This is a genomic window from Nocardioides luteus (assembly GCF_015752315.1).
GTDB lineage: Bacteria > Actinomycetota > Actinomycetes > Propionibacteriales > Nocardioidaceae > Nocardioides.
Window position 1 is genome coordinate 2,276,655 of sequence record NZ_JADOVJ010000001.1, and the last position, 898,705, is coordinate 3,175,359.

Genomic DNA, 898,705 nt, shown 5'->3' on the forward strand with positions numbered 1-898,705 from the left:
TGATGGGTGTCGAGGGTCAGGGCGACGTCTTCCTGGCCGACGCGGCCAAGGAGGTCCACATCCTCCAGCTGAACAACTCCGGCATCTCGATCAACGGCGACCACGTGCTCGCCTTCTCCAACAGCCTGCAGTGGAACATCGAGCGGGTCCAGGGCGCCGGCATGCTCACCGGCGGCCTCTTCAACACGACCCTGCGCGGCACCGGCTGGGTCGCGGTCACCACCGAGGGCGACCCGGTGGTCCTCAACGCCGCCGAGGCGCCGACCTTCGCCGACACCAACGCGGTCGTCGGCTGGTCGCTCGGCCTCCAGACCAGCCTGCAGAAGTCGTTCACCGCCGGCGCGCTCATCGGCCGCGGCAGCGGCGAGGCGTTCCAGGTCGCCTTCCACGGTGCGGGCTTCGTGATCGTGCAGCCGTCCGAGGGCGCGGTCGTCCCGCCCCACTCGCACAGCTGAGCGCGTTCGACCCGGTGCGACTGCCGCGTACGTCACATGCTGGCGTACGCGGCGGACGCCAACTGCCGTCAACCGGCATCTGCTTGATACTGTCACCAGCAAGTTGACCGACATCCTTTAAGCACCGTCCCGTGAGGCGGAGAAGGAGGTACGGCGTGCCGCTGCATGCCCACAAAGAAGCACTCCTCGTACTCGAGGATGGTCGATCGTTCCGGGGGGAGTCGTTCGGCGCCGAGGGTGAGACCTTCGGCGAGGCGGTCTTCTCCACCGGCATGACGGGCTATCAGGAGACGCTGACCGACCCGAGCTACCACCAGCAGGTGGTCGTGATGACCGCGCCCCACGTCGGCAACACCGGCGTGAACGACGAGGACCCCGAGTCGCGCAGGATCTGGGTCGCCGGCTACGTCGTCCGCGACCCTGCGCGGGTCTCCTCCAACTGGCGCGCCCAGCGCACCCTCGACGACGAGCTCCGCGACCAGTCCGTGGTCGGCATCAGCGGGATCGACACCCGCGCCCTCACCCGTCACCTGCGTGAGCGCGGCGCGATGCGCGTCGGGATCTCCACCATCGAGACCGACCCCGAGGCCCTGCTGAAGAAGGTGCTCGCCTCCGCCGAGATGAGCGGTGCGAACCTCTCCGACGCGGTCAGCACCCAGGAGGCGTACGTCGTCCCCGCACAGGGCGAGAAGCGGTTCACCGTCGCCGCCCTCGACCTGGGCATCAAGGAGATGACCCCCGAGCGGATGGCCGAGCGCGGCATCGAGGTGCACGTGCTCCCGGCGACTGCGACCCTCGAGGACGTCCTCGCGACGAAACCGGACGGGCTCTTCTACTCCAACGGCCCGGGTGACCCGGCCGCGACCACCGGCCAGGTGGAGCTGCTCAAGGCGGCGCTGGCCGAGGACATCCCCTACTTCGGCATCTGCTTCGGCAACCAGCTCTTCGGCCGCGCGCTGGGCTTCGGGACGTACAAGCTCAAGTACGGTCACCGCGGGATCAACCAGCCGGTCATGGACCTCACCACCCGCAAGGTCGAGGTGACGGCCCATAACCACGGCTTCGCCGTGGACGCCCCGATCGGGGAGGAGACGGCGACCGACTACGGCATCGCGACCGTCTCCCACGTCAACCTCAACGACGACTGCGTCGAGGGCCTCGAGCTGAAGGACGCCGAGACCGGGAAGCTCAAGGGCTTCTCCGTCCAGTACCACCCGGAGGCAGCGGCCGGCCCGCACGATGCCGCCTACCTCTTCGACCGGTTCATCTCTCTCATGGCGAAGGAGGTCTGAGCGATGCCCAAGCGCGAAGACATCAAGTCCGTGCTCGTGATCGGCTCCGGCCCGATCGTCATCGGCCAGGCCTGCGAGTTCGACTACTCCGGCACCCAGGCCTGTCGCGTGCTGCGCGAGGAGGGGATCCGGGTCGTCCTGGTCAACTCCAACCCGGCCACGATCATGACCGACCCGGAGTTCGCCGACGCGACCTACGTCGAGCCGATCACCCCGGAGTTCGTCGAGAAGGTCATCGCCAAGGAGCGCCCCGACGCGCTGCTGGCCACCCTCGGCGGCCAGACCGCGCTCAACTGCGCGGTGGCGCTCGACGAGCGCGGCATCCTGGAGAAGTACGACGTCGAGCTGATCGGCGCGACCATCGACGCGATCCAGCGCGGTGAGAACCGCGAGGAGTTCAAGAAGATCGTCGCCGAGCTCGGCGGCGAGAGCGCCAAGTCGGTCATCTGCCACAGCATCGACGACCTGCTCGCCGGCGCCGAGGTGCTCGGCTACCCGCTGGTCATCCGGCCGAGTTTCACCATGGGTGGCTCCGGCTCGGGCTTCGCGTTCGACGAGGCCGACCTGCGCCGCCTGGGCGGCGCCGGCCTGGCCGCCAGCCCGACGACCGAAGTGCTCCTGGAGGAGTCGATCCTCGGCTGGAAGGAGTACGAGCTCGAGGTCATGCGTGACAGCAAGGACAACTCGGTCATCGTCTGCTCCATCGAGAATCTCGACCCGATGGGCGTGCACACCGGCGACTCGATCACCGTCGCGCCCGCGATGACGCTGACCGACCGCGAGTACCAGAAGCTCCGCGACCTCGCGATCGGCATCATCCGCGCGGTCGGCGTGGACACCGGCGGCTGCAACATCCAGTACGCCGTCAACCCGGCCGACGGCCGGATCATCGTCATCGAGATGAACCCCCGCGTCTCCCGCTCGAGCGCGCTGGCCTCGAAGGCGACCGGCTACCCGATCGCCAAGATCGCCGCCAAGGTCGCGATCGGCTACACCCTCGACGAGATCGAGAACGACATCACCGCCGGGCCGAACGGCTCGACCGCCGCATCCTTCGAGCCGACCCTCGACTACGTCGTGGTCAAGGTCCCGCGGTTCGCCTTCGAGAAGTTCCCGGGCGCCGACACCACCCTGACCACCCACATGAAGAGCGTGGGTGAGGCGATGGCGATCGGTCGCAACTTCACCGAGGCGCTCCAGAAGGCCCTGCGGTCGCTGGAGAAGACCGAGGCGGTCTTCGACTGGACCCAGGAGGTCGTCGAGCTCGACAAGCCCGCGCTGCTCGAGGAGATCAAGACCCCGACCGACGGCCGTCTGAAGCGGGTCATGGACGCGATCCGCGCCGGTGCGACACCGGAGGAGATCTTCGAGTCGACCAAGATCGACCCCTGGTTCATCGACCAGCTCTTCCTGATCAACGAGATCGCCCAGGAGATCATCGCGGCGCCCGAGCTGACCGCCGACGTGCTCCGCTACGCCAAGCGCCACGGCTTCTCCGACTACCAGCTCGGCAAGATGCGCGGCATGACCGCCGACGTCGTCCGCGGCGTCCGCCACGCGCTGAACATCCGCCCGGTCTACAAGACCGTCGACACCTGTGCGGCCGAGTTCGCGGCACGTACGCCCTACCACTACTCCTCCTACGATGAGGAGACCGAGGTCGCGCCCCGGGAGAAGGAGGCCGTGATCATCCTCGGCTCCGGTCCCAACCGGATCGGCCAGGGGATCGAGTTCGACTACTCCTGCGTGCACGCCTCCCTCGCGCTGAGCGAGGCCGGCTACGAGACCGTCATGGTCAACTGCAACCCGGAGACGGTGAGCACCGACTACGACACCTCCGACCGGCTCTACTTCGAGCCGCTCACCCTGGAGGACGTGCTCGAGATCGTCCACGCCGAGCAGCAGGCCGGCCCCGTGGTCGGCGTCATCTGCCAGCTCGGTGGCCAGACCCCGCTCGGTCTCGCGCAGGCGCTCAAGGACAACGGCGTGCCGATCGTGGGCACCAGCCCCGAGGCGATCCACCTCGCCGAGGAGCGCGGCGCCTTCGGCCGGGTGCTCCACAAGGCCGGCCTGGTCGCGCCGAAGCACGGCATGGCCACCACCTTCAACGAGGCCCGCGAGATCGCCGCCGAGATCGGCTACCCGGTCCTGGTGCGCCCCTCCTACGTCCTCGGTGGCCGCGGCATGCAGATCGTCTACGACGACGAGGCGCTGCGCTCCTACATCGAGGCCGCGACCGAGGTCACCCCGGACAAGCCGGTGATGGTCGACAAGTTCGTCGACGACGCGGTCGAGATCGACGTCGACGCCCTCTACGACGGCACCGAGCTGTTCCTGGGCGGCGTCATGGAGCACATCGAGGAGGCCGGGATCCACTCCGGTGACTCCTCCTGCGCGCTGCCGCCGATCACCCTCGGCGCCGCCGAGGTCGAGCGGATCCGCACCGCCACCCTGGCGATCGCCGAAGGCGTGGGCGTACGCGGCCTGCTCAACATCCAGTACGCCCTCGGCTCCGACGTGCTCTACGTCATCGAGGCCAACCCGCGTGCCTCCCGCACCGTCCCGTTCGTCTCCAAGGCCACCGCGACCCCGCTGGCCAAGGCCGCGGCGCGGGTGATGCTCGGCGAGTCGATCGCGGAGCTGCGTACGGCCGGGGTGCTGCCGACGACCGGCGACGGGGGAGCACTGCCGCCCAACCAGCCGATCGCGGTCAAGGAAGCGGTCATGCCGTTCAACCGGTTCCGCACGCCGGAGGGCCAGCAGGTCGACACCGTCCTCGGCCCCGAGATGAAGTCGACCGGCGAGGTCATGGGCCTCGACTCCGACTTCGGCCGCGCCTTCGCCAAGAGCCAGGCCGGCGCGTTCGGCCCGTTGCCCACGTCGGGACGGATCTTCGTCTCCATGGCCAATCGCGACAAGCGCACCATGATCTTCCCGATCAAGGTGCTCGCCGACCACGGCTTCGAGATCTTCGCGACCGAGGGCACCGCCGAGGTCCTGCGCCGCAACGGCGTCGCCACGCGGCAGATGCGCAAGCACTCCGAGGGTGTCGGTCCCGACGGTGAGAAGACCACGGTGCAGCGGATCCTCGGTGGCGAGGTCGACCTGGTCATCAACACCCCCAACGGCACCTCCAACGCCAAGTCCGCCCGCATGGACGGCTACGAGATCCGCACCGCCGCGGTGATGGCCAACATCGCCTGCATCACCACGGTCCAGGGCCTCGGCGCCGCCGTGCAGGGCATCGAGGCGCTGCGGCGCGGTGAGATCGACGTACGCAGCCTGCAGGAGTGGCGCGACGTCGTCGGCCACCACGACGGCGGGGTGTCGGCCAAGTGAGGGCCTATCGGACGCTGTTCGACAAGGTCCTGACGAAGACCGATCCGGAGCGGGCCCACCAGCAGGCGTTCGCCGCGATCCGGGCCGCGGGCCCGGCGCTGTCCAGGACGCGTACGCCGGGGACCCCGGTCCACGCCATGGGGCTCACCTTCCCGAACGTGATCGGGCTGGCCGCGGGCTTCGACAAGAACGCCGTCGGGATCGACGCGCTGGGCGGGCTCGGCTTCGGCCACGTCGAGATCGGCACGGTCACCGGCGAGGGTCAGCCGGGCAACCCGGCGCCACGGCTCTTCCGGCTGCCCGCCGACCGCGCCGTGATCAACCGGATGGGCTTCAACAACGAAGGTGCCGAGGCGGTCGCCGCCCGGCTGGCCAGCCGCCTGGAGCGGCGCGGCACGGCCACCGGTGGGCCGATCCTCGGCATCAACATCGGCAAGACCAAGCTCGTCCCCGAGGACGATCAGGCCGCGGTCGAGGCCGACTACGCCAAGTCGGCGCGGCTCCTGGCCCCCTACGCCGACTACCTGGTCGTCAACGTCTCCTCGCCCAACACGCCCGGCCTGCGCAGCCTGCAGTCGGTCGAGAAGCTGCAGCCCCTGCTGGAGCACGTCCGCTCGATCGCCGACCAGGTCACCAAGCACCGGGTCCCGCTGCTGGTCAAGATCGCCCCCGACCTGGCCGACTCCGACGTGGTCGAGGTCGCCGATCTGGCCATGGCGATCGGCCTGGACGGGATCATCGCGACCAACACCACCATCGGCCGCGAGCACCTGGTCTCGGCGCCCACCGAGATCACCGCGGCCGGGGCCGGCGGCCTCTCCGGCGCCCCGCTCAAGTCGCGTGCGCTCGACGTCCTGCGACTGCTCCGCAGCCGGGTCAGCCCCGAGATGACGCTCGTCGGCGTGGGTGGCATCGCCACCGTCGAGGACGCCCGCGAGCGCCTCGCGGCCGGTGCCGACCTGCTCCAGGGCTACACCGGGTTCATCTACGAGGGCCCGCTCTACGCCCGCCGGATCGCGAACGGGATGGCTCGATGACGTTCGGTGCTCGCTACACCGCCGCTCTCGCCGAGCGCGGGCGGCTCTGTGCCGGGATCGATCCGCACGCCTCGCTGCTCCTCGACTGGGGGCTGAACGACGACCTGGCCGGCCTGGAGAGGTTCGCGCTGACCGCGGTCGAGGGCCTGGCGCCCCACGTCCCCGTCGTCAAGCCGCAGAGTGCGTTCTACGAGCGCTTCGGCTCGCGCGGCATCGCGATCCTGGAGCGGGTCATCGCCGAGTCGAAGGCCGCCGGCGCGCTGGTGCTCCTCGACATCAAGCGCGGCGACATCGGCTCCACCAGCCAGGCGTACGCCGACGCCTACCTCGATCCGGCCAGCCCGCTGGGCTCCGACGCGGTGACGGTGAGCCCCTACCTGGGCTTCGGGTCGCTGACGCCGTTCGTCGAGACGGCCACGAAGTTCGACGCCGGGCTGTTCGTGCTCGCCCTGACCTCCAACAAGGAGGGTCCCGAGGTGCAGCACGCGACGGTGGAGGACGGCCGCAGCGTCGGCCGGGTCATGCTCGACCACCTCCGCCGGCTCAACGAGGCCGAGACGCCGCTGGGCTCCTTCGGCGCGGTCGTCGGCGCGACGATCGACGGCGCGGACGGTGCCGGCGTGGCGTACGACTTCGGGTTCAACGGTCCGATCCTGGCGCCGGGCTTCGGTGAGCAGGGCGGCACCCCGGGCGACCTCGCCCGGATCTTCGGTCCCGCCAACGCCCACGTGGTCGCCAGCACCAGCCGCGGGCTGCTGCGGAAGGGTCCGGACGTGGCCGCGCTGCGCGACGAGGCGCTGCGGCTGCGGGACGAGCTCGGCTGACGGCCGCCTGTTCGTCCAGGTATGCAGACGAACCGTCTCTTCCCAAGCGGAGCTCCGCACGGGAAGCGACGGTTTCGCTGCATACCTGGACCAACCGCCCGCCCCCGAGCCTGACAAACTGGCCCGATGACCAGTCTCCGGATGGCCGCCCAGATCCTCGTCCTGCCGATCCTCGCCACGAGCCTGAGCTCGTGCGGTGACCCGATCGAGGGCTACTGCGAATCCCTCGAAGGCCACCAGGAGGAGCTGACGAAGACCCTGGGGGAGGGCGGCACCGGTGGGCTGATCGCCGCCCTGCCGGTCTTCGAGGACCTCGAGAGCAACGCCCCCGACGACATCGAGAAGGACTGGAAGACGCTCACCGGGGCGATCTCGGGTCTCCGCACGGCTCTGGACGACGCCGGCGTCTCGGCCGACGACTTCGAGAACGGCGAGCCGCCCGAGGGCGTCGGCGACGCCGAGGCGAAGAAGATCGCCGACGCGGCCACCAAGGTGAGCAGCACGAAGACCCAGGAGGCGTCCGTACGCGTCCAGCAGCACGCCCGGGACGTCTGTCACACGTCGCTGACCCTGTGAACCATCTTGGGAACCAGATGGACACCAGATAGGCGACCCCGATTGCCGCCCCGGCAACGTAATGGCTAGATTGGCGCGAGCGCTTACTTTCAGCGCTCAGCCGGGGGGCACGATCCCTGTACCGCGCGACCCGGTTGCCCTGTTGACTACACATTTGATCGTGAAAGGGAGTCTTCGTGGCTCTGCCTCCGGACATCACCCCTGAACAGCGCGCTGCCGCGCTGGCGAAAGCCGCGGCCTCGCGCCAGGAGCGGGCTGCTGTCAAGAACAAGGTCCGCACTGGCGGCATGTCCGTCATCGAGGTCATCGAGGAGGGGAAGAAGAACGAGGTCGTCGGCAAGATGAAGGTGATCGACCTGCTGACCTCCCACCCCGGCCTCGGCGAGGTGCGGGCAACCCAGATGATGGAGCGTCTCGGCATCGCGATGAGCCGCCGTGTGCAGGGCCTCGGCCCCAAGCAGGTGGCCGCGTTGGTCGAGGAGTTCGCTCGCCGATGAGTCTGATGGCGGACGAGAAGATCACGACCGACGGCGCGAGCCAGGAGAAGCGACTGGTGGTCCTGGCCGGCCCGACCGCGGTCGGCAAGGGGACCGTCTCCGCGGCGGTCCGCGACGACCACCCCGAGGTCTTCTTGTCCGTCTCGGCGACCACCCGGAAGCCTCGCGAGGGCGAGGTGCACGGGGTGCACTACCTCTTCGTCTCCGACGAGGAGTTCGACGCGATGATCGCCGGCGGTGAGCTGCTGGAGTGGGCCACGGTCCACAACATGGCCCGCTACGGCACCCCGCGCGGCCCCGTCGTCAAGGCGCTGGCCGAGGGCCGCCCGGCGATGCTCGAGATCGACCTGCAGGGCGCCCGACTGGTGCGCGAGACCATGCCCGAGGCGATCTTCGTGTTCCTCGCCCCGCCGAGCTGGGACGAGCTCGTACGTCGCCTGGTCGGCCGGGGCACCGAGACCGAGGCCGAGCGGGAGCGCCGCCTCGAGACTGCGCGGGTCGAGCTGGCGGCCGAGAAGGAGTTCGACGTCACGATCGTGAACCACGAAGTTCATCAGGCAGCCGATGAGTTGGTAACCTTGATGACGCTCGGGCTCCCGAGCAAGAAATCCGACCAAGCCGACAAGTGAGGCTCACGTGGCTGCCCCTCAGATCGACGCCCAGGGCGTGACCAACCCCTCGATCGACGACCTGCTGACGAAGACCGACAGCAAGTACAAGCTGGTTCTCTACAGCGCCCAGCGGGCTCGCCAGATCAACGCCTACTACTCCCAGCTCGGCGAAGGCCTGCTCGAGTACGTCGGCCCCCTGGTCGACACCCACGTCCAGGAGAAGCCCCTCTCGATCGCGCTGCGCGAGATCAACGAGGACCTGCTGACCTGCGAGGACATCGACCCGGCCGAGCTGGCCGCCCAGGCTGCCGCCGCTCAGGCCGCTGCTGCCGAGGCGCCTGCCGCCGACCTCTGATCTAGGCACTTCGCTGTCCACCCACAGCACCACCCCGGCCGCCGCTCTCGACGAGAGGCGGCCGAAAGTGGTCTTAGGGGTCGCCGGCGGCATCGCCGCCTACAAGGCGGCCGAGCTGCTGCGCCGGTTCACCGAGTCCGGCCACGACGTGACCGTGGTCCCCACGGCCTCCGCCCTCGAGTTCGTCGGCGCCCCCACCTGGGCGGCGCTGTCGGGCAAGGAGATCGCCACCGGCGTCTTCGAGAACATCACCGAGGTCCCGCACGTACGCATCGGGCAGCAGGCCGACCTCGTGGTCATCGCGCCTGCGACCGCCAACACGCTCGCCCGCGCGGCCCACGGCCTCGCGGATGATCTGCTCAGCAACGTACTGCTCACCGCGCGCTGCCCGGTCGTCTTCGCCCCGGCGATGCACACCGAGATGTGGGAGCACCCGGCCACCCAGGCCAACGTGGCCACGCTGCGCGAGCGCGGCAACATCGTCATCGAGCCCGCCGAGGGCCGGCTGACCGGCAAGGACACCGGCAAGGGGCGCCTGCCCGAGCCGAGCGAGATCTTCGAGCTGTGCCGCGCGGTGCTCACCCACGGGGCGCGGGCCGACCTGACCGGCCGTCACGTCGTCGTCTCGGCCGGCGGCACCCGGGAGTTCCTGGACCCGGTCCGCTACCTCGGCAACCGTTCCTCGGGGCTGCAGGGCTACGCCATCGCCCGCGCGGCGGCCGCCCGCGGGGCCGAGGTGACACTGGTCGCGGCCAACGTCACCCTGCCCGACCCGGCCGGCCTGAAGGTCGTACGTGTCGGCACCACCGCCGAGCTGCGCGACGCCGTCGTCTCCGCGGCCGAGGGCGCGGACGCGATCGTCATGGCCGCAGCACCGGCCGACTTCCGTCCGACCGGGGTGAGCGAGGCCAAGATCAAGAAGGCATCCGACGGCTCGGCGCCGACGATCGAGCTGATGCAGAACCCCGACATCCTGGCCGAGATCTCCCACCACCGGACCAAGCCCGGTCAGGTCGTGGTGGGCTTCGCGGCCGAGACCGGGGACGCGACCGGCTCAGTGCTCGAGCTGGCCGCCGCCAAGCTGAAGCGGAAGGGCTGCGACCTGCTCGTCGTCAACGACGTCAGCGGTGGCGCGGTCTTCGGCAGCGAGGTCAACAAGGCGGTCATCCTGGATGCCGACGGAGGCCACGTCGACGTGCAGGAAGGCGCGAAATCTGCCCTGGCAGAGGTCATCTGGGACCAGATCGCCTTACGCCTGGATGAACAACGTACGAACTGACGACACGCCACGCGCCACGATGAGGACCAGCGCAGCAGTCCTGGGATTCGGGGTCTATGTTTGTCGACCAGAACGATTGACGATTCTCCACCTGAACACCCACACGAACCTGTGAAACGGAGCTACACGTGACCGGACGTCTCTTCACGTCGGAGTCGGTGACCGAGGGGCACCCGGACAAGATCGCCGACCAGATCAGCGACACCGTGCTCGACTACCTGCTCGAGCACGACCCCAAGAGCCGGGTGGCTGTCGAGACCCTGCTCACCACCGGCCTGGTCGTGGTCGCGGGCGAGGTGACCACCGACGCCTACGCGCCGGTCGCCCAGCTCGTGCGCCAGAAGATCCTCGACATCGGCTACGACTCCTCCCTCAAGGGCTTCGACGGCCACTCCTGCGGCGTCCAGGTCGCCATCGGCGCCCAGAGCCAGGACATCGCCCAGGGCGTCGACACCGCGGAGGAGCACCGCCTCAACTCCTCGGTCGACGAGCTCGACCTGCAGGGTGCCGGCGACCAGGGCCTGATGTTCGGCTACGCCTGCGACGACACTCCCGAGCTGTTCCCGCTGCCCATCAAGATGGCGCAGACGCTGGCCGAGAAGCTGACCGCGGTCCGCAAGGACGGCACGCTCGACTACCTGCGTCCCGACGGCAAGACCCAGGTCACCATCGAGTACGACGACGAGAACAAGGCCGTCCGGGTCGACACCGTCGTCCTCTCGACGCAGCACTCCGAGGAGACCAGCCAGGAGCAGCTGCACGCCGACATCAAGAAGTACGTCATCGAGCCGGTGCTCGAGCAGTTCAAGTCGTCGGTTCCCTTCGACGGCTACAAGCTCCACATCAACCCGACCGGCCGCTTCGTCGTCGGTGGCCCGATGGGCGACGCCGGCCTGACCGGCCGCAAGATCATCGTCGACACCTACGGCGGCATGGCCCGCCACGGCGGCGGCGCCTTCTCGGGCAAGGACCCGTCGAAGGTCGACCGGTCGGCTGCGTACGCCATGCGCTGGGTGGCCAAGAACATCGTCGCCGCGGGCCTGGCCCGTCGCGCCGAGGTCCAGGTCGCCTACGCCATCGGCAAGGCCCAGCCCGTCGGTGTCTTCGTGGAGACCTTCGGCACCCACACGGTGCCCGAGGCCAACATCCAGAAGGCCGTCCTGGAGGTCTTCGACCTCCGCCCGGCCGCGATCCTGCGCGACCTCGACCTGCTCCGCCCGATCTACGCCAAGACCGCTGCGTACGGTCACTTCGGCCGCGAGCTGCCCGAGTTCACCTGGGAGCGCACCGACCGCGCCGACGCGCTCAAGGCTGCTGCCGGCGCCTGATCCACAGCACCACCTGTTGCCGAGTCGGCGCGTCCTGGCGCGCCGACTCGGCTTCGTTTTCGGTCAGGACGCGCCGACTCGGCGTTGTGTCGGCGCAGGCTGATAGGAATGTCGGTTGTGAGCCGGGGACCGCAGGAGGCAGCCGGGGCAGCCGAGCTGGAGCTGCCCGGGCTGGTTCGCGACCGGGTCAAGGAGGGGCGGGCGAAGGCCGCGGCCACGCGTGCGCGCAAGGCTGCCGAGGCGGAGACCGCCGAGATCGATCCGGTCGCCAAGGTCTTGATCGATCTGCCGATGGCCCACCTCGACCGGCCCTTCGACTATGCCGTGCCGGCCTCGATGGCCGAGGAGGCGCAGCCCGGGGTGCGGGTGAAGGTCCGGTTCGGGCCCAAGGACGTCGACGGCTTCGTCGTGGCCCGCGCCGAGGCCTCCGAGCACACCAAGCTGCAGCCGCTCAAGCGGGTCGTCAGCCCCGAGGTGGTGCTCACCCCGCAGGTCGCCGCGCTGAGCGAGGCGGTCGCCCGGCGCTACGCGGGACCCCGGGCCGACGTGCTCCGGCTGGCCGTTCCGCCGAGGCACGCGTCGACCGAGAAGGAGCCGTCGCCACCGGCTCCTGTGGCCCCGCCGTTCGACCCAGCCGCAGCCGCCGCGGCGTGGGCCGGTCACGAGCCCGCGGGCGCGTTCCTGCGGCACCTGGCTTCCGGCGGCGCGCCGCGCGCGGTCTGGCACGCCGCGGCCGGCACCGACCACGCCGACCTGATCGCGCACGCGACCGCGGCGACCCTGGCCTCCGGGCGGGGTGCGCTGGTCGTGGTGCCGGACTGGAGGGACGTCGCCCGCCTCGACACCGCGATGACGAAGGTGCTGGGAGAGGGCCGCCACGCCGTGCTGGCAGCCGATGCCGGGCCGGCGTCTCGCTACCGCGAGTTCCTGCGGGTCTCCCGAGGTGCGGTGAAGGTGGCCATCGGCACCCGTGCCGCAGCGTTCGCGCCGGTGCGCGACCTCGGGCTCGTCGTCGTCTGGGACGACGGCGACGACCTGCTCGCCGAGCAGCGTTCGCCCTACCCGCACGCGCGGGACGTACTGCTGCTGCGGGCCGAGCTGGAGCAGGCGGCCGCGCTCGTGGGCGGCTTCGCCCGCAGCGTGGAGGCCGGGTTCCTGGCCGAGACGGGCTGGGCGCAGGAGATCCGGCCGACGCGTGCCCTGGCTCGGCAGCGGGTGAGCATCGAGATCACCGGCGACACCGACTTCGACCTCGAGAAGGATCCGCTCACCCGAGCCTCGCGCGTGCCCCGAGAGGCCCACGAGGCGATCCGCGCCGCGCTCGCCACCGGACCGGTCCTGCTTCAGACCCCGCGCCGCGGATATGCGGCCTCGCTGGCCTGCGACCGGTGTCGTACGCCGGCCAGGTGCTCGGCCTGTCAGGGGCCGCTGCAGCTCGGCGGGCCGGCCGCGCCGCCGACGTGTGCCTGGTGCGGACACGTCGAGGCGGCGTGGGCGTGCGGTGCCTGCGGAGGGTTCGGCCTGCGGGCGCCGATCATCGGCGAGGCCCGCACGGCCGAGGAGATGGGTCGCTCCTTCGCCGGGGTGCGGGTGGTGACCTCCTCGGCCGGGGCGGTCAAGCAGACCGTGCCGGGGACTCCTGCCATCGTCGTCGCGACGATCGGCGCCGAACCGGTGGTCTCGACAGGCTCGACCACCGGTAGCGGCTATGCCGCGGTGCTGCTGCTCGACACCTGGCTGCTGCTGGGGCGCCCGGACCTGCGTACGGACGAGGAGGCGCTGCGCCGCTGGAGCAACGCCGCCGGTCTGGTCCGGCCCGGCGGGCGGGTGCTGGTCGTCGGCGACCCCGCGCTGCCGGTGCTGCAGGCGCTGGTGCGCTGGGACCAACCGGGTTTCGCCCAACGGGAGGCGTCCGCACGGCAGGAGGCCCACCTCCCGCCGGCCTCGCGGATGGCCACCATCACCGGCACCCCCGGGGCGCTCGACGACGCGCTCACGCTCCTCGCGCTGCCGCCGGGCGCGGAGGTCCTGGGCCCTGTCCCGGCCGAGCCCACCTCCACCGGCGAGCCGCGACTGCGCGCGGTCGTACGCGTCCCGCGGTCCCTCGGCACCAAGCTCACCGAGGCGCTCGGCGAGCTGCAGCGGGTGCGGTCGGCGCGCAAGCTCGACCCGGTGCGGGTCCAGGTCGATCCGCCGACGCTCTGACCGAGGCTCAGCCCACGTATTGTGGACCCGACACGCTCGACCACCTAGGAGAACAGTGGCAGTCCAGCCCATCCGACTCTTCGGCGACCCCGTGCTGCGCAAGCCAGCCATCGAGGTCGTCGACTTCGACAAGGAGCTGCACAAGCTCGTTGCCGACCTGACCGACACCATGCTCGAGGCGCCCGGCGCCGGACTGGCCGCTCCGCAGATCGGCGTGAGCCTGCGGGTCTTCACCTGGTACGTCGACGGCCAGGTGGGTCATCTGGTCAACCCGGACCTGACCCTGTCGGAGGAGACGCAGGACGGGGGAGAGGGCTGCCTCTCGCTGCCCGACATCACCTTCGACTGCCGCCGCGCGCTGTCGGTCGTGGCCAAGGGCTTCGACATGCACGGCGAGCCGGTGACGATCGAGGGCTCCGAGCTGCTCGCCCGCGCCATCCAGCACGAGACCGACCACCTCGACGGCATCCTGTTCATCGACCGGCTCGACGAGGCTGCCCGCAAGGCGGCGATGAAGGAGATCCGGGAGTCGGAGTGGTTCGGCCTGGAGAAGCCGACGGTGAAGATCTCGCCGCACGCGACGAACGGGTTCGGGTTCTGATGAGGGTCGTCTTCGCAGGCACGCCCGAGGTCGCCGTACCCTCCCTGGACGCGATCGCCGCCTCCCGCCACGAGCTGGTCGGTGTCGTCACCCGGCCTGATGCGGCCCAGGGCCGCAGCAAGCGGCTGGTGCCCTCTCCGGTCGCCCAGCGGGCCGAGGAGCTGGGGGTGCCGGTGCTCAAGCCGGAGCACCCCCGCGAGCCCGAGTTCCAGGCTGCGCTGAAGGCCCTGGAGCCCGACTGCTGCCCGGTGGTCGCCTACGGCGCGATGCTGCCGCAGTCGGCGCTGGACATCCCGCCGCACGGCTGGGTCAACCTGCACTTCTCGCTCCTGCCCGCCTACCGTGGCGCGGCTCCGGTACAGCGTGCGGTCTGGGCCGGCGAGGAGATCTCCGGCGCCACCACGTTCCGGATCGTGAAGGCGATGGACGCCGGGCCCGTCTTCGGCACCATGACCCAGGCGCTGGCCCCTGACGAGACCTCCGGGTCGCTCTTCGAGAAGCTCACCGTCGGTGGCGCCACGCTGCTGGTCTCCACCCTCGACGGGATCGAGGACGGCTCCCTGGAGGCGCGCGAGCAGCCCGCCGACGGCGTCTCCTACGCCGACAAGATCACCGTCGAAGACGCCCAGGTCGACTGGACCCAGAACGCGGTCGCCATCGACCGGCAGGTCCGCGCCTGCACCCCGGCACCGGGAGCCTGGACACTGCTCGACGGCGAGCGGTTCAAGGTCGGCCCGGTCACGATGACCGAGGACGAGGCTGCCCCCGGCGAGCTGGTCGTCCGCAAGAACGAGGTGCTCGTCGGCACCGGCACGACGGCCATACGCCTGGGCCGCGTGAAGGCCTTCGGCAAGAAGGAGATGCCGGCGGCCGACTGGGCCCGTGGCGTACGTCTGGAGTCCGGTGTCGCCTTCGAATAGGAGGCGCCCCGGCCGGAGGCCCCAGGGACCGCGGCGACCGGGAGAGCGGGGCGGCACCAGGCCCACGGATCCGGCGCGGCTGGCGGCGTTCGAGGTGCTCAAGGCGGTGCGGGTCGACGAGGCGTATGCCAACCTGGTGCTGCCCCACGTCCTCGGCCGCCTCGGGCTGGAGGGTCGCGACGCGGCCTTCGCCACCGAGCTGGCGTCAGGGACGCTGCGGCAGCAGGGCACCTACGACGCCGTCCTGGCTGCGTGCATCGACCGGCCGCTGGCCAAGGTCGAGGCGAAGGTGCTCGACGTGCTGCGGCTGGGGGCGCACCAGGTGCTCTCCATGCGGGTGCCCGACCATGCCGCGATCTCGACCAGCGTCGACCTGGCCCGCGCCAAGGTCGGCCAGGGGCCGGCGGGCTTCGTCAACGCCGTCCTGCGCAAGGTCACCCGCAACACGCTCGAGGAGTGGGTCGCCGAGGTCGCGCCCGCGCGTGAGAAGGACCACGACGGCTGGGCCACGGTCGCCTTCAGCCATCCGCGCTGGGTCGTGGAGCAGCTGGCCGAGGCCGTCGGCCGCGACCAGATCGATGCGCTGCTCGAGGCGGACAACGTGCCGCCGTCGGTCACGCTCGTCGCCCGTCCCGGGCGCGCCACGGTCGACGAGCTCGGCGGTACGCCGACGTCCTACTCGCCCTTCGGCGTCACCCTCGACTCCGGCTCACCGGCCGGGATCGCCGCGGTCGCGGAGGGGCGCGCGGGCGTGCAGGACGAGGGCTCGCAGCTCGTGGCCATCGCACTGGCCGAGGCCGACGTCGAGCCGGACAAGCCCCGGGCGGAGTCCTGGCTGGACCTGTGTGCCGGGCCCGGCGGCAAGTCGGCCCTGCTGGCGGCCCTGGCCGCGCAGCAGGGTGCCGCGCTGGTCGCCAACGAGCGCCAGCCGCACCGCGCCGGACTCGTGCTGGCCAACCTGACCGACCGCTCGGCCGGATCACACGTCGAGGGGGTCGCGGGCGTCGTCGCCGGCGACGGAACCAGGCCGCCGTTCAAGGACGCCACCTTCGACCGGATCCTCGTCGACGCCCCGTGCACCGGGCTGGGGGCGCTGCGCCGCCGGCCGGAGGCGCGCTGGCGTCGCGGCACGGCCGACCTGGACGTACTCGTCGACCTGCAGCGCTCCCTCCTCGACCGGGCCGTCGACCTGACCCGACCGGGCGGCGTGGTGCTCTACGCCACCTGCTCGCCGGTGCTGGCGGAGACGAGCGGCGTGGTGCAGAGCGTGCTCGCGGACCGATCCGACGTCCGCCTGGAGCCCATCGCCGCCACGGTCGGCGACGTGCCCGACAGCACCGGGCCGATCGAGGGCACCGTGCAGTTGTGGCCGCACCGGCACGGCACCGATGCGATGTTCCTGGCGCTGCTGCGCCGCACCCGGGCGTGAGGTCTCAGTCGAGGATGTGACGCAGGTAGCGGCGCGGGTCGTCGAGGTAGCTGCGCCAGTGGCGTACGAGCTCGAGGTCTTCCCACGTCGTCTCCCGCAGACCCCAGTCGCCGACCTCGAGGAGGGTGGCGCCGGGCATCGCGGCGAGCACCGGGGAGTGGGTGGCACAGAGCACCTGACCGCCGTCTCGCACCACCTCGTCCAGCGTGGCGATCAGCCCCATCGTGGACATGAACGACAGCGCCGCCTCGGGCTCGTCGAGGCAGTAGAAGCCGGGGGTGTCGAAGCGCTGGCGCAGCACCGCGAGGAAGGACTCGCCGTGGCTCATCTCGTGGAACACCGGCTCGCCCGCCGGTGAGTGACCGAGATCCTCCATGTAGGTGTACCAGCCGTGCATCGTCTCCGCGCGGAGGAAGAAGCCCCAGCGTGCCGAGCCCAGGCCGCGCTGGAGGCGGAGGACGTCGCTCAGCGGTGACTCCGACGCCCGCGTCGAGTGGTTGGTGTTGCGCGAGCCGCCCTCGGGATTGAGGCCGTACGCCGCGGCGACGGCCTCCACGATCGTCGACTTTCCCGAGCCGTTCTCACCGACCAGGAACGTCACCCCGGCCGCGAGCTCGAGCCCCTTCTCCACGACCTGGGCGACGGCCGGCACGGTCAGCGGCCACTCGCCCGGCAGCAGCGGCTCACGCGTGGGATCCGCCTCGACGCGTACGACGGGAGGCTGGTCGAAGTCCATGCCCTGAATATAGGAGGGCCGGACGATCGTCCATGTCGCCCGTCCTCGAAGGATCCGTGGCCTACGCTGGCGACCATGACCAAGGCATCGCCGTCGGTGGAGATAGAGGTCGACAACCGCGTCGTCAGGATCTCCAACCCGGACCGGGTCTACTTTCCCGAGACAGGCGCGACGAAGCTCGACGTGGCGCAGTACTACCTCGCCGTCGGCCCGGGGATCGTCAATGCGCTGTGGGAGCGGCCGTGCATGCTGCACAGGTTCCCCAAGGGCCTGGCGGGGCCGAAGGTGCACCAGAAGCGGCTGCCGCAGGGGGCGCCCGACTGGATCGAGACCGTACGCCTCTACTTCCCGCGCTGGGGCCGCACGGCCGACGAGCTGTGCGTGACCGAGCTCGGCGCGGTGATCTGGGCGGTCCAGATGTCGACCGTCGAGTTCCACCCCTGGAACAGCCGCCGCGAGGACACCGAGAAGCCCGACGAGTGGCGCATCGACCTCGACCCCGGTCCCGAGTGCCCGTTCTCGACGGTGCAGACCGTGGCCGGCGTCGTCCGCGAGCTGCTCGACGAGCTCGGCGCGGTGGGCTACCCGAAGACGAGCGGCGGCTCCGGGATGCACGTGTACGTGCGGATCCCCGCGGAGCACGGCTTTCAGGACGTACGCCGCGCTGCGCACGCATTCGCCCGCGAGGTCGAGCGCCGGGCACCGAAGCTGGTCACCACCGCCTGGTGGCGCAAGGATCGCGACCCGGCGCAGCTGTTCGTCGACTTCAACCAGAACACCCGCGACCACACGATCGCGTGCGCCTACTCGATCCGCGGCGTCGCCGACGGCCGGGTCTCCACCCCGATCACCTGGGAGGAGACCAAGGACGTCGACCCGCGCGACTTCACGATGCGTACGGTGCCGGCGCGGTTCGCGGAGATCGGCGACCTGCACGCCGACATCGACGACCACCCGTTCTCGATCGAGCCGTTGCTCGAATGGGCCGACCGCGACGAGCGCGACGGCGCCGAGACGCCTCCCGACGAGGAGTGACCCTCACCAGACCTCGAGCCGTTCGCCCAGCGTGCGGGCGAGCTCCTCGGAGTAGGTCGCGGTGAGGTGATGCCCGTCGCGGTGGGTGATCGTGTCACCGACGACCGTGGTGCAGATGCCGACGCTGTCGCAGAACATGTCGTCGAGGTCGACGGTCTCGACGCGAGCGGCCTTGGCCGCCTGCATCTGCAGGTCGGCGCCGTCCTGCTGACTCTCGAGCGGCTTGTAGGTGCACGGCGAGAGCGTCTTGTTGCTGCTCAGGCAGGTGGCCGGGTCGAACTCGAGCGCCGGTACGTCGCGAAGCCACACGGTGCGCTTGGCGACAGGCTTCACCTGGGCCAGCAGCCGCTCGTAGCCGCGGTAGACGGCGCGGCGTACGTCCTCACGGTCGGTGTGGCGGCCGGATGAGTCGTGGTAGGCGGCGCTGATCGGGCGTGAGGAGATCAGCAGCAGGTCGGGACGGAGCTTCTTGACCGAGGAGAGCATGAAGTCGTGGAAGTCGTCGCACGAGGTCATCGGGTCGGTGCTGTCGATCTTGTCGGGCGTGACCAGCGAGACGGTGCACTGCGGCATCGCCAGGACGTAGCCGCGGTAGCCGGAGCGCTCGGCGATCTCCTCGACCGCGGGCGTCCAGTGGCGGGCGTGGGAGTCGCCGATGATCACCATCGTCTTCTCGGCGTCGACGTCGCCGCGCGGGCACAGCTTGCGTACGTTGGTCGCGTAGTAGTTGCACGCACCGACCGTCTCGACGTCGTCGGAGAGGTTCGTCAGCCCCGGCTCGAGGTTGGTGGGGATGGGCTGGTTCTTGCGGGCCGCGAGCACCGAGGCCTTCACCAGGTCCGGGAGCGGGTCGGGCTCCTGCGCCTTGGCAGCGGGCGGTGCGTCGCTCGATGCCGGCCGATCGGGCTGCTCGGAGTCCTTGGGCTCCTCGGCGGAGCCGGAGGAGTCGGCCTCGGCGAGCGTGATGGCCGGCTGGTAGCCGTCCCGGGCCGCCCCGGTGGCGTAGGAGTTGGCCCCGAAGCAGGTCAACGCGACCAGGGTGATGCTCAGCGGGTAGAGCGCGACCGGACCCAGCGAACCGGCCCGCCTCAGCACCGGGCGGCGCCACAGGACGCCGCGCCGGAACGGCTCCTCGACGAAGCGGTAGGAGAGCCCTGCCAGCACGAACGCCAGCGCCACCAGGAGGATCTGCTCCCACCAGTGCAGCTCACGACCCAGCTGCAGCTCGGCCAGGACCAGCACCGGGAAGTGCCACAGGTAGAGCGAGTAGGACCAGTTGCCGATCACCTGGAGCGGCGGCACCGACAGCAGCCTGCCGACCACGGTCGGGCCGTGCCAGAGCGTGCCGGCCACGATGATGAAGACGCTGCCGAGGACCGGCACGAGCGCCGGTGTGCCCGGGAACGGCGTCGCGTCGTTGAACTGCAGGCAGGCGCACACGATGAAGAACATCCCGAACGCGGAGAGCACCTGCGCGCGCCAGCGCGCGGTGGCGTCCTGCGGCCCGTCGTCACGGAACGCGATCGCCGCGATCGCGCCCAGGCCGAGCTCCCAGGCGCGGGTGAAAGGTGAGAAGTACGCCGCCTCCGGGCTGGTCCGGGTCAGCACCGCCGAGGCGAGCAGCGATGCGACGATGACGACACCGAGCGCGATGACCAGCACGCGCCGGCGGCCGCGGGGGTCGGGCTCGGCGTGCTCGCTGCGCCTCTTCAGCACCCACAGGCACCCCAGGATCACCAGCGGCCAGACCAGATAGAACTGCTCCTCGACGGCGAGCGACCAGAAGTGCTGCAGCGGTGACGGCGGCAGGGCTGCCGAGAAGTAGTCGGTCTCCAGCGCGGCGAACCGGAAGTTGGCGGCGAAGGCCGCCGACCACAGCGCGTCCAGGGCGATCTCGCGGGTGCGTACGAAGCCGAGGAAGAACGCGGCGTAGACCACGGTCGCCAGCAGGACCACGGTCGCCGCGGGCAGGATCCGCCGAGCCCGGCGCGCGTAGAAGCCGAGCAGGCTGACCCGGCCCTCGGTGCGCACCTGCCGCATCAGCTGCTGGGTGATCAGGAAGCCCGAGATCGCGAAGAAGACGTCGACGCCGACGAAGCCGCCGGTCAGCGATCCGAAGCCGACGTGCAGCGCGACGACCGCGAGCACCGCGATCGCGCGCAGTCCCTGGATGTCGAGACGTTGCCGAGACGAGGTCGCGCTCCCGGTGGGCGAGCCTGTCGAGCTCACGGGCAGCCGCACCTCCCTCAGCCAAGCGCATCCGTCACAGTCGTCGCGACGATAACTCTCGTAACCTGCCGATCCTGGTAGACGCGCCTAGGGTCTAGTCGAGATCGAGGTCGTCGCCCGCCGTGACGGGGCCTGGAGTGGGCGGGAGCGGGGGAGGAGTGCCCCCGAAGGCGGGGCACAGCGGCTTGTGGGCGCACCAGCCGCACAGCTTCCCCGGGTTGGGCAGCCACTCCCCGGTCTCCTGGGCGGTGCGGATCGCCCGCCAGATCGCCTCGGCCTTGCGCTCGGTCGCGAGCAGGTCAGCCTCGTCCGGCACGTAGCGCAGGATGTCGCCGGAGCCGAGGTAGATCAGCTGGAGCATGGCCGGCACCACGCCTCGGGTGCGCCAGATCACCAGGGCGTAGAACCTGAGCTGGAACAGCGCCTTCGCCTCGTAGGCCTCGCTCGGGATCCTCGAGGTCTTGTAGTCGACCACGCGGATCCGGCCGTCGGCGGCGATGTCGACCCGGTCGATGAAGCCTCGCAGCAGCAGCTTGGAGTCGAGCAGAGCCTCGACGTAGTGCTCGCGCTCGGCCGGCTCCAGACGCCGCGGGTCCTCCAGGTCGAAGTAGCGGCGCAGCACCTGGCGGCACGACTCCAGCCAGGCCGTCTCCGCCTCATCGGCCGCCGAGGTGAACAGCGTCGCCAGGGCCGGGTCGAGGCTGCGTACGTCCTCCCACGCCTGCTCCACCATCGACCTCGCCTGCCGGGGCGTGCGTTCGGGGGCGGGCAGGTCGAAGAGGTCCTCGAGCACCTTGTGCACCACGGTGCCGCGCGCGGCCGCCTCCGAGGGCGGCTCGGGGAGCTGGTCGATCGTGCGGAACCGGTAGAGCAGCGGGCACGAGGTGAAGTCGCTCGCGCGGCTCGGCGAGAGCGACCCCAGCACGTTGATGCCGTCGACCGGGGTCGACCGCGCGTCGGCTGGTGAGGTGCTCATGGAAGTCGACACTATTCGCAAGCACCGACAACCCGGGTCGACACCTCCCGACTACCTCCGCTCAAGTACGCTCGGAATGTGGCAGACCCTGACCCACGCCCCGGCGGCGACAAGCCGGTCGAAGAGGCGGAGCCCGGCTCGCGAGCCCCGGGCACGATCAAGGTCGGCTCCATCGCCGGCAGCGACGTCCTGGTCACGCCGTCCTGGTTCCTGATCGCGGCGCTGATCGCCTGGCTGATGGCGCCTCGGATCGAGGCCGTCGAGCCAGGACTGGGCTGGTTGACGTACGTCGCCGGCTTCGCGTTCGCGATCGTGCTCTACGCAGCGGTGCTGCTGCACGAGGCGGCGCACGCCATCGTCGCCAAGCGGCTGGGCTATCCGGTGGGCGTGATCATGCTGCACTTCCTCGGCGGGGCGACCTCGGTGGAGAAGGAGGCGAAGCGGCCTCGCGACGAGTTCTGGATCGCCGTGGTCGGGCCACTGGTCTCCCTCGGCGTCGGCATGGCCGCCTACGGCGTCTCCTTCTTCACCCCCGACGGGCTCATCGGGCTGCTCGTCATGGGTCTGTGCGTCACGAACCTCTTCGTCGGCGTACTCAATCTCGTCCCCGGCCTGCCCCTCGACGGCGGCCGGTTGCTGAAGGCCGGCGTCTGGGCCGGGACCGGCAACGTCAACCGCGGCAGCATCGTCGCCGGCTGGGCGGGCCGCGTGCTCGCGGTCCTCGTGCTGCTGTGGCCCTTCACCCAGGGTCAGATCCTCCGCGTGCAGCCGGACCTCACGGACTACATCCTCGCCGTCATCATCGGCGTGTTCCTCTGGAGTGGCGCCTCCGCGGCGATCATGTCGGCGAAGGTACGCCTCCGCCTCCCGCTCCTCGTCGCCCGCGACCTCGCCCGCCGCACCCTGGCGGTGCCCGCCGACCTGCCGCTGGCCGAGGCCGTACGCCGCGCCCAGGAGGCCGAGGCCGGCAGCATCGTCACCGTGACCAGCGGAGGCGAGCCGATCGGTCTGGTGCACGAGGGGGCCCTGCTGGCCACTCCCGAGGACCGCCGCCCGTGGATGGCCACCTCGACGGTGACCCGCCGGCTCGAGGACGGTCTCACCCTCCCGGCCGACATCGACGGGGAGGCCCTGATCCAGGCGATCTCGAAGACGCCGGCGCCCGAATACCTCCTGGTCGAGCCCGACGGCTCGATCTACGGCGTCCTGGTCACCTCCGACGTCGACGCGGCGTTCCGCGCAGGAGCATAAGAGATCGCGGTTTGCCGGGTTCGGCGGGAAAACGGGTAGCCTCGGCGGGTGTCAAGCGCTGATATTCCAGACATTCCGGCCGAGGCCCGAGCAGGTGTGCACCGCGGGCCGCTCCGCGAGGGCGAGTGGGTGCGGCTGACCGACACCAAGGGTCGCCGCCACAACTTCGAGCTCGTCGCGGGCAAGCGCTTCTTCTCCAACAAGGGCCACATCGACCACGACGAGCTGATCGGCCGCGAGGAGGGCTTCACGGTCACCGCCTCCACCGGCGGCGAATACCTGGTCTTCCGCCCGCTCCTGTCGGAGTTCGTCGTCTCCATGCCCCGTGGCGCCGCCGTCGTCTACCCCAAGGACGCCGCCCAGATCGTCGCCATGGCCGACATCTTCCCGGGTGCCTCCGTCGTGGAGGCCGGGGTCGGCTCCGGTGCCCTGACCTGCTCGCTGCTGCGCGCGGTCGGTCCGTTCGGCAAGGTGACGTCCTTCGAGCGCCGCGAGGAGTTCGCCGAGGTCGCCCGCAAGAACGTCGACCAGTTCTTCGGCACTCCGGCGGGGGAGTCCCACCCCAACTGGTCGCTCAACCTCGGCGACCTCCAGGAGGAGCTCCCGCGCCAGCAGATCCGCTGCGACCGGCTGATCCTCGACATGCTCGCCCCGTGGGAGTGCATCGACGCGGCCGCCGAGTCGCTCTACCCCGGCGGCATGGTCTGCGCCTACGTCGCGACCACCACCCAGCTGTCCCGCTTCGTCGAGACGGTCCGTGCCCACGGCGGCTTCACCGAGCCGCAGGCGTGGGAGTCGCTGGTGCGTGACTGGCACGTCGAGGGTCTCGCGGTCCGGCCGGGTCACAAGATGATCGGCCACACCGCCTTCCTGGTGACGGCCAGGAAGCTGGCACCGGGCGAGCGTGCGCCTCGCAAGACGCGGCGACCTGCCCCCGGGGCGTACGGACCTGACTACACGGGTCCGCGCCCGGCCGACATGCCTGCTCCCGAGCCTGTCGCGGACGCCGTTCCCGGCGCCGCGCCGGAGGACGTCGCCGAGCTGGACTGAGTCCGGTCGGTGACAGTCCATGTTTCCGACGTGCCACAGGTCGACACGAACCGGTCGAAGTCGACCGAATAGTGTCCAACACCGGTAAATCCTTCTCCTCTCCTACCCCTCCGCCTTGTAGGGTCGAAGAAGTAGAGGAGGTGTGCTGATGTCGACATCCGATGGATTCCATTCCGAGGGGCGCAGCCCCGAGGAGCTCGAGAGTCATGTCCGTTTCCTCGAAGCTGAGGTGACCGACCTGCGGCACAGACTGACCGAGATGCCCGGATCTTCGCGTGGCCTGGAGGCGCGGCTCGCTGACGCGCAGCGCTCCCTGGCCGCCGTGACGTCGCAGAACGAGCGACTCACCGTGACGCTTCGGGATGCCCGAGACCAGATCATCAAGCTCAAGGAGGAGGTCGACCGGCTGGCACAGCCGCCAGCAGGCTTCGGCACCTTCATCGAGCGCAACGAGGACGACTCGATCGATGTCTTCACCGGTGGGCGCAAGCTCCGGGTGACCGCATCGCCCAATGTCGACCTCGACGAGCTGCGCTATGGCCAGGAGGTCATGCTCAACGAGGCGCTGAACGTCGTGGCCGCGATGGAGTTCGAGAAGGTCGGCGAGGTGGTGATGTTCAAGGAGCTGCTCGCCGACGGTGAGCGCGCCCTGGTGATCGCCAACGCCGACGAGGAGCGCGTGGTGCGGCTCGCCGAGCCGCTCCTCAACGACGCCATCCGCGCCGGTGACTCCCTGCTCCTCGAACCACGCTCGGGTTATGTCTACGAGAAGGTGCCCAAGTCCGAGGTCGAGGAGCTCGTCCTGGAGGAGGTGCCCGACATCTCCTACGAGTCGATCGGTGGCCTCAGCGGCCAGATCGAGCAGATCCAGGACGCGGTCGAGCTGCCCTACCTCTACCCGGAGCTCTTCATCGAGCACCAGCTCAAGCCGCCGAAGGGCGTGCTGCTCTACGGTCCTCCGGGATGTGGCAAGACCCTGATCGCGAAGGCCGTCGCCAACTCGTTGGCGAAGAAGGTCGCCGCGAAGACGGGAGCGGACGGCAAGTCCTACTTCCTCAACATCAAGGGCCCCGAGCTCCTCAACAAGTACGTCGGTGAGACCGAGCGCCACATCCGCCTGGTCTTCCAGCGGGCTCGTGAGAAGGCCGCAGCCGGCACCCCGGTGATCGTCTTCTTCGACGAGATGGACTCGCTGTTCCGTACGCGTGGCACCGGTGTCTCCTCCGACGTGGAGAACACCATCGTCCCGCAGCTGCTCTCCGAGATCGACGGTGTCGAGGCGCTGGAGAACGTGCTGGTCATCGGTGCCTCCAACCGTGAGGACATGATCGACCCGGCGATCCTGCGCCCGGGCCGTCTGGACGTGAAGATCAAGATCGAGCGTCCCGATGCCGAGGGTGCTCGCGACATCTTCTCGAAGTACCTGGTCCCCGAGCTGCCGCTGCACCCGACCGATGTGGGCGAGTTCAACGGCGACAAGCAGGCCACCATCGACGAGCTCATCCGCACCACCGTGGAGCGGATGTACACCGAGTCCGAGGAGAACCGCTTCCTGGAGGTCACCTACGCCAACGGTGACAAGGAGATCCTCTACTTCAAGGACTTCAACTCCGGCGCGATGATCCAGAACATCGTCGACCGGGCCAAGAAGATGGCCATCAAGTCCTTCCTGGACTCCGGTGAGGACGCCGCCCAGAAGGGCCTGCGGGTGCAGCACCTGCTCCAGGCCTGCGTGGACGAGTTCAAGGAGAACGAGGACCTCCCCAACACCACCAACCCCGACGACTGGGCCCGCATCTCCGGCAAGAAGGGCGAGCGGATCGTCTTCATCCGCACGCTCATCACTGGCAAGCAGGGCACCGAGCCCGGCCGTTCCATCGAGCAGGTCTCCAACACCGGTCAGTACCTGTAACCCACTGCACCACCGAGATCGGCCTGCCACCTGCGGAAACGCGGTGGCAGGCCGATTCGCGTCTGCGGGTTGGAAGGCGCGCCGATCGTCGGCCTCACTCCGCAGGCGGGAGAACCAGCATCAACGCCTCGACGACGCATGCCGGCCGCTCCTGGTCCTCGATCTCGATCGTGTAGCGCACCCGGGCGAGGACGCCGGGGCCGGAGTCCTCGGCCGATATCATCGCCGCGCGGGCTCGTACGCGGTCGCCGGGGCGGACAGGGGAGAGGAACCGGACCTTGTCGAGCCCGTAGTTGAGGGCGCGGCCGATGTTGGCGAACGTGAACACGTCGTTGCTCAGGCGCGGGACCAGCGACAACGTCAGGTAGCCGTGCGCGATCGTGCTGCCGAGGTCGCTGCCGGCGGCCCGTTCGGTGTCGACGTGGATCCACTGCCAGTCCTCGGTCACGTCGGCGAAAGACGTGATGCGGGCCTGGTCGATCTCGAACCAGGGCCCGGGGTCGAGGTCGGTGCCGACGGCGGCGCGTACGCCATCGATCCCGTCGAGGGTCAACGTCATGATTCCTCCTGGATTGAATTCGGTTCAGGTATCGTACGACGCGGACAGCCAGTCGTGGTGAACATCCACCGAGTGAACGGAGTGAAGAGATGGGTCGATTCGAGGATCGCGTGGTCGTCGTGACCGGGGCCGCCCGAGGGATCGGGTACGCCTGCGCCCAGCGTTTCGCGGAGGAGGGCGGTCGGGTCGCGGTGCTCGACCTCGACGACACGGCCGCCAAGGACGCGGCCGCGCAGCTTCCCGGCAGCGGCCACCTGGGCATCGGGACGGACGTGTCGGCGTCGGCGAGCGTCGACGAGGCGGTCGGACGCGTGGTCACCGAGCTCGGTGGGCTGCACGTGCTCATGAACAACGCCGGCATCACCCGCGACAACCTGCTCTTCAAGATGTCGGAGGCCGAGTGGGACCAGGTCGTCGACGTGCACCTCAAGGGCGCGTTCCTGATGTCGCAGGCAGCGCAGAAGCACTTCGTGGAGCAGCGCTACGGGAAGATCGTCAACGTCTCCTCGACCTCCGCGCTCGGCAACCGCGGCCAGGCCAACTACTCGGCCGCCAAGATGGGCATCCAGGGCTTCACGCGCACGCTGGCGATCGAGCTCGGGCCGTACGGCGTCAACGTCAACGCCATCGCTCCCGGGTTCATCGCCACCGAGATGACCGACCAGACCGCGGCGCGCCTGGGCCTCGAGCCGGACGAGTTCCGACGGCTCAACGCCGAGGCCAACCCGGTCAGGCGGGTCGGCATGCCGGAGGACATCGCTGCCACCGCCGCCTTCCTGGCGAGCGACGAGGGGTCCTACATCACCGGTCAGACGCTGTACGTCGACGGCGGCGGCAAGCTCTGACCCCGAGCCGAACACGCTGCCCCTGGCGGCCGGGCTGCGACACCCGGCCGCCGGAGGCGGGTCAGCCCACGTACGGCCGGGTCCTCCGCATCTCCAGCCGCGCGACCGTCCGACGATGCACGGCGTCGGGGCCGTCGACGATGCGCAGCACCCGCGCCCAGGCGTAGAAGTACGCCAGCGGGGTGTCGTCGGAGACGCCGGCTCCGCCGAAGACCTCGATCGCGCGGTCGATGACCGCGGTCGCCATCGCCGGCGCCGACACCTTGATCGCGCTGATCTCGCTGCGGGCGGCCTTGGCGCCGTACGTGTCGATCTTCCAGGCCGCTTCGAGGACGTGGAGCCGGGCCTGATCGATCTCGATGCGTGACTGCGCGATGTGGTCCTGCACGTTGGCGTAGTCGGACAGCGGCTGTCCGAACGCGACCCGGCTGCGCGCGCGCTCGACCATGAGGGCGAGGGCGCGCTCAGCCATGCCGATGGCCCGCATCGCGTGATGGATCCGCCCCGGCCCGAGCCTCGCCTGGGAGATGAGGAACCCGTCGCCCTCCTCGGCGAGGAGGTTGGCGACCGGGACGCGTACGTCGCGGAAGACGATCTCCGAGTGTCCGTGCTGGTCCTGGTAGCCGAAGATCGGCAGGTGTCGTTCGATCTCGAGGCCCGGGGCATCCCGAGGCACGAGCACCATCGACTGCTGCCGGTGGGTCTCGGCGTCGGGATCCGTCTTCCCCATGACGATGAAGATCTGGCAGCGCTCGTCGGCGGCGCCGGTGATGAACCACTTGCGGCCGTTGATGACGTAGTCGTCGCCGTCGCGGGTGATGAGGGTGGTGATGTTGGTGGCGTCGGAGGAGGCGACCTCCGGCTCCGTCATCGCGAAGGCCGAGCGGATCTCACCGGCCAGGAGCGGTTCGAGCCACCGCTTGCGCTGCTCGTCGGTGGCGAACAGCTCGAGGGTCTCCATGTTGCCGGTGTCGGGCGCCTGGCAGTTGATCGCCTCGGGCGCGATCACGGGCGACCACCCCGAGATCTCGGCGACCGAGGCGTAGTCGGCGTTGGTCAGGCCGGAGTGCTGGGGAAGGAAGAGGTTCCACAGCCCGCGTCTGCGTGCCTCGTGCTTCAGGTCCTCCATGACCGGCGGATGAGTGTGCTCGCCGTGCTCGCGCAGGTGGGCGTGCCAGACCGGTTCGGCGGGGAAGACATGCGTGCGCATGAAGTCCCACATGTTCTCGCAGGCCTCCTGGGCCTTGGCCGATGGTGCGAAGTCCATCTCGGTGCTCCTTGGGATCAGATCAGGTCGAGGCCGGCGCGGGCGAGCGCGAGGATCTCGTCGTCGAGGTCGCCGAAGTCCTGGCCGCCCATCGCTCCGTCGCGGGACCTGTTGGCGACGCCCTGGGCGATGACGGCGAACTTGAAGTGGGCCAGCGCGACGTGGAAGTCCAGGTCGTCCAGGCTCATCCCGGTCGTACGCGCATAGCGCTCCAGCAGTTGCGAGCGGGTCGGGAAGCCGGGCTGGTCGGTGACGGCCGGCGTCAGCGAGGAGATCGGCGGTTCGCCCGGGTGGCGCCAGAACATCAAGGCATAGCCCAGGTCGGTGAGCGGGTCGCCGAGCGTGGACAGCTCCCAGTCGAGGACCGCGTTGATCGTGCCCGGGTCGTCGAGGTGGAGGACGCAGTTGTCGATGCGGTAGTCGCCATGGACGATCGAGGTGGCCTGCTGGGCGGGTACGCGACCGGCGAGACGGCCGGCGAGCTCGTCGACCTCGGGCACGTCGTGGGTGCGCGAGCTCTCCCACTGCCTGGTCCAGCGGCGCACCTGTCGCTCGGCGTAGCCATCGGGTCGGCCGTAGTCGCCCAGGCCGACCTCGCCCGGGTCGACGGCGTGGAGCGCGGCGAGGGCGTCGATGAAGGCGAAGCCGAGTCGCTGCCGCTCCTCGGCGGTCGCCGCGTACCCGGTGGGGAGGGCCTCGCGGACGATGTGCCCGGGGACCCGCTCCATCACGTAGCAACGGATCCCGATCAGCTCGCCGGCGTCGGCCATCACGATCCGCGCCACCGGCACGGGCGAGCTCGCCAGCGCCGCCTGCACACGGGCCTCGCGGAGCATGTCGTGAGCGCTCGGCAGCAGCTCGCCGGTCGGTGGGCGACGCAGCACGAGCTCGCCGGCGGGGGAGGAGAGCAGGAAGGTCAGGTTCGACTTGCCGCCGCTGATCAGCTCGGCTCGGACCTCGCTCCACCCGGGCTCGCCGGTCGCCTCGACCAGTGCCGGCGCGAGTCGTTCCAGTCCCGCCAGCTCGGCCGCCGACACCGCTGCGATCTCGGTCATCACGCCTCCTGTCGCTCGTGTGGGCGCACACCCTTGTAATTGAAGTGAATTCAAGTAGTGTGATGACACTAGCGGATACCCGGTTCGAGGAGAAGCCCATGACCCAGAGCCTGGCCGTCTGGCCAGAAGCCGCCCCGTCGATCGTCGCGCCGATCGAGGAGCACGAGCAGCTGCGCGACGTGGTCCGTCATCTGCTCGATCGCGACGCCGACCATCAGGCCGTACGCCACGCCGCCGACTCGGCGCGAGGGTGGTCGGACGACCTGTGGCTGAGGCTGAACAAGGAGCTGGACGTCGGCTCGATGATCGTCCCCGAGGAGCGCGGCGGAGCCGGCTTCGGCCTGCGCGACCTCGCCGTCGTGCTGGAGGAGGCGGGTGCGGCGCTGCTTCCCGAGCCCGTCCTCGAGTCGTCGGTGCTGACCGCGCTGACGTTCTCGCTCGCCGACGACACCGAGGCTGTGCGCGAGATGCTGGCCGCCGTCGCCGCGGGTGACCTCGTCGGCACGGTCGCGCTCTCCGCAGCGGTCCGGGTGGTCGACGGCAGGGCCACCGGGACACTGGCCCGGGTCGTCGCCGGTGCCGACATCGACCTCGTCGTCTTCGGCGGTGAGGACGGAGTTTTCGTCGTTCGCCGGACAGACCCCGGCGTCGAGACCCGCCGGCTCGAGGTCCTCGACACGACCCGTCGCCAGGCCGACGTCGTGCTCAGCGGCGCAGAGGTCCTCCGCGTCGTCGGTGCCGAGCGGGCCGAGCAGGTCCTGGCGCGCGTACGCCGGGCCGCCACCGTCGCCGTCGCGGCCGAGCACGTCGGCATCATCCGCCACCAGCTCGATGCCGTGGTCGAGTACGTCGGCCAGCGCGAGCAGTTCGGCCGGCCGATCGGTTCCTTCCAGGCGATCAAGCATCGCCTCGCCGACGGGCTCGTCGACCTGCAGCGTGCACGCTCCGCCGTCGTCTACGCCGCGGCGCTCTACGACGAGAACCCCGATGCGGCCCTGGCCGCCGAGGTCGCCGGGGCCGTGGCCACCGATGCCGTGATCCGTACGGTGCACGAGGCCGTGCAGCTGCACGGTGGCATCGGGTTCACCTGGGAGCATCCGGCCCACTTCTACGTCCGACGCGCCCTGGGCGACGAGGGCATCTTCGGCAGCGCCCGGGAGCATCGCACCCGCATCGCGGACCTCGCCGGGATCTGAGGCCGGGGGCGTGGTGGCGGGCGCCCCCACGCCCCGCTCGGCTCAGAAGGTCAGCTGCCCTCCAGGTGCGTGCGAGCGGCGGTCAGCCCGAACACGATCGCCGCGGCGAGACCGCCGGCGTACGCCCGGTTCCACAGGCCGCCCGTGTCGGACCCGGCCGCCAGGAGGCCAGGGATCGGAGCGCCGTCGACCGCCAGGACCCGCGCCCGCTCGTCGATCAGCACCCCGACGAACGGGAACGTGATCGCGGGCGTGGTCTCGACGACGTAGTACGGCGGCTCGTCGAGCGGTGTGGCGTCGAGCTTCCTGCCCGGCGTCGTCCCCGCGGCGACCTCCGCGTTGAAGCGCTCGATCGCCGAGCGGATGGCAGCCCCGTCGTAGCCCCACTCCTCCGGCAGGTACTCCAGCTCCTCGAGCGACTCCGCCAGGCCCGTGCGTCCGCCCCGCTTCGACGCGAGCGCGAACTTGTCGACGCTCACCGCCCCCTCGACGTACGCCGGCACCATCCAGTCGCGACGGACCCGCGCGTCGGCGATGAGCAGTCCGCGGGCCTCCGGCTGCTCGCTCAGCGCGACCGTGGTGAGGTGGTCGCCGAGCGTCTCGTCGACGAACCGCTCGTTGTCGAGGTTGAAGAGCAGCGCGTGCTCGCTGTAGTAGAGCGAGAGGTCGACGAAGTCGCCGGAGTCCTTGAACGGTACGCCGCTCGGCACCAGGTGGCCGTAGAAGCCGGCGCGCTCGAGGCCCGTCGCGGCCCCTACGGCCGTCGCCAGACGTAGTCCGTCGCCCCTGCTGTTCGGGTTGGACCGCAGGGGCAGTGCGCCGGCACCTGGGCCGAGCAGCTTCTCGCGCATCTCGGGGTCGGCCTGGAAGCCGCCGGTGGCGAGGACCGTGGTACGTGCCCGGATCTCCACGACCTCGTCCGTGGGCAGCCGCAGGCGGGCGCCGGCAACGGCACCGTCGTCGACGAGGAGCTCCTCGGTCGTGGTCGAGAGCAGCACCTGGCCGCCTGACTCCGTGACCATGCGACGGCAGGTGTCGACGTACTGGTTGGTGTCGAAGCCGTGGCCCTGACCGAAGGAGAGGATCCGCTGGGAGGCGCCGGCTTCGACCCCGGTGCTGCGGATCCAGTCCACCGCGGCGTCGAACCGCTCGACGAGGGTCCGCTTGAGGGCCTCGTCGCCGCCGGGATTCTGCTCGTCCATCACCGCATCCGTCGGAGCGGTCCAGATGTAGCCGGCGAACCGTCCGGAGCCACCCACGTCGGAGGAGACCTCAACGACGGTGACGCGCTGTCCGTCACGCGATGCGCGGGCGGCGGCGGTGAGTCCGGCCATGCCGCCGCCGATGACCAGGAGGTCGGGGGAGAGGTCCATGAGCGCCTTTCGTCCTGCCCGGCAGTGCACCCGGGTTCGTGATGATGTTCTCGCGACCGTACCAATCGAACTAACTTCAGTTCAACGATTGACGGAGAGTGACGAACGTCCCATACTGAAGTGAATCCACTTCATATTGCCACCGACCGAAAGGCACCGGCCATGGTTGTCAACACCGACCACGTCGTTCTCGAGAAGGACGGCGGCGTCGCCCGCGTCTGGCTCAACCGTCCGCACAAGAAGAACGCGGTCACCGTCGAGCTGCTCCACCGCCTGGACGAGATCATCAAGGAGGTCGACGAGGACCCCGAGCTGAAGGTGCTGGTGCTCCGCGGCCGCGGCAACACCTTCTGCTCCGGCTTCGACCTCGACGAGCTCCTGGAGAACTACGTCGGCAACACCATGGCCATGGAGGTCGCGGTGCTCTCCGCCCAGGTCTGCGACCGGCTCTACCAGATGAACACGCCGTCCGTCGCCGTCCTCGAGGGGTACGTCACCGCCGGCGGTTTCGAGCTGATGATCTCCTGCGACTTCGCGGTCTCCGCGGACGACGCCAAGATCGGCGACTTCCACATCCGTCGCGCCCTCTTCGGCGGCGCCGGCCCGATCTACCGCCTGCCCCGCATGATCGGTCTGCGCAAGACCAAGGAGCTCATGCTGACCGGCAAGCTCCTCTCCGGCCAGGAGGCCAAGGACTTCGACCTGATCAACGACTCGGCCCCGGCCGAGCAGCTCGACCAGCTCGTCGAGGATTTCGTCGCGCCGATCATCGACAAGAGCCCGTTCGCGATGCGGCTGACCAAGATGGCGATCAACCAGGGCCTCGACGCGGACGTCCGCTCACTGATGGTCATGGAGCACCTCGCCGTCGGCAACGCCCTCCAGTCGGAGGACGCCAAGGAGGGTGTGGAGGCCTTCCTCGGCAAGCGCGAGCCCAAGTGGGTCGGCCGCTGATCCGCAGCTGACCCGACCGACGAGTCATCCTGGTGAGGAGAGCGAAGTGACGGACGTGCAGACCCCTGCCCTCAAGGGGAGCCGGTGTGCCGACTGCGGCAACGTGGCCTTCCCGGAGGCGCGGGGCTGCCAACGCTGTGGTGCGGTGGCGATGGAGCCGGTGGACCTCGGACGGCGTGGCACGGTGTGGGGCTTCACCATCCAGCGGTTTGCGCCGAAGTCGCCGCCGTACGTTCCCCCGGCCGACGGCTTCCGGCCCTTCGCGGTCGGCTACGTCGAGCTGCCCGAAGGAGTGAAGGTCGAGGCGGTCCTGGACTGCGCGGACTTCGCCGACCTCGAGGAGCAGGCGCCGGTCGAGCTGGTCGCCACCACGCCGGTGCCGCGGTTCGCCGCGACCGGCGCCGGCTCCGCGACGGAGGAGAGCTGATGTCGAACGTCTCCATCATCGGCGCCGGACTCTCGAAGTTCGGTCGCCAGAACGGGGTGACGGGCCGGGAGATGGCGGTGACGGCGATCCATGCCGCGCTCGCCGACGCCCAGCTCGAGTGGCCGGACATCCAGGTCGCCTTCGGTGGCAGCGACGGTGCCGGCCTCGCCGACACCCTCGTCGCCGACCTCGGCCTCACCGGGATCCCGTTCACCAACGTCAAGAACGGCTGCGCCACCGGCGGCAGCGCCCTGGTCTCCGCCGTCAACGCGATCCGCTCGGGACAGGCCGAGGTGGCTCTCGCGGTCGGCTTCGACAAGCACCCGCGGGGCGCCTTCGACCCGCGCCCGGAGGACTGGGGTCTCGACCTCGGCTACGGCGAGGCCGGGCTGATGGTCACCACGCAGTTCTTCGGCATCAAGATCGCCCGCTACATGCGGGAGTACGGGATCACCGACGCCACGCTCGGCCGGGTCGCCGCCAAGGCCTATCGCAACGGCTCCCTCAACCCGAACGCCTGGCGGCGCGACCCGATCAGCGAGGAGGAGATCCTCTCCGCCGACATGGTCAACGACCCGCTGACCCGGCTCATGTTCTGCTCGCCGGGCGAGGGCGGTGCGGCGATCATCGTCGCCAGCGAGGCCGCTGCTCGGAAGGCGGGCCTACGGCCCGTACAGCTGCTGTCGGTGGCCGCGCGCACCCGGAAGTTCGGCTCCTTCGAGGTCTTCAGCCCCGCCGTCCAGGGGCACGGTCGTCCCTCGAGCGTGAGCGCGGACGCGGCGGCGGCAGCGTTCGCCATGGCAGGGGTCACCCCCGACCAGATCGATGTAGCGCAGCTCCAGGACACCGAGAGCGGGGCCGAGGTGATGCACCTGGCCGAGTGCGGTTTCTGCAAGGACGGTGAGCAGGAGGACCTCATCGCCTCCGGCGCCACCGAGATCGGAGGTCAGCTGCCGGTCAACACCGACGGTGGCTGCATCGCCAACGGGGAGCCGATCGGTGCCTCCGGTCTGCGGCAGGTGCACGAGATCGTCACCCAGCTGCGCGGCGAGGCCGGCGACCGGCAGGTTCCCGGCAGCCCGAAGCTCGGCTTCACCCACGTCTACGGCGCACCCGGCATCAGCGCGTGCACCGTCCTGGGGGTGTGAGCATGATCGGGCTGGAGGAGTTCCTGGCCGAGGGCCGCTCCTGGCTGGCCTCCGTCGCCGACGTACGCACCACCCACGCTTGGGGCGAGGGCTCGGACTCCGTCGCGGTCTTCGAGAACTGGACCGCCGCGCAGGAGCGTGCCGAGACCGATCGCATCCGGGCGTACGAGCAGGCCAAGTTCGACGCCGGGTTCGGTGCGATCACCTGGTCGGCGGAGTACGGAGGCCGTGGCCTGCCGGTCGCGTACCTGCTCGCCTTCCGGCGCCTCGAGGCCGAGTACGACGTGCCTCGGCGCACCGAGATGTTCCCGGTCACCCAGCAGCTCATCGCGCCGACCATCGCGCAGTGGGGGACCGAGGAGCAGCGGGCGACCTACGTGCGCGCCATGCTGCGTACGGATCTGATCGCCTGCCAGCTCTTCTCCGAGACCGAGGCCGGCTCCGACCTCGCGGCGGTACGCACCAGGGCGACCCGCCTGGACGACGGCCGGTGGCGGCTCGACGGGCACAAGGTCTGGACCTCGGGTGCCCGGGTCGCTGACTACGGGGTCGCGGTCACCCGCACCGATCCCTCGGCCGCCAAGCACGCCGGTCTCACGGTCTTCATCGTGCCGATGGATGCCGAGGGCGTGACCGTACGCCCGATCCGGCAGATGACGGGCGGGACGTCGTTCAACGAGGTCTACCTCGACGGGGTCGTCCTCGACGACGCCCTGCGGCTCGGCCCCGAGGGCCAGGGCTGGAAGGTCGCCCTCACCGTGCTCGCCTCCGAGCGGCTCGACTCCGGGTCCCTCGGTCTGGAGAACGCCGACCAGGCCGTCGAGCTCGCCCGCAACCTCGGCCGTCCGCTCGACGCGCTCGAGCGCGACCAGGTCGCCGACCTGATCACCCGCAGCTACGTGCAACGGCTCACCGGGATGCGCGTCGCCGCGGCCGTGGTCTCGGGTCAGGACCCGGGCCCCGAGGCGTCGGTCGGCAAGCTCCTCGCCACCGACACCATGGCGCGCACCTCGGAGGTCGTGCGTGCCCTGCTCGGTGCCGAGCTCAGCGCGAGCTCCGAGCGATGGGGCACCTGGGCGTGGACCGAGCACGTCCTGGGCGCTCCCGGCTACCGGATCGCGGGCGGCACCGACGAGATCCAGCACAACATCATCGCCGAGCGGGTGCTCGGCCTGCCCCGGGAGCCACGCCCATGACCGAGCAGCCCTACGAGCTCGAGCTCGGCCCCCGCATCGCCGACGTCCTGCGGGACCGGACGGGCCTGACCGGGATCGGCGAGCTCGCCGTCCTCCCCGGTGGCCACTCCGGCCTCACCTACCGGCTTCCGGTGGGGGAGGGCCGCGACCTCGTGGTCAAGGCCGTCCCTCGCGGTCAGCGGTCCATCGGCCGCCACGACATGCTCAAGCAGGCGCGGATCATGAGCGCGCTGGCCGAGACCGACGTACCGGTGCCACCGGTGCGCGCCGTCGACGAGACCGAGCCGGCCTGGTTCGCCGTCGACTTCATCCACGGGGAGTCGATCGAGCCGACTCTCGACGACCCGGCGATCGCCCCCGATGTCGCCGCCGCCCGGATGCTGCGGGCCGCGGAGATCCTGCCGCGGCTCCACCGGGTCCCGGTCGCGAGCCTGCCGGCCGGCGGGGATCCGCTGACCCCGCAGGAGGAGCTCGCCCGATGGTCCAAGACGATGGGCGCGGTCCCCGCCGAGCTCGTCCCGGGTGCGGCCGACCTCGAGGAGCGGCTCGCCCGCCGCGTACCGGATGCGCTGGACGTCACGCTCGTGCACGGTGACTACCGGCTCGGCAACATCATCTGCGTCGGCAACGAGCCCGCCGCGATCATCGACTGGGAGATCTGGAGCCTCGGCGACCCCCGCGTCGAGCTCGGCTGGTTCCTCGTCTTCGCCGACGGCTCGAACTTCCCCGGGGTCGGTCGCGAGGTGCCTGGCCTGCCCAGTGAGGAGGCACTGCTCGAGGCGTACGCAGCAGGCGGCCGTGCCCCCGAGGCGATGGCCTGGTTCAACGCTCTGGGCCGCTTCAAGATGGCCGCGATCATGGGCCACAACCTGCGGCGGCACCGCGAGGGCAGGCACCACGACCCGGACCAGGAGCGCCTGCCCGACACCATCGTCCGGCTCATCAGCAGCGGACTCGAGCGGCTCGGCTGAGCCGCGCCAGGAGGATCACCATGGACTTCGCACTCTCGCCGCGGACCGAGGAGCTCAAGGTCGAGCTCGAACGGTTCATGAGCGAGCACGTCTACCCGGCCGAGCCGGTCTACGACGCGCAGATCGCCGAGAACGACAACCCCCACGAGCAGCCGCAGATCATGCGCGACCTGCAGAAGATCGCTCGCGACCGCGGGCTCTGGAACCTCTTCATGACCCATGGCGACCGTGGCGCCGGGCTCACCAACCTGGAGTACGCCCCGCTGGCCGAGATCGTCGGCCGCTCCATCATCGGCAACGAGGCGATCAACTGCTCCGCCCCGGACACCGGCAACATGGAGATCCTGGCGATGTACGCCACCCCGGAGCAGCAGCGGCAGTGGCTCGACCCGCTGCTCGCCTGTGAGATCCGGTCCGCCTTCGCGATGACCGAGCCGGAGGTGGCCAGCTCGGACGCCACCAACATCACCTCGACGATCACCCGCGACGGGGACGAGTACGTCCTCAACGGCCGCAAGTGGTACACCTCCGGCATCCTCGATCCGGACTGCAAGCTCGTGATCTTCATGGGCAAGTCGGATCCGGACGGCCCGACGTACCGGCAGCAGAGCATGATCCTGGTGCCGGCGGACGCTCCCGGCATCGAGGTGCTGCGCGACCTGCCGATGTTCGGCTACCGCGACCGGCTCGGCCACGGCGAGGTGCAGTTCACCGACGTACGGGTGCCGGCGGCCAACATGCTCGGCGAGGAGGGCGACGGCTTCAAGATCGCCCAGGGACGGCTCGGTCCGGGCCGGATGCACTACGCGATGCGGGCCATCGGCTTCGCCGAGCGGGCGCTCGACCTGATGTGCCGGCGGGCGCTCTCCCGGGTCGCCTTCAAGGAGCCGCTGGCCGAGCGCGGGGTCGTCCGCGAGTGGATCGCGCGGAGCCGGATGGAGATCGACCAGATCCGGCTGCTCACCTTCCGCGCCGCCTGGCTGATGGACACCCAGGGCAACAAGTCCGCCCGCTCCGACGTGGCGGCGATCAAGGTCGCCGCGATGGAGACCGCGCACCGGGTCGTCGACCGCGCCGTACAGGTCCATGGCGCCGCCGGGGTCAGCGACGACACCGTCCTCGCTCGTCTCTACGCGATCACCCGTGCCCTCCAGATCGCCGACGGTCCCAACGAGGTACACCTGCGCACCATGGCCCGCCTGGAGCTGAAGAAGCACGAGGCCGGCGCATGAGCGGGGAGCTGGCCGGCAAGGTCGCCCTGGTGACCGGTGCGACCCGTGGCCTCGGTCTCGCGATCGCGCAGGCGCTCGCGGCCGAGGGGGCCGCGGTCGTCGTGTCGAGCCGCAAGGAGGACGCCTGCCGCGAGGTCGCCGAGAAGATCGCTGCGACGTACGGCGTCGAGGCGCTCGCCCTGCCGCTGCACGTCGGTCACTGGGACGAGATCGAGCCGGCCGTCGCGACGGTGGTCGAACGCCTCGGGCACCTCGACATCCTGGTCAACAACGCCGGGATCGCGCCGCTCGCACCGTCGTTGCTCGAGGTCACCGAGGCGCTCCTGGAGAAGACGATGGAGATCAATCTCAAGGGTCCGTTCCGGCTGATGGCCGTCGCCGGCGCCCACATGCGTGAGCGCGGAGCCGGCTCGATCATCAACATCTCCAGCATCGGTGCCGTACGTCCGAGCCCGGCCGAGGCGATGTACGCCGCCGCCAAGAACGGCCTCAACGCGCTCACCCAGGCCTTCGCCCAGGAGTACGCCCCGCACGTGCGGGTCAACTGCGTGCTGCCCGGTGCGTTCGAGACCGACATGGCCGCCGGCTGGGACGAGGAGTTCCTCGACCTCGTCACCCGCAACCTGCCGGCCGGCCGGCTCGGCAGGCCCGAGGAGGTCGCGAGCATGGTCGTCCATCTCGCCGGCGACCGCTCGGGCTACACCACCGGCTCCCTCATCGCCGTCGACGGCGGCCGTACCGCCGTCTACTGACCCACCCCTCATCAGATCTCCCTGGAAGGACACCATGGACCTGCCACACGCCTTTGACCTGAGCGGTCGCGTCGCCATCGTGAGCGGCGCCTCGTCCGGGCTGGGGGAGGGCTTCGCGCGGTCGCTCGCGGCCGCCGGCGCGACGGTGTTCGCGGCCGCGCGCCGGGTCGAGCGTCTGGAGCAGCTCGCGGCCGAGGTGGCGAACGTGGTCCCGGTCCGTTGCGACGTCACCGACGACGAGGACCGCCGGGCCCTCGTCGCCGCCGCGTCCGCCCACGGGCCGATCGACCTCCTGGTCAACAACGCCGGCCGAGCCGGTGGCCCCGACGCGCTGGCGGAGACGGTGCCGGAGTTCGAGAGCCTGCTGCAGCTCAACGTCGTCGCCGGCTTCGCCCTCTCCGCCGAGGTCGTCAGGTCGCTGCCTCCCGAGCACCCCTCCTCGATCATCAACATCTCCTCCGTCGTCGGCCTCGGCTCCACGGCCCCCATCGGCGGAGCCGGGTACGCCGCGTCCAAGGCCGCGGTGATCGGGATGACCCGCGAGCTCGCCGGACAGTGGGGCCGTCGCGGGATCCGGGTCAACGCGGTGGTGCCGGGATGGTTCGATACCGAGATGACCGATGGGCTGTTCACGAACGACAAGTCGGCGACGTGGGTACGCCGCGGCACCATGCTCAACCGTGGTGGCCGCGACGGCGAGGTCGACGGAGCCGTCCTCTTCCTCGCCTCGGACGCCGCCTCGTACGTCACGGGGCAGGTCCTCGTCGTCGACGGCGGATGGACCGCGAAATGACCGAGACGATGCTCGCGGTACGTTTCGAGGCCTGGGGCGAACGCGCCCGCCTGCGCAAGGTCCCGATCCCCGAGCCCGGCCCCGACGGCGTGCTCCTCCAGGTGACGGCCGCCGGGATCTGCCACTCCGACCTGCACGTCGAGGACTCGCCACCCGGCCGGCTGCCGTTCTCGCTCCCGTTCACGCTCGGGCACGAGGTCGCCGGCACCGTCGTCGCCGTCGGTGACGACGCCGACCCGGGCTGGATCGGCCGTGCCGTGGTCGTCCACGGCGTCTGGGGCTGCGGCACCTGCCGCCGGTGCCGCGCCGGCCGGGAGAACTACTGCCTCGAGCGACCGCCCGCGATCGGCAACGGTCTCGGGTACGACGGCGGCCTGGCGGAGTTCATGGTGGTCCCGTCCACCCGGTATCTGGTGCCGGCCGACGGCCTCGACCCGGTGCAGGCGGCTCCGCTCACGGATGCGGCACTCACGGCGTACCACGCTCTCAAGCCCTTCCTGCCCGAGCTCGACGCGGAGTCACGCGCGCTCGTCGTCGGAGCCGGCGGCCTCGGCCACTTCGCGGTCCAGCTCCTCGCCCAGACGGCGGCCAGGATCGTCGTGGTCGACCCGAAGCAGGCGGCCCGCGAGCTGGCCTCCGAGCTCGGCGCCCACGAGACGCTGCCCGACCTGGAGGCGGCGGCCCCCACGGCCGCGACGCCGACAACCCGGTTCGACGCGGTCTTCGACTTCGTTGCGGCCGAGTCGACCATGGCCGCCGCGGTCTCGCTCCTCGCCCCCGGCGGCTCGGTCCGGGTCGTCGGCGGCGCCGGTGGTGTCCTGCCGGTCGGCAAGGATCTCGGCTTCCCGCAGGGCTGGTCGGTCTCGGCGCCCTTCTGGGGACCCAAGCCCGATCTGGCGGCTGTCGTCGAGCTCGCCCGTGCCGGACGGCTGCACGCCCACACCGAGACGTTCCCGCTCACCGGCGCGATCGAGGCCTACGACCGGCTCCGATCCGGCGAGATCCGTGGCCGCGCCGTCGTGATCCCCGCCACAATGACCTCGCGCACGTGACTCGGGACCAGGTGGCAAACCATGAATCAAGTGCACCCCAGGAGATGATCTGATGCGGATGTTGGCCGAGGAGTTCGCCGGTCGAGTGGCCACGGAACCGGACCGCGTGGTGGTGATCGACGCCGATGGCGAGCACACCACCGCCGAGGTGTGGCACGCGGCAGAGGCGCTCGCCGCGACCATCGCGGGCCTGGTGGAGGGTGCCCCCACGATCCTCGTCCAGGCCGACAACTCGTGGCGCACTTTGGTCACCGTGCTGGCCACCGGTCACCTCGGCGGCTTCGTCGCCGTGTTCAGCAGCCACGCGACCGCCGACGAGTTCGACCTCGCGCTGGAGGACGTACGCCCCGACGTGGTCGTCGCCTCCGACGGCTGCGTCGCGACCTGGGACGTCGCCCGCAAGGGCTTCGACGGGGAGGCCTCCGACCTCGACGGCTGGGCCGTACGCGCCGTTCCCGGGCCGACACGGGGGACCGAGCGGTGGAACGGTGGCGTCGCGGTCGCGATGACCTCGGGTTCGACCGGCCGGCCGAAGTGCGTCGTCCAGTCCGAGGAAGCCCTGCGTTTCGCCGGCCGGGCGACGATCGACGCCGTCGGGCTGCAGGGCGGCGACCGGGTCGGTGCCTTCGTACCGCTCTCGTCGGTCGCGGCCCTCTGCTTCGGTCTCTATCTGCCCGCCATGCTCGGCGGCACGATGGTATGCCTGCCGAAGTGGAATCCTGCGGACGCGCTCGACCTGATCCGCGAGGAGCAGGTGCGCTGGACGATGCTGGTGCCCACGATGGCGCTCCAGTTCGCCATGGTCGACGGTGCGGCCGGCGGCCTCTCCTCGCTGGCGGCGATGACCGTCGGCGGTGGTCCGATGGATGCCGGCGCGCTCGGTCGTGCCGAGGAGCTGCTCGGCACCAGGTTCCTGCGTGTGTTCGGGATGTCGGAGTGCCTCGGGCACACCACCCCGCTCCCGTCCGACCCCGCCGAGGTACGTCTCGGCCGCGACGGTCGCCCGTTCCCCGGCATCGAGGTGCGCGTCGTCGACGACCAGGGTGCGCCGCTTCCCGGTGGTGAGGTGGGCCGTGCCCAGGTCAAGGGACCCTCGCTCTTCACCGGGTACGCCCGCGACGGGGCTCCGGTGCCGCCGGAGCTCACCGAGGACGGGTTCTTCTTCACCGGGGACCTCGCCCGCATCAACGAGGACGGCACGATCAACATCGTCGGCCGCGAGAAGCAGATCATCATCCGTGGCGGCCGCAACATCGACATCAACGAGGTCGAGGCGGTCGTGGCCTCCGTACCCGACGTGGTCCAGGTCTGCGTCGTCCCGGTGCCGGACCCCGTGCTCGGGGAGCGTGCGGCCGCACTGGTCGTCACGCCGAACCTGTCCCTGGACCTCGGGGTCGTGCGCGCTCACCTGGAGTCACGGGGCACGCCGAAGCATCAGTGGCCGGAGTTCGTCTTCGTGGTCGAGGACCTGCCGCAGAACCGCGTGGGGAAGCTCGCGCGCAAGGATGCGACGCGATTGGCCGCCGAACTGGTACGGTCGATGCCCCACTGAATTGACCTCAAGTCGGCTATTCTCGAAGAGAATCCCAGGAGAAAGGTTCGCCATGGCGCGTCAGGCGACCGTGACAGAGAGCCCCCGTTCGAAGCGCGGGCTGATCCTCAGCGCTGCAGTCGAGAGCTTCGGTGACCACGGGTTCGAGCTCACCAAGTGGGCCTCCGTCGCCGACAAGGTCGGCATCGGGCAGACAGCGCTCTACCACTACTTCGAGTCGAAGGTGCACTGCCTGCTGACGATCATGAGCACCGAGCTCGAGCGCAGCGCCAGCCGCTTCGAGAGGGTCGTCTCCGTCGAGGACGCGCCCGTCGACCAGCTGCGTGCCGCGGTCCGGGCGGCGTTCGACGTGACGCCCCAGGAGGTGCTGCAGATGCGCATCCTGCAGAGCCACATGGACCTGCTGGCGACCCCGCGACTGTCCGAGCGCGAGGAGGCCGAGCGGCAGCACGCCCGCGAGCTCGTCCGCAAGGTCGAGGAGAACTGGACCGGCCTGATCGAGCGTGGCATCAGGTCGGGCGACTTCGCCGACCGCGACCCCGAGCAGACCAGTCGCGCGGTGCTCGCTCTCGTGGTGAGTGTCTGGCGTTGGTACCGCACCGGCGGACCGACGACGCTCGAGGAGACCCGCGACTTCATCTCCGACGCCGTCCTCCGGCTCGTCGGCCCCTGACCCATCCCGTTCCCGGTCCGCGCGGACCTCTGTCCGCAGAACCCAAACAGAATTCAGATCAGGAGTGACATGTACAACCTCATCTTGATGGCCTCTCGTCCCGAGGACTGGTCGCACGAGCAGTTCATCGAGTGGTGGCGTGGCGAGCACGCCGAGGTGACGTACCCGCTTCCCGGCCTGCGCCGGTGGCTGCACACCGACGTCCAGGTCGCTCTCGAGGAGCGGTCGGAGGGCTGGGACGGTGTCTCGATCCTGAGCTTCGACAGCAAGGAGGCCCTCGACCGGGCGCTCGCGAGCGAGGAGTGGGCCGCCGCGATCAAGCACGTGGGCCGCATGCGTGGCCACCGGATCGCCGTCATGGGCGAGGAGCGGACGATGGTCGGCTGATGCCCGCCTCCGAGGCCTGGTGGGGCACACCCGGCTGCTACCAGGTCGTCGACGGCATCCACCGGATCCCGCTGACCATGCCCAACGACGGCCTGCGCGCCGTCAACGTCTACGCCGTCGAGACCGCCGAGGGGCTGCTCCTCGTCGACGGCGGCTGGGCGGTGCCGTCCGCGGTGGACGAGCTCGAGTCGGCGCTGAGGGCGATCGGTCGCTCGCCGCGGGAGATCAGCGACGTACTGGTCACCCACATCCATCGCGACCACTACACCTTCGCCGTACGGCTGCGGGAGAGGTACGGCCCTCGCGTCCACCTCGGCCGGCTCGAACGCCCCGGTCTGGTCGCGATCCAGGAGCTGGGCAACAACGTCCCGGTCAGCTCGCTGCGCGAGCTCCGCCGATCGGGTGCTGACGATCTCGGCCGGGTGATCGAGAAGGAGACCGAGCTCGAGCCGTACGACGTCGCCGACTGGGCAGACCCCGACGGCTGGCTCGACGCCGGCCCGCTCGAGATCGCCGGCTGGCAGGTGGAGGCCGTGCACACGCCGGGCCACACCAAGGGTCATCTGGTCTTCCACGAGGAGGAGCGCGGGCTGCTCTTCTCGGGTGACCACGTGCTCCCGACGATCACGCCGTCGATCGGCTTCGAGCTCGGTGAGTGGGACCTGCCGCTCAAGCACTACCTGGAGTCGCTCGCGCTGCTCCTGGACCGGGCCGACGCCCGGCTGATCCCCGCCCACGGGCATCCGACCGACAGCGTCCACGACCGGGTCCGCGTCCTGCTCGCGCACCACGAGCACCGGTTCGGTCAGGTGGTCGCCGTCCTCGACGCCCATAGGTGGGCGATGACGGCGGCCGAGGTCGCCGAGCAGCTTCCGTGGACCCGGCGCGAGGTGCCGTACGCCGATCTCGACGCCTTCAACCGGATGATCGCGATCTGCGAGACGGCCGCCCACCTCGACGTCCTGGCCGACCGCGCCGATGTCGCGGTTGGCCAGGAGGACGGGATCGACCGCTTCAGGCGGTGAACCGCACCTGCGGGGTACGGCAGATCAGCAACCGCCGTACGCGGCCGCTGGCCGGGTCGAGCTGGGCGCTCGCGTTGAAGGACGCCTCGAAGGCGCCGTCGCGCCGGGTCTCGCCGAGGGCGAGCTCGGAGTCGTCCACCCGCGAGCCCGCCAGCAGATGGTGGGTGAGCACACTGACCTCGCGCTGCGCCAGGTAGGCGACCAGTCCGGCTCGGTCGCCCTGGAACTCCGCGGCCTGGTCGGCGCCCTTGGAGAAGAGGATCGAGAGCTGGAAGTCGTCGGTGATCATGTCGAGGACCCGCTCGGGGGTGGTCGAGTCCATGATCTCGAACCAGTCGTGCAGCAGCGGGGTCGAGCTGGAACTCATCGTCTGTGACATGCGGGATGTCTCCTTCGTGGATCGGGATCAGTCGGGCAGGAGGCCGAGCTCGGGGTCGAAGGCGACCTGGTACGCGGCGATCAGGCCGTCGTCGCCCAGCCGGGCGGCGGCGAGGAAGTGGCCGGTCACGGTCGCCTCGTCCTCGACGACGGCGCCATAGACGAACTCCACGTTGCCGGCGACCGACGAGCGCTGCGGTACGTGGCGGCGTACGACATCGCCACGGCCCGACAGGTAGGCGACGAGGTCCGTACGGCCGATCCCACGGACGGCGCGGTTGGGCAGCAGGATCGCGAACTCCACGTCGGGTGTCACGAGTGCCATGCCGGCATCGAAGTCGCTCGCGTCGACGGCGGCGTAGTAGCGGACCAGCGTGGGAGAGGTCTCGATGGACATGACTTGAACTTAGTTCAGGGACTATGGGTTGTCCAGGGGATTGATGTGATAGAGGTTACACATCCAACCGACTTCAGTTTGAGGAGAGCGCATGAGCGGGCAGCAGGCCGCGCGATTCGACGGGCAGGTCGCCCTGGTGACCGGAGGTGGCTCCGGCATCGGTGCCGCGGTGGCGAGGCGGCTCGCCGCGGAAGGCTGTGTGCGGGTGCACGTCGCTGACATCGACGCAGCCAACGCCACCGCGGTCGCGGAGTCCGTGGGTGGCCGCGCTCATGTGGTCGATGTCGCCGACCCGCAGGCGGTCGACGACCTCGTCGCCGCCGTCACCGGGGCGGACGGCCGGCTGGATGTCGTCGTCCACACCGCCGGCGTGGACGACCCCGCCGCCAAGGCGCGGATCCTCGCGGCCCAGGAGTCGGGTGAGCCCGTCGACGTGCTGAGCGATCTCGACGACGACGGCTGGCGCCGGGTCATGTCGATCAACCTCGACGGCACCTTCCACGTGCTCCGCGCGGCCGTACGGGCGATGCGTCCGCGTGGCGGGGGAGCGATCGTGACCGTCGGCTCCTCGGCCGCGTACGACACGCTGGTCGGCTACCCGCACTACGCGGCCTCGAAGGCGGGCGTGCACGCCTTGTCGCAGTCGGTCGCCAAGGAGGTCATCCCGTACGGGATCCGGGTGAACACGGTCGCCCCCGGCCCGGTCGACACCCCGATGGCCGGCCGCACGCCGGGTGCTGTCCGCAAGGCGATGGAGGCGAGCGGTGCCATCGGGTACGCCTCGGCCGACGACCTCGCCGACAACATCTGCTACCTCGCCTCTCCGGGCGCCAAGAACGTCGTCGGGGCGGTGCTGCTCAGCAACGGCGGCCGCTTCACCGTCTGAAGAACCACCCCGGAACCGCCGCCGAAAGGACCCCATGGGCACCGACTTCCCACACCTCTTCTCGCCTTTCACCATCGGCTCGATGTCGGTGAAGAACCGGCTGGTCGCACTCCCGGCCGGAACGAGCATGGCCGTCGACGGCGTGCCGACCCATGGCGACACCGAGCACTTCGAGCGTCTCGCCGCCGGCGGCGTCGGCGTGATCATCGGTGGCGCTACGGTCGTCCACCCGACGACCACGCTGCGTTCGCGCAAGCTGGTCGAGGCCTATCTCGACGAGTTCGTCCCGGCCGCGGCGGCCAAGGCCGACGTCATCCACCGCCACGGCGCCAGGTTCATCGGGCAGCTGTGTCATCTGGGACGCGAGTTCATCGGCGGCGAGTCCGACTCGCCGCCGGTCGCGCCGTCGCCGATCAAGACGGTCCGCGACGCCTACCCGCCTCATGAGCTCACCGTCGCCGAGATCCACGACATCGTCGAAGGGTGGCGGGTGTCGACGCAGAACCTGGTCGAGGCCGGAGCCGACGGGGTCGAGATCCACGCCGCCCACGGGTATCTGCCCGCGCAGTTCATGTCGCCGCTGACCAACCGGCGCGAGGACGCCTTCGGCGGCTCCTTCGAGAACCGGATGCGGTTCCTGCACCTCGTCATCGAGGCGATGCGGTCGGTCATCCCCGAGGGCTTCGTCCTCGGCGTACGTCTCTCGGGCGAGGAGGAGATCCCCGGCGGGATGGACATCGAGGACTGCGTACGCATCGCCGAGGATCTGGCCGGCTCCGGAGTCGACTACTTCAGCATCACGCACGGCACCCGCGGCAAGTACGTCAAGGACTCGACGAACCCGGACGCCGTCGCGGTGCCGTCGGCGGCGCGCGTGAAGGCGGCCACCGGTCTGCCGACCCTCGTCGGGCAGCGCATCCGGGACGCGGCGACCGCCGACCACATCGTGAAGACGGGGCGTGCCGATCTGGTCGGGATGGCCCGGGCCCTGATCGCCGACCCCGAACTTCCGGCCAAGTCCGAGTCCGGCCGGGTGAGCGAGGTGCGCGGCTGCCTCGGCATCAACCAGGACTGTCGCGCCTTCGATCCGCACCTGCACTGCGCCGTCAACGCCGAGATCGGCCGCGGGCGGCATCGCAACGTCGGTGTCCGTGTCGATGCCCCGAAGGAGATCTACGTCGTCGGGGGAGGGCCGGCGGGTCTAGAGGCGGCACGGGTCGCGGCCGGCCGCGGCCACCGGGTCACCCTCTTCGAGCAGTCGCCGCAGCTCGGCGGTACGGCGCGGGTGGCCGCCGCATCTCCGCACCGGGCCACCTTCATCGACATCGTCGACTACCAGGAGCGGGAGCTCAAGAGGCTCGGGGTCGACGTGAACCTCGCCGCCGGCATCGATGCCGACGACCTCCAGGAGATCCTCGGGATGGCCGATCACGTCGTGGTCGCGACCGGATCGCGCCCGGCGGATCCGCCCGAGGAGCTGGCCGGCCGGCCGTTCGCGACCGTCGACGACGCGATCACCGGTGAGCTGGAGCACGACGGCGACCGGCGTGCGCTCGTCTACGACGAAGGAGACGGGTTCTGGCCTGCGTACAGCGCGGCCGAGGCACTGGTGCGAGCGGGCTGGCAGGTCACCTTCGCGACCGCCCTCGGAGCGCTCGCCTCCCGGGTGCCGGCCGAGAGCGCTGGTCCGCTGCTCACCCGGCTCGGCGCCGCCGGGGTCGACCTGCAGGTCGCGAGCACGGTCGTCGTGCCCGAGGACCCGGCGGCGCCGCTCCAGCTGGCGCCGGTCTTCGGTGGTGAGCCGGTGGATCTCGGGCCGGTGCTCACCGTCTGGCACCGGCCGCGGGTCCCCGTGCTGCTGCCGGGTGTGGTCGCCGGCGAGAAGGTGAGCGTGATCGGCGACTGCCTCACGCCGCGGCGGGTCTCGCACGCGATCGCGGAGGGCTACCGGCTCGGCGCCGAGCTCTGAGCGGTAGGCGTCGTCAGCGAGCGGTCCAGCCGCCGTCGGCGTACACCTCGCTGCCGGTCATGTAGCCGGCGTCGTCGCTGCCGAGGAAGGCGACCGCGCCCGCGATCTCGGCGGGGGTGCCGAGGCGGCCCATCGGGGTGTTGGCGAGCATCGCCTGGTGGCGCGGTGAGCCGCCGAACCGCTCGATCAGCTGAGGGGTCTCGATGAATCCCGGGTGCAGCGAGTTGACGCGTACGCCCCGGGTGGCCCAGTGCAACGCGGCGTTCTTCGTCATCGTGCGCACCGCCCCCTTGGCGGCATGGTAGGCGATGCTGTTGCCGAGGCCGCCGGTGCTGCCCAGGATCGAAGCGACGTTGACGATCGATCCGCCGCCGGTGCGTTCCAGCAGCGGTCCGACGTGCTTCATCCCCAGCCAGACCCCGGTCTGGTCGACCGCGACCACCCGGTCCCAGGTGTCGCGCTCCTCGTCCTCGACGGTCGCGATGCTGCCGATCGCGGCGTTGTTGACCAGCACGTCGAGTCCGCCCCAGGCGGCCTCGAGCTGCGAGGTGGCGTCGCGCCACTGCTGCTCGTCAGCGACATCCAGCTCGAGGGCGAGGTGGCCGGTGCCGGTGAGGGAGTCGAGGAGGGGACCGAGGTCGGTCCCGGCCAGGTCGGCCGCGGCGACCCGCGCGCCCTCGGCGCTGAGCCGGGCGCAGATCTCACTGCCCAACCCGCCGCCCGCTCCGGTCACCAGCACTCGCCGATCTGCGTACCGCTTCATCCTTCACCTCGTCCTCTCGGTCCCGTCGAATCCCCAAGTGAATTCAATGAGATTTTTCCTTGCCATCGTGTGACCTGCGCCATACAGTCTACCTGAACCAACTTCACTTTAGTAACCAGAAGATGCTGTGCCATAAGGGAGAAGAGATGATCAGACGACGACTGTTCGCGCTGGCCGCTGCCACGGTGGCGCTCGCGACGACCCTGACGGCCTGCGGTGGCGCTGCCACCGAGACCGAGCTCGCAGGTAGCTGGGACGAGATCGTCGCGGCGGCCAAGGACGAGGGCTCGGTCACCCTCTACTCCACGCATGCCCCCGACAACCTCGAGCTGCTGAAGAAGGCGTTCGAGGCGAAGTACGGGATCAAGCTGAACTACGTACGCGGCACCGACGCCGACATCGTCCCCAAGGTCGAGACCGAGATCCAGACCGGCCAGGGCACCGCGGACGTCCAGATGGCGACCGACGCGGGCTTCATGGACCGTGCCACGAAGGAGGACTGGAACGTCGAGGTGGTCGGCCCGAGCTTCGACAACGCCGACTACAAGCGCTCCGAGAGCATCAAGGACGGCAAGTGGTTCCTCTCCAGCGCGACGGTCTTCGGCTACGGGTGGAACACCAGCAAGCTGCCGAAGGGCCTGCACACCTACGAGGACGTCCTGGCCGCCGACACGAAGGGCGGGAAGCTGGGCATCACCAACCCTGCCGGCATCCCGACGTACGTGGACATGTACCGCCGGATCGACGCCGACTGGGGCGGTGGGTTCGTGGAGAAGCTCGCCGCCCAGAAGCCGCGCATCTACCCGAGCGCCGTGGCCATCGACCAGGCGATCGCCTCGGGTGAGATCTGGGGCTCCCCGACGGTCGGTACGACCATGCTCGACACGAAGGCGAGCGGCGCGCCGGTCGACTTCGTGGTGCCCAAGGACCCGTTCGGCGTCCCGTGGTACAGCCAGGTGCTCGCCTCGGCGCCGCACGCCAACGCCGCCCAGGTGCTCGCGGACTTCATGGTGACGCCCGAGGGGCAGGCCGCCATCTCGCACAACTACGTGGCCGCGCTGCCCGGCATCGACGGGACCGGCGTCCCCGGCTCGGACCTGCTGGCGCAGGACATCGAGCTCCCCGACCCGAAGACGCTCGACCAGGACTCGGTCAACGAGTACCAGAAGCAGTGGGAATCGCTCTTCCAGAGCTGATCCCCGCCCCTTCGCCGACCCCGACCTCGAGGAAGACCTCATGACCACGATCGTCAGTAGCTCACTGCCTCGCCTGCGCGGTGACGCCGCCACCTGGCGCGCGCGCCTGACGTACGCGCCCTTGATCCTCATCCTCGGGTATCTCGTCGTGGTGCCGCTCTATCGGCTCCAGTCGCTCGCGTTCGCCGACGGCGCAAGCGGCTACCGGGCCCAGTTCGGGCGCGACGACATCGGGGAGACGCTGCGAACGACACTCCTGCTCGCGGTGGTCTCGCTGGCCATCGCGATGGTGCTCGGCACCGTACTCGCCTTCGCGACGAGCCGGCTCCCGCGGCGACTCGGCTTCCTGCGGGTCGTGCCGCTGCTGCCGATCGTGATGCCGTCGGTGGCCAACGTGGCCGGCTGGGCGTTCCTGCTCTCGCCGGGCCCCGGCTACCTCAACGCCATGCTGCGGCACCTGCCGTGGTGGCAGGACCTCGAGAGCGGTCCGGTCAACATCTACAGCACGACCTGGATCATCATCATCACCGGCTTCGGGCTGACCTCGTTCGTCTACCTCTTCGTGAGCGCCGGGATGCAGAACATCGGCTCGGAGCACCTGGAGGCCGCGGCGATCAGCGGGTCGTCCACGATCGGGGTCTTCTTCAAGGTCGTGCTGCCGCTGCTGCGCCCGTCGCTGGTGTACGGCGCGGGTGTCGCGCTGCTGCTCGGGCTCGGCCAGTTCACCGGGCCACTGCTGCTCGGGCAGAACGAGGGCGTGAACGTGCTCACCACGGAGATGTATCGGCGCACGAGCGAGTCGCCGACCAACTTCGCCGCGGCCGCGGCCGCGGGGTCGCCCCTGGTGATCTTCGGGCTGCTGGTGATCTTCGCCCAGCGCTACCTGCTCGGCAACCAGGCGCGGTTCGTCACCCACGGCGGCAAGTCGTTCGCGCCGACGCACGGCCGGTCCGCCTGGGCGGCCGTCGTCGTCGCGGCGTACGGGCTGGTCGCGCTCGTGCTGCCGTTGATCGGGGTGATCCTGGTGTCGCTCTCGCCGTTCTGGTCGGCCAACCTGTCGTGGGGCCTGTTCACGCTGGACAACTACCGCGCGCTGGTCGAGACCCCGGGCATCGTCGAGTCGGTGGTGACGAGCGTGGTCACCTCGCTGATCGCGGTCGCGATCTGCGTGCCGATCGGGCTCGGCGTCGCCCAGCTGATGGTGCGGCGGCGGGACCTGCCGCTCGTCCGCCTCCTCGGTGACCTGATCACCGCGCTGCCGCTCGGGATCCCGGCCGTGATCTTCGGCGTCGGCTTCCTGCTGACGTACACCCAGCCGCCGTTCATCCTCTACGGCACCAAGGCGATCATCGTGCTCGTCTACGTCGTCCTGATGATCCCGTTCGCGACCCGGATGCAGCTGACGGCGCTGGTGTCGATGGGCAACACCTATCAAGAGGCGTCGGCGGTGAGCGGCGCCGGCCCGGTGCATACCGCACTCACCATCACGCTTCCCATGCTCAAGCCGGCCGTGCTGAGCTCCGTCGCCCTGATGTTCATCCTGCTCACCCACGAGTTCGCCGCCTCGATCATGGTGCGCTCGGCGACGACCCAGGTGATGGGCACGCTCCTCTACGACCAGTGGACCAACGGCTCGTACCCGCTGGTCGGGGCGATGGCGATCCTGATGTCCGCCGTCACCGGAGCCGGTGTCGCCATCGCGATGCTGGTCGGTGGCCGAAACGTGCTCGACAATCTCTGAGGGAGCGTCCCCGGGCATCCGCCGCCCGTGTCGTACGCCCCGTCGTAATCCCATCAAGCAAGTCCATGGAGGAATGGCCGATGTCCGCCAAGTTCCGAGTCGAAGGACTCACCAAGTCGTACGGATCGAACGTCGTCGTCGACCACCTCGACCTCGAGATGGAGGAAGGCGAGTTCCTGGTCCTGCTGGGCCCGAGCGGCTGCGGCAAGACGACCACCCTGCGCTGTCTGGCCGGCCTGGAGACTCCGGAGTCGGGTGTCATCGACTTCAAGGGACGGCACGTCTTCGACTCCGGCCAGCGGCTGAACCTGCCGGCCCACAAGCGGGACGTCGGCATGGTGTTCCAGTCCTACGCGCTGTGGCCGAACATGACCGTGCGCAAGAACATCGCCTACCCGCTGAAGGTGCGCAAGATGCGCGAGGCGCTGGCCGGCGGGCGGGTCGAGGAAGCAGCCGCGATGGTGCACTGCGAGCACCTGCTCGATCGCTACCCGAGCCAGCTCAGCGGTGGGCAGCAGCAGCGCATCGCCGTCGCCCGGGGCCTGGTCTCGCGTCCGGACCTGGTGCTCTTCGACGAGCCGCTGAGCAACCTCGACGCGCGGCTGCGGGACACGGTGCGTACGGAGATCCACCGGTTGCACGAGAGCCTCGGCTTCGGCGCGGTCTTCGTGACCCACGACCAGTCCGAGGCGTTCGCGCTCGGTGACCGCCTGGCCATCATGCGCGCCGGCAGGATGGAGCAGGTCGACACGCCGCAGCGGGTCTTCGCCGACCCGGCGACCGACTACGTCGCCGAGTTCATCGGCATGTCCAACCGGCTCGAGCTCCACCGCACCACCGCGGGGTGGCGTACGAACGCGGGAGTCGACATCACGCTCGAGCGGGATCTGCCCGACTCGGACGCCGTGGTCGCCCGGCTGTGGCCCGACGACCTCGAGCTCTACCGCGACGTGGCGTCGGTGCCGTCCGGCGTCGTCGCGCTCGAGGCCGAGCTGCTCGCCTCCGAGTTCGGCGGACGCACGTACGACGTCACCGTTGCCGCAGGGCAGGAGGAGTTCCGGCTGCGGGCGAGCAGCGCGCTGCACGGGTCGTGGCTGCGTGGCGCGGAGGAGGGTACGAAGGTGGTCATCGGGCTGCGCCCCGAGACCATGCAGGTCTATCCGCTGGATGAGGCACCGGCCCGAGCGGAGGCTGCTGTCAGGCCGCTGGTCGCGGCGTCCTGACGTGGCCGACGTCGCTGCGCAGGCGGCTGCCCTCCAGGTCTGGGCGTACCCGCTGATCTTCGCCCAGCGGATGCGCCTCAACCTGACCCAGCCGTCGGATCCGCACGGGCCGCGGCCTGAGACCTCTGCCGGGGCACCGGTCGGGACGCTCGGTCACCAGCGGTCGCTCGCCGACCCGAGCCTGAAGGTGGGGGTGGCGCCGAACGTCGACACGCTCTACTCGCTGGCCTGGCTCGACCTGGACGCGGGTGCGTACGAGGTGACGCTGCCGGATCCGGGGGAGCGCTACCTGAGCCTCCAGGCGGGATGTGCCGACACCAGCAGTCCGGTGGTCGTCAGCCGCCGTGCGTATGGAGCGGAGCTGCCGGCGGTTCGCATCCGGCGCGGTCCGCGGGCGGTCTCGGAGGAAGGCGGCGTACTGAGGCTGAGCACGCCGGAACGCTGGGTGATGGTCGTCGGGCGTACCGGTGTCGACCCGCTCGATGCCGACGACCTCGCGGACGCTCATGCCCTCCAGGACAAGATCGGCTTGACTCTCGACCCTGATGCGGGTGTCGGTGCCGCGCCGACGTCGCGTGCCGTCGACCGTCGCATCGACGAGCTTTCGCGTCAGGACGAGATCCTGGAACCGTCCACCTTCGCGACGGCGCTCTCGGTGGTGCTCGACGATCTCGGTCCGGGACAGGTCCCGGAGTCGCTGATGTCGTACGTCTCCGGCGAGCAGCTGGCGGGTCTCGCGGACGGCTCGGCCTCCGAAGAGGCTGTTCTGTCGTTCGCTGCGGGCCTGCGTACGGGACATCAGGACATACGCAGGCGGGTGGAGCATCTCGGGCGCACCGTGAACGGCTGGTCGATCAACGACCGCGGCCCGGACTTCGGTGACGACCTCCTGCTGCGTGCCGCCGTCGCGCATGCGCAGATCTACGTGAACCCGGTGGCCGAGGCGGTCTATCCGGTGTGCCAGACCGACGCCGACGGGGAGGGGCTGGACGGGCGGAACGGCCCGTACGTCATCGAGTTCGCGCCGGGTGAGCTACCGCCGGTCCAGGCGTTCTGGTCGTTGACGATGTATCACAGAGAGGGACTGCTGGTGGATAACCCGCTGGGACGCTATGCCGTCGGTGATCGGACCCCGGATCTGAGGTATGGCGCCGACGGTGGGCTGCGGATGAGTCTGTCGGTCTCCGAGCCGGACTCGGGACCGGCCAACTGGCTTCCGGCTCCCGACGGCCCGTTCCGCCTGATGCTGCGGCTGTACTGGCCGGACGGTGCCGAGGCCTGGGAGCCGCCGTGCGTCGTCCGGGAGGTGGCCCGATGAGCTACCCGTCGTTCGATCTTGCCGGCGTCGACCAGGTTCAGGTCTCGACCCGGCCGGACCTGGTGCCGACCGACGCCTCCGCCCGCCGCGAGCTCGCCCGTTCGATCGCCTTCGACGGCGTCGTCTATGGGCTGCCGGCGGTCTATCAGTACGCCCAGATGTGCCGGCAGTACGTAGCCGAGGGTGAGGCGCTGGGCATTTTTCTCCACGAACGGGACCTGGCCCGGCCGGGGTTCGCGGCGTTCCGTGTGCCGAACGTGGACACCCTCTACTCCAACGCGTGGCTCGACCTTAGCGGTGGTCCGGTGATCGTCGACCTGCCCGAATTCGGCGACCGCTACTACACGCTCAACCTCTTGGACGGCTTCGGCAATGCCTCCAACATCAGTCACCGGACCGTCGGACACGCACGTCAGATCTGGCTCGTCTCACCGACGGACGACACCGAGGTGCCCCCGGACGCAGTGCGGCTGCGGGTCGGCTCTCAGCTCATCTGGGTCCTGATGCGCATCCAGGTCCTCGGCGACGAGGCAGAGGTCCACCGGCTGCAGGACGCGGTCATGCTCAGGTGCGCCGGCGATGCCCGCCGGATCGGCGTGCTGGTGGATCCGGACGAGGTCATGACCGACTGGCGGGCCTTCTTCCGCGGGCTCGACGCCGCCTTGCGCCTCATCGGCGTCCCCGCGCACGAGCTCGCCATCGTCCGGCGGCTCTCGATGCTGGGCCTCACCGGGGAGGCGGAGCTTGATCCCGGCCAGCTCGACCCCGAGGTCAGGGCCGGGACGGCAGCCGGGTTCACCGAAGCGATGAAGGTCATCGACGCCTGCCGCCCACAGTTGGGGGAGCTGATCCCGACGGGCTGGACGAAGGTGGGCGACAAGGGCGCTCACGGCCTCAACCACCTGAGCCGGGCCGTGATGAGCCATGTCGGCCTCGGTGCCAACGTGGTCGAGGAGAACACTTCCTTCAACACCTACGCCGACGTCGACGGCCGCCCGCTCGACGGCTCGTCCGGCAGCTACCAGGTGCGTCTGGACACGCCGCCACCTGCGGGCGCGTTCTGGAGCGTGACGATGTATGACGCGGAGGGCTTCCTCGTCCCCAACCCAATCGGCAGGTACGCCGTCGGCAGCGCCACCTCCGGCCTGGTGGTCGATGACGACGGGTCGGTCACGATCGTCATCCAGCCCGAGGACGAGGCCGATCGCGTACGCAACTGGCTGCCGTCGCCGAAGGGACGCTTCTTCCTCGTGCTGCGCATCTACCAGCCGGCGCCGGATGCCCTGAGCGGCGCCTGGCTGCCCGGCGGGGTGCGACCGGTCAGCCGGTGACGATCACGACCAGCGCGGACAGCGAGATCATCAGCGAGAGCTGGGTCAGTGAGGCCAGGCGGAGCCCGCGCGCCTCGCGGAGCGCGGGAAGGATCGTGACGGCCACGCACAGTGAGGTCGCGACGACCAGGGCGACGGTGACCGGGGCCGGCGGGTCGGCTGCGTGCAGCAGCGCGAGCGCTGCTGCCGCCATGCTCAGCGCCGTCCTCGTACCGGCCAGACGTGTCCGTTCGGCCTGCAGCCCGGGTTCGCGTGGGGAGTGTCGACCGGGGCGAGACAGTGCTTCCTCACCGGAGCACCATGAGGGCTGCTGCAGCGCCCGCGACGACTGCGAGGGCGGCACAGGCCGCCGCGCCGGAGCGGAACCCGACGAGCGGTTCGCCGCGCCGGATCGCGCGTTCGTTGGCGCTCCACCGGAACCAGGCGAGCAGCGCCCCGCCTGCGCCGAGGACGACCATCGTGCCGGCGACGACCTGGACGACGATCGTCGAGTGGTCGGAGGCCAGCGCGTGGAGCGCGACGGCGGCCACGACCAACGCCAGCGACGTACGCAACCAGGCGAGGAACGTACGTTCGTTGGCCAGGGTGAAGCGGTAGTCCGGCTCGCTCCCCGTCGCATAGACGCGGGCGGGCCAGCGGGTACTCGACGGCGGCTTCTGGCCGGTGTCGCTGGTCATCGGCATCAGTTGGTCGTGACCACGAGCCGGCCCGTGACCCGGCCGGCCCGGAGGCGCTCGATGCCCTCTGGGACCCGGTCGTGGTCGATGTGCTCGATGGTCGGGGTGATCTCGCCACGGGCGAGGTAGTCGTACACCGTGGCGATGTCCTCGCGGGTGCCGCCGGAGGAGCCGTGGATGTGGGCGCGCTGGTGGATGACGTCGGCGGTGACGAGGGTCGTCTCGACCGCGCCCAGGCCGACCATGACGATGGTGCCGCCCTTGCGGATCGCGCCGACCGCCGCCGAGGTGGTGGAGCCGAAGCCGGCGAAGTCGATCACCGCGTCGAGGCCGAGTCCGATCAGGTCCTCCGCCCGCGGGTGCACGGCGGCGAGGCCGAGCTGCTCGCCGAGGGCCACGGCGGCGGGGCTGGTGTCGGCGGCGTACACCTCGGCGCCGAGCAGGGCGGCGATGCGGGCACCGAACTGGCCGAGCCCGCCGAGCCCGATGATGCCGACACGGTCGCCGGCGCCGACCCGGGCGACCTCGGCGACCGCGTGGTGGGAGGTCATGCCTGCGTCCGTGCCGGCGGCGGCCAGGTCGAACCGAAGACCGTCCGGCATCGCGACCAGGTCGGTGGCAGGAGCAAGGGTGTAGGCGGCGTACCCGCCGTCGCGGCTGTAGCCCGGGACGGTCTCGCCGAGAGGGTGCACACCGACCCGGTCCCCGACCTGCCACTGCGTGACGGCCACGCCGACCTGCGCGATCTCGCCCGCGATCTCGTGGCCGAGGGTGATCGGGTTGCGGGTGATGGTGGCCGCCCACGACGGCTCGTCCAGCTCGCCCACGTCGGAGTGGCACATGCCCGCCGCGCGCACCCGGATGAGGACCTCGTCGGCCCCGGGGGTGGGGACCGGCACCTGGTTGAGCGTGAGGGGACGTCCGGTCCCGGTCCATTGCCAGGCAGCCATTGCGGTGTTCATAGAACTGAAGTTAGTTTGGTTCAGGCGTCGTGTCCAGGCGACCGAACCATCGAGGAGGTCCTGTGAAAAGCACTCAGGTGCACGTGGTCACGCTCCCGGACGGCGACGTGCGTCCGGAGCACTTCGAGCTCGTGAGCGTCGACCTGCCCGATCCGGAGGCCGGTCAGGTGCTGGTCCGCAACACGTGGACCTCGGTCGATCCGGGGATGCGGCTCCGGCTGCGTGCCGACGCACCCGAGGGCTACTTCCCGGCCTTCCCGCTAGGCGAGCCGATGGACGGAATCTTCACGGTCGGCGTCGTCGAGGAGTCCCGCGCGGAGGGCTTCCCGGTCGGTGCGACGGTGTGGCACTCCTACGGCTGGCGCAGCCACGCGGTCGTCGATCCCGACGAGGTCGCGATGAACGGGGTCGCCGACCTGCGGGTCCTCGACGTCGAGCAGCTCTCGCCCCAGACCTACCTCGGTCCCCTCGGCCCGATGGGCCTGACGGCGTACGCCGGCCTGCACGTGATCGACGCGCTCGATGCCGGCGAGGACATCTCGACGATCTGGGTGTCGGCAGCCGCAGGAGCGGTCGGGAGCCTGGTCTGCCAGATCGCGAAGCTGTCCGGCCTGCGGGTCGTCGCGAGCGCGGGCACCGCGGAGAAGGTCGCCTGGCTGCGTGACGAGATCGGCGTGGACGCGGCCTTCGGCTGGCGCGACCGCCCGCTGGTGGAGTCGCTGCGCGATGCCGCGCCCGAGGGGCTCGACGTCTACTTCGACAACGTCGGCGGCAGCCACCTCGAGGCCGCCCTCGCGGCGATGAACAACCGTGGCCGGATCGCCCTGTGCGGCTCGATCTCGGAGTACGACGGGGCACCCGCCGGTCCGGAGAACCTCTTCCTCGCCACCTCCAAGAACCTGACCCTCCGCGGCTTCCGGGGGAGCGCGCACGTGCGGCTGCTCGACGAGATGCAGCAGCGGGTCGGTGGCTGGCTCGCCGAGGGCCGGCTGCACTACCGCGAGAGCGTCTACGACGGTCTCGCCCAGGCGCCGCGGGCGATCGCCGACATGATGGCGGGACGTACGACCGGCAAGACGCTGGTCCGGATCTGAGGGCCGGATGTCTCGCCCGATCGCGCCCACCTGGCGTCCCACCCCCGAGATCGAACGCTTCTACCGCGCTTCCGGGATGTGGCACGCGGCCAGCGTCACCGACGACCTGCGGCGCTGCGCCGACCGCTTCGGTGACAAGGTCGCGGTCCGCGACTCGACGACCCGGCTGACGTTCGGCCAGCTCTGGGACCGAGCCGCCGCGCTCGCCGGCTGGTTGCGCGAGCGCGGTCTGCGCCGCGGGGAGGCCGTCGCCGTCCAGCTGCCCAGCTGGACCGAGGCGGTCGTGGCGTTCCACGGGGTGCTGATGGCCGGCGGTGTCGTGGTGCCGATGACGAGCATCCTGCGCCGGCGCGAGGTCGGCTTCATCGTTCGCCAGACCGGTGCCCGCTTCGCGATCGCCGCCGAGGAGTTCCGCGGATACTCCTACCGCGACCTCTACGCCGACCTGATCGCTGAAGGCGTCGGGCTCGACCATGTCCTGTGGGTACGCGGCGGGGCACGCGGCGAGCGCTTCGAGGAGGCGCTGCGTACCGAACCGGTGGACGTCGAGACCGCGCTCGCGAGCGCCGGGCGGGACGGCGACGTCGCGCTCGTCATCTACACCTCGGGGACCACCGCCGACCCGAAGGGCGCGATCCACACGCACGAGGGGATCGCGGCCTCGGGCGACATCTGTCAGCGCGCGTTCGGGCTCAACGAGAACGACGTCCTCTTCAACCCCTCGCCGGTCAGCCACATCACCGGCATCTCGTTGAGCGTGCTCTTCCCGGTCGCGTTCGGCTGCTCGGTCACCCTCCAGGAGGCCTGGGACCCGCAGCAGGCGTTCGACGTGGTCGAGCGCGACCGGACGACCTTCTTCATCTTCGCCACCCCGTTCCTGGCCGCCCTCACCGCGATCGCGGAGGACCGCGGCGTACGTCTGGACCACGTCCGGACGATCGTGTGCGGCGGCGCGGACGTACCCGAGGCGCTCGCCCGCCGCGCTCATGAGCGGCTCGGCACGGTCGTTCGGATGTACGGCGCCACCGAGTGCCCCAACGCCAGCTGTGGCTCGCCGTGGGACCCGGAGCTCCAGCGCTGGGGCACCGAGGGGCACTGGCTCTTCCCGACCGAGGGGCGGGTCGTCGATCCCGGCACCGGCACGGACCTGCCGTCCGGCTCGGTCGGTGAGGCCTGGTGGCGCGGGCCGCAGTTGTGCTCGGGGTACGTCGATGCCGAGCGCAACGACGCCTTCACCGCCGACGGCTGGTTCCGCACGGGCGACCTCGTGCGCCTCGACGCCGGTGGCTGGCTGACGGTGCAGGGCCGGATCAAGGACATCATCAACCGCGGCGGCGAGAAGTTCAGCGCACGGGAGATCGAGGACCTGGTCGCCGAGGTGCCCGGCGTCGCCGACGTGGCGGTCACGCCCGTGCCCGACCCCGTGCTCGGCGAGCGCGTCTGCGCCTGGGTCGTGCTCGCGCCCGGCGCCGACCTCGACCTGGCGGCCCTCACGACCCACCTGCGCGGCCTCGGCCTGACCACCCAGAAGCTGCCCGAGCGGCTCGAGGTCATCGACGAGATGCCACGTACGCCGAGCGGGAAGATCCGCAAGACCGACCTGCGCGACCGCCTCGAGGCCGCGCCGACGACCCGGCCCTGACCGGGTCAGATGGAGGAAGACAGTGACCAAGGAACGCATCGTCGTGCTCGACGGGGCCCGGACCCCGATCGGCAGCTTCGGCGGCCAGTTCAAGGACGTGCCCGCCCACCGGCTCGGCGCGGCGGCGGTCACCGAGGCGCTCGAGCGCTCCGGTGTGGCCGCAGCCGACATCGAGGAGGTCGTGATGGGCTGCATCGGCCAGGTCGGACCCGATGCGTACAACGCCCGGAGGGTCGCCATCGAGGCAGGTCTGCCCACCTCTGTCCCTGCGTTCACCGTCAACCGGCTGTGCGGCAGCGGGCTGCAGGCGATCTGGTCGGCCGCTCAGGAGATGCGCTGGAACGACCTGCGGGTCACCGTCGCCGGCGGCGACGAGTCGATGACCCGGATGCCGTTCTACGACTTCGGCGCCCGCAACGGCTACAAGCTCGGCGACCGCGATCTGGTCGACGGCACGGTCGCGATGCTCACCGACCCGTTCGGAGGCGTACACATGGGGGTGACCGCGGAGGCCGTGGCCGAGAAGTACGGCGTCTCCCGTGCGGAGCAGGACGAGTTCGCGCTGCGATCCCAGCAGCGGTGTGCGGCGGAGGCTGCGAAGGCGGCCTTCGCGGAGGAGATCGTCCCCGTCGAGATCTCGGGGCGTCGGGGCGTCACCGTCGTCGACACCGACGAGCACCCCAAGCCGCAGACCACGCTGGAGGTGCTTGCCGCGCTGCGGCCGGCCTTCGCTCAGGGCGGTACGGTCACCGCCGGCAACGCCTCCGGGATCAACGACGGAGCCGCCGCGGTCGTGCTCGCGACCGAGTCGGCCGCTCGTGACCGCGGCGCGACCGGACTGGTCGCGCTCGAGCAGGTGGCGACCGCGGCGATGGAGCCGGGCCTGATGGGGTACGCCCCGACGCTCGCTCTGCGCAGTCTCTTCGAGCGCACCGGTCTGACCCCTGCCGACATCGACATCGTCGAGCTCAACGAGGCCTTCGCCTCCCAGGCCGTCGCGGTCTCGCGAGACGTGGGGCTCGACCCGGAGCGCACCAACCCCTACGGCGGGGCGATCGCGCTCGGCCACCCGGTCGGGGCGACCGGCGCGATCCTGTCGTTGCGAGTGGTCAAGCACCTGCGACGTACGGGAGGTGAGCTGGGCATCGTCACGATGTGCATCGGCGGCGGGCAGGCCCTCGCCGCGCTGTTCCGTCGCCTCGACTGATGCGCCCGGTGGACGTCCGTCAGCGCTCTTGGACCGAGACGAGAGCCGCGTTGCCGCGCGAGTCGACCTTCACCACGGCGACGGCGTGGCCGCCGTTGACCTCGGTCTCGATCTCCCGGGCCCGGTCCTGAGGAACGAAGAGGCTCTCGATGCCACAGCTGAGCTGCCAGCCGTCGTCGTGGCACTTCAGGAACGGTCCCTCGGCCGGCCGCTCGGTGTCGACGCCGGTGGCTTCCCAGACCTGGCCGCGTGGTGCCAGCGAGACGTACGCATCTCCGTCCTCCTTGGTCGTACGCGAGCTGATGCCGGGATAGGAGAGGTCGACGTAGGCGCCACGGAACGGGTCGATCGGGTCGACCGGCTCGACGCGGAGGCGGATCTCCTCGCCGGTGGCGCGTGCGGAGAGCTGGCCGGCGACGGCGATGCCGACGAGGGCGAGGTTGAGGATGCTGACGAGTGCCACGCGGGTGCGGGTGTTCATGAGAGGACCTCACCGAGGTTGGCGGCCACGCCTCGCCGGGCGCGGTCGAAGACGAAGCCGGTGGCGAGCAGGAGCACGCCGAGCATCAGGAAGAGGGTGGCGCCGGACATGATCGGCGCGAAGACCGCGAAGCTCTGCATGGTGGTGAAGACGACCAGCGCGCCCGTGGCGAGCACGACCAGCAGTGTCTGGTCGCGCACCGAGCCGTCGACGGCGACCGCACCGGCGACCACGACGTACACCGCGATGCTGACGAAGGCGGACAGCCACGCCTCGCCCGAGACGGAGCCGAGGTCGTCGACCTGCGGGTCCCAGGCCACCAGCGCGAGCCCGACCGGCACGATGAGCGCCGCGGCCAGCACCTCCCACCGCGACAGCCCGTCCGTACCCACTGCCGCGGCTGCGACCAGGAGCCCCGCGATCACCAGCGCCACGAGGAGCGTGGGGCTCCACGCGAGGTCGCGGTCGCCGATCTGCGGGACGGCGGCGACGAAGAGGCCACCCAGGACGAGTACGCCGCCCGCCAGCCGCCACACCTGGGCGAAGGCCTCCTGGCCCCGGTCGTGCAGCGCGGCGATGGCCGTCGCGACCACCCCGCCGACCAGCACCGCGAAGACGCCGGCGAACGTGCTCTCGCTGCTCGCCACCACCTGCCAGTCGAACCAGATCATCGTGGTCGCGATGCCGACGACCAGCGGCGCCAGGCCACTGCTCGCGTAGGCGTAGCCGAGGGCTCCGAGTCCCCAGATCCCCACCAGCGAAGGCTCGTACGCCGGTACCTGGAGGCTCTGCGCGGCCTGGAAGACGACGCCGCCGAAGCTCATCGCCGCGATGCCGCGGAGCGCGCCGCGCAGGGGCCGGGGGAGCGGGATCGTCTCCGCGGCGGCGGTGAAGGCGAGCCAGATGACGACGATCCCGACGAACCGGACCAGCGGGGTCAGTGCGTCCAGGTTGGTCGCGACGAGCCACACCAGCCCGACGCCGAGGAACGCGCCACCGAGGTAGGAGACGACCCGCGTGAGCGAGCCGGCTCGGGAGGCGACGTACTGCCTCTTGATCGTCGTCGCGGTGTCCCCGGTGAGGAGGCCCTCGCTCACCCAGCGGTCGATCTCGTCGTTCAGCCAGCCGAGCCGTCTCGGCGCGACGGGTCGTACGTCTGTGTCCATGTGACCATTGCAGCGGATCGTGGGCGAGCGGCGCGTGAGTCCAGGTACTCAACTCATCGGGTCCTGCGACCTTGACGCCTGCGGTCATTTCGGCTGCGCGGGCCGGGGCAGCGGCGATAGCCTTCGGATATCCGCGGGAAACGCCCGCGTGGTGTGGACGGAGTGACGCGTGGCAGCGTGGTTGTTGATCCTGGTCGGAGCAGCGGCACTCGTCGTCGCGGTCGCCGTCGTGGCTCTGATCTGGGTGCTCTCCGGTCGAGCCGAGCCAGGTGGCGTGATCAACCCGAACAACGACCCCGGCGTCCAGGCCGCACACGGTCAGGCCGAGCGGACCCACATCCAGCACAACTTCGGGGACGCCGGCCCCGGCTTCTGATCCTAAGGTTGAACGACGTGGCAGACGACATGGGTCGCAAGGACATCGAGGCGGGGTTGGAGACCCGCCATGAGCTGGGGGACGCCTTCGACGCCGAGCTGGTCGCCGGCTTCGCCGATCGCATCGAGAAGACCGTCCAGGAGCGGGTCGGGGCCACCGCCGCCGCCCGCACCCTCGCCGAGCGCAACGAGTCGCGCACCTCGGTCTTCCAGTTCGTGCTCGGCGCCGGGTCGGCCGTCGCCGGCATCCCGATCAGCATCACCCTCGGTGTCACCGACAACCTCGGCGCCCTGGTGATCTCCTGGGTGGGTATCGTCGGCGTGAACGTCGCCCACGCGCTGCGTACGCGCAAGCGCTGATGCGGGGGTGACAGCCCGACCGAGCGAGCCTCAGGGCGCGGTGGTGGGAGCCGGGGTGCGCTGAGGTCGCTGCTGCCGCCACTCACGTGCGCTGGACACGTAGATGGCGGAGTTGAGGACCACGCCGAGCAGGAAGCCGAACTGCCCTGTCACGAGGGCGAAGGCGGTCCAGGGGATCTGGGTGATGAGCAGGAAGTGCTGCGCCCACCAGACCTTCCTGCCGACGAGCGCCGTTCCGGCGACTCCGAGAAGGGTCAAGGCGTAGGACCAGAGATCGGTCACGAGGGTGCGAAGGCTTTCTCAAACGTGCATGCGGTGGCCCGGGTTCGCTGGTCCCGAGTTGCGGCGAAGATTCGCTTGGTAGAAATCTTGACGGCTGCGGCTGGGTATCGTCAAAGTGACGCGAATGTGCGTCGCATCACGCCGAAGCGCGCCCCGCGGACACGTATCCCCACGGCTTGGAGAGGGCCGGGCCGGGGAGGTAGTCCTGCTGGAGGAGCTCGACCCGGAATCCCTGGTCGGCCAGGAGTTCCGGGATGTCTCGAGTGAGGTGGCAGCCGCCGAAGAGGCGTTGCTGGAGGCCGTCGAGGCGATGCTGCCAGCGGGCGACCGCGGGGTCGGGGGAGAGGCCGTGCTCGGCGAAGCCGATGGACCCGCCCGGACGCAGGACCCGGCGCAGCTCCGCGAGCGCGCCCGCGACGTCGGGGATGGTGCACAGCGAGAAGGTGACCAGCCCCGTGTCGACCGAGGCGTCGGCGAGCGGGAGCCGGGCGCCGTCGAGGCCGACGCGGCTCACCGGGACCGAGGAGCCGGCACGCCGTGTCGCGGAGAGCTCCCAGGCGACGTCGGAGGGCTCGACGGCGACGATCTCGGTGACCTCGGGCGGATAGAGCCCGATGTTGCTGCCGCTGCCGAAGCCGACCTCGACGACCTGGCCGCGGAGACCGTCGCAGGCCTGCTCGCGCAGCGGCTCGAGCTGCGGGAGACCGCAGGTGCGGTCCACGATGTGGGGCACCACCCGGGTCTCCCAGAGTCCCATGAGAGCTCACTCCTCCATCTCGCCGGTCCACTGGACCCCGAGGAGCAGCGTGTCCTCGGTCTCGGCGATCGTCGTGAACCCCACGCGCCGGTAGAACCCGACCGCGCGGGTGTTGGCCGTGCTGACGCCGAGGTGGGCACCGCGTACGCCGGCGACGTGGAAGGCGCCGAGCATCATCCCGATCAGCTCCTTGCCCACGCCTTGGCCCTGGGCGCGGGGGAGCAGGTTGATGTGCAGATGCGCCGGGTACTCGCTCAACAGCTCGCCGGGCGTACGCACCGGCCGATGGATCAGGGAGCGCAGCCGGGCGTTCCAGTCGGTGCGGTCGTGGTCGGGGCCGGGATCCGGGTTGACCACCCGCAGCGCGGGCCACCAGTCCTCCTCGCACTCCTTCTCGAAGGCGCGGGTGAACGGGGTGCCGACGACGTAGCCCACGACGCCCTCGGAGTCGACCGCCACGAAACCGAGCCCGAGACGCAGGACGATGTAGGGAGCGGCGTAGATGTTCCCGGGCAGCCGGGGGTCGTCGTAGAACTCGGTGGCGTCCTCGCCCGATGCTCCGGTCAGCAGACAGATCGAGAAGAGATCGTCGAGGTCGTCGGCGGTGGCCCGCCGGATCTCAGGAGTGCCCATGCCCCAACCTCACCATGACCCGCCTCCGCCGTCGCCGCCAGGCCAGACCTCGGAGGCGACCGGCGGCCACGTACCCGCGGACATGGCGTTTCACAAGCGGTCTCCTCCCGGTGCCGCCCAGCCGAACAACCTCGGGCAACCTCAGCGTGGCGTATGGATGCTCACGTGCACTCGTGCACGTGGCCGGTAGCCTTGCAGGCATGAGCGTACGACGGGTGATGGGCACGGAGGTCGAATACGGAATTTCCGTGGCCGGACAGCCCCAGGCCAACCCGATGGTGGCCTCGAGCCAGGTCGTCAATGCGTACGCATCCTCGACCCTGAGGGCGAGGAGAGCGCGCTGGGACTTCGAGGAGGAGTCACCGCTGCGCGACGCGCGCGGCTTCGACATGTCACGGCAGGTGGCCGATCCCAGCCAGCTCACCGACGAGGATCTCGGGCTGGCCAACGTCATCCTCACCAACGGCGCCCGGCTCTACGTCGACCACGCCCACCCGGAGTTCTCCTGCCCCGAGGTGACCAACCCGCTCGACGCGGTGCGCTGGGACAAGGCCGGCGAGCAGGTCATGCTCGACGCCTCCCGCGCGGCCGCGCGGCTGCCGGGCAACCCGCAGATCCACCTCTACAAGAACAACACCGACAACAAGGGCGTCTCCTACGGCGCGCACGAGAACTACCTCATGCGCCGGAGCACCGCCTTCGCCGACATCGTCAAGCACCTGACCCCGTTCTTCGTCTCCCGGCAGGTCTTCGCCGGTGCCGGCCGGGTCGGGATCGGCCAGGAGCGCCCCAAGCACGGCTTCCAGATCTCCCAGCGCGCCGACTTCTTCGAGGTCGAGGTCGGCCTGGAGACGACGCTGAAGCGGCCGATCATCAACACCCGTGACGAGCCCCACGCCGACCCGGAGAAGTACCGCCGCCTCCACGTCATCCTCGGCGACGCCAACCTGGCCGAGGTCTCGACCTACCTCAAGGTCGGGAGTACGTCGCTGGTGCTCGCCATGATCGAGGACGGCTACATCACCCGCGATCTCAGCGTCGACGGCCCGGTCTCGGCCCTGCGCGCGGTCTCCCACGACCCCACGCTGAAGACCCTGATCACGCTCAAGGACGGTCGCAAGCTGACCGGTGTCCAGCTGCAGATGGAGTATCTGGACCTGGCCAAGAAGTTCGTCCAGGAGCGCTACGGCTCCGACGCGGACCACCAGACCAAGGACGTCCTGGAGCGCTGGGAGTCGGTGCTCGACCGGCTCGAGCGCGACCCGATGGAGTGCGCCAACGAGCTCGACTGGGTGGCGAAATACAAGCTGCTGCTCGGCTACCGCGACCGTGACGGCCTGGAGTGGGACGACCCCAAGCTCCACCTCATCGACCTGCAGTACGCCGACATCCGCCCGGAGAAGGGGCTCTACCACCGTCTCGTCCGGGCCGGCCGGATCGAGCGTCTGCTGACCGACGACCTGGTCGAGAAGGCGATGCACGACCCGCCCACCGACACCCGCGCCTACTTCCGCGGTCGCTGCCTGGAGAAGTACTCCGAGAACGTCGCCGCGGCCAGCTGGGACTCGGTCATCTTCGACCTGCCCGGGCGCGAGTCGCTGCAGCGGGTGCCGACGATCGACCCCTTGCGGGGGACCAAGAAGCACGTGGGCGGGCTCCTCGACTCCTCGGACACCGCGGTCGACCTGTTCAACCGGCTGACCGGTTCCTGATCCGTAGATCACGACCGTGCCACATCTCGGTCCAACGTCCGACTTCTGCTTCCTCCCGTAGCGAAATCGGGCATTGTTTCCTCAGGTTTGTCGGTGCTAGTGGATAGGTTGAAGACATGGCACAGGAGCAGAAGCAGCCGAAGAAGTCCTCCGAGACGGAGGAGTCCGTCGAGACCGCGCCCGAGACCGATGTGAACGAGCGCAAGGAAGCGCTCGACTCCGATGTCGACGACATCCTGGACGAGATCGACGACGTCCTGGAGACCAACGCCGAGGACTTCGTGAAGTCCTTCATCCAGAAGGGCGGGCAGTAGCAGATGTCGGAGTCCCGCATCCCGGCGGCCTACATGACGCCGGGTACCTCGTCCTTTGCCGATTTCCTGACCGCCCAGTCGCCAGAGCTGCTCCCGGGGCACAACCCGGTCTCGGGCAACCTGGGCGACATCGCCCCGCACGGCACCACGATCGTCGCGGCCACCTTCCCCGGTGGCGTGATCATCGCCGGTGACCGGCGCGCGACCCAGGGCAACCTGATCGCCGAGCGCGACATGCGCAAGGTGTTCCCGGCCGACGAATACTCCGCGGTCGGCATCGCCGGCTCGGCGGGCCTCGCGGTCGAGCTGGTCAAGCTCTTCCAGACCGAGCTGGAGCACTACGAGAAGATCGAGGGCACCACGCTCTCCATCGAGGGCAAGGCCAGCCGCCTCTCCGCGCTCGTGCGCGGCAACCTTGCGATGGCCATGCAGGGCCTGGTCGTGGTGCCGCTCTTCGTCGGGTTCGACCCCGACGCGGGCGTGGGCAAGATCTACGGCTACGACCCGACCGGCGGCCGCTACGAGCAGACCGGATACGCCGGTGTCGGCTCGGGCTCGCTGTTCGCCAAGGGCGCGCTCAAGAAGCTCTACCGGACCGACCTCGACGAGGACACCCTGGTCGCGGTCCTGGTCCAGGCGCTCTACGACGCGGCCGACGACGACTCGGCCACCGGTGGCCCCGACCTGTCCCGCAAGCTGTTCCCGCTGGTGCACGTGATCACGGCCGACGGCGGGCGCACCCTGCCCGACGCCGATGTCGCGGCCGTCGCGGAGTCTGTCATCGCCGGGAGGCTCCAGCGGCCCGACGGTCCCATCGCCGAGCTGGAGGGTCGCCCATGAGCACTCCGTTCTATGTGAGTCCCGAGCAGCTGATGCGCGACCGCGCGGACTTCGCGCGCAAGGGCATCTCCCGGGGCCGCGCCCTGGTCTCGCTGCAGTACGCGGACGGCATCGTGTTCGCCTCCGAGAACCCCTCGGCGGCGCTGCACAAGGTCAGCGAGATCTACGACCGGATCGCCTTCGCCGCGGTCGGGCGCTACAACGAGTTCGAGAACCTCCGCATCGCCGGGGTTCGGCTGGCCGACATGCGCGGCTACGCCTACGACCGGCGCGACGTCACCGGTCGTGGCCTGGCCAACGCCTACGCCCAGACCCTCGGCACCATCTTCTCCTCGGGCGGGGAGAAGCCCTACGAGGTCGAGCTGTTCGTCGGCGAGATCGGGGACACCGCGGAGGCCGACCAGCTCTACCGGCTGACCTACGACGGCCAGGTCGTCGACGAGCACGGCTTCGCCGCCATCGGCGGTGCGGCCGAGGCGGTCGGCGGCTACCTCAAGGAGCGCTACACCGAGGGCGCCACCCTCGAGGACGCCATCAAGCTGGCCGTGGCGGCGCTCGGCCACACCGACACCGACGACCGCGAGATCGCCGCCAAGGACCTCGAGGTCGCGGTCCTCGACCGCACGCGCACGCAGCCGCGCAAGTTCCGCAGGATCCGGCCGGCGACGCTGGTCGAGATCCTCGGCTCCGCGACCGCGACCCCGCAGGTCGAGGAGGCGAAGCCCGCCGCGGTCGAGGCGCCTGCCGAGAAGCCCGCGGAGAAGCCCGTCGACCAGGCGCCGCTGGCGCCGCCGGCCGACGACGACGGCGAGCCGCCGATCGCTCCGCCGCTCGACTGACACGAGGAGCCGGGGAGTCTCGGGCGCGATCAGATGCGCCCGAGACTCCCCGGCTTCGTGTTCTACCCGATCTGTCCGAGACCGGCGATCGCGACCAGGATCAGCGCGACCCCGGCGACCGCCGGCCCGGCAAGACGCTCGCCGAGGACCGCTGCGGCGGCGATCGCGGCGGCGACAGGCTCCATCAGGCTGGCCACGGTGGCCGCGCTGCTGCGGGTGGTGCGCAGCCCGGCATAGAGCAGCCCGTACGCCAGCGCCATCGTCGCGACACCGAGATAGACCAGCCAGGCCCACACCGTCACCGAGGAGGAGCCGAGCGTCCCGCCGCCGAGCAGTGCCAGCGGTGCCAGGACCAGGGCACCGACGCAGGTTGCGCCGGTGGTCACCAGCAGCGGGCTGCGCTGCTGAGCGAGCGGACGTCCGACCGCAGTGGTGAGCGCGTAGGCGGATCCGGACGCGATCGCGAGCAGCACCCCGGTCATCGGCCGCTCGCCGCCGGCCCCGCTGCCGGCGTAGGCCGAGGCGAGGACCAGTCCGGTCAGCGCGGTCGCCAGCACCACGAGCTGTCGGCGGGTGGGCCGCTGTCGTGCCGCGATGGCCTCACCGGCCAGCAGGATCGCGGGGGCGATTCCGAGGCTGACCACGGTGGACACGGTCACGCCGACGGCGACCACGGAGCCGAAGTAGAGAGCCTGGTACAGGCCCGTGGCGGCACCGACGATCACGGTGCGGAGGTCGAGACGAAGGTCGCGCAGGCGGCCGACGAGGGCAAGGACGGCGAGCAGCACGGCCGCTGCGATCAGCATCCGGTAGGCGCTCACCGTAAGCACCGACATCGGCGTGATCGAACGGACGATCTGAAGGACGAGGCCGCCGGTGCCCCACAGGACCCCGGCGAGGCAGATCTGGACGAGCCCGAGACGGGCCCCGAAATGGGTGCAGAGAGTGGACATCGAAGAGGTGCTCCAGGTTCGACAGGACGAAGAGGGCAGCGTCTGGAGCACGCCGAGGAGAGCCGATCCACGCTCGCAGCGTCAGATCGGCGAGGCCGCTCCGGTCAGACGACCGGCGGCGGAAGCAGGCCGAGGTGCTTCGAGGTCATGGCGGGAAGTGTGTCACACGCCGCGGCGCCCAGGCTCGGCCTTTTCTGCGGCCGTCTTTTGGGGGTGACCTCCCGGGTCAGCCGATCCGATCCGAGAGCGAGACGACGATGCCCTCCGGCCCACGCACGTACGCCATCCGCACCACGTTCTCGTAGACGCCGACGCCCCCGACGAGGCCGTAGCCGTCGGCAGCCACCCGTTCGAGGACCGCGTCCAGGTCGTCGACCTCGAAGCAGACGTTGCGCAGGCCCAGCTCGTTGGCCATCGCCTCGGGTGAGCCGGGCACGTGGTCGGGACGTACGAACCGGGCGAGCTCGAGCGCCGTCCCGCCGCCCGGCGGCCGCAGCATGACCACCTCGCAGCGGGCGCCGGGGATCCCGCAGACGGTGTCGATGAACTCGCCTTCGACGAAGGTGCGCCCCTCGATCTCCAGGCCCAGCGCGACGAAGAAGTCCGTGGCCCTCTCGATGTCGGCGACGGTGACGCCGATGTGGTCGAACCGCAACAGGTGTGTCATGACTGCCATCCTCGTACTCTGCTCGACGTTGTGACGGACGCCTCCGGCAGCGGAACGGAGCCCGCGTGCCGGTGAGCGGCGCGGCTCGCCGTGTCGTACCTGCGAACGCCTCCGCGGTGACCGCCGACCGTCTAGGGTTTCAGTATGGACAGGCGCATCTTCGGCATCGAGAACGAGTACGGCGTGACCTGCACGTTCCGCGGCCAGCGGCGGCTGAGCCCGGACGAGGTGGCCCGCTACCTCTTCCGCAAGGTGGTGAGCTGGGGCCGCAGCTCGAACGTGTTCCTCCGCAACGGCGCGAGGCTCTACCTCGACGTCGGCTCCCACCCCGAGTACGCCACGCCCGAGTGTGACGACGTGATCTCGACCGTCACCCACGACAAGGCGGGGGAGCGGATCCTGGAGGGGCTGCTCCTCGACGCCGAGCAGCGGCTGCACGACGAGGGCATCGCCGGGGACATCTACCTGTTCAAGAACAACACCGACTCCGCGGGCAACTCCTACGGCTGCCACGAGAACTACATGGTCAGCCGCGCGGGGGAGTTCTCGAAGCTCGCCGACGTGCTCATCCCGTTCCTGGTGACCCGCCAGCTGATCGTCGGCGCCGGCAAGGTCACCCACACCCCGCGGGGTGCCGGGTTCGCCGTCTCCCAGCGTGCCGAGCACATCTGGGAGGGCGTCTCGTCCGCGACGACGAGGTCCCGGCCGATCATCAACACCCGCGACGAGCCGCACGCGGACGCCGAGAAGTACCGCCGGCTCCACGTCATCGTCGGCGACTCGAACATGTCCGAGACCACCACGATGCTCAAGATCGCCAGCTGCCACCTGGTGCTGCGGATGATCGAGGAGGGCGTCGTCATGCGCGACATGACGATGGAGAACCCGATCCGGGCCATCCGCGAGATCGCCCACGACCTCACCGGCCGCCGCAAGGTGCGGCTGGCCAACGGCCGCGAGGCCAGCGCCCTGGACATCCAGAACGAATACCTGAGCAAGGCGCGGGAGTTCGTGGACCGCCGCGAGATCACCGACCCGACCATGATCGCGGCCCTCGACCTGTGGGAGCGCGGGCTGAAGGCGATCGAGTCCGACGACCTCTCCCTGGTCGACCGCGAGATCGACTGGGTGATCAAGTGGAAGCTGATCGAGCGCTACCGCGCCAAGCACGGCCTCCCGCTGGGCCATGCGCGGGTCGCGCAGCTCGACCTCGCCTACCACGACATCCACCGCAACCGCGGCCTCTACTACCTGCTGGAGAAGAAGGGCGCGGTCAAGCGGGCCACCACCGACCTGAAGATCTTCGAGGCCAAGTCGGTGCCCCCTCAGACCACCCGCGCCCGGCTCCGTGGCGAGTTCATCAAGAAGGCCCAGGAGCGCCGCCGCGACTTCACCGTGGACTGGGTCCACCTCAAGCTCAACGACCAGGCCCAGCGCACCGTGCTGTGCAAGGACCCGCTGAGGGCGTACGACGAGCGCGTCCAGCGGCTCATCGACGGCATGTGAGGCGTTGCCCCGGGGTGGCTTCGCCACGGGGCAACCACCGTACGGATATGGTGTGCTCCGCTGTCGTCCGTTCCTTTCACGTCATGAAGGTTTGCACTGTGTCCACTGCTCCTCGGCCTCGCCTGCGCCATGCGCTGGGCGCGCTGACTGTGTTCCTGCTTCTCCCGGCTCTGGTCGCCTGTGGCGAGAAGGTGACGGGCTACGGCGACGAGACCGTCTCCGGCTTCGACGGGGCCACGGTCTCGGCCGACGTCAAGAAGGCACCGACGCTGAAGTGGAAGTCGGCGATCTCCTACCCGAAGGACCCCAAGGTCAAGACGCTGACCGAGGGCGACGGCGAGGCGATCCCGAAGGACCGCGGCGTGTTCGCCAAGATCTACATCGGCAACGCCACCACCCTGGACAAGGAGTGGGCCTACGAGAGCCAGGCCGCCGAGGGTGAGGAGCTCCCGGCGGACAAGCCGTGGAGCACGATCCTGAAGGGCGCCAAGGTCGGCGACCGGATCGAGGCGATCGTGGGCTCGGCCGACCTGCTCGGTGAGGGCGGCAACCCGCAGATGGGCATCGGCAACCACGACACGCTGCTGGTCGTCGTCGACGTGGTCAAGGCCGCCGCCGACAAGACGCCGCACGACGTGGCCGCCACCGAGCTGCCCAAGGTCGTCGAGAAGAACGGCAAGCCGACCGGGTTCGACTTCACCGGCATCGCCAAGCCGAAGGCCGACGACGTGCTCAAGCGGGTCATCGTCACCGAGGGCGACGGCGAGGAGATCACCACCGACCAGACGGTCACGGCCAACTACCTCGGCATGACCTACGGCGCCAAGAAGCCCTTCGACGAGAGCTTCAGCAAGGAGGCCGTGCCGTTCGCCCTCAACCAGGTGGTCGCGGGCTGGACCAACGGCCTGGAGGGCGTCAAGGTCGGCAGCCGTGTTCTGCTGCAGATCCCGCCGGAGCTGGGCTACGGTTCACAGGAGAAGCCGGGCCAGGGCGGCACGCCGGGGATCCCGGCCAACAGCACGCTCTACTTCGTCATCGACGTCGTCAAGGCCGAAGCCACGCCGGCGCCGCAGTAGAAAGTCTCTAGGGGGAGAAGCACACCGTGGCGGCGGGTAAGACCGAGCGGTTGATGAACCTGCTCATCATGCTGCTCGTGCAGCGTGACAACGTGTCGAAGGAGCGGATCCGCGAGGTCCTCTACCCGTCGTCGCACGGTGAGGCGTTCGAGAAGATGTTCGAGCGCGACAAGGAGGAGCTGCGCAGCCTCGGTGTGCCGATCGAGACCGGGGTGATCGACTCCTTCTTCGAGGACGAGATCGGCTACCGGATCAGCCCCGAGCAGTTCGCGCTCCCGCCGATCACCCTCGAGGCCGACGAGCTCGCCGTGGTGGCCCTGGCCACCAGGGTGTGGGAGAACGCCTCGATGGCGGAGGCGACCACGGAGGCCGTACGCAAGCTCAACGCCGCCGGGCTCGAGACCGACGTCTCGGCGCTGGAGATCGTGCAGCCGCGGCTGGCCGCGGAGGAGGGCTCCTTCGACGTCTTCGTGGCCGCGACCCAGGACCGGCAGATCGTCGAGTTCGACTACCGGGGATCCCGCGCGGCCGAGCCTTCCCACCGGCGGCTGCAACCGTGGGGCGTGGTGCGCTACTCGGGCCGTTGGTACGCCGTGGGCCACGACGTCGACCGCGACGACACCCGCATCTTCCGGCTCTCCCGCGTCCTGGGGGAGGCCCGGGCGGTCGGCGAGTTCGATGCCTTCGAGGTGCCGGCCGAGGTGGACGTACGCGATATCGCACGAACCCTGGCACCGGCCCCGCCCACGGGCAAGGCCGTCCTGCTGCTGCGGCAGGGAAGCGGCTACACCCTCCGGCGGGCCGCCGACTCCGTCGAGCCCGGGGTGGCCGGCCCCGACGGCAGCGACGGCTGGGACCGGGTGGTGCTGACCCGGGTGCCCGCCGACCTCGTCGGCGCGGTGCTGGGCCACGGCCCCGACGCCTACGTCGAGGAGCCGGAGGAGCTGCGCCGCGAGGTCGCGACCCGGCTCGAGCGGCTGGTCGCACGCCTGGACGGAGCCACCCGATGAGCGCGCACACCGGTGCCAAGGGGCAGGTCGGGCGGCTGCTGACGCTGGTGCCCTACCTCTACTCCCAGGCCGACGACGTACGCCTCGACAAGGCTGCCGCCGACCTCGGTGTCGAGGAGAAGCAGCTGGTCAAGGACCTGCAGGTGCTCTTCATGTGCGGCCTGCCGGGTGGCTACCCCGACGACCTGATCGACGTCGACATCGACGCGTTGACCGAGCCCGACGGCGACCGGGTCATCCGGATCTCCAACGCCGACTACCTCGACCGCCAGCTGCGGCTCACCCCGATCGAGGCGACCGCCGTGATCGTCGCGCTGCGCGCGCTGCGGGGCGGGGCGGTGAGTGCGGAGACCAAGGAGGTCGTCGACCGTACGCTGGCCAAGCTCGAGCAGGCCGCCGCCGAGGGCGCCGCGGGGAGCGTGGACCCCGGCGAGGAGCCGATCGACACCTCGCTCGTCCAGATCCATGCCGCGATCGCGACCGCGATCGACCAGGGCCGCCAGGTCCGCATCGACTACTGGGTCCCCGCGCGGGACGAGGAGTCGTCTCGCGTCGTCGACCCGCGTGCGCTGGTCTCCATCCATGACGTCGAGTATCTCGACGCCTGGTGCCACCGGGCGGAGGCGCCGCGCAGCTTCCGGCTCGACCGGATCCGGGGCGCCGAGGTGCTCGACACGCCCATCGCGGTGTCTCCGGAGGCCGAAGAAGGTGCGGATCTCGACCGCGAGGGCGTGTCGTTGCTGCGTACGGATTCCGGCACCGTCGTCCGGGTGCGGCTGGCGCCCGAGGCGCGCTGGGTCGGCGAATACTACGCGGTGATCGACCCGATGGAGCTGCCCGGCGGCGGGCTCGAGGTGGGGCTGCGGGTCTACGACCAGCGCTGGCTGACCCGGCTGCTGCTACGACTTGCTCCCTATGCTGAAATCGTCGAGGCCGAGGACAGTCGGCAGACACAGCCACGCACAGAGTTCACTGAATCGTTTGCCGCGACTGCACGGCAGGCCCTCGGCCTGTACCGTTCGGACGCGTAGACTTCAAGCGTTCCCCCTAAGACGTAGATGAGGTAGTTCATGTTCACTCCATTGATCGGTATGCCGCAGGGAGCCGAGTGGCTCATCATCCTGGCGATCGTGATCCTCGTCTTCGGTGCTGCCAAGCTTCCCGAGCTCGCCCGCGGCACCGGTCAGGCGCTGCGTATCTTCAAGACCGAGACCAAGGGTCTTCGCGACGAGGACGAGAAGGAGAAGGGCGAGAAGGTCGAGAAGCCGGCCGAGCTGACCGCCTCCGAGAAGGAGCGCATCGCCGAGCTCGAGCGTCGTGAGGCCGAGATCAAGGCCGAGCGCGAGCGCCTCTCCGGCAACTGAGGCCGACATTGTCCATCGCCGGTGTTGTCGCGGTTCTCCGCGGCACCCCCAAGCACGCCATCGGCGACGACGGCCGGATGGCGCTCTCCGATCACCTGCGTGAGCTCCGTGCGCGGGTGATCAAGGCATCGCTGGCCCTGGTCGTCGGGTTCATCGTGTCGCTGTTCTTCTTCGAGCAGCTCTTCGACCTGGTCATGGAGCCCTACCTCAAGGCCGTCAAGATGATGGACCAGGAGGGCGGCGCCGCCTCGCTGAGCTCCGTCAACGGCGCTGCGGGCGGCTTCATGCTCTACCTGAAGCTGTGCGGCCTGGCCGCGCTGATCGGCACCGCGCCGATCTGGCTCTACCAGATCTGGGCCTTCCTGATGCCGGGTCTGCACGCGCACGAGAAGCGGATGTCCCGGATCTTCGTGGCCGTCGCCGGTCCGCTCTTCCTGGTCGGCGTCGTCCTGGGCTACGTGACCCTGCCCAAGGGCCTGGAGATCCTGTTCGCCTTCGTCCCCGACGGCCTGACCAACATCGTCGAGTTCAGCGAATACCTCAGCTTCCTGAGCCGTACGCTCCTGGTCTTCGGTATCGCCTTCGAGATCCCGGTCTTCTGCATCCTGCTCAACCGGATCGGGGTCCTGCCCGGCGCCGCGCTCGGGAAGTACCGCGCCTGGATCATCGTCGGCTCCTTCGTCTTCGCCGCGGTGGCGACGCCGTCGGGCGACCCGTTCACGATGAGCATCATGGCCATCCCGATGGTCCTGCTCTTCGGGATCTCCGAGGTCATCACCCGGTCCCACGACAAGCGCAAGGCCGCCAAGCGTCAGGACATGCTCGGAGATCCTGACGTCCCGTCGGTGATCTGACCACTAGTCTTCACCCGTGACGCGCCAGATCGCTCTGCTCGCCAACCCCACCGCCGGTCGCGGCAACGCCGACCAGATCCTCGACGCGGTCACCGCCCGCCTCGCGGCCTCGGGTGCCGAGGTGGAGCACCTCATCAGTGACGACGCCGACCACGCCCTCGAGCTGGCGCGCAAGGCGGCTGCCGACGGGGTCGACACGGTCGTGACCCTCGGCGGCGACGGGATGGTCCACGTCGCGGTCCAGGCGCTGGCCGGCACCGAGGTGAGCCTCGGCGTCGTCCCGCTCGGCACCGGTAACGACTTCGCCCGGGCGCTCGGGATCCCGACCGGCGATCCGCTGGCCGCGGCCGACGTGGTCGTACGCGACGACCCCCGCCGCATCGACCTCGGCCGCAGCGTGGACTCCTGGTTCGCGACCGTCCTCGCGGCCGGCTTCGACGCGGCGGTCAACGAGCGGGCCAACGCGATGCGGTGGCCGCACGGCGACCTGCGCTACACGCTCGCCGCCCTCTCGGTGATCCGCAGCTGGACGCCGGTGCCCTACCGGCTCGAGATCGACGGTGTGGTGCGCGAGCAGGAGGCGATGCTGCTGGCGATCGCCAACACGGAGTCCTACGGCGGTGGCCTGCGGATCGCGGCGGGGTGCGACCCGGCCGACGGCCTGCTGGACGCCATCCTCATCAAGCCGGTCTCACGGCTGGAGTTCCTGCGCGTCTTCCCGGGCGTACGTCAGGCCAAGCACCTCACCCACCCGGCCTTCGAGCGCATCCGGGCCCGTCGGATCACCGCCTCTGCGCCGGGCGTGATCGCCTACAGCGACGGGGAACGGCTCGGGCCGCTGCCGCTCGAGGTCGAGTGCGTGCCGTCCGCTCTCGGCGTACTGGTGCCGCCGCGCGACTGAGCCCTGCGGCTCGCTGTCGGTGGCGCTCGATAGGCTCGGCACCATGGACGCCTCGCCAGCGGAGAAGTACGCCGCTTTCAAGCGTGACAAGGACTACCCCGTCTTCCGGGACTTTGCCGCGCTCTACGATTTCGGGCTCGATGAATTCCAGATCCAGGCGTGCAAGGAGATCGAGGACGGCAAAGGCGTCCTGGTCGCCGCGCCCACCGGTTCGGGCAAGACGATCGTCGGCGAGTTCGCCATCCACCTCGCGCTCGCCACGGGCCGCAAGGCGTTCTACACCACGCCGATCAAGGCGCTCTCCAACCAGAAGTACAACGACCTGGTCAAGCGCTACGGCCCCGACCAGGTCGGCCTGCTGACCGGCGACAACGTGGTCAACGGCGAGGCGCCGGTCGTGGTGATGACCACCGAGGTGCTGCGCAACATGCTCTACGCGGGGTCGCACACCCTGATGGGGCTCGGGTTCGTGGTCATGGACGAGGTCCACTACCTCGCCGACCGCTCCCGCGGCGCGGTCTGGGAGGAGGTCATCATCCACCTTCCCGAGTCGGTCGCCGTGGTGTCCCTGTCGGCGACTGTGTCCAACGCCGAGGAGTTCGGCGAGTGGCTCACCACGGTGCGTGGTGAGACGACCACGATCATCGAGGAGAAGCGGCCGGTGCCGCTCTACCAGCACGTGATGGCCGGGCGCCGGATCATGGACCTGTTCGCCTCCTCCGACGTCGACGCGGCCGCCGGGTTTGTCAAGGAGGGCGCCCCGGTCAACGGCGAGCTGATGAAGCTGGCCCGCGACGACTGGGCGGCCGGACGGATGACGGACCGGCGTACGCCCAAGGACCGGCGCAAGGGCAACGGCAACCGTCGCGTCGGCAACGGGCGACGCGTCTGGATCCCGTCGCGCGTCGAGGTGATCAACGCCCTGCAGCGCGACAATCTGCTGCCCGCGATCAACTTCGTCTTCTCCCGGGTCGGTTGCGATGCCGCGGTCCAGCAGTGCATCCAGGCCAACCTGCGGCTGACCACGCCGGACGAGCGTGACGAGATCTTCGCCTACGTCGAGGAGGCCTGCGCCGACCTGCCCGACGAGGACCGGCACGTGCTCGGCTACCACGACTGGGTCGACGGGCTCACCCGTGGCGTCGCGGCCCACCACGCCGGCCTCCTGCCGGCGTTCAAGCAGGTCGTCGAGGAGCTGTTCCTGCGCGGCCTGGTGAAGGCCGTCTTCGCCACCGAGACGCTCGCACTCGGCATCAACATGCCCGCCCGCACGGTGGTCATCGAGAAGCTGTCGAAGTGGAACGGCGAGGCCCACGTCAACCTCTCACCGGGGGAGTACACCCAGCTCGTCGGCCGCGCCGGCCGCCGCGGCCTCGACGTCGAGGGCCACGGGGTCGTGCTCTGGCAGCAGGGGCTCAACCCCCGCGAGCTCGCCGGCCTCGCCTCCACACGTACGTATCCGCTGCGGTCCAGCTTCCGGCCCTCCTACAACATGGCGGTCAACCTGGTGCACCAGTTCGGCCGGGCGCGCTCGCGCGAGCTGCTGGAGCAGTCGTTCGCGCAGTTCCAGGCCGACAAGGCGGTCGTCGGGCTGGCCCGCCAGGTACGCAAGGCCGAGGACGCCCTCGAGGGCTACCAGGAGGCCGCGACCTGCGACCGCGGCGACTTCATGGAGTACGCCGCGATCCGCCGCAAGATCTCCGACATCGAGAAGTCCTCCTCCCGCGAGCGTCGCGCCGACCGCCGCGAGGAGATCATCGAGTCGCTCTCCAAGCTGAAGATCGGTGACGTGATCGACGTGCCGACGGGCAAGTTCGCCGGCTACGCCGTGATCGTCGACCCGGGCTTCGACCCCGACGGCCCGCGCCCCTACGTCGTCACCCAGGACCGGCAGGCCCGGCGGCTGGCGATGATGGACTTCAACGTCCCGATCGCCGCCCAGACCCGGCTGCGGGTGCCGAAGTCGTTCAACGGCCGCAACCCGCAGATGCGTCGCGACATGGCCTCCCGGCTGCGGGAGAAGACCCGCGACCTGCGTCCGGTGCCCTACGAGGCCTCACCGACCGCCCGCAAGGAGCGCAAGAGCTCGGTGGAGACCCAGATCTCCGAGCTGCGCCGCGAGCTGAAGATGCATCCGTGCCACGACTGCCCCGACCGCGAGGACCACGCCCGCTGGGCCGAGCGCTGGTTCAAGCTCTCGCGCGACACCGACACGCTGCGGCGCCGGGTGGAGGCGCGCACCAACACGGTCGCGCGCACCTTCGACCGGGTCTGCGACGTGCTCGGCGCGCTCGACTACCTCGAGGGCGAGACGGTCACCGAGCGTGGCACCCACCTGATGCGGCTCTACTCCGAGATGGACCTGGTCGCCGCCGAGGCGCTCCGCGAGGGCCTGTGGGACGACCTGACCCCCTCCGAGCTCGCGGCCGCCCTCTCGGTGCTGGTCTACGAGGCCCGTCGCGCCGACGACGCCACCCCGCCTCGCCTCCCCGGCGGCCGGGTCAAGGACGTCATCGCCGAGACCGTGCGCCTGTGGGGACACCTCGACGCCCTCGAGCGCGACCACAAGCTCGACTTCCTCCGCCAGCCCGACCTCGGCTTCGCCTGGGCCGCCTACCGCTGGGCCGAGGGCGACGAGCTCGACGACGTCCTCAGCGAGGTCGAGCTCGCCGCCGGCGATTTCGTCCGCTGGGTCAAGCAGCTCATCGACCTCTGCGGCCAGGTGGCCGACGCCGCCGGGGACGTTCCGCTGCGGCGTACGGCGCGACAGACCATGGATCTGCTCAAGCGGGGCGTCGTCGCCTATTCCTCTGTGGTGGAGTAGCAGTCGACAACCGTGGCCCAGCCGTTCATGACCCACAGGAGACCGCTGTGGGAGAGGGTCGTGGCAACCTCTCTCGGCGTACCGGGTGGGGTCAGTATTTGGTTCCTCTTGTCGGATCTGGTGATCGTTTCAGTTCCGTTGGTACTGATCCTCGGGGTAGCGCTGGTTCGCAATTGGCAGGTGCGCCTCGTCGCCGACGACGAAGGAATCCTCGTCGTGAACTGGATCAGGACGCATCACGTTTCGTGGAACGGCCTGGCTAAGGTGTGGAGCGACGACAGCGGACTCTGGTTACGAGCCGACGATGGACGAGTGATCGACGTTGGCGTGCTTTCGACTGTTGAAGGCAGCCTGGACTTCGTCCAGGAGCGGCAACGGCGTGAATCGCGAAGCGCCGCTCGGAGACTGAACGAGATCCTGCGCAGGAAGCAACGGGCTCGTCGGAAGGCCTGACCTCGTAGTGGCCCCTGCGGAAAGCGCAATTCGCTGCGCCTAGCAAGCGCCAGAGGCGCAGCACTCCTCAGGGCGGCCGCGGGCAATAGCGCTCAGTTCGTCCGACGCAGGCGAAGTCAAATACCATGCTCTTGTGGATGTCTCTCCCTACGATGCCTTGCTGTTCGTCTCTTTCGGGGGGCCGGAGAAGACCGAGGACGTGGTGCCGTTCCTGGAGAACGTGACCCGGGGGCGGGGGATCCCGCGGGAGCGGCTGGTCGAGGTCGGGCAGCACTACTTCGACCGCGGCGGGAAGTCGCCGATCAACGACCAGAACCGTGCCTTCCTGGCGGCGCTGCGCAGCGACCTGGCCGAGCACGGGATCGACCTGCCGGTCTACTGGGGCAACCGCAACTGGGACCCCTACCTGAGCGACACGGTGGCGCAGATGCGGGCCGACGGGATCAAGCGGGCCGCGGTCTTCGCGACGAGCGCCTACTCGTCCTACTCCTCCTGCCGGCAGTACCGCGAGAACCTCTTCGAGGCGTGCGACACGACCGGTGGTGTGGAGAGCGCGCCGGTGCTGGACAAGCTGCGGCGCTACTACAACCACCCGGGTTTCGTGGCGCCGGTCGTCGACGGTGTGATCGCCTCGATCGAGGACCTTCCCGAGGCGGAGCGCGACGGTGCCCGGATCCTGTTCGTGACCCACTCGATCCCGACCTCGATGAACGACAACGCCGGCCCCGAGGGCAACGCGTACGTCGCCCAGCACCTCGACGTCGCCGGCGTGATCGCCGAGCAGGTGGCCCAGCGGCGCGGGGTCACCCACGAGTGGGACCTCGTCTACTGCAGCCGCTCCGGCGCCCCGCACATCCCGTGGCTCGAGCCCGACGTGAACGACCACCTCGAGGAGCTCGCGAGCAAGGCCCCGGAAGACGGGGGGAGCAGCGCCGTGGTGATGTGCCCGGTCGGCTTCGTCTCCGACCACATGGAGGTCGTCTACGACCTCGACACCGAGGCTCTGGCGACCGCCGAGAAGCTCGGCATCCATGCCCGTCGCAGCCCGACCGCGGGGGAGGACCCGCGCTTCGTGGCCGCCGTACGCGACCTGCTCCTCGAGCGCGCCGCTGCGGAGCGCGGAGAGGCCCCTGAGCGGCTCACCGTCGGCGACCTGGGGGCCGGCCCCGACCGCTGCCCGGTGGGCTGCTGCTTCAACCAGCGCTCGCAGCTGCCGACCCTGTCCGGCGAGGACTCGCCCCAGTACTCCGGGTGATCACCCGCGGCATAGGGTCGGCTCCATGACAGATCATTCCGCCCCGAAGGCCGGAGACCTCCTCGCGCTCGCCGTGGCGACCGCCCGCGCGGCCGCCGACCTCGTCCGCGAGCGGGCTGCCGGCGTGGTCGAGGTGGCGGCCACCAAGTCCACCGCGACCGACGTCGTCACCGAGGCCGACCGCGACACCGAGGCCCTGATCCGGCGGCTGATCTCCCAGGAGCGTCCCGAGGACGGCTTCTTCGGTGAGGAGGGCGCCAGCGAAGGGCAGAGCACGGCCGGCACCAGCGGCGTGCGCTGGATCGTGGACCCGATCGACGGCACGGTCAACTTCCTCTACGGCCTGCCCCGCTACGCCGTCTCGATCGCCGCGGAGTACGCCGGCGAGGTCGTCGCCGGAGCCGTCGTGGACGTGTCCGCAGGAACCCTCTACGCCGCCTTCCGGCAGCCCGACGGCTCGGTGGCCGGGGTCAGGAACGGCGAGCCGGTCGAGGTGCGCCCGCCGGCCGAGCTCGGCCAGCGTCTGATCGCCACCGGCTTCTCCTACGACGCCGGTCTTCGCCGGATCCAGGCCGAGGCGCTGGTGCGGTTCCTGCCGGTCGTACGTGACGTTCGTCGCATCGGCTCGGCGGCCCTGGACATCTGCGGGGTGGCCGAGGGAACCCTCGACGGCTATCTCGAGGAGGGCCTGCATCTGTGGGACCACGCGGCGGCCTGTCTGGTGGCCGAGGCGGCCGGGGCGCGATGGGAGGCGACGACCGGCGTAGGAGGCCGGCGATTCGTCGTCGTCGCGCCGGCTCACGGCTACGATGAACTGCGGAAAGCGGCTGTTCAGGCCGGTTTTCTGCCAGTTGACTCGCTCCCGGGTGTCGTACCCGACTGAAAGCCGCTGGTTGATGTAGATCTATGACCGGCCGGTGGCCGGGAAGGTCCCGGAACCCCGTCGGCCACGGCCGCGTTCACCCACCCGAAACTCGTTGATCATCTATCCCCGTGATAGGGAATACCGCCAGATGACAGAACGTTCCGGCGACGCGGTTCCGATTGAGTGTGCGAAATGCACGTGAATAGTGCACAATCACGGGCCGTGCCGCTGCCCTCGGGGGCGCGCGGGGGGACTGAAGATGAGTGAGAAGGGGAGTGGCGCAGATGGCGACGGACTACGACGCACCGCGTAAAAATGAAGAGGACCAGTCCGAGGAGAGCATCGAAGAGCTCAAGGCTCGTCGTCATGACAAGAACTCGGGCAAGGTCGACGAGGACGAGGCCGAGGCGGCCGAGTCGTTCGAGCTCCCGGGAGCCGACCTCAGCCATGAGGAGCTCGCGGTTGAGGTCAAGCCGAAGCAGGAGGACGAGTTCACCTGTATGAGCTGCTTCCTGGTCCACCACCGCAGCCAGCTGGCTGACGAGAAGAAGATGATTTGCTTTGACTGCGCGTAGCGCAGTCAAAAACGCCGAGTCGGCGCGTTTGTATAGCTTGCGCTAGCAAGCGCTTTGTACAAACGCGCCGCCTCGGCGAAAGCCCGGTGTAAGCCGGAACGAGAAGTAGAAGGCCGCACGGAATCCCGTGCGGCCTTCCTGCTATCTCAGGACGCGTCCTTCTCCAGCTGCTTCGGCAACCGACCGACCGACCTCACGTAGTAGTTGGCCGCGCGGCGCTGGGCGAACATCCGCGCGAGCGCGACGGTGGCGCCGGTGGCAGCCGACCAGAGCACGGCCTCCACGAGGCGTACGTCGGGGTCGGCTGGGTTGGCCGGTGGAGTGCGTCCGGTGGACGCCTTCCAGCCGGAGGAGAGGACCTTGTTGGTGACCTTGGCGGCCCCGATTCCGCTGACGAGGGCCATGATCGCCCAGACCTTGTCGCCCTTGTCAGCTTTGTTGGACTTGGACATGTCTCGAGCCTAGGCCATCGGCTCGAGGATGGGTCTCAGAGACTCGCTCGGAGCGCGTTGACCGTCTTCGCGAGCGCCACCGGGTGGCGGGTGAAGAGCAGCCAGTAGGGCGTCGGGTCGGCCGGGTCCTCGATGGTGACCCGAACGGCGCGCTTGAGATAGGGGCGCAGGAGCAGGTAGGCCCTCGCGTCGGCGTCGCGGCCCGCCAAATGGTGGGAGTCGATCTCGTCGAGCGCGACCGCCTCGCCGAGGAAGCGCGCCTCGATGCGGGCGGGCCCGGCGCGCAGGACCCCGTCGGCGATCGTGATCCTGGCGTTGCCGTAGACGATCATGGCCAGCGCGAACAGGCCGACGATCGCGGCCGTGATGCCCCAGGCGAGGGCGGCCGGAACCCACAGGATGACCGCGATCCACAGGGTCGCCAGGAACATGACGCCCTGGACCCACCACCTCAGCGGCACGGTCAGTCGCTCGTCGTACGCCGGGGTGCTCACGAATCGTGAGTTTTTCACGCCGGTCAAGGGAGTCACGAATCGGGTGAGCCCTGGAGCATCTAAGGTGCGGGTTGTGTCTGATCTCGAAGTAGCCCTGGTGCGTCTCGACGCGGAGCTGCCGCCACCTGCGTACGCCCATCCGGGAGATGCCGGAGCCGACCTGCGCACGACCGTGGACGTGACCCTCAAACCGGGGGAGCGCGCCCTGGTGCCGACCGGGATCGCGATGGCGCTGCCCGCGGGCTACGTGGGCCTGGTGCACCCGCGCTCCGGGCTGGCCGCCAAGCACGGGCTCTCGATCGTCAACGCCCCCGGCACCGTCGACGCGGGCTACCGCGGCGAGGTGAAGGTGGCGCTGATCAACCTCGACCCTGTCGAGCCCATCGAGCTGCGCCGTGGCGACCGGGTCGCCCAGCTGGTGATCCAGCGCGTCGAGCAGGCACGTTTCGTCGAGGTCTCCGAGTTGCCCGACTCCGTCCGTGGGGATGGGGGATACGGTTCTACAGGGGGTTTCTCCAACCGCTGAGCGATCAGTGTTAGATAAGTCTCCTCAGAGATCCACCGCAACCTGAAAGCAGATGGTCGTGAAGTTCCGTCGCAAGTCCACGCCCTCCCACCGGGGAGAGCCGTCTGCATCGGTCGGCGAGCGGCCCGTGGCCGACGAGCGGCCGGTGCCGGCCGCTCCCGAGGTCGGCCCGTTCGACATCGACTCGGCCCCGGACGGGCTGATCACCGGTGATTGGGTGGACCTCGGCTCGATGATGCTCGCCCCCGCCCCGGGCAAGGAGCTGCGCCTCCAGGTGGACGAGAAGTCCGGCCAGATCGCGGCCGTGATGCTGACCGCGGACGACGGCGCCATGGAGCTGCGTGCCTTCGCCGCGCCCCGCAACGGCGACCTGTGGACCGAGTCGCTGCCGATGCTGCGCGAGGACGTCCAGCAGCGTGGCGGCGCGACCGCCGACCTGCAGGGCCCGTGGGGCACCGAGCTGATCACCCAGATGAAGGTGAAGCTGCCCGACGGCCAGCCGGCCGTCCAGCAGACCCGCATCATCGGCGTCAACGGCCCGCGCTGGATGCTCCGCGCGACCATGCTCGGCCGCCCGGCGATGGAGCCGACCGCCGGCAAGGAGTGGGAGCGGCTCCTCGAGCACGTCGTCGTGCGCCGTGGTGCCGAGGCCAGGCCGAAGGGCGAGGCGCTCGAGGTCAAGCTGCCGCCCAACGCGCGCCGCGTCGAGAAGTGAGCCGGTAGTGGCCAAGGGGCGCCTGCGCGCGAAGCTCAGCGAGTGGGCCAACACGGCCTCGATCGACGCGAGCGAGATCCGAGCGGCGTACGTCGCCAAGGATGTCGCCTCCATCGCCGACGCGCCGGACCGTGAGCCGGTGCGCCTGCGGGGAACGTTGCGTACGATCACGCTGCGGCCTCGCGGAGGCGTCCCGGCGCTGGAGGCCGAGCTGTTCGACGGCTCCGGCACCCTGACGCTCATCTGGCTGGGCCGCCGGCGCATCGCCGGCATCAACCCGGGCCGGTCGCTGCAGGTGCAGGGCCGCATCGGCCGTACCGATGGCCAGCGCATCATGTTCAATCCACGCTACGAGCTGATTCCGGACCCCAACGAGTGAGCCAACCACACGTGAGCCCCACCTCAGAGACCCCCGCCGGCGACGGCTCTGCCGAGGACCGTGCCGGCGAGCACCACGACCACAACCATCCGACGGTCGACACCGTCGAGGCGGTCGTACGCCGCCAGATGTCCGCCGGGCTGGGCGGTGTGCGCGGGATGCTCGAGGCCGGCGTGCCCGGGCTCGTCTTCACGATCGCCTGGCTGGTGGTCAAGGACCTCAAGGTCGCGCTGATCGCCTCGGCGGCGACCGCGGCCGTGTTCCTGCTGGTGCGACTGGTGCAGCGCTCGAGCCTGCAGTACGTCGGCAACGCCATCTTCGGCATCCTGATCGGCTTCGCCGTGGTGCGGCTGGCCCAGTCGATGGGCGGATCGGCCGAGGAGCAGGCGCTCGCCTACTTCCTGCCCGGCATCCTGATCAGCCTCGGCTACACGGTCGTCGTGGGTGGCCTGTGCCTGATCGGCTGGCCGATCTTCGGCTTCTTCATCGGTGTCGCCAGCGGCGACCCGCTCGAGTGGCACCAGGACAAGCAGATCGTGAAGCTCTGCTCGCGGCTGACCTGGCTCTTCCTGGCTCCCGGTGCGATCGGTGCGGCCATCCAGGGTCCGATCTGGTTCCTCGCCTGGAGCGGCGCCATCGACCGCGACTGGGCGATCCTCGCCCTCGGCATCCTCCGCACCGGTCTCGGCTGGGCGCTGCGGATCGCCTGCTACGGCACCATGATCTGGCTCCTCGCCCGCAACCACACCCCGGTCCAGGGCCGCCCCCAGGACGCCTGAGCCGGATGGAGGTCCGGGTGGTGAGGCCGACGCGCGGAAGCGTGTGGCTCTCCCTGCTCGCCACCCTCGAGATCATGACCGGCGCGGCCCTGGCCCACCTGGCCGCGGGCGGCGCGCTGCCGAACGCCGGCTGGCTGGCCGCGGCGTCCCTGGCCGTCTTCGGCTCCGGTGTCGTGGTGCTGCAGCGCCGGGTCGGGCTCCTCACCGGTGCTGTCCTGGCCGGCGTGTCCCAGCTGGGGCTCCACGAGGTCTTCGCGGCCTTCTCCGCGGCCCCCGGCGCCGAGCACCATCACCCGGTCGGCACCTCGCTCGGCTCCACCGACGGTGCCGCGATGCTCCTCGCCCACGCCTGCGCCGCCGTCCTCTCCGTCGTCGTCTGGGCGCTGCACCGCAGGGCCCTCGCCGTGGCCGTACGCAGCCTGCCGACGCCGCGGGTCGCGGTCGCCGGCCGCCTGCTCGCCGAGTCGTCACAGTTCGTTCCGCGACCGGCCCTGTGGGCCCATGTCTCTCCGCGCAGGGGACCGCCGAGGCCGGCAGGCCTCTGAGATCCCTCTGCGAGCACCACCGGGTGAGTCCCGGTGGCTGTCTTGCGTACCCGAAAATTCGCGAGAGAGAACCTTCCATGTCCGTTCCGGCCCAGTTCCAGACCGCACCTCCAGCAGAGCCACAGATCGAGCCGCCGGGCCCCGGGCCCGGCTGGTGGTCGACGATCCGCCCGCTCGTGCTGCGGCTGCACTTCTACGCCGGGGTGCTCGTCGCCCCGTTCATCCTGGTCGCCTCGGTGACCGGGCTGCTCTACACGATCGCCCCGCAGGTCGAGCAGATCGCCTATCACGACCTGACCCACGTCACCCCGGCCGGCGAGACGGTGCCGCTGGCCGAACAGGTCGCTGCGGCCCGCGCCGGCCACCCCGACGGTGACATCCTCCGCATCGACGTGCCGCCCGCCGCCGACCGCAGCACCCGGGTGGTCTTCACCGACGAGACCGTGCCCGACGACTACGCGATGTCGGTCTTCGTGAACCCCTACACCGCCGCCGTCGAGGGCCAGGTACGCAGCTACGGGCAGTGGCTCGGCTTCCGCGCCTGGCTCGACGAGCTGCACCGCAACCTCCACCTGGGAGCGGTCGGACGCCACTACAGCGAGCTCGCTGCGAGCTGGCTGTGGGTGGTCGCCCTCGGCGGGCTGCTGCTGTGGATCGGCAGGCGACGCCGTGACCGGCGGGCCCGCCGGCTGGTCACGCCCGACCCGGCGGCCACCGGACGCTCCCGGGTGATGTCGTGGCATGCGGTGATCGGCGTCTGGGTCCTGCTCGGCGTACTCGCGCTGTCGGTCTCCGGGCTGACCTGGTCACGCTACGCCGGCGCGAACATCGGCGAGGTGCGTACGGCCCTGTCCTGGACCGAGCCGACGCCGGCGGCGTCGTTGCAGACCGGCGGTTCCGCGGCCGAGCACGCGGATCACGGCTCCGCCGGGGGTGCCGCGGGTGCCGTTGACCCGGATGCCGTCCTCACGGCGGGAGTCGGTGTCGACGGGGTGCTCGCCGCCGCTCGCGAGGCAGGTCTGGGTGATCCGCTCTACCTCGTGCCGCCGGCCGACGGGTCCAGCGCCTGGACCGCGGCGGAGAACAAGCGCGACTGGCCGACCGCCTACGACGCGATCAGCGTCGACCCCGCCACCGGCACGACGCTGGACCGGGTCGACTTCGCCGACTGGCCGGTCATGGCCAAGCTGACCGACTGGGTCATCGGCGCCCACATGGGCATCCTGTTCGGCATCGTCAACCAGCTGGCGCTCGCGGCGCTGGCGATCGGCCTGATCGTGATGACGGTGCTCGGCTACCGGATGTGGTGGCTGCGGCGCCCGCGCGGCGCGGGTGGGCTCCGCTTCGGCCGGCCGGCGCCGCGTGGGGCGTGGCGTCGACTGCCCTGGCCCGCGCTCGTGGCTCTCGTCGGGATCGTCGGCGTGGTCGGCTGGTTCGTTCCGATGGTGGGCGTGACCCTCGTCGGGTTCCTGCTCGTCGATGCCGCGCTCGGCGCGGTCCGCAGGCGGGGCTGACTCAGGCGGAGGCGCAGACGGCGCAGAGGCCGAAGATCTCCACGGTGTGGTTGACGTCGGTGAAGCCGTTCTGCGCCGCCACCTTGTCGGCCCAGGTCTCCACGGCCGGGCCCTCGATCTCCACGGCCTTGCCGCAGCTGCGGCACACCAGGTGGTGGTGATGGGTCGTGGAGGCGTCGCCGCACAGCCGGTAGGTGGACTCACCGTCGGGCTTGTGGATCACGTCGGCGAGGCCGTCGTCGACGAAGATCTGCAGGTGGCGGTAGACCGTGGAGAGGCCGATCTTCTCGCCGTTGGCTCGCAGCGTGGCGTAGACGTCCTGGGCGCTGCGGAAGGTGTCCTCGGCGGCGAGAGCCTCCTTCACCGCGGCGCCCTGGTTGGTTGCGCGCCGCTTGACCTGCTGGGTTGGTGCCATGGCGCCATGTTAGTCGGTATCGGTATGGATCCCGTGTTCAGTGCGGCGGGGCGTCGTATGGCATACTGGGAATGATTCCGAATAACACGAAAGGCTCTCATGTCACGCACGTGTCAGGTCACCGGCGCCCGCCCCGGCTTCGGCAACAACCGCCCTTGGTCCAAGAAGGCGACCCGGCGACGCTGGGAGGTGAACCTGCAGAAGAAGACCTACTACGTCCCCAGCCTGGGCCGGAAGGTCACCCTGCGGCTCAGCACCAACGCGATCAAGCAGATCGACGTACGCGGCATCGACGCCGTCGTCGCCGAGATGCGCGCTCGGGGGGAGAAGGTCTGATGGCCAAGAAGTCGAAGATCGCGGCCGAGGCCAAGCGCCGCGAGATCGTGGCGAGGTACGCCGAGCGCCGAGCCGCCCTCAAGGAGGAGATCCGCGCCGCGGAGCCGGGCTCGGCCCAGCAGGCGGAGGCCGTCCGAGCCCTGTCGCGTCTCCCGCGCGACTCCTCACCGGTACGCCTGCGCAACCGCGACCAGGTCGACGGCCGGCCGCGGGGATATCTGCGCAAGGCGGGCGTGTCGCGGATCCGGTTCCGCGAGCTCGCGCACAAGGGGCATCTGCCGGGGATCACCAAGTCGAGCTGGTGACGCGCGGGCAAAAGCCTAACCGGAACCATTCCGAGTCGGCGAGGCGCTACCGGGCCGTCATCGAGCTGTGCTAAACAGACGCCCCATGAGTACGAAGACCCCGGTGCGGGCGGCCGAGAAGCCTGGGTTCAGGCTGGGGCAGACAGAGGTCGTCGCGATCGTCCTGCTGGTCATCCTGCTCTCCCAGCGCTGGCTGCTGCCGCTGCTGGACCATGACCTGTTCAACACCTGGGGCACGATCTTCGTCGCCATCGTGGTGCAGTCGGCTCCGTTCCTGCTCGGCGGCGTGCTGCTCAGCGCCGTCATCTCGACGTTCCTCTCGGAGAAGGCGCTGAGCAAGATCGTGCCCAGGAGCCCGGCGCTCGGTGTCCCGGTCGCCGGCCTGGCCGGGATCGGGCTGCCGGGCTGCGAGTGTGCCGCGGTGCCGGTGACCAACTCGCTGATCCGCCGAGGCGTCGCGCCGGCGGTCGCGCTGACCTTCCTGCTGGCCGCTCCGGCGGTCAACCCGGCCGTGCTCGTCTCGACCGCGGTGGCCTTCCCCGGCCAGCCGGTGATGGTGCTGGCCCGGTTCCTGGCCTCGCTGATCACCGCGGTGGCGGTCGGCTGGATCATGCTCGCCCGCGGCAAGCTGCTGCTCGAGCGGCTCACCAACCTCGGCCGTGACGAGCACGCCCACGAGCGGTCGTTCCTCGGCAACGTCAGTCACGACTTCCTGCACGCCTCCGGCTTCCTGGTGCTGGGCGCCATGCTGGCCGCGGCGGTCAACACCTTCGTACCCCGCTCGGTGGTCAACACCGTCGCGGGTCAGGCCGTGCTGGGGATCGCGACGCTGGCGCTGTTCGCGTTCATCGTGGCGCTCTGCTCGGAGTCCGACGCCTTCGTCGCCGCCTCGTTCACCGCCTTCTCCGACACCGCGAAGCTCGTCTTCCTCGTCGTCGGCCCGGCGATGGACATCAAGCTCGCCTCCATGGAGGCTGGCCAGTTCGGCATGGGCTTCGCCCTGCGCTTCGTACCCTTGGTGATCATCACGGCGGTCGCCTCCGCCGTCGGCATCGGATGGTGGCTGCTGTGACTCGTACGACCCAGGCCCTGGTGGTCGGCTTCCTCGGCGCCGTCCTGCTGCGGCTCTCCCTCGGCGACGGCTATCTGAGGTACGTCACCAGCTGGATGAAGTGGCCGCTGGTCGCCACCGGCGTGGTCCTGCTCGGGCTGACGTTGTGGATGCTGCTGCGCCCCGCGCCGGAGGAGGACGGCGACGACCACGACGGGCACGAGGGGCACGGTCACAAGGTTCCGGCGATGACCTGGCTCGCGATCGTGCCCGGCGTGATCGTCTTCGTGGCCAGCCCGCCGTCGCTGGGTGCCTACCTCGCCGAGCGTCGTGCCGACGACCCGGTCGCGGCCGCTCCCGACGCCGAGATCCTGCCGCTGCCGGCCTCGGACGGGCCGGTCGACGTCGAGGTCGCCGAGTTCATGTGGCGAGCCGGGGTCGAGGACGGTGCAACGATCAAGGACCGCGACGTACGCCTCACCGGCTTCGTCAGCACCGACGAGAACGGCAACTGGTACGTAACCCGCATCGCCATCGCCTGCTGCGCTGCCGACGCGAGCGCCTCCCGGGTTCGGGTGGAGGACTACGACGACGCCCCGGAGCGCGACTCCTGGGTCGCGGTCACCGGCCGCTGGGTCGAGGGCACCGCGCCGGGCGGCAAGTCGGAGACCGCCATCGAGGCCTCCTCGGTCGAGCCGCGCGAGGCGCCGGCCAACACCTACCAGTGAGACGCATGGGCGACCCGAGACGCTCCGGCAACCCGGCCCGGCGGGCCGAAGCTCTGCGCGAGCCCACCTGGCGCGACCGCCTGCCCCACCCGCCGCGTGCGCTCATCATCGGTGCGCTGATCGCCGTCGCGATCGGCGTCGTCGTGCTGACCCGCGACCTCGGCGATTCCGACGCCCCGGCGGCGTCCGGCCCCTCCGGCGCGGGGTCCTCGGCTGCGCCGGTCGCCGCGGGACCGGTCGCGTCCCTGGAGGAGTTCTGCGGTGCCGTACAGACCATGGCGAACGCCCACGCCGCACAGATGTCCACCCCGAACGACGAGAACGAGACCGCGCTGGGCCTGGCGGCCACGGACCTGCAGTCGATGGGTGTCCCGGAGGCCACCCCGGCCGCTGCCGTCGAGGGTGTGCGGATGATGATCGAGGACGCGCTGCGCACCGGGCGCGGCGAGGACCCGCTCGAGCGCAGCGAGGCGCAGAACATGGCCTACGAGCGGCTCGGCGAGTTCCTCACCGAGAGCTGCGGCACGGCGGGCTAGGGATACCCGGTCAACCGGGTATCCCTGGGGCTGGTGTGACTCGCTGCCCCATCAGGAGCTCAGGCGGCGGAGCAGGACGACCGCGTCCTCGAGCGTCGCCGGCTCTCCGGACGGGCTGGTCACGGCACGGTGCCGGTGCTCGAGGACGACCGTCTCCCACTCGTCCTCGGGCAGTTCGAGCTCCGCCAGCTCCTCCTTGGCGTCGAGGAAGCGGTGCTCGTGGGCGGAGGCGTCCGCCCACGGCGGCGCCGCGGCGTGCGAGGTGATCAGCAGGTGGCCGCCGGCGTTCACCAGAGCAGCCGCCCGGCGCAGGATGTCGGTGCGGGGCAGCTCGACGGGGGAGTGGAAGAAGCTCGCGGTGACCAGGTCGTAGCCCCGGTCCAGGACGGCCGGGTCGGAGAGGTCGGAGACGACGAACCTGGCCTGTTCCTCGGCCAGTCCGGCGGTCCGCGCGGCCTCCTTGCCGCGGCTGACGGCGTTGTCGGAGATGTCGATGCCGGTGGCCCGCCAGCCGTGCTGCGCCAGCCAGATGACGTCGGCGCCCTCGCCGGAGCCGAGGTCGAGCGCGGTCCCGGGCTCGAGGCCGGCGGCGATGTCACCGAGCACGGTGTTGACCTTGCCGGACCAGATCCGGTCGCTGCCGGCGTACCTCTCCTGCCAGAAGTCCACCGGAGCGGGCCCGGCGACGGCGCGGTCGAAGTCGTCGGTCACCAGGGTCGCGTTCACGAAGCTGCCGGCCATCGTGCCCGCGCTCATGCTGATCGGGACGTTGGCCATCGGGTTGGAGACGTTGCCGACCGCCCAGATCCGGTCGCTGCTGGTCTTGCCGGTCGCGTCGACGGCGAGGAAGCTGCCGACCGGGGTGTCGGTGCGCTCGAGGCCGAGGTGGGTGAGGAAGCCGTCGTGCGGGCGCAGCGTGCCGGCGGTGAAGATGGCGCCGACCTCGGTGGTGGACCCGTCGGCGGTGCGCACCGCGGTGACCTGGTCGCCCTCGCCGAGGACCTCCACGACGGGCTCCGGGACGAGCGTGACCCCACGTGCCCGCAGCCGCCGCTCGTCGGCCTCCTCGATCTCGCCGAGTCCGGCGGTGAAGACGACGACGTCGTCGCTCCACTGACGGATCAGCTGTGCCTGGTGCATGCCGAGCGGTGAGGTGGTCAGCACGCCGATCCGCCGGTCGCGCACCTCCCAGCCGTGGCAGTAGGGGCAGTGCAGCACGGTGGCGCCCCAGCGCTCGGCGAGGCCGGGGATGTCGGGGAGCTCGTCGGTGACCCCGGTCGCGACGATCGCGACGCGGGCGGTCAGCCGCTCGCCGTCCTCGAGGATGACGCTCACGCCGTCGTCGGTCTCGTCGAGGCGGGCGACGCGGCCCGGCCGGATCCCCACGTCGTACGCAGCCAGCTCCTCGCGCCCCGTGCGCAGCAGCTCGGCGGGGTCGATGCCCTCGTGGCCGAGGACGCCGTGCATGTGGGTCGTGAAACGGTTGCGGGGGAGGCCGGAGTCGACCACGAGGGTCCGGCGGCGGGAGCGGCCCAGCATGAGGGCCGCGGAGAGTCCGGCGGCACCGCCGCCGATGACGATCACGTCGAGGTGTTCTGGGTGTGTGTTCATGTCATCCAGTTCAGTGGCACAATGAAAGAACGGCAAGGGTTCTTGCTGAAATGGCAAATGCGAGGTGGAGCACATGATCGACGAGCTCAAGCAGGTCGGACCGCGGATCCGGGCGATCCGGCACAGCAAGGGATGGACGCTCGAGCAGCTGGCCGCGATGGCGGAGATGTCGCCGAGCACGCTGTCCCGGCTCGAGTCGGGCAAGCGGCAGGCGAGCCTGGAGCTGCTGATCCCGCTGACCCGCCACCTCGGCGTCGGCCTCGACAGCCTGGTGACGCCGTCGGTCCCGGACCCGCGGGTGCGCCGCCCGGTGATCCGCCGCGACGGCATGGAGATCGCGCCGCTGACTCCCGAGGGATCGCCGGTCAACACCTTCAAGATCACCTACGAGCCGGTGACCGAGGTGCCGGAGCCGCGGGTCCACGACGGCTACGAGTGGCTCTACGTCATCTCCGGCAAGCTGCGGCTGCTGCTGGGCGACCGCGACTTGGTGCTGACCCGCGGCGAGGCCGCCGAGTTCGACACCAGAGTTCCGCACGCGATCTTCGCGACCGGGTCTCGCCCGGCGCAGGTGCTGAGCATCTTCAACAGCGACGGCGTACGCATGCACACCCACACCGCCGAGGGGTGAGTCTCACCTCGATGTGAATAACGGGCAGGTTGTGGGTAAGATGAGAATCGTTATCATTAACCACAACGGGAGGTCCCCATGAAGCAAGGCATCCATCCCGTCTCCGGGCCGGTCGTCTTCCGCGACCGCTCGGCGGACAAGCTCTTCCTGATGCGGTCGACGCTCGTCGAGCGTCTCGCCGACGACCATGAGCGGGTCACCTGGGAGAACGGCGAGACCTATCCGGTCGTCGACGTCGACGTCTCCAGCGCCAGCCACCCGTTCTGGACCGGCCGCGGCCGCGTGGTCGACACCGAGGGCCGGGTCGAGCGCTTCAAGCGCCGCTACGGGCGCGATCGATGAGTACGCCGCGTCCGCGGTCGCCCCGCAACCTGTCGCGCCCCAAGGTGCCGGTGATCCTGGTGAGCGGTGTCGAGGAGGGCGCGATGCTCTCGGCGACCATCTCGCTCCAGTTCGGCCTGCCCGACGCGGTCACGGTCCGCCATGTCATCGACCCCGAGCGCCAGCTGCTCACCCGTGTCGTCAGCGACGTCACCGGGGTGATCGAGCACGAGGAGATCAACCTCGCCCACGCCTGCGTCGCCTGCGCCATCCGCGAGGACATCGTGCCGACGCTCGAGCGCCTCGCCGCCCAGAGCCGCTGGGGGAGCATCGTGGCCTGCCTTCCGGTCGCCGCCGAGGCGGTCCAGGTCTGCCGGGTGCTCGCCTGGGCGCCCCGGACGGCCCCGCACATCGGCATCTCCGCCGTCGTCGCGGCGCTCGAGGGCACGACGGTGGCTGAGGACCTGCTCGGTCCCGACCTCCTCGACGAGCGCGGTCTCGCCACCTCCGAGGACGACCGCCGTGGCGTCGCCGAGGTCGCCAGCGCGATCGTGGAGTACGCCGACGTCGTCTGCCTCACGGAGACCCCCGAGCCCGAGGAGGAGTCGCTGGTGGCGACCCTCGCCCGGCCGCGTACGCCGGTGGTGACCGACCCCTCGCTCCTCGACGCCGCCGGCCTGGTCGCCGGTGTGCACCGCCACCACGCGGTGGAGGCCTGGGTCGCGGAGGTGCGCCGCAACGAGCTGCCGCCGTTGCCCGAGGGCGGTGCATGGCGGCTCGACCTGCGCTCCGACCGTCCGATCCATCCGATCCGGTTCCAGGACGAGCTGGAGATCCTGGGTGGCGGCCCGCGTCGCTCGCGCGGCTGCTTCTGGGTGCCGACCCGGCCCGACGACATCTGCGTGTGGGACGGAGCCGGCGGCCAGGCGAGCGTGGGCTCGACCCAGAAGTGGGGTCGTACCGATCGGCTCACCCGGATCGTCGTGGTCGGCATCGACGAGGAGGCCGACGAGATCCCGCGCGCCTTCGAGCGCGCCCTGCTCACCGACCAGGAGATCGCCCAGCGCGGTCAGATCTGGGAGGAGTCCTGGGACGGGCTCGAGGACTGGCTCGGCCCCATCGGCCGCGCCGCCTGACCCGGACCCGCATCAACCACCGAAGGAGGCCGCCATGGCCGTACCGAAGCGCAAGATGTCGCGCAGCAACACCCGCCACCGCCGCTCGAGCTGGAAGGCGACCCCGGTCGCGCTCGTGCCGGTGACCGTCGACGGAGAGACCCACGACGTGCCCCGTCGCCTGGTCCGCGCCGTCCAGCGCGGCTACGTCGACCCCGCCAAGCTCCGCTGAGACTCCGCTGGAAGGAAACGATCAGATGCCCAAGCGACCACCGTCCCCCGTCCGCAAGCGGCGCAAGCCGCTGCTGGCACCAGACGTGACCTACGTCGACTACAAGGACGTGCAGCTGCTGCGTACGTTCATCTCCGACCGCGGCAAGATCCGCTCCCGCCGCGTCACCGGACTCACCCCGCAGCAGCAGCGCGCCGTCACCAAGGCGATCAAGAACGCCCGCGAGGTCGCGCTGCTGCCCTACACGAGCACGAAGGGATAGTCCCCATGAAGGTCGTCAACTCCATCCGGTCGCTGAAGAACCAGCCCGGGTCCCAGGTCGTACGCCGCCGCGGCCGGGTCTACGTCATCAACAAGCTGAACCCACGGCTGAAGGCCCGGCAGGGCTGATCAGACGCGCCGACGGCGCCGAGTCCCTTGTCGGGGCTCGGCGCCGTCGTGCATCGGGAGCCATGATCACCAGAGGGCGTCACGGAGTGCCGCCAGTGTCAGCGCTCCTCGCGGAACTCGACGTGGCGCCGCACCACCGGGTCGTACTTGCGGAGCACGATCCGGTCGGGAGTGTTTCGGCGGTTCTTCATGCCGATGTAGGTGTAGCCCGTGCCTGCGGTGGAACGGAGCTTGATCTTGGGGCGTACGTCCGATGACCTGCTAGCCATGCTCAACCTCTAATCCTCATGAGAACGATTATCACTTACATGATAGTGCGAGGCTGGTGATAGGAAAACGCGAGAAGGGCCGGATCGAATCGATCCGGCCCTTCTCAGGTGTCCAGGGACTCAGCCCTTGGCGACCCGCTCCTTGAATGCGGAGCCGGCCTTGAACGCCGGGCCCTTCGAGGCCGGGATCTTGATCTCGGCGCCGGTCTGCGGGTTGCGGCCGGTGCGAGCCGAGCGCTCGCGCGACTCGAACGTACCGAAGCCGGGCAGCGTGACCTTGTCGCCGTCAGCGACGGCCGCGCTGATCGCCTCGATGGCGGCACCCAGGGCGGCGGAGGCCTGCGTCTGGGTGATCTCGGCCTGCTTGGCGATTTCGCTCACCAGGTCGGTGCGGTTCATGCGATCTCCTTTAATCGTTGATCCGAGCCGCAAAGGTTGACGAGATGCGGCTCGTCGCCAGCGTAGGCCAGACCTGGGGATCTTCAACGTTCACGCGCCGCGTGTCCCGCGTGGTTACGGGCTCTGCGGGGGTTTCCGGGGTCTGCAGAGGGCTCGGGCGGCACGATGTCGACGACCCGGTCCATCGCGCCCAGGGTCCGGTGGCGGTGGGAGACCACCAGCATCGTGGCCGGGACCGTGCCGAGCAGGTCGGTGACCAGCCGGGCGGAGGCCTCGTCCAGGTCGGCGGTCGGCTCGTCCAGGATGAGGATCCGCGGGCGGTGCAGGACGGCACGCGCCAGCCGTAGCCGGGCCCGCTGCCCGCCGCTGAGGCGGAGGCCGCCCTCGCCGATGTGGCTCCCCGGCGTGACCGTACCCGCGAGCCCGAGGCGGGCGAGCAGGTCCTCGATCTCGGCGTCGGTCGTCGACGGGGCGGCGACGGCCTCGCGCACGGTGCCGCTGAAGAGTGCGCCGTCCTGTTCGACGACGGCCAGCGCGGCCCGCAGGTCGACGTCGTCGACCGCCGAGATCGCCACCTGGCGCGAGTCGGAGTCCGACAGCGCGACGGTCCCGGTGTCCGGGTCCCAGAGCCGGCCGGCGAGGGCCACCACGGTGGACTTCCCCGCTCCGGAGGCTCCGCGGAGGCCCACGTGCTCGCCGGGAGCGATGGTCAGGTCGAAGCCGTCGAGCACCCGGCGGTCGTCGTAGCCGAAGCCCACCTCGCTCATCACGAGGCCGAGCGGTCCCTCGGGCGGAGCGGCCACCGGGGTGTCACGGGTGAGCGCGGCCGGGCGGGCGAGCTCCTTGCCGACGCGAGCGGCGGCAGCACGCAGGGCGGGCAGCCGGGCGCAGGTGGCGGCCGCTTCGGCGACCGGTGCGACCGTCGCGAGCGCGAGGACGACGAGGGCGGCGACCTGCTCGGCGGCGACGTCACGGCCGATGACGCCGACCAGCACGCCCACGCCGACGAGCGTCACCGCGGCCTCGCGCGCGCCGGCGAGAACGCGATGGGTGGTCTCGAGCCTGCCCGCCGCCCGGGCGGCCGCGGCGCCGGTCTCCCTGATCTGACGGCGCACCGGTCCGTGGATGCCGTAGCCCAGCACCTCGCGCAGACCGCCGAGCACGTCGACGACACGGTCGGAGAGGGCGCCGGTCGCCTCGACCACCTCGCCTCCGAGCGTCTCCAAACGGCGCCCGCCGAGCGGAACGGTCGAGAGCACGAGCGCGAGCCCGGTGAGGGTGACCAGCGCGAGCACCGGCTCCACGACGGCGAGGAGGACCAAGCCGAGGAGCGCGTTGACGGCCGCGGCCACGAGCTGGGCCACGGTGTGGGCGTAGAAGAACTCCAGACGCTCGGTGTCGCTCATCGCGGTCGATGCGGCCCGGCCGACGTTCTCGCGACGTCTGGTCGGCAGCGCGACCGCATAGCGGTCGAAGAGCGCCATCCGGAGCCGGGCGAGCACCCGGAACGCGAGCGCGTGGGAGGCGTCCATCTCGCCCCAGGTCAACACTGCCCGGAGAACCACGAGACCGGCCAGCAGTGCCCAGAGCCAGCCCGGGGGCGCGCTGCGGAGCACGACGGCATGGCCGACGGCGGCGGCCAGCAGCACCGAGATCGCCCCCAGGCACACCTGGCTGACGGCGACGAGCACGATGGTGGCGGCGATGGCGCGGCGCTCGCTGCCCAGGTGTCCGAGCAGGCCGGTGAGGGGCCGCGCGGTCGTGGCGGTCATACGTGGCTCCCGTCGAGCAGCGGGGTGAGGTGCCCGTCAGCGAGCTCGAGGACGCGCTCGACCCCGTCGAGCGACTCCTCGCGGTGGGCGACCACGACCACGATGCGGTCGGCGGAGAGCCGTGCGAGCGTGGCGGTGACGGTGCGTGCCGCGGCCGGGTCGAGGGCGCTGGTCGGCTCGTCGGCGAGCAGGATCGGCCGGTCCGAGAGGACGGCCCGGGCCAGCGCGATCCGCTGGCGCTGACCGCCGGACAGGCTCGCTCCGGCGCTGGCGATCGGGGTGTCGAGGCCCGCGGGGAGGCGGCGTACCTCCTCCTCGATGCCGGCCGCCGCGCATGCCTCCCACAGGTCCGGATCGCTCGCGTCGGGGCGGGAGACGCGGAGGTTCTCGCGGACGGTTCCCTCGAAGAGCACCGGCCGCTGCGAGACCACCGCGACATCGGAGGTACGCACCGGGCGGTCGCCGAGGAGGACCCGGCCGCTGGTGGGGGAGAGGTGGGTGAGGACCAGGTCGAGGAGGGTGGTCTTCCCGGCGCCGCTCGGGCCGACGACGGCGGTGACCGCGCCGGGCTCGAAGGCGGCATGGACGCCGTCGAGGATCGCCGGTCCGTCGGGGTAGGCGAACGAGACGTCGTCGAGGACGAGCGCCGCTCCGGGGGATGGCTGCCGGTCGTCCTCGGCCGGGCCGCTCGTCCCGGTGCCGTGGTCCCGGCCGACGCCGAGCCTTCGCAGCGCCGGGACGGCGGAGGTGCCGAGATAGCCCGCGTGCCAGGCGCCGGCGAGGTCCCGGATGGGCCGGAAGACCTCGCTGACGAGCATGAGTGCCAGGTAGAGCTCGGCGGGCGGCACCCCGCTCCCGTTCACGCTGGCCACGAGGGCGAGGCCGGCGGCCGCGAGGGTGCCACCCTGGACGGCGAGGTCGATGAGCGCGGTGTCGAGCAGCGACGTACGCATCACCCGCACCGTCGCGCGGTGCAGGTCGTGGCTCCGCCGGGCCATCCGGGCACGCGTCGTCCCGACCTGGCCGAGCAGGCGCAGCGTCGACATCCCGCGGAGGGCCTCGAGCAGGTCGGAGCCCAGGCCCTCGTAGGTGTCCCAGTGGTCGTCGGAGCGCCGGCGCATGAGCCGCTTCCACAGCAGCGGAGCCAGCAGCGCGGCGGCGGCCGCCAGACCGGCAGCGAGGCCGGTGAGCGGGTGGACGAGAACCAGCAGGACGGTCACGACCGGGATCAGCACGAGGGCCTCGGCCAGGGCCGGCAGGTAGCGGGTGACGTACGCGTCGACCCCGTCGACCCCGTCGACGAGCGCCGTGCGGACACCGCCGTCGCGCCGGCCGGGGTCGTGCAGGGCCGTTGGCACCAGGACGCCGCGCAGCGCCTCGTCGCGCACGGCGAGGCGTACGTCCTCTCCCAGCCGTGCCGCGGCGCGCGCCTGCATCCACGACAGGAGCCAGCGTGCGGCCACGATCCCCGCGATCCACACCGCTGCCGCCACCGCGCGGTCCTCGTCGCCGTCGACCACGGCGAACAGTCCTTGCGCCAGGGCGTAGGCCTGAGGGAGGTGGGTGGCGGTCACCAGGACCTGCAGTCCGACGGTGGTCGCGGCGGGTCCGGGATGTCGCAGCGCGGTGCGCAGCAGCAGGGTGTCGACCATCATCCGTCGGCTCCGTTCTCGAGGATGGCGAGGGCATGGACCAGCGGCGGTGAGCCCGCCGGCGGTGTGCAGAACCCGGAGACGGCGCGGACGCCGTGGCCTCGGGCGTTCAGGGCGTAGGTGTGCCGGGCGGCCTCGCGGTGGAGCTGCCACAGCCGGGCGTAGCCGACGCCGTCGAGACGTTCGGGACGCTCCCAGGAGACGACACGGTCGGCGCCGAGCACCCAGGACTGACCGCTCTGCCGGGCCACTTCGGCGACGTCCGGCGAGGCGGCGCCCCGGGAGCAGCGGCGGTCGAAGCGATCGAGCGCCGGGCTGCGCCGCGAGCTCATCGCGGAGCACGCGACCTCGTCGAGGTGAGGTGCGAGCGGAAGCCTGATCCGGGCCAGGGCGATCTCGGGTGCGAGGCCACGCTCGAGCCACCACGCCGTCTGGGTCGCGCGGGGCAGGCCGAGAGTGTGGTGGGCGAGCGCGAGATCTGACCAGTCCTCGGGCAGGTGTGCCCCCGGGACCAGCAGCAGCAGCGCCTCGAGCGCGTACGCCGCGTCGGCGACCCACAGCGGCCAGGCCCGGTGACGGTAGCGGCCGAAGGTGCGGCCGGGCTGAACGGTGACGACGATCTCGGCTGGGCCCGGCGGGATCGGGCTGCCCGGATCGAGCCGGCGCACCATATGCTCGGTCTCCGGATGGTAGACGTAGCGCCCCGGCCGGAGGTGGCCGCCACGGCCGGGAGGCACCACCAGGTGCCACTGCACCGGGTAGCAGCCGCCCGCCGAGGGCACCGCCCGGCGCGGGACGGATGTCAGGGTCCCGTCGGGGCGCGGATGATGGCCACGCGCCCGCCACAGCCGGTGGACGGCCGTCGCTGCCGCGCCGCCGACCTCGACCGGCTCGCCTGGCCAGCGGTTCGCGCGCGGCCCCGGCGGCAGCGGAGCGCCCGGGAGGTCGGGGGAGAAGGCGCTCTCGAGGAGCGCCAGGCTCGAGGTCATGGTCGGCTGCCGCTCACATGTGCGGCGGCGGGCACAGGGCCAGCGGCTCGTCGGGGTCGGCCGGGGCCCAGCCCCGTTGTCGCGCGGCCTCGCCGAAGCGCGGCATTCCGAGGTAGCGGAACGCGGCGGGGGCGTTCGGCACCAGGCCGGTGACGAAGGTGCGGACGACCCGCAGCGGCGTCTGCGCCACGTCGCGCGTGGTGAGGTCGCGGGTGATGACCCGGTGACCGCCTTCGTGGAGCCGGCGGCGCACCTCGGCGACGTCGGTGGCCGGCACCTCGAAGACGGGCACCGTGCCGAGGGCCGGTGCGGTGAACCGCTCCGCGAGCCGGTGCACCCGGGGATCGAGCCAGACCTGGACGTGGGCGCCGAGGTCGCGGACGTTCGCGAAGTCCGGTCCCGCGGCGTCGAGGTAGCGGCGGTCCTCACGATGGTCGAGGTAGAGGCCGGGAGCCATCAGCCCGGCGCGTACGGCCTGGAAGACCCAGCCGTCGGCGTCGCGGCAGCCGAGGGTGTAGATCCAGGTGTGGACCGCCTCGAGAACGGCCTTGCGTACGGCCCGCACCGGGTCGGTGGAGGCCGAGAAGCCCGCCGCGTAGACACCCGTCTCCCGGTCGCGCACGAGGGCGGCCATGGCAGGGGCCAGCTCGGTGGGCATCTGGACGACGTGGACGTCGAGGGGCGCTCCCTCCAGGTCGGCGCTCAGGCCTGAGACCGACGCGGTGTCGATCCCGCGCGCCGGTCCGCCGTGGTGCCACCACACCTCGAGGGCGTCGCGCTCGACGACCTCGAGAAGCCCGCGGTCGTGGGCGTCGGCGGCGCCCTGCCCGGTGGCGATGCCGGCGTAGTTGAGGTGGAAGACGCGGTCCAGGTGGGCGAACCGGCGCTGGCGCCAGTTGAGGCCGACGAGGGCGTGCGGCATCCACACGTCGGCCGCGTCCTCGGCGTAGCCGGTGACCGGCTGCTCGCGGCAGCGGCTCCACAGCGTCGGCACCTGGTCGTCGAGCACGCGATAGGGGAAGTCGGGGCGGGCGAGCTGATCGGCGCTCCACGAGGGGAGGTCATCGAGCTCGATGACAGGTTCGCCCTGGTCCCTCAGCTCGGCGGCGGACCCGAGGCGGAACTCGGCCGGGTCGAGCCCGTCCGGGATGAAGTTGCCGCAGTAGCGCTCGACCCCCTCCGCGATCGCGGCGATCCGGGCCCCGGCGACGTCTCCGAAGGTGGTGCCGAGCGAGACCCGGTCGGCCGGCCAGTCGCCGAGCCAGCGTGCGTCGGAGACCTCGGCCGTCAGCGAGGTGTAGCGCAGCGGCGCCCGCTCGGGGCGGAGCACCTCGCGCACCCGCCGGATCAGCCCGGTCTCCTTGTCCACCAGCCGCTCGACGTCCAGCGGCGGCATCGCTGTCGGTGACCCGGTCATGCGTGTCCTCTCTCGGTTGCGGGCGTCGTCGTGGTCACGAGTGGCCGCTCGGACCAGGCCCGGGAGGCGACATCGAGCCGGAGCTCCTGGCCGGGTGCGGGCTCGCCGTCGGTGAGCCAGCGCAGGATGGTGCGGCCGGGGGAGCCGGCAGCGTCGTACGCCGCCCGGAGCGCGGGCTCAGTGGTGCCGAGGTCGTGGCCCCAGGGGCCGCTGACCAGGGCGCTCTGCGCTCCGCTGCGGGAGCCCCACCCGGCCGCCAGCCGGCGGGCGTACGCGTCGAACGGGTCGGCATCGCCGGTGACCACCAGGAGCGGCGCGGTGGCGTCGCCGAAGTGGTCGGCCAGGTCGAGCGCCGGGGTGGTCCAGAGGTCGCCGAAGGCGTCCAGGCGCGTCGGCTCCCAGCCGAGACCGGCCGCGGCAGCCATCGGGCCCTCGCGGTCCGCGACGGCGGTCGCGGCCCGGAGGACCTCGGGCGCCAGCGCGGGCTCGGCCCGGCGGCCGAAGCCGTGGATCGCCCACCAGCCGAGCCGGTCCAGGTGCTGCGGGGTCCCGTCGACGGAGTACGCGGTCTCGTGAGGGCCGAGCGCCGGCACCAGAGCGACCACCCGGCTCATCCGGCGGTCCACGCGCGCGGTCTCGAGGGCGGTGTGGGCGGCGTAGGAGGCGCCGTAGGCCACCACAGGGGTTCGCGGACAGCGCTGATGCAGGGCGTCGATGGTGTCGACGCCGTCGAGGGCCTCGGCGGCGTAGGGCCGCCAGCCGCCGCCGGAGGTGTAGCGGCCGCGTACGTCCTGGACCAGGCAGTCGAAGCCGCGACGGGCCAGCGACCGGGCGAGCGGCAGGTGGGCCTGGGCGTCGTACGGCGTGCGCACGAGCACCACGGCCCGGGCGGCGCCGATCGCGCGGGCCAGCCAGCCGCCGAGGACGACGCCGTCACGGGTGCCGACCGGGAAGGGAACGACCTCGGGATCGGTCACCGGGTGGGTCCCTGCGGGCGAGGCGCCGGCTCGTCGAACCCGAGGACCGTGTGGGTACGTTCGCGCAGACCGTCCCCGATGACGCGCAGCAGGCGCCGGTGCTCGGCGACGGCGGGATCCTCGGCCGCCCAGTCCTCCAGGATCGACAGGCAGCGCGCGACCGTGAGCGTCAGGGTCGCCCGGGCCAGCGGCCGGGGGTCGTGGCGGCTGCTGGAGAGCCACGAGGAGAGCTCGGGGGCGGCGGGGGACGCGGCCAGCCGGCGGCGGCTGACCTGGTCGGGGGTGGCCTCGCTGCCGTCGACGGCGAGCGGGAAGATCAGCATCCGGCTGCCCTCGCGCCGGCCGCGCAGGAGCACCGTTCCACCGCTGACGAGCTGCTCCAGGCGCTCGTCGGGCTCGGAGCGCTGCGGAGCCTCGCGTACGTCCACGACGGCATCAGCACGCGGAGTCCGCCCGCTTCCGTGGTCGCTCCCGTCGGTGCGTCGGACGTCGGCACCCGAGCGCGCCAGCTCGGCGGCCAGCGTGCGGCTGAGCCGGTCGCGGCCGAGGACGAGCACTTCGCGCCGGCCCTGGGGCCACCGCGAGGCGCGGACCCGCTCCTCGCGTTCGAGCGCGGCGCGGCGTACGCGCAGGAGGTAGCGGTAGGTCGGGACCCGGCCGGGTCCGGGCAGGTCGTGCAGCCGGAGGAAGTCGCCCGAGCCGGTACGCAGCGCCGGCATGTCGGGGGAGAGGCGGACCTCGCCGCGGGCGGCGGGGAGTGGACGCCAGTCGTGTCTGGGGTACATCGGGGCTCCTGGCTGCTCGGTGGTCGATGGTGGGGGAAGGGCCGGGGGCGCCGGGCTCGTCAGCCCGGCGCCCCCGCGATCAGACGGTGGCCAGCTCGCCCGAACGGCACGTGGTGCTCACCCGTCTGCGATCAGTCGAAGGGGTTCTCGACCAGCGCGTTCGAGTGGGACGCGGACAGGTGCGCCAGCTGCTCGGTGTCCTCGATCTCGCTCACGATGTCGTTGTTCATCGGTATCTCCTCTGTCGGATCGTTCGACCCGGCGTCGCCGGGGCCCGCTGGTGCGGACAGCGGCAAAACGTATATGAGAATCATTCCCAATACCAGTAGTGTTCCGACCATGAACCCCACACTGGTCCTCGCAGACCACCGCGCCGGCCGCTGGCGGACCTTCGATCCTGGCGCCCTGCCCGGCCCCTGGTCGAGCGCCACGCTGGCCGAGCACGCCGGCGTCCTGACGCTCCCGGCGGGCGCCCCCGGGGGCGCGCGGGCGGTGTTCGCCGACGACGCCCTCGGCACGCTGGTGGTGCTCGACGGCGCAGGTCAGGCCCGCAGAGTGCCGATCGCGATCCCCGCCGAGCACCTCGCCTGCGACCCGACCGGTCGCTACGTCGTGGTCACGACCGGCCTCGGCGCCTCGTGGGAGCCGTGGAGCGATCTGGTCACGGTCGTCGACCTGGCCGACGCGAGCGGCACCACCGCGGTGCGGGTGCGGGTCCGCACCGGCGAGCCCGGCGTCGTGATCGTTCCGGATACCGGAACAGGCGAGCCCATGGTCGTGCTGCGGCACCGCGAGCCCGGCGAGGCGGAGGTGATCGCGCTGAGCGACCTGCTCCGGGCCGACCCCCACTGCCCGGTCGTACGCGGCGAACGCCTGAAGCTGGCCGGAGATCTCGGCCACGGCGACGCCGTCGACCACCGGTCCGGCGTCGTCCACCTGTCCACCGAGGCGGGCATCGAGCGGCTGCGGGTCACCGGGGGACGACCCGAGCGCCTCGAGACCTGGCCGTGGCCGGTTCCGGGACGGGCGTACTTCCTGCGGCTCGACCCGGCCGCGGGAATCGTCGCCGCCGTCCGTGGGGCCGACGCGGACGCGGCGCAGTGGCACACCTGGACGAACCACCTGGTGCGCTGGAGCCTGGACGGCTCCGCCGAGGTGACCCGGACCGGCGACGGCCTGGTGTTCCGGCCGGACGCGCTCGACGGAACGGTCGCCTGGACGATCGTGCACCCCGACGGCGACCGGCTGGCGATGCTCGCTGACGGCCGGCTCAGCGAGGTAGAGCTGCCGCCGATGAGCGCCGCTCCGCGGCCCGGGGTCGCGCCCTGGGACCCGGTGGGCGACCGGTCGGCGCAGCGGCGCGCCCTCGCGCTGGTCTCGGCCGACCTGGCCGCGGTCACCCGCGGAGGCGACGGCCAGCTCCATCTCGTCCGTGGCTCAGGCATCGAGTCGACCCTGGACCTGGGATCACCCTTCGACGAGGGAGGCCACCTGGCCGTTATCAGGGCGCCCGAGGCACAGGTCGACGGGGTCGGACGGTGACCCGCGCGAGCGTTCACGACGCGCTGCGTCGTGCGGAACGGGCAGGCCGCCCGGGGCTGCCGATGGGCCGGTTCCGGCTCTCACGGTGCCCTGGTGACCTGCTGCCGGTCCTGGTGAACGAGGACAGCGGGGTCGTGTTCGACCCGGGCGCACGGATCCAAGCCGCGGCACCGTCACCGGACGGGCGCCTGGTCGCCGTCGAGGTCAGCGACGACGGCTCCGAGAACGGGCGCGTGCTGCTGGCGGACACGGCGTCGCGAAAGGTGACGGAGGTCGAGGGGGTGGCCGTCAGGCACGCGCGGATGGCCTGGGACGACGAGGGCCTGGTCCTCGTCGACGCCGCCGGTCGCTGCCTGCGGGTCCAGCCCGGAGAGCCGGCGCGGACGCTGTTCGTCGCCGACGCCGGCGAGCGCACGACGCCGATCGGCGTCGGTGACGGTGTCGGCGTGGTCGTCGCCCGGACCGGAGGGGAGCGGACCCGGCTGGTCGGCACCGACGGCGCGGAGATCCTCGAGCTTCCCCGGGTCCGCAGCATCACCGCGGCCGGCGACACGGTGCTGGCGGTGACCGGCGAGGAGCTGGTGAGCTTCCGGCTGCCCGGACCGGCACCGGCACGATGCCGGCTCGAGACGCTGCCCGGGCTGCCCGTACACGCCCAGGCCGTTCCCGGCGGCGGCCTGGTCCACCTCGTCCGGGACGGCCACTCGGTCCTGGTCCGCCTCACCGCCGACGGCGAGGTCCTCGTGCCGACAGAGACCGTGGCGATCTCGGAGCAGCAGGCGGTGCGTACCGTCTCGGGTCTGGTCTGGGCGCGGGACCGCGCCTGGGTGCGGACCGAGTCGCCGGCCGGGGCACCGCGGGTGCTGCCGGCCGAGGAGGCCGCGCGCTCGACGAACCACGGCCCGCCGTCCCGGCTGACCACGGTGACCGCGGACGACGGCGCCGAGATCGAGCTCGTCCTGACCGGAGAGCCGGGCGGCGCGACCCTCCTCGAGGTCTACGGAGGCTTCGGCGTGGTCGACCTGCCTCGCTTCGAGCCCTCGGTCGCCGCCTGGTGCGAGCTCGGCGGGCTGCACGTGACCGCCCGGCTGCGCGGTGGCGGCGGAGCCGGCACCCCGTGGCACACCGCCGGACAGGGCGCGGGCAAGGCACGTACGGTCGCCGACGCCGTCACCGTCGCCCGCGAGCTGGTACGCCTCGGCTTCACCCGCCCGCACCGGCTGGTGCTCGCCGGGGCCTCGCTCGGCGGGCTGGTCGCCGTCTCCGCGGCGCTCGCCGAGCCGGGCCTCGTCGCCGGGGTCGCCTGCACGGCCGCACCCCTCGACCCGCACCGCTTCACCGAGCACCCCGGCGCGCGGCACTGGAGCGAGGAGTTCGGCGACCCTGGCGACGCCGCGGTGCGAGCCGCGATGGACGACTACTCGCCGTTCGCGCGCGCCGTCCGCTATCCCAGCCGGAAGTGGCCGCGCTTCCTGCTGACCACGTTCGCGGAGGACTCCCGGGTCGCCCCCGCACCCACCGACCGCCTCGCCGAGGTGCTCACGGCGCGCGGCGCCGACGTCGTACGTAGCCACCGCCCGCGGATGGGGCACGGCGGCAACCACCTCGACTCCGTGCACGACTTCGCCGCCGCCGTCCTCGACTTCGCCCTCGACTCAGCTCACCAACCCACAGGAGCGTGATGACCCCCACCGACATCGCCGTGACCACGGACCAGGCGCCGGCAGAGAAGCCCCGGACCCCCGGCCAGGTCCCCGCCGTCATCGCCCGGCGCAGATGGCGCGCCCGGCTGCTGACCATCGGCCTCGCCGCCGCCCTCGCCGTGGTCGTCGCGCTGTCCGCGTCGTCGGGCACCGTGAACCTGACTGCGCTCGACGCCGCCCGTCTGGTCACCGGTCACCTGCTGCCCGGGATGCCGTGGATGAGCGACGGCACCTACACCGTGCTCCAGGACCAGGTGGTGTGGCAGTTCAGGCTGCCCCGCGCGCTGCTCGCCGCACTGGCCGGGGCGGCACTGAGCCTGGCCGGGGTGTTCATCCAGGCAGTCGTACGCAACCCGCTGGCCGAGCCGGCGATCATCGGCGTCTCCTCGGGCGCGGGCGTGGGCGCGGTCTCCGTCGTGGTCCTGGGCGCGGCGGCGGTCGGTGCCTGGGTCGGGACCGCGGCGTTCCTGGGCGCCGCGGTCGCGACCGCGGCCGTGTTCGCGGTGGCGTACAAGAACGGCAGCATCGCCCCGCAGCGACTGGTGCTGACCGGGGTCGCGCTGGGCACCTTCTTCAGCGCGATCACGAGCTATCTCACGCTCACGACCGAGGCGCAGAACGTGTTCAGCGTGATGTTCTTCCTGCTGGGCTCCGTCTCCGCCGCCACGATGACCGACCTGGCCGGACCGCTGGTGGCCCTCGTGGTCGCTCTCGGCGTCTCGGTGACCACCGGACGCGCCGTCAACGCGCTGCAGGTGGGTGACGAGACGGCCACCGCGCTGGGCGTCCGGGTCAACCGGCTGCGGTCGGTCCTGCTGCTCGCCGCCGCGCTGCTCACCGGCACCGTGGTCGCCGTCGCGGGCGGGATCGGCTTCGTCGGCCTGGTGGTCCCGCACATCGCCCGGGTGCTGGTCGGCTCCGACCACCGGCGCATCGTCCCGGTCGCGGTGCTCGGCGGCGCCCTGTTCCTGTGCGGCGCCGACCTGATCGCCCGGACGGTCTCGGCGCCCGCCGAGGTGCCGCTGGGCATCATCACCGCGCTGATCGGGGTGCCGTTCTTCCTGTGGCTGATGCGCGGCCGGGCCGCCGACGAGCAGGGGATGGCGCGATGAGGCTCGAGACGCTGGACCTCACCCTGAACCGGGGCAGTCGCGAGGTCGTCACCGCGGCCTCGGTCGTGGTCGAGCCGGGCGAGGTCCTCGGCCTGCTGGGGGCGAACGGCAGCGGCAAGTCGACGCTCCTGCGAGCCTGCTTCGGCGCCCTCAGGCCGGCCGCGGGCCACGTCCGCCTCGACGGCACCGACGTGGCCACGATGACCCGCCGCGACATCGCGCGCCGGGTCACGGTGATGGCCCAGGAGCCGCCGGACGAGTTCGGGCTCACCGTCGCCGAGAGCGTGCTGCTGGGACGTACGCCGCACCGCGGGGTGCTCGGCCGTGACAGTGCCGCGGACTGGCTGGTCGTGGACCGGGCGATGGCGTTGGCGGGCGTCTCCGCGCTCGCCGACCGGCCGGTGCACCGGCTCTCGGGCGGAGAGCGGCAGCGTACGTTGCTCGCCCGGGCGATCGCCCAGGAGGCGGAGCTCCTGCTGCTCGACGAGCCCACCAACCACCTCGACGTCTCCTACCGCTTCGAGCTGATGCACACCGTCGCGGAGCTCGGCATCACCACCGTGGTGGCCCTGCACGAGCTCGACCTCGCGCTGGCGTACTGCGACCGCGTCGCCGTGCTCGACCGCGGGCGCGTCGTCGCGCTGGGCGAGCCCGCCGACATCCTCACGCCGGACCTGGTGCGTGAGGTCTTCGGTGTCGAGGCCAGCCGGATCACCGATCCGGAGGCCGGCACCCCACACCTGCTCCTGCGCGGGACGTCCGCGCGGGCCCGAGAGAGGAACACATGAACACCACCCCACTGCTGCGCACCGTCCCGGTCGCGGCGCTCATGCTCCTGGCCGTGACCGGGTGCGGCGGCACCGGCGTCACGAACGACGCGGCGGCTGCCGGTGAGGCCGCCGAGGGCTACCCGGTGACCGTGGAGAACTGCGGACGCCAGGTCACGGTCGAGTCCGCTCCCGAGCGGATCGTCGGGCTCAGCCCGGCCCAGACCGAGCTGCTCGTGCGCCTCGGGGTCGCGGACCGGCTCGTCGGCCAGGCGCAGACGGCCATGCACGAGCTCCCCGAGGACGTCGCCGCGAAGGCGAGCGACGTGCCGGAGCTGAGCACGGACGCACCACCGGCCCGCGAGCAGCTGCTCGACGTGCAGCCCGACGCCGTCGTCGCTCCGACCGAGTACGAGTTCACCGCCGAGCAGGGCTTCGCCACGATCGACCAGCTCACCGACGCGGGCGTGACCACGTACGTCGCCGCCGGCGGCTGCCCCGAGCGCCGCGCCACGGGCGAGGTCACGGACCTGTTCACCGACCTGGAGGCGCTCGGCAGCATCCTCGGGGTCCCGGCGGCCGCCGACGAGCTGGTCGCCGAGACCCGCGCCGACCTCGAGGCCGTCGAGAAGGCCGTGGCGGACCGCCCGCGGCCCACCGTGGCGCAGCTCTACGTCGAGGGCAAGACGCTCTCCGCGATCGGCGCGGGGGTGGAGTACGACATGATCGAGCGCGCGGGCGGCGAGAACGTCTTCAGCCCGGACGAGAAGCTCTTCGAGCAGTTCTTCTCCGCGGTCGTCTCGCCGGAGGAGATCGCCGCGCGCAACCCGGACGTCATCGTCTTCGCCGTGCGCGAGCAGGCCGAGGCCGAGCGGGTCGAGACGTACCTGCGCCGGACCTTCCCCGACCTCACCGCCGTCAAGGAGGACCGCTTCGTCGCGCTGCGCACCCCGGACACGTTCCCGGGCACGCTCGGCAACGTCGCCGCGGTGCGGACGATCGCGGAGAGGCTGCACCCCGACGCCTTCTGAGTCGGGTGGGGCGCCGGCCACCGGACCGTCCTCGGGGCGGCCCGGCGGCCGGCGTCGGTGTCTACTCTCCGGCGAGAAGGCGCCAGCCCTCGGCCTGCGTACGCTCGCGCCAGAAGTCGAGGTAGCGGCCGCCGTGCGCCAGGAGCTCCGCGTGGGAGCCTCGTTCGACGATCCGGCCGCCGTCGAGGACGACGATCTGGTCGGCGGCGACGACGGTCTGGAGGCGGTGGGCGATGACGATGACCGTACGGTCGGCCGACAGCGCGGTGAGCGCCTCCTGCACCGCGGCCTCGTTCTCGGCGTCCAGGGCGGCGGTCGCCTCGTCGAGGAGCACGACCGGGGCGTCCTTCAACAGCGCCCGGGCGATCGAGACCCGCTGCTTCTCGCCGCCGGAGAGCGTGGAGCCGGCCTCGCCGATCCGGGTCTGCCAGCCGTGGGGGAGCCGCTCGACGATGTCGTCCACGCGCGCCAGCCGGGCGGCCTCCCGCAGCTCCTCCTCGCTGGCGTCGGGCCGCGACATCATCACGTTGTCGCGCAGGGTGCCCTCGAAGAGGTAGACGTCCTGGAAGACGATCGAGACGCGCCGCATCAGCGCCTCCGTCCCGAGATCGCGTACGTCGACCCCGCCCAGCATCACCGAGCCCGCCGTCACGTCGTGGAACCGGGCGACCAGACGCAGCAGGGTGCTCTTTCCCGAGCCTGAGGGCCCGACCACGGCGGTGAGCGAGCGAGGCGGAACCGTGAGGGACACCTGGTCGAGCACCTGGGTGGCGCCGTCGTAGGAGAAGGCGACCTCGCGCAGCTCGATGCCGCTGTCGGCCGGCTCGCCGGGCGTGGCCGGCTCGGGGAGCGGCTCGAGGGCGAGCACGTCGAGGACACGTCGCAACGAGCCCTCGGCGATGCGCAGCGCGCTGGAGAGCTCGCCGTAGTCGATCAGCGACTCGACGAACCGCACGGTGAGCACGAGCAGGCCGATCGCCGTGGCTGGTGCCAGCGTTCCGCCGAGGCTGAGGTGGACGGCCAGCGCGATCACCAGGGTGAGCAGCGCCTGGATGGAGAGGAGCTGGATCCCCAGGCCGCCGAACCCGGTGACCAGGAGCCGTCGTGAGGCCCGCTTCTGCTGCTTCAGCGCCGCCTCGACCAGCTCGTTGCCGTGGACGGTGCGTCCGAAGACGCGCAGAGCCGGCTGGTTGAGCGCGAACTCCACCACCCGCGCCGAGCCCTCCGCCATCGCCGCGTCGTAGGCGCCCTCGCCGCGGCCTACGATCACGGCCAGCAGCCGGGTGGTGGCCAGGACCGCGACGACGCCCACGAGGAGCGCGAGCGCCAGGCGCCACTCCAGGAACGCCATCGCGACGACCACGGTGACCGGGCTGACGACGGCGGCGATCAGCGGCCGCAGCAGGTGCCCCGGCACCGAGGCGATGTCGGTGGCGCCCTTGGAGGCCATCCGGGAGAGCTGTCCGGTGCGGTCCTGGGCGTACCAGCCCAGCGGCAGCCGCACGGTGTGGTCGCCGAGGCGGCCCAGGGTGATGTCGAGCAGGTCGCAGGCCAGGTCGTAGCCGTCCAGGTTGCCGACCGTCAGCGCGACGTGATGGGCCACGAAGAGCCCGGCGAGCACCCCGAGCCAGGTGGTCGCGGCGTCCCAGTCCTGGCGCAGCGCGGCGTCCAGGACGGGGACGACGCAGGCGAAGGCCAGACCCTGGAGCACGCCGGTGGCGACGAACATCGCCACGACCCGGGCGAGCTGGCGTCGATGAGCGTGGTCGAGAAGGTCCGCGAGCAGACGGACGATGATGATCATGCCGACTCCTCCCGGGCCCGGCCGTCCACCGGGTGGGCGCGCTGGTCGGCGGCCCAGAGCCGGGCGTAGCGCCCGCCCCGGGCGAGGAGCTCGTCGTGGGTGCCGAGCTCGGCGATCCGGCCCTCGTCGAGGACGACGATCTGGTCGGCCGCGGTGACCGTGGAGAGGCGGTGGGCGATCACCAGCAGCGTACGTCCGGCGACGAGGCGGGACAGCGCCCGCTGGACGAGCGCCTCCGACTCGGGGTCGGCGGCCGCGGTGGCCTCGTCGAGCACCAGGATCGGGGTGTCGGAGAGGAGTGCTCGGGCGATCGCGACCCGCTGCCGCTCGCCACCGGAGAGCTGGCCGTCCTCGCCGACCACCGAGTCGTAGCCCCGCGGGAGCTCGTCGATGCGGCCGGCGATCTGCGCCGCCTCCGCCGCGCGCCGAACCTCCGAATCGGGCGCCTCCGGGTGGGCGAGCCGGATGTTGTCCCGGATCGAGGTACGCAGCAGCCCGGTGTCCTGGAAGACGAAGGAGACCTGCTCGTAGAGCTGCGCGCTCGTCATCTCCCGCAGGTCGACCCCGGCGATTGTGATCCGGCCCGATGTGGGGTCGGCGAAGCGGGGCAGCAGCTTCGCGAGGGTCGACTTGCCCGAGCCGGAGTGGCCGACGAGCGCGGTCACCGTCCCCGGCTCGAGGACCAGGTCGATGTCGTGGAGCACGGGCGGTGCGCCGGGGGAGTAGGCGAAGGAGACGCCGTGGAGCTCGACGCGGGACGAGGCCGGGACCGGCGTCGGGGAGGACGGCTCCGGGAGCTCCGGCTCGGCCAGCAGCCGCTGGATCCGCCGGGCCGCCTCGGTCGCCTCGCGCAGCTCGCGCGCGGCGTAGCCGGCCACGGTGACCGGCGCGGTCATCGCCAGCCCGAGGACGAGGAACGGCACCAGGTCGGGCCCGGTGATCCACGAAGCCCGAAGCATCCAGACCCCGCCGCCGAGCACGAGGACCAGGGTCAGCGCCGGTGTCAGCGCGAGCTCCATGAGCAGCATCCCGAAGGCAGAGTGACGCATCCAGGCCCGGTTGAACCCGCCGAACCGGGTCGCGACCTCGGCCAGCCGCCGGTGGGCCTGACCGGTCGCGCCGAACGTCTTGATCTCGGCGATCCCGCCGGTGTTCTCGACCGTCGCCGCGGCCAGCTCGGCCAGGCCGGCGTCGTAGTCGCGGTAGAGCGCGCCCGCGCCCCGCATCGAGATCCGGAACCCGACCAGCCCGAGCGCGAGCGGCACCAGGGTCACCAGGGCTAGCGGTGGGGAGACCACGAAGAGATAGACGGCGACGACCGAGGGCAGCGTGATCGCCGCGGTGAGCTCCATGACCGAGTGGGCGACCAGATGGTGCAGAGCGGCGACGTCGTCCTGCACCGCCTTCTTCACCGTGCCTGAGTTGCGCTCGGTGAACCACGCCAGCGGCACCCGGCCGAGGCGGGCGACCAGCAGGCGCCGCAGGTGGATGGAGAGGTCGAGGTCGGCGACGTGGGAGAGCCACGAGGAGCCGAGCACCGTCGCCAGGCGCACCAGCAGCGCCGCCACGCTGATCCAGACCACGACCCAGGCGCGGCCCGCGTCGACGGGCGACCCCGAAGCCGCGGGCAGCAGGATCCGGGCGAGCTCGACGATCCCGATCAGCGGCACCAGCCCGGCGAGGGTCGAGACGACCATCAGCAGCAGGCTGCCGACCAGCCTTCCCCGGACAGGACGAAGCGTCTGGAGGAGGGGAGAGCGAGCCAACTGGTGTCCTGCCGAGATCGAGGGGTTGCTGCGTACGGAACCTAGCCGCCGTGGCTGGTCGGAGCGAGGAGCCGCTCGAGCTCGTCCTCCTTCTCGGTGGGCACGACGAAGAGGAGCTCGTCGCCCTGCTCGAGAGGCTGCTCGGGGGTGGGTACGTAGACCTGGCCGTCACGCAGCAGCGTGACCAGTGCGCAGTTCTCCGGGAACGGCACCAGGCCGGTGGGCTGGCCGACGTAGGGGGAGTCGGCGGGCAGGGTGATCTCGACCAGGTTGGCCTGGCCCTGCCGGAAGGTGAACAGGCGCACCAGGTCGCCGACGGTGACGGCCTCCTCGACCAGCGCGGACATGATCCGCGGGGTGGAGACGTTGACGTCGACGCCCCAGGCCTCGGTGAAGAGCCACTCGTTGTTGGGGTGGTTGACCCGGCCGACGGTGCGCGGCACCCCGAACTCGGTCTTGGCCAGCAGCGAGCAGACCAGGTTGGCCTTGTCGTCACCGGTCGCGGCGATGACCACGTCGCAGTTGTCGAGCCTGGCCTCCTCGAGCGAGGAGAGCTCACAGGCGTCGGCGAGCAGCCACTCGGCGTCGGCCACCCGCTCGGGCTTGATCGAGCCCGGGTTCTTGTCGATGAGGAGCACCTCGTGGCCGTTGGTGATCAGCTCGCGGGCGATGGACCGTCCGACGGCCCCGGCTCCGGCGATAGCAACTCTCATCGTCAGTCTTCCTCGGGGCCGTTCTTGATCGTCTTGTACGCCTGCGCGGTGTTCTCCTCGCGCATGACGATGTGGAGCACGTCGCCCTCCTGGATCACGCTCTCGCGGACCGGGAGGATGCCTTCGCCGAGCCGGTCGATCCAGGCGATTCGGCTGCCGGACTGGCGCTGGAACTTGATGGTCCGCTCGCCGACCCAGGAGTCGGGCATGATGACCTGGTCGATGCGGATGTTGCCCGACATGTCGCGGAAGTCGGGCTCGGCGCCGGCCGGGAGCAGCCGGCGGAGCACCTGGTCGGCGGTCCACTTCACCGTCGCCACGGTGCTGATCCCGAGGCGCTGGTAGACCTCGGCACGGCCGGGGTCGTAGATGCGGGCCACGACCTGCTGGATGCCGAACTCCTCGCGCGCGACCCGGGCGGAGATGATGTTGGAGTTGTCGCCGCTGGAGACCGCGGCGAACGCCTCGGCCCGCTTGATGCCGGCCTTGAGCAGGACCTCCCGGTCGAAGCCCATCCCGGCGACCTTGTCGCCGTTGAACCCCGGCCCGAGCCGCCGGAACGCGTCCGAGTTCTGGTCGATGACCGAGACCGTGTGGTTACGGTCCTCGAGGCTCCTGGCCAGGGTCGAGCCGACGCGGCCACAGCCCATGATCACTACGTGCACCGTGTCATGATTGCATTCGCCGGGCCCGTGCGTCGCCTACGCCCTCGAAAGTGGCGTGTTCAGCCGTGCCGGACGATCCGGAAGCGCGCGGAAGCCGCGACGTGCCGTAGCGTCTGCGGTTGTGGGTGTTGGTGATGTCTCCAAGCGAATCCTGATCGGTCGCAAGCTCCGGAGCTCGCAGTTGGGCGAGACGCTGCTTCCGAAGCGCATCGCGCTACCGGTTTTCGCGAGCGACGCGCTCTCCTCGGTGGCCTATGCGCCCGACGAGGTCTTCATCATGCTCGCGGTCGCCGGCGCCTCGGCGTACGCCTGGTCCTGGAAGATCGGCCTCGCGGTCGCGCTGGTGATGCTGACCGTGGTCGCCTCCTACCGCCAGACCGTGCACGCCTACCCCAGCGGCGGTGGCGACTACGAGGTGGCGACCGTCAACCTCGGTCGCCGGGCCGGTGTGACGGTGGCCAGCGCGCTGCTGGTCGACTACGTGCTCACGGTGGCGGTGTCGATCTCCAACGCCGCCCAGTACGCCGCGAGCGCGATCCCCAGCCTGATCGGTCATGAGGTGCTGGTCGCCTCGATCGCGGTCGTGCTGCTGACCGCGATGAACCTGCGCGGCGTACGCGAGTCCGGCACGTTCTTCGCGATCCCGACCTACCTGTTCATGCTCGCGATCCTCGGCATGGGCGTCTACGGGATGGTGCTGCTGCTGAGCGGCAACCTCCCGCAGGCAGAGAGTGCGAACCTCCAGATCCAGCCCGAGGAGGGCTGGGAGGGCACCCTCAACCAGGTGGCGCTGGTCTTCCTGCTCGCCCGGGCCTTCTCCTCGGGCTGTGCGGCCCTGACCGGTGTCGAGGCGATCTCCAACGGCGTACCCGCCTTCCAGCGGCCGAAGAGCAAGAACGCCGCCACCACCCTGCTGCTGCTCGCGCTGATCGCGGTCACGATGATGATGAGCATCATCGTGCTCGCCAAGCAGATGAGCATCCGCTACGTCGACCCGCACGCTCTCGACAACCTCCGCACCGCCGCCGGGAACGCCGTGCCGGACAGCTACGAGCAGCACCCCGTGATCTCGCAGATCGCCGCCGGGGTCTTCAACGACTTCCCGCCGGGCTTCTACTTCGTCATCACCGTCACCGGCATCATCCTGGTCCTGGCGGCCAACACCGCGTTCAACGGCTTCCCGGTGCTCGGCTCGATCCTGGCCAAGGACGGCTATGCGCCTCGGGCCCTCGGCGCGCGTGGTGACCGGCTCGCCTACAGCAACGGCATCGTCTTCCTGGCCGTGCTGGCGATCGCCCTGATCGTCGTCTTCGAGGCGCAGACGACCAAGCTGATCCAGCTCTACATCGTCGGCGTCTTCGTCTCCTTCAACCTGAGCCAGCTGGGCATGATCCGCCACTGGACCCGCCACCTGGCCACCGAGCGCGACCCGATCGAGCGGCGCCGGATGCAGCGGTCGCGCGCGATCAACACCTTCGGTCTCGGGATGACCTCGGTCGTGCTGGTGATCGTGCTGATCACCAAGTTCCTCGCCGGCGCCTGGATCACGATCCTCGCGATGGGCTTCTTCTTCGTGGTCATGCTGGGCATCCGGCGCCACTACGACAACGTGGCCCGCGAGCTGGCCGCCGACGAGCAGGACAAGGTCATGCCGACCCGCGTCCACGCGATCGTCCTGGTGTCCAAGCTCCACAAGCCGACCTTGCGCGCGCTGGCCTTCGCCCAGGCGAGCCGGCCCAACGTGCTCGAGGCGGTGACCGTCTCGACCACCGACTCCGACACCGCCGAGCTGCTCAAGCAGTGGGACGAGCGCAACCTGCCGATGCCGCTGAAGGTGCTCCACTCGCCCTACCGCGAGCTGATCCGCCCCGTCGTGGAGTACGCCTCGGCGATCCGCGACGCCAACCCGCGCGGCGTCGTGGCGGTCTACATCCCCGAGTACGTCGTCGGCCGCTGGTGGGAGCAGTTCCTCCACAACCAGACCGCGCTGCGGCTCAAGGGCCGGCTGCTGTTCACCCCAGGCGTCATGGTCATCTCGGTGCCCTACCAGCTCGCCTCCGGCAAGGAGCGCGCCGAGGAGATGCGCGAGGAGTACTGGCTCGCGCCGGGTCTGCGCCGCGGAAGCGGCCGGCGATGAGCCGTCCCCGGCGGTCCGCCCCGCCGCGTGGGCGGCGGCCGCGGCCGAAGGCGTCGAAGGGCGAGTCGTACGTCGGTCGGCGGTTCGAGGTCGAGGTCGGCCCGGTCGCCCACGGCGGTCACTTCGTCGCCCGGGTGCCGGTCGACGACACCTCCCGCGTCGTCTTCGTACGCCACGCCCTGCCCGGCGAGCAGGTCGTCGTCGAGATCACCGAGGGCACCGCCGGCGACCGGTTCTGGCGCGGCGATGCGGTCTCGGTGCTCTCGGCCGCGCCGGAACGGGTCGTTCCGCCCTGTCCCTACGCCGGTCCCGGGCTCTGCGGCGGCTGTGACTTCCAGCATGTCTCGCTCTCCGCTCAGCGCGACCTGAAGGCGACCGTGGTGCGCGAGCAGCTGGTCCGGCTGGGCGGCCTGTCCGCCGAGGACCCGCTGGTCGCCGATCTCGTCGTCGAAGCCGTTCCCGGTGACGAGGACGGCCTGCGGTGGCGCACCCGTCAGCGCTACGCCACCGCCCCGGGCGGTGGCCGCGGGATGCGGCGCTACCGCTCCCACGACGTGATCCCGGTCGACGACTGCCTGATCGCCGCCGACGACGCCCGCGAGGCGGCACCCGGAACGGTCGTGGAGACGGTCGAGGTCGGAGGAGCGAAGCACTCCTTCGAGGTCGCCGCCGACGGCTTCTGGCAGGTCCACCCGGGCGCCCCGACGGCCTTGGTCTCGGCGGTGCTTTCCGCGTTGGAACCGATGCCGGGCCAGTCCGTGCTGGACCTCTACGCCGGCGTCGGGCTCTTCTCCGCCTTCCTCGCCGACGAGGTCGGTCCGTCCGGCCGGGTCGTCGCCGTCGAGGGCGACCAGACCGCCTCCGCGCTCTCGGTCGGCAACCTTCCCAGGGCCGAGGTCACCGCCGGCGACGTCGCCACCGTGCTGGCCGGCCTCGCCGAAGGCCCCTTCGACCTCGTCGTCCTCGACCCGCCCCGTGAGGGCGCGCGCCGGGCGGTCGTCGAGGCCGTCGCCGCGCGCTCGCCGCAGAAGGTCGCCTATGTCGCCTGCGACCCTGCCGCGCTGGCCCGCGACGTCGCGATCTTCGCCGAGCACGGCTACCGGCTGCGTACGCTGCGCGCCTTCGACCTGTTCCCGATGACGCATCACATCGAATGCGTCGCCTTGCTGACGAAAACCGGCTCTGAACAGCAGTGATGCGATTCGGGATTTCGCGGTCGATCTCCGAGAACGGGCCTTAAGGCTCACTTTGGGCTCGGTTTCCGCAAAGCGAGCCGAGCTCAGGCGCCTGGGGAACCCCGCCCGCGTCAGCAGCCGCGACAAGTGTGGGAGCGCGCAGAACATCCCCGTTGACGAACGAGGAGCGCGTCCATGGGATCGGTCGGGGAGCCGTACGTGGTCCCCGGGGCCTCTCAGAGGCCGACGGGCCGCCGCTTGTCTCGGAGTCGGGTGCGAGGCGCTCGGTCGCCGCCCGGTAGTCGGGCACGACGAGTTTGCGGTTGATGTAGTGCCGCTCAGTTACCGACTTGGAGGTGTGGCAGAGCTGGTTCATCGCGGCCTCGGCGTCGTAAATCTCGTCGATCTGCGTCGGCGTCGGGTGGCAACCGGGTCGTCGGAACGATCCGCCAGGAGGAGGGACGTGTCGTGGTCGAGGGTGCAGCCCGCTGCGGTCCGGGCCGCCCCACACGTCCGCTGACCCGGCCCTGGTCCAGATCCTCAGCGGGACAGCGCCATATCCAGGCCCTCCCGATCACAGGCGTCGAGATCACAACTCCGCCATAAGGGGGGATCGCCAGAGCATGGATACGTTCGCCCGCTTGGGATAGAACCAAGTCGGAACTCTCAGAAGGGGGAGCGTCGTGATCGATCGCACCGGGTTGGCGGGGTTTCTCCGCAATCGGCGTGAGGCGTTGCAGCCGGAGGACGTCGGCCTGCCGCGTGGGCAGCGGCGCCGGACCAGCGGGCTGCGGCGGGAGGAGGTCGCGGCGCTGTGCAACATGTCGGCGGACTACTACTCCCGCCTGGAGCGGGAGCGTGGCCCCCAGCCGTCGCCACAGATGCTTGCCTCGATCGCTCAGGGGCTGCACCTGTCGATCGACGAGCGTGACCACCTGTTCCGGCTGGCCGGGCACAACCCACCGGCCAGGGGCAGTTCCAGCGAGCACATCAGCCCTGGGCTGCTGCGGATCCTGGACCGCCTCGAGGACACTCCTGCGGAGATCGTCACCGAGCTGGGTGAGACCCTGCGGCAGACCCCGATGGGGGTCGCGCTCACGGGTGATACGACCCAGTACACCGGGCCGGCTCGGAGTATCGGCTACCGGTGGTTCACCGATCCGCATGCCCGGGACATCTATGCGCCTGAGGAGCACGCATTTCTGACCCGGATGTACGCCGCCGGGCTGCGGGGTCTCGTCACGCTCCGGGGTCCCGATTCCCGAGCGTCCTACCTCGCGGACCTGCTGCTGGACCGCAGTGAGGAGTTCCGGCGGGTGTGGGAGGACCACGAGATCGGGATCCGCCCTCACGATGTCAAGCACTTCGTGCACCCCGAGGTAGGTGCGCTGGAGCTGAACTGCCAGCGTCTGGTCGACCCGGACCAGGCCCACTCCCTGATGGTCTACACCGCGGTTCCCGGCTCCGAGAGCTACGAGAAGCTGCAGATGCTGTCAGTCATCGGAGCACAGGCTCTGCGCTGAACCGGCGACCTGGAGAACTACCCGATCGCCCAGAGGTTCGGCGATCGGGTATGGCCCCGCATTCCAGCAGGGAGACCGGTCCGGGGAGCTCGTCACCGCTCACGCCGTTCGTTCCTCCGTCGGCGCTTTCATGGTCAGCCGCCCAGCTGCTCCCTGGCAGCGTCGGTGTCCTGCAGGTTCGTCATGTTGATGAACCGTCCGTCACGGACCCGGTAGAGGGCGTACTCGGTGACCTCGAACGAGGCGCCGGTGGGAGCGACGCCGAGCCATTCCTTGACCGGGGTGCCGGTGTTGGTCAGGCGTGCGGCGACCTCGTGGCCGCTTACCCTGAAGTCGTCGAGGCGCCATTTCAGGTCCGGCACGGCGTCCATCTGGGCACTCAGTGCGGCGTGGACCTGGTCGCGGGTGACGACGTCCCCGAAGTGGGTGAGCTCGTCGGCGACGAACTCGTCGAGGCGGTGGAGCTCGTGGGCGTTGAGCGCTTCGATGTAGCGCTCGTAGAACTCGCGGAGCTCGGCGTATGTCATGTCAGCTTTTCCTTTCGGTCTGCGGTCGAGTTGCAGGCACAGAACTAGCCTGACGGCGCGCGTTGCTAGAATCCATAACGTGACGTCCGACGTTTTTTACGCATCGTCTACTTTCTCGGCTGATGCCGAGGCGAGCGACCCGGTCGCGGACGCGATCGGCCTGCTGCGACCTCGTACGGTGGTCTATCCGGCGCTGCGTGCCGGTGGGTCGTGGGGTGTGCGCTTCGAGGCGTTCCCGCACGTCAAGATCGGTGGCGTGGTGCGCGGCGAGACCTGGTTGGCGCTCGACGGGCGGGAGCCGGTGCACCTGCGTGAAGGCGACTTCTACCTGCTGAGCAACCCGCCGGCCTACTCGCTGGGCAGCAGTCTGTCCGTGGAGCCGCTGCCGGCCGCAGCGCTGTGGGAGACGGCCGTGGAGGGCGCTGTGAGCATCGGGTCGGTCGACGACGAAGACACCTACCTGTGCGGTGGGTACTTCTGGTTCGACGAGCTCAACGCACCGATCCTGCTCGACATCCTGCCGCCGCTGGTGCACATCCGCGCGGACGATCCCCGGATCCGTTCGCTGGCGTACGTGACCGAGCTGCTGTCGGGCGAGGTCGGGAACTGCGCCATCGGGCGTTCTCTCATCCTCGACCATCTGGTCCAGATTCTCCTGGTCCAGGTGCTGCGTGCTCACGCCGAACAGGCGGATCGTCCTGTCGGGTGGCTGGGGGCGCTCGTCGACGACGGTATCGGCGCCGCGCTGCGTGCGATGCACGCGAACGTGGCCCGACGCTGGACCGTCGAGGAGCTCGCCGGGATCAGCCACCTGTCGCGCTCGGGCTTCGCGAAGTCGTTCAAACGACAGGTAGGGCTCGCTCCGCTCGAGTACCTGATCCAGTGGCGGATGAGCTTGGCACGCGACGCTCTTCGGCGGAATGCGCAGACGATCTCCGAGCTCGCGTTCGCCACCGGGTACGAGTCCGAGAGCGCGTTCAGCACCGCGTTCCGGCGGGTGGTCGGAGCTTCCCCGAAGCAGTTCCGGGACCGTGCGCTGCGAGCTCCTGGGGCCGCCGGACCCGCCTGATGCGGCCCCGGCGGCCCCCGCGTCCGCTGCTGCGTCGGCTAGAGGTGCTTGATCAGCTTGTCGAGGGTGATGGGCACGTCGCGTACCCGGATACCGGTGGCGTTGTAGACGGCGTTGCCGATCGCGGCCGCCGAGCCGACGGTGCCGATCTCGCCGAGACCTCGGGCGCCCAGGCTCCGGGTGCCGACGTCCTCGCCGCCGTCGCCGAGCGGTCCGGTGAGGACAGGATCGGGACGGTCGAGCATGATCACGTCGATGTCAGGGACGTCCGCGTTCACGGGCACGAGGTAGTCGGCCAGGGTGCTGTTCGCCAGGCGTCCGGTGTCGAGCTCGAGGTGGTTCTCCTCCAGCAGGGCGTGCCCGATGCCGAAGATGACACCGCCGACGAGCTGGCTCCGGGCGGCCTTGGCATTGATCACGCGGCCGACGTCGGCGACCGTCATGAACCGGGTGACGCGGGTCTCCCCGGTGAAGCGGTTGACCCGCACCTCACAGAAGTGGGCGCCGAAGCTGTGATGCACGTACCCCGGTTCGGCCGCCCCGGGTGACTCGGCGAGCGTGGTGATGCCCCGTGAGCCCACGACCCTGAGCAGACGGCCGAAGGTCATCGAGCGGCCGAGCCCGTGCAGGATCCCGCGCTCGTAGCCCAGGTCGTCCGTGCTCGCGCCGTGCCACGGTGACCTGTCGTCGGTCACGGCGAGCCGCTTGAGCTCGTCGATCGCATCGCGGGCAGCGTTCACGACCAGGGGTACGGTGGCGTGCGTGGCGCTGGAGCCGACGGCGGGAGCGCCCTGAGGCAGCGCGGTGTCGCCGATCTCCGGCGTCACCCGCTCCAGGGGTATCCCCAGGGCGTCGGCACCGGAGACCGCGACCATGGTCGCGCCGCCGGTGCCGAAGTCCGAGATCCCTGTCGAGACCACGGCGGTGTCGTCGTCCAGCAGCCGGACACGCACGCTCGCGGGACGGCGGTGTGCCGGGTAGATGGCGGTGGCCATCCCGGTGCCGTACAGCCAGTGGCCCTGGACGTGGGCACGGGGTGTGGCGCTGCGGGCGGACCAGCCGAATCGCCGCGCCCCGACGCGGTAGCACTCCTCGAGGTGCTTGCTCGACCAGGGCAGCCCGGAGACGGGGTGGGCGGTGGCGTAGTTGCGCAGCCGCAGCTCGACCGGGTCGACGCCGGTGGCGACGGCCAGCTCGTCCATGGCCGTCTCCAGGGCGAAGGACCCGGGGGCTTCGTTGGGTCCGCGCATCGCCCGGCTCCCGGGGACGTCGAGGACGGCCAGCTCCGCGTGGACGTGCAGGTTGGGGGTGCGGTACAGCGCGTCCGTGGTGTTGTGGGCCGGCGTCATGGGGAAGGTGACGGTGGTCGGGCGCTCGGAGACGCTCTGGTGGCTGACGGCGTTGAGGACGCCGTCGCGGGACGCGCCCAGCCGGACGTTCTGGGTGAGCCGGGGACGATGCCCGGTGAGGGTGAACATCTGCTCACGAGTGAGGACGAGCCGGACCGGACGGCCGATCTCCCGGGCCGCGGCGGCGGGGAGCGGGGTGTCGCTCCAGATGATGACGCGGGCGCCGAATGCGCCGCCCACGTACTTGGTGTTCAGCCGGACGTTCTGGGGCTGGACCCCGAGTCGCTGGGACATCCCGAGTGCGAACGCCGCGGGGACCTGCGCGCCGGCGTGGATCGTGACCCGGTCTCCGTCCCAGACGGCGAGGATCGCGTGGGGTTCCATGGCCACGTGGTGCTGCGGGTGCTGGTGGAACTCGGCCTCCACGACGACGTCGCTGGCGGCGAGCGCCTCGTCGATCGATCCGACGCCGGGCGCCAGGACCTCCAGGCTGCTCGGCGTCCCGCTGAGGGTGGGGCCCGCCGGCTCGTGCGGCTCGTCCGCGAGCGAGGTACGCGGGGGCCGGATGTCGTAGGTCGTGGTGATCAGCGCGGCGGCGTCGCGTGCCTGCTCGGGAGTCTCGGCGACGACCATCGCGATGGCCTGGCCGTGGAATCGGACCTCCCTGTCAGCCAGCGGGACGTAGTTCTCCACGAAGCCCGCGAGCGGGCCGGTGATCGGGTGCAGGTCGAGGCGGGGCTCCGGCGCGGCGTAGACACGCAGGACACCGGGCGCTGCGAGCGCGGCCGCCGTGTCGATCCGGGTGATGGTGCCTCGCGCGATGGTGCTGGTGACGAGGTGGGCGTGGGCGAGGTCGGTGGCGCGGTAGTCACCGGAGTACTCGGCCGCGCCGGTGACCTTCAGCCGGCCGTCGACGCGGTCGGTCTCGCGGCCGACTGGGGAACTGGGCATCGTGACTCCGTTATCTGCTGTGTGTGAGAACGCGCGGCGATGGGGCGGCGTGGGGGAGGGGGACGCCGGTGCTCGGGCCCGTCATCAGCTCGCCATCAATTCGGTCAGGGCGCGCACGATCGTGCGGCGTAGCAGCGCGGGCTTGAACGCGTTGTGCTCGCGCGGTTCGGCGCCGTCCGCGGCGTGGGCGACGGCGGCCTCGAACGTGTCGGACGTCGCGGGCCGGCCGGTCAGGGCGCGTTCGACCGCGGGCAGCCGCCACGGCCGGGTGCCGACGCCGCCGGCCGCGACCCGGGCCTGGGTGATGGTCCGGCCCCGCAGTCGCAGGGCGACGGCGGCGGAGGTGAGGGCGAACTCGTAGGACTGCCGGTCGCGGATCTTGAGGTAGAGCGAGCGCGCGGCGAGGGGGGAGCGGGGCACGGTGATCCCGGTGATGAGCTCGCCCGGGCGGAGCACGTTCTCGACCTCGGGTGTGGTTCCGGGCAGGGTGTAGAAGGTGTCGAGGGGCACGCTGCGGGTGTCCCTCGCGGAGGCCAGGTGCACGACCGTGCTCAGTGCCACGAGCGGGACGGCTAGGTCGCTGGGGTGGGTGGCGATGCAGGTGTTGCTGGTGCCCAGGACGGCGTGGCCGCGGTTGATGCCCTCCAGCGCGGAGCAGCCGGATCCCGGCTCGCGCTTGTTGCAGGGGGTGGTGATGTCGCGGAAGTAGCCGCAGCGGGTGCGCTGCAGCAGGTTGCCGCCGATGCTGGCCATGTTGCGCAGCTGTGCGGACGCGCTGAGCTCCAGGGCCTGCGCGATCATCGGGTAGTGCTGCCGCACGCCGCGATGGGCGGCGACGTCGCTCATCCGCTCCAGCGCGCCGATGTGCAGCCCCTTGTTGTCCAGGGTGATGCCGGTCAGCGGGAGCCGGTTGATGTCCACGACCTGGTCGGGGCTCATCACTTCGAGCTTCATCAGGTCGACCAGGGTGGTGCCGCCGGCCAGGTATGCGGTCTCCGGTCCGGCGCCCCGCAGGGCCTCGCGCACCGTACGCGCCTGGGTGTAGGTGTAGGGCCGCATCAGCGCATCACCTGCTGGGCATCCCGGATCGAGTCGACGATGCGGGGGTAGGCGCTGCAGCGGCAGATGTTGCCGGACATGCGTTCGCGGATCTCGTCGTCCGAGTCCGCCCCGCCCTCGTTGTCGACCATGGCGACGGCGGACATGATCTGGCCGGGGGTGCAGAACCCGCACTGCAGGCCGTCGTGCTCGATGAACGCCTGCTGCATCGGGTGCAGCCGGTCGCCGTCGGCCAGGCCCTCGATCGTGGTGACCTCGTGGCCGGTCGTGGTCGCGGCCAGGGTCAGGCAGGACAGCACCCGCCGTCCGTCGACATGTACGGTGCAGGCCCCGCACTGGCCTCGGTCGCAGCCCTTCTTCGTGCCCTTGAGGTCGAGCCGTTCGCGGAGCGTGTCGAGCAGGGTCGCGCGCGCGTCCACCTGCATCGTGACCGGGGTGCCGTTGACCGCGGCCCGTACCGTCACCTGGCTCACGCCATCGGCGGTGGCCGCCGAGATGGCGCTCGCCTCGGCCTGTCCGGTCAGCAGCGGCGTCACGGCCACGGCGGCCAGACTGCCGCCCAGGAAGCTCCGCCGGGACACACCCGACCGCGCACCTCCCGCATCAGGTTCTTGATTCATCGGGTCTCTCCTGGCTGAGCGTCGATTCGGGCAGGGAAGGACAGCGCTGCGAGCATCCGTGTGCGGTCCGGATCTGGCGCTGATCCAAGGCTGGCCACTGGGAGCAGGAACATCCAGGCTCTCTCGATCCCAGGCTGAGGTGGAACGAATGCGGTCTCCGGCACGTAGACCGAGGCCGACCGGAGACGCCGGCAGGAGTGGGTCAGGCCCGGAGGGCGGCCACGGCCTGGTCGAACAGGTCCACAGGATCGCTGGTGCCGCCCGACGGCGGCCTCAGGACGGCTCAGTGAGTGCCTGTGTGCCGATCACGGCGAGCAGCTCGAGCAGGTCGGCAGTGTCGGTGCCCGGCGTCGGGGTGAACCAGAGCAGTCGTTGTCGGCCGTCCTCGCTGAACAGGTTGAGGCAGTTGACGTCGAGCACGCCGAGCTCGGGATGGTTGATGCGCTTACGGTCGCGTCGGCGAAAGGCCACGTCGTGCCTGCCCCAGAGGTCGGCGAACTCCGGGGAACCCTCCTGAAGCTCGGCGATCATGGAGCGTGCGTCGGTGTCCCTCCTTCCCCGGCGGGCGGCCCCCGCCCGGAGGTCGGCGACGAACGCCTGTGACTGGGCGTCGTGGTCGTCCTCGGGATAGATGGCGCGGGACGTCGGGTCCATGAACCAGCGGTAGGCGAAGCTGGCGTGCCGGCCGGTGAAGTGCGAATGATCGCCCACCAGCGCGACGGCGAGCGGGTTCTGGGCCAGCGTCACGTGCAGATCGGTGATCACCTTCGCGGGCGTCGAGGCCAGGCGATCGAGCAAGTCCAGCATCCCGGGCTGTATATGCGACGCCGCACTGCCCGCAGGGGGTACGGGCCGCTCGGCCAGATGGAAGAGGTGACGCCACTCGTCATCGGTCAACCGCAGCGCCCGGCCGAGCGCGGCCAGCATCTGCTCGGATGGCTGGGAGCCGGCGCCGCGTTCGAGCTCGTTGTAGTAGTCCACCGAGGCGCCCGCCAGATGGGCGACCTCGTCGCGCCGCAGACCGGGCACACGGCGCCGTGGACCGGGCACCAGCCCAACGTCCTCGGGCCGGATTCGTTCGCGGCGCGAGCGCAGAAACGCGCCCAGCTCGGCGTACCCGGCTCTTCTCATGTCACGAGTATCCCGTGAGCGGGGTCGCCATCACAGGGGGTGACATCCCCTGGTTCAGGCTTCCGAGGTCCTGGAACGTGAGGTTCCCGACGAACAGACGGAGGATCCATCGTGACAAGACAACTTCTCGCCCCCCGAACCCGCACGGCCGTGGCCGTGCTCGCCGTCGGCGCGACGCTGACCACGGCGTACATCGTTGCGCCGGCTTCGTCGTCCGAAGCCTCTTCCAGCCGGACGGACGTCTGGCAGGAGCGTGCTCCCATGGCGCTGGAGCGGCAGGAGCTCTACCCCGAGGTCGTCGACGACCGGATCTACGTCGCCGGAGGACTGCTCAACCCCAACACCGGGGTGTCCGCACACTTCGATGCGTACGATCCCGTGGCCGACGCCTGGAATCGGCTGGCGACGATGCCGCAGGCCAGGCATCACATCGGCCTCGCGGAAGCGAACGGTTCGCTGTACGCCGTCGGCGGGTTCAGCGGTGGGTTCCCCCGGTGGCGGGCAGAGTCGGACACCTTCGTCTACTCGCCGGAGCAGGACAGCTGGTCCACCGTCGCCGACCTGCCGGAACCGCGTGCCGAGTTCGTGATCGAGAGCGTGCGTGACCGGGTGTTCGTCATCGGTGGTCGGGTCCGTGAGACACCTGGCGCCACGACGTTCACGACCCATGTCGACAGCGACAGGAACGAGATGTTCGATCCGGCCACCGGCAGGTGGAAACGGCGTGCCCCGGCGCCGACGCTACGGAACAGCGCCGCGTCGGCCGTCGTGGACGACCGGATCTATGTGATCGGCGGCCGGGAGTTCTCGCTCGCCGAGGACGGATCCGCCGTCCAGGAGAACGTCGCGACCGTCGAGGCGTACGACCCGGCCACCGACGAGTGGGAGACGGTCGCGCCGCTCCCCGAGGCACGAGGTGGGCTGGCCGCGGCCGTGCACGATGGTTCGATCTACGTGTTCGGCGGCGAACAGCACAACCCGGCCCCGCTGGTCTACGACGACGTCTGGCGGTACGACCCGGAGGCCGATGAGTGGACCGCCGCGGGGAACCTGCCCACTCCGCGGCACGGCCTCGGCGCCGCCACCGTCGGCGATGTCATCTACACCTTCGGCGGCGGCACCGAGGTGGGCGGCAACTTCGCAAGCGCTCGCAACGAGGCACTCACGCTGGCAGAGTGAGAGACGGGGGAGCGTCGTGATCGATCGCACCGGGTTGGCGGGGTTTCTCCGCAATCGGCGTGAGGCGTTGCAGCCGGAGGACGTCGGCCTTCCGCGTGGGCAGCGGCGCCGGACCAGCGGGCTGCGGCGGGAGGAGGTCGCGGCGCTGTGCAACATGTCGGCGGACTACTACTCCCGCCTGGAGCGTGAGCGTGGCCCCCAGCCGTCGCCGCAGATGCTTGCCTCGATCGCTCAGGGGCTGCACCTGTCGATCGACGAGCGTGACCACCTGTTCCGGCTGGCCGGGCACAACCCGCCACCCCGGGGCAGTTCCAGCGAACACATCAACCCTGGGCTGCTGCAGATCCTGGAACGGTTAGAGGACACCCCGGCAGAGATCGTCACGGAGCTCGGCGAGACCCTGCGGCAGACCCCGATGGGCGTGGCGCTCACCGGCGATCGGACCCAGTACACCGGGCCGGCCCGAAGCATCGGCTATCGCTGGTTCACCGACCCCACTGCGCGGGATCTCTACGCGCCGGAGGAACATGGGTACCTGACCCGGATGTACGCCGCTGGGCTGCGGGGACTCGTCACCCTTCGTGGTCCGGAATCGCGGGCCGCGTACCTTGCCGGGCTGCTCCTGGACGGCAACGACGAGTTCCGGCGGGTGTGGGACGACCACGAGGTCGGGATCCACCCCCGCCAGGTGAAGCATTTCGTGCACCCCGAGGTGGGATCCCTGGAGCTGAACTGCCAGCGGCTGGTCGACCCGGACCAGGCGCATTTCCTGATGGTCTTCACCGCCGCGCCCGGCACCGAGAGCTACGAGAAGTTGCAGATCCTTTCCGTCACGGGCGCGCAATCGCTGCGCTGAACCGTCGGAACCGAGCTGCGCGCATTCCGCCGACCCCTTGCCCCAGGAGGCGTCATGGTGGCGCTCGCCATCGACCCACAACGACCCATCCGCTCCGCGCCGGCCGTCACTATCGACGGGCTCGACAGAAGAACTCGGCTGATCGCATTCAGCAACGACCAGTTGAGTGCTGATCTAGGAGTGATGCCCAGGCACGTTGTGCGATCGGGTGCGGCGAGCCGTAGAAGGAATGGCGTCTAGCCGGCTCGGTGAGTTTCGTACAGCGGGTCGGTTCCGTCGCTTGGTGCGCCTGGGTAACGAGTCACTCCGAACCGACGACCAGAACCTCGTGTCTCTGGGGTCACGAAGAAGTCAACGAGCCTCGGATTGGGCTCGCTTTGGTTCGCAAAGGGCCGCAATCGGGTGCTGGTGCGAGCGGAGGCATGAGACGACATCACCGCAGGTCAGCAAAATGGTCTTGGCTCAAGAGAGCAGGCAATCGCAAAGGATCGCGATCACGCTCGCCACCATCAAGGCCTTCCCGATGACCCATCACGTCGATTGCGTCGCTTTGCTGACGAAAGCCGGCTCTGACCCGCGGTGATGCAGTTCGGGCTCTCGCGGCCGTCCCCTGAGCGCGAGCCTGAGGTCACCTCGGGCGCTTTGCGGAAACCGAGTCCAGCTCTGAAACCTGAGGAACCCCGCGCCCGGCCCATCGCTCCATGAGGTCGTACCGATTGAATCTTGTACAGCCCTGGCGTGAGACCATCCTTCACCCAAGGCGCTCGGCCGTCCGGCGCCGATGACGAATACGGCGGTTACGGTGATGGCGCGACGTGAGCGGCTGGCAGCCTCGCCGGCTCTTGTGGGCCGAGCCGCCGAGCTCGAGCTCCTTGTCGGCGCTCTGGCTGATCCGCCGACAGTGGCCTTCGTCGAGGGGGAGGCTGGGATCGGGAAGAGCCGGCTGGTCCGCGAGTGCTTGCAGTCCCCGGAGCTGTCCGGCCTGACGGTGCTCATGGTGACGTGCCCGCCCGTGATCGAGCCGTTCCCGTTGGGGCCGGTGGTCGATGGGCTGCGGCGGTTGCGCCCCCGGCCTGACGACCTCGAGCTGAGTCCGTTGGCTGGAGCCTTGCGGCCGTTGCTCCCGGAATGGGCAGACCGGCTGCCGCCCGCTCTGGAGCCGTCCGGCGATCCAGCTGCGACCCGACACCGGTTGCTGGGCGCGTTGTCCGAGCTGGTCGAGCGGCTCGGTGTCGATGTGCTGGTGGTGGAAGATGCTCATTGGGCGGACGCCGCGACGCTGGAGTGGCTCCTCATCCTCACGGCCTCCGAGGGCCTGGACATGTCGGTGGTGGTGACCTTCAGGTCGACTGAGGTGCCGGCCGGGTCGCTGCTGTTGCGGTTGACGTCACGGCCCCTGGGCGCCGCGCGGATCCGGGTCGAGCTCAACCCGTTGAACGTCGCGGACACCCGCAGGCTGGTGGGGTCGATGTTGGACACCGACGCGGTGTCGGAGCAGTTCGCGGCCTTCCTGCACGAACGCACCGACGGGCTTCCGCTGGCAGTCGAGGAGACGATCTGGATGCTTCGGGATCGGCGCGACATCGTCCGCCAGCACGACGCCTGGACCCGGAGGGCGCTCGGCGCGATGAACGTGCCACCGACGCTGCGTGACTCCGTCCTCGAGCGCGCCAGCAGGCTCCCGCCGGAGGGCAGAACGGTTCTGCAGGCGGCGGCGATCTTGGCCGAACCGACCGATGAGGCGCTGCTGTCCGACGTCGCCGACCTGGACGAGCCCGCTGCCAAGCTCGGCGTCGCCGCTGCGCTCGGCTCGGGCCTCCTGCGCGAGGTCGGCAGCGGGCGCCTGGCGTTTCGGCATGTCTTGGACGCACTCGCGATCGGAGCGTCGATCCCAGCCTCCGAGCGGTGGGCGTTGCACCGCCGCGCCGCGTACGGTCTCCAGCGACTCGAGCCGCAGCCCGTGGTGCGACTGGCTCACCACTTCCACGAGGCGGGGGAGACCGAGCAGTGGAGCCACTACGCCGAAGCTGCCGCGGCACTGGCGCTCGAGTCCGGTGATGAGCGCACGGCCGTGGCCCTGCTGCATGGGTTGCTCACCAGCGTTGCGCACCCACCCGTTCGACGGGCCCGTCTGGCTCGTCGGCTGGGTGAGGTGGCGGTCAACAGGCTCACCCCCTTGGGCGGGATGGAGAGTGCGGTCAGGGAGACCCTCAGCGGAGTCCTCGACGATCCCGACCTTCCTGAGGCCGAGCGGGGCGATGTTCGGCTGCTGCTGGGATGGATGCTGTTCCAGGTGGGCGAGTTCGAGGCGGGCCACGCTCAGTTCGAGATCGCTGTGGGCGAGCTGGGGCCCAGGCCCACGAGCGCGGCCAAGGCGATGTTGTTCCTTGCCGATCCGGAGTCGGAGCGCTCCTGGCCCGCGGAGCGACATCTGCAGTGGCTGGAGCGGGCGACACGTCTGATTCCGCTGATCGAGTCACCCGCGGAGAGGCAGGTGCTGGCGATCGACCGGGTGACGGGTCTGCTCAGCCTGGGAGAGGAAGCCGGATGGCAGGCCGCGGCGGAGATACCACGCTCCGCGGCCACCTTGGACGAACGGCGCCAGCTGGTGAGGGTCTTGTTCAACGTCGCCCACCGTGCCGTCCACTGGGGCCGGTACGCCGAGGCTCGCCGCCGGTTGGAGGGGGCTGCAGAGTCTGCTCGCGACGCCGGATTCGAGCGGGTGGCGGAGTACGCGAGGTTCCATCTGGCGCTGCTCGACTGGTACGTGGGCGCGTGGGACGGCCTGGCCGAGACCGTGTCCGGGATGGGCGCGAGCGAGGAGACGCATCCGCTCCTTCGTCTCGCGGCCCGTTCGGTCCAGGCGATGCAGGAGGTCGCTGTCGGCAACCGAGACGCCGCCGAGCGGCGTGCGCGTGACGTGTTGGAGCATGCCACCGGAACCCTGGACGATCCGACGATCCTGGCCGCCGTGGCGCTGGGCAGGCTGCTCCTGGCCGACGGTGCCGTGCACGAGGCCGTACAGGTGACGGCCGCGCCCATGGAGGCGATCGAGCGGAAGGGGATCTGGCTGCAGGCAAGCGACCTGGCGCCTGTTCACATCGATGCCCTTGTCGGTGCCGGCGAGCTGAGCCGGGCCGCTGACGTGGTCGAATCCTTCGCGACCTGGACGGCGGCCCGTGATGTCCCGACCGCTGATGCTGCCTTGCTGACGTGTCGCGCGATCCTGGCCGCCGCCGGCGGCGATCTGCTCGCGGCAGCGGGTCTGTACGCGGATGCGGCAGCCGCCTGGGCGGACCTGCCACGCCCGTACGACGAGCTGTTGGCTCTCGAACGGCACGGACGATGCCTGTTGGCGACGGGGGAGCAGGACAACGCAGTGCGGGTGCTGTCCGACGTTCAGCAACGCCTCTCCACGTTGGGAGCCCGATGGGACGCCGATCGGGTGGCCCGCGCACTGCGACAGCTCGGCGTCGAGGTCGCGCGCACCTGGCGTCGTGGACGGCGCGGATACGGTGAGCAGCTCTCGCCTCGTGAGGTGGAGGTGATCCAGCTGGTCGCACGGGGGATGACGAACAAGCAGGTCGCGGACACGCTGTTCATCAGCCCACGCACCGTCCACCGGCACGTGTCGACGGCGATGCGGAAGCTGGATGTGTCCTCGCGTACGGCGCTCGCCATGGCAGCAGCCGAGGCCGGCGTGCTGTCGGCCGACTCCGAGCAGTGAGCATCGGCGCCATCTGCGGTCGATAAAGAATGGTCCATGTGGACACTCGCGACCGTGAGCGGCGGGGTGGATCGTGGCACACATGAACGACGAGCAGCGGCCATCGGTCGAACGGCGGGAGCCACAGACGTCTCCCGAGCCGGCACCTGAATCCACGGCAACGGCGTCGTCGCAGCTCGTCGAGGTCTCGGAGGCCGAACCCGGCTGGGACCAGGGTTCGGCTCCGGCTGATCACTACGAACCCCTGTAGTCCCCTCGTTGCTCGACGCCCCACCCTGCCTTGGTGCCCTCGACGTGCTCGACCAAGCGCCGGTCCGGGTTCGGTCGACCTCTGTGGCCCGCCCTGGCAAGTACGCCACCCGGCGAAGTGAAAGCAAGGAGAACCATGCGAATCGTCCATATCCCGGCGACATTGGCGCTGGCCAGTGTCGCGGCGTGGGCTGCGCTACCAGGTGGCGTCGCCCTCGGGCAGACCCACGAGCTCGGCGCTGCCCCGGCCGCCGCCGCGAGACCGGCCCCGAAGGCCGACACGAAAGTGCGCACCGTCACCCTCGTCACCGGTGACACCGTGCGGGTCAGCAGCCGCAACGGGCAGCCCGTGGTGGACGTGGAGCCCGCCGCAGGCCGCGAAAAGGTCCCGTTCGTCACCGCGAGCGCGGGCGACGACATCCGGGTGATCCCCGCCGACGCCGCTGGCCTCCTCGCCAGTGGCCGACTCGACGAGCGTCTGTTCGACGTCTCGACGCTCCTCGACTTCGGATACGACGACACCCGCCGAACTCTTCCGCTCCTGATCCAAGGCAGCGCCCGGCTCACGGGTACCCGGTCGATGCAGCGGCTCGACGGTGTGACGGCGTACCAGCAGGATCGGGACAGGCCCACCGAGCTCTGGAAGAGTCTCACCGACGCGGGCGAGCTGCGTTCCGGCGTCACCAGGGTCTGGCTGGACGGACTGCGAAAGCCGACGCTGGACGTGAGCGTGCCCATGATCGGCGCTCCTGCAGCCTGGCAGGCCGGGCTGACCGGGACGGGTGTGAAGGTTGCCGTGATCGACACCGGTGTCGACCAGCAGCATCCGGATCTGGTGGACAACATCGCCGAAGCGGTCGACTTCACCGGCTCCGGGGATCTCAACGACTACGTGGGACATGGCACGCATGTCGCCTCGACGATCGCCGGGACGGGCGCCGCGTCCGTCGGTAGCCACCGAGGTGTCGCCCCTGACGCCACGCTGCTCAGCGCGAAGGTGTGCGTCCTGGAGGGCTGCTCCGAGTCGGCGATTCTCGCGGGCATGCAGTGGGCGGCCGAGCAGGGTGCAGATGTCGCCAACCTGAGTCTGGGTGGCGAGGACACCCCGGGGGTGGACCCGCTCGAGGCTGCCGTCCACGACCTGACCGCTCAGTACGGGACCCTCTTCGTGATCGCGGCGGGCAACAGCGGCCCCGGCGAGGGCACCATCAACTCGCCGGGTAGTGCCGAGGAGGCCCTCACGGTGGGGGCGGTGTCGAAGACGGCGGAGCTCGCGGAGTTCTCCAGTCGTGGGCCGACGACGACCGGCGCGTCCGTCAAACCAGACATCACCGCACCGGGTGTGGGCATCGCGGCGGCACTCTCCTCGACCAGCGACCTCACGCCGTTGCCCGACAACGGGGCGTACACCCGACTCAACGGCACGTCGATGGCCACGCCGCACGTGGCCGGTGCCGCTGCCCTGTTGGCCCAGGAGCATCCGCACTGGAGTGCCGGGCGGCTCAAGGCCACGCTGATGTCGGCGGCGGCGCCGAGCGACGCGCTCGGGCCGTACGAGCAGGGTGCGGGTCTGGTCGACGTCGCGCGCGCGATCGGCCAGGAGGTCACCGCCGATCCGGTCAGCCTCGGCTTCGATCGCGGGACGACCAGCCAGGATCGGACCGTCACCTACGTCAACAGCGGCGCGACGGACGTGACCCTGGACCTGACGCTGCACTCGAACGCGCCGGACGGGCTGTTCACGTTGAGTGCCTCGACGGTGACAGTGCCGGCTGCCGGAAGCGCGGCGGTGACAGTGACGGTCGCGCCGGGGGAGGACCTGCCGGACGAGCCCTTCGGAGGAGAGCTCACGGCCTCATCCGGCACGGTACGTGTCGAGACGCCGATCGCGCTGGACAAGGCACGACACACGTTGACCGTGCGCACCCCTGCCGCCAACGGCGACGACCCACGATGGGTGACCATGCTGACCGACATCGACCGGCAGACGATCACGGCGATCGCGCACACCGGCGAGAGCGCCATGGTGCGACTGCCGGCGGGGCGCTACGTCGCTCAGTCGTACCTGCTCACCGGCCCTGAGGACGACGTGGCGATCACTTCATTGGTCGACCCGGCGGTGACGCTCGATACTGATCGCACCGTCACGGTGGATGCACGTTCGGCGAAGCCGGTGGCGATCACGGTGCCGGACAGGTCGGCCGTTCCACGGCACACCGAGCTCGGCTGGACCATCCGCACGCAGGCGCCACAGATCTGGGGCTCCAACGACCCCTACAACGTCCTGATGAACATGGATCTCGCCAGTCTCCGAACCGGTTCGGCAAGGGGCAGCAAGAAGGCAACGGGCTTCGTCTCCTACATCTCGGGAACCTGGGCCCAGTCGCAGATCAACAGTCAGGCGGTCTATCAGGTCTACTTCTACGAGCGCGGCCGGATGATGGCCGGAAAGACCGAGGCCCTCCGCGCCGCCGACTTCGCCACCGTGCAGTCTCGGATCGGGGCGGACGTTCCCGACGTACCGGTCGATCGGGTCGCGGTGCCCCGGGCACCGGGCAACTCGCCGGTCTGGACCAGCATGGACGGCAGGACCAGGCCGCTCACGCTCAGGTACGACGCGCCGAGCACCGTCGTCGAGCACTACAACCGGGATCAGAAGGCCGAATGGCTCATCTCGAACAGCCAGTCGGGCTACACGCACTACGAGTCGGACTGGACGTCGTACGAGCCCGGCCGGGTCTACGACGTGAAGTGGGCGAACGGTGTCGAGGGGCCGGTGTTCCCGGAACCGGAGTTCGACCAGCAGTACGCGACGCGCTACTGGGGCGACACGTTCGGCGCCCCGGGACCGATGCACGGCGACGGCAGCGGGCACGAGGGGTTCCGGTTCCCGGGAAGCGGCACGGGTGATGTCACGGTCTATCGGAACGGGACGCAGGTCGGTCACACTTCGTGGTTCAGGGACGCCATCGACGTCCCGGCGGAGCCCGGCGACTACCTGGTCCACGCGAGGTTCGAGAGCGACCCGGCGTTCACTCTCTCCACGCTGGTCGACGCGGAGTGGAGGTTCGAGTCTGGGCACGTACCCGACGGCGAGCTGGTGCACCTTCCGATGACAGCTGTCCGCTTCTCGCCGGACCTCGACATCGAGAACACTGCCCCCGCCGGACGGTCGTTCAGACTGCCGATCTCGCTGGACCGGCAGATCGGTGCGGCGCCCGCGAAGGCCAGGGCTCTGACGGTCGAGGCATCGTTCGACGACGGCCGGACATGGCGGAAGCTGAACGTCGAGCGGCGGGGGGAGAAGGCGGTCGCTTCGGTGCAGCATCCGAGCGGCAGCGGCTTCGTCTCGCTGCGAGCGCGGGCAACCGACACCTCCGGCAACAGCGTGCGGCAGACGATCATCCGCGCGTACCGCTATCAGTAGACGACAGCGAGGTCCCCGGGCCGTGCTCCGGCCCGGGGACCTCGCCGTCGCGGTACAGACCGTGCACTGCGGCGGTCATCCGCCTATCCGCTCCGGCGTCGGAGGGTTGCGGATCCGAGGGCGGGTGCGGCCACGGTGAACCCGGCCACGACGATCAGATCGCCCTGCTGCGGACGGGGCCGGGTACGAGCGTCACCCGGACAGCGATGCCTGCTGGAGAGCGTGCCGTATCCCAGAGAGTGTCGGCTGCTGGTCACTGCCGGTCAGGGCAGCATCGAGATCCTCGAATGTGGGCCGCACCTGGCTGGCGCGGATGAGCCCGGTGTCGGTGAGGTCGACAAGGAGCGAGCGCCGGTCTTCGGGGTTCGGGGACCTGTGGACCAGCCCGAGCGTCTCCAGTCGATTCACCAGGCTCGTGGCAGTCGAAGCTTTGATGTGCAAGGTCGACATCACCCCCGTCATCGTCAACGGACCCCGTTCGAGCGCCAGCAGCAGGACGGCTTCACCGGCTCCGAGGTCGGCACTGCTGAGGCGGCGTTCGAGCAGTATGACTGTTCGATCCTGTCCAGCCGAATGGTTGCGGGTGCCGCGGCCAAGGCTGCGGTGGCGTTGATTTCGGTTGCGCAACCCGGGCATCGGCGTTGAGATGCTGGCGTGAGCGATGATCTGTGGGGCACCGACCGGCTCGACCTGACGGCCTATCTGGACAGGATCGGGGTGACCGAGCCACCCGGCCCGTCGCGCGAGGCTCTCGAGGAGCTCTACGACGCCCACCTGCGCACGTTCACCTTCGACAACATCGACGTGCTGCTCGAGCAGCATCCGGGCGTCGATCTGCCCGACGTGCAGGCGAAGTTCGCCGGCCGGGGGAGAGGCGGCTACTGCTTCGAGCACGGCACGCTGCTCGGCGCGGTGCTGGACCGGCTCGGCTTCGCCGTCGAGCGGCGGCTCGCCCGGGTCGGTCCCGACCCGACCGCGGCGGGACGTACGCATCTGGTGGTCGTGGTCGACCTGGACGGCGAGAGGCTGCTGCTCGATCCCGGGTTCGGGCTGAGCGTGTGGCGGCCGATCCCGCTGGTCGACGGGGCGGTCGACGAGGTCCGTGGCATCGCCCACCGGGTGCGCCGGGGCGAGCACGGCTGGGCGCTGGAGCGGGCCAAGGGCGACGGGTGGGAGCTGATGCACACCCACGACGAGGCGCTGGTCGTGCCCAGCGACGTCGCGCTCGGGCACCACTACACCAGCACCCACCCGACGGTGCACTTCCGTCACCGGCTGATCATGACCAAGCTCCTCGACGACAGACACCTCAGCCTCACCCACGACACCGTCACCATCCGTCGCGAGGGCGAGGAGACCGAACACCGCGAGATCGGGCTCGACGAGGCGATGGGCTACCTCGAGGAGGCTGGGGTGCCGCTCACCGACGAGGAGCGCAGGCGCCTCCGCGAGCGGCTGGCGACGCTCGCCTGAGAGGCGGCGCTAGCCGCGCGACCTCTCCTGCCCGTCCACGATCATCTGCAACGCCATGGTGGGGTCCTCGGAGAGGTCGGTGATCAGCTGACGGCGATCCAGGACGGCCTCGTCGAGATGCGGGCCGAGGGTGCCCAGCAGCTCACCGGTCGTCGTGGCCGGCATCGCGTTGAGCACGCGCGGGCCACGCCGGCCGGAGCTCGGCACCACACGCGCCAGCGCACCGGCCACCGACCGGGTGGCCTCCGCGAAGGGCGCGGTGATCTGGTCCGTGATCGGACTGAGCCAGTCCGCGGCGCGCTCGGCCTCGGCGCGGGACGTGCGCGCCTTGAGGTCCCCGAGACGTACGTCCTCCAGGGCCCGCTCGAGGCGACGCTGCTCCGCGAAGGCGAGGCCGACGGCGACGGCCGAGGCGAGGGCGCCGAGCAGCGCGAGGCTAGCGACCAGCATGGACCTTGACCTCGGCCACGACGCCCTCGTCGGCGAGCCGCTCGCGCAGCGACTCGGCCGCCTGGTCGTAGACCATCTTCGAGAGCAGCGCCGGCCGCACCTTGTGCAGCATGGTGGCTGCCTTGGTCTGTGCGGAGGCGAGCTCGAGCGGGTTGAGGATGCGGATGCTCAGCAGCCGGTCCTCGGGCGGGAGCTCGGCGTAGGCGGTGCGCGGCGCGGAGATGTCGGCCTGCTCCAGGCGCCACAGCAGACCGATGGTCTCGGCACGCAGCGCCTTGTTGGAGCGGCGCAGGCGCCAGGCGACAGCGCCTGCGGCCACGGCGATCACCAGCGCCACGACGGCGATCAGGGTGCTCAAGGCTCTCCTCGCATCACTTGGTGCCCGACGAGTTGCGGCCCGTCGGGTGGCCCGGTCGGACCAATCATGGAGTATCCGAGGATCGCTGTCAGCGGCGGTGGTCACAACACGGCGCGCCGGGTGATTCGAATTGTCGTTCGACATCATGTATCTTGATATCAAGAGATCGGGCGAGTGATCGCCGCAAAAGGTTAGGTGAGCCTTTGTTTTCCCGGCGTAGGTAGCCGGGGCAGGATGGGCCTCAAAGACTTGAGAACGTACGTCACTGTGGACGCGAGCAAGGAGATGAACGCGTTGGCCAGCAAGGACAGCTTCGGTGCCAAGAGCACCCTGGACGTGGACGGTAAGTCCTACGAGATCTTCCGCCTGGATGCGGTCAAGGGTGAGGGCCTCGACGTCGCGTCGCTGCCCTTCTCGCTGAAGGTGCTGCTGGAGAACCTCCTGCGCACCGAGGACGGCGCGAACATCACCGCCGACGACATCAAGGCGCTGGCGGGCTGGGACGAGACCGCCGAGCCCGACAAGGAGATCCAGTACACGCCGGCGCGCGTGATCATGCAGGACTTCACCGGCGTGCCCTGCATCGTCGACCTGGCCACCCTGCGCGAGGCTGCGGCCGAGCTCGGTGGCGACCCGACCAAGATCAACCCGCTCTCGCCCGCCGAGATGGTCATCGACCACTCCGTGATCGCCGAGGTCTTCGGCACCCCGGAGGCCTTCGAGCGCAACGTCGAGATCGAGTACGAGCGCAACCGCGAGCGCTACCAGTTCCTGCGCTGGGGCCAGACCGCCTTCGAGGACTTCAAGGTCGTCCCGCCGGGCACCGGCATCGTCCACCAGGTCAACATCGAGCACCTGGCCCGCACCGTCTTCACCCGTGAGGTCGACGGCGAGCTGCAGGCCTACCCCGACACCTGCGTCGGCACCGACTCCCACACCACCATGGTCAACGGCCTGGGCGTCCTCGGCTTCGGCGTCGGCGGCATCGAGGCCGAGGCCGCGCTGCTCGGTCAGCCGGTCTCCATGCTGATCCCGCGCGTGGTCGGCTTCAAGCTCCACGGCGACCTGCCCGAGGGCTCGACCGCCACCGACCTCGTGCTCACCATCACCGAGATGCTGCGCAAGCACGGTGTGGTCGGCAAGTTCGTCGAGTTCTACGGCGCCGGCGTGACCGCGCTGCCGCTGGCCAACCGCGCCACCATCGGCAACATGTCGCCCGAGTTCGGCTCCACCATCGCGATCTTCCCGGTCGACGAGGAGACCATCAACTACCTCAAGCTCACCGGCCGCTCCGAGGAGCAGCTGGCTCTGGTGGAGAAGTACGCCAAGGAGCAGGGCCTCTGGCACGACCCGGCCGCCGAGCCGCGCTACTCCGAGACGCTCGAGCTCGACCTCTCCACGGTCGTCCCGAGCATCGCCGGCCCGAAGCGCCCGCAGGACCGCGTCGAGCTCACCGACGCCAAGACCTCCTTCGAGGGCCACCTGCCGTCCTACACCTCCAAGACGGACGCCAAGGTCCCGGTCAAGCTGGCCGACGGCACCGAGTTCGAGCTGGAGAACGGCGCGGTCACGATCGCCTCGATCACCTCCTGCACCAACACCTCCAACCCGTCGGTCATGATCGGCGCCGCGCTGCTGGCGAAGAAGGCCGTCGAGAAGGGCCTGACCCGCAAGCCGTGGGTCAAGACCACCCTGGCGCCGGGCTCCAAGGTCGTCACCGACTACTACGACAAGGCCGGGCTGACCCCTTACCTGGAGAAGGTCGGCTTCAACCTCGTCGGCTACGGCTGCGTGACATGCATCGGCAACTCGGGCCCGATCATCCCCGAGGTCTCCGCCGCGGTGAACGACAACGACCTCGCCGTCGTCTCAGTGCTCTCCGGCAACCGCAACTTCGAGGGTCGGATCAACCCCGACGTGAAGATGAACTACCTCGCCTCGCCGCCGCTGGTCATCGCCTACGCCCTGGCCGGCAACATGAACATGAACCTGTTCGAGGACGCGCTGGGCCAGGACCAGGACGGCAACGACGTCTTCCTCAAGGACATCTGGCCGACCCCGGCCGAGGTCGAGGAGACCATCGCCACCGCGATCTCCTCCGACATGTTCACGAAGGACTACGCCGACGTGTTCGCGGGCGACGAGCGCTGGCAGAACCTGCCGACCCCGACCGGTGACACCTTCACCTGGGACGAGGAGTCGACCTACGTCCGCAAGGCTCCCTACTTCGAGGGCATGGCCAAGACCCCGGCGCCGGTCACCGACATCGAGGGTGCGCGCGTCCTGCTGAAGCTGGGCGACTCGGTCACCACCGACCACATCAGCCCCGCCGGCAACATCAAGAAGGACTCGCCGGCCGGCAAGTACCTCATCGAGCACGGTGTCGAGCAGCGTGACTTCAACTCCTACGGCTCGCGCCGAGGCAACCACGAGATCATGATCCGCGGCACCTTCGCCAACATCCGGATCAAGAACCAGGTCGCCCCGGGCACCGAGGGTGGTTACACGCGCGACTTCACCCAGCCCGACGCTCCGGTCAGCTTCATCTACGACGCCGCCCAGAACTACGCCGCGGCCGGCACCCCGCTGGTCGTCCTCGGCGGCAAGGAGTACGGCTCCGGCTCCTCGCGCGACTGGGCCGCCAAGGGCACCTCGCTCCTGGGCGTCAAGGCCGTCATCACCGAGTCGTTCGAGCGGATCCACCGCTCCAACCTCATCGGTATGGGCGTCATCCCGCTGCAGTTCCCGGCGGGCCAGAACGCCGAGAGCCTCGGTCTGACCGGTGAGGAGACCTTCTCGATCTCCGGCATCACCGCGCTCAACGAGGGCGTCACCCCGAAGACGGTCAAGGTCACCACCGACACCGGTGTCGAGTTCGACGCGGTCGTCCGCATCGACACCCCCGGTGAGGCCAACTACTACCGCAACGGCGGCATCCTGCAGTACGTGCTGCGCAGCCTGGTCAACGCCTGACCCTTCGCGGTCACCACGGCCCGTCGTCTCCCTTGGGAGGCGGCGGGCCGTTGCCGAATCGTGAACAAAAGGTGCTCTGCCGTGGTGGGCTACCTGGCACTCTGAGCCGACTTTGTCGAGCTGACCGGAATCGGGCCGGGCGAAGGGGGTGTGAAAGTGCGGTCTCCGATCCGTACGTCTGTGGTGCTGTGCCTCGTAGTCGCCTTGGGCCTGATGGCGGCCTGTGCGACGCCTGGTGGGGATGATCCCGTGGTGCCGCCGGGTGGCGCACTTCCGACCCGGCTCCATGACGTCGACCGTGACCTGCACGGAACGGACGAGGTCGGGCCGATCGGACCCCTCGCGGTCGCCTGGACCGCCGGCAAGGGGCGGATGATCGGCGGAATCCCACTCTTCCGGCCGCTCTACGAGCAGGGAGTCGTCGGCGTCTCCGCGGAGACCGGAGCGTACGCGTTCCTCGACATCCCGATGGAGGTGGGCACCTATCGCTGCGGCTTCGTCGAGCTCTCGCCGGACGGGCGGCGGATGGCGTTCTGGATCAGTCGAGTGTCCCGGCCATGGGCGCCATGGGCGTGCGACGACGCCAGCGCTCTCGGGGTCTACGACACGGTGACGGGCGAGGTTGTGCGGCGGTCGATCACGCTCGGGGAGAGCGTCGCATGGATCGACTCTGATCGGCTTGTCATCGGACAGTTCGGGTCCTTGCGGCCGCGCACCGATGACCTGCGGGCTGCGCCTTTCCGGGTCTGGGACGTACGCCGTCCCGCTGACGCGCACCGCGACGGCCTGCCGCGACCCTTGAGGGGCGTGCGGCTGCCGCTGCGGAGCGTCGATGGCGTCGCCATCGACGACACCTCGACCAGAGCCGTACGTGTCCGAAACGACCGCGGGCCGCTCCTGGTCGCGTCGTGGGACAACAGGCTGGGCGAGGAGAGTCTGCGGGTGCCAGGTCCGGAGGACTATGTGGCCGTCGTGGGCTGGCGTGACGAGGGCTCGGTGGTCGCGCTGACACAGACCGCAGACGATGCTCCCCGGAGTCTGGTGGCCACCGAGATCGAGACGGGCCGGCGGGAGGTCCTGACCAGGATCGACGGCACGTCCTCGGACCCGATCAGCTTCGCCGGCGATCTTCTCTCGGTTCCGCCCGTACCTCGCCCCGCCCCGCACGCCTCTGGGTGGTTCCACAGTCCTTTCGCCGTGGCGGGCCTGTCGTTGGCCATGATCCTGCTGGTCGGTACGGCACTGCTCGCCGCGGCGGCGCGGAGAAGGCGCGCGGGCGCGAACTGACGAGCCTGCCGAGGCGTCACGTACGTCGGTCGAGACGGCACAGCCCTGCCAGGTCGAGCGACGGGAGTGACGCTTCGACCGGCAGGGCTGACGCCTCGGCCGACGGGGGTGACGCCTCGGCGTCAGGTGAGTGAGGCGATCCGGGCCCGGCTGTCCTCGGTGAGGGAGGCCAGGAGAGCTTCGGCGGCCTCGTCGTGCTCGCCGGTGACGGCAGCGAGCTCGGTGACCGTCTCGTCAGGCAGGCCGGCGAGGATGGGGTCGATCACCGATGGCTCGTCGATGAAGAGTGCGAGCTGGAGGACGTCGCGGCCGGAGGCACCGTCGACGACCTTCAGTGAGGTCTCGGCGCCTACGACGCCGGTGAACCTTGCGAGCGTCAGCAGGTGTCCCCGGGCCATCAGGCGGCGGCCTACGTCGACGACGAGCGCCTCGTCGAGCTTGGCGATGATGCCCGAGACCCGGCTCGGGTCGAGGTGGACGGAGAGCTCGGCGAGGAACTCGGGCTTCAGGTGGCCGGCCAGCTTCGCGGCGTCGGCCGGCTCCATCACCGCGGCCACCCGGGCGCTGAGCATGGGACCCATCGCGACCTCGGCGATCTTCGCGGTGACGGCTGCGGGGAGCTTCTTGCTGACCGCGGCCAGCCCCTTCACCCGGGACTCGTGACGGCTGAACATCGCGTGCGAGACGATCCCGCGCAGGTCGCGGAGGTCGTCGGGGGAGGTGGTGGCGAGGAAGGCGAGCTCGGCCTCGTCGACGTGCATCTCGTGGGCGAGCTTGGTGATCTCCAGCGCGCTGGTCAGGGCGGTCATCGGGCGCCTCCGAGCATCCTCTGGACGACCCCGCGCAGCATCTTCGGCACCAGCTTCAGAGCCTCGTCGAGCGAGGCCTCGAACGCCTTGTCCTCCGCGGTCATCGCACCCTGCGTCAGATCGTTGAACCGGCCCAGCTGCTCGTCGTCGTACGCCTCCAGCGGCGCGAGCCGCGTGGCCGGCACGCCCAGCGTGGCAGCGAGCCGGTCGAGTCCCTCACTCATCGATTCCTCTCTCACCGGACGTGGCACCTTCGGCCCCCGGCGGCGCCACTATATGCAGGCCGCCCGCGTGTTTGGATAGTGTTTCGACATGCACGCAGCGTTCTCGATCGCCCGCGCGACGGGCGTCCGGCCCGGCGGCTCGGCGGCCGTCCGCGTCGCGAAGTGGAAGGAGCCCCGATGCTCGTAGCGTTCTCCGTCGCGCCGAGCGGCACCGGCCGCGCCGATGGTTCCGTGTCCGACGCCGTCGCCGCGGCGGTTCGCGTGGTGAGGGAGTCAGGGCTCCCGAACCGGACCGACGCGATGTTCACGACGATCGAAGGCGACTGGGACTCGTGCCTCGACGTCGTGAAGCGGGCGACCGAGGCGGTCGCCCCCTACGGGTCACGGGTGTCCCTGGTCCTGAAGGCGGACATCCGGCCGGGCTACGAGGGCGAGCTCGACGCGAAGCTCGAGCGGCTCGAAGAGGCGCTGGAGGACTGAGGCCCGGCCCCCGCGATTCCGGATGGCCGAGAAGGTCGAGGACAATCGACCCCATGGTCGAACTTCTCCTCGCCGTCACCTTCGCGTGCGGGCTGGTCGTGGCTGTCGCCCACGTCATCAACAGTCGCTTCATCGCACCCGTCTACGACGTCGTGGCGAACCTCACCGGCTTCGTGTGCGCGGTCGCTGCCTCGACGCTGCTCCACCACTGGATTCCCGCGCTGCTCGCCGCACTCGCCGTCTGCTGCTGGCTGGCGCTCGCGCTGCGTACGCTGGGAGCCATCCGCCGTCGGGAACCGCTTCTCGGACAGGTGCCCCCTCATCGGGACTCCAGCGTCAGCAGCCACTGACCGAAGCCGTTGACCAGGCTCGGACGCCTCCGCGGGTCCGGCTGGTGCTCCGGGCCGACATCCGGCCCGGTCGCACCAGCCAGCTCACCGCGAAGGTCGAGCGGATCGAGGCTCAGAGCCCGCGGGCCATCGCGTCCTGTCCGGTCTTGATGGCCTCCCGGATCCGGGAGTAGGTGCCGCAGCGGCAGACGTTGCGGATCGTGTCGAGATCGGCCTCGGTGATGGCACGGCCCTCCGCGCGGACCTTGTTGACGAGCGCGACCGCGGTCATGATCTGGCCGGGCTGGCAGTAGCCGCACTGGGCGACGTCGTGCTCGAGCCAGGCCTCCTGCATCGGGTGCAGCCCGTCGCCGGGTGCGGTGTCGGCCAGGCCCTCGATGGTGGTGATCTCGTCGTCGGCGCCGACGTCGGCGACCCGCACCGAGCACGGGTTGAACGCCTTGCCGTTGATGTGCGACGTACAGGCCTTGCAGACGTTGATGCCGCAGCCGTACTTCGGGCCGGTGACGCCGAGGATGTCGCGCAGGACCCACAGGATGCGTACGTCGTCCTCGACGTCGACGGTGACGGTCTCGCCGTTGAGCTGGAAGGTGTGAGAAGGCATCGCAGGACCTCAGAACGTGTAGGCGAGGCCGTCGGTCGGCGACTCGGGGACGGGTGGGACGAAGGACTTGGGCTCGAAGTGGAGCGGCTCGTGGAAGTTGATCGGGAACTCCGTGGGCACCTTGCCGGTCGCGCGGGCGTACGCGCAGGCGACCGCGGCCATCGAGGCGGCCACGCCGGCCTCGCCGACACCGCCGGGCTGGTTGCCGTGCGACTCCATCACCTCGCACTCGAACTCGAACGGCGTGTTCCACTGGCGGGTGTAGGCCGAGTTGTCCCAGCTCGCCTCCAGGAAGTGACCGTCGACCAGGTGGTTGCTGTAGGTCAGCGCCTGGCACATCCCGTCGGAGAAGCCGCCCATCATCTGGGCCTTCACCCCGGCCGGGTTGATCACCAGGCCGACGTCGGCGACCACGACCGCCTTGGTGACCCGAGGTCCGGTGACGGCGTCGCGCACCTTCCGGTTGACCGTCTCGGGGCGGCAGTCGATCTCGACGAGCACCGCGGTGGCGCCCTTGTACTCCTTGTGGATCGCGATGCCCTGGGCCGTGCCGGCGGGCATCGAACGACCCCAGTCACCGATCTCGGCGGCGCGGTCGAGCACCCGCTTGACGACGTCGCTCTTGAGGTACTTTCGCCGGAAGGTGACCGGGTCCTGCTTCAGCTTCTTGGCGAGCTGGTCGACCATCAGCTCGCTGGCGGTGGCGACGTCGGGGGAGTAGATGTTGCGTACCGAGCTGGTGTTGAACCGGTCGACCGCGGGCTTGGGCTCGTTGAGCAGCTGGGTGACGACCCCGAAGTTGTAGGGCAGCTCGGTGGCGAGCAGGAAGATCGACTCGGAGAAGCTCAGGTTCGACAGACCGGGCGGGAGTGCCGCCACCTCGGCCGTCAGCCGCTCGCCGAGACCATGGGTGAAGTCACAGGCCACGCTGGCGTGGCGCTGCTCGAAGGTGAGCACGCTGCCGGCCAGCACGGTCGCGCGGATCTGGGAGACCGCCATCGGGTGCACCCGGCCCTGGCGCGGCTCGTCGGCGCGGTGCCACATCAGCTTGACCGGCGCACCGAACTCCTTGGACGCGTGCGCGGCCTCGACCGCGGCGTCGCTGAACAGCTTGCGGCCGAAGGAGCCGCCGCCCTGGACCACGTTGACCGTCACGTCGGTCTGCGCGATCCCGAGTGCCTTGGCGATCCTGCCCTGGGCGTCGATCGGCGACTTGAGACCGCCCCAGACGGTGGCCTTCCCGTCGCGTACGTCGGCGACCGCGCAGTTGGGCTCGAGAGCCGAGCCGCTGCGGAAGTGGAAGGTGAACTCGCCGTCGACCGAGGTGGCGCCGACCTTGGGCACCGCGAGCGGGATCTGCCCGGCCCTGAGCTCGGCCCGGATGTCCTTGGCCGACATCGTGGTCACGGTGCCGGAGTTCCAGGTGACGTCCAGCGCGCGTACGGCGTCGATGCACTGACCGAAGGTCTTGGCCCGGACCGCGACGCCGGTGGGGATGATCGCGACGTGGGTGACGCCGGGCATCCTCTCGATCTCGGCCATGTTCCTGATCTCGTCCGGGGTGCCGTTGAGCTCGGGCGCCCGGCAGACCATCGTGGGCAGCGCGCCCGGGATGTCGAGGTCCATCGCGAACCTCTTCTTGCCGGTGACGGCCGCGCGCGCGTCGACGCGGCGGTGCGGCTTGCCGACGACGGTGTGCTCCGAGGTCTCCTTCAGCTCGACCTCGACCTTCTCGGTCGTCGGCTTCGCGGCCTTGGCGGCCGCCTCGCCGTACGTCACCGAGGACCCGTCCGGAGCACTGATCACGCCACCCTTGGAGACCAGTTGCGCCACCGTGCCCCCGAGCATGATCGCGGCCGCTTCGAGTAGCGCCTTGCGGGCGATCGCGGCGGCGACGCGGACCGGGGTGTACATCGAGATGATCGTGTTCGAGCCGCCGGTCAGCTGGTTGAAGAGCAGCTCGGGGCGGGCCGGCGCCAGGGTGACGTGCACGTGGTCGACCGGGAGGTCCAGTTCCTCGGCGATCAGCATCGACACGGCGGTCGTGATGCCCTGGCCGACCTCCATCCGCGGCAGCGCGAAGTGGGCGTGACCCTTCTCGTCGACCTCGATCGCGATCAGGTTCGACGTCGGCGCCGCACAGTGCGTCAGGAAGTCGTTGAGGTCGTAGAGCTCGGGTACCTGCGGCACCGATGGGATGGGTGCCGCCTGGGCGGCGGAGGGTGTCAGGCCGAGATCGGCGGCGGCGATCAGGGTCGCGCCGCCGACGACGTATCCGACGAATGATCGTCTGGAGACCCGAGCAGGGCCTTCCGAGTTGTGCGTCCCCATGTGAAATCACTCCTGGCGTGGGCAGGGTCCGAGTTTTGTGACCACCGACACATAGCACCATTCACCAGGCAGATCTCGGTTGGGAAGGGCGCGTCGGGAAATGTGTGAGGCCCCGACACCCGGGTTGGAGACAGATCACATGGGGCTCGAAGCGTGACCGTCGCCACACTCGCGCGTTGATCTTGTTGACGCCGCAACCGCCAGCGAAACACCGAGGGAGCGCGATGAGCACAGAGCCGATCAAACGCATCGTCGCGGGCATCAGGGAGGACCTCCCGCACACCGTGGAGCTCTTCCTGAAGCACAACTGGGACCAGGTGCCGGCCTATGCGGTCAGCCCCGACCCCGAGCTGCGCAAGGAGGTCGGCGACCACGCCGAGGCGGTCTTCCTGGCGGTGCTCACCACGCTGGAGGAGGGACGCGCGGCCGTACGCGAGGACTTCCAGTTCACCGTCGACCAGGCGACTCGCCGGGTTCGTCAGGGGGTCGCGCTGGCCGACTTCCTGCAGGCCTTCCGCATCGGCCAGGTGGCGCTGTGGGAGCGCATCGTCGAGATCGCCGCCGCCGACCCGGAGACCAGCCGTGCAGCGCTCCCGGTGGCCTCGCACGTGATGCAGGTGATCGAGGTCGGGAGCACGGTCGCCGCCGAGGCCTACCTCGCCGCCCATCAGGTCGAGCTCGCCGAGGGCGACCGGATCCGCCGCGACCTCGTCGAGGACCTGCTCGCTGGACGAGCGGTCCGGCCGGGTCCGATGCTCGAGGTGGCCCGCAGGTGCGGGCTGGAGCCGGACGACCGGGTCATCGTCCTGATCGCGGTGCCGGTGCGGCCGCTACGCCCCGGTCGGAGCCTGCGGGAGGCACTTCGGCACGTACGCACCGAGCTGGGCCCCGCCCGGGAGGGGGTCACCGTGATCCGTCAGGAGCAGCTCGTCGGGATCCTGCCCGTCGCCACCGGCGACGTCAGGACGATCGTGCCCGACCTGCGGCGCATCTACCGTCAGCTCGCGCGGGAGGGATTCGAGCTGGCGGTCGGCGCCAGCACGGTGCACGCCGGGCTGGCGGCCGTGCCCGCTGCGTACGCCGAGGCGGGCATCGCACGCGACGTCCTCGGTGCGGAGCCCGGCGTGATGGCCCTGCCGATGATCTCGACGATCGACTACCTGGTGCTGCGCGAGGATCCCACCGCCCGCCGCCTGGTGCGCCCGGCGCTGCGCCAGTTCGTCGAGGAGGACCTCTCGCGCGACCGCGTCATGATCGACACCATGCTGGCGTACGTCGCCTGCGACCTCAACGCCAAGCTGGCCGCCGAGCAGCTGCACGTCCACGTCAACACCGCCTACCACCGGCTCGAGCGGATCGCCGAGCGCACCGGCTGCGACCTGCGCCGCTTCGCCGACGTCGAGGAGCTGATCTTCGCGATCCGGCTGCTCACCGAGCCTCGCCGGACGGTGCGGGCCTAGACCGCGGCCGGCTTCCGACCGTAGAACCAGTAGACCGCCGCACCGAGCAGGTTGGTGCTGCCCCACAGCCGCCACAGGATGCGCGGTCCGCGGATCTCGTCGTCCGAGCGCTTCTGCAGGTCACGCAGGATCACCGGCGCCACTGCCGCCTGGGCCGCGAGCGCGCCCGTGGTCAGGATCGCCTTCTTCTGCTTCTTGGTCAGTGCCATGACGCCAGTCTTTGCCTTGGTTTGTGCTCAGTCAAGGGACGTAGGTCTACAGGAGTGTCGTCAGGTCGGCGGTGGAGGGGAGGAGGTGGGTGTGGGGCTCGGTGGCGAGCTGCTCGTGGGTGAAGGAGCCGGTCGCGACGCCGACGACGAAGCCCGCCCCGGCGTTGGTGCCGGCGCCGAGGTCGTTGGGGGTGTCGCCGGCGACCAGCACGCGGCGTACGTCGGTGACGCCGGTGGCCTCCATGCAGTGGAAGACGAGGTAGGGGGCGGGGCGGCTGGCGGCGACGACGTCGGAGGTGACGACGGCGTCGACGGTCGAGTCGGCGCCCGGGCCGACGGTCCAGCCGAGGCCGTCGAGGATGGCGGCGGCGATCTCGGCCGAGTAGCCGGTCTGCAGCGCCACCTTCACGCCGCGCGAGCGCAGCGCCTCGAACATCTCGGGCACGCCGGGGAAGGGCTGCGGCGGGGTCTCACGGTAGGCGGTGACGAGGCGCTCCCGGAAGCCGTCGAAGATCTTGTCGACCTGCGCGGTGCTCGGGTCCTGGCCGAGTCCGCGCAGCAGCCCCTGGATCGCCTCCCACTTCGAGGTGCCCTTCCATTGCAGCAGCAGGTCGTGGGGGACCGGCTCGCCGGCGGCGTCGGCGACGGTCGAGTCGAGCACGTCGTAGACCAGCCCGCCCTCGTCGACGGTGGTGCCGGCCATGTCCAGGGCGGCCAGCTCGAAGCGGAGCCCGAGACGATCGGTGGGGTCGAACGCGGTCACGAGATCTCCTTGAGGATGCGTACGTCGGTGCGGATCCCCGCCGCGGACGGGCGGGTGTTGTCGATGGTGAAGGTGACGCGGTCGGGCCGGTAGCGGTCGTCGGCGTACTCCAGCGGGGTGCCGTCGGCCGCCGTCGCCCGGCGGCGCTCGCGCAGAAGCGGGCTGCCGACGGCGATGTCGAGGAGGTCGGCGTCGGTCTCGTCGGCGGCGACGGCGTCCATGGTGTGGCGGGCGCCGTGCAGGTCGACGCCGGCGCTGGTGAGGTAGGCGTAGAGCGAGCCGGAGTCGGGGTCGAAGTCGAAGAGCAGCCGTCCGACGCGCTCCACGAAGGTGCTGCGCTCGAGCATCGCGGGATGGCCGTCGAGGAGGCGGACCCGGAGCACGTCGACGACCGGGTCGCCCTCGTCGATGTCGAGCGCCTCGGCGGCCGCGGCGGTGGCGCCACGCCGGGCGACCTCGATGGTGCGCTGGCCCGGGGTGCGGCCGATCTGCTGCACCCAGGCGCTGAACGAGATCAGCTGCTCGAAGGGCTGGCCGAGGGCGGTGTCGCGCACGGTCGGCGGTCGCCCCTGGCCGCCGGTGAGCAGCCCCTCGCGGCGCAGGGTCGCCAACGCGGTGCGGATCGTGCCGCGGGAGGCCCCGAACTGCTCGCACAGCTGCGCCTCCGACGGGATCGGGGCGCCGGTCGGCAGCTCGCCGCCGATGATCCGGGTTCGGATGGCCTCGGCGACCTGGGTGTGCAACGGACTGCTCATGCCAGCAGGCTACAACTTGATCAGACAAGTGTGGGCGCTTGCATTGTGAACAGCGAGAGAACGCTGGTGAAGCGCGATGGGATGGAGGAAAACGACCGGTTAACTTGTCTGTACATGTTTGCTCCAGGTGTTGACCGGGCCGGTGCCGGGCAGAAGTGTTCGGGCCGTGCCAACTCATTCGACCACCACCGACACGGGCGCTGACCTCGTCGTCATCGGCGCCGGGATCGTCGGCCTCGCGCATGCCGCCGAAGGCCTCGCCCGGGGCCTGCGGGTCCACGTCATCGAGCGTGACGAGCGCGCCGTGGGCGCCTCGGTCCGCAACTTCGGCCACGTCTGCGCCACCGCCCAGTCGGGCCAGGCGCTGACGTACGCCCTGGCCGCGCGGGAGCGCTGGATCGCCCTCGGCGAGCAGGCGGGGTTCGGGGTCGAGGAGACCGGCACCGTCGTCGTCGCCCGCACCGAGGCGGAGCTGGCCGTGCTCGAGGAGTTCGCCGCCGCCCGCGGCACCGAGCAGGCGCTCCTGCTCGACGCCGACGCCACCCGCGCCCTGTTCCCGCCGGCCACCGCGGACGTCGTCGGCGGCGCCCACCTGCCGCTCGACCTCCGCGTCGACCCCCGCGAGGCGCTCCCCGCGATCGCCGTCTGGCTCGAGGCCCAGGGCGTCCGGTTCAGCTGGGCGACCCACGTGGGCGCCGTCGACCCCGTCGCGGACGGGGTGGAGATCCGCACCAGCCGCGGAACCATCCGTTCCGCCCGGGTCGTGCACGCCGCCGGCCACGACGTCGACCGGCTCTTCCCGCAGGTGGCCGAGAAGGCAGGCGTACGCCGCTGCCGGCTGCAGATGCTCGAGGTCGCGCCTCCGGGCGATGTCGAGATCGAGCCGGCGGTGCTGACCGGGCTCTCCATGCTCCGCTACGGCGGGTTCGCCGAGACCACGGCCGCGGCCGGCGTACGCGCGCAGTTCGAGGCCACCGGCCCCGAGCTCCTCGACGTCGTCATGAACCTCATGCTCACCCAGCGTCCTGGGACCGACGGCCGGCCCGGCTCGATCGTCCTGGGCGACACCCACCACTACGACCGCACGCACCAGCCCTTCGACGACGAGTACGTCGCCGAGCTGGTGCTGCGGGAAGGGGCGCGGCTGCTCGGGGCTCCGCTCACCGTCCGGCGTCGCTGGCGGGGGGTCTACGCGGACTCCCCGCTGACCGACTTCCTCGTCGACGAGCCGTTCCCGGGCCTCCGGGTCGTCTCGGTGACGTCGGGCATCGGCATGACCACCGCACTGGGCCTCGCGCCCGCCGTTCTCGACCAGCTGCTCTGATCACAGGAGAAAACCGACATGTCCAAGCTGCGCTCCCTCACCGCGCTCGCGGGTGCTGCGACCCTGACCCTCGCCCTGGCCGCCTGCGGCGGCGGGGCCACTCCCGAGAAGGCCGCCGCGGGCGGCGAGGTCGGCCCCGACCAGATCTGCCCCGACGGCACCCTGACGATGGGCGTCGAGCCCTTCGAGGACCCCAAGAACCTGATCCCCGTCTACGAGACCCTGGGCAAGGCCCTCGGCGAGGAGCTCGGCTGCGAGGTCGAGGTGCAGATCTCCGACACGTACGTCGCCGAGATCCTCGCCATGCAGAACGGCAAGCTCGACATCGGCCAGTTCGGGCCGCTGGGCTACGTCTTCGCCCAGAAGCAGGCCGGTGCCACGCCGCTGGCCTCCTTCGCGGGCGAGGACGGCAAGGTCTCCTCCTACACCGGCGGCATCTGGGTCCCCAACGACTCGCCGATCGAGACCGTCGAGGACCTGAAGGGCTCGACCCTGGCGCTGTCGGAGTCGGGCTCCACCTCGGGTGACGCGGTGCCGCGCAAGGCTCTCATCGACGCCGGGATCGAGAAGGACGTGAAGGCGGAGTACGCCGGTGGTCACACCGAGGCGCTCCTGGCCCTGGTCAACGGCAAGGTCGACGCCGCCGAGATCAACAGCCAGACCCTGGCCTCGGCGACCGCCGAGGGCCAGTTCGACGAGTCGGCCTTCCGCCAGATCTGGGAGTCGGAGCCGATCCTGAACGACCCGATCGCGGCCGGTCCGAACATGACGCCCGAGGTGTCCGAGGCGGTCCAGAAGGCGCTGCTGAACCTGCCCGCCGAGTCGGTCGCGGAGATCGGCGAGTACCTCGACTTCACCCCGCCGGCCGGCAAGCCGGCGCTCGTCGCGGTGACCGACGAGGACTACCAGCCCGTCACCGACCTGGCCGAGGCCCTCGACCTGACCACGGACGACCTCTGATGGGCGCTGATCACCTCCCCGGAGCGGCCATGCTGCGTATCGACGGCCTGAGGAAGGCGTTCGGGGAGAAGACGGTCCTGGACGGCCTGTCCTTCGAGGTCGCCTCCGGGGAGGTGGTCAGCCTGCTGGGGGCCAACGGCTCGGGCAAGTCCACCTCGCTGCGATGCGTGGTCGGTCTGGAGCGTCCCGACGCCGGGACGATCACCGTCGACGGCGTCACCGCCAGGCCCGCGGAGGCGATGCCGACGGTGGCGATGGTCTTCCAGAAGATCCATCTGGTGCCCCGCCGCAGCGTGCTCGACAACGTCTGCGCCGGCGCGCTCGGACGGCTCGGCCTGGGCCGCTCCTGGTCGGTGCTGGCCTTCCCGCGCGAGGTCCAGGCCGAGGCGATGGCGTGCCTGGACCGGGTCGGCCTCGCCGACCGCGCCCGGGAGAAGGCGGGCCGTCTCTCCGGTGGCCAGCAGCAGCGGGTCGCCGTCGCCCGCGCCCTGTGCCAGCGGGCCAAGGTGCTGCTCGCCGACGAGCCGGTCTCGGCGCTCGACCCGGCCGCCTCGGAGCAGGTGATGCACCTGCTCCGCTCGCTGGCCGACGACGACGGCCTCGCCGTGGCCGCGGTGCTCCATCAGCCCGACCTGGCGCGCCGCTTCTCCGACCGCGTCCTCGGTCTGGCCGGCGGTCGGCTGGTCTTCGACAGCAGCAGCGCCGAGATCGACGACGAGACGGTGGCCGGCCTCTACCGGCCCGCCCTGGAGGCGCTGGAGGCGGCCGAGGCCGCCGAGATGAGGGAGTACGCATGAGCACGGTGACCAAGACTCCCGACCCGGGTCTGGAGATCCCGCCACGCTTCCGGCCGGCGGGGATCGCCCTCGCGGTGGTCATAGCGATCGGCCTGGTCGGCGTGCACTGGTACGCCGCGGTGCAGACCAACACCTCGCCCAAGGGGCTCCTCGAGGGCTGGCGGGGGCTGTGGAACTTCCTGTTCGGCGTCGACCGCACCTACCCGAACGGCAAGACCATCCATCAGGACGGCGCCTTCCCGCTCGACCTGCGCTGGTCCGAGACCATCCGGCCCGGCCTGGAGTACTGCCTGCTGACGATCTGGATCGGCCTGCTCGGCACGACCCTGTCGATCCCGGTGGCGCTGTTCTTCGCGGTGATCTCGTCGCGGACGACCAACCGGTTCGTGCCGCTGTGGCTGCTGGGCCGCGCGGTGATGTCGGTGCTGCGTGCGATCCCCGAGACGGTCTACGCGCTGATGTTCATCGCCGCGGTCGGCTTCGGCGCCTTCCCCGGGGTGATCGCGCTGGCGATCCACAACGTCGCGGTCATGGGCAAGCTGTGGTCCGAGGCCATGGACGAGGTGGACCAGGGGCCCGTCGAGGCGCTCCGCGTGGCCGGCGCCTCGCCCGCGCAGTCGGCAGCGCATGCGGTGCTGCCCGCCGTGATGCCGTCGCTGCTCGGGCTGCTGCTCTACCGGTTCGACACCAACGTACGCAGCTCGGTCATCCTCGGCACCGTCGGTGCCGGCGGCATCGGGTTCTTCATCAAGACCGAGGTGGACAGCTTCCACTTCGACACGATGATGACCTACGTCTGCATGGTGATCGTGCTGATCATCGCCATCGACCTCTTCTCGGCCTGGCTGCGCCGGAAGGTCGGCGCGGTCTGATGGCGCAAGTGGCGGTGTGGCGTGGCGGCGCCGAGGTGACTCTGGAGACCGTGGCGCTGCCGGAGCCGGGCCCGGGGGAGACGCTGGTCGAGATCGACCTGGCGACGGTATGCGGCTCCGACCACCACACCGTCTCCGGCCGGCGGCCCGGCGCCTGCCCGAGCGTGCTCGGTCACGAGGGCGTCGGCCGGGTCGTCGGCAGCGGTCAACGGGTGGTCTGGGGCGTCACCGTCTCGTGCGGCGCCTGCGACCGCTGCCTGCGGGGCCTCACCGCGAAGTGCCGCTCCGTGCGCAAGCTCGGGCACGAGACCTACGAGGCGGCCTGGCCGCTCTCGGGCACCTACGCCACCCATGTGCTCCTGCCCGCCGGCACCGCCGTGGTGCCGGTCCCGGACACGCTGGCGGACGAGGTCGCCGCCCCCGCCGGGTGCGCGACCGCCACCGTGATGGCGGCGCTGGAGCGGGCCGGCTCACTGCGCGGCCGCCGGGTGCTGGTGGTCGGCGCCGGGATGCTCGGTCTCACCGCGATCGCCGCCGCGGCCGACGCCGGCGCGGCCGAGGTCGTGGTGAGCGACGTCGTCCCCGCTCGGCTGGAGCTCGCCGCCGACTTCGGCGCCACCTCGACTCTCTCGGCCGGCCAGGGACTCCCGCCGGTCGATGTCGCGATGGACTTCTCCGGGGCCGCGCCGGCGATCGAGGCGGCGCTCGGCGCGCTCGACGTCGGCGGCTCCCTCGTCCTGGTGGGCTCGGTCTCCCCGGGGCCGGCGATCGCGGTCGACCCGGAGAGCATCGTGCGGGGGTGGCGGTCGGTCAGCGGCGTACACAACTACGAGCCGCGGCACCTCGAGCAGGCGGTCGCCTTCCTGGCCGCCTCGAGGCGTCCCTGGGCCGAGCTGGTCGAGGAACCCGTCGGGCTGGACCGGGTCGGTGACGTACTGACGAGGGAGCTGGGTAGGCCACGGGCGTCGGTGCGTCCGCGGGAGGACTAGGCTCGCTCCCCATGACCGAGTTCGCCGCCGTGATCCTTGTCGACCGTCGTGGGTGGGTGATGCTCCAGGAGCGTGACGAGCATCCGACGATCGCGCCGGAGAAGTGGTCCTTCAGCGGAGGCCACCTCGAGCCGGGGGAGGACCCGGTGACCGGCGCGGTCCGCGAGCTCGAGGAGGAGACCGAGGTGCGTCTCGCCCCCGAGGCCCTCGAGCTGGTCGCCGTCCAGGAGCTCCGCCACCCGGAGACCGGCACCGACGACACGATCCACCTCTACGCTGCCGGCGTCGACCTCACCGATGCCGACATCGTGTGCCACGAGGGCCGCCAGATCGTCTTCGTCGATCCCGCGAAGGCGCCTGACCTGGACCTCAGCGACTCCGCCCGGATCGGGCTCGCGCGGTTCCTCGGATCGGCCCAGCACGTGGCGCTATCCGGGTCGGAGCCCGTCAGGGTGGAGACGTAGAATCCCCTCCTATGGGTCTCCTCGAACGCATCGCCGCGCCGCAGGATCTTCGTGATCTCTCCGACGACCAGCTCGAGCTCCTCGCGAGCGAGATCCGCGACCTGATGATCAGGACCGTGGCCACCAACACCGGCCACCTCGGCCCCAACCTCGGCGTCGTCGAGCTGACGCTCGCCATGCACCGCGTCTTCGACAGCCCCCGCGACAAGATCATCTTCGACACCGGCCACCAGTCCTACGTCCACAAGCTCGTCACCGGCCGGTCCGGTGACTTCGGCACGCTGCGCCGCGAGGGCGGGATGAGCGGCTACCCGAGCCAGTCCGAGTCCGACCACGACCTGGTCGAGAACTCCCACGCCTCCACCGCGCTCTCCTACGCCGACGGGCTGGCCAAGGCCTTCACGATCCGTGGCGAGGACCGCCACGTCGTCGCCGTGATCGGCGACGGCGCCCTGACCGGCGGGATGGCCTGGGAGGCGCTCAACAACATCGCGATCCAGCACGACTCCAGGCTGGTCATCGTGGTCAACGACAACGGCCGCTCCTACACCCCGACCATCGGTGGTCTGGCCACGGCGCTGACCTCGCTGCGCACCAATCCCCGCTACGAGCTGCTCCTCGACATGGTCAAGCGCCGCCTCAACGCGGTGCCCGGGATCGGCGCGATGGCCTACGACGCGCTGCACGCGGTCAAGAAGGGCCTCAAGGACGCGGTCGCGCCCCAGGGCCTCTTCGAGGACCTCGGCCTGAAGTACGTCGGCCCCGTCGACGGCCACGACCGGCACGCCGTCGAGCAGGCGCTGACCTCGGCCAAGAAGTTCGGCGGCCCGGTGATCGTGCACGCGATCACCCGCAAGGGCTACGGCTACGACCCGGCCGAGCGCCACGAGGCCGACCAGTTCCACTCGCCGGGTCCCTTCGACGTCCAGACCGGGGCCGAGAAGCCCAAGGGCCGGATCTGGACCGACCACTTCTCCGACGCGATCGTGCGGCTGGGGGAGAGCCGGCCGGACATCGTCGCGATCACCGCGGCGATGATGCACCCCGTCGGCCTCGACGCCTTCCAGGCGCGCTTCGCCGAGCGCACCTTCGACGTCGGCATCGCCGAGCAGCACGCCGCCACCTCGGCCGCGGGCCTGGCGATGGGCGGGCTGCACCCGGTCTTCGCGGTCTACGCCACCTTCCTCAACCGCGCCTTCGACCAGGTGCTGATGGACTGCGCCCTGCACCGCGCCGGGGTGACGTTCGTCCTCGACCGATCCGGCGTGACCGGCGACGACGGCGCCTCCCACAACGGCATGTGGGACATGTCGCTGCTCCAGGTCGTCCCCGGCCTCCGCCTGGCCGCGCCGCGCGACATCACCCGTCTCAACGAGCTCCTCGACGAGGCCGTCGAGGTCGACGACGCGCCCACCGTCGTCCGCTTCCCGAAGGGCCCGCCGCCCGAGGACATCCCGACCGTCTCCAAGCTCGGCGGCGCCGACGTGCTCGCCCGCGTCGGCACCAAGGACGTCCTGGTCCTCGGCGTCGGCTCGATGGCCGAGGTCGCCATGGGAGTCGCCGAGCGGCTCACCGCCCAGGGCATCGGCGTCACCGTCGTCGACCCGCGCTGGGTCAAGCCGATCGATCCGGCTCTCGTCGAGGCGGCCGCCGACCACAGCCTCGTGGTCACCATCGAGGACAACGGCGTCACCGGCGGCGTGGGCGCGGCGTTCCTGCAGGCGCTGACCGCCGCCGACGTACGCACGCCGGTGAAGATCCACGGCATCCCGCAGGAGTTCCTCGACCACGCCAAGCGGCCGAAGATCCTGGAGGCCATCGGTCTGACCCCGCAGGCGATCGCCCTGGACACCATCGAGCGCCTGGGCGCGCTGACGTCCACGCCGCTGTCCCGAGACGTCAGCCTCTGACGGCGAGACGCCGAATTTTGACCCTGCGGACTCGGTCTCTCCGGCCGAGCCACTGGCGAAGTTCGGCTCGTCTGCGATTAGAGTGGGCCTGTCGGGGGCGACGAGGGCCCTCGGTCTTGTCACCACACAGCACTCGGGGGATTCAATGCTCTATGACGACCTCGTGGCCGAGTTCGCCTGGTCACCTGAGCAGATGTCGGCGCCGTTCGACCTCAAAGCGGCCGATGAGTTGATCCGCAAGAGGATCGAGAGCCGGCGACGCTCACCGCAGGCGACCGTGCGCCAACAAGCCCCGCGACAGCGGCAGAACGCCGTCGCGCCCGAGAAGGCATGAGCTGAGGCTCCTGCAGGAACGGATCGGCCCCCGACCGCATGGCGGTCGGGGGCCGGGCGCTTCCAGGGTCAGTGGAACTTCTTGCCGGTGACCTTCTCGGAGATGCCCTCACGGTCGAGGAGCTGGGTGATGCCGCCGTTCCAGAACTGGAAGCCGGCACCGGTGATCATCCCCAGGTCGATGTCCTCGGCAGCCTGGGCGACACCCTCGTCGAGCATCCGGCCGATCTCGTCGGCGATCGCCTCGAGGGTCTGCTGGCGTACCTCCTCGGGCGCCTTCACCACGTCGCCCACGGTGAGGAGCGCCTCGACCTCCGGGTCGAGGGTGCGGCCGTCGGCACCGAAGAACGAGGCCTTCTTGGCCTCGACGACCTTGTGGAGGTTCTCCGAGAGGTAGAACCGCTCGGGGAAGGCCTTCGCCAGGGTCTCGTTGTTGTGGTACGCGATTGCCGGACCGACCAGCCCGATGAGCTGGTAGGGCGACATCGGGGTGACGCCCGCGAAGGCGGACTCGACGACGTCGATCGGGGTGCCCTCGTCGGCGATCTTCGCGATCTCGCCCATGAAGCGGCCCAGGAGCCGGTTCACGATGAAGGACGGGCTGTCCTTGACCAGGATGGAGGTCTTCTTCAGCGACTTCGAGACCGAGAAGGCCGTCGCCAGGGCGGCCTCGGAGGTCTTCTCGCCACGGATGATCTCCAGCAGCGGCATCACCGCGACCGGGTTGAAGAAGTGGAAGCCCACGACCCGCTCGGGGTTCTTCAGGTCCGCCGCCATCTCGGTGATCGAGAGGCTGGAGGTGTTGGTGGCGAAGACCGCGGTCTCCGGCGCGACCGCCTCGGCGTTGGCGAAGACGGTCTTCTTGACGCCCATCTCCTCGAAGACGGCCTCGATGATGAAGTCGGCGTCGGAGAAGGCCTCCTCGTAGTCGACCGAGGAGGTGACCAGCGCCTTGAGGCGGTTGGTCGCGTCCTGGGACGCGCGGCCCTTGGCCAGCTTCTTGTCGAGCTCGGCGTGGACGTACGCCACGCCCTTGTCGGCACGCTCCTGGTCGAGGTCGACCATGACGACCGGCACCTTGAGACGCTGGACGAAGAGCAGCGCGAACTGCGAGGCCATCAGACCGGCACCGATGATGCCGACCTTGGTGACCTTCTGCGCGAGCGCCTTGTCCGGCGCGCCGGCGGGCCGCTTGGCCCGCTTCTGCACCAGGTCGAAGGAGTAGAGCGAGGCGAGCAGCTGCGGGGTCTTGGACATCGCCACGAGCGCGTCGTCCTCGGCCGCGAAGCCCTCGTCGCGGGTGGCGGTCTTGGCCAGGGTGAGCAGCTCGACGGCCTTCTTGGCGGCCGGGGAGGCGTCGCCGGTCTTGGCCCAGGCGAAGAAGCCCGCGTTCTTGGCGGCCTCGTCCCACGCCTCGCCGCGGTCGATCTCCTCACGGGAGACCTCGACGGTCCCGGACAGGACGCCGTCGGCCCACAGCAGCGACTGCTCGAGGTAGTCGGCGCCACCGAACATCGCGTCCGCGATGCCCAGGTCGAAGGCCTCGGCGCCCTTGAGCACCTTGCCGTTGTTGAGAGGGTTCTCGATGAAGACCTTGGCGGCCTTGGCCGGGCCGATCAGGTTCGGCAGCAGGTAGCCACCGCCCCAGCCGGGGATCAGGCCGAGCATGACCTCCGGCAGGCCGACGGCCGGCACCGAGTCCTGGATGGTGCGGTAGTCCGCGTGCAGCGCGACCTCGAGGCCACCGCCGAGCGCGAGCCCGTTGATGAAGCCGAACGACGGCTTCTTCGTCGTGCCGTCGCCGTCGCCCAGCTTGCGGAAGACGGCGTGGCCGAGCTCGGCGATCGTACGGATCCCGTCGGCGCCACCGGCCTGCAGCGAGGTCAGGTCGGCACCGGCCGCGAGGATGAACGGCTTGCCGGTCACCGCGATCGCGTCGATCTCGGGGTCGGCCAGCGCCGCGTCGTACGCGGTGTTGAGCTCGACCAGCGACTTCGGCCCGAAGGTGTTCGGGCGGGTGTGGTCGTGGCCGTTGTCGAGGGTGACCAGGCCGAGGACCTTGCCGGAGGGCAGCGTGACCTTCTGCAGCTTGGCCGCGGTCACGACCTCGTCGTCGGAGAAGAGCTTCTCCACGTCGGCGAGAAGCGTGTTGATGTCCGTCATGTCAGGCCTCCGCGCCGTTCCAGTGAGGGTTCTCCCAGATGACCGTGCCGCCCATACCCAGGCCGATGCACATGGTGGTGAGGCCGTAGCGGACCTCGGGGCGCTCCTCGAACTGACGGGCCAGCTGGATCATCAGCCGCACGCCGGAGGAGGCCAGCGGGTGACCGAACGCGATCGCGCCGCCGTAGGGGTTCACGCGGTCGTCGTTCTGGTCGATGCCGAAGTGGTCCAGGAACGCGAGCACCTGGATCGCGAAGGCCTCGTTGATCTCGAAGGCCTCGATGTCGTCGATGGTGAGCCCGGCCTTGGCCAGCGCCTTCTCGGTCGACGGGATCGGGCCGACGGCCATGACCTCGGGGGCGACGCCGGCGAAGGCGTAGGACACCAGCCGCATCTTGATCGGCAGCCCGAGCTCCTTGGCGACCTCCTCGGAGGCCAGCAGCGAGGCGGTCGCGCCGTCGTTGATGCCCGCCGCGTTGCCCGCGGTCACGCGACCGTGGGGGCGGAACGGGGTCTTGAGCTTGGCGAGGTCCTCGGTGGTGGTGCCGGGACGCATCGGCTCGTCGGTGGTGGCCAGACCCCAGCCGTTCTCGGCCGAGCGGGTGGCGACGGGGACCAGGTCGGGCTGGATCTTGCCGTCGGCGTACGCCTTGGCAGCCAGCTCCTGGGAGCGGACCGCGAACGCGTCGGTGCGCTCCTTGGTGATCGCCGGGTAGCGGTCGTGGACGTTCTCGGCGGTGTTGCCCATGACGAGCGCGCTCGGGTCGACCAGCTTCTCGGAGATGATCCGCGGGTTCGGGTCGACGCCCTCGCCCATCGGGTGGCGGCCCATGTGCTCGACACCACCGGCGATGGCGACGTCGTAGGCGCCGAAGGCGATGCCGCCGGCGGTCGTGGTGACCGCGGTCATCGCGCCGGCACACATCCGGTCGATCGCGTAGCCCGGCACGGACTGCGGGAGCCCGGCGAGCAGGCTCGCGGTGCGGCCGATGGTGAGGCCCTGGTCGCCGATCTGCGTGGTCGCGGCGATGGCGACCTCGTCGATCCGCTCCGGGGGAAGATCGGGGTTGCGGCGCGTGAGCTCACGGATGAGCTTGACGACGAGGTCGTCGGCGCGGGTCTCGGCGTACTGGCCCTTGGCCTTGCCGAAAGGTGTGCGTACGCCGTCGACGAAGACGACTTCTCGCAGCTGTCGGGTCACCGTGTCACTCCATGTGAATTGCCGGTCGGTTGCCGCTGGGCGGCGCTGTTGTTGCGGGCACCGGTGGTGGTGCCCCCGATGCGTACATTACCCGCAAGTAACAACGGCCGCATCGAGGGGGAGGTCACATCGGAGATCGGGACGTGGTCGCCGGCCTCCGCGCGTCGGCTTGGGAATATCGGGGGCCTCCACGATGCTGCGCTGTCGTCATGTGGAAGCGTGTATTGAGAAGGTTGAGCCCCAGGGTCGAGACCCCGGGCGAGGCAAGCGACGGCGAGGCCCGCGAGGGTCGTACGCAACGGGAGGAGGCACCGATGGCCGGATCACGACTGGTGCACATCGTGGACGACCTGCCCGAGGAGATCATGCTCGCCGGCGGCGAGCGGCTGCCGCTGGTGGTGGTCCTGGACGGGTTCCTCGACGCGGGCAAGGCCTCCGAACGGGCGGCGGCCCACCTGATCCAGACCTCCAGGCGAGCGCCGGTGGTCGCGACCTTCGACGTCGACGAGCTCCACGACTACCGGGCCCGTCGCCCGGCGATCTCGTTCGTCAGCGACCACTACGAGTCCTTCGACGCGCCGCGGCTGGTCGTCCGGCTGCTCAAGGACACCGGCGACACGCCCTACCTCCTGCTGCACGGCCCCGAGCCGGACAACCGCTGGGAGGCCTTCGCCGGCGCCGTACGCGAGGTCATCGAGCGCCTCGGCGTGACCGAGGTCATCTCGCTCACCTCGGTGCCGATGGCGGTGCCGCACACCCGGCCGCTGACCACGACCAGGCACGCCAACGACGCGGCGCAGGAGCTCACCGGCCAGGTCTGGGAGAGCCCCTGGAAGGGCGAGATCCGGATCCCCGCCTCCGCGCAGGCCATGCTGGAGGTACGCCTGGGGGAGTGGGGCCTGCCCATGGGCGGCTACGTGGTGCACATGCCGCACTACCTCGCCCAGAGCGACTTCCCCGCCGCTGCGGTCGTGCTCATCGAGGAGCTCGAGCGCGCGGCCCGGCTGACGATCCCGGTCTCCGACCTGGAGGCCGAGGCGCAGCGCCGCGAGGAGGAGATCGCCTCCTACATCGAGGACAACGCCGAGGTGCGGGAGGTGGTCGCCGCTCTCGAGCAGCAGTACGACACCTTCCAGCGTGGTGAGGAGTCCGGACGCTCGCTGCTGGCGCCCGACGAGCCGCTGCCGACCGGTGACGAGCTCGGCGAGCAGTTCGAGCAGTTCCTGGCCGGGCTGAACGGCCCCGACCCCGATGACGGCCCTGAGAAGGATTGAGGGACACTCACTCCTATGACGACCGACGCCGTAGCGGCGGATCAGGCGGTGGCCGAGCTGGTGGGCGTGCTCGACCTCGTCGAGATCGACAAGGACCTGTTCCACGGTGCCACTACGACCCGCAACTCGCGTGGACGCGCCTACGGCGGCCAGGTGGCCGCCCAGGCGCTGATGGCCGCGATCCGCTCGGCCGACCCGGCCTTCACGGTGCACTCGATGCACTCCTACTTCCTGCTGCCGGGCGACCCGTCCTACCCGATCGTCTACGACGTCGAGCGGATCCGCGACGGGCGCTCGTTCGAGACCAGGCGGGTCCGGGCGCGGCAGAAGGGCCGCGACATCTACTACCTCACCGCCAACTTCCAGCGTGAGGAGACCGGCTTCGAGCACCAGGACGCGATGCCGTCCGTCCCGCCGCCCGAGAAGTGCATCGACTTCCTGAAGCTGATGGCCGACTCGGGTTCGCCCGAGGCCGTGTCGCTGGCTCGTGAGTGGGAGGCGGTCGAGGTGCGCGCGGTCGGCAACTCCCTGCTCGGCATCGAGCCCGACCCCGCCCGCCCCGCGCAGCAGCGCCTGTGGATCCGCCTGGGTGCCTCGCTCCCCGACGATCCCGACATCCAGCGCGGCGCCTTCACCTGGGCCTCCGACATCTCGCTGCTCGGCGCCTCGCTGGCAGCCCACTCGCTGGACCACAAGGGCATCCAGATGGCGTCCTTGGATCACACGATCTGGTTCCACCGCCCCTTCCGTGCCGACGAGTGGTGGCTCTACGACCAGGAGAGCCCCTCGGCCTACGGTGGCCGCGGCCTGTCCATCGGGCGCGTCTTCACCGCCGACGGCACCCTGGCCGCGACGGTGGCCCAGGAGGGCCTCATCCGCCCGCCCCGCGCCTGAGGCCGCCGACCCGGCGCGTCAGCCCCGTCATCTCCCGCCGACCCGGCGCGTCAGTCCAGTCCTCACGCGCCGAGTCGGCGCATCTGTCCCATCATCCCGTCAGGGAATAGGTCGGCGCACTATCGCACGGCCTGGTTGCCTGCCGCGATAGTGCACCACAGCGGCCGCTAAGGTGGCGGCGTGGATCAGATCACGGTGTACGAGAAGCCGACCTGCACGACGTGCCGGAACCTGTTCGTCCTCCTCAAGGAGGAGGGCATCGACTTCGAGAAGGTCGACTACCACGTGCTCGGCCTGCAGGCCGAGGAGGTCAGGGACATCCTGGCGAAGACCGGGCTGAGCGCCCGCGACGTGCTGCGCAAGCGGGAGCCGGTCTACAAGGAGCTCGATCTCGGCGGCCGCGACCTCTCCGAGGACGAGCTCGTCGACCTGATGGTGGAGCACCCGGCGCTGATGGAGCGCCCGATCGTGATCAAGGGCGACCGCGGCGTGCTGGCCCGGCCGATCGAGAAGGTGCGCGAGCTGTTCTGAGGCGTCAGGCCCGGAGCCGCTCGACCGGCTGACCGGTGGTGCGGGTGATGAGGTCGACGTCGTTGTCGGCGTGGAGCACCGTGAGGTCGGCCTCCTCGGCGACCGCTGCGACCAGCAGGTCGGGGACCGACGGCGCCCGGTGGCGGCCGCCGCGCAGCACGAGGCGCTGGATCTCCAGCGCCCGCGCCTCGGTGCGTGGGGTGAGGGTCGCGAGCGGCATGTGGACCACCGGCACGTCCTCGACGAGCTCGGACCACTCCTGCTCCGAGCGGGCCAGGTGGCCGATCTCCAGCAGGGTCGTGGTGGTGATGCGTACCTGTCCCAGCTCGATCAGGCGGGACCACTTCTCAGCGTCGGGGCTGGTGGACATCCGGGCGAGCGCCGACCGGTGCACCAGCCAGGGTCGAACTACGACCATGCGTCACGCATCAGGCCCCGGTCGGCCAGCGCGGCGAACTTCGCGAAGTCGGCAGCGGCCACGGGGCGCGCCGGTGGCAGCGGGCGGAGCGCGTCGGGTGTGAACCAGCGACGGAGATAGTCGTCGCGGGTGAGCCCGAGCCGCGTCGCCTCGGTGTCGATGCGCGCGAGCTCGTCATCCGAGAGCCCTCGGATCAGTACGTCGGACATGTCTGTCCACCTCCTGGACGGAAGATGCTAGCCCAGGGCAGGCCGTCGAGGTGGGATCAGGGGCGGGTCGCGCGGTGGACCCAGGTGGACTCGACCTCCATGCCGACGTGGCGGTAGAGGTCGAGGGCGCCGGTGCGGGAGTCCGTCGACAGCGTCGCGCGCGTCGCTCCGTGGGCCCGAGCGGCGCCGAACGCGTCGGCGAGGAGCGCCTGGGCCAGGCCGCGGTTGCGCTGGTCCTTGCGGGTGGCCAGCTTGCTGACGTACCCCTCCCGGCCGTCCTCGGTCATCACCAGCACCGCCGCGGCGACCACGTCGCCGTCCGGGCCGGTGACCACCCGGATGTTCCAGGGCTCGGCGCCGGGACGATCGACGACGGTGGCGACCCAGTCGGGGTAGGGCTCGCGCTCGCGCTCGGACCACTCGAGGAAGGCGTCCTCGATCACGGTCCAGACCTGCTCGTGGTCGTGCGGCGTGGCAGCCCTGATCGCGTACGCATCGGGCAGCTCCCGCACCGGGATCGTCGTGTCCTCCGGTAGCACCAGCACCCAGGACTCCCAGCGGGTGAACCAGCCCAGCGACTCCAGCAGCCGGTCGCCGGGTGAGCCCTGGGGCACCGGCATGCCGATGACCGGCTCGCCGAGCTCGCCGGCGCGGGCGCTGATCCAGCCGGCCAGCGCGGTGCCGATCCCGCGGCCCCAGTGCTCGGGGTGGACGGCCGCGTCGGCGCGAGCACCGCCGGAGCACTCGGCGTAGCCGACCAGCTCACCGGTCGGCGCCAGGACGCCGACGGTGGCGGCGCCGACGTCGAAGGAGGGCCGCTGCCACTCCGCGACGATGTCGGCCTCCTCGATGTGGACCTCGCCCGTCGTGGCCACCTCGTCCGCGGCCATCACGCGGGTCACGCCGCCGGCGTCCGCCAGTGTCAGGGGGCGCTCCGAATAACCCGTGGGGAGCTGAAGTGAAGCAGGCATGCGAGCACCGTCTCACCTGCGAGACCCCGCTCGCCACGGGTTAAATCGGGTGGCTCACAGGGCGGTCGTACGTCCCAGCAGGTGCAGGGTGTCGGAGCCGCGCTTGTGGAGCGAGAAGTCGTAGCCGTCCAGGTGCTTCAGCGACCCGAAGGCGACCGAGGACGGCAGGAAGACCGGCTTCTTGAACGCCACGTCCACGCGCACCGCGCCGGGGAGCCGGTTCTCCAGGGCCGCGATGCAGCGCGCCTTGGTCCACATCCCGTGGGCGATCTGCCGCTTGAACCCGAGCGCCTTCGCGGTCAGCGGGTAGAGGTGGATCGGGTTGTAGTCGCCGGCGACCTTGGCGTAGCGCCGTCCCAGGTCGGCCTTCAGCGGGAAGACCGGGCCCGAGGGATCGACCTCGATGAGGTCTCGCCCCTGAGTGGGACCCAGCCAGGAGACGTCGGGGTTGCGCTTCCCGCGGACCAGGTAGGTCGAGGTCGACTCCCACACGACCTCGCCCTCGACGGTGGCGACGGTCAGGAACCGGTAGGCCTTCCCGACCGGGTGCGGCTCAGGCTGTCCCACGGTGGCGGTCACGGCGACGGCCTCGCCGACCGAGATCGGCCGGTAGCCGCTGATCGAGTTCTCGATGTGGACCATGCCCATCGCGGGCGAGGGGAAGTCCGGCGAGGACATCAGCGCCATGTGCAGCGGGAAGGCCAGCATGTGCGGATAGGGGAGCGGCACGGTGTCCTTGAGCGGGAAGCCGCACAGCTCGGCGTAGGCGTCGACCGCGTCACGTTCGAGGACGACCGGCTCGCGGGTGAGGCTGAGCTCCTCGTAGGTCACCCCGGTCTTCTTGATGCCGGGGAGCGCGTTGACGCCGGGAATGGCGGGCAGGGCCGCTCGGATGAGCAGGCCAGGGCCCGACCTGCCCGTGAAGATGTCGCTCATCACGCACCCAGCATCATCTGGCCGCACACCCGCACGACGTTGCCGTTGACGGCGGTGGAGGCCGGCGAGGCGTACCAGGCGATCGTCTCGGCGACGTCGACCGGCAGGCCACCCTGCGCCATCGCGTTGAGCCGCTGACCGACCTCGCGCGTCGCGAACGGGACCGCGGCGGTCATCTGGGTGATGATGAAGCCCGGGGCCACGGCGTTGATGGTGATGCCGTCGGGGAGCTCCTCGGCCAGCGAGTCGACGAAGCCGATGACCGCAGCCTTCGAGGCGCCGTAGGAGGTCTGGCCGACGTTGCCGGCGATGCCCGCGATCGAGGAGACGCCGATGATGCGGCCGTTGGGGCGGATCAGCTTCTGCTCGAGCAGCTCGGCGGTGATCCGCTCCGGGGCGCTGATGTTGATCTCCAGGACGGTGCCGAAGCGGTCGGGCTTCTGGTTGGCGAGCTTCTTGTCGAGGGTGACGCCGGCGTTGTGGACGACGATGTCGACGCCGCCGAACTTCTCCTGGAGGTAGGAGGCGATCGTGGCGGGGGCGTCGTCGGTGGTGATGTCGGCGGTGATGTAGTCGGGGGTGACCTTCTTCAGGTCGTCCTCGGACGGCGGGATGTCGAGGCCGACGACCGTCGCGCCGTCGCGCTGCAGGACCTTGGCGATCTCCTCGCCGATGCCGCGGGCGGCGCCGGTGACGAGGGCGACCTTGCCGGTCAGCGGCTTCTTCGGATCCACCTGCTCGGCGGCGGTGGAGGCGTTCTTGGTGCCGATCCGGACGACCTGGCCGGAGACGTAGGCGCTCTTCGGGGAGAGCAGGAAGGCGAGCGTGGAGAGCAGGGAGCCCTCGAAGCCCTCGGCGACGTAGACGAGCTGGACCGTGCCGCCCTTGCCGATCTCCTTGCCGAGGCTGCGGGTGAAGCCCTCCAGCGCGCGCTGGGCGACCCGCTCGCCGCCCTTGACCTGCTCGGGCGGGGTGCCGATCACGACCACGCGCGGGTTGTTGTCCAGGCTGCGCAGCACGGGGGTGAAGAACTCCTGCAGCGCGACGAGGTCGGACGTCGAGGTGAGGCCGGTGGCATCGAAGACGAGGCCCTTGAAGCGGGCGCCGGAGGCCGCGGTGTCGGTCGAGGTGATGTCCAGCTCGCCGAGCAGGCCGCTCAGGGACTCGGCCAGACGACCACGCCCGCCGGTGAGGACGGTGCCCTTCACGAGCGGGGCACCGGCTGCGTACCGCTCGAGCTTGGCGGGGCTCGGCAGCCCGAGGTTCTTGACGAGGACCTTGCCGATCGCCGACTGGGTGAAGCTCTGGTACTTGTCGCTCATGGTCTGCTCTGATCCTTCTGGACGTGGTCTCTGAGGCGTACGTTGGTATGTTACTGGCCAGTTGTAACTAGGCGTGTAACTCTGTGTCCACTTTTCGTGATCTCCCTGACATACCCTTCTCCAAAGAGCTTCATCAGACAAGGATGAACCCATGACCACCACCCGTCGTGTCGCCATCGTGGGCGGCAACCGCATTCCCTTCGCCCGTTCCAACGGTGCCTATGCGACCGCGTCGAACCAGGAGATGTTCACCGCCGTCCTCGACGGCCTCGCCGCTCGCTTCGGCCTCGAGGGCGAGCGCATCGGTGAGGTCGCCTCCGGCGCGGTGCTCAAGCACTCGCGCGACTTCAACCTGACCCGTGAGTCGGTGCTCGGTTCGAAGCTGGCTCCCGAGACGCCCGCCGTCGACCTGCAGCAGGCCTGCGGCACCGGCCTCCAGGCAGCGACCTACATCGCCAACAAGATCGCCCTCGGTCAGCTCGACTCGGGCATCGCCGGCGGCACCGACACCACCTCCGACGCGCCGATCGCGCTGGGGGAGAAGCTGCGCAAGGTCCTGCTCGAGGCCAACCGTGCCAAGACCAATGTCGACCGGATCAAGGCGTTCGCCAAGCTCCGCCCCGCCGACATCATCCCCAACATCCCGGCCAACGTGGAGCCGCGCACCAAGCTCTCCATGGGCGAGCACGCCGCGCTGACCGCGCTCGAGTGGGGGATCACGCGGGAGGCCCAGGACGAGCTGGCCGCCGCCTCGCACCAGAAGCTGGGCGCTGCGTACGAGGCCGGCTGGTTCGAGGACCAGATCACCCCGTTCCGCGGCCTGGAGAAGGACAACAACCTCCGCCCCGGCTCGACCGTGGAGAAGCTCGCGACGCTCAAGCCCGTCTTCGGCGTCAAGGGCGAGAACCCGACCATGACGGCCGGCAACTCGACCCCGCTGACCGACGGCGCCTCCGCCGTGCTCTTCGCCAGCGAGGAGTGGGCCGCCGCCAAGAACCTGCCGGTCCTGGCCTACTTCGTCGACGCCGAGGTCGCCGCTGTCGACTACGTCGCCGGTGGCGAGGGCCTGCTGATGGCTCCCGCCTACGCCGTCCCGCGCCTCCTCGCCCGCAACGGCCTCACCTTCGACGACTTCGACTTCTTCGAGATCCACGAGGCGTTCGCGTCGCAGGTCCTCTCCACCCTCGCCGCCTGGGAGTCCCCGGACTTCTGCAAGGACAAGCTCGGCCTCGACGCCCCGCTTGGCACCGTCCCGCGCGAGAAGCTCAACGTCAAGGGCTCCTCGCTCGCCGCCGGCCACCCCTTCGCCGCCACCGGCGGCCGGATCATCAACAACCTCGCCAAGCTGCTCGACGAGAAGGGCTCGGGCCGCGGCCTGATCTCCGTCTGCGCCGCCGGCGGCCAGGGCGTCGTCGCCATCCTGGAGAAGTAAAACCTGCCGAGGCGTCACCCGCGTCGGCCGAAGCGTCACTCCCCGTCGGCCGAGCTGGCATCCGACTGCCGGCTCGGCCGACGTACGTGACGCCTCGACTTTGCGCCTGCGCCGAATCGGTAGAAATGGCGGCCGAATAGGTGGTTGTGGGCGACGAAACTCGAGTTTCGTCGCCCACAACTGCATTCTCGACGCGCCAGAAGAGCAGATTCGGCGGGGGCTACTTGGCGGTGAGGGCCAGGGCCGAGGTGACGAGGAAGTCGCGGACCTGGTCGGGGGAGACGGAGCCGACGGTGGGTACGCCGGGGGCGGACTCGGAGACCAGGATGCCGACCCGGGCGAGCTGGAGGGCGCCGAGGCCGGAGGCGTAGAGCGTGTTGGCCAGCAGGTTGGCGTCCTTCACGTGGAGCTCGCCGGTGGCGGCACCGTCCTCGAAGACCGTGGTGAGGATGGTGAGGCAGCCGTTCATCGCGCGGCCCAGGCGGAACAGCGCGCTCTCGGAGAGCTCGTCGAGCAGGTCGGAGCCGCTGCGGCGCATCAGTGTCTGGGCGCAGTCGACGAAGGCGGGGTGCTCGATCCCGTAGTCGACGAAGGTGCCGACGACGTCGCGGACCACGTCGATGGGCGAGCTGTCGCCCTCGGTTGCGATGAGCATCCGCTCGCGCAGCTCGTCGAGATAGCCGACCAGGGTCAGCGCGAAGATCTCGTCCTTGCCGGTGAAGTGGCGGTAGACGATCGCGCGGTTGATGCCGACCGCCTTGGCGATGTCCTCGATCTGCGCGTCGCTCACGCCGCGCTCGTCGAAGAGCCTGCGGGTGGCCGCGACGATGTCTGCCTCACGCGCGCGTCGTCGGGCGGCGGCGGCCGAGCGGCGGCCGTCCGATGCGGATCCGTGGGCCGAAGCGGAGCCCGAGGCGGAGTAGGAGGTCGGTGGTCGGGTGCTCACAAGCACACTGTACGCGGTGTGCAACTCCGAGTTGCACTGTGCGTGTGCGGCCTCACACCTCACCGCTGGAGCAGTGCCTTCCGAGCGCTGGCGACGTCATCGGTGGTGACGTAGTCGACCCCGGCGACCGCCGCCCGGAGCACGGACGCGGTGCCGACCGCCGGCCAGGTGCCGACCTCGGCGCCCTGGCGGCGGTAGCGGTCGACGAGTGCGGCGTCGAGCAGCCGGGTGTGGATGTGCACCTGTGCGAAGGCGCCGTCGTGGACGTCCGCGGGATCGGGCTCGTCCTTGACCGCGACCTTCTCCATCCCGGTCCGCTCGGCGCCGGGGAAGTCGAAGTGGCTCGCCTCGAAGCTCATGAAGATCGCCTTGTCGTCGTGGCCCGTCCGGGAGACCCAGCCGGGCCGTAGCGAGACGACCTTGCGGTAGAGCGCACCCATCTCAGCGGCGCTCTCGCCCTTGAGCTCGACCACGAGTCGCACCCGGTGCCCGTGGAGCCGCTCGGCGGTCTCGATGGCGTCGAAGGTCTCCTCGATGGTCGGCACCCGGACGCCCCGGAACTGCGGTGCCATCCACGAGCCCGCGTCGAGCGACTGCACCTCGGCGAGCGTGAACTCGCGGGGACTCGCGGTCCTCCGGTCGGGGAAGCGGGTCTCGACGTCGGTGGTGCGCCTGAAGTCGTCGTCGTGCAGCAGGACCCACTCACCGTCGGCCGTGGGCTGGAAGTCCATCTCGATGAAGTCGGCCCGCTGCCGCACCGCGCTGCGGAACGCATCCAGGGTGTTCTCCGGGTAGTTGAGCGAGTCGCCGCGCCAGGCCATCACGCCGACCGGTCTGTTCCCGATGGCGTAGACGGCTGCCGTGGGCCCCGCGAACGCGGGCGCGCCGTGATGCTCCCGAACGACCGTCCGGAACCGGGTCTTCCCCACGTCCCGAGTCCTGAAGGCGTACGTCGCATGGCCGGTCGCGTCGCTGGTGAGGTCGGCGACCTTCGCCCATCCCCGGCCGCTGTCGCGCTGGAGGGTGAGCACCCGTCCGGGCCGGGCGGGCGCGGCGAAGAGGGTGATCCGCACCGCGCTGCCGGCACGCACCGACCTCGGCATGCTGGTCGTGACGGCCTGCGGCTGCCCGAAGAGCGTACGCGGCTCCGTGACCCGTTCCGGCCAGTCCTGACCCCGATCATCGATGCCGGGGGCCAGGACCCGCCAGCGCGTCCTCCAGGAGGACTGGACCACGGTGAAGGAGTACCGCCCGGAGGTCGCGACGACCTGACGCTGAACCGCCTGCCAGTCTCCGTCGTGATAGCGCTGCAGCCGCACCACCCGACTGACGCCGGAGCCGATCGAGCCGCTCAGCGTGAACGTCTCCTGCAGGATCGGCCGGGTGACGCTGGGGGACGGGGCCGCGGCCGTCTCCTCGGCTGAGGCGGACCTGGCGGGTCCGAACGCCGAGACGGAGGCGACGGGCCAGAAGATCATCGTCAGCGTCGCGAGCAGCGCGACGACGCGGGCGTAGGGGGACACGCGCAGTGAGGTTAAGGGGTCGGCCGGGCGCACCTTCACCCGGTATCCACATCAGGTCACTGAAGATACATTCTGACCGTCTCGATCGTGTCCGCCTCCGCCGGCGACTTGTCGTCGCGATAGCGGACCACCCGGGCGAACCGCAGCGCGACACCGCCGGGATAGCGGGTGGAGCGCTGCACCCCGTCGAAGGCGATCTCCACCACCTGCTCGGGTCGGACCTTCACCTGCCAGTCGTCGGTGCCGCCGACGGCGAGCTCGGTGAACCGCTCGGTCTGCCAGGCGAGCATCTGGTCGGTCATGCCCTTGAACGTCTTGCCGATCATCACGAACTCGCCGTCGGCGCCCCTGGCGCCGAGGTGGATGTTGGAGAGCCAGCCCTTGCGGCGCCCCGAGCCCCACTCGATGCCGATGACGACGAGGTCGAGGGTGTGGACGGGCTTGACCTTGATCCAGCCCGAGCCGCGCCGCCCCGCCTCCCAGGGCAGGCCGACACCCTTGACGACGACGCCCTCGTGGCCGGCGGCGAGCACATCGCTGGCGAACCGCTCCGCCTCCTCGGTGTCCACCGTGACCAGCCGCGGCGGCCGGTGCTGCTCGGGGACGATCCGGTCGAGCTCGGCGAGGCGCTGGTCGAGCGCGAGGTCGATGAGGTCGCGGCCGTCGACGTGGAGGATGTCGAAGAAGTAGGGCACCACGGCCGATCCGGGCGCCGACCGGGTCGCGGTGCGCGAGGCGGTCTCCTGGAACGGCCGCGGTCGTCCGTCGGGGCCGAGGGTCATCGCCTCGCCGTCGAGCACGAGCGTGTCGGCCGGGAACGAGGCGACGATCTCCGCCACCTCGGGCAGCCGCGCGGTGATGTCCTCCAGGGTGCGGGTCGCGATGCGTACCTCCGGGCCGGACTTGTGGGCCTGGATCCTGATGCCGTCGAGCTTGGTGTCGACCATGACCGCCTCGCCGAGCTTGGCCATCGCCTCCTCGACCGAGCCCGCGGAGGAGGCCAGCATCGGGAGCACGGGTCTGCCCACGACCAGCCCGACGTCGGCGAGCGCCTCCTCGCCGTCGAAGGCGAGCCCGGCGACCACCACGGTCGATCCGGCGAGCATCGCGGCGCGGCGTACGGCCGTCAACGGCACCTGCGCCGCCACCGCCAGTGCCTCCTGGACGAGCGAGTCGAGGGCGCCCTGACGGACCTCTCCGGTCACCACGCCCCGCAGCCACGCCTGCTCGGACTCCGTCGCCGCGCCGAACAGCGCCTCGGCCTCGCGCGCCCGCTCGACCTGCGAGCCGGCCCCGGCCACCCGGGACATCCGCTCGAACGCCTCGTGCACCTCGCCGACCGTCAGCGACGGCTCGGCCGCAGGTGAGGGGAGCGCGCTGAGCGAACGCCACCCCAGCCCCGTACGCCGCTGCAGGAGCGTCCCGGACAGATAGGCCGTCACGACCGGGAGCTCGTCGCGCGACGTGGCGGCGAGACACTCCGCCAGGGCGGCGACCTTCGCCTTCCGCGACCGGGTCGCGGCGACGGTGTTCGAGGTGGAGACGATGTCGGCGAGCAGCATGCCTCCAGTGAACCTCACACCACCGACAAACGGGCGTGCCCTCGCGCGTCGCCTACGCGGCAGGCATCCGTTCCGGGTCGCGCCCGAGCAGGCGCAGGGCGTCGTGCCACCGGTCCGTGCCGTGCTCGCCGAGAGGCGCGCTGAACACCGGCGTGCCGCTGGGCCGCGCAGCGATCTGGCGGGCCAGGTCGAGGACGAGGGCGACGGTCGCCTCCGACGGCTGATAGGCGCGTCCCACGGCGGTGGCGACGTCCCAGGCATGGACGGCGGCGTCGAGCAGCTGCATGCCCAGCGCCATCGCGACGGTCGGCCGGAAGCCGAACTCGGCGAGGTGGATCGTCGCCTCCGGGTCGGCGGCCGTGAAGGCATCCCGGACTCGGGTGGCCGAGTCCTGCCATCGCCGGGCGACGTCGTCGAGGGTCACCGGCACGGAGGCGTACGCAGCGACAGGGGCGTCGCCGTCGGCGACAGCGGCGGCGAAGCCGAGGTTCTGCCCGACCATGTGGCCGAACAGGTCGGCGAGGTCCCAGTCGGCGCACGGGGTGGGAACGCTCAGATCGGCCACCTCGGAGGCGAGCGCGGTGGTGTCGTCGAGGGCGCGGTCGTACTCCGCGAGCATCTCCGGAAAAGTAAGCATGTGTTGATCGTAAGCATAAGTAGACGATATGTCGAGCGGTTACGATTCTGCGGTGGATCGACCCGAGCTCGGCTTCCTGCTGTCCCGTTTGATGCGCGAGGTGATGGCGCGCGAGAAGCCGATCCTCGAGGCCGCGGGGCTGGAGATGTGGGACTACGCGGTGCTGACCGCGCTGGCCGAGTCGGACGCGCCCACGCAGGCACAGCTCGCCGCGACCACCGGACGCGACAAGACCCGGTTGATCGGCAACCTGGACCGCCTCGAGGCCGACGGCATGGTCGAGCGCCAGCCCGACCCGGCGGACCGGCGCAACCGGATCGTGTCCCTGACGCCCGCCGGCTCGCGCGTTCTCGACCGCTGTCGCAAGGCCATCGCAGCCATGGAGACCGAGCTGCTGGCCGACCTGGACCCGGGTGACCGGGCCGGCTTCGAGCGGGCGCTGACGACCCTCGCCGAGGCCGGCCGATGAGCGGTGCGCTCGCCGCGGCCCAGGCCTGGCTCCAGGACGAGCTGCCGAACCTGCTGAAGCGGCGCCGGGTGCCCGCCGCGGCCGTCGGCGTGCTCCACGACGGTCAGGTCGTCGACCACGCCCACGGCATCCTCAACCTCGACACCGGCGTCGAGGCGACCACCGACACGCTGTTCCAGGTCGGCTCGATCACCAAGCTGTGGACCACAGACCTGGTGATGCAGCTCGTCGACGAAGGCAGGATCGGCCTCGACGACGAGATCGTCCGCCACCTGCCCACCTTCCGGGTCGCCGACGAGGAGGCGGCCCGGACGATCACGGTGCGCCAGCTGCTCGCCCACACCGCCGGCTTCGAGGGCGACGTCTTCACCGACCACGGACCCGGCGACGACGCGGTCGAGCGGTTCGTCACCTCGATGGGCGACCTGCCGCAGATCTTCGCGCCGGGGGAGCGGTTCTCCTACTGCAACGCGGGCTTCGCCGTGCTCGGGCGGCTGGTCGAGGTGCTGCGCGGCACCACCTGGGACCGGGCGCTCCAGGAGCATCTCGCCGCCCCGCTCGGTCTCACCCACCTCGCCACGACGCCCTATGACGCGATCCGGTTCCGCACCGCGATGGGCCACATCGACCCCGGTCCCGAGCATGTCCTCCGCCCGGGACCGTCCTGGGGGATGGCGCGGGCCAGCGGTCCCGTCGGCGCGATGCTCTCGATGCGCGTACGCGACCTGCTCGGCTTCGCCGCCATGCACCTGGCCGATGGCGTGGCCGCCGACGGTACCCGCGTCGTCTCGGCCGCCTCCTGCGCCGACGTCCTCACCCGGCAGGTCGACCATCCCGCCTCCACCCGGTCCGACGGTCGCGGCCTGGGCTGGTCCCTCGACGACACCAGGCAGGGGATCGTCGGGCACGACGGTCAGACGATCGGGCAGTCGGCGTTCTTCCGGATGGTCCCCGAGCGCGGGCTCGCGGTCGCGCTGCTCACCAACGGCGGCGACACCTACGGGCTCTACCACGACGTCGTCGGGCGGCTGCTCGACGACCTCGCCGGCGTACGCATCATCCCCGACCCCGTGCCGCCCCAGCAGCCGCCGTCGGGCTTCGACGCCGACCGCCTGCTCGGCATCTACCGCGCCCGGATCGTCGACTGGACGCTGCGCCGGGCCCCCGACGGACGGTTGTGGGTCGAGGAGATCCCCGGCCCGGAGGCGGCCGCCGTCGGCGACGAGCCGCAGAGCTACCAGGTCCTGCCGTACGCCGCCGACCAGGTCGTCACCGCCGACCCGCTGCACGGCGTGCACCACGTCTTCGGGTTCACCGGCCACGACCCGTCCGGCCGGGCGACGCATCTGACCACGAGCCGCGTCTTCCCGCGGGTTAGCCTCGAAGCATGAGTGCGCAGCGGACGGTCCGTCCGGGCTATGCGGTGGGCCTCGCCTCGATGCTGCGGCCGCTGCGGCGCGGGCTCGGGGACCCGACGTACAAGATCATCGGCGAGGACCACTGGCGCGCCATCCGTACGCCGCACGGACCCGCCACGCTCAGGCTGCGCCAGCGCGACGCCGACGCCGTCGTCGAGTCCGAGGCGTGGGGCGAGGGTGCCGAGTGGGCGCTGGAGCAGGTGCCGGCGCTGCTCGGGGCCGACGACCGCCCGGAGGAGTTCCGCACCGACGACCCGCTGCTCGCGACGCTGCTGGAACGCTTCGAGGTGCCCCGCTTCGGACGTACCGGACTGGTCATGGAGGCGCTGGTGCCCTCGATCATCGAGCAGAAGGTGACCAACCACGAGGCGTTCCGCGGCTTCGGCAACCTGGTCCGCCGCTTCGGCGAGGCCGCCCCGGGTCCCGGTGCCGACCACGGGCTGCGCCTGCAGCCCTCGCCGGAGGCGCTGCGCGCCATCCCCAGCTGGGACTGGCTGCGTCTGCCGGTCGACCCGGCCCGCTCCAAGGCCGTCCTGCAGGCGGCCCGCGTCGCCTCGGCGGTCGAGCGCACCGCCGGTCTTCCCGGCGAGGAGGTCGAGCGCCGGCTGACCACCATCCCGGGCGTCGGTGAGTGGACCGTCGCCGAGGTCCGCCAGCGCGCTCTCGGTGACCCCGACGCGGTCAGCTTCGGCGACTACCACCTCGCCAAGGACGTCGGCTGGGCGCTGACCAACGCGGCGTGGGACGACGACCGGCTTCGCGACTATCTGGAGAGTTTCCGGCCGCACCGTGCTCGCGTGGTGGCGCTGATCTATCGGGGGGCTGGGAAACGGCCTCGGCGGGGGCCGAAGATGTCGCCTCGGACGCATCTGCCTTCTTGAGACTCGGCAGGCCCTCAGAGCAGCGGTCGCAGGGGGGTCAGCACGAGCTCGGTGAACTTGCGGTGGACGTCACGGGCTGCCCACTCGTCAGCGGTCAGCTCCAGGGCGTTGGACTCGTCGCGGGAGAAGATCTCCTCCATCTGCTTGGCGACGTCGCGGTCGAAGATCTCCAGGTTGATCTCGTAGTTGCCGGTCAGCGAGAGGCGGTCGATGTTGGCGGTGCCGACGGTCGACCAGAAGCCGTCGACGGTGGCCGTCTTGGCGTGGATCATCGCGTCCTTGAACCGCAGGATCCGCACCCCGGCGTCGAGCAGCTGGGAGAAGTAGCCGCGCGAGATCCAGTCGACCACGACGTGGTTCGACTTCAGCGGCAGCAGGATGCGTACGTCGACCCCGCGCTGCGCCGCGGCCTTGAGCGCGTTCACGAAGTCCTCGTCGGGGACGAAGTAGGCGGTGGTCAGGTAGATGTTGCGGGAGGCCCGGTTGATCGCCTCGAGGTACATCGAGCGGATCGGGAACATCCACAGCCGCGGCACGTTGCGGTGGAAGCGCAGATCCGGGTCCCACGACGGCGCGGTCTCGATGAGCAGCGGACCCTCGGCGCCGGCCTGGTGGGTCAGCGGGTGCGGCCGCCGCCGGTTGAGGTTCCAGAAGTCGGCGAACGCCCTGCGCAGGTCCCACACGCCCGGCCCGGTGATCCGCACGTGGGTGTCGCGCCACTCGGTGGCGTACGCGGTCCCGATGTTGTAGCCACCGACGAACCCGACCGTGTCGTCGACGACCAGGATCTTGCGGTGGTCGCGGCCGTAGCGGGAGAGGTCGAAGAATCGCCAGCCGGCCGCGTAGGTCGGGTAGCGCAGCACATGCATGCCTTCGGGGAAGCGCTTGAAACGGGCCGGGACCACGAGGTTGGCGAGCTCGTCGAAGATGCAGTAGACCTCGACGCCGCGCTCGGTCGCCGCGGCCAGAGCCTGCTTGAACCGCTGGCCGACCTCGTCACCCTTCCAGATGTACGTCTCGAGGAAGATCTGCTTCTTCGCGCCCTCGATGGCGGCGATCATGTCCTCGTAGAGGTCGTTGCCGAAGGTGTAGGTCGTGACCGTGCCGTCGCCGACGCTGTTGGTCCGCGGCGGCGTGACCGGGAACGGCTTGGCCCGCTTGCCGCGGCTGCGGTAGGCGTCGACGAGGCTCATCACGACGGCGAGCGCGACCGGCACGCCGAAGACGGCGAGGAGCAGGCGGCGTAGGAACCTCATGACGCCCCCCGGCGACAGTCTCATCACAGTCCCCAATCTAACCGGCTCGTCGCTCCCAGACACACCGGTGCTGACTTCTACCCCATGCCGAGGGCGCCTGCGGCCGCGGCCAGGCGCCGACCAGCATGCGAGAACGACCTTCACGGAGGCGTGACGCCGGGTGGAGGATCTGTGATCCCCGTCACCTACTGGCGGGTAAGTCGTTGGACCTGAATACCTCCCACCCTGTTCGCAGACACGTCGGGGCCGGGTCGTTGCCCTCAGAACTGAAACGTGTTCTACTACTGGGCGAAACGTGAGCCGAGTCACAAGACCTCGCGGAAGGTGCAGGATGGCAGTGCAGTTCGCCTCGCTGGTCCGAGGCGTCGGCGGGATGGGCTTGATGACCGGCGAGGTCGTCAAGGGGACGTTCACGACCAAGTTCCAGCTCCGGGAGTTCCTCGAGCAGGCCTGGTTCATCACCAGCGTCACGATGATGCCGGCGGTGCTGGTCTCGATCCCGTTCGGAGCCGTCATCTCCCTGCAGGTCGGCAACCTCGCAGGCCAGCTCGGCGCGCAGTCGTTCGCGGGCGCGACCGCGGTGCTCGCAGTGGTCAGGGAGGCGGCGCCGATGGCCGCCGCACTGATCATCGCCGGGGCCGCCGGGTCGGCGATCTGCTCCGACATGGGGTCGCGCAAGATCCGCGAGGAGATCGACGCGATGGAGGTGCTGGGCATCGACCCGGTCGTCCGGCTGGTGATCCCACGGGTCCTCGCGTGCCTGTTCGTCTCGGTGATGATCAACGGGATCGTCATCGCGACCGGCATCGGGGGCGGCTACTTCTTCACGGTGATCGTCCAGGGCGGCTCGGCCGGCGCGTTCCTGTCGAGCTTCACCGCGCTGGCCAGCCTGCCCGACCTCTACATCTCGATGGTCAAGTCGGCCCTGTTCGGGTTCCTGGCCGCGATCATCGGCGCCTACAACGGCCTCAACGCCCAGGGCGGCCCCAGCGGCGTCGGCCGAGCGGTCAACGAGGCCGTGATCATCGCGTTCATGATGCTGTTCGTCCTCAACTCCATCATGACCGCGGTCTACTTCCAGATCGTTCCTCAGGACGGGTTGTGATCCGCCGGTGTCCAACACGCTCGCCCAGGTGGGCAACCAGATCGTCAAGGAGCAGCGCCAGGCCGTCGAGGGCTATGGCGACCAGCTGCTCTTCTACGCCAAGGCCCTGGCCTGGGCGCCCCGCACCATCCGCCGCTACAAGCGGGAGGTGCTCAACATCCTGGCCGAGGTGGCCTTCGGCGCCGGTGGGCTGACGATGATCGCCGGCACCGTCGGCGTGATCGCCTTCATGGCGTTCTTCGCCGGCTCCGAGGTCGGCATCCAGGGCTACGCGAGCCTGAGCCAGATCGGTGTCGCGAAGTTCTCCGCGTTCATCTCGGCCTTCTTCAACACCCGCGAGGTCGCCCCGCTGATCTCCTCGATCGCGCTCGCCGCGACCGTCGGCTGCGGCTACACCGCACGCCTCGGCGCGATGCGCATCAGCGAGGAGATCGACGCGCTCGAGGCGATGGGCGTGCCGAGCCTGCCCTACCTGGTCACCACCCGGATGATCGCGGGGTTCCTGGCGGTCATCCCGCTCTACATCGTCGCCCTGTGCGCCTCCTACCTCAGCCCGCGGCTGATCACGACGCTGATGTACGGGCAGTCGGGCGGGACGTACGACCACTACTTCCTGGCGTTCCTGCCGCCGATCGACATCCTCTACAGCTTCCTGAAGCTGATCATCCTCGCGGTCGCGATCATCCTGATCCACTGCTACTACGGCTACACCGCCTCCGGCGGCCCGGCCGGGGTCGGCATCGCGGTCGGCAAGGCGATCCGTACGTCCATCGTGACCGTCGTCGTCGCCGACTTCTTCCTGAGCTTCGCGATCTGGGGCTCCACGACCACCGTCCGGATCACGGGATGAGGACGGTGGCGAACAGATGTTGATGGGAATCCAGCGCGACACCCGTGCCGAGCACACCAAGCTCTTCGTCTCCGGGATCGCCTTCACGGTGACCCTCGCGCTGATGATCGCGCTCTGTGTGGCGATCTACCAGAAGGCGTTCGTGCAGTTCACCACGGTGAGCGTCGAGGCCGACCGGGCCGGTCTGCAGCTGCCCCGCTACGGCGACGTACGCATGCACGGCGTCATCGTCGGCCAGGTCCGCGAGATCCGCCAGGACGGGAAGAAGGCCGTCATCGAGCTCGGCCTCGAGCCGGAGCAGGCCGAGCAGATCCCCGCCAACGTCAGCGTCGCGATCAAACCGACGACGCTGTTCGGGCAGAAGTACGTCGAGTTCATCGACCCCGAGGGGAAGCGGACCGGCGCGCTCAGCGACGGCACCGTGATCCCTGCCGACCGCGTCCGCACCAGCGTCGAGCTCGACGTGATCCTGGCGCGGCTCTTCCCGCTGCTGAAGTCGATCCGCCCCCAGGACCTCAACAGCACCCTGCACGCCCTCGCCACGGCGCTCTCCGGCAACGGGGAGAAGCTCGGCGAGACCCTCGTCCAGCTCAACGACTACCTCGAAGAGATGAACGTCCACCTCCCCACACTCGAACGCGATCTCGAGGACATGGCCGACGTCGCCGAGACCTACTCGATGGCCGCCCCCGACCTGGTCAAGGTCCTGGAGAACACCACGACGACCGCCAAGACCGTCTCCGCCCAGCGCGAGCGTCTCGGCGGCCTGCTCACCTCGGTCACCGGTGTCGCCGACACCTCGAAGAACCTGCTCGCCGAGAACGAGAAGGCGATCAGGTACGAGACCGAGCTGGCCGTGCCGCTGCTCAAGCTGCTCGCCGACTACTCCCCGGAGTACACCTGCCTGCTGCGGGGCCTCGACGACTACACCGAGCTGCTGGCGACCGTCTTCCAGCAGAACCGCGTGCGCCAGACGATGGTCCTCGACGGCACCCAGAAGCCGGCGTACGGCCGTGACGACCGCCCCGAGTGGGGCGAGATCGGTCACGGGCCCTGGTGCGACGGCCTGCCGACCCCGAAGGTGCCGGCCGGGCCGATGGAGCTGGAGAACGGCACCGAGGACGTCCCGTGGGCACCCGGCAACGGGGGTCTGCAGTGAACAAGCGCGACCTGAAGACCGCGGTGGCCGGGACCAAGCTGGCCATCTTCACCGTCATCTCGATCCTCGTCACCGGCACCCTGGCCTCGATCATGGGCAACGTCGGGTTCGGCGACCGGGTGCCCTACCGTGCCGAGTTCACCACCGCCTCGGGCCTGAGCGAGGGCGACGACGTACGCGTCGCCGGCATCACCGTGGGCGAGGTGCTCTCCGTCGAGATCGAGGGCGGTGACCACGCGATGGTCACCTTCCGGGTCGACAAGACGGTTCCGCTCACGACCGCCAGCGGCGCCCAGGTGCGCTACCTGAACCTGGTCGGCGACCGCTACCTCGCCCTGACCCAGGACGCCGGGCAACAGCCGGAGGCCGACGCGACACCGTTGCGTGAGGGGCAGGCGATCGCGATGGCCAACACCACGCCCGCGCTCGACCTGACCGAGCTCTTCAACGGCTTCCAGCCGCTCTTCCAGGCGCTGCAGCCCAAGGACGTCAACAAGCTCTCGCTCAACCTGATCCGAGTGCTGCAGGGGGAGGGCGGCACGGTCGCGAGCCTCCTCTCGGAGACGGCCGAGCTGACCAGTGCCCTGGCCGAGCGCGACCAGCTGATCGGCGACGTGATCACCAATCTCTCCAAGACGCTCAACACCGTCAACGAGCACCACACCGAGCTGGCCGAGCTGATCCAGCAGCTCAGCGGCTGGATGAAGGACCTGGCGCGCGACAAGGAGGCGATCGGCGACTCGATCTCCTCGATCGGCGACCTCACCGACGAGCTGGCCGGGCTGCTCACCGACGTACGTCCGTTCCTGAAGGAGGACATCAAGCAGCTCAAGCGCGTGGTGGACATCCTCAACAAGCCGGGCAACCAGAAGCTGCTCGACCGGACCCTCGAGCGGCTCCCGGAGACGCTGGAGTCGCAGGCCCGGATCGGCAGCTACGGCTCCTGGTACAACTACTACCTCTGCGACCTCGACTTCTCGATCAAGCTGCCCTCGCTCGGTGAGCTGCTCGACAACTCGCCCGCCGTGAAGGCGATCCAGAAGCAGCTCGACAACGTGGCCTTCTACAGCCGGGCGGAGAGGTGCAAGCTCTGATGGCACACCACTCGGACACTCAGCTGAAGCGCACCGGCGTGATCACGATCGTGGCGATCGCGCTCGCCCTGACGGCGGCGTTCAACCTGCGCAAGCTGCCCTGGTTCGCCGGAACCACCTACCAGGCCGAGTTCTCCGACACCAGCGGCCTGCACGTGGGCAACCGGGTGGAGATCGCCGGCATCCGGGTCGGCCGGGTCAGCGACATCGAGATCGACGGCGCCAAGGTGGTCGTCTCCTTCTCGGTCGAGGGCACCGAGATCGGCCACCGCAGCGAGGCGAAGATCGGGGTGCTCAACCTGCTCGGGGAGAAGTACCTCGACATCACTCCGCAGGGCGGCCGGACGCTCGACGCCGGCTCGAGGATCCCGCTGGCCCGCACCAGCGCCGGCAGCGACATCGTCGGCACGTTCGGGGACCTGGCCGAGACCACGGAGGCGATCGACACCCAGCAGCTCGCCAAGGCGCTGACCACCATGTCGGGCACCCTCGACAAGGCGGGCCCCGAGGTGCAGGGCGCGTTCCACGGGATTGCGGCGCTCTCCCAGACGATCGCCGCCCGCGGCGACGAGCTGGAGTCGCTGCTCCAGGACGCCGAGAAGGTCGTGCAGCTCGTCAACGAGCGCAAGCAGGACATCATCGGCGTGATGGAGAACGGCGACCAGGTCTTCGCCGAGTTGATCCAGCGCCGCCAGGCCATCCACCAGCTGCTGGTCAACGCGACCGCGCTGGCCGAGCAGCTGCAGGCCCTGGTGAAGGAGAACCAGAAGCAGATCGGTCCCGCGCTGGACGCGCTCGAGCAGGCGCTGAAGTTCCTCAACGCCCGTGACGAGGACCTGACCAAGACCATCCAGAACTACGGGCCGTACGCGTCGATCCTGATCAACATCATCGGCACCGGCCCTTGGTTCGACGCCTACCTCGCCAACTTGACCGGCATCGTGAGCGGTGAGTTCGTGCCCGGACGACGACCAGGGATCGTGCAATGACAAAGAACTTCTGGGGCCGGAAGTGGGCCGCGCTGCCGATCGCGCTCGTGCTGATGTGCGGGCTGCTGCTCGTCTCCGAGGTCGCCGCGCCCGAAACCAAGATGGTGACCGCGAGCTTCCCGCAGGCGGTGAGCATCTACGAGGGCTCCGACGTGGTGATCATGGGCGTCAAGATCGGCAAGGTCGCCTCGCTCGAGCCGAAGGGCGACCACGTGGACGCGGTGATCGAGTACGAGAGCGACTACAAGCTGCCCGAGGACGTGAAGGCGGCGATCGTCACCCCGACGCTCGTCGCGGACCGGTTCGTCCAGCTGACGCCGGCCTACACCGGCGGACCGGCCCTGGCCGACGGCGGTGAGATCCCGATCGAGCGCACCGCGGTCCCGGTCGAGCTCGACCGGATCTACGCCAGCCTCTCCGAGCTCACCACGGCGCTGGGCCCCAACGGCGCCAACAAGAACGGCGCGCTCAGCGACGTGCTGCGGGAGGGAGCCGACGCCCTGGAGGGCAACGGCAAGATCGGCAACCAGGCGATCGCCGACATGTCCGAGGCGGCCCAGGTCCTGGGCGGCAACTCCGAGCAGCTGTTCAGCACGCTCTCCCAGCTCTCCGAGGTCACCAGGACGCTGGCGAGGAACGACGACACGACCGAGAAGTTCCTGACCGACCTCTCGACCGTCTCCACCCAGCTGGCCGGGGAGAGCGACGAGCTCGACCAGGCGCTCGCCGCGATCGCGCAGGCGGTCAAGGTGACCAAGTCCTTCGTGGAGAACAACTCCGACGCCCTGGTCGGCGACGTCAAGGAGCTCAACAAGACGCTCAACGTCCTGGCCAAGGAGAAGGAGACCCTCGGCACCGTCCTCGACCTGGCGCCGCTGGGCATCGGCAACCTGGCCGAGTCCTTCGACGCGAGGTCCGGCTCGGTCGGCTTCCGGCTGCAGGTCGGGCCGATCGGCTCGGACCTGTCCAACATCCTCTGCATGGTCGTCGAGAACGACCAGATCCCGGGCGCCAAGGAGATCTGCGCGCTGTTCAAGGCGCTGCTACCGGCGGGGTCGACCGCTCCGGCGGGCGAGGCGCTCACCGAGGGCAGCGTCCCCACCGACCGCGACACCGAGACCGGGCTGCCGCTCGAAACCGGCACCCCGGCGAAGCAGCCCGAGGTCGAGCCCGAGGTCGTCACCCAGGGCGGCATCTCCGAGCTCACCGGCTCGCTCCAGGAACTGATGTCGGGAGGGAAGAGATGAGGCGTCTCTGGGCAGCCGTGGCGATGCTCGGCATCGTCGCCGTGGCGAGCGGGTGCGGCGTACAGGCCTATGACCTGCCGCTTCCCGGCAAGGAGGTCGGCGAGGGCGACGGCTACGTCGTCACCGCGAAGTTCAACGACGTCGTCGACGTGGTGCCACGCACCAAGGTGATGGCCAACGACGTGCCGGTCGGCCAGGTCGACAAGGTCGAGCGCGAGGGCTGGCACGCCAAGGTCACCATGACCATCCGCAAGAACATCGAGCTCCCGGCCGACGCGCTGGCCAACGTACGCCAGACCAGCCTGCTGGGGGAGAAGTACATCGCCCTGGTGGCGCCCGAGGGGTCCACGGTCGCCAGCGCCGGCAAGCTCGGCGACGGGGCGACCATCGGGCTCGACCGCACCAACCGCAACCCCGAGGTCGAGGAGGTGCTCGGCGCTCTCTCCTTCCTGCTCGCCGGCGGCGGCGTCGGTCAGCTGAAGACGATCAGCGACGAGCTCAACACGATGATGGACGGGCGCACCGGCGACATGCGGGCGCTGCTGGGCAACCTGGAGACCACGGTCGCCTCGCTCAACCAGCAGAAGGGCTCGATCATCAGGGCGATGGAGCAGGTCGACCGGCTGACCCGCACCCTCAACAAGGAGTCCACGTCGATCGAGGCGGCCATCGACTCCTTCGGGCCGGCCCTCGAGGTGCTCCGCCAGCAGCACGCCGATCTGTTGAAGATGATGAAGGCGCTGGACCGGCTCGGCGTGGTCGCGACCCGGGTGATCAACCAGAGCGGCGCCAACCTGACCACCGCGCTCGAGGAGCTGGCGCCGACGTTGCGCGAGCTCGCCGACGCCGGTGACTCACTGCCGCGCGGCCTGATGATGGCGGCCAGCTTCCCGTTCCCCGAGAACGCCTCGGGGCTGGCGATGGGTGACTACTCCAACGCGCTGTTCCACATGGACCTCGACCTCGGCAAGCTGGTCGGCAGCCTCACCAACGGCGAGTCGCCCGGCCTGCTGCCGCAGGTCTTCCAGATCTGCCTGTCCTACTCCAAGGGGTGCGAGGCGATCCAGCCGCTGGCCAAGGCGCTGTGCGACCTGACCAACATGCAGATCACGTGCTCCGTGGTCGGCAAGGAGGACACCGCGGCCAAGCCGGGCGAGAAGACGCCGAAGCTGCCCGACATCTCCGACCTGCTGCCCAAGAGCTCGGCCTCGACCAAGACGCCGGGGCTCAACGACCTGGTCCCGGAGATCGCCGAGGGGCTCTCGGCGCCCACGGACGCCGAGTCGCCGACGGCCGAGCCGACCACCGGAGGCCTGGCGGGCCTCCTCGGACTGCTGGGAGGCGGCAGCTGATGACCCGGAGCGTACGCAACAAGCTGGTGATCTTCCTGGTGCTCGCCGCGGTCGGCATCTTCTACGTCTCGGCCGCCTACCTCGGCGTCGTCGACCGGGTCCTGGGCCGCCACGTCGACGTCTCGATCGACCTGCCGGCCTCCGGTGGGCTCTACGTGGGCAGCGAGGTCAACTACCGCGGCATCAGCATCGGCCGGGTGGCCTCGATGACCGTCACCGACGAGGGCGTACGCGCCGGGCTGCAGCTCGACCCCGGCACCGAGGTGCCGAAGGATGCCAAGGTGGAGGTCCACAACCTCTCGGCGGTGGGGGAGCAGTACATCAACTTCATCCCCGACTCCGCCTCCGGGCCCTACCTCGCCGAGGGCGACGTGGTGACCGCCGGGCCCGAGTCCTTGCCCGGCACCACCGACGAGCTGCTCACCGAGCTCAACAGCTTCACCACCTCGATCAACGGCCAGGACCTGAGCACCGTGGTGGCCGAGCTCGGCACCCTGTTCCGCGGCAACGCCGAGAACCTGCGTACGTTGCTCGACTCGGGCTCCACGCTCGTCGACGAGGCCTCGGCCCACCGACGCGAGACGATCCGTCTCCTCAACACCAGCCAGACCGTGCTCCAGACGCAGAAGGAGCACAGCGGCGACATCCGCGAGTTCGCCAAGGGGCTCGAGGAGGTCACCGCCACGCTCGACAAGCGCGACCCGGAGCTGCGCGAGATCCTGCAGGGCGGCGAGGCGACCGCGGTCCAGGTGCAGTCGCTGCTCGACGGGCTGCAGCCGCTGCTGCCGGTCTTCCTGGCCAACCTCAGCACGGTCAACGAGGTGCTCACCGCCCGGCTGCCCGCGATCGAGCAGACCCTGGTGACCTTCCCGCGTGTCGTCGCGACAGGGTTTACCGGCTCGCCCGGTGACGGCTACGGTCACCTGTCGATGGGCTACGTCTACACCACACCGCCGTGCCAGGAGGGCTACAAGCCCGCCGACCAGTGGATCCCCGGCACCGTGATGGAGGACCAGCCGCTCTACCCGGCCAAGTGCACCGACGAGCGCGCCCAGCCCGGCTACCAGGGCGACAACCCGATCATGCAGCGCGGCGTCAACATGGTGCCGAAGCCCGAAGGCGTCGGAAAGTACGTGACGACCTACGACCCGAAGACCGGGCGCACCCAGCTCCCCGACGGAAAGACGGTCACGATGTCCACCCCGACCGATGACGGAGGCCTCGTCTCCGCCCTGTCCGACGACTCCTGGCGATCGATGATCCTGGGAGAGGAGTGAGTCCGCATGAGTTCTGACAACCCCCTCGAGGTGAAGCTCTCGCTCGCCAGACTGGGCCGGGTCAACACCGTGCTCGCGGCGGTCCTGGTGATCCTGGTCGTGCTGGCGGCGGCCGTCTTCATCGGCGGCGCCCGGGTGCTGCCCTGGACGACACCCGCCGAGGCCGCGGCCGCCGACTACGACGAGGTGAAGGCGGTGGCCGAGGACGGCGTGATCGCCTTCCTCGATGTCGACTACCGCGACATGGACCCGCGGATCCAGGCGGTCAAGGAGATCTCGACCGGCACCTTCGGGAAGGAGTACACCGCCATCGCCGAGCAGATCCGGCAGGCCGCGATCCCTGCCCAGACCATCTCCAAGGGCAAGGTCAAGCAGGTCGGCATCCGGGCGATCGGGTCGAAGAGCGCGGTCGTGCTGGTCGCCGTCGACTCGGTCGTCACCAGCAGCCAGACCGCCGAGCTGAAGAAGAGCGACACCTGCCCCTACGACGGTGCCCGGTGCTCGAAGTACCGGTTCAAGGTGTCGCTGGCCAAGACGAAGGACGGATGGCGCATGTCCGACCTGGCAGGAGTCAACTGATGACAGGCGTACGAGCGAACGGATCGGTCTCCACCGGCCAGAAGGAGTGCCCCTTCTGCGCGGAGACGATCAAGGCCGCCGCGATCAAGTGCCGCTACTGCGGGTCCGACCTGCTGCCGCCGGCCGAGGACGAGAAGGACGTACGCGACGAGGTCGCTGCGCCCGAGGAGAGCGAGGCCGGCGCGGCGGACTCCGAGGCCGACGAGACCGATACCGAGCCTCAAGCTGAGGTTGAGGGTGAGGGTGAGAACGAGGAACGTGCCGGGTTCGCCGAGCGGTGGCTGGGCGACGGCAACCGGGTGCTGACGGCCGTTCTCGGCGTACTCGTCCTGGTGGCCGGCGGCCTGCTCTGGCTGGCCGTCGACATGGCGTCCAACGACGACGTGGCGCCGGGCGGCGAGCTCACTGCGGCCGGGTCCCGGGCGGCGATCATGGAGCACTCAGTCGGGCTGGCCCAGACGGTGATGTCCTACCAGGCCGCCAGCGCGGAGAAGGACATCGCGGCGGCGAAGAAGCTGATGACGCCGGCGATGCAGAAGGAGTACGACAAGACGCTGCCCGGCGAGGACAAGCGCAAGGAGCAGGCCGACCTCGGGATCAAGGTCGACGCCGAGGTGGCGCCCCTCTCCGAGGAGGGGGCGAAGGCCGCCGAGGAGGGCAAGGCCTGCGTCGACGAGGACTGCGCCGCCTCCATCATCTCCGCCACCGAGGAGTCCGCGAAGGTGCTGCTCTTCGTCAACCAGAGCGCGACCGCGCCGAAGACGAAGAACACCGTGGTCAGCCCGACCTGGGAGGTGCTGACGCTGGTCAAGGACGACGGCGGCTGGCTGATCTCCGAGATGAAGGCCGCCTCCTAGCCGGAGCGGGGCCCGAGACGATGGGCCTGGTCTCAGCATGAGGTCCCTTCGAGGGGCGTCGTTGTCCCTGATATGGTAGAACGTGTTCTAGTTTCACTTGCTCGAGGAGGGCACATGGCCGGCTCACGCCAGTCCGTACAGCTGACCGAGGCGGAGATCGAGGAGTTCCTCGCCTCGCAGATGAAGGTGCAGGTCGCGACCGTCGGCCCCGACGGCGCTCCGCACCTGACCACGCTGTTCTACGTGCTCGACGAAGGCAAGATCGTCTTCTGGACCTACGGGTCCTCGCAGAAGGTCCGCAACCTGCGCCGAGACCCCCGGGTCACCTGCCTGGTCGAGGACGGCGTCGACTACTTCGAGCTGCGCGGAGTGAGCATCACCGGCAAGGCGCGGCTCGTGGAGGACTACGACGAGATCAAGGGCATCGGCTCGCGGGTGATGACCCGCATGGCCGGCGGCGCGGACCTCGGCGAGCTCGGCGAGGAGCTGGTGTCGAAGCAGGCCCACAAGCGCGTCGGCATCGTCATCGAGCCCGACAAGGTCGCAAGCTGGGACCATCGCAAGCTGGGCGCGCTGCCCGGTCAAGGCTGAGTTCGATGATGACGAAGGACTGAGGAGACGGACATGGCAAAGGTGATCGTGGACTTCGACCTGTGCGAGTCCAACGGGATGTGCGAGGCGTTCGCACCCGACGTGTTCGAGATCGACGACGACGACTACCTGCAGGTCGAGGACCCGACGGTGACCGACGAGAACCGCGACCGCGTCGAGCAGGCCGTGGCCGGCTGCCCCAAGGCAGCCCTGAGGATCGAGGAGTAGCACCACGTGAGCGTTGATCTGACAGGCAAGATCGCGATCGTCACCGGCGCCGGAGCCGGGCTCGGGCGCGCCGAGGCGGTCGCCCTGGCCCGCGCCGGCGCCCGGCTGGTGCTCAACGACCTGCCCGGCGCCGCCGAGGAGGCCGCCGAGGAGATCCGTGGGTTCGGTGGCGAGGCGGTGATCGCGGCCGGGGACGTGAGCGAGCGTGCCACCGCCGACGCGATGATGGCCGCTGCCGTCGACGGTTTGGGTGGCCTCGACATCGTGGTCAACAACGCGGGCATCACCCGCGACAAGATGCTCTTCAACATGTCCGACGAGGAGTTCGACCTCGTCGTACGCGTCCACCTCCGCGGCCACTTCCTGCTGACCCGCAACGCCTCGGCCCACTGGCGGTCGGTCGCGAAGGCGACGGGCGCGCCGGTCGATGCCGCGGTGGTGAACACCTCCTCGGAGGCGTTCCTCTCCGGCCCTCCCGGACAGGCCAACTACGGTGCCGCGAAGGCGGGGATCACCGCACTGACGATGTCGACGGCCCGCTCGATGGGTCGGTCCGGCGTACGTGCCAACGCGATCTGCCCGCGCGCGGCGACCGCGATGACCGAGGGCGTGCTCTCGGGGGACTCCTACGGGCCCGAGCACGTGGCTCCGCTGGTCACCTACCTCGCCTCGCCGGCCGCCGCGGCGATCACCGGACAGGTCTTCGTCGTCTACGGCGGGATGATCGCCGTCCTGGCGCCGCCGACCGTGGCCGAACGCTTCGACAACGCCGCCTGGGACCTGGACTCGCTCGACAAGCAGGTCGGCGGCTGGTTCGCCGACCGCGACCCCGCGGCCGGGTTCTCGGCCGACTCGATCATGCAGCTCACGCTGACGGACGACAAGGAGCAGTGATGGCACGTCTCGAGGGCAAGATCGCGATCGTCACCGGCGGCGCACAGGGGCAGGGGGCCGCGATCGCGCGCGCCTTCGTCGCCGAGGGCGCCGAGGTCGTCATCGCCGACGTGGCCGACGAGCCCGGCAAGCTGCTCGCCGAGGAGCTGGGGGAGTCCGCCCTCTTCGTGCACCACGACGTGAGCTCGGAGGAGTCCTGGACGGCGCTCGTGGCCGAGACCGCCGCTGCGTACGGTCCGGTCAACGTCCTCGCCAACAACGCCGGCATCCTGCGCTTCGGCGAGATCCTCACCCAGCCGGTCGAGGAGTTCGAGCTGCTGTGGCGGGTCAACACCCTCGGCTGCTTCCTCGGGATGCGCTCGGTGATCACGACGATGAAGGAGAACGGCGGCGGCTCGATCATCAACGCCTCCTCGATCGAGGGGCTGGCGGGGATGGCGTTCGTGGCCGGTTACACCTCGACCAAGTTCGCCATCCGCGGCATGACCAAGGCCGCCGCCCTCGAGCTGGGCCCCAGCGGCATCCGGGTCAACTCCGTCCACCCGGGCATGATCGACACCTCCATGACCCGCGGTGTCGGCGCCGACGACGCCGCCATGGAGTTCGGCGCCTCGAAGGTCGCCCTCAAGCGGGTCGGCCACCCCGCGGACATCGCCCCGCTCTACGTCTACCTCGCCTCCGACGAGTCGAGCTTCGTCACCGGCGCCGAGATCGCCATCGACGGCGGTGCCACCGCCACCCACGCCTTCGGCGGCTGACGGGCCGGAGGTCGGCTGCCCCGGTGTGGGTGAGTCGGCCACACGGAAGGCGCGTCTCCGGCATACTGCGACGCGAAGTTTTTCAGTCACCGGGGACGAACCGAAAGCCAACAGAACTTGTCTCGACGACGCAGTGCGTTCGCCACCATGGCCGTGGTCGCGGTCTTCTGCTGGTTCTACTCGTTCGCGTTGGCCGTCCCGGTCGACACCGGCAACGTGTCCTCGCTCTGGCAGGCGCGCGGGCACGAGTGGTTCGGGGCCTTCCTGGCCCGGGTGCTCGACGGTCTGTCGTTCCTCTGGGGATCGGTGGTCAGGTACGAGTACGCCGCGGCGCCCGAGTCCGCGTGGCCGGCGCTGGTCTTCGTCGTCCTCCTCGCCGGGTCGGTCTATGCGAGCCTCCGAACCGGAGGCGACGGCGCCTACGCCGTCGCCGGCCGGGTGCTGGGCGCATCCTTCCTCGCCGGCGGACTCACGAACCTCTTCGTCATCGTCGAGGCCGCCGTGGCCTCTCCCTACGGAACCGCGCAGCTGGCGGCGATGGCCTGGTCGCGTCCTGACGACGGGATCTGGCTGGCCCTGAGCCTCGGAGTGGTCGGCAGCGTGGTGGCGGCGTACGTGGTGACCTTGGTCCAGCTCGCGGCCGCCGTCTCGGAACGGGCCGAACGCGAGGACCCGCCTGCCTCGGCGACGGTGCCGAGGCTGAACCCTGCGCAGAGACGGGTGCGCGCTGTTCGGGTCGCGACCTGGGGTGCGCTCCCGACCCTGGCTCTCGCGTTCGGCGGTGGCTTCGTGTGGGACTACGGTCCCGACGTCTACACCGATGCCGCCGCCGATGCGCGCCAGGGCTGGGTGCACGTGGTCTGGTTCACCCACGCCAGCCTGGCGCCGCCCGATGACCCCTACTCGCTCGGTGGCACCTTCGACACGTTGATCTGGCTGCCGCGCACGCTGAGCTCGGTCGTCCTGGTGGCACTCATCTGGCTCGCGATCCGTCTGGTGGTGGCTCGCTGGCAGCGCGGCGCGGCGCCGAGCGTGCTCGGCGTGGTCATGGGGTGCTGGGGCATGGTCGCGGTGCTCGCCGTGGTCGTGGGGCTGGTCGAAGGGGCCGTCTTCCCGGTTCCCGAGCTCGCCCCACCGGCCTACAACCCACCGGCCTATACCCGGGCGTTCGACAACGTCGCCGACGCGCTGCGCTTTGCTGCCTTCTTCGGCTGGGCGACCGGGGTCGTCGTCGCGCTCGCGCTTCGGCTGTCCGGCGGAACCTTGACCGAGCCGGAGACTGCTGAGCCCGTACCCGAGGGGAGCATGGACCGATGACCAGGCAGAGGCCCAAGGGGCCGGGGAAGGCCCCGACGGAGGCCCCGAAGGAGGTCGCGAAGGAGGCTGCGGCGGAGGCACCGGCCGGCGACGTACGCCGCCGGGGTCCGCTGCCATGGGCGGTGTCGCTGCTGAAGAAGCCGACGGCCTGGGTGGTCGGCGTGGTCCTGGTCTCGCTGGGAGCGACGTTCGGCTCCGGCCTGCAGAATCTCTTCACCGGGCTGCTGCCCGAAGGCTGGAGCGATCCGGGCCAGGGCATCCAGCTGGTGGACGTACGCAGGCAGGCGGCGAGCGGGCCGGTGCTGATCCCGGACGGTGCGGGCGCGGCACCGTTCAAGAGCAAGCAGCATGCGTTCGAGACGGTCAACGATCCTGACTGGCAGGCGGAGCACGAGTGGTACGCCGTGGAAAACGTGACCTGGGAGGTCACCCTGGTCGGCCGGCACAGCGAGGACGTGGTGATCACCGATCTGCGGCCGAAGCGCTCCGGACCGTGCACGTCGATGCTGCGCAAGGGCACCCTCGTGGAGGACGTTCCCCAGGGTGGAGGGGGAAACAAGATCCTGCTGCGGACGGACCTGGGCGCGCCGGCGCCGACACTGACCTCGGAGGACGACGGTTCGCCCTACTTCGCCAGCAAGACGGTGACCCTCTCCAAGGGCGAGACTGTGGTCATCCCGATCACGGCGACCAGCTCCGGGCCGACCTGCCGCTGGGTGCTCGAGGTCGACTACGTCGACCATGGCAAGCGCGAGCTGATGACGATCAAAGCTCCTGGCGGCCGCGAGTTCGGGATCACCGGCAAGGCCGAGGGACACCCTTATGAGCTCACTTGGAGCGTGAGCTGCAAGCGGGCGATGAGGCCGGAGGACTGGGCGGTGCCGGAGGACGACCCGACGCAGTGCCGGTGAGCTCTGGGGTCAGCGCAGCAGCAGGCGTACGGCGACGTCGATCGACTTCTCGACGTCCTCGGTGTCCATCCGGCCGGTGACCCAGGAGATGAGCGCGGAGAGCCATACGTCGGAGATGATCCGGATGATGGCGGCCTCCTCCTCGGTGACCTCGCCGTGGTCGGGGGTGCCGTGCATGGCGCGGGCGATCACCGTGGTGAGGCTGGTGCCGACCACGTGGATCTCGCCGGTCACCGACTGGTCGGCGAACATGAAGGCGCGGACCAGGGCCTCGGTGAGCTTGGGCTGCTTCTGCAGGGCGCGGGTGCGGCGGTTGAGGACGTACATGATCCGCTCGTGCGCGGTGTCGCCCGGGGTCGCGCGGACGGCCGAGCGCTCGACGTCCTTGGTGAACTCGCGCGCCAGCGCGGAGACCAGCAGATGGATCTTCGAGGGGAAGTAGCGGTAGAGGGTGCCGAGCGCGACCTCGGCCTGCTCGGCGACGGCGCGCATCTGCACGGCGTCGAACCCGCCCTCGGCCGCGAGCGTGATCGTGGCGTCGAGGATGCGCCGGCGGCGCTCTCGCTGGGCCGCGGACCCGCCGGTGGGTGCGGCGGCCGGAGTGTTGCCATCGGTGTCGCGTGGCTCCGCGCTGACGGACGTCACTGGTGTCCCCCTAGGACTATGACCGGATCTCGATCTGTGGTTCTCAGGCTAACCGCAACAGCGCCCGAGAATGAAACACGTTCCTTCGTGAGTCTAGACTTGTAACACGTTCTACATCAGTCTCTATTCCGGACGAAGGCTCCCGAAACAATAGGAGGTCGCTGTGCCGATCGGCATCACCGACGAACACCAAGCCCTCAGCGAGAGCCTGCGCGACTGGGCGAAGGGGCTGGGCGGCATCGCCCTTGCCCGGGCCGCCGAGGGCACCGCCTCCGCGCGTTTCGACGAGGTGTGGCGAGGTGTCGAGGAGTACGGCGTAGCCGGCATCGCGGCGCCCGAGCCGAACGGCGGCGGCGGCACCCTCCTGGACGCGGCGGTCGCGCTCGAGGCCTGCGCGCACGAGCTGCTCCCGGGTCCGCTCCTCGGCAGCACGGTCGCCGCCTTTCTCGCGGGCGCGGCCGGCCGCGGCGACCTGGTCGCGACCATCACCGCCGGCGGGTGCGGGATCGCGCTCGACCCGGTCCTCGATCACGACGAGCGTGTCGTCGGCACCGTCCCGGTCGTCTACGACGGCGGGGGAGCCGCCCAGCTGCTGCTCGGTGCCCGGAGCGGAGACGGTGAGGAGCGCTGGTTCCTCCTCGCGGCGGAGCAGGCGGAGGTACGTCCCCAGGCCGGCCCGGATCTGACCAGGCGGGTTGCCGAGGTGCGGGTCGACATCGACGCCGGCGAGGCGATCGAGATCCCGGGGCTGCGCGGCGAGACGGTGCGCCGTACGGCCCTCACGCTCGCCGCCGCCGAGGCCTCCGGGATCGCACAGCGGTGCCTGACCACGGCCGTGGAGTACGCCAAGGTGCGCGAGCAGTTCGGCGCACCGATCGGGTCGTTCCAGGCGATCAAGCACCTCTGTGCGCAGATGCTGGAGACCGCCGAGGCGGTGGCCGCGACCGCGTGGGACGCGGCCGCCTCGGCCGAGACGGCGCTGTCGGAGGGAGGAGACACCGGCCAGTGGGCCTTCGCCGCCGAGGTCGCCGGCGCCACCGTGCTCGACGGTGCGGTCCGGGCGGCCCAGGACTGCATCCAGGTGCTCGGCGGGATCGGCTTCACCTTCGAGCACGACGCCCACCTCTACCTGCGCCGAGCGGTCGCCCTGCGCAGCCTCCTCGGTGGAGGCGACGCGCATGCGGTCGCGCTGGCCGGGCACGCCGTGGCCGGGACCCGCCGCTCGGTCCGGGTCGACCTCGACGGCAAGGACGAGGACGTACGTCCCCGGGTGCGCGAGACGGTCGCCGCGATCGCCGCGCGTCCGGAGGCCGAGCGCCGGGATGCGCTCGTCGACGCGGCCTACCTGGCGCCGCACTGGCCGGCTCCGTACGGCCTCGGTGCCGGTCCCGTCGAGCAGCTCGTCATCGACGAGGAGCTCGCCGCGGCGGGCGTGGCCCGCCCCGACATCAAGATCGCCGGGTGGGCGGTGCCGACCATCCTCAAGCACGGCACCGACGCCCAGCGCGAGCGGTTCGTCGACGCCTCGCTGCGTGGCGAGATCGTCTGGTGCCAGCTGTTCAGCGAGCCGGGCGCGGGCTCCGACCTGGCCTCGCTGGCGACCCGGGCCGAGCGGGTCGAGGGCGGCTGGCGGCTGACCGGGCAGAAGGTGTGGACCTCGCTCGCGGCCGAGGCCGACTGGGCGATCTGCCTGGCGCGTACGAACCCCGACGTCCCCAAGCACAAGGGCATCACCTACTTCCTCGTGGACATGCGCAGCGAGGGGATCGACGTCCGCCCGCTGCGCGAGCTGACCGGGGACGCACTCTTCAACGAGGTCTTCCTCGACGCCGTGTTCGTGCCCGACGAGCTCGTCGTCGGGGAGGTCGACGGCGGCTGGCGGCTGGCTCGCACCACGCTGGCCAACGAGCGCGTCGCGATGGCCTCGACCAACCTCGGCGGCAGCGTCGAGCGGGCGGTCGCGCTCGCCGACGGCCGGGGCGAGGCCGAGCTCGCCCGGGTCGGCCATGCGGTCGCGCTCTCCACGGTCTGCGCGCTGCTCGGGGTCCGTTCCACGCTCAAGGCGCTCGCCGGCCGCGGACCTGGTGCGGAGTCCTCGGTCGCGAAGCTGCTCACGGTGCGCAACCGCCAGGACGCCTCCGAGCTCGTCGTGGACCTGCTCGGGCCGCGGGCGCTCACCGACGACCCGCAGGTGCGCGAGGACCTGCACCAGTCCCAGCTGACCCGCTGTCTCTCCATCGCCGGAGGCACCACCCAGGTGCTCCGCAACGTGGCCGCCGAGCAGATCCTGGGGCTGCCGCGCTAGGCGGCCGCATTTCACCTGACGGGTGGCGCTCGGGGCGCTAGGTTGCTGTTGCCGATCTCGAGGACCCAGGAGCTCACGTGCCACACGACGGCGCAGCCGCAGCACCGGACGACGCGCCTACGGTCGAACGGGAGAGCCACGGGCACAGCGCCGACGGCGGCGTCGCCTCGTTGCGGGCGATCCTGCGGCGTACCAAGGAGCAGGTCGGGCCCTACCACCAGGACGCGCGCGACGCCCGGTGGGCGCTCGCCCGGGCGACGCTGCTGGCGCCGCGCGGTGAGCTCGGCGACGCGGAGACCAACGGGAGGCAGTTCCGGGCGGAGCGGTGCGCTCAGGTGTTCGTCGAGCACCTCGACGACGCCGTGGCGGCCCACGGAGCGCCGAGCTGGCAGGCGCGGAGCGCGCGAGCCGAGCTGTCCCGGGCCTACCGGCTCCTCCTCGAGGACCCCACCAGCCAGGTCCGGGTCTACGACGACCACCTCAGGACCGTGCTCGCCGACGGCACGCATCGGATGATCGACCAGGTCCGGGCACGCCAGGACCTGGCCAACGCGTACGCCGACATCCACAAGTTCGACGAGGCGATCGCGCTCTACCAGGAGAACGTCGACAGCCTCGAGCGCTCGGAGCGGTTCGGCGCGCACAGCCGCTACAGCGACCACGCCCGGCGCTTGCTCGACTGGGCGCAGAAGGCGCGCCGCGACGTCGGGGCCGACAGGATGCCCGTACGCCGCCCGCGGCTGCGGCCCTCCGCGCACCGCCACGCGGTGCCGCTCGAGGACGGGCCGGCCATGGCCGACCTGCTCGGCGTCGACAGCGACGTCGACGCGCTCGGCCGGATGATCGCGGCCAGGTCGACCCAGCCACCGCTGGCGATCGCCCTGCTGGCGCCGTGGGGCGGCGGCAAGTCGACCTTCATGCGGCTGCTCAAGCACAAGGTCGAGGTGGAGCTCCCGGCCGAGGACCCGGCCACCTTCCACACCAGCGTCGACGTGGTGGAGTTCAACCCCTGGCACTACAGCGACACCCACGTCATGGTCGGGATGTCCCGGGCGATCTTCGAGTCGCTGACCCGCTACCTGGAGCGCCGCGTCGCCGAGAGCGGGTCGACCGAGACCTCCTGGCGTGAGCAGGTCGAGGAGCGCAAGGCGCTGACGGCGACGCGGAGCCGGCTGGAGCGCACCCAGGACGCCCTGCGGACCAACTCGGTGGTGCAGCGTCCGCGCGCGGCGCTGATCGCGCTGCGTACGCTGCCCGACCTCGTCCTCGGCCGCAACCACAAGGTGATGCGCATCCTGGTGATGCTCAGCGCGGCATCGTTCCTCGTCGCGCTCGCGGCCGTGCTCGGCTGGGAGGCCTGGGGGCTCGACGTCGGCGCCAGAATGCGCGCGTGGGCGGACGTCGTGCTGCGCTCGGCGCCCGCGCTGCTCGTCCTCTCCACGGTGTGGGCGACGATCCTGGAAGGTGTGCCGAAGGCTGCGGCCATCCACCGGAAGGTGCGCTCCGGCGCGTCTTGGCTGGTGGGCTTCGTGGCGGCGGGTGTCGACGCCGAGATCGGTCGCATCGACGAACGGCTGAAGCGGACCGAGGCGCGCCCGACCACCGCGGCGGTGGCCGATCTGGAGACGATCCTCAGCGACCCGGAGCGCGCCGCCGAGCGCGACGTCCAACGCGGAGTGGTCGGGGTGCTCCAGACCCAGTTCGAGGAGCTGGCCGAGGCGTACGGTCTGGGCCGGGACGGCACGCTCGGCACCCAGGTGGCCGCCGACGACCTCCGGATCCGCCGGATCGTGCTTCATGTCGACGACCTCGACCGGTGCCGCCCGGAGCGGGTCGTCGAGGTCCTGCACACCCTCAACCTGCTCCAGGCGACGCGCCTCTTCGTCGCCGTGGTCAGCGTCGACCCGCGCTGGCTGCGGCGGTCGCTGCGCGAGCTGGACCCGACGCGGCCGGGGGACTCGGACGCCTCCGAGGTGAGCGGGCGGCTGCGGGACGAGATCGGCGACCCGCTGGACTTCCTCGACAAGATCATCCAGATCCCGTACGCCCTGCGGCCGATGAACGCCTCCAACGCCGAGGAGTACTTCAGCCGCCTGGTGCGCAGCCACGACCTGGACGACCCCCGGATCGAGGAACCCGATCCCGAGGCCGCGGTCGGCGCGGGGGTGATGGCTCCGCCGTCGGCGCCCGAGCACCTGGACCAGCGGCGCCCGGCCCTGCAGCTGACGGTGACGCCGCGGGAGTGGGACTACCTCCGCCCGCTCGCGGCCGCGCAGGAGACGCCGCGGGCCGTGAAGCGTTTCCTCAACCTCTACCAGCTGCTGAGGCTGACCTCCGGGCTCGGCATGGAGGAGGAAGAGGGCATCCTCGGCGACGACGTACACGCCGCGCGGCGTGCCGCCGCGACACTCCTCGCCGTGCTCGTGGGCGCGCCGCGGCAGGGCTCGGAGCTCCTGGCCGAGATGCTGTCGGTCGATGCTCCGGAGCACACCCTGGACACCCTGGTCGACGACCTGCAGAGCAGACACCTGCACGACCCGAGCGGCCCGCACTCCCGCCGCCGGCAGGCCGGCACCGGTCGCTGCAACGTCTGCGTCGGGTGGCGCCGGATCCGCGACGTCGTGCAGCCGCCGGGCTCCCCTGACGAGGAAGGCGGGCCGGCGGACGGCCGTCTGCGGGTCGGTGACTTCCGGCCCTGGGTGGGCGAGGTGGCTCGGTTCAGCTTCCACTCCGAGGCGATGGGTCTCGCCGGAGTCGTCGCCCGGGCGTGAGCCGCTAGGCTGCTCGGGGCGAACCTTTGGGTCAAGGAGGCGCGGTTGTCGGTGAGGACGATGCGCGTGAAGCATGGCGCGCGCCGTGGCTATCCCACCATCCGGGCGGCGCTCGAGGAGGCTGCTCGGTCGGTCGTGGAGACCAGGATCCTGCTCGAGCCGGGGACGTACGACGAGCAGCTGATCGTGCGCGGAAACGTCTCTCTGATCGCCCGGGCGCCCGGGACGGTGACGATCCGCTCGGCCGCGGGTCAGGTTCTGGACAGCGAGGGCACGGTGAGGCTGTCCGGGCTGCGGTTCGAGGCCGATGCCGGAGAGGCCATCATCTGCCGGGGTGGGTCGCTCGTGGCAGACGAGATCGACGTCGAGACCCGAGGCCACATCACTCTCTGGGCCGCGCCGGGCACCCGGGTCGAGGCGGGTGGCTCCACCTTCCGTGGTGGACGGGTCCTCTTTGCCGGAGCTGGCGGAACCGTGGAGAGCTGTGAGCTGTTCGACTGTCCTGACAACGCGATCGCGGTGATCGAGGGAGGGCGACTCGATGTTCGCGACTGCCGCGTCGAGCGTCCCCGGCACAGCGCGGTGCGGGTCGAGGCAGGCTCGTCGGTGACGATCGTGGGGGGCCGCTTCGCCTCGTGCCACGACACCATGGTTGCGGTGATCGGCGCTGCCGCGCGGGCCGACATCAACGGCACGATCATCGACGACACGGGCACCGCGATCGGCTTCGCCGAGGGCGCGACCGGAAGCGTACGCAACGTGACCGTGCGCCAGGCCCGGCACGGATTCTCCTCACGCTCCGGGGCCAATCCGACGGTGAGCGACTGCGAGTTCCTGGACTGTGTGGAGACCGGCATCAACATCTCCGAGCGTGGCGCCGGAACCTTCGGCGACTGTGTCATCCGAGACGCCGGGGCGATCGGGGTCTTCATCAAGGGTGACGGCGCCGGGGTGGGTCATTGGGGCGTGGTCGACATCAGCCGCTGCACGATCGAGGGCTCGTCGGTGGGAATCGCCGTCGAGGGGGCGGAAGGCCGCTTCCGCGACTGTCGGCTGCATCGGCTGAGTTTCGCGGGCGTCAGGCTTCTCGCGGCATCGTCGGCGACCTTCGACGAGCTGACCGTCACCGACACCCCGGTCGGGCTGGACGCGCGTGGAACGCCGGCCGGGATATTCAGCCGGGCGAGACTCAGCGAATGCCGTCCGCTCGCCGTCTCGGCCGTGGACGAGGCCCGGTTGAGGATCTCCGAGAGCGTAGTGACGGATTCCGGGGGAGGGGCCGGCGTCCAGGGGTCGGCGAGCTTGGTGGTGAAGAGCTCCGAGCTGCGAGACCTGGAGTCGTTCGGGATGATCACCATGGCCACCGGCACGTTGGTTCTCGAGGGCAGTCGGCTTCTGAGCCCCGGTGCGATCGGCGTCATCGGGCTCCATGACGCCTTCATCGACGTCAGAGACACCACGGTGAAGGACGCGGCGGACATCGGGTTCCGCCTGCTCGACAAGTGCAGCGGTCAGATCGCCGGGTGCACCGTGACCGCAGCCGAGGGGATCGCGGTGGCCAAGAACGACTACGTACGCGTCGTCGAACTGTCCTCCTCGCTCCGGACGATCACGACCAGCGCTGCGAGCTCGAGGGACGAGATCGTCGCGCAGGTGACGAACATCTACAACACGCCGATGTTCTTCAAGGAGTTCAGCGGGCAGATCGCCATGGGCAACGAATCTGTGGAGCAGATCCAGGAACGAGGAGAGGGAGACGGTCGATGAGCGGCAGCGGTGACGGCGGAAACATCTACAACGAGCCGATGTTCTTCGGGGACTTCAACGGGCAGATGGCGATGGGCAACCGGAAGAGCGTCCAGCATCAGACCATCTCGGTGAACGCCGCGGCGGACATCGCGACGGTCGTCGATCAGGTGCTGAAGCAGCTCGATGCCCTTGGGCTTGCCGAGGAGGATCTGGACGACGCGGTCGCTCAAGGCCGGGTGGTCCTGGCGGAGGTGGCCAAGGAAGAGCCCGACCGGACGGTCGTGCGACGCGGCGTCAACTACCTCAAGGGAGTGGTCGCGGCGATCGCGACCGGTGCGGTCGTCGGTGCGAACCAGGGCGCGGCCGAGATCGGTCAACAGATCGTCAAGGACCTGGGCAACCTGGTCATCTGAAATCTGTGAACCGGCCTCGCGCACGGAAGTAGAACACGTTACAGTTTCGGCATGGGAGACGAGACGCTCGATGCCGTACGCAGCGTGGTGGCCGAGGTCCTTGCCCGCGAGTCCGACCGGGGTGACTGGTCGGCCTGGGCGAGCGCCGGCCTGACCGCGCTGCCCGTGCCGGAAGCCCAGGGCGGCGAAGGGTTCGGCCTGACCGAGATCGCGGTGCTGCTGCGGGAGGCGGGTCGCCACGCGGTCCGCGTACCGGTGTGGGAGACGCTCGCCGTCGGGGCGCTGACCCTTGCCGGGCACGGGACCTCGGAGCAGCAGGAGGCGATCCTGCCCGGTGTGGCGAGCGGCGAGATGCTGCTGACCCCGGCGTGGCTGGAGCCGGGACGGCCCGAGACGCCGTCTGCGACCTACCGCGACGGCACCGTGAGCGGACGCAAGACCGGGGTCACCTACGCCACCGAGAGCGCGCGCCTCCTGGTGACCGCGGCCGCGGCCGATTCCGGGGCGCCGGTCGTGCTGCTGGTCGACCCGAGCGGCCCGGGCGTCACGCTGGCCCCCGCCAGCAGCTCGGGCGAGCTGCCCCAGCACACCGTGGTCCTCGAGGACGCTCCCGCGGAACCGCTCGGTGCGGGGGCCTTCGAGACGCTGACCGGCGTGGCCACCGCCGGGCTCGCGGTGAGCGCGGCGGGCGTGCTCGCCGGCGCGCGCGACCTCACCGCGGCGTACGTGAGCAACCGGCAGCAGTTCGGCCGGGCCCTGGCTGAGTTCCAGGCCGTCGCGCTGCAGATGGCCGACGTCTACGTCACCTCCCGCACGCTGGACCTCGCCGCGGACAACGCGGTCGCCGCCGTCGCGCAAGGCGGCGCGCCAGGCACGGACCTGAAGGTCGCCGCCTACTGGGCCAGCCAAGTCGCGCCGTACGCCTTCCGCACCTGCCACCACCTCCACGGCGGCATGGGTGTCGACGTGACGTATCCGCTGCTCGGGTTCACCACCTGGGGCACCGACATCGCGCACCTGCTCGATACGCCGGCCGATGCCGTGCCGGTCGAGACCGACGAGGCGAAGAACCTCGAGCTGACCGAGGCGCAGCGGTCGCTGAAGGCCGAGGTAAGGGCCTACTTCGCCGGTCTCTCGCACGAAGGCGAGCCGGCTGACCCCGGTCCCGAGGGCTCCTGGGACCGACACGGCCCGACCTACCAGAAGCTCATCAAGCATCTCGGCGACGACGGCTGGATGGGCGTGGGCTGGCCGAAGGAGTACGGCGGCCACGGCCTCGGCGAGGTCGAGCAGACGATCTTCGCCAACGAGGCGCAGTACGCCGACGTGCACCTGCCGGCGGTGACCCTGCAGACCGTCGGCCCGACGCTGATCCGCTACGGCACCGAGAAGCAGAAGCAGATGTTCCTCAACCGGATCCTCGGCGGCGAGGTCCACTTCGCGATCGGCTACTCCGAGCCCGAGGCCGGCACCGACCTGGCCTCGCTCCGCACCACCGCCAGACGCGACGGCGACCACTACGTCGTCAACGGCCAGAAGCTGTGGACCACCGGCGGTCACGCCGCCGACTACATCTGGTTGGCGGTCCGCACCGACCCGGACGCCCCCAAGCACAAGGGCATCTCGATCCTGATCGTCGACACCACCGACCCGGGCTTCTCCTGGACCCCGATCATCACCGCCGACGGCTCCCACCACGTCAACGCGACCTACTTCAACGACGTCCGCGTCCCCGCCGACATGCTGGTGGGGGAGGAGAACCAGGGCTGGAAGCTGATCACCACCCAGCTCAACCATGAGCGCGTCATGCTCGGCCCGGCCGGACGGATCGAGGGTCTGCGCGACCGGGTCCTGCGCTGGGCGACGGCCCAGGGCGTCACCGACAGCCCGGACGTACGCTCGCTGATCGGGAAGACCACCGCCGTCTTCCGCGTCAACGAGCTGCTCAACTGGGCGGTCGCCCGCGCTGCCGAGCAGGGCGAGATCGAGGTCGCCGACGCCTCTGCCTCCAAGGTCTTCGCCGCCGACCAGGTCCAGCACCTGCTCGCCGACCTGATCACCCTGGTCCACCGCCACGGCGACCCCGGGGAACCCGTCACGAAAAGCCTGCTCGACTATCTCGATGCCCAGGCGAAGCGGAACCTGGTGCTGACCTTCGGTGGCGGCGTCCAGGAGGTCCAGCGCGAGCTGATCGCGATGTTCGGGCTCGGGATGCCGAGGGTGCCGCGATGAGCGCCCCGCAGACGCTGGTGGACGAGGCGATCCACGAGAAGGTCATGGCCGCCGCCGAGGAGATCAAGGCGTGGGGTGAGGCCGCCGAGCGCGACGCCCGCGACCTGGTCAACCAGCCCACGATCAACAACTGGCTCGAGGCCATGGGCCTGGAGTCCGAGCGGTTCCACCAGGGCGAGGCGCCGCCGTCGATGGCGCAGGTGTGGACGATGTACGGCCAGGGCGGCCGTCATCCCGACCGCGACCCGCTGCACGCGATGATGAACGTGCTCACCGACGCCGGCTTCCACGGCGTCCTCGGCACCAACTCCGAGCAGAGCTACGACCGCTATCTCCGTGTCGGGGAGCAGGTCCGGGTCACCACTGCGCTCGACTCCGTCGTCGGCCCGAAGAGCACCGGGATGGGCGTGGGCTACTTCGTGACCTCCCGATCGACCTGGTACGTCGGGGACGAACGCGTCGCGACGATGCTGTTCCGCGTCCTCAAGTTCATCCCCAAGGGGAAGTCATGAGCGGCCCGGTGCGGCCGGTGATCGGCCGGGACAACGCGTACTTCTTCGAGGGGACCGCCAAGCAGGAGCTGCGGATCCAGAGCTGCAACGCGTGCGGTGCCCTGCGGCACCCACCGGGTCCGGCGTGCCTGAGCTGCGACGCCTACGACCGTGGTCATGTCGTCGCCCGAGGCGAGGGCACGGTCTACTCGTTCACCGTGATCCACGCCCCCAGGCTGCCCGGCAAGGAGCTGCCGCTGGTGGTGGCTCTGCTGGACCTGCCCGAGGGCGTACGCATGGTGGCGGAGGTGACCGGCGTACCGCCCGAGGGCCAGGACGCCCTGCAGATCGGCGAACGGCTCGTCGTCGACTGGAACGTGATCGACGAGGAGCTGACGCTCCCGATCTGGAGGAGGCCGTGAAGTTGCAGACCGGAGAGAAGCTCCCCGCCTGGGAGCTCCCGATCACCCCGACGCTGATCGTCTCGACCGCGCTCGCGACGCGCGACTTCCAGGACGTGCACCACGACCGCGACCGCGCCCAGGCCGCGGGCTCGAAGGACATCTTCATGAACATCCTGACCTCGACGGCGCTGTGCGAGCGCTACGTGACCGACTGGGCGGGGACCGACGTGCAGATCAAGGGGATCTCGATCCGCCTGGGCGCCCCGGCCTACCCCTACGACACGCTCTCCTTCAGAGGCGAGGTCACCGACGTCAGCGACGGGATCGCCACGATCACCGTCACCGGCGCGGTCTCGCTCGGAGCCCACGTGACCGGGACCGTGAGGGTCGCCGCATGAGCCTCAGCAGGAAGGCGGCGATCGTCGGCATCGGCGCGACCGAGTTCTCCAAGGAGTCCGGCCGCTCCGAGCTCCAGCTGAGCGTCGAGGCCACCCGAGCCGCCTTGGCGGACGCCGGCCTCACCTCGGCGGACGTCGACGGGCTGACCACGTTCACCATGGACACCAGCTCCGAGATCGCCCTGGCCCGCGAGCTCGGGCTCGGGGACCTGAGGTTCTTCTCGCGGATCAACTACGGCGGCGGCGCCGCCTGCGCGACGATCCAGCAGGCCGCGATGGCGGTGGCGACCGGGGTCGCGGACATCGTCGTCGCCTACCGCGGCTTCAACGAGCGCTCGGGGCAGCGCTTCGGCCAGGTGCAGCCCTGGGCCGCCCAGCAGGTCAACACCAACGGCATCGACAACTCCTGGACCTACCCGCTCGGCCTCTCGACGCCGGCCGCGACGGTCGCGATGCAGGCCCGCCGCTACATGCACGACTACGGCGTGACCAGCGCCGACTTCGGTGCCGTCGCCGTCGCCGACCGTCGCCACGCCGCGACCAACCCCGCCGCGTTCTTCCACGGGAAGCCGATCACGCTCGAGGACCACCAGGCCTCCCGGATGATCGCCGACCCGCTCCACCTGCTCGACTGCTGCCAGGAGTCCGACGGCGCCGTCGCGATCGTCGTCACGAGCCCCGAGCGGGCCCGCGACCTGCCCCATCCAGCGGTCCAGATCGCCGCCGCTGCCCAGGGCAGCGCCGCCGACCAGTACGTGATGACCTCCTACTACCGCGACGAGATCGGCATCCCCGAGATGGGCGTCGTCGCCAAGGACCTGTGGCGCCAGTCCGGCCTCACCCCGGCCGACATCGACACCGCCGTCCTCTACGACCACTTCACCCCCTACGTACTCATGCAGCTCGAGGAGCTCGGCTTCTGCGGCAGGGGAGAGGCGAAGGACTTCGTACGCGACGGGGCCATCGAGCTCGGCGGACGACTGCCGATCAACACCCACGGCGGCCAGCTCGGCGAGGCGTACCTGCACGGCATGAACGGCATCGCCGAGGGCGTACGCCAGGTCCGCGGCACCTCGGTGAACCAGGTCACCGACGCCGCCCATGTGCTCGTCACGGCCGGCACCGGCGTACCCACGAGCGGACTGATCCTCGCGGCACCCTGACCGCTCTGAAATTTTGCGCAAGGTCTTGCACCCCCGGGCTTCGCCCGGGGGTGCTGCTGTCAGATGACCACGCTTCAGGGGTTGACGTGTGACCGGCATCACTCATACGGTCAGCCTGCAAGATCTTGCAGCAAGATTCAAGCGCGTCGTGTCACCCCCACCACCCATCCGGACACGGCGCGTGCCTTCGACCTAGGAGGAACCATGGCTCTCAAGTCCATGGCTGCCGCACTTGCCCTCTCGGCGGGAGCTGCTGTCGCGCTCACGATCCCGGTCTCGGCCCCGGCACAGGCCGCGCCGCCGGGAGACAAGGACGTCACCGCGGTGATGTTCGAATGGAACTTCGCCTCGGTGGCCAAGGAGTGCACGAGCACCCTGGGCCCGGCCGGCTACGGCTACGTCCAGGTGTCGCCGCCGCAGGAGCACATCCAGGGCTCGCAATGGTGGACGTCCTACCAGCCCGTCAGCTACAAGATCGCGGGCCGGCTCGGCGACCGCACCGCCTTCAAGAACATGGTCGACACCTGCCACGCCGCAGGTGTGAAGGTCGTCGCGGACGCCGTCATCAACCACATGTCCGCGGGCTCCGGGACCGGCACCGGCGGCTCGTCCTACAGCAAGTACGACTACCCGGGCCTCTACTCGAGCTGGGATCTGAACAACTGCACGGCCACGATCAGCAACTATCAGGACCGCTTCAACGTCCAGGAGTGCGAGCTGGTCGGTCTCGCCGACCTCGACACCGGCGAGGACTACGTCCGCGGCAAGATCGCCGGCTACCTCAACGACCTCCTCTCGCTCGGTGTCGACGGGTTCCGGATCGACGCCGCCAAGCACATGGCGGCCTCCGACCTGGCCAACATCAAGTCGCGGCTCACCAACCCGAACGTCTACTGGAAGCAGGAGGCCATCTTCGGCGCGGGGGAGGCCGTCTCGCCGAGCGAGTACCTCGGCAACGGCGACGTCCAGGAGTTCCGCTACGCCCGCGACCTGAAGCGCGTCTTCAACAACGAGAACCTCGCCTACCTGAAGAACTACGGCGAGGGCTGGGGCTACATGTCCTCGGGCAGCTCGGGCGTCTTCGTCGACAACCACGACACCGAGCGCGGCGGCGACACCCTCAACTACAAGGACGGCGCCAACTACACCCTGGCCAACGTCTTCATGCTGGCCTGGCCCTACGGCTCGCCTGACATCAACTCCGGCTACGAATGGAGCGACAAGGACGCCGGCCCGCCCAACGGCGGCGCGGTGACCGCCTGCTGGCAGGACGGCTGGAAGTGCCAGCACGCCTGGCCGGAGATCAAGAAGATGGTCGCCTTCCGTAACACCGCCCGCGGCCAGGCCGTCACCAACTGGTGGGACAACGGCGCCGACGCCATCGCCTTCGGGCGCGGCAGCAAGGCGTACGTCGCGATCAACCACGAGTCCTCCTCGCTCACCCGCACCTTCCAGACGTCGCTGGCAGCCGGCACCTACTGCGACGTACAGAGCGGCAGGAGCGTCACCGTGAACGGCTCCGGCCAGCTCACCACCACCCTCGGGGCCAACACCGCCCTCGCGCTGCACGTCGGCGCGACGACCTGCAGCTGATCCCCTTCGTCCGGCCGTCCGGCGCCGTCCCCATGGGCGCCGGGCGGTCGGCACGCCGCACGACCTCGAACGACCCCGCACAACCAGAGAGGCCCTCACAGGTGAATCGAAGAAGTGGCGCACACAGCGCGCCCCGGATGGCCGCGACCGTGCTCGCGAGCGCACTGCTCGCCACGGCCCTGCAGACGGCCGCACCGGCCTCGGCGGCAGATGCCCCGAAGCCGCCCTCGGACGCCGAGCTGGCCGCCGAGCCGGCCCGCCACGACGCGACCAAGGAGCAGTTCTACTTCGTGCTGCCCGACCGGTTCGCCAACGGCGACCCCGCCAACGACAAGGGCGGCCTGACCGGCAGCCGCACCTCGACCGGCTTCGACCCGACCGACAAGGGCTTCTACCAGGGCGGTGACCTCCGGGGCCTCGCCGAGCGCCTCGACTACATCAAGGGCCTCGGCACCACCGCGATCTGGATGGCGCCGATCTTCAAGAACAAGCCCGTCCAGGGCGAGGGTGCGAACGCCTCGGCCGGCTACCACGGCTACTGGATCACCGACTTCACCCAGGTCGACCCGCACTTCGGCACCAACGAGGACCTCGAGACCCTCGTCGACGCGGCGCACGCCAAGGGCATGAAGGTCTTCTTCGACGTCATCACCAACCACACCGCCGACACCGTCGACTACGCCGAGAAGAAGTACGGCTACCGCCCCAAGGGCGCCTTCCCCTATCTCGACACGGCGGGCCGCCCCTTCGACGACGCCGACCCGTCCTCGGACGACGCGAAGGTCGACGAGGACTCGTTCCCCTACACGCCGGACAGCACCGCCAAGACCGGCGAGATGGTGCCGTCCTGGCTCAACGACCCGACGCTCTACCACAACCGCGGCGACTCCACCTGGGAAGGCGAGTCGACCACCTACGGCGACTTCAGCGGCCTGGACGACCTGTGGACCGAGCGCCCCGAGGTCGTCGAGGGGATGACGAAGATCTACCAGCGCTGGGTCCGCGACTTCGACATCGACGGCTTCCGCATCGACACCGTCAAGCACGTCGACCTCGACTTCTGGACCGAGTGGGCGACCGCGCTGGACGCCTACGCCGCCAAGCAGGGCCGCGAGGACTTCTTCATGTTCGGCGAGGTCTACTCCGCCGACACCGAGGTCACCTCGCCGTACGTCACCCGCGGCCGCCTCGACGGCACCTTGGACTTCCCGTTCCAGGACGCCGCCCGCGCCTACGCCTCCCTCGGCGCCCCGGCCGACCGGCTCGCAGGAGTCTTCGCCGACGACTACAAGTACGCCACCGACAAGGCCAACGCCTACGAGCAGGTCACCTTCCTCGGCAACCACGACATGGGCCGGATCGGCACCTTCCTCGCGGCCGACCATCCCGGCGCCAGCGACGCCGAGCTCGTCCGGCGCGCTCGGCTCGCCAACGAGCTGATGTTCCTCTCCCGCGGCAACCCGGTCGTCTACTACGGCGACGAGCAGGGCTTCACCGGCGCCGGCGGCGACAAGGACGCCCGCCAGACGCTGTTCGCCTCCGAGGTCGCCGACTACCTCGACGACGACCAGCTCGGCACCGACCGCACCCATGCATCGGACGCGTACGACACCAGCCACCCGATCTACACCGCCATCGCCACGCTGGCGAAGCTGCGCAAGGACCACCCGGCCCTGACCGACGGCACCCAGAAGGAGCTCCACGCCGCCGGCTCCGTCTACGCGTTCTCCCGCACCGGCGAGAACCGCGAGTACGTCGTCGCGGTCAACAACGCCACCGAGGCGAAGACCGTCAGCCTGCCCGTGGAGTCGGCCGCCTTCGCGACGATCTACGGCGGCGACGCCACCGAGACCGCCCAGGACGGCACGATCGAGGTGACCGTCCCAGCGCTCTCCTCGGTGGTGCTGCGCGCCGACGACACCCTCCCGGCGGCCACCGCGAAGCCCACGCTGAGGCTGACCGCTCCCGAGGCCGGTGCCATCGGCACGGTCACCCTTTCCGCCGACCCAGGGGAGACCGCCGGTGCCCGCGTCGTCTTCGCCGCCCAGGTCGGCAATGGCAGGTGGCGCACCCTCGGCTCGGTCGACCACGCGCCGTACAAGATCACCCAGTACGTCCCCCCGACCGTCGCCTCCGGCACCGCCCTGCGCTACAAGGCCGTGGTCGTCGACCGCGACGGACGCACCGCGAGCGACCTGGCCGAAACCACGGCCGGACAGGCGCCCGAGGCCGAGAACCCGAGCGCCGTCGACCGTGACTACGCGGTCGTGCACTACCGGCGCACCGACGGCGACTACACCGGCTGGACCCTGCGGGCCGGCGAGCAGAGCGGCGAGTTCACCGGCCGCGACGCGTACGGTGCCTTCGCCTGGGTGAAGCTTCCCGACGGCGCCTCGTCGGTGACGTACACGGTCGAGAAGGACGGCACCGCCGACGGCGGACAGCGCACGATCGATCTCGCCGAGACCGGCGAGGTCTGGGTCGAGGCCGGCAGCGACGGCCAGGCGACCACCAGACCCGACGGTGTCTACCCGGCGCCGGACACCTCGAAGGCCGTGATCCACTTCCACCGTCCCGACGGCGACTACGACGGCTGGGGACTGCACACCTGGACCGGCGCCGCGAACCCGACCGAGTGGTCCAAGCCGCTGCAGCCCACCGGCAAGGACGCCTACGGCCTCACCTTCGAGGTGCCGCTGGTCGACGGTGCGACCTCCCTCAACTACATCGTCCACAAGGGCGACGAGAAGGACATCCCCAACGACCGCTCGCTCGACCTGACGACGTACGGCCACGAGGTGTGGCTCAACTCCGGCGACACCGGCTATCTGCTGCCGTCGGTCGGCTCGGCCCCCGAGCTCGACCTGGCGAAGGCGCACGCGCAGTGGATCGACCGGACCACCGTCGTGCTGCCGAAGGAGAAGGCCAGCGGCTCGGCGCTGTCCACGCAGCTGGTCTACGACCGTGACGGCGGCATCACCGTCGAGGACGGTGTGCTGAGCAGCGAGGGCCGCTGGCTGCGGCTCCAGGCGACGTCGATGAGCGACGAGCAGAAGGCGCGGTTCCCGCACCTGAAGGAGTACGCCGCCTTCACCGTCGACACCCGCGACCGCGACCGGATCCGCGAGGCGCTCGCCGGCCAGGTCGTGCTCACCCAGCGCATCGGCAACGGCGCCCTGGTCACCGGCACCGGCGTCCAGACGCAGGCGATCCTCGACGACCTCTACGCCGCCAAGGCGGAGAAGGCGTCGCTGGGCCCGGTGTTCAAGGGCGGCAAGGTCACGCTGTCCGTGTGGGCGCCGACGGCGCACCAGGTGAAGCTCGAGCTCGACGGCCGGACCATCGGGATGCGCCGCGACGACGCCAGCGGCGTCTGGTCGGTGACCGGCTCGGCAACCGCCTGGCGCGGCAAGGAGTACCGCTACCTTGTGACGGTGTGGGCGCCGAGCGTGCAGAAGCTCGTCACCAACAAGGTCACCGACCCCTACTCGGTCGCGCTCACCGCCGACTCCGAGCGCAGCCTGGTCGTCGACCTCGGCGACCGGTCGCTCGCCCCGAAGGGCTGGTCGACGCTGCGGAAGCCGAAGGCGGTCGCGATGAAGGACGCCCAGATCCAGGAGCTCCACATCCGCGACTTCTCCGTCGAGGACGAGACCAGCGACCACCCGGGCGGCTACCTCGCCTTCGCCGACAAGGACAGCGACGGCTCGAAGCACCTGCGCGAGCTGGCCGATTCCGGCACCTCGTACGTCCATCTGCTGCCGGCCTTCGACATCGCCACGATCCCGGAGGAGAAGGCCGACCAGACCAGCCCCGACTGCGACCTCGCGTCATACGCCGCGGACAGCGACGAGCAGCAGGAGTGCGTCGCCGCGGCGGCCGCCGGGGATGCGTACAACTGGGGCTACGACCCCTACCACTACACGGTCCCGGAGGGCTCCTACGCGACCGACCCGGACGGCACCGACCGGACGGTCGAGTTCCGGAGGATGGTGAAGGCGCTCAACGAGGACGGCCTGCGGGTCGTGATGGACGTGGTCTACAACCACACCACCAGCAGCGGCCAGGCGAAGACGTCCGTGCTCGACAGGATCGTGCCCGGCTACTACCAGCGGCTCCTCGCCGACGGCTCGGTCGCCAACTCGACCTGCTGCGCCAACACCGCGCCGGAGAACGCGATGATGGGCAAGCTCGTCGTCGACTCGATCGTCACCTGGGCCAAGGACTACAAGGTCGACGGCTTCCGCTTCGACCTGATGGGCCACCACCCCAAGGCCAACATCCTCGCCGTACGCAAGGCCCTCGACAGCCTCACGCTCGAGAAGGACGGCGTCGACGGCAAGAGCATCATCCTCTACGGCGAGGGCTGGAACTTCGGCGAGATCGCCGACGACGCGCGCTTCGTGCAGGCCACCCAGAAGAACATGGCCGGCACCGGGATCGCGACGTTCAGCGACCGAGCCCGAGACGCCGTACGAGGCGGGGGACCGTTCGACGCCGACCCGGGCGTCCAGGGCTTCGCGAGCGGTCTCTACACCGCCCCGAACGCCTCGGCGGCCAACGGCACCGAGGCGGAGCAGCGGGCGCGCCTGCTGCACTACCAGGACCTGATCAAGGTCGGGCTCTCCGGCAACCTCGCCGACTACTCGTTCACCGACACCGGCGGCCGCCAGGTGAAGGGGGCCGAGGTCGACTACAACGGCTCACCGGCCGGCTACGCGGCCGAGCCCGGCGACGCGCTGGCCTACGCCGACGCCCACGACAACGAGTCGCTCTACGACGCGCTCGCCTTCAAGCTGCCCGCGTCCACCAGCACCGCGGACCGTGCCCGGATGCAGGTGCTCGCGATGGCGACGGCCGCGCTGTCCCAGGGGCCGGCGCTCTCCCAGGCCGGCACCGACCTGCTGCGCTCGAAGTCGTTGGACCGCAACTCCTACGACTCCGGTGACTGGTTCAACGCCATCCACTGGGACTGCGCGGACGGCAACGGCTTCGGGCGCGGGTTGCCGCCGGCGACCGACAACAAGGACAAGTGGCCCTACGCCAAGCCGCTCCTGGGCTCGGTCTCGGCTCCGTCGTGCTCGGACATCGAGGGTGCGACGGCTGCCTACCAGGACCTGCTGCGGATCCGTACGGACGAGCCGGTCTTCCACCTGCCCACCACCGGACAGGTGCAGGAGAAGCTGTCGTTCCCGCTCTCGGGGAAGGACGAGACGCCCGGCGTCATCACCATGCGCCTCGGTGACCTCGTGGTCGTCTTCAACGCGACCACGACGACCCAGCAGCAGACGGTGCAGGACGCCGAGGGCGCCGGCTACCGCCTGCACCCGACCCAGGCCGACGGCACGGACGAGGTCGTGAAGTCGTCCTCCTTCGACCCGGGCTCGGGCACCTTCACGGTGCCCGCCCGGACGGTGGCGGTCTTCACCCGCTGACGAAAGGAAAACGGACGCGGCCCCGGCTCATCGAGCCGGGGCCTGCGGCTTCCCTGTCAGGAAGCTCGGCGTCAGGATCAGGAGGGGCTGTTGCCGGCGAGAGCGCCGATCACCACGAGCGCGATGACGACCAGGGCGGCGATGACCATGAGGCCGGCCGGGCTCCGGAAGTCGAACATGGGGATTCCTTTCGGCTAGTTCGGCGACAGGCGTCGAGTGGGGACCGATGGCCTGCGGACGCGTCGGAAGAGCCAGTCACCGGCGATACCCGCGGCGTCGCGTATACATAACCAGCCGGGCTCGGGAAGCGCGTAGGGCCTAAAGTCCTAATTTTTACCGAAGCCATTCACGTCGAGAGAGATATGTGATATGGCAACAGTCCGCTCGATGAACGTCTTGACAGACTAGCTCCCCGTCGGGACCGGCCGGCCGCCGGTGTCGCCGGAGACGTCCCGACTGTGAGGCCCGTCACTCGACCCGGTCAGGTCGGTCAGGTCAGCCCGGCGGCATGACGTCCGGCCCGGCGCCCGAAGTACGAGCCGTCGCCGAGCTGCATGCCCGAGGCGTAGCCCTTGGCGTCCTGGGCGAGGTTGGCCGCACAGGCGCCGGCCGCGTAGAGGCCGGCGATCGCGGAGCCGTCCTCGCGGCGTACCTCTCCGTCGACCGTGGTCGCCAGACCGCCCATGGTGAACCCGGCGTACATCGCCCTGCCGAGGGAGAGGTCGTAGGCGCCCCAGGGGCCGGCGTCCTGCGGCTCGGTCCACTCCGGCGCCTTGTGGAGCTCCGGGTCCTCGCCGCTGGCGGCGTGGGTGTTGTAGGAGGTCAGGGTCTCGTTCAGCGCCTCGAAGGGGACACCGAGGCCGGCCGCCATCTCCTCGACCGTCTCCCACCCGTCGATGAACGGGCACAGCGGCATCTTCGGGTGCTCGATGTGCGCCGAGTCGACGATCAGGAAGGCCGCCGAGTCCGGCTGCTCCATGACGAAGGCGGCGGTACGCGCGTGGTAGGAGTCCTCGGCCACGAACCGCCGGCCGTGCTTGTTGACGATGATCCCGGTCAGCAGGATCGAGGGCGGGTAGAACGGCGCGGTCTGGAACGGCTCGTCCATGAACCGCCACCGGCCGCCCGCCGAGGCGCCCAGCCGCAGGCCGAGGCCGTCGTCATAGGTCGAGGCCAGCGGGAAGAGCTTCTCGCCGAGCCGGGGCGTGTGCTCGGCGACCATGTCGGCGTTGCCGACGAAGCCGCCGGCGGCGAGGATCACCGCCTTGGCCCGGATCGCGCCGCGCTCCTCGAAGCGGCGCCAGGCCAGGCCGACGACCCGGCCGTCCTCGATCACCAGGTTGGTGGCCCCGGTCTCGTAGCGGATCTCGGCGCTGGTCTCGGCCAGGCGGTCGGCCATCCGGTCGACGACCAGCTTGGCCCCGCCGGTGTCGCCCGGCACGGGCACCTTGTGGCCGCGCGGCGCGGGGACGGCAAGGTCACGGAACGGGTGCACCTTCTCGTTGCCGGTGTACATCAGCCCCTCGGTGCCGGGCTGGATCACCGCCTTGCCGGGCCAGAACGAGCGCTCGAACTCGAAGCCCAGCGCCTCGAGCCAGTCGAAGTGCTCGACCGAGTCGTCGCAGTAGGACCGGATCTTGTCGTCCTCGGGCTCCTTGGAGACCGCGCGGATGTACTTGAACATCTCCTCGGCCGAGTCCTCGATCCCGGTCGCCTTCTGCACCGCGGTGCCGCCGCCGAGATAGAAGTGGCCGCCGGCCATCGCCGAGGTGCCGCCGGGCTCGGCGGCACGCTCCAGCAGGATCGTGCGGGCACCGGTCCGGGCCGCCTCCAGCGCCGCGGCTCCGCCGGCCACGCCGAAGCCGACCACGACCACGTCGGTCTCCTCCGACCAGCCGCCGAAGCGCTCCTCGACGTCGGCGGGGGAGAGTACGTCGGGGAGTGCCGTGCCGCTCATGCCGTCGCCTCCAGGTAGCAGTCGGCGAGGACCGGGGCGCCGTCGCGCGCCGGATCGGTCGACGAGATCGTCGCTCGGATCAGGATTATGGGCTCCTCGTCCCAGGCCTCGATCGAGATCGTCTCGCCCGGGAAGACGATCCCGGCGAACCTGGCACCGAACCCGCCCACCCGGGTCGCGTCGCCGTCCAAGAGGAGCCCGGTCGCCTCGCGCAGCACGATCCCGTAGGAGCACAGCCCGTGCAGGATCGGCTTGGGGAAGCCCGCCTTCGCGGCGAAGGCGGGGTCGGCGTGCAGCGGGTTGCGGTCGCCGCAGAGCCGGTAGAGCAGCGCCTGCTGCTCCGTGACGTCGTACGCAGCCACCGCATCGGGCGCGCGGTCGGGAACCGGCACCGACGTCGACGGCCCGCGCTCACCCCCGAAGCCGCCCTCGCCGCGTACGAAGATCGAGCTTCGGACCGTCCACAGCGGATCGCCGGCCGGGGTCGTGGCGACGCCCTCCTGGACGATGACGGCGGCCTTGCCCTTGTCCCAGACCTCGGCGATCCGGGTCGTGACGACCGCGTCACCGGAGGTGGGGATCGGGCCGTCGACGTGGATCTCCTGGGAGCCGTGGAGCACCGAGGCCAGGTCGATGTCGCAGCCGGGCAGGTTGAGTGACGGCGGCTCGGTGGCGTGGAAGGTCGGCGCGACGACCCCGAAGGACGGCAGCACCGTCAGCGCGTCGGAGTCCAGCGTGTAGCGCAGGGCGGCCGGGTCGGTCGCGTCTCCGGGACGCGAGCCGGCGCCGATGCCGAGGTGGTAGAGCAGCACGTCGGACGAGGTCCACGAGAACGACTGCGACGGCAGCGAGGCGCCGATGGCCTTGGCGGGGTCGATGGGCATCAGCTGTTCTCCTTGAGAGCGCAGTCCTCGGCGGCCAGGTAGCCGAAGACCAGGGCGGGGCCGATGGTGGCGCCGGGGCCGGCGTAGGTGCGGCCCATGACGGCGGAGGAGACGTTTCCGGCGGCGTAGAGACCCTCGATGACGGAGCCGTCGGGCCGCAGGACCCGGGCGCGCTTGTCGGTGACCAGGCCGCCCTTGGTGCCGAGGTCGCCGGGGGCCATCTTGACGGCGTAGAACGGAGCCTGGTCGATGACGTTGAGCGAGCAGTTCGGCTTGACGGTGGGGTCGGAGTAGTACTTGTCGTAGGTCGACTCGCCGCGGTGGAAGTCCTCGTCGACGCCCGACTCGGCGAAGCGGTTGAACCGGGCCAGGGTCTCGCGGAGTCCGTCCACGGGCACCTCGATCTTCTCTGCGAGCGCTTCGACGGAAGAAGCCTTCACGACGACCCCGCTCTTGAGCCAGCGCCCCGGGAACGGCTGGCCCGGGCCGAGCCCCGCGAAGATGTAGCGGTTGCGGTAACGCTGGTCGAAGACCAGCCACGCCGGGACGTGCGAGACCCCTGTCTCCTGCCCCTTGTAGATCTCGTGGACCGCCTCGACATAGGGGAGCGCCTCGTTCATGAACCGCTTGCCCGCGCCGTTGACGATGATCGAACCGGGCAGGTTGCGCTCGGCGAGCGCGAACCAGGGCCGTCCCGGGAACGGGATCGTCGGGCCCCACCAGGACTCGTCCATGAGATCGGTGTCCGCGCCGGCGGCGATCCCGGCCAGGATCCCGCCGCCGGTGTTGGAGAAGGCGCCGGTGGTCCACTCGACCGAGGTCGGCGCGGGCAGGTACTTCTCCCGCATCTCCAGGTTGCGTTCGAAGCCACCCGAGCCCAGGATCACGCCGCGCCGCGCCCGGATCACCGAGGTCGGGCCGGACTCGCCGTGGCGCACCTCGACGCCCACGACACGGCCGTCCTCGGTGACCAGGCCGACCAGCTCGGTCTCGTACCGGATCGGGACGCCGGCATCCATCAGGCCCTTGCGCAGGCCGATCGCGAGCGCCGCGCCCATGGCGTACATCTTCCTGCCGAGCAGGCCGGCGAGGATCCGCGCGACCGCGATCTTGACCATCGTGATCGGGCCGCGGACCGTGCGCATGCCGAGGCTGATCTTCCGGAAGTCGGCCTGGGTGACCACCATGTTGGCCGGCGACTTCGTGTAGGGCGGGTGCAGCCGGTCGAGCTCGGAACCGATGATCCGGGCGTCGAGCGGAGCCGGCTCGACGGAGCGGCCGGCGCCGCGGCCGCCGGGCGCCTCGGGGTGGTAGTCGGCGTAGTCGGGGACCCAGTTGAAGCGCACCGGGGTCTTCTCGCACACGAACGAGAGCACCTCCGGGCCGCGGCCCAGGAACGTCTCGCGGCGCTCGGCCGGCACGACGTCGCCGACGATCGACTCGAGATAGAGGCTGGCGGCCTCGGGGGAGTCCTTCTGGTGGGCGGCTGCCAGGGCGTGGTTGCGCGGGATCCAGACCCCGCCGCCCGAGCGGGACGTCGATCCGCCGAAGTAGGCGCTCTTCTCGATGACGACGGTCTCGAGCCCGTGCCGGCGGGCGGCCGCGAGGGCCGCGGTCATCCCGGCGCCTCCGGCGCCCACGACCACGACGTCGTAGGTCTCCTCGTCGGTCTGTCCCATGGTGCTCCCTCAACCTTGTGCGATCAGGCGGTGCTGTCTAAGAACTGAAACACGTTCTACCATAGATGACAGGCAACGAAACACGCCCGAGGACTCGACAAAACTGAAACGTGTTCTAGTATTGATCCATCGGCAGCGCACGAATCGCGCCGCCCGACGACATCTGGGACACCATGCAGGAAGGCAGAGCGGTGAGCGAACCGACACAGCGCCCCCACAAGGACGCGCAGACCGTCAGGGACGGGGTGCAGGACCTGCTGCCCACCATCAGGGAGCGCGCCGAGGAGACCGAGCGCCTCCGGGTGGTGCCGGAGTCGAGCGTGAAGGAGCTGGAGGAGGTCGGCTTCTTCAAGCTCCTGCAGCCGGCCCGGTTCGGCGGGCTCGAGGCCGACCCGGTGGACTTCTACACCTGCGTACGCGACATCGCCTCCGCCTGCGGCTCGACGGGCTGGGTCTCCAGCGTCCTGGGCGTGCACCCCTGGCAGATCGCGCTCTTCGACGACGAGGCGCAGCAGGCGGTCTGGGGCGAGGACCCCGACACCCGGGTCTCCTCCTCCTATGCCCCGATGGGCAAGGCGGCTCTCGTCGACGGCGGCTTCCGGCTCTCCGGACGCTGGTCGTTCTCCTCCGGCTGCGCGCACGCCACGTGGGTGCTGCTCGGCGGCCTCGTCTTCAACGACGAGGGCCAGGTGGTCGACTTCCGTACGTTCCTGGTGCCCCGCGAGCGCTACGAGATCGTCGACGTCTGGAACGTCGTCGGCCTGGCCGGCACCGGCTCCAACGACATCGTGGTCGAGGACGTCTTCATCCCGGAGACCTTCACGCTCTCGATGGCCGAGACCGGGCGGTGCAAGGGCCCCGGGCAGGCGGTCAACACCGGCGACCTCTACAAGCTGCAGTTCCACTCGCTGTTCACCACCACGATCACCACGCCGATCATCGGCATGGCCCGCGGCGCCTACGACGAGCACGTCACCATGCAGCAGAACCGGGTGCGCGCCTCCTACGGCGAGAAGGCATCGCTCGACCCGTTCGCCGCGGTGCGCGTGGCGACCGCGTCCTCCGACATCGACGCCGCCTGGGCGCTGCTGGTGGGCAACATCCGCGAGCAGCAGGCCTACGTCGCGCGCGGCGAGAAGATCCCGATCTCCCAGCGGCTGCGGATCCGGCGTGACCAGGTCCTCGGTACGCAGCGGGCGATCGATGCGATCGACCTGCTCTTCGAGGCTTCCGGCGGCCGGGCCCTGGCCAACGGCACCCCGCTCCAGCGCGCCTGGCGCGACGCCCACGCCGGCCGTGTCCACGCCGCCAACGACCCCGAGCGCGCGCTGCAGATGTACGGCGCCTCCGAGTTCGGGCACAAGGTCGACCCGGGGATGTACTGATGGCACTGGTGAAAGAGGACGTCGCTCATGACGTCGCGATCAAGACCGAGGCCGCCGGCGAGATCTCGCTGCGCTACTACGACCTGGGTTCAGATGGGGATGACCGGCTGCCGCTGGTGATGCTTCACGGCGGGGGTCCCGGGGCCTCGTCGTGGTCCAACTTCGGCTCGGCGCTGGAGGGCTTCGCGGCCGACTTCCGCACGATCCTGGTCGACCAGCCGGGGTTCGGCGCCTCCGACAAGCCGGAGGTGGTGGGCAACTACTACCGCTTCGCCGGCGACGCGGTGATCGCGCTGCTCGACGAGCTGGGCCTGAAGAAGGTGCACCTGCTCGGCAACTCGCTCGGCGGCGGCACCGCGATGCGGATCGCGCTGACCTACCCGGACCGGGTCGGCCGGCTGGTGCTGATGGGGCCGGGCGGGCTCTCGCTCAACCTCTTCCACGCCGATCCCACCGAGGGCGTACAACGCCTGATGGACTTCTCCGGCGACCCCACGCGGGAGGCGCTCAAGGCGTTCATCTCGACCATGGTCGTCAACCAGAAGCTGGTCACCGACGAGCTGGTCGAGGAGCGGTTCGCGGACGCGACCGCGCCCGGCGCGCGAGAGGCGATGGCGTCGATGGGGTGGTCGTTCTACAACCCCGAGACCGCCGAGGACGGCATGCTCTGGCGCGAGGCCCACCAGCTCAAGCACCACACCCTGCTCACCTGGGGGCGCGAGGACCGGGTCAACCCGCTCGACGGCGCGTTCCCCGCCCTGAAGCTGATCCCCAAGGCACAGCTGCATGTCTTCCCGCGCTGTGGGCACTGGGCACAGATCGAGGCCGCCGACGAGTTCCGCGAGATCGCAGTCTCGTTCTTGAAGAGGCACAGGGAGCGTACTGCCGAGGAGAAGCGATGAGCATCGACATCAAGTCCATGGGCTACGTACGCGTCACCAGCACCGACCTGGAGGCGTGGCGTACGTTCGCGGAGAAGGTCCTCGGCCTCGTGACGGCCAAGGGGCCGGACCCGGAGCACCTCTACTACCGCATCGACGAGGTCTCGGCGCGCCTGGTGATCGAGCCGGGCGAGGTGGACCAGCTCGGCTGCGTCGGCTGGGAGGTCGCCGATCACACCGCCCTGGCGGAGGCCCGCGAGCACCTGGAGAAGTCCGGTGTCGAGGTCGAGGAGGGCACGCCCGAGGAGCTCGCCGAGCGCCGGGTGCAGGAGATGCTGCGCTTCCGCGACCCCTTCGACAACGTCTTCGAGCTCTTCCACGGCATCACCTACGAGCGGCGCCCCGCGGTCTCGCCCTACGGCCACACCTTCGTGACCGGGGACCAGGGGATGGGCCACGTGGTGATCCCGGTCAGCGACGACGTCGAGGCACTGGAGTTCTACCGCGACACGCTCGGGTTCCGGCTGCGCGACTCGATGAGCATGCCCGGCGAGTTCGCCGGCAAGGAGCCCGGCACCAAGATCTGGCTGCGCTTCCTCGGGATCAACCCGCGCCACCACTCGCTGGCTTTCCTGCCGTTCCCCAACGACTCCAAGTGCGTGCACATCATGCTCGAGGTCGACAAGCTCGACGACGTCGGCCGGGCGCTGGAGCGGGTCAAGAAGTACGGCGCGAAGCTGTCGGCGACGCTCGGGCGGCACATGAACGACGAGATGGTCTCGTTCTACGTGAAGTCCCCGGGCGGTTTCGACATCGAGTTCGGCACCGAGGGGCTGCAGGTCGACGACCAGAAGTGGGTCGCCCGGGAGTCCACGGCCGTCTCGTACTGGGGTCACGACTTCGGCGTAGGCCAGTGATCGGGTATGCGTATAGAGGTGCCTGACGGGATGTCTCCCGATGCCGCCGAGAGCTGGCCGCATCCGGAGCTGATCGAGTCCTTCCACGGTCGCTTCGACTTCGAGGCGCCACCGTCTCCTCCGGAGACCCCTGCCGACGCGGAGGCCGATGCCCGGTTCCGTACGGTGCTGGGCCGGTTCGCCTCCGGGGTCACCGTGATCACGGCGCAGACCGCGGAAGGACCGGTGGGGATGACCTGCCAGTCGTTTTCGTCGGTGTCGCTGCGGCCGCCGCTGATCCTGTTCGCGCCCACGAAGTCCTCGCGGGCCTGGGCCCGGATCCGTCGGGCCGGGCACTTCTCGGTGAACATCCTCGCCGCGGACCAGGAGGCGGTCTCGAACCAGTTCGCCTCCCGGGCCGCCGACAAGTACGCCGACATCTCCTGGACGCCCTCGGCCCACCACGGCGACCCGCACCTCTCCGGTGCCGTCGGCTACCTCGACTGTGCCGTCCACTCGGTCCACGAGGAGGGCGACCACTACCTCGTCGTCGGCCGCGTCCTCGATCTCGAGGAGGGCCCCGCCACCGAGCCCCTGCTCTTCTTCCGCAGCAACTACCGCGAGCTGGGCTGAGGCGGGTCTCTCAGGGGAGCTCGTCGAGGCGGCGGATGGCGTCGGCCTCGTCGGGGTCGGGGGTGGTCTCGTCGAGGAACGCCCGGGCCACCTCGACGGCGACGTCCGGGGCGAGGCGCTTGAGGCTCAACGCCAGGACGTTGGCGTCGTTCCACAGCCGGGCGCCGCGGGCGATCCAGGGCTCCCACGCCAACGCGGCGCGGACGCCCGGGACCTTGTTGGCGGCGATCGCCGTCCCGGTGCCGGTCCAGCACATCACCACGCCGACGTCGGCGCGGCCCTCGACGACCGCCCGGCCGATGCCGGCGCCGAGGTCGGGCCAGGAGTCGGTGTCGACGACCTCGACCTCACCGCGCCCCCGCAGCTCGGCGAGCACGGCTCGGGTCGTCTCGTTCTCGTCATCGGCTCCGAAGGCGATCCGCATGGTGTCGAACCTACCGCCGTCCTCAGGCGTGCGTGGCCGGTCCGCCGGGTCCGGTCAGCTTCGCGCTGGGCTGGTCCTTGAGGCTGGTGGTGAGCTCCCAGGTGCGCTCGTAGCCGGTGTGGGCGATGCGCCAGCCCTGCGGCGTACGCACGTAGCGGTCCTCGTAGAAGGCGGCGCCCTCGAGGGCGAACGCGAAGGCGGGGGCGAAGACCTTGTCGTAGAGGTACCAGCGGCCGGAGGCCTCATCGCCGTCGACCGTGATCTCGGGGTGGTGCAGGTGGTGCATCGTGATGATCTCGGCGGGCAGGTTGGTGCGCATGTAGTCGACCAGCTCGCCCGGAGTGCCGAAGGAGAGGCCGGCGTAGTCGGCGGTGGCGTCGTCGCTGAAGCAGGTGGCGAACTCGTCCCACTGCTTGGTGTCGAGGAGGCGTACGTAGCGGAACTTGAGCTGCTCGATCTCCCTGATGTCACTCATGGACCGATCATAGTAGAACGTGTTCTATAAATGGGCCGGTCGTGGGCTGACGTTCGGCCACCGGTCGGCCATAGGTCACGACGTGGACCGCCGTCGAGGTGCAGGATCGCGGTGTGGACGGGATGGTCGAGCTGCGCGAGCGGCGCGCGGCGCTGTTGGCGAACCGCCGCCTGACCTGGGTCTTCGGTGCCGACGACCCGGAGGCGGTGATGCGAGAGGTGCGGGCCGGTGACCTCCGGCTGCGCGTGCACGCCCCGCTAGCTCCTGCGACCTCCGTCGCTGGCCGGCCGATCGTGCTGGCCTTCCACGGCGGCGGCTGGTGCTGGGGGTCGCCGGAGCAGTCCCGCTGGATGGCCGGGCGGATCGCGGCCCGCACGGGTGCCGTGGTCGTCGCGCCGGCCTATCGGCTGGCGCCGGAGCACCCCTATCCGGCGGCGGTCGAGGACTGCTGGACGGCGCTGAGCTGGGTGGTCGCCCATGCCGCCGACCTCGGCGGCGACGCCGACCGGATCGCGGTGATGGGCGACAGTGCCGGCGGCACGCTCGCCGCCGTCGTGGCCCTGCGCGCCCGTGACGAGGGCGCGCCCCGGATCCGCGGCCAGGTGCTCATCTATCCGGTCGTCGACCTCGTCGGCCTGCGCGGGCCCGGGCTCGGCGGGATCGTCGAGCACTATCTCGGCGGTGACGCGTCGCGCGCGGAGGAGTGGGCGGCCTCGCCGCTGCGGGCGGCCTCCCATGCCGACCTGCCCCCGGCACTCGTCCTCACCGCTCGGTTCGATCCGCTACGCCGGCATGCCGAGCGCTACGCCGGGGTGCTGCGTACGGCCGGGGTGGACGTCACCATGCACTGCCCGACCCTGGCGACCCATGCCTACCTCACCCTGCCCGGGATCTCACCCGCGTCGCGCGCCGGCCTGGCCCGCGTGGTGACCTTCCTTGACCAGGTGCTGGCCAGTCGATAACGCCGACCCGGCGCATCTGTCCCACCTGAGGATGTCGAGTCGGCGCATCTGTCTCGCGTGAGCGTGCCGAGTCGGCGCAACTGCTCCACGAGTCCGGGACATTTGCGCCGAGTGGGCGCCGAAATCTGGGACATTCGCGCCGACTCGGCGATGGCTGACGGGACAGTTGCGCCGAGTCGGCGGTTGGTCAGGTCAGATTCAGGCGGGCGGCTAGCTTGTCGAGGTAGGTGAGTACGCCTGCGGGTTCCGTGTCGGGGACGCCCCAGATCAGCTCGTCGGCGACGGACCACTCGGTGAGGTCCTCCGGGGTCGGCTTCTTGGCGACGAGCACCCGGACCTCGGGTTTGCCCTCGCGGCCGGCCGACTCCCACTCGTCCTGGAGGGTCTTGACCTTGTCGCCGATGCCGGCCTCGGTCGGTGTCGACATCCAACCCTCGGCGTTGCGGGCGATCCAGCGCAGCGTCTTGGGTCCGCCGCCGGCGCCGACGATCGTCGGGATCCGGCCCTGCGGCGGCTTCGGGTAGGCCCAGGAAGGGCCGAAGGAGACGAACTCGCCGTCGTAGGCGGCCTCCTCCTCGGTCCACAACGCACGCATGGCCTCGAGATACTCCTTCAGTGCGGTGCGCTTGCGGTCGCCGGGGATGCCGTGGTCGGCGAGCTCGTCGGTGTTCCAGCCGAACCCGACGCCCAGCGAGACCCGGCCGCCGGAGAGGTGGTCGAGGGTCGCGATCGCCTTGGCCAGCGTGATCGGGTCGGACTCGACCGGCAGCGCGACCGCGGTCGACAGCCCGATCCGCGAGGTCACCGCGGCGCAGGTCCCGAGCGTCACCCAGGGGTCGAGCGTACGCAGGTAGCGGTCGTCGGGGAGCTCGGTGCCGCCGGTGGGGTGCAGGGCGTCGCGGCGCACCGGGATGTGGGTGTGCTCGGGCACGTAGAACGTGTCGAAGCCGCGCTCCTCGGCGGCGGAGGCGAGCTCGGCGGGCGCGATGCCGCGGTCCGAGGTGAACAGGACGATGCCGTGGCGCATGACACAACAGTAGAACGTGTTCTAGTCTTTCCGGAAGGGATCACCGGGAGAGAGAAGCGAACATGGAAGCCGACTACATCGTCGTAGGAGCCGGGAGTGCGGGGTGTGCCACCGCCCGCAGGCTGGCCGAGAGCGGTGCCAGCGTGATCGTGATCGAGGCGGGCACCAAGGACACCGCCTTCGGGATCAAGAACCTCCTCGAGCTCCCCGGCGCTGTCGCCGCGATGCTCTCCACGCCGCAGCTCAAGAAGCTGGTCGACTGGGGCTACAAGTCGGTGCCGCAGAGCGCCGCCCTCGACCGGGTCATCCCGATGACGCGCGGCAAGGTGCTGGGTGGCTCCTCCTCGATCAACGGCATGCTCTGGGTGCGCGGCAACCGCCAGAACTTCGACGACTGGGCGGCCGACGGTGCGACCGGCTGGTCCTACGACGACGTGCTGCCCGCGTTCAAGCGGATGGAGGACTTCGAAGGTGGCGCCGATGAGTTCCGCGGCGAGGGCGGACCGGTGAAGGTGCGCTACCAGAAGGACCTCACCCCGGCCGCGCAGACCTGGATCGACGAGGCGCCCAAGCGGCTCGGGGTCAGCGCGCTCGACGACTACAACGGCAAGGAGCAGGAGGGCGTCGGCGTCGTCCAGCTCTCTGCGTCCGAGGGACGCAGATACTCCGCCTCGAAGGCCTATCTGCGCGACGAGCCCCTGGACAACCTGCTGATCCTGACCAAGGCCCAGGTCACCCGGGTGCGGATCGAGGGCTCACGCGCGACCGGCGTCGAGGTGGTCGGCGCCGACGGGGAGAAGCAGACGATCCGCGCGACCCGCGAGGTCATCGTGTCAGCCGGCGTCTACGGCTCGCCGCACCTGCTGATGCTCTCCGGAATAGGCCATTCCGCCCACCTCCGCGAGCATGGCATCGAGGTCCACGCCGATCTCCCGGTCGGCGACAACTTCCACGACCACCTCTTCGTGCCGGTCTCCTTCCGGATGGACTCGGCGCTGCGGCGGCCGACGCCCGCCTACTTCGCCGCCGGCTTCGCGAAGTCGCGGCTCACCCGCAAGGGCTGGGCGGCCGGGTCGCAGTTCGAGGCCTTCGGCTTCGTACGCAGCGCCCTGGCCGGCCAGGTCCCCGACCTGCAGCTACACGTCCTCTACTGGGTCTACCCGTTCCCGAACCAGGACGGCGAGAAGGCGATCCGGCCGCCGACGAGCAAGCCCGGCCTGTGCATCCTGCCGACGCTGATCTATCCCGAGAGCCGCGGCACCGTACGCCTGGCCAGCGCCGACCCGTTCGCGCACCCGCTGCTCGACCCGGCCTACCTGACGTCGGGCAAGGACACCGAGGTGCTCCTGGACGGGATCGCGAAGGTGCGCGAGATGATGGTCGGACTCGGTGACAACCAGGGTGAGATCTCGCCAGGCCCGGACCACGCCGGCGCGGAAGCCACCCGCGAGCTGCTGCCCAACATCGTGCACAGCGTCTACCACGGCGTCGGCACCTGCCGGATGGGCTCGGACGAGCGCGCGGTCGTCGACCCGTCGCTGCGGGTGCTGGGCATCGACGGCCTGCGGGTCGCAGACGCGAGCGTGATGCCCTCGATCACCGGTGGCAACACCAACGCGCCCTCGATCATGATCGGGGAGCGCGCCGCCGACCTGATCCTGAGCGCCTAGGAGGCCCTGCACATGTCTGATCTGCTGCTGAGCGAGGACCGCGACCGCGTCCGTACGCTGACCCTCGACCGACCCGACCAGCTCAACGCCTTCAACCAAGCGCTCTACGTCGCCCTCGCCGAGGCGTTGCGCGCCGCCGACGAGGACCCGGAGGTGGCGGTCGTGCTGCTCACCGGGACCGGACGGGCCTTCTCCGCCGGCACCGACCTCCTGGAGATGAAGGAGACCGCCTCGAGTGCCGGCGAGGATGCCGGTGACGGCGCACCGCACGGGTTCATCGAGCTGCTCGACTCCCTGGTGGCGTTCTCGAAGCCGCTGGTCGTCGCGGTCAACGGGCTCGGGCTCGGCATCGGCGCGACCCTCCTCGGCTACGCCGACCTAGGCTTCGCCTCCACCGCGGCGAGGTTCAAGACGCCGTTCACCACGCTCGGCGTCGCCCCGGAGGCGGCCTCCAGCTTCCTCTTCCCGCGGCTGATCGGGCGCCAGAACGCCGCCTGGATGCTGATGTCGGGGGAGTGGGTGAGCGCTGAGGAGGCCCAGCAGATGGGACTCGTGTGGCGGGTCACCGACCCCGACGAGCTCCTCGACACCGCCTGGGACCACGCCGCCACGCTCGCCGCGCGGCCGATCAGCAGCCTGGTCGCGGTCAAGGAGACCATGACCGCATCGCTGCGTCAGGGGATCGAGGCGGCCCGTGAGCTCGAGAACGCCAAGTTCGCCGAGCTGCTCGGTGGCCCCGCCAACATCGAGGCGCTCGTCGCCTTCGCCGAGGGGCGCAAGCCCGACTTCACGAAGCTTCCGCCGGGGGCCTGAGCGGGCTCAGCGGTGCGAGCGGGGTCGGTGGTCGAAGCTTCCGTAGCGGTCGCGGCCGTCGAGATGGTACTCACGCTCCATCTCGGTGAGGTCGTGCTCGATCTGGCGGCCGCGGCGGCGGTCGAGGAAGGCGGCGATCAGCATCAGGACGGTCCAGAACACGATCATCCCGATCGTGACCGCGATGACTGCGCTGTTCATGGGGATCAGCTCCTCTGTGGTGGGTCGATCTTCTCGTGGCCGGGCCCGCCCGGACCGGGCTCGGCGCTGAGCATGATGTGGTCGACGATCTCGAGCCCGGTGTCGTGCTCCCGGACGACCTCGAGGACCGTGGCCCGCCGCTCCTCGGAGGCGACTTCGCCGGAGACGACGAGATGGTCGCCGCGTACCTGGACCCGGATGCCGAGCTCGTTGGTGCGTGGGTCGGTCGCGATATCGCGCTCCAGATCTCGTGCCAGCTGTTCGTTCATGCCGACCTCCTGGGGACGACGTCGTAGACGCGGAACGCTGCCTGGATGACGGGCTGGGCGACGTTGCGTACGGGGACCCCGGCCGGGGTGAGGCCCTTCTCTCGCCCGGCGTGGGCGTGGCCGTGGAGGGCCAGGTCGACGCCGGTCTCGTCGATCGCCTCGCCGAGCCGGTAGTTGCCGAGGAACGGCCAGATCTCCTTCGGCTCCCCGACCAGGGTCTCGTCGACGGGAGCGAAGTGGGACAGCGCGACGGTCACGTCAGGCTCGTCGCCGAGGTCGTCGAGGGCTTTGCGCAGCACGTCCGCGGTCTCGATGCCGTGGCCCGTGAAGGCCTTCATCTGCGGCTCTCCGAAGTCGGCCGCGGAGCGGCCGAGGAAGCCGAGACAGAAACCCTTGACCCCGGCGACGCCGAGCCGGCCGGCGTCCGTGTCGACGGTGGTCGAGGTGCCTTCGAGCACGGTCATCCCGCGGTCCTCCAGCAGCCGGGTGATGTCCCGCTCGGCTCCGGAGTGGTAGTCGTGGTTGCCGAGCACGACGAGGACGGGCACGTCGGCGACGCCGAACTCGTCGGCGAACGCCTCGGCCTCCTCGAGCGTCCCGTGCTGGGTGAGGTCGCCGGCGACGAGCAGCGCGTCGGCCTCCCCGGAGATCCCCTCGAGCAGCGGTGCATAGCGTCCTCGCAGATCGTCAGCGAGATGTACGTCGCCCACGGCTGCCACACGAATCGGGTCAGGCATCGTCCCCTCCCAGGATGCTTCTGTCCGTGACGGCGAGCGAGTCCAGCAGGCCGAGTGCGGCCTGCGCGAACGGGCTCCGCTTCGCCTCCTGTCGCACCAGCTGCCAGTCGATCTGCTCGCGCAGCGCCCGGGCGCTGCCGACGATCGGCGAGAGGTCGCAGGCGTGCTCGCTGAGAGCGAGCATGCGCGAGACGACCAGGTCCGTCGCCGACATGACGGGCATGGTCACCGAGTCCACGGGCAGCTCGGTGCACCGCATCAGCAGCTCCTCGTCGACCGGGCCGGTCGGGAGCCGGTGGATCAGGTCGACGACCACGGTGTCGCGGCCGACCTTGACCAGCCAGTCCTCGGGGGCGGCGACCCGATCCATCCCGTTCTCGACCAGCTTCTGCACGGCCTCCTCGACGCAGTCCTGAGGGAGGACGAAGTCGACGTCGTGGGTGCTCTCCGGGCCGCCACGGGTCCAGACCGCGTACCCGCCCGCCAGCGCGAACGGGATCTCGGCGGCCTTCAACGTCGCGCCCACCCGCTTGAGTACGTCGCGTTGTCGCTGAAGCTCCTCGCCCAGCACGTCAGTTCTCGGCATAGAGGTGCGGTACCCCGAATCGGCTCTGCTCACCCCTTGCCCAAAATAAGAACGTGTTCTAATCTGGACACGTGTCCAGCGCAACGAGCACCCGACAGGCGGAGACGGTCGAGCGACTGTTCTCCGCCGGCCTGCAGGAGCTGCGCGAGGTCGGGCACGAGGCGCTGACCATCCGTTCGGTCGCCGCGCGGGCCGGAGTCTCCTCGGCGACGGCCTACACCTACCTCGCCTCCAAGAGCCGCCTCTTCGCCGAGCTCTTCTGGCGCCACCTCACCCACGTCTCGTCGACCACGGCGACCGGTTCCCGCGTGGAGCGGGTGCAGGAGGCCGTACGCAGCCTGACCACGAGGATCGCCGAGGAGCCGGCGCTCGCGGCCGCGGTCACCCCGGCGCTGCTGGGCAGCGATGCCGATGTCGAGCGCCTCCGGCTGCGGATCGGCGGCGAGTTCGCCGCCCGGTTCGAGGCGGCGCTCGGCGAGGGGGCCGAGGATGCGGTGCGCGAAGCGCTGCTGCTCGCCTTCTCGGGCGCGCTGCTGCAGGCGGGCATGGGCCTGATGACCTACGACGAGATGGCCGACCGGCTCGCGCCGGTCGTCGCTGTGATCGTCGACAAGCCGTCGAATCGAGCCTGTCGAGATGAGTGAGATGACGAGCACCGCCACCGAGATCTTCGACCCCTACGACTACGACTTCCACGAGGACCCCTACCCGGTCTACGCCCGGCTGCGGGAGGAGGCGCCGCTCTACTACAACGCCTCCGACGACTTCTGGGCGCTCTCCCGGCACGCCGACGTGCACGCCGCGATCAAGGACGACGTGGCCTTCTCCAACCGGATGGGGGTCTCGCTCGACGCCAGCGCCTGGAACGCCGACGCCCACCGGGTGATGTCCTTCCTCGCCCTGGACGGCAGGGAGCAGACGAGGCTGCGCAAGCTGGTCTCGGCCGGGTTCACGCCGCGCCGGGTCCGCGAGCTGACGCCGCAGATCCAGGCGCTGGCCGACCACTACCTCGACGCGCTGACCACGTCCTCCGCGGACGCGGGGGACGCCGGGGACGCCGGGGAGGTGGACTGGATCGCGGAGCTCGCCGGCAAGCTCCCCATGGACGTCATCTCGGAGATGATGGGCGTCCCCGCCGCCGACCGCGACGAGGTGCGGCGGCTGGCCGACCTGGTGGTGCACCGGGAGGACGGCGTACGCGACGTGCCGGAGGCCGGGATGACGGCCGCGCTGGAGCTGATCGGCTACTACGCCGAGATGGTCGCGCAGCGGCGCAAGCAGCCGAGCGACGACCTCACCTCGGCGCTCCTCGAGGCCGAGGTCGACGGCGACCGCCTCCTCGACCACGAGGTGATCGCGTTCCTGTTCCTGATGGTCGTGGCCGGCAACGAGACCACGACCAAGCTGCTCGGCAACGCGCTGTTCCACCTCGGCGCCCGTCCCGCCCAGCTCGCCGAGGTCTTCGCCGATCCCGACGACACCGCGCTGGTCGGCTCGTGGATCGAGGAGACCCTGCGCCACGACACCTCGAGCCAGATGCTCGCCCGCTACGTCGCCGAGGACGTCGAGCTCCACGGCCAGGTCGTCCCTGCCGGGTCGAAGCTGCTCGTCCTGCTCGGCTCGGCCAACCGCGACGAGCGGGTCTTCACCGCACCGGATGTCTTCGACATCCACCGCCCGCCCGAGGAGCTCGGCAGGATCATGAGCTTCGGCGTCGGCCGGCACTTCTGCCTCGGCGCCAACCTCGCCCGGCTCGAGGCCAAGGTCGTGCTGGCGGAGCTGGTGCGGCGTACGTCCGGCTTCGAGGTCCACGCCGAGCGTGCCGTCCGCGTTCACTCCACGAGCGTGCGCGGGTTCGCCGAGCTGCCCGTCACGTTCGCCTGGAGGGCTGTGTGATGAGCAAGTACGCACAACCCGACCGCCGCCCGGCGGTGATCACCGGCGCGTCCTCCGGGATCGGCGCGGAGACGGCGAGGGCGCTGGCCACGGCCGGGTTCCCGGTCGCGCTGGGCGCCCGGCGCCTTGACCGGGTCGAGGAGATCGCCGCCGCGATCCGGGCCGACGGGGGAGAGGCGGTCGCGCATCCCCTCGACGTGACCTCCGACGACTCGGTGGCCGAGTTCGCCGCGAAGGTGGCCGCCGACCTGGGCGATGTCGAGGTCCTGGTCAGCAACGCCGGCGTCACCCACCCGGGCGCGACCGTCGAGGTCCCCACCGAGACCTTCGCCGGTCAGGTCGACGTCAACCTGCTCGGCGCCCACCGGGTCCTGCGGGCCTTCGGGCCCGGGATGGTCGAGCGGCGCCGCGGCGACCTGGTCTTCCTCTCCTCCGACGTGGCGGTCAAGCCGCGACCGTTCATGGGCGCGTACGCCGCCTCGAAGTGGGGCCTGGAAGGCATGGTCGCCGCGCTCCAGATGGAGCTCGAGGGCACCGGGGTCAGGGCGTCCATCGTGCGGCCCGGCCCGACCCACTCCGACATCGGCAACGAGTGGCCCGCCGAGCTCGGCGGGTTCGTGCTCGAGCAGTGGGTCCGCTGGGGTCTGGCCCGGCACCCGCACTTCCTCAAGGCGCGCGCTCAGGCCGACGCGATCACGACGATCGTGACCGCTCCGCGCGGCGTCCACATCAGCACCATCGACGTCAACCCCGAAGCCCCTGTGGTTCCCGAAGGGCCCGGGGAGCGAAGCGACCGACGGGAGGCACCATGACGATCCCCACCGTCTCCACCGTCCTGGACGACCACGATCCGAGCGTGCCCGAGATCATCCGCGGCACCGGGCACCTGCCCGAGATGCGGGTCGACCCGATCTCGCTGTTCACCCGCGTCCGGGAGGAGTGCGGCGACCTCGGCCGCTTCCGCCTCGCCGACAAGGACGTCGTCCTGGTCACCGGGGCCGAGGCCAACGAGGCGTTCTTCCGGGCACCCGACGACGTGCTCGACCAGGCGGCTGCGTACCCGTTCATGACGCCGATCTTCGGCAAGGGCGTCGTCTTCGACGCCTCGCCCGAGGAGCGCCAGCAGATGCTGAAGAACCAGGCGCTGCGCGGCGACATGATGCGCGGCCACGCGCAGACGATCGAGGCCGAGATCCGCCGGATGATCGCCGGCTGGGGCGAGGAGGGGGAGATCGACCTGCTCGACTTCTTCGCCGAGCTGACCATCTACACGACCTCGGCGTGCCTGGTCGGGAAGCCGTTCCGCGAGGAGCTCGACTCCTCGTTCGCCCAGCACTACCACGAGCTCGAGCACGGCACGGACGCGATCGCGTACGTCGACGCCTACGCCGACATCGAGAACTTCCGGATGCGCGACGCCGCCCGCGAGCGGCTGGTCGCACTGGTCCAGGCGATCGCCGACAAGCGGGTCGCCCGCGGCAAGGTCCCGCGTGAGGAGCGCGACCTGCTCGACGTGCTGATCTCGATCGACATGGACACCGACACCATCACCGGGATCTTCATCTCGATGATGTTCGCCGGCCACCACACCTCGTCGGGCACGGCCTCCTGGGCGATGATCGAGCTGCTGCGGAACCCCGAGGTCATGGGCGATGTCGTCCACGAGCTCGACGAGCTGTACGCCGACGGCAGCGAGGTCTCCTTCCAGGCGCTGCGTTCCATCCCGGTGCTCGAGGCCGCGCTGAAGGAGACGCTGCGGCTGCACCCGCCGCTGATCATCCTGATGCGGCTGGTGCGCGAGGACTTCGAGCTGCTCGGCGAGACCATCCCGGCCGGCACGCTGCTCGCCGCCTCGCCGCGGGTCTCCAACCGGATCGAGGCCGACTTCCCGAAGGCCGAGGCCTTCGACCCGTCGCGCTACATCGACCCGCGCCAGGAGGACATGCAGAACCGGTGGACCTGGATCCCGTTCGGCGCCGGCAAGCACCGCTGCGTCGGCAACGCGTTCGCGATGATGCAGATGAAGGCGATCTTCTCGGTCATCCTGCGCGACTACTCGTTCGAGGCGGCGCAGCCGCTGGAGTCGTACGCCGACGACTTCACCAAGATGGTGATCCAGCTCCAGCAGCCCTGTCGGGTCCGCTATAGGAGGCGGTCGTGAAGCTGATCGCCGACCTGGGTCTGTGCCAGGGGCACCAGGAGTGTCTCGCCGAGGCACCGGACCTCTTCGGCTTCGACGAGGACCGCTACCAGGTCGTCGTACGCGTCACCGAACCGTCCGAGGAGCAGCTGCCCGTTGCACGTGCGGCCGTGAAGTACTGCCCCGCTTTCGCTCTCACCCTGGAGGACTGAATGCCTGACCTGAAACGCGCCGAGATCGAGGCGTTCTGGGCCGAATGGCTCAGCCTTAACCGTCAAGCAGAGGCTGAGGGTGATTGGGCGCCCCTGGCCGACGTGTATGCCGAGGACGCGACGTACGGCTGGATGTACACCCCCGACGAGCACTTCATGGCCGTGGGCCGCGACCAGATCCGGGAGTGGGCGCTCGGCACCGAGATGGCCGGGCTCGAGGGCTGGCACTACGACTACCAGGCGACGGTCATCGACGACGTCAACGCGATGGTGATCGGGTTCTGGCGGCAGCGGGCCGGGATCGTCGACGACGCGACCGGCGAGGAGTACGAGATCCTCGGCATCGGCGGCTCCTGGTTCGGGGTCGCCCCGCGGCCCGACGGCAACGGGCTGGAGTTCGCCTGGCAGCGCGACTGGTTCGACCTCGTCTCCACCGCGACCACCTTCCTCGACATCGTCAAGGCCAAGAAGGCGACCGCCGGGCTGCTGGAGCGGATGTCTCTCAACGGCATCGAGCAGCCCGGCCACTACCGCCTCGCCGACCTGCCCTCCACCGTCTGGCCGCCGCCCGTCGCGGCCGGGAACTTCGTGACCCAGGAGACCGTGTGACGAACCGGAACCCCACCAACCCGCCCGCCCAGCAGCTCGTCGACGGCAAGCTCGGCGCGGCCGCGTCCGGCGAGACGTACGCGATCCTCAACCCGGCCACCGGGCAGGAGATCGGGCGCGCGCCCGACTCGACGGCCCAGGACATGGACACCGCGATCGCCGCCGCGCGCCGGGCGTTCGACGAGACCGACTGGTCCACCGACGTGGCGTTCCGGGTCCGCTGCCTGCGTCAGCTGCACCAGGCGATCCTCGACAACGCCGACGCGCTGCGAGAGCTGACGACCGCCGAGGTAGGCGCCCCGGCGTTCCTGGTCGCCGGGCCGCAGTTCGACACCCCGGTCGACACGCTGCGGTGGACCATCGACCTGGCCGAGTCCTACGAGTGGTCGCGAGATCTGGGGGTCGGGGTCACGATGGGCATCTCCTCGCGCCGCACCGTGGGCAAGGAAGCTGTCGGGGTGGTCGCGGCGATCACTCCATGGAACTTCCCCAACCAGATCAACCTGGCCAAGATCGGCCCGGCCCTGGCCGCCGGCAACACCGTGATCCTCAAGCCCGCACCCGACACCCCGTGGCTGGCCGCGGAGCTCGGGCGCCTGGCCGCCGAGCACACCGACCTCCCTCCGGGGGTGTTCAACGTGGTCACCCCGCGCGACAACCGGGTGGCCGCGATGCTGGCCGAGGACCCTCGGGTCGACCTGGTCTCCTTCACCGGCTCCACGGCCACCGGCCGGGCCATCATGGCGGCTGCGGCGCCGAGCCTGAAGAAGGTCTTCCTCGAGCTCGGCGGCAAGTCCGCGGCGATCGTCCTCGACGACGCCGACGTGGCATCGGCCGCGTCGATGGCGGCCTTCTCGGTGGCCGTGCACGCAGGTCAGGGGTGTGCCCTGACGACCCGGCTGCTGGTGCCCCGGGCGTCCTACGACGCGGCCGTCGAGGCCGCCGCCGCGACCATGGCCTCGCTCGGCGCGGGCGACCCGGCCGAGCCCGGCACGATCTGCGGCCCGGTGATCTCCGCGGTCCAGCGCGACCGGATCCTCGGCTACCTCGCGCTCGCGGAGGAGGAGGGCGGCCGCTTCGCCACCGGCGGCACGCCTGTGGCTCAGGACGGCGACCTCGCCGGCGGCTTCTGGGTCGAGCCCACCGTCGTCGCCGGCCTCGACAACACCGCACGCGTCGCCCGCGAGGAGATCTTCGGTCCCGTCCTCACGGTCATCGCGCACGACGGCGACGACGACGCCGTCCGCATCGCCAACGACTCGCCCTACGGCCTCTCCGGCTCGGTCGAGTCCGGGTCGCTGGAGCGCGCGAAGTCGGTGGCCGCCCGGATCCGAACCGGCACGATCGGCGTCAACGGCGGCCAGTGGTTCGGCCCCGACGCCCCCTTCGGTGGCTACAAGCAGTCCGGCCTCGGCCGGGAGATGGGCGTCGAAGGCTTCGAGGAGTACCTGGAGACCAAGCTGATCGCGGAGCCGGCATGAGCACAGGAGAGACCATGAGGTTCGAGGACAAGGTCATCGTCGTCACCGGCGCCGCGCAGGGGATCGGCGAGGCGTACGCGAAGGGGCTGGCCGCCGAGGGCGCCAGCGTCGTCGTCGCCGACCTGAACGAGGAGAAGGGCCAGCAGGTCGCCAAGGAGATCGAGGCCTCCGGAGGCATCGCGAGGTTCGTACGCTGCGACGTCTCCGACCACGCGTCGGCCGCCGCGCTGGTGGCCGAGACGACCGAGGCGTACGGCGGGATCGACGGTCTGGTCAACAACGCCGCGATCTACGGCGAGATGGCCTTCGACCTGCTGATCACCGTCGACTGGGACTACTACGAGAAGTTCATGGGCGTGAACCTCAACGGCGCCCTGGTGATGACCCGCGCCGTCTACCCCGCGATGCAGAAGCGGGGCGGTGGCGCGATCGTCAACCAGTCCTCGACCGCGGCCTACCTCTACTCCGGCTTCTACGGCCTGGCCAAGGTCGGCATCAACGGGCTGACCCAGCAGCTCGCCCACGAGCTCGGTGGGATGAACATCCGGGTCAACGCGATCGCCCCCGGACCGACCGACACCGAGGCGACCCGGGTCCAGGCCGGCGACGCGGCGCGAGAGATGACGAAGGGCATGGCGATCAAGCGTCTCGGCACCACCGAGGACATGGTCGGGACCGCGAAGTTCCTCCTCTCCGAGGAGTCCTCGTGGATCTCCGGGCAGATCATCGCCGTCGACGGCGGAGGGACGTTCCGGCTGTGAGACGCGCAGGTTTTGTGGGACTCGGCAACATCGGCAGGCCGATGGCGCTCCGGCTCGCCGGTGCCGACGGCATCGAGCTGTGGGTCCACGACATCGCCGCCGAGCCGGTCGCCGAGCTCGGTGCCGCCGGGGCGAAGACCGCGGCCTCGGTCGGCGAGCTGGCCTCGGCCGTCGACGTGCTCAGCGTGATGGTCCGCGACGACGAGCAGGTCCGCCAGGTCATCGCCGAGGTGATCGCGGCCGACCGCTCGACGCAGGGACCGCTGACGGTCCTGGTGCACTCCACGGTCGCCCCGGAGACGCCTGCCGCCCTGGCCGCGACCGCGGAGCCGCACGGCGTGCAGGTGCTCGACGCTCCGGTCTCCGGCGGCCCGATGGGAGCGGCCGAGGGCACGCTGGCGATCCTCGTCGGCGGCACCCCCGAGGCGTACGCAGCCGCTGCGCCGGTCCTGGCGGCGATGGGCACCAAGGTGGTCCATGCCGGTGAGATCGGTGCCGGGACGAAGCTGAAGCTGGCCCGCAACCTCCTCCACTTCGCCTCCTTCACCGCAGCCACCGAGGCCGCCCGGCTCGCCGAGGCGGCGGGCCTGGACCTGAAGGCGCTCGGCGAGGTCGTACGCCACACCGACGCGATCACCGGCGGCCCGGGTGCGGTCCTCTACCGCGACACCACGGCCCCGATCGAGGAGACCGACTTCTGGCACGGCGTCTTCGGCCACGTCGCCGCGCTGGGGGAGAAGGACCTCGGCTTCGCGATCGCCCTCGCCGACGAGCTCGGCGTCGAGGTGCCGCTGGCCCGGCTCGCACTCGAGCGGCTCGCACCCGGACTCGGGCTCCCCAAGAACTGAGCAAGGAACACAGAGACATGAGCACTGGACATTCGAGTGAGGGCACCGACAAGTTCGCCGACCTCCCCGAGGCGCGGGCCAGGGGGCTGCGCAAGATGGAGGAGGTCTACGGCTTCGACATGGCCGACGGCGAGGGTGACTTCTTCCGCTACACCGCCGACCACCTCTTCGGCGACATCTGGCAGCGCCCGGGCCTGACCACGCGCGACCGCCGGCTCCTCCTGATCGGCCTGCTCGCCGGCCGGGGCGCCGCCGACGTGCTCGGGATCCAGATCCCCGCTGCGTACGCCAACGGCGAGCTCTCCGAGGACGAGCTGCGCGAGATCGTGGTGTTCCTGAGTCACTACGCGGGGTGGCCCGACGGTGCCAGGATGAACACGGTCGTCGAGGAGACGATCGGAAAGGCCCGGCGGAAGGCTCAGCGCTCATGACGTACGTCATCACCCAGTCCTGCTGCAACGACGCCTCCTGCGTGGAGGTCTGCCCGGTCGACTGCATCCACCCCGGCCCCGACGAGCCCGGGTTCGGTGCCGCCGAGATGCTCTACATCCACCCCGACGAGTGCATCGACTGCGGCGCCTGCGAGGACGCCTGTCCGGTCAACGCGATCTTCCCGGACTACGAGGTCCCGGACGCGTTCGCGCCCTACGTCGACATCAACGCCGCCTTCTTCGAGTTCACCGGCGAGCAGGACGAGCCCGTGCCGCTGCCGCCGCCCGGGGCGAAGATCCCGGGAGGCCCGCTCAAGGTGGCCGTGGTGGGGGCCGGCCCGGCCGGCTGGTACGTCGCCGAGGAGCTCGCCGCGACCCGCCGCTGTGACGTCGAGATCACCGTGATCGACCGGCTCGCGACGCCCTACGGCCTGGTCCGCTACGGCGTCGCGCCGGACCACCTGGACACCAAGGAGATCGTCTCCGGCTTCGCCAAGACGGCCCGCCATCGCCGGGTGCGGACGCGCTACAACGTCGAGATCGGGCGCGACGTCACCCACGAGGAGCTGCTCGGCGCCCACCACGCGGTGGTCTACACGACCGGCGCCGGCGAGGGCCGCAGCCTCGGCCTGCCGGGGGAGGAGCTGCCGGGCTCGACGTCGGCCGCCGAGCTCGTCGGCTGGTACAACGGCCATCCCGATCGCGCCGCGCTCAGCTTCCCGCTCGCCCACGAGCGTGCCGTCATCATCGGCAACGGCAACGTCGCCCTCGACCTGGCCCGGCTGCTGCTGGCCGACGAGGAGGCGCTGCAGGCCTCCGACCTGGCGCCGGCCGCGCTCTCGGCCCTGGCCGCCAGCGGCATCCGCGAGGTCGTCGTCACCGCCCGTCGAGGCGCCGAGCACGCCGCCTTCACGAGTCCCGAGCTGCGTGCGCTGGCCGACGACCCCCACCTCGACGTCGTGGTCGACGAGGCCGACCTGGGCTCGTTGCCGACCGAGGCGGACCTGACCGAACGCGACGCCGGCACCTTCGCGGCGATGCAGAAGGCGGACCTGCTCCGCGATCTGGCCGCCCGGCCGCGTACCGACGCCGACAAGCGGCTGGTCCTCCGCTTCGGCCTGACCCCGACCGAGATCCTCGGCTCCGACACCGTCGCCGGGGTGCGCTTCGACACCGGCGAGGAGATCGAGGCGGGGCTGGTCGTCCGCGCCACCGGCTACCGCTCCGCCGGTGTCGCCGGCGTCCCGAGCGAGGAGGGCAGCGGCCGCTTCCCGCACGAGGCCGGCCGGGTCACCGGTTCCCGGGCCACCTACACCGCGGGCTGGGCCAAGCGCGGCCCCAGCGGTGTGATCGGCACCAACCGGGCCTGCGCCGCCGAGACCGTACGCACCCTTCTGGACGACTACGCCGCCGGCTCGCTCGCCGAGCCCACCGGCGAGCCGCTCGATGACCTACTGGCGGCACGCGGGGTGGTCGTGGTCGACCAGACCGGCTGGAACACGCTCGACACCCACGAGCGCGAGTCGGGCAAGGAGATCGGCCGGCCGCGGGCGAAGGTGACGGACCGGGAGGAGCAGGTGCGCATCGCGGCGCTTGCCCGCGTTTGACCCTTGTCCGTTGGGGATGTCTGCCAGAGTGGGTGAAAACCGATCCTCGGGGAAAGGCACTCGATGTCAGGCAGCGACTACAAGGACTGGAACCAGTCGATCATCGACGAGTTCCGCGCCAACGACGGCAATGTCACCTCCGTGCCCTTCGGGCGCGGGCTCGTGCTCGTGCACCACACCGGCGCCAAGACCGGCAAGGAGCGCGTCTCGCCGGTGGCCAACCTCCACCCGGACGCCGACACCTGGCTGATCGCCGCCTCCAAGGCCGGCGCACCGGAGAACCCGGCCTGGTACCACAACCTCCTGGCCCATCCGGAGACCAAGATCGAGACCCCTGACGAGGGCGTCGTCGAGGTCGAGGTCACCGAGCTGAAGGGCGCCGAGCGCGACGAGGCCTGGGAGCGGTTCAAGGCGATGAGCCCGGGCTTCGGCGAGTACGAGGCGAAGACCGACCGGGTCATCCCGGTCCTCGCGCTGCGGCGCAGGTGAGCCTCAGACGGGTGTGATCGGCAGCGACCGGCGCGGCTCGAAGGCGAAGTCTGCGCCGGTGCTGAACCTCACCACCGCGACCTCGGAGGCCTCCGGGGCGGGTTCGGGCCGGCGGACGACCTCGACCCGCCACCCGGGGCCGGCTCCCTCGGGCGTCACCTCGACGTCGAGGTGAGGGTCGAGCGCTTGCACCGCCGCCTGCAGCGGAACGAACCATTCCGGGCCGATCAGCGAGACCCAGGCGCCGTCCTCGTCGGCGGCCCCGGGGCGGACGACCAGCGCGTCGGTGCCGGCCTCGACCGAGACGTACGCAGCGGGGTTGAGCATCGGGTGGAGCGCGAGCAGCCGCAGCGCGCCCTTGGTGTCCGGCGGCAGGTCGAGGCCCCGAGCGAGCCGGGCTCCGGCGATGCCGGCGAGCCCGACGAGCTGTTTGCGGCGGATGTCGAGGAGCTGCTCGGGTGAGCTCGCCCGCGGCTCCAGGGCGAGCGTGAAGCCACGGTCGAGCAGGGCCATCTGCAGGCAGACCTCGTCGGCGATGCGCGCCAGGGCGGAGCGGGAGAACGCAGCGAGGTCGAGGTCGGAGACCAGGGGACCCGCGTAGTCTGCCGCGCCGTCGTCGGCGGGGTCGATCGGCGCGAGCTCGAGCCCGGCGGCGCGGGAGCGCTCGTTGACCGCCAGCTCCGGGATCGCGACCGCCTCGGGGTGGGCGTCGTCGATGACCACGGTCCAGCGGCAGTGGGGCGTCCGGTCGGCGGGCGTCCGCGGCGGCCGGTGGACGGGACGTACCTGGGCCCGCGGGTGCGTCGCGATCGCGGTGGCGTCGAAGGTGGGGTCCTCGATGTCGTGGCACATCCCACGGACGTACTCCTCGCCCATGGGCTCGACGTCCATCAGCGCGCCGCAGTGGTCGAGGTGGAACTCGCCGTGGCGGGCGTCGTGCACGGTGTAGCGGAAGTCCATGAACTGCGGCGGCGCGCCGATGTCGAGCTGGAGGCCCTTGAAGATGGTCGGTACGTCACCCTGCCCGGGCACCGCCGGCGCGTAGCCGAGCGCGGCCTGCATCCGCCGCGTGTAGATCGGCGAGGCCGCGGCCCATTCGACGATCGCGATCCGCAGCATCTCCTCGCGCCCGAAGGCGGAGATGCACCACGCCATCCCGGCCCGGTCGATCAGCTGGCCGATCAGGAGGAGCTCGCGGACGACCTCGGCGAGCTCCTCCCGAGTCAGGTCGGCATAGCGGGAGATCAACGGATGTGGAGCTTCCGCATCCACCGCAGCGACGTCTGCATCTGCTTGGCGTAGTCGTCGAAGGTCTGCTTGCCCTGCGGCCCCATGACCTGCTTCTTCAGGGTCGCGACGTTCTGGGTTTCGGTGTACTTCAGCAGCCCCTGGTCGCCGTGACGTGCGCCGACGCCAGACTGCTTCATGCCGCCCGACGGTGTCGACTTGGAGGCGTACGCGGTGGCGAGGCCGTCGTTGATGTTGACGTTGCCGGACTCGATCCGGGCCGCGATCGCCTGGGCGCGCTTGAAGTTGGTGGTCCACACCGAGGCGTTGAGCCCGTACTCGGTGTCGTTGGCCAGCTCGATGGCCTCCTCCAGGGTGGAGTAGCGGTGCAGCGAGACGACCGGCCCGAAGGTCTCGGTCACGCCGTGGAGCATCTCCTTCGTCGTGCCCTCCAGGATGGTCGGCTCGAAGAAGGTCGGCCCGATGTCGGGGCGTGCCTTCCCGCCGGTCAGCACGGTGGCGCCCTTGGCGACCGCGTCCTCGACGTGCGACTGCACCCGCGCCAGGTGGTCGGGGGAGACCAGCGCCCCGAGGTCCGGCCCGAAGGCGTACGCAGCCTCGATCCGCATCCCCTCGACCGCGGCGACGAACTTGTCGCGGAACTCGTCGTACATCGCCTCCGGGATGTAGATCCGCTCGATGTGCATGCAGATCTGGCCGGTGTTGCCGAAGACGGCGAACATCGAGCCGCCCACAGTCTCGTCGATGTCGGCGTCGTCGAGGACGATCATCGGGTTCTTGCCGCCGAGCTCGAGGCAGGCGCCGATCAGGTTGCGGCCGGCCTGCTCCCCGATCACCCGGCCGGTGGCGGTCGAGCCGGTGAACATCGCGTAGTCGACGTTGTCCAGCATCGTCGGGCCGACGTCGGGGCCCTCGCCGCAGACCACTTGGAACAGCCCCTTGGGCAGCCCGGCCTCCTCGAGCAGCGAGATCCCGAACAGCGGCGAGAGGGCGGTCTTGTTGTCGGGCTTGAGGAGCACCGCGTTGCCGGCCATCAGCGCCGGGATCGCGTCGGAGAGACCGGTCGCGAACGGGAAGTTCCACGGCGCGATGATCCCGATCAGCCCTCGCGGCGGGTGGCGCTCGATCGAGCTCGACAGCAGCGGCATCACGCCGGGGCGCTTCTTGTCCTTGAGCAGCTTCGGAGCCCGCTTGAGGTAGTGCGAGATCACCATCGGCGGGTCGCACACCTCCTCGAACGCGATCCGGCGCGCCTTGCCCGACTCGGCCTGGATGAGGTCGGCGATCTTGTGCTGGTTTCGCAGGATCAGCTCGTGGGCACGCTTGAAGACGGCCAGCCGCTCCGGGAGCGGGGTGGCCGCCCACGCGCGCTGAGCCGCCCGGCCGGCCGCGGCGGCGCGCTCCACGTCCTCCGGTGAGGACTGCGGCAGCGCGACCAGCACCTCACCGGTGTAGACCTCGGTCAGCTTCCAGGACGCACCCGTCGAGGACGGGACCCGGGAGACCAGCTCGCCCAGCAGCTCCTCGGTGATCCAGTCGGGGCGGCGTACGTCTGGTGTCTTCGCTGTGTCAGTGCTCATGTCTGCTCCGATCAGCTGTTCTCGAGAATGGCTCTATGAATTTTCGTCAAGGACGAAGGCCGCGCACCGGTCACCGATCATGACCGCGGGAGCGTTGGTGTTGCCGCCGATGATGGACGGCATGATCGAGGCGTCGGCGACGCGGAGGCCGTCGATGCCGCGTACGCGGAGCCGCGGGTCGACCACGGCCCGCTCGTCGACGCCCATCCGGCAGGAGCCGACGCCGTGGTAGATCGAGGTCGCCCGGTTGGTGACCTCCTCCTTCATCGCCTCCGCGTCGATCGCCTTGCCGGGGTGGATCTCCGACTTGACCTGGTCGCCGAAGGCCGGGGACGCCATGATCTCGCGGATCATCTCGACGCCCTCGAGCAGCACCCGCTTGTCGTCGGGCTCGGCGAGGTAGTTGAAGTCGATCAGCGGCTCGGCGGTCGGGTCGGCGCTGCGCAGCCGCAGCGTCCCGCGCGAGCGCGGGTAGATCAGCGACGACATCACCGTCAGCGCTGCCCGTGGGTCGACCTCGTGGCGGATCGGCGCGTCCTGGTTGGGGGAGGGGTAGGCCCAGGGGAGGACGTGCAGCTGCAGGTCGGGTACGTCGGTGGCCAGCGAGGTGCGGACGAACCCGACGGTCTCGAAGACGGTGTGACCGAGGATCGACCTGCCGACGGTCTGCTCTTTGAGGACCGCCTTGCCGAAGTATCCGGCCGTGCCGTGGTGCAGCGCGGTCGGCATCTCCCAGGTGGTCGGCACGAACATGTGGTCGTGCAGGTTGTCGCCGACCGGCAGCTCGTGGACGGTCTGGATGCCGTGCTCGGCCAGGTGGGCGGAATGACCGATTCCGGAGAGCATCAGCAGCTGCGCCGAGCCGAAGACGCCGGCGGAGACGACGACCTCCTGGGTCGCCGAGATCCTCTGCGGGCCCTGCCTGGTGATGATCTCGACGCCCGTGGCGCGGCCGTTCTCGATCACGATCCGGGAGACGTGCACGCGGGTGAGCGTGGTCAGGCTGGGCAGCTCCTGGTCGTGGAGATACCCGCGCGAGGCCGAGTAGCGGAGGCCGTCGATCGCGCTCTGCTGGAAGGTCGAGACGCCCTCCTGCTCGGCGCCGTTGTAGTCGTCGAGCACCTTCACGTCGAGGGTCTCGGCGGCGGCGCGCTGGAAGGACAGCGACGCCTCGGTCGGCCGCGGGTGCTTCATGACCTTGATCGGTCCGCCGGTGCCGCGGTAGTCGGAGCCGCCGCCCTCGTAGTCCTCGATCCGCCGGTACGCCTCGTTGACCGAGTCCGCGTCCCAGCCGGTGTTGCCCTCTGCGGCCCAGGCGTCGTAGTTGGCCCGGTTGCCCCGGACCCACAGCAGACCGTTGATGGAGGAGGAGCCGCCGAGCACCTTGCCGCGCGGCTGGGGGAGCTCGCGGTTACGGGCGTGCTTCTGGGGGACCGTGTGATAGCCCCAGTCGACCAGCTTCTTCAGCCGCGGCTCGGCGTGCATCGGGCCGATCATGCCGGGCTTGGTGACCATGTAGTTGTGCTTGTCGTTCTTCCCCGCCTCGAGCAGGATGACCGACTTGCCGGCCGCGGCCAGGCGGCCGGCCACGGCACAGCCGGCTGAGCCGGCGCCGACGACGACGTACTCGGCCTCGGTGATCTTCTCGCGGCCCATCTCAGATCCTCTCGATGATCGTCGCGGTGGCCTGTGCGCCCCCGGCACACATCGAGACCAGGGCGGTGCTGGCGTCGCGGCGCTCGAGCTCGTGGAGGGCGGCGGTGAGCAGCCGGGTGCCGGTGGAGCCGACCGGGTGGCCGAGCGCGATGGCGCCGCCGTTGACGTTGATCTTCTCCTCGGGCACCTGGTGCACCTTGGCCCAGGACATGACGACGCCGGCGAAGGCCTCGTTGACCTCGGCGATGTCGATGTCGCCGATCGTCATCCCGCTGTCCTTCAGCGCCTTCTCGGTCGCCTGGACGGGGCCGTCGAGGTGGTAGTAGGGGTCGGAGCCGACGAGGTTCGAGGTGACGATCCGAGCCCGTGGCTTCAGCCCCAAGGACGCGGCGACCGAGGAGTCCATCAGCAGCAGCGCCGAGGCGCCGTCGGAGATCTGCGAGGAGGTGCCGGCGGTGTGGGTGCCGCCCTCGAGCACCGGGCTGAGCCCAGCCAGCTTCTCCAGGGACGTGTCGCGGATGCCCTGGTCCTCGGTGACGGTGCGGAGCTCGCCCGTGGGGTTGCCCTCGTCGTCGAGCATGGGGGCCTCGACGGCGAAGATCTGGCTCTTGAAGTGGCCGGCGTCGCGCGCGTGGCGCGCCTTGACCTGCGACCACAGCCCGAACTCGTCGACCTCGTTGCGGGAGAAGCCGCGGTTCTTCACGATCCGGTCGGCGCCCTCGAACTGGTTGGGCAGATCGATGTTCCAGTCCGCGGGACGCGGGTCGCCCGCACCCTTGGGGACGTTGGCGCCCAGCGGGATGCGGGACATCGACTCGATGCCGCAGGCGATGCCGACCTTGATCTGGTCGGAGGCGATCATCGCGTTGATCAGATGGGTGGCCTGCTGGGCCGACGAGCACTGCGCGTCGATGACCGTGGAGCCGGTGTGGATCGGCAGCCCGGCATGGAGCCAGGCCCGGCGGACCATGTTGTTGGACTGCTCACCGGCCTGGGACACGCAGCCGCCGATGACCTGATCCACCAGGTCAGGGTCGACTCCGGCGCGCTTGAGCACCTCCACCTGGGCGGCACCGAGCAGCACGCCCGGGTGCAGGCCGGCCAGCCAGCCCTTGCGCTTGCCGATGGGGGTACGTACGGCTTCGACGATGACGGGCGTGCCCATGGAACCTCGCTCTTCGGGGGTTTCGACAAGTCGCTGGTGCGCGGCAACGCGCCGCCACGCCTGGTGACGTGACACCGGTTACACTCGATTGTCCCAAAGTAGAACGTGTTCTCGTTTGGCGCAACCCTTGTGTGATGCGGAGCATTGTGTGACGATAAACTAGAACGTGTTATAGAAAAGACCTCGAAGGAGCACACCCGTGACCGCTCTCCCCGTGGATTTCGATCCGACTGATCCCGTGCTCAACGAGGAGCGCGTCCCGCTGCAGGAGTTCCTCGAGCTTCGCAAGACCGCGCCGGTGTGGTGGGTCGAGCAGTCGCCGGCCGCACGCGCCGGCTTCCTGGACACCGGGTTCTGGGCGGTGACCAAGCACGAGGACATCCTGGCCGTCTCCAAGGACAGCGAGAACTTCGGCACGAACGAGAACGGCGTGATCATCCGGTTCGCGCCCGACATGACCCGTGAGCAGGTCGAGCTGCAGCGCGCGATGCTCATCCACCACGACGCCCCGGACCACACCAAGCTGCGCCAGATCATCAGCCGCGGCTTCACCCCGCGCGCGATCAACGCCCTCAAGGAGCGCCTGGTCGAGCGGGCCAACAACATCGTCGACGACGCCCTGGCCAAGGGCGAGGGCGACTTCGTCTCCGAGGTCGCCGCCGAGCTCCCGCTCCAGGCGATCGCCGAGCTCCTCGGTGTCCCGCAGGAGGACCGGCGCAAGCTCTTCGACTGGTCCAACCAGATGCTCGCCTACGACGACCCGGACTACGACGCGGACCCCGAGGCCGCCTCGATCGAGATCCTCTCCTACGCGATGGCGCTGGCCGCGGAGCGCAAGGCCGACCCCAAGGACGACATCATCTCCAAGCTCGTCAACGCCGAGCTGGAGGGCGGCGCGCTGGGCGACGACGAGTTCGGCTTCTTCGTCATCCTGCTCGCGGTCGCGGGCAACGAGACCACCCGCAACGCGATCACCCACGGCATGCAGGCCTTCTTCGACCACCCCGACCAGTGGGAGCTGTGGAAGAAGGAGCGGCCGGACACCATGGTCGACGAGGTGATCCGCTGGGCGACCCCGGTCACCGTCTTCCAGCGTACGGCGCTCAACGACGTCGAGGTCGGCGGGCAGCTGGTCAAGAAGGGCCAGCGCGTCGGCATCTTCTACGCCTCCGGCAACCACGACGAGGACGTCTTCGACGACCCCGACACGTTCGACATCACCCGCGAGCACAACCCCCACCTCGCCTTCGGCGGCCACGGCGCCCACTACTGCATCGGTGCCAACCTGGCCCGGATGGAGGTGCGGATCATGTTCGACGTGATCGCCGACCGGATGCCCGACCTGAAGCCCAACGGCACGCCGCGACGCTTGCGCCACGCCTGGATCAACGGCATCAAGGAGATGCCGGTGACCTACGCCTGACTCCGGGCGCTACGGCACGACCACGTTGGAGAAGTGGGGTCGGCGGAACGGATACTCCGCCGGCACCCACTTCTTCAGCGCTTCATGGACCACCTCGTAGAGCCCACGCTCGTAGGCCTCGGTGGTCACCCACCAGCTGACGTCGACGTCGTACGCAGCCAGCTCCTCGCTCAGCTCCTGCCGGACGCCCAGCGGGTAGAGATAGGCGCACCCGACGTAGCCGAGCTCTGAGGTCTCCAGGACGTAGGAGAACGACTTGTTCTCCTTCCACTCGCCCTCGTGCCAGACGAGGTCGATGTAGTCCTCCTCCTCCGACGTCGGACCCGTCGGCCAGCCGCCGCCCCGGGTCGCGTTGATGAGGTCGATGTCGGCGTTGATGGCGCGCACGTCGTCGGCCAGGCACTCGCGCGACAACGGCCGCGCGGTCAGGTCGCCGTGGGTGAGCACCCTCGGTGCCTCGAACCCGGCGGGGACGGCCAGCAGCTTGCTCAGTCCTGCGTAGCTCATGCCCGAAGGCTACGTTCGCAGACGCACGGCCAGCATCCCGGCGTACGCGGCCAGCAGTCGCTCCTTCGGATATTCGTCGGGTCGCGCCAGCAGCAGCCGGGCGAACTCCTGCACCAGCGTGACGAGCGAGTGGGCGACCACCTCGACGTCGAGGTCGGTCTCGGGCCCGAGGTTGGTGCGCAGCACGTCGGCCACGAACCCGCGCAGCAGGACCAGGGTGCTCTCGATGCGTTCGCGCACGGCGGGCGGAGCGCCATCGGTCAGGCCGAGCACCGGGCGCCAGGTCTCCGGATCCTCCTGGACCGCCTGGAGGAGTCCGTCGGCCGCATCGAGCAGCCACCGGTCGAGCTCGACCGGGACGCCGCCGGCGGGGATGAGCGCCAGCGCCGCGTCCGTGGCGCGCTGCTGGGTGCGGTCGAGCAGGGCGTGGAGGAGTGGGTCGATCCCTCCGTACGCGTCATAGACGACCGGCCGCGTCACGCCTGCCTCGGCGGCGATGGCGCTGATGGTGAGCTGACCGTAGCCGTCGCGGCCGAGCACGCGCAGCGCCGCGTCCAGGAGCGCCTCCCGACGCTCCTCGAGAGGCATCCGGGCGGCATAACGTCGCCTGGCGGCGGGTCGGTCGTTGGCCATCACGAGGAACGTTACGGGTTGGAGGACGCACGGCGGAAGGGGTGACACACGCCACACGATGTGCGAATCTACACCCGTGTAGTAATTGACGGCGGCTGTCGACGACGAGGAGTTTCCGGGTGACCGCAACCTTGCCCGAGCGGCTGGCGACCGGCCTCTGGCGCCGTTTCGCCGAGGGGCTGAGGACCGTCGGGGAGACCATCGCGCTGGGCGCCGAGGCCTGCGCGTACGCCGCCAGGGACATCGTCACCGGCCGGTTCGACTGGGCGCAGGCCGCCGACCAGGCCTGGTTCATGGCCCGTGTCTCCCTGCTGCCGACGATCCTGGTCGCGATCCCGTTCGGGGTGGTCACCTCCATCCAGGTCGGCGCGGTGGCCAACAGCATCGGCGCCTCGTCGTTCAGCGGTGCCGTCAACGGCGTCGGCGTGCTGCGCCAGGCCGCGCCGCTGGTCACCTCGCTGATCATCGCGTGCGTGGTCGGCTCGGCGATCTGCTCCGATCTCGGGATGCGCACGATCCGCGACGAGATCGCCGCCCTGGAGGTGATGGGCACCAACCCCGTCCAGCGGATGGTGGCGCCCAGGATCGTGGCCGCCGTCTTCCTCTCGGTGATGCTGACCGCGATCGTGGCGGTGGCCGCGATCGCGACCGGTTACGTGATGAACGTCGGGCGGGGCGTGGTCGGCGCGGGCACCTATCTGGACGCGTTCACCAACTTCAGCCAGAGCGCCGACCTGTGGCTGGCCGAGGGCAAGGCGGTGCTGTTCGGGCTGATCGGCACCACGGTGGCGGCCCACAAGGGGCTGGGGGCGACCGGAGGGCCGCAGGGCGTCGCCGACGCGGTCAACCAGACCGTCGTGCTGAACGTGATCGTGCTGGCCGTGGTGAACGCGGTCGTCACCCAGGGATACCTGGCGCTCGCTCCGGGCGGGGCTGCCTGATGGCCGCGGTCGAGAACGGCGGGCCGTCGACCGGCTGGTGGAGCCCGCTGGTGCCGTTCGGCTCCTTCCTCACCTTCAGCGCCTCCGTCCTGCTGGCCGTGCCGGCCACGCTGGTGCACCACTGGCGCACCTGCCTGGAGCACTTCTCCGACATCTGCTGGGGCAAGGGCGCGATCATCGTCGGCGGCGGCACGATCGGGGTGATGGTGCTGCTCTCGGTCTCGGTCGGCACCTCGCTCGGCATCGAGGGCTTCAACGGGTTGGAGCTGGTCGGACTGGCGCCGCTGGTCGGGTTCATCTCGGCCACCGCCAACACCCGGGAGCTCGGGCCGCTGGTCGCCGCCCTGGCGCTGGGGGCGCAGGTCGGCTGCCGCTTCACCGCCCAGCTGGGCGCGATGCGGGTCAACGAGGAGGTCGACGCGCTCGAGGTCATGTCGGTGCGCCCGGTGAACTACCTGGTCGCCACCCGTCTGGTCGCCACCATGCTCGCGATCGTGCCCCTCTACGTGATCGGCCTGCTCGGCTCCTACATCGCCTCGGAGTCGACCGTGGTGATGCTCTTCGGGCAGTCGCCGGGCCAGTTCGACCACTACTTCCTGGAGTTCCTGACGATGCGCGACATCGGGTTCTCGCTGATCAAGATCCTGATCTTCGCCGCGATCGTGGTACTGATCCACTGCTGGTACGGCCTCGCGGTCTCGGCCGGCTCGCTCAACGTCGGCGAGGCCACCGGCCGCTCGATCCGGGCCAGCTTCGTGGTCATCGTCGTGCTCAACATGCTGCTCACCGTCGCCATGTGGGGTGGCGACCCGGGCTTCAGGATCTCCGGATGAGCCGCGCCACCAGGCCCCAGACCCTGGCCGTACGCGGCGCCGCCGGTGTCGTGGTCTGCGGGCTGCTCGCGGCCGGGATGATCGTGCTCTCCGGGCGCCCGTTCGCCGACGTCGTCGCGACCCGGGCCGCCATGGTCGACGTGGGGGCCTCGCTGCGTACCGGGTCGGACGTGAAGATGGGCGGGGTCGTCATCGGCACCGTCACCGGCATCAGCCGGGCAGCGGAGTCCTCGAAGGCCTCCGTCGCGATCCGGCTGGACGGCGAGGCGGCGGAGAGGCTCCCGGCGGACGTGGCGGCGCGGGCGCTGCCGGCGACCGTCTTCGGCACCGCGTACGTGGACCTGGTCTCGACCGGCTCCCGGCCAGGGAGGTGGGCGGGCGGAACCATTCCGCAGGACCTGCGCCAGGGCACCGTCGAGCTGCAGCAGGCCCTCGACAGCATCGACGAGCTGGTCAGGGCGGTCAGCCCGGCCGACCTCAACGCCGCGCTGGCCGCGGTGGCCGGCGGTCTCGACGGCCGTGGCGACGACATCCACCGGACCCTCGAGCTCGCCGCCACCGTGCTGGAGCGGGCCGAGGCGGACCTGCCCACGATCCGGTCGACCGCTGCGCTGCTGGCGGTCAACCTGGAGACGCTGGAGGCGACCGCCGGCGACCTGTTCGCAGCCCTGGAGTCCGGCACCGCGACCGCCGAGACGATCGCCGCCAAGCGTGAGCAGCTCGCCGCGCTGCTCTCCGGCGGCCTCACCCTGACCGCCGACGCGCAGCGGTTCCTCGACGAGCACGGCGCCGAGCTGGTCGAGGCGATGGACCAGGCGGCGGTGGTCGCCGACGCCGTCGCCGACAACCGGGAGGACGCCGTGGTGGAGAGCTTCCGGGCCAACCGCGAGATCGGCCAGGAGATCCCCACCGTGATCGACGACGGCCGGGCCGCCCTCGACCTGATCCTGAGCCGGGTCGCGCCGCCCTACTACACCCGTGAGCGCGACTGCCCGACCTACGGCAGCACGAGAGGGGAGTGCTGATGTCCGGGCTGCGTGGCTCCTCGGGCCGCCCCACCGCGACCTACCTCAAGCTGGGTGCCTTCACCCTGGTCGCCGGGCTCGCCTTCGCGCTCGTCCTCGGCACGCTGAAGGCGCCGGTCGCCGGAGACCTGGTCACCTACACCGCCGAGTTCGCCGACGTGAACGGCCTGCACGAGGAGGATGCCGTACGCATCGCGGGAGTCAGCGTCGGCAAGGTCACCGACATCACCGTCACCGCCGCCGGGAAGGCGACGGTGGAGCTGACGGTGTCCCGGAAGCAGCAGGTGCTGGACACCGCGCGGCTCTCGGTGCGCTACCAGAACATCGCCGGGCAGCGGTTCCTCGGGATCGAGCAGACCCGCGGCTCGGGGAAGCCCCTGGCGGCCGGGTCCCGGATCCCGGCGACCCGGACCAGTGCCGGGTTCGACCTGACCGAGCTGCTCAACGGGTTCCGGCCCCTCTTCGACGTACTCGACCCCGACGAGGTCAACCAGCTCGCGGCCACCATCTTGAAGGTCCTCCAGGACGAGGGCGGCAGCATCCCGGTGCTGCTGGAGCAGACCGCCGAGCTGACCAGGTTCGTGGCCACCCGCGACCAGGTCTTCGAGCGGGTGCTGAGCAACCTGACCCCCTTCCTCGCCGACCTGGCCGCGCAGGGGGACGAGTTCGAGACCACGGTGCGCGAGCTCGAGAAGCTGATGAAGGGTCTGGCCGAGCAGCGCGACGCCCTCGGTGCCTCCGTCGAGGAGCTGTCGGGACTCCTGGCCACCGGCGCCGACTTCGGTACGCAGATCGAGGCTCCCGCCCGCACGCTGAGCCGCAACCTGCGGATCTCGGTGACCGCCTTCGCCGCCAACCTGACCAGCTTCGACGGTGCCGTGGTCGCGTTCGCCCAGCTGGTCGAGACGCTGGGCAGGATCACCTCCTACCGCAACGCGCTCAACATCTACGTCTGCCGCTACGACTTCGCCGTCGACGAGCTCGTGCTGGCGCTGCCACCGACCGACGACCGCTACTCCGAGGTGTGCTCCGGATGACCCCACTACGAACCATGGACCCGCTCAAGGTCGGGATCGTCGCCGTTGTGCTCGCCGCGCTGACGGTTGTCTTCGTCTTCCGGGCCGGGGCGCTCGGCTTCGGCGAACGGGTGTGCGTGGCCCACTTCGAGCACACCGCCGGCCTCCGGGTCGGCGAGGACGTGACCGTGGCCGGCGCGCGGGTCGGGGAGGTGCGCTCGATCTCGCTCGGTGCCCGCGATGTCATCGTGGAGTTCACGGTCGAGGACCACATCCGGCTCGGAGCCCGCACCGGCGCCGAGATCGAAGTCGCCACCCTGCTTGGCACGCATCTGCTCGCGGTCACGCCGGCCGGCGGGGGAGAGCTCGCCGAGGACACGATTCCGCTCTCCGCGACCAGCGTGCCCTACAACCTCCAGGACATCGTCGACCGCGGGAGCGCCTCGCTCGACGAGCTCGACCCCGAGCTCCTCTCCCGCACCCTCGACGAGGTCGGCGCCACCATGGCGAGCTCCCAGCCCGACCTCGCCGCCGCCCTCGACGGCGTCTCCGCGGTGTCGGAGGTCGTGCTCACCCGGGCCGACCAGGCCGACGCCCTGGTGAGAGCGGCCACCGACGTGACGAGCCGGCTCAACGCCAACAGCACCGAGATCGTCTCGCTGATGAAGCAGGCCAACGCGGTGATGGCCGAGCTGCAGAGCCGCCGCGGCGCGATCCGTCGGCTGCTGGCCGACGCCCAGCGGCTCACCACCACCCTGAAGCGGGTCGTCTCCGCGAATCAGCAGGACCTCGACGTCGCGCTGACCAAGCTGGCCGTGGTCATCAAGGGGCTGCGCGCGCAGGAGAAGGAGCTCAGCGCCGCGCTCGACGTGCTCGGTCCGTCGGCCCGCTACCTGGCCAACGCGACCGGCAACGGCCCCTGGGTCGACATCCGGCCCGACGACCGCGCGCTGCCCGACGGGCTGACCTGCCGGCTGAAGGGGCTGTGCTGATGAGCGCGCCGTGGACGCAGGGCAGGCATCTGGGCAGGTATGTCGCGATCGTGGTGGCTCTGGTGGCCGCCCTCGGCGCCGGTGCCGCGGCGATCCCGTTCGCCGGCACCTACTCCGTGACCGTCACCTTCGCCGACACCGCCGGCCTCTTCGTCGGCAACGACGTCGGCGTGCTCGGGGTCAAGGTCGGCGAGGTCAAGCGGATCACGCCCGCGGGCGCTGGGGTCGAGGTCGACCTCGAGCTCGACCAGGACGTCACCGTGCCGGCCGACGCCCAGGTGCTGATCGTCTCGCGCTCGGTGGCCAACGACCGCTACGTCGAGCTCACCCCGCGCTACGCCGGCGGGCCGGTGCTCGCCGACGGCGACCTGATCACCAGCGAGCGCACCCGCACCCCGGCCGACTTCGACGCCATCCTGAACGCGCTCGACCGGTTCAGCAGCGGGCTCGCCGGAGGCGACGGCAAGAGCGTCGACCGGTTCCTCCAGGCAGGATCGGCGACCCTGGGGTCCAACGGGCAGCGGGCCGGCGCGGCGTTGGCCGATCTCGCCGCCGCCCTGAACGAGGTCAACGGCCACACCGACTCCGCCGTCGCCGCGCTGCACGAGACCGACGAGCTGACCAGCGCGATGGTCGCCCACGATGCGCTGATCGAGCTCTTCATCGAGAACGTCACCGCGACCTCCGAGCTGCTCGCGGAGCAGCGCACGGAGTTCACCGCCACGCTGCGTACGACCCGGGAGGCGATCGACGCGCTGGCCAGGTTCACGCAGGCCAACGACAAGGACCTCCAAGCGGCGCTGACGCAGGTCAACGCCGTGCTCGACCTGATCCTGGCGCACACCGACGACATCGAGGAGTTCGTCGAGGTGCTCCCGCTGGCCCTGCAGAACGTCGAGCAGGCCCGCGCGCCCGGAGGCGTGATGCTGCGCGTGCCGCTCACCGACGCGCTGAGCGAGGAGCTCGCCGGCCGGTGTCGTGAGGCCCTCTCGGACGTGTGCGACATCGTCGGCACCGACCCGCTCCAAGGCCCGCTCTCAGGGAGCCGGCCGTGAGGCGGGCGGTCCTGATCTCCGTGGCGGCGGCGGGCCTGCTGCTGACCGGGTGCGGCATCGACGCCCGTACGCTGCCGCTGCCCGGCACCCGAGCAGGAGACGACGCGACCACGGTCGAGGCCGTCTTCGACGACGCCCTCAACCTCGGCGTCGGCTCGAAGGTGAGCGTCAACGGCGTCGACGCCGGCCGGGTGGTCTCGCTCTCCACCGACGGCTACTCGGCGGTGGCCGAGATGAGCCTCGAGGACGGCGTACGCATCACCGACCACTCCGCGGCACGGCTGCGCTACGACACCCCGCTCGGCGAGGTCTACGTCGACGTGACCACCCCCGAGGGCGGCCGGGCGATCCCCGAGGGAGGACGGCTCGACCCGGCCCGGTCGACGACGGGCCCGACCGTCGAGGACGCGCTCGCCTCGGCGTCCCTGCTCATCAACGGCGGCGGCATCGGTGACCTCGGCCGGATCGTCGACGAGCTCAACCGGGCCGTCGGCGACGGCACCGACCTGGCCCAGGTGCTCGACCGGAGCGCCACCTTCCTCACCCAGGCCAACCGCACCACCGCCGAGATCGACCGCGCCCTCACCTCCCTCGACGCGGTCTCCGCGACCCTGACGAAAGAGAAGAAGACCATCACCGACGCGCTGGCGGCGATCGGGCCGGCGGCCCGCACCGTCCGGGAGCAGACGAAGCAGATCATCGCCCTGCTCAACCGGCTGGTGAGGCTCTCCCGTGACGCCAACGGCGTGCTCGGCCGGATGGACGACGACACCGTCGCCGTGGTCCGCGACGCCGGGGCGATCCTCGCCCAGGTCCGCCGGATCAGCGGCGATCTCGGCCCCGGCCTGGACACGTTCATCTCGGCGATCAACGAGCTGCTGGAGGTCATCCCCGCCGACCACCTGCCGATCCAGCTCCGCGTCGACATCGGCGACTCCGTCGCGCAGGACCCGCTCAACCCGCTGCCACCCCTCCTGGATTCGCCGGTCCTGCCCCAACAACCCGGCTGGGACCTGGGCGGCCTCCTCGGTGACGGCGCCGTGCTCGGAGGGGTGGGCTGATGGCGCTGCGCGAGACGGACCGGCGCCTCTTCGTCGGCTTCGGGGCGGCCGTGGTCGTGTTCGTCGCGGCGACGGCGTACCTGCTGCTGGTCACCCTCGAGATCCCGCTCCTGTCCCGGCCGTCCACCGTCACCGTCGACCTGGAACGCACCGGCGGCCTGTACGAGGGCTCGTCGGTGACCTACCGCGGCGCCAAGGCCGGGGTCGTGGAGACGATCGAGCTGACGACCGACGGCACGGCGCAGGCCCGGATCAGGCTGGATCCGGACGTCCGGATCCCGCAGGACTCCCCGGCCGAGGTGCGCAGCCTCTCGCCGGTGGGGGAGCAGTACCTCGACTTCCAGCCGACCACTGCTTCCGGGCCCTTCCTCCGCGACGGCAGCCGGGTGCGCGCCGAAGCGGTGGACCTGCCCACCACGCTGGCCAGCACGGTGGTCAGTCTCGAGATGCTGATGGACCAGGTCGACCCCGAGCAGCTGCGGACGGTGGTCACCGGACTGCGCACGACCTTCGCCGGCCGCGAGGACGAGCTCGCCGACCTGGTCGAGGGCAGCCAGGTCCTGCTGGTCACCCTCGACGAGGAGTGGCCGACGATCTCCCGCGTCCTGGTCAACTCCGAGTCGCTGCTGCGCATCGGCGACCGGCACGCCTCCGACGTACGCGCCGCCGCGCACGACCTCGCCCTGCTCACCGCCGAGCTGGAGAAGGCCGACCCCGAGCTGCGCCGCGCCTTCGACCGTGGCCCCGAGCAGTTCGCCGACCTCGTCCGCCTCGTCGGTGTCCTGGACCGTACGCTGCCGCCGACCCTGGAGCGCACGACCGCCCTGACCGACATCCTCGTCGTGCGCGACCCGCACCTGCGTGAGCTGCTGGCCGAGTATCCCGACGCCATCCGCTCGCTGGCGGATGCGATGTACGACGGCGCGATCCACGGCGGCCTCGTCCTGCAGAACGACTACCAGTGCGACTACGGCGGCCCCAAGTATCCGGCCACCGACACCACCTCCGAGCCGCTCTACGAGGACGGCCACTGCTCCGCGCCGCCCGACCGAGTCGTGCGCGGGGCGGACAACGCGCCCGGCTCGACCGGATAGGCAGACCCTCAGGCGTCCTTGAACGCGCGGTGGAGCGCCTTGCCCATGAAGGTGCCGAGGTCGTCCGGACCCCAGTCGTTGCTCGTGTCGAGGAGCGAGCGCACCGCCGACTCGCAGGACGACAGGAAGAGATCGATCAGGACCGGCAGCTTGCGCTCCAGGTCGGCCGTCTGCCACCAGCGCTCCATGGCGGGCCTAATCCACTCGGTCGCCCGGGTCTGGACCAGGGCCTTGACGTCGCGGAAGCGCTCCGCGATGACCGGGTCGGGCTCGCCGGAGAAGACGAACCGCCAGGTCTCGGGTGCGGAGGCGGCGGCGTGGAGGAGCGCCCGGAAGCCGTCGATGAACGCCTGCTCCGGATCGTCGGGGTTGGCGGAGCCGTGCAGCGCGGTGAGGATCGCCTCGAGGAGCTCGGCCGACTCCCGGTCGAGGAGAGCGTCGACCAGCTCGACCCGGTCCGCGAAGCAGGCGTAGACGACGGGCCGGGTCACGCCCATGGCCGCTGCGACCGAGCCGATGGTCACGGCGCCGATGCCGTCGGCCACCGCGATCGTCCGGGCGGCGTCGAGCACGTGGGGCCGCCTGCGCTCCGGGCCCAGATGAGGGGCACGGGCGCGCTGCGCTTGACCGGTTGTCGACGGTGGCATGAGGCGATCCTAGGCGATCAGGAAAGTTCCTACATAGGTGTAGCAAATTCCTACACGAGTGTATTAATGTGACGGAGTCCCCTCACCACGGAGTGCTCACATGCCGCTGTTCAACCCGCACAAGCCCGACCTCGACGAGTTCGACGACGAGACCCGCCGCATCTTCGAGGCGACGATCGACTTCTTCGAGGGCAACGGCAAGGAGTGGCTGCTTCAGCAGGACCGCGACCGCGTCTGGTACGACGAGTTCCTCGCCTTCCAGCAGCGGGAGAAGGTCTTCGCGACGCTGCTGACCCCGGCGGCCCAGGCCGACGGCGACCCGAACAAGCGCTGGGACGAGGCCCGCATCGCCATGTACAGCCAGATCCTCGGCTTCTACGGGATGTCCTACTGGTACGTCTGGCAGGTCACGATCCTCGGCCTCGGTCCGATCTGGCAGTCCGGCAACGAGCTGGTGAAGCGCCGGGCCGCGGGCCTCCTCGACGACGGCGCGATCTTCGCCTTCGGTCTCTCGGAGCGCGAGCACGGTGCGGACGTCTACACCACCGACATGGTCCTGACCCCTGACGGCAACGGCGGCTACCTGGCCAACGGCGGCAAGTACTACATCGGCAACGGCAACAAGGCCGGCATGGTGTCGGTCTTCGGTCGCGTCGAGGGGCTCCCGACCGGGCCCAAGACCCAGGACGGCTACGTCTTCTTCGTCGTCGACAGCCGGCATGAGGCGTACAAGCTTCGCAAGAACGTCGTGAACTCGCAGATGTACGTCGCGGCCTTCGACCTCGAGGACTATCCGATCCGCGAGGAGGACATCATCCATGTCGGCTCCGAGGCGTTCGACGCCGCCATCAACACCGTCAACGTCGGCAAGTTCAACATCGGCTTCGGGTCGCTCGGAGCGGTGCAGCATGTCTGGCACGAGGGCATCACCCATGCCGACGGCCGCGTTCTCTTCGACACCAAGGTCACAGACTTCCCGCAGGTCCGGGCGCTGTTCATCGAGAGCTGGGTCCGGCTCGCCGCGATGGAACTGTTCGGCGAGCGAGCCATCGACTACATGCGCTCCGGCAGCGTCGACGACCGCCGCTATCTGCTCTTCGACGCGATCGAGAAGATGACCGTGAGCCGCCAGGGTGCGAAGGTCTACGACCTGATCGCCGACTGCATCGCGGCCCGGGGCTTCGAGAACGACATGTACTACCCGGTCGGCGCGGTCGCCATGATGGGCCTGCCCCGGCTCGAGGGCACGGTCCACGTCAACATGGCGCTGGCGCTGAAGTTCCTGCTGAGCTATCTCTTCAGCCCTGCCGATCCGAGCCTGGCCGCCCTGCCGCCGCGGCGGCGCGATCCCGTGGACGACACCTTCCTCTTCCGCCAGGGCCCGGCCCAGGGGCTCGGCACGGTGGCCTTCCACGACTGGCGTGCGGTGTACGCCGCATGGGCCCACCTGCCGAACGTGAGGCTTCTCCTCGAGCAGGTCGACGCCTTCCAGGCGCTGCTCGTCACGACGCCGCTGTCCAAGGCCCAGATGCGCGACCTGGACCTGCTCCTGGTCGTCGGCGACATCTTCACCACGGTCGCCTACGGCGACCTCATCCTGCAGCAGGCGACGATCTGGGGCGTCGGCGACGACCTGGTCGAGAGCATCTTCGAGGTCATGGTCGGAGACGTCTCCGCCCACGCCCTGACCCTGACGCGCAAGCCGTCGCTGACCGACGCGCAGGCCAGGGCCGCTGACGCCATCCAGCGCCGTCCCGCCTTCGACGCCGAGCGCACCGCCCGGGTGTGGGCGGAGGCCCGCGCCACCGCCGGCACCTACGCGATGAACCCGTGAACCGACCGAGGAGGAGCAAGCGATGAAGAAGACGCGCGAGATCACGCCGCACGAGGACTACGGGTTCTTCGGCCCGGACTCCATCACCCAGAAGGTCTGGGGCCATCCGGCGGTCCCGCTGATGGGCATCGTACGAGCGGTGACGATCGAGGAGCTCGATCCCAACCTCCTCGCCGCCGTGCACAACACCGGTGCGAACTACGACCGGCTCGACACGCGCTACGCCAGGACGGTCCAGTACTTCGCCGCGGTGGCGTTCGCGGACAGCCGGACCGTTGCGAAGATGGCCGACGTGCTGGTCAAGATCCACTCCAAGGCGATCGGCATCGAGCCGGTCAGCGGCAATCGGTACGACGCCAACGACCCCGACTCCCAGCTCTGGATCCTGATCACGGGCTGGCACTCGGTCCTCACCGCCTACGAGACGTTCGGGCCCGGCAGGCTCTCGGACGCCGAGGTCGAGCAGTTCTGGGCCGAGTGCGCGATCGCCGCGGAGTTCCAGACCTGCGACCCGCGCGCGGTTCCGCGCACCCGCGAGGCGGTGCGTGCGTACTTCGAGGAGTGGCGTCCCAGGCTCGCGGCGAGCGAGGCCACCCAGCGGATGATGCACCACCTGCTGAACGGCACCAACGCGATCCTTCCCCGCAAGGGTCTGCTCGGCCTGGCCCGGCCGATCGCGAACGCGTTGGTCTGCAGGGCGACGATCGCCACCCTGCCGCGACACATGCGTCGGCTCGCCGACATCCGGCAGTCACGGGTGACGGACATGGTGGTGATCGCGATCATGAGGGCGATGCTGGCGCCCGCCCACCGGAGTCGCACGCTGCAGCGGTGGATCCTCGGCATCCTCGCACCGAAGGTCCTGCCGATCATGGATCCCGTCTGGCGCGGTGTCCCGCCCGTGCACCCGGTCGTGCTCACGCCCGCCGAGGCGCGGGAACGCTACGGGTACGTCAAGCCGGCCCAGGCGCATCTCGAGCTGCGTGCGCGCCAGCGGGCGCGCGTCTTCGACGACCGTCAGGCCCCGAGCGACGAAGGCCTGATCGAGTCCCAGCCCATCCTGGGGACTCTCGGCTGAACGCCTGCCGCGGATCGCTGTCGCCGCTGGCTCCCGGTCGGTCACGACAGGTGACCGACCGGGAGCCAGGCGTTCGCTGTTGGCCGAGGCAGGGGCTAGTTCCCCGGCTGCTCGGACCCCACGACCCACATCGAGAAGAACTGCGACCCGCCGCCGTAGGCGTGCCCGAGCGCCCGGCGGGCACCGTCGACCTGGTGCTCGCCGGCCCGGCCCCTGACCTGCAGGGCGGCCTCGGCGAAGCGGAGCATCCCGGAGGCGCCGATGGGGTTGGAGGAGAGCACGCCGCCGCTCATGTTGACCGGCAGGCTCCCGCCGATGGCGGTCTCGCCGGCCTCGCTGAGCTTCCACCCCTCGCCCTCCGGCGCGAAGCCGAGGTTCTCGAGCCACATCGGCTCGAACCAGGCGAACGGCACGTAGATCTCGGCGCAGTCGATCTCGCGGGCCGGGTCGGTGATCCCGGTCGCCTTCCACAGCGCCGCCGCGGCCTCGCGGCCGGCCTGCGGGTTGACCTGGTCGCGCTCGGCGGCGGAGGTGGGCTCCGAGCGCATCGCGGTGCCGTGGATCCAGGCAGGTGCCTCGTACGTCTTGGCGACGTCCTCCGAGGCGATCACCATCGCGCAGGCGCCGTCGGAGGAGGGGCAGGTCTCGTCGTAGTGGATGGGGTCCCACAGCATCTGCGAGGCCAGCACGGACTCGACCGTGGTGCCCTCGTTGTGCAGGTGCGCGTAGGGGTTCTTGAGCGCGTTGTTGCGGTCCTTGGCCGCGACGATGGCGCCGATGTGCGAGGGCGCCTCGGAGCGGCGGATGTAGGAGCGTACGTGCGGGGCGAAGTAGCCGCCGGCACCGGCGTGCACCGGCATCACGAACGGGATCGGCACCGACAGTGCCCACATCGCGTTGGACTCCGACTGCTTCTCGAAGGCGACGGTGAGCACCTTCTTGTGCACGCCTGCCTGCACCAGCGAGGAGGCCACGATCGCGGTCGAGCCGCCGACCGAGCCGGCGGTGTGCACCCTCAGCAGCGGCTTGCCGGCCGCGCCCAGCGCCTCGGCCAGGTAGAGCTCGGGCATCATCACGCCCTCGAAGAGGTCCGGCGCCTTGCCGATGACGATGGCGTCGACCTCGTCGAGGGTCAGCCCGGCGTCCTCGAGGGCCCGGTCCATCGCCTCGCGGCACAGCCCGGCCATCGAGACGTCCTCGCGCTTGGCGCGGTGGTGGGTCTGGCCGATCCCGATCACGGCCGCGGGAACCTTGCTCACTTGCCTCTCCCGTTCTCCTGGGCTTCCATCACGCACACGAGGTTCTGCTGCAGTGCCGGCCCGCTGGTCGCGTGGCCGAGCACCTTGTCGGCGCTGCCGTCCCAGATGTGCTTGGCGGCCTCGCCGATCCGGATCGCCCCGGCGCTGAACATCGGGTTGGCGGCGAGCGCCCCACCCGAAGGACTGACCTGTACGTCACCACCCAGCCTGAGCGCGGAGCGCAGGACGAGCTCCTGGTGGCTGAACGGCGCGTGCAGCTCGGCGACCTGGACGCCGGCGGTGCCGCCCACGGCGGCCGCAGCCCGCTGCGCCGAGCCCGAGACGGTCAGGTCGCGGGTGCCGAGGTGGAGGCCGTCGGAACTGTGCGCGATCCCGGTGATCCAGGCAGGACGCTGGTTGGCCTCGTAGGCCCGGTCGCCGGCGGCGAGCACGATCGCGGCCGCGCCGTCGGTCACCGGCGCACAGTCGTGCTTGCGCAGCGGGTCGGCGAACATCGGCCGGGCGAGCAGCTCGCTCACCGAGGAGCCTCCGGCCCGGACGGCGTACTCGTTCTTCTCGGCGTCGGTCAGGGACCGGTTGACGATCTCGGCCATCGCGGCCTCGTCCCAGAGCCCGGCGTCGAGCCCGAGGCGCGCCTGCAGCGCGGCCAGGGACACGGTGTCGGGCCACAACGGCGTCATCGTGTAGGGGTCGAGTTGGAGCGTCAGCGTCCGACGGAGCACGCCCGCGGACGCCTTGCCGAACCCGAAGACCAGCGCGGTGTCCACCTCGCCGGTCTGGATCTTCACCCAGGCCTCGTAGAGCGCCCACGCGGCGTCCATCTCCACGTGCGACTCGTTGACCGGCGGCAGCACCCCGATCGCGTCGATCGCGCTCACGAACGAGAACGAGCGTCCGGCCAGGTAGTCCGAGGAGCCGGAGCACCAGAACCCGATGTCCGATCTGCCCCATCCGGTCTGGTCATAGCACTCGGCCAGGATCGGCACGAGCAGCTCGGCCATGCTCGGCGATCCGTCGAAGTCCTTCATCTGTCGCTGGGCGAACCCGACGACGGCAACGTCTCTCATACGGTCCTCTCTCCCGGGCCTAGAGGTGGTGCTTGTAGCTGTCGAAGTCCGCGTCCGGCTCACCGGTCGGCGCGAAGTGGCTGATGTTCTCGATGCTGGTGCCCCACTCCTCGCGCGGCTTCCACACCGCCTTGACCCGCATCCCCATCCGGACCTCCTCGGCCGGGACCTCCAGGATCAGGTGCTGCAGCGCGATGTCGGCGCCGTCGAGGAGGACGTACGCGGAGACGTAGGGCGGCTTGATCCGCTGTCCCAGGAACGGCACGTTGACGACGCAGAACGTGGTCACGGTCCCGACGTCGGAGAGCTCGATCTCCTCCGAGGTCGGCACGCCGTCGGTCGGGCACGCGCCGCGGGGCGGGACGTAGACCTTGCGGCACTTCGGGCACCGCTGGCCCACGATCCGGCCCTCCGCCAGGCCGCGGAAGAACGAGGACTCCTCCGGGGAGGCCGCGTACTGGTAGTCGAGGCTGACCGGGGTGACGATCAGGCCGACATCGTCGGTGCCGCCCGCCGGCGTACCCGTCTCAGGGGCGTTGCCGTCGTCGGCCACGAAGACCAGGTCGGTGACCGACCCGGTGCGTTCCTCGGCCCAGCGTGCGCGGACCCGCATCCCGGTCTCGATGTCGTCGGGGGAGGCGACCTCGACCGCGTGCAGCCACGGGGTGTCGGCGCCGTCGATCGTGATCAGCGCGTACGCGAACGGCTTCTGGAACGGCTGGCCGGCGACGGGCTCGCTGACCCAGGTCCACGAGGTGACCGTGCCGGTGTCGGGGAGCTCGACGAACTCGGTCACGGCCCGGTACGTGACCGGGTCGTACTCGGGTGGTGGGACGGCCACTCGACCGTCACCGAGGCGTCCGCCGACGATGGTGGCGTCCCTCAGTCCGGTGAGGAAGCGGCCGATCACCGGCCCTGTGGATCTGGTGTAGTCGAAGGCCACCGTCACGGGTGCCTGAAGAGTGCGACTCATGGTAGAAAGTGAAACACGTTCTAGTATTGGCCACAACCCGTACGCCCTGCCGAACGGCTACGGAGCCTGCGGACGAAGGAGTCGATGAGAGTGAAGCTGGGGCTACAGCTGGGCTACTGGGGAGCACAGCCGCCGAGCGGGGTCGGCGAGCTCGTCGCCGCCGCGGAAGAGGCCGGGTTCGACGCGATCTTCACCGCCGAGGCGTGGGGGAGCGACGCGTTCACGCCGCTGGCCTGGTGGGGCCGGGAGACCTCTCGGGTCCGCCTCGGCACCTCGATCGTGCAGATGTCCGGACGTACGCCGACCTCGATCGCGATGCACGCGCTGACGCTCGACCATCTCTCCGGTGGCCGGTTCGTCCTCGGGCTCGGGGTGAGCGGCCCGCAGGTGGTCGAGGGCTGGTACGGCCAGCCGTTCGGCAAGCCGCTGGCCCGCACCCGCGAGGTCGTCTCGATCATCCGCAAGGTGCTCGCCCGGGAGGCGCCGGTGACCAACGACGGCCCGCACTACCCGCTGCCCTTCACCGGCGAGGGCTCGGTCGGGCTCGGCAAGCCGCTCAAGCCGATCGTGCACCCGCTGCGCGCGGACATCCCGATCTGGCTCGGCGCGGAGGGCCCCAAGAACGTCGCCCAGACCGCGGAGATCGCCGACGGCTGGATCCCGATCTTCTACACGCCCCGTTCCGCGCCGATGTACGCCGACTGGCTGGCCGAGGGCTTCGCCCGTCCCGGCGCGCGGCGCACCGCCGACGACTTCGAGATCGCCGCGACCTGCCACCTCCAGATCGTCGCCGACGCCGAGGAGAAGAAGGCCGCGCTCGAGGCGATGAAACCGTTCGCGGCGCTCTACATGGGCGGCATGGGCGCCAAGGAGCAGAACTTCCACAACCAGGTCTTCGAGCGGATGGGCTACGCCGAGCTCGCCGGCCAGGTCCAGGCCCTCTACCTGACGGGCGAGAAGGAGAAGGCGACCGCGCTCATCCCCGACGAGCTCGTCGACGACCTGCACATCATCGGCACCGAGGACGAGGTACGCGACAAGGTGGCCCAGTGGGAGGAGACCGGTGTGACCACGCTGCTGCTGAGCCTCGGCTCGGCCGCCGATGTCCGCCGCATCGCCGAGGTGCTCGGGTGACGGCGGCGCGTGTCTCTGGGGCGGTCCGCTGATGGCGGTCTACGCCGTCACCGGGTCGGCCTCGGGCATGGGCGCCGCGGTGGTCGAACGGCTCCTCGACGCCGGACACCGGGTCGTGACCGTGGATCTGCGCGACGCCGACGTGGTCGCCGACCTGTCGACGGCGCAAGGCCGGCGCGATGCCATCGAGAAGGTGCTGGCAGCGGTCGGCGGCCGGCTCGACGGCGCCGTCCTCGCGGCCGGCCTCGGCCCGGCGCCGGGCCGCGAAAGGCCCGCCCTGATCACCCAGGTGAACTACTTCGGCGTGGTCGAGCTGCTGGAGGGCTGGCGCGAGGCGCTGGCGGCCGCCGGGAACGCCAAGGTCGTGGTCTTCTCCAGCAACTCCACCACGACGATGCCGCTCGTCCCCGGCCGCGCGGTCGCCGCGCTGCTCGCGGGCGACGCGGAGCGGGCGGTGAAGGCGTACCGGATCTTCGGGAAGGGCGCGCCGGCGATGGCTTACGGCGGCTCGAAGGTCGCCGTCACCCGATGGGTGCGGCGGCGCGCGGTCGAGCCGGAGTGGGTCGGCACCGGGATCCGGCTCAACGCGATCGCGCCGGGCGCAGTTCTGACGCCGCTGCTGGAGAGGCAGCTGGCGACGCCGTCGGAGGCGAAGGCGATCAGGTCGTTCCCGGTGCCGGCGGGCGGCTACGGTGACCCCGGGCTGCTCGCCGACTGGGTGATCCACATGCTGAGCCCGGCCGCGGACTTCATGGTCGGCAGCGTCGTCGTGGTCGACGGCGGCAGCGACGCCTGGTTCCGGGCCGACGACTGGCCACGTCCCGTGCCCGGCCGGCGGCTGCGGGACTATCTGCGCAGGATGCGCGAGTTCCGGAAGACCCGCCCATGACCGACGCCACGACCGATCCGCTCGCGCCCGCGACCCTCGGGCCGGTGACGCTGCGCAACCGGGTGATCAAGGCGGCGACCTTCGAGGGCGCCTCGCCCGGTGCGCTGGTCTCGGACCGGCTGATCGACTACCACCTCGCTGTCGCCGAGGGCGGTGTCGGAATGACCACGGTCGCCTATCTCGCGGTGGCGCCGGAGGGACGTACGCATGCCGACTGCATCTACTGGCGGCCCGAGGCCCTGCCCGGCCTGACCAGGTTGACCGAGGAGATCCACAAGACCGGAGCGAAGGTCTCGGCCCAGATCGGCCACGCCGGCCCGGTGGGCAACGCGAAGTCCAACGGCGCCCCCTCGCTGGCGCCCGCGCGGTCGTTCAACGCGCTCGGGATGGCGTTCAACCGCGCCGCGACCGCGGCCGACCTCGCCCGGGTCGTCGAGCAGCACGGAGCCGCGGCTCGGATGGCCGTGGAGACCGGGTTCGACGCGATCGAGGTCCACCTCGGCCACAACTACCTGCCTAGCTCCTTCCTCAGTCCGCGTCTCAACCCGCGCACCGACGAGTTCGGCGGGTCGCTCGTCAACCGGGCCTCCTCCCCGCGCCGCATCCTCGCCGCCGTCCGAGAGGCGGTCGGCGGCCAGGTCGCCGTGCTCGCCAAGATGAACATGCGCGACGGTTACCGCGGCGGGTTCGACCTGCCGGAGTCGGTGGAGTTCGCGCGGCTGCTGGAGGCCGACGGTCATCTCGACGCGCTCGAGCTCACCGGCGGCTCCTCGTTCATGAACCCGATGTACCTCTTCCGAGGCGACGCGCCCTACCGCGAGATGGCCGCCAACATGCCGCTGCACCCGGTGATCAGGTTGGGCATGCGGATGGTGGGGAAGGGCTTCTTCAAGGAGTACCCCTACAAGCCGCTCTACTTCCTCGACACCGCCCGCGAGTTCCGCCGCGCGCTCACGATGCCGCTCGTGCTCCTCGGCGGGGTCACCGACCTGGCCGGGATGCGGACGGCGATGGACGAAGGCTTCGAGTACGTCGCGATGGCCCGCGCGCTGCTGCGCGAGCCCGATCTGGTCAACCGCCTGCGGGCCGATCCCACGACCGAGTCGCGATGCATCCACTGCAACCTGTGCATGTCGACCATCTACCCGGGGACCCACTGCCACCTCGACACCGAGCACGTCTACGGTGAGGCTCATCCCCTCCTGCTGCCCCCATCCTGAACGCGAGGACCCAGATGTCGATGCACTACGGACGCGCTCACCACCCGCAGGCTCCCGCGGGATACGTCCACGACGACATGACCGAGGCCGAGATCAAGGAACGCGAGGCCGCCCTGGTCCCGTTGACCGACTCGGTCCGCGGGCTCGTCGACGCCGTCGTACGCACCCAGGTCCCGGATGCGGTCCTCGACGACGTACGCCGCCGGGTGGAGGCGCTGACCGAGGAGCTGCTGGCCGAGGCGCTGCCCGGCCCGCATGGGGTCCGGTTCGGGGCGGATGGCGGGTTCCGCAACTACGGCAACCCGGTGGTCGGGAAGGGGAACGCCTTCGCCCCGCCGCTGGCGGTGCAGCGTGACGGTGAGGACGTCTGGGCCGACTTCGAGCTCGGCCCGGCGTACGAAGGTCCGCCGGGGCTGGTCCACGGTGGTGTGTCCGCGCTGATCCTGGACCAGCTGCTCGGCGAGGCCGCCTCCGCGGGCGGCCGGCCCGGGATGACCGGGACCCTGACGATCGTCTACCGGCACGGCACCCCGCTGGGTCCGCTCCGCGGCGAGGCACGGATCGAGTCGACCGAGGGCGTGAAGGCGATCGTGCGCGGTCGACTGCTGACCCGGCCGGACGACGGCTCCGAGCCGATCTTGTGCGTGGAGGCCGAGGGGATCTTCATCCTGCCCCGGTGGGCGCGTCAGCCGGTCGACGAGGCCGACCGGGAGCACGTCGGCGACGCCTGAGGCCTTGCCGCCCTCGATCCAGGGGCTAGAACACGTTCTAGTTTCACGGTAGGGTGCGGCACATGGATACCAGCCGCATCGGTCCCCACAACGGTCATCTGATGGTCTCGGCGCTGGAGCGCCACAAGCATCGTCCGATCATCCATCTCGGAGACGTGAGTCTGACCGGGGCGGAGGTGGCGGCGCGGATCAGCCAGTACGTCCAGGCGTTCGAGGCCCTCGGGGCCGGCACCGGCTCCGCGACCGCGCTGCTCGCGCTCAACCGTCCCGAGGTGCTCTTCATCCTCGGCGCCGGCCAGACCCAGGGATTCCAGCGCACCTCGCTGCACCCGCTGGGCAGCGCGGAGGACCAGGCGTACGTGATCAACGACGCCGGGATCACCGGCATCGTCATCGACCCCTACTTCGCCGACCGGGCGGTCGAGCTGCTCGAGCTGTGCCCGGGCCTCAAGCAGGTGCTGACCATCGGGCCGGTGCCGCCCCAGCTCGCCGAGGTCGGGGTCGACCTGGTCGCCGCCGCGGCGACCTATCCGGTCGAGCCGTTGACCGCGCGGCTGCTGCCGCCCGACCACGTCACCTCGATCACCTACACGGGCGGGACGACCGGCAAGCCGAAGGGCGTGATCGGGCTGGCCGGGTCGTTCGCGACGATGACCCAGGTGCAGCTCTCCGAGTGGGAGTGGCCCGAGGCGCCCCGCTTCCTGATGTGCACGCCGCTCTCGCACGCCGGTGCCGCCTTCTTCGTGCCGGTCGTGATCAAGGGCGGCACCCTGTTCGTACTGCCGAAGTTCGACCCGGCCGAGGTGCTCGCGACCATCGAGCGCGAGCGCATCTCCTCGCTCATGGTGGTGCCGACGATGCTCTACGCGCTCCTGGACCACCCCGACTCCCGGACCCGCGACCTGTCCTCGCTCGAGACCGTCTACTACGGCGCCTCCGCGATCAACCCGGTGCGCCTGGCCGAGGCGATCGAGCGGTTCGGGCCGATCTTCGCGCAGTACTACGGCCAGTCCGAGGCGCCGATGGCGATCACCTACTTCGCGAAGACCGACCACGTCGACGCCTCCGGTGCGCCGCTGACTCACCGCCTCACCTCCTGCGGCCGCCCCTCCGCGCTGGTCCGCACCGCCCTGATCGGTCCCGACGGCACCCCGGTCGCACCCGGCGAGCCGGGCGAGATCTGCGTCGCCGGCCCGCTGCTCTCCGGTGGCTACTGGCAGCTCCCGGAGGTCACCGCGGAGACATTCAAAGACGGCTGGATGCACACCGGCGACGTCGCCCGCGAGGACGAGGACGGCTTCTGGTACATCGTCGACCGCACCAAGGACATGATCGTCACCGGCGGGTTCAACGTCTTCCCGCGCGAGGTCGAGGACGTCATCGCGACCCATCCGGCCGTCGCCCAGGTCGCCGTCATCGGCACCCCCCACGAGAAGTTCGGCGAGGCCGTGACCGCTGTCGTCGTCGTACGTCCCGGCGCAGCCCTCACCGACGACGTCGTCGCCGAGATCCAGGCCCTGGTCAAGGAGCGGAAGGGCTCGGTCCAGGCGCCGAAGTCGGTCATCGAGGTCGACGCGATCCCGATGACCGCCCTCGGCAAGCCCGACAAGAAGGCGCTGCGGGCCCGCTTCTCGGGCTGAGGTGTCTCAGGGGTAGCGCACCAGGTAGCGGAGGTGCGTCACCCCACGCCCCTCGAGCCGCCGGACCAGCTCGAGCTCGACCGGACCGACGCCGTCGTCGGGGAAGAGCCGCCGTCCGGCGCCGAGGAGCACCGGCACCAGATGGATCTCGATCTCGTCGAGCTGGCCGGCCGCGAGGAGTGCCTGGGCGACGCCAGCACCGTGGACCATGACGGCCTTGTCTTGGGCCGCCGCACGGGCCTCGTCGGCGCACCGGTCGACATCGGTGAAGTAGCGGACGCTGCCTGGCGGGACGTCGTCGGGATGATGGGTGAGCACGTGGATGGGCACGCCGTCGTGGTGGTCGCCGCCCCAGCGGTCGGCGAGCTCATAGGTACGTCGCCCCGAGATCAGCGCGCCCGTCGCGAGGTACTCGCGGAACACGTCGCCGTTCACGCCGGCGTCGTGACGGTCGTCGAGCCAGTCGAAGATCCGCCCGCCGCCCCGCCCGAGACCTTGGCCCGGGCGGTCGTCGGGGCCGGTGACGAATCCGTCGAGGGTCATGGACATGGTCAGACGGACGGGCGTGCGTGCGGTGCGTGGGGTCTCGGACATGGGATCCTCCTGTGGTCGGTCGTGCGTCGCCGGCGGCGACGCTCACCCACGCCACGATCAGGATCGTGCCGATCCGACACGAAGCGCTCGGCGTTTGTCGTGATCGGCCGTGCTTCCCCGGATGCTGCCGGGGGCGGCGTACGTCCGGAGGGACCGGGCCTGAGCCCGGCTCAGCGTCCCCTGAACTCGGGCTTGCGCTTCTCCAGGAAGGCCTTGGGGCCTTCCTTGGCGTCCTCGGAGGCGAAGACGGCGGCGCCGACCTTGGCGTCGTCGGCCCAGCACTCGTCCTCGTGCTTCCCCTCGGAGTCGCGCATGGTGCGGAGGATGGCCTGGACCGCGAGCGGGCCGTTGGCGGCGATCATGTCGGCGAGCTCGTGGGCCTTCGCCAGGGCGGTGCCGTCGGGGACGACATGGCCGATCAGGCCGAGCTCCTTGGCCTCGGGGGCCTTCAACGTACGTCCGGTCAGGAGCAGCTCGGCGGCGACCGTGTAGGGGATCTGGCGGGGGAGGCGCACCGCGGATCCACCCATCGGGTAGAGCGACCAGCGGGCCTCGGCGACGCCGAACTTCGCCGACTCGCCGGCCACCCGGATGTCGGTGCCCTGCAGGATCTCGGTGCCGCCGGCGATGGCGGGTCCCTCGACCGCGGCGATCAGCGGCTTGGTGAGCCGGAAGCCTTTGAGTAGGCCCTTGAGCACCGTCGGGTCGAAGCCCTCCTCGAAGGACTCCGAGGGCGGCTTCTCGTCGGCCGCCTTCAGGTCCATCCCGGCGCAGAAGTAGCCACCGGCGCCGGTCAGGATGCAGACCCGGATCTCAGGGTCGGAGTTCACCCGGTCCCAGGCGTCCTCCATGATCCGCAGCATCTCGGAGGAGAGCGCGTTGCGGCGCTCGGGCCGGTTCATCGTGACGATGAGCTTGTGGCCGTCCTGCTCGACGATCGCGTGCGGCGTCTCGGCAGAAGATTCTGTGATCGGCATAACATCGACCCTAGCGGAAAACTGAAACGTGTTCTAGTCTCGCAGTCATGGCGCTGAACCTTGCTGACCTCTTCGAACACGCCGTCGACGCCGCGCCCGAGAAGGTGTCGGTCCAAGTCGGCGACCGCAAAGTGACCTACGCCGAGCTCGAGCGTGAGTCCAACAAACTGGCCCACTACCTGGCCGCCCAGGGGATCGGGAAGGGCGATCACGTCGGGCTCTACTCCAAGAACTCCGTCGAGCACGTCATCGCCCTGCTCGCGATCCTCAAGATCCGTGCCGTCGCCATCAACGTGAACTATCGCTACGTGGCCGGTGAGCTGGAGTACCTCTTCGAGAACGCCGACCTCAAGGCCCTCGTCCACGACCGCGTCTACGCGCCGCTGGTCGCCGAGGTCGCCCCCAAGCTGGAGGCGCTGAAGACGTTCGTCGCGGTGCCTGATCCGCTCGAGCCCGGCGACGACTCCGACCTGAGCCCGTTCGGCGGCGTCACCCTGGAGGAGGCGCAGGCCGGCCAGTCCGACGCCCGCGACTTCGGCGAGCGTAGCCCCGACGACATCCACGTCATCTACACCGGCGGCACCACCGGGTTCCCCAAGGGCGTGATGTGGCGCCACGAGGACTTCTGGCGCGTGCTCGGTGGCGGCATCGACTTCATGACGGGCGCGCCGCTGGAGGAGTACGACCAGTCCAAGCAGGCCGCGGGCGACGGGCTCATCACCCTCCCGCTCAGCCCGCTGATGCACGGCGGCGCCCAGGCGTCGCTCCTCATGCATCTCTTCGCCGGCCAGGTCACGATCCTCGAGCCGAAGTTCGACCCGGTACGCACCTGGGAGATCGTCGACCGCGAGAAGGTCCAGATGATGTTCATGACCGGTGATGCGATGGCGGTGCCGCTCATCGACGCGTACGAGGCCGGCGGCTTCGACGGCCAGTCGCTGTTCGCGATCGCCTCCAGCGCCGCGATCTTCTCCAAGTCGGTCAAGGAGCGCTGGATGAAGGCGTTCCCGAACGCCGTCTTCACCGACTCGATCGGCTCCACCGAGACCGGCTTCCAGGGCACCGGCCTGCAGGACGCCTCCGCGCTCTCGACCGACGGGCCGGTGGTCACCGCTGGTGCGCACACCGCCGTCATCGGCGACGACGGCCACCCGCTCGACCTCGCCAAGGACGTCGGCAAGATCGGCCGCACGGCCCGCAAGGGTCACGTGCCGGTCGGCTACTACAAGGACCCCGAGAAGTCGGCGAAGACGTTCGTCGAGATCGACGGCGAGCGCTACGCGATCCCGGGCGACAACGCCCGGATCGAGGAGGGCAACCGCCTCACGCTGCTGGGCCGGGGCTCGAACTGCATCAACACCGGTGGCGAGAAGGTCTACCCCGAGGAGGTCGAGGCGGCCATCAAGGCACACCCCGACGTCTACGACACCCTCGTCGTCGGCATCCCGGACGAGCGCTACGGCCAGGCGGTGGCCGCGGTCGTCGAGCCGCGACCGGGCGCGACGATCGAGCTCGAGGGGCTGCGTACGTTCCTGCGGGCGCACCTGTCCGGCTACAAGCTGCCTCGAGCGCTGACCATCGTCGACGAGGTGCCCCGCAACGCCACCGGCAAGGCCCAGTACCCCAAGGCCAAGGAGATCGCCCTGGCCAGCCAAGCGACCGAGCAGGACTCCGAAGGAGCAACAGCATGATCCGTACGCCATTGTGCGAGGCATTCGGGATCGACTACCCGATCGTCGCCTTCACCCCCTCGGAGCACGTGGCCGCGGAGGTCTCCAAGGCCGGCGGGCTGGGCGTGCTGGGCTGCGTACGCTTCAACGACGCCGAGGAGCTCGACCGCACCCTCACCTGGATGGACGAGAACACCGACGGCAAGCCGTACGGCGTCGACGTGGTCATGCCGATGAAGGTGCCGACCGAGGGCACCTCGACCGACCTGTCCGCCTACATCCCGGCGGAGCACACCGAGTGGGTCGACAAGACCCTGCTCTCGCTGGGCGTGCCGCCGCTGCCGGAGGGGGAGGGGCGCGAGGGGGTGCTCGGCTGGTTGCACTCCACCGCCCGCTCGCACGTCGACGTCGCGCTGCAGCACCGGCCGGTGCTGATCGCCAACGCGCTCGGCACCCCGCCCAACGACGTGATCGAGAAGGCGCACGAGCACGGGATCAAGGTGGCCGCGCTCGCGGGCGCCCCGAAGCACGCGGTCTCCCACGTCTCCAACGGCGTCGACATCATCGTCGCCCAGGGCTACGAGGCCGGTGGGCACACCGGCGAGATCGCCTCGATGGTGCTCCAGCCGGACATCGTCGATGCGGTCGGGCCCGACGTACCGGTGCTGGGGGCCGGCGGGATCGGGTCGGGCCGGCAGATCGCCGCCTCGCTGGCGCTCGGCGCGCAGGGCGTCTGGACGGGCTCCATCTGGCTCGGGACGTCGGAGTACCGCAACCTCAACACCCACGCCGGCTGGGAGACCGCCTTCACCCGCGCGACCTCGGCCGACACCCGGCGGATGCGGATCTACACCGGTAAGCCGGCCCGGCTGCTGAAGTCGAAGTGGACCGACGCCTGGGAGGCCGAGGGCTCGCCCACGCCGCTGCCGATGCCGCTGCAGAACCTGCTCGTCTCCGACGCCCACAACCGCATCAACGCGGCCGGGGATCCCGACGTCGTCGCGATGCCGGTCGGGCAGATCGTCGGCCGGATGAACGAGGTGCGTACGGTCGCCGAGGTCATGGCCGACCTGATCGCCGAGTTCGAGGCGACGGTCAAGCGCCTGGACGCGATCGCCGAAGGCTAGACCCGCAAGACCACGAGAGGCGCCGGCTCCGAGAATCGAGCCGGCGCCTCTTTCGCGCCTGCTCGATGGCCGACTTTGCAGCCGCGCACTATCGCACAGCTTGGTCGCCGGCGCCGCTACCGCACACCCGAGCCCGCCTCGGAGCGGAGAGCGACTGACAGGATGGGCGCGTGACGATCTCGAGCTACGTACGTGACGGACTCACCTTCGACGTGATCGACTCGGGCCCCGCCGACGGCGACCCGGTCGTGCTCCTGCACGGCTTCCCGGAGCGGGCGACCTGCTGGCGCGAGGTGTCGCCGATCCTGCACGAGGCCGGCTTCCGCACGCTCGCCCCGGACCAGCGCGGCTACTCGCCCGGCGCCCGGCCGCGTACGCGCCTGGGCTACGGCGCCGGCGAGCTCGTCGAGGACGTGGTGGCGCTGATCGACGAGATCGGGCGTCCGGTCCACCTGGCCGGTCACGACTGGGGGAGTGCGGTCGGCTGGGGAGTGGCGGCCAAACGGCCCGACCTGGTGCGCAGCTGGACCGCGATGTCGGTCCCGCACCCGGTCCCGTTCGCGCGCTCCATGAAGGGTCCGCAGCGGCGCAAGTCGGCCTACATGGCCTACTTCAACATCCCCTTCCTTCCCGAGCTGGTCTCCGGGCGCGACGGCCGGATGGAGCGGATGATGCGGGGGAGCGGCTGGACCGACGCGGACGTCGAGCGCTTCCGTGAGGAGATCGTCGACTACGGCGCGCTCCCGGGCGGGCTCGGCTGGTACCGCGCCCTCTTCCTGGCCCCGCGCGTCGGCCGGGTCTCGGTCCCGACGACCATGCTCTGGAGCGACCGCGACGTCGCCATCGGCCGCACCGCGCTGGAGGGCAACGAGAACTCCGTCACCGGCCCCTACGAGTTCATCGAGCTCCCCGGCGTCAGTCACTGGATCCCTACCAAGGCGCCCGAGGCCGCAGCCGCGGCGATCCTCGGCAGCATCACGATGGCGTCCTAGCCAGCCCCACCGACGCTCGGGGAGGTTGCCCGAGGCGCGGTGTCGCGCGTTGCGATCGCAGCGCCGATGCCGCCGATCGCGGCACGGATCATGTCACCGTACGGCCCCAATGGAAGTGCGTCCGCACCCTCCTCGGCGCGCCCGATGTGCTCGGTGGCCGCTTCGAAGGCGCCCAGCCGACGGAGGTTGTCGGCGATGTTGAGGTGCAGGCTCGGGTAGAAGCCTGCGACCTGCAGGCTCGCCTCGTGCTCCTGCGCCCGTTGGTCGGTGAGGGCGTCGGCGGCGTCAAGGGCACGTACGTCCCAGATCAGCGCCACGGCCGCGTCCGTGTAGAGGTCGGCGAGATAGTGGGCGAGCACGCACCGGTGGAGCGGATCTCCCGATACCCCGAGGTCGGCCCAGATCGCGAGCAGGTCGTCCCGTGCCCTGGTCACGTCACCCTCGCGGCCGAGCGTCACGGCAGCGGTGATGGCATCCATCGTCGGATCAACAGCGGGCATTGCAGTCATGTCGCGAGCCTGAGGCTTCGACCGGCCTGAAGGTCAAGCAGTTGAGTACGCAGGCTCATCACGCCGCGCTCCAGGTCGGCAAGACTCGTCGCATGCTCGCTTTCGACCGACCGATCCTGACGCCGCGCCGCGTCAGGCGGGCGCCCTGGGCCGGCGTCGCCACCGTGCTGGCATCGGGCGTGGCGATCGTCGCGCTCGGGAACCTGGTGTCCAACTGGTTGGACGTCTACCTGGTCTTCTTCGGCGACCAGCCGCAGGTGCTGCCTGCGAACGTGGCGGCATATCGGGTCTGGGGCACGATCCTGGCCGTCGCCCTGGTGGCAGGTGTGGTGACCCACCTGCTCAACCGCCGCCGTCGAGTTCTCGGGACGGTCTGGCAGGCGCTGCTGGTCGTCGGCGGAGCCGCGATCCTCGTGCTCTGCTACATCCCCGGGGCGGTCGACCTGCCGGAGCCGGAACGCGACCAGGACGGCTACGGCGCCCCGCCCTGCTACTCCGGCGGCGACAACGACGAGTGCGTCGGAGGCTGACGCTGTGGCCGGCCGTCAGGTGCGGTCGTGGAGCGTGATCTGGTAGCCGTCGGGGTCGGCGAAGGTGAAGGTCCGGCCGAAGGGGCCGTCGATCGGAGCGGTCACGATGGTGTGGCCGTCGGCGACGAGGCTGTCGTGGATGGCCTGCACCTCGGTGGCGTGGAGCCAGATGGCGGCGCCGATGCCGGGCTGGGCGACGGACTCGAGGTCGGTGCCGGGGATCACCTCGCGGAGAGCGAATGCGATCGGCTTCGTCTCGAAGACGACAGCGTGCGGAGGCCCGGCCGGCGAGCGGACGAGGCCGAGATAGTGCTCGTAGAACGCCTGCGAGGCGTCGAGATCGCGGGCCTGCAGCGAGATGAAGTCGGGGCCGGTGACGGGCATGATGGTCTCCTCAGGGTTGTGTCAGTTTTCTGACACAAGGAACGTATGTCAGGATGCTGACATGAGTCAAGACGGCGTCGACCTGGACAAGTCGCTCGGCTACCTGCTGAAGGAGGCCTCGAGCGCCCTCCGCGCCGCCATGGAGGAGGTGCTGCGACCACTGGGCATGAGCATCACCCACTACGCCTGCCTGGAGCTGCTGGCCCAGCGCCCCGGCCTGTCGAACTCCGAGCTCGCCCGTGGCGCCTTCGTGACGCGACAGACGATGAACGTCCTGCTCCGGTCCCTCGAGAGGGAAGGCGATGTCACCAGGCCTGCGGAGGCACCCGTCGGAAAGGTCCTGCCGACACGGCTGACCCCACGCGGCCGACAACGGCTCGAGAAGGCGACCGCGGCGGTGCGGTCCGTCGAGGTCAGGATGCTCGCCGATATGACGCCGGCCGATCAGGCCGAGGCGTTCCGGATCCTGCAGGGGATGATCCGCTCGTTGCGGGGTCCGTCGGCCTCCGGGTGACCGTGGTCATCGGTTCGAAGGGCCGGCCTACGTACGCCTGGTGAAGCGAATGTCGCCGTTGGGGAGGCGTTCGTGGAGGTAGGTGGGGTCGTGGGCGCGGTGGTGGTGATGGCTGCAGAGGAGTGCGACGTTGGACAGGTCGGTGGCGCCGCCTTGGGCCCATTCGATCCAGTGGTGGGCTTCGGCCCAGGTGCCGGGGATGTCGCAGCCTTCGGCCTCGCAGGTGGCGGATCTGAGGAGGAGGGCGCGGCGTTGGGCGGCGGTGAAGAGGCGTTCCTTGCGGCCCAGGTCGAGGACTTCGGAGTTGCTGCCGAGGACGGCGGGGATGATGCCAGCGGTGCAGGCCAGGCGCCGGGCTTCGGCGGCGGTGATCGGGCTGCCACCGAGGACCTGGGCGATGCCGGCTTCGGTACGGAGCTGGTCGAGGTCGATGGTCACGATCACGGTGGTGGCGTCCCCGCCGTGGATCGGCAGCCGGGCTGGGTCGAGGGTCTCGAGGAGCTGGCAGAACGCGAGGCCGAGCCGACGGGCGTAGGGCAGGTAGTCGCCGGTCTCGGTGCGGGTGCCGTCCTCGCGGCGGGGTGAGGCGAAGGCTTCCAGGTTGGTGGCGAGCCGGTCCGCTGCCGCGTCCGGGACCACGGCCGCGATCCGGGTGGTGCCGTCCCCGAGGCGGCGCATGCTCAGCCGGGTCTTCTTCCGGGCGTGGGCGTCTTCGGCGGCGAGGCGTCGAGCTTCTTCGGCCTCGGCGATCTCGGGGGCGATGACCTCCAGGATCCGCCGTCCCAGGCGGCGCAGCTGGGTGGGGTCGAACTGGGTGGCGTAGGCGAGGAGGGTCTCTTCGGCCTTGGTCTTGATCTCGACATCGAGGTCGGCCGGGAGCTCGTCGAGGGCCGCGACGATCACGGCGGCTTGGGCGGGGTTACATCGACCACTGCGCATCGCGGCCGCGACCAGGCCGTAGGACCGGTCCAGTGCGGTAGCGAGTCGGAGGTCGGCCCGCAGGGCCTCGGGGCGTTGATGGGTGTGGTGATGAAGCCAGGCCGCCACATCCCGTGCGGCAGACTCGGCGGCGACATCGTCAGCGGTCGCGAGCACGCGGAGCTCGAGCTCGGCCAGCTGCGCCTTCGCGCGGGCGATCTGGACCAGGGTGGTGGCCTTCTGGTCGGTGCCCATGAACGCCGGGGTCGCCTCCGCAACCTGGTCCAGAGCGGCCGTGATGCCGACGACGGCCTCGAGGACGGGGTGTTGGGGCTGTTGCAGCGTGGTCATCGAAGCGGTCACCTCCCGACGTACGAACTCAAGGATCTGCCCGCGCAGATCCGCCTGGTTCGCTGGTCTCGGAGGCCCGGCAGTACGGGCTATTACTTACCCTCGCAGCTCAGCGTTCACGCCCCTGGTTCCCCTGGAATACCCGCACATTGAATGATCGGGGCACGCCTCTTTCGAGGTGGTCGGCCTTCACGTTTACGCCTGCGCCGAGCCTACCACACAAAGCAAAATGAACCCAACCCGATCAGGGACAGGTATCCCAAACCAAACCCAGATCGCTGCTGGAACCCAGGCAAGTCAGGGAAATGGCACCCAACCCAGACACCCTGGCTTGGTAAATCTCCCAACCCAAACCCGGTATTGGCCCCACCCGTGCTGGAACCCAGACCCGAGACCAGACGGACACACACCAAGCCTCCCCACACGATCCGCGGCCAGCGCAGCGCCCTGATTCAGACCCGCCCAGCCCGCCACAGAGCCAACCCGAGCCACAGAGCCGCAGCAGCAACGAGTCCGCCCCAGGCGATCCGCAACGCGTGCGGCAAGAAATACTGGGGCAGCATGGTGACCAGGAGAGCCGCAAGCGGTACTGCGCTCCAGCGGGGGAGGGACCCCGAGCGCCAGACGGCGATCGCGACGAGCACGGCCGCGACAGCGATCAGCAGCAGCCCGATGGCGAAGACGGTCATCGCGGTCGGATCGAGGCGGAAGTCGTTGCCCACGTCGGTCAGGCTGGCGTCACCGTCGGCGACCGCGCGCTGACCGATGGCCTTGAGCCCGTAGACCTCCGCTCCGTAGTAGGAGATGGTCAGGCCGGAGCCGATGTAGCCGGTGGTCGCGGCAAGGAACGCGGTCCTCTCGTGTGGAGTGCCCTCGAGAAAGCCGCGGATCGCGCCGTAGCCGAGCGGGATCAGGACGAGGCCGACGATCGCGCTGATGTGCGCGATGCTCCAGCCGGCGGTGGTCCAGGATGCCGCGCCGTCGAGCGTCGTCTGGTCGGTGCGCGGAGCTGCGGCCTCGTAGACGGCGAAGAGGACGCCGGCGATCGCCAGGGCGATCGCGCCCAGGCGCGTGCGGTGGACGGGGGAGACGTGGGGAGAGGCGTGGGGGACGGTCACTGCGGAGCTCCTCGGCGGGCGCGATGAGAGCGGTGCTCTCGGTTGCGAGCGATGATGACACCGACCGGCGTGCCCCGCACACGAATTTCCCCGACCTTCACCCCTGACGATCCGATCGCCGCGATAGCAAGCCCGATAGGCCGAAGCGCTATCGCACAGCCTGGTTGCGAGCCGCGATACCGCACAGACAACCGCCACGAGAAGAGGGGCTCCGGCGAACGCCGAAGCCCCTCCGGGATCCGCTCGAGGTCAGGACGCCGCGAACGTACGTCCGATCTTGAGCGCCTGCTCGGTGGCGCCTCCGAAGACGAACTCGAAGCGCTTGGCGGTGGTGAAGTAGCGATGGGCCTCGCCGTCGAGGTCGATGCCGACACCGCCGTGCACGTGGACGGTGGTGTGGGCGAGGCGGTGGGCGGCGTCGGCAGCCCAGAGCTTGGCGACCGCGACCTGTTCGGCGGCAGGCAGCCCGGAGGAGACCCGCCAGACGGCCTGCCAGAGGGTGAGCCGCTGGGCGAGTACGTCGATGAACCCGTCGGCCAGGCGCTGCGAGACCGCCTGGAAGGTACCGATGGCGCGGCCGAACTGCTCCCGGGTCTTGGCGTAGGAGGAGGTGAGCTCGAGGGCGCCCTCGGTGACGCCCAGCAGCTCGGCGGCAGCGGTGACGGTCAGGAGCTCACCCAGCCGGTCCGCAGCAGAGGCGTCGCCGATCCGGCGGGCAGGCGCCGATGAGAACGAGACCAATGCTGTGACGTCTCCGTCGCTGGTGTGCTGAGCCTGGCGGTCGACGCCGGCGGCCGACGCCTCCACCAGGAAGACCCCGACGGTGCCGTCCGGCACCGAGGCGGTGACCAGGAACGCGTCGGCGATCATCCCGGCTCTGACCAGCGTCTTAACGCCCGTGATCGTGTCGCCCGCGGCGATGACGGTGGGGGAGTCGGGCAGATGGGAGTGCTCCTCGGCGACCGCGGCGGCGAGCACACGAGACCCGTCGGCAACGCCGGTCAGCGCGTCCGCGGCGGTCTCCGAGAGGAGCAGCCCGCAGGGCCCGTGCACGGCGAGCGGCACCGGCGCGACGCGTCGCCCGGCCTCGACGAGCACCCGGCACAGCTCGACGAGCCCGAGCCCGGCACCGTCATGAGCCTCGGGAAGATGGAGCCCCAGCAGCCCGGCCTCGCCGAGCGCGGACCAGAGGTCGGGGTCGAAGCGGCCGCGGTCGCCGGCGTCCGCCTCGGCCGTACGCAGCCGCTCGAGCGAGGTGGCGTCGCCGATGATCTTCGCCGCGAGCTCCGCGGCGTCGTCGGATTCGGTGGTGAAGGAGAAGTCCATGAGGTGTCCTCGGGGGTCGGGGTGGTCAGCGCTTGGCGGCGGGGAGGCCGAGGCCCACGTAGCCGATGATGTCTCGCTGGATCTCGTTGGTGCCGCCGCCGAAGGTCATGACCAGCGATGAGCGGTGGAACCGCTCCAGGCGGCCGGCGAGCACGGCGCCGGGGGAGTCGGCCGTCACCCCGGCGTGCGGGCCGACGATCTCCATGAGCGTCCGGTAGACCTCGGTCGCCAGCTCCGAGCCGTACACCTTGGTCGCCGACGCCTCGGCCGGCGAGAGTGCGACCCCGTGGTCGGCGTCGGAGGCGAGCTTCCAGTTGACCAGCGAGAGTGCCTCGATCCGCGCGTGCGCCCGGCCCAACGCGACCTGCACCCACTCGGAGTCGATCACCCGGCTGCCGTCGGGCACGACGGTGGTGCGTGCCCACTCCTTGACGAGCCCGAGCGAGTGCACCAGCGGCGCCGCCGAGGTGAGCGCGACCCGCTCGTGGTTGAGCTGGTTGGTCATCAGTGCCCAGCCCCCTCCGCGCTCGGAGACGAGGTTCGAGGCCGGCACGCGGACGTCGGAGTAGTAGGTCGCCGAGGTGCCGACGCCGGCGACGGTCTGGACCGGCGTATAGGAGAAACCCTCCGACGACGTCGGCACCAGGATCATCGACAGCCCCTTGTGGCGCGACGCCTCGGGCTCCGTCCGGCAGGCGAGCCAGATCCAGTCCGCGTACTGGATCAGCGAGGTCCACATCTTCTGGCCGTTGATCACCCACTCGCCGGTGCCCTCGTCGAGAACGGCGCGTGTCTGCAGCGAGGCGAGATCGGTCCCCGAGCCCGGCTCGGAGTAGCCGATCGAGAAGTGCAGCTCGCCGGCGAGGATCTTCGGCAGGAAGTACGCCTTCTGCTCCTCGGTCCCGAACCGCATGATCGTCGGGCCGACCGTGTTGAGCGTGAGATAGGGGATCGGCACCCCGGCCACGGCGGCGGCATCGGTGAAGATCAGCTGCTCCACCATGGAGCGGTCCTGGCCGCCGTACTCCTTCGGCCAGCCGATCCCGAGCCAGCCGTCCGCGCCGATCTGCCGGATGGTCGAGAGGTAGACCTCCTTGTCGGCCTCGTCCCCGAACTCACCCGACGCTCGCGCCAGCGCGGCGCGACGCTCCGGCGTGACCAACTGGGCGAAATAGGAGTTGAGCTCTGAGCGAAGTTGCTCCTGGGCGGGTGTCAAGGCCACATGCATGTGATAAAACTAGAACAGGTTCTTGTTTTTGAACAGGCCCACCAGGCTCAGACCAGCGGAAGGTACGACCATGGCCGACCCCACCACCCAGACCCGCACGCTCGACCACGGCTCCCAGCCGGAGCGCTTCGCGCGCGGTTGGCACTGCCTGGGTCTGGCCAGCGAGTTCAAGGACGGCAAGCCGCACGCGGTCGAGGCGTTCGGCGGCAAGCTGGTCGTCTGGGAGAACAGCAAGGGCGAGCTCGGCGTGCTCGACGGCTACTGCCGCCACATGGGCGGCGACCTCACCCAGGGCACCGTGAAGGGCGACGAGGTCGGCTGCCCGTTCCACGACTGGCGCTGGGGCGCCGACGGCCGCTGCAAGCAGATCCCCTACGCCCGCCGGGTCCCGCTGCGCGCCCGCACCAAGGCGTACGAGACGGTGATCCGCAACGACTCGCTGCTGATCTGGCACGACCCCGAAGGGTCGAAGGCCGACTACGACATCCTGCCGCCGGAGCTGCCCGACATCAGCAACCGCGAGGTCTACACCGACTGGATCTGGAACACCGTCCCGATCAAGGGCAGCCACTGCCGCGAGCTGATCGACAACGTGGTCGACATGGCGCACTTCTACTACGTGCACTTCGCCTTCCCGACCGACTTCCGCAACGTCTTCGAGGACCACACCGCGACGCAGTACATGGCCTCGAAGGGGCGGCCCGACGTGGCCGGCGGCTACGGCGACGCCGACATGTTCCTCAAGTCCGAGGCGACCTACTACGGCCCGGCGTACATGATCAACTGGCTCGAGGTCGACTACAAGGGCTTCGTGACCGAGGTGATCCTGATCAACTGCCACATCCCGACCGGTCCGGACTCGTTCCTCCTGCAGTACGGCATCACCGTCAAGAAGCCCGAGGGCCTCGACGACAAGACCGCCAACTTCATCGGCAAGAAGTACGCCGACATGTTCGGCGACGGGTTCCTCCAGGACGTGGCGATCTGGGAGAACAAGGCGCCGGTGCAGAACCCGCTGCTGTGCGAGGAGGACGGCCCGGTCTACCAGCTGCGCCGCTGGTACGAGCAGTTCTACGTCGACGTCGCCGACATCGAGCCGGAGATGCGTGCCCGCTTCGAGTTCGAGGTCGACACCACCAAGGCCAACGAGTTCTGGCACGAGGAGGTCGCCGAGAACCTCCGCCGGATCGAGGCGGAGAAGGCCGAAACCGAGGCCGCCGCGTCGAGCGACGCCGGGGTCAGTTGATGGCCTCGTTCGTCCCGACGTCGCAGGAGACCATCGAGGACCAGCGGCTCTACACCCAGGCCCGCCTGGTCGAGGTGGAGTGTCTCGACTGTCTCGCCCGCGTCGGGGTGAAGAAGAACAGCGAGCACCAGACCTCCGTCCAGTGGACGGCCGAGGCGCAGGCCCAGTGTCCGGACCTCGTACGCCGCAAGGCCGCCGCCGACGGCGCGCGGCTCGTCCACGCCCGCTGCCCCCGTCTGGCCGCGTCCATCGAAGCAGCCGTCGCCGACGGCCGGATCCAGATCGGAGCCGAGGATGGCTACTGACTCCTTCCTGCTGCCCGTAAGCGACGTCGTCAAGGAGACAGCCGACGCGCACTCGATCGTCTTCGAGCTCCCCGAGGACGTGAGGCACGCCTTCCAGCCCAAGCCGGGACAGTTCCTCACCGTTGCGGTGCCGAGCGACCGTGACGGTCTCGCGGCCCGCTGCTACTCGCTCTCCAGCGCGCCGGGCGACCCGCTGACCGTGACGGTCAAGCGCACCGTCGACGGCTACGCCTCCAACTGGATCTGCGACAACCTCCGCCCCGGCGACACGCTTCGCGTGCTCCCGCCGAGTGGGATCTTCACCCCCGCCGACATCGACGCCGACTTCCTGCTCTTCGCCGGCGGGTCGGGCGTCACCCCGATCATCTCGATCGCCCGGACCGCTCTGCGGGAGGGCACCGGCCGGATCGTGGTCTTCTACGCCAACCGCGACGAGCGCTCGGTGATCTTCGCCGAGGAGTGGGCGCGGCTGGCCGCCGAGCATCCGGACCGGCTCCAGGTGGTCCACTGGCTCGAGTCGGTCCAGGGGCTGCCCACCGGGGAGCAGCTGAAGGCGTTCGCGGCGGACCATCTGACGTACGACGCCTTCGTCTGTGGCCCGGCGCCGTTCATGAAGGCCACGATCGCGGCGCTCAAGGAGCTGGAGTTCCCGCGGGCACGCCGGCACCAGGAGAAGTTCGCGTCCCTGGGCGGCAACCCGTTCGGTGACGTCGCCCCGGTCGAGGAGGCCGAGGCGGAGGTCATCGAGGGCGACGGTGTCGCCCAGCAGCCGGTGACGCTGGAGATCGAGCTCGACGGCACCACGACGACGTACGACGACTGGGACCCGGGCACGCCGATGCTCGACTTCCTGGAGTCGAAGGGGGTCAAGGCGCCCTACTCCTGCCGCGAGGGCGAGTGCTCGGCGTGCGCCTTCCGGCTGCTCGAGGGCGAGGTGAAGATGGCGCGCAACGACGTGCTCGAGCAGGAGGACCTCGACGACGGGATCCGGCTCGGCTGCCAGTCGCTGCCGACCACCGACACCGTCCGCGGCACCTACTCCTGAGGCACCCGCGGGAGACACAGATCACCAACCGGTTGCCAGGTCGTCGCTCCGGGCGCGATAGTGTCGCGCTGCCCGAACCACCTCCCACCGGGTCATCCGCAGCGAACCGGATCGGCTGACCACTGGGACTCAAGCGAGGTTTCCCCCTACGTGTTCAATCGCAACTTCTACGCCGCCCAGGACGACCGACGGTTCGTCGTCGGCTATGCCCTCGACCTCGGTTTCCGGGTCTTCGACGCCTACTCGGCCCCTGGCCAGCCGCTGAGCGAGATCACCACGACGGCCTCGGCCTCGCTGCTGGCGGCTCGGCCCGCGTTCAAGCTCTACGCCCCCAACACCGGCCCCGAGCCGGTGATCACCCGGGTCGAGCTGGACGAGTCCGAGTTCGGTCCGTCGGCCTATGAGTACCAGTGCAGCGGCTGGGGTCTGATCAGCCTCAACTTCGGTGGCGTGGTCGGTCTCGGCGGCCTCGGCTGGAGCACCCTGACCACCATGGCCGAGGCCCGCGCGACCCGCTGGCACGCCGTCGAGCCGATCGGTCCCGCTCCCTCGGAGTGGAACTGGCCCGCCGTGGACGACGCTGCCGTCAAGATGTTCGAGGCGATCACCTCGATGTCCAGCACCGCCGTCGGCACCAGCCCGGTCCTGGCGGCTGCGGGACAGCTGATCAAGGACAAGGGTCTGCTCTACGAGTCCGGCGGCGGGCTGCACGCCCGGCCGGGCCTCGGCTGACGCCTGCTCGGTTGTTGATACGCCGGGCGTATCAATGCCGGGCATATCGATACTTCCCAACATCAGGTCGGCGCTCCTAGATTCTCGGGCATGGACGTCACCCGTGTAGCCAGCCGTGCCCCGGTCCGCCGCGAGCAGGTGGCGTCGTGAACGCGGTCGACGTGCACCATGTCGTCTCGGGCCGGACGGACGGTCCGGTGGTGGTGCTGTCCAACTCGCTGGGCGCCACCCACGCCATGTGGGACGAGAACCTCGACGATCTCGAGCGGCACTTCCGTGTGGTGCGCTACGACACCCGCGGACACGGCGCGTCGCCCGTGCCCGCCGGCCCCTACTCGATCGACGAGCTCGTCGACGACGTCGTCGCCCTCCTGGACCGCCTGGGTGTCGAGCGAGCCCATTTCGTCGGCCTCTCGCTCGGCGGCATGACCGGCATGCGGCTCGCCGCACGCAACCCCGACCGCGTCGACCGCCTCGTCCTCTTGTGCACCGGCGCGTACCTGGCTCCGTCCTCAGCCTGGCGCGACCGTGCGGCGACGGTCCGGACCGAGGGGGCCCAGGCCGTCGCCGAGGCGGTCGTCGCCCGCTGGTTCACCCCTGGCTTCCTCGAGACCAGCCCCGAGGTGAAGGCGTCCTGCGAGGCGATGGTGGCCGAGACTCCCGCCGAGGGGTACGCCGGTTGCTGCGAGGTCATCGCCGCCATGGACCTGCGCGACGACCTGCCCGCGATCACCGCACCGACCCTGGCCATCGCCGGTGTCGATGACCCAGCCACGCCGCCTCCCCATCTGAAGGAGATCGCGAAGACGGTCGAGGACGGCCGGCTGCTGGTGGTCCCCGACTCGGCGCATCTGGCCAGCGCCGAGCGGCCCGAGACCATCACCCCCGCGATCATCGACCACCTCCAGGGTTAACCGCGTGCGGGAGGGTGCGCGACCTGACTAGGTTCGGGTCGATGCGAGAACCCGATGCCGCGTTCGCGGACCCCCGTCAGGCCGAGCTCTACGACGTCTTCGACAGCGACCGTTCCGATCTGGAGGTCTATGTCGCGATCGCCCACGAGGTCGGCGCCCATCGTGTCGTCGACATCGGTTGCGGCACGGGCTCGCTCGCGGTTCGACTGGCCGAGGAGGGGTTCACCGTGGCCGGCGTCGATCCTGCCGCAGCGTCCCTGGACGTCGCCCGCACCAAGCCACGCGCCGACCGCGTGACCTGGATCAACGGCGACGCGACCGCGCTTGCCGACCTTCCCGGTGACGCCGACCTGGCCGTGCTGACCGGCAACGTCGCCCAGGTCTTCGTCTCCGACCAGGACTGGTCCGTGACGCTCGCCGGCGTTCGCAGCGGTCTCCGCCCCGGTGGCTGGTTCGTCTTCGAGACCCGTCGCCCGGAGGCCCGAGCCTGGGAGGAGTGGGATCTCCCACCGACGACCGTCGACCTTCCGGACGGCCGCACCGCCGTCGTCACCCGCACGGTCACCGACGTCGACCTTCCGCTGGTCACCTTCCAGGGGTCGACCACCATCGGCGACGAGACCCTGACCTCGACCTCCACCCTCCGCTTCCGCGGCCGCGCCGAGATCGAGCGCGACCTCCTCGCTCACGGCTTCACCGTGAGCGAGGTACGCGACGCCCCGGATCGCCCGGGCAAGGAGGATGTCTTCCTCGCCCGATGCGGCGATCTCAGTGCTGCGGGGTGAGCACGTCGAAGACGATCTCGTCCTCGGTCCCGGCAGCCAGCCGCCAGACGGCGTCGGCGACCTTGTCCGGGTCGAGGGTGGCGTAGGGGGCGGGGGTGCCGGGCTCGGTGAGCATCTGGTGGATGTCGCCGCGCTCGATGAGGCCGCCGACGACGAGCGAGCCGACGTGGATGCCGTCCTCGGCCACGGCTGCGGCGAGGGTGCGGGCGTAGGTCCGCAGTGCGCCCGAGGCGGGGGCGTATGGGCCGAGGAAGGGGAGCGGGACGAGCGCGCTGACCCCGGAGACGTACACCAGGGAGCCGCTGCCACGGGAGCGCATCGCGGGCAGGACGAGCGAGGCGACCTCGGCGGCGGGCTCGACGATCTCGGCGGTCGCGCGGCGGATCTCAGCGGGGCCGGTCTCGAGGATGCCGACCGTCGGTGCGCTCAGGTCGTGGGCGCCGGGGCCGTGGTAGACGACGTCGATCGGACCGAGCTCGGCGGTGATCTCGGCGAGGGCGCTGCTGATGCCACCGGGCTCTCGGAGGTCGGCGGCCACCGCGACGGCCGGCACTCCGCTGGCTGCCAGCGTCTCCAGGTAGCCCGGGTGGCGGTCCGCGCTGCGGGAGACCAGCCCGACGGCGTACCCCTCCTCGGCGAACCGCTGCGCCACCGACATCCCCAGGCCGGGGCCGGCGCCCAGGACCGCGATCGTGCTCATCTTCTTCTCCCTCATGGATAGGTTGCTGATGTCAGCAACCCTCGCCGTCCGGCGGCGCTCGCGGAAGAAGGCACTTCAATGTCAGATGGGAACACCGATGTGCCCCGGCACATCGTGAGCGTGGCTCTCGGCCCCGGGCTGCCGGAGCTGGTCCCGGCCGGGGACTACGAGGCGTGTCCGGTGACGCAGACCCTGCAGATGCTCGGGGACAAGTGGACGCTGCTGGTGCTGGTGATGCTGGCCGAGCGCCCGCACCGCTACAACGAGCTGCGGCGCCGGGTCGAGGGGATCAGCCAGCGCATGCTCACCCGGACCCTGCGCACGCTGGAGGAGGACGGGATCGTGACGCGTACGGTCTTCCCGACGATCCCGCCGGGCGTGGAGTACGCCCTCAGCGACCGCGGCCGGGACCTGCTGGTTCCGCTCGCCGGGCTCGCGGAGTGGGTGGTGAGCGGCCAGGCGGCCTGACGCGTCAGAACCCGCGGGTCCAGAAGACCTCCTCGTGGAGGTGGCGGGAGCGCCAGCCGTCCGGCGTGCGCACGAAGCTGTGCCGGTAGCGGCCGCCGACCTCGACGACGCGCTCGCCGCCGGACCCGTCGGCGATCACCATCGGGTTGTCGAAGTACGCCACGACGTCCGCCCCCTCGTCGGTGAACGTGATCCCGACCTGGCCGATCGTGTGCAGCCGCTTGCTGGAGAACGCCGGCAGCATCTCGGCGAGCCATTTCTTGACGTCGGCGACCTCGCCGACGGTGCCGCCGGACTCGGAGTAGTCGATCGTGGCGTCAGCGGCGAACACCGTGTCGAGCGCGTCCCAGTCACCGTCGTCGACGGCCAGGGTGTAGCGGGTCAGCGCGTCGGTGATCTCGGCGCGGTCGATGAGCTCTTGAACGCCATCGATGTGCGTGGTCATGGCAGGTCTCCTTCAGCGAGGTGAGAGGACGATGACCGGGATCTCCCGGTCGGTCCAGGTCTGGTAGGTCTCGAAGTCCGCGTACGTCCCCAGCAGCTGCGGCCACAGCGCGGCCCGCTCGGCGGGGTCGGCGACGCGGGCCCGGACGAGGCTGCGGCCGCTGCGGGGGAGGCGGACGGCGACGTCGGGCTGGGCGCGCAGGTTGGCGACCCACTGCGGATCCTTCGGCAGCCCGCCCTGGGAGCCGACGACGACCAGGTCGGGGCCGGACCGCATGAACAGCAGGGGAGTGCTGAAGGTGCGTCCCGACGTGCGGCCGATGTGCTCGAGGAGGAGCACCGGCGCGGGCTTGCGCCAGCCCGCCATCACCCGCCACCGACCGCCGACCCGGCCGTTGGTCAGCTTGAAGAGCGCCGCGTTGGTACGGGCGCCGTACTTGATGATCCTCGCCGTCAGCGGCGAGTCCAGGCCAGCAGGACGATCGAGAGAAGGAGACATGGCGAACACTCTGGCAGAAACTTAGAACACGTTCTAGTGTTGGCCCATGCGCTTCACCTATGCCGAGGCAATGACGCAGGCCGACTACTACGCACCGCTGGCTCAGGCGGCGGAGGCCGCCGGCTACACGAGCATGACCGTGGCCGACAGCCTGATCTATCCCGAGGAGTCCGACTCCACCTATCCCTACACCGACACCGGCGACCGGGAGTTCCTGCAGGGCAAGGAGTTCATCGAGGCGTTCATCCTGTGCGCCCACCTCTTCGCGGTCACCGAGACGCTACGCCTGACGCCGTTCGTGGTGAAGCTGCCGGTCCGCCCGCCCGTGCTGGCCGCCAAGCAGGCCTCGAGCCTCGCCTTCCTCTCCGGCAACCGGCTCGGCCTCGGCGTCGGCCTGTCCCCGTGGCCGGAGGACTTCGCCGCCCTCGGCGTCGACTGGAAGCGGCGCGGGAAGCGGATGGACGAGTGCATGGACATCCTGCGAGGCCTCACCGACCCGAGCGGTGACTTCTTCGGCTACGACGGCGAGTTCTACGAGTTCGCGCCGCTCCAGCAGCGTCCCGCGCCGACCGAGAAGATCCCGCTCCTCGTCGGTGGCCACGCCGACGCCGCGCTGCGCCGGGCGGTCCTCAAGGGCGACGGCTGGATGCACGCCGGTGGCGACGGCGAGGAGCTCGACCGCCTGCTGGTGCGCCTCGCCGAGATCCGGCGCGAGGAGGGTGACACCCGGGACGACTTCGAGGTCCACGTGATCAGCTACGACGCGTACGACCTCGACGGGATCAAGCGGCTCGAGGACAAGGGCGTGACCGACTGCATCGTCGGCTTCCGCGATCCCTACGTGAAGGGCGCCGACCCGGAGCCGCTGGAGAAGAAGATCAAGCACCTGGAGTGGTACGCGGAGAACATCATCGCGAAGGCGAACGGATGACCTCGCCGGAGCCCAGCGCGGCGTACGGCCTGACCGAGCCGCTCCAGCGGGCGATCGCGGAGGCGGAGGAGCTGATCGCGAACGCGCCCTTCATCCGGACCGAGGCCGACCGGCTCGAGGGCTATGAGTACCTCTCCGGACGGATCCGGATGGCGATGCAGACGGCGTTCGACTACGACCTCGAGCAGCCGCTCTTCGTGAATCCGACCCACCAGTTCTCCAAGCAGGGCCTGGACAACCCCGACGCCATCTACCTCAACGCCTACCTGCGAGAAGGCGTCGAGTACGTCGTCCGCGGCCGCCGTGGGACGAGCGCCGACCTCTCCTTCCAGGTGATGGGTGGCGCCTACACCGCGGATGCCGCCGCGACCAGCCTGATGGCCTTCGACGACCGCAAGCTCCAGCTCGACGACGACGGGTCCTTCGAGTTCACCTACACCGCCGAACCGGGCGCGAAGACCCTGATCGTGCGCGAGGTCTTCAACGACTGGGACACCGAGACCCGCGGCACCATCACCATCGAGCGTCCCGACACCCTCGGTCGGCCGCGCCGCCCGCTCACCCAGGAGCTGCTCCGGAAGAAGTACGAGGTCGCGGCGCGATCGCTGACCGGCTCGATCCAGACCTGGTTCGCCTTCCCCCAGTTCTTCCAGTACAAGGAGCCGGTCAACACCCTCACCGTCCCGGCGCGCACGCCCGGCGGGCTGGAGTCGCAGTTCTCCTCGATCGGCCACTACGAGCTGGCCGAGGACGAGGCGCTCGTGGTCGAGGTGCCCCGGTGCGACGACTGTTCGTACCAGGGGTTCCAGATCGGGTCCGACTGGTACGCTTCGACCGACTACGAGACGCACCAGACCAGCCTCACCAAGGCCCAGGCGATCACCGATCCCGACGGCGTGATGCGCTTCGTGATCTCCGAGCGCCCACCCTTGGACGGCAAGCCGATCGCCAACTGGCTCGAGACCACCGGCCACCGCACCGGCTCGGTGATGCTCCGCTGGCAGCGGCTCGAGCGCGACCTCACCGCTGCCGACGGTCCGGTAGTTCACAAGGTGAGCCTCGGGGACGTACGTGACCTGCTCCCGCACACCGAGACCCTGAACCCTGGGGGGTATGCGGAGAGGATCACCGCACGTCAGCGGGCGGTTGCGCGCCGGATGCTCAGCTGAGGTAGGGCGCGACGCGAAGGCGTCGGACGCCTATGCTTGCCGCCCATGGCCAGCCCCCACCACGAGCCACCGACGATCCCGGGTTTCCGGCATCGCGCGCTGATCGGCGCGGGCGACTCCTCGGAGCTCTTCCTCTACGAGTGGCAGCAGGAGAAGGTCGACGTCGCCGTGAAGGTCTGGAACGACCGGCTCAGCGCGGAGATCCAAGACGCGCTCGCCCGGGAGACCAAGGAGGTCGCCGAGCTCGCCGCGCACCCGCACGTGCTGCCGCTGCACGCCGTCGGGGTCAGTGACGACGACCGCTGCTTCGTCGTGATGGACCACCGCGCCGGCGGCGACCTGGAGGCGCGCAGACGGAGCGAGCGGCTCCCCGTCGCCGAGGCGCTCAGCCTCACGATCAAGGTCGCCGGAGCGCTCGACGTCGCGGCCCGCCACGGCATCCTGCACGGCGACGTGAAGCCGGGGAACATCCTGCTGACCAGCGGCGGCGAGCCGCAGCTGGTCGGCTTCGGAAGCCTCTCCTCGGCCGGGCGTCCCGGCGGCGCCGAGTCGCCCTCGCTGCCGTGGATGGCGCCGGAGATGCTTGCCGAGCCACCCGAGCCGAGCGCCTGGGCGGACATCTGGAGCCTGGCCGCGACCTGCTACACGCTGCTGGTGGGACGTACGCCGTTCGAGGGGCCGGACGGTTCCGGTGCTCCCGGGGCGCTGGCGGAGCGGATCCGGGGGTCCGACCCGACGGCCATCGACCGCGACGACGTCCCGGCGTCGTTCGAGGAGGCGCTGCGCAAGGCGATGTTCAAGCGCCGCGCCGGGCGGCACTGGAGCGCCGCCGACTTCGCCAAGGCCCTCCAGGCGGTCGAGGAGGAGCTCGGTCTGCCGGTCACGCCGCTCGCCGAGATGCCCGAGCCCGGGGAGGAGCTGCCGGGGCGGGCCTCGATCGTCGACGCTCCCGAGAGTGTGGACGCACCCGACGTTCCCGACGTTCCTCGGGCGCCCGAGATCTCCGAGGCCCCAGAGGTCGAGTTCGCGCCGGACCCGGTTCCCCCGCCGGTGCAGTCGGAGTCGGAGGCGGCCGCGGCGGGAGACACCGCCGAGGTGCCGATCGTCACCGGTCCCGTGATCGACACCGCGCCCGAGCAGTCCGAGGACGTCCTGGGCCATCGGGTCGACGTCGACCGGGTCGCCCGCCTCCTCGTCTCCGCGCACACCCAGCTGCCGATCTCGGTGGCCGTCCAGGGGCTGCCCGGGAGCGGCAGGTCGACGTTCCTGCGGAAGGTCCAGGAGCGCATCGAGTGGCTCACCGAGCACGACGACAGCTACGCCGTCCGCACGAGACACGTACGCATCGACGCCCGGCAGTACGCCGACGGCGATGTGGCGAGCCGGGTGATCGACCGGGTGCGGAGCGTGGGCAGGACCCAGCCGCCGCCGCTGGTGGCCAAGCACCAGGCCGCGCAACGGCGGACGGCCGAGCTGCGGGCCGCCCTGGCGGGGCTGCCCGAGGAGGAGACGCAACGCGGCAAGCGCCGGACGCAGCAGCCGATGACCACCAGCATGGCCCTCGCGGCGATGGACCGGGAGGTCGCGGCCTACGAGGCCGCGCTGCGGGCGGCGCCGCCCGGACCGCCGCCGGGCCCGCCGGCCGGCGCGCTGGCGGGCGCCGTGGCTGTCCGGACGATCGTCTACGTCGACGACCTGGACCGGTGCGACCCCGCCACGACGGCCGGCGTGCTGCGGGCCGTCGACGAGCTCGGCGGCCAGGAGGAGGTCGCGGTCGTCGCGGCCGTGGATGCGCAGATGCTGCGGCGATCGCTCGAGGGCCGGGTGGCGGAGCCTGCTGCGTACCTCTCCCGGGTCTTCGACGTGCCGTTCGCGCTGCGCGCGTTCGCGGGCGACCCCGCGGTGCGGTTCATGCGGTCGCTGATGCGCCAGGCGGTGCCGTCGTGGCCCTCCGCGCTGGCCACGGGCGCCGGTGACCGGTCCGGCCGCCAGAGTGCGGTCGCGAGCTTCGAGATGACGCCCGGCGAAGCGCTGTTCACGAGCGAGCTGGCGCGCTTCTGCGCGACGCCCGGAGGCGCCCGGAAGCTGCTCGCGGTCTATCGGCTCGCGCGTACGGCGCCGGCGAAGGTGAGCGCCGGCCCGGCCGGTCACCACGCCCTCGGGATCCTGATGGCGATCCTGGTCGGCGCCCCGGCCCAGGCAGCCCAGGTGCTCGGGGCCGTCGTCGAGGCGCTCGCCGCGGGCGAGGACAGCGGCACGTTCCGCACGCTGCTGGAGAAGGTGGCGCGGGAGCACACCGCCGAGTGCGGGCGGGCGACCTGCGGGCCGTGCGCCGACTGGTCCCGGGTGCTCCGTGCCCACGCCGACCTCGTCCGCGGGCAGCAGGTGCCGCAGGAGATCGGGGCGTACGCCGAATGGGTCGACGAGGTGGCGAGGTTCAGCTTCCCGGCCTGACCCCTTCCGCGCCGAACCCCTTCCAGGCTGTGCCTTTTCAAGAACTGAAACACGTTCTACTCTAGGCGCCATGACTGGACTCCTGGATGGCAAGGTCGTCGTGCTCTCGGGGGTCGGCCCCGGCCTCGGACGCTCGCTCGGCGAGCAGGCCGCGCTGATGGGCGCCGACCTCGTGCTCGCCAGCCGCACCGAGAAGCGGCTGCAGAAGATGGCCGGCGTCATCGAGGAGCACGGACGGCGTGCCCTGGTGGTGCCGACTGACATCACCGACGAGGACGCCCGCCGACACCTGGTCGACGCCGCGCTGGAGGAGTTCGGCCGTGTCGACGTGCTCCTCAACAACGCCTTCGGCATCCCGCCGATGGACCCGCTGACCCAGATCCCGCTGGACGCGCTCCGGCTGGCCCAGGAGTCCAACGTGTACGCCCCGCTGCGGCTCTCGGCGCTCTTCGCCGACGCGCTCGCGGCCACCCCCGACAAGCCCGGCGGCGCGATCGTGATGATCAACTCGGCGGTGCTCTACCAGAGCCAGCCGGAGTTCGCGGGCTACAAGCTCTCCAAGGGAGCCCTCGCACACCTCGCCTCGTCGCTGGCCACCGAGCTCGGCCCGCGCGGCATCCGGGTCAACTCCGTCGCGCCCTCCTACATCTACGAGGACGTCAACAAGGCCTACTTCGACTGGATGGCCTCGGAGTCGGGACGCACCCACGAGGAGGTGTACGCCGAGAAGGCCGCCCCCACCGACCTGAAGCGGCTCGCCACCCCCGAGGAGGTCGCCCGCGCAGCGCTGTTCCTGGGCAGCGACCTGGCCTCCGCGGTCACCGGAACCGTGCTCAACGTCGACTGCGGGGAGTTCCATGACTGAGACGCGCCCGAACGAGACCGCACCGCGCGAGCGGGCGGACGTCGGGACGTACGAGGACATCTGCGCCGCCGCCACCCGCACCACCGGGCTGAGCGACTTCGGCGGGACCGACCACGAGGAGGGGCTGCGGCTGCTCGTCGAGGACCTCGCCTCGCCCGAGGCCGGTCTGACCCCGGTCGGCAACTACTTCCACCGCGCCCAGGTGAAGTCCGCCCTCGTCGGCCGGCTGATGACGCAGGCCCGGCTCGCGGAGTTCCCCCAGCACCAGGACGTACGCATCGAGCGGCCGATCTTCGTCACCGGGCTCGTCCGCACCGGCACCACCGCCCTGCACCGGCTCCTGGCCGCCGACCCCGCCCACCAGGGCCTCGAGACCTGGCTGACCGAGTTCCCCCAGCCGCGGCCGCCGCGGGAGACCTGGGAGGACGACCCGGTCTTCGACGCGCTGCAGAACGCCTACCGGCAGCACCATGTCACCAACCCCGAGTTCATGGGGATCCACTACATGGACGCCACCAGCGTCGAGGAGTGCTGGCGGGTGCTGCGGCAGAGCGGCAAGTCGATCTCGTTCGAGTCGCTGGCCAACGTCCCGCGCTACTCCGCCTGGCTGGCGAAGCAGCACTGGCGCGACGCGTACGAGCTCCACCGCCGGAGCCTGCAGCTCATCGGGCTCAACGACACCGACAAGCGGTGGGTGCTCAAGAACCCCTCGCACCTGGTCGCGCTCGACGCGCTGATGGAGGTCTACCCCGACGCGCTCGTCGTCGTCACCCACCGGGACCCGGTCGTCTCGGTCGCCTCCGGCTGCTCGCTGTCCGCGGAGGCGACCGCGGGGATGTCGACCACGTTCGTGGGGGAGACCATCGGGGCGACCCAGCTCGAGATGCTCTCCCGCTCGTGGCGCTCGTTCGGGGAGGCCCGTCGGCGCTATGACCAGGCGCAGTTCCTCGACGTCGACTACCGCGGGTTCGTGCAGGACCCGGTCGGCACGGTCGAGGGCATCTACAGCCACTTCGACATCCCGTGGAGCGACGCCGCCCGGGCCGAGGTCTCCCGCATCGACGCCGAGTCCCGGAGCGGGAGCGCGCGGCCCAGGCACGACTACAGCCTGGCCGACTACGGGTTGACGGAGGACGAGGTTCGCCAGGCGTTCACCTCCTGATCCGGCGAGCGCTCGCCGTGGCGGACCGGATGTGCTCTACCGTTCGGCGCGAGCTCAGCGCGTGCGGGCTCATGAAGCTGCCCAACTCACGGGAGTCGTGCGATGAGTCACGCCACTGCTGTCCTGGCCTCCGAGTCGACGGACGCGCCTGCCAGGCCCTCGGCCCGGCTCGTCGCCGTACTGGCCCTGCTGGCCGCGTTCGCCGCCTCGATGAGCCTCTACTTCGCCACCACGCACGCGCTGTCCTACCACGCACGTGACGAGGGACCGAACGCCTCGTACGCCATCTCCCTGCACGCCGGCGACCTGCCCACGATCGACTCGCCGGTGGCGCTCGACCGGGACCGCTTCCCGCAGATCGCCCGAGGCGCGAACCGGGAGGAATTGGACCGGCACCGGATGATCTGGACCGCCAACCATCCGCCGCTCTACTACCTCCTCGGGGTGCCGTGGGTCGCTCTCGCCGACGCGCTCGACAATCCGCAGGTGCTGATCACCGGGATGCGGGTGATGAGCGCGCTGGCGTACGGGGCGTTGGTGTTCCTGGTCGGTCTGATCGCCTTCGAGGTCACCCCTCGGCGTCCTGCGGCGGCGATGCTCGCCACGGCGATCACCGCCTCGCCCGCGGTGCTGGCGGTCGCGGCGGGGTTCATCATGAACGACAGCGTCGCGGTGGCGGCCTCGTCGCTGACCGTGCTCGCGACCCTGCGCATCCTGCGGCTCGGCGTGACGCGGAACCGGATGATCGTGATGGCGGTCGCCGGCACGCTGGCCGCCGCGACGAAGGCGCCCGGCGTGATCACCGTGATCATGTGCGGTGCCGCGCTCGGGGTGACGCTGCTGCTCCGCGACCGCACCTGGAAGGGCTTCCTCCGGGCGACCTGGCTGACCGCGATCGCGACCGGGGTGCCGGGCCTGGCGATCGGCTGGTTCTACGTACGCAACATCGTGCTCTACGGCGACCCGACCGCGAGCTCTGCGCTCCTGGAGCGCTACCAGCGGGTGCAGGTGGACACCTGGTTCGAGGTGATGACCGCGCCACGGTTCTGGCACGGCTGGTACGACCACCTGTGGGTGCCCCTCCCGCTGCGCGGCACCGGTCTGCACTGGGTCATCGACACGATCACGCTCGTCGCGCTGCTCGGGCTGGCGCTCGGTGTCGTGGCGCGGCTGCGCGACCACGGCCGGGAGCACGGCCTCGTCGTCGGCGCGCCCCGGACCCCGTCGGTGGCGACCGTGGGTCTGCTCGTGCTGATCGCGCACGCGTTCGTGATCATCGTCAACCTCGCCCAGTTCCGCTCCGGAGGCGGCAATCCGCACGAGCGCTACCTGATGACGATCATGCCGCTGGTGGCCATCGTGCTCTCGGTCGGCCTCCTGGCCATCGTCGACGCGGTCCCGTGGGGCGAGGTCCGCCGGCGCGAGGAGATCGCCGCCGCGATCGTCTCCGCGTTCCTGCTGGGGATGGCCGCCGCCACCTTCGCCGTCTCGGTGCGCACGCAGATCCGCGTGGGCGCGGATGTCATGCTCCCGGAGCTCCGGCTGGTGCCGTACGCCGTCCTTGTCGCCGGCGGACTCTGCGCACTCGCCGCGGTGGCACTCCCGCTCGTCTGGCGGCCACGTGCGGACGGCGGCGTGGGTGTCGAGCCGCTTCGTGGGTTCTCCGGCCCGGGCTTCGCCGATGTGGAGGGGACCCTGCGGGCTCCTCTCTAGCGCCGCGCCCGAGACAGGTAGCGCACTACTCGCTCTCCGGGGCGCGGGGCGCGGTTGGGTGACTGCATGATCACCCACGCCATCCCGAGCTCCCACCGCACGGCATCGACGGTCTGGAGCAGGATCGCCGCGGTGCTGTCCGGTCTGCTCAGCGTCGGCTTCGGCATCCCGGCCGCCTATGGCACCTACCACTTCGCGACCCACGACGGCGAGGTGTGGATGTTCATGGGCTTCCCGACGTACGGCGACGGCCCGTTCGTCGACGTCGGTATCCCGACGACCGTGCTGCTGCTGGCCGGGTTCACCGCGGTGTGCCTGGCCGAGGCCGTGGTCGGCGCTCTGCTGTGGACGCGTCCGCGCCTCGGCGGGTGGCTCTCGATCGCCCTGCTCCCGTTCGAGCTCGCCTACTGGTGGGGCTTCGCGTTGCCGTTCGGGCCGATCGTGGGGCTGGCTCGGACGGTGGCGGTGGGCATGGTGCTTCGTCGGCGGGACTAGTCCGAGCGTTGGCGTGGATGTCGAGGGCACCAAGACTGTCGGTGGTCCCGAGTAGCCTGGACGTCATGCGTCCTGTCACCGATCTCGAGCGTCGTGTCGCCCCGTTCAAGGTGGTCTCCGACTACCAGCCCTCGGGCGACCAACCGGCAGCGATCGCGGAGATCACCAAGCGGATCCAGGACGGCGTCAAGGACGTCGTCCTCCTCGGTGCCACAGGAACCGGTAAGACGGCGACGGTGGCCTGGACCGCCGAGCAGCTGCAGCGTCCGATGCTGGTGCTGCAGCCCAACAAGACCCTCGCGGCGCAGTTCGCCAACGAGCTGCGCCAGCTGTTCCCGGACAACGCGGTCGAATACTTCGTCTCCTACTACGACTACTACCAGCCGGAGGCGTACGTCCCTCAGACCGACACCTACATCGAGAAGGACTCCTCGATCAACGAGGAGGTCGAGCGGCTGCGCCACTCCGCCACCAACTCCCTGCTGACCAGGCGCGACGTGATCGTGGTGAGCACCGTGTCGTGCATCTACGGCCTTGGCACCCCGCAGGAGTACGTCGACCGGATGATCCGGCTGCGGGTGGGGGAGGAGCACGACCGCGACTCGATCCTGCGGCGTCTGGTGGAGATCCAATACACGCGCAACGACCTCTCCTTCACCCGCGGCACCTTCCGGGTGCGCGGCGACACCCTGGAGATCTTCCCGGTCTACGAGGAGCACGCCGTCCGGATCGAGTTCTTCGGTGACGAGATCGAGCGACTGATGACGCTGCACGCGGTCACCGGCGAAGTGCTCACCGAGGACCAGGAGCTCTACGTCTTCCCGGCGACCCACTACGTCGCCGGTCCCGAGCGCATGGAGCGCGCGATCAACGGCATCGAGGCCGAGCTCGACCAGCAGCTGAGCACCTTCGAGAAGCAGGGCAAGATGCTCGAGGCGCAGCGGCTGCGGATGCGTACGACCTACGACATCGAAATGATGCGCCAGGTCGGATCGTGCTCCGGGATCGAGAACTACTCGATGCACATCGACGGCCGTGAGCGTGGCTCGGCGCCCAACTGTCTGCTCGACTACTTCCCGGAGGACTTCGTCCTCGTCGTCGACGAGTCCCACGTCGCGGTCCCGCAGGTCGGCGGGATGTACGAGGGCGACATGTCCCGCAAGCGCAACCTGGTCGAGCACGGCTTCCGGCTGCCCAGCGCCCAGGACAACCGGCCGCTGAAGTGGGAGGAGTTCCTGGAGCGGATCGGCCAGACCATCTACCTCTCCGCGACTCCGGGCGACTACGAGCTCGACAAGGTCGGTGGCGACACCGTCGAGCAGATCATCCGGCCGACCGGGCTGATCGACCCCGAGGTGATCATCAAGCCGACCAAGGGCCAGATCGACGATCTGATCGGCGAGATCAACGACCGGGTCGCGAAGAACGAGCGCGTCCTGGTCACCACGCTCACCAAGAAGATGTCCGAGGACCTCACCGACTACCTGCTCGACGCCGGGATCCGGACCAGGTATCTCCACTCCGAGGTCGACACCCTCAAGCGGATCGAGCTCCTCCGCGACCTGCGGCTGGGCGAGTACGACGTCCTGGTCGGCATCAACCTGCTCCGTGAGGGTCTCGACCTCCCGGAGGTGTCGCTGGTCTCGATCCTCGACGCCGACAAGGAGGGCTTCCTGCGCTCGGACAAGTCGCTGATCCAGACGATCGGCCGAGCGGCCCGAAACGTCTCCGGTCAGGTGCACATGTACGCCGACAAGATCACCCCCTCGATGGAGTCGGCGATCGAGGAGACCAACCGCCGGCGCGCGATCCAGATGGCCTACAACGAGGCCAACGGCATCGACCCGCAGCCGCTGCGCAAGAAGATCGCCGACATCACCGACATGCTCGCCCGCGAGGACGAGTCCACCCAGGAGCTGCTCAACACCTGGGCCGGCACTGAGGCCAAGGGCCGCGCGGGCAAGACGTCCGCCAAGGCGCCCACCCCGATGCTCGGCGACGCCGCCCGCGAGGCCCGCGAGCGCGGCCTCGTCGGCCTCCCTTCCTCCGACCTGGCCCAGCTCATCGGCGACCTCACCGACCAGATGAAGGGCGCCGCCGCCGAGCTCCAGTTCGAGGTCGCCGCCCGGCTGCGTGACGAGATCTCCGAGCTCAAGAAGGAGCTCAGGCAGATGATGGAGGCGACCAAGTGAGGAGGGAGACCGCTCGACCGAGGAACGAGGTCGAAAGCGGTCTCCCGAGGAGCGCGGGAGCAAGGCGCGAGCGAAGCGAGTGCCAAGCCACTAAGTAAAGAGGCTTCCCTGCTGGTCGAGCCGCGAGCGCCAGCGAGCGTGTCGAAACCAACACAGTCCTATCGAGCGCCGACGTGAACTGTGTTGGTCTCGACACGCCTCCGCCTAGCGGCTCCGGCGGCTCGACCAGCGGTGGAGCATGCCCTCGATCAGGTCAGCAGCCCGGTGGGTGCCGCCCTCAGCGATCGCGTCGGCGCGCAGCTGAGCAGACCGGGCGACCCGGTCGGGGTCCTCGAGCAGCTCGAGCAGAGCCGTACGCAGCGCAGCCGCCGAGACGTCCTCGGCGTCGATCCGACGGGCGACCCCCAGCTCGACCAGCCGGTCGGCGTTCATGAACTGGTCGACGGCCTGCGGCACCGTGATCATCGGCACGCCCGCCATCAGGCCCTCGCTGCTCCCGCCCATCCCGGCGTGGGTGACGAACGCGTCCGCCGCTGCGAGAACGGCGCGCTGCGGCAGCCAGCGGTGGACCTCCACGTTGCCGGGGAGCTCGCCGAGCTCGGCGGGGTCGAGCGTGGTGCCGATCGACATCACGACGTGCCAGCCGGGGAGGGCTGCGTACGCCTCGATGCAGGCGCGGAAGAAGGAAGCGTCGCCGGTGTAGGCCGAGCCGAGGGAGACCAGCAGGACGTGTTCGGCGCCGGCGGGGCGGGTCCAGGTCTCGTCCGATTCGAGCGCGAAGCACGGCCCCACGAAGGTGACCACGTTCTCATCGACCTTGTCCGCGTTCGGCTGCATCGCCCGGGGGATGAGCGCGAGCGCGCGCTTCGGCGCCCCGGCGAACGTGTCCAGATCCAGGGTGGTCGCCCCGGCTTCCTCGAGCCATGCCGAGAACCGGTCGAGGTAGTCGTCGTAGCCCGGCAGCTGGCGCACCTGTGCGCCGACCTCCTCGGCGTACCCGTCCCAGGCCACGAACGTCGGCGAGAGCTGCACGAACGGGCGCTGCTGCTTCTCGGCGAGCGCCCGGGCGGCGTAGCCGCCGATGTCGTAGAGGTAGAGGTCGGCCGGCTCGGTGTCGTAGAACGCGTGCAGATGCGGCAGCACGAGCATCGCGTCATCGAGGAAGATGCCCATCCCGGCGACCGGGTCCTCGGGCCACTGCCGGTCCTCGACGGGCAGCACCGTCGGCATCGGGACCAGCTCGGCCCCGGTCGGCTTGATCGCGTCGGACATCGACTCGTGGGTGGCGTACGTGACCCGATGGCCGCGCGCGACCAGCTCCTTGATCAGCTCGAGGCTCGGGAGGACGTGGCTGATCGCGGGAGAGGCGACCATGGCGATGTGGCGCGGTGGAATAGTCATGACATCGCTGGACGCTATCGGCCCGGCGACGGCCGAAGCGACCGAGTATTCGCGTCGACCTTCGCTCACCTGCCCGTCGCGGTCTGTTCACCGCACGTGAGCCGTGGGCCGCGTGTCTCGTCAGTTTTGCGCGTTACGGTCGTAGATGTGTCCGTTCCCCGGGTCTCCGCGTCCCAATCCACGATCTGCGTCCTGCTGCTGGGTGTGCTCGGCTTCGCGATGAGCGCCCAGGTGGCGATCGCGATGCCGGCCCTGTTCAAGGCCGACGAGCGGGCCCATGCGGCGTACGCGGTGGCGCTCTCCCAGGGGACGCTCCCGACGATCGACACCGACATCCCCGACGACCCGGTGCGCTACCCGCAGCTGGCCGAGAGCCTCTTCGGGGCCGACGAGGCCCACCGTGACATCTGGGTCGCCAACCACCCGCCGCTGTTCTACGTGATGAGCCTGCCGCTGGTGTGGCTCGGCGACGCGGTCGGCTCGCCGGGGCTGACGCTGCTCGGGATGCGGCTGCTCAACGCGCTCGGCTTCGCCCTGACCACGATCATGGTCGGCCTGCTGGCGCGCGAGCTCGTGCCCAGGCGCCCGGCGGTCCCGGTGATCGCCTCGGCGATGTGCATCGGCTGCGGCGCGATGACGTTCCTGGGCGGCGGGATCTACAACGACGGCTGGTCCTCGGCCGCGGCGTTCCTGACGCTCTTCCTCGGCTTCCGGATGATCCGCCAGGGGGTGACCCGCGAACGCCTGGTCGCCGCGGCAGCGGTGGGCGTGGCGGCCGCCGGCCTCCGCTCGACCGGCCTGGTCGCGGTCTTCTTCCTCGGTCTCTGCGTGCTGGTGGCCATGTGGCTGCGGGAGCCGTCGCTGCGTACGTTCCTGCGGGGTACTTTCTGGCGCGCGGTCGGGATCGCGGCGTGCATCGGGATGGCGCCGGTGGTCGTGTTCGGCTGGTTCTACGTGCGCAACATCCAGATCTACGGCGACCCGACGGCCTCGAGCTCGCTCTTCGAGAAGTTCGGGCGCGAGCCCAACGGCACCACGCTGTTCCAGCTGGTCAACCCCGAGTTCTACGGCCATCTCCTCGGCAGCTTGTGGACCGACGGCAACATCGCCAACACCTGGAGCCAGGCGGCGGTCATCGTGCTCACCCTCACGTTGGTCGGCCTGGTGCTCGACGCCGCCGCGAAGGCCAACCCGCGCCGCACCGGGGTCCTGCAGCGCATCCAGCTCGCTCCGCAGAGCACGATGCAGCACCGCCAGGACCTGGCGATCTGGGCGCTTCTGGGTGGCTACTGCCTGCTGATCCTGGTCAACGTCGCCGGGTTCATCGCCGGTGGTGGCTGGATCCACGCCCGCTACGCGGTGCCGTTCCTGCCGTTCCTCGCCGCCGGCGCCGGGCTCGCCGCGCTGCGCCTGGGTCGCGTCTTCCCGCTCCGATCCATCCCGACGGGTCCGACCTCCGGAGCGACCGCGCCCGACGAGGCCCGCGACCTGCGCATCGGCCTGGGTGTCTCGCTGGCCTTCATGGTCGTAGGCCTGGTCTGCCACCTCGACACCGAGCAGTACGTCGACGGGCCGGTCAGCAGCACCTTCGCGCTGGTCGCCCTGGTGACGGCCGATCTGGTGATGTTCGCCGTCGCCGCGTACGTGGCCACCGAGCTGCGACGGCGGATGCGACCGGGCACCTTCGACGCTGCCCGCACCCTCGCCGCGCCCGTGACGACAGGGGCTGTGACCGAGGTCGCTGCCAGCCGTCCACGGGCCAGCACCGGGAGCTCGGCGACCCCGAAGACCCCGTAGCATCCCTATGTGAGCCACGAAGATCCCCAGTCATCCGCACGCTCATGGCTCGTGTGGGGCATCGGCGTAGCGGTCTACGGCTTGGCGGTCTTCCATCGCAGCAGCCTCGCGGTCGCCGGGCTGGTGGCCACCGAGCGCTTCGGGATCGGCGCCAGCCAGCTGGCCGTCTTCACGATGCTCCAGCTGTTGGTCTACGCCTTGATGCAGGTGCCGGTCGGGCTGCTGGTCGACAGGTACGGGTCGCGTACGGTCCTCTCCGCCGGCGCCGTGATCCTGGCGGTGGCGCAGGCCGGCTTCGCGTTCGCCGACTCCTACCCGCTGGCGTTGCTGGCACGTACGTTCGTGGGGATGGGCGACGCGATGACGTTCATCTGCGTGCTGCGGCTGGTGCCGTCGTGGTTCCCGACCCGCAAGGTGCCGCTGGTCAGCCAGCTGACCGGCACGATCGGCCAGATCGGCGCGATCGCCGCCGCGGTCCCGATGACCTGGGCGCTCGGCCACCTCGGCTGGACCCGCGCCTACCTGACCGCCGCGCTCATCGGCCCGGTCCTGCTGGTGCTGCTGTTCCTCTTCGTCCACGACGGCCCGGGCGCCCGGCACCGCCGCGGCATCGCGCTCAAGCCGCGCGAGGTCTTCCGGAGCCTGAGGGCGTCCTGGTACCAGCCGGGCACCCGCCTGGGCTTCTGGATCCACTTCTCCACCCCGTTCAGCTCCCACCTGATGGGGCTGCTGTGGGGCTTCCCGTTCCTGGTGACCTCCGAGGGGCTCTCCGACACCCTCGCCGGCACCCTGCTCTCCGTCACCGTCGTCGCCGCCCTGGCCGCGGGCCCGGTGATGGGCATCCTCGCCGGCCGCCATCCCTGGCACCGCTCGACCCTGGCACTGACGATGATCGCGGTGATCGCATCCGTGTGGACCCTCGTGCTCGCCTGGCCGGGCGAGGCGCCGCTGCCGGTCCTGCTGCTCCTGATGTGCGTCGTCGGCTTCGGCGGACCCGCCTCCATGATCGGCTTCGACGTCGGCCGCACCAGCAACCCGCCAGCCCGGATGGCGAGCGCCAGCGGCATCATCAACCAGGGTGGCTTCGTCGCCGCGCTGCTCGTGATCGTGCTGGTCGGCTGGATCCTCGACTGGCGCACCGCGGGCGACTCGACCTCCTACACGCCGGAGGCGTTCCGCTGGGCGATGTCGGTGCAGTACCTGTTCTGGGGCCTCGGCGTGGTGCAGATCTGGCGTCACCGGCGCGACGTGCGGCGGCGTACGACCCGGGAGCAGGTCGCCGCCGGCTCCTCGATGGTCGCCGACTGAAAAGCGATCGACGCCGTTCGCCCGGACGTCACCTGGACGGCACCGAGGCGCACTAGCTTGTCGAGGTGCCCACGCCTCCGCGCTCGCTGTCCCAGGTGACCGTTTGCCTGCTCCTGCTGGGGGTGCTCGGCTTCGCGATGAGTGCGCAGTACGCGATCGGGATGCCGCCGCTGCTGAAGGCCGACGAGAAGCAGCACGCGGCGTACGCCATCGTCCTGTCCCAGGGTGTCCTGCCGACGATCGACACGAACACCCCGGCGGACCCGGTGCGCTATCCGCAGTTCGCCGAGGCGCTCTTCGGGCTCGACGAGCCGCGCCGTGACATCTGGGTCGCCAACCACCCGCCGCTGTTCTACGTGATGAGCCTGCCGTTGGTCTGGCTCGGCGACGCCGTCGGCAACGTCGGGGTCACGCTCCTGGGCATGCGGCTGCTCAACGCGCTCGGCTACGCGCTGAGCATCATCCTGGTCGGGCTGCTGGCTCGTGAGCTGGTGCCCAGGCGCCGGGTGGTCCCGGTGCTCGCCGCGGCGATGGTACTCGGCTGCGGCGCGGTGACCTATGACGGCGGCGCGATCTACAACGACGGCTGGGGCATGGTCGCCGCCTCGATGACGCTGCTGCTCGGCTTCCGGATGATCCGCGAGGGCGTCACCCGCGACCGGCTGGTCTGGGCGACCGTCGCCGGCGTCGCCGCGGCCAGCTTCCGCTCGACCGGCCTGGTGGCGGTGCTCGTGCTCGGTGGCTGCGTGCTCGCCGCGCTGTGGCTGCGCGACCCGACGATGCGTACGTTCCGCCGCGGTGTGCTGCTCGCGGTCCGGATCGGACTGGCGCCGGTGGTCGTGATCGGCTGGTTCTACGTACGCAACATCATGCTCTACGGCGACGCGACCGCCTCCGCGGCGCTCTTCGAGAAGTTCTCCCGGCAGACCCACGGCGACACGCTCTTCCAGCTGGTCAACCCGGAGCTCTACCTGCACCTCTACGGCTCGCTGTGGGCCGACGACGTGATCCCGAAGATCTGGATCGTGGCCGCCGCGGCGACGCTGGCCGTCACCGTCACCGGCATGGTGCTCGACGTCAACGCGAAGGCCCGGCCACGGCCGGACGGGGTGATGCGTCGAGTCGTCATCCCCGGACCGGAGCCGACGCTCCTGGAGCGCCGGCTGGAGCTGGCCGTGCGCGCGCTGATGGGCATCTACTGCGTCATCATCATCGTCAACCTGGCCTCCTTCCACGCCGGCGGCGGCTGGATCCACGCTCGCTACGCGGTGCCGTTCCTGCCGGTGATCGCGGCGCTGACCTCGCTCGCCCTCCTGCGCGTCGGCCGCCGCTGGGTCCGGGGCGACGACGAGGAGAGGGTCGACCTGCGCATCACGCTCTACGCCGCCGTCGCGTTCGTCGTCTCCGCGATGGTCGCCCACCTGCACATCCAGCAGCGGATCGACGGACCGGCGGATGCCTCCTGGCTCTTCGCCCTGATCGCGGCCGACCTGGTGATGTTCCTCGCCGCCGCGTACGTCACCGCGCAGCTGCGGCGCCGGCTGCGGCCGGAGGTCTTCGGCCTGACCGCGCGGGCGGAGGCGAACTCTTCGCCCGCCGGTCACCTGGCGACCAGTCACCTGTCGCCGCGGTGAACATCTGAGCCGCCATGGTGGCCCCCACCCCCACCTGAAGGAGCTCCTGTGGTTGACATCGATCGTCGTAGGTTTCTCGGACTCGCCGGCGGCGCGACCGCGCTGACCATGCTCGACCAGAGCATCGCGCGCGCCGCCTCCATCCCCGCGGCCCGTCGGACCGGCACGATCCGCGACATCGAGCACGTGGTCGTCCTGATGCAGGAGAACCGCAGCTTCGAGCACTACCTGGGCACGCTGCGCGGCGTCCGCGGCTTCGGCGACCCGCACCCGGCGATCCTGCCCTCGGGCAAGCCGGTGTGGCACCAGCCGAACGGCGACGGCGAGCTGCTCCCGTTCCACCCAGAGGTCGACGACCTCGGCGCCGCCTTCCTCGAAGGCCTGCCGCACGGCTGGACCGACGGTCAGCAGGCGCTCAACCGTGGTCGCTACGACCAGTGGGTGCCGGCCAAGGGCACGACCACGATGGCCTACCTCGAACGACAGGACGCGGCCTTCCACTTCGCGCTGGCCGACGCGTTCACGGTGTGCGACGCCTACTACTGCTCGTTCATCGGCAACACCGACCCCAACCGCTACTACATGCTGACGGGCTGGACCGGCAACGACGGCAAGGGCGGCGGGCCGGTGCTCTACAACGACGAGGCCGGCTACGACTGGACCACCTACGCGGAGCGGCTCGAGGCCGCCGGGGTGAGCTGGAAGGTCTACCAGGACGAGGGCAACGGCCTCAACGCCGAGGGCGACAACTGGTGGGGCTGGGAGAAGGTCGACGCCTACATCGGCAACTACGGCGACAACTCGCTGCTCTACTTCAACAAGTTCCAGGACGCCCAGCCCGGCGACCCGCTCTTCGAGAAGGCCCGCAGGGGCACCCGCGCGGTCGACGGGCAGGACTACTTCGAGATCCTGCGCGCCGACGTCGAGGCCGGCACCCTGCCCTCGATCAGCTGGATCGCGGCGCCGGAGGCCTTCTCCGAGCACTCGAACTGGCCGACCAACTACGGCGCCTGGTACATCTCCAAGGTCCTCGACGCGCTCACCTCGAACCCCGAGGTGTGGTCGAAGACCGCGCTGTTCATCACCTACGACGAGAACGACGGCTTCTTCGACCACCTGGTCCCGCCGCACATCAACAGCCCGCTGGTGCCGGGGGAGTCGACCGTCTCGACCGAGCACGAGCTCTACACCGGCTCCCACGGCGACGGTCACTACGGCCTCGGGCCGCGGGTGCCGATGTTCGTCGTCTCCCCGTGGAGCGTCGGCGGCTGGGTCTCCTCGGAGACCTTCGACCACACCTCGATCCTGCGCTTCATGGAGAAGCGCTTCGGTGTCGCCGAACCCAACATCACGCCCTGGCGCCGCGCCGTGTGCGGTGACCTGACCTCCGCCTTCGACTTCTCCCGCACCGCCGAGCCGCCCACGCTGCCCGACACGAGCGGATGGGAGCCCGCCGACCGCGAGCGCCACCCGGACTACGCCCCGGAGGCGCCGGCGAACGGGACGATGCCCATCCAGGAGCGCGGCTCCCGCCCGGCTCGCCCGACGCCCTACCAGCTCGAGGTCGTCGAGACCGTCGCCGCCGGCGCGATCGCCGTCGAGATCCGCAACACCGGCAGTGTCGGTGCGCACTTCCAGGCCCGGCTCCTGGCTCCGGAGGGCGCGCCGCACAGCTACACCGTCGGCGCGGGCGACAGCCTCTCCGTGCGGTGGCCGGTCAGCGGCGATTACGAGATCCATCTGCACGGCCCCAACGGCTTCTTCCGCTCCTACGCCGGCACCGCGGGCTCCGACCCCGCCACCGCCGCCGGGCTGCGGCGCGAGGGCCGCTCCCAGCGACTCACCGTGACCGCGCCCGGGAAGGCCGACATCACCAGCGCGTACGCCGGCAGGATCCGCTCGCGCCACGTGGACACGCGCGCCACCGGCGGTTGGTACGACCTGACCCTGACGATCCCGGGCACGACCTGGTCCCGCGGGTTCGCCGGGCACCTGGAGAACGGACGTCCCTCCGTGAGCGACCCGCAGCTGGGCGCCTAGCGGCGGCTCAGGAGGGATCGCCGGGCCGGTCCTTCTCGGACTGACCCGGCGGGTCGAGGATCGGGGCAGCCGTCTCGGGGGCTGCCTCGATCTCGTCCTGCGATGGCTTCTTCGCCGCCTTCTTGGCGGCCTTCTTCTCGAGGCGGTGCACCTCACGCTGCACGATCGCCTCGCGGCGTACGCCGGTGCCGACCAGGTTCACGACCAGGAAGAGCATCGGGTAGAGCGGCCAGGGGTGCCCGTCGGGGGCGGTGGTGAACAGCCAGATGCCCCAGGTGATGAGGCTGACCATCAGGAAGGTGGCGATCGCCTCCTGGAACTCCTTGCGGTAGGCAGCCGCCCCCTGCTCACGGAAGCTGAGCGCCTCGGGCAGGCTGGCCGCGGCCTCCGCCGGAACCGGCGAGACGACCACGAGATCGTCGACGAGCGCGGGCAGCTCGCCGAGCGTACGGGCCTCGAGCAGGGTGCCGACCCTCTCGTCGTGCTCCTCGCGGGTCAGCCGGCCGTCGGCGAACGCGTCGGTCAGCACGGTGCGTACGACCTCCCGATCGGCATCGGAGGCGCGCATGTGTGCGTTGTCGGCCTGCCTCGGGTCGAGGCGGAACCGGGTCCAGAAACCCTCCACGGCACCAGCCTAGACGCACAGCCCGGCACCGTCTGTTGAAGCGGCTGCATTAGAGTGACTGGCGCTGGCTACCTGCTAGTATAGAACACGTTCTAGTTTTGCTCTGCCTAGTTTCGAGGGAGGTGGCGGATGCGGATCGCTCTGCTGTCGTATCGCAGCAAGCCGCACGTCGGCGGTCAAGGCGTCTATATCCGCCATCTGAGCCGGGAGCTCGCCAAGCTGGGGCACACCGTCGAGGTCTTCTCCGGTCAGCCCTATCCCGAGCTCGACCTCGAGGGGGAGGGTGTCACCCTCACCAAGGTGCCGAGCCTGGGGCTCTACGAGGAGCCCGACCCGTTCGGCAACCCGAGGCTCTCCGAGATCCGCGACCTGGTCGATGTCGAGGAGTGGGCGCGGATGCGCACGGGTGCCTTCCCGGAGCCGCTGACCTTCGCGAAGCGCGTCCTCAAGGTCCTGAAGGAGCGCACGGACGACTTCGACATCGTCCACGACAACCAGACGCTCGCCTTTCCGCTGCTGCGCGTCGAGCCCGACCTCGGTCTGCCACTGGTGACCACGATCCACCACCCGATCTCGTTCGACCGGCGCATCGAGCTGGAGAGTGCGGAGGGCTGGAAGAAGAAGTTCGGGGTCTGGCGCTGGTACTCGTTCGTGAAGATGCAGGCGAAGGTCGCCTCCCAGCTGCGGCACGTGATCACGCCCTCGGACAACTCCAAGCGCGACATCCTCACCGACTTCGGCGTCCCCACGGACCGCGTGCAGACCGTGCACCTCGGTGTGCCGGAGGAGTTCGTCCCGCCGACCGGGCCCCGCGTCCAGGGCCGGATCCTGGCCATGGCCAGCGCCGACGCCCCGCTGAAGGGCATCGCGTTCCTGCTCGAGGCCTTCGCCAAGCTGCGTACCGAACGCGACCTGGAGCTGGTCCTGGTCTCCAAGCCCAAGAAGGACGGGCCGACCGAGCAGCTCATCGAGAAGCTGGCGATCAAGGACCACGTACGTTTCGTCAACGGCATCTCCGACGCCGAGCTCGTGGAGCTGATGGGCTCCGCGGAGATCGCCTGCGTGCCCTCGCTCTATGAGGGCTTCTCGCTGCCGACCGCCGAGCTGATGGCGTGCGGCACCCCGCTCGTCGTCTCTCGTGCCGGTGCGATCCCGGAGGTCGTCGGCCCCGACGACCTGTGCGCGAAGCTGGTCACCCCGGGCGACACCGAGGAGCTCGAGCAGGCCATCGCGGCGCTGCTCGACGACCCCGAGCGCCGGGCCCGCTACTCGGCCGCCGGCCGTGCCCGGGTCGAGGAGCACTTCTCCTGGCACGCCGTCGCCGAGCGGATGACGGCCCTCTATCAGCAGTCCATCGACGAGTTCGGTCTCGACAAGCTCGACCAACGAAACGGAAGGAAGTGAGCCGTGCTCACCGTTGACTTCGACCGCCTTGGCCTGAAGGCCGGAGAGCGCGTGCTCGACATGGGTGCCGGCGGTGGCCGGCACGCCTTCGAGATGTACCGCCGCGGCGCCGACGTGATCGCGTTCGACCAGGACGCCGAGGAGCTCGCCAAGGTCTCGGAGTGGTTCTTCGCGATGCGCGACGAGGCCCCCGCGGGCGCCAACGCGGAGGTCAAGGAGGGCGACGCGCTGTCGCTGCCGTTCGCCGACGGTGAGTTCGACCGGATCGTCGCGGCCGAGGTGCTCGAGCACATCCACCACGACGTCGACGCCATCAAGGAGCTCGTCCGGGTGCTCCGCCCCGGTGGCACCCTCGCGATCTCGGTGCCGCGCTGGCTGCCCGAGGTCGTCAACTGGAAGCTCTCCGCGGACTACCACAACACCACCGGCGGTCACATCCGTATCTACACCGACCACGAGCTCATCGACAAGGTCACCAAGGCCGGCCGCCCCAACGACGGCACACCGGGTGACGCGATGATCTTCGAGGGCAAGTCCTACGCCCACGGTCTGCACGCGCCCTACTGGTGGCTCAAGTCGGCCGTCGGCGTCGACAACGACAAGCACGTCCTGGTGAAGGCCTATCACCAGCTCCTGGTCTGGGAGATCATGAAGAACCCGCTCCCGCTGCGGCTCGCCGGCAAGGTCCTCGACCCGGTGATCGGCAAGAGCATGGTCCTCTACTTCCGCAAGCCGGGCCCCATCGCCTCGGACCCGAACTCGGCCGGCTGATTCTCGGATGCGAGTCGAGATCCCGTACGTCGACGGGGTGCTGACCCCTGCCCAGATCGCTGCCACGGCCGGGTCGATCGCCCGCGCCCAGGAGCCGTCGGGCGCGATCCCGTGGGTGCCCGGCCAGCACACCGACATCTGGAACCACGTCGAGGCGGCCATGGGCCTGCTCGTCGGTGGTCTGGTGGAGGAGGCCGAGGCTGCGTACGACTGGATCCCGTCGCTGCAGAACGCCGACGGCTCCTGGCCGATGAAGATCGTCTCCGGGGCTCCGGTGGAGACGATCGGCGAGTCCAACATGTCCGCCTACTTCGCCGTCGGGCTCTGGCACCACTGGCTGATCCGGCGTGACCGGGCGTTCGTGGAGCGGCTGTGGCCCTCCGTACGCGCCGGGCTGGACTTCGTCGTCGGGCTGCAGCTGCCCTTCGGCGGGATCGCCTGGACGCCGCGCGACCCGTTCGCCCTGCTCACCGGCTCGTCCTCGATCTACCAGTCGCTGCGCGCCGGCGTCGCGCTGGCCGACCTGATGGACGACCCGCAGCCGGAGTGGGAGCTCGTCGGCGGCCGGCTCGGTCACGCGCTGCGCCACCACCGCGACTCGTTCGAGGACAAGTCGCACCACTCGATGGACTGGTACTACCCGGTCCTCGGCGGTGCCGTCGTCGGCGCCGCGGGTCACGACCTGATCGAGTCGCGCTGGGACCACTTCGTACGCCCCGGACTCGGCGCCCTCTGCGTCGACACCAACCCGTGGGTCACCGGAGCGGAGACCTGCGAGCTGGTGATGGCGCTCGACAACCTCGGCGACCACCGTCGGGCGCTGGGCCTGTTCAAGGACATGCAGCACATGCGCGCCGACGACGGCGGCTACTGGACCGGGTGGGTCTACGAGTCGCCCGACTACCCCAACCCGAACCCCAACGCCTTCTGGCCCGAGGAGCACTCCACCTTCACCGCCGCCGCGGTCATCCTGGCCGCGGACGCGCTGGGGGAGCGCTACGGCGGCTCCACCGCAGGCTCCGGGATCATGCGCGGCACCTCCCTCGCCGCGCGGTTTGAGGAGCTGGCGCTGGAGTGTGGCTGCGAGACGTCAGAGGCGTCGCAGCACGCGTAGCGATCCGACCGCGTCGATCTCCTCGAACTGCTTCGAGGCGAGCGCGGGGAGGTAGATCTCCTCGTACGGCGGCCGGCCACCGTCGGCCGGGTCGGGGAAGACATCGTGGACCAGGAGCAGGCCGCCGGGCATGACCTTCGGCGCCCAGCCGCGGTAGTCCAGCTGCGCGGGCTCCACGCCGTGGCCGCCGTCGATGAAGAGGAACGAGACCGGCGTGGTCCACCACCGGCTCACCGTCGTCGAGGCGCCGATCACCGCGACCACCTCGTTCTCGAGACCGGCCTGCTCGATCGTGCGCCGGAAGGTCGGCAGCGTGTCCAGCCGCCCGGTGGTCGGGTCGACCAGGCTGGTGTCGTGGTGCTCCCATCCCGCCTGGTTCTCCTCGCTGCCGTGGTGGTGGTCGACGGTGAACACCGTGCCGCCGGTCAGCTTCGCCGCGGCGCCGAGATAGACCGACGACTTGCCGCAGTAGGTCCCGATCTCGACCGCCGGGCCGTGGGGCAGCCGCTCCACGGCGTACTCGAACAGCGCGATGCCCTCCTCGGGAGGCATGAACCCCGTGGCGTCGAGGGCGTGCTTGAGCAGTTCCGCGGGCATCTCAGGCGTAGACACCCGGGCACCCTAGCCGAGCCGTCGCTCGTCGGTGACAATCCGGTGCATGACGAACATCGAGGAGGCCGCGACGGGATCGGCCGGGCACTCGGTGCTGGTCATCCCGGTGCCTGCGCTGGAGACGTACGTCCTGGAGCGCACGCGCCACTACGACGACTCGTTCGTCTCGACCGACCCGGCGTTCGTCCACGCGCACATCACGCTGCTCGCGCCGTTCCTCGCCTCGCCCACGAGCGACGATCTGGATCTGGTCGAGAAGATCGCGGCCGCGGCGCCGGCGTTCGATTTCGTTCTCGAGGACGTACGCCTCTTCGCCGGGGGCACGATCTATCTGCACCCCGAGCCCGCGGAGCCGTTCGCCGCGTTGACCGCTGAGCTGAGCGCGGCGTTCCCGCAGTGTCCGCCCTATGCGGGGCTCTTCGAGCCGGTGCCGCACCTCACGGTCGACCACGTCGCCGGGGGAGTGGATCTCGACTCGACGCGTACGTCCCTGGCGCCGCTCCTGCCGGCGCGGTGTCGCGCGGACCGGATCAGCCTGCAGTGGTACGCGAACCACGGCTGTCGTGTGATCGCCGAATGGTCGCTCGGCGGGCCGCCGGCGCTGTGACCGCTCGTCAGGGTGCGGGTGCGGACATCGCCTGCATCACGTAGCCGATCGCGACCAGGATGGTCAGGCTGCTGATGGCGATGCCGGCGATCGCGGCCCAGCGGCCGCGACGCTTGTCGTCGGCCGTGCGGTACAGGCCGATGATGCCGAGGATGAACCCGAGCGGGCCGCACATCAGCACGCTCGCGATCAACGAGGCGACCGAGACGCCGTCGAGCGGCACCGCGTAGAGCGACCAGGCGTTGGTCGGCTTCCTGGTCGCCGCGGCCGGAGGCGGCGTCGGCGTCACCGGCTGCGGGTTGGCCGGCTGAGGATTCGGAGCCTGGGGGCTGGGTGCCGTCGCCTGGATGGTGGGCTGTGGCCGGGGCGTCTCAGGTGCCGCAGGCGGTGGCGTGGGCGGTGCGGGGCGCTGGCGCGCCGACAGCGCGGGGTTCGCCGCACGAGCCTGCCGGGTGGCCTGGCGCAGTCGGCTGACCGAGGGGCGCACCCGGGCCGGTGGGGGTGGCACCGTGCCCGAGGCGCTGCCGGCGGCCGGGGCGGGGCGAGGCGTGCTGCTGCCCCACTCTGCTCGCCAGCGGCGGTCACGGCTGAGCGGCGGAGCGGAAGGAGCCGACTCAGGCGTGGACGCCGTGGACGCCGCGGACGGCGTGGGCGCAGCAGGACCAGGGGGAGCGGCCGTCCGGCGGCGCCGGGCGAGCTCCTCGTCGAGCGTCGCACGGGCGACCGGGTCGAGCAGTACGTCGCGCGCCCGGTTGATCCGCATCATCAGCTCGCCGTCGGCAGCCCGGCCGCCACGGTCGGGATGGAACTGCTTCGCGAGCTCCCGGTGGCGTGCCCGCACCGCCGCATCGTCCGCGTCCGGGGCGACCTGGAGCACGGAATAGGCGTCGATGAACTTCCCGCTCACTCAACGCCCCCCACGCACAGTCCTTCGGTTGTCGGCCTCGACCCCCGGGCTCTTCCTCACCCGGTGCCTCACAAATCCCAGAGCAGTGAAATCCTAGAGCAGTAGCGGCGAGATGCTGGTTTCGCCACGGGAAATTGACCGAGGGCCGCCCAGGTGGGCGGCCCTCGCTCTACGAAATCTTCGCCTCCGGCGAAAGTGGAGCGGACGACGAGGCTCGAACTCGCGACCTCAACCTTGGCAAGGTTGCGCTCTACCAACTGAGCTACGTCCGCTTGCGAGAAGAAACAGTAGCGGATGTGGTCGGCAGAGCTCCAACTGGGGTCCCGCGTGTCATGAACCCGCTTCGGGCGCATCGGCCGGTGGCGTACGCCGCTCGAGCTGCTCCACGAGCTGGGTGACCTGGGCCTGGTGTGCGGCTCTCAGGTCGTCGAGCCGCTCAGCCACGTGGGCACGTTCGCGGTCCAGCTCCGCGCGGGCGGCGTCCCGGTCCGCCTTGGCCGCGGCCTCGCTGCCGCGCAGGTCGGCGATCCTGTCCCGAAGCGCGTCGATCTGCTCGCGGGCCGCGTCGCGCTGCGTACGCAGCCCCGCGCTCGTCGCCTCCGCGCCGGCGACCGCCTTCTCGGCGGCCTTCTTCTCGGCGATCAGCTGCTCCTGCATTCGTGCCACGGCCTTCTCGGCTTGGTCGGCTCGCGCGGTCTCGCTGCGCCGGCGCTGCACCGCTGAGTCGTGCTCGGCCTGCAGCCGGTCGAGTCTCTCGGCCAGTCCCGCGCGGGCGGACGCCGTCTCGGCGAGGCTCTTCTCGAGCGAGGCGATCGTCGCGGCGGCGGTCTCGGCCGCGGCTCGCTCGTCCGACTCGGCTTGCTCCAAGGCCGCCTGAGCGGCCTGACGGGACTCCTCGGCTGCGGCGGTGGCAGCAAGCGCCTGCCTCAGGATCTCGGCCGATCGTTCGGACTCCTCCGATGCCTCCGCAGCCGCGGCATCGGCCTCGTCGCGCTCCGCCTCAGCCGCGCGCTGGGCCTGCTCGGCGCGGACCGCACGGGCGGTGGCTGCGGCGATCTGCTCCTGTGCCTCGCTCTGCACCGTGGCGATCTGGGCCTCGGCGGCGGTCAAGTCGCCGAGTGTGCGCAGCTCCTCGAGTGCCTTCGGAAGCTGGTCGAGGAACCGGTCGGCGAGCTGGGTGAGCTGCGTGGTGATCTCGGCGGCGCGTTGCTGTGCGGCCTGCACCGGCCGAGCGGTCTCCTCGGGCGGCCGCGACTCCGCGAGCCGCTGCAGGCGCTTCCGCTCGCGCCAGGCGGCGGCCCGGTTGTGGGCGGGGTCGTCGCAGTACTCCGGCGGCCGGCCGCTCCCGCTCTCCGACACCGCAGCTGGCAGGGGACAGCCGGGGAAACGGCAGAGCTTCTCGTCGACCGCGATCGTTTCCGTCATTGCGTCATCGTAGCGTGACGAAAGACGAAACGGATACTCAATAGACGTTCAAATGAGATACCGAGAGGACACACAACATAACCGGCATTATGATGTGTGCTTGTGAGCGCGATCGAGCCCCGTCCGCAGACCCCCAGCACAGCCCTCGCGGTGACGGAATCCGTCAAAGAGCTGTTCCTCGAGGACCTGAACGAGCTGCCCCGGGAGAAGAGGGCCGAAGCGCTCGCCCGCAGGTTTCTCCTCTCCTACGCAGGACACACCCGCGCTGCGTACGCACGAGACCTCGCCGACTGGTTCGGCTGGTGCGCGGCCCTGGAGATCGACCCGCTCGCCGCCAACCGGGCGATGGTGGACGGCTACGCCCGCCACCTGGAGACCCGGCGGAGCCCGGCGACGATCGCCCGACGGCTCTCCGCGATTGCCGGCTTCTACCGCTACGGCGTCGCGGAGGACGTCCTGAGCGCCTCGCCGGCCCAGCACATCAAGCGCCCCAAGACAAGCAACGACTCCCAGACCCTGGGCATGGACAGGGGAGAGGCCAGGGCATTCCTCGCCGCGGCTCGTGAGCACTCCAGCCGCGCCGCGGCGCTGGTGACGCTGCTGCTCCACGACGGCCTGCGCATCTCCGAGGCGCTGGGCGCGGACGTGACCGACCTCAGCCACTCCCGCGGCCACCGCATCTTGACGATCACCCGCAAGGGAGGCGCCCGGCGGGACGTCGTCCTCAACCCCGCGACCTCGCAGGCCCTCGACGCCTACCTGGACGCCCGGGTCGACGGGCCTGTCTTCGTGACGAGCACCGGCAACCGCTGGCACCGCTCGGAGGCGTTCCGCCTGATCCGCCGCCTCGGCGCGTCAGCGGGCATCGAGCACGGCGACAAGCTCTCCCCGCACAGCCTGCGCCACACCTTCGTCACCCTGGCCCGCGAAGCCGGAGTACCCCTCGAGGACGTCCAGGACGCCGCGGGTCACGCCGACCCTCGCACCACCCGCCGCTACGACCGCGGCCGCCACAACCTCGACCGCCACCCCGCCTACGCGCTGGGTGCCTTCCTCGCCGACTGAGAGTGAGCAGACCCTCCCCAACCACGCCTTCGCGGCGGTAGCCTTCCGAGAGCCCGTCAACGCTGACGAAGGAGATCCGGTATGAGCCAGGAACTGACCAGCGACTACGTGGTGGTGGGGGCCGGATCCTCGGGGGCGGTGCTCGCGGCGAGGCTCAGCGAGGACCCGAGCGTGCGGGTGACGCTGCTCGAGGCAGGTCCGCGCGACAAGGGCATGAACATCCACATCCCCGCGGCGTTCTCGAAGCTCTTCCGGAGCGAGCACGACTGGGACTACTCCACCGAGCCGCAGCCCGAGCTCGGCGGCCGCCGGATCTATTGGCCGCGCGGTCGGATGCTGGGCGGCAGCTCCTCGATGAACGCGATGATGTGGGTCAAGGGGTTGCAGGCCGACTACGAGGAGTGGGGCGTTGCCGCCGGACCCGAGTGGGGGTGGGACGCCGTCAAGAAGGCCTACGCGAAGCTCGAGGACGTCGAGGACGCCACCGCGCTCGACGGCACCGGCGGCCCCGTCCGCGTGGAGCGGCAGCGGAGCCCGCGCCCCTACACCGAGTCCTTCCTCCAGGCCGCCGAGCAGGCCGGCTTCACCCGCGGACGGGCCAACGGCCCCAACCCCGAGGCGTACGTCGAGACCATGGTCACCCAGCGCCGCGGCGCCCGGTGGAGCACCGCCGCGGCCTACCTCAAGCCCGCCGCCAGACGCGGCAACCTGAACGTGGTCACCGGCGCCCAGGTCTCCCGGGTGACCTTCGACGGACGCCGCGCGACCGGTGTCGAAGCCGTCATCGACGGCCAGCAGACGATGGTCACCGCCCGGCGCGAGGTGATCCTCTCCGGCGGCGCCATCAACACCCCGCAGCTGCTGATGCTCTCCGGGATCGGGCCGGCCGCCCACCTGAAGGACCTCGGCATCGAGATCGTCCAGGACGCCACGGAGGTGGGGGAGAACCTCACCGACCACCTCGTCGCCGGCCTCGGCTGGGAGGTCGAGCAGGGCTCGCTCGCGACCGCGGAGTCGCTACGCCACCTGGCCAACTACCTGCTGCGCCGGCGCGGGATGCTCACCTCCAACGTCGGTGAGGCCTACGGCTTCCTCCGTTCGCGTCCCGACCTGGCGGCGCCCGACATCGAGATGATCTTCGCCCCGGTCGGCTTCTTCGACGAGGGCCTGGTGCCGTTCGTGGGCGAGGCGGTCGTCGCCGGTCCGATCCTGGTCGACCCGGCCAGCCGCGGCCGGATCACGCTCGCCTCCGCGGATCCCGCCGCCAAGGCGCTCATCGACCCGCGCTATCTCTCCGACCCCGAGGGCAGGGACCGCGCCGCGATGGTCGAGGGCGTCCGGGCCGCGCTGGACATCGCCTCGCAGCCCGCGCTCAAGCCGATCCTCGGCGAGCTCCTGCGTCCCGAGCTCCCGGCGGACTCGTCCGCGGAGGAGGTCGCCGACGCGCTCCTAACCCGTCACGCCCACACCCTCTACCACCCGACCGGCACCTGCCGGATGGGCACGGACGAGGCGAGCGTGGTGGATCCGAGTTTGCGCGTACGCGGCGTCGAAGGCCTCCGCGTCGCCGACGCCTCGATCATGCCGAGGATCGTGCGTGGCCACACCAACGCGCCGGCGATCATGATCGGCGAGCGTGCCGCGGAGATCATCAGGGGCGCCTGAGGTCATCCGGTGGGGGGGTCAGGTCAGCGAGGCCGCGGCGACCGCGGTGTCGTCGCCGTCGAGGGTGATCTCGACCCGCTCGACGTCGGCGATCGGCACCGCCGAGGAGGCGTCCAGCCCGAGCGTCTCCCCGCCCGACCAGGTCCAGGAACCGGCGACGGTGCGCGCCCCGTCGCGGCGGACCAGCACCAGGTCGTACGTCACCGGCTCGCCCGGATAGTCGGACTGCGGCGGCTGGCTCTTCCCGGGCTTGGGCGGGTAGTGGCAGCTCCACTTGAGCTTGGTGCCCCACGAGGTCGGGGTGACGACGAGCTGGGCCCACATGTCGACGCTGCCCACGGGGCGCAGGTCGACGGTGCGTACGTTTGCGCCTGCGGAGCCCGACGGCGTCGCAGAGGCCGAGGGCGCGGCGAGCGGCTCCTGGCTCCCGTCGCGGCCGAGCAGCAGCCCCCCGATGGCCGTGCCGCCGGCGAGAAGGACGACGGCGGCCGCGGCCGCGAACGCCCGGCGGCGCAGTCGCGACCTGCGTACCGCCCCGGCCAGCTCGGCGAGCGGAGGCGGCACGGCCTCGGTGGCGGTGTCCTCCAGGAGCTCCTCGGCCTCCTCGCGGGAGAGTGCCCCGAGCAGCCCCGGCATCCCGGCGAGCTCGGCGACGGCGGCGCGGCACACACTGCAGGTGGTCAGGTGGCGCTCGAACGCCCTGCGGTCGCTCGGGCTCAGCGCCCCGAGAACGTAGGACGCGTCCCAGTCGGCGAACGTCTCGTGTCCGGAGGCGTCGACGTGGTCGTTCATGAAGTGACCCCCTTCTCTTGCAGGGCGAGACGCAGGGCTCGCAGACCGTAGTGCAACCGAGACTTCACGGTGCCGGGCGGGATGTCGAGCTCGCGGGCGAGCTCGGCGACCGACCGGCCGCCGTAGTAGGCGCCGACCACCACCGCACGATGCTCGGCGGACAGAGCCAGCAGCGCATCGGCGACGACCCAGGAGTCGAGCACAGCCTGGGTGTGGTCGGCCCGGCTCTGGTCGACGCACCACTGGTCGGGCAGAGTCTCCGCGGCGTACTCCCGCTTGCGGCGAGCGCTGCGCAGGTCGTCGATGACGAGATTGCGAGCGGTGGTGAACAGCCAGGCACGTACGCCCTCGTCGGGCCGCTGCAGCACCTCCGGGTTGCGCCAGGCCCGCAGCAGCGTCTCCTGCACCACGTCGCGGGCCTCCTCGGCGTCCCCGGTGCGGCGTACGACGTAGCGGTAGAGCGCCTCGGAGTGGGCGTCGTGCACCGCTACGAGCAGCTCGTCCTCCGCGCCCATGTCACCTCCTCGCACACCCCAAGCGTCCCAGATCAGCCCTTGGCCAGCTCGAGGGAGAACTCGACGGTGCCGGTGTCCTCCACCTTCACGAAGCCCAGGTTCGGCGCCTCGACGCCGAAGTCGGCGAAGGTGATCGGCACGCTGCCGACGACCTGGAGGGCGCTGGTGCCGTCGCCGCCGACCTCGGCGTCGACCGTCACCGACTTCGTCTCCCCGTGCACGGTGAGGTCGCCGACCAGCTGGACCTCGGTCGCGCCCGGCTCGAGAGCGGCGGGCTCGGTGAGCTCGAAGGTGGCGGTCGGGAACTTCTCGGCCTCGATCGCGTTGTCGCGGAAGTAGCCGTCCCGGTTGCCGGAGTCGGTGGCGATCGTGGCCACCTCCACCTCGATGCTCGCCTCGGTGACCTGGCCTCCGTCGATGGTGACCTCGCCGGTCACGTCCTCGGTACGGCCGGTGACGGTGACGTCCTCACCCTGCAGCACCTCGTCGAGGCGGTAGCCGGCGTAGGAGCCGTCGGAGACCGTCCAGGTCCCGGCGCTGTCGGCCGTGTCCGCGGGCGCCGCCGAGCTGCTGAGGCTGGGCTTGTCCGCGGCCGCCTCCTCGGCGCGGTCCGCGTACCAACCGGGTCCGAAGATCGCCGCGGCCCCTCCGACCACGACCACTGCCGCACCGACCCCGACTACTGCTTTCGTACGTGTCCGCACGCCGTTTCCTCTCGCCTCGAGGCCGACCCGATGCCGGCCTTCACCCTCACTACGGAGTGCTGCGGCGAACGGTTCAAACGAGCCCGCGTGACGGGTGACACAATCGGTCGCGGCCCCCGATCGACCCCAAGGAGACTCCCCATGCCCCAGACCCCGCTCGAGCTCTTCGGCACCGAGGCCCTCATCGGCGAGGAGGACCGTGCGATCCGCGACACGGTGAGATCCTTCGCGGAGAAGGAGATCAAGCCGCACCTCGCCGACTGGTTCGAGGCGGGCTCGGTGCCGGTCAAGGAGCTGGCCCCGGAGCTCGGCAAGCTCGGCGTCCTCGGCATGCACCTGGAGGGCTACGGCTGCGCGGGCACCAGCGCCACGGCGTACGGCCTGGCCTGCCTGGAGCTCGAGGCCGCCGATTCCGGGATCCGCTCGCTGGTCTCGGTGCAGGGGTCGCTGGCGATGTTCGCGATCTGGAAGTGGGGGAGCGAGGAGCAGAAGCAGGAGTGGCTGCCGCGGATGGCGGCCGGCGAAGCGATCGGCTGCTTCGGGCTCACCGAGCCGGACTTCGGCTCGAACCCGGCCGGGATGCGCACGCGTGCTCGGAAAGACGGTGACGACTGGGTGCTTACCGGCACCAAGATGTGGATCACCAACGCCCCGGTCGCCGACGTCGCGGTCGTCTGGGCCCAGACCGACGAGGGCGAGAACGGCAAGGGCATCCGCGGCTTCGTGGTCCCCACCGACACCCCGGGCTTCTCCGCCCCCGTGATCAAGCAGAAGCTCTCCCTGCGCGCCTCGGTCACCGGCGAGATCGTCCTGGACTCGGTCCGTCTTCCTGCTTCCGCCGCGTTCCCCGAGGTCAGGGGCTTGAAGGGCCCGCTGTCCTGCCTCAACGAGGCCCGCTTCGGCATCGTCTTCGGCGCCGTCGGCGCGGCCCGCGACTGCCTCGAGTCGGCCATCGCGTACGCCGCCTCCCGCGAGATCTACGACAAGCCGCTGTCCGGCTACCAGATCACCCAGACCAAGCTCGCCGACATGACCCTCGAGCTCGGCAAGTCGATGCTCCTGGCGCTGCACCTGGGACGGCTGAAGGACGAGGGCACTCTCCGCTCCGAGCAGATCTCGCTGGGCAAGCTCAACAACGTTCGCGAGGCCATCGCCATCGCCCGCGAGTGCCGCACCATCCTCGCCGCCGCCGGCGTCACCCTCGAATACCCGATCCTGCGCCACGCCAACAACCTCGAGTCGGTCCTGACGTACGAGGGCACGAGCGAGGTCCACCAGCTCATCATCGGCCAGGCGCTGACGGGGGAGTCCGCCTTCCGCTGACCGGGTCTGGCCCGCGGTCAGGCGAGGGCGGCGACCAGCAGCGTGAAGGCGGCAATGATCACGGCGACGCGCAGGTAGTGCCAGCGCTCCCAGCGGCTCAGCTGCGCCCTCCAGTCCTCGGGCCGGTTCTCGGGGGTCCAGGACTTGTTCCGGTTGTTGATCGGAACGAGCAGCAGGACCGACATGACGACGCTGAGGATCAGAAGCCCGCCAGCAGTGATGACGAGGGCAGTGCCGTCGTGCTGCCACCCGGCGACGGCCCAGATGCTCACCAGCACGAGCGAGCCGATGTACCAGACCGGCATGACGGCGCCGAGCATCCGCCCGCCGTGAGCGTGGCCGAGCTGGCTGCTGTCCTCGGGGAGTGCGTTGAGGATCCGGCTCATGACGAAGGCGACCGAGAACTCGACCCCCACCATGACGCCGACGACCACGGTGGTGACGACCTCGAGTGTGCTGAACATGATGCTCCTCCAAAAACTAGCACTGCTAGAACGAAGTGCAACGCTAGCAGTGCTGCCGCTCGGATGTCTAGCAGTGCTAGGATTCGGGTCATGTCGGTACAGGAGCGCAAGCAGCGCGAGCGAGCAGACCGTGAGCGCCTGATCGTGGCGACGGCCCGTGAGCTCGCCGAGCAGCAGGGCTGGGACGCGGTGACCACGCGCCGGCTCGCCGAGCGCATCGAATACAGCCAGCCCGTCCTCTACAGCCACTTCCGCGGCAAGCGCGAGATCATCGGTGCGGTGGCGCTCGAGGGTGCCTCCGAGATGGCCGTCGCGATGCGGGCTGCCACCGCGGCCGCCGCCACTCCACGCGAACGGGTCGCCGTGTTGGCACGTGCCTATCTCGACTTCGCCGACCGCAACCCCGCGGTCTACGACGCCCTGTTCCAGCTCGACGGCGGCCTGGCGTACGCACAGGAGGACACCCCGGAGCAGCTGAAGGACGCCTTTGCCGCGCTGATGGAGACCCTGAGCGAGGTCGCCGGCGAGGGCGTCGGGCCGGAGCTGTTCACCGAGGTGTTCTGGGCGTCCCTGCACGGGATCGCGACCCTGACCCGGTCGAGGCGGTTGCTGCCCGAGGACGCCGAGCAGAGGCTGGAGCTGCTCGTCGACCGCCTCGCCGTGCTCTGAGGCGCGAACCGGTCAGTCGCGCGGCACCAGGAAGGATGCCCGCCAGATCTTGCGGTCCTTCTCCGAGACCATCCCGTGCTCGGTGAGGTAGGGCATCATCTTCTCGCCCATCCAGGCCAGCGTGGCGCGGTAGTGCTCGTTGCCGAGCGCCTCGCGCCGGGCTGCCATCGGATCGAGGCCGACGGCGGCGTAGCAGTCCGGGTGGACCAGCGAGCGGGCCATCACGTAGGCCGCGCGGGCGGTGAGGTTCTGGTGCAGCCGGAGCTGCGTACGGCTGATCTTCTGCGTCATCGCCGCGGCGAGCTCCTCGCGGGCGAAGGTGACGTGGCGGGCCTCCTCGGTGACGTGGATGCGGGAGGCCATCCGGGTCAGCGGCTGGCAGCGCTCGTCCTTCATCAGCTCGCGCTGCCACCGGTCGAGCGGCTCCTCGCCCACGAGGGTCGCGGAGAAGACGCTGGGCCCGTGCAGCAGGGGAGCGAACTTCCCGATGCGCAGGACGGTGGGCCGCGGGCCGTACGCCGGTGCGCCCATCGCCGCGATCGCCCGCCCGAACATCACCGAATGACGGGTCTCGTCGCCGATCTCGGTCAGCGCGTACTGCGTGCGCGCCGTGCGCGGGTCGGCGCCGTAGACCTCGCGGAGCAGCAGCTGCATCAGCAGCACCTCGAACCACAGCCCGACGCTCATGATGCTGGCCACCTCATGCCGGGAGAGCTCGATCTGCCGCTCCTGGCTGAGCCGGTCCCACATCGGGGTGCCGTAGAGCGAGACGCGCTCGGGCTGCATCCACCACAGGCCCTCGACGGGCGCGGCGTCCCAGTCAAGATCGACCTCGGGGTCGTAGGACTGACGTGCGGTGGAGCGCAGGAGCCGGTCGGAGGTCGGGTCGGCGATGGTCATTCTTCTCCAGACTGAACTACGTGTTACCGAGAGTTACGGGTAGTTGCTAGAGTGCAGGACATGACACGGAAGGTCAAGGACGACGGACGCTCCTCGCGCTGGGACGCGCACCGGGAGGCGAGGCGCGCGGAGCTGGTCGCGGCGGCGATACGCGCCGTCGACTCCGCCGGTGCCGAGGTCTCCATCGCCGACATCGCGGCGGAGGCGGGGGTCAGCAAGCCGGTGCTCTACCGCTACTTCGCCGACAAGGCGGAGCTGCACGCCGCAGTGGGGATGTGGGCCGCGCGGCAGATCCTCGACGCCGTGGTGGAGGCCGTGCTCGCGCCCGCGCCGACCAGGCAGCGCGTGGAGGCGGGGGTCGCTGCGTACGTCGAGACCATCGCCGAGCACCCCAACGTCTACCTGCTGCTGGTGCGCCAGCACACCGGCGGCACCGACCCGCTCGCCGACGGCAAGCAGCTCATCGCCGCGACCTTCGCGCGCCTGCTCGGCGACACCTTCGGCCGTCTCGGCATCGACGCCGCGGGTGCCGAGCCGTGGGCGCACAGCCTGGTCGGGATCGGTGAGTCCGCCGGCCAGTGGTGGCTCGACCGGCGCACCATGTCGCGCGCCGCGTTCGCCCGCTACCTGAGCGAGTTCGTCTGGCACGCCCTGGAAGGCACCACCGCCGAGTACGGCGTCGACCTGAGCGCCCTGGACCGTCCCGAGATCGTCACCCCGCTGCGAAAGAGTCCCCGATGAGCGAGCATGAGCCCCAGCACCTCTACGACGGTCCCGCCCGCCTCGAGTCCGCGGGCGCCACCTGGGAGGTCGACGTCGCGCTGCGCGGGGTCTTCCAGCCGATCGACGGCCACTTCCACTGGTACGGCCGGGTCGCGACGGCCCTCGACGGCGTACGCAACGGGCAGACCGTCACCGTTCGCACCGATCACGGCGAGGCCGAGGGCCGGCTCTCCGACATCGATCCCTGGGGCCGGTTCCGGATCTCCGGAACGGGAAAGCCGCCCTTCTGAGCTCGGCTCTGACCTCAGCGCACGAGCATGAGCGTCGCGGCGCCGATCCCGACAACGACGATCAGCGAACGTAGCACCGTGGCCGGCAGCCGCCGACCGATGTGGGCCCCGACGTACCCACCCACGACCGAGCCTGCGGCGAGCAGTCCGACGGCCCGCCAGTCGAGATCGGCGATGGCCAGGAAGATCACGGTCGCGACCACGTTCGAGGCCATCACCGCGAAGGTCTTGAGCGCGTTGACGGTGCGGAACTCCAGGTCGGTCCCGAGCCCGAGCACGGCCATCATCATCACCCCGGAGCCGGCACCGAAGTAGCCGCCGTAGACGCCGGTCAGCGTCGCGAACACGGTGGTGAGGCCCGAGATCCGCACGCGCGGCTCGTCGTCGGTGGCGTGCTGGCGCAGGAAGCGGCTCAGCCGGGGCTGGATGCCGACGAGTACGCAGGTGCCGAGGATCAGCCAGGGAACGACCGCCTCGAAGACCGACCCCGGCAGCCACAGGAGCAGCAACGATCCGGCGACACCGCCCCCGGCCGCCGTCATCAGCACGGCAGCGGTGACACCCGGATGCTCGGCGAGCTCACGCCGGTAGCCGAAGGAACCGCTGAGCCCGGCCGGCGTCATCCCGACCGTGTTGGAGGTGTTGGCCACCACCGGCGGCAGGCCGACCGCGACCAGGACGGGGAAGCTGAGCAGCGAGGCGACACCCACGGTCGAGGTGAGGATGCCGGCGCCCAGGCCCGCGGCGAGCACCGCGAGCTGGTCCAGCCAGGTCATCAGTCGCGGAGCAGGGCGACGTCGCTGACCAGCATGACGTGGCCGTGCATCGCGGCCGCGGCGGCCTGAGAGTCACCCGACGCGATCGCGTCGGCAATCTTCTGGTGGCCGGCGAGCGAGGTCTTGGGCCGGTCGGGCTGGGAGAGCGACTCGATACGGGTCTCCCGGATCAGCTCGCTGATCTCCGACATCATCTGCTCGAGCAGAGGGGAGTGGGCGGCCTCGGTGACCGCGTGATGGAAGAGCTCGTCGCCCTGGACGCCGCGCCCGCCGCCCTCGATGTCGTCCGCCATCGCCTTCAGCGCCGCCTGGATGCGGTCCAGGTCCTCCTGCGTACGCCGCTGCGCGGCCAGTGCGGCGATCTTGGTCTCGAGCGCGTCGCGCGCCTCGATGACGTCCGGGATCCGCTCCGCATGCGCCCGGATCGCATCGGTGATGCGCTCGACCCGCGGCTTGTCGGTCAGCACCGTCCCGTCACCGTGCCGCACCGCGACGACGCCGATCACCTCGAGCGCGACCAGCGCCTGACTGAGGGTCGCCCGACTCACCCCGAGGCTGGTCGCGAGCTGTCTCTCCGGCGGCAGCCGGTCACCTGACTTCAGGTCGTTCTCCGAGATCCAGGCAGTGATCTGCTCAGCGACCTGCTCGTACAGGCGGGTTCGCTGCAGCGGACGCGGAAAGCGCGCGGACTCACTCATGACTACAGAGTAGGGACGTCAGGGCGTATTGACCTATTGGCTAGGCCACCAATGTCTGTGGGACGCGTCACAAGTGAGACGTGGCCGCCCCCTGAGAGGGAGCGGCCACGTAGGTCGTCGTACGACGTCGGGCTGGTCAGCCCACGTGCACGCCGCCCTCCGGCCCGTCCGTCGCCAGCTCGGTGTGCTTGACGTTGAGGAAGATCCAGATGATCGCGGAGACCCCGAGCATCATCACGGATCCGACCAGGAACGCCGCCTGGGCGCCGGAGGTGAAAGTGCCCTGGAACAGCGCGCCCTGGAAGAAGGACAGGTCGCTGCCCGGGATCAGGGCGTTCGGGTCCATCCCGGACTTGGTGATGCCGTCGCGCAGCGGAGCAGCGATGTCGTCACCACGGCTGTTGCTGAACTGGAGCGCCACCGTGCTCAGAATCGCGAGGCCGAGCGCACCGCCGACCTGCTGCATCGTGTTGAGGACGCCGGAGCCGATGCCCGAGTCCTCGGTCCGCACGTTGTGCACTGCGGTCAGGGTGAGCGGCACGAACACCATGCCCATGCCGATCGCCATCAGGAGGATGTACGGGAACAGGCTGGTCCAGTAGTTCACGTCCGCACCGACGGGGTTGCCCGCGCCGAGCGCCGGGAGGACCGCCGAGGGGCTGTCGTCGACGTCGATGCGAGAGAACATGAACAGCGAGATCGCCGCGAGCAGGGTGCCTGTGCCCGAGAGGTAGCGCGGAGGGATCCGGGCCACCAGGTTGGACGACACGGCCGCGCCGATCACGATGCCGAACGAGAACGGCAGGAACGAGAAGCCGGCCTCGAGCGGGCTGAACCCCTTGATCTGCTGCACGAACAGGCTCAGGTAGAAGAACATCGCGAACATCGCGGCCGGGGCGATCATCATGGCCACGAAGCTCGTGGCCCGCGTCCGGTTCGCGAAGATCCGCATCGGCAACAGCGGGTGGTCGACCCGCGACTCGATGACGACGAACGCGATCAGCAGGGCGGCGCCCGCGACGAGCGAGCTGATGGTCTGGACGTGGTCCCAGCCGTAGGCCTCCTCGCCGGCGCGCGAGAGACCGAACACGATGCCCAGCAGGCCGAAGGTGCCGGTGATGGCGCCCGGGATGTCCAGCCAGCCGGTGTGCTTCTCCGACTCCTGCAGGATGCGGGGAGCCGCGAAGGCGGCGACCAGGCCGATCGGGACGTTGATCAGGAAGGTGAGCCGCCAGCCGTCGACGCCCAGGGGCTGGTCGAGGCCGGTGAGCCAACCGCCGAGGATCAGGCCGATCGCGGCGCCGATGCCCGACATGGTCGCGTACGCCGCCATCGCGCGGTTGCGCTGAGGACCGGCGGGGAACGTCGTGGTGATCAGCGCCAGCGCGGCCGGTGCGGCGAGCGCCGCACCGACACCCTGCAGGCCTCGCGAGCCCAGCAGCAGCGCCTCGTTCTGGGCGAGCCCGCCGAGGAGCGAGCCGATCGCGAAGACGGTGAGACCGCTGATGAAGAGGCGGCGCCGTCCGTAGAGGTCGCCGAGGCGGCCGCCGAGGAGCAGCAGGCCGCCGAATGCGAGCGCGTAGCCGGTGACGATCCAGGTCAGGTTCGCCTGGGAGATCTCGAGGTCCCTACCGATGTAGGGCAACGCGATGTTGGCAATGGTCGAGTCGAGCACCACCATCAGCTGTGCGGTGAGGATGAGCACGAGGGCGAGGCCGGCGTGCGGGACCTTGGCCTTCTCCTGCTCCGGCGGCGCGGTCGTGGAGATCGTCCCTTCGGCGCCGAGGGATTCGGTGTTGGTCATCAGTTGGATTCCTTGGTGTGGGTTGGAGTCAGCCGCGGATCACGGCAGGGAGGATCAGCTGGTCGACCACCTTGGCGATCAGCTCGGTCGTCGGCGGCTCCCCGAGGAGGAATGTGTGGTGCAGGACGATGCCCGGGAGGGCGGAGGAGATCAGATCGAGATCGAGGTCATCGCGGAGCTCGCCGCGCTCCTGCGCGCGGCGGAACATCTCGGTCGCGATGGCCTTCTTGGGGCCGACGACACCGCGCCGGAACGCCTCGGCGAACTCGGCGTCACGGGAGATCGCGGTGACGACGCTGCCGAAGATCGCGATCTGGCGCTGGTCGGTGAGACCGCCCATGCCGCAGAAGGCGCCCAGCAGGTCCTCGCGTAGGTCGCCGGTGTCGGGAGCCGTCATCGGCTCCTTGGTCGAGGTGAGCGCTTCGATCACGAGCTGAGCCTTGCCGTTCCACCGGCGGTAGAGCGTCGCCTTGGAGGCCTTGGCCCGCCCGGCGACGGCGTCCATCGTGAGCCGGTCGTAGCCCAGCTCGGCCAGGATGTCGATCGTCGCATCGAAGATCTCCTGCTCCCGCTCACCCTCGACTCGCGGGCGAGACTGCGCCTCGGCGGCGGCACGGGCGGCTCGGGCGGGGGACATCGGCACCTCACAGATGGGTGGTTGATGAAACGGTACGGTTTCGTTTCAAAAGATAGTACGGAGCCGTTTCGTTCCAGGCAAGTCGGTATTCGGTCTTGACGTTCTCCTGATTGTCCTATTGGCTAGGCCACTGAGCCGCCGTGATCCGGGTCACACACCATGCGGTGTCATCTGGGGGCCAACAGAAGGGAAGTCCGATGGGACCGGAATGGGTGGCGATCATCGCGTTGGTCGCCTTGTTCGTGGCCGGCACGCTGCTGCCGATCAACATGGGAGCACTGGCGTACGTCGCGGCCTGGCTGGTCGGGATGTTCGCGCTGAATCTCGACGAGAAGGAGATCCTGGCCGGGGTCAGCGCCGACCTGATCCTGACGCTGATAGGTGTCACCTATCTGTTCGCGATCGCGAGGAACAACGGCACGGTCGACCTGATCGTCAGCAGCGCCGTCCGCGCGGTCGGAGGCCGGGTCGCCCTGATCCCGTGGGTGATGTTCGGCGTGACCGCGCTGCTGACCGCGATGGGCGCCGCGAGCCCGGCGGCCTGCGCGATCATCGGGCCGGTGGCCCTCGGGTTCGCGGGCCGCTACAAGATCAACCCGCTGATGATGGGCATGTTCGTCGTGCACGGCGCCCAGGGCGGTGGCTTCTCGCCGATCAGCATCTACGGCACCATCACCAACTCGGTCATGGTCGACAACGGCCTTCCCGCCAGCGAGATGACGGTCTTCCTGACCAGCCTGGTGGTCAACCTGATCATGGCGGGGATCCTGTTCTTCGCCCTCGGCGGACGGTCGCTGATGTCGATGCGGCTCGACCCCGACGAGGCGGCCAGCGCCGCCGCCGGCGTACCGGGCGAGCTGAACGAGGGCGGTGTGACCGTACCCGCCCGCGGCTACGGCACCGTCGCCCCGACCGGCACCAAGCCCGGCATCCGCACCGAGCAGCTCCTGACCCTCGCCGCCTTCGTGATCGTCGCGGCCGTCGCCCTGTTCTTCGACAAGAACATCGGCTTCGCCTCGATCACCGCGGCCACGGTCCTCGCGGCCCTCTCGCCGAGCCAGCACAAGGACGCCATCCGCCAGATCGCCTGGCCGACCGTGCTCCTGGTCGCCGGCGTCTCGACGTACGCCACGATCCTGAACACCGCCGGATCGCCGGAGTTCGTGGGTGGCTGGGCAGCAGGCCTGGGTGTCGCCGCGATCGGCGCGCTCATCCTCTGCTACGTCGGCGCCGTGGTCTCCGCGTTCGCCTCCTCCACGGCGCTGCTGCCGATCATCATCCCGATCGCGGTGCCGCTGATCGCCGAGGGCGGTATCTCGGCGGCGATGTTCGTGGCCGCGCTGGCGATCTCCTCGACCATCGTCGACGTGAGCCCGTTCTCCACCAACGGCGCGCTGATGCTGGCCAACCGGCCCGAGAGCATCACCGAGGAGCGCTACTACAAGCAGATCCTCGGCTACAGCGTCATCGTGGTGCTCGTCGGTCCCCTCCTGGTCTGGGCCACCATGGTCCTCCCGGGCTGGTGACGCGCATGCGTGGACCGCTCGACGACGTCGTCGTCCTCGACCTCTCCCGTGCCCTGGCCGGGCCGCACGCCGCGATGATGATGGGCGACCTCGGTGCCCGGGTGATCAAGGTCGAGGCGCCCGGGCACGGCGACGACACCCGGGGCTGGGGCCCGCCGTTCGTGGGGGAGGAGGGACAGCGGGAGGCGACGTACTTCCTCTCGGCCAACCGCAACAAGGAGTCGATCACCCTCGACCTCAAGGACACCGACGACAAGGACGTGCTGCTGCGGCTGGTCGACCGGGCCGACGTGCTCATCGAGAACTTCCGCACCGGCGTCCTCGACCGGCTCGGGCTCGGCATCGACGAGCTGCAGGCCCGCAACCCCCGCCTCGTGGTGCTCTCGATCACCGGGTTCGGTCACGACGGCCCCGAGGGCGGGCGGTCCGGCTACGACCAGATCGCGCAGGGCGAGGCCGGCCTGATGTCGCTCACCGGCTCGGGCCCCGACGACCCCCAGCGGGTCGGCACCCCGATCGCGGACCTGCTGGCCGGGATGTACGGCGCCTACGGTGCGCTCGCCGCTCTCCACGAGCGGGACCGCACCGGTCGCGGCACCGTCGTCCGCACCTCGCTGCTCTCCGCCGTCGTCGGCGTCCACGGGTTCCAGGGGACCCGCTGGACCGTCGCCGGTGAGGTCGGCCGCGCGCAGGGCAACCATCACCCGAGCATCTCGCCGTACGGCCTGTTCCGCTGTGCCGACGGGACCGTGCAGATCGCGGTGGGCAGCGAGGGGCTGTGGCGGCGGTTCTGCACCGCCTTCGACATCTCGCCCGACCTGGAGGGGATGGCCACCAACCCCGAGCGGGCGGCGAACCGGGAGAAGGTCGTCGAGCTCGTCGAGTCGCTCTTCGAGCCATGGCCTGCCGAGGAGCTGCTCGCCAAGCTCGCCGAGGCCGGTGTCCCGGCCGGCAAGGTGCGCTCCCTGGACGAGGTCTACGCCTGGGAGCAGACCGCCAGCCAGGGTCTGCTGATCGACGTCGACCACTCGACGCTCGGCCATCTCACCCTTCCCGGGCCGCCCCTACGGTTCTTCACCGAGGGAGCCGAGGTGACCCCCACCGGACACGCGGCGCCGCCCACCCTCGACGAGCACGGCCCCGAGCTGCGTACGTGGGTGGCGGACCAGCCCTGAATCCGGAGGAGGAGGGCGCCTGACTGGGATACTCCAGGATCATGGACGACTCTCGTGACGGCGCCCCTCTCCGGCTGGGCAGTGCCCAGGGCCGCTGGGTGCTGGCGACCACCGTGCTCGGCTCCGGCCTGGCGATGCTCGACTCGACCGTCGTCAACGTCGCCCTCGGCCGGATCGGCGAGGATCTGGACGCAGGCTTCTCGGGTCTGCAGTGGACGGTGAACGCCTACACCCTGAGCCTCGCGGCGCTGATCCTCCTCGGCGGCTCGCTCGGCGACCGCTTCGGCCGGCGCCGGGTGTTCCTCGTCGGCGTGGTGTGGTTCGCGGCCGCCTCGTTGCTGTGCGGGCTGGCGCCCGACATCGATCTGCTGATCGCGGCGCGCGGGCTGCAGGGGGTTGGCGGCGCCCTCCTGACACCGGGGAGCCTGGCGATCATCGCCGCGTCGTTCCACGCCGATGACCGGTCGGCCGCCGTCGGCGCCTGGTCGGGACTCAGCGGCATCGCGGCCGCGATCGGGCCGCTCGTCGGGGGCTGGCTGGTCGAGGTGGACTGGAGGCTGGTCTTCCTCGTCAACGTGCCCGTCGCGGTGCTCATCGTGGTTGTCGCCGTCCGCCACGTACCGGAGAGCCGTGACCCGGACGCCGGCGGCCGGCTCGACCTGACCGGGACGGTGCTCGCCGTGGCCGGACTCGGCGCGCTCACGTTCGGGCTGACCCGGGCTGGTGAGGTCGGGTTCGCCGGCACGGTGGCGGCGACCGTTGCGGCCGGGGTCGCCTGCCTGGTGGCCTTCGTGGTCGTCGAGGCCCGCTCGAGCCACCCGCTGGTCCCGCTCGAGCTCTTCCGCAACGCCCAGTTCAGCGCGGCCAACGCCGTCACCCTGCTCGTCTACGCGGCGCTCGGCGTCATCTTCGTGCTCCTCGTCCTCCAGCTCCAGGTCGTCAGCGGCTGGTCGCCGCTCGCCGCCGGGTCCGCGCTGCTCCCGGTCACCGTGGTGATGCTGCTCTTCTCCTCGCGCGCGGGCGCCCTCGCCCAGCGCATCGGCCCCCGCCTGCCGATGACGCTCGGGCCGCTGCTGGCGGCCGGCGGGGTGCTCTGGATGGGGAGGATCGGCCCCCAGGCGTCGTACGTCGCGGACGTGCTCGCGCCCGTCCTGCTCTTCGCCGCCGGGCTCACGCTGCTGGTCGCGCCGCTGACCGCCACCGTGCTCGGCGCTGCTGACGACCGGCACGCCGGCATCGCCTCGGGCGTGAACAACGCCGTCGCCAGGACAGCCGGGCTCTTGGCCGTGGCCGTCGTCCCGGCCGCCGTCGGCATCGCCGGCGACGACTACACGAACCCGAGCGCCTTCGACGACGGATTCGGCATGGCGATGCTCCTCAACGCCGGCCTGCTGGTCCTCGGCGCGGTGCTCGCAGCGGTGTTCGTACGACGCCCGCTCGCGGCCGAGGAGGAGCACGACGAGCACCGGGTGCACATCGAGACGTGTGCGCACTGCGGTGTGACCGGTACGCAGCTGCACCCCGCCGACCACGACCGGTGAGGTCGGCTCGACCGTCGACCGAACCTCGGGTGGCATGACCTGAGCGGCTTCCGGTTACCGGGGCTCCCGTGGAATCCCCGTGGTGGCGTGAGGCCGTGACGTACCAGATCTACCCACGCTCGTTCGCCGATGCGGACGGGGACGGCACCGGAGATCTCGCCGGTATCACCTCGCGGCTGGACCATCTGGCCGACCTCGGGGTGGACGCGATCTGGCTCTCGCCGTTCTACCCCTCGCCGCAGATCGACTACGGCTACGACGTCACCGACGCCCGCGGGGTGCACCCTCTCTTCGGGTCGCTCTCCGACGCCGAGGACCTGCTCACCAAGGCGCACGAGGTGGGCCTGAAGGTGATCATCGACCTGATCCCCAACCACACCTCCTCGGAGCACCCGTGGTTCGGCGAGGCGCTCTCGGCCGGACCGGGCTCGCCGGAGCGTGACCGCTACGTCTTCCGCGACGGTCGAGGGCCGGACGGCGACGAGCCGCCGACCAACTGGCAGTCCGTCTTCGGTGGGTCCGCGTGGACCCGGGTCGAGGACGGGCAGTGGTATCTCCACATGTTCGCCGAGGAGGAACCCGACCTCAACTGGCGCCATCCCGAGGTGGCCGAGGAGTTCCGGTCCGTGCTGCGGTGGTGGCTGGACCGGGGCGTCGACGGGTTCCGTGTCGATGTCGCCCACGGCCTGGTCAAGGCGCTGCGCGACCAGCACGTCCCCGAAGGGAAGTCACCGAACTCCGACCCGGCGGTGATGTACGACACCGGCGTCGAGGACGATCCGATGTGGGACCACCCGGACGTCCACGGGGTCTACCGGGACTGGCACGACGTCATCTCGTCCTATCCCGGCGATCGGATGCTGATCGCCGAGGCGTGGACCCGAGGCCCGGCAGACCTGCGCGGCTACCTGCGCACCGACGAGTTCGAGCAGGCGTTCAACTTCCGGTGGCTGCAGGCGCACTGGTCGGCGCGCGAGTTCACCGACGCGATCGTGTCCACGCTGGAGGCGCTGAGTCCCTCCCGGGCTTGGCCCACGTGGGTCCTCTCCAACCACGACGCCGTACGCCACCGCACGCGCTACGGCGACGGGGCCCAGGCGCTCGCCCGTGCCCGCGCGGCGACGCTGACGATGCTGGCACTGCCCGGGTCGGCGTACCTCTACCAGGGCGAGGAGCTCGGCCTGCCGCACGTGGAGCTGCCCCCGGAGCACCAGCAGGATCCCTGGGCGGCCGGCGGGAACGGCCGCGACGGCTGCCGGGTGCCGCTGCCGTGGAGCGGTGACGCACCACCCTTCGGCTTCGGTCCCGGCGACGGCCAGCCGTGGCTGCCGCAGCCGGTCCAGTGGGCGGAGCTGACCGTCGCGGCGCAGACGGGCCGGCCCGGCTCGACCCTGGAGTTCTACCGGTCGGCGATCGCGGCCCGGCGCCGCTACGCCCGGGGCGGCGAGGTGCGGTTCCTCGACATGCCCGACGACGTCATCGCCTTCCGCCGCGGCCGGCTGACGGCGGTCATCAACTGCGGGGCGGTTCCGACGCCGCTGCCCCCGGGAGACGTGGTGATCTGCAGCGGCGAGCCCGTCGGCGCCGAGCTGCCGCCGGACACCGCGGTCTGGCTGCTCGACGACGACGGCTGAGCCGGGTCAGCGGCGGTAGACCCGCGACTCCCAGGGCTGCATCACCGCACCGCGCCCGGACCCGAGCACGAGCTCGCCTCGGCACTCGTCGGCGAGCTCACCGAGGTCGGCCTCGTCGCCGCTGAAGTTGGCGAGCACCGTCAGCTGCCCGCTCTCGTGGCGACGGCGGAAGGCGAAGACCTGCGGATGGCTCTCGGCCAGCAGGCTGAAGTCGCCGTCGACCACGACCGGGTCCTCGTGGCGCAGCTGGATCAGCCGGCGATAGTGCGAGAGCACCGAGTCCGGGTCCTCGAGCTGCGCGGCGACGTTGATCTCGGTGTGGTTCGGGTTGATCGCGAGCCAGGGCGTCCCGGTCGTGAAGCCGGCGCCGGGGGAGTCGTCCCACTGCATCGGCGTACGTCCGTTGTCACGAGACATCGCCCGCAGCGAGCGCATCACGTCCTCGTGCTCCTGGCCGGCGGCGATCGCCTCGTGGTAGTAGTTCACCGCTTCCACGTCGTCGAACTCGTCGATGGAGGCGAACGGGTGGTTCGTCATGCCGATCTCGTCGCCCTGGTAGACGAACGGGGTGCCCCGCTGCAGGTGCAGCACGGTCGCGAGCAGCTTGGCCGACTCGGTGTGCCAGCGGCCGTCGTCGCCGTACCGCGAGACCACCCGCGGCTGGTCGTGGTTGTCCCAGTAGAGGCTGTTCCAGCCGACGTCCGCCAGACCGGTCTGCCAGGCCGCGAACCGGTCGCGGAGGCGACCGAGGTCGAAGGGGCGTACGTCCCACTTGAAGGTGCCGTGGTCGATCTCGACGTGCTCGTAGTGCAGGACCATGTCGAGCTCGCGGCGTGCCGGATCGGTGTACTTGCGGCCCTCCTCGACCGTCGTCTCGCCGGTCTCCCCGACGAGCAGGAGGTCGCGGTCGTAGCGGTCGAAGACCTCCCGGTGCATCTCGGCGAGGAACTCGTGGACGCGCGGCCCGTCGATCACCGACCGGCGCATGTTGCCGTAACGCTGCCCCGGCATGACCGGCGCCTCCGGGAGCTCCGGGTCCTTGGAGATCAGGTTCACCACGTCCATCCGGAAGCCGTCGACACCACGGTCCAGCCACCAGCGCATGACCTCGTACACCGCCTGCCTGACCTCGGGGTTCTCCCAGTTCAGGTCCGGCTGCTTCCTGGTGAACAGGTGGAGGTAATAGGCGGCCCTGCCCTCGCTGTAGGTCCAGGCCGGCCCGGAGAAGAACGAGCCCCAGTTGTTGGGCTCCTCGCGCCACCAGTACCAGTCGCGCTTCGGGCTCTCCGGGCTCATGGTCGAGTCCACGAACCAGGGATGCTCGTCGGAGGTGTGGTTGGCGACCAGATCCATCACCAGCTTCATCCCGCGCTCGTGGAGCTCGGAGATCAGGGCGTCCAGCTCCGCAAGCGTCCCGTACGTCGGGTCGACATCGTGATAGTCGCTGACGTCGTAGCCGTTGTCGGCCATCGGCGAGGGATAGACCGGCGAGATCCACAGCACGTCGACGCCGAGCCACTCGAGGTGGTCGAGCCGCTCCCGGATCCCGCGCAGGTCGCCGACGCCGTCACCGTTCCCGTCGGCGAAGCTGCGCGGGTAGACCTGGTAGACGACGGCGGAACGCCACCACCCCGGACCGGTGCGACCAGCGGGTTCGGTGAGGTTCGAGGGCATCCTGGTTTCCTCCTGGTGAGGGGACAGCGGTCCCTGCGAGCGGTAACCGGGTCGGGCGCCACGCATACGCGTCGCGCCCGGCCGGCCGCTAGCGTGTGGGGCATGGCACTGACCCACGACTACACGGTCTCGGTGGAGTGGACGGGCAACCGTGGCACCGGGACGAGCGGCTACCGCGACTACGCCCGCGACCACGTCGTACGCATCGACGGGCTGCCCGAGATCCTCGGCTCCGCCGACCCGACCTTCCGTGGTGACGCGAGCCGGCACAACCCCGAGCAGCTGCTGCTGGCCTCCCTGGCGCAGTGCCACATGCTCTCCTACCTGCACCAGGCGGTGACGGTCGGTGTGATCGTGCTCGACTACCACGACGCCGCGACCGCGACCATGGAGACGCAGGGGACCGGCGGCCGGTTCACCCGCGCCGTGCTCCACCCCGTCGTCACCGTCGCCGACGAGTCCATGATCGAGGCCGCGACCACCGCCCACCACCAGGCCCACCTGGACTGCTTCATCGCGAGCAGCGTGAACTTCCCGGTCGAGACCGAGCCCACCGTCATCGTCGGGGGACTGAATCGGTAGCCCCCTCTTCCGGGGGTAGGGCGGGCATCGGGTCCGCCACCAAGATGCCGTCATGACGAGTACGACTTCGACGGATGCCCTGCGTGCCGCCCGGGACGCGCTGATCGCCCAGCGCGTCGACTACTCCGCGGCGGTCGACACCTTCCGCTGGCCCGACGTCGGCGAGAGCTTCAACTTCGCCCACGACTGGTTCGACCCGATGGCGCGCGGCAACGAGGCCCCGGGGCTGATCATCGCGGAGCCGGACGGGTCGCGGGCTGCGTACTCCTTCGACGAGCTGGCGCGGCGCTCGGACGCGGTGGCGCGCTACCTCGGACGGCTCGGGGTCGGGCGAGGGGACAGCGTGGTCGTCATGCTCGGCAACCAGGTCGAGCTGTGGGAGACCATGCTGGGGGCGATGAAGCTCGGGGCGGTGCTGATGCCGACAACGACCGCGGTCGGCACGGCCGAGCTGGTCGACCGGGTCGCCCGGGGCCGGGCGAAGGCGGTGGTCTGCAACGCCGAGGACACCGGCAAGTTCGACGGCGTGCCCGGCGACTACGTCCGGATCTGCGTGGGGGAGCAGGCGGGCTGGCACGGGTACGCCGCAGCCGCCGCGGAGAGCCAGGAGCCGCTCGAGCATCCCGGCAACGCCACGAGCGACGCGCTGCTGCTCTACTTCACCAGCGGCACCACGAGCCGGCCGAAGCTCGTCGAGCACACCCACTACACCTACCCGGTCGGGCACCTGTCGACGATGTACTGGCTCGGTCTGCGCCCCGGCGACGTTCACATGAACATCTCCAGCCCCGGCTGGGCCAAGCACGCCTGGTCGAACTTCTTCGCGCCGTGGCTCGCGGGTGCGACCGTCTTCGTGCTCAACTACGCCCGCTTCGAGGCGGCCACGCTGCTGCAGCGCATCCGGGAGGAGCACGTCACCAGCATGTGCGCCCCGCCGACGGTGTGGCGGATGCTCATCCAGGCCGACCTCAGCGGCGGCCGCGGCTCGCTCCGCGAGGCGATCAGCGCGGGGGAGCCGCTCAACCCCGAGGTGATCAGCCAGGTGCGCCAGGCCTGGGGCCTGACCATCCGGGACGGCTTCGGCCAGACCGAGATGACCGCGACGGTGGCCAACAGCCCCGGTCAGCCGGTGCGGCCGGGCTCGATGGGACGCCCGCTTCCCGGCGTACCCGTCGTGCTGGTCGACCCGATCGAGGGCACCGTGATCGAGGGAGCGGGGGAGGGGGAGCTCTGCCTCGACCTCTCCGCGCACCCGGCCACGCTGATGACCGGCTACCGCGACGACGAGAAGCGCACCGCCGACGCGATGCGCGGCGGCTTCTTCCACACCGGCGACGTCGCCGGCCGCGACGCGGACGGCTACATCACCTACGTCGGCCGCACCGACGACGTCTTCAAGGCCTCCGACTACAAGGTCTCGCCCTTCGAGCTGGAGTCGGTCCTGATCGAGCACCCCGCCGTGGCCGAGGCCGCGGTCGTCCCTGCCCCGGACCCGGTGCGGCTCGCCGTCCCCAAGGCGTACGTCTCCCTCACCGCCGGCCACGAGCCGACCGCCGAGACCGCCCGGGCCATCCTCGAGTTCGCCCGTGACCACCTGCCGCCCTACCTGCGGGTGCGTCGCCTGGAGTTCTTCGACCTGCCCAAGACGATCTCCGGGAAGATCCGCCGCGTCGAGCTTCGCGGCCGGGAACAGGACGTCGTCGACCAGCGACCGCCGGGCGAGCACCGCTACGAGGACTTCTTCACCCGCAGCTAGCGCTGATGCTCCGCTAGTCGTTCTCCACCAGGCGCCGGACGCTCTCGACGACGATCTCCCGGCACCGGGCGCGGCTCGGCCGGCGCACGAGCGCCAGCTCGGGGGTGTGGAGATGCCAGCTCATCGCGAGGGCGCGCACCTCGGTGAGCAGCTCGAGGGGGGAGTAGGCCGTCGTCAGCTTCCCCGCTCGTTGCGCCTCCTCGATCTTGGCGAGCTTCGCGTCGTTGGAGGCGACGATCGCGGGGAGCTTCCCGTCGGGTCGCTCGAGCTGATACCACGTCGTCAGCCGAAGGGTCGTGGGGAAGCGCTCGTAGAGGTCGAAGGAGCGCCCCGCATAACCGGGCAGGTCGGTGGCGTCGAACTCGACCTCGTCGACGAACGCGAGCACCCGGTGGGCGAAGACGGCGTCGAAGAGCTCGTCCTTGGTGCCGAAGTACTTGTAGATCAGCGCCTTGTTTGCCAGCGCCGCATCCGCGATCCGGTCGACGCGCGAGCCGGCGATGCCGTACGCCGCGAACTCGGCCTCGGCAGCGTCGAGGATGCGTGCGCGGGTCGCTTCGGAGTCTCTGGCCATGCACCCACCTTAAAGCAAGTAACTAGTTAGTTGTCTTTTCTGGCGATCAGTGTTTCACTGAAGAAACCAACTCGTTAGTTACTTAGGAATGGTGCAACCATGTCTTCGACACCTCCGAGGGCCGCCCGACACCGGGCAGTCGTGCTCATGGTGATCCTCGGCTGCCAGCTGATGATGACCCTCGACGCCTCGATCGTGACCACAGCTCTCACCCACATCAAGACCGAGCTCGGATTCACCGACTCCTCGTTGTCCTGGATCCAGAACGCGTACGTCCTCACCTTCGGTGGCCTCCTGCTGCTCGGCGCCCGCGCCGGTGACCTGCTCGGCCGGCGTCGCGTGTTCATCGCCGGCGCGGCGGTGTTCACGGCGGCCTCGCTGCTGGCGGGGATCGCGCCCTCGGCCGGCGTCCTCATCACGGCACGTGCGCTGCAGGGGCTGGCGTCGGCCTTCGCGATCCCGTCCACGTTGGCGCTCCTGATCACGAGCTTTCCCGAGCCCGAGGAGCGCACCCGGGCGATCGCGATCTACAGCGCCGTCATCGGGGCCGGTGCGAGCGTCGGGATCATCGTCGGCGGTGTCTTCACCGAATACCTCTCCTGGCGCTGGGGCCTCCTGGTCAACGTCCCGATCGGGATCCTGATCCTCGCTCTCTCACCGCGCTTCCTGCCGGAGACCGAGCGTCGGCCCGGCCGCGTCGACATGCTCGGCGCGCTGACCGTCACGGTCGGCATGTCGGCACTCGTCTACGGGCTGGTCGAGGCCGCCGAGATCGGCTGGGCCAGCCCTCGCACCCTGCTCCCGCTGGCCGCGGCGGTGGTCCTGCTCGTCGGCTTCGTGCTCGTCGAGCAGCGGGCCGCCCAGCCGATCGTCCCGATCCGGCTCTTCCACAGCGTGCAGCGCTCCGGGGCGTACGTCGGCCGGATCCTGATCGTCGGCGCGATGTTCTCGACGTTCTACTTCCTCTCCCAATACCTGCAGAACGTCCTCGGTCTCAGCCCGCTCGCCACCGGGTTCGTCTACATCCCGATGACCGGCATGTTCTTCGCCATGGTGTACGTCGTGCGCTGGGCCGCCCCGAGGGTCAGCAAGCCTGCGCTGCTGCTCACGTCCTTGGCCACCGCGGCGATCGGCATGGCCTGGCTCAGCCGGATCGACAGCACCACCACCGTCGCCTGGATCCTGCCGCCGCTCCTGGTGCTGGGGATCGGCCAGGGCATCGCGATCATCCTCCTCACCGACTTCGGCATGGCCGAGGTCGACCCGGGCGACGCCGGCGCCGCCTCCGGTCTGGTCAACACCGCCCATCAGATCGGCGGGTCGATCGGGCTCGCGCTCCTCACCGTCGTGTACGGCGCCGCCGTGCACCACGACGCGACCCCGGACGCGGTCACCCAGGCCCATGGCTACGCGGTCGTCTTCGATGTCGCGACCGGGTTCTATGCGCTGGCCGTGGTCGTCGCCCTGGTCATCCTCGCCGCCGACCGCCGGCGGGCGCGCCGACCGGCCCCTTCGGTGCCGGTGGCGGCGGCCCGCTGAGCGGCCGTCACGGACGCACGGTCAGGCACTGCGTACTGACGCCGAAGGCGCCGTGCTCGTCATGGAGCACGGTGGTGGTCACGCCGGCGCCTTCCGGGCCGAACGAGACGGTCGTGTCGAGCCCGAGCCAGCCGGCGGCCGGGGTCCGGAACAGGTGCGCGGTCAGGTCGAGGTTGGGGAAGCTGACGTCCTTCGGGTCGACCCGGACGGCGACGCCGTTGGTGATGTCGAGCAGCCCGGCGACCTGGGCGAGCCGGCTCACCTCCTCGCCTGCGACGAGCGGATGAGGCGTACGCACCCACGACTGCGCCCGTCCCGGGCCGAGGTCGCGGCGGCGCACCTCGACGGAGGCGATGAAGCCTCCGTCCCACAGCGAGGTCATGTCCCAGGCGGGCACCACGTCCGGCGCGGGCATGGCCTCGTGATGGGTGCCGGAGAGCTCGCCGGTCGGATAGCCGGCGGTCAGCCAGGCTCGGAGCAGCACGACGGGCCGGCCGCCGTGGCAGGCCCGCGCCTCGACGAGCTCGATCGTGCGGCCGGCACGGAGGACGGCGACCTCGACGTCGACCGCCTCGAGGGGGATCGTGCCGAGGATGTCGTAGCTGATCCGGGTGATCTGGAGCCCGTCGTCGCGGCGGGCGTCGCGGTCCCGTTCGACCTCGTGCGCGAGCACGCCGAGCAGGGTGGCGATGTGCTGGGTGTCCAGGTCCCAGGCGCCGCCGACGTGCTCGGTCGGCGCGAACGTGTGCGGGCCGGTGCGGTGCCAATAGGCCATGCGGCGGCTCACAGGCCAAGCAGAGCGACGCTCTGCTCACGCATGTCGATCTTGCGGACCTTGCCGGTCACCGTCATCGGGAACTCGTCGACGATGAGCACGTAGCGCGGCGACTTGTAGTGCGCGAGCTTGCCGTCGGCGAAGGCCCGGACCGCGGCGGCGTCCAGCGGCTCGGCGCCGGGACGCATCCGGATCCAGGCGCAGAGCTCCTCGCCGTACCGCTCGTCCGGCACGCCCACGACCTGGGCCTCGGCGATGTCGGGGTGGGTGAAGAGGAACTCCTCGATCTCGCGCGGATAGATGTTCTCGCCGCCGCGGATGACCATGTCCTTGATCCGGCCCACGACCACGCAGTAGCCGTCCTCGCGCATCACGGCCAGGTCGCCGGTGTGCATCCAGCCGTCGGCGTCGATCGCCTCGGCGGTCTTGGACTCGTCGTCCCAGTAGCCGAGCATCACCGAGTAGCCGCGGGTGCAGAACTCGCCGGCCGTGCCGCGGGGGACGACCTCGCCGGTGGCCGGGTCGACGATCTTGATCTCGACGTGCGGCGCGGCCCGGCCGATCGTCTCGGTGCGCCGCTCGAGGTCGTCGTCGGTGCGGGTCTGGCAGGAGACCGGCGAGGTCTCGGTCATCCCGTAGGCGATCGCGACCTCGCTCATGTGCATCTCGCTGACGCAGCGCTTCATGACCTCGATCGGGCACAGTGCACCCGCCATGATCCCGGTACGCAGGGTCGAGAGGTCGAACGAGGCGAACTCCGGGTCGTCCTGCATCGCGATGAACATCGTCGGCACACCGTACAGCGCGGTGCACTTCTCGTCCTGGACCGTCTGCAGCGTCGTACGTGGGTCGAAACCGGGCCCCGGGATGACCATGGTCGCCCCGTGGGTGGTGGAGCCGAGGTTGGCCATCACCATGCCGAAGCAGTGGTAGAACGGCACCGGGATGCAGAGCCGGTCCTCCTCGGTGAAGTGGATCGTCTCGGTGACGAAGAAGCCGTTGTTGAGGATGTTGCGGTGCGACAGCGTCGCGCCCTTCGGGAAGCCCGTGGTCCCGGAGGTGTACTGGATGTTGATCGCGTCGTTCGGGTCGAGCGGGTAGTCGACATGGTCGGCCAGCCGCTCGCCACGGCCGGCGGCGAGCAGCGCGTCCCACTCCGGCGTACCCAGGAAGACCGTCTTCTCGAGAGCGCCGCAGTCGCCCTCGACCTCGCGGACGAGCGAGACGTAGTCGCTCGTCTTGAAGGCGGTCGCGCTGATCAGCAGCCGCACCCCGGACTGGTTGAGCGCGTAGGCGAGCTCGTGGGTGCGGTAGGCCGGGTTGATGTTGACCAGGATCGCGCCGATCTTCGCGGTGGCGAACTGGACCATCGTCCACTCGGCGCAGTTGGGAGCCCAGATGCCGACCCGGTCACCCTTGCCGATGCCCGCCTTGCGGAGGCCGACCGCGAGGGCGTCGACGTCGGCGTTCAGGGACGTGTAGGTCCAGCGCCGTCCGGTGGCGATCTCGACGAGCGCCTCACGGTCTCCGAAGCGGGCGACCGTGCGCTCGAAGTTGGCTCCGATCGTCTCCTCGAGCAGCGGGACGTCGATGTCGCCGCGAGCCGACGAAGCGGTGAAGGAAGAGGTCTCGGTCATGCCACGAGCATGACCGAGACCGTGGCGACATCCACACCCCCGAAAGAGGGTGGTTCAGGCGGGCACCGGCTCCGCGTCGAGCTCCACGCGGCTGGTCTCCTTGGCGATCAGCAGGCAGACGACGCTCAGCAGCGCCAGAGCGGTCAGGAAGTACGCGATCCCGTCGGTGCCCCACCGGGACAGCAGGTCCTCGGCGATGACCAGCGGGACGGCCCCGCCGAGGATGCCGGCGATGTTGTAGCCCAGCCCGGCGCCGGTGTAGCGGTACTTGGCCTGGAACGTCTCGGGCAGGAACGCCGCGATCGGACCGTAGTTGAGGCCGAGCACGCACAGCAGCAGGCTGTTGCCGAGCGCGAAGCTCGCGAAGCTGCCCGGCTGCATGACACCGAATGCCAGTGGTCCGGCCACGATGCCGAAGGCGGCGCCGAGGAGCAGGACCGTGCGGCGTCCGAGCGTGTCGGAGAGCCAGGCGGAGAGGATGACGGTCAGGCTCATCGCGAACGCGGCGATGATGACCCCGAGCAGGGCCTGGGTCATGCTCAGGCCGAGGGTGCCGACCGCGTGCGCGACCATGAAGCTCGCGCCCGTGTAGAAGGCTCCGAAGACGATCGCCATGATGCCGCCGCCGAGCAGCACCTGGCGCCACTGGTCCCGGATGCACCCGACGAACGGCAGCGCGCTGCGGGTGCCGGCCGACTGCACCTTCTTGAACGAAGGAGTCTCGGCGATGTTGAGCCGGACCCAGAGGCCGACGCCGATCAGGACGGCGCTGGCCAGGAACGGGATCCGCCAGCCCCAGGCCGCGAAGGCGTCGGGGTCCATCAGCCGGAAGGTGGTCAGCATGGCGCCGGCGGCGATGATCAGGCCCAGGCTGGGACCGAGCTGCGGGAACATGCTGTAGCGCCCGCGCTGGCCGTGGGCGGCGTACTCCGTGGTGAGGAGGGCGGCGCCGGCCCACTCGCCACCGAGCGCGATGCCCTGCAGTGCCCGCAGCACCACCAGGATCACCACGGCGCTCTTGCCGATCGACTCCACGCTCGGGATGAGCCCGATCGCGAACGTCGAGGAGCCCATGATCAGCAGCGTCGTGATCAGCGTCGCCTTGCGGCCGATCCGGTCGCCGTAGTGGCCGAAGAGGATCGCGCCGAGCGGACGGAAGACGAACGCGACGCCGAAGGTCGCGATCGACGCCAGGGTGCCCTCGGGCCCGCCCATGGACGGGAAGAAGATGGCGTTGAAGACGAGTGCTGCGGCGAGTCCGTAGATGAGGAAGTCGTAGAACTCGATGGTGGTGCCGGTCAGTGACGCCGTCGCGACGCGGCGCATGGTGCGCCCGTCGACCTCGGCTCGGCTAGCCGCGATTTGGGCCATGATCGTGCCTCCTACTCGGATTGGTGAACCGAGTGTGGGACCGTCACCACCGCTCCGATACCCCCGGACGAGTGCCCTCGAAGGAGGGGGTGCGCCTCTTGTTGCCTGTGATGGTCGTCACTTACGCTCAACGTCATGAGCACCCCCGCGATCGCCCCTGAGGCGCCGTACGACGGGTCCCGGATCGCCCAGACGCTGGCCTCGTTCCGGGCGGCGTCGGGGCTGGATCTCGCCTTCGGAGGTCCGGTCCGTCGCGACGGCACAGCCATCGACATCACCGCGACCTGTGGTGCGAAGGGCATCTCGCTGCGCGGTCTGCGGGTCGTCAACGGGGAGGGCCTGGGAGGGAAGACCCTGCAGACCCGTCAGCCCGGCTCCGTCGACCACTACTACACGGCGCGCGGGATCACCCACCTCTACGACACCGCCGTGGCCCAGGAGCAGATCCAGACCGTCGCCGCCCTGCCGATCATGGTCGATCGGAGCCCGCGGATGCTCATCTACCTCGCCTCCCGTTCCCGGCTCGGACTCGGTGGCGTCTGGTTCGATGGGCTGCGTCCGCTGATCCGAACCCTCGAGCGCGAGATCCTGATCGACGACGAGGTCCGCAACCGGCTCTCCCGGCTGGCCCCCGCGCCCGCTCACATCTCGAGCTCGGCCGAGGCCGCGGCCGCCGCCAAGCGCGACCTCGCCGAACGCCGGGAGATGGCCGCCGAGCTCACCGATCTGGCCGGTCAGGTGATGGACCCCGAGGTACGCAGCCGCCTGGAGGCCATGGTGCTGCGGCTCACCGCCGTGCCGGGGGAGAAGCGCCCGGCCCAGCTGGTCCCCGCCGTGCGCCTGGCCGCACGCGAGATCGATGTCCTGCGCCAGGTGGCGCTCGGCAACAGCAACCGCGAGGCCGCCGAGGCCCTCGGCATCGTCGAGAGCACCGTGAAGTCCTACCTCAAGAGCGCCACCCGCAAGCTCAACGCCAACAACCGCGTCCACGCGGTCCGGATGGCGCGCGAGGCCGGCCTGATCGACTGACCTCTCAGCGCAGCAGGGTTCGCATCGCGTCGCGCGCCTCGTCGTAGGCAGCCGCGCGCCCGCCCGCGGAAACCGACACGAGCATGCCCTCGTAGACCAGGTGGCAGGCCGTGCCGACGGCTTCGGGATCGCCGATGCCGGCCTCGGCGGCAAGGCGGACGAACAGCTCGCGAGCCTGGGCCTTGCCGGTGCGGACGACCTCGGCGCCGGGGTGGTCGGTGTTGCCGATCTCGGCATAGGCGTTGATGTAGGCACACCCGCGCAGACTGCCGGCGCGCCAGGCCTGCTCGGCGTCGATCACGGAGAGCACCCGCTCGGGTCCCTCGGCGGGATGGGTGGCGAGCCAGTCGGCGATGAAGGTGTGCCACAGCTCGCCGCGACGCGAGAGGTACGCGGCGACCAGCCCGTCCTTGGAACCGAAACGGTCGTAGACGGTCTTCTTCGTGGTCTCGGCCTCGAGCGCGATCAGGTCCACGCCGACCGCGCGGATGCCTCGCTCGTAGAAGAGGGCGGTGGCCACCTCGAGGATCCGGCGACCGGTGGGGGTGTCGGGGTTGGGCAGGCGCTTCACCGTGGATCTCCTTCGCTCAGGACACTGAAAGTATACCTACCGGTATGGTTACCTCGCTGGTATGTCCCGAGTGCTGCTCACCCTGGCCCTGTTCGCTGCGCTCGTCGTGTCCTGGAGCTCCGGTTTCATCGGCGCCACGATGGCGGCGGCGACCGGTGCGCCGGCCGAGACCACGATGCTGTGGCGCTACCTGTTGACCGCGGCGCCGCTGGTCGCGATCGCGGTCGGCCGGAGGCGCCGCCTGAGCGCGACCTTCCTCTGGCGCGAAGGCCTGGTCGGTCTGCTGTCCCACGCGATCTACATCTACGGGGCATACCAGGCGGCAGCGCACGGCGTGCCGACCGGTACGAACGCACTGGTCGCCTCCCTCCAGCCGCTGCTCGTCGCGGTGACGGTGACGGTGCTGGCCGGGCGCATGCTGACGCCACGTACGCTGCTCGGGCTCGCGGCGGGCCTCATGGGCGTCACGCTCGTCGTCGGCACCGACCTCGGCGCCGGCGGCCAGGGGGCGGCGTACGGCCTGACGATGGCCAGTGTCGCGATGGTGGCGCTCTCGGCTGGAACCGTGCTCGGTGAGCGGTGGAGCACGGGCACGGACGTGCTGGACCGGCTCACCGTCCACGTCGTGGTCACCGTCGGTTTCATGTCCGCGATCGCGGTGCCGTCGGGGCGGTGGCAGCCACCTGCCGACCCGGCGTTCTGGAGGGTTCAGGCGTTCATCGTGCTGGTCGCCGTGATGGCGTACGTGCTCTATCTGATCGTGCTGCAGCGCCATGGGTCGGTCGCGGCCAGCGCCCTCCTCTACCTGACCCCGGGCGTCGCGGCCGCGTTGGCCTGGCCCGTCTTCGGTGAGATCCTGACGCCGATCGCGGTCGCAGGCTTCACGCTCAGCGCGGCCGGCGTGGTCGCGATCCTGGGGCCGGCTCGGCGAGGGCGCCACGCACCTCGCCGAGCGCTCCTGAGCGGTCATCGCTCCATGAGCGGACCGGTGACCGCCGATGAGCACGGGTCGTCGATGTGATCCTGACCGCGGGACCGAGTCACGTACGCTCGCGGGGTGGCCATCATCGGAGTCATCGCCTGCGCCGCCGGCGGTGTGGAGCAGCTGTGCGACGAGCTGGTCACCCCGCTGGTGAACGCCGGCCATGACGTGCCGGTGACCCTGACCCCGACCGCGTTCTCCTGGCTCAGCGCGAACGGCGAAGCCGACCGGATCGAGGCGCTGACCGGCTTCCCTGTACGCGGCGAGAGCCGCCTCCCTTGGCAGCCGCGCACCCACCCGGCGCAGCTCGACGTCATCATCGTCGCCCCCGCGACCTTCAACAGCACCGCGAAGATCGCGCTGGGCCTGGCCGACAACCAGGCCCTCACGGTCGTCACCGAGAGCCTCACGACCGTCCCCGTCGTGCTCTTCCCGCTCATCAACGCCGCCCACGCCGAGCACCCCGCCTGGGCCTCCCACATGGCCGCCCTCCGCGCCGCCGGCGTACACCTCATCGAGGGCCACGACCTCTGGCCCCTCTACCCACCCCGCCAGATGCCACCGGACCAGAGACTGCCGTGGAGGGCGATCCTCGACGCCACCGAGCGGGGGCTCAGAGCAGACGAACCGCGCGGGTGACCTCGTCCAGCGTGATCCGGTGGGCCGTGGCCTGGAGATAGCGCGCCGGAACCCACGAGGCCCCGTCGTACGACTCGACCCACGTCGCGGGATCGAAGATCGCCTGCCAGGACCGTTCGAGCTCCTCGCGAAGCGGCTCGGGCCACGAGTCCAGCGGGATCTCCTCGCAGCCACGCGTACGTTCTGACCAGTCATCCCACGACCGATCGAACCGTGCCTCCCAGTCCGGCCACGGGACATCGCGGTCGCCGGGGATGTGGAGCGTCCGATTGAGTACGTGGTGCCAGTCGTCGAAGTGACTGAGCAGCACGTGCTTGCGGGGAAGCCGGACGGAGACGAGCACGTCCCCTCGTGCCCTACGCGCCGAGGCGAGCAGCTCGCGCCGAGTGGTGGCGGCCCACATCCAGACCATCCCGTCGCCGGAGGTCGGAAGCCGGCGATCCATCTCCCGCTTCATCCACCGATAGGCCTCGGCGAAGTCCTCCATCCAGTAGCGCGATGACCCCTCCAGCACTCCGGTTCGCCGCAGCTCGTCGAAGGCCTCGACAGTCTGGAACGTGTGGAGGTCGACGTACGCACCCGGGGCCGCGTCCGCCCGGACGTGAGGTGCCGCCGGAGTCGCGAGGAACCACGGAAGCCGCCGAGGCTTCGCAAGCCCTTGAGACAGCCGGCCTGCTCCCCGGCGCTTGTTCGCCCGAGGTGCTCGTTCCGACATGAAGCGGATGCTAGCCGTGACCACCGACAAGGATTCGCCAGCTCACGACACCCCGGGGAGTGCTGAGCGGTTCCCGTTGGACGAAGGTCGTCGACCAGGCACCGCGTCTCCAGGGGCGTAACGCTCGGTCGAGAGCTGGTCGGCGGAGACCCACTCCGTCGACCAGTCCGTCGGCGTGGTCATGCGCACGATCTGAGCCCACCAGACGTACTTGCCGAACTGATCGGCCGGTGAGTGTGCCCAGGCCAGGAGGAACACCGGGTCCCCTTCGCTCCCCGGCGAGGGCGACAGGTGCCGCCAGCAGTGCCGTGCCTCCGGGCGGGGCACGATGATCGGTGGCTCAAGGCCGGGTGGCTTCGAGGAACCTGGCGTGCGGGTCATGAATCGATCATACGTTCGATTCAGGCAGGTGTGACTGCTGGGTAGGGCGCCGACAATTCCTCGTGGTCAGTCGACGGTTGCCCCCGCGGGAGTCGCCTCGGCGGACTCCGGTCGGGGTGTCCGCTTCGGGAGCTGGGTGTGGGCGATGAGGGCGGCGAGGAGCCCGGCGACGACGGGGACGAGCATCGCCGTGCGGAGGCTGGTGAGGTCGGAGAGCCAGCCGATGGTCGGTGAGGTGATGAGGAACCCGATCCGCATGAGCCATCCGAGGATCGCGATGCCGGTGCCTTCGGGCAACCCGGGGATGCGACCTGCGGCGGCGAACGCGGCGGGCACGAGGGTGGCGCAGCCGAACCCTGCGATGGCAAACCCGGCGAACGCGAGCGGGTAGACGGGGGAGGTCACGATCAGCAGCGCACCGCCGCCGATGAGCAGGCCACCGGCCCGGGCCACGCCCTCCCGGCCCCACCTGTCGGTCATCGGGTCACCGAGGAGCCGGCCGATGAACTGGGCACCGAGGGCGACAGTGAGCCCGAGCCCGGCGATGGCGGTCGAAGCGCCGGTCTGGCCGAGGAAGAGCACTGCCCAGTTGTTCGCGACGTCCTCGACCAGGGTGCCGCAGATCGCCAGCACGACCAGCGGGAGCAGCAGCCGCCACGCATGGCGGCGCGCCGATCGGTCGGCTCTACCAGCTGGAACGCCGTGGTGATCCGCCTCGACCCGGAGCGCGCCGCGGACTTCGACAGGCACAGCCGCAAGCCGGCACGCGAGTACGGCAACCAGGGCCCACACGATGCCGTTGATCAGCATCTGCGTGGAAGGGGCGACGCTCGCTGCCGCGGCGGCAGCACCGATCACGCCGCCGGTGGCAGCGCCGACCGACCACAGGGCGTGGAAGGAGTTCATCACCGAACGTCCCCGCCACTGCTCCGCCACGACACCCTGCACGTTCTGCGCCGCGTCCACGACCGCGTCGACAGCCCCCGCGACCACCAGCGCGGCAGCGAACAGCCACACCGAGTGGCTGAACCCGGCCACACCCAGCGCCGAGGCCAGGACCATCGAGCCGTACCCGTTGGTTCGTAGCGCGCCGACTCTCCGGATGATCAGACCAGCGAACCCGGCTGCGATCAGCGCCCCGACCGGGAAGGCGATGACCAACAGCCCGAACTGGCTGTTGCTCAACCCGAAAGCGGCCTTGATCTCGGGGTAGCGTGGCAGGAGCGCACTGAACAGGACACCGTTGGTGAAGAACATCAGCGAGACGCCGGTGCGGGCACGTCCGGGGGAGGCAGCGAGGTGGGGGAGGAGGCGAGGCACGTCGGCAACGTAGGTGCTTGAATGATCACGTGCAACGATCACTTCGGCACAAAACGATCATCAGATCCGTGGCCTCCGGGACCACCGTCAGCGTCGAGGCCCTCTGCGACCTGACCGGCGCCTCGGCCATCACGATCCGCCGCGACCTCGCCGAGCTCGCCGACCAGGGCGCGGTGCGCCGCGTGCGCGGCGGCGTCACCCGTGCCGACGTGCGGGGCACGCTGATGCCGTTCTCGGTTCGGTTCGAGACCGATCGGGAGCGCAAGGACGCGCTGGCGGTGGTCGCGGCCGGGCTGGTTGCCGACGGCGAATCCCTCGTCCTCGACAACGGCACCACGTGTTACGCGGTCGCTCGCCATCTGGCGGGTCGCCCGGTCACGGCGCTGGCGCTCTCTCTTCACGCCGCCGCGGCGCTGGCAACGCGTCCCGGTGCGACCGTGATCGTTCCCGGTGGACCGGTCGAGAACGACACCCTCGCGTTCACCGGCCACGCCGCCGTGCGCGCCATCAGCGAGACCAATGCCGATGTCGCCATCATCGGAACTTGTTCAGCACAGCCCGGTTTCGGGCTGACCTCCACCAACTACGAGGACGCGCAGGTCAAACGCGCCTGCCTGGCCGCGGGCGCCCGGCGCGTCTTGATCACCACCGCCGAGAAGCTGACCCGTACGTCGACGTTCCGGTTCGGCGAGTTCGGCGACCTCACCCACCTCGTCACCACCGCCGACGCCGATCCCGACAGGCTCGCACAGTTCCGCGCCGACGGCGTCGAGGTCTACCTCGTCGAAACCCCACCTCCGCCTTCGGCTGGGGGCTGACGCCCGAGGCACCTTTGTCAGAGGTCTCCCGAGGATGGGGGCGAATATGATCTCGGGCTCGATGTGCTCGGGCAGCGGTTGGAGCCCGATCGGGCGATTCTCCGACGACCCGGAACGCGGACCGACGACGCGCCGCGAGCCGTCAGTCGCCGACGCTGCCGTCGATCATCTCGCGCAGGATGTCCGCATGGCCGGCGTGCCGGGCGGTCTCCACGATCACGTGCAGGTACATCCACGTCAGCTCCCTGCCCCGCGGTGTGGTGGCGGCGTGGTCGAGGCTGTGCTGGGCGGCGATCTCGCGGGAGCGGTCGCACGCCGCCTGGTAGGCGGCGATGACGTCGTCGAGCTTCTCGTTCGGCTCCAGCCGCAGGTCGGCCTCCGGGTCTGCGTCAGTCCACGGCGGCGTGGGCAACTCCGCGGCGGGGATCTGCCCGATCTGCTGGGCGAACCCGCCCAGCTCCACCCACCGCAGATGTTTGATCAGGCCGCCGAGGTTGGTGCCGGTCGGCACCGGGCTGCGCCGGGCGTCCTCCTCCGACACCCCGCGGGCCTTGCGCACGACGGCGTCGCGCAGATAATCCAGGTACGTCTCGAGCTGTTCGCGCTCGCTGGCGGCGAGCACGGTGCCGAGGATCTCACCGGGTCTGGTCATGGCCCGAACGTAGCACGCGGGCCGACCCTCTCACCGGGGCTATTTTGGGCTCTTCGAAGTCGCAGATGAGGGTGTACGACGCATTGCGACGGGCATCGTGCTCTCGCGAAAGTCGAGGGGATCGAGCCCGAAGGAGTTAGTCAGGCACTTTGTCAGGCGCCGTTGAACCCCAATTCGATAGGGCGAAATCAAACCGGCCCTTGATCAGCATTTCCGCTGGTCAAGGGCCGGTTTCAGTGGTGGACGATACTGGGTTTGAACCAGTGACCTCTTCCGTGTCAAGGAAGCGCGCTACCGCTGCGCCAATCGTCCGTGGTTATTCAGTTTATATCAGGGTGGTGCTTCGAGGTGGGTACGGGATTTGAACCCGTGTACACGGATTTGCAGTCCGTTGCCTCGCCTCTCGGCCAACCCACCGCTGGAGGCAATGCCTCCGGTGGAGACCTACTCCGAGCGGACGACGAGGCTCGAACTCGCGACCTCAACCTTGGCAAGGTTGCGCTCTACCAACTGAGCTACGTCCGCTTGTGCTTCCGGCCCGGTTTCCCGTGCCCTTGGCGACGAGAAGAACATTAACGGAGCCGCACCCGGGGGACAAATCGGGGGTCACCTTCGTGTCATTCACCATCAGCCCCAGGAGTCCCATCGGCGGGCATTCCGGCCCCTGACCAGGGACGTCATAGAGTTGCCGCATGCGCGCGTGGATCGATGGTCAGCTTCTCGACAACCCGGCCGCCCCGGCGGTCTCCATCCGTGACCATGGTCTGGTGGTCGGCGACGGCGTCTTCGAGACGCTCAAGGTGATCGAGGACCAGCCGTTCGCGCTCGACCTTCACCTCGACCGGCTCGAGCGCTCGGCGAGCGGCCTCGGCCTGCCTGCGCTCGACCGCGGCTTCATCACCAAGGGTGTGGAGGCGGTGCTCGGGGCAGCCCCGACGGCGTACGGGCGGCTTCGGATCACCGTCACGGGCGGGCCGGCGCCGTTCGGGTCCGGCCGCGTCGAGGTCGCGCCGACGGTCATCATCGGCCTGGAGGACGCCGAGCCGAACCCGGCGGAGACCAAGGTCGTCAGCGTGGCGTGGCGCCGCAACGAGCACGGCGCGACGAGCGGCCTGAAGACGACGTCGTACGCGGAGAACGTGATCGCCCTCGCCGAGGCCCGCAAGCACGGGGCCAGCGAGGCGATCTTCGCCAACACCGTGGGCGACCTGTGCGAGGGCACCGGGAGCAACATCTTCTACGTGCTCGACGGGGCGCTGAAGACCCCGACGCTGTCCAGCGGCCCGCTGGCCGGGATCACCCGCGCCCTGGTGCTGGAGTGGTTCGGCGCCGAGGAGACCGACGAGCCGCTGGCCGAGGTCGAGGAGTACGCCACCGAGGTCTTCCTCACCTCCAGCCTGCGCGACGTGCAGGCTGTGACGGAGTGGGGCACGCGCACCCTCCCGCACGGCCCGGTGACCCGGGCGGCGCAGGAGGCGTGGCGTACGAACGAGCCGAGCCTGCTCGGCCTCTGAGCCGAAGGAAGAGCTCAGCCGGTGAAGAGCTGCGCCGCACGGCGCAGCGTCTCGATGACTCCGTAGGCCAGCGGGATCCCGACCAGGGCCCAGGCGACGACGATCTTGGGGTTCATGCTGCGCTCCTCTCGGTCTCAGCGGGATCGGCCGAGGACGGCTCGTGGAACCGGTCCGGCACCTGGTGGACCAGGAGGTTGGCGACGAAGCCCACCGCCAGCAGACCGACCATGGTCAGCAGCGCCGGCCGGTAGGCGTCGGCGGTGAGGGTGCCGGGCTCGCCCTGCGCGTCGAGGAACGCGTTGATGATGAGCGGCCCGGCGATCCCGGCGGCCGACCAGGCGGTCAGCAGCCGGCCGTGGATGGCACCGACCTGGAAGGTGCCGAAGAGGTCACGCAGGTAGGCCGGGACGGTCGCGAAGCCGCCACCGTAGAAGGACAGGATCACCACGGCCAGCAGCACGAACAGCGCCATCGAGGCGTGCCCGACGGTCGCCAGCAGCAGATAGAGGACCAGGCCGACGCCGAGATACATCATGTAGATCGGCCTACGGCCGATGACGTCGGAGGTCGAGGACCAGACGAACCGGCCGCCCATGTTGGCGATGGAGAGCAGCCCGACGAAGCCTCCGGCCGCGACGGCGCTCACCGACGAGACGCCGTCGGAGCGGAAGAAGTCCTGGATCATCGGCGCCGCCTGCTCGAGGATGCCGATGCCGGCGGTGACGTTGCAGAAGAGCACGATCCAGACGAGCCAGAAGGAGCGGGTGCGGACGGCGTTGCGAGCAGACACGCTCGCGGTGGTGACGAGCTTCTTCTCCTTGACGCTCGCCGGGTCCCAGCCGGCCGGCGTCCACCCTTCCGGTGGGACCCGGACGGTGGCGGCGCCGAAGGACATGAAGACCAGGTAGACCACGCCCAGGGTGAGGAAGAGCATCATCACGGCGTGGCCGTCGGGCACCGTGGTGGCGTCACCGGTGTAGGACGGGTCGTAGAGCGCCAGCAGCCGGCCGCTCAGCGGGCTGGCGATCATCGCGCCTCCGCCGAAGCCCATGATCGCCATCCCGGTGGCCAGGCCGGGCCGGTCCGGGAACCACTTGATCAGCGTGGAGACGGGGGAGATGTAGCCGATCCCGAGTCCGATGCCGCCGACGAAGCCGTAGCCGAGATAGACCAGCCACAGCTGGCCGGTGCCGATGCCGAGGGCGCCGATGAAGAAGCCCGACGCCCAGAACACCGCGGCCGCGGTCATCGCCGCGCGTGGGCCGTTGCGATCTACCCAGGTGCCCATCACCGCGGCGGAGAGGCCGAGCATCACGATCGCGATCGAGAAGATCACGCCGATCGCGGTCTGGCTCGTGTCGAAGTGCTCGACCAGAGCGGTCTTGTAGACGCTCGTGGCGTACACCTGGCCGATGCAGAGATGGACCGCGAGAGCGGCGGGTGGGATGAGCCAGCGGCTGAAGCCGGGACCGGCCACCGTTCGCTCGCGAGAAAGGAAAGCTGGCAGCACTGTGACCTCCGAGAGGGTGCGGGTGACGCACATCACTACCACAGTTGACCTGGCAACCGCGAGAGATCGCTTCCGACCAGCGAAAAGCACGCACCCTCCCGCCCCGGATGTCCGGGACGGGAGGGTGCGCTGACGAACGAGCAGGCGGGCGGAGTGCCTACTCGGCGTCGAAGGAGCTGCTCAGCAGGTCCGCGATCAGCGCGTCGAGATCCATGTGCTGGCTCTCGGAGCCGACCGGGACGGCCGAGAAGGACTTGCCGAGGAACGTCTGCACCTCGCCGGAGTCCGCGGTCGCGATCAGGCGGCCGTCGGGGGAGCTGAAGTCGAAGACGGCCACCGCCTTGGCGTCCTCGTCGATGCTCGGGTAGATCTTCACGTCACCCTCGCCGGCCGGGGCCGACAGGCCCTGCAGCATCAGGGTGCGGGACACGACCCACTCGACGTCACCCGCGCCGGAGTGGAAGGTCAGGCTCACTGCGTACGGGTCGTTCTCGCGGTAGCCCAGGGTGGTCGGCACCTCCACCGTTCGACCCCAGGGGTCGAGGCACGAGATCTTGATGTCCTGCTGCACTGCCGGGTGCTTGATGTCGCTCATTCGTCCGCTCCTTCTTGGTGGTCTTGCCAAGGAGACGGAGCGGTGAACGGGTGATGATGCCGTTTCTACAAACTTTCTGAATCGAATCGGGGAGACCCCGATCACACCCGCGCGAGCGCTGCTTCCAAGCGGGCGACGGGGGAGCTGAGGTTGTACGTCGCGGCCAGCTCGCGCAGCCGTTCCGGGTCGGCCGGAGCGCTGGGCAGCGCGGTCCGGCTGCGGTCCAGGTCGAGGTCGCGTGCCACCGCCACGACCTTCGGCGCCACGGCCAGATACGGGACGGCGTCGATGAACTTCTGCCGCTGGGCCTTGGTGAGCGAGGTGGTGGGGTCGGCGACGGCGGCGACGATCCCGTCCAGGTCGCCGTACTGCTCGAGCAGCTTGGCGGCGGTCTTCTCGCCCACGCCCTTCACGCCCGGCAGCCCGTCGGAGGTGTCACCGCGCATCGTGGCGAAGTCGGCGTACTGCGCGGCGCTGATGCCGTACTTGGCGAGCACCCACTTCTCGTCCACCAGATCCGGGTCGCCCACACCCCGCGTCGGGTAGAGGATGCGTACGCCGGCCGCGTCGTCGACCAGCTGGAAGAGGTCCCGGTCGCCGGTGACGACGTCGACCGGCATCCCCGCGCCGGTGGCGAGGGTGCCGATCACGTCGTCGGCCTCGTAGCCGTCGGCGCCGATGACGCAGATGCCGGCCGCCGCGAGCACCTCGCGGATGATCGGCACCTGGACCTGCAGCGGGTCGGGCACCTCCTCCACGTCGGGGGCGGTCTCGAGCTCCTCGACCACGCGGTGCGCCTTGTAGGACGGGATCAGGTCGACCCGCCACTGCGGGCGCCAGTCGTTGTCCCAGCAGCACACCAGATCGGTGGGGGAGTAGTCGTTGACCAGCCGGGAGATGAACTCCAGCAGGCCGCGGACGGCGTTGACCGGGGTGCCGTCCTCGGCCTTGATCTCGGGCACACCGAAGTAGGCCCGGAAGTAGAGCGACGCGGTGTCCAGCAGGAGCATTCGAGGTTCAGCCACGAGTGAAGCCTAGTGAATCGCCCGCGTCGTGTCGGTCGGGTCGGACGAGAGTCGCTGAGCGAGCCAGATCGGCGCGACCGAGACGACGATCATCACGACCGCCACCACGTTGACGATCGGCGCCTGACCAGGGCGGAACAGGTTGGTCAGGATCCAGACCGGCAGCGTGGTCACCCCCGGTCCGGCGGCGAACGTCGTCACGATGATCTCGTCGAAGCTGAGCGCGAACGCCAGCAGCCCCCCGGCCAGCAGCGCCGAGCGCAGCTGGGGGAGCGTGACCAGCCGGAACGTGGTCCACATCCCCGCCCCCAGGTCGGCGGAGGCCTCCTCGAGGTTGCCACCCATCCGTCGCAGCCGCGCCTGCACGTTGTTGAAGACGGTCACGATGCAGAACGTCGCGTGCGCCACCACGAGCGTGAAGAACCCCAGGCGTACGCCGAGGATCGACGAGAACGCGTTGGACAGCGCGATCCCGGTGACGATGCCGGGCAGGGCGATCGGGAGCACCACCAGCAGGTTGACGGTGTCCTTCCCGAAGAAGGAGTAGCGCTGCATCGCCAGGCCGAGAAGCGTGCCGAGCACCAGCGCCAGCACCGTGGCGCAGGCCGCGACCGTCAGCGAGGTGAGGATCGCGTCGTGCGCTCCCGGGTTGACCGCCGCCCGCTGCCACCACTGGGTGGTGAAGCCGCTGGGCGGCCAGGTCAGCGCCTGGGAGGTGTTGAAGGAGTTGACCACGACCAGGGCCAGCGGCGCGTAGAGCACGGCGAGCACCAGGCCGGTCACCGCGGCCAGCAGGCGTCGGGTCGATCGCGAGATGGTCATAGGTTCTCCAGAGCTCCGGTGCGGCGTACCAACGCCAGGTAGATCATGATCACGACGATCGGGATCAGCGCGATCGCGGCGGCCAGCGGCAGGTTCGACCCCGAGTTGATGTAGACGAGGTTGCCGAGCATCTGGTTCGCGCCGCCGACGATGTTGACCGTGATGTAGTCGCCCATCGTCAGCGAGAACGAGAAGATCGACCCCGCGACCAGGCCCGGCACCACCAGCGGCAGCACCACCGTGCGGAACGTCAGCGCGGGCCGGGCACCGAGATCGCCGGCGGCGTCGAGCAGCGAGTCCGGGACACGTTCGTAGGCCGCGTAGACCGGGAGGATGACGTACGGAAGCCAGATGTACGCCTGGGTGAGCACGATCGCGGTGAAGCCGAATCCCGGAGAACCGAGGCCGACCAGGCCGCCGGCCCAGTCCAGCAGACCGCCGTTGGACAGCAGCGATCGCCAGGCGAGCGCCTTGACGAGGTAGGACGCCCACAGCGGCATCAGGAACGCGATCACCAGCAGGTGCCGCGAGCGCCGCGAGGCGATCTTGGCCATGTAGAAGCCGACCGGCAGCGCGATCGCGCAGTCGATCAGCGTCACCAGCAGGGCCACCCCGAGGGTGCGCAGCGTGACGGTTCGGTAGAGCGCCTCGCCGGTGATCTCGCGGACGTTGTCGAGGGTGAAGGTGCGCTGGAGCTCGTTGGTGAAGGAGTCGATCGTCCAGAACGCCGTCACCAGCAGTGCCGCGAGGGCGACGACGTAGACGAGCACCAGCCAGGTCAGGGGAGCGGCCAGCAGGAGGCCGAGGCGGATGCCCGGCCTCCTGCTGAGCGTGCTGCTGATGGAGCTCAAGGTCATCCCTTGATCTCTGCCCAGGCCTTGGTCCAGTCCTGGTAGTCGGTGCACGTGACGTCGGTCCGGCCGTCGAGGCACTTCTCGATCGGGGTGTTCCAGAACCAGATCTGCTCGGCGTACTTCTCGTCGCCGGCGTGGAAGGTCTCGCAGTGGCCCTCGGAAGCGAACTCGCAGGCCTTGTCGGAGTTGGGGGCCTCACCGAAGTACTCGGTCGCCTGGGCGTTGGTCTTCGGGTCGGAGATGTGGTCGAGCCAGGCGTAGGCGCAGTTGGGCGACTTCGCGTTCGACGAGATCATCCAGGTGTCGTTCCAGCCGGTCGCACCCTCGGAGGGGAGGATCGCCTTGACCGAGGCCTTCTTAGGGTCGATGAGGTTGGCGATCACCTGCCAGGTGGTGCCGACCACGGTGTCACCGGTCTCGAACGAGGCCTGCGTCTTGGTGTAGTCGGACCAGTACTCGCCCACGGAGGCCCGCTGCGCCTTGAGCAGATCGACGGCGGCCGCCAGCTGCTTCTCGTCGAGCGAGTAGGGGTTCTCGATCCCCAGGTCCGGCTGGTGCGCCATCAGGTAGACCGCGGCGTCGGCGATGTAGATCGGCGAGTCGTACGCGGTGACCTGGCCCTTGTGCTTCGGCGCGTCCTCGAAGACCGCCTTCCACGAGGTCGGCGCCGGGGTGACGTCCTCGGTGTTGTACATCAGCAGGTTCGCGCCGTAGCCGTGCGGGATGCCGTAGTTCTTGCCGTCCACGGTGTTCCACTCGCGGTCCTTGAGGAAGTCGTAGATGCCCTCGTAGTTGGGGATCAGGTCGGTGTTGACCTCGGCCGCCTCGCCCGCCGCGATCATCCGGAGGGTGAGGTCGCCGGAGGCGGCCACGACGTCGTACTCGCCGGACTTGGCCAGGTTGAAGGCCTCGTCGGAGGTGCCGTACACCTTGGCGGTGACCTGGCAGCCGGTCTCCTTCTCGAAGCCGGAGACCCAGTCGACCGCCGGGTCGGTCGAGCCGTCCTCGACATAGCCGGGCCAGGCGAGGATCGAGACCTCGCCCTCGTTCTCACCGAGCTTCTCGACGGCGCCGGTCGACTCGCTCCCGCTGTCGCCGCCGCAGGCGGTGAGCGTGATCAGGGACAGGGCCGCGAGCGCTCCGCCGATGGTGCGGCTGGCGGCGTACCTGGTTGGGATGTTGCGCATGGTCAAACCTCTCTGGATGGGTTCTGGCTCATCGGTGTTGCACGGCACGGGACGAGTCGGTGCCCAAGGGGACCAGGTCGCCCGGCGACCAGGAGGCGACCACGCGGTCGCCCCGAGACTCTGGTTCGGCGGCATCCGGGTGCAGCGCGCCGCGGCTCTGCTCGAGGGCGACCAGCCTGGTGCCGTCCTCCAGCTCGATGTGGACGCGATGACCGGTGCCGATGTAGATCGACTCGGTGATCACTCCGGCAGCGGTCATCGCGCCGGCCGGGGCGCTCGCGGACTCCGGGGAGAGCAGGATCTTCTCGGGCCGCAGGGCGAAGGCGCCCTCCATCTTCAGCACCCGCTTGGCCACCTCCTCGTCGAAGACGTTCGAGGTGCCGACGAAGTCGGCGACATACGGGGAGGACGGCCGCTCGTAGATCTCCTTCGGGGTGCCCAGCTGCACGATGTGACCGCTGTCGAAGACCGCGATCCGGTCGCTGAGGGTGAGCGCCTCCTCCTGGTCGTGGGTGACGAAGACGAAGGTGATGCCCAGCTCCCGCTGGATCTGCTTGAGCTCGACCTGCATCTGCTCGCGGAGCTTGAGGTCGAGCGCGCCGAGCGGCTCGTCGAGGAGCAGCACCCGGGGACGTACGACGATGGAGCGGGCCAGGGCGACCCGCTGCCGCTGTCCGCCGGAGAGCTCGGTCGGCTTCCGGGTCGCGACGTGGTCGAGGCGGACCATCGCCAGCGCCTCCCGTGCCCGGGAGCTCCGCTCGCCCTTCGCGACGCCACGGACGCGCAGGCCGTACGCGACGTTCTCCAGCACGTTGAGGTGCGGGAAGAGCGCGTAGTCCTGGAAGACCGTGGTGACGTCGCGGTCGAACGGGGCCAGCGCGGTGACGTCCTCGCCGCCGAGGCGGATCGTGCCGGAGTCGGCCCGCTCGAAGCCCGCGATCAGGCGCAGGACCGTCGTCTTGCCGGAGCCGGAAGGGCCGAGCATCGAGAAGAACTCGCCGTCGCCGATCGTCAGGTCGAGCGCGTCGACGGCCATCACGTCGCCGTACGCCTTGGACACGGCGTCGAGCTGGATCTGCGGAGATTCGGTCGGTCGCATTCGTGAATCATATGGAACCAGATCTTAGATTTTAAAGACCTTCTGCGTAAGTTCTTCGTAAACCCACTCGAAGGAGGAGCCCGATCGTGGCCAACCCCCGTGCGATCACCTCGCGCGCCCGGTCGGCGATCTTCGCGCCGATCGGCGACGAAGGCAGAGCCGTACGTGTCGAGAACCGTCTCGCGGAGGCGATCCGCTCCGGCGTGCTCGCCGACGGTGACCGCCTGCCGAGCGAGCTCGAGCTCGCCCAGATGCTCGGGGTGGCGACCGTGACCGCGCGCGAGGCGCTGGTCTCGCTACGGGCGCAGGGGCTGGTCGTGACGACACGGGGGCGTGGCGGCGGGTCGTTCGTGCGTGCGCCCGCTCCCGGCGACGTCGTGAAGGGACGGCTCGCCACGATGTCGCGCGTGGAGCTGCGCGACCGGGCCAGTCTCTATCTGGTGGTGCTGACCGGCTGCGCCGAGCTGGCCGCCGAGCGGGCGGCTCCGGAGGAGGTCGAGGATCTTCACGATCTGCTGGTCCCGGCGGACGAGGAGGACGTCGGCCGGTGGCGCGACGCGGAGAGCGAGCTCTATCTCTCCGTCGCCGCACTGACACAGTCGGCGCGCCTCACCCGAGAGGTGGTGCGACAGGAGGCCGACTTCGGTACGTTGCTGCGAGTGCCGCTGAGCGAGTCGGACTTCCGGCAGGCATCCGGCGAGCGGCACCGGGCGCTGGTCGCCGCACTGGGGTCGGGCGACGTGGCCGCGGCCCGGGCGAGCGTACGCGACCACGTGACCCACGCCGTTGAACGTCTGACCGAGATCCACGAGGTGGTACGACAGTGAACATCGATGTGTCCCTCGACTGTGCCGCCCGGATCGAGCAGCACTTCGGCTCGATCCTCGCCGAGCTCGAGCGGCTGCGCACCGAGGTGGGCGCCCTCTTCAACTCCGGACCGGTCACCTCGGACCAGCTGCGGGCCCACGTGGAGGAAGGCACGCTGGCGTTCCTCCACGACCCGAACCTCCTGGGCGGCGGGTTCGTCGCCGCACCGGACGCGCTCAGCGACCGCCGGCTCTACCTGGCCTGGTGGCAAGGCGCGGGCCGCGACCTCCTCGGCGAGGCCGAGGTGCCGGGCACACGGGAGATCATCGACTACACCCGCCAACCGTGGTTCCGAGTCCCGGAACGCACCGGCCAGCTGCACGTCGCCGGACCCTACGTCGACTTCATCTGCGCCGACGAGTACGTCATCACCACGACCCTCCCGGTCTACGCGGGCGGCCGGATGGTCGGTGTCGCCGGGGCCGACACCTTGGTCGAGACCCTGGAGACGATGCTCCTGCCCGGCCTGCGCGAGGTCGGCGGCACGCTGGTCAACGCACACGGCCGTGTGATCGTCTCCGCGGACCCGCACCGGGCCACCGGAGAGGCGATGAGCGGCGCCCACGAGGCCTCCGCCGGCCGGCTCCTGTCCGTCGTCGGAGTAGCTGCCGCCGACGGTCGCGATGAGCTGATGTCGCTCGCCGGCTGGCCCTCCTGAAGCCGGAAATCTTTCGACATCAACTAGTTTTTTGGACGTTGCGGCGGAGATATTGCTGTTGTGGGTACGCTATCGCCGTGACTGCACCTGAGATCGAGGCCACCGACCGTAAAATCCTCCAGCTTCTCGCGGAGGACGGTCGGATGTCCTACACCGACCTGGGCAAGGCGACCGGCCTGTCGACCTCGGCGGTGCACCAGCGCGTCAAGCGGCTCGAGCAGCGCGGCCTGATCACCGGCTACGGCGCCACCGTCAACTACGCCGCCATCGGCGTGCCGCTGACCGCCTTCGTCGCGGTGCAGCCCATGGACCCGTCCCAGCCCGACGACTGCCCCGAGCGTGTCGCCGACCTCCACGAGGTGGAGGCCTGCTGGTCGATCGCGGGCGTCGAGTCCTACATGCTCAAGGTGCGGGTGGCGACCCCCGAGGCGCTCGAGGAGCTGCTCGGCCGGATCCGCTCGGTCGCCAACGTGTCCACCCGCACGACCATCGCGATGTACACCTACTACGAGAACCGCCCGACCCTGACGCACTGATCAGCGCGCGCAGAGCCGGGCGATCTCGATCACTTGGCGTGGGTGCGCCACCACTCCTGGCCCGACTCGGGCAGCGTGTGGATCGGGTCGTAGTACTCGTAGGTCCTGGTCAGCGCCTCGGAGTCGGACGCCTCGATCGAGGTGCGGTAGTTCTTCGTCCAGTAGGAGATGCCGCGCTCGGTGTCGTAGTCGGCGAGCTGGTGGACCCAGCGCTTCCCGACGAAAGGTACGTCGCACACGATGCGCGGGGTCGCGAAGCCGGGCAGGTAGCCCATGATGTCGTGCTGCATCCGCTGGGCGTCGGCGACCGAGACGCGCCAGTGCTCCGAGAACGGGATCATGTCGCACATGTAGAAGTAGTAGGGCATGATCTGCGCGCCGTCGAGCAGCCGGAAGCAGAGGTCGAGCAGGGAGTGGCTGTCGGCGTTGACGCCGGCGAGCAGCACACCCTGGTTGCGTACGTCCCGAACCCCGGCCGCCATCAGCGCCTTGGACGCCTCGGCGACCAGGGGCGTGACCGAGTTGGCGTGGTTGGCGTGGGTGTGGACGGCCAGTGACACACCGCGCTCGCGGGCGATGCTGGTCACCCGGCTCATCCCCTCCAGGAGCGGCTCCTGGAGCCAGTGCTGGGGGAGTCCGATCAGGCCCTTGGTGGCCAGCCGGATGTCACGGATGTTGTCGATCGCCATCAGCTTGGTGAGGAAGTCCTCCAGCCGCGGCCAGGGCAGGTTGGCGACGTCGCCGCCGGAGACGACCACGTCGCGCACCTGCGGGGTGTTGCGGAGGTAGTCGAGCATCGCCTCGTGGCGGTCGACCGGCTTGCCGGTGAGCTTGAGCTTGTCGATGACAGGGGTCGAGTTGCCGACCAGGTCCATCCGGGTGCAGTGGCCGCAGTACTGCGGGCAGGTGGAGAGAAGCTCGGCGAGCACCTTGGTCGGGTAGCGGTGCGTCAGCCCCTCGGCGACCCACATGTCGTGCTCGTGCAGCGAGTCGCGGCTCGCCTGCGGGTGCGAGGGCCAGTCGGTGCGGCGGTCGGAGAAGACCGGGATCATGTAGTGGCGGATCGGGTCGGCGTAGAACGCATCGGTGAACTCGCCGGGATCGGTGGTCGAGCTTGTCGAGACCACCATCGTGTTGACCATCTGCGGCGGCACCAGCATCGACATGGTCGCGCGCTCGGCCATGTCCTTCTCGAGGTCGGCGTAGAAGCGCTCCTCGAGCAGATCGCCCATCAGGGCACGCAGCTGGCGCACGTTCTTGATGCAGTTGACGCGCTGCCACTGCACGTCGCGCCACTGCTCCTCGGTCACGTCGGCCCACCCCGGGAACCGGGTCCAGTCGGGCTCGACCAGCTCGACACGCTGGTAGGCGTAGGGCTGTCCGTCTCGGGTAGTGGGCTCGATGGTTGCCGTCATGTTCTCCACCATAGCGGGAGATCCTCCGGTGTTAGCAAGCCTAGGCCGCAATTCTTCCATCCATCGCTGGTAGGGTCCGGCGTGAGATGGACGCAAGGAGGCGTACGACGATGACCACTTCTGACCCGACAGGCCTGCACCGGGTGCTCGATGAGCCGGTGGCCGGCTCGTTGCCGCTGCCTCAGGCGGCGCGAAGACTCGACACCCGAAAGACCTTGTGGCCCGACGAGGTGCGGATCCGGGTCGAGCGGCTGAACCTCGACGCCGCCTCCTTCCGGCAGCTGGAGTCCGCGCACGACGGCGACGGGGAAGCCGTACGCCGCGAGGTGCTCGACATCGTCGCCGACCGCGGCAAGATGCAGAACCCGGTGACCGGCTCGGGCGGGATGCTCGTCGGCGTGGTCGAGGAGGTCGGCCCGGAATCCCCGCTGGGGTTGAAGGCCGGCGACCGGGTCGCGACCCTGGTGTCGCTGACGCTGACCCCGCTGGTGATCGAGGACGGGCTCGCCGGCTGGGCTGGTGATTCCGAGCAGGTGCCGTGCGACGGCTACGCCATCCTGTTCGGCCGCTCCATCGCCGCAGTCCTTCCCGACGATCTCGCCCCGGAGCTGGCGCTGTCGGTCATGGACGTCTGCGGTGCCCCGGCGCTGACCCGGAGGGTCGTCTCGGAGCGCTACGTCGACGGCGTCGTCGCCGTGATCGGTGGCGGCGGCAAGTCCGGGTCGCTGTCCCTGGCCGCGGCCCGTGATGCCGGAGCCCGCCACCTGATCGGCGTCGTCCCGACCGAGGCCGAGGCCGAGCGTCTTCGCGACGCCGGCCTGGCCGACGAGGTCGTCGTCGCCGACGCCCGCAACCCGGTGGCCCTGCGCGACGCGGTGGTCAAGGCCGGTGGCCCCGCCGACGTCACCGTCGTCTGCGTCGACGTGCCCGGCTGCGAGGGCGGCGCCATCCTCGCCACCGCCGATCGGGGCACCGTCATCTTCTTCTCGATGGCCACCTCCTTCTCCGCAGCAGCGCTCGGTGCCGAGGGCCTCGCCGCCGACGTCACGATGCTGGTCGGCAACGGCTACGTCCCGGGCCACGCGGTCTACGCGCTGGATCTTCTCCGTGCCGATGCCGGGGTCCGGGCACTGTTCGAGGGGAGACTGGCCCAGTGAGACTCGACCTGGACCCACGCACCATCGCCCGCGCCCGTGAGCTGGCCACGCGTGCCGGGGAGCCGATCGTGGAGATGGCGAAGCGGCACACCACCGTCGCGGTGGAGCGAGCCACGCTGCGGCTGGCCGGGCTCGCCGGCGCCGACCCGGACGGCACCCCCTGGGTGAACCACCTGGTCGACGCGGTGCGTGCCGACGTCGGCCTGGAGCACGGCATCGCCCTGCCGGTGTGGCACGCGCTGGCCGCCCACGACAACGACCTGGCCCGCCTCGCCGAGGAGGCCGCAGCCGGCCAGGTGACCTTCCACCTGCCCGAGGGTGCCGAGGCCGAGCTGGCCGCGAAGCACGCCCGCGAGGCGGTCGGGGTCGGCATCTCCCGGCTCGACGCCAGCCGGGTGGCCCGTGAGCGGATGATCGCCGAGATCGGCGACGCACCCCGCAAGCCATGGATCTACCTGATCGTCGCGACCGGTGACATCTACGAGGACATCCCGCAGGCACAGGCAGCCGCCCGCGAGGGCGCCGACATCATCGCGGTCATCCGCTCGACCGGCCAGTCGCTCCTCGACTACGTGCCCGAGGGGGCGACCCGGGAAGGGTTCGCCGGGACGTACGCGACGCAGGAGAACTTCCGGCTCATGCGGGCCGCGCTCGACGAGACGAGCCGCGAGCTGGGTCGCTACGTACGCCTCACCAACTACGCGAGCGGGCTGTGCATGCCGGAGATCGCGGCGCTGGCGGGCATGGAGCGTCTCGACATGATGCTCAACGACTCGATGTACGGGATCCTGTTCCGCGACATCAACCCGGTGCGTACGTTCGTCGACCAGCGGCTCTCGCGCCAGATCCACGCCCGCGCGGGGATCATCATCAACACCGGCGAGGACAACTACCTCACCACCGCCGACGCGGTCGAGGCGGCCCACACCGTCACCACGAGCCAGCTGCTCAACGAGTACTTCGCCAAGGAGGCCGGTCTCGAGGACTGGCAGCTGGGCCTCGGTCACGCCTTCGAGATCAACCCCGACGTACCGGACTCCTTCCGGCTCGAGCTCGCGCACGCGCTGCTGGCGAAGACGATCTTCCCCGACGCTCCGCTGAAGTGGATGCCGCCGACCCGCCACATGACCGGCGACATCTTCAAGGGCTACCTGCTCGACGGGTTCTTCAACCTCGCCGGAGCGATGACCGACCAGGGCATCCTGCTGGTCGGGATGATGACCGAGGCGGTCGTGACGCCCTGGCTCTCCGACCGCGACCTGGCGCTGCAGAACGTCCGGTACGTGATGGACGCGGCCGGGCGCCTCGGCGAGGACTTCCACCCGGCTCCCGACGGGTTCATCGCCAACCGGGCCCGCGAGGTGCTGGGGGAGTCGATCGACCTGCTCGGGAAGATCATCGACGAGCCCAACGGGCTCCTGGACGCCATCGCCGACGGCACCTTCGGCCTGATGAAGCGCCCCGCCGACGCCGGCAAGGGACTCGAGGGCGTGGCCGAGAAGTCCGAGGCGTACTACAACCCGGCCAGCGACATCTTGGAGGGCAAGTGACCATCATCAGGCCGTACGGCGACACCACCGGCGACGGGATGGTGCAGCTCTCCTTCACGCTGCCGATCAAGCACAGCAAGGTCGCCGACGGCGCCGCGCTGCAGCTGGCCAACAAGATGGGCATGGAGCCGGCGATGGTCGTCCACTCCAAGCCGATGGGCGACGACTTCACCTTCTTCGTCGTCTACGGGCAGGTCAACCACCTCGTCGACACCGACAAGGTGCAGGTCGTCGAGCGCGACTTCCCGTTGCTGACGCCCAAGGAGGCCAACGCGGTGATCAAGGAGACGCTGCGGCGCCCGCTGGTCGTCGTCGGTGCCTGTATCGGCACCGACGCCCACACCGTCGGCATCGACGCGATCCTCAACATCAAGGGGTTCGCGGGGGAGAAGGGGCTGGAGTACTACAAGGAGATCGAGGTCGTGAACCTCGGCGCGCAGGTCTCCGTGCCGTCCCTGGTCGACGCCGCCGTCACCCGGCGCGCCGACGCCGTGCTGGTCTCCCAGGTCGTCACCCAGCGCGACGCCCACCTGCTCAACACCCGGGAGATGTCCGCCGCGTTCCGTGAGGCCTATCCGGCAGGGGAGCGGCCGCTGCTCGTCGTCGGCGGGCCCCGGTTCGACGAGTCGATGACCGCCGAGCTCGGCGTCGACCGCATCTTCGGCCGCGGCACCACCCCCGCCGAGGTCGCCTCCTATCTCGTCCACCGCACCACCGCCAAGGAGCCCGCCGCATGACATCGCCCCAGAACGGGCCCAGCATCGGAACCAAGGTCGTCCACCGCCGCTACGTGCCCTACTCCCACGCCCACTACGCCGGGAACCTGGTCGACGGCGCCTACAGCCTGGGCCTCTTCGGCGACGTCGCGACCGAGATGTGCATCCTCACCGACGGCGACGAAGGCCTCTTCGCCTCCTACGACGACGTCCAGTTCAAGGCGCCCGTACGTGCCGGCGACATCCTCGAGATCACCTGCGAGCTCACCAAGGCCGGCCGGCGGTCCCGGGTGATGGAGTTCGCCGTGTACGTCGTGGCCCGCGGAGCCGCCACCGAGGACCGTCCCGGTGCCGCCGAGATGCTGGACCAGCCGATCCTCGCCACCTCCGCGCGCGGTACTGTCGTCGTTCCCTGATCGCCGCGACGGGTACCCGCAGGCGACACGCCGAGGTTCCCCGGTAATTCGTTGCTTTTTCGCGTCCGCCAGGCTGTTGCTGACCTGCGGAAACATATGTTTCCGCAGGTCAGCGGCGTGTTGACTTACGCCGAGCCAGCGGGTGATGGTGGCAACGTTCGCCCATGCAGAGTCGCGGTCGGCGGACCGGCGCTCGACGAATCGGGTCGGGGGGTGTCGAGCCAGGCATACCTTCGTTCCGTTTTCGCGGGCGCGGTCAACGACCGCGAGGGCAACGCGGGAGGGCAAAGGCGCCCTTAGACAACGATCGTCTCCCTGCATCCAGCAGGGATCGGAACGGCCCGAAGATCGTCTGGGTCCTCCCGCGCTCTGTGTTATTTGCGATTGCTTCGCAATTCGCGCAGCACCTCCGCTTCACCCTCGTCTTCCTCCGCTTCGTTCGTCGCTGCGCTCCTCACTGCGCTGCGTCCAGACGAGGGACGCTCCGGTGCTGGATTGCTGGGCTTGGTGTCGTCTGCTCGCCTTGGTCTTCACGGCGCGAGGATCTTGGGTTCGACCGGGGGACGGATATCCTGTGACTTCCACCCCATTCCTTGACAAGGCCGGCGTACGTGACGAACGAGCAGCTTCCACCCTGGACCGAGATCGGCCGGGCGGTGATGGTGATCCCGACCTACAACGAGGCGGACAACCTCGCCTGGATCGTGGGACGGCTGCGCAAGGCGCAGCCGCGCGTCGACGTACTGATCGTCGACGACGGCTCACCCGACGGCACCGGCACGATCGCCAACGAGCTGGCCGACAACGACGAGCAGATCCATGTGCTGCACCGCACCGAGAAGGCCGGGCTGGGGGCTGCGTACCTCCACGGGTTCGGATGGGCGCTCGAGCAGGGCTACGACGTCGTGGGGGAGATGGACGCCGACGGCTCCCACCAGCCCGAGGAGCTCCACCTGCTGCTCGAGGCGCTGACCTCCGCCGACCTGGTGATCGGCGCCCGCTGGGTCCGCGGCGGCTCGGTGGTCAACTGGCCGCTGTCGCGACGCCTGCTCTCGGTCGGTGGCAACTTCTACGTCCGCCTCCTGCTGGGCATCGGCGTCCACGACGCCACTGCGGGCTACCGCCTCTTCCGGCGTACGACGCTCGAGAAGCTGCAGCTGAACAGCGTCGAGTCGACCGGTTATGTCTTCCAGACCGAGATGGTGACGCGTACGCTGCGGGCCGGCCTCACCGTCAAGGAGGTGCCGATCCAGTTCATCGAGCGGGTCCGGGGCGAGTCGAAGATGAGCCCCGCGGTCGCGGCCGAGTCGATGCGCCGGGTGACCCGCTGGGGCCTGGCCGAGCGCCGTGAGCAGCTGCTCCGGCTGCTGCGCCGCTTCGGGCTGGAGCGTCTCGTGGGAGGCCGTCGATGACCACGCGACGCCGCAGGCTCTCCTGGGTGCTGGTGCTGCTGTTCCTGGTGATGCCGCTGGTCGAGCTGTTCGTGCTCATCCAGGTCGGTCAGGTGATCGGTGTCTGGTGGACGATCCTGCTGCTGGTCGCCGACTCGATCTTCGGTGCCTGGCTGATGCGACGCGAGGGCTCGCGCGCCTGGAACGCGCTGACGACGGCGCTCTCCTCGGGCAAGCTGCCGTCCAACGAGATCGCCGACGGTGCGCTGATCCTGCTCGGCGGTGCGTTGATGCTCAGCCCGGGGTTCGTGACCGACATCTTCGGCATCGTCCTGATCCTGCCGTTCACCCGGCCGTTCTTCCGACGCATCCTGGCCACGGTCGTGCAGAAGCGCCTCGTCACGGCCGCGATGCCCTCGACCTTCGGTCCGGGCGCCCGGCCCCGCAACGACGACATCGTCACCGGCGAGGTCATCGACAAGGACAACATCGCCTAGACACGCCTCCAGATACGCCGAAGGCGGCCCCCCAGTCGGGAGGCCGCCTTCGGCGTATCTGGCTGTCAGAAGTCAGGCGTTGGCCTTTTTCTTGCCCGGTCCCTTGCGGTGCAGGTGAGCCGGGCCGATCTCGCCGCCGCGAAGCAGGTCGAGGCGCTCCTTGAGGATGTCCTCGAGCTCCTTCTCCGAGCGCCGCTCCAGGAGCATGTCCCAGTGCGTACGCGCCGGCTTCTCGGCCTTCTCCTCGGGCTTGGCACCGGAGAGGTTGAGAGCCTCCATCCCGCAGCGCGGGCACTCCCAGATCGCCGGAACCTCGGCCTCGTCCGACATCGTGATCTCGAAGTCGTGGCCTTGCGGGCACCGGTAGGCCACCTGCTGGCGGCCCGCGAACTCGATCCCGCGTTCGTCCTCAAAACTTTGTCCGCCCAGTCGGGCGCCGCGCAACGTGCGCTCGGCCATGAAGCACCTCCTGAGTCGATCGTCCCCCGTTGAATGAGCTGAAGAGCGAAGCGGTCTGCGGACTCATGACGCAGGCCGGTCAGGCCTCTTCACACCGTCAACGGTACAGAGGAGGTGATGATTCCGTGAATTGTCGAGATCCTCGCCGTGTTGTTCGACACAGGGCCCGCCTGACCTGCGGATCTCCCTGAGAGAGTCCTGAGCGGGCGGTGTCCCGAAACCGCCAGCGGCCAGGAGCGCTCTCAGACCCTCTCGGGCGCCCGGTTGCCCGCCTGCTCGATGCCCTTCGCTGTGTTCACCAGCGCCAGCAACGCGCCACCGAGGACGAAGAAGGCGATCAGCGCCAGGATCGCGGGCCGGTAGGAGTCGGTGAGCTGGTAGACGAGCCCGAAGACCAGCGTCCCGAGCCAGGAGGTGCCGCGGTCCATGGCGTGGTAGAGGCTGAAGTACTCCGCCTCCTTGCCCGCCGGGATGAACAGCGAGAAGTAGGACCGCGCCAGCGCCTGGGTGCCGCCCATGACCAGCCCGATGCCGACCGCGACGACGAGCAGCGGGGTGAGGCTCTTCTCCGGCACGAAGTAGGCCACGACCACGATCAGCATCCAGCCGCCCAGGCCGCCGAGGATCACCCGCTTGGCGCCGAAGCTCTTGGCCAGCCGGCCGAAGAAGATCGCACCGCCGACGGCGACGAACTGCACCAGCAGGTAGATCCCGAGCATCGTGCCGGTCTCGAACCCGAGCTCCTCGACGCCATAGGTCGAGGCCGAGCTGATCACGGTCTGGATGCCGTCGTTGAAGAAGAGGTACGCCAGCAGGAAGGTCAGCGCGACCGGATACTGCGGCAGCTCCTTGAGGGTCACGAACAGCTGGCCGAAGGAACGCGCCACGACGCCACCGGAGACGTCCTCGACGTCGGCGGGCTCGTGCCGGCGGATCCGGCGCCACGGGATGATGATGAACCCCGCCCACCACAAGCCGGCCGAGAGCATCGAGATCCGCACCGCCAGCGCGGTGCCGAGCCCGAGCGGGTCGGCGAAGGTGACCAGGAGGAAGTTGACGGCGAGCAGCAGCCCGCCGCCCGCGTAGCCGTAGGCCCAGCCGATCGAGGAGACCCGGTCGCGCTCGTTCTCGGTCGAGATCAGCGGCAGGATCGAGTCGCTGACGACCACCGCCGCCCCCGCGCACAGGTTGGCGATGATGAACATGATCGACCCGAACCACCAGTTGTCCCCGGTCATGAAGAACAGCAGTGCCGCGCAGAGCGCGCCGGCCCAGGCGAAGCCGGCCATCAGGTCCGGTTTGCGGGAGGTGCGGTCGGCGATCGCGCCGACCAGCGGGTAGATGAGCGCCGAGAGGAGTGTGGAGAAGGTGATGACGTACGACGGCAGCGCGCCGGGCGCGATCGAGAGGCCCAGCACGTCGATGCGGTTGTCGACGGCGGCGGCCTTCGCGATCTCGATCAGGTAGGGCGCGAACAGCACCCCGGCGACCGTCGTCTGGAAGGCGGAGACGGCCCAGTCGGTGAAGAACCAGCCCTTCTGCTCCCGCGCCCGCTCGACGGGCCTGAAGTCGCCGATCCCGGCTGATGTGGTCACTTCTCGGGCTCCTCGCCATGCTCTACGGATTCGGCCTCGTCGGTGGGCTCAGCCCGAGACGGCTCAGCCTCCCACAGCCCACGCTCCTCGAGGAACGCTTTCAGGACGTCGGTGCGGTCGGTCATCAGCCCGTCGACGTCGCGCTCGAGCAGCCGCTTCATCTCGGCCGGGTCGTCGATGGTCCAGACGTGGACCTCCTTGCCGGCCTTGTGGGCGCGGCGTACCAGCCCACGCGATGCCACTCGGACGGAGAGCGGACCGAAAAGGCGGTGGCGGTGCGGGATCTGGAAGGCGTCGAACTGTCCGCCCGCGAGCCGCCTGGCGATCCCGGTGGTGGGGGCGAGCACGTAGGCCAGCACCTCCCGAGGATTCGCCGAGGTGCGTACGCGCCCCTCGGTCAGACGCCGGAACTCCTTGATCCGGCGCGCCGAGAACGAGCCGACGATGACCGTGTCCTCGTGACGGGTCGCCGCGAGGAGCTCGGCCAGCGCACCGACCGCTCCGTCGGACTTGAGGTCGATGTTGAAGGTGACCCCGGGGAACGCCTCGAAGAGCTCGGCCAGCGTCGGCACGCCGTGCTCGCCGCCGATGCGGGCGGCCTGCACCTCGGCGTACGTCATCTCCGCGATCAGCCCGCTGACGTCGGTCACCCGGTCGAGCGCCTCGTCGTGGAAGGCGAGCAGGACGCCGTCGCGGGTGACGTGCACGTCGGTCTCGAGATGGGTGTAGCCGAGCTCCACCGCATGCCGGAACGCCTCCATGGTGTTCTCCATCCCGACCAGGTCGGGATGGAGCGCTCCACCACGGTGCGCATAGGCGCGTACGCGTCGTTGCTGCTCCCTCACGGGGAGCATCTAACCACCCGTGAGGGACGGATCACATGAGCCCGCAGACTCAGGTGCCTCAGATGTCGCGGAAGGCGGTGATGTTGGCGCCGAGCTGGTTGAGACGCTCGGCGAGGTCCTCGTAGCCGCGGGCGATGACGTAGGTCGAGCGGAGCACGGAGGTGCCCTTCGAGGCGAGCATCGCGAGCAGCACGACGACGGCGGGACGCAGCGCCGGCGGGCAGACGATCTCGGTGCCGGAGAAGTGCGTCGGGCCCTCGATCATCACCCGGTGCGGGTCCATCAGCGTGACGTTGCCGCCGAGCTTGTTGAGCTCGGTCAGGTAGATCGCCCGGTTCTCGTAGACCCAGTCGTGCAGCAGCGTCTGACCCTGCGCCACCGCGGCGATCGCGGCGAAGAACGGCAGGTTGTCGATGTTGAGGCCGGGGAAGGGGAGCGGGTGGATCTTGTCCAGCGGCGCGTGCAGGACCGAGTGCTTGGTGTCGATGTCGACGAGGCGGGTCTTGCCGTTGAGGGCGAGGTACTCCTCGGAGAGGCTGTAGTTGAAGCCCATCTCCTCCAGCGTCGCCAGCTCGATCTCCATGAACTCGATCGGCACGCGCTTGATGGTGATCTCGGAGTCGGTCACGATCGCGGCGGTCAGCAGCGACATCGCCTCGATCGGGTCCTCGCTCGGCGCGTAGTCGACGTCGACGTCGATGACCTCGCGGCCGGTGACGCGGAGCGTGGTGGTGCCGATGCCCTCGACCTCGACGCCCAGCTTCTGCAGGTAGAAGCAGAGGTCCTGGACCATGTAGTTGGAGGAGGCGTTGCGGATCACCGTGGTGCCCGGGTGCAGCGCGGCGGCCATCAGGGCGTTCTCGGTGACGGTGTCGCCACGCTCGGTCAGCACGATCGGGCGGCCCGGCTGGATCTCCCGGTTGACGCTGGCGTGGTAGGCGCCGTCGGTCGCCTTGACCTCGAGGCCGAAGGGGCGCAGAGCGGACATGTGCGGCTCGACGGTGCGGGTGCCGAGGTTGCAGCCGCCGGCGTAGGGCAGCTCGAAGGTGTCCAGGCGGTGCAGCAGCGGGCCGAGGAACATGATCACCGAGCGGGTGCGGCGGGCCGCGGCCTCGTCGACCGCGTCCAGGCGCAGCTCCTTGGGCGGGACGATCTCGAGGTCGTTGTCGTCGTTGAGCCAGCGGGTCTGCACGCCGATCGAGTTGAGCACCTCGATGATGCGGTTGACCTCTTCGATGCGGGCGACCTTGCGGAGCGTCGTACGGCCCCGGTTGAGGAGCGAGCCGACCAGGAGCGCCACACCGGCGTTCTTGGAGGTCTTGACCGTGATCTCACCCGACAGCGTCGTCGGACCGGTGACGCGCAGGTGCGTCGGGCCGGCCCCGATGTCCACCAGGGAGGAGTCGAGCGCGGCACCGACCCGGGCGATCATCTCGAGGGACAGGTTCTGTTGCCCCTGCTCGATGCGGTTGATCGCACTCTGGCTGGTGTTGAGAAGGTCAGCGAGCTGTGCCTGGGTGAGGCCCTTGTGCTTGCGCGCATCGCGAATCAGATTCCCGATACGACCCTTGTATCCGTCGGTCATGGTGCACCACCGTAACTCATATATGAGATAAGCCTGGATTCCCCGCGAAGTGTCGGCGTTTCGTTTCAGGGCTGTTGCCTGGCTCGTGGAACGGCCACCGTGTGCAACATCTCTTTACGCCGGGTGACAGGATGCCACCATGCGCGCGACGACGATCCATGGGGTGGGCGACATCCGCTTCACCCAGGTACCCGATCCTGCTCTGACACAGCCCACCGACGCCATCGTCAAGGTCGTGGGCTCCTGCATCTGCGGCTCCGACCTGTGGAACTACCGCGGGTCCAACGGCGAGATCGACGAGCCCCGCACCATCGGTCACGAGTGCATCGGCGTGATCGAGGAGGTCGGCTCAGACGTACGCGACTTCAAGCCCGGCGACTTCGTGATCGTGCCGTTCGACCACTGCGACAACACCTGCCCGCACTGCCTCGCCGGGGTCCAGTCGGTCTGCGAGAACCTCGGCTTCACGGTCAGCGGCCAGAGCGAGTACGCGCTGGTGAACCAGGCCGACGGCTCCCTGGTCAAGCTCGACGAGACGCCCGACCCGTCGATGTACCCCGACCTGCTCGCCCTCACCGACGTGATGGCCACCGGCTGGCACGCCGCGGTCATGTCCGGCGTCGGCTCCGACGCCAAGGGCGGCACCGCGGTCGTCGTCGGCGACGGCGCGGTCGGTCTGTGCGGCGTGCTCGCGGCCGCCCAGCTCGGCGCGGAGCGGGTCGTGGCGATGTCGCGCCACGAGGCCCGCCAGGAGATCGCCAAGAAGTTCGGTGCCACCGACATCGTCGCCGCGCGCGGCAAGGAGGGCGAGGCGGCCGTACGCGAGCTCACCGGTGGCATCGGCGCCGACTACGTCCTCGAGTGCGTGGGCACCGACCAGTCCTTCAAGACCGCCTCGAAGGTGGCCCGACCGGGCGCGACCGTCGGGTTCGTCGGCGTCCCGCACGACGTCAACCTCCCGGTCAACGCCCTGTTCCGCACCAACGTCGGCCTCAAGGGCGGGATGGCTCCGGTACGCCGCTACCTGCCCGACCTCCTGCGGCTCACGCTCGAGGGCACGATCAACCCGGGCCTGGTCTTCGACAAGGCGCTGCCCTTCTCCGAGGCGGCCGAGGGCTACCGCCTGATGGACGAGCGCCTCGCGACCAAGGTCCAGCTCACCTACTGATCAGATCCCGGGCGGGGGATCGACCGAGCCGTTCGTCTGCGACACTCGGTCGATGCCCCGCACCGACACCATGCGCCTGCGCCCGCTGTCACCGGGTGACGAACACGTCTACGCCGCCTGGGCAGAGGATGAGGAGTTCCGGGTCGCCAACGGCTGGCCGGAGCGCGACCGCGACGGCCACCTCCGCCACTGGCGCCGTCTGATCGACGCTCCGCCGCCCGAGCTCATCCGGCTGGCCGTGGAGGTCGACGAGGAGGTCGTCGGCTACGCCGATCTCCACGGCCTGGCCCCCGACACCCGCGAGCTCGGCATCGCCATCGGCCCGAGCTCCCGCTGGGGCCAGGGCCTCGGCCAGCGCGCCATCAAGACCGCGCTCACCTACGGCTTCTCCGTCCTCGACCTGACCCGGATCTGGGCCGAGACGCACGAGACCAACGCCCGTGCCAAGAAGCTCTTCGACGCCACCGGCTTCATCGAGACCGGCCGCCACGGCACCGACACCTACCGCGGCGAGGACGTCAGCCTGGTCCAGTACGCCGTCGAGCGCCCCTACTAGCCGGCGATGCGTACGGCCTTCTCGCCCGGGTAACCCTCGGGCAGGAGCATGGTGCCGTCCTGGTGCCGGTAGAGAACCTGCCAGTGCCAGTAGAGGTCGTACGCAGCGGGGGACCGCTTCATCCGCTCGGCATAGGCGCTGACGGCCGCCACGTAGCGGTCGGAGTGGTTGTAGGACCACAGCGCGCCGGTCATGTCGCCGGGGGCGCCGTTGTTGGCGAGCATCCGGCCCGCCGCCATGATCGCGTCGCCGGGGTCGTTGATGTCGCCGCCGGCGCCGTACTGGGCGAAGGTCGAGGGCAGGAACTGCATCGGGCCCTGGGCGCCCGCGGTGCTGGTGCCGCGGATGCGTCCCATGCGGGTCTCGACCAGGTGGACGGCTGCGAGGTACTCCCACGGCGTCCCGGTCTCCTGCTGCGCCCTGCGGTAGAGCGGCCGGAGCTCGTCCGGCGGCGGTGGCGTCAGGATCTTCCAGTCCGGGAGCTTCGGCTGCGGGTCGGTCATCGCCATGAGCTCGCGAGCAGCGGCGATGTCCGACGCGAGCTGGGCGCGGTCGGCACGGTCCAGCGCACCCAGAACGTCGTCGGCCTTCGCCTTAGACCCGCGGGCGAGGTTGCGTGCGGTCGTCTGCTCGAACAGCGCCGCATCGCGTACGTCCTCGGCTCCCGGCTCCCCGGAGGCGACCGTCGCCATCGCCCGGGTGAGACGCTCGGCCAGCGGCACCGACGCGTCGTCGAGCGGCGACGTCGTCGGGACCGGTGACGATGATGCCGTCGGCGTTGCCGACGGGCTGGGGGTGGGGTCCGAGGACGGATCACCCCCGCAGCCGGCGACAAGAGCCGAGAGGGCCGCGATGGCGGTCAGGGCAGCGAGCCGGGTGCGCACGCACCCGACGCTACCCGACGCCCGCCTACGCGCCTGCCCGGGCGATGATGGCGGCGAGCTCGGCCGGCTTCGACAGCTGCGGCCAGTGGCCGGTCGGCAGATCGACGTAGGTGACGTCCTTGTGCTTCGGGATCGCGGCAACCGACTCGGTGCCGTCGGCGACCCACTCCTTCAGGTCGGCAGCCCGGTATTCGGGGCAGACGAACACCGCCGGGACGGAGTAGCGCCGCTCGTCGCCGAGCTCGAACGGCTCGGAGGTCAGACTGGCGGGGGAGGGCCGCAGCAGCGCCTCGAAGGTGGCGCGGTCGAGGTCGCGTACGTCTGCCTCCTCGAACTCCTCCCACGGCACCGGCGGCAGGTCGGCGCCGTCGGTCGGGAAGTTCTTGCCCGGGATCATGCCCGGCTCCGCGGGCCAGCCGCCCACGTAGACGACGGTCGAGACCTTGTCGACGCGCGCGTCGAGCGCCGCACCGGCCACCGCGCAGCCCATCGAGTGTCCGACGAGGATCACGGGCGCGTCCGCCTCGTCGATGGCTGCCACCACGGCGGCGACCTGGTCGGCCACATGCACGCCGGACCGGTCGGTCTCGGCCGACTCGAGGCCGGGGAGCGTGACCGGGCGGGCGGTGTGGCCGGCGTCGGTCAGGTGGGGGACGACGAGGTCCCATGAGGATGCGTCCAGCCAGAGGCCGGGTACCAGAACGATGTCCATGAGGCGATCCTGAACCTGGTTGCGGACGATCCGCTTCCGCGACCCGACTCGATCTCGAGCTGCGCCGACTTTCGAACAAAAGAACGGTGACCACCGCGATGCGGTGGTCACCGTTCTGGACGCCCGAGACAGCTGACGTCAGGTCGTTCAGCGAGCGCCGGCGACCTCCAGTAGCTCCGCGACCTCGTGGGCGCGGCAGTCGCAGTCGGAGTCGCACGGCAAGAAGCGGTGACGTGCGTGACCGCAGTCGCGGCACGGCATGTCGTGAGAAAGCGTGAAGCTCTGCACCTCAACGGTGTCCCACATAACTAATTCATCCCCCAGAGAATGTTGGTCGGCCTTATATCGGTGAAACTGCATCGGTGAAGCTGCCTGATATGTAACACGATAATCCGCGACTTCGGAAGAGCTCGGACAACACGCCGAGACAATGTTTTCCCTGGTCAGTCGACCGATATGATTATTCGGTCGACCGATAGATAAACTCATAAGGGGCTCCTGTTGATGCTGTGTAGGTGTCCGCTTTACGGCACGTACGACGGCCCACTTGGCGTGTTGATGGAATGAAAACAGAACGCCGACCGCCACACGACCACCGACAAGGTGGTGTCGAGACGGAGACAGTTCCGGAGTGCAGAACACCCAGAGGCGAAGGTCCCGGTCGCTCCGCCGGACGTGACCAGGCCCCGCCTGACCCCGGCTCGAGGGAATCCTGTGGGACTGTTGAGGGTTCTACTACCTGTGAAGAACATCGGATTCTTGTCTTTCGGCCACTGGACACCGTCGCCCTACTCGCAGACGCAGTCGGCACGAGACGCGCTGCTCCAGGGCATCGACCTCGCGGTCGCTGCCGAGGAGCTCGGCGTCGACGGGGCGTACTTCCGGGTCCATCACTTCGCGCGCCAGTACGCCTCGCCGTTCCCGCTGCTGTCCGCGATCGGCGCCCGCACCTCGAAGATCGAGATCGGCACCGGCGTCATCGACATGCGCTACGAGAACCCGCTCTACATGGCCGAGGACTCCGCGGCGGCCGACCTGATCTCCGGCGAGCGCCTCCAGCTCGGGATCAGCCGCGGCTCACCCGAGCAGGTCATCGAGGGATGGCGCTACTTCGGCTACGAGCCCGGCGAGAACGCCTCAGAGGCCGACATGGCCCGCGCCCACACCGAGACCTATCTCAAGATCATCGAGGGCACGCAGTTCGCCGAGCCCAACCCGCGGCCGATGTTCCCCAACCCGCCCGGCAAGCTCCGCGTCGAGCCCTACTCCGAGACGCTGCGCGACCGGATCTGGTGGGGCTCCAGCTCGCTCGCGACCGCTCGCTGGGCCGCCGGCCTCGGCATGAACCTGCAGAGCTCGACGCTGAAGACCGACGAGAACGGCAAGCCGTTCCACATCCAGCAGCGTGAGCAGATCGAGGCCTACCGCGAGGCCTGGAAGGAGGCCGGACACGAGCGCGAGCCGCGAGTCTCGGTCTCACGCTCCATCTTCGCCCTCGTCAACGAGGAGGACCGGCGCTACTTCGGCCTCGACCGGCAGACCAAGGACCAGATCGGCAACATCGACGACCAGACCCGGGCCATCTTCGGGCGCTCCTACGCCGCCGAGCCCGACGTGCTGGTCGAGGAGCTCGCCGAGGACGAGGCGATCCGGGCAGCGGACACGCTGCTGCTCACCGTGCCGAACCAGCTCGGCGTCGATTACAACGCCCATGTCCTGGAGAGCATCCTGACCCACGTCGCTCCCGGTCTCGGCTGGCGATAGTAGGGAGATCGCGTGGGTGGGCCCGCCTGCTGCGCGCCACGATACGGGCGCGCTGGCCGCGTTGTCGCCTCTCGGCGGTGCAACCAGACCGCCTTCGAGGCTCCGCCTTGCCATCGCACCCGTCTCGCGACGCTCGCGACGGCGGCCCCACCCACGCAATCTCCCTGCGGACCGCGCAACTTCCGGGTCACAAAAGGGCGCATAATCGTTGTCAACCGCCCCACGTGGCCGCACCATTGGCTACCGTGCACGGCGACCGTTATTCAAGGGGGACCCCTGTTGGCTACGTACGCAGAGCTGCTTGACGTCTATCTTCGCGAACCCAGCCCGGAGTCACTGAGGGCCTTGCGTGAGGCGATCCTCGAGGCTCCCAACTTCAGGCCCGATCTCGAGATCACCGAGCTGGTCGCCCCGATGATGTCGGTCGGCGACTACGCCGGCGCCGTGTCCGCCGTGCACGCGCTCATGCCCGGCGCGATCTTCAGTCCCTCGGCTCACGCCGCCCTCGCCGATGCCCAGCGCGGTCTCGGCAACGTCGAGCAGGCCCAGCGCGAGTCGATCCTGGCGCAGGCGGCGCTCGACAGCATCATCAGCACCGGCGAGGGCACCGAGTCCGAGCCGTGGTCGGTGCTGCGGACCAGCGATGCCTACGACGTCGTGCTCGCCTCGGGGAAGACGCCGCGCTCGCAGGTGGCGGTCGGCAAGCTCGACCGGATCGTGTGCACCGACTCGACGGTCTGGTTCTTCGACATCAGCAACGACTTCGCCAGGACCTAAGCGGGGAGCTCCACGCGGAGCGGTTCTGATTGTTCACCGGGTTGTTGCCGGTAGGGACGGTGTGCGTCGGGTTCCTGACGGGACCGGCGCTCACGCTCGGGAGCATGATGAGTCGCACCTTGCGGATTCTGCTCGCCGGGATGGTCGCCGTCGTCTTCGCCTCCGCGGCGCTGAGCTCGGCGACGGCCGACGAGCCGCGTGCTTCCGACCAGAGCCAGGTCGTGCTCGACCGTCACGAGGTCGCGCCCGAGGACGCGCGGCCCGGAGGCGGTGCGGCGCCGTTCGACACCGGTGTAGTGATCGTGGTCAACACCCTGCTCCTCGGCGCGCTCGTGGGTGGCGTGCTGTTCGCCCGCCGGCGGATGGGCTGCGCCGAGGCGCCGCTCCCGCGTCTGTCCGCATAGCGATATTCGCGTCTCACTTTTCGGGATTTCGCGCGTAGGGTCGGCGCATGTCGACCTACACCCATGGCCACCACGAGTCGGTGCTGCGCTCGCACAGGTGGCGCACGGCGGAGAACTCCGCGGCGTACCTGCTGCCGCGGCTGAGCCCTGAGCAGCGGCTGCTCGACGTGGGCGCCGGGCCGGGCACGATCACGTTGGATCTCGCCGGCCGGGTCGCTCAGGTGACCGCGACCGAGATCGGGGAGACCGAGCTCGGGCTCTCCCGCCAGGCGGCCGAGGCCGGTGGCGTCACCAACATCGACTTCCGGGTCGAGGACGTGCACGCGTTGAGCATCGAGGACGCGGCGTACGACGTTGTGCACGCGCATCAGGTGCTGCAGCACGTGGCGGACCCGGTGCAGGCGCTGCGGGAGATGCGGCGGGTGACGAAGCCCGGTGGCCTGGTGGCGGTGCGTGACAGCGACTACGCGGGTTTCGTGTGGTGGCCGGAGTCGGCCGAGCTGACCGAGTGGCTGCGGCTCTACCAGCGGGCCGCGCGGGCCAACGGCGGCGAGCCCGACTCGGGCCGGCGGCTGGTCTCCTGGGCACGCGCGGCAGGCTTCACCGACGTCGACGCCTCCTCGAGCACGTGGTGCTTCGCCGACCCCGAGGACCGGGCCTGGTGGGGCGGCATGTGGGCCGACCGGTTCACCGACTCGGCGGTGGCCCGCCAGCTCGTCGCCTCCGAAGACGCCACGACCGCCGACCTCGCCCGGGTTGCGGACGGGTGGCGGTCGTGGGCCGAGGCGGAGGACGGTTGGTTCTCCGTCCTCCACGGCGAGATCCTGGCTCGCGCCTGAGCGTTCGGCGTCAGCGGCGCAGGATCCGCGCCGACAGCGTGTTGCCGATCAGCTGGATGACCTGCACCAGCGCGACCAGGATGAGCACACAGACCCAGGTGACGGTCGGGTCGTACTGCCGGTAGCCGAAGGTCTGGGCGAAGCTGCCCAGGCCGCCGCCGGCGATCAGGCCGGCGACCGCGGACATGTCGACGACCGCGACGAAGGCGAAGGTGTAGCCCAGGATGATCGGCGCCAGCGCCTCGGGAAGGACGACGGTCGCGGCGATCCGGGCGCGACTCGCACCCATCGCACGGGCCGCCTCGATGACTCCCGGAGGCACGGTCACCAGGTTCTGCTCGATGATCCGGGCGATCCCGAACATCGCGGCGAGGATCAGCGAGAAGACCACCGCCGGCATCCCGATCCCGGTGCCGACGATCAGCCGCGCGGCCGGCTGGACGGCCGCGATGAAGATGATGAACGGGATCGGCCGGAAGAAGTTGACCAGCACGTTGAGGACGACCGAGACGACGGCGTTCTCGTAGAGCCCGCCCTTGCGGGTCAGATAGAGCCCGAGCGCGAGCAGCAGCCCCAGGGTGCCGCCGATCAGCATCGTCAGCGCCACCATGAGCAGCGTCTCGCCGGTGGCCTGCCAGATGTCGGGCCAGAGCCCGCCGAGCCGGGTGTCGGTGGGGAGAGCGGTCAGCATCACACCTCCTTGGTGGTGACGAGGGCGGACAGCTCGCGTACGGCCTCGTCGACCGAGGATGCGGGCCCGTCGAGGGCGAGCGTCAGATTCCCGAAGGTGGCGCCCCGGATCTCCTCGATGCCGCCGAAGACGAGCTCGAAGGCGATCCCGCGCTCGAGGAGGACGGCGAAGATGTCGGTCTGGCGGGGTCCGCCCTCGCGCAGCTCGACCTTCACGAACCGGCCGGGGTGCCGCGACCGCAGCGCGGCCAGCGCCTCGGGCGCGGGCTCGTCGTCCACCACCGTGCCGACGAAGCGCCGGGTCACCGGCTGCCGCGGCGCGGAGAAGACGTCGTAGACGGCGCCGGACTCGACGATCCGCCCGTTCTCCATGACGGCGACGTGGTCGGCCAGCTCTCGGACGACCTCCATCTCGTGGGTGATCGCGACGATGGTGGTGCCGAACTCCTCGTTGACCCGCTTCAGGAGCCGCAGCACCTCGTGGGTCGTCTCCGGGTCGAGCGCGCTGGTGGCCTCGTCGGCGAGCAGCAGCGAGGGGTTGGTGGTCAGTGCGCGGGCGATGCCGACGCGCTGCTTCTGCCCGCCCGAGAGGTTGCGCGGATAGGTGTGGGCCTTGTCGGGGAGACCGACGAAGTGGAGCAGCTCGGAGATCCGGCGCTGCTGCTCGGCCTTGGCGACACCGGCGATCTGCAGCGGGTAGGCCAGGTTGCCCCAGACCGTACGCGACTCGAAGAGGTTGAACTGCTGGAAGATCATCCCGATCCCGAGTCGGATCGGCCGCAGCTGGCGCTCGTGCAGGCCGACGAGCTCGGTGCCGCCGACCTGGATGGAGCCCGAGGTGGCCGGCTCGAGGCCGTTGAGCACGCGTACCAGGGTGGACTTGCCGGCACCGGAGTAGCCAACGATCGCCTGGACGTCACCGGCGGCGATGTCCAGGTCGACGTCGTCGACCGCCCGGACCTCCGTGCGCCCCCTGGCCGCCGGATAGGTCTTGGTGACGTTGCGGAGCCGCACCAGCGGCTCCGCAACGGTGGCGGAGTGCGTCACTGACGCTCCTCGACCTGCTTCTCGGTCTCATCGAGCGACTTCTGCAGGTCCCCGACCGGGATCTTCACCAGCTCGGCGGTGTTGCCCGAGGTCTCGTAGACACCCTGCTGGACGTCCTCGTTGGTCTGGAAGATCTCGACGAGCTTCTTGTAGGTCGGGTTGTCCTTGTCCTCGGCGCGTACGGCGAAGATGTTGACGTAGGGGAGCGCCTTCGGGTCGGAGGGGTCGTCGGTGGCCAGCGCGTCCTCGAACTTCAGGCCGGCGTCCTCGACGAAGTCGTTGTTGATGATGGCCGCGGCGACGTCGGGGAGCGAGGAGGCGGTGATCGAGGCCTGGACGGCCTTGATCTTCACCTTGGAGGCGGCCGTGTCGACCTCCTTGATGGTGCTGAACGGGGTGCCGCCGTCGGTCAGCTTGACCAGGCCCTTGGACTGGAGCAGGACCAGGCCGCGGGCCTGGTTGGTCTCGTCGTCGGGGACGATCACGGTCTCGCCGGCCTTGATGTCGTCGAGGCTCTTGTACTTGGAGGAGTAGAGGCCCAGCGGGTAGGTCGCGGTCGAGCCGAGCGCGACCAGGTCGTCGTCGTTCTGCACGTTGTAGTCAGCGAGGAAGATGATGTGCTGGAACTGGTTGAGGTCCAGCTCGCCCTCGGACAGCGCCGGGTTGGGCTGGTTGTAGTCGCCGAAGTTCTTGACCTCGAGGTCGATGCCCTCCTCACGGGCGGCATCCTGGAAGGTCTTCCAGTAGGGGTCGTCGGCGCCGACGACACCGATGGTGACCTTGGTCAGGTCGCCGGCGGAGTCGTCGTCACGGGTGAGGAAGAAGGCGAGGCCGCCGATCACGATCGCGGCGGCGACGACGATGCCGATGATCAGCGGGAGCTTGGACTTGGGAGCCTCGATGAGCGGGGTGGGCTCGGGCGTGTTGGAGGACACGGGTGGGAACCTCTTCTAGACGGAGATGTCTCGACGTTGAGAGCGGGCAACCTGGTTGTTGTCCACCAAAACAGTAGACTTAACGAGGATCACATCCCGATTGTCGGTCACACGCCGAGACGTGTCACGGACCCGCCCCGGCGTGTGCTAGCGACATGTTTCCCGAGGTCAGGCGAGGTCGCGCCGCCTCATCACGACCACCGCGGCAACCACGGCGACCAGGACGTACGCCGCAACGGTGATCAGCGCGCGCTCGCCGGAGATCGCGTCGAGGACTCCCGGAGTCCCGTTGGGACCGCCGATGATGGCTCCCGCCAGCGAGCCTCCGGCGGTGCCGGGGAGAGCGTCAGTGACGGTCTCGATGCCCGAGAGCAGGCTGCCGACGCCACGCAGCAGGTTCTCGACCACCAGGGACCAGACCAGGCCCAGGCCCACGGCGAGCGCCGGTCCCTTGGCGAGCACGCCGACCAGGAACCCGAGCAGCGCCCACATCTCCAGCACCAGGAACCCGGCACCGAACGACTGCGCCAGGTCGCCCAGGGCGGGCATCGTGATCGACTCGCCCTCCGTCGCGGCGATCGCGACCGAGACACCCGCACACAGCGCCAGGGTCGCGGTCATCATCGCGACGATGAAGATCGTCACCGCGGCCAGCGAGCCGCCCACGGCGGCGAACCGGCTCGGCCCCTGGGTGAAGACGGTCTTCCAGGTGCCCCAGCCGAACCCGTTGCCGGCGACCAGGGCGCCGACCACCATCGCCAGCGCTCCGCCGAACATCGGCAGACCGCTGACGATCACGTCCGGGATCGCGCTCGGCATCAGCTCGGCCAGCAGCTGGGCGTTGCTGGCACCGTCACCGGCGAAGTTGTCGTCACCGGTCTTGTAGGCGACGTAGTTGAAGACGTACCCGAAGGAGAGCGAGAGCGCCAGCCAGGCGCCGACGATCACCCAGATGGCCGACCACTTGCGCAGGCGGAGCATCTCGGCGCGGGTGCTGCCGAAGCGGAGCCCGAGGCGATGTGTGCTGTTGGCGATTGCGTTCATGACACGAGCTCCTTGCTGCTGGTCATCTCGAAGAAGACGTCCTCCAGGGAGCGCTCCGCGACGGTGACCTCGTGGACATCGATGGAGTGGGCGACCAGGTGACGTACGACGTCGGGGGCCGCCGTGGCCGGCAGCTCGACCTCGAGCGTCTCGTTGCCGATGCGGCGTACGCCCTCGTCACCAGCCAGCCGCATGACGGCGGCCAGCGCGGCGTCCTCCGGGGTGGCCCGGACCCGGAGGGTCGCGCCGCCGCGCAGTTCGGCGACGGTCGACTCGCGCAGCAGGCGGCCGTTGTCGATCACGCCGACGCGGTCGCAGATCTCCTGCACCTCGGCGAGGATGTGGCTGGAGAGGATCACGGTCTGGCCGGCCCCGGCGAGCGCGACGACCAGGGCCCGCATGTCGGCCATGCCGGCCGGGTCGAGCCCGTTGGTGGGCTCGTCGAGCACGAGCAGGTCGGGGGAGCCGAGCATCGCGGCGGCGACACCGAGGCGCTGCTTCATCCCGAGCGAGTAGCCCTTGAAGGCGTCCTTCGCCCGGTCGGCGAGGTCGACCATCTCGAGCACCCGGTCGACCTCGGTGTTCGGCAGGCCCTGGTAGCGCGCCATCGTGCGCAGGTTGTCGCGGCCGCTCAGGTAGGGGTAGAAGCCGGGGCCTTCGATCAGGGCGCCGATCCGGGCAGTGACGTCGGGTCGCCCGGCGGGCCGGCCCAGGACGCTGGCCGATCCGGCGGTGGGCCGGATCAGGCCGAGCATCATCCGCAAGGTGGTCGTCTTGCCGGCCCCGTTGGGGCCGAGGAAGCCGTACACCTCGCCTCGCATGACGGTCATGCTGACCCGGTCGACGGCGAGCCTGTCGCCGTACCGCTTGGTCAGCCCGTCGGTCTCAACCACGAGTTCGTTCATGCCTCTCACGCTCTCCTGGCCGCCCCCGGGTCGGCATCGGCGTCGCGGCGGCTCCCGGTTACGCAGATCTGCGTAGCCGGCTGGCCGCCTGTGTCGTACGTCTCGGACTCCCGCGCGAACTACGGTGTGTCCATGTTCCGGATCCGTCGTCATTGGCTCCCGTGGCTGATCATCGTGGCGGAGCTCGTCGGCTCGCTGGGCAGCAACGCCCAGGCGGACACCCGGGGGCCGGCCGTGCTGCCCGCCCTGATCGCCCTCGTCGCCGTCCTCCCGGTGCTGCTCAGCCGGCCGGCTGCGTGGGCGGTCGCGGTGAGCGGCGCGTGTGTCGGGGGCTACTTCACGGCGGGCTACGCCGACGGGCCGATTTTCTTGGCGCTGCCGGTGGTCACCTTCGCGACGGCGTTGTCGCTGCCGCCACGCAGGTGGGTCGGCTGGGCGGTTGCGGGGGCGGCGCTCGTGGCCACTGGGATCATGCTGAACCCGACCGAGAGTTCGCGGTTCGACGGCGGCCGTGGTCCGTGGGGTCCCGGCGGCGGCCCGGAGGGCGACCTGTCCCAGTGGCAGGCCTTCGGACAGGTCGCGCTGATCGCCGCGTGCGGTGCGGTCGCGGCCGCGATGCGCTCCCGCAACGAGGCCCGCGCCCAGCGTCAGCGCCGCGCGGTCAGCGACGAGCGGGTGCGGATGGCCGCCGACCTGCACGACGGTGTCGGCCACGGGCTCGCGGTGATCGCGATGCAGGCCGGTGCCGCCCTGCACGTGCTCGACCGGGACCCGGAGGCGGCCCGTCGCAACCTTGAGGCGATCCGGGCCGAGAGCAAGGAGTCGCTCGACCTGCTGCGCCGGCAGCTGGCCCGGCTGACCGACATGGGGCCGGATACGGAGGCCGGCGCGGAGGCGGCGCCACGAGCACCGGAGCACGGGCTCGCCGACCTGCCCGCTCTGGTCGAGCGGGTGCGCACCGGCGGTCTGGACGTCTCGCTCCGGCTCGAGGTGACCTCGGCGTCGGCGGAGGCCGAGCGGGCTGCGTACGCGGTGGTCCAGGAGGGGCTCACCAATGTGCTGCGGCATGCGGGAGCGTCCCGCGCCGACGTCTCGGTCGTGGTCATCTCGACAAGCTCGATACAACGCTCGACAGGCTCGACCACCGGGGAAACCGCCGAGATGGTCGTGACGGTGCACGATGACGGGCGGGGATCGGACATTCTGAGCAAAGAAAGGCGCTCTGGGACGGGAATTGTGGGAATGCGGTCGCGCGTGGAGGCACTTGGGGGCACCCTAGAGGCGGGGCCGGAGGTACGGGGCTTCCGGCTGCGGGCCTCCATCCCGCTTTCTGGGTCCTCGGCGGGTGGCGCGGAGGGGCTGGCATGAGCAGCACGGATCAGATGATCAGAGTTGCTCTGGTCGATGACCAGCCCCTTGTCCGCATGGGCCTGGCGACGATGATCGGCGCCGAGCCCGACCTCGAGGTCGTCGGCGAGGCCTCCGACGGCAGCGCCGCGCTGCCGATGCTGCGCCGCACCCACCCCGACGTCGTGCTCTGCGACATCCGGATGCCGGTCCTCGACGGTCTCGGCATGCTCGAGCAGGTCACCCGCGACGCATCCCTCCAGGACGTTCGGGTGGTGATGCTGACGACCTTCGAGCTCGACGAGTACGTCTTCGAGGCGCTGCGCCTGGGCGCGAGCGGCTTCCTGCTCAAGGACGCCGAGCCGGTCGCACTGCTCGACGCGATCCGGGTCGTCGCCGACGGCGGCTCGCTGCTCGCCCCGACGGTGACCAGGCGGGTGATCGAGGAGTTCGGCTCATCACGCCGGGCCGCCAACCCGCATCCGCGTCTCGGTGACCTCACCGAGCGGGAGCGGGAGATGGTCGCCTGGGTGGCCACCGGCCGTTCCAACGCCGAGATCGCCGCCGAGCTCGTGGTCAGCCCGGACACCGTCCGTACGCACGTCTCGCGCGCCATGGTGAAGCTGCATGCCCGTGACCGCGCCCAGCTCGTCGTCTTCGCGATCGAGTCGGGGCTGAAGGTCTAGCCAGGCCCGCTCAGGCGACCAGCGCGACGCTGCCCGGCATCACGACCGGGGCGCAGGGGCAGGTGTCGCTGCAGGCAAGGTAGGTGTGCACCTCGTGGCCGCATCGCGGGCACGGCAGGAAGTGCGACATCGGGAAGCTGCGTACGTTGGTGTTCTCGGGGTTCTGAACCGTGTCCCACATGACTTTCTCCTATCCGCGTGTTGTGCCTTCACCTACTCCACGAGTGTGCGCGCCCGATTTCGACATCTTTACTTCGACACGCGGCAGATTCATCAAATGGGAGGATCGGAGGGTGACGAGCAAGCCCGACCAGGAACAGCGCCTTCGTGACCTGAAGCTGCTGCGGAAGGTCAAGGACCGGATCGACCGGGAGTACGCGCAGCCGCTGGACGTGGAGGCGCTGGCCCGCGGCGTACACATGTCGGCCGGACACCTGAGCCGGGAGTTCCGCAAGGCCTACGGCGAGCCTCCCTACTCCTACCTGATGACCCGGCGCGTGGAGCGGGCGATGACCCTGCTGCGGCGGGGCGACCTCAGCGTCACCGACATCTGCTTCGCGGTCGGCTTCGGGTCGCTGGGGACGTTCTCGACCCGGTTCAGCGAGCTCGTCGGGATGTCGCCGCGCGTCTACCGGGACAAGGCGACGAGTGGCGGGGCCGGCATCCCGCCCTGCGTCTCGAAACAGGTCACCAGACCGGTCAGAAATCGAGAAGCGAAGGTGCCGGACCCCTACATAGGTTGAGGTCCATGGACATCAACATCTGCCACAGCTACCTTCCGCACACCGACCCGGAGGCCTCGCTGAGGTTCTACCGCGACCTGCTGGGATTCGAGGTCAGGAAGGACGTCGGGTACGAGGCGATGCGCTGGCTCACCATCGGACCGCCCTCTCAGCCCGGGGTGAGCGTCGTGCTCTACCCGCCGCTCGCCGACCCGAACATCACCGAGGACGAGGGCCGGGTGGTCCTGGAGATGATGGCGAAGGGCACCTTCGCCAGCCTGATGCTCTCCTCCCCGGACGTCGACGCCGCCTTCGAGAAGATCCAGGCCGGCATCGACGCCGCCGGCGGCGAGATCATGTCGGAGCCGACCGACCAGGACTGGGGGATGAGGGACTGCTCGTTCCGCGATCCGGCGGGCAACACGGTCCGTCTCCAGCAGATCAAGTGAGCCGGGAAAATGTGCACGCCCGGGTTCAATCCTCCGGCTAGCCTGACCGCCATGAGCGATCCCCGTACGGCCGCACACGATGCCGACACGCACGATCTGATCCGCGTCCAGGGCGCCCGGCAGAACAACCTCAAGGACGTCTCGGTCGAGATCCCGAAGCGCCGGCTCTCGGTGTTCACCGGGGTGTCGGGGTCGGGGAAGTCGTCGCTGGTCTTCGGCACGATCGCGGCGGAGTCGCGGCGGCTGATCGACGAGACGTACTCGACGTTCATCCAGGGGTTCATGCCCAGCCTGCCGCGGCCGGAGGTCGACGCGATGGAGGGGCTGACCACCGCCATCCTGGTCGACCAGGAGCGGCTCGGCGCCAACCCGCGCTCGACCCTGGGCACGGTCACCGACGCCCACGCGATGCTGCGCTCGCTGTTCAGCCGGCTCGGCGACCCCTACATCGGCGGCCCGACAGCGTTCTCCTTCAACATCCCCACCACCCGCGCGAGCGGCGTGATGACCGGCCCCAAGGGCGAGAAGACGATCGTCAAGGACGCGGTCTACCTCGGCGGCATGTGCGCCGAGTGCGAGGGTCGCGGGACGATCTCCGACCTCGACCTCGCGGTCATCATCGACGAGTCGAAGTCCCTGGTCGACGGGGCGATCCTGGTGCCCGGCTACACCGCCGACGGGTGGATGGTCGCGGCGTTCAAGGTGGTCGTGCCGGCCGACGTGCCGATCAAGGACCTGACCGAGGAGCAGCGCCACGACCTGCTCTACGCCGAGCCGCGCAAGATCAAGCTCGAGGGCATCAACGCGACCTACGAGGGCCTGATCCCGAAGATCCGCAAGTCGATGTTCAGCAAGGACGTCGAGGCGCTGCAGCCGCACATCAAGAAGTTCGTCGAGGCGGCAGCGGTCTTCAAGCCGTGCCCCGCCTGTGGTGGCACCCGGCTCAACGAGTCGGCGCTCTCCTCCAAGATCCGCGGCAAGTCGATCGCCGACGTGTGCGCGATGCAGGTCACCGACGCGGCCGAGTGGCTGCGGAGCATCGACGACCCGGGCGTCGCGCCGCTGGTCGCCGGTCTGCTGCACCTGTTCGACTCGTTCGTCGAGATCGGTCTGGGCTATCTCTCCCTCGACCGGCCCTCCGGCACCCTGAGCGGCGGTGAGGCGCAGCGTACGAAGATGGTCCGTCACCTCGGCTCCGCGCTGACCGACGTGACCTACGTCTTCGACGAGCCGACCGTCGGGCTGCACCCGCACGACATCCAGCGGATGAACAAGCTGCTCCTCGACCTGCGCGACAAGGGCAACACCGTCCTGGTCGTCGAGCACAAGCCGGAGACGATCGCGATCGCCGACCACGTCGTCGACCTCGGCCCGGGTGCGGGCAGCGACGGCGGCACGATCTGCTTCGAGGGCACCTTCGAGGGGCTCGCGAAGGCCGACACCCTCACCGGGCGCCACCTCGGCCACCGGGCCTCGCTCAAGGAGAGCGTCCGCACGCCGAAGGGGCAGCTGGAGATCCGCGGGGCGACCTCCCACAACCTGCGCAACGTCGACGTCGACATCCCGCTCGGCGTGCTGACGGTCGTCACCGGCGTCGCCGGTTCGGGCAAGTCGTCCCTGATCCACGGCTCCATCCCCGCGAGCGAGGACGTCGAGTTCGTCGACCAGAGCGCGATCAAGGGGTCACGCCGGAGCAACCCGGCGACCTACACGGGTCTGCTCGAGCCGATCCGCAAGGCGTTCGCGAAGGCCAACGGGGTGAAGCCGGCGCTCTTCTCGGCCAACTCCGAGGGTGCCTGCCCGACCTGCAAGGGCAACGGGATGATCTACACCGAGCTCGGGTTCATGGAGACCGTCGCCTCGCCCTGCGAGGACTGCGGCGGCAAGCGGTTCCAGGCGCTGGTGCTCGAATACCGCCTCGGCGGGCTCAACATCGCCGAGGTGCTCGATCTGTCGGTGGCCAAGGCGCACGAGTTCTTCTCCGAAGGTGAGTCGAAGGTGCCGCCGGCTGCCAAGATCCTGGAGCGGATGACCGACGTCGGCCTCGGCTACCTCAAGCTCGGTCAGCCTCTCAACACCCTCTCCGGCGGTGAGCGGCAGCGGATCAAGCTGGCCATGCACCTGGGGGAGAAGGGCGGGACGTACGTCCTGGACGAGCCGACCACGGGTCTCCACCTGGCCGACGTCGACAACCTGCTCGCGCTGCTCGACAAGCTGGTCGACGCCGGCAAGTCGGTCATCGTGATCGAGCACCACCAGGCCGTCATGGCCCACGCCGACTGGATCATCGACCTCGGCCCGGGGGCCGGCCACGACGGTGGCCTGGTCGTCTTCGAAGGTACGCCCGCAGAGCTCGTCGCGAAGAAGTCGACGCTGACCGGCGAGCACCTGGCGGCGTACGTCGGGGCCTGATCTGACGCGCCGGGTGGTGCGAATCACGTCCGGTTGCGGCCATCTGGATGCGGTCGGGGTAAAGGGTCGCGCTTAGTGTGCCTTGGTTGCAGTATCAATCAAGGAGCACCCGAGCATGACCCTCCACCTTCCCGAGCACAGGCGGACCACGGCGGTGGAGATCACGCAGGTCGAGGAGCGGCCGGCGCCGGTATGGCCGCGCGGGCTGGTGGCCACGGCCGTCGCCGCGGTCGCCACGACGGTGATGGCCGTGATCGCCAAGGCGGCCGGGGTCGACTTCGGCAGCAGCCTCGGCGACGTACCGCTCTCCGCGTTCCCGATGCTCACCATCTACTGCTCGCTGATCGGCATCATCATCGCCGAGGTGATGATCCGGGTGGCCACGATGCCCCGCTCGACCTTCCAGATCACGATGATCGTGCTCACCGGGCTCTCCCTGGTCCCCGACGTGCTGCCCGTCTTCGAGTTCGACCTGACCTTCGTCGGTTTCCTCTGTCTGACCCATGTCGTCGCCGCCGCGATCGTGGTGCCGATGATCGCGCTGCGGATGGAGGAGCGCCGGGGCCTCGGGCTGCCCGGTCCTGCCCATCGCCGATAGCGGACGCAGACTGTCCTGATTCGATGCCATGGTGGAGCCATGGCTCTTGAAACACGAACCGTCCAGGTCACCTTCGACGCGCACGACCCGCGTGCACTCTCCGAGTTCTGGCGCGACGTGCTCGGTTACGTTCACCCCGGACCTCCGGGAGTCGAGGTTCCCGAGGGCGTCGATCCCCTCGACGCCTGGGACGAGTTCCTCGAGCGCATCGGCGTCCCCGCCGACCAGCGCAACAACAACTCCGCGATCGTCCACCCCACGGGCGACGGCCCGCGCGTTTTCTTCCAGCGCGTCCCCGAGTCGAAGACCGCCAAGAACCGCGTCCACCTCGACGTCCGCGCGGCTCCGGGGCTGCAGGGGGAGGAGCGGATGGCCGCGTTGGAGGCGGAGTGCGAGCGGGTGGTCGCGCTCGGCGCCACCCGGGTCCGCCGGTTCGAGCCCGAGCCGCCGATGAGCAATGGCTTCATCGTCATGCAGGACCCCGAGGGAAACGAGTGGTGCCTCGACTGAGGTTCTTCCTATCCTCACCGCATGCTGATCCGAGCGGCTGTCGTCGATGACGCCGAGGCGTTGACCGATCTCCACCTCGACGTGTGGGAGGAGGCGTACGCCGGCCTGATGCCGGACTCGATCTTCACCGAACGGCGCTCAGAGCGCGCGACCAGGATCGACCGGTGGCGCACCAACCTCGGGACCGGGCCGTTCTCCACCCTGGTCGCCGAGGACGACGAGCCGGGCCGGCTGCTCGGCTTCGCGAGCGCCGGACCGGGCCGTGACACCGATCCCGGGTTGCCGCCGCTGGAGCTCTCCGCGCTCTACGTCCGCGCGGAGAGGTACGGCACCGGCCTGGGCCATCGACTGCTCGAGAAGGCGATCGGGTCCTCGTCGGCGTACCTGTGGGTTCTCGACGGCAACCTGCGCGCGATCGGGTTCTACGAGCGCCAGGGATTCCGGTTCGACGGGGAGACCAAGCCCGAGTCCGTCGGCCTCCATCGGCGAATGGTCCGCGCCTAGGCCTTGCGTCGCGCGAGCAGGGTCGAGTCGTCGATCTCGACCGGGATGCCGTCGCGGATGGTCAGGCGGGGGCGCTGCTCGACCACGATGGGCTCGAAGTCCTCCGGTAGCCCGGGGAGCAGGTCCGTGGCGAGGAACATCGCGTCGTGGTGGCTGTGTCGCGCGAAGACCTCCGAGGGGGCGTGGCCGACGATGAGGAGGTGGCCGCCCGGTGCGACCGCGGTGGCCAGGCGTCCGGCGACGTCGACCATGCTGCCGTCGGGCGTGTGCAGGAAGTGGCACGTGACCAGGTCGAACGCTCGACCCTCGGCATCGAAGGTGCGGGCGTCGACCTGCCACCAGGACGTACGCTCCGCGACCCCGGCCTCCTCGGCATGCCGCTGGGCCCGGGCGAGCCCGTTCGCGGCGAAGTCGGCGCCGGTGACCGTCCAGCCCTGCTGGGCCAGCCAGATCACGTCGCCGCCCTCCCCGCAGCCGACGTCCAGCGCCGTGCCCGGCGTCAGCGCGGAGATCTCGGCGACGAGCTGAGGGTTCGGGTTGCCGCTCCAGACCTTCTCCTCACCGGCGTAGCGCTCCTCCCACGACTCCGGCTCGAACATCTCGCGTCCCTCATGCTCGCTCATGGCCTCAATCTAGCCCGCACCCCGACCAAAACCTGGTGCGTTCGGGGCACGCCGCATGGTTGTCTGACCGGCGATGATCACGCTGCCAGAACCACCTCGCCTGGTCCGTCCGACGACGGCCGTACGCACCTCCTACCTCACCGGGGAACAGGCCGACTGCCTCCTCCGTGGCACCGATACCGACTGGCTCGGGCCGGCCAGCGAGGACTTCGACGCGTTCGTCGCGGCCAGGGAGCACGACAAGGAGCGGTGGGAGGTGATGTCGACGGTCTACTGGTACGTCTCCGGCGAGCACTATCTCGGCACCCTGGTCGTGCGCCACACGCTGACGCCCGAGCTCGCCGTCGACGGTGGTCACATCGGCTACCACGTCGTCGCCCCGTGGCGGCGCCAGGGTCATGCCACCCGCATGCTCGGGCTCGGCCTCGAGAGGGCGCGCGAGCACGGCGTCTCCCGTGCGCTGCTCACCTGCGACCCGGCCAACGAGGCGTCGCGCCGTGTGATCGAGAAGAACGGCGGCGTACCGGACGAACAGCTCGGGAACGAGCTCCGGTTCTGGATCGGGTAGGGATACTTCACCCATGCACGCTCTCGTACGCCGCCCCTCGCCCCGCCTCGCCGACGGGCTCGTCACCCACATCGAGCGGAGCCCGGTCGACGTCGACCTCGCCGCCGAGCAGTGGGAGGCGTACGTCGCCGCGATGCGCTCCGCTGGCTGGACCACGCACGAGGTCGATCCCGCCGACGACTGCCCGGACTCCGTCTTCGTCGAGGACACGATGGTGGTCTTCGGGGACCTGGCCGTGATCAGCCGTCCGGGTGCCCTGGAGCGGCGCCCGGAGATCGCCGCGGCCGAGGACGCCGTCCGGGCGCGGGGATACCGGATCGCCCACATCGAGGCGCCCGGAACGCTGGACGGCGGCGACGTGCTCAAGCACGGCGACACCGTCTGGGTGGGGGAGGGCGGCCGCACGAACGCCGAGGGGATCGCCCAGCTCCGGGCTCTGCTCGCGCCGCTGGGCGCCGAGGTCGTCGCCGTCCCGGTCTCGAAGGTCCTTCACCTCAAGTCGGCCGTCACCGCGCTTCCCGACGGCACCGTCATCGGCCACGAGCCGCTGGTCGACGACCCGAGCGTGTGGGGAGCCCGGTTCCTGCCGGTCCCGGAGGAGTCGGGCTCCCACGTGGTCGTCCTCGAAGACGACACGCTGCTGATGGCCGCCTCGGCGCCGCTGAGCCGGGCCATCTTCGAGGAGCGTGGCTACACGGTCGTGGCCGTCGACATCTCCGAGTTCGAGAAGCTCGAAGGCTGTGTCACCTGCCTGTCCGTGCGGCTACGCCGACCTCAGGGCTGACTCGGCAGCGTCGCGCAGGTGGAGCCGGCCGCGACGCCCTTGACCCGGTCGGTGATCCAGTTGACCGCGGCGGTCTGGTCGACCAGGAGCGGCGTGACGTGGTTGGTGATCAGCCCGTCGCCGAGGTTGGGCAGCACGACCGCCTGGTAGGTCACCTTGGCTCCCTGGCCGCACCAGTCGACGGCCAGCTGACGGGCCTGCTCGTGCGGGACGATGTCGTCCTCGGTGCCGGTGGCGAGGCGGACCGGGATCCGCGGCGCCAGGTTCCCGAGCTTCTGCTCGGCCATGATCGCCTGCACCTCGGGCTCGCGCTCGATGATGTCGTCGAGGCTCTCCCCGGTCGTGGTCCAGCTGCTGCTGCGCTGGAACGGGTAGCGGGCGATGCCGTCGGCGACGCACGCCGTCGACAGGTCCTCGAGCGCCGCCTTCCCCTTGGCGTTGAGGTTCTCGTCGAGGATCGGCCGCAGCTCCGGGTTGGACTGCGCCAGACCGTTGATGGTCCAGCCGAGCGCCGCCACCAGAGCGGACCCGTCGATGCCCTCCGCCGTCGCGCGCAGGTCGGCGGGCGGTGCGCCGACATAGGCACCGACGAGGTTGACGTCGGGGGCATATTCCGCGGCGAGCTCGGAGGCCGACCCGGTCGCGCCGCCGCCCTGGCTGTAGCCGTAGAGCGCCACCCGCGAACCGCTGGTCACCGATGCCTCCGGAACGCTGCGGGCCGCCCGAGCCGCGTCGAGGACGGCGTGACCGCCGTCGACCCGGTCGACATAGGTGTGCAGCCGGTCGGTGGTGCCGAGGCCGACGTAGTCGGTCACCATCACCGCCACGCCACGCGCCAGCAGGCGGTAGATCCCGATGTCCTCGTAGCCCACGGAGACGGTCCTGCCGTTGAAGAAGATCGGTCGCTCGAGGCCGAGCGAGGCCGAGCACTGGTCGCCCTGGCCCATGGTGCCGGGCGCGACGACCACGAGCGGACGGTCGCCGGGACCGCTCCACGCGGCGAACGGCTCGATGTAGGCGCCGGTCACCGCGGCGGGGGCACCGTTGTTGTCGGTCGTCTTGTACATGACCCGGGTCGCGGTGCCGGGCAGCGACCCGATGCCGGGGATCGAGAGTCCGAAGCCGAGGCGGAGGGGCTCGGTGCGTACGAGCTCGCCGTTGGCGTCGGGAAGGGTCGCCGGCGGGTTGTAGAACGGCGGGATCTCGACGCCGCGGGAGACGACGGTGGTGCCGGTGTCGGCGGCTGAGGCGGGGGCTGCGAGGGCGGCCGGAGTGACCGCGGCGACGGCCAGTGCGGTGGCGAGCACACGTACGGTGTGGCGGCCAGGACGCTTCACGAACATCCTCGATGCGTGCAGAGGCATGGGGGAACTCTCCTCACGTGAGCGGGACTGCTCCGTCCCGAGTTACTGAAGAGTAATGTGACCGCGCTCACGCCGACAAGAGTTTCAGTCAACATTCGTACACCGAATGACCGGTGCCGCCCCGGTCAGGCAGACATGACCGGCTGACGCAGGATAGTCCGCAGCTTCGACGGCTCGACCCGCCGCGGGTCGCCGAGGTAGATCTCGTGGTGCTTCCCGGTCATCCGCAACCCGTGCTCGGGAATGAAGCGCTCGTGCATCTCCTCGAGGACCGGGCCCTCCTCGTCGTACGGCCCCAGGTGCAGGGTCTGCACGCAGGTGCCTTCGCTGAGCGTCTCCCAGCGGACCTTGTCCAGGCCGGCCGGCCGGTCCTTGGCAGCGACCTTCTCGATCGCCGCGTCGACCATCGACCCGGTGATCCAGTCCGGGGTCATGATCATCGCGGTCCAGTCCCACTGCGACTTGTCCCGCGCACTGGTGAACGCGTCCATGTCCTCGGCCCACCACAGCGCCTCCAGCGGCGGCACCACGTAGTCGCGGCCGTCCTCCTTGCTGGCGAACTTCAGCTTGTACGCCACCGGGTAGAGCGCCGCGAGCGCGTCGGCGTACTCCTGGGCGGTGTTGGGATCACCGTGCCCGTCGACCATCAGATAGGGGAGTGGCGGCACCTCGAGGACCCGGAACTCGCCCCGCCGCGCCCGGTAGCCGTCGAGCGTCTTCTTCAGATCCGTCTTCGTCGCCATGGGGACATGATGGCCCTCCGGACATGGCAGCTGCTCGCCCGGCGAGTCACGGAGGACGCGCCGGACGAGCAGCGGTGATGATCAGGCCCGATGATCAGGCGCGGTAGGCCGCCCACATCTGGTCCATCCGGGTGCTCTGACCCAGGGTGAACTGGTTGTAGCAGCTGTCGTAGCTGTAGTCCATGTAGTTGTGGATCGGGTCGAGGCCGGGCAGGCTGCAGGAGTCACGGCCGGCCGGGCAGCCCGAGGTCGAGCTGGACTGAGCCGGGGTGTCCGCGACCTCGTCGTTGGTCGTGGTGCAGCCACCCTGGAAGGTGTGGTAGAGCCCGAACCAGTGGCCGGCCTCGTGGGTCGCGGTCTTGCCCTGGTCGTAGTTGGTGGCCGAGCCGCCAGGAAGCGAGCTGTACTGCACGCGGATACCGTCGATGCCCGGGTTGCGCGCGTAGTCCCAGGGGAACGTCGCGATGCCGAGGTAGCCGAAGTCGACGAGCCAGATGTTGAGCGCGTTCTTGCCGCCCAGGCGGGTCTGGCTGCGGTAGGTCGTCGACTGACGGTCCTTGTGCCACTGGTTGTTGTAGTAGGTGTCGACGCCGGCGAGCGTGAACGTGAAACCGGTGTCTGCAGCCGTGCCGGCCAGCTCCTGACCTGCGAAGTCCTGGTTGAGCTCGGCGATCTGCGCGTCGATCTGCGCTTGGGTCACGTCGCCGGAGCCGTCCGTGCCGAGCATCTTGTGGATGTAGACGGGAACGGTGGCCGCGGTGCGCGCGCTGCTGCTGCCCTTCTTGGCCAGGATCGCCGCCGTGCGGGCCTCGATCCGCTGCTGCTCGGCCGCGGAGATGTCGCGGTGGTCCCCACCGGAGCCGCCTCGGGCGGCGTCGGCCTCGTCATGGCCGGCGGGCTCGACGCAGGCGGCCTTCGACTCCTGCGGCGCCCACGCCGCCGCCGGGACGGCGGTCATGGCCACCGAGGCGGCGCCGAGAGCCAGGCTGATCGCCGTGGCTGCGATGCGAGCTGAACGGGTCAACGTCATGTGATGAGGGTCCTCTCACTCAGTCCGGACCCACGGGGTCTGGGGCGCGGATTTCGATCGCTGACTCAACACCAAATTTCGTTGCACGGGAATGTAACGTTCGCAGATTTGTCCATCGCCGGAGGGATTTAACTGATCCGTAACGAACGCCGTCGCCGTTCAGACATGGGTACGCTCCGGAGCATGGCAACCGTGGAAGATGTCCGGTGGCTCGGCTCCAGTCTCGAGAGATCTTATGAGGTCTTCGTACGCGGCCGGCTGAAGTTCCGGGTCGGCTCGATCGTCTACGTCGCCTTCTCCCTGGACGAGACCGAGATGGGTTTCGGCTTCCCGAAGGAGGAGCGGGCCGCACTGGTGGCCGGCGCACCCCACAAGTTCCACCTGCCCCGAGAGTCGGAGATGCGGTTCAACTGGGTCGAGTCGTCCCTCGGTGAGCTCGACCCGATCGAGGCGTGCGAGTTCGTCGTGGACGCCTGGCGGCTCTGCGTACCGAAGAAGGTCTCCGCGGCCTACGACCTCCTCCACCCCGACGGGCCCGGGCCCGACCACCCGATGAACCGAGGAGAGCGATGATCCTGGCGAAGGAGCGCGACCCGCGCCTGATCACGGTCCGCCGCGGCGGGACGCTCACCGATGCCGACCACCATCTGCTCGCGCTGTGGGCGGCGACCTGCGCCGAGCACGTGCTCCACCTCTTCGAGTCCGAGTGTCCTGACGACCCGCGTCCGCGCGAGGCCATCGAGGCCGCCCGCGCCTGGACGCGCGGCGAGCTGAAGATGATGGAGGCCCGTGCGCTGGGCGGTCACGCGATGGGCGCGGCCCGGCCGCTACGTGGAGCCGCCCGCAACGCCGCGTACGCCGCCGGACAGGCGGGCGTGGTCGCACACGTCGCCGCCCACGACCTGGGCGCGGCTGCGTACGCGATCAAGGCCGTACGCGACGCGGCTCCGCCCGGCGAGGCCGTCGAGGCCGGTCGCCGCGAGTGCCGCTGGCAGCGCGAGCAGCTCCCGGAACCCGTCCGCGACCTCGTCCTCGACGACCAGCGGATCCGCAACGACATCTGTTGGTCGGTCTTCGACTGAGCGACCGAGCCCGCTAAAGGCTGGAAAGGGAGCGCTCGTCCACGGCGCGCTGAACCGGGGGACTGCCACCTTCGACGGCCGGGCTGCGCCCGCCCGCACGCTCGGCCCCGACCCCAGCCGCGACCACGAGCCCGATCCCGAGCACGGCGACCAGGTTCGGCACCTGGTGGAGAGCGACGAACCCGATCACCAGCGCCAACGCCGGCTCGAGCGCCATGAGCGTCCCGAAGGCACCGGCGGTGAGACGACGTAGCGCCATCATCTCCAGAGCGAAGGGCACCACCGGCACCAGGAGGGCCAGACCCAGGCCGGCGAGCAGGAGCTCGGGCGTGAGCCGCTCCACGATGCCAGGTCCGACCACGACGGTGGCGACCACGGCCGCGACCGGCATGGAGATCGCGAGTCCACCGATGCCACTGACCGCATCGCCGACTCGCTGCGTCAACAGGATGTAGGACGCCCAGCAGGCGGCCGCGCTCAGAGCGAACGCGACACCGAGCGCGTCCACGGCGCCGTTCCACGGCTGGGTCAGGCACAGCACACCGCCGGCGGCCACGAGCGCCCACGCACGTGCGGTGCCGCGACTGCGGACGACGGCCACCCCCAACGGCCCGAGGAACTCCAGGGCAGCAGCCGTACCGAGCGGGAGTCGGGCCAGGGCAGCCATGAACAGCAGGGTCAGACCGGAGGTGACCACACCGAGCGCGACGCCGCACAGGAGCGTCTCGCGGCTGAAGGTCGACGGGCGCGGCCGGACGAGGACCAGAAGAAGGATGCCCGCCCAGAACAGCCGCAACCAGGCGACTCCCGCCGGGCCGAGCTGGTCGATCAGACCCACCGACGCCGCAAGGCCCAGCTGTACGCAGAGCATGGCGGCCATCGCCATCGAGGCACCGTTGCGGGCGGAGTGTGAGGTGGTCATGCGATCCAGTGAACCCACGGGATCCGTTCGTGTCCACGTGACATTGCTGGACAATATGTTCGCAATATCGAAACAATGAGCCGGTGGACGTACGCAGGCTCCGGATGCTGCTCGAGCTCTCCCGTCTCGGTTCGATGCACGAGGTCGCCGCCGAGATCGGCACAAGCACGTCCAGCGTCTCGCAAGCCGTCGCAGCGCTCGCGCGAGAGGTCGGAACGGCCCTCGTCGAACCCGACGGCCGACGCGTACGCCTCACTCCTGCGGGTCACCGCCTCGCCGAGCACGCCGTCACGATCCTCGCGGCGGTCGAGGCCGCTCGTCTCGACCTCGACCCGGACGCCGAGCCCGCCGGCGTGCTTCGGGTGGCCGGCTTCGCCACCGCGATCCGACGATCTCTCATGCCCGCCATCGACGGCCTCCGGCACGACCACCCCGGGATCGAGGTGCGGTTGCGCGAGCACGAACCACCCGAGGCACTGGGACTGCTCGCACGCGACGACGTCGACCTGGCGCTCGTCTACGACTACAACATCGCTCCCGCCTCCTGGAGCAGCGACTACGACACCCTCCCGCTGTGGGAAGTCACCTGGGGCCTCGGCATGCCGTCCCATGAGCCACGTGCCCCGTTCGCGACCTTCGCCGACCGGGACTGGATCGTGAACTCGCGCCACACAGCCGACGAGGAGGTGCTCCGCACACTCGCGTCGATGGCGGGATTCACCCCTCGGGTCGTTCATCGGGTCGATGCGCTCGAACTGGTGGACGACCTCGTTCTCGCCGGCCACGGACTCGCGCTGTTGCCACGCGGACGCACCTCCCGCCGCGGCGTCGCCGTACGGCCGTTGACCGATCCCACGGTGCGCCTGCGCGCCTTCGCCATGACCCGCCGCGGGCGCGACCGATGGCCGCCCCTCCGGGCGGTGCTGAACCGACTGATCCGAACCTGAACGACGAACGGCGGACGCCGCTACTGGACAGCCCGGATGGCCTCGACGTCCGCGGCCACGTGCTGATAGCCCCAGGTCTCGTAGACGACGACCGTCACGTACGGCGCGGCCGCCAGGATCAGCAGCGACCAGCCGAGAGAGACACCGGTTGCCGCCGCGGCCACGCCGAGCACCAGCACCGCGAGCATGCCGACAGCCAGGTTGACGTGCAGCATGTCGATGCGACCCATCAGCGAGGAGTAGATGCCGAAGTAGGCGATCGTGAAGATCGCCAGCGGGATCGCGACCGCGAGCGCGGCTCCGAGGACGCCGATATGCGCCTCACCCTCGACGACGTACGCAGCCACGTGGATGCCACCACCGAAGGCCGCCACCGAGGCGAAGATGAGGATGTGGCCGTAGGCGAACATCCAGGCCCGGTGACGACGACGCTCGATGAAGTGCGCGAACGGGATGATGTAGTAGTCCCACCAGATCCCGAAGGTCAGCAGCGTGCCGGCGACCACGAGCAGGATCGACTCCTGCGACCAGCCGACGTGCTCGACGGCGGACGCCACCGCTGCGACCGTGCCTAGGATGACCTCACCCAGCGTGATGATGAGCAGCAGCCCGTAGCGCTCGGCGATGTGTTGGGCGTTCCACGGCATGCCCCAGCGCCGCTTGGCATAGATCGGGCCGATCATCTCGACGCCGTAGCAGACGACCGCCGCGAGCACCACCAGCGCCACCGAGCTCGTCTGAGCCACCGCGAGGGCGACCCAGCCGATCTGTGCGACCAGGATCGAACCGGCGTAGGTGATCGCGGTGCGCCGGTAGGCGGGGGACTGGGACGCCGCTCGGAGCCACTGGGCGACCATCGCGACCCGCATCACGATGTACCCCGCGACCAGGACGCGGTTGTCGAGGAAGCCACCGTGGTCGACCGACTCGAACAGCGGCGCGACGCCCAGGGCCACGACGATGGCGCCGGCCATCTGCACGATGGTGAGAGCACGGAACACCCAGTCGTCGGTGTCGAACCCGGAGGCGAACCAGGCGAAGTTGATCCATGCCCAGCAGATCGCCACCGCGGTGAAGAGAAACGCACCGATCGCCGCCGCCAGGTGCTCCTCGGCGACCAGATGGGCGAAGGCCTCGCCGGCCTGCGCGAACGCGACGACGAAGGCGAGATCGAACAACAGCTCCAGGGGAGTGGCGGAGCGGCCGACCTCGTCCGGGTCGCGCCCGCTCATCCGCATCAGCCGATGAGGTCGTACGGCGGTCATGACGGAGATCCTGCCACCACGAAGCCGTCTCGGGGAGGGAGTCGGCCAACCGCTTCTCAGCCGGTTACTCTCAGCCCATGATGGTCGTTGTGGCGTTGGTGCTCGCCGGGCTTGCTGCGTTGGTGCACGTCTACATCTTCGTGATGGAGTCGCTGACCTGGACGAGCGCGAAGACGCGCGCCGTCTTCGGGACGAGCGCCGAGGAGGCCGAGGCGACCAAGGAGCTCGCCTACAACCAGGGCTTCTACAACCTGTTCCTGGCGATCGTCACCGGGGTCGGCATCGTCCTGGTCGCCGCGGGCTCGGAGGCCGCGGGTACGGCGCTGGTGTTCGCGGGCGCCGGGTCGATGGCAGCGGCCGCGACGGTGCTGCTCGTCTCCTCGCCCGACAAGCGGGGTGCGGCTCTCAAGCAAGGAGTCGTCCCGCTGCTCGCCGTGGTCGCGCTGCTCGTCGGCTCGCTCGCCTGACCTTCCTCATGGAACAGGCTCGCGTACGGCTCGAGGCGGAGCGCCGGCAGACGCTCGCGCGCCTGGCAGACCTGAGCGCCGACTTCGACGCAGTCGTCGCGGCCTCGCGTGACACCAACGCCGATGACGAGCACGATCCGGAGGGAGCGACGATCGCCTTCGAGCGGTCCCAGGTCCAAGCACTCGTACGTCAGGCGCGAGAGCATCTCGCCGAGATAGACGCGGCCATGGAGCGCCTGGGAGCGGGCACGTACGGGATCTGCGAGGCATGCGGCCGGCCGATCGCCGAGGGACGGCTCGAGGCGCGTCCGGTGGCCCGCACCTGCATCAGCTGCGCCGGGAAGCCGACGTGAGGAACTCGAGCAGGAGCTGGTTGGTCTCCTCGGGGCGCTCCTGCTGGACCCAGTGCCCGCAGCGGGGGAGGACCACCGACCGGGTGAGGCCGGGCAGGGTCGTGTCGAAGCGTTCGATCTGACGGCGACCGGTGATCGCGGGGCCGTCGTACTCGCCAGCGACGAAGAGCGACGGCACGGTGATCGGCACGTCGCTGAAGGCTGCGAGATCCTCCCAGTCACGATCGATGTTGCGGTAGCGGGCGAGCGGACCGAAGAAGTCGGAGTCGGCGAACTCGCCCGCGTAGAAGTCCACATCGGCCTCGGTCAGCCACTCGGGCATACCGACGGGGTAGACGAACTGGTCGGAGAGCCGGTGGCCACGAGGCACCAGCCCGAGCGCCCCGCGCGGACCCCTACCGGCGGCGAGCACGCCGTCACCCGAGATCGAGTAGTAGATGCCCAGCAGCCAGCGGCGTACGTCGGGCAGGATCTCGGCCTCGACGACACCTGGAGTCTGGAAGTAGGAGATGTAGAAGTCTTCGTCGTCACCGCCGGCCTGGGCCATCGCCTCGGTCGGCCGACGGCGCCCGGAGGGGCTGAACGGCACCGACAGACCGGCCACAGCGGTGAAGACGTCCGGCCGCAGCTGCGCCGACGTCCAGGCGATGGGAGCGCCCCAGTCGTGTCCGACGATGGTGGCCGTCTCCGCACCCAGAGCATGTACCAGGCCGACGTTGTCGCCGACGTGGCGCAGCATCCGGTAGTCCTCGATGGCATCCGGTTTCGAGGAGCCGCCGTATCCACGTACGTCGATCGCGACCGTCCGGTAGCCCGCATGGGCGAGCGCGGCGATCTGGTGCCGCCACGAGTACCAGGACTCCGGAAACCCGTGCACCAGGAGCACGAGCGGGCCGTCCGGCGGTCCTGACTCCACCCAGTGCAGATCGATCCCGTTGACGTTCTCGGTGTGGTGGGTGACAGCGGTGTCGGGCACGGCTGGAGTCTGCCACCTCGCCGGAAATCCGCGATAGTACCCCCTATCGCAGAAATGTTCGAAAAGACTGTAATATCGGGGGATGTGAGCGTACCTGACGATGGTGTGATGTTCGGCGACGTCGTCGAGGACTTCCTGACCGACCGTGCCACGCTGACGCGCCGCGGCCTCAACGACAAGTCGCGCAGTGCCTACCGGCAGGACATCGCCGCCTGGGCCCGGCAGCTGCACGTCGACGCCGGCGGCGAGCCCGACGCCGACGTGCTGGCGCTGGTCCCGATCTCGGCGCTGACCGACCAGAACGTACGCATCGCCTACAGGTCGCTGCGCGAGAACTCGGCTGCGGCGACCTGTCAGCGCCGGGTCGGCACGCTGCGGCTCTTCACCCACTGGCTGCAGCTCGAGGGACATCTGCTGGTGGATCCGACGCTGCGGATCGAGGCACCCGAGCGGCCCAGCCGGCTGCCGGCCGGCTGGAGCGTCGACGAGCTCCGCCGGTTGGCGCGCGTCGCCTCGACGCCACGTGAAGGCACCGACCGGCGCCGCTGGCCGACTCGTGACCGGGCGATCTTCGCGGTGCTGGTCACCACTGGCGTACGTGCCGCCGAGCTGTGCGACCTCACCGTCGGCTCCATCCGTCGTGAGCCCGACGGCGAGACGCTGGTGCGGGTCATCGGCAAGGGCGACAAGCAGCGCAACCTGCCGCTGCCGCCCGAGGCCGTGGCTGCGGTCGACGCCTACCTGGCCGAGCTCGAAGCCCGTTTCGGCACTCGCGACCCGGCCGACAACCTCTTTGTGCTGACCTCGGGCAAGCAGCTGCGTCCGGGCGCGCTCAACCATCTGGTCGAGACCTGGATCCGCCTCGCCGGCGTCCCGAAGCAGCCGGGCGAAGCCGCCCATGCCTTTCGGCACAGCGCCGCCAAGGGGCTGATCCGTTCCGGCGTACCGGTGCCGGCCGTCCAGGGCCTGCTCGGTCATGAGGACCTCAAGACCACCGGGATCTACGTCAAGGCAACGGCCTCCGACACCCGCGACGCCGTCCTGCTCTCTCCTGCACGCGAGGTGCTGCGCGAGACGGCTGAGCCGTTCGAGCGTCCGGAGTGACTAGGGCTTGAGCGCCCGGGTCGCGATGTAGGCCGGGAAGTGCTCTGCGGTGACGTCCGCATGGTGCGGGGCTTCGCTCAGGTGCGTCAGGACGAATCCTGCGGCCAGCTGCCCGCCGATCTGCTCGGTCAACGAGTGGCTGTACTCGATCGGGCCGTCTCCGTAGGCACGCATCCGGTCGGCCTCGGAGAGATCGAGCGAGCTGAACGGGAGCCGGTGGCGTACGACCAGCTCCCGCCGGTCGAGCGCCACCTCGTCGAAGATGTAGACGTCCGGATTCATGAATCCCGTCAGGAGCGTCCCGCCAGGACGCAGCACCCGGAACGACTCGCTCCACACGGGCGCCAGCTCCGGACTGAAGACGTTCGAGACGGGGTTGACGATGACATCGAAGTCGGCGTCCCCGAAGGCGCCCAGATCACGCATGTCGCCCAGCACCGTACGCAGCACCAAGCCCTCACGGGCAGCCACCTCGTCATCACGCGCCAGCTGCTTGGGCGAATTGTCGAAGACGGTCACCGTGGCGCCGGCAGCCGCGAGGATCGGGCCCTGCTGACCGCCGCCGGATGCGAGACAGAGCACGCGGACGCCGGTCAGGTCGGCAGGCAGCCAGTCACGCGGCGTCGGCTGGTGACCGATGAGGACCACGGACCAGTCGCCGTCACGTGCCCGCGCGATGACCTCGGGGCCGACCGGCCGGGACCATTCGTTGTCACTGTCGACCAGCCCGTCCCAGGCGACGCGGTTGTGAGCAACCGGGTCGAAGTCCTCTGCCACGGAGTGCACTTTAACGGTCTCAGGACGGTATCGCCGTTCGTCATCTAGTCGCCGATAATGCACATTATGTCAAGTGCTGCTTTGGAGGGACCGCTCCGAGGTCTCCCCTGAGGATGATCAGACGGAAAGGCCGATGACGACCTTGCCGCGTACGTGGCGTTCCGCCTGCAGCTCGACGGCCGATCGGATCTCCTCGACCGGAAAGGTCGCCGCGATCGGTACGCGGATGTCGCCGGCATCGACGAGCCGCGCGATGCGTCGGAGCGCCTCGGGGCCGGCATTCGCGCCGTTGGCCGCAGGTACGCCCTCGATGGCGGCCGCAACGGTACAGATCCGCTTGTCCGGGATGCCCAGTTGGCGGGCGACGTCGACCGTGTCTGTCCCGTGGAGGTCCAACGCCGCGGTGACCGGACCGCCGCCCATGGCTCGGACCCGGTCGGCCAGCCCGTCGCCGTACGCCACCGGCTCGGCACCCAGGCTGCGCAGGTAGTCCGCCGACGAGGCGGAGCCGGTGCCGATGATCCGGGCGCCGGCGATGCGGGCCAGCTGCACCGCGAAGACGCCTACTCCGCCCCCGGCTCCGCCGATCAGCACTGTGTCATCCGGCCCCAGGTCGAGCACTGCGAGCGCTGCGGCCGCGGTGCTGCCTGCGATCGACAGCGTCGCGGCGGTGCGGTCATCGACACCGTCGGGAGTGTGGTGCGCGACCCCGGTCGAGATGCTCCCGGCGGACTCGATCACGAGGTGATCGGCGAGCGCCCGGGACACAGCGGTCCCGAACACGCGGTCACCGACGGCGTATCCGGTCGAGTCAGGTCCGACCTCGTCGACGACGCCGGCGTAGTCGGTGCCGAATCCACAGGGCAGACTCAGGCCGAACCGCGCGGCGGTCGCAGCGTCAGAGGTCATCACCCAATCCATCGGGTTCAGTCCCCCGGCGGTCACCCGGATGCGGATCTGGCCCATGCCTGCATGCGGCTCGGGCACGCTCTGGACGGTCAGGTTCTCCGGCCCCCCGAACTTCTCGAGCAGGACCGCCCGGCTCGGGCTCTTCTGCCGCTCGTCGCCGTGCTGTGCCATGAGGCCTCTCCCCTGGTGTCTGCGGATCCAGCCCTATGTGGACTATGCTCCGGTTATCTGTTGCGACCATAACCGGAGCGTGATCCGTTTGACAACCCCGACCGGCCGGGCGCTGCGGTCCGACGCCGCTCACAACCGGGATGGACTGCTCGCTGCTGCCACCCGCGTGCTCGCCTCGGCCGAGGGCGAGCCCTCGCTGCGTGCCATCGCACGGGAAGCCGGCGTCGGCATCGCGACGCTCTACCGGCACTTTCCCACCCGGGAGGCGCTCGTGGCGGCCGTCTACCAGGACCAGGTCGATCGCCTCACGAGCGGAGCCCGCGAGCTGCTCGAGCAGGAGAGCCCGTCGGTGGCGCTGCGACGGTGGATGGACCTGTTCGGCACCTGGGTTGCGGCGAAGAACGGCATGCTCGCCACTCTGCTGTCGATGATCGACTCCGGCGACCTCGCCCATGCCCAGACCAGAGACCAGCTCCTGGCGGCGATCTCGGCCATCCTCGATGCAGGCGTCACAGCAGGAGACCTCCGCCCGGATGTCACTCCTGAGGAAGTCTCTGCCGCCCTGATCGGCATCTTCACCGTCACCCAGCAGCCCGGCAACCCCGTCGCCGCAGACCGACTGCTCGACATTCTCCTCGACGGTCTCCGACCACAGCAGTCCCTCCGAGCCCACGGACACTGACGTAACAGAGGTCGTCTACCGGAACTCGATGATGTCGCCGACCAGGACCGGCTGGTGTCGCAGCCGCGGATGAGGCTGGCGTCATGACATCCATCGACGAACTTCGCAAACACGTAACCCGGGTCATCACGCCCGACGACGCAGACTACGACGACGCTCGAGGCGTCTGGAACGGGATGATCGACCGTCGTCCGGCAGCTGTCGTGCCGGCCGCGAACTCGGACGACGTCATCGCCGCGGTGAACTTCGCACGCGACGCCGGTCTGCCGCTGGCCGTACGCGGCGGCGGGCACAGCGCTCCCGGATTCGGGACGATCGACGACGGCCTGGTGATCGACCTCTCCCCCATGCGTTCCGTCGAGATCGACGCCACCGCACGTACCGCCCGCGTGGGTGGTGGCGCGACGCTCGCGGACCTCAACGACGCGACCCACGCGCACGGCCTCGCGGTGCCCGGCGGGATCGTGTCGACGACGGGCGTCGGCGGTCTGACGCTCGGCGGAGGCATCGGCTACCTCACCCGAGGTTTCGGGCTCACGATCGACAATCTGCGGTCGGCCGACGTCGTCACCGCGGACGGACAGCTCCGTCGCGCCAGCGAGTCCGAGAACTCCGACCTGTTCTGGGCGCTCCGCGGCGGCAGCGGCAACTTCGGGGTCGTCACCACCTTCGAGTTCGATCTGCACCCCGTGGACCAAGTGGTCGTCGGGCTCTTCTTCTACGAGCTGGAGCACGCCGGTGACCTGCTGCGCCTCTTCCGCACCTGGGTCACCGAGGCCGACGAGCGCTGCGGGGGCTTCCCGGCGTTTCAGGTCGCTCCTCCCCTGCCCTTCCTTCCGGAGGAGCGCCACGGCGACACCTTCTGCGCCGCCGTCGTCCACTGGAGCGGGCCGGTCGAGGAGGGTGAGGCGGCGATGCAGCCGTTCCGCGACCTCGCGCCGCGCGTCGGCGAGCTCGTCGAGCCCATGCCGTATCCGTGGCTCAACGGCGCGTTCGACGACCTGTTCCCCCGTGGCGTACGCAGCTACTGGAAGGGCAACTACGTCACCGAGCTGACCGACGCGGCCATCGACGTGCACCTGGCCCACGGGCCGAAGGCACCCAACGCGAGCTCGACGATGCACCTGTACCCCATCAACGGTGCTGCATCCCGCGTCGGCGCGACGGACACTGCGTTCTCCTACCGGCACGCGACGTTCTCGACGGTCATCGTCTCCGCATGGTCGGACGCCTCGGACGACGACGCCAACATCGCGTGGGTTCGCGACTACGCCGCCGCTCTCACGCCGCACTCCGAGCCCGGCGGGTACGTGAACTTCATGTCCGAGGACGACCAGGGCCGTGTCACCGACACCTATGGCAGCAACTACGCGCGCCTCAGGACGGTCAAGCAGGCGTACGACCCGGAGAACCTGTTCAGCCACAACCAGAACATCAGGCCCTAGGGTTGGCGCGTGCCAGCCACCCCAGACCGTCTCGATTCCACCCTGGCCGAGTGCCGCAAGCTCATCGCGTCCCGGTTCGCCGCCGGCGAATCCCGGGGAGCGGCAGCCGTGCTGCTCGACGACGGCACGGTCCTGACCGGCACCAGCCCTGACTTCCTGAACTCCAGCACGACCTTGTGCCACGAGGCCGAGCCCTACTGTGCCGCCTTCCGGCTCGACCGCAGGATCGTCGCCTCCGTCTGCCTGCACCGATTCGAGGACGGCCGACATGTCGTCCTCAGCCCGTGCGGCGTCTGCCGCGAGCGGCTCGCCGGGCACGGTCCGGACGTCCTGGTCGCCGTGCCGGGCAGCTCGGACGGCACCGAGGTCAGATGGGTCACGCTCAGGGAGGCGCTCCCCCACTACTGGCTCAGCGTGATCCCGGAGGAAGTCCCCGACTGGGTCTAGGACGAACCACCCTCGCCCCGCCTCAGCGCGAGGATGGTGCGGGTGTCGGCGGCGGTGGCGAAGACGAGCGCCGACGCCGCGATCTTGGGCCCGATGTTGCCCTCGCTGCGCGCGAGATGAGCGCAGTACGCAGCGATCGCCACGTTGAGGCCGGCGCGCGCCGCCATCCACGGCAGTCTGCGCCGACCGGCCAGCAGCCCGGGCACGAGCACCAGATCAGCCGCGCCGATGACGCGCAGCGCGGTGGGGTGGTCACCGAACTTCAGTGCCCGACCCACCCGCTCCGGCGCGAGCAGGATCGCCGCTCCGATCGGCAGGGTGGCCATTCCGACGAAGGCGGCCGAGCGCCGCGCACTCTCAGAGTCCATGGAGCCATCTTGTCCGACGGCTGGTGATCGTCTGATAGTTTCTGGACATGGTGTCCAGCAATGCTGTTCTCCGGGCGCAGATCGTCGCCACCGCCGGCGCGCTCACGCCCGACCTGGTCGAGCTCCGGCGGAACATCCACGCCGAGCCCGAGCTCGGGCTGCACCTGCCCGCGACCCAGCGCCGCGTGCTCGAGGCGCTGTCCGGCCTGGACCTCGAGCTCATCGAGGGCCGGTCGCTGACCTCGGTGACCGCGGTCCTGCGCGGCGGGAAGCCGGGCCCGACCGTGCTGCTCCGTGCCGACATGGATGCGCTACCGATCACCGAGGCGGTCGACGTGACGTACCGCTCGACCAACGGCGCGATGCATGCGTGTGGTCACGACCTGCACGTCGCCGGGCTGGTCGGCGCCGCCCGCCTGCTCGCCGAACACCGGGCTGACCTGGCCGGAAACGTCATCCTGATGTTCCAGCCGGGCGAGGAAGGACACGGCGGAGCGAAGCTGATGATCGACGAGGGCGTCCTCGACGCGGCGGGTAGCCGGCCGGTCGCGGCGTACGCCGTCCATGTCGGCAACGCGCCGCGCGGGATCTTCCTGACCCGGCCGGGCACGGTGACCGCGAGCTCGACGCACCTGAGGATCGATCTCGCGGGTCGCGGCGGACACGGCTCTCGCCCCCACGAGACCCTCGACCCGGTCCCGGTCGCTGCCGAGATCGTGCTGGCGCTGCAGTCCTACACCGCGCGTCGCTTCGACTCCTTCGACCCGGTCGTGATCTCGGTGACGAACCTGGCCGCAGGCACCGGGGCCGACAACGTGATCCCCGAGTCGGTCGAGATCACCGGCACCGTACGTACCGTCGACCCGAACACGTTGTCCAGGATCGAGCAGGACCTTCCTCGGCTCGTCGAGGGCATCGCGGCCGCACACGGGCTGGAGGCGACGGTCGCGCTCGACACCGGCTACCCGAGCGTCGTCAACGACGACGCGGTCACTCGACGTGCGATGGAGACACTGCGTAGCGCCTTCGGGCAGCGCGTGGTCGAGGTGCCCCGGCCGACGATGGGCGCCGAGGACTTCTCCTTCATCAGTCAGCAGGTGCCGACCACAATGGTCCTGCTCGGAGCCGCCCCGAGCGACGACGCCGCTCCCAACCACTCCCCTGACGCCGCTTTCGACGACAGCGTCCTCGGCGACCAGGCGGCGGCGCTGGCTCTGTTGACGATCGACACACTGGCAGCTGCGGGCGTTTGAGTCCATGTAGTCGTGTTTCAAGCTGTTAGCGCCCATATAGACAGAACGGACTATGGAAGCCTGTCGAATCGACGTGCCAGACTCCACGCGTCCGGGCAACTGCGCCAGGACATCTCGTCCATGGGGGAAGAGCATGCGCATCCAAGGCTTCGTCACCACGCTCGCGGCCGCGGCTTCTGCGACGGTCCTGGCCGCCGCGCCGGCCCTCGCGAGCGGCAGCCCGCACTTCATCAAGAACCTGACGAAGGTGACCGACGCCAGGCTGTCCTCGGTCACCGTCGCGTTCAAGGAGGCCGGCCTCGAGAGCGGAGCGGTCGAGACGATCACCGTGACCGCTCACCTCGACGCGACGTATCAGTGCGTCAATCGCGGTGGCCACAATCCGGATGACCCGAAGAAGACCGTGATCAGCGGTGACTACTCGAAGTCGGGCGAGTTCAAGGCTGCCAGGAACGGCAACGTCATCGGCTCTTTGACGGTGACCGCACCCGCGCCCAGCACCGTCGTCGACTGCCCCAGGGGGCAGACGGCGAAGCACACGGTGTCGACGTGGTCGAACATCTCGGTCACCGACGAGGACACCCTGGCGACGATCGCCCTCGAGGGCACCTACTCCTTCGGCGAGCCCGTCGACTGACGGAATCGTGAGCCAGGATGTAGAGAACCTCCGATCGGCTCCGTCCATGGGGTGAGAGCGACCGACCGGGTCGCCCGAACCGAGGAGAGTCCGATGTCCAACACCATGCACGCCGACGAGATCGATGCGGTCCTGAGCCGTGCGCTGAGCCGCGAGCTCCTGGCCCGAGACCTGACCCGCCTTGCGTACGTCGCCAAGGACGGCACCCCGAGGAACATCCCGATCGCGTTCACCTGGAACGGCTCGCAGGTGGTCATGTGCACCACCCCCAACTCCCCCAAGCTCATCTCGCTGCGTCACAACCCGGCGGTCGCCCTGACCATCGACACCGAGGTGCACCCGCCGAAGATGCTGCTCATCCGCGGGACCGCCGAGCTGGACGCCGTCGACGGGATCCCCGAGGAGTACCTCGAGATGAACGGCTCCTACGAGATGACACCGGAGCAGCGGGTCGCCTGGGAGGCGGAGGTACGGTCCTTGTACGACAGCATGGTGCGCATCGTCGTCACCCCGACCTGGGCGAAGCTGATCGACTTCGAGACGACCCTTCCGACACAGGTCGAGGAGCTGGTCCGGCAGCGCGCCGAGCGCACGCGGTGAGGAATGATCCCATCGGGGTGTGGGTACCCCTGGGGGTGTGACTGCTTCGACTCAGGAGATCGAGCCTGCCCTCAGCATCGACGCCCGACTCACCGCGATCGAGCGCCAGATCGACCTGCTGCTGAACCTCACCCCGCTCAACGGAGCGGAGGCGTGGGACGACTTCAAACGGACCGACTTCACGGTCGCGCCGACGCTGCGGCTCCGAGAGCTCGACTTCGAACCTGACCTGGTGCGTCGTGATCTCTACAACCTCGAGATCGAGGACGTCGCCGACCCGGCCCTGCACTCCTTGTTCCGGGCCAAACGAGATGAGATCGCGCGACAGATCACCGCGCTCGAGGACCGTGACACGACGAAGTTCGTGCACGGCTCACGGCAGCTCTTCGGCGACCCCTCCGCCGGTCTCGTGTCGTCGGCCGAGCAGCTGCTCGCCGACATCCCGCCGCCGCCCCCGGCCCGCGGAAACGTGACGTCCGGGGCGTTCGCTGATGCAGCCCGCGCCGAGCTGGAGCAGTATCAAGCGGCGTACCCCGGGTTTCCCGCGGATGTCGAGGTGCGTGAGGACGTCTCCGAGCTGATGGTGTCCGCCGGGCAGCTGCTCATCCCTGAGTCGGCGACCTTCCGCGCCGACCGGGTCGAGCCGCTGCTTCACCACGAGGTCGGTACGCACGTCGTCACCTACCAGAACGGTGCGCGGCAGCCGCTGAAGATGCTGACGATCGGCCTGCCCGGCTACGACGAGACCCAAGAGGGCCTGGCGCTCATCTCCGAGTACGTCACCGGCGGGCTGGACCCACGGCGGCTGCGGGTGCTGGCGGCGCGGGTCGTCGCCGTCGACCTGATGCTCGCGGGCGGAAGCTTCATGGAGATCTTCGAGACCTTGACGGGCGAGCACCGGATCCCCCGCGGGACCGCCTGGTCGATCGCGATCCGAGTGGTCGTCGCCGGCGGGATGGTGCGCGACGCGATCTACCTGCGCGGGATCAGCCGGATCCTCGAGGCCGTTGCCTCGGGAGTCGATCTCGACGTGCTCCTGGTCGGCAAGCTCGCGCTGGACCACATCGACCTGGTGCAGGACCTGCTCGAGCGCGGCGTACTCGAGCCTCCATGGGTGCGCCCGCGGTGGCTCGAGGTGCCCGGCGCGCGCGAGCGCCTTGACCGGATGGCCGGCGGCTTGCAGGTCACCGACCTCTACGAAGGAGATGGAGAGAGATGAAGCTTGCGTTCTTCGTGAACGAGATCGCAGTCGAACACCCCGAGATGGCAACCACGCGACTTGCGAAGGCGGCCGCTGTGGGGGCGCACGAGGTCTGGTACGTCGGTGCAGGCGATGTCGAGTTCGACACGAGTCAACAGCTCCTCGCCCGCGCGCGCCGTGCCGAGGTCATCGAGGGCGACACGCTCGAGACGTTCTTGGCCCGGATCAAGGAACGTGATCCGGAGCGACTGGTGATGGACTCGCTGGATGCCCTGTTCCTGCGCAACGAAGAGGCCACCGAGATGCAGGAACGACCATGGGCCGGCCCGCTCGGCACCGTCTTCGGCCAGATGCTCGCCGCTCGAGGTGTCACGGTGGTCAATGACCCGGTGACGTTGAGCCGTGCGACGAGCAAGCTCTATCTCGAGGAGTTTCCCCAGTCTGTCCGGCCACGCTCCCTCGTCACCCGCGACGCCGGAGCGATCAGACGGTTCATCGCAGAGGTGGGCAAGTCCGTCGTCAAGCCGATCTACGGCGGCAAGGGCCGCAACGTGTTCGTGGTCGCGGACGAGAACGAGACCAACCTGGCGCAGATCATCGAAGCGGTCTTCGAGGACGGATATGCGATCGCCCAGGAGTTCGTGAACGGCGGCGAGGAGGGCGACGCCAGGATCTTTCTGCTCGACGGGAAGCTGATCGAGATCGACGGGGCGTACGCCGCGTTCCGGCGCGTGCCCGACGGCAACGACCCGCGCGCCAACATCAGCAAGGGCGGGCGGATGAAGCCGCTCGAGATCGGCGCACGCGAGAAGGACATCGTCGACACGATGGGTCCCAAGCTCGCGGCCGACGGGTTGTTCTTCGTCGGGATCGACGTGGTTGGCGACAAGGTGCTCGAGATCAATGCCGACAGCCCGGGTGGTATCCAGAGCATCGAGTGGCTCTACGAAACCGACATCTGCCCGGCCATCATCGAGGCCCTCCGGGAGCGCGCCTCCAGCTGAGTCACGGTCTAGGACGCAGCCGATCCGCCGGGCCCCTTGGCGCGCACGCGCTCGACGTTGACCAGCGACTCCTGGAGCTCATCGAGCCACTCGCTCGAGTGCTGCTGGACGAGCTTGACGCACCAGCCGAGCGCGTCGCTCCGGCTCCGGGCGACACCGCCGGATACCAGCAGGTCGAGGACCTTGCGCTCGGGCTGACGCAGTCGGGTCATGACCGGCGCGGAGACGGTGGTGAACATGTGCCGCTCACCACCGACCTCCACGCCCCACGACACCTTCCGGTCGAACCGTCGCTCGGCCTGCCGCGCCACTGCCATCCGATCCTCGCGGGTGCGCTCGCGGAACTCGCTCGCTCGCCCTTCGTTGGCTGCTGCCCGCTCTTCGTCCGAAGCGCCCTCGGCGGTCTTCGGCTCCTTGATCCGCCCGACGACGGTGATCTCCTCGCGGTCGACCACCACATCGACGATCTCGTCGTACACACCATCGGGCAGCCGTCCGCTGAACCACCCGCGCAACTCGTTTGTAAGCATGTAATCATGCTTACTCGTTAGCGAGTCGAATTCAAGGGCGGCTACGACGAGCCGACGAGCGCGACCACCTCGACGAGCGCGATCACGGTCGCCACCGCGGCGGTGACCAGGACGCGGCGGCGCCCGAGCAACAGGTACGAAGCCAGCGCAGCCACCGCCAGCGCCACACCGAGGCGCCACCACAGCTGACCGTCAGTCAGTGGATGGCGGACGACGACGAGCGCGGCGACGACGAGCGACAGGTGCGTACGCCGCCAGGCGAGCTCGGTGCGCTCGGGCTGCAGCCCCGGGTCTCCCCCGCTCACACCAGCAGTGCCATCGAGACGAGCGCGACGGAGCCGAGCACGCCGAACACCAGGGGAAGCGGCGCCCGGCGGGTCGGGAGGGCAGCGCGCCGTCGGATCGCGCGCTCGCTGCGTACCCAGCTCCACCAGGACCAGGCGGCACAGCCCGCCGCGAGGATCGCGAGGCTGAGAGGGGCGAGCACGGCCAGGGCCGTGCCGCCGCCGACCGCCAGGGTGTCGACGGCGACCGCGACCGCGAGGAACGCCAGCGAGGTGCGGATCCAGGCCAGGAACGTACGCTCGTTGGCCAGGGTGAACCTGACATCGGGTTCCTCAGTCTCGCTGTAGAGCCAGCTGTCGAGCCGACCGCGGGGCGCGCGGCTCACGACGCAGGCTGCGTGACGGCCTCGGTGTCCGCGTCGACCCGAGGACGACGAACGGTCACACCGGGGACGAGCGCCGCGGTGACGGCGAACAGGACCGTGGCCACCCACGCGATCGTCATCCAGCGCTCCCAGCCACCGGTCGCCTCGACCACCCGCGGCGCGAAGAGCACGGTCGCCAGGATGAAGGTGCGGTTGAGCAGGTGGTTGAGGCCGAAGGCACGACCCTGGATGTCGGGGTGGACCTCCTCGACGTGCTCGGAGAAGCTCGCCATCCACGGACCGAAGGTGGCAGCGAGGGCCACGCCGATGCCGATGAAGAGGACGATCACCAGGCTCGAGGACGCCTCGCTCCCCCGGCTCATCAGCGCCAGGAAGGCGCCCAGGAAGACCGACGCGGCGACACCGCCTCCGACCATGAAGGCCTTGCGCCGCTGCGTACGGTCCGAGAGGCGGGCGAAGACGAGGCTCAGCGCGAGGTTGCTCAGCCAGAAGACCATCGTCATCGCCGAGGCCGCCCGGACCGAGACGCCGAACTGCTGGACGAGCATGGTCTGGGCGTAGGCGTTCATCGTGGCCAGCAGGACGTAGAGGAACGACATCGCGAGCACGTGCGTCCAGAACGCGCGGCGCGCCATGAGGAGGCTCAGACCCCTTCGGCCATGCGGCACGTCGACGGTGTGGGCGTCGTGCTCGGTCAGGCGTACGGCGCGGCGGACCTCGGGAGCGAGGTCACGCAGCGTGAGCGCGACGACGATCGCTCCGACCAGCGCGGCACCGGCCATGATGAACAGCTGCGAGCGCCACTCGTTGCCGAAGACGCCCAGGGTCGCCGAGGCGACGGCAGCGGCGAAGAAGTTCGCCCCCACGGACCCCCAGCTCCAGAACGCGAAGGCCTGGGCGCGGCCCATCCGCGGGGTGAAGTCGCGGATGAGCGGCTGGGTGCCGGCGACGGCGACGCCCTCGACGAAGGCGAGCACGATCCGGGCGAGCGCGAAGTGGCCCACCGAGTCCGCGGTGGCCATGAACAGGCAGGCGGCGGCGGAGAGGAACATGAACGGGACCAGGATCCTCACCCGGCCGACCCGGTCGGCGAGCTCGCCGCCGAGATAGCCGGCCAGGGCTCCGAAGATCAGCGACGCGGCCGTGATGAGGCCGTAGGTCTTGAGCGACATCCCGAGGTCGTCGAGCAGCAGCGGCAGGACGGGAGCCAGCTGGCCCTCGAACGCCGAGATGAACAGGGCGAGCACGACGACAGCCAGCAGCACGCGGCGGCGTGCTCCGACGGGGTACTCGGTGAGCAGGGTGCGGTAGGACAACGGGGATCCGCCCTTCAAGATGCTAGACAGAACGTCTAGTAACGGTCATCACGTCCGACTGTAGGCCGAGTGACCCGCACCACACAAGACACCGTGTCCACCTCAGCGCCGCACGTCAGCGGCGCTCGGGGTCGAATCCCGTCGCCCAGAAGCGGCCACGGCGCGAGAGCTCGACGAGCGTCTCGACGACCTGGTCGGTGGCGGGCCGCGGCTCCGGCGCGTCCAGCCACCACAGCAGCACCGCCATCTGCTCGCCGACCCAGGCCCGGGCCAGCACCTGGAGATCCACCCGCGGGCGCACGGCGTTCGCCTTCACCCGTGCCGTGAAGATCTCGTGGGCGGCCGTGCTCCAGGCGTCCTCGAACGCCCGCAGGCCGCGACCGTCCCCTTCGCCCCGCAGGATCATCCGGTACGCGTCAGGCTGCTCGCTCGCGTGCCGGAAGACCTCGGCCACCGGCTGCCCGGTGAATCCGGCGTCCTCCGGCGCGAGTACCTCGGCCAGTCGCTCCTCGAGCTCGCGGAGCACGGAGACCACCACATGGTCGTAGAGCGCCTCCTTGTCCTTGAAGTGCGTGTAGAAGGTCGCCCTGCCGACGTCGGCCGCGGCGACGATGTCCTCGACCGTCACCGCGGCGTAGCCACGCTCGAGCACCAGGGAGACGAGCGCGTCACGGAGCGCCCCTCGCGTTCGCCGGCTGCGCCGGTCCTCAACCACCGTCATGCGCACTGTTCTAGCACTTTCCCGAACGGCTGGACTGTTTCTGGACACAGTGTCTATGATCTCGAGTGACCGCGCTCACAGCAGCGACCCCGACCACCAGGAGGGCACCCGTGAATCTCGGTAGCTATCTCACCCGCACCGCGACGTTCACCCCCGACGCCACCGCCCTGGTCTCCGGCACCGACCGATGGACCTACCGCCAGCTCGAGGACGACACCAACCGGCTCGCCGCTGCGCTCATCGCCCGCGGCTGCACACCGGGCACTCCCGTCGCCACCCTGGCCACCAATCGCGGCGAGCTGGTCGTCGCGGAGATGGCGATCTGCAAGGCGGGCGCGCTCCGGGTGCCGATCAGTGCGCGGCTCGCCGCCGCCGAGGTCGAGCACGTGCTCCTCGACGCCGCTGTCAGGATCGTCTTCACCGGCGGCGCCCACCTCGAGCTGGTCCGCAAGATCGCCGACGCGCACAGCCTGGACTGCCTCGTCGTCGACCTGGACAACAGCGCCACCCGCGCCGACGGCACCGTCGCGTACGACGCCCTGCTCGCCGAAGGCTCCACCGACCCGGTCTCCGTCGACGTCGACGAGGACGCCCCGGCCGTCCTCAACTTCACGTCCGGCTCGACCGGCACGCTGAAGGCGGCGGTCCAGACGGTCGGCAACCGGCTGGCCAACATGCGCAAGCTGGCCATGAACCCCTACGGTTCGCTCTCGGCCGAGGCCGTCTACCTCGCCCCGGGCCCGATCACCCACGCCAGCGGGATGGTGATCCTCGGCTGCTTCTTCCGCGGCGCTACGGTGGTCGTGCTGCCGGCCTTCGAGGTCGAGGCCTATCTCGACACGCTCGAGCGTGAGCGGGTGACCCACACCTTCGTCGTGCCCGTCATGCTCAACCTGGTCCTCGCCTCCCCCACGCTGCGCGACCGCGACCTCTCCGCGCTGCAGAGCATCACCGTCGGCGGTGCTCCGGTCAGCCCGGCGCGGCTGCGTGAGGCCGTCGAGGCGTTCGGTCCCGTGGTCAACCAGGGCTACGGACAGGGCGAGACGACGAGCGCGATCACCTTCCTCAGCTCCGAGGACGTCGTCCGCGGTATCGAGTCGGACCCGGAGCTGCTGCTCTCCTGCGGCCGTCCCGTCTACGACACCGAGGTGATCGTGGTCGACGAGGACCACAACCCGTTGCCCGCCGGCGAGATCGGCGAGATCGTGGCGCGCGGCCCCGACTGCGTACGGGAGTACTTCCACGCCCCCGAGGCGACAGCTGAGACCTTCCGCGACGGCTGGGTGCACACCGGCGACCTCGGCCGGATCCGCGAGGACGGGTTCGTCTTCATCGTGGACCGGAAGAAGGACATGATCATCTCGGGCGGCTACAACGTCTACTGCTCCGAGGTCGAGGCCGCGCTCTACGAGCACCCCGCCGTCAGCGAGGCCTGCGTCGTCGGTGTGCCCAGCGAGAAGTGGGGCGAGACCGTGAAGGCGTACGTCACGCTCGCCGCCGGCACCACCGCGACCGAGGAGGAGCTGCGCGACTTCTGCCGCACACGGCTCTCGGGGGTGAAGGTGCCGCGGATCATCGAGTTCGCCGACACACTGCCCGTCAACCGCAACGGCAAGGTCGACCGGCGGGCGCTGCGTGAGCGCGACTGGGCCGGCACCGCGGAAGGTCGGCTGAGATGACCTTCTCCCTCACCCCGTCCTACCCCGACAACCCGCGCCTGGACGAGCTGGTCCACCGGCTGCGGGACTACCTCGACGGCGAGCTCGCCGACTACGAGCGCGGCCTCGGCCTCGGCCCGGAGACGCCCCTGGACCGCTCGATGCTGGAGCCGGTGTGGCAGCGCAGCCGCGAGCTCGGCTTCTACGGCATCCACCTGCCCGAGTCGCTCGGCGGCCAGGGCCTGAGCTTCACCGAGCTGGCCGCGCTCAAGGAGGAGATCGGCGCGTCCGGCCGCCAGCTCGCCACCAGCGTGCTCGGCGACATGGGCGGCCCGCTCCGGGTCGGCGCGATCTTCGAACACGCGACCGAGCACCAGATCGAGAAGTACCTGATGCCCGTCGTCCGCGGCGAGCGCGCCTGCTGCTTCTCGATGACCGAGGACGACGCCGGCTCCGACGTACGCCGGATGCGGACCACCGCCACCCCGACGCCGGGCGGCTTCCTGATCAGCGGGCACAAGGTGTTCAGCACCGGTGGCACCTTCGCCGACTTCGCGATCCTGGTGGCCCGGATGGCCGGCGAGGAGGAGTCGTACACCGCCTTCTTCATCGACCTCGACTCCCCCGGCTGCCGGGTGCTGCCCGGCGACCTACCGCTGTCGGGGCAGAACATCGAGAGCGACGTCGTGCTCGAGGACTGCTTCGTGCCGCAGGAGAACCTGCTCGGCGAGATCGGCCAAGGCCTGCGGATCGCACTCGGCCGGGTCACCGCCAACCGGCTGCTGCACTGCCCGACCGCGCTCGGCGCGGCCCGGCGAGCACTCGCCCTGGCGCTCGACTTCGCCGCCCACCGCACCGTCTTCGACGGGCTGCTGCTGGAGAAGCAGGCGATCCAGCACAGGCTCGCCGACATGGCCACCGACTACTACGCCGCCCGGTCGATGACCTACGACGCTCTGGCCGACCTGGACGCCGGCAGGCGTCCGCGGATCGAGTCGTTCATGTGCAAGCTGTTCGTGGCCGAACGCTCGTTCGAAATCGCCGATGCGGCGCTGCAGTTGCACGGCAAGGCCGGGATGGTCCGGGGCGCCGAGATCGAGGTGATCTGGCGGCGGCTGCGGATGTTCCGCGTGCTCACCGGCTCCTCGGAGATCCAGCGCAACGGCGTCATCCGCGATCTCGTGAAGTCGCTGGGGGCATGATGACCGACGTCCACCAGGAGGAGGCCGACGCCCACCGCGGGTTCGTGGGCGCGCTGAAGCCCGGCGTCGTGACCAGGGCCGACGGCACCGTCGTGTTCGACGCCAACGCAGACGCCTTCCTCGACTCCCCCGCGCCGGAGACCGCACACCCGGGGCTGTGGCAGCACAGCCGGCTCACCTCGCTGCAGGGGCTGTTCGAGGTGACCAACGGCATCTATCAGGTCCGCGGCCTCGACCTCGCCAACCTCACCATCGTCGAGGGCGAGCGCGGCATCATCGTGATCGACACCCTCACCACGGCCGAGACCGCGGCGGCCGCGCTGGGGCTCTACCGCGAGCACCGTGGTGACCGGCCCGTCACCGGGGTGGTGCTGACCCATCCTCACGCCGATCACTTCGGCGGGATCGCCGCCGTGCTCGCGGCGGGCGGCGGTGACGTACCGGTGCTGGCACCGGAGGGGTTCCTGGAGCACGCGGTCTCGGAGAACGTCTACGTCGGTCCCGCGATGAACCGGCGCTCGACCTTCATGTACGGCAGCATGCTGCCGGTCTCGCCGGACGGACACGTGGGCTGCGGCCTCGGTCCACGGCTGGCGTCGGGCACCATCGGGCTGGCCGAGCCGACCGACTCGATCACCCGGACCGGGGAGACGCGGGTGATCGACGGCGTCGAGATGGAGTTCCAGCTCACGCCGGGCAGCGAGGCGCCGGCGGAGATGAACATCTATCTCCCCGGCCGACGGGCACTGCTCCTGGCCGAGAACGCCGTCCACTCCCTGCACAACATCATCACCCTGCGCGGCGCCGAGGTGCGCGACGCCCGGTTGTGGGCGCACTACCTCACCGAGGCGATCGACCTGTTCGCCTCACGCGCCGACGTCGCCTTCGCGACCCATCACTGGCCGACCTGGGGTGCGGAGCGGATCGAGGCCTTCCTCGCCGGGCAGCGCGACGTCTACGCCTACCTGCACGACCAGACCGTACGTCTCACCAACCGAGGCCTGACGCCGAAGGAGATCGCCGAGGAGCTCGTCCTGCCACCGGCGCTCGACGCGCAGCCCTCGACCCGGGGCTACTACGGCTCGCTGAGCCACAACGTGAAGGGGATCTACCAGCGCTACCTGGGCTGGTACGACGCCAACCCCGCTCACCTGTGGGAGCTGCCACCGGCCGAGGAGGGCGAACGCTGGGTGCGGCTGCTCGGCGGCACGTCCGCGGCGATCGACCACGCCGCCGCTCTCGTGGCGAGCGGCGAGAGCGGTGACCTGCGGTTCGCGGCGACCCTGCTCAACCATGTGGTCTTCGCGGACCCGTCGGAGCGAGCGGCCCGCGAGCTGCTGGCCGAGGTCTACACCCGGCTCGGGCACGGCGCGGAGAACGCCACCTGGCGCAACGTCTACCTCACCGGTGCGCGCGAACTCCTCGACGGCCCGCAGGTACCTCCCCGCGGAGGCGGTCGGAGCCTGCTCGCCGCACTCACGGTCCCGCAGCTGCTCGACTCCCTCTCCATCCGGATCGACGGCCCGCGGGCGTGGGGCCTAGACCTGCGGATCGACTGGCATCTCACCGACCACGACGACACGGCCGCGGGCGGCTGGTGGCACGCCCGGCTCCGCAACGGGGTGCTGGTGCACCGGCGCGGCAGCGCCCCGGACCCGGCCGCGGGCCTCACCCTGACGCTCACCCGCCCGCAGCTCGCCGGTCTGCTGGGCGCGCGGCGGCTCGACGGGATCGAGCACGCGGGTGACCTCGGTCTGCTCCAGCGGCTGCTGGGGGTGCTCGAGGCTCCCGACCCGGCATTCCCTATCGTGACCGCGTGACCGACGACACACCTGTGACCGGACTGGCCGAGCTGCACGCCCGCCGCTTCCTGACCACGGACGCGGCTCGCGCCGACAAGGTCGCCCGCTGGCACGGGAAGGGGCGGCGTACGGCTCGGGAGAACATCGCCGACCTGGTCGACCCGGGCTCGTTCGTCGAGTACGGGAGGTTCATCACCGCGGCCCAGGAGCAGCGTCGCGACCTGGCCGAGCTCGTCGTCGAGACTCCCGCCGACGGGATCATCGGCGGCACCGCCACCATCGGCGGCAAGCCGTGCGCGGTGCTGTCCTACGACTACCTGGTGATGGCCGGTACGCAGGGCATGCGCGGGCATCGCAAGTCGGACCGGCTCATCGAGATCATCGGGCGGATGCGGCTCCCGACCGTCTTCTTCACCGAGGGCGGCGGCGGTCGCCCGGGCGACACCGACATCCCGCTCGTCTCCGCGCTCGATGTCGGCTCGTTCGCGCTGTGGGGCGAGCTCGAGGGCGTCGTGCCGCGGATCGCCGTCGTCTCCGGGCGCTGCTTCGCGGGCAACGCGGTCCTCGCCGGCTGTGCCGACCTCCGCATCGCCACGCCGGACGCCAACCTCGGCATGGCCGGCCCGGCGATGATCGCCGGCGGCGGGCTCGGCACCTTCGCCCCGGAGGACATCGGACCGGTGAAGGACCAGGCCGCCAACGGCGTCATCGACCTGGTCGTCGAGGACGAGGCCGCAGCCGTCGAGGCCGTACGCAGCATCCTCGCCTGTCTCGAGCCGGCCGCGGATGGCGGCGAGGCCGTCGACCAGACCGACCTGCGCACGATCCTCCCCCACAACGACCGGGAGGCCTTCGACGTACGCCCTGTCGTCGAGACGCTCGCCGACGTCGACTCGGTCGTCTGGCTCCGCGAGGCGTTCGCTCCGGAGCTCGTCACCGCGCTGGCACGGATCGACGGGATCGCGGTCGGCGTGGTCGCCAACCAGTCGACGCACCTGGCCGGAGCGCTCACCGGCGACGCCTCGGTCAAGGCAGCCGACTTCCTCGCGCTGTGCGACCGCTGGGGTCTCCCGGTGGTGTCACTGGTCGACACCCCGGGGTTCATGGTCGGCCCCGAGGCCGAGCGGGGCGGCCTGGTCCGGCACGCCTCCCGGATGGTCGTCGCCGGCGCCCAGCTCTCGACACCGCTCGTCGGGGTGATCCTGCGCCGCGGCTACGGCCTCGGGGCGCAGGCGATGCTCGGCGGCAGCACCCACCGCCCGCTGCTCACCGTCGCCTGGCCCGACGCCCACCTCGGCCCGATGGGCCTGGAGGGCGCCGTACGCCTCTCCATGGCCGCCGAGCTCGCCGCGATGCCCGACGCGGAGCGTGAGGCGCGCGTCGCCGCGCTCACCGAGGAGTACCGCAAGCAGGCCAGCGCCCTCAACGCCGCACGCGTGTTCGAGATCGACGACGTCATCGACCCCGCCGAGACACGTGCCGTCGTGGCGGCGACCCTCCAGCGGGCCCGATAAGCCCGCGAGCCCGCTGCGATGACGTAGCCTCCTGCCATCAGGCGGCTCTCGCCTCGGGCGATGGGAGACTTGGATGTTCTTCGGCTGGCTCTTCGCGGGGATGGGCCTGCTGTTCGCGGGCATCGGGGTGTGGATCGTAGTCTGGTCGATCATCAGCCGCCAGCGGCTCTCGACCTGGACACCGTGGCAGGCCACGATCCGCGAGGTCGAGACGAAGACGACCTCGAGCGGCGACCACGGCAGCCGTACCCGGCTGATCGCGCACTATGAGTATCGCGGTCCCGACGGCGGCACCTATGCGAGCTCGGGTACGCTGCCCGACCGCCGGTTCCGGCTGGACGGGACGGTGCCGCCGTTGGACATCGTGGTCAACCCGCTCGACCCGTCGAAGTCGATGATCGCGGGATCCGGCGGAGGCACCGGCTGCGCGATCGTCTTCGGGATCATCTTCGGTGGGATGGGGCTGCTGTTCGCGTGCGTCGGCCTCGGGCTCGCCCGGGCTCCGATGTGACGTAGCCTCTCAGCCGCGCCGCTCTGCTCGGGCCGCCACCTCGGCATGGGAGGCACAGGTCGATCAGGGACCGGACAGCTAATGGGCGCCGTCGTTGTCCCAGATCTGCTGACCGATGTGGCTCTGGTCGGGGCCATCGAGGCCCAGCAGCTGCGCCGGGCGCTGGGTGTTCCGGTCGTCTGCCGCCTGTTCCATGATCTCCTCGGCACGCTCGGCGTCGGTGTCGTGAGGCACCACCAGCAGGCGTAGCCGATAACCGGAGGCCATCGACAGCACCACGAGGTGGGTGTCGTCGGACGGGAATGAGCCCACCTTCACGAACCCGCGTGCGGCGCGGATCTTGTGGGCGCTCGACGCTCCCCCGCCCGAGTCCCAGTCGGGCCGGGAGTACAACAGCCGCGAGATCCGGCCCACGCGATGGGGAAAGTGGTCGATCAGGTCAGCGGCCTCCTCCTGGAGGTCGCGTGACTGTGGCCACCAAGCGCCATCGAGCGGCCCCGAGCTGAAGCTGTTGTCGAGGCGGATCCGAAGCCCGACCCGAACTGCGGTCGTGTGCTCCTCTGTCGGCGACGTCGTCATGACGATCACCTTTCGTGCTGCCCTGCGAACTCGACGAGCCCGGCTGGAAGCGTGGTTAGAACAAGTGTACGCCTCTGGCCAACCGGAGCGGGCCTTCTAGATCTCCTTCAGCCGCGGCACCAGGTCGACGGCCGCGGTGGCCCACGGGACCGGGTCGACGTACGGCGTCGGCATCAGCCCGACGAGCGTGATGCCGAGGGCGGCGTACTCCTCCATCGACTTCAGGAACGTGTCCGGGTCCTCGACCGCGGGACCCTGGAAGAGCATGGTCTTCTCGATCGCGTCGTAGTCGGTGCCGAGGTCGTCGCAGTGGCCGCGCAACACGTCGAGCTTGTGCTTGACGGTCTCGACCGCCTCGGGACTGGCGGCGCCGAAGAGGTTGGTGCCCTGGCCGTACTTGGCGACCAGGCGGAGCGTCTTCTTCTCCCCGCCCCCACCGATCAGGACCGGCACCGTCCCGTTGACCGGCTGCGGCAGCGAGATCGTCTCGGCGAGCTGGTAGTGCTTGCCCTCGTAGGCGCCGTCGTTGTCCGACCACATCTGGCGGCAGATCTCGATGGTCTCCTCCAGGCGCTCGAACCGCTCGGCGGTCGGCGGGTAGGGCACGCCGAGGCCCTGGTGCTCGCGCTCGTACCAGGCCGCGCCGATGCCCAGCAGCGCGCGGCCGCCGGAGAGCCGGTCGAGGGTCGTGACGGTCTTGGCGAGCAGCCCGGGGTGACGGTAGGTCACTCCGGTGACGAGCAGGCTGAGGCGTACGTTGTCGGTGATCCCGGCCAGGTAGCCCAGCGTGGTGTAGCCCTCGAGCATCGGCTCGAAGGGGCCGCCGGCCTGCTCCATCTGGAACCAGTGGTCCATGACGGTGAGCAGGTCGACGCCACCCTCGTCTGCGATGCGGGCGGTCTCGGTCAGCTTGTCGGCGAGCGTGGTCTCCCACTCGGGGTGGGTGAACGTGAAGTAGTGGAGTCCAAGATCCATACCTCAGACGCTAGAGCTTCGAGCGCGCTCTAAGACAAGACCCTTTCCTCGACTCGGTGGCAACTCACGGACGCATCCGCCGCTCCTCACGCAGGTCGCGCTTGTCGAGCTTCGCGTCGTACGCCGCCAGCGGCTTCGCCTTCGTCGCGTCGGCCTCGACCGCGGCGGTCGCGACGCCGGCCCACTCCAGGATCCGGGCGGTGGCGAGCTCACGCTCGTCGGCGACCAGACCGGCGACGTTGGCACCGTGGTTCATGCCCGGGGCGGTGAAGACGTAGGAGTCGGTAGCGAAGAATCCCGGGCGGAAGCGCTCGGCGCCCCACGGGTCGGCCTCGCCGTAGACGAAGAGCATCTGGTGGGCGTGCTTGCGCACCCACGAGTCGACGTCACGCATGGCGGAGGGGTCGAACCGCATGTCGATGTCGCGCGGGACGAAGCTGCGCGGCGGCTGGTAGCCGTAGCGGATCAGCTCGTCCTCGATGTGCGGGAAGCCGATCGTCGGCGCGCCCAGCTCGGTGCCGGCCTGGTAGTAGTAGGGCGTGTAGGGGCTCAGGCCCTGGTCGGTGTAGAAGCTGAAGCCCGAGTAGTAGTCGATCGAGTCCCAGATCGCCTGGTCGGTGGCGGTCGCCGCGTCGGCGGGGATGTTCGAGCACTGGGAGGTGCCGGCGTACTGCCAGAAGGCCCACACGTAGTCGAGCACCACCATCTCGTACGCAGCGTCCAGGCTGCCCACGGTGTCGAAGGTGTAGCCCTCGGCTGCCGCCAGGTCGGCGTACTTCGCCTTCAGCGCCTCGCGTCGGACGAGCGCCTCGCGCTGCACACCGTTGAGCCGGTCGCGGCAGTCCTCGGTGCCGACGGTGGCGAAGAACTCGTCGTAGGCGGAGTCTTCACGGTTGACCACGTCGTTCGGCGCGACGTAGGCGACGATGCCGTCCATGTCGCGGGGGTAGAACCGCTCGAAGTAGGTGGCCGTCATGCCGCCCTTGGAGCCGCCGGTGGCGAGCCAGTTCGCGGAGTAGATCGGCTTCAGCGCCTTGAAGATGGCGTGCTGGTCGCTGGCCGCCTGCCAGATGTCGAGGTCGTCCCAGTCGGCGGGGTCGGGACGCGAGGGGGTGAAGAAGCGGTACTCCATCGAGACCTGGTTGCCGTCCACGATCCGGGTCGGCTCGCTGCGGCCCGGGTTGGTCGAGACGTTGTAGCCACTGGTGTGGAACACGGTCGGGCGGGCGGTGTCCTTGTGGAGCACGGTGAAGCGCTGCTGGAAGGTGTCGCCGTCGGGACGCCGGTGGTCGACCGGCTGGGTGAAGCTCAGGACGAAGTAGCGGTAGCCGGTGACCGGCTTCTCCTGGATCAGGCTGACGCCCTCGATGGCGAGGAGGCGGTCGAGGATGTCGTCCTCGGCGGCGGTCGCGGGGTTGGCGGGTGTGACGAGGAGCAGGGACACCAGCCCCATCGCCACCAGAATCCGGCCGATCAATGCACGCATGTGGGGTCTCCTTCGGTGCGGGGTGCTCGGCAACCTAGCCGACCCGCGCGGGGCGCACCTCCGAATTAGGAAGGCGGGAAGGAAGTCGCGTGCCGGTGCCTTCTAGAAGGCAACGACCATCTGGGCAACGCCCGCCAAAGGAGGCGCTTCACCATGACGTTCGACCCGCATGAGCTGCTCGCCACGACCCGCCACGGGATCCTTGCCACGATCAAGGCGAACGGGCTCCCACAGCTCTCGCCGGTGTGGCAGTACTACGACCGTGAGCGCGGCGAGATCCTGATCTCGACCCGCGAGGGGCTGGTGAAGACGAAGAACCTCCGCCGCGACCCGCGGGCGGCGATCGAGGTCGACGGTCCCGGCGGGCGCTCCTGGGCCACGGCCGAAGGCACGGTCACGCTGACCGGACCGGGCACCGCTCCCGACGGACCGGAGGTCGACGCGCTCGTCGACTACTACCGGCGCGGTGCCGGCGAGCATCCCGACTGGGACGAGTACCGAGAGGTGATGGTCAAGGACCGCCGGGTGCTCATCACGATCGCCGTGACGAAGGTCTACGGCGCGGACCTCGGCTGAACCCGGTCGCCCGAATCCACCTGAGGCCGGCCGAGCGCTCCTCGCTCGGCCGGTCGATTCGGGACGATTCCGCGAGCGCTACCTACGCGGATTGAAGAACGTGCCGAACCCGGACGAGCCGAGCCCGCACAGCATGATGACGGCCCCAACGATGACGTTGGAGGCGATCATCCCCCCGGTCGTGTCGACGCCGTTCATGAGCCACGGCGAGACGATCGCCCATGCCCCCATGAGCGGAACGGTCCAGGCCAGACCGTGTGTGCGGCCGAACGCCGACGCGAACCCGAGCGCCAGCAGTGCAACCGTGAGACCGATGATCAGGTTGCTCATCATCAGTGGCGATGCCGTGGTGTTGAAGCCCACGATCCACGGCGATACGGCCAGATAGAGGCCGGCCAGCATCGTGACACCATCGACCACCTGAGCGGTGGCGGAGGATCCGGTCAGATCGAACCGGTCCCGAAGTGCCGCGATGTCGGGGTGTTCCTGAATGGACAGGTTTTCAGACGACATTTGTATTTCACCTCCTCAGCCCCATGCCAAAGGAAGAACGACTGTCCTCGGCCAACATTCTAGGCCTGCCGTCTCGCATTTGACCCACCGGAAATCGCGACCCACGACGACGCGCTGGCGGTGGCAGGATGGGCGCCATGGACGTGACCTCGCTGCAGGCCTACTGCCTCGCCAAGCCCGGCGCCTGGCCCGACAACCCGTGGGATCACGAGCATCCGGTGATCAAGGTCGGGCTGGGTGAGCGCGGCAAGATCTTCGCGTTCCTCGGGGCCTCGAAGGTCGGGCTCAAGTGCGGTCCGTCGCGCGAGGTCGCCGACGAGTGGCTGCTGCGCTATCCCGGCGACGTGACGGTCACCGGCTACATCGGGCGGTCGGGGTGGAACGACCTGTCCTGGGGCGGTGAGATCCCGGACGAGGAGATCCTGGAGGCGGTCGACGAGTCGTACGCCGCGGTGGTCTCAAAGCTCCCGAAGAGCCTTCGCCCGGAGGGCTGGGACACCTGATCCCGGGCGACCCGCGGCCCCGCGGGCTTGAACGAGGCCGATCGGTGAGGAATGGTGGAGCGGGTACTCCGTACCCAACCATGGAAGATCTCGACATGCTTCAGCTGACCGAGAACGCCACCACGATCGTCCGCTCGATCTCCGAGCAGTCCCAGGGCGCCGGCCTTCGCCTCGCCTCCAACGCAGAACCGGACGGTGCGTTGAGCGCCGCACTGGTCCCCGAGGCCGAGGCCCAGGACCAGGTCATCGAGCAGGAGGGCGCACGCGTCTTCCTCGACCAGGGCGCCGCCGCCGAGCTCGACGACAAGGTCCTCGACGCCGGGATGGATGCCTCCGGCAACGTACAGTTCGGGATCTCCCAGCAGGGCTGATCCCCGACTCTCGACACGCCGGGGCGCGCCGCACTCGCGGTGCGCCCCGGCGTGTCTCATTCAGTCCCCGCGAGTCTCCTCGTGCGCCTGCGCGGGCCTCGTCGCACGCGTAGGGTCGACAGACATGAGCACCGCTGGCGTACCTGCCTGGTTCCATCTCTTCCTCGACGTGCCGCGCCCGCGTTGGGAGGAGGCGGTCGCGTTCTGGTCGGCCGCGACCGGCTGGGCGATCTCGCCGCCGCGGGGCGAGGACAAGCAGTTCGTCACCCTGGTGCCGCAGACGGGTGATGCCTGGCTGAAGCTCCAGGCCCTCGAGGACGGCGAGCCGCGGGTCCACATCGATCTTGACGCGGCCGATCGCGAGGCCGCCGTCGAGCGGTCGACGTCTTTCGGCGCGCACCCGGCATGGACGTACGACGAGGTGCCGGTCATGCGCTCCCCCGGTGGGCTGCCCTTCTGCCACACCCTCGGCGACAGCTCCGCGCCCCGCTTCGCGCGCTCGGAGCCCGAGCGGGTGGTCGACCAGATCTGCATCGACATCCCCCGCGGTCGCTGGGACGAGGAGGTCGCCTTCTGGGCCGCGGTCACCGGACGGACGGCGGAGCCGGCCAAGACCCCTGAGTTCGTACGCCTCGCCGACCCCGACGCTCACGGCGGCCTCCGGATCCTGCTGCAGCGGCTCGAGGACGAGGACGGCGAGGTGCGGGCACACCCGGACGTCGCGGTCGCCCACCGCGCCTCCGAGACCTGCCGTCACGAGGCGCTCGGCGCCGAGACCGTCGGGGTCTTCGAGTGGTGGACGGTCATGCGTGCTCCGTACGGGCAGGTCTACTGCCTCACCGATCGCGACCCGCTGACCGGTCGGGTGTCCTAGCCTGGAGGTATGCGGCTCGCATCCTTCAATGTCGAGAACCTCTTCGCCCGGCCGAAGGCGATGGACACCGACGCGGCCGACGCCAAGACGCGGCGGACGGTCCTGACCGCTCACTCCCGCGTCTCCACCCTCCTCGCCCAGCCCAGCTATGCGGGCGACGAGCAGGAAATCCTGGACAACCTCGCGAAGCTCGGCCTGCTCAGGAGCGACGAGGGCGAGTTCGCGCGGCTGCGGAAGCTGCGGGGCGCGCTGCTGAAGCGGCCGCGGTCGGGCGACGTGCAGCTGGTCGCGAAGGGGCGCAACGACTGGGTCGGCTTCGTCGAGCTCAAGACGACCGCCGTCGACGAGGTCGCCACCGAGAACATCGCGCGCGTCTTCGCCGAGCTGCGTGCCGAGGTCGCGGTGGTCGTCGAGGCCGACGACCGGCCGGGGCTGCACATGTTCTCCGAGACGCTGCTGCCGGAGGTCGGCGCCGAGGCGTACGAGCAGGTGATGGTCGTCGAGGGCAACGACGAGCGCGGCATCGACGTCGGCGTGATGGTCGGCGACGGCTACCGCCTCGTCCAGCTCCGCACGCACATCTTCGACCGCGACGAGGAGGGCGTGATCTTCTCCCGCGACTGCTGCGAGTACCACCTCGAGGCGCCCAGCGGGGCGCGGATCGTGGTGCTGGCCAACCACTTCAAGTCCAAGGGCTACTCGGAGAAGGGTGATCCCCAGGGCGCCAAGCGGCGCGGACGGCAGGCGGCACGGGTCGCGGAGATCTACCGCGGGCTGCTCGAGGAGGGCATCGAGCACATCTGCATCGCCGGCGACCTCAACGACTCCCCCGCCAGCGAGTCGCTGAAGCCCCTCCTCTCCGTCGACGGCCTCGTCGACGCCAGCGAGCACGAGCACTGGGACTGGAACCACCGCCGCGGAACGTACGGTTCCGGCAACGAGGACGACAAGATCGACTACCTGCTCCTCTCCCCCGCGTTGCGCGCCAAGCAGACCGGCGGAGGCGTCTTCCGCAAGGGCGTCTGGCACGGGCCGCGCACCAAGGACCCGTGGGACCTCTTCCCCACGTTGACCGCCGAGCAGCACGCGGCCTCCGACCACGCGTGTCTCTACGCCGACTTCACCGACCTGTGATCGGCGAGCCCCGTTCCTGAGAAGGCGGCCCGCAGCCTGAAGATGCGCTGAAGGCGGGCGTCCAGGCGGTGGTTTCGGCCCCGGACTGTGGCACGCTGGCCGCGTGAACGAGGTGTGGTACGTCGCCGGGCTGGTCGCGCTCTCCGTGGCCGTCCTGGCGCTCGGGGTGTGGTTCGTGCGGCGCGAGATCCGGGACGAGGTCTCGCCCGCGCCGCTGCTGTGGACCGGCTACGCGGTCGTGGCCGCGTTCGTCGTCTTCGGAGTCCTGCGCACGTCGTGGGTGGTGCTCTCATGAGGACCCGCGCAGCCATTCTCAACGAGCACAGCCTGGGCTGGATCGGCCTCGCCGGCCGCCTCTACCTCGGCTTCGTGTTCCTCGCCGCCGGGCTCGCCAAGCTGCCCGAGCCGACCATCACCGAGCAGGCGGTGCGTGGTTACCAGCTGCTGCCGTGGCAGCTGGCGCCTGCGTACGCCATCGCGATGCCGATCGCCGAGATCGTGCTCGGCGTGCTGCTCATCCTCGGCCTGTTCACCCGGACGGCGGCGGTGGCGACGGCGCTCGGCCTGTGCTCGTTCCTCCTCGGGATCACCTCGGCCTGGGCGCGCGGGCTCAACATCGACTGCGGCTGCTTCGGCGGTGGAGGCGCCTCGGCCGACCCCAGCTACCTCGCCGACACCTTCCGCGACCTGGGCTGGCTGGCGATCGCCGTCTACCTGATCCTCGTACGCCGCACCAAGCTCGCTCTCGACGACCTGCTGTTCCGACGGAGCACTCCGTCGGTCGAGGACTACAGCGAGAGCTCGAAGAAGACCGAGTTGGGGTCGAGCACGTAGCTGCCGAAGGGTGGGCGCTCGGTGAAGCCGTTTCCCGCGTAGAGCCGTCGGGCGGGCTCGTAGAAGGCCTCCGTCCCGGTCTCCAGGAGCACCCGGCGACCGCCCTGTGACCTGGCCTGCTCGATCAGGTGGCGAAGCATCGCGGTCGCGATGCCGCGGCCACGGGCGGCGGCCGTCGTGCGCATCGACTTGAGCTCGTAGTCGCCCTCGCCGAGCGACTTCAGCGCACCGCAGCCGACGAGCTCCGTGTCCTCCCAAGCCGACCAGAACGCGATCTCGGGCACCTTCAGCGCCTCGAGGTCGAGCGCGTGCACCGACTCGGCCGGCGTCACCGCGTACATGTCCTCGAGATGCTCCTCGAGGATCCGGATCACCTCGGGACGGGTCAGATCGTCGAGCTCGAAGCGCAGCGAGAGCAGTGGCACGGCTGGAGGCTAGCCGAGCCCTCCCCTGTCGTGGCGTTTCGGGGTGCGGTGAGGCTGGTGCAGTATCGCGGCACGCAACCAGGATGTGCGATAGTGCGCGGCACCGATGCTGGTGACGGATGTCGGTGGCACCGGTGCCGCAGGGGTCGGTCGCGAGTGGATTCGGACGGCTCCCCTAGCATCTGGGCATGCTGACTCGTATGCTCCCGGCCGCTGCCGCCGCTGCCCTGCTTCTGACGCTCTCCGCCTGTGGCTCCTCCAGCGGTTCCGGGGACTCGGGTGAGGCTCAGGAGAGCAAGGGCCCGAAGTCGAGCGAGTCGAGCGACTGGAAGTCGATCGTGAAGGCCGGCTCCACCAGCTGCGACTACGCCGAGGACCCGATGGGCGCCTCGAAGGAGGTGGGCGCGCCGGAGAAGACCGCGCAGTACACCGGCAAGGTCGCCGCCACCATCAACACCTCCGTCGGGCCGCTCGCGGTGACCCTCGACGCCGACAAGGCGCCGTGCACCGTCAACTCGTTCCTCTCGCTGGCCTCGCAGGACTACTACGACGGCACCAGCTGCCACCGCCTCGGCGCCAACCCGGGCTTCGAGCTGCTGCAGTGCGGCGACCCGACCGGCCAGGGCACCGGCGGCCCGGGCTACACCATCCCCGACGAGTTCAAGCCCAGTGACACCTTCCCGGCCGGCACGCTCGCCATGGCCAACACCGGTCAGCCCGACTCCGGCGGCAGCCAGTTCTTCATGGTCTTCGGCGACACCCAGCTCCCGCCCGCCTACACCGTCTTCGGCACCCTCGACGAGGCCGGCATCAAGACTCTCCAGGAGGTCGGCAAGGCAGGCGTGGCCGAGGCCGGCGGCGACGGCACCGGTGCTCCCAAGACTCCCGTCGAGTTCGAGACGATCACCGTCGGCTGATCACCCTCGCGCCGAATCGGTGGTTGTGGGCGACGAAACTGTTGTTTCGTCGCCCACAACTGCATTCTCGGCTCGCCGGTTCGGCTGATTCGGCGGGATCAGGCGCGGCGGCGGGGAGGGTCGCGGCGCAGGACCTTGGGGAGGTACGCGGCGCCGGCGCTCTGGGCGGCAGCGGCGTCGCCGGGATTGGAGATGCGGCAGCGCTGGAGCGAGAGACAGCCGCAGCCGATGCAGGAGTCGAGGTTGTCGCGAAGACGCTCCAGGGCGTGGATCTGCTCCTCGAGGCGGCGGCGCCAGTGCTTCGACATCCGGGCCCAGTCGGCCTTGGTCGGGGTCCGGTCCCCTGGCAGGCAGTCGAGCTCGGCCTTGATCTCGTCCAGGGAGAGCCCGACGTTGGCGGCCGCCCGGATGAAGGCGAGGCGGCGCAGGACGCTGCGCTCGAACGTACGCTGTCCCCCGGCCGATCGCTCGGCCTGGATCAGGCCCTGGCTCTCGTAGTAGCGGACCGCGGAGGCCGCGTAGCCGCTGCGGCGGGTCACCTCGCCCATCGTGAGCTGGTCGTGGGTGTTCATCTCACTCTTTTCTGTCGCAGCCCTTGATCTCAAGTTCACTTTAGGTTGAATCCTAGCGGCATGAACCGATCACACAACCACGTTGCCGTCATCACCGGCGGCTCCGCCGGCCTGGGCCTCGCCCTGGCCACGGCGCTCCTCGAATCAGGGTGGAGCGTCGTCACCGACGCCCGCCACGCCGACCGCCTCCACGCCGCCCTGCCGGACAGCGCTCGGGTGACGACGCTGGCCGGCGACGTACGCGACCGGGACCACCAGGACGCCATCGCCGCCGCCGTCGCGCGGCACGGGCGCCTGGACCTGCTCGTGCACAACGCCAGCGAGCTCGGCCCGATGCTTCCCCTGGCCGAGGTCCCCGAGAGCCTCTTCTCCCGCGTGCTCGAGACGAACCTGCTCGCTCCGCTGGCGCTCACCCAGCGGCTCCTCCCCTACCTGATCGCCTCCCGAGGCACCCTCGTCGGCATCTCCAGCGACGCGGCCGTCGAGCACTACCCGACCTGGGGCACGTACGCAGCCAGCAAGGCCGCCCTCGACCACGTTCTCCTCACCCTCGGTGAGGAGAACGGGGTCCGCGCCTATGCCGTCGACCCCGGCGACATGCGCACCGCGATGCACCAGGCCGCCTTCCCCAGCGAGGACATCTCCGACCGCCCGCTCCCGGAATCGGTCGTTCCGCACCTGCTCGCACTGCTCACGAGCACGCAGCCCTCAGGGCGCTACCGCGCCACCGACCTCGCACCCGCAGGAGCAAGCCGATGACGATGCTCGCCGAACGGCCCACGACCACCTTCCCCGCACCCGACGACACGACCGCTCCCGCGCCCGCGGAGTGGCGCGGCCTGGAGCGCGACGGCGTGCGCCTGCTCGTGGCGACTCCGGGCGGCGTACGACATGCGCGGTTCCGCAATCTTGCCGACCACCTCTCCCTCGGCGACCTGGTCGTGGTCAACGACTCGATCACCGAGGCGCGTCAGCTCGATGCCGACACGGTCGGTCGTGGCCGGGTCGTGCTCCACCTCGCCCAGCGCCTCGACACCGGCTGGGCGGTGGAGATCCGCTCGGCGCCGGACGCCGCCCGGTCCGTGCTCGACGCGGCCGAGGGCGACGTGGTCGTGACCGCGGGGCTCCGGGTCACGCTGCTCGAGCCGTACCCCGACGGCCGCCCCTCCTCCCCCACGGGCAAGGGAAACCGGCTGTGGCGCGCGGAGGTCACCGGCGACGTGACCGCCGAGCTGGCGCGGGCCGGCCGGCCGATCGCGTACGGCTATCTCGACCGGCGCTACCCGCTCGACGCCTACCAGACGGTCTTCGGGCACCGCCCCGGGAGCGCCGAGATGCCCTCAGCCGCGCGACCGTTCACCCATCCCCTGGTCACCGAGCTGGTCACGCACGGCATCCAGATCGCACCGGTCACCCTGCACACCGGCGTCTCCTCCCAGGAGGCCGGCGAGGCCCCCGGCGCGGAGTGGTTCGAGGTCTCCGAGACCACGGCCAGGCTGGTGGAGCAGACCAGGTACGCCGGTGGCCGCATCGTCGCGGCCGGCACCACCGTCACCCGGGCGCTGGAGTCGGCGGTTGTCCCGGCGACCGGTGCGGTGAGAGCAGCCAGCGGTTGGACCGACCGGGTGATCACGCCCGCCAACCCGCCGTACGTCGTCAACGGGCTGATCACCGGCTGGCACGACCCGCAGGCCAGCCACCTGCTGCTCGTCGAGGCGGTGGCGGGTCCCGAGCTCACCCAGGCGGCCTACGACGCCGCGGTCGCCGAGGGCTACCTGTGGCACGAGTTCGGCGACTCCGCCCTCCTGCTCCCCTGAACGCCGAGTGCTAGGACAGGGCGCCCTCGCCGTAGGTGACGGGGGTGCCGACCGCGACGGTGCGGCCGACGGTGCACAGCCGGGTCTCGGACTTCTTGATCGCGTCCGGGAGGACGGTGCGGGCAGCGTCGCCGGCCTCACCCTCGGGGAAGGTGATGTCGAAGGTGACCGAGATGTCGACCAGGCGGTTGCCCTGCTCGTCGCGGATCTTGGTGGCCGCGGCGAGGGCCTCGAAGGTCTCCATCGGCGACCGCTTTCCGGTGATGAAGTCGACGTCCAGGGCGCTGCAGCCGGCCAGGGCGGCGAGGAGCAGCTCGACCGGGGTGAAGTCGGGGTCGTCCCCGTGGCCGATCACCACGGTGCCACCTCGCTCGTTGGTGGCACGGAAGCGGTGCTCGCCGATCTTCTCCAGAGATACCGAGCGCTGGTCTGCCGCATCAGAAGTCATGGGGTAAGAGTGCCACTCGCCCGTTAGCCTGTGCGACGTGACCACCCAGAGCCTGCCCCTACGCCGTGACGAGGCCATCGCCCGTGCCGGACTGCTGAAGATCGAGGACTACGACGTACGTCTCGACCTGGCCTCCAGCGAGGAGACCTTCCACTCGGTGACGACGATCCGGTTCACCTCGAAGGGCGGGTCGACGTTCGTCGACCTGAAGCCGGTCTCGGTGGCTCGGATCAGCCTCAACGGCAGCCCGGTGGACCCGGCCACGCTCGCCAAGGGGCGCCTCCCGATCACCACGGTGGAAGGCACCAACGAGCTCGTCGTCGAGGCCACGATGCCGTTCCGCAACGACGGCGAGGGGCTGCACCGCAGCGTCGACCCGGCCGACGGGCGGGCCTACGTCTACGGGATGTGCTTCATGGACGCCGCCCCGACGATCTTCGCCTGCTTCGACCAGCCCGACCTGAAGGCGCCCTACACCTTCCACGTCACCGCGCCGCGCGACTGGACGGTGATCGGCAATGCGCCCGGCAGCCAGACCTCGCCGGGCGAGTGGGAGTTCGAGCGGAGCCAGCCGCTCTCGACCTACTTCGTCACGCTCGTCGCCGGACCGTGGCACATGATCCACGACGAGCACGACGGGATCCCGCTGTCGCTGAGCTCGCGGCAGAGCATCTCCGCCGACCTCGACAAGGACGCCGAGGAGCTCTTCACCCTCACCAAGCAGTGCTTCGACGAGTTCCACCGGCTCTTCGGCATCCGCTACCCGTTCGGCAACTACCACCAGGCCTTCGTGCCGGAGTTCAACGCCGGCGCGATGGAGAACCCGGGCTGCGTGACCTTCCGGGATCCGCTGGTGTTCACCTCGCGGGTGACCCGTGGCATGCGGATCCAGCGCGCCACCACCGTCGCCCACGAGATGGCCCACCAGTGGTTCGGCGACCTGGTCACCCCGCAGTGGTGGGACGACCTGTGGCTCAACGAGTCGTTCGCCGAATACATGGGCAACCGGGTCACCGCCGACGTGACCCAGTACGACGACGCCTGGGCCGACATGTCCTACGCCCGCCGCCAGTGGGGGCTCACCGCCGACCAGCGTGGCTCGACCCACTCGGTCGCCGGCAACGGCGCCGAGGACGCGGTCTCCGCGCTGCAGAACTTCGACGGCATCTCCTACTCCAAGGGCTCCGCGATCCTGCGCCAGCTCGCCGCCTCGCTGGGCGACGACGTCTTCTTCGCCGGCGCGATCGACCACTTCACCCGGCACCGGTTCGGCAACGCGACGATGCACGACCTGTTCGCGTCCTGGGCCTCGGCCGCGGACGAGGCGGGCGTCGACTTCGACCTCGACACCTTCACCTCCCAGTGGCTGCTCACCGCCGGCCCCGACACCCTCTCCTGGGACCCGGCGAAGATGGTCGTCAACCGCACCGCGCCGTCGCTGCACCCCGCCGACCGCCCCCACACGTTCCGCGCGGCGATCCTCAACGGGACCCGGTGGACCACCGAGGAGATCACCGTGGCCGGCGACCAGACGCCGCTGAAGGTCGCCGCCAACGCGGTCGTGCTCGACCCGTACGACGACACCTGGGCCGCGGCGATCCCCGACTGGGAGACGGTCCAGGCGCTCAAGGCGGCACTGCCGGGCGTCACCGACGGCGGCCTGCGCGCGGGCGTGTGGAACAACCTGCGCAGCGCCTGGTTCAACGCCGCGGTCGACCCGGCCGACGTCATCGACATCGCCGAGGCGTCGCTGCCGATCGAGGACGTCGAGGACAGCCCGCGGCGCACCATGCCGTGGCTCTTCGGCTCGGTGGTGCCGCTGGCGCCCGCCGGGGCTCGCGAGCGGCTCCACCAGGCCGCTCTCCGCAAGCTCGAGGAGGTCGCCCCCGGGTCGGAGCTGCAGCTGTCGGCCTTCCGTGCGGCGATCCGCTCGGCGACCTCCGAGACGCTGCTGCGCGAGTGGCTGGCCGCTCCCCCGGCCGGCATCGAGACCGACCTCGACCTGCGCTGGCGCATCCTCGCCAAGCTCGCCGAGAACGGCTTCGCGTCTCGTGAGGAGCTGCGGGCGGCCTATGACGCCGAGCCGGCCAACGACGCCCGCATCCACCTCAACGGCGCCCTGGTCAGCATCCCCGACGCGGAGGCGAAGGCGTACGGCTGGTCGGTGTTCACCGGTGAGACCGACCTGCCCAACTACGACATCCTGGCCGCCGGGCGGGCGTTCTGGACCGGTCCGGCCGAGCTCACCGCGGGCTATCTCGAGCGCTACTTCGCCGAGCTTCCCGCCACCGCCGAGAAGCGCTCGGGCTGGAGCCTGGCCGAGGCCGCCGAGGCGTTCTTCCCGAGCGGGTCGGTGACCGAGGAGACCCTCGCGGCCGCGAGGGCCGTCATCGAGCTGGATCTCGACCCGGGCGTACGCCGCCGGGTGTCCGATGCCGCCGACAACCTGCAGCGTCAGCTCGCGGTGAAGGTGACCTATCCCGCGTAGCCGAGGCGTCGCGGTGAGTCGGCGGCAAGAGTGTCCGTGCTCACCGATAGTTTTCGTTTCATGCGGATCCTGCACACCTCCGACTGGCACCTGGGCCGGTCCTTCCACCGGGAGGGCATGCTCGGGCACCAGGCGGCGTACGTCGACCATCTCCTCTCCGTGGTGGAGCAGGCAGAGGTCGACGTGGTGTGCGTCTCCGGTGATGTGTACGACCGCGCGCTTCCGCAGGTCGATGCCGTGCGGCTGGCCTCGGAGGCTCTTGCGCGCCTGGCCGCCTCGCGGGCGAAGGTGGTCATCACCAGCGGCAACCACGACTCCGCCCAGCGGCTGGGCTTCGGCTCCGAGCTGATCGACGCCGCCGGCATCTTCATCCGCACCGACCTGGCCGGCGTCGGCCGCCCGGTGATCCTCCCCGACGAGCACGGCGAGGTCGCCTTCTACGGCCTCCCCTATCTCGACCCCGACGCCGCCAAGGCGTCCTGGGGCCTGGAGTCGCGCTCCCACCAGGCGGCGCTGGGCGAGGCGATGCGCCGGGTGCGTGCGGACGTCGACCGGCGGGGTGCCCGCAACGTGGTGATGGCGCATGCCTTCGTCACCGGGGCCGAGCCCTCCGACTCCGAGCGCGACATCTCCGTCGGTGGTGTCTCGATGGTGCCGGCCAGCCTCTTCGAGGACATCTCCTACGCCGCCCTCGGCCACCTCCACGGCCGCCACACGATCACCGAGACGGTGCGCTACAGCGGCTCGCCGCTGGCCTACTCCTTCTCCGAGGCCAACCACCTCAAGGGCTCCTGGCTCATCGACCTCGACGAGTCCGGGTTCGTCGCCAGCGAGTTCGTGGAGGCGCCGGTCCCGCGCGCGCTGGCCCGGCTGCGCGGCACCCTCGAGGAGCTGCTGAGCGACCCGCGCCACGAGGCCCACGAGCAGTCGTGGCTGCAGATCACCCTGACCGACCGGATCCGCCCGGCCCAGGCGATGGAACGGCTGCGGAGGCGCTTCCCGCACACCCTCGTGCTGGGCTTCGAGTCCACCGCGCCGGTCCTGGGCGCGCTGTCCCAGCCCGACCCGGCCCGGCCGCGGCGTGACATCGACCTGGTCACCGAGTTCGTGACCGAGCTGCGCGGCGAGCCCGCGGCCAAGGCCGAGCTCGCGCTGCTGCAGACCGCCGTCGACGCCTGCTGCGAGGACCCCGAGGTCGACTCCCTCGACTCACGCGCCGGTGCGGCCGAGGAAGAGGAGTGGCTCGAGGTGCTCTTCTGATGCGCCTCCACCACCTCGAGGTCACCGCGTTCGGCCCGTTCACGGGCACGGTGACCGTCGACTTCGACCAGCTCTCCGAGGCGGGGCTCTTCCTGCTCTCGGGCGCCACCGGCGCGGGCAAGACGAGCGTCCTCGACGCGGTCTGCTTCGCGCTCTACGGCGACGTTCCCGGCGACCGTTCGGTCGCGAAGCGACTGCGCAGCGACCGGGCCCCGGCCGAGGTCGCCACGCGGGTCGTCCTCGACGCGACGCTCGCCCAGCGGCGCTTCCGGATCACCCGCTCACCGTCGTGGGAGCGCCCCAAGCGACGCGGCTCCGGCACCACGACCCAGCAGGCGTCCGTCGTGCTGATGGAGCTGGTCGGCGAGGAGTGGCGCACGCTCACCAACCGCCTCGACGAGGCCGGCCACCTGGTCTCCGACCTCCTCGGCATGACACTGACCCAGTTCGTGCAGGTCGCGATGCTCCCCCAGGGCCGCTTCCAGGCCTTCCTCCGCTCCAGCGCCGAGGAGCGCAAGCGGCTGCTGGAGCGGCTCTTCCGCACCGAGCGGTTCGCCGACGTGGAGCGGTGGCTCCGTGAGCGCCGTGTCGAGCTCCGCCGTCGTTCCGAAGAGCTCAACGCCGGCGTCGCCGAGGTGGTCAGCAGGATCAGCGAGACGGCTGCCGTGACGCTCCCCGATGACTGGGACGTCCACGACCTCGGCCTGCCCGCCGGCGACGGCGCGATCGCCACCTGGGCCCGCACCCTCACCGAGGAGGCCACCGAGGCGCAGGCCGTCACCTCCGGCGCCGCGATGGAGGCCCTGGCCGCGGAGTCGGAGACCCTGGCCGCCCTCGACGCCGCCCGCGCGATGGCCGAGAAGCAGCGTGGCCTCCGCGCCGCCGCCGCGGCCGAGAGCCGTCTCGTCGCGACGGCCGAGGAGCAGGCCGAGCGCCTACGCCGCGTCGAGGCCGCGCAGCGCGCCGAGGCCGTCGCCGGGGTCAGCGACCTCGCCGAGCAGGCGCGCCGCGAGCACGCCCGGGCGGTCGCCCTGGCGCCGAGCGACCTGACCCTGACCGAGGCCAAGGCAGCCGTCGACCGGATCGCGGCGCGCCTGGCCCAGGCCCGCGCCCTCGTGCCGGTCCAGCGCCGGCTCAGCGAGGTCGTCCGTGAGCTCGCGACGACCGGCGCACAACGCGACCGCGTGGTCGCCCAGACGCAGGAGCAGGCACGGCTCACCGAGCAGCTCCCGCAGCAGACCGAGGCCCTCGCTGCCGAACTGGTGGCGGCCACCGAGGCGGCCGCGGAGATCCCGGTGCTCCGCGCTCAGGTCGCGGCCGTGACCGAGGTCGGCCGGCTGACCCGGGAGCTCGCCGATGCCCGAGCCCGGCACGAGTCGGCCAGGACGGCCGCCATGGAGGCGCGCACCCACTATCTCGACGTACGCCAGGCACGGCTCGACGGCATCGCGGCCGAGCTCGCCGGCGCCCTCGCCGTCGGCGCGGACTGCCCGGTGTGCGGCTCCCACGAGCACCCGCACAAGGCCTCTCCTGCCGAGGGAGCGCCGGACGCTGCGGCGGAGAAGGCCGCCCAGACGGTCTACGACAACGCCAGCGCCGAGGAGCACGCCCGCGACCAGCACGTGCGCGACCTCAGCACGCGTCTACAGCTCGCCCAGGAGGCCGCCGGTGAGACCGATGAGCCTGTCGAGTCGCTGGCCGAGCGCCTCGCCGGGCTGGAGCGTACGGCTGCCCGGGAGGCCGACCTCCGCGCCAAGCTCACGTCCGCCGAGCAGGCGCGGGAGCGCTCGGTCGCGCTCCGTGCCGAGCTCGAGACGCGCGCTGCCGAGCTGGAGACCACGCTGCGTCACCTCACCGAGGAGCGCGAGCGTCTCGAGGAGCAGCTGAGCGACGTCCGCGACGAGCACCCCGATGTCGACGCCCTGCTCACCGCGCTCGACCGCGACCACCGGTCGGCAGCCACCGCCCTCGAGCGGCTCGAGGCGGCCACGCGCGCCGCCGAGGCGCTCGCCGGGGCCGAGCGCACGCTCACCGCCACCGCCGACCGGGCGGGCTTCGACAGCCCGGAGAGCGCCCTCGCCGCCGCACTCCCGCCCGAACGGGTCGCGGCGTTGAACAGCCAGATCAAGACGTACGCCGACAGCCTTGCGGCCGCCCGCGCGACCCTCGACTCGCCCGGCGCCGCCGAGATCCTGGCCACGGACGAGCCCGACCTGCGGGCGCTCTCCGACGCCCACCGCAAGGCCGCCGACGCCGCCGACGCCGCCCGCTCGGCGGCCGACACCGCCGCCAACCGAGCCGCGCGTCTCGACTCGCTGCAGCGCGATCTGACCCGCGCGCTCTCGACCTGGGCGCCCGTACGCGACGACCTCGAGGTCGCAGCCCGGATCGCCGCCTTCGCCGAGGGGAAGAGCAGCGACAACCAGCTCCAGATGAGCCTGTCGGCCTACGTCGTCGCCTACCGCCTCACTCAGGTCGTCGCCGCCGCCAACGAACGGCTGGCGAAGATGAGCGACCAGCGCTACGCCCTGGAGCACTCCGCGGCCAAGGGCGCCGGTGACCGTCGCGGGGGACTCGCGCTGATGGTCCGCGACGACTGGTCGGGCGAGTCGCGGGACCCCGCCACCCTCTCGGGCGGCGAGACCTTCGTGGTCTCCCTCGCCCTGGCGCTCGGCCTGGCCGACGTGATCATGAACGAGGCCGGCGGCCAGATGCTCGACACCCTCTTCGTCGACGAGGGTTTCGGCTCCCTCGACGCGGACACCCTCGACGACGTGCTCGACGTCCTCGACACGCTCCGCGAGGGCGGCCGGATCATCGGCGTGGTCAGCCACGTCACCGAGATGCGCGAGCGCATCCCCACCCAGCTGGCGGTCACCAAGGGCCGCGAGGGCTCCACCCTCCACGTCCTCGGCACCCGACCCGAAAATTAACCGTCGAGGCGAAGGTTATTACCCAGCAGTAGTTCCCCGGGAGTGACGTACGTCACTAGCCTGAGGCGGCTCCGCGTCGCGGAAGCCGTCCCAGACCACCCGGAGGTTTCCGTGCCACGTCTCACCACCCGTGTCGCCCAGGTCGCCGCAGCCCTTCTCCTACCCGCGTCCCTGCTCTCAGCAACGACGATCCTGGCCTCACCCGCACACGCCGACGGCCCCGGCAGCGGCACGCCGTGGATCGTCACCGTCGGTGACAGCTACGTCTCCGGCGAGGCCGGGCGCTGGGCCGGCAACAGCAACTCCGGCGAGTCGCTGATCGACGCGGGCGGCAGCGCGACGTACTTCGACAACGCCACCCACACCGCCGAGACGATCAACCGCTGCCACCGCAGCACGGCCGCCGAGGCGTACGTCGGCGGTGGCGTGAACGGGCTCAACCTGGCCTGCTCGGGCGCGAAGGTCGCCACGACCACGACCAGCGAGGGCTACTTCAAGCCCGGCATCGACTTCTACTCCAGCGGCGGCAACCAGGGCCAGGCCCTCATGCTGCAGAGCTTCGCGGCGAGCCACAACGTCAAGGCGGTGACGATCGGCATCGGCGGCAACGACTTCAACTTCGCCGCCATCGTCACCCAGTGCGTCCAGGACTTCCTGGCCTCGCCCTCCTGGTTCAAGGACTACTGCAAGGACGACGCGGTCGTCACCAACGCCATGGCGGCAAGCAACGTCGCCGCGGTGCGCGCAAGGATCGCCACCGCCTTCCAGAACGTACGCACCGCCATGCGCAACGCGGGCTACGCCGACGGCGCCTGGACCCTGATCGTCCAGAACGTGCCCTCGCCGCTGGCCACCTCCTCGGTCTACCGCTACAGCGAGTCCGGCTACACCCGTCAGAACACCGGCGGCTGCGGCTTCTGGAACGCGGATGCCGACTACGCGTACAACACCATCCTGCCGACGATCAACAACGCGATCGCGGGGGCGGCGACCGACTCCGGGCTGACCAACATCAAGAAGGTCGACGTCACCGGCGCATTCGCCGGCCGCCGTCTGTGCGAGAACACCGTGGGCCTGCTCGAGGAGAAGGGGCTCTCGAGCTGGCGGGCCTCCGGTGCGGTCGACAAGACCGAGTGGGTCAACCAGATCCGCACCGTGTCCACCGCGAGCGGCAACTACTACATCCAGGAGAGCCTGCACCCCAACTACTGGGGACAGCTCGCCCTGCGCAACTGCCTGCGCCAGGCCTACAACGGGGGCACACCGAGGTCCGGCACCTGCACCCACGGCACCGGGCTCAACGCCAACGGCGAGCCCGTCATGACCCTGAACTGACCCGCCGAGCCGTCACTCCGGTCGCCCGAGCCGTCACCTGGGTGACGGCTCGGCCGACGTACGTGACGCCTCGCGCCTACTCGGCGAAGGACTCCACCGGCGGGCACGAGCAGACCAGGTTGCGGTCGCCGTAGGTGTTGTCGATACGGGCGACCGGCGGCCAGTACTTGTCGGGGTCGATGCCGCGCGGGAAGACGGCCTCCTCGCGCGAGTAGGGGCGGTCCCACTCACCCACGAGCGCCCGGGAGGTGTGCGGGGCGCCGCGCAGGACCGAGTTCTCGGCGGTCCACTCCCCCGACGCGACCCGGTCGATCTCGCCCTTGATCGCGATCATCGCGTCGATGAACCGGTCGAGCTCGGCGAGGTCCTCGGACTCGGTCGGCTCGACCATGAGCGTGCCGGCGACCGGGAAGGACATCGTCGGCGCGTGGAAGCCGTAGTCGATGAGCCGCTTGGCGACGTCGTCGACCGTGACACCCGTCTCCTTGGTCATCGGCCGCAGGTCGAGGATGCACTCGTGCGCGACCAGGCCGGTATCGCCGCGGTAGAGCACCGGGAAGTGCTCGTTGAGGCGCGCAGCCACGTAGTTGGCCGACAGCACCGCCGCGGACGTCGCCCGGGTCAGGCCCTCGGCGCCCATGAGCCGGACGTAGGCCCACGAGATCGGCAGGATGCCCGCCGAGCCGTAGGGAGCGGCCGAGATCGCGCCGATGCCCGAGCGCTTCGAGGCGTCCGGGTGGAGCGAGTGCGACGGCAGGTAGGGAGCCAGGTGGGAGCGGACCGCGACCGGACCGACACCCGGGCCACCACCGCCGTGCGGGATGCAGAAGGTCTTGTGCAGGTTGAGGTGGGAGACGTCGCCGCCGAACTCACCGGGCTTGGCGTAGCCCAGGAGCGCGTTGAAGTTGGCGCCGTCGATGTAGACCTGACCACCGGCCTCGTGGACCAGCGAGCAGACCTCGGTGATGCCCTCCTCGTAGACCCCGTGGGTCGAGGGGTAGGTCACCATGATCGCGGCGACGTTCTCGCCGTGGGCGTCGAGCTTGGCCCGCAGGTCGTCGAGGTCGACGGTGCCGTCCTCGGACGACTTCACGACCTCGACCTTCATCCCCGCCATCACGGCCGAGGCGGCGTTGGTGCCGTGGGCCGAGGACGGCATCAGGCAGATGTTGCGGTGGCCCTCGCCCTGCGCGTCGAGGTAGCCACGGATCGCCATCAGCCCGGCGAACTCACCCTGCGACCCGGCGTTCGGCTGGATCGAGACCTCGTCGTAGCCGGTGACCTCGGCGAGCCAGCCCTCGAGCTCGCCGACGAGCCGGGCGTAGCCGGCGGCGTCCTCGGCCGGGACGAACGGGTGCAGGTCGGCGAAGCCGGGCAGCGAGATCGGCTCCATCTCGGTGGTGGCGTTGAGCTTCATCGTGCACGAGCCGAGCGGGATCATGCCCTTGTCGAGCGCGTAGTCGCGCGCGGCCAGCTTGTGCAGGTAGCGCAGCATCTGGGTCTCGCTGTGGTGCGCGTTGAAGACCTCGTGGGTGAGGTAGTCGGTGATGCGGACCAGGCCGTCGGGCAGCGCGCTCGCCGTGGTGCGGTCGATCTCCTCCAGGTCCACGCCCGAGACGCCGAACGCGTTGAGCACGGCCGACAGGGTCGAGCGGGTGGTCGCCTCGGAGGTCGAGATGCCAACCGTGTCCGCGTCCACGAGACGCAGATGTACGCCGAACCCACGCGCCGCGGCGACCACGTCGGCCGCGCGCCCGGGCACGGTGACACCCAGCGTGTCGAAGAACGTCTCCGAGACCAGCGGGAGCCCGGCCGACCGGAGCGCGGCGGCCAGCACGGCTGCGTAGCGGTGGGTGCGGGTCGCGATCGTCTTCAGCCCGGCGGGGCCGTGGTAGACGGCGTACATCGACGCGCCGACGGCCAGCAGCACCTGCGCGGTGCAGATGTTGGAGGTCGCCTTCTCGCGGCGGATGTGCTGCTCACGGGTCTGCAGCGCGAGCCGGTACGCAGGCCGCCCCTCGGCATCGACGGAGACGCCGACCAGGCGACCGGGCAGGTGCCGCTCGATCCCCTCGTGGACGGCCATGTAGCCGGCGTGCGGACCGCCGTAGAAGAGCGGGATGCCGAAGCGCTGGGTCGAGCCGACCACGACGTCGGCGCCGAGCGCGCCGGGCGCCTCCAGGACGGTCAGCGCGAGCAGGTCGGCCGCGACGACGGCCAGCGCGCCGCGCTCGTGGGCGGCCTCGATGATCGGCTTCAGGTCCGGCACGCGGCCGGACGCGCCGGGGTACTGCACCAGCACGCCGATCACATCACCCTCGGGCAGGCCCTGGGACAGGTCGGCGACGACGACCTCGAGGCCCATCGCCTCGGCGCGGACCTTGACGACCTCGATCGACTGCGGCAGCGCGTCGGCGTCGATGACGAACGGCCCGGATCCCTTCCGGTTGGCCCGGTGCACGAGGGCCAGCGCCTCGGCGGCCGCGGTGCCCTCGTCCAGGAGCGACGAGTTGGCCACCGGCAGACCGGTCAGGTCACCGACCATCGTCTGGAAGTTGATCAGCGCCTCGAGACGGCCCTGGGAGATCTCGGGCTGGTAGGGCGTGTAGGCGGTGTACCAGCTCGGGTCCTCGAGCACGTTGCGACGGATCACCGGCGGCGTCACGGTGGCGTGGTAGCCCAGGCCGATCATCGCCTCGCCGGGCTTGTTGGAGGCGGCGATCTCGCGAGCGAGCGAGGCCACCTGCGCCTCGCTCAGCGCGGCGGGCAGGTCCAGCGACTCGACGGACCGGATCCCGGCCGGAACGGCCGCATCCATCATCGCTGCTACCGAGTCGTAGCCGAGCCGCGCGAGCATGGTCGCCTCGTCGGCGGCCGAGAGTCCGACGTGGCGCTCCACGAACGGGGAGGCGGCGTCGAGCTCGGACAAGGTGGGCGTGTCGGACACAGTGGCTCCTGAGGGCATCTAAGACAACTCGTAAGCCCTCCCCCTCTGTCACCGCGCCTTCGCCGCTTCAGAGTTGCCTGGTCCGCACAGTCGTGGGTGCCTGAGAGTTTCCGGGGAGGAATTGCCCCTTCGGCGCCCCAACGAGTTGGGGCTCTCCCGTGCGGGATGGTCAGCACCACCAGCATAAAGGACAGGGCCCCGAGGTCCCGCCTCTGCGGGGCCTCGGGGCCTGGTGTCGACTGAGTCCTACGTCACCCGGCGTTGCGGGCGGCGCGGCGGGCGGCCAGCTCGTCGGACGCCGAGGCGACCTGCTCGCCATCGTCGGTCGTACGCTCGCTGGGAAGCTCGGAGAGGGTCCCCTCGATCTCTCGCCAGACACCGCCGATGGCGATGCCGAAGACGCCCTGACCGCCCTGGAGGAGGTCGATGACCTCGTCGTTGCTGGTGCACTCGTAGACCGAGGCGCCGTCGCTCATCAGGGTGACGCGGGTCAGGTCGTCGGTGCCACGCTCACGCAGGTGGTGCACCGCAGCGCGGATCTGCTGCAGCGAGATGCCGGCGTCGAGGAGTCGCTTGATGACCTTGAGGATCAGGATGTCGCGGAAGGAGTAGAGCCGCTGGGTGCCGGAGCCGGTGGCGCCGCGCACGCTCGGCTCGACGAGGCCGGTGCGCGCCCAGTAGTCCAGCTGGCGGTAGCTGATCCCGGCGGCGTTGCAGGCGGTCGGCCCGCGGTAACCGGTGTCGCTCGGCAGTGGCGAGACATCGTCGGTGAAGAGAAGTCCCTGCTCGTCGGCCTGCTCCGCCGCGCGTTGCGCGTCGTCGGCGCCGGGCTTCTGCTCGTGGTCGAACACGATGTCCTCCATCGTCTACTCCGTTGTGCGTAACTCCACTCGGGGAATGAACGGCTGCGGCGGGGGGACCACACCGTTGGAGTTACAACAGAGACAACTACAAGGTAAGCGCCGCAAGGGCCCTGGTCAAAGAACCCCCTCCGGCGTGTCGTCCAGCCTAACCCTCATGTAGAGAATGAGGCTTTCGACCGCTGCCCGTCGCGATCAGAGCGGTCAGCACCAGCACGACGGCTCCGACGAGGAGGCACGCCCGCATCCCGGGCAGGGTGAGGGCCCCGCTGGCACCGGCAGCCAGTCCCCCGAACACCGCGACCGAGATCGCGCCTCCGGTCTGCCGGAACGTGCTGAGCGCACCGGTCGCGACCCCCACCCGCGCGGGCTCGACGGCGTCGATCAGCTCCGCGGTCACGACGGTGATGGCCAGGGCACCACCGGTGGCGAGCGGAACCAGCAGGACGAGGACCAGCCAGACCGGAGTCGCCTCCGTCACCGGGAGCAGGACGAGCATCCCCGCTGCGAGGATCAGCTGGCCACCGACGATCAGCGGCCGCCGCCCGATGACCGTCGCGAGACGCGGTGCCACCACGTTCGCGCAGGTGGTCAGCGCCGCCGGGACGACGAACATCAGCCCCGCCTCGGCACCGGTCCATCCCCGCACCTGCTGGTAGTAGAGGCCGAGCAGGAAGACCCCGCCGTAGAACCCGAAGTTCACGCCGAACCCGGAGACCAGCGTGACCGCCACCCTTCCGCGAGCGATCAGGCCGAGCGGCAGCACCGGTGCCGGCGAGCGGCGCTCGACCAGGACGAAGGCGAGGGCCGCCCCGACCGACGTCACCCCCGCGACCAGCGCTCCCGAGTGCCAGCCGGTGTGGCCGGCCTCGATCACGGCGTACGTCAGCGCGGACAGCGCCACCACGGCGAGCACCTGGCCCGGGAGGTCGAGCGGCGCCCGGCGACGCACCGGCCGGAACCGCAGGCCTGCCAGCAGGGCCACGATGAGGACCCCGATCGGGACGTTGACCAGGAAGACCCAGCGCCAGCCGGCGTACTCGCTCAGCAGTCCCCCGGCCACCGGGCCCACCGCCATGGCGGCCGACCCTCCGATGGTCCACACAGCGATCGCCTGCGCTCGGGCCCTCGCGTCGTCGTAGGCGACCCGGACCAGCGCCAGCGACGCCGGCATCACCAGCGCGGCGGCAGCACCCTGGAGCACCCGCGCGGCGATGAGCACGGGCATCAGCGGGGCGGCCGCGCAGGCCAGGGACGCGGCCGTGAACAGCACCACCCCGAGCGTGTAGGCCCGCACCGGACCGAACCGGTCGGTCACCGCGCCCGCCGAGAGCATCAGCGCCGCGAACATCAAGGTGTACGCATCCACTACCCATTGCAGGCCGACCATCCCGCCACCGAGATCCCGGTGGAGATAGGGCAGCGCGATGTTCACCGCAGAGACGTCGACGGTGATCACGGTGAAGCCCAGGAGCGCCGCGAGCAGGGCCCGAACGCTCCCCGGCCGGGCGGCCGCCGCACCTCCGCTCGATGCCTCGGTCGCAAGCACGGTCATCGGGTTCCTCCTCCGGTCGACGTGCGGGCGGCTCCGAGTGCGGCCGCCCGCATCACCGAGGAGTCTGGTCGCGCGGCGGCGGGTGAGGCAGACCGCGCGGCGCCGGGGTGCTGCCAGGGGTGGGTATGACACGGCCCCTCACACGAACCGGTCCTGAGGCACACTGGTGAGGATGAGCGACATGGCTGCGACGGAGCTGGGGCGCTACCTGCGCGCCCGCAGGGCACGGGTGACCCCGGAGGAAGCGGGTCTGCCCGCGGGCACGGGCGTGCGGCGTACGCCTGGGCTGCGACGCGAGGAGCTGGCTGCCCTCGCCGGCGTGTCCGTCGACTACTACACCCGGCTGGAACGAGGACGGGAGACCAACCCGTCGACCGCCGTGCTCGACTCGCTGGCACGTACGCTCCGCCTGACCGGCGATGCCCACCAGCGGCTGCACGAGCTCGCCGAGGTCGCCTCGGGACGCTTCAGCGAGCCGCGCGCGACGACCGACACGACCGTACGTCCCTCGGTCCTCGTCATGCTCGAGACGCTGCGGCCGCTGCCGGCCTTCGTGTTCAGCCGCCACAACGACATCCTGGCGGCCAACCGTCCGGCCCGGCGGCTCTACCCGGGCCTGTGGGACGGTCCCCGCGAGCACCGGAACCTGACCCGCTACCTCTTCCTCGACCCGGTCGGGCGACACCTGCTCGACCCGTGGTACGCGACCGTGTCGAGCTCGGTCGCCAACCTACGTGCCGTCGGCGGCACCGACGTCGACTCGCCCCGCCTGGCCGCGCTCGTCGGCGAGCTGCTCCTCAAGTCACCCGAGTTCGCCGAGATCTGGGAGCGCTACGACGTGTGCGAGCGCAGCGGTGGCACCAAGACGTTCGAGCACCCGCGGGTCGGCCGGATGACACTGACCTACGAGGTCATGCGGTTGGCCCGCACCGGCGGCCAGCGGATGATCGTCTACCAGGCGGAGTCCGACACGGTCGACGAGAAGGCGATGCTCGCGCTGGACGAATGATCCAGCCGCGACCTCTCAGTGGGACTCGAAGTCCTCGGGAGTGATCTCGTCGAGGAACTCGCGGAACTTCTCGATCTCGTCCTCCTGCTCGGCCGGGACGGCGAGCCCGGCCTCGTCGAGGACCTCGTCGGCGACCACGATCTTGGTCCCCGTACGCAGCGCCAGCGCGATCGAGTCCGAGGGCCGCGCGCTCACCTCGACGCCCGAGGCGAAGACCAGGTTGGCGTAGAAGACGCGGTCGGTGACCGAGGTGATCTGCACCTCGGTCAGCTCGTTGCCGGTCGCCTCCACGACGTCCTTGAGCAGGTCGTGGGTCAGCGGCCGCGGCGGCACCACGCCCTGCTGGGCGAAGGCGATCGCGGTCGCCTCCACCGCGCCGATCCAGATGGGCAGGTATCGCTCACCGGCCACCTCGCGCAGCAGCACGATCGGCTGGTTGGAGGGCATCTCGACTCGGACTCCGAGCACATCGACCTCGCGCATGTCATCCACCCTACCCGTCTCCGGGTCGCGACAGCAGCCCGGTCAGCGGGCGCGCAGCCCGGACTTCACCAAGGTGGCGTGCAGACGGACCGCCAGGGCGGCGATCTCGCTGCCGATCTCCTCGGCCCGGCCCTGCGCCCCGGCGTTGCCCGGGCGCCGCAGCGGCGCCACGATCTGCTCGATGAGACCCACCTCGCGGTCGGCGGCGGCCTTCATGCCGCGCAGGTGACGGGGCTCGATGCCGAACTCGGCCAGCTCCTTGGCGGTGCGCGCGATCGCCAGGGCGTCGGTGTCGTAGTGGCCGCTGCGCAGCGGCACCACCAGCGCCATCTTCTCCAGCTCGGTCAGCAGCGAGTCGTCGACCTCGGCGATCTTGAGGAGCTCGCGTCGCGAGATCCGCATGTGGTCCGTGCGCCGGAACGACTCCGCCCCCGGCGCGCCGTCGGGCGTGAGGGCGACCGTCGGGACGGTGGGCACGGTCGGCTCGATCGCCGGCGGCTCGAGGCCGCGATCGATCGCGTCGAGGTGCTCGCCGATGACCTTGAGCGGCAGGTAGTGGTCACGCTGCATCCGCAGGACGTAGCGCAGCCGCTCCACGTCGCGGCGGGAGAACTTGCGGTAGCCCGCGGGAGTGCGCTCCGGCTTGATCAGTCCCTTGTCCTCGAGAAACCGGATCTTCGGGATCGTGACCGTGGGAAAGTCAGGACGCAGCTGGTCCAGGACCTGCCCGATGTTGAGCCGCTCCCCCGAGTCGCTAGCCGGCCGTTGAGGGTCAGGCATCGCGGCGGCGGCCATCGGCTACGCCCCTTCGTGCCCGGCGTAGAAGACGAGCCGGAACTTCCCGACCTGCACCTCGTCGCCGTCCTTGAGGACGACGTTCTCGATGCGGTCGCGGTTGACGTAGGTGCCGTTGAGGCTGCCGACGTCGGAGACCTCGAAGGTGTCGCCGGTGCGCTTGAACTCGGCGTGGCGACGCGAGACGGTGACGTCGTCGAGGAAGATGTCGCTGTCCGGGTGGCGACCCGCGACCACGGTGTCCTGGTCGAGCAGGAAGCGGCTTCCGGCGCCGGGACCACGCTGAACGACGAGCATGCCGTTGCCGCGCGGAAGGGCCTCGACGGTGGCCGCCTCGATCGGGCTGAGCACCCGGTCGGAGGTGTCGGCGTCAGCCCCGAGCTGAATCGTCGAGGTCTGGTCGGTCCCGGTCAGGCTTACGCCACACTGCGAGCAGAACCGCGCTTCGTCGGGGTTCTGGCTGCCGCAAGCGGGGCACACGGACATTTTGTAGCTCCAGGTTCATCGAGGGCCGGGCACACACCCTCAAGTTCACGTTGAGGGATGTATCCGCAACCTATCAGGTCGGCCCAGGTGTTCGGTTGGGCTGCGCCAATTCTTAGCGCAGGGGCCTAGGCGTCGAGCGATGCCTCGTACGCCGCGGCGTCGAGGAGGCTCTCCAGCTCGGCAGGATCGGCCGGGGCGACCTCGAAGAGCCAGCCACCGCCGTAGGGGTCGTCGTTGACCAGCTCGGGCGTCGCGTCGAGCGAGCCGTTGACCGCGACGACCTCGCCCGAGATGGGCGCGTAGATGTCGCTGACCGACTTGGTCGACTCCAGCTCACCGCAGCTCTCGCCGGCCTTGATCGTGTCGCCGAGCGCGGGCATCGAGACGTAGACGATGTCGCCGAGGGCGTCCTGGGCGTAGTTGGTGATCCCGATCCGTACGGAGCCCTCGGTCTCGCCAGGGTTGCGCAGCCACTCGTGCTCGCTGGTGTACTTCAGGTCCTCGGGGTACACGGGCATCTCCTCATCAGGCGTACTGGTCTGGCCACGGAAGATCGTCCCGCAAGCCGGTTGACGAAACCCTACTGCGCTCCACCGACGAAACGGTCAGCGGGACACGGTGTGAATCGACTCGATGTCGATCTTCTCCTCCGACTCGACCTTTACCTCCGCGCCCTGCTCCTCGAGCTGGTCCTGCGGGCCCTGGTAGAAGTCGATCGCACCCGCCAGCGTGTCGGGCGGACCGATCACTTGGAGGCGGTACGGAGGGCTGATCAGCTCGCCGCCGACGTTGAGGCCGGGAGCGGGCTGGCTGACCTCGATCGAGGTGGACGCGACCAGGCGTACGGCCTCGCCGTCGCCCCCTTCGATCTCCATCGCCTCGGCACCGCTCGTACGCAGCTCCTCGATCAGGTCGAGGAGGGCGGTCAGCCGGAGCGGGTCGGCGCCGGGGTCGATCTCGATCGTGATGCCCGGCCCGCTGACCGGCACCGTCCCGGCGATCACCCGGAGGGTGTCCACCTGCTCCTCGGCGCGCTGCAGCGCGGTCTGCTGCTGGAGGGTCTGGTCCTCGAGCTCGTCGCGGGTCGCCTCGAGCTCCTCGATCTGCTCCTGCGCCTTCTGCGTCGTGCCGGCCAGACCGGAGAGGATGTCGATCAGCTCCTGCTCGCGCAGGCCGGCGTAGGTCGAGTCCTCGGTGTTCGTCTGGACCTGCACCACGGCGGCATAGCCGAGTACGCAGAGCAGGACCGCCACGGCCACCTGGCCACGCCGGAAGTGGGTCAGCGCGTCGAAGAGGCGGGCTCGGCCGACCAGCGGCGCCGGCTCCTCCTCAGGCTCCTTCTCCGGCTCGTCGGACTCATCGGGCTCATCGGCCTTCTGGGTCGTCGGCAGCTCCTCGGCCTCGGCGACCTTGGTGTTCTCCTCGGCGTGCTCGTCGCCGGTCGCGTCCTCGACCTCGTCGGGCTCCGCGGCGTCGGCCTCGTCCACCTCGTCGGCATCCTCGACGTCCTCGGCCGCCGGATCCTCCGCCGTCGTCGACGCGGCAGGCTCGTCAGGCTCGACGAAGTCGACGGGCTCGACAGGCTCGACGTCGTCCGACTCCTCGGGCTCCTTCTCGGAACCCTCCTCGGCGACCGGCTGATCAGGCTGGTCGGCGGCCTCGTCGGCCCCGGCCTCCTGACCCTCCTCGGCCTTCTCCTCGGCCACCTCCGTCTCCGACGGCTCCTCGGCGTCCGGGGCGTCGGCGGCGTCGGTCGTCTCGGCAGACTCCGTGGGCTCCTGCTCAGCAGGCTGCGTACCTTCGTCCGAGGCTTCGGGCGTGGTGACGTCCTCGGCGACGGCCTCCTCCGCCGGGGTGGCGGGCTTCTTCGCCGGTGCCTTCTTCGCGGGGGTCCGCTTGGCCGCGGTGCGCTTCACCGGTGGCCTCCTCTTCCGGTCAGGCATGGAAGATGTGCCTCCGGATGGCTGCGACGTTGGTGAAGATGCGGATACCGAGGACGACGATCACGCCCGTGGACAGCTGGCCACCGACACCGAGGCGGTCACCGAGGTAGACGATGCCGGCGGCGATGACGACGTTGCTGATGAACGAGACGACGAAGACCTTGTCGTCGAAGATGCCGTCCATGAACGCCCGCAACGCACCGAAGACGGCGTCCAGCGCGGCGACGACGGCGATCGGGAGGTAGGGCGCCAGACCGACAGGCACCTCGGGCTGGAAGAACAGTCCCAGCACGATGCCGATCACTAGGCCGATGACGGCGATCATTCTTCGCGGTCCCCTTCGCTGTTCTCTTCGGTGTCTTCGTCGTTGTTGTCGTTGCGCTTCGAGCCCTTGTCGGAGTCGGCCCCCAGCTGGGTCAGCTCCAACAGGTCGGCCGGCGCCGCCGGCAGGGTCAGCCGGTCGATGTTCTCGACGTCGTAGGGCATCCCGTAGTCCTGCGTCGTCGTGTGGATCATCGCGCCGGAGACCGTCTCGGCAAAGCGTGCGGCCAGCGTACGCGTGTCGCCGATCGCCGACACCTCATAGGGCGGCGAGAGCGAGACGTCGTTCATCCGGAGCGTGGCACCGGAGGTGATCACGCCGCTGCGCGCGGTGACCCGCTGGCCGTCGACGGACACGGCGGTGGCCCCCGCCTCCCACAGTCCGTTGACGATCACGGCGAGATCGTAGTCGCGGACGGTGCCGCCCTCGTTGCCGTCGGCGGCGTTGTCGATGGTGATCCTGATCCCCGAGCCGGTCACCGGGGCGAACCCGGTCTCCTCCGCGGTCCCGACCGCGGTCGAGGAGGCGGACTTCGCCCGAAGACGGAGCGAGTTCAGCGACCCCTCGCTCCGCTGGTTGTCCTCCCGGAGAGCGGAGATCTGGCGGTGCAGGTCGGCGATCCGGTCCTGGCGCTGCTCGATGCGGTCGACCAGGACCTGCCTGCTGGTCTGGCGGATGTCCTCGTTGCGGGAGGTCTGCACCGCCGCGGTGGTGGCCAGCAGCGCGAACAGCCCGACGACCACCATCGCCCACACGCCCGGTCGGCGCCGCCGGCCCGGCTCCTCCGCCGAGGGCTCCCGCCGCGCGGCTGCGGCCTTGTAGTCGGAGTCGATCGACTGGTCGGTGATGCGGTCCAGCAGCGGCTTGGTGACGTAGGCGCGCAGGTCCTCGCCAGGGATCTCGTCAGGCACGGGCCGACCCGCCCTTCTCCAGCGGCGGGGTCGTGGCCATCAGGCGACGCACCTCCTGGGCGTAGAGGACCAGGCTCCACCACAGCAGCAGGATCCCCCACAGCGCGAACGCCCAGCCGAACGCCTGCGCCACCTGGATCGGCAGGCTCGGCTCCAGGCCGAGGTCGAGCTGCTCGGGGATGTCGTGACTGAGGTAGAGCAGCGGGAAGGAGGCCAGCAGGCAGAAGGCGGCCACCTTGCCCAGCAGATGCACCGGCAGCGTACGCACCCCACGGCTGCGCAGCGCCGGGATCATCGCGAGCAGGCCCACGAGCCGCAGCGGCACCAGCAGCGCGATCGGCCACGGGATCACATCGATCTGCCAGAGCGCGAGCGTCGCGGCCAGGACGAAGACGGTGTTGGCGACCACGTCGAGCAGCTCTCCCGCGCGGCGGCCGCCGAGCTGCTTGCGGTTCAGCCAGCTGTCGAGCAGATCGGTGACCACCGCGAGGCCGAACGCGGCCAGCGCGATCGTGTCGTCCTCGGCGATCATCACCGCCCACAGCACCACCGGGGCGTAGACCAGCCGCAGGATGCTGAGCAGCTTGCCGAGCACGGGCTGGTTGCGGTCTGCCGAGCCCGGCGGTCGCTGCCGCGAGCCCCGGCCATGTTGCAGGCGGGGATCACCGGATCGACGGTTGGGCATCTGCAGGCTCTCCTCTGTCACCAGACGCGGCACGGACAAACCCTAGTGCTTACTCGGCAGGGGTGGAGTCATCGGCATGGGCGGCGTCGCGGATCTCGCCGACGAGCTCCTCGATGACATCCTCCAGCGTCGCCAGTCCGATGGCGCTGCCGTCCTCGCGAACGACCCGGGCCATGTGGGCGCCGCGGCGCTGCAACGTCTCGAGCGTCTCGTGGAGCGCGTCGTCGGGCGTGACCGTCGCGAACGGGCGGATCCACTTGTTCTGGACCGGCTGACGCCGGCGTGCCTCGTCGGGCTCGAGCACGTCCTTGATGTGCAGGTAGCCGACCAGGTCCCCGCCGTCGTCGGCAACCGGGAACCGGCTGTAGCCGGTCGAGGCGCACACCGCCTCGATGTCGGCGCCCGAGGCACCCCGCGGCACGATCGTCCAGTCGGCGATCGGGATGGTGACCTTGGCGACCGTCTTCTCGGTGAAGCCCAGCGCGCCGGTCAGGCGGCCGTACTCGTCCTCCTCGAGGAGCCCCTCGCCGCGGGACTCCTCGACCATGGCGGCCACCTCGGCACGGGTGAACGCAGAGCTCACTTCGTCCTTGGGCTCGATGCCGAGCGCCCGGATGCAGAGGTTGGCGGCGTAGTTGAAGGCCACGATGATCGGCCGCAGCACGTAGACGACCGCGTAGATGGCCGGGCCGAGCACCAGGGCGGCCCTGTCCGGGCCGGCCAGGGCGATGTTCTTCGGCACCATCTCGCCGATGACCACGTGCAGGTAGGTGACCACCAGCATCGCGATCACGAACGCGACCGGGTGGTGGAACGCCTCGGGCAGGCCGATCAGGTCGAAGCCGGGCTCGAGCAGGTGCGCGAGCGCCGGCTCGGTGATCGCCAGCAGCAGCACCGAGCAGACCGTGATGCCCAGCTGCGCGCCGGCCATCATCAAGCTGATGTTCTCCATCGCCCGCAGCGTGATCCGGGCCATCTGCGACCCGGCCTGCGCGGCCGGCTCGATCTGGCTGCGCCGGGCCGAGACCAGCGCGAACTCCGAGCCCACGAAGAAGCCGTTGGCGAGCAGCAGCACCAGGCCGAGAAGGAGCCCCATCGTCGTCGACATCAGCCGATCACCTGCATCGAGATCCGGTCGATCCTGCGCCCGTCCATGACCTCCACGGTCAGCTTCACGTACCTCGCGTAGACGTCGTCGTCATCGGAGTCGGGCGGCGGGTTGCCGGGCACTGTCAGCTCGGCGGTCGCACCGCGCTCGGGGATACGGCCCAGCAGACTCAGCATCAGGCCCGCGACGGTGTCGTAGTCCTCCCCCTCGGGCAGGGCGACGCCGGTGATGTCCTCCACCTCGTCGGGGCGCAGCAGCCCCGAGAGCGACCAGCCGCCGTCACGGCGCAGCCGGGCCCGGGCACTGAGCGGGTCGTGCTCGTCTGCGATATCGCCGACGATCTCCTCGATCACGTCCTCGAGGGTGACGATGCCGGCCTGGTCGCCGTACTCGTCGAGCACGACGGCCAGCTGGAACCCCTCCGCGCGCAACAGCGCCATCAGCGGATCCAGCCGCAGCGAGTCGGGCACCACGACCGGCGGCACCATGAGGTGCTTGACCTTGGCCGTGGGCCGCTCGTGCACCGGCAGCGCCACGGCGGCCTTGACGTGCACCGTGCCGACCACGGCCTCGTTGTCGTCGAGCACCGGGAAGCGCGAGTTGCCCGTACGCCGGGTGAGCTCGATCAGCGTCTCGGCGCGGTCGTTGTGGTCGAGGCTGTGGACGCGTACGCGCGGGGTCATGATCTCGCCGGCCGTGCGGGTGCCGAACTCGACCGAGCGCTCCATCAGCTCGGCGGTGTCGGCGTCGAGGGTGCCCTCGTGGGCGCTGCGCTGGATCAGCGAGGAGAGCTCGGCCGAGCTGCGCGCCGAGCGCAGCTCCTCCTGTGGCTCCATGCCGAGGCGGCGGACGATGGCGTTGGCGGTGCCGTTGAGCACCTTGATCGGCCCGCGCATGATCCGGGTGAAGGCCCGCATCGGTCCCTGGGTGACGCGGGCGGTCTGCAGCGGCAGCGCCAGCGCGAGGTTCTTGGGGACGAGCTCACCGAAGAGCATCGTCACGATGGTCGAGAGGATCAGCGCGACGGTCAGCGCGATCGGCGTCACCGCACCCTCCGGAAGTCCGGTGGCGAGCAGCGGCGCGTCGATCAGCTCGGCGATCGCCGGCTCCGACATCCAGCCGATGCCGAGGTTGGTCACGGTGATGCCGACCTGCGCGCCGGAGAGGTTGCTGGAGAGCTCCTTCATCGCGCGCAGTACGCCTTGGGCACGCTTGTCACCCTGCTCCGCGGCCATCTCCACCTGGGAGTGGTCGACCGTGACCAAGGAGAACTCGGCCGCCACGAAGACGCCACAGGCGGCGACGAGCAGCAGCGCCAGGAGAATGAACAGGACCTCGGTCATCGAGCCGACCTCGCTCGGTACAGCCTCGAATCAGACGGCGGGCATGGATATTGGCCGGGTTGCGGTCCGTCCATCGGGGTTCAGATCGTCCTTAGCTGTTGGAAGTGCCGTCAGCCTACATGGCTGTGGTTGCGCCGCCTGCGTTGCTGGGTCGCCCGCTCGGCGAGGTGTCGCGTACCGGACACAGTTGTCCAGAACGGCGCCGTGAGCCTTGACACACCAGGCCAGTTCGTCAACTCTTACGCGGCAACAGCCGACGATCCGCGAGCCGAGGGAGCCCCCTTGACCATGTCCTCGTTGTCCACATCTGCCACCAGACGTACGTTCCTCGCCGGGGCCGCGGGTGCGGCCGGCGCCGCTGCGACCGGGCTGTTTCCCGGTCCGGCCGCGGCCGCCTCGCCCCGCCGCGTACGACTGGTTCGGGAGGAGCACCGCGCGGTCGTCATCGGCTCCGGGTTCGGCGGCGGCGTGGCCGCCCTGAGGCTGGCCGAGGCGGGCGTACCGGTCACCGTGCTCGAGCGCGGTCGCCGCTGGCCGACAGGTCCGGACGCGCAGACCTTCCCGACGATCCGCTCGCTCGACAAGCGGGTGCTGTTCCACACCACCGCGCCGGCGGCGCTCAAGCCGCTGCAGACGCTGCTCGGCACGCCGCTGAACTTCGGCCCGTACGTCGGTCTGCTCGAGCCGGTCCTCGGCCAGAACATGCTCGCCATGTGCGCGGCCGGGGTCGGCGGCGGCTCGCTGGTCTACCAGGGCATGACGCTGCAACCCTCCGCGGAGGTCTTCAACACCTGGTTCCCGAACGAGCTCGACTACGACCTCATGGACCGGGTCCACTACCCGCGCGTCGCCCGGATGCTCGGCGCCGCGACCGCGCCCGACGAGCTGATCGCCTCGGACAACTACCGGGTCTCGCGTACGTTCGGCGCGCGCGTCCGAGCCGCCGGCTACGACCTGCGGAAGATCCCGATGCCGATCGACTGGTCCTACGCGCTCGCGGAGCTGCGCGGCGAGATGGCACCGTCCTACACCAACGGCGACTGTGCCCTCGGCGTCAACAACGGCGGCAAGCACTCCGTCGACGTCACCTACATCAAGCAGGCCGAGGCCACCGGGCTCGTGCATGTCGCGACCCGCCACAACGTCACCTCGGTCGCCCGCGCCGCGGACGGTCGCTGGGAGGTCCACGTCGACCGCACCGACGACACCGGCGACGCGGTCGAGCAGAAGATCATGACCACCGGGGCGCTGATCATGGCGGCGGGCTCGCTCAACACCAGCAAGCTCCTGGTCCGCGCCGCGGCCACCGGGACCATCCCCGACCTTCCCGAGCAGCTCGGCCAGGGCTGGGGCACCAACGGCGACCGGATCTACATGTGGCGCCCCTTCGACGAGGACCTCACCGGTACGCAGGGCGGGCCGGTCGTCTACCAGAGCCAGGAGTGGGCCGACCCGACGACGGCCAACACCGTCATCCAGGCGTCGCTACCGCCGCTCCCCCTCGGCCTCGACCTGGGCGGCACGATGCTGGTCGGCTTCGGGGTCAGCGCCGACCGTGGCAGCTTCCGCTACAGCTCGCTGACCGACTCGGTGAGCCTGCGCTTCCCCTTCGGCGGCGACGCGGCGAGCTACCGGGCCATCCACGAGCGGGTCTCCAAGATCAGCGGCGGGCTCGGTGCCCTGATCGACACCAACACCATCGTCAACAGCACCTGGCACCCGCTCGGCGGCGCCAACATGGGCACGGTGTGCGACCTCGACGGGCGGGTCATGGGCCAGGACGGCCTCTACGTCCTCGACGGCGCTCTCATCCCGGGCACCACCGGCGCCTGCAACCCGTCGATGACCATCGCCGCCATCGCCGAGCGCGCCATGGACAACATCGTGGCCAAGGACGTCGGGGCGGTCATCTGAGCAGCTCCTGACGAGCCACAGAACTCTGCAATGCAAAATTCTGCAGAATTTCTCGAAAAGGGGTGACAACCTCTTTGGTGATGCGGCAACATTGTTCTTGCCCCGCTGGTGACCCGAGACGCCAGCGGGGCTCTTACGTTTTCGGACATCAGGCGAGCTTGTCGGCGACCTTGTTGAGGTTCGCGCGCAGCTTGGCGCGGTAGACGTCCTGCTGCTCGGGCAGCCTGGCGTCGCAGAACGCGGCCAGATCAGTGCCGGTGACCTCGACGACGCTGCGGCCGGCAGCGGCTTCGGTCTCGAAGAGGTCGAGGATGTCGCGCAGGATGTCGACGATGTCCATGCCGTCGCTGGCGGTGAAGCGCCACATGTAGTTCTTCATCTCGGCATACACGGTGCGGTAGTCGGCGGGGAGCTCGTTGGCACGGGCTTCCATGCGCTTCCAGTCCTTCTTGTCGCCGATGAGCCGGGTGAGGATGTTGTTCATGTTCTGCTTCTTTCTTCGGTGGTTTCGGCTCCCTGTTTTGGGGCCGTGGAAGAAGCGTGCAGGGCTGACGTAGCGTCAGGGTCAAGCACTGATCCGAAGAAAGTTCTCGAAGCCTCGAGCCTGCCTGGTCGTCAGGCCGCAAGGGTGTGATCGAGGAGTACGTCGCGCAGCGTGAACTCTGCCCGGGACAGGGGTGATGGGTGCGGCTGCCAGTGTTCGGGTGGTGGGCTGACATAGGTGTGGCCGGTGGGTGTGATGGTGGTGATGCTGCCATCGGGGTCCGGGTCGGGCTTGCCAGCCGATGGCTTCTTTCGCCTGGTTGCATCGTTCGCACAAGCCCTGCAGGTTCTGGGCGCTGGTTTCTCCGCCATCGGCGTGACGCTCGATGTGGTCGATGTTGCGGATCGGGCGTCGCAGCCGACGGTCCGGCAGATCCCGCCATCCCGGGTGATGACGAACTCGGCCAGCCCGTCGGGTGCCTTCCTCGAGCGGGATTCCATCGCAACCAGCTGCCCGGCGGGGTCGGTGAACAACCGGCGCACGAACACCTCGGCATCGGCCAGTTCCTCGCGGGCCCAGGCTGCGGGGACGGGGCCGTATCCCTCAACCATGGCTGACTGGTCGCTGTCGTTGGTGAGGGCGTCGGCGGTCATGACGATCTTGACCTCGATCCGCGGTTTCGCCCCGGCGCTGCTGCGTCCGGTGACGCGGTCGACGAGGGTGTCGGCCATGACCTGGCCCCGGGTCCGTTCGTCGCCGGCGGCACGGGCGGCATTGGCCGCCTGGTCCAGGGCCGCGAAGACCGCGACGCCGTCCTTGACCGGCAACAGCGCACCGAGCCACGTCATCGTGTCCGGTGCCGGCCGCAGGCTGACCCGCCGGTCTTTCTCAGCGCTGGCGGCGCGGGCGACCACGGAGGCCTGATCGAGGGTGATGGCGAGCTTCTTGGCGGCGTTCTCGAGCTGGCGTAGCCCCATCGCCGCTGCCTTCGCCGGCTGCCCGCTCGGCCCAGGTGCGCAGAGCTCGTGGTCGATGACCCGCCTGTCCTCCAGGGAGAGGCAGGCGGTCTCCCTGGCGAGGATGGTGGCCTGCCACTGCGAGAACAACCCGGCCTTCATCAATCCAAAGGTGTGCGGCATCTCGATGAGGAGGACTTTCGCCAGCCCGAGCAGCTTCGCACCCCGATCGGGTGAGACTCGTCGCGCGAGCGCGATCTGGGAGGCCACGCCTTCACCGAGCTTGCGGGCAGGGGCACCGGCCTCGGCCTGCCGGACGCGGGCGGCTTCCTCGAGACGTACCGAAGCCTCTGCCTGCACCGCCTCTGCGCGACACTTCACTGCTTCGAGTCGAGCGATCCAGTCGACCAGCTCTCGCTCGGACGCACCCGGAGGTGGCCCGTCGAGGAAGCGGTCGATGTTCTCGTACATGTGCCTTATTATATGCTAAACAGCACCATAGAGCAAGCCATTTTGGCTGGTCAGAAGTCATTTATGCAGTCCGCGAACAAGTCACGTTGCTGCTGCGCCACACTCTCGCCGCCGCCCCGATATAGGCGAAATCTTTCTCGATCGGGTGCCGGGTCAAGGATGGCCGAAGGCCACCGCGAAGCGGCGCCCGCAGGGCGTCCTTGACGCGGTGCACGATCGAGAAACACTCAAGGAACGGGTCGGCGGCGAACCCTGAAACGAAGAAGCAGTCGCCAAGCGAGGTTTCCTCAAGGGTGGTCTCGACAAGCTCGACCACCAGTGGGCCGCGGCTCGACCACCGGTGCCGGGTCCTACCGCCCGACCGCGTACCCCTGCGCGCCCCGAGGATTGGCAGCAGCAGAAAGCATGCCATTCTCAGGATCCCGCGTGACCGCGGAGAGCCGCCCCAGAGACCAGTCGCCACTCAGCTCGACGGCGTGACCACGACGTCGCAGATCCTCGACGACCCGAGGACCGAGCCGATCCTCGAGCACCGCGCCGGCAGGGACCCAGGTGCGCGGCCAGAACGACCCCGGGAACGACGTCGAGTGAAGCGCCGGGGCGTCGATGGCCTCCTGGGGCGAATAGCCGCCGACAAGAGTGCGCAGCAGGTAGAGCAGCTGCCACTGGTCCTGCTGGTCACCACCGGGCGAGCCGACGGCGGTGACGGCGTGCCCGTCACGGAGGACGAGGGTCGGGGTGAGCGTGGTGCGCGGCCGCCGGCCGGGCGTGAGCGTCGAGGGCAGCCCCGGCTCGAGCCAGGTCATCTGCAGCCGGGTGCCGAGGCAGAAGCCGAGCTCGGGGATCGTGGGCGAGGACTGCAGCCACCCGCCCGAGGGGGTCACGGCGATCATGTTGCCCCAGCGGTCGGCGACGTCGATGTGGCAGGTGTCGCCGCGGGTCTCGCCGTCGCGCGAGACGGTCGGTTCCCCCACGCCCGACGCGGCGGCGGCCGGGTCGTAGGTCTCACGCAGCGGCGGGAAGGCCGTCGCACCCAGCCCTGGCCTCACCTCGGTCGAGGCGACCTCGGCGATCAGGGGGCGGCGGGTCGCTGCGTACTCCTGGGAGATGAGGGTCGCGATCACCTCCGGATCGGCACTGTCGCCGTAATGGGCGTCCCGGTCGGCGAAGGCGAGCTTGGTCGCCTCCAGGATCGTGTGCGCACCGGCCGGGTTGCTGGGGTCGAGCAGCGCGTCGTCGAGCGGCTCGAGCAGGTTGAGCGTCTGCAGGAGCACCGGCCCCTGCGTCCACGGCCCCGCCTTGGCGATCGTGTGGCCGCGGAACTCGGTCGTCACCGGCTTCTCGTACGCAGCGGAGAACCCGGCCATGTCGGCCGCCGTGATCACCCCGGAATGGTCGGTTCCGGAGGAGTGCCGGTGCGGGGTGCGTACGAACCGCTCGATCGCCTCCGCGACGAACCCGCTCCCCCAGGCGGCACGGGCCGCGTCGATGCGCTCCTCGCGGGTCCCGGCGCCGTCGCCGGCGGCCACGAGGCGGTCGAGCACAGCCGCGTAGGCCTCGTTACGGACCATCGTGTCGGGTGCCGGCGGCTCGCCGTCAACCAGCCAGTGCGCGGCCGAGGTGGGCCAGTGGTCGCGGAACAGGTCGGCCACGGTCGCGATCGTGGCGACCGCGCGACCCAGGATCGGGTGGCCGTTGCGGGCGTAGTCGATGGCGTAGGCGAGGATTTCACCGAGCTCCCAGGTCCCGTGGTCGCGCAGCAGCATCAGCCAGGCCTCGACCGCCCCCGGTACGGCTGCCGCGAGCGCACCCGAGCCGGGGACCAGGTCGAGGCCCTCGGCGCGCATGTGCTCCACGGACGCCCCGGCCGGTGCGGGCCCCTGGCCCATCAGCACCGTCGCCTCGCCGCCGGCGGGCGCGAAGATCCCGACCAGGTCGCCGCCCGGCCCGTTGAGGTGGGGTTCGACCACGTGCAGCACGAACCCGCCCGCCACCACCGCGTCGAAGGCGTTGCCACCGCGCTCGAGCACTGCCTGCGCCGCGCCGCTGGCCAGCCAGTGCGTCGAGCCGACCATGCCGAACCTCCCCAGCAGGTCGGGACGGGTCTTGAATGCTGCCGGAGGGGTGTAGGTGGAGGACACCCGCTCAGGCTACGAGCGCGTGTCGGGCATCCGGACGGTGGCCCCGCACCGGGATAGGGTCGGCCCATGAGCGCACCAGCGGTCCGGGGCCGCCTGCAGTGGTCAGTGGTCGTGCCGATCCTCGCCCTGGTGGTGCTGGTGTTCGCATGGCTGCGCCACGACCACTGGACGATCCTCGCCGTGGTGGCGGCGGTGCTGATCGGTGCGGTGCTCAGCGCGGTCCACCACGCCGAGGTCGTGGCCCACAAGGTCGGCGAACCGTTCGGGTCGCTGATCCTCGCGATCGCGGTGACCGTGATCGAGGTCGGACTGATCGTGATGCTGATGACCAGCGGCGGCGACAACACCAGCACCTACGCGCGCGACACCGTCTTCGCCGCGGTGATGATCACCCTCAACGGCATCGTCGGGCTCTCGCTCATGGTCGGTGCCCTCAAGCACGGGCTGGTCAGCTTCAACGCTGCCGGCACCGGCTCGGCGGTCGCCACCGTCATCGCCCTGGCCGGTCTCACCCTGGTGCTGCCCAGGTTCACGACGTCCGCGCAGGGCCCGCAGTACTCACCCTCGCAGCTGGCCTTCGCCGCCATCGCCTCGCTGGCGCTCTACGTCGCCTTCCTCTTCACCCAGACCGTCCGCCACCGCGACTTCTTCCTGCCCGTCACCAGCGACGAGCACGGCCGGATGACGGGGATCGTCGACCTCGACGAGGACAGCCACGCTGACCCGCCCTCGGCCGGCGAGGCCGGGCTCAGCCTGGCCCTGCTGCTGGTCTCCCTGGTCTCGGTGGTCGGTCTGGCGAAGGTCCTCTCCCCCACGATCGAGAGCACCGTGAAGAACCTCGGCTTCCCCTACGCGGTCGTCGGCGTCGTGATCGCCCTCCTCGTCCTCGCCCCCGAGTCGATCGCCGCGGTCCGCAACGCCTCCCGCGACCGGGTGCAGACCAGCCTCAACCTCGCCTACGGCTCCGCGATGGCCTCGATCGGTCTCACCATCCCGACCATCGCCGTCGCGATGATCTGGCTCAGCGGCCCGCTCGTGCTCGGCCTGGAGCCGACCCAGATCGTGCTGCTGGTGATCACGGTCTTCGTCACCGGGCTGACGGTCGTCCAGGGTCGCGTCTACGCGCTCCAGGGGTTCGTCCACCTGGTGCTGATGGCGTCGTTCCTGTTCCTGTCGATCCAGCCGTAGGCGGCGTCTCAGCCGGCCGGGATCTCCTCGAGGCCGACCTCGAGCTTCGGGAACGAGTGGCCCTCGGCGTCCTTGAGCACGGTGTACTGAACGTCGACGTGCGGCTCGATGGCGCTGTGCTTGTCGTTCGGCGCGCCGATGATGAGCTGGAACCCGAGACCCCGCCAGGCGCCGATCGCGCGGCCGGTGAAACGGGCGTCGGCCTTGATCAGCGCCTCGTCGAGGAAGACCGGTGCGTAGCGCGGTCGCTCGGCACCGGCGTCGCCGAGCTGGTAGCGCAGCGCGGCGCCCACGATGAAGGCGACCAGCTCCTGCGACTCGCCCCCGGACTTCTCGCCGATGTGGTCGTAGAGGGCGACGTGCTCACCGGTGTCGGCGGTGACCTTCTCGGCGCTGACGCGGACGTGGTTGCGTACGTCGATCAGGTCGGCGAAGTCTGGGGCGGTGCGGCGCATCCGGTCGATGAGTCGCGACATCCGGGTGTAGGCCTGTTCCCGGGTCTCGTTGGTCGAGGCCCTCTCGATCAGGTCGCGCACCGCGCGGAGCTCCTTGCGGAAGCGGCCGCGGACGGCCGACTGGCCCTCCTGGGTGTCGATCCGCAGCCGATGGTCGTCGTCGTTGAACGGCAGCTCGGCGAGGATCTGGTTGATCGGGTCGATCCGGTCGCGGATTTCCCGAACGGCCCGCGACAGGGTCGAGTCGAGGTTGGTCAGGTCGTTGCCCGAGAGGTTGAGCAGCGAGTCGCGCCACTCGACCTCGAGCTCGTGCAGGCCGCTGGTCTGCAGCTCGTCGAGGAGGCGGTCGAAGTCGGCGTAGGAGGCGTCCGGGTCGGTGTGGAGGTTGGGGTTGGGCCAGCGCTCGAGGAAGGACTCGAAGGTCTGCTGGAGCTGCACGCGGGCGGCACCGATCGTCTCCTGCGCGCCGACACGGTCGGCGTCGAGGCTCTCGCCCGCGCGGGCGAAGACCGCGTCGAGCTCGGCGAGTGCGTCCTCGCGCCGGCCGGCCGCTTCACCGCCGGCCGCCTTGAAGAGCTGCTCGAGATAGTCGGCCTGGGCCGGGGCGATCTCGGTGCCGGAGGCCGCCGCCTCCTCCAGCGCGTCCTTGGCGCGGTCGACCTGCTCGACCACGTCGCTCCAGCGCGCGTCGAGCTCCTTGAACGCGCTCTTGGCGGCGCCGATGCCCTCGCGCAGCGCGTCCACCTTGGCCCGCGCCTCCTTAAGCCGCTTCTGGAGCGTGGCGATCTCCGGGTTGTCGGCGGTGACCTCCTCGATCACCGCGGCCCAGCGGTCGCGCTCGGCCTCGGCCCCGGTGACGTCGACCTGGTCCCAGGTCAGCGCGGAGACCGCCTTGAAGGACGTACGCCGCAGATCGAGCTCCTTGATGGCCCGCTCGGCCTCCGCGACCGCCGTCCGCGCCTTCTCGGCATCGCGACGGGCGGTCTCGAGCACCTCGGTGAGCTCGGCGACGCGACGGGTGTTGGTGAAGCCGAGCACGTTGCCGCCGCCCTGGCCACCGTGAGCACCGCGCGACCCCTGGGAGACCTGGCCGGTCACGGTCAGTGCCATCCGGTGCTGGCCGAGCAGCGCGGGGGTCTGCACACAGACGTAGCCGTGCCGTTCGGCCAGTCGCTTCTTGAGCCAGCCCGTGAACACGCCGCGGCGGTAGTCGAGGCGCCCCGGCAGGGTGCCCTCGTCGAGGATCGTGGTGTCCTTCGTCCCGGTGGGGACCGCCTCGTAGCGGATCCGGGTGCGCTGCCGCACCGAGTCGATCGCCGCCCGGAACGCGCCGACGTGCGCCGCGTCGACGAGCATGGTGGTCGCGAAGCCGCCGAGCGCCAGGTTGAACGCCTCGCGCCAGGCCTCGTGCTCGGTGCGCACCTCGACCAGCTCGCCCACGAACGGCATCTCGGCCGGGCTCAGTCCGGCCGCCTCGGCCAGCACCGCACGGGCCGCGCGCAGCGGCTCGGGGATGTTGTTCTTCGTCTTCTCGGCATCGGCGAGCTCGCCCTCGAGCCGGCCGACCAGCTTGATCGCCTCGGCCTCCGCGGACCGCGCGGCGGCGTACGCGTTGAGGGCGGTGGTGCGGGCGTCGTCGTCGACCAGCGCCTCACGAGCGCTCGTCTGGAGAGCCTCGAAGTCGGCCTGGGTGGTCGCTTCAGCGCCGAGGATCGTGAGCTCGGCCTCGAGCGCCTCGCGGGCGCGGCGTACCTGATCGGCGCGGCTCTCGGCGGCCTTGATCTCGCGGGTGGCCTCCTCGAGGCGGCGACCGCCGGAGGCCGCGACGGTGACCGCCAGGCCGTCGCGCTCGGACTCGGCGGCGTCGATCAGCGCCTGCTTCTCGGCCACCGCCTTCTCCGCGGCGCTCCTGCGGGAGCTGAGGTCGGACTCGAGCTCGCTGAGCAGGTCGACCCGCTTGCCCGCCCGCCACAGCCCGGCGGGGGTCGTCTCGTCGCCGAAGGCACCGATCCCGTCGATGACCTCCAGCCGGGAGGCGGCATCCTCCATGGCGATACGGAGCTCCCGGATCGGCGTCAGCGCACGAACCTGCTGCTGCGCGGTGACCATCCGGTCGCGGGTCGCGGAGAGCTCGTCGAAGTGGGCGACGACGCCGTCGGCGGTGGCGATGGTCTCGGGCTCCTCGAGCACCATCTTCTTGTAGAGGTCGTCGACCGTGGTGATCTGCTGGCCCGCCTGGATCCGGCCGAGGAGGTTGACCGCCTTCTCGCCGTCGCCGGCGGCACCGATCCCGAGCGCCGAGTGGATCCGGGCGGTGAAGTCTCGGTCGGTGTCGATCGGGGTCAGGCCCACCTCGGAGACCGCGGTGCGGGTGAACCGGTGGGCCGCGACCGGCTCCAGGTCGCGTACGTCGAAGCCCGCCTCGGCCACGGCACGGAGCTTGGTCACGTCGTCGAGGTTCTTCGCGGAGGCGGGGACGTACCAGGCACGGACCGCGGTGAAGCGGGCGCCGGTCTGGTCGGCCCAGGTCATCGCGATCGCCGACCAGGTGTCGCGGCCGTCGCCGCGCAGCACCCGGATCTTGGTGCCCTCGGCGGTCTTCGCCTCGTCGATCTTGCCGCGCGCGTAGGAGAGGATGTTGCGCTGGTCCTGACCCCGCGGCCGACCCACGACGCCGCCGTTGGAGGCGCCGTTGAACGGCGTCGTGTGGGGCATGATCAGGGCGATGTAGGCGTCCATCAGGGTCGACTTGCCCGACCCGGAGCCTCCGGTCAGCAGCGTCGCGGTCGGCGAGAAGCGCACCCGGTGGGCGCCGTCGTAGCCGCCCCAGTTGACCAGCTGCAGCTCGCTCGCGACCCACTGCCGCCCGGTCGAGCGCTCCGGGATGAGGCCGAAGAGGCTGTCGATCATGTTCACCGCTCGGTCTCCCCCGCCTCGTCGTCGCTCTTCGGGTCTTCCAGATCGTCAGCGTCGTCAGGCTCCTCGGCCTCGACGGCGACCTCGACCCGGGTCGTACCCGTCGGGTCCCTCAGCCACGCCTTGAGCTCGGTCAGCTTCTCGACGCTCAGCACGATCTCGACCAGCGGCGTGATCCGATAGCGATCCTCGGACTCCTCCTCGAGGAGGCCCTCCCGGGCGAGCCGCTCGACGGCCCGGCGGATCTCCCGGCGCGGGGCCGCGTCGCCGCTGGCGACGTCGAAGTAGGTGAGCACGGTCTGCTCCAGCTCGTCGGCGTCCACGCGTGCGGAGCTCTGCCCCGCGCCACGCTCGCGCTGGAAGACGGTGCGCAGATGGACCAGCACCAGCGTCTCGGCGCGCGAGTAGGCGTCGTCCTTGAGGAGCACCGGCACGTCGAGCTCCTCCGAGCGCACCTGGCGCTTGTAGGCGATCCCGCGGTCGTGGTCGACCACGAGCCGGACGAACAGGTCGTGGAGCCGTGACTCGATCACCGCCTGGTGGTCGAGCAGCGTACGCCACTGGCGCGGGCTCCGCTCCGCGGTGATGAACCGCCGCCGCAGGAGCTGGACCAGCACCCGGCGTACGTCGGCGTCCAGGACACCGCGGTCGCCGACGAACAGCTCGGTCGGGTCGTCCTCCATCGAGACGGGCTCGATGAAGCCCTCCGGCTCGCTGCCGTAGGCGACCGCCTCGGTCTCGGTGTCAGTCAACGTCGGTCCCTTCGCCAGTTCCACCATCAGTCATCCTCACCCCGCCGAACGCGAACCTGCGCCGCACCCCGTCGGCCCTCACCGCCTCGATGGTGGAGATCTCCCCCGTCTCGGCCATCCCGCGACGGTGGGCGATCTCGAGAAGCCCGAGCAGGTCGACCGGTCGCCTGATCTCCTCCGGCGCTGCCGCGAAGACCTCGGCCAGGTCGACCGGCCCGTCGGCGGCCGCCACATAGGCGTCCAGGTGGGCCTCGATCGCCCGGTATCCCGGCCCGCCCCACGCCTTGGTGTCCTCGACGGCGCTCTCCACGTCGCCCCAGTCGGCCAGCGGCGCCGGCGGCTCGGGCGGGCGCAGCTCGCTGACCGACTGGCGCAGGTGGCCCAGGTCGGCGAGCGGCAGCCGGCGCAGCGGCTCGACGGCCTCGGCCGGCCGCGAGGTCGGCATCCACGCCTGGAAGCCGACCATGACGTCGCGCAGCAGGTCGTCGACCTGCCGGTCGCGGGCCGGGTCGTGCGTACGCACCTGGGTGGTGATCACGTGGGAGGCGGTCTGCTGGGCGGCCAGCACCTCGGCGACACCGGTCTCGATCCGCCGTCCGACCGCGGCGAGCTCGGCCCGCTCGGTCGGCCCCATCTCCTTCGTGAACCGATGCCGCAGCACCGTACGCAGGTTGGTGGCCAGGTCGTCGAGACGACGTGGGTCGCCGATCATCCGCAGCGCACCGGCGAACGCCTTGCCTTCGGGCGTCGAGGCCATCACGTCCTTGCCGCGCTGCAGGTACTCACGCAGCACCTCGCCGGCCGGGCGTACGTCCTGGCGCAGGTCGGTCACCACGTCGCGCTGCATCGCTCGGATGGACTCGACCACGCGCGCGAAGTCGGCCGGGAGCTCGCGGGTCAGGTGGAGGATGTTCTCGGCCTGCTCGAGCAGGGTGTCGTCATCGACGGTGTCGACGACGCCGGTGCGGTCCAGGCGGGCGATCTCGGCGCGGCGCTCGGCGATCTCCTCGGTCAGCCGGGCCACCCGGGTGAGCACGTCGGGGTCGGCGTCCTGGGCGAGCCGCTCGACCGCCTCCAGCAGCGTCCGGACCCGGGACTCCGAGACCCGGGCCCGCGAGCCGCTCGCCCTGCCGGCGATCTCCAGGGCACCCACCGCGTGGGCGGAGAGCCGGTAGACCTCGTCCTCGCCCTCGATCTGGCGCAGCAGCCACCCGGCGCGCACCCACTGGCGGCACAGGTCGCGCGCGGTGCCGACCGGGAGCATGACCTCGCCGCCGTCGCCCTCGGCGTGGCCGGTGGCCCGGAGCCGGTCGAGCATGTCGGCGATCTCGGCGTGCGCGTCCACCACCGGGACCGCGGCCCGCTCGGAGGTGAAGGTCACCGAGAGCACCGCCACCACGAACGGCGCGAACCGGCCGTGCAGGAGGTCGAGCATCGGGTTCCTGAAGGCGGCCAGAGCCCCGGCGTACGCCGCCTCGACGCGAGTGTCACTCATCGGCAGATACCGTACGTGGCAGCACCGACAACACCACAACCTTCAGTACACGCGCGGACACGCCGAGAATTCGGTTGCCTCCTACCGCATAGTTATCCCATGCGGGTTCGTTCCTTCCCTGTCGTGGCCGCCGTGGCCCTGTTCGTGCTCTCGGGCTGTGCCGAGGTCCCCGAGTCCCCCGACTCGGCCGCCAAGGGCGAGCCGAGCGCCTCGCCGTCGGCGAAGCCGCTCACCGCCAAGATCTTCCCCGCCGACGGGGCCAAGGACGTCGCGGTGGACAGCACCGTGACCGTCACCGCGACCTCGGGCGAGTTCACGAGCGTGAAGGTCGCCAAGCCGGACGGACGCACGGTCCCCGGCTCGCTGTCGGAGGACAAGAAGACGTGGACCGCCAACGACCTCCTTGACCCGGCGCTGCGCTACACCGTCACCGCCACCGGGGAGACCGGGAAGGTCACCAGCAGCTTCAGCACCCGCTCGCTCTCGCTGGCCCAGCAGACCTTCGCCACCATCGTCCCCGTCGACAAGTCCGAGGTCGGCGTCGGGATGCCGGTCGCGGTCTACTTCGACGTCCCGGTCAAGGACCACGCCTCCTTCGAGAAGCGCATGCACGTCACCGCCACCCCGGCCCAGACCGGCTCCTGGTACTGGGTCTCCGACACCGAGGCCCGCTACCGCCCGCAGCACTACTGGAAGCCCGGCACCACCATCAAGGTCGACCTCGACATCAACGGCGCCTCCGCGGGCGCGGGCGTCTACGGTCAGCACAGCCGCACCGCCACCTACAAGGTCGGCGACGCGCACGTCTTCAGGGTCAACGCCCGCACCCACCGGATGAAGGTGTTCAGCAACGGCAAGCTGCTGCGTACGATCCCGGCGACCACCGGCAAGCCCGGCTTCATCACCCGCTCGGGCATCAAGGTGATCTCCGAGAAGCACCGGGTCAAGGAGATGCGCTCGGAGACGATCGGCATCTCCGACCAGGGCTCGAGCGACTACTACTCCCTCGACGACGTCGAGTACGCCATGCGCCTGACCAACTCCGGCGAGTTCATCCACGCCGCCCCGTGGTCGACCGGCTCCCAGGGCTACGCCAACGTCTCCCACGGCTGCACCGGCATCTCCACCGACAACGCCGCCTGGCTCTACGGCCTGGCCCGCATCGGCGACATCGTCGAGACCACCGGCACCGACCGGAAGATGGAGTGGGACAACGGCTTCGGCGACTGGAACCTCTCCTGGGCCGAATACCAGAAGGGCTCGGCGCTCTAGGCAGAACCGACGGCCGCGGGCAGTCCCTGCCGGCAGCCGAGCATCATCTTCCGGTGGTTCCAGGCCAGGACCGGTCGCAGTGCGACCGAGGCCAGGCCGAGCAGGCCGCGTACGACGACCTCCTGCTCGAACACCATCCGGCTCCCGCTCGGCGCCGGCGTCAGAGTCCAGCGCGCGAACCCGTCGAGGTCGCCGCCGATGCCGACCTCCAGCGTGGGCAGGTCGCGGCTGACGGCGTGCAGCACGATCTCCAGGTCGTAGGGCAGCACCGAGCGGCACACGAGCAGGGCATCGTCCTCACCGAGCTTCGCCACCGCCCGCACCTGCGGCCACCACCGCGGGTAGCGCTCGACGTCGACCAGTGCGTCCCGCACCGCCTCGGGTGACAACGGGAGCTCCCAGGTCTCGGTGAACACGTAGCGCGCGGGCATGAGCCCAGTGTGCCCGGCACCCATTCAGCCGAGGAGCTTGGCGACCGCCTCGCGGCCCTCGGCGGGCGACAGCGCACCGAGCGCGGCCTCGGCGGCTTCGTCGCACAGCCCTGCGGTCACCGATCCGAGCCGGGCGCCGACGGCCGGGACGGCCGCAGGAGCCATCGACAGCGAGGTGATGCCGAGGCCCACGAGCACCGGCGCGAGCAGCGGGTCGGCGGCGGCCTCGCCGCAGATCCCGACAGGCTTGCCAGCCGTACGTCCCGCCTCGGCGGTGATCGCGATGAGCTGCAGCACCGCTGACTGCCAGGGATCGGTCAGGTGGGCGAGGTCGGCGGCCAGCCGGTCGGCGGCCATGGCGTACTGGGTCAGGTCGTTGGTGCCGATGGAGAGGAAGTCGACGACCTCCAGCATCCGGTGGGCCATCAGCGCAGCGGCCGGCACCTCGACCATGACGCCGGGCTTGAGGCCGCGGGCGCGGACGAGCGCGGCGAAGTCGGCGGCCTCCTGGACCGTGGCGACCATCGGCGCCATCACCCAGGTCTCGGCGCCGGTGCGCTCGGCGGCGATCGCGATGGCGTCGAGCTGGCGCTCGAGGAGGCCGGGGTTGTCGGCGGCGAGCCGCAGGCCGCGTACACCCAGGGCGGGGTTCTCCTCACCCTCGTGGGTCGCGAAGGCGATCGGCTTGTCGGAGCCGGCGTCCAGGGTGCGTACGACGACGTGGCCGCGGCCGGCGAAGGGCGCGAGCACCTCGGCGTAGACGTCGGCCTGCTCGGCGACGGTGGGCTCCTCGCGCCGGTCGAGGAAGCAGAGCTCGGTGCGGAAGAGTCCCACGCCCTCGACCTGGCCGGCTGCCGCGTCGCGTGCCGAGGAGCCGTCCGCGACGTTGGCGAGGAGCGCGACCGGGTGGCCGTCGGCGGTGCGTCCGGGTCCGGTCCAGGCGGCGATCGCCTGTCGCCGGGCGAGGTCGGCCTCGGCGTGAGCGGCTGCGTCCGGTCCGGGCTCGAGGTCGACGATGCCGGCCTGGCCGTCGACGAGCACGAGGGTGCCCGGGGCGATGCCGGTCGCGCCGGCCACCCCGACCAGGCACGGGATGCCGAGCTGGCGGGCGATGATCGCGGTGTGGCTGGTGGGGCCGCCGCGCTCGGTGACGAGGGCGACCACCCGGGCCGGGTCGAGGGCGGCGGTGTCGGAAGGCGCGAGATCGGCGGCGACCAGCACGCTCGTCCCCTCGGGCACGTCCACACCGGGCTCGGGCTCACCGGCGAGGTGGGCCAGGACCCGGCGCTCGATGTCGCGCAGGTCGGTGACCCGCTCGGCCATCAGGCCGCCCATCCCGCTGAACAGCGTCGCGAACTGCTCGACCGCCGCCCCGACGGAGGCCACCAGGCCCTCCCCCGCACGCAGGTGCTTCTCCACGGCGACGCGCAGCCCCTTGTCGCGGGCCAGCCCGGCACTCGCGCTCAGCACGGAGGCGGCGGCTCCCGACGCGGTCTCAGCGCGTCGTGCGTAGCCGTCGGCGACGGCGGTGGCGGCTGCCGCGTAGGCCGCGAGGGCGTCCTCCGGGTGCTCGAAGCCGCGCCGTTCGAAGGCGGCCAGCGCGAGCGGGTCGACCTCGGTCCGCACCACGTGGACGGGCGCCAGCACGATCCCCGGGACGACCGGCGTGCCGGAGAGAACAGATGAGTGAGACGTGACCATGGCCACAAATATCTGCCCTAACCCCTTGACGAGTCAACACATTCGGGCATAAAACAACATATGTGGGCATTCACAAGGAAGAAACCCACTCGAAACCACACCGATCCCTGAAGGAGGCCGCGATGTACGCCGAGGAGCGGCAGATCGCGACGGCCCGTCTCGTCGCCGAGCGCGGGCGGATATCCGTGGCCGACATCGCCGAACGGTTCGAGGTCACCACCGAGACCGTCCGTCGAGACCTCTCCACGCTGGAGCGACGCGGCCTGGTCCGCCGCGTGCACGGCGGGGCGGTGCCGGTGGAGACGATGGCGGTGCTCGAGTCCGCGCTCGGCGAGCGGGAGCAGACCTTCACCGCCCAGAAGGACCGCATCGCCGAGGCAGCCCTCGACCTCCTCCCCACCACCGGTGGCACCATCGCCATCGACGCCGGGACGACCACCAGCAGGTTCGCCCGGGCCCTCCCCCGTGACCACCAGCTCACGGTGGTGACCCACGCCGTCCCGGTCGCGGCGATGCTGGCCGGAAGTCCCCAGATCGAGCTCCACCTGCTGCCCGGACGCGTCCGGCCGGCCACCCAGGCCGCCGTCGGCGCCGAGACCGTGGACGCGCTCAGCCGGCTCCGGGTCGACGTCTGCTTCGTGGCGACCAACGGACTGACGTTGGCCCATGGCCTCTCCACCCCCGACCACGACGAGGCCGCGACCAAGCGAGCGCTGGTCAACGCCGCCCGCCGGGTCGTGTGCCTGACCGACTCCAGCAAGATCGGCGTCGAGACCACCCTCCGCTTCGCCGCGCTGGGCAACGTCGACGTGCTCGTCACCGACAGCGACATCGACGACGACGTCGCCGACGAGCTGCGCGAGAGCGGCCTCGAGGTGCGGATCGCATGATCGTCACCCTGACCGCCAACCCGAGCATCGACCACACCGTGATGCTCACCAGCCCGCTGCGCCGCGGGGAGGTGCTGCGTGCTGTGGCGACCAGCTCCCAGCCGGGCGGCAAGGGCGTGAACATCTCCGGGGCCGCGTACGCCGCCGGGGTGCCGACGCGCGCCGTGCTCCCGTGTCCGGACCTGGACCCGATGGTCACCGAGCTGCGGGCCACCGGCCTCGACGTGGTGGCGGTCGGACCGGCCGGACGGCCGCGGATCAACACCACCGTGACCGAGCCGGACGGCACCACCACCAAGCTCAACGGCCCCGGCACCACCGCGACCCCCGCGCTCCTCGACGCACTCGCCACCCGGCTCGTCCAGGAGGCCGAGGTCGCCGGCTGGGTCGTCCTCGCCGGCTCGCTGCCGCCGGAGGCACCGGCCGGCTGGTACGCCGAGGTCGTGAGCGCGCTGCGCTCCACCAGCGCCCGTATCGCGGTCGACACCAGCGAGGCACCGCTCGAGGCGCTCGCCGCCGGGCTCCCGGCCGGCGCCCCAGACCTGCTCAAGCCCAACGCCGAGGAGCTGGCCTCGATCACCGGCTCCGACCCGGCCGCCCTCGAGAATCCGGCTGCCGCGGCGGCGGCGGCCCGGACCCTGGTCGAGCGCGGGGTCACCGCCGTGCTGGCGACCCTCGGCGGAAACGGTGCCGTCCTCGTGACCGAGGAAGGTACGTGGCACGCCACCCCGCCGCCCACCGACGTCGTCAGCACGGTCGGTGCCGGTGACAGCTCCCTGTTCGGCTATCTCCTCGCCGACCTGCGCGGACTCCCCGCGCCTGAACGTCTCGGGCTCGCCGTCGCGTACGGCAGTGCAGCCGCCGGCCTCCCCGGCACCACCCTCCCCACCCCACCCCAGGTGCGCGCCGACCTCGTGTCGGTACGCGACCTCGACCCCATCACCGGAGGACTCTGATGTCCGCACTCATCGCCCCCGAGCTCGTCGCCCTCGACGCCGACCTCGGCACCGACAAGCACGGTGTCATCCGTGCCCTGGCCCAGCGCGTGGCCGACTCCGGCCGGGCCGGCGACCTCGACGCGCTGGTCGCCGACGCGCTCGCCCGCGAGGAGGTCTCCGCCACCGGTCTCCCCGGCGGTCTGGCGATCCCCCACTGCCGTACGTCCGGGGTCGACGAGCCCGTGGTGGCATTCGCGCGGCTCTCACCTCCGGTCGACTTCGGCGCGAAGGACGGCCCGGCCGACCTCGCCTTCCTCATCGGCGCACCCGCGGGCGGCGACGCGACGCACCTGACCATCCTGACCAAGCTGGCTCGCGCTCTGGCCCGGCCCGAGTTCGGCCGGCTGCTGCGCGAGACCGACTCGGCCGAGGAGGCTGCCCGGACCATCCTCGACGCGGTCAGCGACCAGCCGGCCGCCGCCGCGAGCCCGGCCCCGGCTCCGGAAGCGGCTCCGGCCAAGAAGCGCTCGCTCGTCGCGGTGACCGCCTGCCCGACCGGCATCGCGCACACCTACATGGCGGCCGAGGCCCTCGAAGCAGCCGCCGCGCGGGCCGGGGTCGAGATCGCGGTCGAGACCCAGGGATCCGCCGGGGCGACGCCGCTGCCCGCCGAGACCATCGCCCACGCCGACGCGGCCATCTTCGCCGTCGACGTAGGCGTCCGGGACCGGTCCCGGTTCGCCGGCAAGCCGCTGATCTCCTCGGGCGTGAAGCGCCCGATCGACGACGCCGACGCGATGATCGCCGAGGCGCTCGCCGCGGCCGAGGACCCGAACGCCGCCCGCGTCGAGTCCGGCCGGGGCGACTCCTCCGAGTCCGCCACGACCGCCTCGGAGAGCTGGGGCGGCCGGACCCGCCGGATCCTGATGACCGGTGTCTCCTACATGATCCCGTTCGTCGCCGCAGGCGGGCTGCTGATCGCACTGAGCTTCCTGCTCGGCGGCTACGACATCACCAACGTCTACGGCGCGATCATGGTCGACAACACGCTCACCAACCTCCCCGACGTACAGGCTCTCGGTCTCGAGCACGCCCTCTTCGACAGCGGCCTCGCCGTCTACCTCGGCGCGCTCTTCTTCGTCATCGGCAAGACGGCGTTCATGCTGTTCATCCCCGCGCTGGCCGGCTACATCGCGTACGCCATCGCCGACCGCCCCGGCATCGCACCCGGCTTCATCATGGGAGCCCTGGCCGCCAACCTGTTCGGGGTCGTCAACGCCGACGGCGTCGCGGCGCCGGCGACCGGCTTCCTCGGCGCGATCGCGGGCGGCGTGCTCGCCGGCGTGATCGCCCACTGGGTCAGCGGCTGGCGCGTGCCGAGCTGGGCACGCGGCCTGATGCCCGTGCTGGTGATCCCGCTGGTGACCTCGATCCTGGCCGGTCTGGTGATGATCGTGGTCCTCGGCAAGCCGATCAACTGGCTGATGGAGCAGCTCACCGACGGCCTCGCCGCCCTGGACGGCAGCAGCGCCGTCGCCCTCGGTGCGGTGCTCGGCCTGATGATGGCCTTCGACATGGGCGGCCCGCTCAACAAGGTCGCCTACAGCTTCGCCGCGACCGGTGTCGGCGCCGCCTCGCTGGCCGCGAACGCCCCCGAGCTGCGGATCATGGCCGCGGTCATGCTCAGCGGCATGGTGCCGCCGATCGCGCTGGCGCTGGCCACCGTCGTACGTCCCCAGCTGTTCACCACCGCGGAGCACGAGAACGGCAAGGCCGGCTGGCTGCTCGGCGCCTCGTTCATCACCGAGGGCGCCATCCCGTTCGCCGCGGGCGACCCGATGCGCGTCATCCCGGCGATCATGGTCGGCAGCGCCGTGACCGGTGGGCTCTCCCAGCTCTTCGAGGTCGGCGTCCGGGCACCGCACGGCGGCATCTTCGTCCTCTTCGCCGTCACCAACGTGCTCGGCTACCTGATCGCGCTGGCCGCCGGTGTGATCGTCGGTGCCGCCACCGTGATCGCCCTCAAGTCCATCGGCCGCGCCCCGGTCCCGGCCGCCGCCGCCAGCTGACCCGCATCCCACCAACCGAAGGAGCATCATGCCCACCCAGACCGTCACCGTCGGCTCCGCCGTCGGCCTGCACGCCCGGCCCGCCGCGATCATCTCCGAGAAGGTCGAGGAGCTCGGCGCCGAGATCACCCTGGCCGTCCCCGGCGGCGAGCCGGTCGACGCGGCCTCGTCCTTGCTGATCATGACCCTCGGCGCCGCCAACGGCGACAAGGTCGAGGTCACCGGCCCCGACCAGGCCGCCGTCGACACCATCGCCGCGCTCGTCGCGCAGGATCTCGACGCCTGAGCGAGGCGTCACGCAGGTCGGCCGAGGCGTCGACCAGGTCGGTCGAGTGGGCAGATACATGCCCACTCGACCGACGTGCCTGACGCTTCGGCCGGGGTTTGCCGGCCTGCGGCACTGATCACGGCAACCGGGCCCGCGCACGGTGTGGCGACGGTACGTTGGTCGGGTGGTCGATCCGCCTTGGGACCTACTGCTGACCGTGGCCTTCGTGCTCACCGGCACCTCGGGAATCTGGACCCTCGTGGTCTGTCCCGGGACCGGTGGGCAGGCCGTTCTGCACGTCAACCACACGGTGATGAGCGCCGCGATGATCCTGATGATCTGGGTGATCCTCTGGGACGTGGCCGTCTGGGCTCAGGTCGCGCTGTTCGCGATCCTGACGGTGGCCCTGCTGCCCGCCTTGCGCCGCACAAGCGGGCGGGCGCGGCGTACGGACGTCGTCGGTCATCTCGCGCTCAACGCGGCGATGATCTGGATGCTCGCCGCGATGCCGCTGCTCATGGCGGACACGCATGCAGCCGGGAGCCACACCGCAGGTCATGCTGGCCACAGCGGCGCCGCCGCGGCCCTCCCGACGGCCGCGGCGCCGGGCTGGGCGATCGTGGTCAACTCGCTGTTCATCACCGCATGCGCGGCCGGGGTGATCTGGTGGCTGCTGCGCGCGGCTGCCGTACGCGAGCACCGTCTCCCTGCCCTCGGTCACGGACTCATGGCCACCGGGATGGGCACGATGCTCCTCCTGATGCCCGCGTGAGCCCGGAACCTCACACTCCGGCGAGCGGCCGCCCGCTGTCGCGCCAGGCGAGCACGCCGCCCTCGAGGTTGTAGGCCCGGCACCCCGTCGCGGCCGCCCGGGCCGCGAACCGCGCCGACCGGTCCCCCGTCGGGCACACGAACACCACCCGGGACGCCTCCGAGAACGGCATCCCCGCCTCCATGACCTGCTCGAGCAGGTCGTCGCGGAGGTTGATCGCGCCGGGGAGATGGCCCGCCTGGAACGCCAGGGCGGTGCGTACGTCCACGACGACCACGTGCTCGCCGGCCGCCATCCAGGCCTCCATCTCCTCCGCCGCGACAGAGGGCGCGGCATCGGAGGTAGTCGAGGCGGCTGCCCCGAAGAGGTCGGGGCGGCGGTGGCGGTAGTAGGAGAGGTACGGCTCCATCCGGTCGCACGCGATCACGACCGCCGTGACCGGTCCCCCGGGCCCGGACAGGAGTCGTTCCCGTGCCGCGGCGTAGGCCGCACCCGTGGTGGGACCGGCGAGCACCCCGTGCCGGGTGGCGAGCTCCAGGCTCGCCGAGATCGCGTCGGCGGAGTCGACGGCGGTGATCGCGTCGTAGAAGTCGGGTTCGAAGAGTCCGACCTCCCACATCTCCGCGGCCGAGCGGATGCCGGGGATGAAGTCGCCCTCGGCGGCCACGACGCCGACGACGGCGGTCTCCGGGTTGCGCTCGCGCAGGTACGTCGCCGCCCCTCGGGTGGATCCGGTGGTGCCGAGGCCGCCCACGAGCAGGTCGACCTGACCGGCGTCGCGGTGGATCTCGCGGCCGGTCTCCTCGTAGTGGGCGCGCAGGTTGTCCTCGTTGGTGTACTGCGAGGTGTGGTGGTAGCGGCCGGGCTCGCCCTCCATGAGGTCGCCGATCACGCTGAAGACGTCGTTGGGGGCGGTCGGGTCCGGACACTCCGAGAGGCCCGGCATCTCGGTCACCTCGGCGCCGAGCAGCGACAGCATCTCGCGGACCTCGCGCACCCGGACCCGGTTGGTGAAGGCACGGAACCCGACCCCGTGCATCGAGGCGATGATCTGGAGCGCCTTCGCGGTGTTGCCGCTCGAGGCTTCCACGACGACCTGTTCGTTCGCGACGATCCCGTCGATGTGGTCGCGCAGCAGTCCCCAGGCGACCCGGTCCTTCACGGAGCCGAACGGGTTGGCCGACTCCAGCTTCAGGAAGATCTCGGCCTCGGGCACGCCGTGGGCGGCCGGATCGAGCCGCAGCAGCGGGGTGTCGCCGATCATGTCGAGCACGCTGTCGTATCGCATGGTCAGCTCCTGTGGTGATCGTCGGGCGCGTCGGCGAACGTGTCGGCGGTGAAGGTGAACCGGTCCCCGTCCAGGACCGCGGCGACCTTGGGCGGCGGCGCATGCCCGGCGGCGGCCGACGCCGACAGGTCCATCTGATAGGCGGCGGTGTTCACGAACGCGAGTACGTCGCCGCTGCGCGGCTCGGCGTCGAGGAAGACCTTCCGCCGGCTGATCAGGTCCGACTCCAGACAGAGCCGTCCGGCCAGGAACACTCCCCCGTCCGGCGGATCGCCATGCCCGTCGACGAGCACCGGGTCGAGCAGGACCTCCTGGTCGGCAGGGGTGACCTGGTTGCGGGAGAGGTCGAGCACGACCAGCTCGCGACCGGCCGCGCGTTTCCGGTAGAGCACTTCGGCCAGGGTGATCCCGGCGTGGTCGACGAGGGCCTTGCCCGGTTCGATCCACAGCGTGAGCATGCACTCGCGCAGAACCTCGGCGACCGGTCGCCGTTCGATCTCGGCGGCCAGGAACCGGTCGAGCACCTCGGTCATCGGGCGGTGGTTGCCGTACTTGTGCGCGGCCGGCGCCACGACGTCGTGACCCGGCCACACCAGCTCCCCCGGCCCCGCGGCAAGCGCCTGCGCGTAGCGTTGGAAAGGCTCGGGATCCTCGACGAACCGCTGGCGGAAGCCGCCGCCGATGTCGACCACCGACGGCCGCAGACCCTTGCGGTACGCAGCGGACACCACCGCCATCGACTCGGTCAGCGCGTCCACGCGGGCGGCCGGATCGGCGGTGTCGAGGTGGAACGCCACACCGCGCAGCTCGAGCCCGGGCGCGCGGCGTACGGTCTCGAGGGCGGCGTCGGCGTCGGCGAGGTCGATGCCGAACCGAGACGGCGGCACCAGCGGCGAGGCGAAGCCGGAGAGCCGCAGCAGGACCGGGACGGTGCTGCCCGCGGGCGCCGCGGCGGCGAGTCGGTCGAGCTCCCACAGATCGTCGGCGTTCGTGGTGACCCCGAGCGACGCGATCCGCTGGATGAACGCCGGCGACTTCGGACCCGTGGCCTCGATCCAGTCCGGCGCGAACCCCGCCGCGAGGGCCCGGTCGAGCTCGGCCGAGGAAGCCACGTCCACCCCGAGTCCGGCTGCGGCTGCCTCGGCGACCAGCGCGGTCGAGGCGTTCACCTTGTGGGCGTAGAAGACGTCGTGCGGAACCGCGTGTCGCCGGAGCACGGCCTTCAGCGAGGCCGCGTTCTCGGCCATGACCTGCGGGAAGACCACGTGCAGCGGCGAGCCGAACCGTTCGATCGCCTCGGCCACCGCGGCACCGTCGGCGAGGAACCGGTCGGCGATCGGGTGCCGCGCGGCCGGGAGCGGGTAGCGAGCCGTCACCCGTCGGCCACCGTGTAGCCGCAGTCGCGCAGGTCGGCGAAGACCCGGTCGCGCTGGTCGGCGTCGGTGAACCTGGCCCGCACCCGCTTTCCGTGTAGGTCCACCTCGATCAGCTCGGCCGCCTGGGCGTCGAAGACGGCGGTGATCGTCACCCGGCAGTGCCGGCAGGTCATGTCCGGGACCCCGAACTCCTGTTCTCCCGCGGCGAACTCGGCATCCCCGTCGGCGGGCCCGGGGGCCTCGGCGATCCGCACCGACTCGACCGCGGACCGGAAGGCGCCGGTGAGCGCCTCGGCGACCGCGGCGAGCGGCTGGACCCGTGCGCCGTCGACCTGGTGGGCTCGCTGTCCGAGGCAGACGGGGCGCTCCTCGGCCGGCAGCAGGGCGTACTGTCGCGAGATCTGGTCGAGCTCGACGTGGTAGCGCTGGATGGCGGCGCGCAGGCCCAGGCCCTCCTCGCGGGCGCGGGCCATCACCTCATGGGCGTCCGCGATGGTGCGGCGCTTCATCTCGGCGAGCAGGGTGACGGTGTCCTGGGTGTAGCGAAGGCGGCCGCCGGAGCGCTCCAGCCGCGCCGGGATCATGCCGCGGCGGTAGGTGGAGGCCTGCAGCTCCCAGAACCAGGTCGAGGCCACCGTGCCGTACAGGCCCGAGGCATGCATCTCCTCGGCGAACTCGACGAGGTCGTCGATGCCGACCTGGCCGGCGAGCATGCCGTGCTGGACGAGGGCGCGACCCGCGGCCTCGGCGCCGACGCGGAAGATCTCGCCGGGTTCCTGGTCGGTGGTGGTGTCGGCGAGGACGTCGAGCTCGTCGTCGCCGAGGGCGTCCGAGCGCGCGGTCACCGCGTCTGCGGCGGCGATCGCGTCACCCACGGCGATCACGGCTTCCCGGGTCGCGATCGGCAGGAGCGGTCCCAACGGTCCCGGGCCGATGTGGCCGCTGTTGGCGATCCCGCGGGAGTCGCGCCAGGTGACCCGGTGGGTGGCGGTGACGACCTGGTCGGGGCGGCACGGGCGCATGAAGGACTCCAGGTAGCGACGCTGTCCCGTCGTGAGCGGCCCGCCGGGTTCGGGGCGGAGCTCCTCGACGCGGTACGCCACCGACACTGCCGGGGTCGCCGGCGCGGCCCCGGTCAGGAAGTCGGCACCGGCGACCTCGGCCAGGATGCGGGCGGCGGCGGCGCGGTCGTATCGGATGCCTTCGGTCTGCACGTGTCAGGTCCTTTCGGCAGCGGCCGAGAGGCCCTGCAGGAGTCGGTCGACGTCGTTCTCGTCGTTGTAGAGGTGGAAGCTCGCCCGGACGGCGTCGTCCCGCGGGCCGTCGAGACAGTGGTCGCCGGCGCGTACGTAGACCCGGCGGCGTTCGAGGGCGAAGGCGACGTCGGCGCCGGCCTGGCCGTCGAGGGCGAAGGCGACGATGCCGCTGTGCGGCTGGCGCGGGTCGACCGGCGGTCCGAGGAGCGTGACCCCGCCGATCCGGGTGGCGCCGTCCGCGAACCGGGAGGCGAGGGCGGCCAGGTGGCCGCCGACGCGGTCGACCCCGATGCCGTCGAGGAACGCCGTGGCACCCGCCAGCGCCGCCGCTCCGGCGCCGTCGAGGCTGCCCTCCTCGGCGGCGTCGGTGAGCGGTGAGACATGGCGTGCCGGCCCGCTCCGCCCGGCCGCGCGGTCGACGGCGATCCGGTGATGCTGACCGCGGCGTACGTAGACCGTGCCGGTGCCGGGAGGACCGAACATCTTGTGGCCCGAGACGACGGCGACCTCGGCACGGGACTCGGCCAGGCGCAGGGGCAACCGTCCGGCGCTCTGGGAGCAGTCGAGGCAGACCGTCGCGGCCGGCGGGATCGCCAGCGCGTCGAGGTCGGTCCGGGTGCCGTGGAGGTTGTGGACGTCGGTGGCGACGACCACCGCGGTGCGGTCGCCCGCGGCCCGGGCGAAGTCGTCGGCGTCGATACGTCCCAGGCGATCGCGCCGGTAGGGCACCGCCCGCACTCCCTGGGGCCGCATCCGTTCCGCCAGCCGGAGCCAGGGACGCACCGTCGACAGGTGGTCCCCCGGGCAGTAGAGGATGTCGCCACCCTTCTCGAGCGCGGCGGGGCCCCACCGGTCGGCCAGGAACGCCATCGCACCGGTGGCGCCGCGGGTGAACGCCACCTCGTCGGGGAAGGCGGCGCCGAGGAACGCGGCGACGGCGGCCCGGGCCTCCTCGACCCGGCGCAGCGCGTCGCGTGCCCACGGATGTCCACCCCTGCCGGGGTTGGCGGCGGGACCACGCAGCTCGGCGGTGAGCTGGGCGATGACCGGTTCCGGGCACGGCGTGCCGGAGGCGGCGTCGAGGTAGACGAGATCGGGTTCAGCGGTGAGGGCCGGGAAGTGCCGACGGGAGCCGAGCACGGACGACTCCGCTGCCGGTCAGGTTTCGCGGGCGATCGAGAAGCCGGCCTTGGCGAGCGTTGATCTGAGGACCCTGGGCTCGACCGGTTCGTCGGCGGTGACGCGGGCGCTCGAGACGGCTCCCGGGTTCAGATCGACCTCGACGCCGTGGACGCCGTCCAGGTCTCCGAGAGCGTTGGTCACGCTCTCGACACAGCGGTTGCAGGTCATTCCATCGATGCGCACTTCGAACTGAACCGACATGAGGCTGCCCTTCAGTAGGACTTCGCTGGTTCGCTCGAAAATATCACCGAACCGATCGCCTCACAGGTGGTTTGGTCCGTCCTCCGGTCCCCTCGGGGACGACACACGCACGGATCGCCGGAGACGGCTCTCAGCCGGCGAGCTGGGCGAGTCCGCGACTGACCCTGCCCGGCGAGTTCCCACCTCCTCCGAATCTCGCCGCCCGCTCAGGCCGCCGTCATCACCCCTTCCGGGGGAGCTCCGGCCGTACGCTCAGGCGACCAGGGCAGCGAGATGGCCGGCGACGCTCTCCGGATCCAGCTCGAGCGCGCCCTGGCCGACCGTCACCTCGGTCACCACCCGGCCCGGCTCGTCGCTCGCGGTCCACGGTCTGCTGAACGCGAGCGAGTGCTCCTCGAGGGCGGCGAGGAGACGGGTGTTGATGTCGTCGGGGTCGCCTGCTGCGTACAGAAGGAAGGTGTTGGTGTGCGGCACCGCCGGCTGGGCGGTGATCTCGGCAGGAAGTGCGGCGGCCAGGGCCCTCGCCCAGGTCACGCACTCGCCGATGTGCGGGAGCCGGTCGCGGAGGCCGACCAGTGCGGCGACCGCCTCGGCGGTGGAGCGGTAGAGCGTCCCGCCCATCCGGCGCCGCCACAGTCTGGCTTGGGCGACGAAGTCGTCGTCGCCGAGCAGCGCCGCTCCGGCGAGGCCACCGAGGCCCTTGTAGAAGCTGGTGTAGACGGTGTCGGCGAGGCCGGCGATCTCTGCCAGCGGCTTGCCGAACCACTCCTGCGACTCCCAGATCCGGGCGCCGTCGATGTGGAAGGCGATCCCTCGCTCATGGCACCCCTGCGCCAGCTCGGCGAGCTCGTCGAAGGTGGGCAGCAGACAGCCGGCGTCACGCAGCGGGAGCTCGACCAGGCACGCCGCGAGCGGTCCCGGGATCGCGTCGAGATGCGCCCTCGTCGGCGTCTCGCGGCCCGTGGTGAGGTGCTCGATCCGCAGGTCCTGGAGGATCCTCGGCCCGTCGTCCTCGTGGACGAGCAGGTGGGAGAGGTCCGGCATCGCGACCCGCCGGTTGCCCGCCGTGTCGGCGTGGATCCGCAGCGCCACCTGCTGCGCCATCACCCCGGACGGGAAGTACGCAGCCGGCTTCCCAAGCAACTCGGAGACCTCAGTCTCCAGGCGCGCCACCGGCCCCCGCTCGGCGTAGACGTCCCACTCCTCGATCCCGAGCTCTCGGCACGCCTCCGCCAGCCCGTCGAACACCTCGGCCGGACTCGGGTACGCCGGGAAAACGCTCTGCCGGCACGCGATGATCGCCGCCCGGAGTCGCTCCGGCAGCGACTTCTCCTCCTCGTTCACGCGGCTCACCCTAGTGAGCGCGTCCGATCCCGAGCATCGGATTTCTGCGGCTCTAGTCTGTCCCCATGAACCTGCCGGCGGACCTCAGACGACCTGACTCGAGGTTCCAGAACCTGCTGTCGCTCCGCGCTGCGACGTACGCCGGAGTGGGTGGCGCCCTGATTACCGTCGTCGTCGCCGGATGGCCGCAGGTCGGCCTCGTCCTCGGCTGCCTGTCGGTGGTCGTTCTCTACAGCGTCTACCCGACGCTCTCGCTCGTCTGGGGCACCCGTGCCGAGCGACTGACGGAGTGGGCCTTCCTCGCCGCCGCCGTCATCAGCATCGCGCTCGCGGTCACCGTCTCCGGCCGCTGGCTCGCCCTCGGCTGGGCACTGCACGGCGTCTGGGACCTGCTGCACCACCACGACCGCCACGTCCTCGGGCTCCGCGGCATCCCGCCGTGGTACGTCCACATGTGCTGGATCTGGGACCTGCTGGCGGCGCTCGGCCTCCTGCTCGTGCTCTGACGGCGCGTTCGATCGGCCGACGCTCAGTCACCGTCGCCACCACCGTCGACGGCGTCCCCACCACCTTCGGGACCGCGCGGGATCTCCGTCTCGAGCTGGTAGGCGATCGTCTCCTCCAGCGGCACCGAGGGCGGGAGCTTGGTGAAGTCCTCCGGGGTCTGCTTCGTCATGTGTCGAGTATCGCCCCCGCTCGGCTGGCATGGCGATGGGTAATTCGACCCATCGCCACGTGCAACCCGAATGCGCCGTACGACCGACGCGGAGCGGCGGCGCGCGGACCTAACGTCGCGAGCATGGACAGCACACACATCGAGACGATCATCATCGGCGCCGGCCAAGCCGGCCTGGCGACCGGTTACCACCTGCGACGACGCGGCCGCCCGTTCGTCATCCTCGACGCCAACGCGCGGATCGGCGACAACTGGCGGCGGCAGTGGGACACGCTGCGGCTCTACTCTCCGGCCAAGTACGACGCCCTCCCGGGGCTGGCGTTCCCGGCGAAGAGATGGTCGTTCCCCGGGAAGGACGACGTCGGCGACTACCTCGAGACGTACGCCCGCACCTTCGAGCTGCCCGTGCGGCTCGAGACCCGGGTCACCGGGCTCGACCGGCACGGTGACGGCTTCCGGGTGACGACAGATCGTGGCACCTGGACCTGCGACAACGTCGTGGTCGCGACCGGCACCTTCGGGCGTACGCCCAACGTCCCCGCCATCTCGGCGCAGCTCGATCCGTCGATCCTGCAGCTCCACTCCAGCGAGTACCGCCGCCCCGGACAGCTGCGCGACGGGCCGGTGCTTGTCGTCGGTGCCAGCCACTCCGGCTGCGACATCGCCTTCGAGGTCGCCGAGTCGCGGCCGACGATCCTGGCCGGCCGCGACTGCGGCCAGATCCCTCCACGTCTGGACTCGCCGGTCATGCACCTGCTCTTCCCGGTGCTGCTCTTCGCCTGGCGGCACGTCCTCACCCGGCGTACCCCGATCGGCCGCAGGGAGATGCCCGAGATCCGCCGCCACGGCGGGCCGATGCTCCGGGTGAAGCGCTCCGACCTGGCCGCCCGCGGCGTCGAGCGGGTCACCTCCAGGATCGAGGAGGTACGCGACGGCCTGCCCGTCGTCGACGGCATCCCGCGCGAGGTCGCCAACGTCGTGTGGGCCACCGGCTTCCGGCAGGCGTTCGACTGGATCCACCTGCCCGTGCTCGGCGAGGACGGCTGGCCGCGGGAGATGCGCGGCGTGGTGACGGAGGCCGACGGTCTGTTCTTCTGCGGCCTCAGCTTCCAGTACGCCTTCAGCTCCATGCTCCTGGCAGGCGCGGGTCGCGACGCGGCCCTCGTCGCCGACCGGATCACGTCCCGGATGCGGCAGTCCGCACGGGTCTCCGTCGGCGCCTGATCCGAGTACGCTCTCCAGTGGAGGTGCCTGCCGTGGCCGACGTCCAGCTGGAGAGCGCCCGCGCCGACTACGACCGCGGCGACTGGAGCGCGGCGTACGCGGGGTGGTCGGCCGCCGACCCGGGCCTGCTCTCGGCCGAGGAGCTCGAGGACTTCGCCGTCGCCGCGGAGCTGACCGGGCACCACGACGACACCATCGCCGCCTTGCAGCGTGCCTTCCGCAAGAGTCAGGAGGCCGCCGACCTCGGGCGCTCGGTCCGTTGTGCCTTCCGGATCACGATGACGTCGTACGTCCACGGGGAGAGTGCCCTCGCTCGCGGCTGGACCTCGCGAGCCGAGGGCCTGGTCACCGAGGCCGGCGAGGACGCCGCCGGTGCCGCGGTCGGATGGGTGGACTTCCTGCGGATGTTCCGCGCGCTGGGCACCGGGGACTACGCCACGGCAGGAACCTACGCCGACCGGGTGGCCGAGCGCGGCCGCCGTCATGCCGAACCCGACCTCACCGCCCTGGGACTCTGTGCGCAGGGCAGGATGGCGATCTACTCCGGGCGGGTCGTCGAAGGTCTGGCGCGGCTCGATGAGGCGATGGTCCGGGTGATCGCCGGCGAGGCCTCCCCCGTCGTGGCGGGACACGTCTACTGCACCGCGATCGAGGGCTGCCAGGAGATCAGCGACTTCGGACGGGTGGCGGAGTGGACGGCTGCCCTCGAGCGCTGGTGCGCCGCCCAGCCCGGGCTGCTGGCGTTCACCGGCCAGTGCGCCGTCCACCGCGGCCAGCTGCTGCGACTGCACGGCGAGTGGCAGCGGGCCCTGGAGGAGTTCGAGCACGCCACCCGCCGCTACCGGGAGGTGAACGCGCCGGACGCGGTCGGGCTGGCGGCGTACGAGGCGGGCGAGGTGCTCCGGCTGCGCGGCGAGTACGCCGAGGCCGATGCCGCCTACGAGCGCGCCGCCGACAGCGGCTTCGACCCGCAGCCCGGCCTCGCCCTGCTCTGGTCGGCCCGCGGCGAGGGCGCGGCGGCGCTGGCCGCGATCGACCGGCTGCTCGCCGAGACGGGTGGGGACGTGCAGCGATGCCGCCTCCTGCCCGCCGCGGTCGACGTGCTGGTCGACGCCGGCGAGGTCGACCGGGCCCGCAACACCGCGGCCGAGCTGGACGGGCTGGCCGGACGCTTCGGCTGCGTCTGGCTGGAGGCGGCCGCCGCGCACGCCCACGGCACGGTCGAGCTGGCCGCGGGCGACGCCGCCGGCGCCCTCCCCTACCTGCGCAAGGCCCAGCAGCTGTGGGCCCGCGCCGACGCGACCTATGAGCGAAGCCAGGCGCGTTTGCTCACCGGGCGCGCCCTGGCCGAGGTCGGCGACACGGAGTCGTCCCGCCGCGAGCTCGAGGCGGCGCGTACGGTGTTCCGGCAGATCGGCGCCGTCCCCGCCGCTGACGAGGCGGAAGCCCTCCTCGCCCCCGCCTCCCTGCCCGCCGGCCTCACCGCCCGCGAGGCCGAGGTCCTCCGCCTGGTCGCCTCCGGCCGCAGCAACGCCCAGATCGCCACCGACCTGGTCCTCAGCGAGAAGACCGTCGCCCGCCACCTCTCCAACATCTTCACCAAGCTCGACGTACGCTCCCGCACCGCCGCCACCGCCTTCGCCTACGAGCACGGCGTGGTCTGAACATCGGCGGGCTGCCGTCTCGGAAAGGGACGGAGTATCAGTTACGGCAGTCCCTCACCACGGAACCGGCGCAGGATCTGCAGATTCTTCAGGGACACCGGATCTGGCGTGGTCTCCCGACCCGTCCCGCCCGCCTTCGCCTCGAAGTCACGCCACGCGCTCACGGTCGCACGACCGGCCCAGCCGTCCACCACGAGCTTCTGCCCTTTCGGGAGATGCTTCACGTTCAGGGCGTTCTGGATCGTGGCGACGCCGTGGAACCGCTTCCGGTCGCCCTTCTTGACGCCCGCCGCGATCTGGAACTGTTCCTGCACCAGCGCCAGGTCGGACACCACGTCGGGGTTCCACATCCATGCCGGCTCGGAATTCAGCCATCGGGTGGTGTCGGTCCACTTCGCAGGGTTCTCCACCACGGACACGTGGACATGCTTGAAGTGACCGTTGCTGCCGGTGTACTTCCGGGGCGCGAACCCGAAGGTGCGGGAGTAGATCACGCCGTTGCTGATCACGTACCACACGCGCCGGTCGTGACGGGCGGCCTCGACGACCAGCAGACGCAGTTCGGCGGCCGGGTCGTTGTCGTCGATGTCGACATCGATCGCGCGCACCGCGCCCCCGTGAGCCCAGTCGGGGTTGTGGGACGACTTCCGTGCAGCGTGCGACGCGTCTCCGATCCAGCCATCACTGGACTTGTCCCGGTGCGAGAAGCGGGCATTCACCTCGTTTCGCAGAGCGACAAGCGCAGGCACCAGATAGAACCCCATTCAGAACCCCTCCTTGTCCTCTACCGCGACGAAGATGTCGTCGACGTATTCATCCGCCATCTCGTCCGGATCGCCCTCGTCCTCGGGCTCTGCGACCACGACAGGTGCTTCGGTCTTGCTCTCGCTCGTGTTCTCGGTCGTGTCATCGGCCATTGCTCTGACCTCGGCGAGATTCTTCGGCAGCTGGTAGCCCTCCGGGTCGGTCCCCGTCACGTTGCCTTGCGCCGTCAACCCGGTGTAGGTCCACAGCGCCGCAAGCCCCATCACAGCGACGTTGTACCAACCCGGAATACGGTCCACTCCGTCATAGATCCCGGCGAGTGCGATACCACCGACCGTGGTCAGCCCCGTGGTGATCCACTGGATCATCAGTGCGAACTCGCGGACCTTCGGATACTTGTTCAGTGGGTTCATCTGTCGACTTCCCTCTCGATATCAAACAGCGAAGAAGACCCAACAACGAGGGGCCGATAACGCTCGAGACCGAGAGGGGCGAGCATGGGAGGCGCAGAACATCATTGCTACCTCATTGAATTCGCATCAGGCCCGGCGAACCCTCGAATTCGATCGCGGAATACTCTTAGAGATTCCCGCGGTGCGAACCCGGAAGCATCCCCAAAGTTGCGTATCGGTTCAGCGACGACGGATGGATGCCTGGATGAATGGGCGCACGCATCAATACCCATTGCATTCGGCGGGACTTTCGTCCAGCGACTTCAGCCCTGCGCCTCGTCCCACTCGTCGGCCAAGCCGGCGGTGACCATCACGGAAGCGAGCGCGGTGCGCTGGTAGAGCACCCGCCGACCGCTCCGCCAGCAGGTGACCAGTCCGGTGCGCCGTAGCACCGACAGATGGGAGCTCACGGTCGCGGCCGAGAGTCCGATCTCCCGGGCCAGATCGGTCGTCGAGCGTGGGACCTGCAGACTCATCAGGATCTCGCTCCGGCTCCGCCCCAGCAGCTCGCCCAGCGCGTCCTCGCGGTTCACAGGCATGGGCCGGTCCGTCCACAGGGTGCCGATGCCACGCGCGCCGTACGTCAGGCTCGGCTCCCCGAGGAGACCGAGCTCGACCCACATCCGCGGCCAGACGAAGACGGACGGCACCAGGGTCAGGCCTCCGCCGTCGATGTCGCTGTCGGTGGCGCTGTTGATGCGGATCGCCTGATCGGTGAACTGCAGGGAGGGGTGCAGGTCCGAGAGCAGGGAGGCGATGCCGCCGCGGGCCAGCCGGTCCAGACGATAGGCCACGTCGGCATCGAGGACTCCGCGCAGTCTGGGCCAGTGGGGCTCGAGCACCTGGTGCCAGTAGCGCTCGAGCTCCACCGCAACCCGTTGAGGAGCGTCGGGATCCTCGAGGACGCGACGTACGGCCGGAGTGACCCCGACCCCCTGCCAGGCCCGCTGCAGCTCCCGCAGAAGGTGCTCGTGCGGCCAGTCGGCGACCAGCTGGAGCTGCTCCTCGATGGTGGTCTCCGTGCTGGTGGCGCCGACGAAGAGGAACTCGGCGACGTGTCCACCCGGTGGCACGATCCCCCGGAGCAGGTCGTTGTCGGCCCGCCGCAGGTCGCCACGCACCCGGTCGTACCAACCGCGGTGCAGCGGATGGATCGCGCCGGAATGGACCACGTACAAGCTCTTCACGGCCTCGGCCAACGGCGAGAACGCGAAGCGTGTCCGCGCGAGCACGGCGGAACTGAGCCGCAGCTGGATCATCAGTCGAGAGTCTGGCACACGTCCTCGAGGGTGCCGTCCACCTCCGCGAACTCTCGCTGCCCGTCAGCGTGCCGGAGGTAGTCGACATTGCCGGAGACCACGTAGACCCCCGGCGGGGTGAGTGCGTTCGGCACCCGGATCACCGCCAGCCCGTTGCCGTGGAATCGGAAGTGAACGCCGCCGTCCTCGCCGATCGTCGCGCGGAGGGTGCCGGAGGTGTCGCGGCGGATCGACTCACCGCTGTCGACGTTGGTGAAGCGGAACCCGAGCGAGCCCTGGGTGTCCACCACCCGCGGCGAGCCGTCGGGGAACGTCTCCACCACCCGAGTGATCTCGTGGTCGTACAGGACATCTGCCTGCAGCTCGAACGCGCAGCTCTCCCCCGCCGCGAGGTGGAACGGTGGCGTGAAGGTCTGCTCCCACCCGGAGCCGCCTCCCTGATCCGCGAACGCCGCCGGGACGATGGCGTTCACCGCCGCGATCGCCGCGCCGATTGGTACAAGCCGTCGCACGGTCTTACCCATGGTTGCTCCTGTGATGCTGAGGAAATCGGACGCGTCCCATCGTGGAGAGCGACCGCGACGACGGCGACGATTAGACCCAGACCGAAAGATCACCCGTCGGTGAGAGGCCACGGATCCGGGAAAAGTTCAACGTTGTCTTTACCGAGACCGCCGCTCATAGTTGACGTCCTCCAACGGAAGGCGGGTACGTGGGCGAGCAGGTCGACAGGGTCGGGCAGGTCGGCGAGGAGCAGCGGTCGGTCGACGCGATGCATGCGCTTCTCGCGGCCGAGGTGAGCGCGAAGTGCGCAGCACAGGAGCGAGCGACCGCTGCGTCCGTCGACGGACCTGGTGAGCGTTACGCCAGAGACCTGGAGGTCGCGCAGCTGACCGAGAGCATTCGACAGCTGCGGGCGGCGGAGAACGCGCTGTGTTTCGGGCGGATCGATCGGCCCGACGGCGAGTCCCTGCACATCGGCCGGATCGGGCTACGGTCCGAGGCCGGAGAGCCGCTGCTCATCGACTGGCGGGCCGAGGCGGCGCGGCCGTTCTACGCGGCGACGATGGCCTCACCGATGGGCCTGCGCAGGCGCCGCCACCTGCGCCTCGACAGGCGCCGGGTCGTCGACGTCAACGACGAGATCCTCGACGGTACGTCGCCGACGGCTGCCGACCTCGTGGGCGACAGCCCGCTCGTCGCCGCACTGAGCACAGCCCGGACCGGGCGGATGCACGAGGCCGCGGCGACCCTGCAGGCCGAGCAGGACGAGATCGTCCGGTCTCCCCATCGCGGCGTGATGGTCGTCGACGGCGGCCCGGGGACGGGCAAGACCATCGTCGCGCTGCATCGCGCGGCGTACGTGCTGTACGCGTTCCCCGCCATCGCCGGCCGAGGTGTCCTCGTCTTCGGGCCGAACCAGCGCTTCCTCACCTACATCTCCCAGGTGCTGCCCTCGCTCGGCGAGAACGACGTGAAGCTGGCCACGATGCCTGATCTGGTGGGTGTCGAGGCAGCCCGGGCCGAGCCGGACCACATCGCACGGATCAAGGGCCGCTCGGCGCTCGCCGACGGCCTCGCGAGCGTGGTGCGGCGTCATCAGCCCCACGGCGTACCGCTGGAGCTGAAGACCACCCACGACACGGTGCGGCTCGACCCGGCGGTCGTCGATGCCGCTCGCCGCCAGGCCCTGCAGGGCGACGCCGGGCACAACCGGGCGTGTGCTCTCTTCACCGAGTACGTCGTCGATGACCTCGTGGCCGAGCTGGAACGGCGCACCACGACGGAGATCTCCGACTTCGAAGAAGAGCTGGAGGCGCTGCTGGGCATCGATCTCGACCGGTTCGCGGGCGTCGACGGCACTGGATCCCACGACGATCTGGACATCGACTGGGACAGCATCCGCGAGGATCTCCTCGGAGACCCGGCCATCGAGCGCGCGATCGCACGGGTCTGGCCCCGACTCTCTGCGGAGGATCTCGTCCGCGAGCTCCTGAGCAGCCGCGACGTACTCGCAGCCATGCTTCCCGACGTCGCGGCCGAGGACCTCGCGCTCCTGGGCGTCGGCGCTCCCGACCAGTGGAGCAGCGCGGATCTGGCCCTCCTTGACGAGGCGCGCGCCTTGGTCGAGGGCGCCCCGAGGACGAGCTACGGACACATCGTCGTGGACGAGGCCCAGCAGCTCTCCGAGATGGAGTGGCGTGCGCTGATGCGCCGCTGCCCGAGCCGGTCGATGACCATCGTCGGAGACCTCGCCCAGGCGGGCCCCTCGACCACCCTCCACTCGTGGGACGACGCGTTGAGACCGTACGTCGAGGAGCGGTTCGCCCACCACCGGCTGTCGGTCAACTACCGCACCACGACCGAGATCCTGCTCGCCACCGGGCCGCTGCTGGCCGAGATCGCTCCCGATCAGCAGCTCTCCAGATCGATCCGGCACGGAGACCAGCCACGCGTCCTCGACGTGACGGAGGAGGCCCTCCCGTCAATGCTGAACGGCCTGATCGCCGAGGTGACTCGGGAGCACCCCGGTGAGCTGATCGGCGTCATCGCCACCACCGAGCGGGCACGCGCTCTGGAGGCCGAGGTCGAAAGTGCCGGCGCGACCATCGTCGCCGCACCCGACGCCCGCGGCCTGGAGTTCGACATCGTGATCATCGTCGACCCCGCAGGCATCCGAGCAACCGGAGACGCCGGTCCGCGCGACCTCTATGTCGCCCAGACCCGAGCGACAAAGCGTCTCCTGAGCCTGCAACCGTCGATGACGGGCTGAGCTGGAGACGTATCGCCTAGCGGCTCAGCTGCTTGATCAACTCCGCCGGCGTACCTTCGATCTTCTCACCGAGCGGGTCCTGTCCTCCGATCGACATCTCTAAGCGGCTGACGCCGACCCGCTCCGCGTCCTGCGCGACGGTGAGGAGGTCGGCCTGCCTCTTGACGGTCAGTACCAGCCACGTGTCGGCCCCACCGCCGATGTAGGTGACGCTCGCGATCGGCGAATCCTTCAGCCCTTCGAGCACCGCAACCTCGCCCTCGACTTCCTCGACGGTGCCCATCACCAGGAGGATTCCATCAGAAGGCACGTCGGTGACCGACACGAAAAGGTCGTTCGGGTTCACCAGCTTCGCCTGCGCCGCCAGCGCCGACCTGTTGACGTCGACCGTGTCGGCCAGAGGAACACTGAAGTGGAGTCCGATCTTGTTCGGCTTCTCATTGAAGCCGCCGACCTGCACTGACGCGCCATCATAGGCGCTCCAGTCCGGCAGGCTCTCGAGGTCCGTCACGACACTGCCGATCAGGCTCGCGTCGAGCTCATCCATCCCCACCAGGACGTGAAATCCTCCCGGCGCCTCGACCGAGAGGGTGCCGTAACGAGCCGCGTGGTCCCCCAGCGCCTTCAGCACGGTGATGGTGACTCCCATCGGGTCCTCGACACCCTTCAGCGACACCCAGAACGAGTCATCGCTCCGTGCCGAACCGAACGGCTTGATCTCCTCAGAGGTGTATTGATCGAGGCCCAGAGCTGCTAACTCCACGAACGCGGCAACGGCGTCGTTGGGCAGTGGCTGCTGCGCCACCTCAGAGCCCACGACCACGCCGTTGCTGATGAGGTCCCAGCCGTCCAGCCCGGTCGCAAAACCACCGTGGTCGTCCCACTCGGCGATCCGATCAGCGACCGGCTTCAGGTCGCTCTCCTTGACGTCGGAGAACACCACCCGCTGGTCATCGACATCGACCTCCTCGACTCCGGTCATCTTCAGGAGGTCTTTCTCCAAGGCTGCGTCCCCATCAAACGGCCCGCACCCCGACAGACCCAGCACCAGACCTGCGACCCCAACCCCGAGTATGAGCCTCATCCGTGTCCCCGATCCGAGTACGTTGTTGGATCACTTCTGATGTGTCCACGCAAACAGTGCCACGACACCGTCCCCGCGGGGTGCCACCGCGCTCCGCGACTTCGCCCTGCCCGACGTCGCCACCCTCGACCGCGTGGTCGAGGCCCTTGTCGAGCACCTAGATGACGAGACCTTAGCCGCCATTGGCGACGCATTTTCGACCCGGCGGGCTCCGAACGGGCCCACGCCCCAGCCGACCGGCAACGTCGTGAACATCGCGGACAGACGAAAAAACGCCCCTGACCTGCCTCAGATCAGGGGCGGTTCTGTCGGACTGACAGGATTTAAACCTCCGGCCCCTTGACCCCAGATCGCGTGTGTTCAAAAATTCGCCGCGCGACCACATCGAATGCGTACACAGCGTGATCCAACGATCTGCCACAACGTCGGCCACACATGGCGTTGGGCCCACGGTGGGCCCACAGACAAGCGAGCGCACAAAGGTTGTCGACGACGCGAGCTCTGCCGTCGCAACGGTTGTACTCGTTGCCCTGACGACCGCATGAAGTCGTCGGTAGCTGGAACGTCCTGGCTCGCTGAGGGATCTGGCAGAACCGCCGGCACCACGGAGCCACGCTTCGTGGACGCCATACGCATGCCGATCTGGGCCATCCGAGGATGGTGGCACCAAGTGGCGCACCGCAGACAGCTGGCCAGCCGGACCTTCTGCCTCTTCCTGGTCGTGGCGGGTGTCCTCATGATGCCGGTCTTGGTGCTCGTCCAGCTCTGGTTCGTGTACCGACCCGCCACCCGCGACTACATGAGCCCACAGCGCGACGCCATCCTCGGCTTCACCGTCAGCCGAGCCGGATGCCGCGGCGACGACCACGCCGTTCAGCACATCGGGGCCGGCCAAGGCCACGCCTTCGCCAATGGATCTCCGGTCCGATCTGCGAACACCTCGACCGGCACCAACTGCGGCTCACCATGACAGCCACCAACGACCAGGTCGCCGAGATCTACCAACGAGAGTTCCCCGGCCTGGTTGACCTCGGCCGCGGGTTCCCACGCGGCCGCCGGCTCTGCCGTGAACCGCAGGCACCAACCGCGAGCCCCGTCCAGGTGACCCACGACACGCCGGAAGCCCGTTAGAACACGCGTTCGCTCTCAGTGGATTGGGAAACATCCCCTCCGGTCGCACTCGTAGCAACCCAGTGGTGGGGGCACGGCCGCGGAAGCGCCACGCAGAGCGCCGATGGCGACCCCTTGCCATTGGTCAAGATTCATGACTATCTTCAACTCGTCAAGATTGTTGACTAATTTCGAGGAGGGGTCATGCCGGTGATGGAGGTGACGCGACTGCGGGTCGCGTCGGACAAGGCGGCCGCGCTGAGCGAGGCGCGGCCCGCGATGCTAGCGGCGTTCAGCGAGCGGCCCGGGTTCGTCCGTGCGGACCTGGTGCGGCTGTCGGAGGACGAGTGGCTCGACCTGATCGTGTGGGAGAGCTCAGCGGACTTCGCGGAGTCGCGGCGCCGTGGCGCGGACTCTCCGGCGGTGGCGACGTTCTTCGCCGCGATCGATGCCGTCATCGCGGGAGAGGAGGGGCAGCTGTGGGAGGCATGATGCGTGCCGCCTGGTACGAGCGTCAGGGACCGGCCAGGTCCGTGCTGCAGGTGGGCGAGCTGCCCGTGCCCGAGCCGGGGCCGGGTGAGGTCCGGGTGCGTGTGGTCGCGTCCGGGATCCATGTCGGCGACACCGGTAAGCGCCAGGGCCACTGGGGCTCCACGATGGCGTTTCCCCGCGTGGTCCCGCACGGTGACGGCGCGGGCGTCGTGGACGCCGTCGGACCGGGGGTCGACGAGGCCCGGGTAGGGGAGCGGGTGTGGGTCTTCCTCGCCCAGTCCTACCGGCCGGGTGGGACGGCGGCCGAGTACACGACAGTGCCGGTCGAGCACGCCGTGCCGTTGCCCGACGGCATCCCGTTCGAGCAGGCCGCAGGACTCGGCATCCCGGGCATCACCGGACATCGCGCGGTCTTCGCGGGCGGCCCCGTCGCGGGCCGGAACGTGCTGGTGACCGGCGCGGTGGGCGCCGTCGGGCGAGCCGCCGTCGCCTCGGCGCTACGCGGCGGGGCCACGGTCGTGGCCGCCGTCCGCTCGGAGCGCCAGCTCGAGCAGGCGCGCGCTCTGGGGGCGCAGCATGCCGTGCTCGCCGGGCCGGGGATGGCCGGCCGAATCGCCGAGGCGATCGGTCAGGAACGGCTCGACCTGGCGGCGGACGTCGCGTTCGACGCTCACGTCAGGGAGATCCATGAGGCGCTGCGGTACGGCGGCGAGATCGCCACCTACGCCTCGGTCGACGCCGAACCGCGCGTGCCGTTCTGGCCGCTCGGCTTCAAGAACGTCACCGTGCGCTTCCTCAGCAACGACGACTTCCCCGAGGAGGCGAACCAGCACGCCGCACGGGACCTCACCACGGCCCTCGCGGACGGCACGTTGCACTACCCGGTTCGGGCGCGCTACGCGCTGGACCGGATCGCCGAGGCGCACGAGGACGTCGAGCACGGATCGGGCTCGACACGCGTCATCCTGGAGCCATGAACCGACGACCGGACGCTGCCGCCTCCGACACCAGAGCCGCCACCCAGGCCGACCCTGCCGACCTGAAGGACGGGCCGCGGACCGACCTGCCGATGGCGACGACGCGGCTGCTGCTTCTGCTCCAAGGCGAGATGTTCCGTCGCATCGCCGAGGAGGGGTTCGCGGACGTCCGGCCACGCCAGGGCGCCGTGCTGGCCTATCTCACACCCGAGGGGCGGCGTCTGTCCGAGTACGCCGAACTGTCCGGTCAGCCCAAGCAGATCATCGGCACCATCGCCGACGAGCTGGAGGAGGCGGGTTACGTCACGCGCCGGCCGGACCCCTCCGACGGCCGGGCCAAGCTGCTGGCCCCCACCGAACGGGGGCTCGCCGAGCTGGAGGCCTCGCGCAACATCATCGCCGACCTGGAGGCGCGGGTGGCCGACGAGCTGGGTGAAGACGGCCTGGCGACGCTCATGGACCACCTGGTCCGTGCGGCACGGGCGGTTCGGGCTGCGCGGGGGGATAGTGCGCAGGAATAGTCGTTGTGGGGAGTGTTCTTGTCGTCTGCATGCGACGAAACCGCGCGCTCTCGCAGAGACAGAACAGGGACTCGCGCGGACCCTTGGCCATCACCTATCCGAGAATTCGCCGAAGCAGGCCAAGACCATCCCCCGAGGCGGAGCGCGCCAGGGCTGCCCGCGCAGGGGCTACCACGGTCGAGACCAACACCTCGCACGTATCGTTGGGCCCGCGGGAGTGGCCGCGAGTTGCAGGGTGACCGTGCTCATTGGTGATGGTGTAGAGACAACTACGCTGCCCAGCCGACAACTTGAGGGACTTCCTACACGACGGGACCAGCTGGGACCTGAGCGAACGCTTGACAAGTTCAGTGAAGCCGGCGAGTCCGCACGGTCGCTCACGATCGTCACGTTGTCTGCGTGCGCGAGCTGCACGTCCAGCAGCGCAACGCCAGCCTCGGAGTCCTCCTGCTTCGCGACATGGGCCCGAAGCCTGGTGAGGTCCTGCCGAAACGCCCCGAACGTTCCTGGCTTCTCGAACCCCGTGAGCGGGTACGTCCGAGAGTCATTGAGATAGCGGGTCAGCGTGATCGTCGCGTCAGGGGCCAGTGTGAAGTTCGGTGAGAGCACATCGCGGTCCGGCGGTTCGATGCTGAACGTGATCTCCGCGACAGGAATCTCGGACTCGGCGACTCGCCCGGTCTGGAGATCGTTGAGAAGTGACCTCGGGTAGTCGGCTAGGTAATCGATCTTCGGCACGTTCTTCGGGCATCTCTGGCCGCGCGGTTATGCGCTCATACAACCGAAGGCCACCTCGAGGCCGGAGGTCATCAGTCGTGGGCGACACGGCTACGGTTCTCGCCACCACGGCAGTACGCATCAGTGAGTGCGCTGGCACGGTGGGGGACGTGGTCTACGACGACGGGCTGATCTGGGTGAAGCGCCAGACCTACGCTGGGCGCGGCGGCCTGATAACTACCTACACCCAGATCACCAGGCTTTGGTCGCCGTTGGAGACGCGTTTTCGACCTGGTGGGCCCAGAACGGGCCCACACCCCAGCCGACCGGCAACGTCGTGAACCTCGCGGACAGACGCAAAAAACGCCCCTGACCTGCCTAAGCAGATCAGGGGCGGTTCTGTCGGGCTGACAGGATTTGAACCTGCGGCCCCTTGACCCCCAGTCAAGTGCGCTACCAAGCTGCGCCACAGCCCGAAACTGCGAGTGGATTTCTCCGCTCGAAGCGATCCGAACATTACCGCACCGCGCCGCATGGCCTCCAATCGGTACCCCTACGGCGGGTCGTCGGCGGCGGCGAGGGCCTCGGCGGCCTCGTCGATGATGGCGCGCATGGCCTCCTCGGCTCCGGCGGGGTCGCCGTTGCGGATGGAGATGGCCACCTTCTCGTGCAGCTCGATGGCGGTCGGGTTCGGCGTGGCGGGCATCAGGTGGTGGTGCGTACGTCCGGCCAGGAGCTCGGCGACGAGGTCTCCGAAGGCGGCGAGCATCTCGTTGCCACAGGCGTTGAGGAGGACGCGATGGAAGGCGGTGTCGGCCTCGAGGTAGGCCTCGAGGTCGCCGGAGGCGGCGTGGACGACCATGTCGGCCACCGACCGGGCGAGGGCACCGTGGTGCTCCGGCTCGGCGCGCTCGGCGGCGAGGCGGGCGGCGATCGGCTCGAAGCCGCGGCGCAGCTCGGAGAGGGAGAGCAGCTGCTCGCGCCGGCCCTCGCCGTCGAGGCGCCAACGGATGACGAGCGGGTCGAAGACGTTCCACTCCTGTCGCGGGAGAACGGTGATGCCGACGCGGCGCCGGGTCGCGACCATGCCCATCGCCTGCAGCACCCGGATGGCCTCGCGGGCGACCGGCCGCGAGACGTCGTACGTCGCCTGGATCCCTTCCAGCGTGAGAACGGCCCCCGTCGGCAGCTCGCCGGAGACGATCTGGCGCCCGAGCGCGTCCCGGACGCTCTGGTGCAGTCGGTGCGCGGACTCACCGCTCGATGTCGTCACGGCGGCATCGTCGCACATCCTCAGCACCCTGCAATCAGAATCCTTAACATCACCCCGCCTTGCCAAACGGATGCCTTTTGATGCACCCTGTGACGCGTGACACAGAACCCTCTCCTCGTCGTCATGGGAGTCTCCGGCTCCGGCAAGTCGACCGTCGGTGCGGCCATCGCCCAGCGCCTCCAGGTCCCCTTCGCCGACGCCGACGACTTCCACCCGCCGGAGAACATCGCGAAGATGGCCTCGGGCCGTCCGCTGGACGACCGCGACCGGCAGCCCTGGCTGGAGACGCTCGGCAGCTGGCTCGCCGAGCACGAGCACACCGGTGCGGTGCTGAGCTGTTCGGCGCTCAAGCGCAGCTACCGCGACCTGCTCCACAGTCGCGCCCGCGGCCTCCGGCTCCTCCACCTCAGCGGCACCCCGGAGGTGGTCGAGGCGCGCCTCGCCGCCCGCGCGGGGCACTTCATGCCGCCGTCGCTGCTGCGCTCGCAGTTCGCGACCCTCGAGCCCCTCGCTCCCGACGAGCAGGGCATGACCATCGACATCGACCAGGACATCGATGCGATCGTCGACCGCTATCTCACCACGGTGACCCCCACCTCGAACCTCACCAAGGAGTCCGCATGAACATCCTCGCTGCCGCGACCGAGCCGGTCGCACCGGTCGCCTCGGGAGGCGTACTCCTCGCCGCCGCGCTCGCGGCGATCGCGCTGATCGTCGTCCTGATCACCTACGTGAAGTTGCACCCGTTCCTCGCCCTGCTCCTCGGCGGCGTCGCGGTTGGCGTGCTGTCGGGACGCAACGTGATGGACGTGATCACCTCGTTCGGCGAGGGGTTCGGCGCGACCGCCACCAGCGTCGGCCTGCTGATCGCGCTCGGCGCGATGTTCGCCAAGCTCCTCTCCGACTCCGGCGGCGCGGACCAGATCGTCGACACGATCGTCGGCAGGTCCTCGGTCCGTACGCTGCCCTGGGCGATGGCGCTCGTCGGCGCGATCATCGGCCTGCCGATGTTCTTCGAGATCGGCCTGGTGCTGCTGATGCCGGTCATCTACCTGGTCGCCCGCCGCGCGCAGGTCTCGCTCATCACGGTCGGCATCCCGACCCTCGCCGGTCTCTCGGCCATGCACGGCCTGGTGCCGCCGCACCCGGGTCCGCTGGCCGCGATCGGCGCGCTCCAGGCCGACCTGGGCACGACGCTCGCGCTCGGCGTACTCGTCTCCATCCCGGTCATCATCGTCAGCGGGCCGCTGTTCGGCCGGCTCGCCGGCCGCTGGGTCGTGGTCGACGCGCCGCACACCTTCGACGCCGCTCCGGTCGCCGACGGCTCCGGCGACAGCCGCCGCCCCTCGTTCGGCATCACCCTGTTCAGCGTCCTGCTCCCGCTGGTCCTGATGCTCGCCAAGGCGATCGTCGACATCGTCATCAACGACCCCGAGAACCAGGTCCAGCAGGTCTTCGACGTGATCGGCTACCCGCTCGTCGCACTGACCATCGCGGTCGTCGTCGCCATGTTCACCCTCGGCCGCGGCGCCGGGATGGACCGCCGCCAGATCGCCAAGACCGTCGAGCAGTCGCTCCCGCCGATCGCGGGGATCGTGCTCATCGTCGCCGCCGGCGGTGGCTTCAAGCAGTCGCTGATCGACACCGGCATCGGCACCCAGCTCGCCGAGTGGGCGCAGGGCTCGGGCGTCTCCGCCATCGTCCTCGCCTGGGTGCTCGCGGTGCTCATCCGCCTCGCCACCGGCTCCGCGACCGTCGCCACCATCACCGCCTCCTCGCTGGTCGTCGACCTGGTCGCCAACATGCCCGCCGCCGAGGTCTCGCTCGTCGTGCTCGCCGTCGGCGCCGGCTCGGTGTTCTTCTCGCACGTCAACGACGCCGGGTTCTGGCTGGTCAAGGAGTACTTCGGCCTCGACGTCGTGCAGACGATCAAGTCCTGGTCGCTGATGGAGACGGTGCTCTCCGTGTCCGGCCTGGTGTTCGTGCTCGCGCTGAGCCTCGTCGTCTGAGCCAGGCCCTCGCGAAACTGTCGGTGCTGTCCGACACAATCACTCCTGACACATGGATCACACCCACCACAGGAGCTCACCGTGTCGGATACACCTTCCCCATCCAACACAGCCCCGACCAGCACCGACGCAATCACCGAAGAGACCAGCAGCCCAGCACCCTCCGGCAAGCTCGACCCGATCTCCCGCAAGGGCACCCCGGCCCATCGGACGAGGTCGAAGCGGGAGGGCGCCGGGCGGCGCCAGGGGATGCCGGTGCAGGCGATCAGCCTCTCCGTGCCGGCATCCCTGGCAGCCCAGTGGAAGACCTACAGCCAGGAGGTGCCGCGCTCGCTCGTCGACGTGATGCTCGACGCCGTCGCGGCCACCCGCCCCCGGCTCCCGGTCCTCCTGCGGGCCCACCAGGCGGCGCTGCGCGAGAAGACGAGGCCCGTCTCCGACGGCACCTTCCTGCGCACCGTCCCGCAGCCGAAACGGCTCGAGGACCCGTACGTCACGATGCCCCTGCGCCTGCTCGCGACGAACGTCGACGTGCTCGATGCCATGGTCCAGGAGATGGCCGCGGAGTCCCGCTCGCAGCTGGTCGTGGTGGCGCTGACGGCGTGGCTCGCCGACCGGCGGGCCGAGGAGCAGGTCTACGAGGAGCAGCTCGAGCTCGAGGTGCCCGAGGACCCGTTCGACCGTCCCTGAGCGCATCCGGGACGGTCGCCCCCGTCCCGGATGCGTCCGGTCTCAGAGCACCTTGGTGCCGTACATCTCCCCCAGCGGGTCGGCGAGGAGCTCGAGCCGCTCGCCGTCGGGCCCCTTGAAGTAGATCGACGACTTGGACTCGACCATGTAGTCGATGCCGGCGTCGTCGAGCTTGGCGCGCAGGTAGTCCCACTTCTCGTGGGTCACCGAGATCGCGATGTGGTGCAGCCCGCCGAGAACCTCGGCGTACTCCCCCAGGTCGAGCCCGGGGAGGGTGAAGAAGGCCAGCAGGTTGCCCGCCCCGACGTCGAAGAAGAAGTGGTCGGAGCCGGCGTAGTCGCGGTTCTCGAAGATCTCGGTCAGCGGGAACTCGAGGAGCCCCTGGTAGAAGTCGATCGACCTGCGTACGTCCGAGGAGAGCAGCGCGGTGTGGTGGATCCCCCGGGCCGTGCTGGCCGGCCGGGTGCCCTCCTCGCGGAGGTACTCCTTCTTGATCCGCTCACGGTCCTTCGTGATGAAGTCCATGTCGATGCTCATCGTGCTCTCCTCATGCCATGACTTTTCAGATCCTGAAGAAGCTGCCCAGGAACTCTGCGGCGACCGCGGGGTCGCCCTTGACGGTGCCGGCGTTGGTCCGGCCGTACGCGGTCAGCACGAAGCTGGCCGGGTCGAATTCGATGATCGTCTCCACGCCGTCGAGCGATCCGGGCTCCTGCTGGAGGCCGTCGGCGCCGAGCGTCATCCGGGTGCCACCGGCGTGCGCGCCGGAGGTGATGCTGATGCCGACCTCGAGCGGCTCCGCCGCGGGCGTACGCGCCACGGTGTTGGCCCACAAGATGTTGCACAGCGGCACCAGCATGTCGGCGGAGTCCGCCGCCAGCGCGTGCGGACGGCCGAGGCCCTCGCGGATGTCCCAGCTGTGCAGCGTGTAGTCGACGAGCGCGAAGACCGGGTAGAACGCCGCCGGGAGCGGGCCCATGTACTTGTGCGGGACCGTCAGGCCCATCCAGTCGTCGGTGCTGAGACCCTCGAAGATCGCCAGCTCGTCGGCGAGCGCCGTCTGACAGCGCTCGACCAGCTCGGCGCGCGAGACGCCCTCGAACTGGCGGGCGCCCTTGTCGACGTGCGTCGCCATCTCGGTGAGCGGCACCAGCTCCGGCGCCTCCCCCTTGCCTTCGGCGGCGTCGAAGCTGCGGAAGTAGGTCTCGGTGGTGTCGACCAGGTGGCCGACGACGTTCGCGGCGGTCCACGCGCCCGAGGCGGTCGGACCGTTCCAGGCCTCGTCGGCGGCGACGAGGGCGAACATGCCGTCCGCCTCGCGGCGGATGAGGTCCAGCAGGGTCTCCTTGCTGGATGCGTCCATGAAGTTCCACATGCTCATCAGTGGGAATCCTCTCTGGCCGCGCCTCTGCGACCAGTCTAGTTTCTGCGTCAACAGTTGCCGGGAGCGGGCGGTGATGCTGAAAGCACCAGTTCCGACTCGGTAAGGTGTACCTCATGGACGAGGTCAAGTGGCTCAGTAACGACGAACAGGTCGCCTGGCGTGCCTGGCTTGCCGTCAACGCACAGCTCACCGCGCGGATGAACCGCGACCTCCAGGCCAAGAACGGCCTCTCCCTCGCCGACTACGACGTCCTGGTCAACCTGACCGACGTCCCCGACCGCTCGCTGCGGATGTACGAGCTCGGCGACAAGCTCCAGTGGGAGAAGAGCCGGCTCTCGCGTCAGGTGATGCGGATGGCCGCCCGCGGGCTCGTCGAGCGTCGCGAGTGCCTCGACGACCGGCGCGGAGCCTACGTCGACCTCACCCCGGCCGGGCTCGAGGCCATCGAGGCCGCTGCCCCTGAGCACGTGAAGCTGATCCGGCAGGTCATGTTCGACGCCTTCACTCCCGAGGAGGTCGCCGCCCTGACCAAGCTCTACGAGGGCGTGCTGGAGCGCCTCGAGGCCAAGCCCGCCCGGGCCACCGCGGACGACTCCGCCGCCTGACCAGCCCACGACATGCGGCAGGCCCGCAGGTCACCACCGGTGACATGCGGGCCTGTTGCGTCGGGTCCTGCGCCTGCTAGCGCTTGCGCTTCTCCCGGACCCGCTGCTGGAGCACGATCGGGGTGCCGACGAAGCCGAACTCCTCGCGCAGCCGACGCTCGATGAAGCGCTCGTAGGAGGCGTCGAGCTTGCCGCTGGTGAACAGGATGAAGGTCGGCGGCGCGGTCGAGGGCTGGGTGCCGAAGAGGATCTTCGGCTGCTTGCCGGAGCGGACCGGGTGCGGGTGCTCGGCGACGAGGCGGCCGAGGAAGGAGTTGAGCGCGCCCGTGCCGATGCGCGTCTCCCAGCCCTCGAGAGCCTTGTCGAGAGCCGGGACCAGGCGGTCGACGTGCCAGCCGGTGCGGGCCGTGATGTTGATCCGCGGCGCCCACTGCACCTGGACGAGCTCCCGCTCGATCTCGCGGTCGAGCTGCCAGCGACGGTCCTCGTCGACGAGGTCCCACTTGTTGAAGGCGATCACGAGCGCGCGACCGGCCTCGCGGACCGTCTGCAGGATCCGGATGTCCTGCTCGGAGATCTTCTCGCCGCCATCGATGACCAGCACGGCCACCTCGGCGCGGTCGATCGCGGTGGTGGTGCGCAGGGACGCGTAGTACTCGTGCCCGCTCGACTCCTTGACCCGCTTCCTGATGCCCGCGGTGTCGATGAAGCGCCACTCGCGGCCGCCGAGCTCGATCAGCTCGTCGACCGGGTCGACGGTGGTGCCGGCGACGTTGTCGACGACGGCCCGCTCCTCCTTGGCCAGCTTGTTGAGCAGCGAGGACTTGCCGACGTTGGGCTTGCCGACGAGCGCGATCCGACGCGGGCCACCGATCTCTGTGCCCTCGGGGAGCGGCGGCGGGTCGGGGAGCACCGCGAGGATCGCGTCGAGCATGTCGCCCGAGCCACGGCCGTGGAGCGCAGAGACCGGCCAGGGCTCACCGAGCCCGAGGTTCCACAGAGCGGAGGCCTCCGCCTCGGTGCGCATGTCGTCGACCTTGTTGGCAACCAGGACGACCGGCTTGCCGGACTTGCGCAGGATGCGTACGACCGCCTCGTCGGCGTCGGTGATGCCGACGGTCGCGTCGACCACGAAGAGGACGGCGTCGGCCAGGGAGACCGCGATCTCGGCCTGGGCGGCGATCCGCTCGGCCAGCCCCTGGGCGTCGGGGTCCCAGCCGCCGGTGTCGACCAGCGTGAACGCCTTGCCGTTCCAGTCGGCGTCGTAGGAGACCCGGTCGCGGGTCACGCCGGGTACGTCCTGGACGACCGCCTCGCGGCGGCCGATGATCCGGTTGACCAGGGTCGACTTCCCGACGTTGGGGCGGCCGACGACGGCCACGACGGGCTGTGGCCCGGCCGGGGTCTCGTCAGTCTCGTGCAGGTCTCGTACGTCCTCGTACGAAACGTCGGGGTCAGTCATTGTTCTCCTCGCTAGGTAGCGGACCGGGCAGCTCGCGACCGGTCAACGCCAGGGCATGGTCCTGTTGGACCTGCATGTGCTTCTGGAGCAAACCCGAGACATGCCCGACTTGTTCCCTGGTACGCGGCCAGCCTACGCGCTCGACGTGGAAAGGCTCGCCATAGACGATGTCGATCCGGGCACCTTTGTGCGGCAGCGACGAGACCCCGCCGCCCGGGTCGCGGCTGCCGAGCATGGTCACGGGCACCACCGGAGCGCCCGAGGCGAGGGCGAAATAGGCGGCGCCGCGGTTGAAGCGGACCAGGTCGCCGGCACCCCGGGTGCCCTCCGGGTAGATACCCATCGCGTTGCCCTCGCGCAGCACCTTCAGCGCCGTCTTCACCGCGGCCGGGTCGCTGCCGAACCGGTAGAGCGGGATCTGGCCCGCCCAGCGCAGGAACGGGCCGAGGAACCAGTGCTCGAACATCTCCAGCTTGGTCAGCGCGTGCACCGGACGCGGGGTGAAGATCGCCAGCAGCGGACCGTCGATGATGCCGATGTGGTTGGAGGCGAAGACGACCGCCCCCGTCGCCGGGATGTTCTCCGTCTCGTGCAGCCGGACGTCGTAACGGCGGCGGATCAGCCGCCGGGCGTGGACGTTGAGGTGATAGAGCGGCCAGCGGGTGGGGTGCTCGACACCATCCGTGTGTGGAAGGTCTCTCACTCCCCCGCCTTCTCGGCTGTTGCACGCACCGCGGTCTCGACGAGCTCGACCACCGATTCGATGACCTCGTCCAGCGTGTAAGGCGTCGTGTCGACGTGGATCGCCCCCTCCGGCACCGCCGCACCGCCCTTGGTGGAGTCGATCTTGTCCCGGTTCTCCAGAGAGGCGCGGACGGCTTCGGCGTCGCTGCCACCCTCCTCGGCGGCGCGGCGCGCAGCTCGGGCGGCCGGGTCGGCGGTGACGTACAGCTTCAGCTCGGCGGCGGGCCACACGGCAGTGCCGATGTCACGGCCCTCGACCACGATGCCGGAGCCAGCGGCCAGCGCCTGCTCGATCTCCTGCTGCTGGAGGGCGATCAGGCGGGCGCGGACCTCGCGGACGGTGGCGACCGGGGAGACGGCGGCGTTGACCCGGTCGCTGCGGATCTCGACCGAGACGTCGGCCCCGTCGAGGGCGATCGTGGGGCCGAGCGGGTCGGTTCCGGAGGTGATCACGGGCTTGCCGGCCGCGGCGGCGACGGCGTCGGCGTCGTGCACGTCGATGTCGTTGCTGAGCATCCACCAGGTCATCGCCCGGTACATCGCGCCGGTGTCGAGGTAGCGCATCCCGAGGCGATCGGCGACCCCACGCGAGGTGCTCGACTTACCGGAGCCGGAGGTGCCGTCGACGGCGATGACGATGCGGGCGGGGTCAGTGGTGGGATTGCTGCTGCTCACGGGCGGGAGCCTACCGGTGAGCGACCCAACCCCGGGACTCCAGAACCGCCTGCATCCGATCGGCCGCGTCCTCGGCGACGATCAGCTCCATGACACCCACCGGGCGGCCCGGGTCGTGGTCGATGCGTACGTCCTCGATGTTGACGCCGCTCTCCCCCGCGTCCGCGAAGAGCCGGGCCAGGTTGCCGGGCTCGTCGGGCACGGTGACGTAGACGATCGCCTGTGCGGTCTGCGGCCGACCGTGCTTCCCGGGGATGGCCCGGGTGCCGGCCTGCCCCTCCTTGAGGAGTACGTCCAGGGCGGCCGCGTCGCCGCTACCGACGGCCGCGATCATCTCGTCGAGCTGGGCGCGCACCTCGGTGAGCAGGTCGGTCACGGCCCGGGCGTTGCCGGCCACGATCTGGCCGTAGAGGCCCGGGTCGCCGGCGGCCACGCGGGTCACGTCGCGTACCCCCTGGCCGCTGAGGCCGAGGTGTCCCTCCGGCGCCACCGCGAGGCGGCCGGCCACGAGCGCGGCCATCAGATGCGGTACGTGGGAGGTGCGGGCGACCGCCTGGTCGTGATCCTCGGGGGTGAGGGTCAGCGGGACGCCGCCGCACAGGGTGGCGAGCTCGCCGACGAGCTCGGTCGCCTCCGGGTCGGCCTCCGCGTGCGGCGTGACCGCCCACGGCCGTCCCTCGAACAGCGTCGCGGTCGCGGCCAGCGGTCCGGAGCGCTCGCTGCCGGCCATCGGGTGCCCGCCGACGTAGCGGTGGACCTCTGCGGGGCTGTGCTCACGCACGTAGGACAGCGGCGACGCCTTCACGCTGCCGACGTCGGTGACGACCGCCTCGGGGCTGTCGGCGAGGGCTCGGGTGATCACCTCACCGAGATGCGCCGGCGGGACCGCGACGACGACCAGCTGCGGCGTGTCGCCGGGCTTGCGCCGGCGGCCGGCGCCGAGGCCGGTCGCGGTCCGTACGTGACTGGCGACCGAGTCGCTGAGGAGCACGTCGAGACCGGCCGCGGCGCACGCCAGCGCCACGGAGGTGCCCAGCAGCCCGACGCCGACGATCTCGACCGGGCCGGTCAGACTCGACGACCGTCCCCCTGCTTCCCCGGTCCGTGTCATGCGTCCAAGGCTAAACGGTCGGTGCCGCTCGACCCTCTTCGTCTCAGGCCTGTCGGTGCGCTATCGAGACCGGCGACCAGGATGTGCGATATCGCCTTGCGATCACGACGGCTGGTAGCTGCCGAACGACCAGGAGTTGCCCTCCGGATCGGTCACCGTGCCGCCGCGACCGCCGTAGTCCTGGTCGACCATCGGCCGGTCCACGGTGGCGCCCGCGGCGACCGCCTTGTCGAAGACGGCGTCGGGGTCGTCGGTGATCAGGTAGGCGGAGGACACACCGGTCTTCTTGATGCCGCCGTCCTCGCGTACCTGTCCGAACATCAGCCCGCCGCCACCGGGCCAGAGCCATTCCGCGTGGTGCACGATGCCGCCTTCGCGGTAGGTGGCGTGCTCGACGAAACCGATCGCGCTCAGCCACGCCATCATCGCCTCGGCGTCCCGGAACGCCATCGACTGCCAGTACTTGATCTTCGCTACGTCTCTGATGGGTTCAGTGCTCATGCCTCGAGTCAACCGGCTGGCGGTCGGCGAGGTCTTGAACGAATGGGAACTCCTCGTGCAGCCAGGTCGTCGGCGTGCACCCCGCGAACTCCTGCCACTCCCGGGTCAGGTGCGCCTGGTCGGCGTAGCCGCAGATGCTTGCCGCCTGCGCCAGCGGCATCCGGCCGACGAGTCCGCGGGACCGGTCGAAGCGCGCCAGCCGCTGGAACTGCTTCGGCGCGACCCCGGTCTCGGCGCGCACCAGGTCGCTGATCCGCCGGCGGCTGTAGCCGACGTCGTCGGCCACCTCCTGCACCCCCGCTCCCCCGGTCAGCAGCGCCAGCGCCCGCCCGACCTCCGCCCTCGGCCCGGGCTCGCCGTGGCGCGCCAGCGCGTCGACCAGCCCGGTGACGACCAACCGCTCCCACTGCCGCGGATCGGCCTCGGCCAGCTGCTCCGGCAGATGACGTACGCCGCCGGGTGCCGCGACCTCGTCGAGGGCCAGGAGTTCACCGCGCCAGGCCGCGGCCGGCATCCCGAAGAGCGCCCGCACCCCGACGGTCGTCAGTCCCAGCTGCACGCCGCGCTGGTAGCCGCGGTGATGGATCGTCGCCGGCCGGGTGTGCAGCCCCGAGACCAGCGACCACGCCGTCACCGGCTCGCCGCCGCTCCCCCACGAGGTGACCAGAGGATCGTCGACCGAGAGGACGAACGTCACCTCGGTCGACGGCATCCCGCGGTGCATCCCCGGCGCGCCGAAGTCCACGTCGTAGGCGATCAGCGACGTGACATAGGGACGCAGCACGTCCGGCACGGCCATGTCTCGATGGTGCCACGGTCGGCGCGGGTTGCCCATGCGCTATCGCCGCGAGCGGGTCCGGTGTGCGATAGGGCTGCGCGGTGTATGGACTTTCGGAGAGACAGCCCCTGAAGGAGCAGTCACCACGAGATCCCGACCACACGAGACGCATACGCCGCCTTCACAGCCTCGACCAGATCAGCCGCTCCGACGCGCCGCTCGACACCCGCAGCGACGTCACGTACCTGCACCTCCCCGGCCTCCGCCTCGACAGCCCCGATGACCGCGATGAGCGGCTCACGCCGACGGCGGGACTCCCGGATCCGAGCGCCGAGCGAGCCCTCAGGATCCAGGCGCGGACGCAGACCCTCGGCGACGAGCGCGTCGACGAGCGCCCGCGCCGCCCGGTCCTGAGACGAGGAGACCGGCAGGACGGCGAGCTGGACGGGTGCGAGCCACAACGGGAGGCGCCCCTGGTAGCGCTCGAGCACCGCCGCGGTGACACGCTCCATGGAGCCGACGGTGCCGCGGTGGACCATCACGACCCGCTGCCGGGAGCCGTCGGCGGCGTCGTAGGTCAGGTCGAACCGCTCGGGCTGGTTGAAGTCGACCTGGACGGTGGCGATGGTCTCCTCGTGGCCACGCGGGTCGACGACCTGGAGGTCGAGCTTGGGTCCGTAGAAGGCGGCCTCACCCGGTGCCTCGACGACCTCGACGCCCGCCTCGGAGGCCGCCTTCCTCAACGCACCCTCGGCACCGTGCCACTGCTCGGCGGAGCCGAGATAGGACGGCGAGGAGTCGCGGAGGGAGAGGCGTACGTAGTCGACCCGGAGACCGAGGATGTCCTGCGCCCTAAGCGCAGAGCTCAGTGCCTTCGCGGCCTCCTCGGCCACCTGGTCGGGGCGGCAGAAGACGTGGGTGTCGTCGAGGTTGATCTGACGTACCCGGCTCAGCCCGGACAGCACCCCGGAGCGCTCGGCACGGAACATCGGGGCGAGCTCGTGGAGCCGGACCGGGAGCTCTCGGTAGGAGTGTGGGCGCGCCCGGTAGACCAGCGCATGGTGCGGGCAGTTCGCGGGCCGCAGAACGAGGTCGTCCTCCTCCCCGGCCGAGCCCGACCCGACGGCCATCGGCGGGAACATGTCGTCGGCGAACTTCGCCCAGTGTCCCGACCGCTCGAAGAGCGCGCGTTTGCCGAGCACCGGGGTCTTGACCGGTACGCAGCCGTCGGCCCTGGCCAGGTCGGCGGCCAGCCGTTCCAGCTCGGCGAAGACGACAGCCCCGTCGGGCAGCCACAACGGCAGCCCCGAGCCGGCCAGCGGGTCGGTGGCGAAGATGCCGAGGTCGCGGTTGAGGTCGCGATGATCGAGGTTCATGGGTGCTCCTGGGGATGAGGCCCGGAGCACCACCACCAGAGACGAAGAACCGCCCCGGAGCACTGCTCCGGGGCGGTCTGCGAAAGGGGTGGACAGCAGGTCAGCGCCGGAGTGGGTCCGGCGTCGCCGTGCTCATCGCGCGCTGCTGCATGCCGCTCACCTTAACGGCTCGCCGTCGCGTACGCATCCACGATTCCGAGCCGTCAGAGCTCGGTGGTGTCGAGGAGCTCGCCGAGCTCCTCGCGGGAGAGGTCGCGCATGTCGCCGGGCTTCATGGTGCCCAGCCGGACCGGGCCGATCCGGGTGCGGGTCAGGCGGGTGACCGGGTGGCCGAGGTGATCGAGGAGGCGGCGCACGATGCGGTTGCGTCCCTCGTGGATGACCAGCTCGATGATCGACTTGTCCTTGCGGGTCTCCATGATCCGGGCCTTGGTCACCGTGACCGGGCCGTCCTCGAGGGTGACGCCGGCGAGGAGCCGCTTGCGTACGTTGGGGAAGATCTCGCCCTTGACCTCGGCGACATAGGTCTTGTCGACCTCGTAGCTGGGGTGGGCCAGCCGGTGGGCGAAGTCGCCGTCGTTGGTGAGGATGATCAGGCCCTCGGTGTCGGTGTCGAGACGGCCGACGTGGAAGAGGCGCTCCGGGCGGTCGGCGACCAGGTCGGAGAGGTTGCGCCGGCCTTCCGGGTCGCTCATCGTCGAGACCACGCCCCGCGGCTTGTTGAGGACCAGGTAGACCTTGCCGGAGATCGGCGGGAGCCGCTTGCCGCCGACGCGTACGACGTCCTTGCCCGGGTCGACCTTGGTGCCGAGGCGGGTGACGACCTCGCCGTTGACCTCGACCTCGCCGTTGAGCATCAGGATCTCGCTGCCGCGGCGCGACGCGACGCCGGCCAGGGCCAGCAGCTTCTGGAGCCGGATCAGGCCCTCGTCGTCCAGCGGCAGGTCGTCACGCTCAGGTAGGTCACTCACGGATTCGATTCTCCCGCATCCTCGGAGTCGCGCCCATTCGCCGCAGCCTCCTCCGGCTGCGCGGCGAGCGCCTCCTGGCTGACCTGCTCGGTGAGCTCCTCCTCCATGTCGGCGAGGTCGGGCAGATAGGGAGCCAGCTCGGGCAGCTCGCCGAGGTCGGTGATGCCGATCCGCTCGAGGAAGTAGCCGGTGGTGCGGTAGAGGTTGGCGCCGGTCTCGTGGTCCTGGCCGGCCTCCTCGACGAGACCGCGGGTGAGCAGCGTACGCATCACGCCGTCGACGTTGACGCCACGGATCGCGGAGACCCGGGCCCGGGAGACGGGCTGCTTGTAGGCCACCACGGCGAGCGTCTCCAGCGCCGCCTGGGTCAGCCGAGCCTGCTGCCCCTCCAGCACGAAGCCTCCGACGACCTCGGCGTAGGCCTCGCGGGTGTAGAACCGCCAGCCACCGGCGACGTTGCGCAGGTCGAAGCCGCGGCCCTGCTCGGTGTACTCGGCGGCGAGACCCTCGAGCGACGCGACCACCTCGGCGGTCGGGTGGCCCACGGCCGAGGCCAGTGCGGCAGCCTCGAGCGGCTCGTCGGCGACCATCAGTACGGCCTCGAGCGCCGGGCGTAGATCAGCAAAATCGATTGCGAGCGTCTCGTCGGCGGCCTCAGTCATCGTCGTCCTTCTCCCCATCGTCGGCGCCACCCTCGGCAGGCGGCTGCCCCTCGAACTCGTCCTGGATCAGCTCATCGACATCGAGCGCCCCGTCGCCGGTCCAGCGCACGGTCAGCTCGCCCAGCGCGGTGACCTGGTCGAAGGCGACCGCTCCCTCACGGAACAGCTCCAGCAGCGACAGGAACCGGGCCACCGTGGTCAGCGTGTCGGGCGAGTCGGAGCACAGCCCGCGGAAGGTGATCTGGCCCGAGGCGCGCAGCCGCTCGATGACCAGCGCCGCCTGCTCCTTGACCGACACCTTCGAGCCGTGGATGTGGGCCAGCCCGATCTCGGGCGGTCCGGGCTTGGGCGCCATCGCGGCCGCGGCGAGCTGGGCGAACTGCTCCAAGCCGATGCCGATGAGCACTTCGGGCAGCAGGCCCGCGTAGCGCGGTTCGAGCTGCACCGAGCGCGGGTGGCGCTTGGACTCCTTCGCCAGCCGCTCCCCGAAGACGGCCGCCACCTGTTTGAACGCCTTGTACTGCAGCAGCCGCGCGAAGAGGAGGTCGCGCGCCTCGAGCAGCGCGAGGTCCTCCTCGTCCTCGACGTCGCCCTGCGGCAGCAGCCGGGCCGCCTTCAGGTCGAGCAGCGTGCTCGCGACCAGCAGGAAGTTGGAGGTCTGGTCGAGGTCCCAGGCGCCCTTCCCGCTGTCGGCGGCACCCTTCTTGACGTACGCGATGAACTCGTCGGTCACCGTGGCCAGCGAGACCTCGGTGATGTCGAGCTTGTGCTTGGCGATCAGGCTGAGCAGCAGGTCGAAGGGCCCCTCGAAGTTGCCGAGGTGCACCTCGAATCCGCCGGCACCACCCGACTCCTGCTCCTCGGCCCCGTCCGGGGCTTGTGTCATCTGGGTGACCGTCACCGTCACTCGGCGAGCCGGTGCACGAGGGCGCTGTCTTCCCCGTACTCCTCCAGATCGGCCAGCACGATCGCGAGCGCCTCACGCACCAGCCGGCCGCGGTCGACCGCGATGCTGTGCTTCGCCCGCAGGCTGAGCCGGGCGTGCTCGAGGTCGAGCAGCTCCTCGGAGGTGATGTAGACAGTCATCTTCTCGTCGTGCCGTACGCGGCCGCTGGACCGCTTCTTGGCCGCCGGCGCCTCCGCGTCGGGCTCGGGCACGGCGTGGACCGGACGGGCCTTCGCCTCGGCGGCGGCCGCCGGGGTGGCACCGTCGGACGTACGCCGGAAGAGGTCGTCGGCGGCGGGAACCCTCACTCGCCTCGTTGCCATCGGGCCAGCACCTCCTTGGCGAGCATCCGGTAGGAGTCGGCGCCGGTGGAGCTGGAGGCGTACTCGGTGATCGGCTCGCCGACCACGGTGGAGTCGGCGAACTTCACGGTGCGTCGGATGACGCTGTGGAAGACGCGGTCGCCCCAGCCGTTGACCAGGGTCTCCATGACCTCGCGGCTGTGCATGGTGCGGCTGTCGTACATCGTGCCCAGTATTCCGTCGATCTTCAGACGCGGGTTGAGCCGCTCCTGAACCTTGTCGATGGTGTCCTTGAGCAGGGCGACACCGCGCAGCGCGAAGTATTCGCACTCCAGCGGCACGACCACCGAGTCGGAGGCGGTCAGCGCGTTGACGGTCAGCAGGCCGAGGCTCGGCTGGCAGTCGATCAGGATCACGTCGTAGTTCGCGACGGCCGGGGCCAAGGCGCGGGCCAGGGTCTGCTCGCGGGCGACCTCTTGGACCAGCTGCACCTCGGCGGCGGAGAGGTCGATGTTGGCCGGGAGCAGGTCGACGCCGTCGATGCCGGAGGGCACGACCACGTCCTGGAGCGTGATGTCGCGCTCCATCAGCAGGTTGTAGACGGTCAGCTCGATCTCGTTGGGCTGGAGCCCGAGACCGACCGAGAGCGACCCCTGGGGGTCGAAGTCGACGAGGAGCACCTTGCGGCCGTGCTCGGCCAGCGCGGCACCCAGGTTGATCGTGGTCGTGGTCTTGCCGACGCCACCCTTCTGGTTGACCATCGCGACCGTGCGCGCGGGGCCGCCGGTGGCGGGGCCGGGCTCGGGGAGGTTGGGCCAGGGGCGACCGGTCGGACCCATCTTGTTCTTGCCCGGGGAGTCGCCCGCGTCGGGCTCAGGGGCGTTGGCGCGCAGCCGGGCGGAGGGCGGATAGGCCGGCGGCGCCGACGTCTGCGGAGGCATCTGCGGCGCGGTCGCGCCACCTGCTCCGAAATAGCTGTCTTCCATTCCTCCACCCCCGGTTCAGTTGCCGCGGCCCTGGGATGATCACGGCGTGCGGGTCTATATGTCGACACGGCGACTCTAAGACCCAGATCTGCGCGACTCTAGGAGCCGCGCCGGGCGTGTCACAAGGCAAATCCTGGTGATTCTGCTACGCGATCCGAATCTGTTGATGACCTGTGCACTTGGCGCCGCGCCAGCCCCACAGGGAGGGCCTCCGATGTGGAGAAACCTGTGGATGGATCTCCGCCCGATCGGCCGGTGTCAGTGCGACTTACGGCGCTTCTGGAACTGGTCGTAGGCCTTGGTCGCAGCGTCCTTGATCTTCTTCTGGTTCTCGGGCTTGCGAGCCTCGTTGGCGATCTTCGCGATGGCCGCGACGACGACGGGGTTCTTCAGTAGCTTGCGCACGACGCAACGCTAGCGGACGCCGACAAGCAGTCACAGTCGGCGCATCGCCACCGTCGCCAGGACCAGCTCGCCGGCCTCGTCGCTCGCGTCCAGATCGGCCACCGCCTCGATCACCCAGTCGTGGTCGCCGGCCGGGTCGTCGATGGTCTGGGTGATCCGCCAGACCCGGGTGTCGTCGTACGTCTCGTCGCCCTCGTCCACCCCGGCCGGGGCGCCGCGCTCGGCGGTCCAGGTGAGCAGCTTGGGCGATCGCGAGTCGGCGGAGATGCCGACGTCGTCGTGCTCGGCGAAGTAGGCCTCCAGGGCGTCGTCCCAGCGGGACCTGGTCATCACCACCTCGCGTGCGGGGTCGAAGCGGTCGGCGGCCGCACGCTCGAGCCGCATCAGACCGTCGAGGTCGTCGCGCGAGACCGCGTCGACACGGGCCCACATCGCGTTGCGGACCATGATCTCGAAGGCCCGTTGCTGCTGGGACAGGGACCGCGGGGGCGGTGGCGCCTCGTGGTGGGCGACGGCCGACGGGATGTGCTCGGGGTCGGAGAGCGCCTCCCACTCGTCCAGCAGGCTGGAGTCGGTCTGCCGGATCGTCTCCCCCAGCCACTCGACCAGGTCCTCCACCTCGGGGCTCTTGTAGGTCTCGGGGACCGTGTGCCGGAAGGTGCGGTAGGCGTCGGTCAGGTAGCGCAGCACCAGGCCCTCGGAGCGGGCGAGCTGATAGCGGCGTACGACGTCGGTGAAGGTCATCCCCTGCTCGTACATCTCGCGCAGGATCGACTTCGGGTCGAGGGCGTCCTCGGGCAGCCACGGGTGGGTGCCCCGGTAGACCTCGAAGAGCGCCTCGAGCCGCTCGGCCATCGGCCTGGGCCAGGTGATCTCCTCGATGAGCGCCATCCGCTCGTCGTACTCGACGCCGTCGGCCTTCATGTTCTCGATCGCCTTGCCGCGGGCCTCGTGCTGCTGGGCGAAGAGGATCTGGCGCGGCGGCTCGAGGACGGACTCGATCACCGAGACGATCTCCAGGGTGTGCTCCGGGGACTCGGGGTCGAGCGTGTCCAACGCGGCCAGGGCGAAGTGGGCCAGCGGCTGGTTGAGCGCGAAGTCGGCCGGGAGCGCCTCGGTGAGGACATAACGGCGCCCGTACGCATCGGGGTTCTCGAGCCGGGTGAGGACCCCGCTGTGCACCAGCGAGCGGGTCAGGCGCAGGGCACGGCGGGCGAGCTTGAGCTGGGTGCGGCGGTCCTCGTGGTTGTCCATGGTGATCCGGCGCATCACCTCGAAGGCGTCCTCGTCGCGGGCGACGACGTTGAGGATCATCGAGTTGTCGACCTTCATCCGGCTCTGCAGCGGCTCGGGAGCGCCGTCGACGAGCTTGGTGAAGGTGGCCTCGGTCCACACGACGGTGCCCTCGGGCGGCTTCTTGAGCTGGGCCTTGGAGTTCTTCTTGCCGGCCTTGCGGCGCTCCTCGGACTTCGCCTTGGCCTTCTCGTTCTCGATGATGTGCTCGGGGGCCTGGACGACGACGTAGCCCTGGGTGTCGAAGCCGGCGCGGCCCGCCCTTCCGGCGATCTGCAGGAACTCCCGGGTGCGGAGGATGCGCTGGCGGCGGCCGTCGAACTTGGCCAGGCCGGTGAAGAGCACCGTGCGGATCGGGACGTTGATGCCGACCCCGAGGGTGTCGGTGCCGGCGATGACCTTGAGCAGGCCGGCCTGGGCGAGCTGCTCGACCAGCCGTCGGTATCTGGGGAGCATGCCGGCGTGGTGGACGCCGATGCCCTTGCGCAGCAGCTTGGCCAGGGTCTTGCCGAAGCCCGCGGCGAAGCGGACCGGCTCGAGCCGCCTGGCGATCTGGTCCTTCTCCTCGGTGGAGAGCTTCAGCCAGCCGGCGTTGAGCAGCGAGGTGCCGTGGGTGACGGCGTCCTTCTGGGTGAAGTGGACGACGTAGACGGGCGCCTGTCCGGTGGTGACGAGCTCCTCGAGCGTCTCCGGCAGCGGCGTCAGGCGCCAGTCGAAGGTGAGCGGAACGGGTCGTTCCGCCTGGTCGACGAGGACGGTGTCGCGGCCGTTTCGCCTGGTCAGGTCCTTGGCGAGGACGCTGGTGTCGCCGAGCGTCGCGGAGAGCAGCAGGAACTGCGCCTGCGGGAGCTCGAGCAGCGGCACCTGCCAGGCCCAGCCGCGGTCGGGTTCGCCGTAGTAGTGGAACTCGTCCATGATCACGAGCCCGACGTCGGCGTGACTGCCTTCCCTGAGCGCGAGGTTGGCGAGCACCTCGGCGGTGCAGCAGATGATCGGGGCGTCGGCGTTGACCGACGCGTCGCCGGTGAGCATGCCGACGTTCTCGGCGCCGAAGGTCTCGACCAGGTCGAAGAACTTCTCGCTGACCAGGGCCTTGATCGGCGCGGTGTAGAAGGAGACCTTGTCCTGGGCCAGCGCCGCCGCGTGGGCCGCCGCGGCGACCAGCGACTTACCCGAGCCTGTCGGCGTCGCCAGGATGACGTTGTCGCCGGCGAGGATGGACATGATCGCCTCGTCCTGGTGCGGGTAGAGGCTGCGGCCACTCCCCTCGACCCACTCCGCGACCGCCTCGTAGACGTCGTCCGGGCTGGATCCGACCTTCGGCACCCATGCGCCCGACTGTTTACTCATCCCCTGCACCTTACCCAGCGAGACGGTCCGAGATGTCGGTGGTCTGTGATGTTGGTTTCGAGGACTGTTCATGTTGCCACCTGAGAGGCCGTCCGTCTCCCAAGCGCCCAGTGCACCGGCAGGGCGCGATCAGGGACCACCTATGAACTCGTCACGGCCCTCGACGACAAGCATGTCGGCGATGACCACAGCGATATCTCCAGCCGCATCGCGACCCAGCCATACCGGATACGCACCGTCACCGAAGCCTGAATGCCACATCACCATCGCATGCTCACCGACTTCGGCGGAGTAAGCGTCGAGACTCGCCGAGGCTTCGTCGGCGGCGTCAGCGAGGCTGTACGCGACCGACGCATCAGTGAACGACGCGGTGCCAGTGTCAACGCCGAAGCCCGCGAAGTGCCCGTCCTGGAGCTCCGCCAAACTCTGATCCGGGCCGAGTGCCATCTCCCAGCGCCGAACCGGACGCTCGGAGATCGTCAACCGGGCCGCAGCGACCGTCTTGTCTGCGATGGCGAGGTCTACCGGGTACGTCCCTGGAGGCACGCTCACAGGTTGTCCGTCGAGCGGCGTGCTGTCGTCGCCAGGCCAGAGGTAGCCGGGGTCCATGACGATCAACTTGCCGCTGGGCAGAGCGAGTTGACCAGCTGCTACGACTGCAATCTCCGCTTCCCTCTCGAACACTTGTACGGCGGCACCGTTCGTGAACAGCTTCGTGAGGTCACCGGGGGCGAAAGGCCCCTTGGGGCGCCACGGCTCGCCACTACCGAGAGGGAGAGCATCGGCAGCCGTTGCGCCGTTCAGCGAGGTCGCCGAGATTCCGGCTAGAGCGATGACTTCCTGCCAGTCACCGAACATGGGTCGGCCCACCGAAGGCTGGGTCGCCTGTCCAAACGTCTGGTAGCTTCCGCCACCTTCGCCATTCGGCTCATGGGTCGTCACGCACCTTCCGTCGCGTCTGTAGGTGACAGAACGGTAGGTGGCGTCGGCATCAGAACTACCCGTCCGGTAGCCCCATGCCTCAACCATCCGCACGACCATCACTTCGCCTCCCCCACGAAGATCCAGTTGCGCGCTCCTTCTCCCCTCCTCGTCGTGCGCAACGACCTCGATCCGGTCGGCCTCCCTCGATACCCGAACCTGTGCCACCAGACGCGGGCCGTCATGGATCAATGTGACGTATGGGCTGCCACCTCGGTCCCGGCTCCGAGCTCGGTCGGGGGTCATGCGGCCGATGACTCCGCCGTCCCAACCGTCGGCGTATGTGACTTCGAGGTCCATGGAGAACGACTTTCTGGCAATCGGCGCCGTGCACGCGGGGTGAGGCGCGCCTGGTTCTGGGGGTGCCGAGGCTGACGAAGGAAGGTACCAACCACTGAACATCGCTCGGCTGGCATGCCCGATCGCGACGCTGCCCGCCAACACCGCGGCGAGGGCAACCGCCGTCCAGACGGCCCACCGAGGAATGCTCACGGGGAGAAGGTACAGACCAGCAGTGTCAGATGGCGCGGGGATGCGCGGTCGCGAAGACCTCTCGGAGATTGTCCACGGTGACAAGAGTGTAGATCTGCGTCGTGGTCACCGACGCATGGCCCAGCAGCTCCTGCACGACACGTACGTCGGCACCCCCGTCCAGCAGGTGGGTGGCGAAGGAGTGGCGAAGGGTGTGCGGGGAGACGTCCTTGTCGATCCCGGCGCGCTCGGCGGCGCGGGTCAGGACCGTCCAGGCGGACTGGCGGGAGAGACGGCCACCTCGGGCGTTGAGGAAGAGCGCACCTCCCGAGCGGGCGGAGGCGAGATCGGGACGGGCGCGGGTGAGGTAGGCCTCGACAGCCTCGATGGCGTAGGAGCCGACCGGGACGATCCGCTCCTTGCCGCCCTTGCCCCTCAGCAGGGCAACGTGGTCGACCCGGTCGAGGTCGTCGACGTCGAGGCCGACGGCCTCGGAGATCCGGGCACCGGTGCCGTAGAGCACCTCCAGGAGTGCGCGGTCACGTAGGGCGAGCGGGGTGCCGGGCGCGCCGGCCGCCTCCAGGATCGCCTCGACGTCGGACAGCGGGAGCGCCTTCGGCAGCCGCTTCTCCGCGCGCGGCGGCTTCACATGGCCGGCCGGGTTGGCCTCGACCAGCCCGTCGGCGACCGCGAACTTGTGGAACCCGCGCACCGCCACGACCGTCCGCGCCGCCGAGGTCGCGCTCAGAGCCGGGTGCTCCTCGCTGCCTTCGCGCAGGTGTGCCAGGAACCCCGACACGGTCGCCTCCGAGACCGCGGTGAGGTCATCGACGTCCTGTTGCGCCAGGAACTCGGCGTACCGCCTCAGGTCGCGCCGATACGACGACAGCGTGTTGGCAGCGAGCCCGCGTTCGACCGTGAGGTGGTCGAGGTACGTGCGCATCGCATGCTCCACCGCGGAAGTGGAGTTCGAAGCAACCGATGCCGACGTCACGTCCCCATCCAACCAGGGGTGATGGATGCCGACGGGTAGGAATACCCGGTCAACCGGGTATTCCTGCACTTCTCTGGCATGGCAACACCCGAGAAGTGCAGGAACACCCTGAACGGTGTGACTCCTGTGACTCCTGAGTCGATCAGCCGAGCACGTCGGCGAGGGCGACCGTGTCGATCCCGACGGCCTCGCCGACCGGGGCGTTGGTCAGCTCACCGGCATGGGTGTTGAGACCCTTGGCCAGCGCCGCATCCTCACGCAGCGCCTGCTTCCAGCCCTTGTTGGCCAGCGCGACCGCGTACGGCATGGTCGCGTTGGTCAGCGCATAGGTCGAGGTGTTCGGCACCGCACCCGGCATGTTCGCCACGCAGTAGAACGTCGAGTTGTGCACCTGATACGTCGGGTCGGCATGGGTGGTGGCGTGGGAGTCCTCGAAACAACCACCCTGGTCGATCGCGATATCAACCAGCACCGAACCCGGCTTCATCCGCGAGACCAGATCATTCGAGACCAGCTTCGGCGCCGCCGCCCCCGGAATCAGCACCGCACCGATCACCAGGTCGGCCTGCAGCACCTGCTCCTCCAACACCAGCTTGTTCGACGCCAACCCGTGGACCTGGTTGGAGTAACGCCAAAACGACATCCGCAGCTTCTCCAGATCCGTGTCCAGCAACGTCACATCCGCACCCATGCCGAGGGCAATGTTGGCCGCGTTCTGCCCCGAGACACCAGCACCGATGATCACGACCTTGGCGTTGGCCACACCACCGACACCACCCATCAACACACCGCGGCCACCCTGTGCCTTCATCAGGTTGTACGCACCCACCTGCGGCGCCAGACAGCCGGCGACCTCCGACATGGGGTAGAGCAGCGGCAGCGCCCGGTTGGGCAGCTCGACGGTCTCGTAGGCGATCGCGGTCACCTTCTTCGCCAACAACTCCTGCGTCAGCGGCTTGTCCGCGGCCAGGTGGAGATAGGTGAACAGGGTCAGACCCTCCCGCAGGCGGTGGTACTCCTCCGCGACCGGCTCCTTGACCTTCAACACCATCTCGGCGTTGCCCCAGGTCTCATCGGCATCACCCAGGATCTTGGCACCCACCGCCGCATACTCACCATCGGTGATCGAGGAACCGAGACCGGCACCGGCCTGCACGAACACCTCATGGCCGTTGGCCACCAGCTCGTGCACACCCGACGGGGTGATCGCCACCCGATACTCGTGGTTCTTGACTTCCTTGGGAACGCCGATCTTCATTGCTCTGCCTTCATGTCATGGCCCCAGAATGTGGTGGTCCGTGGGTTGTTACGGGTTCAGCCGGATGTTCGCCGCCTGATGCGGCATGTCTAACCCGGTGTGGCGCACGTCACCAAAACCACGTAGATCGGTCATGACCAGGCGCCTGGTTCAGACTCTGCCACGCGCTTTGAGGGCGGCGTACGCAAGCACCGCCTGAACGATCGGCGAGTCGGTCGCCTTGCCGGTGAGCACGGCGTCGAGGAGCTCCTCGAAGGGCACCCAGTGGACGCTCATCTCGGCCTCCTCGTGCTCGAGCTCGAAGCCGTCGCGGTCGGTGGCGGTCAGGCCGCGGGCGAGGAAGAAGTGGTGGATCTCCTCGGAGATCCCGGGCGAGGTGTAGGTCGAGAGCAACGGCGTCCACTCGGCCGCCTCGTGGGCGACCTCCTCACGCAGCTCGCGCACGGCGACGTCGAGCGGGTCCTCGCCGGGGTAGTCGATCAGGCCGGCGGGGAGCTCGACGAAACGTCGCTTGGCCGGGTGGCGGTACTGAGTGATCACCAGGGCGCGCTCCTCCTCGTCGAGCGCAAGCACGACCGCCGCTCCCGGGTGCTCGACGACGAGGCGGCGGAACGGCTCCTCGTTCTCGTGGCCGGGGCGGTTGATCCGGTCCGCACGCAGCGCGACCACCCAGCCGTCGCGGTGGAGGTCCTCGCTCGAGGCGACCGGCCAGCTCTCCGGTACGTCCCACTCGGTGAGGGGGCCTTGGTCCAGCGGCACGGGCGTGTCGGAAATTCGTGCGTCCGATGTCATGGCCCGAGGCTACCCTCGGGCCATGTCTGAGATCTCCCCCGCCGCCCCTGCTTCACTCACCCAGGAGGAGGCCGCCGCACGGGCCGCCTCGATCACCGTGGAGCGCTACGACATCTCGCTCGACATGACCGGTCTGCTGGAGGGCGAGACGCTCTCCAGCGTCTCCACGATCACGTTCTCGGCCACCCCGGGCTCGAGCACGTTCGTGGACTGCGTGGCCGAGGTGTCGGCCGCCACGCTCAACGGCACCGACCTCGACCTCACCACGATCAGTGGCGGACGGATCCCGCTCGAGGACCTCACCGAGACCAACACCCTGGTCGTCAGCGCCTCCCAGTCCAACACCGCCTCCTCCGAGGGCGTGCTGCGCACCGTGGACCCCTCCGACGGCAATGTCTACGTGTGGACCTCCTTCGAGCCCGACGACGCCCGCCGCCTGTGGGCCTGCTTCGACCAGCCCGACCTCAAGGCGGTGCACGCGTTCACCGTGACCGCGCCCGAGCAGTGGACCGTGCTGTCCAACTCGGCGCCGACCGACGTCTCGGACGCGACGGACGGGGCCAGGACCTGGGTCTTCGAGGACACTCCCCCGCTGTCGACGTACGTCGTGGTGGTCAACGCCGGGCCGTTCGTCGAGGTCCGGGCCGAGCGTGGCGGCTACGACCTGGGGCTCTACGCCCGCCAGTCGCTGGCGAGTCAGCTGGAGCGGGACCGCGAGGAGATCCTCGACGTCACCGAGCACGGGCTGGCCTGGTTCGGGAGCAAGTTCGCGATGCCCTTCCCGCAGACCAGATACGACCAGATCTTCGTGCCCGACATGGGCGGCGCGATGGAGAACTGGGGCGCGGTCACCCACAGCGACGTCTTCCTCTTCCGTACGACGCCGACCCACGCCGACCACACCGAGCGCACCAACGTGATCCTGCACGAGATGGCGCACATGTGGTTCGGCGACCTGGTCACGATGCGCTGGTGGGACGACCTGTGGCTCAACGAGGCCTTCGCCTCGTGGGCGGCCGTGTGGGCCTCGGCGGCGCTGCCCGACTACACCGACGTCTGGGCCGCGATCGCGCTGACCGAGAAGAAGATGGCCTACGACACCGACCTGACCGCCGCCACCCACCCGATCCGCGGGGTGGTGCCGAGCGTGGACGTGGCGATGGCCAACTTCGACGCGATCACCTATATGAAGGGCCAGGCGGTGCTGCAGCAGCTGCACGCCTACATCGGCGAGGAGGCCTACCTGGCCGGGCTGCAGGCCTACTTCGCCGAACACGCCTACGGCAACACCGTCCTCGACGACCTGATGGGCGCCTTCGGGGCCGCCGCGGGCAAGGACCTCTCGGCCTGGACCATCGCCTGGCTCGACCACGCCGGCACCGACGTGATCACCCTCGCCGACGGCAAGGTGTCGGTGACCAGCGCCGACGGGACCGTACGTCCCCACCGGCTCGACATCGCCTCCTACGACGACTCCGGCGCCCTGCTCGCGACCACCCCGGTCACCGTCGAGGGCGAACCCGTCGCGGTCGCGCTCCCCGACGCGGCCGCACACCTGGTCAACGCGACCGACGTGACCTTCGCGGCGGTGCGCTCCGACGAGGCCAGCGAGGCTTGGCTCGGCCAGAACGCCGGCATCCTGCCCGACGCGGTGGCGCGAGCGGTCGCGGTCAACAGCGCGTGGTCGGCGCTGTTCCGTGGCGAGATCGGCGGCCCCGAGGTCGTCTCCCGGGTCGTCTCGGTCCTCGAGCGCGAGCGGAACCCGCAGGTCACCGGCGAGTTCCTGGGCATGGCCGTGACCGCTGCCGAGCTCTGGACCGCGCCCGAGCGGGTGGCCGAGCAGCGAGCGCTGGTCGCCGGCGCCGCGGCAACCCTCGCCGAGGACCCGGCCAACCGCGACACCGCGCTGCGCGTGGTCGCCTCGCACGCCTCCACGCCCGAGCAGGTCGCCCTGGCCGAGGCCGGGGCGGCCGAGGACGTACAGGTCGCCTGGCGGCTGCTCGGGCGGCGGGCCGAGCTGGGCGACTACGACGCCGAGGCGGTCACGGCGCTGCAGGCCCGCGACCCGGATCCCGAGTCCTGGGTCAGCGCCCTGGCCGTACGCACCGCCCAGCCGCTCGCGGAGGCCAAGGAGGAGGCCTGGCAGGTGACCATGGTCGAACGCCGGCTGCCGCGCACCGACAGCGCCTACGGCTTGAGCTCGGCGTTCTGGCGGCCCGGCCAGGACGAGATCCTGGCGCCGTACGCCCAGCGCTATCTCGAGGCCGTCGCCGACATCCGCGGCGGCGGGCTGCTCTCCTACGGGCTCCAGCTCAGGTTCTACCCCACTCGGGCCGGTGAGGACGTCGCCGAGGCCGCACGGGCCGCCTGCGAGGGCGACACGCTGGTCCCGTTCGTCAGGCAGACGGTCATCCGCCTGGCCGACGTGCACTCGCGGCAGGTGGCTGCTCGGGCGCTGTGAGATCGCGGGCTGTGAGATCGCGGCTGGATCCGGGTCGAGAAGGTATGGCCCGGGAAGTCGCCGGGTACCCCCTGTGTCGTACGCAATCGAGAGGAGACGCGAGGACATGAGCACCATCGAGAAGAGCGTCCAGGTCGGGGTTCCGATCAGCACCGCGTATGACCAGTGGACGCAGTTCGAGTCGTTCCCGCAGTTCATGGAGGGCGTCGAGTCCGTCCGGCAGCTCGACGACAAGCACCTGCACTGGAAGGCCGAGATCGGCGGCGTGACCCGTGAGTGGGACGCCGAGATCGTCGACCAGGTTCCCGACGACCGCATCACCTGGCGAGCCGTCGAGGGCACCAAGAACCAGGGCACCGTCTCGTTCACCGAGGACCCGATGAACAGGTCCACGAAGGTGACGCTGCACCTCGAGTACGAGCCCGAGGGCGCGGTCGAGAAGACCGGCGACGTCCTCAAGATCGTCGACATGAGGGCGAAGGGCGACCTCGAGCGGTTCAAGGACTTCATCGAGCACCGCGGCACCGAGACCGGCGCCTGGCGCGGCGAGGTGAAGCCGACCGGCGAGGTCGACCACTGAGGGACCCGAAACGCCGAGCCCCTGGGACCGACAGGTCCCAGGGGCTCGTCTCGTTCTTGCTCAGCTCTGTGCTGCTCAGGCCTCGGCGGGCTCCGGCAGCTCGACCTCGCTGACCTCGCGGCGCAGGTTGGTCTCGTCGATCGGGAACCGCTGCTCCTTCTGCCGGTCGAGGGCCGCCTTCACCAGACCGGCGAACAGCGGGTGCGGGCGGGTCGGCCGCGAGCGGAGCTCGGGGTGGGCCTGGGTGGAGACGTAGTAGGGGTGTACGTCACGGGGCAGCTCGACGAACTCGACGAGCTGGTTGTCGGGCGAGAGGCCGGAGAAGACCAGGCCGGCGCTCTCGAGCTGGTCGCGGTAGGCGTTGTTGACCTCGTAGCGGTGGCGGTGGCGCTCCTCGATGGAGGTCTCGCCGTAGACCTCGGCCGCGATCGAGCCCTTCTTGAGCTCGGCAGGGTAGAGCCCCAGCCGCATGGTGCCGCCCAGGTCGCCGGCGCCCTCGACGTACGCCTTCTGCTCCTCCATCGTCGCGATGACGGGCTCGGGGGTCCCGGCGTCGAACTCCGTGGAGTCGGCCTTCTCCAGGCCGAGCACGTTGCGGGCGTACTCGATGACCATGCACTGCAGGCCCAGGCACAGGCCGAGCGTGGGGATCTGGTGGGTGCGGGTGTAGGTCAGCGCGCCGAGCTTGCCCTCCAGGCCGCGGATGCCGAAGCCGCCGGGGACGCAGACGGCGTCGACGTCGTGGAGGTTCTTCGCGGCGCCCTCGGGGGTCTCGCACTCGTCGGAGGGGATCCAGCGGATGTGGACCTTGGCCTCGTTGGCGAAACCGCCGGCGCGCAGCGCCTCGCCGACGCTCAGGTAGGCGTCGGGGAGGTCGATGTACTTCCCGACCAGGCCGATCGTGAGCTCTTCCTTGGGGTGGTGGACCCGGCGGAGCAGGTCCTCCCAGAGCACCCAGTCGACGTCGCGGAAGGGCAGGTCCAGCTTGCGCACGACGTAGGCGTCCAGGCCCTCGCGGTGGAGCACCTTCGGGATGTCGTAGATGCTCGGCGCGTCGGCCGCGGTCACCACGGCGTCCTCGTCGACATCGCACATCAGCGCGATCTTGCGCTTGATGCCCTCGGGAAGCTCGCGGTCGGCACGGCACACGATCGCGTCGGGCTGGATGCCGATCTGGCGCAGCGCCATCACCGAGTGCTGGGTCGGCTTCGTCTTCAGCTCCTTGGACGGGCCGATGTAGGGCACCAGGGAGACGTGGACGAAGAAGACGTTGTCGCGGCCGAGGCGCTGGCGCACCTGGCGGGCGGCCTCGAGGAACGGCAGCGACTCGATGTCGCCGACGGTGCCGCCGATCTCGGTGATCACCACGTCGACCTCGGGACCGTGCATGGCCAGGACCCGCTCGGAGATCTCGTCGGTGATGTGCGGAATCACCTGGACGGTCTCACCGAGGTAGTCGCCGCGGCGCTCCTTGGCGATCACGTTGGAGTAGACCTGCCCGGTGGTCACGTTGGCGTGGCCGACCAGGTCGGTGTCGAGGAACCGCTCGTAGTGGCCGATGTCGAGGTCCGTCTCGGCCCCGTCGTTCGTCACGAAGACCTCACCGTGCTGGAACGGGTTCATCGTGCCGGGGTCCACGTTGAGGTACGGGTCCAGCTTCTGCATGGTCACGCTCAGACCACGCGAACGGAGAAGACGGCCGAGGGACGATGCCGTCAGGCCCTTTCCCAATGAGGAGGCGACGCCCCCGGTGACAAAAATGTGCTTGGTCAAGCTCGCCGACTTCATGGACCTCAATCCTATCAATGCTTCAGCAGGCCACCGAAACCTGACGCACCGAAATCGCCACCTTGTTGACTTCGCTGGCGCGCCAGCACGAGCGGCGCGGCGACCTGGCCGGTCGCCGTCTCGATGCCGTCGACCGAGGCGAACCAGCCCGGCCAGTCGTTCGCACGGAGCGTCTCGAGGTCCTCGGAGCCGGTGCTCGCGGCTACGACCAGGCCTTTCGCCGTAGCACCGAGCCCCTCGACGAGTCCTTCGACAGCAGTCGTGTCCCGGCTGTCGTCGCCGAGAACGACCAGGACGAGATCGGCCGGCCCGGCCGGTCGGCCCCGGGCCGTGACCAGGTCGCCGGTGAGCAACGCCACAGCCGCGGTCTTGGCGGGCTGATCGAACTCGGTGGGCGGCTTCGTGCCGGCGTAGGTCTCCCCCACGACCTGACCCATCCGCTGGTAGGTCGCCTGGTCGGCGTCGCCCCGGCCGAGCTGCTTGACCAGCTGGGTCGACAGGCTGTCGACATATTGCTTGCGGTCCGGGTCCAGCAGATTCGGCCGTACGTCGAGCACCCCCGTCGTCTCCCCGCCGGCCGTCTTGATGTTGCCGGTGAGCGTGTCGACCGTCTTCGCGTCCGCGCCGGGGAGGGCGAGGATCGCGACCCGCTGCCCGGTGAGCTTGCCGGGCAGGAGCGCAGCGCCGGCCTCTTCCACGAACTGCGACTCGGCGGTCTGCGGGTCGGTCTTCGTCTCGCTCCGGCCCGAGGTGGTGCTCGCCGCGGCACCCTCCTCCGCATCGCCCCCGAAACCCGAGCCGAATCCGGCGCCGAGGCCGGTGCCGATCTCGGTGAGGTCGTGGTCGGCTGCCCAGACGCCGGCGGGAATGCCGATCGCCAGCGCGGTCACCGCCGCGAGAACCGGCAGCACCAACCGTCGGCTTCGGGGCTCCCTGCGCCGCACCGCCGGGACCGCGGAGGCGTCGATCAGTGTCGGGCCGAGGGCCAGCCGGGTCAGGTAGGTGCCAGCCAGGCCCGGGCGCTGATCCTCGAGGAAGTCGGTCAGCGTGGTGCTCAGCCCGGCGCCGACCACCAGCGAAGGATGCTGCGTGTAGGCGACCAGCAGGGCCGCGTCCTCGGGGGCGAGGGAGGACTCGAACCGCTTCGGCTGCACCCCGACCCGGTCGAGCAGCTCGGCCGCGCTCTCGCTCGCGGAGCCACCGGGCGCGAGCACGACCTCCGCGGCGCTGGTGAGCACCTTCGGTTCGGGGTAGGTGTCGGTGTCCGGGCCCAGGACTAGCACGGCGTGGCGTACCTGCTTCTTGGTCAGCCTCTTCGCCGCGGGGCCCACCGCGATGATCGCCGGGCGCTGCTCGCGCAGGAAGCCCTTGAGGTCGCCCAGGAGCCGGTCCAGGTCGGGGTGGTCGGCGACCACCACGACGGGTCGGCCGGCCAGCGGCGTGTCGAGAGGAGGTACACCGTTGCCGTGCAGCAGCACCTCCTCCTCGCGCTTGAGCAGCTCGCTGCTGTTGTGGGTGAAGAGCTCCAGGTGGGAGCTCAGGCCGCGCTTCGCGTCCTCCAGGTCGCTCTCCAACGACTCCTGGTCAAGCGCCCGTCCCGAGGTCAGCAGCTGCTCGCCGTCGAAGATCTCGCCGTCGAGGATCCGCGCCTTCCGCCCGTCGACGAGCTTCTCCAGGCCCGCCTCGCCGATCTTGTCGATCAGCTCGATGCCGGCCTCGGCCAGCGTCTGCGGGCCCCGGTTGGGGTAGCGCCCCGAGACCATCGGCTGGGCGTTGACGACGGCGATCACGCCCTTGGCGGCGATCGCCAGGGCGGTGCTCCGGTCGAGGTCGACATGGTCGATGACCGCGATGTCACCCTCTTTGAGCCGCGGGATCAGCGCCCTGGTGGGCCGTCCCGAGCGCAGGGTGCCGCGGATGCCCGGAAGTACGGAAGGAATCTGGCGAGTAGGCAGTCTCATGTCCCGCCAATCCTCCCCCGGTATCCCGGCACGTCCCCGGATCTCTCATCCGGCGAGTCGGTCGTCGTGGCGGCCGAATGCGTACGTTTGGTGGCCGAATCTGTCGTTGTGGCGTGTGTCGTTCGCCACAACGACGGACTCGGCCGCCACAACTGAGGTCTCAGCTCGGCTCAGGCCTTCGCGGAGCGGGCGACCTCGAGGAGCTCGCGGGCGTGCGCGATGGCGGTGTCGGAGGCGGTCAGTCCCGCCAGCATCCGGGAGAGCTCTCGCTCGCGGGACTCGTCGTCGAGGACGGTGAGGCCGGAGCTGGTGACCACCCCGTCGCTGGTCTTCTCGACAGCCACGTGATGGTCGGCGAAGGCGGCGACCTGAGGCAGGTGGGTGACCACCAGGACTTGCGCCGTACGGGCCAGGTGGGCGAGGCGGCGGCCGATCTCGACCGCTGCGGTGCCACCGACACCTGCGTCGACCTCGTCGAAGACGAAGGTCGGGACCGGGCTGGTGGCGGCCAGGACCACCTCGATGGCCAGCATGACTCTGGAGAGCTCACCGCCGGAGGCGCCCTTGTGGAGCGGGCGGGGCTCGGAGCCGGTGTTGGCGGCCAGCAGCAGCTCGACCTCGTCCAGGCCGTTGGAGCCGTAGCGCAACCACCGACCTGTCTTGCCCGATCCGACCTTCAGCGGCGCGTGCGGCTCGTCCTCGGAGGCCGGCGCGTCGGTCTCCTTCTGCCGTACGTCGACCACCAGCCGGGCGTGCGGCATGGCCAGTCCGGTGAGCTCGTCGCTGACCGCCTTGGCCAGGGCGCCGGCGGCGTCGGTGCGGGCCGCCGACAGCGCGAGGCCGGCCTCGGCGAGGGCGGCTCGCAGCCGCGTACGCTCGCTGCGGAGCTCCTCGATGCGGTCATCGTCGGAGTCGAGCTCGAGCAGGCGCTTGGCGCCGGTCTCGGCCCAGGCGAGCACCTCGTCGATGGTTTCGCCGTACTTCCGGGTCAGCGCGGTCAGGGCCGCGCGGCGCTCGGAGACCACGGACAGCCGGGCCGGGTCGGTCTCGATCGCGGTCGCGTAGGAGGCGACATCGGCGGCCAGGTCGGAGAGCAGGTAGGAGACCTCGGCGAGGCGGTCGGCCAGGGAGGCGGCCTCGGGGTCGTGGTCACGGACGCCGTCGAGGGACTGGCGGGCGGCCGAGATCGCACCCAGCGCGTCGGGGGCGTCGACCTCGGAGGAGAGCGCCTCGCGGGCCTGCTCAGCGGCGGTGCGCAGCGTGTCGGCGTAGCCGAGCCGCTCCTCCTCCTGGGCGAGGGTGACGTCCTCGCCGGGCTCGGGCGTCACCGCTTCGACCTCGCCGAGGCCGAAGCGGAGCAGGTCGGCCTCCTGTGCCCGCTCACGGGCATGGGTGGTGACCTCGTCGAGCTCGCGCTCGACCTTCTGGAGCTGGCTGTGGAGGTCGCCGTAGGCGGCGAGAAGCTTGGCGACGGGCTCGCCACCGAAGCGGTCGAGCGAGTCGCGCTGGGCGCGTGGCTGCAGCAGCCGGTGCTGGTCGGACTGGCCGTGGACGGCGACGAGCGGCGAGGTCACCGAGCCCAGGGTGGCGACCGGGACGGTCGCTCCCCCGACGTAGGCCCGGGCACGTCCTTCGGCGGCCACGGTGCGGGCGACGAGGACGCGGCCCTCCTCGACCTCTCCCCCGGCCTCCTCGGTCGCGTCGACGACGGCGGGCAGCGACCGGGCGTCGATGACGCCCTCGACCCGGGCCGCCTTCTTGCCCTTGCGGACCGAGCCGGCATCGCCTCGGCCACCGAGCAGCAGCCCGAGCGCGGTCACGATCATCGTCTTGCCGGCACCGGTCTCGCCGGTCACCACGGTCAGTCCTGGTCCGAGCTCCAGGGTCGAGGACTCGATGATCCCGAGTCCGGAGATCCTGATCTCCTCAAGCATGCTCGCCTCCGTTCATCCTGAACGGACGCCGTTCCGCGGCGCCTCGCCATCCCTCCACAGACAGTCCGAACTTCCGCACCAGGCGATCCGTGAACGGGGCCTGGTGCAGGCGGACGAGTCTGACAGGCTCCACCCCCCGGGTGACCTCGATCCGGGCACCCGGGCCCAGGTCGTAGGAGCGCCGGCCGTCGCACCAGAGCACCCCGGCGCCGTCGGCCCGGGTGATCACCTCGACGGCGAGGACCGAGGTCGGCGCGACCACCATCGGCCGCGCGAACAGCGCGTGGGCGCTGATCGGGGTCAGCAGCAGCGCCTCGACGCCGGGCCACACGACCGGGCCGCCGGCGGAGAAGTTGTAGGCCGTCGAGCCGGTCGGGGTCGCGCAGACGACGCCGTCGCAGCCCCACCTCGACAGCGGCCGGCCGTCGATCTCGACGACGACCTCGAGCATCCGCTCCCGCGAGGCCTTCTCGACGCTGGCCTCGTTGACCGCGAACGTACGGAACACCTTCTGACCGTCCTCGAAGACGCTGACCTCGAGCGCGAGCCGGTCCTCGGAGGTGTAGCGGCGCTGCACGATCGCCTCGATCGTCGACTCGACGTCGTCGTACTCCGCCTCCGCGAGGAACCCGACATGTCCCAGGTTGACCCCGAGCACCGGGGTGCGGTGGGGCTGGACGATCTCGGCGGCGCGCAGGATGGTGCCGTCACCGCCGATGACCAGCGCCAGCTCGCAGTCGCTGCTGGCGTCGTGCTCGTCGGCGGCCAGCTCGAGCTTCGGCTCGTAGGCGGCCGGGTCGATGCCGAGGTCGGCGGCCTCGGTGGCCAGCATCCTCACCACGATGCCGTGGACCGCGAGCGACTTGGCACAGGCGAGACCGACCTCGCGGGCCTCCTCGCGCCCGGTGTGGATGAGCATGAGGACACGCCGGACCTCGGCTGGGTCCACAGGCGCTGGGTCCACGGCGGAGGTATCGGTCACGGATCAACCTTCTCAGACGGCACCGACACTTCCCGGACGGCATGGTTCTCCAGGCCGCGCTGTTCGCGCACGGCCTCCTCGATCTCGGCCTCGCCGACGGCGGCCTCGCCGCGGCGCAGCCAGAGGAAGAACTCCACGTTGCCCGAGGGGCCCGGGAGCGGGCTGGTGGTGACCGCGCGCGCACCCCAGCCGCGCTTGGCGGCGGCCGCCGCCACGGCGTTGACGGCCTCGGCCCGCAGCACCGGGTCGCGGACCACGCCGCCCTTGCCGACCCGGTCCTTGCCGACCTCGAACTGCGGCTTGACCATCAGCGCGAGGTCGCCGTCGGGACTGGTGACCCCGATCAGCGCGTCGAGGACGAGCTCGAGGGAGATGAAGGAGAGGTCGCCGACGACGACGTCGACGGGTTCGCCGACCACGTCGAGGGAGAGGTCGCGGATGTTGGTGCGGTCGTGGACGACGACCCGCTCGTCCTGCTGCAGCCTCCAGGCGAGCTGGCCGTAGCCGACATCGACGGCGACGACCTCTCGGGCGTCGTTGCGAAGCAGTACGTCGGTGAACCCGCCCGTCGAGGCGCCGGCGTCCAGGCAGCGGCGGCCCGCGACCGAGAGCCCGAGCGGCTTGAACGCGGCGAGCGCCCCGGCCAGCTTGTGGCCCCCGCGGGAGACGAAGTCGGGGCGGTCGGGGTCCTCGGTGACCACGATGGCGACGTCGGTGGTGACGCCGGTGGCCGGCTTGGTGGCGCGGTTTCCGGAGACGGTGACGCGGCCGGCGGCGATCAGCTCGCTGGCGTGCTCACGGGATCGGGCCAGCTTGCGGCGGACCAGCTCGGCGTCGAGACGCAGGCGGCGAGGAGGCATGCGCTCGCCTCTCAGGGCTGGTCGGTCGGCCGCGGATCACCGGACGCCGCGGCGATCCGGGCCATCGCGTCGTGGGCCTCGGTGTCGGGGTCCAGGGCGCGGCGCAGCTCGGTGTGGGCGGCCTCGAAGACGCTGACGTGCTCGGTCAGGGGCAGCTCGTCGAGCCGGTCGAGCGACTCGAGGACCGCGTCGACGCGCGCGACACCGGTGTGCGGCGCCGTGCCGGCGCCACCCAGCCCGGCCGGGGCCGGAGTCTCGTCGAAGTGCTGCTCGCTCATGGGGCTGAGACTACCGTCCCGCCGTCGGCATCCGGGCGAGGCGGCACGGCCTGTGCGCCGATCGTGACCGCCGTCCCGGTGGCGTCCAGGTGTGACCAGGCGCTGGTCGCGGCGACCCGCCACCAGTCGTCGGTGCTTCCCTGGCCGGTGACGCGCAGCTCGCCGTCGCGTACCTCTGCCGTCCAGCCGGCGAGCCGTGCCGTCGTGCCGTCGCTCTCCGGGGCGGCGTGGGGCTCCAGCAGCCCGCGCAGGTCGGAGGAGATATAGGCCGGCCGCCGCTGCGGCTCGGCCGCGACCAGATCTTCGAGTCCGGTCACCCCGGTGAGCACGAGCAGCGTGTCGATGCCGGCGTTGTGGCCGCCCTCGATGTCGGTGTCGAGCCGGTCGCCGACCATCAGCGGGCGCTCGGCCTCGGTGCGCCGGATGGTCTCCTCGAGCAACGGCCGCGACGGCTTGCCCGCCACCACGGGCTCGACACCGGAGAATCGGCGCAGGGTGTCGACCAGGACGCCGTGGCCCGGCGCGATCCCGAAGGCGGCCGGGAAGGTCATGTCGGTGTTGCTGGCGACCCAGAAGAGACCGTCCTTGATCCGGACCGCCGCCCGCAGGATGTCCTTCCACAGCAGCTCGGGGTTGTAGCCCGTCACGATCGCCTCGGCGTCCTCGTCGACGGCCACCGGCACCAGGCCGACTGCCTCGATCGGCTCGCGGAGCCCGGCTGCACCCAGGTTGACCACCTTCGCACCCGGGTCGAGACGCTCGGCGAGAACATGAGCGGCGGCCTGCGCCGAGGTGACCACGTCCTCGGCGGTCGCCTCGATCCCCAAATTCTGGATGTTCGCGGCGACCTTGGCCGGAGTCCTGGCGGCGTTGTTGGTGATGAACGCCAGGTGCAGCCCGGCCTCACGCGCCGCGGCGAGCGCCTCGGGGGCGCGCGGGACCGCGGCACCACCGATGTAGACCACTCCGTCGAGGTCGAGCATCGCCACGTCGTAGACCGAGGCGAGCGTCTGTTCTGAGCCCTTCAACTGATGGCCGGTCAGCACACGGAGTTCCTTACTCTGAGTCGGGGGTTCGGCGAATGGCACCAGTGTGACCCTACGATGTGCGGATGGACGATACGGGTGTGGTCAGGGCGCCGTACCTGGGGCGTCCGCTGCGCCTGGAGCCTTTTCGAGCACTCTCGCTGGCGCCGTCCCGGATCGGTGACCCGACCTCGGCACGGCTCTACTCACGGCCCTATCGCGGCGTCGCGTCCCGGATCAGCTCATGGCTGGCACGTGGCGACCTGCGCGAGCATCGCGACCTGGCGCTCTACCTGCACGAGTACACCGCGGCCGGGATCACCGTGCGTGGCGTCGTCGGGATCCTCGACGTCTCGCACCGCACCGACGAGCCCGGCGAGGCCGCCGTGCTCCCCCACGAGGGCGTACGCACCGCGCAGGCCGAGCAGCTCGCCTCTCGGATGCGGCAGATGAGAGTGCACCCGGCTCCGATCCTGCTCACCTACCACGCGCCCGACGGCGTCGCCGCGCTGCTCGACCGGGTGCAGACCAGCCCTCCCGAGGAGCAGTACGACGACCACGGCGGTCAGCACCATCGGGTCTGGGCGATCACCGACGAGGCGCTGATCGGGCAACTGCGCACGGCCTGGGCGAGTCAGCAGGCGCTGATCGCCGACGGACACCACCGTTACGCGGCGTACGCCGAACTCCAAGGGGTCGCCGAGCCGGGCGGCTCCACCGCGACGGACTTCGGTTTGGCGATGCTCATCGACCAGGACGACACGCCGTTGCAGCTCGGAGCGATCCACCGCGTGCTCGCCGGGGTGAACCTGCGCGACCTACGGGCCGCGGCCGAGGCCGTCGGAGCCGAGTGGACCGCTGGTGGCCGTGACGCCGCGCTGGGCAGGCTCGGGCCGGGCGTGATCGTGGTCAGCGACGGCCGTGGCTGGGCCACGCTCGAGGTCGACACCTCCGAGAGCCCGATCACCGGCGACGTCGGCTACCTGCACGACCGAGTCCTCCCGGAGCTGCGCCGGCAGCCGTCGCGGGTGCTGCACGCCCATCAGGTCGATGCCGCGCTGAAGCGGGCCCGCCCGGGTCGCGACGTCGCGGTGCTGCTGGCGGCGCCCACGTTCGACACCATCCTCTCCTCCGCCTCGATCGGTCAGCTGCTCCCGGAGAAGGCGACCTCCTTCCAGCCCAAGCCGCACCCCGGCGTGCTCATCCGGCTTCTCGATGCCGTCCGGCTGGAGAAGTCGCGGCACTAGCTCGCCTGCCTCGTCGCCGCGGCGGCACGACTCACCCGTCTGGCGGTCAGCACCTCGACCTCGGTCATCGACTGCAGACGTCCGCCGGTCTTGAAGAACCGGCGGCGCAGGGAGCCGTTGACCTCGATCACGTCACCGACCTGCCAGGTCATCGCCGCCCGCCGGACGCGGGCGACCCAGGTGTGACATTCGAGCGCATCGATCTGCACCCGGCTCCCCCGGCGTTTGTCGCGTGGCCTGTTCACCACCACCCGGAACGCGGTGAGCTGGTCACCGCTCGGCAGATCCCTCTCCTCCGCGGCCAGCGACAGCCGGCCGATCAGCCGCACCTCGTTGACCGTCGCCAGCCCGCCGGCCGGCCCCATCCGCTCGCCATCGTCCGGTGATGGCTCCTTCTCTACCCTTGCGACCGTCATCTCGATCACCTCCGACCACCAGCCTGGTCGGGAGCACCGACAGTTCCGCCCGGGTCCACGCGGCCTGTGGACAACCTCGGTCCGAACCGGGCCTGTGGATGGTCATCGGCCCGTCCGATGAGCTCTGAGCGGCCGCAGGCCGGTGCGGATCTCGTCGACCAGGATGTCCGGCTGCTCAAGGGCGGCGAAGTGACCGCCCTTGTCCGCCTCGGCGTAGTGGATCAGGTCGGTGTACTTGTCCTCGATCCAGGTGCGCGGCAACACGGGGATGTCCTTGGGGAACACCGTCACTGCGACCGGCAGCGTGAGAGTCGGACCAGCCATGGTCGCAGCACGGTTCTCCCAGTAGATGCGTGCTGAAGACGCGGCGGTGTTGGTGAACCAGTACAACGAGATGGTGTCGAGGATGGTGTCAAGATCGATCGCGTCCTCGGCGAGGCCTCGGTTGTCGGTCTTGGAATGGTACTTCTCGTAGATCCACGCTGCCTGACCGGCGGGCGAGTCAGCGAGGGCGAATCCAAGGGTCTGGGGCCTCGTTCCCTGGAGGTGGTTCGACCCGCCGAGAGGGCCGCCATAAAGGGCAAGGGTGTCCACGGCGTACTGCTCCTCCGGCGAAAGGCTCTCGGGGATCGTCTCGGGAAACGCGTACGGGGTGTTGAGATGGATGCCGAGCAGTCCTTCGGGCCGAAGGTTCGCGAGCGTGGTCGTCACGACGGAGCCCCAGTCGCCGCCCTGAGCAGCCCAGCGGGTGTATCCGAGCCGACGCATGAGCTCCGCCCATGCCCGAGCGATGCGCTCGACGTTCCAACCGGTGCTCGTCGGCTTGCCGGAGAACCCGAACCCCGGCAAGGAGGGGATCACGACGTCGAAGGCGTCGGCGGCACGGCCTCCGTGCGCCACCGGGTCGGTGAGCGGGCCGATCAGCTGCAGGAAGTCCAGGATCGAGCCCGGCCAGCCGTGGGTCAGGATCAGCGGCATCGCGTTCGGGTGGCTCGATGCGACATGGATGAAATGGATGTCGAGACCGTCGATCCGCGTCACGAACTGCGGATGACGGTTCAGCGCGGCCTCCAACCGACGCCAGTCGTAGTCGTGCTCCCAGTAGCGGATCAGTGTCCTCGCGTGCTCCAGCCGCACTCCCTGCGACCAGTCGGCGACGGTCTCTCGATCCGGCCAGCGGGTCCGGGCGAGCCGGGACTTCAGGTCGTCGATGTCGGCATCGGGGATCGCCACGGCGAAGGGCCGGATGGCGTCCGATGCGACAGCGGGTGTTTCAGGCACGATGCGTCTCCTCGGCGGCGGCTTCCACCGCACAGCTCTTGCGATGCACACAGGTGTGCAATGACATGCAGCAGTGACCGTACTCCATTGCACATGTCTGTGCAATGATTGGATGCATGGCGACTCAGACAGCCCGCGAGCAGGCGATGGAGGAGACTCGAGCGCGCATCATCGACGTCGCACGCGAGCTGCTGGGGCAGCGTCCGGACGCGGGGATGGGGGACGTCGCGGCTGCCGCGGGCGTGGTGCGACGGACGGTGTACGGACACTTTCCCGCGCGAAACGACCTGGTGCGAACGCTCGCCGAGCAGGCGGCGGGCGAGATCGCTGCCGTGCTGGAAGAAGTCGACGTGGCCGAGACGCCGGCGGACGAGGCCTGGGCGCGGTTCGTTCATCGGTTGTGGCCGTTGGCGCACCGATACCGAGTGCTGCTCGCGCTGCGCCGGGGCGAGTATGGCGACGAGATCCACGAGCTGTTGGGCTCCGTCGACGCGATGCTCGCGACCCTCATCCGGCGGGGGCAGAACGCCGGCGAGTTCGGAACCCATCTTCCTCCGGACGCTCTTGGACGGATCGGTTACGCGGCGGTGTTCGCGATCGCCGACGATCGACGCGGCGATCCCGCGCTCGACGTCCGGGCAGCCGCCATCACGAGCCTCCTCGTGCTCGGCGTGTCGGCTGAGCGCGCCCACAGCCTGGCCGACACATCCCTCTCCGACTGAACACAGAAGCGGCGCTACGCACCCCGGTGGTCCTCATCGGTGAAAGCGAAATCAGAGAGCTTTCGCCGGCCGGTAGCGCGAGACCGTCGGGTCGCCGGCGACCCAGAACCGCCACGGACGCTCCGGGGCGAGACGCAACCCGACCCGTGGCCCGGCGGCCACCTCGATGCCCGCCCACGCCTCGGCCGGCGCCAGGTCCAGCTCGAAGTCGGTCGTCCCGTTCATGGTGAGGTCGATCCCGACGGCCGAGGCGAGCCGGGCCGGGCCCCGGGCGAGATCGACGTCGCGTACCGTTCCGCGTCGTTCCCGGGCCACCTCGATGCCCTCGACCACCTCTCCAGCGCGGAGCAGGATGCCGCCGGGTTCGCCCTCCGGGTGGCAGACCAGGTTGGCGCAGTAGTGCATGCCATAGGTGAAGTAGACGTAGAGCCGCCCCGGCGGACCGAACATCACCCGGTTGCGGTTCGTCTCGCCGCGGAAGGCGTGCGATCCGGGGTCGTCGGCGGCGTACGCCTCCACCTCGGTGAGCCGCACCTTCACCCCGTCGAGGGACAGCGTCGCCCCGAGGAGCCGCGGAGCGGTCACCTCGGGGCGCTGGTTCAGCAGTTCCGTGAGTCGCACTAGGACGGACGGAACCCGGCTGCCTTGGACCGGAGCTCGGCGAGCTGCTCGGCGACCCGGTCGGGGGCCGTGCCACCCCGGCCGTCGCGGGAGGCGACCGATCCCTCGATGGTCAGCACCAGGCGTACGTCCGGGGTGAGCGCCGGGGAGATCGTGGCGAACTCCTCGTCGGTGAGCGCGTCCAGCTCCACGCCCCGCTTCTCCGCCGCCTGGACGCAGGCGCCGGCGAGCTCGTGGGCGATCCGGAACGGGGTGCCCTGCCGCACCAGCCACTCGGCGATGTCGGTCGCCAGCGAGAAGCCCTGCGGGGCGAGCTCGGCCATCCGGTCGGTGTTGTAGACCAGCGTGGCGACCTGCCCGGTGAAGGCCGGGAGCAGCACCTCGAGGGTGTCCAGGGAGTCGAAGACCGGCTCCTTGTCCTCCTGCAGATCCCGGTTGTAGGCGAGCGGCAGCGCCTTCAGCGTCGTCAGCAGCCCGGTCAGGTTGCCGACGAGACGTCCGGCCTTGCCCCGGGCGAGCTCGGAGATGTCGGGGTTCTTCTTCTGCGGCATGATGCTCGAACCGGTCGACCAGGAGTCGTGCAGCGTGACGAAGTCGAACTCCTTGGTCGCCCACAGGATGATCTCCTCGGCGATCCGGCTGATGTCGACCCCGATCTGGGCGCACACGTAGGCGAACTCGGCGACGAAGTCGCGCGAGGCGGTCCCGTCGATCGAGTTGGCGCTCGAACCGGTGAAGCCCAGCTCGGCGGCGACCAGTTCCGGGTTGAGCCCGAGCGACTGCCCCGCGAGCGCCCCGGACCCGTACGGCGAGTCGCAGACGACCCGCGCCTGCCAGTCGTTGAGCCGGTCGACGTCACGCAGCAGCGACCAGGCGTGGGCCATCAGGTGGTGGGAGAGCAGCACCGGCTGGGCATGCTGGAGATGCGTACGTCCCGGCATGATCGCGCCGAGATTGTCCTCGGCCTGCGTGGCGAGGGCGTCGATCAGGTCGAGCACGAGCCCGCGGAGCACCCGCTCGTGGTCGAGCAGATAGCTCCGGAAGAGGGTCGCGATCTGGTCGTTGCGCGAGCGCCCGGCGCGCAGCTTGCCACCGACGTCGGGACCGATCTCCTCGATCAGCAGCCGCTCCAGCGCACCGTGCACGTCCTCGTCGGACGCGGCCGGGAGCAGCCGTCCGGCGGTGAACCGGTCGGCGAGGACGTCCAGACCCCGGTGGATCTCGTTCTCCTCGTCGCCGGTGAGCAGCCCGGCCGCCCCGAGCGCCTTGGCGTGGGCGTGCGAGCCGGCGATGTCGTAGAGCGCCAGCCGCCAGTCGAACTGCGTCGAGCGCGAGAGCGCCTCCAGCTCCGGCGACGGCCCCCCGGCGAACCGGCCGCCCCAGAGCTTGCCCTCGTTGGTGGTGTTGGCAGGCGTGGTCACGACTCTCCTCGTACGGCTTTGATAGCGATCTCCATGATGTCAGGAAGTGCGCCGGGCGATGCGGTGCCCTCGGCGCGGAGCTTGTCCGGCGTCCACCAGCCGGCTTGGACGACGGACGCGACCTCGATCGGCTCCAGGTTCGCGAAGCTGATCTCGACCTCACGGTCGAGGGCGAGCGCGAAGTAGGCGTTGTGGCCGCTGTAGTCGACGCCGTTCCAGCTGTATTCGTCGTCGTGGATCTGGACGGGACCGACCAGCGCCTCGGGCATGACCCGGACGCCGGCCTCCTCCCACAACTCCCGGACGGCGGTGCCCACCGCGTCCTCGCCCGGGTCGATGGCGCCACCGATGCTGGTCCAGTAGGCGCCGCGCGACGGGTTTCCCGGATCGGTGTCCTGCAACAGCAGCACCTCGCCGTCCGAGCTGACCGGGAGAACCCGCGCCGACCTGCGATGGACGCGGACCATCAGTCGTTGCCCGCCTCCAGCGCGGCCTCGTCGAGGATCGTGTCGTCGAGGACGGTCCCCTCGACCGGAAGGGCGGCGGGGATGGGCTTGCCGTCGGTGGCGGCGATGCGGTCGAAGCCGCCGGCGGGAAGCTCGCCGAAGAGGGTGCCGTTCTCGACGAGAACCGTGCCCTGGTCCAGAGGATGCCCGGCGTAGATCTCCAGCTTGGAGCGCGAGTCGGCGATGTCGAGGTTGCGCATGGTGAGCTGGCCGATGCGGTCGACGGGGCCGAAGGCGGCGTTCTCGACGCGCTCCATGGAGAGCTTCTCCGGGTGGTAGGAGAAGTGCGAGCCCTCGGTGTTGAGGATCGTGTAGTCCTCGCCGCGGCGCAGCCGGAGGGTGACGGTGCCGGAGACCAGGGAGGCGATCCAGCGCTGGATCGACTCGCGCAGCATCAGCGCCTGCGGGTCGAGCCAGCGGCCCTCGTAGAGCAGCCGGCCGAGCTTGCGGCCCTCGTTGTAGTAGTTGGACATGGTGTCCTCGTTGTGCACCGCGTTGAGCAGCCGCTCGTAGGCCGCCCACAGCAGCGCCATGCCCGGCGCCTCGTAGATGCCGCGGGACTTGGCCTCGATGATCCGGTTCTCGATCTGGTCGGACATGCCCAGGCCGTGGCGGCCGCCGATCGCATTGGCCTCGTAGACCAGCGCGACGGGGTCGGAGAAGGACTTGCCGTTGATCGCCACCGGGCGGCCCTCGACGAACGAGATGGAGACGTCCTCGGTCTCGATGGCGACCGAGGGGTCCCAGAACTTCACGCCCATGATCGGCTCGACGGTCTCCAGCGAGACGTCGAGGTGCTCCAGGGTCTTGGCCTCGTGGGTGGCGCCCCAGATGTTGGCGTCGGTGGAGTAGGCCTTCTCGGTGGAGTCGCGGTAGGGCAGGTTGTGGGCGACCAGCCACTCCGACATCTCGTGGCGGCCACCGAGCTCGTGGACGAAGTCGGCGTCGAGCCAGGGCTTGTAGATGCGCAGCTCGGGGTTGGCCATCAGGCCGTAGCGGTAGAACCGCTCGATGTCGTTGCCCTTGAAGGTCGACCCGTCGCCCCAGATGTTGACGTCGTCGGCCTGCATGGCGCGTACCAGCATGGTGCCGGTCACCGCACGCCCCAGAGGCGTGGTGTTGAAGTAGGCACGGCCGCCGGAGCGGATGTGGAAGGCGCCGCAGGCGAGCGCGGCCAGGCCCTCCTCGACAAGCTGGGGCTTGATGTCGATGGCGCGGGCGATCTCCGCGCCGTAGGCCATCGCACGGTCCGGGACCCCGGAGATGTCGGGCTCGTCGTACTGCCCGATGTCGGCGGTGTAGGTGCACGGGACCGCGCCCTTGTCGCGCATCCAGGCGACCGCCACGGAGGTGTCGAGACCTCCGGAGAAGGCGATGCCGACGCGCTCACCCTTGGGAAGGGAGGTCAGGACCTTGCTCACGAGATGATGCTCCTTGCTCTGAAACTTACGGAATGTCTGTGGACTTGCCGGCGAGGCTGAGGAACCGCTCGACGAGCGCCGCTCCGCCCTTGGGCTCGCGGCCGATGACGAGCACGGTGTCGTCGCCGGCGATGGTGCCGAGGATGTCGGGATACTCGGCCCGGTCGATCGCGGAGGCGAAGTACTGAGCGCCACCCGCAGGGGTACGCAGCACCACCAGGTTCGCACTCCCGTCGGCGCTCACCAACAGCTCACGGGCCAGTCGGCCGAGCTTGCTGCGTCCGCTCGCGGACTCCCCCGGCGCCACCGCGGTGCGGTCGCCGCCCTCGCCGGGAACCGCGTAGACCAGCGCACCGGACGGTGTCCGCACCTTCACCGCGTCGAGCTCGTCCAGATCGCGCGACAGCGTCGCCTGGGTGACGTTGACCCCGTGGGCCAGCAGCGCCTCGGAGAGCTCGGTCTGCGACCGGATCTCCCGGCTCCAGATGATGTCGACGATCAGGGACTGCCGGGCACCCTTGGTCGCCGGCCGCTGGGTCTCGTTGGCCGTCATCGTCGCTCCCACAGGAACGCCAGGATCGCCTTCTGGGCGTGGCGCCGGTTCTCCGCCTCGTCCCACACCAGGCTCCGCGGGCCGTCGAGCACCTCGGCCTCGATCTCCTTGCCACGGTAGGCCGGCAGGCAGTGGAGCACGACCGCGTCGGGGTCGGCGTGGCCCAGCAGCTCGGTGGTGAGCGCGTAGGGCGAGAACACCGCGACCCGGGCGGCCGCCTCGCTCTCCTTGCCCATCGAGACCCAGGTGTCGGTGATGAGTACGTCGGCCCCGGCTGCCGCCGCGACGGGGTCCGAGGTCACCGTGACCGAGCCGCCGGTCTCCTGGGCGATCTCCTTGGCCCGGACGAGCACCTCCGCGTCGGGGGCGTAGCCCTCCGGCGCGCCGAACCGGACGTGCATCCCGGCCGTGGCCCCGGCGAGCGCCCAGGAGTTGCCCATGTTGCAGGCCGCATCGCCGAGGAAGGCCGCGGTCACGCCGGCGAGGGATCCCTTGTGCTCCTGCAGCGTCTGCAGGTCGGCGAGCAGCTGGCAGGGGTGGAACTCGTCGGTCAGCGCGTTGACGACCGGGACGCCGGAGTGGGCCGCCATCTCCTCGAGGTCGCTCTGCGCGAACGTACGCCACACGATCTCACCCGCCTGACGACCGAGGACCCGGGCGACGTCGGCGACCGACTCCCGCTCGCCGATCCCGGCCAGGCGGCCGTCGACGAGCATCGAGTGGCCGCCGAGCTCGGCGATGCCGGAGGAGAACGACGCCTGGGTGCGCAGCGTCGGCTTGTCGTAGATCGTGGCCACGGTCACCGGGCCGGCCAGCGGCTTGGCGGCGTACGGCTCCTGCTTCATCGACGCCGCGAGCGCGAGCACCTCGGCCTGCTCGGCCGGGGTGAGGTCGTCGTCGCGGAGGAAGTGTCTGGTCATCTCGCCTCCTCCGCTGAGTCGAGGATCCCCGGCCACGCGGCCAGCAGCGCCTCGGCGTCGTCCTCGGTGAGGACGAGCGGCGGCACGATGCGGATCCGCTCGGGGGTGGCGTTGTTGAGGATGAAGCCCGCCTCGAGAGCAGCCGCGGCGACGGCGGCCGAGTCGAGACCGGCGAGGACCACGCCGATGAAGAGACCCTCACCGTCGACGCGCACGACCCGCGGGTCGGCGGCGAGACCGTCGCGCAGCTTCTGGCCGAGCACGGTGACGTGCTCGAGGAGCTTCTCGGACTCGATCGTCTCGATCACCGCGAGACCCGCGGCGCAGGCGACCGGGTTGCCACCGAACGTGGTGCCGTGGTTGCCGGGCTCGAAGAGCGTCGCCGCGCGGCCCAGACCGATGCAGGCGCCGATCGGGAAGCCGCCGCCGAGGCCCTTGGCCAGGGTGACGATGTCGGCGGTGACGCCGGAGGTCTCGTGGGCGAACCAGCGGCCGGTGCGGCCGATGCCCGACTGGACCTCGTCGAGCCACAGCAGCGCGCCGTGCTCGTCGGCCACGGCCCGCGCGGCTGCCAGATAGTCGGCCGGGGGCACGACGACGCCTGCCTCGCCCTGGATCGGCTCGAGGATGATGGCCGCGGTCTCGTCGGTCACGGCGGCCGCCAAGGCCGAGGCGTCGCCGTAGGGGACGAAGGTGACCTCGCCCGGGAGCGGCTCGAACGGCGCCCGGTAGGCCTCCTTGGCGGTCAGCGCCAGGGCACCCATCGAGCGGCCGTGGAAGGCGCCCTGAGCAGCCACGATGTGCGTACGGCCGGTGCGCCGGGTCAGCTTGAAGCCGGCCTCGTTGGCCTCGGTGCCGGAGTTGGTGAAGAACACCCGTCCGGTCTCTCCGCCGGGAACCCGGGCGAGCAGGGCCTCGGCCAGCTCGACCTGCGGGTGGGAGGTGAAGAAGTTGGAGACGTGGCCGAGCGACTGCATCTGGGACGTCACCGCGGAGACCAGCGCCGGGTGGGCGTGGCCGAGGGCGTTGACGGCGATGCCGGCCAGCAGGTCGACGTACTCCTTGCCGTTCTCGTCCCACACGTGGGCGCCCTCGCCTCGGGTGAGGACCAGCTTGGGGGCGCCGAAGGTGTTCATCAGGGAGGCGGCGTAGCGCTCTCCATAGGTGCTCATCGGTCCAGCTCCCTTGCCTTGCGGGTCTTCGTGGTGACGCCGGGGAGCACCTGGGTGCCGACTCCCTCGGCGGTGAACAGCTCCAGCAGCACCGCGTGCTGCTCGCGGCCGTCGACGACGGTGGCGCGCTTGACGCCGCCCTTGACCGCCTCGAGGCAGGCGCTCATCTTCGGAATCATCCCGCTGGCGAGGTCGGGAAGGATGCCCTCGAGGGCCTCGGGGCTGATCTCGCCGATGACCTCCTCGGGGTCGGGCCAGTCGAGGTAGAGGCCTTCGACGTCGGTGAGGACGAGCAGCTTCTCGGCGGCCAGCGCGATCGCCAGGGCGGAGGCGGCGCGGTCGGCGTTGACGTTGTAGATGACGCCGTCGGCGTCGGGGGCGACGCTGGAGACGACCGGGATCCGGCCGGCCTCGATGATGTCGAGGACCGACGCGGGACGTACGTCGACGACCTCGCCGACCTGGCCGAGGTCGACCTCCTCACCGTCGACGACGGTGCTGGCCGGCTCGGCGGTGAAGAGCCCGGCGTCCTCGCCGGACAGACCGACGGCCAGCGGGCCGTGCTCGTTGATGAGTCCGACGAGCTCACGCTGCACCTGGCCGACCAGGACCATCCGGACGACGTCCATGGCCTCGGGGGTGGTCACCCGCAGCCCGCCGCGGAACTCCGACTCGATGCCGAGCCGGTCGAGCATGCTCGAGATCTGCGGCCCGCCGCCGTGCACGACGACCGGCTTGAAGCCGGCGAACCGCATGAAGGCGACATCCTCGGCGAAGGCGCGCTTGAGCTTGTCGTCGGTCATGGCGTTGCCGCCGTACTTCACCACGACGATCTTGCCGTGGTACTCCTTCAGCCACGGCAGCGCGCCGGCCAGGGTGCGGGCCTTGGCGGGGTCGGGGCGGCCGGGCTCATGCGAGACGGTCTCGAGTTCGATCACGGGGCCACTCCCACCGTCGACAGGCCGGCGGTCTCGTCGAGACCGAGCGCGAGGTTCATGCACTGGATCGCTCCCCCGGCGGTGCCCTTGGCGAGGTTGTCCTCGGCACCGATCACGACCAGCCGGCCGGCGGCCTCGTCGACGGCCACCTGCAGGAGGACGGCGTTCGAGCCGAGCACGGCCTGGGTCTGCGGCCACTGGCCCTCGGGGAGCAGGTGGACGAAGGGCTCCTCGCCGTAGGCCTTCTCGTAGACGGCGCGCACATCGGCCGCGGTCACGTCGGTGGCGAGCTTGGCCGAGCAGGTGGCCAGGATGCCGCGCGGCATCGGCACCAGCACCGGGGTGAAGGAGACCGACACCTCGCCGTCGACCAGCGCAGACAGGTTCTGGACGATCTCGGGGGTGTGGCGGTGGACGCCACCGACGCCGTAGGCGCTCACGTTGCCCATCACCTCGGCGCCGATGAGGTGCGGCTTGGACGACTTCCCCGCGCCGCTGGCGCCGGTGGCGGCGACCACGACGACCTCGGGCTCGACGATGCCGGCCTCGACGGCCGGCGCGAGGGCGAGGGTGGAGACGGTCGGGAAGCAGCCGGGCACGGCGATCCGGTGGGCGCCGGTCAGGGTCTCCCGCTGCCCACGCAGCTCGGGCAGCCCGTAGGGCCAGGTGCCGGCGTGGTCGGTGCCGTAGAACTTCGTCCACGTCTCGGCATCGGCAAGCCGGTAGTCGGCACCGCAGTCGATCACGACCACGTCGTCGGGAAGGCCGGCGGCGATCGGTCCGGACTCCCCGTGCGGCAGCGCCAGGAAGACGACGTCGTGACCGGCCAGGGTCTCGGCGTCGGTGGGCTCCAGCACGCGGTCGGCCAGCGGGAGCAGATGGGGCTGGAGGCTCCCCAGGGTCTTGCCCGCACTGGAGGCGGCGGTCAGGGCGCCGATCTCCACCTCGGGGTGGGCCAGCAGCAGCCTGAGCAGCTCACCTCCGGCGTATCCACTGGCACCGGCTACGGCGACGCGCTTCTTCGTCATGTGCATGAACATACGTCACTCTGCATGTATGTCGCAAAGCGTGTTCGACCCCTGAGACGGCCGTGAAGGAAACCCGGAGGAAATGTGTCAGCGGTGACGCTTAAGGTTCCCTCCATGACTCGTCTCACCCCCGCCGCCTACCTCGACCACATCCGGTCGGAGTCGGCGCGTTTCCGTGCCGTGCTGGCCGACACCGATCCCGCCGCCACGGTCCCGACCGCCCCGGACTGGACCGCCGCCGACCTGCTGTGGCACGTCGCCGCCGAGGTGCAGCACTTCTGGACGTACGTCCTGGAGAGCCGTCCCGCGGAGCCGACCGAGGAGACCTATACCGAGCTCGAGCGCCCGGAGGGCGCGAGCTACCAGGACCTGCTCGCCCGCTTCGACGAGCTCAACGCCCGATTCATCAAGACCCTCGAGCAGACCGCGCCCGAGGAGCCCACCTGGTCCTGGTCGCAGGACAACACCGCCGCCTTCACCTACCGCCGGCAGGCCCACGAGATCCTCATCCACCGCCTCGACGCCGAGCTCACCGCCGGCGCGGTGACGCCGCTCGACCCCGCGCTCGCCGCGGACGGGATCGACGAGCTCCTCGACGTCTTCTACGGCGGGAAGCCCGACTGGGCGACCTTCGCGGGCAGCGACCAGTACGTGCGCGTCGACGCCATGGACACCGACACCCAGACCTGGGTCCAGCTGGGCGTCGTCTCCGGCACCCGTCCCAACGGCGACCGGCTCGAGGACGAGCCCGACCTCAGCGTCGTCCCCGCCGAGGAGATCCCGGCCGGCACCGAGCCGGACGTCGTCATCGAGGGTCCGGCGGCGGACCTCGACGCCTGGCTCTGGCGTCGCCGCGACGACGAGGGCATCCAGGTGACCGGGGACGAGGACATCTACGAGCGCTTCCGCGCGTTGACCAACCAGGCGATCACGGACGACTAACCTTCGCCGCATGATCAAGCACCTGGCGGTCTTTCTCGGCTCCCGCGACGGCAATGACCCGGCGCTCGGGAAGAAGGCCTACGAGGTCGGCGCAGGGCTCGCCGAGCGTGGCATCGAGCTGGTCTACGGTGCGGGCGGCGGCGGGCTGATGGGTCAGATCTCCCAGGGCACCATCGACGGCGGCGGCCGGGTCTTCGGCGTGATCCCGCGCTTCATGATCGAACGAGAGTGGGGTCGCGTCGAAGGCGCGCCGGGGATGCAGACGATCGTGGTCGACACGATGCACGAGCGCAAGGCGCGCATGGCCGAGCGCGCCGAGGCGTTCCTGGTCCTCCCCGGCGGGATCGGCACGCTCGAGGAGCTCTTCGAGGTCTGGACCTGGCAGACCCTGTCGCTGCACGGCAAGCCCGTCGGACTGTTCAACATCAACGGCTTCTGGGACCCGCTCGTGGAGATGATGGAACGCATCGCCGAGGCCGGGTTCATGCACGGCTCCCCCGGCGAGTCGCTGGTGGTCGGCGACGACCTCGACGACGTCCTCGCCCGCCTCGACGCCGCCCGCTGAAACCGGCCCGAGGGTCGTGAAACCGCGGTGAAGGCGCGCTGAAACCGGCGCCCTTCACCGTGGGAGCATGACAACCACCGAACTGGCCGTATCGGCCTCAGGTCTGGTCAAGACCTTCGGAGACTTCACCGCGGTCGACGGGATCGACCTCGAGATCCGCCGCGGCGAGGTCTTCGGCGTGCTGGGGCCCAACGGCGCCGGCAAGACCACGACCCTCAAGATGCTCGCGACCCTGCTCCCGATCGACGCCGGCAAGGCGGAGATCTTCGGGGTCGACGTCAAGGCGCACCCCCACCAGGTGCGTCAGCTCGTCGGCGTGACGGGGCAGTATGCCTCGGTCGACGAGAACCTCACCGCCACCGAGAACCTGGTCCTCTTCGGCCGCCTGCTCGGCATGTCCGGCAAGGCCGCCCGCGCCGCCTCGGAGGAGCTCCTGGAGTCCTTCGGGCTCCAGGAGGCGGCCAAGCGGCAGATCTCGAAGTTCTCCGGCGGCATGCGCCGCCGCCTCGACCTGGCCGCCTCGCTCCTGTCCCGTCCCCCGCTCATCTTCCTCGACGAGCCGACCACCGGCCTGGACCCGCGCACCCGCGGCCAGATGTGGGACACCATCCGTACGCTGGTGGCCGGCGGCTCCACGGTCCTGCTGACCACGCAGTACCTCGACGAGGCCGACCAGCTCGCCGACCGGATCGCGGTCATCGACCGCGGCGTCAAGGTCGCCGAGGGCACCTCCGAGCAGCTCAAGACCTCGGTCGGGAACTCGACGCTCCACCTGCGGCTGAGCGACAAGACGCAGGTCGCGACCGCCGCGGCCGTGGTCGAGAAGGTCACCGGCGAGCGTCCCGTGCTCACTCCCGAGGCCGGCGGGGTCAACGTATCGCTGGCCGATGCCGACCGGGCCGCCGACGTGCTCATCGGCCTGCGCCACGCCGGCATCTCCATCACGACCGCCAACGTGCAGCAGCCGACCCTCGACGAGGTCTTCCTCGCCCTGACCGGCCACGGCACCGAGAGCTCCGAGAACCCCGCCGAGAACCCCGCCGAGACCCGCACCGACATCCGCACCGAGGAGGTGGCCTGAGATGGCTGCACTGATCTCGACGTACGCCGTCGCCGACCGCCCGCTCAAGCCCCACCCCGGTATCGGCGAGACGGTCTCCCAGACACTCACCATGGCCCGGCGCGCACTGATCAAGATGATGCGCAACCCCGAGCAGTTCTTCGACGTCACGATCCAGCCGCTGCTGTTCACCGCGATGTTCGCCTACATCTTCGGCGGCGCGATCTCCGGTGACGTGAAGGCGTACCTGCCCACCATCATCACCGGCATCCTTGCCCAGACGGCGCTGACCGCCTCGATGGCTCGCGGTACCCAGCTGCGCGAGGACATGGACAAGGGCGTCTTCGACCGGTTCAAGGCGCTCCCGATCGCCCGGATCGCGCCGTTGGCCGGACCCGCCGTCGCCGACCTGCTCCGCTACGGGATCGCGGCAACACTGACGATCCTGGTCGGCCTGTTGATGGGCTACCGGCCCGGCGGCGGCGTCGGCGGAGTGCTCGCCGGCTGGGCGTTGACCATCTTCGCCGGCTGGTCGCTGAGCTGGATCTTCACCTGGCTCGGCACGGTCCTGAAGACCGCGGGCGGAGTGCAGGGGCTGGGCATGATGATCATGTTCCCGCTGACGTTCCTCTCCCCCGCGTTCGTGCCGAAGGAGACCATGCCGAGCTGGCTGCAGCACTTCGTCGACGTCAACCCGGTCACCCTGGTCATCAACGCCACCCGCGACCTGATGAACGCCGGCGACCTCACCCTGAGCGTCGTGTGGGCGCTGGTCGGCTGTGCTGCGGTCGTCGCGATCTTCGCGCCGATCTCGGTGTGGAGCTACAGCAAGAAGCTCTAGCCCGCGGGCACCAGACGCGCGATGACGCCGCGGGCCTCGTCCACCAGGGCGAGCCCGCGGCGTTCGCCGTACTCGGCCGAGACGCGTTCGAGCACGCCCGGTGCGAGCCGCGCCGCGTCGGCGACGGCGAGCTCCCAGCGCATGTCGAGGAAGGACCGGGAGTAGCCGAACCGGTCGGCCAGGACCAGCAGCCTCACCGACTCCTCGCGCGGAAGCGCGTCCCTGAGGAGGCCCCACACGCCCAGCGCGAGCAGCAGCATGCCGGTCACCGGATAGTCCTGGGAGCGGCGCTCCCGGGAGACGAGCCGGGGCGCCTTCGCCATGAGTACGTCGAAGAGGTCGGCGCCGTCGGATGCCTCGCCGTGGCGGGCGCAGCTGACCACGGTGACGGCCTCGGCCGCGACCCGCCACGGGACCAGGTCGGGGTCGTCGGTGAACCCGGGGAACGGCAGCTCGCCCATCGTCGCCACCACCTCGCCGAACAGCGCCAGGCCCTCTTGGACCCGCCCCTGGGCGAGGAGGAGCTGCGCCTTGGCGCCATGGACGGCACCACGGGAGCCGAAGCCACCGCGAGGCTGCTTCTCGGAGAGCTCGGCGAGGATCTCGGCGGCCTCCTCGAGGCGCCCCTGCTCCACCGCGTACGTCACCAGGACGGCGTGGGTCTGGATGAGGTCGTCGTCGGCGCCGAGACGGCGCAGGACCGGGACGGCCTCGCGGGCGTGGTGGGCGGCCTCGCCGAGACGGCCGAGCTGGGCGTAGAGACCGCTGAGCTGGGCGTGCAGCATCGCGCGCGGCCAGGGTCCGCCCGCAGTGCCGGTCAGGCGCAGCGCCTCCGTCCCCGCGGCAAGCGCTCCCTCGGGATCGCCGAGGTTCTCCCGCTCGTGGCTGAGGAAGGTGTAGGCGCGGGCGCGCACCTCCGGGTCGGGATCGGCGATCAGCTCGGTCAGCTCGTCCTCCAGCGGCCGGCCGGGCTCGTCGGCGCCCGCCCGGGCGACGGTGCCCGCCATCGCCTGCATGACCTTCAGCATCACCCTGAGCTGCGGGTCCGCGGCCTCGATGCCGACCCGGTCGAGGATCGCCATCAGCCGCTCCAGGCCGCTGCCACCGGTGACCGCCGCGCCGAAGAGCAGCAGCGCCAGGACGAGCCGGGTCTTCTCCAGCATCTCGGCAGGCGGCTCCCACTCGGCCAGGAGGTCGGCGACGGGCCCGGCCAGCATGATCACGCGCTGGTGCTCGCCCGCGATGGTCCAGAAGACGCCCAGCGCGCAGAAGAGGCGGATCACGGACTCGGCCTCGTCGTCGGCCAGCACCTGACGCAGGATGTCGGCGAGGTTGCTCTCCTCCGCCCGCAGCTCGTCCATCGCCTCGAACTGCGCCGGGGAGTAGATCCGGCCCGCCCCCGCGTCCGCGTAGGCCGTGGCCCAGGCTCGCTGCGCCGCCCGGGCGGCGCCCTCCTCGCCGGAGTCGATGAGCTGCATGCGGCCGAACTCACGCACGGTCTCGAGCATCCGGTAGCGGAACCCGAGCGGTGCCTCGACGACCGTCAGCAGGGACTGGTCGACCAGCTCCTCGATCGCGGCGAAGGCATCGGTACCGAGCATCGCCTCGGCGGCAGCGAGGGTGAAGCCGTCGTGGAAGACCGAGAGCCAGCGCATCGCCCGGCGCTCCCGTTCGGAGAGCAGGTTCCAGGACCAGTCGATGACCGCGACGAGCGTCTGATGCCGGTCGGGGGCGTTTCGGTCGCCGCCGCGCAGCAGCTCGAACCGGTTCTCCAGCCGCCGGGCGATGTCGGCGACCGACATCGCCCGCACCTTGACCGCGGCCAGCTCGATCGCCAGCGGCAGCCCGTCGAGCCGGGTGACGATCTCGTCGACGCGGTCCTCGTCGAGCTGGACGCCGGGCCGCGCGGCGACCGCTCGCCGCCGGAACAGCTCACTACCGTCGTACGCCCCCAGCCGGCCGAGCGGGTAGACCCGCTCCGCTCCGATAGCGAGCGGGCTCCGGGAGGTCGTCAGGACCGTCAGGTCGCGCACCGTCGCGACCAGGAAGGCGACCAGGTCGGCGACGGCGGCCACGATGTGCTCGCAGTTGTCGAGCACGATCAGGGTGGGCGCGCCGTCGAGCTGCTGGGCGATCCGCGACCGCACGTCGGCGCGCTGCTCGGGGGTGAGCCGGTCACGGCGGGCGACCGAGTCACGTACGCCGAGCGCCGAGCCGACCTCGCTGACCAGGTCGTCGGGAGCAGTCACGCCGACCAGCTCGACGAAGTGGACCACCGGCTGCTCGGCGCCATGCGCGATCACCTGGGCCAGGCTGGTCTTTCCCAGACCACCCGGCCCGAGGATGGTGACGACGCGCGAGCTCTTCAGCAGTGCGGAGACCTCGGCGGTGTCCTGCTCGCGACCGATCAGCAGGTCGGCGTCGTGGCGCAGCCCCGAGCGCACCGGACGGTCGCGCGCGAGCAGCTCGGCATGGACCGCCCGCAGCCGCGGGCTCGGGTCGACGCCGAGGCCGTCGGCCAGCCCGGACCGGTACGCCGCGAACCGCTCCAGCGCCGCCGGCACACCGTGCACCGCGGCGACCGCCCGGAGGATCGCCTCGGTGACCTCCTCGTCGGGATCGAGCCGGTCGAGCCGTTCGAGGAGCGGCAGCGCCTCCGCGTACCGCATCTCCGCGGCCAGTCGCAGCGCGTGCGGCCGCAGCGACCAGGCGTCGACCTCGCCCGCCTCGAGGCCGAGGCGGTAGCCCCGCGGCGTACGTTCGATCGCGTCGGACGCGGTCGCCGTCCGAGCCCGGGAGACGACCACCTGGAGCGCCTTGGCGGGGTTGGCCGGGACGTCGTCGCGCCCCCAGATCTCCTCGACCAGAGCAGCCTCGGAGGCACCTCGCGGACCGGCATCGACCAGCGCGCGCAGCAGCGCCCGGGTCCGCTCGCCGGCCACCGGCGCCCCCGCCCAGGTGACCTCGTCCAGCACACTCAGTGTCGTCACAGCCGCCATTCTGTCATAACGATATATCGCGTACGTACGGGATTTCGGCCCTCCCTCCGAGGAGTGGAGCCGTCATGGCGAGAATAGGACCGTGACCGTCGAACTGCGCTCTGACAACGCCGCCTCCGTCTCCCCCGCGATCCTGGAGGCGATGGCCGCCGTCAACTCCGGCTCCGCGCTCGCCTACGGAGGTGACGAGGTGACCGCCGCGCTCGAGAGCCGGGTGCGCGAGGTCTTCGAGCACCCCACGGCCCGCGTCTTCCCGGTCCTGAGCGGCACCGCCGCCAACGCCCTCTCGCTCTCCGCGATGACCCCGCCGTGGGGCTCCGTGGTGTGCCACGAGACCGCGCACATCCTGGGCAGCGAAGGCGGCGCCACCTCGTTCCTCAGCGGCGGCGCGGTGATGACGGGCATCGCCGGCGACGACTACAAGATGGCGCCCGAGGCGCTGCAGGCCCACCTGGACGGCGTACGTTGGGGCGACCCGCACCACTCCCAGCCGGCCGTCCTCTCGCTGACCTCACCGTCCGACTACGGCACGGTCTACTCGGTCGCCGAGATCGCCGAGCTCACCGGGATCGCCAAGACCCGTGACCTGCGCGTGCACCTGGACGGTGCCCGGTTCGCGAACGGTGTGGTGGCCACCGGTGCGTCGCCGGCCGACCTCACCTGGCGGGCCGGTGTCGACGTACTCTCCCTGGGCGCGACCAAGAACGGCGCCCTCTCGGCCGAGGCGATCGTCTGCTTCACCGACGCCCCCGCCGACGAGCTGGTCTACCGCACCAAGCGCAGCGGCCACGTCACCTCGAAGATGCGCTACCAGTCGGCCCAGCTGCTGGCCTACCTCACCGACGACCTCTGGCTCCGCAACGCCCGCAACGCCAACGAGCGGATGGCCGAGCTCGCCGCGGGCCTGGAGAAGGAAGGGGTACGCATCACCAACTCCGTCGACGCCAACCTGGCCTGGGTCGACCTGCCGGAGGAGACCGCCGACCGCCTGGAGGCCGCCGGGGTGCTCTTCTACCGCCTCGACGGCCAGGTCCGGTTCGTGACGTCGTGGGAGACGACCCCCGAGCAGATCGACTCGGTTCTCACCCTCCTGCGCGAGGATCGCGGCTGAGCCGGACCCGCGTCAGGACCCCGCGCGTGCGGGGTCCTGACGCGGTGAGGACTCAGCGCTGGACGGCGCCGGTGAGCTCGGCCGCCTTGGCCACGGCCGCATCGCGAGCGGCCGCGGTCTCCTCGGCCTTCAGCGTGCGGTCGGGAGCGCGGAAGCGGAGCGCGAAGGCGAGCGACTTCTTGCCCTCGCCGACCTGGTCGCCCTCGTAGACGTCGAAGAGCCGCACGGTCTCCAGCAACTCGCCGGCACCCGCACGCAGGGCCGCCTCGACGGCCGCGACGGTGACGTCGGTCGACACGGTGAGCGCGACGTCCTCCTTCGCGACCGGCATGGTCGAGAAGACTGGGCCGACAGCGGTGGCGGGCACCTTCGAGATCAGGAAGTCGAGGTCGATCTCGACCGCGGCCGAGCGGGCGGGCAGCCCGAAGGCCTTGCACACGTTGGGGTGCAGCTCGCCGGCGTGGCCGAACTCGACCCCGTCGACGGAGACGACCGCGCAGCGACCCGGGTGCCACGGCGCCCGCGACGCCGAGGCGACCTCGACCGGAACCCCGAGCTCGGCGCCCAGGCGGCGGACGACGTCGATGGCATCGGCCCACGAAGCGGTCTCGGCCGAACCCCACCAGCCACCCCGCGTACGCTCCCCGGCGAGGACGACGGCGAGGTGCAGCGGCTGGCGCGGGATCGCGGCGAGGAGCTTCTCGAGCTCCTCCGCCGACGGCCGCCGGTCGACGCCGTAGATCGGCGCGGCCTGGTCCACCGGGAACGCGACCGTCGCGGTCTCGAACAGGGAGACCCCGTCCTGACCTCGGGAGACGTTGCGGGCAGCCACCTTCAGCAGCCCGGGCAGCAGGGTCGTCGTGTAGCCGGGCTCCTCGCTGCTGAGCGGGTTGGCCAGCTTGACGGTGTGGCGACGGACGTCGTCGGCGGCAAGCCCGAGCCGGTCGAAGTCGGCCTCGCCCACGAACGGGAAGTCGACGACCTCCACCAGCCCGGCACCGGCCAGCGCCCGCCCGATCCGGCGGCGCAGCTGCTGGGCGCGGGTCAGGCCACGGCCGGTCGCCCGGCGCGGCAGCACCGAGGGGACCTTGTCGTAGCCGACGATGCGGGCGACCTCCTCGATCAGGTCGTAGGGGTCGACCAGGTCGGTCCGGTAGGTCGGGACCTTCGCGGTCAGCGAGTCACCCTCGACGCTCACCTGGCAGCCGACCAGCTCCAGCGACTTCACGACCGTCTCGACGGATACGTCGATACCGATGATCCGGGCCGGCAAGTCGGCGGCGATGGTGATCTCGGTGAGCGGCGCGCGCGTCTGCGGCGAGGCGGTGGGGCCGACCGCGGTCACGCCCTCCTCGACCACGCCGCCGCCGTGCTCCACGAGCAGCTCGACCACACGCTGGGCCGAGACCGGCGGCAGCAGCCGGTCGGTGCCGCGCTCGTTGCGCTTGCCGGCCTCGGAGGTCAGCTTGTGGCGGCGCCCGGTGCGGAACATCGAGCGCGGCTCCCAGTGAGCGACCTCGATGAGCAGGTCGGTGGTGGACTCGGAGATCTCGGTCGTGGCACCGCCCATCACCCCGCCCAGGCCGATCGGGCCGGAGTCGTCGCAGACGACCAGGTCCTCGGGATCGAGGACGCGGACCGTCCCGTCGAGCGTCTCCAGCTTCTCCCCCGCATTCGCACGACGGACCACGATCGGGCCCTGCAGCTTGGCGCGGTCGTAGGCGTGGATCGGCTGGCCGAGCTCGAACATCACGTAGTTGGTCACATCGACGGCCAGGGAGATCGACCGCACGCCGACGGCCTCGAGCCGCTTCTTGATGAAGTCGGGCGTCGGGGCAGCCGGGTCGAAGCCGGTGATGGTGCGGGCGACGAAGAAGTCGCAGCCGTCGGTGTCCTCGATCTGGACCGGGTAACCGGCCTCGTTCGCCACCGGTGTGTCCCGCTGGGCCGGGTCGTGGAACGGCACCTCGAAGCCGAGCGCAGCGTCGCGCGCGATGCCCCGCATCGAGAGCGCGTAGGCACGGTCGGGGTTGATCTCGAACTCGATGATCTCCTCACCGAGCCCGAGCACCTCGCGTGCGTCGGTACCGGGTGCGGGAGCGTCGGCCGGGAGCACGATGATGCCGTCGGCCTCCTCCCCCAGCCCGAGCTCACGCGCGGAGCAGATCATGCCGGCCGACATGTGGCCGTAGGTCTTCCGCGCCGAGATCTGGAAGTTGCCGGGCAGCACGCCACCGGGAAGGATCACGACGACCTTGTCCCCGGGCACGAAGTTGTGCGCGCCGCAGACGATCCCCTGCGGCTCCCCCGTGCCGTTGGCAGCACCGACGTCGACGGTGCACCAGTTGATGACCTTGCCGTTCTTCTGCGGCTCCTTCTCGGCGGTGAGCACCTGGCCCACCACGAGCGGGCCCTCGATGCCGGCACCGGAGGTCTCGATCGCCTCCAGCTTGAGGCCGAGCGCGGTGAGCCGGTCGGTGATCTCCTCGATGCCGAGCTCGGCGGGCAGGTCGACGTACTCCTTGATCCAGGAGAGGGGGGCCTTCACAGTTCACTCCCGAATGCAGTAGTAAGCCGGACGTCACCCTCGAACAGGGTGCGCAGGTCGGACAGGCCGGTGCGGAACATCAGGGTGCGGTCGATGCCCATCCCGAACGCGAAGCCGCTGTACTTCTCGGGGTCGACGCCGCACGCCACCAGCACGCGCGGGTTCACGATCCCGCAGCCGCCCCACTCGATCCAGCCCTCGCCCTTGCAGGTGCGGCAGGTGACGAGCTGACCGTCTCCGGCGTCGACGACCTGCGCGCCACGGCAGACGAAGCAGGTCAGGTCGACCTCGGCCGAAGGCTCGGTGAACGGGAAGTACGACGGCCGGAACCGGGTCACGATGCCCTCGCCGAACATCTGGGTGGCGAAGTGGTCCAGGGTGCCCTTCAGGTTCGCCATCGAGATGCCCTCGTCGATGGCCAGCCCCTCGACCTGGTGGAACATCGGCGAGTGGGTCGCGTCGTACTCGTCGGTGCGGAAGACGCGGCCGGGGCACACCACGTAGATCGGCGCCTCGCGGGTGAGCATGGTGCGCGCCTGGACGGGGCTGGTGTGGGTGCGGAGGACCACGTGGTTCTCCGCGGGCTCGGTCCAGAAGGTGTCCTGCATGGTGCGGGCCGGGTGGTCCGGGCCCAGGTTGAGAGCGTCGAAGTTGAGCCACTCGGCCTCGATGAGCGGGCCCTCGGCGACCTCCCAGCCCATCGCCACGAAGATGTCGGCGATGTATTCGGCGCCGGTGGTCAGCGGGTGGCGGCCGCCGGCGGGGACCCGGTCGGTCGGGAGCGTCACGTCGACGGTCTCCTCGACCAGCATCCGCGCCTCGTGCTCGGCCTCGAGGACCTTCTGGCGCGCCGCGAGCGCCTGGTTGACGGCGCCGCGGGCCTTGCCGACGCGCTGGCCGGCCTCCTTGCGCGCGGCCGGTGGCAGCGCGCCGATCTCGCGGTTGGCCAGGGCCAGCGGCGAACGGTCGCCGGCGTGGTCGAGCCGTGCCTGCTTGAGCTCCTCGAGACTGTTCGCGGCGTCGATGGCTGCCAGCGCAGCATCGCGCGCGGCCTCGACCTCCTCAGCCTTCAAGGGGGTGACCTCTACCGGGTCATAGTCGGTGTTGGGACCGGACATCACTGGCTTTCGTCGTCTGATGACTCAGTTGTCATGAATGAACGACAGTCTAGGAACCCCACACCTCCCCGCGCGAACCGGACATCCGGGCGCGCCGGGACCGAATTCGCGGACCCCCTGAGACAGGCGAGCCTTAGTTAGGCTAGCCTCACCTCATGCCCCCTGCGCTCTCCGGTCACGACCTGGTTCTCGGCTACGCCCGCGCCACCGTCGTCCATGGAGTCTCGATCGGCCTCGAGTCGGGGCGGGTCACCGCTCTCATCGGCCCGAACGGCTCGGGGAAGTCGACCGTGCTCCGCTCCCTCGCCCGGTTGCACCGGGTGACCTCCGGGTCGGTGTCGCTGGACGGCGACGACAGCGCCCCGCTGGGCGCGCGCGAGTTCGCGCGCCGGGTGACGCTGCTGTCCCAGTCGCGTCCGCACCCCTCCGGTCTGACCATCCGCGACATCGTCGGGTTCGGCCGTCATCCCCACCGCCGGCGCTTCGCCGCACTGACCGAGGACGACCTGACGAGCATCGACCGGGCGCTGGAGCTGACCGGCACGGCGCGGATGGCGGACCGGCCGGTCGACCAGCTCTCCGGTGGCGAGCTGCAGCGCGTGTGGCTGGCCAGCTGCCTGGCCCAGGACACCGGCGTGCTGCTGCTCGACGAGCCCACCAACCACCTCGACCTGCGCTACCAGGTCGAGATCTTGGACCTGGTCCGCGACCTCGCGGACCATCACGGGACGGCCATCGGCGTCGTCCTGCACGACCTGAACCAGACCGCCGCCGTGGCGGACCAGGTCGTACTGCTGCACCACGGCGTTGTGCACGCCACCGGCGAACCCGCTGACGTGCTCACCGCCGAACACCTCTCCGAGGTGTACGGGCTCCCGATCGAGGTGACCTCCGATCTGGAGACCGGGCGCGTCCGGGTCGAGCCACGCGGCAGGCATCACGCCCGGCGCTGACGCCGGCGGACACGAAGAGGAAGACATGATTCGACGTACGACGACGGCTGCCCTGGCAACGGCTTGCGCAGCCCTGCTGCTCGCCGCCTGCGGGCAGACCACCACCGCCGCCGAGACCGACACGTCCGAGAAGAAGGCCTCCGCGGGCTGCGAGGGGGTCGAGACCTCGACCGGCGCGGTCAGCCTGACCGACTCCTTCGGCAACAAGGTCGAGCTCGACAAGCCGGCCGAGCGGGTCGCGGTCCTCGAGTGGCAGCAGACCGAGGACCTCCTCAGCCTGTGCGTGGACCCGGTCGCCGTGGCCGACGCCAAGGGCTACCGCACCTGGGACACCGCCGAGGAGCTCGGCGAGGACGTCACCGACGTCGGCACCCGGGGCGAGCCGAACCTCGAGACCCTCTTCGGCACCAACCCCGACCTGATCGTCGTCGAGGCCTACACCGCCGAGGACGAGATCCTCGAGCAGCTCGCCAAGTACGACGTCCCCGTCCTCGCCACCAAGGGCGCCGACGCCAAGGACCCGGTCGCCAACATGGTGACCACCTTCGAGATGATCGCCGAGGCCACCGGCCGCGAGGCGCAGGCCGAGGCCGTCGTCGGTGACTTCGAGGACAAGCTCGCCGCCTCCAAGAAGGCGGTCGCCGACGCCGACGCCGCAGGCACCGAGTTCGTCTACTTCGACGGCTGGATCGACGGCGCCAACGTCGCGATCCGCCCGTTCGGCCAGGGCTCGCTGATCGGTGAGCTCGGCGAGGAGATCGGACTGAAGAACGCCTGGACGGGCGAGGTCGACCCGGCGTACGGCCTCGGGCAGACCGACATCGAGGGCATGACCACGCTCGGCGACGCCACCTTCTTCCACACCGGCACCGTCGACCCCGCCGGTGACATCAACGCCGAGCTGGCCAAGAACAACGTCTGGAAGTCGATCCCCGCCGTGAGCGAGGGCCGCACCCACGCCTTCCCCGAGGGCATCTGGACCTTCGGTGGCCCGCGCTCCGCCGAGCAGGTCCTGGACGCGTACGTCGACCTGCTCAGCAAGTGACCGATGCCGTCAAGGCCCCGCGGGCAGGCGCAGGAGGCGCCTCTGTCGTCCTCCTGTGCCTGCTCGTCGGGCTGCTGCTGACCGCCTGCTGGCACCTCACCCAGGGCACCTCGGGCGTCGGCCCCGCAGACTTCCTCGACGCGCTGCTCGGACGTGAGCAGTCGCACGGCGCCACCGCGTCGACCATGGAGATCATCACCGGCTCGCGGATCCCCCGGCTCGCCGCGGGCATCGCGGTCGGGTTCGCCCTCGGTGTCGCGGGGGCGCTCCTGCAGTCGCTCGCTCGCAACGCGATGGCCGCCCCCGACACCCTCGCGGTGACCGGCGGCGCCTACTTCGCGATCACGCTGGTCGCCGCCTTCGGCCTGTCGGTCCCGCTGTGGGCCTCCGGCATCACGGCCTTCCTCGGCGGCCTCGTCGCCGCCGGCATCGTCCTCGCCCTGGCCGGTGGCGCCGGTACGTCGACGACCCGGCTGATCCTCGCCGGGTCGGCCGTCGCGCTCGCGCTCCAGGCCGCCACCTCGACGCTGCTCATCCTCTACTCCGAGGAGACCACGAGCCTGTTCGCCTGGGGCAGCGGTTCGCTGAGCCAGCTCGGGCTGCGGGCGTTCTGGCAGGTGGCGCCGGTGGTCCTGGTGGCGACGGTCTGCGGCCTGCTGCTGGCCCGCCGGCTCGACCTGCTCTCCGCCGGCGACGACGCCGCCTCGGTCCTCGGCGTACCGGTCCGCTCGACACGTGCGATCGGGACCGTGCTCGCGGTGCTGCTCACCTCTGCCTCGGTGACGCTGGCGGGCCCGATCGGCTTCGTCGGGCTGTGCGCCCCGGTCCTGGTCCGCCTGCTCGGCCGGCTCGTGCCGACGCTGAACCGGCACGCGGTGCTGCTTCCGGCCGCAGGTCTGGTCGGCGCCCTCGTCGTCGTCGCGGCCGACGTCATCGTCCGCGCCGTGCTCGGCGCCGACGAGGCCATGTCCGTGCCCACCGGGGTCACCACGACGATCGCGGGTGCGGTCGTGATGGTGCTCCTCGCCCGTGGCGGTCGTGACTCCGGCCCCACCCGCCGCCCACCGGGCGCCACCGTCACCATCCGCAGCCGGCTGCGCTTCCTGGTGGTGCTCGTCCTCCTGCTCGCCCTGACGGTCGGGGCCACCGTCGTCGGCCTGCTCGCGGGCCACCAGTGGCTCTACACCGGCGACATCGTCGCCTGGCTGCAGAACCAGGGCATCCCGCTGGTCCAGTTCGCGCTCGACGAGCGCGCACCCCGGGTCGGCGCGGCCGTGCTCGCCGGTGGCGCCCTCGCCCTGGCCGGCACGTTCGTCCAGGCGACGTGCCGCAACCCGCTGGCCGAGCCGGGGATCCTCGGCATCACCGGCGGAGCCGGGGTCGGCGCGGTCATCGTGGTGACCGGGCTGTCCTCCGGCTGGAGCGGCGGCAGCTCGGCGGCCGCCTCGACGACTACGATGCTCGTCGCCGCGACGATCGGATCGCTGGTCGCCTTCGGCCTGGTCTACGGCCTGGCCTGGCGGCACGGGATCGACACCGACCGGCTGGTCCTCATCGGGATCGGCGTCTGGTACGGGTCGGTCTCCCTCAGCACCTTCCTGCTGGTGCGCTCCAATCCCTGGGACACCCCGCGGATCTACACGTGGCTGTCCGGCTCGACCTACGGCCGCAGCTGGGAGCAGGTCGTCCCGGTCGCGGTCGCCCTGGCCGTCGCGATCCCGATCGCCTTCATGGTGCGCCGCGAGCTCGACCTGCTCACGCTGGACGAGGACACCCCACGGCTCGTCGGGGTCTCCTCGGAGCGGGTACGGCTGCTGATCCTGCTGACCGCCGCGGTGCTCACCGCGATGGCCGTCTCCGCGGTCGGCGTCGTCGGCTTCGTCGGCCTGGTCGCGCCGCACATCGCGCGCGCTCTCGTCGGTGGCCGGGCCGTACGCGTCGTCCCGGTCGCCATCCTGGTCGGGGCGCTGCTCCTCGTGGTCGCCGACGCCGTCGGTCGCACCGCGATCAGTCCCGCCCAGATCCCCGCGGGTCTCGTGGTCGCGCTCATCGGCGCGCCGTACTTCATCTTCCTGCTCGCCCGGTCCAGGCCGTGACTAGAAGGTGAGCCTCAGGCCGACGGCGGATTCCGGGGCCAGCCGACCTCGATGCGAGCCCCGCCGCCGTCGGCATCGGCGATCCTGACCGAGCCGCCGTGGGCCTTGGTCAGGCCCCCGACGATGTAGAGACCCAGGCCCGAGCCGCCGCGGGCGCCGTGCTTCCAGAACTTCGTGAACACGCGCTGTCGCAGCTCCGCGGGGATGCCCTCACCGCGGTCCTCGACGACCAGCAGGACCTGGTCGGGGTCGTCGGGACAGACGCCCAGGCTCACGGTGACGACGCCGTCGCCGTGACGTACGGCGTTCTCGACGAGGTTGGTGACGACCTGGGTGAACTTGTCCGGGTCGGCGTGGATCTCGAGCTCCTCGGGGTCCGCGGAGACGTCGAGCTCGATCGGCCGCGAGGTCGCCGAGCGCACCGACTCGACCACGCGGGTGACCAGCACCGTCGCGTCGCTGGCGCGCGGGTAGAGCTGGAGCCGGCCGGTGTCGATCCGGGCGACGTCGAGGAGCTCGGCGATCAGCCGGGAGAGCCGGTCGGAGTCGGAGGCGACCGTCCTGAGCATGAGCTTCTTCTGGTCGTCGTTGAGCTTGTCCCACCGGTTCAGGAGCGCCTGCACGAACCCCTTGACCCCGGTCAGCGGCGAGCGCAGCTCGTGGGCGACGGTGGCGACGAGGTCGGACCGCTCCCGGTCCAGGCGCTTGCGGCCACGTCCCGAGCGCAGCGAGATCGAGACCTGGTCGACGGCAGCGTCCAGCGCCGGGCGCCGGATCGTCGAGACGACGAGCACCTCGGTGCCGTCGGGCAGCAGCCAGGCCTGCTCCGGGGTGCCGGTCACGGTCGGCAGGGTCTCGTAGGGCCGGTTGACCTTGGTCCAGGTGTGTCCGTCGGTGTTGCTCAGCGTGAGTACGTCACCCAGCGGCCGCCCGAGGCTCGTGTCGGGGTCCACGCCGAGCATCCGCCCGGCCAGGGCGGAGACCAGGACGACCGTGCCATCCGCATCGGCGACGACGACACCGTCGGGCAGGGCATCGGCGAGTTCTCTGGCGTCCACGCCGCCACCTTAGACCGACGAAACCTGCGCCGGGCCGCTACTCCGGCCGATTGCTCAGTGGCAGCGTGATCGGCGCACGGTCGCCGGGCGAGAAGTAGATCTTGATGAAGGTGTGCACGGCCTCGGGGAGCAGATTGGAGACGAGCGGGATGTCGGGGACGGTGCTCTGGTAGGAGCGGACCAGCAGCGGCACGGCGCCCGCCCAGACCCGCGCGAGTACCGGATCCCTGTCGAAGGCGATCATGTCGGCGTACGCATCCCCGATCACGTAGCGTCCCAGTGACTCCAGCTCGTGGCGCAGCAGCGGGTTGCTCTCGCCGATCACCGCGTCGAGGAGAGCCTGGGCGAGCTCGACGCCCTCGCGGGTGCCGCCGGTCGCCGGCCCCATCACCTGGTCGTACTGCGCGTACGCCGCGGCCCAGTCCTTCGGCAGGTACTGGTCCTGCACGCCGAGGAGGTGGAGGTCGACGTTCCAGGCGTGCAGGAACGCGTCGGCGAGCTCCGCGCCCGGCGCGATGTCCCACTCGGTGAACTTCTTCATCACCCAGGTGCCGAGGCTGTGGAAGGTGACCAGGATGTCGGCCTGGCTGATCGGGATCTCCTGGCCGGCACCGATGCTCGCCCAGTGGGGAGACTGCGGGAGCAGGTGGCGTACGGCGGCGTGGACCATCCTGGTCTTGACCGAGTTGACCAGCAGACTGCCGGACGCGGTCCAGCCCTGGGCGTCCATCACGTCGTAGCCGAGCACGGTGGTCTTGGCGATCCGCTCGCGCATGTTCGCGCCGCCGTAGGAGTAGTAGACCGACCACGCCTCGCGCTTGATCGCGCAGCTGATCAGGCCGCTGCCGAGGGTGTAGAGGAGGGCGAGGAAGAAGCCGTACCTCTCCTCGTTGAACGTGCCGGCCAGCTTCAGCCTCCCCTGGTCGGCCCAGGCCGGGACGCTTCTCGCCTCCTCGATGAAGTCCTCGAGGTAGCCGGGCAGGCCCGCGGGGAGCGGCTGGTCGTTGGTGGTCCAGCTCGTCAGGATCTCGTTGACCTCGGCGACCTTGCCGAGGCCCTCGCCGTAGAGGCGCGCGATGACCGGGTCGGCGCGGACGTCCCAGATGTACTCGGGGTCGAGCCCGTCGCCCGCACCCGCGATCGACGCGCTCGGCGCCCACGTCCACAGCGGGAGGGTCGCCCCCGCTGCGGCCGCCGCGCCGCCCGAGGCCAGCAGCCGTCGTCTGCTCACGTTCGTCATACCATCGAGTGAAACAGATTTACCTTTCGTGTATCAGGCCCGGTGGGGTATCGACTCCGGCAGTCGGGCGACCCGGACCGCGGCCGGGACGGTCGCCAGGAGCAGCGCTCCCACGACAGCCAGTGCCAGCCGTACGTCGACCCCGGCCGCCACGCCGAGCAGCGGCGTCGCGACCAGCACCGGGCCGGTCTGGGCCAGCTGGGTCAGGCTCGAGAACCGGGCCAGCATCTCGGGCGGGGTGCGGCCGACGTAGGCCGGCAGGAGGTAGGTGGTCAGCATCGTGGTGCCGACGCCGACCAGGCCGACCGCGAGCACCCCCGCCCCGACCTCCGTACGCAGCGCCAGCAGGCCCACACCTCCGGCCGCGATCACGGGGCCGGCGACCGCGACCGGCGCGCGGGGCGCACCCCAGCGGGCGACCGTCAGCGTCATCACCAGTCCCCCGGCCACCCAGGCGCCGGAGACCAGACCGGTCTCCGCCGCCGTCCAGCCGCGCTCGCGGCCGGCGAGAGGCAGCGCGAGCATGACCAGCGGGAGCACGGACGCTGCGAGACCGCTGATGGCGACGAGGACCGGGACGACCCCGGGGGTGCGTCGAGCCGCGCTCGCGCCGTCGGCCAGGCTGCGCCAGACCGACCCTCGGGCGGGCTCGGGAGCCGGCTCGTGCGGTGGACGGACGAGGAGGAGCGCGACGAGCACGAGCGCGAACGTCGCCGCGTCCAGCCCGGCAGTCAGCGGCAGTCCGCCGTGGCCCATCAGGAAGCCGCCGGCGGCGGGCCCGGCGGTGCGGGCGACCTGGTGGGCCGACCCGACCAGCGCCATCCGGCGGTCGAGATCCTCGGCGCCGAACAGCCGCGGGAAGACCCCCTCGGCCGGTCGTCGCAGTGCTTGGAGGGTGCCCGAGAGAGCCCCGACGGCGACCAGCATCCACAGCTCCGCGCCACCGATCGCCCCGACCGCGAACGCGGCCATGACCAGCACCATCGCGGCGTCGCACGCGGCCATCGTCCGCCGGATGCCGATCCGATCGGCCAGCACTCCCCCGGCCAGCACCAGCACGGCCAGCGGGATGCCCTCGACGGTCAGCACAAGGCTGGCCGCGTCGGCTCCGAAGCCCGCCGCCGCCCAGCCGATCGCGAAGAAGGTCACCGAGTCGCCGAAGACCGAAGCGGTCGACGCTGCCAGCCAGGGGCGGAACCCCCGAGCCATCGGTGGTCGAGCCTGTCGAGACCCTGCCACGGCTCAGTCCTCGGCGTCGTGGCGCACCGGCATGACCAGCGCGGTGAACCCGGGCTGGTAGGGCGAGGTGAGGACCACCGGCCGGTCGGGAGCGGTCACCGCCAGATGCACCTCGTCACCCAGGCACGCCGCCAACGCGCGGCCGAGGAGGGCCGTGCCGAGCCGGAGCCGGGCCGGCGGACCGGTCACCACGCCGCGTACGTCGCTCTGCTCGGCGGTGTGCGGCGAGCGGAGCCGGGCCTGGTCGCCGAGGAAGAGGTCGACCTCGGCGTAGGCGGCCGCGTCGAGACCGGCGAGCAGATCGGCCCTGGACAGCACCGCACGGGTGCCGGCCGGCTCCAGACCGGCGAGCACGAGGCGGTGAGCCGGATAGGTGGCATCGCGCCCGAGCGAGCGGCCGGCGAGGGTGAGGGTGCCGTCGGCGATCCGCAGCTCGGCGGTCGTGATCGCGTCGAGCCGGACGGCGAGCGCGGCGGCGTCGGGCAGCGCCAGGACCGCTCGGCCGCCGTCCCCCTCGGCGGCCGCCGGCAGCTCCCGCACCGCCATCCAGTAGCGGTTGGTGGCCACCACGTCCACACCGGCGCCGTCGACGTCGATGAGGACGGAGGCGAGCTCGGAGGCCGGATCCGACTCGGCGGCGTGCCGAACCTGCCGGATGGCGGCGGCCAGCACGGGACCGGGCAGGTCGACGATCGCCGGCCGGGCGGCAGGGCCGGCGTCGACGACGGCGAGCACGCCGCGTACGGCCTCCTCGGCGCGCCCCGTGCGCGCCGTCTGCTCCTCGAGGAACGCCGCCAGCGCGGCCCGAGCCTCTGCCGCCGAGGAGTCGAGCACCACCCGCATGGTCTCGATCGGCACCCCGGCCTCGCGCATCCCGACGATCAGCCGGGCCCGCTCGGCCAGCTCGGGCGTGTAGTAGCGATACCCGGTCCCCGAGTCGACCTCGGCCGGCACCAGCAACCCGCACTCGTCGTAGTGGCGCAGCGCGCTCGCGGTCAGGCCCACGGCGCGCGCGAACGCCCCGATCGTCAGCAGTGGCTCATCCATGCCGGCAACCATCGGCCTTCAGGTGAGATGAAGGTCAACCGATCTGAGCCGCCCGCAGGCGGACGAGCTCGGCGAAGACTTCGTCGGGCAGCGGGCGCTCGACGGTGCAGTAGAGCGAGCCACCGCCCTCGGAGACCTCGAAGTCGCCCGCGACCTGGGCGTTGAGGCTCCCGCTGAACGGGATCACCGACAGGCCGGCCTTGGTCGCCATCACCGAGACCAGCCCTTTCCCGCGGAGCGTGTAGCACGCCATCGCGTACTTCGTGCCGGGGGCAGCCTCCGGGAACAGCTCGAGCACGAGGTCGTAGTAGTGCTCGATCAAGGCCCGCTTCGCCGGCTCGACGCCGGCGAGATAGTCCATCACGGGGTCGCTCACGATCCCACTCTAGGCGGGTTCAGCGCTGCGCGCGGGCGCTCGCGTAGAGGCAGAGCGCTGCGGCGGTGGAGAGATTGAGCGACTCGGCCTTCCCGAAGATCGGGATGCTCACGATCTCGTCGGCCTCGGCGGCCAGCTCCGGCGGGAGCCCCCAGGCCTCGTTGCCCATGAGCCAGGCGGTGGGCCGGGCGAGGAGATCGTCGGCGGAGAACAGGTCCGCGGTGCCGTGCATGTCGGCCGCCAGGACGGTCAGGCCCGCGGCCTTGGCGGCCTTGACCGCAGCCACCGGGTCACGCTCGACGGCGACCGGGAGGTGGAAGGCCGAGCCGACCGAGGCCCGGATCGTCTTGGGGTTGTAGAGGTCGACCGAGTCGCCGGCCAGGATCACCCCGGACGCGCCGGCGGCGTCGGCGCAGCGGATGACCGTGCCGGCGTTGCCGGGATCGCGTACGTCGGCACAGATCACCACGAGCGGACCGGCGATGTCGGCGAGCGGGACGTCGAGGAACCGGCACAGCGCCACCACACCGGCTGGTGTGACCGAGTCGGACAGGCCGGCCATGGCCCGGTCATCGACGAGCGTCACCGACGAATCCGCCAGCAACGCGGCGTACGTCTCCGCCCCCGCCTCGGTGGCGAAGATCTCCTGTACGCAACCGCTCACCCCGAGCGCGCCCTCGACCGCCTTCGGGCCATCGGCCAGGAAGAGACCTCGCTCCGCACGAACCGAACGGCGGGCGAGCTTACGGATCTCTTTCAAGCGGGAGTTCCCCGACGACAGCAAATCACTCACCCCGTGATCGAGTACGCATGCAAATGGAACGTGGGAGTCCCAGTGCCACCAGGTGACACCAAGACTCCCACGATCGGAGTCAGACTCAGGCGTTCGCCGGGGCGTTGACGTCCTCCGGCAGCGCAGCCTTGGCCTGGGCGACGAGCGCGTTGAACGCGGTCACGTCGTTGACGGCGAGGTCGGCCAGGATCTTGCGGTCGACCTCGATGCCGGCCAGGTTGAGACCCTGGATGAAGCGGTTGTAGGTCATGCCCTCGGCGCGCGCCGCGGCGTTGATCCGCTGGATCCACAGGCGACGGAAGTTGCCCTTGTTCTTGCGGCGGTCGTTGTAGGAGTAGACCAGCGAGTGGGTGACCTGCTCCTTCGCCTTGCGGTAGAGGCGCGAGCGCTGGCCCCGGTAACCGGAGGCCCGCTCGAGGGTGGTGCGACGCTTCTTCGCAGCGTTCACTGCGCGCTTGACGCGTGCCATTTCAGTGCTCCTTGAATGCTCTGGGGAAAGTTCGGGTGATCAGCGGTCTCAGCGACCGAGCAGCTTCTTCGCGCGCTTGACGTCGGCGGGGGCGAGCTCCACCAGACCGGCGTTGCGACGGTGCTTCTTGCGCGAGCCGGTCGTCGGCGCGGAGGCGAACGCAGCGCCGGACTTACGGCCGGCCTGCAGGCGCTGGATCTTCCCGGAACCGGTCACCTTGAAGCGCTTCTTGGAACCGGAGTGGGTCTTGTTCTTCGGCATAGTTCTTCCTTCTCTCGTCGTCCGGCCGGTCACGGGGCGCCGCGGCGGCGGAAGTCAGTGGATCGACCGGTCAGAGGTCGATGTCGGGGTCGAGGTTCTCCGAGCGGCGCTTGACCTTGGGGGTCGATGCCGGACGGGCGGCGTTCGCGGCCGTACGCTCCGCCTTCTCGGCGGCCTCGTCGGCGGCACGCTCGGCGGCCTTCTCCTCCTTGGCCGTCTTCGCCTCCACCTTGGCGTCGGCCTTCTTCTTGTGGGGGCCGAGCACCATGATCATGTTGCGGCCGTCCTGCTTCGGCGAGGACTCGACGAAGCCCAGGTCCTGGACGTCGTCGGCCAGCTGCTGCAGCAGGCGGAAGCCGAGCTCGGGACGGTGCTGCTCACGACCGCGGAACATGATCGTGATCTTGACCTTGTCCCCGGCGTTGAGGAACCGCACGACGTGACCCTTCTTGGTCTCGTAGTCGTGCTTGTCGATCTTCGGACGAAGCTTCATCTCCTTGATGATCACGTTCGTCTGGTTTCGACGGGCTTCACGGGCCTTCTGGGCGTTCTCGTACTTGAACTTCCCGTAGTCCATGAGCTTGCAGACCGGCGGCTTGCCCTGCGGGGCGATCTCGACCAGGTCGAGGTCGGCCTCCTGGGCCAGGCGCAGCGCGTCAGGGGTCGGCACGATGCCGACCGTCTCTCCGTTGGGACCAACGAGGCGGACCTCGGGAACCCGGATCCGGTCGTTGATACGAAGCTCAGTGCTGATGTGTCCTCCAGTTGTTTGGCTGCGGAGGCTCTGGATCTTGCTTTCCGGGCCGCGTGCACGGGCGGTCCGGAAATGAAAAAGGGCTTCCGCTGGAATTGTCACAAGCGGAAGCCAGTCATAACGCTCACCCATGCATGGGCTTGCACCACCGAATCCATTGCCCCACAAATCTCTGGGACACTCTCTTCGGGACCGGAACCCGACGACCTTTGTTGCTCACGGTCGATGCGGGTGGGAGAACGCTGTTGTGATCTCCGCTTGTTGGATCAACCGACGGCGTACGTCGGCTGATCGGTCAACACGGAACACTACTGCAACATTCCCTGCCGTCCCAATCCCCAGGGCGCCCGGGGTGTCCGGCACAGACCTCAGGGCCGCACCCAGGCCGTACGCGGCCCGACGGTCGCCAGCTGCCAGCCCTCGGCCACCTTGTGCAGGTCGTCGCCCTCGATGGCGAACGGGACCGGACCGGCGAGATCGAGCACGAGCGCGTCGGCGCCGTCGTGGACGGCGGCCCGCGCCGCGTCGCGCAGGGAGACCGGCACGGGACGGGCGTCGGCCTGCCACGCCTGGAGCGAGGCGGTGCCGGTGAACCCGAGCAGCGCCTGCCGCCCGTCGGCGCCGGTGAGCAGCACGGTGGCCATGTCGGAGGTCTTGTCGTGGGCCAGACCGGCCTCGTCGACCTCGACCTCGCCCAGCACCGCGACGACCGGGACGAGCACCCGGGCGGCGGCGAGCGTGGTGAGCACGTCGGCCTGGGTGGCCTGGCCCGCTGCGTACGACCTCATCACGGCCACGACCTCGGGGCTGGTCTCGCCGGTGTCGCCGGGAAACGCAGTGCCGAGGAGTCGCTTGTCGTTCATCTCCTCCATTGAACCCCAGCACGAGCCCCGGCCGAAGATCAGGGCCGATATCGGGGACAGTCCGGGTGCCGCATCACCGCTGCTGTGGGAGTCTGGAGACATGGACCAAGGCGCCTACCTCGCACTAGCCGCTGCGCTCACCGTGCTGGGCGCGATCTGGACGTGGATCGCGTTCCGACGGCGTGGCCTGGGCGCCGGCGTGAAGGGCCTGGGGTGGACGCTGATCGCCCCGGCCGCCTACCTGACCGGGCTGCTGCGTGCCGGCGGCAGGATCGTGGACGCGATCGCCGACTGGGCCGCGCGGCTGGTCTTCAGCCCGACCGTGTGGATCGGGTTCGGCATCGCCGCGCTGGCGATCGTGCTGATCTTCGTGGCCCGGGTGCTGCCCACCAAGGAGAGGCCGAGCCGTACCGCGCGGAGGGAGGCCGGCGCCGCCCCTGGTCCGGCCTCGGTCGCGGCCCCGAAGGCCGCCAAGGGTCCGCTGGCCGACGACGATGACGACGACCTGGCCGACGTCAACGACATCCTGAAGAAGTACGGCATCTCCTGAGCTCGACCGACTCCCCCGCTGCCGCGGATCTGCTCACGATCGCGATGAGTCGTCCGGCCACCCTCGGTCCCGGGCGGCTGATCTGCGTCGACGGCCCCGCCGGCTCCGGGAAGACCACGCTGGCCTCCGCCCTGGCCGAGATGACCCAGGCCCCGGTGATCCACATGGACGACCTCTACGCCGGCTGGGACGGTCTCGCCGCCGGCATCGCCCAGCTGGAGACGGTCCTGCTCCCCCTCGTCGAGGGCGCGCCGGGCTCCTACCGCCGCTACGACTGGCACCGAGGCGGCTATGCCGAGACGGTCATGGTCCCGCCGTGCCCGCTGCTCGTGGTCGAGGGTGTGGGCAGCGGCGCCGCGGCGTACGACGGCCTTCGCACCGCCCTGGCGTGGGTCGACGCACCGGAGGAGCTGCGCCGGCGGCGCGGCATCGACCGCGACGGCGACACCTTCGCGCCGCACTGGGACGCGTGGGCGGCCGCCGAGGCCGGACACTTCGCCGAGAACCTGACCGCGGCCCGCGCCGACGTCGTCGTGCAGACCTAGGAGATCAGCTCGTCGAGCCGGCTGTAGGCACGTGCGTCGCCCTCGAGCACGACGGAGCGCCGCCCGTCGACAGAGACCGGTACGTCACCCGCCACCGTGACCCGGCGCATCTCGCGCGGGTGGTGGTCGAAGTCGGCGACGGCGTAGTGCTGGGTCGCGCGGTTGTCCCACATCGCCACGTCGCCGGGCTGCCAGGCCCAGCGGATGGTGTTCTCGAGCTTGGTGACCCGGTCCTGGAGCAGGTTGAACAGGTGGATCGACTCGGTGGAGGTGAGCCCGTCGAACTCCTTCACGAACGAGCCGAGCACCAGCGACCGCTCCCCCGTCTCCGGATGGACGCGGACAACCGGGTGCCGGGTCTCGAAGTGGATCGAGGCGAAGTCGTCGCGGGAGTAGTTGGCGTCGGGCTGCTCGTGCTCCTCGTCGCGCTGGGCGTAGTCGTAGGAGTTGGTGTGCACCGCCCACAGCTCATCGGCGAGCGCCTTCAGGGGCGACGGGAGCCGGTCGTAGGCGGCCGCGGTGTTGGCCCAGATCGTGGTGCCTCCGTAGGGCGGCAGGGTGACCGCGCGCAGGACGGAGATCGCCGGCACCCGGTCGACGAAGGTGACGTCGGTGTGCCAGGCGTTGGCCGCCATGCCGGCGTTGGCGGTGACCCGCAGCACCCGCCCGGAGCCGGTGTTGACCGTCGGGTGCGCGGTCGTCAGCTCGCCGAACCGGGCCGCGAAGGTGCTCTGCTCCTCGTCGGTGAGCCCGTCCTGGCCTCGGAAGAAGAGCACCTTGTGGCGCAGCAGGGCGCTGCGTACGTCCTGGATCTGGGTGTCGTCGGCCTCGGCCAGGCGCAGGCCCTCGATGACGGCGCCGATCCGGGCGCCGGCGCGGCGGACCCGTACGCCCGAGGGGGTCTCGACGACGTCGGCGGGACGGTGCAGCTCGGTGATGGTCACGTTCGTTCTCCGATCGGGATGAGGATCAGGCGGGGGTGAGCTCGGGCTCGGCGGTCCTCGCGGGCGCACCGCCGCCGCGGCCCAGCCTCTTCGGCCACCACGACGGCGCCAGGCCACGCTGGCCGCCGAGGGCGGCCGAGACCCGGTCGAGGTAGATCGCGATGACGACTACCGCCAGGCCGCCTTCGATCGAGGCGCCGATCTGCAGGCCCTGGACGGCGTTGACGACGACGCCGCCGAGGCCGGAGCCGCCGACCAGGCCGGCGACGACGACCATCGAGAGGGCCAGCATGATGACCTGGTTGACGCCGGTCATGATCGACTCCCTGGCCAGCGGGAGCTGCACCTCGCGCAGGATCTCCCAGCGGCCCGCGCCGAAGGCGGCGGCCGCCTCGACGGTCTCGGCGTCGACCTGGTTGATCCCCAGCTGGGTGAGCCGGACCGCGGGCGGCAGCGCGAACACGATCGTCGCGACCAGACCGGGCGCGTCCCCGACCCCGAAGAAGAGGATCGTCGGCAGCAGGTAGACGAAGACGGGCAGCGTCTGCATCAGGTCGAGCACCGGCCGCAGCGCGGCCCGCAGCGGTGGCGAGAAGGCCGACCAGATGCCCAGCGGGATGCCGATCACCAGGGCCACGAGCGTGGCCACGAGCACCGACGTGGTGGTCTGCATCGTCTCGTACCACAGGTCCATCGACTCGATCAGGAGCAGCCCGACGGTCAGCACCAGGGTCAGGACGACCTGGCGGGTCACCAGGAGCGCGATCACGGCCAGCACGATGATCATCGCGATCGGCGGCAGGCCGCCGAGCACGTTGTAGACCATCCGGAGCAGGAAGTTGAGCGCCTCCTTGATGCCGTCGAAGAACGGGCCGAGGTTGTCGGTGAGGAAGTTGATGACGTCCTCACCGAAGTCGCCGATGTGAAGGTCAGGCATGGGCCACCTCCTTGGTCTCGGTCGCGGCGCTCCCGCCGTTGGCGGTGGACAGGGCGGAGAGGATCGCGGCCCGGGGCACGACCCCGACGATGCGGCCGTCGTCGTCGAGCACGGTCACCGGCACGACCTGACGTCCGGCGAGCTGCATGAAGTCGCCGACGACGTCGTCGGGCGCGACCTGCTCGAAGGGCTCGCCGAGCGCTTCCCGCAGGCTCTCGCCGCTGCTCAGGTCGGCGACCCGGTCGGCGGTCACCACACCGAGCAGCCGGTCCTCGGCATCGGTCACGAAGGCACCGGTCACCTCGTTCTCGCCCAGCCTGGTGAGGGCGTCTGCGCGGCTGGTCTCCTCGTCGAGCACGAGGCGTGGCGGCCGCACCAGGTCGCCGGCGCTGAGCACCCGGGCCCGGTCCACGTCGGCGACGAACTCGCTGACGTACTCGTCGGCCGGGTGGGCGACGATCTCGGGTCCGGAGGCGACCTGGATGGTCCGGCCGTCACGCATCACCATCACCCGGTCGCCGATCCGCATGGCCTCGTTGAGGTCGTGGGTGACGAAGACCGTCGTGCGCTGGTCCTGGGCCTGGAGGTCGACGAGCAGGTCCTGCATGTCGCGCCGGATCAGCGGGTCCAGTGCCGAGAACGGCTCGTCCATCAGCAAGATCGGTGGGTCCACGGCCAGCGCACGCGCGAGCCCGACCCGCTGCCGCATGCCGCCGGAGAGCTCGTGCGGCAGCTTGTCGCCACGCCCGCCCAGGCCGACCCGCTCCAGGGCGGCGTCGGCCTTCTCCAGACGCTCCTGCTTCGTGGTGCCGCGTACCTTCAGGCCGTACGCCGCGTTCTCCCGCACCGTCCGGTGCGGGAACAGCGAGAAGTGCTGGAAGACCATCCCGATGCCGTTGTTGCGGAGCGCGCGCAGTCGCTGGTCGGAGACCTTGGTGATGTCCTCGCCGTCGATCAGCAGCTCGCCGGCGCTGGGCTCGTTGAGCCGGTTGATCATCCGCAGCACGGTCGACTTGCCCGAGCCGGACAGCCCCATGACGACGAACATCTCGCCCCGGGCGATCTCGAAGTCGATCTCGTGGGCACCGAGATAGCCGCCCGCCGCCGCGGCCGCCGCACGCGGGTCCTCGGCGGCCAGCGCCTTCTCGGCCTGCCTGCGGCCGAGCCCGTAGACCTTGCTCAGGCCCCGCCCGACGATCGCCGGCGAGCCCGTCTCGTTGGGTTCCGTCTTCGTCTCGCTCATCAGATCTCCGCCTTCTCGCCGTCGGCGTCCTCGACCCCGTCGAGGAACCGGGCGACCTTCTCGGGGTTGTCGTCGATCCACGCCTCGGCGATGTCGGCGAGCTCCTTCCCGGACTTGTCGTGGTCGTAGTAGAACTGCCCGGCCTCGTCGGTGCTGAAGCTCAGGTTGGACAGGAACTCGGCGATCTCGGGATTGTCGTCCTCGAACCCCTTGCGGGTGACGGTGCGGATCTCGCCGGCGCCGCCCCAGACCTTGTCGGGGTCCTCGAGGAAGACCGCGTCGAACTGCACCGTCATCCAGTGCGGGCTCCAGCCGAGGAACACGATCGGCTGGCCCGCCTTCTGCGACTTCTCGACCTGGGCGAGCATCGCCGGGGTGCCGCTGGCGACGAGCTTCCAGTCACCCAGCCCGTACGCGTCCTCGTCGATCGCCTTCTGGATCGTCTCGTTGCCCGGGGAGCCGGCCTCGATGCCGTAGATCTTCCGGCCGAACCTCGCGCCGTTGGCGTCGAGGTCGGCGAGCGACTCGATCCCGAGCTGGTCGGCGACGTCGCCGGGGACGGCCGGGGCGTACTCGGTGCCCTTCACGATCGTGGAGAGCACCTCGACCTCGCCGGAGTCGATGGGGTCGCCGAAGCTGGGCTCCTGCGAGGGCCACCAGTTGCCGAGGTAGGCGTCGATCTGGCCCGAGGAGACCGCGGTCGCGGCATTCTCGACGGAGAGGTTCTTCTTGATGCTGGCGTCGTAGCCGAGCTCCTGGAGGATCTGGACGGCGACCTCGTTCTCAACCTGGAGGTCGACCCACGGCTGCTCGGCGAGGACCACCGAGTCCTCGGCTCCTCCGGAGTCGCTCTGGGCGAAACCGTCACGCTCGCTCGCGGTGGTGCAGGCGGACAGGGTGCCTGCCGTCGTCGCGACGGCGAGGGCGGCCAAGGCCAGGCGGTGGGGGCGGCGCATGCGTGCTCCATCCATTCGGTTCATATATGTCTAACACACTAGACATTGACCTTTCGGGTGTTCCAGCACGTCGACCCGCGGAGCAAGACCAGGATCGAGAGGCTGCGATAGAGAGTCTCTATGGCTGATTCACGGGTCGGTCAGCTCCTGCGCCAGCGCGACGAATTGATCGACCAGCGCGTCACCGCGCCCCTCCAGCCACACCACGGACACGCTCACCCGCGTCACCGGCGTCAGCGGCACCACCTGCGCACCGGCGCGCGACGCTGCACGGGCCATCCCCTCGGTCAGCACCGCCACGCCGGCGCGGGCCAGCACCAGCGGGGTGATCGAGGCGACGTGGGCCGTCTCGATCGCGACCTCGGTGGGCAGGCCCGCGGCCTCGAGCCGGGCGTCGAGGAACGTACGCAGCGCGGTGCCGGCCGGCGTCGCGATCAGGCCGACCGCGGCGAGCTCCTCGATCCCGATCTCCTCCGGCGCCTCGCCCGAGGGCGGCAGCACCGCCACCAGCTCGTGCTCGGCGAGCCGGTGCGAGCCGAACGGGCCGCGCGGCGGCGCACCGTCGATCAGGCCGACGTCCGCCTCGCCCTTGCGCACCTGGTCGAGGACGTCGGAGCGGTGCTGCGGGTCGGTGACGACGACCTGTGCGGCCGGCTGGATCCGCCGGAACTCGGCGAGCACCGGCACCAGCGGCTCGACCGCCCACACCGTGCTGGAGGTGATCCGGAGCCTGCCGAACCCCTCGTCGGAGACGGACCGGACGGCTCCCGCGGCGAGCTCGAAGCCACGTACGACCCGGCGGGCCGGGCCGAGCAGCGCCGAACCCGCCGGGGTGAGCCGCACTCCCCTGCCGTGGCGCTCGAAGAGCGGGCCGCCGAGCTCGCGCTCGAGCCCGCGTACGGCGTACGACAACGACGGCTGGGCCACGTGGAGCCGGGCCGCGGCGCTGGTGAAGCTGCCCGCCTCGGCGATCGCGAGGAAGAACTCCAGCTGTCGTCGCTCCATGGCCCGAGGCTAACCCGACCACTCACCGAGACCCTCCGGACACCTCGATAGCCTGGGCGCGTGCTGAGACCGAGTGGAGAGCAGTTCACGATCGACGGCGGGGGCTACTCCGCGACGGTGACGGAGAGCGGAGGGTCGCTGCGCCTGCTGTCCTACGAGGGGCGCGACCTCATCGCCCCCTTCGGCGACGACGAGCAGTCCAGCGGCGGCAAGGGGCAGCTGCTGGCGCCGTGGCCCAACCGGATCCGGGACGGCCGCTACGAGTTCGGCGGGAAGACCTACCAGCTCGGGCTGTCCGAGGTGTCGCGCAACAACGCCTCCCACGGCCTGGTGCGGTGGGCGCAGTGGCTGCCGATCGACGAGACCAAGGCCTCGATCACCCTCGCCACCCGGCTGATGGCGCAGAGCGGCTACCCGTGGACGCTCGACCTCGAGGTGACCTACGCCGTCGGACCCGACGGGCTCACCGTGACCCAGTCGGCGACCAACCACGCCGGCTCCCCCGCGCCCTTCGCCGTGGGCGCCCACCCCTATCTGACCGTCGGCGACGGACCCGTCGACGGCTGGACGCTAACCCTCCCGGCGCGGACCCGCCTGCTCTCCGACCCGGAGCGCAAGCTGCCCACCACGAGCGAGCCGACGGCCGGGACGGCCCACGACTTCACCTCCGCCAAGCCCATCGGCGATGTCGTGCTCGACCATGCCTTCACCGATCTCGATCGCGGCGAGGACGGGCGGACCACGGTGACGCTCGAAGGCCCCGACGGTGGCGTCGCGCTCTGGGTCGACGAGCACCACCCCTGGCTGATGGTCTACAGCGCCGACGACCAGTCGCCCGCGCGCGGCAGCCTCGCCGTCGAGCCGATGACCGCTCCCCCGGACGCGTTCAACTCCGGCACCGACCTGATCGAGCTAGCTCCCGACGAGCGGTTCGAGGTCACGTGGGGCATCACCGCGATCTGACCATCACGGCCTGATCGTCGCGGTCTAGCGGTCGCACTCCAGCAACGACAGGTCGAACGCCTCGGCCATCGCCGCGTAGCCGGCGTCGCCGGGGTGGAGGTGGTCCCCGGAGTCGTACGCCGGCAGGAACCGCGCCGGCCGGTCGGGGTCACGCGTGGCGGCGTCGAAGTCGACGACGCCGTCGAACTCGCCGGAGGTGCGGATCCACTCGTTGACCGCGACCCGCACCCGGTCGCGTTCGGGGGTGTAGCGGCTGCCGCCCTCGTACGGCGTCAGGGTCGCGCCGATGACGCAGACGTCCTCGGCATGCGCCTGCGCGATCAGCTCGCGGTAGGCGTCGGTCAGGTCGGAGGCCTCGTCGGCATCGTCCCAGCGGATGTCGTTGATCCCCTCCAGCAGCACGACCGTGGAGACGCCGGGCTGGTCGAGGACATCTCGCCGGAAGCGGTCCAGGCCGCGCTGGCCGCCGGTGCTGTCCACGAGGACGCGGTTGGCGGAAATGCCCTCGTTCATCACGCCGAAGCGTCCGGCGAAGCGGCTGCTCGCGATCCGGTCGGCCAACACGTCCGGCCAGCGCCGGTTGGCACCGACGGTGGAGCCGTTGCCGTCGGTGATCGAGTCGCCGAAGAGCACCGCGGTCTTGACCCGGCGGGGCTTCTCGACGAGGACGCTCTCGACCCAGTACCAGCGGGAGATCTGCGTCGTGAACGCCGCACCGGACTCCTCGCCGGCGACGTCCGCGCCGGCCGTCCCGGAGACGTAGGAGATCTGCGTCGCCACGTCGTGCCCGGTGATCGGGCCGCTCTCCCCGACGACGTGGAAGCTGACCGCGAGGGTCGTGTCGGCCGGCACGGTCGCGTCGACGGGGTCGCTGAGCGCCTCGGTGCCGGGAGCGACGGTGACCCGGTCGGCACCGGCGAAGGTCACCGGCCGATTCGTGCCGGACACCACCGCGGCGCCGTCCCCGGCCACCCCGACGTGTGCCGAGGCGAAGGTGACCGGACGGTCGCCGAAGGCGTTGGAGAGCGTGATGCGTACGCCGGAGCCACCCAGCGAGGTGTGGACCAGGTTGCGCACCGACAGGTCGGCCAGCCCGGCAGCGCCGGTGTTGCCGCCCACCTCGTCGGCCGAGGCGCCCCAGGTGCCGACCGGGTGCGCCGGCGCGGCCTGGGCCGGCACGGTCGAGGCCAGGGTGAGCACGGCTGCCAGCACGGCAAACGCACGAGTCCAGGAGATCACGCGGATACGCTAAGCCGCCGCGTACGTCGCGATCAGCAGGCGCCGCGAGGATTCCCCGAACCGTAGTAAGCGGTTCGCCGGCCGGTCGTCGTCAGGACAGCTCGTCGGCGAGGGTGCGCAGCGTGCGCACGGCCTTCCGCGACGATGCGCCGTCGGAGGCCTGGATGCCGAGGGCGGAGATGTTGTGGCCCGAGGCGAGGTCGATCGTGGGCCAGGGCGCACCGCGCGGGAAGTTGATCGCGAGGATCTCGGCCCACTCCAGGTCGCGGCGCTTGTAGCCGTTGACCACCGTCAGGCCGCTCTCCCGGGCGACGACCCGCGACCGGGTCAGCGCGTGCACGCAGACCACGATCCCGAGACCCACGGCACCGAAGGTGAGCCGCTCGAACATGGTGACCTGGGCCTTGATCTCGGGCGTGAACCCGACCCAGACCATGGTGCACATCACCGCGAGCGCGGCCACGAGGAACCAGCCCATGACGCCGGCCCCGAGCGGGCGCCAGGTGTGCGGCAGCTTCACCGGCAGCTCGGATCCCGTCGGCTCAGACCCCTGGGACTCAGATCCGGCAGGCATTGATCTCCGTCAGCAGGATCGCACGGGCGCCCACGGCGTAGAGGTCGTCCATCAGCTTCTGCGAGCCCTTGCGCGGCACCATCGCGCGGACCGCGACCCAGCCCTCGCGGTGCAGCGGGCTGACCGTCGGCCCCTCGAGCCCGGGCGTCATCGCGGAGGCCTCGGAGAGGTCCTCGGCGCGGATGTCGTAGTCCATCATCACGTAGCTGCGCGCGATCAGGACGCCGTCGAGGCGCCGCCGGAACGTCTCGTACGCCGGGGGCAGCTGCGCGCCCGAACGGGTGATCACCACGGCCTCGGAGTGCATGATCGGCTCGCCGAAGATCTCCAGGCCGGCCTGGCGCATCGTGGAGCCGGTCTCGACCACGTCGGCGATCGCGTCGGCGACACCGAGCTGGATCGAGGTCTCCACGGCGCCGTCGAGGCGGGTCACGCTCGCGTCGATCCCCTCGCGCTCCAGGAAGGCGGAGACGACCCCGACGTAGGAGGTCGCGATCCGCTTGCCGCGCAGCTCCTCGACCGAGGTGAAGGCGCCGGCGCGGCCGGCGAAGTGGAACCGCGACCGGCCGAAGCCGAGCCCGACGACCTCGTCGGCCTTCGCGCCGGAGTCGAGGAGCAGGTCACGGCCGGTGATGCCGATGTCGAGGGTGCCCTCGCCGACGTAGAGCGCGATGTCGCGCGGGCGCAGGTAGAAGAACTCGACGCCGTTCTCCTCGTCGATGAGGGTCAGGCGCTTGGAGTCGTCGCGCTGGCGGTAGCCCGCCTCGCGCAGCAGCTCGGAGGCGGCGACGGACAGCGAGCCCTTGTTGGGGACGGCGATCCGGAGCAAGCCGGTCTCGGTGTTGTCACGCTGGGTCAGGTCGGACATGGGTGATCCCCTACAGGTGTGAGTAGACGTCGTCGATGGAGATTCCGCTGGCGAGCATGAGCACCTGGGCGTGGTAGAGCAGCTGGGAGATCTCCTCCGCGGTCGCTTCCTTGCCCTCGTACTCGGCCGCCATCCAGGACTCGGCGGCCTCCTCGACCAGCTTCTTCCCGATCGCATGGACCCCGGCGTCGAGCTGTGCCACGGTGCCGGATCCTTCAGGTCGGGTCCGGGCCTTCTCACTCAGCTCGGCCCAGAGCTCGTCGAACGTCTTCACGAGCGTCAAGCCTAGGCCGTACGCGACCTCGCACCCGAATCGTCTCACCCGAGCGATAGCAGTTCTGCTATGGACAGGCATAGCAGAACTGCGATACCGTCGACGTCGTGAGCACCAACGACGAGGACACCGCGTTCTACGTCGGGATCGCCGCCCAGGTCACCGAGCACCGGGTCGCGCGGGGGCTGTCCCAGCGCGAGCTCGCCGAGCTCTGCGGGACGACCCAGTCGGCGATCGCACGGCTGGAGTCCGGGTCCCGCCCGCCCAAGATCGACACCCTCCTCAGGGTGGCGGCCGCGCTCGACTGCCGCCTCGAGGTCGGCTTCCATGCCCGCACCCGAGCCCACAGGAGCACGCCATGAAGACCCCTATCGCCGCCGACGAGGTCGAGTCGACCCGGAGCGAGCGGTTCCTGGCGGTCGCGCTGACCGCCTTCCTGCTCGTCGGCACCGTCTGGTTCTACGTCAAGGTGGCCGGCTGGTGGCCGCTCTACCTGGACTGGGACCAGTGCAACAACGGCGAGTCGCCGTGCAAGATCCCCGGTCACGAGGCGATCCAGATCGGCGTACGCCTCGGCTTCATCATCCTGCTGTGCCTGGTCGGCTTCTGGGTCCTCTACCGGCTGCGCCGCAGCGGCTCACGCTTCCTGCCACTCGGCTTCGCGCTCGCCGCGACCGGGGTGATCATGGCCCTGGTCTTCGCCTTCCACTACACCTTCGAGTACGCCGACTTCGGCCCGCTCATCCTGTCGCTGTTCGGAGCCGCCGGCACCGTGGGCGTGTTCGTCGCCGTCCAGCGGCTGCTGGCCAAGCGGATCCCCGCCATGCGGGTACGCAAGGGCGACTGCCCCTATTGCGGCTACCCGGTCCGCGGCAAGCACTGCGAGGGCTGCGGCCGGGAGACGATCGCCCCGTGCACGACATGCGAGGCCGACCGCAGGGTCGGCTCGCTGCACTGCGTGGCCTGCGGAGCGGAGTAACCCTCAACCTCAGGGTCAGGGTTTGACCGGGCGTACCGTCGCGCGGTGCAGCTTCATGAACTCGACATAACCTGGCGCGTTGAGCTCCAAGATCACGGCCGGGTTGGTGTCGGGCTCGATCGTGCCGCGGATCTTGGCGGGCACGCCCATCACCAGGCTGTGGTCGGGCACCTGGGTCCCCTCGACCACCATCGCGCCGGCCGCGATCAGGCAGCCGTCGCCGATGACCACGGCATCGGAGACGACCGCCCCGTTGCCGATCAGCGAGCCGGTGCCGATCCGGTCGCCATGGACGACGCAGCCGTGGGCGATCGTGCTGTGCGGGCCCATCTCGAGGGAGGAGCCGGGGCGTACGTGCAGCACCGAGTTGTCCTGGACGTTGGAGCCCTCGCCGATGACGATCGGCCCGACGTCGGCGCGGAGCACGGCGCCGTACCAGACGCTCGCGTTCGGACCGAGGCGTACGTCACCGATCAGCGTCGCCGTCGGCGCCACCCAGGCGTCGGGGTGGATCTGCGGACTCTTGCCGTCGAACTCGAAGATGTTCATCGGAGCAGAGCCTAGAGGCAGCCGTCAGTGCGTGCCCTCCGGGCTGACGTGGAGCACGACGCTGGTCAGGCGCGGCAGCGCCTCCAGGAGGTGCTCCTCGGCGTGGTGGGCGATGTCGTGCGCGGCGGAGACGGCGAGGTCGGCCGCAACGGTGATGTCGCCGTCGGCGTGGAGCGTGTGCCCGATCCACCGCAGCCTCAGGCTGCGGACCTCGAGCACGCCGTCCACGGTGGCGACGGCCTCCCGGGCGCGGCGGACGTCCTCGGGGGTGACCGCGTCCATCAGCCGGGCGCCGACCTGCTTGAGCGCCGAGCGCAGCACACCGAGGATCGCGACCGCGATCAGCAGCCCGATCAGCGGGTCGGCCCACGGCATCCCGACCGCGACCCCGGCGGCGCCGAGGACGACCGCGAGCGAGGTGAAGCCGTCGGTGCGCGCGTGCAGCCCGTCGGCGACCAGGGCCGCCGAGCCGATCTGGCGGCCCACCCGGATCCGGTAGCGGGCGACGATCTCGTTGCCGAGGAAGCCGACCACGCCGGCGGCCGCGACGGCCCAGACGTGCTCGACCTCGCGCGGGTGGAACAGCCGGTCGATCGCCTCCCAGCCGGCCAGGATGCTGGACAGCGCGATCATGGCGACGACGAAGAGCCCGGCGAGGTCCTCGGCCCGTCCGTAGCCATAGGTGAAACGGTCGTTGGCCGGGCGCCGGGCCAGCCAGAACGCCACCAGCAGCGGCACCGCCGTCAACGCGTCCGCGACGTTGTGGAGCGTGTCCCCCAGCAGCGCCACCGAGCCGGTCAGGCTGACGACGACCGCCTGGACCGCGGCCGTCAGCGCGAGGACACCGAGGCTGATCCACAGCGCCCGCCGGCCACGTACGTCTGCCTCCAGCGCCTCGTCGACCTGGTCCGCGGCATCGTGGGAGTGCGCCCCGAACACGTCCGAGATCGCATGCCGGACCCGAGCCCACCGGCCGTCTTGGTCGTGACTGTGGGCATGGCCGTGTCCGTGGCCGTGCTCGCCGGTGTGCTCGTGCGCGCCCGCGTGGTGGTGGTCGTGGTCGTGGTGCAGCGTGTGGGTCATGCCGACTCCTCCGCGGATCGGTGGTGCGCCGGGACCTGGTCGAGAAGATGCTCGACGTGACCGATCGTGTCGAGGACCAGCTGGCGCACGTGCCCGTTCTCCACCCGGTAGAGCACCGAGGTCCCCTCCTTGCGCGTGGTCACCAGCCGAGCCATCCGCATCTTCGCCAGATGCTGCGAGACCCCCGGCACCGGCTTGTCCAGCATGCCCGCGAGCTCCGAGACGGACCGCTCCTCGTCCAGCAACAGCCCCGCCACCTGCAGTCGCGTCGGATCCGCCAGCATCCGCAGCACCTCGACAGCGAGAGTGACCACGTCGTCCCCCCATACCGGAGGTTGCGTATTTGCATGCATGCGCAAATTATAGCGCAACCGGTACCCTCGGTCCCCGATGACCATGACCGAGATCGGCGCCGCCTATGACAGCCGCGCCGCTGAATACATCGACCTCTTCGGGGCGATCGACAAGCTCGCCGAGCAGGACCGCGACACGATCACGACCTGGCGGGACAGCACGACCGGCCGCCTGCTGGACGCCGGCTGCGGCCCCGGCCTCTGGAGCCAGGAGCTCGCCACGGGCGGTGCTCGCGACGTCGTCGGGATGGACGCCTCGGCCGAGTTCGTCGCCGCCGCACGAGCGCGCTATCCGGACATCGCCTTCCAGCGAGCGGACCTCGCCGCACTCCCCCTCGCCGACCGGTCGATCGGCGGCATCCTGGCGTGGTACTCGATCATCCACACCCCGCCCGCGGACCTGCCGGCGATCCTGAGCGAGTTCGCGCGGGTGCTGACGCCCGGCGGGTCGGCGCTGATCGGCTTCTTCGACGGCGAGCCCGGTGAGGCGTTCGACCACGCCGTGCACACGGCCTACTACTGGTCCGCCGAGGCCCTCGGGGAGCTGCTCACCGCACACGGGTTCGTCGTCGCGCACGCGTCAGCGCGGCAGGACCCCGGGGCGCGTCGCCGCCAGGGCGACCTGGTCGCGACACTCCCTGCCTGACCAAACGCCCGCCGAGCCGGCGCAACTGTCCCACCCCAGAACACCGAGTCGGCGCATCTGTCCCACCCGGCCGGGACAGATGCGCCGACTCGGCCGTTGCTGGCGGGACATTTGCGCCGACTGGGCGTCAGTAGTGACGTACGCAGTCGCGCAGCGTGAGCGCGGTCTCCATGGCCGCGGCGGCGGCCTCGTAGCCCTTGTCCTCGCTCGATCCCTCGAGGCCGGCCCGGTCGAGCGCCTGCTCCTCGTTGTCGCAGGTCAGCAAGCCGAAGCCGACGGGGATGAGGTGGTCGATCGCGATCCGGTTCAGGCCGTCGGTGGCGGCCGAGCAGACGTAGTCGAAGTGCGGCGTGCCGCCACGGATGACGACCCCGAGGGCCACGATGGCGTCGTAGCCCGACTTGGCCAGGGCGGCCGCGGCGACCGGGAGCTCGAAGGCGCCCGGGACCCGGACGACCGTCAGGCCGCCGACGTTGGCGTCCTTCAGCGCGCGCTCCGCGCCGTTCAGCAGGCCGTTCATGACCTCGTCGTGCCAGCGCGCGGCCACCACGGCGACGCGCAGGTCGCTCGCGTCGACGACCTCGGGGGTCGGGGCTCCCTTGCCACTCATCGGTTCTCCTCAGACAGATCGGGCAGCGCGTGACCCATCCGGTCACGCTTGGTCAGCAGGTAGGCGAGGTTGTGCTCGTTGGGCCGCGGGGTGAGCGGCACCCGCTCGGCGACCTCGACCCCGTACGCCTCCAGGTTGCTCACCTTCTCAGGGTTGTTGGTCATCAGGCGCACCGAGTCGATCTTGAGGTCGCGGAGGATCTGCGAGGCCGCGCCGTAGTGGCGCGCGTCGGCCGGCAGACCGAGGTCGAGGTTGGCGTCGACGGTGTCGCGACCGCCGTCCTGGAGCTGGTAGGCCTGCAGCTTGGCGAGCAGCCCGATCCCGCGGCCCTCGTGCCCGCGCAGGTAGACCACGACGCCGCAGCCGACATCGGCGATCCGCTCGAGCGCCTCGCGCAGCTGGGGTCCGCAGTCGCAGCGGCGCGACCCGAACACGTCCCCGGTCAGGCACTCCGAGTGCACTCGGGCGAGCACCGGGTCGCACCCGGCCACGTCGCCGTGGACGAGCGCGACGTGCTCGACGCCGTCGTCGATGGTGCGGTAGCCGTAGGCGGTGAAGTCACCGAACTCGGTGGGCAGCCGGGTCACCGCCTTGCGCTCGACCAGCACCTCCGTACGCCGCCGGTAGGTGACCAGGTCCTCGATCGAGATCATCGCCAGGCCGTGCTCGTCGGCGAACTCGCGCAGCTGCGGGGCGCGCTGCATCGTGCCGTCGTCGTTGACCAGCTCGACCAGGGCGCCGGCGGGCTCCAGACCGGCCAGCCGGGTCAGGTCGACGGCGGCCTCGGTGTGGCCGACCCGCACCAGCACTCCCCCGTCGCGGGCCCGCAGCGGGAAGACGTGGCCCGGGCGGGTCAGGTCGCCGGCCACCGACGCCGGCCCGGCCAGCAGCCGGGTGGTGAGCGCCCGGTCGGCCGCCGAGATGCCGGTCGTGACACCTTCGCGGGCGTCGACCGAGACCGCGTACGCCGTCTGCTTGCGGTCCTCGTTGACACGAGTCATCGGGGGCAGCTCGAGGGCGTCGAGCCGGTCACCCGGCAGCGCCACGCAGATCACGCCGGAGGACCAGCGGATCGCGAACGCCATCACCTCCGGGGTCGCCAGCTCGGCGGAGAAGATCAGGTCGCCCTCGTTCTCCCGGTCCTCGTCGTCGACGACCACGACCGGCTTCCCGGCCGCCAGGTCGGCGATCGCGTTCTCGACCGGGTCCAGCCGGACCCCCACGTACTGCTGCTCCGTCATGACCGAACCCCTTCCGGTGAAGTCAGCACGAGCTTCTCCACGTGCTTGGCGATGATGTCGGTCTCGAGGTTGACCTCGTCGCCGACGGCCCGGAACCCCAGCGACGTACGCGCCAGGGTCTCGGGGATGAGGCTGACCGTGAACGAGTCCTCGGTCACCGAGACGACGGTGAGGCTGATCCCGTCCACCGCGATCGAGCCCTTCTCGACGACGTAGCGCGCCAGCTCAGGAGGCAGCGAGATCGTGACGACCTCCCAGTGCTCGCTCGGCTCGCGCGAGACGATGCGGCCGACGCCGTCGACGTGCCCCTGGACGATGTGGCCGCCGAGGCGGGTCGTCGGGGTGACCGCGCGCTCCAGGTTGACCTGGTCGCCGACCGAGACCGCGTGCAGGCTGGTGCGCTTGAGCGTCTCCAGCATCACGTCCGCCGTCCACTCGCCGGAACCCAGCGTGGCGACCGTCAGGCAGCAGCCGTTGACCGCGATGGAGGCACCCAGCTCGGCGTCCGACAGCACCGTGGTGGCGGAGATGGTCAGGCGTACGGCGTCGCCCTGGTCCTCGATCCCGGCGACGGTGCCGAGCTCCTCAACAATCCCGGTGAACATCACTGCTCCCCTTTCTGTGGCTCCAAGATGAAGCGCACGTTCGGCTCCTCGCCCGGCGCGGCTGGTGCGAGCACGTCGACAGAACGCACCCGCGGCCGGAAGGCGTCGGAGATGGTGGCGATCCCGAGATCGGCGACGGCCGAGCGGCCCGCGCCGAGCAGGAACGGGGCGACGTAGACGACGATCTCGTCCACGAGCCCCGCCTCCAGGAAGGCCGCGGCCAGCGTCGGCCCGCCCTCGAGAAAGACATGGCGGCGCTCCCGCTCCCACAAGGCGGCCAGCGCCGAGTGCGGGTCGCGGGTGCGCAGGTGCAGCGAGGGCGCCTGGGCGTCGAAGATCCGGCGGTCCTCGGGCAAGTCCCGCTCCCCCATGACGACCCGCAGCGGCTGTACGCCGACCGGCCGGTCCTCCAGGTCGCGCACCGTCAGGGCGGGGTCGTCGACGGCGACGGTGTTGGTGCCGACCAGCATCGTGTCGCTCAGCGCCCGCAGCTTGTGGGTGTCGAGCCGCGCGGCCCGCGAGGAGACCCAGCGCGAGGTGCCGTCGGCGGCGGCGCTGCGCCCGTCGAGCGTGGTGGCGAACTTCCAGGTGACGTAGGGGCGCTGGAGCTCGGCCGCCCGGGTCCAGACCCGGTTGAGCTCGCGAGCCTCGGCTGCGTACAGGCCCTGCTCGACCTCGACGCCCGCCTGCTTCAGCGTGGCGGCGCCGCCGGCGGCGACCGGGTTGGGGTCGGACTGGGCGTAGACGACGCGGGCGACGCCGGCCTCGATCAGGGCCTGTGAGCAGGGACCGGTGCGACCGGTGTGGTTGCACGGCTCCAGGGTGACCACCGCGGTCGCCCCGCGGGCGGCCTCCCCGGCCTTCGCCAGGGCGTCGACCTCGGCGTGCGGCGTGCCGGGCCCGCGGTGATAGCCCTCGGCGATCATCGACCCGTCCGCCCCCAGGAGTACGCAGCCCACCCGTGGGTTGGGATAGGTGGCAGGTCCCGGGGCGCCGATCGCAGCGGCCAGGTCCAGGGCGCGACGCATCGCCCCCGGCTCCGGGTCACGCTGGTCCAAGCACTTCATCTGATCCCCTCTGGTCCGTCTCACGGACTCCGGGGTCAGGCCGAGACATCGCGCCGCGCCCTGGTCTCAGGGCGGTCACGACGAATCGGGCTGCGTGCGTCTTCCCATCCGGACTTTAACCGTCGGTCCAGGATTCTCACCTGGTCAACCGATGACTGGCTGCCATCGGGTCGCGGACTTCTGGACCTCTGATCCAGTCACCGCCGGCTCGGAATTTCACCGACCCCAGAGCACGCGAGCACAAGCTCGTCTGAAACCAGTGTGCCACACGGGTGGCACGAGGCCCGATCAGGCGTCAGAGGCTGAGACGGCCTTGTCCCGCAGCGCGTTGACCATCACGTCCGGGTCGTCGGCCGAGTAGACCGCGGAGCCGGCGACGAAGACGTCGGCCCCGGCCTCGGCGCAGCGCTCGATCGTCTCCAGGGACACCCCGCCGTCGACCTGCAGCCAGGTCTCGACGCCGTGCTTGTCCATCATCGACCGCGCCCGGCGGATCTTGGGCAGCACCAGGTCGAGGAACTTCTGCCCACCGAAACCGGGCTCGACGGTCATCAGCAGCACCATGTCGAGCTCGGCCAGCATGTCCTCGTAGGGCTCGATCGGGGTCGCCGGCTTGAGCGCCATCGAGGCACGGGCACCCTTCGCCCGGATCTCGCGGGCCAGCCGCACCGGGGCCTTGGTGGCCTCGACGTGGAACGTCACCGAGCCGCAGCCGGCCTCGACGTAGGCCGGGGCCTCGCGGTCGGCGTTCTCGATCATCAGGTGGGCATCCAGCGGCACCGAGGTGGACCGCGCGATCGCCTCCACCATCGTCGGCCCGAAGGTCAGGTTGGGCACGAAGTGGTTGTCCATCACGTCGACATGGATCCAGTCGGCGCTGGGGATCCTGGCGACCTCGGCCCCGAGGGCTGCGAAGTCGGCGTTGAGGATGGACGGAGTGATCTGGATGTGGCCCACGAAGGCACCCTAGATGACGCCGAGGACTCAGAGGTCGGCCAGGTCGGCGTACGTCAGCCCCTCGAGCGTGTCGCGGAAGACCCGGCGCTCGCCGGGGGCGACGGGGACGTGGTTCTCGACGACCAGGACCGTGCAGCCGGCGGCCTCGGCGGAGCGGGCACCGGTGTTGGAGTCCTCGACCGCGATGGTGTCCTCGGCCGCGACACCGAGGGCGGCAGCCGCGGTCAGATAGGGCTCGGGATGGGGCTTGCCGTTGCGGACCATGTCGCCGGTGACGATCACCTTGAAGGTGCCCTCGGGCAGCTCCTGGAGGATGGGGCCGACGAAGCGGGCGTACGACATCGTCACCAGCGCACACGGCACCCCCTGCTCGACCAGGTCGGTGAGCAGCTCCCGAGCCCCCGGGCGCCACGGCACCTCACGCTCGACCTGCTCGACGACGCCGTCGAGGAGCATCTCGACGATCTCCTCCGGCTCGTGCGGAAGCCCCATCCCCTCCTTGATCAGCCGCGCCGACTCGACCAGTGCGTTGCCGACCAGCTCCATCGCCTGCTCCTCGGACCAGGTCGCCCCGAAGCGCTCGGCGATCGCGTACTCCGCGGCGATCCAGTAGGGCTCGGTGTCGACCAGGGTGCCGTCCATGTCCAGCAGGACCGCGGCCGGGAACTGCCTGGACGGGTCGGCAGGTGCTTGGTTGGTGTTCAGCGGAGCCTCCGGTGGAACGAGATCGGTCGCGATGCGGGACCAACACTAGGGCCTGCCCAGCGGAGGGAGATCAGGGGCGGACGGCGGTTCAGAGAAGGCTGGCGATCAGACCGGCGGCGCGATCGGCGCCGTCGGTCTCGACCGGCCTGCTGCGGGGCTCACGACCGATCTCGTCGGCGATCGCTCGCGCGAGCGTGTCCGGGGTGAGGTCGTCGTACTCGAGACAGCGGCCCGCGCCGTACTGCTCGAGACGGTGCCGGACGTGGATGTTCTGCTCGAAGTGGTGGCGCAGCGGTATATAGACGAACGGCGTGCCGGCGGCGGTCAGCTCCATCGTCGTGGTCAGCCCGCCCTGCACCACGGCAAGGTCGCAGGCGCCGAGGAGGCGGTAGAGGTCGGGGACGAAGCCGAGCACCTCGAAGCCGGGGCGCGCTCGGACGACGCCGGTGTCCAGCCGTGGGCCCGTCACGACGATCATCCGAAGGTCCGGCACGGCCGCCCGGGCGGCGTCGTACGCTCCTTCCACCCGGCGGAGCAGGTGGCTGCCGACTCCGGACCCACCGACCGTGACCACGCAGACCCGCTCGTAGGGTCGCCACCCGAGCTCCTGTCGCAGCCGTGCCTTGTCGGCGATCGAGCCCGGATCGATGCCGGTGACGTAGCCGCTGAAGTCGTAGTGCTGCCGCGTCCAGGCCGAGATCTCGGGCAGACCGTCGCCGAAGCGTCCGGGCACGACGTCCGCGGGATTTCCGACGAAGATCGCCCGGTCGCGAAGGCGCGGACTGCGCTCGATGTGTTCGAGCATCTCGGCGTTGTGATCGGCGGTGACGGACCGTGCCCGCTCGTCGTCGTCGGGCATCGGGAGGAAGCCGACGAAGTCGGTCAGCCACACGTAGCCGAAGCGTTTGAGCTCGGGGTTCTCGTGCAGGAAGTGGTCGACGTCCCAGGCCTCGTCCCCGACGACGAGGTCGTAGTGCTCCTCGCCGACGACGTCATCGAAGACCATGAAGTTGTTGACCAGGACCTCGTCCATGCGCCGCATGGCGTCGAAGACGTGCAGGTCGTGCTCACCCGACTCCTCCTCGATGTGGCGCGACTCGTTGGCGAGCCACCTGCTGGCGGGATGGACCCGTTCGCCGGCTGCCTCGAGGACCCTCGTCACCGGATGCTGGGCGAGCCAGTCGACCTGTACGTCCTCGTGCCGTTCCCGGAGCGCCTGCGCGATGGCCAGGTCGCGGCGGGCGTGCCCGAGCCCGATGGGCGAGGAGAGGTAGAGGACCCTCTTGGGACGGTGGGACGCGCGTACCCAGGTGCGGCTCACCGGCGGCGGAGGCTGGACCGCGTCCGCGAAGTCCTTGATCAGATGGTTGATCTTGACCGGGTCGCGGCCGACCACGCCGTGGCCGCTGCCCTCGAGCAGCACGAGCGACCCGCCGGTGAGCTCGACGAGGCGCTCGCTGATCGCGACCGGCCGGATCTGGTCGTCGGTCCCGTGGATCGCGAGAACCGGGCACCGTACGCGGCCGCAGATCTCCTCCACTGAGGCGCAGAGCACTCCGTCGCACCCGAGGCGGGCCGCGGTGGCGTCGACCACGACCTGGGGCGTCGTCTCGTGCGCCCAGGCGATGCAGTCCTCGATCTGCTTGGTCGAGTGCGGCTCGGGGAACATCTTGGCGAAGAAGAACTCCAGGAAGTCGTCGTAGCCGCCCTCGAGCCAGTGGTAGCGGTTGTACTTCGCCCACCCGTCGGTGGTGTCGAGGCGGGCGTCCCAGACGAAGGCGTCCCTCTCCTGGACGATCGGGAACCCGCAGGCGGCCCCGATCGCCACCAGCGCGGCCACCCGGTCCGGGTGTTCCGCGGCCAGGTGCAGGCTCCACGTGACCCCGCACGACAGCCCCACGACGACGGCGCGATCGGTGCCGGTGGCGTCGAGGACGGCGAGGGCGTCCGCGGCGTACGCCTCGTTCGTGTACGCCGCGGCGCCTTCCGGCCGGTCGGACCGCCCGTTGCCACGCCCGTCGAAAGTCACGACCCGGAAGTGCCGTGCCAGGTAGCCGATCTGCGCCTTCCAGGATCGGGAGTGGATGATCGTCCAGGTCGGCATCAGCAGGATGGTGCGGTCGCCCGGGCCGGCGGTCTCCGCGCCGTAGACCTCGTAGTGGACCTTGACGCCGTCGGTCTCCACGTAGCCGTCGGCGTCGGGCTCGCGTGCCCTCATGGCCCCAGTGTGACCCGGCCGGGCCCGGTCGCGCCGGACTTCGGCCGGGGAACGCACCGCGTGAGCCTCGTGCTCACGGCCGGACCTCGTAGACACGGTTGAACGGAGTCTCGGCCACGGCCTCGAACCGGGTGAACCCGGCCGCGATCGTGACGTCGCGGATCCGGGCCGGGCCGGCCTGGGTCCCCAGCGCGAGCCCGACGTCCTGGGCGAGGGAGCTCGGCGTGCAGAGCAGGGTGGAGAAGCCGTAGTAGGCGCGACCGACCGGGTGCAGGTTGTCCTCGACGTGGTCGCCGGCGACGGGCTCGACGACCATCCAGGTGCCGTCCTCGGCCAGGGACTCCCGAACGTGCCGCGCCGCCCCGACCGGGTCGCCCATGTCGTGCAGGCAGTCGAACATGGTGACCAGGTCGTAGTCGCTGCCGCCGAAACCGGATGCGGAGGCGACCTCGAACCTCACCCGGTCCGCGACGCCGGCCGCCGCGGCGCGCTCGCGGGCGGTCGCGATCGACGCGTCGTGGTAGTCCCACCCGACGAAGCGGGAGTCGGGGAAGGCCTGCGCCATCAGGATCGTCGAGGCGCCGTGGCCGCAGCCCACGTCGGCGACCGTCGCACCGCGCCGGAGCTTGTCCACGATGCCGTCGAGGGCGGGAAGCCACTCGGCGGTCAGATGGGCGTTGTAGCTCGGCCGGAAGAACCGCTCGCAGCCGACGTGGACGTCCGAGTCGTGCTCGTGCCATCCGTAGCCGCCGCCGTTGCGCGCGGCCTCGAGGATGTGCGAGGCGTCGCGGACGGTGCCGAGAGCGATCTGGAACATGCCGGGCAGGAAGGCCGGGCTGTCCTCGACGGTCAACGCCACCGCGTGCTCCTGCGGGAGCGTGAACCGGCCGGTCGCCGGGTCATAGGTGACGTACGAGCCGGCGGCCTGGGCGGCGAGCCACTCGCGGGCGTACGGCTCGCCGGTGGCGGTCCGGCCGGCGAGCTCCGCCGGCGTGCTCGGCCCGTTGGCCGCGAGGTCGCGGTAGTAGCCGAGCTTGTCGCCCATCACCACCAGGGCGGCGTTCAGGGTGGCACCGACCTCGTCCACCGCGCGGAAGACGAAGGCCATCAGCTTGTCCATGTCGATCTCGACCTCGTTCGTGCCCGGGGTCATGGCGTCATCAGTGGTAGTCATGGCGGGAACGCTAGGAACGCTCGACATGTGCTCGCGTCAGGTGCCCCACCTAGTCCTGCCCGGGTACCCAGGACCAGGTAGGAGGCCGTTCGAGCGCGGAGCGGGCGCCGGAGCCGGTTCCTAGACTCACCACCGTGCTCATCGGACGAGAGGCCGAACAGCCGGTCGTGGACCAGCTGTTCGCCGGAGCGAGGATCGGCCGCGGTGGTGCCCTGGCGGTCCTCGGCGAGCCGGGCGTCGGCAAGACGGCGCTGCTCGACGATGCGCTCGAGCGTCTGGAAGGCGTCCGCGTGCTGTACGCGACCGGTACGGAGGCGGAGCAGGACCTAGCGTTCGCCGGGCTCCACCTGCTGCTCCGTCCGGCGCTCCCTCTCCTCGACGCGCTCCCCGCCCCGCAGGCGGCCGCGCTGAGCAGCGCACTCGCGCTCGAGACGGCGACCGCCGGCGACCGGTTCGCCATCGGCGCAGCCACTCTCGCGCTGTTGTGCCGGTACGCCGAGCAGGCTCCGATCGCGGTCGTCGTCGACGACCTCCAGTGGCTCGACCGCCCGTCGGCCGAGGCCCTCGCCTTCGCTGCCCGCCGGCTCGACGCGGATCCCGCCGTCGTCCTCCTCGCCGGCCGATCGGGAGCGTGCGACGGCCTCGTCGACGGCCTCGACGTGCTGGAGCTGTCAGGCCTGGACCCGGTGGCGTCGGGTGACCTCGTGCGGTCTCTGGAGGCCGCCCCGCCGACCGAGGAGCAGGTGGCCCGGCTCTTCGCCGCGACCGGCGGCAACCCTCTTGCCCTTCTCGAGCTCGGCCGCAACATCGAGCTCCTCGACGACCGGGCCCCGGGGCTCCCGCCCGCGCTGCCCGCCACGCTCGCGGCCGCCTTCTCCCGGCGTCTGGCCGAGCTCGACCAAGGATCCCGGACCGCCCTGCTCGCCGCCGTGGTCACCAACGGCGACCTCCACCTCACGGGAGAGGTCTGCAAGCGGCTCGGTCTCGACGTCTCCGGTCTCGGTGCCGCCGAGCGGGCCGGGCTGGTCGTGGTGACGAGCAGCCGCATCGACGTACGACACCCGCTCGTCCGCGCGGCCGTGTACGCGGAGGCCGACGAGACTCTTCGCCGGGCCGTCCATCTCGCCGTGGCCGACCTGCTGCCGGACGACGCGGAGCGTCGGGCGTGGCACCTGGCGGAGGCGACCTGGGGTCCCGACCCGGAGGTGTCGGGGCTGCTCGAAGCCGCCGCCGACAGCGCGAGCGCCCGCACGGCGTACACCGTCGCGAGCACCGCCTACGAGCGCGCGGCGCGGCTCAGCACCGACACCGACCGGTGGCACGTCCTGCTCTGCGAGGCCGCCGAGGCAGCCTGGACCGGAGGGCTCCACGACCGAGCGGTCGCCCTCCTCGACGAGATCGACACCCGGCACGTCCCGGACGGCACCCGCTCGCGCACGCTCCGGATCCGGGCGCAGATCGCGGCACGGAGCGGGTCCGTCGCCGACGCGGTCCGCATCCTCGAGCGCGCGGCGCCGGACGCGCCGACACCCGACGACACCGTGTTCCTCCTGGCCGAGGCGCTCCACGCTGCCTTCTACCTGGCCGACGCGGCGGTGTCGACGCGCCTCGCCACCGCGCTGCTGGACGCGGTCGCGGCGGCCGAGTCGCCCCGCGCCCGGGCCATCGGGCTCGCCGCGGCGGGGATGGCGAAGGTGCTCAGCGGCAGCGGAGGGTTGGAGGAGATCCAGATGTCGGTGCCGCTGCTGGCCGCGCACGCCGACCCGGCCGAGCACCCCGAGGCGCTGCCGTGGCTGCTGACGACACCGTTGTTCCTCCGCGACGCGGAGACCGGTGCCAACCTGCGCCGGATCGTCGACGACGTCCGGTCCCGGATGGGCGTCGGCCTGCTGCCCAACGTCCTGTTCCACGTCGCCCGGGACCAGGCGACGTCCACCGCCTGGTCCCGGGCCGCAGCCAACTACGAGGAGGCGATCCGGCTCGCCCGGGAGACCGGTCAGGGCACGGACCTCGCCATGTCCCTCGCCGGGCTCGCCTGGCTCGAGTCCCGACAGGGCCGGGGCGACGCCTGTCGGGAGCATGCGACCGAGGCCGTCCGACTGTGCACCCAGCGGGGCATCCGCATGGGCGAGGCCTGGTGCCTCTACGCCGTCGGCGACCTCGAGCTCGCGGAGGGCGATCCCCGAGCCGCCACGAAGACGTTCCTCGACCTCTCGCGACGGCTCGACGCGTGGGGCATCGCCGACCCCGACCTCTCCCCCGGCGCGGAGCTGGTGGATGCCCTGCTCCGCCTCGGCCGCCCCGCCGACGCGGAGGCCGAGGCCCGGCGGTACGCGGCCGCTGCACGCGCGAAGGGTCGGCCCTGGTCGATCGCGCGGGCGCACCGGGCGCTGGGAACCGTGGCGGACCAGCGGTCCTTCGACGAGCACTTCGAGGCGGCCCTCGAAGGTCACGCCGACACCCGTGACCTCTTCGAGGCCGCGCGGACCCACCTCGCGTACGGCGGCCGGCTCCGGCGCGCGGGACGCCGCGTCGATGCCCGCGCACACCTGCGTACCGCGCTCGAGTCCTTCGACGACCTCGGGGCCGACCCGTGGGCCCGGACCACCGCGGCCGAGCTGGAGGCGACAGGCGAGAAGGTGGCGCGGCGGGAGGCGTCGGGAGCGGCGTCCCTGACACCGCAGGAGCTCCAGGTGTCGTTGCTCCTGGCCGAGGGCCGCACCACTCGCGAGACCGCGGCCGCGCTCTTCCTCAGCCCGAAGACCGTCGAGTACCACCTGCGGAAGGTCTACACGAAGCTGGACATCCACTCCCGCGCCGAGCTCGCCGAGCAGCTCCTCGGTTCGTGAAGGTCACCCCTCGCCCTGCGGAGGCCTCATGTCGACCTCACAGCCTGTCCGCGTCGAGGACCGCGCGGGCGAAGTCGTCCGGAGCCTCCTGCGGGACGTTGTGCCCGATGCCCGAGAAGGTGCGGTGCTCGTACGGCCCGGTGAAGTGGTGGCGGTAGCCCGCTCCGTCGCCGGGCGGGGTGAAGGGATCGGCGGCCGGGTCGATGGTGATCGTCGGGACCGTGATCGGTGGGGCCGCCGCGAGCTTGCGCTCCAGGGCGTCGTAGCGGCGGGCGCCGTCGGCCAGACCGAGGCGCCAGCGGTAGTTGTGGAGCACGACGTCGACGTAGTCGGGATTCTCGAACGCCGCGGCCGTGCGGAAGAAGGTGGCCTCGTCGAACGCCCAGGTCGGGGAGTTGAACCGCCACACGAGTCTCGCCAGGTCGGTGCCGATCGTCGGGTCGGCGAGACCCTTCGCGCCGCGCTCGGTGGCGAAGTAGTACTGATACCACCAGGCCCACTCGGAGGCCGCCGCGATCGGGTTCCGTTGGGCCTCACGGTTGGTGATCAGGTAGCCGGTCACCGACACCAGGGCCTTCACGCGCCGGGGCCAGATCGCGGCGATGATGTCGCCGGTCCGCGAGCCCCAGTCGTAGCCGGCGATCACGGCCCGGTCGATCCCCAGGGCGTCCATGAAGTCGGTGATGTCGAGGGCGACCCGGGACTGCTGGGCGTTGCGGAAGGTGTCGGGCGAGCGGAAGGTCGTCGTGCCGAAGCCGCGGAAGTACGGCACCAGGGCCCGATAACCCCGGCGAGCCAGGATCGGCGCGACCTCGGCATAGCTGTGGATGTCGTAGGGCCAGCCGTGCAGCAGGATCACCGGCTGACCGTCGCGCGGCCCGAGGTCGACGTACCCGACGTCGAGCTCACCGGCGTCGATCTGCTGGACGTCGGCGAAGGAGGTGCTCGCTCGTCCGGGGCGAACCGGCCGGGCGTACGCCGCCTCCCCCGTCGCCGCCAGCCCGGCCGTCGTCGTCGCGGCCAGGCCGACCGCCTTGGCAAAGGTCCTGCGGTCCATCATGGTCATCTCGCCTTTCGCTCGGTGTCGGGGACGTGGTCATCCCCGGAACGGGTTCGGGCCGTCGAACCAGCCCAGGGCCGCGTACGTGTCGCGGAGAAGTGCCTGGGCGGCCCGGGCGAGCGCGTCGCTCGGCTCGGGCCGCCACTCGGCCTCAGGCGACGCGGGCGAAGAAGTCGACGTCGACATTGCCGGTGATCGCCTTCGAGTACGGGCAGATCTGGTGGGCGCGCTTGGCCAGCGTGCCGATGGTCTCCTCGTCGAGCCCGCCGACGACGATCTCGAGCTCGGCGCTGAGGAAGAACTCCTCGGTCGGGTCGGTCGTCTCGGCGTGGTTGAGGGTGACGTTCGCGGTCACCTCGATGCTGTCGAACCGGATCCGCTCCTCGGCGGCCGCCCGGCGGAACGCACCCATGAAGCACGCGGACCAGCCCGCGGCGAAGAGCTGCTCGGGGTTGGTGGCGCCACCGGCGCCGCCGAGCTCCTCGGGGATGGCAAGCCCGAGATCGATGAGGCCGTCGGTGGAGGCCAGGTGGCCGCCGTTGCGGCCCTCGCCGGTCACGGTCACGGTGCCGGTGTAGTTCGCCATGTCACGTCTCCTTGTGGGTTCTGGGTGGGTTCCGGGTGGGTTCTGGGTGGGGTTCTGCGTGGGTGTTGCTCGGTGATGTGACGACTTTCGCCCGGGACTCACGGGCCCGGCGCCAGGGAGACCCACTGGTCGACTCCCTGGTCGACCCGGGAGAATGAAGGGGCTGCACTGGTGATGACCGACTCGAGGTGTCGATTGAAGATGGGGATGCCCGCCCTCCAGGGGCGGCAGGCCGAGCAGGAGGCCCTGGACCGGCTGATCCGCGCGGTCCGGGCGGGAGAGAGCCGGGTGCTCGTCCTGCGGGGTGAGGCCGGCAGCGGCAAGACGGCGCTGCTCGACTATCTCGCCGATCGTGCCGGTGGCCGGGTGATCCGTGCCGCGGGCGTCGAACCCGAGTCGGAGATCGCCTACGCCGGCCTGCAGCAGGTCTGCGCTCCCCTGCTGGACCATCTCGACCGGCTCGCCGAGCCACAGCGTCAGGCGCTCTCCACCGCCTTCGGGCTCAGTGCCGGCGATCCCCCCGAGGCGCTCGTGGTCGGGCTCGCGGTGCTCGGGCTGCTGGCCGAGGCCGCGACCGACCGGCCGCTGGTGTGCGTCGTGGACGACGTCCAGTGGCTCGACCGGATGTCGGAGGTGATCCTCACCTTCGTCGCCCGCAGGCTCGACGCGGAGTCGGTCGCGCTCGTCTTCGGTGTCCGCAGCCCTGACGACGAACAGCTGCTGCCGGACCTTCCCGAGCTCCGGATCGAGGGCCTCGCGGACACCGATGCCCGGCTCCTGCTCGAGTCGGTGCTGCCCGGACCCGTCGACGCCCGGGTCCGCGACCAGATCGTCTCGGAGACCCGCGGCAACCCGCTCGCCCTGCTCGAGCTGCCCCGGGGCCTCACCCCTGCGGAGCTGGCGTTCGGGTTCGACGGCCAGAGCGCCAAGCCGGTCGCCAGCCGCGTCGAGCAGGGCTTCCAGCGGCGTATCGCGGCGCTCCCCGACCAGACCCGTACGCTGCTGCTGGCCGCGGCCGTCGAGCCGGTCGGCGACGTCACCCTGCTGTGGCGGGCGGCCGAGCGACTGGGGCTCGACCTGGACGCCGCCGCGCCGGCCGAGGCGGCCGACCTGATCTCGATCGGGAGCCGGGTCCGGTTCCGCCATCCGCTGGTCCGCTCGGCGAGCCGGCGCTCGGCCGGGCCCGCCGCCGTCCGAGCGGTGCACCACGCCCTCGCGCAGGTGACCGATCCGGCGCAGGATCCCGACCGGCGGGCCTGGCACCGTGCGCACGCGGCGATCGGCCCGGACGAGACCGTCGCCGCCGAGCTGGAGGAGTCCGCCGACCGGGCGTTGGCACGTGGCGGACGCGCCGCCGCGGCCGCGTTCCTCGAGCGGGCGGTCGAGCTCACCACCGACCCGGCCAGACGAGCCGGGCGCGCCCTGGCCGCGGCCGAGGCACGGTTCGCGGCGGGTGCGCTCGCGGAGGCCACCCAGCTGCTCGACACCGCCGAGATCGGGCCGCTCGACCCTGCCCAGCTCGCCCAGGTGCAGCGTCTGCGCGCCCGGCTGGCGTTCGCGCTCAACTCCGGACGCTCCGTGGTGCCGCCGCTGCTCGAGGCGGCCGGCCGGCTCGAGCAGCTCGACGAACGGCTGGCCCGGGAGACCCACCTCGCCGCGATCGCCGCCGCGATCAACGCGGGGAGGCTGGGCGGCGACGACCTGCGCCGAGCGGCGCTGGCCGGTCGTGGCGCCCCGCGTGGCGAGGACGTGACCGGTCGTCTCCTGACCGGGCTGAGCACCTGGGTGCTCGACGGTCACGCCGCCTCCGTGTCGTTGCTCGCCGACGTCGTCGAGGACATCGGGATCGAGGACGATCTCGAGCTGGCGTGGCTGTCCAGTGCGGTGACCCACGAGGTCTGGGACGCCGAGGCCTACTTCGGGCGCTCGGCGGACCTGCTGGGCCACGCCCGGGCCAGCGGTCGGCTGTCGTTGCTGGGGGCCACGCTGAGCTTCCGTGCCACGGCCCTCATCCACGCCGGGCGCTTCGAGGAGGCCGCGACGGTCCTCGACGAGGCCGAGGCTCTCGGTGCCATGGTCGGCGCGCCGCCTCATCCCGCGAGCGCGGTGATCCTGGCCGCCTACCGCGGGCGTGAGGAGGAGGCGACGGCCGTCATCGACGCCAGCGTGAGCTACGCGCGAGCCTCCGGGGTCGGCTGGAACCTGGGGGTGGCGGCCTACAGCCGGGCGGTGCTGTGGAACGGTCTGGGTCGCTACGGCGACGCCCTCGCGGCGGCGCAGGAGGCCGTCGAGTTCGAGGACCTCGCGGTGATGCAGTGGGCGCTGGCGGAGCTGGTCGAGGCGGCGGCGCGCAGCGGAGCGGGCGAGGTCGCGGCGGCCGCCCGCGACCGGCTCGTCGCGCGCACCTCGGCCGTCGACTCGCCGTGGGCACGCGGCACGGCGGCCTACGCGGACGCACTGGCCGACACCTCCGGGGAGGCGGAGAAGCACTTCCGTACGGCGGTCGACGAGCTCACCGCGGCGGGCATGACGGTCCACGCGGCTCGGGCCCAGCTGCTCCTGGGCGAGTGGCTGCGCCGGGAGAACCGTCGCAACGAGGCACGTCAGCAGCTCCAGGCGGCTCACGAGCTGTTCGCCGGCGTCGGCGCCGAGGGGTTCGCCGGGCGAGCGGCCCGGGAGCTCGCGGCGACGGGCGGCGTGGCCCGGACACGTACGCGCGGAGCCGAGGTCGAGCTCACCGCCCAGGAGGCCCAGATCGCGCGGCTGGCCGCGGCGGGACGTACGAATCCGGAGATCGGTGCCGTGCTGTTCCTCAGCCCGCGGACGGTCGAGTGGCACCTGCGCAAGGTCTTCACCAAGCTCGGCATCTCCTCGAGACGGGAGATGGCTGCGGCCCTGCGCGACCAGTGAGCCTGGCACCGGCCAGGGTGCACCCCAGGGCATCACCCTGGCGCCGGTCGGGCACCTGCTCCGGGAGTCTCCTCATGTGCCCGAACCGAGCGGGCCGATGACGAGGAGAGACGATGAAACGACTGCTGCTGGTCGTCGCCGGACTGCCGCTGGCGGCCGCGCTGACGACGGCGCATCCCGGCGCCGCCGCTGCCGAGAAGCCCCCGGCCGTGTCCGGGAGCGCGACGCCCCGGAGCGCCGGCTGCGAGGCACCCGACCTCATGCCGCCGCGGGATGCGCGGATCGTGTCGGTCAGCGCCACCGCGAAGCCGGGTGGCACCTTGACCTATCCGCCCCAGCCCGGAGCGTCCGAGCCGCCCCCACCGGTCACCGGCGTGCCGTCCTACTGCCAGGTGGACGTGACCCTCACCCACGGGACGGCCGGCGACCGGGAGCTGATCCAGGTCTGGTTGCCCACGACCGGCTGGAACGGCCGCTTCCAGGCCCTCGGCGGCAGCGGCTACCTCGGCGGCGACTTCGGGCCGAGCCTGCCGACCGCGGTCAAGGCGGGGTACGCCGTCGGCACGACCGACGCCGGTGCGACCCCGACCACCGGCTTCACCGCCGACTGGGCCCTCACCGACGACGGCCGCGTCAACACCACGGTGCTGAAGAACTTCGCCGAGCGCGGGCCGCACGAGCTGGCCGTCCTCGGCAAGGCGATCACCAAGGACTTCTACGGCCGTGCCGCGCACCACGCGTACTGGAACGGCTGCTCGACCGGCGGACGCCAGGGCTACATGGAGGCCCAGCGACACCCGGGCGACTTCGACGGGATCCTCGCTGCCGCCCCGGCGATCTCGTGGGACCGCTTCGCCGTCGGCGACCTGTGGCCCTACGTGGTGATGAACGAGGAGGACAACCACCTCTCGCCCTGTGAGCTCAACGCCTTCACCGCCGCTGCCCGGGAGGCTTGCGACAACGACGACGGCGTCGTCGACGGGATCGTCGGCGACTCCATCTCTTGCGACTTCGACCCGGCGTCCCTGGTCAGCGAGAAGGTGCTGTGCGACGGCCAGGAGCTGACCATCACTGCTGGGGACGCGGCCGTGGTCGAGAAGATCTGGGGCGGCCCTCGGGCTGCCGACGGGAAGCGACTCTGGTTCGGCCTGACCCCCAGCGCCGACCTCGGCTACCTGGCCGGCCCGGCGCCGTTCCCGGTGGCGTCCTCGTGGGTGCAGAACCTGCTCGTGAAGGACCCCTCCTTCGACGTCTCCACCATCACGTACGCCGACTACGAGCGGCTCTTCGCGCAGTCGGTCGAGGAGTACCACCAGGTCATCGGCAGCGACGACACCGATCTGTCAGGGCTGCGTCGCGCCGGCACCAAGCTGCTGACCTGGCACGGCGGTGACGACCAGCTCGTCCCGCTCGCGGGCACCCTGAGCTACCGCGACAAGGTCGCACGCCGCTTCGGCGACATCGACGACTTCTACCGCGTCTTCGTCGCCCCCGGCGCCTCGCACTGCCAGGCCGGAGTCGGCCCCGCGCCGAAGGACCCGCTGGGCGCCCTGGTCGCGTGGGTCGAGAAGGGCCACGCCCCGGCCACCCTGGCCGCGACCTCGGTAGCCGCCGACGGGACGACCGTCGAGCGTGACATCTGCCTCTACCCGAGGACCAGCCACCTCAGCGGGGGCGCCGTCACCTGCCGCTGACCGGAACCCACCTGCGGCCGGAGCACTCTGCTCCGGCCGCAGGCCGTTGGCGTATGACCCGTCAGCGGACGTACTCGTCGAAGGTCCGCTGGCCGAGGAACGGGGCGACGTGCTGGGCGAGGATCCCGACCGGGACGGTCTCGCGCTTGAGGACGCCGTACTCCTCGGGCCAGCTGCCGTCGCGGGGCAGCTTGAAGGAGCCCATCAGCATGTCGATCACCGGCAGGTGGATGGCGTAGTTGCGGTCCCAGTAGTCGAGGTGCCGGGCGTGGTGCCAGTGGTGGTAGCGCGGCAGCACGATCAGGTACTCGAGGAAGCCGAACCGGATGCCGAGGTTGGCGTGGGCGACGACCGCCTGGATGCCGACGAGCACGGCGTACGCGTTGACGACCGAGGTCGAGAAGCCGAGGAACAGCAGCGGCAGCAGCACGATGCTGCGGGTCAGCACGGTCTCGACGAAGTGCACCCGGGAGCCGGCCAGCCAGTCGAGCTCGGGGCTGGAGTGGTGCACCGCGTGGAAGCGCCACAGCACCATGATCCGGTGGTAGCAGCGGTGCAGCACCGCCTGAGCGAGGTCGGCGAGGAAGACCGCGAGCAGGAACGCCGCCACGAACGGCAGGTCCTGGATCCAGCCTTGGATGCCGGGGACCTTCACCGTCGAGACCACCAGCGAGGTCGAGGTGGTGACCAGGATCAGGATGAGCTGGACGAGCACGTGGCTCATGAAGAAGTAGCACGCGTCGGTGCGCCAGCCGGGCCGGAAGACCGGCACCGGGCGACGGGCGAAGGCGTGCTCGAGCGGGATGAAGACCAGCGCGGAGAAGAACAGGGCGAGGACGAACCAGTCGAGGCCGAGTGAGAAGGGCGTGTCCTTCACCGGGCCGTCGAACGGGACCTCGGTGCCGCCGAGCAGCACCGCCACGGTCGCCGTGCCGACACCGGTGAACGCCATCCGCTTGTGCTGGTCGCGCAGCACCGCGATCGTTCCGGCGAAGAAGGCCGCAGCCAGGCCGATCAGCAGCAGCGTACGGGCGAAGTCCTCGGTGTAGATCGCGCGGAACTCGCGGCTGGTCAGCAGCTCCGGGAAGTGGAAGCAGAGCGCCGTGGCAAGGCTCAGGACGCCCAGGAAGCACGAGGTGGCGGGGGCGAGCAGGTGGTGGCGCAGCAGGGACGTGGACATGCCAGAAATTCTGGCCTTCGGCGCGCTGTCGGCGCCTGAGCCGGGGTACTCAATTCGAGCTCGCGCTAGGCCCGGGTTGTCGCCGGCGACCGCCCGCGCTGTCGCCTCCGACACGATCGCGCCACCGGGCCTGTCGCCGCTCGCGACGGCGGCCCGGCGGGGTTAACGTCGACAACGAGGCGAGGCCGCCCGGCGCGCCCGCGGCGACGACATGCACAGGAGCGCGAGATGGTCGACCAGGACACCTCCGGCCAGGGGCCTGCCCCCGCAGGTGAGTGGAAGCAGCGCGACTACCACCATCCGGCGGCCGGCTGGGGCGCGGCGACCTCGGTCATGAAGGTGCTCTCCCGCGAGCACGCCATCGCCTCCGGAACCAGGGCGATGTTCAAGATGAACCACGAGAACGACGGGTTCGACTGCCCCGGCTGCGCCTGGCCCGACGACATGAAGGGGCTCAAGCTCGACCTGTGCGAGAACGGGATGAAGCACGTCGTCTGGGAGATGACGAGCAAGCGTGTCGACCGTGACTTCTTCGCCGCCCATACCGTCACCGAGCTGGAGGGCTGGTCCGACTTCGAGCTCGAGGACCAGGGCCGGCTGACCGAGCCGATGGTCTACGACGAGACGACCGACCGCTACGTGCCGATCTCCTGGGCCGACGCGTTCGCGCTGGTCGGCTCGTCGCTGCAGGCTCTTGACTCCCCTGACGAGGCGGCGTTCTACACCTCGGGCCGGCTCGGCAACGAGGCCACCTTCCTCTACCAGCTGTGGGCGCGTGAGTTCGGCACCAACAACCTGCCCGACTGCTCCAACATGTGCCACGAGGCCTCGGGGCGTGCGCTCAAGGCAGCGCTCGGCACCGGCAAGGGCACCGCGGACCTCAAGGACTGGGAGACCGCCGAGGCGCTCTTCGTCTTGGGCGTCAACGCCGCCTCGAACGCGCCCCGGATGCTCACCGCGCTGACCGAGGCGTACGACCGCGGCGCCCAGATCGTGCACATCAACCCGCTGGTGGAGGCTGCGGCCCGCAAGGCGATCATCCCGCACGAGTTCGTGGACATGGCGCTCTTCAAGGCCACCCGCACCAGCACCCTCAACCTTCAGGTCCGTCCCGGTGGCGACCTGGCGCTCCTGCGCGGGATGGCCAAGGCGCTGCTCGAGGAGCACCGCACCGACCCGAAGGCGCTCGACGTCGAGTTCATCGAGCGCTACACCACGGGCTTCTCGGAATACCGGTCGCTGGTCGAGGCGACCTCCTGGGCCGACCTGACTCGCCAGGCGGGGCTCAGCGAGGCCGACATCCGCAAGGCGGCCGCCGTCTACTCCGCCTCCGACCGTACGCTGATCAGCTGGTGCCTCGGCGTGACCCAGCACGAGCACGGTGTCGACACGGTGCGCGAGATCGTCAACGTGCTGCTCCTGCGTGGCAACCTCGGCCGGGAGGGCGCCGGCCCCTCCCCCGTACGCGGCCACAGCAACGTGCAGGGCAACCGCACCTGCGGCATCGACCACAAGCCGACCGGCGAGTTCCTCGACCGGCTCGGCGAGGTCTGCGGCATCACCCCGCCGCGCGAGCACGGGCTGGACACGGTCGGCGTCATCAGGGCCACGAACGAGGGCCGGGTCAAGGTGTTCGTCGGCATGGGCGGCAACTTCGTGATGGCCGCCCCCGACACGCCCTACACCGCCAGCGGCCTGCGTAGCTGCGACCTGACCGTCCAGGTGAGCACCAAGCTCAACCGCAGCCACCTGGTCCACGGCCGCACGGCCCTGATCCTGCCCTGCCTGGGCCGCACCGAGAAGGACCACCAGGCCGGCGGCCTCCAGGAGACCTCCGTCGAGGACTCGATGAGCATGGTCCACCTCTCCCGCGGGATGAAGCGGCCCGCCTCGCCCCACCTGCTCTCCGAGCCCGCGATCATCGCCGGGATGGCGCGGGCGACGCTGCCCGACAGCGCCACCCCGTGGGAGTCATGGGTCGAGGACTACGACCGGATCCGCGACGTGATGGCCAAGGCGCTGATCGGCTTCGAGGACTTCAACCGCCGGGTCCGACTCCCGCTGGGCTTCCGGCTCAAACAGCCCGCTCGCGAGCTGGTCTTCAACACGCCGTCGGGCCTGGCGGAGTTCGCCGCGACACCGCTGCCCGACGTGATCCCGGCCGAGGACGACGTGCTCGTGCTCCAGACGATGCGCTCCCACGACCAGTGGAACACCACGATCTACTCCGACGACGACCGCTACCGCGGCATCAAGAACCTGCGTACGTTGATCCTGATGCACGAGGACGACATGCGCTCGCGCGGGATCGCCGAGGGCTCGCTCGTCGACATCGTCGCCACCTCCAAGGACGGGAGCGTCCGGGAGCTCCGCGGCTACCGTGCGCTGCGCTACGACCTGCCCCGCGGTAGCGCCGCGGGCTACATGCCGGAGATGAACGTGCTCATCGGGGCCGCCGACTACAGCGTCCAGAGCGACCAGCCGCTCATGAAGAACGTGAAGGTCCGGGTCCTCCCGAGCAGCTGACGCCCGCTGGTCGAGCCGCGAGGCCGCCTGCGGCCGAGCGTGTCGAGACCAACACAGTCTCCTCGAGCGCGGAGGGGACTGTGTTGGTCTCGACACGCCTCCGCCTAGCGGCTCCGGCGGCTCGACCAGCGAGGCGGCAGGGATCAGCCGACGGGGACGGCCTCGATGCGGTCGGTGCCTGCGTAGATGTTCATCGAGGATCCGCGCAGGAAGCCGACCAGGGTGAGGCCGTTGTCGTCGGCCAGGTCCACGGCGAGCGACGACGGGGCCGAGACCGCCGCGAGCAGCGGGATGCCGGCCATCACGGCCTTCTGGACGAGCTCGAAGGAGGCCCGGCCGCTGACCATCAGCATGCTGTTGCGCAGCGGCACCAGACCCTCGCGCAGCGCATGACCGATCACCTTGTCGACGGCGTTGTGGCGGCCGACGTCCTCGCGTACGCAGAGCAGGTTGCCCTCGGCGTCGAAGAGTCCGGCCGCATGCAGGCCGCCGGTGCTGTCGAAGACGCGCTGCGCCTCCCGCAGCCGCTCCGGCAGGACGGTCAGGAGCTCGGGCGTGACCCGCAGGGTGTCCTCGGCGACGGACCAGGCCGAGGACGTACGCACCGCCTCGAGCGACGCCTTGCCGCACAGGCCGCACGAGGAGGTCGTGTAGAAGCTGCGCTCCAGGGAGGCGTCGGGCGGCGGGACGTGCGCGGCCAGGCCGACGTCGACCACATTGTAGGTGTTGCCGCCGTCGGCCGTCGCACCGGCGCAGTAGCGGACGCTGGCGACTTCGTCGGCGGAGTGCACGACGCCCTCGCTGACGAGGAACCCGACCGCCAGGTCGAAGTCACCGCCGGGGGTGCGCATCGTGACGGTCAGCGGCCGGCCGTTGACCCGGATCTCCATCGGCTCCTCGGCGGCCAGCTTGTCCGGCCGTCGCGAGACGACGCCGTCGCGTACCCGCAGCACGGGCCGTCCCACTGTCACTCGTCCCATGTCAGCTCCTGTCGTGCGAGGTCGGGTCGTGCGGGGTCCTGGTGGGGGTGCCTGGCCGCGTGTACGGCGGCACCGATGAGCAGTATGAAGCCGATCAGGGCCAGGCCCCCGAGCAGTTCAGGATAGGACGCGGACCTGGCCATGACCGCCAGCAGCAGCGGGGCGAGAAAGCCGCTGTGGGCGACGCCCTGGAACAGCGCCGAGACCGTCGGCAGGGCGCCCGCCGGGGCCAGCCGGCCGATCTCGGCGAGCCCCGACTCCAGGGTCAGGCCGTAGCCGGCACCGAGGAAGACGGCCGCGGCCAGGACCAGCAGCGGCGAGACCTCCTCGATCGCCAGGGCACCGAGCAGGAGCCCGACGACCACGGTGCCCATGGCCACGAGGGTCGCGCGGGCGCTTCCGGGCCGGTCGATCCGGGCGGCCAGCGGCTGCACCGCGAGCCCGACCAGCAGCGTGACCGCCGCGACCAGGCCGCTGAACAGCGGCGCCTGGTCGCGGACGCGGTCGAGGACGAACGGCGGGAGGACGACGTAGGAGACGGTGACGGCCGCGAAGATCGCCGGGCTGGCCGGCAGCACGATCCCCACGAACCGTGGGTGGGTGATGGCCGACCAGCGATCGCCGGCGGGCGCCGTGGGCGGTGGCCCGGGGATGGCGCACATCTCCGGGATCCGGGCGGTGAGCGCGAGCACCAGCAGCGAGAAGCCGCTGTGCACCAGGCACGCCACCACCGACGGCGCCGGGAGCCAGGCGGCGAGAGTGCCTGCGAGGAGCGGCCCGAGGGCGAAGCCGGCGCCGGTGGCGTACACCGCGAACCGGGCGCCGCGGTCGGTGCCGGGCGACAGCGAGCGCAGCCACGCGGCTCCGGCCGAGACGATCAGGCCCGCCGCGACCCCGGTCGCCAACCGGCTCGTGAAGACGGCCTCGGCCGAGACCTCCGCCAGTGCCAGGAGGAGGCTTGCGGCGGCGGTGAGGGCCAGGGCGATGCGTACGACCCGGCGGTGGCCGAACCGGTCGGCGGTCCGGCAGCCGAGGAGCAGGGCCGGGACCAGGCCGGCCAGGTAGGTGGTGAACACCAGGACGACCGACATCGTCGACCAGCCCGCCTCGAGCCGGTAGACCACCGAGAGCGGCGTGAACTGGTTGGCGCCCCAGCCCGCCGCCACCAGGGCCGCGGCGACCAGGACGCGGTGCGGCCGGGCCAGGTCCTGCGGCGTCACCTGGGTCTCCTGCCGTCCTGCGCCTCCTGGCGATACCAGTCCGGCAGCTCGTCGGGTCGCAGCTCGGTGGCGTTGCCCGGGCGGCTCAACGTCAGCACCGCCCGCTGGATCTCGGGATGCTCCTCGAGCGCGTCGGAGATGGCGGAGAGCCGCGTCGCGACCTGTGACTCCGGTGCGTCGCCGACCAGGTCGATGGCGGCGACGAGGTAGATCCGGTCGGCGCCGACCCATTCGGTACGCAGGTAGCTCACGCTCTGCACGTCCGGGTGGTCGCGCAGCCCGCGGAGGACACGGTTGCGGGCCAGCGGGGTGATCTCCTCACCGGTCAGGAAGTCCATGTTGCGACTGATCAGGAAGAGCGCGACCACACCGAGAAGGATCCCGACGAGGATCGAGCCGACCGCGTCCCAGACCGCGTCGCCGGTCAGCTGGTGCAGGCCGAGGCCGGCCGCGGCGATGAGGATGCCGACGATCGCGGCCAGATCCTCGGCGAAGACGGCCCGCAGCATCGGGTTGGAGGTCAGGCGCACGTAGCGCAGCGGGTGCACCCGCCGGGTCCGGGCGCCTGCCCGGGTCTCGCGCCAGGCCTGCAGGAACGAGGTGCCCTCCAGGACGAGGGAGATCGCCAGCACGACGTAGGCCCAGCGGTAGTCGGTGGCTTCCTCCCCCGTCTTCCCGAGCGACTGGATGCCGTGCCAGACCGAGACCGCGGCGCCGACGGTGAAGAGCCCGAACGCGGCGAACATCGACCAGACGTACGCCACCCGCCCGTAGCCCAGCGGATGCCGCTCGTCCGGCGCGACCCCGGCACGGCGCGCCCCGACGAGGAGGAAGACCTCGTTGCCGGTGTCGGCCCAGGAGTGCGCCGCCTCGGCGGCCATGGAGGCCGAGCCGGTCAGCGCGGCGGCCACCGTCTTCGCGACGGCGATGAGGAGATTCGCGCTGAACGCGATGATCAGCGTCAGCGCGCTCTCGTTGCGGCTCGCGGCAGGCTCCGTCACGACCGGGGGACGCAACCTCTGCCGGCCGGCTCCTGGGCCCGCGCCCGGACACCGGCGTCGCAGCAGAAGCCCCGGCCGCTGCGCTTCAGGCACAGCAGACCGACGCACCGACCGTCCGCGACCACCGCGAGCCGACGGACGCCGACACCGGTCATCCAGGTCCACGTCGACCACAGGTCCGCGCCGGGTTCGACGGTCCGGCCCGACAGCGTCCCGAGGGCGCTCGCCGGTTCGTCCTCACGCGCCCCGACGAGATCGGAGCGCTCGACGACGGCGAGCAGCCGGTCGCCGTCGCAGACCAGCGCGGCGTGGACGTGGTCGTCGAGGAAGAGCTCGCGTACGTCGCGACCGGTCGCCGTTGCCGGGAGCAGCTTCGGCAGCCGGACCATGGCCTCGGCCACGGTCGCCTCGCCCGGCGCGTACGCCAGCCGACCGCCGCCGAACTCGACCACGTCCGCGTCGCGGGAGGTGGACTCCTCGATCTGGGTGAAGGTCACCTGTCCTCGTCTCGTGCTCGCCGGGGAACCTGACGTGCACCACGGTACGCTGCGCGGGCCGCTTCGGCCGCTGCTGACCAGAGTCGGTGTCCGGTCCCACATCGACCGCTGTGGCGGGGGACGACGGCAGGTAGCCTGCAGGCGTGAGTCGGACGAGTTCCCACACGCCTCTCCCGTCGACCGCCGGCGTCCGGCTGGCCGGCTCGCTGCTAGCCGGGGCGGTGGCGGCCACGATCGGCGTACTCCTTGTGGACGCCCAGATCGGCACCTTCCTAGCGGTCGCTGCCGTCCACGCGGTGTTCGTCGCGTCCGGATGGTTCGCGCTGTGGCCCCTGGACGCCGTCACGACCCGGGCCAACACCCGCCGCGAGGACTTCCGGCCGGCGGCCGAGGAGCTCGTCGTCGTCGCGATCTCGCTGTGCGGGCTGCTCGGGATCGTGATGCTGCTGGTCGTCGGCGACTCGGCCCAGGGTCGCCTCGCCGCGGCGATCGCGCTCGTCGGCGTCTTCCTGGCCTGGGCCAGCCTGCACCTGATGTACGCCGCGCGCTACGCGCACCTCTACTACGCGGCCAGCGACGGCGGCATCGACTTCAACTCCGACGAGGCGCCGGCCTACCGCGACTTCTTCTACTTCAGCTACAACCTCGGGATGACCTACCAGGTCTCCGACACCTCGGTGACCAGCTCCGGGATCCGCGCGGTCGTGCTGAGGCACACCCTGCTCTCCTACGTCTTCGGTGCAGTGGTGCTGGCGAGCACGATCAACCTGGTGGCCGGGATCGCAGCGGGCTGACGCTCGGCGGCTTCCGGGCGTGGGTCGCCCACAGCTCGGTCGCCGAGGCCACCCGTAGCGCGTACGCGGCGGCCGCCAGCTCCGCGACGTCCATCGGCTCGGTCAGGGACCGGCCGGTCAGCTCCTGGATCCGGCGCAGCCGGTTGCGCACCGTGTTGGGGTGGCAGTAGAGCAGCGTGGCGGCACGCTCGGCGGAGCCGGACTGCTCCAGATACATGTCCAGGGTCTCGAGCAGCAGATCCCGGTCCTCGGCGGGCTGGCGCAGCACCTCCCCCAGCACGGTCTCCGCGAGCCGGCGGCCCTCCGCCGGCTCGTAGACGACCAGCGCGGCGAGCGGACTGTGGTCGAAGGACCGCAGCCCGGCCTGGCCGGGCTCGAGCCCGGCCAGCGCCGCCCGCGCCAGCCGCAGGGCTCGGGGCGTCTCCGGCAGCGAGGCGTAGGGCGGGCTCACCCCGGTGCGGGCACCGGCGAAGCCGCGCAGCGTCTCCAGGACCTCCTCCTGGCGCTCCTGGGGGAAGGAGACGATGCCGAGCTGCTGCGCCGGGGTCAGCCGCCAGCCGGAGACGAAGCCTTTCTCGGCGAGGCGCTGCTCGACGTTGACCAGGCTCTCCTTGGCGAGCCCGTGGGTCTCGGCGGCGACCACGATCAGCAGCGCGTCGGCCGGGAAGCCCAGCAGTGCCGCGGCCTCCCAGGGACCCGACTCGGGGCCGGGGCGCCCGGTGAGGACCGCCTCGACGACCGCCGAGCGGCGCCGCTGCTCGGCGAGCATGAGCTCCGCCGTGGCCGCCCGGTAGGCCTCGGTCAGGACGACGGCGTGCTCGTCAGTGAAGCGCCAGATGACGCCGGCGGTGGCGATCAGCGCGTCGGTCAGCGCCGGCTGCCGGGTCTGCTGCACGTGCTCGACCAGCGCGTCCCAGAGCGCGGCGAAGCAGATCCGGTAGGCGCGCAGCACCTCCGGGAGGGGCACCCCCTGCTGCGCCCGGCGCCGACCGGTGCGCTCGGAGGCCTCCAGGTCGAGCTGGGCGTGCGGGTCGCCGATCGCGGCGACCACCGACCGGAGGTTGTGGGCGAAGGACTGTCGCAGCTCGTCGAGGGAGACCAGCCCGTCGCCCTGGTCGCGGTAGTAGGTCGCGATCCGCTCGGCGACCTGGGCGCACGCCTCGTCGGCGAGCCGGGCGAGGTTCTTCTCCGCCCAGGCAGCGAGCCGGAGCCGTCCGTCCTGTCGTGTCACACGCCCTCCTTCGTCGATCCGGTGACCATCCTGTCATCAGCGGGTGCCATCAGTTGGGCCGTCGACTCGGCACGGCATCGCCGAGCCACGTACGATCTGCCTACCTACGACTGGTGCCGGAGGTTCCGTGAACGAAATCCAGCTCAGCGACCTGAGTCTGGGACGCCATATCGCCCAGGGCTCGCAAGGCCGCATCATCGAGCTGGCCGACCACCCCGGGACGGTCGCGAAGCTCTACCGCACGCGGGAGCTGGGTCTCGTGGACGGCCGGGCTCTGGCGGAGCTGGTGCGCATTCGCGGGTTCGTGGTGAGCGAGGGTCTGCAGGTGGACCACTTCGCCGCCTGGCCGCACACGGTCGTGCTCGACGGGCTGCGTACGGCGGGCTTCCTGATGCAGCGGGTCCACGAGCCGTTCCTGGCCGGGTTCGGGCCGACCACGGCGCTGGCCGAGCTGGGCCTGCTCGTGAACACGGGCGACGTACCGAGTCCCGGGGTCTATGAGCGGGTGCTGCTGATGCGCGCCCTGGCCGCGGTGATGGACGCCCTGCACCGGCAGGGGCTCGTGCTCGGCGACCTCTCGCCGCGCAACATCGCCTGGTCGGTCTCGCCGGTCCCGCGGGTGATGCTGCTCGACTGCGACGGGATCCGTCCGGCGGGCGAGGACGGCGTGCTTCCGCCCGCCGACACCCGTGGCTGGGAGGACCCGAGCAACATCGGCCGGCCGCCCACCGCCGACAGCGACCGGTTCAAGCTGGCCCTGACGATCGCCCGGGTGCTCACCGGCGACCGCAACGCCGCCCCCGGCCACAGGCCCGACCTGACCTTCGCCGGCGAGGCCGGCATCCTGGTCGGCCCGCTCACCCGGCTGATGGACCAGGCCGCCGGTCCGCCCGGGCTCCGCCCGACCGCGTCGCAGTGGGCCACCGTCCTTGACGTACGCACCCCCTGGGCGGGGGCTGCTCCGCCGACGCCGCCGCAGATGCCTGCGCCGATGCCGCCACCGGTGCCGCCGGCGATGCGCTCGCGCGGGCCGTCGCCCAGCGGGGAGATCCTGCGGCCCTTCCGCCGTCAGTCGCGCTGAGCGCTCGAGCTCAGGTCGCCGACCAGCCGGACCACCGCTTCACCTCGATGACGATGACCGGCCCGGCCGGCGGCCGCTCGCGATAGTCGGCGTACTTGGCGACCAGCGGAGCGAGGTCGTGGGTCGCGTGCACCCGCGCGACGCCGTCGGCTCGGGCCCACCACAGCTGCGACCAGTCGTCGTCGTAGGCGTCGACCAGCAGCGACACCGCCGGGTTGGCCGCGATGTCGTCGAGCCGGCGCAGCCGGGTGGTCGACTTGGGCTTGTGGTCGACCGCGGTGAGGATCTCCTCCCCTGCCAGGGCGAACACGATCGGTACGATCCTCGGCGCACCGTCGGCCGAGACCGTCGCCAGCCGCGCTACGCGGGTCTCCGCGAACCGTTCCCTGGCCCACTGCTCGTCGTGTCGCACCGGTCGATCCTATCCACGCCGAGGCGGACGAGCCGGAGCCCGGCGGCTACCGTGTCCGCATGCGCTCCGACCTCCTCCCCCGTGCTGCCCGCTGAGGCCGAGCGGCTGCTCACCGTCGACCTGGTCGAGTGGCTGGCCGACCTGGTCGATCCGTCGCTGCTCCGCCGGGAGTCGCCGAAGGCGCAGCTGCAGGGACTGCGCAGCGCGGTCGTCCACCGGGTCGGCGTCAACGAGGTCTCCGCCCTGCTGCACTTCCGCGACGGGCTCGAGCACAACCCGCTACCCCTGCGCGACCAGGACGGGCTGCGGCTGGTCCTCGTCACCAGCCGTGGTGAGGATCTGGCCGTCGACGACGTCGAGTTCGCCGACTGGAGCCGCGACGACGACTGTCAACGGTGCCGTACCGCGCTGGAGAGCTGGGCGCCGCCGGCCTTCGACCGGGCCGCACGGATCACCTCCGTCGGCGGTCTCCACATCGCCTACGACCATGCCGACCGCGCCGGCATGGAGCCCCAGCAGCTCCTGGCGCGGCTCCGGCCGGCCGTCGCAGAGGCGAACGCGTCGCTCGGCTCCTGGGACGCCTCCACCGTCGGCGTCTACTGGTATCCCGCCACCGAGACCTGGGCGTACGTCATCCCGCTCGCGCTGGATCCCGAGCGCGAGCCTGTGGCGGGCGTGCTCACCCGCCACCCGGACGGCTACCACCTCGTCACGATCCTGACGCGGCGTACGGCCTTCTGGAACGTCGCCAGTGTCGGCCGCGTTCCCCCGTCCTGGCTCGACGGCTCCCCTATCGACAGCTCCCCTGCCGACAGCTCCCCGATCGCCGGCCCGCCGACCGCGCTGTGACGGGGACCGACCGAAGGGTGCGCTTTCACCGGCGCGAACGAATTTTCATTCGCCCCATCGGAGTGAATGAAAATTCATTCGCGCATCGAGGCCGGATGAAAATTCGTTCACCCGCAGGAACGAAAATTCGTTCACCCCCAGGACCCGAACGAAAATTCATTCGACCCGTGGAGCCGAACGAATTTTCGTTCGCCGCGGAGGATCAGTCCTCCGGGTCGTAGCCCAGGTTCGGCGAGAGCCAGCGCTCGGCCTCGGCCATCGTCCAGCCCTTGCGCCGGGCGTAGTCGGCGACCTGGTCCTGACCGAGGCGGCCCACGACGAAGTACTGCGAGTCAGGGTGCCCGTAGTAGATCCCGGAGACCGACGCACCCGGCCACATCGCCATCGACTCGGTGAGCTCGATGCCGGTATTCTTCTCGACGTCGAGCAGCGACCAGATGGTCTGCTTCTCGGTGTGGTCGGGACAGGCCGGGTAGCCCGGAGCGGGTCGGATGCCGGCGTACTTCTCCGCGATCAGGTCCTCGTTGGGCAGCTTGCCGTCGCCGCCCTCGTCGGCGGCGTAGCCCCAGAACTCGGTGCGTACGCGCTGGTGGAGCCGCTCCGCGAACGCCTCGGCAAGCCGGTCGGCAAGCGCCTCGAGCATGATCGCCGAGTAGTCGTCGAGGTCGTCCTTGAACGCCTTGACCCGCTCGGGCAGACCGATACCGGCGGTCACCGCGAAGGCGCCGACGTGGTCGCTGCCCTCGCCGACGGGCGCGACATAGTCGGCCAGCGACTTGTTGGCGACGCCCTCCCGGTGCTGGCCCTGCTGCCGCAGCTGGAACAGCGTGGCCCGCTCCTCGGTGCGGGAGTCGTCGGTGTAGACGACCACGTCCTCACCGGTCGAGTTGGCCGGGAAGAGGCCGTAGACGCCGCGCGCCTCGAGCCACTTCTCCTCGATGATCCTGTCGAGCATCTCCTGCGCGTCGTCGAAGAGCTTGCGCGCGGCCTCGCCGGTGGCGGGATTGTTGAGGATGTCGGGGAAGCGTCCCTTCATCTCCCAGGCGTTGAAGAACGGCTGCCAGTCGATGTAGTCGCGCAGCTCGGCAATGGGGTATTCCAGAAGCGTGTGCACCCCCGGCTGCGACGGCGCCACCGGCAGCGTCGAGAAGTCGACCTCCGGCTTGTTGGCCTTCGCCTGGACGTACGTCAAGGAGGCCCGCTCGCTCCGCTCCGCATGCCGCGCGCGCAGCGAGTCGTAGTCGACCTTGACCTCGGCCATCAGCTTCTCGCGGCGGCCGGCGTCGAGGAGGGCGGCCGCGGTCGGGACCGAGCGCGAGGCGTCCTTGACCCAGACGACCGGTCCGTCGTAGGCCTTGTCGATCTTGACCGCGGTGTGAGCCCGCGAGGTGGTCGCACCGCCGATGAGGAGCGGCAGGTCGAGCCCGACGCGCTGCATCTCGGTGGCGAAGCCGACCATCTCGTCCAGCGACGGGGTGATCAGGCCGGAGAGACCGATGATGTCGGCGTCGTGCTCCTTGGCGGCGTCGAGGATCTTCTGCGCCGGCACCATCACGCCGAGGTCGATCACCTCGTAGTTGTTGCACTGCAGCACCACGCCGACGATGTTCTTGCCGATGTCGTGGACGTCGCCCTTGACCGTGGCCATCACGATCGTGCCGTTCTTGGTCTCGGCGTCACCGGGCTGCTTCTCGGCCTCGATGAACGGGATCAGGTAGGCGACCGCCTTCTTCATCACCCGAGCGCTCTTGACCACCTGCGGCAGGAACATCTTGCCGGCGCCGAACAGGTCGCCGACGACGTTCATGCCGTCCATCAGCGGACCCTCGATGACCTCGATCGGACGCCCACCGCGCGCCGAGATCTCGGCGCGGAGCTCCTCGGTGTCGGCCTCGACGTAGGCGTCCAGGCCCTTCACCAGGGCGTGGGTGATCCGCTCGCCGACCGGCAGGTCGCGCCAGGCCTCGGCCTTGGCCTCCGCCTCGGGTGAGTCCTTGTTGTACTTCGAGGCGATCTCCAGCAGCCGCTCGGCGGCGTCGGCACGCCGGTTGAGCACGACGTCCTCGATCCGGTCCCGCAGCTCGGGGTCGACCTCGGAGTAGGGCACCAGGGCACCCGCGTTGACGATGCCCATGTCCAGGCCCGCCTCGATCGCGTGGTAGAGGAAGACCGCGTGGATCGCCTCGCGCACGGGGTTGTTGCCGCGGAAGGAGAAGCTCACGTTCGAGATGCCGCCGGAGACCTTCGCGCCCGGGAGGTTCTGCTTGATCCAGCGGACCGCCTCGATGAAGTCGACGCCGTAGGTCGCGTGCTCCTCGATGCCGGTCGCGACCGCGAACACGTTGGGGTCGAAGATGATGTCCTCGGGGTCGAAACCGACCTCGTCGACGAGGATCCGGTAGGCCCGCTCGCAGACCGCGATCCGGCGCTCGTAGGAGTCGGCCTGGCCGTCCTCGTCGAAGGCCATCACGACGGCGGCCGCGCCGTAGCGCTTGCACAGCTCGGCGTGCTCGACGAAGGACTCGACGCCCTCCTTGAGCGAGATCGAGTTGACGATCGGCTTGCCCTGGACGAGCTTCAGACCGGCCTCGATGACCTCCCACTTGGAGGAGTCGATCATGATCGGCACCCGGGAGATGTCGGGCTCGGAGGCGATCAGCGTCAGGAACCGCGTCATCGCCGCGACCCCGTCGATCATGCCCTCGTCCATGTTGACGTCGATGACCTGGGCGCCGTTCTCGACCTGCTGGGCGGCCACCGAGAGAGCGGTGTCGTAGTCGCCGGCCTTGATCAGGTTGCGGAACTTGGCCGACCCGGTGATGTTGGTCCGCTCACCCACGTTGACGAAGAGGCTCTCCTCCGTCACGGAGAACGGCTCCAGACCGGAGAGCCGCAGCGCGGGCTCGACCTCGGGAACATCGCGGGGAGCGACCGCTTCGACCTGCTTGGCGATCTCGGCGATGTGGGCCGGGGTGGTGCCGCAGCAGCCGCCGACCAGGTTCACGAACCCGGCGGTGGCGAACTCGTGGATGTGGCCGGCCGTGTCGGAGGGACCCTCGTCGTACTCACCGAAGGCGTTCGGCAGCCCGGCGTTCGGGTAGCAGGAGACGAACGCGTCCGCCACCCGGGCGAGCTCGGCGATGTAGGGGCGCATCTCCTGGGCGCCGAGCGCGCAGTTGAGCCCGACGAGGAGCGGCTCGGCGTGGCGTACGGAATCCCAGAACGCCTCGGTGACCTGCCCGGACAGCGTGCGACCGCTGGCGTCGGTGATCGTCCCGGAGATGACGACCGGCCAGCGGCGTCCGTACTCCTCGAAGACCTGCTGCACGCCGAAGATCGCGGCCTTGGCGTTGAGGGTGTCGAAGATGGTCTCGATGAAGATCAGGTCCGAGCCGCCCTCGAGGAGCGCGCGGGTCGCCTCGGCGTAGGCGTCGCGGAGCTGCTCGTAGGTGACGTTACGGGCGCCGGGGTCGTTCACGTCCGGGCTGATCGAGGCCGTACGCGACGTGGGGCCGAGCGCGCCGGCGACGTAGCGCGGCTTGTCGGGGGTGGAGTAGGCGTCCGCGGCGGCACGGGCCAGGCGGGCCGCCTCGTAGTTGATCTCGTAGGCGAGGTCGACCATGTCGTAGTCGATCAGCGAGACCGCGTTGGCGTTGAACGTGTTGGTCTCGATGATGTCGGCGCCGGCCTCGAGGTATTCGCGGTGGATCCCCTCGATGATCTGCGGCTGGGTCAGGTTGAGCAGGTCGTTGTTGCCGATCAGGTCGACGTGCCAGTCCTTGAACCGCTCGCCCCGGTAGCCGGCCTCGTCGGGGCGGTCACGTTGGATCGCAGTGCCCATCGCACCGTCGAGCACCATGATCCGCTCCTTCAGGGTGGCGGTCAGGGTCTCGGTGACATCAGGGCGCAGACTCACTCTTGTTTCCTCTCCCGGGCGGGCACGGTGGTGTGCACGGCTTTGCCTGAAACACGCTACGGCGTAGGTGTGCGGGCGATGCCATTTCATTCCGAATCCTGACACTGGCAGTCCACCAGGTGGGAATTCATAAGGTGTACGCAGGATGAACGACACCGTCTCTCTGGTCCCGGTGACTAGGGTGGAGGTGTGATCGAGATCGAAGAGACCCGCGACCTGGTCGATCCTGTGGTGATCGCCGCGTTCGAGGGATGGAACGACGCGGCCGATGCCGCCTCCGGCACGGTTGACCATCTGATGGACGTCTGGCACGCGCGCGTCGTGGCCGAGATCGATCCCGAGGACTTCTACGACTACCAGGTGAACCGGCCGGTGACCGGGACCGACGAGAACGGATTCCGCACGATCACCTGGCCCACCACCCAGGTCGCCGTGTGCTCCCCGCCCGACCTGGACCGCGACATCATCCTGGTGCGCGGCATCGAGCCCAACATGCGCTGGAAGCAGTTCGTGAGCGAGATCCTGGAGTGCGTCGACGACCTCGGCGGCCAGCTCGTGGTGACCCTGGGGGCGCTGCTCGCCGACGCGCCGCACACCCGTCCCATCCCGGTCTCCGGCACCGCCACCGAGCCCGACCTCGTCGACCGGCTCAAGCTCGACTCGCCGTCCTACGAGGGGCCGACCGGCATCGTCGGCGTGATTCAGGAGGCCTGCGTCCAGAGCGACATCCCCGCGGTCTCCTACTGGGCCGCGGTCCCCCACTACGTCGCCGCCCCACCGTGCCCCAAGGCCACCCTCGCGATCATCAACAAGCTCGAGGACCTGCTGCAGTGCTCCATCCCCCTCGGCGACCTCCCCGAGGACTCCCGAGCCTGGGAGCGCGGCGTCAACGACCTCGCCGAGGAGGACGAGGACGTCTCCGACTACGTACGCTCCCTGGAGGAGGCCCGCGACACCGCCGACCTCCCCGAGGCCTCCGGCGACGCGATCGCCCGGGAGTTCGAGCGCTACCTCAAGCGGCGCTCAGACGACTCCTGACCGCCGAAGCGTCGCCTACGTCGGCCGAGACGTCACGACCGTGACGTCTCGGCCGACGTATCTGACGTCTCGGCTCAGAGCTTGATGCCCAGGGCCGCGTCGACGAGCTTGGCGATGGTCTCGCCGGCGAGCGCGTCGGAGGTCTCCGCGAGACCACCCTCGCCGAGGGTCGCGGCGACCCAGGCGTCGACGGCCTGGACGGCACGCGGGGCGTCGAGGTCGTCGGCGAGGGCGCCCAGGACGGTCTCGACGACCGGCGCCGCGGGGGCGCCGCGGCCGAGGGCGACGGCCTTGCGCCACTCGGCGATCTGGTCGACGGCGTCGAAGAGCTTGGCGTCGGTCCACTCCCAGTCGTCGCGGTAGTGGTGGCCCAGGAGCACCAGCCTGATCGCCATCGGGTCGATCTCGGAGTTGCGCAGGGCGGAGACGAAGACGAGGTTGCCGCGCGACTTGGACATCTTGTGGCCGTCGTAGGCCACCATCCCGCCGTGGGTGTAGATCTCGGCGAACTCCTTGCCCGCGGAGCGGGCGTGGGAGCCGGACATCTCGTGGTGCGGGAAGACCAGGTCGGAGCCGCCGGCCTGGACGGTGAACCCGGAGCCGAGGTGCTCGAGCGCGATCGCGGTGCACTCGATGTGCCAGCCGGGGCGGCCCGGGCCGTAGGGCGATGGCCAGGCCGGCTCGCCGGGGCGCTCGGCGCGCCACAGCAGCGGGTCGAGCGGGTCCTTCTTGCCGGGCCGCTCGGGGTCACCGCCGCGCTCGCCGAAGAGCTCGAGCATCTCCTCACGAGACATCCGCGACTCCTCACCGAAGGCGTCGTCGACGGCGACCGAGGCGTAGACGTCCTCGTCGACCTTGTAGATCGCGCCGGCCTCCTCGAGCTCACCGATCAGCGAGAGCACCAGCGGGATCGACTCGACGGCGCCGATGTAGTGCTGCGGCGGGAGGACCCGCAGCGCCTCCATGTCCTGCCGGAAGAGCTCGGTCTCGCGCTCGGCGAGCGCCTCCCACTCGATCCCGACCTTGTCGGCCCGCTCGAGCAGCGGGTCGTCCACGTCGGTGACGTTCTGCGTGTAGCCGACCTCGTAGCCGGCGTTGAGCCACGCCCGGTGGAGCAGGTCGAAGGCGACGTAGGTGTTGGCGTGGCCCATGTGGGTCGCGTCGTAGGGCGTGATGCCACAGACGTACAGCGAACGGCGGCCCTGACCCTCGGTCGGGACGACGGCGTCCCGCTGATGGTCATAGACCTGCACCTCGGGCCCTTTGACGGACAGTTCTGGGACTTCGGGTGCAGACCATGCGCGCATGGGTGCAGCCTACTTGGCGAGGCCCACGTGTCTCAGAAAGGCGGCCACGGGATGACATGTCGGTCGTATCCCGGCCGCGGGAAGGACCCTTCGGCGAGCAGTACCTCGCAGCGGTGACCGAGCGCGTCGACCTCCCGCCCCGTCAGGTACGCAGCCAGCCCCCGCCCCAGCGCACCGGAGAGCCCCGCGTGGATCGTCCGGATACCGGCGAGCTCCTCGTCGGAGAAGCCCAGCCCGTGCCATCCCCACAGGATGGTGCGCAGCTTAGGCTCCTCGTGGAAGGTCAGCCCGTGGTCGCAGCCGTAGCGGTGCCCACCGGCGAGCGGCAGGACGTGACCGCCCTTGCGGTCGGCGTTGTTGGTGATCGCGTCGAAAACGGCCATCCGCCGCAGCTCGGGCGTGTCCTCGTGGACGAGGGTCACCACCCGGTCGCGCTCGTCGTAGCCGTCGAAGACCTTCAGGTAGCCGGCCGGCACCTCGCCCTCGGGCACGATCGTGACCGGCTCGACGCTCTCGTCGGCGTCGACCCAGCGCTGGATCATCCCCGGACCGTGCGGCCCGTCGCCGAGCCAGGTCTCGGGGACCACCGACCAGCCCAGCGCCTCGGAGACCAGGTACGAGGCGACCTCGCGATGCGCGAGGTTGCCGTCGGGAAAGTCCCACAGCGGCCGCTCCCCCGCGATCGGCTTGTAGACCACCTCGGACTCGCCGAGCGTGGCCAGGAAGGTCGCGTTGGAGGCCGTCGTCAGCCGTCCGACGAGCTCCAGAGCCCCGTCGTTCTCGGGGGCGCTGTGCTCCATCTCCGGGGCAGGCTCCACCGGATCAGACCGGGTCGCGCCGCTTGAACCCGTTCGCCCGGACGCACAGGTGCCCCTCGGGGTCGATCGGGTTGCCGCAGAACGGGCAGTTCGGACGTCCGGCGCCCAGCACCGCCTCGGCCCGCTTCACGAAGGCGCGGGCGTTGCGCGGGGCGATCCGGACCAGGAGCACCTCGTCGGGCTCCGGGTCGTCCAGCTCGATGGCCGCCACGGCGTCCTCGTCGACCAGCTGGCCGGTCTCGTCGACCTCGGCGATGATCTCGGTCTCGCTGATCGGGAAGACCTCGAGGACGACCTTGTCCTCGTCGGGGTCCCAGGCCAGCGTCATCGTGCCCGCGCGGAACTCCTCCTCGATCGGCTGCTCCAGCGGACCGTTGTCGTCGAGGTCGTAGGGAGCGATCGCAGGCACCACGGCGGGCGCCGACTTCATCACCTCGTCGAGGAGCTCGTCGAGCCGCTCGGCGAGCACGGTGACCTGCTGCTTCTCCAGGGCGACCGAGACGACCCGCGCTCCCTCACGCGCCTGGAGGAAGAACGTACGCGCCCCGGGCTCGCCGACGGTGCCGACGACGAATCGTTCGGGCGGGTCGAAGGCGTGCATCACAGGCATGCACAAACCTTATCCAGCAGAGTCCAAACCGTCGCCGGGACCCGCGCCACCGCCCACCACCGCGTCGTCGTTGCGGCGGCGCGACGGCTTGCGTCCCTTCTTGGCGGCCGGCTTCGGGGCCAGCCACGACAGGTCGCCGGCGTGGGTGTTGGTGGCCAGGACGGAGGGCCGGCCCTCGCCGTAGCGCACCACGGAGATCGAGGCCGGGTCGACGTGCAGCCGCTGGAAGAGGTCCAGGTGCATGCCGAGCGCGTCGGCCAGGATCGACTTGATCAGGTCTCCGTGGCTCACGCACAGCCAGACCGCCGAGTCCCCGTGGGCCGCGGTGACGGCGGCGTCGTGGCGGCGTACGGCCTCCACTGCCCGGGCCTGCATCGCGGGCATCGACTCCCCGCCGGGGAAGGTGACCGCCGAGGGCTGGGTCTGCACCGTCTTCCACAGCTTGCGGCGCGCCAGGGTGGTGATCTTCTCCCCCTGCCACTCGCCGTAGTCGCACTCGGAGACGCCGTCCTCGACGACGACCGCAGGCTGCTCAGCGCGCCCCTCCAGGATGACCGACATCGTCTGCTGGCAGCGCTCCATCGGGCTGGTAACCGCCAGCGCCAGCGGAACCGGCGCGATCCGCTCGGCCGCCTTGGCGGCCTGCTCCAGGCCGCGCTCGTCCAGCCTCACGCCGGGCAGCCGTCCGGCCAGGGTGCCGGATGCGTTCGCCGTCGTACGGCCGTGTCTCACCAGGATCATCGTCGCCACGGTTGGCGACCCTATCCATCCCGCCGAAGCATGCCCACAGTGCCGGGCCCCATGCCTTAACCTGACAGCGTGATCGTCGACAGCGCTCTCTACCGCGCCGGTGAGCGTGACAAGACCGACTGCGCGCCCCACGACTACGCCACGCTGCGCAGCGGCGTGAAGGACGCGGGCGACTTCGTCTGGCTCGGGCTCTACCAGCCCAGCCAGTACGAGCTCGACGAGGTCGCCCAGGCCTTCGGCCTGCACCCGCTCGCCGTCGAGGACGCGCTCACCGCCCACCAGCGACCCAAGCTGGAGCGCTACGAGGGCGGCATGTTCCTGGTCGTCAAGACGCTCTGGTACGTCGATGCCGAGGACGCTGTCGAGACCGGTGAGGTCGCCTTCTTCATCGGCACCGACTACGTGATCACGGTCCGCCACGGTCGCGGCTCTCGGCTCGCGCCGGCGCGTGAGCTGCTGGAGACCAGCGACGAGCAGCTCCTCACCGAGGGCTCCTACTCCGCCGTCTACGCCGTGGTCGACTACATCGTCGACGGCTACGTCGACGTCGCCACCGAGCTCACCAAGGACGTCGACGAGGTCGAGACCTCCGTCTTCTCCGACGAGCGCACCCACGACTCCGCCCGGATCTACCGCCTGCGTCGCGAGCTCGCCGAGGTACGCCGCGCCGTGATGCCGCTGCGGGAGCCGGTGCGCCGCTTCGCCAACGGCGAGGGTGACATCGACCCCGACCTGCGCCCCTACTTCCGCGACGTCCTCGACCACCTCTCCTCCATCGTGGAGTCGATCGAGAACCTCGAGACGCTGCTCTCCTCGGCCTTCGAGGCCCACCTCGCGCAGCTCTCGCTGCAGCAGAACGACGACATGCGCAAGATCTCCGCGGGCGCGGCGATGATCGTCGTGCCGACCCTCATCGCCGGGATCTACGGGATGAACTTCACCCACATGCCCGAGCTGTCCTGGACCTTCGGCTACCCGTTCGCGCTGCTGCTCATGGTCGCCGTCATGGCCGGGCTGTGGGTCTTCTTCCGGAAGTCGGGCTGGTTCTAGTCGAGCTGCTCGACCGGGCGGGCACCGAGGTGCTCCTTGTCGCACCACAGGGACAGGTCGTCGGCGAACTCCGAATCGGCCTCGCCACCTTGTGCATCGAGCTGCTCGCCCTGGTACCACTCGGTGAGCTCCGCGGCGTCCTCGAACCCGGCCGGCATCCGCGGACCCCGGTAGCGGACCGCGACGACCTCGTCCTCGCGCAGCGAGATCATCCAGGCCCAGCCCACGTCGTCACCCGTGGCGGGCTGCCAGGCGAAGACCAGCGGACCCCGCTGTCTCTTCGTGGTCACGCAGTGCGCGCGGAGCGCTGGCGCCGCACAGGGCTCCCGGGTCATCCAGTCGGGCGGAGCCGGCGCGGCGAGGACGTCGATGTCGGCATCCGGCACGCCCGTGAACCCGGGTGAGGAACGCTGCAGCAGCCGCCCCCCGATGGCGTCGGGACCGAACTTCTCGCGCAGCGGCGAGCGGATGACGCCCTGGTAGTAGCCGTAGCCGCCCCGGCCGCCGACGTAGGCCTGGGCGATGCCGTGGTCGGTGTTGCGAACCAGCTCGTACGCGTCGGGGTCGGGCTCGCCGCCCTTCCAGTCGTCGAGCTCCTCACCGAGCGCGAGGGTCGAGGCGCTCGCCTGGTAGCGCAGGCGCGGGTCCTCGACGACGGCGACCAGCGTCTCGACAGCGATCGGCATGTCGAGCCTGCGGGGGTCACCGGTGATCGTGGGCCCGGAGTAGCCGATCGAGGCGGTCTCGCCGCCCTCGCGCAGCAGCACGATGTCGACGACGCCGGGGTCCTCCTCGGGCTCCTCCTCGGTCCAGCGCAGCTGCATCTCGGCGTTCGTCACCTCGGTCGGCAGGTCGACGCAGTGCTGCCCGAGCTCGCGCCGACACCCCTCACTGCCCTCGGGCGGCTGGGCCGAGACGGCGACGCTCACCAGGTCGCCGTCGTACTCGCCGTCGGTGCCGTAGCGAAGGTCGACCGAGACCTGCTCGGGCGGCGTGGACTCATCGGTGTAGGAGGCAGCCCGGGTCGAGGTGTCGGTGGGCAGATGCTCGAGCGCGACCGCAGCGACGGCACGGTGGGTGATCCGGCCGGGGTCGCCGCCGGCGTCGACGGCCTGGCTGGAGCAGCCCGAGATGAGCCCGATGCCGACGGCGACCCCGACCGCGGCGACCTTGGCGGAGGCGATCATCAGTGCAGGAACGTGAACAGCGGCGAGTCCGGCTCGATCCGCTCGATGAGCAGGTCGCTGGCGCCCATCCGCTCCAGCAGCCCCTGGAGCCCGTCGGCGGAGTCGAGGTCGATGCCGATCAGCGCGGGGCCGTGCTCTCGGTTGGACTTCTTGACGTACTCGAAGACCACGATGTCCTCCCCGTCGGCGAGCACGTCGTCGAGGAAGCCGCGCAGCGCACCGGGCGCCTGCGGGAAGGAGACCAGGAAGTAGTGGCGCAGCCCCTGGTGGATCAGCGCCCGCTCGAGCACGTCGGCGTAGCGGGAGACGTCGTTGTTGCCACCGGAGAGGACGGCTCCGATCCGGGTGGCGCCACGCAGGTCGATCTGCCCCAGGGCGGCCACCGCGAGCGCGCCGGCGGGCTCGGCGATGATCCCCTCGGTCTGGTAGAGCTCGAGCATCTCCACGCAGATCGCGCCGACCGGCACGGAGACGAGCTCGTCGACGTACTCCTTGACGATCGGGTACGTCACCGTCCCCGCGGTCGCGACCGCGGCCCCGTCCACGAAGGTGTCGAGCGTGTCGAGCCGCACCGGCCCACCGGCCTCGATCGCGGCGGCCATCGAGGCGGCACCCGCGGGCTCGACGCCGATGATCCGGGTCTGCGGCCAGACCTCGCGCACCCAGGTCGCCACCCCGGAGGCGAGCCCGCCGCCACCGACCGGCAGCAGCAGGACATCCAGGGGCGAGGTGATCTGCGAGGTCAGCTCGTAGCCGACCGTGCCCTGCCCGGCGATCGTGCGGGGGTCGTCGAAGGCGGAGACATAGGTGGCGCCGAGCCCGCGCCCGAGCTCGTAGGCATAGGCCGAGGCCTCGTCGTAGGTCGACCCGTGCAGCGTGAGCGTCACATGCGAGCCGCCCAGAGCGGTGATGCGGTCGCGCTTCTGCTTGGGCGTGTTGGTCGGCACCACGATGTGGCCGGGCACGCCGAGGCGGGCGCACGAGATCGCCACGCCCTGGGCGTGGTTCCCGGCGGAGGCGCACACGACGCCGCGCTCGAGCTCCTCGGGCGTCAGCGAGCTCATCAGGTTGTAGGCGCCCCGGACCTTGTAGGAGCGCCCGAGCTGCAGGTCCTCGCGCTTGAGCAGGACCTCGGCGGCGTACCTCTCCGAGAGTCTGACGGAGCGCTCGACCGCCGTGCGCGTGGCGATCGTGCGCGCGGCGGCTTCCTCGATCGCTGCGGGTGTTACGGCAGGCTTCTTGCCAGACTCAGACACATGCCTGAGTTTGTCACGATCACCACTCGGTGAGCACACCCACGCCGACGAGGACCAGAACCGCGACACCGAGGACGACCCGGTAGATCACGAACGGCGTGTAGGTGTTGCGCGAGAGGTACTTCAGCAGCCACGCGATCACCGCGTAGCCGAGGACGAACGAGACGATCGTGGCCACGATCGTGGGGCCCCAGCCGTAGAGGTTGTCCTCGTGGGCGATGTCCTTCATCTCGAACAGGCCGGCCCCGAAGACCGCCGGGAGCGCCAGCAGGAAGGCGTACTCGGTCGCCGTGGCACGCTCGTAGCCGAGCGCCCGGCCCATCGAGATCGTCGCACCCGAGCGGGAGACGCCCGGGATCAGCGCACAGGCCTGCGCGCAGCCCATCAGGATCGCGTCGCGCCAGGACAGGTCGTCGAAGCGCTTGCGGTTCTCGCCGATCCGGTCGGCGATACCGAGCACGATGCCCATCACGACGAGCATGGTGCCGACGACGTAGAGGCTGCGCAGGTCCTTCTCGATGATGTCCTGCAGCAGCAGCCCCATCACCACGATCGGGATCGAGCCGACGATGATGAACCAGCCCATCCGGGCGTCGGTGTGGCTGCGGAGCTCGGCGTCGAACAGGCTGCGGAACCAGGTGGAGATGATGCTCCAGATGTGCTTGCCCATGTAGGCGAGCACCGCCAGCTCGGTGCCGATCTGGATCACGGCCGTGAACGCCGCGCCGGGATCACCCCAGCCGAGCAGCTCGGGGAAGATGCGCAGGTGTGCGCTGGATGAGATGGGCAGGAACTCGGTGAGTGCCTGAAGGATGCCCAGTGCGATCGCCTGCAGATAATCCACGGGCGCAAACTCTAAAGGGCACGTACGCAGCGCCCGACCGCTGCCTCCCTCTCGTTGTGTCCGCCGTCACGCCAGCGTGTCCGGCCGGGGCCTCGCGGAGGGCACCGATAGATTGTCCTCATGCAGAGCCGACTCCTCGGAGCCACTGGGCTGCGAGTCTCGTCTCTCGCCCTGGGCACCATGACCTGGGGCAGCGTGACCGATGAGCACGAGGCCCGTGAGCAGCTTGCCGGCTTCGCCGAGGCCGGTGGCACGCTCGTCGACACCGCCGCCGGCTACGGCGACGGAGCCTCCGAGAAGCTCCTCGGCTCGCTCCTGGCCGAGAACGTGATGAGCCGCGACGACGTCGTCCTGGCGACGAAGGGCGGGATCACCTGGCGCGGCGGCAGCCGCGGGGTCGACACCTCCCGTGGTGCCCTGCTGACCAGCCTCGACGCCTCGCTCCGCCGGCTCGGCGTGGACCACGTCGACCTGTGGCAGGTGCACGTCTGGTCCCCCGAGGTGCCGCTCGAGGAGACCCTCTCGGCGCTCGACATGGCGCTGAGCAGCGGCCGGGCGGCCTACGTCGGCGTCTCCAACTACACCGGGTGGCAGACCGCCCAGGCCGCCACCTGGCAGCGGGCCGTGCCGGGGCGGGCGACACTGGCCTCGACGCAGGTGGAGTACTCCCTGCTGGCCCGCGACGTCGAGTACGAGGTCGTGCCGGCGGCCGGGGCCATGGGGATGGGCGTGCTGGCCTGGTCGCCGCTGGCCGGGGGCGTGCTGACCGGGAAGTACCGCACCGGCATCCCGTCGAACTCCCGCGGCGCCGACCCGAACTTCTCGTCCCGGGTGGACGTCTACGACGACGAGCGCTCGCGCGGCATCGTCACCGCCGTCGCCAAGGCCGCCGAGGGCCTGGAGTGGACGCCGCTGCAGGTCTCGCTGGCCTGGGTGCGCGACCGCCCGGGCGTGACCGCCCCGATCATGGGGGCGCGCACCGCGGCGCAGCTCAAGGAAGCCCTCCAGGTCGCCGACCTGACCCTGCCGCCCGAGATCGCGCTCGCCCTGGACGACGTCTCCGCGGTCTGACTGCCCGCTAACTGCCCGCACGGGAACATCTCTTCGGGCACACTGGTTCTCCTCGAGTAGTCCAGCAGAAGGAGTGCTGCCTTGGCCCGAGCCGAACGCCGTCCGCCCCGCCCCGGAGTGATGTGGGAGTACGACAAGGTGACCTTCTCGCGCGAGTTCTCCCGCAACATCGTGACCAAGCTCCTCGTCGAGCGCGCCGAGCACGGCGGCTGGGAGCTCGACCGGGTGCGGATCACCGCCGACGGCACCCGCCGGGTGACGCTCCGGCGCAAGATCATCCGCCAGCGCCTGACGGTCTGAGCGCGTCTCCACGGTCGTCGCCGGTCCAGAGATTAGGGTCCTGCGGGTGATCCACCTCGTACGCCACGGCGAAGCCGCCGGCGAGCGCATGGACCTGGCGGGGGCCGACCCCGGCCTCTCCGAGCTCGGCCGCCGCCAGGTCCACGCGCTCGCCCACCGACTCGCGTTCCGTCCCGTCCGTCAGGTGCTGCACGGCCCGAGCCGGCGTACGACCGAGACGGCCGTGATCCTCACCGAGAACCTCGGCGCCGGGTCGGTGCCCTCGGACCTGCTCGCCGACCGCACCCCGGTGCCGTCGACCGAACGGAGCGGTGACTACCCGACCCACCGCTGGGAGTGGTTCCACGACGTACCCGAGGCCGAGCGCGACGTCGACGGCGCCGACCTCACCGCCGCCTGGCACAAGCTCTGGTTCGAGCACCACGACGATGAGGTCGTGCTGGTGACGCACGCGTTCGTGGTCGCCTGGTTCGTACGCCAGGTCCTCAACGCCCCGCCCGCGACCTGGATGCGGATCGGCCCGATCGGCAACGCGACCCTGACCAGCATCGGGCCGAACATCGCCGGTGAGCCCGTGGTCGAGACGTTCAACGCCGAGGTCGTCCTGCCGATCTGAGTCGATCCGAGTCGATCTGAGTCGATCTGGACAAGCGGCGCCAACAAGGCGCCAACAACACGGATATCCGCCCGCGACACGGTGTCGTGAGCCGTGTCGCGCTGGCAGGATCCGCCCGTGATCTCGGCACTCGACACCCTGACCCCCGCCCAGCGTGACCTTCTCGACCGGTGGCTCCCCGGAGCCGAGCTGGTCCTCGACCGCAGCGATCTGCATCGCGCCGGCACCACCGCCCTCGTGCTCTCCGCCGGCGACGACCGGTTCCTGGTGAAGACCGCAGTAGAAGGCGTACGCCACATCGACCGCGAGCTCGCGGCCTTCCGCAGCTGGCTGGCCCCCTGGACGGAGACCGGGCACGCGCCCAGCCTCGTCGAGGCCGACCGGGAGGCCCGGATCATCGTGATGACCCATCTCGACGGCGAGCCGGCCAGCACCTCCGCCGCCATCCACGACCCCGAGATCTACCGACAGGCCGGCGAGCTGTTGGCCGTCTTCCACGGCCAGGCGAGCGTCGAGGACGAGGACTACGAGCCCGAGCTCAACGAGCGCGCCCTCTCCTGGCTGGACGGCACCGGGCTGGACGAGGATCTCGTCGAGCGTCTCCGCACGGAGATCACCTCGTGGCCCACGCCGACCACGGTCCTGGTGCCCACCCACGGCGACTGGCAGCCGACCAGCTGGGTCCTCGACGCCGGCACCGTGCGCGTCATCGACTCGGGCCGCTTCGGCTTCCGGCCGGCCCTCTACGACCTCTCCCGGCTCTCCGCCCAGGACTTCACCCGCAACGACACCTTCGAGAAGGCGTTCTGCGAGGGCTACGGCTCCGACCCGCGCGAGCCAGAGGCCTGGCACCGGCTCCAGGTCCGCGACGCCATCTCCGTCGCTGCCTGGGCCCACCGCGCCGGCCACGCCGAGGTCGCCGCCCTGAGCGAGGAGACGCTCACCGCCCTCGTCCCCTGACCGAGGCCTCGCCGAGTCGGTTCGTCATGACGGGCCGACTCGGCGTTCAGTCGTCAGATCTGGTCCAGGAACCGGTCCATGACGCGCGCCCCGAACTGGAGCGCGTCGACCGGCACCCGCTCGTCGACACCGTGGAACAGCGCGGTGAAGTCGAGGTCCTCGGGGAGCCGCAGCGGCGCGAAGCCGTACGTCCTCATCCCGAGCCGCTTGAAGTGCTTGGCGTCGGTGCCGGCGGACATCAGGTAGGGAGCGACGAGCGCGTCGGGGTCCTCGGCGACCAGCGAGCGCTCCATGGCGGCGACGAGGGCGCCGTCGTAGGGGGTCTCCCACGGCATCTGGTTCTGGTCGAACTCGATGTCGATCCCCTCGCCGCACAGCGTGCGCAGCGTCTCGAAGAAGTCGTCCTCGAAGCCGGGCAGGAAGCGGCCGTCGACGTGAGCGGTGGCCTCGGTGGGGATGACGTTGACCTTGTAGCCCGCGCTGGTCATCGTCGGGTTGGTGACGTTGCGCAGGGTGGCGCCGATCATCCGGGCCGCCGGTCCGAACTCCTCGACGAGCCGCTCGGCGTTCTCCGGGGTCGGCTCCTCCCCCGCGATCTCGCCGACCGCGGCGAGCAGCGTCTGCATCGTCGGGGTCAGCTGCATCGGCCACTCGTGGGCTCCGATGCGGGCGATCGCGCCGGAGAGGCGGGTGATCGGGTTGTCGCGGTTGATCATCGAGCCGTGCCCGGCGGTGCCGCGGGCGGTCAGCTTCATCCAGGCCATGCCCTTCTCGGCCGCCTCGATGAGATAAAGACGACGGCCCTTCACCGTGGTCGAGAAGCCGCCGACCTCGCCGACCGCCTCGGTGCAGTGCGCGAGCAGGTCGGGGTGGTCTTCGACGAGCACGTGGGCGCCCTTCATCCCGCCGGCCTCCTCGTCGGCGGTGAAGGCCAGCGTGATCGGGCGCTCGGGGATCCGGGCGGTGCGCTGACGCTCGCGGACGACCGCGAGCAGCATCGCGTCGAAGTCCTTCATGTCGACGGCACCGCGGCCCCAGACGTACCCGTCCTGGATCTCGCCGGAGAAGGGGTCGACCTGCCAGTCCTCGGCCGCGGCCGGGACGACGTCGAGGTGGCCGTGGAGCAGGAGTCCGTCGCCCGTCGAGCCACCCCACTGGGCGACGACCGAGGCCCGGCCCGACTCGGACTCGTAGATCTCGGAGGAGATCCCGACCTCGTCGAGCTGCGCCGCGACGTACTCGGCCGCCTTCCGCTCCCCCGGTCCCGGGTCGTTGCCGTAGTTGCTGGTGTCGATGCGGATCAGGTCACGGCAGAGGTCGACGACCTCGGTCTCGGCGCTGGTCATACCGCCACCGTATCGACCGGTGACGACAAACAGCCGCCTGACGTCCACCTATGCGATGGCAAAGGATTTCGTTGTGGTCGGATGCGTGGGTTTCCATGGGCGCATGCAGAAGCGTGCCCTTCTCTCCGCTCACCGCGCCGCCGCGCGCCAGTCGGGGCACCGTGACAACTCCTGGGAGTCGCTCCAGGAGGCCGTCCGGATGGAGGTCGACTACGTCGAGTTCGACGTCCACCGCACCCGTGACGGCGAGTTCGTACTGCATCACGACGGCCACATCCGCGACCGCATCGGCCGCAAGGTGAGGATCGCGGACAGGACGTACGCCGCGCTCTCCAGGCTCGCGCCGTTCCGCCTGGTGCGCTACCGAGAGGCCCTCGAGCTGCTCGCCGCCCACGGCAAGCACGCCCACATCGACCTCAAGTTCGCCTCGCCGTCGAACCACCTCGGGCTCCCGCACGAGGTCGACGCCGCCGAGATCGCCCTCGAGGTGATGAGGGAGAGCTTCATCGTGACCACGATGGTCGACGAGTCCGTACGCGTCCTGCGCGACTGGGCCGACCTCCGCGCTCCTGAGACCCTCGTCGGCCTCTCCCTCGGTGGCGTCGACTTCCGCCACCACCCGCTGAAGCTCGTCCGCCTCAAGCTCTCGGAGTTCTTCCCCGAGGGCCGCATCCGGCGCTGCCGTTCCAACCTGGTCGTCGTCGAGCACCGCCTCGCCGACGTCTGGCTGCTGCGCTGGGCCCACCGCCGCAACATCAAGGTCCTCGTCTGGACCGTCGACAACCCCGGCCGGCTGCGTCGTTTCGTCTACGACAAGCGCGTCTGGATGGTCACCAGCAACCACCCCGCCCGCGCCCTCCTCCCGGCCTGACCTGCGCGTGTGCGCAGAGGGCCATCCCGATTCGGCACCGGGACGGGGTCCTGATAATGTTCTTCTTGTTGCGCGCGGGTGGCGGAATAGGCAGACGCGCTAGCTTGAGGTGCTAGTCCACGTATTAGTGGGTGGGGGTTCAAGTCCCCCCTCGCGCACAGAGAGAAACCCCAGGGAGACCTGGGGTTTCTCGCATTTCACGAGGCCGCAGGATCGCCTAGTGGGGCAGCCGTAGGGCAGATCGGCGCACAGACCCAGTGTTGTGTTGGCTCACACCGCGCCGCTCCCTCTCAGGAGACCTCCCAGAACGTGTCGACGGCTCGTGTTGCCGATCATCCGGTGGCCTCGTCTGCGTGAGAGCACGCTGCATTCAACGTCATGGGTCATCGGGAAGGCCTTGATGCTGGCGAGCGCTAGCGCGATCCATCGCGATTGCCTGCGTTCTTGAGCCAGACCCTCCGTTGAACTGCGGTGATGTGGACTTACGCCTCCGCTGGCCGCCGCACACACGACATAGCGCGTACGGCGAGACCTCGCCGGGCCACATTGCCGTCACGACGATGTGCCCAGGTCAAAGTGCTATCCATCCAACGACCGACCTCCCTGATGTACGGCCTGAACGGTGCGCACTGAACGCCAGGATCTCCCGTTGCCACCAAGATCCCGATACCAGCTCCTGACGTGCGCAAACCGGATAATCGCGACGCTTCCCGGATCGTGGCGAACGCCCAACGGTGCCATCTTTGGAAGCACCCCATCAGAGGGACTGGCACGAAAGGCGCAACAGATGTCCAGCACTCGACAGCTTCAGATCGCAAAGCCGAAGGCCCGCTGCCTCCTCGCCGTAATTGACAGGCGTACCCCTCCGGTCGAGTCCCCCCTTCTGATGCAACACAAGTCGGTTCGATGAGGCACACCACGGACAGGAGAAAGTCATGTGGAAAAACACGCAGAACTCCGGTAACACCAACGTACGGACCTTCCCGATGTCGCACTTCCTGCCGTGCCCACGGTGTGGTCACGAGGTGCACACCTATCTCGCCTGCAGCGACACCTGCGCCTGCGCTCCGGTCGTCATGCCCGGCAGCGTCCCGCTGGCCGCCTGATCCCCGGACCCGGACCTCCACTACCGAGACAGCTGGTCCGTTGACCGGTCCCGTCCCGGCGGGACAGAGGAGGAACAATGGAGAACGCCGACCGACTCCCTGAAGTGTTGTCTGACTACCTCGCCCTCTGCCTGCACCTCGGCGACCGCACCCCGGAGCAGCCCATCGGGACAGCTCAACAGCTCCAGGGTTCAGGGCACACCACTGAGTTCTACGCCCTGCGCGCCGCGTACCGGGATCCAGCCTTCTGAGGGAGCCTTGGCCGGCCCGTGGACCACGTCGCATACAGGTCTGGGACCTCCGGCACCGTCACCTCGCGCTTCTACGGCCTCGGCCCCCGCGGGTCGGCGCTTGCATCCCTCGTCTTCACATTCATGACCATCGGTCTCCTGTCCCTGGAGAACGCAGTGCTCTACTACGGCGCTCTCTTCGTGTTCGGACTAGAGCCCAGCGCACGAATCCCCTCTTCCGCTACAGCCTGCTCACCGTCGCCTGGATCGTCCTCCCACTTTCGGGCTGAAGGTCGTGCAACGGCTCTCGACGATCCTGCTTGCCGCTTGTCGAGCTCACTGTCGTCATGATGGGCGTCGCGCTGGCCGAATCCGGTACGTCGAACGGTGATGTTCTCTCGTCCGGCCCGTTGCTCCCGGCTTCGGCAGGGGAGGTGAACGGTTCACGACCGTCCTCCCGATCCTCGCCGGCTCCGCCCGCGCACTGGCGCTCACCGACCCCGACTTCGCCCCCTACGTGCGATTCAGGAGGGACGTCGGGATCCTGACCATCGGTGGCGCTCTCATGATCGACCTCGTCGTTGTTGTCCTCGGCGCTCTCATCGTCCACGCGGGCAGCAATCTCGTTGCGACCTACCTCGAGAAGCATCCGGCCCTGGCTGCCTCGCAGCAGGGCCAGACCGTCGCGGACAAGGTTGCCTGGATGGTCAGCCGCAACTCCAAGGCCAGCTTCATGGTCATCGCCGGACTTCTGGGCTTCCTCCTGATGTATGCAGCGCATGCGAAAGCTCAGGTGCTCAACACCTACGCCGGCGTGGTCAGCGTCCTCGCCTCATCGGTCACCCGAGCGATTCTCACCGGTCCTTCGCGAGGGACACGTCACCGTTCCCGTCGCCCGGAGACATCGTTACTCGACGCCTGACCGCCACATGCGCGCGCCCGCCTGCGAAGTGACAGCCATGTTCCGGCAGGCGGGCGAACCATTTTGAACGTCGCCTCACGTGCCCTCGACGTCCGGATGACGGGATGTGCGTCAACTGGATACTCACGTCGCTTGGTGGATGGCGACGCCCCTATGGCGAGTGCGACGGTGATCACACAAGGCAGGTTGCGCACCACTCGACGGCGGTCTGATCAGTGCGACCCCAGCGTCCACGTCATCAACATCAACCAGCCTCGCCGGCCAGATTGTGCGCCGGACATCTCCGATCGGAAGGACCCCATGACCGACCACGCGCTCGTCAGCAGCCAATGGCTGCGCGACACCGTCCACGCAGTCTTCGAAGCCGCCGGGCTCCAGCACGATGCTGCCGGCCGCGTCGCGGACTCGCTCGTCTCAGCGGACCTCCGCGGGGTGCCGTCGCACGGCACGATGCTGGTGCCGATGTACGTCGAGCGCATCCAGCGAGGTTCTGTTGCCCGACACTCCAGTGCCGGGGTTCTCGTCGATGCCGGGGCGGTCGCCGTCCTGGACGCTCGCGGCGCCCTGGGCCAAGTGACCAGCGACCAGGCGATGGACCTCGCGGTCGCGAAGTCCCGTCTGCACGGCGTAGGAGCCGTGGTCGTACGCAACGCCTTCCACTTCGGGGGCGCGTTCCGCTACGTCGAGGCGGCGGCCAAGTCCGGCTGTATCGGGATCGCCGCATCGAACACCCGCCCGCTGATGCCGGCGCCCGGTGGCGCCGCAGCCGTCGTCGGCAACAACCCGCTGGCCGTCGGCATCCCCGTCCTTGATCGCGAGCCGCTCATCCTCGACATGGCTCTGTCCGAGGCGGCGCTGGGCAAAATCCGCCTCGCCGCGCAGGAGGGACGGCCGATCCCGGCGACATGGGCCACCGACAGCGAAGGTGCACCGACCACCGACGCAGCGGCGGCGATCGCGGGACTCTTGCTGCCCGCGGCCGGCCACAAGGGCTACGGTCTCGCACTCGTCATCGACATGCTCACCGGCGTTCTGTCCGGTGGCGGGTTCGGCAACGCCGTCCAGGGCCTCTACGCCGACACGTCGGTCCCGAACAACTGCGCCCACTTCTTCCTCGCCCTCGACATCGCACACTTCGGCAACGTGACCGAGTTCCTGACCCGCGCGGCCCAGCTCGCCGACCAGGTGCTGACGTCACCGACCGCTCCTGGAGTCGAGCGGACACTGCTTCCCGGGCAGCTGGAGGCCGAGCGTCTCGCTGCCTCGACGGCCTCGGGTGTACGGGTCGACTCCAGCGTTCTTGACGCTCTCGAGGCGACGGCCCGCGATCTCGGTATGACGTGGCGGTCCCCGGTTGCGGCAACGGCCTCGGCCTGATCGGCGTACGACATGCACAGCACAACGGACGCCGTCATCATCGGCGGCGGGATCAACGCGATGGTTGCCGCGGCGGAGCTCTCGGGTGCCGGCTGGTCCGTCACCCTGATCGAACGCAATCAGGAGCTGGGCGGCTTCATCGCGTCGGGCGAGCGGACCCTGCCCGGCTATGTCCACGACACGTACTCCTCCTGGCACCCCCTCTTCCTCGCTGGTCCCGCCTACGCAAGTCTCGGCGCCGACCTGCATCGTCACGGGCTCGAGTACCGCAACACCGACGGCTACGTGACCGCGAGCGTCGATGACGACGGCAACGTCGCCATCGCACACCGCGATCCCGAACGGACCGCGGCAGGTTTTGAGCACGCCGCCGATCGAGCCTTCTACCTCGCCTCGCTGGACCGCTTCGTCGACAACGTCGATCGCGTCGGCAGCCTCCTTGGGACTGAACTGCACTCATGGTCGGCCGTTCGTCAAGGACTCGGCCTTCTCCGCAGCGTCGGACGTCGGTCCGGCGAGTCCTGGGCACGAGACGTGCTCACCAGCGGCCGGTCATGGTGTCGAAATGGCTTCGCCGGAACCGAGGTCGACCAGCTCTGGACCCCGTGGCTGCTCCACGCAGGGCTCTCCCCGGACCACGCCTCGGGCGGCTTCATGCTGCCCGTGCTGGCGGCCACGGTGCACGGCTTTGGTCTGCCGGTCGTCGCCGGCGGCGCCGGCAACTTCGTCGCGGCGTTCCGAGGCCTGCTCGAGGAGCGCGGAGTCCAGATCGTCACGGGCCTCGAGGTCGACTCTGTGCAGGTGGCACGAAAGCGTGCGGTCGGGGTCTCAGCAGGCCCACACCGCTGGGAGGCCCGGCGGGCCGTGCTCGCTTCCGTGGCACCTCGAACCCTCTACCACGACCTGCTCCGTGGCACTGACATGGTGAGCGCAACGACCCGCCTGGATGCGCAGCGCTACCGGGCCGGCCGCGGCGAGATGCAGATCCACGTGGCTCTTTCCTCGCCTCTTGCATGGAAAGACCAACGCCTGAGCGAGACGCCGCTGATCCACATCTCAGACGGCTCGCGCAGTACCGGGATCGCGTGTGCCGAAGCCGAGGCCGGGCTGCTCCCGCGTCAGCCCACGGTCGTGGTCGGTCAGCAATATCTGCTCGACCCCTCACGAGTACCGCCCGGTGCGGCCTCACTATGGCTGCAGCTCCAAGAGGTCCCCTACTCCCCCGCTGGAGACGCCAGCGGGAAGATCGATACCTCAGCGGGCTGGACCCCCGACACCGCGGCCGCGTACGCCGAGCGGGTCCTCGATCGCATCGAGCAGCACGCACCGGACCTGCGGGCCAAGGTCCTCGCCGTCGACATCGTCACGCCGGTGGATCTGGAGCGATACAACCCGAACGCCATCTACGGCGACCCATACGGCGGGTCGGCGGAGCTCGACCAGAACTTCCTCTGGCGCCCACTTCCGTCCGCGGGATCGCACCGGACGCAGGTGCAGAGCCTGTGGCACATCGGCGCGGCCACCCATCCGGGTCCAGGGCTCGGCGGCGGCTCCGGCCACCTCGTCGCTCAAGAACTCACCACCAGCCGAAACCCCTTCCGACTCTCCAGGAGCAAGCGATGAAGACCTCATTCGACGCCCACGGCGAGGTGCTCCTCGTCACCGGCGGCGCGCAGGGCATCGGTGCCGCGCTCGCCCGTGCCTACGCCGAAGCGGGTGGCACCGCCGTCGTCCTCGACGTGGCCGATGCGCCAGAGCTGGCCCAGCACCCGCGCATCGAGTGCCACCGCGTGGACATCTCTGATCGCGACGCCGTGTTCGAGACCGTGTCGCGGGCCGTGAACCGACACGGCCGCATCGACGCGCTCGTCGCTGGTGCGGCGATCCAGCCCCGCAGCAACGTGGCTGACATGGATCCCGACGAGTGGCGTCGCGTCCTGGCCGTCAACCTCGACGGCGTCGTCTGGAGCTGCCAGGCAGTGCTCCCCCATATGCGAAGCGCGCGCTCCGGAGCGATCGTCGTCTTCGCGTCCGGACTCGCCCTCCATGGACGGGCCCAGGCCTCTGCCTATGCCGCGAGCAAGGGCGCTCTCGTTGCGTACGCGAAGTCGCTGGCGTCCGAGGTCGCGGAAGACCGCATCCGGGTCAACACCATCTTCCCGGGGGTCATCGACACCGCGCAGTTCCGTGACGCCAACCCGGCGGGCGGTGAAAGAGAGCACTGGCAGAAGACGACCGGGATCGGCACCAGCGAGGACGTCGTCGGCCCGTTGCTCTACCTGCTCTCGGACGCCGCGACCATGACCGGTTCGACGCTGACGCGCGACCGCGCCTTCTCCAAGGAGTGACCATGAGCACCAACACCACCCCCGTATCCGACGAGCTTCCCGTCATCGTGGTCGGCGCCGGGCCGGTCGGCCTCATCACGGCGCTCGGTCTCGCCCACTACGGCGTGCCGTTCATCGTCCTCGAGGAGGACGACCGGCTCTCGCTCGACACCAAGGCCGGCACCGTCCTGACGCGGACGCTGGAAGTCCTCGATCGCTACGGCGCCCTCGACGACGTCCTCCGTGCATCGCTGCGCGTCGACGAGATCGGCGAGATCGACCGGGAGACGAACACGTCGACCCTGAGCGTACGGACCGATGACCTCACCGAGGACACGCGGTTCCCCTTCGTGATCAACATCCCGCAGCATCACCTCGAACCGGTGCTCAAGCGCGTTCTCGAGGAGAAGGCGCCCGGCGCTCTGCGGATGAGCAGCCGCGTCACCAAGTTCGTCCAGCACCCCGACCACGTCGAGGTGCAGGTCGACACACCCGACGGAGAGCAGGTGCTGTCCGGTCGCTACCTGCTCGCCTGCGATGGCGGCCGCTCCCAGATCAGGGAGGCTCTCGGCATCGTCGTCGAGGGCAAGACCCTGGAGGAGCGATACATGCTGGTCGACCTCAAGGTCGACCTGGACGTGGCCAACCAGCGGGACTACCCCTATCTTGCGTACTTCGGCGACCCCACCGAGTGGATGATCCTCGTTCGGCAGCCCCACTGCTGGCGCTTCCTCTACCCGCTCCCTCCCGGCACCCCCGAGCCGAGCAGGGAGGAGCTGCGCGACAAGGCCCTGAGGTTCATCGGTGACGTCAGCGACATCGAGGTCATCGGCACCAACATCTACCCGGTCCACATCCGCGTCGCCGACCAGTGGCGCGACGGCCGTGTCTTCCTGATGGGAGACGCAGCCCACCTCATCACCCCGATGTGGGCTCTCGGCCTCAACACGGGTGTCCTCGACGCGTCCAACCTGCCGTGGCGCCTCGCTTGGGTGCTCCGAGGATGGGCCGACGAGAAGCTCCTGGACGGCTACGAGCGAGAGCAGAGCCCGGTCGCGAGCCAAGGATCCGGGCAGATGGCCGAGGCCGCGCGGGCCTACATGGACCGCCGGGGCGAGAAGGTCGAGGCGATGTCGGAGGGAAACTGGGGCAACGCCTTCACCCGTGCCATGTTGGGCGTCTCGCTCGACGTGGACGACAACGGGGACTGGTCCATGGTCAAGAACGGCAACGCCCCGCTCCCGGTCCGACCCGGCGACCGGGCTCCGGACCTCCCCCTCTTCGGCGACGAAGGAACCCTGCACGTCCACGACCTCTGTCGCGACGGCTTCGTGGCCCTGCACTTCACCGACACCCGCCGCCGGCCCGACATCCCCGAGTCCACACCGGCCCTCGAGCACTACGTCATCAGCCGATGGGACGCACCGCTGGACTCCGGAATCCGCGACCGGGCGCTGTTCGACCCCGGAGACCGGGTACGCCGCCGGTTCGGAGTCGCGGAGTCGACCGTGGTTCTCCTGCGTCCGGACGCCCACATCGCCGCCATCGTGTCCGGGTCGCCCGATCGCGCGATCGAGGAGATCTACCGGACCATCACGGGACTCGACGCCGCGGCGAGCGAACGGGCCTGAGGTCACGAGCCGTCCGCATCGCGCGCGTTCGGCTCCCATCAAGCACGTACACAAAAGAAGGAGGTCGCTTCATGAAGGGCGACATCGTCTACTCGCCGGAGGGCGAGAAGATCGAACTGGTCGACATCGGGATCACCGTGCTCGTCGACAATCCGGTGGTCCGGGTCTGGGACGTGACCCTCGAGGGACACGCCCAACATCCCTGGCACCTGCACCACAACCCGTACGTCGTCCTCAGCCTCCAGGGCTCGGACGGACGTATGGACTGGCTCGACGGCAGCCCCGAGCGATTCATCTCCGAGTACCGAGGCGGAGCCGTCTACCGGCCGACCTCCCCGGTCCACAGGCTCACCAACCTGCGCGACAACACCTACCAGAACCGGCTCGTGGAGCTGAAGGACCTCGGCGAGCTGCTTCCCGAGCCGCTCGACATCGGTGAAGGTGCCCGCAGCGTCGAAGGCGAGGCCGCGGGCCCCGATCTCACTGACGGTCGCCGCCCCGTCCTCGACCACCCGCACGTCAAGGTCTGGACCGTGGACGTCCAGGGCAACCAGAGCGTGGACCTGCAGCTCGCCGAGCTCCCCCACGTGCTCGCCCTGGTCGATGCACCCGACCCTGCGCAGGAGTCCACCGGCGGCGTCGTCTACCACGACGGCGGACAGCTGGATCTTGCCAACAGCTCGGCAGACGTTCAGACCTGGTTCGTCGTCGAGCTCACCTATCTGGCCGACCTCGACGCAGTCCTGAACGGAGACCGTGCATGACAACGATCCCCCGCCCCGCCGACATCTCGCCCGAGGAGTGGGAGAACAACCTCTCCGAACCGGCCCGCTACTCCGGCGCTGCGCCCGACATCTCCCGGGAGGTGGAGGTCGAGGTCGACGGTGAAGACCCGATGGCCCGCTTCCGGGAGATCCTGATCCAGACGAACGACCTCGACTGGGTCGACAAGACTCTCGCCGGCCTCACCCACAAGGCACTGTGGCGCAACGACGACACCGGCGCCTCGATCTCGCTCGTGAAGTTCGAGAAGGGCATCGGAATCCCCTCGCGGCACTCGCACGCCTCGAACCAGTTCATGTTCTGCCTCTCCGGCCGATACACCTACCTGCCGACGGGGATCACGCTGACCCCGGGTTCCTTCTACTGGAACCCGAAGGGGAGCCTCCACGGCCCGACGCTGGCGGAGGAGGAGTCCGTCCTGCTCGAGGTGTACGACGGCCCGCACTACCCCACTCAGCCGGACTGGTACTCCGACCCGGCCGACGCCCACTGACCTGATCGACCAGTACGAAGGAAACACACCATGAGCAAGACGAACGTCGTGTCCCCGGCCCTCGCCACCCCCAACGGGCACTTCTCCCAGGCATCCACGATCGAGGCCAGCGGGAAGCTGGTCTTCGTGTCTGGCATGACCGCCCGCAACAACGAAGGCGGCATCACGGGCATCGGCAACATCACCGAGCAGACCCACCAGGTGTGCCAGAACCTCAAGGCGGCGGTCGAGGCCGCCGGTGGGACCCTCGACGACATCTGCCGCGTCGACGTGTACGTACGGAACATGGAGGACTTCCAGGCCATTCACGAGGTGCGCCGCCAGTACTTCACCGGCGAACCGCCGGCCTCCACGATGGTCGAGGTCTCCAAGTTCGTGTCCAAGGACTACCTCATCGAGATCAACGCCATCGCGGTCGTCCAGGAGCAGGCGTCATGAGGTTGGCGTCGGTCCTCATGGGCGATCAGCGACGTGCAGCCGCGGTGTTCCCGGACGAGGAGTATGTGGCGCTGCTGCCTGAAGGCGTAGCGGTCGACGACATCGTGCGCGGCGGGAGCGACGCGCTCGGTGCCCTGGACGCCACGATCGCCGAGGCGCCGCGCCTGTCGCTCGGTGAGGTGCAGCTTCTCGCCCCGCTGACCCGGTTCAACCGCGACATCCTCTGCACGGGGTGGAACTACTGGGATCATTTCGAGGAGTCGAAGGGCAAGCGCGAGGGACAGGACCCGCCCGAGCCGCCGGCCCACCCGACGTTCTTCACCAAGGGCCCCGACACCGTCATCGGCCCCTACGACGGCATCGCCTTCGACCCGGAGATCTCCTCGAAGTGGGACTATGAGGCGGAGGTGGCGATCATCATCGGCAAGGACGGGCGCTCGATCCCCGAGGACCAGGCACGCGAGCACATCTTCGGCTACTGCGTCGCCAACGACGTCAGTCAGCGTGACCTTCAGCGCCAGCACGGTGGCCAGTGGCTCAAGGGCAAGAGCATCGACCAGACCATGCCGTTGGGCCCGTGGATCACGACCGCTGACGAGATCGAGGACCCGTACTCGCTCGACATCGAGTTCGAGCTCGACGGTCGCCTCATGCAGAAGGCCTCGACCAGCCAGGTGGCTTTCTCCTTCGAGAGGATCATCAGCGAGCTGTCCTGGGGGATGACCTTGAGGGCCGGCGACGTCATCCTGACCGGAACGCCCAGCGGCATCGGAAACGCTCGTGAACCCCAGATCTTCCTGGAAGCAGGCTCCGAGCTGGTCTCGACGGTCTCTCAGCTGGGAACACTCCGAAATCAGATGAGCCCGACCAAGCTCTCCTGAGCCGTCATCGCAGCGGGGTCCAGGCGCACGCCTGGACCCCGCTGCGCATTCTGCTCCGTCGAACGGACCGGGATCAGCTACGCAGCGTGTCCGAAGGAGACTCCCCGTAGCGCTCCCGATAGGCCTGCGCGAAACGGCTGAGGTGCGTGAAGCCCCGGGCCAGGGCCAGCTGGGTGACGCTGACCCCCTCGCTCGGATCGGCAGCGATCAGGTCCTTGTGGACGAGCTCGAAACGTACGTCCCGCAGGTACGCCATGGGAGACGAGCCCATGTGACGTCGGAATCCCGACTGGAGGGCACGCACGCTTACGCCGACAGCCTCGGCGATGTCCTCGACGACCAAGGGCTCGTGGGCGTGAGCCTCGATCAGCTCGACCGCCTTGCGCACACAACGCGGCGTCGCGGTGCCGCCATCCTCTTCCAGCCAGGACGAGTACGTGTTCGGAGCGCTGAGGAGGAGCGACGTCATCACCAGGTCTTCGAGCTGACCGGCCATCACCGAACGTGACGCGAGGCTCCGTTCGGCATCCAGCTCGGTCTGCAACAGATCCAAGTAGTGCCGCATCGACCGCGCTTCCGGGGTCGTCATCGGTACACCCAGGTCGAACTTGAGAGGGTCCCGGAGGGTCCGCCCGAGCAAACGCGCTGCTTTGGTCTCGAGGGTCTTGCGATCGACTCGCAGGCACAGGTGCGGCGCACCGCTCGACCATTGCATCGCGACGCGATCCTCGGGATCGAGGAGCGTCGCCGTGCTCGGGTCCGAGACCACCTCGATCCCGCGGGCGGATGCTCGAGCCGCCCCGTTCAGGGGAATCTGCAACAGGTAGAACGAGGTCAAGGGTTCCGGGTTGATCTGGACCTCGGCACCGTAGTCGAGGAAGTGCAGCGACAGATGGGGCAGCGCGGCCGACTGGGTTCGCATGTTCAGCGCACCGTCGACCACGCGCAGGTTGTGCCCGCAGAAGGCATGCGCAACCACGGCGCGTGCCTCATCGGGGTCGTGCGTCTTGAAGGTGTCGCGGTGCGGAAGTGGTGTCTTCATAGGTCTCGGCGGCCGGAAATGTGATCTACGCAATATGGATACCACCAGCGTCCCACGGATAGCGACCCCCCGACTACCCACCTAGCGTTCTTGACGTCAGATCCACCTCCCCACCAACAACCGGAGGACACTCAATGAACGGCTTGTCGGGCAAGGTGGCGGTCGTCACCGGCGGCGCCACCAAGATCGGAGCGGCGGTCGTCGCTGCCTTCGTCGACGCCGGAGCGAACGTCGTCGTCGCTGACATCGACGAGGACGGCGGCCAGAAGGTGGCCGCCGACATCGGTGACGCGGTCCGCTTCATCCGGACCGACATCTCCGACGACACCCAGGTGGACGCCTGCGTCAACGGTGCCGTCGACGCGTTCGGCGGAGTCGACTTCCTCGTCAACCTGGCCTGTTCGTACGTGGACAACGGCTTCGAATCAACCCGCGACGAGTGGTTGCTCTCCTACAACGTCAACGTCGTAGGTGCCGTCGCCATGGCGAAGGCCGCCCACCCGCACATGGTCGCTCGAGGTGGTGGCTCCATCGTGAACTTCACCTCGATCTCCTCCAGCGTGGCGCAGACCGGCCGATGGCTCTACCCCGTCAGCAAGGCGGCCATCGTTCAGCTCACGCGAAACATGGCGATGGACCTGGCCGGCGACGGCATCCGGGTGAACTCCGTGTCCCCGGGCTGGACCTGGTCGAAGGTCATGGACGACCTCACCGGTGGCGACCGCGCCAAGACGGACCGAGTCGCGGCGCCGTACCACCTCCTGGGCCGCGTCGGCGACCCCGACGAGGTCGCCGCCGTCGTCGCCTTCCTGTGTTCGCCGGCGGCGTCGTTCGTCACCGGTGCCGACTGGGCCGTCGACGGCGGCTACTCCGCCATGGGGCCCGAGCAAGCGGTCCCGGCGATCCCGAAGCTCGCCGAGTAACCACACCACGGCACCCCCAAGATCTCATCAACCCAGGAGCAACAGATGCGCAAGATCACCATCGTCGGAGCAGGTCAGTCCGGCCTCCAGCTGGGCATCGGACTCGTCGACAACGGGTATGACGTCACGATCGTCAGCAACCGAACCGCCGACGAGATCCATGCCGGCAAGGTCATGTCCAGCCAGTGCATGTTCAACACCTCCCTTTCCCACGAGCGAGACCTCGGACTCGACTTCTGGGCCGACGACTGTCCGCCCGTCGAAGGAATCGGGTTGACCGTCCCCTCCCCCGACGGCGACATCGCCTTCTCCTGGGCGGCGAAGCTCGACGCTCCGGCCCAGTCCGTGGATCAGCGCCTCAAGATGCCCCGTTGGATGACGGAGTTCGAGAATCGCGGCGGCAAGATCGAGCTCGTCGATGCAGGCATCAACGAGCTCGAGGAGTACGCCGACAGCAGCGACCTGGTGATCGTCGCCGCCGGTAAGGGCGAGATCGCCCGCCTCTTCGAGCGCGACGCCGAGCGGTCCCAGTTCGACAAGCCGCAGCGGGCCCTCTCCCTGACCTACGTGACCGGTCTCCAGCGCCAGCCCGACTACTCGACCGTCTCCTTCAACCTCCTCCCCGGCATCGGTGAGTACTTCGTCTTCCCGGCCCTCACCACCACCGGCCCGTGCGACATCATGGTCTTCGAGGGGGTCCCAGGGGGCCCGCTCGACTGCTGGGGCGCCATCAGCAGCCCCGAGGAACACCTCGCGAACGCGCAGCGGCTCCTCCGAGAGTTCGTTCCGTGGGAAGCCGAGCGCGCGACCGACGTCGAGCTGACCGACCCGAACGGCGTACTTGCCGGCCGCTTCCCGCCGACCATCCGCAAGCCGGTCGCGCTGCTGCCGTCGGGCAATCCCGTTCTCGGCCTGGCGGACGTCGTCGTGCTCAACGACCCCATCACGGGCCAGGGATCGAACAACGCGAGCAAGTGCGCGGCCTCCTACCTGGCCAGCATCCTCGAACACGGCACCGCCACGTTCGACGCCGCCTTCATGCAGGAGGCGTTCGAGAGGTACTACGCCTATGCGCAGTACGTCGCGACCTGGACCAACGCCCTGCTCCTGCCGCCGCCTCCGCACGTGCTCGAGCTCCTCGGCGCCGCGGCACAGCACCCGGAGATCGCCCAGCGTTTCGCCAACGGGTTCGACGACCCCCGTGACTACTTCGAGTGGTTCATGGACCCGGAGAAGGCCTCCGCCTACCTCGCCCAGTTCGCCTGAGCAACCGACCCGAGGAGAGACCATGCGTCGAATCGCCATCGTCGGCGCCGGCCAAGCAGGGACCCAGCTGGCTCTGGGACTGCTCGAGCACGGATACGACGTCACGCTCGTCACCGACCGCACCGCGGACGACATCCGCAACGGCCAAGTGATGTCCAGCCAGTGCATGTTCGAGACCGCACTCCAAGCCGAGCGCATGCTGGGGCTCAACATGTGGGAGCGCGAGTGCCCGAGCGTCGAGGCCATCGCCTTCACGCTGGCAGACGAGAAGGGAGCCGAGTACGGCTGGGAGGCCCCGCTCGATGGAGCAGCCCAGTCGGTCGACCAGCGTGTGAAGGTGTCGGCATGGCTCGAGCTGTTCTCCGATCGGGGCGGCAAGCTCGTGCACCGATCGGCGAGCAGCCGAGACCTGGAGGAGTACAGCCGCAGTCACGATCTTGTGATCGTGTCCACCGGCAAGGGCGACCTGGGCCGGCTGTTCGCTCGCGACGCCGAACGCTCGCCGTTCGACCAGCCGCAACGAGTGCTGGCGCTCACCTATGTGACCGGAATGGCCCCACGCCCCGAGGGTTCTGCGGTCTCCTTCCACGCCGTTCCGGGTGTCGGGGAGTACTTCACGTTCCCGGCGCTCACGACGACCGGTGCCTGCGACATCATGGTCTTCGAGGGCGTTCCCGGCGGGCCGATGGACCGCTGGGAGGACGTTCGCAGTCCCGACCAGCACCTTGCCCGTTCGCTGGAGCTTCTCGAGGAGTTCTTCCCGTGGGAGGCCGAACGGTGTCGCGACGTGCAGCTCACCGACGACAACGGGGTCCTGCGCGGCCGGCTCACGCCGACCGTCCGTAAGCCGGTCGCCACCCTCCCCTCGGGAGCCACGATCCTCGGCCTCGGCGACGCGGTCGTCCTGAACGACCCGATCACCGGCCAGGGATCCAACAACGCGGCGAAGGCCGCCAACTACTACCTCGACAGCATCCTCGGCCGCGGCGACGAGCCGTTCACACCGGAGTGGATGCAGCACACCTTCGAGACGTACTGGCGCGGCTGGCTGCAGTGGGTCGTCGCGTGGACCAACTCGATGTTGGGCTCCGCCCCTGATCACGTACGCAGCATCCTTGCCGAGTCGAGCGAGCTGCCCGGGCTGGCCGCGACGGTGGCCAACGGCTTCGACGATCCGCGGGTCTACTTCCCGTGGTGGTTCGACGCCGAGGCGGCCGAACGCTTCATTGCAGAGAAGCGAGCTCAGGCCGCTGCGGCGTTCGACCCACGTGAGCTGCGCCAGGCGTTCGGCCAGTTCGCCACCGGCGTGACGGTGGTGACCAGCCGCAGCGAGGACGGCCACCGCGTCGGCATGACCGCCAACTCGTTCACCTCGGTCTCGATGGACCCTCCGCTGGTGCTGTGGTGCCCGAACAAGAACGCCCCGAGCCTGGACGACTTCATGCTCGGCACCCACTTCGCCATCAACGTGCTGGCCGCCGATCAGCACCATCTCTCCCGCCAGTTCGCGACACCGGCGGCGGACAAGTTCGCCGATGTCGCCTGCCGCGACGGCCTCGCCGGGGTGCCGGTGCTCGACGGAGCGGTGGCGACCTTCGAGTGCCGCACGGTCTCGACGTACGACGCGGGCGACCACGTGATCATGCTCGGCGAGATCGAGCGCTTCGACGCGCCAGGAGGCGAGCCGCTGGTCTTCCACTCCGGCTTCTACCACCTGGCCACCAACCATCCCGACTTCTGACCCAGCAGCGAGTGAGGTTCCCTCCATGATCATTCCCCCCTTGCGCTACCTGCGGCCCACCTCTCTCGAGCAGGCCACGAACTGGCTGACGCATCTTGACGGCGCCACCGTCCTGGCCGGCGGGCAAACGCTCGTGAACGCGCTCAAGCTCGACCTCGTCGCCCCGGACTTCCTGATCGACGTCCACCGGCTCGAGGAGCTCTCCGGCATCGAGGTGGCGACCGATGGCACCGTGTCCATCGGCGCGGCGACGACGTACGCAGCGATCGCCGCGGACCCTGGAGTCCAGGCGAACGCGCCCGCCGTCGCCACGATGGCTGCCGGGCTCGTCGACCGGCAGGTCCGCAATCGCGGCACCATCGGCGGAAACGTCTGCCTCAACGACCCGACGAACAACTACCCGCCGCTGCTGCTTGCTCTCGGGGCACGCTTCCACGTCGCCGGGCCCGACGGCATTCGGGTCATCGAGGCGTCAGACTTCTTCGTCGGCACCCTCGCGACCGCCCTCGGCACCGGGGAGATCCTCGTACGCATCGAGGTGCCCCACCTGCCCGAAGAAGCGCGAGTCGTCCACCGACACCTGCAGCTCGCCAAGGACTCGTGGGCCGTCGCCCGATGTGTCGTGCGGCTCGATGTCCACGACGGCGTCGTTGCCGGCGCCACCGTGGCGCTCGGCACCGTTCTCGGGTCGCCCGTCCGCCTGGCGGCCGTCGAGGCCGCGCTCGTCGGCCAGCCCCTGGACGTACGGCTCATCGACCTCGCCTCCGCCTCCTTCGACAACGAGACGTTCGAGGCAGCGAGCGACGTGCACTGCTCGGCCGACTACCGGCGGCGCATGGCCAAAGTCCAGCTCCACCGCGCACTGACCGACCTTGTGAACGGAGACCACGCATGACCGCCACACCGGCACCGGATGAACTCGCCCTCCCGGACCTGTCGGCCCCCGACGTACACGCGATCGCCGTGACCGTCGATGGTCGCGAGGTCCAGGGACAGGTCTCCTCTCGCAAGCTGCTGGTGCACTGGCTGCGCGACGAGCTCGACCTGCGTGGGCCGAAGATCGGTTGCGACACCGGAAACTGTGGAGCGTGCACCGTTCGCTGGGACGGGCGGATCGCGAAGTCCTGCATGATCCTGGCCGCGCAGACCGACGGCACCACGGTGGAGACCGCTGCCTCGCTCGCCGAGCCCGACGGCTCGCTCAACAACCTTCAGCAGTGCTTCAAGTCCCATCACGGCCTCCAGTGCGGCTACTGCACGTCCGGGATGCTCATGACCGCGACCGACCTGCTCGAGTCAGGCGAGGAGATCTCCGAGCAGTCCGTACGCCGGGCGTTGAAGGGCAACATCTGCCGGTGCACCGGCTACGAGAACATCGTGCGCGCGATCCGCGCCGCCGCCGGCCAGGACGTGCCCAAGCCACACGGATCCCCCACGCACACCGACGACGGAGCGGAGGACGCGTTGTGACGACCCAGCAGGAGACACGCAGCTCGGTCTGGACGGGCAAGACCGTCCAGCGCAAAGAGGACGACCGGCTGCTCAAGGCCCAGGGCGAGTTCGGCGACGACACCCCGATCGCACACCTCGGCTACGTCGTGTTCGTACGCTCCCCGTACGCGCACGCCCTCATCAAGAACATCGACATCTCCGCAGCCGAGACCGTCCCCGGCTACCTGGGCAGCCTCCTGCCCGACGAGGTCGATGCCCTGACCGACGGCTTCATGGAGATCCAGGGGCCTCCGGCCGACGCCGAGATCGACAAGTGCCTCGCCGTCGGCGGAAAGGTCCGCTTCGTCGGCGAGCCCGTCGTCGCAGTCGCCGGCGCCTCCCGTGAGGCGGCTCGCGACGCAGCCGCAGCGGTGGTCGTCGACTACGAACCCATGGAGGTCGTGCTCGACGCCCGCGCGGCGGTCGAGTCGGAGGCCCCGCTCGTTCATGACCAGATCGGCAGCAACGTCGCCTGGGACGGTACCTACGACTGGGGCGACATCGATGACGCCCTGAGCACGGCCGACCACGTCATCGAGGTCGACGAGCTCCATTTCCACCGCTTCTCGTCGACGCCGCTCGAGTGTTCGGTCGTGACCGCGTCATATGACGCGGGCACAGATACGTTCACCCTCATCGGCGGGTGCGCGATGCCACAGATCACCACGCTCAACCTCGCCGTGGCCATGCGTCACCCGGCCGAGAAGATCCGCATCATCAGCAAGGACTTCGGCGGATCGTTCGGACTCAAGATCGGCATCTACGTCCCGGCCACGGCCGTCGCCCTCCTGGCCCGCAAGCTCGGCCGGCCGATGCGGTGGACCGAGACGCGGACCGAGCACCACTGGATGGGCGGCCACGGCAACGAGCGCTGGTTCCAGAACGTGAAGATGGCGATCCAGAAGGACGGCACGGTGCTGGGGCTGACCTACGACGCGCTCGACGACGTAGGCGCCTACACCCGCTACGAGCCGCTCGGGGCGGTCATCTGGACCCAGGTCGCCAACGCCTGCTACCAGCTGCAGCATCTGAAGGTCCACTACCGCACCGTGTACTCCAACAAGGGACCGGTCCACCCCAACCGCGGCTACTCGCGACTACAGCACATGTGGCTGGTCGAGCGGATGATGGACATCGCCGCGCACCGTCTCGGGTTCGACCCGGTCGAGTTCCGGCTGAAGAACTACGTCCAACCCGACCAGTACCCCTACACGACCGTCAACGGCTGCGTGTACGACTCGGGTGACCTGCCCCTCTCTCTGCGCAAGGCCCTAGACCTCATCGACTACGAGGACGCCCGCCGTCTGCAGCGCGAGGCTGCCGGTTCCGGGAAGCGGATCGGCATCGGCATCGGGTCGACCCTGGACTCCGGCACGAACAATTTCGGCCAGGCCCGGCTGGTCAACCAGTTCCTCCCGTTCAGCGGCAACACCGAGGGCGGACTGGTGCGGATGGGCGTGGACGGGAGCGTCTACGCCATCACCGGCGGCGTCGCCTTCGGCCAGGGCCACGAGACCACCGTCGCCCAGGTCGTCGCCGACATGCTGGGACTGACTCCCGACGACATCATCACCCACCGCGGTGGTGACTCATCGCTGTCGGCGCAGACCGGATTCTCCGGGTCCTATGCCTCCCAGTTCGCCGTCACGGGCATCGGGGCGATCCTGAACGCGACGAAGAAGCTCGTGCGTGAGATCCAGCTGGTCGCCGGGGCAACTCTGGGTGCGGAGCCCGACGAGATCATCCTCGAGGGCGGGTTCGCGCGCGTCGTCGGCGACCCGGACCGCGCACTTCCCTTCGCAGCGGTCGCGGGGATCGTGCACTTCTCCCCCGGCGACCTGCCACCGGAGATCGCCGAGCAGGTCGGCCTGGTCGGTCGTGCTGTCTACCGGGCGCCGTTCGAGATCCCCGACGTCGAGAACAAGTACGGCAACCTGACCCTGACGTACGCCTCGCAAATCCACGCCTGTGTGCTCGAGATCGACGAGGAGACCGGCGAGACGCAGATCCTGCGCTATGCGATGGTCGATGACTGCGGTACCCCGATCAACCCGATGATCATCGAGGGTCAGGTCCACGGGGCCACCGTCCATGGCATCTCCGGCGCACTGTTCGAGCACTTCGCCTACGACCCCGACGGGCAGCTGACAGCCGCGAACTTCTACGACTATCACGCTGCCACGGCACTCGACATGCCATCACTGCGGTACGACAGCGTCGTGTCCCCCTCCCCGTTCACGCCCATCGGCGCCAAGGGCATGGGCGAGGGTGGCGGTGCTCCGCTGCACGCCATCTCGGCTGCCGTCCAGGACGCGATCGGCAGCGAGGGCGGCATCGTCCGCAACTCCTACAACCCGCCGGAGGCAGTGCTCGACCTGCTGCACGCCGGCAACGACACGAAGGTGAGGGTCCTCCGATGATCCAGGTCGCTGGACGTTTCACGACGTCCGTAGGCGCAGATGAGCTGCGCGCTCGCCACACCCAGGTGGACCAGCTCTCCGCCGTCGAGACGCTGAGCGATGTCGGGGTCGCCGAAGACGGCACCGTCCGTGCCCGATTCACCCCGAGGCTGCCGCTGGGCCAGATCCCGCTCGACACCCAGATCACGACGACCCACACCGACGAGAGCCGGAGCCTCGTCACCGTGCACGCCTCGCGGGGACCGCACAGCATGGACGCCACGCTGGCGATCGCCTTGAACAGCGTCGACGCCGGGACCGAGGTCGCTTGGGCGGGCGAGCTCAGGCTCCGCGGCACCGCCGCAAGCGTGGGCCAGCGCGTCGGCGCGGACGTCGCGCAGCGCGTCATCAACGACGTCCTCGTCCAGCTCGCACGTCCCTGAGGAAGAAGCCATGACTCGTACTGACATCCACGTCCACGTCGCTCCGGCCCTCGACAGCAAGACCGCGGCAACGCTCAGCGGAGCATCCGTCGACTCCGACGGCCGCATCCAGATCGACGGCCGCCAGGTCGGACCCGCGAAGCTGTACGACGTGCCTGCACTGGAGGCCTACCTCGCCGCGGCAGGGCTCGACCACGCCATCGTCTCGTTGCCGCCGCCGTTCTACCGACAGCAACTGTCGGTCGACGAGGCCCGAGCCTGGGTCCGTGCGGTCAACGACGGGATCCTGGCGCGCATCGGCGAGCACCCGGCCCTGACCGCGCTCGTCTACCTGCCTCTGGAGCACCCGGAGCTTGCCGTCGAGGAGTACCAGCGGACCCGCAGCCAGAAGCGCTTCGTCGGCGCCACGGCTGCAGCGGGAGGTCGTTCCGCCCTGGGAACCGATCCGCGACTCGTGCCGTTGTGGGAAGCCCTGGACGCGGACGGGGCAGCCCTGCTCCTCCACCCGGGAACCTCGCCCGACCACCGCCTCGACGACTTCTACCTCTCCAACCTGTTGGGGAACCCCAGCGAGACGACCGTCAGCGTCGCGCATCTCGCGCTGGGTGGAGTGCTTCAGCGCTACCCCGACATGCAGGTCGTCCTCGTCCACTGCGGCGGCACCCTGCCCGCGATCGTGGGTAGGTGGGAACGCGGCGCCGAGACCCATCGACCGGGCCTCGAGGACCTGGCGGAGTCGCCGCGCGAGTCGATCCGCAGGCTCTACGTCGACTGCCTCGCGCACGACCCAGCGGTGGTCGACCTGGCGGTGGGCATCTTCGGCGAGGAGCACATCCTGCTCGGCAGCGACTGGCCCTTCCCCATGGGGACCGACGACCCGATCGCGCTCATCCAGCACCTTGACGGGGAGTTCGTCGAACGAGTCGCCACCGACAACCCCGCGAAGGTGTTCCCGGCCATCAAGAGCACCCTCTCGCGGGCCGGCTGACAGGAGCACCGGCAGTGGACGACATCCTCGAGACCCTGGTCGAGCACTGGGAGGCGAACACACCCGTCGCGCTCGCGACCGTGGTGTCGACGTTCAAGTCGGCGCCGCGGGTTCCGGGCGCCTCCCTGCTCGTCACCCCCGGCGGGGAGGTCACCGGATCGGTCTCGGGAGGCTGTGTCGAGGGGGCGGTCTATGAACTCGCCACACAGGTGTTGAGCGACGGGACGCCGCAGCTGGTGCGATACGGCTTCAGCGACGCTGATGCGTTCGAGATCGGCCTGACCTGTGGCGGAATCGTCGACATCTTCGTTCAGCGGATCGACCGCGACACCGCCCCGTGGGTCGGCGAGCTCGCTGCAGCTGTTCGGGACGGACGAGAGGTGGCCGTGGCGACCGTCATCGAACACCCCGTCTCAGGCACACTGGCTCGGGCCGTACTGCTCGGCGGCGACGATGCGGCGACCCTCGGTCACCTCGGCGATGAGCGGCTGGACCGAGTCGTCCTCGACGACGCGCGTGGTGTTCTACGGACCGGCCGAAGCGGAACGCTCAGCTACGGAACCGACATCCGGAGGCAGGGCGAAGGCATCCGGGTCTTCGTGTGGTCGTTCGCACCTCCACCACGGCTCATCGTCTTCGGGGCCATCGACTTCGCCGCCGCCCTTGCCGAGGTGGGATCGTTCTTGGGCTACCGGGTGACGGTCTGTGACGCGCGACCGATCTTTGCGACGAACGCCCGGTTCCCGAAGGCTGACGAGGTCGTCGTCGAATGGCCCCATCGCTACCTGCGCCGTGAAGCAGAGGAACATCGCGTCGACGCCCGCACCGCCATCTGCGTGTTGACGCACGACGCGAAGTTCGACGTCCCCGTTCTCGAGGTGGCCCTGAGGCTGCCATCAGTCGGCTATGTCGGTGCCATGGGATCGCGTACGACCCATGCCGACCGACTGTCACGGCTGGTCGAGGTCGGCATTTCGAACGACCTCCTCGACCAACTCCACAGCCCCATCGGCCTGGACATCGGCGCCAACACACCGCATGAGACGGCCCTCAGCATCGCTGCGGAGATTCTGGCGACGCGGTCTAGGGCTACCGGCATGCCGCTGCGTACGCTCGGCGGACCCATTCATGGCCGCACCGCACTTCTAGCGGGGACCGCACACGCAGAACAACGTGAATCGCCCCGGGTCTGAGGATTTGCCTGATTGGACAGCGCCCTCACACCGCATCCATCCAGGCATCGTTCGACGCCGGCCAGCCCCATACCAATGACGTCCCGGTCGAAGGCACCGAACCGGCGTCCAGCAATACCTGACGGGGCAGGACGACGAGCCTGGGGACGGTTCCAGTGGTTGGTCGGTGCGCACGAGTTCACTGACCTGCGCTCGATCATCGTGCAGACCGGGAAGTTGCAGCCCTTCTGAACCGTCGTGGTCCTCGGCGATACTCCTCCGTTGCACTTCCGCGGCTAAGGCTTACCGGGGACCACACGTCCGCGTGCCTCGCCGAAGGCGAGGCGGCGACCTCCGGCAGCCGGAGCGGTGGCCGTGAGGGTGATCTCGTCGCCGTCCTCGAGGAACGTACGTTCCACACCGCCGACCTCGACGGGCTGCTGCCCACCCCAGGTGAGCTCGATGAACGCGCCCTGCTCGCCTTCCCCCGGCCCGGAGATGGTCCCCGAGGCGAAGATGTCGCCCGTACGCGTCGGGGCGCCGTTGACCGTCAGGTGGGCGAGCATCTGGGCCGGCGACCAGTACATCGCGGCGTACGGCGGACAGCTCACGACGTGGCCGTTCCACACCACCTCGAGGTCGATGTCGAGACCCCATGGCCTCTCGAGCGCGAGATAAGGGAACACCTGGGGCTCCTGGGTCGGGGTGTCGACGCGGGCGGCTTCCAGCGCGAGCATCGGGACCACCCACGCGGAGATGGTCGAGGCGAAGGACTTGCCGAGGTTGGGGCCGAGCGGGACGTACTCCCAGGCCTGGATGTCGCGGGCCGACCAGTCGTTGAAGAGCACCACTCCGAAGAGGTGGTCCTCGGCCTGATCGGCGGGGATGGGCTCGCCCATCGGACTTCCGGTGCCGACCACGAAACCGAGCTCAGCCTCGATGTCTAGCCGGATCGACGGCCCGAACAGTGGCGCCTTGTCCGACGGTCCTTTCCGTTGCCCGGACGGTCGCACGATGTCGGTGCCTGACACGACGATCGAGGCTGAGCGTCCGTGGTAGCCGATCGGCAGGTGCTTCCAGTTCGGGGTCAGTGGGTCCGGGCTGTCGGGCCGGAACAACCGCCCCAGGTTCGATGCGTGATGCTCGGAGGCGTAGAAGTCGACGTAGTCGGCGACCTCGAAGGGCAGGTGCAGGGTCACCGCCTCCACGCGATGCACTGCGGCTTCCGGCAGATCGGCACCCAGCGCCGTGGTGATGGCGGCCCGGACCTCGATCCAGCGCTCCCGGCCTTGGGCCATGAAGGTGTTGATCGTGGACCGGCCGAAGGTGTCCTCGTCGCCGAGGAGCAGGCCGAGGTCGACCACGTGGCCGCCGTAGCGTACGGCGACGCGCGGTTCCTGCCCTGGCACGGAGTAGACGCCGTAGGGGAGGTTGTGCAGGCCGAAGAGGTCGTCGTCGGGCACAGTCAGTCGAGTCATCACAGATCCTTCATCAGGTGGGCGTCCAGCAGACCGAGACCGACCAGGTCCTCGATCGGCTCGGCGAGGGAGCAGGTCCCGAACGACCGGAAGGCATCCCGGACCGAGGGCCCCAGGACACGCACGCGGTCAACGACACGGCTGTCGTCGCGGTCGGCGAGCAAGGCGGCCACGGCGGCCTCGTCGGCGCCGTCGAGAGCGGCTCCGGTAGCTGCGATCAGGTTGAGGAATCCGTGCTGCTCGAACCCGGTGGCGGGATCGGTGTTGCGCAGGGCGTGGTGCAGCCCCGCGGTGGCCTTGAACGGCACTCCGGCCGCGGTCAACGCGACGACGGAGGCGGCCAGCTCCTTCTCGTCCGGGTAGAGGTCGGCGCGGACGCCGCCGGTGCGGAGCTTGGCCATGTGGCCGGCGTCCGCCAGGGCGCTCGTGACCTCCTGGCGGCGTACGTCACGGGGCAACTCCACGAAGATCGGCAGCGATCGGCCGGCGAGCGCGCGCTCGATGGCCGGGACGACCGTCGAGGCGGCCACGTCTTCCGCGAGCGCGACCTCGGCGGCGTCGACGCGTACGGCAGGGATCGTGTAGGCCGCAGCCAGGGCGGTGTCGAGCTCGGTCAGCGACGCCGTCAGGGACAGCCGGAACGAGCTCAGGCCGAGGTCGGCGACCAGTGGGGCCAGATGGTCGAGATCCTTGGCCGCCAGCACGAACGCGCCGACCACCGGGGCGTGGGCCGACACATCGTGAGCGACGTGCGCGGGGACTGCCTCCGCGAGCGGCAGGTTGCCGGGCGGGAAGACGGCGGCATCGTCGAACAGGCCGGCGAAGAGGGCGGGAACGGCGGCGCTCATCCGTCCGTCGGCTCCGTCCCCGCGTCACCGCGGGCCCAGGAGTAGGCGTACACGCCGTCGTCGGTGGCCCGGGCGGCCTCACCGAGCTCGAGCGGGCGGAAGGTGTCGACCATGACCGCGAGCTCGTCGAAGAACTCTGCTCCGATGCTGCGCTCGTAGGCGCCGGGCTGCGGGCCGTGCGGGTGGCCTCCCGGGTGGAGGCTGATGGAGCCCTGCCCGATGCCTGACCCCTTGCGGGCCTCGTAGTCCCCACCGCAGTAGAACATGACCTCGTCGGAGTCGACGTTGGAGTGGTAGTACGGCACCGGGATCGACAGCGGGTGGTAGTCCACCTTGCGCGGCACAAAGTTGCAGATCACGAAGTTGTTGCCCTCGAAGACCTGGTGCGCGGGCGGCGGCTGGTGCACCTTGCCGGTGATCGGCATGTAGTCGGCGATGTTGAAGACGTAGGGATAGAGGCAGCCGTCCCAGCCGACCACGTCGAACGGATGGTCGGGCAGCACATGGATGGTGCCGGCGATACCGCCTGCGCCGGGGCCACGGTGCTTGATGTAGACCTCCACATCCACCTCATCGACCACCCGTGGTTCCTCCGGGCCCCGGAGGTCGCGTTCACAGTAGGGCGCGTGCTCGAGCAGCTGGCCGAAGCGGGAGAGGTAGCGCTTCGGCGGGGTGATGTGGGAGTTGGCCTCGATCGCGTAGATCCGCACGCTGCCCTTCGGCACGATCCGATGGGTCGTAGCCCGCGGGACGACGACGTAGTCGCCCTCCCCGACCGCGAGGTCACCGAAGACAGTCTCGACGACAGCCTCGCCGGCCTCGACGTAGAGGCACTCGTCGCCGATGGCGTTGCGGTAGTAGGGCGAGGCGGAGTCGGCCACCACGTACGACAGGCGTACGTCGGCGTTGCCGAGAAGCAGGCGGCGACCGGTGACCGCGTCGACGCCGGTGTCGCACTCGTCGAAGAGCTTGTGCGTGGAGAGGTGGATCGGCACCAGCGGGTGGTTGGCGACGGTGGACAGGTCAGGGAGCTCCCAGGATCGGTACTCGCTGATGGCGGAAGGAATGTTGCGGTGGTAGAGCAGCGAGGAGTCGGAGGAGAATCCTTCCTCCCCCATCAGCTCCTCGAAGTACAGCGAGCCGTCGGCGGCGCGGTGCTGGGTGTGGCGCTTCTGCGGGACGGATCCTGAGGATCGGTAGTAGGGCATGTCGGTTTCCTCTCTCGTGACCGTCAGGACGCCGCACCGACAGCGCGGCGCACGGTGGTGTCCAGGTCGTCCTGGGTGGTGGAGTCGAGCACGGCGGCGACGTGCCCGTCGGGCCGGATCAGCCAGGTCTCGCCCGGCTGGGCGCCGAGTGCGTCGGCCACGGTGCCCTCCGGGTCGATGTCGGCCAGCCGAAGCACGCGAGACGGCGCGTCGGTGGCCGACTTGAGCGCGATGGCGGTCTCGGCGGCGTCGATGCCTTCGGTGATGAGCGCGAGCAGGCCGTCGCGTACGACCTGGCGCAGCCGGACCACGTCGGGGCGGTCGTGCACGCTCACCGGAGCGTCCGGCACGAGCACGCCGGGGACGACGGCCGGCATCTCGCCGCGAGGCGGTCGACCGGCGAATGCTCGACTCGGGTTGCTCGTGGTCAGCGGGGAGTCGACGTACCAGAACGGCTCGGCGAAACGACCGCTGTCGACGCGCGAGCGTGCCTCGGGACTGGCGACAGCCTCCTCCAGCAGGCTTCGGCGGGCCTCCCACTCGAGCTCGTCCTGCGGGACGAGGAAGCGCATGGTGTCGCTGGTGACCTCGAGATTCTCGTGGGCCGCCGAGAGGCGCTCCTCGTCGTAGCTGTCGAGGAGAATGTCAGGTGCCCAGCCGTGCAGCACGAAGGCGAGCTTCCAGGCTGCGTTCTCGGCGTCGGCGACGCCGGAGTTGAGGCCGCGGGCTCCGAACGGAGCGACCAGATGTGCGCAGTCCCCGGCCAGCAGCACCCGGCCGACACGCATGTGGTCGACGCTGCGCGCGTGGAATCGATAGACCGACTTCCACACGATCTCGTAGGGCCGCTCCCCGATGATCTGCCGGATCCGGGCGTCGAGACGTCCGTCGGCCGCCTCGGCGTCCAGGTCGAACTCGGCGGGCACCTGCCAGTCGATACGGAAGGTGGAGTCGGGGCACGGGTGGATCAGCACCTGTCGCCTCGGGTTCCACTCCGGGTCGAAGTGGAACCGGCGCTCGGTCTCCCAGCCCGGCATATCCGCACGGATGTCGCAGATCAGGAAACGGTCGTCGAAGGTCTGGCCCTCAAAGCTGACCCCGAGCATGCGCCGGACCTCGTCGCCCCGGGCTCCGGCCGCAGCGACGGCGTACGCTGCCCGGACTCGGGTCTGCCCGCCGGCCGTGGCGCAGGTGATGGTCACACCGTCTGCGTCCTGATCGATCGCCACGACCTCATGGGCCCAACGCACGTCGATCTGCGGACGAGTCGCGATCTGCTCGTCCAGGACCTGCTCCGAGTGGCCCTGGGAGACATTGACGAACGCCGGCAGGGGCGAGTGGCCACGATCCACGAAGGACCAGCTGAAGAGCTCCTGGTCCCGGTAGAACGTACGGGCAGTGGTCCAGGTCAGGCCGTCCTCGGCGATCCGCCCGGCACCGACGGCCGACCAGATGTCGAGGACGTCACGCTGCTGGCAGATCGCCTTCGAGCCGATGGCATCACGCTCGACGCGGGCGTCGAGCAGGACGACCGGAATGCCCCATCGAGCCAGCAGCAGCGCCGTCGTCTGCCCGACCGGACCGTTGCCGATGACCGCCACCGGGGGCCCGGAGTAGGTGGGAACGCTCATCGAACTCATCCCTGCAGCTCGTTCCAGACCTCACGGTCGCGGTCGGCGGTCCAGACCTGCGGCCAGTCGACGCCGTTGAACTCGTCCCACAGACGGGAGACGTCGAAGGGCAGGCAGTGCTCGAAGATCGGCCAGGCGCCGAACTTCGGCGCCAGCGCCGTGTGGGTGGCCTCGAAGGCCTCCTTGAGGCTCCCGCCACGGGCATGCACCTCGCCGACCTTCTCGCGCATGACGAGAAGGAAGTCGCGGGTCTGCTCGATGGCCGCGTCGACGGCCTCACGACCACGCGGCACCATGCCACGCCCGCCGACGAGGACCTCGGCCTGGAACGCCTTGACCCGGTCGAGGGTGCCGGTGGACCAGTCCGTGTGGAACGCGTCGCCGGTGTAGAGCGCCGCCTCCGCCTCGACCAGGTCGCCGGCGAAAAGCACCTTCTGCCGTGGCAGCCACGCGACGATGTCTCCGGCGGTGTGGCCGCGACCGCAGTACTGCAGCACGAGCTCGCCCCGGTCACCACCGAGATCGATGGTCATGGAGTCGCTGAACGTGACGTCCGGCCACGTCAAGCCGGGCACCGAGTCGGGGTCGCGGAAGAGCCGGGGCATCCGGCCGAACTCGCTGTCCCAGTCCTCCTTGCCGCGCTCCTCGATGAGCCGTCGGGTGTTGTCGTGGGCGACGATCACCTCGGCGTCGAAGGCGGACGCACCGAGCACCCGGACCGCGTGGTAGTGCGAGAGGACCAGGTACTTCACCGGCTTGTCGGTGTGCTCCCTCAGCTGGGCGAGCCAGTCGCGTGCCGCGACCGGAGTGGCGCGGGCCTCGAAGGCGACGACGAAGTCCTCCCCCTCGATGGCACCAACGTTGGGATCGCCCTCGGCGGTCAGCGCGTAGACGCCGTCGGCGAGGACCTCGAGCGTCTCTGTCTTCTCCCCGAGGTCGGCGGAGGAGGCGAACGGCTTGGCAGCCATGGCGGTTGTCCTTTCGGAAGGGAGGCGAGGGCAATCAATATGACATCGGTCACCTATGATGGAAAAGGACAAGAAAACGTTGAACTTCATAAGGTGAACTGATGAATTCGTTGCGCTTCTCCCTGCGCCAGCTCGAGTACTTCGTAGCCATCGCAGAGGCCGGGACCCTGAGCGGTGCGGCGGAGGACCTGCGTGTCTCGCAGTCTGGTCTCTCTCAGTCGCTCACCGACCTCGAACGCGCGCTCGGTGCCCAGCTCGCCGTACGTCGCAAGGCTCATGGAGTGGCGTTGACACCAACCGGCACCCAGGTGCTTCGACATGCTCGGGACCTCCTCCGACATGGCGAGGACCTGGCGAACATCGCTGCAGGAGGTGACTCGCTCCGCGGCGTGCTGCACCTCGGCTGCTATGTGACCCTCGCCCCGACGACGCTGCCACCGCTGCTCGAGAGCTTCGGTGACCTCCATCCAGGCCTCCGGATCGACTTCGCGGAGGGCACCCAGGACGTGCTGCAGCGCAGGCTTTTGGCGGGGGAGCTGGATCTTGCCGTCCTCTACGACATGGAGGTTCAGCCAGAGATGGCGCGTACCGTGATTTCACGCGCCCGCCCCTACGTGCTCCTAGCGGATGGCCACCGCCTGGCGAACGAGCCGACAGTCTCCCTCGTCGATCTGGCCGCCGAGCCGATGGTGCTCCTGGATGCTCCCCCGAGCTCACACAACACACTGGCCATCTTCGACCGACTCGGGATCACTCCAGAGGTGCGCTACCGGCCGAAGACCTTCGAGCTGACGCGAGCGCTGGTGGGCCGGGCAATGGGTTATGCCCTCTTGGTCCAGCGCCCCGCGAACAACCGCACCTATGAGGGCAAGAAGGTGACGATCAAGGAGATCTCCGAAGACGTCGGAGACTTCCGGATACTGCTCGCCTGGTCAAAGGCAACGCGCCTCAACCAGCGAGCGCAGGCGTTCGTCACCTTCTGCCAGAACCGGTATCGACGCAGTTCGGCGCCCTGAGATCGGAAAGAGGCCGCCCCATTCAGCGTGCCCTGGACGAGGCCGGGACTGGCGAGTCGTCCCTGACCGCAGCGAGCAACCGCCGCAGGGCGTCGACGGCGGCCTCCGTGACCGCAACAGGTCCCACGGTGATCTGCTGGAAGACAAGGCCGTCGAGAGCGGCGAAGACCAAGTCGGCCAAGGGCCCGTCTGCGATACCGAGTTGTGCCAGCCCCTCACGAGCCGCGGAACGGTACGACGCGTACAACTCCGCAGCATGCTCGCGCACCTCCGGGCTCCGGCGCGCCTCCAGCAACACCTCGTACTGAAACGCATGGAGGTCGGGGGCGCGTTCGACCATGTCGGCGAGGCCCTGCACGAAGTCTTCGGGGTCACTGCTCGGGGTCCGCAACTCGGTGATGTCGATGGAGCGTTCCACGCTGTGACGGAGTGCGGCGAGCAGCAGCGCGTCACGCGACCCGAAGTGGTGTGCCACCAGACCATGCGTCACCCCGGCCTCCGCGGCGACGGCGCGGTAGGTCAGGTACCGCAGTCCCCGGCGTGCGACCACCGTGATCGCTGCCTCGAGCAGCGCCTCACGTCCCGAGCCGTATGGGGGGCGGCTACCTCGTTGACCAGCGGCGATGTCGGCGCTCATGCTGACAACATTAGTCACGCCCGCTATCCATCTGGCAAGTGAACGGTCCTGAGGTTGGCGGTCGGCGCCGCAGAGCGGACCTCCACCGCTGTGTGCGAACGGTCAAGGACAGTGCCGGTCCGCACCATGTGTCCTGACACCCACCCGGCGAAGACTGGCAACCACCGCGTGGGAACAACTGCCCAGCCACCCACGCCCGGCGTCCGTCGCGGTGGCCATTCGCCTCTGGGGCCAGCACCAGTCCGCCCTGAATCCCGTAGCCCAAGCCGGGACCTCGAGGAACCTCCACCCGTCCCACACCAGAAAGATGTTCAATCATGACCATGCAGACCTCTCCCTCGTTCAGCTGGAACAAGGACGACTGGACACCGCTGACCGAGATGGCTGACGGGTTCGACGAGTACCGTCCCCCACTGAGCGAGGCACTCACCGGCCGGCGGATCGAGCTCGACTGCGTCTTCGTCGATCTCGAGCAGCCTTCGTACACCTTGACCCACGAGTTCGGTCCCGACGATCTGTCGTGGTCCGTCACCACGGACGACGGCATCGAGAGCGGCCGCGCCCCGTATGAGCTGTTCGAGATGCAGCCGGGTCTCTTCTTCCTCCACTACCGTCGCATCGAGGCTGACCACCCGGTGGCGGTAACCCTGGCTCTCGATCTGACCGCCGGGCAGGTCACCGGTGCCATCGGCGAGCTCGGGCTGGGCCCCGAACCGCATCTCGCACAGCAAACCTGGTTCCAGGGCCAGGTCGTCGACTCCGGTGCAACGGCCGCTGGAGCCCACGCCCGCACCGACGACCTCATCGGCCGCCGCGTGCGCTATGCCTACAGCAGCGACGACGTGTACGACCACATCTACCTGAACGGACAACTGTTCACCTGGTTGTGCGTCAGCGGCGCGGAGGAAGGTCTCGGGGACACCGACCGCTGCTTCCATTGGAAGCTGCGCGAGCAGACCTACCTGTTCTCGTGGCTGGAGAAGAACATCGGCGTGGAGGGCATGGTCCTCGTTGATCTCGCCGCACTCCGCACGGTCGGCATTCAGTTCGGTCTCGACCAGCAAACGGGCGACCTGGTCGACATCACCATGGGAGCCTACGCGATGCCTCTGGGTCATACCCCAGGCGTGGAGCGCGCCCTCCCAGGCCCCAGCAGCCTCTGAGCACGCGGCGCGATGGACCTCGAGTCGGTCGGCCGCCCCGACGATCACCGCCGACACGTCCAGCGTCAGTCGCGCATGCTCCGAACTCCCACTGGAACCGCGTCAGGGCAGCCAACGTCCGGGCACCGTCCTGACAACACAGGAACGCGCTGGCAGGGCTGACCGATGGGCGGTCATGTCCGTCGGTCGGACCCCGCGCCTGCGTCCTTCGTAGGCGGGTGCGTCAGCCTCCAGACTGATCCCCGAAGCCGTAGCTGACGAAAGCAACCCGGCGCGAGATCGCACATCCTCCTGGCTATCCACTTGACAAGTTCTCCGTCCGAATGGACGCTTGAGAGCGACGGCGCGACGCCGATCAGAGGAGGCTCGACCATGACGACGATGCTCGACACCGAACGGCTCGATCAGACCGACCGGTTCGAGGCCTACCGAGAGACGGTGTCGAAGACGTTCGTCCCGCTTACGCCGCAGACACGCATCCCCACCGACGGTTTCGCCTGTCGCCTGGACAGCCACGAGGTCGGAAGCGTCCAGATCAGCACCATTCGCGCTACCCCTCATGCTGTGGTGAGAACGCCCGCTGCGGCACGCCGCGGCGACGAGGCATACTTCAAGCTGGGCCTCCAGATGGCCGGCCATGCGCGACTCGACCAAGATGGGCGGCAGGCCGATCTCGGGCCCGGCGACCTGGCGATCTACGACACCACCCGGCCCTACCGTCTCGAGTTCCTGAGCGACTACAGGATCATGGTGGTGATGTTCCCGCAGTCGCTCCTGCGGATCCCGCGCTGCCGTGTCGAGGAGATGACAGCCCGTGCCGTGTCGGGCCGGACCGGGCTCGGCGCGCTGCTCTCCCCAGTGCTCGCCGGCCTCGAGACGGACGTCGACACCGGAGCGACCGTGGCCGCCCATCTCAGCGACGCCGTCATCGACCTCGTCGCCGCCTGCTTCGCAGGCGACGACCTTGTCGGACCGCCCGGTGCTCGCCGCGACCAGCTGATGACCGCGATCATCGCTCACATCGAGGCGAACCTTCCCGACCCGACACTCGACGTTGCGTCGATAGCCGCCGCCCACCACATCTCGACGAGCTACCTGCAAAAGCTCTTCGCGGGCCGGTCGATCAGCGTCGCTGCGTTCATCCGCGAACGCCGTCTCGAGCAATGCCGTCGCGACCTGGCGAACCCCGCGAACGCTCTCCGATCAGCCGCGTCGATCGCTGCGCGATGGGGATTTCAGGACCCATCCCACTTCTCCCGTCTGTTCCGGAGAACGTTCGGCATGACGCCCGGCGAGTGCCGCGTCACCCCGCGTCCCTGAGGCAACACCCATGCGGCGTGGGGAGTGAGCGTTTCGACCATCGCTGTCCACGGCCGTCCAATGCACGACAGCCTCCGCTGCCAGAGGGTGAGACTACGACCCGATGTGACTCCGATCACGAACAGCGAAGGCGAGACGATGGACGCGCTGACCCCCCTGACCTACAAGACGCTCCTGAGCAAGGTGACCGAGACCACCGGTCGACCGATGCACGACCCTGCGACCGGCGACCTCATCGGCCATGCTCCGGTCCGCTCGATCTCGGACGTCGACAACGCTGTACGGCGGGCGCGAGCTGCTCAACCTGGTTGGGCTGCCCGGTCGGACGACGAACGGGTCCAGACCCTGCTCCACGCCGCCGACGCGGTCGAGGCCTCTACGGAGGCACTCGCCGAGCTGCTGTGCCGCGAGCAGGGCAAGCCGCTCAACGGGCCCAACGCCCGATTCGAGGTCGGTGCGTGCGCCGCCTGGCTCCGAGCAACCGCCGGGACACCCCTGCCCGGCGGAACCGTGTTCGAGGACGACGAGATCCACGCCGAGTTGCACTACCGCCCCGTGGGCGTGGTCGGGGCAATCGGCCCATGGAACTGGCCGATGATGATCACGACCTGGCAGGTCGCCCCGTCCCTGAGGATGGGCAACACCGTCGTGGTCAAGCCTTCCGAATACACGCCGCTGAGCGTGCTGGCCCTCGGCGAGGTGCTCAACAGCGCCCTCCCGGACGACGTTCTCACCGTCGTCCCGGGCGAAGGCGATCTCGGCGCACACCTCACCACCCACCCCGACGTCGACAAGCTGATGTTCACCGGCTCGACGGGCACGGGAAAGGCCATCGCCCGTGACTCGGCGAGCACTCTCAAGCGCCTGACCCTCGAACTCGGCGGCAACGACGCCGGTATCGTGCTGCCTGACGTCGACCCCTCGAAGATCGCCGAAGGCCTGTTCTGGGGCGCCTTCATCAACACCGGCCAGACCTGCGCCGCACTCAAACGGCTCTACGTCCACACCGACGTTTACGACCAGGTGTGCGCCGCCCTCGTCGAGTTTGCCCGACAGATGCCGATGGGGCCCGGCCTGGACGAGCAGAACGTACTCGGGCCGCTCCAGAACAAGGCGCAGTACGACATCGTGGCCGGTCTCGTGGATGCTGCCATCGCCTCCGGGGCCAAGGTTCTGCTCGGCGGCGATCCCGCGAACGACGGCGGCGGACTCTTCTACCCGACCACGCTCGTAGCCGACATCGACAACGACAACCCGCTGGTGGCCCAAGAGCAGTTCGGGCCGGCTCTCCCGATCGTCCGGTACAGCGACCTCGACGAAGCCGTGGCCATGGCGAACGGCCTCGACGTCGGTCTCGGTGCCTCCGTGTGGAGCGCGGACCCCGCTGCCGCGCGCTCCGTTGCCGCGCGGCTGGAGGCCGGCACCGTCTGGATCAACTCGCACGGCGGCGTCCATCCGATGATCCCGTTCGGCGGGATCAAAGGCTCCGGCTACGGCCTCGAGTTCGGGTCGGAAGGCCTCAAATCCGTCTCGGTCCCGCAGGTCATCAACGGCTGAAGACTCGCGCCAGAAGACATCAGGAGCAACCCGTGAAGAACGCCTCGATTGCCATCGGCGAGGAAATCTGGGGCTTCGCGCACGAGGGGCCGCGTCGTCGGCGAGGTCCCCTGGAAACACCGTCCGCTGAACGACCGATGTAGCCGACAGCCCTGCGGTCACCGGCTGTATACGAACCACCAAGCAGTGTGCCCGTCTGCCACATGCCTCTCGGGTGCCGTGAGACGAGAGTCCCTCTCACTCACCGTGAGCCGGATTACACGAAGACCGGCAAACCGCGATCAACAGGCCAAGAGGAAGGACCCGACCATGGGCAGTGACATCCCGAACAACAACGCGATGGCGGCGGAGCACCACCATCGACCACTCATCGACGACAAGGCAGTCGAACCGAGACTGGCACGCGACAAGCTCGGCGTCTTGGCGATCGCGTTCTTTGTGATCGCCGCTGCTGCCCCCATGGCTGCCGTGGTTGGCGCATCGCCGGTCATCTTCGCATCCGTCGGCCCCGCCGCACCGATCGTCTATGCCCTTGCCGCCGGCATGATCGCATTGTTCGCAGTGGGATACCTGCGCATGAGCCGGCACATCACCAACGCCGGTGGATTCGTCGCCTATATCTCCAAGGGGCTCGGCACCAACTGGGCGAGCGCCGGAGCCGGCCTGGCGATTCTGTGCTATGTGACGCTCCAGATCGGGCTGTGGTCCCAGTACGGTGTCTTCGCGCAGTCGTTGCTCAAGGACATCGCAAATATCGACCTGCCGCCTGTGCTCTGGATCCTCATCACGCTCGCGGTGGTCACCGCCCTGGTGACGCGCGGGATCGACGCGAGCCTGGTGGTGCTGGGTGTCCTGATCGCCGGGGAGACACTCGTGGTTGCCTTTCTCCTCGTCTCGCTGGTGGCACAAAGAGGCTTCGGCGTGTTCTCTGTGCAGGGCTTCACGGCCGACAACCTCTTCAGCCCCGGGCTGGGCGTCGCATTGCTCTTTGGCCTGCTGTGCTTCACCTCGTTCGAAGCGACCGTGGTCTTCTCCGAAGAAGCGCGTGACCCGCGTCGCACGATTCCACGAGCCCTCTACGTGGTCCTCTTGTTCGTCGGCACGTTCTACGGACTCTCGACCTGGGTGATCGGCGGCGCGATAGGGCCTGACAAGATCCAAGCGGCTGCGGCCGCCGACCCCGCCGGCGTCATCTTCGGTCTTGCCGAGACCAGCACCGGACACTGGCTGAGCGTCGCCATGCAGATCCTGGTTGTCACGAGTTTCATCGCCATGCTCCTCGGCTTGGCGAACATGTTCGCCCGCTACCTCTTCGCGCTCGGACGAGCCGGAGCCATGCCGAAGAAGCTCGCGCAGGTCTCCCGATTCGGCACCCCTGCGACCGCAGCGGTGATCAACTGCCTGATCGTGGGCGCCTCCCTCGCCGCGGCTCTCTTCATGGGCGCCGACCCCATCCTGAATCTGTTCGCACCGTTCAGCGCCCTCGGCACGGCGGCGTTCATGGCGATCCTGTTCGTGACCTCGGTCTCCATCGTGGTCTTCTTCACGCGGAACAAGCACGAGCACAGCCGGTTGGTCACGATCGCCGCTCCGGTCGCCTCGATCGTCGTCTTCGGATACGTCGGCTACCTGACGTGGGACAACTACTCACTATTGAGCGGACCGAGCACGACGGGTCGCTGGCTCCTCCTGCTCGTGCCCGCGTGTCTCGTGGCCGGGTACGTACTCGGGCGCCTCAAGCCAACGATCAACTACGACGCACAGCAGTTCTGACCCAGTCCACAGCGGCGGGTCGGACCTCGATGTCCGTCCCGCCGCTCGGTGCTCGGTCCTCACATCCTTACGATCATGGCCGTGGGAACTCAGCGCCGCAATATCGCGCGGAGCCGGCCCACCTGTGCGGTGCGCTCGGCGAGGCGCTGCTCGTCGAGGCTCCGGCCGGGCGCGGCCGCCAGCAGCTCGTGCGTACGCCGCACCGCCGTCGCGTCATGGGCGAGGAGGGCTGCCACCAGCTCGGTGAGGGTGGCGTCCAGCTCGACCGCCGGCACCACGCTCTGCGCCAGCCCGATCCGCTCGGCCTCGTGCGCGCCCACCTTGCGCGCGGTCGCACAGATCTCCAGGGCCCGCGAGTAGCCCACCGCCTCGACCAACGGCTTGGTCCCGGCCAGATCGGGAACCAGCCCCAGCGCCGGCTCCTTCATGCAGACCCAGGCGTCCTCGGCCATGATCCGCAGGTCGCACGCCAGCGCCATCTGGAAGCCCGCCCCGATCGCGTACCCGTCGACGACCGCGATCGAGATGAACCGCGGGTCGGCCAACGCCACGAACGGCCGCTGGTACTCCCCGATCAGGTCGACGACCTCCTGGTCGCTGCGCGCCAGCGTCGCGACCAGGCTGCCCTCCACCTCGGTCTGCCCCGGGTCGACCAGCGACAGATCCAGCCCCGCCGAGAAGGTGCCACCGGCCCCACGCACCACCACGACCCGGACCTCGTCCGGAAGCGACTCGAGGAACCCCGCGATCGCCGCCCACATCGCCGGATGCTGCGCGTTGCGTACGTCAGGACGATCCAGCAGCACGGTCGCCACAGCGCCGTCGATGCTCAGCTCGACACCCGGCTCATTCATGGCTTCGCCGATCCATCCGCTCCTCGTGTCACGCTCGACTCAGCACCCCGGAGCTCGTTGAGGGCCGATGCGAGGCCGTCGGTGATCAAGTCCACGTCGATGATCTGTTCGCTGGCCGCTGCGACGCCGAACGTCATCTTCCCGTCGTAGCCGATGCAGGTCATGTTGAAGGGGCTGTTGTGCATCGGGATCGAGATCGGGATCATCGCGTCCAGCCGAGCACCGTTGAGGTAGAGCGGTTGGGGCGGCCCCGGCACGTTGGAGACGACCACGCCGAAAGCGGGCAGGGTCTTGCCGCGCATCCCCATCGCCATCGTGGCGATCATGGGGCCGTTGGCGACGACGGTCTGCAACGCAAGGGCCTCGGGACCGAGCGTGGCCACCTGGGCCTTGCTGGCGTCGTTCGATGCCTTGACCCGGGCGAGCCGTTCGCGGCCGTCGGCGATGTCGGTACCGAGGTCGACGGTCAGGAAGGCGAACGAGGAGCCCGGACGTTCATCACCTTCGGCTCGGATGTTGAACGGGGCACCTGCAGTGAGCGATCGAGCAGGCACGTCTCCGTGGGCGAGGAGGTAGGTGCGCAGGGCGCTGCCGCACATGTAGAGCACCAGATCGCTGACCCCGACGCCATGCGCCCGCGCGACTGTCTTGAGCTCGTTGAGCTCGAAGGACCGGTAGGAGATGCTGCGGCCCCGAGAAACGGGACCGGACCACACCGTCTTGGGCACGCCGTACGGCGCCGCGAGCCGCTGACCGTCGAACTCCTTGCGGACCAGCTGCGATACGTTTCGGGAGAGCTCGGCCACGGCGATGGACCTGCGACGGACGCGCTCCCCCACGGTCAGCACCTCGCGCGGCGGCGCCAGCGGGTCCGGGCCGACCGAGAAGAGCGCTGGGCGGGAGAGGTCGGTCGGGTCGGTCGTGAGCCAGCGCAGCATCCGCCGCATCCCGGTGACACCGTCGAGGATCGAGTGGTGGAGCTTCATGAAGATGCCGAACCGGCTGCCCGAGATCCCGTCGATCAGGTGCATCTCCCAGGACGGATGCCTCGGATCGAGGCCCTCGCCGTGTATCTCGGAGACGAGTGCCAACAGGTCCTGATCGTCGGCCCCGTCGGGAAGAGTGTGCAACCGGACATGATGGTCGAAGTCGATCGCTTCGACCCGGCGCTGAAGGGGAAACCATCGGGCGCTGGGGAAGGCAGGCGCCTGGTCGTACGGCGCGACCACGCTCTGACCGCGCATCTGCTCGCGCAGTGCGGGCACGAAGTCGGGGGCGGCGCCGGACGGCTTCGCGAACAGCATGAGGTTGGCGATGTGCCAGGGCATGTCGTCGCGTTCGACCATCATGAACGCGGCATCGAGGGGCGAGACGTACTTGATCTTCATGTGCTACCTCTGAACGTTGTCGGGTTTCAGCGGGTCGCCCGGGGGCGACGGGTCTCGAGCTCGCGGACCAGGTGGTGCACGCGCCGGTCTCGGACGAGCACCTGGTCCATGCCGGGGTTGAGCATCCCGCGCAGCATCGAGTAGGGCAACCAGCGTCTGGGTGCGTAGGTCGCGCCGGCCCGGGACGTGATGCCGTCGGCGATCGACGTCGCCGCGGCCTCGGCGGAGATGCGGTGGTTGAGCGGCCATCCGAGCAGCTCGTCGAGCTTGCGGCCGGTCGGGTCGTCGTCGAGGGTCGCGGTGGCCAACGGGGTCTCGACGAAGCCGAAGTAGGCCACCCCGGCCGACGCGCCGTGCGGGGCCAGCTCGATCTTCAGCGCACGCCCGATCTGCTCTGCCGCAGCCTTGCTCGACATGTAGGCGACCCCGCCGACGCCCGGTGAGAATGCTGCACAGGAGGCGACCACAACGACATGCCCCTGACGGGCGATGACCTCGGGGAGGGCGGGTTGCACGGTGTTGAGCACGCCGGTCTGGTTGATCGCCACGACGCGGTCGTAGTCGGCCAGGTCCATCGTGGTGATGGTCGCCGGGGCGGGAGTGACGCCTGCGTTGGCGACCACGAGGTCCAAGCGACCGTGATGATCGATCGCCTCCGCGACGACCTCGGCCATCAGCGCCCGGTCCGTGACGTCGGCGACGTGGACGCTGACGCGCTCGGGGCCGACGGCGGCACGGACAGACTCGAGGCCAGTCGCGTTCACGTCGACCAGCGCTACCGAGGCGCCCCGCTCGTGCAGCAGGCGCGCGAGCGCACGCCCGATGCCGGACCCGGCGCCGGTGACCAGCGCGACCCGGTCGCGTACGTCGAACCTGCTGGTCGCCGGGCGCTTCATGCGTCGGCTCCTATCGGCTCGGTTCGCCGTGCCCGCACGACGTAGTCGGCGAGATCGACCTTGCGAGTCTGGGCCCGGAAGCTCGCCGAGAAGCCCGGGTAGTGGGTGAAGTTCCGGCCGGAGGGGCTGAGGTAGTAGCTCTGGCAGCCGCCTGCCACGAACACGGACCGGCGCAGCCCGTGATCGACCCAGGAGACGAACCGCTCCTGCGCCGTCGCGGAGGGCTCCAGGCTGATCAGGTCGTGCTCGTCGATCGTGCGCAGCGCTTCCAGGATGTAGTGCACCTGCGCCTCGATGGTGATCACCGCCGAGGTGTAGACGCCGGAGTTGGGGCCGAGGATCAGGAACAGGTTCGGGAAGCCGTGCACGGCGGTGCCGAGGTAGGCCGACATCTCCCCGGCCCGCCACACATCGCCCAGACGTACTCCGTCGCGCCCGTGCATCAGGTCGAAGGCCGGGTGGTCGACCATCTTGAATCCGGTGCCGAGGATGATCGTGTCGAGCTCGTGCTGGCGCCCGTCGGCGGTGATGATGCCGCGCTCGTTGATCTCGACGATGCCGTCGACGACGACGTCGGTGTTGTCGGCAGTCAGAGCCGGGTAGTACGCGTTGGAGAAGGTGGGCCGCTTGCACCCGACCGCGTAGGACGGGGTGAGTCGGGCGCGGAGCTCGGGGTCGGCGACCTGCCTGCGGAGCAGGCCACGACCGAGCGCCTCGAGCGGCTTCTGCAGCAACGGCTCGTGGACGAACCCCGGCACCATCGCCTCGAAGGCGAGCTCCCAGGTCTTCCGAGCGACCGCCTGGGCACGAGGAAAGCGACTGTAGAGCGCCCGGACACCATCGCCGACCGGACGGTCCGGGTGGGGCAGGATCCAGGTGGGCGTGCGCTGGAAGACGGTCAAGTGGTCGACCTGTGGCTGGATACGGGGGATGAACTGCACCGCCGAGGCGCCGGTCCCGATCACTCCGACACGCTCGCCGGTCAGGTCGTGGTCGTGCTCCCATCCCTGGGAATGGAAGACGGTTCCTGCGAACGTGTCCAGGCCAGGCAGGTCTGGCACCGAGGGTGCGCTGAACGGTCCGACCGCGCCGACGAGCACCGTCGCGGTCAGGTTGCCTTCGGTCGTCGAGATGTCCCACCGGCCGGCCAGATCGTCCCAGGACGCGTCGGTGACCTCGGTGTCGAACCGGATATGTGGCAGGACGCCGAAGTCCACCGCGCACCGGTGCAGGTAGGCCTGGATCTCCTCCTGGAGCGGGTAGAGCCGGCTCCAGTCGGGGTTGGGGGCGAACGAGAACGAGTAGATCAGGGACGGCACGTCGCACTGGGCTCCTGGGTAGGTGTTGACCTGCCAGGTGCCCCCGACCTCTCCGGCTTTCTCGAGCACGACGAAGTCGTCGATCCCCTCCTGCTTGAGCCTGATCGCCGTGCAGAGACCGCCGAAGCCGGCTCCGATCACGGCAACGCGTAGATGCTGGGTCATGACAGTCCTCCGGGTCACAGGTCGATGGTGAGCGCGTCACCCTCGGCGCGAGAGACGCAGATGAGCATCTCGGTCTCGCGCTCTGCGGGCCGCAGCTTGGTGTCGCGGTGCTCGACGGTGCCCTCGAGGACCCGGTGCTTGCAGCTGCCGCAGAAGCCCTGCTGGCACGAGTAGCGCACTCCCGGGACCGCCCGGCGGATCGCTGCGAGCGCGGACTCGTCGGCATCGACAGGCACGGTCACGCCGGTCCGGGCGAGGCGTACGGAGAAGGGGCGGCCGCCCACGACAGGCGGCGCCGAGAACCGCTCGGAGTGGAGCGAGCTGGTGGTGCTCAGCAACGGCTGGAGCGCGCGGGCGGCGTCGATCAACGGCGTCGGGCCGCACAGGTAGATCGCCGCGCCGGGTTCGGCGAGCGCAAGCAGCTCGGCCGCATCGGGTATGCCGAAGTCGGTGTCGGGACGCACCTCCAGCCGGCCGCCGGGCACGTCCCGCAGCTCGTCGAGGAACGGCATCGTCGCGAGCGAGCGGCCGAGATAGACCAGCCGCCAGCGGGCACCTCGACGCGAGGCCTCCCGCACCATCGGCAGGATCGGGGTGATGCCGATGCCGCCGGCGACGAAGAGGTAGTCCTCGACGTCGACGAAGGGGAACGCGTTGCGCGGACCTCTCACCGTGATCCGGTCACCGACCCGCACCCGGTCGTGTATCTCCACGGAGCCGCCGCCACCGTCGGAGATCCGGCGGACCGCGATGCGGTAGCGGCTGCGATCCGTGGGGTCGCCGCACAGGGAGTACTGCCGCTGCGCGCCTGAGGGCAGGAACACGTCCAGGTGCGCGCCCGGCCGCCAGCGCGGCAGCGCGTCACCGTCGGGATGGCGCAGGGCGAGGCTGACCACGTCGTCGGCCTCCTCGGTTCGCCCGTCGACGACGAGGTCGAGGTCGTAGCCGACCCGGCGGACCGGGTTGGCGCGGGACAGGTAGGGCGCGGCGGGACCGGCTGCGAAGACGGTCGAGTACGCCCGCGCGCCGCGCGCCAGCGCGCGGAGTCCGCGCGAAGGTTCGTGAGCCGTGATGGTGGTCATCAGTGTCCGTTCGCGGCCGGAGACTGCGCCAGGTAGCGCACGGCCTTGTCGATCGGGCCCATCTGCGATGGGTGGAACCCGGGCCGCAGATACTGCGGAATCTCCCGGAAGAGAAACCGCACACCGGGCATGAGGCCACGGCGGACGCCCAGGAAGAAGGCCAGCGGCCAGGGCATCCGGCGCCGGGAGTTCGTCGGATCGTTGGCGTACATCCAGCTCGAGATGTAGAGCCACAGCACGAGCAGCCCGAAGGCGGCCAGAACCGCGGTTCGGACCCGGCGTGCGTAGCTGCCGTCGATGTGCTGGAAGACGTCGTAGGCGACGTTGCGGTGCTCCATCTCCTCGGCACCGTGCCAGCGGAGCAGGTCCAGCATCGTCGGGTCGACCCCGATTTCGTCGAAGGTCTTGTTGTCCAGCAGCCACTCCCCCACCGTGGCGGTGAAGTGCTCGGCGGCGGCGTAGATGCCGAGCCGCTCCTTGAACCAAGCGTCACCGGCGCGGCCGGTGAGGCCGTGGTCGCCGAAGACCTGGTCCATCAGGAACTCCATCATCCGCATGATCTTCGGGATGTCGAAGCCGTTCCGCTCCAGATGGACGCGGAAGGACTCGTGCGAGCTGGCGTGCGTCTCCTCCTGGCCGATGAATCCGACCAGTTCCTCCTGCAGCCGCGGGTCTGTGATCTCAGGCAGTGCCCGACCCAGCACGTCGGCCATCGCACGCTCCCCCTCGGGGAGCACCAGGTGCATGACATTCCAGAAGTGCGTGGCGTACGGGTGCCCGGGGATGTACTCGGTCGGCACGTCGGTCCAGTCGAAGTGGACGTCACGGGCATGGATCGCCAAAGCCTCGTCCTGGTACGCCGCTGAGTCGGTGTGTAGATCCGTCATCGATCCTCCTTGGCTTGTGATGACGGCCACTGTAACAATGCAACACTGTTTGTTGCAATGTTCGGTTGCGTAGGCTGGCCCCATGAAGGACATGCTGAGCCGAGCAGCGAGTGCGCTGACCGAGTCCGCCGGACCCTCGCCCCGGGCCCCTGAGATCGAGCGGATCCTGGATGCGGGGCTGGAGCTCTTCGTCGAGCACGGCATCAAGCGCACGACGATCGGCGACATCGCCCGGGCGGCCGGCATCGATCGGGTGACGGTCTATCGCCGTGTGGGAGGCAAGGATGCCGTGATCCACGCGGTGGTCACCCGAGAGGCGACCGCGCTCTTCGAGCTCGTCGCGAACGAGGCTCGATCAGGCCGCACGATCGATGAGCGCGTGGAGCTGGGCTTCACCTCGATGATGGAGCAGATCCGGGGCCACTCGCTGCTGGCGCGGATGCTCAAGACCGAGCCCGAGACCGTGCTGACCCAGCTGACCACCGAGGGGACGCTGCTGGTCACGGGGGCCACGTTGGCCACCATGCGGTTCTTCCAGGAGGCCGTCGACGACGGCCTCCTGGACAGTGCTGAGGGGATGGAGCCGAGTGCCGAGCTCTTGGTGCGGGTCGTGCACTCCTACCTGCTGACGCCACAGGCGTTGATCGACCTGACCACACCCCAGCAGCTACGCGCCTTCGCTCGGACGCACATCGTTCCGATGGTGCTGATGGGCACCCGAACGTCTCAGCGTCCGTGACGGACGCCCAGCATCTTCTTCATCAGTGGCAGTACGTGTCCGGCCCGGCGCAGTGAGATGAGCTCCAAGCCAGGCAGGGCGAACCGCTGGCGCACGACCGAACGTGGCCGCGCGAACTCACGCAGTCCGTCGGCGCCGTGGACCCGGCCGAACCCGCTGTCGCCGACACCGCCCATCGGGACCGCGCCCATCCCTGCGAAGGCGATCACCGAGTTGATGGTGACCTGACCGGCACGGAGCCGCCTCGCGATCTCGTCGCCGCGGCTGCGCGAGAACACCGCCGCGCTCAACGCGTAGTCGTGGTCGTTGGCGAGTCGGATCGCCTCGCCGACGTCGACGACGCGTTTGACCGTGACGGTGGGCCCGAACGTCTCCTCCCGCACCGCGATCGCGTCCTCATCGAGGTCGGTGATGACGATCGGCGAGATGAATCGCTCGCCGACCGACTCAGGACCGCCCATGAGGAAGGTGGCGCCTCGCGCCACGGCGTCCTCGACATGACGGCGGACGATATCGACCTGTGCCGGCATCGTCATCGGACCGTAGGCGGCGCCCTCGCCCGAGCCGGGACGCACGCCGTCGAGCTCGGCGAGCAGCCGAGTGCAGAACTCATCGGCGACCTCGTCGACGACGTACACGCGTTCGACACCGACACAGGTCTGTCCCGAGTTGGTGAAGGCGCCCCACGCGACGGCGCGGGCGGCCGCGGCGACGTCGGCATCGGCGGCCACCACGACCGGGTCCTTGCCGCCGCACTCGAGCACGACCGGAGTGAGGGTCTGCGCGCACTGTGCCATGACCTGGCGGCCCGTGCGGCTCGACCCGGTGAAGGCGATCTTGTCGACACCGGCGCTGCACAGCGCGGCACCGGTCTCGCCGAAACCGGTCACCACGGAGAGCACGCCGGCCGGCGCCTGCGGGTTGGCGGCGGTGAACGCCTCGACGTACCAGCGGCTGACCGCAGGGGTGAGCTCGCTCGGCTTGATCACGACAGTGTTGCCGGCTGCGAGCGCGAACGCGACGGCGCTGTTGGGCGCGTAGAGCGGATAGTTCCAGGGCCCGATGACGCCGACCACTCCGAGAGGGTCGTAGTCGACGCGGGCGGTGTAGTTGGCGAACAGGGGACCAGGGTTGACGCGTTGGGACGCGAGCACCTTTCCGGCGTTCTTCTCCGCCCAGAGGACGTGCTCGACCGCGAGCACGACCTCGAGCACGGCGTCGTCGACCGGCTTGCCGTTCTCGAGGTGGATCAGCTCGGCGATCTCCTCGACGTGGCGCCACATCCAGGTGCGCCATCGGGCCAGATGAGCCGCCCGCCCCTTGAACCCCTGCGCGCGCCACCACGCAGCAGCCGACCGCGCGCCGGCGACGATCTCGCGGACCTCGTCCTCCGCCATCACGGGAAACTCGGCGATCGCGGAGCCGTCGGCCGGACGTACGCTCAGCAGGCTCATCAAGCACCAGCCGCGTGGGTCTTGCGCAGGTCCCGCTTGAGGATCTTCCCGGCCCCGTTGACGGGCAGCTCCTCGAGGAACTCGATGCTCCGCGGCACCTTGTAGTTGGCGATGAGCTGCTTGCAGTGCTGCTGCAGGTCCTCCGCGGTGAAGTCGGCATCAGGAGCCCTCACGACGTACGCGTGGACGGTCTCGCCCCACTGCTCGCTGGGCACTCCGATGACGGCCGACATCAGCACGCCGGGGAACTTCGAGAGCGCGGTCTCCACCTCGGCGGAGTAGACGTTCTCTCCCCCGGTGACGATCATGTCCTTGAGCCGGTCGACCACGAAGACGTAGCCGTTGTCATCGATGTAGCCGCCGTCGCCGGTGTGCATCCAGCCGTCACGCAGGACCGCCGCGGTCTCCTTCGGCTTGTTCAGGTAGCCGAGCATCACGTTGGCCCCGAAGACGCAGATCTCGCCGACGGTGCCGTTCGGGACCGGGTTGCCGTCCGGGTCGCAGATGCGCACCTCGGTGTGGGGCACGGCGCGTCCGGCCGAGGTGAGCAGGCCGTCGACGTGATCGTCGGGGCCGAGCAGGGTGGCCACCGGAGCGAGCTCTGTCATGCCGTAGGCCTGGGTCAGCTTCAGGTGCGGCAGCAGCGCCTGCGTACGCCGCAGGACGCCCTCGGAGATGACCGAGCCGCCGTACATCAGGCGACCCAGCGAGGACAGGTCGTAGTCCTTGGCCTCGGGGTGGTCGACGGTCATCTGGATCATCGTCGGCACCATCAGCACGTCGGTGACGCGGTGCTTCTGGATGGTCTCCAGGACGTTCTTCGGCTCGAAGAACGGGATCGTGACGTGGGTGCACCCGAGCATGCTGGCGCCCAGGTTGCCGGCCAGGTCGGCGAGGTGGAACATCGGGGCAGCATGCAGATAGGTCGACGTCCGGTCCAGCAGGTAGCCGCTGGCGACCGCTCCCAGCGCCGAGGTGAGGAGGTTGCGGTGGGAGAGCATCACGCCCTTGGGGAACCCGGTGGTGCCGCCGGTGTAGAAGATCCCGGCGAGCTGGTCGCCGGAACGGCGTACGTCGGCGATCGGCTCGTTGTCGGCGATCAGCTGCTCGTAGGACGCCATCCCCTCCGGCGTGGGTCCGTCACCGCAGTGGACCAGGGCCTCGAGCGATGCGCACCTGGCCTTGATCACCGACGCCATGGGGGCGAACGCGTCATCGACGAGCAGCACCGAGGTGCTGGAGTCGTTGAGGGCGTAGACAATCTCCTCCGGGCTCCACCGGATGTTGATCGGGTTGAGGACCGCGTCCGCCCACGGGACGGCGGAGTAGTACTCCACGAACCGGTCGCTGTTCAGCGACAGGATCGCGACGACGTCCCCTTCGGTGACACCGAGCCCCTTGAGGCCGGCGGCCAGACGTGCCACCCGGTCCCCTTGCTCGGCGAAGGTGCGGGTGCGATCGCCGTTGATCGTGGCGACCTTGTTCGGCGCGGCCTGGAGGGCGCGGTGCAATCCCTGGGTGAGATACATGTCTGACTCCTGCGTACGGGTTCTGAAAGGGCGGATCAGCGGCAGCTAATCGGCCGGGACCATTTCGAAGGACTCGCCTGCCTCGGCCTTGGCGACCAGTGAGTCCGGCGGGGTGAACTGCGGACCGTAGGCGGCCGCGAGCTCACGAGCGCGCGCCACGAAGCCGGCGAGACCGCCCTCGTAGCCGTTCATGTACTGCACGACGCCGCCGGTCCAGCCGGGGAAGCCGATGCCCAGGATCGAGCCCACGTTGGCATCCTCGACCGACCGCAGCACACCTTCGTCGAAGCACTTGACCGTCTCGATGGACTCGGCGAAGAGCATCCGCTCCTTCATGTCCTCGAACGGGATCTCCTTGCTGCCCGCGCCGAAGTGCTCGGCCAGTCCGGGCCACAGGCCCGTGGCCCGTCCGTCCTCGTAGTCGTAGAAGCCTCCGCCGCCTGCGCGGCCGGTTCGGCCGAACTCCTCGAGCATGCGGTCGATGACGTCGTAGGCCGGGTGGTGGAAGTAGAGGTGGCCCTTGCCGTCGGCCTCCAGGCCACTCTGGGTCGCCTTCTGGATCTTGCTCATCGTCGAGAAGTTGAGCTCGTCGGAGAGCTTCAGCGGCGCGGCCGGGTAGCCCGCCTGCAGGCCAGCTTGCTCGATCGAGGCTGCTGAGATGCCCTCGGCGACCATGGCGTGGGCCTCGTTGAGGAAGGTGCCGATCACGCGGCTGGTGAAGAACCCGCGGCTGTCGTTGACGACGATCGGGGTCTTCTTGATCTGCTGGGCGATGTCGAAGGCCTTGGCCAGGGTCTCGTCGCTGGTCTTGTCGCCGGCGATGATCTCCAGCAGCGGCATCTTGTCGACCGGGCTGAAGAAGTGCAGGCCGATGAAGTCCTCCGGCTTCTGCACGCCGTCGGCCAGGCCCGTGATCGGCAGCGAGGAGGTGTTGGAACCGAGGACCGCGCCGTCAGCAACGTACGGCTCGATCTCCTGGAACACCTGGTGCTTGAGCTCGACGCTCTCGAAGACCGCCTCGATCACCAGGTCGCAGCCGGTGAGCGCGCTCGGCTCGACGGCCGGGACGATCCTCGCCAAGAGAGCATCAGCCTGCTCCTGGGTCATCTTGTTGCGCGCGACGGCCTTGTCGACGAGGTTCTTGGAGTAGCCCTTGCCACGTTCGGCGTTCTCGATCGACACGTCCTTGAGGACGACCTCCATCCCCGCCTTGGCACACACGAACGCGATCGCCGCGCCCATCATGCCGGCGCCCAGCACACCGGCCTTGGTGGCGACGAACCTCTCGTGGCCCTCGGGGCGGCTGCCGCCGGCCGCGATGTGCTGCATGTCGAAGAAGAAGGCCTTGATCATGTTCTTCGACACCTGACCGGTGACGAGTTCGACGAGATAACGCGACTCGATGTCCAAGGCGGTGTCGAAGTCGACCTGCGCGCCCTCGACGGCGGCCGCGAGGATCGCCCGGGGTGCGGGGTAGTTGGCGCCCTTGAGCTGCTTGCGGACGTTCGCCGGGAAGGACGGCAGGTTGGCCGCGAGCGCCGGGGTTGCGGGGGTACCGCCGGGGATCTTGTGGCCCTTGACGTCCCAGGGCTGGACCGGTTCGGGGTTGGCCACGATCCACGCCTTGGCGGCGGCGAGCAGCTCCTCGGGAGCGACGACCTCGTCGACCAGGCCGACCTCGAGAGCCTGGGCGGGCCGGTAGCGCTGGCCCTGGCCGAGCACCTTCATGACCGCGTCGACGATGCCGAGCATGCGCACGGTGCGTACGACGCCACCGCCGCCGGGCAGCAGCCCGAGTCCGACCTCGGGCAGCCCGATCTGGGAGCCCTTGACGTCGGCGGCGATCCGGTGGTGGGTGGCGAGCGCGATCTCGAGGCCGCCGCCGAGTGCCGCACCGTTGATCGCTGAGACGACGGGCTTGCCCAGTCTCTCGAGCGTACGGAGCTGGGCCTTGATATCGGTGACCAGATCGAAGACGCGCTGGGCGTCCTCCGGGCCGGCCGCGCTGAGGTCGTTGAGGTCACCGCCGGCGAAGAAGGTCTTCTTCGCCGAGGTGAGCACGACCCCGGCCACCTCGTCCTTCTCGGCCACCAGGCGCGCGACGGTGGCGCGCAGCGACTCGATGAAGATCGCGTTCATCGTGTTGGCGGACTGGGTCGGGTCATCCATCGTCAGCGTGACGATGCCGTCGGCGTCCTGCTCCCAGCCGATCATGTTCGCACTCATGAGTTTCCTTTGCGTGTGTCGGAAGATGGGGGCGCTCAGATGCGCTCGATGATGGTGGCGACGCCCATGCCGCCGCCGATGCACAAGGTGACGACGGCGCGACGGCCACCGGTCCGCTCCAGCTCGTCGACCATGGTGCCGAGGATCATGGCGCCGGTCGCGCCGAGCGGGTGGCCCATCGCGATGGCGCCGCCGTTGACGTTGAGCACCTCGTCGGGGATGTTGAAGTCCTTCTGCCACTTCAGGGCCACCGAGGCGAACGCCTCGTTGATCTCCCACAGGTCGATGTCCTCCGCGGTCAGACCGGCGGTCGCCAGCACCTTGTGCGTGGCCGGGGTCGGGCCGGTCAGCATGATGGTGGAGTCGGCACCGGAGGTCGCGGTCGCGACGATCCTGGCGCGAGGACGCAGACCGAGGTCCTTGCCGATCTGCTCCGAACCGACGAGCACCAGCGCGGCACCGTCGACGATGCCGGAGCTGTTGGCGGCGGTGTGGACATGGTTGATCCGCTCCACGGTGTGGAACTTCTGCAGCGCCACCGCGTCGAACCCACCGAGATCGCCCATCGTCTCGAACGACGGCTTGAGCTTCCCGAGGGACTCGACGGTCGACTCGGGGCGCATGTGCTCGTCACGGTCGAGGAGGAGCAGGCCGTTCTGGTCGTGCACGGGCACGATCGAGCCCGTGAATCGGCCCTCCTCCCAGGCGCGGGCGGCCCGCTGCTGGGAACGTACGGCGTAGGTGTCCACGTCCTCACGGCTGAAGCCCTCGATGGTCGCGATCAGGTCGGCACCGATGCCCTGTGGCACGAAGTAGGTGTCGTAGTTGGTGGCCGGGTCCATCGCCCAGGCGCCGCCGTCCGACCCGATCGGAACGCGCGACATCACCTCGACACCACCGGCGAGCACCAGCGAGTCCCAGCCGGAGACGACCTTCTGGGCCGCGGTGTTGACGGCCTCGAGCCCAGAGCCGCAGAAGCGGTTGATCTGCAGACCGCCCACGGTGTCGGGCAGGCCCGCGGCCAGCGCCGCGGTCTTCGGGATGACCGAGCCCTGGTCGCCGATCGGGGAGACGACGCCGGCGACGAAGTCGTCGATCGCGTCGGTGTCCAGGCCGGGGTTGCGCTTGCGCAGCTCGTCGATCAGGTCGACGAGCAGCGTGACCGGCTTGACGCCGTGGAGCGAGCCGTTGCGGCCGCGGCCGCGCGGGGTGCGGATATGGTCGTAGATGAATGCGTCGGTGCTCACAGCGAGCTGTCCTTTCGAGACGGGTCGTCGGTGACGTACGTCGGTGGCAGGTGGGCGGGTCAGAGGGAACGGGCGATGAGCTCCTTCATCACCTCGTTGGCACCCGCGAGAATCCGCAGCACCCGGACATCGGTGTAGATGCGGGCGATCGGGAACTCGTTGATGTAGCCGTAGCCGCCGAACAGCTGCAGGCAGCGGTCGGCCACCTCGGTGGCACGGTCGGAGATCCAGTACTTCGCCATCGAGGCCTCGGAGGCGTCGAGCTCACCACGAAGGTGCTTCTCGATGCACTGGTCGAGGAACGCACGGTTGACCCGGGCGATGGTGGCGCACTCAGCGAGCTCGAAGCGGGTGTTCTGCAGCGCCAGCAGGGGCTTGCCGAAGGCGTGCCGGTCCTTGGTGTAGTCGACCGCGAGGCGGACGGTGCGCTCGATCTGGGCCTGCGCCAGGATCGCGGTGATCAACCGCTCCTGCGGGAGCTGCTCCATCATCTGGTAGAAGCCCTTGCCCTCCTCGGGACCGAGGAGGTGCGACTGCGGGACGCGGAAGTCGTCGAAGAAGAGCTCAGCGGTGTCCTGATCCTTCTGGCCCATCTTGTCCAGCACCCTGCCGCGGGTGAAGCCTTCGGGGTCGTCGGCGACCTCTGCCACGATCAGCGAGATCCCGGCCGCACCCGGCTCGTCGCTCGTTCGGGCCGCGATCACCAGCAGTCCGCAGACATGCCCGTTCGAGATGAACGTCTTGGACCCGTTGATGACGTAGTCGTCGCCGTCCTTGACCGCGCGGGTGCTGATGGCCTGCAGGTCGGAGCCGGTGCCCGGCTCGGTCATCGCGATGGAGAGCACCCACTCGCCGCTGGCGACCTTCGGCAGCCAGCGACGCTTCTGCTCCTCCGTCGCGTACGCCGCGATGTAGTGCGCCACGATCCCGACCGACACGGCGAATCCCATCGAGGTGTCCCCCGCGGCGACCTGCTCCTCGATCAGGACGGTCTCGTGCGCAAAGGAGCCTCCTCCCCCTCCGTACGCCTCGGGCAGCGACATCCCGACGAGACCGAGCTCGCCGGCCTTCAGGTAGGCCTCAGGGCTCGCGTGACCTTGGGCACGGTGCTCCTCGGCGCGCGGCAGCACTTCCTTGGCGAAGTACGTCGCCGCCAGCTCACGCAGCGCATGAAGGTCTTCCGTCATCCAGGATCGAGTCGTAGTTGTTGGCACAGCGCCAATAGTGCACTACTGTTGGCAGCCGGTCAACAAGCAATCCGGAACAGAGGTCATCTCATGGACACGAGCACCATCACCGACTACTCCGACATCACCTACGAGGTCTCCGAGCGGATCGCCACCATCACCCTCAACCGGCCCCAGGCCAGGAATGGCTACACGCTCGCCATGGCAGACGACCTCAACGCTGCCCTCCACCGCGCCGACCACGACGAGGACGTCCGGGTGGTCGTGCTCACCGGAGCCGGCACCGACTTCTGCGTGGGCGCCGACCTGTCCGGCGGCGGCTTCGACGTCAACGAGACGGTCGACGACGTCAGCGCCTGGCAGGAACCCGCGGGACGATGCTCCCGGCGCGTCTTCGAGATGAACAAGCCGGTGATCGCGGCGATGCGCGGCGCCGCGATCGGCGCCGGACTGACGATCACGCTGGCGTGTGACTTCCGGCTCGGCTCCACGGATTCGAAGTTCGGGTTCGTCTTCGGCCGCCGTGGCATCTTCCCGGAAGGAGGATCCGCCTGGCACCTCCCCCGCCTGGTCGGAATGACCAAGGCGCACGACTGGATGACCAGCGGCCGCGTCTTCTTCGCCGAAGAGGCCCAGGCAGCCGGCCTGCTGACCTCCACGCACGCGCCGACCGACGTCCTCGATGCGGCGTACGAGCTCGCCCGCGACATCCGGGACAACACCGCGCCGGTCTCGGTCGCCGTGATCCGGCAGATGCTCAACCATCTGAGCGGGCAGCCGACTCCATACCTGGCCCACGAGGTGGACTCCCGGCTCATCGCAGGCCTGCCGACCAGCGCAGACGCGGTCGAGGGGGTGATGTCGTTCCTGGAGAAGCGTCCCCCCGCTTTCCCGACGACGGTCGCGGAGGGACTGCCCTCGTGGCTGCCCTGGTCGCGACCGATGGAAGACTCGACCCCATGAGCACCGCCGAAGAGCCCAGGTGGAGACGCCTCGGTCCGGACCAGCGACGCGAAGAGATCCTTGCGTCCGCAAAGAATCTCTTCGCCGAGCGACCCTACGGCGAGGTGTCCACGGCCGAGATCGCGCGAGCGGCAGGGGTCGCCCGCGGGCTGCTCAACCACTACTTCGGCACGAAACGCGATCTCTACCTGGAGGTCGTACGCGAGGCCGCCACCGTTCCCGCGATCGCCGTCAGCGAGCTGCCCGATGGCCCCCTCGAAGAGCGCATCGACGCCGCGGTCACGTGGTTCCTCGACTCACTAGCCGAGCAAGGGGCCAGCTGGATCAGCGCGAGCGGGGCGATGGGCGTCGGCAGGGATCCCGAGCTGGAGAAGATCCTGCTCAAGGCCGAGAACGACTCGGTCGACCGTGTGCTCGAGGCGGTCGGCCTGGCCGACGACACTCGCCATCGGTCCGAGCTGCGGGCGATGATCAGGGCCTACGGCCAGCTCGCCAGGTCCGCCGGACGCGACTGGTTGCTCAAGGGTGTCCTCACCCGAGCCCAGGCGCACAGCCTGCTGCGTCACTGCCTGCTGACGATCGTGAAGGACGTCCTTCCTGACGCCATCGCGTGAAGGGGCATGATCCCCAGCACCCCGGCCGCAACAAAAGTCACCGGCCCGGATGGCCTCATCCCAGCCATAGGCATCAGATGGAAAATCGGAAGGTCCTCTGAACTCCGCTACCGCATCCCATCTCTCCGTTCACATTCGCCCCTTACCCGCACCCGGCCCCGCATTGGGAATCCCTCTCGCCGCAGGGATCACGCTCTCCGACCTGATCGTCGCCGCAGTCGCCTACCGCGGATGAAATGGGAGCTGGACATAGGCCGGCCGCTGACGCCGGACGTGCGTCGATCTCCAGCCCCACCCGCTCCTGCCGCCGCGGTCACTGAGCTGCGAGCACGGATGACACAAGGCCGCCTGATCTACGTCCGTACCTGCGAGACGTTGGTGAAGACAGTGGGCACCGAAGCACCGATATCGGCGCCGGCACAGCGGATCAAAGTCTTGAGCCCTTGACGCCGCCCGCGTGCCAGGTCGTTCAGAACTTCCACAGCATCGGCAAGTGGCTCCATGTCGCCAGTGAACGGGTCTAGGTCGAGCTGACCCTGGGCGACGAGATCGATGAGTTCGGGATAGCAGTCGTTGTAGCCCACACTCGCACGGATTGTGATTTCCGCGTTCACAGCGGCGAACCCGTCGAAGTGCAGTCCCCCGGCCAGCCCCACCAGCAGCACCGTCCCTCCTGAACGAACGCTTGCCAGAGCCATGTCGAAGGTCGACTGGTGACCGACGACCTCGAAAGACACGGTCGCGCCACCGCCCAGAAGCTTCCGGACGAGGTCAGCTGGTCCATTCTCGGTTCTCGACGGGTCGATGACGTGGTCGACGCCCATGCTCAGAGCCAAGGCGCGTCGTTGCTCGGAGGGTTCTACACCCACGATGGTTTGCACACCGCGCAGTCGCAGCAGCAGGCAGACGAGCAGCCCGACAGGTCCGAGGCCGATCACGACTGCCGTGTCGCCTGCGCCGATACCCGAGCGCCGGGTGGCGTGCAGCGCCACCGCCGCGGGCTCGAGTACAGCTGCTTGGGCAAGGTCGACCCGACTCGGCAGACGGTGCAGCATGTAGGAGGGCAAGACGGCGAGGCCCGCCATGCCGCCGTCGCCCATCAGCCCCGCGAACCCGAAGTGCTCGCAGACGTGGTATCGCCCGCTCTGGCACGCGGCGCAGGTGCCGCAGCGGTAGTTGGGCTCGACCGCGACCCGGTCGCCGGGGGCGAGCCCCTCGACGCCGGGGCCTACGGATTCCACGACCGCAGAGAACTCGTGCCCGAGCACGAGAGGGGCTCGGCCGCCGGAGAGGCCGTGGGGGCGGCTGACCGGTATCGCATGCGGGCCGTCGACGATCTCGTGAAGATCGCTGCCGCATACGCCGACGTAGGCCGGGCGCACCCGCACCTCCCCCACGCCCGGCGTCCGCACGTGTACCTCCTCGAGCCTGAGGTCGCCAGGAGCGTGCCAACGCAGCGCCGTTGTCGTGTTCGTCATCACGATGCCTGCATCCGAGCGGGGGCGGTCTCTCGCAGCCCGAGAGAGAGCGCGACCACGATGGCGGCCGCAGCCGCGGAGATGAACATGCTCACCTGCAGTCCAAAGGAATCCGACAACACGCCAGCTATCCAGGGGGCGACGAATCCCCCGAAGATCTCGCCGATACCCATGATGAGCCCCAGGCACGTCGCGACCAGATGCCGTGGCACGGTTTCAGCCGGGATCGTGGCCATCATGAGCGTGAAGCAGCCCAGGCCGGTGTAGGTCAGCGCCAGAGCCAGGAACAGCAGTCCCGGAGAGTCGATGACGATGACTGCCATAGGAGCGATGACAGCCAGCGCACTGAACCCGACCATGGCCGGCCGGCGCCCGATGCGGTCGGAGATACCTGGCACCAGGGCGCCCCAGACGACCCAGGCCATACCGATCCCGGCCAATGCCGATGACATCTGGCCGCCGTTGAAACCCTTGACCTCGCTGAGGTAGAGGGGTGCGAATGTCTGAGTGGTCGTGAACCACGTCAGGTAGAAGATCGAGATTGTCAGGCACAGCAGGACGTTGCGACTCCGCAGCGCCATGGACAAGGTCATGGCGCTTCGCTCCGCACTCTCGGTTTCGATGCGATCGGCACGGTCCTGCGCGAGGGTCGCCGGATGCTGCAGGCGCAGGTCCTTGACCAGGAAGAGAACCAGTAGCGCGAGAATCGCGCCGGGAACGACCGTCGCGAGGAAGGCCATGCGCCACCCGTAAGCCTCGGCTAGATAGACCGTGATGATGGGGCCGAGCACGCCGCCCAGCAGGCCGGCAGACGAGCCTTGGACAAGGCCCATGTTCAGTCCGCGCCTACGCGGCCTGGATGAGTGGATCATCATCGGCTGGGCAAGTGGGAGGACCGCACCCTCCGCGCCGCCCATGACCGCACGGAGCAACAGCAGGCTGGCCAGTCCCCCCACCAGCCCGGAGAGTGCGGAGAAGGCGGTGAAGAGAACGATCGCGCCGATGAGGAAAGGTTTACGCCGGTCGACCCGGTCAGAGAGGTAGCCCATGGCGAGGCCGGACAGAGCCCACGCCAGAGCCGGAAGACCGCCCAGCAGGCCGATATCTGAGTTGCTCAGTCCCAGCTCTGCCTTGAAGTACGGGCTCAAGAAGTTCAGGGCCAGCCGGTCGAAGAACACGAAGCCGAAGGTGGCGAAGAGGACGGCGAGAAGGACGTTCTCGTACGCACCGCCCCGAGGCGGCGGCCGGTAGCCATCGTTGTCGCTGCGGTCGTAGCGCCGAGGATCGCTGGGCACGGAGGCAGGTCTCGTGGTGGTCATGGTCGTCGGCCGATCAGCGGATCAGGGAGTCGATGTAGTCGGCCCCGACGCCGGACTCGTCGTAGTGCCGGCGGCAGAGGTCAAGGTAGTCGTGGACGTCGAAGTAACCCTGGCCGTTGCCGTCCTCGTCGAGCCAGACCAGCGGGCCGGTGACCACGAAGAAGGCCCGCATCTGCTCCTCGTGCTCGTAGGAGACCAGGGTGTGACCCTCGCCGGGAGTCTCGTAGACGAAGGATCCGGCGGTCGCTGTCCAGGGCTGCTCGAGGTAGCCCCACTTGCCGGAGATCGTGTAGGCGAAGACCTCGTGGGGGTGGTAGTGCCGGTTGACCAGTCCGGGTGTCTTGGCCCAGAGGATGTCCGCCCACCGATTGTCGCGCGGGGAGATCCAGAGCGGGCGGGAGAAAACTGTCTCCGAGAGCGGCGCGTAGTAGCGCTCGTCCTCGATCGGGGCGAACTGGTGGAAGACCTCCGGCTGGGCATCGGGCTTGAGTGCGTTGGCGATGGGCTTGAGGTGGGACCAGAACTCGCTGGTGGGTTCTTCGGGCATGACATCTCCTCGTGACTTGGGTGCCAGTGATCTGACAGGTCGAGTCAACGCCGCAAGACAGTGCCTGGTCTTTCCCCAGGCGGACAGGCCGACGGTCAGATATGGACATCGGATCGCGCGTGATTGACGCCAGGTCGACGCCGCCGAATACTTGAAGCGCGAAGTGACAGACGTCACGCGCGATCCGGGTCGCGACGCAGTCCAGGAGGGTCAGAACCCAGATGTCGGTACAACTGAGCGTGGCTAGCACCGACCAGGTCGATGCGCCGGACCGCACCGCCTTCTGGGAGGAGTACAACGAACGTCAGCTTGTGGCACTGAGGTGCATGACCGTGCACGATGGTGGCCTGCGGGCACGTGAGATGAACCTTGATCTCGGCGGCGTATGCGTCGCCGACATCGTGGGGAATCCCCACGTGGTAGAGCGCAGCGCCAAGCATGTCGAACGCACACCTAAGGCATCGATCTTCCTCACACACCTTGTGCAGGGTTCGGCTTTCTTCGTCCACGCCGACGGTTGCCTGCGACTCAGAGCCGGTGACACCGTGGTCTACGACGCCTCGCGTCCCTATCTCTTCGGATTCGAGACGCAGATGCACCAGGTTTTGCTCGACCTACCGCACGACGTGCTGCCACGGCTGGGCCCCGCCAGGGAGTCCCTGGCCCGTGGCGCGGCGGTCGCCGTTGGGGGCAGTCGGAGCCGCGCGCTGTCGCGACTGATGCGGGAAATGCTGCGAGCCTCAGCCACCGACGAGGGATCGACGACTCGTGACACAAGCGAGCTCGTCGAGGCCGCGATCGCCATCATCGCTCCCGAGAACGCACCGTCCGCGGCCGTTGCCGACGCAGCCGTGAACGAGGTCCGACGGCGCTTGGGCGACGCGGATCTCACCCCCGATGCGGTGGCCCAGGCCGTCGGCGTCTCCACGCGTCACCTCAACCGCCTGCTCGCCCGCGAGGGTCGGACGCTTGGAGAACTCATCACCACAGAGCGACTCGATGCCGCGCATCGCGACCTGCTCGACCCGGCCTGTCAGCACCTCCGTGTTGCCGATATCGCTGCCCGTTGGGGCTTCTCCTCGCAGGCGCATTTCACTCGAGCCTTTCGCCGCGCCTTCGATACCACGCCGGGCCGGATGCGCGAGGCCTACGCCGGGGTCTCGGAACCGACCAATTTGCAGCCGCCCGAAATCGGGTAGCAGCGTCGCGACAGGGAGTCCAGCGAACCTGGCAGCCGGCGTTCCCGTTCGGGGGACGGTCGGCCTCGCGGCGCCAGTCGATGGGCACCGTGGGCCAACCGTCCCCGTAGGACTCAGCGTCCTTCGTTGCGCACGTCGATGACGAACGGGGCCACAGTGACCGCATCGATATTCGGCGCGTCCCCGGCTGGGTTGCCGATCACGATGCCACCGCTGCGCGTGGTGAGGGCGAGCGGAGTCGTTCGCGTCCAGAAGTTGTAGTCGCTGTAGGTGTGCTGGTACGCGACCGTGCTCGTGGATTCGGCGCCCTCCTCACGGATGTCCGCCCTGCGCGAGATGATGTCCGCGTTGTATGGGTGCCCGGTGAACTTGTCGGCGTTGGCATAGGTGACGCCGATGTCGTATGCCCCGGGCTCGACCCCAGCCGGTCGTGGGATGGTGATCGTGCGCCCGGCGGTGAGCCAACCGACGAACTGCCCGCGAACATTGGAGCCTGCTGCCGCCGGCGGCGTCTCCACCGTTGCGCCGGCGCTCCGGACGACCGACGGGTGCTCGGCCTGCACCGTCGTCGCATGGACGTCGGAGGCTGCGTCGCGGATCAGCCGCAGCTCGTCGACACCGAGACGCTGGCGAGCTGTGACGTGCACCTGGTGCATACCGCGCCCGAGGTGGATGGTCGCGGTGGTGCGACCATCCCGTCCAGTTGGGCTGGTCGCACCCGGGATCTCGCGCCCGTCGACCGCGAGGTCGTACGCCCCGCTGCCCCCGGCGACGCCGGTGTCGACCTGCAGCTTGTAGTAGCCATCCTCCTCCGCGACGACGAAGAACTCGGCTCGTGCACCCGGCGAGAGGTGAAGTCGGCCGCCGTCAGTCGGCAGGACGGTGGCCTTGCCCGTCGTCCGGGCCGACGACGCCGGGTACGTCGAGGTCTCGGGCCCGCCCTCGGTCACGAGGTCGACGACGTCGATCGCAAGGTTGCTGCCGGGGAGCGCCGTGGCGCCGCCGTCCGCGCTGGTGCGCAAGGAGAGCGTCGACGCGCCCGCAGGGAGGTCGACAAGGACGCCGACCCGTCCCTTGTAGGTGTCGCCGAGGGTAGAGGAGTACTGGACCACCTGGTCCAGCCGATCATCCACGTAGAGCGCGTGGCGACCCGAGGTTCGGCTTCGCGGCTGGCCGGGGACGTTCGTGCCGGTGCCGTAGAGGATGTCGAGCCGATAGGTGCCGGCGGCAGGGACGTCGACGTCCCAGGTCAGCCGGGCCGTCGACGTGCTGAGACCACGGACGTCCTGACCGCCGGACGTCGCATACGTGCCGGACTGGGTCGCGACGCGGGCCCCGCCGGCCAGCGTCATGGACTCCGCTTCAGTCTTCTGGGACCAGGGGACGTCGGCAGTCGCGACCGGCCCGTCCGCAGACGGCGTGATCGTCAGGCGGTAGGCGTCCATCTCGGTCCCAGCAGGTACGTCGATGTCGAGCGTCCCGTCGGCGCCCAGCCTGGCTCTCTCGACCGAGAGGGTCGTCGGCAGATCGCCCAGGCCCTCCTGGCCGGTGAACCGGGTGCGCTCCAGTCGCACGTCGACCTCTGCGCCGAACACGGAGGGATCGAGGCCCTCCACGTCGACGGTGACAGGGCTGCCCGTGCCACCGAAGAGGACTGTGCCCGTGCGACGGTCGTCGTCGAGGGCGGCCAGGCCCTGCAACGTGTCCGGCGTCTCCGGCTGGGGCGGCGTCGCCTCGACCGTCTCGCCGGTCAGATCGCCGTACCACTTGAGCAGCCACCAGGCGCCGTTGCCGCCCTGGGTGCGCGAGGTGTGGTCGCTGAGGTTGCCGGCCGCGGTCCAGTACGCGACCTCGGCATCCACCTTGTGCGTCTCGAACAGCGAGATCCACCGGATCATCCGGCCCGGAACGCCGGTGTCGCTCCGCCAGGGCGAGTATTCCGTGACGTTGACGGGCGTCTCGGGGAGGCCGAGCGACTCCTCGAGCGCGCGGAAGTGCTCGAGGTGGTCCGAGAAGGTGGCCAGGTCGCCTTTGTCCAACTCGTGCCACGTCATGATGTCGGGCAGAACGTCCCGCTCGGCTGCCCACGTCATGAAGTCGGTGAGGCGCTGCCGGTTGTAGTTGGCCTCCCCCAGCCCCGCGATGCGCGCGCCGGGGATGATCTCTCGGATCAGCCGGTACGCCGCCTCCCAGTCGGCGAAGAAACGCTCGCGGCTGGCGCTCCAGTTTCCGTACCAGATCCAGTCGGGCTCGTTGAACGGCGTGAACACGTAGCGGTCGAGCGCATCCGGGTCCGCGTCCCGGGCGACGCGCTCAACGACGGTGCGGACCTTCGCGAGGAAGTCCGCCTGACCCGGGTAGGTGTTCTGCGGGTCCTCGGCGTTCGCGTAGCCCCACTTGGGGTAGTAGTCCTGGATGTTGATGTAGATGTCGTCTCCGCCCGCGCTGAAGAACGTGTCGGACACGCTCAGCGCCCCGCCGTTGGGATGCTGCAGCCCGCCCTCGGGCATCTGGGTCACCGTCCTCGGTGCGGCGCCGGCGACCACGGCAGTCGTCGGCACCTCGTCGTCCGAGAGTCCGTAGAGGACGCCGGTCGCGCCGCCGTGCACCTTGCCGGTGGAGGCGGAGAAGTCGATCGACAGCTGCTGTGCGTCGACGGCGCCGGCGGCGCTGGTCGTCGCGGCAGCCGAGAGTAGGCTGCCACCGAGTGCCATACAGCTGACCAAGGCGACGCTGCGGCCAGCGGCGCTCCAGTGGATGGGGATGTGCAGGACCATTCTTTGCTCCTAGAGTGGTGGGGAGATGGTGCGCTCGCGCCGATGACTCGGCCTCAGCGCGGGTGGTGCGGCGACCGGTCGGCGGTCCCCGCACCACCCGGGGTCACTCGAACAACGCGTTGACGGCGTCGTTGGCGTCGGTCAGCGATTCGGCGTCCTTCGATCCCTTGAGGAATGCCTCGATGGCCGGCGTGACCGTGTCGTTGATCTCCGACCAGTGGTCGGCGATGGGCAGCAGGGCCGTCGTCCCGTCGGTCACCTGAACGGTGAAGCCGGACACGTCCCAGCCCTTGTCTGTGAAGGCCTGCTCTGCCTTCTTCGTCGAGGTCTTGATCGCGGGGAGAACGACACCGGATTCGGCGATCACGTCCTGACAGTCCGCGGAGGCGAGGTACTTGACCCATTCCCACGAGGCATCGGGATTGTCCGTGCCCGCCCAGATCCCATCGGATAGACCGTTGAACAGGCTGGCTCGCGCGCCGCTGGGGCCTTGCGGGGTCGGGGCGACCTTCGTCGCCACCTCGTCCTGACCGAGGTAGGAGCTGGTCATCCAGCTGCCGTCGGTCACCGTCGCGTAGCGACCGGCGAGGTAGCCGTTGAGCGGGTCTTGCTCACTCAGTGCGATGTCCACCGACGGCATGTAGCCCTCGTCGATGAGGTGCTGGTACCAGGTCAGAGTCTCGACGAACTTCGGGTCGTCGTAGTTCCACTGGGACGTCCAGGGCGTGGTGTCGCCGTAGTACCAGTCGTTGCTCAGCGCGAACGGCGACCAGGTCTGCTGGCCCGCGGCGTTCAGCCCGTTTCCGCTGAGTGCCAGTCCGTACACCTCGACCTTGGTCTTGTCGAAGCCCGGCTCGTTCCCCCGGACCCCGTTCTTGTCCACGGTGAGGGCACCGATGAAGTCCTCGAACGTGCCGCCGTCGGTGGGGTTCCACTCCAGCGAGCTCACCTGTTCGGCGGTGTATCCGGCGTCGGCGACCGCCTTCTCGTCGTAGAAGAGCCCGATGGTGTCGAAGTCCTTGGGCAAGCCGTACGTTGCGTCGTCCTCCCCGACCCACAGCTCGGCGAGGCCGTCCTGATAGATCGAGAGGTCGAGGCCGTCCCCCTCGATGCGGTCGCTCAGGTCCAGGAGCTGGCCCTGCGCCGCGAACTGCGGGAAGTAGGACAAGTGGTTGGTGAAGACGTCCGGTGCTGTGTCCGAGGCGAAGCCAGTGGTGACGTTCTGCCAGTAGTCGTCCCACCCGTACTGCTCGATCTTCACCTCGATGCCGGTGTGCTCCTGGAAGTCGGTGGCGCACTGCTGGTACGCGGGCTGCTGGTTGCTGTCCCACAGCCAGTACGTGATGGCGCCGTCGACGTCGTCGTCCCCGTCTGACGACGACCCGCATCCGGCGAGGGCGAGGGCGAGCGTCGCAGCGGCCGCGGCTGCGGCGATCGCGCGAACCCGGAGATGGAGGGTGTGCATGTCGAACCTTCCTGTGTGAATCGGGACGGCTACGCCGCCCGGGATAATGCGGTTACTTGATGCCCGAGTAGCCGAGGTTGTCGACGAGCCTGCGTCCGAAGACGAGGAACAGCACGAATACCGGCAAGGCCGCGATCAACGTGCCGGCCATGAGGCCTGACCAGTCGGGGCCGGTCTGCGGCGTCTGCGACCGGAAGATGCCGAGGGCCACCGTCAGGACGCGCGACTCCTCGTCGCGACCCACGAGCAGTGGCCACATGTACTCCCCCCACGCGGTGGTGTACGTCAGCAGGCCGAGGGTGAACAGGGGCGTACTCGACATGGGTAGGAGGATCTGGAGGAAGATCCGCACATGCCCGGCGCCGTCGATCCGAGCAGACTCCTCCACCTCGCGGTTGATCCCGAGGAAGAACTGGCGCATGAAGAAGACCGCGAACGGAGTCATGAAGAAGAACGGGAGAATGATCCCGGTCAGCGTGTTCAGCAGGCCGAGGTCCCGGATGAGGATGAAGTTGGGCAGCTGCACGAAGATCGGCGGGATCATCAGGGCGGTCAGGAACACGAAGAACACGGCGTCCCTCCCCGGCCACTGCAGCCGCGCGAACGCGTACGCGGCCATGGCGGAGAAGAAGACCTGACCGAACGTGATGGCGGTGGCGACGATCACCGAGTTGCGCAGGTACAGCCAAAGATCGATCGAGCCGGTGGTCCCGCCCTCGGCCGCAGCTTCCTCGGCCGTCGCCACGCCCAGCACTCGCGCGAATGCTCCCCAGCTGAAGTCGACAGGCAGGAGGCTCCCCGGGTTGGTGTACAGGGCCGTGTTCGTCGACAGCGCCGTGCGAAGCATCCAGTAGAAGGGAAACAAGGTGACGATCAGCAGGACACCCAGGGCGGCCCATGCCAACGCGCGGCCCCATCTGACTCGCGTGCGGCGTCTGACATGCGCGTTCGTGGTGCCTCGAATGTCGGTCGCAGGGACGGCGTCGTGTGTGGTCGTGGTCATCGGGTTCCTCACGTCAGATCCGACTGGTTGGAGCGCATGATTTTCAGCTGGAAGTACGCAATGCCGGCGAGTGCGACCAGCAGGAAGACGGACATCGCGGAGGCGTAGCCGAGGTCGAAGCGCTCGAACGCCTGTTGGTAGATGTAGTAGTAGATGACCCGCGTCGAGTTGATCGGCCCGCCTTCGGTGGTGACCGCCACGGTGTCGAAGATCTGGAAGGACCCGACGACCGTGATCACCATGACGAGGGCCAGCACGGGCCGCAGCAGCGGCAACGTGATCGACCAGAACATCCGCGGCTCAGAAGCGCCGTCCAACCCGGCTGCCTCGTACAACTGATCCGGGATGGTCTGCAGCCCGGCGAAGATCAGCAGGGCCGTGTACCCCACATAGCGCCAGACGTTGATCAGCGCGATCGTCGGGATGGCCAGCGTCTCATCGCCGAAGAAGGCGACCCTGTCCCCGGTGGCCCAGTCGAGGACGACGTTGATGAAGCCCGTCGAGTAGTCCATCATCCAGAACCACACGAGGGCGACGACGACGTTCGCTACCAGATATGGAAGCAGGATGATGCCCCGAACCAACGCCGATCGCGTCAGCCGATGCATGAGGACGGCGATCGCGAGCGCCAAGACCGTCTGGACACCGATATTGATGACGACGTACCAGAGTGTCACCTTCAACGCGTTCCAGAAGAGAGGGTCGCCGAGCAGCTCCTGGTAGTTGGCCGTCCCGACGAACTCTCCCGAGCCCACGAGGTTGCGATCGGTGAAGCTGAACCACAAGCCTCGAAGGGAGGGAAGCAGGTAGAAGGCAACGAAGCCGATCGAAGCCGGGGCAAGGAACAGGAGCGCGACGCCGAGGTCACCTGTACGGCGTCCTCGCTGCCGCGGCACGGCCTGGTGCCGGGGGTTGGCCATTTTCGTCATCGGTAGGTCGCCTCCACGTGGAGAAGGGCTGAGTGGTCGGGATCGAGGGCCGGCACATGCACGCCCACGTCGCCGAGGACCGCGCCGCTGAGCTCGATCCCGTGGCCCCACCAGCTCGGGTGGACACGTTCGTCAGGTGGCGCATCTGAGCCGGGACCTGCCGCCTGGACGCGGTAGGTGAGGTCGCGGCGCAGACCGGGAAGCTGGACGCGCCCGGACGGCCAGGTGACGTGCCGCTCCCGGAGGGTCACGGCATACAAGGCCTCCCGCTGGTCCGGCGAAACGGCTCCGTGGAGCCAGAGGTCACCCTGTTCGGCGTCGCGGCGTACGACGGTGCCGGTGTGGATGAGCGGTCGCATGCGCTTGTAGAAACTGACCCAGGCCGCCAGCTCGGCCCGATCGGCGGCCGTGGTCGCCCTCAGGTCCCATTCCACGCCGAAGTGCCCGAACAGGGCGGTGGCCGCCCGGAAGTCCAGGTCGAGCCGACGCCCGGTTGTGTGGGCACGGTCAGCCCCTATGTGGCTGCCCACCAGCTCCGGTGGCAGCAGCTGGGCGGTCCATCGCTGGATCTGCTGACGCTCGTGCGCGTCGATGCAGTCCGACGCCCACACGCGATCCGTGTGGTCGATGATCTCCAGGTCGATGCGGGCGCCTCCGGAGGAGCAGGACTCGATCTCGAGCCCAGGTGCCTTCGACCGGATCGCGTCGAGCAGCCGGTAGGTCGCCAGAGTCTGGCGGTGCACTCCGGCACGTCCCGTGAGCGTGGACCCGGCGTCGATGAGGTCCCGATTGTGGTCCCACTTGATGTAGTCGATGCCGTACTCGTGCACCAGCGCCAGAATCTGGTCGCGTACGTGCTCGAACGCGCCGGGATGGGTCAGGTCGAGGACCTGCTGTCGCCGGAACTCGACCGGCATCCTCCCGGGGACTTGCAGGATCCACTCCGGGTGGGCGCGGGCGATCTCGGAGTCGAGGCTGATCATCTCGGGCTCGAACCACAGACCGAACTGCATCCCACGGTTCTTCACCGCGTCGACCAGGACGCGGAAGCGCCCCTCCCCCCATACCTCGCTCGAGACCACCCAGTCGCCGAGTCCGGACGTCTCGTCGCGGCGGCCTCCGAACCAGCCGTCGTCGAGCACGAAGCGCTCGACACCCACGTCGGCTGCAAGTGCGGCAAGCTCGACCAGCTGCTCGACGTCGTGTTCGAAGTAGACGGCTTCCCAGACGTTCATCACCACCGGGCGGGGACTGCGCGGATGGTGCGGGCGGGCGCGAAGGTACCGATGCAGCCGCGAGGCAACGTCGTCCAGCCCTGCGCCGTACACCGCGAAGATCTTCGGCGTCTCGTAGGTCTCACCTGTCCGCAGCTCGACCTCGCCCGGGAGCAACAGCTCACCGCCGAGCAGAAGACGCTCGCCGGAGTGGGCTCGTTCGCCGATCACCCGATGGTTACCGCTGAAGGCCACATGAAGGCCCCAAGCCTCACCACCGGCGAAGCCGAGGTCGGCCGTCCCCGCCATCAGCAACGTGGCGGCGTCCGCACCCGTGCGGCCGTGGCGTCCTTCACGGACATGGGATCCGACGGTGAAGGGCCGGCGCTGTACGACCTTCTCCTTCGACCAACGGCCGGCGAAGTCCCAGAGATCGTCCGCCCGGGTTGGGACGGGCAGCGCCAGGCTGACCGCGTCGACCGTGTAGGTCCCGGTCCCCGTGTTGGTCACGCCAGCCTGCATGCGGACGAGGCCGGTCTCCAGCATCTCGACCCGGAGCCCGACCTCAAGCCCTGCCACGGCGTCCGCAGCCACGATCTCAACGTGCCCGCCTTCCCCGGGAATCGTCGAGACGTCGACGCGCTGGGGACGCAACCACGGGGACCACGAGGTCCCTGAACGATGTCCGGACACTCCGGGAGTCCCTGCCCACCCCGTGCGCCCCTCCGGGAGGATCGACACCACGACCGGAGTGTCCACTCCGTTGGTCGCCCGCGGCGGGATCGCGGACACTGCGAGCGCATGTAGACCGGTGTCTGTCTGCGGCCCGGGGTCCGCGCCCCAATGGACCACGTACGGCAACGAGTCCTGCGGGACCGCGAGTATCAATGCGGCCCCTGAGGCCGCAAGCGTGACGACCTCCGGCCAGCCGGTCTTGGCAGGAGATTCAGCGCCGTCGCGCAGCATGGGAGTGCTCAAGCTTCTCGCCCTTCGAAGAACCGTGCAGGTTAGTTCTGCAAACGTTGGTCAAGTGACGTCGGTCACACGCTACACGAGAGGCATACTGCCTGCAAACGTTGGTCAGACATATTTTGCGGACGGCTGTCCCCGCCTCGCGGCGGAGGCCCGCGCGCCCCGTCAGCGGGCCCGGGCGGCGCTCTCCCGAAGCACCAGCGTGGGCTGCACGGCCGAGTCGGCCGGGCGCTCGTCGGTGCGGATCCATGCCTCGAGCAGGCCGAACGTTCGGCGTCCGAGGTCGGTGAAGTCCTGCGCCACCGTGGACAGGGCTGGCACCCACATGGCCGCGAAAGGCTGGTCGTCGAAGCCGACGATGCTGACGTCGTCGGGGATCTTGCGTCCTCGCTCGGACAACGCTCGGGCCGCCCCGATCGCCAGCTCGTCGTTGCCACACAGGATGGCAGTCACACTCGGATCGTCGAGGAGCCGCAGAGCCGCGTCATAGCCGGACGTCGGCGAATATTCGGCGCGAACGACGTCTGGCACGGGGGCCGACGCGGACTCCAGCGCAGCCCGCCACCCCCATTCACGGCCGCTTCGCCGGCGTGTTGCCGGGATCGCGATGTGGTGAACGGTCTGATGCCCCAAGCTCAAGAGATACTCAGTCGCCGCGCGCCCCCCGGCCTCGTCGTCCAGGAATGCGTGCGGCGTCGAGCCCGCCCTCCGACGAGCGCCCGCCGCGGCCACGACCGGCACGATGCCCTGCAGCGCGTCGAGCATCGCAACACCCACCGCGTCGAACTCGATCACGATCGCTCCGGCCACCGTCTGGGAGAGCGTCATGTCCACCGCGCGAGCCACATCTTCACGGCGACCCGACTCGATCACGGTGATCATCACGACGTACCCGGCCGCACGCGCAGCCTCCTCGATACCCTGGAGAGTCGCCGCGTATCCGAACCGCGTGGTGTTGCGGGCGAGCACGGCTATGGCGGAGCGCTTTCCGCTCACCAAGGTCTGTGCCGCCGCGTTCGGGCGATACCCGAGTTCGTCGACCGCTGCCCGCACCTTCAGGCGCAGCTTCTCGCTCACCGGCGTGCGACCGGTCAGCACACGAGACACCGTCGACAGACTGACTCCGGCCTTCGCCGCGACGTCGACCAACCCCGGCGGCTTACGAGCTACGTCCATACGTTCAAGGCTATGGCCAACGTTGGTCACCGCCACACTCGCCTCCCGCTCCGAGGCAAAGAGGGCCGCGGACGCCGCCGCGAATTCGGATCGTGCGACCAAGGCCGTGCACCGTCCGCATAGCCACCGGTGGCATGGACGTGCTCCACACGGGTGTCGATCACAGTAACGTCAGCCCTGGCGGCTCCAGGTCTTCGACCGGCACCACCCGGGACCTACGGCTGCGGCAGTCGAGGAATACCGCGTGGTCGGGCTGTGCGAGCAGGGACGCCGTCTAGCCCAGGATCCCGGGTGGTGCTCCGACGATGTGATTCTCGGCGAGATCCGTGGCACGCACCAGAGCTCCCGAGCCTGGGCGGAGCGCCACACCTCGTCGAGCGCAACCGCGAGCGCGCTCTCGAGCGCTGCCGAGGACGACTGACCAGCACCGACCGGGACATCGGAGACGAAGAAGGCGTCAAACCCGCTCACACTCGCGAGGTCCGCGCCGACCTGGGCCGAGCCCCCAGGCCGTGCCGAGCGGATACGCGGACCAGCCGGTCGCAGCCTCACGGGTGACGTCAGCCAGGGCGTGCTCGACAAGGCCGTCGGACCTGTCGAAGCCACCCGGACGGTCTGGTCGGCGCGCAGCGCGAGGGCCACCTAGGTGCGCCGCCCGATGCCGAAGGGCAGCACGAACCCTTCGTTGTACTCGGTGTGCTCGCCGATCAGGTTCACTCGGCTGGGGCGGACCAGATCCCGTCGGGTTCCCGGCCGAAGTGGTCGGCGAAGCCGACGCGGGCACGCTCGAGAATCGACTCCGACGTGGTGCCGGTCGTCGAGTCGGTCATACCGGGTTGTCCTCGTCCGCACGGGCGATCGCCTCGCGCATCCGCTCGGCCTGGTGCTCCGGCGGGATCTCGGCCACCCAGGCCTCCAATGCGGCCTCGCTCCAGGCCAGGTCCTTCAGCTTGTCGGCCCCGCGACGCGGGCCGGTGAGCTGGAGAGTGAGGCGGACGCTGTCGCGGTGGGAGCGCACCGGAACCTGCTGCCAGGCGGCGATGTAGGGGGTCGGGGCGTCGTAGAGCGCGTCGACGCCAGCCGCTGTTTCGTCGCCGCGGCGTCGTACTCGTCCAACTGCCTGACGACCTGGCTGCGATCCTCGCACTGCCCCGCCAAATGGCGGGCAGACCTGTGCAAATTCCGCCACCGGCCGGGTGCCAGGTGTGGGATGCAGGAGTAAGGATGGTCACACCCGCCCGACAGGCGCAGCCAGTAACCCACACCAACGACGTCTACCCCGATGCCCCGGCCCGGTCGCCGTTCGACTCCGGGTGTCGGGCATCCACAGTCGGTCGGCAGACCCCGTCACGGTGTTCATGGCGGGTCCAGACCCGTGCCCACGTAGGTCGGGACGGGCGTCGAACGTGCGTCTTCCTCATCCCCGTAGGCGAAGGGAACGAACCGGTCGACCAGGTTCGCAAGTACGCCGACGCCCTCGGGTTGAACCAAAACACAGTTTGCAGGCTCAAGGAGGAACGCATGCCCATCACCATCGAAGGCAAGAAGATCATCGTCACCGGAGGCGCACGCGGCATCGCAAGCGACGCAGTGCGCCACTTCGGGCAAGAAGGGGCTGCTGTCTTCGTGTTCGACGTCCTCGAAGACCTCGGTCAGCAAGTCGCGGAGGAGACGACTGCCGCTGGCCCAGGAACGGCTGCCTTCCGGCGTGTCGATGTGAGCAAGGAAGACGAAGTACGAGATGCCGTCGACTTCGCGGCACGGGAAATGGGCGGTCTCGACGCCGTTTTCAATATCGCCGCCGTCACGGCCGTGACGATGGCTGAGGACATGACGGACGCGTTGTGGGATCGCTTGCTCGACGTGAACCTCAAGGGCTTGTCTCACGTATGCCAAGCCGCGTTCCCTCATCTGAAGGAACGCGGCGGCAGCATCGTGAACTTCGGATCGGATGTCGGACTGATGGATCGTCCTGCGACGAACATCGCCTATGGAGCGACGAAGGGCGCGATCATCAGCTACACCCGGCTGCTGGCCAACGGGTGGGGGCAGTACAACATCCGGGCGAACGTGGTCAATCCGCTCATCCGTACCCCGATGTATGACGAGTTCTTGGCGGACCTCAGCGCGGAACAGCGAAGGGCCTACGAGGACGGCCTGAAGGAGGCTGTGCCACTCGGCGGCACCATGGGCGATGGGCCGACGGATCTCGCTCCCGTTCTCGCCTTCCTCGCCTCGGACGCGTCCAAGTTCATCACGTCACAGATCATCGGCGTCAACGGAGGTCTCAATCCCGCTCGATGACCCCGGTGCACTCCTAGCCAATCGTCGCGATCTCGGCGTGAGATGGTTAGCGCCCCGGGCATGTCGTCTCCGTCGCGAGACATGCCCACATTCGTGACCGAGGAAGTCCCGTCAGGAATGGGCCCCGGTCCCTGAATCGCCCCAGAATATCCGGAGAGTTTGGTCTGCCCCGGGTTCCGACGCGCGGAACCCGGGGCGGACCAATTCGTTGGAAGGATCACTCTCCCGCACGTCGCTCGAGGTATCCCTCGAGCTGTATGAGTGCGCTGTTCGTCTGGCGATCCGTGATCGCAGCCGCGGCGATCAGTCGTCCGAGTCCGCGACCACCAAGTCGGTCGTCGGCAAGTTCGGCACCGACGCGCTGAGCAGGTACGCAAGGGGCTGCGTCAGCTCGAACTGGACCTGGCGGCGTTCCTCGACCATACCCGCCAGGTGGCGGGAGGGTACCGCGGTATTTCCGCCACTGGCCGGGTGCCGGGTGGAGGACACAGGAGTGAAGGTGGTCACATCCGTATGAGAAGGAGTATCCGATGACCGGCACCAACGACGTTTACCCCAGTACTACGCCCCGGCCGCCGTTCGATCCCGAGATCGTGCCGGTGCTGGAGGTGATGCGGGAGGCGATGCCGCCGTTCACCGCCGAGAATCTCCCTGCGCTGCGGCGGGCGCTGGCCGAAGGGCTGCCCGGCGTAGAGCCGACCGACCTCACCGTAGGCGGCACGGTGCAGGTCGACGAGCGCGACGTGCCGGGCCCCGACGGCAACCACGACATCACGCTGCTGATCCTGACGCCCGCTGGCCAGCACGGCCCACTGCCGGCGATCTACCACATCCACAGTGGCGGCATGGTCGTCGGCGACCGCCGGACGCAGATCGAGATGCTGCTTCCGTACGTGGCCGAAGGACTCGCCGTCGTGGTGTCGGTCGAGTACCGACTCGCCCCCGAGCACCCCGACCCTGCTCCGGTCGAGGACTGCTACGCCGGCTTGGTGTGGACCGCCAAGAACGCGGCCAAGCTCGGCATCGACCCAGGTCACCTGATCATCGGCGGCGCCAGCGCCGGCGGCGGACTGTCCGCCGGCACCGCCCTCCTCGCCCGAGACCGCGCCTTCCCCCGGCTCACCCACCAGATCCTGGTCTGTCCGATGCTTGACGACCGGCTACGAACCCCCAGTAGCCGGATGCTCGACGGCGAAGGCATGTGGGACCGCAACGACAACCTGTTCGGCTGGACTGCCTTGCTCGGCGAGCGACGCGGAGGATCCGACGTGTCGCCGTACGCCGCCCCGGCCCGGGCCGAGGACCTCGCCGACCTACCCCGCACCTACATCGACACCGGTTCGGCCGAGACGTTCCGCGACGAGGCCTTGATCTACGCGCAGCGGTTGTCCCAGGCCGGCGTGAGTGTCGACTTCCACATGTGGGGCGGCGGCACCCACGGGTTCGACCTGATGGCCGCTCACACTCAGCTGGCCCGGGCTTCGATCGCGGCCCGCGACGAGTTCATCCGACGCGCACTCGAACGCTGACGCCCACTGGCCCGCGGTCGCCCCCGGTCGGCGATAGATGGCGATCCGGAACAGTCCGATCCGGTCCGCTTTCGTGTGCACCGTAGGTTCCTCGAACTGGTCCTCGTCGACGTTTCGGTGTCTGGCGGGCTGCTCGCGCCACGGCGGGCACGCCGAGATGGCCCGCATGGCGAGTACGCCGCGACCTGGCTCCGCACCGGCCCATCATCCAGAGGCCGCTGCTGGCTCCCTGCACGGCTACATCGCGACCGCCCCGGAACTGACGAGTCGGCGTCGGGGCTGGCATCACCAACATCAACCGCTCGAGGCGCCACGCCGGCAACCCTCGGGCGTCTGTCCGCACAACGAGCACGTCGGCGAACTTGCGAGGTCGGCCTCGCGATCGCGCGTCAGTTCGTCGATGCGGGGCAACCGTCGTGATCGTCGACATGGACGAGGCGGTCCTCCGTGTCGCGCCAACCGTCCACACAGGGCGAGACCAGGCTGGGACGCGCGCTTGTCCGGGATCCCCGCGGACGCACTCGGCAAGGGTTCAAGGCTCGATGAGCCGTCGACGGCATACGGTCCGTACCCGAGTCGGCCCAGGTGGCACTGCCCTGGCCTCTCGACTGTATGACTCGTCCATGGCGACGGCCTCATTCCGAGCGGTTCGCAGACCGCGAAACCCGTGCTCCTCGTCACGAGACCTAGTAACGGTCGAGCCCGTTGCGCGTGACACATAGATATGCATGGCTGGTCGACTTCAGCGCTCAGTATGCCGTCACCGTGTGAGTGCTCGAACCCAGATGGCCGCCAGGTCATGTGTCAGGCGGTCGTCGTGGTTTGTGCTATGCGGCCCAAACATCGTCGCGGCGACCTGGACCGTTGCAGTCAGGAGCATGGCAAGGCCACCCTGCGCGATCGGCGCGGCGGCCGGATGCTTGAGCCTCAGCTCCTTCAAGAGGTCACCGCTCGTCTCGTGCATCGACTCAAGCAAGGCAGTCGAAAGATCGCGGTTGTGACCGATTGCCTCGCTGACGACACCGGCCACCGCGCCGAACGACCGCAAGGTGGAAATGAGCTCGGAGACCCATTCCTTGATGCCCGAATCGTCCAGCGAGCGATCCGGGAGCGTCCGTATCACCCGAACCATGCCGGGATTCAACGACCGGGCGATCTCGTCCGCCACAGCACCCTTGTTCGCAAAATGCTTGTACAGCGTGGCTCGCCCGACCCCGGCTCGACCGGCGATCTGGCTCATGGATGTGGATCGGTAGCCGAGTTCGGTGAAGGCGGACACAGCCGCCTCCACGATCAGCTGCCGAGTCCGCTCCTTGTTTTCATCCCGCAGCGAAGTTCCCATCTCGTCAATCATCCCAACTTTCGACTACTTGTAAACGCAAATTCGATAGACACTTGTCTCCTCAATAGACATGTGTCTACACTCCAAGTGACACCTGACACAACAGCAAGGAGCAACGGTGAGTTCTTTGAAGGTGCTGATCGCCGGGGGTGGCATCGGGGGGCTCGCCCTCGCGCACGGACTTGTCCGACGGGGGATGACGGTTCGCCTCTTCGAGCGCGCTCCGCACGGGGGCGCTGCTGGCTATCGACTGCACATGAACGGCGACGGCGGAACCGCCCTGGAGGCCTTGTTGCCTCCCGAGTTGTTCGAGTTGTATCTCGATACCTCGCGCACCGATCCCCGCCAGGAGCGCCTCCTCATCCTGGACAAACAACTGCGGTACCTCGCGTCCCGACCTCATCTGGGTGTGGCGACGTCAGGGCGCCGCAAAGACACGGCCGTCAATCGCCGCACCCTGCGTCAGATCATGTTGTCGGGGCTGGAGGACGTGGTCGTCACGGGTGAAGTCGCCTCATACGAAGACCGAGGTCAAGAAGTGGAGGTCGTCCTCAGTGATGGTCAGCGCGAGACCGGTGACGTACTGGTCGGCTTCGACGGAATCCACTCCCGAGTCCGAGCGCAACGATTGCCTGATGCCCAAGTCAAGGACTTGGGGGCGCTCGGCGTCTACGGCAGGGTCCCGCTGACTGACGAGCTGAGAGACTCTCTCCCACCCGAGCTCGACGACGGCTTTGTCCTTGCCTTCGGCCCACAACTCCTCGAGAACGGCGTTCTTGCCCTGGGCGCCTTCACGCCCCGTGTCCAGGTCTCGCAAGCGGCCACGCTACGAGGCGTCGAGCTTGCCTTGGACGAGGTCGCCCCCTACATGATGCTGGGCGCAGCGATCCCGGAAGCCATCGCCAAGACTCTCGGTCTCGACCCCGCGCGACCGAACACACAGATTCTCAAGCGCGCCATCCAGGAGTTGGTCCGCGGCTGGCACCCCGCGATCATCGAGCTCGTAGAACGGGCCCCGGCGGAGGATCTGTTCCTCACCCGAGCGCGCTACCTGGATGTGTCACACCCATGGGAGCCGAGTCGGGTCACTTTGGCAGGTGACGCCATCCACGCCATGCCACCGTCGCTCGGCGTCGGCGCAAATCTCGCCCTGCGGGACGCGCACGTTCTCGCTGATGCGCTGGAGTCGATCTCGACAAACGAATCGTCGGTGGTGATCGACGCCATCGGCCGCTACGAGAAGGCCATGCGAGGCTATGCCTTCCCGCTCCTCCGGCGTGCCATCACCCAGGAAGGCATGGCATCCGGATTCTCTCCCATGGGTCTGTACCGCCTAGTGCGCATGGTTGGTCTGCGCAAGATCGTCCGTGCTTCACGCGCTCGCAACGAAACGGTGGGCACCACCACAACGTCAGCAGAAGGGAAGTAAGGATGAGCTTCAGGGAAGTTGAGATCGACGTCTTCGGGACCACCCTCAGGGGCAGGCTGTTCACGCCTGACAGCACCAAGCCTTCCCCCGTGGTCGTGATCCAGAGTGGGTTGGGTGGCCCGGCGGACACGGTGTTCCCCATGGCCGACGTGTTCACTGAGGCTGGCCTGTCGTGCATGGTGTACGACCACCGATACACCGGCGCAAGTGATGGCGAGCCTCGGCAGCAGTTCGACCCTTGGCAGCAGTGCCGGGACCTTCGCCACGTGATCACCTGGCTTGGCCTGCAGCCCGAGGTCGATCGCGACCGCATCGGACTTTGGGGTATCAGCATCGGTGGCGCTAACAGCCTGTTCGTGACCGCGATGGACAAGCGAGTCAAGGCAACGGTGGCACTCATCCCGCCGGTCAGTGGCTGGTCGGCGCGAAAGTTGCAGCCTGCAGACACTCTAGCCGCGCTCGATGCGCGCATTCCCGCAGACCGGGAGGTTCAACTCGAAGGCGGGCCTGCCGAAACGCTCCGACTACACGGCATTCCTGCTCCCGGCGATCCGGTCATGTTCTCCGACGAAGCCGGCCTCGAGTTCGTCGAAGAGATGTTGAAGGCATCGCCGACGTTCAAGAACGCCATCACGTTGTCGACTCTGGACTACCTCTACGAGATGGAGGTCGTCGCCTACGCCGAGCGCATCAATCAGCCGATCTTGATGGTCCTGGCCGACCAGGACTTCGTCGCTCCCGTCGAGGAAGCGCGCGCGATGTACTCGCGCATTCCTGAGCCGAAGGAGATCGTGGAGTATCCCGGGCAGCACTACGAGATCCTGTCCAACTACCTGCCCGAGATCCTCGGGCGAACGGCAGCCTGGTTGCGCGACAACCTGTACGCCTGACAGGAGAGACTGCCAGGACCTCGAACAACAGACCGATCGTCCCGGACCGAATTTCATGCGGGTCCGGGACGAGTCTTCTCTACGCCGACAAGGCGCATGCCCCGCACCGTCAAGAAGAGCGATGAGGATCTTGCGACGCTGGGCCAACGCGCTGCACAGGGTGCACCGGTTACGCCGCCACCGCGACCACCACGAGACCGACGAGGAGCAGCAGTCCCCCGAGGCGGAAGAACCATGCGTAGCCGTTGTAAAGGTCGGACGCCCGAGCGAAGACGGTACCCGGCATCACAAAGTATCAACTCAACGCGCGGAAAACTGCGGTCCACGATTGAACTCACAGACAGATCCCAATTTCAGCGAAGCCGTCGAAGGTAACCAGACCCTCGATGTCGAGATTCCGGGTCGCTGGAGGGTCGCCCGAGGCGCGAATACCACCCACGATCTGCATCGTCCATGCATCACAGGTCATGAGCCTCCATTGTCAAAGAATGGACAGCAGGCTCGCGAGGACGAGCACCGGCGCTGCTTCCATGATGCCGTGGTTGCGGCCAGGATGTGGTTGCCTTCATCGGGGTCCTTATGGGGTGGTCATCGTTCTCAGGCGGCCGACCGGAATCTTGCGGCCGTAGGCGACCACGGTCGGAGCGCCGGACGACTCCCAGCGCAGGACCGCGTCACCGGCGTCGACGTCTCCCTCGATCGAGGTCGGATCGCCGTTCACCGGCAGGGGCCCGACGACCTTGATGGGGAGGCCGAGGATCTCGGTCCAGAAGTAGTCGTCCTTCGGGGGATGTGGCCGCGGCTCACCGAGGATCGAGGCAGCAGCCACCTTGCCCTGAGCCACTGCGTTGGACCAGAACGGCGCCCGACTGGCTCGCTCACCCGTGCCGGGGGTCAGGTAGGCGACGTCTCCGGCGGCGTACACGCCGGGAATCGACGTCGAGCACTGCTCGTCGATGGCAACGCCCAGGGAGTCCGCGAGGCCGGTCCCCGACAGCCAGGCCACGGCTGGTACGTCACCGGCGCAGGTGATGACCAGGTCCGCGGACTGCGTGCTTCCGTCCGGCAGAGCCACACCGGTCACCGGATCGCCGACCAGGTGAACGTGTCCGGCTGCCTGGATCAGGCGGACTCCGTGTCGGGTGAGGTGAGCACCGACATGCTCGGACACAAAGGGGCCGAGGTGTCGGAGCAATGGGAGTTCGCTGTCGACGACCGTGACCTCGACTCCGCACGCCGAGCATGCGCTGGCCACTTCCAGGCCGAGGAAGCCCGCGCCCACGACGATCGCCGATCGGGCGCACTCGATCCGCCGCCGGATCAGGCGGGCATCCGCGAGTGTTCGCAGGACCAGCTCTCCGGTCTGGGCCGGCCGGGCCAGGCGGCGGGCGTCTGCCCCGGTCGCGATGAGCAGCGCGTCGTAGGGGACGAACCGTCCGTCGGCCGTGGTCACGGTCCTCGACGAGGCGTCGAGTCCCACGGCTGCGGATCTGACGTGCGCCAGGTCGAGGTCGGCGTGGGAATAGCTGAGGTGCGCCTCGTACGTCGCCTCTCGCAGCACCTCCTTGGAGAGCGGTGGTCGCGCGTAGGCGCCCTCAGGGTCACGTCCGATCATGGTCAGGCTGCCGGCGTAGCCTCGCCGGCGCAGCTCCCGCGCAGCGGTCAACCCGGCGATCGACTCCCCCACGATGACGACCGCGTCGGGCCGGTTCACGGGATCTCCCGCAGGGCGGCCACCGGACACGAGGCGATGGCGGCGCGGGCCTGGGCCAGCTCGTCGGATCCCACCTCGGCCCCCTCGGCGTGGTAGGTCAGCTCGGCGTCGTCATCGAGGGAGAAGAGGTTGGGAGCCTGTTCGGCGCAGAGACCATGGCCCTCGCACCGGTCGTAGTCGACGTCGATCTTCATGGTGGTCACCTCGCGGGGATCAGCTCGAGCGGAAGGTGCTCGAGGCGGTGGATGATGTTGTTGACGGCCCACACGGGCTGGCCGGTGAGCTCGATTCGTTCGACCCGGTCGAGCAGGTGGCCGAGGATTGTCCGCGTCTCGAGCCGGGCCAGCCCCTGGCCGGCACATCCATGGGTGCCGTGGCCGAAGCCGAGCTGCTGCGTCGCGTCCCGGGTGATGTCGAAGGCCTCCGGCGAGTCCCAGACCAGCTCGTCCCGGTTCGCGGAGGCGTACATGACCAGCACCCGGCTGCCCGCGGGCAGCTCCACGTCGGCGAGGGTCATGTCGGCAGCGACCTTGCGGCTGAACGCGCGCAGCGGTGATTCCAGACGGACGACCTCGTTGATGGCGTTCGGCAGCAGGGCGCGGTCCGCCCGCAGCGCCTGCCACTGGTCAGGGTGCCGGGCGAACAGGTAGAGCGCACTGGCGATGGCGCTGAGGGTCGTGTCGATCGAGGGTGCCAGGTAGTCGACGAGCAGCTTCGGGCATTCCGCGGCGTCCAGACGGCCCTCATCGACGGCCTGCAGCAGGTCACCGCCCAGGCTGCCTTCGCGCAGCCGGCGGTCCTTGGCGACACCATGGGCGTAGCGCAGCATCTGCACGCTCGGCCGGATGCTGCGGACCGCCTGGCCGTTCATCGGGCCGAGCGCGTCGAACGTCGCCGCGCCCCACGCCAGCAGACGGTCCCGACCCTCCTCCGGCCAGCCGACCAGGTCGGGGACGATGGACATCGGCAGCGCCGTCGCCAGGTCCTCGACACCGTCGATCCGGCGGCGTTCGAGGGCCGCGGCCACGACGCGTCGGGCCTGGGCGTCCACCTGGTCGTGCATCTCGCGCAGCGCGCGGGGCGTGAGTCGGTGCGCGACGAGCTTGCGTCGCTCGTCGTGCTGGGCTCCGTCGCTGTTGAGCGTCGTGCCGCGAGCGAGCCGGTTGGTGACCGGGTTGAGAGCCACGCCCGCGCCCGACACGAAGGTCGAGTCGTCCAGGAGCGCTGCCTTGCACTCCGCGTACCGCGGCAGGGCGAACACCTTGTGGCGCTCCAGCCAGACCACGGGGCCCTGGGCGCGAAGCCGGGAGTAGTGGGGGTAGGGATCCAGGATCGCCGAACGGGAGTACAGGTCCCCGGCGTCACTTGATGCGAATCTCTGCGGCATGTTCGCTCCTCGACTTCGTGCTGGTTCCGAATGAGTGTCAGACACCGGGACCTGCGACCGGAAGGGCGCAATGTCGTAGAATCGCCTCACTTTTAGGCAGAATGCACATCGAACGAAGGGTGGGTCGATGAGCCTCGGACTGGTCAGAGCCTGGGAACCACCGTCTCCTCGGCTGGCCGGCCTTCTCCGGCAAGCCGTCCTGACGATGCTCGACCAGGTCGAGGAGCTGCTCGCGACGATCGACGCCGCAAGCTTCGAGGTGAACCGTGAGCTGCTCGAGCTGGCTCCAGGACTCGCCGGTCCGCTGCGGGCCGCGGGCCGCTCCAACGTGACGGTCTGGGCCACGGCCAACCTTCGTAAGCCCGGCCTTCCCGTGCCCGCCAATTTGAGCCCGGAGAACGTCGACTTCGCCCGGGACGTCGTACGCCACGGGTTCGACGAGACGATCCTCAGCGGGTTCCGCGTGGGACAGAACCTGGCCATGCAGGCCGCGACCGATGTGGCCTTCCGGGTCACCGACGACCACGACGACCTCCGCGAGCTGCTGGCGTTGGTGGCGCGGTCGATCTTCGCCTACGTCGAGGAGACGCTCGAGGGAATCGGCACGATGATCCGCGCCGAACGCTCTCAGCTGCGCGACGCGACCACGGCCGCCAGGGCCGAAGCCGTGGCGCTCATCCTCGAGGGAGGACCGATCTCCGAGCGACGGGCCACCCAGCTGCTCAGCTACGACGTCGCTCGGTCGCACACGGCCGCGATCGTCTGGTCCGACGAGACGCCACCCGAGGGCGCGCTCGAGGCCGCGGCCAGCGAGCTGGCCCGTGCGGGTGGTACGGCGCGCCCACTCATCCTCCCGGTCGGACGATCGACCCTGTGGGTCTGGCTCTCCGGAGGCGACACCGGTGACCTCGGCTCACGACTGCGACAGAAACTTCCCCAGGCCGCCACGGACATCCGAGTTGCCACCGGCCGGCCGGGACCGGGTCTCGCGGGCTTCCGCAAGAGTCACCACGAGGCAGCGGCGACACAGCGGTTGGCGCGGAGGCTGCCCCTGCACAGCAACATCACCTCCTACGACGAAGTCGAGGTCGTGGCACTGGCCAGCAGCAACGAGGACCAGGCCCGCGAGTTCGTGGCCCGCACACTGGGCCCACTCGCCGACGCACCCGCAGAGGTCCGCGAGACCCTGCGGACGTATCTGCGGCAGGAGTGCAACCTGACCCGGACTGCTCAGGTCGAGTTCGCACATCGCAACACGGTCGCCACACGACTGGAGCGAGCGAGAGACCTCCTGCCCCACGAGCTCACCGAGCGGACTCTCCAGGTTGGCCTGGCCCTGGAGGTCGCCCGCGTCATCGGATCCGCCTCATAGGCCAGGTCGGCGCCGCTTGACGGACTGGGCGCCTGCTCGACCGCGTAGTTGAAGACGCCGTAGAGCAGTCCGTGGTAGTTCGCCTTGGTCTTCAGCTGTACAGAGAAACCCCAGGGAGACCTGGGGTTTCTCGCATTTCAGCCTCACGCCGAGACTCGCCGGGACACCAAGTGGTCGGAGGCCCCGGAGATGGCACGGATCGAGCGCGAGAAGCGGTCTCAGAGCTCGAAGACGAGCCGTGCCGAGGTACGCGCATGGAGTACGTCGTCGATCGACTCGTTGACCTCCTCGAGCTTGCGCGGCTCCGCGATGACGCGGGTGCGCCCCAGCGCGTGGAGCCGGAAGACCTCGGCGAGATCCTCTCGGGTGCCGACGATCGAGCCGATCACGCTGATCCCGAACAGCACGGTCTGGAAGATCGGCAGGTGCATCGGGCCCTCGCTCTCCGGCGGAAGCCCGACACAGACCAGCCGACCCCCGCGGCGCAGCGACGCGAACGCCTGCTCGAACGCCTTGGGGGTCACCGCGAGCGCGACGGCGACATCAGCACCGCCGAGGTCCGCGATCGCCTGCACGGGGTCGGTGGTGGCGGCGTTGACGGTGTGGTCCGCGCCCAGCTCGCGAGCGAGGTCGAGCTTCTCGTCGGTGAGGTCGACCGCGATGACCTCGGCGCCGACCAGTCGGGCGTACTGAACCGCGAGGTGGCCCAGACCGCCGATCCCGAAGACGGCGACCCTCTCCCCCGGCGTCACCTGGGCGACCTTGATCGCCTTGTACGTCGTGACCCCGGCGCAGGTCAGCGGCGCCGCGTCGAACGAGGAGACTCCTTCAGGGACGGCCACGACGTAGTTCGCGTCGGCGACGGCGTACTCGGCGAAGGCGCCGTCGACCGAGTAACCACTGTTCCGTTGCTCCTCGCAGAGCGTCTCCCAGCCGCTGACGCAGTAGCCACAGCGGCCGCACGCGTGGCCGAGCCAGGCGATCGCGACACGGTCACCGACCGCACGGTGCGCGACACCCTCGCCCAGCGCGGTGACGACACCGACCCCTTCGTGACCGGGGACGAACGGCGGAGCCGGCTTCACCGGCCAGTCGCCGTGGGCGGCGTGGATGTCGGTGTGACAGAGCCCGCACGTCTCGAGCTGCACGAGCACCTGGCCCGGGCCGGGTTCGGGGACAGGACGGTCCTGGATCTCCAGGGGCCGGTCGAAGCCGGTGACGACTGCTGCTCTCATGTCAGTTCTCCTTCGGGTGGACGTCTGGCATCCACTGCACCTCACCCGCCGATCCGGGATGAGTGCCGAATGTCCTGGGCCCTCAGGCACTTGGTCGAGGCGTCAGGTGCTCCGGGTCACGCGATCCGGTACCGGACGAACCTCCCGCGGCAACGTACGATCACCGCGGCACTTCGCTATCGCGGCGTTGTGCCGACACACGCCAGCCGACGGCTCGTCGACACGTATACCGTCCCTGCTGCCAGGGCCGGTCCCGTGTCTACGGCAGGCTCGCGTGCCTTCCCCCCGAACCAGCGCGTCGACACGTGCCAAGGAGTGACGCTCGTGACCAACCTCCACCCGATGCCCGTACCTGCGGGGCAGATGCGGGCAGCCATGATCGAGGCGGCTCGGCGGCTGTTGGAGGATTCCCCCATTCGCAACGTCTCGATCAGAGAGGTGTGCGAAGCCGTGGGTGTGGGAAAGTCCGTGCTGTACCGACACTTCGGCGACAAGAACGGACTCCTCAGCGCGGTGATCGACGAGGCGTTCAACCGCTACATCGAACGCAAACGCTCCCGCGAACACACGGCCGACCCGGTGACAGACCTTCATGCCTGCTGGGACGACTACCTCGACTTCGCGGCCGCCAACCCGGCGCTCTACCGACTGATGTTCTCCCCCGCCATGCCCAAGATGCCGGACGCAGCAGGGAGGATCTTCGTCCTCCTCACCGAGGCGCTCGACCGTTGCGCCGTCGCCGGCGCCCTCCGCATCCCGAGCCGGGAAGCCGCACAGATGATCCTCTCGGCGAACACCGGGGTCGCGCTGAGCCTCCTCTCCCAGCCCGACCGGTTCGGCGATCCGGAACTGTCGGCGCGCGTTCGCGATGCCGTCTTCGCCATCTGCCTCACCAGCGGTACGAACCGGCCGGAGGCCCCGGGCACGCAGGCGCTCGACGACGGCTTCGAGATCGGCGGCCGGTACCGCCGCTAGCCCGGCACACGCACCTGCACCACGAGGCCGCCGCCCTCGCGTGGCTGGGCGGTGACGGAGCCGTGGTGCGCTCGCGCGATCGCCTCGACGATCGAGAGGCCCAGACCCACGCCCCGGTCCACGACGATCCGGTCGCGGTCCAGGCGACGGAACGGCTGGAACAGCTCCGCGACCTCGTACGCCGGCACCTCCGGGCCGGTGTTGGTGACGACGACCTCGGCGTGCTCGTCGACGGACCGGCATCGTGCCTCGACCCACCCACCGGCGACGTTGTGACGGATGCCGTTCTCCACCAGGTTGGCGACGAGTCGCTCGAGCAGGATGGCGTCGCCCGAGGTGGGCGTCTCCCCCACGTCCGTGCGGACCTCGACACCCGCCGACTCGGCCTCAGGAGCGGTGAGGTCGGCGACGTGCTCGACGATGTCGGCGAGGTCGACGGGCCGGCGGTCGATCGGCCCGTTCTCGGCGCCGGCGAGGTCGAGCAGGCCGGAGATGAGCGCCTCGTGCCGGGCGTTGAGAGCCAGCAGGTCGGCACCGAGCGTACGCAGGTCCGACGAGGCGTCGGGCCGGTGCATCGCCAGCTCCACCATCGCCCGACCGACCGTGAGCGGCGTACGCAGCTCGTGGGACGCGTTGGCCACGAACCGGCGCTGCCCGGCGAAGGAGCGGTCGAGCCGGCCGACCATCGCGTCGAAGGCGTCGGCCAGCTCCTTGACCTCGTCGTCGGGACCCTTCAGCTCGATCCGCTCCCCCAGACCCATGTCGGCGGCCGGAGCCGCGGAGATCCGGTGAGCCGTGGCGGTGACGGTGTGGAGCGGGGCGAGCACCCGGCCCGAGATGAACCAGCCGAGCACGCAGGCGATGATCAGCACGACCACCAGGGCGATCGCCCCCTGGATCAGCAGCGACTCCGCTGCCGCGCTCTGCAGCTCCTGCCGCTGGGCGAGCAGCCAGTCCCGCGCCTGCGGACCCGTGAGGACGTCGCCCTTCTGCGTCTCCACGTAGGTGGTGTCGAGCAGCTGCTGGAGCGCGTCCGGGTCGTCGCCGGGGCCGGGCAGCCGGGTCGCCTTCACGATCATCGACCCGCCCGAATCGAGCTGGTTGACGAAGAGGCCATAGGTCACCGCGAGCAGCAGCCCGCCAGCGAGCAGGAACAGACCCGCGTAGGTGAGCGTGAGCCGCGCCCGCAGGCCCAGTCGGTTGGGCAGGATCCTCATCGCAGCCGGTACCCCACACCGGTGACCGTCTCCACCAACGGTGGATCACCCAGCTTGCGGCGCAGCTTGTGCAGGGTCACCCGCACGGCGTTGGTGAACGGGTCGGCGTGCTCGTCCCACACCTTCTCCAGCAGGTGCTCCGCCGAGACCGGCGCACCGTCGGCCATCATCAGCTCCGCCAGCACTCCGAACTCCTTGCGGGCGAGCGGGACGTAGCGGCCGCCCCGGAACACCTCCCGGCGGCTGGGGTCGAGGGTCAGGTCTCCACGGCGCAGCACCGGCGGCACCGCCTGGCGCGAGCGCCGTCCGAGGGCCAGCACCCGGGCGGCGAGCTCGGGGAACGCGAACGGCTTGGTGAGGTAGTCGTCGGCCCCCAGGGCGAGCCCGGAGACCCGCTGGGTGACGTCGGCCGCGGCCGTCAGCATCAGGACCCGCGCACCGGACTCCGAACCCACGATCTGGTGACAGACCTGGTCGCCGTGGACGACCGGCAGGTCGCGGTCGAGGACGACCACGTCGTACTCGTTGACGCCGACCCGCTCCAACGCCTGCCCACCGTCGAGGGCGACGTCGACGGCATGGCTCTGCTGCCGCAGCCATTCGGCCACGGACTCCGCCAGCTGCGGCTCGTCCTCGACCACCAGCACCCGCATCGCCTCACTCCTTCTCGACCCATGACTCGACTCATGACCCGGCTCATGACCGGTCCCTCCGGACCGGTCAGCCTGCCGCGTACGGCATTTCCTCGACGTTAACCCGTGCCAGATCACCGGGAAACGCATTCCCGAGTTGGCTGGGGCCGCCGGCCCGGACGCCACCCAGCCCGGGCCAGCGCCATGACCCCGACTCGAGGAGAATCCATGTTCACCCGAACACTCACCGCCGCGGCGTTGGTCGCGCTCGGCCTGACCCTGACCGCCTGCGGCGGGGACGACACCGGCGGGATCGCGTCGGCCGGCGGGGACAGCACCGCCGACGCCGATGCGAGCGCGGCCGCTGGCGACGAAGGCGGCGACCGCGAGCAGATGCTGAAGTTCACCAAGTGCCTGCGCGAGCACGGCCTCGAGGTCGAGGACCCGCCGCCGGGTGAGGGGCTGAAGCTCCAGCTCGGTGGCGGCGGTGGACAGCAGGTCGACCGCGAGACGGTGCAGAAGGCGATGGAGGCCTGCCAGGAGTACGCCCCGCAGGGGCAGATGGGCGCCGACAACCCCGAGATGCGCGAGGCGATGCTGGAGATGGCCGAGTGCATGCGGGAGAACGGGGTCGAGGACTTCCCCGACCCGGAGCCGGGCCAGATGGGCATGCAGATCACTCCCGAGATCGGTGAGGACCCGCAGTTCGAGGCAGCGCAGGAAGCCTGCCGCGACATCCTGGAGGACGTTCGGTCCCAGGCGCAGGAGGGGCAGAGCTCGTGACCGACATCGATGACGTACCCGTCCGTGCGGAACCGGCCGGGAGCTCGGTGCCCGGCGAGGCGCTGACGCCACCCGGCCGTCCGCGGCGCACCGCCAAGATCGCGGGGGTCGGCCTCGCCGTCCTCGCGGTCGCCGGCACAGCGGCCGGCGCGTATGCCTACGCCGACCGCGACGGCAGCTCCGCCACGCAGGACGCGCTCCCCCCGGCGACGGCCGAGGTCACCCGCGGCACGCTCACGGACGAGGTCACCGAGGGCGGCACCCTCGGCTACGGAACCCTCGTCCCGATCAGCTCCCGCAGGCCCGGCACCGTCACGGCCCTCCCCGACGAAGGAGAGGTCGTACGCCGCGGCGAACCGCTCTTCGAGGTCGACGCCACCCCCGTGCCCCTGGTCTACGGCACCGTCCCCGCGTGGCGAGACCTCGCCCCCGGTGTCGAGGGCAAGGACGTGAAGCAGCTCGAGAAGAACCTCTGGGCGCTGGGCTATCGCGGCTTCGACGTCGACGAGGACTACACCTACGCGACCGCGGACGCCGTCGCGGAGTGGCAGGAGGACCTCGGCGTCGAGGAGACCGGGAAGATCCGGACCGGTGACGTCGTCGTCCAGCCCGCCGCGGTCAGGATCGGCAGCCTCTCCGCGAGCCTGGGCGACCAGGCAGGAAACGGGGGTCCGGTGCTGTCCGTGACCGACACCGTCCCCTCGGTGACCGTCACCCTCGACCCCGCCGACCGGCGGATGGCCGAGGTCGGCGCCGCCGTCGAGGTCACCCTTCCCGACGGCACCCGGGCGGCGGGCAAGGTCACCGACGCCGCCACCAAGGTGTCCGAGGAGTCCGGCGGGGGCGGCGGGGACGACGGCGAGTCCACCACCACGCTCGAGGTGGTCGCCGTGCTGACCGAGAAGAAGGGCCACGAGGCCGCCGCTGCCTACGACGCCGCGGCCGTCGACGTCGCCTTCACCGCCGGCGAGCGCAAGGACGTGCTCACCGTCCCGGTCGCTGCGCTGGTCGCCCTCGCCGAGGGCGGCTTCGGCGTCGAGGTCGTCGAGGGCAGCACCACCGAGTACGTCCCGGTCGAGGCCGGCCTCTTCTCGGGCGGTCGGGTCGAGATCTCCGGCAAGGGCATCACCGAGGGCACCGTCGTGGGGGTGCCGGGTGAGTGAGCCGATGATCGAGCTGACCGACGTGCACAAGTCGTACGCCGGCGGCGTGCGCGCCCTCGACGGTGCCAGCGTCCGCATCGATGCCGGCGAGCTGGTCGGCATCGTCGGCCCCTCCGGATCGGGCAAGTCGACGATGCTGCACATCCTCGGCACCCTGGACCGACCGACCTCCGGCCGGGTCGGCATCGCCGGGCACGACGTGCGCACGCTCGACGACGCCCAGCTCTCCGCGCTGCGGGCGAGGCGGATCGGCTTCGTCTTCCAGCAGTTCCACCTCGCCCCCGGGACGACCGCCCTCGACAACGTCGCCGACGGGCTGCTCTACAGCGGCCGACGACGTACCGAGCGTCGCGAGCTGGCCGCCCAGGCGCTGACTCGGGTCGGCCTCGGCCACCGGCTGACCCACCGGCCGCACGAGCTCTCCGGTGGTGAGAAGCAGCGGGTGGCGATCGCCCGGGCGGTCGCCGGTGGGCCCGCGCTCCTGCTCGCCGACGAGCCGACCGGTGCCCTGGACTCGGCGTCCGGGTCCGGGGTGATGGAGCTCCTCGGGGACCTCCACCGCGACGGCACGACCGTCGTGATCATCACCCACGACCACGACATCGCCCGATCGCTGCCGCGACAGATCGGGATCCGCGACGGCCGGATCGTCTCCGACAGCTCCTCGGTGTCCCTGGTGGGTGGTCGCCGATGAGCACGCTGACACCCAGCCGGCTCAGTGCCGGCGACCGGCTGCGGGTCGGAGCCGCCGGGCTGCGGACCCGACCGATGCGGGTCTTCCTCTCCTCGCTGGGGATCGCGATCGGGATCGCGGCGATGATCGCGGTCGTCGGCATCTCCACCTCCTCCCGCGCCGACCTCGACGCCCAGCTCGACGCGCTCGGCACCAACCTGCTGAGCGCGCAGAACGGCACGACCATGATGGGCGCGCAGGCGGTGCTGCCGCTGTCCGCGGAGGCGATGGTCGGCCGGATCGGCCCGGTCACCGACGTCTCCGCCATCGGCGTCGTGCCCGACGCCCGGGTCTACCGCTCCGACAAGATCCCTGCGGCCGAGACCAAGGGGATCGCGGCGTACGCGGCCCGGACGGACCTTCTGGAGACCACTTCCACCGAGCTCGCCGCCGGGATCTGGCTGAACGACTCGACCGCCCAGTACCCGGCCGTGGTGCTCGGTTCGGCGGCCGCGGAGCGGCTGGGCGTGAGCTCGCCGAGCCCCGACGTACAGATCCTCGTCGGGGGACGGTGGTTCACCGTCGTCGGGATCCTGGAACCCTCCCCGCTGGTGCCCGAGATCGACTCCGGGGCGTTGATCGGCTGGCCGGTCGCCCAGGAGGTGCTCGGCTTCGACGGGCATCCCACCACCCTCTATGCCCGAGCCGCGCCGGACCAGGTGGAATCGGTCCAGGAGGTGCTCGGCGCCACCGCCAACCCGGAGGCCCCCGGTGAGGTCGACGTCGCCCAGCCCTCCGACGCACTCGAGGCGCAGCAGGCGGCCGACCAGGCCTTCACCGCCCTGCTGCTCGGCATCGGCGCGGTCGCGCTGGTGGTCGGCGGCGTCGGCGTGGCCAACACGATGGTGATCTCGGTGCTGGAGCGGCGTGCCGAGATCGGTCTGCGCCGCTCGCTGGGTGCGACCCGCGGCCAGATCCGCTCCCAGTTCCTGACCGAGTCGCTGCTGCTCTCGCTGCTCGGCGGACTCGCGGGGGTCGCCATCGGCGGGGCCGTCACCCTGGCGTACGCCCTGACGCAGGGGTGGACCCCGGTGGTCCCGCCCTGGGCGCTGGGCGGTGGCCTCGGCGCCACCTTGCTGGTCGGCTGCGTCGCAGGTCTCTACCCGGCGGCACGGGCGGCGCGGCTCTCGCCGACGGAGGCGCTCGCGACCCCGTGACGGCCGAGGCGTCGCACGCGCCGTCCCACCGGTGAACGTACTGGTGGGACGGCGTCGGACCTTCCGCCGCCCGCGTAGGTCACAGGGTCGACTGGATGCCGGCGAGGAGCTGGCGAGCCATCACGATGCGCTGGACCTGGTTGGTGCCCTCATAGATCTGCGTGATCTTGGCATCACGCATCATCCGCTCCACCGGATAGTCACGCGTGAACCCATACCCACCCAACAACTGGACCGCATCCGTGGTCACCTGCATCGCCACATCCGAGGCGAACGCCTTCGCCGCAGCACCGAAGAACGTCAGATCCTTGTCACCACGCTCGGAACGACCCGCGGCGGCATAGGTCAGCTGGCGGGCGGCCTCGATCTTCATCCCCATGTCCGCCACCATGAACTCCACACCCTGGAACTCCGCGATCGGCTTACCGAACTGCTTGCGCTCCTTGATGTAACCCAACGCATAGTCCAACGCACCCTGCGCGACGCCGACGGCCTGGGCGGCGATCGTGATCCGGGTGTGGTCCAGGGTCTGCATGGCGTAGGTGAAGCCCTTGCCCTCCTCGCCGATGAGCCGGTCGGCGGGGATGCGTACGTTGTCGAAGTAGACCTCGCGGGTCGGGGATCCCTTGATGCCCAGCTTCTTCTCCGGGGCACCGAAGGAAACCCCCTCGTCGGACTTCTCGACCACGAACGCGGAGATGCCCTTGGAGCGCTTCTCCGGGTCGGTCACGGCCAGCACCGTGTAGTACTCCGAGACACCCGCGTTGGTGATCCACCGCTTCACGCCGTTGAGCACCCAGAAGTCCCCATCACGCACCGCCCGGGTCTTCTGGTTCGCCGCGTCCGAACCCGCATCCGGCTCGGAGAGGCAGTAGGAGAAGTTGCCCTGCCCCGCGGCCAGCGCACCCAGATACTTCTTCTTCAGCTCCTCCGACCCACCGATCTGCACCGGCAGCGAGCCCAGCTTGTTCACCGCCGGGATCAACGAGGCCGACACATCCGCCCGGGCGATCTCCTCGATCACCAGCACCGTCGCGAGCGCGTCGGCACCCACACCCCCGTACGCCTCGGGCACATGCGGCGCGAAGAACTCGGTCTCCACCAACGCATCGTGCGCCTCCTGCGGATAACGAGCCTCCTCATCGACCGCAGCCGCGGCCGGCGCGATCTTCGCATCACAGATCTCACGGATGGCCTTGCGGATCTCCTGGTGCTCCTCGGAGAGGGCGAACAGGGGGTACTGGTCGGACATTCGGACTCCACTCACGTGTGCGGGCTCAGTACGCGTAGAAGCCCTGGCCGGACTTCTTGCCGAGGAGACCGGCGTCGACCATGCGGTCCAGCAGCGGCGGCGGCGAGTAGAGCGGCTCCTTGAACTCCTCGTACATCGAGATGCCGATCGCCCGGACGGTGTCCAGCCCGATGAGATCCGACAGCGCCAGCGGGCCCATCGGATGGCCGCAGCCGAGGACCATCCCGTTGTCGATGTCGGCCGCGGAGGCGTAGCCCGCCTCGTACATCCTGACCGCGCTGAGCAGGTAGGGCACCAACAGGCTGTTGACCACGAAGCCCGCTCGGTCGGTCGCCTCGATCGGCTGCTTGCCGAGCGTCTTGGCGACGAAGGTCTGCATCCGCTCCAGCGTCTCCGGCGACGTGGTCAGGCTCGGGATCAGCTCGACCAGCTGCATCACCGGGGCCGGGTTGAAGAAGTGCACACCCATCACGTTCGCGGCCCGCCCGGAGACCGCACCGAGCTTCACGATCGGGATGGAGGAGGTGTTGGAGGCGAGGATCGCGTCGTCCTTCTCCAGCAGCGCACCGACGGTCCGGAACAGCTCGAGCTTGACGTCCTCCTTCTCCGAGGCCGCCTCGACCACGAGGTCGCGGTCGCTCAACCGGCCGAGATCGGTCGTGAAGGTGATGCGGTCCAGCACGCCGGCGAGGTCCTCCTCGCTGAGCTTGCCGCGGCTCACCGCACGCTCCAGACTCCCCCGCACCTTCGCCTCGGCGGCTCGCACCGCTTCCTGGCTGATCTCGACCGTAACGGTGTCCAGCCCGGAACGAGCACACACCTCGGTGATCCCCGAGCCCATCAGCCCGCCACCGATCACGCCAATCCGATCCATCCCCAAGCTCCTTGTCCACAGGTCGGTCACGGGTTCCTCAAAATTACTTGGACACCATAGTATCTAATTACTTGGACATCAAAGTATTGCCCTTGAGGAGCCTCCGATGACCGAACTGCACAAGCCCGCGAACCCGGTACGACTGATCACGGCGAGCAGTCTGTTCGACGGACACGACGCCTCGATCAACATCATGCGCCGGATCTTCCAGAGCCAGGGGTGCGAGGTCATCCACCTCGGCCACAACCGGTCGGTCGGCGAGGTTGCCGAGGCCGCGATCGAGGAGGACGTCAACGGCATCGCGGTCTCGTCCTACCAGGGCGGGCACGTCGAGTACTTCGAGTACCTCGTGCAGCTGCTGCGCGAGCGCGGCGCCGGCCACGTCCAGGTCGTCGGCGGAGGTGGCGGCGTCATCGTGGCCGACGAGATCGCCCGTCTGCGTCAGGCGGGCGTCACCATCTTCTCCCCCGAGGACGGTCAGCGCATGGGGCTGGCCGGCATGATCAACTCGGTCGTCGCCTCTCTCGACACCGACCTGTACGCAGCCCGCGGCTGTGACGTCGAGGGCGTGCTCTCCGGGGACCGAGCGCAGCTCGCCCGGGCGATCACCGGTGCCGAGCAGGGACGTCTGTCGCCGCAGGTGCTGGACGCCCTGCGCTCGACCGGCCGGGACGTACCCGTGGTCGGCATCACCGGAACCGGTGGGTCGGGCAAGTCCTCGCTGACCGACGAGCTGGTACGCCGCCTGCGCACCGACCAGCAGGACAAGCTGAGCGTGGCCGTGATCGCCATCGACCCGACCAGGCTGCGCGGCGGTGGCGCGCTGCTCGGCGACCGGATCCGGATGAACGCGATCGACGGGGACCGGGTCTACTACCGGTCCCTGGCCACGCGGGGCAGGCACGAGCTGCCGGAGCACCTCGATGACGTACTCACGGTCGTGAAGGCGGGCGGCTTCGACCTGGTGATCGTGGAGACCCCGGGCATCGGTCAGGGCGATGCGGGGATCGTGCCGTTCGTCGACCTGGCGATGTACGTGATGACGCCCGAGTTCGGCGCCGCGAGCCAGCTGGAGAAGATCGACATGCTCGACTTCGCCAACATCGTGGCGATCAACAAGTTCGAGCGCCGCGGTGCGGAGGACGCGCTGCGGGACGTCGCTCGTCAGCTGGTGCGCAACCGGGAGGCGTTCGGCTCGCAACCGTCGGACATGCCGGTCTTCGGCACCTCGGCGGCGACGTTCAACGACGACGGCGTGACCGCCCTCTACCAGGAGCTCGTCCGGCTGCTGCGTCCCCTCGGGGTGCCGTTCCAGGAAGGGCGGATCGCACCGGTCTCCGTCCGCCGCTCGAGCGGTACGCAGCAGCCGGTTCCTCCGCAGAGGGTGCGCTACCTGGCCGAGATCTCCGAGACGGTCCGTGGCTACCACTCCGAGACGGAGGAGCTGGTCGAATCGGCCCGCCGGGTCGATCGTCTCGACCGCGTCCGGCAGGAGCTCGGCGACGGTGCCGGCGCCGAGGCCGTCGGCGGGCTGCTCGACAGCGCTCGAGGCGACCTCCCTGAGGCGCTGGCCGAGCAGATCGAGCAGTGGCCCGAGGTCGTCGCCTCCTACTCCGGCGACGAGCAGGTCGTCACGGTGCGCGACAAGGAGATCGTCACCAAGCTGACCAAGGAGTCGCTGGCCGGCACGCGGGTCCCCCGGGTGGCGCTCCCGCCGGACGACGAGGTCGGCAGCCTGGTCCGGTTCTGGCGCAAGGAGAACCTGCCCGGCCGCCACCCGTTCACCGCCGGGGTGTTCCCGTTCAAGCGCGACAACGAGGACCCGGCCCGGATGTTCGCCGGCGAGGGCGACCCGTTCCGCACCAACCGTCGCTTCAAGCTGCTCTCCGAGGGCCAGCCCGCCACCCGGCTCTCGACCGCGTTCGACTCGGTCACCCTCTACGGCCGCGACCCGGGCGAGCGGCCCGACATCTACGGCAAGGTCGGCACGTCCGGGGTCTCGGTGGCGACGCTCGACGACATGAAGGCGCTCTACGACGGCTTCGACCTGACCGCGCCGTCGACGAGCGTCTCGATGACGATCAACGGCCCCGCACCCACCGTGCTCGCCTTCTTCCTCAACACCGCCATCGATCAGGCGGTCGACAAGTTCCGCTCGAAGGAGGGCCGCGAGCCCTCAGAGGCCGAGAGGGATCAGCTGGCTGCGTACGCCGTCTCGACGGTGCGTGGCACGGTGCAGGCCGACATCCTCAAGGAGGACCAGGGCCAGAACACCTGCCTGTTCTCCACCGAGTTCTCCCTGCGCTGCATGGCCGACATCCAGGAATGGTTCATCCAGAACAGCGTCCGCAACTTCTACTCCGTCTCGATCTCCGGCTACCACATCGCCGAAGCCGGAGCCAACCCCATCTCCCAGCTCGCCTTCACCCTCGCCAACGGGTTCACCTACGTCGAGTCCTACCTCGCCCGCGGCATGTCGATCGACGACTTCGCCCCCAACCTGTCCTTCTTCTTCTCCAACGGCATGGACCCCGAATACTCCGTCATCGGCCGCGTCGCCCGCCGGATCTGGGCCATCGCCATGCGGGAACGCTACGGCGCCTCCGAGCGCTCCCAGAAGCTGAAGTACCACATCCAGACCTCCGGCCGGTCCCTGCACGCCCAGGAGATGGACGTCAACGACATCCGCACCACCCTGCAAGCGTTGATCGCGATCTACGACAACGCCCAGTCACTACACACCAACGCCTTCGACGAAGCCGTCACCACCCCCTCCGAAGAATCCGTCCGCCGCGCACTGGCGATCCAGCTGATCATCAACCGCGAATGGGGCCTCGCGTTCAACGAGAACCCACTCCAAGGCTCCTTCATCATCGACGAGCTCACCGACCTCGTCGAAGAAGCCGTCCTGAAGGAGTTCGACCGGATCTCCGAACGCGGCGGCGTCCTCGGCGCCATGGAGACCGGCTACCAGCGCGGCAAGATCCAAGACGAGTCCATGCTCTACGAGCACCGCAAGCACGACGGCACCCTGCCCATCGTCGGGGTCAACACCTTCGTCCGCGACACCAACGGCACCCCCGCCGGCCCCGTCGAGCTCGCCCGCGCCACCGAGACCGAGAAGAAGTCCCAGCTCGACCGCGTCCACGCCTTCCGCGACACGCACAGCGACGACGCGGCCGCCGCCCTGGAGCGGCTCAAGGAGGTCGCCACGTCCGACGGAAACGTCTTCGCGGCGCTCATGGACGCGGCTCGGGTCTGCTCGCTCGGTCAGATCACGGACGCCTTCTTCGAGGTCGGGGGCGCCTACCGCCGCCACGTCTAGCCACCCGGCACGCGCGGCAACGCATGTCAGGGGACCATCCAGCCGAGGACAGGGGTCGACTGGAGGGCGACGAGGACGCACATGAAGGCCAGCATCGCGATGCTCCACCCGAAGACCTTGCGGAAGATCTCGCCCTCCTTGCCGGCCATGCCGACGGCCGCCGCGGCGATGGCGAGGTTCTGCGGGCTGACCATCTTGCCGAGCACGCCGCCCGAGGAGTTGGAGGCGGCCATCAGCACCTGGTCGAGGCCGGCCTCCTTCGCGGTGGTCACCTGGAGGAGGCCGAAGAGGGCGTTGGAGGACGTGTCCGAACCCGTCACGGCCACCCCGAGCCAGCCGAGGATCGGCGAGAGGATCGCGAACGCGCTGCCGGTCCCCGCGAGCCAGGCGCCGATCGAGCCGGTCTGCCCTGAGAAGTTCATGACGTACGCCAGGCCGAGCACCGCCATCACGGTGACGATGGCGGGGGCGAGCTGGCGGTAGGTGTCGCGGTAGGTCGTCGCGACCGCGCCCGGCCGGATCCTCAGGCAGATCGCGGTGATGACGCCCGAGAGCAGCAGCATCGTGCCGGCCGCGGGGAACCAGTCGAACTTGAACCCGCCCTGGGCGCCGGCGACGTCGCCGAGCCCCGGGAAGATCACGGTCGGGGTGTGGTCGGTCCCGGAGAGGGTGAACGGCCGGTGGGCCAGGGCCTCCTTGATCGCCGGGATGCTGACGATCACGAAGATCACGATGATGATCGCGTACGGCAGGAAGGCCTTGAAGACCTCCCTGGTGCTGTCCCGCTCCTCGCCGCCGTCGCCGGACCGGGGCGCAGAGTTGGTGTCGGTCGACCCACCGACGGATGCGCCGACCAGCGACTCGGCAGGGACCTTCTCCCGCGGCTGCCAGACCCGCAGCAGGCCGACGACCACGGCGACCGAGAAGAGCGAGGCGACGATGTCGGCCAGCGGGACGGAGATGTAGTTCGAGGCCACGAACTGGGCGATGCCGAAGCCGAGGCCGCACAGCAGCGCCGGGATCCAGGTCTGCCGGAGACCACGCCGGCCGTCGACCACGAAGACCAGGATGAGCGGCACCACGACCGCCAGGACCGGGGTCTGACGGCCCACCATCGCGCCGAGCGTGTCGACGCTGAAGCCGGTCTGGTCCGAAAGTGCGTTGATCGGCGAGGCCATCGCGCCGTACGCCACCGGGGCGGTGTTGGCGATCAGCGCGACCGCGGCGGCCTTGACCGGCTTGAAGCCCATCGCCATCAGCATCACCACGGTGATCGCGACCGGCGTACCGAAACCGGCCAGGGCCTCCAGCAGTGCGCCGAAGGAGAAGGCGATGATCAGCGCCTGGATCCGCTGATCGTCGCTGACCTTGCTGAACGCCCGGCGCAGCACGTCGAAGTGGCCGGTGTGGACGGTCAGGTTGTAGACGAAGACCGCGTTGATGACGATCCACATGATCGGGAAGAAGCCCGAGAACAGGGCGCCCTGGGCGGCCGACAGGATCGCGTCGTCGGCCGGCATCTCGAAGAGGGCGACGGCGACGACCAGGGCGACGGCCAGCGAGATGAGGCCGGCCTGCCAGGCCTTCATCTTCAGCCCGCCGAGAAGGACGAACATGGTGATCAGCGGCAGGGCGCCGCACAGGGCGCTCAGGACGAGCGAACCGCCGACCTGGTCCGGTACTGGCTCAAACATGGCGACTCCGAGGGTCGTGGTGTGGGAGATGAGCCCCCGAGACGTGGGGGTGTTCAGTTGTCGGAGAATCAGATGGTGCGACTGCGCAGCACCTCGGGCGAGGAGCCGCTGATCGAGGCGTCGAGCACCTCGACGAGATGGGCCATGCCGAGCCGGTGTCCCTGCGCGGTGATCGCCGAGGCGACCTGGAGCAGACAGCCCGGGTTGGCGGTGACGAGCACCTCGGCGCCGGTGGCGACGATGTTGCGCGCCTTGCGCTCGCCCAGCTCGCGGGCGGGCTCGGGGTTGAGGATGTTGTAGATGCCGGCCGAGCCGCAGCAGATCGACCCTTCGGCGATCTCGCGCAGCTCGACGCCGGGGATGCCTCGCAGCAGCGCCCGCGGCTGGGTGCGTACGCCCTGGGCGTGGGCGAGGTGGCAGGCGTCGTGGTAGGCGATGGTGAGGTCGAGCGGGTGACGCTCGGCGACCGGGCCGAGCTCGTCGAGGATCTCGGCGATGTCACGGACCTTGGCCTCGAAGGCCGCGGCCCTGGTGGCGTACGCGGGGGCGTCGGCGAGCAGCCGGGCGTAGTCCTTGAGCGTCGAGCCGCAGCCGGCGGCGTTGATGACGATGTGCTCGACCCCGGCGTCCTCGAAGGCGTCGATGATCCGGCGGGCGTACGCCTGGGCCTCCCGCTCGCGGCCGTTGTGCACCGAGAGCGCACCGCAGCAACCCTGGTCCGCCGGGATGACCACGTCGCAGCCCTCCGCCGCGAGCACCCGCGCGGTCGCGGCGTTGACGCCCGGGAAGAACGCGCCCTGGACGCAGCCGGTGAGCATGCCGACCACCGCCCGCCGCTCCCCCACCGCGGGCACACGCTCGGGCAGCGGCGCGGCTTCGGTGATGGTCGGTGTCAGCCGCTCCATCGCGGCCAGATGGGGCGCCATCCGGTCGAGCAGGCCGGTCCGGCGCAGGCGGCGGTCCAGCCCGGTGCGCTGCAGCAGCTTCAGCGGACCGCGCATCGCGCGCAGCCGCCTGGGGTGCGGGAAGATCGCGAAGATCAGGCTCCGCAGCGCCTCCTCCTTCGGCGTACGCGTGTGGTTGCGCTCAACCTGGGCGCGGGTCTGCTCGATGAGGGTGTCGTAGCGGACGCCCGAGGGGCAGGCGGTCACGCACGACATGCAGCCCAGGCAGTTGTCCCAGTGCTGCACCATCGAGTCCGACATCGGCTCGCCCTCGAGCCCCTCCTTCATCAGGTAGAGCCGCCCGCGCGGGGAGTCCATCTCCTCGCCCCACAGCAGGTAGGTGGGGCAGGTCGGCAGGCAGAAGCCGCAGTGCACGCAGTCGTCGAGCAGGTGCTGGTCGGGAGGGTGCTCCTCGTCGAAGGCGCCGAGGTTTCGGATGTCCATGTCGGTCATGGGGCTAGATCCCTCCTACGAAGCGGCCCGGGCTGAGCCGGTGGTCGGGGTCGAACTCGTCCTTGACCCGGCGCATCAGCTCCAGCGCCGGCACCGGCCCCCACAGGTCCAGCTGCTCCTTGATCGCCTGCGGGGCGTCGAGCACCACGGTGCTGCCGCCGTGACGACCGGTGGTCTCGCGCAGCCGCGCGAGAACCCCACGGATCTCGGTGATGACCCGGTCGGCGGGGACGGCGACGTACGCGACGCCGACGCCGGCCGAGCCGCGCAGCCCGAGCCCGCCGGCGGCCTCGATGACGTCGGCCAGACCGGAGAGCCGGAAGGTCACCTTGATCCTGACGTGCCTGTCGCTGGTGTCGCCCCACGGGTACCGGCCCCAGCCGGCGGGCGGCCGGTCGCTGATCTCGGCGCCGGGAAGCAGCTGCTTCAGGACGGCCGTACGTCCCGCCACGCCCTCCGGGCGTCCCTCGACCAGCACGTCGACCTGCAGCCCGTCAGCGGTGGCGTCCACCTCGAGACCGGAGGGCACCGTCTGGGAGTGCAGGACCGCCTGGGTGAGCTCGGCGGCGTGCGCCGCGTCGCGCGCGGCGACGCCGACCCAGCGTCGGCTCTGCGGGACCGGGTGGAGCCGGAAGGTCGCCTCGGTGACCACCGCGAGCGTGCCCATCGAGCCGACCAGGAGCTTGCCGACGTCGTAGCCGGCGACGTTCTTGACGACCTTGCCACCGGCCTTGGCGACCACGCCGTCGGCGCGCACCATCGTCACCCCGATGAGCAGGTCGCGCATGGTGCCGGCGAGCATCCGCAACGGGCCGCTGGTGTTGGCCGCCAGGGTGCCGCCGACGGTCGCGCCGGCCAGGGTCTCGTCGAGCGCGAGGCGCTGGTCGGCGGTGGCGACCTGCTCGTTCAGCCGGGCCAGCGGCGTGCCGGCTCCGACGGTGGCGATCAGGTCGCCGGAGGCGTGCTCGATCACCTGGTCCAGCGCGGAGAGGTCGAGCAGGATGTCGGCCGAGGTCGGCGGGTTGCCCCAGCGCAGCTTGGTGCCGGCTCCGGTCGGGACCACGGACTCCCCCGCCGACGCCGCGGCGCGCATGATCTCGGCGACCTCGGCGGTGCTCGCCGGGCGCTCGATGCGGCCGGGGCGTACGCCGGAGATGGACCGTGTTGGTCTCGACACGCTCGCTTCGCTCGCGGCTCGACCGGCGATGGAATCGCTCATCAGAAGACCTCCGCGACGCCGGCCTGCTGCAGCGGGTGCGCGCCCTGACGCCGGCCCGGGCGCTCTCCGCACAGGCGTGGGGTCGGGAAGATCTTGCCCGGGTTGGAGATCCGGTCCGGGTCGAAGGCGCACCGGACGAGCTGCATGGTGTCGAGGTCGTCAGCGGCGTACATCTTCGGCATGTGGCCCGCCTTGTCGGCGCCGACGCCGTGCTCGCCGGTGATCGAGCCGCCGTGCTGCAGGCAGAGGTCGAGGATCCCGCGGCTGACCTCCTCGGCGGCGTCCCCGGCGCCGGGGACGGCGTCGTCGAAGAGCACCAGCGGATGCAGGTTGCCGTCGCCTGCATGGAAGACGTTGGCGACGCGTACGCCGGAGCGCTCGGAGAGCTCCGCGATCGCCCGCAGCACCTCGGGCAGGGCGGTCCGCGGGATGACGCCGTCCTGCACGATGTAGTCGGGGCTGATCCGGCCGACGGCGGCGAAGGCGGACTTGCGACCCTTCCAGATCAGGAACCGCTCCTCGGCGGTCTTCGCGGTGCGGATCTCGAAAGCGCCGGTCTCCTCGCAGAACCGGACCACGTCGGCGTACTCCGCGTCCACCTCGGCGGCCGGACCGTCCAGCTCGATGACCAGCACCGCGCCCGCGCCGTCGGGATAGTTGCAGTGCACCGCGGCCTCGGCGGCCTCGATCGCGAGCGCGTCCATCATCTCGATCGCCGCCGGCACGATGCCGGCCGCGATGATCGCGGACACCGCGGCACCGGCCCGGTCGGTGGAGTCGAAGCCCACCAGCAGAGTGACCACCTTCTCCGGCAGGCGCACCAACCGCACCGTCACCTCGGTGACGATCCCGAGGGTGCCCTCCGAGCCGACGACGGCGCCGAGCAGGTCGTAGCCGGGACTGTCGGGAGCATCCCCGCCGAGGCGTACGCGGTCGCCGTCGGCGGCCACGAACTCGGCGGCGAGCACGTGGTTGGTCGTGAAGCCGTACTTGAGGCAGTGGGCACCGCCGGAGTTCTCGGCGACGTTGCCGCCGATCGAGCAGACCTGCTGGCTGGAGGGGTCCGGCGCGTAGTAGTAGCCCTCCGGGGTCGCCGCCCGGGTGACGTCGAGGTTGATGACGCCGGGCTCGACGACGGCGCGCTGGTCCTCGCGCCGGACCTCCTTGATGGCCCGCAGCCGCGAGGTGACCACCAAGACACCCTCGGCGTGCGGCAGGCTGCCGCCGGAGAGCCCCGTGCCGGAGCCGCGGGCGACGTACGGGATCTGCAGCTCGGCACAGCACCGGACGATCGCGGCGAGCTGCTCGGCGGTCTCCGGGATCACCACGAGCGCCGGGGTGACCCGGTAGTGGGCCAGCCCGTCGCACTCGTACGTCCGCAGCCTGGCGTGGTCGGTGATCACGCCGTCCTCGGGGAGGAGCGCCCGCGCCCGCCGGATCAGAGTCTCCAGAGGTGTCAGGCCCATCGTTCCCTCGATTTCGTATCGCGGAATCTTCCTTCTGCCCCCTGGAACTTTAGGGCACAGAGGGCAGTGAGGGCAATGGTTTGCTGTGACTCACGTCACCAACTGTCCCGGGTCGGCCGGGTCGACCGTCCCGGGCTGGGCGAGCTGCTCCGGCCGGAGCAGGTGCGCGAGCCGCTCCGGCGAGATCAGGTTGCGCTCGAGGATCAGCTCGGCGACGCCACGACCGCTGCGGAGCGCCTCGCGGGCGATCTCGGTCGCGGCGACGTACCCGATCTCCGGGTTGAGCGCGGTGACGAGCCCGATGGAGCGCTCGACCTGGGCACGGGTCAGCTCTGCGTTGACCGTGATGCCACGTACGCAGCGCTCGGCGAGCACGCGGCACGCGGCGGCCAGGTGGGTGATGCTGGCGACCAGGGAGTGCAGGATGACCGGCTCGAAGGCGTTGAGCTGGAGCTGGCCCGCCTCGGCGGCCATGGTGACGGTGACGTCGTTGCCGATCACCTCGAACGCGACCTGGTTGACGACCTCCGGGATGACCGGGTTGACCTTGCCCGGCATGATCGAGGACCCGGCCTGGACCGGCGGCAGGTTGATCTCACCGAGCCCGGCTCGCGGCCCGGAGGAGAGCAGCCGCAGGTCGTTGCAGGTCTTGGATACCTTGACCGCGACCCGCTTGAGCACGCCGGAGAGGTGGACGAACGCCCCGCAGTCCTGGGTCGCCTCGATCAGGTCCGGCGCGGTGATCAGCGGCAGGCCGGTGATCTCGGCGAGGTGACGACGGGCGATCTCGGCATAGCCCGCGGGCGCGTTGAGCCCGGTGCCGATCGCGGTCGCGCCCAGGTTGATCTCGTGCAGCAGGGTGACGGCCTCCTGCAGCCGGAGCCGGTCCTCCCCCAGCATCACCGCGTAGGTGCGGAACTCCTGGCCGACGGTCATCGGCACGGCGTCCTGGAGCTGCGTACGTCCCATCTTGAGGATGCCGGCGAACTCCTCGGCCTTCGCGGCGAAGGCGTCCTCGAGGACGCGCATGGCGTCGGCGAGCGCGCCGACCGCGATGATGGTCGCGATGTTGACGGCGGTGGGATAGGCGTCGTTGGTCGACTGGCTGAGGTTGACGTGCTCGTTGGGGTGGAGGTGGCCGTAGCTGCCCTTCTCGTGGCCGAGCAGCTCGAGGGCCCGGTTGGCGATGACCTCGTTGGCGTTCATGTTGGTCGAGGTGCCGGCGCCACCCTGGATGACGTCGACGACGAACTGGTCGTGCAGCTTCCCGGTGCGGATCTCCTGGCACGCGGACGCGATCGCCCCGGCACGTTCGGGGTCGAGGAGGCCGAGCTCGAGGTTGGCGAGCGCGGCGGCCTCCTTGACGGCGCTGAGCGCGTTCACCAGGTGCGGGTAGGTGCCGATCGTGGTGCCGGTGATGGGGAAGTTCGCGCGGGCGCGGGCGGTGTGGACGCCCCAGTACGCCTCCGCGGGGACGTCGAGATCGCCGAGCAGGTCGTGCTCGCGCCGGGTCGGTGGGGTCATGGCTTCTCCGTCGGGTCGAGAGCGGTCGGGGTGAGCGCGGCGGCCGGGCGCAGCGCGGCGGGCGCGAACGGGGCGAGCACGTCGGGGTCGACGCCGCCCGCGGCCAGCAGGGCGAGCAGCGCGGGCAGGCGGGCCCGATCGGCGCCGTCGGCGACCTTGAGCGCGAGGCTGGTGCCGTCGGGCAGGGCGGCGATCTGGACGCCTTCGAAGCCGTCCTTGGCCAGCAGGCCGGGCACGGCCTGCATCAGGGCGGTGACGTCGCGGCGGTGGCCGGCGACCATCTCGGGGTGGCGGCGCATCGCCGCGGCGACCCGGTGCTCCGCGCTGCCCTCGGGGGCGAGCACGAGGCTCCGGGCGGCGCGCGCGAGGCCGTGCAGCGAGATCCCGAACAGCGGGGTGCCGCAGCCGTCGGCGGTCACCGTCGCGACCCGCTGCCCGGTGAGCTCCTCGACGGTGGCTCGGATGACCTCCTGGAGCGGGTGCGCGGGATCGAGGTAGCGATCGTGCGCCCACCCCGCGGCGGCGCAGGTCGCGACCATCGCGGCGTGCTTGCCCGAGCAGTTGTGCGCGAGCCGGCTGCGCTGCCCGTCGGCGCGCAGCCAGGCCTCGCGCTCGACCGGGTCGTAGGGCAGGTCCGGCGGGTTCTGCAGGGCGTCCTCGCCGAGGCCGGCGGAGGCCAGCAGCCGGCGGGCTCCGGTCTGGTGGACCACCTCGCCGGAGTGGCTGGCCGCGGCGAGCGCGAGCAGGTCGTCGCCGACGTCGAGCCCGGCGCGCACCATCGCCACCGCCTGCATCGGCTTGGCCGCCGAGCGCGGGTAGAACGCGGCCTCGATGTCACCGACGGCCAGGCGTACCCGGCCCTCGGGGTCGAGGAGGACGGCCGAGCCGTGGTGCACGCCTTCGACCATCTCGCCGCGCCAGACCTCGACCAGAGGCTGGTGGGCCGGCACTCGCATCGGAGCCGCGTCGGCGACCGGTGTCACGAGGTGGGGCAGGCTCATCACACCTCCATCGCGGAGGTGTCGATACGGTCGCGGACGAGGAACCAGCCGCCGACCAGCGCGACCAGCAGCACCGGCATCGCGAGCAGGGTGATCCGGCCGACGTGGTCGAAGAACATCAGGATCAGGACGAGGGCGAGGAACGCCAGCGCGATGAACTGCGGCACCGGCGACCGCGGCACCCGGAACGCCGGACGCTCGAGCTCTCCGGCGCGAGTGCGGCGGACGAAGATCGTGTGGCTGATCAGGATGATCGCCCAGGTCGCGATGATGCCGACCGAGGCCAGGTTGAGGACGATCTCGAACGCCTGGGCGGGCACGACGTAGTTGAGCCCGACACCGAGGACGCAGACCGCAGCGGTCATCAGGATCCCGCCGTACGGCACCTTGTGACGGTTCATCGAGGCGGCGAAGCGGGGCGCGGTGCCGGCGGCGGCGAGCGAGCGCAGGATCCGGCCGGTGGAGTAGAGGCCGGAGTTGAGGCTCGACATCGCGGCGGTGAGGACCACCAGGTTCATCACGTCGCCCGCACCGGGCACGCCGACCCGCGACAGCACGGTCACGAACGGGCTCTCGTCGGCCGAGTAGGCCGACCACGGCAGCAGCATCGCGAGCAGGACGACCGAGCCGACGTAGAAGATCCCGATGCGCCAGATGATGGTGTTGATGGCCCGGGGCATGACGCGGCGCGGGTCCGCGGTCTCGCCGGCGGCGACGCCGACCAGCTCGATGGACGCGTAGGCGAAGATGACGCCCTGGATGACCAGGACCATCGGGAGCACGCCGGAGGGGAACATGCCGCCGTGGTCGAGGATCAGCTGCGGTCCGGGGGTGGTGCCGTCGATCGGGTGCCGGGTCACGATGAGCACGATCGCGATCGCCATGAAGACCACCAGGGTGGCCACCTTGACGAGTGCGAACCAGAACTCCATCTCCCCGAACAGGCGGACCGAGAGCAGGTTGAGGGTCAGCACGATCACCAGGGCGCCCAGGGCGAGCACCCATTGCGGGACCGGCGCGAAGAACGACCAGTAGTGGGCGTAGAGCGCGATCGCGGTGATGTCCGCGATGCCGGTGGTCGACCAGTTCAGGAAGTACATCCAGCCGGCGGTGTAGGCGCCCTTCTCGCCGAGGAACTCGCGGGCGTAGGAGACGAAGGCTCCCGACGAGGGACGGTAGAGGATCAGCTCACCGAGGCAGCGCACCACGATGAACGCGACGAGCCCGCACGCGGCGTACGCGATGGCGAGGGAGGGACCTGCGCTGGCCAGCCGCCCGCCCGCGCCGAGGAACAGGCCGGTGCCGATGGCACCCCCGATCGCGATCATCGTGATGTGGCGCGGCGTCAGCGACTTTCCGTAGCCGTCGTCGCCGGCGTCGGTGATCTGAGGTGTTGCTTCGGTGCCAGTGGAGGATGGCAGTGTCATCGGTCGGTGTTCCTGTCGGTGGTGGGGTCGCGGACGATGTCTCCGAGCGCGCCGTCGACGTGCTCGAGGTGGGCACGCATGGCCGCCTCGGCGGTCTCCGAGGAGCCCGAGGCGATGGCGTCGACGATCAGGCGGTGCTCGGCGTCGGAGGCCGTACGCCGCGTGTCGTCGAGCTTGTTGAGCAGCGCGGACTGGGTGGCGAGGGCCTCGCGGATCTCCTCGATCACCTTTCCGAAGACGGGGTTGGCCGAGGCGCGGGCGATGGCGATGTGGAACAGCGAGTCGAGGGCGACCCAGACCGCACCGTCCTCCTCGCGCTCCATCCGCTCGAGCAGGCTGCGCATCTCGTCGAGGTCGTCGCCGCTGTGCCGGGCCGCGGCGTAGCCGGCCGCCGGCACCTCGACATGTCGGCGTGCCTCGACCAGGTCACGTGCGGAGTAGCTGCCGAACGTCGGGTTGTCGGCGGCCCGGTCGGAGACGACGAACGTGCCTCGCCCCGACTGGGACTCCGTCATGCCGAGCGCCTGCAGCGCTCGTAGGGCCTCCCGGACGACCGGGCGGCTGACCCCGAAATCGCGGACCAGGGTCGCCTCGGACGGCAGCCGGGTGCCCACCGGGAAGGTGCCGGACTCGATCTCCGAGCGCAGCTCGGCGAGGACGAGGTCCATGGCGCTGGCACGCCGAATCGGTTTGACTGTTTGCCTGTCAGACAGGTTCATGGCGATGAGTGTGAGGGGCGTCACCGTCGCCTGTCAACCCGGCCTGGCCTGATAGCGTTGGGGGCGTGGGACTGATCGAGGTGGACAAGTTCTAGCCACCGCACTGCCGGTGGCTCTCGCCTGACGCGCTCGCGTCGGCATGCCGGCACGTCCGCCTCCGCGGACGCGCGATCACGACCCCTCGGTCGACCTCGCGGTGCATTCGCCATCGACTTGTCACCGATCCCGTCGCGCCCTCGTGGCGCTCGACGGATGAGAAAGAGAACCCACCGCGAATGTCCACCCCATCAGCCATCACCCTGCGCGACCTCACGTTCGAGTGGCCCGACGGCACCGTCGCGCTCGACCAGGTCAACGGCACCTTCGGCACCGACCGGACCGGCCTGATCGGTCGCAACGGCACCGGCAAGTCCACCCTGCTCCGTCTCATCGCCGGCGAGCTGTCCCCGAGCTCGGGGCAGATCGACACCGGCGGCGAGGTCGGCTACCTGCCGCAGACGCTCACCCTCCGGCGGGAGACCACGATCGCCGAGCTGCTTGGCATCGACGCCACCCTCACCGCGATCCGGGCCATCGAGTCCGGCGAGGTCGATCAGCGCCACTTCGACACGATCGGCGACGACTGGGACATCGAGTCCCGGGCCGACGAGGCCCTGGACCAGATCGGCTTCTCTGCCGCCGATCTCGACCGCCGCGTCGCCGAGATCTCCGGCGGGGAGGGCATGCTGATCGCGATCACCGGCCTGCGGATCCGCCGCACTCCGATCACGCTGCTCGACGAGCCCACGAACAACCTGGACCGGGCCACCCGCGCCAGGCTCGCCGAGTTCGTCGACCAGTGGCCGGGGACGCTCGTGATCGTCAGCCACGACCTCGAGCTGCTCGAGCACATGGACAGCACGACCGAGCTGTACGCCGGGACGCTGAGCACGTTCGGCGGACCCTACAGCGCGTGGAAGGAGCACCAGGAGCAGGAGCAGGCGGCCGCTCTCCAGACCGCTCGGTCAGCGCAGCAGGCGCTCAAGGTCGAGAAGCGGCAGCGGATCGAGGCGGAGACGAAGCTCGCCCGCCGTGAGCGGACCGCGAAGAAGACCCAGAAGGACGGCGGGATCCCGAAGATCCTCGCCGGCAACCGGGCCAGCAAGGCCCAGGCGTCCGCAGGCTCCCTGCGCTCGACGCTGGACGACAAGGTCAAGGCCGCCCAGGCCGCCGTGGACGCAGCCGGTGCCCGCGTACGCAGCGAGGAGCACATCCACCTCACCCTCCCCGACCCCGGCGTGCCCCGCGGCCGGCGGATCGCGGAGCTCGAGGACGAGGGTCGGACGGTCGTGGTCCAGGGGCCGGAGCGGGTGGCACTGGTCGGCGCGAACGGCTCCGGCAAGTCGACCCTGCTCGCTCATCTCGTGCAGGGATCCGACCCGGTGGCCGGCCGGCCGCACGGTCGTCTCCTCACCGACCAGGTGGGCCTCCTCCCCCAGCGCCTCGACGGCCTCGACGAGGAGGCCAGCGCGATGGAGAACGTCCGCGCCGTCGCACCGGAGACACCTTCGGGCACCATCCGCAACCAGCTCGCCCGCCTGCTCCTGCGCGGCGCCAGCGTGGACCGCCCGGTGCGTACGCTCTCGGGCGGCGAGCGCTTCCGCGTCTCCCTCGCCCGTCTGCTCCTGGCCGACCCGCCCGCGCAGCTGCTGATCCTCGACGAGCCGACGAACAACCTCGACATCACCAGCGTCGAGCAGCTCGCCGAGGCGCTCGACGCCTACCGCGGCGCGTTGCTCGTGGTCAGCCACGACTTCGGGTTCCTGGAGCGGATCGGCATCGACACGGTCGTCGAGCTCGACGCGGAGGGTCGCATGCACCAGCGTCGGGGGCTGGACGAGGCCGGGCCGACCTCACCCGCCTGACAGGGTGCGGAGAGTGTGCCCGTAGAAGATCTGGTGGGCCCGCGCGGCGCGCTCCCAGGTGTAGCCGGCGGCGAGCTCGCGCCCCGCCGCCGGCTCGGGCGGCGTGTCCAGCACCTTGCCCAGCGCTACGGCGATCTCCGCCGGCGAGGTGGCATAGGCGACGGTCTCGGCAAAGACCTCCCGCAGCACCGGCAGGTCGCGGGCCACGACGGGTACGCCGGCGGCGAGCGCCTCCAGGGCGGCGAGCCCGAAGCCCTCCTTGGTCGAGACCATCGCCAGTGCGCGGGCCTCGGCCACCAGGGAAGGCAGCTCGTCCTCGGCGATCACCCCGGTGACGACGACCGGCACGCCCAGCTCACGGGCCCGGGCGTCGAAGGCGGCCCGGTAGTCGCGGTAGTCGAAGAGGGTCTCACCGCCGCCGAAGACCAGCGTGAGGTCCTGGTGGCGGGGGTCGGAGTCGCGCAGCTCGGCGTACGCCTCGAGCAGGTCGAGCGACCCCTTGCGCGGCTCGATCCCGCCGAGCGCGAGGACGTAGCCGCCGAGGCGGTCCCGCCACACCGCACGCCCGGCGTGGTCGTCGGCTCCGGCCGCGAACCGGGCCGCGTCGACGCCGTTGGGGATGACCTCCGGGGTGAACCCCCATCCGGCCGCGACCTCGTCGGCCACCGACCGGGACACGCAGATCCGGGCGTACGGCTCGACGACGGCCTTCTCGTGGCAGGCGGCGAGCTGCGGGGTGGTGAAGTGGTCGAGATGGTGGATCGTGCGGACGCACGGAAGCGCGGCGTTGGCGCTGATGCAGTCCTGGGCGTGCACGATGTCGTAGCCGTCCCGCTCCCGCTCGAACGCGGTCCGCAGCACGGCGATGGAGCGCACGATCCGCTCCCCCGCCGACTCCTCCTCACGTGCCTCGAACGGCACGGCGTGGACGGTGACGGCCGGATCGACCGGGCGGAAGAACTCCGTGTCGCCGTGGCGGCCGAGGGTCCACACGTGGACGTCCTCGCCGAGCGCAGCCAGTGCCTCGGCGAGCGCCAGCGTGTGCACGACGCCGCCGCGCGGCCGGGTGGAGTAGGTGAGCAGCGCGATCCTCACTGCGGGGATCCCGGGAGCTGGTAGGCCGTCGGGGTCAGCTCCTTGAGGTGGTGGAGGACCCGGCGGGACCGGGCGATCTCCGCCTCGACGTCGATCTCCGCGACGGCGAGGCCGCCCTTGGAGGTGGTGCGCGCGAGGATCTCGCCACCGGGACCGACGACCTTGGCCTGCCCGAGGAACCGCAGCCCGCCCATCACCCCGGTCTGGTTGGAGGAGACCCAGACGACCTGGTTCTCGGCCGCCCGGGCCTGGTCGTAAAGGTCGAAGAGCCGGGACTGGCGGTCCTGAGGGAGCCGCGAGGCGCGGTCGGTGACCGACGCCGGCCAGGCCGAGAGGCACGCGATCACCGAGGCGCCGTCGAGGGCGAGCGTGCGGGCCGCCTCCGGGAAGGTCTTGTCGTAGTCGATGAGCATCCCGAGCCGCCCGACCGGGGTGTCGAAGGCCGCGAAGCTCTCCCCCGCCGCGTAGACCAGCGACTCGCCGGCGGGCTGGTGCACCTTGCGGTGGCGCCCGAGGATCCCGTCGCCGCTGAGGCAGACGGCGGAGTTGTAGAGCCGCGCCTGGCCGTCGGCGACGACCTCCTCGGCGTAGCCGAGGCAGACGACCATCTCGCCGGCCATCGCGATCACCCGGGCCAGCTCGAAGGAGTCCTCGGTGAGTGCGGGCGGGAGCGCGAGCGGGTCGGGATGACGCAGGTCGGAGAGGTAGCCGCCGAGGGTCGCGTCCGGGAGGACCAGCAGGCCGACCCCGTTGCGGCGGGCGTCCTCGACGATCCCTTCGAGCTTGGCGACCGCGCGGGTCAGGTCGCGCCCGAAGTGGGCCGCAACCGCCCCGATACGCACGTTCGACATGGTTCTCAACCTATCCGTCGTCATCGTTCCGGCCCGGGATCTCCCTCAGGCCACCGCCGAGGCGTCCAACGGCGCCGGGGACCGCCGCCGCGCCAGGTCGGCGGCGGGCTCGGTGGCCGGACCGGTCCGGCCCGTTCGACCGGTGATCTCACCGGTGACGTATTCCGCATCCGCGGCGACGCCGAGGAAGCGGCCGGAGCCCCAGGTGTGCAGCCAGGGCAGACCGAGGAAGTAGAGCCCGGCGACGCCGGTCACGCCCCGGGTGTGGGTCGGCCGCCCGCTCCCGTCGAAGACGCCGGCGCGGACCCAGCGGTAGTCGGGCCGGTAGCCGATCGCCCAGATCACCGTCGTGATGCCCGCCTCGGCGAGGTCGAGGCGGGTCGGTTCGGCCTCGGGCTCCCAGACCGGCCGGTACGCCTCGGCCGGCACGACGTCGAGACCCTGCGTCTCGATGTAGGCGTCGATGTCGCGGCAGATCGAGCGGTAGACGTCGTCGGCGGAGTCGAGGGCGTCGCGCAGCGTCGGTGCGATCGCGAGATCGGTGCCCGCCCCGGACTCGAGCCGCCCGTAGAGCCGCATGCCCTCGGCGGCGAACTGGCGCAGGTCGATGTCCCGCCCGCCGTCGCGGCCGGTGACGTAGTGGTTGGTCTTCTCGCGAGCGGCCGGCCCGCCCGGGTAGCTGGCGACCGGGGTGTCGTAGAGCCCCATCTCGGCGAGCCAGGTCATGCAGTCACGCCCGCGGTGGAACCGGGCGACCCGGGGCGCGTCGCCGATCGCGAGGTGCACCTGGCGTCCCTCCAGGTGCAGGTCCTCGGCGATCTGCGCACCGGACTGCCCCGAGCCGACCACCAGCACGCCGCCGGGGCGAAGCCGCGAGGCGCTCTTGTAGTCGGCCGAGTGCAGCTGGTCGACGGCGGGGTCGAGCGCGGGCGCCCAGGCCGGCACGACCGGTACGTGGTAGCCGCCGGTCGCGACCACGACCTGCTCGACCTCCCAGGCCTCGGCGCCCTCGGGTCCCTCGGCCTCGACCAGGAACCCGCCGTCGGCGCGCTGGGTCAGCGAGGTCACCCGGGTGTGCTCGCGCAGCGGCGGGCCGAAGCTCGGCGCGTAGCCGGCGAGCCACCTCACCACCTCGTCGCGGGTCATGAAGCCGTCCGGGTCGGGCCCGGCGTACTCGTAGCCGGGCAGGCGGCAGTGCCAGTTGGGCGTCACCAGGGTGAAGTTGTCCCAGCGGGTCTCGGCCCACTCGTGGCCGGCGGTGCCCGCCTCGAGGACGACGTGGTCCACGCCGTCGCGGACGAGGAACCAGCTGGCGGCCAGGCCTGCCTGCCCGCCGCCGACGATCGCGACGGTGGTGCGGTGGGTGGTCATCGGATCTCCCGGGGTGTCGAGGTGGCGGGCAGGGGCGGGTGCATCGCGAGGACGGTGACGTACTGGCCGAACTCGTACGCAGCTGCCGAGGCGCGCAGCTGATCGGCCGTCGCCATCGCGCTGGTGCAGGCGAAGCCGAACTTCGCGCGGACCCGCTCGGAGGCGGTCGCCAGAGCGGTGAGGCTGCGGTCGAGGAAGTCGTCGACGGCGTACGTCCCGCCGACCGCGAGGTGGTCGTGCATCACCAGCGAGGGTGAGTAGCAGTCCTCGACCCGCCCGTCGGGCCAGCGCACGGTGAAGGTCATCTCAGGCATGCCCCTCACCCACCGGGCTGAACGGCTCGGCGGTCGCCAGCGCGGAGGGGTACGCCTCGGGCCGGCGGTCGCGCAGATGGAACATCGCCCGGCGGGCCGTCGCCAGGGCGCTGGGCACGTCCAGCTCGGCCACGGCCATGCCGGCGTCGACGCCGGTGGTCGCCAGGACGTCTCCGCCCGGACCGACCACCTTCGCGTTGGCGACGAAGCGGAGCTTGCCGAAGGTCCCGTGCTGGTTGGAGGCGAGCCAGACGACCTGGTTCTCGAGTGCCCTGGCGGCGTCGAAGAGGTTGAACCGCTTCGTCCACCGGTCGTCCTCGATCGAGGCGCTGGTGGCGGTGCGGGAGGCCGGCCAGGCGGAGATGCAGGCGATGACCTCGGCGCCGTCGACGGCGAGCGCGCGGGCTCCCTCGGGGAACGCCTTGTCGTAGCAGATCAGGGTGCCGATCCGGCCGGCCGGCGTATCGACGCAGCCGAACCCGTCGCCGGCCGCGTAGTAGAGGTTCTCCCCCAGCGGCTGGTGCACCTTGCGGTGGGCACCCAGCACGCCGTCGCCGGTGACGACGGCGGCCGTGTTGTAGCGGTCGGCGCCGTCGGACTCGCACAGGCCGACGACCACGGTCATGTCTCCGGCCAGCGCGGCGACCCGCGCGAGCTCGGGCCCGTCGATGTCCATCACCGGCGGGAGGTCGTCGGGCGCCTCGTCGTGGTTGCCGTCGCGCCCGGCGCCGAGGACGGAGAGGTAGCCGCCGAGACAGGCCTCGGGAAGGGCGAGCAGGCCGACGCCTGCCTGGCGGGCGTCGTCGATGAGGGCGCCGATCTGGGCGAGGTTCTCGTCCACGTCGCGGCCGAAGCCGGCGCAGACGGCCGCGACGGCGCTGCCGCGGTGGGTGTCGGTGGTGGTCATGTCGCAGGTCCTAGTCCGGTGACGGTGTGGTCGATGGCGTCGGTGACGGTCCCGTCCGGCCAGCGCAGGCCGACGCCGGTGCCCGCGACGAGCTCGCCGCAGACGGCGGAGGAGACGAAGCCGGGCAGGCCGGCCGGTGTCGCGGCGCGGCCGGGTTCCTCGGCCGTGAGCATCGCGAAGCCCGGGAAGCAGGTGAACCAGTCCGCGGTCGCGGCTGCCTCAGGGGTGGGGACGGCGGCGACGTCGATGATCGCGCGACAGCCGCTGGCCTCGGCCAGCATGCCGGCGGTGCCGATCAGGCCGGCCATGCTGACGTCCTTGGCGGCCGTCGGGGCCAGTGCGGGCACGACTCCGGACAGCGCCCGCAGCTCGGCCGAGGTGCGGTGCGAGGACGAGTCCCACTGCCGACCCTGGTAGCCGGGCCGCCACCCTCCGCCGAGGTCCGCGCTCAGGCGCAGCCGGTGGCCGGGTGCTCCCCCGCCGCCCGGAACCGGGCGTTCCGCGCGCCCGAGGGCGGTGACCGAGAGCGCGGCCGGGACGCCGAGCTGGGTGTGCCCACCGAGGACGGGTACGCCCCACGCCTGCGCCGCCTCGGCCAGCCCGCGCACGATCCGGCGGGCGAAGGAGGCGTCCCGGGCGCCGATGGCGTCGAGCAGGCCGACCGGCGCCGCGCCCATCGCGGAGAGGTCGTTGACGTTGACGAGGACCGCGCACCAGCCGGCCCACTCGGGGTCGCGCTCCACCATCGAGGGCAGGATCGCGTCGCAGGCGGCGACCAGGTCGCTGCCGGGGACGGGGGCGCCGTCGTCACCCCGGAACCCGGGGGTCGACCGCCCGACGAGGGCACCGATCAGGTCGCCGAGGGGCGACTTGGTGGCCTCGGAGAGCTGCCGGATGCGTTCCACCGGCCACTCCATGACCACATGGGTCATGTCGTGGAGGTGGATCCGCTCGCGCGGGACCCAGCCCAGCCGCCGGAAGAGTCCCTCGTTGCGGGCCTGGACGGTGGCGTCGAAGCGAAGCGCACCGGCCTGCTCGGCCGCCGCGCAGGCCGCCCGGACCAGCGCCGCGCCGACGCCGAGCAGCTGGCGGGCGTCGGCCTTGACCGCCAGCCGGCTCCCGCGCCACCAACCCACGTCAGGTGCGTCCGGCTGCGCCGGGTGGAGGCGTACGCCGCCCAGGACCTCGCCGTCGTCAGCCCGGGCGAGCAGCACGATCCGGCGCGGGTCCTCGTCGACGTCGTCGAGGTCGGAGCCGGCGAAGAGGCCCTGCTCGGTGACGAAGACCTCGCGGCGCAGGCGGAGGTAGGCCTCCCGATCGGCCGCGGTCTCGGCGCGGACCACGCGGTAGCCCACCAGGCTCGGCGCCCGGCGCACCCCACCGGCCAGGATGACGTCGTCGAGCAGCTCGGTCATGCCGACTCCTCCCCGCAGGCTCCCAGTGCCGAGCAGGCACCGCACGACGCGCAGCCGGCGGCCTGGTCGGCGCCGGCCATCCCGGCCCGGCGCAGGAGCGCGGCGACGCGCGAGGTGACCCGGTAGACGTCGGCGTGCGGTGGCGCGGGGACGGCGTCGACGTCCTTGGCGAGGGTGCCGTCCAGCGGGCGGTAGGGCACCACGAACGGGTAGACGCCCATCGCGATGAGCTCCTCGCAGCCCGCGACCAGCTCGTCGGGATCCTCGCCGAGGCCGACCAAGATATAGGTCGAGACCTGGTTCCAGCCGAAGACGCGGACCGCCTCCGCCCACGCAGCACGATACTCACTCATGGGCACCGAGCCCTTGCCCGGCATCCAGCGCAGCCGGGCCGCGTCGTCGAGCGACTCGACGTGGATGCCGATCGAGCGGGCGCCGGCGTCGTAGAGCTCCTGGATCGAGGCGAGGTCACCCGGCGGCTCGCACTGCACCTGGATGGGCAGGTCGGGGACCGCCTCGTGCACCGCGCGTACGCAGCGCGCCAGATGGGTCGCCCCGCGGTCGCGTCCCCGGGAGGTACCCGTGGTCATCACCATCTGGGTGACCCCGTCGAGCTCGACGGCCGCCTTGGCGACCTCGGCGAGCTGGGCGGGCTGCTTGACCGCGACCGTGGAGCCCTGGCGCAGTGACTCCTCGATCGCGCAGAAGCGGCATCGCTCCTCCTCCGCATAGCGGGCGCAGGTCTGCACGACCGTCGTGGCGAGCACGTTGGCCGAGTGCAGGCGGGCGATCTTGTCGTAGCCGACGCCGTCTGCGGTGGTCAGGTCGTAGAAGCGCGGCCGGGCGACGGCCTCGACCCCGAGACCGGTGTCGGCGCCGTCGAGGAGCAGCTTGCCGCCGCGTACGGAATAGGGGCTGCGGGGGTTGAGCGGGATGGCCGCGCCGACCCCGTCCAGGAGGACGTGGCCGTCGTCGCTCGGTCCGGCGCCCGAGCGGCGGGCGACGGGGGCGTCGAGCAGGCGGATCCCCTGGATGGCGACGTCGACGCGGGTGCTGGACGAGATCGGCGAGGTCATGGCCGGTCCCTCAGAGGTTGTAGGTCGAGTTGATGATGGCGCCCTTGCGGGCGTAGTGGATCAGCGCGTCCTGCACGTCGAGCGGGTGCGAGGGCACGACGCCCTCGATCAGGTCCTCCTCGCGCAGGCCGTGGAGGCCCATCCCGAAGCGGCAGCAGAAGACCGTGCCGCCCTCCTTGATGAACGTCTCGATGGCGCCGTTGGTGTTGAGCTCGCCGGGGAAGCCGGCGTCACCCATGGTCGGGAAGCCGCGCGAGGCCATGCAGGCGAGCGTGCCCGGGCCGTAGAAGTAGATGGCCGACTCGAAGCCTTTCCGCAGCGCGCGCGTGGCCTGCAGGACGGCGACGAAGCTGACCGAGGACTCGTGCGGGATGCCGTGGACGAGGGTGAAGTAGGTCTCCCCCTCCTCGGCCTGGTAGTCGGGGAAGATCTTGGTCGAGCCGTAGATGTTGGTGCCCGGCTGCGACGAGGGGTGCGGGATCTCGCCGAGCGACTTGGCCATGTTCTCGGCGATCTGGGCGTCGATGTCAGCGGTGTCAGTGGTCACGAGGGTCTCCAGAGAGGTCGGATGAGCGGTGCGGGATGGGAGCGGGCTCGTCGTCCTTGACGAGTGGCCGGCAGTGGAGCTGCCGGTCTCAGCCGTAGAGGGCTGAGAAGTTGTGGTGGAAGAAGGCGTCGGCGAGCTCGCCGTCGCCGGCCGCGGCGGAGAGACGGGCGTGCTCGCCAGCGAAGTCGCCCCACGGGGCGTCGGTGGCGAAGAGGATGCGGTCGTGCCCGACGCCGCGGCGCTCGATCTCCTGGACCAGCCAGATCGGCGCGAAGCCGATCGCCCAGCTGGTGTCGGTGTAGACCTGCATCCCGGCCTCGATCCAGTCGAAGAGCCGGCCGCCGATGAGCTTCATGTGGCCGCTCATCCCGCCGCCGAGGTGCACGAGATGGAGACGTACGTCCCGGGCATAGCGCTCCACGAGCGTGCCGATCTGGTCGACGTCGGAGGCGGCGCCGGGCGAGGTGTGCACGTGCACGGTCAGGTCGTGCTCGCGCGCGGTGGCGAAGACCTTGTCGAGCTGCTCGAGGCAGTCCGGGTCGGTGGGGTGGCCGCCGAGCAGGAAGCTGGTCTTGAGGGCGGCCACGCCGTCCTCGCCGGCGAGGGCGAGGGCGGCGTCGTTGCGGGCGGAGTCGGTCGGCTTCGGCGAGACCCACAGGCCGCACCGGATCCGGTCGTCGCTCTGCGCGGCCTCGATGGCCAGGTGGTTGAGGTCGAAGGCGGCGTCCGGGTCGGGCACGCCGTAGTTCGGCAGCACCAGCGCGCGCTCGATCCGGTCGGCATCGAGGTCGGCCACCAGCTCCTTCACGGTGTCGCGCGCGGTCACGTCGGCGTTGATCGCGGGACCCCCGTAGAAGGGGTACGCCGGCAGCCGGCCGATGTGGCGGTGCGCATCGCGAAGGGGCTTGGTCATGGCATCAAGCCTTCGGCCCGGGTGTTTCGGGCTGGTTACCCCTGGAATACGGAGTGCGCGTCAGCTCGTAAGTTCGAGGTAACGCGGATTGCGGGGCCGCCCCTCAGGCGCCCTCGGTCGTGAGGGCGGCGACGGCGGTCGCGTACATCGTGGACTTGATCGCGCCGAGCGTCTCGGCCGGCTTGCCCGCGAGCGGGGCGACGCGCGCGATGGCCTGCTCGAGCAGCTCGGCCTCGGGTGCGGTGCCGTCGACGATGCCGGCCGCGAGCGCGTCAGGGCCGGGGAAGCGGCGGCCGGTGGTCATCGAGTCGGTCGCCGCCCGCGGGGTGAGCTTGGCCTGGATCAGGGCGGCCATGCCCGGGGTGAACGGGATCTGGATGTCGACCTCAGGGAAGCAGAAGAAGCCGCGGTCCTCGCGCATGACCCGCCAGTCGAGAGTCATCGCGAGCATCGCGCCGGCGCCGAAGGCGTGCCCGTTGATCGCGGTCACCGTCGGCACCGGGAGGACCAGGAGGCGGGCGAGGAGCGCCTGGACCCGGGCGACGTACGGCTCGAACTGGTCGGCGTTCTGGCCGAGCCAGTCGAGGTCGAGGCCGTTGGAGTAGAACTTGCCGGTCGCGGTCAGGACCAGCGGCGCCGGCGCCGCCACGACCTTGTCGAGGGCGTCGTTCACCGACGTCATCCAGTCGGGGCTGAACCGGTTCTCGGTGTCGCCGATGTCGAGGACGTACACACCGTCCGTCTGGGTCAGGGTCGTCGTCATGGTCGTTCCTTCCGGGGTCAGCCGCGCGGGGAGCGCAGGCTCTCGAGGCCGTTGGCTGGGGCGGGCACCCGGCAGGTGACCAGGTCTACTCCCGCTCCCCCACCAGAACCAACGCACCGAAGAGAGTAGCTGCGGTGAAGACGTACGCCAGCAAGTTCTGGTTCGCACAGTGCGCATGCAGGAGGACCACGCGTTCGTGATTGCTCTCCCGATCCGAGACGGGCCGACGCAAGGAGTACCAGTAGTGAGCCAGTCGGACCGCGTGATGCTCGTTCGTGTCCGCGGCGTTCGTCGCCGACTTGAATGCCTCGCCCTTGGCACTCTTCTTGATCACGTTCCTGGCGTGGCGCTTGTTGAGCTTCGTCGAGTCAATGAACACCCTGACGAAGAGGGTGAGCATCGGGCTCGCGACGGTGAAGCTCGTCGCGATCCTGGCCCACAGCTCGGGTGCCGTCGAGAACATCGCGGCCTGCGTCGGAAACACCGCTGCGATCAGGAAGAGCAATCCGAACAGCACCCCGTCCTGGACCAGGCCCGCGCTCACCGAATAGCTGAAGTCATCGGGATCGCGGTCACTCACATGTGCGGCAGCCGGGGCGGCTGCGTACGCCGCGGCTGCGACGACGACGCAGTTGACGAGCAGTAAGAAGAGCGCTGAGAGAAGGCCGACCCAGAACGGGTACGGGCTGGCCAGGGTCGGTCCGAGCGCCGCGGTCGCGGCGACGTACCCGGTCACCGCCGAGCTCAGGCCACAGGACGCTGAGACGATCCAGAAGAGCGGCGTCATCTCTGCTCCCCGCAGGAGGACGACGTTTCCGAGGACCGAGTTGAGCGTCCAAGCGGCGTAGATCAGCGAGGCAGCGACGACCAGCACAAGGACGAGCGCGGCCGAGTTTCCAGGCACACCCGGCGCATCCCGCGGCAGTCTCAGGGGGCCGAGAGCAAGCAGTCCCAACGGCCACAGGAGAACACCCAGACCCGCCGCCGGCTGGCGTAGCCAGGCGCCGCAACCGGTGATCAGAATGACGACAATCGCCAGAAGCAGAACGCCGGTCACGTCGCGCGGCTCGGCCCCGGACGCGGTCTCTTGCCGGGCGAGCAGCGTGGAAAAGGCGAGCGAGGCGAGTGCCATCGCTGCCGTGATCGCCGCGAGGAAGAGGAATCCCTTGTCGGCCGCGGCGTTCCGCCACGGCTCCTCACCATTCGGCTTCGTTGGGGTGTCGGGGTCAGGGGCCTCCTGCAACAGTCCCTCGACCAGGCCCTTGATCGGCGGATAGAGCACCCCTGTCAGGAACGCGATGACCCCGACGACGCCGATCTCGGCGGCTGGCCCGGTCATCAGGTCTGCCCAGTCCCGTGACGCCGCGAGCAGCGTGACGGCCCCCAATGACCACACCGAGAACAACACCGACCAGTTCGCCCGGAGATCAACATCGCCTGTACGCAACCAGCGCAGCACGCCACCGGCGAGCGGGCCGGCCGCGAGCCAGATCAGCATCGCCCGAAGGTAGGACTCCGTCTGCACGAAGGTTGCGAGGACGCCCCAGGTCAGCGCGAGCGCCGGCCCGAGCACCATCACCACCGCGACAAGATGCCAGCCGGTGCGTGCATCGAACTCGTTCGGACGATCCTCGTACGTCGCCAGCACCCCAGCCGCGACCGCCAACAAGACGCTCGTCGCCAGCCCCAGCTCCCAGCCGCGATCGACCTTGTCTGCGGCATCAGGCAGGATTGTGAAGCAGAGCAATACCATCACCGCGCTCCAGGTGGCCCACCCGAACGACCATGCGAACCATCGCGTGAACCAGCGCCAGCTCCGCCCGATCGCCCAGGACCCGGCCAGCGCGACGACAACGGTGGCGACGATGATCGCGGTCAGCGAGGTCGCACTCGCCAGCTCGCGGGGGGACGAATCCCTCGCGGCCAGAAGCGCGAACCCCAGCAGGCTGCCCAGCGTGACGATGGCACCCGGCCCGTCGACCAAGTTCCGCACCATCTCCTGACGCCCGCTGCGGAGGGCGTCGCGTACGGCCAGCAGGGCCGTCCACCCAAGGCAGGCGAAGATCGCCGATGCACCCACGAGATATCCGAAATGCCACCAGCCGGCAAGGTTGAAGTGGTGCGGCTCCGGCAGGGTCCAGTTGAGGCCTGGGCTCGGATCGGCAAGCCAGAGCGCCTGCGTCGTGAGTCCGACACCGAGACCGATCGTGCCCGCAATCAGGCCAGACCGCCCCAACGGACTGCGCCCGAGGCTGCTGCAGAGCGTCATCAGCCCGCCAGCGGCGATCGGCAGCAGGATGACATCGCCGAGGTATGCACTCGGGTAGTCGAACAGCCCGTTGAGCCCACTGAGGTCACCCGACGACCACACCCCACGAGTCGCCCACAGGACGCCGGTCACCAACCCACCGAGACTGAGAAGTACGCCGACAACGAGCCCTGGGCGGTCACGGAGGAGAGCTCGCATCACGGCGCACGACGCTAGCGATCGCCGCGCCCGGCACCACGGGATCTCAGATGATCGATACCAATTTGGGGTACGAGCACGTGATCGGCCACCTGTCGCTCATCGCACTGCGACGAGCACCCCGATCTTGTCGATACGGTGCTCAGGATTGTCGAACTCGTCGGCCCAGTAGTTGCCGGCGGCGTGGTCCTCGGGCGTGGCGCAGGTCGACAGCGTGATCATCGCGCGGGTGGGCTCCTCACCGGGCCTGCCGGGGACCGGCGCCCGCTGCGCCCGCAGCGAAGCCTCCGACCGAAACGACGTCTCCCGGGTGGCGGTGATGCGATAGACGTACGTCGCCTCCTCGGTGCGCACGGAGACCCGGTCGCCTCGCCTCAGCTCGGGCAGCCTGAGGAAAGCCTGCGTCGATGAGAGCCGGTGCGCGGTCACCTGGTAGTTGCCGATCCCGCCCGGGCCGGTGCCGCCGCGAGGCCCGAACGGGCTCGCCGCGACGCCGCCGTTCTGGATCTCCGTCCCGGGAGCGTCGTCGGTCCACCCGCGGTACGGAACGACCTCCAGGTCGTTGACGCCGATCTTCGGGATGGACAGCTCGCCACGCAACGGCCTTCCGTCGGAGGACAACGGCGCCGTCTCGGTGGGCGTAGGTGACGTAGAGGAGGTCGAGGATGCCGTAGCGGTCGGGGACGCCGTGGCGGAGGGCGAGGCCGACGACGTGCCGCTCACCGACGAGGCCTCTGTGCCGCACCCGCCGACCGCGAGTGTGCCAAGGACCGCGAGGGCGGCCCCGGATGAGGTGAACTTCATGGCGCCGCCTCGGGCAAGCTGCTGGACGGAGATCCACGGTACGTCGCGGCGACAAGCCCGATCGGACGGATGTCGTCAGGAGAGCCGGTAGAAGCGCCAGAACCCGAACTCCTCGATCGGCAGCACCTCGAACCCGCCGAAGCCCGCCGCCTCGCCGTAGCTCTGCAGGGTCGACGGCCGCATCACCGTCCCGGTTCCGACGCTCGGCGGCGAGGAGAGCCCGTCCGGAAGACACACCAGCAGACTGAACCCGTACATGATCCGCTCCAGCTCATCGCCGTCCGGAGCGAAGCTGTCCGCCACAGCCTCGTCCATCACGACCATGGATCCCCCAGGCGCCAGCGTCTTCCTGACTGCGCTGAGGACGTCGACCGGCCGCGGCATGTCATGCACGCACTCGAACGCGAACGCCATATCCACCGTCCCCTCCTGAACAGTCGCGGCGTCCTGGCACAGGAACCGCACCCGATCCTCGACCCCAGCCTCCCGCGCGTTCGCCACCGCCATGTCGACCGAGGGCTGGTCGATGTCGATGCCGAGCACGGTGGCCTCGGGGTAGGCACGAGCCAAGGCGATGCTCGACCATCCCCCACCGCAGCCCACGTCGAGAATCCGGCACCCCGGCGCGGAGAGAGCGTCGTGGACGACGGGAACACCGGCCAGCGCCGGCCCGAGCTGCTTCTCGTACCACGGCCGATTGGCATCCGCCTGCGACTGCCGAGCGTCATCGCCGAGGTCGTCCCAGCTCACCCCACCACCATTCCGGTACGCCTCCATCAGCCGAGGCAGCACCGGCCCCACCGCCCCGAACATCCGCGCGATGGGCACCAGATAGGCCAGGCTCGTCGGATCGGTCATCACCTCCGCCGTACTGGCCGGAATCGCGAACCGCCGCTCGTCAGGGCGGCCGTCAGCCTCGACCACCAACAGCCCACTCACCGCCTGCTGCTCGAGCCACTCCCGTGCGTACCGAACCTGCGTCCCCGTACGCTCCGCCAGCTCGGCCGCACTCGCCGGCCCGTCATCCGCCAGCGACCGATACCAACCGAGCCGGTCCCCGATGAACACCGAGACGATCTCCACCGTGCCGAGGAGCGACCCGAAGAGCCGCTCGGCAACCTCATCCGCCGTCTGCTGAGATGCGTCCATCGATCCACTTTGGGTCGAGCCACGCACACCCACACAGCCCGTTTCGGACCTTACTTGGTTTGAGGTACGGCCTTAGATCTCGTCCGCGCGATCAGTTTCGGTTCAATCCGAACTCGCGCGTCATGAGGGCGTTCTTATAGTGCGACTCTGCTGCATCGATCTCTGTGGACGAGGTCGACGGGCCAAACACCCGCAGGATACTGAACACGAAGTGACGAGCATGGTCGGTGCCCAAAGGTCCGCCGTGCTCCCGTACCGCGGTGGCGAGCTCGCGGAGAGCTAGGTTGCCACCATGGCCATCTCGGGCGTACTGCATCCATCGGCCAAGGATTCGTTCACCGCCGTCAGCCTTCCCGACGTATTGGCGGCCCGTCGAGGAGTCTGTGATCAGATAGATGCCCTGCACCTCCGACAGCGCTGCACGCCAGTCGGCGTAACGGTGATCGGTCGTCATCTCTTGGAGCTCGTGGAAGCGGAGCAAGACACGGTCGAACCCCGGGAACGGGACTTTGTCGCGGTCGGCGATCTCCAACACCGGTAGCGTGGCCGCGCTCGTCGCATGTCGATGCCAATTGCGCGGGCTGCTCCACTCCACGACGAGGCGGCCGGTCAGGGGCTCGAGGAAGTCGGTGCGCCGTAGGTCGAAAACACGAGTCGTCTCCGATCTCTCCGGAACGAGCTCGCCGTGGTTCTCGTATACACAGAACAGGCGTGATCGACGCTGACCGTCGGCAATCAGGACCACCCAATAGCGCTCCGGATCCGCCGGGAATCTTCTCGTCGAGATCTCCTGCTCACGGGTGTAGGCCAGGACCCGCTCTTCCGTTAGGTCCTCGGGCCCACGTAGAGCGGCGTGGTCGCTCGGCTTGAACGCGTGCCGGATGATGCGGATGTCCTCCAACCGGATCCGCGGTTCATGGTCGGCGCCGACGGACTCAAGCACGTGGCCAAGGGTGGGATACGCCGGGTACACAGACATACCCTCCCATGAGCCATGAGGGTTCGTGCCGCAGACCGACGGACGCCGGCCGCGCGCCGTATCGGCCTGCTGACACCGGGTACTTTTGGCGATCGACCCATGCGTTTGATCACCGATGATGGGCGTGGATGATGTGGAGCAACACTTTGACCGGCCACGCATTCACGACCGACAAGAACGGCACCCTTTGAGCGCCTTGATCCTCAACGACCTCGACGGCACGCTCCTCGGCCCAGATGCCATGTTGTCGGAGGGCGAGAGGATGCGCCGCTTCCTGGCGGAAAGGGTGGGTGACCGACGCTTTCGAACGATGTACCGGTCTAACAAGAACCGGGCCTCAGATGAGACTCGCGAGAAGATCGACGACGGTCTGGAGGCAGTGGGCGATGCCATCACATTCTGGGACTGACGCTGCGCGAGAAAACCCGGACGGACGGTTCGCCGCACCACCCGTCCTCTCGAAGTCAGTCCTTCGCGTCTACGTACTCATCGCGCTGGTGATCGTCGGTCTCGGACTCGGTCTCTGGGTCCTCTGGGTCTCCGGTTCGACCTCAGCTCGAATCGCTGCCATCTTGATGGCCGCCGTCGTCCTGCTCCCGACCGTTGCGCTGGTGCTGAGCATGGCACGCCGCCGTTCCGCCGTTCTGGTGATCGAAGAGAACCCGGCCGAGGTCGTGTTGCGGGGGTCCCGGTTCTTCGCACTCGCGCTGCTGACAGCGCTGGCCTGCATCGTCACTTATCCGATCGCACTCGGAGTGGCCGTCGTCCGCGACGGCGTCGAGGAAGGCTCGGCGACGATGTTCGTAGTCTCCCTGGTCGTCGCCCTGGCCTGCCTCCCGGTGCTAGTGATGATGCTGCTGGGCAAGTACAGACTGAACTGCCTGGTGCTCACGCACGACCTAGTCACCTACCGCGGCTACCGCCGTGCCTCATCAGCTCCGTGGGATGCACTGGACAGGGTCGAGATCACCCCTGAGCCGAAGGTTCAGCTGCTCGTCTCCGGACCTGGAACGGCGATCGAGGTTCCTCTGGGTCTCATGGCCAGCGGTCCGGTGCCGCTCGCGGAGTACGTCGACGATCTGCTTCGTCACCCCGAGCGACGGCCCAGCAAGTCTCGTACGAACTAGGCCTTCCTTCCGCGGAGGCCGCGCGGCTGCCCGGTCAGTCATCCTCCATGCGGAAGCCGACCTTGAGCCCGACCTGGAAGTGCTGGATCTCGCCCTCTTCGAGGTGGCCGCGGATCTGGGTGACCTCGAACCAGTCCAGGTGACGCAGGGTCTGGGTGGCGCGACCGAGGCCGCTGCGGATGGCGTCCTCGAGTCCGACCTCGGAGGTTCCGACGATCTCGGTGACGCGGTAGGTGTGCGCAGACATGGCGTGCCTCTCGTGTTGGTGGATGTATCCACCATGGATCCGAGGTCGAGACCGTGCAAGGGGTCCGGCGCGCTGACCTGCCGGTGTGACCCCGAGTGGGAGACTGAGCACGTGTCCTCCAAACCAGCCCCGCACGTACTCGTTCTCTTCGGCGCGACCGGCGACCTGGCCGCGCGCAAGCTGTTCCCCGGGCTGTATCGGCTCGCCCTGGCCAAACGGCTCCCCGACCAGTTCGCGGTCATCGGCAGCGGGCGGCGCTCGCCGGGCACCGACGACGAGTTCCGCGACCAGGTTCGCCAGGCGCTGAAGGAGTTCGTCGGCGACGTCGATGAGTCTGTCGCGGGGCCGCTGTTGGAGCGGATCCGCTTCGTCGCCTCCTCCGCCGACGACGGCGCCGCGCTGGCCGAGGCGGTGCACGAGGCCGAGGACCGGCTCGCGCTGGACAGCGGGCAGACGGTGGGCGATGTACAGCGCCTTCTCTATCTCTCCGTGCCGCCGCAGGCGGTGGAGCCGATGGTCGGGATGCTCGACCGTGAGGGGCTGAATCTGCGCAGCCGGCTGGTCGCGGAGAAGCCGTTCGGCACCGACCTCGCCTCGGCGCGCGAGCTCGACGCCGTGCTCAGCGAGGCCTTCGACGAGCCGCAGATCTTCCGGATCGACCACTTCATCGGGAAGGAGGCCGTGCAGAACCTGCTGGCGCTGCGTTTCGCCAACGGCCTCTTCGAGCCCGCGTGGAACCGGCACAGCATCGAGTCGGTGCAGATCGACGTACCGGAGAAGCTCACCGTCAAGGGGCGCGGCAGCTTCTACGAGGGCACCGGCTGCCTGCGCGACATGGTCACCACCCACCTGTGCCAGCTGCTCGGGTTCGTGGCGATGGAGGACCCGCACGCGTTCCGCGAGGGCGCGATCCGTGCGGCGAAGGCCGCCGCCTTCGCGGCCGTCCGGCCGCTGGACCCCGAGCGCGTGGTCTTCGGGCAGTACGACGGCTATCGCGAGGAGCCCGACGTCGCCGCCGACTCCGAGGTGGAGACGTACGTCGCGATCGAGGCGTGGATCGACAACGACCGCTGGCGCGGGGTGCCGTTCTACCTGCGCACCGGCAAAGCGCTCGCGGCCGGGCGGCGGACGATCACGATCCGGTTCACCGACCCGCGGCACCGCTGGCTGCAGCCGGCCGATCCTGGCTCGGCCCAGCCCAACGAGCTGGTGATCGAGCTCAGCGACGACGCCCATATCGAGATCGAGGTACGCGCCAAGCGCCCCGGTCCCGGCATGGCGCTGACCGAGGGGGTGTTCCGCCTCGACCTCGCCTGCGACGCACCGGACGCCGGCCCGCTGGAGGCCTACGAGCGGCTGCTCCTCGACGTCATGAACGGCGACCGCACCCTGTTCACCAGCGCGCGCGAGGTCGAGCGGCTGTGGGAGATCTGCCAGCCGGTCCTCGAGCACCGGCCCGCCGTGCACAGCTACCCGCAGGGATCCTGGGGGCCGGAGTCGGCGCTCGAGCTGCCAGAAGGCGGCTGGAGGCTGGGAAGGAACCAGTGAGCAGCGCGCCCCGCCGCCTCCTGCTCGTCGTCGACGCGCCGTCCCTGCTCCACCGCAACCATCACGCGCGGGCGCACACTCGCATGGTCGACCGTGCCGGGCGGCCCGCCTGGGCGCTGCACGGCATGCTGCGGCAGATCCTCGACTCGATCGACGCCTTCGCCCCGGACGCGGTGCTCTTCGGGCTCGACGACCGCACCGCGTCCGTACGCCGCGACGCCTATCCCGACTACAAGGCCGGACGCGCCGAGAAGGACCCGATGCTGGTCGAGCAGCTCGGCCGCGCCGGTGCGATGCTCGATGCCCTCGGGCTCGCGACCCTCACTCCCCCGGGTCTCGAGGCCGACGACGTCAATGCCTCCGCCGCGGCGTGGGCGGTCCGCAACGGCTGGAACTGCGTCGTCATCACCTCCGACCGCGACGCGTTCGCGCTGATCAGCGAGCACACCCAGGTCCTACGGCTGATCAACGGCGGCATCAACGGCTCTCCCCTGCTCAACCCCGCCCGGCTCTATTCGATGTACGGCGTTCCCGCCACTCGCTACCTCGAGTACGCCGCGCTCCGCGGTGACGCCAGCGACAACCTGCCCGGGGTGAGCGGCATCGGCGAGAAGACCGCCGCCGCGCTCCTCGACCAGTTCGGCCCCATGGACGGCGTGTGGGCCGACATCTCCGACAACGACGGGCAGAAGGTGACCGAGGTCCTCGACGCGTGGGCGGCCGACACCGGCGTACGCCGCATCGGCTCGCGCGTCGTCCGCGCCCTGTCCGCGCCCGGCGCGCGGGAGCGCTACGACTTCAACCTGGGCATGATGACCTGCCACGAGGACCTCGACCTACGCCTCACCCCGGACATCCCCGGCACCCCCGGCCTGCTCCCGCTCGACATCGACCGGGTCACCCGGGTCGTGGGCTTCCTCGGTGTCGAGGCGACCACGGCCGTGGCGCAGCGGGTGCTGAGCACGAACCCCGCCTCGACCTCGTTCTAGACGGTCGAGTTCCAAGCCTCGGTCGCCGTCTTCTCGGCCTCCGGCCTGGCCGCGTCGATCTGCTCCGCGCACGCGACGCCATGTCTGGAGAAGTCTGTCTTCTCCACAACGCCCCGACCCGTCGCGGTCGACCGTATCCACGCCACGATCGTGCCGGTCTCATCCTCGCCGCCGCAGTCGTACGGCGCCGAGACGAGACCGACCAGCCTCGTGTCCTGCCAACCGACTCCACGCAGCAGCGTCATCACCTTCCGCAGCTCGTCAGGCCGGAAGGATCCTTCTGGCTTGGGATAGGCCAGGACGTACGGCCTTCGCTTGTCGACCCCGACCAAGTCAGGTCCCCAGAGGATGACGTAGCCGAGCTTCGCTATCTCTGCCAGCCTCGGCGCAACCCGGGCCACCTCGGAAGGCCGGTCCACGATATGTGCTGGGCCTGCGCTGTCGCCGTACCACTCGACCGGCTCCGGCCAGGTCACGGCGAGCTCGAGCTGGGGATCGATCTCGACCGCCGCCGCTCCGACGGCACCGACGTCGCTCAGTGTCGCGGTCTCGGCCGTGATCTCGGTGAGACCCATGTCGATCTCGATCACGGCCGTCGCCCCCGCACCACGGAGACTCCGGACGGCAGCCAGAGCAGGCTCGATCCGCTGGCCTTCGGCACCCGAGTACGTGACGGCGTCGGGGTCCTCACCGACCTCGATCCGAGCGACCTCGTCCTTCTCGAGGATGCTCTCGACGGCACTCCAGACCGCAGGCGCCTCTCGCTCATCGCCGACCGAAGTGCGAAGGTCGGAGATCCGACCGTCTCGACCCACCTCCAGCGTCACCGGCATCCGGAGGGCCTCGGCCAACCGGCCCAACCTGGTAGCTGTCTTGTCGGGATCGTCCAACGGCGAACGCCGGACCCAGACCGCATCTCCGCCCGCCGAGTCCGCGCCGCCGCCGTTGACGAGGATCTCCCACGACCTCCTGGCCAGGCTCTGATCGGCAGCGACCAGAGCGAACAACTTCTGCGCGATCCCGACCCGCGCGCTCGCATCGGCAACCGTCACGCGCGCCTGCAGCTGCAAGGATCGGTCCCGGAGCTCGATCCGCTCGACCTCGGCGTCGCGAAGCGCACCGTACGTCACCAGGGCGGCCGCAGTATCGCGGCTGCCGGGAAGCGCCTCGACCTCGGCGACGCCAAGGCGAGCCACCCACCGACCGCGCGCCGGCCCAGCGTTCAAGCGCTCAAGGACCTTCGCGGCCTGCTCCACCGTGATCCCGTCGGCGAGCACGACTCGCTTGCCGTCGGCGTCGACGTCGCGTACGCCAGGCATCTGCGCGACCTCGCCCTGCAACCGCCGTTCGGCCTGCCCGTCCGAACCCCACCACCGCACACCGCCGGCAACAGCGCCCGCGATCAGCACAGCCACAGCAACCACCGCGAACCAACGCCCCCGAGTCATGGCCTGATGCTCGCACACCACGGTTGAGATGGGTCACGAGTCCCGGCTCGGCCATCTCCTGGACCCGGCTCACGCCCACCGCTCTTGGAGGTCGGCGACCAGCTTCTCGGCTTCGCTGGTGTCGGGCGCGCGTACGGCATCGAGGCTGGACTGCGGCAGCACCACGTATCGCCCGCCGCCGTTTCGGCCGAGCTCGCTCAGCGCGTCGAGCACGCCGCTCTCGGACAGGTCCAGGACCTGGATGTCCTCGCCGATCCGGTCGAGGACATCTCGGCCGGAGCCGGCCTTCACCTGGTCGATCTGGGCGGCGAGCTGCGTAACGGCGGCACGCGCGTCTTGGGCAGCGAGCTCTGCGACCTTCATGTTGTTCTCGGCCGCCTGCATGTTCTGCATGGCTGCGACGTGCTGCTTCTCGGCTTCCTTCTTGTTCTGGTCGGCGGCGTTGGCGGCGCTCTTCGCCGCAGCGCCGGTCACCGAGACCCCGAGGAGCGCGCCGAGAACAAAGAGCGCGATGTTCTGGACCCGGTCGATGATGCCGAGCAGCTGCTCCCAGTCAGCCCGCTCCTGTGCCTCGTTGTGCTGGACGATGTAGGCCCAGCCGAGCGCCAGGACCAGCAGCACCGCGATCAGAGCCACCGCGGCGATGGCCGCCGACACCTGCCATGGCCACTTGCCGACCGCCGGCGGGTTCTGCACGTCCGGGCTTTCCTCGACCGGCTCCGGCTCCTGGAGCTCGGTCGGGGCAGCTGCCTCGCCATCGACGTTCGCGTTCTGCGTCATCGCGTCTACCCTTGGCTGTAGACGAAGTGGCGCCGACGTTCCTCCCCGGCGATCACCCGAGGCGAGAACCGCGAGGGTGGGTACCGAGTTTTCGGCACCCCGAAACCGCGGCTCCCTGAGGATCAGGCGAACTCGGGCGACAGAACCGCGCGGACCCCAGAGTCTGCGGTACGGGCGGTGGGGACGGGCACGTCTGAGAGGGCGGCGTCGAGGTCGGCCATCAGGTCCTCCGGGGACTCCAGACCGATGGAGAGACGTACGAGGTTCGCCGACGGCTTGGCGTGGGCGGCGACGGGGCGGTGGGTGAGGCCGGCGGGGTGCTGGATGAGGGAGTCGACGCCGCCGAGGGAGACGGCGTGGGTGAAGAGCCGGACCGAGGAGGTGACACGGGCAGCGGCTTCGTACCCACCGCGCAGCGCGATCGTGACCATCGCGCCGGGGCCGCTCATCTGCTTCCCGACCAGGCCGCGGTCGTCATCGAGACCCGGGAAGTAGACCTGCTCGACCGTCCGGTGGGATCGCAGCCACGCCGCGATCGAGACCGCGCCGGCCTGCTGGGCGCGCATGCGCGTGGGCAGGGTGGCCAGGCCTCGGTGCAGGAGGTACGCACCCAGCGGATGCAGGAGGCCGCCGGTGACGGCGCGGACCTGACGCAACCGTGCGGCGGTCTCCTCGTCACAGGCGATCACGCCGCCGACGACGTCGCCGTGGCCGCCGATGTACTTGGTGGCGCTGTGCAGCGACATCGCCGCTCCCAGGGTGAGCGGGTTCTGCAGGACCGGGGTGGCGAAGGTGTTGTCCACGAGCACCGGTACGTCCCCCGCGGCCGCGACGACACCGGCGATGTCGACGAGGTCGAGGGTCGGGTTCGCCGGCGTCTCCAGCACCACGAGCGCCGTGTCGGCCCGGACCCCGGCAGCGACCTCGGGCTCGGCACAGAACGTCACCTCCACACCCAACAGACCGGAGGCGAGCAGGTGGTCGGTCCCGCCGTACAGCGGCCGGACCGCGACGACGTGCCGCTTCCCGCTGAACGACGTGCTGGCGATGATCGCCGCGGTCATGGCCGCCATGCCCGAGGCGTAGGCGACCGACGTCTCGGCCCGCTCGAGCTTCGCCAGCGCCGACTCGAACCGGGCGACCGTCGGGTTCCACAGCCGCTGGTAGACGTACCCACCCTCGGGGTTCGGGTGACCGCCGGTCGCCATCGCCTCGTAGGACTCGCCGCCGCGCTCGATGTCGGGCAGCGGGTTGGTCGAGGACAGGTCGAGCGGGAGGGCGTGGACGCCGAGCATCGCCAGGTCCTCCCGACCGGCGTGGACGGCGAGTGAGTCGAGGTGAGGGTTGTGAAGCGGCATGCCAAGATGGTGGCGAGAATCACAAGTTCCGACCACATCGATTGCTGAAGATCCCGGTGAACCCGCGATCTTGCCGCTTTCGAGCAATGCGACCCATGATCAAGGGTGACCCAGTTGGCGAAAGCGCAACCGTCCCTCGACTCCGTCGACCGCCGCATCCTGAGCGAGCTCGGCGACAACCCCGAGCTCACCAACAAGGCCCTCGCGGCGCGCCTCGGCCTGGCCGAGTCGACCTGCGCCTACCGGCTGCGCGCACTGCGCGACAGCGGCGTCATCACCGGCCGCCGCCTCGACGTCGACGTCCGCTCCCTCGGCTACCCGCTGCAGGCCGTGATCAAGGTCCGCCTCGGCAGCCACAGCAAGGAGCACGTCGAGAAGCTCTACGACGACCTGGCCACCACGCCCGGCGTGATCCAGGCCTTTCACGTCGCCGGGGCCGACGACTTCCATCTCCACGTCGCCGTCGAGGACGCCGAGGCGCTGCGCGACTTCGTGCTGCAGCACGTGACCGTCCATCGCGTCGTACGGCAGACCGAGACGCAGCTCGTCTTCGAGCTCCGCGAGGGCCCGGGAGTGCTGCCGCACGACAGCGTCTAGCGCCCCCGGCTCAGTCGAGGAAGTCGAGCAGCAGCTGCGCCGTCTCGGCCGGTGCCTCCAGCATGGCAACGTGCCCCACGCCCGCGAGGTACGCGACGCGGCCGCCCGACGCGACGTCGTACGCGTGCGCGGACGCAGGATCCCAGCGCGGGTCCGCGTCCCCGAAGATCACGAGCGGCCGCCGCCCGATCCGGGTCAGCCGCTCGGGGATGCTCTGCTCGGCAAGGTAGTCGCGGTTCGCCCGCATGATCGCCCTGAAGGTCTTGAACGATGTGCGCCTCAGGTCGTCGACGGCCTCGTCGCTGATCGTCACCGGCCGCGCAGCGGTGGCGGCGATGCCCTTCCGGAGCAACGCGTCGGTGCGTAGCGGCCAGATCACGGCACCGAGCACGGCCCCGGTGAGCAGCTTGACCAGTGCCGGCTCCGGACGCAGTGCCTCCATGCTCGGTCCGGTGCTGAGCAGCGCCAGCTGCCCCACCAGGTCTGGTCGTCGCTCGGCCAACGCGGTGGCGACGTACCCGCCGCTGGAATGGCCGACGACCGCCACCTTCTCGAGAGCGAGATCATCCAGCACGGCGGCGACCCGATCGGCCTGATCGGGGACGGCATAGGTCGTCGCCGTGCTCGACCTGCCGCAGCCCGGCAGGTCGATCCGGAGCACCCGGAACCGCTCCGCGAGGTCCGGAACCATCGGCTCCCACGTCGAGCCACTGGCTCCCGAACCATGGATGAGGAGCAGCGGTGGTGCGGTCTCCGGTCCGTCGTGGACGAGGTGGACACCATGGACGGTCGGAGTCTCGTACGCAGTCATGTTCCGACGATCTCCCACGGAGCGACGGGTCGTCTTGAACGATTGTCGGCCTTGCCCGCGGCCCTAGCCTGAAGCCATGGACTGGTCGCGGGTGGACGTCACGATTCCCGATAGGTCAGGCGTCGCCACGTCCATCCCGGGCGTCCACATGGCTGGGTTCCGCTACGAGGGGACCGACCCCATCGACATCGCGATGGTCGCCCACCCGGCGGTCACTCTGCTCTTCGACCTCGGCGACCACGGCTGGGCCGTCCACGACAGGGCAGGAACGCGTGCGCCGGGCGACGCCGCGATCGGGCTGCTGCCGGGCCGCGTGAGTTTCTCCGGCTCAGCCGCCGGCGAGTGCCTCCAGGTGCGACTGTCGCCGGTTCTCGCCGCCCAGGTCCTGGACACCTCCGCGCTCGTCGGCAACGTCACCGAGCTCGACGACGTCCTCGGGCCCGCGGCAAGGCGGCTCGGCGCCGACCTACGAGACACCACCTCGTGGGAGGAGCGATTCGCTCTGGTCCTCCGCTTCCTCGGTGGCCGACTCGACACCCGTCGCACGGTCGACCCCGAGGTCGCGTACGTCTGGCAGCAGATCCACCTCCGACACGGCCGGTCCGGCGTTCATGCCCTCGCCGAGGAGACGGGTTGGTCCCGCCAGCGGCTGTGGTCCCGCTTCCGAGCCCAGGTCGGGCTCTCCCCCAAGCATGCCGCCCGACTCGTCCGCTTCGACCGGGCCGCGAGGCTTCTCGCCATGGGCGTCCCGCCCGCAGAGGCGGCGGCTCAGGCGGGCTATGCCGACCAGCCACATCTCAACCGTGAGATGCGCTCGATCGTGAACAGGACGCCTCTGGACGTCGCCACCACGCCCTGGCTTGCGGTCGATCAGGAGGCGTGGCCGACTCTCATGCGCCGAGCCGCGGGCGGCCCCTCACCGGCTGAGGGTCTCACCGCCCCCGGCCGAGCGAGGCCCGGGCGAGCTGCGCCACGCGTACGTTGCTGATACCCGTCTCGGCCGCGATCCGTCCGAACGACCAGCCGCGACGGCGCAGCAGCCGGACGGCCTGCGCACTCTCCTCCTGCAGGTCCTCGAGGCGCTTGTCGACCGTGCAGCGCAGGCGCTCGAGGTCGCGGAGGGCAGCCACCGGGTCGTCGACGCCGGCAACCACCGGCAGCTCTGCCTCCAGCCTGCGCGTCGGGGACGCCCCCACGGCCAGCGCGGCCGGCGGGTTGAACGCCCACAGCGTGTAGTCGTCCGCCCAGCGGATGAATCGTGCCATGCGGGTCTCGCGGTGCACGGTGGACGGGACGTCGGTGTTCCCGGCGGGTCGTGTTTCGACTGCCATCTTCGCCTCCTTCACTTGAACTGCAGGGTCGGAAGGATCCTCGGTATCCAGCATGACCGGCAGCGATGACTGCGCCGTTGAGCGCTGGTAACGGGAAGGTAAGGACTCGATCGGTCAGCGTGTCGAACGCCACTCAGGGCGTCATCCGATGATCGCCAGCGTGATGGCGGCCGCACCGAAGACGACGTCCAGGGCGATGCAGAACTCGGCCATCGACCGCGGGACCACCGCGTCGCGGCGCCAGTGGACGTAGTCCCACGCCGCATGGCTGGCGAGCGCGACACCTGCCAGCGCCAGGCCGAGTCGAGGCGAGATCAACACGGCCGCGACCGCGAGGCCGCCGAAACCGATCATCGCGAGCCCTTCGGCGGAGAGCGGGCGGACGGGAGTTCGGCGCAGCAGCCCGACCACGACGAGAACCGCGGCGAAGACCGCGAGCCCGAGCCACCACGGAGCGCCGGCCAGCTCGCTCAGGATGGCCACGATCGAGCCGACGAGGATGTTCGCCCAGGCGATCCAGCGCAGGCCGAGGGCGGCCGCGGCCAGGTAGCAGCTCGCGGCGACAGTGACGGTGAGGGCGACCGCGTCGGTCGCCACTCCCGTCACGATCTGGAACGTCGCCGCTGCCAGCCCGAGCGCGGCCGGCCAGTGTCCCCAGACCGGACGCTTCAGGTACGCCGGCGCAGCAAGAGCGGTCGTTGTCGGGTTCATGAGTCTCCTGCCGTCGTGATTCTCGGTTGTCGAACAGTGATGTTCGAGATAATCTCGAACATCACTGTTCATGTTAGCGGAGGAGAGAGCACCATGACCGAAACCACACACGATCCCGCCACGGAGCAGCCCGCGGACCCTCGTCGATGGCGGCTGCTCGGACTGCTGGGCCTGGCCCAGTTCATGCTCATCCTCGACGTCACGGTGGTGGCGATCGCGCTGCCGCACATGGGCGCCGATCTCGGGCTGGGGCGCGATGCGCTGACCTGGGTGGTGAGTGCCTACACGCTCGCGTTCGGCGGGTTGATGCTGCTCGGCGGCCGGTCCGCCGACCTGTTCGGCCCGAAGCCGGTGGTGCTGACCGGGCTGACCGTGTTCACCGTGGCCTCCCTGGCCACCGGCCTCGCCACCAGCGCGGAGCTGGCGATCGGCGGCCGGGTCGCCCAGGGCGTCGGGGCGGCGATGCTCTCCCCCGCCGCCCTCTCGACCGTGGTCCGGCTCTTCGACGGCGACGAGCGCAACCGCGCGCTCGGGATCTGGTCGGCGCTGGGCGCCGGCGGCGCGGCGATCGGCGTCCTACTCGGCGGAGCCCTCACCGCCGGCCCGGGCTGGGAGTGGGTGTTCCTGATCAACGTGCCCGTCGGCGTGGTCGTCGCGGTCCTGCTCGCCCGGCTGCTCCCGCCGCTGCCCGCATGGGGAGGCGATGTACGTCTCGACCTCGTCGGCGCCCTGATCGTCACCGTCGCCACCGGGCTCCTGATCCTCGGCTTCATCGAGGCCGGCGACGGCGGCTGGACCTCACCCCGCACGGCCGGGCTCGTCCTCGCCGGCATCGTCGGCTACCTCCTGCTGGCCGGCTGGCTGCGGCGTACGCAGCATCCGCTGATCGACCCGGCGCTCGTCTCGCGGCGACCGGTGCTGTCCGGAACGTTCGTGCTCTTCGTCGCGACCGCGCTGATGGTGGCGGTCTTCTTCCTCGGCACGTTCTACCTGCAGAGCTCCGCCGGGCACGGCCCGCTCACGACCGGGCTGCTGTTCCTGCCCGTCGCCGCGGCGACCATGGTCGGCGCACAGCTGGCCGGCAGGTTCATCGGTCGCATCGGCGCCCGCACCCTCGGCGTGGTCGGGCTGCTCATCGCCGGCGCCGGGCTCGTCGTACCCGCGATCAGCATGAGCACGCTCACGACCGTGGTCGCGGTCAGCATCGGCTCGGCCGGCCTGGGCGTCCTCTTCGTGGTCGCCTCGGCGACCGCGCTGAGCCAGGTCGAGCCTCATCTCACCGGCGTCGCCTCCGGCATCCTGAGCACCTTCCACGAGCTCGGCGCCTCGCTCGGCGCCGCGGTGATGTCCGGCGTCGCCGCGGCCAGCCTCGTCGAGGGCACCACCACCGGCTTCGAGCGTGCCTACCTGGTCGCGGCGGTGATCGCGGCCCTCGCGGCCGTCCTCGCCGGAGCACTCATCCCCGGCCGACCTTCGGCAACCCTCGAGACCCACCAGGAGACCGCGTCATGACAAAGACCCGCCGCCCGAGATCGCGCGCACTCACGTTCGCGCTCCACTACCTGCAGATGATCATCGCGATGGTCGTCGGGATGATGGTGCTCTACCCGCTCTGGATGCTCGCCACCGCCGGCCTGTCCGCAGACGCATGGACACATCGCGCCGACGTCGAGTCGCTGGTCATGGCCACCACGATGGTGATCCCGATGGCCGCCTGGATGCGCTTCCGCGGCCACGGCCGGCGGTCGGTCGTGGAGATGTCGGCAGCGATGTACGCAGGCTTCGTGGCCCTCTTCCCGCTCCTGTGGTTCGGAGTCATCGACACCGACGGCCTGATGCTGCTCGGCCACGTACTCATGCTGCTCCTCATGCTCGCCGCCATGCTCGCGCGCCCCGGCGAGTACTCCGGGAGCCACGGCCACCACGCCCATGGCCACATCCGGACTTCATCAGTCACCGACCAGGAGCCACGCCCGACGCAGCAGCGGGCGTGAGCCGATCCAGCGAACCTAACCTGTACTCTGATGTTCATCATCTCGTGGGAGGTTCTGGCCGATGACGACCCTGAAGCGCGCCGACGCTCGCAAGAACATCGAGTCGATCATGGACGCGGCGACGGCCTGCCTCGCCCGCGATCCCGACGTGAGCGTGGCCGAGATCGCCAAGGTGGCCGGCGTCGGCCGGGTCACCCTCTACGGCCACTTCGAGTCCCGAGACACGCTGGTCACCCAGGTCGTCGAGCGCGCGATCCAGCAGTCCGACGAGGCGCTCGGCGCGATCGATCTCGACGGCGACCCCCGCGCGGCGCTGACCCGGCTCCTCGAGGCGTCCTGGCAGCTGACGCAGCAGTACGGCGCGCTGATCGTCGCCGCCGAGCAGAGCATGCCCCACGAGCGGTTCCAGGAGGTCCACGTCGGGCTGCTCGGCCGCTGGAAACCGCTCATGGAGCGGGGTCGTCGTGATGGCAGCTTCCGCGACGACCAACCGCTCGAGTGGCAGCTGACCTTGCTCCAGAGCGTCCTCCACGCCGCCTCCGGCGCCGTCTACCGCGGCGAGATCAAGACCGCGGACGCCGCCGACCTGATCGACGGCACGATCCAGGCGGCCCTCACGGCTCCCGTCGCCGCCCGCGACTGACCGAGCTCACTCCGGAAGGTTGCCCACCGACGCGTGCTCAGGGCCGAAGTAGCCGGCCAGCAGCGACTCGGCGTTGCGGTCGCCTCGCCTCTCCAGCCGAGCCCGGCCCCGCGCGGATCGGCCGAGGACCCGATACCTGACCAGGTTCATCGGCACCACGTACGCGTGCGCCCACGGCGGCCTCGTCGGCAGGCCGAGCTCGCGCATCGACCTGGGCCCGAGGAAGACGGTCAGCATCGAGAGGAGTCGCTCGGCCTCGTACCAGCCACGCACCCGGCGCAACGGCCCTGGCCAGCCCGGGTAGTGGCGCTCCCGCTGTGCCTCGACCGCGGCTTGTGCCAGCTGCGGCCCGGCCTCGGAGATCTCCGCCTGGGCGAGCAGCACGTGATAGTTGATCCGGTGCCGCTCCCACTCGTCGTCGACGAGGAAGTCCTCGTCGACGCCCATGAGCCAGCCGACGTACTTCCACAGATGCATCAGCGCTCGCGCGTCCCGCCGGGAGATCGGCACGCCCAGCGCCCGGCAGCCGATGATGAGTACGCCGTCGAACAGGCCCAGCGTGGCCGCCTGGTCGGCCTGGTTGATCGGCAGGCCCCATCGGGCGGTGTCCCACCGCTTCTCGAATCCCGCGTTGACCAGCGCATGCATGGCCCGTACGTGGACGGTCAGCCGCCACGCCTCCCCAGAGCTCGAACCCGGCTCCGGCGGTCGCAGCGCACCGGGCCGGCGCAGGCTCACCGCCCAGTGCTGGGTCTCGGCCAGGCGCCGGCGAGTGGTGCTGCCGGTCAGGCCGCCGGTGGCCACGAGAAGGTCCGGCGGGCCGCCGAACCGGTAGCCGCTGATGAGCGAGAGCTGCAGGAGCACGTCGGCCGCGTTCTGGCCGAGTCGCGTGAACACGCGACCGCCCTGGTCGACGAGGTCCCAGTCGACCCACTCCGGCGTGGCCTCGACCTGGGCGAAGAACTCGGCGAGCGCCGAAGGCGGCGACTCCACCGCCGCGACCCCGTGCTCCAGAGCCGTACGCAGCTGGCCCATCGTGACCTTGCCCGAGGTCCCGGCTCGCATCCGGATCGCCTCCGCGAGCCGCGCGCCGGCCTCGTCCCGCTCGCCGAAGGCACGCCCGATCCGCTCCAGCAGCTCCTCGTCGACCTCCTCGACACGCCCCAGGAGGCGCAACGGTCGGCCGAGACGGCGGCCGCGGGCCTCGCCTTCGCGGAAACGTGTGGGGAATCCGGTGGGTTCGGTGCCCTGCTGCGCGAGTGTGGTCATGGCTCCAGCGTGATGCGAGCAGGAGCTCGCTTTCAATTCGCGTTCCACCTAGTCTGGGCCCGTGCGCAAGACACCCACCCAGGCCCGCTCGAAGGCGACGGTCGAGCGCATCCTGGCGGCCGGACGGCAGGTGCTGGTCGACGACGGCTACGAGTCGTTCTCGACCAACCGGGTCGCGGCCGCCGCGGGGATCAGCCCCGGATCGCTCTACCAGTACTTCTCCGACAAGGCCTCGATCCTCGACATCGTCATCAGCCGCTACTGGGAGGACGTCTCCGAGCGCACCGCCTCGGCGTTGGCGCTGCAGACGAACACCATCGGCACGGCGGCGATCCGGTCGGTCGCCGACGCGCTGCTCGCCGGGCTGGAGCAGGATCCGACCCTCCTGCGCGTCCTGACCGAAGAGCTCCCCGCCTCCCGCAACCGGGACCGCCACGCGGCACTCGTCACCCGCGTACGCGATCTCACCGCCGCCTATCTGCACGCCGGGGCGGTCGCGAGGACCCGCCCCGACGCGCAGCTCACCGCGTGGGTGCTGGTGGTGGCCATGGAGAACATCGCGCTGCGCTGGGTGCTCGACCGACCGCCGTACCCGCGCGAGGCCGTGCTGGAGGAGATGGTGGCGCTCACCGCGGGCTACCTGAGCCAGACCGATCTCAGCGGCGTTCGGTGAGATGGATGGTGACGGGGTCGCCGGCGGACTTGCCCAGCGCCTCGCGGAGCTCGGCCTTGAGCGGCAGCTTGTGGGTGCCGTCGCCGAGGGCCATGAAGGAGGCCTCGAAGGGGTGGGCGTCGATCGTCCCGGCGACCCTGACGAGGCCGCGGGTGCCGAAGAACTCCGCGGTCCAGTCGGTGACCACGTAGGTCCAGCCGCCCTTCGCCCCGCTCCGGGTCAGCGTCGCGGTGAAGGTCTTGTCGATCGGGGTGCTCATGACGCCTGCTCGATGATCACGAAGCGGTTCCCGTCAGGGTCGTCGAAGGTGAACATCGGCGGCACGCCCGGCCACCTCAGCAGCTCCCCCACGCTCACCCCGCCAGAGCTGAGTGCGTCCCGCTCGGCGGCCGCGTCGGGGACGGTGAAGCGGATCCCGGTCTCGCTGATCTCCCCCGCCGGGCGGTCCCCGGCCTCGAGGGCGAGCGAGACACCGCCACCGGGCGGGGCGACCTCGATCCAGCGGGTCGGTCCGTCGACGTCGAGTCGTACGTCGAAGCCCAGGGTGTCACGGTAGAAGGCGATGGCCTTGTCCTGGTCGGCGGTGGTGATGCCGACGGTGCGGATATCGGTGATGGTGCTCATCAGGGTTCCTCTCGGTCGATGACGTCGACGGGGCGTCAGCTGGGTCCGTACATCTGTGATCCTGGGGTGGTCAGGGTCTCCCCCGTCTCCAGCCACGTCTTGAGGCCGGACAGGATCATCGGCCAGCCGCCGTAGAGCTCCGGGGGCGCGTCGCCGCGCAGCTGGTCATGGGTCACGGTGAGGCGGCAGGAGTCGCCGACGGGCTCGATCTCCCAGGTCACCCGCGTGGTGCCCTGCTCCTCGGCGGCGTCGGACCAGAGCGTGCGCATCGACTGCACGAGTCGCCTCGGCGGCTCGACGACGACGTTCTCGCCCTCCGCGAGCGGCCGCTCGGAGCCGGGGTGCACCATGGTGAAGCCCGACCCCGGCGTCCAGTCGGAGTGGACGCCGGCGCCGAAGTGATACTTCGCGCGGATCTGCGGGTCGGTGATCGCCTCCCACAGTCGCTCCGGGGTGGTGCGGATGTAGATCTCGAAGACTTTCTCCATCGTGCGCTCCAGGTCTCGTTTCAGGTCGGCGAGGCCGCTCGCCCAGGTCTCGGTGTATTTCGTCACCCAGCGGTCATGGATCTCGCGGATCGGCACCACGTTGAGGAAGTGGTGCTTCTCGCGTCCCCTGCGGGCGACGACCACCAGGCCCGCCTCCTCGAGGATCGCCAGATGCTTGGCGACTGCCGGGCGAGTCATGGAATGGCGGCTCACCAGCGAGGACAGCATCTGTCCGTCCTCCAGCAGCAGGGCGTCGAGCAGCGCCCGCCGAGTCGGGTCACCAAGAGCTCGAAACACCTGTTCCACAACCCCACAATAGGAAACCATTTGGTTTCCTGTCAAGGAAAACGGCGATCCCGAAGCCCACGGAGCCGCAGCGCCTACGGCGCCTCGGGCCGATACAGGGCCGTCATCTTGCCCTTCGGGTCGAGGCGCGCGAGCAGGGCGTCGCCGACCTCCGTCAACTGCCGGACCTGCTCCGCGGTCAGCCCGTCGAGCACATGGCTGCGTACGTTGGCGACATGGCCGGGCGCAGCCGCGACCACCGCGTCCCAGCCGGCGGCGGTGAGCCGGGCGTTGGTCGCGCGCGCATCCTCCGGGCACGGGAACCGCTCCACGAGACCCCGCTCCTCGAGCCGGCGCACCACATGGGAGAGGCGCGCCAGGGTCGCGTTGGTGCGATGAGCCAGGGCGGTCATCCGCAGCGTCCGGTCGTCGGCCTCGGAGAGCACTGCCAGGACGAAGTACTCGAAGTGGGTCAGGCCGGCATCTCGGCGCAGCTGGGAGTCGAGCACGCCGGGGAGCAGCTCCACGATCGCGATCAGCCGCAGCCAGGCGGCCATCTCGTCGTCATCCAGCCAGACATCGTCCACGGGTCCATGGTAGCCCGCCAGCTTGTCGCTACAACCAAAAACTTGACGCTACAACCATTCCGTGAGAGTTTTGTTGTAGCAACAACCTTCCATCTGAGGAGTGCGACATGACAGACATCTCGATCATCGGCACCGGCAACATGGGTCAGGCCATCGCGACGGTCGCCGCACGCGGCGGCCACCCGACCCAGCTGCTCGGCAAGGCGGACGCCGCCACCCCCGCGACCGGCGACATCGTCGTCCTCGCCGTCCCCTACCCCGCCCTCGGTGAGGTCCTCGCCCAGCGTGGCGCCGAGCTGGCCGGCAAGATCGTCGTCGACATCACCAACCCGGTGGACTTCGAGACCTTCGACTCCCTCACTGTCCCCGCCGACAGCTCCGCCACCGCCGAGCTCGCGGCGGCGCTGCCGGACTCCCGCGTCCTGAAGGCGTTCAACACGACCTTCGCCGCCACCCTGGCCGAGGGCACCGTCGGTGACCTGGCGACGGCCGTCCAGATCGCCGGCGACGACGCCGACGCCAAGGCGGCGCTGTCCGAGGTCGTCACCTCCGCGGGTCTGCGGGCCGTCGACGCCGGCGCGCTCAAGCGGGCCCGCGAGCTCGAGGCGCTCGGCTTCCTGCAGATCTCCCTGGCCGCCGCCGAGCAGATCCCCTGGACCGGCGGCTTCGGCGTCGTCGCCTGATCGCCCCTCACCTGAGGAGTCCACGATGACCGTCAACCCGGTACGTCTCAACCACGCCGTCCTGTTCGTCGCCGATCTCGAACGCAGCATCGCCTTCTACGAGGCTGCGTTCGGGATGACGGTCATGGCTCGCGAGCCGCGTGCCAACGCCGCGTTCCTGCGGCTGCGCCGGTCCGGCAACCACCACGACCTCGGACTGTTCGGGGTCGGCGCCCAGCCGCCGCGACCGCGCGGCTCGCTCGGTCTCTACCACCTCGCCTGGCAGGTCGACACGATCGACGAGCTCGAGCAGGCCCGGATGACCCTGGCCGAGCTCGGCGCGTTCACCGGAGAGTCCAGCCACGGCGCCACCAAGAGCGTCTACGGCGCCGACCCCGACGGCAACGAGTTCGAGGTCATGTGGATGCTGCCGCGGGCCGAGTGGGGCGACTTCGAGAACGCCGCTCCCGTCGACCGGCTCGACCTGGCCAAGGACGTCGCCCGCTGGAGCGGCGTCCGTACGGCCGCCGAGCTGAACCGGACGGAGGACCGATGAGCACCTCGGTGCGCACCGCGACCCACGGCAGCACCGATCCCGAGGCTCCCCTGGTCGTCCTGCTGCACGGCCGAGGCTCGCACGAGCACGAGATCATCGGGCTGGCCGAGCACCTTCCCGACGGTCCGGCCTATGTGGCCGTGCGGGCGCCGATCGCGGAGGGCAGCGGGTACGCCTGGTTCGCCAACCGCGGGATCGGCCGCCCGGTCGCCACCTCGCTCGCGGAGACGACGACCTGGTTCCGGGAGTGGCTCGACGGCATCGCGCCGGAGGGCCGCCCGGTCGTCCTCGTCGGCTTCAGCGGCGGCGCCGCCTTCGCCGGCGGGCTCGCGCTTCAGGAGCCCGGACGCTTCGCCGGCGTCGCCGTCCTCCACGGCACGCTTCCCTTCGACGCCGGCGTCCCCGTCGAGGCCGGTCGCCTCGCGGACCTGCCGGTCATGGTCGCCCAGGGCGACTCCGACCAGGTCATCCCCCGCGAGCTGCTGGACCGCACCTGGCACTACCTGCTCGAGGAGTCCGGCGCACCGACCGTGGCGCACCGGGACCCCGGCGGACACGGCATCACCCCGGCCGCGCTCCACGAGCTCGCATCGTGGGTCACCGCCCGCGTACCTCACGCCTGAACCAACCCCCGCACAACGAGAGAAGGAACCCCATGAAACTCGGACAGTCGCTCCCTGCTCCCGCCACCGACCTCGGTCTGCTCGCAGCCCGGCTCCTCGTCGGAACCGTCCTCATCGCCCACGGCTGGCAGAAGTTCGCCACCTACACGCTCGACGGGACCGCGCAGTCCTTCGAGGCGATGGGCGTCCCGGCCGCCCAGGCGGCCGCGACCTTCGCCGCCCTCGTCGAGCTGGCCGGCGGTGCGCTGCTCCTGCTGGGTCTCCTCACGCCGGTCGCCGCCGCCCTCGTCGTGATCGACATGATCGGCGCCTTCTGGTTCGCCCACCGCAGCTCCGGCGTGTTCGTCGACCAGGGCGGCTGGGAGCTGGTCGCGGTCGTCTCGGCCATCGCGATCGCCCTCGCCGTGGCCGGTCCGGGCCGCGCCAGCATCGACCACGCCATCGGCGGGCGGGTCCGGGCCGAGGCCTGAGGATCACCTGCTGACCATCCCGCCGTGCCTCCGTCATGCGCGCGCTCGTCGCGCCGCGGAGGCACGGCGGTTCCGTGACCGTTGCGTCGACCCGGAACGCGCTCGGCTCTCCGGGTCAGGGAACCAGCACGATCCGCCCGAACACCGTGCCGTCGTCCATCTGCCGGTGCGCCTCGGCGGCCTTCTCGAGGGGCAGTACGTCATGGACGACCGCATGCAGGTCGCCTCGGCCGAGCGCGGCGAACTGCTCGGTGCGGACGACGTCGCGGGCCGGGACCGGGATGGTGTCGAGACTGAACGTGGCGAAGCTGCGGGACTGCTGGAAGGCGCCGATCAGTCGAGCGGAGACGTCCGTGGGCGGCATCCCCGCGACCGCGCCGACGACCACGAACCGGCCGTTGGGCGCGAGCCGATCCACGAAGTCAGGCGTCGCCGGACCTCCCACGATGTCGACGATCACGTCATAGGCGGCGGGGGCGTCCTGGCCGCCGCGGCCGGAGCGGTCGAGCACGTGGGTCGCACCGAGTCCACGCAGCCGCTCGCCCCGTTCGGGCGAGGAGGTGGTCACCGCGACAGCGCTCGCACCGCGAGCCGCGGCGATCTCGACAGCGGCGATGCCGATGCTCCCGGCCGCGCCGCGTACGAGCACGGACTCTCCCGGCGCGAAGTGGGCGTGGGCGAGCGCGAAGTGGGCCACCGGCCCGGAGCTGCCGATCGTCACCGCGTCGACCGGGGTGATGTTCACGGGTAGGGGGCTGACGTGCTCGGCCCGGGCGAGGGCATGCTCGGCGTAGCCGCCGAGCAGCGTGAACGCCCAGACCCGGCGCCCCACCCACGATGCGTCCACGCCGGCGCCGACCGCCGTCACCGTGCCGGCGACCTCGCTGCCGGGGATCAGCCCCGGCTCGAACCCCATGCCCTGGATGGTGCCCCGCCGGATGACGGCATCGACCCCGCCGACGCCGATCGCATCGGTGGCGATCACCACCTGGTCGGGCCCCGGCGTCGGCACGTCGACCTCGGTCACCACCATTCCGCCCGGATCCCCGAACCGCTCGACCCGCACTGCTCTCATCGTCATCTCCGTCTGGCTCGTGTGAGGCGTACGCTGGCGAAGCTAACGGACGCCCGCGTCCACTTCCAGAAAGTGAGAGACATGTCCGAGACGTTGCCTCACAAGCTCCGCTCCGACGCCCGGGACAACCGCGACAGGATCCTCGCGGCGGCCAGGTCGCTCTACGCCGAGCGCGGGCTGGAGGTGACCATGCGCGACGTCGCCCGGCGCGCCGGAGTCGGCCCGGCGACGCTCTACCGCCGCTTCCCTTCTCGGCAGGCGCTCCTCGACGCCGTCTTCGCCGACGAGCTGCACGCATGCGAAAGGATCGTGGACGACGGCTGCGCCGATCCCGACCCATGGCGTGGCTTCACCTCGGTCATCGAGCGGATCAGCGTGCTCAACGTCGGGAACCAGGGGTTCGTCGACGCGTTCATGGCGGAGAAGCCGCTCGACTCGTTCACCGAGCATCGCACCGCGGCGCTCGCCAAGCTCGCCGATCTCTCCCGGCGCGCCAAGGCCGACGGCAGGCTTCGGCGCGACTTCGTCATCGACGACCTCGTCCTCGTGCTCCTCGCCGGCCGCGGCCTCGCTGCCAGCCCCGCCGCCCGTAGCGTCCCGGCGGCGAGCCGCTTCGCCGCTCTGGCCATCGATGCGTTCCGGTCCTCCGAGGCGAACGACCCGCTGCCGAACGGCGCCGTGGTTCCTTCCTATCTGGCTTCACGCCGCGTCGGCGGATGACCACGAGTTCCTCGTGCCCGCGACACGCCTGAAAGCGTTCGACAGCCGAACCCGGTCGTGACAGGTTCCGTCCATGCACCTCAGAGACGGGTCCGTCAGCGACCTCCCCGCCGCCATGAGCCTCCTCGACGCCGCCGTCGCCTGGCTCGCCTCGCAGGGTCGCACCGGGCAGTGGGGTGAGGAGCCGTTCTCCGCGGTCGAGGCCCGGGTGGTGCAGATCCGGCAGATGCTCTCCGAGCGCATCGCCCGGATCGCCGAGGATGACGGGGAGGTCGTCGGGCTCTGCGTCGTGGCCGACGAGCCGCTGCCGTACGTCGAGCCCGCACCGGTCCCCGAGCTCTACCTGCAGCTCCTCGTCACCGACCGGGAGCGCAGCGGCTCCGGGATCGGCCGGGTGCTGGTCGACGACGCCGTCGAGATCGCCCGGCAGCGGGGTGTGGAGCAGATGAGGCTCGACTGCTACGCCGGTGACGACGAGGCGCTGATCGGCGTCTACGAGCGGTTCGGGTTCACGCTCGAGCGACGGTTCACCGTCGACACCGGGCAGGCCGAGCCGTGGCCCGGCGCGGTTCTCCGCAGAGACATCTGAGCGTCCTCTCCCAGCCACGGCCCCGGGATCGGCCTTTGTAAACTGCCCGGAACCGAGGCGGCGAAGGGGGTGGGCGATGACCGAGATCAGTGCCTGGTTGGCGGCATTCGCCGAGGACCAGCGGCGGCCCGAGGAGGTGGCCCGCTGGGCCGCGTCGACCGCTGACGCGATCCTCGCCGACGGCGAGGTCGACGTCGCCGATCTCAGACCGCTGATCCTGCAGGCCGTCGAGCAGCACTGGTACGCCTTCCTCGACCGCATCACCCTGCCGGAGGCTCCGTTCGAGCTGGTCCCGTCGGCGCAGGCCGTGGCCCTCGAGGCCGCCCGCCGCCATATCGGCCTCCCGCTGCTGCTCAAGGTCTATCAGCGAGCGCAGGAGGCGAGCTGGGACTTCGCGGTGCAGGTCGTCCAGCAGGCACCCGACGACCTCGACCACGAGGCCTTGCTGGTCTGGTTCTGGACGAAGGCCAACGCCTGGTTCGGCTCCTCGGTCGAGCAGTCCGTGCTGATCCACCAGGCCGAGACGAACCGGATCCGGCAGCGTGGGGACGCCCGTCGCTTCGAGATCGTCTCGGAGGCGTTGGACACCCGGAGCGTCTCCCCCGCCGAGCTGTCCGCCGCGCTCGCCGGCCATCCGGTCAACATCCCCGGCCACGTCGCCCTGGTCGCGCACGCGCTCACCGCCGACTCCATCGAGCAGCTCGAGCCGGCCCTCACCGCCGTGACCCGCCGGGCGGGGCACGTCCGGTCGGTCCTGGTCCGTCCCGGCGGCAGGGACGTCTGGGCCTGGCTGGCGCTGGGCGAGCTGCCGGACGCCGTGACCGACTCCGGCATCGACGCCGGCATCGACCCCGCCGCCGTCCGCGTGACGATCGGCGTCGGTGGAAGCGGCCTCGACGGTTTCGTCGCAGCTCATCTGGACGCCCAGGCGGCCCAGCGGGTCGCACTGGCGCCAGGGCGCCACGAGCCGGTGACGGCCTACGACGACGTGGCCGCCCTGGTCCTCGTCTCGCACGACCCCGACGCCGCCGAGCGGTTCACCCGGACGACGCTGCGCGGGCTGGCCGACCCGTCCCAGAGCCGGCTCCGCGAGACCGTACGCGAGGTGCTCACCTCCGCGGAGACGGCGGACCGGATCGCCGAGCGGCTCGGCGTCCACAAGAACACCATCCGCTACCGCGTGGCCCAGGCCGAGCGGCTCCTCGGGCGCCCGTTGCGCGAACGGGCCGGCGACCTGCTGCTGGCGCTCGACTATCACGACACCTTCCTCGTGAGCACGACTGTGAAAATGCACAGGAATTCGTGATCGATTCGGCCTGATCGACCAAAGACTCCTGCGGCCACTACGTCCATTCTGACAAGGGACGTAACCGGCATCACAGGAGGAAGCAGATGACACTCGACGCCAGCGGCACTGTCGACCGGGGCTCCACCGAGAGGTGGCGCGACAGGAAGCGCTATCTGTGGCTCCTCGGCCTCGTGGTCCCGTCGTTCGCCTTCATCGCCGTGGGTGGCTACGTCCTGACCGGGTGGGGCGCGTTCCTGTGGACGGGGCCGATCGTCGTCCTCCTCATCGTCCCGGCCATCGACTTCGCGGCGGGCCTGGACCGCTCCAACCCGCCCGACGACATCATCGAGGAGCTCGAGGAGGACCGGTACTACCGCTACATCACCTTCGCGTTCCTCCCGATCCAGTACGCCGGGTTCGCCTTCGCGATGTACCTGATCGCGACCCAGGACTGGCCGTTGGCGCACAAGATCGGCCTGGCCCTCACCATCGGCTTCATCGGCGGCATCGGCATCAACACCGCCCACGAGCTCGGCCACAAGAAGGAGAGCCACGAGCGCTGGCTGTCCAAGATCGCGCTCGCGCAGAGCTTCTACGGACACTTCTACATCGAGCACAACCGTGGCCACCACGTACGGGTCGCGACGCCCGAGGACCCGGCCTCCTCCCGGATGGGTGAGAACCTCTACGGCTTCTGGTTCCGGACCGTGTCGGGGTCGCTCAAGAGCGCCTGGGGCCTGGAGGCCAAGCGCTACCGGCGCAAGGGCACCCACCCGTTCCACCTCGGCAACGACGTCCTCAACGCCTGGCTGATGAGCGTGGCGCTGTGGACCGCCATGACGCTCTGGCTGGGCGTCGGGATCCTGCCCTACCTGATCCTCCAGGCCGTCATCGGCTTCTCCCTGCTGGAGATCGTCAACTACCTGGAGCACTACGGGATGCTGCGGCAGAAGACCACCTCCGGGCGCTACGAGCGGGTGCTGCCGATGCACTCGTGGAACTCCAACAACATCGCCACCAACGTGCTCCTCTACCACCTGCAGCGGCACAGCGACCACCACGCCAACCCGACCCGGCGCTACCAGACCCTGCGTGACTACCGGGAGTCCCCGGCCCTGCCGACCGGCTACGCCGGGATGATCGTCCTGGCCCTGATCCCGCCGCTGTGGCGCCGGGTGATGGACAAGCGCGTGGTCGCGCACTTCGACGGCGACGTCCGGCTGGCCAACGTACGCCCCGGCCGGCTCGACACGCTGCTCGCGAAGTTCCCGCCTCCCGCCGATCCTGCTCACGAGGAGCTCGGGGCGATCGACGACGTCACCCGGCAGACCTTCGACGACGAGGTCGCCGCCGGCCGGTGCCCCGGCTGCGGCTACGTCTACGAGGTCGCGGTCGGCAACGAGCTGGAGGGCTTCGCGGCCGGCACCGCCTGGCGAGACATCCCCGACGACTGGTGCTGCCCGGACTGCGGCGTACGCGAGAAGGTCGACTTCATCCCGCTGAAGGAGTCAATGCTGTGAGTGCCATCGAAGCGGACAAGACGGTGTGCGAGGGCATCGGCATGTGCGAGGCCCAGGCCGACACCTACTTCCAGATCGGCGACGACGGCCTCGTCGAGGTGCTCAGCGACGAGGTGCCCGACCCGGACCGCGCCTACGTCAAGGCCGCCGTCGACTCCTGCCCGGTCTCCGCCCTCCGCCTGAAGGGATGAGCATGTCCTCCGACCACGACCGTCACCTCCTGGTCGTCGGCGCCGGCCTGGCCGGGCTCCGTGCGGTCGAGGGCGCACGGCAAGCCGGCTGGACCGGACCGATCACGATCGTCGGCGACGAGCGGCACCCGCCCTACGACCGGCCACCGCTGTCCAAGGCGGCGCTCTCCGGCGAGGAGCAGCCGGCCGTGCCGGTGCTGCGGTCGAGCGAGGTGATCCAGGAGCTGCGGGTCCGGCATCTCGCCGGGGTGCGGGTCCACGGTCTCGACACCGAGCGTCGCACGGTCGCCACCAGCGCCGGGGAGCTCGACTACGACGCGCTCGTCATCGCCACCGGCAGCACGGCGACGACGCTGCCCGGGCTGACCGGCCTCCCCGGTGTCCACGTGCTCCGTCGCTACGACGACGCGCTCGACGTACGCGACTCCCTGGCCCGCTCACGACGGATGATGATCGTCGGGGCCGGGTTCATCGGCTCCGAGATCGCCTCGGCGGCCCGCGCCCGTGGCATCGAGATCACCATCCTCGAGGCGGGCAGCCGCCCCCTCGAGCGCGCGGTCGGTCCGCACGCGGCCGGGCGGCTGATGGAGCTGCACGCCGAGGCCGGCGTCCGGCTGCTCACCCGGACCACCGTGTCCGGCGTACGCACCTCCGACCGTGGCGTCGACGCGGTCGAGCTGAGCACCGGTGAGACCCTGACGGCCGACGCCGTCGTCCTGGGCATCGGCGCCCGCCCGGCGACGGCATGGCTCGCCGGCAGCAACGTCGCCCTGGACGTACGCACCGGCGGGGTCCTCTGCGACCGCACGCTGGCCACCAGCGCTCCCGGGGTCTGGGCCGCGGGCGACGTGGCGTGCATCGACGGCGAGCGCGGCGAGCACTGGACCGCCGCCGGCGAGCAGGGCCGGGTCGCCGGCGCGAACGCCGCCGGGGCGGACGAGGTCTTCGCCTCCGTCCCGTTCGCCTGGTCGACCTGGCACGGTCGCCGGATCCAGGTCGTCGGGGAGACGACGGCGGCCGACGAGGAGGAGCGCGAGCCCGGGTTCATCGTCTACCGGCGCGGCGGAGACGAGGTGGGGGCGGTTGGCATCGACAGCCCCGGCCCCGTCGCCCGGATGCGCCGCGCCCTCGCCGCACAGGCTCCGGACCGACGCGCTCAGACGGCGGTGGCCGGGGGCGTGTCGGCGCGCGAGTCGCGGGAGTAGGCGGACGGCACCACCGCGACCACGCTGTGCGCATGGTCCAGGAGGTGGCCGGACACCCCACCGGGACCGCCGGTCACGACCATGTGCATGGTCCGGGACTGCTCGGCGAGGACGTGGGCGAGGCTTCCGGAGTGGATCCGGAGGCGTGGGTTCAGGTCCGGGTAGCGTTCCCGGAGCCCGGCGACGCACTCGGCGACCAGGGCCCGGTCGTCGTCGGTGCTGTCCGGGCCGCCGGCGCGGTAGCAGTACAGCACCGTGACCGGCAGGTTGCGCTGGGCGGCCTGGTCGAAGGCGAACTCGAGGGCCGGGATCGAGTCACCCGTCCCGTCGATGCCGACGAGGACACCCCGGCCCACTCCTCCGCCGCCGGGGCGCAGCACGACCACCGGGCAGCGCGCGTCCTTGACGGTCGACCGGCTGACCGAGCCGAGGATCCGGCTGCGGATCGGGCCTCGGCCCCGCGACCCGAGCACCAGCAACGACGCGTGGGCGGAGGCGGCGTCCAGCACGCGTGCCACGGATCCGGCCTCCAGCTCCACGCTCACGTCCGGGCGCCGGTGGCCGGCGAACCCGGGAGCCCTGGAGAGCTCGTCGAGGCGGCGGTCGGCATAGCGGCGGGCGCTGGCCAGCACGGTCGCCCCGTAGTCCTGCTCGGGCTCCGAGGGCGCACCTGCCCGGAATCCGGGCGGGGTGTCCAGGGTCGAGGCGGAGACCACGTGGAACAGGCACATGTCGCGCCCGTCCCGGAACGCCTGCTCCGCCGCCCACGACACGCTCTCGGTCGCATCCGGCCAGTTCTCGACGCCGACCAGGACGGCACCCTCGGGGATCGCTGCGTACGTCATCTCGACTCCTTCGCCTCTTCTCGTCTGCCACGTACTGCTCAGGTCGGCACGACGCGCCGGCCGGTGATCTCGGTCGGCGTGATGCACACGAACAAGGTCCTTCGGCCGTTGGCCCAGGGCTCCGGCTCGAGGTCGTGGGCCTTGAGCCAGACGCCGTCGACGAACTCCGCGGTCCCACGAGCCAGCACGCTCCAGCCCGAGGAGGTGTAGGTGTCGAACTCGTCGATCTGGTACGACACCGGCCCGATGCCGACATGGTTGGAGATCGCGGTGCGCGGGGCGGTGCGGAAGACGATCCGGTCACCCACCATGACGTGGTTGACCGGCAGGACCAGCGGCCCGTCCGGGTCGCCGAAGGCGACGCGGCCGACCTCGTAGCGGTCCAGCAGCTCCAGGCACTCGGTGCGGTCCATCTCGGTCAGGTGACCGGGGAACCATCGTGCTGCGAGGTACATCGTCGTCTCCTTCGTCACCGGCGTCCGGCTCCGGCCGACCGGTTGTTCGCTGTGGTGGGGCCGACCGTCGCCCCGGCGTCCCCCTCGAACGCCGGGGCCACGTGCGGGTCGATCTCGACGGGGCAGCTGCTCTCGCGGAGCACCGCCCGGGCGGTGCCGCCTAGGTGTCCGAAGCCGAGGAACTGACGGGCGCGGCCCAGGATCAGCAGCTCGGCCCGGCGCGACGCCTCCACCAGCGCGTACGCCGTCTGGGCGTGCACCACCTCGATGCGGGCGTCGACCGCTGCGGCCTCCGGGCCGCACTCGGCACGAGCCGTCTCGAGGGCCACGCTGAGCTCCCGCTCGGCCCGCTCCGTCCAGGCCTGCTCCTCGCTGCCGACGGTCAGATAGTCCTGGTACGCCCCGAAGGTGTGCCACGCGTGCAGGAGGCGCAGCCTCGCGCCGCGCGCCGCCGCCACCTCCAGCCCACGGCGTACGAGGGCGATGGACGCGGCCGGGTCGTGGACCCCCACGACGATCTCGTGGGGCGAGCCCTCCCGCGGCCAGGCCGCCGGGACGACGACCATGGGCACCGGCGAGTGGGCCGCGACCGGGCCGATGATCGAGGAGGTGATGATCCGGTCGAACCGGGCTCGTGGCTGGTCACCGAGCACGAGGAGGCGGGCTCTGGCTGCCTCCTGGGCCAGCACCGCCGACGGCTTCCCCAGCAGCAGGTACGTGCTCACGACCGCGCCGCTGTTCGCCACCGCTTCCTCCGCCTCGGCGAGGATCGCGCGGCCGAGCTTGCCCATCCTCGAGTCGGGGTCGGTGTGCGCCGGCGGCCAGGTCGGCAGCGGCGGCGCGTACGGGTCGACCACGTAGACCAGGTGCAACGCGGAGCCGGACCGGACCGCCTCTGCGGCGCCGTAGCGGGCGGCAGCGATGCCGGCCTCGGTGCCGTCGACTCCTGCCAGGACGAGGTTCCTGGTTCCCTTGATTACTTCAGCCATGGCTCCAGCGTCGCTCTGCGGGGCCCTCCCACGACAGGGACCGTCGGCCCCGGCCAAGGGCCTTTGGTCGCTCATCACGACTCCTCCTCGGCCGCGAGCACCGTCTGCGTCACGGCGACCACCGAGTCCGGGGTGACACTGATGGAGTCGATCCCGAGTCCGACCAGGACACGGACGACCTCCGGATGGTCGGAGGGCGCCTGGCCGCAGATGCCGGAGTGGATGCCATTGCGCCGGCAGCCCTCGACGGCGAGGCCGATCATCCGCTGCACCGCCGGGTCGCGCTCGTCGTAGTCGAAGGCGACCAGCTCGCTGTCGCGGTCGACGCCGAGGGTGAGCTGGGTCAGGTCGTTGCTGCCGATGGAGAAGCCGTCGAACCGCTCGGCGAACTCGTCGACCAGGATGACGTTCGAGGGGATCTCGCACATGGCGTAGACCTTCAGCCCGTGCTCGCCGCGCCGCAGGCCGAGCTCGGCCATCCGCGCCAGCACGCGATCGGCCTCGTCGAGGCGGCGCACGAACGGCACCATCACGACGACGTTGTCCAGACCCATCTGCTCCCGGACCCGGCGCAGCGCGGCGCACTCGAGGGCGAATCCCTCCGTGTAGGCGGGGTGCGCGTAGCGGGCGGCGCCGCGAAAGCCGAGCATCGGGTTCGCCTCGCCCGGCTCGAAGGCCGCGCCGCCGAGGAGGGTGGCGTACTCGTTGGTCTTGAAGTCGGAGAGCCGCACGACGACGGGCTTGGGATGGAAGGCGGCGGCGATGGTGCCGATGCCCTCGGCCAGCCTCTCGACGACGTACGCCGCACCGTCCCCGCCGACGAGACGCTCGACCTCGGCGCGCTCCCCGGCATCGGTGATGCGCTCGGGGTGGAGCGCGGCGAGCGGGTGCACGCGCACGTGCTCGGCGAGGATGAACTCCATCCGAGCCAGGCCGACCCCGTCGTTGGGCAGGAAGGACGACTCGAACGCGATCCCGGGGTTGCCGAGGTTGAGCATGACGTGCGTCCGCGGGCGCGCCGTCAGCGCGGTCGCGACGTCGTTCGCGTGGAAGTCGGCCAGGCCGCGATAGACGTGGCCCTCGTCGCCCTCGGCGCAGGAGACGGTGATCTCCTCGCCCTCGGTGATCGTGCTGGTCGCGTCACCGGTGCCGACCACGGCCGGGATGCCCAGCTCGCGGGCGACGATGGCGGCGTGGCAGGTGCGGCCGCCGTGCTCGGTGACGACCGCGGAGGCGATCTTCATCAGCGGTTCCCAGTCCGGGCTGGTGCTGGGCGCGACCAGCACGTCGCCGGAGGCGAAGCCGTCGTCGTCCCCGATCCCGCGGACGATCCGGGCACGGCCCGCCGCGACCCTCGCACCGACGGCGCGGCCGGTGGTGATCAGGTCTCCGTGGGCCTCGACCACGTACCGGGTCGTCGCGGTCGGCCGTCGCCGGGCAGCGACCGTCTCGGGGCGTGCCTGGACGACGTACAGCAGGCCGTCGGTGCCGTCCTTTGCCCACTCGATGTCCATCGGCTTGTCGTAGTGGCGCTCGATGGTCATCGCCGCGCCGGCCAGCTCGAGCACCTCCTCGTCGGTGAGGCAGAAGCGGCCGCGGTCCTCGGGCGGCGTGGGCTCGTTCCGCACCGGCTCCTCCAGCGCCGTCTCCCCCAGCACCATCCGCACCGCCTTGCTCCCCAGGCGGCGGCTCAGCACGGCACGGTGGCCGGCTGCGTACGTCGGTTTGTGCACGTAGAACTCGTCGGGCTCGACCAGCCCCTGGACGACGTTCTCGCCGAGGCCGTAGGAGCCGGTCACGAAGACGACGTCGCGGAATCCCGACTCGGTGTCGAGCGTGAAGGAGACCCCGGAGCAGGCGAGGTCGGAGCGCACCATCTTCATCACCCCGACCGACAGCGCCACCGACAGCTGGTCGTAGCCGTGCCGGGCGCGGTAGTCGACGGCCCGGTCGGTGAAGATCGAGGCGAAGCAGCGGCGTACGGCGTCGAGCAGTGCCTCCTCGCCCTGGACGTCGAGGAACGTCTCGTGCTGCCCGGCGAAGCTCGCGTCCGGCAGGTCCTCGGCCGTGGCCGAGGACCTGACCGCGAGCGCGACGTCGCTGCCGTACTCCTCGCGAAGGGCCTGGTAACCCGTCCGGATCTCGTCGACCAGGTCGGCAGGCAGCTCCGCGGAGAGCAGCAGCCTGCGTGCCCGGGCGGCGTGCTCGGCGAGGTTCTCGCGGTCGTCGACGTCGAGGTCGGCGAAGACGGTCGCGAGGGCCGAGTCGATGCCCGCGGCACTCAGGAAGCGGCGATAGCCGTCGGCCGTGACGGCGAACCCGTCGGGCACGCGGATGTCGCGGTCGTGGAGGCGGCGATACATCTCACCGAGAGAGGCGTTCTTGCCGCCGACCAGGGGCACGTCGTCGATGCCGATCTCGCCGAAGGTGCGTAGGTAGCTCATGACCCTGCCGTCACCGCAGCCACGGGTGGTGCATGACGACCGGCATCCGTGCCCACTGCTTGCCGAAGCCCCAGGTGTCACCGGCGTACGTCATGGCCAGGACGCCCACGGTGAGCGCACCGAGCAGGTGGTCGTCGATGATCGGGTTGTTGTCGAGCGGGAAGCTCGCGAACCACATCAGCACGTACATCGCCGCGCCGGCGATGGCGCCGACCCGCATCCCGATGCCGAACGTGAGGGTGAGCCCGACGCCGAGCAGGCCGAGCATGAACAGCCCGTCGACCCACCACTGACCGGCCATGTCGTTCCACATGCCCTGCAGCCAGTTGTTCTCGGGCACGTTGGACAGGAAGCCGTCGGTGGGGCTGCCGCCGTTGACCCAGGCCGCATCCTTGGCGAAGAAGTCGATGCCCGTGCGGGTCCCGGCCTCGTTGGTGATCGCACCGGTGTGGAAGCCCAGCGCGAGCAGCTTGTCGAAGAAGGCCCACAGGAACGTGAGCCCGAAGGCGATCCGCAGCGCCGCGAGCAGCCGCGCGGCGGGCATCGGGAAGTGCCCGGGCAGCGTCGTCGTGGAGCCGGGTGTGGAGATTGAGGTCATGATTCCTCCAACGGTCTCGCCGGCCCGTCTTGGCCGGACACCTCCAGCCAACCGCCGACGATGCCGTCGCGGCGAGGGAACGGGGTCCGCGCGAAGCGGGCCCTTCGTCCCCGCAGCGTCAGGACGGTCGACCGTCAGGCCTCACGAGCCGGTCACCTCCGCCGGCTGTGACCCCGACAGCTCGTCCGCCTCCACGATGTCGAGCACCGGAGGCAGCACCTCGACAGGACAGCGGCTCACTCGCAGCAGCGCCCGGCCGGTGCTCCCGAGGCGACCCGCGGGGAAAGCGTGCCGGCGGCGGCCGATGACCAGCAGGTCGGACTCGGCCGCCGCGGCGGCGATCACCTGCGCCGGCTGCCCCTGGCGCACCTCGATGCGTACCTCGACCAGCGCCGCAGGCGCAGACCGATGACGTCGGGCCCGTTCGAGCGTGTCCTCGAGCTCGTGCCGCAGCGCGGCATCCCACTCGGCCAGGTCGCGCTGCGAGAGCGACAGGCCGTCGTACGGGGTGGGCACCTGCCAGACGTGCAGGATGACCAGCTCGGCGCCGCGATCGGCCGCTTCGCTCATCGCACGGGCGACCAGCCCGGCGGCGTCGTCGCAGTCCTTGACCGCGACGACGACACGGTCGGCGCCGGCGCCCGCGGGCCACGGCTCCGGGACGACGGCGACCGCCACCGGGGCGTACCCGGCGACCCGGTTGACCACGGAGCCCGTGAAGATCCGCTCCAGGGCGGAGTGGTGGTGGCCGCCCAGCACGACGAGCCGCGTCGCGGCCGCCATCTGCACGAGCCCGTCGGCGGCGTCACCCCGCACGAGCGTCGAGGTGACGCGGTCGGCCGGCGCCAGCGTCATCGCCTCCTTCACCGCCCTCTCCAGCAGCCCTGCCCCGAGCTCACGGTCGTGGCCGACGGGCGTCGGCGCGATGTACGGGTAGACGACGCCGGGGACGGTCGGAGGCGGCGCTACGTGGACCAGCCACAGCTCGTCTCCGCTGCGTTCGGCGTCGGCCGCCGCGTATCTGAGCGCCGCCCGACCACCCTCCCCACCGTCGATACCGACCAGGATCCGTGCTGTCTCGGACATGTCCTCCTCCTTCGGCACGGACACCCCTGGCCCGGCCCGCTCCGACTCTCACGGGGACGGCGGGGCCGAGGACAGGGGCATCGGTGCTGATCTCCGGGACCTTGGTCCACGCCGGCCGAGCTCGGAGACCCGGAAGCCGATCCGACCCGAGCAGGTGCCATCCGCTCGATCAACGAACTGCCTGGTGGGGGCTGATGCGTGATCCTCCCCCACCAGGCGTCTTCCCCGGCTCCCGCCCACCCCCATGTGGCGGGCTCCCGGAGGCTCTTCGCAGCCCGGCGGTCGAGTCCGACCTCCTCCGGATCATGCTCTCGGACCTCTCCAGCCAACCTTCACCGGCCGTTCCCCCGGAGAGGCCATGGTCCGGAGATGTCGGGATCAAGGTCCATGACCACGCCCTCAACGGTCGCGGCCGGTGGGCGCGGCGGGACAGGGCACCACGGCGACCGGCACCTCGGCCTGGTGGATCACTTCGCGCGCGACCGGTCCGAGACCCCAGGTGCCTCGCCCGTCGTGGCGCCTTCCGAGCACGATCAGCTGCGCGCCGATGGACCTCGCCAGGATGATGCCGGCGGCACGGCCCCGGTCGCGTTCGATCGTGACCCGAACCGCTGGATACTCCTCACGCAACGGCTTGATCACGGATTCCAGGTCCATGCTGCTGTGCTCCTGACCGTCGCGCACCAATGGTGCGTTGACGGTCGGGTCCCAGATGAGCACCGGACGAAGGTTGACCGCGTGCAGCACCACCAGCTCGACCCGGTCGCGCCGGGCCCGTTCGAAAGCCGCGCGCAGCACCGGCTCGTAGTGGCTGTCCGGGTCGACACCCACGACGACCGGCTCCTCCACGTGCTCCGCGGGACGCCACCCCGGTGGTACGACCACCACCGTCCCGAGCGAGCGTCCGGCGACCCTCATCGCCGTCGACCCGACCAGCAGCCGGCGACCACCCCCGAGGCCGCGTTTGCCGACGACGAGCAGATCCTCCACGTCGGCGTACCCGAGCAACGCCGGCACGGGGTGGTCGAACTCGATGAGCGACACGGTCCTCATGCCGGGGTGCTCGGCCTCCACCTGCCGCTCGATCTCGCCCAGCACGGACCAGTGACGCCCGTCCAGGGCGTCCTCCTCGTGTCGCACCAGATGCTGAACGGCACCGACCGGTACGAGCGGCCGGCCTGCGGCGGCCGCTTCGGCGATGGCATAGGCCACCGCGGCCCGGTTGGGCTCGGAGCCGTCCACGCCGACCACGACCCTGGGTTCGAGCGGCGGTATCGGACGGGTCGGTCGGTCCATGGGGTCTTGGCCCGCCACGGTTGGCGAGCCAGGACTCGAGGTTGCGGTCATATCCCCTCCATCAAGAGATCGGGTCGTCGCTCCAGTGGCTCAAGTGCGCGCCTCGACGCTGTCGGGGCGGTACGCCCCTGAGGTAGCGATCCGGCCAGCCTGCCGCGCGGGCACCCGAGCGGAACCACGCCTCCAGCCCCGGTGCGTCGCGGCGCCCGAGCTCGTCGAGGAGCACCTCTCTGATCTGCACGGCCCGCAGCTTCTCGCCCGGGTCGGCAGCCCGGTCGAGGGCGACGTAGCTCGAGCGCCAGGCCATGCACAGGTCCGAGTCGGTCACCTCGTCGGTGACCTCCAGGACGGCCTCGGCCGGGTCCACGATCCACGGGCCGATCACTGCTGTCGACGAGACGCTGCTACCGGCCCGGGCGCGCCGCCCGAACGGACGTGTGGTCCTCCCCGGCTGGTTCTCCCGGATACGTCGGTCGAGCCATCCCGCCTCCCAGGCCGCAGCCAGCCCCGTCGCCGTGACCAGCAGGCCGGTCACGAATCCGAGCGCCAGGACGAGTCCCCCGGCGGCCAGCGGGACCGTCGGCCACGGCAGGCTCCTCAGGAGCACCACACGCCACTGGATCGGATGCTTCTCGGGCCACTGACACACCCACAGCGCCACCGCGACCAGCCAACCCGCCAGCCACCAGGCGACCGTCGCCGCCACCGACCACGACATGAGCGCGACCAGACCACAAACGCCGACCATGCCGGCCACCACGCACCAGATCCAACGTCTCATGAGAGCCACTCTCCACAGCGGCGCGATCCGCGCGAAGGGGCGACGATCCCCTCGGCGTGGGACCAAGGCCCCGACTCCCCCAGCCGTTGGCCACTCGCCGCACCGGACGGCTCGGGCGCACTGTCGAGGCGTACACACAGCCATGCTCCGTGGAGGTCACGATGATGTACTGGTACGGCTCGGGGATGAACGGCTGGGGCTACGCCCTGATGACCATCAGCATGGTCCTGTTCTGGGGACTGGTCATCACGACCGCGGTCGTGCTCGGGCGCAGGCTGCTCCGCGAGGACCGGCCGATCGGCGGAGGCCCGATCACCCCGGAGGACGTCCTCGCCATGCGGCTGGCTCGCGGCGAGATCGATGAGGACGACTACGAGCGGCGGATGACGGTGCTGAGGACACGCGAGATCACCGGACCGCGCTGACCACGCTGACCACGCAGAGAGCTGATCGATACCCACAGAGGGAGTGCACGATGAAGCAGGAGCTGCGACCGATCGACGACCTGATCGCCCTGACGGGCAAGGCCGCCATCGTCACCGGTGGTGCGATGGGGATCGGCCTCGGGATCGCCTACCGGCTCGCCGAGGCGGGCGCACGGGTGGCGGTGGCGGACATCGAGGAGGACGCCGCCGCGTCGGCTGCGAAACAGCTGGTCGCCGACGGCTTCGAGGCCATGCCCGTGGCCGTCGACGTCTCCGATGAGACGAGCGTCCGGCAGATGGTCGACACCGTGATCGAGGCCTACGATGCGATCGACATCCTCATCAACAACGCCGGGATCTATCCCAACATCCTGGTCATGAACATGACGCCCGACGACTTCCGGCGGGTGCTCGACATCAACCTGAACGGCGTGTTCCTGTGCACGAAGCTGGTGGCCGAGCGGATGATCGAGCGCGGGCAGGGCGGCCGGATCATCAACGTCACCTCCATCGACGCCCTGCACCCGTCCTCCGCCGGACTCGCCCACTACGACGCCTCGAAGCACGGCGAGTGGGGCTTCACGAAGAACGTCGCTCTCGAGCTCGCCCCCCACGGCATCTGGGTGAACGCGATCGCTCCCGGCGGTATCACCACCCCCGGCGTCAGGCATGCGCAGGAGGGCGCGCAGCTGCCCACAGGCGTCGACATGGCGGAGCTGATCGAGCGGTTCACCGCCCGGATCCCGATGGGCCGCTTCGGAGAGCCGGACGACATCGGACGCGCCGCGCTCTTCCTCGCCTCCGACCTGTCCTCCTACATGACCGGCACGCAGATCGTGGTGGACGGCGGCGTACTCCTGTCCTGACGGGCCGATGGCTCACCGTCGAGCCGCCTCCACGGGCCGGGACAGCAGCCGGACCAGCCACCATCCGGTCAGCGCTGCCTGGACGAACGCCATCACGAGTCCGGCACCGACCCCGATCAGGACGGTGACCCAGAGCCGCTGCCCCTCGTGCCACAGCGGGGTGGCGATGGCGAGGAACGCGCCGAGCGCCAGGAGCCATGCGACCGCGGTCACCGGAGCCCAGCTGGCGGCGTGCGGCACGTGGTGGCGCAGCTCGAGCCACTGCGCAGCGCCGATCGAGAGCACGAGGAGCAGCCCGCAGAGGATCGGTAGGACCACCTGCATCCAGCCCGACGTGGTCGCGGTGAGTGCACTGGCCGTGCCGAGCAGGTACGCCACCACGGCTGCGCCCGAGGTGAGCATCACCCAGCGGTGCCCGCGCACGCCGGGCAGCACGCCCCGGAGCACGACCGACTGCGCCCAGCCGAGGACGGCGCCCTCGACCGCGCCGGCGCCGAGCAACGCCGGCAGGCCGACGTACCAGGGCCGGTCCACCATCGTGGTGCCGACGGCGACGGGAACGAGGAAGCCCACGCTCTCCGCCATCGTGACCGCGGTCGTCCAACGGACGAGCAAGGTCGCCATCGCCGCCTCCGTCGTCCTCCGGTCCCCGGATCTCAGAATGCGTGCGTCTCCTCGGCCTTCTCGATCCGGCCCTCGTGCTCGAGGACGAGGTCCTCGACGGTGATGAGGTCAGGAACGGGAGGGTGGATCTCGACCGGGCAGCGGCTCTCGCGGAGCAGCGCACGACCCGTGCTGCCCAGGCGACCCAGCGGGAAGGAGTGGCGACGGCGGCCGATGACCAGGAGATCGGCGTTCGCTGCCTCGTCGACGATCACCCGAGCAGGCTGGCCGTGGCGGATGTCGATGCGTACGTCCACCCCGGACGCGCGCGGCACGCGCCGGCGGGCTCGGCCGAGTCCCTCGTCGAGGGCGCGCCGGGCTGCCTTCTCCCAGCCGGTCACGTCCAGGTGCGACAGCGTCATGTCGTCATAGACCGTGTCCAGCTGCCAGGCGTGGATCACGACCAGCTCCGCGTCGCGGTCGGCCGCGTGCCTGAGGCCCTGAGCGATCAGTCCGGCCGAGCTCTCGCAGTCCTTGACCGCGACCACGACCCGGCGAGCGGGTTCCTCCCCCGACCAGTCGCTCGGAACCACGACGACCGGGACCGGCGCGTGGCCCGCGACCCGGTGGGTGATCGAGCCCGTCACGATGTGTTCCAGGCGGTGTCCGCGGTCGTCGCCGAGCACCACCAGGCGTGCCTTCGCGGCGGCGTGGACGAGTCCGGGGACGGTCCTCCCCTCCAGGAGGGTCCCGCTGACATGATCGGCCCCCACGTAGGCGCCGGCCTCGTCCGCTGCCTTCCGCAGCACCTGCATCCCGGAGTTTCGGCTGTCCTGCGAGAGCCACGGGTAGGGATGGACCACGTCGGCGGGCTCGCTCAGGGTCACGTGCATGAGCCAGAGGTCGGCGTCGTCGAGACCGGCCTCGGCCGCGGCGTAGGCGATCGCCGCCCGTCCGCCCTCTCCCCCGTCGATCCCGACCAGGATCCGGTTGTTCTCGGACATGTCGTCTCCTCCTGGGCGCGGCACGTCCGGCCGCTCCCAGGGTCCACTCTCATCCGCCGGAACGCGGGAGGGCAGGGACGTCGGGGCCCCGCCCCGAGGACCTTGGTCCGTCAGGTCACCGCTCGCGACGGCGGTACGCCTCCACGGCTGTCGGAAGGGTGGGGAAGAGACGCTCCTCGCCGATCCTGTCCAGGATCCCGGAGGGTGCCAGCGACTCGCGCAGGTCCTGCTTGATCCGGGCGATCGCGAGGACGACACCCCGTTCGGCCAGCGCCCGGCGCAGCGACTCGAGCGCGTCGACCGCGGTGATGTCCACCTCGACGTTGGCCTCGACGTTGAGCAGGAACCACTCCACCGGCCACTCGGCTGCGTCGACCGCGGCGAGCGCGCGGGTGCGGAAGTCCTCCGCGTTGGCGAAGAAGAGGGGCGAGTCGTAGCGGTAGACGAGCAGGCCCGGCACCTCCTCGGCGTCGGGGTAGTCGTCGACGTCGTGCATGCCGGCCAGACCGGGGACGAGCCCCAGGACCGCGTCGTGCGGGTGCGCGACCCGGCGCAGCAGGTCGAGCACGGAGAGCCCGACCGCGATCAGCACGCCCCACATCACCCCGGCGGCGAGCACCGCCACCGTCGCGACCAGCGCCAGGACGAGCTCGCTGCGCCGGAACCGGGCGAACCGGCGCAGCTCGCCGACCTCGACCAGCTTGGTGGCCGCATAGACGACGACCGCGCCGAGCGCGGCCTCGGGGAAGGCCTCCAGGACCGGCGCCAGGAACAGCACCGCCGCCACGGTCGTGGCTGCGGTGACGTAGGAGGTCAGCTGCGTGCGCCCGCCGACGGCATGACCGATGGCGGTCCGGCTGCCGCTGCTGCTCACCGGGAACCCGTGCAGGAGCGCGGAGCCCACGTTGGCCCCACCCAGCGCCAGCAGCTCCCGGCGCGCGTCGACGCGCTCGTCGCGGCCGGCGAAGGCGCGACCGGTGAGGATGTTGTCGGTGTAGCCGACGAAGGCGACCCCGAGCGCCGGGGCGAGCATCGCGACGATGCTGCCCAGCTCCAGGTCCGGCAACCCGGGCGCCGGCGGCCGGATCGAGATCTCGCCGACGAGACGGAGCCCGTGCCCCTCGCCGAGCAGCGCGACCAGTCCGGTGGCGGCGAGCATGCCGAGCAGCGCGACCGGCGCCCGTGGAGCGAGCACGGAGCCGAGGATCATCGCGGCGGCGGCGCCGACACCGAGCAGCAGGGTCGGGAGGTGCACCTGGTCGAGGTTGCGTACGAAGCTGGCGAGCTCGGTCAGCACATCGTCGCCCTCGATCCGGACGCCGGTGAGGTTGTCGAGCTGGGAGACGACCATCAGCGCCGCGATGCCGGCCATGTAGCCGACCAGCACCGGCCGGGAGAAGAGCTCGGCCAGCACCGAGACGCGGGCGAGCCAGCCCGCGAAGCAGATCGCCGCCACCACCAGCGCCAGCGTCGCCGCGAACCCGGCCGGATCGCGTGCCGCGCCGGGGGTGGCCCCGATCGCGGCCGCGGTCATCAGCGCCGTGGTCGACTCCGGGCCGACCGAGAGCAGCCGGGACGTACCCAGCAGCCCGTAGACCAGCATCGCCCCGACGCAGGCCCACAGCCCGGTCTCCGGCGGCAGACCGGCCAGCTCGGCGTACGCCATCACCTGCGGCACCAGGTAGGCGGTGATCGTCACGCCGGCGAGGAGATCGGGCCACAGCCAGCTCCGCTGGTAGCCGCGGCTCCACGACGGCATCACCTGGCGTACGTCCATGGCAGCACCTTGGCACGAGACGCCGAGGAGGGGTACGACCGGTCAGCTCAGCGGCACCGACCACTCCACCACGGTCCCCTTGGGCTTCGCCGTCTCGACGGTGCACCGACCGCCGTGGGCCTCGGCACGGTGACGCATGTTGGCCATTCCGCTCTCCACCGCGTCGTCGGGGATCCCGACCCCGTCGTCGCTCACCCGGAGCACGAGCTCGTCGCCGGCGGTCAAGGACACCTGCACCTCGCTGGCGCGCGCGTGGCGAGCCGTGTTCGAGAGCGCCTCGCCGAGGACCGCGACCACGTCCTTGGCCACCTCAGGAGGCGTCCGCAGGCGGATCGGACCGTCGAAGGCGAGCTTGGGGCGGAACTTGAGCGACGCCGCCGCGCGGTTGACCAGCTCGGTGACCTGCGACTGGATGTCGCCGCTGTGGTCGGGGGCGCCGAGCTCGAAGACCGCCCGGCGAAGGTCGCGAATCGTGTCGTCGATGTCCTCGACAGCCTGGTCCAGGCGGCCGCGAAGCTTGGGGTTGTCGGCCAGGTTGAGGCCGCCCTGCAGACGCAGACCGATGACGAAGAGTCGCTGGATCACGATGTCGTGCAGGTCGCGGCCGATCCGGTCGCGATCGTCGTAGACGGCCAGGCGCTGGCGTTCTTCTCGGTTCTGCGCCAGCCGGATGGCAAGCGCGACCTGCCCGGCGAAGGCGTCGGCGACTGCTAGGTCGACGTCCTGGGCCTGCTCGGCGTTGGCTCGCCGCCATGCCAGCGCCAGCGCACCCACCGCGTTCATCTCCTCCGACGGGTCGGTGCGCCCCAGCGGAACCAGGACACCCGGCCCGATGTCGCTCAGATCGATGACCGCTGCCGCGCTTCCTCCCTCGGCCGCCCCCGCGATGTCCTCCACGATCATCGGTACGCCGTCCCTGATCGCCTGGCCCGCGACCGACCCGCGCAGCGGGGCGTGCTTCAGGACATCGATGTCGACGTCGGCACCGGAGACCACCTCCACCCGTAGCCGGTCGGCCGCCGGACCGGTGACGATCCAGGCGACGTCGGCGCCGGAGACCTCGCGGGCCCGGTCGACCACGAGCTGGAGAGCCGAGGTGCGGTCGATGTCGCCCATCAGCGCGCTGGTGATCTCGGCACGTGCGTCGAGCCAGCGTCCGCGACGGGCGGCCTCCTCGGCCAGCAGCGCGTTCTCGATCGCGACGCCGGCGGCCGCGGCCAGCGCGACCACGATGCGCTCGTCCTGTTCGGTGAAGTCCTGACCGTCGCCCTTCTCGGTGAGATAGAGGTTGCCGAACACCTTCTCGCCGATGCGCACAGGCACACCGAGGAAGGAGCGCATCGGCGGATGATGCTCGGGGAACCCGTAGGAGACCGGGTGCTCGTTGATGTCCTGCAGGCGGACCGGCTCGGGGTGGTCGATCAGCAGCCCGAGCAGGCCGTGGCCGGTGGGCAGGTCTCCGATCCGAAGCTGCTGCTCGGCGGTGAGACCTCGGGTGATGAACAGGCGTAACCGCCGCTCGCCCCCGCTCGCCAGGACGCCGAGCGCCGCGTACTTCGCCCCGGCCAGCGCCTGGGCGACCTCGACGATCCGGTCCAGCAGGTCGTCGATCGAGAGACCCGCACCCATCGTGACGATGGCATCGAGCAGCAGCCGCCAGCGCACCTGCTCGTCTCGCGCGTCGGTGACCCGGTCGAGGACCTCGGTCAGCAGCTCGTCGAGAGGTGTGCTGCGCAGTGTTGTTTCCGCCGTGTCATCTGGTGAACGGCGCTGTCGGGGTGGCGTACGTCCCACGTCGACCCCCTCCGTCGCAGGAGTGGTACATCCCCCGAATCTATCAACCCTGCAGCGTCTTGGTCACCAGAATCGCAGCCTGGGTCCTGCTCTCCAGGCCCAGCTTGGCGAGGAGGGAGGAGACGTAGTTCTTCACCGTCTTCTCCGCCAGATGCATCTCCTTGCCGATCTGCCGGTTGGTCAGGCCCTCGCCGATGAGCTCCAGGATCCGGCGCTCATGGTTGGTGAGGTTCTCGAAGACCGAGTTGGTCTTGGGCCCGCTGCGGATACGCTCCAGCACCTGCGCGGTGACCGCCGGGTCCAGCATCGACTTGCCCGCCGCGACCTGGCGCACGGTCTCGACGAGGTCGGCGCTGCGGATCTGCTTGAGGAGGTAGCCGGCGGCGCCCGCCATGATCGCGGAGAACAGCGCGTCGTCGTCGTCGAAGGACGTCAGGATCAGGGCGGCGATGCTCGGGTCCACGGAGCGTACGTCGCGGCACACGTCGATGCCGGACCCGTCGGGGAGCCGGCCGTCGAGGATCGCGACATGAGGCCGCAGGGCGGGGATCCGCCGGCGCGCCTCCTCGGCGAGGCCGGACTCGCCGACGACGACGATGTCGTCCTCGTCCTCGAGGAGGTCCTTGATCCCGCGGCGGATCACCTCGTGGTCATCGAGCAGGAAGACCCGGATGGGCTCGGTGGCGCCCTCAGGCGCTGCGGATTCGGTCACCTGATCAACCTACGACCATGAACGACGCCCGCCAATGCACGTCTTACCCGTGCGCCGAGGACCAAAGTCCCTCGACGCACGCGTGACACCCCGATCACGGCTGTCCGGTTCCCACCGGGTCTGCCGGAACCGGCGGCGTCGCCGCCGCTCCCGCCGGAGCCGACGGCTCCGGAGCCACGGGCCGGGTCGGGTCGCTCCCACCCTGATCGAGCCGGAAGGGAGGGTAGGTGTCGGTCATCAGGAAGACGTACGCCGCCACTCGTGCGGCCCATCTGTCCATCCCGAGCACCAGGTCGAAGATCCCTCGCGGGTAGCCACGTCCGAACAGCATCGCGACGCCGGCGAAGAGGACCAGGAGCCCGACGATCCCGCTCCCCCAGGTCCAGGTGTCGGGGTCGTTGCTGGCCTGCGTGACGTACAGCCCACCGCCCACGAAGAAACCGAGGACCAGCAGGTGCGGGATCGCCAGCAGCCAGGACTTCACCAGGACCAGACCGCGTGAGAGCCGCTCGGGATAGGCGATGTGGAGGCGGGCCGGGTAGTCGGCCACGTCGTCGAGGGTGAACGGCGGGTAGGCGTCGGTGCCGAGCGCGGCGTAGCCGTAGAAGTCCACCCGCCAGGTCCAGCGCAGCACACCGAGGTTGAAGTCGAAGATCGCCCGCGGGTAGCGGCCGGTGAACAGGATCGCGAACCAGGCGACCACGCTGAGCACCGTGAAGGCGACCCAGAGGAACAGCAGGATGATGTAGTGCGGGATCAGCAGCAGCCACTTGACCAGCCACAGGGCTCGACTGACCCGGGTGTCGAGTTGCCCCTCGAGCACCACCGGGGATTCGGTTGAGTTCATGGCTTCAGCCTCTGCGCCCCGTCGGCCGGCCGCATCGGACCTAGGTCCTCGGGTCCGGGACGTGCGCCACTGCCCGGTCTCCTCCGTTCGGCCGAGGGTGGTGCCATCGGCACCACGCAGGGGGCGTGGCGCGCAGAAAGGACGTGAACCAGATGCGAGCAGCCGTCGTCTACGAGTCGATGTTCGGCAACACCGCCACCATCGCGACCTCGGTCGCCAACGCTCTTCGGCGCACCGGGATGGAGGTCAAGGTGATCCCGGTGGCGCTCGCCGGCGCCGACGTGCTCCGCACGAACGACCTGGTGGTGATCGGGGCCCCGACCCATGCGCTCGGCATGAGCAGGCCCAGCACGCGAGCCGACGCCGTGCTGCGGGGTGCTCCGGCGGAGGTCGAGGCCCGCGGCGTACGCGAGTGGCTCGAGGAGCTGGACGACCTCGAGGACCCGGGGTCGGTGCGCATCGCCGCCTTCGACACCCGGTCCCGGGCGATGCGCCATCTGCCCGGCTCTGCCGCCAAGCACGCGGCCCACCTGCTGCGGCGCCGCGGCTACGACGTCGCCCCGTCGGTGAGCTTCTACGTCGGCGGCCTGGAAGGTCCCCTCGGCCCCGACGAGGAGGCCCGCGCCGGCGACTGGGCCGCCGATCTCGGCCGCCAGCTGATGCGACGGGTGGTGGTCTGAGATGTCGACCCTTCCCGACGAGCCGACCCTGCGGGCGATCCTGGGTCTGGCATCGCGCGCGCCGTCGGTCCACAACACCCAGCCGTGGGCGTGGGCCGTACGCGACCAGATGCTGCTGCTCCGGGCCGACCCGCACCGCAAGCTCCTCCACGCGGACCCCAACGAGCGTGACCTGGTGATGAGCTGCGGCGCCGCGCTCCACGAGCTCGTCGTGGCCGCCGCCGGCACCGGGTGGGCGTGCACGGTGCACCGCACTCCCGAAGGCGGCCGCACCGATCTGCTCGCGGTGGTGACGTTCACGCCGCGTGAACCCGACACGGCCGACCTCGGCAGGCTCGCCGCCATCGAGCAGCGCCACACCGACCGGCGCCTGGTCTCGTCCTGGCCGGTCCCGCGCGAACGCCTCGACCACCTCGCCGAGCTGGTCCGTGACCACGCCGTCGTGGCGACCACGGTCCCCGACCACCTCCGTCCGGTCGTGCTGTCGGCACTGGAGACCGCTCGCGCCCACCAGTCGACCGACGAGGCCTACCTCGCCGAGCTCTACTCCTGGACCCGCGGAGGAACCGAGGACGGCATCCCGGAGTCCAGCCTGCTCGCTGCCGGCAGCGATCCCTCGTCCTACTCCCGGTTCCCGGGCGGGACGCTCGCCGACGACTACGGCGACACCGGCGGGTCCGCCGAGGAATGGCTCGTCCTGGCGACCGCCTCGGACGACCCGCTCTCCTGGCTTCGCGCCGGTGAGGCGCTGGACGCCATCTGGCTCTCGTGCACCACCTCGGGCCTGGCCCTGGTGCCGTACACGCAGCCGATCGAGATCGGGTCCACCCGGCGTACGCTGCAGCACGACCTGCTCGGTGACAACTCCTGCCCGCAGGTGCTCGTACGGATCGGCTGGCCGCAGCGCCACCAGGCTCTCCTGCCACCGACCCCGCGGCGCGCCGTCGACGACATCCTGCACCACGAGAGCGCCGCCTCGTCCTGAGCCAGCCGGGCGATCAGCCCGGGCGATCAGCCCGGGCGATCAGCTCGGCAGATGACGGGGCATCGCGCTTGACAGGGCGTGCCAGTCCGTCGGGACGACCGCGACCGGGACCGTCGCGCGGTGAAGCAGGCGCCGGCTCACCGAGCCCAGCGGCATCCGCCAGTGCCGGCCGTGTCCCGGCCGGCCGACCACGAGCAACGATGCCCTCTCGGCAAGGCCGAGGATCACCTCCGCGGGCGGGCCGTGCGGCGAACGCTGGCTGACCGCCACGTCCGGATAGAGCGCGCGCAGCGGGCCCACCGCGGCGTCCAAGCCGTCGGCGATCCGCTCCATCCACTCCTCCTCGCTGTTGAGCAGCATCGGCGTACCGGAGGTCGCCGGCGTATCCCATGCCGCAACGGCGAGGAGCGGGAGACCGCGCCAGTGCGCGTACGCCAGCGCGAACTCGACCGCCTCCAGGTGCGGCTCCAGCGCGTCGATCGCCACCATCACCGGTCCCTCGGCGTCCGGGTGGGGTGACCAGCCTGACGGCACGACCACGATCGGCACCTCCGCGTTCTGCGCGATGGTCATCGCCGTCGCGCCGACGTAGGCGCCGTCGCCCCCATCGACATCCGCACGCCCGATGACCACCAGCTCCCGGTCTCGCGAACGGGCCAGCAGGGCACTCTCGGAACCGACCAGGACCGAGGACGTCAGGCTCGTGCTCGGGTGCTCCTGGCGAACCGCATCGACCAGCTCGGCCATCTCCTCCTCGGCCTCCGAGACGGAACCACGCAGCGTACGCTCCCACGACGGCCCGGCGTCGTCGACGACGTGGCACAGCTCGACCCCGAGACCGCCCGGCTCCGTGTGCGCCACCGCCCAGTCGATCGCCGGCGTGCGGCGCAGCGGCCGGTCGGTGCCGACGAGCATCCTCGGCGCGGACCTCAGCGGGCGTGCGCGACGCGCGGAACCCTCCCGACCCGGCGGTTCCGGCTCGTCGACCTCACGACGTGCGTCGGTGAGCAACCCGGCGGCGAGCCGCTCCAGAGCGCGGCTCGCCGCGAGCCGTTCACCGACCGTGCGGTCCTGACCGGGACACAGACCTGCGGCGCCGGTGCCGACCAGTGCCGGGCGGCCGTCGGCGAAGAGCTTGGCCACGGCGTGCACGGTGCTCTCGTCATGGTCGAGGAACACGTCCACCGCCCACACGGTGGCGGCGCGCCGCTCCAGCTCGGACGCTGCCTGTGATGACCCGTCGGACCGCACCGATCAGCTCCCGTTGTGCTCGATGGCGACGCGTGTGGTCTTCGGCTCCTCGACCGCGTACGGCACCCGGACCTCGAGCACGCCGTTGGTGTAGGTCGCACGGACCTCCTCGGCCTTGGCACCGCTGGGCAGCGGAAGCGTTCGCTCGAAGGACCCGTAGTGCAGCTCGCGCCGGTTGCGGTCGTGCTCCTCCTCGCGGCGCTCACCCCGGATCGTCATGAGGTCGCCGGCCACGTCGATCTGGATGTCCTTGTCCGGGTCGACCCCCGGCATCTCGGCGCGGACGACGTAGCTGCCGTCCTCGACGAAGTCCTCCACCCTGATGTAGGGCGCCGTTCCGAACGAACGCATCGCCGTCGACTCGGTCTCCAACCAGCCCAGCAGGTCCGCGATCGGGTTGGTCGGGCGCTTGATGATCGTGCTCATCTGTCCTCCCCTGGTTCGTCGGGTGCCCGTCGCACCCCTTGTCCACAGTCTTGTTGTCGCTCGGCGGCGGCTTCACGAGACCTTGGTCATCTGGTCCGGGACCTCTGCCACCTGCCGTGCCCGGCCGGCGATGGTTGCCTGAGGACGAACCCACACGACAGCAGGAAGGGCCGCTGATGCTCACCTCAGCCGACGTCGTGACCATCACCCTGAACCCGGCGCTGGACGACTCCTTCTCCGTGCCTCGGCTCGTGCCGGGGAGCAAGATGCGGTGCAGCGCCCCACGGATCGACCCCGGCGGCGGTGGCATCAACGTGGCACGGGTGCTGCACGTGCTCGGCGTTCCCACGCTGGCGATCTTCCCCGTGGCGGGTCACATCGGGCGCGCCCTCACCGAGCTGCTCCAGACCGAACAGCTGCCGTTCGAGGCGATCGACGTCCCCGGGGAGACCCGACTGAGCCATCATGTGACCGAGCGGGACACCGGACTGGAGTACCGCTTCGTGCTGCCCGGCACGCCACTGTCCGGCGACGATCTGGACCGGTGTCTCGAGGCGGTGAGGCGTGCGGGGCGCCACGCCGGGTACGTCGTGCTCAGCGGCAGCCTGCCGCCGGGCGTCTCCGCCGACATCGTCCCTCGGGTGCGGTGCCTGACCGATACCCTCGGCGCCCGGCTCGTCGTCGATGCCTCCGGTGTCGCCCTCGCGCAGGCGCACGGGGCCTACCTGATCAAGCCGAGCGTGCGCGAGCTGGAGGAACACCTGGGTCATGAGCTGGCGACGGCAGCCGAACAGCTTGCGGGAGCGCGTCAGCTGCTGGAGTCCACGCGCGCGGGCGTCGTCGTGCTCTCCCGTGGCCATCTGGGCATCGCCCTGATCACCCCGACGCGTACGCAGCTGCTCCCCGCCGTCTCCGGCGACCTGGTCAGCGGCGTCGGCGCCGGTGATGCCCTCGTCGCGGGGATCGTCGCCGGGCTGACCCAGGGCTGGGACCTCCCCCGGGCGGCGCGGCTGGGCCTGGCCTGCAGCGCGGCGATGATCGCGACGGCGGGCACTTCGGTGTTCACCCGCGACCGTCTCGCCGAGCTCACCTCGGACCTTCCCATGGAGCGTTCCGGAGGCGGACCGCTCTCGGCGGCGGGACTCGGGTGACTCGATGATCCGGCCTCACCGAGCAGTCCCCTGGTGATGCCTTCCTACCCCGCCCGCGGGGACCTTCGACACTGAGCGGCAGGGCGCGCGCGGCGAAGACTGAAGAAGAAGAGAAAGGGGCACACCATGTTTGCCCACGTAGCCCACCGAACGCCCGTCTCCCGCCCCGCGAAGCCGAATGCCGACGATCCCGTGCCGCTCGAGTCGCTCGTCGAGGGCTGGGTGGCTGATCGGCTGATCACCCGCCAGCAGGCCGCCATGATCATGGCTCGCGACGTGATCGTCCAGCGGGCTGCCGCTGCGCAGAAGGGCCCCCACCAGCGTTCCTCGCTCGTCACCGAGGCACTCGGCTACCTGGGCGGCGTCATCATCCTGGTCGCCTCGATCCTGATCGCTTCGCTGTACTGGGACCAGGTCGGCACCGCCGCCCGGCTGGTCATCGTCGGAGGTGTCGCCGCGGTGCTGCTCGCCGCCGGGTTCGCCGTCCCCGCGCGTATCGGTGAGGTCGGCGAACGACTCCGCTCGATCCTGTGGCTGGCCTCGACCGGTGCGCTCGCCGGGTTCCTCGGCCTGCTCGGCGGGGATGCGCTGGACCTCGCGGGCAAGCACGTCTTCCTGCTGGTCAGCGCCGGCATCGCCGCCTACGCCGCCGGCCTCTGGCTCGTCGGCCGTACGCTCCCCCAGCAGCTCGTCACCATGATCGGCGTCATCCTGACCGCCGCGGCTCTCACCAACGAGCTCGACGTCGGGGACGCCCTGCCCGGGTTCGCCGCCTGGGGCGCCGCCCTGATCTGGTCGCTGCTCGGCTGGGGTGGGGTCCTCGAACCGAGGCGCTTCGTCATGGTGTTCGCGGCCGCCGGGATGTTCGCCGGAGCCCTGACGACGATCCCCGCCACCGGCGGCATCGTCCTGGCTCTCGCGACGTCGGTCGCCGTCATCGCGACCTCGGTCCTGTTCCGTGACCTTCTGCTCCTCGCCGTCGGCGCCCTCGGCACCCTGCTCGTGCTTCCGTCGTCCGTCATCGAGCTGTTCCCCGGCGATCTGGCGGCGCCGACCGTCATGCTCGTGGTGGGCGCGCTCCTCGTCAGCGCCGGGCTGTTCATCGCACGGCGACGTCACACGGCCCCCGAGACGGCAACGCCCGGTCACGATTTCTCCGTCGGCACCCCCGCGGCCGCAATCGCGGCGTCGGGAGTCGCCGGAGCGATCGTGGCGATCGTGATCGTGACGATGGCGGCGATCTGATGGCCGAGCCGCTGCTCCGCCTGGAGCATCTGTCCAAGAACTTCGGGGCTGTCCACGCGCTCACCGACGTGACCCTCGACATCCCCGCCGGTCAGGTGACCGCGCTCGCCGGTGACAACGGTGCCGGCAAGTCGGTGCTGATCAAGTGCGTCGCCGGCATCCACCGGCCCAGCAGCGGGCGCATCCTGTGGGAAGGCAGGCAGGTCGAGCTGCGAACCCCACGTGAGGCTGCCGATCTCGGCATCGCCACCGTCTACCAGGACCTCGCTCTCTGCGACAACCTCGACGTCGTGCAGAACATGTTCCTCGGGCGAGAGCGGCTCCACCACGGGCTGCTCGACGACGAGGACATGGAAGGCGCGGCCAGGGAGACCCTGCGTGGACTCGGCGTGACCACGATCCGCTCGGTGCGGCAACCGGTCGGCTCGCTCTCCGGCGGTCAGCGCCAGTCGGTGGCCATCGCCAAGTCCGTGCTCTGGCACGCCAAGCTCGTGATCATGGACGAGCCGACCGCGGCCCTGGGCACCGCTCAGACCGAGGTCGTGCTCGACCTGATCCAGCAGCTCGCCCGTCGGGGAATCGGCGTCATCGTGATCTCCCACAACATGAACGATGTCTTCCGCGTCGCCGACCGGATCGCGGTGTTCTACCTCGGTCGCCTCGTCGCCGTGCGGCCGGCCGCCGAGCTCGACATCCGCAGCGTGGTCCAGCTCATGACCACCGGCAAGGTCGTCGACTCCTCACCGGTCGCCTGACTCGTTCGGCAGCGGTGACCTCGGCCGGTCGGCCTGCTCCAGTCGAACCGCCGTCACCTTGTACTCGGGGCAGTCGGTGACCTCGTCGGTGTTCTCGGAGGTCAGCACGTTTGCAGGCACGTCGGGAAAGTGAAAGCTCATGAAGACCTCACCGGGCGAGACGTCGTCCGTGCGCCGGACGCGGGCGACGATCGATCCGCGCCGACTGGTGACCCGGACACCGGAGCCCTCGTCCAGACCGAGACGCGCGGCGTCCTCGGGATGGATGTCGAGGTGCTCCGCCGGAGCGATCTCGACGTTCGGGGTGCGCCGGGTCATCGTGCCGGCGTTGTAGTGGACGAGCCGGCGTCCGGTGATGAGGGTGTACGGGTAGCCGCTGTCCGGCTCCTCACCGGGAGGCAGCCACTCGCGTGCGTAGAGCTCGGCCCGTCCCGACGGGGTCGCGAAGGAGTCCTGGTAGAGACGTGCCTCGCCAGGGTCGTCATCGGTACGGCACGGCCAGTGCAGCCCGCCGTCACGATCGAGCCGGCGGTGCGAGATGCCGGCGAACAGGGGGGCGACCCGTGCGCACTCGTCGAGTGCCGCCGCCGGGGTCGCCGGGCCCAGGTCGCTGCCCAGGGACGAGGCGACGGCGCGGAGGATGTCGAAGTCGGTACGCGCCTCCCCCGGCGGGGACAGTGCCGGCCGGACTCGCTGGAAGCGCCGGTCGAAGTTGACGAACGTGCCGTCCTTCTCCACGAACGTCGCGGCGGGGAGGACGACGTCGGCGAGACGTGCGGTCTCGGAGAGGAAGATCTCCTGGCAGACGAGCAGCTCGCACGCCTCCAGGGCAGCCCGGACATGACCGGAGTCGGGGTCGGTCTGGGCGACGTCCTCTCCCTTCACGTACAGCGCCCGCACCCGACCGGCCACCGCGGCGTTGAACATCTCGGGGATCCGCAGGCCGGCGCTCTCCGGGACAGCCGTCCCCCACGCCACGGAGAAGCGGCGGCGTACATCTGGGTCTGCGACCTTCTGGTAGCCGGGCAGGAGGTCAGGCAACGCACCCATGTCGGACGCTCCTTGGACGTTGTTCTGGCCTCGGAGCGGGTTGACGCCTCCACCGCGGTCGGTTCCCACGGCGCCGCGCAGGATCGCGAGGTTGGCCAGCGTCCGGACGCCATCGGTGCCGTGAGCGTGCTCCGTCACGCCGAGGCCGTAGACGATGGCCGGTCGCTCCGCGCGCCCGTACAGCTCGGCTGCCCGCCGCAGCAGCTCGGCGGGGATGCCGCTGATCTGCTCCACGCGTTCGGGCGGGAAGGCCGAGAGCAGCTCGCGGAGAGCGTCCAGGCCGTTCGCACGATCGGCCAGGAAGCCCAGATCCGCCCAGCCTCCCTCCAGGAGCAGCCGGGCGAGACCGTTGAACACAGCGACGTTGGAGCCGGGGCGGCCACGTAGGTGCACGTCGGCCAGCCGGGCGAGCTCGGTGCGGCGCGGATCGATGACGACGAGTGCGGCGCCCCGCAGCGCTGCCTGCTTGATCCGTGCGCCGATGACCGGATGGGCCTCGGTCGTGTTGCTGCCGGCGATCAGGATCATGTCGGCGCCGTCGATGTCCTCGGCGCTGTTGGTGCCCCCGGAGAGGCCGAAGGCCGCGGTGAGGCCTGCCGCCGACGGTGCGTGGCAGATCCGCGAGCAGTTGTCGACGTTGTTGGTGCCGATGACGGTGCGCATCAGCTTCTGCATCAGGTAGTTCTCCTCGTTGGTGGCACGGGCCGAGGAGATCGCGGCGATCGCGTCCGGACCATGGCTGCCACGGATCCGGGTCAGCTCCGAGGAGACGTAGGAGAGCGCGGTCGGCCACGAGGCCGGTTCCAGCCGGCCGTCCCGACGCAGCAGCGGTGTGGTCAGCCGCTCCGGGGAGCGGACATAGGCATGGGCGAAGCGACCCTTCACACAGGCATGGCCGCGGTTGACCGCGCCGTCGAGCGCTGGTGTCACCGACGTGACCCGATCCGCTGCCGTGTGTACGTCCAGGGTGCAGCCGACCCCGCAGTAGCCGCACGTGGTCCGGGTGATCCTCGCGTCCGGGACCGCCTCGGCTGTCGTCGGCCGTTGTGAGATCGCCCCGGTGGGGCAGGTGTCGGCGCAGCCCCCACAGCTGACGCAGGCCGACTCGACCCACGGTCCCCCGGCACCGGCGGTGACGGTCGTCTCCGCACCACGACCGACCAGCGTGAGCGCGAAGGCGCCCTGCACCTCGTCGCACATCCGCACGCACCTGCCGCACGCGATGCACAGGTCACGGTCCAGGAGCAGGTAGGGATGGGAGTCGTCGGCGGCCAGTCCACGCCCGTCACGACCGAGGGCGTCAGCACCGACGCCGAGGCTCCCGCACAGATCGGCGAGCTCGGAGGTCCGGTCCAGCGCTCGACCGGGTAGCCGCTCGACGGTGAGCTCGAGCAGCAGACGAGCCTGGTCGGCCAGATCGGGATCACCGGTGCGGATCTGCATCCCCTCGTGCGCAGGCGTACGACACGCGGCGACCGGTGTCTCGTCGGCGCGCACCATGCACAGCCGGCACGCACCCTGAGGGCTGAGCCGGTCGTCGTGACACAGCGTGGGCACGGCGGCTCCGGCGACCCTCGTCGCGTCCAGCACCGAGGCTCCGTCCGGGACCGTCACCAGGCGGCCGTCGACTCTCAGGTCCATGACCTCACCCCCACCGCACCGCGGACAGGCTGCGGATCGCAGCGGGGACACGGCGGCCGAAGGCACACAGGCTCGCCTGCTCCATCGTGGCGAGCAGGGGGTCGTCGAGCGCTGTCGTCTGGGGGTCGGCGGCCCCTCGACGCGTACCCTCGCGGCACGGAGTGCACTCCCCGCAGCTCTCGCTCGCGGCGAACCGCCACAGATGCTGCAGGAGGGAGGCGGGTGAAGTCCGGTCGTCGACGGCGACCATGCCGCCGTGGCCCAGCGACACCCCCACCGCCTCCAGCTCCGAGGTCGACAGCGGGACGTCGAGCTGGTCCGGCCCCAAGAAGCCGCCCAACGGACCTCCCACCTGCACCGCCCGCAACGCAGCCCCGTCTCGGAGGCCACCGCCGAGGCCCTCGACGATGACACGCAGCGGAGTGCCGAACTCGACCTCGAACACACCCGGTCGGAGGAACCGCTCGTTGAGGCTCACCAGGAGGGTGCCGGTCTCGGCTCCTCTGCCCAGGCGGGCGTAGTCCGCGCCGCCGCTGGACACCACGGCCGGCACCGTGGCCAGCGTCTCGACGTTGTTCACCGCGGTCGGACGCCCGAGCAGTCCCTGCTGGGTCGGATAGGGCGGGCGCGCGGCGACCGTGCCCCTCAGCCCGGCGAGCGAGCGCAGCAGCGACGTCTCCTCACCCGCGACGTACGACCCGTGGCCGGAGACGACGTCGACGTCGAAGTCGAGCCCGCTTCCGTGGACGTCGGCCCCCAGGTGCCCGGCCGCCCGGGCCTCGGCGACGGCCTGGCTCATCGCCGCGCGGGCACGCGGGTACTCCGAGCGTACGTAGACGTATCCCGTTGATGCGCCGCAGGCCAGGCCGGCCAACGCCAGCCCCTCCAGGACCAGGTCCGGGCGAGACTCCATCAGCATCCGGTCCGCGAACGAACCGGGGTCCCCCTCGTCGCCGTTCGCCACCACGAACCGTGGGCCGCCGTCGCTCGAGGCCGTCACCGACTCCCACTTGCGCGCCGTCGGGAACCCGGCACCGCCGCGGCCACGCAGCCCGGCCCGGTCGACCTCGTCCCGAACCCGCTGAGCTCCATCCGGCACGCCCACCATCACCGGCCACACCTGCCACGACGCTCGTCGCTCGTCCAGCAGCACCGACCGGAGTCCGGGCGTCACGGGAAGAGGTGGGTCCTGCGGGGCTTTCCGTCCGGCGAGCTGCCCCGCCAGATCCGGGCCGGCACACGGACGGTCACCGTCGAGCGCGGCGGGGCCGCCGTAGCAGTAGCCGAGGCAGTGCGCCGTCTGCAAGGAGACGCGGCCGTCGGCCGAGCGCTCGCCGACACCCACCCCCAACGCCGCCTCGACCTCCTCGACGTGGCGTCCGGCGGAGGCGACGAAGCAGTCGGTGCCGATGCACACCCGCACGTGCCGGTCGCCACGAGGTGCCCGGCTGTCGGCGAAGTACGTCGCCGCGCCGTAGGCCGCCGCCTCGGGAAGGCGACCGCCGCGCAGCAACAGCTCCTCGACCGGTCTGGGTGACCTCTCCGGACTCATCGAACCCACAGACGCATCTCGGGGTCCTCTCTCGTGGTCGGCGGACACCCCCCAGCGAACCGTCCTCGACGCCGTCGCGGCGAGGGAAGGGAGTCCGCGCGTACCGGGCCCTTCGTCCTTCGGCGGCTTCGTGCCCCACCCGCGGGGGCCTCTTGACGCTGAGTGGCGTGCTCACCGATGGCTCACCAGAGGCAACTCTCAGCGGCCACGCGGTGCCCGTGACCAAAGCCCTTCCCCGGTCCCACTTTCGGCCCTGCCGCTCCCACCCGGCCTGGACGAGATTCGTCACAGACAGACGCGTCGTGAGGAGACTGGGCATGCAGGCGGTTATCGAGGGAGAGACTCGGGCTTTCCGCGACTACGAGCAGGCATCCCGCGGCTTCAGCTGGGAGGCGGTGCGAGCGGGTCTCCCGAACCTACCCGGCGGCAGCGGGTTCAACATCGCCCACGTCGCCGTCGACCGGCACGTGGCCGAGGGCCGCGGCGACACCGTCGCGATCAGGTGCGTGGCCGAGGACGGCACTGTCGAGGATCTGACCTACGCCGACCTCGCCGCGCGCACGAGCCGCTTCGCCAACGTCCTGGCCGGTCTCGGCGTCAAGAAGGGCGATCGGGTGATGAGCCTGCTCGGCCGGCAGCCCGAGCAGTACGTCGTCGCGATCGGCACGCTCAAGCACACCGCCGTCTTCTCGCCGCTGTTCTCCTCGTTCGGACCCGAGCCGATCCGGGATCGGCTCTCGCTCGGCGATGCCCGCGTCCTGGTCACCACCCCGTCCCTCTACCGCCGCAAGGTCGCGCCGATCCGTGCCGAGCTGCCGGGGCTCGAGCACGTCCTGGTCGTCGGCGACAACGCCGGCGAGGGCACCATCGCACTCGATCCGGCGATGGCCGCAACCTCGCCGGACTACGCGATCCCGCGGACCGATCCCGAGGACATGGCCCTCCTGCACTTCACCAGCGGAACGACGGGCAAGCCCAAGGGGGCCGTGCACGTGCACGAGGCCGTCGTGGCGCACCACGCCACCTCCGCGTTCGCGCTCGACCTGCGCCACGGTGACGTGTTCTGGTGCACGGCCGATCCGGGTTGGGTCACCGGCACCTCGTACGGCATCATCGCGCCGCTCACCCACGGCGCCACCTTGATCAGCTACGCCGGCGAGTTCGATGCCGAGGCGTGGTACCGGCTGCTCGAACAGCAGCGGGTCGACGTCTGGTACACCGCACCCACCGCGCTGCGCATGCTCGTCAAGTACGGCACCGACCTCCCCCGGCAGCACGACCTCTCCGCGCTGCGGCACATCGCGAGCGTCGGCGAGGCGCTCAATCCCGAGGTGGTGGTCTGGGGCCGCGAGGCCTATGGCCTCACCGTGCACGACAACTGGTGGCAGACCGAGACCGGCGCGATCATGATCAGCAACTACCGAGGCACAGAGGTACGCCCCGGCTCGATGGGCCGGCCGATGCCCGGCATCCGGGCCGCGGTGCTGGCCCGTGGCGAGGACGGCCGAGCCGCGATCGTCGACGGATCCGCCCGCGAGGCAGGCACCGACGAGGTCGGCGAGATCGCGCTGCGGCCGGGATGGCCCTCGATGTTCCGGGGCTATCTGAACGACCCGGAGCGTTACCGGTCGAGCTTCGCCGGCGGCTGGTACCTCAGCGGCGATCTGGCACGCATCGACGCCGACGGCTACTTCTGGTTCGTCGGCCGCGCCGACGACGTGATCAAGTCCGCCGGGCACCTGATCGGGCCGTTCGAGGTCGAGACCGCGCTGATGGAGCATCCCGCCGTGCTCGAGTCCGGCGTCATCGGCAAGCCGGACGCGGTGGCGGGTGAGGTCGTCAAGGCGTTCGTCACGCTCAAGCCCGGGTTCGAGCCGTCCGACGACCTCGAGCTGGAGCTCCTCGCCTTCGGCCGGCGGCGGCTCGGCGGGCTCGCGCCGAAGGAGATCGCGTTCGACCCGCACCTGCCGCACACCAGCAGCGGCAAAGTGATGCGCCGGCTGCTGAAGGCGCGCGAGCTGGGCCTGCCCGAGGGCGACCTGTCCACCCTGGAGCGGCCGTCATGACCACCCGTCGCCGGTCTCCACAGACCAAGGCTCCGCAGACCAAGGCTCCACAGACTCAAGCTCCGCAGACTCAGGGCGGCGCAGCCGCCAAGCACCGCGCCGAGCTGCTTCGTACGATGCTGGTCATCCGCCGCTTCGAGGAGCGGTGCGCCGAGCTCTACAGCGCCGCGAAGATCCGCGGCTTCCTGCACCTCTACGTCGGCGAGGAGGCGATCGCCACCGGCGTCGTCTCGGCGCTGGCCGGGGACGACGCGATCGTGTCGACGTACCGAGAGCACGGTCACGCACTCGCCCGCGGCGTCCCGATGGACGCAGTGATGGCGGAGCTCTTCGGCAGGCAGACCGGCTGCAGCCGTGGCCGCGGCGGGTCGATGCACCTGTTTCACCGGCCGACCTCGTTCGTCGGAGGGAACGCGATCGTCGGCGGCGGAATCCCGTTGGCCGTCGGCCTGGCCCTCGCCGACAAGCTGCAGGGACGTGACCGGGTGACAGTGTGCTTCTTCGGCGAGGGCGCCGCGGCGGAGGGCGAGTTCCACGAGGCACTCAACCTCGCCAGCCTGTGGCAGCTGCCGGTGCTCTTCTGCTGCGAGAACAACCGCTACGCGATGGGCACCGCGATCGCGAAGGAACACGGCCGGACCGATCTCGCGCTTCGTGCCTCGTCCTACGGCCTCGTCGCGGCTCCGGTCGACGGCATGGACGTCCTCGGCGTCGAGAGCGCGGCCCGACGGGCGGTCGACGGCATCCGGTCCGGCGGCGGTCCGCACTTCCTCGAGCTGGAGACCTACCGCTTCCGGGCGCACTCCATGTACGACCCGGACCGCTACCGCGACAAGACGGAGATCGCGACCTGGAAGGGACGGGACCGATCGACGCCCTCGAGACGACGATGCGAGCCGACGGCCAGCTCACCGACGAGGCACTGACCGCGATGGAGGCCGAGATCTCCGCCGAGATCGACCTGGCTGTCGCCGCCGCCGAAGAGGGCCCGCTGGAGCCGGTCGAGGAGCTGACCCGATTCGTCCGGTCGGACGAGGAGGCGTCATGACGACGGCGACCGCGCTGGAGACCACCTATCGCGACATGCTCCGGGAGGCGCTGCGCGAGGCGCTCCGCGAGGACGACCGGGTGTTCCTGATGGGTGAGGACGTCGGCGACTACGGCGGCTGCTTCGCGGTGAGCCTCGGTCTTCTGGAGGAGTTCGGTCCTGAGCGGATCCGGGACACCCCCCTCTCCGAGTCGGCGTTCGTCGGCGCCGGGATCGGAGCGGCGATCGGGGGGATGCGGCCGGTCGTCGAGATCATGACCGCCAACTTCAGCCTGCTCGCGCTGGACCAGATCATGAACACCGCGGCATCGCTTCTCTACATGTCCGGCGGGCAGTACAACGTACCCCTGGTGATCCGGATGACCACCGGCGCCGGACGGCAGCTGGCCGCGCAGCACTCGCACAGCCTCGAAGGGTGGTACGCCCATATCCCGGGCATCCGCGTGCTCACGCCGGCCACGCTCGAGGATGCCCGCGGCATGCTCTCCCCCGCGCTCGCCGACCCCGACCCCGTGCTCATCTTCGAACACGGCTCGTTGTACACGCTGAAGGGGACGATCGCCGCCGATGCCGGCCCGGTCGACATCGACCACGCCGCCATCCGCCGACCAGGCACCGACCTGTCGTTGATCACCTACGGCGGCACCTTGCAGAAGACGCTCGAGGCGGCCGAGACCCTGGCCGGGGACGGGATCTCCGCCGAGGTCGTCGACCTACGCACCCTGCGCCCGCTCGATGACGCGACGATCCTCGACTCGGTGCGCCGTACGCACCGAGCCGTCGTCGTGGACGAGGGCTGGCGCAGCGGCAGCATCTCCGCCGAGATCAGTGCCCGGATCATGGAGCAGGCCTTCTACGACCTCGATGCTCCGGTGCAGCGGGTCTGCACCACCGAGGTGCCTCTCCCGTACGCCAAGCACCTCGAGGATGCCGCGCTCCCGCAGCCCGAGGGCATCGTCGCCGCCGCTCGCAGGCTGATGAGGTGAGCCATGGCCGACTTCACCATGCCCTCGCTGGGAGCCGACATGGACGAGGGCACGCTCCAGGAGTGGCTGGTCAAACCCGGTGACACCGTCCACAAGGGCGACATCGTCGCCGTGGTGGACACCGCCAAGGCCAACATCGAGGTGGAGTCCTTCGTGGAAGGCGTCGTCCAGCAGCTGCTCGTCGAACCGGGGACCACCGTCCCCGTCGGACAGGTCCTCGCGGTCCTCGGGAACGGAGTCGCCACGGCGTCTTCCGCTGAGGAACCTGCCGAGCCGCCGGCCCCGGCCGAAGCACCACCTACCCCGCCGCCCACCTCCCCACCTGTCGCGTCGGAGAGCGCCCCGGAGGAGGCCAGGGTGGCTGCCGAGCGGCCCGGGTCGGTCCGCGTCACGCCGCTCGCACGACGCCTGGCAGCCGAGCTGGGTGTCGACCTGGGAACGGTGACGACGACGGACGACGCGCCGATCCGCGCGAAGGACGTACGCGCCGCCGCAGCCGTCCTGCGCCCGGCTCCGGAGCCGACCTCCGAGGAACCCGGCCCCGCGCAACAGCCGTCGAAGGCGGAGGCGATGCGCACCGTGATCGCCAACCTGATGAGCCGTTCGAAGCGCGAGGTTCCCCACTACTACCTCTCGACGACGGTCGATCTGGCACCGGCGATGGCATGGCTGCATGAGCGCAACCGTGCCCTCGACGTCAGCCACCGGCTGGTGCCGGCGGCACTGATGCTGAAGGCGACAGCGCTCGCCGCGCAGGCGACGCCGGCGCTGAACGGCTTCTGGGTCGACGGCGGCTTCACCCCCGGCGGCGCGGTGCACCTGGGCATCGCGATCTCCCTTCGCGGCGGTGGACTGGTAGCCCCCGCGCTGCACGACGCGGCCGACCTCTCCGTCGAGGAGCTGATGGCGGGGATGCGAGACCTGGTGACGCGCGCCCGCGCAGGGCGCCTGCGTGGCAGCGAGCTCAGCGACTCGACCATCACGGTCACCAACCTCGGCGAGCAGGGCGTGGAGGCGGTGCACGGGGTCATCTACCCGCCGCAGGTGGCGCTGGTGGGCTTCGGCCGCGTCGTCGAACGGCCCTGGGCGGTGGACGGCCTCATCGGCGTACGTCCTGTCACCACTCTCACTCTCGCGGGCGACCACCGCGCCACCGACGGCTTCACCGGCGCCCGCTTCCTCACCGACATCGAGCAACGACTCCAGCACCCGGAGGAGCTATGACCCACGACGCCACCATGTCTCCCGCTGCCGCCCGGGCCGCGATCGCCGCCGTGATCCGGCGGATCGTGCCCGACGCCGACCTCGACGGGCTCGCCGACGACGACCCCATCCGCGCCGAGCTCGAGCTCGACTCGCTGGACTTCCTCTCCTTCGTCGAGCTGCTCAGTGACGCGACGGGCATTCGTATCGACGAGTCCGACTACCCGGACCTCTCGACGATGGCGCGCGCCATCTCGTTCCTGACGGCTCGCGGCACCGTCCACGGAGACGGATAGCCGCGCCCCGGGTGATGGGGGCGGTCCGCGGCCGGAGTCGACCGGCCGGAGTCGACCAGCCCGAACAGCTCCTGGGCCAGGGGCCGTCGCTCGCCGACCTGTCAGAGCCCCATCGTGCCGATCACGGTCTCCAAGGTCTCGGCGACAGGGGCGTCGGTGGACACCGCCAAGGCTCCCCGCCAAGGCGTCTCGGCGCGGCTCATGCTGGCTGCGATCTTCTCGTCGGCATCCGAGATGTCGTCGCGAGCCGCGATCCGGGCGGCCGCCATCTCGGGGGCTACCTCGCAGTGCAGGACGCTGAGGGTGCTGTACGTCGTGCGCGCGGCCTCCTCGACGAGGACCCGGTGTGCCGGGTCCGTCCAGGAGGCGTCGAGCACGACGGACTCTCCGTGGGCGAGCAGTGTCGTCGCCCGCTGGAGCAGCTCGGAGTACGTCTTGGCCGTCCATGCGGGGCTGTAGATGCCCTCTTGCCACCCAGCCGCAGCATGGTGTTCCGGGTCGATGCCGGCGATCTCCTTGCGCAGCTGGTCGCTGCTGAGCACGACCATGCCCAGTCGGGCGGCAAGCCCTCGGGCCAGGGTCGACTTCCCCGTTCCCGGGGATCCTGCGACGGCGACGAGTCTGACCTCTCCACGGCGCAGGTGGTCGCGGGCGAGCTCTGCGAGGCGTACGGCCTCGCCGGCGGAGTCCCGGGCTCGCTGCCAGGAATGAGCCTGCTCGGTGCGCAGCGCCGTCACCTTGGCCCGCATGAACGCCCGGTACGCGATGTAGTGGTCCGCGAGGGACTCGGGGTAGATGTCCGCCCCGAACTCACGGTAGGCGGCCATCAGCTCCGCCGCGAGGTGGGCTCCTCCGAGCCGCTCGAGATCCATCGCCAGGCAGGCGACGTCATCGAGGCCGTCGAGGCGGCGCAGACGGTCGTCGAACTCGAGGCAGTCGAGGATGCGCGGACCGTCGGGCAGGCAGAAGATGTCGTCGGCGAGGAGATCTCCGTGGCCGTCGATGACTCGCCCGGTGTCGACCCGCTCGGCGAACAATGGCTCGCGGCCCTCGATGTAGCGGCTGCTGAGCCGCTCGACCTCGTCGACGAGGCCGTCGTCGAGAAGCCTGCCTCGAAACCGGGCCACCTCGTCCAGATTGTGCCGCCAGCGCGACCTGAGGGCCGACACGCCACCCTCGTCCGCGATCTCGGGTCCTCGCTCGGCACGAGCGTGGAAGGCGGCGACGACCCGCGCGATCCTGCGCACCTCCTCCGCGACGGGCTCCCCCTGGCGCACCAGCGTGGCAAGACGCCGGTCGTCGGGCATACGCCGCATCACGATCCCGGGCTCGGACGAACCGTCGGCCAGCGGCAGCTCGACCAGGCCCACGTACACGTCCGATGCGAGCCGGCGGTTGAGCTCCAGCTCCCGACGACACACCTGGCGCCGCACCTCCTGCTCGCGAAAGTCCAGGAACACCAGGTCGACGGGCTTCTTCAGCTTGTACGCGGTCTGCCCGACGAACACGACGAGCCCCGAGTGGGTCTCACGCACCCCTCCGTATGCCTCACCGTCGATCCCCACCGGCATCGGCTCGGTCTCGGTCACAACGGCACCGAGGTTCTGGTCAGACCGTTCATCTCGAGGACCGCGACGCCGCGTACCCGGTCCTCGGCGAGGTCTGCGAGTGCCCGGTCGGCATAGCCCATGGGGTAGCGGGTCACCTCGGCGTGGAGCCCCAGCCGACCAGCGAGCCGGAAGAGCTCGGCCCCGTCGGCCCGGGTGTTCGAGGTGACGCTGGTGAGCGTCCGCTCACGAAAGAGATCGTGCTGGTAGTCGAGCGGCGGGATGTCGGAGAGGTGGATACCTGCTACCGCACAGGTGCCACCGGCTTCGAGACCGGCGAGCGCCTCACGAACGACCTCACCGGCCGGCGCGAACACGATCGCCGAGTCGAGCGGCGGCACGACACCGCCAGGACCGACCGCGGTGACCGCGCCGAGTTCGAGCGCGAGCCGGCGCGCCTCCTCGCCGCGGGTGACGACATGCACCTCGGCGCCCTGATGGATCGCGATCTGCGCGGTCAGGTGGGCGCTCGCCCCGAACCCGTAGAGGCCCAGCCGGCCTCCCGGTGGGAGCGCCGAACGGCACAAGGCGCGATAGCCGATGATCCCCGCGCACAGCAGCGGCGCCGCCTGGACCGGAGTCAGCGGCTCCGGGATCACGTAGGTGTAGTCGATCGGCGCCACGGCATACTCGGCATAGCCCCCATCGGCGTCCCAACCGGTGTAGCGAGACTGCTCGCAGAGGTTCTCGGCGCCGCTCCGGCACCATCGGCACCGACCGCAGGTGGAGCGCAGCCAGGGCACCCCGACCCGGGCACCGACCTCGGGCGCACCCACCTCGTGGTCGCCGCGAGCCAGCACCCGGCCCACGATCTCGTGTCCCGGCACCACCGGGCTGCGGTGGCGGGGAAGGTCACCGTCGACGACGTGCAGGTCCGTCCGGCAGACTCCGCACGCCTCCACCGCGATGAGGACCTCCCCTGGGGCCGGTTCAGGCACCTTGATCTGGCCGGCCGACAGGCGGCCCTCGCCGGCCGTTCTCCATCCGAGCATGGTCGCCATCAGGTGCCCACGTCCGACCCGCCCGGCCCGATCGGAGGGCGCAGTCGCCTCAGGTCCGGGTCGGGTGCCTGCGCGGCCGGGTGCAGTCGAACCTTCGCGTCGACGACCGAGACACCGCGCTCGTGCACGATCACGGGATTGAGGTCGATCTCGGCGACCTCCGGAAGATCGTCGGCAAGACGGCCGAGACACACGAGGAGGTGCTCGACGGCGGCTGCGTCGGCCGCCGGCGCGCCGCGGTAGCCGGTGAGCAGCGGCGCGGTGCGCAAGTCCGCGATCGCAGCGGCCGCGTCGGCACGGCAGAGCGGCGTCAGGAGGAAGCTGCGGTCCTCGATCAGCTCGGTGTACACACCGCCGTACCCCACCATCACCAGGGGCCCGAAGACCTTGTCCTGGGTGACGCCGGCGATCAGCTCGACGCCGGCGGGGACCTGACGCTGGACGAGCAGGCCCGGACGCTCGGCCGCGATGCCGAGGAGCTCGTGCGCGGCGAGACGCACCTCGTCGGGACTCCTCAGACCGAGTCGTACGCCGCCGACGTCGGTGCGATGCGCGAGCGGGTCGGCGACCTTGACCACCACGGGATACCCCACCCACTCTGCGGCGTCGACCGCCTCCTCCGCACCGTCGGCCAGGACGCTCGGCAGCACCCCGATCCCGTACGCAGCGAGCAGCTGCCGAGCGTCCGGCTCGGGGAGCCGGCACCCCTCGGGGGCCACCCGCAGCGTGCGGGCGACCACCTCACGGGCAGTCGCCCGGCTCCCGGCAGGCGCCTCGGAGACCGGGGTGTGGGGCTCGGCGCGCCACTCGGCGTAGCGGGCGATCGGGCCGAGGGCACGGGCGGCGTCCTCGGGGAACGAGAACACGGGCACACGATGGTCACCGGCGCTGATCGGGCGGCTCGGGCCGTGCGGGTCGAGCATCACCGCGATGGTCGTCACCGGGGGTGCGTCCTCGTCCGAGCCGGCTCGCAACGCGGTGCGCAGCGCGCGGGTGAAGGATGCGTAGGAGAGGCCGGGCAGCGGGGTGCGCAGCGCGATCAGCATGTCGATCTCACCGCTGCGGGCGATCGTCGAGACCACCTCGGAGTAGGCCTCCCAGCCGACGTCGGAGCCGAGGTCGACGGGCATCTGCACGGACGAGGCGTCCGGCACGATCTCCCGGATCGCGGCCATGGTCTCGGCGCTCAGCGTCGTGAGCCGCAGCCCCTCGCTCGCGCAGGCGTCGGCGGCCAGGATCCCCGGGCCACCGGCGTTGCTGACGATCCCGACCCGGCGACCGCCGGGCAGGGGCTGGTTCGCGAGCACACTGGTGGTCTGCAGCAGCTGCTCGAGGCCGTGCACGCCGATCACCCCACACTGCCGGAAGAGCGCGTCCACCGCGTCCGCGGACGTCACCGCCGAAGCGGTGTGGCCGAGAGCTCCCTGCCGGCCCGCATGGCTGCTGCCGCCCACCAGGGCGACGACCGGCTTGTGTGCGCCCAGCCGCCTGGCCAGACGGGAGAACTTGCGCGGGTTGCCGAACGACTCCAGGTAGAGCGCGACCACGTCGGTGGCGTGGTCCTCGGCTGCGTACATGAGGAGGTCGTTGCAGCTGACGTCGGCCTTGTTGCCGGAGGAGATGAACGCCGACAGGCCCACGCCGAGCTCTTCGGCCCGCTGCAGCGCCGCGATCCCCACCGCGCCGGACTGGGTCATCATCGCCACCCGTCCGCGTCCTGCGCTCATGGGCGAGAAGGTGGCGTCCAGCCGGACGTCGGGATCGGTGTTGGCGACACCGAGGCAGTTGGGACCCACCACACGCATCCCCGATCCGCGGGCGATCGCCAGGACCTCGTCCTGCAGACGCTGCCCCTCCGGGCCCGCCTCGGCGAAGCCGCTGGAGAGGATCACCACGTCGCGCACGCCGCCCTGGGCGCACTCGCGTACGACCTTCGGCACCTCGGCGGCGGGCACCGCGAGGACCGCCAGATCCACCGGTGCGACATCGAGTATCGAGGAGTGGCAACGCATCCCCAGCAGGTAGTCGCAGTGCGGGTTGACGGGATGGACGGTGCCGGTGAACCGGGCCCGCAGCAGGTTGCGCACGACCTGGTGGCCGGGGTGGGACTCGCGCCGGCTCGCACCGATCACGGCCACCGAGCGTGGCCGCAGCAGGGTGCCGATCGAGTCGGCGTCCGCGCGTTGTTCACGAGCGGCCATCGCCGCCAGCACGCGCTCGGTGAGCCGCACCGGGAAGCGCACCTCGACGGTCTCCCGGTGCGGGGACGAGGTGAGCTCGAACCCGGCATGGTGAAGCACGTCGAACGCGGCGGCGTTGTCGGCCATCACGTACGTCACCAGATCGGTCACGCCCGCCTCGGACGCCGCGACCGCCAGATGCTCGAGGAGCAGGGTGGCCACGCCGCGATGGACGTACCGGTCGGCGACGACCACCGCCAGCTCGGCCTCCCCATCTCCTGCCGCCCTCGTGCAGCTCGCCAGTCCGGCGATGTGACCGTCGACGACCGCGACCTTCGCGACCGCCTCGCCGTCGGCAAGCCGTGGCAGCAGACCCTCGACGAACCGCGCGGCGTCGAGGTCGCCGACGTGGAAGAACCGCTCGTAGCGATGCCGGTCGGAGAGCTCCTCGTGGAGGTGGACCAGCCGGTCCCGGTCCCCTGGCGCCGCGTCACGTACGCGGGCGATCGTGCCGTCGCGCAGGAGCACGTCCTCGCCCGCCGGCCCGGTGCCCACCTCCGACCGTCCGATCACCCTGCTACCTCCTGCTGTCGATCCCTCTGCTGCCGATCTCTCTGCTGTCGGTCTCTGCACCATGACCACCAGCCAACCGCCGCCGCTCCTCGACCGTGAGAGAAGTGAGTCCGGACGCGTCGGGCCCTTCGTCCCGGACGCTCACCCGGTGAGGATCCGGCGGCGGAGCGCCCACGAGCCGATGCCGAAGAGGGCCGCGGCGAACCCGGCGAGCACGCCCAGCTGCGGGAGGACGTCGAGGACGGTGCCGTCGTGGCGTACCAGCGTCGCGAAGCCGTCGGCGGCCCACGCGTGCGGCGTCAGGTGGGCGATGGTGAGCATCGTGGGCGAGTAGAACTCCAGCGGCATCATGGAGCCGCCCAGGGCGGAGATGCCCAGGCCGGCCAGCAGGCCGACCGCGGTGGACTGCTGGGCGTTCGTGGCGGCTGCTCCGAGCACCATGCCCGCTCCCCCGGCGACGGTCGCGAACAGCAGCATCATCAGCGCCGCGGCGATCGGGGCGCCCCACGAGACACCGAACAGCAGGGCGGCACCGATCATGATGACGAGGCCCTGGACGACCGCGATCGCGATGCGTCCGAGAGCCTCCCCCGCGACGATGGTCGCGACCCGGGTGGGGGTGGCGAACATCCGGCGGGCGACGCCGAGCCGCCTGGTCTCGATCAGCGACGCCGCCGTCGTCATCGACGTGACGAACGTGAACAGCAGCAGCTGGCTGCTCGCGCCGAGGTCGAAGCGGCCCAGATCCTCGGGAAGCGGCGCGGACCCGACCGTGGTGGTCGACACCGCGACGTCGGCGACCCGGCCCGCGAACGCGTCCCCACGGACGAGGTTCGCCCGGAACTCGCCGCCGAGCTCGTGCTGCAAGGTTCTGGCCACTCGGTACCGCCCTGCTTGGTCGTCGACGACGGCCCGGACGATCATGCCGATCTGCTGGGCGCTCCGGTCGGACCGCGAGAGGTACTCGACCGTGGTGTCCCGCCCGCCCTCGACCCGGTCGTCGTACGCCTCCGGGACGACGACCGCTGCTTCGAGGCCGCCCTCCTCGACCGCTTCGACCGCCTCGGCGCGGCTCTCGAAACGACGTACGTCGATGCCCTCGGCGTCCTCGAGGGCGGCCACCAGGTCGCCGGAGAGCGCCCCCGCGGCCGGCTGGGCCACCCCGACGCGGGGCTCGTAGTCGCCGCCGAACGCGATGCCCAGCACGGTGATCATCAGCAGCGGGAAGAGCACGAAGAAGAAGGCGTTGGTGCGGTCCTTCAGGGAGCGACGCAGGTTCGTCCAGGCGATCGTGATCGCGGTCATGGCGCCACCACCTTCCTGATCCGCAGCAGCGCGATCCCCATCGTGACCGCCGCCATGCCCAGCAGTGCCGCGACGGACGGGAGTGCCTGCTCCGCCCCGCCACCGCCGGCGAGGTCGCCCAGACCGCCGAGGAACCAGGCGTGGGGTGTCACCAGGCTGAGGTTCGCGATCAGCTCGCCTCCTTGCTGCACCGGGAAGAACGAGCCGCCGAGAAGGCCGAGGGTGACCGCGACGACGGCCTGCCAGGTGCCCGCCTGCTCGGAGGTTCTCGCCAGCGACGCGATGACGGAGGTGATGCCGGTGCCGGCCAGTACGCCGGCGAGGACCAGGAGTCCCACGCCGAGCGGATCACCCCAGTCGGCGCCGAGCATGAGTGCGCTGGCCACCATCAGGACCGTGAGGCTGACGATGCCGAGGACGACGCTGGTGAGCAGCTTCCCGACGAGGATCGCCCATGGCGGCACCGGTGCCGCCAGCAGGCGGGCCAGGGTGCCCTCGCCGCGCTCGTCGATCAGCGAGGAGACGCCGAACTGCACCGTGAACAGCAGGAAGAAGACCGCCATCGCTGCCGCGAAGTACGTCTTGACGTCGAGCACCCGAGCGGTCGCCGAGGCATCCTCGAGCGCCACGGGAGGGACACCGTGCACCGTCTCCTGCGCGACCCGCTCGATCTCGGCGGGGGTCAGTCCCGGCCGGGACGCGCCGACCGCTGCGACCGCCACGCGTACCGCGTCGAGGCCTCCGACGTAGGACCGAGCCACCGAGCGCGCCACCACGGTCGCCGTCGGCGCGTCGGCGCTGCCCACCACGCGCAGCTCGGCGGGACGGGGGCTCGCGACGTCCGCGGCGAAACCCCGCGGCAGCACGAACGCCGCGTCCAGATCGCCGTCACGGACACCGGCGCGGGCCTCATCCTCGTCGAGCTCGCTCACCGCCGCGACGCCCTGCTCCTGCAAGGCGCCGAGAACCTCCTCGGTGAAGGCCCGGGAGACGGCGCTGCGGTCCTGGTCGACGACGGCGTACTCGAAGGCTCGCGGTGTCGCCGCAGGCCCGAACAGCAGGCTGAAGATGGCCGCGAGCGTGAACGGCACCACGATCGCGAGCAGGAAGGCGGAGCGGTCGCGGGCGCGCTGTCTCAGATCCTTGGCCGCGATCAGCAGGCTGGGATGCATGGTCAGTCCCGCAGCCGCTTGCCGGTGAGACGGAGGAAGACCGTCTCGAGGTCCGGTTCCTCCACCGTGGCCGAGCGCACGGTCGCGTGGCCGGCGGCGACCTGGATCACCCGCGGGAGCGTCGACTCGGCATCCGGCACGAGCACGTCGACCACGTCGCCCGTCCCGGTCACGCCGGTGACGGGCGCGAGCTCACGCAGTGCCGCGACGGCGCGGGCGGGGTCGCCGTCGAGGGTGAGCCGGATGTGCTCGGCATCGCCGAGCTGTGCGGTCAGCTGCCGCGGCGTCCCTTCGGCGATCAGCCGCCCGAGGTCCATGATCGCGACCCGGTCGCAGAGTCGCTCCGCCTCCTCCATGTAGTGGGTCGTGTAGAGCACGCCCATGCCCTCGCTGCTGAGCCGCTCGACGCTGCTCAGGATCGCGTTCCGGCTCTGCGGGTCGACTCCGACCGTGGGCTCGTCGAGCACCAGCAGGCGTGGCCGGTGGATCAGGCCGACCGCGATGTTGAGCCGGCGCTTCATGCCGCCGGAGTACTTCTCGACGCGTTCGCCCGCGCGCTCGGTCAGGCCGACGACGTCGAGGACCTCCGCGACCCGGTCGCGGGCCTGACGTCGGCCTATCCGGTACAGCGACGCGAAGAAGAGCAGGTTCTCCCGACCGGTCAGATCCGGGTAGAGCGCGACGTCCTGGGGCACGTACCCGATGGCCGCCTTGGCCGCGAGCGCACCGGGATGCATCTCGACACCGTCGACCTGCACCGAGCCGGAGTCGGCCTCCAAGACCCCCGAGACCATCGAGATGATGGTCGTCTTCCCGGCCCCGTTGGGCCCGAGGAGGCCGTACGTCTCGCCGCTGCCGATCCGGAACGAGATGCCGTCCACCGCCTTGACCGACCCGAAGGACCGGCGCAGGTCGGTGCACCTGAGCACATCACCCGCCGTCGGCGACGTGGCGTCGGCCGCGCGCAGCGCGGCGGTCTCGACGTTCATGACTACTCTGCGGCCGGCGGAACCACCTGGACGGGGCAGCCGAGCTCTCGCAGCAGGGCATGGCCGGTCCCGCCCAGACGGCGCAACGGGAACGCGTGCCCGCGTCGGCCGATGATCAGCAGGGCCGCCTCCTTCGCCGCCTCCTTGACCACCCGGGCGGGCTGACCCCGGCGGATCTCGATCCACACGTCGACCCCGGCGGCGCCGGGAACCGTGCCGCAGGCCCGGTCCAGGGTCCGCATCAGCCGGTGCCGGGCATCCGCCTCCCAGCCCGCCGCGTCGAGCTGCCCCAGCGTGGTCTCGTAGTAGACGGCCGGCACCTCCCACGCATGGACGAGCACGAGGTCGCTGGCGCGGTCGCGGGCCTCCTGCAGCCCACGGGCGACGAGCTCGGTGGAGGCATCGCAGTCGGCGACGGCGACGAACACGGTGCCCGTGTTCGGGGCGGCCTGAGGCGCGGTCGGAACGACCACGACAGGAACCGGTGCCCGCGATGCGACCCGGCCGGTCACCGAACCGGTCACGACCCGGGCCAGACTGTGGTGGCGTTCGTCTCCCAGGACCACCAGCGTGGAGTCGCCGGCGGCGTGGACGAGCTCGGTCACCACCGCACCGTCGCGGAGCGTCGTCGAGACGCGGTCGGCGCCGATGAGCTCGGCGGCCTCCTTCTCCGCGCGGGCCAGAGCGGTCAGCCCGGCGTCACGTATCTGGTTCGCCAGGCCTGAGTAGCCGTACGGGTAGAAGACGCCCGTGGCGACCGCCAGGTCGACCACGTGGACGAGCCACAGGTCCGCGCCGCTGCGGCGGGCCTCGTCCGCGGCGTAGCCGATCGCCGCTCGACCGCCCTCTCCCCCGTCGATACCGACCAGGATCCGGTCGTGCATGGACATGTTCCCTCCTGGGACTCGGTGCGCGTTGGTGCCTCCAATCTCGCCGGGTCCGATGAATCGCATCAGGGCCATCGGTGCTCCGAGCCGAGGACCTAGGTCCACGGAGGTCGGCAAGGTCGGCGGGGTCGGCGGGGTCGGCCCGGTCGCCCGTGTGCGCGGCGGCGGGACGGACGTCCGCCCGCCGGAGGACCTATGGACCTGCGGCACGACGCCGGTGTCGGCAAGAGTCGGGCGAGGGGCTCGAACGAGATCCCACGAAGGAGGAGACCTTGACCGCTGGACAGGCCGAGGGCGACGTCCTCGACGACGAACGGGACGGTCTCACGTCCACTGCTGCTGCGGACCTGCTGGCCCGGATCGGGCCGAACGAGCTGCCACGGCCGCCGCGACGCCCGTGGTGGCGTCTCCTGGTCGCGCAGCTCACCCACTTCTTCGCCGTGCTGCTGTGGGGCGCCGCCGGCCTCGCGCTGCTCGCCGGTATGCCGACCCTGGCGCTGGCCATCGCGGTCATCGTCCTGCTCAACGGCGTCTTCGCGTACGCCCAGGAGCACCGCGCCGACCAGGCCGCGCAGAAGCTCGGCTCCCTGATGCCGGCCAACACCCGGGTCGTCCGCGACGGCCGCACGGAGGAGGTTCCGGCGACCGAGGTGGTGCCGGGCGACGTCGTCCTGCTCGAGGCCGGCGACAGGGTGCCCGCCGACGGCACGCTGCTGCGCAGCGAGGAGGTCACGGTCGACGAGTCGATGCTGACCGGCGAGAGCGTGCCGGTGCACAAGCCGGCGGGAACGGTCGTCCGCGCCGCCACGTTCCTGGTCCAGGGCAGCGGGCGGGTCCTGGTCACGGCCACGGGCGCGCGGACGGAGGTCGCCTCGGTCGCCGGCCTCATCTCCGGCGCCCATCGGCCGCCGAGCCCGCTGGACCGGGAGCTCGACCGGCTGGTCAGGATCATCGCCGCCGTCGCGCTGACCGTGGGGATCGTCCTCGGCGTGGTCTCGTTGCTGCTCGGCGGCACCGTCACCGGCGCCCTGCTGTTCGCCGTCGGCGTCAGCGTCGCCCTCGTTCCCGAGGGGCTGCTGCCCACGGTGACCCTGTCCCTGGCCCGCGGCGCGCAGCGGATGGCGGAGAGCAAGGCCCTGGTCCGGCATCTGGAGGCGGTCGAGACGCTGGGGTCCACCACGTTCATCTGCACCGACAAGACCGGCACGCTCACCCGCAACGAGATGACCGTGGTGGAGGTCTGGACCCCGGAGGGGTGTGCCGTCCCCGGCGGGGAGGGCTACGACCCCGAGGGCACCGTCTCCGGCGAGCCGGCCGCCGTACGCGTGGCCGCCGAGGCCGCCGGCGCGGCACGTGCCTGCGTCACCGGGCGGGCCGTCCTCGCGGACGAGGTCTGGCGGCCCGCGGGCGACCCGATGGAGGTCGCCATCGACGTCGCGGCCGCCCGACTGGGGAGCGACGCCCCGGATCCGGCGATCCGGGTCCCGTTCGTCACCGAGCGACGGTTCAGCGCCGCCGTGATCGAGGAGCGGAGCTACTTCCTCGGGGCTCCGGAGCGGATCCTGCCCGGATGCGGGGAGGCCGCCGCGGCCGCCACGACGGTCCTCGACGCGTACGCCGACGAGGGCCGGCGCGTGGTCGCCGTGGCCCGGTCCCGCTCCCCGCGGCCGCCCGCCACCGCCGACGAGCTCGCCGGACTCCTCGACCAGCCCCTGGAGCTGCTGGCGCTGCTGGCCATCGAGGACCCTCCGCGTGACGGCGTACGCGAGGCCCTGGAGTCGTGCCGCACCGCAGGCATCCGGGTGGCCATGATGACCGGCGACAACGCCCGGACCGCGGCCGCGATCGCCACCGAGGTGGACCTCCTGCGACCCGGCGGTGTCGTCGTCGAGGGCGACCGGCTGCCGTCCGACGACAAGGCGCTGGCGGACCTGCTCGACGACCCCCGCGGCGCGGTCGTCGCCCGGGTCACCCCGGCCGACAAGCTCCGGATCGCGAACGCGCTGCGGCTGCACGGCCATGTGGTCGCGATGACCGGCGACGGGGTCAACGACGCCGCCGCGCTGCGTGGCGCGGACGTCGGGGTGGCGATGGGGCTCGGTGGCAGCGACGTGGCTCGCGACGCCGCCGACCTGGTGCTGCTCGACGACCACTTCGCGACCATCGTCAAGGCGATCGAGCTGGGCCGGGCGACGTACGCGAACATCCGCCGGTTCCTGACCTTCCACCTGACCGACAACGTGGCCGAGCTGGCGCCGTTCGCGGTCTGGGCGCTGTCGGGCGGCTCGATCCCGGCCGCGCTCGGGGTGCTCCAGATCCTCGCCCTGGACATCGGCACCGACATGCTTCCCGCTCTCGCGCTCGGTGCCGAGCCGCCGAGCAGGCGCACGATGGACGGTCCTCGGCGCCGGGAGCGGGTGGCCAGCGGCTCGGTGCTGCGCCGGGCGTTCCTGGTGCTCGGGCCCATCGAGGCCGCTGTCGCCGTCGCCGCCTTCCTCTGGGTGCTGACCGGCGGGGGCTGGTCGCTCGGGGAGACTCCGGACGCCACCGTGCTCGCGCGCGCCTCGGGGACGGCGTTCGCGGTGATCGCGGTCGCCCAGGTCGCCAACGCGTTCGCCTGCCGGAGCGAGTCGCGGCCGGCGTGGCGCATCGATCCGCGCCGCAACCCGCTGGTCTCGACCGCCGTCGCGGTCGAGCTGGTGCTGCTCGCCGCCTTCCTCGGCCTGCCCTGGCTGGCCGAGATGCTCGGCGGCAGCTGGCCGTCGGCGCAGGGCTGGTTGTGGGCGCTCGGCGGCGGGCTCCTCCTGCTGCTCGGCGACTGGCTCCACAAGGCGTGGCGTCACGCCCGCCGCCGGGCGACCAGGAGCTGAGGAACCGCTCCGACGTGCTTCGGTCAGCCCTCGTGGCGACGCCGGGCCAACCGTCCGGCCACCCGGCCGGCCGCGACCACGAGGCCGGGCAGGCAGGCCAGCGCGAGAAGCGTCAGCTGGGCCCGTGGCTCGAGGACCTCCGTCCCCAGCAGAGCCCGGAGCGGACCGAACCACACCGCCGACAGCTGAAGCAGCAGCGCGATCAGCACCGCGACCTCGATGCCCCGTCCCGCCAGGGTCCAGCCCTTCCGAGGCGCCCGCAGCGCGATGGCCAGGCCGAGCTGGGCCGCCCCGAGCGTGAGGAACACGGCGGACTGAACATGCCATCCCAGGCGCTGGGCCAGCAGGCCCGCGACGAGGCTGACCACGGCGATGAGGAGCCCGGACGTGACGATCTGGCGGGCCAGGCCGCCGCCGAGCACCGAGCGTTGCGGGGACGGCGAGGGACGCCTCATGTCCTGGCGGTCGAGCGGTTCGCCGCCGAACGCGACACCGGGTACGCCGTGGGTGAGCATGTTGATCCACAGGATCTGTCCGGCGCCCAACGGGAACGCCAGGCCGAGGAACGGGCCGAGCAGGATCACCAGCACCTCGGCCAGCCCGCCGGCGAGGCCGTAGCGCAGGAACGTACGGATGTTGGCGTACACGCGCCTGCCCTCGCCCACCGCGACGACCAGGGTGCGGAGGTTGTCGTCGGCCAGCACCACGTCCGCGGCCTGCCGCGCCACCTCGGTGCCGCGCTTGCCCATCGCCACCCCGATGTCGGCGCGGCGGAGGGCGGGGCCGTCGTTGACGCCGTCACCGGTCATCGCGACCACGTGGCCGCGGGCCTTCAGCGCGTCGAGGATGTCGACCTTCTGCTCCGGCCGGGTCCGGGCGTAGACATGGACCCGATCGACCGCCTCGCGGTGCTCACCACGATCCACGGCCGCACCGTCCATCACGTCGTCGTGCGTCACCTCGCCCACGGCGAGGATGCCGACGTCGCGGGCGACGGCACCGGCCGTCGCGGGATGGTCGCCGGTGATGAGGACGGTCCGGATCCCCGCATCACGGCAGTCGGCCACCACCGCAGCGGCATCCGTACGGGGCGGGTCGGTGATGCCGACGAGCCCGACGAGCAGGAGAGACTCCGGCGGCTCGCTCGGCGGTCGCCACGACCGGTGTGCCACCGCCAGCACCCGGAATCCCGCTCCGGCCAGATCCTCGGCGACCGCGGCTCCGCGGCTCCGCTCCAGGCCCTCCGGGAGCATGCTCAGCACCACCTCGGGAGCGCCCTTGACGACCTCCAGCACCGTGCCGTCCGCGGCCCGGTCCACGGTGACCATGTGGCGGGTCTCGCTCTCGAACGGCACCTCGTCGACCCGGGTCCACCTGCGACGCAGCTCCGCGGTCTCGACCTGCCGGTCGGCGGCGGCCAGCAGCAGGGCGGCCTCCATCGGCTCGCCGATCAGGGTCCGGTCCGTCGCCGGCCCGGTCAGCCGGGCGTCGTTGCACAGCACCACGTCCCTGAGCAGCGCCGCCTCGTCGACGGCCTCCGGCGTCCAGATCCGCTGCACGCTCATCCGGCCCTCGGTGAGGGTGCCGGTCTTGTCCGAGGCGAGCACCGTCACGGAGCCGAGCGTCTCGACCGCCGGGAGCCAGCGCACGATCGCGGACTGCTTCGCCATCCGGTGGGCGCCCAGCGCCAGCGCGACGGAGACGACCGCGGGCAACGACTCGGGGATGGCGGCGACCGCCAGGCTGACCGCGAGGATCAGCGCCTCACCGAACGAGACGCCGCGGAGCACGGAGAGCACCAGGACGAGGAGCGCGATGGCGGCGGTGGCCACGACCAGCTGGCGGGAGAGCCGCCGGAGCCTGGCCTGGAGGGGTGTCGGCTCGGTCCTGGTGGTCGCGATGAGCGCCGCGATCCGGCCGAGGCCGCTCTCGGAGCCGATCCTCTCGACCACGCCCCAGCCGCGCCCCTTGGTGACGACGGTCCCGGAGAGGAGCTCCTCCCCGGTCACGCGCCTGACCGGCACGGACTCCCCGGTCATCGACGACTCGTCGACCCCGAGGCCCACCGCCTCCTCGGCCACCAGGTCGGCCGGCACGACGTCACCCGCCTCGAGACGTACGACATCGCCCTTGACCAGCTCGGCCGCCTCGATGTCGCTCACCCGGCCGTCCCTGAGCACGCGGGCGCGCGGGGCGGCCATCCGGCCCAGGGCCGCCATGGCCTGCTCGGCCCGCCGTTCCTGCACCACCCCGATGGCGGTGTTGACCAGCACCACGACCGCGATGATGCTCGCGTCCGGCACGTCCCCGAGGCCGAGGACCACCACGAACGCAGCACCGAGCAGCAGGATCATCGGGTCCCGCAGCTGCGTCAGCACCCGGGCGGCCAGCGTGGTCGGCGGCGGAGCCGGCACCGCGTTGGGCCCGTCCTGCTCCAGCCGGAGCGCCGCCTCTGCCGTCGTGAGCCCACCGGATTCCAGGTCAGTACGTGACGGCACCGGCCTAGCTCCGCACCTGGGTGCCCGACGTGCCGGCGAGCACGCCGTTGATCTCGTCGAGGGAGCCGATCGCCGAGCGGCGGCCGGTCGACCGGGTGAAGGCGCAGACGGCGGCCACCTTCGGCCCCATCGACCCTGCCGGGAACCGCATCGCGGACAGCTCGGCGACGCTCACCTCGCGCAGCACCTTCTCGGCGGGACCGCCGAAGTCCCGGATCACGCCTTCGACGTCGGTCAGGACGAGCAGCAGGTCGGCCCCGAGCGCCTCCGCCGCCAGGGCGGCCGCGTGGTCCTTGTCGACGACCGCGTCGATGCTCTGGTAGCGGCGGTGGTCGCGGTCCGCGACCGGGACTCCACCGCCACCTGCGAGCACGACCGTGACGCCGGCGTCGAGGAGGCGCTCGGCGACGGGCAGCTCGACGATGTCCCGGGGAGCCGGGGAGGCCACGACCCGTCGCCAGCCACCGCCGTCGGGCCGCACGGTCCAGCCGTACCGGTCCGCGAGGCTTCGGGCCGTCGGCTCGTCGTAGACCTGGCCGATGAACTTGGTCGGCTCCTGGAACGCCGGGTCCTCGGGATCGACCACCGTCTGGCTGACCAGCGTCACCACGCTGCCGATCCCCTCGTCCAGGAGCGCCTGCTGGAGCCAGAGCCCGATGAGCCCCTGGGACTCGGCGACCAGGTCGGCGAGCGGATAGGGCTCGGACAGGGTGGGGTCGGCACCGCTCTCCAGAGCGAGCAGGCCGACCTGGGGCCCGTTGCCGTGGACCACCACGACCTGGTGCTCCCGGGCCAGACCCGCGAGCCCGGCCGCGGCCGCGGCCACGTGCCGGCGCTGGGGCGCGGCGTCCGGCCGCTCCCCGCGCCGCAGCAGGGCGTTGCCGCCGATGGCGACGACGATCCTCATCTGGTTCTCCTCCTCGGCCGGGCTCAGCCGGCCAGTGTCGCGACGAGCACGGCCTTGATGGTGTGCAGACGGTTCTCCGCCTGGTCGAAGACGATCGAGCGCTCCGACTCGAACACCTCCGGGGTGACTTCGAACGAGGTACGCCCGGTCCGGCTCGCCAGCTGGCGGCCGAGCTCGGTGTCGGTCCCGTGCAGTGCCGGCAGGCAGTGCATGAACCTGACCTCCGGGTTGCCGGTGAGCTCGAGCAGCGCGTCGTCGACGGCGTACGGTGCCAGCAGTGCGATCCGCCGGTCCCAGAGCTCGGGCGGCTCGCCCATCGACACCCACACGTCGGTGTGGACGAAGTCGGCGCCGGCGAGGCCACGGCGGAGGTCGCTGGTGATCTCCAGGCGCGCCCCGGTGACCGCTGCGATGCGCTCCGCGTGCTGCACCGCGTCGGCGCCCGGCGCCAGCTCCGCCGGCGAGACCATCCGGACGTCCATGCCCATCATGGCGCCGGCCACGAGGAGCGAGCGGGCGACGTTGTTGCGGGCGTCACCGACGTACGCGACCGTGATCTGCTCCGCGGGCTTGGCCGAGTGCTCGAGCATGGTGAGCACGTCGCAGAGCGCCTGGGTCGGATGCCAGGCGTCGGTCAGGCCGTTCCACACCGGCACGTCGGCGTACACCGCGAGCGTCTCCACCACCGCCTGGTCGGAGCCGCGGTACTCGATGCCGTCGTAGAACCGGCTGAGCACCCGGGCGGTGTCCGCGACCGACTCCTTGTGGCCGAGGTGCGAGCTCCCCGGGTCGAGGTACGTCACGTGCGCACCCTCGTCGTGGGCAGCCACCTCGAACGCGCACCTGGTGCGCGTCGAGGACTTCTCGAAGAGCAGGGCGATCGAGCGTCCGGCGAGACGCGGAGCCCTGCCGGGCAGTCGGCGCGCCATCTTGAGCTCCGCGGCCAGCGCGACCAGCGAGCGCCATTCCTCGACGGTCAGGTCGACCTCCTTGAGGAAGTCGCGGCCGGCCAGCGACCTGGCCGTCGTGTCGGGGACGAGCAGCGTCATGACGGCACCGCCTCTCGCTCGATGGGGCAGGTCATGCAACGGGGCCCGCCGCGGCCGCGGCCGAGCTCCTCCCCGACAATCGGCACCACCTCGATGCCCTGGTCGGCCAGATAGGCGTTGGTCGTGGTGTTCCGCTCGTAACCGACGACCACGCCGGGTGCGACGGCGAGGAAGTTGTTCCCGTCGTCCCACTGCTCGCGCTCGGCGCCCAGTCGGTCGATCGGCGCCCGCAGCACCCGGACCCGCTCGACGCCGAGGACGTCGGCGACGGTCGGGAACAGCGCGTCGTTCTCCTCGAGCTTGAACTCCCCGCCCGTCCCCACGCGGTGGAGCGAGTAGGAGCGCAGCTGGTCGGGAAGGTAGGGATAGACCGAGAAGGCGTCGGCGTCGACCATCGTCATCGCGGTGTCGAGGTGCATGAACGCCCGCTCCCGAGGCAGCTCCACCACGATCACGGTGTCCACCGTGCCGCGCCGGAACAGCGCGCGAGCCAGGTTCTCCACCCCCTGCGGCGTCGACCGCTCCCCCATGCCGACCATCACGGCCCGGTTGCCGATGACGGTGACGTCGCCACCCTCCAGCGTCGCGCCGCCGTGGTCGAGGGCGTCGTGGCCGTAGAGGTACGGCACACCCCGGAACATCGGATGGAAGTCGTAGACGACCTTCGAGTTGATCGTCTCGCGCCGTCTGGCCGGCTTCGCCATCGGGTTGAGCGAGACGGCGTCGTACGCCCAGGCCACGTTGTCGCGCTGGAAGAGGTGGTTGGGCAGCGGCGCCAGCAGGAAGTCGTCGTCCCGGAGGTACTCCAGCAGCAGGCTGCTGGCGTGCACCCGGTCCGCGACGTCGGACTTGAGCACCCCGCCGATCAGGTACGTCGCCAGCTCCCCCGCCGGGGTGGTGGCCACCAGGTCGTCGAGAGGCCGGTCGAGCGCGGGTCCGAACCGGTGCGCGGTGGAGAGCTCCTCCTGGAGGAGCTCACGCGCACCCGGCTGGTCCAGCGCCTCGGTCAGCAGGTCGGCGAAGTGGTGGACCACGACCCCGTGCGCCTCGAGCGCGGCCACGAACCCGTCGTGCTCGGCACGGGCGCGCTCGGCCCACAGGACGTCGTCGAAGAGGAGCCGCTCGATGTTGCTCGGCGTCAGCCGGCTCAGCTCGAGGCCGGGGCGGTGCACGACGGCCTGGCGCAGGCGCCCGACCTCGGAGTCGACGTGGAGCGTCACGAGTCGCTCCCGTCCGCCGGCGCCGAGTCGCTGCCCGAGGAGGCCGCCTGGAGCCGGCGACGCTGGCTCAGGTAGACCGGCACCCCCAGGATCGCGGCGGCACCGGTCATCAGGAACGGGCCCCACACGACGTACCAGCTGTTGTCGGTGTTGCGGGAGTAGTAGACGAACGCGATCGACATGGCCAGCGCGACGACGGCGACCGCGAGGTCGAGGACCAGGCGTGGGGTCGGGCCGCGGCGGTGGTCCTGCCAACGCCACTTGAGCTGGGCCAGTGCGGAGAAGGCGTACGGGATGGCCGCGGTGATACCGGTCATCAGCACCAGGGTCGTGAAGACCGTCGCCCCGTCGGCACCGAGATAGCTCACGACGACCGCGACCGAGGCCAGGGCGGCGGACGCGATGATCCCGACGGCCGGCACACCACGGCGGGAGACCCGGCCGAAGACCTTCGGGAACAGGCCCTCCTTGGCGGCGGCGAGCGGCATCTCGGCGCAGATCATGGTCCATCCGTTGAGGGCGCCGATCCCGGAGATGATCACGGCGACGGCGACGATGTTGCCCGCCACGGTGCCACCGAAGACCTCGTTCGCGGCCGCCGAGTAGGAAGCCTGGTTGGCGTCCTGGGCCAGCTGGGAGGCCGGGAGGATGCCGAAGACGGCGACCAGGGAGAGCAGGTAGACCACCGCACTGCCGACGGTCCCCAGAACCGTCGCGCGCGGGACGTTGCGGCCGGGATCGCGCACCTGGGCGGCGGCGACGGACGCGGTCTCGAGCCCGAGGTAGCTGAACAGGCAGATCGCCATCGCCCCACCGATCGCCGAGATGCTCGTCTCGCCGCTCGTGTTCCACGGGGTGAAGTTGCCGCCCTCGACGAAGAAGAGCCCGGCGGTCGCCATCAGCGCCAGCGGGACGAACTTCAGCACCGTCGTCCACAGCTGGAAGACCCCCATCGACCGTACGCCGGTGAGGTTGATCGCCGCGGGGATCCACAGGCCCGCCAGGGCGATCACGATCGACCACCCGGTGGCGCCACCCTTGTTGAGGAACGTCTCGACGTAGAAGACCCAGCCGACGGCGATGGCGGCGTTGCCCGCCCATGCGGTGATCCAGTAGAGCCAGGCCTGGCTGAATCCCCAGCCGTCGCCGAAGGCGGCGCGCGCGTAGGCGTAGGGCCCGCCCCCGGCAGGCATCCTGCGGGAGAGGGAGGAGAACACCAGCGCGAGGGCGACGGCGCCGACCGTCGCGACGGCCATCGCGACCAGGCTGATCGGGCCGTAGGACGCCACGGCGTACGGGAGGCTGAAGACGCCGACCCCGATGATCGAGCCCATCACCAGAGCAGTCGCATGCGGGAGCCGGAGCTGGCCGGCGGGGGTCTCCCCACCGGGGACCGGTCGGTCGGAGGGCACGGGCGGTGGCGTCGCCTTGCCGACGACGCCACCACGTGTCTCGCGGTGGAACGGGGTTCTGTCGAGAAGGGACATGGTCCTCTCCTTCGTCATGGGATCACGGACCGCTCCAGCACATCGCCGACCGCGATCCGGGCAGCAGTGCCGCCAGGTCCTGACCGTGACGACGTTCGTCCGTGGACAGGATGACGAAGGTCCCGCGGCAGGCCGAAGGTCTCACCGACCCAGGACCTTCCACTCATGCCCGGCTCCCGGAGCCGGACGAGGCTCGTCCCCATCAGTACCGAGCACCTAGGTGGGAACGACCATGCTTGTCCGAGAGATCATGACCTCTTCACCCGTCACCGCACGGAGAGAGACCCCGGTCAAGGAGGCGCTCGGACTGCTCCATGACCACCACATCACCGCCCTGCCGGTGGTGAGCTCGGCCGGCCGGCTCTGCGGCGTGGTCGCCGAGATCGACCTGATCCGCAACCGGGTCCTCCCGGACCCGCGCGCCCACCTGCGCCCGGCGCCTCCCGTGACCGACCGGCCACCGGCGTACGTGGAGGACGTGATGAGCCCGGTCGCGGTCGCCGTGCGCGACAGCGCGGAGGTGTCCGTCGCGGTCGACATCATGGCCGAACGGGGGCTGAAGAGCCTGCCCGTCCTCGACGCCGACGACCTTCTGGTCGGTGTCATCAGCCGGAGCGACGTGGCCGGCGCCCTCGCCCGCGACGACGACATCCTGGACAAGGAGCTCACGACGCTCCTGGCCAACCTCGGTCATCGCGACTGGCGCGTCGTGGTCGCCGACGGGAGCGTGACGATCACCGGTCCGGCGACGCTGAAGGATCGCGCCCTGGCCGAGAGCGCCGCGGCAACGGTCGCCGGCGTCAACCGGGTGCGGGTCACCCAGCCAGAACCTTCCACCCATCGAGGAGTGACATCATCATGAAGCGCATCCTGATTCCTGCCGTGGCGGCCGTGGCGGCCGTCGCTCTCGCCCCGTCGTCCGCCGCGGCGGGCGACGGACGAGACTTCGGACGCCACGTCGTCCACTGCGCCCAGAGCGTCGGCTTCGACGGAGCCCACAACCCCGGCATGCACCAGGGTTTCAGCGGCTTCGCCACCGATCACATGTGCGTGATGGCATGAGTACGCCGTCCGCCTCCAGCGCGCCGATCATCGTCGGGATCCAGGACCCGGACACGGAGGGTGCCCTGCTCGACTACGCGGGGCGCCTGGCCGCGAGCAGCGGCCACCCGCTGCGACTGGTCCATGTCTTCCAGGCCAACGTCCTCCTCGGCGACCCGATCCTCGGTCTGCCGGGAGCGATGCAGCCGCGGTCGATGATCATCGACGACTCCGCTGTCGGCCGGCTCGCCGAGCAGCGGCTCTACGAGGCCAAGGCACGTGCCCGGGAGGTCGTCGACGGCGCGGTCGAGGTCACCGGGGAACTGCTGCGCGGCCATGCCGCCCACGTCCTGATCAAGGAGTCCGAGCAGGCGCACCGCGTCGTGATCCAGCGTCGCCGGCTCTCCCGCGTACGCCGGGTGTTCACCGGCTCCGTCTCCTCCCGGGTCGCCGGGCATGCGCACTGCCCCGTCACCGTCGTCCCCGAGGACTGGTCGGCCGCGGGACGCACGGGCGTCGTCGTCGGTGTCGGCGGCGACAAGACCGACGACCAGGTGCTCGGACACGCCCTGGAGGAGGCGAGCCGTCTGAACGAGCCGGTCACCGTCCTCCACGGCCTCGACCTGATGGCGCTTGAAGGTGAGCTGGCCGATCACGCCACGACCCACGACTGGACGATCCGCGGCGAAGGCTACGTGGACGAGCTCATCCAACGTGCCCGAGAACAGGCCCCCGAGGCCGCCCGGCCGCCGCTGGTGGGCCGGGTCCTCGCGGAGGCTCCCGCGGACGCGCTGGTCGAGGCAGCCGACACCGCCGCCCTCGTCGTGGTCGGACGCGCAGCGCACCTGAACGCCTTCCCGCACCTGGGCGGCGTCACCCGGGCGCTGCTGCGCGAGGCGGCCTGCCCGGTGGAGGTCCTGCCGCTGCCCGCCTGAGCCCGACGCTCATCCCTTCACCGCACCCTCCAGACCCTCGCTGTGCAGGAAGAGCCGCTGGAAGAGGAGGAAGAAGAGGATCGGGAGCGCGGCCGAGATCGCCATCGCGGCGAGCAGGACGGAGAGGTCCGTGGCCGGCGCGATCGACGGCAGCCGCACGGCGATGGGCTGCTTGGCCGGGTCCGGCAGGACGATCAGCGGCCAGATGAAGTCCTTCCACGCGGCGAGCACCGCGAAGACCGAGACCACCCCGAGCACCGGCCGTGACATCGGCAGGACGACCGACCAGAACAGGCGGTACGGCCCGGCACCGTCGATCCGGGCGGCGTCCAGGATCTCGCGGGGAAGGCTGTCGAAGAAGCGCTTCATGATCACCACGTTGAAGGCCGAGGCGCCCGCGGGCAGGAAGGCACCGGCGTACGTCCCGACCAGCGACCAGTGCACGACCGGCAGGCTCAGCACGGTGAGGTAGAGCGGGACGAGGAGCAGCACGATCGGCACGAACATGGTGGCGAGCACAGCGCCGTAGAGCACCCGGCCCATCCGTGGGCGCAGCACCGAGAGCGCGTAGCCCGCGGTCGTGGCGACCAGCACCTGGACGGCCCAGGAACCGGCCGCGATGACCACCGTGTTGACCAGGTAGGACGACAGGCCCAGCTCCGTCCACGCCTGCCACAGGATCGAGAGGTCGGGGCCGTTCGGCCACAGCGCGATCGGCGAGCGCAGGGTGTCCTGGGTGGGCGTGACGGCCGACTTCGCCAGCCACAGCAGCGGGCCGAGGCAGACGACCAGCAGCACCAGGAGCGTCCCGAGCTGGACAACGCGGACACCCCAGCGCACCGACGTACGCCGCCGGTCGAGGGAGGAGACGAAGCTCATCAGTCGCTCCATCCGCGCGTCAGCCGGAAGTAGATCCACGACAGCAGCGCCAGGCCGACCGCCATCATCAGGCTCAGCGCGGTCGCCGGGCCGTAGGCGCCACCGCCGGTGGTGCTGCCGAAGGCGTACTCGTAGATCAGCAGAAGCAGCGTCAGCGAGGCGTGCGAGGGGCCGCCGCCGGTGAACAGGTAGGGCTCGAGGAAGACCTGGGCGGTGCCGATGATCTGCAGGATCAGGGTGATCAGCAGCACCGGGCGCAGGTGCGGCAGGGTGACGTGCCAGATCTTGCCGAGCACGCCCGCGCCGTCTGCCGAGGCGGCGTCGTAGAGCTCCTGCGGCACCGTGGTCAGCGCGGCGAGGTAGATGATCACCGTGCCGCCGGCGGCGGCCCAGGTCGCCTCCATCACCAGCGAGGGCAGCACCCAGGAGGCCGACTCCAGCCATGGCACCGGCCTGAGCCCGACCCATCCCAGCACGGTGTTGAAGACACCACCCTCCGAGGCGTCGTAGAAGGTCTTCCACAGCAGCACCGCCACCGCGGGCGGCACCACGACGGGCAGATAGGCCAGGCCCGCGTAGAGTCCGCGCAGCCTGCGCAGCGAGCTGAAGACCACCGCCATGACCAGCGGGATCGGATATCCGACGACGAACGCGATGCCCGCGAAGACCGCCGTGTTGCGCAACGCCACCGGCAGCAGCGGGTCGGCGAGCACCGTGCGGAAATTGTCCAGGCCCACCCACTCCGCGGGCCCGACGAGGTTCGTGTCCTGCACGCTCATCACCACGGTCCGCACGATCGGCCACCACGAGAACAGCCCGAAGACGAGGAGCATCGGCAGCAGGAAGACCAGGGTCGCCGCGCCGCCGCGCCACCACCTCGCGAGCACGGTGGCGGACGACGTACGCCGGCGAGCCGGCCCTCGCACGAGGGCCGGCCCACCCACCCGGGACATGTCGGCGGTCACGCTCAGCCCTTGTCCAGGATCTGCTGGACCGAGGCGTCGGCGTCCTTGAGCAGCGCGGCGATGTCGGCGTCCTCGTCGCTGAGCACCTTCTGCACGACCGGGTCCAGCGCGCCGTACACGGCCTGGGTCTGCGCGGGTGGCTCGGGGATCAGGGAGAGGTCGAACATCCGCGAGGTGTAGCCGGTCATCTGCTCCAGCGGCACGTTGACGTAGTCCTTCACCCAGCCCTGGTAGGTGGTGTACGAGGCCTCGTCGAAGATCGGGAAGGTCGGCGTCCCGACGGGCTGGTCCGCCGCGGTCTGGGTCTTGGCGTCGGCGACGGCCGCCGACTCGTCGGTGTACCTGCGGACCCGGAAGAAGTCGGCCCAGGCCACCGCCGCCTCTGCCTCCGCGTCGCTCGCCTTGGCGCTGACCACGTTCACCGAGCCGCCGCCGAGCACGCCGGCGTCGGCCGAGTCCCCCAGCGGGACCGCGGTCAGTCCGTACGTCTCCGGGTCGATCGCCGAGGTGGTGACGAGGGAGTTGTAGACGTCGGAGCCGCTGATGAACATCCCGACCTTCCCGGCCGCGAACGCCTGGTTGATGCTGTTCCAGTCGTAGGCGGTGTTGCCGGAGAACGACTCGTCGGTCCAGCGCATGTCGTGCAGCAGCTGCAGCGCCTGCTCGGTCTGCGGGTTGTCGACGGTGGCGGTGAACGTGTCGCCGTCCTGCGTCTCCATCCGGCCTCCGAGGGCGTAGGTCAGCGTGGTCAGGATCCAGCCGCCGGTGTTGGACGTGGTCATCTCGGCGTACCCGGTGGCACCGGTCCGGTCGTGGATCTGCTTGGCGGCGGCGCGCAGCTCCTCCCACGTCGTCGGCGGCTTGTCCGGGTCGAGGCCGGCCTTCGTGAACAGGTCGCGGTTGTAGTGGAGCGCGTTGGCGTAGACGTCCGAGGGCAGGCCGTAGACCTTGCCGTCGGTGCCCTGCGCGGCGGCGAGCACGTTCGGGTTGAGCTCGTCGAAGTAGGGCAGCTCGCGGATCTCGGCGTCCACGTCGGCGACCTGGCCACGCTCGACCAGGCCCTTGGTGTCGGTGAACGGCACCCGGAAGGAGATCGGCAGCGTGCCACCGGCGAGCTGCGCGGGGAACGTCTGCGCGTTCCACTGCCACTCCACCGGCTTCACGGTGATGTCGGGATGCTCCTTGTTGAAGGCCGCGGCCTGCGCCTTGACGGCGTCGATCGTGGCCTGCTTGTCGCCGGGCCGCCAGCCCTCGACGGTGATGGTGACGCCGTCGCCGTCGTCCGACGTCTCGCCGCAGGCGGCGAGCGAGCCGAACGCGAGAGCCGCGACCGCGGTGAGCGCGACGGTGCGCAACCGAGTGGATCTCATGGGTCTGTCTCCTGGATGTTGTGGTGGGGTCTCAGGTCGTGGGCCGCAGCCAGACCGCGGCATCGGGGGCGAGCCGGCCGGCCTCGAGAGGCGAGCTGGCCAGCCAGACGTGGTCGCTGTGCGGCAGCTCCACCGGTGCGTCGGTCAGGTTGACCACGCAGGCGAAGTGCGCACCGCGACGAAAGGCGAGGATCCCGGGAGCCGTGTCGATCCAGCGGAAGTCGCCGGTGGCGAGGTCGGGATGCGTACGCCGGATCAGCAACGCCATCCGGTGCAGGGACAGCATCGAGCGCGGGTCCGCCGACTGCGCCTGCGCCGTCAGCCGCGCCCAGCCCTCGGGCTGCGGCAGCCACGTGGTGGTGCCCGGTGCGCTGAAGCCGTACGGAGGCCGGTCCCCGCTCCACGGCAGCGGCACCCGGCAGCCGTCCCGGCCGGGGTCGACGCCACCGCTGCGGAAGTGCATCGGGTCCTGCACCCGCTCCGGCGGGATGTCGGCCTCGTCGAGGCCGAGCTCCTCGCCCTGGTAGAGGTAGTAGGCCCCGGGCAGACCCATCGCGAGCATCGCCGCCGCCCGGGCCCGCCGCTCACCGAGAGCGCGATCGGTCGGGGTGCCGAAGCGCTTGGTCTCGAACGCGAACGCGGTGTCCGCGCGGCCGTAGCGCGTCACCAGCCGGGTGACGTCGTGGTTGGAGAGCACCCAGGTCGCCGGGGCCCCGGCCTCGCCGTGCACGCGCAGCGTGGTCTCGATGGAGGTCCGCAGCGCCGCGGCGTCCCACGGCGCCGTCATGAAGTCGAAGTTGAACGCCGCGTGCAGGACGCCGGGCCCCAGGTAGCGGATGAACCGGGAGGTGTCCGGGAGCCAGACCTCCCCGATGAGGGCCCGGTCGGGTCCGTATTCCTGGGCGATCCGCCGCCAGCCGCGGTAGATCTCCTGGAGCTCCTCCCGGTCGACGTAGGGGTGCTCGCCGGGCCGTGGATCCTCCGGCACCTCGGGGAGGGCCGGGTCCTTGGCGAGCAGGGCGGCGGAGTCGATCCGGATCCCGGCCACCGCCCGGTCGAACCAGAACCGAAGGATCTCCTCGTGCTCGCGGCGTACGTCCTCGTGCTGCCAGTTGAGGTCGGGCTGCTCGGCGGAGAAGAGGTGCAGGTACCACTGCTCGGGGACGCCGTCGGGTCCGGTCAGGCGGGTCCAGGCAGCGCCGCCGAACTCCGAGGTCCAGTCGTTGGGCGGTTGCTCGCCCCCGGGGCCACGCCCGTCCCGGAACCAGAACCGGTCGCGCTCGGGAGCACCGGGCCCCGCCTCGACCGCGGCCCGGAACCATCGGTGCTGGTCGGAGACGTGGTTCGGGACGACGTCGATGATCGTGCGGATGCCGAGCTCGAGGGCGTCCTGGATGAGTGCCTCCGCCTCGGCGAGGTCGCCGAAGACGGGGTCGATCGCGCGGTAGTCGGTCACGTCGTAGCCGCCGTCGGCCATCGGCGAGGGGAACCACGGCGTGAACCAGATCGCGTCCACCCCGAGGTCCCGCAGGTAGGTCAGGTGGGCTCGCACGCCGGCCAGGTCGCCGGTGCCGTCGCCGTTGGCGTCGGCGAAGCTGCGGGGATAGATCTGGTAGATCGCCGCGGAGCGCCACCAGTCGGCCGGGCGCTCCGTGAAGACCGGAAGCGCGGCCGGTGCCGGCTCGCTCTGTCGAGGTTCCGTGGCGGTCACGGGGCCTCCCTTCTCAGCAGCTCACAGTCATGTGACGGCCGTCACCGTGACGGCGTGCTGAGACCGTAGAGCCAGCATCAGAAGCGACGCAAGAACTTGACAGAACGTAATTAATTTCAGGACTTTGCGCGGTGGCTTGCAGGTCCGGTCGACCGCCGGACCACCAGCTCACCCTCGAAGAGCAGCTCGTCGACCGGTCCGAGCGTGCCGTCGATCTGGCTCACCAGGAAGTCGACCGCCGCGCGGCCCATCGCCTCGATCGGCTGCCGGATCGTGGTGAGGGGCGGGTCGGCGCAGGCCATGAAGGCGGAGTCGTCGTAGCCGATCACGGACACGTCCGCCGGGGTCGACAGCCGGGCCCGGCGGACCGCCCTGACCGCTCCCAGCGCGAGCGGGTCGCTGGCGCACACGATCCCGGTCACGCCCGCCTCGATCAGCCGCGCCGCAGAGGCCTGCCCACTCTGGAGGGAGTAGAGGCTGCGTACGACCAGGTCCTCGTCGAACGGCACCCCGGCCCGGTCGCAGACCGCCCGGAAAGCGGCCAGCTTGCGCTCGGAGGGAACGTGGTCGCGCGGGCCCAGCACCAGCCCGATCCGCTCGTGACCCAGGGCCAGCAGGTGCTCGGCTGCCTGCTCCATGGCGTCGGCGTCGTCGCAGACGACCCGTGGGAACGGCAGATCGTCGATGGCCGCATTGATCAGCACGACTGGAAGGTTGCGCCCGGCCAGCCGGTCGTAGTGGGCATGGTCGGCGTCGCGCTGGGCATAGGTCCCGCCGGCGAAGACCACGCCGGCCACCTGCTGCTCGAGGAGCAGGTCGACGTACTCCGACTCGGTCACGCCGCCGGCGGTCTGCGTGCACAGCACCGGGGTCAGCCCCTGTTGCGCCAGGTTGGCGCCGAGGACCTCGGCGAGCGCCGGGAAGATCGGATTCTGCAGCTCCGGGAGCACGAGACCGACGAGCCTCGCCCGCTCGCCGCGCAGCTTCACCGGTCGCTCGTAGCCGAGGACATCGAGCGCGGTCAGCACCCGCTCACGGGTCGCCTCGGAGACTCCCGGCTTGCCGTTGAGCACGCGGCTCACCGTCGCCTCGGAGACCTTGGCGCGGGCGGCTGCGTCGGCAAGACGTCTACTCATGAACGCAAGAATATAACTGCTTTACGCAAGCTGTCTGCAAGCGCCGCCGATCTTGACCGGCAATTAGATAAGTGATTTAGTCACTTCCTGTGACCAGCAACACACCATCGCTCTCTGAACGCATCGCCGACGGGATCGTCGCCATGATCGAGGCCGCGGGCCTGGAGCCGGGCGACGCCCTGGCCTCCTCGCGCGAGCTGGCCAAGCGGTTCGAGGTGACCACACCGACGATCCGGGAGGCGCTGCGCCGTCTCGAAGCCACGGACGTGATCCGCTTCCGGCACGGCTCGGGCACCTACGTCAGCGGCGGGGTGAACCGGCGGCTGCTGGTCAACCCCCATGTCTCCGAGTCCCGCAGCGAGTCGGTGCTCGAGCTCCTCGACGCCAGGATCGTGCTGGAGCCCCCGGTCGCGGCGGCGGCCGCCGCGGCGCGTACCGACGACGACCTCGCCGCGCTGACGCTCTCGGCCGACAACTCGCTCAAGCCGCAGTACGCCGACGAGCGCCCCGAGCTGCACTTCCACGTCGCGCTCGCCGGCGCCTCCGGCAACCTCCTGCTGCGCGAGACGATCGAGGCGCTGCTGCAGGTGCGGGCCCGCGACCAGATCGAGATCCGCCACCGCTACACCGACCGCGACCGCGACCACGCCGACCACCTCCGCATCGTCGAGGCCGTACGCGACGGCGACCCCGACGCCGCGGCCGCCCTGACCCGCGAGCACCTGCTCGCGATCCGCGACGCGATCGCCGCCACCCTCGGCACGGAGCAGTCCCGATGACCGCGAGGCTCGCGGAGATGACCACCCACGAGGCCGCTCGATCGGCCGAGGCCGGGACGGTCGTGGTGATCCCCGTCGGCGCGTTCGAGCAGCACGGCGCAGGGCTCCCGCTGGCCACCGACCAGATCCGCGCCGAGGCGCTCGCCGAGGCCGTCGCCGAGGCGCTCCCGGGCAAGGTGGTCATCGGACCCGGCGTACCCGTCGGCGTCTCGCCCCACCACCAGGCCTTCGCCGGCACCGTGAGCCTGCGGCCGACGCTCTTCGCCGCCGTCGTGCGGGAGTATGTCGAGTCGCTGGCCGCCCACGGGTGGCGGCGCTTCCTGGTGATCACCGGCCACGGCGGCAACAACGCCACGCTCGGCACCCTGGCCCAGGAGCTGCTGCGCGACCGCCCCGACCTGGAGCTGGCCTGGACGCCGGTGACGACGCTGGCCAAGGACGCCGTCGCGACCATGGAGCTGAGCCCGGTCTCCGGTCACAGCGGTGAGGCCGAGACGGCCCAGATGCTGCACGTCGCGCCCCACCTCGTACGCCACGACCTGCTCGCCCCGGGCACGACCACGCCCGACGAGCTCGATCCGCTCGCCCGGCTGGCCCGCTCGGTGAGCCAGCCCGCCTTGGCCCTCCCCTACGACCGCCTCTCCCCCACCGGCGTGCTCGGCGACCCGCGCCGCGCCACGGCCGAGGACGGCCGCGCCATCCTCGCCGAGGCCACCGACCGCATCGTCGGCTTCATCAAGGAGTGGCTCGACACCTAGGCCACCCGCCCACCCCATCAGCTCGGGACCCCGACCGGGACGCACACCGCGTCGCCGGGCGATCCAGCACACCCGAAAACGCACCGATCCGCCCCAAGGAGCACCCATGTCCCCACGACAATCCCGCCTCCTGGCTCCGGCCGTCGCGGTCGCGGCCGTCGCCGCGCTGTCCCTGGCACCGACCGCCACCTCCGCCCTGACCCGCGGCTCCGTCCAGGACCAGGCAGCCGGCGAGACCACGCCCTGCGCCAAGCCCACCGACCAGGAGCCCGACAGCAGCCAGAAGTACGAGCTGACCAGCGGCGACCTCGAGCGCAGCTATGTTCTCCGCCTCCCGGAGGGCTACCAGAAGCGCGCCGACTGGCCGCTGATCGTCGCCTACCACGGCCGTGGCAGCACGGGCGTCGAGGTCGAGGGCTACTCCGAGCTCTCCGACCTCCCGGCGGTGGTCGCCTATCCCGACGGCGCCATCGGCACCGGCTCGGGCTACCGCAAGGCCTGGCAGGGCGCTCCGTACGAGGCGCCGGGCGTCGATGACGTCGCCTTCACCCGCGACCTGCTCGCCGCGATCGAGGCCGACCACTGCATCGACACCTCTCGCGTCTACGCCACAGGCAAGTCCAACGGCGCCGGCCTCACGGCCCTCCTCGCCTGCCAGCTGCCGAACACGTTCGCGGCGATCGCCCCGGTCGCGCCGGCGCTCTACCCGGGTGCCCGGGTCGGCTGCGAGGAGGCTCCGCCGACACCGGTCCTGGAGATCCACGGCGTCGCCGACGCGACCATTCCCTACGCGGGCGACCCCGACCGCGACCTGCCCGCGATCCCCGAGTGGGTCCAGGGCTGGGCCGACCACAACGGCTGCACCGCCTCCACCACGCGCACCCACCGCGACATCGAGACCACCCGCTGGACCGGGTGCGACCAGGGCGCCGAGGTCCAGCACGTCGCCGTCGACGGCGGTGGCCACGTCTGGCCGGGCGGCGACATCTACTCCGGTGGCGGCCACGTCACTCACACCATCGAGTCCGCGACGGTGATCTGGGACTTCTTCTCCCGCCACCGCCTCACCAGCGAAGGGTGACTCCCATGACCAGCACCGCAACCCCGACCGGCAGCGAGAGACTGCCGTGGATCATCCGCGCCATGGGCGTGGTCGAGCGCGTCGGCAACGCCCTGCCGCACCCGTTCTGGCTGTTCTGGATCCTCGCCGGGATCCTCGCCGTGATCAGCGCGATCTGCGCCGCCGCGGGCGTCTCGGTCATCTCGCCCGGTGACGGCGAGAGGGTCGTCGTCCAGAGCCTGCTCAGCGGCGAGGGCCTGGCGATGGCCACCTCCACGATGGTCTCCAACTTCGCCGAGTTCCCGCCGATGGCCACCATCGTCGTGGTCATCATGGGCGTCGCCGTCGCCGAGCGCACCGGCTTCCTCACCGCCGCGATGAAGACCGGCATCTCGCGCGTGCCGGTAGGCTGGGTGGTCTTCGCCGTCGCGTTCACCGGCACCGTCGCCCACGTGGCCTCGGCGGCTGCGTACATCATCCTGGTGCCGCTCGGCGGTCTCGCCTTCCGCGCCGTCGGCCGCTCTCCGATCCTCGGGATCGTGGTCGCCTACACCGCGATCGCGAGCGGGTACGACGCCAGCCCGATCCCGACTCCCAACGACGCGATCTTCGCCGGCATCACTACCGCAGCGGCCCAGATCGTCGACGAGAGCGCGTACGTCTCCCCCGTCAGCAACTGGTTCTTCAACATCGCCTCCTCGGTGCTGCTGGCCGCGGTGATCACCCTGATGACCAAGTTCGTGCTCTCCAAGCGGCCCGACCTGGACGCGGACGAGGATGCCGACGACGGCGACTTCGGGTCGCTCGAGCTCGACGGCCGTGAGCGCCGGGCGCTGCGCTGGTCGCTCCTGGCCCTGCTGGCCGCGATCGTGGTGATCGCCGCCGTCGTGATCCCCGGCGGATCGCCGCTGCGCGGCGAGGACGGGTCGCTGACCGAGTCGCCGTTCCTCACCGGCATCGCCGCCGTCGTCGCGGTGCTCTTCGGCCTCGCCGGCATCGTGTACGGCACGCTGTCGGGCTCGATCACCAAGGCCGGCGACGTGCCGGCGCTGATGGGTCAGGGGATCAAGCAGATGGCGCCGGTGCTGGTGCTGTTCTTCGCGATCGCCCAGTTCCTGGCGTACTTCGAGTGGTCCCACCTCGGCGACGTTCTCGCGGTCAACTCCGCCGAGGCGCTGGAGACCAGCAACATCCCGGTATGGGTGGTGTTCCTGCTCGTGCTGGCGCTGCTCAGCGTCGTCAACATCATGGTCACCAGCGGCTCGGCGATGTGGTCGATCGCCGCGCCCGTCCTGGTGCCCATGCTGATGCTGCTCGCGGTGCCGCCGGAGACCACCCAGGCGCTCTTCCGGATCGCCGACTCCGGATCCACCGCGATCACCCCGATGAGCCCCTACTTCGTGATGGCCCTCGGCTTCCTGCAGCGCTACCGCAAGGACGCCGGCATCGGCACCCTGGCCTCCTACACGCTGCCGCTCGCCATCGCGATGAGCCTCGCCTGGACCGCGCTGTTCTTCCTGTGGTGGGCGCTGGGCATCCCGCTCGGCCCGGGTGCTCCGGTCCGCTGACCCCCTGCGACGAGGCCCGGCGACCTGTGGAGGTCGCCGGGCCCTGTCACGCCTTCGGGGTGGATCAGGCGAGCCGCTCCAGGAGCGCCTTCGCGGTCGAGACGCTGGACTGCGGGTTCTGGCCGGTGATCAGGGTGCCGTCGACGACGACGGTGTCGCTCCACGGCTCGCCGGTCTCGGCGATGCCGCCGGCGGCGCGCATGCGCTGCTCCACGGAGAACGGGATGCTGTCGCCGTAGCCGCCCTGCTGCTCCTCGGTGTCGGTGAAGCCGGTCATCCGGCGCCCGCCGAAGAGCCAGCCGCCCTCATCGGTGGCGGCCAGGAGACCGGCGACGCCGTGGCACAGCGCCACGACCGGGCGGCCGGCGGAGTCGGTGGCGGTCAGGATCGCAGCGAGCGCGGGGTCCTCGACCAGGTCCGCCATCGGGGCATGGCCGCCGGGGATGTAGACGGCGTCGTACGCCGCCGGGTCGATGTCGGCGAGCGCGAGCGGGTTCGCCAGCTGCTCCTCGAGGGTGGCGAGGTAGGCACGGAAGCGCTCGGCGTCCTCGGGCTGGACGCCGCCCTGCTCGCTGAGCGAGAGCGCGTCGACGGTGGGCTTGCGGCCGCCCGGGGTGGCGATGTCGATCTCGACGCCGGCTCCGGCGAGCGTCTCGTGGGAGGCGGCGACCTCCTCGGCCCAGTAGCCGGTCGGGTGCTCGCTGCCGTCGGCGAGGACGAGGGTGTCGGCCGCCGAGACGACCATCAGTACGCGTGTCACGAGTTGTTCCTCCAGGTTGTGGTTTGGTGATGACGTAACGACGGCCTTCCCCCGCTTCAGTCCCGGCCCGCCCTGACAGGTCATAATGATTTCTATGACCTCGCTCGATCTCTGGGAGGCGTTCGCGCACGCCTACCGGGAGCGCTCGATCAGCGCCGCGGCGCGTCGGCTCGACCTCTCCCAGCCGGCGGTGACCGCCCGGATCCGCAAGCTCGAGCACGAGCTCGGCGCGACCCTGTTCGAGCGCTCGCGGACCGGGCTGGTGCCGACCGAGCGCGCCGACGCTCTCGCCGCCCGGATCACCCCGCTGGTCGACCAGCTCCGCGGCGCCGTCGGCACCGAGCCCACGATCGGCCCCGCGAACGTCCGGATCGGCGGCGCGGCCGACGTGATGGGCGCCCGGATCGTGCCCGCCCTGGCGCCCCTGGTGCGCGACGGGCTCGACGTGTCGGTGGCCACCGGCCTCGCCCAGGGCCTCCTCGACGACCTCGCCGGCGAACGTCTCGACCTGGTCGTCTCCTCGGTACGCCCCGGCGACGAGCGACTGCGGTCGACCGCGCTGGTCGACGAGGAGTTCCTCCTCGTCGCGGCCCCGGCGGTCGCGGCGCGGGTCGATCCCGCCGAGCTGGCCCAGGACCCGGTGCGCGCACTCGCGAGCGTGCCGCTGGCGGCCTACTCCCACGACCTCCCGATCATCCGGCGCTACTGGCTCACCGAGTTCGACGAGCGACCCACCAACCGCACCGCGCTCGTCCTCCCCGACCTGCGCGGCATCCTCCGTGCCGTCGTCGCCGGCATCGGCGCCTCGGTCCTGCCTCGCTACCTGGTCGACGCCGCGCTCGCCGACGGCACCGTCGTACGTCTCCACGAGCCCAGGCTCGGTCCGCTCAACACCCTCTGGCTGGTCACCGGGGCCAGCCCGTCACCGGCGGTCGGCCACGTCTGCCGACACCTGGGCGCCGAAGCCGCCGGCTGGGCGAGCACCTGACGCCGCTCAGTAGGCCTTCCCCGGGTTGAGGATCCCGCGCGGATCGAGGGCGGTCTTGATGGCTCGGTGCACGCCGAGCGCGTCCGGGCCGACCTCGCGGGCGAGCCAGGAGCGCTTGAGCAGGCCGATGCCGTGCTCGGCGGTGACGGTCCCGCCGAGGTCGAGCGCGATACCGAAGATGTCGTCGCCGGCGGCGAGGACCTCCGCGGGCACCGGCCCGGACGGGTAGCCGATCAGCGGGTGCAGGTTGCCGTCGCCGGCGTGGGCGAAGGAGTAGATGCGTACGCCGCGGCGGCGGGCGACCTCCTCGACGCGGGCGAACGCCTCCGCCAGTCGGGAGCGGGGCACGCAGATGTCCTCGATCAGCACCGAGCCCTGGGTCTCGATGGAGGGAAGCGCGAGACGGCGGGCCTCGACCAGCCTGGCCGAGGCCTCCTCGTCGACACCCCGCTCGATCCAGGTCGCCTCCTTGCCGAGCACCTCGGCGATGGCCTCGATCTCGGACTCCGCGGCGGGGCCGTCGGCCTGGGCGATGACCAGCGCTCCACCGCGCGCGGCGTACGCGGTCCCCTGGGCGTCGTCGACGACCTGCAGGGTGGCCTGGTCGAGCAGCTCGAGCATCGCCGGCTCTCGCCGGTCCTGAGCCAGCGCCGCGCAGGCCCGCGCGGCAGCCTCCACCCCCGCGTAGGCCGCGGCCACGGTCAAGGTCCGCTCGGGGAGGGGACGCAGTCGCAGCGTCGCGCCGACGACCACGCCGAGGGTGCCCTCGGAGCCGACGAAGAGGCCGGTGAGGTCGAGGCCGGCGACGCCCTTCAGGGTCGACCGGCCGGTGCTGATCAGGGTGCCGTCCGCGAGCACGACCTCGAGGCCGAGCACCGAGTCGCGGGTGACGCCGTACTTCACGCACCGCAGCCCGCCCGCGTTGGTCGCGATGTTGCCGCCGATCGTGGAGATCGCGGCCGAAGCCGGGTCCGGGGCATACCGCAGTCCGTGCTCGCCCGCGGCCCGGTCGAGGTGGGCGGTGATGACGCCGGGCTCGACATGGGCGGTCTGGTCGACCGGGTCGAGCGAGACGATCCGGTCCAGGCCGCTCACGTCGAGCACGAGCGCACCCGGCGCCGCCACGGCCCCGCCGGCCAGGCCGGTGCCGGCGCCACGAGGCACGACGGGTACGCCGTGCTCGAAGGCCAGCCGGAGCGTGGACCGGACCTCTCCGACCGAGGTCGCGTGGACCACCACGTCGGGAATCCCCTCGGCCACGATCCCGGAACGGTCGACGGCGGCCGCGGCACGGTCGGCCGCGCCGGTCGAGACCCCCGGCACCGCGGCGGTGAGCTCGGCGAGGAACCCCTCGGGAAGGGTCACCGGCCGACCCGCCGAACGATCACCGGGAGGTCAGCGCCCAGCTTGAGGCGCTCGAGGAAGAGGATCACCGTGGCCGCGACCGAGCGGTGGGTGACGTCGTTGAGGATGTCGTGGCGGCCACCCTCGACGACATGCTGCTCGACGGTCGAGGCACCCACCCACGGCTTCAGCGCCTCGCCGACCGGGGTGAGCTGGTCGTCGCGGCCATGGACGACCAGCAGCGGCACCTCCGGCACGCTCAGCGAGATCTCGTCCCACGGCAGCTGAGCCGTCAGGGCGCCGCGCGCGAAGCCGTCGTCGGCGGAGATGGTCCCACGGTAGGTCGGGCAGGCGCTGCGTACCTCGAGCTCGTCCTCCCACCCGGCATCCGCCTCCCCGGAAGCCGTGCCGGGCAGCGCGAGACCGGCGATGACGGCAGCGTCGACCGGCAGCTCGCCGACCAGCAGCGCGGCGAGGGTGGCACCGGTGTCGGAGCCGACCAGCACCTTCGGACCCGGCAGGTCCTCATCGGCCACCAGCGCGGAGACCGCCGCCCGCGTGGCGTCGAGGTCGTCGAGGTCCACCTCGACGACCCGAACCTTGTAGGCATCGGCGGAGATCCGGCGGCCGAAACGGGCGTACGTCGCGGCCGTCTCGCCCCTCCCGGTGAGCAGGATCAGGGTGCCGCGAGGAGCGACGCCCTCGGGCTCGTCCCAGGCGTGGGGCAGGTCGGTCACGGCGATGGCAGTCATGCCCACCATGCTCGGGGCGGGTGGGCGGTGGCGTCCAAGACCAATCTGCTCACCTGATCCATCGCCGATCGTGATCGGTATCTGAGAGGGCACGACACGAATCCCGCAAAGGCCCCACACTAGATATATGAGTATTTCGCTGGACATTGAGCACCTGCGTACGCTCGTGGCGATCGCTGAGAGCGGAGGGTTCACCAAGGCGGCGGCGGTGAGACACATCAGCCAGCCCGCACTGAGCCAGCACGTACGACTCCTCGAGCGCACCCTGAAGCGCCGTCTCTTCGAGAAGGACGGCCGCACCATGCGGTTCACGCCCGACGGCGAGCGGGTGCTGGTCGAGGCGCGCAAGATCCTGGCCACCCACGACGCCTCGCTCGCACTCCTCGAGGTCGCCAACCCGACCACGATCACCGTCGGCTGCGTCGAGCACGCCGTCGAGCAGATGCTCCCCGAGCTCCTGCGCACCCTGACCCAGGCCTTCCCGGAGACGGGCACCCGGTTCGAGATCGGCCGCTCGACCCAGCTCTACGACTCGGTCGCCAAGGGCTCGGTCGACCTCGCCTTCGTCCTCGACCCCAGCGGCCAGGCCGCCGGCCACGAGGTCGGTCTCCTCCCCCTCCACTGGTACGCCGCACCTCGCGAGCCGGTCGCCGAGGAGACCTTCAGCCTGGTCGCGTTCGAGGAGCCGTGCGGACTGCGCGAGCGGGCGCTGGCCCTGCTCGCCGAGGCCGGCCACCAGGTCGAGGTCACCGCGACCTCGACAACCCTGGAAGGAGTCCTGGCAGGCGTACGCGCCGGCCTCGGCACCGCCCTGCTCCCCGGCATCGGCGGCAGCCCGCACGGCATCCAGGAGCGCCCCGGCCTCCCGGCGGCAGGCACCGCCCACCTCCGGATGATCGCCCGCCGGGGACTCGACCCCGAGATCGAGGAGACCGCCCTGCTCGCCGGCCGCGACTTCCTGGCCGGAACCCCGAACCTGCGCCTGATCAGCAACGCATAAGCCAGGGCGAAGGATTCACATCCCACATTCCTGTTGGACGCCAAGGCCCCCACCCACCAGCATTGATGACTAAGTCAGTGGACTTTGTCGACTGAGCCCGTGCGCACCGGAAGGAACCCCTCGTGACCACCCCAGTCTTCGACGCCCAGATCCCGGCGACAGCATCACCCAAGGTCGAGTTCATCAGCCTCTCACATCTGAACCCGTCCACCGAGCTGAACCCGGTCAAGGTCCCCCACGGCATCGACCTGGACTACTTCAAGCGCTACGTGGCCACCCTGGAGGAGCAGGAGTTCGACTACACCCTGCTCCCCTACGGCTCGAACTCGGCCGACTCCTTCATCACCGCGGCCGCCGTCGGCACCCTCACCGAACGGATCCGGCCGATCGTCGCGCTGCGCCCCAACACCACGTTCCCGCTGGTCGCGGCCCAGAAGCTGGCCACGCTCGACCAGCTCACCCAGGGGCGCGCGGTCGTCCACCTGATCTCCGGCGGCTCCGACGACGAGCAGCACCGCCAGGGCGACTACGAGCCCAAGCCGCGGCGCTACGCCCGCACCGGCGAGTACATCGACCTGCTGCGCCGCGCCTGGACCGAGAAGGAGCCGTTCAGCCACGAGGGCGAGTTCTACCGGTTCGACGACTTCGGCCCGGGCTTCGCCACCTACTCCGGCGACCCGATCCCGATCTCCATCGGCGGCCAGTCGCAGGAGGCCTTCGACATCGGCGGCACCCAGGCCGACATCTTCTCCTTCTGGGGCGAGCCGCTGCCCGAGCTGCGCACGGAGATCGACCGGGTCAACGCGATCGCGGCGGCGGCCGGGCGGCCCGACCCGCGCATCTGGGTCACCTTCCGGCCGATCGTCGCCGCCACCGACGCGGAGGCCTGGGAGAAGGCCTACGACTACATCGGCAAGATCGGCGCGACCTACGAGAAGGCCGCCTACTTCACCCGCCGCCATCAGTCGAAGGCCACCAACATCGGCTCGGTGCGCGCCCTCGAGTTCGCCGGCGCCTCCGAGCGCTACGACCGCGCACTGTGGACCCGCACCGCCGCCGCGACCGGCGGCCAGGGCGCCTCCACCGCGCTGGTCGGCAGCCCCGAGACCGTCGCCGCCGCGATCCTCGACTACGTCGACGCCGGCGCCGACCTGGTCTCCATCCGCGGCTACGACACGCTCGCCGACGCCACCGACTACGGCAAGCACGTCCTCCCGCTGGTGCGCCAGGAGATCGCCCACCGCGAGGCGACCGGACGCCGCGGCAGCCTCCAGTCCGAGCACCTCGGCTACTACAGCGACGACTTCGTCGCCGCCGCGGACAGTGCTGCGGACAAGGCCGCGGACAGGGCCGCGGCCCTCGAGGGCGCCGGCGCATGACCGCGACCGACGACACCGGCAAGAGGACGTACGATCTCCCGGTCCCGGACCTCTCCGAGGCCGCGCTCGCACAGGTCACCGCGGAGATCGCCGAGCACGCCGCCGACTACGACCGCTCCGGCGAGGTGCCGGCCAAGGGCCTCGAGGCCGCGTGGCGGGCGGGTCTGGTGACGGCGACGGTCGGCAAGCGGTACGGCGGAGCCGAGGTCGGCACCATCGACTCGCTGCGCATCGTCCAGGCCATCGGCGAGGGTGACCCGTCGGTGGCACTGATCGTGGCCAACACGCTCTCGGCCCATGCCGCTCAGGCCGAGCTCGGTGGCTGGCACGACGCGCACTACGACGACCTGCTGGACCGCTCGACGAAGGAGCCGGCCTTCGTCAACGCCATCCGCGCCGAGCCCGAGCTGGGCGCCCCGGCCCGCGGCGGTATCCCGAAGACCACGATCACCCGCACCGAGAACGGCTGGCGCATCGACGGCCACAAGGCGTACGCCACTGGCGGGGCTGCCCTGACCTACCACAGCGTCTGGGTCACCGCCGACGAGCCGGACACCCCCTCGCACCGGCCGCGGGTCGGTCATGTCACCGTCCCCGGCGACGCCGAAGGCATCACCTGGGTCGAGACCTGGGACCACCTGGGCCTGCGTGCCTCCAACACCCACGACGTCGTCTACGACGGGGTCGAGGTGCCGTACGAGGCGTTCCGGGAGATCCCGCGACAGCCGGACGGCTCCTACCGCGACCCGGCGGCGACCGCCGGCCCGGGCAGCTTCGCGCACCCCGCGCTCTACATCGGCGTGGCCCGCGCGGCGCGCTCGGCCTTCGCCGAGTTCGCCCGCACCCGGGTGCCCAGCGCCCTGGGAAGGCCGATCGCCGAGACCGAGCGGATCCAGGCGGTCGCCGGGGAGATCGACCTGCAGATCGCGAGCGCCGAGGCGCTGGCGTACGGGACCCTGCGCCGGCTCGAGGCCGGCGACGACTCGGTCCTCCCCCAGCTCTCGGTGATCAAGGTCGCGATCGCCCGGGCCGTCGTCACCGCGACCCAGACCGCCGTCGCCGCGCTCGGCAACCCGGGTCTGAGCCGCAACAACCGTCTCGAACGCCACCTGCGCGACGCCCTCTGCATCCGGGTGCACCCGCCGCAGGAGGACTTCGCCCTCGTCCAGGCCGGCCGGCGCGTTCTCGGCGCGTGAGTCACCCACCCCCGCACATCACCGAAGGAACCCCATGAAGATCGCTCGACCCGTCACCCGTCTCGGCACCTGGCGCCGCAAGATGGCCCTCGCCGTCGCCGCGGCCACCGCAGCGGCCTCGCTGACCGCCTGCGGCAGCGCCTCGTCCGGAGCCTCGGGTGAGGGCCAGGTCACCTTCCTGCTCGACTCCCTCGGCAACTCCTGGGTGCCCAACACCTCCTCGATCTCCAGCTTCCAGGGCAACGTCTACAGCCAGATCTACGACAAGCTCGTCTACGTCGACGACCAGGGCAAGATCTCGCCCTGGATCGCCGAGAAGTGGGAGAACAACTCCGACTACACCTCCTTCACCCTGCACCTGAAGAAGGGCGTGACCTTCTCCAACGGCGACCCGCTCGACGCCGCCGCCGTGGTCGCCAACCTCGACTACTGGGCCAAGGGCCAGCCCGACCAGGGCATCGCCCCGATCAGCCTGTTCCCCAAGACGTACGCAGGGGCGAAGGCCGTCGACGAGACGACCGTCCAGGTGAGCTTCTCGGCGCCGACGCTCGGGTTCATCCCCACCCTCGGCTACGCCGCCAGCGCCCTGTTCGCGCCCAAGGCCATCGCCGGCACCGCCGAGGAGCAGGCTGAGCTCTCCACCAACTACGGCTCCGGGCCGTACGTCGTGAAGTCCTGGAAGGCCGACGACAACGTCGTCCTGGAGAAGCGCGACGACTACGAGTGGGGTCCCGAGGCGCTCGGCAACACCGGCCCGGCGAAGATCGAGCAGATCACCTACAAGGTCAGCCCCGACGCCGCCGTCCGCACCGCCGCGGTGCAGTCCGGTCAAGCACAGGTCGCCTACAACCCGACGCCGCAGCAGATCTCCGACCTCAAGGGCCAGGGTTTCAGCGTGCACACGCCCGTCTATCTCGGCTTCGCCTTCGGCTGGGCGCTCAACACCAAGACCGCGGTCTTCAAGGACCTGAAGGTACGCCAGGCCGTCCAGCACGGCATCGACCGCGACGAGATCATCGACACCGTCTACACCTCCGACTGGAAGCCGGCGAACTCGTTCTTCAACGACACCGTGCCCGGTGTCTCCGACCAGTCCGCGGAGTTCGGCTACGACCCCGACGCGGCCGCGAAGCTGCTGGCCGAGGCGGGCTACCGGAAGGGGTCCGACGGCGTCCTGGCCAAGGGCGGAACCCGGCTGGAGTTCACGCTCTACTCCAACCCCTACCTGCCGACCTCCAAGCAGGTCGACCAGCTCATCGCCACCCAGCTGGGCAAGCTCGGCTTCAAGGTGAGCGTGCAGACGTACGACGTGATCACCTACGGCGAGAAGATCACCGTCGGGGCGCCGAACGTGGCCGCCTACGAGGTCACCCGCTCGATCGGTGACGCCTCCACCGCGGCCAACGTGTTCACCGACGCCGACAGCGGGGAGAACTGGTTCGGCATCGGCGAGTCGGACACCACCATCAACAAGCTGCGCGACTCGATCCGGGCCGCGACCGATCCCGCCCAGCGTGACGCCGACCTGGCCGAGCTCCAGCGCCACGTGCTCGAGCAGGCCTACTACGTGCCGATCACCCAGATCGTGCAGCGGCCGCTGCTCGCCAGCCCCGACCTGAAGGGCGTCCGGACCGACAGCACGGCGTTCGCCAAGTTCGCCGCCGCCACCATCGAGTGAGCGCCGTGCGGAACTCCTACCCCGTCTTCGTGCTCCGGCGCATCGGGCAGGCGGTCGTGGTCATCCTGCTGGCCTACATCGCCACCTTCCTGGTGATCAGCGTGCTGCCCGGTGACCCGGTCTCGGGCATGCTGAACAACCCGGAGAACGGGTTCTCGCCCGAGCAGGTCGACCAGATCGTCTCCTACTACAAGCTCGACCAGCCCGTGCTGGTGCAGCTGTGGGAGTCGCTGTCCCGCTTCCTCACCGGCGATCTCGGGGTCTCGCTGCGCACCAACCTGCCCGTCGCTCCGATGATCGGGCAGGTCGCCGCCTCGACGTTCTCGCTGGCCGGGGCAGCACTCGGGCTCGCGCTCGTCCTGGCCTTCGCGGTCGGCTACGGTGCCCACGCGCTGCCCCGCTGGGCGGGCCGGGACCTGCTGCGGGCGTTCCCGTCGCTGTTCCTGTCGGTGCCCAACTACGTGGTCGGGCTGCTGGTGCTGATCTTCTTCTCCTTCCAGCTGCACCTGTTCTCGGTGATCGACTCCGAGACGCCCGTCGGCACCTTCTTCGCGGCGCTCACCCTCGCGATCCCGGTCTCGGCGCAGTTGGCCGAGGTGATCATCGCCAACCTCGACCACGAGTCCACCCAGGAGTACGCCACGGTGGCCCGCTCGCGCGGCCTGACCCAGGCGAGCCTCTTCGTGCGGCACCTGCTCAAGCCGGCCTCGCTTCCGGTGGTTACGGTCATCGCGCTCATCGTCGGCGAGCTGCTCGGCGGGGCGGTGCTGACCGAGCAGATCTTCGGCCGCAACGGGCTCGGCAGCCTCGTCCAGCAGTCGGTGACCACCCAGGACACCCCGGTGCTCCAGGCCGTGGTCTCGCTCTCGGCGGTCGTCTTCGTCGTGGTCAACCTGGTGGCCGACCTCGTCTACCCGCTGCTCGACCCACGCGTACGCCTCACCGAGACGCGCGCCCGGGCGACGGTCCCCGTCCCCGCCCCCGGCCGCGCCCCGGGCCCGTTCGCTCCCTCGGGACTCTCCACGCGGAAGGCAGGCTGAGGATGACCGTCGCAACACTCTCCAAGCCCGCGCTCGACGAGCCCCGCGCCGCCGGGCTCAGGCGGGTCCCGCCGACCGTCGCCGTCTCGCTGCTGTGGCTCGCGGTGATCGTCGCCTGGTCGTTGGCCCCGGGGCTGTTCACGAGCCACGACCCGGCCGCCGGCGTACCCACCGACAAGCTCCTCGGTCCCGGCGCCGCCCACTGGTTCGGCACCGACGACCTGGGCCGCGACCTCTTCGCCAGGGTCGTGCACGGCTCGGCCTCCTCGGTCAGCTCCGCGCTGATCTCGGTGGCCATCGGGGTCATCGCGGGCAGCCTGATCGGGCTGCTCGCCGGGTTCCTGGAGGGCTGGGTCGACACCGTGCTCGCCCGGTTCGTCGACGTCCTGCTGGCGATCCCCGGCTTCCTCTTCGCCGTCGTCATCGTCTCCGCGCTCGGGTTCAGGACCGTCAACGCGGCGATCGCGACCGGGGTGGTCGCGGTGGCGGTCTTCGCCCGGGTGATGCGCGCGGAGGTGATCAAGGTGCGCCAGGCGACGTTCGTGGAGGCGTCCTACCTGCAGGGCGGCTCCCGCCTGCAGATCCTGCTCACCCACATCCTGCCCAACGCCTCGCGCTCGATCGTGCCGCTCGCGGTGCTGCAGTTCGGCGTCGCGATCCTGGTCATCGCCGGGCTCGCGTTCCTCGGCTACGGCGACCCGCCACCCGCCTCGGACTGGGGCCGTCTCGTCGCCGACGGCGAGAAGTTCCCGTTCGCCCCGTGGATGATCTACGCCCCCGCCGCGGTCATCGTCGCCACGGTCCTCGCCCTCAACCGGATCAGCCGATGGCTGCGCCGGCCCGCCTGACCTCGGAGCACCCATGACGAACACTCCTCAGCCACTCTCCGCCCCGTTGCTCGCCGCCGAGTCGCTCTCGGTCTCCTACGGACGTACGCAGGTGGTGACCGACGTCAGCTTCGCGCTTTCCGCGGGTTCCAGCCTGGCGCTGATCGGCGAGTCCGGGTCCGGCAAGTCCACGATCGCCCGCTCGGTGCTGCGGCTGCTCCCCCGCGACCTGGGCCGCGCCAGCGGGTCGGTGCGCCTGTCCGGCCAGGAGATCCTCGACCTGCCCGAGCGGCGCTTCCGGCCGCTGCGCGGCCGCGAGCTCGGCTTCATCCCGCAGGACCCGACCAGCTCGCTCAACCAGGTGCGTACCGTCGGCTCGCAGGCGCTGGAGGCCACCCGGCTCCTCTCCGGCGAGCACAGCAGGGCGGAGCGGCGTGAGCTGGTGCTGGACACGTTCGCACGGGTCGGTCTCGACGCCCCCCGACGGGTCTTCGACTCCTATCCCCACCAGCTCTCCGGCGGCATGCTGCAGCGGGTGCTGATCGGGCTGACGATCATCCCCGAGCCCCAGCTGATCATCGCCGACGAACCCACCTCGGCGCTGGACGTGACGATCCAGAAGCGGATCCTCGATCTCCTCTCCGGGCTGCGTGAGGAGCGCGGCATCAGCCTGCTGCTGATCACCCACGACCTGGCCATCGCCGCCGACCGCACCGACGAGATCGTGGTCCTCAAGGGCGGCACCGTGCAGGAGGCCGGACCCACTCGACAGGTCTTCGCGGCTCCCGCCTCCGACTACGCCCGCAAGCTGCACGGCGACGTACCCGCCCTCAACCCCGACCGCTACGCCGCCCTCCGCGACCGCGAGATCCCGGCCACCCCCAGCCCTAAGATCGAGTTCCGCGAGGTCGGCAAGACGTTCACCGTGGAGGGCACGGAGCTGCGCGCCGTCTCGGAGGCGTCCTTCGCCGTCGCCCCGGGCACCACGCACGCGCTCGTCGGCGAGTCCGGCTCCGGCAAGACCACCGCCGTACGTCTCCTGCTCGGTCTCGAGCAGCCCACCACCGGCGAGGTGCTGGTCGACGGGGAGACCGTCAGCCACCGCACCCACGCGGACCTGCGCGGCGTACGCCGTCACCTCCAGCTCGTCTACCAGAACCCGTTCACCTCGCTCGACGCCACGTGGCGGATCCGGCACATCGTCCGCGAGCCGCTGGACCGCTACCGGGTCGGGACCAGGCGGGAGCGGGACGAGCGGGTCCGGGAGGCGCTGTCGGCGGTCGGGCTCGACGAGGGGCTGCTCGACCGGCGCCCCACCAACCTCTCCGGCGGGCAGCGACAGCGCGTCGCGATCGCCCGCTCCCTGGTGCTGCGGCCGGACGTGGTCGTCCTCGACGAGCCGACCTCGGCGCTCGACGTCAGCGTCCAGGCCGACATCCTCGAGGTGCTCCTCGGCCTGCAGGCCGAGCTCGGGCTGACCTACGTCTTCGTCTCCCACGACCTGGCGATCGTGCGGCAGATCGCCCACACTGTCACCGTGATGAACCGTGGCCGGATCGTCGAGCAGGGGCCGGTCGACCGCGTCCTGTCACACCCGTTCACCGACTACACCCGCGAGCTGGTCGCGGCGGTCCCCGGCCGAGACCTCGCCGACCATGCCGACAGGATCGCCGAGCGCACCGCATGACGCTCTCCTCCAGCGCCCACTGGGGCACCTTCGAGGTCGAGCTCGGTCCGGGCGGGGAGCTCGTCGGGGCCCGGCCGCACGCCGACGACCCCGACGCCTCCCCCGCGATCGGCAACGTGGTGGCCGGCCACCGCCATCGCAGCCGGGTCCTCCGCCCGGCGGTCCGCCGCGGCTGGCTCGAGGGCGGCCCCGGGGCCAGCGAGCGGCGCGGCTCCCCCGAGGAGACGTACGTCCAGGTCGGCTGGGACACCGCGCTCGACCTGCTCGCGGGCGAGCTGCGCCGGGTCGTGGACGAGTTCGGGAACAGCGCGATCTTCGGCGGCTCCTACGGCTGGAGCAGTGCCGGACGCCTCCATCACGCCCAGGGGCAGCTGCACCGGTTCCTCAACCGGATCGGCGGCTACACCCGCTCGGTGAGCGACTACAGCCGCGGCGCCAGCCTGGTGCTGCTTCCGCACCTGATCGGGCAGCCCGCGACGGCCGAGCTCCGCTCGCGGCCGGTCTCGTGGTCGCAGATCGCCGAGCACACCGACCTGCTGGTGACCTTCGGCGGGCTGCGGCGCTCCAACACCTGGGTCGTCCCCGGCGGGCACGACCGGCACATCGGCACCGCGGCGGCGACGCGGGTCGGCGACACCACGCGGGTCGTCTCGCTGACCGCACAGCGCGACGACGCCTACGACGGCTTGGAGGCCGAGTGGGTCGGGGTGATGCCGGGCACCGACACCGCGGTGATCCTGGCGCTGATCCATGTGCTCGTCGCCGACGGTCTGGCCGACGACGCGTTCCTCGGCACCTACACGGTCGGCGCCGAGCGGGTCCGGGCCTACGTCCTCGGCGAGTCCGACGGCATCGCGAAGACGCCCGAGTGGGCCGCGGCGATCTCCCGGACGCCGGCGGAGCGGATCCGGCGGCTGGCGCACGAGATGGCCGCGGGACGCACCCTCGTCAACGTCGCCTACGCCCTGCAGCGGGGCGAGCGCGGCGAGCAGCCGGTCTGGGCGGCACTCACCCTGGCGGCCTTCCTGGGACAGATCGGTCTGCCGGGCGGCGGGTTCGCGCACGGCTACGGCTCCATGGGCGACTACGGGGTCGGCGTCGCTCCCGTGCCGCTGCCGACCTTCCCGCAGGGGACCAACCCGGTCGCCGACCTGATCCCGTGCGCCCGGATCGCCGACCTGCTGCTCCATCCCGGTGAGCCGTTCGCCTTCGACGGCCGGGTCCTGACCTACCCCGAGATCCGGCTCGCCTACTGGGCCGGCGGCAACCCGTTCCACCATCATCAGGACCTCGGCCGGCTGCGCACCGCCTTCGCCCGGCTCGACACCTTCGTCGTCCACGAGACCCACTGGACCCCGACCGCCCGGCACGCCGACATCGTCCTCCCGGTCGCCTCGGCGCTGGAGCGGTCGGACCTCGCCGCCGGGGCCGGCGACCGCCGACTGCGGACCATGCCGAAGGTCGCCGAGCCTGCCGGCGAGGCGCGCGAGGAGCTGTGGATCTACGGCGAGCTCGGCCGCCGCCTGGGCGCCGATGTCGACGAAGGACTCACCTCCGGGCAGTGGTTGCGCCGGATCTACGAGGAGTGGCGCGAGCTGCCGACGACACCGGCCGACGCGCCGGCCTTCGACGAGTTCTGGGCCGCCGGCGGCGTCGAGCTGCCGCAGGATCGCTACCAGGACGCCGCGTTCTCGAGCTTCCGCCACAACCCGCGCAAGCACCCGCTCCGGACCCCCAGCGGCAAGATCGAGCTCTGGTCGGAGACGATCGACGGCTTCGGCCTCGACGACCTCGCCGGACACGCTCAGTGGCGCGAGCCCGACCAGTGGTGGGGGTCTGCGTCGGCGGTGACGTACGACCTGCATCTGCTGGCCAACCAGCCCTCCCACCGGCTGCACAGCCAGCTCGACATGGGCGACGCCAGCCAGGCGACCAAGGTCTCCGGCCGCGAGCCGATCCGGCTCCACCCCGACGACGCCGCCGCGAGGGGCCTCGCCGACGGCGACCTGGCGCTCGTCCGCAGTGCCCAGGGCAGCCTGCTGGCCGGCGTACGCATCACCGACGCCCTGCTTCCGGGCGTCGCGCAGATGCACACCGGTGCCTGGTTCGACCCCAGCGCACCGGAGATCGCCGACTGCGTCAACGGCAACGTCAACGTGCTCACCCGCGACCTGCCCACCTCGTCGCTCACCCAGTCCAACACCGGCGCGCACGTGCTGGTCTCGGTCACCCGCCACGACGGCCCGACACCCCCCGTACATGCCTATGAGCCGCCCACCTTCTCCTGAAAGACTTCACCTGTGAACGTACTCATCAGCGCCGACGAGCTCGCGGCCGAGCTCGCCTCCGACCGGCCCCCGGTCCTCCTCGACGTACGCTGGCAGCTCGGCGGCCCGCCCGGACACGAGTCCTACCTCGAGGGCCACATCCCCGGCGCCGTCTACGTCGACCTCGACACAGAGCTGGCCCGCCACGGCAAGCCCACCGACGGCCGCCACCCGCTGCCGGAGCTCGCCGACCTGCAGGCGGCCGCTCGCCGCTGGGGCATCTCCGAGGGTGACGCCGTCGTCGCCTACGACGCCGTCGGCAACACCTCGGCCGCCCGCGCCTGGTGGTTGCTGCGCTGGGCAGGCATCGCCGACGTCCGTCTCCTCGACGGCGCGCTCGGCGCCTGGACCTCCGCGGGACACCCGCTGACCACCGCCGACGTGGTGCCCGATCCCGGCACGGTGACGCTCACGCCCGGCCACCTGCCCGTGCTGCCGTTCGAGCACGTCGAGGCCTACCAAGGTGTTCTGCTCGATGCCCGCGCCGCCGAGCGCTACCGCGGCGAGGTCGAGCCGGTCGACCCGAAGGCCGGGCACATCCCCGGCGCGGTCTCGGCGCCCACCGTTGACAACCTCACCGCCGAAGGTCGCTTCCTGCCCGCCAAGGAGCTCCGGGCACGCTTCGACGCGCTCGGTGTCGAGGCCGGCTCCCCCGTGGCCGCCTACTGCGGCTCCGGCGTCACCGCCGCCCACGAGGTCGCCGCGCTGACGATCGCCGGCTACGACGCCGCGCTCTTCCCGGGCTCCTGGAGCCAGTGGAGCAACCACGACCTGCCGGTCGCCACCGGCTGATCCACGCCTGACGTTCGCGCTTGACCTCAAGTCGGCTTCATCTTCGAGCATGAAGGAACACCGACGAGAGAGGGAGCTGGGACCATGACGGAGCACAACGACCGACCCGCCGTCACCGTGATCGGGATCGGCAACATGGGATCGGCGGTCGCGCGGGCATATCTCGAGCGCGGCTACCGGACCACGGTCTGGAACCGGACGGCCGACAAGGCCGAGGCGCTGGCCGACGCCGGAGCCGCGGTCGCGTCCACCGCGGCGAAGGCGGTGGCGGCCAGCCCGGTGACGGTGCTCAGCCTGCTGGACAACACCGCGGTCGAGGACGTCCTGCACTCCGTCGGCGCCGCCGCGGCGGGCCGCACCCTGGTCAGCCTCACCAGCGGCTCGCCGGCACAGGCGCGGGCGAACGAGGCCTGGGCGGCCGAGCACGGGGCTGCGTACGTCGACGGGAAGGTCATGGGGGACCCACCCGACGTCGGCACGTCCAGGATCTCGCTGGCCTTCAGCGGTGACCGCGCGGCGTTCGAGGCCGTCGAGCCGATGCTCACCGAGCTCGGCTCCCTCACCTATCACGGGCCCGACGCCGGGTTCGCGGCCGTCGAGTTCAACGCCCAGGTCGCGGTCGGCTACGAGTTCCTGATCGGATTCCTGCACACGCTCACGCTGGTCGAGGCCGAGGGGATGGACCTGGAGGCGTTCACCGAACGGGTCGCGGCGTCCCTGAACGGCTACGCCGGTCTGCTGCGGATGATGACGGGCGCGATCAAGAGCGGGACGTACGGCCCCGACCTCGGCTCCCTCGACGTGCAGGCCGCGCTGATGGACGACCTGATCGGGCACCGGGAGTCGACCGGCGTCGAGGCGGTGCGGATGCGGGAGGTGAAGTCGCTGATGGACCGCCGGATCGCCCAGGGCCACGGCGACCAGGGGTTCTCCAGCATGTTCGAGCTGCTGCGGCTACGAGCCTGACGCCTGGGCTTCCTGGGCAGCCACCTCGGCCTCGGAGCGCAGCACGCAGAACTGGTTGCCCTCGGGATCGGCGAAGATCACCCAGCCGGTCCCGGGACCATATTTGCCGCGGTGGTCGGCGACCTGTGTCGCCCCCAGGCCGAGGACGCGCTCGACCTCGTCGTCGCGGGTGCCGGTGCGCGGGCGCAGGTCGAGGTGGATGCGCTTGGCGGGCAGCGGGTCGTCGGGCACCTCGATGAACAGCAGCCGGTGGCCGGTCTCCGGGTCGAGGATCACGCACTCCTCGTGACCGGGGAGGTTCGGGTCGCCCTCCACGTCGACATAGCCGAGCAGTTCCTTCCACCACTCCGAGAGCGCGTACGCGTCGTGGCAGTCGATGGTCGTGTGCGAGACGAAGAGGGCCATGCCCACATCGAAGCCCAGGTGTGCACCCGAGTCCACCGGTTTCGGTGCCTCAGACCGGCTCGGCGACCTTCTCGTCGATGAACTGCGGGAGCAGGTCGATGGCGATCGGTGCGGCCGCGTCGATCTTCTCCTGCGGCACGTCGCAGATCCGCAGGCAGGTCGCGGCGATGGCCCACGCCTCGCGGCACGGGATCTTGCGGTCCGGGTCCTCGGTGCGCATGTTGATCACGCCCTCGACCTGCTGGATGAGCAGGTCGCCCAGCTGCTTGCGGCTGACCGTCGAGCGCACCGTCTTCGAGGCGACCTCGCTGGCCAGGTCCGCGTAGTGGGCGGCCAGCTCGGCGTGCTCGTTGCGGAACTCGTCGTACACCTCGCACTTGGCCACGTCGGGCAGCTGGTAGAGCATGCCGACGTTGTGCGGCACGTCGGCGAGGGTGCGTACGTCGACGAGGACCAGCAGGTAGAGCGCGGTCTCGTAGTCGAGCGGTGGCACGCGGTTGAGGATCTTCTCCACCTTGTCCGTGGTCGGACGGACCGACCGGCGGAGCAGCTCGCCGAGGATCTCGTCCTTCCCCGCGAAGTGGTAGTAGAGCGATGCCTGGCGGATGCCGACCATGTCGGCGATCTCGCGAGTAGACGTCGCCGCGAAACCCTGGGAGACGAACAGCCGCGATGCGGCATCCAGGATCTGGTCGCGCGGTGAGGTCGTACCTGAGTCGGGAACATGCCTAGGGCGGCCGGGCCGAGAACGCCTAGTTGTCATGTTGCCCATCTAACTCCCGTCCGGACTTTCAAGGAAGACTTGAAAGGACTTTATCCTCTACAAAATATGAGTCATAGGACCTATTGGACATAGCTCGATCGGGCTATGTCCTCGATGTGCGTGTTTGCGTCCGTCAACACCCGGACGGCTACACCGGAAGCCCCCATGTACGGCTGAGCACCGGGTCGCGCCACTTGCATCTGCGCTGTCATCCGGCTGTTACCCGCCGTCACAGTGGCTAACGACGATGTGGGTGACAGGTCACGCATCTGTTGGACATTCGTGGGCTGTCTGTGGCGACCGCCACATGATCTCCGACTGATCCGCTCGACTTACTCGTGCTTAGATCCTCGGCATGACCCGCCGGACCGCCCCCGCCACCGTCCTTCTGGCCTTCGTCGCCTTCGTCGCCTTCGTCGCTCTCGTCGCCCTCCTGGCCGGACCGACGGTCGGCCCGGCGTCCGGCGCGACCGTGCCACCGAGCCCGTACGCCGGTCCGGACGGCACCTGGAACATGCACGGCGACGCCGGAGCGTCCGACACGACGCCGTTCGCGGGTCCAGGAGCCGACCCCTCCCCAGCGCAGCCGGTGCCCTTGCCGGCGGCGTGCCCGACGATCCTCAGCGGCTCCGACGGGATGGTGCAGGCGCTGTGCACCGAGTATCTCGACCGGGCGCCCAGCCTCTACCTCCTCGACCCGACCACCCTGCTCCCGGTCGCCCGGCGCCATCTCGCGGCCGGATCGCTGCTCGGCGGCGTCTACGCCTACGTCGACCACAAGTCGAGGCTCGTCACCGTCGACGGTTCCGGGTCGCTGCTCTGGCTGGCGCACTCGAGGTCATGGCGCGGCTGGTCGATCGAGGTGGAGCGCGAGGTGCCGGTGACCCTGCCGGAGGGCGATGCGGTCACCACCGTCGGACCGGGCTACGACGCCAACGTCTGGTTCGCCACCGCCCAGGGCCGCGCCGGCTACGTCACGCCCGACGGGGACGTCGTCACCACGACCCTCGGCGCCGGCGACGAGAAGGTCGCCAACTCCATCTCCAGCGCACCGAGCGGGGTCGCGGTGACGACCGACCATGCGACGTACCTGCTCCGCGCCGATCGCGACTCCGCCGCGGTCCGGACGATCTGGCGCCAGCCCTACGACCGCGGGGAGGCCCGCAAGCCGGGCCAGCTCAGCCACGGCAGCGGCTCGACGCCGACGTTCTTCGGGGAGCGTACGGGGGCCGAGCTCGTGGTGATCACCGACAACGCCTCCCCGCGCGAGAACCTCCTCGTCTACCGGGCGCGCGACGGTCGTGAGGTCTGCCGGCTGCCGGTCCTCACCGAGGAGAGCAGCGGCACCGAGAACTCCCCCGTCGCCTGGGGAGACTCGGTCTACATCGCCAGCACCTACGGCTATCCCTACCCCGCGCAGGCGACCGAGGACGCCGGCGAGTCCGTGCCGGCGACGGCCGACTTCGCGGGCGGCATGGAGCGCATCGACGTCGACGAGCGCTCCGGCACCTGCGAGTCGGTCTGGCGCAACGACGTGCCCTCCGCCGCGGTCCCCCGGCTCTCCCGCGAGGAGGACGTCCTCTACACCGTCACCCGTCGAGGTGTCGGCCCGACCTGGCGCCTGGCCCGGATCGACCCCGCCGACGGCCGAGTTCTCTCCGAGACGTTCCTCGGGCTCGGACCGCTGGCCAACACCCTGCAGATGGTCGGCACGATCCTTCCCTACGGCACCCTGCTCCAGGGCACGCTGGCGGGTCTGGTCGCCGTTCGACGCTGAGCGAGCCACATCCCGACCGGATGTTTCGCGATGCCCCCGGATGAGATCATCTGGCCCGGATCGCTGCGCGTTGGCTCCGTTCATGGGTACGCTCGCACGGGCGGCACGGCGGATCGTGTCCGCCCGCTGCACCATCTCCGCCACGACCGACAAGTGAAATCTCACGGTGCCTGGAGCACTCGTCTCGGGATCCCCCGCCACGGGTGCGCATCGCCAAGGGGGAAGAGCACATGGGCCAGAGCGACGCAGCCGTCCAGCGGGTGGGCGGCCACGCGAGACCGACACAGACACAGGCGCCGGCCGCAGCCGGCCGGACCGAGCCCGCGCTCGGCGGGGACGACGGGACCGGCGGCCCGGACGAACCGCTGGCGACCCGGCGGCGCGGCAGCCGCGGAGGCTTCGGGAGCATCCAGTCGAAGCTGCTGCTGATGCTGGTGCTGACCAGCGTGCTCTCCTCGATCGTCGTGGGCTACTTCGGCTACCGCAGCGGTACGCAGGCACTCGAGGACTCCACCCGCAGCCGCCTCCAGGACGTGCTCGACGAGCGCGCCTCCCGAGTCTCGGCGATGATCAACAACGTCTCCGGTGGCGTCATCCTCGACAGCCAGGGCGTCGGGCCGGAGTCGATGGCCGACTTCAGCGCGGCGTACGACGAGCTCGCGCGCGGCACGGTCGACCCCGCCGACACGGCGGCACTGACCCGTTACTACAACGACTACTACGGACCGCACCTGCAGGAGAACGTCGGCGGCGAGATCAATGCCGAGGCGTTCATCCCGACCTCCCCGGCGCGGACCTACCTGCAGGCGCGCTACACCGTCAAGGCGACCACCGAGACCGACACCTCGCGTCCGGTCTCCGACGTCGACGACGCCGGCGACGGCTCGGCCTGGACAGCCGCCAACAAGAAGTGGAACCCCTACTGGCGGGCCGTACGCGACTCCCTCGGTCTCGACGACGTGATGATGATCGACACCGAGGGACGCATCGTCTACACCGCCGACAAGGGCTCCGACCTCGGCAGCGACGTCGACACCGGCGAGCTGCGCGACGGTGCGCTGGAGTCGCTGTGGCGGGAGGCGTTGCGGTCCAACAACCGCGACTACGTCGCGATCTCCGACTACGAGAGCTATCAGCCGGCGTTCGGCCGGCCGCGGATGTTCGTCGCCTCCCCGATCGGCACCGGCGGCGACGCCACCGGCGTGCTGGTCTACGAGATCTCCTCGAACGCGATCACGTCGCTCACCACGGGCTCCGGCACCGCCGAGAAGGTGACCGGCCTCGGCGAGACGGGCGAGTCCTACATCGTCGGCACCGACGGCCTGCTGCGCACCAACTCCCGCGAGCTGCTCGCCGATCCGAAGACCTTCGCCGAGCAGATGCGCGACAACGGCACGAGCGAGGAGACCGTCGACAAGATGCTCCGGATGAAGCTCGCGGTCGGCCTCCTCTCCGCGGGACCAGACGTCTCCGAGGTGGCCAAGCAGGGCGACACCGGTGTCGGCGAGATGACCGACTACGCCGGTCACGAGGTGCTGGCGGCGTACGAGCCACTCGATGTGGAAGGGCTGGACTGGTCGCTGGTCGCGACCATCGAGACCGAGGAGGCGCTCGCGCCCGTGCAGGGGTTCGCCCGCAGCGTACTCCTGGCGACGGCGGCGGTGATCCTGCTCGTCTGCGCCATCTCCATCCTGCTGGCGCGGGTCTTCACCCGGCCGGTGGGGCGGCTGATGAAGGGGGTCCGCTCGGTGGCCGGCGGTGACCTGGGTGCTCAGGTCGACGCCGGGTCGCGCGACGAGTTCGGCGACCTGGCGACGGCGTTCAACGACCTGAGCTCGAGCCTGGCGGCGAAACAGGAGCTGGTCGACGCGCAGCAGGCCGAGAACTCCCGCATCCTGCGCTCGCTGATGCCGGAGGCGATCGCCGACCGCTACCAGGGCGGCGAGACGACGATCTCTGCCGAGCACCAGAACGCCTCGGTCGTCTACACCGAGATCGACGGCTTCGACTCGTTCGCCGGCAAGCGGCCCGCCGAGGAGTCCCTCGCCATGCTCAAGGAGCTCTCCGCGGGCTTCGACGCGGCCGCCCACCGCGCCGGGATCGAGAAGGTCCGCAGCGTCGGCACCGGCTACATCGGCAGCAGCGGCCTCATCGTCCAGCGCGTCGACCACGTCCGCCGGGTCGCGGACTTCGCCGTCGACGTGGCTCGGATGGTCGAGCGGTTCAACGTCACCAACGGCGCCCGGCTGGTCCTGCGCGCCGGCGTCCACACCGGTGACGTACGCGGCGGCCTGGTCGGCCAGGGCGACATGGTCTACAACCTGTGGGGCGATGCGGTCGACCTGGCCTACCGGGTCCGCACCGTCGCCGGCGAGGCCGGGATCTACGTGACCGACGAGGTCAAGGAGCAGCTCGCGGCGGCGTACGACTTCGAGCAGGTCGGCACCATCGAGGACAGCCCGGTGTGGCGGGTGGTGCTGTCGTGACGCACATCATCGACATCGGCGGCACGCCCTGGTTCGGATGGGCGATGGCGCTCATCGTCGGGCTCCCGATCGTGCTGCTGGTCCTCTCCGAGGTCCACCTGCACCTAGTGCGCCGGGGCAGCAGCCTGGCCACACCGGTCAACCGGTTGCGGCTGTGGCTGCTGCCCGGCGCCGCGCTGCTGGTGCTCCTCACCCAGGTCGGCAACCTCTCGGCCGACAACAACGGCGTACGCATCGTGGCGACCGTCGTCGGCGTGCTGGCGGTGAGCATCGCCCTGGGTGCGCTCAACGCGCTGCTCTTCGGCAACGCCGTGCGCGGTAGCTGGCGCGAGCGGCTGCCCGGGATCTTCATCGACCTGGCCCGGCTCATCCTGGTCGTCGCCGGGGCCGCGTTCGTCGCCTCGATGGTGTGGGGCTTCGACGTCGGCGGGCTGTGGGCGACGCTCGGCGTCGGGTCGATCGTCATCGGCCTGGCGCTGCAGAACGCCATCGGCAGCGTGGTCTCCGGGCTGCTGCTGCTCTTCGAGCAGCCCTTCCGGCTCGGCGACACCCTCGACGTCGGCGGCGTCAGCGGCCGGGTCGTGGAGATGAACTGGCGCTCGACCCACCTCGACACCGGCAGCGGGGTCCAGATCATCCCCAACTCCTCGCTCGCCGCGGCCTCGTTCACCAACGACAGCCGTCCGACCCGCGCCCACGACCACATGCTCAGCCTGGGGTTCGGGCCGGCCGACCCGCCTCATGAGGTCGTGGAGACCGTGACCACGACCGCAGCGGCCCTGCCGTTCCTGCGGCCGGGGGCCGCCGCGACGGTGCGCACCACCGGTGGCGGTGCCTACGACGTGACCCTTCCGCTGGCCACCGCCTCCGACGCCGGCGTGGCGAGCTCGACCCTGCGCACCCGGCTCTGGTACTCGGCCCGCCGAGCCGGCCTCACCCTCGACGGCGTCGCCGCCGAGCCGCGCTCGACGGCCGACGTGGAGGCGGCACTCCGGTCCGTCGCGACCACCCTCGAGCTCACCGAGGAGGAGATCGAGGCGCTGGCGCCGCAGTGCCGTCTGAGCACGTTCGGTGCCGGCGAGCACATCGTCCGCCCGGGGCGGGTGCCGACGGCGTACGGCTTCGTCGCCAGCGGCGTGGTCGAGGTGACCGCGCCGGCCGGCTCCGCGGGTGGGTCGGGTGGTGCCGTCGTCGTGGCACGCCTCGACCGTGGCCAGGTCGTCACCGCGGACGCGCTCCTGCGCGAGAGCGGCACACTGACCGCGACGGCGGTGACGCTGACCGATGTCCTGGAGCTGCCGCTCGCGGTCATCGACCAGCTCGTCGTCGCCAAGGCCGGTGTCGCCCGACGGCTCAGCGAGGTCGCTGAGACACGGCGCGCCGACGCCCTGGAGGGCCAGCACTAGGATCTTCCCGTGGGGAAACAGCAGACCAAGTGCCGGCGTGACGACGATCTGACCGGACAGCTCGGCACCACGCTGCGGCACTTCATGCATCTGGAGTCGACGAGCGCCACGCTGTTGGTGATCGCCTCGCTGCTCGCGCTGGCCTGGGCCAATTCGCCGTGGTCGCACGGCTACGAGCACCTGTGGGAGACGGTCGTCTCGGTGCGGTTCGGCGACGTCGGGCTCTCGATGGACCTGCACCACTGGGTCAACGACGGCCTGATGGTGGTCTTCTTCTTCGTCGTCGGCCTGGAGGTACGCCGCGAGCTCGCCGTCGGCGAGCTCACCGACCGCCGCCGCATGGTGGTGCCGCTGATCGCCGGGGCGGGCGGGCTGGCCCTGCCCGCGCTGATCTACCTGCTGCTCAACCCCTCCGGCGAGGCGGCTCGCGGGTGGGGCATCGTGATCGGCACCGACACCGCGTTCCTGCTCGGGATGCTCGCGCTGGTCGGGCCGGCGGTCTCGACGCAGCTGCGCATCTTCCTGCTCACCCTCACCGTCATCGACGACATCGTCGCGGTGAGCGTCATCGGGGTCGCCTACACCGAGCACCTCTCGGTCGGCCCGCTGGTCGTGGCCGGGCTGGCCCTGGTCGGGATCTTCGTGCTCGACCGGGTGAAGGTGTGGCGCGCCGGGCCCTACGTACTGCTCGTGCTGATCGCCTGGGTGGCCACCCTCGGAGCCGGCCTGCACGCCTCCATCGCCGGGATGCTGGCCGGGCTGCTGGTGCCGGCCGCGGAGCCGACCCGGGCCCAGATGGAGGTCGCTACCTCGCGGTTCCGGGCGTTCCGGCAGTCGCCGCTGCCGACGCTGCAGCGCGAGACCCGCGACGAGCTGACCCGCACGATCTCGGTCAACGAGCGGCTCCAGGAGACGCTGCACGTGCCGACGAGCTATCTCATCGTGCCGGTCTTCGCCCTCGCCAACGCGGGCGTCGACCTGCGCGACGGCGTCCTCGGGGAGGCGCTGAGGTCGCCCGTGACCTGGGGTGTCGTCGCCGGCCTGGTCCTCGGCAAGACCCTCGGCATCGGTGGCGGCGCGCTCGTGGCCACGCGACTGCGGCTCGGGCGGCTGCCCCAGGGCGTCGGCGGCGGTCACGTCCTCGGCGGCGCGGCGCTGTCGGGTATCGGCTTCACCGTCGCGCTGCTGATCACCACGCTCGCCTTCGACTCCGAGACGCTGCAGCGCGACGCGATCGTCGGCGTGCTCCTCTCCGTGGTGATCGCCTCCGCCCTCGGGTGGCTGATCTTCCAGCTCTCCGCGCGCTTCCTCGGCCAGCGCGACGCGGCCCTGCCGAAGGTGCTCGCGACCCCGGTCGATCCGGCGCGCGACCACATCTACGGCGACGTGGACGCCGAGGTCACCCTGCTCGAGTACCTCGACTACGAGTGCCCGTTCTGCGCCCGCGCCACCGGCACCGCCAACGAGGTCCGCAACTACTTCGGGTCGCGGATCCGCTACGTCGTACGCCACCTCCCCCTCCCCCAGCACCCGCACGCCGAGCTGGCCGCGGTCGCCGCGGAGGCCGCCGCGCGGCAGGGCCGGTTCTGGGAGATGCACAAGCACCTCTTCGACCATCAGAACGAGCTCGAGCACAAGGACCTGGCCGGTTATGCCGGTGTCCTCGGGCTCGACGTGGAGCAGTTCCTCCGCGACCTGGAGGACCCGGCGCTGGCCGACCACGTCCGTGAGGACATGGCCTCGGCCCACGACAGCGGCGCCCGCGGCACCCCGACGTTCTTCGTCGGGTCGCACCGCCACGAGGGCCGCTACGACGCGCGCACGCTCATCGCCGAGCTCGAGCGCGCAGCCACCGGGGAGACCGCTCGGCTGGGGATGCGCTCGCGCCGCTAGGTGTGATGCCCAGGCACGTTGGTCGAGATCCTGCGACGACACGGTCTGACTGGTAGATGGACGAAGGCCTCCCCGGTGTGGAGTGGAGCTGTCTAGGAACCAGTTCCGCCACCAGGAGAGGCCTTCGTGTCCCACGCTACCCATGCCAACGCTGCCCTGACCCCTCGCGCCCGGCTCAGGCTCGCGCGTCTCATCGTTGAACACGGCTGGCCACCGGCCCGCGCGGCGGAGCGTTATGACGTCTCGTGGCGTACGGCGAAGAAGTGGGCTGAGCGCTACCGCAACGAAGGACCGGCCGGCATGCTCGATCGGTCCTCGGCTCCGCACCGTCAACCGAACCGGACCCCGGCCCCGGTCGTGCGCAAGATCGTGCACCTGCGCTGGAAGCAGCGCCTTGGGCCGGTCGAAATCGCCCAGCGGCTCAACATGGCATCCTCGACCGTGCACGCGGTCTTGGTGCGTGCTCGGATCAACCGGCTCACTCACATCGACCGAGCCACAGGCGAGCCGATCCGTCGCTACGAACATGACCACCCCGGCGACCTGATCCACGTCGACGTCAAGAAGCTCGGCAAGATCCCCGACGGCGGTGGCTGGCGCTACCTCGGCAAGCAGCGCGGGGACAAGAACCGCTCCGCGACCGCCAAACGCACCGGTGGGCCCAAGAACAAGCACTATCAGCCACTGATCGGGACCTGCTACCTACACACCGTCATCGACGACCACTCCCGCCTCGCCTACGTCGAGGCCCGCGACGACGAGACCAGCCAAACCGCGACCGAGGTCCTCAAGAACGCGGTTGCCTGGTTCGCTGAGCGTGGTGTCCTCGTCAAGCGTGTGCTCAGCGACAACGGCAGCTGCTACAAGTCACACCTGTGGCGCGAGACCTGCGCAGATCTAGGCATCACACCCAAGAAGACCCGGCCCTATCGACCACAGACGAACGGGAAGATCGAACGTTTCCACCGCACCCTGGCAGAGGGCTGGGCATTCAAGAAGTTCTACACCTCCGAATCAGCCCGACTCGCCGCCCTGCCAGGATGGGTCCACGAGTACAACCACCACCGGCCCCATTCAGCGATCGGGAAGGCAGCCCCCATCACCAGGTTGAACAACCTGGCTGGACATCACAGCTAGGCCTGGGTGTCCTCAGCAGGCTCAGCCGGCTCAGCCGGCTCGTCGGGGCGTCCCGGCCGGTAGGTGGCGGCGAGGAGGAGGGCGGTGCCGAGCACACCGGCACCGAGCGCCACCGCGCCTCCGACCCAGCCGTCGTAGACGATGCCGAGGGCGGAGTCGAGCGAGATCGTCCCGGGCCCGGTGACACCGAGCACGACCGCGACGACGGCCAGGATCATGACGTACTCCCAGCCCTCCTTGAAGACGAAGAACCCGTTGGGACGGTGCGCGAGCAGGGCGGCGACCAGCATCACCCCGACCACGCCGGCCGCGGCCAGGGGCGTGACCAGCCCCAGGATCAGCAGCACGCCGGCGCCGATCTCGGTCACCACGCTGGCCCACGCCTGAAGCGTGCCGTGGCGCAGGCCCAGACTCTCGAACCAGCCGGCGGTGCCGGCGATCTTGCCGCCACCGCGCCAGTGGTTGACGCCGTGGGCGATCATCGTGCCGCCCACCGCCAGACGGAGCAGCATCAGGGCCAGATCGACGGGGTCCATCACAAGGTTCCTCGCTGTTATGGGGAGTGGTCGGCCCAGCCTAGGAGGAGGCCGGGCACGATGCACGGAGGGACGCCGTAGGCTCTCCCGAATGCTGCTGCTCGGAGTCACCCTCGCGCTGGGCTCGGCGGTCGCCCACGCCGCCTGGAACACGGCGTCGAAGACCATCGCTCCGGCGGGACGGCCGGCGCTGTGGGCGGTCGCGATCGTGGAGAGCTGCCTGGTGGTCACGGTCACCGCGGTGGTGATGATCGTGCGCGGCCACGGCATCACGGTGACCTGGGAGCTCCTGCTGCTCTCGCTCGGCAGCACCGCGATGCACGCGCTGACCATGGGCCTGGTCCAGGTGGCCTACCAGGACTTCGACGTCAGTCAGATCTACCCGCTCTCCCGCGGTCTCGCGCCGGTGGTCGTGGCGATCACCGGCATGGTGGTGCTCGGGCAGTGGCTGAGCTGGGCGCAGTGGGGCGGCGTACTCCTGATGGCGGCGGCGGTCGGGGCACTGCTCTTCGAGACGGTCCGCACCAAGGGCTCGCTCCAGGCCAAGCCGCTGCTGTGGTCGGCGTGCATCGCCGCCTCGATCGCCGGCTACACGACCTACGACGGCTGGGTGGTCGTCGAGCGTGGCCTCGACCCGATCGCCTACTACGCCGTCGGCACGGTGGTCCAGGTGGTGCTGTGGAGCGTGGTCGTGCGGGGCAGGTACGCCGAGGGGCTGCGCCAGCTCCGGATCCACGCGCGGACCGTGGCCGTGCTCGCCGTCCTGGTCCCCACCTCCTACGTCCTCAGCCTCTACGCCACGCTGCACGCCCCGGTCTCGCTGGTCGCCGCCGTGCGCAGCTCGAGCCTGATCTGGGTCGCGCTCTCGGCGGCCCTGATCCTGCGCGAGCCGATCGGGAGGGTACGCGTCGCCGCGACGATCCTCGCGGCGGCGGCCGTGGTCACGATGGTGGTGTGAGGCTCGGCTGCGCGCGGAGCGCGGGGCGGGCGATGGCGACGTAGAGGAGCGCCCCCAGCCAGCCGAGGAAGATCATCAGCAGGACGTAGAGGATCTTGCTCTGGCCGGCCGCCGACCAGACGCTGTCGGGCGTTCGGAGGGCCTGGATCAGCATCAGCAGCCACCACACGGTGATCGCGAGACCGATCAGCGGCAGGACGACACCACCGATCAAGACCAACCATTCGGCTCCGACCGGCATGCCGATCATCGGTGTCATCGCATCGCTCCTGGTTGGGTGAGCAGCATCGGCATCAGCCCGATCACCTGGGCCCGCAGGTCCGCCAGGGCGCCGTCGCGACCGTTGAGGTAGCCCAGCAGTGCCTGCTGGAAGATGCCGTCGAACATCCCGTAGGCCACCGGCGCGGCGATCGCGGGCTCGGAGCCGGCGAGCGAGGCGTAGCGGTCCACGATCCGCGCGATCATGTCCTCCAGGCTCTGGTCGATCTGGGTGACCGCCTCGCGCAGGCTCTCCTCGAACATCGACTGCGAGCGCAGGTCGTACCAGAGCCGGTGCATCGCGGCCTCCTCGACGATCGTCTCGACGAGCTTGTCGCCGAACCGCTCGGCGAGGTCGTCGGGCGAGGTCGCCTCGGCCACCACGCCGTCGTAGCGGTGGACGCAGGTCTCCTTGTAGTAGCGCACGCAGTAGACGATCAGCTCGAGCTTGTCGTTGAAGTAGTAGTGCACGACGCCGTGGCTGAACTCGGAGTTGTTGGCGATCTCGCGCAGGCTGGCCCGCGCGTAGCCCAGCTCCCCCAACGTACGCAGCGCGGACTCGGCGAGCGCCTTGCGGCGTTCGTCGTGCTTGTCGGCGGGCGTGCGGCGCGACGCCTTCGGAGCGGCGACCTGGGTCATGGGCCGCAACGATACCCCCTCTCGCACGTCTCCCGGTGCCACCTGAACCATTTTCTGGTCAATCGTCAAGAAAACTCTTGACACTCGTCAAGATTCGCGATTGCCTGTGATCCCGATCACAGCGCATCACAGCGACGAAGGAGTCACAGATGACCGATCTGAGCGGACGCACAGCACTCGTCACCGGCGGAGCCCAAGGCCTGGGCGAGGGGATGGCCCGCACGCTGGCCGCCGCCGGCGCCAAGGTCGCCGTCGCAGACGTGAAGGACGACCAGGGCGCGAAGGTGGCCGAGTCCATCGGCGGCACCTTCGTGCGCCTCGACGTCACCGACGACGCCTCCTGGGAGGCGGGCGTCGCCGCAGCCGTCGACGGCCTCGGCGGGCTCGACATCCTGGTCAACAACGCCGGCGTGGAGATCACCAGCCTCGTCACCGAGCTCGACCCCGCCGACATCAAGAAGATGCTCGAGGTCAACGTGCTCGGCACGGCCCTCGGCCTCAAGCACGGCCTTCGGACGATGCGGCCCGACGGCGCTGCCGGCAACGGCGGCGTGATCGTCAACGTCGCCTCGGTCGCCGCCACCATCGCCTTCCCCGGCATCTCGGTCTACTCGGCCACCAAGAGCGCCGTCGACCGGCTGACCCGGGTGGCCGCGATGGAGAGCGGAAAGCTCGGCTACGGCGTACGCGTCAACTGCATCTACCCCGGCCTCGTCCCCACCGAGATGGGCGCCGGACTGGCCAACGACGTGGCGCAGCTGGGTCTGTTCGAGTCTCCGGAAGCCGCCGTGGGCGGCGTCGTCGAGCTGACCCCGTCGGGCCGGCTCGGCACGGTCGAGGACATGGCCGACGCGGTCGTCTTCCTCGCCTCCGACCAGGCGAGGTTCATCAACGGAGTCGGCCTGCCGGTCGACGGTGGAATGGGGATGTGACCATGAGTGACAACAAGCCCGTCGTCGTCTACGGCGCCTCCGGCTACACCGGCCGGCTGGTCTGTGAATACCTGCGCGAGCTCGGCGTGCCGTTCGTGGCCGCCGGCCGCTCGAAGGACAAGCTGGTCGACTCGATGACCTCCCACGTCCCCGGCATCGAGACCGCCGACTACGAGATCGCCGAGGTCGAGCACACCGTCGAGGCGCTCACCGAGCTGCTCACCGGCGCGCGCGTCGTCCTCAACACCGTCGGCCCGTTCTCCCAGTACGGCCCCGAGGTCGTCGAGGCCGCCCTGGCCGCCGGTGTCCACTACACCGACACCACCGGCGAGCAGGACTGGCTGATCACCTGCGACGAGAAGTACGGCGCCGACTACGCGGAGAAGGGGCTGCTGCTCGCGCCGGGCATCGCGCAGATGTACACCACCGGCGAGATCGCCGCCGAGATCTGCCTCGAGCAGCCCGGCCTCGACACCCTCGACATCGCGGTCTTCTGGGGCGGCTCCCCCACGATCGCCTCGACCCGCACGATTCTGGTCAACGCGGCCACCTCGAAGGCGCACTACCTGGAGCAGAACGCGTACGTCGAGTTCGACCCGACCGCAGGCCTGGTCCCGCTCGTGGTGCCGGGCCAGCACGAGCTCGCGCTCTCGCTGCCGTGGGGCGGCACCTCCCACCCGGTCTGGTACCGGCGCGACCCGAAGGTGGCCAACTGCAAGGCGCAGGGCGGGGTCTTCAACGCCGCCCTGATGAACGGGGTGCCGCAGATCGTCGCGGGCGCGCTGGAGGCGACCAAGGACATGGACCCCGAGCAGCGCGACGAGGCGCTGACCGCCACGGCGGCCCAGGTCATGAACCAGATGCCGCCGCGCGAGAACCCGCGGCTCAACAAGTCGCTCGACTCGGTGCACGCCTCCGGCCCGCTCGGCCGCGCGCACTGCGTCATCCACGGCAACCAGAACTACAAGCAGACCGGGCTGCTGCAGGCGTACGTCGCCTACTCGCTGCTGCAGCAGCCGCCTCGACGGGTCGGGTTCGCCTCCGGCTGCCAGGCGTTCGGCCACCGCGAGCTCCTCGGCCAGCTGCAGGCCTTCGGGCTGGTCTCGGAGCCGGTCGTGACCCGGCAGCGCGGCTGAAGGGGCGTCGATGCGGCTCGTCGACTACCTGGACAAGGGTGCCTCGCTGGGAGGCGACGCGCCCTGTCTCGTCTGCGGCGAGGACACCTGGACGTACGCCGAGGTCGTCGATCTCTCGGTACGCGTCGCCGCGGGCCTGCAGGCCCGCGGCGTCGCGCCCGGGGCGAAGGTCGCCATCCTCTCGGCCAACGACCCGGTCGCCTTCGCCTCCGTCTTCGGGATCAGCCGCGCCGGGGGCGTCTGGTGCCCGATCAACCCGCGCAGCGAGGCGGCGGAGAACCGGGAGCTCCTCGACCTGTTCGGCTGCTCGGTCCTGATCTTCCAGTCGGCCTTCGCCGGCCTCGTCGACCAGATCCGTGGCGACCTCCCCGAGCTGACCACCCTGGTCTGCCTCGACGCGACCCACGACTGGGCGATCGGCTGGGACGACTTCCTCGGCTCCCCCGACGGGTTCGAGCCCGTCGAGGTCGAGGACGACCTGGCCATGGTCGTCGGCACCGGCGGGACCACGGGGCGGCCCAAGGGCGTGATGCTCACCGGCACCAACCTGGAGACGATGACGGCGATCACGCTGATGGCCTATCCGTGGCCGGCCGCACCGACCCGTCCGACCTACCTCGCGCTCGCACCGCTCACCCACGCCGCCGGGGTGCTCTGCTTCCCGGTGCTGTGCCTGGGCGGGACGATCGTGGTGATGCGTACGCCGGACGTGGGCGCGTTCCTCGAGCACATCGAGCGTCACCACGTCACCCACACGTTCCTGCCACCGACGCTGATCTACCTGGTGCTGGACCATCCAGCGCTGGCCTCGACCGATCTGAGGTCGCTGCGCTGCTTCTGGTACGGCGCGGCGCCGATGTCGGCGACGCGCCTGGAGGAGGCGCTGACCCGGATCGGTCCGGTGATGGCGCAGCTGTTCGGGCAGACCGAGGCGCCGATGATGATCGCGACCATGTCGCCCGCGGACCACTTCCACGCCGACGGGACGGTCGCCACCGAGCGCCTCTCCTCGGCCGGTCGTCCGGCGCCGCTGGTGACCGTCTCGATCATGGACGAGCGCGGCACGCTGCTCGGCTCCGGGGAGCGGGGCGAGATCGTCGTACGCAGCTCCCTGGTCATGCGCGGCTACCTCGACAACCCCGACGCCACCGCCGAGGCGAGCGCCCACGGCTGGCACCACACCGGCGACATCGGGTTCCTCGACGAGCACGGCTTCCTGCACATCGTCGACCGCGCCAAGGACATGGTGATCACCGGTGGTTTCAACGTCTACTCCACCGAGGTCGAGCAGGCGCTGATGACGCATCCCGCGATCGCCGACTGTGCGGTGGTCGGGCTGCCCGACGAGAAGTGGGGCGAGCGCGTCACCGCCGTCGTTCTCCCCCGGCCCGGTGCCGAGGTCGACGTCGCCGAGCTGAAGGCGTACGTCAAGGAGCGCATCGGCGCGGTCAAGACCCCCAAGCAGATCGAGGTCTGGCCGGACCTGCCCCGCTCGAAGGTCGGCAAGGTCCTCAAGACCGAGATCAAGAAGAGCCTGACTCGGCCGTGAATCTCAGGCCTCCGGGAACGCGCCAGGATCCGCGGCGTACGCCACCATCCAGGTCGGCTCGATGGTGGCGTAGACGACGCCGGGTCCCTCCCAGGTCTGCGGGTCGGAGCCGTAGTACTCGGTGAAGTAGGTGTTGTGGGCCTCGAACTCGGGTCCCTCGGAGACCACGTGCGCCTGTCCATGGGTGAAGACGCCGATGCGCTCGCCGTCGACGTGGGTGGCGCTGACCGCCGGCCGGGCGAGCATGTGCTTGGCCTTGACCGCGGTGGGCGAGGTACCGAACAGCCAGCGCCCGTGGACGAAGTGGCCGTCGACGCAGCTCGTCCGCGGTTCGCCGCGAGCGGTGACGGTGGCCAGCACCAGCACCTTCATGCCCGTCAGCTCGGTGACGAGCTGACGGGCGTTCAGGCGCTGCTTGTCGGTGACGATGCCGGTCAGGTGGCCGCTCGCGCGGCCGATCGAGGCGTCCAGGAGGCGTTGCAGGTCGGCGATCTCTTCATCTGTCTCGTGCACACGAGGAGTCTCACACCGAGCGCCCTGGGACCGCTTGACCGTTCTTGCGCTAGCTGATCGCGGTGACGATCTCGGGCGGGATGGCGGTGGTGCCCGAGCCGTCGGTCGCGACGATCACGTAGACGACCGACACGGCGCAGGCCACCTCCTCGCCCCGGCGGAACTCGAACTCGAGCGTGAAGCTCTTGGTGCCGATCCGGGTGGTCCGCACCGGCACCTGGACTCGGTCGCCGAAGCCGATCCCGACCTTCCAGTCGAGGTCGGCGTGGGCGAGGTGGGCGTCGACCCCCAGCTCCTTCCAGCGGGAGTAGGGCACCCCGCGGGCGTCGATGAAATGGTTCATCGCCTCGTCGACGTAGCCGAGGTACCAGCTGTTGAACATCACCCCCTGCATGTCGACCTCGAAGTAGCGGGGCGTGAACTCGTAGACCGTCGTCACCGGCGGTCCTTCGCGGGCAGGATCCGGCCGGTGACCTCGCCGAGGGCGATCCGGCCGCCGCCGGCCGCCGGCGCGGTGGCGGTGATGGTGACCTCGTCGCCGTCCTCCAGGAACGTACGCACCGACCCGTCGTCGAGCTTGAACGGCTCGGCCCCCGACCAGCTGAGCTCGAGGAACGAGCCGCGCTGGCCCGGCTCGGGCCCGCTGATCGTGCCGCTGGCGAACAGGTCGCCGACGCGCAGCGAGGCGCCGTTGGCGGTCATGTGCGCGAGCATCTGCGGGGCGGTCCAGTACATCGCGGCGTAGGGCGGCTCGGCCACCAGCGTCCCGTTGAGCCGCACCTCGAGGGCGAGGTCGAGGCCCCAGGGGTCCAGCGTCGAGTCGTCCAGGTAGCCGGTCAGCGGAACGTCCCGTGCCGGCGGGCTCACCCGGGCCGCCTCGAGTGCTGCCAGCGGGAGCACCCACGGCGAGATCGAGGTCGCGAACGACTTGCCGAGGAACGGGCCCAGCGGGACGTACTCCCAGGCCTGGATGTCGCGCGCCGACCAGTCGTTGAGGAGCGTGATCCCGAAGATGTGGCCGGCGGCCTCGCGGAGCGGGACCGGGGTGCCCCGGTCGGAGCCCACGCCCACCACGAACCCCAGCTCGGCCTCGATGTCGAGCCGGATCGAGGGGCCGTCGACGATCCCGTCGGGGGTCTTGCGCAGCCCGGTCGGCCGGACGACGTCGGTGCCGGAGACGACCACGGTGCCGGAGCGGCCGTGGTAGCCGATCGGCAGGTGCTTCCAGTTGGGGGTCAGCGGCTCGGAGTCGGGGCGGAACATCTTCCCGACGTTGGACGCGTGGTGCTCGGAGGCGTAGAAGTCGACGTAGTCGGCGACCGTGAACGGCAGCAGCAGGTCGGCCTCCTCGATCGGCACCAGGTGCGGGCGCACCACGGCCTCGCTCCCGGGGTCGCTGAGCAGCCGGGTCACCTCCGCACGCACCCGCGCCCATGCCTCCGGGCCGGCCGCGAGCAGGCCGTCGAGCCCGCCCGCGCACACGTCGGCGAGACCCTCGGCCGACGCCGCGACGTCGAGCACGAGGTCACCGATCCGCACCCCGAGTCGCGGGGTCGGATCTGCGGCGGTGCGGAAGGTGGCGTACGGAAGCGCCTCGAGGCCGAACAGACTGTCACCGATGTCCAGCCACGACGTCACTGGCGGCCCCCCGCCCAGGTCCAGGCGTACTTGCCGTCGTCGACCGCGGCGCCGGCCTCGCCGACCTCGAGCGGCCGGAAGGTGTCGACCATGACCGCGAGCTCGTCGAAGAACTCCGCGCCCAGGCTGCGCTCCATCGCGCCCGGCTGGGGGCCGTGGGCGTGGCCGCCGGGGTGGAGGGTGATCGAGCCGATGCCGATCCCGGAGCCCTTGCGGGCCTCGTAGTCGCCGCCGACGTAGAACATGACCTCGTCGGAGTCGACGTTGGAGTGGTAGTAGGGCACCGGCACCGCGAGCTCGTGGTAGTCCACCTTGCGCGGCACGAAGTTGCAGATCACGAAGTTGTTGCCCTCGAAGACCTGGTGCGCGGGCGGCGGCTGGTGCACCTTGCCGGTGATCGGCATGTAGTCGGCGATGTTGAAGACGTAGGGGTAGAGGCAGCCGTCCCAGCCGACGACGTCGAACGGGTGGTGCGGGGTGACGTGGACCGAGCCGGCGATGCCGCCTGCGCCCGGGCCGCGGTGCTTGATGTAGACCTCCGCCTCGGTCGCGTCCACCGTCTGCGGGTCGGTCGGGAGCCGGAGGTCGCGCTCGCAGTAGGGAGCGTGCTCGAGGAACTGGCCGAACCGCGAGAGGTAGCGCTTCGGCGGGGCGATGTGGGAGTTGGCCTCGATCGCGTAGACCCGCAGCGGAGCGTCTCCGCTCGGCACCCAGCGGTGGGTGGTGGCACGCGGGATCACCACGTAGTCGCCCTCACCGACCTCCAGATCGCCGAAGACCGTCTCGACGACACCGCTGCCGGACTCGACGTAGACACACTCGTCGCCGATCGCGTTGCGGTAGAGCGGCGAGGTCTCTCCCGCCACCGCGTAGTGCAGGCGTACGTCGCCGTTGCCGAGCACCAGCCGGCGGCCGGTCACCGCGTCGTGACGTTTCCAGTCCTCACCGGGGAAGAGATCGTGCAGCCCGAGGTGCATCGGGCGCAGGGGGTGGTTGGGGGTGGTGCCGTGGTCGGGCAGCTCCCAGATGCGTACGTCCTTCACCGCCGAGGGGATGTGGCGGTGGTAGAGCAGGGAGGAGTCCGAGGAGAACCCTTCCTCGCCCATGAGCTCTTCGTAGTAGAGATTCCCTTCTCCGTCGCGGTGTTGGGTGTGCCGCTTGGGCGGGATGTGCCCGCGCTGTTGGTAATGCGCCATACCCCGGATCGTACGTGACATGCACCACACCGATCACGGGGGCCGAACGTCCTGAATTCGTCCGGGTACCTCCCGGGGCATAGCCCCGCTCCCCTAGGCTCCTTGGATGCCCTCCGAGACCCCCGAGACCCTTTTCGTGGCGCACGCGACGGGTCGTCTCCTGCACGTCCGGGCGTGCCCTCAGCTCCTCGGCCTCGATGCCCCGATCGTCGCCACTCCGGAGCAGATCGACTCCTTGGGCACCTGCGTCTGGTGCGCCAAGGAGCTCGCCGAGGACGGCCGTAGATACTTCGACTCCGTCGAGCAGGCCGTACGCACCCTCGATCCCTCCGACGAGGCCGTCAGGGCCACCGAGGCGGCTCTCGGCGACGTCGACTACGAGCTCGTCTGGGTTCCGCCCAGCTACTCCTACATCGCCGTCGGGTTCAAGGAGCGGGCTGTCGCGTGGATCGGGCGAGGGTGTGTCATGCATGTGGACGGCCGGCTCATCGACTTCGGTTGAGCCCTTACCGCGTGTTGCAGTCTGCGTTCTCGGGGTCGGCCAGACGGAGGGCGTCATCGACCTCGCTGAGCTTCGCGGAGGACAGGGCGCCGGCCCGCTCGATCAGGTCGTCCCGGGACAGGGTGGTCAGCCAGGTGCACGGGGTGAAGCCGCCGGGGCGCGGGAGCGCGAACCGAAGCACGCCTTCGAAGGGCACCCCCTCCTCGGCGCCCAGTGCCACCTCGACGCCCAGACCGGTGATGTCGACGCCTGCCGGAGCCACCACCTGCATCACCTGGATCCCGGACGGGTCCTCTCCCGACAGCAGAACGACGGGCCGGCGCTCGTCGAACTCCACCCACCAGACTTCGCCACGTTGCACGTCTTCTCCTGACTCAGGACGGCAGGCCGATGCCCGCACGACCCCACGAAAGTACCGTCGCTTGCGGAAATTCAGCCCAAAACAGGCGCTATCCTCGAAGCATGACCGCGTTGCCCGACTGGATGCATCCTCCCCGTGAGGAGGGTTGGTTCTCCGAAGACCTCGACATGCTCGTCGAGGCGCCGCGTCATACCGAACTCATCGACGGAGCCCTGGTCTTCAACATGTCACCGCAGCGCCGCTGGCACAGTCGGCTCGTCACGGCCCTGACCAACGCGCTGACGGCGCAGGCACCCGACGGGTTCGAGGTGGACCGGGAGCTGACGGTGGTGCTGGACCGGCGCAACCGCCCGGAGCCGGACGTGCTGGTGAGCACGGCCCGGATCTCCGACCAGGCCTCGTTCTACGACGCAGACTCCGTGGTGCTCGTGGTCGAGGTGGTCTCGCCGGAGTCCGAGCATCGCGACCGGGCGGTGAAACCGCAGAAGTACGCCGAGGCGGGGATCTCCCACTGCTGGCGCATCGAGAACGAGGACGGCGCGCCCGCCATCCACGTCTACGAGCGCGACGAGCTCACCAACGCCTACGTCGCGACCGGCATCTTCCGCGACCGGCTCGACGTCGCGGTCCCGTTCCCGGTCAAGATCGACCTCACCGATCTGCTCCGCTGACTCCTCCTCCACGAGGCTGCGCTGTCACAGCCGGCACACCGCCGGTGTCCTAGGGGTATGAACCTCGACAAGCAGGAGGAACCCATGCCCAAGCCCCACGTGATCGTCGTCGGCGGCGGGTACGCCGGCGTGATGGCCGCCAACCGGATCACCAAGCACGAGGACGTCGCGATCACCCTGGTCAACCCGCGCGACCAGTTCGTCGAGCGGATCCGGCTGCACCAGCTGGCCACCGGGTCCTCGGAGGCCGTGGTCGCCTATGCGGACGTGCTGAGCCCACGCGTGCGGCTGGTCACCGACACGGTGGCGTCCATCGACGCGGGTGCGCGCACCGTCGTGCTCGGGAGCGGGCAGCAGATGACGTACGACTACCTGGTCTACGCCGTCGGCAGCGCCGGCACGACCCGGGTCGCGTGTGCGGCTGAGCACGCCTACGGGATCTCGACCTACGAGGAGGCGACCCGGCTGAAGGCGGCGCTGGACGGGGCGCCGGCCGACGCCCCGGTGGTCGTCGTCGGCGGCGGACCGACCGGCATCGAGGTCTCCTCCGAGCTCGCCGAGGCGGGCCGGAACGTGGCGCTGGTCTGCGGCGACAGGCTCGGTCCGTGGTTGCACGAGAAGGGCCGCGCGGTGGCCGAGCGCGACCTGCGGCGCCTGGGCGTCGGCATCGTCGAGGGCGCTCGGGTGGCCGAGGTGCTGGACGGTCGGGTACGCCTCGACAACGGCCGCGAGCTGCCCAGCTCGGTGACCATCTGGACAGCCGGCTTCGCCGCACCCGACCTGGCCCGCGCGAGCGGGCTCGCCACCGACGAGCTCGGCCGGCTGATCACCGACGAGACCCTCACCAGCGTCGACGACGACCGGATCGTCGCGACCGGCGACGCCGCGGCGCCCTCGGGCCTGGCGTACCGGATGAGCTGCCAGGCCGCCAACCAGCTCGGGCCGCTGGCCGGGGAGACGGTGCTCGCCCGGCTGACCGGGAAGACCCCGGAGCCGGTGAGCATCGGGTTCGTGGGCCAGTGCATCAGCATCGGCCGCGGCCTGGGACTGGTGAACCTCGCCCGGCGCGACGACTCCGCGGTCGCCGGACGCGTCCGTGGGGTACCGGCGGCGAAGATCAAGGAGCTGGTCTGCCGCAGCACGGTCTGGGCCCTCGGGATGGAGGCGCGCCACCCCGGATCGGCCTTCGGCCTCAAGGACCGGTCGCGCGCCGAGCGGGTCCGGGCGACTGCGGCCACGCCCGCGTCGCTCGTGGACGAGCCGAGCCGTCGGGCCTGAGCGGCCGGCGGTTCGAGAGGAGTTCAGGCAGGAGACGGACGGCGGTCGTCACGGGATCACGCGGCCCGGCCAGATTGAGGGCCACCCCCACCGATGGAGATCTCGATGCGTACCTTCGTCCGCTCCCTGGCCGCGGCCCTCGCCGCGGCGGCCTTCCTCTCCCCCGCAGCCGCCCCGGCGAGCGCGACCGACTCCGCGCGCACCACCGCCGAGCTCGGTACGCCGCACCCGCAGGCGCACGCGCACAACGACTACGAGCACGAGCGCCCGCTGCTCGACGCGCTGGAGCACGGCTTCACGAGCGTCGAGGCCGACGTGTGGCTGGTCGACGGCGCGCTCCTGGTGGCGCACGACGCGGAGGACCTCGACCCGGCGCGGACCCTGGAGGGCCTCTACCTCGCCCCGCTCAAGCAGCTCGTCAGCGGCAGGGGACGCGACGTCTACCCGGGATACGACGGCACCTTCCAGCTCCTGATCGACATCAAGAACACCGGTGAGGCGACGTACGCGGCGATCGAGAAGGAGCTCGCCGGCTACGAGGAGCTCTTCACCCGCTACGAGAACGGCACCGTCAAGGACGGCCCCGTCGAGGCCGTGATCAGCGGCGACCGGCCGCTGGAGACGATGCGGAGCGCGACCCGGCGGCTCACCTTCTACGACGGCCGGATGAGCGATCTCCACTCCGGGATGCCCGCGTCGCTGATGCCGCTGGTCAGCGACAACTGGACGAAGGTGTTCGTCTGGCAGGGCATCGGCCCGATGCCGGAGATCGAGCGCCGCAAGCTCCACGAGATCGTCGACCACGCCCACTCCCAGGGCTACCGCGTGCGCTTCTGGGCGACGCCGGACGCCGACGGCCCGGCACGTGAGGCCGTGTGGACCGAGCTGCTCGCGGCCGGCGTCGACCACATCAACACCGACGACCTCGAGGACCTGGACGCCTTCCTGACCGCCCACGGGTAGAAACTTTCCGGCGCGTGTCACAGTCCCGCGCGCCGTCTCGTCCCAGGGGTGGAAGATGTGACCCGAGGGAGGACGAACGTGACACCTGAGACCGAGATCGAGTTCGAGGAGCTGCGCCCGCTGCTGTTCTCGATCGCCTACCGGATCCTCGGCAGTGTGAGCGAGGCCGAGGACGCCGTGCAGGAGACCTGGATCCGGCTCGAAGGAGCCTCGACCGAGCCCGAGTCGCTCAAGGCCTACCTGTCGACCGTCGTCACCCGCATCTCCCTCGACGTGCTCCGCTCCGCACGGGTGCGGCGGGAGACGTACGTCGGCCCGTGGTTCCCCGAGCCGCTGCCGACCGACTCCCACCTCGATGAGCGCGAGGACATCTACGCCAGCCCCGAGCGCGCGACCGAGCTGGCCGACTCGGTGTCGATGGCCGCGCTCCTGCTGCTCGAGCGGCTCAGCCCACTCGAGCGGGCGGTCTTCGTGCTGCGGGAGGTGTTCCACTTCGGCTTCGCCGACATCGCGGCGGCGGTCGACCGCTCGGAGGCGGCCTGCCGCCAGCTCGCCTCGCGTGCCCGCCGGCACATGGACGAGGGCAAGCCGCGCTTCGAGGCCGACCGGCGCAAGCGGGCCGAGCTCTCCGACCGGTTCTTCGAGGCGCTGCGCGACGGCGACCTCGACCAGCTCCAGGCACTGCTGGCCGCCGACGTCGAGACCGTCAACGACGGCGGCGGCGTCGCCGGTGGCGTCGGTGGCCGGTTCGGTGCGGAGAAGGCGGCACGCATCCTGATCGCGGCGGTGCCGCCGCTGCTCGCCATCGGTGCCCGCCTGGAGCAGCGCGAGCTCAACGGCGAGCCGGGCGCCATCCTGCGCGACGCCGACGGCGCCATCCTCGGCACCTGGACCCTCGACATCCTCGACGGCCAGATCCAGCGGATCCGCTCGGTCACCAACCCCGAGAAGCTCGGCCACCTGGGCCCGGTGGCGGACCTGAAGGACGTCGTACGCCGCCGCAACCGCCACCGCCGCGAGCGGTGACGCCGCTGGTCGAGCCGCCGGAGCCGCTAGGCGGAGGCGTGTCGAGACCAACACGGTCCTCTCGAGCGTCGATGGGACTGTGTTGGTCTCGACACGGATTCGCTCGTTCCTCACGAATCCGGCTCGACCAGCGGCGTCGGAGTCAGGCTACGGCGCCCTGCGGGGTCGGGGACGTCCGCAGGCCGAGGTCGGCGGTGCGTACGTCCTTGGTCTCGCGGGCGGTCAGGGCGGCGATCGTCGCGACGAGGCAGACGACCGCGGTGTAGCCGGCGGTGACGACCCAGCCGCCCTCCTTCACGCCACCCAGAGCGGTGACGATCGACGGCGTGAACCCGGCCAGCATGAAGCCGATCTGGGTGCCGATCGCGACGCCGGAGAAGCGCACCGGGGTCGAGAACATCTCGCCGTAGAACGAGGGCCAGGTGGCGTTGGCGGCCGCGTAGCCGAAGGAGAAGGTGACGATGGCGAGCGCGAAGACGAGCAGCTCGCTGCCCTGGCTCATCGAGAGCAGGTAGAACGGCATCATGACCGCGCTGGCCACGGCGCCGTAGATGAACACGGGCTTGCGCCCGACCCGGTCGGCGAGCCGGCCGAACATCGGCTGGGTGAACAGCGCGACCAGGTTGGCCGCGACGACCAGCCACAGCGTGATCGAGTCGACCATGCCGACCGCGACGCCGTAGGCGATGGCCAGGTTGCCGAAGACGGTGGAGACGGCCGCGATGAAGGCGCAGCAGATGACGCGGAGCACGTCGGTCCAGTGGTCGCGCAGCAGCACCGCGAGGGGCAGCTTGGCGACCTCGTTGTTGGCCTTGGCCTCCTCGAACTCCGGGGTCTCGTTGAGGCGGCTACGGATGAAGAACGCCACCACGACCACGATCGCGGAAAGCCAGAACGGGATGCGCCAGCCGATGCCGTACTTGATCTCGTCCGGCAGCGCGACCACCGGGATGAAGACGAGCGCCGCCAGGATCTGGCCGCCCTGGGTGCCGGTCAGCGTCCAGGAGGTGTAGAAGGAGCGCTTGTCGTCGGGGGCGTGCTCGAGGGTGAGCGAGCTGGCGCCGGCCTGCTCGCCGGCGGCCGACAGCCCCTGGAGCAGGCGGCAGAACACCAGCAGTGCGGGCGCGATCCAGCCGGCCTGGTCGTACGACGGCAGGCAGCCGATCAGGAACGTGCCACCACCCATCAGCAGGAGGGTGAACAGCAGCACCTTCCGGCGGCCGATCCGGTCACCGAAGTGGCCGACGAAGACCGCGCCGACGGGCCGGGCGACGTACGCGAACGCGAAGGTCGCGAACGACATCACCAGTGCGGCGTCGCCGGTGCTGGGGAAGAAGACGTGCGGAAAGATCAGCGCTGCGGCAGAGCCGAAGACGAAGAAGTCGTAGTACTCGACGGCACTGCCCATGAAGCTGGCAAGCGCGGCCCGGACCGGGGTCTTGCCTTCCTGGTTCACGGTGCTGTCGGTGTCAGGTCCCGCCATCGGGTCCTCCTCGGGGGTCTGTCCCGCGGTCCTGACCGCGGGGCTGTGGGGGGGGTGGTGGATGAGGTGTTCAGGGGTCAGCCGGCCGCGGCCAGCTCGCGCAGGTGGGCGAGCATCCGCTCGGCATCGGGGTCGATGCCGGTGATCAGCCGGAAGGCGTCGACGGCCTGATAGACCGCCATGTGGCCTCCGTGGAGCGTCGGGCAGCCGACCTCACGCGCGGCCTGCAGCAGCGCGGTGTCCAGAGGTCGGTAGACGATGTCCGCCACCCACAGGGGGCGTCGGTCGCTTCGCTCCCCGCCGGCTCGCGCCTCGGGGCGGAGGAGGCTGGTGTCCAGGGGCGTGCCGGGGTGGTCGGCCATGCCCATCGGGGTGCAGTTGACCAGTCCGTCGGCCTCGGGCACGAGCGCGGCCAGCTTGTCGACGTGGCTCGCCTCGACGGCGCTGTCCGGGTGGTGGCGCCGGATCTCCTCGGCCCGTGCCTGGGCACGGTCGAGGTCCATGTCGGCGATGACCAGCCGGTCGACGCCCTGGCTCACGAGCGCGTGCGCGACGGCCGAGCCCGCCCCACCCGCGCCGATCTGCACCACGGTGCCGAGCGGGGCGTCCGGCATCCCGGTGCGCAGCGCGCGGCCGAACCCGGTCGTGTCGGTGTTGTAGCCGATCGCGCCCTCCTCGGTGAAGACCACGGTGTTGACCGCACCGAGGCGGGCTGCGGCCTCGTCGAGCCGGTCGAGGTGCTCGATCACGAGCTCCTTGCACGGGTGGGTGATGTTGAGCGCGTCGAAGCCGAGACGCCGGGCCTCCCTCATCAGGTCGCCGACTCCCTCGGCCGAGATCCCCAGCTCGGTGATGTCGAGCGTCTTGTAGACGTACGACAGCCCGTGCTCGAACCCTTCGCGCATGTGCAGCGCCGGACTCAGCGAGGGTCCGACGCCCGCGCCGATCAGGCCGACAAGAAACGAAGACTTCATCTGGGTGATCCTTAATGTACGAACTAGTACGTTACGAGAGTGAAGGGCATCACATTCCACCCCGACTCGTCAACCCCCACATGGCAAGAAACCCGCCCCCGCAGCGCGGGGACGGGCTTCTTCGGCCGAAGGTCAGTGGGCGGTGAGCCAGCCGACGACGATGTCGCCGAGGATGCGGCGGTGGCGCTCGCGCACGTCGGGAGCGAGCATGTCCCGACCGAACAGGAAGCCGAAGGTGGCGCTGTTGGCGACCTGGAAGACGCAGTAGGCGCTGATCATCATGTGCACGTCGATGGCGTCGACGTCGGCCCGCAGCTCACCCGAGGCGCGACCGCGGGCGAGCACCTCGTCGAGGACGGACGCAGCCGGGGCGCCGAGCTCGCGCAACGACTCGACCTTCTCCAGGTGCCGGCCACGGTGGATGTTCTCGACGGAGACGAGACGGATGAAGTCTGGGTGGTTGACGTGGTGGTCGAAGGTGAGCTCGGCGATACGACGGATGGCGTCGACCGGCTCGAGATCACCGGCGTGGAGGCTCTGCTCGAGATCGCGGATCCGGCGATAGGCAGCCTCGAGCACGGCCAGGAACAGCCCCTCCTTGCCGCCGAAGTAGTAGTAGATCATCCGCTTCGTGGTGCGGGTGCGCTCGGCGATCTCGTCGACCCGGGCCCCCGAGTAGCCCTGCTCCGAGAACACCTCGGTCGCGACCTCGAGCAGCTCGGACCGGGTGCGTTCGGCATCACGCGACTGAACCATGCCCCGAGCCTAGAGCACGACCCACTTCCCAACCCGCAGCAATGAATGTACCGTTTCGTACATTAGTCACGAACGGAGAACCATGCGCACCTCGATCGCCACCGTCTGTCTCAGCGGCGGCCTGGTCCAGAAGATGTACGCCGCGGCCGAGGCCGGATTCGACGCGATCGAGATCTTCGAGCCCGACCTCATCGCCGCACCTCAGTCCCCCGAGGAGATCCGGGCGCTGGCCGACCGGCTCGGGCTCACCCTCGACCTCTACCAGCCCTTCCGTGACGCCGAGGGCGTCGACGAGTCGGCCTTCGCCGACGTGCTCCACCGGGCCGAGGCGAAGTTCCGGCTGATGAGGCGGCTCGGGATCGACCTGATGCTGGTCTGCAGCAACGTCGCCACCGCGACCGTCGACGACGACGAGGTCTCCGCGGGACAGCTGCGCCGGCTGGGCGAGCTCGCCGCGACGTACGGCATCCGGCTGGCGTACGAGGCGCTGGCCTGGGGCCGGTTCGTCGACGACTACCGGCGCTCGTGGCGGATCGTCGAGCTCGCCGACCACCCCAACGTCGGGATCTGCCTGGACAGCTTCCACATCCTCTCGCGCGGCCACGACCCCAAGCAGATCGAGGACATCCCCGCCGAGAAGATCTTCTTCCTGCAGCTCGCCGACGCTCCCGCGCTCAGCATGGACGTGCTCTCCTGGAGCCGCCACCACCGGCTCTTCCCCGGCGAGGGCAGCTTCGACCTGCCCGCCTTCCTCGGCCACGTGCTCCGCGCCGGCTACGCCGGTCCGCTCTCGCTGGAGGTCTTCAACGACACCTTCCGCCGGACCGACCCGGTGCGCACCGCCCGCCAGGCCCAGCGCTCGCTGCGCTGGCTCGCCGACCGCACCGCCGACCTGCTCGGCGAGGAGGCCGACAGCTCGCTCCCCCGGCTCCCCGAGGTGGCCGCGCCCGAGGCCTTCGACTTCGTCGAGATCAAGGCGGCGGACACCTCCGGGGTCGAGGTGCTGCTCGAGCAGCTCGGCTTCGACTTCGGCGGGCGCCACCGCAGCAAGCAGGTGCGCCTGTGGACCTGGGGCTCGGCTCGGATCGTCTGCAACGACGTGCCCAGCGCCTCCCCCGAGCCGTGGATCGCGGCCGTCGGCTTCGACGTCGCCGACTCCGACCCGGCCGCCGAGCGCGCCGCGCGGCTGATGGCGCCACCGGTCCACCGCCGGACCTACGCCGGCGAGCAGGCGCTGCGCGCCTTCACCTCCCCCGACGGTACCGAGGTCTTCCTCTCCCATGCGGAGGACTGGATCGGCGAGTTCGACGGCGGTGTCTCACGCCCGTCCGGGCAGGGCGCCCGCATCGACCACGTCAACCTGGTCCAGCCCTGGCACAGCTTCGACGAGGCGGTCCTCTTCTACACCAGCGTGCTGTCGCTGACGCCGCAGCCGACCCAGGAGGTCGCCGGTCCCTCCGGCCTCGTACGCAGCCAGGTGATGAGCTCGCCGGCCGGCGGCGTACGCCTTCCGCTCAACCTGCTTCCGACCGAGCAGCAGGGCCAGGCACAGCACATCGCGCTCGCCTGCCACGACATCATCGGTGTCGTCGCGGCCGCCCGGGAGCGTGGCCTGCGACCGCTCGAGGTCCCGGGCAACTACTACGACGACCTGGTCGCCCGCTTCGCCCTGCCCGAGGACCTCGTCGCCACCCTGCGCGACCTCGACCTGCTCTACGACCGCGACGCCGACGGCGAGTACCTGCACTGCTACACCGAGACCGTCGGCGAGGTCTTCTTCGAGCTCGTCGAGCGCCGCCAGCGCTACGACGGCTACGGCGCCGGCAACGCACCGGTCCGCCTGGTCAGCCAAGCCGGCTGACCCCCGCCGAAACCATAGAAGTGGGCGACGAAACCACAGTTTCGTCGCCCACAACTACAGATTCGGCGATCAGAAGTTGCCGCGGCGCTCCTGCTCGCGCTCGATGGCCTCGAAGAGGGCCTTGAAGTTGCCCTTGCCGAAGCCGAGGGAGCCGTGGCGCTCGATCAGCTCGAAGAAGACCGTGGGACGGTCGCCGATCGGCTTGGTGAAGATCTGCAGCAGGTAGCCGTCCTCGTCGCGGTCGACGAGGATGCCGCGCTTCTGCAGCTCCTCGATCGGCACGCGCACCTCACCGATCCGGGCACGCAGCTCGGGGTCCTCGTAGTAGGAGTCGGGGGTGTTGAGGAACTCGATGCCGGCGTCACGCAGCGCGTCGACGGTGGAGAGGATGTCGCCGGTGGCCAGTGCGAGGTGCTGGGCGCCGGGGCCCTGGTAGAACTCCAGGTATTCGTCGATCTGCGACTTCTTCTTGGCGATCGCGGGCTCGTTGAGCGGGAACTTCACCCGGTGGTTGCCGTTGGCCACGACCTTCGACATCAGCGCGGAGTAGTCGGTGGCGATGTCGTCGCCGATGAACTCGGCCATGTTGGTGAAGCCCATGACGCGGCCGTAGAAGTCGACCCAGGCGTCCATCTTGCCGAGCTCGACGTTGCCGACGACGTGGTCGAGCGCCTGGAAGAGGCGCTTGGGCGCACCCTCGGGCTTCTTCAGCGTCGAGGTGCGGGCGACGTAGCCGGGCAGGTAGGGGCCGTCGTAGCCGGAGCGGTCGACCAGGGTGTGGCGGGTCTCGCCGTAGGTGGCGATGGCGGCGATGCGTACGGTGCCGTGCTCGTCGGTCACGTCGTGCGGCTCCTGGAGCACCGTGGCACCGGCGGAGCGGGCGTGCGCGATGCAGCGGTCGACGTCGGGCACCTCGAGGGCGATGTCGATGACGCCGTCACCGTGGCGGGCGTGGTGGGCGATGATCTCGCTCTCGGGAGCGACGCCGCCCTTGATCACGAACCGCACTCCCCCGCTACGCAGCACGTAGGAGTGGTGGTCGCGGTTGCCGGTCTCGGGGCCGGAGTAGGCGACGAGCTCCATGCCGAAGGCGCTCTGGAAGAAGTGGGCGGTCTGGGTGGCGTTGCCGACGGCCCACACGACCGCGTCCCAGCCGGTGACCGGGAACGGGTCAGAGCTGTCGTCGTAGGCCACCAGGCCGACGAGCTGCTCCAGCTCGGCCAGCCCGAGTCCGGCGAGCTTCTCTTGGTTGGTCAGGGTGTCTGCAAGCGTCATGCGGGCAAGTCAAGTGGGCCGGATCACACCAAACAAGTTGACCACCGAGCACTGGTCAATCTGCCAGATCGGACCAGCATTCACCGCCGGTGACTAGACAATCTGACTACCATCGAGCCATGAACCTCGATGCCCTCGACGTCGTCCTCCTGGAGACCCTGCACGCCCACCCGCGAGTCGGCGACCTCGAGCTCTCCCGGGTCGCCGGCGTCGCCCGCGCGACCGTGCAGAGCCGGCTGCGCAAGATGACCGAGGCCGGCGTGATCCGCGACTGGGCACCGACGATCGACCCGGGCGCGGCCGGCCACACCGTCCAGGCGTTCGTGACCCTCGAGATCTCCCAGGGTGCCCTGGAGGACGTACGCCGCGACCTCGCCGAGATCCCCGAGGTGCTGGAGGCGTACGTCACCACCGGCTCCTTCGACGTCTTCTGCAAGGTCGCGACCGGGTCGCACGCGAAGCTCCAGGAGGTGCTCGTGCGCATCGACCAGTCCCACGCCGTGGTCCGCTCGACCAGCGTGGTCACCCTCTCGACCCTGATCGAGCCGCGCACCCTCGACCTGCTGCGCACCGGGGCCGCACCTCGGTGACCGGCGCTCGCCGCCGCTAGGGCATCCGGGGCAGCTCGACCGAGACCCGGAGCCCGCCGCCGGGGCGGGCGAGGACGGCGAGGTTGCCGTCGTGGGCGCGGGTGATGCTCTTGACGATCGCCAGGCCCAGGCCGACGCCGGCGTGGTCGGCGTGGATCCGCTGGGTGCCGCGCTGGAAGGGCTCGGTGAGCGTGGCGACGAGCCCACGGGAGAGCTCCTCGCCGGTGTTCGCGACGGTGAGCACCACGCTCTTCTCGTTGGCGGTGATCGTGACGGACACCGAGCCGCCCTCGGGCAGGTTGTGGACGATCGCGTTGTGGATCAGGTTGGTCGCGACCTGCAGCAGCAGGGCGGGCGAGCCGCTGACCGTGGCCTGCTCACCGGAGCTCTCGATCCGTACGTCGCGCTGCTCGGCGAGCGGCAGCAGGGTCTCGACCGCCTCCTCGGCGACCAGCGACAGGTCGACCCGCTCCCGAACGAAGGAGCGCTGGTCTGCGCGGCTGAGCACGAGCAGCGCCTCGGTGAGGTCGATCGCGCGGGAGTTGATCAGGCGGAGCCGGTCGACGAGCTCGTCGACGTCGCGGTTCGGGTCCTTGCCGGCGACGTCGAGCAGCGTCTGCGTGATCGCCAGCGGGGTGCGCAGCTCGTGGGACGCGTTGGCCGCGAACCGCTGCTGCTCGGCCACCTGCGACTCGAGCTTCTCGAGCATCGTGTCGAAGGCGTCGGCGAGCTCGCGGAACTCGTCGCCGGGGCCGTCGAGATCGATCCGGTGCGAGAGCGACCCGTCGGCCGCCGTACGTGTCGCCTCGGTGATCTTCGTCAGCGGCGCCAGCATGCGACCCGCGAGGATCCAGCCTCCGACCAGCCCGAACACGATCAGGAACCCCATCATCGTGGCCGCCCGCGGCGCGAACGCACGCTCGAGGTCGGAGCGGTTCGGGACGAAGGGCGCGCCCGGCCGCCCCGCCTGCTGCGGCCACTCCAGCCACACCCCGTCGGGGACGTAGCGCAGCAGGAAGACCCACACGACCGCGAGGAGCAGCACCCCGGTGACCACGATGACCCCGGCATAGCTGAGCGTCAGCTTGAGCCGGACGCTCATCCCCGGGCGTCTAGGAACCGACATCGATGCGGTATCCGACACCGGGGACGGTCGCGATGATCGCGGGGTCGCCGAGCCGCTTGCGCAGGGCGGAGACGGTGATGCGTACGGCGTTGGTGAAGGGGTCGGCGTTCTCGTCCCAGGCCCGCTCCAGCAGCTCCTCGGCACTGACCACGCCACCCTCGGCGGCGGCGAGCACCTCGAGCACCGCGAACTGCTTGCGGGTCAGCGCGACGTAGCGGCCGTCGCGGTAGACCTCCCGCCGGAACGGGTCGACCCGCAGGCCGGCGATCTCCCGGACGGGCGGGCGGCTGTAGGCACGTCGCCGGTCGAGCGCGCGCAGCCGCAGCACCAGCTCGCGCAGCTCGAACGGCTTGGTCAGGTAGTCGTCGGCACCCAGCTCGAACCCGGAGGCCTTGTCGTCGAGCCGGTCGGCCGCGGTGAGCATCAGGATCGGCATCCCGGTGCCGGAGGCGACGATGCGCTTGGCGATCTCGTCGCCGGAGGGACCGGGGATGTCGCGGTCGAGCACGGCGATGTCGTAGGCGTTGACGCTCAGCAGCTCCAGCGCGGTGTCGCCGTCGCCGGCGATGTCGGCCGCGATCGCCTCCAGGCGCAGCCCGTCCCGGATCGCCCCCGCCATCAACGGCTCGTCCTCGACCACCAGCACCCGCATGCACTGAATCCTAGGTGGACGACATATCGCCGACGTATCCGAAATGCCATACGCGCTGACGACATCTCGGCAGGTTGACTGGCACGGTGACCTTCACCGTCCGACCGATCAGCCCCGCCGAGCACCTCGACCACATCCGGTCGCGGCGCTCGGTCAGCTTCCTGCAGACCCCGGCCTGGGCCGACGTGAAGACCGAGTGGCGCAGCGAGTCGCTGGGCTGGTACGCCGGCGACCGGCTCGCCGGGGCCGGGCTGGTGCTGCACCGTCCCGTGCCGCGGCTGGGCCACACCCTGGCCTACCTGCCGTGGGGCCCGGACATCGACTGGTCCGGCGGGCTCACCGTCTGGTTCCCGCCGCTGATCTCCTACCTGCGGTCCCAAGGCGCGTTCGCGATCCGGGTCGCTCCCCCGGTAGCCACCGACACCTGGGACGCGGCCCAAATCAAGGAGGGCATCGCCGACCCCGCTGTCGCTCGGCTCACCGACCTCCCGGGGCGGCCCGATCCCGTCGGCGCCGAGGTGACCCGTTACCTCCGCGATTCCGGCTGGATCCCGCAGAACCCCGAGGACGGGTTCGGGGCGGGACAGCCGCAGTTCACGTACGAGATCCCGCTGCGGCGCCCGGACGGGACCGCCCGCTCCGAGGAAGACGTGCTCCGCGGGATGAACCAGCTGTGGCGGCGCAACATCAAGAAGGCCGCCAAGGCCGGCGTCGAGGTCACCACCTCCGCCAGCGGCGAGGACCTGAAGGCCTTCCACGACCTCTACGTGCACACCGCCGAGCGGGACCACTTCACGCCCCGGCCGCTGGCCTACTTCGAGAGGATGTTCGCCGCGCTGTCCGCGGAGGACCCGGGGCGGATCATGCTCTACCTCGCGCGCCACGACGGCGACCTGGTGGCCGCGACGATCTACGTCCGCGTCGGCGGCCACGCCTGGTACGTCTACGGCGCCTCCTCGACCGAGAAGCGGGACGTACGCGGCTCCAACGCCCTCCAGTGGGCGATGATCCGCGACTCCTTGGCCGCCGGGTGCGACGTCTACGACCTGCGGGGCATCACCCCGACGCTGGCCGCCGACGACCCGCACGTCGGGCTCATCCAGTTCAAGGTCGGCACCGGCGGGCAGGCGGTGAGGTACGTCGGCGAGTGGGACCTGCCGCTGCGGCCGATCCTCTACCGGGCGTTCGACCTCTACATGAGACGGCGCGGGCGCTGAACAGCATGACGAAGGAGTGGGGAATCGGATGATCGTGAACGAATCAGGCTCGCTGACCGAGACGGGTGTCGTCGTCCTGACGATGCTGGCTCTTCCGGTGGCCGTGCTGGCCGTGCCGGTGCTCGCGGTGCTACGCCGGGTTATCGGGGTGGCGTGGCCGCGGGCATGGCGCCACTCGCTGGCGGAGGTCGCCATCGTCTACGGCACGGTCCCGGGTGTGCTGCTGACCCTGCTGCCCGGCAACAACGGCATCCTGTCGGGCAACGTGAGCCTGGTGCCCTTCGAGGACATGTCCACCATGGGCCCCGTCGGGCTGGTCGGCAACGTGCTGATCTTCGCCGCGCTGGGCTTCTTCGGCCCCATCCGCTTCCGGGCCCTGCGCTCGGTGTGGCGGGTCCTGATCCTGGCCGGCGCGGCCTCGGTGTCGATCGAGGCGCTGCAGCACCTGCTGCCGCTCGGCCGGGTCTCCTCGGTCGACGACGTCATCCTCAACGCGGGCGGCGCCACCGCCGCCGCGATCCTGTCGTGGCCGTGGTGGCGCCGGCGGCGCCCGCGTCCGGCAGCCTCAGACCAGCGCCGCGGCGACCTGGTCGAGGCGGGCTCCGCGTGAGGCCTTGACGAGCACGACGTCGCCGGGCGCGAGGTGGCCCCGCAGCCAGTCGATCGCGGCGGCGTTGTCGGGAAGCGCCACCGCCTTCGCGCCCGCGCCATCGGCGATGACAGCGGCGGCCTCGCCGACGGTCAGGACCAGGTCGGCTCGGGTGGCGGCGTACGCCCCGATCTCGTGGTGCGCGTCGCGGCTGGTCTCGCCGAGCTCGAGCATCTCGCCGAGCACGGCGATGCGACGCCTGGCCTCGATCGCGGCTAGGGCGTCCAGGCCCGCGCGGGTGGACTCGGGGTTGGCATTGTAGGAGTCGTTGAGCAGCGTCGCGCCGCCGGACAGCGCACGCAGCTCCATGCGCCACTTCGAGATCGACGCGGTGTTGAGCGCGGTCGCGGCCTGGTCGAGCGGGACGCCGGCCGCCAGACCCGCCGCCGCGGCGGCCGCGGCGTTGAGAGCCCAGTGGGCACCGACGAACGGGAGCGTGACGACGGCCGTGGCGTCGTCGTGCCGGAGTGTGAACGAGGGCCGGCCGAGCCGGTCGAGCGCGAGGTCGCCTACGCGTACGTCCGCCCGCTCACCGGCCCCGAAGGCGAGCACCGGACCGTCGGTGAGGTCGCTCATCGCGAGCACCCGCGGGTCGTCGGCGTGCAGCACGGCGGTGCCACCGCTCGCCAGGCCCCGGACCAGCTCGCTCTTGGCGACGGCGATCGCCTCGCGCGACCCGAACTCGCCCAGGTGGGCCTGGCCGACGTTGGTCACGACGGCGATGTCGGGCGCGACCAGGCCGGTCAGCTCGGCGATGTCGCCGATGTGCCGGGCACCCATCTCGAGCACCAGGAACCTGGTCGTGGCGTCGGCGCGCAGCATGGTCAGAGGTACGCCGAGCTCGTTGTTGAACGAGCCGGAGGTCGCGACGGTCGGGGCGGCGCTCGAGAGCACCGCCTCGATCATGTCCTTGGTGCTGGTCTTGCCCTGGGAGCCGGTGATCGCGACCACGGTCAGCCCGTCGCGCAGGAGCGCGACGACGTGGGCGGCCAGCCGCTGCAGCGCTGCCTGGGCGTCGTCGACGACGACCGTCGGGAGCACCGTCGGGCGGGATCCGAGCACGGCGACGGCGCCGGCCTCGGCGGCCTGCGGTGCGTGGTCGTGGCCGTCGGTGTGCTCGCCGGCGAACGCGACGAAGAGGCCACCCGGATCGGCCTGACGACCGTCGATCACGGCCGGGGCGCTCACCGTCACCGAGCCGTCGCCGATGACCTTTCCGCCGACCAACGAGGCTATTTCGTCCAAGCTGAGGGGAATCATCCCCTCAGTGTTCGAATTCCCTTGTTGTCACCGCGTATCCGCTAATCGATATGCGGACGATAACTTATCGTCGGCATATCGGAAATTCCATACGGAGCCACAACCGCGCATTCGGTTTGCTGGCGTCGATGATCTACCACGAGCCGACCTTGACGGCGCCGACCGAGCCGGCGGCGCACACCGCGATCTCGACGACCGTCGGGATCACGGTCTACGGCTGCGCCCCTGATGAGGGCCGCCTTTTCGACTCCTTGGCCCCGGCCCACGGCGTATCGCCGACCATGACACCCGAGCCGGTCTCCGAGGAGAATGCCGAGCTCGCCCACGGCGACCGGTGCATCAGCGTCAGCCACAAGACGCCGATATCGAACGAGACGCTTCTCGCGCTGAAAAAGGTCGGGATCCGGTATATCTCGACGCGAAGCGTCGGCTTCGACCACATCGACGTTGACTTCGCGGCGACCATCGGGATAACCGTCGGAAACGTCTCCTATTCACCCGACTCGGTTGCCGACTACACCATGATGCTGATGCTCATGGCGGCGCGCCAGGCGAAGGCGATGGTCCGGCGCACGGACGCCCACGACTACCGCCCGGCGACCACCCGCGGCCGCGAGCTGCGCGACCTGACCGTCGGCGTGGTCGGCACCGGACGGATCGGCATGGCGGTCATCGACCGGCTGCGGGGCTTCGGTTGCGACGTACTCGCCTACGACATCCGGCCCCGGCCCGCCACCGCCGGAATCGAGCACGTCGACCTGGACACCCTGGTCGAGCGCAGCGACATCGTCACGCTCCACGCGCCGCTCAGCGAGGAGTCGCACCATCTGCTCGACCGGCGCCGCATCGACCGGATGCGCTCCGGCGCGTACGTCGTCAACACCGGTCGAGGCGGGCTCGTCGAGACACCGGCGCTCGTCGCGGCGCTCGAGGAGGGCCGGCTCGGCGGTGCGGCCCTGGACGTCATCGAGGGCGAGGAGGGCATCTTCTACGCCGACCTCCGGGGGCGCGAGATCCCGAACGGCTGGCTGGCACGGCTCCAGGAGATGCCGAACGTGCTGGTCAGCCCCCATATCGCCTACTTCACCGACCATGCCCTGATGGACACGGTCGAGAACTCCATCGTGAACTGTCGAGAATTCGAAAGCAGGTTTCCGCATGTCTAAGCCCAAGGTCGGCATCATCTTCGGTGGCGTCTTCGAGGAGCACCCGGTCTCGGTGAAGTCGGCGCAGGAGGTCGCCAGGCACCTCGACACCGACAGGTACGAGCCCTACTGGATCGGCATCACCAAGAGCGGCGACTGGCGCCTGTGCGACGGCCCCGAGGCCAGCTGGGAGGACGGCGCGCACCGCACGGTCGTGCTCTCCCTCGACCGCAGCGTCCACGGCCTGCTCGTCCTCGACCAGGACGACCACGGCGGCAGCTACGAGACCATCCGGCTCGACGTCGTGCTCCCGGTCCTGCACGGCAAGCTCGGCGAGGACGGCGCACCCCAGGGTCTCTTCGAGCTCTCCGGGATCCCCTACGTCGGCTGCGACGTGCAGAGCTCGGCTCTCTGCATGGACAAGTCCCTGGCCTACACCATCGTCGCCGAGGCCGGGATCCCGACGCCGACGTTCTGGACGCTGTTCCCCGGCGACACTGTGCAGACTGTCGGCGGTCCCGGCGTACTCCCCTATCCGGTCTTCGTGAAGCCGGCCCGCTCCGGGTCGTCGTTCGGGGTCAGCAAGGTGAGCTCGGCGGCGGAGCTGGACGAGGCGATCGCGACCGCGCGGCAGTATGACGAGAAGGTGCTCATCGAGGAGGGCGTCGTGGCCGAGGAGATCGGCTGCGCGATCCTCGGCAACGGCGCCGACCTGGTCACCGGGGAGGTCGACCACGTCGCGCTCTCGCACGGCTTCTTCAAGATCCACCAGGAGGACGCTCCCGAGACCGGCTCGGAGAACGCGACCTTCATCGTGCCCGCCGACATCCCGGCCGAGGCGCAGGAGCTGGTCAAGACCGAGGCACAGCGGGTCTACCGCGCGCTGGGCTGCCGGGGTCTGGCTCGGGTCGACATGTTCCTGAAGGCCGACGGCACCGTGGTGCTCAACGAGGTCAACACGCTGCCCGGGCTCACCTCCTACAGCCGCTACCCGCGGATGATGGCGGCGGCCGGGATCTCGATGACCGAGCTCCTCGACCGCGCGATCACCCTCGCGCTCGAGGAGGCGGTCCGGTGAGGGAGGGCTTCGCCTTCGTCGACGAGCTGGTGCCGGGCATCCGCTGGGACAGCAAGTACGCCACCTGGGACAACTTCACCGGCAAGCCGGTCGAGGGCTACCTGGTGAACCGGATCGTCGGGACCCGCGAGCTGTGCGCCGCGCTCGCCCAGGCGCGGGACAAGGCCGCTGCCCTCGGCTTCGGCATCCTGCTGTGGGACGGCTACCGCCCCCAGCGCGCCGTCGACGCCTTCCTGCGCTGGGCCGAGGAGCCTTCGGACCCGGACGACGCGCGCAAGCAGCTCCACTATCCCGCGATCACCCGCCCGGAGATGTTCGAGAAGGGGTACGTCGCCACGAAGTCCGGCCACAGCCGCGGCAGCACCGTCGACCTGACCCTCTTCTCCTTGGCCTCGGGCGAGCTACTGGACATGGGCGGTGACCACGACCTGATGGACGAGATCTCCCACCACGGCGCGGCCGGGGTCTCCGAGGAGGCGACCCGCAACCGGGCGCAGCTGTGCTCGGTGATGGAGTCGTGCGGCTTCAGCCGCTACCAGAACGAGTGGTGGCACTACTCGCTGGTCGAGGAGCCCTACCCCGACACCTACTTCGACTTCCCGGTCGGCTGATCCAGCCAGCCGTGGACCTTCGGGCGGTTCGCCTCCTTCCAGGCGGGGGCGAACCGCTCCTCGGCGTCGACGGCGGCGGCAACCTCCGTCCGGAGGAGCTCGCGCAGGGCGTCGTCGTGCCCGGGGATCTCCTCGATCGCCCGGATCATGACCACGGAGTCGTTGAGATCGCCGAGGGCCGACTGGATCGACCTGGTGGCCTCGGAGAGCCGCTCGGCGCGCTTGCCGAAGACCTCTCGCAGCGACTCGGCGGCGTAGCGGGTCCGCTTGGCCTTCTTGCGCGCCTCATGGAGCCGGTGGCGTCGCTCGGCGGGATCCTCGGCGCACTCGGCGGCGTCGACCGCGGCCGCCAGGCGCCGCCAGCTCTTGCGGAGCCGCTTCCTCAGCGCCTTCCTGCCCGGAGCGCCGTCCGACCAGGGGAAACCGTCGGTCGCAGCCAGCGCCGCGACGAGTGTGCGGTAGCGCTCGCCGTCCAGCTCCGGGAGCAGTCGGGCGCGCCCGACGGCCTGGCGCTCGGCCAGAGCGGCCCGGAGCGCGTCGACACCCGACGGCGCCGGACCGTGCTCCGCCGCCCAGCGGCGCAGCCGTTTGCGGAGCACCTCGGCGTCGCGTACGTCTCCGAGGAGGGCGCCCAGCCACTTCAGCTCGTCGCGGAGCGGCTCGGTCTGCTCCGGGTCGAGGAACGGGCGGTAGGTCGCCAGGACGCTGCGCAACCTGCGTACGGTCACACGCATCTGGTGGACCGAGTCCTCCTCGTCACGCAGCACGAGCCGGCCCCAGCGGTGGAGCGCGGCCACCTGGTCGCGCCACCACTCGCCGACCGGCTCGTGTGGATGACTCATCCCTCTATTACTACCGTGCCACGGCGTCCAGGTCACGCGGCTCGGTCCGCTGAGCGCCCTCGGCCTCGGTGCTGCCCTCCTCGCGGTGCGGGAGCAGGGTCAGGAGCAGGCCGACCCCGGCCCAGCAGGCCAGAACGATCAGCGGCGTGGTGGATCCGGCGCCGTCGAAGAACGACAGACCGCGGAGCGCCGAGCCGGTCGCGCCCGGAGGCAGGAGCTGGCCGAGCCAGCCGAACGGGATCATCTCCGGTGCGGAGGAGATGCCGGAGAGCGGGTTGCCGACAAGCATGACCAGCAGCGCCATGATCCCGACGCCGGCCATGCCGATGAAGTGGCGCAGGCCGACGATGGGCAGTGCGACCGCCAGGATGCCGAGCGCCACGACGCCCGCGTTGACGAGGTAGTCGCCCTCGAGGGCGCCGAGCCAGCCCTGGATGACTGCGGTCATCGCCAGACCGCCTCCGATCGCGATCAGGAACGCGGCGGCGACACGGTCGCGGGTGCGCTTGAGCGCCAGCGACGTGATCGCGCCGGCCATGATCCCGCCGAGCGCGAGAGGTAGGGCGGCCGTGCCGAAGACGAGACCGCGCGGGTCGTCCTCGGGGGCCGCGACGACATCGGTCACCGTCGGAGCGGTGCCGGTCTCGGCGCCCATCGCGGTCGCCATCGCGGTCAGCTGCTGGGCGACGTTGGCGCTGGCGGCCGACGCGGTCAGCACCTCCTGACCCTGGGGGCCGACGACGATCGCGCCGTACGCCTCGCGGTCCTCGATCGCCTCGACCGCTGCCTCCCGGTCGGCGACCGCGGTGACGTCGAAGGCGTCCTCCCCTGCGGTGGCGGCAAGCTGCGTCTCGATCTGGGTGACCGCCTCTGCCGGACCGGCGACGGCCAACGGCAGTGCGCGCGGCTCCATCTCGCTGGAGGGCCAGGCGAACGCGGTGATGAGCAGGGTGAGCAAGGTGACCAGACCGAGGCTGACCCCGATCACGGCTTTCACTGACGTGGACATATCGAGCCCTTCCTTAAAAAAACGAATGTTCATTCTCTTTGAGGGACACTCTCCTCCGTCTCGTCGGATTTATCAAGAATGAATGTTCGTTTTCTTTTGAGGTATGCTGCCGCCATGCCGAAGATCAGCGAGGAGCACCGCGCCGAGAAGCGCCAGCAGATCATCGCGGCGACGTTGCGGTGCGTGGAGCGCGACGGCTTCCACAAGACGACGATGGCCGCGGTCATCAAGGAGTCCGGCCTGTCCGCGGGCTCGGTCTACACCTACTTCCGGGGCAAGAACGACATCATCCGCG

At 70.2% G+C, this 898,705-nt stretch carries 864 protein-coding genes, 6 tRNA genes and 2 riboswitches (2 of these 872 only partly in view); of the genes, 448 read left to right on the forward strand and 422 right to left on the reverse strand.

What is annotated here, in order from left to right:
- The 15 genes from HD557_RS10930 to HD557_RS11000 all read left to right on the forward strand — a co-directional run.
- Positions 1-455, forward strand: partial view of an AIM24 family protein gene (locus HD557_RS10930; RefSeq protein WP_196873903.1) — the final stretch only. 487 nt of this gene lie to the left of the window's left edge; 455 of the gene's 942 nt are visible here — the last part of the coding sequence; its start codon lies off the left edge, out of view; the stop codon is at positions 453-455.
- Positions 456-610: 155 nt separating this feature from the next.
- Positions 611-1,747 (forward strand): glutamine-hydrolyzing carbamoyl-phosphate synthase small subunit, encoded by a 1,137-nt coding sequence (carA, locus tag HD557_RS10935; RefSeq protein ID WP_196873904.1) that lies wholly within the window; start codon positions 611-613, stop codon positions 1,745-1,747.
- Between the two features lie 3 nt (positions 1,748-1,750).
- On the forward strand, positions 1,751-5,086 hold the full coding sequence (gene carB, locus HD557_RS10940; protein ID WP_196873905.1) for a carbamoyl-phosphate synthase large subunit: 3,336 nt from the start codon (positions 1,751-1,753) through the stop codon (positions 5,084-5,086).
- Positions 5,083-6,123: a quinone-dependent dihydroorotate dehydrogenase gene (locus HD557_RS10945; protein WP_307785591.1), complete on the forward strand. Its 1,041-nt coding sequence runs from the start codon at positions 5,083-5,085 to the stop codon at positions 6,121-6,123. Before carB ends, HD557_RS10945 begins: the two co-directional genes overlap by 4 nt.
- Positions 6,120-6,947: an orotidine-5'-phosphate decarboxylase gene (gene pyrF, locus HD557_RS10950; protein WP_196873907.1), complete on the forward strand. Its 828-nt coding sequence runs from the start codon at positions 6,120-6,122 to the stop codon at positions 6,945-6,947. The genes HD557_RS10945 and pyrF overlap by 4 nt, the downstream gene beginning before the upstream one ends.
- Before the next feature lie 126 nt (positions 6,948-7,073).
- Positions 7,074-7,523 (forward strand): hypothetical protein, encoded by a 450-nt coding sequence (locus HD557_RS10955; RefSeq protein ID WP_196873908.1) that lies wholly within the window; start codon positions 7,074-7,076, stop codon positions 7,521-7,523.
- Positions 7,524-7,699: 176 nt separating this feature from the next.
- Positions 7,700-8,020 (forward strand): integration host factor, actinobacterial type, encoded by a 321-nt coding sequence (gene mihF / locus HD557_RS10960; RefSeq protein ID WP_008356752.1) that lies wholly within the window; start codon positions 7,700-7,702, stop codon positions 8,018-8,020.
- Complete coding sequence (gene gmk, locus HD557_RS10965) at positions 8,017-8,649, forward strand: guanylate kinase (RefSeq protein ID WP_008356750.1); 633 nt, start codon at positions 8,017-8,019, stop codon at positions 8,647-8,649. The genes mihF and gmk overlap by 4 nt, the downstream gene beginning before the upstream one ends.
- Before the next feature lie 7 nt (positions 8,650-8,656).
- Positions 8,657-8,986, forward strand: a complete 330-nt coding sequence (gene rpoZ / locus HD557_RS10970) for a DNA-directed RNA polymerase subunit omega (protein WP_008356749.1) — start codon at positions 8,657-8,659, stop codon at positions 8,984-8,986.
- Between the two features lie 67 nt (positions 8,987-9,053).
- Entirely contained in the window at positions 9,054-10,265 is a 1,212-nt protein-coding gene (coaBC, locus tag HD557_RS10975) for a bifunctional phosphopantothenoylcysteine decarboxylase/phosphopantothenate--cysteine ligase CoaBC (RefSeq protein WP_008356746.1), read from the forward strand.
- 128 nt (positions 10,266-10,393) lie between these two features.
- On the forward strand, positions 10,394-11,593 hold the full coding sequence (gene metK / locus HD557_RS10980) for a methionine adenosyltransferase (RefSeq protein ID WP_196873909.1): 1,200 nt from the start codon (positions 10,394-10,396) through the stop codon (positions 11,591-11,593).
- 108 nt (positions 11,594-11,701) lie between these two features.
- On the forward strand, positions 11,702-13,798 hold the full coding sequence (locus HD557_RS10985; RefSeq protein ID WP_196873910.1) for a primosomal protein N': 2,097 nt from the start codon (positions 11,702-11,704) through the stop codon (positions 13,796-13,798).
- Positions 13,799-13,853: 55 nt separating this feature from the next.
- Positions 13,854-14,399 carry a peptide deformylase gene (gene def, locus HD557_RS10990; protein ID WP_008356739.1) on the forward strand — a complete coding sequence of 182 codons (546 nt, stop codon included), beginning with the start codon at positions 13,854-13,856 and terminating at the stop codon, positions 14,397-14,399.
- Entirely contained in the window at positions 14,399-15,319 is a 921-nt protein-coding gene (gene fmt, locus HD557_RS10995; RefSeq protein ID WP_196873911.1) for a methionyl-tRNA formyltransferase, read from the forward strand. The genes def and fmt overlap by 1 nt, the downstream gene beginning before the upstream one ends.
- Complete coding sequence (locus HD557_RS11000) at positions 15,303-16,748, forward strand: RsmB/NOP family class I SAM-dependent RNA methyltransferase (protein WP_196873912.1); 1,446 nt, start codon at positions 15,303-15,305, stop codon at positions 16,746-16,748. Before fmt ends, HD557_RS11000 begins: the two co-directional genes overlap by 17 nt.
- Before the next feature lie 4 nt (positions 16,749-16,752).
- Here HD557_RS11000 and HD557_RS11005 read toward each other — a convergent pair whose 3' ends face one another.
- On the reverse strand, positions 16,753-17,484 hold the full coding sequence (locus HD557_RS11005) for an AAA family ATPase (protein WP_196873913.1): 732 nt from the start codon (positions 17,482-17,484) through the stop codon (positions 16,753-16,755).
- A 75-nt stretch (positions 17,485-17,559) separates the two neighbouring features.
- On the opposite strand from HD557_RS11005, the gene ligD reads away from it, so the two are divergent.
- Positions 17,560-18,519 (forward strand): non-homologous end-joining DNA ligase, encoded by a 960-nt coding sequence (gene ligD / locus HD557_RS11010; RefSeq protein WP_196873914.1) that lies wholly within the window; start codon positions 17,560-17,562, stop codon positions 18,517-18,519.
- Positions 18,520-18,522: 3 nt separating this feature from the next.
- Here the strand turns inward: ligD and HD557_RS11015 are convergent, their stop codons facing one another.
- Both HD557_RS11015 and HD557_RS11020 read right to left on the reverse strand, forming a co-directional pair.
- On the reverse strand, positions 18,523-20,748 hold the full coding sequence (locus HD557_RS11015; protein WP_196873915.1) for an acyltransferase family protein: 2,226 nt from the start codon (positions 20,746-20,748) through the stop codon (positions 18,523-18,525).
- Positions 20,749-20,842: 94 nt separating this feature from the next.
- Complete coding sequence (locus HD557_RS11020) at positions 20,843-21,724, reverse strand: RecB family exonuclease (RefSeq protein ID WP_196873916.1); 882 nt, start codon at positions 21,722-21,724, stop codon at positions 20,843-20,845.
- 78 nt (positions 21,725-21,802) lie between these two features.
- On the opposite strand from HD557_RS11020, the gene HD557_RS11025 reads away from it, so the two are divergent.
- The 3 genes from HD557_RS11025 to arc all read left to right on the forward strand — a co-directional run bounded on the left by HD557_RS11025 (position 21,803) and on the right by arc (position 25,937).
- Positions 21,803-22,975 carry a site-2 protease family protein gene (locus tag HD557_RS11025; protein ID WP_196873917.1) on the forward strand — a complete coding sequence of 391 codons (1,173 nt, stop codon included), beginning with the start codon at positions 21,803-21,805 and terminating at the stop codon, positions 22,973-22,975.
- Between the two features lie 48 nt (positions 22,976-23,023).
- The gene (locus HD557_RS11030; protein ID WP_307785592.1) at positions 23,024-24,025 is read left to right on the forward strand and encodes a tRNA (adenine-N1)-methyltransferase; all 1,002 of its coding nucleotides are present in this window, start codon (positions 23,024-23,026) and stop codon (positions 24,023-24,025) included.
- A gap of 148 nt (positions 24,026-24,173) precedes the next feature.
- A complete protein-coding gene (gene arc / locus HD557_RS11035) occupies positions 24,174-25,937 on the forward strand; it encodes a proteasome ATPase (protein WP_008356721.1) in 1,764 nt (587 codons plus the stop codon).
- Between the two features lie 94 nt (positions 25,938-26,031).
- Here the strand turns inward: arc and HD557_RS11040 are convergent, their stop codons facing one another.
- Positions 26,032-26,496, reverse strand: a complete 465-nt coding sequence (locus HD557_RS11040) for a MaoC family dehydratase (RefSeq protein WP_008356719.1) — start codon at positions 26,494-26,496, stop codon at positions 26,032-26,034.
- Positions 26,497-26,585: 89 nt separating this feature from the next.
- Here HD557_RS11040 and HD557_RS11045 point away from each other — a divergent pair, with 89 nt between their 5' ends.
- On the forward strand, positions 26,586-27,341 hold the full coding sequence (locus HD557_RS11045) for an SDR family NAD(P)-dependent oxidoreductase (RefSeq protein WP_008356718.1): 756 nt from the start codon (positions 26,586-26,588) through the stop codon (positions 27,339-27,341).
- A 61-nt stretch (positions 27,342-27,402) separates the two neighbouring features.
- Here HD557_RS11045 and HD557_RS11050 read toward each other — a convergent pair whose 3' ends face one another.
- Positions 27,403-28,608 carry an acyl-CoA dehydrogenase family protein gene (locus HD557_RS11050; protein WP_196873918.1) on the reverse strand — a complete coding sequence of 402 codons (1,206 nt, stop codon included), beginning with the start codon at positions 28,606-28,608 and terminating at the stop codon, positions 27,403-27,405.
- A gap of 17 nt (positions 28,609-28,625) precedes the next feature.
- On the reverse strand, positions 28,626-29,663 hold the full coding sequence (locus tag HD557_RS11055; RefSeq protein WP_196873919.1) for a phosphotransferase family protein: 1,038 nt from the start codon (positions 29,661-29,663) through the stop codon (positions 28,626-28,628).
- A 98-nt stretch (positions 29,664-29,761) separates the two neighbouring features.
- Here HD557_RS11055 and HD557_RS11060 point away from each other — a divergent pair, with 98 nt between their 5' ends.
- On the forward strand, positions 29,762-30,859 hold the full coding sequence (locus HD557_RS11060) for an acyl-CoA dehydrogenase family protein (protein ID WP_196873920.1): 1,098 nt from the start codon (positions 29,762-29,764) through the stop codon (positions 30,857-30,859).
- Between the two features lie 50 nt (positions 30,860-30,909).
- On the opposite strand, the gene HD557_RS11065 is transcribed toward HD557_RS11060, so the two are convergent.
- Entirely contained in the window at positions 30,910-32,232 is a 1,323-nt protein-coding gene (locus HD557_RS11065; RefSeq protein WP_196873921.1) for an FAD-dependent oxidoreductase, read from the reverse strand.
- Between the two features lie 162 nt (positions 32,233-32,394).
- Here HD557_RS11065 and HD557_RS11070 point away from each other — a divergent pair, with 162 nt between their 5' ends.
- The 13 genes from HD557_RS11070 (at position 32,395) to HD557_RS11130 (ending at position 44,394) form a co-directional block, all read left to right on the forward strand.
- Positions 32,395-33,186 carry an enoyl-CoA hydratase/isomerase family protein gene (locus tag HD557_RS11070; protein ID WP_008356713.1) on the forward strand — a complete coding sequence of 264 codons (792 nt, stop codon included), beginning with the start codon at positions 32,395-32,397 and terminating at the stop codon, positions 33,184-33,186.
- A gap of 46 nt (positions 33,187-33,232) precedes the next feature.
- Positions 33,233-33,613 carry a Zn-ribbon domain-containing OB-fold protein gene (locus HD557_RS11075; protein ID WP_196873922.1) on the forward strand — a complete coding sequence of 127 codons (381 nt, stop codon included), beginning with the start codon at positions 33,233-33,235 and terminating at the stop codon, positions 33,611-33,613.
- Positions 33,613-34,761, forward strand: a complete 1,149-nt coding sequence (locus tag HD557_RS11080) for a thiolase family protein (protein ID WP_196873923.1) — start codon at positions 33,613-33,615, stop codon at positions 34,759-34,761. The genes HD557_RS11075 and HD557_RS11080 overlap by 1 nt, the downstream gene beginning before the upstream one ends.
- Positions 34,762-34,763: 2 nt before the next feature.
- Positions 34,764-35,957, forward strand: coding sequence for an acyl-CoA dehydrogenase family protein (locus HD557_RS11085; protein WP_196876376.1), 1,194 nt, complete (start codon positions 34,764-34,766; stop codon positions 35,955-35,957).
- Complete coding sequence (locus HD557_RS11090; RefSeq protein WP_196873924.1) at positions 35,954-36,928, forward strand: phosphotransferase family protein; 975 nt, start codon at positions 35,954-35,956, stop codon at positions 36,926-36,928. Before HD557_RS11085 ends, HD557_RS11090 begins: the two co-directional genes overlap by 4 nt.
- A gap of 20 nt (positions 36,929-36,948) precedes the next feature.
- Positions 36,949-38,160, forward strand: a complete 1,212-nt coding sequence (locus HD557_RS11095) for an acyl-CoA dehydrogenase family protein (RefSeq protein ID WP_196873925.1) — start codon at positions 36,949-36,951, stop codon at positions 38,158-38,160.
- Complete coding sequence (locus HD557_RS11100) at positions 38,157-38,912, forward strand: SDR family NAD(P)-dependent oxidoreductase (RefSeq protein ID WP_196873926.1); 756 nt, start codon at positions 38,157-38,159, stop codon at positions 38,910-38,912. The genes HD557_RS11095 and HD557_RS11100 overlap by 4 nt, the downstream gene beginning before the upstream one ends.
- Before the next feature lie 34 nt (positions 38,913-38,946).
- Positions 38,947-39,705 carry an SDR family NAD(P)-dependent oxidoreductase gene (locus tag HD557_RS11105; RefSeq protein WP_196873927.1) on the forward strand — a complete coding sequence of 253 codons (759 nt, stop codon included), beginning with the start codon at positions 38,947-38,949 and terminating at the stop codon, positions 39,703-39,705.
- Positions 39,702-40,757: an NAD(P)-dependent alcohol dehydrogenase gene (locus tag HD557_RS11110; protein ID WP_196873928.1), complete on the forward strand. Its 1,056-nt coding sequence runs from the start codon at positions 39,702-39,704 to the stop codon at positions 40,755-40,757. Before HD557_RS11105 ends, HD557_RS11110 begins: the two co-directional genes overlap by 4 nt.
- Positions 40,758-40,809: 52 nt before the next feature.
- On the forward strand, positions 40,810-42,309 hold the full coding sequence (locus HD557_RS11115) for a class I adenylate-forming enzyme family protein (RefSeq protein WP_196873929.1): 1,500 nt from the start codon (positions 40,810-40,812) through the stop codon (positions 42,307-42,309).
- A gap of 70 nt (positions 42,310-42,379) precedes the next feature.
- Positions 42,380-42,982: a TetR/AcrR family transcriptional regulator gene (locus HD557_RS11120; RefSeq protein WP_307785593.1), complete on the forward strand. Its 603-nt coding sequence runs from the start codon at positions 42,380-42,382 to the stop codon at positions 42,980-42,982.
- A gap of 69 nt (positions 42,983-43,051) precedes the next feature.
- The gene (locus tag HD557_RS11125) at positions 43,052-43,369 is read left to right on the forward strand and encodes an EthD domain-containing protein (protein WP_196873931.1); all 318 of its coding nucleotides are present in this window, start codon (positions 43,052-43,054) and stop codon (positions 43,367-43,369) included.
- Positions 43,369-44,394, forward strand: coding sequence for an MBL fold metallo-hydrolase (locus HD557_RS11130; RefSeq protein WP_008356694.1), 1,026 nt, complete (start codon positions 43,369-43,371; stop codon positions 44,392-44,394). Before HD557_RS11125 ends, HD557_RS11130 begins: the two co-directional genes overlap by 1 nt.
- On the opposite strand, the gene HD557_RS11135 is transcribed toward HD557_RS11130, so the two are convergent.
- Both HD557_RS11135 and HD557_RS11140 read right to left on the reverse strand, forming a co-directional pair.
- On the reverse strand, positions 44,384-44,773 hold the full coding sequence (locus HD557_RS11135; RefSeq protein ID WP_008356692.1) for a hypothetical protein: 390 nt from the start codon (positions 44,771-44,773) through the stop codon (positions 44,384-44,386). The two genes, HD557_RS11130 and HD557_RS11135, sit on opposite strands and share 11 nt — an antisense overlap.
- Before the next feature lie 27 nt (positions 44,774-44,800).
- Positions 44,801-45,169: a nuclear transport factor 2 family protein gene (locus HD557_RS11140; protein ID WP_008356690.1), complete on the reverse strand. Its 369-nt coding sequence runs from the start codon at positions 45,167-45,169 to the stop codon at positions 44,801-44,803.
- Positions 45,170-45,260: 91 nt separating this feature from the next.
- Between HD557_RS11140 and HD557_RS11145 the strand changes: the two genes are divergently transcribed.
- Positions 45,261-46,055 (forward strand): SDR family NAD(P)-dependent oxidoreductase, encoded by a 795-nt coding sequence (locus tag HD557_RS11145; RefSeq protein ID WP_008356689.1) that lies wholly within the window; start codon positions 45,261-45,263, stop codon positions 46,053-46,055.
- A gap of 34 nt (positions 46,056-46,089) precedes the next feature.
- Entirely contained in the window at positions 46,090-48,024 is a 1,935-nt protein-coding gene (locus HD557_RS11150) for an oxidoreductase (RefSeq protein ID WP_196873932.1), read from the forward strand.
- 13 nt (positions 48,025-48,037) lie between these two features.
- Here the strand turns inward: HD557_RS11150 and HD557_RS11155 are convergent, their stop codons facing one another.
- Positions 48,038-48,787, reverse strand: coding sequence for an SDR family NAD(P)-dependent oxidoreductase (locus HD557_RS11155; protein WP_008356685.1), 750 nt, complete (start codon positions 48,785-48,787; stop codon positions 48,038-48,040).
- Between the two features lie 146 nt (positions 48,788-48,933).
- Here HD557_RS11155 and HD557_RS11160 point away from each other — a divergent pair, with 146 nt between their 5' ends.
- The 5 genes from HD557_RS11160 to HD557_RS11180 all read left to right on the forward strand — a co-directional run bounded on the left by HD557_RS11160 (position 48,934) and on the right by HD557_RS11180 (position 55,596).
- On the forward strand, positions 48,934-49,983 hold the full coding sequence (locus HD557_RS11160; RefSeq protein WP_196873933.1) for an ABC transporter substrate-binding protein: 1,050 nt from the start codon (positions 48,934-48,936) through the stop codon (positions 49,981-49,983).
- Between the two features lie 40 nt (positions 49,984-50,023).
- The gene (locus HD557_RS11165) at positions 50,024-51,724 is read left to right on the forward strand and encodes an ABC transporter permease (protein WP_196873934.1); all 1,701 of its coding nucleotides are present in this window, start codon (positions 50,024-50,026) and stop codon (positions 51,722-51,724) included.
- Positions 51,725-51,804: 80 nt separating this feature from the next.
- A complete protein-coding gene (locus tag HD557_RS11170; protein WP_008356680.1) occupies positions 51,805-52,947 on the forward strand; it encodes an ABC transporter ATP-binding protein in 1,143 nt (380 codons plus the stop codon).
- A gap of 1 nt (position 52,948) precedes the next feature.
- A complete protein-coding gene (locus HD557_RS11175) occupies positions 52,949-54,265 on the forward strand; it encodes a DUF1214 domain-containing protein (protein ID WP_008356678.1) in 1,317 nt (438 codons plus the stop codon).
- Positions 54,262-55,596, forward strand: coding sequence for a DUF1254 domain-containing protein (locus HD557_RS11180; RefSeq protein WP_008356676.1), 1,335 nt, complete (start codon positions 54,262-54,264; stop codon positions 55,594-55,596). Before HD557_RS11175 ends, HD557_RS11180 begins: the two co-directional genes overlap by 4 nt.
- Here the strand turns inward: HD557_RS11180 and HD557_RS28640 are convergent.
- The 3 genes from HD557_RS28640 to HD557_RS11195 are packed head-to-tail and all read right to left on the reverse strand — an operon-like array spanning position 55,586 to position 57,235.
- Positions 55,586-55,939 carry a DUF202 domain-containing protein gene (locus HD557_RS28640; protein ID WP_196873935.1) on the reverse strand — a complete coding sequence of 118 codons (354 nt, stop codon included), beginning with the start codon at positions 55,937-55,939 and terminating at the stop codon, positions 55,586-55,588. The two genes, HD557_RS11180 and HD557_RS28640, sit on opposite strands and share 11 nt — an antisense overlap.
- The gene (locus tag HD557_RS11190) at positions 55,884-56,273 is read right to left on the reverse strand and encodes a YidH family protein (RefSeq protein ID WP_040755061.1); all 390 of its coding nucleotides are present in this window, start codon (positions 56,271-56,273) and stop codon (positions 55,884-55,886) included. Before HD557_RS11190 ends, HD557_RS28640 begins: the two co-directional genes overlap by 56 nt.
- A gap of 5 nt (positions 56,274-56,278) precedes the next feature.
- Positions 56,279-57,235, reverse strand: a complete 957-nt coding sequence (locus tag HD557_RS11195) for a zinc-binding dehydrogenase (protein ID WP_196873936.1) — start codon at positions 57,233-57,235, stop codon at positions 56,279-56,281.
- A 62-nt stretch (positions 57,236-57,297) separates the two neighbouring features.
- Here HD557_RS11195 and HD557_RS28965 point away from each other — a divergent pair, with 62 nt between their 5' ends.
- From HD557_RS28965 to HD557_RS11210, 3 genes are read left to right on the forward strand one after another with little or no spacing between them, the layout of a single operon-like run.
- Positions 57,298-58,329: an NADP-dependent oxidoreductase gene (locus tag HD557_RS28965; protein ID WP_307785594.1), complete on the forward strand. Its 1,032-nt coding sequence runs from the start codon at positions 57,298-57,300 to the stop codon at positions 58,327-58,329.
- Between the two features lie 7 nt (positions 58,330-58,336).
- A complete protein-coding gene (locus HD557_RS11205) occupies positions 58,337-59,971 on the forward strand; it encodes a class I adenylate-forming enzyme family protein (RefSeq protein WP_196873937.1) in 1,635 nt (544 codons plus the stop codon).
- Positions 59,972-59,993: 22 nt separating this feature from the next.
- Positions 59,994-61,178: a thiolase family protein gene (locus tag HD557_RS11210; protein ID WP_196873938.1), complete on the forward strand. Its 1,185-nt coding sequence runs from the start codon at positions 59,994-59,996 to the stop codon at positions 61,176-61,178.
- A gap of 19 nt (positions 61,179-61,197) precedes the next feature.
- Here the strand turns inward: HD557_RS11210 and HD557_RS11215 are convergent, their stop codons facing one another.
- Positions 61,198-61,659, reverse strand: a complete 462-nt coding sequence (locus tag HD557_RS11215; RefSeq protein ID WP_196873939.1) for a GDYXXLXY domain-containing protein — start codon at positions 61,657-61,659, stop codon at positions 61,198-61,200.
- The gene (locus HD557_RS11220; protein ID WP_196873940.1) at positions 61,656-62,825 is read right to left on the reverse strand and encodes a DUF2157 domain-containing protein; all 1,170 of its coding nucleotides are present in this window, start codon (positions 62,823-62,825) and stop codon (positions 61,656-61,658) included. The genes HD557_RS11215 and HD557_RS11220 overlap by 4 nt, the downstream gene beginning before the upstream one ends.
- Positions 62,826-62,994: 169 nt before the next feature.
- On the opposite strand from HD557_RS11220, the gene HD557_RS11225 reads away from it, so the two are divergent.
- Both HD557_RS11225 and HD557_RS11230 read left to right on the forward strand, forming a co-directional pair.
- Complete coding sequence (locus HD557_RS11225; protein WP_196873941.1) at positions 62,995-63,201, forward strand: hypothetical protein; 207 nt, start codon at positions 62,995-62,997, stop codon at positions 63,199-63,201.
- Positions 63,202-63,218: 17 nt separating this feature from the next.
- Entirely contained in the window at positions 63,219-63,560 is a 342-nt protein-coding gene (locus tag HD557_RS11230) for a hypothetical protein (protein ID WP_196873942.1), read from the forward strand.
- Positions 63,561-63,590: 30 nt separating this feature from the next.
- Here the strand turns inward: HD557_RS11230 and HD557_RS11235 are convergent, their stop codons facing one another.
- The 3 genes from HD557_RS11235 to HD557_RS11245 form a co-directional block, all read right to left on the reverse strand.
- On the reverse strand, positions 63,591-63,842 hold the full coding sequence (locus HD557_RS11235) for a hypothetical protein (RefSeq protein WP_008356654.1): 252 nt from the start codon (positions 63,840-63,842) through the stop codon (positions 63,591-63,593).
- 136 nt (positions 63,843-63,978) lie between these two features.
- Positions 63,979-64,599 carry a class I SAM-dependent methyltransferase gene (locus HD557_RS11240; protein WP_196873943.1) on the reverse strand — a complete coding sequence of 207 codons (621 nt, stop codon included), beginning with the start codon at positions 64,597-64,599 and terminating at the stop codon, positions 63,979-63,981.
- Positions 64,600-64,605: 6 nt separating this feature from the next.
- Positions 64,606-65,232, reverse strand: coding sequence for a GNAT family N-acetyltransferase (locus tag HD557_RS11245; RefSeq protein WP_196873944.1), 627 nt, complete (start codon positions 65,230-65,232; stop codon positions 64,606-64,608).
- Between the two features lie 200 nt (positions 65,233-65,432).
- On the opposite strand from HD557_RS11245, the gene dop reads away from it, so the two are divergent.
- The 4 genes from dop to prcA all read left to right on the forward strand — a co-directional run bounded on the left by dop (position 65,433) and on the right by prcA (position 68,937).
- A complete protein-coding gene (gene dop, locus HD557_RS11250) occupies positions 65,433-66,944 on the forward strand; it encodes a depupylase/deamidase Dop (protein WP_196873945.1) in 1,512 nt (503 codons plus the stop codon).
- Between the two features lie 116 nt (positions 66,945-67,060).
- The gene (locus HD557_RS11255; RefSeq protein ID WP_008356645.1) at positions 67,061-67,258 is read left to right on the forward strand and encodes a ubiquitin-like protein Pup; all 198 of its coding nucleotides are present in this window, start codon (positions 67,061-67,063) and stop codon (positions 67,256-67,258) included.
- A gap of 3 nt (positions 67,259-67,261) precedes the next feature.
- On the forward strand, positions 67,262-68,098 hold the full coding sequence (gene prcB, locus HD557_RS11260; RefSeq protein WP_196873946.1) for a proteasome subunit beta: 837 nt from the start codon (positions 67,262-67,264) through the stop codon (positions 68,096-68,098).
- Positions 68,095-68,937 (forward strand): proteasome subunit alpha, encoded by an 843-nt coding sequence (gene prcA / locus HD557_RS11265; protein WP_008356640.1) that lies wholly within the window; start codon positions 68,095-68,097, stop codon positions 68,935-68,937. Before prcB ends, prcA begins: the two co-directional genes overlap by 4 nt.
- Positions 68,938-68,999: 62 nt before the next feature.
- On the opposite strand, the gene HD557_RS11270 is transcribed toward prcA, so the two are convergent.
- Positions 69,000-69,890: a DMT family transporter gene (locus HD557_RS11270; protein ID WP_196873947.1), complete on the reverse strand. Its 891-nt coding sequence runs from the start codon at positions 69,888-69,890 to the stop codon at positions 69,000-69,002.
- Positions 69,891-70,116: 226 nt separating this feature from the next.
- Positions 70,117-70,557, reverse strand: coding sequence for a VOC family protein (locus HD557_RS11275; protein WP_196873948.1), 441 nt, complete (start codon positions 70,555-70,557; stop codon positions 70,117-70,119).
- A 144-nt stretch (positions 70,558-70,701) separates the two neighbouring features.
- Here HD557_RS11275 and pafA point away from each other — a divergent pair, with 144 nt between their 5' ends.
- The 12 genes from pafA to HD557_RS11335 all read left to right on the forward strand — a co-directional run bounded on the left by pafA (position 70,702) and on the right by HD557_RS11335 (position 83,240).
- The gene (gene pafA, locus HD557_RS11280; RefSeq protein ID WP_008356635.1) at positions 70,702-72,063 is read left to right on the forward strand and encodes a Pup--protein ligase; all 1,362 of its coding nucleotides are present in this window, start codon (positions 70,702-70,704) and stop codon (positions 72,061-72,063) included.
- Between the two features lie 98 nt (positions 72,064-72,161).
- Positions 72,162-73,139: an FKBP-type peptidyl-prolyl cis-trans isomerase gene (locus HD557_RS28970; RefSeq protein WP_196873949.1), complete on the forward strand. Its 978-nt coding sequence runs from the start codon at positions 72,162-72,164 to the stop codon at positions 73,137-73,139.
- Positions 73,140-73,165: 26 nt separating this feature from the next.
- Positions 73,166-74,149 (forward strand): helix-turn-helix transcriptional regulator, encoded by a 984-nt coding sequence (locus HD557_RS11290; RefSeq protein ID WP_196873950.1) that lies wholly within the window; start codon positions 73,166-73,168, stop codon positions 74,147-74,149.
- Complete coding sequence (locus HD557_RS11295) at positions 74,146-75,180, forward strand: helix-turn-helix transcriptional regulator (RefSeq protein ID WP_196873951.1); 1,035 nt, start codon at positions 74,146-74,148, stop codon at positions 75,178-75,180. The genes HD557_RS11290 and HD557_RS11295 overlap by 4 nt, the downstream gene beginning before the upstream one ends.
- Before the next feature lie 39 nt (positions 75,181-75,219).
- Entirely contained in the window at positions 75,220-75,513 is a 294-nt protein-coding gene (tatA, locus tag HD557_RS11300; RefSeq protein WP_008356628.1) for a twin-arginine translocase TatA/TatE family subunit, read from the forward strand.
- 8 nt (positions 75,514-75,521) lie between these two features.
- Complete coding sequence (gene tatC, locus HD557_RS11305; protein WP_196873952.1) at positions 75,522-76,367, forward strand: twin-arginine translocase subunit TatC; 846 nt, start codon at positions 75,522-75,524, stop codon at positions 76,365-76,367.
- A gap of 16 nt (positions 76,368-76,383) precedes the next feature.
- Entirely contained in the window at positions 76,384-77,268 is an 885-nt protein-coding gene (locus HD557_RS11310) for a diacylglycerol/lipid kinase family protein (RefSeq protein WP_196873953.1), read from the forward strand.
- 43 nt (positions 77,269-77,311) lie between these two features.
- Entirely contained in the window at positions 77,312-80,092 is a 2,781-nt protein-coding gene (locus HD557_RS11315; RefSeq protein WP_196873954.1) for a DEAD/DEAH box helicase, read from the forward strand.
- Between the two features lie 60 nt (positions 80,093-80,152).
- A complete protein-coding gene (locus HD557_RS11320) occupies positions 80,153-80,545 on the forward strand; it encodes a PH domain-containing protein (protein ID WP_196873955.1) in 393 nt (130 codons plus the stop codon).
- Between the two features lie 133 nt (positions 80,546-80,678).
- Positions 80,679-81,800 carry a ferrochelatase gene (locus HD557_RS11325; RefSeq protein ID WP_196873956.1) on the forward strand — a complete coding sequence of 374 codons (1,122 nt, stop codon included), beginning with the start codon at positions 80,679-80,681 and terminating at the stop codon, positions 81,798-81,800.
- A gap of 25 nt (positions 81,801-81,825) precedes the next feature.
- Entirely contained in the window at positions 81,826-82,683 is an 858-nt protein-coding gene (locus tag HD557_RS11330) for an inositol monophosphatase family protein (RefSeq protein ID WP_196873957.1), read from the forward strand.
- Between the two features lie 266 nt (positions 82,684-82,949).
- Complete coding sequence (locus HD557_RS11335; RefSeq protein ID WP_040755057.1) at positions 82,950-83,240, forward strand: DUF4193 domain-containing protein; 291 nt, start codon at positions 82,950-82,952, stop codon at positions 83,238-83,240.
- A 146-nt stretch (positions 83,241-83,386) separates the two neighbouring features.
- On the opposite strand, the gene HD557_RS11340 is transcribed toward HD557_RS11335, so the two are convergent.
- Together HD557_RS11340 and HD557_RS11345 are read right to left on the reverse strand one after the other, a co-directional pair.
- The gene (locus HD557_RS11340; protein WP_196873958.1) at positions 83,387-83,692 is read right to left on the reverse strand and encodes a DUF4235 domain-containing protein; all 306 of its coding nucleotides are present in this window, start codon (positions 83,690-83,692) and stop codon (positions 83,387-83,389) included.
- Between the two features lie 35 nt (positions 83,693-83,727).
- Complete coding sequence (locus HD557_RS11345; RefSeq protein WP_307785595.1) at positions 83,728-84,204, reverse strand: DUF3093 domain-containing protein; 477 nt, start codon at positions 84,202-84,204, stop codon at positions 83,728-83,730.
- Between the two features lie 55 nt (positions 84,205-84,259).
- On the opposite strand from HD557_RS11345, the gene dut reads away from it, so the two are divergent.
- The 6 genes from dut to HD557_RS11375 all read left to right on the forward strand — a co-directional run bounded on the left by dut (position 84,260) and on the right by HD557_RS11375 (position 88,644).
- On the forward strand, positions 84,260-84,712 hold the full coding sequence (dut, locus tag HD557_RS11350; RefSeq protein ID WP_196873959.1) for a dUTP diphosphatase: 453 nt from the start codon (positions 84,260-84,262) through the stop codon (positions 84,710-84,712).
- A 52-nt stretch (positions 84,713-84,764) separates the two neighbouring features.
- Positions 84,765-85,427, forward strand: coding sequence for a DUF3710 domain-containing protein (locus HD557_RS11355; RefSeq protein ID WP_008356607.1), 663 nt, complete (start codon positions 84,765-84,767; stop codon positions 85,425-85,427).
- Between the two features lie 7 nt (positions 85,428-85,434).
- Positions 85,435-85,806, forward strand: coding sequence for an OB-fold nucleic acid binding domain-containing protein (locus tag HD557_RS11360; protein ID WP_008356605.1), 372 nt, complete (start codon positions 85,435-85,437; stop codon positions 85,804-85,806).
- 11 nt (positions 85,807-85,817) lie between these two features.
- Complete coding sequence (locus tag HD557_RS11365) at positions 85,818-86,585, forward strand: DUF3159 domain-containing protein (RefSeq protein WP_196873960.1); 768 nt, start codon at positions 85,818-85,820, stop codon at positions 86,583-86,585.
- Between the two features lie 20 nt (positions 86,586-86,605).
- Positions 86,606-87,130 (forward strand): cell division protein FtsQ, encoded by a 525-nt coding sequence (locus HD557_RS11370; protein ID WP_307785597.1) that lies wholly within the window; start codon positions 86,606-86,608, stop codon positions 87,128-87,130.
- A 77-nt stretch (positions 87,131-87,207) separates the two neighbouring features.
- Positions 87,208-88,644: a PepSY-associated TM helix domain-containing protein gene (locus tag HD557_RS11375; RefSeq protein WP_196873962.1), complete on the forward strand. Its 1,437-nt coding sequence runs from the start codon at positions 87,208-87,210 to the stop codon at positions 88,642-88,644.
- A gap of 1 nt (position 88,645) precedes the next feature.
- On the opposite strand, the gene HD557_RS11380 is transcribed toward HD557_RS11375, so the two are convergent.
- A complete protein-coding gene (locus HD557_RS11380; protein ID WP_196873963.1) occupies positions 88,646-89,059 on the reverse strand; it encodes a Fur family transcriptional regulator in 414 nt (137 codons plus the stop codon).
- A gap of 99 nt (positions 89,060-89,158) precedes the next feature.
- Here HD557_RS11380 and rpmB point away from each other — a divergent pair, with 99 nt between their 5' ends.
- From rpmB to HD557_RS11405, 5 genes are all read left to right on the forward strand, one after another.
- Complete coding sequence (gene rpmB, locus HD557_RS11385; RefSeq protein WP_196873964.1) at positions 89,159-89,395, forward strand: 50S ribosomal protein L28; 237 nt, start codon at positions 89,159-89,161, stop codon at positions 89,393-89,395.
- On the forward strand, positions 89,395-89,700 hold the full coding sequence (rpsN, locus tag HD557_RS11390; RefSeq protein WP_196873965.1) for a 30S ribosomal protein S14: 306 nt from the start codon (positions 89,395-89,397) through the stop codon (positions 89,698-89,700). The genes rpmB and rpsN overlap by 1 nt, the downstream gene beginning before the upstream one ends.
- An 85-nt stretch (positions 89,701-89,785) precedes the next feature.
- Positions 89,786-90,772, forward strand: a complete 987-nt coding sequence (locus HD557_RS11395; protein WP_008356591.1) for a permease — start codon at positions 89,786-89,788, stop codon at positions 90,770-90,772.
- Complete coding sequence (locus tag HD557_RS11400) at positions 90,769-91,479, forward strand: TIGR03943 family putative permease subunit (RefSeq protein ID WP_196873966.1); 711 nt, start codon at positions 90,769-90,771, stop codon at positions 91,477-91,479. The genes HD557_RS11395 and HD557_RS11400 overlap by 4 nt, the downstream gene beginning before the upstream one ends.
- A 5-nt stretch (positions 91,480-91,484) precedes the next feature.
- Positions 91,485-92,015, forward strand: a complete 531-nt coding sequence (locus tag HD557_RS11405; protein WP_196873967.1) for a hypothetical protein — start codon at positions 91,485-91,487, stop codon at positions 92,013-92,015.
- 51 nt (positions 92,016-92,066) lie between these two features.
- Here the strand turns inward: HD557_RS11405 and HD557_RS11410 are convergent, their stop codons facing one another.
- Positions 92,067-93,626 (reverse strand): bifunctional NAD(P)/FAD-dependent oxidoreductase/class I SAM-dependent methyltransferase, encoded by a 1,560-nt coding sequence (locus HD557_RS11410; RefSeq protein WP_196873968.1) that lies wholly within the window; start codon positions 93,624-93,626, stop codon positions 92,067-92,069.
- A 73-nt stretch (positions 93,627-93,699) separates the two neighbouring features.
- Here HD557_RS11410 and HD557_RS11415 point away from each other — a divergent pair, with 73 nt between their 5' ends.
- The 6 genes from HD557_RS11415 (at position 93,700) to ykgO (ending at position 96,315) form a co-directional block, all read left to right on the forward strand.
- A complete protein-coding gene (locus HD557_RS11415) occupies positions 93,700-94,257 on the forward strand; it encodes a helix-turn-helix domain-containing protein (protein ID WP_196873969.1) in 558 nt (185 codons plus the stop codon).
- A gap of 78 nt (positions 94,258-94,335) precedes the next feature.
- The gene (locus HD557_RS11420) at positions 94,336-94,599 is read left to right on the forward strand and encodes a type B 50S ribosomal protein L31 (RefSeq protein WP_008356583.1); all 264 of its coding nucleotides are present in this window, start codon (positions 94,336-94,338) and stop codon (positions 94,597-94,599) included.
- On the forward strand, positions 94,596-95,714 hold the full coding sequence (locus tag HD557_RS11425; protein ID WP_196873970.1) for a GTP-binding protein: 1,119 nt from the start codon (positions 94,596-94,598) through the stop codon (positions 95,712-95,714). Before HD557_RS11420 ends, HD557_RS11425 begins: the two co-directional genes overlap by 4 nt.
- A 34-nt stretch (positions 95,715-95,748) precedes the next feature.
- Positions 95,749-95,925, forward strand: coding sequence for a 50S ribosomal protein L32 (rpmF, locus tag HD557_RS11430; RefSeq protein ID WP_196873971.1), 177 nt, complete (start codon positions 95,749-95,751; stop codon positions 95,923-95,925).
- 25 nt (positions 95,926-95,950) lie between these two features.
- Entirely contained in the window at positions 95,951-96,187 is a 237-nt protein-coding gene (gene rpsR, locus HD557_RS11435; protein WP_141804807.1) for a 30S ribosomal protein S18, read from the forward strand.
- A 5-nt stretch (positions 96,188-96,192) separates the two neighbouring features.
- On the forward strand, positions 96,193-96,315 hold the full coding sequence (ykgO, locus tag HD557_RS11440; protein WP_045547214.1) for a type B 50S ribosomal protein L36: 123 nt from the start codon (positions 96,193-96,195) through the stop codon (positions 96,313-96,315).
- Positions 96,316-96,413: 98 nt separating this feature from the next.
- On the opposite strand, the gene rpmG is transcribed toward ykgO, so the two are convergent.
- The 9 genes from rpmG to amiA form a co-directional block, all read right to left on the reverse strand.
- Positions 96,414-96,584, reverse strand: coding sequence for a 50S ribosomal protein L33 (gene rpmG / locus HD557_RS11445; RefSeq protein WP_196873972.1), 171 nt, complete (start codon positions 96,582-96,584; stop codon positions 96,414-96,416).
- A 120-nt stretch (positions 96,585-96,704) separates the two neighbouring features.
- A complete protein-coding gene (locus HD557_RS11450; RefSeq protein WP_374221681.1) occupies positions 96,705-97,070 on the reverse strand; it encodes an HU family DNA-binding protein in 366 nt (121 codons plus the stop codon).
- Complete coding sequence (locus HD557_RS11455) at positions 97,067-98,755, reverse strand: ATP-binding cassette domain-containing protein (RefSeq protein WP_196873973.1); 1,689 nt, start codon at positions 98,753-98,755, stop codon at positions 97,067-97,069. The genes HD557_RS11450 and HD557_RS11455 overlap by 4 nt, the downstream gene beginning before the upstream one ends.
- Positions 98,752-100,410 carry an ABC transporter ATP-binding protein/permease gene (locus tag HD557_RS11460; RefSeq protein ID WP_196873974.1) on the reverse strand — a complete coding sequence of 553 codons (1,659 nt, stop codon included), beginning with the start codon at positions 100,408-100,410 and terminating at the stop codon, positions 98,752-98,754. The genes HD557_RS11455 and HD557_RS11460 overlap by 4 nt, the downstream gene beginning before the upstream one ends.
- Complete coding sequence (locus HD557_RS11465) at positions 100,407-101,396, reverse strand: hypothetical protein (protein WP_196873975.1); 990 nt, start codon at positions 101,394-101,396, stop codon at positions 100,407-100,409. The genes HD557_RS11460 and HD557_RS11465 overlap by 4 nt, the downstream gene beginning before the upstream one ends.
- Positions 101,397-101,409: 13 nt before the next feature.
- The gene (locus HD557_RS11470; protein ID WP_196873976.1) at positions 101,410-102,813 is read right to left on the reverse strand and encodes a YcaO-like family protein; all 1,404 of its coding nucleotides are present in this window, start codon (positions 102,811-102,813) and stop codon (positions 101,410-101,412) included.
- The gene (locus HD557_RS11475) at positions 102,810-103,790 is read right to left on the reverse strand and encodes a CocE/NonD family hydrolase (protein WP_196873977.1); all 981 of its coding nucleotides are present in this window, start codon (positions 103,788-103,790) and stop codon (positions 102,810-102,812) included. The genes HD557_RS11470 and HD557_RS11475 overlap by 4 nt, the downstream gene beginning before the upstream one ends.
- Positions 103,787-104,575, reverse strand: a complete 789-nt coding sequence (locus HD557_RS11480; RefSeq protein ID WP_196873978.1) for a hypothetical protein — start codon at positions 104,573-104,575, stop codon at positions 103,787-103,789. The genes HD557_RS11475 and HD557_RS11480 overlap by 4 nt, the downstream gene beginning before the upstream one ends.
- A 131-nt stretch (positions 104,576-104,706) precedes the next feature.
- Complete coding sequence (gene amiA, locus HD557_RS28650; protein WP_246321463.1) at positions 104,707-104,805, reverse strand: streptamidine family RiPP; 99 nt, start codon at positions 104,803-104,805, stop codon at positions 104,707-104,709.
- Positions 104,806-104,914: 109 nt separating this feature from the next.
- Here amiA and HD557_RS11485 point away from each other — a divergent pair, with 109 nt between their 5' ends.
- From HD557_RS11485 to HD557_RS11505, 5 genes are read left to right on the forward strand one after another with little or no spacing between them, the layout of a single operon-like run.
- Positions 104,915-106,117, forward strand: coding sequence for a hypothetical protein (locus HD557_RS11485; protein ID WP_196873979.1), 1,203 nt, complete (start codon positions 104,915-104,917; stop codon positions 106,115-106,117).
- A complete protein-coding gene (locus HD557_RS11490; RefSeq protein ID WP_196873980.1) occupies positions 106,114-107,799 on the forward strand; it encodes a prolyl oligopeptidase family serine peptidase in 1,686 nt (561 codons plus the stop codon). Before HD557_RS11485 ends, HD557_RS11490 begins: the two co-directional genes overlap by 4 nt.
- The gene (locus HD557_RS11495; protein ID WP_196873981.1) at positions 107,799-108,932 is read left to right on the forward strand and encodes a FecCD family ABC transporter permease; all 1,134 of its coding nucleotides are present in this window, start codon (positions 107,799-107,801) and stop codon (positions 108,930-108,932) included. Before HD557_RS11490 ends, HD557_RS11495 begins: the two co-directional genes overlap by 1 nt.
- Positions 108,929-109,720 (forward strand): ABC transporter ATP-binding protein, encoded by a 792-nt coding sequence (locus HD557_RS11500; protein WP_196873982.1) that lies wholly within the window; start codon positions 108,929-108,931, stop codon positions 109,718-109,720. The genes HD557_RS11495 and HD557_RS11500 overlap by 4 nt, the downstream gene beginning before the upstream one ends.
- The gene (locus HD557_RS11505; protein WP_196873983.1) at positions 109,717-110,730 is read left to right on the forward strand and encodes an ABC transporter substrate-binding protein; all 1,014 of its coding nucleotides are present in this window, start codon (positions 109,717-109,719) and stop codon (positions 110,728-110,730) included. The genes HD557_RS11500 and HD557_RS11505 overlap by 4 nt, the downstream gene beginning before the upstream one ends.
- 61 nt (positions 110,731-110,791) lie before the next feature.
- On the opposite strand, the gene HD557_RS11510 is transcribed toward HD557_RS11505, so the two are convergent.
- From HD557_RS11510 to HD557_RS11525, 4 genes are all read right to left on the reverse strand, one after another.
- Positions 110,792-112,534: an ABC transporter ATP-binding protein gene (locus HD557_RS11510; RefSeq protein WP_196873984.1), complete on the reverse strand. Its 1,743-nt coding sequence runs from the start codon at positions 112,532-112,534 to the stop codon at positions 110,792-110,794.
- Positions 112,531-114,231 (reverse strand): ABC transporter ATP-binding protein, encoded by a 1,701-nt coding sequence (locus HD557_RS11515; protein ID WP_196873985.1) that lies wholly within the window; start codon positions 114,229-114,231, stop codon positions 112,531-112,533. Before HD557_RS11515 ends, HD557_RS11510 begins: the two co-directional genes overlap by 4 nt.
- A 110-nt stretch (positions 114,232-114,341) precedes the next feature.
- Entirely contained in the window at positions 114,342-115,013 is a 672-nt protein-coding gene (locus tag HD557_RS11520) for a potassium channel family protein (RefSeq protein ID WP_008360320.1), read from the reverse strand.
- A 2-nt stretch (positions 115,014-115,015) separates the two neighbouring features.
- Positions 115,016-115,678 (reverse strand): potassium channel family protein, encoded by a 663-nt coding sequence (locus HD557_RS11525; protein ID WP_008360318.1) that lies wholly within the window; start codon positions 115,676-115,678, stop codon positions 115,016-115,018.
- 121 nt (positions 115,679-115,799) lie between these two features.
- Here HD557_RS11525 and HD557_RS11530 point away from each other — a divergent pair, with 121 nt between their 5' ends.
- From HD557_RS11530 to HD557_RS11540, 3 genes are all read left to right on the forward strand, one after another.
- The gene (locus HD557_RS11530; RefSeq protein ID WP_008360316.1) at positions 115,800-117,815 is read left to right on the forward strand and encodes an APC family permease; all 2,016 of its coding nucleotides are present in this window, start codon (positions 115,800-115,802) and stop codon (positions 117,813-117,815) included.
- Positions 117,812-119,011 carry a class I SAM-dependent RNA methyltransferase gene (locus HD557_RS11535; protein ID WP_196873986.1) on the forward strand — a complete coding sequence of 400 codons (1,200 nt, stop codon included), beginning with the start codon at positions 117,812-117,814 and terminating at the stop codon, positions 119,009-119,011. The genes HD557_RS11530 and HD557_RS11535 overlap by 4 nt, the downstream gene beginning before the upstream one ends.
- Before the next feature lie 662 nt (positions 119,012-119,673).
- Entirely contained in the window at positions 119,674-120,513 is an 840-nt protein-coding gene (locus tag HD557_RS11540; RefSeq protein ID WP_307785598.1) for a helix-turn-helix transcriptional regulator, read from the forward strand.
- Between the two features lie 134 nt (positions 120,514-120,647).
- Here the strand turns inward: HD557_RS11540 and HD557_RS11545 are convergent, their stop codons facing one another.
- Positions 120,648-121,040: an ester cyclase gene (locus HD557_RS11545; protein ID WP_196873987.1), complete on the reverse strand. Its 393-nt coding sequence runs from the start codon at positions 121,038-121,040 to the stop codon at positions 120,648-120,650.
- A 79-nt stretch (positions 121,041-121,119) separates the two neighbouring features.
- On the opposite strand from HD557_RS11545, the gene HD557_RS11550 reads away from it, so the two are divergent.
- Positions 121,120-122,109: an AraC family transcriptional regulator gene (locus HD557_RS11550; protein ID WP_307785599.1), complete on the forward strand. Its 990-nt coding sequence runs from the start codon at positions 121,120-121,122 to the stop codon at positions 122,107-122,109.
- A 38-nt stretch (positions 122,110-122,147) separates the two neighbouring features.
- Here the strand turns inward: HD557_RS11550 and HD557_RS11555 are convergent, their stop codons facing one another.
- The 4 genes from HD557_RS11555 to HD557_RS11570 all read right to left on the reverse strand — a co-directional run bounded on the left by HD557_RS11555 (position 122,148) and on the right by HD557_RS11570 (position 127,219).
- Entirely contained in the window at positions 122,148-124,409 is a 2,262-nt protein-coding gene (locus HD557_RS11555; RefSeq protein ID WP_196873989.1) for a xanthine dehydrogenase family protein molybdopterin-binding subunit, read from the reverse strand.
- Between the two features lie 84 nt (positions 124,410-124,493).
- Positions 124,494-125,468 (reverse strand): FAD binding domain-containing protein, encoded by a 975-nt coding sequence (locus HD557_RS11560; protein ID WP_196873990.1) that lies wholly within the window; start codon positions 125,466-125,468, stop codon positions 124,494-124,496.
- Entirely contained in the window at positions 125,468-126,088 is a 621-nt protein-coding gene (locus HD557_RS11565) for a (2Fe-2S)-binding protein (RefSeq protein ID WP_196873991.1), read from the reverse strand. Before HD557_RS11565 ends, HD557_RS11560 begins: the two co-directional genes overlap by 1 nt.
- 273 nt (positions 126,089-126,361) lie before the next feature.
- The gene (locus tag HD557_RS11570; protein ID WP_196873992.1) at positions 126,362-127,219 is read right to left on the reverse strand and encodes a helix-turn-helix transcriptional regulator; all 858 of its coding nucleotides are present in this window, start codon (positions 127,217-127,219) and stop codon (positions 126,362-126,364) included.
- Positions 127,220-127,330: 111 nt separating this feature from the next.
- Here HD557_RS11570 and HD557_RS11575 point away from each other — a divergent pair, with 111 nt between their 5' ends.
- From HD557_RS11575 to HD557_RS11590, 4 genes are all read left to right on the forward strand, one after another.
- On the forward strand, positions 127,331-128,398 hold the full coding sequence (locus HD557_RS11575; RefSeq protein ID WP_196873993.1) for a Kelch repeat-containing protein: 1,068 nt from the start codon (positions 127,331-127,333) through the stop codon (positions 128,396-128,398).
- Between the two features lie 16 nt (positions 128,399-128,414).
- The gene (locus tag HD557_RS11580; RefSeq protein WP_307785600.1) at positions 128,415-129,254 is read left to right on the forward strand and encodes a helix-turn-helix transcriptional regulator; all 840 of its coding nucleotides are present in this window, start codon (positions 128,415-128,417) and stop codon (positions 129,252-129,254) included.
- An 805-nt stretch (positions 129,255-130,059) separates the two neighbouring features.
- Positions 130,060-132,981, forward strand: coding sequence for a helix-turn-helix transcriptional regulator (locus HD557_RS11585; protein ID WP_196873994.1), 2,922 nt, complete (start codon positions 130,060-130,062; stop codon positions 132,979-132,981).
- A gap of 385 nt (positions 132,982-133,366) precedes the next feature.
- Complete coding sequence (locus HD557_RS11590; RefSeq protein ID WP_196873995.1) at positions 133,367-136,657, forward strand: S8 family peptidase; 3,291 nt, start codon at positions 133,367-133,369, stop codon at positions 136,655-136,657.
- Positions 136,658-136,849: 192 nt separating this feature from the next.
- Here the strand turns inward: HD557_RS11590 and HD557_RS11595 are convergent, their stop codons facing one another.
- Positions 136,850-137,293 (reverse strand): MarR family winged helix-turn-helix transcriptional regulator, encoded by a 444-nt coding sequence (locus HD557_RS11595; RefSeq protein WP_196873996.1) that lies wholly within the window; start codon positions 137,291-137,293, stop codon positions 136,850-136,852.
- Between the two features lie 18 nt (positions 137,294-137,311).
- On the opposite strand from HD557_RS11595, the gene HD557_RS11600 reads away from it, so the two are divergent.
- A complete protein-coding gene (locus HD557_RS11600; RefSeq protein WP_196873997.1) occupies positions 137,312-138,130 on the forward strand; it encodes an arylamine N-acetyltransferase family protein in 819 nt (272 codons plus the stop codon).
- Positions 138,131-138,139: 9 nt separating this feature from the next.
- Here HD557_RS11600 and HD557_RS11605 read toward each other — a convergent pair whose 3' ends face one another.
- Positions 138,140-138,580, reverse strand: a complete 441-nt coding sequence (locus HD557_RS11605) for a hypothetical protein (RefSeq protein WP_008360298.1) — start codon at positions 138,578-138,580, stop codon at positions 138,140-138,142.
- Positions 138,567-138,938: a hypothetical protein gene (locus HD557_RS11610; RefSeq protein WP_008360297.1), complete on the reverse strand. Its 372-nt coding sequence runs from the start codon at positions 138,936-138,938 to the stop codon at positions 138,567-138,569. The genes HD557_RS11605 and HD557_RS11610 overlap by 14 nt, the downstream gene beginning before the upstream one ends.
- A 285-nt stretch (positions 138,939-139,223) precedes the next feature.
- Here HD557_RS11610 and acnA point away from each other — a divergent pair, with 285 nt between their 5' ends.
- Positions 139,224-141,911, forward strand: coding sequence for an aconitate hydratase AcnA (acnA, locus tag HD557_RS11615; protein ID WP_269210639.1), 2,688 nt, complete (start codon positions 139,224-139,226; stop codon positions 141,909-141,911).
- Between the two features lie 156 nt (positions 141,912-142,067).
- Positions 142,068-143,198, forward strand: a complete 1,131-nt coding sequence (locus HD557_RS11620) for a hypothetical protein (RefSeq protein ID WP_196873998.1) — start codon at positions 142,068-142,070, stop codon at positions 143,196-143,198.
- A gap of 122 nt (positions 143,199-143,320) precedes the next feature.
- Here HD557_RS11620 and HD557_RS11625 read toward each other — a convergent pair whose 3' ends face one another.
- Positions 143,321-144,007, reverse strand: a complete 687-nt coding sequence (locus HD557_RS11625) for a hypothetical protein (protein ID WP_196873999.1) — start codon at positions 144,005-144,007, stop codon at positions 143,321-143,323.
- On the reverse strand, positions 144,004-144,231 hold the full coding sequence (locus HD557_RS11630; protein ID WP_040755518.1) for a hypothetical protein: 228 nt from the start codon (positions 144,229-144,231) through the stop codon (positions 144,004-144,006). Before HD557_RS11630 ends, HD557_RS11625 begins: the two co-directional genes overlap by 4 nt.
- Before the next feature lie 177 nt (positions 144,232-144,408).
- Here HD557_RS11630 and HD557_RS11635 point away from each other — a divergent pair, with 177 nt between their 5' ends.
- Positions 144,409-144,711: a thiamine-binding protein gene (locus tag HD557_RS11635; protein ID WP_008360289.1), complete on the forward strand. Its 303-nt coding sequence runs from the start codon at positions 144,409-144,411 to the stop codon at positions 144,709-144,711.
- A gap of 53 nt (positions 144,712-144,764) precedes the next feature.
- Positions 144,765-145,061: a hypothetical protein gene (locus HD557_RS11640; RefSeq protein ID WP_008360287.1), complete on the forward strand. Its 297-nt coding sequence runs from the start codon at positions 144,765-144,767 to the stop codon at positions 145,059-145,061.
- 112 nt (positions 145,062-145,173) lie between these two features.
- Here HD557_RS11640 and HD557_RS11645 read toward each other — a convergent pair whose 3' ends face one another.
- Together HD557_RS11645 and HD557_RS11650 are read right to left on the reverse strand one after the other, a co-directional pair.
- The gene (locus tag HD557_RS11645; RefSeq protein WP_008360285.1) at positions 145,174-145,665 is read right to left on the reverse strand and encodes a (2Fe-2S)-binding protein; all 492 of its coding nucleotides are present in this window, start codon (positions 145,663-145,665) and stop codon (positions 145,174-145,176) included.
- Between the two features lie 9 nt (positions 145,666-145,674).
- Positions 145,675-147,996: a molybdopterin cofactor-binding domain-containing protein gene (locus HD557_RS11650; RefSeq protein WP_196874000.1), complete on the reverse strand. Its 2,322-nt coding sequence runs from the start codon at positions 147,994-147,996 to the stop codon at positions 145,675-145,677.
- A gap of 224 nt (positions 147,997-148,220) precedes the next feature.
- Here HD557_RS11650 and HD557_RS11655 point away from each other — a divergent pair, with 224 nt between their 5' ends.
- Positions 148,221-149,456 carry a PucR family transcriptional regulator gene (locus HD557_RS11655; protein WP_196874001.1) on the forward strand — a complete coding sequence of 412 codons (1,236 nt, stop codon included), beginning with the start codon at positions 148,221-148,223 and terminating at the stop codon, positions 149,454-149,456.
- Here the strand turns inward: HD557_RS11655 and HD557_RS11660 are convergent.
- From HD557_RS11660 to HD557_RS11670, 3 genes are read right to left on the reverse strand one after another with little or no spacing between them, the layout of a single operon-like run.
- Positions 149,453-149,665, reverse strand: coding sequence for a hypothetical protein (locus HD557_RS11660; protein WP_008360282.1), 213 nt, complete (start codon positions 149,663-149,665; stop codon positions 149,453-149,455). The genes HD557_RS11655 and HD557_RS11660 overlap by 4 nt on opposite strands.
- A 46-nt stretch (positions 149,666-149,711) precedes the next feature.
- On the reverse strand, positions 149,712-150,428 hold the full coding sequence (locus tag HD557_RS11665; RefSeq protein ID WP_196874002.1) for a phosphonatase-like hydrolase: 717 nt from the start codon (positions 150,426-150,428) through the stop codon (positions 149,712-149,714).
- The gene (locus tag HD557_RS11670) at positions 150,425-151,183 is read right to left on the reverse strand and encodes a GntR family transcriptional regulator (protein WP_196874003.1); all 759 of its coding nucleotides are present in this window, start codon (positions 151,181-151,183) and stop codon (positions 150,425-150,427) included. The genes HD557_RS11665 and HD557_RS11670 overlap by 4 nt, the downstream gene beginning before the upstream one ends.
- Before the next feature lie 166 nt (positions 151,184-151,349).
- On the opposite strand from HD557_RS11670, the gene HD557_RS11675 reads away from it, so the two are divergent.
- From HD557_RS11675 to HD557_RS11710, 8 genes are all read left to right on the forward strand, one after another.
- Entirely contained in the window at positions 151,350-152,507 is a 1,158-nt protein-coding gene (locus HD557_RS11675) for a TIGR03364 family FAD-dependent oxidoreductase (RefSeq protein ID WP_196874004.1), read from the forward strand.
- An 18-nt stretch (positions 152,508-152,525) separates the two neighbouring features.
- A complete protein-coding gene (locus HD557_RS11680; protein ID WP_196874005.1) occupies positions 152,526-153,467 on the forward strand; it encodes a phosphate/phosphite/phosphonate ABC transporter substrate-binding protein in 942 nt (313 codons plus the stop codon).
- Positions 153,467-154,264 carry a phosphonate ABC transporter ATP-binding protein gene (locus HD557_RS11685; protein ID WP_196874006.1) on the forward strand — a complete coding sequence of 266 codons (798 nt, stop codon included), beginning with the start codon at positions 153,467-153,469 and terminating at the stop codon, positions 154,262-154,264. Before HD557_RS11680 ends, HD557_RS11685 begins: the two co-directional genes overlap by 1 nt.
- Positions 154,261-155,136, forward strand: a complete 876-nt coding sequence (gene phnE / locus HD557_RS11690; protein WP_196874007.1) for a phosphonate ABC transporter, permease protein PhnE — start codon at positions 154,261-154,263, stop codon at positions 155,134-155,136. Before HD557_RS11685 ends, phnE begins: the two co-directional genes overlap by 4 nt.
- The gene (locus HD557_RS11695) at positions 155,136-156,125 is read left to right on the forward strand and encodes a zinc-binding dehydrogenase (RefSeq protein ID WP_196874008.1); all 990 of its coding nucleotides are present in this window, start codon (positions 155,136-155,138) and stop codon (positions 156,123-156,125) included. Before phnE ends, HD557_RS11695 begins: the two co-directional genes overlap by 1 nt.
- Positions 156,126-156,136: 11 nt before the next feature.
- Positions 156,137-156,589, forward strand: a complete 453-nt coding sequence (locus HD557_RS11700; protein WP_008360273.1) for an NUDIX hydrolase — start codon at positions 156,137-156,139, stop codon at positions 156,587-156,589.
- An 11-nt stretch (positions 156,590-156,600) separates the two neighbouring features.
- A complete protein-coding gene (gene dxs, locus HD557_RS11705; protein WP_196874009.1) occupies positions 156,601-158,499 on the forward strand; it encodes a 1-deoxy-D-xylulose-5-phosphate synthase in 1,899 nt (632 codons plus the stop codon).
- Between the two features lie 145 nt (positions 158,500-158,644).
- Positions 158,645-158,833 carry a hypothetical protein gene (locus tag HD557_RS11710; RefSeq protein ID WP_008360269.1) on the forward strand — a complete coding sequence of 63 codons (189 nt, stop codon included), beginning with the start codon at positions 158,645-158,647 and terminating at the stop codon, positions 158,831-158,833.
- A 68-nt stretch (positions 158,834-158,901) separates the two neighbouring features.
- Here the strand turns inward: HD557_RS11710 and HD557_RS11715 are convergent, their stop codons facing one another.
- Positions 158,902-160,995 (reverse strand): 3-hydroxyacyl-CoA dehydrogenase NAD-binding domain-containing protein, encoded by a 2,094-nt coding sequence (locus tag HD557_RS11715; RefSeq protein WP_008360267.1) that lies wholly within the window; start codon positions 160,993-160,995, stop codon positions 158,902-158,904.
- 1 nt (position 160,996) lies between these two features.
- Complete coding sequence (locus HD557_RS11720) at positions 160,997-162,196, reverse strand: thiolase family protein (protein WP_008360265.1); 1,200 nt, start codon at positions 162,194-162,196, stop codon at positions 160,997-160,999.
- Between the two features lie 314 nt (positions 162,197-162,510).
- On the opposite strand from HD557_RS11720, the gene HD557_RS11725 reads away from it, so the two are divergent.
- From HD557_RS11725 to HD557_RS11735, 3 genes are all read left to right on the forward strand, one after another.
- A complete protein-coding gene (locus tag HD557_RS11725) occupies positions 162,511-163,470 on the forward strand; it encodes a PAC2 family protein (protein ID WP_008360264.1) in 960 nt (319 codons plus the stop codon).
- Positions 163,471-163,485: 15 nt separating this feature from the next.
- Positions 163,486-164,364 carry an acyl-CoA thioesterase gene (locus HD557_RS11730; protein ID WP_040755512.1) on the forward strand — a complete coding sequence of 293 codons (879 nt, stop codon included), beginning with the start codon at positions 163,486-163,488 and terminating at the stop codon, positions 164,362-164,364.
- 180 nt (positions 164,365-164,544) lie between these two features.
- On the forward strand, positions 164,545-164,895 hold the full coding sequence (locus tag HD557_RS11735) for an arsenate reductase family protein (protein ID WP_196874010.1): 351 nt from the start codon (positions 164,545-164,547) through the stop codon (positions 164,893-164,895).
- 4 nt (positions 164,896-164,899) lie between these two features.
- On the opposite strand, the gene HD557_RS11740 is transcribed toward HD557_RS11735, so the two are convergent.
- Genes HD557_RS11740 through HD557_RS11760 form a run of 5 tightly spaced genes read right to left on the reverse strand, consistent with a single transcriptional unit; the run spans position 164,900 to position 168,751 of the window.
- Positions 164,900-165,313 carry a PIN domain-containing protein gene (locus HD557_RS11740; RefSeq protein WP_008360258.1) on the reverse strand — a complete coding sequence of 138 codons (414 nt, stop codon included), beginning with the start codon at positions 165,311-165,313 and terminating at the stop codon, positions 164,900-164,902.
- Positions 165,304-165,522: a type II toxin-antitoxin system VapB family antitoxin gene (gene vapB, locus HD557_RS28655; protein ID WP_008360256.1), complete on the reverse strand. Its 219-nt coding sequence runs from the start codon at positions 165,520-165,522 to the stop codon at positions 165,304-165,306. Before vapB ends, HD557_RS11740 begins: the two co-directional genes overlap by 10 nt.
- A 56-nt stretch (positions 165,523-165,578) precedes the next feature.
- Complete coding sequence (locus HD557_RS11750) at positions 165,579-166,493, reverse strand: GNAT family N-acetyltransferase (protein ID WP_196874011.1); 915 nt, start codon at positions 166,491-166,493, stop codon at positions 165,579-165,581.
- Between the two features lie 54 nt (positions 166,494-166,547).
- The gene (locus tag HD557_RS11755; RefSeq protein WP_008360251.1) at positions 166,548-167,429 is read right to left on the reverse strand and encodes a MaoC/PaaZ C-terminal domain-containing protein; all 882 of its coding nucleotides are present in this window, start codon (positions 167,427-167,429) and stop codon (positions 166,548-166,550) included.
- On the reverse strand, positions 167,429-168,751 hold the full coding sequence (locus tag HD557_RS11760) for a 3-oxoacyl-ACP reductase (RefSeq protein WP_196874012.1): 1,323 nt from the start codon (positions 168,749-168,751) through the stop codon (positions 167,429-167,431). Before HD557_RS11760 ends, HD557_RS11755 begins: the two co-directional genes overlap by 1 nt.
- Positions 168,752-168,902: 151 nt before the next feature.
- Here HD557_RS11760 and HD557_RS11765 point away from each other — a divergent pair, with 151 nt between their 5' ends.
- Positions 168,903-170,183: an acetyl-CoA C-acetyltransferase gene (locus HD557_RS11765; protein ID WP_008360246.1), complete on the forward strand. Its 1,281-nt coding sequence runs from the start codon at positions 168,903-168,905 to the stop codon at positions 170,181-170,183.
- 220 nt (positions 170,184-170,403) lie between these two features.
- Here the strand turns inward: HD557_RS11765 and HD557_RS11770 are convergent, their stop codons facing one another.
- Genes HD557_RS11770 through HD557_RS11785 form a run of 4 tightly spaced genes read right to left on the reverse strand, consistent with a single transcriptional unit; the run spans position 170,404 to position 174,851 of the window.
- The gene (locus HD557_RS11770; RefSeq protein WP_008360244.1) at positions 170,404-171,129 is read right to left on the reverse strand and encodes a TetR/AcrR family transcriptional regulator; all 726 of its coding nucleotides are present in this window, start codon (positions 171,127-171,129) and stop codon (positions 170,404-170,406) included.
- Between the two features lie 59 nt (positions 171,130-171,188).
- Positions 171,189-172,652, reverse strand: a complete 1,464-nt coding sequence (locus HD557_RS28975; protein WP_196874013.1) for a glycerophosphodiester phosphodiesterase — start codon at positions 172,650-172,652, stop codon at positions 171,189-171,191.
- Positions 172,653-172,708: 56 nt separating this feature from the next.
- On the reverse strand, positions 172,709-174,214 hold the full coding sequence (locus HD557_RS11780) for an ATP-dependent DNA ligase (RefSeq protein ID WP_196874014.1): 1,506 nt from the start codon (positions 174,212-174,214) through the stop codon (positions 172,709-172,711).
- Positions 174,215-174,266: 52 nt separating this feature from the next.
- Positions 174,267-174,851, reverse strand: coding sequence for a TIGR03086 family metal-binding protein (locus HD557_RS11785; RefSeq protein ID WP_196874015.1), 585 nt, complete (start codon positions 174,849-174,851; stop codon positions 174,267-174,269).
- A 52-nt stretch (positions 174,852-174,903) separates the two neighbouring features.
- Between HD557_RS11785 and HD557_RS11790 the strand changes: the two genes are divergently transcribed.
- The 3 genes from HD557_RS11790 to HD557_RS11800 are packed head-to-tail and all read left to right on the forward strand — an operon-like array spanning position 174,904 to position 177,619.
- Positions 174,904-175,320 carry a MarR family winged helix-turn-helix transcriptional regulator gene (locus tag HD557_RS11790; protein ID WP_196874016.1) on the forward strand — a complete coding sequence of 139 codons (417 nt, stop codon included), beginning with the start codon at positions 174,904-174,906 and terminating at the stop codon, positions 175,318-175,320.
- A complete protein-coding gene (locus HD557_RS11795) occupies positions 175,317-176,711 on the forward strand; it encodes a serine hydrolase domain-containing protein (RefSeq protein ID WP_196874017.1) in 1,395 nt (464 codons plus the stop codon). The genes HD557_RS11790 and HD557_RS11795 overlap by 4 nt, the downstream gene beginning before the upstream one ends.
- Positions 176,708-177,619 carry a DNA-3-methyladenine glycosylase family protein gene (locus tag HD557_RS11800; RefSeq protein ID WP_196874018.1) on the forward strand — a complete coding sequence of 304 codons (912 nt, stop codon included), beginning with the start codon at positions 176,708-176,710 and terminating at the stop codon, positions 177,617-177,619. Before HD557_RS11795 ends, HD557_RS11800 begins: the two co-directional genes overlap by 4 nt.
- Before the next feature lie 14 nt (positions 177,620-177,633).
- Here the strand turns inward: HD557_RS11800 and HD557_RS11805 are convergent, their stop codons facing one another.
- Entirely contained in the window at positions 177,634-178,875 is a 1,242-nt protein-coding gene (locus HD557_RS11805) for a phospholipase D-like domain-containing protein (protein ID WP_196874019.1), read from the reverse strand.
- Positions 178,876-179,206: 331 nt separating this feature from the next.
- Here HD557_RS11805 and HD557_RS11810 point away from each other — a divergent pair, with 331 nt between their 5' ends.
- From HD557_RS11810 to HD557_RS11885, 16 genes are all read left to right on the forward strand, one after another.
- Positions 179,207-179,980 carry an MlaE family ABC transporter permease gene (locus HD557_RS11810; RefSeq protein WP_008360228.1) on the forward strand — a complete coding sequence of 258 codons (774 nt, stop codon included), beginning with the start codon at positions 179,207-179,209 and terminating at the stop codon, positions 179,978-179,980.
- A 7-nt stretch (positions 179,981-179,987) separates the two neighbouring features.
- Complete coding sequence (locus tag HD557_RS11815; protein WP_045549369.1) at positions 179,988-180,830, forward strand: MlaE family ABC transporter permease; 843 nt, start codon at positions 179,988-179,990, stop codon at positions 180,828-180,830.
- A 16-nt stretch (positions 180,831-180,846) separates the two neighbouring features.
- A complete protein-coding gene (locus tag HD557_RS11820; protein WP_008360224.1) occupies positions 180,847-181,989 on the forward strand; it encodes an MCE family protein in 1,143 nt (380 codons plus the stop codon).
- Positions 181,986-183,083: an MCE family protein gene (locus tag HD557_RS11825; RefSeq protein ID WP_008360221.1), complete on the forward strand. Its 1,098-nt coding sequence runs from the start codon at positions 181,986-181,988 to the stop codon at positions 183,081-183,083. The genes HD557_RS11820 and HD557_RS11825 overlap by 4 nt, the downstream gene beginning before the upstream one ends.
- The gene (locus tag HD557_RS11830) at positions 183,083-184,072 is read left to right on the forward strand and encodes an MCE family protein (RefSeq protein ID WP_196874020.1); all 990 of its coding nucleotides are present in this window, start codon (positions 183,083-183,085) and stop codon (positions 184,070-184,072) included. The genes HD557_RS11825 and HD557_RS11830 overlap by 1 nt, the downstream gene beginning before the upstream one ends.
- Positions 184,069-185,319, forward strand: coding sequence for an MCE family protein (locus tag HD557_RS11835; protein ID WP_196874021.1), 1,251 nt, complete (start codon positions 184,069-184,071; stop codon positions 185,317-185,319). Before HD557_RS11830 ends, HD557_RS11835 begins: the two co-directional genes overlap by 4 nt.
- Complete coding sequence (locus HD557_RS11840; RefSeq protein WP_196874022.1) at positions 185,316-186,671, forward strand: MCE family protein; 1,356 nt, start codon at positions 185,316-185,318, stop codon at positions 186,669-186,671. The genes HD557_RS11835 and HD557_RS11840 overlap by 4 nt, the downstream gene beginning before the upstream one ends.
- Complete coding sequence (locus HD557_RS11845) at positions 186,671-187,948, forward strand: MlaD family protein (protein ID WP_196874023.1); 1,278 nt, start codon at positions 186,671-186,673, stop codon at positions 187,946-187,948. The genes HD557_RS11840 and HD557_RS11845 overlap by 1 nt, the downstream gene beginning before the upstream one ends.
- Before the next feature lie 6 nt (positions 187,949-187,954).
- A complete protein-coding gene (locus tag HD557_RS11850) occupies positions 187,955-188,527 on the forward strand; it encodes a hypothetical protein (protein ID WP_008360215.1) in 573 nt (190 codons plus the stop codon).
- The gene (locus tag HD557_RS11855) at positions 188,527-189,384 is read left to right on the forward strand and encodes a hypothetical protein (RefSeq protein WP_196874024.1); all 858 of its coding nucleotides are present in this window, start codon (positions 188,527-188,529) and stop codon (positions 189,382-189,384) included. The genes HD557_RS11850 and HD557_RS11855 overlap by 1 nt, the downstream gene beginning before the upstream one ends.
- A gap of 114 nt (positions 189,385-189,498) precedes the next feature.
- Positions 189,499-189,975, forward strand: a complete 477-nt coding sequence (locus HD557_RS11860; RefSeq protein ID WP_196874025.1) for a pyridoxamine 5'-phosphate oxidase family protein — start codon at positions 189,499-189,501, stop codon at positions 189,973-189,975.
- Positions 189,976-190,008: 33 nt separating this feature from the next.
- Positions 190,009-190,203, forward strand: coding sequence for a ferredoxin (locus HD557_RS11865; protein ID WP_008360212.1), 195 nt, complete (start codon positions 190,009-190,011; stop codon positions 190,201-190,203).
- A gap of 6 nt (positions 190,204-190,209) precedes the next feature.
- On the forward strand, positions 190,210-191,097 hold the full coding sequence (locus HD557_RS11870) for an SDR family oxidoreductase (RefSeq protein ID WP_196874026.1): 888 nt from the start codon (positions 190,210-190,212) through the stop codon (positions 191,095-191,097).
- Positions 191,097-191,855 carry a glucose 1-dehydrogenase gene (locus HD557_RS11875; RefSeq protein WP_008360209.1) on the forward strand — a complete coding sequence of 253 codons (759 nt, stop codon included), beginning with the start codon at positions 191,097-191,099 and terminating at the stop codon, positions 191,853-191,855. The genes HD557_RS11870 and HD557_RS11875 overlap by 1 nt, the downstream gene beginning before the upstream one ends.
- Before the next feature lie 117 nt (positions 191,856-191,972).
- Positions 191,973-193,172 (forward strand): hypothetical protein, encoded by a 1,200-nt coding sequence (locus HD557_RS11880; protein WP_196874027.1) that lies wholly within the window; start codon positions 191,973-191,975, stop codon positions 193,170-193,172.
- Positions 193,169-194,083: a hypothetical protein gene (locus HD557_RS11885; RefSeq protein WP_196874028.1), complete on the forward strand. Its 915-nt coding sequence runs from the start codon at positions 193,169-193,171 to the stop codon at positions 194,081-194,083. The genes HD557_RS11880 and HD557_RS11885 overlap by 4 nt, the downstream gene beginning before the upstream one ends.
- 9 nt (positions 194,084-194,092) lie before the next feature.
- Here HD557_RS11885 and HD557_RS28980 read toward each other — a convergent pair whose 3' ends face one another.
- Positions 194,093-194,728, reverse strand: a complete 636-nt coding sequence (locus HD557_RS28980; RefSeq protein ID WP_196874029.1) for a TetR family transcriptional regulator — start codon at positions 194,726-194,728, stop codon at positions 194,093-194,095.
- 163 nt (positions 194,729-194,891) lie between these two features.
- On the opposite strand from HD557_RS28980, the gene HD557_RS11895 reads away from it, so the two are divergent.
- The 11 genes from HD557_RS11895 (at position 194,892) to pulA (ending at position 213,682) form a co-directional block, all read left to right on the forward strand.
- Positions 194,892-197,033 carry an acyl-CoA dehydrogenase gene (locus tag HD557_RS11895; RefSeq protein WP_196874030.1) on the forward strand — a complete coding sequence of 714 codons (2,142 nt, stop codon included), beginning with the start codon at positions 194,892-194,894 and terminating at the stop codon, positions 197,031-197,033.
- A gap of 77 nt (positions 197,034-197,110) precedes the next feature.
- Positions 197,111-199,804: a P-loop NTPase fold protein gene (locus HD557_RS11900; protein WP_196874031.1), complete on the forward strand. Its 2,694-nt coding sequence runs from the start codon at positions 197,111-197,113 to the stop codon at positions 199,802-199,804.
- A 60-nt stretch (positions 199,805-199,864) separates the two neighbouring features.
- Positions 199,865-201,571: a right-handed parallel beta-helix repeat-containing protein gene (locus tag HD557_RS11905; protein ID WP_231380262.1), complete on the forward strand. Its 1,707-nt coding sequence runs from the start codon at positions 199,865-199,867 to the stop codon at positions 201,569-201,571.
- Positions 201,568-201,966: a hypothetical protein gene (locus tag HD557_RS11910; RefSeq protein ID WP_196874033.1), complete on the forward strand. Its 399-nt coding sequence runs from the start codon at positions 201,568-201,570 to the stop codon at positions 201,964-201,966. The genes HD557_RS11905 and HD557_RS11910 overlap by 4 nt, the downstream gene beginning before the upstream one ends.
- A 51-nt stretch (positions 201,967-202,017) precedes the next feature.
- A complete protein-coding gene (locus tag HD557_RS11915; RefSeq protein ID WP_196874034.1) occupies positions 202,018-204,198 on the forward strand; it encodes an acyl-CoA dehydrogenase in 2,181 nt (726 codons plus the stop codon).
- Entirely contained in the window at positions 204,195-204,710 is a 516-nt protein-coding gene (locus HD557_RS11920; RefSeq protein WP_196874035.1) for an FAS1-like dehydratase domain-containing protein, read from the forward strand. Before HD557_RS11915 ends, HD557_RS11920 begins: the two co-directional genes overlap by 4 nt.
- On the forward strand, positions 204,707-205,111 hold the full coding sequence (locus HD557_RS11925) for a Zn-ribbon domain-containing OB-fold protein (RefSeq protein WP_231380263.1): 405 nt from the start codon (positions 204,707-204,709) through the stop codon (positions 205,109-205,111). The genes HD557_RS11920 and HD557_RS11925 overlap by 4 nt, the downstream gene beginning before the upstream one ends.
- Positions 205,108-205,491, forward strand: a complete 384-nt coding sequence (locus HD557_RS11930; RefSeq protein ID WP_307785601.1) for a MaoC family dehydratase — start codon at positions 205,108-205,110, stop codon at positions 205,489-205,491. The genes HD557_RS11925 and HD557_RS11930 overlap by 4 nt, the downstream gene beginning before the upstream one ends.
- Positions 205,488-206,654, forward strand: a complete 1,167-nt coding sequence (locus HD557_RS11935; protein WP_196874036.1) for a lipid-transfer protein — start codon at positions 205,488-205,490, stop codon at positions 206,652-206,654. The genes HD557_RS11930 and HD557_RS11935 overlap by 4 nt, the downstream gene beginning before the upstream one ends.
- A gap of 204 nt (positions 206,655-206,858) precedes the next feature.
- Complete coding sequence (locus HD557_RS11940) at positions 206,859-208,247, forward strand: alpha-amylase (RefSeq protein ID WP_196874037.1); 1,389 nt, start codon at positions 206,859-206,861, stop codon at positions 208,245-208,247.
- A 137-nt stretch (positions 208,248-208,384) separates the two neighbouring features.
- Positions 208,385-213,682, forward strand: coding sequence for a pullulanase-type alpha-1,6-glucosidase (gene pulA, locus HD557_RS11945; protein WP_196874038.1), 5,298 nt, complete (start codon positions 208,385-208,387; stop codon positions 213,680-213,682).
- Between the two features lie 490 nt (positions 213,683-214,172).
- Here the strand turns inward: pulA and HD557_RS11950 are convergent, their stop codons facing one another.
- Genes HD557_RS11950 through kstD form a run of 3 tightly spaced genes read right to left on the reverse strand, consistent with a single transcriptional unit; the run spans position 214,173 to position 218,202 of the window.
- The gene (locus tag HD557_RS11950) at positions 214,173-215,639 is read right to left on the reverse strand and encodes an FAD-binding protein (protein ID WP_196874039.1); all 1,467 of its coding nucleotides are present in this window, start codon (positions 215,637-215,639) and stop codon (positions 214,173-214,175) included.
- Entirely contained in the window at positions 215,636-216,523 is an 888-nt protein-coding gene (locus tag HD557_RS11955; RefSeq protein WP_196874040.1) for a MaoC/PaaZ C-terminal domain-containing protein, read from the reverse strand. The genes HD557_RS11950 and HD557_RS11955 overlap by 4 nt, the downstream gene beginning before the upstream one ends.
- The gene (gene kstD, locus HD557_RS11960; protein WP_196874041.1) at positions 216,523-218,202 is read right to left on the reverse strand and encodes a 3-oxosteroid 1-dehydrogenase; all 1,680 of its coding nucleotides are present in this window, start codon (positions 218,200-218,202) and stop codon (positions 216,523-216,525) included. Before kstD ends, HD557_RS11955 begins: the two co-directional genes overlap by 1 nt.
- Before the next feature lie 191 nt (positions 218,203-218,393).
- Between kstD and hsaA the strand changes: the two genes are divergently transcribed.
- The 4 genes from hsaA to HD557_RS11980 are packed head-to-tail and all read left to right on the forward strand — an operon-like array spanning position 218,394 to position 221,997.
- On the forward strand, positions 218,394-219,587 hold the full coding sequence (gene hsaA / locus HD557_RS11965) for a 3-hydroxy-9,10-secoandrosta-1,3,5(10)-triene-9,17-dione monooxygenase oxygenase subunit (RefSeq protein WP_307785602.1): 1,194 nt from the start codon (positions 218,394-218,396) through the stop codon (positions 219,585-219,587).
- Positions 219,587-220,489 (forward strand): 4,5:9,10-diseco-3-hydroxy-5,9,17-trioxoandrosta-1(10),2-diene-4-oate hydrolase, encoded by a 903-nt coding sequence (gene hsaD / locus HD557_RS11970; RefSeq protein WP_196874043.1) that lies wholly within the window; start codon positions 219,587-219,589, stop codon positions 220,487-220,489. Before hsaA ends, hsaD begins: the two co-directional genes overlap by 1 nt.
- Positions 220,486-221,385: an iron-dependent extradiol dioxygenase HsaC gene (gene hsaC, locus HD557_RS11975; RefSeq protein WP_008360171.1), complete on the forward strand. Its 900-nt coding sequence runs from the start codon at positions 220,486-220,488 to the stop codon at positions 221,383-221,385. The genes hsaD and hsaC overlap by 4 nt, the downstream gene beginning before the upstream one ends.
- 30 nt (positions 221,386-221,415) lie before the next feature.
- Complete coding sequence (locus HD557_RS11980) at positions 221,416-221,997, forward strand: flavin reductase family protein (RefSeq protein WP_008360169.1); 582 nt, start codon at positions 221,416-221,418, stop codon at positions 221,995-221,997.
- Between the two features lie 10 nt (positions 221,998-222,007).
- Here HD557_RS11980 and HD557_RS11985 read toward each other — a convergent pair whose 3' ends face one another.
- On the reverse strand, positions 222,008-222,421 hold the full coding sequence (locus tag HD557_RS11985) for an RpiB/LacA/LacB family sugar-phosphate isomerase (protein ID WP_196874044.1): 414 nt from the start codon (positions 222,419-222,421) through the stop codon (positions 222,008-222,010).
- Between the two features lie 22 nt (positions 222,422-222,443).
- Positions 222,444-222,896 carry a nuclear transport factor 2 family protein gene (locus HD557_RS11990; protein ID WP_196874045.1) on the reverse strand — a complete coding sequence of 151 codons (453 nt, stop codon included), beginning with the start codon at positions 222,894-222,896 and terminating at the stop codon, positions 222,444-222,446.
- A 122-nt stretch (positions 222,897-223,018) separates the two neighbouring features.
- Between HD557_RS11990 and HD557_RS11995 the strand changes: the two genes are divergently transcribed.
- Complete coding sequence (locus tag HD557_RS11995) at positions 223,019-223,858, forward strand: alpha/beta hydrolase (protein ID WP_196876385.1); 840 nt, start codon at positions 223,019-223,021, stop codon at positions 223,856-223,858.
- A 187-nt stretch (positions 223,859-224,045) separates the two neighbouring features.
- Here the strand turns inward: HD557_RS11995 and HD557_RS12000 are convergent, their stop codons facing one another.
- Entirely contained in the window at positions 224,046-224,885 is an 840-nt protein-coding gene (locus tag HD557_RS12000; protein WP_196874046.1) for an LLM class F420-dependent oxidoreductase, read from the reverse strand.
- Between the two features lie 62 nt (positions 224,886-224,947).
- Here HD557_RS12000 and HD557_RS12005 point away from each other — a divergent pair, with 62 nt between their 5' ends.
- On the forward strand, positions 224,948-226,555 hold the full coding sequence (locus HD557_RS12005; protein WP_196874047.1) for a GMC family oxidoreductase: 1,608 nt from the start codon (positions 224,948-224,950) through the stop codon (positions 226,553-226,555).
- A 12-nt stretch (positions 226,556-226,567) separates the two neighbouring features.
- Entirely contained in the window at positions 226,568-227,368 is an 801-nt protein-coding gene (locus HD557_RS12010) for an enoyl-CoA hydratase/isomerase family protein (RefSeq protein ID WP_196874048.1), read from the forward strand.
- A 6-nt stretch (positions 227,369-227,374) separates the two neighbouring features.
- Here HD557_RS12010 and HD557_RS12015 read toward each other — a convergent pair whose 3' ends face one another.
- The 4 genes from HD557_RS12015 to HD557_RS12030 are packed head-to-tail and all read right to left on the reverse strand — an operon-like array spanning position 227,375 to position 229,161.
- Complete coding sequence (locus HD557_RS12015; protein ID WP_008360157.1) at positions 227,375-227,569, reverse strand: hypothetical protein; 195 nt, start codon at positions 227,567-227,569, stop codon at positions 227,375-227,377.
- A 5-nt stretch (positions 227,570-227,574) separates the two neighbouring features.
- Positions 227,575-227,838: a BON domain-containing protein gene (locus HD557_RS12020; RefSeq protein WP_008360156.1), complete on the reverse strand. Its 264-nt coding sequence runs from the start codon at positions 227,836-227,838 to the stop codon at positions 227,575-227,577.
- Positions 227,835-228,575 (reverse strand): metallophosphoesterase family protein, encoded by a 741-nt coding sequence (locus HD557_RS12025; protein WP_196874049.1) that lies wholly within the window; start codon positions 228,573-228,575, stop codon positions 227,835-227,837. Before HD557_RS12025 ends, HD557_RS12020 begins: the two co-directional genes overlap by 4 nt.
- Positions 228,568-229,161 (reverse strand): nucleotidyltransferase, encoded by a 594-nt coding sequence (locus tag HD557_RS12030; RefSeq protein ID WP_196874050.1) that lies wholly within the window; start codon positions 229,159-229,161, stop codon positions 228,568-228,570. Before HD557_RS12030 ends, HD557_RS12025 begins: the two co-directional genes overlap by 8 nt.
- A gap of 71 nt (positions 229,162-229,232) precedes the next feature.
- Here HD557_RS12030 and HD557_RS12035 point away from each other — a divergent pair, with 71 nt between their 5' ends.
- The 12 genes from HD557_RS12035 (at position 229,233) to HD557_RS12090 (ending at position 239,635) form a co-directional block, all read left to right on the forward strand.
- Positions 229,233-229,805, forward strand: coding sequence for a TetR/AcrR family transcriptional regulator (locus tag HD557_RS12035; protein WP_008360153.1), 573 nt, complete (start codon positions 229,233-229,235; stop codon positions 229,803-229,805).
- Positions 229,798-231,057 (forward strand): cytochrome P450, encoded by a 1,260-nt coding sequence (locus tag HD557_RS12040; RefSeq protein ID WP_008360152.1) that lies wholly within the window; start codon positions 229,798-229,800, stop codon positions 231,055-231,057. The genes HD557_RS12035 and HD557_RS12040 overlap by 8 nt, the downstream gene beginning before the upstream one ends.
- Positions 231,057-231,869 (forward strand): SDR family oxidoreductase, encoded by an 813-nt coding sequence (locus tag HD557_RS12045; protein ID WP_050800855.1) that lies wholly within the window; start codon positions 231,057-231,059, stop codon positions 231,867-231,869. Before HD557_RS12040 ends, HD557_RS12045 begins: the two co-directional genes overlap by 1 nt.
- The gene (locus HD557_RS12050) at positions 231,866-233,218 is read left to right on the forward strand and encodes a cytochrome P450 (RefSeq protein ID WP_231380264.1); all 1,353 of its coding nucleotides are present in this window, start codon (positions 231,866-231,868) and stop codon (positions 233,216-233,218) included. Before HD557_RS12045 ends, HD557_RS12050 begins: the two co-directional genes overlap by 4 nt.
- Complete coding sequence (locus tag HD557_RS12055) at positions 233,215-233,409, forward strand: ferredoxin (protein ID WP_196874051.1); 195 nt, start codon at positions 233,215-233,217, stop codon at positions 233,407-233,409. The genes HD557_RS12050 and HD557_RS12055 overlap by 4 nt, the downstream gene beginning before the upstream one ends.
- Positions 233,410-234,018, forward strand: coding sequence for a nuclear transport factor 2 family protein (locus HD557_RS12060; RefSeq protein WP_196874052.1), 609 nt, complete (start codon positions 233,410-233,412; stop codon positions 234,016-234,018).
- Positions 234,015-235,499, forward strand: coding sequence for an aldehyde dehydrogenase (locus tag HD557_RS12065; protein WP_196874053.1), 1,485 nt, complete (start codon positions 234,015-234,017; stop codon positions 235,497-235,499). The genes HD557_RS12060 and HD557_RS12065 overlap by 4 nt, the downstream gene beginning before the upstream one ends.
- 14 nt (positions 235,500-235,513) lie before the next feature.
- A complete protein-coding gene (locus HD557_RS12070; protein WP_196874054.1) occupies positions 235,514-236,260 on the forward strand; it encodes an SDR family oxidoreductase in 747 nt (248 codons plus the stop codon).
- A 14-nt stretch (positions 236,261-236,274) separates the two neighbouring features.
- Positions 236,275-237,108: an NAD(P)-dependent oxidoreductase gene (locus tag HD557_RS28985; RefSeq protein ID WP_196874055.1), complete on the forward strand. Its 834-nt coding sequence runs from the start codon at positions 236,275-236,277 to the stop codon at positions 237,106-237,108.
- A 17-nt stretch (positions 237,109-237,125) separates the two neighbouring features.
- Positions 237,126-237,539, forward strand: coding sequence for a carboxymuconolactone decarboxylase family protein (locus HD557_RS12080; RefSeq protein ID WP_008360140.1), 414 nt, complete (start codon positions 237,126-237,128; stop codon positions 237,537-237,539).
- Positions 237,536-239,146 carry an FAD-dependent oxidoreductase gene (locus HD557_RS12085; protein WP_196874056.1) on the forward strand — a complete coding sequence of 537 codons (1,611 nt, stop codon included), beginning with the start codon at positions 237,536-237,538 and terminating at the stop codon, positions 239,144-239,146. Before HD557_RS12080 ends, HD557_RS12085 begins: the two co-directional genes overlap by 4 nt.
- Before the next feature lie 63 nt (positions 239,147-239,209).
- Positions 239,210-239,635: a nitroreductase/quinone reductase family protein gene (locus tag HD557_RS12090; protein WP_008360136.1), complete on the forward strand. Its 426-nt coding sequence runs from the start codon at positions 239,210-239,212 to the stop codon at positions 239,633-239,635.
- 3 nt (positions 239,636-239,638) lie between these two features.
- On the opposite strand, the gene HD557_RS12095 is transcribed toward HD557_RS12090, so the two are convergent.
- The 4 genes from HD557_RS12095 to HD557_RS12110 are packed head-to-tail and all read right to left on the reverse strand — an operon-like array spanning position 239,639 to position 245,284.
- Positions 239,639-240,883 carry a hypothetical protein gene (locus HD557_RS12095; protein ID WP_196874057.1) on the reverse strand — a complete coding sequence of 415 codons (1,245 nt, stop codon included), beginning with the start codon at positions 240,881-240,883 and terminating at the stop codon, positions 239,639-239,641.
- A complete protein-coding gene (locus HD557_RS12100; RefSeq protein ID WP_196874058.1) occupies positions 240,880-242,463 on the reverse strand; it encodes a succinic semialdehyde dehydrogenase in 1,584 nt (527 codons plus the stop codon). Before HD557_RS12100 ends, HD557_RS12095 begins: the two co-directional genes overlap by 4 nt.
- Before the next feature lie 33 nt (positions 242,464-242,496).
- Positions 242,497-244,119 (reverse strand): GMC family oxidoreductase, encoded by a 1,623-nt coding sequence (locus HD557_RS12105; RefSeq protein WP_196874059.1) that lies wholly within the window; start codon positions 244,117-244,119, stop codon positions 242,497-242,499.
- A gap of 1 nt (position 244,120) precedes the next feature.
- Positions 244,121-245,284 carry a steroid 3-ketoacyl-CoA thiolase gene (locus HD557_RS12110; protein ID WP_008360130.1) on the reverse strand — a complete coding sequence of 388 codons (1,164 nt, stop codon included), beginning with the start codon at positions 245,282-245,284 and terminating at the stop codon, positions 244,121-244,123.
- A 199-nt stretch (positions 245,285-245,483) separates the two neighbouring features.
- Between HD557_RS12110 and HD557_RS28990 the strand changes: the two genes are divergently transcribed.
- Entirely contained in the window at positions 245,484-246,707 is a 1,224-nt protein-coding gene (locus HD557_RS28990; RefSeq protein WP_045549415.1) for a cytochrome P450, read from the forward strand.
- 9 nt (positions 246,708-246,716) lie between these two features.
- Here HD557_RS28990 and HD557_RS12120 read toward each other — a convergent pair whose 3' ends face one another.
- Both HD557_RS12120 and HD557_RS12125 read right to left on the reverse strand, forming a co-directional pair.
- Positions 246,717-247,214, reverse strand: a complete 498-nt coding sequence (locus HD557_RS12120) for a GNAT family N-acetyltransferase (RefSeq protein WP_196874060.1) — start codon at positions 247,212-247,214, stop codon at positions 246,717-246,719.
- 9 nt (positions 247,215-247,223) lie between these two features.
- Positions 247,224-247,847 (reverse strand): TetR/AcrR family transcriptional regulator, encoded by a 624-nt coding sequence (locus HD557_RS12125; RefSeq protein ID WP_196874061.1) that lies wholly within the window; start codon positions 247,845-247,847, stop codon positions 247,224-247,226.
- Positions 247,848-247,966: 119 nt separating this feature from the next.
- Here HD557_RS12125 and HD557_RS12130 point away from each other — a divergent pair, with 119 nt between their 5' ends.
- Genes HD557_RS12130 through HD557_RS12165 form a run of 8 tightly spaced genes read left to right on the forward strand, consistent with a single transcriptional unit; the run spans position 247,967 to position 255,864 of the window.
- Positions 247,967-248,788 carry an MlaE family ABC transporter permease gene (locus HD557_RS12130; protein WP_196874062.1) on the forward strand — a complete coding sequence of 274 codons (822 nt, stop codon included), beginning with the start codon at positions 247,967-247,969 and terminating at the stop codon, positions 248,786-248,788.
- The gene (locus tag HD557_RS12135; RefSeq protein WP_196874063.1) at positions 248,788-249,621 is read left to right on the forward strand and encodes an ABC transporter permease; all 834 of its coding nucleotides are present in this window, start codon (positions 248,788-248,790) and stop codon (positions 249,619-249,621) included. Before HD557_RS12130 ends, HD557_RS12135 begins: the two co-directional genes overlap by 1 nt.
- On the forward strand, positions 249,618-250,646 hold the full coding sequence (locus tag HD557_RS12140; RefSeq protein ID WP_196874064.1) for an MCE family protein: 1,029 nt from the start codon (positions 249,618-249,620) through the stop codon (positions 250,644-250,646). The genes HD557_RS12135 and HD557_RS12140 overlap by 4 nt, the downstream gene beginning before the upstream one ends.
- Positions 250,646-251,683 carry an MCE family protein gene (locus HD557_RS12145; RefSeq protein ID WP_196874065.1) on the forward strand — a complete coding sequence of 346 codons (1,038 nt, stop codon included), beginning with the start codon at positions 250,646-250,648 and terminating at the stop codon, positions 251,681-251,683. The genes HD557_RS12140 and HD557_RS12145 overlap by 1 nt, the downstream gene beginning before the upstream one ends.
- Positions 251,680-252,654 (forward strand): MCE family protein, encoded by a 975-nt coding sequence (locus HD557_RS12150; protein WP_008360117.1) that lies wholly within the window; start codon positions 251,680-251,682, stop codon positions 252,652-252,654. Before HD557_RS12145 ends, HD557_RS12150 begins: the two co-directional genes overlap by 4 nt.
- Positions 252,654-253,709 (forward strand): MCE family protein, encoded by a 1,056-nt coding sequence (locus HD557_RS12155; RefSeq protein ID WP_196874066.1) that lies wholly within the window; start codon positions 252,654-252,656, stop codon positions 253,707-253,709. Before HD557_RS12150 ends, HD557_RS12155 begins: the two co-directional genes overlap by 1 nt.
- Positions 253,706-254,770 (forward strand): MlaD family protein, encoded by a 1,065-nt coding sequence (locus HD557_RS12160; RefSeq protein WP_040755504.1) that lies wholly within the window; start codon positions 253,706-253,708, stop codon positions 254,768-254,770. Before HD557_RS12155 ends, HD557_RS12160 begins: the two co-directional genes overlap by 4 nt.
- Positions 254,770-255,864 carry an MlaD family protein gene (locus HD557_RS12165; RefSeq protein ID WP_008360111.1) on the forward strand — a complete coding sequence of 365 codons (1,095 nt, stop codon included), beginning with the start codon at positions 254,770-254,772 and terminating at the stop codon, positions 255,862-255,864. Before HD557_RS12160 ends, HD557_RS12165 begins: the two co-directional genes overlap by 1 nt.
- 8 nt (positions 255,865-255,872) lie before the next feature.
- On the opposite strand, the gene HD557_RS12170 is transcribed toward HD557_RS12165, so the two are convergent.
- Positions 255,873-256,511 carry a TetR/AcrR family transcriptional regulator gene (locus tag HD557_RS12170; protein ID WP_008360109.1) on the reverse strand — a complete coding sequence of 213 codons (639 nt, stop codon included), beginning with the start codon at positions 256,509-256,511 and terminating at the stop codon, positions 255,873-255,875.
- A gap of 100 nt (positions 256,512-256,611) precedes the next feature.
- Here HD557_RS12170 and HD557_RS12175 point away from each other — a divergent pair, with 100 nt between their 5' ends.
- Positions 256,612-258,345: an acyl-CoA dehydrogenase family protein gene (locus tag HD557_RS12175; RefSeq protein ID WP_008360107.1), complete on the forward strand. Its 1,734-nt coding sequence runs from the start codon at positions 256,612-256,614 to the stop codon at positions 258,343-258,345.
- Between the two features lie 22 nt (positions 258,346-258,367).
- Positions 258,368-259,423, forward strand: coding sequence for an oxygenase MpaB family protein (locus HD557_RS12180; protein ID WP_196874067.1), 1,056 nt, complete (start codon positions 258,368-258,370; stop codon positions 259,421-259,423).
- Positions 259,424-259,518: 95 nt separating this feature from the next.
- On the opposite strand, the gene HD557_RS12185 is transcribed toward HD557_RS12180, so the two are convergent.
- From HD557_RS12185 to HD557_RS12195, 3 genes are read right to left on the reverse strand one after another with little or no spacing between them, the layout of a single operon-like run.
- A complete protein-coding gene (locus HD557_RS12185; RefSeq protein WP_008360103.1) occupies positions 259,519-260,682 on the reverse strand; it encodes a thiolase domain-containing protein in 1,164 nt (387 codons plus the stop codon).
- Complete coding sequence (locus HD557_RS12190) at positions 260,679-261,749, reverse strand: thiolase domain-containing protein (RefSeq protein ID WP_008360101.1); 1,071 nt, start codon at positions 261,747-261,749, stop codon at positions 260,679-260,681. The genes HD557_RS12185 and HD557_RS12190 overlap by 4 nt, the downstream gene beginning before the upstream one ends.
- Before the next feature lie 19 nt (positions 261,750-261,768).
- Positions 261,769-262,722: a Zn-ribbon domain-containing OB-fold protein gene (locus tag HD557_RS12195; protein ID WP_008360099.1), complete on the reverse strand. Its 954-nt coding sequence runs from the start codon at positions 262,720-262,722 to the stop codon at positions 261,769-261,771.
- 84 nt (positions 262,723-262,806) lie between these two features.
- Between HD557_RS12195 and HD557_RS12200 the strand changes: the two genes are divergently transcribed.
- The 5 genes from HD557_RS12200 (at position 262,807) to fadD8 (ending at position 268,336) form a co-directional block, all read left to right on the forward strand.
- Complete coding sequence (locus tag HD557_RS12200) at positions 262,807-263,856, forward strand: LLM class F420-dependent oxidoreductase (RefSeq protein ID WP_231380265.1); 1,050 nt, start codon at positions 262,807-262,809, stop codon at positions 263,854-263,856.
- Between the two features lie 31 nt (positions 263,857-263,887).
- A complete protein-coding gene (locus tag HD557_RS12205) occupies positions 263,888-264,745 on the forward strand; it encodes an SDR family oxidoreductase (protein ID WP_008360096.1) in 858 nt (285 codons plus the stop codon).
- Complete coding sequence (locus HD557_RS12210) at positions 264,742-265,965, forward strand: NADH:flavin oxidoreductase (RefSeq protein ID WP_196874068.1); 1,224 nt, start codon at positions 264,742-264,744, stop codon at positions 265,963-265,965. Before HD557_RS12205 ends, HD557_RS12210 begins: the two co-directional genes overlap by 4 nt.
- 14 nt (positions 265,966-265,979) lie before the next feature.
- Positions 265,980-266,696 (forward strand): PaaI family thioesterase, encoded by a 717-nt coding sequence (locus tag HD557_RS12215; RefSeq protein ID WP_008360094.1) that lies wholly within the window; start codon positions 265,980-265,982, stop codon positions 266,694-266,696.
- A 62-nt stretch (positions 266,697-266,758) separates the two neighbouring features.
- On the forward strand, positions 266,759-268,336 hold the full coding sequence (gene fadD8 / locus HD557_RS12220; RefSeq protein WP_040755503.1) for a fatty-acid--CoA ligase FadD8: 1,578 nt from the start codon (positions 266,759-266,761) through the stop codon (positions 268,334-268,336).
- A gap of 6 nt (positions 268,337-268,342) precedes the next feature.
- On the opposite strand, the gene HD557_RS12225 is transcribed toward fadD8, so the two are convergent.
- Together HD557_RS12225 and HD557_RS12230 are read right to left on the reverse strand one after the other, a co-directional pair.
- Complete coding sequence (locus HD557_RS12225; RefSeq protein WP_008360092.1) at positions 268,343-268,930, reverse strand: dihydrofolate reductase family protein; 588 nt, start codon at positions 268,928-268,930, stop codon at positions 268,343-268,345.
- A gap of 170 nt (positions 268,931-269,100) precedes the next feature.
- Positions 269,101-269,907, reverse strand: a complete 807-nt coding sequence (locus tag HD557_RS12230; RefSeq protein ID WP_008360091.1) for a crotonase/enoyl-CoA hydratase family protein — start codon at positions 269,905-269,907, stop codon at positions 269,101-269,103.
- A 47-nt stretch (positions 269,908-269,954) separates the two neighbouring features.
- On the opposite strand from HD557_RS12230, the gene HD557_RS12235 reads away from it, so the two are divergent.
- The 3 genes from HD557_RS12235 (at position 269,955) to HD557_RS12245 (ending at position 273,696) form a co-directional block, all read left to right on the forward strand.
- The gene (locus HD557_RS12235; protein ID WP_008360090.1) at positions 269,955-271,598 is read left to right on the forward strand and encodes an acyl-CoA synthetase; all 1,644 of its coding nucleotides are present in this window, start codon (positions 269,955-269,957) and stop codon (positions 271,596-271,598) included.
- Entirely contained in the window at positions 271,595-272,704 is a 1,110-nt protein-coding gene (locus HD557_RS12240; protein ID WP_008360089.1) for an NAD(P)H-dependent flavin oxidoreductase, read from the forward strand. Before HD557_RS12235 ends, HD557_RS12240 begins: the two co-directional genes overlap by 4 nt.
- A 170-nt stretch (positions 272,705-272,874) precedes the next feature.
- Complete coding sequence (locus tag HD557_RS12245) at positions 272,875-273,696, forward strand: alpha/beta fold hydrolase (protein ID WP_008360088.1); 822 nt, start codon at positions 272,875-272,877, stop codon at positions 273,694-273,696.
- On the opposite strand, the gene HD557_RS12250 is transcribed toward HD557_RS12245, so the two are convergent.
- Complete coding sequence (locus tag HD557_RS12250; protein ID WP_008360087.1) at positions 273,693-274,205, reverse strand: hypothetical protein; 513 nt, start codon at positions 274,203-274,205, stop codon at positions 273,693-273,695. The genes HD557_RS12245 and HD557_RS12250 overlap by 4 nt on opposite strands.
- A 92-nt stretch (positions 274,206-274,297) precedes the next feature.
- Between HD557_RS12250 and HD557_RS12255 the strand changes: the two genes are divergently transcribed.
- A complete protein-coding gene (locus HD557_RS12255; RefSeq protein WP_196874069.1) occupies positions 274,298-274,735 on the forward strand; it encodes a hypothetical protein in 438 nt (145 codons plus the stop codon).
- 15 nt (positions 274,736-274,750) lie between these two features.
- Here HD557_RS12255 and HD557_RS12260 read toward each other — a convergent pair whose 3' ends face one another.
- Positions 274,751-275,119, reverse strand: a complete 369-nt coding sequence (locus HD557_RS12260; RefSeq protein WP_196874070.1) for a VOC family protein — start codon at positions 275,117-275,119, stop codon at positions 274,751-274,753.
- A 61-nt stretch (positions 275,120-275,180) separates the two neighbouring features.
- Here HD557_RS12260 and HD557_RS12265 point away from each other — a divergent pair, with 61 nt between their 5' ends.
- Positions 275,181-275,633, forward strand: a complete 453-nt coding sequence (locus HD557_RS12265; RefSeq protein ID WP_196874071.1) for a MarR family winged helix-turn-helix transcriptional regulator — start codon at positions 275,181-275,183, stop codon at positions 275,631-275,633.
- Positions 275,634-275,660: 27 nt separating this feature from the next.
- On the opposite strand, the gene HD557_RS12270 is transcribed toward HD557_RS12265, so the two are convergent.
- The 4 genes from HD557_RS12270 to HD557_RS12285 form a co-directional block, all read right to left on the reverse strand.
- A complete protein-coding gene (locus tag HD557_RS12270) occupies positions 275,661-276,902 on the reverse strand; it encodes an HNH endonuclease signature motif containing protein (protein WP_196874072.1) in 1,242 nt (413 codons plus the stop codon).
- A 452-nt stretch (positions 276,903-277,354) separates the two neighbouring features.
- A complete protein-coding gene (locus tag HD557_RS12275; RefSeq protein ID WP_196874073.1) occupies positions 277,355-278,020 on the reverse strand; it encodes a hypothetical protein in 666 nt (221 codons plus the stop codon).
- 249 nt (positions 278,021-278,269) lie between these two features.
- Positions 278,270-279,346, reverse strand: coding sequence for an acyl-CoA dehydrogenase family protein (locus tag HD557_RS12280; protein ID WP_196874074.1), 1,077 nt, complete (start codon positions 279,344-279,346; stop codon positions 278,270-278,272).
- A gap of 25 nt (positions 279,347-279,371) precedes the next feature.
- The gene (locus tag HD557_RS12285) at positions 279,372-280,574 is read right to left on the reverse strand and encodes an acyl-CoA dehydrogenase family protein (RefSeq protein ID WP_196874075.1); all 1,203 of its coding nucleotides are present in this window, start codon (positions 280,572-280,574) and stop codon (positions 279,372-279,374) included.
- A gap of 70 nt (positions 280,575-280,644) precedes the next feature.
- Between HD557_RS12285 and HD557_RS12290 the strand changes: the two genes are divergently transcribed.
- The 6 genes from HD557_RS12290 to HD557_RS12315 all read left to right on the forward strand — a co-directional run bounded on the left by HD557_RS12290 (position 280,645) and on the right by HD557_RS12315 (position 285,601).
- Positions 280,645-281,820, forward strand: a complete 1,176-nt coding sequence (locus HD557_RS12290) for a Rieske 2Fe-2S domain-containing protein (protein ID WP_008360074.1) — start codon at positions 280,645-280,647, stop codon at positions 281,818-281,820.
- Positions 281,820-282,125 (forward strand): hypothetical protein, encoded by a 306-nt coding sequence (locus HD557_RS12295; RefSeq protein ID WP_008360072.1) that lies wholly within the window; start codon positions 281,820-281,822, stop codon positions 282,123-282,125. Before HD557_RS12290 ends, HD557_RS12295 begins: the two co-directional genes overlap by 1 nt.
- Complete coding sequence (locus HD557_RS12300) at positions 282,115-283,170, forward strand: ferredoxin--NADP reductase (protein ID WP_196874076.1); 1,056 nt, start codon at positions 282,115-282,117, stop codon at positions 283,168-283,170. The genes HD557_RS12295 and HD557_RS12300 overlap by 11 nt, the downstream gene beginning before the upstream one ends.
- 150 nt (positions 283,171-283,320) lie before the next feature.
- A complete protein-coding gene (locus HD557_RS12305; protein ID WP_196874077.1) occupies positions 283,321-283,902 on the forward strand; it encodes a hypothetical protein in 582 nt (193 codons plus the stop codon).
- Between the two features lie 146 nt (positions 283,903-284,048).
- A complete protein-coding gene (gene pcaD, locus HD557_RS12310; protein WP_196874078.1) occupies positions 284,049-284,816 on the forward strand; it encodes a 3-oxoadipate enol-lactonase in 768 nt (255 codons plus the stop codon).
- A gap of 41 nt (positions 284,817-284,857) precedes the next feature.
- Complete coding sequence (locus tag HD557_RS12315) at positions 284,858-285,601, forward strand: class I SAM-dependent methyltransferase (RefSeq protein ID WP_196874079.1); 744 nt, start codon at positions 284,858-284,860, stop codon at positions 285,599-285,601.
- Here the strand turns inward: HD557_RS12315 and HD557_RS12320 are convergent.
- Positions 285,585-286,316, reverse strand: coding sequence for an SDR family NAD(P)-dependent oxidoreductase (locus HD557_RS12320; RefSeq protein WP_231380266.1), 732 nt, complete (start codon positions 286,314-286,316; stop codon positions 285,585-285,587). The two genes, HD557_RS12315 and HD557_RS12320, sit on opposite strands and share 17 nt — an antisense overlap.
- Positions 286,317-286,379: 63 nt before the next feature.
- Between HD557_RS12320 and HD557_RS12325 the strand changes: the two genes are divergently transcribed.
- Positions 286,380-286,769 (forward strand): winged helix-turn-helix transcriptional regulator, encoded by a 390-nt coding sequence (locus HD557_RS12325; protein ID WP_196874080.1) that lies wholly within the window; start codon positions 286,380-286,382, stop codon positions 286,767-286,769.
- A 4-nt stretch (positions 286,770-286,773) separates the two neighbouring features.
- Here the strand turns inward: HD557_RS12325 and HD557_RS12330 are convergent, their stop codons facing one another.
- Positions 286,774-287,214 (reverse strand): nuclear transport factor 2 family protein, encoded by a 441-nt coding sequence (locus HD557_RS12330; RefSeq protein WP_008360060.1) that lies wholly within the window; start codon positions 287,212-287,214, stop codon positions 286,774-286,776.
- 12 nt (positions 287,215-287,226) lie between these two features.
- Entirely contained in the window at positions 287,227-287,712 is a 486-nt protein-coding gene (locus HD557_RS12335; RefSeq protein ID WP_196874081.1) for a nitroreductase/quinone reductase family protein, read from the reverse strand.
- A gap of 46 nt (positions 287,713-287,758) precedes the next feature.
- Between HD557_RS12335 and HD557_RS12340 the strand changes: the two genes are divergently transcribed.
- From HD557_RS12340 to uvrB, 8 genes are all read left to right on the forward strand, one after another.
- Entirely contained in the window at positions 287,759-288,643 is an 885-nt protein-coding gene (locus HD557_RS12340) for a TIGR03619 family F420-dependent LLM class oxidoreductase (RefSeq protein WP_008360056.1), read from the forward strand.
- Positions 288,640-289,812 (forward strand): hypothetical protein, encoded by a 1,173-nt coding sequence (locus HD557_RS12345; RefSeq protein WP_196874082.1) that lies wholly within the window; start codon positions 288,640-288,642, stop codon positions 289,810-289,812. Before HD557_RS12340 ends, HD557_RS12345 begins: the two co-directional genes overlap by 4 nt.
- 45 nt (positions 289,813-289,857) lie before the next feature.
- A complete protein-coding gene (locus HD557_RS12350; RefSeq protein WP_196874083.1) occupies positions 289,858-292,266 on the forward strand; it encodes a serine/threonine-protein kinase in 2,409 nt (802 codons plus the stop codon).
- Positions 292,267-292,336: 70 nt separating this feature from the next.
- Positions 292,337-293,131 (forward strand): SDR family oxidoreductase, encoded by a 795-nt coding sequence (locus tag HD557_RS12355; RefSeq protein WP_008360049.1) that lies wholly within the window; start codon positions 292,337-292,339, stop codon positions 293,129-293,131.
- Entirely contained in the window at positions 293,124-294,293 is a 1,170-nt protein-coding gene (locus HD557_RS12360) for a sulfotransferase family protein (RefSeq protein WP_008360046.1), read from the forward strand. The genes HD557_RS12355 and HD557_RS12360 overlap by 8 nt, the downstream gene beginning before the upstream one ends.
- Before the next feature lie 102 nt (positions 294,294-294,395).
- Positions 294,396-296,006, forward strand: coding sequence for a phospholipid carrier-dependent glycosyltransferase (locus tag HD557_RS12365; RefSeq protein WP_196874084.1), 1,611 nt, complete (start codon positions 294,396-294,398; stop codon positions 296,004-296,006).
- 66 nt (positions 296,007-296,072) lie between these two features.
- Positions 296,073-296,501, forward strand: coding sequence for a hypothetical protein (locus HD557_RS12370; RefSeq protein WP_196874085.1), 429 nt, complete (start codon positions 296,073-296,075; stop codon positions 296,499-296,501).
- A gap of 65 nt (positions 296,502-296,566) precedes the next feature.
- Positions 296,567-298,693: an excinuclease ABC subunit UvrB gene (gene uvrB / locus HD557_RS12375; protein WP_008360043.1), complete on the forward strand. Its 2,127-nt coding sequence runs from the start codon at positions 296,567-296,569 to the stop codon at positions 298,691-298,693.
- Between the two features lie 204 nt (positions 298,694-298,897).
- On the opposite strand, the gene HD557_RS12380 is transcribed toward uvrB, so the two are convergent.
- On the reverse strand, positions 298,898-300,094 hold the full coding sequence (locus tag HD557_RS12380) for a macrolide family glycosyltransferase (RefSeq protein ID WP_231380267.1): 1,197 nt from the start codon (positions 300,092-300,094) through the stop codon (positions 298,898-298,900).
- 147 nt (positions 300,095-300,241) lie between these two features.
- Between HD557_RS12380 and HD557_RS12385 the strand changes: the two genes are divergently transcribed.
- From HD557_RS12385 to HD557_RS12400, 4 genes are all read left to right on the forward strand, one after another.
- A complete protein-coding gene (locus HD557_RS12385) occupies positions 300,242-301,891 on the forward strand; it encodes an ArnT family glycosyltransferase (protein WP_196874087.1) in 1,650 nt (549 codons plus the stop codon).
- A gap of 9 nt (positions 301,892-301,900) precedes the next feature.
- Positions 301,901-303,199, forward strand: coding sequence for an MFS transporter (locus HD557_RS12390; RefSeq protein ID WP_307785605.1), 1,299 nt, complete (start codon positions 301,901-301,903; stop codon positions 303,197-303,199).
- A gap of 65 nt (positions 303,200-303,264) precedes the next feature.
- Positions 303,265-304,833, forward strand: coding sequence for an ArnT family glycosyltransferase (locus HD557_RS12395; protein ID WP_307785606.1), 1,569 nt, complete (start codon positions 303,265-303,267; stop codon positions 304,831-304,833).
- 48 nt (positions 304,834-304,881) lie between these two features.
- Positions 304,882-306,873 (forward strand): phosphocholine-specific phospholipase C, encoded by a 1,992-nt coding sequence (locus HD557_RS12400; RefSeq protein WP_196874088.1) that lies wholly within the window; start codon positions 304,882-304,884, stop codon positions 306,871-306,873.
- 7 nt (positions 306,874-306,880) lie between these two features.
- Here HD557_RS12400 and HD557_RS12405 read toward each other — a convergent pair whose 3' ends face one another.
- On the reverse strand, positions 306,881-307,498 hold the full coding sequence (locus HD557_RS12405; RefSeq protein WP_008360030.1) for a DUF1707 domain-containing protein: 618 nt from the start codon (positions 307,496-307,498) through the stop codon (positions 306,881-306,883).
- Positions 307,499-307,627: 129 nt separating this feature from the next.
- Here HD557_RS12405 and HD557_RS12410 point away from each other — a divergent pair, with 129 nt between their 5' ends.
- From HD557_RS12410 to HD557_RS12420, 3 genes are read left to right on the forward strand one after another with little or no spacing between them, the layout of a single operon-like run.
- Positions 307,628-308,902 carry a glycosyltransferase family 4 protein gene (locus tag HD557_RS12410; RefSeq protein WP_196874089.1) on the forward strand — a complete coding sequence of 425 codons (1,275 nt, stop codon included), beginning with the start codon at positions 307,628-307,630 and terminating at the stop codon, positions 308,900-308,902.
- A gap of 3 nt (positions 308,903-308,905) precedes the next feature.
- Positions 308,906-309,673, forward strand: coding sequence for a class I SAM-dependent methyltransferase (locus HD557_RS12415; RefSeq protein WP_196874090.1), 768 nt, complete (start codon positions 308,906-308,908; stop codon positions 309,671-309,673).
- Positions 309,674-309,680: 7 nt separating this feature from the next.
- The gene (locus HD557_RS12420; protein ID WP_008360026.1) at positions 309,681-310,787 is read left to right on the forward strand and encodes a prenyltransferase; all 1,107 of its coding nucleotides are present in this window, start codon (positions 309,681-309,683) and stop codon (positions 310,785-310,787) included.
- Here the strand turns inward: HD557_RS12420 and HD557_RS12425 are convergent.
- Positions 310,764-311,399 carry a class I SAM-dependent methyltransferase gene (locus HD557_RS12425; RefSeq protein ID WP_307785610.1) on the reverse strand — a complete coding sequence of 212 codons (636 nt, stop codon included), beginning with the start codon at positions 311,397-311,399 and terminating at the stop codon, positions 310,764-310,766. The two genes, HD557_RS12420 and HD557_RS12425, sit on opposite strands and share 24 nt — an antisense overlap.
- 46 nt (positions 311,400-311,445) lie before the next feature.
- Here HD557_RS12425 and HD557_RS12430 point away from each other — a divergent pair, with 46 nt between their 5' ends.
- Complete coding sequence (locus HD557_RS12430; RefSeq protein ID WP_196874091.1) at positions 311,446-312,006, forward strand: 2'-5' RNA ligase family protein; 561 nt, start codon at positions 311,446-311,448, stop codon at positions 312,004-312,006.
- 7 nt (positions 312,007-312,013) lie between these two features.
- Here HD557_RS12430 and HD557_RS12435 read toward each other — a convergent pair whose 3' ends face one another.
- From HD557_RS12435 to HD557_RS12445, 3 genes are all read right to left on the reverse strand, one after another.
- Positions 312,014-312,913 carry a DnaJ domain-containing protein gene (locus tag HD557_RS12435; RefSeq protein ID WP_196874092.1) on the reverse strand — a complete coding sequence of 300 codons (900 nt, stop codon included), beginning with the start codon at positions 312,911-312,913 and terminating at the stop codon, positions 312,014-312,016.
- 196 nt (positions 312,914-313,109) lie between these two features.
- Positions 313,110-313,185 (reverse strand) — tRNA-Gly (locus tag HD557_RS12440).
- Between the two features lie 58 nt (positions 313,186-313,243).
- Positions 313,244-314,338, reverse strand: coding sequence for a hypothetical protein (locus HD557_RS12445; protein WP_196874093.1), 1,095 nt, complete (start codon positions 314,336-314,338; stop codon positions 313,244-313,246).
- Between the two features lie 102 nt (positions 314,339-314,440).
- Between HD557_RS12445 and HD557_RS12450 the strand changes: the two genes are divergently transcribed.
- Positions 314,441-315,403 carry a tyrosine-type recombinase/integrase gene (locus HD557_RS12450; RefSeq protein ID WP_196874094.1) on the forward strand — a complete coding sequence of 321 codons (963 nt, stop codon included), beginning with the start codon at positions 314,441-314,443 and terminating at the stop codon, positions 315,401-315,403.
- A gap of 81 nt (positions 315,404-315,484) precedes the next feature.
- On the forward strand, positions 315,485-317,068 hold the full coding sequence (locus HD557_RS12455; protein ID WP_196874095.1) for a GMC family oxidoreductase: 1,584 nt from the start codon (positions 315,485-315,487) through the stop codon (positions 317,066-317,068).
- An 18-nt stretch (positions 317,069-317,086) separates the two neighbouring features.
- Here HD557_RS12455 and HD557_RS28685 read toward each other — a convergent pair whose 3' ends face one another.
- The 3 genes from HD557_RS28685 to HD557_RS12470 are packed head-to-tail and all read right to left on the reverse strand — an operon-like array spanning position 317,087 to position 319,079.
- Positions 317,087-317,860: an anti-sigma factor family protein gene (locus HD557_RS28685; RefSeq protein WP_196874096.1), complete on the reverse strand. Its 774-nt coding sequence runs from the start codon at positions 317,858-317,860 to the stop codon at positions 317,087-317,089.
- Positions 317,857-318,390, reverse strand: a complete 534-nt coding sequence (locus HD557_RS12465) for a sigma-70 family RNA polymerase sigma factor (protein WP_307785611.1) — start codon at positions 318,388-318,390, stop codon at positions 317,857-317,859. The genes HD557_RS28685 and HD557_RS12465 overlap by 4 nt, the downstream gene beginning before the upstream one ends.
- Positions 318,391-318,407: 17 nt before the next feature.
- Positions 318,408-319,079 (reverse strand): YceI family protein, encoded by a 672-nt coding sequence (locus HD557_RS12470; RefSeq protein ID WP_196874098.1) that lies wholly within the window; start codon positions 319,077-319,079, stop codon positions 318,408-318,410.
- 141 nt (positions 319,080-319,220) lie between these two features.
- Here HD557_RS12470 and HD557_RS12475 point away from each other — a divergent pair, with 141 nt between their 5' ends.
- A complete protein-coding gene (locus HD557_RS12475; RefSeq protein ID WP_196874099.1) occupies positions 319,221-320,402 on the forward strand; it encodes an acyl-CoA dehydrogenase family protein in 1,182 nt (393 codons plus the stop codon).
- Positions 320,403-320,419: 17 nt separating this feature from the next.
- Here HD557_RS12475 and HD557_RS12480 read toward each other — a convergent pair whose 3' ends face one another.
- Positions 320,420-320,866 carry a DUF1772 domain-containing protein gene (locus tag HD557_RS12480; RefSeq protein ID WP_196874100.1) on the reverse strand — a complete coding sequence of 149 codons (447 nt, stop codon included), beginning with the start codon at positions 320,864-320,866 and terminating at the stop codon, positions 320,420-320,422.
- Positions 320,867-320,956: 90 nt separating this feature from the next.
- Between HD557_RS12480 and HD557_RS12485 the strand changes: the two genes are divergently transcribed.
- Entirely contained in the window at positions 320,957-321,535 is a 579-nt protein-coding gene (locus tag HD557_RS12485) for a TetR/AcrR family transcriptional regulator (RefSeq protein ID WP_008360002.1), read from the forward strand.
- Positions 321,536-321,547: 12 nt separating this feature from the next.
- On the opposite strand, the gene HD557_RS12490 is transcribed toward HD557_RS12485, so the two are convergent.
- Complete coding sequence (locus HD557_RS12490) at positions 321,548-322,435, reverse strand: AurF N-oxygenase family protein (protein ID WP_008360000.1); 888 nt, start codon at positions 322,433-322,435, stop codon at positions 321,548-321,550.
- Positions 322,436-322,495: 60 nt separating this feature from the next.
- On the opposite strand from HD557_RS12490, the gene HD557_RS12495 reads away from it, so the two are divergent.
- Together HD557_RS12495 and HD557_RS12500 are read left to right on the forward strand one after the other, a co-directional pair.
- Positions 322,496-323,176: a TetR/AcrR family transcriptional regulator gene (locus HD557_RS12495; RefSeq protein ID WP_050800850.1), complete on the forward strand. Its 681-nt coding sequence runs from the start codon at positions 322,496-322,498 to the stop codon at positions 323,174-323,176.
- Positions 323,173-323,448, forward strand: a complete 276-nt coding sequence (locus HD557_RS12500; protein ID WP_008359994.1) for a DUF4873 domain-containing protein — start codon at positions 323,173-323,175, stop codon at positions 323,446-323,448. The genes HD557_RS12495 and HD557_RS12500 overlap by 4 nt, the downstream gene beginning before the upstream one ends.
- A 14-nt stretch (positions 323,449-323,462) precedes the next feature.
- Here the strand turns inward: HD557_RS12500 and HD557_RS12505 are convergent, their stop codons facing one another.
- The 4 genes from HD557_RS12505 to HD557_RS12520 all read right to left on the reverse strand — a co-directional run bounded on the left by HD557_RS12505 (position 323,463) and on the right by HD557_RS12520 (position 327,363).
- The gene (locus tag HD557_RS12505; RefSeq protein ID WP_008359992.1) at positions 323,463-324,224 is read right to left on the reverse strand and encodes a sulfite exporter TauE/SafE family protein; all 762 of its coding nucleotides are present in this window, start codon (positions 324,222-324,224) and stop codon (positions 323,463-323,465) included.
- Positions 324,224-324,922 carry a FadR/GntR family transcriptional regulator gene (locus HD557_RS12510; RefSeq protein ID WP_008359990.1) on the reverse strand — a complete coding sequence of 233 codons (699 nt, stop codon included), beginning with the start codon at positions 324,920-324,922 and terminating at the stop codon, positions 324,224-324,226. The genes HD557_RS12505 and HD557_RS12510 overlap by 1 nt, the downstream gene beginning before the upstream one ends.
- Positions 324,923-325,058: 136 nt before the next feature.
- A complete protein-coding gene (locus HD557_RS12515; RefSeq protein WP_196874101.1) occupies positions 325,059-326,726 on the reverse strand; it encodes an MFS transporter in 1,668 nt (555 codons plus the stop codon).
- Positions 326,727-326,754: 28 nt separating this feature from the next.
- Positions 326,755-327,363, reverse strand: coding sequence for a TetR/AcrR family transcriptional regulator (locus HD557_RS12520; RefSeq protein ID WP_008359986.1), 609 nt, complete (start codon positions 327,361-327,363; stop codon positions 326,755-326,757).
- A 197-nt stretch (positions 327,364-327,560) separates the two neighbouring features.
- Here HD557_RS12520 and HD557_RS12525 point away from each other — a divergent pair, with 197 nt between their 5' ends.
- The 4 genes from HD557_RS12525 to HD557_RS12540 all read left to right on the forward strand — a co-directional run bounded on the left by HD557_RS12525 (position 327,561) and on the right by HD557_RS12540 (position 333,239).
- Positions 327,561-328,889, forward strand: coding sequence for an SLC13 family permease (locus HD557_RS12525; protein WP_008359984.1), 1,329 nt, complete (start codon positions 327,561-327,563; stop codon positions 328,887-328,889).
- 5 nt (positions 328,890-328,894) lie between these two features.
- The gene (locus HD557_RS12530) at positions 328,895-330,064 is read left to right on the forward strand and encodes a CaiB/BaiF CoA transferase family protein (protein WP_196874102.1); all 1,170 of its coding nucleotides are present in this window, start codon (positions 328,895-328,897) and stop codon (positions 330,062-330,064) included.
- Between the two features lie 41 nt (positions 330,065-330,105).
- Complete coding sequence (locus HD557_RS12535) at positions 330,106-331,605, forward strand: MFS transporter (protein ID WP_196874103.1); 1,500 nt, start codon at positions 330,106-330,108, stop codon at positions 331,603-331,605.
- 95 nt (positions 331,606-331,700) lie between these two features.
- The gene (locus HD557_RS12540; RefSeq protein ID WP_196874104.1) at positions 331,701-333,239 is read left to right on the forward strand and encodes a glycoside hydrolase family 13 protein; all 1,539 of its coding nucleotides are present in this window, start codon (positions 331,701-331,703) and stop codon (positions 333,237-333,239) included.
- A gap of 6 nt (positions 333,240-333,245) precedes the next feature.
- Here HD557_RS12540 and HD557_RS12545 read toward each other — a convergent pair whose 3' ends face one another.
- A complete protein-coding gene (locus tag HD557_RS12545) occupies positions 333,246-334,913 on the reverse strand; it encodes an alpha-glucosidase (protein ID WP_196874105.1) in 1,668 nt (555 codons plus the stop codon).
- A gap of 102 nt (positions 334,914-335,015) precedes the next feature.
- Between HD557_RS12545 and HD557_RS12550 the strand changes: the two genes are divergently transcribed.
- Together HD557_RS12550 and HD557_RS12555 are read left to right on the forward strand one after the other, a co-directional pair.
- Positions 335,016-335,495 (forward strand): OsmC family protein, encoded by a 480-nt coding sequence (locus HD557_RS12550; RefSeq protein WP_008359973.1) that lies wholly within the window; start codon positions 335,016-335,018, stop codon positions 335,493-335,495.
- A gap of 52 nt (positions 335,496-335,547) precedes the next feature.
- Positions 335,548-337,251, forward strand: a complete 1,704-nt coding sequence (locus HD557_RS12555; RefSeq protein ID WP_196874106.1) for an AMP-binding protein — start codon at positions 335,548-335,550, stop codon at positions 337,249-337,251.
- Positions 337,252-337,264: 13 nt separating this feature from the next.
- On the opposite strand, the gene HD557_RS12560 is transcribed toward HD557_RS12555, so the two are convergent.
- Positions 337,265-337,825 (reverse strand): TetR/AcrR family transcriptional regulator, encoded by a 561-nt coding sequence (locus HD557_RS12560; RefSeq protein ID WP_196874107.1) that lies wholly within the window; start codon positions 337,823-337,825, stop codon positions 337,265-337,267.
- A 99-nt stretch (positions 337,826-337,924) separates the two neighbouring features.
- Between HD557_RS12560 and HD557_RS12565 the strand changes: the two genes are divergently transcribed.
- Entirely contained in the window at positions 337,925-339,364 is a 1,440-nt protein-coding gene (locus tag HD557_RS12565) for an MFS transporter (RefSeq protein ID WP_196874108.1), read from the forward strand.
- Positions 339,365-339,371: 7 nt separating this feature from the next.
- On the opposite strand, the gene HD557_RS12570 is transcribed toward HD557_RS12565, so the two are convergent.
- The 3 genes from HD557_RS12570 to HD557_RS12580 are packed head-to-tail and all read right to left on the reverse strand — an operon-like array spanning position 339,372 to position 343,147.
- Positions 339,372-340,151 (reverse strand): thioesterase family protein, encoded by a 780-nt coding sequence (locus HD557_RS12570; RefSeq protein ID WP_307785612.1) that lies wholly within the window; start codon positions 340,149-340,151, stop codon positions 339,372-339,374.
- The gene (locus tag HD557_RS12575) at positions 340,148-341,776 is read right to left on the reverse strand and encodes an AMP-binding protein (protein ID WP_196874109.1); all 1,629 of its coding nucleotides are present in this window, start codon (positions 341,774-341,776) and stop codon (positions 340,148-340,150) included. The genes HD557_RS12570 and HD557_RS12575 overlap by 4 nt, the downstream gene beginning before the upstream one ends.
- 54 nt (positions 341,777-341,830) lie before the next feature.
- A complete protein-coding gene (locus tag HD557_RS12580; RefSeq protein ID WP_196874110.1) occupies positions 341,831-343,147 on the reverse strand; it encodes an MFS transporter in 1,317 nt (438 codons plus the stop codon).
- A gap of 135 nt (positions 343,148-343,282) precedes the next feature.
- Between HD557_RS12580 and HD557_RS12585 the strand changes: the two genes are divergently transcribed.
- Positions 343,283-344,176 (forward strand): helix-turn-helix transcriptional regulator, encoded by an 894-nt coding sequence (locus HD557_RS12585; RefSeq protein WP_196874111.1) that lies wholly within the window; start codon positions 343,283-343,285, stop codon positions 344,174-344,176.
- 4 nt (positions 344,177-344,180) lie between these two features.
- On the opposite strand, the gene HD557_RS12590 is transcribed toward HD557_RS12585, so the two are convergent.
- On the reverse strand, positions 344,181-344,747 hold the full coding sequence (locus tag HD557_RS12590; RefSeq protein WP_196874112.1) for a TetR/AcrR family transcriptional regulator: 567 nt from the start codon (positions 344,745-344,747) through the stop codon (positions 344,181-344,183).
- A 61-nt stretch (positions 344,748-344,808) separates the two neighbouring features.
- Between HD557_RS12590 and HD557_RS12595 the strand changes: the two genes are divergently transcribed.
- Both HD557_RS12595 and HD557_RS12600 read left to right on the forward strand, forming a co-directional pair.
- Positions 344,809-345,768 carry a DMT family transporter gene (locus HD557_RS12595; RefSeq protein WP_196874113.1) on the forward strand — a complete coding sequence of 320 codons (960 nt, stop codon included), beginning with the start codon at positions 344,809-344,811 and terminating at the stop codon, positions 345,766-345,768.
- 36 nt (positions 345,769-345,804) lie between these two features.
- A complete protein-coding gene (locus HD557_RS12600) occupies positions 345,805-346,368 on the forward strand; it encodes a flavoprotein (RefSeq protein ID WP_196874114.1) in 564 nt (187 codons plus the stop codon).
- Here the strand turns inward: HD557_RS12600 and HD557_RS12605 are convergent.
- Both HD557_RS12605 and HD557_RS12610 read right to left on the reverse strand, forming a co-directional pair.
- Positions 346,343-347,083: a DUF3841 domain-containing protein gene (locus tag HD557_RS12605; protein WP_196874115.1), complete on the reverse strand. Its 741-nt coding sequence runs from the start codon at positions 347,081-347,083 to the stop codon at positions 346,343-346,345. The genes HD557_RS12600 and HD557_RS12605 overlap by 26 nt on opposite strands.
- Positions 347,084-347,530: 447 nt before the next feature.
- The gene (locus HD557_RS12610; RefSeq protein WP_196874116.1) at positions 347,531-348,784 is read right to left on the reverse strand and encodes an MFS transporter; all 1,254 of its coding nucleotides are present in this window, start codon (positions 348,782-348,784) and stop codon (positions 347,531-347,533) included.
- A 29-nt stretch (positions 348,785-348,813) separates the two neighbouring features.
- Between HD557_RS12610 and HD557_RS12615 the strand changes: the two genes are divergently transcribed.
- Complete coding sequence (locus HD557_RS12615; protein ID WP_196874117.1) at positions 348,814-349,602, forward strand: DeoR/GlpR family DNA-binding transcription regulator; 789 nt, start codon at positions 348,814-348,816, stop codon at positions 349,600-349,602.
- A 142-nt stretch (positions 349,603-349,744) separates the two neighbouring features.
- Here the strand turns inward: HD557_RS12615 and HD557_RS12620 are convergent, their stop codons facing one another.
- The 4 genes from HD557_RS12620 to HD557_RS12635 form a co-directional block, all read right to left on the reverse strand.
- Entirely contained in the window at positions 349,745-350,254 is a 510-nt protein-coding gene (locus HD557_RS12620; protein WP_196874118.1) for a DinB family protein, read from the reverse strand.
- Positions 350,255-350,491: 237 nt separating this feature from the next.
- Positions 350,492-350,566, reverse strand: a tRNA-Val gene (locus tag HD557_RS12625).
- A 34-nt stretch (positions 350,567-350,600) separates the two neighbouring features.
- Positions 350,601-350,671 (reverse strand) — tRNA-Cys (locus HD557_RS12630).
- 35 nt (positions 350,672-350,706) lie between these two features.
- Positions 350,707-350,779, reverse strand: a tRNA-Gly gene (locus HD557_RS12635).
- 167 nt (positions 350,780-350,946) lie between these two features.
- Between HD557_RS12635 and HD557_RS12640 the strand changes: the two genes are divergently transcribed.
- Positions 350,947-351,768 (forward strand): aminotransferase class IV, encoded by an 822-nt coding sequence (locus HD557_RS12640; RefSeq protein WP_196874119.1) that lies wholly within the window; start codon positions 350,947-350,949, stop codon positions 351,766-351,768.
- 14 nt (positions 351,769-351,782) lie between these two features.
- Here HD557_RS12640 and HD557_RS29195 read toward each other — a convergent pair whose 3' ends face one another.
- From HD557_RS29195 to HD557_RS12675, 8 genes are all read right to left on the reverse strand, one after another.
- On the reverse strand, positions 351,783-351,884 hold the full coding sequence (locus tag HD557_RS29195; RefSeq protein ID WP_008359741.1) for an MFS transporter small subunit: 102 nt from the start codon (positions 351,882-351,884) through the stop codon (positions 351,783-351,785).
- A complete protein-coding gene (locus HD557_RS12645; RefSeq protein ID WP_307785613.1) occupies positions 351,881-353,245 on the reverse strand; it encodes an OFA family MFS transporter in 1,365 nt (454 codons plus the stop codon). Before HD557_RS12645 ends, HD557_RS29195 begins: the two co-directional genes overlap by 4 nt.
- Before the next feature lie 190 nt (positions 353,246-353,435).
- Positions 353,436-353,873 (reverse strand): SsgA family sporulation/cell division regulator, encoded by a 438-nt coding sequence (locus tag HD557_RS12650; protein ID WP_008359737.1) that lies wholly within the window; start codon positions 353,871-353,873, stop codon positions 353,436-353,438.
- Between the two features lie 101 nt (positions 353,874-353,974).
- Entirely contained in the window at positions 353,975-354,883 is a 909-nt protein-coding gene (locus HD557_RS12655; RefSeq protein ID WP_196876394.1) for a 5'-3' exonuclease, read from the reverse strand.
- Positions 354,884-354,907: 24 nt separating this feature from the next.
- Positions 354,908-355,720, reverse strand: a complete 813-nt coding sequence (locus HD557_RS12660; RefSeq protein ID WP_008359735.1) for an ABC transporter permease — start codon at positions 355,718-355,720, stop codon at positions 354,908-354,910.
- Positions 355,717-356,577, reverse strand: coding sequence for an ABC transporter permease (locus HD557_RS12665; RefSeq protein WP_008359734.1), 861 nt, complete (start codon positions 356,575-356,577; stop codon positions 355,717-355,719). The genes HD557_RS12660 and HD557_RS12665 overlap by 4 nt, the downstream gene beginning before the upstream one ends.
- Positions 356,574-357,761, reverse strand: coding sequence for an extracellular solute-binding protein (locus HD557_RS12670; protein ID WP_196874121.1), 1,188 nt, complete (start codon positions 357,759-357,761; stop codon positions 356,574-356,576). The genes HD557_RS12665 and HD557_RS12670 overlap by 4 nt, the downstream gene beginning before the upstream one ends.
- Positions 357,762-357,789: 28 nt before the next feature.
- On the reverse strand, positions 357,790-358,860 hold the full coding sequence (locus tag HD557_RS12675; protein ID WP_196874122.1) for an ABC transporter ATP-binding protein: 1,071 nt from the start codon (positions 358,858-358,860) through the stop codon (positions 357,790-357,792).
- Between the two features lie 86 nt (positions 358,861-358,946).
- Between HD557_RS12675 and HD557_RS28995 the strand changes: the two genes are divergently transcribed.
- From HD557_RS28995 to HD557_RS12690, 3 genes are all read left to right on the forward strand, one after another.
- Positions 358,947-359,687 (forward strand): FadR/GntR family transcriptional regulator, encoded by a 741-nt coding sequence (locus HD557_RS28995; protein WP_196874123.1) that lies wholly within the window; start codon positions 358,947-358,949, stop codon positions 359,685-359,687.
- A complete protein-coding gene (locus HD557_RS12685) occupies positions 359,684-360,385 on the forward strand; it encodes a cache domain-containing protein (protein WP_196874124.1) in 702 nt (233 codons plus the stop codon). Before HD557_RS28995 ends, HD557_RS12685 begins: the two co-directional genes overlap by 4 nt.
- A 77-nt stretch (positions 360,386-360,462) precedes the next feature.
- Entirely contained in the window at positions 360,463-360,921 is a 459-nt protein-coding gene (locus HD557_RS12690) for an Lrp/AsnC family transcriptional regulator (RefSeq protein ID WP_442940959.1), read from the forward strand.
- Positions 360,922-360,950: 29 nt separating this feature from the next.
- On the opposite strand, the gene HD557_RS12695 is transcribed toward HD557_RS12690, so the two are convergent.
- The gene (locus tag HD557_RS12695; protein WP_231380269.1) at positions 360,951-362,336 is read right to left on the reverse strand and encodes a KamA family radical SAM protein; all 1,386 of its coding nucleotides are present in this window, start codon (positions 362,334-362,336) and stop codon (positions 360,951-360,953) included.
- A 110-nt stretch (positions 362,337-362,446) separates the two neighbouring features.
- Between HD557_RS12695 and HD557_RS12700 the strand changes: the two genes are divergently transcribed.
- From HD557_RS12700 to HD557_RS12725, 6 genes are all read left to right on the forward strand, one after another.
- Positions 362,447-363,493, forward strand: coding sequence for an L-erythro-3,5-diaminohexanoate dehydrogenase (locus HD557_RS12700; protein ID WP_196874126.1), 1,047 nt, complete (start codon positions 362,447-362,449; stop codon positions 363,491-363,493).
- The gene (locus tag HD557_RS12705) at positions 363,490-365,043 is read left to right on the forward strand and encodes a lysine 5,6-aminomutase subunit alpha (protein WP_196874127.1); all 1,554 of its coding nucleotides are present in this window, start codon (positions 363,490-363,492) and stop codon (positions 365,041-365,043) included. The genes HD557_RS12700 and HD557_RS12705 overlap by 4 nt, the downstream gene beginning before the upstream one ends.
- Positions 365,040-365,780: a lysine 5,6-aminomutase subunit beta gene (locus tag HD557_RS12710; protein ID WP_196874128.1), complete on the forward strand. Its 741-nt coding sequence runs from the start codon at positions 365,040-365,042 to the stop codon at positions 365,778-365,780. The genes HD557_RS12705 and HD557_RS12710 overlap by 4 nt, the downstream gene beginning before the upstream one ends.
- On the forward strand, positions 365,777-366,175 hold the full coding sequence (locus HD557_RS12715) for a hotdog domain-containing protein (RefSeq protein WP_196874129.1): 399 nt from the start codon (positions 365,777-365,779) through the stop codon (positions 366,173-366,175). Before HD557_RS12710 ends, HD557_RS12715 begins: the two co-directional genes overlap by 4 nt.
- 611 nt (positions 366,176-366,786) lie before the next feature.
- Positions 366,787-367,587: a polyprenol monophosphomannose synthase gene (locus HD557_RS12720; protein ID WP_307785614.1), complete on the forward strand. Its 801-nt coding sequence runs from the start codon at positions 366,787-366,789 to the stop codon at positions 367,585-367,587.
- Complete coding sequence (locus HD557_RS12725; RefSeq protein WP_196874130.1) at positions 367,584-368,063, forward strand: FxsA family protein; 480 nt, start codon at positions 367,584-367,586, stop codon at positions 368,061-368,063. Before HD557_RS12720 ends, HD557_RS12725 begins: the two co-directional genes overlap by 4 nt.
- Positions 368,064-368,135: 72 nt before the next feature.
- Here the strand turns inward: HD557_RS12725 and HD557_RS12730 are convergent, their stop codons facing one another.
- The 4 genes from HD557_RS12730 to HD557_RS12745 all read right to left on the reverse strand — a co-directional run bounded on the left by HD557_RS12730 (position 368,136) and on the right by HD557_RS12745 (position 372,547).
- Positions 368,136-368,522, reverse strand: a complete 387-nt coding sequence (locus HD557_RS12730) for an RNA polymerase-binding protein RbpA (RefSeq protein ID WP_008359714.1) — start codon at positions 368,520-368,522, stop codon at positions 368,136-368,138.
- A 242-nt stretch (positions 368,523-368,764) separates the two neighbouring features.
- Positions 368,765-370,117, reverse strand: coding sequence for an MFS transporter (locus HD557_RS12735; RefSeq protein WP_008359712.1), 1,353 nt, complete (start codon positions 370,115-370,117; stop codon positions 368,765-368,767).
- A complete protein-coding gene (locus HD557_RS12740) occupies positions 370,114-370,962 on the reverse strand; it encodes a glycerophosphodiester phosphodiesterase (RefSeq protein WP_196874131.1) in 849 nt (282 codons plus the stop codon). Before HD557_RS12740 ends, HD557_RS12735 begins: the two co-directional genes overlap by 4 nt.
- A 58-nt stretch (positions 370,963-371,020) precedes the next feature.
- Entirely contained in the window at positions 371,021-372,547 is a 1,527-nt protein-coding gene (locus HD557_RS12745; RefSeq protein WP_165112579.1) for a UDP-N-acetylglucosamine 1-carboxyvinyltransferase, read from the reverse strand.
- A 139-nt stretch (positions 372,548-372,686) separates the two neighbouring features.
- On the opposite strand from HD557_RS12745, the gene HD557_RS12750 reads away from it, so the two are divergent.
- Positions 372,687-373,715: a zinc-dependent alcohol dehydrogenase family protein gene (locus tag HD557_RS12750; protein ID WP_008359706.1), complete on the forward strand. Its 1,029-nt coding sequence runs from the start codon at positions 372,687-372,689 to the stop codon at positions 373,713-373,715.
- A gap of 52 nt (positions 373,716-373,767) precedes the next feature.
- Positions 373,768-374,271 carry a GNAT family N-acetyltransferase gene (locus tag HD557_RS12755; protein ID WP_008359703.1) on the forward strand — a complete coding sequence of 168 codons (504 nt, stop codon included), beginning with the start codon at positions 373,768-373,770 and terminating at the stop codon, positions 374,269-374,271.
- Here HD557_RS12755 and HD557_RS29000 read toward each other — a convergent pair.
- Together HD557_RS29000 and HD557_RS12765 are read right to left on the reverse strand one after the other, a co-directional pair.
- Positions 374,268-375,155 carry a lytic transglycosylase domain-containing protein gene (locus HD557_RS29000; RefSeq protein ID WP_196874132.1) on the reverse strand — a complete coding sequence of 296 codons (888 nt, stop codon included), beginning with the start codon at positions 375,153-375,155 and terminating at the stop codon, positions 374,268-374,270. The genes HD557_RS12755 and HD557_RS29000 overlap by 4 nt on opposite strands.
- Positions 375,156-375,180: 25 nt before the next feature.
- On the reverse strand, positions 375,181-375,867 hold the full coding sequence (locus tag HD557_RS12765) for an alpha/beta fold hydrolase (protein WP_196874133.1): 687 nt from the start codon (positions 375,865-375,867) through the stop codon (positions 375,181-375,183).
- Between the two features lie 759 nt (positions 375,868-376,626).
- Between HD557_RS12765 and HD557_RS12770 the strand changes: the two genes are divergently transcribed.
- The 4 genes from HD557_RS12770 (at position 376,627) to HD557_RS12785 (ending at position 379,651) form a co-directional block, all read left to right on the forward strand.
- Positions 376,627-377,631, forward strand: a complete 1,005-nt coding sequence (locus HD557_RS12770; RefSeq protein WP_231380270.1) for an LLM class flavin-dependent oxidoreductase — start codon at positions 376,627-376,629, stop codon at positions 377,629-377,631.
- Between the two features lie 279 nt (positions 377,632-377,910).
- Positions 377,911-378,408 (forward strand): hypothetical protein, encoded by a 498-nt coding sequence (locus tag HD557_RS12775; RefSeq protein ID WP_008359693.1) that lies wholly within the window; start codon positions 377,911-377,913, stop codon positions 378,406-378,408.
- A gap of 104 nt (positions 378,409-378,512) precedes the next feature.
- Complete coding sequence (locus HD557_RS12780; RefSeq protein WP_196874134.1) at positions 378,513-378,812, forward strand: hypothetical protein; 300 nt, start codon at positions 378,513-378,515, stop codon at positions 378,810-378,812.
- A 47-nt stretch (positions 378,813-378,859) separates the two neighbouring features.
- Positions 378,860-379,651 (forward strand): class I SAM-dependent methyltransferase, encoded by a 792-nt coding sequence (locus tag HD557_RS12785; RefSeq protein WP_196874135.1) that lies wholly within the window; start codon positions 378,860-378,862, stop codon positions 379,649-379,651.
- A 10-nt stretch (positions 379,652-379,661) separates the two neighbouring features.
- On the opposite strand, the gene HD557_RS12790 is transcribed toward HD557_RS12785, so the two are convergent.
- From HD557_RS12790 to HD557_RS12810, 5 genes are all read right to left on the reverse strand, one after another.
- Entirely contained in the window at positions 379,662-380,342 is a 681-nt protein-coding gene (locus HD557_RS12790) for a methionine ABC transporter permease (RefSeq protein WP_196874136.1), read from the reverse strand.
- The gene (locus HD557_RS12795; RefSeq protein ID WP_196874137.1) at positions 380,342-381,388 is read right to left on the reverse strand and encodes a methionine ABC transporter ATP-binding protein; all 1,047 of its coding nucleotides are present in this window, start codon (positions 381,386-381,388) and stop codon (positions 380,342-380,344) included. Before HD557_RS12795 ends, HD557_RS12790 begins: the two co-directional genes overlap by 1 nt.
- Positions 381,385-382,323: a MetQ/NlpA family ABC transporter substrate-binding protein gene (locus HD557_RS12800; RefSeq protein WP_196874138.1), complete on the reverse strand. Its 939-nt coding sequence runs from the start codon at positions 382,321-382,323 to the stop codon at positions 381,385-381,387. Before HD557_RS12800 ends, HD557_RS12795 begins: the two co-directional genes overlap by 4 nt.
- 168 nt (positions 382,324-382,491) lie before the next feature.
- Positions 382,492-383,367 carry an ABC transporter permease gene (locus HD557_RS12805; protein WP_196874139.1) on the reverse strand — a complete coding sequence of 292 codons (876 nt, stop codon included), beginning with the start codon at positions 383,365-383,367 and terminating at the stop codon, positions 382,492-382,494.
- Entirely contained in the window at positions 383,364-384,272 is a 909-nt protein-coding gene (locus HD557_RS12810; RefSeq protein ID WP_196874140.1) for an ATP-binding cassette domain-containing protein, read from the reverse strand. Before HD557_RS12810 ends, HD557_RS12805 begins: the two co-directional genes overlap by 4 nt.
- Positions 384,273-384,404: 132 nt before the next feature.
- Between HD557_RS12810 and HD557_RS12815 the strand changes: the two genes are divergently transcribed.
- Both HD557_RS12815 and HD557_RS12820 read left to right on the forward strand, forming a co-directional pair.
- On the forward strand, positions 384,405-385,640 hold the full coding sequence (locus HD557_RS12815) for a sensor histidine kinase (RefSeq protein WP_196874141.1): 1,236 nt from the start codon (positions 384,405-384,407) through the stop codon (positions 385,638-385,640).
- Positions 385,637-386,305 (forward strand): response regulator, encoded by a 669-nt coding sequence (locus tag HD557_RS12820; protein WP_008359674.1) that lies wholly within the window; start codon positions 385,637-385,639, stop codon positions 386,303-386,305. Before HD557_RS12815 ends, HD557_RS12820 begins: the two co-directional genes overlap by 4 nt.
- Positions 386,306-386,315: 10 nt before the next feature.
- Here HD557_RS12820 and HD557_RS12825 read toward each other — a convergent pair whose 3' ends face one another.
- Positions 386,316-386,486: a hypothetical protein gene (locus tag HD557_RS12825; protein ID WP_008359672.1), complete on the reverse strand. Its 171-nt coding sequence runs from the start codon at positions 386,484-386,486 to the stop codon at positions 386,316-386,318.
- Positions 386,487-386,598: 112 nt separating this feature from the next.
- Between HD557_RS12825 and HD557_RS12830 the strand changes: the two genes are divergently transcribed.
- The 6 genes from HD557_RS12830 to HD557_RS12855 all read left to right on the forward strand — a co-directional run bounded on the left by HD557_RS12830 (position 386,599) and on the right by HD557_RS12855 (position 391,500).
- On the forward strand, positions 386,599-387,048 hold the full coding sequence (locus tag HD557_RS12830) for a helix-turn-helix transcriptional regulator (RefSeq protein ID WP_008359671.1): 450 nt from the start codon (positions 386,599-386,601) through the stop codon (positions 387,046-387,048).
- A 5-nt stretch (positions 387,049-387,053) separates the two neighbouring features.
- Positions 387,054-387,476 (forward strand): VOC family protein, encoded by a 423-nt coding sequence (locus HD557_RS12835; protein ID WP_008359669.1) that lies wholly within the window; start codon positions 387,054-387,056, stop codon positions 387,474-387,476.
- A gap of 51 nt (positions 387,477-387,527) precedes the next feature.
- Positions 387,528-389,888: an ATP-binding cassette domain-containing protein gene (locus HD557_RS12840; protein ID WP_196874142.1), complete on the forward strand. Its 2,361-nt coding sequence runs from the start codon at positions 387,528-387,530 to the stop codon at positions 389,886-389,888.
- Positions 389,889-390,003: 115 nt separating this feature from the next.
- Positions 390,004-390,486 carry a DUF6069 family protein gene (locus HD557_RS12845; RefSeq protein ID WP_196874143.1) on the forward strand — a complete coding sequence of 161 codons (483 nt, stop codon included), beginning with the start codon at positions 390,004-390,006 and terminating at the stop codon, positions 390,484-390,486.
- A 39-nt stretch (positions 390,487-390,525) separates the two neighbouring features.
- Entirely contained in the window at positions 390,526-390,996 is a 471-nt protein-coding gene (locus HD557_RS12850; protein WP_008359663.1) for a VOC family protein, read from the forward strand.
- Between the two features lie 21 nt (positions 390,997-391,017).
- Positions 391,018-391,500: a GNAT family N-acetyltransferase gene (locus HD557_RS12855; protein WP_231380271.1), complete on the forward strand. Its 483-nt coding sequence runs from the start codon at positions 391,018-391,020 to the stop codon at positions 391,498-391,500.
- Here HD557_RS12855 and HD557_RS12860 read toward each other — a convergent pair.
- Positions 391,497-392,123 (reverse strand): class I SAM-dependent methyltransferase, encoded by a 627-nt coding sequence (locus HD557_RS12860; RefSeq protein ID WP_196874144.1) that lies wholly within the window; start codon positions 392,121-392,123, stop codon positions 391,497-391,499. The two genes, HD557_RS12855 and HD557_RS12860, sit on opposite strands and share 4 nt — an antisense overlap.
- Before the next feature lie 73 nt (positions 392,124-392,196).
- Here HD557_RS12860 and HD557_RS12865 point away from each other — a divergent pair, with 73 nt between their 5' ends.
- Positions 392,197-392,691: a GNAT family N-acetyltransferase gene (locus HD557_RS12865; protein WP_196874145.1), complete on the forward strand. Its 495-nt coding sequence runs from the start codon at positions 392,197-392,199 to the stop codon at positions 392,689-392,691.
- 13 nt (positions 392,692-392,704) lie between these two features.
- The gene (gene ddaH, locus HD557_RS12870; protein ID WP_196874146.1) at positions 392,705-393,475 is read left to right on the forward strand and encodes a dimethylargininase; all 771 of its coding nucleotides are present in this window, start codon (positions 392,705-392,707) and stop codon (positions 393,473-393,475) included.
- Here the strand turns inward: ddaH and HD557_RS12875 are convergent.
- The 3 genes from HD557_RS12875 to HD557_RS12885 all read right to left on the reverse strand — a co-directional run bounded on the left by HD557_RS12875 (position 393,466) and on the right by HD557_RS12885 (position 396,612).
- Entirely contained in the window at positions 393,466-394,839 is a 1,374-nt protein-coding gene (locus tag HD557_RS12875) for a lipase family protein (protein ID WP_231380272.1), read from the reverse strand. The two genes, ddaH and HD557_RS12875, sit on opposite strands and share 10 nt — an antisense overlap.
- A 125-nt stretch (positions 394,840-394,964) precedes the next feature.
- Positions 394,965-395,582, reverse strand: coding sequence for a GyrI-like domain-containing protein (locus HD557_RS12880; protein WP_196874147.1), 618 nt, complete (start codon positions 395,580-395,582; stop codon positions 394,965-394,967).
- 94 nt (positions 395,583-395,676) lie between these two features.
- The gene (locus HD557_RS12885) at positions 395,677-396,612 is read right to left on the reverse strand and encodes a zinc metalloprotease (protein WP_196874148.1); all 936 of its coding nucleotides are present in this window, start codon (positions 396,610-396,612) and stop codon (positions 395,677-395,679) included.
- Between the two features lie 183 nt (positions 396,613-396,795).
- Here HD557_RS12885 and HD557_RS12890 point away from each other — a divergent pair, with 183 nt between their 5' ends.
- A complete protein-coding gene (locus HD557_RS12890) occupies positions 396,796-397,185 on the forward strand; it encodes an MmcQ/YjbR family DNA-binding protein (RefSeq protein WP_196874149.1) in 390 nt (129 codons plus the stop codon).
- Complete coding sequence (locus tag HD557_RS12895) at positions 397,182-397,694, forward strand: putative immunity protein (RefSeq protein WP_196874150.1); 513 nt, start codon at positions 397,182-397,184, stop codon at positions 397,692-397,694. The genes HD557_RS12890 and HD557_RS12895 overlap by 4 nt, the downstream gene beginning before the upstream one ends.
- A gap of 13 nt (positions 397,695-397,707) precedes the next feature.
- On the opposite strand, the gene HD557_RS12900 is transcribed toward HD557_RS12895, so the two are convergent.
- On the reverse strand, positions 397,708-398,616 hold the full coding sequence (locus HD557_RS12900) for an EamA family transporter (protein WP_196874151.1): 909 nt from the start codon (positions 398,614-398,616) through the stop codon (positions 397,708-397,710).
- Between the two features lie 83 nt (positions 398,617-398,699).
- Here HD557_RS12900 and HD557_RS12905 point away from each other — a divergent pair, with 83 nt between their 5' ends.
- Positions 398,700-399,563, forward strand: a complete 864-nt coding sequence (locus tag HD557_RS12905) for a LysR family transcriptional regulator (RefSeq protein ID WP_196874152.1) — start codon at positions 398,700-398,702, stop codon at positions 399,561-399,563.
- Between the two features lie 20 nt (positions 399,564-399,583).
- On the opposite strand, the gene HD557_RS12910 is transcribed toward HD557_RS12905, so the two are convergent.
- Positions 399,584-400,828, reverse strand: coding sequence for a low temperature requirement protein A (locus HD557_RS12910; RefSeq protein WP_196874153.1), 1,245 nt, complete (start codon positions 400,826-400,828; stop codon positions 399,584-399,586).
- A 77-nt stretch (positions 400,829-400,905) separates the two neighbouring features.
- Between HD557_RS12910 and HD557_RS12915 the strand changes: the two genes are divergently transcribed.
- Both HD557_RS12915 and HD557_RS12920 read left to right on the forward strand, forming a co-directional pair.
- Entirely contained in the window at positions 400,906-401,295 is a 390-nt protein-coding gene (locus HD557_RS12915; protein WP_196874154.1) for a DUF1304 domain-containing protein, read from the forward strand.
- Between the two features lie 8 nt (positions 401,296-401,303).
- A complete protein-coding gene (locus HD557_RS12920; RefSeq protein ID WP_008359645.1) occupies positions 401,304-401,648 on the forward strand; it encodes a TraR/DksA family transcriptional regulator in 345 nt (114 codons plus the stop codon).
- On the opposite strand, the gene HD557_RS12925 is transcribed toward HD557_RS12920, so the two are convergent.
- Positions 401,623-402,624, reverse strand: a complete 1,002-nt coding sequence (locus HD557_RS12925; RefSeq protein WP_196874155.1) for an alpha/beta fold hydrolase — start codon at positions 402,622-402,624, stop codon at positions 401,623-401,625. The genes HD557_RS12920 and HD557_RS12925 overlap by 26 nt on opposite strands.
- A gap of 84 nt (positions 402,625-402,708) precedes the next feature.
- On the opposite strand from HD557_RS12925, the gene HD557_RS12930 reads away from it, so the two are divergent.
- Positions 402,709-403,728 carry a tyrosine-type recombinase/integrase gene (locus HD557_RS12930; RefSeq protein ID WP_307785615.1) on the forward strand — a complete coding sequence of 340 codons (1,020 nt, stop codon included), beginning with the start codon at positions 402,709-402,711 and terminating at the stop codon, positions 403,726-403,728.
- On the opposite strand, the gene HD557_RS12935 is transcribed toward HD557_RS12930, so the two are convergent.
- Together HD557_RS12935 and HD557_RS12940 are read right to left on the reverse strand one after the other, a co-directional pair.
- A complete protein-coding gene (locus HD557_RS12935; RefSeq protein ID WP_307785616.1) occupies positions 403,729-404,505 on the reverse strand; it encodes a class I SAM-dependent methyltransferase in 777 nt (258 codons plus the stop codon). It lies immediately after the preceding gene.
- Between the two features lie 117 nt (positions 404,506-404,622).
- The gene (locus HD557_RS12940; protein WP_196874157.1) at positions 404,623-405,585 is read right to left on the reverse strand and encodes an NADP-dependent oxidoreductase; all 963 of its coding nucleotides are present in this window, start codon (positions 405,583-405,585) and stop codon (positions 404,623-404,625) included.
- A gap of 79 nt (positions 405,586-405,664) precedes the next feature.
- On the opposite strand from HD557_RS12940, the gene HD557_RS12945 reads away from it, so the two are divergent.
- The 3 genes from HD557_RS12945 (at position 405,665) to HD557_RS12955 (ending at position 408,159) form a co-directional block, all read left to right on the forward strand.
- Complete coding sequence (locus HD557_RS12945; RefSeq protein WP_307785617.1) at positions 405,665-406,267, forward strand: TetR/AcrR family transcriptional regulator; 603 nt, start codon at positions 405,665-405,667, stop codon at positions 406,265-406,267.
- Between the two features lie 83 nt (positions 406,268-406,350).
- Positions 406,351-407,712 carry an FAD-binding oxidoreductase gene (locus HD557_RS12950; RefSeq protein WP_196874158.1) on the forward strand — a complete coding sequence of 454 codons (1,362 nt, stop codon included), beginning with the start codon at positions 406,351-406,353 and terminating at the stop codon, positions 407,710-407,712.
- 9 nt (positions 407,713-407,721) lie between these two features.
- Positions 407,722-408,159: a cytidine deaminase gene (locus HD557_RS12955; RefSeq protein ID WP_196874159.1), complete on the forward strand. Its 438-nt coding sequence runs from the start codon at positions 407,722-407,724 to the stop codon at positions 408,157-408,159.
- Here the strand turns inward: HD557_RS12955 and HD557_RS12960 are convergent.
- The gene (locus tag HD557_RS12960; protein WP_196874160.1) at positions 408,156-408,527 is read right to left on the reverse strand and encodes a hypothetical protein; all 372 of its coding nucleotides are present in this window, start codon (positions 408,525-408,527) and stop codon (positions 408,156-408,158) included. The two genes, HD557_RS12955 and HD557_RS12960, sit on opposite strands and share 4 nt — an antisense overlap.
- A 47-nt stretch (positions 408,528-408,574) precedes the next feature.
- Between HD557_RS12960 and HD557_RS12965 the strand changes: the two genes are divergently transcribed.
- The 5 genes from HD557_RS12965 (at position 408,575) to HD557_RS12985 (ending at position 413,222) form a co-directional block, all read left to right on the forward strand.
- Positions 408,575-409,780 carry a M20 metallopeptidase family protein gene (locus tag HD557_RS12965; protein WP_231380273.1) on the forward strand — a complete coding sequence of 402 codons (1,206 nt, stop codon included), beginning with the start codon at positions 408,575-408,577 and terminating at the stop codon, positions 409,778-409,780.
- Between the two features lie 133 nt (positions 409,781-409,913).
- The gene (locus HD557_RS12970) at positions 409,914-410,417 is read left to right on the forward strand and encodes a hypothetical protein (protein WP_008359629.1); all 504 of its coding nucleotides are present in this window, start codon (positions 409,914-409,916) and stop codon (positions 410,415-410,417) included.
- A 93-nt stretch (positions 410,418-410,510) separates the two neighbouring features.
- The gene (locus HD557_RS12975; RefSeq protein ID WP_231380274.1) at positions 410,511-411,017 is read left to right on the forward strand and encodes a pyridoxamine 5'-phosphate oxidase family protein; all 507 of its coding nucleotides are present in this window, start codon (positions 410,511-410,513) and stop codon (positions 411,015-411,017) included.
- A gap of 37 nt (positions 411,018-411,054) precedes the next feature.
- Positions 411,055-412,236, forward strand: coding sequence for a flavohemoglobin expression-modulating QEGLA motif protein (locus HD557_RS12980; protein WP_307785618.1), 1,182 nt, complete (start codon positions 411,055-411,057; stop codon positions 412,234-412,236).
- Positions 412,233-413,222, forward strand: coding sequence for a glutathione synthase (locus HD557_RS12985; RefSeq protein ID WP_196874162.1), 990 nt, complete (start codon positions 412,233-412,235; stop codon positions 413,220-413,222). Before HD557_RS12980 ends, HD557_RS12985 begins: the two co-directional genes overlap by 4 nt.
- Positions 413,223-413,230: 8 nt before the next feature.
- Here the strand turns inward: HD557_RS12985 and HD557_RS12990 are convergent, their stop codons facing one another.
- The 5 genes from HD557_RS12990 to HD557_RS13010 all read right to left on the reverse strand — a co-directional run bounded on the left by HD557_RS12990 (position 413,231) and on the right by HD557_RS13010 (position 416,459).
- Positions 413,231-413,752, reverse strand: coding sequence for a hypothetical protein (locus HD557_RS12990; RefSeq protein WP_045550444.1), 522 nt, complete (start codon positions 413,750-413,752; stop codon positions 413,231-413,233).
- A gap of 41 nt (positions 413,753-413,793) precedes the next feature.
- The gene (locus tag HD557_RS12995) at positions 413,794-414,057 is read right to left on the reverse strand and encodes a DUF202 domain-containing protein (RefSeq protein ID WP_196874163.1); all 264 of its coding nucleotides are present in this window, start codon (positions 414,055-414,057) and stop codon (positions 413,794-413,796) included.
- Positions 414,054-414,422, reverse strand: a complete 369-nt coding sequence (locus HD557_RS13000) for a YidH family protein (RefSeq protein WP_008359622.1) — start codon at positions 414,420-414,422, stop codon at positions 414,054-414,056. Before HD557_RS13000 ends, HD557_RS12995 begins: the two co-directional genes overlap by 4 nt.
- Entirely contained in the window at positions 414,419-415,738 is a 1,320-nt protein-coding gene (locus HD557_RS13005) for an MFS transporter (protein ID WP_196874164.1), read from the reverse strand. The genes HD557_RS13000 and HD557_RS13005 overlap by 4 nt, the downstream gene beginning before the upstream one ends.
- Positions 415,739-415,853: 115 nt before the next feature.
- Positions 415,854-416,459, reverse strand: a complete 606-nt coding sequence (locus HD557_RS13010) for a TetR/AcrR family transcriptional regulator (RefSeq protein WP_196874165.1) — start codon at positions 416,457-416,459, stop codon at positions 415,854-415,856.
- A 110-nt stretch (positions 416,460-416,569) separates the two neighbouring features.
- Here HD557_RS13010 and HD557_RS13015 point away from each other — a divergent pair, with 110 nt between their 5' ends.
- From HD557_RS13015 to HD557_RS13035, 5 genes are all read left to right on the forward strand, one after another.
- Positions 416,570-418,138, forward strand: coding sequence for a class I adenylate-forming enzyme family protein (locus HD557_RS13015; protein WP_196874166.1), 1,569 nt, complete (start codon positions 416,570-416,572; stop codon positions 418,136-418,138).
- Entirely contained in the window at positions 418,135-419,319 is a 1,185-nt protein-coding gene (locus HD557_RS13020) for an acyl-CoA dehydrogenase family protein (RefSeq protein ID WP_196874167.1), read from the forward strand. Before HD557_RS13015 ends, HD557_RS13020 begins: the two co-directional genes overlap by 4 nt.
- Positions 419,319-421,139, forward strand: a complete 1,821-nt coding sequence (locus HD557_RS13025; protein ID WP_231380275.1) for an alkyl/aryl-sulfatase — start codon at positions 419,319-419,321, stop codon at positions 421,137-421,139. Before HD557_RS13020 ends, HD557_RS13025 begins: the two co-directional genes overlap by 1 nt.
- Entirely contained in the window at positions 421,136-422,635 is a 1,500-nt protein-coding gene (locus tag HD557_RS13030) for an acyl-CoA carboxylase subunit beta (protein ID WP_196874169.1), read from the forward strand. The genes HD557_RS13025 and HD557_RS13030 overlap by 4 nt, the downstream gene beginning before the upstream one ends.
- 73 nt (positions 422,636-422,708) lie before the next feature.
- On the forward strand, positions 422,709-423,146 hold the full coding sequence (locus HD557_RS13035; RefSeq protein ID WP_196874170.1) for a DUF3592 domain-containing protein: 438 nt from the start codon (positions 422,709-422,711) through the stop codon (positions 423,144-423,146).
- Positions 423,147-423,224: 78 nt separating this feature from the next.
- Here HD557_RS13035 and HD557_RS13040 read toward each other — a convergent pair whose 3' ends face one another.
- From HD557_RS13040 to HD557_RS13050, 3 genes are all read right to left on the reverse strand, one after another.
- Positions 423,225-423,725 carry a DUF5994 family protein gene (locus HD557_RS13040; protein ID WP_008359602.1) on the reverse strand — a complete coding sequence of 167 codons (501 nt, stop codon included), beginning with the start codon at positions 423,723-423,725 and terminating at the stop codon, positions 423,225-423,227.
- A 96-nt stretch (positions 423,726-423,821) separates the two neighbouring features.
- Positions 423,822-424,700, reverse strand: coding sequence for an LLM class F420-dependent oxidoreductase (locus HD557_RS13045; protein WP_008359599.1), 879 nt, complete (start codon positions 424,698-424,700; stop codon positions 423,822-423,824).
- A 64-nt stretch (positions 424,701-424,764) separates the two neighbouring features.
- Positions 424,765-426,186: a S28 family serine protease gene (locus tag HD557_RS13050; protein WP_196874171.1), complete on the reverse strand. Its 1,422-nt coding sequence runs from the start codon at positions 426,184-426,186 to the stop codon at positions 424,765-424,767.
- A gap of 153 nt (positions 426,187-426,339) precedes the next feature.
- Between HD557_RS13050 and HD557_RS13055 the strand changes: the two genes are divergently transcribed.
- Complete coding sequence (locus HD557_RS13055; RefSeq protein WP_196874172.1) at positions 426,340-426,762, forward strand: PPOX class F420-dependent oxidoreductase; 423 nt, start codon at positions 426,340-426,342, stop codon at positions 426,760-426,762.
- Between the two features lie 78 nt (positions 426,763-426,840).
- Here HD557_RS13055 and HD557_RS13060 read toward each other — a convergent pair whose 3' ends face one another.
- The gene (locus HD557_RS13060) at positions 426,841-427,275 is read right to left on the reverse strand and encodes an SPW repeat protein (protein WP_008359591.1); all 435 of its coding nucleotides are present in this window, start codon (positions 427,273-427,275) and stop codon (positions 426,841-426,843) included.
- 137 nt (positions 427,276-427,412) lie between these two features.
- Here HD557_RS13060 and HD557_RS13065 point away from each other — a divergent pair, with 137 nt between their 5' ends.
- The 6 genes from HD557_RS13065 (at position 427,413) to HD557_RS13090 (ending at position 430,991) form a co-directional block, all read left to right on the forward strand.
- Positions 427,413-427,778: an MmcQ/YjbR family DNA-binding protein gene (locus tag HD557_RS13065; protein WP_196874173.1), complete on the forward strand. Its 366-nt coding sequence runs from the start codon at positions 427,413-427,415 to the stop codon at positions 427,776-427,778.
- Positions 427,779-427,873: 95 nt separating this feature from the next.
- Positions 427,874-428,149 carry a hypothetical protein gene (locus tag HD557_RS13070; RefSeq protein ID WP_040755562.1) on the forward strand — a complete coding sequence of 92 codons (276 nt, stop codon included), beginning with the start codon at positions 427,874-427,876 and terminating at the stop codon, positions 428,147-428,149.
- A gap of 124 nt (positions 428,150-428,273) precedes the next feature.
- Positions 428,274-429,023, forward strand: a complete 750-nt coding sequence (locus tag HD557_RS13075; protein ID WP_196874174.1) for a VOC family protein — start codon at positions 428,274-428,276, stop codon at positions 429,021-429,023.
- A 9-nt stretch (positions 429,024-429,032) separates the two neighbouring features.
- Positions 429,033-430,157: an endonuclease/exonuclease/phosphatase family protein gene (locus HD557_RS13080; RefSeq protein ID WP_196874175.1), complete on the forward strand. Its 1,125-nt coding sequence runs from the start codon at positions 429,033-429,035 to the stop codon at positions 430,155-430,157.
- 103 nt (positions 430,158-430,260) lie between these two features.
- Positions 430,261-430,452, forward strand: a complete 192-nt coding sequence (locus HD557_RS13085; RefSeq protein WP_196874176.1) for a hypothetical protein — start codon at positions 430,261-430,263, stop codon at positions 430,450-430,452.
- Entirely contained in the window at positions 430,449-430,991 is a 543-nt protein-coding gene (locus HD557_RS13090) for a MauE/DoxX family redox-associated membrane protein (protein WP_196874177.1), read from the forward strand. The genes HD557_RS13085 and HD557_RS13090 overlap by 4 nt, the downstream gene beginning before the upstream one ends.
- Here the strand turns inward: HD557_RS13090 and HD557_RS13095 are convergent.
- Positions 430,946-431,416 carry a GNAT family N-acetyltransferase gene (locus tag HD557_RS13095; RefSeq protein WP_196874178.1) on the reverse strand — a complete coding sequence of 157 codons (471 nt, stop codon included), beginning with the start codon at positions 431,414-431,416 and terminating at the stop codon, positions 430,946-430,948. The two genes, HD557_RS13090 and HD557_RS13095, sit on opposite strands and share 46 nt — an antisense overlap.
- Before the next feature lie 188 nt (positions 431,417-431,604).
- Here HD557_RS13095 and HD557_RS13100 point away from each other — a divergent pair, with 188 nt between their 5' ends.
- Positions 431,605-432,333 carry a peptidylprolyl isomerase gene (locus HD557_RS13100; RefSeq protein WP_196874179.1) on the forward strand — a complete coding sequence of 243 codons (729 nt, stop codon included), beginning with the start codon at positions 431,605-431,607 and terminating at the stop codon, positions 432,331-432,333.
- Between the two features lie 98 nt (positions 432,334-432,431).
- Here the strand turns inward: HD557_RS13100 and soxR are convergent, their stop codons facing one another.
- The gene (soxR, locus tag HD557_RS13105) at positions 432,432-432,905 is read right to left on the reverse strand and encodes a redox-sensitive transcriptional activator SoxR (RefSeq protein WP_008359578.1); all 474 of its coding nucleotides are present in this window, start codon (positions 432,903-432,905) and stop codon (positions 432,432-432,434) included.
- Positions 432,906-432,965: 60 nt separating this feature from the next.
- Here soxR and HD557_RS13110 point away from each other — a divergent pair, with 60 nt between their 5' ends.
- Together HD557_RS13110 and HD557_RS13115 are read left to right on the forward strand one after the other, a co-directional pair.
- The gene (locus tag HD557_RS13110; RefSeq protein ID WP_196874180.1) at positions 432,966-433,664 is read left to right on the forward strand and encodes an SDR family NAD(P)-dependent oxidoreductase; all 699 of its coding nucleotides are present in this window, start codon (positions 432,966-432,968) and stop codon (positions 433,662-433,664) included.
- The gene (locus HD557_RS13115; RefSeq protein ID WP_196874181.1) at positions 433,661-434,722 is read left to right on the forward strand and encodes an S-adenosylmethionine:tRNA ribosyltransferase-isomerase; all 1,062 of its coding nucleotides are present in this window, start codon (positions 433,661-433,663) and stop codon (positions 434,720-434,722) included. The genes HD557_RS13110 and HD557_RS13115 overlap by 4 nt, the downstream gene beginning before the upstream one ends.
- 10 nt (positions 434,723-434,732) lie before the next feature.
- Here the strand turns inward: HD557_RS13115 and HD557_RS13120 are convergent, their stop codons facing one another.
- Complete coding sequence (locus tag HD557_RS13120) at positions 434,733-435,170, reverse strand: OsmC family protein (RefSeq protein ID WP_008359574.1); 438 nt, start codon at positions 435,168-435,170, stop codon at positions 434,733-434,735.
- Positions 435,171-435,207: 37 nt separating this feature from the next.
- Between HD557_RS13120 and pepN (HD557_RS13125) the strand changes: the two genes are divergently transcribed.
- The 4 genes from pepN (HD557_RS13125) (at position 435,208) to HD557_RS13140 (ending at position 443,186) form a co-directional block, all read left to right on the forward strand.
- Positions 435,208-437,658, forward strand: coding sequence for an aminopeptidase N (gene pepN, locus HD557_RS13125; protein ID WP_196874182.1), 2,451 nt, complete (start codon positions 435,208-435,210; stop codon positions 437,656-437,658).
- 60 nt (positions 437,659-437,718) lie between these two features.
- Positions 437,719-438,918 (forward strand): exonuclease SbcCD subunit D, encoded by a 1,200-nt coding sequence (locus HD557_RS13130; protein WP_196874183.1) that lies wholly within the window; start codon positions 437,719-437,721, stop codon positions 438,916-438,918.
- Entirely contained in the window at positions 438,918-441,851 is a 2,934-nt protein-coding gene (locus HD557_RS13135; RefSeq protein ID WP_196874184.1) for an AAA family ATPase, read from the forward strand. Before HD557_RS13130 ends, HD557_RS13135 begins: the two co-directional genes overlap by 1 nt.
- Before the next feature lie 111 nt (positions 441,852-441,962).
- On the forward strand, positions 441,963-443,186 hold the full coding sequence (locus HD557_RS13140; protein ID WP_196874185.1) for a hypothetical protein: 1,224 nt from the start codon (positions 441,963-441,965) through the stop codon (positions 443,184-443,186).
- A 76-nt stretch (positions 443,187-443,262) separates the two neighbouring features.
- Here HD557_RS13140 and gcvP read toward each other — a convergent pair whose 3' ends face one another.
- From gcvP to HD557_RS13155, 3 genes are all read right to left on the reverse strand, one after another.
- A complete protein-coding gene (gene gcvP, locus HD557_RS13145) occupies positions 443,263-446,151 on the reverse strand; it encodes an aminomethyl-transferring glycine dehydrogenase (protein ID WP_196874186.1) in 2,889 nt (962 codons plus the stop codon).
- A gap of 59 nt (positions 446,152-446,210) precedes the next feature.
- A riboswitch (glycine riboswitch) is annotated at positions 446,211-446,302 on the reverse strand.
- 82 nt (positions 446,303-446,384) lie between these two features.
- The gene (locus HD557_RS13150) at positions 446,385-446,996 is read right to left on the reverse strand and encodes a MerR family transcriptional regulator (RefSeq protein WP_008359558.1); all 612 of its coding nucleotides are present in this window, start codon (positions 446,994-446,996) and stop codon (positions 446,385-446,387) included.
- A 145-nt stretch (positions 446,997-447,141) separates the two neighbouring features.
- The gene (locus tag HD557_RS13155; protein WP_196874187.1) at positions 447,142-448,548 is read right to left on the reverse strand and encodes an MFS transporter; all 1,407 of its coding nucleotides are present in this window, start codon (positions 448,546-448,548) and stop codon (positions 447,142-447,144) included.
- A 181-nt stretch (positions 448,549-448,729) separates the two neighbouring features.
- On the opposite strand from HD557_RS13155, the gene HD557_RS13160 reads away from it, so the two are divergent.
- Positions 448,730-449,557 (forward strand): helix-turn-helix transcriptional regulator, encoded by an 828-nt coding sequence (locus tag HD557_RS13160; RefSeq protein WP_196874188.1) that lies wholly within the window; start codon positions 448,730-448,732, stop codon positions 449,555-449,557.
- A 15-nt stretch (positions 449,558-449,572) separates the two neighbouring features.
- Here the strand turns inward: HD557_RS13160 and HD557_RS13165 are convergent, their stop codons facing one another.
- The 10 genes from HD557_RS13165 to HD557_RS13210 all read right to left on the reverse strand — a co-directional run bounded on the left by HD557_RS13165 (position 449,573) and on the right by HD557_RS13210 (position 457,633).
- Entirely contained in the window at positions 449,573-450,040 is a 468-nt protein-coding gene (locus tag HD557_RS13165) for a bifunctional nuclease family protein (protein WP_040755456.1), read from the reverse strand.
- A 42-nt stretch (positions 450,041-450,082) separates the two neighbouring features.
- A complete protein-coding gene (gene ftsR, locus HD557_RS13170; RefSeq protein ID WP_196876402.1) occupies positions 450,083-450,820 on the reverse strand; it encodes a transcriptional regulator FtsR in 738 nt (245 codons plus the stop codon).
- Positions 450,821-450,838: 18 nt separating this feature from the next.
- Positions 450,839-451,321, reverse strand: coding sequence for an FHA domain-containing protein (locus HD557_RS13175; RefSeq protein ID WP_008359550.1), 483 nt, complete (start codon positions 451,319-451,321; stop codon positions 450,839-450,841).
- Between the two features lie 125 nt (positions 451,322-451,446).
- Positions 451,447-451,833, reverse strand: a complete 387-nt coding sequence (gene gcvH, locus HD557_RS13180; RefSeq protein WP_008359548.1) for a glycine cleavage system protein GcvH — start codon at positions 451,831-451,833, stop codon at positions 451,447-451,449.
- A gap of 93 nt (positions 451,834-451,926) precedes the next feature.
- Positions 451,927-453,237 (reverse strand): DUF881 domain-containing protein, encoded by a 1,311-nt coding sequence (locus HD557_RS13185; RefSeq protein WP_196874190.1) that lies wholly within the window; start codon positions 453,235-453,237, stop codon positions 451,927-451,929.
- Positions 453,238-453,256: 19 nt separating this feature from the next.
- Positions 453,257-453,589, reverse strand: coding sequence for a small basic family protein (locus tag HD557_RS13190; protein ID WP_008359542.1), 333 nt, complete (start codon positions 453,587-453,589; stop codon positions 453,257-453,259).
- Positions 453,586-454,497 carry a DUF881 domain-containing protein gene (locus HD557_RS13195; RefSeq protein WP_196874191.1) on the reverse strand — a complete coding sequence of 304 codons (912 nt, stop codon included), beginning with the start codon at positions 454,495-454,497 and terminating at the stop codon, positions 453,586-453,588. The genes HD557_RS13190 and HD557_RS13195 overlap by 4 nt, the downstream gene beginning before the upstream one ends.
- Complete coding sequence (locus tag HD557_RS13200; RefSeq protein WP_196874192.1) at positions 454,490-455,182, reverse strand: CDP-alcohol phosphatidyltransferase family protein; 693 nt, start codon at positions 455,180-455,182, stop codon at positions 454,490-454,492. The genes HD557_RS13195 and HD557_RS13200 overlap by 8 nt, the downstream gene beginning before the upstream one ends.
- A 49-nt stretch (positions 455,183-455,231) precedes the next feature.
- Positions 455,232-456,290, reverse strand: coding sequence for a hemolysin family protein (locus HD557_RS13205; protein WP_196874193.1), 1,059 nt, complete (start codon positions 456,288-456,290; stop codon positions 455,232-455,234).
- Positions 456,290-457,633, reverse strand: coding sequence for a hemolysin family protein (locus tag HD557_RS13210; protein WP_008359533.1), 1,344 nt, complete (start codon positions 457,631-457,633; stop codon positions 456,290-456,292). The genes HD557_RS13205 and HD557_RS13210 overlap by 1 nt, the downstream gene beginning before the upstream one ends.
- A 297-nt stretch (positions 457,634-457,930) precedes the next feature.
- Between HD557_RS13210 and HD557_RS13215 the strand changes: the two genes are divergently transcribed.
- Complete coding sequence (locus tag HD557_RS13215) at positions 457,931-459,547, forward strand: GMC oxidoreductase (RefSeq protein ID WP_231380277.1); 1,617 nt, start codon at positions 457,931-457,933, stop codon at positions 459,545-459,547.
- Between the two features lie 148 nt (positions 459,548-459,695).
- Here HD557_RS13215 and HD557_RS13220 read toward each other — a convergent pair whose 3' ends face one another.
- The 3 genes from HD557_RS13220 to HD557_RS13230 all read right to left on the reverse strand — a co-directional run bounded on the left by HD557_RS13220 (position 459,696) and on the right by HD557_RS13230 (position 463,599).
- Complete coding sequence (locus HD557_RS13220; protein WP_196874195.1) at positions 459,696-460,031, reverse strand: DUF1048 domain-containing protein; 336 nt, start codon at positions 460,029-460,031, stop codon at positions 459,696-459,698.
- An 81-nt stretch (positions 460,032-460,112) separates the two neighbouring features.
- The gene (locus HD557_RS28230; RefSeq protein WP_374221699.1) at positions 460,113-460,631 is read right to left on the reverse strand and encodes an HNH endonuclease; all 519 of its coding nucleotides are present in this window, start codon (positions 460,629-460,631) and stop codon (positions 460,113-460,115) included.
- Positions 460,632-461,808: 1,177 nt separating this feature from the next.
- Positions 461,809-463,599: a gamma-glutamyltransferase family protein gene (locus tag HD557_RS13230; RefSeq protein ID WP_445321541.1), complete on the reverse strand. Its 1,791-nt coding sequence runs from the start codon at positions 463,597-463,599 to the stop codon at positions 461,809-461,811.
- A 66-nt stretch (positions 463,600-463,665) separates the two neighbouring features.
- Between HD557_RS13230 and HD557_RS13235 the strand changes: the two genes are divergently transcribed.
- Positions 463,666-464,787, forward strand: a complete 1,122-nt coding sequence (locus HD557_RS13235; RefSeq protein ID WP_196874196.1) for a calcium:proton antiporter — start codon at positions 463,666-463,668, stop codon at positions 464,785-464,787.
- Between the two features lie 8 nt (positions 464,788-464,795).
- On the opposite strand, the gene HD557_RS13240 is transcribed toward HD557_RS13235, so the two are convergent.
- Genes HD557_RS13240 through HD557_RS13250 form a run of 3 tightly spaced genes read right to left on the reverse strand, consistent with a single transcriptional unit; the run spans position 464,796 to position 470,405 of the window.
- Positions 464,796-468,152: an ATP-binding protein gene (locus HD557_RS13240; protein WP_231381158.1), complete on the reverse strand. Its 3,357-nt coding sequence runs from the start codon at positions 468,150-468,152 to the stop codon at positions 464,796-464,798.
- 2 nt (positions 468,153-468,154) lie between these two features.
- The gene (locus HD557_RS13245; protein ID WP_231380278.1) at positions 468,155-468,910 is read right to left on the reverse strand and encodes a DUF4194 domain-containing protein; all 756 of its coding nucleotides are present in this window, start codon (positions 468,908-468,910) and stop codon (positions 468,155-468,157) included.
- Positions 468,903-470,405 carry a DUF3375 domain-containing protein gene (locus HD557_RS13250; protein ID WP_196874199.1) on the reverse strand — a complete coding sequence of 501 codons (1,503 nt, stop codon included), beginning with the start codon at positions 470,403-470,405 and terminating at the stop codon, positions 468,903-468,905. The genes HD557_RS13245 and HD557_RS13250 overlap by 8 nt, the downstream gene beginning before the upstream one ends.
- 99 nt (positions 470,406-470,504) lie before the next feature.
- Here HD557_RS13250 and HD557_RS13255 point away from each other — a divergent pair, with 99 nt between their 5' ends.
- The gene (locus HD557_RS13255; RefSeq protein ID WP_196874200.1) at positions 470,505-471,677 is read left to right on the forward strand and encodes a L,D-transpeptidase; all 1,173 of its coding nucleotides are present in this window, start codon (positions 470,505-470,507) and stop codon (positions 471,675-471,677) included.
- Here the strand turns inward: HD557_RS13255 and HD557_RS13260 are convergent.
- A complete protein-coding gene (locus HD557_RS13260; protein WP_196874201.1) occupies positions 471,674-472,108 on the reverse strand; it encodes an SRPBCC family protein in 435 nt (144 codons plus the stop codon). The genes HD557_RS13255 and HD557_RS13260 overlap by 4 nt on opposite strands.
- Positions 472,109-472,132: 24 nt before the next feature.
- Positions 472,133-473,809 carry a putative PEP-binding protein gene (locus tag HD557_RS13265; RefSeq protein WP_196874202.1) on the reverse strand — a complete coding sequence of 559 codons (1,677 nt, stop codon included), beginning with the start codon at positions 473,807-473,809 and terminating at the stop codon, positions 472,133-472,135.
- Between the two features lie 122 nt (positions 473,810-473,931).
- Here HD557_RS13265 and HD557_RS13270 point away from each other — a divergent pair, with 122 nt between their 5' ends.
- From HD557_RS13270 to HD557_RS13290, 5 genes are all read left to right on the forward strand, one after another.
- Positions 473,932-474,699: a DeoR/GlpR family DNA-binding transcription regulator gene (locus HD557_RS13270; protein WP_008359518.1), complete on the forward strand. Its 768-nt coding sequence runs from the start codon at positions 473,932-473,934 to the stop codon at positions 474,697-474,699.
- On the forward strand, positions 474,696-475,655 hold the full coding sequence (locus HD557_RS13275; RefSeq protein ID WP_196874203.1) for a 1-phosphofructokinase family hexose kinase: 960 nt from the start codon (positions 474,696-474,698) through the stop codon (positions 475,653-475,655). Before HD557_RS13270 ends, HD557_RS13275 begins: the two co-directional genes overlap by 4 nt.
- Positions 475,652-477,706: a PTS fructose transporter subunit IIABC gene (locus tag HD557_RS13280; RefSeq protein ID WP_196876404.1), complete on the forward strand. Its 2,055-nt coding sequence runs from the start codon at positions 475,652-475,654 to the stop codon at positions 477,704-477,706. The genes HD557_RS13275 and HD557_RS13280 overlap by 4 nt, the downstream gene beginning before the upstream one ends.
- A gap of 28 nt (positions 477,707-477,734) precedes the next feature.
- Positions 477,735-477,992, forward strand: a complete 258-nt coding sequence (locus HD557_RS13285) for an HPr family phosphocarrier protein (protein WP_008359516.1) — start codon at positions 477,735-477,737, stop codon at positions 477,990-477,992.
- A 166-nt stretch (positions 477,993-478,158) separates the two neighbouring features.
- Positions 478,159-478,746, forward strand: coding sequence for a DUF5134 domain-containing protein (locus HD557_RS13290; protein ID WP_196874204.1), 588 nt, complete (start codon positions 478,159-478,161; stop codon positions 478,744-478,746).
- 10 nt (positions 478,747-478,756) lie between these two features.
- Here the strand turns inward: HD557_RS13290 and HD557_RS13295 are convergent, their stop codons facing one another.
- The 6 genes from HD557_RS13295 to HD557_RS13320 all read right to left on the reverse strand — a co-directional run bounded on the left by HD557_RS13295 (position 478,757) and on the right by HD557_RS13320 (position 485,393).
- Positions 478,757-480,034 (reverse strand): pyridoxal-phosphate dependent enzyme, encoded by a 1,278-nt coding sequence (locus tag HD557_RS13295; RefSeq protein WP_196874205.1) that lies wholly within the window; start codon positions 480,032-480,034, stop codon positions 478,757-478,759.
- Between the two features lie 2 nt (positions 480,035-480,036).
- Entirely contained in the window at positions 480,037-481,410 is a 1,374-nt protein-coding gene (locus tag HD557_RS13300) for an alanine racemase (RefSeq protein WP_196874206.1), read from the reverse strand.
- Complete coding sequence (locus HD557_RS13305) at positions 481,407-482,624, reverse strand: hypothetical protein (RefSeq protein WP_008359510.1); 1,218 nt, start codon at positions 482,622-482,624, stop codon at positions 481,407-481,409. Before HD557_RS13305 ends, HD557_RS13300 begins: the two co-directional genes overlap by 4 nt.
- Positions 482,625-482,627: 3 nt before the next feature.
- Positions 482,628-483,806 (reverse strand): aminotransferase class V-fold PLP-dependent enzyme, encoded by a 1,179-nt coding sequence (locus tag HD557_RS13310; protein WP_196874207.1) that lies wholly within the window; start codon positions 483,804-483,806, stop codon positions 482,628-482,630.
- Between the two features lie 18 nt (positions 483,807-483,824).
- Complete coding sequence (locus HD557_RS13315) at positions 483,825-484,049, reverse strand: heavy-metal-associated domain-containing protein (RefSeq protein WP_008359506.1); 225 nt, start codon at positions 484,047-484,049, stop codon at positions 483,825-483,827.
- A gap of 252 nt (positions 484,050-484,301) precedes the next feature.
- Complete coding sequence (locus HD557_RS13320) at positions 484,302-485,393, reverse strand: threonine aldolase family protein (RefSeq protein ID WP_196874208.1); 1,092 nt, start codon at positions 485,391-485,393, stop codon at positions 484,302-484,304.
- Between the two features lie 65 nt (positions 485,394-485,458).
- On the opposite strand from HD557_RS13320, the gene HD557_RS13325 reads away from it, so the two are divergent.
- Positions 485,459-485,899 (forward strand): hypothetical protein, encoded by a 441-nt coding sequence (locus tag HD557_RS13325; RefSeq protein ID WP_008359502.1) that lies wholly within the window; start codon positions 485,459-485,461, stop codon positions 485,897-485,899.
- 23 nt (positions 485,900-485,922) lie between these two features.
- Here HD557_RS13325 and HD557_RS13330 read toward each other — a convergent pair whose 3' ends face one another.
- Complete coding sequence (locus HD557_RS13330) at positions 485,923-486,069, reverse strand: hypothetical protein (protein WP_196874209.1); 147 nt, start codon at positions 486,067-486,069, stop codon at positions 485,923-485,925.
- Between the two features lie 123 nt (positions 486,070-486,192).
- On the opposite strand from HD557_RS13330, the gene HD557_RS13335 reads away from it, so the two are divergent.
- Positions 486,193-487,293 carry a flavin-containing monooxygenase gene (locus HD557_RS13335; protein WP_008359501.1) on the forward strand — a complete coding sequence of 367 codons (1,101 nt, stop codon included), beginning with the start codon at positions 486,193-486,195 and terminating at the stop codon, positions 487,291-487,293.
- A 32-nt stretch (positions 487,294-487,325) separates the two neighbouring features.
- On the forward strand, positions 487,326-488,957 hold the full coding sequence (locus HD557_RS13340; RefSeq protein WP_196874210.1) for a LuxR C-terminal-related transcriptional regulator: 1,632 nt from the start codon (positions 487,326-487,328) through the stop codon (positions 488,955-488,957).
- A gap of 41 nt (positions 488,958-488,998) precedes the next feature.
- Here the strand turns inward: HD557_RS13340 and HD557_RS13345 are convergent, their stop codons facing one another.
- The 4 genes from HD557_RS13345 to HD557_RS13360 all read right to left on the reverse strand — a co-directional run bounded on the left by HD557_RS13345 (position 488,999) and on the right by HD557_RS13360 (position 491,957).
- On the reverse strand, positions 488,999-489,721 hold the full coding sequence (locus HD557_RS13345; RefSeq protein WP_196874211.1) for a hypothetical protein: 723 nt from the start codon (positions 489,719-489,721) through the stop codon (positions 488,999-489,001).
- Positions 489,722-490,135, reverse strand: coding sequence for a hypothetical protein (locus HD557_RS13350; RefSeq protein ID WP_196874212.1), 414 nt, complete (start codon positions 490,133-490,135; stop codon positions 489,722-489,724). It lies immediately after the preceding gene.
- A 302-nt stretch (positions 490,136-490,437) separates the two neighbouring features.
- A complete protein-coding gene (locus HD557_RS13355) occupies positions 490,438-491,433 on the reverse strand; it encodes an ArsR/SmtB family transcription factor (RefSeq protein ID WP_008359491.1) in 996 nt (331 codons plus the stop codon).
- On the reverse strand, positions 491,433-491,957 hold the full coding sequence (locus HD557_RS13360) for a hypothetical protein (RefSeq protein WP_196874213.1): 525 nt from the start codon (positions 491,955-491,957) through the stop codon (positions 491,433-491,435). The genes HD557_RS13355 and HD557_RS13360 overlap by 1 nt, the downstream gene beginning before the upstream one ends.
- A gap of 188 nt (positions 491,958-492,145) precedes the next feature.
- Between HD557_RS13360 and HD557_RS13365 the strand changes: the two genes are divergently transcribed.
- Positions 492,146-494,206 (forward strand): HelD family protein, encoded by a 2,061-nt coding sequence (locus HD557_RS13365; protein WP_196874214.1) that lies wholly within the window; start codon positions 492,146-492,148, stop codon positions 494,204-494,206.
- Positions 494,207-494,222: 16 nt separating this feature from the next.
- Here HD557_RS13365 and HD557_RS13370 read toward each other — a convergent pair whose 3' ends face one another.
- Positions 494,223-495,209 (reverse strand): hypothetical protein, encoded by a 987-nt coding sequence (locus tag HD557_RS13370; RefSeq protein WP_196874215.1) that lies wholly within the window; start codon positions 495,207-495,209, stop codon positions 494,223-494,225.
- Positions 495,210-495,960: 751 nt separating this feature from the next.
- On the opposite strand from HD557_RS13370, the gene HD557_RS13375 reads away from it, so the two are divergent.
- The 4 genes from HD557_RS13375 to HD557_RS28705 all read left to right on the forward strand — a co-directional run bounded on the left by HD557_RS13375 (position 495,961) and on the right by HD557_RS28705 (position 498,390).
- Positions 495,961-496,260 (forward strand): hypothetical protein, encoded by a 300-nt coding sequence (locus HD557_RS13375; protein ID WP_196874216.1) that lies wholly within the window; start codon positions 495,961-495,963, stop codon positions 496,258-496,260.
- Between the two features lie 344 nt (positions 496,261-496,604).
- Positions 496,605-496,892, forward strand: coding sequence for an antibiotic biosynthesis monooxygenase (locus tag HD557_RS13380; RefSeq protein ID WP_196874217.1), 288 nt, complete (start codon positions 496,605-496,607; stop codon positions 496,890-496,892).
- Positions 496,889-497,869: an NADPH:quinone reductase gene (locus HD557_RS13385; protein ID WP_231381164.1), complete on the forward strand. Its 981-nt coding sequence runs from the start codon at positions 496,889-496,891 to the stop codon at positions 497,867-497,869. The genes HD557_RS13380 and HD557_RS13385 overlap by 4 nt, the downstream gene beginning before the upstream one ends.
- Positions 497,866-498,390: a MarR family winged helix-turn-helix transcriptional regulator gene (locus HD557_RS28705; protein ID WP_008359477.1), complete on the forward strand. Its 525-nt coding sequence runs from the start codon at positions 497,866-497,868 to the stop codon at positions 498,388-498,390. Before HD557_RS13385 ends, HD557_RS28705 begins: the two co-directional genes overlap by 4 nt.
- A 1,119-nt stretch (positions 498,391-499,509) precedes the next feature.
- Here the strand turns inward: HD557_RS28705 and HD557_RS13395 are convergent.
- Both HD557_RS13395 and HD557_RS13400 read right to left on the reverse strand, forming a co-directional pair.
- Positions 499,510-499,583: transfer RNA gene (locus HD557_RS13395), tRNA-Pro, on the reverse strand.
- A gap of 77 nt (positions 499,584-499,660) precedes the next feature.
- The gene (locus tag HD557_RS13400; protein WP_307785620.1) at positions 499,661-500,380 is read right to left on the reverse strand and encodes a FadR/GntR family transcriptional regulator; all 720 of its coding nucleotides are present in this window, start codon (positions 500,378-500,380) and stop codon (positions 499,661-499,663) included.
- Positions 500,381-500,503: 123 nt separating this feature from the next.
- Here HD557_RS13400 and HD557_RS13405 point away from each other — a divergent pair, with 123 nt between their 5' ends.
- From HD557_RS13405 to HD557_RS13415, 3 genes are all read left to right on the forward strand, one after another.
- Positions 500,504-501,004: a gluconokinase gene (locus HD557_RS13405; protein ID WP_196876406.1), complete on the forward strand. Its 501-nt coding sequence runs from the start codon at positions 500,504-500,506 to the stop codon at positions 501,002-501,004.
- Entirely contained in the window at positions 501,001-502,389 is a 1,389-nt protein-coding gene (locus HD557_RS13410) for a GntP family permease (RefSeq protein WP_196874219.1), read from the forward strand. The genes HD557_RS13405 and HD557_RS13410 overlap by 4 nt, the downstream gene beginning before the upstream one ends.
- 81 nt (positions 502,390-502,470) lie before the next feature.
- On the forward strand, positions 502,471-503,079 hold the full coding sequence (locus HD557_RS13415) for a hypothetical protein (RefSeq protein ID WP_196874220.1): 609 nt from the start codon (positions 502,471-502,473) through the stop codon (positions 503,077-503,079).
- Positions 503,080-503,121: 42 nt separating this feature from the next.
- Here the strand turns inward: HD557_RS13415 and HD557_RS13420 are convergent, their stop codons facing one another.
- Together HD557_RS13420 and HD557_RS13425 are read right to left on the reverse strand one after the other, a co-directional pair.
- A complete protein-coding gene (locus HD557_RS13420; RefSeq protein ID WP_008359468.1) occupies positions 503,122-503,616 on the reverse strand; it encodes a VOC family protein in 495 nt (164 codons plus the stop codon).
- A gap of 25 nt (positions 503,617-503,641) precedes the next feature.
- Positions 503,642-504,460, reverse strand: coding sequence for a maleylpyruvate isomerase family mycothiol-dependent enzyme (locus tag HD557_RS13425; RefSeq protein ID WP_196874221.1), 819 nt, complete (start codon positions 504,458-504,460; stop codon positions 503,642-503,644).
- Positions 504,461-504,576: 116 nt separating this feature from the next.
- Here HD557_RS13425 and HD557_RS13430 point away from each other — a divergent pair, with 116 nt between their 5' ends.
- A complete protein-coding gene (locus HD557_RS13430; RefSeq protein WP_008359464.1) occupies positions 504,577-505,068 on the forward strand; it encodes a MarR family winged helix-turn-helix transcriptional regulator in 492 nt (163 codons plus the stop codon).
- A 76-nt stretch (positions 505,069-505,144) separates the two neighbouring features.
- Here the strand turns inward: HD557_RS13430 and der are convergent, their stop codons facing one another.
- From der to HD557_RS13520, 18 genes are all read right to left on the reverse strand, one after another.
- Positions 505,145-506,530 carry a ribosome biogenesis GTPase Der gene (der, locus tag HD557_RS13435; protein ID WP_008359463.1) on the reverse strand — a complete coding sequence of 462 codons (1,386 nt, stop codon included), beginning with the start codon at positions 506,528-506,530 and terminating at the stop codon, positions 505,145-505,147.
- Positions 506,523-507,233 carry a lysophospholipid acyltransferase family protein gene (locus HD557_RS13440; protein WP_196874222.1) on the reverse strand — a complete coding sequence of 237 codons (711 nt, stop codon included), beginning with the start codon at positions 507,231-507,233 and terminating at the stop codon, positions 506,523-506,525. The genes der and HD557_RS13440 overlap by 8 nt, the downstream gene beginning before the upstream one ends.
- Complete coding sequence (gene cmk / locus HD557_RS13445) at positions 507,230-507,949, reverse strand: (d)CMP kinase (RefSeq protein WP_196874223.1); 720 nt, start codon at positions 507,947-507,949, stop codon at positions 507,230-507,232. Before cmk ends, HD557_RS13440 begins: the two co-directional genes overlap by 4 nt.
- A 10-nt stretch (positions 507,950-507,959) precedes the next feature.
- Entirely contained in the window at positions 507,960-509,060 is a 1,101-nt protein-coding gene (locus tag HD557_RS13450) for a prephenate dehydrogenase (protein ID WP_196874224.1), read from the reverse strand.
- A 102-nt stretch (positions 509,061-509,162) separates the two neighbouring features.
- Positions 509,163-509,561 carry a VOC family protein gene (locus HD557_RS13455; RefSeq protein WP_231380279.1) on the reverse strand — a complete coding sequence of 133 codons (399 nt, stop codon included), beginning with the start codon at positions 509,559-509,561 and terminating at the stop codon, positions 509,163-509,165.
- Positions 509,551-510,360 (reverse strand): helix-turn-helix domain-containing protein, encoded by an 810-nt coding sequence (locus HD557_RS13460; RefSeq protein WP_196874225.1) that lies wholly within the window; start codon positions 510,358-510,360, stop codon positions 509,551-509,553. The genes HD557_RS13455 and HD557_RS13460 overlap by 11 nt, the downstream gene beginning before the upstream one ends.
- Before the next feature lie 119 nt (positions 510,361-510,479).
- Positions 510,480-511,715, reverse strand: a complete 1,236-nt coding sequence (gene thrS, locus HD557_RS13465; protein WP_196874226.1) for a threonine--tRNA ligase — start codon at positions 511,713-511,715, stop codon at positions 510,480-510,482.
- Between the two features lie 203 nt (positions 511,716-511,918).
- On the reverse strand, positions 511,919-512,686 hold the full coding sequence (locus HD557_RS13470) for a pseudouridine synthase (protein WP_196874227.1): 768 nt from the start codon (positions 512,684-512,686) through the stop codon (positions 511,919-511,921).
- Positions 512,683-513,348, reverse strand: coding sequence for an SMC-Scp complex subunit ScpB (gene scpB / locus HD557_RS13475; RefSeq protein ID WP_008359453.1), 666 nt, complete (start codon positions 513,346-513,348; stop codon positions 512,683-512,685). Before scpB ends, HD557_RS13470 begins: the two co-directional genes overlap by 4 nt.
- Complete coding sequence (locus HD557_RS13480) at positions 513,341-514,234, reverse strand: segregation and condensation protein A (protein ID WP_050800868.1); 894 nt, start codon at positions 514,232-514,234, stop codon at positions 513,341-513,343. The genes scpB and HD557_RS13480 overlap by 8 nt, the downstream gene beginning before the upstream one ends.
- A gap of 17 nt (positions 514,235-514,251) precedes the next feature.
- Complete coding sequence (locus HD557_RS13485; RefSeq protein ID WP_008359450.1) at positions 514,252-514,617, reverse strand: hypothetical protein; 366 nt, start codon at positions 514,615-514,617, stop codon at positions 514,252-514,254.
- Positions 514,599-515,537, reverse strand: a complete 939-nt coding sequence (locus HD557_RS13490; RefSeq protein WP_445321548.1) for an AAA family ATPase — start codon at positions 515,535-515,537, stop codon at positions 514,599-514,601. The genes HD557_RS13485 and HD557_RS13490 overlap by 19 nt, the downstream gene beginning before the upstream one ends.
- A gap of 303 nt (positions 515,538-515,840) precedes the next feature.
- Entirely contained in the window at positions 515,841-515,987 is a 147-nt protein-coding gene (locus HD557_RS13495; protein ID WP_008359447.1) for a hypothetical protein, read from the reverse strand.
- 30 nt (positions 515,988-516,017) lie between these two features.
- Positions 516,018-518,630, reverse strand: coding sequence for a DEAD/DEAH box helicase (locus tag HD557_RS13500; RefSeq protein ID WP_008359445.1), 2,613 nt, complete (start codon positions 518,628-518,630; stop codon positions 516,018-516,020).
- Positions 518,631-518,759: 129 nt separating this feature from the next.
- Positions 518,760-519,911 carry a DUF4241 domain-containing protein gene (locus tag HD557_RS13505; RefSeq protein ID WP_008359443.1) on the reverse strand — a complete coding sequence of 384 codons (1,152 nt, stop codon included), beginning with the start codon at positions 519,909-519,911 and terminating at the stop codon, positions 518,760-518,762.
- 217 nt (positions 519,912-520,128) lie between these two features.
- Positions 520,129-521,037, reverse strand: a complete 909-nt coding sequence (xerD, locus tag HD557_RS13510; RefSeq protein ID WP_307785621.1) for a site-specific tyrosine recombinase XerD — start codon at positions 521,035-521,037, stop codon at positions 520,129-520,131.
- A 181-nt stretch (positions 521,038-521,218) separates the two neighbouring features.
- The gene (ald, locus tag HD557_RS13515) at positions 521,219-522,334 is read right to left on the reverse strand and encodes an alanine dehydrogenase (RefSeq protein ID WP_196874228.1); all 1,116 of its coding nucleotides are present in this window, start codon (positions 522,332-522,334) and stop codon (positions 521,219-521,221) included.
- Between the two features lie 150 nt (positions 522,335-522,484).
- Complete coding sequence (locus HD557_RS13520) at positions 522,485-523,126, reverse strand: NUDIX domain-containing protein (protein ID WP_231380280.1); 642 nt, start codon at positions 523,124-523,126, stop codon at positions 522,485-522,487.
- 22 nt (positions 523,127-523,148) lie between these two features.
- Here HD557_RS13520 and pepN (HD557_RS13525) point away from each other — a divergent pair, with 22 nt between their 5' ends.
- On the forward strand, positions 523,149-525,587 hold the full coding sequence (gene pepN / locus HD557_RS13525; protein WP_196874229.1) for an aminopeptidase N: 2,439 nt from the start codon (positions 523,149-523,151) through the stop codon (positions 525,585-525,587).
- A 106-nt stretch (positions 525,588-525,693) separates the two neighbouring features.
- Complete coding sequence (locus HD557_RS13530; protein ID WP_008359434.1) at positions 525,694-526,167, forward strand: SRPBCC family protein; 474 nt, start codon at positions 525,694-525,696, stop codon at positions 526,165-526,167.
- Positions 526,168-526,242: 75 nt separating this feature from the next.
- On the opposite strand, the gene HD557_RS13535 is transcribed toward HD557_RS13530, so the two are convergent.
- The 7 genes from HD557_RS13535 to HD557_RS13565 form a co-directional block, all read right to left on the reverse strand.
- The gene (locus HD557_RS13535) at positions 526,243-527,955 is read right to left on the reverse strand and encodes a CTP synthase (RefSeq protein ID WP_196874230.1); all 1,713 of its coding nucleotides are present in this window, start codon (positions 527,953-527,955) and stop codon (positions 526,243-526,245) included.
- Between the two features lie 14 nt (positions 527,956-527,969).
- Complete coding sequence (steA, locus tag HD557_RS13540; RefSeq protein ID WP_196874231.1) at positions 527,970-529,916, reverse strand: putative cytokinetic ring protein SteA; 1,947 nt, start codon at positions 529,914-529,916, stop codon at positions 527,970-527,972.
- A 170-nt stretch (positions 529,917-530,086) separates the two neighbouring features.
- The gene (recN, locus tag HD557_RS13545; RefSeq protein WP_008359428.1) at positions 530,087-531,850 is read right to left on the reverse strand and encodes a DNA repair protein RecN; all 1,764 of its coding nucleotides are present in this window, start codon (positions 531,848-531,850) and stop codon (positions 530,087-530,089) included.
- Positions 531,843-532,832, reverse strand: a complete 990-nt coding sequence (locus HD557_RS13550) for an NAD kinase (RefSeq protein WP_374221682.1) — start codon at positions 532,830-532,832, stop codon at positions 531,843-531,845. The genes recN and HD557_RS13550 overlap by 8 nt, the downstream gene beginning before the upstream one ends.
- Positions 532,829-533,692 carry a TlyA family RNA methyltransferase gene (locus HD557_RS13555; RefSeq protein WP_196874232.1) on the reverse strand — a complete coding sequence of 288 codons (864 nt, stop codon included), beginning with the start codon at positions 533,690-533,692 and terminating at the stop codon, positions 532,829-532,831. Before HD557_RS13555 ends, HD557_RS13550 begins: the two co-directional genes overlap by 4 nt.
- Positions 533,693-533,703: 11 nt before the next feature.
- On the reverse strand, positions 533,704-533,970 hold the full coding sequence (locus HD557_RS13560) for a hypothetical protein (RefSeq protein ID WP_196874233.1): 267 nt from the start codon (positions 533,968-533,970) through the stop codon (positions 533,704-533,706).
- Complete coding sequence (locus HD557_RS13565) at positions 533,967-535,016, reverse strand: HAD-IIA family hydrolase (RefSeq protein WP_196874234.1); 1,050 nt, start codon at positions 535,014-535,016, stop codon at positions 533,967-533,969. Before HD557_RS13565 ends, HD557_RS13560 begins: the two co-directional genes overlap by 4 nt.
- Positions 535,017-535,081: 65 nt before the next feature.
- On the opposite strand from HD557_RS13565, the gene HD557_RS13570 reads away from it, so the two are divergent.
- Positions 535,082-536,242 (forward strand): DUF1015 family protein, encoded by a 1,161-nt coding sequence (locus HD557_RS13570; RefSeq protein ID WP_196874235.1) that lies wholly within the window; start codon positions 535,082-535,084, stop codon positions 536,240-536,242.
- Here HD557_RS13570 and HD557_RS13575 read toward each other — a convergent pair.
- On the reverse strand, positions 536,239-536,658 hold the full coding sequence (locus HD557_RS13575; RefSeq protein ID WP_008359419.1) for a single-stranded DNA-binding protein: 420 nt from the start codon (positions 536,656-536,658) through the stop codon (positions 536,239-536,241). The genes HD557_RS13570 and HD557_RS13575 overlap by 4 nt on opposite strands.
- Positions 536,659-536,760: 102 nt before the next feature.
- Entirely contained in the window at positions 536,761-537,939 is a 1,179-nt protein-coding gene (locus HD557_RS13580; protein ID WP_307785622.1) for an epoxide hydrolase family protein, read from the reverse strand.
- Between the two features lie 116 nt (positions 537,940-538,055).
- Between HD557_RS13580 and HD557_RS13585 the strand changes: the two genes are divergently transcribed.
- On the forward strand, positions 538,056-538,661 hold the full coding sequence (locus HD557_RS13585) for a TetR/AcrR family transcriptional regulator (protein WP_196874236.1): 606 nt from the start codon (positions 538,056-538,058) through the stop codon (positions 538,659-538,661).
- A gap of 51 nt (positions 538,662-538,712) precedes the next feature.
- On the opposite strand, the gene HD557_RS13590 is transcribed toward HD557_RS13585, so the two are convergent.
- The 9 genes from HD557_RS13590 to argC are packed head-to-tail and all read right to left on the reverse strand — an operon-like array spanning position 538,713 to position 547,247.
- The gene (locus tag HD557_RS13590; protein ID WP_196874237.1) at positions 538,713-539,282 is read right to left on the reverse strand and encodes a DNA-3-methyladenine glycosylase; all 570 of its coding nucleotides are present in this window, start codon (positions 539,280-539,282) and stop codon (positions 538,713-538,715) included.
- Entirely contained in the window at positions 539,282-540,703 is a 1,422-nt protein-coding gene (gene argH, locus HD557_RS13595; protein WP_196874238.1) for an argininosuccinate lyase, read from the reverse strand. Before argH ends, HD557_RS13590 begins: the two co-directional genes overlap by 1 nt.
- Positions 540,700-541,170, reverse strand: coding sequence for an NUDIX hydrolase (locus HD557_RS13600; protein ID WP_196874239.1), 471 nt, complete (start codon positions 541,168-541,170; stop codon positions 540,700-540,702). The genes argH and HD557_RS13600 overlap by 4 nt, the downstream gene beginning before the upstream one ends.
- A complete protein-coding gene (gene argG, locus HD557_RS13605) occupies positions 541,170-542,630 on the reverse strand; it encodes an argininosuccinate synthase (protein WP_008359411.1) in 1,461 nt (486 codons plus the stop codon). Before argG ends, HD557_RS13600 begins: the two co-directional genes overlap by 1 nt.
- 25 nt (positions 542,631-542,655) lie before the next feature.
- Positions 542,656-543,183, reverse strand: a complete 528-nt coding sequence (locus tag HD557_RS13610; RefSeq protein WP_196874240.1) for an arginine repressor — start codon at positions 543,181-543,183, stop codon at positions 542,656-542,658.
- The gene (gene argF / locus HD557_RS13615; RefSeq protein WP_008359408.1) at positions 543,180-544,103 is read right to left on the reverse strand and encodes an ornithine carbamoyltransferase; all 924 of its coding nucleotides are present in this window, start codon (positions 544,101-544,103) and stop codon (positions 543,180-543,182) included. Before argF (HD557_RS13615) ends, HD557_RS13610 begins: the two co-directional genes overlap by 4 nt.
- Positions 544,100-545,275, reverse strand: a complete 1,176-nt coding sequence (locus tag HD557_RS13620; protein ID WP_196874241.1) for an acetylornithine transaminase — start codon at positions 545,273-545,275, stop codon at positions 544,100-544,102. Before HD557_RS13620 ends, argF (HD557_RS13615) begins: the two co-directional genes overlap by 4 nt.
- Positions 545,272-546,213: an acetylglutamate kinase gene (argB, locus tag HD557_RS13625; RefSeq protein ID WP_374221683.1), complete on the reverse strand. Its 942-nt coding sequence runs from the start codon at positions 546,211-546,213 to the stop codon at positions 545,272-545,274. Before argB ends, HD557_RS13620 begins: the two co-directional genes overlap by 4 nt.
- A complete protein-coding gene (argC, locus tag HD557_RS13630) occupies positions 546,210-547,247 on the reverse strand; it encodes an N-acetyl-gamma-glutamyl-phosphate reductase (RefSeq protein WP_231380281.1) in 1,038 nt (345 codons plus the stop codon). The genes argB and argC overlap by 4 nt, the downstream gene beginning before the upstream one ends.
- 108 nt (positions 547,248-547,355) lie before the next feature.
- Between argC and HD557_RS13635 the strand changes: the two genes are divergently transcribed.
- From HD557_RS13635 to HD557_RS13650, 4 genes are all read left to right on the forward strand, one after another.
- Entirely contained in the window at positions 547,356-548,183 is an 828-nt protein-coding gene (locus tag HD557_RS13635; protein WP_196874243.1) for a maleylpyruvate isomerase family mycothiol-dependent enzyme, read from the forward strand.
- A gap of 10 nt (positions 548,184-548,193) precedes the next feature.
- The gene (locus tag HD557_RS13640; protein WP_008359398.1) at positions 548,194-548,748 is read left to right on the forward strand and encodes an LOG family protein; all 555 of its coding nucleotides are present in this window, start codon (positions 548,194-548,196) and stop codon (positions 548,746-548,748) included.
- Positions 548,749-548,815: 67 nt separating this feature from the next.
- Positions 548,816-549,829: an ATP-binding cassette domain-containing protein gene (locus HD557_RS13645; RefSeq protein ID WP_196874244.1), complete on the forward strand. Its 1,014-nt coding sequence runs from the start codon at positions 548,816-548,818 to the stop codon at positions 549,827-549,829.
- A gap of 1 nt (position 549,830) precedes the next feature.
- Entirely contained in the window at positions 549,831-550,649 is an 819-nt protein-coding gene (locus tag HD557_RS13650) for an ABC transporter permease (protein WP_196874245.1), read from the forward strand.
- Here the strand turns inward: HD557_RS13650 and HD557_RS13655 are convergent.
- The gene (locus tag HD557_RS13655) at positions 550,646-553,639 is read right to left on the reverse strand and encodes an ATP-binding protein (protein WP_196874246.1); all 2,994 of its coding nucleotides are present in this window, start codon (positions 553,637-553,639) and stop codon (positions 550,646-550,648) included. The genes HD557_RS13650 and HD557_RS13655 overlap by 4 nt on opposite strands.
- 91 nt (positions 553,640-553,730) lie before the next feature.
- Here HD557_RS13655 and HD557_RS13660 point away from each other — a divergent pair, with 91 nt between their 5' ends.
- Positions 553,731-554,759: a threonine aldolase family protein gene (locus HD557_RS13660; protein ID WP_196874247.1), complete on the forward strand. Its 1,029-nt coding sequence runs from the start codon at positions 553,731-553,733 to the stop codon at positions 554,757-554,759.
- A 52-nt stretch (positions 554,760-554,811) separates the two neighbouring features.
- Here HD557_RS13660 and pheT read toward each other — a convergent pair whose 3' ends face one another.
- Both pheT and pheS read right to left on the reverse strand, forming a co-directional pair.
- On the reverse strand, positions 554,812-557,307 hold the full coding sequence (pheT, locus tag HD557_RS13665) for a phenylalanine--tRNA ligase subunit beta (RefSeq protein WP_196874248.1): 2,496 nt from the start codon (positions 557,305-557,307) through the stop codon (positions 554,812-554,814).
- Entirely contained in the window at positions 557,304-558,425 is a 1,122-nt protein-coding gene (pheS, locus tag HD557_RS13670; RefSeq protein WP_008359388.1) for a phenylalanine--tRNA ligase subunit alpha, read from the reverse strand. Before pheS ends, pheT begins: the two co-directional genes overlap by 4 nt.
- 155 nt (positions 558,426-558,580) lie before the next feature.
- Between pheS and HD557_RS13675 the strand changes: the two genes are divergently transcribed.
- The 3 genes from HD557_RS13675 to HD557_RS13685 are packed head-to-tail and all read left to right on the forward strand — an operon-like array spanning position 558,581 to position 562,519.
- The gene (locus tag HD557_RS13675; RefSeq protein WP_196874249.1) at positions 558,581-559,378 is read left to right on the forward strand and encodes an ABC transporter ATP-binding protein; all 798 of its coding nucleotides are present in this window, start codon (positions 558,581-558,583) and stop codon (positions 559,376-559,378) included.
- Between the two features lie 25 nt (positions 559,379-559,403).
- A complete protein-coding gene (locus tag HD557_RS13680) occupies positions 559,404-560,423 on the forward strand; it encodes an iron-siderophore ABC transporter substrate-binding protein (RefSeq protein WP_196874250.1) in 1,020 nt (339 codons plus the stop codon).
- Positions 560,420-562,519: an iron ABC transporter permease gene (locus HD557_RS13685; RefSeq protein WP_196874251.1), complete on the forward strand. Its 2,100-nt coding sequence runs from the start codon at positions 560,420-560,422 to the stop codon at positions 562,517-562,519. Before HD557_RS13680 ends, HD557_RS13685 begins: the two co-directional genes overlap by 4 nt.
- A gap of 14 nt (positions 562,520-562,533) precedes the next feature.
- Here HD557_RS13685 and HD557_RS13690 read toward each other — a convergent pair whose 3' ends face one another.
- The 10 genes from HD557_RS13690 to HD557_RS13735 all read right to left on the reverse strand — a co-directional run bounded on the left by HD557_RS13690 (position 562,534) and on the right by HD557_RS13735 (position 570,619).
- Positions 562,534-563,577, reverse strand: coding sequence for a sensor histidine kinase (locus HD557_RS13690; protein ID WP_196874252.1), 1,044 nt, complete (start codon positions 563,575-563,577; stop codon positions 562,534-562,536).
- 37 nt (positions 563,578-563,614) lie between these two features.
- Positions 563,615-564,817, reverse strand: a complete 1,203-nt coding sequence (locus HD557_RS13695; RefSeq protein ID WP_196874253.1) for an oxygenase MpaB family protein — start codon at positions 564,815-564,817, stop codon at positions 563,615-563,617.
- Between the two features lie 33 nt (positions 564,818-564,850).
- Entirely contained in the window at positions 564,851-566,026 is a 1,176-nt protein-coding gene (locus HD557_RS13700; RefSeq protein WP_196874254.1) for an MFS transporter, read from the reverse strand.
- 33 nt (positions 566,027-566,059) lie between these two features.
- Positions 566,060-567,103, reverse strand: a complete 1,044-nt coding sequence (locus HD557_RS13705; protein ID WP_196874255.1) for a MerR family transcriptional regulator — start codon at positions 567,101-567,103, stop codon at positions 566,060-566,062.
- A 34-nt stretch (positions 567,104-567,137) separates the two neighbouring features.
- Positions 567,138-567,479 carry an iron chaperone gene (locus HD557_RS13710; RefSeq protein ID WP_196874256.1) on the reverse strand — a complete coding sequence of 114 codons (342 nt, stop codon included), beginning with the start codon at positions 567,477-567,479 and terminating at the stop codon, positions 567,138-567,140.
- A 19-nt stretch (positions 567,480-567,498) separates the two neighbouring features.
- Positions 567,499-568,239: a TrmH family RNA methyltransferase gene (locus HD557_RS13715; RefSeq protein ID WP_231380282.1), complete on the reverse strand. Its 741-nt coding sequence runs from the start codon at positions 568,237-568,239 to the stop codon at positions 567,499-567,501.
- A 118-nt stretch (positions 568,240-568,357) separates the two neighbouring features.
- The gene (gene rplT / locus HD557_RS13720) at positions 568,358-568,741 is read right to left on the reverse strand and encodes a 50S ribosomal protein L20 (RefSeq protein ID WP_196874258.1); all 384 of its coding nucleotides are present in this window, start codon (positions 568,739-568,741) and stop codon (positions 568,358-568,360) included.
- Positions 568,742-568,789: 48 nt separating this feature from the next.
- On the reverse strand, positions 568,790-569,002 hold the full coding sequence (locus tag HD557_RS13725; RefSeq protein WP_008359371.1) for a large ribosomal subunit protein bL35: 213 nt from the start codon (positions 569,000-569,002) through the stop codon (positions 568,790-568,792).
- A 70-nt stretch (positions 569,003-569,072) separates the two neighbouring features.
- Entirely contained in the window at positions 569,073-569,792 is a 720-nt protein-coding gene (gene infC, locus HD557_RS13730) for a translation initiation factor IF-3 (RefSeq protein ID WP_307785742.1), read from the reverse strand.
- 332 nt (positions 569,793-570,124) lie between these two features.
- Positions 570,125-570,619, reverse strand: coding sequence for an SseB family protein (locus HD557_RS13735; RefSeq protein ID WP_231380283.1), 495 nt, complete (start codon positions 570,617-570,619; stop codon positions 570,125-570,127).
- 100 nt (positions 570,620-570,719) lie between these two features.
- Between HD557_RS13735 and HD557_RS13740 the strand changes: the two genes are divergently transcribed.
- Positions 570,720-571,169: a hypothetical protein gene (locus HD557_RS13740; protein ID WP_196874260.1), complete on the forward strand. Its 450-nt coding sequence runs from the start codon at positions 570,720-570,722 to the stop codon at positions 571,167-571,169.
- A 44-nt stretch (positions 571,170-571,213) separates the two neighbouring features.
- The gene (locus HD557_RS13745) at positions 571,214-571,714 is read left to right on the forward strand and encodes a (d)CMP kinase (protein WP_196874261.1); all 501 of its coding nucleotides are present in this window, start codon (positions 571,214-571,216) and stop codon (positions 571,712-571,714) included.
- Here HD557_RS13745 and HD557_RS13750 read toward each other — a convergent pair.
- From HD557_RS13750 to HD557_RS13770, 5 genes are all read right to left on the reverse strand, one after another.
- On the reverse strand, positions 571,711-572,658 hold the full coding sequence (locus HD557_RS13750; RefSeq protein ID WP_196874262.1) for a TauD/TfdA dioxygenase family protein: 948 nt from the start codon (positions 572,656-572,658) through the stop codon (positions 571,711-571,713). The genes HD557_RS13745 and HD557_RS13750 overlap by 4 nt on opposite strands.
- Positions 572,659-572,683: 25 nt before the next feature.
- A complete protein-coding gene (locus HD557_RS13755) occupies positions 572,684-573,595 on the reverse strand; it encodes an ABC transporter permease (RefSeq protein WP_196874263.1) in 912 nt (303 codons plus the stop codon).
- On the reverse strand, positions 573,588-574,838 hold the full coding sequence (locus tag HD557_RS13760; protein ID WP_196874264.1) for a quaternary amine ABC transporter ATP-binding protein: 1,251 nt from the start codon (positions 574,836-574,838) through the stop codon (positions 573,588-573,590). Before HD557_RS13760 ends, HD557_RS13755 begins: the two co-directional genes overlap by 8 nt.
- Entirely contained in the window at positions 574,838-575,794 is a 957-nt protein-coding gene (locus HD557_RS13765; RefSeq protein ID WP_196874265.1) for an ABC transporter substrate-binding protein, read from the reverse strand. The genes HD557_RS13760 and HD557_RS13765 overlap by 1 nt, the downstream gene beginning before the upstream one ends.
- 129 nt (positions 575,795-575,923) lie before the next feature.
- A complete protein-coding gene (locus HD557_RS13770; RefSeq protein ID WP_196874266.1) occupies positions 575,924-576,799 on the reverse strand; it encodes a LysR family transcriptional regulator in 876 nt (291 codons plus the stop codon).
- Positions 576,800-576,859: 60 nt separating this feature from the next.
- On the opposite strand from HD557_RS13770, the gene HD557_RS13775 reads away from it, so the two are divergent.
- A complete protein-coding gene (locus HD557_RS13775) occupies positions 576,860-577,762 on the forward strand; it encodes an aldose 1-epimerase family protein (RefSeq protein WP_008359358.1) in 903 nt (300 codons plus the stop codon).
- A 24-nt stretch (positions 577,763-577,786) separates the two neighbouring features.
- On the opposite strand, the gene HD557_RS13780 is transcribed toward HD557_RS13775, so the two are convergent.
- From HD557_RS13780 to HD557_RS13795, 4 genes are all read right to left on the reverse strand, one after another.
- A complete protein-coding gene (locus HD557_RS13780) occupies positions 577,787-579,001 on the reverse strand; it encodes an SGNH/GDSL hydrolase family protein (RefSeq protein ID WP_196874267.1) in 1,215 nt (404 codons plus the stop codon).
- Positions 579,002-579,092: 91 nt separating this feature from the next.
- Positions 579,093-579,575: a PH domain-containing protein gene (locus HD557_RS13785; protein ID WP_196874268.1), complete on the reverse strand. Its 483-nt coding sequence runs from the start codon at positions 579,573-579,575 to the stop codon at positions 579,093-579,095.
- Positions 579,559-580,443 carry an ATP phosphoribosyltransferase gene (hisG, locus tag HD557_RS13790; RefSeq protein WP_196874269.1) on the reverse strand — a complete coding sequence of 295 codons (885 nt, stop codon included), beginning with the start codon at positions 580,441-580,443 and terminating at the stop codon, positions 579,559-579,561. The genes HD557_RS13785 and hisG overlap by 17 nt, the downstream gene beginning before the upstream one ends.
- A gap of 10 nt (positions 580,444-580,453) precedes the next feature.
- The gene (locus tag HD557_RS13795; protein WP_008359350.1) at positions 580,454-580,717 is read right to left on the reverse strand and encodes a phosphoribosyl-ATP diphosphatase; all 264 of its coding nucleotides are present in this window, start codon (positions 580,715-580,717) and stop codon (positions 580,454-580,456) included.
- Between the two features lie 107 nt (positions 580,718-580,824).
- Between HD557_RS13795 and HD557_RS13800 the strand changes: the two genes are divergently transcribed.
- Together HD557_RS13800 and HD557_RS13805 are read left to right on the forward strand one after the other, a co-directional pair.
- Positions 580,825-581,079 (forward strand): helix-turn-helix domain-containing protein, encoded by a 255-nt coding sequence (locus HD557_RS13800; RefSeq protein WP_008359349.1) that lies wholly within the window; start codon positions 580,825-580,827, stop codon positions 581,077-581,079.
- A complete protein-coding gene (locus HD557_RS13805; protein WP_008359347.1) occupies positions 581,076-581,696 on the forward strand; it encodes a hypothetical protein in 621 nt (206 codons plus the stop codon). The genes HD557_RS13800 and HD557_RS13805 overlap by 4 nt, the downstream gene beginning before the upstream one ends.
- Positions 581,697-581,711: 15 nt before the next feature.
- Here the strand turns inward: HD557_RS13805 and HD557_RS13810 are convergent, their stop codons facing one another.
- Genes HD557_RS13810 through HD557_RS13820 form a run of 3 tightly spaced genes read right to left on the reverse strand, consistent with a single transcriptional unit; the run spans position 581,712 to position 583,642 of the window.
- Complete coding sequence (locus HD557_RS13810; protein ID WP_008359344.1) at positions 581,712-582,245, reverse strand: gamma carbonic anhydrase family protein; 534 nt, start codon at positions 582,243-582,245, stop codon at positions 581,712-581,714.
- Between the two features lie 24 nt (positions 582,246-582,269).
- Entirely contained in the window at positions 582,270-583,328 is a 1,059-nt protein-coding gene (locus HD557_RS13815) for a cation diffusion facilitator family transporter (protein WP_196874271.1), read from the reverse strand.
- On the reverse strand, positions 583,325-583,642 hold the full coding sequence (locus HD557_RS13820) for an ArsR/SmtB family transcription factor (RefSeq protein ID WP_307785623.1): 318 nt from the start codon (positions 583,640-583,642) through the stop codon (positions 583,325-583,327). The genes HD557_RS13815 and HD557_RS13820 overlap by 4 nt, the downstream gene beginning before the upstream one ends.
- A 76-nt stretch (positions 583,643-583,718) precedes the next feature.
- On the opposite strand from HD557_RS13820, the gene HD557_RS13825 reads away from it, so the two are divergent.
- Entirely contained in the window at positions 583,719-584,327 is a 609-nt protein-coding gene (locus HD557_RS13825) for a class I SAM-dependent methyltransferase (protein WP_008359337.1), read from the forward strand.
- 127 nt (positions 584,328-584,454) lie between these two features.
- On the opposite strand, the gene ribH is transcribed toward HD557_RS13825, so the two are convergent.
- From ribH to HD557_RS13865, 8 genes are all read right to left on the reverse strand, one after another.
- On the reverse strand, positions 584,455-584,937 hold the full coding sequence (gene ribH / locus HD557_RS13830) for a 6,7-dimethyl-8-ribityllumazine synthase (RefSeq protein WP_008359335.1): 483 nt from the start codon (positions 584,935-584,937) through the stop codon (positions 584,455-584,457).
- Positions 584,934-586,178 carry a bifunctional 3,4-dihydroxy-2-butanone-4-phosphate synthase/GTP cyclohydrolase II gene (locus HD557_RS13835; protein WP_008359333.1) on the reverse strand — a complete coding sequence of 415 codons (1,245 nt, stop codon included), beginning with the start codon at positions 586,176-586,178 and terminating at the stop codon, positions 584,934-584,936. The genes ribH and HD557_RS13835 overlap by 4 nt, the downstream gene beginning before the upstream one ends.
- A complete protein-coding gene (locus HD557_RS13840) occupies positions 586,175-586,783 on the reverse strand; it encodes a riboflavin synthase (RefSeq protein ID WP_008359332.1) in 609 nt (202 codons plus the stop codon). The genes HD557_RS13835 and HD557_RS13840 overlap by 4 nt, the downstream gene beginning before the upstream one ends.
- Positions 586,783-587,850, reverse strand: a complete 1,068-nt coding sequence (gene ribD / locus HD557_RS13845; RefSeq protein WP_050800804.1) for a bifunctional diaminohydroxyphosphoribosylaminopyrimidine deaminase/5-amino-6-(5-phosphoribosylamino)uracil reductase RibD — start codon at positions 587,848-587,850, stop codon at positions 586,783-586,785. The genes HD557_RS13840 and ribD overlap by 1 nt, the downstream gene beginning before the upstream one ends.
- A gap of 90 nt (positions 587,851-587,940) precedes the next feature.
- Positions 587,941-588,088: riboswitch (FMN riboswitch) on the reverse strand.
- A 50-nt stretch (positions 588,089-588,138) separates the two neighbouring features.
- Positions 588,139-588,807 (reverse strand): ribulose-phosphate 3-epimerase, encoded by a 669-nt coding sequence (gene rpe, locus HD557_RS13850; protein ID WP_008359328.1) that lies wholly within the window; start codon positions 588,805-588,807, stop codon positions 588,139-588,141.
- A gap of 27 nt (positions 588,808-588,834) precedes the next feature.
- A complete protein-coding gene (locus HD557_RS13855; RefSeq protein WP_269210769.1) occupies positions 588,835-589,512 on the reverse strand; it encodes an HAD family hydrolase in 678 nt (225 codons plus the stop codon).
- An 88-nt stretch (positions 589,513-589,600) separates the two neighbouring features.
- On the reverse strand, positions 589,601-591,730 hold the full coding sequence (locus HD557_RS13860) for an alpha/beta hydrolase (RefSeq protein WP_196874272.1): 2,130 nt from the start codon (positions 591,728-591,730) through the stop codon (positions 589,601-589,603).
- A gap of 73 nt (positions 591,731-591,803) precedes the next feature.
- The gene (locus HD557_RS13865) at positions 591,804-592,904 is read right to left on the reverse strand and encodes a class I SAM-dependent methyltransferase (RefSeq protein ID WP_231380284.1); all 1,101 of its coding nucleotides are present in this window, start codon (positions 592,902-592,904) and stop codon (positions 591,804-591,806) included.
- A 134-nt stretch (positions 592,905-593,038) separates the two neighbouring features.
- On the opposite strand from HD557_RS13865, the gene HD557_RS29005 reads away from it, so the two are divergent.
- Positions 593,039-595,753, forward strand: coding sequence for an ATP-binding protein (locus HD557_RS29005; protein ID WP_196874273.1), 2,715 nt, complete (start codon positions 593,039-593,041; stop codon positions 595,751-595,753).
- A 37-nt stretch (positions 595,754-595,790) separates the two neighbouring features.
- Here the strand turns inward: HD557_RS29005 and HD557_RS13875 are convergent, their stop codons facing one another.
- Together HD557_RS13875 and HD557_RS13880 are read right to left on the reverse strand one after the other, a co-directional pair.
- Positions 595,791-596,819 (reverse strand): alpha/beta fold hydrolase, encoded by a 1,029-nt coding sequence (locus HD557_RS13875; protein WP_196874274.1) that lies wholly within the window; start codon positions 596,817-596,819, stop codon positions 595,791-595,793.
- A 145-nt stretch (positions 596,820-596,964) separates the two neighbouring features.
- Positions 596,965-597,399 carry an Ohr family peroxiredoxin gene (locus HD557_RS13880; RefSeq protein WP_196874275.1) on the reverse strand — a complete coding sequence of 145 codons (435 nt, stop codon included), beginning with the start codon at positions 597,397-597,399 and terminating at the stop codon, positions 596,965-596,967.
- 201 nt (positions 597,400-597,600) lie between these two features.
- Here HD557_RS13880 and HD557_RS13885 point away from each other — a divergent pair, with 201 nt between their 5' ends.
- Complete coding sequence (locus HD557_RS13885) at positions 597,601-600,309, forward strand: helix-turn-helix transcriptional regulator (protein ID WP_231380285.1); 2,709 nt, start codon at positions 597,601-597,603, stop codon at positions 600,307-600,309.
- A gap of 113 nt (positions 600,310-600,422) precedes the next feature.
- The gene (locus HD557_RS13890) at positions 600,423-602,003 is read left to right on the forward strand and encodes a tannase/feruloyl esterase family alpha/beta hydrolase (protein WP_196874277.1); all 1,581 of its coding nucleotides are present in this window, start codon (positions 600,423-600,425) and stop codon (positions 602,001-602,003) included.
- A 61-nt stretch (positions 602,004-602,064) separates the two neighbouring features.
- Here HD557_RS13890 and HD557_RS13895 read toward each other — a convergent pair whose 3' ends face one another.
- Positions 602,065-603,183: a sterol desaturase family protein gene (locus tag HD557_RS13895; protein WP_196874278.1), complete on the reverse strand. Its 1,119-nt coding sequence runs from the start codon at positions 603,181-603,183 to the stop codon at positions 602,065-602,067.
- A gap of 228 nt (positions 603,184-603,411) precedes the next feature.
- Between HD557_RS13895 and HD557_RS13900 the strand changes: the two genes are divergently transcribed.
- Complete coding sequence (locus HD557_RS13900) at positions 603,412-605,709, forward strand: FdhF/YdeP family oxidoreductase (protein WP_196874279.1); 2,298 nt, start codon at positions 603,412-603,414, stop codon at positions 605,707-605,709.
- Between the two features lie 143 nt (positions 605,710-605,852).
- Here the strand turns inward: HD557_RS13900 and fdhD are convergent, their stop codons facing one another.
- The 4 genes from fdhD to HD557_RS13920 are packed head-to-tail and all read right to left on the reverse strand — an operon-like array spanning position 605,853 to position 609,407.
- Positions 605,853-606,689: a formate dehydrogenase accessory sulfurtransferase FdhD gene (fdhD, locus tag HD557_RS13905; protein ID WP_196874280.1), complete on the reverse strand. Its 837-nt coding sequence runs from the start codon at positions 606,687-606,689 to the stop codon at positions 605,853-605,855.
- A complete protein-coding gene (locus HD557_RS13910) occupies positions 606,677-607,909 on the reverse strand; it encodes an MFS transporter (protein WP_196874281.1) in 1,233 nt (410 codons plus the stop codon). The genes fdhD and HD557_RS13910 overlap by 13 nt, the downstream gene beginning before the upstream one ends.
- Entirely contained in the window at positions 607,906-608,910 is a 1,005-nt protein-coding gene (locus tag HD557_RS13915; protein ID WP_196874282.1) for a cation diffusion facilitator family transporter, read from the reverse strand. The genes HD557_RS13910 and HD557_RS13915 overlap by 4 nt, the downstream gene beginning before the upstream one ends.
- A complete protein-coding gene (locus HD557_RS13920) occupies positions 608,907-609,407 on the reverse strand; it encodes a CBS domain-containing protein (protein WP_196874283.1) in 501 nt (166 codons plus the stop codon). Before HD557_RS13920 ends, HD557_RS13915 begins: the two co-directional genes overlap by 4 nt.
- Before the next feature lie 143 nt (positions 609,408-609,550).
- On the opposite strand from HD557_RS13920, the gene HD557_RS13925 reads away from it, so the two are divergent.
- On the forward strand, positions 609,551-610,201 hold the full coding sequence (locus HD557_RS13925; RefSeq protein WP_196874284.1) for a DUF1345 domain-containing protein: 651 nt from the start codon (positions 609,551-609,553) through the stop codon (positions 610,199-610,201).
- On the opposite strand, the gene HD557_RS29010 is transcribed toward HD557_RS13925, so the two are convergent.
- On the reverse strand, positions 610,170-611,432 hold the full coding sequence (locus HD557_RS29010) for a PucR family transcriptional regulator (RefSeq protein WP_196874285.1): 1,263 nt from the start codon (positions 611,430-611,432) through the stop codon (positions 610,170-610,172). The two genes, HD557_RS13925 and HD557_RS29010, sit on opposite strands and share 32 nt — an antisense overlap.
- Positions 611,433-611,559: 127 nt before the next feature.
- Between HD557_RS29010 and HD557_RS13935 the strand changes: the two genes are divergently transcribed.
- Positions 611,560-612,513 carry a hypothetical protein gene (locus HD557_RS13935; protein WP_196874286.1) on the forward strand — a complete coding sequence of 318 codons (954 nt, stop codon included), beginning with the start codon at positions 611,560-611,562 and terminating at the stop codon, positions 612,511-612,513.
- 10 nt (positions 612,514-612,523) lie between these two features.
- Here HD557_RS13935 and HD557_RS13940 read toward each other — a convergent pair whose 3' ends face one another.
- The gene (locus tag HD557_RS13940) at positions 612,524-612,925 is read right to left on the reverse strand and encodes a TIGR03668 family PPOX class F420-dependent oxidoreductase (protein ID WP_196874287.1); all 402 of its coding nucleotides are present in this window, start codon (positions 612,923-612,925) and stop codon (positions 612,524-612,526) included.
- A gap of 51 nt (positions 612,926-612,976) precedes the next feature.
- Here HD557_RS13940 and HD557_RS13945 point away from each other — a divergent pair, with 51 nt between their 5' ends.
- A complete protein-coding gene (locus HD557_RS13945) occupies positions 612,977-613,774 on the forward strand; it encodes a hypothetical protein (RefSeq protein WP_196874288.1) in 798 nt (265 codons plus the stop codon).
- A 202-nt stretch (positions 613,775-613,976) separates the two neighbouring features.
- On the opposite strand, the gene metH is transcribed toward HD557_RS13945, so the two are convergent.
- The gene (gene metH, locus HD557_RS13950; RefSeq protein WP_196874289.1) at positions 613,977-617,690 is read right to left on the reverse strand and encodes a methionine synthase; all 3,714 of its coding nucleotides are present in this window, start codon (positions 617,688-617,690) and stop codon (positions 613,977-613,979) included.
- 189 nt (positions 617,691-617,879) lie between these two features.
- On the opposite strand from metH, the gene HD557_RS13955 reads away from it, so the two are divergent.
- The gene (locus tag HD557_RS13955; RefSeq protein WP_008361272.1) at positions 617,880-618,728 is read left to right on the forward strand and encodes a PAC2 family protein; all 849 of its coding nucleotides are present in this window, start codon (positions 617,880-617,882) and stop codon (positions 618,726-618,728) included.
- Between the two features lie 74 nt (positions 618,729-618,802).
- Here HD557_RS13955 and mshC read toward each other — a convergent pair whose 3' ends face one another.
- The 4 genes from mshC to HD557_RS13975 are packed head-to-tail and all read right to left on the reverse strand — an operon-like array spanning position 618,803 to position 622,213.
- Positions 618,803-620,035, reverse strand: a complete 1,233-nt coding sequence (gene mshC / locus HD557_RS13960) for a cysteine--1-D-myo-inosityl 2-amino-2-deoxy-alpha-D-glucopyranoside ligase (RefSeq protein ID WP_196874290.1) — start codon at positions 620,033-620,035, stop codon at positions 618,803-618,805.
- 32 nt (positions 620,036-620,067) lie between these two features.
- Entirely contained in the window at positions 620,068-620,835 is a 768-nt protein-coding gene (locus tag HD557_RS13965; RefSeq protein ID WP_196874291.1) for an SCO1664 family protein, read from the reverse strand.
- A 22-nt stretch (positions 620,836-620,857) separates the two neighbouring features.
- A complete protein-coding gene (locus HD557_RS13970; RefSeq protein WP_196874292.1) occupies positions 620,858-621,463 on the reverse strand; it encodes a DUF3090 domain-containing protein in 606 nt (201 codons plus the stop codon).
- 9 nt (positions 621,464-621,472) lie between these two features.
- Positions 621,473-622,213: a histidine phosphatase family protein gene (locus HD557_RS13975; protein WP_196874293.1), complete on the reverse strand. Its 741-nt coding sequence runs from the start codon at positions 622,211-622,213 to the stop codon at positions 621,473-621,475.
- 69 nt (positions 622,214-622,282) lie between these two features.
- On the opposite strand from HD557_RS13975, the gene corA reads away from it, so the two are divergent.
- Positions 622,283-623,263 (forward strand): magnesium/cobalt transporter CorA, encoded by a 981-nt coding sequence (gene corA / locus HD557_RS13980; protein ID WP_196874294.1) that lies wholly within the window; start codon positions 622,283-622,285, stop codon positions 623,261-623,263.
- On the opposite strand, the gene HD557_RS13985 is transcribed toward corA, so the two are convergent.
- The 3 genes from HD557_RS13985 to HD557_RS13995 are packed head-to-tail and all read right to left on the reverse strand — an operon-like array spanning position 623,260 to position 626,550.
- Entirely contained in the window at positions 623,260-624,450 is a 1,191-nt protein-coding gene (locus HD557_RS13985) for a hypothetical protein (RefSeq protein WP_196874295.1), read from the reverse strand. The two genes, corA and HD557_RS13985, sit on opposite strands and share 4 nt — an antisense overlap.
- Positions 624,450-625,706, reverse strand: coding sequence for a threonine ammonia-lyase IlvA (gene ilvA, locus HD557_RS13990; protein WP_196874296.1), 1,257 nt, complete (start codon positions 625,704-625,706; stop codon positions 624,450-624,452). The genes HD557_RS13985 and ilvA overlap by 1 nt, the downstream gene beginning before the upstream one ends.
- A 19-nt stretch (positions 625,707-625,725) precedes the next feature.
- Entirely contained in the window at positions 625,726-626,550 is an 825-nt protein-coding gene (locus HD557_RS13995; RefSeq protein WP_196874297.1) for an undecaprenyl-diphosphate phosphatase, read from the reverse strand.
- Positions 626,551-626,670: 120 nt separating this feature from the next.
- Between HD557_RS13995 and HD557_RS14000 the strand changes: the two genes are divergently transcribed.
- The 4 genes from HD557_RS14000 (at position 626,671) to HD557_RS14015 (ending at position 629,497) form a co-directional block, all read left to right on the forward strand.
- Positions 626,671-627,621: an aldo/keto reductase gene (locus HD557_RS14000; protein WP_196874298.1), complete on the forward strand. Its 951-nt coding sequence runs from the start codon at positions 626,671-626,673 to the stop codon at positions 627,619-627,621.
- A 120-nt stretch (positions 627,622-627,741) separates the two neighbouring features.
- The gene (locus tag HD557_RS14005; RefSeq protein WP_040756208.1) at positions 627,742-627,921 is read left to right on the forward strand and encodes a DUF5703 family protein; all 180 of its coding nucleotides are present in this window, start codon (positions 627,742-627,744) and stop codon (positions 627,919-627,921) included.
- 46 nt (positions 627,922-627,967) lie between these two features.
- On the forward strand, positions 627,968-628,537 hold the full coding sequence (locus HD557_RS14010) for a histidine phosphatase family protein (protein WP_196874299.1): 570 nt from the start codon (positions 627,968-627,970) through the stop codon (positions 628,535-628,537).
- 117 nt (positions 628,538-628,654) lie between these two features.
- On the forward strand, positions 628,655-629,497 hold the full coding sequence (locus HD557_RS14015) for a phosphotransferase family protein (protein ID WP_196874300.1): 843 nt from the start codon (positions 628,655-628,657) through the stop codon (positions 629,495-629,497).
- Positions 629,498-629,550: 53 nt separating this feature from the next.
- On the opposite strand, the gene HD557_RS14020 is transcribed toward HD557_RS14015, so the two are convergent.
- Positions 629,551-630,843 carry a M20/M25/M40 family metallo-hydrolase gene (locus HD557_RS14020; RefSeq protein ID WP_196874301.1) on the reverse strand — a complete coding sequence of 431 codons (1,293 nt, stop codon included), beginning with the start codon at positions 630,841-630,843 and terminating at the stop codon, positions 629,551-629,553.
- A gap of 103 nt (positions 630,844-630,946) precedes the next feature.
- Between HD557_RS14020 and HD557_RS14025 the strand changes: the two genes are divergently transcribed.
- From HD557_RS14025 to HD557_RS14085, 13 genes are all read left to right on the forward strand, one after another.
- Entirely contained in the window at positions 630,947-631,714 is a 768-nt protein-coding gene (locus tag HD557_RS14025; protein WP_196874302.1) for a glycerophosphodiester phosphodiesterase, read from the forward strand.
- 72 nt (positions 631,715-631,786) lie between these two features.
- Positions 631,787-631,872 (forward strand) — tRNA-Leu (locus HD557_RS14030).
- Positions 631,873-632,649: 777 nt separating this feature from the next.
- A complete protein-coding gene (locus HD557_RS14035) occupies positions 632,650-632,820 on the forward strand; it encodes a hypothetical protein (protein ID WP_196874303.1) in 171 nt (56 codons plus the stop codon).
- Positions 632,821-632,897: 77 nt separating this feature from the next.
- Positions 632,898-633,071 (forward strand): hypothetical protein, encoded by a 174-nt coding sequence (locus HD557_RS14040; protein ID WP_196874304.1) that lies wholly within the window; start codon positions 632,898-632,900, stop codon positions 633,069-633,071.
- A gap of 544 nt (positions 633,072-633,615) precedes the next feature.
- Complete coding sequence (locus tag HD557_RS14045) at positions 633,616-633,972, forward strand: hypothetical protein (RefSeq protein ID WP_196874305.1); 357 nt, start codon at positions 633,616-633,618, stop codon at positions 633,970-633,972.
- A gap of 300 nt (positions 633,973-634,272) precedes the next feature.
- Positions 634,273-635,349, forward strand: a complete 1,077-nt coding sequence (locus HD557_RS14050) for an Ldh family oxidoreductase (RefSeq protein ID WP_196874306.1) — start codon at positions 634,273-634,275, stop codon at positions 635,347-635,349.
- Positions 635,350-635,361: 12 nt separating this feature from the next.
- Complete coding sequence (locus HD557_RS14055) at positions 635,362-636,972, forward strand: phytoene desaturase family protein (RefSeq protein ID WP_196874307.1); 1,611 nt, start codon at positions 635,362-635,364, stop codon at positions 636,970-636,972.
- Positions 636,969-637,697, forward strand: coding sequence for an SDR family NAD(P)-dependent oxidoreductase (locus HD557_RS14060; RefSeq protein WP_196874308.1), 729 nt, complete (start codon positions 636,969-636,971; stop codon positions 637,695-637,697). The genes HD557_RS14055 and HD557_RS14060 overlap by 4 nt, the downstream gene beginning before the upstream one ends.
- 2 nt (positions 637,698-637,699) lie before the next feature.
- On the forward strand, positions 637,700-639,307 hold the full coding sequence (locus tag HD557_RS14065) for an FAD-dependent monooxygenase (protein WP_196874309.1): 1,608 nt from the start codon (positions 637,700-637,702) through the stop codon (positions 639,305-639,307).
- Positions 639,308-639,378: 71 nt separating this feature from the next.
- Positions 639,379-640,071 carry a hypothetical protein gene (locus HD557_RS14070; protein ID WP_196874310.1) on the forward strand — a complete coding sequence of 231 codons (693 nt, stop codon included), beginning with the start codon at positions 639,379-639,381 and terminating at the stop codon, positions 640,069-640,071.
- Complete coding sequence (locus HD557_RS14075; protein WP_231380286.1) at positions 640,068-640,583, forward strand: cupin domain-containing protein; 516 nt, start codon at positions 640,068-640,070, stop codon at positions 640,581-640,583. Before HD557_RS14070 ends, HD557_RS14075 begins: the two co-directional genes overlap by 4 nt.
- Positions 640,584-640,613: 30 nt before the next feature.
- Positions 640,614-641,021: a RidA family protein gene (locus HD557_RS14080; RefSeq protein ID WP_160021821.1), complete on the forward strand. Its 408-nt coding sequence runs from the start codon at positions 640,614-640,616 to the stop codon at positions 641,019-641,021.
- Complete coding sequence (locus tag HD557_RS14085; RefSeq protein ID WP_231380287.1) at positions 641,018-641,902, forward strand: fumarylacetoacetate hydrolase family protein; 885 nt, start codon at positions 641,018-641,020, stop codon at positions 641,900-641,902. Before HD557_RS14080 ends, HD557_RS14085 begins: the two co-directional genes overlap by 4 nt.
- A gap of 73 nt (positions 641,903-641,975) precedes the next feature.
- On the opposite strand, the gene HD557_RS14090 is transcribed toward HD557_RS14085, so the two are convergent.
- On the reverse strand, positions 641,976-642,944 hold the full coding sequence (locus HD557_RS14090) for an AraC family transcriptional regulator (RefSeq protein ID WP_196874311.1): 969 nt from the start codon (positions 642,942-642,944) through the stop codon (positions 641,976-641,978).
- A 134-nt stretch (positions 642,945-643,078) separates the two neighbouring features.
- On the opposite strand from HD557_RS14090, the gene HD557_RS14095 reads away from it, so the two are divergent.
- Genes HD557_RS14095 through HD557_RS14135 form a run of 9 tightly spaced genes read left to right on the forward strand, consistent with a single transcriptional unit; the run spans position 643,079 to position 653,388 of the window.
- Positions 643,079-643,867, forward strand: coding sequence for an SDR family oxidoreductase (locus HD557_RS14095; protein WP_196874312.1), 789 nt, complete (start codon positions 643,079-643,081; stop codon positions 643,865-643,867).
- Positions 643,868-643,912: 45 nt separating this feature from the next.
- On the forward strand, positions 643,913-645,133 hold the full coding sequence (locus HD557_RS14100; RefSeq protein ID WP_196874313.1) for a styrene monooxygenase/indole monooxygenase family protein: 1,221 nt from the start codon (positions 643,913-643,915) through the stop codon (positions 645,131-645,133).
- A 22-nt stretch (positions 645,134-645,155) separates the two neighbouring features.
- Positions 645,156-646,874, forward strand: coding sequence for a styrene monooxygenase/indole monooxygenase family protein (locus HD557_RS14105; RefSeq protein WP_196874314.1), 1,719 nt, complete (start codon positions 645,156-645,158; stop codon positions 646,872-646,874).
- Between the two features lie 25 nt (positions 646,875-646,899).
- Positions 646,900-647,769 (forward strand): FAD binding domain-containing protein, encoded by an 870-nt coding sequence (locus HD557_RS14110; RefSeq protein WP_196874315.1) that lies wholly within the window; start codon positions 646,900-646,902, stop codon positions 647,767-647,769.
- A complete protein-coding gene (locus HD557_RS14115; protein WP_196874316.1) occupies positions 647,766-648,344 on the forward strand; it encodes a (2Fe-2S)-binding protein in 579 nt (192 codons plus the stop codon). Before HD557_RS14110 ends, HD557_RS14115 begins: the two co-directional genes overlap by 4 nt.
- Positions 648,341-650,785, forward strand: coding sequence for a xanthine dehydrogenase family protein molybdopterin-binding subunit (locus HD557_RS14120; RefSeq protein WP_196874317.1), 2,445 nt, complete (start codon positions 648,341-648,343; stop codon positions 650,783-650,785). Before HD557_RS14115 ends, HD557_RS14120 begins: the two co-directional genes overlap by 4 nt.
- Positions 650,782-651,207: an SRPBCC domain-containing protein gene (locus HD557_RS14125; protein WP_196874318.1), complete on the forward strand. Its 426-nt coding sequence runs from the start codon at positions 650,782-650,784 to the stop codon at positions 651,205-651,207. The genes HD557_RS14120 and HD557_RS14125 overlap by 4 nt, the downstream gene beginning before the upstream one ends.
- Positions 651,208-651,217: 10 nt before the next feature.
- On the forward strand, positions 651,218-652,195 hold the full coding sequence (locus tag HD557_RS14130; protein ID WP_196874319.1) for an amidohydrolase family protein: 978 nt from the start codon (positions 651,218-651,220) through the stop codon (positions 652,193-652,195).
- Positions 652,196-652,209: 14 nt separating this feature from the next.
- A complete protein-coding gene (locus HD557_RS14135; protein ID WP_196874320.1) occupies positions 652,210-653,388 on the forward strand; it encodes an XdhC family protein in 1,179 nt (392 codons plus the stop codon).
- Positions 653,389-653,663: 275 nt separating this feature from the next.
- Here HD557_RS14135 and fahA (HD557_RS14140) read toward each other — a convergent pair whose 3' ends face one another.
- The 5 genes from fahA (HD557_RS14140) to HD557_RS14160 are packed head-to-tail and all read right to left on the reverse strand — an operon-like array spanning position 653,664 to position 659,500.
- Positions 653,664-654,845, reverse strand: coding sequence for a fumarylacetoacetase (gene fahA, locus HD557_RS14140; protein ID WP_196874321.1), 1,182 nt, complete (start codon positions 654,843-654,845; stop codon positions 653,664-653,666).
- The gene (locus tag HD557_RS14145; protein WP_196874322.1) at positions 654,845-655,693 is read right to left on the reverse strand and encodes a hypothetical protein; all 849 of its coding nucleotides are present in this window, start codon (positions 655,691-655,693) and stop codon (positions 654,845-654,847) included. Before HD557_RS14145 ends, fahA (HD557_RS14140) begins: the two co-directional genes overlap by 1 nt.
- A complete protein-coding gene (locus HD557_RS14150; protein ID WP_196874323.1) occupies positions 655,690-656,901 on the reverse strand; it encodes a homogentisate 1,2-dioxygenase in 1,212 nt (403 codons plus the stop codon). The genes HD557_RS14145 and HD557_RS14150 overlap by 4 nt, the downstream gene beginning before the upstream one ends.
- A gap of 23 nt (positions 656,902-656,924) precedes the next feature.
- Positions 656,925-658,532 (reverse strand): FAD-dependent monooxygenase, encoded by a 1,608-nt coding sequence (locus tag HD557_RS14155; RefSeq protein WP_196874324.1) that lies wholly within the window; start codon positions 658,530-658,532, stop codon positions 656,925-656,927.
- 5 nt (positions 658,533-658,537) lie between these two features.
- On the reverse strand, positions 658,538-659,500 hold the full coding sequence (locus HD557_RS14160; protein WP_196874325.1) for an MBL fold metallo-hydrolase: 963 nt from the start codon (positions 659,498-659,500) through the stop codon (positions 658,538-658,540).
- Between the two features lie 101 nt (positions 659,501-659,601).
- Here HD557_RS14160 and HD557_RS14165 point away from each other — a divergent pair, with 101 nt between their 5' ends.
- A complete protein-coding gene (locus HD557_RS14165; protein ID WP_196874326.1) occupies positions 659,602-660,516 on the forward strand; it encodes a LysR substrate-binding domain-containing protein in 915 nt (304 codons plus the stop codon).
- 22 nt (positions 660,517-660,538) lie between these two features.
- Here the strand turns inward: HD557_RS14165 and HD557_RS14170 are convergent, their stop codons facing one another.
- Positions 660,539-661,153 carry a TetR/AcrR family transcriptional regulator gene (locus HD557_RS14170; RefSeq protein ID WP_196874327.1) on the reverse strand — a complete coding sequence of 205 codons (615 nt, stop codon included), beginning with the start codon at positions 661,151-661,153 and terminating at the stop codon, positions 660,539-660,541.
- A gap of 317 nt (positions 661,154-661,470) precedes the next feature.
- On the opposite strand from HD557_RS14170, the gene HD557_RS14175 reads away from it, so the two are divergent.
- From HD557_RS14175 to HD557_RS14190, 4 genes are all read left to right on the forward strand, one after another.
- Positions 661,471-662,316, forward strand: a complete 846-nt coding sequence (locus HD557_RS14175) for a MoaF C-terminal domain-containing protein (protein WP_196874328.1) — start codon at positions 661,471-661,473, stop codon at positions 662,314-662,316.
- A gap of 372 nt (positions 662,317-662,688) precedes the next feature.
- A complete protein-coding gene (locus tag HD557_RS14180; protein WP_196874329.1) occupies positions 662,689-663,636 on the forward strand; it encodes an AraC-like ligand-binding domain-containing protein in 948 nt (315 codons plus the stop codon).
- 138 nt (positions 663,637-663,774) lie between these two features.
- Positions 663,775-665,193, forward strand: a complete 1,419-nt coding sequence (locus tag HD557_RS14185; protein ID WP_196874330.1) for an aldehyde dehydrogenase family protein — start codon at positions 663,775-663,777, stop codon at positions 665,191-665,193.
- Positions 665,194-665,502: 309 nt separating this feature from the next.
- Positions 665,503-666,966: an APC family permease gene (locus HD557_RS14190; protein ID WP_196874331.1), complete on the forward strand. Its 1,464-nt coding sequence runs from the start codon at positions 665,503-665,505 to the stop codon at positions 666,964-666,966.
- Positions 666,967-667,055: 89 nt separating this feature from the next.
- Here HD557_RS14190 and HD557_RS14195 read toward each other — a convergent pair whose 3' ends face one another.
- The 6 genes from HD557_RS14195 to HD557_RS14220 are packed head-to-tail and all read right to left on the reverse strand — an operon-like array spanning position 667,056 to position 673,557.
- Positions 667,056-667,820, reverse strand: a complete 765-nt coding sequence (locus tag HD557_RS14195) for an enoyl-CoA hydratase/isomerase family protein (RefSeq protein ID WP_196874332.1) — start codon at positions 667,818-667,820, stop codon at positions 667,056-667,058.
- Positions 667,817-669,208, reverse strand: a complete 1,392-nt coding sequence (locus HD557_RS14200) for a wax ester/triacylglycerol synthase family O-acyltransferase (protein ID WP_196874333.1) — start codon at positions 669,206-669,208, stop codon at positions 667,817-667,819. Before HD557_RS14200 ends, HD557_RS14195 begins: the two co-directional genes overlap by 4 nt.
- 26 nt (positions 669,209-669,234) lie before the next feature.
- Positions 669,235-670,104, reverse strand: coding sequence for a short-chain dehydrogenase/reductase (locus HD557_RS14205; RefSeq protein WP_196874334.1), 870 nt, complete (start codon positions 670,102-670,104; stop codon positions 669,235-669,237).
- Positions 670,101-671,588, reverse strand: coding sequence for a flavin-containing monooxygenase (locus HD557_RS14210; RefSeq protein ID WP_196874335.1), 1,488 nt, complete (start codon positions 671,586-671,588; stop codon positions 670,101-670,103). The genes HD557_RS14205 and HD557_RS14210 overlap by 4 nt, the downstream gene beginning before the upstream one ends.
- Positions 671,589-671,602: 14 nt before the next feature.
- The gene (locus HD557_RS14215; RefSeq protein ID WP_196874336.1) at positions 671,603-672,670 is read right to left on the reverse strand and encodes a PDR/VanB family oxidoreductase; all 1,068 of its coding nucleotides are present in this window, start codon (positions 672,668-672,670) and stop codon (positions 671,603-671,605) included.
- Entirely contained in the window at positions 672,670-673,557 is an 888-nt protein-coding gene (locus HD557_RS14220) for a metal-dependent hydrolase (RefSeq protein ID WP_196874337.1), read from the reverse strand. Before HD557_RS14220 ends, HD557_RS14215 begins: the two co-directional genes overlap by 1 nt.
- An 82-nt stretch (positions 673,558-673,639) precedes the next feature.
- Here HD557_RS14220 and HD557_RS14225 point away from each other — a divergent pair, with 82 nt between their 5' ends.
- The gene (locus tag HD557_RS14225; RefSeq protein WP_196874338.1) at positions 673,640-674,296 is read left to right on the forward strand and encodes a TetR/AcrR family transcriptional regulator; all 657 of its coding nucleotides are present in this window, start codon (positions 673,640-673,642) and stop codon (positions 674,294-674,296) included.
- Here HD557_RS14225 and HD557_RS14230 read toward each other — a convergent pair.
- The 5 genes from HD557_RS14230 to HD557_RS14250 are packed head-to-tail and all read right to left on the reverse strand — an operon-like array spanning position 674,284 to position 681,939.
- Positions 674,284-675,750: an aldehyde dehydrogenase family protein gene (locus HD557_RS14230; RefSeq protein WP_196874339.1), complete on the reverse strand. Its 1,467-nt coding sequence runs from the start codon at positions 675,748-675,750 to the stop codon at positions 674,284-674,286. The genes HD557_RS14225 and HD557_RS14230 overlap by 13 nt on opposite strands.
- Entirely contained in the window at positions 675,750-677,279 is a 1,530-nt protein-coding gene (locus HD557_RS14235; RefSeq protein ID WP_196874340.1) for a long-chain-fatty-acid--CoA ligase, read from the reverse strand. The genes HD557_RS14230 and HD557_RS14235 overlap by 1 nt, the downstream gene beginning before the upstream one ends.
- A 45-nt stretch (positions 677,280-677,324) precedes the next feature.
- Positions 677,325-679,505 carry a 3-hydroxyacyl-CoA dehydrogenase NAD-binding domain-containing protein gene (locus HD557_RS14240; protein ID WP_196874341.1) on the reverse strand — a complete coding sequence of 727 codons (2,181 nt, stop codon included), beginning with the start codon at positions 679,503-679,505 and terminating at the stop codon, positions 677,325-677,327.
- Positions 679,506-679,540: 35 nt separating this feature from the next.
- Positions 679,541-680,752, reverse strand: a complete 1,212-nt coding sequence (locus HD557_RS14245) for an acetyl-CoA C-acetyltransferase (RefSeq protein ID WP_196874342.1) — start codon at positions 680,750-680,752, stop codon at positions 679,541-679,543.
- 59 nt (positions 680,753-680,811) lie between these two features.
- Positions 680,812-681,939, reverse strand: coding sequence for an acyl-CoA dehydrogenase family protein (locus HD557_RS14250; protein WP_196874343.1), 1,128 nt, complete (start codon positions 681,937-681,939; stop codon positions 680,812-680,814).
- Positions 681,940-682,029: 90 nt separating this feature from the next.
- Here HD557_RS14250 and HD557_RS14255 point away from each other — a divergent pair, with 90 nt between their 5' ends.
- Entirely contained in the window at positions 682,030-682,902 is an 873-nt protein-coding gene (locus HD557_RS14255) for an enoyl-CoA hydratase-related protein (protein ID WP_231380288.1), read from the forward strand.
- Positions 682,899-683,516 carry a TetR/AcrR family transcriptional regulator gene (locus HD557_RS14260; protein WP_196874344.1) on the forward strand — a complete coding sequence of 206 codons (618 nt, stop codon included), beginning with the start codon at positions 682,899-682,901 and terminating at the stop codon, positions 683,514-683,516. The genes HD557_RS14255 and HD557_RS14260 overlap by 4 nt, the downstream gene beginning before the upstream one ends.
- A 353-nt stretch (positions 683,517-683,869) precedes the next feature.
- On the opposite strand, the gene HD557_RS14265 is transcribed toward HD557_RS14260, so the two are convergent.
- From HD557_RS14265 to HD557_RS14275, 3 genes are read right to left on the reverse strand one after another with little or no spacing between them, the layout of a single operon-like run.
- Positions 683,870-684,994: a zinc-binding dehydrogenase gene (locus HD557_RS14265; RefSeq protein ID WP_196874345.1), complete on the reverse strand. Its 1,125-nt coding sequence runs from the start codon at positions 684,992-684,994 to the stop codon at positions 683,870-683,872.
- Complete coding sequence (locus tag HD557_RS14270) at positions 684,994-686,289, reverse strand: MFS transporter (RefSeq protein ID WP_196874346.1); 1,296 nt, start codon at positions 686,287-686,289, stop codon at positions 684,994-684,996. Before HD557_RS14270 ends, HD557_RS14265 begins: the two co-directional genes overlap by 1 nt.
- 37 nt (positions 686,290-686,326) lie before the next feature.
- Complete coding sequence (locus HD557_RS14275) at positions 686,327-686,860, reverse strand: 2,4'-dihydroxyacetophenone dioxygenase family protein (RefSeq protein WP_196874347.1); 534 nt, start codon at positions 686,858-686,860, stop codon at positions 686,327-686,329.
- A gap of 221 nt (positions 686,861-687,081) precedes the next feature.
- Here HD557_RS14275 and HD557_RS14280 point away from each other — a divergent pair, with 221 nt between their 5' ends.
- Entirely contained in the window at positions 687,082-688,059 is a 978-nt protein-coding gene (locus HD557_RS14280) for a helix-turn-helix domain-containing protein (protein WP_196874348.1), read from the forward strand.
- A gap of 113 nt (positions 688,060-688,172) precedes the next feature.
- On the opposite strand, the gene HD557_RS14285 is transcribed toward HD557_RS14280, so the two are convergent.
- The 10 genes from HD557_RS14285 to HD557_RS14325 form a co-directional block, all read right to left on the reverse strand.
- The gene (locus tag HD557_RS14285) at positions 688,173-690,836 is read right to left on the reverse strand and encodes a hypothetical protein (protein ID WP_196874349.1); all 2,664 of its coding nucleotides are present in this window, start codon (positions 690,834-690,836) and stop codon (positions 688,173-688,175) included.
- Positions 690,837-690,939: 103 nt separating this feature from the next.
- Complete coding sequence (locus HD557_RS14290) at positions 690,940-692,301, reverse strand: ABC transporter substrate-binding protein (protein ID WP_196874350.1); 1,362 nt, start codon at positions 692,299-692,301, stop codon at positions 690,940-690,942.
- Between the two features lie 52 nt (positions 692,302-692,353).
- Positions 692,354-693,304: a carbohydrate ABC transporter permease gene (locus HD557_RS14295; protein ID WP_196874351.1), complete on the reverse strand. Its 951-nt coding sequence runs from the start codon at positions 693,302-693,304 to the stop codon at positions 692,354-692,356.
- Positions 693,305-693,312: 8 nt separating this feature from the next.
- Entirely contained in the window at positions 693,313-694,233 is a 921-nt protein-coding gene (locus tag HD557_RS14300) for a carbohydrate ABC transporter permease (protein WP_231380290.1), read from the reverse strand.
- Complete coding sequence (locus HD557_RS14305) at positions 694,230-696,413, reverse strand: alpha-galactosidase (protein WP_196876416.1); 2,184 nt, start codon at positions 696,411-696,413, stop codon at positions 694,230-694,232. The genes HD557_RS14300 and HD557_RS14305 overlap by 4 nt, the downstream gene beginning before the upstream one ends.
- 171 nt (positions 696,414-696,584) lie before the next feature.
- Positions 696,585-697,595, reverse strand: a complete 1,011-nt coding sequence (locus HD557_RS14310; RefSeq protein WP_196874352.1) for a LacI family DNA-binding transcriptional regulator — start codon at positions 697,593-697,595, stop codon at positions 696,585-696,587.
- A gap of 171 nt (positions 697,596-697,766) precedes the next feature.
- On the reverse strand, positions 697,767-698,237 hold the full coding sequence (locus tag HD557_RS29165; protein WP_374221684.1) for a GHMP family kinase ATP-binding protein: 471 nt from the start codon (positions 698,235-698,237) through the stop codon (positions 697,767-697,769).
- Complete coding sequence (locus HD557_RS29170; protein WP_374221700.1) at positions 698,238-698,312, reverse strand: galactokinase family protein; 75 nt, start codon at positions 698,310-698,312, stop codon at positions 698,238-698,240.
- Positions 698,309-698,425, reverse strand: a complete 117-nt coding sequence (locus tag HD557_RS28250) for a galactokinase family protein (protein WP_231380291.1) — start codon at positions 698,423-698,425, stop codon at positions 698,309-698,311. The genes HD557_RS29170 and HD557_RS28250 overlap by 4 nt, the downstream gene beginning before the upstream one ends.
- On the reverse strand, positions 698,422-698,742 hold the full coding sequence (locus HD557_RS14325; RefSeq protein ID WP_231380292.1) for a hypothetical protein: 321 nt from the start codon (positions 698,740-698,742) through the stop codon (positions 698,422-698,424). Before HD557_RS14325 ends, HD557_RS28250 begins: the two co-directional genes overlap by 4 nt.
- Before the next feature lie 374 nt (positions 698,743-699,116).
- On the opposite strand from HD557_RS14325, the gene HD557_RS14330 reads away from it, so the two are divergent.
- Positions 699,117-699,899 (forward strand): SDR family NAD(P)-dependent oxidoreductase, encoded by a 783-nt coding sequence (locus tag HD557_RS14330; protein WP_196874355.1) that lies wholly within the window; start codon positions 699,117-699,119, stop codon positions 699,897-699,899.
- 530 nt (positions 699,900-700,429) lie between these two features.
- Positions 700,430-701,428 carry an alpha/beta hydrolase gene (locus HD557_RS14335; RefSeq protein ID WP_196874356.1) on the forward strand — a complete coding sequence of 333 codons (999 nt, stop codon included), beginning with the start codon at positions 700,430-700,432 and terminating at the stop codon, positions 701,426-701,428.
- A gap of 760 nt (positions 701,429-702,188) precedes the next feature.
- Here HD557_RS14335 and HD557_RS14340 read toward each other — a convergent pair.
- Positions 702,189-702,782, reverse strand: a complete 594-nt coding sequence (locus HD557_RS14340; RefSeq protein WP_196874357.1) for a TetR/AcrR family transcriptional regulator — start codon at positions 702,780-702,782, stop codon at positions 702,189-702,191.
- Positions 702,783-702,888: 106 nt separating this feature from the next.
- Between HD557_RS14340 and HD557_RS14345 the strand changes: the two genes are divergently transcribed.
- Positions 702,889-704,199 (forward strand): FAD-dependent oxidoreductase, encoded by a 1,311-nt coding sequence (locus HD557_RS14345; RefSeq protein ID WP_196874358.1) that lies wholly within the window; start codon positions 702,889-702,891, stop codon positions 704,197-704,199.
- A gap of 2 nt (positions 704,200-704,201) precedes the next feature.
- Positions 704,202-705,089, forward strand: a complete 888-nt coding sequence (locus tag HD557_RS14350) for an alpha/beta hydrolase (RefSeq protein ID WP_196874359.1) — start codon at positions 704,202-704,204, stop codon at positions 705,087-705,089.
- A 577-nt stretch (positions 705,090-705,666) separates the two neighbouring features.
- Here the strand turns inward: HD557_RS14350 and HD557_RS14355 are convergent.
- From HD557_RS14355 to HD557_RS14365, 3 genes are read right to left on the reverse strand one after another with little or no spacing between them, the layout of a single operon-like run.
- Positions 705,667-706,803, reverse strand: a complete 1,137-nt coding sequence (locus HD557_RS14355; protein WP_196874360.1) for an NAD(P)/FAD-dependent oxidoreductase — start codon at positions 706,801-706,803, stop codon at positions 705,667-705,669.
- Positions 706,800-706,997, reverse strand: a complete 198-nt coding sequence (locus HD557_RS14360) for a ferredoxin (RefSeq protein WP_196874361.1) — start codon at positions 706,995-706,997, stop codon at positions 706,800-706,802. The genes HD557_RS14355 and HD557_RS14360 overlap by 4 nt, the downstream gene beginning before the upstream one ends.
- Positions 706,998-707,002: 5 nt before the next feature.
- Positions 707,003-708,190, reverse strand: a complete 1,188-nt coding sequence (locus tag HD557_RS14365) for a cytochrome P450 (protein ID WP_196874362.1) — start codon at positions 708,188-708,190, stop codon at positions 707,003-707,005.
- Between the two features lie 127 nt (positions 708,191-708,317).
- Here HD557_RS14365 and HD557_RS14370 point away from each other — a divergent pair, with 127 nt between their 5' ends.
- A complete protein-coding gene (locus HD557_RS14370; RefSeq protein ID WP_196874363.1) occupies positions 708,318-709,562 on the forward strand; it encodes a PucR family transcriptional regulator in 1,245 nt (414 codons plus the stop codon).
- A gap of 218 nt (positions 709,563-709,780) precedes the next feature.
- On the opposite strand, the gene adhP is transcribed toward HD557_RS14370, so the two are convergent.
- Positions 709,781-710,797 (reverse strand): alcohol dehydrogenase AdhP, encoded by a 1,017-nt coding sequence (adhP, locus tag HD557_RS14375; RefSeq protein WP_008361297.1) that lies wholly within the window; start codon positions 710,795-710,797, stop codon positions 709,781-709,783.
- A gap of 324 nt (positions 710,798-711,121) precedes the next feature.
- Here adhP and HD557_RS14380 point away from each other — a divergent pair, with 324 nt between their 5' ends.
- On the forward strand, positions 711,122-711,772 hold the full coding sequence (locus tag HD557_RS14380) for a TetR/AcrR family transcriptional regulator (RefSeq protein WP_196874364.1): 651 nt from the start codon (positions 711,122-711,124) through the stop codon (positions 711,770-711,772).
- Here HD557_RS14380 and HD557_RS14385 read toward each other — a convergent pair.
- Both HD557_RS14385 and HD557_RS14390 read right to left on the reverse strand, forming a co-directional pair.
- Positions 711,769-712,989, reverse strand: a complete 1,221-nt coding sequence (locus HD557_RS14385; protein WP_008361299.1) for a sensor histidine kinase — start codon at positions 712,987-712,989, stop codon at positions 711,769-711,771. The two genes, HD557_RS14380 and HD557_RS14385, sit on opposite strands and share 4 nt — an antisense overlap.
- On the reverse strand, positions 712,986-713,642 hold the full coding sequence (locus HD557_RS14390; protein WP_008361300.1) for a response regulator transcription factor: 657 nt from the start codon (positions 713,640-713,642) through the stop codon (positions 712,986-712,988). Before HD557_RS14390 ends, HD557_RS14385 begins: the two co-directional genes overlap by 4 nt.
- A gap of 207 nt (positions 713,643-713,849) precedes the next feature.
- On the opposite strand from HD557_RS14390, the gene HD557_RS14395 reads away from it, so the two are divergent.
- The 4 genes from HD557_RS14395 to HD557_RS14410 are packed head-to-tail and all read left to right on the forward strand — an operon-like array spanning position 713,850 to position 717,457.
- Positions 713,850-714,404: a hypothetical protein gene (locus tag HD557_RS14395; protein WP_008361301.1), complete on the forward strand. Its 555-nt coding sequence runs from the start codon at positions 713,850-713,852 to the stop codon at positions 714,402-714,404.
- Positions 714,401-715,567: a peptidoglycan-binding protein gene (locus tag HD557_RS14400; protein ID WP_008361303.1), complete on the forward strand. Its 1,167-nt coding sequence runs from the start codon at positions 714,401-714,403 to the stop codon at positions 715,565-715,567. Before HD557_RS14395 ends, HD557_RS14400 begins: the two co-directional genes overlap by 4 nt.
- A 4-nt stretch (positions 715,568-715,571) precedes the next feature.
- A complete protein-coding gene (locus HD557_RS14405; RefSeq protein WP_196876417.1) occupies positions 715,572-716,261 on the forward strand; it encodes an ABC transporter ATP-binding protein in 690 nt (229 codons plus the stop codon).
- A complete protein-coding gene (locus HD557_RS14410) occupies positions 716,258-717,457 on the forward strand; it encodes an ABC transporter permease (protein WP_196874365.1) in 1,200 nt (399 codons plus the stop codon). The genes HD557_RS14405 and HD557_RS14410 overlap by 4 nt, the downstream gene beginning before the upstream one ends.
- 79 nt (positions 717,458-717,536) lie before the next feature.
- On the opposite strand, the gene HD557_RS14415 is transcribed toward HD557_RS14410, so the two are convergent.
- Entirely contained in the window at positions 717,537-718,709 is a 1,173-nt protein-coding gene (locus tag HD557_RS14415) for an acyl-CoA dehydrogenase family protein (protein WP_196874366.1), read from the reverse strand.
- Between the two features lie 25 nt (positions 718,710-718,734).
- Positions 718,735-719,583: a 3-hydroxybutyryl-CoA dehydrogenase gene (locus HD557_RS14420; protein WP_008361310.1), complete on the reverse strand. Its 849-nt coding sequence runs from the start codon at positions 719,581-719,583 to the stop codon at positions 718,735-718,737.
- Between the two features lie 106 nt (positions 719,584-719,689).
- Between HD557_RS14420 and icmF the strand changes: the two genes are divergently transcribed.
- The gene (icmF, locus tag HD557_RS14425) at positions 719,690-722,908 is read left to right on the forward strand and encodes a fused isobutyryl-CoA mutase/GTPase IcmF (protein ID WP_196874367.1); all 3,219 of its coding nucleotides are present in this window, start codon (positions 719,690-719,692) and stop codon (positions 722,906-722,908) included.
- A gap of 26 nt (positions 722,909-722,934) precedes the next feature.
- On the opposite strand, the gene HD557_RS14430 is transcribed toward icmF, so the two are convergent.
- The 8 genes from HD557_RS14430 to HD557_RS14465 all read right to left on the reverse strand — a co-directional run bounded on the left by HD557_RS14430 (position 722,935) and on the right by HD557_RS14465 (position 733,304).
- On the reverse strand, positions 722,935-724,602 hold the full coding sequence (locus HD557_RS14430) for an L-lactate permease (protein ID WP_008361314.1): 1,668 nt from the start codon (positions 724,600-724,602) through the stop codon (positions 722,935-722,937).
- 68 nt (positions 724,603-724,670) lie between these two features.
- Positions 724,671-725,999: a (Fe-S)-binding protein gene (locus HD557_RS14435; RefSeq protein ID WP_008361315.1), complete on the reverse strand. Its 1,329-nt coding sequence runs from the start codon at positions 725,997-725,999 to the stop codon at positions 724,671-724,673.
- A 4-nt stretch (positions 726,000-726,003) separates the two neighbouring features.
- Positions 726,004-727,218, reverse strand: a complete 1,215-nt coding sequence (locus HD557_RS14440) for an FAD-binding oxidoreductase (protein WP_008361317.1) — start codon at positions 727,216-727,218, stop codon at positions 726,004-726,006.
- Positions 727,218-728,684: an FAD-linked oxidase C-terminal domain-containing protein gene (locus tag HD557_RS14445; RefSeq protein WP_008361319.1), complete on the reverse strand. Its 1,467-nt coding sequence runs from the start codon at positions 728,682-728,684 to the stop codon at positions 727,218-727,220. The genes HD557_RS14440 and HD557_RS14445 overlap by 1 nt, the downstream gene beginning before the upstream one ends.
- Positions 728,685-728,774: 90 nt before the next feature.
- Positions 728,775-730,208, reverse strand: coding sequence for an aspartate ammonia-lyase (gene aspA / locus HD557_RS14450; RefSeq protein ID WP_008361322.1), 1,434 nt, complete (start codon positions 730,206-730,208; stop codon positions 728,775-728,777).
- Positions 730,205-731,209 carry an asparaginase gene (locus HD557_RS14455; RefSeq protein WP_196874368.1) on the reverse strand — a complete coding sequence of 335 codons (1,005 nt, stop codon included), beginning with the start codon at positions 731,207-731,209 and terminating at the stop codon, positions 730,205-730,207. The genes aspA and HD557_RS14455 overlap by 4 nt, the downstream gene beginning before the upstream one ends.
- Positions 731,209-732,636 (reverse strand): amino acid permease, encoded by a 1,428-nt coding sequence (locus tag HD557_RS14460; RefSeq protein ID WP_196874369.1) that lies wholly within the window; start codon positions 732,634-732,636, stop codon positions 731,209-731,211. The genes HD557_RS14455 and HD557_RS14460 overlap by 1 nt, the downstream gene beginning before the upstream one ends.
- Positions 732,633-733,304: a FadR/GntR family transcriptional regulator gene (locus HD557_RS14465; protein WP_040756209.1), complete on the reverse strand. Its 672-nt coding sequence runs from the start codon at positions 733,302-733,304 to the stop codon at positions 732,633-732,635. The genes HD557_RS14460 and HD557_RS14465 overlap by 4 nt, the downstream gene beginning before the upstream one ends.
- Positions 733,305-733,630: 326 nt before the next feature.
- On the opposite strand from HD557_RS14465, the gene HD557_RS14470 reads away from it, so the two are divergent.
- Complete coding sequence (locus HD557_RS14470; RefSeq protein ID WP_008361330.1) at positions 733,631-735,259, forward strand: ABC-F family ATP-binding cassette domain-containing protein; 1,629 nt, start codon at positions 733,631-733,633, stop codon at positions 735,257-735,259.
- On the opposite strand, the gene HD557_RS14475 is transcribed toward HD557_RS14470, so the two are convergent.
- From HD557_RS14475 to HD557_RS14540, 14 genes are all read right to left on the reverse strand, one after another.
- Positions 735,248-736,354, reverse strand: coding sequence for an MSMEG_0565 family glycosyltransferase (locus tag HD557_RS14475; protein ID WP_196874370.1), 1,107 nt, complete (start codon positions 736,352-736,354; stop codon positions 735,248-735,250). The genes HD557_RS14470 and HD557_RS14475 overlap by 12 nt on opposite strands.
- A complete protein-coding gene (locus tag HD557_RS14480; protein WP_008361334.1) occupies positions 736,351-737,205 on the reverse strand; it encodes a carbon-nitrogen hydrolase family protein in 855 nt (284 codons plus the stop codon). Before HD557_RS14480 ends, HD557_RS14475 begins: the two co-directional genes overlap by 4 nt.
- Positions 737,206-737,250: 45 nt before the next feature.
- Positions 737,251-738,576, reverse strand: a complete 1,326-nt coding sequence (locus HD557_RS14485; protein ID WP_196874371.1) for an MSMEG_0569 family flavin-dependent oxidoreductase — start codon at positions 738,574-738,576, stop codon at positions 737,251-737,253.
- The gene (locus HD557_RS14490; RefSeq protein ID WP_196874372.1) at positions 738,573-738,890 is read right to left on the reverse strand and encodes an MSMEG_0570 family nitrogen starvation response protein; all 318 of its coding nucleotides are present in this window, start codon (positions 738,888-738,890) and stop codon (positions 738,573-738,575) included. The genes HD557_RS14485 and HD557_RS14490 overlap by 4 nt, the downstream gene beginning before the upstream one ends.
- Positions 738,883-739,797: a carbon-nitrogen hydrolase family protein gene (locus tag HD557_RS14495; protein ID WP_196874373.1), complete on the reverse strand. Its 915-nt coding sequence runs from the start codon at positions 739,795-739,797 to the stop codon at positions 738,883-738,885. Before HD557_RS14495 ends, HD557_RS14490 begins: the two co-directional genes overlap by 8 nt.
- Positions 739,794-741,212, reverse strand: a complete 1,419-nt coding sequence (locus HD557_RS14500) for an MSMEG_0567/sll0787 family protein (RefSeq protein WP_196874374.1) — start codon at positions 741,210-741,212, stop codon at positions 739,794-739,796. The genes HD557_RS14495 and HD557_RS14500 overlap by 4 nt, the downstream gene beginning before the upstream one ends.
- Complete coding sequence (locus HD557_RS14505) at positions 741,209-742,288, reverse strand: MSMEG_0568 family radical SAM protein (RefSeq protein ID WP_196874375.1); 1,080 nt, start codon at positions 742,286-742,288, stop codon at positions 741,209-741,211. Before HD557_RS14505 ends, HD557_RS14500 begins: the two co-directional genes overlap by 4 nt.
- A gap of 10 nt (positions 742,289-742,298) precedes the next feature.
- Positions 742,299-742,835, reverse strand: a complete 537-nt coding sequence (locus HD557_RS14510) for an MSMEG_0572/Sll0783 family nitrogen starvation response protein (protein WP_008361338.1) — start codon at positions 742,833-742,835, stop codon at positions 742,299-742,301.
- Between the two features lie 88 nt (positions 742,836-742,923).
- On the reverse strand, positions 742,924-743,748 hold the full coding sequence (locus HD557_RS14515; RefSeq protein WP_196874376.1) for an amidohydrolase family protein: 825 nt from the start codon (positions 743,746-743,748) through the stop codon (positions 742,924-742,926).
- 103 nt (positions 743,749-743,851) lie between these two features.
- Entirely contained in the window at positions 743,852-744,511 is a 660-nt protein-coding gene (locus tag HD557_RS14520; RefSeq protein WP_196874377.1) for an enoyl-CoA hydratase-related protein, read from the reverse strand.
- 85 nt (positions 744,512-744,596) lie between these two features.
- Positions 744,597-746,912: a hypothetical protein gene (locus tag HD557_RS14525; protein WP_196874378.1), complete on the reverse strand. Its 2,316-nt coding sequence runs from the start codon at positions 746,910-746,912 to the stop codon at positions 744,597-744,599.
- Between the two features lie 165 nt (positions 746,913-747,077).
- Entirely contained in the window at positions 747,078-747,782 is a 705-nt protein-coding gene (locus HD557_RS14530; RefSeq protein WP_196874379.1) for a class E sortase, read from the reverse strand.
- A gap of 75 nt (positions 747,783-747,857) precedes the next feature.
- A complete protein-coding gene (locus HD557_RS14535; protein WP_196874380.1) occupies positions 747,858-748,931 on the reverse strand; it encodes a class I SAM-dependent methyltransferase in 1,074 nt (357 codons plus the stop codon).
- Between the two features lie 91 nt (positions 748,932-749,022).
- The gene (locus HD557_RS14540; protein WP_196874381.1) at positions 749,023-749,874 is read right to left on the reverse strand and encodes a GIY-YIG nuclease family protein; all 852 of its coding nucleotides are present in this window, start codon (positions 749,872-749,874) and stop codon (positions 749,023-749,025) included.
- A 160-nt stretch (positions 749,875-750,034) separates the two neighbouring features.
- Between HD557_RS14540 and HD557_RS14545 the strand changes: the two genes are divergently transcribed.
- The gene (locus HD557_RS14545; RefSeq protein ID WP_196874382.1) at positions 750,035-750,319 is read left to right on the forward strand and encodes a hypothetical protein; all 285 of its coding nucleotides are present in this window, start codon (positions 750,035-750,037) and stop codon (positions 750,317-750,319) included.
- Positions 750,252-751,037: a hypothetical protein gene (locus HD557_RS14550; protein WP_196874383.1), complete on the forward strand. Its 786-nt coding sequence runs from the start codon at positions 750,252-750,254 to the stop codon at positions 751,035-751,037. Before HD557_RS14545 ends, HD557_RS14550 begins: the two co-directional genes overlap by 68 nt.
- Positions 751,038-751,071: 34 nt before the next feature.
- Here the strand turns inward: HD557_RS14550 and HD557_RS14555 are convergent, their stop codons facing one another.
- Positions 751,072-751,284: a dodecin gene (locus HD557_RS14555; protein WP_008361354.1), complete on the reverse strand. Its 213-nt coding sequence runs from the start codon at positions 751,282-751,284 to the stop codon at positions 751,072-751,074.
- A 111-nt stretch (positions 751,285-751,395) separates the two neighbouring features.
- On the opposite strand from HD557_RS14555, the gene zwf reads away from it, so the two are divergent.
- Both zwf and HD557_RS14565 read left to right on the forward strand, forming a co-directional pair.
- Positions 751,396-752,832, forward strand: coding sequence for a glucose-6-phosphate dehydrogenase (gene zwf, locus HD557_RS14560; protein ID WP_008361356.1), 1,437 nt, complete (start codon positions 751,396-751,398; stop codon positions 752,830-752,832).
- Positions 752,829-753,821, forward strand: a complete 993-nt coding sequence (locus tag HD557_RS14565; RefSeq protein WP_008361358.1) for a 5'-3' exonuclease — start codon at positions 752,829-752,831, stop codon at positions 753,819-753,821. The genes zwf and HD557_RS14565 overlap by 4 nt, the downstream gene beginning before the upstream one ends.
- Here the strand turns inward: HD557_RS14565 and HD557_RS14570 are convergent.
- From HD557_RS14570 to HD557_RS14580, 3 genes are all read right to left on the reverse strand, one after another.
- Positions 753,818-755,269, reverse strand: a complete 1,452-nt coding sequence (locus HD557_RS14570) for a hypothetical protein (protein WP_196874384.1) — start codon at positions 755,267-755,269, stop codon at positions 753,818-753,820. The two genes, HD557_RS14565 and HD557_RS14570, sit on opposite strands and share 4 nt — an antisense overlap.
- Before the next feature lie 69 nt (positions 755,270-755,338).
- Positions 755,339-756,049 carry a hypothetical protein gene (locus HD557_RS14575; protein ID WP_196874385.1) on the reverse strand — a complete coding sequence of 237 codons (711 nt, stop codon included), beginning with the start codon at positions 756,047-756,049 and terminating at the stop codon, positions 755,339-755,341.
- 122 nt (positions 756,050-756,171) lie between these two features.
- On the reverse strand, positions 756,172-757,407 hold the full coding sequence (locus HD557_RS14580; protein ID WP_196874386.1) for a trans-sulfuration enzyme family protein: 1,236 nt from the start codon (positions 757,405-757,407) through the stop codon (positions 756,172-756,174).
- Between the two features lie 105 nt (positions 757,408-757,512).
- On the opposite strand from HD557_RS14580, the gene HD557_RS14585 reads away from it, so the two are divergent.
- On the forward strand, positions 757,513-758,004 hold the full coding sequence (locus HD557_RS14585; protein ID WP_196874387.1) for an Lrp/AsnC family transcriptional regulator: 492 nt from the start codon (positions 757,513-757,515) through the stop codon (positions 758,002-758,004).
- Positions 758,005-758,014: 10 nt separating this feature from the next.
- Here the strand turns inward: HD557_RS14585 and HD557_RS14590 are convergent, their stop codons facing one another.
- On the reverse strand, positions 758,015-758,815 hold the full coding sequence (locus HD557_RS14590; RefSeq protein WP_196874388.1) for an alpha/beta fold hydrolase: 801 nt from the start codon (positions 758,813-758,815) through the stop codon (positions 758,015-758,017).
- A 76-nt stretch (positions 758,816-758,891) separates the two neighbouring features.
- Here HD557_RS14590 and HD557_RS14595 point away from each other — a divergent pair, with 76 nt between their 5' ends.
- A complete protein-coding gene (locus HD557_RS14595; RefSeq protein WP_231380294.1) occupies positions 758,892-759,803 on the forward strand; it encodes a helix-turn-helix domain-containing protein in 912 nt (303 codons plus the stop codon).
- Here the strand turns inward: HD557_RS14595 and HD557_RS14600 are convergent.
- Both HD557_RS14600 and HD557_RS14605 read right to left on the reverse strand, forming a co-directional pair.
- Entirely contained in the window at positions 759,748-760,146 is a 399-nt protein-coding gene (locus HD557_RS14600; protein ID WP_196874389.1) for a hypothetical protein, read from the reverse strand. The genes HD557_RS14595 and HD557_RS14600 overlap by 56 nt on opposite strands.
- Positions 760,147-760,287: 141 nt before the next feature.
- Positions 760,288-760,857 carry a hypothetical protein gene (locus HD557_RS14605; protein WP_196874390.1) on the reverse strand — a complete coding sequence of 190 codons (570 nt, stop codon included), beginning with the start codon at positions 760,855-760,857 and terminating at the stop codon, positions 760,288-760,290.
- Positions 760,858-760,950: 93 nt separating this feature from the next.
- On the opposite strand from HD557_RS14605, the gene HD557_RS14610 reads away from it, so the two are divergent.
- From HD557_RS14610 to HD557_RS14620, 3 genes are all read left to right on the forward strand, one after another.
- Positions 760,951-762,369 carry an MFS transporter gene (locus HD557_RS14610; RefSeq protein ID WP_196874391.1) on the forward strand — a complete coding sequence of 473 codons (1,419 nt, stop codon included), beginning with the start codon at positions 760,951-760,953 and terminating at the stop codon, positions 762,367-762,369.
- On the forward strand, positions 762,366-762,851 hold the full coding sequence (locus tag HD557_RS14615) for a hypothetical protein (protein WP_196874392.1): 486 nt from the start codon (positions 762,366-762,368) through the stop codon (positions 762,849-762,851). Before HD557_RS14610 ends, HD557_RS14615 begins: the two co-directional genes overlap by 4 nt.
- Before the next feature lie 61 nt (positions 762,852-762,912).
- The gene (locus tag HD557_RS14620) at positions 762,913-763,494 is read left to right on the forward strand and encodes a TetR/AcrR family transcriptional regulator (protein WP_196874393.1); all 582 of its coding nucleotides are present in this window, start codon (positions 762,913-762,915) and stop codon (positions 763,492-763,494) included.
- Between the two features lie 6 nt (positions 763,495-763,500).
- Here the strand turns inward: HD557_RS14620 and HD557_RS14625 are convergent, their stop codons facing one another.
- Positions 763,501-764,763: an oxygenase MpaB family protein gene (locus HD557_RS14625; protein WP_196874394.1), complete on the reverse strand. Its 1,263-nt coding sequence runs from the start codon at positions 764,761-764,763 to the stop codon at positions 763,501-763,503.
- A gap of 61 nt (positions 764,764-764,824) precedes the next feature.
- On the opposite strand from HD557_RS14625, the gene HD557_RS14630 reads away from it, so the two are divergent.
- Positions 764,825-765,436, forward strand: a complete 612-nt coding sequence (locus HD557_RS14630; protein WP_196874395.1) for a TetR/AcrR family transcriptional regulator — start codon at positions 764,825-764,827, stop codon at positions 765,434-765,436.
- On the opposite strand, the gene HD557_RS14635 is transcribed toward HD557_RS14630, so the two are convergent.
- From HD557_RS14635 to HD557_RS14650, 4 genes are all read right to left on the reverse strand, one after another.
- Positions 765,420-765,695 (reverse strand): DUF1905 domain-containing protein, encoded by a 276-nt coding sequence (locus HD557_RS14635; protein WP_196874396.1) that lies wholly within the window; start codon positions 765,693-765,695, stop codon positions 765,420-765,422. The genes HD557_RS14630 and HD557_RS14635 overlap by 17 nt on opposite strands.
- Positions 765,692-766,060 (reverse strand): VOC family protein, encoded by a 369-nt coding sequence (locus HD557_RS14640; protein WP_196874397.1) that lies wholly within the window; start codon positions 766,058-766,060, stop codon positions 765,692-765,694. Before HD557_RS14640 ends, HD557_RS14635 begins: the two co-directional genes overlap by 4 nt.
- Before the next feature lie 35 nt (positions 766,061-766,095).
- Positions 766,096-766,854, reverse strand: coding sequence for an ArsR/SmtB family transcription factor (locus HD557_RS14645; RefSeq protein ID WP_196874398.1), 759 nt, complete (start codon positions 766,852-766,854; stop codon positions 766,096-766,098).
- Between the two features lie 74 nt (positions 766,855-766,928).
- The gene (locus tag HD557_RS14650; RefSeq protein WP_196874399.1) at positions 766,929-767,420 is read right to left on the reverse strand and encodes a MarR family winged helix-turn-helix transcriptional regulator; all 492 of its coding nucleotides are present in this window, start codon (positions 767,418-767,420) and stop codon (positions 766,929-766,931) included.
- A gap of 107 nt (positions 767,421-767,527) precedes the next feature.
- Between HD557_RS14650 and HD557_RS14655 the strand changes: the two genes are divergently transcribed.
- Genes HD557_RS14655 through HD557_RS14670 form a run of 4 tightly spaced genes read left to right on the forward strand, consistent with a single transcriptional unit; the run spans position 767,528 to position 769,731 of the window.
- Positions 767,528-768,103, forward strand: a complete 576-nt coding sequence (locus HD557_RS14655) for an NADPH-dependent F420 reductase (RefSeq protein WP_196874400.1) — start codon at positions 767,528-767,530, stop codon at positions 768,101-768,103.
- Positions 768,104-768,128: 25 nt separating this feature from the next.
- On the forward strand, positions 768,129-768,638 hold the full coding sequence (locus HD557_RS14660) for a VOC family protein (protein WP_196874401.1): 510 nt from the start codon (positions 768,129-768,131) through the stop codon (positions 768,636-768,638).
- Positions 768,635-769,261, forward strand: a complete 627-nt coding sequence (locus tag HD557_RS14665; protein ID WP_231380295.1) for an alpha/beta hydrolase — start codon at positions 768,635-768,637, stop codon at positions 769,259-769,261. Before HD557_RS14660 ends, HD557_RS14665 begins: the two co-directional genes overlap by 4 nt.
- Positions 769,262-769,293: 32 nt before the next feature.
- Entirely contained in the window at positions 769,294-769,731 is a 438-nt protein-coding gene (locus HD557_RS14670) for a DoxX family protein (RefSeq protein ID WP_196874402.1), read from the forward strand.
- A gap of 115 nt (positions 769,732-769,846) precedes the next feature.
- On the opposite strand, the gene HD557_RS14675 is transcribed toward HD557_RS14670, so the two are convergent.
- Complete coding sequence (locus HD557_RS14675) at positions 769,847-770,806, reverse strand: zinc-binding dehydrogenase (protein ID WP_231380296.1); 960 nt, start codon at positions 770,804-770,806, stop codon at positions 769,847-769,849.
- An 81-nt stretch (positions 770,807-770,887) separates the two neighbouring features.
- Between HD557_RS14675 and HD557_RS14680 the strand changes: the two genes are divergently transcribed.
- The 6 genes from HD557_RS14680 (at position 770,888) to HD557_RS14705 (ending at position 776,319) form a co-directional block, all read left to right on the forward strand.
- A complete protein-coding gene (locus HD557_RS14680) occupies positions 770,888-771,526 on the forward strand; it encodes a TetR/AcrR family transcriptional regulator (RefSeq protein WP_196874404.1) in 639 nt (212 codons plus the stop codon).
- 73 nt (positions 771,527-771,599) lie between these two features.
- Positions 771,600-772,115 carry a GNAT family N-acetyltransferase gene (locus HD557_RS14685; protein ID WP_196874405.1) on the forward strand — a complete coding sequence of 172 codons (516 nt, stop codon included), beginning with the start codon at positions 771,600-771,602 and terminating at the stop codon, positions 772,113-772,115.
- 76 nt (positions 772,116-772,191) lie between these two features.
- The gene (locus HD557_RS14690; protein WP_196874406.1) at positions 772,192-773,421 is read left to right on the forward strand and encodes a PucR family transcriptional regulator; all 1,230 of its coding nucleotides are present in this window, start codon (positions 772,192-772,194) and stop codon (positions 773,419-773,421) included.
- 86 nt (positions 773,422-773,507) lie between these two features.
- The gene (locus HD557_RS29175) at positions 773,508-774,923 is read left to right on the forward strand and encodes a fatty acid desaturase (protein WP_196874407.1); all 1,416 of its coding nucleotides are present in this window, start codon (positions 773,508-773,510) and stop codon (positions 774,921-774,923) included.
- Positions 774,920-775,114, forward strand: a complete 195-nt coding sequence (locus HD557_RS28730; protein ID WP_008361402.1) for a ferredoxin — start codon at positions 774,920-774,922, stop codon at positions 775,112-775,114. Before HD557_RS29175 ends, HD557_RS28730 begins: the two co-directional genes overlap by 4 nt.
- Positions 775,115-775,116: 2 nt before the next feature.
- Positions 775,117-776,319, forward strand: coding sequence for an NAD(P)/FAD-dependent oxidoreductase (locus tag HD557_RS14705; protein ID WP_196874408.1), 1,203 nt, complete (start codon positions 775,117-775,119; stop codon positions 776,317-776,319).
- On the opposite strand, the gene HD557_RS14710 is transcribed toward HD557_RS14705, so the two are convergent.
- From HD557_RS14710 to HD557_RS14745, 8 genes are all read right to left on the reverse strand, one after another.
- Positions 776,271-777,164 carry a universal stress protein gene (locus HD557_RS14710; protein ID WP_196874409.1) on the reverse strand — a complete coding sequence of 298 codons (894 nt, stop codon included), beginning with the start codon at positions 777,162-777,164 and terminating at the stop codon, positions 776,271-776,273. The two genes, HD557_RS14705 and HD557_RS14710, sit on opposite strands and share 49 nt — an antisense overlap.
- Before the next feature lie 38 nt (positions 777,165-777,202).
- The gene (locus HD557_RS14715) at positions 777,203-777,619 is read right to left on the reverse strand and encodes a pyridoxamine 5'-phosphate oxidase family protein (protein ID WP_196874410.1); all 417 of its coding nucleotides are present in this window, start codon (positions 777,617-777,619) and stop codon (positions 777,203-777,205) included.
- Between the two features lie 14 nt (positions 777,620-777,633).
- A complete protein-coding gene (locus tag HD557_RS14720) occupies positions 777,634-778,608 on the reverse strand; it encodes a universal stress protein (RefSeq protein ID WP_196874411.1) in 975 nt (324 codons plus the stop codon).
- 74 nt (positions 778,609-778,682) lie between these two features.
- Positions 778,683-781,052 carry a phosphoenolpyruvate synthase gene (gene ppsA / locus HD557_RS14725; protein WP_196874412.1) on the reverse strand — a complete coding sequence of 790 codons (2,370 nt, stop codon included), beginning with the start codon at positions 781,050-781,052 and terminating at the stop codon, positions 778,683-778,685.
- A gap of 10 nt (positions 781,053-781,062) precedes the next feature.
- Positions 781,063-781,650 (reverse strand): hypothetical protein, encoded by a 588-nt coding sequence (locus tag HD557_RS14730; protein WP_196874413.1) that lies wholly within the window; start codon positions 781,648-781,650, stop codon positions 781,063-781,065.
- A gap of 141 nt (positions 781,651-781,791) precedes the next feature.
- Complete coding sequence (locus HD557_RS14735) at positions 781,792-782,736, reverse strand: universal stress protein (RefSeq protein WP_196874414.1); 945 nt, start codon at positions 782,734-782,736, stop codon at positions 781,792-781,794.
- A gap of 399 nt (positions 782,737-783,135) precedes the next feature.
- Entirely contained in the window at positions 783,136-784,032 is an 897-nt protein-coding gene (locus HD557_RS14740) for a universal stress protein (protein ID WP_196874415.1), read from the reverse strand.
- A gap of 61 nt (positions 784,033-784,093) precedes the next feature.
- Positions 784,094-784,813 (reverse strand): hypothetical protein, encoded by a 720-nt coding sequence (locus HD557_RS14745; protein WP_196874416.1) that lies wholly within the window; start codon positions 784,811-784,813, stop codon positions 784,094-784,096.
- A gap of 149 nt (positions 784,814-784,962) precedes the next feature.
- On the opposite strand from HD557_RS14745, the gene HD557_RS14750 reads away from it, so the two are divergent.
- Together HD557_RS14750 and HD557_RS14755 are read left to right on the forward strand one after the other, a co-directional pair.
- Positions 784,963-785,238, forward strand: coding sequence for an SHOCT domain-containing protein (locus HD557_RS14750; protein ID WP_196874417.1), 276 nt, complete (start codon positions 784,963-784,965; stop codon positions 785,236-785,238).
- 50 nt (positions 785,239-785,288) lie between these two features.
- Positions 785,289-786,104, forward strand: coding sequence for an SDR family NAD(P)-dependent oxidoreductase (locus HD557_RS14755; protein ID WP_196874418.1), 816 nt, complete (start codon positions 785,289-785,291; stop codon positions 786,102-786,104).
- 12 nt (positions 786,105-786,116) lie between these two features.
- On the opposite strand, the gene HD557_RS14760 is transcribed toward HD557_RS14755, so the two are convergent.
- From HD557_RS14760 to HD557_RS14785, 6 genes are all read right to left on the reverse strand, one after another.
- Positions 786,117-786,728 (reverse strand): hypothetical protein, encoded by a 612-nt coding sequence (locus HD557_RS14760; protein WP_196874419.1) that lies wholly within the window; start codon positions 786,726-786,728, stop codon positions 786,117-786,119.
- A 32-nt stretch (positions 786,729-786,760) separates the two neighbouring features.
- Positions 786,761-787,711 carry a universal stress protein gene (locus tag HD557_RS14765; protein WP_196874420.1) on the reverse strand — a complete coding sequence of 317 codons (951 nt, stop codon included), beginning with the start codon at positions 787,709-787,711 and terminating at the stop codon, positions 786,761-786,763.
- 115 nt (positions 787,712-787,826) lie between these two features.
- Positions 787,827-789,488, reverse strand: a complete 1,662-nt coding sequence (locus HD557_RS14770) for a SulP family inorganic anion transporter (RefSeq protein ID WP_196874421.1) — start codon at positions 789,486-789,488, stop codon at positions 787,827-787,829.
- Positions 789,489-789,530: 42 nt separating this feature from the next.
- On the reverse strand, positions 789,531-791,282 hold the full coding sequence (locus HD557_RS14775) for a sensor histidine kinase (protein ID WP_196874422.1): 1,752 nt from the start codon (positions 791,280-791,282) through the stop codon (positions 789,531-789,533).
- Positions 791,283-791,325: 43 nt separating this feature from the next.
- Positions 791,326-791,994, reverse strand: coding sequence for a response regulator (locus HD557_RS14780; protein WP_008361416.1), 669 nt, complete (start codon positions 791,992-791,994; stop codon positions 791,326-791,328).
- Positions 791,995-792,088: 94 nt separating this feature from the next.
- Positions 792,089-792,841 carry a DUF4389 domain-containing protein gene (locus tag HD557_RS14785; RefSeq protein WP_196874423.1) on the reverse strand — a complete coding sequence of 251 codons (753 nt, stop codon included), beginning with the start codon at positions 792,839-792,841 and terminating at the stop codon, positions 792,089-792,091.
- Positions 792,842-792,984: 143 nt separating this feature from the next.
- Here HD557_RS14785 and HD557_RS14790 point away from each other — a divergent pair, with 143 nt between their 5' ends.
- Positions 792,985-793,521: a flavodoxin family protein gene (locus tag HD557_RS14790; protein ID WP_374221685.1), complete on the forward strand. Its 537-nt coding sequence runs from the start codon at positions 792,985-792,987 to the stop codon at positions 793,519-793,521.
- A 1-nt stretch (position 793,522) separates the two neighbouring features.
- On the forward strand, positions 793,523-794,506 hold the full coding sequence (locus HD557_RS14795) for an Acg family FMN-binding oxidoreductase (RefSeq protein ID WP_196874425.1): 984 nt from the start codon (positions 793,523-793,525) through the stop codon (positions 794,504-794,506).
- Positions 794,507-794,545: 39 nt separating this feature from the next.
- Here HD557_RS14795 and HD557_RS14800 read toward each other — a convergent pair whose 3' ends face one another.
- Together HD557_RS14800 and HD557_RS14805 are read right to left on the reverse strand one after the other, a co-directional pair.
- Positions 794,546-795,757 (reverse strand): universal stress protein, encoded by a 1,212-nt coding sequence (locus tag HD557_RS14800; RefSeq protein WP_196874426.1) that lies wholly within the window; start codon positions 795,755-795,757, stop codon positions 794,546-794,548.
- 3 nt (positions 795,758-795,760) lie between these two features.
- Positions 795,761-796,183: an Hsp20/alpha crystallin family protein gene (locus HD557_RS14805; RefSeq protein WP_196874427.1), complete on the reverse strand. Its 423-nt coding sequence runs from the start codon at positions 796,181-796,183 to the stop codon at positions 795,761-795,763.
- A 176-nt stretch (positions 796,184-796,359) separates the two neighbouring features.
- On the opposite strand from HD557_RS14805, the gene HD557_RS14810 reads away from it, so the two are divergent.
- The 3 genes from HD557_RS14810 (at position 796,360) to HD557_RS14820 (ending at position 799,334) form a co-directional block, all read left to right on the forward strand.
- The gene (locus HD557_RS14810) at positions 796,360-797,334 is read left to right on the forward strand and encodes a 1-phosphofructokinase family hexose kinase (protein WP_196874428.1); all 975 of its coding nucleotides are present in this window, start codon (positions 796,360-796,362) and stop codon (positions 797,332-797,334) included.
- A 126-nt stretch (positions 797,335-797,460) separates the two neighbouring features.
- The gene (locus HD557_RS14815; RefSeq protein WP_196874429.1) at positions 797,461-798,579 is read left to right on the forward strand and encodes a DUF2157 domain-containing protein; all 1,119 of its coding nucleotides are present in this window, start codon (positions 797,461-797,463) and stop codon (positions 798,577-798,579) included.
- Positions 798,579-799,334 (forward strand): ATP-binding cassette domain-containing protein, encoded by a 756-nt coding sequence (locus tag HD557_RS14820; protein WP_196874430.1) that lies wholly within the window; start codon positions 798,579-798,581, stop codon positions 799,332-799,334. The genes HD557_RS14815 and HD557_RS14820 overlap by 1 nt, the downstream gene beginning before the upstream one ends.
- Here the strand turns inward: HD557_RS14820 and fdhF are convergent.
- Both fdhF and HD557_RS14830 read right to left on the reverse strand, forming a co-directional pair.
- On the reverse strand, positions 799,320-802,025 hold the full coding sequence (gene fdhF / locus HD557_RS14825) for a formate dehydrogenase subunit alpha (RefSeq protein WP_196874431.1): 2,706 nt from the start codon (positions 802,023-802,025) through the stop codon (positions 799,320-799,322). The genes HD557_RS14820 and fdhF overlap by 15 nt on opposite strands.
- Positions 802,026-802,029: 4 nt before the next feature.
- Positions 802,030-803,577 (reverse strand): NAD(P)H-dependent oxidoreductase subunit E, encoded by a 1,548-nt coding sequence (locus HD557_RS14830; protein WP_231381213.1) that lies wholly within the window; start codon positions 803,575-803,577, stop codon positions 802,030-802,032.
- A gap of 317 nt (positions 803,578-803,894) precedes the next feature.
- Between HD557_RS14830 and acsA the strand changes: the two genes are divergently transcribed.
- The 6 genes from acsA to HD557_RS14860 are packed head-to-tail and all read left to right on the forward strand — an operon-like array spanning position 803,895 to position 809,176.
- On the forward strand, positions 803,895-805,643 hold the full coding sequence (gene acsA / locus HD557_RS14835; protein ID WP_196874433.1) for an acetate--CoA ligase: 1,749 nt from the start codon (positions 803,895-803,897) through the stop codon (positions 805,641-805,643).
- Entirely contained in the window at positions 805,640-806,569 is a 930-nt protein-coding gene (gene pdhA, locus HD557_RS14840) for a pyruvate dehydrogenase (acetyl-transferring) E1 component subunit alpha (protein WP_196874434.1), read from the forward strand. Before acsA ends, pdhA begins: the two co-directional genes overlap by 4 nt.
- Positions 806,533-806,691, forward strand: coding sequence for a hypothetical protein (locus HD557_RS14845; protein WP_196874435.1), 159 nt, complete (start codon positions 806,533-806,535; stop codon positions 806,689-806,691). The genes pdhA and HD557_RS14845 overlap by 37 nt, the downstream gene beginning before the upstream one ends.
- Complete coding sequence (locus HD557_RS14850) at positions 806,688-807,677, forward strand: alpha-ketoacid dehydrogenase subunit beta (RefSeq protein WP_196874436.1); 990 nt, start codon at positions 806,688-806,690, stop codon at positions 807,675-807,677. The genes HD557_RS14845 and HD557_RS14850 overlap by 4 nt, the downstream gene beginning before the upstream one ends.
- Positions 807,678-807,680: 3 nt before the next feature.
- A complete protein-coding gene (locus HD557_RS14855) occupies positions 807,681-808,901 on the forward strand; it encodes a dihydrolipoamide acetyltransferase family protein (protein WP_196874437.1) in 1,221 nt (406 codons plus the stop codon).
- Positions 808,898-809,176 carry an acyl carrier protein gene (locus HD557_RS14860; protein WP_196874438.1) on the forward strand — a complete coding sequence of 93 codons (279 nt, stop codon included), beginning with the start codon at positions 808,898-808,900 and terminating at the stop codon, positions 809,174-809,176. The genes HD557_RS14855 and HD557_RS14860 overlap by 4 nt, the downstream gene beginning before the upstream one ends.
- A 101-nt stretch (positions 809,177-809,277) precedes the next feature.
- On the opposite strand, the gene HD557_RS29025 is transcribed toward HD557_RS14860, so the two are convergent.
- The 7 genes from HD557_RS29025 to HD557_RS14895 form a co-directional block, all read right to left on the reverse strand.
- Positions 809,278-810,765 (reverse strand): bifunctional aminoglycoside phosphotransferase/ATP-binding protein, encoded by a 1,488-nt coding sequence (locus HD557_RS29025; RefSeq protein WP_196874439.1) that lies wholly within the window; start codon positions 810,763-810,765, stop codon positions 809,278-809,280.
- Positions 810,762-811,784, reverse strand: a complete 1,023-nt coding sequence (locus HD557_RS14870) for a zinc-dependent alcohol dehydrogenase family protein (protein WP_231380297.1) — start codon at positions 811,782-811,784, stop codon at positions 810,762-810,764. The genes HD557_RS29025 and HD557_RS14870 overlap by 4 nt, the downstream gene beginning before the upstream one ends.
- Positions 811,784-814,537: a bifunctional acetate--CoA ligase family protein/GNAT family N-acetyltransferase gene (locus HD557_RS14875; protein WP_196874440.1), complete on the reverse strand. Its 2,754-nt coding sequence runs from the start codon at positions 814,535-814,537 to the stop codon at positions 811,784-811,786. The genes HD557_RS14870 and HD557_RS14875 overlap by 1 nt, the downstream gene beginning before the upstream one ends.
- Positions 814,538-814,678: 141 nt before the next feature.
- Positions 814,679-815,842, reverse strand: coding sequence for an ABC transporter permease (locus tag HD557_RS14880; RefSeq protein WP_196874441.1), 1,164 nt, complete (start codon positions 815,840-815,842; stop codon positions 814,679-814,681).
- Positions 815,839-817,014, reverse strand: coding sequence for an ABC transporter permease (locus tag HD557_RS14885; protein WP_196874442.1), 1,176 nt, complete (start codon positions 817,012-817,014; stop codon positions 815,839-815,841). The genes HD557_RS14880 and HD557_RS14885 overlap by 4 nt, the downstream gene beginning before the upstream one ends.
- Before the next feature lie 2 nt (positions 817,015-817,016).
- Entirely contained in the window at positions 817,017-818,003 is a 987-nt protein-coding gene (locus tag HD557_RS14890) for an ABC transporter ATP-binding protein (protein WP_196874443.1), read from the reverse strand.
- A 2-nt stretch (positions 818,004-818,005) separates the two neighbouring features.
- The gene (locus tag HD557_RS14895) at positions 818,006-818,893 is read right to left on the reverse strand and encodes a universal stress protein (RefSeq protein ID WP_196874444.1); all 888 of its coding nucleotides are present in this window, start codon (positions 818,891-818,893) and stop codon (positions 818,006-818,008) included.
- A 269-nt stretch (positions 818,894-819,162) separates the two neighbouring features.
- Here HD557_RS14895 and HD557_RS14900 point away from each other — a divergent pair, with 269 nt between their 5' ends.
- A complete protein-coding gene (locus HD557_RS14900; protein ID WP_196874445.1) occupies positions 819,163-821,760 on the forward strand; it encodes a cation-translocating P-type ATPase in 2,598 nt (865 codons plus the stop codon).
- A gap of 23 nt (positions 821,761-821,783) precedes the next feature.
- On the opposite strand, the gene HD557_RS14905 is transcribed toward HD557_RS14900, so the two are convergent.
- Genes HD557_RS14905 through HD557_RS14925 form a run of 5 tightly spaced genes read right to left on the reverse strand, consistent with a single transcriptional unit; the run spans position 821,784 to position 828,921 of the window.
- Positions 821,784-824,258 carry a cation-translocating P-type ATPase gene (locus HD557_RS14905; RefSeq protein WP_196874446.1) on the reverse strand — a complete coding sequence of 825 codons (2,475 nt, stop codon included), beginning with the start codon at positions 824,256-824,258 and terminating at the stop codon, positions 821,784-821,786.
- A gap of 4 nt (positions 824,259-824,262) precedes the next feature.
- Positions 824,263-825,165, reverse strand: a complete 903-nt coding sequence (locus HD557_RS14910) for a carbamate kinase (protein WP_196874447.1) — start codon at positions 825,163-825,165, stop codon at positions 824,263-824,265.
- A 23-nt stretch (positions 825,166-825,188) separates the two neighbouring features.
- Positions 825,189-826,214 carry an ornithine carbamoyltransferase gene (gene argF, locus HD557_RS14915; RefSeq protein ID WP_196874448.1) on the reverse strand — a complete coding sequence of 342 codons (1,026 nt, stop codon included), beginning with the start codon at positions 826,212-826,214 and terminating at the stop codon, positions 825,189-825,191.
- Positions 826,211-827,434, reverse strand: coding sequence for an arginine deiminase (locus HD557_RS14920; protein WP_196874449.1), 1,224 nt, complete (start codon positions 827,432-827,434; stop codon positions 826,211-826,213). The genes argF (HD557_RS14915) and HD557_RS14920 overlap by 4 nt, the downstream gene beginning before the upstream one ends.
- Positions 827,431-828,921, reverse strand: a complete 1,491-nt coding sequence (locus tag HD557_RS14925) for an amino acid permease (RefSeq protein ID WP_196874450.1) — start codon at positions 828,919-828,921, stop codon at positions 827,431-827,433. The genes HD557_RS14920 and HD557_RS14925 overlap by 4 nt, the downstream gene beginning before the upstream one ends.
- 250 nt (positions 828,922-829,171) lie before the next feature.
- Between HD557_RS14925 and HD557_RS14930 the strand changes: the two genes are divergently transcribed.
- Genes HD557_RS14930 through HD557_RS14940 form a run of 3 tightly spaced genes read left to right on the forward strand, consistent with a single transcriptional unit; the run spans position 829,172 to position 830,897 of the window.
- On the forward strand, positions 829,172-829,783 hold the full coding sequence (locus HD557_RS14930) for a CBS domain-containing protein (RefSeq protein ID WP_196874451.1): 612 nt from the start codon (positions 829,172-829,174) through the stop codon (positions 829,781-829,783).
- The gene (locus HD557_RS14935; protein ID WP_196874452.1) at positions 829,780-829,983 is read left to right on the forward strand and encodes a hypothetical protein; all 204 of its coding nucleotides are present in this window, start codon (positions 829,780-829,782) and stop codon (positions 829,981-829,983) included. The genes HD557_RS14930 and HD557_RS14935 overlap by 4 nt, the downstream gene beginning before the upstream one ends.
- A complete protein-coding gene (locus tag HD557_RS14940; RefSeq protein WP_196874453.1) occupies positions 829,980-830,897 on the forward strand; it encodes a universal stress protein in 918 nt (305 codons plus the stop codon). The genes HD557_RS14935 and HD557_RS14940 overlap by 4 nt, the downstream gene beginning before the upstream one ends.
- 9 nt (positions 830,898-830,906) lie before the next feature.
- Here HD557_RS14940 and HD557_RS14945 read toward each other — a convergent pair whose 3' ends face one another.
- The 5 genes from HD557_RS14945 to HD557_RS14965 form a co-directional block, all read right to left on the reverse strand.
- Positions 830,907-831,776 (reverse strand): carbohydrate ABC transporter permease, encoded by an 870-nt coding sequence (locus HD557_RS14945; protein WP_196874454.1) that lies wholly within the window; start codon positions 831,774-831,776, stop codon positions 830,907-830,909.
- Positions 831,776-832,741: a carbohydrate ABC transporter permease gene (locus HD557_RS14950; RefSeq protein ID WP_307785626.1), complete on the reverse strand. Its 966-nt coding sequence runs from the start codon at positions 832,739-832,741 to the stop codon at positions 831,776-831,778. The genes HD557_RS14945 and HD557_RS14950 overlap by 1 nt, the downstream gene beginning before the upstream one ends.
- A 2-nt stretch (positions 832,742-832,743) precedes the next feature.
- Complete coding sequence (locus HD557_RS14955; RefSeq protein WP_040756230.1) at positions 832,744-834,111, reverse strand: ABC transporter substrate-binding protein; 1,368 nt, start codon at positions 834,109-834,111, stop codon at positions 832,744-832,746.
- Positions 834,112-834,142: 31 nt separating this feature from the next.
- Positions 834,143-835,822, reverse strand: a complete 1,680-nt coding sequence (locus HD557_RS14960) for a glycoside hydrolase family 13 protein (RefSeq protein WP_196874455.1) — start codon at positions 835,820-835,822, stop codon at positions 834,143-834,145.
- Positions 835,823-835,938: 116 nt separating this feature from the next.
- Positions 835,939-836,958, reverse strand: coding sequence for a LacI family DNA-binding transcriptional regulator (locus HD557_RS14965; RefSeq protein ID WP_196874456.1), 1,020 nt, complete (start codon positions 836,956-836,958; stop codon positions 835,939-835,941).
- 89 nt (positions 836,959-837,047) lie between these two features.
- Here HD557_RS14965 and HD557_RS14970 point away from each other — a divergent pair, with 89 nt between their 5' ends.
- From HD557_RS14970 to HD557_RS14985, 4 genes are all read left to right on the forward strand, one after another.
- Entirely contained in the window at positions 837,048-837,737 is a 690-nt protein-coding gene (locus tag HD557_RS14970) for a FadR/GntR family transcriptional regulator (protein ID WP_196874457.1), read from the forward strand.
- Positions 837,734-838,495 carry a creatininase family protein gene (locus tag HD557_RS14975; RefSeq protein WP_196874458.1) on the forward strand — a complete coding sequence of 254 codons (762 nt, stop codon included), beginning with the start codon at positions 837,734-837,736 and terminating at the stop codon, positions 838,493-838,495. Before HD557_RS14970 ends, HD557_RS14975 begins: the two co-directional genes overlap by 4 nt.
- Positions 838,496-838,601: 106 nt before the next feature.
- Positions 838,602-839,576 carry an alpha/beta hydrolase family esterase gene (locus tag HD557_RS14980; RefSeq protein ID WP_196874459.1) on the forward strand — a complete coding sequence of 325 codons (975 nt, stop codon included), beginning with the start codon at positions 838,602-838,604 and terminating at the stop codon, positions 839,574-839,576.
- 5 nt (positions 839,577-839,581) lie between these two features.
- Complete coding sequence (locus tag HD557_RS14985) at positions 839,582-841,123, forward strand: AbgT family transporter (RefSeq protein ID WP_196874460.1); 1,542 nt, start codon at positions 839,582-839,584, stop codon at positions 841,121-841,123.
- Between the two features lie 64 nt (positions 841,124-841,187).
- Here the strand turns inward: HD557_RS14985 and HD557_RS14990 are convergent, their stop codons facing one another.
- Entirely contained in the window at positions 841,188-841,883 is a 696-nt protein-coding gene (locus HD557_RS14990) for a type 1 glutamine amidotransferase domain-containing protein (protein WP_196874461.1), read from the reverse strand.
- Positions 841,884-841,977: 94 nt separating this feature from the next.
- Between HD557_RS14990 and HD557_RS14995 the strand changes: the two genes are divergently transcribed.
- Positions 841,978-842,871 carry a LysR family transcriptional regulator gene (locus tag HD557_RS14995; protein WP_196874462.1) on the forward strand — a complete coding sequence of 298 codons (894 nt, stop codon included), beginning with the start codon at positions 841,978-841,980 and terminating at the stop codon, positions 842,869-842,871.
- A gap of 6 nt (positions 842,872-842,877) precedes the next feature.
- Here HD557_RS14995 and HD557_RS29030 read toward each other — a convergent pair whose 3' ends face one another.
- Complete coding sequence (locus HD557_RS29030; protein WP_196874463.1) at positions 842,878-844,236, reverse strand: FAD-binding oxidoreductase; 1,359 nt, start codon at positions 844,234-844,236, stop codon at positions 842,878-842,880.
- Positions 844,233-844,967 (reverse strand): alpha/beta hydrolase, encoded by a 735-nt coding sequence (locus tag HD557_RS15005; RefSeq protein ID WP_231380299.1) that lies wholly within the window; start codon positions 844,965-844,967, stop codon positions 844,233-844,235. Before HD557_RS15005 ends, HD557_RS29030 begins: the two co-directional genes overlap by 4 nt.
- 127 nt (positions 844,968-845,094) lie before the next feature.
- Here HD557_RS15005 and HD557_RS15010 point away from each other — a divergent pair, with 127 nt between their 5' ends.
- The 10 genes from HD557_RS15010 to HD557_RS15055 all read left to right on the forward strand — a co-directional run bounded on the left by HD557_RS15010 (position 845,095) and on the right by HD557_RS15055 (position 857,859).
- The gene (locus HD557_RS15010; protein ID WP_008361459.1) at positions 845,095-845,967 is read left to right on the forward strand and encodes a LysR family transcriptional regulator; all 873 of its coding nucleotides are present in this window, start codon (positions 845,095-845,097) and stop codon (positions 845,965-845,967) included.
- A gap of 122 nt (positions 845,968-846,089) precedes the next feature.
- Complete coding sequence (locus HD557_RS15015; protein ID WP_008361460.1) at positions 846,090-847,346, forward strand: LLM class flavin-dependent oxidoreductase; 1,257 nt, start codon at positions 846,090-846,092, stop codon at positions 847,344-847,346.
- On the forward strand, positions 847,343-848,542 hold the full coding sequence (locus HD557_RS15020; protein WP_008361461.1) for an acyl-CoA dehydrogenase family protein: 1,200 nt from the start codon (positions 847,343-847,345) through the stop codon (positions 848,540-848,542). Before HD557_RS15015 ends, HD557_RS15020 begins: the two co-directional genes overlap by 4 nt.
- A 34-nt stretch (positions 848,543-848,576) precedes the next feature.
- Positions 848,577-850,220, forward strand: coding sequence for an ABC transporter substrate-binding protein (locus tag HD557_RS15025; RefSeq protein WP_008361462.1), 1,644 nt, complete (start codon positions 848,577-848,579; stop codon positions 850,218-850,220).
- Between the two features lie 5 nt (positions 850,221-850,225).
- Positions 850,226-851,260 carry an ABC transporter permease gene (locus HD557_RS15030; protein ID WP_008361463.1) on the forward strand — a complete coding sequence of 345 codons (1,035 nt, stop codon included), beginning with the start codon at positions 850,226-850,228 and terminating at the stop codon, positions 851,258-851,260.
- A 2-nt stretch (positions 851,261-851,262) separates the two neighbouring features.
- Positions 851,263-852,108, forward strand: a complete 846-nt coding sequence (locus HD557_RS15035; RefSeq protein WP_008361464.1) for an ABC transporter permease — start codon at positions 851,263-851,265, stop codon at positions 852,106-852,108.
- A 13-nt stretch (positions 852,109-852,121) separates the two neighbouring features.
- Entirely contained in the window at positions 852,122-853,774 is a 1,653-nt protein-coding gene (locus HD557_RS15040) for a dipeptide ABC transporter ATP-binding protein (protein WP_008361465.1), read from the forward strand.
- The gene (locus tag HD557_RS15045; RefSeq protein WP_196874465.1) at positions 853,771-856,062 is read left to right on the forward strand and encodes a molybdopterin-dependent oxidoreductase; all 2,292 of its coding nucleotides are present in this window, start codon (positions 853,771-853,773) and stop codon (positions 856,060-856,062) included. The genes HD557_RS15040 and HD557_RS15045 overlap by 4 nt, the downstream gene beginning before the upstream one ends.
- Before the next feature lie 12 nt (positions 856,063-856,074).
- Complete coding sequence (locus tag HD557_RS15050; RefSeq protein ID WP_008361467.1) at positions 856,075-856,893, forward strand: sulfurtransferase; 819 nt, start codon at positions 856,075-856,077, stop codon at positions 856,891-856,893.
- Positions 856,894-856,977: 84 nt separating this feature from the next.
- Positions 856,978-857,859, forward strand: coding sequence for an NAD(P)-dependent oxidoreductase (locus HD557_RS15055; protein WP_008361468.1), 882 nt, complete (start codon positions 856,978-856,980; stop codon positions 857,857-857,859).
- Here the strand turns inward: HD557_RS15055 and HD557_RS15060 are convergent.
- Positions 857,848-858,264: a VOC family protein gene (locus tag HD557_RS15060; protein ID WP_008361471.1), complete on the reverse strand. Its 417-nt coding sequence runs from the start codon at positions 858,262-858,264 to the stop codon at positions 857,848-857,850. The two genes, HD557_RS15055 and HD557_RS15060, sit on opposite strands and share 12 nt — an antisense overlap.
- 49 nt (positions 858,265-858,313) lie before the next feature.
- Positions 858,314-859,027, reverse strand: coding sequence for a TetR/AcrR family transcriptional regulator (locus tag HD557_RS15065; RefSeq protein ID WP_231380300.1), 714 nt, complete (start codon positions 859,025-859,027; stop codon positions 858,314-858,316).
- A 355-nt stretch (positions 859,028-859,382) separates the two neighbouring features.
- Between HD557_RS15065 and HD557_RS15070 the strand changes: the two genes are divergently transcribed.
- From HD557_RS15070 to HD557_RS15090, 5 genes are all read left to right on the forward strand, one after another.
- Positions 859,383-860,804 carry a hypothetical protein gene (locus HD557_RS15070; RefSeq protein ID WP_008361475.1) on the forward strand — a complete coding sequence of 474 codons (1,422 nt, stop codon included), beginning with the start codon at positions 859,383-859,385 and terminating at the stop codon, positions 860,802-860,804.
- Positions 860,805-861,034: 230 nt separating this feature from the next.
- Positions 861,035-863,290, forward strand: a complete 2,256-nt coding sequence (locus tag HD557_RS15075) for an adenylate/guanylate cyclase domain-containing protein (protein WP_196874466.1) — start codon at positions 861,035-861,037, stop codon at positions 863,288-863,290.
- Positions 863,287-864,696 (forward strand): mechanosensitive ion channel family protein, encoded by a 1,410-nt coding sequence (locus HD557_RS15080; RefSeq protein WP_196874467.1) that lies wholly within the window; start codon positions 863,287-863,289, stop codon positions 864,694-864,696. The genes HD557_RS15075 and HD557_RS15080 overlap by 4 nt, the downstream gene beginning before the upstream one ends.
- 9 nt (positions 864,697-864,705) lie before the next feature.
- Entirely contained in the window at positions 864,706-866,589 is a 1,884-nt protein-coding gene (nhaA, locus tag HD557_RS15085) for a Na+/H+ antiporter NhaA (protein WP_307785628.1), read from the forward strand.
- Between the two features lie 126 nt (positions 866,590-866,715).
- Positions 866,716-867,726, forward strand: coding sequence for an IS481 family transposase (locus HD557_RS15090; protein WP_196873822.1), 1,011 nt, complete (start codon positions 866,716-866,718; stop codon positions 867,724-867,726).
- Here HD557_RS15090 and HD557_RS15095 read toward each other — a convergent pair.
- Positions 867,723-868,262 carry a DoxX family protein gene (locus HD557_RS15095; RefSeq protein ID WP_196874468.1) on the reverse strand — a complete coding sequence of 180 codons (540 nt, stop codon included), beginning with the start codon at positions 868,260-868,262 and terminating at the stop codon, positions 867,723-867,725. The genes HD557_RS15090 and HD557_RS15095 overlap by 4 nt on opposite strands.
- A 91-nt stretch (positions 868,263-868,353) precedes the next feature.
- Here HD557_RS15095 and HD557_RS15100 point away from each other — a divergent pair, with 91 nt between their 5' ends.
- Positions 868,354-869,220: a hypothetical protein gene (locus HD557_RS15100; RefSeq protein WP_196874469.1), complete on the forward strand. Its 867-nt coding sequence runs from the start codon at positions 868,354-868,356 to the stop codon at positions 869,218-869,220.
- On the opposite strand, the gene HD557_RS15105 is transcribed toward HD557_RS15100, so the two are convergent.
- Positions 869,204-869,479: a hypothetical protein gene (locus HD557_RS15105; protein WP_196874470.1), complete on the reverse strand. Its 276-nt coding sequence runs from the start codon at positions 869,477-869,479 to the stop codon at positions 869,204-869,206. The genes HD557_RS15100 and HD557_RS15105 overlap by 17 nt on opposite strands.
- Positions 869,476-870,117, reverse strand: coding sequence for a TetR/AcrR family transcriptional regulator (locus tag HD557_RS15110; protein ID WP_196874471.1), 642 nt, complete (start codon positions 870,115-870,117; stop codon positions 869,476-869,478). Before HD557_RS15110 ends, HD557_RS15105 begins: the two co-directional genes overlap by 4 nt.
- Before the next feature lie 149 nt (positions 870,118-870,266).
- On the opposite strand from HD557_RS15110, the gene HD557_RS15115 reads away from it, so the two are divergent.
- The 3 genes from HD557_RS15115 to HD557_RS15125 are packed head-to-tail and all read left to right on the forward strand — an operon-like array spanning position 870,267 to position 873,734.
- Positions 870,267-871,049, forward strand: coding sequence for an SDR family NAD(P)-dependent oxidoreductase (locus tag HD557_RS15115; RefSeq protein WP_196874472.1), 783 nt, complete (start codon positions 870,267-870,269; stop codon positions 871,047-871,049).
- Positions 871,050-871,051: 2 nt separating this feature from the next.
- Complete coding sequence (locus tag HD557_RS15120; RefSeq protein WP_196874473.1) at positions 871,052-872,185, forward strand: DUF5938 domain-containing protein; 1,134 nt, start codon at positions 871,052-871,054, stop codon at positions 872,183-872,185.
- Positions 872,186-872,195: 10 nt separating this feature from the next.
- Positions 872,196-873,734 (forward strand): acyl-CoA synthetase, encoded by a 1,539-nt coding sequence (locus HD557_RS15125; protein WP_196874474.1) that lies wholly within the window; start codon positions 872,196-872,198, stop codon positions 873,732-873,734.
- Between the two features lie 3 nt (positions 873,735-873,737).
- Here the strand turns inward: HD557_RS15125 and HD557_RS15130 are convergent, their stop codons facing one another.
- From HD557_RS15130 to HD557_RS15145, 4 genes are read right to left on the reverse strand one after another with little or no spacing between them, the layout of a single operon-like run.
- Positions 873,738-874,247, reverse strand: coding sequence for a pyridoxamine 5'-phosphate oxidase family protein (locus tag HD557_RS15130; RefSeq protein ID WP_196874475.1), 510 nt, complete (start codon positions 874,245-874,247; stop codon positions 873,738-873,740).
- A gap of 49 nt (positions 874,248-874,296) precedes the next feature.
- A complete protein-coding gene (locus HD557_RS15135; protein WP_008361495.1) occupies positions 874,297-874,686 on the reverse strand; it encodes an acyl-CoA thioesterase in 390 nt (129 codons plus the stop codon).
- Positions 874,683-875,885: a fumarylacetoacetase gene (gene fahA / locus HD557_RS15140; RefSeq protein WP_196874476.1), complete on the reverse strand. Its 1,203-nt coding sequence runs from the start codon at positions 875,883-875,885 to the stop codon at positions 874,683-874,685. Before fahA (HD557_RS15140) ends, HD557_RS15135 begins: the two co-directional genes overlap by 4 nt.
- Complete coding sequence (locus HD557_RS15145; protein WP_040756233.1) at positions 875,882-877,081, reverse strand: homogentisate 1,2-dioxygenase; 1,200 nt, start codon at positions 877,079-877,081, stop codon at positions 875,882-875,884. The genes fahA (HD557_RS15140) and HD557_RS15145 overlap by 4 nt, the downstream gene beginning before the upstream one ends.
- A gap of 106 nt (positions 877,082-877,187) precedes the next feature.
- On the opposite strand from HD557_RS15145, the gene HD557_RS15150 reads away from it, so the two are divergent.
- Positions 877,188-877,583, forward strand: a complete 396-nt coding sequence (locus HD557_RS15150) for a hypothetical protein (protein ID WP_196874477.1) — start codon at positions 877,188-877,190, stop codon at positions 877,581-877,583.
- A 4-nt stretch (positions 877,584-877,587) separates the two neighbouring features.
- Here HD557_RS15150 and HD557_RS15155 read toward each other — a convergent pair whose 3' ends face one another.
- Positions 877,588-877,944: a type II toxin-antitoxin system PemK/MazF family toxin gene (locus HD557_RS15155; RefSeq protein WP_196874478.1), complete on the reverse strand. Its 357-nt coding sequence runs from the start codon at positions 877,942-877,944 to the stop codon at positions 877,588-877,590.
- 101 nt (positions 877,945-878,045) lie between these two features.
- Between HD557_RS15155 and HD557_RS15160 the strand changes: the two genes are divergently transcribed.
- The 4 genes from HD557_RS15160 (at position 878,046) to HD557_RS15175 (ending at position 881,882) form a co-directional block, all read left to right on the forward strand.
- On the forward strand, positions 878,046-878,615 hold the full coding sequence (locus tag HD557_RS15160) for a Uma2 family endonuclease (RefSeq protein ID WP_196874479.1): 570 nt from the start codon (positions 878,046-878,048) through the stop codon (positions 878,613-878,615).
- Positions 878,616-878,699: 84 nt separating this feature from the next.
- Positions 878,700-879,893, forward strand: coding sequence for an NAD(P)/FAD-dependent oxidoreductase (locus tag HD557_RS15165; RefSeq protein WP_231380301.1), 1,194 nt, complete (start codon positions 878,700-878,702; stop codon positions 879,891-879,893).
- Positions 879,894-879,998: 105 nt separating this feature from the next.
- Positions 879,999-880,856 (forward strand): phosphatidylinositol-specific phospholipase C/glycerophosphodiester phosphodiesterase family protein, encoded by an 858-nt coding sequence (locus HD557_RS15170; protein ID WP_231380302.1) that lies wholly within the window; start codon positions 879,999-880,001, stop codon positions 880,854-880,856.
- A 78-nt stretch (positions 880,857-880,934) separates the two neighbouring features.
- Positions 880,935-881,882: an RNA polymerase sigma-70 factor gene (locus HD557_RS15175; RefSeq protein ID WP_196874482.1), complete on the forward strand. Its 948-nt coding sequence runs from the start codon at positions 880,935-880,937 to the stop codon at positions 881,880-881,882.
- A gap of 142 nt (positions 881,883-882,024) precedes the next feature.
- Here HD557_RS15175 and HD557_RS15180 read toward each other — a convergent pair whose 3' ends face one another.
- The 3 genes from HD557_RS15180 to HD557_RS15190 form a co-directional block, all read right to left on the reverse strand.
- Positions 882,025-883,365, reverse strand: coding sequence for an MFS transporter (locus HD557_RS15180; RefSeq protein WP_196874483.1), 1,341 nt, complete (start codon positions 883,363-883,365; stop codon positions 882,025-882,027).
- A 77-nt stretch (positions 883,366-883,442) separates the two neighbouring features.
- Complete coding sequence (locus HD557_RS15185) at positions 883,443-884,339, reverse strand: shikimate dehydrogenase (protein WP_196874484.1); 897 nt, start codon at positions 884,337-884,339, stop codon at positions 883,443-883,445.
- Positions 884,340-884,471: 132 nt separating this feature from the next.
- Positions 884,472-885,095 carry a TetR/AcrR family transcriptional regulator gene (locus tag HD557_RS15190; protein ID WP_008361507.1) on the reverse strand — a complete coding sequence of 208 codons (624 nt, stop codon included), beginning with the start codon at positions 885,093-885,095 and terminating at the stop codon, positions 884,472-884,474.
- A gap of 82 nt (positions 885,096-885,177) precedes the next feature.
- Here HD557_RS15190 and HD557_RS15195 point away from each other — a divergent pair, with 82 nt between their 5' ends.
- On the forward strand, positions 885,178-886,956 hold the full coding sequence (locus tag HD557_RS15195) for a bifunctional sugar phosphate isomerase/epimerase/4-hydroxyphenylpyruvate dioxygenase family protein (protein ID WP_196874485.1): 1,779 nt from the start codon (positions 885,178-885,180) through the stop codon (positions 886,954-886,956).
- Positions 886,957-887,025: 69 nt separating this feature from the next.
- Here the strand turns inward: HD557_RS15195 and hppD are convergent, their stop codons facing one another.
- Positions 887,026-888,231, reverse strand: coding sequence for a 4-hydroxyphenylpyruvate dioxygenase (gene hppD, locus HD557_RS15200; protein ID WP_008361511.1), 1,206 nt, complete (start codon positions 888,229-888,231; stop codon positions 887,026-887,028).
- A gap of 119 nt (positions 888,232-888,350) precedes the next feature.
- Here hppD and HD557_RS15205 point away from each other — a divergent pair, with 119 nt between their 5' ends.
- Positions 888,351-888,821 (forward strand): Lrp/AsnC family transcriptional regulator, encoded by a 471-nt coding sequence (locus HD557_RS15205; RefSeq protein ID WP_008361513.1) that lies wholly within the window; start codon positions 888,351-888,353, stop codon positions 888,819-888,821.
- Positions 888,822-888,837: 16 nt separating this feature from the next.
- Here HD557_RS15205 and HD557_RS15210 read toward each other — a convergent pair whose 3' ends face one another.
- On the reverse strand, positions 888,838-889,923 hold the full coding sequence (locus HD557_RS15210) for a sensor histidine kinase (RefSeq protein WP_269210644.1): 1,086 nt from the start codon (positions 889,921-889,923) through the stop codon (positions 888,838-888,840).
- A 10-nt stretch (positions 889,924-889,933) separates the two neighbouring features.
- The gene (locus HD557_RS15215; protein WP_196874487.1) at positions 889,934-890,599 is read right to left on the reverse strand and encodes a response regulator transcription factor; all 666 of its coding nucleotides are present in this window, start codon (positions 890,597-890,599) and stop codon (positions 889,934-889,936) included.
- An 86-nt stretch (positions 890,600-890,685) separates the two neighbouring features.
- On the opposite strand from HD557_RS15215, the gene HD557_RS15220 reads away from it, so the two are divergent.
- Positions 890,686-891,816, forward strand: coding sequence for a lipid II:glycine glycyltransferase FemX (locus tag HD557_RS15220; RefSeq protein WP_196874488.1), 1,131 nt, complete (start codon positions 890,686-890,688; stop codon positions 891,814-891,816).
- A gap of 28 nt (positions 891,817-891,844) precedes the next feature.
- Positions 891,845-892,426 (forward strand): VanZ family protein, encoded by a 582-nt coding sequence (locus HD557_RS15225; protein ID WP_196874489.1) that lies wholly within the window; start codon positions 891,845-891,847, stop codon positions 892,424-892,426.
- Here the strand turns inward: HD557_RS15225 and HD557_RS15230 are convergent.
- A complete protein-coding gene (locus HD557_RS15230; RefSeq protein ID WP_231380304.1) occupies positions 892,382-893,710 on the reverse strand; it encodes a UDP-N-acetylmuramoyl-tripeptide--D-alanyl-D-alanine ligase in 1,329 nt (442 codons plus the stop codon). The two genes, HD557_RS15225 and HD557_RS15230, sit on opposite strands and share 45 nt — an antisense overlap.
- Before the next feature lie 200 nt (positions 893,711-893,910).
- On the opposite strand from HD557_RS15230, the gene HD557_RS15235 reads away from it, so the two are divergent.
- Genes HD557_RS15235 through vanX form a run of 3 tightly spaced genes read left to right on the forward strand, consistent with a single transcriptional unit; the run spans position 893,911 to position 896,559 of the window.
- Positions 893,911-894,891 carry a D-isomer specific 2-hydroxyacid dehydrogenase family protein gene (locus HD557_RS15235; protein ID WP_196876425.1) on the forward strand — a complete coding sequence of 327 codons (981 nt, stop codon included), beginning with the start codon at positions 893,911-893,913 and terminating at the stop codon, positions 894,889-894,891.
- Positions 894,884-895,948 carry a D-alanine--(R)-lactate ligase gene (gene vanA / locus HD557_RS15240; protein WP_196874491.1) on the forward strand — a complete coding sequence of 355 codons (1,065 nt, stop codon included), beginning with the start codon at positions 894,884-894,886 and terminating at the stop codon, positions 895,946-895,948. The genes HD557_RS15235 and vanA overlap by 8 nt, the downstream gene beginning before the upstream one ends.
- Positions 895,945-896,559, forward strand: a complete 615-nt coding sequence (gene vanX / locus HD557_RS15245) for a D-Ala-D-Ala dipeptidase VanX (protein WP_196874492.1) — start codon at positions 895,945-895,947, stop codon at positions 896,557-896,559. Before vanA ends, vanX begins: the two co-directional genes overlap by 4 nt.
- On the opposite strand, the gene HD557_RS15250 is transcribed toward vanX, so the two are convergent.
- Entirely contained in the window at positions 896,535-897,401 is an 867-nt protein-coding gene (locus HD557_RS15250) for a CHAD domain-containing protein (protein ID WP_196874493.1), read from the reverse strand. The genes vanX and HD557_RS15250 overlap by 25 nt on opposite strands.
- Positions 897,402-897,411: 10 nt before the next feature.
- Positions 897,412-898,410, reverse strand: coding sequence for a hypothetical protein (locus tag HD557_RS15255; RefSeq protein ID WP_196874494.1), 999 nt, complete (start codon positions 898,408-898,410; stop codon positions 897,412-897,414).
- A gap of 114 nt (positions 898,411-898,524) precedes the next feature.
- On the opposite strand from HD557_RS15255, the gene HD557_RS15260 reads away from it, so the two are divergent.
- Positions 898,525-898,705: the 5' end (the start) of a TetR/AcrR family transcriptional regulator gene (locus tag HD557_RS15260; protein WP_196874495.1), read on the forward strand. The gene runs 425 nt beyond the window's last position; 181 of the gene's 606 nt are visible here — the first part of the coding sequence; its start codon is at positions 898,525-898,527; its stop codon lies off the right edge, out of view.

Excerpts from the sequence above, each read along its gene's own strand:
- carB (WP_196873905.1), top strand. The coding sequence starts at position 1,751 with ATGCCCAAGCGCGAAGACATCAAGTCCGTGCTCGTGATCGGCTCCGGC.
- pyrF (WP_196873907.1), top strand. The coding sequence starts at position 6,120 with ATGACGTTCGGTGCTCGCTACACCGCCGCTCTCGCCGAGCGCGGGCGG.
- HD557_RS10955 (WP_196873908.1), top strand. The coding sequence starts at position 7,074 with ATGACCAGTCTCCGGATGGCCGCCCAGATCCTCGTCCTGCCGATCCTC.
- gmk (WP_008356750.1), top strand. The coding sequence starts at position 8,017 with ATGAGTCTGATGGCGGACGAGAAGATCACGACCGACGGCGCGAGCCAG.
- HD557_RS10985 (WP_196873910.1), top strand. The coding sequence starts at position 11,702 with ATGTCGGTTGTGAGCCGGGGACCGCAGGAGGCAGCCGGGGCAGCCGAG.
- fmt (WP_196873911.1), top strand. The coding sequence starts at position 14,399 with ATGAGGGTCGTCTTCGCAGGCACGCCCGAGGTCGCCGTACCCTCCCTG.
- HD557_RS11005 (WP_196873913.1), bottom strand. The coding sequence starts at position 17,484 with ATGGACTTCGACCAGCCTCCCGTCGTACGCGTCGAGGCGGATCCCACG.
- ligD (WP_196873914.1), top strand. The coding sequence starts at position 17,560 with ATGACCAAGGCATCGCCGTCGGTGGAGATAGAGGTCGACAACCGCGTC.
- HD557_RS11020 (WP_196873916.1), bottom strand. The coding sequence starts at position 21,724 with ATGAGCACCTCACCAGCCGACGCGCGGTCGACCCCGGTCGACGGCATC.
- arc (WP_008356721.1), top strand. The coding sequence starts at position 24,174 with ATGTCGACATCCGATGGATTCCATTCCGAGGGGCGCAGCCCCGAGGAG.
- HD557_RS11040 (WP_008356719.1), bottom strand. The coding sequence starts at position 26,496 with ATGACGTTGACCCTCGACGGGATCGATGGCGTACGCGCCGCCGTCGGC.
- HD557_RS11045 (WP_008356718.1), top strand. The coding sequence starts at position 26,586 with ATGGGTCGATTCGAGGATCGCGTGGTCGTCGTGACCGGGGCCGCCCGA.
- HD557_RS11050 (WP_196873918.1), bottom strand. The coding sequence starts at position 28,608 with ATGGACTTCGCACCATCGGCCAAGGCCCAGGAGGCCTGCGAGAACATG.
- HD557_RS11055 (WP_196873919.1), bottom strand. The coding sequence starts at position 29,663 with ATGACCGAGATCGCAGCGGTGTCGGCGGCCGAGCTGGCGGGACTGGAA.
- HD557_RS11060 (WP_196873920.1), top strand. The coding sequence starts at position 29,762 with ATGACCCAGAGCCTGGCCGTCTGGCCAGAAGCCGCCCCGTCGATCGTC.
- HD557_RS11065 (WP_196873921.1), bottom strand. The coding sequence starts at position 32,232 with ATGGACCTCTCCCCCGACCTCCTGGTCATCGGCGGCGGCATGGCCGGA.
- HD557_RS11070 (WP_008356713.1), top strand. The coding sequence starts at position 32,395 with ATGGTTGTCAACACCGACCACGTCGTTCTCGAGAAGGACGGCGGCGTC.
- HD557_RS11080 (WP_196873923.1), top strand. The coding sequence starts at position 33,613 with ATGTCGAACGTCTCCATCATCGGCGCCGGACTCTCGAAGTTCGGTCGC.
- HD557_RS11085 (WP_196876376.1), top strand. The coding sequence starts at position 34,764 with ATGATCGGGCTGGAGGAGTTCCTGGCCGAGGGCCGCTCCTGGCTGGCC.
- HD557_RS11090 (WP_196873924.1), top strand. The coding sequence starts at position 35,954 with ATGACCGAGCAGCCCTACGAGCTCGAGCTCGGCCCCCGCATCGCCGAC.
- HD557_RS11095 (WP_196873925.1), top strand. The coding sequence starts at position 36,949 with ATGGACTTCGCACTCTCGCCGCGGACCGAGGAGCTCAAGGTCGAGCTC.
- HD557_RS11100 (WP_196873926.1), top strand. The coding sequence starts at position 38,157 with ATGAGCGGGGAGCTGGCCGGCAAGGTCGCCCTGGTGACCGGTGCGACC.
- HD557_RS11105 (WP_196873927.1), top strand. The coding sequence starts at position 38,947 with ATGGACCTGCCACACGCCTTTGACCTGAGCGGTCGCGTCGCCATCGTG.
- HD557_RS11110 (WP_196873928.1), top strand. The coding sequence starts at position 39,702 with ATGACCGAGACGATGCTCGCGGTACGTTTCGAGGCCTGGGGCGAACGC.
- HD557_RS11115 (WP_196873929.1), top strand. The coding sequence starts at position 40,810 with ATGCGGATGTTGGCCGAGGAGTTCGCCGGTCGAGTGGCCACGGAACCG.
- HD557_RS11125 (WP_196873931.1), top strand. The coding sequence starts at position 43,052 with ATGTACAACCTCATCTTGATGGCCTCTCGTCCCGAGGACTGGTCGCAC.
- HD557_RS11130 (WP_008356694.1), top strand. The coding sequence starts at position 43,369 with ATGCCCGCCTCCGAGGCCTGGTGGGGCACACCCGGCTGCTACCAGGTC.
- HD557_RS11135 (WP_008356692.1), bottom strand. The coding sequence starts at position 44,773 with ATGTCACAGACGATGAGTTCCAGCTCGACCCCGCTGCTGCACGACTGG.
- HD557_RS11140 (WP_008356690.1), bottom strand. The coding sequence starts at position 45,169 with ATGTCCATCGAGACCTCTCCCACGCTGGTCCGCTACTACGCCGCCGTC.
- HD557_RS11145 (WP_008356689.1), top strand. The coding sequence starts at position 45,261 with ATGAGCGGGCAGCAGGCCGCGCGATTCGACGGGCAGGTCGCCCTGGTG.
- HD557_RS11150 (WP_196873932.1), top strand. The coding sequence starts at position 46,090 with ATGGGCACCGACTTCCCACACCTCTTCTCGCCTTTCACCATCGGCTCG.
- HD557_RS11155 (WP_008356685.1), bottom strand. The coding sequence starts at position 48,787 with ATGAAGCGGTACGCAGATCGGCGAGTGCTGGTGACCGGAGCGGGCGGC.
- HD557_RS11160 (WP_196873933.1), top strand. The coding sequence starts at position 48,934 with ATGATCAGACGACGACTGTTCGCGCTGGCCGCTGCCACGGTGGCGCTC.
- HD557_RS11165 (WP_196873934.1), top strand. The coding sequence starts at position 50,024 with ATGACCACGATCGTCAGTAGCTCACTGCCTCGCCTGCGCGGTGACGCC.
- HD557_RS11170 (WP_008356680.1), top strand. The coding sequence starts at position 51,805 with ATGTCCGCCAAGTTCCGAGTCGAAGGACTCACCAAGTCGTACGGATCG.
- HD557_RS11180 (WP_008356676.1), top strand. The coding sequence starts at position 54,262 with ATGAGCTACCCGTCGTTCGATCTTGCCGGCGTCGACCAGGTTCAGGTC.
- HD557_RS11190 (WP_040755061.1), bottom strand. The coding sequence starts at position 56,273 with ATGACCAGCGACACCGGCCAGAAGCCGCCGTCGAGTACCCGCTGGCCC.
- HD557_RS11195 (WP_196873936.1), bottom strand. The coding sequence starts at position 57,235 with ATGAACACCGCAATGGCTGCCTGGCAATGGACCGGGACCGGACGTCCC.
- HD557_RS11205 (WP_196873937.1), top strand. The coding sequence starts at position 58,337 with ATGTCTCGCCCGATCGCGCCCACCTGGCGTCCCACCCCCGAGATCGAA.
- HD557_RS11215 (WP_196873939.1), bottom strand. The coding sequence starts at position 61,659 with ATGAACACCCGCACCCGCGTGGCACTCGTCAGCATCCTCAACCTCGCC.
- HD557_RS11220 (WP_196873940.1), bottom strand. The coding sequence starts at position 62,825 with ATGGACACAGACGTACGACCCGTCGCGCCGAGACGGCTCGGCTGGCTG.
- HD557_RS11240 (WP_196873943.1), bottom strand. The coding sequence starts at position 64,599 with ATGGGACTCTGGGAGACCCGGGTGGTGCCCCACATCGTGGACCGCACC.
- HD557_RS11245 (WP_196873944.1), bottom strand. The coding sequence starts at position 65,232 with ATGGGCACTCCTGAGATCCGGCGGGCCACCGCCGACGACCTCGACGAT.
- dop (WP_196873945.1), top strand. The coding sequence starts at position 65,433 with ATGAGCGTACGACGGGTGATGGGCACGGAGGTCGAATACGGAATTTCC.
- HD557_RS11255 (WP_008356645.1), top strand. The coding sequence starts at position 67,061 with ATGGCACAGGAGCAGAAGCAGCCGAAGAAGTCCTCCGAGACGGAGGAG.
- prcB (WP_196873946.1), top strand. The coding sequence starts at position 67,262 with ATGTCGGAGTCCCGCATCCCGGCGGCCTACATGACGCCGGGTACCTCG.
- prcA (WP_008356640.1), top strand. The coding sequence starts at position 68,095 with ATGAGCACTCCGTTCTATGTGAGTCCCGAGCAGCTGATGCGCGACCGC.
- HD557_RS11270 (WP_196873947.1), bottom strand. The coding sequence starts at position 69,890 with ATGTCCACTCTCTGCACCCATTTCGGGGCCCGTCTCGGGCTCGTCCAG.
- HD557_RS11275 (WP_196873948.1), bottom strand. The coding sequence starts at position 70,557 with ATGACACACCTGTTGCGGTTCGACCACATCGGCGTCACCGTCGCCGAC.
- pafA (WP_008356635.1), top strand. The coding sequence starts at position 70,702 with ATGGACAGGCGCATCTTCGGCATCGAGAACGAGTACGGCGTGACCTGC.
- HD557_RS11295 (WP_196873951.1), top strand. The coding sequence starts at position 74,146 with ATGAGCGCGCACACCGGTGCCAAGGGGCAGGTCGGGCGGCTGCTGACG.
- tatA (WP_008356628.1), top strand. The coding sequence starts at position 75,220 with ATGTTCACTCCATTGATCGGTATGCCGCAGGGAGCCGAGTGGCTCATC.
- HD557_RS11315 (WP_196873954.1), top strand. The coding sequence starts at position 77,312 with ATGGACGCCTCGCCAGCGGAGAAGTACGCCGCTTTCAAGCGTGACAAG.
- HD557_RS11330 (WP_196873957.1), top strand. The coding sequence starts at position 81,826 with ATGACAGATCATTCCGCCCCGAAGGCCGGAGACCTCCTCGCGCTCGCC.
- HD557_RS11335 (WP_040755057.1), top strand. The coding sequence starts at position 82,950 with ATGGCGACGGACTACGACGCACCGCGTAAAAATGAAGAGGACCAGTCC.
- HD557_RS11340 (WP_196873958.1), bottom strand. The coding sequence starts at position 83,692 with ATGTCCAAGTCCAACAAAGCTGACAAGGGCGACAAGGTCTGGGCGATC.
- HD557_RS11355 (WP_008356607.1), top strand. The coding sequence starts at position 84,765 with ATGGTCGTGAAGTTCCGTCGCAAGTCCACGCCCTCCCACCGGGGAGAG.
- HD557_RS11375 (WP_196873962.1), top strand. The coding sequence starts at position 87,208 with ATGTCCGTTCCGGCCCAGTTCCAGACCGCACCTCCAGCAGAGCCACAG.
- HD557_RS11380 (WP_196873963.1), bottom strand. The coding sequence starts at position 89,059 with ATGGCACCAACCCAGCAGGTCAAGCGGCGCGCAACCAACCAGGGCGCC.
- rpmB (WP_196873964.1), top strand. The coding sequence starts at position 89,159 with ATGTCACGCACGTGTCAGGTCACCGGCGCCCGCCCCGGCTTCGGCAAC.
- rpsN (WP_196873965.1), top strand. The coding sequence starts at position 89,395 with ATGGCCAAGAAGTCGAAGATCGCGGCCGAGGCCAAGCGCCGCGAGATC.
- HD557_RS11395 (WP_008356591.1), top strand. The coding sequence starts at position 89,786 with ATGAGTACGAAGACCCCGGTGCGGGCGGCCGAGAAGCCTGGGTTCAGG.
- HD557_RS11405 (WP_196873967.1), top strand. The coding sequence starts at position 91,485 with ATGGGCGACCCGAGACGCTCCGGCAACCCGGCCCGGCGGGCCGAAGCT.
- HD557_RS11410 (WP_196873968.1), bottom strand. The coding sequence starts at position 93,626 with ATGAACACACACCCAGAACACCTCGACGTGATCGTCATCGGCGGCGGT.
- HD557_RS11415 (WP_196873969.1), top strand. The coding sequence starts at position 93,700 with ATGATCGACGAGCTCAAGCAGGTCGGACCGCGGATCCGGGCGATCCGG.
- HD557_RS11420 (WP_008356583.1), top strand. The coding sequence starts at position 94,336 with ATGAAGCAAGGCATCCATCCCGTCTCCGGGCCGGTCGTCTTCCGCGAC.
- HD557_RS11425 (WP_196873970.1), top strand. The coding sequence starts at position 94,596 with ATGAGTACGCCGCGTCCGCGGTCGCCCCGCAACCTGTCGCGCCCCAAG.
- rpmF (WP_196873971.1), top strand. The coding sequence starts at position 95,749 with ATGGCCGTACCGAAGCGCAAGATGTCGCGCAGCAACACCCGCCACCGC.
- rpsR (WP_141804807.1), top strand. The coding sequence starts at position 95,951 with ATGCCCAAGCGACCACCGTCCCCCGTCCGCAAGCGGCGCAAGCCGCTG.
- ykgO (WP_045547214.1), top strand. The coding sequence starts at position 96,193 with ATGAAGGTCGTCAACTCCATCCGGTCGCTGAAGAACCAGCCCGGGTCC.
- rpmG (WP_196873972.1), bottom strand. The coding sequence starts at position 96,584 with ATGGCTAGCAGGTCATCGGACGTACGCCCCAAGATCAAGCTCCGTTCC.
- HD557_RS11455 (WP_196873973.1), bottom strand. The coding sequence starts at position 98,755 with ATGACCGCCACGACCGCGCGGCCCCTCACCGGCCTGCTCGGACACCTG.
- HD557_RS11460 (WP_196873974.1), bottom strand. The coding sequence starts at position 100,410 with ATGATGGTCGACACCCTGCTGCTGCGCACCGCGCTGCGACATCCCGGA.
- HD557_RS11465 (WP_196873975.1), bottom strand. The coding sequence starts at position 101,396 with ATGACCTCGAGCCTGGCGCTCCTCGAGAGCGCCTTCTCCCCCGACCTC.
- HD557_RS11470 (WP_196873976.1), bottom strand. The coding sequence starts at position 102,813 with ATGACCGGGTCACCGACAGCGATGCCGCCGCTGGACGTCGAGCGGCTG.
- HD557_RS11480 (WP_196873978.1), bottom strand. The coding sequence starts at position 104,575 with ATGTACCCCAGACACGACTGGCGTCCACTCCCCGCCGCCCGCGGCGAG.
- amiA (WP_246321463.1), bottom strand. The coding sequence starts at position 104,805 with ATGAACAACGACATCGTGAGCGAGATCGAGGACACCGAGCAGCTGGCG.
- HD557_RS11485 (WP_196873979.1), top strand. The coding sequence starts at position 104,915 with ATGAACCCCACACTGGTCCTCGCAGACCACCGCGCCGGCCGCTGGCGG.
- HD557_RS11495 (WP_196873981.1), top strand. The coding sequence starts at position 107,799 with ATGACCCCCACCGACATCGCCGTGACCACGGACCAGGCGCCGGCAGAG.
- HD557_RS11500 (WP_196873982.1), top strand. The coding sequence starts at position 108,929 with ATGAGGCTCGAGACGCTGGACCTCACCCTGAACCGGGGCAGTCGCGAG.
- HD557_RS11505 (WP_196873983.1), top strand. The coding sequence starts at position 109,717 with ATGAACACCACCCCACTGCTGCGCACCGTCCCGGTCGCGGCGCTCATG.
- HD557_RS11510 (WP_196873984.1), bottom strand. The coding sequence starts at position 112,534 with ATGATCATCATCGTCCGTCTGCTCGCGGACCTTCTCGACCACGCTCAT.
- HD557_RS11515 (WP_196873985.1), bottom strand. The coding sequence starts at position 114,231 with ATGGTCGTCTCGACCCTCGCCGGGCTGGTGCCGCTGATCGGGATCGTC.
- HD557_RS11520 (WP_008360320.1), bottom strand. The coding sequence starts at position 115,013 with ATGAGAGTTGCTATCGCCGGAGCCGGGGCCGTCGGACGGTCCATCGCC.
- HD557_RS11535 (WP_196873986.1), top strand. The coding sequence starts at position 117,812 with ATGAGCCGTCCCCGGCGGTCCGCCCCGCCGCGTGGGCGGCGGCCGCGG.
- HD557_RS11545 (WP_196873987.1), bottom strand. The coding sequence starts at position 121,040 with ATGACATACGCCGAGCTCCGCGAGTTCTACGAGCGCTACATCGAAGCG.
- HD557_RS11555 (WP_196873989.1), bottom strand. The coding sequence starts at position 124,409 with ATGCCCAGTTCCCCAGTCGGCCGCGAGACCGACCGCGTCGACGGCCGG.
- HD557_RS11560 (WP_196873990.1), bottom strand. The coding sequence starts at position 125,468 with ATGCGGCCCTACACCTACACCCAGGCGCGTACGGTGCGCGAGGCCCTG.
- HD557_RS11565 (WP_196873991.1), bottom strand. The coding sequence starts at position 126,088 with ATGAATCAAGAACCTGATGCGGGAGGTGCGCGGTCGGGTGTGTCCCGG.
- HD557_RS11570 (WP_196873992.1), bottom strand. The coding sequence starts at position 127,219 with ATGAGAAGAGCCGGGTACGCCGAGCTGGGCGCGTTTCTGCGCTCGCGC.
- HD557_RS11585 (WP_196873994.1), top strand. The coding sequence starts at position 130,060 with ATGGCGCGACGTGAGCGGCTGGCAGCCTCGCCGGCTCTTGTGGGCCGA.
- HD557_RS11590 (WP_196873995.1), top strand. The coding sequence starts at position 133,367 with ATGCGAATCGTCCATATCCCGGCGACATTGGCGCTGGCCAGTGTCGCG.
- HD557_RS11595 (WP_196873996.1), bottom strand. The coding sequence starts at position 137,293 with ATGCCCGGGTTGCGCAACCGAAATCAACGCCACCGCAGCCTTGGCCGC.
- HD557_RS11605 (WP_008360298.1), bottom strand. The coding sequence starts at position 138,580 with ATGCTGGTCGCTAGCCTCGCGCTGCTCGGCGCCCTCGCCTCGGCCGTC.
- acnA (WP_269210639.1), top strand. The coding sequence starts at position 139,224 with ATGAACGCGTTGGCCAGCAAGGACAGCTTCGGTGCCAAGAGCACCCTG.
- HD557_RS11625 (WP_196873999.1), bottom strand. The coding sequence starts at position 144,007 with ATGACCGCCCTGACCAGCGCGCTGGAGATCACCAAGCTCGCCCACGAG.
- HD557_RS11630 (WP_040755518.1), bottom strand. The coding sequence starts at position 144,231 with ATGAGTGAGGGACTCGACCGGCTCGCTGCCACGCTGGGCGTGCCGGCC.
- HD557_RS11635 (WP_008360289.1), top strand. The coding sequence starts at position 144,409 with ATGCTCGTAGCGTTCTCCGTCGCGCCGAGCGGCACCGGCCGCGCCGAT.
- HD557_RS11640 (WP_008360287.1), top strand. The coding sequence starts at position 144,765 with ATGGTCGAACTTCTCCTCGCCGTCACCTTCGCGTGCGGGCTGGTCGTG.
- HD557_RS11645 (WP_008360285.1), bottom strand. The coding sequence starts at position 145,665 with ATGCCTTCTCACACCTTCCAGCTCAACGGCGAGACCGTCACCGTCGAC.
- HD557_RS11650 (WP_196874000.1), bottom strand. The coding sequence starts at position 147,996 with ATGGGGACGCACAACTCGGAAGGCCCTGCTCGGGTCTCCAGACGATCA.
- HD557_RS11655 (WP_196874001.1), top strand. The coding sequence starts at position 148,221 with ATGAGCACAGAGCCGATCAAACGCATCGTCGCGGGCATCAGGGAGGAC.
- HD557_RS11660 (WP_008360282.1), bottom strand. The coding sequence starts at position 149,665 with ATGGCACTGACCAAGAAGCAGAAGAAGGCGATCCTGACCACGGGCGCG.
- HD557_RS11670 (WP_196874003.1), bottom strand. The coding sequence starts at position 151,183 with ATGAGCAGTCCGTTGCACACCCAGGTCGCCGAGGCCATCCGAACCCGG.
- HD557_RS11680 (WP_196874005.1), top strand. The coding sequence starts at position 152,526 with ATGTCCAAGCTGCGCTCCCTCACCGCGCTCGCGGGTGCTGCGACCCTG.
- HD557_RS11685 (WP_196874006.1), top strand. The coding sequence starts at position 153,467 with ATGGGCGCTGATCACCTCCCCGGAGCGGCCATGCTGCGTATCGACGGC.
- phnE (WP_196874007.1), top strand. The coding sequence starts at position 154,261 with ATGAGCACGGTGACCAAGACTCCCGACCCGGGTCTGGAGATCCCGCCA.
- HD557_RS11695 (WP_196874008.1), top strand. The coding sequence starts at position 155,136 with ATGGCGCAAGTGGCGGTGTGGCGTGGCGGCGCCGAGGTGACTCTGGAG.
- HD557_RS11700 (WP_008360273.1), top strand. The coding sequence starts at position 156,137 with ATGACCGAGTTCGCCGCCGTGATCCTTGTCGACCGTCGTGGGTGGGTG.
- dxs (WP_196874009.1), top strand. The coding sequence starts at position 156,601 with ATGGGTCTCCTCGAACGCATCGCCGCGCCGCAGGATCTTCGTGATCTC.
- HD557_RS11710 (WP_008360269.1), top strand. The coding sequence starts at position 158,645 with ATGCTCTATGACGACCTCGTGGCCGAGTTCGCCTGGTCACCTGAGCAG.
- HD557_RS11715 (WP_008360267.1), bottom strand. The coding sequence starts at position 160,995 with ATGACGGACATCAACACGCTTCTCGCCGACGTGGAGAAGCTCTTCTCC.
- HD557_RS11725 (WP_008360264.1), top strand. The coding sequence starts at position 162,511 with ATGGCCGGATCACGACTGGTGCACATCGTGGACGACCTGCCCGAGGAG.
- HD557_RS11730 (WP_040755512.1), top strand. The coding sequence starts at position 163,486 with ATGACGACCGACGCCGTAGCGGCGGATCAGGCGGTGGCCGAGCTGGTG.
- HD557_RS11740 (WP_008360258.1), bottom strand. The coding sequence starts at position 165,313 with ATGGTCGTAGTTCGACCCTGGCTGGTGCACCGGTCGGCGCTCGCCCGG.
- vapB (WP_008360256.1), bottom strand. The coding sequence starts at position 165,522 with ATGTCCGACGTACTGATCCGAGGGCTCTCGGATGACGAGCTCGCGCGC.
- HD557_RS11750 (WP_196874011.1), bottom strand. The coding sequence starts at position 166,493 with ATGCCTGCTTCACTTCAGCTCCCCACGGGTTATTCGGAGCGCCCCCTG.
- HD557_RS11755 (WP_008360251.1), bottom strand. The coding sequence starts at position 167,429 with ATGAGCGACATCTTCACGGGCAGGTCGGGCCCTGGCCTGCTCATCCGA.
- HD557_RS11760 (WP_196874012.1), bottom strand. The coding sequence starts at position 168,751 with ATGAGCGACAAGTACCAGAGCTTCACCCAGTCGGCGATCGGCAAGGTC.
- HD557_RS11765 (WP_008360246.1), top strand. The coding sequence starts at position 168,903 with ATGACCACCACCCGTCGTGTCGCCATCGTGGGCGGCAACCGCATTCCC.
- HD557_RS11780 (WP_196874014.1), bottom strand. The coding sequence starts at position 174,214 with ATGCTGCTCGCCGACATCGTCTCCACCTCGAACACCGTCGCCGCGACC.
- HD557_RS11785 (WP_196874015.1), bottom strand. The coding sequence starts at position 174,851 with ATGCTTACTTTTCCGGAGATGCTCGCGGAGTACGACCGCGCCCTCGAC.
- HD557_RS11795 (WP_196874017.1), top strand. The coding sequence starts at position 175,317 with ATGAGCGGTGCGCTCGCCGCGGCCCAGGCCTGGCTCCAGGACGAGCTG.
- HD557_RS11800 (WP_196874018.1), top strand. The coding sequence starts at position 176,708 with ATGAGTGCGCAGCGGACGGTCCGTCCGGGCTATGCGGTGGGCCTCGCC.
- HD557_RS11805 (WP_196874019.1), bottom strand. The coding sequence starts at position 178,875 with ATGAGGTTCCTACGCCGCCTGCTCCTCGCCGTCTTCGGCGTGCCGGTC.
- HD557_RS11810 (WP_008360228.1), top strand. The coding sequence starts at position 179,207 with ATGGCAGTGCAGTTCGCCTCGCTGGTCCGAGGCGTCGGCGGGATGGGC.
- HD557_RS11820 (WP_008360224.1), top strand. The coding sequence starts at position 180,847 with ATGTTGATGGGAATCCAGCGCGACACCCGTGCCGAGCACACCAAGCTC.
- HD557_RS11830 (WP_196874020.1), top strand. The coding sequence starts at position 183,083 with ATGGCACACCACTCGGACACTCAGCTGAAGCGCACCGGCGTGATCACG.
- HD557_RS11835 (WP_196874021.1), top strand. The coding sequence starts at position 184,069 with ATGACAAAGAACTTCTGGGGCCGGAAGTGGGCCGCGCTGCCGATCGCG.
- HD557_RS11840 (WP_196874022.1), top strand. The coding sequence starts at position 185,316 with ATGAGGCGTCTCTGGGCAGCCGTGGCGATGCTCGGCATCGTCGCCGTG.
- HD557_RS11845 (WP_196874023.1), top strand. The coding sequence starts at position 186,671 with ATGACCCGGAGCGTACGCAACAAGCTGGTGATCTTCCTGGTGCTCGCC.
- HD557_RS11850 (WP_008360215.1), top strand. The coding sequence starts at position 187,955 with ATGAGTTCTGACAACCCCCTCGAGGTGAAGCTCTCGCTCGCCAGACTG.
- HD557_RS11855 (WP_196874024.1), top strand. The coding sequence starts at position 188,527 with ATGACAGGCGTACGAGCGAACGGATCGGTCTCCACCGGCCAGAAGGAG.
- HD557_RS11860 (WP_196874025.1), top strand. The coding sequence starts at position 189,499 with ATGGCCGGCTCACGCCAGTCCGTACAGCTGACCGAGGCGGAGATCGAG.
- HD557_RS11865 (WP_008360212.1), top strand. The coding sequence starts at position 190,009 with ATGGCAAAGGTGATCGTGGACTTCGACCTGTGCGAGTCCAACGGGATG.
- HD557_RS11875 (WP_008360209.1), top strand. The coding sequence starts at position 191,097 with ATGGCACGTCTCGAGGGCAAGATCGCGATCGTCACCGGCGGCGCACAG.
- HD557_RS11885 (WP_196874028.1), top strand. The coding sequence starts at position 193,169 with ATGACCAGGCAGAGGCCCAAGGGGCCGGGGAAGGCCCCGACGGAGGCC.
- HD557_RS11905 (WP_231380262.1), top strand. The coding sequence starts at position 199,865 with ATGCGCGTGAAGCATGGCGCGCGCCGTGGCTATCCCACCATCCGGGCG.
- HD557_RS11910 (WP_196874033.1), top strand. The coding sequence starts at position 201,568 with ATGAGCGGCAGCGGTGACGGCGGAAACATCTACAACGAGCCGATGTTC.
- HD557_RS11915 (WP_196874034.1), top strand. The coding sequence starts at position 202,018 with ATGGGAGACGAGACGCTCGATGCCGTACGCAGCGTGGTGGCCGAGGTC.
- HD557_RS11920 (WP_196874035.1), top strand. The coding sequence starts at position 204,195 with ATGAGCGCCCCGCAGACGCTGGTGGACGAGGCGATCCACGAGAAGGTC.
- HD557_RS11925 (WP_231380263.1), top strand. The coding sequence starts at position 204,707 with ATGAGCGGCCCGGTGCGGCCGGTGATCGGCCGGGACAACGCGTACTTC.
- HD557_RS11935 (WP_196874036.1), top strand. The coding sequence starts at position 205,488 with ATGAGCCTCAGCAGGAAGGCGGCGATCGTCGGCATCGGCGCGACCGAG.
- HD557_RS11940 (WP_196874037.1), top strand. The coding sequence starts at position 206,859 with ATGGCTCTCAAGTCCATGGCTGCCGCACTTGCCCTCTCGGCGGGAGCT.
- pulA (WP_196874038.1), top strand. The coding sequence starts at position 208,385 with ATGGCCGCGACCGTGCTCGCGAGCGCACTGCTCGCCACGGCCCTGCAG.
- HD557_RS11950 (WP_196874039.1), bottom strand. The coding sequence starts at position 215,639 with ATGAGCGGCACGGCACTCCCCGACGTACTCTCCCCCGCCGACGTCGAG.
- HD557_RS11955 (WP_196874040.1), bottom strand. The coding sequence starts at position 216,523 with ATGCCCATCGACCCCGCCAAGGCCATCGGCGCCTCGCTGCCGTCGCAG.
- kstD (WP_196874041.1), bottom strand. The coding sequence starts at position 218,202 with ATGGGACAGACCGACGAGGAGACCTACGACGTCGTGGTCGTGGGCGCC.
- hsaD (WP_196874043.1), top strand. The coding sequence starts at position 219,587 with ATGGCACTGGTGAAAGAGGACGTCGCTCATGACGTCGCGATCAAGACC.
- hsaC (WP_008360171.1), top strand. The coding sequence starts at position 220,486 with ATGAGCATCGACATCAAGTCCATGGGCTACGTACGCGTCACCAGCACC.
- HD557_RS11980 (WP_008360169.1), top strand. The coding sequence starts at position 221,416 with ATGTCTCCCGATGCCGCCGAGAGCTGGCCGCATCCGGAGCTGATCGAG.
- HD557_RS11985 (WP_196874044.1), bottom strand. The coding sequence starts at position 222,421 with ATGCGGATCGCCTTCGGAGCCGATGACGAGAACGAGACGACCCGAGCC.
- HD557_RS11990 (WP_196874045.1), bottom strand. The coding sequence starts at position 222,896 with ATGAGTGACATCAGGGAGATCGAGCAGCTCAAGTTCCGCTACGTACGC.
- HD557_RS11995 (WP_196876385.1), top strand. The coding sequence starts at position 223,019 with ATGGTCGAGCTGCGCGAGCGGCGCGCGGCGCTGTTGGCGAACCGCCGC.
- HD557_RS12000 (WP_196874046.1), bottom strand. The coding sequence starts at position 224,885 with ATGCGCCACGGCATCGTCCTGTTCACCTCGGACCGCGGCATCGCGCCC.
- HD557_RS12005 (WP_196874047.1), top strand. The coding sequence starts at position 224,948 with ATGGAAGCCGACTACATCGTCGTAGGAGCCGGGAGTGCGGGGTGTGCC.
- HD557_RS12010 (WP_196874048.1), top strand. The coding sequence starts at position 226,568 with ATGTCTGATCTGCTGCTGAGCGAGGACCGCGACCGCGTCCGTACGCTG.
- HD557_RS12015 (WP_008360157.1), bottom strand. The coding sequence starts at position 227,569 with ATGAACAGCGCAGTCATCGCGGTCACGATCGGGATGATCGTGTTCTGG.
- HD557_RS12020 (WP_008360156.1), bottom strand. The coding sequence starts at position 227,838 with ATGAACGAACAGCTGGCACGAGATCTGGAGCGCGATATCGCGACCGAC.
- HD557_RS12025 (WP_196874049.1), bottom strand. The coding sequence starts at position 228,575 with ATGCCTGACCCGATTCGTGTGGCAGCCGTGGGCGACGTACATCTCGCT.
- HD557_RS12030 (WP_196874050.1), bottom strand. The coding sequence starts at position 229,161 with ATGCCGAGAACTGACGTGCTGGGCGAGGAGCTTCAGCGACAACGCGAC.
- HD557_RS12040 (WP_008360152.1), top strand. The coding sequence starts at position 229,798 with ATGAGTGAGATGACGAGCACCGCCACCGAGATCTTCGACCCCTACGAC.
- HD557_RS12045 (WP_050800855.1), top strand. The coding sequence starts at position 231,057 with ATGAGCAAGTACGCACAACCCGACCGCCGCCCGGCGGTGATCACCGGC.
- HD557_RS12050 (WP_231380264.1), top strand. The coding sequence starts at position 231,866 with ATGACGATCCCCACCGTCTCCACCGTCCTGGACGACCACGATCCGAGC.
- HD557_RS12060 (WP_196874052.1), top strand. The coding sequence starts at position 233,410 with ATGCCTGACCTGAAACGCGCCGAGATCGAGGCGTTCTGGGCCGAATGG.
- HD557_RS12070 (WP_196874054.1), top strand. The coding sequence starts at position 235,514 with ATGAGGTTCGAGGACAAGGTCATCGTCGTCACCGGCGCCGCGCAGGGG.
- HD557_RS12080 (WP_008360140.1), top strand. The coding sequence starts at position 237,126 with ATGAGCACTGGACATTCGAGTGAGGGCACCGACAAGTTCGCCGACCTC.
- HD557_RS12085 (WP_196874056.1), top strand. The coding sequence starts at position 237,536 with ATGACGTACGTCATCACCCAGTCCTGCTGCAACGACGCCTCCTGCGTG.
- HD557_RS12090 (WP_008360136.1), top strand. The coding sequence starts at position 239,210 with ATGTCAGGCAGCGACTACAAGGACTGGAACCAGTCGATCATCGACGAG.
- HD557_RS12100 (WP_196874058.1), bottom strand. The coding sequence starts at position 242,463 with ATGAGCACTGACACAGCGAAGACACCAGACGTACGCCGCCCCGACTGG.
- HD557_RS12105 (WP_196874059.1), bottom strand. The coding sequence starts at position 244,119 with ATGGGCCGCGAGAAGATCACCGAGGCCGAGTACGTCGTCGTCGGCGCC.
- HD557_RS12110 (WP_008360130.1), bottom strand. The coding sequence starts at position 245,284 with ATGGGCACGCCCGTCATCGTCGAAGCCGTACGTACCCCCATCGGCAAG.
- HD557_RS12120 (WP_196874060.1), bottom strand. The coding sequence starts at position 247,214 with ATGAGCTACGCAGGACTGAGCAAGCTGCTGGCCGTCCCCGCCGGGTTC.
- HD557_RS12125 (WP_196874061.1), bottom strand. The coding sequence starts at position 247,847 with ATGGCCAACGACCGACCCGCCGCCAGGCGACGTTATGCCGCCCGGATG.
- HD557_RS12135 (WP_196874063.1), top strand. The coding sequence starts at position 248,788 with ATGGCCGCGGTCGAGAACGGCGGGCCGTCGACCGGCTGGTGGAGCCCG.
- HD557_RS12140 (WP_196874064.1), top strand. The coding sequence starts at position 249,618 with ATGAGCCGCGCCACCAGGCCCCAGACCCTGGCCGTACGCGGCGCCGCC.
- HD557_RS12145 (WP_196874065.1), top strand. The coding sequence starts at position 250,646 with ATGTCCGGGCTGCGTGGCTCCTCGGGCCGCCCCACCGCGACCTACCTC.
- HD557_RS12150 (WP_008360117.1), top strand. The coding sequence starts at position 251,680 with ATGACCCCACTACGAACCATGGACCCGCTCAAGGTCGGGATCGTCGCC.
- HD557_RS12155 (WP_196874066.1), top strand. The coding sequence starts at position 252,654 with ATGAGCGCGCCGTGGACGCAGGGCAGGCATCTGGGCAGGTATGTCGCG.
- HD557_RS12165 (WP_008360111.1), top strand. The coding sequence starts at position 254,770 with ATGGCGCTGCGCGAGACGGACCGGCGCCTCTTCGTCGGCTTCGGGGCG.
- HD557_RS12170 (WP_008360109.1), bottom strand. The coding sequence starts at position 256,511 with ATGCCACCGTCGACAACCGGTCAAGCGCAGCGCGCCCGTGCCCCTCAT.
- HD557_RS12175 (WP_008360107.1), top strand. The coding sequence starts at position 256,612 with ATGCCGCTGTTCAACCCGCACAAGCCCGACCTCGACGAGTTCGACGAC.
- HD557_RS12180 (WP_196874067.1), top strand. The coding sequence starts at position 258,368 with ATGAAGAAGACGCGCGAGATCACGCCGCACGAGGACTACGGGTTCTTC.
- HD557_RS12190 (WP_008360101.1), bottom strand. The coding sequence starts at position 261,749 with ATGAGAGACGTTGCCGTCGTCGGGTTCGCCCAGCGACAGATGAAGGAC.
- HD557_RS12195 (WP_008360099.1), bottom strand. The coding sequence starts at position 262,722 with ATGAGTCGCACTCTTCAGGCACCCGTGACGGTGGCCTTCGACTACACC.
- HD557_RS12200 (WP_231380265.1), top strand. The coding sequence starts at position 262,807 with ATGAGAGTGAAGCTGGGGCTACAGCTGGGCTACTGGGGAGCACAGCCG.
- HD557_RS12205 (WP_008360096.1), top strand. The coding sequence starts at position 263,888 with ATGGCGGTCTACGCCGTCACCGGGTCGGCCTCGGGCATGGGCGCCGCG.
- HD557_RS12210 (WP_196874068.1), top strand. The coding sequence starts at position 264,742 with ATGACCGACGCCACGACCGATCCGCTCGCGCCCGCGACCCTCGGGCCG.
- HD557_RS12215 (WP_008360094.1), top strand. The coding sequence starts at position 265,980 with ATGTCGATGCACTACGGACGCGCTCACCACCCGCAGGCTCCCGCGGGA.
- fadD8 (WP_040755503.1), top strand. The coding sequence starts at position 266,759 with ATGGATACCAGCCGCATCGGTCCCCACAACGGTCATCTGATGGTCTCG.
- HD557_RS12225 (WP_008360092.1), bottom strand. The coding sequence starts at position 268,930 with ATGTCCGAGACCCCACGCACCGCACGCACGCCCGTCCGTCTGACCATG.
- HD557_RS12230 (WP_008360091.1), bottom strand. The coding sequence starts at position 269,907 with ATGCCGATCACAGAATCTTCTGCCGAGACGCCGCACGCGATCGTCGAG.
- HD557_RS12235 (WP_008360090.1), top strand. The coding sequence starts at position 269,955 with ATGGCGCTGAACCTTGCTGACCTCTTCGAACACGCCGTCGACGCCGCG.
- HD557_RS12240 (WP_008360089.1), top strand. The coding sequence starts at position 271,595 with ATGATCCGTACGCCATTGTGCGAGGCATTCGGGATCGACTACCCGATC.
- HD557_RS12250 (WP_008360087.1), bottom strand. The coding sequence starts at position 274,205 with ATGACTGCAATGCCCGCTGTTGATCCGACGATGGATGCCATCACCGCT.
- HD557_RS12255 (WP_196874069.1), top strand. The coding sequence starts at position 274,298 with ATGCTCGCTTTCGACCGACCGATCCTGACGCCGCGCCGCGTCAGGCGG.
- HD557_RS12260 (WP_196874070.1), bottom strand. The coding sequence starts at position 275,119 with ATGCCCGTCACCGGCCCCGACTTCATCTCGCTGCAGGCCCGCGATCTC.
- HD557_RS12265 (WP_196874071.1), top strand. The coding sequence starts at position 275,181 with ATGAGTCAAGACGGCGTCGACCTGGACAAGTCGCTCGGCTACCTGCTG.
- HD557_RS12270 (WP_196874072.1), bottom strand. The coding sequence starts at position 276,902 with ATGACCACGCTGCAACAGCCCCAACACCCCGTCCTCGAGGCCGTCGTC.
- HD557_RS12280 (WP_196874074.1), bottom strand. The coding sequence starts at position 279,346 with ATGGACTTCTCCTTCACCACCGAATCCGACGACGCCGCGGAGCTCGCG.
- HD557_RS12285 (WP_196874075.1), bottom strand. The coding sequence starts at position 280,574 with ATGCATGTGGCCTTGACACCCGCCCAGGAGCAACTTCGCTCAGAGCTC.
- HD557_RS12290 (WP_008360074.1), top strand. The coding sequence starts at position 280,645 with ATGGCCGACCCCACCACCCAGACCCGCACGCTCGACCACGGCTCCCAG.
- HD557_RS12295 (WP_008360072.1), top strand. The coding sequence starts at position 281,820 with ATGGCCTCGTTCGTCCCGACGTCGCAGGAGACCATCGAGGACCAGCGG.
- HD557_RS12300 (WP_196874076.1), top strand. The coding sequence starts at position 282,115 with ATGGCTACTGACTCCTTCCTGCTGCCCGTAAGCGACGTCGTCAAGGAG.
- HD557_RS12315 (WP_196874079.1), top strand. The coding sequence starts at position 284,858 with ATGCGAGAACCCGATGCCGCGTTCGCGGACCCCCGTCAGGCCGAGCTC.
- HD557_RS12320 (WP_231380266.1), bottom strand. The coding sequence starts at position 286,316 with ATGAGGGAGAAGAAGATGAGCACGATCGCGGTCCTGGGCGCCGGCCCC.
- HD557_RS12325 (WP_196874080.1), top strand. The coding sequence starts at position 286,380 with ATGTCAGATGGGAACACCGATGTGCCCCGGCACATCGTGAGCGTGGCT.
- HD557_RS12330 (WP_008360060.1), bottom strand. The coding sequence starts at position 287,214 with ATGACCACGCACATCGATGGCGTTCAAGAGCTCATCGACCGCGCCGAG.
- HD557_RS12335 (WP_196874081.1), bottom strand. The coding sequence starts at position 287,712 with ATGTCTCCTTCTCTCGATCGTCCTGCTGGCCTGGACTCGCCGCTGACG.
- HD557_RS12340 (WP_008360056.1), top strand. The coding sequence starts at position 287,759 with ATGCGCTTCACCTATGCCGAGGCAATGACGCAGGCCGACTACTACGCA.
- HD557_RS12345 (WP_196874082.1), top strand. The coding sequence starts at position 288,640 with ATGACCTCGCCGGAGCCCAGCGCGGCGTACGGCCTGACCGAGCCGCTC.
- HD557_RS12350 (WP_196874083.1), top strand. The coding sequence starts at position 289,858 with ATGGCCAGCCCCCACCACGAGCCACCGACGATCCCGGGTTTCCGGCAT.
- HD557_RS12355 (WP_008360049.1), top strand. The coding sequence starts at position 292,337 with ATGACTGGACTCCTGGATGGCAAGGTCGTCGTGCTCTCGGGGGTCGGC.
- HD557_RS12360 (WP_008360046.1), top strand. The coding sequence starts at position 293,124 with ATGACTGAGACGCGCCCGAACGAGACCGCACCGCGCGAGCGGGCGGAC.
- HD557_RS12365 (WP_196874084.1), top strand. The coding sequence starts at position 294,396 with ATGAGTCACGCCACTGCTGTCCTGGCCTCCGAGTCGACGGACGCGCCT.
- HD557_RS12370 (WP_196874085.1), top strand. The coding sequence starts at position 296,073 with ATGATCACCCACGCCATCCCGAGCTCCCACCGCACGGCATCGACGGTC.
- uvrB (WP_008360043.1), top strand. The coding sequence starts at position 296,567 with ATGCGTCCTGTCACCGATCTCGAGCGTCGTGTCGCCCCGTTCAAGGTG.
- HD557_RS12380 (WP_231380267.1), bottom strand. The coding sequence starts at position 300,094 with ATGACTATTCCACCGCGCCACATCGCCATGGTCGCCTCTCCCGCGATC.
- HD557_RS12410 (WP_196874089.1), top strand. The coding sequence starts at position 307,628 with ATGCGGATCGCTCTGCTGTCGTATCGCAGCAAGCCGCACGTCGGCGGT.
- HD557_RS12420 (WP_008360026.1), top strand. The coding sequence starts at position 309,681 with ATGCGAGTCGAGATCCCGTACGTCGACGGGGTGCTGACCCCTGCCCAG.
- HD557_RS12430 (WP_196874091.1), top strand. The coding sequence starts at position 311,446 with ATGACGAACATCGAGGAGGCCGCGACGGGATCGGCCGGGCACTCGGTG.
- HD557_RS12445 (WP_196874093.1), bottom strand. The coding sequence starts at position 314,338 with ATGACGGAAACGATCGCGGTCGACGAGAAGCTCTGCCGTTTCCCCGGC.
- HD557_RS12455 (WP_196874095.1), top strand. The coding sequence starts at position 315,485 with ATGAGCCAGGAACTGACCAGCGACTACGTGGTGGTGGGGGCCGGATCC.
- HD557_RS28685 (WP_196874096.1), bottom strand. The coding sequence starts at position 317,860 with ATGAACGACCACGTCGACGCCTCCGGACACGAGACGTTCGCCGACTGG.
- HD557_RS12475 (WP_196874099.1), top strand. The coding sequence starts at position 319,221 with ATGCCCCAGACCCCGCTCGAGCTCTTCGGCACCGAGGCCCTCATCGGC.
- HD557_RS12480 (WP_196874100.1), bottom strand. The coding sequence starts at position 320,866 with ATGTTCAGCACACTCGAGGTCGTCACCACCGTGGTCGTCGGCGTCATG.
- HD557_RS12485 (WP_008360002.1), top strand. The coding sequence starts at position 320,957 with ATGTCGGTACAGGAGCGCAAGCAGCGCGAGCGAGCAGACCGTGAGCGC.
- HD557_RS12490 (WP_008360000.1), bottom strand. The coding sequence starts at position 322,435 with ATGACCATCGCCGACCCGACCTCCGACCGGCTCCTGCGCTCCACCGCA.
- HD557_RS12495 (WP_050800850.1), top strand. The coding sequence starts at position 322,496 with ATGACACGGAAGGTCAAGGACGACGGACGCTCCTCGCGCTGGGACGCG.
- HD557_RS12500 (WP_008359994.1), top strand. The coding sequence starts at position 323,173 with ATGAGCGAGCATGAGCCCCAGCACCTCTACGACGGTCCCGCCCGCCTC.
- HD557_RS12505 (WP_008359992.1), bottom strand. The coding sequence starts at position 324,224 with ATGACCTGGCTGGACCAGCTCGCGGTGCTCGCCGCGGGCCTGGGCGCC.
- HD557_RS12510 (WP_008359990.1), bottom strand. The coding sequence starts at position 324,922 with ATGAGTGAGTCCGCGCGCTTTCCGCGTCCGCTGCAGCGAACCCGCCTG.
- HD557_RS12515 (WP_196874101.1), bottom strand. The coding sequence starts at position 326,726 with ATGACCAACACCGAATCCCTCGGCGCCGAAGGGACGATCTCCACGACC.
- HD557_RS12520 (WP_008359986.1), bottom strand. The coding sequence starts at position 327,363 with ATGTCCCCCGCCCGAGCCGCCCGTGCCGCCGCCGAGGCGCAGTCTCGC.
- HD557_RS12525 (WP_008359984.1), top strand. The coding sequence starts at position 327,561 with ATGGGACCGGAATGGGTGGCGATCATCGCGTTGGTCGCCTTGTTCGTG.
- HD557_RS12530 (WP_196874102.1), top strand. The coding sequence starts at position 328,895 with ATGCGTGGACCGCTCGACGACGTCGTCGTCCTCGACCTCTCCCGTGCC.
- HD557_RS12535 (WP_196874103.1), top strand. The coding sequence starts at position 330,106 with ATGGACGACTCTCGTGACGGCGCCCCTCTCCGGCTGGGCAGTGCCCAG.
- HD557_RS12545 (WP_196874105.1), bottom strand. The coding sequence starts at position 334,913 with ATGCCCTCGAACCTCACCGAACCCGCTGGTCGCACCGGTCCGGGGTGG.
- HD557_RS12550 (WP_008359973.1), top strand. The coding sequence starts at position 335,016 with ATGGCACTGACCCACGACTACACGGTCTCGGTGGAGTGGACGGGCAAC.
- HD557_RS12555 (WP_196874106.1), top strand. The coding sequence starts at position 335,548 with ATGACGAGTACGACTTCGACGGATGCCCTGCGTGCCGCCCGGGACGCG.
- HD557_RS12560 (WP_196874107.1), bottom strand. The coding sequence starts at position 337,825 with ATGGCCAGAGACTCCGAAGCGACCCGCGCACGCATCCTCGACGCTGCC.
- HD557_RS12565 (WP_196874108.1), top strand. The coding sequence starts at position 337,925 with ATGTCTTCGACACCTCCGAGGGCCGCCCGACACCGGGCAGTCGTGCTC.
- HD557_RS12575 (WP_196874109.1), bottom strand. The coding sequence starts at position 341,776 with ATGACCGAGACCTCTTCCTTCACCGCTTCGTCGGCTCGCGGCGACATC.
- HD557_RS12580 (WP_196874110.1), bottom strand. The coding sequence starts at position 343,147 with ATGGCCCAAATCGCGGCTAGCCGAGCCGAGGTCGACGGGCGCACCATG.
- HD557_RS12585 (WP_196874111.1), top strand. The coding sequence starts at position 343,283 with ATGAGCACCCCCGCGATCGCCCCTGAGGCGCCGTACGACGGGTCCCGG.
- HD557_RS12595 (WP_196874113.1), top strand. The coding sequence starts at position 344,809 with ATGTCCCGAGTGCTGCTCACCCTGGCCCTGTTCGCTGCGCTCGTCGTG.
- HD557_RS12605 (WP_196874115.1), bottom strand. The coding sequence starts at position 347,083 with ATGTCGGAACGAGCACCTCGGGCGAACAAGCGCCGGGGAGCAGGCCGG.
- HD557_RS12620 (WP_196874118.1), bottom strand. The coding sequence starts at position 350,254 with ATGACCAGACCCGGTGAGATCCTCGGCACCGTGCTCGCCGCCAGCGAG.
- HD557_RS12640 (WP_196874119.1), top strand. The coding sequence starts at position 350,947 with ATGCGCGCGTGGATCGATGGTCAGCTTCTCGACAACCCGGCCGCCCCG.
- HD557_RS29195 (WP_008359741.1), bottom strand. The coding sequence starts at position 351,884 with ATGAACCCCAAGATCGTCGTCGCCTGGGCCCTGGTCGGGATCCCGCTG.
- HD557_RS12650 (WP_008359737.1), bottom strand. The coding sequence starts at position 353,873 with ATGAGCGACATCAAGCACCCGGCAGTGCAGCAGGACATCAAGATCTCG.
- HD557_RS12655 (WP_196876394.1), bottom strand. The coding sequence starts at position 354,883 with ATGCTCCTGCTGGACACCGCGTCGCTCTACTTCCGGGCCTACTTCGGT.
- HD557_RS12660 (WP_008359735.1), bottom strand. The coding sequence starts at position 355,720 with ATGACCATCTCGCGATCGACCCGACGCCTGCTGGCCGCGGTGACCGGC.
- HD557_RS12665 (WP_008359734.1), bottom strand. The coding sequence starts at position 356,577 with ATGACCTTGAGCTCCATCAGCAGCACGCTCAGCAGGAGGCCGGGCATC.
- HD557_RS12670 (WP_196874121.1), bottom strand. The coding sequence starts at position 357,761 with ATGCGCAACATCCCAACCAGGTACGCCGCCAGCCGCACCATCGGCGGA.
- HD557_RS12675 (WP_196874122.1), bottom strand. The coding sequence starts at position 358,860 with ATGCGACCGACCGAATCTCCGCAGATCCAGCTCGACGCCGTGTCCAAG.
- HD557_RS12695 (WP_231380269.1), bottom strand. The coding sequence starts at position 362,336 with ATGACGGCAACCATCGAGCCCACTACCCGAGACGGACAGCCCTACGCC.
- HD557_RS12700 (WP_196874126.1), top strand. The coding sequence starts at position 362,447 with ATGACCACTTCTGACCCGACAGGCCTGCACCGGGTGCTCGATGAGCCG.
- HD557_RS12715 (WP_196874129.1), top strand. The coding sequence starts at position 365,777 with ATGACATCGCCCCAGAACGGGCCCAGCATCGGAACCAAGGTCGTCCAC.
- HD557_RS12725 (WP_196874130.1), top strand. The coding sequence starts at position 367,584 with ATGACCACGCGACGCCGCAGGCTCTCCTGGGTGCTGGTGCTGCTGTTC.
- HD557_RS12730 (WP_008359714.1), bottom strand. The coding sequence starts at position 368,522 with ATGGCCGAGCGCACGTTGCGCGGCGCCCGACTGGGCGGACAAAGTTTT.
- HD557_RS12745 (WP_165112579.1), bottom strand. The coding sequence starts at position 372,547 with ATGACCGACGGATACAAGGGTCGTATCGGGAATCTGATTCGCGATGCG.
- HD557_RS12750 (WP_008359706.1), top strand. The coding sequence starts at position 372,687 with ATGCGCGCGACGACGATCCATGGGGTGGGCGACATCCGCTTCACCCAG.
- HD557_RS12755 (WP_008359703.1), top strand. The coding sequence starts at position 373,768 with ATGCCCCGCACCGACACCATGCGCCTGCGCCCGCTGTCACCGGGTGAC.
- HD557_RS12765 (WP_196874133.1), bottom strand. The coding sequence starts at position 375,867 with ATGGACATCGTTCTGGTACCCGGCCTCTGGCTGGACGCATCCTCATGG.
- HD557_RS12780 (WP_196874134.1), top strand. The coding sequence starts at position 378,513 with ATGATGAGTCGCACCTTGCGGATTCTGCTCGCCGGGATGGTCGCCGTC.
- HD557_RS12785 (WP_196874135.1), top strand. The coding sequence starts at position 378,860 with ATGTCGACCTACACCCATGGCCACCACGAGTCGGTGCTGCGCTCGCAC.
- HD557_RS12790 (WP_196874136.1), bottom strand. The coding sequence starts at position 380,342 with ATGCTGACCGCTCTCCCCACCGACACCCGGCTCGGCGGGCTCTGGCCC.
- HD557_RS12805 (WP_196874139.1), bottom strand. The coding sequence starts at position 383,367 with ATGAACGCAATCGCCAACAGCACACATCGCCTCGGGCTCCGCTTCGGC.
- HD557_RS12810 (WP_196874140.1), bottom strand. The coding sequence starts at position 384,272 with ATGAACGAACTCGTGGTTGAGACCGACGGGCTGACCAAGCGGTACGGC.
- HD557_RS12815 (WP_196874141.1), top strand. The coding sequence starts at position 384,405 with ATGTTCCGGATCCGTCGTCATTGGCTCCCGTGGCTGATCATCGTGGCG.
- HD557_RS12820 (WP_008359674.1), top strand. The coding sequence starts at position 385,637 with ATGAGCAGCACGGATCAGATGATCAGAGTTGCTCTGGTCGATGACCAG.
- HD557_RS12825 (WP_008359672.1), bottom strand. The coding sequence starts at position 386,486 with ATGTGGGACACGGTTCAGAACCCCGAGAACACCAACGTACGCAGCTTC.
- HD557_RS12835 (WP_008359669.1), top strand. The coding sequence starts at position 387,054 with ATGGACATCAACATCTGCCACAGCTACCTTCCGCACACCGACCCGGAG.
- HD557_RS12840 (WP_196874142.1), top strand. The coding sequence starts at position 387,528 with ATGAGCGATCCCCGTACGGCCGCACACGATGCCGACACGCACGATCTG.
- HD557_RS12845 (WP_196874143.1), top strand. The coding sequence starts at position 390,004 with ATGACCCTCCACCTTCCCGAGCACAGGCGGACCACGGCGGTGGAGATC.
- HD557_RS12850 (WP_008359663.1), top strand. The coding sequence starts at position 390,526 with ATGGCTCTTGAAACACGAACCGTCCAGGTCACCTTCGACGCGCACGAC.
- HD557_RS12855 (WP_231380271.1), top strand. The coding sequence starts at position 391,018 with ATGCTGATCCGAGCGGCTGTCGTCGATGACGCCGAGGCGTTGACCGAT.
- HD557_RS12860 (WP_196874144.1), bottom strand. The coding sequence starts at position 392,123 with ATGAGCGAGCATGAGGGACGCGAGATGTTCGAGCCGGAGTCGTGGGAG.
- HD557_RS12865 (WP_196874145.1), top strand. The coding sequence starts at position 392,197 with ATGATCACGCTGCCAGAACCACCTCGCCTGGTCCGTCCGACGACGGCC.
- ddaH (WP_196874146.1), top strand. The coding sequence starts at position 392,705 with ATGCACGCTCTCGTACGCCGCCCCTCGCCCCGCCTCGCCGACGGGCTC.
- HD557_RS12875 (WP_231380272.1), bottom strand. The coding sequence starts at position 394,839 with ATGCCTCTGCACGCATCGAGGATGTTCGTGAAGCGTCCTGGCCGCCAC.
- HD557_RS12880 (WP_196874147.1), bottom strand. The coding sequence starts at position 395,582 with ATGGCGACGAAGACGGATCTGAAGAAGACGCTCGACGGCTACCGGGCG.
- HD557_RS12885 (WP_196874148.1), bottom strand. The coding sequence starts at position 396,612 with ATGACGTTGACCCGTTCAGCTCGCATCGCAGCCACGGCGATCAGCCTG.
- HD557_RS12890 (WP_196874149.1), top strand. The coding sequence starts at position 396,796 with ATGGCAACCGTGGAAGATGTCCGGTGGCTCGGCTCCAGTCTCGAGAGA.
- HD557_RS12895 (WP_196874150.1), top strand. The coding sequence starts at position 397,182 with ATGATCCTGGCGAAGGAGCGCGACCCGCGCCTGATCACGGTCCGCCGC.
- HD557_RS12900 (WP_196874151.1), bottom strand. The coding sequence starts at position 398,616 with ATGACCACCTCACACTCCGCCCGCAACGGTGCCTCGATGGCGATGGCC.
- HD557_RS12910 (WP_196874153.1), bottom strand. The coding sequence starts at position 400,828 with ATGACCGCCGTACGACCTCATCGGCTGATGCGGATGAGCGGGCGCGAC.
- HD557_RS12915 (WP_196874154.1), top strand. The coding sequence starts at position 400,906 with ATGATGGTCGTTGTGGCGTTGGTGCTCGCCGGGCTTGCTGCGTTGGTG.
- HD557_RS12920 (WP_008359645.1), top strand. The coding sequence starts at position 401,304 with ATGGAACAGGCTCGCGTACGGCTCGAGGCGGAGCGCCGGCAGACGCTC.
- HD557_RS12940 (WP_196874157.1), bottom strand. The coding sequence starts at position 405,585 with ATGGCACAGCACGGCGACGAGCGGCAGAAGAGCCCGAGCCGGGCGGTC.
- HD557_RS12950 (WP_196874158.1), top strand. The coding sequence starts at position 406,351 with ATGACATCCATCGACGAACTTCGCAAACACGTAACCCGGGTCATCACG.
- HD557_RS12960 (WP_196874160.1), bottom strand. The coding sequence starts at position 408,527 with ATGGACTCTGAGAGTGCGCGGCGCTCGGCCGCCTTCGTCGGAATGGCC.
- HD557_RS12965 (WP_231380273.1), top strand. The coding sequence starts at position 408,575 with ATGGTGTCCAGCAATGCTGTTCTCCGGGCGCAGATCGTCGCCACCGCC.
- HD557_RS12970 (WP_008359629.1), top strand. The coding sequence starts at position 409,914 with ATGCGCATCCAAGGCTTCGTCACCACGCTCGCGGCCGCGGCTTCTGCG.
- HD557_RS12975 (WP_231380274.1), top strand. The coding sequence starts at position 410,511 with ATGTCCAACACCATGCACGCCGACGAGATCGATGCGGTCCTGAGCCGT.
- HD557_RS12985 (WP_196874162.1), top strand. The coding sequence starts at position 412,233 with ATGAAGCTTGCGTTCTTCGTGAACGAGATCGCAGTCGAACACCCCGAG.
- HD557_RS12990 (WP_045550444.1), bottom strand. The coding sequence starts at position 413,752 with ATGCTTACAAACGAGTTGCGCGGGTGGTTCAGCGGACGGCTGCCCGAT.
- HD557_RS13010 (WP_196874165.1), bottom strand. The coding sequence starts at position 416,459 with ATGACGGTGGTTGAGGACCGGCGCAGCCGGCGAACGCGAGGGGCGCTC.
- HD557_RS13020 (WP_196874167.1), top strand. The coding sequence starts at position 418,135 with ATGACCTTCTCCCTCACCCCGTCCTACCCCGACAACCCGCGCCTGGAC.
- HD557_RS13025 (WP_231380275.1), top strand. The coding sequence starts at position 419,319 with ATGACCGACGTCCACCAGGAGGAGGCCGACGCCCACCGCGGGTTCGTG.
- HD557_RS13035 (WP_196874170.1), top strand. The coding sequence starts at position 422,709 with ATGTTCTTCGGCTGGCTCTTCGCGGGGATGGGCCTGCTGTTCGCGGGC.
- HD557_RS13040 (WP_008359602.1), bottom strand. The coding sequence starts at position 423,725 with ATGACGACGTCGCCGACAGAGGAGCACACGACCGCAGTTCGGGTCGGG.
- HD557_RS13045 (WP_008359599.1), bottom strand. The coding sequence starts at position 424,700 with ATGGATCTTGGACTCCACTACTTCACGTTCACCCACCCCGAGTGGGAG.
- HD557_RS13050 (WP_196874171.1), bottom strand. The coding sequence starts at position 426,186 with ATGCGTGCATTGATCGGCCGGATTCTGGTGGCGATGGGGCTGGTGTCC.
- HD557_RS13055 (WP_196874172.1), top strand. The coding sequence starts at position 426,340 with ATGACGTTCGACCCGCATGAGCTGCTCGCCACGACCCGCCACGGGATC.
- HD557_RS13060 (WP_008359591.1), bottom strand. The coding sequence starts at position 427,275 with ATGTCGTCTGAAAACCTGTCCATTCAGGAACACCCCGACATCGCGGCA.
- HD557_RS13065 (WP_196874173.1), top strand. The coding sequence starts at position 427,413 with ATGGACGTGACCTCGCTGCAGGCCTACTGCCTCGCCAAGCCCGGCGCC.
- HD557_RS13070 (WP_040755562.1), top strand. The coding sequence starts at position 427,874 with ATGCTTCAGCTGACCGAGAACGCCACCACGATCGTCCGCTCGATCTCC.
- HD557_RS13075 (WP_196874174.1), top strand. The coding sequence starts at position 428,274 with ATGAGCACCGCTGGCGTACCTGCCTGGTTCCATCTCTTCCTCGACGTG.
- HD557_RS13080 (WP_196874175.1), top strand. The coding sequence starts at position 429,033 with ATGCGGCTCGCATCCTTCAATGTCGAGAACCTCTTCGCCCGGCCGAAG.
- HD557_RS13090 (WP_196874177.1), top strand. The coding sequence starts at position 430,449 with ATGAGGACCCGCGCAGCCATTCTCAACGAGCACAGCCTGGGCTGGATC.
- HD557_RS13100 (WP_196874179.1), top strand. The coding sequence starts at position 431,605 with ATGCTGACTCGTATGCTCCCGGCCGCTGCCGCCGCTGCCCTGCTTCTG.
- soxR (WP_008359578.1), bottom strand. The coding sequence starts at position 432,905 with ATGAACACCCACGACCAGCTCACGATGGGCGAGGTGACCCGCCGCAGC.
- HD557_RS13110 (WP_196874180.1), top strand. The coding sequence starts at position 432,966 with ATGAACCGATCACACAACCACGTTGCCGTCATCACCGGCGGCTCCGCC.
- HD557_RS13115 (WP_196874181.1), top strand. The coding sequence starts at position 433,661 with ATGACGATGCTCGCCGAACGGCCCACGACCACCTTCCCCGCACCCGAC.
- HD557_RS13120 (WP_008359574.1), bottom strand. The coding sequence starts at position 435,170 with ATGACTTCTGATGCGGCAGACCAGCGCTCGGTATCTCTGGAGAAGATC.
- HD557_RS13130 (WP_196874183.1), top strand. The coding sequence starts at position 437,719 with ATGCGGATCCTGCACACCTCCGACTGGCACCTGGGCCGGTCCTTCCAC.
- HD557_RS13135 (WP_196874184.1), top strand. The coding sequence starts at position 438,918 with ATGCGCCTCCACCACCTCGAGGTCACCGCGTTCGGCCCGTTCACGGGC.
- gcvP (WP_196874186.1), bottom strand. The coding sequence starts at position 446,151 with ATGCCCTCAGGAGCCACTGTGTCCGACACGCCCACCTTGTCCGAGCTC.
- HD557_RS13150 (WP_008359558.1), bottom strand. The coding sequence starts at position 446,996 with ATGGAGGACATCGTGTTCGACCACGAGCAGAAGCCCGGCGCCGACGAC.
- HD557_RS13155 (WP_196874187.1), bottom strand. The coding sequence starts at position 448,548 with ATGACCGTGCTTGCGACCGAGGCATCGAGCGGAGGTGCGGCGGCCGCC.
- HD557_RS13160 (WP_196874188.1), top strand. The coding sequence starts at position 448,730 with ATGGCTGCGACGGAGCTGGGGCGCTACCTGCGCGCCCGCAGGGCACGG.
- HD557_RS13165 (WP_040755456.1), bottom strand. The coding sequence starts at position 450,040 with ATGCGCGAGGTCGATGTGCTCGGAGTCCGAGTCGAGATGCCCTCCAAC.
- ftsR (WP_196876402.1), bottom strand. The coding sequence starts at position 450,820 with ATGCCTGACCCTCAACGGCCGGCTAGCGACTCGGGGGAGCGGCTCAAC.
- HD557_RS13175 (WP_008359550.1), bottom strand. The coding sequence starts at position 451,321 with ATGTCCGTGTGCCCCGCTTGCGGCAGCCAGAACCCCGACGAAGCGCGG.
- HD557_RS13190 (WP_008359542.1), bottom strand. The coding sequence starts at position 453,589 with ATGATCGCCGTCATCGGCCTAGTGATCGGCATCGTGCTGGGACTGTTC.
- HD557_RS13200 (WP_196874192.1), bottom strand. The coding sequence starts at position 455,182 with ATGCCCAACCGTCGATCCGGTGATCCCCGCCTGCAACATGGCCGGGGC.
- HD557_RS13205 (WP_196874193.1), bottom strand. The coding sequence starts at position 456,290 with ATGTCGACGACGATGGGGCTCCTTCTCGGCCTGGTGCTGCTGCTCGCC.
- HD557_RS13210 (WP_008359533.1), bottom strand. The coding sequence starts at position 457,633 with ATGACCGAGGTCCTGTTCATTCTCCTGGCGCTGCTGCTCGTCGCCGCC.
- HD557_RS13220 (WP_196874195.1), bottom strand. The coding sequence starts at position 460,031 with ATGAACAACATCCTCACCCGGCTCATCGGCGACAAGAAGGACTGGAAG.
- HD557_RS13235 (WP_196874196.1), top strand. The coding sequence starts at position 463,666 with ATGAGCGCACCAGCGGTCCGGGGCCGCCTGCAGTGGTCAGTGGTCGTG.
- HD557_RS13240 (WP_231381158.1), bottom strand. The coding sequence starts at position 468,152 with ATGATCGACAGCCTCTTCGGCCTCATCCCGGAGCGCTCGACCGGGCGG.
- HD557_RS13250 (WP_196874199.1), bottom strand. The coding sequence starts at position 470,405 with ATGAGTGACACTCGCGTCGAGGCGGCGTACGCCGGGGCTCTGGCCGCC.
- HD557_RS13255 (WP_196874200.1), top strand. The coding sequence starts at position 470,505 with ATGCGGGTTCGTTCCTTCCCTGTCGTGGCCGCCGTGGCCCTGTTCGTG.
- HD557_RS13260 (WP_196874201.1), bottom strand. The coding sequence starts at position 472,108 with ATGCCCGCGCGCTACGTGTTCACCGAGACCTGGGAGCTCCCGTTGTCA.
- HD557_RS13265 (WP_196874202.1), bottom strand. The coding sequence starts at position 473,809 with ATGGTCACGTCTCACTCATCTGTTCTCTCCGGCACGCCGGTCGTCCCG.
- HD557_RS13270 (WP_008359518.1), top strand. The coding sequence starts at position 473,932 with ATGTACGCCGAGGAGCGGCAGATCGCGACGGCCCGTCTCGTCGCCGAG.
- HD557_RS13275 (WP_196874203.1), top strand. The coding sequence starts at position 474,696 with ATGATCGTCACCCTGACCGCCAACCCGAGCATCGACCACACCGTGATG.
- HD557_RS13285 (WP_008359516.1), top strand. The coding sequence starts at position 477,735 with ATGCCCACCCAGACCGTCACCGTCGGCTCCGCCGTCGGCCTGCACGCC.
- HD557_RS13295 (WP_196874205.1), bottom strand. The coding sequence starts at position 480,034 with ATGCGATACGACAGCGTGCTCGACATGATCGGCGACACCCCGCTGCTG.
- HD557_RS13315 (WP_008359506.1), bottom strand. The coding sequence starts at position 484,049 with ATGTCGGTTCAGTTCGAAGTGCGCATCGATGGAATGACCTGCAACCGC.
- HD557_RS13325 (WP_008359502.1), top strand. The coding sequence starts at position 485,459 with ATGAACCTGCCGGCGGACCTCAGACGACCTGACTCGAGGTTCCAGAAC.
- HD557_RS13330 (WP_196874209.1), bottom strand. The coding sequence starts at position 486,069 with ATGACGAAGCAGACCCCGGAGGACTTCACCAAGCTCCCGCCCTCGGTG.
- HD557_RS13335 (WP_008359501.1), top strand. The coding sequence starts at position 486,193 with ATGGACAGCACACACATCGAGACGATCATCATCGGCGCCGGCCAAGCC.
- HD557_RS13345 (WP_196874211.1), bottom strand. The coding sequence starts at position 489,721 with ATGGGGTTCTATCTGGTGCCTGCGCTTGTCGCTCTGCGAAACGAGGTG.
- HD557_RS13350 (WP_196874212.1), bottom strand. The coding sequence starts at position 490,135 with ATGAACCCACTGAACAAGTATCCGAAGGTCCGCGAGTTCGCACTGATG.
- HD557_RS13355 (WP_008359491.1), bottom strand. The coding sequence starts at position 491,433 with ATGATCCAGCTGCGGCTCAGTTCCGCCGTGCTCGCGCGGACACGCTTC.
- HD557_RS13360 (WP_196874213.1), bottom strand. The coding sequence starts at position 491,957 with ATGGGTAAGACCGTGCGACGGCTTGTACCAATCGGCGCGGCGATCGCG.
- HD557_RS13380 (WP_196874217.1), top strand. The coding sequence starts at position 496,605 with ATGCCGGTGATGGAGGTGACGCGACTGCGGGTCGCGTCGGACAAGGCG.
- HD557_RS13385 (WP_231381164.1), top strand. The coding sequence starts at position 496,889 with ATGATGCGTGCCGCCTGGTACGAGCGTCAGGGACCGGCCAGGTCCGTG.
- HD557_RS28705 (WP_008359477.1), top strand. The coding sequence starts at position 497,866 with ATGAACCGACGACCGGACGCTGCCGCCTCCGACACCAGAGCCGCCACC.
- HD557_RS13405 (WP_196876406.1), top strand. The coding sequence starts at position 500,504 with ATGGGAGTCTCCGGCTCCGGCAAGTCGACCGTCGGTGCGGCCATCGCC.
- HD557_RS13410 (WP_196874219.1), top strand. The coding sequence starts at position 501,001 with ATGAACATCCTCGCTGCCGCGACCGAGCCGGTCGCACCGGTCGCCTCG.
- HD557_RS13420 (WP_008359468.1), bottom strand. The coding sequence starts at position 503,616 with ATGAGCATCGACATGGACTTCATCACGAAGGACCGTGAGCGGATCAAG.
- HD557_RS13425 (WP_196874221.1), bottom strand. The coding sequence starts at position 504,460 with ATGAGCATGTGGAACTTCATGGACGCATCCAGCAAGGAGACCCTGCTG.
- HD557_RS13430 (WP_008359464.1), top strand. The coding sequence starts at position 504,577 with ATGGACGAGGTCAAGTGGCTCAGTAACGACGAACAGGTCGCCTGGCGT.
- der (WP_008359463.1), bottom strand. The coding sequence starts at position 506,530 with ATGACTGACCCCGACGTTTCGTACGAGGACGTACGAGACCTGCACGAG.
- HD557_RS13450 (WP_196874224.1), bottom strand. The coding sequence starts at position 509,060 with ATGACACGGACCGGGGAAGCAGGGGGACGGTCGTCGAGTCTGACCGGC.
- HD557_RS13455 (WP_231380279.1), bottom strand. The coding sequence starts at position 509,561 with ATGAGCACTGAACCCATCAGAGACGTAGCGAAGATCAAGTACTGGCAG.
- HD557_RS13460 (WP_196874225.1), bottom strand. The coding sequence starts at position 510,360 with ATGGCCGTGCCGGACGTGCTGCGTCCCTATGTCACGTCGCTGATCGCC.
- thrS (WP_196874226.1), bottom strand. The coding sequence starts at position 511,715 with ATGAACCTCGATCATCGCGACCTCAACCGCGACCTCGGCATCTTCGCC.
- scpB (WP_008359453.1), bottom strand. The coding sequence starts at position 513,348 with ATGACTGAGGCCGCCGACGAGACGCTCGCAATCGATTTTGCTGATCTA.
- HD557_RS13480 (WP_050800868.1), bottom strand. The coding sequence starts at position 514,234 with ATGACACAAGCCCCGGACGGGGCCGAGGAGCAGGAGTCGGGTGGTGCC.
- HD557_RS13485 (WP_008359450.1), bottom strand. The coding sequence starts at position 514,617 with ATGGCAACGAGGCGAGTGAGGGTTCCCGCCGCCGACGACCTCTTCCGG.
- HD557_RS13490 (WP_445321548.1), bottom strand. The coding sequence starts at position 515,537 with ATGCCTCCGCAGACGTCGGCGCCGCCGGCCTATCCGCCCTCCGCCCGG.
- HD557_RS13500 (WP_008359445.1), bottom strand. The coding sequence starts at position 518,630 with ATGAGTAAACAGTCGGGCGCATGGGTGCCGAAGGTCGGATCCAGCCCG.
- HD557_RS13505 (WP_008359443.1), bottom strand. The coding sequence starts at position 519,911 with ATGGACCTCGAAGTCACATACGCCGACGGTTGGGACGGCGGAGTCATC.
- ald (WP_196874228.1), bottom strand. The coding sequence starts at position 522,334 with ATGAAGATCGGCGTTCCCAAGGAAGTCAAGAACCACGAGTATCGGGTG.
- HD557_RS13520 (WP_231380280.1), bottom strand. The coding sequence starts at position 523,126 with ATGACATCGGACGCACGAATTTCCGACACGCCCGTGCCGCTGGACCAA.
- pepN (WP_196874229.1), top strand. The coding sequence starts at position 523,149 with ATGTCTGAGATCTCCCCCGCCGCCCCTGCTTCACTCACCCAGGAGGAG.
- HD557_RS13530 (WP_008359434.1), top strand. The coding sequence starts at position 525,694 with ATGAGCACCATCGAGAAGAGCGTCCAGGTCGGGGTTCCGATCAGCACC.
- HD557_RS13535 (WP_196874230.1), bottom strand. The coding sequence starts at position 527,955 with ATGAAGTCGGCGAGCTTGACCAAGCACATTTTTGTCACCGGGGGCGTC.
- steA (WP_196874231.1), bottom strand. The coding sequence starts at position 529,916 with ATGAGACTGCCTACTCGCCAGATTCCTTCCGTACTTCCGGGCATCCGC.
- recN (WP_008359428.1), bottom strand. The coding sequence starts at position 531,850 with ATGCTTGAGGAGATCAGGATCTCCGGACTCGGGATCATCGAGTCCTCG.
- HD557_RS13555 (WP_196874232.1), bottom strand. The coding sequence starts at position 533,692 with ATGCCTCCTCGCCGCCTGCGTCTCGACGCCGAGCTGGTCCGCCGCAAG.
- HD557_RS13560 (WP_196874233.1), bottom strand. The coding sequence starts at position 533,970 with ATGAGCGAGCAGCACTTCGACGAGACTCCGGCCCCGGCCGGGCTGGGT.
- HD557_RS13570 (WP_196874235.1), top strand. The coding sequence starts at position 535,082 with ATGGACGATACGGGTGTGGTCAGGGCGCCGTACCTGGGGCGTCCGCTG.
- HD557_RS13575 (WP_008359419.1), bottom strand. The coding sequence starts at position 536,658 with ATGACGGTCGCAAGGGTAGAGAAGGAGCCATCACCGGACGATGGCGAG.
- HD557_RS13585 (WP_196874236.1), top strand. The coding sequence starts at position 538,056 with ATGGCGACTCAGACAGCCCGCGAGCAGGCGATGGAGGAGACTCGAGCG.
- HD557_RS13600 (WP_196874239.1), bottom strand. The coding sequence starts at position 541,170 with ATGGTCCGCGTCCATCGCAGGTCGGCGCGGGTTCTCCCGGTCAGCTCG.
- HD557_RS13610 (WP_196874240.1), bottom strand. The coding sequence starts at position 543,183 with ATGACGGCCAACGAGACCCAGCGGCCGGCGACCAAGGGTGCCCGGCAG.
- argF (WP_008359408.1), bottom strand. The coding sequence starts at position 544,103 with ATGACCAGACACTTCCTCCGCGACGACGACCTCACCCCGGCCGAGCAG.
- HD557_RS13620 (WP_196874241.1), bottom strand. The coding sequence starts at position 545,275 with ATGAGCACCTATGGAGAGCGCTACGCCGCCTCCCTGATGAACACCTTC.
- argC (WP_231380281.1), bottom strand. The coding sequence starts at position 547,247 with ATGCACATGACGAAGAAGCGCGTCGCCGTAGCCGGTGCCAGTGGATAC.
- HD557_RS13635 (WP_196874243.1), top strand. The coding sequence starts at position 547,356 with ATGACTCGTCTCACCCCCGCCGCCTACCTCGACCACATCCGGTCGGAG.
- HD557_RS13640 (WP_008359398.1), top strand. The coding sequence starts at position 548,194 with ATGATCAAGCACCTGGCGGTCTTTCTCGGCTCCCGCGACGGCAATGAC.
- HD557_RS13645 (WP_196874244.1), top strand. The coding sequence starts at position 548,816 with ATGACAACCACCGAACTGGCCGTATCGGCCTCAGGTCTGGTCAAGACC.
- HD557_RS13650 (WP_196874245.1), top strand. The coding sequence starts at position 549,831 with ATGGCTGCACTGATCTCGACGTACGCCGTCGCCGACCGCCCGCTCAAG.
- pheS (WP_008359388.1), bottom strand. The coding sequence starts at position 558,425 with ATGTCCGGTCCCAACACCGACTATGACCCGGTAGAGGTCACCCCCTTG.
- HD557_RS13675 (WP_196874249.1), top strand. The coding sequence starts at position 558,581 with ATGCCCCCTGCGCTCTCCGGTCACGACCTGGTTCTCGGCTACGCCCGC.
- HD557_RS13680 (WP_196874250.1), top strand. The coding sequence starts at position 559,404 with ATGATTCGACGTACGACGACGGCTGCCCTGGCAACGGCTTGCGCAGCC.
- HD557_RS13695 (WP_196874253.1), bottom strand. The coding sequence starts at position 564,817 with ATGACGAACGTGAGCAGACGACGGCTGCTGGCCTCGGGCGGCGCGGCG.
- HD557_RS13700 (WP_196874254.1), bottom strand. The coding sequence starts at position 566,026 with ATGGCTCGGGGGTTCCGCCCCTGGCTGGCAGCGTCGACCGCTTCGGTC.
- HD557_RS13705 (WP_196874255.1), bottom strand. The coding sequence starts at position 567,103 with ATGGATGAGCCACTGCTGACGATCGGGGCGTTCGCGCGCGCCGTGGGC.
- rplT (WP_196874258.1), bottom strand. The coding sequence starts at position 568,741 with ATGGCACGCGTCAAGCGCGCAGTGAACGCTGCGAAGAAGCGTCGCACC.
- HD557_RS13725 (WP_008359371.1), bottom strand. The coding sequence starts at position 569,002 with ATGCCGAAGAACAAGACCCACTCCGGTTCCAAGAAGCGCTTCAAGGTG.
- HD557_RS13735 (WP_231380283.1), bottom strand. The coding sequence starts at position 570,619 with ATGAACGACAAGCGACTCCTCGGCACTGCGTTTCCCGGCGACACCGGC.
- HD557_RS13740 (WP_196874260.1), top strand. The coding sequence starts at position 570,720 with ATGGACCAAGGCGCCTACCTCGCACTAGCCGCTGCGCTCACCGTGCTG.
- HD557_RS13745 (WP_196874261.1), top strand. The coding sequence starts at position 571,214 with ATGAGTCGTCCGGCCACCCTCGGTCCCGGGCGGCTGATCTGCGTCGAC.
- HD557_RS13755 (WP_196874263.1), bottom strand. The coding sequence starts at position 573,595 with ATGCCTGACCTTCACATCGGCGACTTCGGTGAGGACGTCATCAACTTC.
- HD557_RS13760 (WP_196874264.1), bottom strand. The coding sequence starts at position 574,838 with ATGAGCGAGACGAAGACGGAACCCAACGAGACGGGCTCGCCGGCGATC.
- HD557_RS13765 (WP_196874265.1), bottom strand. The coding sequence starts at position 575,794 with ATGCGCCGCCCCCACCGCCTGGCCTTGGCCGCCCTCGCCGTCGCGACG.
- HD557_RS13770 (WP_196874266.1), bottom strand. The coding sequence starts at position 576,799 with ATGGAGCGACGACAGCTGGAGTTCTTCCTCGCGATCGCCGAGGCGGGC.
- HD557_RS13785 (WP_196874268.1), bottom strand. The coding sequence starts at position 579,575 with ATGCCTGCCGGATCTGAGTCCCAGGGGTCTGAGCCGACGGGATCCGAG.
- hisG (WP_196874269.1), bottom strand. The coding sequence starts at position 580,443 with ATGTCCGACCTGACCCAGCGTGACAACACCGAGACCGGCTTGCTCCGG.
- HD557_RS13805 (WP_008359347.1), top strand. The coding sequence starts at position 581,076 with ATGAAGACCCCTATCGCCGCCGACGAGGTCGAGTCGACCCGGAGCGAG.
- HD557_RS13810 (WP_008359344.1), bottom strand. The coding sequence starts at position 582,245 with ATGAACATCTTCGAGTTCGACGGCAAGAGTCCGCAGATCCACCCCGAC.
- HD557_RS13815 (WP_196874271.1), bottom strand. The coding sequence starts at position 583,328 with ATGACCCACACGCTGCACCACGACCACGACCACCACCACGCGGGCGCG.
- HD557_RS13825 (WP_008359337.1), top strand. The coding sequence starts at position 583,719 with ATGACCATGACCGAGATCGGCGCCGCCTATGACAGCCGCGCCGCTGAA.
- ribH (WP_008359335.1), bottom strand. The coding sequence starts at position 584,937 with ATGAGTGGCAAGGGAGCCCCGACCCCCGAGGTCGTCGACGCGAGCGAC.
- HD557_RS13835 (WP_008359333.1), bottom strand. The coding sequence starts at position 586,178 with ATGACGGAGCAGCAGTACGTGGGGGTCCGGCTGGACCCGGTCGAGAAC.
- HD557_RS13840 (WP_008359332.1), bottom strand. The coding sequence starts at position 586,783 with ATGTTCACCGGGATTGTTGAGGAGCTCGGCACCGTCGCCGGGATCGAG.
- ribD (WP_050800804.1), bottom strand. The coding sequence starts at position 587,850 with ATGAAGTGCTTGGACCAGCGTGACCCGGAGCCGGGGGCGATGCGTCGC.
- HD557_RS13860 (WP_196874272.1), bottom strand. The coding sequence starts at position 591,730 with ATGAGGGCACGCGAGCCCGACGCCGACGGCTACGTGGAGACCGACGGC.
- HD557_RS13865 (WP_231380284.1), bottom strand. The coding sequence starts at position 592,904 with ATGACTACCACTGATGACGCCATGACCCCGGGCACGAACGAGGTCGAG.
- HD557_RS13875 (WP_196874274.1), bottom strand. The coding sequence starts at position 596,819 with ATGACCATGATGGACCGCAGGACCTTTGCCAAGGCGGTCGGCCTGGCC.
- HD557_RS13880 (WP_196874275.1), bottom strand. The coding sequence starts at position 597,399 with ATGGCGAACTACACCGGCACCGTGACCGTGACCGGCGAGGGCCGCAAC.
- HD557_RS13885 (WP_231380285.1), top strand. The coding sequence starts at position 597,601 with ATGGGGATGCCCGCCCTCCAGGGGCGGCAGGCCGAGCAGGAGGCCCTG.
- HD557_RS13890 (WP_196874277.1), top strand. The coding sequence starts at position 600,423 with ATGAAACGACTGCTGCTGGTCGTCGCCGGACTGCCGCTGGCGGCCGCG.
- HD557_RS13895 (WP_196874278.1), bottom strand. The coding sequence starts at position 603,183 with ATGTCCACGTCCCTGCTGCGCCACCACCTGCTCGCCCCCGCCACCTCG.
- HD557_RS13900 (WP_196874279.1), top strand. The coding sequence starts at position 603,412 with ATGGTCGACCAGGACACCTCCGGCCAGGGGCCTGCCCCCGCAGGTGAG.
- fdhD (WP_196874280.1), bottom strand. The coding sequence starts at position 606,689 with ATGGGACGAGTGACAGTGGGACGGCCCGTGCTGCGGGTACGCGACGGC.
- mshC (WP_196874290.1), bottom strand. The coding sequence starts at position 620,035 with ATGCGCGCATGGTCTGCACCCGAAGTCCCAGAACTGTCCGTCAAAGGG.
- HD557_RS13965 (WP_196874291.1), bottom strand. The coding sequence starts at position 620,835 with ATGGAGCACAGCGCCCCCGAGAACGACGGGGCTCTGGAGCTCGTCGGA.
- HD557_RS13970 (WP_196874292.1), bottom strand. The coding sequence starts at position 621,463 with ATGCCTGTGATGCACGCCTTCGACCCGCCCGAACGATTCGTCGTCGGC.
- HD557_RS13985 (WP_196874295.1), bottom strand. The coding sequence starts at position 624,450 with ATGATCGCCTCCGCCAAGGTCGCCGCGGTCGGGGTCGCCGTCGGCATC.
- HD557_RS14000 (WP_196874298.1), top strand. The coding sequence starts at position 626,671 with ATGCAGAGCCGACTCCTCGGAGCCACTGGGCTGCGAGTCTCGTCTCTC.
- HD557_RS14005 (WP_040756208.1), top strand. The coding sequence starts at position 627,742 with ATGTGGGAGTACGACAAGGTGACCTTCTCGCGCGAGTTCTCCCGCAAC.
- HD557_RS14020 (WP_196874301.1), bottom strand. The coding sequence starts at position 630,843 with ATGACCAGCGCCGAGACCGAGGTCGTCGACCTCTGCCGTGACCTGATC.
- HD557_RS14025 (WP_196874302.1), top strand. The coding sequence starts at position 630,947 with ATGCAGAAGCGTGCCCTTCTCTCCGCTCACCGCGCCGCCGCGCGCCAG.
- HD557_RS14035 (WP_196874303.1), top strand. The coding sequence starts at position 632,650 with ATGTGGAAAAACACGCAGAACTCCGGTAACACCAACGTACGGACCTTC.
- HD557_RS14040 (WP_196874304.1), top strand. The coding sequence starts at position 632,898 with ATGGAGAACGCCGACCGACTCCCTGAAGTGTTGTCTGACTACCTCGCC.
- HD557_RS14045 (WP_196874305.1), top strand. The coding sequence starts at position 633,616 with ATGATCGACCTCGTCGTTGTTGTCCTCGGCGCTCTCATCGTCCACGCG.
- HD557_RS14050 (WP_196874306.1), top strand. The coding sequence starts at position 634,273 with ATGACCGACCACGCGCTCGTCAGCAGCCAATGGCTGCGCGACACCGTC.
- HD557_RS14055 (WP_196874307.1), top strand. The coding sequence starts at position 635,362 with ATGCACAGCACAACGGACGCCGTCATCATCGGCGGCGGGATCAACGCG.
- HD557_RS14060 (WP_196874308.1), top strand. The coding sequence starts at position 636,969 with ATGAAGACCTCATTCGACGCCCACGGCGAGGTGCTCCTCGTCACCGGC.
- HD557_RS14065 (WP_196874309.1), top strand. The coding sequence starts at position 637,700 with ATGAGCACCAACACCACCCCCGTATCCGACGAGCTTCCCGTCATCGTG.
- HD557_RS14070 (WP_196874310.1), top strand. The coding sequence starts at position 639,379 with ATGAAGGGCGACATCGTCTACTCGCCGGAGGGCGAGAAGATCGAACTG.
- HD557_RS14075 (WP_231380286.1), top strand. The coding sequence starts at position 640,068 with ATGACAACGATCCCCCGCCCCGCCGACATCTCGCCCGAGGAGTGGGAG.
- HD557_RS14080 (WP_160021821.1), top strand. The coding sequence starts at position 640,614 with ATGAGCAAGACGAACGTCGTGTCCCCGGCCCTCGCCACCCCCAACGGG.
- HD557_RS14085 (WP_231380287.1), top strand. The coding sequence starts at position 641,018 with ATGAGGTTGGCGTCGGTCCTCATGGGCGATCAGCGACGTGCAGCCGCG.
- HD557_RS14090 (WP_196874311.1), bottom strand. The coding sequence starts at position 642,944 with ATGAAGACACCACTTCCGCACCGCGACACCTTCAAGACGCACGACCCC.
- HD557_RS14095 (WP_196874312.1), top strand. The coding sequence starts at position 643,079 with ATGAACGGCTTGTCGGGCAAGGTGGCGGTCGTCACCGGCGGCGCCACC.
- HD557_RS14100 (WP_196874313.1), top strand. The coding sequence starts at position 643,913 with ATGCGCAAGATCACCATCGTCGGAGCAGGTCAGTCCGGCCTCCAGCTG.
- HD557_RS14105 (WP_196874314.1), top strand. The coding sequence starts at position 645,156 with ATGCGTCGAATCGCCATCGTCGGCGCCGGCCAAGCAGGGACCCAGCTG.
- HD557_RS14110 (WP_196874315.1), top strand. The coding sequence starts at position 646,900 with ATGATCATTCCCCCCTTGCGCTACCTGCGGCCCACCTCTCTCGAGCAG.
- HD557_RS14115 (WP_196874316.1), top strand. The coding sequence starts at position 647,766 with ATGACCGCCACACCGGCACCGGATGAACTCGCCCTCCCGGACCTGTCG.
- HD557_RS14125 (WP_196874318.1), top strand. The coding sequence starts at position 650,782 with ATGATCCAGGTCGCTGGACGTTTCACGACGTCCGTAGGCGCAGATGAG.
- HD557_RS14130 (WP_196874319.1), top strand. The coding sequence starts at position 651,218 with ATGACTCGTACTGACATCCACGTCCACGTCGCTCCGGCCCTCGACAGC.
- fahA (WP_196874321.1), bottom strand. The coding sequence starts at position 654,845 with ATGACTCGACTGACTGTGCCCGACGACGACCTCTTCGGCCTGCACAAC.
- HD557_RS14145 (WP_196874322.1), bottom strand. The coding sequence starts at position 655,693 with ATGAGCGCCGCCGTTCCCGCCCTCTTCGCCGGCCTGTTCGACGATGCC.
- HD557_RS14150 (WP_196874323.1), bottom strand. The coding sequence starts at position 656,901 with ATGCCCTACTACCGATCCTCAGGATCCGTCCCGCAGAAGCGCCACACC.
- HD557_RS14155 (WP_196874324.1), bottom strand. The coding sequence starts at position 658,532 with ATGAGCGTTCCCACCTACTCCGGGCCCCCGGTGGCGGTCATCGGCAAC.
- HD557_RS14160 (WP_196874325.1), bottom strand. The coding sequence starts at position 659,500 with ATGGCTGCCAAGCCGTTCGCCTCCTCCGCCGACCTCGGGGAGAAGACA.
- HD557_RS14165 (WP_196874326.1), top strand. The coding sequence starts at position 659,602 with ATGAATTCGTTGCGCTTCTCCCTGCGCCAGCTCGAGTACTTCGTAGCC.
- HD557_RS14170 (WP_196874327.1), bottom strand. The coding sequence starts at position 661,153 with ATGAGCGCCGACATCGCCGCTGGTCAACGAGGTAGCCGCCCCCCATAC.
- HD557_RS14175 (WP_196874328.1), top strand. The coding sequence starts at position 661,471 with ATGACCATGCAGACCTCTCCCTCGTTCAGCTGGAACAAGGACGACTGG.
- HD557_RS14180 (WP_196874329.1), top strand. The coding sequence starts at position 662,689 with ATGACGACGATGCTCGACACCGAACGGCTCGATCAGACCGACCGGTTC.
- HD557_RS14185 (WP_196874330.1), top strand. The coding sequence starts at position 663,775 with ATGGACGCGCTGACCCCCCTGACCTACAAGACGCTCCTGAGCAAGGTG.
- HD557_RS14190 (WP_196874331.1), top strand. The coding sequence starts at position 665,503 with ATGGGCAGTGACATCCCGAACAACAACGCGATGGCGGCGGAGCACCAC.
- HD557_RS14195 (WP_196874332.1), bottom strand. The coding sequence starts at position 667,820 with ATGAATGAGCCGGGTGTCGAGCTGAGCATCGACGGCGCTGTGGCGACC.
- HD557_RS14200 (WP_196874333.1), bottom strand. The coding sequence starts at position 669,208 with ATGAAGATCAAGTACGTCTCGCCCCTCGATGCCGCGTTCATGATGGTC.
- HD557_RS14205 (WP_196874334.1), bottom strand. The coding sequence starts at position 670,104 with ATGAAGCGCCCGGCGACCAGCAGGTTCGACGTACGCGACCGGGTCGCG.
- HD557_RS14210 (WP_196874335.1), bottom strand. The coding sequence starts at position 671,588 with ATGACCCAGCATCTACGCGTTGCCGTGATCGGAGCCGGCTTCGGCGGT.
- HD557_RS14215 (WP_196874336.1), bottom strand. The coding sequence starts at position 672,670 with ATGACCACCATCACGGCTCACGAACCTTCGCGCGGACTCCGCGCGCTG.
- HD557_RS14220 (WP_196874337.1), bottom strand. The coding sequence starts at position 673,557 with ATGACGGATCTACACACCGACTCAGCGGCGTACCAGGACGAGGCTTTG.
- HD557_RS14225 (WP_196874338.1), top strand. The coding sequence starts at position 673,640 with ATGAAGGACATGCTGAGCCGAGCAGCGAGTGCGCTGACCGAGTCCGCC.
- HD557_RS14230 (WP_196874339.1), bottom strand. The coding sequence starts at position 675,750 with ATGAGCCTGCTGAGCGTACGTCCGGCCGACGGCTCCGCGATCGCCGAG.
- HD557_RS14235 (WP_196874340.1), bottom strand. The coding sequence starts at position 677,279 with ATGTATCTCACCCAGGGATTGCACCGCGCCCTCCAGGCCGCGCCGAAC.
- HD557_RS14240 (WP_196874341.1), bottom strand. The coding sequence starts at position 679,505 with ATGAGTGCGAACATGATCGGCTGGGAGCAGGACGCCGACGGCATCGTC.
- HD557_RS14250 (WP_196874343.1), bottom strand. The coding sequence starts at position 681,939 with ATGACGGAAGACCTTCATGCGCTGCGTGAGCTGGCGGCGACGTACTTC.
- HD557_RS14255 (WP_231380288.1), top strand. The coding sequence starts at position 682,030 with ATGGACACGAGCACCATCACCGACTACTCCGACATCACCTACGAGGTC.
- HD557_RS14260 (WP_196874344.1), top strand. The coding sequence starts at position 682,899 with ATGAGCACCGCCGAAGAGCCCAGGTGGAGACGCCTCGGTCCGGACCAG.
- HD557_RS14265 (WP_196874345.1), bottom strand. The coding sequence starts at position 684,994 with ATGACGAACACGACAACGGCGCTGCGTTGGCACGCTCCTGGCGACCTC.
- HD557_RS14275 (WP_196874347.1), bottom strand. The coding sequence starts at position 686,860 with ATGCCCGAAGAACCCACCAGCGAGTTCTGGTCCCACCTCAAGCCCATC.
- HD557_RS14280 (WP_196874348.1), top strand. The coding sequence starts at position 687,082 with ATGTCGGTACAACTGAGCGTGGCTAGCACCGACCAGGTCGATGCGCCG.
- HD557_RS14285 (WP_196874349.1), bottom strand. The coding sequence starts at position 690,836 with ATGGTCCTGCACATCCCCATCCACTGGAGCGCCGCTGGCCGCAGCGTC.
- HD557_RS14290 (WP_196874350.1), bottom strand. The coding sequence starts at position 692,301 with ATGCACACCCTCCATCTCCGGGTTCGCGCGATCGCCGCAGCCGCGGCC.
- HD557_RS14295 (WP_196874351.1), bottom strand. The coding sequence starts at position 693,304 with ATGACCACGACCACACACGACGCCGTCCCTGCGACCGACATTCGAGGC.
- HD557_RS14300 (WP_231380290.1), bottom strand. The coding sequence starts at position 694,233 with ATGACGAAAATGGCCAACCCCCGGCACCAGGCCGTGCCGCGGCAGCGA.
- HD557_RS14305 (WP_196876416.1), bottom strand. The coding sequence starts at position 696,413 with ATGCTGCGCGACGGCGCTGAATCTCCTGCCAAGACCGGCTGGCCGGAG.
- HD557_RS14310 (WP_196874352.1), bottom strand. The coding sequence starts at position 697,595 with ATGGACGTAGCTCGTAAGCCGCCGGGGTTGGTCGACGTCGCGGCGAAG.
- HD557_RS28250 (WP_231380291.1), bottom strand. The coding sequence starts at position 698,425 with ATGACCGACTCGACGACCGGCACCACGTCGGAGTCGATTCTCGAGCGT.
- HD557_RS14330 (WP_196874355.1), top strand. The coding sequence starts at position 699,117 with ATGCCCATCACCATCGAAGGCAAGAAGATCATCGTCACCGGAGGCGCA.
- HD557_RS14335 (WP_196874356.1), top strand. The coding sequence starts at position 700,430 with ATGACCGGCACCAACGACGTTTACCCCAGTACTACGCCCCGGCCGCCG.
- HD557_RS14340 (WP_196874357.1), bottom strand. The coding sequence starts at position 702,782 with ATGATTGACGAGATGGGAACTTCGCTGCGGGATGAAAACAAGGAGCGG.
- HD557_RS14350 (WP_196874359.1), top strand. The coding sequence starts at position 704,202 with ATGAGCTTCAGGGAAGTTGAGATCGACGTCTTCGGGACCACCCTCAGG.
- HD557_RS14360 (WP_196874361.1), bottom strand. The coding sequence starts at position 706,997 with ATGAAGATCGACGTCGACTACGACCGGTGCGAGGGCCATGGTCTCTGC.
- HD557_RS14365 (WP_196874362.1), bottom strand. The coding sequence starts at position 708,190 with ATGCCGCAGAGATTCGCATCAAGTGACGCCGGGGACCTGTACTCCCGT.
- HD557_RS14370 (WP_196874363.1), top strand. The coding sequence starts at position 708,318 with ATGAGCCTCGGACTGGTCAGAGCCTGGGAACCACCGTCTCCTCGGCTG.
- adhP (WP_008361297.1), bottom strand. The coding sequence starts at position 710,797 with ATGAGAGCAGCAGTCGTCACCGGCTTCGACCGGCCCCTGGAGATCCAG.
- HD557_RS14385 (WP_008361299.1), bottom strand. The coding sequence starts at position 712,989 with ATGAGGATCCTGCCCAACCGACTGGGCCTGCGGGCGCGGCTCACGCTC.
- HD557_RS14390 (WP_008361300.1), bottom strand. The coding sequence starts at position 713,642 with ATGCGGGTGCTGGTGGTCGAGGACGAGCCGCAGCTGGCGGAGTCCGTG.
- HD557_RS14395 (WP_008361301.1), top strand. The coding sequence starts at position 713,850 with ATGTTCACCCGAACACTCACCGCCGCGGCGTTGGTCGCGCTCGGCCTG.
- HD557_RS14405 (WP_196876417.1), top strand. The coding sequence starts at position 715,572 with ATGATCGAGCTGACCGACGTGCACAAGTCGTACGCCGGCGGCGTGCGC.
- HD557_RS14410 (WP_196874365.1), top strand. The coding sequence starts at position 716,258 with ATGAGCACGCTGACACCCAGCCGGCTCAGTGCCGGCGACCGGCTGCGG.
- HD557_RS14415 (WP_196874366.1), bottom strand. The coding sequence starts at position 718,709 with ATGTCCGACCAGTACCCCCTGTTCGCCCTCTCCGAGGAGCACCAGGAG.
- HD557_RS14420 (WP_008361310.1), bottom strand. The coding sequence starts at position 719,583 with ATGGATCGGATTGGCGTGATCGGTGGCGGGCTGATGGGCTCGGGGATC.
- icmF (WP_196874367.1), top strand. The coding sequence starts at position 719,690 with ATGACCGAACTGCACAAGCCCGCGAACCCGGTACGACTGATCACGGCG.
- HD557_RS14430 (WP_008361314.1), bottom strand. The coding sequence starts at position 724,602 with ATGTTTGAGCCAGTACCGGACCAGGTCGGCGGTTCGCTCGTCCTGAGC.
- HD557_RS14435 (WP_008361315.1), bottom strand. The coding sequence starts at position 725,999 with ATGACCGACATGGACATCCGAAACCTCGGCGCCTTCGACGAGGAGCAC.
- HD557_RS14440 (WP_008361317.1), bottom strand. The coding sequence starts at position 727,218 with ATGAGCGATTCCATCGCCGGTCGAGCCGCGAGCGAAGCGAGCGTGTCG.
- HD557_RS14445 (WP_008361319.1), bottom strand. The coding sequence starts at position 728,684 with ATGGGCCTGACACCTCTGGAGACTCTGATCCGGCGGGCGCGGGCGCTC.
- aspA (WP_008361322.1), bottom strand. The coding sequence starts at position 730,208 with ATGACCCCACCGACCCGGCGCGAGCACGACCTGCTCGGCGATCTCGAC.
- HD557_RS14455 (WP_196874368.1), bottom strand. The coding sequence starts at position 731,209 with ATGAGCCTGCCCCACCTCGTGACACCGGTCGCCGACGCGGCTCCGATG.
- HD557_RS14460 (WP_196874369.1), bottom strand. The coding sequence starts at position 732,636 with ATGACACTGCCATCCTCCACTGGCACCGAAGCAACACCTCAGATCACC.
- HD557_RS14465 (WP_040756209.1), bottom strand. The coding sequence starts at position 733,304 with ATGGACCTCGTCCTCGCCGAGCTGCGCTCGGAGATCGAGTCCGGCACC.
- HD557_RS14470 (WP_008361330.1), top strand. The coding sequence starts at position 733,631 with ATGTCCACCCCATCAGCCATCACCCTGCGCGACCTCACGTTCGAGTGG.
- HD557_RS14480 (WP_008361334.1), bottom strand. The coding sequence starts at position 737,205 with ATGTCGAACGTGCGTATCGGGGCGGTTGCGGCCCACTTCGGGCGCGAC.
- HD557_RS14485 (WP_196874371.1), bottom strand. The coding sequence starts at position 738,576 with ATGACCACCCACCGCACCACCGTCGCGATCGTCGGCGGCGGGCAGGCA.
- HD557_RS14490 (WP_196874372.1), bottom strand. The coding sequence starts at position 738,890 with ATGCCTGAGATGACCTTCACCGTGCGCTGGCCCGACGGGCGGGTCGAG.
- HD557_RS14495 (WP_196874373.1), bottom strand. The coding sequence starts at position 739,797 with ATGACCACCACCGACACCCACCGCGGCAGCGCCGTCGCGGCCGTCTGC.
- HD557_RS14500 (WP_196874374.1), bottom strand. The coding sequence starts at position 741,212 with ATGACCGAGCTGCTCGACGACGTCATCCTGGCCGGTGGGGTGCGCCGG.
- HD557_RS14505 (WP_196874375.1), bottom strand. The coding sequence starts at position 742,288 with ATGACCTCGCCGATCTCGTCCAGCACCCGCGTCGACGTCGCCATCCAG.
- HD557_RS14515 (WP_196874376.1), bottom strand. The coding sequence starts at position 743,748 with ATGACCAAGCCCCTTCGCGATGCGCACCGCCACATCGGCCGGCTGCCG.
- HD557_RS14520 (WP_196874377.1), bottom strand. The coding sequence starts at position 744,511 with ATGACGACGACCCTGACCCAGACGGACGGTGTGTACGTCCTCGACATC.
- HD557_RS14530 (WP_196874379.1), bottom strand. The coding sequence starts at position 747,782 with ATGAAGTTCACCTCATCCGGGGCCGCCCTCGCGGTCCTTGGCACACTC.
- HD557_RS14535 (WP_196874380.1), bottom strand. The coding sequence starts at position 748,931 with ATGGACGCATCTCAGCAGACGGCGGATGAGGTTGCCGAGCGGCTCTTC.
- HD557_RS14550 (WP_196874383.1), top strand. The coding sequence starts at position 750,252 with ATGAGACTCGCGAGAAGATCGACGACGGTCTGGAGGCAGTGGGCGATG.
- HD557_RS14555 (WP_008361354.1), bottom strand. The coding sequence starts at position 751,284 with ATGTCTGCGCACACCTACCGCGTCACCGAGATCGTCGGAACCTCCGAG.
- HD557_RS14570 (WP_196874384.1), bottom strand. The coding sequence starts at position 755,269 with ATGACTCGGGGGCGTTGGTTCGCGGTGGTTGCTGTGGCTGTGCTGATC.
- HD557_RS14575 (WP_196874385.1), bottom strand. The coding sequence starts at position 756,049 with ATGACGCAGAACGCGAACGTCGATGGCGAGGCAGCTGCCCCGACCGAG.
- HD557_RS14580 (WP_196874386.1), bottom strand. The coding sequence starts at position 757,407 with ATGCCGCTTCACAACCCTCACCTCGACTCACTCGCCGTCCACGCCGGT.
- HD557_RS14590 (WP_196874388.1), bottom strand. The coding sequence starts at position 758,815 with ATGACTGCGTACGAGACTCCGACCGTCCATGGTGTCCACCTCGTCCAC.
- HD557_RS14595 (WP_231380294.1), top strand. The coding sequence starts at position 758,892 with ATGGACTGGTCGCGGGTGGACGTCACGATTCCCGATAGGTCAGGCGTC.
- HD557_RS14600 (WP_196874389.1), bottom strand. The coding sequence starts at position 760,146 with ATGGCAGTCGAAACACGACCCGCCGGGAACACCGACGTCCCGTCCACC.
- HD557_RS14605 (WP_196874390.1), bottom strand. The coding sequence starts at position 760,857 with ATGAACCCGACAACGACCGCTCTTGCTGCGCCGGCGTACCTGAAGCGT.
- HD557_RS14610 (WP_196874391.1), top strand. The coding sequence starts at position 760,951 with ATGACCGAAACCACACACGATCCCGCCACGGAGCAGCCCGCGGACCCT.
- HD557_RS14615 (WP_196874392.1), top strand. The coding sequence starts at position 762,366 with ATGACAAAGACCCGCCGCCCGAGATCGCGCGCACTCACGTTCGCGCTC.
- HD557_RS14620 (WP_196874393.1), top strand. The coding sequence starts at position 762,913 with ATGACGACCCTGAAGCGCGCCGACGCTCGCAAGAACATCGAGTCGATC.
- HD557_RS14625 (WP_196874394.1), bottom strand. The coding sequence starts at position 764,763 with ATGACCACACTCGCGCAGCAGGGCACCGAACCCACCGGATTCCCCACA.
- HD557_RS14635 (WP_196874396.1), bottom strand. The coding sequence starts at position 765,695 with ATGAGCACCCCGATCGACAAGACCTTCACCGCGACGCTGACCCGGAGC.
- HD557_RS14640 (WP_196874397.1), bottom strand. The coding sequence starts at position 766,060 with ATGAGCACCATCACCGATATCCGCACCGTCGGCATCACCACCGCCGAC.
- HD557_RS14655 (WP_196874400.1), top strand. The coding sequence starts at position 767,528 with ATGACAGACATCTCGATCATCGGCACCGGCAACATGGGTCAGGCCATC.
- HD557_RS14660 (WP_196874401.1), top strand. The coding sequence starts at position 768,129 with ATGACCGTCAACCCGGTACGTCTCAACCACGCCGTCCTGTTCGTCGCC.
- HD557_RS14665 (WP_231380295.1), top strand. The coding sequence starts at position 768,635 with ATGAGCACCTCGGTGCGCACCGCGACCCACGGCAGCACCGATCCCGAG.
- HD557_RS14670 (WP_196874402.1), top strand. The coding sequence starts at position 769,294 with ATGAAACTCGGACAGTCGCTCCCTGCTCCCGCCACCGACCTCGGTCTG.
- HD557_RS14675 (WP_231380296.1), bottom strand. The coding sequence starts at position 770,806 with ATGAGAGCAGTGCGGGTCGAGCGGTTCGGGGATCCGGGCGGAATGGTG.
- HD557_RS14680 (WP_196874404.1), top strand. The coding sequence starts at position 770,888 with ATGTCCGAGACGTTGCCTCACAAGCTCCGCTCCGACGCCCGGGACAAC.
- HD557_RS14685 (WP_196874405.1), top strand. The coding sequence starts at position 771,600 with ATGCACCTCAGAGACGGGTCCGTCAGCGACCTCCCCGCCGCCATGAGC.
- HD557_RS14690 (WP_196874406.1), top strand. The coding sequence starts at position 772,192 with ATGACCGAGATCAGTGCCTGGTTGGCGGCATTCGCCGAGGACCAGCGG.
- HD557_RS29175 (WP_196874407.1), top strand. The coding sequence starts at position 773,508 with ATGACACTCGACGCCAGCGGCACTGTCGACCGGGGCTCCACCGAGAGG.
- HD557_RS14705 (WP_196874408.1), top strand. The coding sequence starts at position 775,117 with ATGTCCTCCGACCACGACCGTCACCTCCTGGTCGTCGGCGCCGGCCTG.
- HD557_RS14710 (WP_196874409.1), bottom strand. The coding sequence starts at position 777,164 with ATGACGTACGCAGCGATCCCCGAGGGTGCCGTCCTGGTCGGCGTCGAG.
- HD557_RS14715 (WP_196874410.1), bottom strand. The coding sequence starts at position 777,619 with ATGTACCTCGCAGCACGATGGTTCCCCGGTCACCTGACCGAGATGGAC.
- HD557_RS14720 (WP_196874411.1), bottom strand. The coding sequence starts at position 778,608 with ATGGCTGAAGTAATCAAGGGAACCAGGAACCTCGTCCTGGCAGGAGTC.
- ppsA (WP_196874412.1), bottom strand. The coding sequence starts at position 781,052 with ATGAGCTACCTACGCACCTTCGGCGAGATCGGCATCGACGACGTGCCC.
- HD557_RS14730 (WP_196874413.1), bottom strand. The coding sequence starts at position 781,650 with ATGACCTCAATCTCCACACCCGGCTCCACGACGACGCTGCCCGGGCAC.
- HD557_RS14735 (WP_196874414.1), bottom strand. The coding sequence starts at position 782,736 with ATGTCCGAGACAGCACGGATCCTGGTCGGTATCGACGGTGGGGAGGGT.
- HD557_RS14740 (WP_196874415.1), bottom strand. The coding sequence starts at position 784,032 with ATGGACCGACCGACCCGTCCGATACCGCCGCTCGAACCCAGGGTCGTG.
- HD557_RS14745 (WP_196874416.1), bottom strand. The coding sequence starts at position 784,813 with ATGAGACGTTGGATCTGGTGCGTGGTGGCCGGCATGGTCGGCGTTTGT.
- HD557_RS14755 (WP_196874418.1), top strand. The coding sequence starts at position 785,289 with ATGAAGCAGGAGCTGCGACCGATCGACGACCTGATCGCCCTGACGGGC.
- HD557_RS14760 (WP_196874419.1), bottom strand. The coding sequence starts at position 786,728 with ATGGCGACCTTGCTCGTCCGTTGGACGACCGCGGTCACGATGGCGGAG.
- HD557_RS14765 (WP_196874420.1), bottom strand. The coding sequence starts at position 787,711 with ATGTCCGAGAACAACCGGATCCTGGTCGGGATCGACGGGGGAGAGGGC.
- HD557_RS14770 (WP_196874421.1), bottom strand. The coding sequence starts at position 789,488 with ATGGACGTACGCCAGGTGATGCCGTCGTGGAGCCGCGGCTACCAGCGG.
- HD557_RS14785 (WP_196874423.1), bottom strand. The coding sequence starts at position 792,841 with ATGAACTCAACCGAATCCCCGGTGGTGCTCGAGGGGCAACTCGACACC.
- HD557_RS14795 (WP_196874425.1), top strand. The coding sequence starts at position 793,523 with ATGTCGACCCTTCCCGACGAGCCGACCCTGCGGGCGATCCTGGGTCTG.
- HD557_RS14805 (WP_196874427.1), bottom strand. The coding sequence starts at position 796,183 with ATGAGCACGATCATCAAGCGCCCGACCAACCCGATCGCGGACCTGCTG.
- HD557_RS14810 (WP_196874428.1), top strand. The coding sequence starts at position 796,360 with ATGCTCACCTCAGCCGACGTCGTGACCATCACCCTGAACCCGGCGCTG.
- HD557_RS14815 (WP_196874429.1), top strand. The coding sequence starts at position 797,461 with ATGTTTGCCCACGTAGCCCACCGAACGCCCGTCTCCCGCCCCGCGAAG.
- HD557_RS14820 (WP_196874430.1), top strand. The coding sequence starts at position 798,579 with ATGGCCGAGCCGCTGCTCCGCCTGGAGCATCTGTCCAAGAACTTCGGG.
- fdhF (WP_196874431.1), bottom strand. The coding sequence starts at position 802,025 with ATGGACCTGAGAGTCGACGGCCGCCTGGTGACGGTCCCGGACGGAGCC.
- HD557_RS14830 (WP_231381213.1), bottom strand. The coding sequence starts at position 803,577 with ATGAGTCCGGAGAGGTCACCCAGACCGGTCGAGGAGCTGTTGCTGCGC.
- acsA (WP_196874433.1), top strand. The coding sequence starts at position 803,895 with ATGCAGGCGGTTATCGAGGGAGAGACTCGGGCTTTCCGCGACTACGAG.
- pdhA (WP_196874434.1), top strand. The coding sequence starts at position 805,640 with ATGACCACCCGTCGCCGGTCTCCACAGACCAAGGCTCCGCAGACCAAG.
- HD557_RS14845 (WP_196874435.1), top strand. The coding sequence starts at position 806,533 with ATGCGAGCCGACGGCCAGCTCACCGACGAGGCACTGACCGCGATGGAG.
- HD557_RS14850 (WP_196874436.1), top strand. The coding sequence starts at position 806,688 with ATGACGACGGCGACCGCGCTGGAGACCACCTATCGCGACATGCTCCGG.
- HD557_RS14855 (WP_196874437.1), top strand. The coding sequence starts at position 807,681 with ATGGCCGACTTCACCATGCCCTCGCTGGGAGCCGACATGGACGAGGGC.
- HD557_RS14860 (WP_196874438.1), top strand. The coding sequence starts at position 808,898 with ATGACCCACGACGCCACCATGTCTCCCGCTGCCGCCCGGGCCGCGATC.
- HD557_RS14870 (WP_231380297.1), bottom strand. The coding sequence starts at position 811,784 with ATGGCGACCATGCTCGGATGGAGAACGGCCGGCGAGGGCCGCCTGTCG.
- HD557_RS14880 (WP_196874441.1), bottom strand. The coding sequence starts at position 815,842 with ATGACCGCGATCACGATCGCCTGGACGAACCTGCGTCGCTCCCTGAAG.
- HD557_RS14885 (WP_196874442.1), bottom strand. The coding sequence starts at position 817,014 with ATGCATCCCAGCCTGCTGATCGCGGCCAAGGATCTGAGACAGCGCGCC.
- HD557_RS14890 (WP_196874443.1), bottom strand. The coding sequence starts at position 818,003 with ATGAACGTCGAGACCGCCGCGCTGCGCGCGGCCGACGCCACGTCGCCG.
- HD557_RS14895 (WP_196874444.1), bottom strand. The coding sequence starts at position 818,893 with ATGTCCATGCACGACCGGATCCTGGTCGGTATCGACGGGGGAGAGGGC.
- HD557_RS14910 (WP_196874447.1), bottom strand. The coding sequence starts at position 825,165 with ATGAGGATCGTCGTCGCCATCGGCGGCAACGCCCTGCTGCGGCGCGGG.
- argF (WP_196874448.1), bottom strand. The coding sequence starts at position 826,214 with ATGACGCTGCTCGTCCCCGACACGACGGCCAGGTCGCTGGCCGGCCGC.
- HD557_RS14925 (WP_196874450.1), bottom strand. The coding sequence starts at position 828,921 with ATGTCCCTTCTCGACAGAACCCCGTTCCACCGCGAGACACGTGGTGGC.
- HD557_RS14930 (WP_196874451.1), top strand. The coding sequence starts at position 829,172 with ATGACCTCTTCACCCGTCACCGCACGGAGAGAGACCCCGGTCAAGGAG.
- HD557_RS14935 (WP_196874452.1), top strand. The coding sequence starts at position 829,780 with ATGAAGCGCATCCTGATTCCTGCCGTGGCGGCCGTGGCGGCCGTCGCT.
- HD557_RS14940 (WP_196874453.1), top strand. The coding sequence starts at position 829,980 with ATGAGTACGCCGTCCGCCTCCAGCGCGCCGATCATCGTCGGGATCCAG.
- HD557_RS14945 (WP_196874454.1), bottom strand. The coding sequence starts at position 831,776 with ATGAGCTTCGTCTCCTCCCTCGACCGGCGGCGTACGTCGGTGCGCTGG.
- HD557_RS14955 (WP_040756230.1), bottom strand. The coding sequence starts at position 834,111 with ATGAGATCCACTCGGTTGCGCACCGTCGCGCTCACCGCGGTCGCGGCT.
- HD557_RS14965 (WP_196874456.1), bottom strand. The coding sequence starts at position 836,958 with ATGAGTAGACGTCTTGCCGACGCAGCCGCCCGCGCCAAGGTCTCCGAG.
- HD557_RS14975 (WP_196874458.1), top strand. The coding sequence starts at position 837,734 with ATGACCGCGAGGCTCGCGGAGATGACCACCCACGAGGCCGCTCGATCG.
- HD557_RS14980 (WP_196874459.1), top strand. The coding sequence starts at position 838,602 with ATGTCCCCACGACAATCCCGCCTCCTGGCTCCGGCCGTCGCGGTCGCG.
- HD557_RS14985 (WP_196874460.1), top strand. The coding sequence starts at position 839,582 with ATGACCAGCACCGCAACCCCGACCGGCAGCGAGAGACTGCCGTGGATC.
- HD557_RS14995 (WP_196874462.1), top strand. The coding sequence starts at position 841,978 with ATGACCTCGCTCGATCTCTGGGAGGCGTTCGCGCACGCCTACCGGGAG.
- HD557_RS15005 (WP_231380299.1), bottom strand. The coding sequence starts at position 844,967 with ATGACTGCCATCGCCGTGACCGACCTGCCCCACGCCTGGGACGAGCCC.
- HD557_RS15010 (WP_008361459.1), top strand. The coding sequence starts at position 845,095 with ATGAGTATTTCGCTGGACATTGAGCACCTGCGTACGCTCGTGGCGATC.
- HD557_RS15020 (WP_008361461.1), top strand. The coding sequence starts at position 847,343 with ATGACCGCGACCGACGACACCGGCAAGAGGACGTACGATCTCCCGGTC.
- HD557_RS15025 (WP_008361462.1), top strand. The coding sequence starts at position 848,577 with ATGAAGATCGCTCGACCCGTCACCCGTCTCGGCACCTGGCGCCGCAAG.
- HD557_RS15035 (WP_008361464.1), top strand. The coding sequence starts at position 851,263 with ATGACCGTCGCAACACTCTCCAAGCCCGCGCTCGACGAGCCCCGCGCC.
- HD557_RS15040 (WP_008361465.1), top strand. The coding sequence starts at position 852,122 with ATGACGAACACTCCTCAGCCACTCTCCGCCCCGTTGCTCGCCGCCGAG.
- HD557_RS15045 (WP_196874465.1), top strand. The coding sequence starts at position 853,771 with ATGACGCTCTCCTCCAGCGCCCACTGGGGCACCTTCGAGGTCGAGCTC.
- HD557_RS15055 (WP_008361468.1), top strand. The coding sequence starts at position 856,978 with ATGACGGAGCACAACGACCGACCCGCCGTCACCGTGATCGGGATCGGC.
- HD557_RS15060 (WP_008361471.1), bottom strand. The coding sequence starts at position 858,264 with ATGGCCCTCTTCGTCTCGCACACGACCATCGACTGCCACGACGCGTAC.
- HD557_RS15065 (WP_231380300.1), bottom strand. The coding sequence starts at position 859,027 with ATGACAACTAGGCGTTCTCGGCCCGGCCGCCCTAGGCATGTTCCCGAC.
- HD557_RS15070 (WP_008361475.1), top strand. The coding sequence starts at position 859,383 with ATGACCCGCCGGACCGCCCCCGCCACCGTCCTTCTGGCCTTCGTCGCC.
- HD557_RS15075 (WP_196874466.1), top strand. The coding sequence starts at position 861,035 with ATGGGCCAGAGCGACGCAGCCGTCCAGCGGGTGGGCGGCCACGCGAGA.
- HD557_RS15095 (WP_196874468.1), bottom strand. The coding sequence starts at position 868,262 with ATGGACCCCGTCGATCTGGCCCTGATGCTGCTCCGTCTGGCGGTGGGC.
- HD557_RS15100 (WP_196874469.1), top strand. The coding sequence starts at position 868,354 with ATGCTGCTGCTCGGAGTCACCCTCGCGCTGGGCTCGGCGGTCGCCCAC.
- HD557_RS15105 (WP_196874470.1), bottom strand. The coding sequence starts at position 869,479 with ATGACACCGATGATCGGCATGCCGGTCGGAGCCGAATGGTTGGTCTTG.
- HD557_RS15110 (WP_196874471.1), bottom strand. The coding sequence starts at position 870,117 with ATGACCCAGGTCGCCGCTCCGAAGGCGTCGCGCCGCACGCCCGCCGAC.
- HD557_RS15115 (WP_196874472.1), top strand. The coding sequence starts at position 870,267 with ATGACCGATCTGAGCGGACGCACAGCACTCGTCACCGGCGGAGCCCAA.
- HD557_RS15120 (WP_196874473.1), top strand. The coding sequence starts at position 871,052 with ATGAGTGACAACAAGCCCGTCGTCGTCTACGGCGCCTCCGGCTACACC.
- HD557_RS15125 (WP_196874474.1), top strand. The coding sequence starts at position 872,196 with ATGCGGCTCGTCGACTACCTGGACAAGGGTGCCTCGCTGGGAGGCGAC.
- HD557_RS15145 (WP_040756233.1), bottom strand. The coding sequence starts at position 877,081 with ATGGCGCATTACCAACAGCGCGGGCACATCCCGCCCAAGCGGCACACC.
- HD557_RS15150 (WP_196874477.1), top strand. The coding sequence starts at position 877,188 with ATGCCCTCCGAGACCCCCGAGACCCTTTTCGTGGCGCACGCGACGGGT.
- HD557_RS15160 (WP_196874479.1), top strand. The coding sequence starts at position 878,046 with ATGACCGCGTTGCCCGACTGGATGCATCCTCCCCGTGAGGAGGGTTGG.
- HD557_RS15165 (WP_231380301.1), top strand. The coding sequence starts at position 878,700 with ATGCCCAAGCCCCACGTGATCGTCGTCGGCGGCGGGTACGCCGGCGTG.
- HD557_RS15170 (WP_231380302.1), top strand. The coding sequence starts at position 879,999 with ATGCGTACCTTCGTCCGCTCCCTGGCCGCGGCCCTCGCCGCGGCGGCC.
- HD557_RS15180 (WP_196874483.1), bottom strand. The coding sequence starts at position 883,365 with ATGGCGGGACCTGACACCGACAGCACCGTGAACCAGGAAGGCAAGACC.
- HD557_RS15185 (WP_196874484.1), bottom strand. The coding sequence starts at position 884,339 with ATGAAGTCTTCGTTTCTTGTCGGCCTGATCGGCGCGGGCGTCGGACCC.
- HD557_RS15190 (WP_008361507.1), bottom strand. The coding sequence starts at position 885,095 with ATGGTTCAGTCGCGTGATGCCGAACGCACCCGGTCCGAGCTGCTCGAG.
- HD557_RS15195 (WP_196874485.1), top strand. The coding sequence starts at position 885,178 with ATGCGCACCTCGATCGCCACCGTCTGTCTCAGCGGCGGCCTGGTCCAG.
- hppD (WP_008361511.1), bottom strand. The coding sequence starts at position 888,231 with ATGACGCTTGCAGACACCCTGACCAACCAAGAGAAGCTCGCCGGACTC.
- HD557_RS15205 (WP_008361513.1), top strand. The coding sequence starts at position 888,351 with ATGAACCTCGATGCCCTCGACGTCGTCCTCCTGGAGACCCTGCACGCC.
- HD557_RS15210 (WP_269210644.1), bottom strand. The coding sequence starts at position 889,923 with ATGAGCGTCCGGCTCAAGCTGACGCTCAGCTATGCCGGGGTCATCGTG.
- HD557_RS15215 (WP_196874487.1), bottom strand. The coding sequence starts at position 890,599 with ATGCGGGTGCTGGTGGTCGAGGACGAGCCGTTGATGGCGGGGGCGATC.
- HD557_RS15225 (WP_196874489.1), top strand. The coding sequence starts at position 891,845 with ATGATCGTGAACGAATCAGGCTCGCTGACCGAGACGGGTGTCGTCGTC.
- vanA (WP_196874491.1), top strand. The coding sequence starts at position 894,884 with ATGTCTAAGCCCAAGGTCGGCATCATCTTCGGTGGCGTCTTCGAGGAG.
- HD557_RS15250 (WP_196874493.1), bottom strand. The coding sequence starts at position 897,401 with ATGAGTCATCCACACGAGCCGGTCGGCGAGTGGTGGCGCGACCAGGTG.
- HD557_RS15255 (WP_196874494.1), bottom strand. The coding sequence starts at position 898,410 with ATGTCCACGTCAGTGAAAGCCGTGATCGGGGTCAGCCTCGGTCTGGTC.